This window comes from Aliirhizobium sp. YIM B11859 (genome assembly GCF_057163345.1).
Window position 1 is genome coordinate 56,716 of the sequence record NZ_JBXHAY010000001.1, and the last position, 909,932, is coordinate 966,647.

Sequence of the window (909,932 nt, forward strand, 5' to 3'; positions counted from 1 at the left end):
GGCCGAGACGTAGTCGGTGCGGCCTGGAATATCGAAGCCCATGTCGCGGCCATGATTGGCGAAGATGGTCGGCGAGTGGTTGCGCCGGGAGCCCGGATGGATCTGCAGCACGAGGCCGTCGTCGAGGCTCATCTTGGCCATCTCTGTCAGCATCTGGCCGCGAAACAGCCTGTGATCATCCGCATCGGATTTACCGGCCCGGACCCGGTTGAACAGTGCCGTGGCCTCCGCATCCGAGAGGTTCGCCGTATCGGCGGTCGGGTGACCGTGGTCCGACGAGGTGGCGCCGAAGGACTTGAAATAGGCCCGGCGCTTTCGGTGGGCGTCGAGATAACCCGTCCACGAACCGGTGTCTTCGCCGGTCATGTCGCCGAGCTGGTCGAGATTGGCGGCAAAACCCTCGAAATCGGGATCGACCACCGCATCCGGCCGATAGGCCGTCACGACGCGTCCGTCCCAGCCGCTTTCGCGGATCGCCCTGTGCCAGCGAAGGTCGTCCAATGCGCCTTCGGTTGTGGCTATGACCTCGATGTTGAAGCGCTTGAACAGTGCCCGCGGACGGAGTTCCGGCAGGGTCAGTTTTTCGGCGATATGGTCGTAGCTGCGATCGGCGTTTGCTGCATTGAGCAGTTCGTCGAAACCGAAGACGTTGGTGAGGACATAGTCCATCCACAGCCGCGTCGGCGTACCTCTGAACAGATGATAATTCTCGGCAAAAAGCCGCCAGATACGGCGACCGTCCGTCTCTATCGGTGCGCCATCGAGACGGCGCACGCCAAGATCCTCAAGGCGAATGCCCTGGCTGCACAGCATGCGGAAAATGTAGTGATCGGGAACGATAAGCAGTTGCGCCGGGTCCGGGAACGCTTCGTCCAGCGCATACCATTTCGGATCGGTATGGCCATGGGGACTTACGATCGGAAGATCCGACACGGTTTTGTAAAGTGCTTGAGCAATGGAACGAATATTGGTTTCGGTCGGAAAAAGCACATCAGGATGTATGAGAGTATTCATGGATAAGCCGACCTCCTTTCGACAGCCTCAACGCTAGATTGCTGCGAATTCGAATGTCAATGATCAGAAAGCCGCAGCTTCTCTGCCGGATTTTTGAGGAGCCCGTGTTTATCTGATGGCCGAATTTTCCAATAAATGCATTTAAATCATCGAGATAATTTCACGCCAAACGATGTCGTAAAGCATCTACCGATTGACCTGTTTGGGTGAATGATCGTTCCTGGCGGTCGAAAGTGTCGCAGCTTGCCTGCTACTCTTGGTCGAAATGTCGCAGTTTTTAGTTCGTGCTTATGGAGCTGGCGGGTTTCGGAGTGCGACGACGCGGCTGCGACAGGTGTCTTCGACGGATCATTCCATCGCCTTCCTACTGGTACAGAGCCCTGCACACCGCGGTTGTGGGCGCGCATCGCAGAGCGGATGTACCGGCGGGGATTTCACGCCTGAGACTGAGGGCGATGCTCCACGGCCTATGTGTAAACCTCTGTAAATAAATAGAAAATCTGAATTCTCCGCGATCCGAAATGATTTTTATCAATCTTCGATTGCTGGATAAAATGTCACACGCATTTGTTGATTTTGGCGGTTCTGCGTCACCCATATGGTAGTATATGAACGTAGTTATGCGGCCTACGGGGAAAAGAGGTGGCCGCTAACTTGATCGCGACAGTGCCCCGTGGCGCCGGGATCAGCATCGTCTGAGGAGACGGAGCATGACAAATCAACTAATGGGAGACCATGCATCAATGCCTGCGAAGGCTTTGAAAGTGGTCGGACGATATCGCTGGACCATTGTGGGCCTGCTATTTTTCTCGACAACCATCAACTACATGGACCGTCAGGTCCTGGGTCTTCTCAAGCCCACCCTGATGGGTGATATGGGCTGGACCGAAACAGACTTTGGCGACATCGTCGCCGCTTTTTCTCTATTTTATGCATTTGGCTATATCGGCGTCGGCCGGCTGATGGACAAGATCGGCGTGAAGACCGGCCTGCCCATAGCCGTTGCGGCATGGAGCTTTTTCGGCATCATTCATGCGTTCATGAGCAGCGTCTGGGGCTTCAAGGTCGCCCGCGCAGGCCTCGGATTGAGCGAGGGCGGCAACTTCCCCGCATCGATCAAGACCGTGACCGAGTGGTTCCCGGCCAAGGAACGGGCCCTGGCGACCGGTATCTTCAACGCCGGCAGCAATGTCGGCGCCGTCGTCGCGCCTATCCTGGTGCCGCTGATCCTTTTGGCCTGGGGGTGGCGTGCCTGCTTCCTGATTACCGGCGCGATCGGGTTTATCTGGGTCGTCGCCTGGTATTTCATGTATGAAAGGCCGGAGAAGAACCGCCACCTGTCGGCCGAAGAAAAGGCCTATATCCAGAGTGACCCGGTACCGCCGCAGGTTCATGTTCCGTGGATCCAGCTGCTCAAGTATCGCGGAACCTGGGCCAATATCGCCGGCACCTGCTTCAGCGCACCGGTCTGGTGGTTCTATCTGAACTGGGTTCCCGGCTTCCTGCACCAGCAATACGGCCTCAACCTGATGGCAGCGATGCTGCCGTTGATCATCATCTACTGCATGGCAGATGTCGGCAGCATCGGTGGCGGCTGGTTGTCTTCGTTCCTGATCAAGAAGGGCGTCAAGACGCTTCGGGCCCGCAAGATCGCCTTCCTCGTCTGTGGCCTTTGCGTCGTGCCGGTGTTCATGGCAGCGTCGGTGTCGAACATGTGGATTGCCATTCTCCTGATCGGCGTCGCCGCTGCCGCCCACCAGGGTTATTCGGCCAATGTCTACACGATCGTCACCGATACGATGCCGCGCAGCGCCGTCGGCTCGGTCGTCGGTATCGGCGGGTTCTGCGCCTATATCATCGGCATGTTCGTTTCGATGGGCGTCGGGCGCCTGCTCGATGCGACCGGCGGAAACTACCACATCCTCTTCCTCGTCGTGTCCTCACTCTACCTCATCGGTCTGGTGGTGATGCATTTCATTCTGCCGAAGACCGGATCGGGCATGACGCCTGCCGGGATCGAGGTCTGAGCATGTCCAAGGCATTCGGCCCGCATCGATCGTCAAGCCGGGCGGGCCGGAGCCAAGCTGAATATTTTCACGCATTCCCATGACCGCTGGAGCGGCGGTCCGGCCAGCCGGACGTCTGCTCCAGCGCCAATCACCAAGGACTTGTCATGAATATCAATTTAAAGGGCGGCGCCGTTTCCGATCGCCTTGGCAACGCTTCTCTGGTTGCGCTTCCGGCATCGGTCAAGCGCCCGACCTATGATCGCGACGATGTCACGCCCGGTATCGTCCATATCGGTCTTGGAGCATTCTGCCGCGCGCATGCCATGGTCTATACCGACGACGTGCTGCAGCAGGGAGCGAAAGGCTGGGGGATCGTCGGTGTCGATCTGATGTCGCCGGCCATCCGCGACGCGCTGAAGCCGCAGGATTGCCTTTATACGCTGCTCAGCCGGGACAATCACCAGGACAGCCTGCGGGTGATCGGATCGATCCTCGACGTGATGGTGACGTCCGACCAGAAGAAGGATGTCTTCGAGCTGCTGACACGGCCGGAAATCCGCATCGTCACATTGACGGTAACCGAGAAAGGTTATTGCCAGGATGCGGCGACAGGCAGTCTCGACGAGCAGAACCCGGTCATTGTCGCCGATCTTGCCAACCCGACTGACCCTCGCAGCGTTCCGGGTTTTCTGACGGAGGCCCTGCGTCTGCGCCGCGCCGCGGGACAGCCGCCATTCACGGTTCTGGTGTGCGATAACCTCGCACAGAACGGCATCAAGGTGCGCAGGATCGTCACCCGCTTTGCCACCCTGCGCGACGAAGAGCTGGGCCGCTTCATCGGCGAGAATGTTTCCTTTCCCTGCACGATGGTCGACCGGATCACGCCGGCGACGCAGGATGCCGACCGGCAAGCGGTTGCGGCCGGTCTTGGTCTTTCCGATCAATGGCCGGTCGTTACCGAGCCTTTCCGCCAATGGGTCATCGAAGATGATTTTCCGTTGGGGCGGCCCGACTGGGAAAAGGCCGGCGCGATTATGGTGGAGGATGTGCTTCCCTATGAGCTGATGAAGCTGCGATGCCTCAACGGCTCGCATTCGACACTTGCCTATCTTTCGGTCGTCGCCGGCATCGAAACGATTGCCGATGCGATGGTCGACGAGAACCTGCCGAAGGTAATCCGCCGGCTGTGGGATGAGGACCTGATCCGCACCCTGCCGCCGGTTCCCGGCACCGATGTGGTGGCCTATACCCATGATTTGGAGACACGCTTCCGCAATACCGGCGTGCGGCATCTGACGCTGCAGATTTCCTCCGACGGATCGCAGAAGCTGCCGCCGCGTCTTCTGGAGGCAGCCGGTGAGCTTTACGCGTCCGGTCGAAGCCCCAAGATTATCCCGCTCACTGTCGCCGCCTGGATGCGTTTCCTGTCCTGCCGCAATGAACTTGGCCAGGGTTATTCCGTCACCGACCCGCATGCCGAGCGGTTGACCGGCATTGCCAGCGCATGCGGCGACGATGCCGAAAAGCTCGCCGATGCGCTTTTCGGCATTCGCGAAATCTTCGGCGACGTGCTGCCGGCAAATGCCCATTTCCGCGCTCAGGTCGTCAGGCATTTGTCGAGCCTCATGGAGCACGGGGTCCGGGAGACACTGAAGGCATTTTTGAACGAGGCCTGAGGCTTCAGGCACTGGACCGCAGCATTACTTTATTGATTACAGGAGTTCACAGATGGAACAGACTTGGCGTTGGTTCGGACCGGATGATCCGGTCAGTTTGGAAAAGGTTCGCCAGGCAGGCGCAACCGGTGTCGTCACTGCCCTCCACCACATGAACCAGGGCGGCGTGTGGCCGTCCGACGAGATCCTCAAGCGCAAGGCCGAGGTCGAGGCCGCCGGCCTGACATGGTCGGTGGTCGAAAGCATCGGCGTCGGCGAGGAAATCAAGACGCGGACCGGCAATTTCCAGGAAAAGATCGACAATTACAAACAGTCGATCCGCAATGTGGCACGGGCCGGCGTGAAGGTGATCTGCTACAATTTCATGGTGATCACCGACTGGAGCCGGACCAACCTTATGTACCGGTTGCCGAATGGCGGTTATGCGCTGCGTTACGACAGCGTCGATTTCGCCGCCTATGATCTCTTCGTGCTGCAGAGAAAGGGCGCGGAAGGTTCCTATTCAGCCGATCATCTGGCAAAGGCAAAGGCCCGGTTCGAGGCCATGGACTACACGAAGATCGCCGAGCTGGAGCGCAACCTGATCGACTGGCTGCCGGCCCGCGACTTCGCCTATACCCGCTCGACCTTCAAGGACATGCTGGAACTCTACCAGGAGATCGGCGTCGAGGACCTTCGCGCCAACCTGATCGCATTCCTGCGCGAGATCACGCCGGTGGCGGAAGAGGAGGGGGCGCGGCTCTGCATCCATCCCGACGATCCGTCCTTCCCGATCTTCGGCCTGCCGCGCGTGCTGTCGACGGCCGATGACGTGAGGGCGCTTTTCAACGGCGTGCCGCAGGAAGCGTGCGGGTTGACCTTCTGCACCGGATCTTTCGGCTCCAATCCGAAAAATGATCTGGTGGCGATGGCCAAGGAATTTGCGCCGCGCACCCATTTCGTCCATCTGCGCAATACGACGCGCGAAGCGGATGGGTCATTCTACGAGGCCGATCATCTGGGCGGCGATACGGATCTCGTGGCGGTCACCGCGGCCTTCATGGCCGAGGAAGAGCGCCGGGCTTCGATCGGCCATCTCGTGCCGCAGATCCCGATGCGCCCCGATCACGGCCATCTTCTGGGCGACGATATCGGCCAAAAATCCAATCCCGGTTATTCGTTCGTCGGTCGTCTCAAGGGGCTCGCGGAGCTTCGCGGGGTGATGCAGACGGTTCAGGCTTTCAGGGAGGGACGCGTGGCATAACAACCATCAAATCGTTCTGCAGCCTGTGGCCGTATCGCCCGTTTACTCAAGGAGATACGGCCGATATACCGGAAGTCGTTTCGGAGGATAACTCGCCTAACCCGCGTCAGATATGATGAGAGACTGAATGGTGGATCGCAGCCGGTCCCGTTTGACGAACCAGGTGTTCGACAAGATCCGGGAAGATATCGTGTACGGCCGTCTTGCTCCGGACGAACCCTTGTCCGAAGCGGATCTCTGCCAACAGCTGGAAGTCAGCCGGACGCCGGTGCGCGAGGCGCTGATCAAGCTGGCGGAAGAAGAACTGGTTGTCATCTATCCGCATTTCGGCACGTTCGTCGCTCCTATCTCTCTGGAGGCGGTCAAGGTCGGCCAGTATATCCGCGAGAAGCTGGAATGTGCGCTTGTCGTCGATGCCGTCAAACGGCTCGACGATGACGGACGCGAGCGAATTCGTGCCAATATGCGCGATCAGGCTGCGGCCGTCGGCAACGGGGACGAGTTCTACAGGCTCGATAATGTCTTCCATGCCCTGATCGCCGAACTTAGCGGTTATGCAGGGACATGGAGCGCCATTCTTCGGGCCAAGACCCAGCTCGACCGGGTGCGGTATCTGACCATCCAGGACAATGACCGCATGGCCTTGACCCTGGAGGAACACCGGCAGATCGCCGATGCGATTATCGCCGGGGATGCAGGTGCTGCCGAGATGCACATCCGGAGCCATCTTCGCACCGTATTCGGGCATCTCGACGGGTTGGGACTGGACGAGCCAAGGCCTCGTTTGCCGTCGCGCAAACGTCCGTCGGCGAAAGTCTTAGGCGTCGAGCCGTCCTGACGGTTTCCGGTATCTTGCGGCTGCAGAACCGCATGCTTTTTGGGACTGCCTAGACCGGCTCGAAACAGGCCGGCCTCATCCCACCAGATATAAAGTGATGATTTTCAATCGCCATCGGTCGAGGGCGGTGGAGCCGCGCGTCGTTGTGCGGCTTTCCCAGCGACCGGCAAGGTGACTGGCATAGAGCCGGCTCAGGAGAAAGCTATTAAAATGATGAAGAACAGCATCTGCCTTCACCCTTCCGACAATATCGAGATCGCCCTCAAAGACCTCGTAGCCGGGGATATCCTGACAACAAGCAGGATTGCCGTCGGCCAGGCCATCCCGCGTGGCCACAAGATTGCGACGGCGGCAATTCCGGCTGGCGGCAATGTTTTGCGTTATGGCCAGATCATCGGTCAGGCCAAAGCGGACATCGCGGCCGGAGACCACATCCACGTCCATAACCTTGGAATGGGCGAACATGCGCAGGATTATGCCTTCGCCAGCGCCAATACGCCTTTGCCCGAGATCGCCGATCAACGCACATTCATGGGTTACAAGCGCGCCGACGGAAAGGTCGGGACCCGCAACTATATCGGCATCCTGACGACGGTGAACTGTTCAGGCTCGGTTGCCCGCTTCATCACAGAGGCTGCGGAAAAATCCGGGTTGCTCGATGAATTCCCCAATGTCGACGGGATCGTTCCGATCTCGCATGGAACCGGATGCGGCATGTCCACCGATGGCGAGGGGTATGCGACGCTGTTCAGGACGCTTTCGGGTTATGCCCGCAACCCCAATTTCGGCGGCATCCTGCTGGTCGGGCTCGGTTGCGAGGTGATGCAGATCCCGGATCTCGTCGGTGGCCGACGCATCCGCCAGGATGGCATGCTGCGCTACATGACGATCCAGCAGGAGGGCGGCACGCGCAAGACGATCGAGCGGGGGCTCGCAGAACTTCGCGGCGTGGCAGAGTTTGCCAACCGCACGGTGCGTTGCCCCGCGCCGGTCTCTGAAATCACCATCGGCATGCAATGCGGCGGCTCGGACGGTTATTCCGGCATAACCGCCAACCCGGCGCTCGGTTATGCGTCCGATCTTCTCGTCCGTCACGGTGGTACCACCATTCTTTCCGAGACCTCGGAAGTCTACGGGGCCGAGCATCTTCTGACGCGCAGGGCGGAAACTGCCGAGATCGGCAACAAGCTGATCGACCGGCTGAAATGGTGGGAGGAATATTGTGCCCGCAATGGCGGCGAGATGGACAACAATCCGTCTCCCGGCAACAAACGCGGCGGGTTGACGACCATTCTGGAAAAGTCGCTCGGCGCCGTTGCCAAGGGCGGTACCGCGCCGCTGCTCGGGGTCTACAAATTCGGCGAGACGATCGACCGCAAGGGCTTCGTGTTCATGGACAGCCCCGGTTTCGACCCGTGTTCGGTAACCGGTCAGGTGGCGTCGGGCGCCAACCTGATCGTGTTCACCACCGGGCGCGGTTCGGTTTCCGGCTACAAGCCGACGCCTTGCATCAAGCTGTCGACCAATTCTGAAATGTACGAGCGGATGAAGGACGACATGGACCTCAACTGCGGCGACATCATCACGGAAGGCGTCAGCATCGAGGAAAAGGGGCGGGAGCTTTTCGAGCTGATCATCCGGGTCGCGTCGGGCGAACAGACGAAAAGCGAGGAACTCGGTTACGGCGGCGCGGAATTCGTGCCCTGGCAGATCGGCGCGGTGATGTGAGGGCGAAAGCGACTTACAATATATATAGAGATGGGTTCTGTCTGGACGTGAAGTCGGGGCCGCTATTGCGGCTCCGACTCGGGTCAGGTGTTATTGGCCGGCCCGCAACTGCGTCTCGGCGCGCGAGGCGATTGCCGCCCGGCACCATTCCAAAACGGCATCTTCGTTTGGCGGAAGGGCGATGGACAGAGCGCCGGTATAGTCTGACCAGTCGCTGCGATAATCCTGCTTGACGCAGGTGAGAACCGGCACGCCGAGTGATGCAGCTTTTTCGAAGACGGAGCGCAGGCCCCGGCCTTCCGCCTCGGCCTTGCCGAAGCGGTTGAGGAGCAAGAGGTCCGGTGTCTTGTCCAAGCGCGCCAGCGTGTGGCCGGCAACATCCGCCAGCGCCTGGCTGTCGAGCCGGCAGCCGGTGGCGCCGGGGCCGAGCGATTGCGAGATGCAATATTGCTCTCCGGTCTCGATATCTTCCAGCAGCATGTCCGGACGACAGTCATCGTTACCGGATGGATCACATTGGATATGCCCGGCGATCTGCCGGCTCTCGGCGCGAAGGTGCGCCACAACGGCCTTGAGCAGCAGCACTGCGCCTTCAGCTTCTTCTACCGGGAGTGCGGCGAGGATCGGAAACTCAGAATTCATGTCACGGCTTCATGGTGTGAATGGGCTTAAAGGATCACGCGGCAGGCGTATCACAGCCCGTTGGCGGTTTTTCGTTGGTTTTCCGCGCAAGGCTAGCTCAGGTGAAGGGGGTGCTCCTTGATATTCCGCAAGCTCGAAAAGCTTGCGCAAGTCAGCCTGTTGTCGGGGGCCTGTCAATGCGTTTTTTCGGTCGTCTGGCGTGACTTTCGGGCCGGTTGCCAGGTTGGGGCGATAGACCTATACAGCGCCATGCGAAGATAAAGCCGGCGCACGAGGACATGCGACAGCGTTTCTTCATCCTGTTGATAGGGGTGTCACAGTGACAGTGCAAGCAGCGCAGCAGATGGTGAAGATTAGCCGCGCCGAACGCCTGAGGCTCGTTCTTTCCGCCATCCGCGCCAATTCCAGCGTCCGGCTGAGTTCGCTCGCCGAAGAATTCGCGGTGAGCCAGGAGACCATCCGGCGTGATCTCGAAAAGCTGCATTCTCAGGGGCTGATCAGCCGCACCTATGGCGGCGCGATGGCTTATTCGCCCGGCCGCGACCCGTCGTTCAACGAACGGATGGAAACCAATGTGCAGGTGCGCGATGCGCTGGCGCAGGAAGCTGTGAAGCTGGTGCAGCCGGGTGACGTGCTGTTCATCAGTTCCGGCGTCACGTCGCTGCAGTTCGCCCAACATCTCGCCCCGATCGCCGAAGACCTGACGGTGCTGACGACCAGCGTGCGGGTGGCGAGCGCGTTTTTCGGGCGCGAGGGCGTGCGCGTACTTTTGGCGCCGGGGGAATTTGATGCCGTGGAACAGTCGGTATCGGGCGCCGAGACGCAGGCATTTTTCAGCAAGTTTCATGGGACCAAGCTGTTTTTCGGTGCAAGCGGGCTGACCGCTGACGGCCCGAACGAATCCCGTTCGCCAATCGCCTGGAATTTGCGAGCGATGATCGGTCGGGTGGAGCAGGTGATCCTGATCGCGGATCAGACGAAATTCGGCGTCCGGCATCTGGAGGCCGTGGCGGAGCTCGCGGATATCGACATTCTGGTGACGGACCAGATGCCGGACGAGCAGTTGATGGAAGCGATCGGCGAGGCGGCGATCGAACTCAAGCTGATTGCTTCGTGATCCATTCTGTGGAAATTCCACATAATTATGATGTTCTGCATAATTTATGAGCGGTTGACTGCGTTTTTGGCAGCAATAATGTGGATTTGCCACATATTTAACGTGGACTTTCCACATGTTCGGTTTATTCTTGGCTCTACTGAGTGGGTATGCCGAAGATAGATGGCCGCAATGCAGACCGGAACTTCCAGCGATGAAATGAGTGCGCCGCTTCTGACGGTGCGTTCGTTGCGGACGGAATTCGATACATCCGAAGGCAAGGTGATTGCGCTCGACGACGTGTCGTTCGAGGTTTTCGATGGTGAAACGGTCTGTCTGGTCGGTGAGTCCGGTTGCGGCAAAAGCCTGACGTCGCTGTCCATTCTCGGTCTGTTGCCGAAAAACGGCCGGGTGGTCGGCGGCGAGATCATGTTCGATGGCGTCGATCTGGCGCATCTTGCGGAAGACCAGATCCGCCATCTGCGTGGCAGCAAGATCTCGATGATTTTTCAGGAGCCGATGACGTCGCTCAATCCGGTGCTGACGGTGGGCTCGCAGATCGCCGAGGCGGTGCAGTTGCACCAGCGGGTCGGCAAGCGGAAAGCTTGGGAAGTGGCCGTCGATATGCTGCGGCTTGTCGGTCTTGCGGCGCCCGAGCGACGCGCCAAGGAATATCCACACCAGTTTTCCGGCGGCATGCGCCAGCGGGTGATGATCGCCATGGCGCTTGCCTGCCGCCCAAAGCTTTTGATCGCCGACGAGCCGACAACGGCGCTCGACGTGACGATCCAGGCGCAGGTTCTCGACCTGATTACCCGGCTGAAGCAGGAACTCGGCATGGCGGTGATCCTGATCACCCATGATCTCGGCGTCGTGGCCGAAACCGCCCAGCGGGTCTGCGTCATGTATGCCGGCAAGGTGGTCGAGATGGCGTCCGTCTCCGAGCTTTTTGCCAATCCGCAGCATCCCTATACGCGCCGGCTGCTGAAGGCCATTCCGGGGTTGGCGGGCGACGGCGAAAGGCTGCAGGAAATTCCCGGCACCGTGCCGCCGCTCTGGGCACCGGCCGGCGGCTGCGGCTTCTGTCCGCGCTTTGATGGGGGCGACAAGCTCTGTCGTCAGGAAAAACCCCAGATGCGCGAAGTATCTCCCGGCCATTTCGTCCGCTGCTGGGCGGCGGGCCACCATGATGAGGAGATTGCCGCATGAGCAATATTCTCGAGGTCGACAATCTCACCAAGCATTTTCCTGTCGAAGGCAAGCTCGGCAGCCGTCAGTTCGTGCAGGCAGTCGATGGCGTCAGCTTCAGCCTGAAAAAGGGTGAGACGCTGGGGCTGGTCGGGGAGTCCGGCTGTGGGAAATCCACGACCGGGCGTCTGCTGCTGCGGCTTATGGAGCCGACGGCGGGACAAGTGCGCTTCGACGGACAGGATGTCTCGACGCTGAAGGGCACGGAACTCAAGAAATTCCGCCGCCGCATGCAGATCATCTTCCAGGATCCCTATGCGTCGCTCGATCCGCGCATGACGGTGGAGCAGATCCTCACCGAAATGCTGACCATTCACCGCATCGGCACGCGTGCCGAGCGGCGCGACCGGGTGGCCTATCTGATGGAGCGGGTGGGATTGCGTCCCGACCAGCTGAAGCGTTATCCGCATGAATTTTCCGGCGGCCAGCGGCAGCGGATCGGGATTGCGCGGGCGTTGACGCTCGGGCCGGACCTGATCATCGGCGACGAGCCGGTCTCGGCGCTCGACGTGTCGATCCAGGCGCAGATCATCAACCTTCTTGGCGACCTGCAGAGCGAACTAGGACTCTCCTACATCATCATCTCGCATGACCTGTCGGTGGTGAAACATGTCAGCGACCGGGTGGCGGTCATGTATCTCGGCCAGCTTGTCGAGCTTGCCTCGGCAAAGTCGCTCTATTCGCGTCCGCTGCATCCCTATTCGGAAGCGCTGCTATCGGCGGTGCCGGTTGCCGACCCGACGGTGCGCAAGCAGCGCATCCTGTTGAAGGGCGATGTCCCGTCGCCGATCAATCCACCCACCGGCTGCCGCTTTCACCCTCGCTGCAGCCGCGCGCAGGATATCTGCAAGCAGCAGAAGCCGGCGCTCACCTCCAAAGGCGCGGATCATGCCGTGGCCTGCCATTTCCCGCTCGCCGATCAACCGGCGGCATCCGCAGCCTGAATGCAAATAACTTCCTCAACGATAACAAGGGAACGAGGACAGCAGACATGGACATGAAAAGACGTACGCTTTTGTCATATCTTGCGGCATTGCCGGCCGCAGCCGAGATCCTGTCCTTCGGTTCGACGGCGCTTGCCGCGCAGGACGGCGGCAATCTGGTGGTCGGCCTGCGCACCAGCGAGCCGCGCCATCTCAACCCGGCCGTCACGACCGTCGGCGGCGTTCAGCTGATCGGCGCCAACATCTACAGCGCGCTGACGCGCTTCGATGCCAATGGCACGCCGGTTCCCGATCTTGCCCAGACCTGGGATATTTCGACCGACGGCCTGACCTACACCTTCCATCTTGCGCCGGGCATCAAATGGCATGACGGCAAGCCGTTCACCTCGGCCGACGTGAAATTCTCTTTCGAAAAGGTGCTTCTGCCGCTGCATCCGGTCGGCAAGGTCAATTTCAGCGCCATCGACACGATCGAGACGCCGGACGACAATACTGTCGTGTTCAAGCTGAAATATGCCTATGCGCCGTTCATCTCGCTGCTCGAAGTGCGCCATGCGACGATCCTGCCGAAACATATCTATGACGGCACGGACATCATGCAGAACCCGGCTAATGCCGCACCGATCGGTACCGGTCCGTTCAAGCTGGCCGAGTGGAGCAAGGGCAACTTCCTGCGGCTGGAAAAGAATGCCGACTATTTCAAGAAGGACAGGCCGCATCTCGACGAACTGGTCTTCGTCATCATTCCCGACACCAACACGATGGTCGCGGCGATGGAGGCAGAACAGATCGATTTCGCCCCGCTCGGCGTCTCCTTCGATCTGGTCGAGACGCTGAAGACGCGGCTTGGACCGAAGGGCTGGGTGATCGGCACCGCCTCCTACCTGTTCCGCGGCACCGGCAGCGTGCTGTTCAACCTCGACAACCCGACGCTTGCCAAGCTTGAAGTGCGCCAGGCGATCGTGCATCTCATCCGCAAGGACGAGATCCTGTCGACCGTGCGCAAGAATGTCGGCAAGATCGCCGACAATCCGATCTCCTGGTATATCGCCAACGACAAGACCGGGATTTCTTACAAGCCGGATGCGGCCAAGGCCAATGCGCTGCTCGATGCCGCCGGCCTGCCGAAGAAGGCGGACGGCATGCGCTTCTCGCTGTCGATCGTCGTTTCCACCGGCTGGGCCGAATATGAGCCGATCGCCAACCTGATGCGCGACTGGTTCCGCGAGGCGGGCATCGACTTGCAGATCCAGAAGATGGACGAGGCGGCCGCCATCGACAAGATGTTCACCGCACGCGATTTCCAGCTGGGGCTTTGCAACCCGTCCTTCGGTCCCGATCCGGCGATCATGGCCAAGGGCTTCACCTCGGCGCAGATCGGCCAGGGCGCCTATACCAACGGCATGGGCTACAAGAACGCCGATGTGGATGCGCTGTTTGCCCAGGGCGTCAAGCAGGTCGATCCGGCCGAGCGCCATCAGACCTACCAGAAGATCGTCCAGGCTGTGATGACCGACCTGCCGGTCATTCCGCTCTACGAAGACGATTTCGCCTATGCCTATCGCAAGGCATTTACCGGCCTGCCGCCGGGCGGCACCCATCGCGACAGTTACGAAAACGTCGCCAAGGCCTGACCTCAACAGGCTGCAATTTCCGGCCCGCCCATCGTGGGCGGGCCGGTATCCCACATTCTCGAAATAGAGCCGGGCTAAATTTTCCGTGTTGATACGCCTGATCATAGCCCTGCTGCGGCGCGCGCTTTCCGTCATCGGCCTTTTGTGGGCGATCGTGACGCTGAGCTTTCTGCTGATCCATCTGGCGCCCGGAGACCCGATCCAGTCGCTGGTCGGCGAAAACGGCGGTGCGTCCCCCGAATTCATCGCCCGGATGCGGGCTGAATACGGGCTCGACCAGCCGATCTTCGTGCAATACTGGCATTACCTCGCCAAGCTGTGTGTCGGCGATCTCGGGTATTCGATCCGTTTCCAGACGCCGGTCTGGGACCTGTTTGCCGAGCGCCTGCCGGCAACGCTTTTGCTGCTCGCCTCCTCGATCATCGTGTTTTCGCTGCTTGGCACGATTGCCGGTGTCTATTCGGCGGTCAACGAAGGCAGTTTCGGCGATGTGGCGCTGCGCATCTTCGTGGTGCTCGCCTTTTCCCTGCCAGTCTTCTGGCTGGCACAGTTGCTGATCTATGCGTTTGCGGTGAAAACCAGCGTGTTCCCGGTGATGGGCATGCGGTCTCTGTTCCTTCGCGGCGGCGAGTGGACAAAGGCGGTCGACGTCGCCTGGCATCTGGTTCTGCCGGCAACCGCGCTCGGGGCGTGGCATATGGCGGTGACCCAGCGTTTCGTGCGCACCAGCCTGTTGCAGGTGCTGCGCGAGGATTATATCCGCACCGCCCGCGCCAAGGGCCTGGCGTCACGGCAGATCCTTTACCGTCATGCGCTGCGCAACGCGCTTCTGCCCGTCGTGACGATTACCGGCATTTCCTTCGGCACGATGCTGACCGGTGCGACGCTGACCGAGATGGTGTTCAACTGGCCGGGCCTCGGCCGCCTGATCCTCGATGCCGTGCTCGGCCGTGACCGGCCGCTTTTGATCGGCCTGCTGCTGATCTCCTCGGTGCTGACCATCGTCGTCGATGCCTTGACCGGGATTGTCCAGAACATGCTCGATCCGAGAACCCGCGTGGGAGGTAGAGGCTGATGCGTTCCTTCCTTCACGCTCTCGAATTTCCAGGTCAGGCGGGTCTTGCCCTGTTCATCCTGCTGCTTTTTTCCGGCACGGCCGGACCGCTTCTGCTCAATGTCGATCCGATGACCACCAATTCGGCAGCGACCATGCTGGCGCCCTCGATGGATCACTGGTTCGGCACCGACAATCTCGGCCGGGACATGTTTTCCGGTATTGTCGTCGGTGCGCGCACCGCGCTGATCGTCGGGCTGATGTCGGTCGTTTTCGCCACGATCGTCGGCCTGTTCGTCGGTGCCGTCGGCGGTTATTTCGGCGGCATCATCGACGAGGTGTTTGACCGGTTTACCCAGCTGTTCATCGTCATGCCGCGGCTGTTTCTTGCCATGGCGCTGCTGTCGCTGTTCGGCACCAGCCTGTGGGTGGTCATCCTCACCATCGGTCTGGTCAGCTGGCCGCAGGTGGCGCGGCTGACGCGGGTCGAATTCCTGACGCTCAGGAAATCCGATTTCGTCGAGGCGCTGGTCGCGGCCGGTGCCACCCACCGGCGCATCATCCTGCGTCACCTCATCCCCAATATCCTGCCGGTGGTGATCGCCAACGGCTCGCTGATGATGTCGTCGGCCATTCTTCTCGAAGCGGGTCTTGCCTTCTTCGGGTTGAGCGATGCCTCGACCGTCAGCTGGGGTTCGATGCTGAGCAATGCCCAGCAGTTTCTTCTCGTCTCATTCTGGTTGCCCTTCTTTCCGGGGCTTGCGATCAGCCTGACCGGCCTCAGCCTCAATCTTCTGGGCGATGGTCTGACCAAGGCATTGAGCCCCAAGCTGCGCCGCAGTGCGCCGGCGCCTCGCGCCGCCAAAAAGAAGGCAGCCGCCGCATGAAAGGCATGCCCGTGGACCAATCCCTTTCCCTGCCGCTGGAGGCCGTGCGCGGCATAACCGAGGCAGCCTCGATGAACGAGCGCTACCGGCTGACGCAATCCGTCAATCTGGTCGCTTCGCAGAACCGCATCTCGCCGCAGGCGATCGCCTGCCTCAGCTCCAGCTTCGCCGCCAAGTTTGCTTCCGGCGAACTCGGATCACGGGCGCATGGCGGGGCGAAATGGCTGGATGCGATGGAAGAGATTGTCGCCTCGCTGGCGGCCAAGCTGTTCCACCCCTATTTTCCGGAATACCGGCCGATGTCCGGTTCGCTTGCCAACGAGACGCTGCTGATGGCGTTTGCGAGGCCCGGCGATACGATCATCGCACCGTCGCCGGTTGCCGGCGGGCATGCGAGCCTGAGGCCCGAAGGGTTTGCCGGGTTCATGGGCCTCAGGGTGCTCGACCTGCCGTTCAGCGACGGTGGCATGACCATCGATCTCGATGCGTTGCGGGCGCTTGCCGAGCAGGAAAAGCCGAAGCTGATCATCATCGGCACGGCAAAGATCCTGTTTCCCTACCCGGTCGCCAAGGTGGTCGAGATTGCCCGTTCCGTCGGTGCGGAAGTGATCTATGACGGCGCCCATGTGGCCGGTCTGATTGCCGGGAAATCCTTCCAGAACCCGCTGGATGCCGGCGCGCTTGCCTTTACCGGCTCGACGCAGAAAACCTTTCCGGGCCCGATCGGGGGGCTGATCGTATCGCGGGATTTGGAAACCGCCGAGCGGGTGCGGGCGGTGACGCGGGTTCGGCTCGACAATTACCAGAACAACCGCGTCGCGGCGATGGGCGTGGTGTTTGCCGAGATGCTGACCTTCGGGCATGAACTGACCGGTGCCGTGGTTTCGACGGCGCAAAAACTTGCAGCGGCGTTGAGCGACGAGGGGATCGATATCGTCGGGCGGGCGCTTGGCTACACGCAATCGCATATGCTGCTGGCCAATACGACGCCGGTCGGCCCGGCGGCAGGCTTCCGCTCTCAGCTCGAGGCGATCGGCATCTTCACCACCGCGACCGATATCTGGTCCGAGGACGGCAAGCCGCGCACGGCCTTGCGCATCGGGGCAAACGATATTGCCCGGTTGGGTTATAGCGATGAAGATATCAAGGTTCTGGCGGGGTTGATCGCCGACGTGGTGTTCGGTCGTCGGGATCAGGATGCGGTGAGGGCCAGTGTCATCGCGCTTGCGGATCAATATCCCGGTATCGATCCGCGTTTTGCGCTCTGAGCCCCTGTCTCGGACGGGGGTGACGCCAGACCATCAAGCATAAAAAAGGGCCGGATAACCGGCCCTTTTCGGTATTCTGGTATTCTGCCTTACTTGATCATCGGCAGGAGTTCGGAGACCGACTTCTTGGCGTCGCCATAGAACATCCGCGTGTTTTCCTTGTAGAAGAGCGGGTTCTCGATGCCGGAGTAACCGGTGCCCTGGCCACGCTTCGACACGAAGACCTGCTTGGCCTTCCACACCTGCAGGACAGGCATGCCGGCGATCGGCGAGTTCGGATCTTCTTCAGCTGCCGGATTGACGATGTCGTTCGAGCCGATGACGATGACGACGTCGGTATTGGGGAAATCGTCGTTGATCTCGTCCATTTCCATGACGATGTCGTAAGGCACCTTGGCTTCGGCCAAGAGCACGTTCATGTGGCCCGGCAGACGGCCGGCGACCGGGTGGATGGCGAAACGCACGTCCTTGCCGGCGGCCCGCAGCTTGCGGGTGAGTTCGGAGACCGCCTGCTGCGCCTGCGCCACTGCCATGCCGTAACCCGGCACGATGATGACACTGTCGGCATCGTTCAGCGCATTCGCCACACCTTCGGCATCGATGGCGATCTGTTCGCCCTCGATTTCCATCGCCGGACCCGTCGTGCCGCCGAAACCGCCGAGGATGACGGAGACGAAGGAGCGGTTCATCGCCTTGCACATGATGTAGGAGAGGATGGCGCCCGATGAGCCGACCAGCGCACCGGTGACGATCAGGAGATCGTTGCCGAGCGTGAAACCGATCGCTGCTGCCGCCCAGCCGGAATAGCTGTTCAGCATCGACACAACGACCGGCATGTCGGCACCGCCGATGCCCATGATCAGGTGATAACCGATGAAGAAGGCGAGAAGCGTCATTGCGATCAGCGTCCATGCGCCACCGCCACCGAAATAGCAGAGCAGAAGCATGAAGGAGAGGATCGCTGCACCGGCATTGAGCATATGGCCGCCGGGCAGTTTCTTCGCCTTGCCGTCGACCTTGCCGGCCAGCTTGCCGAAGGCGACGACCGAGCCAGTGAAGGTGACGGCGCCGATGAAGACACCGAGGAAGACCTCGACCTTCATGATCGCAAGTTCGACCGGGTCCTTGTGGGCGATGATGGCGGAAAAGCCTTCGAGCGTGGCGCGGGCGGCCTCATCCAGCCCGCCGACCCGCCAGGCTTCGATATGGGCGTTGTAGCCGATGAAGACGGCGGCAAGGCCGACGAAGGAGTGGAGCGCCGCCACGAGCTGCGGCATCTCGGTCATCTGTACGCGGCTGGCGACGTAATAGCCGGCAATAGAACCTGCGGCCACCATGATCAGGATGATCAGGCCGATGCCGAAGCTGGTGGCCACGCCCGGACCAAAGAAGGTGGCGATGACGGCGAGCGCCATGCCGACAATGCCGTAAAGCACGGCGCGCTTGGCGCTTTCCTGGCCGGAAAGGCCGCCGAGCGACAGAATGAAGAGAACCGCTGCAGAAATGTAGGCGGCCGAAACGATACCGATCGTCATTATAATAACCCCCTACGCACTCAAGACTTCTGGAACATGGCGAGCATGCGCCGTGTCACAAGGAAGCCGCCGACAATGTTGATCGTCACGACCAGGACCGACAAGGCTCCGAGGATCACCACCAGCCAGTTGCCCGAGCCGATCTGCAAAAGCGCACCGAGGATGACGATTCCGGAAATGGCGTTGGTGACGGCCATCAGCGGCGTATGCAGCGAATGCGAGACGTTCCAGATGACCTGGAAACCGATGAAGCAGGAGAGCACGAAGACGACGAAATGGCTCATGAAGCTTGCCGGCGCATAGGCACCGACGATCAGCAGCAGAACGGTCGCAACGGTGAGCAGTATGGCTTGCGTCTTGGTCTGCGCCTTGAAGGCGGCGACTTCTTTGGCCCGCTTCTCTTCGGCCGTCAGCTCCTTGGCTTTCTCCTTCGGCTTCTGGGCGGCGATCGCCTTGATCTTCGGCGGTGGCGGCGGGAAGGTGATCTCGCCGTCCTTGGTCACGGTCGCACCGCGGATGACGTCGTCTTCCATGTTGTGGACGACGATACCGTCTTTCGCCGGCGTCAGGTCCGTCATCATGTGGCGGATGTTGGTGGAATAGAGCGTCGACGACTGGGCGGCCATGCGGCTCGGGAAATCGGTGTAACCGATGACGATGACGCCGTTTTCCGAGACGATGCGCTCGTCGGCGACGGTCAGATCACAGTTGCCGCCGCGTTCGGCGGCCAAATCGATGATGACAGAGCCGGGCTTCATCAGGGCCACCATGTCGGCGGTCCAAAGCTTCGGTGCATCACGGCCGGGGATCAGCGCGGTGGTGATGACGATATCGATCTGAGGTGCGAGTTCGCGGAATTTCTCCAGCTGCTTTTCGCGGAATTCCGGCGAAGAGGGGGCGGCATAACCACCGGTCGCGGCACCGTCCTGCTGCTGGGCATCCTTGAAATCGAGGAAGACGAATTCGGCGCCCATGGATTCAATCTGTTCGGCCACTTCCGGGCGAACGTCGAAGGCATAGGTGATGGCGCCGAGCGAGGTCGCGGTGCCGATGGCGGCAAGACCTGCAACGCCTGCACCGATGACCAGCACCTTGGCCGGCGGCACCTTGCCAGCGGCTGTCACCTGGCCGGTGAAGAAGCGGCCGAAATTGTTGCCGGCCTCTATTACGGCGCGGTAACCGGCGATGTTTGCCATCGACGACAGGGCATCCATCTTCTGGGCACGCGAAATGCGCGGCACCATGTCCATGGCGATGACGTTTGCGCCCTTCGCCTTGGCTTCTTCGAGAAGGCCAGAATTCTGTGCCGGGTAGAAGAAGGAGATCAGCGTCTTGGCCGGCCCGAGCTTCTCGATTTCGGCGCTTTCCGGCGGCCGCACCTTGGCGATCACGTCTGAGGCGGCAATTAGCGCATCTGCACTCTCGACAACCGTCACGCCAGCTGAGCGATAGGTCTCGTCAGAAAAGCCGGCGGCCTTGCCCGCACCCGTTTCGATCACACAGTCGTAGCCGAGCTTCTGCAAGGCCTGCGCACTGTCCGGTGTCATCGCGACGCGGGACTCTCGGTCCGCACGTTCTTTCAGAACTCCGATCTTCAATAGTCTCGTCCCCATTTCAAATTCTTAAGTGCTCGCGATTGGCGGCGTGACCGCAACCATAAGCCGTCTTTTCAGAAAAAGGCTCCGGATATTCACGGATTGAAACCTCCCGATCTCCAGAGCATCACCGAAGACATGTATCGTATCGACCCGCATCACGACAAGAATTTACCGTTGGCGGACAATGGCATGCCCAAGGTCTCCGGTTTCCGTGGCTGGCTGTTGTGAAGCCAGTTGCACAAAAAATAGCGTCATTCTTCGCGCTATGGGGCAGGTGTATACGGCGCCTGCCACCTTGTCGTGCAACGTCAGCGACGATAAGTCGCGATCTCGACGGTGTTAAAAACGGCTGGGCTGTCGAAACAGCCGAGCCTTACTTTGTCGCGGGACTTTTCGGAGGAATGATCGAGCGGGCCGAATCCTCCAGAAGCTCTCGGCTCATCGCCGTCAGCAGGTGGTTTCGGTAGGCCACATAACCTGACAGGTAATGTTCGACATCGTCGATCCTCACCCGGAACGCATGATGGCGAATGAAGAACGATCCCAGGATCCGCGCCGGATTGCGCATGAACATCGCCATTTCGGGCCAGAAGTGACCGTTGAGCAGATGGTGGGCTCGCTTTTCCAGCGCTTCGTCGAAACGGTGCCGGTCAATGCGGGCGAGCAGATGGCGGTGCCTGTCGTCCATATCGAGGCGCGACAGAACTTCCTGGCTGGCAAGCATGAGTTCCAGCAGCGTCGGGAAGGTGGTGATGCGACCAGCAACGAAATCGAGATGATCGGCGACATTTTCGATTGCGAAGCGATAATAGTCCGGCCGTCGACGATAACGGGTGAGTTCGTTGGCGCAATAGGCGAGCCAGTGGTCGTGATGGCGGGCGTGGTCATTGCGTATGAAATGGCCGAAGGCGAGTTCGACCGCTTCCAGCCAGCGTTCGTCGAGCGTCAGGTCGTAAAGCCGCATCAGCGCGAAGGCGGCTTCGCCTTCGTAATAGATGGTGCGGAACATCTCGCGTGTTTCGAGGCTTGGAAAACTCAGCACATGGCGGAAGGCGCCGGTCTTCTTGTCCTGCATGAAGCAGATGCCGATCGCCAGCCTCTCCATCAACTCGTCATGGATATCGTTGCCGAAGACGCTGGCGAATTTGGAAAGCGCCAGGATCGCCAGTGCGTTGCCGCCGAGCTTGATCTCGCCATTGGCTTCCTTCAGGAAAGCGGCCAGCTGTCCATCAGGCAGCAATGCGTGGACGATCAGGTCGCGTGTCAGGCAGGAAAGCGACTGGGTAATGGCTTCCTGCAAGGTGGCACTGCGGGTGACCTCATAGGCCTCGATCATCGCATAGGTGCTGCTCGCGTGGCGGAGCGTGTTGTAGGCGCCGATCGTCCGGTCGAAACACGGATGGTAGCCATAGGTGAAGCGGCCATCGGGGCCGACCTGGCGGGCAAGGAATTCGGCGCCGTCCGATATGAGCGAGGTCACGAGCTGGACGTCGAGCTGGTCGATCACGCGGCGACCGGCATCCGGACCGGTGACGTCGAGAAGATGAATGCTCCTGCCGTCGCAAAAGGCACCTGCGCCGGCAAAAAGGTGGATCGTGCGGCAGGAGGCAAAGTCCGGTGGCTCCCGTCCGGGAAAGCGGTTCCTGAAATAGAGGAGAAAGTTCTTCTCGTTCAATTCGGCCGCCGTCCGCTGATTGCCGCCGTAGAACATGGCATTGGCATTCAGTTCCTGTTCGAGGAAAGCGCCGTTGAAATTCTCGTCCAGGGCGAGGCCAAGCCGGAAATAATTGCGTTTCGTATTGTCGAGCACATGCCGCAGTTCGGCCCAGGTCGAGGCCTGGATTGCGGATGGCCAGTCGACCCTGAGCCAGCGACGCGGGCCGGACTGCCGCTGCTGCAATCTGCGGACGGCATCAATGCCCTGTTGCCATGCTTCCTCGAAGGATGTGCCTCTGGCGATCGAAACCTCGGCCCGTTCCTCGCCGTCGCTGACCGAAAAGAACAGCACGAAGGCAGGGTAGGGGGCGGGCAGAGCCATGCAGCCGGCGCGCACGGTTGCGCGCAGCTGATCCAGAAGCGATGCCGGGATTGCGGCCGTTGTCGACATGCTCAGCGCTCCCGCATCGCCTCGCGGGCCTTGTTGAACGGCTTGATCAGATAATCCAGCACACTCTTCTGGCCCGTATGGATATCGACCGTGGCGACCATGCCGGGCGAGATCGGGAACTGCTTGCCGGCATCGTTTTCCAACGCGTCTTTTTCGGTCTTCACGAAGACGCGGTAATAATAGATCTGCGGGTCGACCTCGTCCTGTATCGTATCCGGCGAAATGGTGACGACCTTGCCGGGCAGCCCGCCATAGATGGCATAATCATAGGCGGTGATCTTTACCGTCGCATCCTGGTCGGGATGGATGAAGGCGATGTCGCGCGGCAGGATGCGCGCCTCGATCAGCAGCTGGTCGCCAAGCGGGATGATATCCATCAGCTTGCCGTTCGGCGGCACGACGCCGCCGATCGTGGAAACCTCGATATTCTTGACGATGCCGCGCACCGGAGACCGCAGCGTCAGGCGCGTCAGACTGTCGGACCGTCCCTTGATGACGGAGGAGAGCGAGGTTACTTCCGCATTCGCCTTGGACAGTTCTTCGCGGGCATCAACGACATATTTGCTGCTGGTCTCGACCTTCTTCAGTTCGAGTTCCGCCTGTTCGCGTTTCAGGCGGATGATCTCGACACTGCTTGCCGCACCGATCTTGGACAGGCTCTGGTTGACGTCGAGTTCCTGGCGGGTAAGCGCCAGTGATTCCCCGATCCACTGTAGCGTTTCGTCGAGATTGCGCCGCCTCGCCTCGTAAAGCTTCGTCTCCGAGGTAATGAGATCCGGATAGGCATCGAGTTCGGCCGGAAAGGTCAGCGGCGTCTGGTTGACCTCGGCCGTCAGCCTTGCGGCGCTTGCAAGGGCCGCCCGGTATTTGGCGCCGGATTCTCCAACGCCGGATTCGGTGATCGTCGGATCGAGCTGGGCAATCAGCTGGCCGCGCTCGACGAGCTGGTTTTCCTGCACCATCAGCCTGGTGACGATGCCGCCTTCGAGCGACTGGATGACCTGTTCCTTGCTGATCGGCACAACCTTGCCGTCGCCGGTCGAGACCTCGTCGAGTACGGCGAAGTAGGACCATATCAGGCCGACAAGGATGAGAGTCACGAAAAGCTTCACTACCGTCCTGGCCTTGGAGAGGCGGACCTCGTCTTCCCCGCCGAATTGCCAGCTTTCGTCGTTCAACCGTGCGATGGACATGGCCTATTCCCCGTTTCCGACGCTGTGCAGGTTTTTCCTTGCCGCCTGCACCGGTTTAGGTCCTTCGCCTCTCAGCGAGCGCAAGGCTTCTTCCTTCGGCGCGTCGAGCACAACGCGGCCGCCATCGAGCGCCACGACACGTTCGACGAGATCGAGAACGCGCATCCGGTGGGTGGCGATGACGATCGTCTTGTTTTTCGCCCAGGCGGAAAAGCGCCGGATGAACTGCCGCTCGGTCGCCTCGTCCATCGAGGCGGTCGGTTCATCGAGCAGCACGATGGACGGATTGCGGATCAATATCCGCGACAGGAGAAGCGCCTGCTGCTGGCCTCCCGAGAGACCACGCCCGCCTTCATCGATGAGGTGGTCGACGCCCTTGGGCAGCGCTCGGATAAACTCGTCGGCGCCGGTCATCTGCAGGGCTTCGAGCAGGGTGTTCTGCGAGGCGTTCTGGGCGCCAAGCAGGATGTTTTCCCGGATCGTGCCGTGGAAAAGACGCGAACTCTGGGTCAGCAATCCGACTTCGCGGCGCAAGTCCGAAGGATCGACATGGTCGATCGCCAGATTGTCGATCAGGACTTCGCCGGAATGGGCCTCGAGCTGGCCCGACAGCGCCTGCAGCAGCGTCGACTTGCCGGCGCCGTTCTTGCCGAGAAGGGCGATCGTCTCGCCTGCCTCTATCCTGAAATCCGGCAGCGTCAGCGACGGGCGGCCGAGCGGTTCGCCATAATGGAAGCTCGCCTTGCGGAACCGATATTCGCCGAGCAGGGAGCCGACCGAAAGCCGGGCTTCGGCGGGCGGGTGGTCGACCGGCATCTTCATGATCGTATTGAGGCTCTGCAACCCGATCCGGGCATGCTGCAGTCGGCTCAGGACATGGGTCAGCTGCGCCATCGGCGCGATCATTCGCGAGCCGAGGATGGAGCAGGCGACCAGCGCGCCCGTGCTCATGTCGCCGGCCATGACCATAGGTGCGCCAAAAAAGACGATGACGGCGAATGTGCTGGTCTGGACGCCGTGGCCCCAGCCGGTCAGCGTGCTGGTGATGTCGCGAAGCTTGACCTGCGCATCAGCGCTTGCGGCATTAAAGGCGTTCCATTTTTTCTGGAACACGTCTTCCGCCTGCAGCGCCTTGATATCCTCGATACCCTGGATGGATTCGACCAGCATGGCATTGCGCAGCGAGGATTCCCGCATCGCCAGACTGGCATTGCGCTTCAGCTTGCGCTGGGCGAGCACGCCCGGCGCGATCAGAAGCAGGAGTGCGGATGCCGGAATGACGGCAAGCCAGCCGCCGATATAGGCGAACAGCCCGAGAAACAGGAAAAAGAACGGCAGGTCGGCAATGGCCGATACCGTCGTCGAGGTCAGAAGCTCGCGGACCTGTTCGAGATCGCGCAGCTGGGCGATGAAGGTGCCGGTCGCCTTGGGGCGCTGGCGGTTCTTCACCCTCAGCGCATGGCCGTAGACGACATCCGAAATGCGGATGTCGGCGCGCTTGCCGACAACATCGATGATCGCGGTTCTGACTTTGCGCATCATGAAATCGAAGACGACCGCGACACTCACGCCGATGAACAGCACGACCAGCGTGTTCATCGAATTGGCGGGGATGACGCGGTCATAGACCTGCATGGAGAAGATCACGCCCGCGACCGACAGCGAATTGGCGACCAGAGACGCCAGCAGGACATAGCCGTAGGGCCTGAGATCGCCAAGCGCGATCCGGCGGAACCAGTGATGAGTGTCGGGGGCGATATAGGCATCGATGCGTTCGTCGGGCCGGGTGCGGGCATCCCGGGCGATCAGCAGATGGGTGACGTGCCCGTCGAGTTCGGAAAGCGGGATCCAGGTCCAGTGGCCGTTGTCGCCGGCAAAGATGATCTTTGCCTCGTCGCCGCTGATTTCGGTGACGAGCCCGACATCGCCGTATGCCAGCTCGATCAGCAGCGGCAGGCGACGGCTGGTCATGCCGCTGGCGAGTGGTTCGACCGGCTTTGCCTCAAGGCCGAAACGGCGGGCGAGTTTTTCGATCCGCTGGAGTGGCGGAAGCGCTTCCTGCATGATCGATACGTAGCTCGCCGCGAATTTCGAATGGGCGATGCCGTAGTGCTGGGCCAGAAGCCCCATGATCTCGATCCAGTCCCCGGACCGGTTGTCGGGCGGGCTGCCTTCCGGACTGTCGGACGCGTTCTCCGCCGGATTGGGCGGCGGGAGGGCCGTCACCCTCTCCGCGTCCATTTCCGAAGGCCTTTCCGCTGCTACCCGCGCAACATCCATCAGGTCATCTCCTCCACGCTATACGACCGGCAATTTATGCGTTTCGATCTCGTCATTCTGGTTGATGCTGTCGAACGGATCGAGCGGCGGTGTGTCGACGGAAATGTCGACCGTCGCCGCGGTGTCGTCGGTTACGTCGGCACCAACCGAAACATCGACGTCTGCGCCGGTGTCGGGGTTTACATTCGCATCCGCATTGACGGCGACCGACAGGTCGTCGACGAGGTTTTCGAGCCCGCTCAGATCGACTTCCGCGCCGCCCTGATCGAGAGTGAGGCCAATGCCGCCATCATGCACGCCACCGTCATCGGGCGTGGTGTCCGTCATGTCGCCGGAGGTCTCGGCACTGGCGATTTCCGGCTGGTCTGCGGCGGTGGTGTCCGTGTTATCCGCCTGATCCGCTACCGTTGCATCATCGGCGGTCACGATATGATCTGTCGATGTAGCGTCGTCGCTGGTCGCATGGCTGTCGGTCGAGGCCAAGCGGGAGCTGGTGGAAGAACCATCGTCAGTGACGCCGCCGCTGCCGCCGTCGTCGGCAAAGGCCATGCTGACCGTATCGTCCGAGGAAGCCATCATCATCATCGAACCATCGTCGACCTGAACGTCGATCGACAGGTCGGCGGTCAGTTCGTGGCCGGTATCGGGATCGTAGACGGTGATGGTGAAGACGTCGGTGCCGCCGGTCGGGGCCGTCGTATCCGGCGTGTAGGTATAGGTGCCATCGGCATTGATGACCAGTGTGCCGAAATCACCATCGATCGACAGCGGGCTGCCGGTCAGGGCATGGCTTATGCCGTTGAAGTCGACTTCGCCGATCCGCAGGTCGTTTGTGACGCCGGTTGCGGCATCATCGATGAAATTGCCGGTGGCAGTTTCACCGACAGTGACATGGGTGACTTCGGTCTGGTCGGTCGCCGTGACGGAGATTTCGCGCACGGTGCCAATGCCAAGCGTTACTCCCGGATTGGGCACGAGCGTCGCACGATACTGGCCCGCATCAATGTCGTTCAGCGTGATCGTCGCTGCCGGCGAGTTGAGCAGGTTCAGCCGCAGGATGCCGTCGTCGACATTGTTGCTGAGATCGTCCGAGCGTACCCAGGCCGTGCCGTTCCAGCGCTCGACAATCACCGAGTAACTGCTGAGAAGGCCGACATTGACGAGACCGCCAATTTCGAGGCCAAAGGACACCGTGTTGGTATTTCCCGACACGTTGAAGTTGACGACCGGATTGGTAGACGAGCCGAGATTGACGTTGGCGAGGTTCAGCAGTGACAAGGAGAGCAGCGCGGTTACTTCGCTTGATGCTATCGAGGGAGTCGTCTCGTTCTGCCTTGTTACGCTGACGTCGATAATCGCGGTATCGCTTGTATCCGTCAGGGCGAAATCCAGCCCTGGTGCCACTGTGCCGGTCGGGTCGGACACGTTGCCGGCTGCATCAGTCAGAGTAACGCCCAGATTCTGGCCATCCACCTGCACCGGGGAAAGGCCGACACTGAACGTGCCGTCGGGATTGACGGTGCCGGTGCCGATCACTGTACCGCCGGCATTGGTCACGGTCACGGTCGTTCCGGGTTCGCCCTGGCCGGTCAGCTCGCTGCCGGATGCGTTGACGGCAAGATCCGTCGGTGCGTCAGGGGCAAGCAGGTCCGGCGTATCCGTGATGCCGGGAGGGGAATCGTTGCCGGCTGCGTCTTCCAGCACGACAGTCAGATCGCCGCCATCCGTCTGCGCCGGGTTGAGCGTGACGGTGAATGTCCCGGCTCCGGTGACAATCGCATTGCCGACCTCGACGCCGGCTGCATTGAACACCCGTGCGGTGGTGCCGGCCTCACCATTGCCGGTGAGGGTGGTGCCTGTGCCATCGACATCAAGGTTCGTCGGTGCGAGCGGCGCAGTCAGGTCAGGCGAATCCACCGTGGCGACCGCGGATGGGTTGCCCGACGCGTCGGTCAGCACGACCTGCAGCTCGCTGCCATCCACCTGAGACGGGGAAAGCCCGACGCTGAACGTGCCGTCCGCTGCGACGGTGCCGGTGCCGATGATGTTGCCGTCCGCATCGCGGACGGTCACCGTCGCTCCGGGCTCACCACCGCCGCCGACCAATGTGCCGGTCGCGTCGACTTCAAGGTCTGTCGGCAGCTCGGGGCCGGTGAGATCCGGTGTCGCAATCGTGCCGGGATCGGAGAGATTGCCATCCGCATCGGTCAGCACGACCTCAAGGTCGCCACCGTCCGTCTGGGCCGGGTTGATGTCGATGCTGAATGTGCCATCGGGATCGACCGTGCCGATGCCGACGATTGTTCCTGCGGCATTTCTCACTGTGACGTCCGCGCCCGGTTCGCCGAGGCCCGTCAAAAGAAGGCCGTCTGCATCGATCGCGAGGTCTGTCGGTGCGTCGGGGCCGATCCCGTCCGGCGTCAGGACCGTTGCCGGGGCCGATACGTTGCCGGCTGCATCGGTCAGCACGATGTCGAGTGCGCCGCCATCCTGTTGGGCCGGGTTGAGTTCGACCGTGAACGTGCCGTCGACAGCGACTGTGCCGGTGCCGACAACGATGCCGCCCGCATTGGTCACGGTGATCGTCGCGCCAGCTTCACCGTTGCCGGTCAATTCCGAGCCGTCGGCGGCGACGTCAAGGCCCGTCGGTGCGGCTGGTGCCGTCAGATCCGGAGTGACGGTTGTGCCGGGATCGGAGGTGTTGTTGGCGGCATCCGTGAGAACGACGCTGACGACACCGCCATCCGTCTGAGCTGTGTCGAGGAGGATCGAGAACGTACCGTTTGCAGCAACCGTACCGGTACCCACTTCGACGCCACTGGCATTGGTGACACTGATCGTTGTTCCCGCTTCACCCCGGCCGGTGATGACGGTTCCATCCGCGTTGAGGCTGAGATTGGTCGGGGCGTCAGGGGCGTCGAGATCCGGCGAGGCGATGATGCCGGGTTGCGACGTGCCGCCAACACCAGTCAATACGACCTGCAGGTTGCCACCGTCGGTCTGGTTCGGAGCGAGGTCGATTGAGAACGTCCCGTCTGGATCGACGGTGCCCGTGCCGACCGTCTGGCCGGCGGCATTGCGCACCGTGACGGTCACACCGGCTTCGCCTTCACCAGTCAGGATATCGCCCTGGCCGTCGATGGCGAGATTGATCGGTGCTGTCGGTGCATCGGGATCGGGCGCCAGAACGGTGCCGGCCGTCGATGGATTGCCGGCGGCGTCGGTCAGCACGACTTGAAGCTGCTCGCCATCCGTCTGAGCCGTGTTGAGTATGATGGTGAAGGTGCCGTCGGTGCCAACGGCTCCGGTCCCGAGAGTGCCGCCTGGACCAGTCACGGTCACGTTTGCGCCGGGTTCTCCTTCCCCGGTCAACGTCGTGCCATCCGCCGTCACAAGCAGATCGGTCGGAGCGTCCGGTGGCTGGATGTCGGCTAGAGGCAGTGTTGCTGGGGCGGATATATTGCCTGCCGCGTCCGTCTGCACGACGGAGATGGTGCCGCCTTGCGTCTGCGCCGGGTCGAGTTCGACGGTGAATGTTCCGTCTGGATCGACGGTCGTGGTGCCGACAACAATACCGTTGGCATCCCTGACGGTGACGGTTGCTCCTGCCTCGCCGGTTCCGGTGATTTCGGTCTGGGCGAGGTTCGACAGCAGGTCGTCGGGAGCATCCGGTGCCGTGAGGTCCGGCGTCGCAACGTTGACCGGCAGCGTGGCGTTTCCGTCGCCATCGGTCAGAACGACGGTCAGCGTGCCGCCTTCATCCTGTGCCGGGACGAGGGGGATCGCAAACATGCCGTTCGTGCCGACTGTACCGGTAAAGGTCTGGGTGCCGTTCGATACCGTGACCGTCGCCCCAGCCTCGCCCATGCCGGTGATCTGGCTGCCATCCGCATTGACGCTGACATTGGTGGGCAGTGCCGGCGCGGTTTCGTCGACAGAGGCGATGATGCCGGGATCGGACGGATTGCCGTCCGGGTCGGTCAAGACGACTTCAAGATTGCCGCCATCGACTTGCGCCGGATTGAGCGTAACGGAGAAGTTTCCGTCCGTGCCGACGGTCGTCGATCCGACCGGGTCGCCTGCCGCGTTGGTGACGGTTACCGTTGCGCCGGGTTCTCCCTGGCCTGTCAGGATCGTACCGCCGTCTTCGACGGTGAGACCTGTCGGCGCGTTCGGGCCGGTGAGATCCGGGGTTTCCGCGCTGCCGGGAAGCGAAACGTTGCCGGCGCCATCCTGAAGGACGACCGTCAGGTCGCCACCATCAACCTGGGCCGGGCTGAGGCCGATGGTGAAGGTTCCGTTTGCCGCCACGGTGCCGGTGCCGACCGGGGTGCCGGCCGCATTGGTGACGGTGACCGTCGTGCCCGGCTCGCCGGTTCCGGTGAGGACCGTTCCTCCGGAATTGACGAGGAGATTGTCCGGCTGGCCGGGATCGGTCGCATCCGGCGAAGGGGTGACGACCGGTGTCGATGTATTGCCGCTCGCATCGGTCAGCACGACTTCGAGATCTCCGCCGTCTATCTGGGCCGGGCTGAGCTGGATGCTGATCGCTCCGGTCGGGCCGACCGTGCCGGTACCGACGATGTCGCCGGCCTCATTGGTGACGGTGATCGTCGCACCCGGTTCGCCGGTTCCGGTAAGGATGGTGCCGGCATCGTTGACGTCGAGGCCGGTCGGCGCATCCGGTCCGATCAGGTCTGGAGATGGGACGAGGACGGAGGGCGAGAGGTTTCCTTGCGCATCCTCAAGGACGACCTGCAGGTCACCGCCGTCCGTCTGGGGCGGATTGAGGCCGACGGTGATCAGGCCATTGGCACCGATGGTGCCTGTGCCGACGACGTTGCCGGCTTCGTTGGTGACGGTGACCGTTGCGCCCGGCTCGCCGCGCCCGGTAAGCACCGTTCCGGCGGCGTTGACGTCGAGGTCGGCCGCACCGTCCGGCCCGGTGATGTCGGGGGCGATGGCGCTGGCTGCCGGCGAGGCATTGCCTGCCGCATCCACCTGGACGACCTGCAATTGGCCGCCATCCGCCTGAGCCGGATCCAGATCTATGGTGAAGCTGCCGTTGGCGGCGGCCGTGCCGGTGCCGATCACCATGCCATCCGCATCCCGCACCGTCACGGTTGCACCCGCTTCACCCGTACCGGTCAGCTCGGTGCCGTCTGCATTGACGCTGAGGCCGGTCGGTGCGGCGGGTGCCGTCAGGTCGGGAGAGGGGACGTTTGCGGGGGGCGAAAGGTTGTTTCCGCCATCCTGCAGCACGACCGTCAGGTCGCCGCCATCCGTCTGGGCCGGATTGAGGGTGATGGTGAAGCTGCCGTTTCCTGCGACGGTGCCTGTTCCGACCGTGTCGCCATTGTCGTTGGTGACGGTCACGGTTGTGCCCGGCTCGCCGCGTCCGGTCAGAACTGTTCCCTGGTCGTTGACATCGAGATTGGTGGGCGCTGTCGGATCGATCAGATCGGGCGACAGGGTGAGGCCAGGCTGCGACGTGCCATTGGCGTCGGTCTGCACCACCCGCAATTCGCCACCATCGATCTGGGCCGGCGAGAGCGTGATGCTGAACGTCCCGTCGCCGGCGACTATCCCGGTTCCGACCGTCTGGCCGGCAGCGTTGGTGACGCGTACCTGCGCGCCGATTTCACCGTCGCCGGTGAGCAGCGTGCCAGCGGCGTTAACATCGAGATCGGTTGGAGCCGGCGGTGCGTCAGGATCGGGTGCCAGCACCATGCCGGGCGTGGAGACATTGCCGGCGGCATCGGTCAGCACGACGTCCAGTTCGCCGCCATCCAGCTGGGCCGGATCGAGGTCGACGGTGAAGGTGCCGTCGGGATCGACGGTGTCCTGACCGATAACATCGCCGTCTGCATTGGTGACGGTGACTGTCGTGCCGGGCTCGCCGCGGCCGGTAAGGACGGTGCCATCGTCGTTGACACCCAGATTGGTCGGTGGGGTCGGCGGCTGAATGTCGCTCGCCGTGACCGATGCCGGATCGGAAATGTTGCCGGCGGCATCCTCAAGCACGACCTGCAATTGGCCGCCGTTTTCCTGCGCCGGATCGAGGTTGACGGTAAATGTGCCATCGACGCCGACCGTGCCGGTGCCGATGGTGGTGCCGTTCGCGTCCGTCACCGTCACCGTGGCGCCCGGTTCGCCCTGACCGGCGAGCACGGTTCCGTCGGCATTGATTTCAAGGTCTGTTGCAGCATCGGGAGCCAGAAGGTCCGGCGAGGCGATGGTCGCCGGCGCCGAGATGTTGCCGTCCCCGTCCTGCAACACGACCTGCAGGTCACCGCCGTCCGTCTGTGCGGGATTGAGGGTGACGGAGAACATTCCGCCGGCGCCGACCGTTGCCGTGCCGATCAGCATACCGTCCGCATCTCTCACCGTCACCGTCGCGCCGGCTTCTCCGCGTCCGGTCAGTGTTGTCCCGGCATCGTTGACGTCGAGATTGGTTGCTGCATCCGGACCCATCAGGTCCGGTGCGGCGGTGGTGCCGGCAGGCGATGTGTTACCGGCCGCGTCTTCGAGCACGACCGTCAGATCTCCGCCGTCCGTCTGGGCCGGATTGAGGGTGATCGAGAAGGAACCATTCGGCTGCACCGTGCCGGTGCCGACCACGGTGCCATCGGCGTTGGTCACGGTGACGCTGGTGCCGGCCTCGCCGCGTCCGGTCAGCACCGTTCCGGCATCATTGGTGTCGAGATTGGTCGGGGCTGCCGGATCGATGAGGTCCGGGGAGAGCGTGATGCCGGGCTGCGATGTGCCGTTGGCATCGGTCTGCACGACGCGCAACTCGCCGCCGTCGATCTGTGCCGGGGAGAGCGTGATGCTGAACGTGCCGTCGCTTTGCACCGTCCCGGTGCCGACCGTCTGGCCTGCCGCATTGGTGACGCGCACCTGGGCACCGATCTGGCCGTCGCCGGTAAGGATCGTGCCGGCCAGGTTGACGTCGAGATCGGTCGGCGCCGGCGGCGCGTCGGGATCGGGAGCCAGGACCGTGCCGGGGTTGGAGCCATTGCCGGCGGCGTCGGTCAGAACGACGTCGAGCTCGCCGCCATCGAACTGGGCGGGGGCGAGATTGATCGAGAAAGAGCCATTTGCGGCAACCGTGCCGGTGCCGACCTCGACGCCGGCTGCATTGGTGACGCTGACCGTCGTGCCGGGTTCTCCGCGGCCGGTCAGGACGGTGCCGTCATCGCTGACACCGAGATTGGTCGGGGCCGCAGGCGGTTGGATATCGATGATCTCGATCGTGCCGGGGGCGGAGGCATTGCCGGCTGCGTCTTCCAGCACGACTTCCAGTTCGCCACCGTTTTGCTGCGCCGGATCGAGATCGATCGAGAAGGTACCGTCCGAGCCTACCGTTCCTGTCCCGATGGTGACGCCGTCCGCATCGGTGACTTTTACCGTCGTTCCCGGTTCGCCGCGACCCGACAGGAGCGTGCCGGCGGCGGTGACGTCGAGATTGGTCGGGGCGTTGGGAGCGATGAGATCCGGAGAGGCCAGCGTAGCCGGATCGGAGATATTGCCGGCGGCATCCTCAAGCGTGATTTGCAGCTCGCCGCCGTCGATCTGTGCCGGATCGAGCGTAATCGAGAAGGTGCCGTCTGCGCCGACGGTCCCTGTACCTATGATGTCTCCGGCAGCGTTTGTGACTGTAACCGCTGCACCTGCTTCACCGCGGCCAGTCAGCACCGTTCCGGCCGCGTCGATCGAAAGATTGGTCGGTGAGCCCGGAGCATCGGTATCAGCGTCGGAATCCGCATCGGCATCCGCATCCGCATCGGCATCCGCATCCGCATCCGCATCGGCATCCGCATCCGCATCTGCATCCGCATCCGCATCAGCATCCGCATCCGCATCTGCATCCGCGTCCGCGTCCGCGTCCGCATCCGCATCAGCATCCGCATCGCCGTCGTCAGGCCCGTCGTTGCTGGAGCCACCGCCACCGCCTATGCCGATCGCGGCTGCTCCCAAGCCGAGCGCTGCCGCAAGGCCGAGGACGGACGCGCCGACGCCACCGCCGGCACCTGCTGCTGCGCCTGCGCCGGCGAGCTGGTCGACGACCCCGGCTTCGGAGAACTCAAAATTGGCGAGGCCGTCGGTGTAGTCGCCCTGCCATACGTTGCCGGCGCCATCGTCGAGAACGAGATCGCTCCTTTGATTGCCTTCACCGTTGTAGAAATTCTCGATCCGCAGATCCGGACCGTTGCGCACGTCGATGATGAGGTCGTTGCCCGAGCGCGAGGTTGCGGCAATCTGGTCGGGAGATAAGGTCAGCCTGACGGTGCTCGGTTCCGAAAGAACAACTGTATTGCCCGACACGGTCGTCGTTTCGCCGCTTACCTTGTCCAAAATTACAGCAACCATCGTCCTCTCCTTTGCGTGTCGGGCATCATGCCCCTTTGTTGGTGTGCTGCTGCCCTTGTCGGGAATTTCATCCCGGCCGCGCCTCCACTCAGGACGAATGGCGGCGCTTGAGGATGTCGTCAGCAACACACGGGAGTGAAGGTGCAGTAGTTGAGCTTGTCTTCAATTAGCTGTCGCTTATGTTTGTCGCCGAGTGCTTAATTAAGCGTGAATTGCCCGCCGGACGCGGGACAGGGTTGTGCCAACCCAAACGAAAAAACCATGCCGGGCGCATCATCCCGGCATGGTTTTCACGGCAATTGCGGAAAAACGGAATTTCCTGTCAGATTTTAGGGGCCAGCCTCAGGTCTGTTCCGGCAAGGGCCGCGGCATCCGCGGCAGGCCGGTCAGAGACATGTCTTGAAGGCCGGGCCGGGGCTGGTCTTGAAGGCTGCGCCGCGACCTGACCCGGAGGCTGGTCGGACAGGCCGAATGTCTCGCGCAACCGGCCCGTGGCATAGGCGCATTCGACGTTCAGCTTGTAGAGATCGAAGCGCGTGTTGATCTCGTCGAAACGGGCGGCGTGCAGTTCCTGGTCGGCATTCAGTACATCCAGAAGGGTCCGGGTTCCAAGGTCGAGGAACTGCTTTTGATAAAGATCACGCGTCTCGCGCATCATTACCTGTCTGGAGCTCAAGGATTTCAGCAGTGTGCCAAGGCTGTTGACCTGTGACGCGGACTCGATCCAGGTCTTTTGCGCATCGAATTTTCCGGCAGCAATGGCTGCTTCGGACGCTTGCGCCGCGAAACGTGCAGCGTTCTGGCGAGCCTTGAACGAGCCGCCGTTATAGAGATCGCCTTTGACCGTCAGGCCGACCAGATAGTCGGTGTCGTCGCTGCCCCAGGTCTTCACCCGGCTCGTCGCCTCCATGGAAATGGTCGGCAGCATATCCGCCCGCGCCAGCTTGACGCGCGCATCGGCCTCCCGCTTGCGTGATTTGGCGGCAAGAACCGTCGGCACGGTCTCCCATTCCGGCTGAGGTCCGGAGCAGGCCTTGCTCAGGCCGTCGGGAAAGGACGGGCGCAGGCGCGCGCCATCCACCTGGCCGAGCAGCGTATTCAAGGCGCTTTCCCAGCGCTGCCTTTCGGCGGTAATCTCCAGCGCCGTTGATTGGGCGGCCTGAATGCGGGCCTCGGCCTGCAGCTTGTCGGAACGCGTGCTGGCGCCGCTATCGGTTCTGGCGCTGACGAGCTGGCCGATCGCCTTCACATCATTGATCTGTTCCCTGGCGACGACTGCAAGCCGCGAATTGCGCAGAACCTCCACCGATGCAAGGACGGTTTCCCTGATCGTATCATCCACCGTGGCAAGGAACTCCGCCCGTCTCGTGTCGTAGATGGCGGATTCCGCGTCGACCCTGCCGGAGACCTTGCCGAAATCGTAGACTATCTGCGTGGCCGAGACATTGAGCTTGGGTGCCCATTGTCCACGTTCGTCATTCTGGGCGCCGAGATCCAGGCCGCCGCCGACTGCGGGGAGATAACCGGAGCGGGCATCGGCAATCAGTTCGTTCTGCTGCCTTATCCGTCCGGCAGCTTCCTGGATGGCGGGGTGCCAGCTGACGACGCGACGGACGGCCCCCTCGATATCGGTGATGGGTGGCACTGCAGCCACGGAATTCGTGACCAGCGGCGAGGCCGGCGGCGTGGCAGCTGATGTCGTAGCGATGTGCTGATTTGGCGCCGGATTTTCGGCACTTTTCTGCGATGTCTGGCTGCAGGACGTCTGGGCAATGGTGGCCACGATCAACAGGCCGAATTTGATGGTGCGACTTGAACGCATCTAGTCTCCATAGACCGACGATCGAAAGCTGCAGCCGGCCTACGCGATACTTTTGGCTGGAGAAACGCTCCCAAGCACTTAGATTCGCTAGATATATAAGTGATTCGTGACTTATCGCAAACGTATAGATGAAAGGCTGTTTCACACGCCTGAGTTTTTGCGATCTGAGGGAAAGGTCCTGGGAGGTGTCGGGCAGCTTCGAACGCCTATCCGTTTGCTGCCGATCACAGCCAGGGTGCGTGTCTGCCTGATTGTTATCCGTCCCTGCAGCTGATGAAAATCAGATAAATCCCCTGCAGATGAGCTGTAATTGCTACATTTTCGCGGGTTTCGAGCAATAAGGTAAAATTCTAGTAAAACATGAATAAGTATTTAATAAGTATTTCTAAATTTATCGTAACCATCTTCGTGTTTTCTATTTGAATTCGCATATAAGCCGTGCTTGATAAGCGGCGAGACAGGACGTCTCCTTATAGCTGGATTCTTTGCATTGCTCCCTATGGCACTCGAAGCAGACGACATCAATGTCACGAGGATGGCCGACTGGCCCCAGGTTGTTCTGGGTGGTCTGCCTATCGTGCGTGCGACAATGGACGAGGCTGCTGCCGGCCTGATAGAGCAGGCGCTGAGTGCGCGCGGTCAGAACGAGCGTCCTTTCTATTCCACATCGGCGAACGGTCAGGTGCTTGCGCTTTGCGTGCGCAACCGCCAATTCATGAAGCTCATGCTGGAAGCCGATCAGATCCATGCCGATGGCATGCCTATGGTTCATTATTCCAAGCTCCTGTGCGAAGTGCCGCTGCCCGAACGGGTTGCAACGACGGATCTGGTTCATGCCGTTGCCAGCCGGGCGCAGGATGTCGGTGCGACGTTCTATTTTCTCGGCGCAAGCGAAGAGGTCAATTCCAAGGCCGTCGCCGAAATGCGCAGGCTTTATCCGCGGCTGCGGTTCGTCGGCCAGCGTAACGGTTATTTCGGTGCCGACCAGGAGGACGAGATCGTCGCGGATATCCAGGCGAAGCGTCCTGATATTCTCTGGGTCGGCCTCGGCTTTCCGATCGAGCAGCAATTCGTCAGCCGCAATCTCGACAAGCTGCGCGGCGTCGGCGTGGTGAAAACCTCCGGCGGCCTGTTCGACTTCCTGTCGGGCAAGAACCCGCGGGCACCGATGTGGATGCAGCGTCGGGGTCTGGAATGGGCATATCGGATGTATAACGAACCGAGCCGCCTGATGCTTCGCTACATGCTGACCAATCCGGTCGCAGTCTACGCGCTGCTGCGTTATTCCCGATAAGAAAATCCTTGAGTGACTGACGCTGGTCGGGCGTCTAGCACCGGAAGCCGGCCAATGCGGCTTCTCAGGCCGCTCGCTCGTCTTCCGGGCGCCGCATTGCCAGCCTCAGGAAGCCCGATGCGACGGCCAGCATCGTGCCGATCGCAAAACCGCCGATCAGGCCGCCAGCCAGGAGGTAGAGCGTGCGGGGCGGATAGCTGCGGGCCTTCGGAATGGTCGGTGGCGAGATGACGCGGACATTGGTGGTGTTGATCTTTTGGCGTTCGGCGATCTCTTTGGCGCGCGCCATGAAGGCCTGGTAGACATTGGACTTGGATTCGGATTCGCGTTCAAGCTGGCGAAGCTGCACAAGAGATTCATTGTCGGCGAAGACAACCGACTTCATCGTGTTCGCCTGGGTCTGTTGTGCCATCAGGGCGGCTTCGGCCTGGGCGAGTTCCGATCTGGCGGCGCTGAGAAGGCGGGTCTGTTCTGCGGCGATTTGGGCCTGAATTGCCTCTATCTGCGGGCGCATGGCCGCGATCCGCGGATGTTTTGCGCCGAAAATCGCCGATTGCGCATCCAGTTCCCGCTTGGCGACCGCATATTGGGTGCGAAGCGCGGTCATCGTCTGGCTATCGATCGTCGCACTGTCGAGCCGGCTGTCCGAGTTCCCGGTCGAAAGTTCCTGATAGCGGCTGCGGGCGCGGATCACGCGGGCCTGAGCATCGACCAGCTGGGTGTTGGTCTGATTGGCGACGATACTGCTGACCAGTTCGCCCGAACTCGACATGATATTGTGCTCGCGCTTGAAACGCTGCACGGCTTCGTCGGCCTTGGCGACTTCGTCCTTCAGGGTATCGAGGCGGGCGAACAGTTCCGCTGCTGCCCGTTCGGCGCCATCGGCCTGAGCCCTTACCAGCTCGTCCTGGAAGTTCGTCGTGATCGAATTGGCGATCTCGAGCGCCTTCTGGGCAGATTGGCTCCAGACGTCGAGATTGACGACGAAGGAGTTTTCCTCGCGTTTCGCATTGACGTGTTTTTCGAGTGCCCGCAATGCGTCGAGGCGACCGACCTGGGGATCGTCCGACTTGCTGTCGCCGAATTCGGGGTCACGATCGAGATGCAAGGTATCGATGACGCTGTTGAGAACGTTTGCCGAGGTGAGAATCCGCAGCTTGCTCTCGACGTCATAGATCTGCATGTCGAGCTGATTGTTGTTGGTGAATATGTCATCGGCGACGACCCTCAGGTTCGTCGGATCGATGAAGATCTGCGAGCCCACCGTGAATTTCGGCTTGGAATACATGCCGAAACCAACGCCTGCAAAGGCGCCGAGCACGAGGCACAGGAGAATGATCCATTTTCCGGCCCAGAGCCAGGCAAGCACCAGCCCGGCACTGATATCCGGCAAGGACATCGACAGCGGCGTGGGGCGACGGGAGGGCGGGCGGAATTCGGTTTCCTCCTCCGAGCCGAGATAGGACAGCAGCGACGGTTGCTCAGGCATCGGCGCATTTCGACCGTCAGCCTCCGACATGCCGTCTGAAGTCCGTTTCTTTCGAGCATCCCTGCGCGGTCTTAGCATGGCATACATACGGCCGGGCCTACCTTTCAGCGCCGATACAATCCTATCTACGCTAATAAGCGGTAAACCATTCCCTGCGCCAGCAGGCTTATCTGCATCTTTTGACACATAATTCTTTCCTCAGGCGCAAAAGTTTAAGATTTATGGGCTTTGTTGGGGCAATTGCCCGCTCTCAATGGATCGCGACATCGATGCGTTACCTCGTGCTCAGATCCGACGCCACTGCCGTCTGTGGCGTAGAAGCCTTCACACGCAATCTTGCCGACCGTCTCGGCGACCGTGCCGACAGCGATGTTCTCGACCTGCATGTCCGACATCTGGCTGACCGGCTTGCCGATAGCGATGCGATCGTTTTCAATTTTCCGATCGTCGCGTGGAAAAAGCGCCTCGTCGAACCGTTCATTGCCGCTGCACTGGCGAAACTGAAGCGCAAGCATGTGACGGTCGTCCTGCATGAATGGGCGAGCCTCGACTGGAAGCGGCGGTTGGTGTTGTGGCCGGTGATCCTGCTTGCCGATGCCCTTCTATTTTCAGCCCCGGAAGTCGAGCGGGAATGGCGCGAAAGCCGGTTTCCTGAGTTCGGCGGCAAATCCACAGCAATCGTACCCATTCCGCCAAACCTGTTGCCGACCGGCACGGAGGTGGCCGGACCTGCAGCGCTCGCCATTCGTGCCTTGCGCGCCGGTGGCCGGACGATCATCGGTCAGTTCGGTTCGATCTATCCTAAGAAAAACTGTGCGGAACTGCTCGAAATCGCGCGGGTGCTGAAGGATGAAGGCTCAGACGTCGCGGTCGCCTTCGTCGGTTCCTTCATCAAGGGGCTCGACAATGTCGAAGAGGATTTCCGCCGCCAGGTGGACGTTCTCGGCCTTGGCGACCGGGTGATGGTGACCGGATATCTTGCGAGCGACGAAGAGGTCTTTGCCGCCTGCCGCGAGGTGGACATTTTCTGCTACCGGTTTTCCGAAGGGCTGACCGCACGCCGCGGCAGCGTGCTGGCGGCAGCGCTTGCCGGGCGGATCGTTGTTGCAAATGCGCCGGCGGATCCGGCATCGCTTGCCCATCACGGGCTTTTCAAGGCCCTGATCGACAACGGCAATATCGTACTGTGCCCGCATGATGCGGATGCCCGGACGATGGCCGAGGCGGTTCGCAAAGCCACAGGCCGCACACCGCCGGTGCTCGACATCGATGCAGAGGTCGCGGCGTTGTGGGCATCCATCATCGCCCGGCTCGACGATGTCCAGGGCGGCTGGAGACTGGATGCCTAACGCCAGAGATTGCGGGTAAGCGTGACGCGCCGGATGAGCGCCGGATCGGTCGCGGTATGCGACTGGATGGCGATCGCATACTGGTCATTGCTCATGCCGTCTATCAGCGCTGCAATGCCCGCAGCGTCGAGCGCCGGGCCGCTCCAATAGGTGGCGCAAAGGCTGCGCTCAACCACCTGATGGCGGCCCAACAGCGACGGATTGCCGGAAACGCCGACGCCATAGAGAATATATTCGGAAAAGTCCCGTGCCTTGCAGAGAGCCTTCCACCAGGGAATACCCGCGAGGGTTTCTATCCTGTCGATGATGGTCTGCAGGCTTTGGCGGTCCCAGATGATCATCTGGCCGATATAATCGTCCCCGGGCAATGGGGGCTCGGATGCACCGATCAGGCGATAGGCTTTCTTCTGCCATAAAACATGGCTCGGGCGCGTCTCGTTCACGCCTGCAAGATCAGCATAAAGCGGCGACAGAAAGCCGCCCGCAACCTTGCCGACATCGAGTGGGCGGACGAAACAATTGTCGGAATCGATGCACATGACCCGGTCGCAGGATTGCAGCTGCGCCATGGCGAGCTTTCGCAATTGCTGGACATGCCAGCCATAGACCGGCAGGCCGGCGCCGCGTGCCCAGTAATATTGGCGCCCCTTCCACTTGAGGAAGGCCGGCAGCGGGCGCAATCCGTCCGGCAGGAGCACCGAATCGGGCAGGACAAGCCGCCTTTCGTTGCCAAGCTGTGAAAAAAGCTCAAGGTCGCTGTCCGCGACAAGAAGGTAATGCCGATCATAACCGGTGACGAAGGCATCGATACTGTCGCATAATAGTCGGCAGGATTCGAAATCCCTGACATAGGTGGGCGTCACAAGGCTGACTGTGGCGGACATTCGGTGTTCATCGCTCCGGAGTATTTGCCCACAGACTGCCCGGCATCGACCTAAGGCTACGTTAATCCCGTTGAGGCAAAGTGATGGCAGTTGAGGATCGCTGCATGTACACAGCGGCCTCGCCGCCGCAGAACCGCCGACCTTGCCGTTGAGGGAAGCTGCGGCAGCATGCCATGAAGGGCATGCGGAGAGAGGCCAAAATGTCGGTTGGAGATGTGGAGTGCGCTTGAAATCCGGCCAAGAGTTTCGGCAGTTCGCCCAGCATCTCGGCTCCTATATCGGGTCGAGCGGCGCGCTTCTGGCGTCGAGCGTCGCCCTGCTTCTGACATTCGGGCTTCTGGCCCGGCATCTCGGCCATGAACAATTCGCGCTCAATGCCACGATCACGGCGCTGACCAATATCGGTATCCAGGTCTGCGGGCTTGGATCGCAGGAATCGCTCGTCCGGCGCGTGGCGCAGGAGCCGGGCTTTTATCCAGACATGCTGGGCCATGTGCATATTCTGAACCTGGTGTCGGGGGGCGTGCTGGTGGTGGTCGGCATGGTCGCCATTCCGCTGTTCTATCCGGTCTCCGAAGAGCTGTTCACCACGCTTTTCGCCACCGCGCTGATCCTCGTCACCAATATCATCCTGTTGAAGATCATCTGGCTTGCGACCAACAGCTATGTGGCGCATTCGCGCTTTTCCGTCGCCAACAGGATCGAATTCCTGTTTGCCGTGCTGCGCATGGCGGCGGCGGTGATCAGTTGCCTGGTATTCAACATCACCACGGTTGCCGAATGGGCGGTGTGGAATTTCGCCGCCCATGCAATCGTCGCGGTCGTTTCACTTGTCGCCATCCGTCGGCTGGGCCGACCGACATTCAGGATCGTGCGCGAAGAAGTCCCGATCGGCATCATGTTCGCCAGCCAGTTCTTCTTCAAGGCGGGGCGCAGCAATGCCGATATTCTGGTTCTCAGCGCGGTTGCCGGCTCCGAGATCGTCGGCAGCTATTCGATTGCGCGCCGGCTGACGGAAGCGTCCTATATGGCTGTCGAGGCGCTCAACCGGATCGTTTATCCGAGCTATGCTGCAGCGGCGCTCAGCGGCATCGGCGCAGTGCTCGGACGGGCAAAGCAGATGCTGCTTCTGACGACCGGCATCGGCATCGGAAGCGGCCTTGTCGTCTGGATCGTCACCCCGTGGCTGCCGCTGTTGTTCGGCCAGGAATATGTTTCGTTGTCGTGGATCACGCGTGCGCTCTGCTGGGCGGTGATCCCGATCGCCGTCAGCGCCACCGCCTTCGAGGCACTGGGCGCTTCCAGCCTGCAGAACATCCGGGCAAGGATCCTCAATATCTCGAATATCTTCGGAGCGGCCTTGGTGGCGCTCGCAGCCTATTATTCGGGCGTCGCCGGCGTGGTGATCGCGACCTATGGGCTGGAAATCCTGATCGCGGTTCTCGGCTGGCGGGCGCTGTTCATGGCCCAGGCGGCGGCCGAACGGATGCAGCCTGCAAGGCATGCGGAAGCCCGCGCAGAACCTGAGGATCCGCGCGCGGCGTGAGACGACACGGATCGTGTCGCTCTTGCTTCAGCTTTCGGTGATATGGCCGCTTGCCGGCAGCGTCGTCTTTTTCTCTGTCGCCGAGATCTGGCTTGCCTTGTAGGGGGCAGGGATAAAACCGAGACTTGCCGTCACCCTTCCGACAGACATCAACGGCGGGTGGGTTGCGGGCAGGAAATGCCGCGTGCGGGCGAGAATGCCGATTGCGCGGAAGAGGCTCAGTCCCAGCGATATGACGTTTTTGGCCTGAAGCCCCGCAATGGCGAAGGCCGAGGTCGCGCGCTTGCGGTCGATCGCATAGTTGATGCTGCCGGTACGCACCGACCGCCGCATCAGCCATCTGGCGCTGGTGCGTTCCTCAGCGACGGTTTCATAGATTACCGCCTCTTCACACCACCAGAACCTGCAGCCGGCAGTGCGGCAGCGGGCGAAGAAATCCATATCGCCACCGCCGAGAAAATTGAAGGCAACGTCGAAAAGCGGGTCTTCCAATCGTGCAAAAACTTCGCGGCGGAGCAGGCAGTTGCCGGTGCCGTGGATCACCGGCACCTCGCGCGTCGGCCCGCTGATGAAACCGTAAAGGCTGTGAAGGGTTACCGACGCGGAGACCGGCACGTCGAACTGGCGGATTACCGGACCACCGACGATATCGGCACCGGTCCGGCGCGCTGTTGCGATCATCTGCGACAGCCAGTCCGGTGTGGCAGCCTCGTCGTCGTCGATCATCAGAAGGTAGTCGGCGGAGGGAAAACGCTCTCTTGCCTCGGTGAATGCGCGGTTGATGGCGTGGCAATTTCCCTGGCGCTGTTCGACAAGAATGGCGAAGGGCAAGCCGGCATTTTCGAGTATCGCCTGTGAGGCGCGGGAGCCAACGGGGTTTTCGGCATCGTTTTCGACAACGATGATGGCGAAGCGCATCTCACCCTTTTGCGCCAGCAATGACTGGAGCGTGCGCGCCACACCCTCCGGCCGGCGAAAGGTCGGAATGCAGATGACGGCGTCTACCGAAGCTTTGCTATCGTCCTGCAGCTTGGTTCTCCGTGCTGTCTCGCGTTGGTGCGTGCATCGCCTCATGCGACGTGTTTTCAATACGAAAGGAATTGCGCGAATACAAATCCATGTTGGGCTTTGAGTTAACGTGAGCCGGTTCAGGCGCGCCGCGGTTTCATGTCTGGCGAAGACTGGCGCGAGCCTGCAGCCGAAGGCCGAAGACGGCGACAAGCATGGTGAACCATAGCGGGCCGGTGTTGACGAAAAACAGGTTTTCCAACCCTGCCAGAAGAAGTGAGAATATCCAGATACGCAGGAACAGGCGGGTGAGGGCGGTATCATTTTGGGTGGCGAGCGCCTCGCTTGCGTCTCTCAGCGGCAGGATGAGAAGCCAGACGGCCATGAGGATGAGGGCCGGGATGCCGCCATTCATCAATGTCTCAAGAAACGAGTTATGCGAGTGGGCGGCGAGAAAGGCCCAGGATTCGGTGGTGATACTGCGCATGAAATCCGTCCCCCAGAACGACTGGAAGCCATAACCCGTCAGCGGCTGATCGGCGATCCTTTGGGCGGTGAAGGCCCAGATCGTGCTTCGGCCGGTGAATGTCGCATCGATGCCGAGGCTGGTCAGCAGGGATTGGGTCGCAGGGGAACTCGATACCCCGACCAGGGTGACGTTCATGACGATGACGATGCCGATGGTGATGAGCCAGCGCAGCGGTCTGCAATGCTCGAACAGCCAGGCAAGGATCAGCACGGTCGGCAGCATGGCGGTTGCTGTCTTGCCACCGGCGAAGAGGAGGAAAACCGCAGCAAGGCCGACAACCAGCGAACCGATCTTCGGATAGGACGCCTTGCGCAGGTAAAGGCCCACCATGACGATATAGACCATGGCGGCGGCGGCGGCATTCTTGTGACCGAAAATGCCGCGCCAGTCGCCGGCAAGCGCCGCCTCGACCTCGTCGCTTCCATGGATGCCGACGCTTGGTACCGCGAGCACTGCGAAATAACACAGCAACAGCACGGTCATCATTGTCGTCGCCAGGACCTTGGCGAATTCCTGACTGGTTCGGGGGATCAGCAAAGCGGCATTGGCACATGCACAAACCAGCAGCGCGTAGATGATCCGTCGATAGGCGATGCCCGGATCGTAGGCAAAGACCGACACGAAACAAAACCACAGGAAGACCAGCAATAGCAGGGTGTGCGGGCTGAAAAGCACATTGCGGGCCGGATTTCGCCAGATCATGGCAATCGCTGTGGCAAACAGCAGAACGACGACGATCTGGTTCAGGAGGTTGCCGGAACTCGCTACCACTTCCTCCTTGCCGTAATGGGCAAAGGGAGCAAGGCCGATCCAGAAATAGGCGAAAACGAGCAGGAGAACGAACGAGCGGCTGCTCCAGGCTACGCGACCGGTGTCGGCAGTGCCCGTGCCCTCGTAAGGGGCGCGCAGGGAAATCTGTCCTTGTTCTGCCAAAGCCTAGGTCTCGTTTCGCGCGTCGAATGATCAGGCGCTCTCGCATCCACAGGAGACCGAGATCGGTTAACCGGCGGTGAAGATGTCGCTTCAGCGTCAGGTAATATTATCATAACGCCTGAAGACTAGCTTTCCCGCATGACATCCGGCGGCAAAGATCGGCGGTTTCCTTATCCAGCAAACGCGAGATGGATCCATGCGCAGACGCGATTTCGTTCACGGCAGTCTTGCGATTGCGGCCCAGGCCGCCTTACCCATCCCTAAGGCGCATGCGGCGGTGAAAACCAGGATACCCTATGGAGCCGCTGTCCGCGGCGATGCGTTGGTGGATGACCTTGCCTATCGCACGGCGCTGATCGAGCATTGCAATCTGGTGGTTTCCGAAGGCGGGTTGAAATGGGAGACAGTGCGGCCGGCGGAAGATCGATTCGATTTCTACGAGGGCGACAAGCTCATCGATTTCGCCGATCAGAACGGCATGAAGATGCGTGGCCACACATTGATCTGGTATGCGGCGATGCCGAAATGGACGTCGTCCATTCGCGGCAAGTCCGCCGCCAACAACGCGCTCGGCACACATATCGACACGGTGGTCGGGCGGTATAAGGGACGGATCCCGAGCTGGGACGTGATCAACGAAGCGATCGCCGAAGAGCCGAGCAAGTCCGACTACCTGCGCCCCAATCTCTGGCTGGAGAATATCGGCAAGACCTATATCGAGACCGCATTCCGCCGCGCGGCCAGGAGCGATCCGTCGGTCCAGCTGGTGATCAACGAGTTCGATATCGAATGCGTCGGCGCACGCTTCAAGAACAGGCGCGAGGCGCTGCTGAGAGTGGTGCGCGATCTTCGCGATCGGGATGCGCCGATCCATGCCGTCGGTTTCCAGGGGCACCTGAAGGGCGAGCTGGAAATCGACAAGGAGGGTGTCTCCTCTTTCGTTGCCGAACTGAAAAAGATGAATGTCGATGTTCTGGTGACGGAGCTCGATGTCATCGACAATCGTCTGCCGGCCGACGAGACGGAGCGCGACGCGGCGATTGCCGGCCGTGCGAGGGATCTTATCGGTGCGATCACCGACGCGGCGCAACCAACGGCGATCCTTACCTGGGGGATTTCCGATCGTTATACTTGGGTGCCGATGTATTTCACCCGCGACGACGGCAGCCCCAACCGGCCGCTGCCGCTTGATCGCGATTATCGGCCGAAGCCATTGATGCAGGTCATAGATCAGTTTGCCGGACGCATGTGAAAGCTGATCGTCACTCTGTTTCACTCCAGTCCAGTTCCGTTCTCGAACTGGATTAATGTAGTAATGCGGCGCATATTCTCGCTCTGGTGTAAACACAACCGGCGATTTGTGAGCATTTTTCACAATCGAGATAACACTTCATTAGTGACGCCTTCGAATGAATTCTAAACCCTAACTGGAATTGCCTCCAAAATCGCGGCGGAATCGGCCTGTCGCCAGTGGTCATTAACGGCTGATTCTTGGTTGGAGCATATTTTCTGGCCAGCTGATGTGGGGAAGCGGCCGGTTGCTGCCGGGAAAGAGATGCAGACGGAAACGTGCACCTGACCAATATGGCACAGGATGTCGGGTTTGAGCGTCTCACTTCTGAGGGGAGATGACGTCGTGTCATCAACAAACGGAACAAGTTCGACAATGAATGTGCGTCTACAGAACATCGTTGATATACCTTTGGCGGTCGATCTTGACGGTACGCTGATATCCACCGATCTGTTGTGGGAAAGCGTGTTCCAGCTTCTGCGCGCAAATCCGCTCTATCTGTTTCTCCTGCCGATCTGGCTGTTTTCGGGCAAGGCCCGGCTGAAGACCGAAATCGCGCGGCGCGTCACGCTCGACGCCAGCCATCTGCCCTATCGTGAAGACTTCATCTCCTTTCTGCGCGCCGAGCGGGTGCGGGGGCGTGATCTGGTTCTGGTGACCGCCGCGGCGGAACCTTTCGCAAAGGCGGTTGCGGCACATCTTGGCCTGTTCAGTGCGGTCTATCACACGGATGAAAAGACCAATCTTGCCGCGGGCAAGAAGGCGGCATTGCTGTCCAAGCTCTATGGACCGAACGGTTTCGATTATGCCGGCAATGACCGGGCCGATATCGCCGTGTTCGAACAGGCGCGAAACGCCATCGTGGTGGCGCCGGATGCCGCCGCGGACCGTTACCAGAAGGCTCATTCCTCGCTGCGCTTCGATGCCAAGCGCCCGGGCATCAAGTCCTATATCAAGATGCTGCGCGTGCATCAGTGGCTGAAGAACTTCCTCGTCTTTGCCTCTCCGGTGCTGGCACACACGGTTTTCCAGCCCGCGACGCTGATCGCAACCATCCTGGCACTGGTGGCATTTTCACTTTCGGCTTCGGCCATCTACATCATCAACGACATTCTGGATCTGCCGCTCGACCGGCAGCATCCGACCAAGCGCAACCGTCCTTTCGCCAGCGGCGCGATCTCGATCCCTTACGGTCTGCTGGTTTCCGCGCTGCTTCTCGTGGCGACTGCCGCCATCTGCTCGCTGCTGCCCCTGCGGTTTGCCGGGGTCATCGTGCTTTATCTGGTGGTGACGACGGCCTATTCGCTCGCGTTGAAGCGGATGCTGCTGATCGACGTGCTCTGCCTTGCCGGCCTTTACAGCGTGCGTATCCTTGGCGGCAAGGAGGCGACCGATCTGCCCCTGTCCTTCTGGCTGATCGCGTTCGGCCTTTTCTTCTTCCTGTCGCTGGCGTTGGTGAAGCGTTATGTCGAACTGCGCTACACGACGGTCGATGTCGGAGACCGGATTGCCGGCCGCGGTTATCGTCCCGAGGACATCCATATCGTCGCGCAGAGTGGCGTGACCTCAGCCTTTGTGGCGGCGCTGGTTCTTTCACTCTACATCCAATCACCCGACATTCGCGCGCTCTATAACGAGCCGTGGGTGATCTGGCCGCTGGTGCCGATGGTGCTCTATATCAACGTCCGGATCTGGATCCTTGCGCATCGCAAGGAGATGGATGACGATCCGGTCGTCTTCATCGCAACCGACTGGCGCAGCCAGTTGTTCATTGCCGCCGGCGCCGTGCTGTTCATCATCGCGAGTATCCTGTGATGCAGGCGACGTTCGACAGTTTCGGCCGTGTCAGCCGGCATTTCAGGCAGTCGATCACCGCCGAGCAGGCGGTGTGCGCCTTGCGCGACGGCGTTGCCGGCAAGGCCAGACTGCTCGCCTTCGGCAATGGCAAGTCCTATGGCGACAGCTGCCATAACGATGCCGGGTCGCTGGTGACGATGCGGCAGCAGACGTCGGTACTCGCCCTCGAGGCCGGGGCCGCTATCGTCGAGGCACAGGCAGGCATATCGCTCGAGGAACTGATCGCGCGGATCGCCCCGGCCGGCTTCTTTCTGCCGGTGACGCCGGGAACCCGGTTCGTCACGCTGGGTGGCGCAATCGCCAACGATGTACACGGCAAGAACCATCATCGCCGCGGGACCTTCGGCTGCCATGTCGAAAGCCTCGAGTTGATGCGCTCCGATGGCGAGGTCCATCATTGCAGCGCGACCGAGAACCCGGACCTCTTTGCCGCGACGATCGGTGGCCTCGGCCTGACCGGCCTGATCCTGTCGGCCAGGCTGCGGCTGATGAAGGTCGGCTCGCTCGATATCGATGAAAAGATCACCGCCTTTTCGAATATCGACGGTTATTTCGATCTTGCCGCCGAGGCCGACGCGGAAAACGAATATTCCGTCGCCTGGCTGGATCAGCTTGCCTCCGGGCGGTCTGCCGGCCGTGGCGTGCTGATCACCGGCAACCATGCCGATAACGGAAATTTTCGCACCGAAGGGGTGAAGGCAAAGCTGCGGGTTCCCTTCGAACTGCCGTTTTCGGCGCTCAATCGGGTAAGTCTCAGCCTGTTCAACACGGCGTATTTCAACGTCAACAAACGCAAGGCCAAGCCGCATCTCGCCGATTACGGCAAGTTCTTCTATCCGCTCGACGGGGTGAATGACTGGAACAGGCTGTATGGCCCGGCCGGTCTTTACCAGCATCAGAGCGTGATCCCGTTCGAACACGCCCGTGCCGTCATTCCGGCGATGCTGGAGGCAAGCCGCAAGGCGGGGCTATCGTCGTTCCTGACTGTCCTGAAGCGGTTCGGTGACGTGCTGTCTCCCGGCCTGCTGTCGTTTCCGCGTCCCGGTTATACGCTGACGATGGATTTTCCCAATCGCGGTGGCGCGACGCTTGATCTGCTCGAGCGGCTTGACCGGATGACGCTCGATGCCGGCGGACGGATCAATCCCTACAAGGATCAACGGATGAGCGCCCCGGTCTTCAAGGCGGCGTTCCCGGAATGGCCGCAGCTGGAAGCGTTGCGGGATCAAAGCTTTTGCTCGGATTTCTGGCGCCGCACGGCGCTTGCCGGGCCGGATGTCCCACGAGGAAAGCCATGAAATATATCCCGTTCATTCTTTTCACGGTCATGACCAATGCCGCCGCCCAGTTGCTGCTGAAACAGGGCATGCTGTCGCTTGGCTCGATCAGCTTTTCCGCCGACACGCTCATCCAGCGGGTGTTCCAGATCGCCTTCAACCCCTGGGTCTTTGCCGGACTGGTGACCTTTGCCATCTCGATGGCGTCGCATCTCTACGTGCTGAGCAAGGTCGACTTGTCCTTCGCCTATCCGTTTCTCAGCCTTGCTTATGTCGCTGTGGCGATCCTCGCCTGGCTTTTGTTCAAGGAGGATCTCGGGGCGATGAAGATTGCCGGCATCGCCTTCATCTGCGTCGGCACGGTGCTGATCGCGCAGAGCGGACACAAGGATAAGACAGACCAGACGGCCGCTCTCGAGCGCAGCAATTCCTGACCAACAGACATCAGAACCGACAGAACGACGGGGATTAAAACCATGAGACATATCATTTTCGGTGGAGACGGTTTCGTCGGGCGGCATCTTGCGCCACGGCTGCATGCTGCCGGCCATGAGGTCATCGTCGCGGATATCGCCAAGAGCGATCTCCCACATTACAGCGATATCCGTTTCGACACCGTCGATGTCACCGACCCGGCATCGATCGCAAGGATCGGCCTGAAGGCCGACGACATGGTCTACAATCTGTCTGCCAAGATGCTGTCGCCGTTGCAGGTTCGCGCCAAGCGGCACGATTTCTTCTTCCCAGTCAACTATTACGGTACCGAGAACATCATAAAGGCGATGGATCAGGCCGGTGCGTCGTCGCTCGTCCATTTCACCACCGACATGGTCTACGGACATACCTATGTCTGGCCGCAGACAGAGGAACACCCGCTGGCGCCGCTTGGCGAATACGGGATGTCGAAGCTGAAAACCGAGGAGCTTGCTGCCGACTGGCGCACCCGCGGCATGAACATCACTTTGTTTCGCCCGCGCCTGATCATCGGCCCCGGCCGTCTCGGCATCCTGTCGAAGCTGTTCAAGCTGATCGACAACAACCTGCCGGTACCGATGATCGGTGCGGGCAAGAACCCCTACCAGTTCATCTCGGTGTTCGATTGCGCGTCTGCCGCACATGCGGCGTTCAGTGCCGGTGTGCCGAACTCCGTCTACAATCTCGGCTCGCTCAATCCACCGCCGGTCCGCAAGCTGCTCGGCGATCTCGTCAAGCATGCGGGTTCTAAGTCGCTCCTGTTGCCGACGCCTGCCTGGGCGGTGAAGCGGACGCTCGACCTGTTCGACCTGATCAACATGCCGATCATGGATCCGGAACAATATCTGATCGCCGACGAAATGTGCGTTCTCGACGTGTCGAAGGGCGAGCGTGAGCTCGGCTGGGTACCGCAATATCGCGACGAGGACATGCTGATCGCCGCTTATTCCGAATATCGCAGGGGACTTGCCGGCGGTTCGCAGGACAATGTCGCCCACGCCAAGGCAGCTTAAGGGGAAAAACCATGGCCACTGTAGTCAGCCTGAACAGCCACGATGACGATGTTGTGGCGGATGCTTCCGCCAGCCCGGTCCGCGCACCGATCTCAAAGCCGACGCTTCTCTCCGTCGACGAGGCGAAGGCGCTCGACGTGGCGAAGATGACGGATCTCTTCGTCCGCCATCTCAATCCCGGCCAGCTTCACTTCATGAAGCTGCTGGGCTTCCACAAGGTGAAGATCGAGCGCGCCGAGGGGATGTATTATTACGACCAGAACGGCCGCGCGATCCTCGATTTCTTCGGTGGGTTCGGATCGCTGGCGCTCGGCCACAATCACAAACGCATTCTCGATGCGCGGCGGAAATTCCAGGATGAGAACCGCCAGGAGATCGCCATCGCCTTCATGTCGCAATATGCAACGGCGCTGGCGCATAACCTTGCCGCCTGCTCGCCGGGCGAACTCGACATGGTGTTCCTCGGCTCTTCCGGTTCGGAAGCGATGGAAGCGGCGATCAAGGTTGCCGAACGCGCTGCCGGCCCGAAGCGGCCGAAGATCGTCTATGCGGAAAATTCCTTCCATGGCAAGACCAAGGGTGTCTTGTCGATCACCGACGGTTCGCTCTATCGCGGCGAGTTCAAGCTGGTCGACAATACGGTCAGGGTGCCGTTCGGCGATATCGATGCGATCGAAAATGCCTTCCGCAACGATCCCGAGATCGGCGTGATCGTGCTTGAAACCGTCCAGGGCGGCGGCGGCATCATCCAGGCCGAGACCGCTTTCTGGCAGCGGCTACGCGCGCTTTGCGACAAGTATGGCGTGCTGTGGGTCGCCGATGAAGTGCAGTGCGGTTTCGGCCGTACGGGCAAGTTCTACGCCTTCGAACATCACGGCGTGGTGCCGGATGTGACGGCGCTCGCCAAGTCGCTCGGCGGCGGCAAGTCGGCCATGGGCGCGATGATCGCCAAGCGCGACGTCTATATGAAGGCCTATGGCACGCCGAAGACGGCGATGATCCACGCCATGGCAACCTTCGGCGGTATTGGCGAAGCCTGCGTGACGTCGATCGAGGCGATGAACGTGCTCTATGACGAGCACCTGATCGACAACTCGGCCGAGATGGGCGACTACCTGTTGCAGCGCCTCAAGGAGTTGCAGGTCCGTTATCCGTCGCTGCTGAAGGATGTGCGTGGGCAGGGCCTGATGGTCGGCATCGAATTCCACGACCTGTCGAAGACCATGCCGCTGGTTCTGCGCCCGGTGGTCGCCATGCTGGACGACAAGCTGAAAGGCTCGCTGCCGGGCTTTATCGGCAGCCATCTGTTGCGTGACCACGGCGTGCTGGTGGCATTTACCGAATATAACCGTAACGTCATCCGGCTGGAGCCGCCGCTGATCTGCGAGCGCAGCCATGTGGACGATTTCATCAAGGCGTTGGACGAGGTCATGTCCCGCGGCATCGTCCGCATCGTCAAGGATTTCGTAGCGGCACAGGTGAAGTAACGTGGTTGAGATCCGGGACGGCGAAAAGCTGATGGGCGGGCAGATCGGTTCCAGGGCCGATCTGCGGGATGGTGCGCGCAAGGTCATCCAGATCGTGCTGAGCGTGCTGAATACGATCTACTGGCGATATGCCGGCGTCTTTTCCGTGCTGGTGCTTGCCGGCTTTGCGGCGATGATGGTGGCGCTCTGGCATTTCCGTCCGATCTACAATTGGGATACGCTTGCCTACCTGGCCTCCACGGTTCTGGAGCGGATGGGCGGTGATGCCGCGCAGATCCATTCCTATGCCTATTCGACCGTCCGCGATGCCGTGCCTGCCGCGGATTTCGCCGAGCTGACGCAGACCGACGCTTTTCGCCTGCGCCAGTTTGCCGATCCGAATGCCTTCCTGTCGATGATCGGCATGTATGAGGTGAAGTGGCTTTACGTGCTGCTTTTGAAGTGGCTCGTTCCCGTCTTCGGCCCGCTGCCGGCATTTGACGTGATCAACGGTGCGGCACTTGCCATCCTGACCGTGTCGATCGGCCTGTGGCTGAAGGCGACAAAGCTCTCGGGTTATGCGCCTCTCGTCGTGGCCTTGCTTTTCGTCCTGCAGTTCCAGGGATTTGCCGTCACGCAGCAGCCGGATTTTCTCGCCAATGCGCTGCTGGTTGCCGCTCTGTTGAGCTATGACAGGAGCCGGGACGTTCTCGGTTCGATCATCCTCGTCATTTCGGTCCTCGTGCGTCCCGATCAGGTCGCCGTCGCCGGCGTGCTGATGGCCTGCATATGGTTCCTGCGCGACAAGGGGACGCTCGTTTTCGCGCTCAGCTTTGCCGCCTGCCTTGCGGTCTATCTGGTGTTGAGCCAAGCCTTTCATCCGACCGGCTGGTGGCCGCATTTCTGGTTCTCGACCTACAAGATCCAGGAGGACATGACAGGGTTCGAGCCTGCCTTCTCTGCTGTCGTCTACCTGAAGGCGATCGGCGCGAATATCTACCGCTCGCTGTTCCTCAATACCTGGCTTGCCGCCTATATCGTGGCGATCGTCTGGGGCGGGATCATCTATTTCAGCAATGCCCTGCCGTCACGGCGCAGGCAGGCGCTGCTGCTGGCGTTGCTGCTGGCGACAGCGGCCAAGTTCGTGATCTTCCCGCTGCATGACGGACGTATCTATTTCTCGCCGCTGTTCGTCTTCTTTCTTCTCGCCTTCGCCGGCGCCAACGAGAAGACCGGTACACTGCCATCATCCGCCAAGGGCTGAAGCCCGCAGCTATCGGCGATCTCTCGATCATCGTGCGAAAAGCCGCCCGCCTTTCGGCGGACGGCCAAATCGACTGGAGGAGATCGACGAAAGTTCAGTGGGCGGCAATCGCCTTTGTCCTGTGCGGCAGGCTCGGCCACAGGCTGACCGAGCATAGAAGCGAGACGACCAGCAGTGCCAGCGACAGGTAGAAGGTCGGCAGGAAACCACCCAGCGCGAAGGATACGATCGAGCCGGTGACGCTACCGATGCCGAAGCCCAGATAGATCAGGCCATAGTTGCGGGCGAGATTGGTCAGGCCGAAGAAGTCGCTGACAAGGCCCGGATAGACGGTGATGGTGCCACCGAAGGCGAAGGCGACGCAGGCGACGGCAACGAAGAACGAATATTCATTGAGGGGCACGAAGAGAAGAAGAAGCATGCCGGCCAGTGCGCAGCTGAGCGCGATGCTGAGGATGTGGATGCGGGGGATCTTGTCCGACAGGATGCCGAGCACCAGCCGGCCGAGGAGGTTGGCAGCGGCAACGATGGCGACTGTATCGGCGGCGATCGAGGTCGAGAGGCCGACATAACGTTCACCGACATCCTTGGCGACACCGATCAGGTAGAGGCCGCTCATGCAGACGGTGAGGAACATCAGGGCGAGCATCCAGTATTTCGGCTGGCGAACGGCCTCAGTGAGCGTGTAGTCGTTGGCTGCTGCCTTGGTGCGGGCATTGCCGAGGGTCGGCTGCGGAGCCTCGCTGATCAGCAGCGCACCGCCGACGACGAGAACAAGTGCGCAGATCGCCCAGATGCCGAAAGCGCTTTCCATGCCGAAGTGGTTGATCAGCGCAAGGTTCAGGTATTTGAAGCCGAGGCTGCCGAGGCCGTAAGCGCCGATTGCGAAGGCGGACGCCAGGCCCTTGCGTTCGGGGAACCACTTGACGCAATTCGACAGGGTCAGCAGATAACCGGCGCCATCAGCGCCGCCGACCAGAAGGCCGCCATAGATGTAAAGGAGGGGCAGGCTGCTGGCGGTCGAGGTGAGGTAAAGGCCAAGGCCCAGCGCCAGGCCGGCGGTCATGGCGACGGCACGCAGGCCGAACCTGTCCTGGAGGCGGCCCGACAGCGACGAACCGACTGCGAGTGCGAGGCTGAGCAGACCGAAGGTGAAGGCTACCTGGGTGATCGGCTGCGACAGCTTGGTCGACAGCCCCTCGTTGAACAGGCTCCATGTGTAGACCGAGCCAAGGCCGAATTGGCACAAAATGGTGCCGATCAATGTGTAATAACGCTTTGAATTTGAAAGGCCGCTCATGAGCGTTTCCTCCTTGTTTAATATGGAGGAAATCTAACCCTGTCTTTATTCTCCCGGATCGAAAAAGGCGTGAAATGCCTGATCCCTGGAATGAGCTGCAGTCACAGCTGCATGAGCTGCTTGAACTCTTTCAGATGCGACCGGCTGACGGGGATTTCGACGTCGTCGAAATTGTGCAGCTTGATGACGTAAGTGCCGTTGAACCAGGGCGAAATCTCGCGGATCTTGGACGTGTTGATGCACCATGACCGGTGGCAGCGAAAGAAGGTATCGGCGGGCAGTTTTTCGGCGAAATCGCCGATGCTGGTCGGGATGACGAAATGGCCCTTGACGGTGTGGACATAGGTGAGCTTCTCGTCGGCCCTGGCGTAATAGATGAGGTCTGCCGGCAGAACGAGAATGCTGTCCTTGCGGGGGATGTTGACGGTGCGCTTGGCGGCCGGTGAAGCCTGTGGCACGGGCGCCTGCATGCCGGCTGCCGGCTGCTGATTTTCGAGCTTTTTGAGTGTGTTGGCGACACGCTGCTCGTTGAACGGCTTGAGGATATAATCGAAGATTTCAAGCTCGAAGGCTTCGGCTGCATATTCCTTGTAGGCGGTGACGATTACCACTTTCGGCGGGTTGGCCTGTTTGTGCAGCGTCCGCGCCAGCGTCATGCCGTCGATCGAGGGAATGTTGATGTCGAGGAAGACGACATCGAGATCGTTTTCCTGCAGATAGCGCAGTGCCGCCAGACCGTCTTCCTCGGTGCCGACGACTTCGATGGTGCTGTGGCTTTCGATCAGCCATTTCAGCTCGTCACGTGCCAGATACTCGTCTTCAACGATCAGAGCCTTCATGCGGCATCCTTGTTTTCGAGCGGCAAGTCGAAGCTGACGGATGTGCCGGGTTCGAGGCGTTCTATGGTCAGGCCGTCGCCGTAAAGCAGCTTGAGCCGCTCGTTGACATTCATCAGCCCGATCCGGTCGCGGACAGCTTCACCATTGGCGACGGCCTTGATGACGTCGGGGTCGATGCCGCGGCCGGTATCACGGATGCAGACGCTCACCCGGTCCTGATGGCGCTTGACGGCGATATGGACCTCGCCCGGCCGCGGCTGGGACTGGATGCCGTGCAGGATGGCGTTCTCGACCAGCGGCTGCAGCGACAGGCTCGGGATATCGATATGGACGTCGTCGATATCGAAGATGACGGTCAGCTTGGGGCCGAAACGGGCCTGCTCGATGGCGACGTAATCCTGTACCTGTCTGAGCTCGTCCTGAATATCGATCATGCCATCGCTGAGCGACAGGTTCTGGCGCAGGTAATCGGCCAGCTTGGCGATCACCTGCCGGGCCTCGTCGGGACGCAGGCGGATCAGAGATGAAATGGCATTCAAGGCATTGAACAGGAAATGCGGGTTGATCTTGCTCTGCAGCGCACGGAACTCGGCCCTTGCAGCCATTTCCCGCAATGATTTCACCCGCGACAGTTCCATCTGGGTGGAAATCAGCTGTGACAGGCCGACGCCGAGTTCGCGCAGGGAATCGTTGATCATGTCGGGTTTGGTGAAGAAGATTTTCAGCGTGCCGGTGACCAGACCGTTTTCACGCAAGGGGACGATGGCGACGGAACGGAAATCGGCGGCCGGATAACGCTGCAGATTGTTGTCGACGGTGATCCTGTCGTAGCGGATCGCGTCGGCGGTCAGATCGCTCAGCGCCTTGTGCTTTTCCTCGTCGTAATATTCGTGGCCGCGGCCGATATAGGCAAGCACGGTGTCGCGATCGGTAATGGCGACGGCATCCGCTTCCAGGCATTCGTGGATGACCTCGCAGACCTTGGCGAGCGTGTCGTCCTGGACGTTCTGGAAGAAGGGCAGGGTGCGGTTGGCGATGATGAGGGCAAGCCTTGCCTCATGGGCCGCGGTCAGGTCCTTCTCGTCTTCGATGTCCTGGATCCGCTTGATGATCATGCCGGTGCACATCGAGCCGATAATCATCGGCCAGGCGATTTCGGCAACGATTGCGCTGCCGACACCTTCCGGCGCGAGAAGAAGGATCAGCAGCATGGTCAGTGCTTCGCACGCCATGCCGGCGAGGCTGCCGGTCAGCCAAAGCCATCTGCGGCGGCCTCGGTAATGGATGACCGTCGACAAAAGGCCGGCGCAGATGCTGCTGATCAGGCAGGCGATCGCCGAGGGGCCATGGATATCGATGAGGAAACGGTGCAGGCCGGAAATGATGCCCGCCGGAATGCCGACCCATGGGCCGAACAGGATGCCACCGGACATGATGGCGATGGTGCGCACATTGACCAGCGCGCCTTCGACGGGGATGCCCATATAGGTGCCGCCGACCGCAAATCCGGAAAACAGCGCAGACAGGAAGGCAAGCTCGATACCGCTGAGCTTGCCTTTCCACAGGACGTTCTTGAACAGTCTGGTGCGCCCGAGAAAGAACAGCACCATCAGCATCAAGGCTGCACGTTCGAAGAGGGCGAGTAGGATCATGGGAGGTGGTTTATCGCCTGGATGATTTCAGGGAAAGCTGTGCTTTCCCTGAAATTCAATGATGGCCGGGTTTGCCCGGGCGGCGGTAGATGAACCAGTAGACGCCGCCGACGAGAAGAGCGCCGCCAACCCAGTTGCCGGCCGTGACGACGGCAAGATTGGTGAACACGCCGCTCAAGGGGATTTCCGCCGGTGCATGCCCGATCGCGGTCCAGAAGCTTTCCGGAGCGCCGTGGCGGATCATCAGGCCGAGGCTCAGATAATACATGTTGGCGACGCAGTGCTCGAAGCCCGCGGCGACGAAGGCGGTGACCGGAAAAACGATGGCGAGAATGCGGTCGGCGACCGTGCGCCCCGCCAGCGCCAGCCAGACGGCAAGGCAGACGAGGATATTGCAGAGGATGCCAAGCGCAAAGGCGTTGACGATCGGGAGTGCAGCTTTCGCCTCGGCGTAGTGGAGGGCGGAAATGCCGATCGCATTGTTGCCGAACGTGTACTGACCGGAAAAGAAGACCAGTCCTGCCACGACGACCGCACCGACCAGATTGCCGAGCCAGACCAGGACCCAGACGCGGACCATGCGTCTTGTCGAGATCCGCCGGCTTGCCCAGGCCATCACCATCAGCATGTCGCCGGTGAAAAGCTGCGCGCCGCCGATCAGCACCAGGATCAGTCCGAGCGAGAAGCTGAGCCCGGCGAGAAGCCGGGTGAGGCCGTAAGACATGATGCCGTCAGCGCCGGCGCCAGTCGTCGTCGCAAACATCGCGCCCAGCCCGATGAAGGCACCGGCAAGAACCGCAAGGCCAAGCAGGGTCAGCGTGTCGTAGCTGGCCTTCTTGATGCCCATCTCTTCGGCTGCGACCGCGATTGCGTCGGGCACCAGAGAGCCTCCGATATCCACCCCTCGCAAGAGGGGCGGATCGATCTTGTCCCGGCTGTCCGGGTCCTGTTGCGCGATGTTCATGCGTTGACTGCGTCTTTCCGCGCCTGTTCGGATCGTGGCGCAGCCTGGCCGGCGGTCGGAGACTGCTGGTCCGCCTGGATTGCAGTCAGGGCGATGGTGAAGACGATGTCATCGACCAATGCACCGCGGGACAGGTCGTTGACCGGCTTGCGCAGACCCTGAAGCATCGGGCCGACGCTGACGACGTCTGCCGATCTCTGCACGGCCTTGTAGGTGGTGTTGCCGGTGTTGAGGTCGGGGAAAACGAAGACATTGGCGCGGCCGGCGACGGGGCTGTCGGGTGCCTTGGAACGGCCGACGCTTTCGACGCTTGCCGCATCATACTGCATCGGTCCGTCGATCAGCAGGCCAGGCTTGCGTTCCCTGGCAAGTGCGGTTGCCTCGCGCACCTTGTCGACGTCGCCGCCGGTGCCGGATGTGCCGGTCGAATAGGAGATCATCGCAACGCGCGGATCGATGCCGAAGGCTTTTGCCGTTTCGGAAGACTGGACGGCGATTTCGGCCAGCTGGTCAGCGGTCGGGTTGGGGTTGATGGCGCAATCGCCATAGACCAGCACCTGGTCGGGCATCAGCATGAAGAAGACCGACGAGACAATGCTCTGGCCGGGCTCGGTCTTGATCAGCTGCAGGGCCGGGCGAACGGTGCTGGCTGTCGTATGAACCGCGCCGGAAACGAGGCCGTCGACTTCGCCGACTGCCAGCATCATCGTGCCGAGCACGACGGTGTCGTCAAGCTGGGCGATCGCCTGGGGAGGCGTCATGCCCTTCGACTTGCGCAGCTCGACCATGGCGTCGACATAGTCCGCCCGGATGCTCTGCGGATCGAGGATTTCGAGATCCTCGGGGATTTCGATCTCCTGTGCCTTGGCGAGCATCCGGATGACATCCGGCCGGCCGAGGAGAACGCAGCGTGCGATGCCCTTTCTGTGGCAAATGACGGCAGCCTGCAGCGTACGGGGCTCTTCGCCCTCCGGCAGGACGATGCGCTTGTTGGCCTTGCGGGCGCCTTCGATCAGATGGTTGCGGAAACGCGGCGGCGACAGGCGTGCTTCGGTCGAAGTGCCGATCCGTTCGCTGAGCGAGCCGGTATCGATATGCTCGGCGACGTAATCGATCACCTTTTCCATGTGCTGGCTGTCATCTTCGCTGACATGGTAACTCAGATGCGACAGGCGCGATGCGGTGGCATAGGTATCGTCCGGGGTCGACAGGATCGGCAGGATCCGCGTTCCGGCCGAGGTCATCAGGTCGGCGACCGGCGGTGCGAGCGGTGCGCCGCAGGTCAGAAGCAGGCCTGCAAGAGGTACGCCGCGGCTATGGGCAAGCGCTGAGGCAAGCGCGATGTCGCTGCGGTCGCCCGGCATGACGACCAGGGTTTCCGGACGAAGACGGTCGATCATCTTTTCAACCGAGCGGGCGCCGACGACGATTTCCTGCACGCGCACCGCATCGAGGTTTTTGCCCTGCGAAACGGTCAGGTCGAGCGAGGCGACGATATCCGACAGGCGGGGGGCGTTGAGCCGCGGTTCGTAGGGAATGGCACCGAGAATGGTAGAAGAGGCCATGCCGAAGGAGGCGAGTGCTGCCTTCAGCTTTTCGCGGTCGGCATCCACCTTGACCTTGTTGATCATAAGGCCGAGCAGCGGTGAATTTCCGTCGCGCGTGTATTGACGATGGATCAACGCGACCGCTTCGGCGATCGATTTCGGATCGTAGTCGACGCCGCTCAAGACCGGGACGACATCGGCGCCGAGGCTGCGCACCATCTCGACGTTCAGCCGCAGGGCGATCTGTGCGCTGGCAAGCGGGATCAGCCCTTCGACGACGACGACATCATGATCGGCGCGCAAGGCCTCGGTCATGGTTGCGATGTCTTCGAGCAGGGCGGCGAGATCGCCCTTGCGGATCTGTTCCTCGGCGCGCTCGAAGGGGATCGGATCGGGAGATTGCGTCATGCACAGCGTGCGGGCGAAATGGCTCGACGTGTCGATGCCCTTCTGCAGCCGGCGGCCTTCCGACCGCGGCTGGGCGATCGGCTTGACGAAGGCGACCTTCATGCCGTCGCGCTGCAGGGCGCGGACGAGGCCGAGCGCCAGAGAGGTCAGGCCGACATCCTGCGCTGCAGGGGCGAGGAAGATTATACGTGCGCCCATCTAGGATTATCCTTCTGTATGTTCGCGATAGTTTCGACGTAATGAAATGGCGTGAATTGCTGCTCTGGTTATGCGGTTTCGGTATTTCCAACGACGGCCAGGGTATCGCTGGCGATCATCCATTCCTCATTGGTGGCGATGACGGCTGCGACCGGCTTGGTGGACGCGGCGCTGATCACGCCGGAGCGGCCGCCGAACATCTGGCCGTTGGCGTCTTCGTCGAGTTCGATGCCGAGGACCTGCAGGCGATCGATCGTTGCCTTGCGCATGGTTGCGGAATTTTCGCCGATGCCGCCGGTGAAGATGACGGCATCCAGCCGATGCAGTGAGGTGGCAAGGCCGCCGATGTAACGTGCCAGCCTGTGGGTGAAGACATCGAGCGCCAGTTTTGCGCCTTCATGGCCTTCCTTGGCGGCGCTTTCCAGCGTGCGGCAATCGTTGGACAGGCCGGAAATGCCGAGCAGGCCGCTCTTGCGGTTGAGCAACGTGTCGAGATCGTCGATCGTGAGGCCGTCTTCGCGGGCAATATGGAAGAGAGCGGCCGGGTCGATATCACCGGAGCGCGTGCCCATGACGAGGCCTTCCAGCGGGGTGAAGCCCATCGATGTGTCGACGCTGTGACCGTTGAGCACTGCCGTTGCCGATGCGCCATTGCCGAGATGGGCGATGACGAGACCGTGGTCTGCCGGATCGAGGCCGAGAAGATCGATGGCTTCCATGGCGACATACCGATGGCTGGTGCCGTGGAAGCCGTAGCGTCTGATGGCAAGGTTGCGGTAATAGTCCTGCGGAATGGCGTAGGTATAGGCTGCCGCCGGCATGGTGGCATGGAAGGCCGTGTCGAAGACCGCGACATGCGGAACGGAGGGCAGGGCTGCCATGGCGGTGCGGATGCCAAGCGCGTTTGCCGGGTTGTGCAGCGGAGCAATCCGCGACAAGTCGTCGATGTCGCGCAATGCGCCATCATCGACGAGGGTGGATTCGAAGAAGCGCTCGCCGCCATGGACGACGCGGTGGCCGACGGCGACGACCGAGCTCAGCCAGCCCTTGCTGTCGAGAATGCCGAGCAGCTTCTTGAGCGCCACGTCATGGCTGCCGCCATCAAGCGACATCTCGGTCTTTTCGCCCTTTTCCTTGACGACGAGACGGCTTTCGGGCTGTCCCAGATTTTCGGCCAACGCGGAGAGCAGCGGATCACGGCCCGAGCCGGCAAAAACGCCGAACTTCACGGACGAGCTTCCGCAATTGACCACGAGGACGAGCGAACGGACATCGATCATGTTGTAAATCCTTATAGCTTTTATTGAATGGGAACGATTGGTCGGGCGTGGCCGTCTCAAAAAACGGTCAATCCGCGTTCCGCGAAAATTTTTCTGGCTTCGGCCGTCTGCTCAAGCGTCGGTGTCGGTGCGCCGGCAAGCGGGTAGGCCATGCCCAGCTGCTCCCATTTATGGGTGCCCATCTGGTGGAAGGGCAGGACTTCGACGCGTTCAACGATCGGGCCGAGGTCCGAGACGAAATCGGCAAGCCGTGAAATGTCGTCGTATCCATCTGTCCAGCCGGGCACGAGCACGTATCTGAGCCAGATCGGCTTGTTCAGCCTGACGAGGCGATGGGCAAAATCGAGTGTTGGCTGCAGCGGTTGGGCGGTCAGGCGAAGATAGGCTTCGGGATCGATATGCTTGATGTCGAGCAGCACGAGATCGACATTGTCGAACCACTCGTCCTCGACATTGGCATGCAGATAGCCTTGCGTATCAAGCGCGGTATGCAGACCGAGTTCGCTCTTGATCTGGCGAAAAATCTCGCCAACGAAATGCGCCTGCATCAGCGGCTCGCCGCCGGAGATCGTCACACCGCCCGCCATCTTCAGAAATCCGCCATAGGGCCTTATTTCGGCCATGGCGTCGTCGACGGTGATCCTGCGGCCGTTATGCAGCTTCCAGGTATCCGGGTTGTGGCAATAGACGCAGCGGAACAGGCAGCCCGCCATGAAAAAGACGAAGCGCATGCCAGGTCCGTCAACGGCCGCGCCGCTTTCAACGGAATGCAGATATCCGTGATCGATGGCTAGATGCGCCCCGCCAGGGGCATGCGCCTTCGGCGCGCGGGTGGTCGCTCGATGAATGTCCATGGGGCATCTCGTGTCTGCAAAGAACTGGGTTCAATGGCCTGGGCGCATATGGGTTCCACATGCGCCCAGCTTAACCACTATACGTTACATCTTTGAGTGGAATGTGCGGGAGATGACGTCGAGCTGCTGTTCACGGGTCAGCTTGACGAAATTGACCGCATATCCGGAGACACGCACAGTCAGCTGCGGGTAGAGCTCCGGGTGATCCATGGCATCGACCAGCGTCTCGCGATTGAAGACGTTGACGTTGACGTGGAAACCACCGGCTGCCGTATAGGCATCGAGGCAATTTGCGAGGTTCTTCGCACGTTCCTGCGAGGTCCTGCCCAGGGCATCGGGGGTTGCCGAAGCCGTCCAGGAAATGCCGTCGAGAGCAGCTTCATAGGGGATCTTGGCAACCGATGCGCCGGCAGCCACGAAGCCCTTGGTATCGCGACCGTTCATCGGGTTCGCACCCGGTGCGAAGGGTTCGCCTGCGCGGCGGCCGTCCGGCGTATTGCCGGTCTTCTTGCCGTAGACCACGTTGGAGGTGATCGTCAGCACCGACTGGGTCGGCATCGAGTTACGATAGAAGTAGGGCTGTGCTGCGACCTTCTTCATGAAGGTTTCGGTCAACCAGACGGCGATGCTGTCTACGCTGTCGTCATTGTTGCCGTAAGCGGGGTAGGTGCCTTCGATCTTGTAATCGACGGCGAGGCCTGCCTCGTTGCGGATGACCTTGACCTTGGCATGCTTGATGGCCGACAGCGAGTCCGCTGCGACCGACAGGCCGGCAATGCCGCAAGCCATGGTGCGCAGAATGTCGCGGTCGTGCAGTGCCATCTCGATACGCTCGTAAGCGTATTTGTCATGCATGTAGTGAACGGTGTTCAGAGCCTTGACATAGGTCTTGGCCAGCCAGTCCATCATCTTGTCGAACTTGGCCATGACTTCGTCATAGTCGAGCACGTCGCCGGTGATCGGTTCGAAGCCCTTGGCGACAACTGCACCGCTCTTTTCGTCGACGCCGCCGTTGATGGCATAAAGCAGAGCCTTTGCGAGGTTGGAGCGGGCACCGAAGAACTGCATCTGCTTGCCGATCCGCATGGCGGAGACGCAGCAGGCAATGCCGTAGTCGTCACCCCATTTCGGGCGCATCAGGTCGTCGTTTTCGTACTGGATGGCGCTGGTATCGGCAGACACCTTGGCGCAGAAGTTCTTGAAGCCTTCCGGCAGCCTGGTGCTCCACAGCACGGTCAGGTTCGGTTCCGGAGCCGGGCCGAGGTTGTAGAGCGTGTGCAGGAAGCGGAAGCTCGACTTGGTGACCAGCGGACGGCCGTCTTCGCCGACGCCACCGATCGATTCCGTCACCCAGGTCGGATCGCCCGAGAACAGCTGATCATACTCTGGTGTGCGCAGGAAGCGAACGATACGCAGCTTGATGATCAGGTCGTCGATCAGTTCCTGGGCCTGTTCTTCATTCAGCAGGCCTGCGTCGATATCGCGCTGGATGTAGATGTCGAGGAAAGTCGAGACACGGCCGAGCGACATGGCCGCACCGTTCTGTTCCTTGACGGCAGCCAGGTAGGCGAAATAGGTCCACTGGACGGCTTCGCGGGCATTGGTGGCCGGCTTGGAAATGTCGTAGCCATACTTGGCGGCCATTTCCTTGAGTTCGTCGAGCGCGCGATACTGTTCCGACATTTCTTCGCGCAGGCGCATCACGTCGTCGTTGAAGACTTCGTTTTCAATGGCGCGGAAGTCCTTGAGGCGGAAGGCGCGCAGGGCTTCGGTGCCGTAAAGGGCGACGCGGCGATAGTCGCCGATGATGCGGCCGCGACCATAGGCATCCGGCAGGCCGGTGATGACGCCGGACTTGCGGGCTGCGAGGATTTCCGGGCTGTAGACGTCGAAGATGCCCTGGTTGTGGCTCTTGCGGTATTTCGTCCAAACCTCGTGAACCGACGGATCAAGCGTGAAACCGAAGGCTTCGAGGCCGTTCTCAACCATGCGCAGGCCGCCGTTCGGCATGATGGCGCGCTTCAGCGGCGCGTCGGTCTGCAGGCCGACGATCAATTCGATGTCCTTGGCGATATAACCGGCATCATGTGCGGTGATCGTCGAGGCGCGGTCGGCGGAGACGTCGAGAACGCCCTTCTTGCGCTCTTCAGCCAGCAAAACGCCCAGGGTTCCCCAGACCTTCAGGGTCCGCGGTGTGGCGGCGGCGAGAAACGCGCCGTCGGCCTCATAAGGCTTGTAGTTGTTCTGGATGAAATCGCGCACGTCGACTGCCGTGCGCCATGTTTCTCCCTTGAAGCCGGCCCAAGGATCGGCGGGGACGATTGTCTGGGAAAGGATGCCCATTTGTCTTCTTCCTTATGTTTTGCCTTGCGGCAGTGGTGAAGCGTCCTCCCGACCACGAAGCTCTGCAGCTGCAAAATTCCGTGGCTTCCAAGTGCAATCTATCAATGTAAGGCCCTTCGAAGATTGATCCCGATCAACGTAGGGTTTGATGATTTGAATATGGTCCGGCTCAGCGCTGGACGAAACTCTTGGCAAGCCCCCACGCCGGCCAGCGCAACGCCTAGGGGGGCGGAAGGGAGGCAAAATGACACTGGAAATACGCGTGGCCTCGATTGGCGAGTGCATGGTCGAGTTGCAGCGCAAGCCGGACGGCTCGATCACTCAGGCATTCGGCGGTGACACGTTCAACACCGCCGCTTATCTGGCTCGTTTGGGTAAAGGTCTGGGACCATTCGTCTCATATGTGACCGCTATCGGGGATGATCCTTTCAGCGAGGACATGTCGGCATTCTGGACCGCACAGGGGGTCGATGACCACCTGGTTCTGCGCCGGAAGGGCCGCCGGCCCGGTCTTTATTTCATCAAGACCGATACGACCGGCGAGCGCCGCTTCTTTTACTGGCGGGGCGAAGCTGCTGCCCGTGAAACGTTCGAAGGCGAAGGCTCGGACGAGCTGCTTGCCGCATTGGGCGGGTTCACGAGCATCTATGTCTCCGGCATCAGTCTCGCCGTGCTCAAGCCCACGAGCCGTGAACGGCTTCTGGACCGGCTGGAAGAACTTGCCGCTGCCGGCGTCAATGTCGACTTCGACTGCAACTATCGGCCGCTCCTCTGGGAAAATGCCGAAACGACGCGGGCGGTCTACGAGCGGATTACCGCTTTCACCCACCGCCTGATGCTGACGGTCGAAGAACTTGCCGCGTTCGGCATCGAGCCGACGATGGAGGCCGGTATTGCCCGCTTCTCCACGTCACCGAAGCTGGAAGTTGTCATCAAGGACGGTGCGGGTCCCTGCACGATCCTGCATGACGGCAAGGTCGAGGTGGTGCCTGCGCTGAAGCTCGACAAGGTGGTCGATACAACTGCCGCCGGCGACAGCTTTTCGGCAGCCTATATTCTCGGCCGCTGCCTGGGGATTGCGCCGGCGGAAGCCGCACGCAGAGCCCACGTGGTCGCCGGCGCCGTCGTTCAGCACCACGGCGCAATTATTCCGGAGAGTGCCACACCAGGCGTCTTCGCGTCCGAGATCGCCGACCGCGGCGCAATACCAAGTGCAGCGGAATAGCGACGTCTTGTTTTACTAAGGAGGATTACGAAATGAATATTAAGAAAGCTATTGATAAGGTCCCCGGCGGATTGATGCTGGTACCGCTCATTCTGGGCGCGCTTTGCAAAACCTTCTTCCCCTGGGCCGGAAGTTATTTTGGTTCGTTCACCAACGGTCTCATCTCCGGCACCGTTCCGATCCTGGCCGTGTGGTTTTTCTGCATGGGCACCTCGATCGACCTGAGAGCCACGGGGACAGTCCTTCGCAAGTCCGGCAACCTTGTCGTCGTCAAGACGCTGGTTGCCTGGGGCGCGACCTATGCCGCAGCCCAGTTCCTGCCGCTTGAAGGTGTCTCTTCGGGCCTGTTTGCCGGCTTCTCGGCGCTTGCCATCTGCGCCGCAATGGACATGACCAATGGCGGTCTTTATGCCGCGATCATGAACCAGTACGGCACCAAGGAAGAATCCGGTGCCTTCGTGCTGATGTCGATCGAATCGGGCCCGCTCGTCTCGATGCTCATCCTCGGTGCTGCCGGTGTGGCCACTTTCGAACCGCATCTCTTCGTCGGCGCCGTGCTGCCCTTCCTGATCGGCTTCCTGCTCGGTAACCTCGACAAGGACCTGAAGGAATTCTTCGCCAAGGGCGTCCAGACGCTGATCCCGTTCTTCGGCTTTGCGCTCGGTAACGGTATCGACCTGCATGTCATCGCCCAGACCGGCATCGGCGGCATCCTGCTCGGCGTCATCGTCATCTTCGTCACCGGCATTCCGCTGATCTTCGCCGACCGGATCATCGGTGGCGGCAACGGTACCGCAGGCCTCGCCGCTTCGTCGGCCGCAGGCGCTGCCGTCGCCAACCCGATGATCATTGCCGAAATGGCTCCGCAGTTCAAACCGGCTGCCGCCGCTGCCACCTCGCTGGTTGCTGCCGCATGCCTCACCACTGCGATCCTGGTCCCGATCCTGACCGGCATCTATGCCAAGAAGATGAAGGCAAAGAACCCGGTTGCGGAAAGCCCCGCAGAAGGCACACTGGAAGGCGCGGTCAAGTCTTGAGGATTTGATCGATACGTGGGGGCCGGCGATCACGCCGGTCCCATCCAGACAAAAGGAATGATTTCATGTTTCTCAGCAATCTCGCCACAGTCGACCGCGATGCCGCAACGCTGCCCCTCAACGTTCAGAAGGGTCTGAAGTTCATCGCCGAGACGGATATCGCCGCCTTGCCGGTTGGCCGCGTCGATATCGAGGGCGATACCATTTTTGCGCTGATCCAGGATTACGACACGGCCCCCAAAGCGGAAAAGCGTCCCGAATCGCATGCTCGCTACACCGACATCCAGTTCGTCTTCAGCGGCCGCGAAATCATCGGTTACGCACCGCTTGCTCTCGATTACACGGTCGAGGAAGACCTGATCGCGGAAAAGGACGTCAAGTTCTACTCCAAGGTGACCGACGAGACCGATCTTGTTCTCGGCGAAGGCGCCTATGCGGTCCTTTACCCCACCGATATCCATCGTCCCGGCTGTGCCGCTGGAACGCCCGGCAAGGTGCGCAAGGTCGTGATCAAGCTGATCGCCTGATCGGCGCACATTTCATAATCAATTCAGTTCTATAGGAGCATTATCATGGATATCCGCTACTCGGCCAACCAGAAGGACTTCAAGCGGTATACGACCGAGGAGACACGCGCCGAATTCGTCATCGAAAAGCTGTTCGCCGCCGACGAGATCCTTGCCACCTACAGCCATGTCGACCGTATGGTGATGTTCGGTTGCCAGCCGGTCAACGAAGCGGTTCCGCTCGACAAGGGCATCGACTGCATGAAGAATTTCGGCACGAATTATGTGCTGGAACGCCGTGAAATCGGCATCTTCAACCTCGGCGGCGAAGGCATGGTCAATGTCGACGGCGAGATCTACAGGCTTGCCCTGCGCGATTGCCTCTATATCGGCAAGGGCGCAAAGTCGGTCGTCTTCACCAGCTCCGACAAAGCCAATCCAGCCAAGTTCTACATGGTCTCTGCGCCGGCTCACAAGACCTGCAAGACGACCTTCCTGTCGATCGCAGACGCCAAGAAGAAGCCGGTCGGCGATCTGGCCACCGCCAACAAGCGCGTCATCAACCAGTTCATCCATCCGGACGTCCTGGAAACCTGCCAGCTTTCGATGGGCCTGACCGAACTCAATTCGGGCAATGTCTGGAACACGATGCCGGCCCATACCCACGAGCGCCGTTCGGAAGTGTATTTCTACTTCGACATCGCGCCCGACCAGGCCGTTTTCCACATGATGGGCGAAGGCCAGGAAACCCGCCATATCCTGATGCATAACGATCAGGCCGTGATCTCGCCATCGTGGTCGATCCATGCCGGTTGCGGCACGGCTGCCTACACGTTCATCTGGGCCATGTGCGGTGAAAACCTGACCTTCGACGACATGGACCATATTGCCGTCAGCGATCTGCGCTAACCGCCGCTTTTATCGGAGCGGCCGGATTTTCAAGGCCGCTCCCGCCGTTTTCACGACAAAAGGGATTTCAGACATTGACTTATGCAGACAGTTTTTCGCTCAAGGGCAAGGTAGCACTCGTCACCGGCGCGTCCTACGGTATCGGTTTTGCACTGGCGAGTGCGCTTGCCGAGGCCGGCGCCACGATCGCCTTTAACGATATCAACGAGGACTTTCTTGCCAAGGGCATCGAGGCCTACAAGGCTGCCGGCATCGATGCCAAGGGTTATATCTGCGACGTCACCGACGAGCCGGGCGTGCAGAAGATGATCGCCGATATCGAAAAGGATCTCGGCCTGGTCGATATCCTGGTCAACAATGCCGGCATCATCAAGCGCGTGCCGATGCATGAAATGGACGTCAAGGATTTCCGCCAGGTCATCGACATCGATCTCACCGCACCCTTCATTCTTGCCAAGGCCGTCATTCCCGGCATGATCAAGAAGGGCGGCGGCAAGATCATCAACATCTGCTCGATGATGAGCGAACTCGGCCGCGAAACGGTGTCTGCCTATGCGGCTGCCAAGGGCGGCCTGAAGATGCTGACCCGCAACATTGCATCGGAATATGGTTCGCTCAACATCCAGTGCAACGGCATCGGCCCGGGTTACATCGAAACGCCGCAGACGGCGCCTTTGCGCGAACCCGGCCATCCGTTCAACTCGTTCATCCTGGCCAAGACCCCTGCCAACCGCTGGGGCACGACCGAAGATCTCAAGGGCCCGGCCGTATTCCTTGCGTCTGCCGCATCCGACTTCGTCAACGGCCACGTTCTTTACGTCGACGGCGGCATCCTCGCCTATATCGGCAAGCAGCCCTGATCTGCAGGCCTACTACCTGAATTCACATGATCGACGCGCCGTTCCTGCCTTGCAGGGGCGGCGTTTTCACATCCGAATAGGCTGTGGCGGGCGTCCGGTCAGCGGCCCTTTTTGCCGCGTGTCATCAGCACGTTGCGGATCGAGAAGCTGGAATGGATGCGCAAAACACCCGGAAGCGCCGACAGGATCTCCTTATGGATGCGTTCGAACTCGCCGGCATTGGCGACCTCGACGCGCAGGAAATAATCCGATCCGCCGGTCATCAGGAAACATTCGCGGATTTCGGGATATTTCCTGACCGCCGCCTCGAAGCGGTTGAGATAGTCCTCCGTCTGCCGTTCGAGCGTGATGTTGATGAGGACGGCAATGCCGTTCTGGTCGTTGTCGACCAATGCCGTATAACCGCGAATGACGCCGGTTTCCTCCAGCAGCTTGATTCGCCGAAGACAAGCGGAGGGCGATAGGCCGACCTCTGCTGCAAGCGCCGCATTGCTCATACGGGCATTCAGCCGAAGCAGGCGGATCAGATTGCGGTCGATGACGTCGAGAGTGGCCATGCAGATTATTCCAAAACTTCGCAGAGCCTTTCAATCAGGGCTCGCTCACGCAATTTTCTCTCACTGATTGGCAGGAAATTCCACGATTATTTCACTATCCTCTGTCAAAAAAGAGGGGCTTGAATGAACCAGAGAATGGCCGAGTTTTCCGGACAGTCGATTGATCCCGTCGCATCCGGCTATCTGACGATCGATCTCGGCGCGATCCGCCGCAATTATCTCAAGCTTTGCGAAGCGCTTGCGCCGGCAAGGGCTGCCGGTGTGGTGAAAGCCGATGCCTATGGGCTCGGCGCCCGGCCGGTGGCGGAGGCGCTATACGAGGCCGGCTGCCGCGACTTCTTCACCGCGCACTTTGCCGAAGCGGCCATGCTGCGTCCGGTGCTTGGCACCGATGCCACGCTTTATGTCCTGAACGGCCTGCAGCCCGGCAACGAGCCAGCCTGCGCCGAAGCCGGCATCATTCCGGTTCTGAACTCGCTTGAGCAGCTACACCGCTGGTCAGCCATGGCCAGGGCGATGAACACACAGTTGCCGGCGGTGCTGCAGTTCGATACCGGCATGTCGCGGCTAGGCCTTTCGCCGGCGGAGCAGGTGGAGCTGAAAACCGAACTTGCCGATGCACCGGTCGATATCCGCTTCATCATGAGCCACCTCGCTTCGGCGGATGAGCTGGGCAGCGGCCAGAACGGTGAGCAGTTTGCCGAGATGGCGCGGATCGCCAGCGTGTTTCCCGATATGCCGGTCTGTTTTGCCAATTCGAGCGGCGTGTTTCTCGGCAAGACCTATCACCACCTGATGGCACGTCCCGGCATTGCCGTTTATGGCGGAAATCCGACGCCGGGTGCGGCCAATCCGATGGAGCCCGTGGTTGGTCTGAAGATCGCCGTAGTCCAGACGCGGACCGTGCCTGCGGGTGCCAAGGTTGGCTATGGGGCGACCTATGTTGCCACTCGCGAGATGCGGCTTGCAACGCTTGCAGCCGGTTATGCCGATGGTTTGCCGCGCAGTCTCAGCGATCGCGGCGCCGTCTATTTCGGCGATATCCGCCTGCCGATCGTCGGCCGCGTTTCGATGGACAGCATGACCGTCGATATCAGCGCCCTGCCGGATGGGGCGGTGACGCTCGGTACTCTGGTGGAGATGATCGGGCCGCACCAGACGCTGGACGATCTTGCGCAGGCGGCCGGAACCATCTCCTATGAAGTGCTCACCAGCCTCGGCCAGCGCTACCAGCGCTCATATTCAAAATCTTGAAAAGATAAAAACGGGGAAGTCCATGAAAGTCATCGTTCTCGGAGCCGGCGTCGTCGGCGTAACCTCCGCCTATCAGCTGGCCAAGGCCGGCCATGAGGTGACGGTCGTCGACCGGCAGGAAGGCCCGGCGCTGGAAACCAGTTTTGCCAATGCCGGCGAGGTCTCCTTCGGTTATTGCTCGCCCTGGGCTGCCCCCGGCATCCCGATGAAGGCGCTGAAATGGCTGTTCATGGAACATGCACCGCTGATCCTGCGTCCGAAGATGGATGCCGCCATGCTGTCCTGGATGGCGCAGATGCTGCGCAATTGCACCTCGGAACGTTATGCGATCAACAAGAGCCGCATGCTGCGGATCGCCGATTATGCCCGTATCTCGCTTGCGGAAGTGCGCGCCGAAACCGGCATTGCCTATGACGAGCGGATGCAGGGCACGTTGCAGCTGTTTCGCACCCAGCAGCAGCTGGATGCGTCGGCGAAGGACGTCAAGGCGCTGGCCGCCGATGGCGTTCCTTATGAAGTGCTTGATCCGGAAGGCTGCATCCGCGTCGAGCCGGCGCTGAGACATGTCCGCGAAAAGATCGTCGGTGGATTGCTGACGCCGAAGGACGAAACGGGCGACTGCTTCAAGTTCACCAATGCGCTGGCGCTGAAGGCAGCAGGCATGGGCGTCAAGTTCGTCTACGGCACCAATATCAAGGCGCTGGATGTCGAGGGCGGTGCCATCAAGGGCGTCGTGACCGACCGCGAGACGTTGCGCGGCGATGCGGTCGTCGTGGCGCTCGGCAGCTATTCTCCGATGCTGGTCAAGCAATTCGGCATCAAGCTGCCGGTCTATCCGGTCAAGGGGTATTCGCTGACGATCCCGATCACCGATGCCTCGCGGGCGCCTGAATCGACCGTGATGGACGAGACGTACAAGATCGCCATCACCCGGCTTGGCGACCGCATCCGCGTCGGCGGCATGGCGGAGATTTCCGGTTATACCAACGATCTCGGCCAGAAGCGCCGGGCGACGCTCGAATATTCCGTTACCGACCTTTTCCCGGGCGGCGATGTCAGCAAAGCGGAGTTCTGGTCGGGCCTTCGGCCGATGACGCCGGATGGCACGCCGGTTATCGGCGCCACCAAGGTCAAGGGCCTGTTCCTCAATACCGGCCATGGTACGCTCGGCTGGACGATGAGCTGCGGTTCGGCGAAGGTCATCAGCGCCATCGTCAGCGGGGCAAAGCCGGAGATCGACGCGACCGATCTCGCCGTTTCGCGTTACGCCTGAGGCTCCTTATCTGCCCGCCGCGCCGGTTCGATCCGGTCGCGGCGGGACTATGACTTCCCTATATCTTGACCCTCCTGCCCCAATCGAATGCCTATGGGGCAGTCGCTACCTTGTTGTTGGGCATCGCATCCGGTGCCCGTTCCGCAGCGATCGCCGCGGAACTTCGATCGACAAGGAGTGACCCATGTATGGTCGTCTGGGCAGTATCCATCTTCTCCATCTTGCGGAGGCAGACGCACAGCGCCGCCGGCTGGCAACGGCTTCTCCGCAGACAGGCCGCGCTGGTAGCGCTGCCGCCGGAATGAACCTCGCGATGGCCCTGCGCCTTACCGGCGTGCTGGGTGTCGGCTTCGGTGCCATCGCCGCGCTTGCCGTGATGGTCGGTTGAGGAGCGGGATGATGGGTAAATCTGCAATGACCGCCCGTGCCTTGGCTGACTGGGAGCCTCCCGCAACCGGCATCCGTTTCACCGTCGGCCGCGATGTGCGCGGTCGGTGGATCGTCAATGACGCGCAAGGCAAGGTCGGCGGCGTTTTTACCGACCGCGCCTCGGCCGTGCATTTCGCCATGCTCGAAAGCGATCACCTCCCGGGCGCCGTCTGGTGCCTGCCGGACCATGTGACGCTGACTTTGGGTGGGGCGTTCGATCCGCGCCGCCTGCATGCGGGCAGCGTTGCGCGCCGGGCGTGAGGAGGATGCCATGTTCGGCGCGTTTCACTATTTGCGGGGACATGTCTATCCCCGCGGCCGTCTGCCGCAACTGGCGGGTTCCGGGCGGCTGCGGGCCTCGGATGCGATCGTTGGAATGGTGGTCGTGATGCTGGCTGTGGTCGGTGTAAGTTATGCGATCGAAATAGTTTTGTTCTGATCGGGCTTTCTTGCCGGGGCTGCCCCTCATCCGCCTGCCGGCACCTTCTCCCCGCAAGCGGGGAGAAGGACGATGTGGCGCCGGCTCCGCTTCTCTCCAACGCTTCAATGGGGCACGTCCCCTCTCCCCGTTCACGGGGAGAGGGTTAGGGTGAGGGGCTTGCTGCTCTCTGGGTGAGGGGCCGTCTCGAACCGCGAAGGCTGGATTGCGAGGCAGACTAAGGCCACCGCAGCCACCCCAAAAACTCCTATAAAATTCCTATATCTTTCCTCACCACCCCGTCTCGAACCCCTATGCACTTCGGTCGCATATTTACGGTCGAGAGATCGAAAGACCTTCTCCCGCCAGAACAAGCATCAGCGGTGCCGTCCAGCCGGATGGCGCGCATCTGCTTGTCCGGCTTCGATCAGATCAAAGGGACCCATATCGATGATGGACATCATTCTCCTTGGCACGGCAGTCGTCTTTTTCGGCCTCTGCTTTGCTTACACCCGCGCCTGCGACAGGCTTTGAGGGGAGGGCACGATGATACTCGACTATGTGCTCGGCGGTGGCGTCACCGTCCTTCTCACCCTCTATCTCACCTATGCTCTCATCCGCCCCGAACGCTTCTGATCAAGCCTTCGGGAACTGAAAGTTTCCTCACATGACCCTCAACGGATGGTTACAGATCCTCGTTTTCTGCGGGATACTGATCGTGCTCGTCAAACCGCTCGGCGCCTATATGGCCCGAGTGTTTTCCGGCGGGCGCACACCTCTCTCGCCGGTCCTTGTTCCGATCGAACGGGGACTTTATGCGCTTGCCGGCACGAATGAACGGGAAGAGCAGCACTGGACGACCTATGCCTTTGCGCTTCTGATGTTCAATCTTCTCGGCACGCTGGTTCTTTATGCGCTGCTGCGCTTCCAAGACGTGCTGCCGATGAACCCGGCCGGCATGCCGGCTGTCGGGCCGGAATTGTCCTTCAACACCGCCGTCAGCTTCGTCGCCAATACCAACTGGCAGAGTTATGGCGGCGAAAGCACCATGTCCTATTTCAGCCAGATGGTGGGTCTCGCCGTGCAGAACTTCGTGTCTGCGGCAACCGGCATGGCGATTGCGATTGCCCTGATCCGCGCCTTTTCGCGCGCCTCGGGCAAGGCGATCGGCAATTTCTGGGTCGATATGACCCGCTCCACCCTTTATATCCTGCTGCCGGCCTGCATCGTGCTGACGCTTATCTACGTCTGGCTCGGCGTGCCGCAGACCTCCGGTCCTTATGTGGATGCAACGACGCTTGAGGGCGCCAAACAGACGATCGCGCTCGGCCCGGTCGCTTCGCAGCTTGCCATCAAGATGCTCGGCACCAATGGCGGCGGGTTCTTCAACGCCAATTCGGCGCATCCTTTCGAAAACCCCGACAACATCTCGAACATGATCCAGATGCTGTCGATCTTTGCGATTGGGGCGGCCTTTACCAACGTCTTCGGCCGGATGGTCGGCAACCAGCGTCAGGGCTGGGCGATCCTCGGTGCCATGGGCATCCTGTTCATTGCCGGCGTCGGTATCGTCTACTGGGCGGAAGCCGCGGGCAATCCGATCATGCATGCCTTCGGCCTTCAGGGTGCCAATATGGAGGGCAAGGAAGTCCGCTTCGGCACCGTCATGTCCTCGCTGTTTGCGGTCATCACCACGGCCGCATCCTGCGGCGCGGTCAATGCCATGCACGGTTCGTTCACGGCGCTGGGCGGTCTCATCCCGCTCATCAACATGCAGCTCGGCGAAGTCATCGTCGGCGGCGTCGGTGCAGGTTTCTACGGCATCATCCTGTTCATCATCATCGCCATTTTCGTCGCCGGCCTGATGGTCGGGCGCACCCCGGAATATCTCGGCAAGAAGATCGAGGCGAAGGAGATGAAGATGGCGGTTCTGGCGATCCTCTGCCTGCCGCTTGCCATGCTGGTCTTCACGGCGATCGCCAGCGTCCTGCCGTCGGCTGTGGCGTCTGTCGGCACCGGCGGCCCGCACGGGTTTTCGGAAATCCTCTACGCCTATACGTCTGCCGCCGCCAACAATGGCTCGGCTTTCGGCGGGCTCACCGCCAACACGCCCTGGTACAATGTGACGCTCGGTCTCGGCATGCTGATGGGCCGCTTCCTGGTGATCATTCCGGCACTGGCGATCGCCGGGTCGCTGGTTGCCAAGAAGACCGTTCCCGCCTCTGCCGGCACTTTCCCCACCGATGGCGGCCTGTTCGTCGGGCTTCTCGTCGGCACGATCCTGATCGTCGGCGGCCTGACCTTCATGCCGGCTTTAGCGCTCGGCCCGTTCGTCGAGCACCTGATGATGATCGCCGGGCAAACCTTCTAGGAGACAAAACCATGAGCCTTCGTCAGGCACTTCGCCGCCAGTCTACCCTTGCCTCGCAGATGCGGGGTGAGGAGAGTTCCCCGAAAGGATCTCATAGATGGTGCGGCTCCAACGCAATTCTCGCGATGATGGCGGGTGTTCTCGCCATCGTCTGCGCCGTCGAAATCCTGCACGGCTGACCGGCGCTCCTGATGTTTCAGGAGCAGCACGGTCGCCTCATCCAAGCTGGAGCCTCTTCATGAGCCAGTCCAAATCCGCGAGTATCCTCGATAGTCGCATTCTCGTTCCTGCCGTGGGCGGCGCCTTCATCAAGCTCAACCCGCGCACACTTGCCAAAAACCCGGTCATGTTCGTCGTGGCCACGGTCTCGGTGCTGACCACCGTCTTGTTCCTGCGCGACCTCGCCGTTGGTGGCGACAATCTCGGCTTTTCCTTCCAGATCAATCTCTGGCTCTGGTTCACCGTGCTGTTTGCCAACTTTGCCGAAGCGGTAGCCGAAGGCCGCGGCAAGGCGCAGGCGGACAGTCTGCGCAAGGCGCGCACCGAAACCCAGGCCAAGCTTCTGACCAGCGCCAATGGCCGCGACTACAGGATGGTTGCCGGCACCAGCCTCAAGGTCGGTGATATCGTGCTGGTCGAGGCCGGCGACATCATTCCGTCGGATGGCGAGGTGATCGAAGGTGTCGCCTCCGTCAACGAGGCGGCGATTACCGGCGAAAGCGCGCCGGTAATCCGCGAATCCGGCGGAGATCGTTCGGCGGTCACCGGCGGCACGCAGGTTCTGTCCGATGTCATCCGGGTGCGGATCACTGCCGCTGCCGGTTCGACCTTCATCGACCGGATGATTTCGCTGGTCGAAGGTGCCGAGCGGCAGAAGACGCCGAACGAGATCGCCCTCAACATCCTGCTTGCCGGGATGACGCTGATCTTCGTGCTGGCGACGGCGACGATCCCGGCCTTTGCCACCTATGCCGGTGGATCGATCTCGATCTTCGTGCTTGTCGCTTTGTTCGTCACCCTCATCCCGACGACGATCGGCGCGCTACTTTCGGCCATCGGCATTGCCGGCATGGACCGGCTGGTGCGCTTCAACGTGCTGGCCATGTCCGGCCGCGCGGTGGAGGCTGCCGGCGACGTCGATACGCTGCTCCTCGACAAGACGGGCACGATCACGCTCGGCAATCGTCAGGCGACCGAGTTGCGCCCGGTCCGCGGCATCTCCGAACAGGATCTGGCGGATGCGGCGCAGCTTGCCTCGCTGGCCGACGAGACGCCGGAAGGCCGGTCGATTGTCGTGCTGGCCAAGGAAAAATATGCGATCCGTGGTCGCGACATGGCAGGCCTCAAGGCCACATTCGTGCCGTTCACCGCCCAGACAAGGATGAGCGGCGTCGATCTCGACGGAAGCCAGATCCGCAAGGGTGCGGTCGAGGCGGTGCTTGCCCATGTCGGCGGCGGGTCGCTGCCCATGGCCGACAGGGGCTCGGGCAATGCGGCGATTGCCGCCAGCCCGCAATCGGAGACGGTGCGCGAGCTGCAGGCGATTGCGGCAGAAATCGCCAAGGCCGGTGGTACGCCGCTGGCGGTCGCCCGCGATGGAAAGCTGCTCGGTGTCATTCACCTCAAGGATATCGTCAAGGGTGGCATTCGCGAACGTTTTGCGGAGTTGCGCAAGATGGGCATCCGCACGGTGATGATCACCGGCGACAACCCGATGACGGCGGCGGCGATCGCGGCCGAAGCGGGCGTCGATGACTTCCTCGCCCAGGCGACGCCGGAGAACAAGCTGTCGCTGATCCGCGAAGAACAGGCCAAGGGCAAGCTGGTCGCCATGTGCGGCGACGGCACGAACGATGCCCCGGCGCTGGCGCAGGCTGATGTCGGCGTGGCGATGAACACCGGCACGGTCGCCGCCCGCGAGGCCGGCAATATGGTCGATCTCGATTCTGACCCGACGAAGCTCATCGAGATCGTCGAGATCGGCAAGCAGCTGCTGATGACCCGCGGCGCGCTGACGACGTTTTCGATCGCCAACGACATCGCCAAATATTTCGCCATCATCCCGGCGATGTTTCTGGCCTTCTATCCGCAGCTCGGCGTCTTGAACGTGATGGGGCTTGCGACGCCGCAAAGCGCCATCCTGTCGGCGATCATCTTCAATGCGCTGATCATCATCGCGCTGATCCCGCTGTCGCTCAAGGGCGTCACCTACCGCGCCATCGGCGCCGGTGCGCTTCTGTCCCGCAACCTGCTGATCTACGGGCTCGGCGGCATTGTCGTCCCGTTCATCGGCATCAAGGCGATCGACGTGGTGATCACCGCGCTCGGCCTCGCTTAAGGAGTATTCTCGATGTTGAAACAGCTTCGTCCGGCAATCGTCATGATCGTTGCCACAACCGCCATTACCGGCCTGATCTATCCCTTTACCATGACCGGCATCGCGCAGGCGGTGTTTCCCGCGCAGGCGAATGGCAGCCTGATCGAGAAGCAAGGTCAGGTGATCGGCTCGACGCTGATCGGCCAGGGATTTGCCGGCGAGCAATATTTCCACGGCCGCCCGTCGGCTGCAGGCGCCAATGGTTATGATGCCGCATCGTCCTCCGGCTCCAATCTCGGCCCGACCAGCCAGAAACTGATCGACCGGGTGAAGGCGGATTATGAGGCGGCCAAGGTGACGAACCCGAATGCGGAGGTGCCGATCGATCTGGTGACCGCATCCGGCAGCGGGCTCGATCCGCATATTTCGCCGGAAGCCGCTTTCTTCCAGGTGGCGCGTGTGGCCAAGGCGCGGGGGATGGACGAGGCCAGGGTAAAGGCCTTGGTCGACGCGCATGTCGAGGGCCGCGAACTCGGGTTCCTCGGTGAGCCGGTGGTCAACGTGCTGGCGTTGAACATGGCGCTGGATGGTTCAAGAGGCTGATGATCTGGTGCTGGCGTTGCCCCTTGTCCCTCATTCCTGTCCTTGTGACAGGAATCCAGCCGACGCGCGTCCGCGCGGCGAGGAGCGTTCTTCCAGCCCAAGGACTTGGGCTGGCTGGATTCCTGTGACAAGCACAGGAGTGAGGGTGTAGATATGGCGCCGCATTGGTCACCCCCTAAATACCCGCAGGGAAACTCATTTTCATGCCCGACGCCAGTCGCGAGAACGGCCGAGACACGGATAACAGGCCATCGCCGGACGCGCTGCTGCGGCAGGCGGAGCGGGAAAGTCGTGGTCGGCTGAAGATCTTTCTGGGGGCCGCCCCCGGCGTCGGCAAGACCTATGAGATGCTGATGTCCGGCCGTGCCGGCCAAGCGGATGGCGTCGATGTGGTGATCGGCGTGGTCGAGACCCATGGGCGCCTAGAAACCGAGGCGCTGGTCGAGGGGTTCGAGATCATCCCGCGCAGACAGATCGACTATCGCGGCCAGAGCCTCGAGGAAATGGATCTCGACGCGATCATCGCCCGCCGGCCGGCGCTGGTTCTGGTCGACGAGCTTGCCCATACGAATGCCAGCGGCAGCCGGCATCCGAAGCGTTACATGGATGTGCAGGAGCTGCTCGCGCAAGGTATCGACGTCTATTCGACGCTCAACATCCAGCATGTCGAAAGCCTGAACGATGTCGTGGCGCAGATCACCCGTATCCGGGTGCGCGAGACGGTGCCGGACCTGATCATCGACCGGGCCGACGATGTGGAGATCATCGACATCACGCCAGACGATCTGATCAAGCGGCTCAATGACGGCAAGGTCTATATGCCGAAGACGGCGCGGCGAGCGATCGAGAACTATTTTTCGCCCGGCAACCTGACGGCATTGCGCGAGCTGGCGCTGCGGCGCACCGCGCAACGGGTCGACGAGCAGTTGCTCAACCACATGCAGGCGAATGCGATTTCCGGCCCCTGGGCTGCCGGCGAACGGCTGCTTGTCTGCCTCGATCATGGCCGCAATGGCGCAAGCCTGGTGCGATATGCGCGACGGCAGGCGGACCGGTTGCGGGCGCCCTGGGCGGTGTTGCATCTCGATACGCCGCGGGATGCGACGCTTTCGGAAGAGGACAAGGACAGGCTTGCCGCCAATATGCGGCTGGCGCAGCAACTGGGCGCGGAGGCGGTGACGCTACCGGGGCTGTCTCCGTCGCGCGAGATCATCGCCTATGCCAATGCCAACAATTTCACCCATATCGTCGTCGGCCGGCCAGGCAAATCGCGCTGGCGCCAGCTCTGGCAGGGGTCCGTCACGCATGACCTGATCCGGTATGCGGGCGGCATCAGCCTGCATGTGATTTCCGGCAATGCGAATGAGGGCGCGCCGGAGCGCGGCGTAAAGGTTGCCCAGGCGCCAAAACCCTTCCGGGTGAAGCATTATCTGCAGAGCGCCGGTTTCGTGGCGCTGGCGATCGGCGCCGGCATCGCGCTCGACCGGACGCTCGACGTGCGCAATCTGGCGCTGGTCTTCCTGATGTCGGTGCTGGCGTCGGCGGTGCGGGGCGGGCTGGGACCGGGTCTTTTCGCCTCGCTGCTCGGCGCGATCTCGTTCAATTTCTTCTTTCTCGAACCGCGCTACACCTTCACCGTGCGCGATCCGGAAAGCGTGATCGCCCTGTTTTTCTATCTCGGCGTTGCGATCGTCGCCTCCAATCTCACGGCTGCGGTGCAACGGCAGGCGGTCGCTGCACGGCAGCGGGCAAGGACGACCGAAGACCTTTATCTCTTCTCCAAGAAGCTCGCCGGCACCGGCACGCTGGATGACGTGCTCTGGGCAACGGCCTTCCAGATTGCCTCGATGCTGAAGGTGCGGGTGGTGATCCTTTTGCCGGAAGATGGTTCGATCGCGGTCAAGGCCGGGTATCCGCCGGACGATACGCTGGTCGATGCCGATATCGCTGCCGCCAAATGGGCCTGGGAGCATAATCGCCCTGCCGGCCGCGCCGCCGATACGCTGCCGGGGGCCAAGCGATTGTATCTGCCTTTGCGCACCGGCCGTGAGGCGGTCGGCGTCATCGGCCTCGACAACGACCGGCAGGGGCCGCTTCTGACGCCAGACCAGCAGAGGCTCTTCGAGGCGCTGGCGGATCAGGCGGCGCTGGCGATCGAGCGGGTACAGCTGGTATCCGACGTCGACAAGGCGAAGCTGGTGGCCGAGACCGACCGGCTGCGCACAGCACTGCTAACCTCGATCAGCCATGATCTCAAAACGCCGCTTGCGGCGATCATGGGTTCGGCCGACATGCTGAAGGATCTGGGGCCGCAATTGCCGGAAGAGACGCGGGCAGAGCTGCTGACCACCGTGATCGACGAATCCGAACGGCTGAATCGCTTCATCGTCAACCTGCTCGACATGACCCGCCTCGGGTCGGGGTCGATGCAGCCGAATTATGCATTCCATTTTGCCGGCGACATGGCCGGGACCGCGCTCAGCCGGGCGGCGAAGATCACCGCCGGGCACAGGGTCGAGGTCGGCATTCCGGCCGATCTGCCGATGCTGAAGGTCGATCCGGTGCTGTTCGAGCAGGTCCTGTTCAACCTCATCGACAATGCCGCGAAATACGCGCCGGAGGGGACTACGATCGACATACGCGGAAAGCGGGACGGCAATTTCGTGCTCCTCTCGGTGATGGACGAGGGGCCGGGCGTGCCGGTGCAGGATCTGGAGCGGATCTTCGACAGTTTCTACCGGGTGCGCAAAAGCGACCGGGTCAGGGCCGGCACGGGTCTCGGGCTTGCCATCTGCCGCGGTTTCGTCGAAGCCATGGGCGGCACGATCCGGGCGGACAACCGGTCCGACAGACCGGGCGCTACCTTTACCATCCGCATGCCGGTGCCGGTCGAAATGCCTATCGTGGGAGACGAGCAATGACCAATGGCGCCGTGCGCATCCTGATCGTCGATGACGAACCACCGATCCGCAAGCTGTTGCGCGTTGGATTGGCGACGCAGGACTATGCCGTCAGCGAGGCGATGAATGCCAAGGTGGCGATGGAGCTGGTTGCCACCGACAAGCCGGACCTGATCATTCTCGATCTCGGCCTTCCCGACATGAGTGGTCACGACCTTCTGGCGAAATGGCGCGGCGAGGGCGTGACGCTGCCGATCGTCATCCTGTCGAGCCGTACCGACGAGGTCGGCATCGTCAAGGCGCTGGAACTCGGCGCCGACGATTATGTGACCAAGCCCTTCGGCATGAACGAGCTTGGCGCGCGTATCCGCGTGGCGCTGCGCCACCGGCTGCAGGTGCAGGGCGAAAAGCCGGTCTTCCAGACCGGCGAGCTTTCCGTCGATCTGGTCAAGCGGATCGTCAAGGTGGCGGGGCATGAGGTGAAACTGTCGCCGAAGGAATACGATATCCTGCGCATCCTCGTGCAACATGCCGGCAAGGTGCTGACCCATCGTTTCCTGCTGGAACATGTCTGGGACGGGCTGACCGACGTGCAATATCTACGCGTTTATGTGCGCCAGCTGCGCCAGAAGATCGAGGCGACGCCCGACCAGCCGCGATACATCCTGACGGAGACCGGGGTCGGTTATCGTCTGGTCGCACCGGACTGATCTTGAATCAGAGCCAGCCGACCTTCTTGAAGCGGTAATAGAGCAGTCCGCAGAGCGCGACGATCGCGCCGAGGACGACATAGTAGCCGTATTCGGTCTTCAGCTCCGGCATATTTTCGAAATTCATGCCGTAGATGCCGGCAACCGCCGTGGGCACGGCAAGGATTGCCGCCCAGGAGGCGAGCTGTCTTGTGATGACGCCCTGGCGCTGCTGTTCCAGAAGGTTGGAGGCCTCGAAGACCGAGGTGATGACTTCGCGCAGGCCGCCGACCATGCTTTCGACCCGCCGGACGTGATCGAGCACATCGCGGAAGAAAGGCTTTGCCTTCTTGTCGAGGCAGGGGAGTTCGAGATTGACGAGCTTTCCGGCCACTTCCGACATAGGGCCCAGAATGCGGCCGAACAGGATCAACTGGCGGCGCAGGCGGAACAGGCGGCGGATCTGTTCGCGTTCGAGGAAATTGGCGAGCATTTTCTGCTCCATTTCCAGAACCCGGTCTTCGATCGTCTGTACGGTCGGCAGATAACCATCGACGATGAAATCGATAATGCCGTGCAGGACATAATCCGGCCCCTGGATCAGCAGCTGCGGCGAGGCTTCGAGCTGGGCTCTGACTTCCGCATGGCCGCGGGCGGAGCCGTGACGCACGCTGATGATATGGTGCTGGCCGACAAAGATCGCGGTCTCGCCGTATTTGATCTTGTCGCCGTCGAGATAGGCGGTCTTGGCGACGACAAAAAGCTGGTCGCCATAGGCTTCCACCTTGGGAATCTGGTGGGCGTTGATCGCGTCTTCAACGGCAAGCTCATGCAATCCATAGGTTTTTGCGAGCTTTTCCAGCTCCTCGATCGGCGGCTCATGCAGGCCGATCCAGACAAAATCATTGCCGGTGAGCGGCGGGCGCGGTTCGTCGATCGAGACGGCGCGGCCGCGCTTGCCATTGCTGTATATATGGGAGGCGACGACGGTCATATGCGTATCCGGCGGGTCAGATCGCGACCTGTTCGCCGAGTTCGACGACGCGGTTCGGCGGCAGCTTGAAATAGGCGGACGGGTCGATGCCGAAATCGGCAAGCACGATATAGAGCTTTTCCTGCCAGCGCGGCAGGCCGGTATTCGGCGTCTCGATCAGGTTGCGGCGGCCGAGATAGAAGGAGGTCTGCATGATCTCGAACTTGAAGCCCTTCTTCTTGCAGACGGTCAGCGCCTTGGCGACATTCGGCTCATCCATGTAACCGAAGGTGATGTCGAGACGGATGAAGCGTTTCGACAGCCGCGTCATCTCGACGCGATCCTCCGGCGGGACATAGGGCTTGTCCTGGGTCCAGATGGTCAGAATGACGTTCTGTTCGTGCAGGACGTGGTTGTGCTTGAGGTTGTGCAGGAGGACCGACGGGGTACGGTCGGGCACGCTGGTGAGGAAGATTGCCGTGCCCGGCACGGTCGCCGGCGCGCTTGGTGTTTCCCGCTCAATCGAGCTTTCGATCGAGGTGATGAAGGTTTCGAGCGGAATGTCGTTCTTGGCGGTCTTTTCCTTGAGATATTTCGATCCCTTGGTCCAGGTCCACATGGTCAGCATGATGACCAGCGCCAGCATGACCGGCACCCAGCCGCCATCGTGGATCTTCAAGAGGTTTGCGGCGAGGAAGATGACCTCGATGGCAAAGAGCGGTGCCAGGATGATGCCGGCGGTGATTGCCCTATACCCCCAGACGGCACGCAGGAACTGGAAGGACATCAGCGTGGTGACGACCATCGCGCCGGTGACCGAGATGCCATAGGCGGTGGCCAAAGATTCTGAATCGCCGAAGGCGAAGATCAGCACGATGACACCGAGGAACAGCAGCATGTTGACGGCCGGAACATAGATCTGCCCGGTATTGGTCTCGGAGGTGAACTTGATCGCGAGGCGCGGCAGAAAACCGAGATGCACGGCCTGGCGGGCCAGCGAAAAGGCGCCGGTGATGACAGCCTGGCTGGCGATGATCGTCGCCATTGTCGCGAGGATCACCATCGGCAGCAGCGCCCATTCCGGGTAAAGCAGATAGAAGGGGTTTTCGATCGTCGACGGGTCGCTCAGAACCAGCGCGCCCTGGCCGAGATAGTTGAGTGCCAGCGCCGGGAAAACGAGGATGAACCAGGCCCAGCTGATCGGCTTGCGGCCGAAATGGCCAAGGTCGGCATAAAGCGCTTCGGCACCCGTGACCGTTAGGAAAACGGCGCCGAGCACGATCAGGCCGGCCCAGCCGGCATGGGTGATGAACCACAGCGCGTTGATCGGATTGAGCGCCTCGAGGATGCGCCATTCGTCACCGATATGGATCAGGCCACCCCAGGCCATGGCCAGAAACCAGACGACGGTGATCGGTCCGAAAAACTTTGAGACGGCGGCCGTACCCTTCGACTGGACCATGAACAGACAGATCATGATGACGGCCGACAGCGGCAGGACATAACCGGAAAAGGCGGGGGTGACGAGCTTCATGCCTTCGAGCGCCGACATGACCGACAGCGCCGGCGTGATCATTGCGTCGCCGATAAACAGCGCCGAGCCGATCAGGCCGGCGAAGAACAGGACGGGCATGTAGCTGCCGGTCTTTTTCATCAACAGTGCCAGAAGCGACAGCGTGCCGCCTTCGCCGTCATTGTCGGCGCGCAGCAGGAACAGCACGTATTTGAAGGTGACGATGATCGTCAGCGTCCAGACCATCAGCGAGATCAGGCCGATCACATGTTCCGGCCGGACCCCCCCGTGTTCGGAAAAGGGCCGCAGCGATTCACGGAAGGCATAGAGCGGGCTCGTCCCGATGTCGCCGTAAACGACCCCGATACATCCAACCAGCAGCACAAGAAACTTGCGGGTTTCCGAAGTGGTATCGGAAGCGGCGGCATGCGATGCGGTCATAAGGTCTCCAGGCGCGCGGCCAAGGTGTCTGCCAGGGTCGATATTCGTCGCGAATATGGTGTAGCGCAACGTCCAAGGCAAATGGATGCTTATAAGACTTTTATGTCATAGTCTCGCGCCTCGCATCGAAATCCTATGGACGAAGGGTGAGACTGATTGCTCTTGAACACAGGAGCACTCACGATGATGGTCGTCCACGACGCAAGGCGCCAGATCTTCACACCCCTCATCACGCCGTTCTCGCAAGGCCAGATCGATCTTGAGGCATTCGAAGCCTCGATCGACCGGCAGATCGTCGCAGATGTCGACGGTATCGTCATCGGGGACGTGATCGGCGAGGGGGCGAGCCTGAGTGACGACGAGCGGGAAAGACTGTTGAAAACCGGTATTTCCAGAGGCAGTCAGCATCTGAGCGTCATCGCTGCAACGGGCACGAATTGCACTGCCGGCACGATTGCGCGGTGCCACCGTGCCGAAACGCTCGGTGCGGATGCCTTGCTGGTCACCATTCCCTATTATTCGAAGCCGATGCTGGCCGGTGTGGTGGAGCATTTTCGCCAGATTGCCGCGGCCGTCAGCATTCCGATTGTCGTCGATGACGATCCGGGCCGCACGGCGCGGGATTATGGTGCCGCTTTGCTGGAGGCTCTGGCGGGCTTTGGCATGATCACGGGAATTTGTCATGGTCCGGACCGCCTGTCGCATCTTGCCGGGCTTTCACAGGCGTTGATCGAGCGGTACCGGCACCTGTCGCGTGATGATGCAGCGCTGCTGCCGTTCCTTGCTGCGGGTGGTGGGGGCGCGATCTCGCCCGTTGCCAACATCATTGCCTCCGATCTGCAGGCGATGCTGGCGAAGGGAGGGCAGAAACGGGAATCGCTTTCGGCAACCGTCACCACCGCAATTGCAGCCGTCGCGGGCCAGGACGTCGCGGCGCTGAAGGAGGCGGCGTGTTTCGTCCACCAGGTGCCGGAAAGCGTTCGCCTGCCGCTGGTGGCCTGCGAGCCGGAGACGATTATTCGGGTGCGGCATGCCTTTGCTTCGTTCGCGCGTGGCGAAGCTTCCGCTTCCATCGCCGCCTGAACCCGCCGGTTGCTCCATCGCGGATCGATAAATATCTCGTGCGCTCATCCGGTTGCGGATTGCCAAGTTTCTCTTTTTTAGCGAAACTTGATGCACAATTCGCTGGGAGGAACCAGTGCATCAGAATTCCATACATGCGGACGAGGTCTATGCCTCGGCCCACTCCGCCGCTGCCAGTTCTCCGGTCGCTGCCTCGTGGCGGCGCTGCATGGTCATGCACCATCTGGCACCGGAACAGGAACGTGAGCCCGAACGGCTGACAGATGGCGCGTTTCGCGCGGCGCGGGACATGTCCGGGCGGCTGATCGCCGAGGCGCGGGAGGAAATGGACAAGCTGTTTTCCACCGTCGGCCGATCGGGTTGCTGCCTGTTGCTCACCGATCGCAACGGCGTGGCATTGGAGCGGCGAGGTGCCGCCGGCGATGACCGGTCCTTCCATGATCTCGGCCTCTGGACGGCGGCGGTGTGGACGGAGGCAAGCATCGGGACCAATGGTATCGGCACGGCGCTGGCCGATGAGCGGGCAGTTTCGATCTTCCGCGACCAGCATTTCTTCTCGTCCAATATCGGGCTGAGCTGCACGACTGCACCGATCCGCGACCACCGTGGCGAGGTGGCGGCGGCGCTCGATATTTCCACCTGCCGGGATGATGTCAACGAGACGGTGCTCTCCATCATTGCCCAGACTGTGCGGGATACGGCGCTGAGGATCGAACTCAACCTCTTTCGATCGGTGTTTTCCGGCGCACGTTTTCTGTTGGTGCCGCAGGCCACCCATGCGGCGGCAGCACTTCTGGCGGTCGACCGCAATGACATCGTCATCGGTGCCACCCGTGCCGCCCGGCTGGCGCTGTCGCTGGATGATGCCCGGATCGCGACCGGTATTCCAGCCGCAGACGCGCTGAACGAAATGGCCGCCGACGACCGCGAGGATCTTGCCGAATCGGAACGTGCAGCCCTGATGCGGGCGCTTTCGCGCGCCAACGGCAATGTTTCGCAGGCAGCGATCGCGCTTGGCATGAGCCGGGCGACGTTGCATCGGAAGATGAACCGTCTCGGGCTTCATTGATCTAGTCCCTCGCCTCCACACCGATCTGCTGCACTGCCGCATCGTTTGCCGGCATCGACTGTCTCATGGTTGCGACAGTGTGCGCCGCCATATCGTCGCGGCCTGCTTTTCGTCAGGAACGGGGCGACGCACATTCCCTCCCGAACCGGTCGCGTACCGGAGCAAGCACATCATGGGAGGATGACATGCTGCATCAGAAAATCGTCGAGTCGCCGTTCAAGCTGAGATACGGCAACTATATCGGTGGCGAATGGAAAGAGCCGATCTCGGGCAAATATTTCGACAACATCACGCCTGTCACCGGCGGCAAGATTTGCGAAATCCCGCGATCGGATGAAAAGGATGTCAACGCCGCGCTGGACGCTGCGCATGCGGCCAAGGACAAGTGGGGCCGCACAGCACCTGCCGAGCGTTCCAACATCCTGATGAAGATCGCCCAGCGGATGGAGGACAAGCTGGAAGTGCTCGCCCAGGCCGAAACCTGGGATAACGGCAAGCCGATCCGCGAAACCATGGCGGCCGACATTCCTCTGGCCATCGACCATTTCCGCTATTTCGCCTCGTGTATCCGCGCCCAGGAAGGTTCGATCGGCGAGATCGACAACGACACCGTCGCCTATCATTTCCACGAACCGCTCGGCGTCGTCGGCCAGATCATTCCGTGGAACTTTCCGATCCTGATGGCTGCCTGGAAACTGGCTCCGGCACTTGCCGCCGGTAATTGCGTCGTCATCAAGCCGGCCGAACAGACGCCTGCGTCACTGCTGGTCTGGGCGGAAATCATCGGTGACCTGCTGCCGCCGGGCGTGCTCAATATCGTCAACGGTTTTGGCCTTGAGGCCGGCAAGCCGCTGGCCTCTTCGAACCGGATCGCCAAGATCGCCTTTACCGGCGAAACGACGACCGGCCGGCTGATCATGCAATATGCCAGCCAGAACCTCATTCCGGTGACGCTGGAACTCGGCGGCAAGTCGCCCAACATCTTCTTTGCCGATGTGCTCAACGAAGACGACGATTTCTTCGATAAGGCGCTGGAAGGTTTTGCGATGTTCGCACTCAACCAGGGCGAGGTCTGCACATGCCCGAGCCGTGCGCTGGTGCATGAGAGCATCTACGACCGGTTCATGGAACGCGCCGTGAAGCGTGTGGAAGCGATCGTGCAGGGCAATCCGCTCGATAGCTCGACGATGATCGGCGCACAGGCGTCCAACGAGCAGATGGAGAAGATCCTCTCCTATCTGGACATCGGCAAACAGGAAGGCGCGGAAGTGCTGACCGGCGGTACGCGCAACGATCTCGGCGGCGACCTTGCCAACGGCTATTACATCAAGCCGACGATCTTTGCCGGCCACAACAAGATGCGGGTTTTCCAGGAGGAAATCTTCGGACCGGTGGTTTCCGTCGCGACCTTCAAGACCGATGCGGAAGCGCTGGAAATCGCCAATGACACGCTTTACGGCCTGGGTGCCGGCGTGTGGACGCGTGACGGCAACCGTGCCTATCGCTTCGGCCGGGAAATCCAGGCCGGGCGCGTGTGGACCAATTGCTACCATGCCTATCCGGCCCATGCGGCCTTCGGCGGCTACAAGCAGTCCGGCATCGGTCGCGAGACCCACAAGATGATGCTCGATCACTATCAGCAGACCAAGAACATGCTGGTGAGCTACAGCCCGAAGAAGCTCGGTTTCTTCTGACAATCGGCTGAATCCACCCTGCCGAGGTTCAGATTGAACTCCGGCGGGGTGGATTTCCGGTGCGATCATCCAATGCAATCGCACCTGCCTGTCCCGCTTTTGTTCAGCAAAAACGTGTTCGACAGGCAAGGGCGTGCCCCCTCCCTCTCGCCGGGGAGGGGTTCTTTTATCTGGAGAAACACCATGGACATTACCGTCAACGGTGAGCCGCGCGTGACCGCCACGGATGCGGCGCTTACCCTTATCCGGGAAATCCGGCAGGACTATCCCGAAATTCTATTCCACCAGTCCGGAGGCTGCTGCGACGGGTCCTCGCCGATGTGTTATCCGGCGGATGATTTCATCATCGGCGATCATGACGTGAAGCTCGGCGAAATCGGTGGCGTGCCGGTCTATATCAGCGGCAGCCAGTTCGAGGTGTGGAAACATACCCAGTTGATCATCGATGTCGTGCCGGGCAGGGGGGGCATGTTCTCGCTCGACAACGGACGGGAAAAACGCTTCCTCACCCGCTCTCGACTTTTCGGTGGTGGAGAGGCCTGCGCCATTCCGTCGCTGCCTTGATCATACTGCTCGATAGGTTTCTTCTATCAAACCATCCCAACACTCGGCTTGATTGGCGTTGATTATCGTCAATAAGGCTTGGGTCATGAGCGTATCATTCATTGGCAAGAAGTCTTCGGCCGCTGGCGGTTGGGGCGCGTTGAAAAGCTGCGGCAAGCGGCTCCTCGAAAGTGGCTCGCCGCTCGCCGGCGCCCGCACCATGCTGAAGGCAAACCAGCCGGACGGTTTCGATTGTCCCGGCTGCGCCTGGGGGGATCCTGCACATGGGTCTTCCTTCGAATTCTGCGAAAACGGCGTGAAGGCCGTGTCGTGGGAAGCGACGGAAAAGCGTGCCACACCCGCCTTCTTTGCCGAGCATACGGTTTCGGAACTGCGCAAGCTTTCCGACTACCAGTTGGAGCTCAATGGCCGGCTGACCCATCCGATGCGCTATGATGCGGCAAGCGACCGTTATCTGCCGGTTGCCTGGGAAGACGCGTTTGCCGAAATCGGCTCGATCCTGAAGAACCTCGACAATCCGAACCGCGCCGAATTCTACACGTCGGGCCGGGCGAGCAACGAGGCGGCCTATCTCTACCAGCTGTTCGTGCGCGTCTACGGCACCAACAATTTCCCCGACTGCTCGAACATGTGCCATGAGGCAAGCGGCGTGGCCTTGCGCCAGTCGATCGGCGTCGGCAAGGGCACCGTGCTGCTCGAGGATTTCGAGAAGGCGGATGCGATCTTCGTCATCGGCCAGAACCCCGGCACCAACCATCCGCGCATGCTGGGCGACCTGCGTCGCGCCGCGATCCGCGGTGCGGATGTGGTGGTGTTCAACCCGGTCCGCGAAAAGGGCCTGGAGCGATTTTCCGACCCGCAGGACAAGATCGAGATGCTGCGCGGCAGCTCGACCGAGATCGCCAGCCAATATTACCAGCCGCGTCTCGGCGGCGACATGGCCGCCGTGCGCGGCATGGCCAAGGTCGTGTTTGCGGCCGAGGATGCGGCGGTTGCCGCCGGCCTGCCTTCTGTTCTCGACCATGCTTTCATCGCCGAACACTGCGTCGGCTTTGGTGATTATCGCGCCGCCGTCGATGCGACCGGCTGGGCCGAAATCGAAGACCAGTCGGGCCTGACGCGCGAAGAGATCGAGCGGGCCGCTGCCGTCTACATGAAGGCCGAGACGGTGATCTGCACCTGGGCGATGGGTGTTACCCAGCACATCCATTCGGTGGCGACGATCCGCGAAATCTCGAACTTCATGTTCCTGCGCGGCAATGTCGGCAAGCCAGGTGCGGGCCTTTGCCCGGTGCGCGGACATTCCAACGTGCAGGGCGACCGCACGGTCGGCATCAACGAGAAGCCCCCGGTTGCCTTCCTCGATTCGCTGGAAAAGCATTTCGGCTTCAAGGTGCCGCGGGCGGACGGTCACAACGTATTGGCCGCGATCGGCGCGATGCTCGATGGTTCGGCCGAGGTGTTTATCGGTCTCGGCGGTAATTTTGCCCGCGCGACGCCGGACAGCGCGCTGGTCGAAACGGCGATGCGACGGATGAAGCTGACGGTCAATCTCGCGACCAAGCCCAATCATTCGCATCTGATGCCGGGTGAGGTCTCCTATATCCTGCCCTGCCTCGGTCGCACCGAGATGGATCTGAACTCGCTCGGCAATTCGCAGCTCGTTACCGTCGAGGATTCGATGAGCATGGTGCATGGGTCGGCGGGCATCAACCGCCCGGCCTCGCCGCATCTTCTTTCCGAAGTGGCGATCATCGCCGGCATTGCCGAAGCGACCGTCGGCACTGATGTCGTACGCTGGGCAGCACTTGCCGACGATTACGATCTCATCCGCGATCATATCGAAGCGACCATTCCGGGTTTCGGCGATTTCAACAAGCGCGTGCGCAAGCCGCGCGGCTTCCACCTGCGCAATGCCGCAGCCGAGCGCGAATGGAACACGCCCACGGCCAAGGCGTCATTCTCGTCCGTGGCACTGCCGGAAGCAACCGTGCATCAGCAGGCCCGTCGGGGCGAGGGGCGTTACGCGCTACAGACCTTCCGCTCGCATGACCAGTACAACACCACCGTTTATGGTCTCGACGACCGTTATCGCGGCGTCTATGGCGAACGTCAGGTGATCTTCATCCATCCCGAAGACCTGAAGGCCATGGGGGCCGAAGCTGGTGAACGGGTCGATGTGGTCGGCGATTTCGATGACGGGATCTCGCGAATCGCGCCGGATTTCCGCTTTGTGCCCTATGATATCCCGCGCGGCAGCATTGCCGGATATTATCCCGAGCTCAACGTGCTCGTGCCGCTCGGCAGCGCCGGCGATGAAAGCGATACGCCGACGTCGAAGTCGATCATGGTGTCGTTTCGCAAACGCGAGGCCGCGTGAGCGAAGAAGCGGATGAAACCGAACGGTTTCTCTCCATGGTCGCGGAATTCCAGGCAATGGATCCGCGACTGACATCGCTGCAGGCGGCGCTGATCATCGCCGCCGAGCAGGATATTGCCCATGACAGCCGTACATTCGCGCGCATCTTCGGTACGGCGCACGCGCTCGTCCTTCGTGAACTCAACGCGCTTGTGGAGCACGATGCCCGGCTGCATATCGTCAAGCGCGAGCCGCGGACTTTGCGGACTCACTATGTCATTCAGCCAGCGAAATCGTGACATCGGCAAGGCGTAATATTCTGTCGCTGTCTGTTCTTGCCGATATATGACTCTGAAAAATCAATTAAATCATAATGTTATAAAGTGTTCAGAATCTGCGAACAGTTTATGTACGGAATAGTACATACATTTCCTTGCTATTTTGTCGCAGGCGGCGTTATACCGCATTTGCAGGGATGATTTACCTGCCGCCGGCTGCGCGGGGAGGGCGTGGCAGACGATCATCGAAGTCCTCGAAAGGGACGCCTCCGACAAGCCGTCAATTGCGACTGGCCCGCCGCCTGCGTTCCTTCGACAGAAGCACGGTAAGCGAACTTGATCCTCTTTTTTGCTCCTGACGGTGCCGCTGTGGCCTTCGACTGTCGATTCTGTCGAAACTACAATTGGAGCTAGAGACACCCATGGAAACCTCTCGGGGCACCCTGTCAGCGATAGCCAAGACCTGGCTTTTCGTCGTCGGTGCCGTTCTTGTAATCGCTGGACTGTTCTTTGCCGTCGGCGGCGGCAAACTCGTCATGCTCGGCGGCAGCTGGTACTTCCTGCTTGCCGGCCTCGGCATCATCATTTCCGGTCTTCTCTTCATCCTGCGCAAGCCTTCCGGCGCGCTTCTGTTCGGTCTGGTGACCGTACTGACGGCTCTTTGGGCCGTGTGGGATGCCGGGCTTGATTTCTGGCCGCTGATCTCGCGCCTGCTCGCCTTCGGTTTCGGTTCTGCCGTGATCGCCGCAAGCTTTCCGCTGCTGCGCAAGGCTGCCGGCAAGACCCCGGCCTATGTTCCGTCCTTCGTCATTGCCGCCGTCATGGTCGTCGCTTCGGCTGCCGGTTTAGCCGGCATGTTCGTGCCGCACCCGACCGTCGCCTTTTCCGGCACTCCGGCAGCGCTGACGCCGGTCGATCCGGCCAAGGAACAGAAGAACTGGGAGGCCTACGGCAACACGTCCGGCGGTTCGCGCTTCGTCGCACTCGACCAGATCACCCGCGACAACATCAAGAACCTGACGGTCGCCTGGACCTATCATACCGGCGATACCCCGATCAGCCCCGGCGCCAACGGTGCGGAAGACCAGCAGACACCGCTGCAGGTCGGCGACAAGGTGTTCCTGTGCACGCCGCATAACAATGTCATCGCCATCGATGCCGATACCGGCAAGGAACTTTGGAAGAACGAGATCAACGCCAAGTCGTCCGTCTGGATGCGGTGCCGCGGTCTTGCCTATTTCGATGCGACCCAGGCTCTCGTACAGCCGAGCGCACCGGGCTCGACACCGGTCCTGCCGGCCGTGGTTGCCGAAGGTTCGCCCTGCCAGCGCCGTATCCTGATGAACTCGATCACCGCGCAGCTCTACGCGATCGATGCCGATACCGGCAAATTCTGCGCCGATTTCGGCGATAACGGCCGCGTCGACCTCAAGGCCGGCATGGGCGTTGCTCCCGATCCGCAATATGTGCTGACCTCTGCCCCGACGCTTGCCGGCACGACCGTCGTCGTCGGCGGCCGCGTTGCCGACAACGTCCAGACAGACATGCCGGGCGGCGTCATGCGCGGCTTCGACGTGATCACCGGCAAGTTCCGCTGGGCCTTCGATCCGGGCAACCCGACCGACCACAACGAGCCTGCCGACGGCAAGAGCTATGCTCGTTCGACGCCGAATGTCTGGGCAGCGATGTCCTATGACGCGGCTTCCAACACCGTGTTCCTGCCGATGGGCAGCCCGTCGGTCGATATCTACGGCGTGCCGCGCACCGATCTCGAGCACAAGTATGGTGCATCCATGCTGGCGCTCGATGCCACGACGGGCAACGAGAAGTGGGTCTACCAGACCGTTCACAACGACCTGTGGGACTTCGACGTGCCGATGCAGCCGTCGTTCATCGATTTCCCCAAGGCTGACGGCACCACCGTTCCGGCGCTCGTGTTCGGCACCAAGGCCGGCCAGATCTGGGTGCTCGACCGGGCAACCGGCCAGCCGCTGACCAAGGTCGAGAATGTTCCGGTCAAGCCCGGCAACATCCCGAACGAACCTTACTCTCCGACCCAGCCGAAGTCCGTCGGCATGCCGCAGATCGGTGCCGAAACGCTGACCGAAAGCGACATGTGGGGTGCAACCCCGTTCGACCAGCTGTTGTGCCGCATCGCCTTCAAGGGCATGCGTTATGACGGCCTCTACACGGTTCCGGACACGACGCTTTCGCTTGCCTTCCCGGGTTCGCTCGGCGGCATGAACTGGGGTGGTCTTTCCACCGACCCGGTGACCAACACGATCTTCGTCAACGACATGCGTCTCGGCCTGTGGAGCAAGATGATTGCCGCAGCCCCGAGCGACAAGGTCGCCAGCGGCGGTGAATCGGTCAATACCGGCATGGGCATCGTTCCGATGAAGGGTACGCCCTATGCGGTCGACAAGAACCGCTTCCTGTCGGCACTCGGTATTCCCTGCCAGAAGCCGCCTTTCGGCACGATGACCGCGATCGACATGACGACGCAGAAGATCAAGTGGCAGGTTCCGGTCGGCACGGTGCAGGATACCGGTCCGCTCGGCATCAAGATGGGCATGCAGATGCCGATCGGCATGCCGACGCTCGGTGGCACGCTTGCCACTCAGGGCGGTCTGGTGTTCATCGCCGGCACCCAGGACTATTACCTGCGCGCCTTCGACTCGGCTACCGGCAAGGAAGTCTGGAAGGCCCGCATGCCGGTTGGCAGCCAGGGCGGCCCGATGTCCTACAAGTCGCCGAAGACCGGCAAGCAGTATGTCGTCATTTCCGCCGGCGGCGGCCGCAACTCGCCCGATCGCGGCGACTATGTGATCGCTTACGCGCTGCCGAACTGACAACAAATCTGACTGTCTGAAATGAAGGCCGCGGCACTGTTGTGCCGCGGCCTTTTTCGTCGTTGCGGTCTGTGCCTTGCCACAGCCCGGTCAAACTTGGGGCTTTACAGCGGCTCAATCGCGACTAGGTTGGTAGTGTTATCGGGTGCCGGCAGACGGCAATCGACATTCCGAAATAGAGCAGGAGCGAGCCCTTGATCTATGACGTCGCCGTGGTCGGTTCCGGTTTTTCCGCGATTGCCCTGACAATCAATCTTCTCAGAAGCCTGAAACCGGGCCAGTCGATCGCGGTTGTCGGCGACGATCCGGGTTTTGGCCGCGGAGCCGCCTATCGAAGCGAGTTCTATCTCCACCGTCTCAATGTGCCGGCCGCGCGGATGAGCCTTTTTCCCGACGAGCCGGATGATTTCGTCGGCTGGCTGAAGGAGAAGGGGCGCAATCCGGAAGGCGCCTATTTCGCTTCGCGGGGAGATTACGGCCTCTATCTGCGTGACCGTCTGGCGGTGCTTCTGCGCCGGCGGGACGACCGGCCGGTGGTCGATTTTATCAAGGCCAAGGCGACCGCCTGCATGATGCCGGGCGAAACAGGCGTCGAGTTTCATCTCGACAATGGTTCGGTGCTGCAGGCAAGGAACGTTGCTCTCTGCCTCGGTGTCGGCAATGCCGACATGCCGATTTCCGCCGATCTTATTCCACCCGCCATGCAGCACAAGGTGGTGCAGAACCCGTGGCGGCTGGGCTGGCTGTCGTCCATCCGGGCCGATGACGAGATCTGTATTCTCGGATCCGGCCTGACGATGGTCGATCAGGTCCTGTCATTGCGATCCCACGGTCATCGCGGCAGGATCCATGTGCTTTCCCGGCGCGGACTGGTGCCGCATGCGCATAGCACCGCTCATCCGGCACCCGTCGAACCTCGGCTGCCGGAGAAAAGCCGCGAGATCAGCGAGATCCTTGCCGGTTTCCGGGCGCAGGTGCGGCAAGGGGCAGACTGGCGTGGCCTGATGGATGGGTTGCGGCATCGTACCCAGCATCTCTGGCAGGAACTCAACGACCAGCAGCGGTCGCGCTTCCTGCGGCATGCACTGGCGTGGTGGAGCATTCACCGCCATCGCCTGGCGCCACCGGTCTGGGCGCGCTTCAAACCCCTTATCGATGACGGGACGGTCGTCGTTCACGCCGGTTTCATCGGTGAGATCGGGCCGGCGGACAACCGGCTCAACATCCGTTTTCGCAAGCGCGGGACACCCGACAGCGAGACCATCGCCGTCGACTGGATCGTCAATTGCACGGGCATGGAGCGTGCCGGCATTGCCCATTCACCGCTTTTGCAGCAGATGCGCGAGAATGCCGTGATCGGCATGGATCGGCTCGGCCTCGGCATCAGCGTCGACCGCCAGTCCCGCCTGTGTTGCCCCGATGGCAATGTCCGGCCGGGCCTTTATGCAGTCGGGGCGCTGACGGCAGGGCAGTTCTGGGAAATCACCGCCGTGCCGGATATCCGCAACCAGGCCAAGCAGGTGGCGGAAGAGATAGCCGGGCAGTTGGCGGGCCATATGCATACGGCCCGTCGGCAGAGTGCCTGATTTTCGCGCTCAGCTGCGCGGCTTGAGGTTTTCCGGGTCGTAGAGCGGTCTGTAGCCGACGGCGGCCACTTCGACCGGGAAGTCCTCGTTGAAGTAGTTGACCGTCAGCTTGCGGCCGATCTGGCAATATTCGTAAGGCAGGTAGGCCAGCGCGATATTCTTGCCGATGGTCGGGCCATAGGCGACCGAAGTCGTGTAGGAGATACGGCCGAGTTCGTCGACAAGGCTTTTGCCGGTCTCCGGGTCCATCACCGGCATCGAGCCGACCGGGTAACGCTTGACGCCGCTGGCATCAGTATTATCGGTCATCACAAGCGTGCAGAGCATGGCCGGCTGATGGTCCCGCGCCTTGTATTCCAGATGCTTGGCCTTGCCGCGGAAATCGGCTTCCTTGACCTTCGGACGCGCCAGATCGGCTTCGATCAGGTTATACTGGGTCAGGAGATCGCCGTTCTGCAGGCGGAGCGACTTTTCCATGCGCCGCGAGTTGGCATAGGTCTCGACGCCGAAGGCCATGACGCCGGTGGCCCGCAACGCATCCCAGACGGCGAGGCCGTCCTCGTATTTCATATGCAGTTCCCAGCCCTGCTCGCCGACATAGGAAATGCGGAAAGCGGTAACCGGCTTGCCGGCGATCTCGATCGGCTTGATCGCCGCGAAGGCGAAGTTTTCGATGTCGAGGCCGGCCGGATCCGCCACGACCTTCTTCAAAGTCTCGCGGGCGTTCGGACCCCAGATGCCGATGGTGATGAATTTTTCCGAGACGTCGGTAATGGTCACGTCGAGGCCTTTGTCCTCGGCGATGCGCTTCATGTAATGGAAGTCGCGCGGGCCGGCATCGGCGCCGTTGACGAGACGGCCGCGGTCCTCCATGCGGAAAATCGTGAAATCGGCCCGCACCATGCCCTCGTCGTCGAGGAAGTGGGTGTAGATGCCCTTGCCGATATTGGCGTCACCGCCGATCTTGGCCGCACACAGCCATTCGAGCAGCTCGACATGGTCGGGGCCTTCGATATCGACCATGTGGAAATGCGACAGATTGACGATGCCGCAATCCTCGCTCATCGCCAGATGCTCGGCATTGGAGACACGCCAGAAATGGCGGTTGTCCCATTCGTTCTCGCGCACCGGCACCTGGGCTGCGTATTTTTCGAGGAGATGCTCGTTGGCGGCGTAGCCATGGGCACGTTCCCAGCCGCCGAGTTCCATGAAATAACCGCCGAGTTCCTTCTCGCGCTCGTGGAAGGGCGACTTCTTGGCACTTCTGCCGGTCGCATAGGGCTCGCGCGGGTGGACGGCCGGGAAATAGATTTTTTGGGCGGCCTCATAGGTGCGGCCGTGGATGAATTCCTCGGTCAGCTGGTGCGGGTAGAAGCGGGAATAATCGATCGAGTTGTGATCGACATCGGTGCGGCCATCGGTCATCCAGTCGGCGATCAGCTTGCCATAGGCCGGTCCGTCCTTGACCCAGATGGCGACGCAATACCAGAGGCCGCGGACCTTCTGGCTTTCGCCGCAGGACGGGCCGCCGGCGGCCGATACCTGCAGCAGGCCGTTGAAGGAATGGCCTTCGTTGTAACCGAGCTCGCCGAGGATCGGCGTCAGTTCCATCGCCTTTTCCAAGGGCGTCAGGATCTGCTCCATGTCGAGGTCGCGCTGCGAGGGCGACAGGCGCGCCTCATGCTTTTCGAGAATGTCGCGCGGGTGGCAGAGGCGGGGATTGTCGGTCTCGTAATATCCCCATTCGATCTGGCCGCCCTCGGTCGTGTTCGGATCGCCGGTGTCGCGCATATAGGCGGAATTGCCCTGGTCGCGCAGCAGCGGATAACCGATTTCCTTGCCGGTGCCTTCGAACTCGTTATACGGCCCGAAGAAGGTGAGCGGGTGATCGACCGGCATGACCGGCAGGTCCTCGCCGACCATTTCGGCGATCAGGCGGCCCCAGATGCCGGCGCAGACGATGACGTGATCGGCCATGATCGTGCCGCGATGGGTGACGACGCCCTTGATGCGGCCGTTTTCGACGATCAGCGACTGAGCGGGCGTGTTGCCGAAGACCGCAAGCTTGCCGGCCTTTTCGGCGGCGTCGACCAGCTTGCCGGCAACCGTTTGGCTGCGGGGAATGACGAGGCCGGCATCGGGATCGTAAAGACCGCCCTGAACCTGATCCTCCTCGATCAGCGGGAATTTCTGCTTGATCTCGGCGGGAGAGACGTAATGGGCGCGGGTGCCGAAAGCCTTGGCGGATGTCAGCTTGCGCTTGATCTCTTCCATCCACAGGTCGTCGCCGGTGCGGGCCACTTCCAGCCCGCCGATGCGGGCGTAATGGCCCATCTTCTCGTAGAAATCGATCGAATACTGGGTGGTCCAGACCGACAGATAGTCATGGCTGGTCGTATAGCAGAAATCCGAGGCATGGGCGGTCGAGCCGATATCGGTGGGGATGCCGGACTTGTCGATGCCGACGATGTCGTCCCAGCCACGCTCCACCAGATGATGGGCGATGGAGGCACCGACGATGCCGCCCAGACCGATGATGACCACTTTTGCCTTGGTTGGAAATTCTGCCATTGCCGTCTCCTGAATGTGGGGGGAGATTAGCGACAGTTCGCGGCGCAGCCCAGTCGATATACGACACGGAAAGCCCTCTCCTCCGTCATCATGTAATTCGTTCCAATGGGTGTCCCACAGGGCGCTTCCACCACGCGTTGCAGAGCCGTGAAGCTTTTGTGACCAAAATGAAAAGCTGGTGGAAAGGCTTGTTACGGGCCTGACACATGCAGGCACTAAGGAGGCGCTCAACAGCGCGCTCCGACATATCGGCGCGCCCGACATACCGGAGAGCCGACCATGAAAGTCATCCAGATCACCGACACCCATTTCAGCCCGGAAAAGGCGCATTTCAACGGCAATTGGGAACCGCTTCTGACCTGGATCGAAGACCAGAAGGCCGACCTCATCATCCATACGGGCGACCTGGCCGTGGATGGCGCCGACAAGGATGACGACATCACCTTTTCGATGGATCTGATGCGCCAGGCGACGGCGCCGATGCTGGTCATTCCGGGCAATCACGATGTCGGCCATCTGCCGGGCTCGCACCAGCCGGTCAATGCCGAGCGCCTGAAGCGCTGGCGCGATCTGGCCGGTGCCGACCGGTTTGTCGAAGATGCGAACGGCTGGCGTTTCGTTGGGCTCAACGCGCTTCTTCTCGGTCACGAGGACGAAGAGGAAGAAGCGCAGTTCGAATGGTTGCGGACCGCATTCGAGGAGCGCAACGGGCGCCGGCTGGCGCTGTTTTCGCACAAGCCGCTGTTCATCGACGAACCGCATGAGGGCGATACCGGTTACTGGGGTTTCCGCCCGGCGCAGCGCAAGCGTTTCTACGACCTGATGGCGCAGCATGACGTGCCGCTGTTTGCAAGCGGTCATCTGCATTGGGCCTGGAAGGGCCAGTTCGAAAATACCTCGATCGTCTGGGCACCGTCCGCCGCCTTCATCATCGACACGCTGGAGCGCGAAATGCCGGGCGAGCGGCTGATCGGCGCCGTCGTCCACCAATTCGGCGACGAAGTGACGAGCGAGATCGTCGCGGTACCGGGCATGACCGCCCATTACATCGACGATGTCATCCACGAAGTTTACCCCTATGCGGTGCCCAAGGGCGGCCCGGCGGCAAAGTCGCTGCGTCGCACGAACGAGGAGGCTGCGGAATGAGCTCGCTCACCCTCACCGACATCCGCAAATCCTTCGGCGGCAACCAGATCCTCAAGGGCGTCAGCCTCGATGCGCAGCCGGGCGAGTTCATCGCGCTGGTCGGCCCGTCGGGCTGCGGCAAAAGCACGCTTTTGCGCATCCTGGCCGGCCTCGAAACCTCCGACAGCGGCGAGATCGTCATCGACGGTCGTGAAGTGAGCCAGGTTCAGGCCGCCGACCGCAATGTCGCGATGGTGTTCCAGTCCTATGCGCTCTATCCGCATCTGACGGCAGCCCAGAACATCGCCGTGCCGCTCGTCATGCGCCGGCTGACGCGGACCCAGCGTATTCCGTTCGTCGCCCCGCTGATGCCCGGCCAGCGCAAGGCGGTTGCCGATATCCACCGCGACGTGCGCGAGATGGCGGCATCGCTGAAGATCGATCATCTTCTCGACCGCAAGCCCGGCCAGATGTCCGGCGGCCAGCGTCAGCGCGTGGCGCTTGCCCGCGCCATGGTGCGGCGCCCGGCGGTGTTTCTGATGGACGAACCCTTGTCCAACCTCGATGCCAATCTGCGCGTGCATGCGCGCGGCGAGATCGTCGAACTGCATCGCCGCGCCGGCGTGCCGACCGTCTACGTCACCCATGACCAGGCGGAAGCCCTGTCGATGGCGGACCGCGTTGCCGTGATGATCGGCGGTGCACTTCTGCAGCTTGCCGCGCCGCAAGTGATCTATGACGATCCGCAGCATATCGAAGTGGCGAAATTCGTCGGCCAGCCGCGCATCAACCTGATCGCCTCGCATGTCGAGGATAACGGTATCGTGGCACTCGGCACCGAACGCTGCGTTCTCGCCGATCGCAGCCTTGCCGCCAACAGCCAGGTGACACTCGGCATCCGGCCGGAATTCGTCCAGGTGTCGCGTTCGGGCGAGGCGGGTCTTCCAGCCCATGTCGATCGCGTCGAATTCCTCGGCTCGGAAATCATCGTCTATTGCCGCCTCGATGGGATCGGCGAAACGATGATCGCCAAGGTGGCGCCGGCCGAAGGTGCGGGGCTTACGTCCGGCACGCCGGTTCGGCTTTCGGCGTCTGCCAAACATATCTTCGTTTTCGGTGCCGATGGCGCCCGACTTGCTGCGGCTGCGCTGGCCGAAAACGCGGTCAGTGCCTCAGCAATCGGGGAGGCGGCCCATGGCTGACATGGCCGCAAGCCCGATCGGTGTCGCACCGGTCGCTCAAAAAGCCCGGCGTTCCAATGCCGAGCGGCATGAGGCACGCGCAGGGATCATGCTGTCCCTGCCCGCCATCGTGCTGGTTTTCCTGTTCATCATCCTGCCGGTCGGGGCCGTCATCTTTCTCGGTTTCACCAATTTCGAACTCGGTTATCCGGGTTTCGAATTTGTCGGGCTGGAAAATTACGGCGAGCTGTTCTCCGACCGGACGTTCCAGAAATCGCTGTGGAACACGATCGTCTATGCGGCGATCGTGACGCCGGTGTCGATCTTCATGGCGCTGGGTCTGGCCATGCTGATCGAGGCGGAAGGCATCGGGAAGTCGTTCTTCCGCACCGCCTATTTCCTGCCGGTCGCCTCGCTGCTCGTCGCCATGGCGACGGTCTGGCAATATCTCTTCCACCCGACGATCGGGCCGATCAATGCGATGCTGTCGATGATCGGGGTGTCCGGTCCGAACTGGCTCGGATCGGCCGGCATGGTGCTCTACAGCCTGTCGATCATCGGCGTGTGGCAGTCGGTCGGGTTCAATCTGGTGCTTTTTCTCGCCGGCCTGACCGCCATCCCGCGGGAACTCTATTCGGCGGCCGAGATCGACGGTGCAAAATCCGCCTGGGACCGGTTCCGGCTGGTCACCTGGCCGATGCTCGGGCCGACGACGCTGTTCGTCACCACGATCAGCATCATCAATTCGGTGAAGGTGTTCGAAACGGTCAAGACGCTCACCGAAGGCGGCCCCAACAAGGCGTCGGAAGTGCTGCTCTACACGATCTACCAGGAAGGTTTCGTCTACCTGCGGGTCGGTTACGCCTCGGCGATGACCGTGGTCTTCCTCGCCATCCTCGTGGTGCTGATGTTCTTCCAATACCGCGTCCAGGACAAGCAGGTGCATTACTCATGAGCGCGAACGCCTTCACCTTTGGCCGCCTCGTCCGGCTGTCGATCCTCAGCCTCGGTGCTCTGGTCTTCCTGGCGCCCTATATCTTCATGATCTCGACCGCCGGCAAGGCGCAGAGCGACATCTTCAACTCGTCGCTCTCGCTCATTCCGCAGCACTGGTTCTATGTCGAGAATTTCGCCAAGGCCTGGTCGCGCGTGCATATGCCGACGCTGCTGTTTAACGGCGTGATCGTCTGCCTGATGATCCTCGTCATTCAGGTGGTGATCGCCATCCCTTGCGCCTATGCCATGGCGAAACTGAAGTTTCGCGCGGCAAAAGCGATGATGGTGCTGGTCATGCTCGGCCTGCTGGTGCCGATCCATGCCACCGCGCTGCCGCTCTATGTCGGTTTCGACAATATCGGTGTGCTCAACAGCTATACCGCACTCGTTGCACCGTTCTCGATCTCGGTCTTCGGCATCTTCCTGTTCCTGCAGTTCTTCCGCGCCATGCCGGACGACCTGATCCATGCCGCCCGTCTCGACGGGATGAGCGAGATCGGCGTGATTGCCCGGGTCATCGTGCCGAATGCCTGGCCGGCGATCACCGCCTTTTCGATCTTCTCGGTCGTCGCCCACTGGAACGACCTCTACTGGCCGCTGATCGTCGTCTCGAACCAGGCCTATGCCACGCCGCCGCTCGGTCTTCTCTATTTCCGCGCAGCGGAAGCCGGTGACGACTATGGCGCGCTGATGGCGGCCACCCTGATCATCACTTCCCCCCTCGTCGCAGCCTTTCTGTTTGCCCAGAAGCGCTTCGTCGAAGGGATCACCATGACCGGTCTCAAGGGCTGATCCCTTACCCCGGTCGCCATACAGCAAGCCTCAACCCCACTTGTTCAACGCAGGAGCCATGCGATGAAGCACTTCACCAAGATCCTTGCCGCAGCGGGCGTCGCCATGACGATCGCGCTGCCGGCCCATGCCGAAACCACGCTCAACGTGCATTACCCGATGCCGGGCTTCTTCAAGGACGTGATGGACACGATCTCGAAGAAGTTCATGGAAGAGAACCCGGATATCAAGATCCAGTTCGCCAATCCTTCCGCGACCTATGAAGAAGGCATCCAGACGATCATGCGTCAGGCCGGTACGGCCGAAATGCCTGACCTGACCTTCATCGCGCTCAACCGTCTGCGCATGGCCAACGAGCGTAGCATTCCGGTCGACATGGGCCCGATGATCGCCAAGGACAAGGCGACAATGGCCGAGCAGGGCTTTTCGGAGAACATCCTGAAGCTGGCGCAGGTCAACGGCAAGCAGGTCGGCCTCGCTTTTGCGACCTCGAACCCGATCATGTACTACAATGCTGATCTGGTGAAGGCTGCCGGCGGCAACCCGGATGTTCCGCCGAAGACCTGGGATGAGGTCATCGCACTCGGCGCCAAGATCAAGGCGCTCGGCAACGGCAATGATTCCATCGACTTCCGCTGGCAGGGTGACGACTGGATGTTCTCGGCACTCTTGTTCGGCGCCGGCGGTTCGATGCTGTCGGAAGACGAAAGCAAGGTCACGTTCAACGGCGAGCAGGGCCAGAAGGCGATGAAGATCGTCGACCGTCTGGTCAAGGAAGCCGGCATGCCGGTCTTCACCAAGCAGGCCGGTGAGCAGGCCTTCGTTGCCGGCAAGGTCGGCTTTGCCTTCCAGACCACCGGCGCGCTGCGCAACACGATCAAGAATGTCGGCGACAAGTTCGACCTGCGTACGGCCGAAATTCCGCTTCTCGACCCGGTCAACGGCAAGCTGCCGACCGGCGGCAACGCCGTCGTCATCCTGACCAAGGACACCGCCAAGCAGGAAGCCGCCTGGAAGTTCGCCAAGTTCGCTGCCGGCCCTTACGGCGCCTCGGTCGTCGTGCCTGGCACGGGTTACGTTCCGAACAACGAACTGGCCGCCAAGTCGCCCGACTATCTCGGCGATTTCTACAAAAAGAACCCGCTGTTCCAGGCCGGCCTGAAGCAGATGCCGCGGATGATCCCGTGGTACGCCTTCCCCGGTTCGAACGGCGTGCGCGTCACCCAGACGATCGTCGACAACACCGCCCGCGTCGTCGACCAGTCGGCAACGCCCGACGAGGCTCTGGAAGACGCAGCGAAAGAAGTGAAGCGTCTGCTGCCGCGTAGCTAATCCACGCACGTTCAGCAGATCACTTGCCGCCGGATCGAAAGGTCCGGCGGTTTTTTTGTGTTGAGAAGAAAGGCCCTCTCTGGCCTCCCAACCATGCCTGGGTTGAGACGTTTGGCTCAACCCAGGCATGGTTGGGAGGGGGCTTTTTTAGGGCGTATGAATTGCGCGCCTCAAATCGCCCGAACACTTCCCCCGCGCCTCAGCGTATAGGCCATTTCCAGATGCCTTGGCTTTGCGGCGTTTTCGGCGATGTCGAGAAGCAGGGAGGCGGCGGCGGCGCCCATGCTGGCGTCGGGCATTTCGATCGTCGTCAGCGGCGGGTCCATCATCCGGCCGAGCGAGATACCATCGAAGCCGGCGACCGAGATATCGCGCGGCACAGACAGGCCCTCGCGACGTAACGCACCGATGACACCGAAGGCGAGCAGGTCGTTGGAGGCGATGATCGCAGTCGGTTTCCAGTCGGTGATGGCGGTCGAAAGATCGAGCATGTCGTAGTCGCTGACGAAGGAGATCTGCATCGGCGGCAAGGGCTGAATGCCGGTTTCCGTCATGGCTTTCGCATAACCGTCATAGCGGAGCTTGGCCCGGTCGGAGGCGGAGAAACTTCCCGACAGGAAGAGGATCCGTCCATGCCCCAGTCCACGAAGATGCAGGGTTAGTTCGTGGGCCGCGCGGACATTGTCGACGGTAACGGCCGAGTGAAAATGCGCGGTCGGACGATTGTGCAGCAAAACCGTCGGCGGCAGCGGAAGATCGAGGATGGCACTCTTTTCCGCCTCGCAGAGGGTGAGGATCAGGCCGGTCGGCCGCTCGTTGAGCAGGGCCATGACCGCATCGAGTTCACGGGCGGGATCATAGTTCGACTGGGCGATCAGCACACCGTGACCGGCCATCAGCATGCGGCTCTCGATGCTGGACAGAGAAGAGGAAAAGACCGGGTTGGTGATGCTGGGAATGAGGATGCCGACAACCGCGCGGCGGCCGGATTTACCGCCGGAGACGGTATGGCGATAACCGAGTTCGGCGGCCGCGCGACGCACCTTCTTTAGCATCGCGTCGCTCACCGATCCCTTCAGCGTCAATGCCCGGCTTGCGGTGGCAAGCGAGCACCCGGCTCGTTCCGCCACGTCCTGCAGCGTCGTCAAATGTTTGCTCTCCCTTGCGTCATTGGCCTGCTATAGCACAGGTTTGATGCTGTGGTGATGGCGCAAGCGATGCTTTGCCGGAGAGGGTCAGTGGCCTTCGTCGGGAATGTTCAACAGATGTCCGCAGGCCTTGCAGTGAACCGCATCCGTATCGTGCCGCTGCAGCCCGCATTCGGGGCAGGCGAAACGCACCTTCGGCGGCCGGATGATGGTCTGGGCCAGCCGGACGAACAGCGAGATGCCGATGATCATGGTGACGACGGAGGTGAGCTTGCCGAGGGTGCCGGGAAGGGTGATGTCGCCAAAGCCGGTCGTGGTGATGGTGGCAACCGTGAAATAGAGCGCATCGACAAAACCCTCGCCGTTGTCGCGATCGTAAAAGAAGGTCGTGTAAACGAATCCGGTCACGAGGAAGAGGAAAACGAAGAAATTGAGACAGGCGCGGGTGACGTCTTCGAAATGCAGGCAGCCGAACCGCCGCATCAGTTCCTTCAGAAGCGGGCTCCTGCCGATAGCCCAGATGCGCATCACCCTGAGGAAGGCGAAGTTGAACAGGATATCGGGAAACAACAGGGTTCCGAGGACAATGAGGTCGATCCATGTCATCGGCGTCTTGAGGAACTTGCCGAACGAAGGTGCGGCGAGCGCTCGAGCCGCAAGTTCGGCGGCGACCCATACCGCGATCGTATAGTCGATGATCAGGTAGGATGGACCGTCGCGCAGATAGGGGCCAGCCAGGAAAAAAGCGAGGATGCAGATATCGACGATCGCCAGCAGCGCCTGCCAGCGCAGCGCCCAGGTGTCGCGACCGACCGCGATCCGGCGGGCGGTGTCCTTCAGCGTGTGAAGTTCCAGGCGGGAACGGCGGGATGTGCCTTGTGTGTCCATGCGGGGTAAATATTGGAGGAGTGTCGCAGGTCAAGCGCGCTCTTGCGGCGTTCGGCCAAGATTGGCCTTGAAAACCATGCGGATTGTCGTGCTTAATCGCCGGCGGCAGCAATGGTCTGGAGGAGACCGGAGCTTCCGGGGAGGCCATTTATTACTGACCGCTCTCACGGATTGATTTTCGATGCCCTACACGACGACGATCGAGCAGACTGTCTTTCGCTTCGGCGACCTGAAAGATCTTCTGGCGAAGGCGACACCGGAGCGGTCGGGGGACCAGCTGGCGGGGATTGCGGCGGACGGGCCGGTCGAACGGCTGGCGGCGCAGATGGCGCTGGCCGATCTGCCGCTGAAGGCGTTTCTCGGCGAGGAACTGATTTCATCGGATGACGACGAGGTCTCACGGCTGATTGCCGAACGGCATGATCCGGTGGCGTTCGCGCCTGTCTCGTCGCTCACCGTCGGGGAATTTCGCGAATGGCTGCTGCGCCCCGAGACGACCCATGACCGGCTGGAAGCCGTCACCTGGGGCCTTACCCCGGAAATGGTCGCCGCCGTGTCAAAGATCATGCGGCTGCAGGACATGATCGCGGTCTCGGCCAAACGCCGTGTCGTCACCCGCTTCCGCAATACAATTGGTCTCGCAGGCCGGCTTTCCACCCGCAACCAGCCCAATCACCCGACCGATGACAGCCGTGGCATCATCGCCTCGGCGATCGATGGGCTGTTGATGGGATCGGGCGATGCGGTGATCGGCGTCAACCCGGCAACCGACGCGACGGACGATTATATCCGCATCGTCTCGCTGCTCGACGAGTTGCGGGAAAAACTTGCCATTCCGACCCAGACCTGCTGCCTCGGCCATGTGACGACGGCGATCCAGGCAATCGAGCGCGGCGCGCCGGTCGATCTGGTCTTCCAGTCGGTGGCCGGATCGGAAAAGGCCAATCGCGGCTTTGGCGTCGATCTTTCGCTGCTGAAAGAGGCGCATGATGCGGGGCGGTCGCTCAAGCGCGGCATGCCGGGCGCGAATGTGATGTATTTCGAGACGGGGCAGGGGGCGGCACTTTCGGCCGATGCGCATTTCGGAGTGGATCAGCAGACGATGGAAGTGCGCGCTTATGCGGTGGCGCGTGAATTCGATCCGTTGCTCGTCAATACCGTGGTCGGCTTCATCGGACCGGAATATCTGTTCAACGGCAAGCAGATCATCCGTGCCGGCATCGAGGACCATTTCTGCGGCAAGCTTCTGGGCCTGCCGATGGGGGTGGACGTCTGTTACACCAATCATGCCGATGCCGACCAGGAGGACATGGATACGCTTTTGACCCTGCTCTGTGCGGCAAACGTCAATTTCGTCATCACCGTACCCGGTGCCGACGACATCATGCTGAACTACCAGTCGCTGTCGCATCACGATGCCGTCTATTGCCGCGAGACACTCAAGCGGCCACCGGCGCCGGAATTCGAGGCATGGCTTGCGGAGATCGGGCTGACCGATCGAAACGGCGCGCTGGTCGGAGAACCTGCAGCGCTTTCCAGTTATATCCGCAGCAGCAATTTGATCGGGGCGTGACATGGCGAAGGTGATCGAGCCATCAGGTGTTGAGCCGGCAGATGCTGCATCATCAAACATCGGAGAGACCGGGATTGAGCGTTCGCTGGATCTGCGGGACATGACCGATGCACGCGTTGCGCTCGGCCGCCATGGCGCCGGCCTGCCGACACGGGCGCAACTCTCCTTCCTGCTCGACCATGCACGGGCGCGCGAGGCGGTCTGGACCAGCGTCGATACGAGTTCGCTGACGCAACGGCTGCAGCAGGCAGGTTTTGCCGCCGTCCCCGTCGACAGCATGGCGGGTGATCGCAGCATCTATGTGCGAAGACCCGATCTCGGGCGCATGCTGTCGGACGATTCCACCAGACGTCTGAAACAGGTGGCGGCGGGCCAGACCTACGACGTCGCCATCGTCGTTGCCGACGGGTTGTCGTCGAGTGCGGTCGACCTCAATGCCGTGCCGCTGATCGAGGCGCTGGTGCCGAAGCTTGCCGCCCTTGATCTCTCCAGCGCACCGATCGTGCTGGCGAGCCAGGCACGGGTGGCGCTCGGCGATCCGGTCGGCGAGGCATTGGGGGCGAGGCTGACGGTGCTGCTGGTCGGCGAGCGGCCGGGCCTTTCGGCGGCCGACAGTCTCGGCGCCTATGTCACCTATGGCCCGAAGCCGGGAAATCCGGATAGCGGCCGCAACTGCATTTCCAACATCCGCGACGGCGGATTGCCGATCGGCGAAGCCGCCATGATCATCGCCAATCTCGTCCGGGGCATGGTGAGGACTAAGCTCAGCGGCGTCGCCCTCAAGGCTGCCGTGGCAAGGCTTGGAACAGAGTGAGCGTGATCCTGGAGCAATTCGGGACGCATAGCCGCTGCACACTTCTGCCGGCAATGCTTTCAGGCCGTCAGGCTCTCTGCGCGGCTTGCGGCTGCAATTCTTCCGAAGAGTTCGGCAGCTTGATTTCGACGACCGCGCCCGGAGCATCGCCACGCTCGCGCAGCGAAATGCTGCCGCTATGAGCCATGGTGATCGAGCGGCACATGGCAAGCCCGAGGCCCATTCCGTTCACCTTGGTCGTATTGAACGGCTTGAACAGGTTTTCCGGCGACATTGCGAGCCCGGTACCGCTGTCGACAAAGCGGATTGTGATGCCGTCAGCGTCCTGGCAACTTTCGATCAGCAGGCTGCGCCTGGTTTCCTCGACCGCATCCATGGCATGGATGGCATTGGTGATGATGTTGAGGAATGCCTGCTGTAACAGAACCCTGTCGCCGCGAATGATTGCGGTTGATGCGGCAAGCGACAGGTCGAGTTTCACGCCGGCGATCGCCAGTTCCTTCTGCTTGATCTGTGCTGCCTCGGCAATCGCTGCGTCGACCGCCACTTCGGCGCTTTCGGATTTTGCCTTGCCGAGCAAAATACGGACGCGACGCACCACCTGGGCGGCATGTTCAGTCGCTGCTGCGGCATCTTCCATCGCAGCCTTTGCCTCGCCGATATCGGGTGGCGTCCGGTCGAGCCAGCGAACACCGGCCTGCACGAAGGTCATGATGGCCGAAAGCGGCTGGTTGACCTCATGGGCGATCGAGGCAGAAATTTCTCCGATCATGGCGGCTCGGGATGCCTGTTCCAGTTCCTGCCTCGAGCTTTCCAGCTGTTCCTGGAACTGATGCCGTTCAGTCATGTCGACGATGCTTGCCTGAATGCGATCAAGACCGGTTCCGTCTTTCGGAAAGCTCAGGGCGACAAGGATGGGGATAAGGCGGCCATCGCGGCTGCGCACCGTTGTTTCCGACTGGAAATCCTTTTGCCCGTCGAAGAGGCCGAGGAGGAAACGCTCGAAACCGCCATCCGCGTCCGGCAGGAAATCATCGAGCGATTTGAAGAACTGATCCTTGGCGGGAATGCTCATCAGCTTCAGGGCGGTCTGGTTGACGTCCGTGATGCGCACCGATTTTCGCAGGCGTGGGGCGAGGTCGGGATGATCAACCATATATTGACGCAGGTCGGTGACCCCACGACCTCTGATCGTCTGCAGCTCCGCGATGACCTCGCGGAAATCGTTTTCCCAGATGGCGATCGCCAGCGTTTCGAAGATCGTACGGTAGCGATGCTCGCTTTCCTTCAACGCGGCCTCGTCACCGATCCGCCGCAACAGAAGCAGCGTCGTGACCAGATTGGCGGCGAGGCTGAACAGAAGCCGCAGTGTCGCCTGGGATTCGAGATCCTGGCCGTGCGATGTGGCGAAACTGATTACGGTCAGCACCATGCAGACCGCAGAGGTGGCGCGAATTATGGTCTTGCTGCCGAGATCGCCGGCCAGCACCACCACCAGCACATAAAGAACCGCGACTGCGCTGGCGAGCGTGGTGAATGTGTCGATGGCGAAGATGACAAGTGCCAGCGCGGCTGCGAGCGCGATGCGATAACGCCTGTCGCGCGCGTGGCCGGAACGGCTCGCCAAACGCCGCATCAGCAATTCGCTCTGCAAATTGTCGTCCCCATCTCGATTGTCCCGCCTGTGCGACAGACTATCGGAAAAGGCTGTGCTATTCTTCTCTGAAATGACCATGGATTGTCGAAAAATGCACAAGCGGCCCGTTCAGGTTGCCGCTGAAAAATGAAACGCTCGATCAACACAGATGGAATTGTCCAAGCGGGCGGTGTTGCGGAGCGATATTGTCACACCATTGGAACGCAAATGCCGCAACGTCATTTTTCCAAGTGCCGGTGCGGAGTTTTGCAGCAAGATCTGGAGACATGGCATGACGAACAAGCGTCCAGATGCAGATGAAAACCTGCGCGACGGTCTCGAAAGCCTTCCCGAACCCGTCGATCTCGTGATTGCGAGGACATCCGTCCCGCATGTCGAAACCGACGACGATCTCGACGAGGCGCTGCAAGAAAGCTTTCCGGCAAGCGACCCACTGGGGTCGTTCAGAACCGCATAATTGAAAAACAATCGATCTCAAGGAAGGATCCGTATCATGGAACAATCCGTCAAATCGCGCCGTTCGGCTGACCTCAAGACCCCGACCGGTCTTGGCGCCGAAGCAACCAAGGACATTTCCGGCGGCGCCAACGCGCTGCTTGCCGATGTTTTCGCGCTTTATCTCAAGACCAAGAATTTCCACTGGCACATGTCCGGCGTGCATTTTCGCGATTTCCACCTGATGCTCGACGATCATGGCGACGAGCTCTTGGCCATGACCGATCCACTGGCCGAACGCGTCCGCAAGATCGGCGGCAACACGCTGCGCTCGATCGGCGACATTTCGCGCAAGCAGCGCATCACCGACAATGATGCCGATTTTGTCCATCCGCATGAAATGCTGGCGGAACTGCGCGAAGACACTGCGACGCTGATCACCAGCATGCGCGAGCTGCATGACGTCTGCGACGAGCATAGCGACGTCGCCACTGCAAGCCTTCTGGAGAACTGGATCGACGAGAGCGAAAAGCGCGCCTGGTTCCTGTTCGAAATCCTGCGCGACACCAATAACTGAGATCATACCCGCCGGCATCCGTATTGCGGATGCCGGCTTTTTATTGATAGTTTTTATTCCTGTTTGATGTTGCGACGGGGAGTTTGTGATGCCCGATCTTCCTCTCGATCCCACCGATCCGTGGATCCGCCCGGCGCAGACCTTTCCCGAATTGACCGAAGAGATGATCGGCAGGGTCCGGCCCTACGGGACGGAGGAATTGATCGAGGAAGACACCTACGTCTTTCGCCGTGGCGACCACTCGATCGATTTCCTGCTGGTGCTGGATGGCGAGTTGCAGATGTTCGCCGACGATCCGATCAAGGGACGAGAACACCTCTACAGCTACAGGATGGGCCAGTTCAGCGGCGAACAGAACATGTTCACCCATCGCAGCATCCTGTTGTCCGGTCTCTGCCTTGCTGGCTCCCGCGTCATCCGGGTCAAACACGATCAGTTTCGCGCATTGATCACCGGAGAACCCGATATCGGCGAGACGATCATCCGCTCCTACATTCTCAGGCGCGCAGGGTTCGTGCGGCACGCGACGGGTGGGGGCATTCTGATCGGCCACAAGGAAAGCGGCGAACTGCTGGGCATTCAGCGGTTCCTCATCCGCAACCTTTATCCCGTGACGCTGATGGGGCTGCATGATGCCGGATCTCAGGATGTCATGGACCGGTTTTCGCTGGCTGCCGCCGACCTGCCGGCGCTGATCACGCCCAACCACGGGGTATTGAAGCGGCCAAGCAATGAGCATCTGGCGGAAGAACTCGGCCTGTTCGAGGCACCCGAAGAGGGGGCTGTCTACGATGTCGTCGTGCTTGGAGCCGGGCCGGCGGGTTTGGCTTCCGCTGTCTACGCGGCATCGGAAGGGTTGAAGACGCTGGTTGTCGAAGCCATGGCGCCGGGCGGGCAGGCGGGGACGTCGTCCAAGATCGAGAACTATCTCGGTTTTCCGACCGGCATTTCGGGTTTGGCGCTCGCCGGCCGGGCGCATATCCAGGCGCAGAAATTCGGTGCGCGTGTCTGCGTTTCGAGGAGTGCTGCCGCGCTCGACTGCTCGCAATCACCCTATGTCATCGGGCTCAGCGACGGCCGAACGGTCAGCACAAAGACAGTCGTGGTTGCCACCGGTGCGCGTTACCGCAAGCTCGACGTTGCCAATTATGCGAAGTTCGAGGGGCGAGGCATCCAATATGCCGCGACGGCGATGGAAGGGCAGATTTGCGCCGGACAGGAGGTCGTCATCGTCGGTGGTGGCAATTCCGCCGGCCAGGCTGCCGTGTTCCTGTCGAGAACTGCCCGTCACGTGCATATGCTGGTCAGAAGCCGGATCTCCGCGACCATGTCGGACTATCTTGTGCAACGGATCAAGATCTCGCCGCATATCACGCTTTGCGAAGGCTGCGAGGTGACCGAACTTGCGGGCGACAATGGCTTGCAGCAGGTGGAATGGGTTGATCGCAGCAGCGGCCAGGCTTCCCGTTGCAATGCATCCAGCATCTTCGTGATGATCGGCGCCGAGCCGAATACCGACTGGCTCGGAGGATGCCTTGAACTCGACGGCAACGGTTTCGTCTGCACCGGCCTGTCCTCGGACGACATGACCCGCCACCCTTACGCGGCCAGCAAGCCCGGTGTGTTTGCCGTGGGCGATGTCCGTTCGGGTTCGGTCAAGCGGGTGGCATCGGCGGTGGGCGAAGGGTCGGTCGTGGTAGCGGCGATCCACCAGTATCTGGCTTCCCGACATTGAGCGAAAGCAGACCCGGTTATTCGAACGCCCGTTCGTCCCGCTGCCCGATATGGCTGCGGGAATTGTGCCGTTTCGCGAGGCCGGTCAACCTACTCAGACATAGCGGGGGATCGGCCCGACCTGCGGTGTCTGATCGGGCAGGTCGACGATCTCCTCGTCGATATAACACCAGCCCCAGCCTTCCGGCGGATCATAGCCCTCCATGATCGGATGGCGGCTATGCCTGAAATGCGCGGTCGCGTGCTTGCCTTCGGACTGGTCGCAGCAGCCGACATGGCCGCATTCACGGCAGAGGCGCAGATGCACCCATGTCATCCCCTGTTCCAGGCATTCCTGACATCCGCGCGTTTTCGGCGTTACGGTCCTGATGAGGTTGTGATGCGTACACATGTGCGTCCTCCCGGTGGTTTCAGCTTGCCGGCCGTGTGGCCTTTTCTATGCAGTCTATCAGGCTGTCGGCTTTGAAGGGTTTTGGCAGGACGCAGATATCCTCGCCGAGTTTCAACTGCGCCACGGTGTCGGCGACAGCGGTGACGAAGATGAAAGGCACCCGGCTGCCGCGGGCCTGGAGTGTCTGGAACAGGTCGATGCCGCTCATGCCGTCCATATGGACGTCGGAGACGATGCAGGAACAGTCCGAGGCTTCGGGCGAGGCAAGAAAGCTTTCCGCTGAGACGTAAGCGCTCACCTCGTAACCGTGTGATCTGAGCAGGCTGCTAATCCCGCGACGGACATTTTCCTCGTCGTCGATGATGGAAATGATGACAGGCGCTTTCAACGGGAATGAAACCAATCTCCGGGAGACCCGGTCTTTCGAACTGGCATCAATATGCGCGTTCGGCCGGCAAGTTTAAATTATACACCGGTTTATTCGTGCTTTTCCGTGCGGTGACGGAAGCGATCAGGCGCGCGACAGGCCGAGCAGTTCGGCCATCTTGACGAGGTCTGCGAAGGTTTTCGCATTCATCTTGCGGCTGACCTTGCCGCGGTGGATCTTCACCGTGATCTCGCTCAGTCCCAGTTCGCCGGCGATCTGCTTGTTCATCAGCCCCGCCGTCGCCATCACCATGATCTGCTGTTCGCGGGGAGACATCTGGTTGAAGCGGGATCGCACATCGGTCTCGGCGCGGTTCGATCCCAAGAAGGCCTGATGCCTCGCAACCGCCGCTGCGACGGAATCGAGAATATCCTGATCACGGAAGGGCTTGGACAGAAAATCGGCGGCGCCGGCCTTCATCGCCCGAACCGTCATCGGGATATCGCCATGGGCGGTGACGAAGATGATCGGGATGGTGACGCCGCGGTCTGAAAGCTTCTGCTGGAAGTCGAGGCCGCTGGTGAAAGGCAGCCTGATATCGAGAATGAGGCAGCTCGCCTCCGGCAGGCTGTCATCCTCGTAGAGATCGAGCGCGCTGGCAAAGGTACGCACGATGTAACCCACCGAGCGGAGCAAGGAATCGAGCGATTGGCGTATCAGCGGTTCGTCATCGACAACCAGGATTATTGGGTTTTCCGTCATATCCTCAATTCGGCGATTTTCGCGATGTTGCCTGTCCACCGCGACCCTATTCGCGCTTCCCGTCCGCGGGCAATCATACCGGAGTATATGGCGCTAAAACCCATGGGTGTAAAAACGGACTGACTGTACGATATCCGGATCGCAAGGCGGGCTTCAATATGGACCAGTGAAAATTCAACAGGTTCATAGGAGAGCGCTGATGTCCGCCACCGCAGCTGTTGTCACCCATCAGATCAACCCGTTCGAGATGAACGGTGCCCGTTCCGGCGATCAAGCCGGTATTCATCCTGAACGCCATGCCACATTCTCTGGGAACGCCGCCTTTGCAGCAACGTTCACTCCGGAGCGCTGGCCTTCTCCGTTGCGCGTCGTGGAACCCGGCGTGCCGGATAAAGTCACGCCGCGAGCCGGCACGACCGGCGGACTGGCTTCATGGCAGGTCAAGAAGATCAAGCAGCATATCGAGATGCATATCGCCAATGGCATCCCGCTTGACGAGCTCGCCCGACAGGTGCGGCTCAGCACCAGCTATTTTTCGGCGGCGTTCAAGACGACGTTCGGTGTTTCACCGCATAACTATATCGTCGCTTGCCGGGTCGATCACGCCAAATACAGAATGTTGACCAGCAATGCGCCGCTCTGCGAGATCGCGCTCGATTGCGGGCTGGCCGACCAATCCCATCTGTCGCGGGTGTTCCGGCGTGTCACCGGCACCACGCCAAGCGCCTGGCGCAGATATTCCTCCCGGCCTCAGGCGGCCGTCGCGTTTCAATAGGCAGGGGTTGCGTCGTGCCGGATCGAAACGGTACCCGTCTTGAGATGCGGGTCTGCTGTGTCCCGATCTGGCACATAAAGTGTTGCTGTCGCATCACTGTTGGTAAGCATCCGCAAGGATTGTACCAGAATGGGGAACTACATCTTACTGATTGCGTTATTGGTCCGGACGGGACTGGCTCGAGCCTTCAGGTCGAGCCAGCATGGCAGGATGCGGTGGCGATAACGATCGACGCATCCGTTAGGACGGACAATGGCGGACGCGTTATCAGTGCAATTGCTTCTGGTCGAGGATGACCATCTTCTGCGGCTCGATGCGGAAGAACTTCTGACGGAAAACGGCTTTCTCGTTACGTCCGTGTCGAGCGGCGAAGAGGCTTTCGCCGTACTGGACCAGAATGCCGCGCAGTTTTCGGGCGTGATTACCGATATCCGCCTCGGCAAGGGTGCCAATGGCTGGCAGGTCGGCCAGCACGCACGCGAATGTATCTCCAGCATTCCGATCGTGTACGTGACCGCCGATAGCGCCGCCGAGTGGACATCGCAGGGCGTGCCGAACAGCGTGTTGATCCAGAAACCTTTCGTGCCGGCACAACTGATTGCCGCGATCAGCGGCCTGCTCAACCAGACGAGCATGACCGGCGCGGTCTGATCAGCCTTCGGGCCGGCAATCGTTCGGACCGGTCACTTCGACGCCTGAAGGCGCCGTTCTTCCCTGAGCCTTGCAATTTCGACGATGATGATTGCGACGATGGTGAAAGCGATCATCAGCACGGCGAGCGCGTTGATCGTCGGCGTGATGCCGCTTCTGACCTTGGAAAAGACGTAGACGGTCAGCGTGTCATACGGCCCGCGGGTGAACAGCGTGACGTTGAAATTCTCGATCGACTGGAAGAAGGCGATCGCCGCACCCGCGCCGAGCGCCGGATAGAGATGAGGCATCAGCACGCGTCTCACCACCTGCGCATGGCTTGCCCCGAGATCGAGCGCCGCTTCTTCCAGCGTCCGGTCGAAGCTCTGCAATCGTGCCAGAACAAGCAGCATGACGAAGGCGGAAATGTAGGAGACCTGGCCGAGTACCGAGAGATGCAGGCCGGGCGCCACCGACACGGTGTTCCAGAACAGAAGCGTCGAAATGCCGATAACGGCGCCGGGGATGAGGATCGGTGCGACCATCAGGCCGTAAAGTGCGGTGCGGGCGATGCCGGCGACGCTGTTGACAAGGATCGCCGCAGCAGTCCCGATCGGCACGGAGACGATCACGACGGCGAGTGCCACGAACAGCGTGTTGCGGAAGGCGTTCAGCAGACGTGCGTCGTTCCACAATTCGACGAACCATGTCCAGGTGAAACCCTGCCAGGGATAGACCGAGGGGAAACGGCTGTCATTGAAGGCAGCGCCGCCCATGATGATCAGCGGCAGCAGCATGTAGGCGAGGAAGAGGATGAGGTAGAGGCGAAACAGCCTGTCCGACTTGCGGGTCATGATCGTCTCTCCCTCTACTTGGCGATGTCGGACAGCTTGACCCTGAACAGCTTCATCACCAGCGTGACGAAGACGGTGCAGAGGATCAAGAGCAGGAAGGCGTAGGCCGAGCCGGTGTTCCAGTCGAGCGATTCAAACATCCATTGCTGGATGATCTCGGTGAACCAGCGCGAATTGGTCGAGGCGAGCAAGGTCGGCACGAGGATCGAACCGGCCGACAGCATGAAGACCATCACCGCGCCAGAGGCGATGCCCGGCTTGGCATGGGGAAGGACGATCCGCCAATGGATACGCCACCAGGGGGCGCCGAGGTCTTCGGCGGCTTCCAGCTGGTTGGTGTCGAGCGACTGGATGGCGTTATAGACCGGGAAGAGCATGAACAGGACATAGGTATAGACAAGCCCGATGATGACCGAGCGAAACCCGGTCATCCAGCGGATCGGCTTGTCGATCAGGTCGAGATTGACCAGGAAGAAGTTCAACGGACCGCGCAGCGACAGGATGATGAACCAGGCGAAGGACCGCATGATCTCGCTCACCCAGAGCGGAATGGTGAGGATCAGGAACAGCGTCGGCAAGCTGCGGACGGAGACCTTTTTCGCCAGATAATAGGCAAGCGGGTAGGCGATCGCGAAACAGATGACCGTGACGAGACAGGAATAGAGCACGGTCGAAAAGAAGACGGTGATGTGGATCGGGCTACCGAGGAAGGTCATGTAGTTCTTCAGCGTATAAACGTCTTTCGGCCCGCCCATTTCCTGAACCGGCAGATAGAGCCGGAACGAATTTTCGAACAGATAGAGATTGGGCAGGATGACCAGAACCAGCAGCCAGAAGGCGACGAGCAGGCAGATGATTGTGGTCAGCGGCAGGCCGTAGCGGTTGAGAAGATCGCTCATGCGGCTTTTTCCGCTTCGCCGAATGCCGGCGCCTCGTCGGTGAGGATCATCGCCCGGTCGCGGTCGAAGCTGGCAAACAGCTTTTCGCCGCGTTCGGGAAGCGGCGTGGTGCCGTCATTGCGCGCCTCCGAGACGACCATGCGGCCGAGATGATCCTGCGTCTGGATCGAGATGAAATTGCCTTCGAAAGCAATGTCGGTGACCTGAACCGGCATGCAGTTCTCACCGCCCTCTGCCTTGGCAAGGCGTACATGTTCCGGTCGGACATAAAGTTTCGGGTCCTGCAGTGTGCCGGGGCCAAGCCTGCCGTGGAAGGCGCCGTCGTCGCTGACGAAGGTGCCATGGGTGCCGTTGCGCTCAGTAAGGCGGCCGGAAAAGATGTTGTTCTCACCGACGAAGGAGGCGACGAAACCATTCGACGGATTGTCGTAGATTTCCCGCGGCGGGGCTGCCTGCTGCAGCCGCCCGTGGGACATGACACCGACACGATCGGACATGGCAAGCGCCTCGCCCTGATCGTGGGTGATATAGATGAAGGTCACCTGGGTGCGCTTCTGGATAGCGCGAAGCTCGGTGCGCATATGCTGGCGCAGTTTGAGATCGAGCGCCGAAAGCGGCTCGTCGAGCAGCATGACGGAGGGTTCGACGGCAAGCGCGCGGGCGATCGCCACACGCTGCTTCTGGCCGCCGGACAACTGGCTCACCGATTTGTCGGCGGCATTGGGCAGGTCAACAAGGGCTAGAAGCTCCTCCGCCTTCTTGCGGCGGGTCTTCTTGTCGACGCCACGGACTTCCAGCCCGAAGGCGATGTTTTCCCAGATCGACATCAGCGGGAAGAGCGCCAGGTTCTGGAAGATCAGCGCCGTCGGCCGCTGGTTGGGGCGCTGGTCGCGCATGTCCTTGCCGCCAATGCGCACCGTGCCGCTGGTCGGCGAGATGAAGCCCGATACCATTCTGAGGATCGTCGTCTTGCCGCACCCGGACGGGCCGAGGAAGGAGAAAAACTCTCCGGCCTGAATATCTACCGATACGTGGTCCACCGCGCGAAATCCCCCGAAATCCGCGCAAACGTTCTGTAGTTCAACACTGGCACTCATATCGACCGCTTTTCCTCTACACCGATCCGGGTACGTCAAGGGGACGCCGATCCACCCGGATGTATCCGGGTGGATCGGGTCAGCATCAGACTGCGGTTACGCGGCCTTGTACTTGTCGGCATATTCGCCGCGCTTGGCGAGGAACCAGGCGGCCTGTGCCGGCCACCAGTACATTTTGGAAACGGCATCGCCGGGGAAGCTCGACTTGTAATATTCGGAGACCGAGGGATCCATCTTGTCGATGCCGCCCTTGCCGACCGGATTGGCCGAGAAGGCGGTTGCCCACAGCGCAGAGCCTTCGGCGGTCGAGACCCATTTGGCGAATTCGTGCGCCTGCTCGATATTCTTGGCGTTCTTCATCAGCACCAGGCCCTGGTTCCAGGCGAAAGCGCCTTCCTTCGGTGCGATATAACCGTAACCTTCCTTGGCCATGTTGAAGCCGGTCGAATCCCAGCAGAGGCCAAGGGCTGCGCCATTGGTGCGGAAGGCGGCCTGGGCGTCGTTTTCACCGCTCCAGAACTGGACGACATTGGTCTTGGCCTTGATCGCTTCGGCAAGGGCGATATCCCACAGTTCGACCATGGTCTTTTCGTCCTTGTAGCCTTCGATCCACGGCTTCGGCAGCTTGCCCTCGGCATCCAGCCAGCGGCCCATGGCGGCAAGTGCTGAATGGCCGCGCACCGTCACGTTGACGTCCGGATTGAACAGGTCGGCGAGGCTGGCCTTGCCGTATTCGGTCGGGAATTCCTTCTTGGAATAGACCAGCGCCTCCGTGCCCCAGACGGAGGGGACGATCATGCGCTTGCCGTCGATCGTCGCTGCCTCGCCGGCGGAGGCGTTGGCCAGGCCATCGGCATAGTTGTCGAGGGTAAGCTTGTTCGTATCCCAGCCCTGGATCAGGCCATTGGCATTCCAGGCGGTGACGCGATCAAGTGTCGGCTCGATGATGTCGGAAGTGCCGGTTGCAAGCGAGATCTTCGCCTGGGCGAACATCGTGTCCTGGTCGGGCTGTTCGGTGAAGTTGACCTTGATGCCGGTCGCCTTGGTGAAGGCCGGGAAGACCTTTTCGGCCATGCCCGGATAACCGGCCCAGCCGGTGAAGTTCACTTCGCCGGAAGAGGCGAGCGCTGAGGAGGAGATGACGGCCGGGGCGGCAAGAATGCCGGCGCCGATCGCAGACGATTTGAGGATGGTACGACGTGTAAGCGGTGATTTCAGAATGCTCATCGGAGTGCTCCCGGTTTTGATGACCATTATTGGTAAACCCGCCGGTTTCCCGGACTTTATGTCGTAATCGGCGGCAACCAAGGTTGCGGCCGGCAGTCTGCAGTTCAGTGTCAGAAGCATGCAATTACGATCAGTCCCGCGTCTGGATCCTCCTCTTACTTGGCCATTGCAGGCGATGTTTCCGGCGTGCGTGCGCCGACATGTCCGCCGCGCAGGCTGACGATCTCGGCCAGAACGCAAAGCAGTTCGAACATGATGGTGACGCCGAGGAAAGCGGTGGCGCCGCTTGTGTCGAAGGGCGGCGAGACTTCCACAAGGTCGGCGCCGACGAGGTTGAGGCCGCGCAGTTCGCGCACCACCTGAAGCGCCTGAAAACTGTTCGGCCCACCGATTTCCGGCGTGCCGGTGCCGGGTGCAAAAGCCGGGTCGATGAAATCGATATCGTAGCTGACATAGGTATCACCGGTGCCGGCAATGGCGCGCGCCTCGGCCATCACATCCTCGACGCCGCGGGCGTGAAACTCCTCGATCGGGATGACGCGGATGCCGACGCTATCTGCAAAATCGCGGTCTTCGAAATCATAGGCCGGGCCGCGTATGCCGATCATGCAAACCCGTTTCGGGTCAAGCAAACCTTCCTCGACGGCGCGGCGAAAGGGTGTGCCATGGGTGTATTTGAAGCCGCCGAAATAGGAATGGAAAAGATCGGTATGGCTGTCGAAATGGATCATGCCGACAGGCTTGTCGCGACCAAGCGAACGCAGGATCGGCAGAGATGACAGGTGATCTCCGCCGGCCGTCAGAGGCAGGATGCCCGCCGCCTTCACGCCGTCGTAGAAGGCGGTGATGCGATGCATGGAATCCTCGATATCGGCCGGGTTCGGGCCGATATCGCCGAGATCGGCGCAATTGGCGAGATCGTAGGGGCGGATTTTCGTGGCGCCGTTCTGGTGGCGCACCATGGTGGAGAGATCGCGCAATTGCCGCGGTGCGTGGCGCGGACCGGGGCGGTTGGTGGTGCCGCCATCCCACGGCACGCCGATCAGGCCGATATCGACCTCGGACAGGCGCGCGCTATCCAGCGCGATATGCGGCAGCCGCATGAAGGTTGCGATGCCGGCAAAGCGCGGAAGATCAACCCCCGAGATCGGGCGGAAGTCGGATGTCGTCATGCAGTTCCCCTGGCGGCTTTCTGCCGCTCATGTTGACCGGAAGCTAACCATGTCCGTTGGCAACTGACAACTGGCCTGATCGTAATAGTAGCACAGGATCCCACGGGAGGCGCAGAGGAACCTGCCTATCTTGGCAGTATTGCGGAAAATTGAGGCGCAGTCTGCGCGTCTATTGGTCATTTTTTGCTGTCCTGCGGGATCGCCCGATGCATGCGAACGGCCGTGCGATTGCCCGGATGTTTGATGTTGCTGCCTTTTCTTCGGCCTTCGGGGGATTTTAGTCGGTGGGGGCAGGGTGGACGCGCTGGCGCCATCGTGCGTAAATTCTGGATCTGCCGAAGCCTGGCTTTATCCATCACTGTGCCGCGAGACATGCTTGATCTGCATGGCTTTTGTTGATGGATCGGGCTTGTCATCGTGGCACCGGGCGTTATGGCTTGGGCTGCAGCAGGCAGTCTTTCGCATGTGATTTCATACAAGGAGATAGTGATGAGTTCAGGAACGGCGCTTATTACCGGCGCAACGGCAGGCTTCGGCCAGGCGATCGCCCGTCGATTTGCCAGGGAGGGCTGGAAGGTCGTCGTCACCGGCCGGCGCAAGGACCGGCTCGATGCGCTGGTTGAAGAACTCGGCGGATCCGAGAAGGCTCATGCGCTGGTCTTCGATATCCGCGATGAAGCGGCCACCCGTGAGGCGCTGGCTTCCATTCCTCCCGAGTTTTCCGATATCGGCATCCTTGTCAACAATGCCGGTCTGGCGCTCGGCACGGGAGCGGCACAGGATAGCGATCTCGACCAATGGAAGACGATGATCGATACCAACATTACCGGTCTGGTGACGATCACCCGGCTGATGCTCGACCAGCTGATCGCCAGCCGCGGGCTGATCGTCAATCTCGCCTCGGTCGCCGCCAACTGGCCCTATCCGGGCGGCAATGTGTATGGCGCGACGAAATCCTTCGTGCAGCAGTTTTCGCGGGGCCTGAGAAGCGATCTTTCGGCCAAGGGGGTACGCGTCACCTCGATCGAGCCGGGCATGGCGGAAAGTGAATTCACACTGGTGCGCACCGGCGGCGACAAGGCCGCCTATGACAAGCTCTACGGCGGCGCCAACCCGCTGCAGCCGGAAGACATTGCCGAGACGATCTACTGGGTCGCCTCGCTGCCGGCGCATGTCAACATCAACACGCTGGAAATCATGCCCGTCAGCCAGTCCTGGGCACCGTTCCAGGTGTTTCGGGACGTGAAGTAGGGGCATCCCCTCACTCATTGCGGGGTGGGCGGCCCCTCACCCAGAGCGCAACGCGCTGCGCTCCACCTCTCCCCGTAAACGGGGCGAGGGAACGTGCCCCGCTCAAGGTGGGAGAGGGGGCGGAAACGGTGCGGCTTGCATCCTTCGCCCCGCTTGCGGGGAGAAGGTGGCGGCAGCCGGATGAGGGGCTGCACCAGAGACTTTTCAAAAAAGGGCTCTCTCAGAAGCCCCTTTTCTATTTTACCCAAACACCTTGGTCAGCGCCTTGTCGATGGCGCCGGTGATCTGGTCGATCTCGTCGGCATTGATGATCAGCGGCGGGCTCATGCAGAGCGTGTTGTTGAAGCCGGGGACCGAGCGGTTGGTGGCGCCGATGATGACGCCCTGGGCGAGGCAATCGCCGGTGACGGCCTGAACCATCTTTTCCGGTGCCGGTTCCTTGGTCTCGCGATCCATGACGAGTTCTGCGCCGCAGAACAGGCCGAGGCCACGCACGTCACCGATCACCTGATGGCGGCTCTGCAGCTCGCGCAGATTGCCGAGCAGGCGGTCGCTCATCTTGAGGGTGTTTTCGAGCAGGCCCTCTTCCTCGATGATGCGCATGTTTTCCAGCGCCGCGGCCGGGCCGGAAACGCAGCCGCCGAAGGTGGAGATGTCACGGAAATAGGACATCGGATCGGACGGATCGTCCTTGAACATGTCGAAGACCTTTTCGGTCGTCACGGTGCAGGAGATCGCCGCGTAACCGGAGGCGACGCCCTTGGCCATGGTGACGAAATCCGGCTCGATGCCGAAATGCTGGTAACCGAACCATTTGCCGGTACGGCCCATGCCGCAGACGACTTCGTCGATATGCAGCAGCACGTCGTATTTCTTGCAGATTTCCTGCACGCGCTGCCAATAGCCTTTCGGCGGAACGATGACGCCGCCACCGGCGGTGATCGGCTCGAGGCACAGAAGGCCGACGGTTTCGGGGCCTTCGCGCAGGATGACTTCCTCGATCGCATCGGCAGCCTTGATGCCGTAATCCTCGATCTCGCCCCACTGGCTACGATATTCCAGGCAATGCGGTACTTCGACGAAGCCCGGAGGCATCGGGCCGTACTGTTCGCGGCGTTCCTTCTGGCCGGCTGCGGCCAGCGTGCCGAGCGTGGTGCCGTGGTAGTCGCGGTCGCGGTAGAGGATCTTGTATTTGCCGCCATTGTGTTTGCGGTGCGCGATCTGGCGCACCATCTTGAACACCTTCTCGTTGGCTTCCGAGCCGGAGTTCGAATAATAGACGCGGCTCATGCCCGGCATCTTCTCGATCAGCTTTTCGGCAAACAGGGCGCCTGGAATATTGCCGGCGGCACCGGCGAAATAGTTGAGCTTGACCAGCTGGTCGCGCACCGCGTCCGCTATGCTGGTGCGGCCGTAACCGACATTGACGGTCCAGACGGCACCGGCCACAGCATCAAGATATTCCTTGCCGGTGGCATCCCAGACGCGGGTTCCCTTGCCCTCGACATAGATCTTCGGATCGACGCTCTCATATTGCTTGTGCTGTGACAGGTGATGCCACACATGGGTGCGATCGGCCTCGATGACGGCCTGGATGTCGTTTTGGCGAGACGCAACGTTCATGATATTCCCTCGTTCTTGTTGTCGAGACGCTAACATCAATCGGCGCGAATGCAGCGCTTGCGGCTTGCTGGCTCCATGAAAATGCCAATCTGGTTCCGTGTCAAAGCGTTTTGTGCGGCGAGCGGGCGTCAGCCGCATTCGCGGATGGCTTCGGCAAGACGGATGAGGCCGGCCTCGATCCGGTGCGCCGGGATCGAGCTGAAACCGAGGCGGAAGAAATTTCGCCCGGCCGATGGGTCGGAAAAGAAGATCTCGCCGGCCTCGACCAGGACGCCCTTGCGGCGCGCCAGTTCAACAAGCCGGCGGGCATCCATCGACGGCGGTCCTTCGACCCACAGGCTGGTGGCGCCGCGCCCGCGCATCGTCCGGCAGTCGGGCAGATATTTTGGCAGCAATTGCTCGATTAAAGCCGAGCGTTCCAGCATGGCCGCACCTGCCTTGTTGAGATGCTGGCGATAATGGCCGAGTGCGATGAAGGTGGCGAGTGTGCGCTGGTTGTTGGTGGCCGGGTGGCGCAGCATGATCCGGCGCAAAACGCGCAATTCGCTGACGACCGGTCTTGGCGCGACGATGTAGCCGATCCTGAGGCCCGGCGCGACAACCTTCGAAAAGCTGCCGACATAGAGCACCCGGCCGGTGCGGTCGAGGCTTTTCAGCGATGGCAGATTGCCGTCTTCCTGGATCGACAGGTCGGCATCGTAATCGTCCTCAACGATCAGCACATCCTCTTTTTCGGCGGCCTCCAGAATGGCCCGGCGGCGTTCGATCGGGGTGACGATCGTGGTCGGGCAATGGTGGCCGGGCGTCATGAAGGCGACCTTGGACCCTGCAAAGATCTCGTCCGGCACGACGCCGTGTTCGTCGGAGGTGAGATAGCTGAGATTGCGGGTGGCAAGCGCCACCATGTTGCGCATGTCGGGATAACCGGGATCCTCGACGGCGGCCGGGGTTTCGGGGCCGACCAGAAGGCTGACCAGCATGGACAGCGCCTGCTGCGAGCCGACGGTGATGATCACCTCGCCCTGTGCCGCAAAGATCCCACGTCGCGGCAGGACCTGCACCCTCAGCTGCTCGATCAGGTCGGGATCGTCGTCATCGATCATGTCGCCGGCCCAGCCCTGGATTTCCTGCACGCTGGACGTGGCGCGCACTGCCTCGCGCCAGTTGTTGGTCGGGAAAAGCTCGGGATCATACTGGCCAAAAAGGAAAGGGTAGGGGTAGGACTGCCAGTCGCGTGGCTTGGAATGCTGACGCAGCTTCGACGGCTCAAGGACGAAACGCTCGGCCCAGGTCCTGCCTTCCGCCGGATATCTCGCCTCGGTTTCCGGCCTCGGGGCAATGTCGGCGACGAAGATGCCGGTCCGTTCGCGGGAGACGAGAATGCCCTCGTCGATCAGCTGCTGGTAGGCCGATGTGACGGTGTTGCGGCCGATCCGCAGCGTCGCCGCCAGATTGCGGCTCGGCGGCAGGCGCATGTTGGCGGGCAGGGTGCCGGTTTCGACCGCATGAACGATCATCCGGCGGATCTGGATATTCAGCGGCTGCCCGTCGCGCGAAAAGTCGCCGAAGACGGAATTCCAGGAGACGTCGAGCTGTTGTCTGAGGGCCGGTTTGCGCATGTTCGCAGCTAAGCAAAAAACGGCGAAGCGGGAAAGGTGTGTCGCGTCGGTTCCACCTCTCCGGAATATGATCGAAACTGCAGGTTCGCGTACCGGAAAGGGGTGAAACAGCTTTCTGCTCCAATCACATTCCCCTAAAAATACACGGACTTGGCAATCCGTGGGAGGAAACATGAAGATCACCAAGCTGGAGACGGTGCGTGTCGCCGAGCGGAGCAACCTGCTCTGGGTTCTGGTTCACACCGATGAGGGCATTACGGGTCTCGGAGAGACGTTTTTCGGTGCCGAGACGGTGGAGAGCTATATCCACGAATATGTCGCGCCGCGGGTGATCGGCCGCGATCCGTTGGCGATCGATCTTCTGGCCCAGGATCTCGTCGGATATGTCGGTTTCCGATCGTCCGGCGCTGAGGTGCGCGGCAATTCGGCCTTCGACATCGCGCTCTGGGACATCTTTGGCAAGTTCACCGGCCAGCCGATCGCGCAATTGCTTGGCGGTTTCTCCCGCCGCGAAATCCGCACCTACAATACCTGCGCCGGAACCGAATATATCAAGAAGGCGACCGGGCAGACGACGGCCAATTACGGCCTGGCGACCGGCAAGGATTATGACGATCTCAACGGCTTCCTGCACCGGGCCGACGAACTGGCGGAATCGCTGCTTGCCGATGGCATTACGGCGATGAAGATCTGGCCGTTCGATCAGGCGGCGGAAAAGACCAAGGGCCAGTATATCTCGTCTACCGATATGAAGGCAGCGCTCGAACCGTTCGAGAAGATCCGCAAGGCAGTCGGCGACAAGATCGATATCATGGTCGAATTCCATTCGATGTGGCAGCTACTGCCGGCAATGCAGATCGCCAAGGCTTTGACGCCTTACGGAACGTTCTGGCACGAAGACCCGATCAAGATGGACAGCCTGTCCAGCCTCAAGCGGTATGCGGAAGTGTCGCCAGCGCCGATTTCGGCATCCGAGACGCTCGCCAGCCGCTGGGGTTTTCGCGACTATCTGGAAACCGGGGTGGCCGGCATCGTCATGCTCGACATTTCCTGGTGCGGCGGCTTGTCGGAAGCGCGCAAGATCGCCTCGATGGCCGAGGCCTGGCACCTGCCGGTCGCGCCGCATGACTGCACCGGTCCCGTCGTGCTCTGCGCCTCGACGCATTTGTCGCTCAATGCGCCGAATGCGCTGGTGCAGGAAAGCGTGCGCGCCTTCTACAATACCTGGTACCGCGATCTGGTGACGGCCTTGCCGGAGGTGAAGAACGGCATGATCACCGTGCCGCCCGGCCCCGGCCTCGGCATGGAGCTGAACCCCGATTTGGACAAGGTGTTCACCGTTAGCCGGCGGTTCTCCGACGCGTCGAGCCTGTGAGATCGTGATGCAGGCCTCGTCCATTCCCGGCTTGAAGAGCATGTCGGCCGCCGGCCCGGCGCTGATGCTGCTCGGCATGCTGATGTTCGCGCTCAACGACACGATGGGCAAATGGCTGGTGGCCAGCTACGGGCTCGGGCAGGTGGTGCTGTTGCGCAGTGTCGCGGCGCTGATCATCCTCGTGCCGATGGTGTGGATGGCCGGGCTGCCGGCAATCCGCAACGCCGAGCGGCCCTGGATGCAGCTCGCCCGCGTGGTCTGCTCGACGGCCGAAGTGTTCGCTTTCTATTATGCGGTCATGTATCTGCCGCTTGCCGATGTGATGACCTATTGGCTGGCGGCACCGATCTATGTCGCGGCTTTATCGCCGCTTCTGCTCGGCGATCATGTCGGCTGGCGGCGATGGACGGCAATTGCCGTCGGATTTGTCGGCGTCATCATCACGCTGGAACCGTCTACGGCGATGTTCACCGCGCCGGCGGTGATCTCGATTCTCGGCAGCGGCGCTTTCGCCTTCATGATGATTTCCGGGCGGTTCCTGCGCAATACGCCGGATTCGACGCTGGTGTTTTTCCAGGTCAGCGGTGCCGGGCTTGCGGGTCTGGTGTTTGCGCCATTCGATTGGGGCCCGATCCAGTCGGGCTTCGATCTCGGCCTGCTCGGTCTTCTCGGCATTGTGGCGATGGCGGCGCATATGCTGGTCAACCGGGCCTTGAAGATCTCGGATGCGGCAACCGTCGCACCGCTGCAATATACGCTGCTTCTGTGGGCGGTGCTGTTCGGCTGGATGTTCTTCGGTGATGTGCCGCGGGCAAGCATGCTCATTGGGGCGGCGCTGATCGTGGCGTCGGGCCTATTCATTTTCATCCGCGAGCAGATGCTGAAGAAACGGGACAAGGTGCTTCCGGCCATTCCGGAATAGAGCCAACAAAAAAGTCCGCGCCGTTGGGGCGCGGACTTCGTCTACGACAACTGGATCCGGGGAGTGTAAGCCGGATCAGTTGCCGCGGATGGTCTTCAGATCGGCGAGAATACCGTCGACGACGTCAGGACCGATCTCGGCCTTGTGCTTTTCGTAGACGATCATCGACTTCTCGCGGATGCGGGCCTGTTCTTCCGGCGAAAGCGTGTTCACCTGAATGCCGGCTTCCTTGATCTTTTCCAGCGACTTCTTGTTGAGGTCTGCAATCACCTGACGCTCGACGTCACGGCCGACCACGGCGCAGTCACGCAAAGCCTGCTGCTCGTCGGCGGCATAGGTGTTGAAGATTGCCTTGGAGAAGAGGAAGAGGAACGGCGTGTAGGCGTGGTTGGTTTCCGTCACGTATTTCTGCACTTCGAAAAATTTCGATGTGTCGATCGTCACGTAGGGGTTTTCCTGGGCGTCGATCGCCTTGGTTTCCAGCGCCGAGTAGATTTCGCCGAAAGCCATCGGGGTCGCGTTGGCGCCGAGGTTCTGGAAGGTGTCGAGGAAGATGTTGTTCTGCATGACGCGAACCTTCATCCCCGAGAAGTCTTCCCATTTGGTGACGGGATGCTGGGAGTTGGACAGGTTGCGGAAACCGTTTTCCCAGTAGGCGAGGTTGACGAGGCCGGCGGCATCGAGCTTGGCATTCATGCTGTCGCCGAACTTGCCGTCGAGAACCTTGTAGGCTTCCGAGGCATTCTGGAACAGGAAGGGCAGGTCGAAGACGCCGAGTGCAGGGATAATGCCGACGAGCGGCGAGGACGAGGTGACCACGGCTTCCTGAACGCCCGAACGCAGCGCCTGGGTTGCCTGAAGGTCGCCGCCGAGCGCTCCACCCCAGAAGGCGGTGAGCTTCATCTTGCCGCCGGACTTTTCGTCCAGGCAGGCCTGCATGGCCTTGATGCCGTTGCCGACCGGGTGGTCGGCATTGATGCCGTTGGAGACGCGGATGTTGCGGCTCTTGAAGTCGGCAAAGGCCGGTGCCGAGCCGGAGATCGCGATGGCAATCGCAGTGGTTGCAAAAAGTAGCTTCTTCATAAGATCCTCCCAATGGACGTTGAAGTGAAACAGGTTGATGGTCAGCCGGTCAATGCAACCATCGTGCAGGTACGATCACGAGATCGGGAAACAGAACGAGCAGGAACAGCACGATCGTTTCGGCGATCAGGAACGGCAAGACGCCGCCCGTGACCTTGCCCAGCGGTATCCTCCCGACACCGCTGACAACGTTGAGAACAATGCCGACCGGCGGCGTGATGAGGCCGATCGAATTGTTGATGATGAAGAGTACGCCGAAATAGACCGGATCGATGCCCGCCTGCTTGATGATCGGCATCAGGACAGGTGTCAGGATCAGGATGGTCGGCGTCAGGTCGAGTGCGGTGCCGACAATCAGCACGAGGACCATGATGGCGAACATCAAGAGGATCGGTCGGTCGATCAGCGGCTCGATGTAACCTGCGATTTCCGCCGGGATATTGGCGGCGGTGATCAGCCAGGCCGAGACGAGCGCGGCGCAGACCAGGAACATGATGACCGAGGTGGTCTTGGCCGCCTGCAGGATGACGCGCGGCAGGTCGCGTGGCTTGAGCTCACGGTAGATGACCATGCCGACGAACATCGCATAGGCTGCCGCGATGACGGCGGCCTCCGTCGGGGTGACGACGCCGGCCTTGATGCCGCCGAGGATGATGACCGGCATGCCAAGCGCCCAGAGCGCCCGACCCGTTGCTCTCAGTCGTTCCTTGTAGCTGGTCTTCGGCAGCGCCTGGACATTGTCCTTGCGGGCGACGATCAGCCAGGTGATGACCAGCGACAGGCCCATCAGGATGCCGGGGAAAATGCCGGCCATGAACAGCTGGGTGATCGACACGTTGGCGGCGACGCCGAACACGATGAAGGCCATGGATGGCGGGATGACCGGGGCGATGATGCCGCCGGCGGCAATCAGGCCGCCGGAGCGGGGCACGTTATAACCGGCCTTGGCCATCATCGGGATGAGGATCGCGGCCAATGCTGCGGTATCGGCCGCTGCCGAACCGGAGATCGAGGCCATGATCAGGGCGGCGACGATCGCCACGATGCCGAGGCCGCCGCGGATATGTCCTACACAGGCAATGGCAAACTCGATGATGCGCTTCGACAACCCGCCGGAATTCATCAATTCGCCTGCGAGGATGAAGAAGGGGATGGCGAGCAGGGTGAAGGTATCGGCACCCGCAATCATGTTCTGGGCGATGATCTGCGAATTGAACATGTCCATGTACCACATGAGCATGACGCCGCAGAACATTAGGGAAAAGGCGACGGGAACGCCGATCGCCATGGCTCCGAGCAGGGAGCCGACAAAGACAAAAAGTGTCATATCAGGTGCGCTCCGCCATCTGTTCGATCGTCAGGTTTTCACCCGTGAACGCCGCAATTTCCTCTTCGGTGACGCGGCCCGTCAGCAGACGGATAAGGCGTTCCAGCGCGATCAGCACGCAGCCTGCGCCGGTGAAAAAACCGACGCCGTAGACCCAGCCCATCGACAGGCCGGTAACCGGTGCCACCATGCTGGTATTGATGGGAAGCTGAACCCAGGTTCCCCAGAAGAAGATGGCGGAACAGCCGATGATCGTGATGTTGCTCAGGATCATGCAGACGATACGGCCCTTGCGGCCCAGCAGGGCCACCAGGGATTCGACGCCGAGATGGGCGTGTTCGCGGAAGGCCACGACCGCCCCGATGAAGGTTATCCAGACGAAGAAGTAACGAGACATCTCGTCGGAAATGTTGATGCCCTGGTTAAAACCGTAACGAAGCACGACATTGCCGAACACCATCAGGGCCATGCCTGCCAGAAGCAGAATGAGCAGGAGCTCCAGGAACCTGAAAAATAGATCTGTAATCTTTTGCATTTGCTCCTCCCTGATGCCCTTACAAAAGACCGCGCCGGGCCAGATTTTTCATCAGCGCGGTGATCCCGAATGTCCATTCGGGGCAGGTGTCGCTGTGTTCCACCCTGTTGATCAGCCTGCCGAGCGTCGGGGTGGAAATCTCGACGACATCGCCGATCTCATGGGTGAAGCCGAGGCCCTTGCCGCGACGGTCTTTCACCGGGGCAAACATGGTGCCGAGGAAAAGCAGTGCGCCATCCGGATACTGGTGGTTGCGGTTCAAGAGCTGCGATGTGAGGTTTTCCGGCGAACGGCTGATCGCCTGCATGGCGCTGACGCCGGCCATCTCGAAACCGTCCTCGCCTTTGACCGACAGGCTGACCTCGGCCGACTTGATGTCGTCGATGGTGAATTTGCCGTCGAACAGGCGGATGAATGGGCCAACGGAACAAGAGGCGTTGTTATCCTTCGCCTTGCTCAAGAGCAGCGCCGAACGGCCTTCGAAATCGCGCAGGTTGACGTCGTTGCCGAGCGTCGCGCCGATGATTTCGCCCTTCGAGGTAATGGCAAGCACGACCTCCGGCTCGGGATTGTTCCAGTCGGATTTCGGGTGGATGCCGACATCCGCCCCGCAGCCGACCGACGACATCGGCTGGGCCTTGGTGAAGATTTCCGCATCCGGGCCGATGCCGACTTCGAGATATTGCGACCACAGGCCCATGTCCTGCAGCAGGTGTTTTACTTCGGCCGCCTTTGTCGAACCGGCGACGAGGCCCTTGAGATTGTCGCCGAGCACCGGCGCCAGACGGCCGCGGATTTCCTGGGCGCGCAGCGGGTCACCCTTGGCCTGTTCCTCGATCACCCGTTCCAGCATGCTGGAGGCAAAGGTGACGCCGGCGGCCTTGATCGCCTGAAGGTCGGCAGGGGCCAGAAGCTGTCCGGCGCTGCCGCTCAAGAAATCATCAAGGCTGCCCAGATTGGTGAACGCGGACGTATTTGAAAGCTTTGCGACCAGATCTTCGATCTCCAGAAGCGCGGACAAAGTCGGCGCCAGCGAAGAGAGATCCAGAAGATGTCCATCGGAAAACAGCACCGGGCAGGGGCCGGCTGCGGCATTGGACCAGACGCGTCCGACCAGAAGCGCGCTCGACGCATCCGCGGGCAAGATAATACGAGACGACAGGGCATGCTGATGTGCCAAGAAATACTCCCCCCATGTTCGGGAAAGGGCCTCCACCCTTTCCGGCCTTGTCAGATGTCTGACAACGTTAGATCCGTTTTAATATGACTTTTGCGCTTTGTCTATAACGGCCGATGAAACCTATCGGGGAAAAACGTCCCGACTGTGGTTCCCCGGAAATGCGGCGTCAGACCATATCCAACTTCAGGCTGAGACGGCCTGCCGCACCGTTCAGATGATAGCGCATCGCAGCCTTCGCCTTCATCGGGTCGCCGGTTGCGATGGCATCCCGGATGGCCACGTGTTCGGCGATCGTCACCTCGACGATCTCCTCCAGAACTGCTGCGGCGCGGGCGGCGTTGATGGCGATATGGGTTCGTTCGGTGATGAAGCCGACGAATTGCTGGAAATATTCGTTCTGGGTGGCGGCAGCGACGGCGCGGTGGAAGGCGAGATCGGCGACGACGCCCTGTTCGCCCCATTTTTCCGCACCGGTCATCTGCGCAAGGATTTCGTCCAGCCTTGCGAGATCGTCTGCCGAATGATGCAGGGCGGCAAGCCCCGCGGCTTCGGTCTCCAATGCGAAACGAACCTGAAACAGATCGCGGAAGGCGACCCGGTCTCCGGGGGCGCCGGGCTCGATGCGGATCGACTGGCGCTGCTGCATCTCGGTGGCGAAGGCGCCGACCCCTTGGCGGGTTTCGACCAGCCCCTCGTTGCGCAGATGGGCGATCGCCTCGCGCACGACCGAACGGCTGACACCAAAGGTTTGGGCCAGCAGATGTTCGGTCGGCAGTTTCTGCCCCGGCTGGATGCGGCCATCGGCGATTTCACGGCCGATCTCGGCGGCAATGCGTATCGGCAGATGTTCGCTTCTCTTGATTTCCCGGAAATCGGCCATGCGCATCGTTCCTTGTGATGGCTAGCGCATATCCGCGCTGAGGTCGATTTGGCAATGGGGGTTGAGGATGAGGTCCGGGTCGATCGCCTTCTTGATCGCGACGAGCAGGTTGCGCTTCGTTTCCGACAGGCGCTCTTCGAAATCCTCCCGCTTCAGGCGGCCGATGCCGTGTTCGGCGCTGATGCTGCCCTTGTATTTGTCGACCACGACGTTGACGACCTTCTTGGCCTTGTAGATCTTGTCGTGGCGTTCCTCGATGGTCGAACCGTTCGGCGGCAGGACGTTCAGGTGGACATTGCCGTCGCCGACATGGCCGTAAGAGACGCTGGTGCAGTCGGGCAGGGCTTCCGCTACGGCTGCTTCCGCATCGATGACGAAGGCGGCGAGTTGCGACAGCGATACCGAGATGTCGGTGCGCATATGGGCGCCGCGCTTGGCCTGACCCTCGTTCATGCCTTCGCGGATCAGCCAGAGATTGCGCGCCTGCCCTTGTGAGGTGGCGATCGTGCCATCGACCACCAGACCATCCTCCATCACGGCTTCGAGGAAACGGTGCATCAGGTCGTCGATATCGACGAGACCGGAGCCGGAGATTTCCATCAGCACATAGGCGGGATACTCGCCCGAGAGCGGGATCGGCAGATCCGGCATGGCTTCCTGCGCCAGCGTGAAGGCGAGCGGCGGCATGAATTCGAAGGCCGACATCAGGTCGCAACAGTCGCGTCTGGCGCGGCGATAAAGGGTGATCGCATCGTCCAGCGAATTCAACGCCAGAAGGGCGGTCGCGACATTGTCGGGATAGGGGGTGAGCTTGACCGATACGGCGGTGATGATGCCGAGCGTGCCTTCCGCGCCGATGAACAGCTGCTTGAGGTCCAGCCCGCGATTGTCCTTGCGCAGGGTCGAGAGGCCGTCGAAGACGCTGCCATCAGGCAGCACCACCTCGAGGCCGAGAACCAGTTCGCGGGTCATGCCGTAACGCAGGACATTGATGCCGCCGGCATTGGTGGAGACATTGCCACCGATACGGCAACTGCCTTGAGCGCCGAGTGCCAGCGGGAAGAACATGCCTTTTTCGGCAATCACGTCCTTCAGTTCGGCCAGGATGCAGCCGGCCTCGACGACGGCGGAGAAATCATCGCTGTCTATATCACGGATCCTGTTCATCCGCTCGAGGGAGAGAACGACCTGACGGTCCGCATCGTCCGGTATGCCGCCGAGCACCAGGCCGGTATTGCCGCCCTGCGGCACGATCCTGAGGCCAAGGTCGCGGCAGGCTTTGATCGCGGCCTGAACATCGGCGGTCGAGCGTGGGCGGATCACGGCCACCGCGCCACTCGTCACGTCACCGTGCCAGTCGCGGCAATAGCTCAGCATGTCGTCGGGATTGGTCAGAACAAGGTCATCGCCCAGAACAGCGCGTAGCGAAAGACGCTGCTCGGCGATCGAGCACGTGGTCTCAGTCATGTGGTCTCTCCTCCCACGGATTGCCCGGATCTCTCCCTCCGGCAGTCCGAAGACATTGCATTGTGTCCTAGCATTCTTCGCCAGCAGTTTTTTCGGCGCAGGCAAGTTCTGCTATTCCCAAACCGAGCATACAGAGTTATCAGACAACCTTACAAGAGGAATTTCGTGGTGTATCCACGGTTGTATGGGAGGAATCATGCATATTCTTGTTATCGGTGCTGCCGGCATGGTCGGTCGCAAGCTCACCCAGCGTCTCGTTTCGGAGGGGGCGCTGAACGGCAAGCCCATCGATGCGCTGACGCTGGTCGATGTCATAGAGCCCGAGGTGCCGGCCGGATTTTCCGGCAAGGTGGTGACGCTCGCTTCGGATTTCAGTCTGCCGGGAGAGGCGGAAAAGCTGATTGCGGCGCGTCCCGACGTGATCTTCCATCTGGCGGCCATCGTGTCGGGCGAGGCGGAACTCGATTTCGACAAGGGCTATCGCATCAATCTCGATGGCAGCCGCTTCCTGTTCGATGCCATCCGGTTGCAAAACCAGAAGGATGGCTATTTCCCGCGGGTGGTGTTCACCTCGTCGATCGCCGTTTTTGGCGCGCCTCTGCCTTATCCGATCCCGGACGATTATTTCCTGACGCCGCTCACCAGCTATGGCACGCAGAAGGCGATGAGCGAGCTGCTGCTGGCCGATTACAGCCGTCGGGGTTTCTTCGACGGGATCGGCATCCGGCTTCCCACCGTCTGCATCCGTCCCGGCAAGCCGAACAAGGCTGCGTCGGGCTTCTTCTCCGGCATATTGCGTGAGCCGCTTGTCGGACAGGAAGCGATCCTGCCGGTATCCGACGATGTGCGGCATTGGCATACGTCGCCGCGCTCCGCCGTCGGCTTTCTCATCCATGGGGCCGGTCTCGATCTTTCGAAGCTCGGCTGGCGCCGCAGCCTTGCGATGCCGGGCGTCAGCGCCACGGTCGGCGAACAGATCGAGGCGCTACGCCGGGTGGCCGGTGAGGATGCCGTGAAGCTGATCCGCCGCCAGCCGGACGAGATGATCATCAAGATGGTTGCCGGCTGGGCTCCGGGCTTCGAGGCCAAGCGTGCCAGCGAACTGGGCTTTACCTCGGAGAAAAACTTCGACGAGATCATCCAGGTGCATATCGAGGATGAGCTGGGAGGCAAGGCATGACCTCCGGCGACACGAAAAAGCGGATCGCCTTTCTCGGGCTTGGCCTGATGGGCGGGCCGATGGCGCGGCGGCTTGCCCGCGCCGGTTATCCGATCACGGTGTGGAACCGCGATGTGGCCAAAGCCACGCCGCTTGAGGCCGACGGCGCGGTGGTCGCCGCGTCGGCGGTCGAGGCGGTGCGCGATGCCGATATCGTCTTCACCATGCTGACGGACGGGAATGTCGTCGGCGCCGTGCTGTTCGATGGCGGCGTGGCCGAGGCGATGAAACAGGGTTCGGTGCTGGTCGATACAAGTTCGATTGCGCCTCCGATTGCCCGCGAACACTCGGCGAAGCTTGCTGCGATGGGTATCAAGCATCTCGACTCACCGGTCTCCGGCGGTGTCGTCGGGGCCGATGCCGGAACGCTGGCGATCATGGCCGGCGGTGACGGCGATGTGGTGGCAGGTCTTGCGGATGTCTATGGCGTTCTCGGCCGGGTCACCCATGTGGGGCCGAGCGGAGCGGGGCAGGTGTGCAAGCTCGCCAACCAGCAGATCGTCGCGGTGACGATCGGTGCGGTGGCCGAAGCGATGATCCTGGTTCAGGCTGGCGGTGCGTCGCGCGAAGCGTTTCGCAATGCCATTCGCGGCGGGTTTGCTGAAAGCCGTATCCTTGAACTGCACGGTGCGCGGATGGTGGAGCGGAATTTCGAGCCCGGTGGGTCTTCGAAAAACCAGCTGAAGGACCTCAGGGCGGTGGTGGCACTTGCCGAAGATCTCGGGCTCACCTTGCCGCTCACCGGCACGGTGCATGGCGAATATTCGGATTTTGTTGCCGCCGGCGGTGGAGAGCGCGACCATAGTGGTCTACTCCTTCATCTGGAAGGTCTCAATCCGAAGACCTGAAGGCCTGGGTTTGCAATTTGCCGAAGGCCCCGAAACTGACCCTTTGGGCCTTCGTTTCCCTTCCGCCGAAGGCCTCAAGAGCCTTCGTTGCTCCTCTATTCTGAAGCAGGAAAAAACATGAGCCAGCAATTGTTCAACCTCGGGGGCCGCACGGCGCTCGTTACCGGTTCGTCGCGCGGCCTCGGCAAGGCGATCGCCAAGGGTCTCGGTGAGGCAGGCGCCAGCCTCGTCATCAACGGCATCGATGCCGGACGCTGCGAGGATACGGCGGCGGAACTGCGTGCCGAAGGGTTCAACGCGATGGCGGCCGCCTTCGACGTTGCCGATGAGGCCGCTGTTGTGGCCGCCATCGAAGCGCTCGATGCGGAAGGCATCGAGATCGACATTCTCGTCAACAATGCCGGCATCCAGCTGCGCAAGCCGATGATCGAGCTGACCAGCGCCGAATGGCACAAGGTTCTCGACACGAACCTGACCAGCGCCTTCCTCGTTGCCCGCGAAGTCGCCAAACGAATGCTGCCGCGCGGGCGGGGCAAGATCGTCAATATCGGTTCGCTGATGAGCGGTCTGGCGCGTCCGACGGTTGCCCCCTACACGGCGGCCAAGGGTGGTGTGAAGCTGCTCACCCAGTCGATGACGGCGGAATGGGCGCCGCACGGTATCCAGTCCAATGCGATCGGCCCCGGTTATATGCTGACCGACATGAACCAGGCGCTGATCGACAACAAGGAATTCAACGACTGGGTGATCGGCCGTACGCCGTCGCGGCGCTGGGGCGATCCCAAGGATCTGGTCGGGGCGGCGGTGTTTCTCTCGTCTTCGGCGTCCGACTATATCAGCGGCCAGATCATCTATGTCGATGGCGGGATGACGGCGGTTCTCTGAGACGGCACTCGTTTCGATGCGCCAATTTGTCGTATTGACCGCCAATTAATGCTGGCGTGGGCCGTCTTTCGGGGGTAGCACGGAGGAATACCCCAAATTCTTGGGGGACACCCCAACCCCTGGCGCGGCCCGCGGACGCGATGTCCCATCCCCTCCGGCCGCCGCGCTTTTCAGAAATGGATCTGCGCTGTGGATGACACCTTGGCAAAAGACGTGACCTCGTCGCCCATCGACGAAAAGGTCAGGCTGAAATCGATTATCGGCGGCTCTGCCGGTAATCTGGTCGAGTGGTATGACTGGTATGTCTATTCCGCCTTCACCCTTTATTTCGCCCCGATCTTTTTTCCTTCCGGCGACCAGACGGCGGAGCTTCTGAGTGCCGCCGCCGTGTTTGCCGTCGGCTTCCTGATGCGGCCGATCGGCGCCTGGTTCATGGGCATCTATGCCGACCGAAAAGGCCGCAAGGCGGGTCTGACACTTTCCGTTACGCTGATGTGTCTCGGTTCTTTCCTCATTGCCGTGACGCCGGGTTACCAGACGATCGGGCTTCTGGCGCCGGCCATCCTCGTCTTCGCGCGTTTGTTGCAGGGCATCAGCGTCGGCGGCGAATATGGTGCCAGCGCCACTTACCTCAGCGAAATGGCTGGCCGCAGCCGTCGCGGTTTCTTCTCCAGCTTTCAATATGTGACGCTGATCTCCGGCCAGCTGGTCGCGCTTGCGGTGCTTCTCGTGCTGCAGGCGCTTTTGACGGCGGAACAGCTGCAGTCCTGGGGCTGGCGTGTGCCGTTCTTCATCGGCGGCCTGCTGGCGATCGTAGTCTTCTATATCCGCCGCGGCCTTGCCGAAACACAGTCGTTCAAGAATGCCGACAAGGATGCGAAAAAGTCTTCCGGCGGCTGGGAACTGTTCCGCCGTTATCCGAAAGAGGCTTTCCTGGTCATGGCGCTGACCTCCGGCGGTACGCTCGCCTTTTATGCCTATACGACCTATCTGCAGAAGTTCCTGGTCAACACCTCGGGTTTCAGCAAGGAGACGGCGACCGAGATCACCACGGCGGCGCTGTTTGTCTTCATGCTCTGCCAGCCGGTTGCCGGCGCCTTGTCCGACCGTGTCGGGCGAAAGCCGCTGATGGTCGGGTTCGGTATTCTCGGCACGCTGTTCACCTATCTGATCTTCACCTCGCTTGCCGCGACCACCAATGCGTTCACCGCCTTCCTGCTGTCGCTTGTCGGCCTCCTGATCGTCACCGGCTATACCTCGATCAATGCGGTGGTGAAGGCGGAGCTTTTCCCGGCGCATATCCGCGCGCTCGGCGTGGCGCTGCCTTATGCGCTTGCCAATACGATCTTCGGCGGCACGGCGGAATTCGTGGCGCTGAAGTTCAAGCAGATCGGCCATGAAAGCTGGTTCTTCTGGTATGTGACGATCATGATCGCAATCTCGCTGGTCGTCTATGTGAAGATGCGCGACACCAAGCACCACAGCCATATTCAGGAAGACTGATTCTTCCCGGTTTTCCGATCGACATTCAGGATTGATGTTCCAGAAGGCGGGCCCGATGAGGTCCGCCTTCACTTTTTTACCGTGCCGAAACAAGGGCGGCCTCCGCGGATCACTCGAAAAGACAGGCGGCATCAGCCTCGATCAAGGCTCGGCGTTCAGGCTTTGCGCTATCGCCTGCACGACCCTCTCCCAGTCGCATTTGTTTACCGCATCTTAAGACCTGGGCGGTCGTGTTAACTGTTTGTTAACCATGTCAGCGGTAGACATCGGGCAACGATTTTTTAACGTAGATGACCAAAGTGCTAACAGACGCTCGCTCCATTCGCATCAAGGGCCGTTCGTTCCTGGCGGTCGTTCTTTCGCCGGATCTTCCGCTGGATCAATGGCTTGACCGCCTCGATGATCTGGCGGCCCGCTCGGCCGGCTTCTTTCTCGACCGTCCGGTCGTGCTGGACGTTTCGGACCTGCCGCTCAAGAAGGCGGAACTGAAACAGCTGATCGACGACCTTGCCGAACGCAAGGTCCGCATCATGGGTGTCGAGGGGGCTCGCCCCTCGCAGCTTACCCCTGACATGCCGCCGGCGATGAAGGGTGGCAAGCCTGCAGCCGATGTCGAGGTGACGGAACGCGAGGTAGAGCCGGAAACGGAGGCCGCGGAAGTCAAGGCACCCGTCAGGGCGGAAGCACCGCAGGTGCGGGCGATCCCGCGGTCGCTCACCATCGACGAGCCGGTGCGTTCCGGCCAATCGATCATCTTTCCGGAAGGCGATGTGATCATCGTCGGTTCGGTCGCATCCGGTGCCGAAGTCATCGCCGGCGGTTCGATCCACATCTACGGTTCGCTGCGCGGCCGGGCGATGGCGGGGTCGATCGGCAATACCAATGCACGGATTTTCTGCCGCCGTCTCGAGGCGGAGCTGATTGCCATCGACGGTATCTACAAGATGGCCGAGGACATGGACGAAAGCCTTCGCGGGCGGGCCGTGCAACTGTCGCTCGAGGGCGACGTGATCATGGCAGACATACTTTTCTGAACCGCAATATGGTCAGACATCAGGAGAACAAGATGGGGAAAGTCATCGTAGTGACGTCCGGCAAGGGCGGTGTTGGCAAGACGACATCGACAGCCGCACTGGGTGCAGCGCTTGCACAGCGCAATGAAAAGGTCGCCGTCGTCGATTTCGATGTCGGGCTTCGCAATCTCGACCTGATCATGGGTGCCGAACGTCGGGTCGTCTATGACCTCGTCAACGTCATCAATGGCGATGCCAAGCTGCCGCAGGCGCTGATCCGCGACAAGCGGCTCGACACGCTGTTCCTGCTGCCGGCCTCGCAGACGCGGGACAAGGATGCGCTGACGGAAGAGGGCGTCGAACGCGTCATCGGCGAATTGAAGAAATATTTCGACTGGGTCATCTGCGACAGCCCGGCCGGCATCGAAAAGGGCGCCACCCTTGCCATGCGCCATGCCGATGTGGCCGTCGTCGTCACCAATCCGGAAGTCTCTTCGGTGCGTGACAGCGACCGGATCATCGGTCTGCTCGATTCCAAGACGCTGAAGGCCGAAAACGGCGAGCGGATGGAAAAGCACCTGCTCCTGACCCGCTACGATTCCGTCCGGGCCGAGCGTGGCGACATGCTGAAGGTCGACGACGTTTTGGAAATCCTGTCCATCCCGCTTCTCGGCATCATTCCGGAAAGCATGGATGTGCTGAAGGCCTCCAACCTCGGCTCTCCAGTGACGCTTGCCGATCAGCGCAGCGCGCCGGCACAGGCCTATTTTGAAGCTGCCCGCCGTCTGGCCGGCGAAGTTGTCCCCGTGACGGTACCGGGCGAAAAGCGGGGTATCTTCGGCAAAATCTTCGGAAGGAAGGCCGCATGAGCATACTGCGTCTTTTCACCCGGTCGCGGCGCTCGGCGCCTGCAGCGCGCGAGCGCCTGCAGGTCCTGCTCGCCCATGAGCGCGCCTCTTCGGGCTCCGACCTCACCGCGATCCTGCGCGAGGAAATCCTCGCCGTCATCGCCAAGCATGTGCAGCTCGACGGCGACCGGGTCACGGTCAAGGTCGATCGCGATGAGAATGTCTCGATCCTCGAGATCGATGTCGAGATCCCGCTCGATGCCGCCAGGGCTGCCTGACCGACACGAGTGAGCCGAGGTGCCTACCTCGCAGAACCAATCAGAAAAAGGCGGCGCGGATTGATCCGCGCCGCCTTTTACTGTTGTCAATTTTCAGAGCAAGTCACGACCTGTTACGCGGGGTACCCGACATGACGGGAAGCCTTAAGAGGTGAAGCTCTTCAGGCGGGCATCGGGTGCATCCGGCTTGCCGGCGCTTTTTTCGGCTGGGTCGCCTTGCGCAAAGTCAGTTTTCCAGCTGCGTAAAACAGCAGGAATGATCCTATCTGGTAAGGGAAGATCACGTCGATCTCGACAAAGGAACGGACGAGAAGAAGGCTCATGATGCCGAACAGGAGCAGTGATTCCGGTGTCCTGGCGATAGTCAACAACCGCTTTAAGTGGCCAAACAGGCTTGTCAGCATGATCAATGCCAGCAGCGCCATGCCGACGACCCCCGTCTCGACCATGGTTTCGATATAGGTGTTGTGAAAATGGAAGCCGCTGCGTCCGGCAATGCCGAAATAGTCCCACAGACGCTCCGCCTCCGGAAAGCCGACGACCCAGTAACCCTGGTAGCCGATACCGAAAATCGGGTGATCGGCGATTGCAAGGAAGCCCTGCTGCCAGAGATAGGTACGACCGGTCAGCGTGGTATCCTTGCCGAAGACACCAAGGATAGCGTCGGCAGCGCCGAATTGCATAGCACCAACAACAGTTGCGACAGCAAGCACGACGGCGCCGCTGAAGAAGAGGCGCCGGTGCCGGGGCGAGAATATCATGAACCCCTGCAATCCGATGCAGCCAGCGACAATGGCGAGGGTGGTGATGACCGAAGTGGCGGACTGGGAGGCAAAGAGACAATAGGCGGACAGAAGGCTGACGACCATGGCGATTGGCAGCCAGAGCCTGCGCTCACCAAAGACCATCACGGCCGCATAGCAGAAATACACCCCGAGAGATGCATAGAAACCGAGCTGGTTCTTTGAAGAGAAGGCTCCGACAAAACTATAGGTGCCGTCGATCGCATCCGGCAGATAGGTGCCGAACAGCAGCGAATAGACCAATACGATGGCAACGCCGACGATGGCGCCGCGGGTCAGCGTATGGGCACTGACCACACGCATGGCGATCAGCGCGCAGATGGCATGGGTCAGGTACTGGATGGCAGTACGCAGCGATATCCCGAATGCCTGAGACCAGAAGGCGGATACGAAACAGAACAGGACAAAGCTGAATATCCAGACATATTTCAGATAATTGCCAAGCGCCTTGCGGTAATCGACCATCACCAGCAGGAACCAGACGCCATAAAAGGCGAGGATCGAAAGCTGGCCGAACCGCGCGGAATAGGCGAACACGAAAAAAGAGAGCGCTATGGCGAAAATGCCATAGAGCTCATTCTTTGCCGGGTCGATGAGGGTGGACTTGGCAATTTTCATGCGAGGGCTGACACCTCTACTGCATCAGCAGTTCTGACGATACCTTGATCACGTCGCCGGGGCGAAGCGTGGCATTCTCGTCGACGCTGATCTGCTTGGGCCCGTCGCTTGTCTCCCTGACGATCGTGTACTTGATCAGGGCATCCTTGGCGGACGGATCGAACTTCATCGCCTCGGCCGACTGGGCAAGGGCCTCGGACATCAGCTGGCGGCCGGTGGACAATTCCAGCCCCAGCTTTTCGAGCTGTGCCTCGGTGTCCTGAAGTTCCTGGGCGCGTTGGGCGTCCCAGTCGTTGCGCAGATTGATCTCGTCCTGATTTGCCTTGGTGATATCCTGCTTGGCACGCAGTGCGGCGGTATCGGTATCCAGCATGTTGGATTCGAGGTCGGATGCCCGCTCTTCGGCTGAAAGACGGCGGCTCGAGGTCGCAAGGCCCTGTTCGGACAGCTTGGTCATCCGGTCGCGGTCGTCATTGAACAGCTGCATCTGACGCTGTTGGGTGTTCGATTTCTGCGCCAGCGACTGCACTTCGCTGTTGAGCAGCGTCTTGAGATCGGCAAGCGCCGTCAACTGGGCTTCGTAGCGTTGCCGCCTCGATTTCATCAAGGCCGCCTCACTTGCCATCAATTCCTTGGCGTTGGGGAGATCCTTTATCTCCGCCGGGATCGACAGTTCGGTTGTGTTCGAAATTTCCGCGACCAACCGCGCATGGCGGGCGATCAGGCGCCCCCGTTCGGAATCGCTGACCTGGAAATCGCCGCGGGCCCGGATGAAGTCACGGGCAAAACGCTGGCCGGCGTCGGATTTTCGCAAGCCACCCGAAAGGCTGACGGCCTTGAGGACAGTCAGGTTCGGCGAATAGGGATATTCTCCCGGCTTGTCGACATCGCCTGCGAGGAAGACCGGACGGAATTGTGAGATCTCGACAGACGCGGAGGGAAGATTGCGCAGGGCGAATTTGCTTTGAAGCTCCTTGCCGATCATTTCGGCAACATCGCCGGTCGTCTTTCCGGCCGCGTCGAGATCGCCGATAAAGGGAAGCGAAAGGGCGCCCGACGGTCCGACCGTGTAATCGCCGCTGACGGCGTCCCAGTCACGGATGCTGCCATCGGCCGGCTGCCATTCGGCAACACGGATCTTAAGCTTGTCCATGACGCCGAGGCGATAGGCGCCTTCCTTGCCCTTGGCAGTATCCGCAGCGGCAGCAGTGGACGCTGCCGTCTGTGCCGGCGCTGCTGCAGCCGGTGCCGGGGATGTCGCAGGTGCCGGTGACTGCGCCGATGCTGCGGCCTGGGCCTGCTGTACCGGCTTGCTGGTCTTCGCCTGCGATTGGGCCTTGGCGGCGTCCTGCGCGATCGCTGATGTGGCAAGCGACAAAACAAGAGTTCCCGCCGCTATTGCCAGCGTCGGGAAGCCGCGAGAAAGGACCGGTCGGATATCCATTCGATCTCCTAGGTTCTGGTATTGCGTGGTGGATATGGCGCGCCGGAAGGACCAGTCAACGGCGCGCTTCAGGACGGTCCTCAGTAGCTTCCGCGAGCAAGGCAGACAGCCGGGATCGTCCGTAGAATGATCGACACGTCGCTGAACAACGACCAGTTCTGGACGTATTGCGTGTCGAAAGCGATGCGGGTTTCGTAGGAGACGTCGTTACGACCGCTGATCTGCCACAGGCCGGTCAGGCCAGGACGGGTCTGCAGATAGTAGACGGCGAAGCTGTCATAGACTTTCAGCTCGTCATCGACCACCGGCCGTGGACCAACGACGCTCATTTCACCGCGAACGATATTGAGCAATTGCGGCAGTTCGTCGAGGCTGAGCTTGCGCAGCACACGGCCGACCGCAGTGACGCGGGGGTCGTCGCGAAGCTTTCTCGTCTGGCGCCATTCCTCAGCCGCCTCGGGATTGTCCCTGAGGTGATTGCGGAGGATTTCCTCGCCGTTGACCGCCATGGTGCGGAACTTGAGGCATTTGAAGGTCCGGCCCTTGTGGCCGATCCTGCCGTGGCCATAAAAGGCCGGGCCTTTGTCGGTGAATTTCACCAGTGCCATGATCATCAAGAAGATCGGGCTGAAAACGATCAGGGCCAAGCCCGCGGAAGTAACGTCGAACGTACGTTTCACAAGTCCGCCAATGGGCAGCGCCATGGCAGAATGATCCAGTTCGGATAGCGGCGTATCTGCCGAACGTGTCGCTGACTTCATAGAGAGGACTCCATTTAGGTTTTGCGATAGTCGGTGCCTTATCGGCGCATCACTGAGCAGTTATGTGATAATAAGTCTGTGTTCTGAATTTGATGCCAGACAAAAATTTTCGCGGCCATGATGGGAGTGCCCGGATCGGGTCCGGCGGAAGCGATGCGGTCACAGCTGCAGGTGGTGATCGTAAATATAAAGCCTTACACAAATACTACCGCGTGCCTGTAAAATTGAATCGATCTCGAATATTCTTCGTAATCGAAACTTGACGCGAATGTAATACCTGTCTCTGCGAGCGGCCAATTCATGCGTCGCTTCTTGGGGTTCAAGCCGAAAGTAGCTTGCTCTTGGGACCAAAGGCCTAGGCCTGCTGCACTGCAATACAATGGTGCGGCGCAAAACGCGCATGATCGCGCGGTGTGACCTTTGTAACAATAAGTGAACGGATAACGCGGCCCTGCGTGGGTCGACGGCGTCTCATTGTTCCAAGTGGCGGCAAATCCGGCGTAAATGTGGCAAAAATGTGGTGTATCGATGTGGTAACAGGGTATTGAACCGTTTTAAACGCAGCTATTGGGTCCGGAAACGAATCTTACAAAAGATTAACTGGCCAAAATTTGTGACCGCGTGAAAATCTTGAAACCTCTCCGTTTGAGCCGTAATGTAGAGGCGGCGGGAGTGGATCGATCAAGTCGATAAAACCATAAGAAAATCTCCCCGGGAGGAATGAGCATGTACGCACCACGCGTGTTCGTCAGCATTATAGGCACTCTTGCCGTGTTTGCGGTGGCTACGTATGTGATGACGGGTTCCTTTCTGACCGCGCTGACAGAAACTATTCTTTGCGCGGTAATACTTCAGGTCGGTTATTTCGTCGGCATCCTCTATCTGGTTCGGCGCGAGGCGCAGCAGAAGGCCGCCACCCGCCCGGTGGATGTCGCCGCGAACAAGCCGAGGGCCGAACAGCCCAGCCGCGAGAACATCACCGCAGATGCCGCGGCAAGGATGCACATTCACGACCGGTAACGTTTCCGTCAGGCCCTGGCTGTCTCGACCGCTGCCGGATCATCCGGAGATCGGTCGGGTTGGACAATTTTGCCGGGATGTCGCCCCCCCGAAATTTAGCCCTTTCACATCGCTGCCATTTTCCTAAGCTTGATAGTCTGCTCTATGGGGCACGATACAGGCGATGGAGAAGGTTATGGCTTTATCCGAGATTCAAACGATCTGCGTCATCATCGCGGCGAAAAACGCTGCCGATACGATAGGGCTTGCCGTGGCATCGGCGCTGCGCGAGGACATGGTCTCGGAAGTCGTCGTTGTCGATGACGGTTCGAGCGACGGGACCGACAGGGCGGCACTTGCAGCCGATGACGGAAGCGGGCGCATCAAGATCATCTCGTTCGAGAAAAATCGTGGCCCGTCGGCTGCCCGCAACGCGGCGATCGCGCAATCCACCGCGCCGCTGATCGCCATTCTTGACGCGGATGATTTCTTTTTTCCAGGGCGTTTTGCGCCGATGCTTGCCGAGAGCGACTGGGATTTCATCGCTGACAACATCGCCTTCGTCGCCGATCCGGCTGCGCTGGCGTCGCCTGCACGTTTCCAGTCGAGGGCGCGCAGCATGTCTCTCGTCCAGTTCGTCGAAGGCAATATTTCCCTGCGCGGAAAGCCGCGGGGCGAGACCGGCTTCCTAAAGCCCGTGATGCGTCGGTCGTTCATCGTCGGCAATGGCCTTGTCTATGACGAGCAGCTTCGGCTGGGTGAGGATTATGATTTTTACGTGCGGGCGCTGGTGCTCGGAGCGCGTTACAAGGTGATCGAACATTGCGGCTATGGCGCCGTCGTGCGCGGCGATTCGCTCAGCAGCCGGCATCGGACGGAAGACCTGATGCGGCTTTACGAGGCCGACAATGCCATTCTTGCGTCACCGGCGCTGCCACGGGATGCCCGCGACGTGCTCATCCAGCACCGTGATCATATCCGCGGCCGCTACGAGTTGCGGGCGTTTCTGGACGTGAAGCGGGAGATGGGCAAGGGCGGTGCCATCCGGCATATGCTGGCCCGGCCAAGTGCCATTCCGGCAGTCGCCATCGGCATCTTCCACGATAAATACGATGCGCTTCGGCGAAACAATGCCTCGTCGGCGGCATCCCTGCCAACCTCGCCGCGTTATCTTCTCGCTGGCGTTCCAGTGACCAGCCCGTAAGGACCGTCACGCAAAAGCCTGAGCGGAGCCGAGACACCGCGGGGGAGGGGCGGCTTGCCCCGCCTTGCGGCTCATCCCATGCGCAGCTTGCCAGTGCCAAGGCGCATGGCGGCGCCGAGTATGGCCGGGTCACGCATAACCCAACGCGCCAGCAGGCCGAAATCCGGCGACTGGCGTCGTTTTAGCCGGCCAGCCTGGCTCCAAAGCGCCTGGCGGCGGGTGGTGTCCTTGTAGACGGCGATCGAGGCAACGTCTTCGGGCCGGCTTTCGAAACGTTTCTGCAGCGTATCCAGCGCGACCAGCGTGTTGAATTGCTGCTTGAGGAATAGCGGCGACTGATTGTCGATGCCGTGGAAGATGTTGACCCCCATTCCACGGGCCGCGCCGGCTGTATCGCACAACACGGTGCGGCGCGATTTGAGGATACAATCGGCAAAGAAAAGCACGTCTTCTGCCGCCAGACGCAGCACCGGATCGAACCTTACGGTCTCGAACAGCGGCCGCGCGATCACCATGCAGCTTAAGTGCAGGAAAGCCCAGTCCTTGAGCATGACGCTGGCGAGATTGGGGATTTCCAGCACAAGCGGATCCAGCGACAGCGTGTCGCCGCCTTCCTTCTCCGCCAGTTTGGCCATGCCGTAATGGTAATAAAACTCTGCGCTGTCCTGCATCGAGGCCCAATAACAATCGGCGCCGAAGCGGGTCATGAACTCATGGGCATTTCTCAGGTGGTCCGCCAGCCACATGTCGTCCGAATCGAGCAGGGCAACAAATTGCGTGTCGGCCGGGACATTGTCGAGACCGGTGTTCCGGGCCGCGCCCGGTCCGCCGTTCTTCTGCTCGACGACGCGGATCTTCGCCATCCATTCGGCCGGTGCGTCCTTGAGTTCGACAGCGGCGGGCAAGGGTGATTCGTCGTCAACGATAACGATGTCGAAATCCTCGAAACTCTGCGCGAAGATCGAGGTCAGAGCGCGGGACAGAATGCCTGCTTCTCTTTGGTAGAAGGGAATAACGATGGTGAATTTTGCCATGTTGTCTCAGCCCCCGTTGATCGGAAAGGTGGCGATCGGGCTTATCTGCCCAGTCGCTGCTTGCTGCGACCATCGCGACCATCCACCATTTTTGCAACGCGAAAAAGAAGACGAGAACTACGGCAAAAGCAAGAGCGGCTGAAACTGCAAGCCATTGAACCAAAAGGATACGCCGGGTCCGCGCGATTAACCCGGCGCTTGGCATAGGGCTTTTGGCCGTGTTGTAAAAACATGAAAATAACACATTTTCAGCTTCTCTCTGCGGGACAAATGTGTTGCAGTGCAATAACGAGCCGTGCCGAAGGGCGGTGCCCAAAGGCGCCATTCGTCGGAAATTGATCTGATCGTTGAAGGGAACGCGATGCTCCCCCAGGCTGTTGATTTCAGTGTCGTCATCTCGTCCAGAAACAGGGCGCACGCGCTGTCTGGATGTTTCGATGCGCTGACCAGAGCTGCGCTGAATGCGACAGACATGTCGCTGGAACTGGTTTTCGTCGACAATAATTCCACCGATGGAACGTCGGATATCGTACGCCAATGGAGCGCATCGGCGCCCATGCCGGTGACGATCGTGCATGAAACCAAGCCCGGCCTGTCAAATGCCCGCAATGCCGGCATCACCGCCGCCAGGGGCCGTATCCTTGCCTTTACCGATGACGACTGCGAAGTCGCACCGGACTATTTCAACGTGCTGGCCGGTCTGTTTGCCGATGACGATGTGATCGTCATGCGCGGTGGCCGGGTCGATCTCGGCGATGACCGCGATCTGCCGATCACCATCAAGACCGATTCCGAGCGCGCGGTGCTGACCCATGATCTGCATGCGGGCGGCTTCATCCACGGCTGCAACATGGCGTTCCCGAAGGCCCTGGTCGAAAAGATCGGGTTGTTCGATCCGCGTTTCGGGGCCGGCGCCGAGTTCCGTTCCGGCGAGGATACCGATTACATCCACCGGGCTTTTGCCGCGGGGATTGCGGTCGAATACCGGCCCGAACTCAAGGTCAAGCATTTCCATGGCCGGCGCGAGCTGAAGGATATCGAGAAGCTGCATAACGGCTATTCCTATGGAAACGGTGCGCTTTACGCCAAATACATGTTCGACCGCCGCTCCAACATGCGGGGCATGCTTCGGTGGGATATCCGCCAGGCGGTGAAGGAGATCTTCGGCGGACGCAAGCTGGATGCCGCGATGGGGCTGACCTATCGCGCGACCGTGCAGCAGAACCTTGCCGGGGTTATCGCTTATTGGCGCCGGCCGACGGCGTCTTGAGGCAAGCGCCTCGATATTGCCGGACCATTGCGCGGCTTTCACATTCGCATCTTAAGCATGTCGCGCCTCGTTCTATTGTAGTCGTCGATTCAATCGATTGGATTGTTCATGGAAGTTAGTGCCGCCGAAGTGAGCGCTGTCGAAAGTGGCGAGCTGAAGAAAAAAACCGCAACGTCGATCCTCTGGTCGATCGTGCGCGTCGGCTGGAGCACGGTCGCGACCTTCATCATCTTCCTCGTGCTGGCCCGGATCCTGGGGCCGGCCGATTTCGGCACGTTTGCGCTCGCAAGCCTGTTCGTGGAAATCGGCAGGGTGCTTGCCTATGCCGGCCTCGGTGATGCCGTGACCCGGCAGCTCGAACTCGACGAGGAACTGGCGGATACGGCCTTCTGGGCGTCGCTTGCATTCAGCGTCACGGTCGCGGCGATCATCTTTTTCGCCGCTCCGGCCTATGGCGAGCTGGTCAGGGATCCGGCCGTCGTGCCGATCCTCGAATGGCTGGCACCACTTTTGCCGTTGTCATCGCTTGCCGTCATCCACAATGCCCGACTGGCGCGCGATTTCGGCCACAAGAACCTTGCCGCGCAGAGCATTGCCGCAAGCCTGCTCTCCGGTGCGACCGCGGTCGCTGCGGCTCTCCTCGGCTGGGGTGTCTGGTCGCTGGTGGCGCAGACGGCCGTCAATGCGGTCGTCATCGTGGTTCTCGGCTGGCTGTCCTATCGCTGGATCCCGAAACTGCGGTTCAACTTCACCATCTTCAAGTCGATCTTCCTGTTCAGCATCAGCCTCGTCGTCAGCCAGCTTCTGTGGATGCTTTTGGCGCGTGTGCAGGACATCTTCATCTCGCGCTGGTACGGCTCGGTCGAGGTCGGGCGTTACCGGATTGCCTGGCGGCTGATCGAGCTGATCTCGCAGGCGGTGCTGTCGCCGATCGGTAGCGTGGCGCTGGTGACGCTGTCCAAGCTGCAGAACGATCGGGTCGCCTTCCGCAATGCCTATAACCGGATCGTCAGCCTGGCCGCGCTCGGCACATTCCCGCTTCTGCTCGGTTTCGGGGCGCTGTCCGACCAGCTGATCGTTTTCCTGTTCGGCGATAAATGGGGAAATGCCGGCGATGTCGCGACCGTGCTGGTGATGATGGCCGTACCGTTCGTGATGAACGTGTTTGCCTCCTCGGCGCTTGCGGCTGTCAACCGGGCCGAAAGCATCTTGTCCGTCGCGGCCCTGCAGCTTGCGCTGACAGTGGTGCTGACCTGGCTTCTTGTGCCTTACGGGATTATCGCGGTTGCCGCCGGTTACGCTCTGAGGGCGTGGCTGACCATGCCCTATCAGCAATATGTGCTGAAACGCTTCGCCGATATCGATCCGCTCGGGACGATGAAGGCGATCGCGATGCCATTTGCCGGATCTCTGGTGATGGCCGTCTGTGTGTGGTTCGCAAAGCCGGAAATCATGGCGCTCGTTACCCCGGCATGGCTTGGCACCGGTATCTGCATCGCGCTCGGCGCCGTCATCTATGCCGGGTTCATGCTTGTCTTCGCCTTCGGCATGATCCGGCCCTATCTGGCCATCGTCATGTCGATGGTGCCGTCGCGCTTCAGGCCTGTGGCCCAGAGATAAAATCCGTTCCGGAATTCAAGAGATTTACGTCAAGGAGAGATCATGCAGGAAACGAGCACGGCGACCATCAAGAGGCTTCAGGGGATTATCAGCGATCGCCTTGGAGATCTCATCGATCTGTCGGGACGTTACGCCCTTCTGGACTTCCCCAATCACTACAATATCGGGGACAGTGCGATCTGGCTCGGCGAACTTGCCTATTTCGACAAGGCGCAGTCGAAACCGGCCTTTGTCAGCGAGATCCGCACCTATCGCGAGGACCGGATGATGGCGGCGATCGGCGATGGCCAGATTCTGCTGCATGGCGGCGGCAATTTCGGCGATATCTGGCCGGGCTATCGCGAGTTTCGCGAGGACATGCTGACCCGCCACAAGGGCCGCCCGATCATCCAGATGCCGCAGACGATCCACTTCAAGAACCAGGAAAACGTCGAAAGCACCGCGCGGGCGATCGAAAAGCACGGCAATTTCACCCTGCTTGTGCGCGACAAGAAAAGCTTCGAATTCGCCACCAAATGGTTCCAGTGCGAGATCCGGCTTTGCCCGGACATGGCGTTTTGCATCGGCCCGGTCGCGCGCCCGGCGCCCAGCCATGACCTGCTGCTCAACCTGCGCGAGGATCAGGAAGTCGGTGCGCCGCACGATATCGCCCACGCCATGGCGCGCCCGAACGTGATCAAGGCCGACTGGCCGCTGGAAGACGAGGCTGAATACCAGAAGCGCACCAAGCGGGCTGCCATCATCAAGGCTTTGCTGCGCGGCAATGTCGGCGGGCGTGCCAAGATGACGGAGCTGACCTATCGGGAGCGTGCCGAACAGCGGTTCGAGCGCGGCGTGAAACTGCTCAGCTCTGCCAAGCAGGTGATCACCGATCGAATGCATGGTCACATCATGTGCCTGCTGCTCGATGCCGATCATTGCGTGCTCGACAACAGCTACGGCAAGACCAGCACCTTCATCGAGGCCTGGGGTACCTGCAACGGCGAGCGTGCGGCGATCGTACCGAGCGTCGACGAGGCCCTTTCGGTGCTTGATCGGCGCACGGCGATGAACCGCGCGACCGCCATCTGAGCCATACCTCAAGTTGATGGGCGCCGGACGGACGCACGGCCGGTGTTTCCGTCAGCTGGTTAAGAAAAATCTGAATTTTCCATATTTCCGCAGCCGGGCCCGTGAGGTCCGGCTGTTTTTCGTGACGTTTCCCGATCAGGGCGAAGTGCCGCGGCGGTGCTGGAATACCGGGTTGTGGAGCATGGGGCGAGATTGCGTCCCGTACTGATTCTGCCGCACGATCGCCAATATTTCGCCACAATTTGCCCTGTTTGGGTGAGGCTCTTCACACATGCTGCACAATCCCGCGAGAAAAAGTGATCGATTTTCCGATTTTGATTTATATTGCGATGCAGCAAATCTGGGTGAGCTATCCACCGTTAGCCCATGTTCCACAAGGGTTTCGAGCGAGTGGTGATCTATGATCAGCTATCGGAAACGGGGGTATGCAAGATTTCGCACCTCGCCTTTTTGCTGCAATGCCACATTTTGTTCCAAACTCCACGTGATGCTTGATCACTCATGCGGGCTCAAGTCTGCTCTGATTGAACTGGCGGTGGCGGGGGGCACTGCTCAAAAGGGGTGACTGGTTTGACTGTTGATCAAAACATTTCTTCCCGTATCAATTTGATGCGTATTCTGCTGATTTGCGGCATCGTCTTCGTGCACGTGCCGAGCGATCCCGAGACAAGTCCGTTTCTCGGTGGCAATGGATGGTTCGACTGGTTGCGCGTGTTTCTCGGCGACAGCCTGTTCCGGATCGGCGTGCCGTGCCTGAGCATGATCTCCGGCTATCTCCTGTTGCGCAAGGGGCAGGCCTCTTTCGACTATGGCAAGATCGTGCGCTCCAAGGCATTGACCGTGCTTCTGCCGTTCCTCTTGTGGAACCTCGGTCTTTTCTTCGTGGCGCTGGCGCTTCAACGCGTCGACATCACCGTCGGTTATCTTCCCGACCTGTGGAATTCTTCGTTCCGCGATCTGATGACCTATGGGTTGGCGACCGAAGGGCTGCCGATCAATGTGCCGCTTTATTTCCTGCGTGACCTCTTCGTCTGCATCCTTCTGTCGCCGATCCTGCTTTTCCTGATGCGGCGCGGGGCTGTGCCGACACTCGTCATACTCTTCCTTTTGGCGGTTATTCCCGATCTGAACCTCGGCATCGTCATCAAGAGGTCGATCCTGTTCAGTTTTGCGCTCGGCATGCATCTTGCCCTGCGCAAGGCCGATCTGAAGGCGCTGGACCGCTTCGCATTGCCGGGTACCGTCGCGACACTTGCCGGCGCCGTGGCGCTGTCGGTGGCGATCTACATGAACGGGCCGGAGTTCCCGTGGAGTGTCGATCTGGCCCGCAACGTCCTGTCGATCGTCGGCGCATTCGGTGTCTGGATGCTGTCGTCGATCGCGATCAGAAGCAGCCTCGGCCAGCGGCTTGCCGCAACCGGCAGTCTGAGCTTCTGGGTATTCTGCGCCCATTATCCACTGCTGGTGCTGATGTGGATGGTGTGGAACCGGGTCGGCACGGCCGGTACCTATCCGTTCTTCTATGTCGGCTCGGTTGTTACAGCGCTTGTCATCCTGGTGATCAGCAATGCCGTCATCATGCGGGTCGCGTCTCCCGTCTATCAGCTGCTGACCGGCAGCCGCGGACGAAGGGACAAGATCGCCAAATCCGTTTCGAGCCGTCCCGTCGGGTCTTCCGCCCCGATGGAGCCCAAACTGTCGCAACAGCGTAGGTGAACCATGACGACCATCTCGACAAAAATCCCGGCCGCCATCGTCTCTCTCGGCGTTTCCATGCTTGCAGCCATCGCGCCTGCGTCGGCGCAGGGTACGCTCAACAACAAGTCGTTCGTCGAAAATTTCGACAGTTTCGACCGCTCGTTCTGGTATGTCGCCGATGGCTGGAACAATGGCGCCCACCAGAACTGCACGTGGTCCAAGTCGCAGATCAATACTGCCGGCGGTACGCTGACGCTCAACCTGACCGAGGGGCAGTCGAAGGACCGGAAATATCTCTGCGGCGAAGTGCAGACCAAGTCGCGCTACAGCTACGGCACCTATGAGGTGCGGATGAAGGCGGCGACCGGCTCCGGACTCAACTCCGCCTTCTTCAGCTATATCGGTCCGACCGACAAGCAGCCCTGGGACGAGATCGACTTCGAGGTTTTGGGCAAGAACACCGGCCAGGTGCAGCTCAACCAGTATATCGGCGGCAAGGGCGGCAACGAGAAGCTGGTTCCGGTCGCCGGCGGCGCCGACCAGGGGTTTAACGACTATGCCTTCGTCTGGGAAAAGGACCGGTTGCGCTACTTCGTCAACGGCAAGCTCGTTCATGAGGTGACGGACGCGTCGAAGATCCCGACCCATGACCAGAAGATCTTCCTCAGCCTCTGGGGCACCGACACCCTGAAGGACTGGATGGGCCGCTTCTCCTATCAGGGGCAGGCGTCGATGGTCATTGACCGCATTTCCTTTACCGCTCCGGGCGATAAATGCCAGTTCCCGGAATCGGTGGCCTGCAATCTCGACTGAACCGTCCCGGCGGTTCGACGATTTCCTCGTTTGTCATAATGCGTTGAATTTTTCAGCACAGGAGCAGGCCCGTTTGAGCATCCACGTTCTCTACCTCGCCCACGATCTGGCCGATGCGGCCATCAGGCGGCGCGTGCTGACCCTCAAGGCCGGGGGCGCAGAGGTGACGGTTGCAGGCTTCACCAGGGGGCGTAACCTTTTGGAGGGCGAGACCGGTGTTCAGACGATCGTGCTCGGCACGACGTCCGACGGAAAATTCGTCCAGCGGATCGGTGCCATCGTCAAGGCGAGCCTCGGTCTCAAGGGCCGGCTTGCCGGGATCCGCAGGCCGGATGTCATCGTTGCCCGCAATATCGAGACACTCGCACTTGCAGGCCGCACGGCCGGGCTTTTCGATCATCACATGCCGGTCGTCTACGAGTGCCTCGATGTGCATCGCCTGATGCTCGACGAAGGCTGGAAGGGTCGGCTTGTCAGGGCGTTGCAGCGATATTTCGGCCGAAGGGCGCAACTGCTGATCACCAGTTCTCCGGCTTTCGTGGAACATTTCTTCAAGCCGCGCTCGGGGCTTTCGCTGCCGGTGCTGCTGATGGAGAACAAGGTTCTGGCGCTCGGGCCGGATGCCGCGCCGGCGCAGCAATTGCCGCGCCCGCCGGCGGATGGGCAGCCATGGCGGATCGGCTGGTTCGGTGCGATCCGCTGCCGCAAGTCGCTCGGCATCCTCACCGAGTTTGCCGCCCGTATGGATGGCAAGGTGGAAATCGTACTGCGCGGTCGTCCTGCCTATAGCGAGTTCGACGATTTCGCCCGCCTCGTCGCAGAGGCGCCGCATGTCACGTTTCACGGGTCCTACAAGAACCCGGAGGATCTCGCCCGCATTTATGACGAGGTGCAGTTCAACTGGGCGATCGACTTCTTCGAGGAAGGCCTGAATTCCGAATGGCTGCTGCCGAACCGGCTTTACGAAGGCGGGCTTTACGGCGCGGTGCCGATTGCATTGTCTTCGACCGAAACCGGACGTTTCCTGGCCCGTCGCGGCATCGGGATCACGATCGACAAGGCGACGCCGGATGTTTTGGAAATGCTTTTCAAAGAGATGACGGCCGAAGCCTATAAAGTTCAGTTTTCCCGGATCGCGGCCGTCGAGCGCGGTCAGTGGGTTACCGGACCGGCGGACTGCCGGGCACTCGTCGCTAAATTAGCAGCGTTAAAACCTGATTTACGCTCACCTGCTGAAATGCAGGCAGCATCAACCCTGCAGTCGTGAGGTGGAATATGGTAGAGAGTAGCATTCCCGGTTCCGGCATGACGAACCTTCAAGCCCAAGCCCAAGCCCAAGCCCAAGCCCAAGCCCAAGCCCAAGCCGAAGTTCAGGCGCGGGTAAGCCCGCGCGTCCTGCTCGTGATCCCCTGCCTCAACGAGGCGAAAACGATCGAGCCGCTTTTGCGCAAATTCGAAAAGCAGCGTGGGCAGACCGACATGCTGATCGTCGTTGCCGATGGTGGCAGTCGCGACGGAACGCCGGATATCGTTCGCAGGCTGATCGGCGAGATTGCCGATCTGGTGCTGCTCGACAATCCCAAGCGCATCCAGAGCGCTGCGATGAACCTGGCGATCAAGCAGTTCGGTGATGGACGCGACTATCTCATCCGCATCGACGCGCATGGCGACTATCCGGACAATTATTGCCAGGCGCTGATCGAGGAGGCCGTCGTCAACCAGGCGGATTCAGTCGTGGTCGGCATGGAAACGGTCGGCTTCGGCGCCTTCCAGCAGGCGGCCGCGATCGCCCAGAATTCGAAGCTCGGCAATGGCGGCTCCAAGCACCGCGCCGGCGGTGGTGGCGAATGGGTCGACCATGGCCATCACGCGCTGATGCGGATCGCGGCCTATCGCAAGGTCGGCGGTTATGACGAGAGCTTCAGCCACAACGAAGACGCAGAACTCGATTTCCGCATGCGGGATGCAGGTTATCGCATCTGGATGACCGGCAAGACTTTCATGACCTATTATCCGCGTTCCAGCGCCTCGGCGCTGTTTCGCCAATATCTCGGTTACGGCCGGGGCCGGGCGAAGAACCTGTTGAAGCACAGGGCTATCCCGAAGATCCGCCAGGCGATCCCGCTTGCGGTCGCGCCCGTCGTTGCCGGTGCGGTGCTGGCCTTGCTGCATTGGTGGGCGGCTGTGCCGGTCGCCGTGTGGATGGTCGCCTGCCTCGCTTATGGCGCCTATATGGCAATCGGCCAGCGGAACTCTATCGCGCTGTTTGCGTCTATCCCGGCAATGATCATGCATCTGGCATGGTCGGCAGGCTTCTGGATGGAACTGCTGCGTATCAAACGAAAGAAGGCCGCATGACGATCGATCCCGCTCCGGTCCGCATCGATATCGGTATCTGCACCTTCCGGCGTCCCGCGCTGCGGGACACGATGGAATCGCTGTTCAAGCTGGCGGTGCCGGAGGGGGCGACAGTGCGTCTTGTCGTTGCCGACAATGATGCGGTGCCGAGCGCCCGGGAACTGGTGGAAGCCTTGCGCGAACGCTCGCCGTTCCCGATCCTTTACGTCCATTGCCCGAAATCGAATATCTCGATCGCCCGCAATGCCTGCCTGACCTCGGCGGATGCGGATTTTCTCGCCTTTATCGACGATGACGAGACGGCGACGCCGGAATGGCTGGCCGCGCTTTACGACAAGGCGCGTGCGACGGGTGCCGATACCGTGCTCGGTCCGGTCAGGGCGATCTATGGCGACGACAGTGCCGCCTGGATGCGCGATGGCGATTTCCATTCGACCATGCCGGTCTGGGTGAACGAGCGGATCATCACCGGTTATACCTGCAACACGCTGCTCGACCTCAACTCGCCGCATGTCGCGGGGCGGCTGTTCGCACTGGCACTTGGCCAAAGCGGTGGCGAAGACACGCATTTCTTCTCACAGCTGACGGAAAGCGGCGGGCGGATCGAGTTCGCTGAAAAGGCGCTGGTCGTCGAGCCGGTGCCGGCAGGCCGGGCGAGCTTTTCCTGGCTCGCCAAGCGGCGCTTCCGCTCGGGCCAGACACATGGCCGGATCGTTGCCGCCAACAACCCGGGTGCCCGGCGCCTGCCGAAGGCACTGATCGCGGCGGTCAAGGCTTCCTATTGCGGGGCGATCGCGGCGGCCTTTACCCTGATGCCGGTCAGGCGCAATCGGTACGCGCTGCGCGGCGCGCTGCATGTCGGTGCCGTCATGGGCATGCTCGGGGTTCGCGAAATCCGCCAATACGGCACGACGGAGGCTGCATGATCGTCGATGCCTCGCGCCCGGATGTCAGCTTCATCATCGCGGCCTATAACGCCGAGGATACGCTGAAGCGTGCGATCGACAGTGCGCTGGCGCAGGTCGGCGTCACCGTCGAGGTGATGGTCATCGACGACTGTTCGACTGACGACACCGTCGAGATTGCCGAAAGCTACAGCGATCCTCGCGTGCGGTTGATCTGCCAGGCCGAGAATGGCGGACCGGGCAAGGCGCGCAACGCAGGCATCGCGGCGGCCACCGGACGATGGATCGCGACGCTCGATTCCGACGATGCGGTCAAGCCGGAGCGCATGCTGTCGATGATCCTGCATGCGAAATCGCTCGAAGCACAGATCGTGGTCGACAATGTCGATGTCGTGCCGCTGGAAGGCGGAGCGGCAAAGACGATGTTCGACAGAGAGCAGCTGGCAAAACAGCACCAGATCACGCTTGCCGAATTCATTGATTCCAACCTGGTCTTCAAGACCACGTTCAATTTCGGCTACATGAAGCCGATCTTTAACCGGGCTTTTCTGATCGAGAATGATCTCAAGTTCGATGACATGCTGAAGATCGGCGAGGACTATATCCTGTTCGCCTCGGCACTGGCCGCCGGCGGGCGGTGCGCAGTCGATCCGAATGTCGGTTATGTCTATTATCTGCGGCAGGGTTCGATATCGCGGGTGCTGAAACACCAGCACCTGGACGACATGCTGGAGGGAGATAACCGGTTCCTGTCACGTTACACGCTGGGTCCGGTTGAGATGGCGGCGCAGAAGCGCCGTACCCGCAGCATTATCGAGGCCCGCTCGTTTCTCACACTCGTCGACGAAGTCAAACGCAGATCCGTCGGCGGGTTCCTCAAAACGGCGATGCAAGCACCCGGGGCACTGAAACACTTCAGGATGCCCATTGCCGTTCGCATGCGCCGGTTCGCAAAGGCGGCCGGTGTCAACTAATCCTGCCGATTGAGGGCGGGGGCGCCCCCTAGAAAGGACGAAGGAATGGACTTGAAGAGACCAGTTCGCAAAGCCGTGATCCCCGTTGCAGGCAACGGGACCCGGTTCCTGCCCGCGACGAAGGCTATGCCGAAGGAAATGCTGACGATCGTCGATCGTCCGGTCGTGCAATATGCCGTCGACGAAGCCATGCAGGCGGGCATCGAGAACATCATTTTCGTCACCAGCCGCAACAAGACCGCCATCGAAGACTATTTCGACAGCAATCCGGAGCTGATTGCCAGCCTGACGCGTGCCGGCAAGACCGTGCAGGTGACGCAGCTCGAAAAGATGCTGCCGCTTGCGGGCACCGTCAGCTATACCCGCCAGCAAGTGCCGCTCGGCCTCGGCCACGCGGTCTGGTGCGCCCGTGAACTGGTCGGCGACGAGCCGTTCGCATTGCTTCTGCCCGACATGGTTTCCTACGGCACGCGCGGCTGCATGTCCGGCCTGGTGGACCTCTACGAGGAAGTCGGCGGCAATGTTTTCGCCGTCGAGCAGTGCGCACCGGAAGAAACGTCGAGCTATGGCGTCGTTGCCATCGGCCAGGACGTACGCCACGGCTTCCAGGTCACCGGCATGGTGGAAAAGCCGAAGCCTGCTGACGCGCCGTCGAACTATTACCTCAATGGCCGCTATATTCTGCAGCCACAGATCTTCGAGCTTCTCGAAAGCCAGGAGCGTGGCGCCGGCAACGAGATCCAGCTGACCGACAGCATGCAGAAACTGTTGAAGATGCAGCCGTTCCATGCTCATCCTTATCAGGGCCGGACATTCGACTGCGGTTCGAAGCGCGGCTTCATCGAGGCAAACGTCGCCTTCGCCATGATGCGTTCGGATATGAGCGGCGAGCTTGCCGTGACGATCAAGGAACTGCTGGATTCGCATGAGACGAAGGTGCGCGCGGCCTAAGCCCAGGCTGCGCAGACCATAAGGGGCCGGCCTCTCCCGCGTGCGCGTCTTTCGTGCACGACGTCGCCAAGGCCCGAATGAGATGGAGAACGGCGGAACATCTGCCTTTCTCCGACATTTTTCCCTAAGCGGACGAAAACATGGATCAGGCAAACTTCCGACCGATGACGATCTTTCAGAACGAACAGAAAGACCACGACACGTTCATCGATCTCGATAAGCTGTGGTCCGCAGCCATGCGCCGAATGGGAGTGATCGGTGTTTGCGTCGCGGTTATGGTGGTACTTGCAGGCATCTATCTGGTGTTTGCGCAGCCGATGTATACGGCGATGACGAACATCCTGATGGATGACAACCTGTCGCGTTATGCGGAGGATCAGGCCGATCCCCAGAGCGCCCAGATGCTCGACAACCAGATGTCGAGCGCGGTGGAGATCCTGAAGTCGAAGGAACTGGCGCTCAGTGTCGTCGACAAGGCAAAACTTGCCGATAACGATCTGATCGTCGATCCGCCGAAGTCGCCGGTCGATTACCTCAAGATCGCATTGAAGGGGGTCACCTCCCTGGTATCGTCCGGCAAGCCGGAACCGACGGAAGAACAGATCGCCGCCGGTCGCCGGGAAAAGGCCGCAGCGGTGATCCAGCAGGCGCTGACGGTCGACCGTATCGGCCGCAGTTCGGTTGTGTCACTGTCGATCAAGTCGCCCGACCCGCTTTTGTCGACGAAGATCACCAAGACCTACGCCGAATCCTATCTGACGGAACAGCTCAACGCCAATTTCGACGCGACCGAACGGGCAAGCGTGTGGCTGCAGGAACGCCTCAACGACCTCAATACCCGTGCCCAGCAGGCCTCTCTTGCCGTTGAACAGTACAAGCGCGAAAAAGGCCTCGTTTCGCCGCGCGGCGAGCTGCTTTCCACCCAGCAGCTTTCCGACCTCAACACTCAGCTGATCGTGGCGCAGGCCGATGCGGCAACCGCTGCGGCGCGCTACAACCAGTACAGGGCGATCATCGAAAAGGGTGCGGATGCGGCAGTGCAGAATGCCGTCGTCTCCAACCGAGATACCGACAACACGCTGATGCAGGATCTGCGCAAGCGCTATATCGGCATCAACGATCGCGAACAGGCCGTCATCCAGCAATTCGGTGCCGACCATCCGCAGGCGATTGCACTCAAGGCGGAAAAGCAGGATCTCGCCCAGCAGATCTTCCGCGAGCTGCAGCAGCTTACCGGCGGCTTCAAGAACGACGTCGACGTCGCTCAGTCGCGGGAACAATCGCTGAAGGACAATATTCACAAGGTTGCCGGCAACAATGCCGATGCCAATGTCAACATGGTGCAACTGCAGGAACTGGAGCAGAAGGCTGCGGCACTTCGCACGCTCTACGAATCCTACCTGCAGCGTTTCGAGCAGGCGTCGCAGCTGCAGTCGCTGCCGATTGCCAAGGCGCGGGTGATTTCCGAGGCTGGCGTTCCGATCTCTCCGTCCAGCCCTCGCAAGACGCTGACGATGGCGTTGTCGGTCGTGCTCGGCCTGCTGGTAGGCTGCGCCGTTGCAGCCGTCTTGGAACTGCGCGAGCGTTTCTTCCGCACTGGCGACGATGTTCAGCAGAAGCTCGGCATGCGCTTCCTCGGTTATCTGCCGCGGATCGCCGGTCCCGCCCGTGACGAGCCGCCGAAAAATGCGGCACCGGAACCGATCGACACGACAAATCTTCCGCCCGGTGATCCGATCTCGTTCCGTCGGATGATGCGGGTTGCCGTCGAGGCGCCGCGGTCGCAATTTGCCGAGACGCTGCGCAATACCAAGCTTGCCTGCGATATCGTCCTGCAGGGCAAGAAATGCTCGGTCATCGGGGTTGTTTCCTGCCTGCCGGGCGAGGGCAAGTCGACGGTTGCAGCCAATCTTGCCGGCCTGATCGCCTCAAGCGGTGCGCGGACGCTGGTCATCGACGCCGACCTTCGCAATCCCGGCCTGTCGAAAATGCTGGCGAGCGAGCCGGAAGTCGGTCTTGTCGACGTCATCCTCAACAAGACGTCGTGGACGAGCGTTGCGCGCGTCGATCGCCGCTCGCGACTGACAATCCTGCCGATGACGACACGCGGCCGCCAGGTGACCCATACGAGCGAGCTTCTTGCCTCGACGGGCATGAGCCAGTTCCTCGAAAGCATCAAGGAAACCTTCGACGTCATCGTCGTCGACCTTGCGCCGCTGATCCCGGTGATCGACGCGAAGGCTTTCGAACCCTATGCGGACGGTTTCGTGTTCGTTACCGAATGGGGCGCGACGCCGGCCAAGGCGGTGCAGAGCGTGCTGCAGTCTGAACCGCAGATCGCCGCGAAGACGATCGGCGTCATCCTCAACAAGACCAATCTTGCCGAGCTGCACAAATATGCCGATCCGGGTGCGCCCGAGAGATTGCGTGGCAACTACCTGTCCTACTATCGGGACTACAAGGAAGTTGCCGCCGAATGACAACGAAAAACGGCCCGGTCTTCCGGGCCGTTCTTGCATTGTGAGTTTCGATGCTCAGCGTATGACGCGCAGGCCGTCCATCAACAGGCCGATCAGGCGGTTCGCCCGTTCGCGCCATTCCGGCGTATCGGGGATCGAGTAGATGCTCGACAGGGCGTGCATCAGATCCATCTGACAGATATCGGTGCGGATCAGATGCTGGTCGCTCGCGGCCGTCAGGAGCTTGCCGAACGAGTCGCGGATGCGGCCGAAGCCTTCGGCGAACATATCGGACTTGGAACTGGCGATGATCTTGAGGCTGCTTGCCATGCCGCGCTTGGTCGCCATGTAGTTGACGAAGCGGAACATCCACTGTTCGAGAGCCTCATCCGCCGTCGCCGATGTGAGGGCGAGTTCGTCTGCGGCATCCGCAAGGTTCTGCAATTCGCGCCGGTAAACGATCTCGACCAGATGTTCGCGGGTCGGAAAATGCCGGTAAAGCGTGCCGATGCCGACGCCGGCCTTGCGGGCGATATCCTCAAGCGACGTCTCGACACCATTATCGGCGAAAGCCTGGGCTGCAACCTCGATCAGCTTGTCACGATTGCGGCGTGCGTCGGCCCTCAGCTTCGGCGATGTCAGATCGGCATTTTCCGGCGCGGCCGAGGTCAAATCCTGCTCCACTGAAATTACGGACTTGACGAAAGCCATCAAGTCACTAGTTTAAACGGAGGCGCCTCCGTTCGTGAGGTCTCTCTACTTTTTAAACCAGAAGTAGGGTGAATGTCATGCCGAAAACGTGGGCATGGGCTGAAAGAGCTTAACAAATAGAGCTCTCGACGAATTGATCAACTCGTAAAACGTAAATTTTCTCGCAATGGTAGCAGGAGGTTATCATGACACGAACGATTAACGTCAGTCTCGACATCAACGGGCAAAGGCATGAGCTCGATATCGAGCCGCGGATCACGCTTCTCGATGCCCTGCGGGACCATCTGGAACTCACCGGAACCAAAAAGGGCTGCGATCAGGGCCAGTGCGGTGCCTGCACCTGTCATGTCGACGGCGAGCGGGTGCTTTCCTGTCTTACCCTGGCGGCCCAGGTCGAAGGCCGTCAGGTCACCACGATCGAAGGGCTGGCGTCCGATGACGGGACCCTGCATGCGGTGCAGGCGGCCTTTCTTGAACATGATGCCTTCCAGTGCGGTTATTGCACGCCGGGCCAGATCATGTCGGCGGTCGCCTGTATCCGCGAAGGCCATGCCGGATCCGATACCGAAATCCGCGAATACATGTCCGGCAATCTCTGTCGCTGCGGGGCCTATAACAGCATCGTTGCGGCGGTGCGTGAGGCGGCGCGTTTCGCCGCCGGACACAAGGCGGAGGCAGCCTGATGCGAGATTTTTCCTACATCCGAGCCACATCCGCCGAAAATGCCCGTCGGGCATTGCTTGACGCAGGCGCGATGATCCTTGCGGGCGGCACGACGCTTCTCGATCTGGCCAAATGCGGCGTCGCCGAACCGGATCATCTGATCGACATCAGCCATCTGTCCGGTCTCGACGGGATCGAGGTCGATCAGGCGGCAGCGAGGGTCGGGGCGCTTGCCAGGATGAGCGCGGTTGCCGATCATCCGTCGATCCTTGCCGTGTTTCCGGCCGTGTCGCAGTCCCTGTCGCTCGCTGCCTCCGCCCAGCTTCGCAACATGGCGACGATCGGCGGCAACCTGATGCAGCGGACGCGATGTCCTTATTTCCGGGATCCTGCGACGTTCCCGGACTGCAACAAGCGCGAAGCCGGATCCGGATGTTCGGCGATCGGCGGCGTCACCCGCAATCATGCAGTGCTAGGCACAAGCGATGCCTGTATTGCCACCTATCCCGGTGACCTCGCCATCGCCCTTGTCGCCTTCGACGCCACGGTCGAGCTTTCCTCCGAGACCGGGTCGCGCAGCATGCCGGTCGAGGCGTTTTTCCTGGCACCCGGCGACACACCGGACAGGGAGACGGTCCTTGCGCCCGGCGAGATGATTACCGGAATATTCATCCCGGTTTCGCCGGCGGCAAAGAACTCGACCTATCTCAAGGTTCGTGACCGCCAGTCCTATGAGTTTGCAGCGGCAAGTGCCGCGGTCGGGCTTGAATTCGAAGCCGATGGCCGGACGGTGAAGGATCTTCGCGTCGCGCTTGGCGGTGTGGCGACCAAGCCCTGGCGTGCGCGTGCGGTAGAACAGGCACTGATCGGCAAGGCGCTGACCGATGATGCCATCGCCTCTGCCGCGCGGCTTGCGATCGAGGGTGCGGTTGCACAGCCGGCGCCATCCGGCGGTGGCAACCACTACAAGATCGAACTGGCGCCGCGCGTTGTCGCCCGTGCCATCCAGACAATTGCCCTCAAGATGGCGGGAGATCCGGCATGACCATTATGGAACCGAGAAAACACGGTAGTGCCGCTGATGGTATCGTCGGCGGACGCCTGTCGCGTTTCGAAGGCGAATTGAAGATCACCGGCGCGGCGACCTATGCGCTGGAATATCCGATCGAGAACGTCGCCCATGCGGTGCTGATCCAGAGCACGATCGCCAGCGGCCGTGTCCTGTCGGTCGACACGGCCCAGGCGCTTGCCGCACCCGGTATCTTGCTGGTGCTGACGCCGGAAGACGATCTGGGCCTGATGACGGCGTCTGACTGGTATGGAAACCGACCGGAGAACCAGCCCTTCCACCCGCTGCCGAAAATGGTTCGCTTTAACGGCGAGACGATCGTCGCTGTCGTTGCGGAAAGCCGCGAACAGGCGAATGAGGCGGCCAAGCTCATCCGGATCACCTATGAGGAGACGCCGGCGGTTGCCGATCTTGACGATCCGAAAGCCGGTGAAGGCAAACGTCTCGACGCAATGACCGTCGAGTGGGGCGATGCGGAAAAGGCGCTTGCAGCATCACCGGTGAGGATCGACGCCGAATATCGCAGCCCACGCGAATATCATGTGGCGATGGAGCCGCATGGTCTGGCAGCCCGTTGGGACGGTGACAAGCTGACCGTCTGGGAGCCGAGCCAGTGGACGCATGGCATGGCGCGAAATTATGCCGAATGGTTCGGCATTCCGCTCGAAGACGTGCGGATCGTTTCGCCGTTCATCGGCGGCGGTTTCGGATCGAAGGGCGTGGCGCTGCCCTATGGTGCGGTGGCGGTTGCCGCCGCCAGAAAGCTCGGGCGCGCGGTCAAGCTTGCCGTCACCCGGCCGCAGAATTTCACCAGCTATGGCGGCCGGGCGGCGACACGCCAGACCATCTCGCTCGGTGCGACGCAAGACGGCGTGCTGCAGGCGATCGTTCATCGTGGAGCGAGCGAGACCTCGACCTATATGGATTATCCCGAACAGACCGGGGCGGCGACGCCGATCCTTTACAAGGTCGAGAATTTTTCCTCCCAGACCCGCGTCGTGCCGGTCAATTCGGTCACGCCCGGCGCACTGCGCGGTCCAGGCAAAAACCCGAGCGCCTATGGGCTCGAAAGCGCCATCGAGGAGCTGGCCTACAAGCTCAACATGGATCCGCTGGAATTGCGGCTGAAAAACTATGCCGATCACGACTACCAGTCGGGCAAGCCATGGTCGACGCGGCGGTTGCGCGAGGCGCTGACCGAGGGAGCGCAGGCCTTCGGCTGGTCAAAACGCAGCCACACGCCGCGCTCGATGCGCGACGGCCGCACGCTGATCGGCTGGGGCATCGGCTGCGGCACTTTCCCGGTTCTGCGCGCGCCGAGTTCGGCGATGATCCGGGTGCTGAAGAACGGCCGGGTCGAGGTTGTCTCGGGGGCGATCGACATGGGGCAGGGAACCTATACGATCCTTGCCCAGACGGCGGCAGAGGCGCTTGGCATGCCGATCGATCAGGTGGATGTGGTGCTCGGCGACAGCCGCCTGCCGGGATCGGCGATTGCCGGCGGCTCGATGCTCGCCGGTTCGATCACCGGGGCCGTGCACAAGACGGCCAATGCCGCGCGTGAGGAACTGATCGGGCTTGCGCTCAACGACCCGAACTCGCCGCTGCGGCAGACCGGCGCCAATACGCTGGTTATCCGCGATGGCCGGATTTCGGTGGAAAGCGGCGATGGCCCGTCCATGTCGCTGCCGGACCTGCTGGCGGCGATCGGGCGTGACGAACTGGAAGTCACCCGCAATACGCTGCCGGATGACGCGCAGAGCCCCACCGACCATGCCAATGCCTGGACCAGCATGGGGCGTGTCCAGGGGCCGACCATGGGCGATTATTCGATGCATTCCTGGTGCGCCCATTTCGCCGAGGTGAGGGTGGACGAGGATTTCGGCACGGTGCGTGTTTCGCGCATGGTGTCGGCCTTCGATTGCGGCCGGCTCTATAATCCGAAGATGGTGGAAAGCCAGTGGCGCGGCGGCATCATCATGGGCATCGGCCAGGCGCTGCTCGAGGAAGGTCTCGTCGATCCGCGCAATGCCCGCACGATCAACAACAATGTCGGGGACTATCTCGTGCCGACCAATTCCGACATTCCCGATCTGCAGGTGATTTCGGTCGGCGTGCCGGATTACGAGGCGTCGGCGCTTGGCGGCAAGGGTGTCGGCGAAGTCGGCATCGTCGGGGTCGCCCCGGCAATCGCCAATGCGGTGTTCCACGCCACCGGCAAGCGTGTGCGAGACCTGCCGATCACGCTGGAAAAGCTGATTTAAAAGGTGCGGGAGGCTTGCCCCTCATCCGCCTGCCGGCACCTTCTCCCCGCAAGCGGGGAGAAGGACGGGTGTATCAGCGTTTCCGTTACCCCTCTCCCCGTCTACGGGGAGAGGGGGCGCCGAGCGTAGCGGAGGCGGGGTGAGGGGGCCGCGTGATCTACGGCCGCGTCCCTTCAATCGTCCGAATACCGCTCCTCGTTCCACGGGTCGCCACGCATGTGGTAGCCGTTTTTCTCCCAGAAACCGGCATGGTCCATGGCGACGAAGTCGATGCGTTTCAGCCATTTGGCGCTTTTCCAGAAATAGAGATGCGGCACGACGAGGCGCACCGGCCCGCCATGTTCCTCCGAAAGTGGCCGGCCTTCCCAATCCGTCACGATGATGGCGTCGGGTGCGGCGAAATCGGAAAGAAGAAGGTTGGTGGTGTAGCCGTCGTAACTGGTCAGCATCACCGCGACTGCCTCGTCTCTCGGATTGACGGCATCGAGGAAGTCGCGGGTCGCCACGCCCTTCCAGTTGTTGTCGTAACGCGACCATGTCGTCACGCAATGGATGTCGGACAGCGTTTCGGTCTGCGGCAGGGCCTGGAAGGCCGCCCAGTCGAAACTTTTCGGGCTATCGATCAGCCCGTAGATATCGAGCCGCCAATCCGCGGTCGCGACACTCGGTTGCTCGCCGAGATCGAGAACCGGCCAGTTCTTCACCAGATGCTGGCCGGGTGGCAGCCTGTCCGTTTCGGGCCGCGCATGGCGGCCGGTGAGGAATTTCCCCTCGTCGGCCCATTTGCGTTTGGTGACGGTGAGTTTGGAATCCGGCTGCCGGGCTTGGGTGTCTTCGGTCATAAGCGGGTCTCCGGTCGGTTATTCTTGCGTCTTGCGATAATCTGATCAACAAGAGTGGCAAATCAATCGCCCGTCTTTCAAAATCCGCCCGGAACATCATGCCCGCCTCCAAATCCCGCTTCAATCCACTCGTCGGCAATCTTTCGCTTCCTCCCGTTCCCTCCGTTGCCGCCTGGGGGCGTGCCTATGACGGCAGCCAGGGTCCGCTGATCGACCTGTCGCAGGCGGTGCCCGGTTATCCGGCGCATCCCGACATGCTGCGCCTGCTCGGCGAGACGGCGTCGTCGACCGCTTATACCGGTTACGGTCCGATCGAGGGTGATGCGGTGTTGCGCGAGGCTTATGGCGCGCATATCGCCGAGGTCTATGATGCACCGCTTTCGGCGGCCAATACCCATATCACATCCGGCTGCAACCAGGCCTTCGTCTGCGCCGCCATGACGGTCGCCGGCCCCGGCAATACGGTGCTGATGACCGAGCCCTTCTATTTCAACCATGAAACCACGCTGGCGATGATGGGCATCAAGACCGCCTTCGTGCCCTGCAAGGCCGAAGACGGTTTCCTGCCGGAACTGTCGGCGATCGAGGCGGCCATCACCGCCGAGGTGAAGGCGCTGGCACTGGTTTCGCCCAACAATCCGACCGGCGCGATCTATCCGCCGGCATTGCTGGAAGCGATCTTCAGGCTCTGTCAGGACAAGGGTATCTGGCTGATCCTCGACGAGACCTATCGCGACTTCCTTCCGGAAGCCGGGCAGACACCGCATCGCCTGTTTACCCTTGCGGGCTGGGAAGAGACGCTGATCAGCCTCTACAGCTTTTCGAAATCCTTCTGCATTCCAGGCCACCGTCTCGGCGCGATCGCCGCCAGCGAAGAGGCGATCGGCCAGATCGCCAAGATCATGGACAATCTGCAGATCTGCGCGCCGCGCGCCGCACAGGGTGCGGTCGCTGCCGCCCTGCCTTTGCTCACCGCATGGCGCGAGGAAAACCGTCAGGAGATCGGCCGTCGCGCCGAGGCGCTTAAAGCCGTCATGCAGCAGTTGCCGGACTGGAAGCTCGATGCGATCGGCGCCTATTTCGCCTTCGTTCGCCATCCTTTCGAAGGTGTCGGTTCGGCGGAGATCGCCGAAAAACTTGCCAGACAAGCCGGCATTACTTGCATTCCGGGCGTCTATTTCGGCGAGGGCCAGCAGAGCTACCTGCGTTTTGCCTTCGCCAATGCCGATGTCGCGACGATCGGGCGGATTACGGAACGTTTGGCGAACTTTTCCCTGTCCTGACGGGCGTCACGGTCTTATAAGACAAGGCCATGGCTCAACGTTCAGGCAGCGCCGATCTTCCGCTTCATGGCGGCCGGGTTCCCCGGTGGCTCGGCGAGCGCATGACACGGCTCGGCGCGGTGATCACCGAGGCAATCGTCATCCATTACGGCCGCGACGAACTGCTTGCCCGGCTGGCGCACCCGTTCTGGTTCCAGTCTTTTGGTGCGGTGATGGGCATGGACTGGCATTCGTCGGGCATCACCACCAGCGTCATCGGTGCGTTGAAGCGCGGGCTCACCCCGATGTCGGGCGAGCTCGGCATTCATGTCTGCGGCGGTCGCGGGAAAAACTCGCGGCAGACGCCAGAGGAGCTGATCGCCATCGGCAACCGCGTCGGCATCGACGGATCGGCACTCGCACAGACCAGCAAGCTGGTCGCCAAGGTCGACAGCGCGGCCGTGCAGGACGGGTTTGATCTCTATCTGCACGGGTTCATCGTCACCGACGACGGCAAATGGGTGGTGGTGCAACAGGGCATGAACGACGTTCGCCGGCAGGCGCGGCGTTATCACTGGCATTCGGAGGGGCTGAAAAGCTTTCTCGATTCACCGCATGCTGCGATCGAGGGGCGTGGGCAGGGCGAGATCGTCAATCTTGCCGACCACCGTGCGGGCGCCTCGCGCAGCGGCCAGCTCGATCTTCTGGCGTCTCTGGGGCCGGACAGGATCGTGCGCGAGGTGATCGCCATCGATCCGTCGCGGGTGAGGAAGGTTTCAGCCCAGCCGATGCTGCCGCATCTGATCATGCCGGATCATCACGATGTCCGCGAGGCGGATGTCAACATGCGCCGCCTGCACGGCACGCTGGCGGCCGCCGCCGACCGTGGGCCGAAGGATTTCGAGGACCTTTTGATGACGCCGGGTGTCGGCGCCCGCACCGTCTCGGCGCTTGCGATGGTGGCCGAGGTCGTGCATGGCGCGCCGTGCCGGTTTTCCGATCCGGCCCGCTTCTCGCTTGCCCATGGCGGCAAGGACCGGCATCCGTTTCCGGTGCCGCTCAAGGTCTATGACGAGACGATCCGGGTGATGAAATCGGCCGTGAGCAAGGCAAGGCTCGGGCGCGAGGAAGAGCTGCAGGCGCTGCACAGGCTCGACGACCAGGCCCGCCAGCTCGAACGCTATGTCACCGGCCCGGATTTCAAGGAGATCATCGCGGGGGAATTCCGCCATTCGCATGAATGGGGCGGAAGGAGCGTGTTCGGCTGGGAGCCGGCGGCGGAGGATGAGAACGAAAGGCTGAAGGGCTGACGATGGCAAGGTCAAGTGGTGGGCTAACCTGCGAGGTTCGGTACCGGATCGATCCGGACGCAATCGAGGATTTCAGGCGCTATGCCGAGACCTGGACCATGCTGATCGCGCGGCATGGCGGAACCCATCACGGTTATTATCTGTCGCGGGAAACCCCCGCCGGCGCTGCCGTCAGTTTCAAAGGTGTTGGAACTGATGGAGAGGGCGATATTGCCGTTGCCCTGTTCAGCTTTGTCGACGATGCCGCCTATCTCAGATATCGCGAAGAAGTTGCCAGGGACCCCGATGGCATTGCCGCGAATGCCCTTTATCGCGACAATCCGCCATTTCTCAGCTACGAGCGCACGTTTCTCCGATGCCTTCTTTGAGAATGTTTCACCAAGCCTGCCGTTATTGACTGTTCTCTTCGTTTAGGCTGTTCTCATTGAAAACGAGGAAAGCAAAAATGGCCAAGGCTTACTGGGTTGCCACCTATCGTTCCGTCACCAATCCCGAGGCGCTTGCCGCCTATGCCAGGCTGAGCGGGCCGGCAATCCTGGCCGGTGGCGGCCGGATCCTGGCGCGCGGCCTGCCGGCGCTGGTTTACGAAGCAGGGCTTCATGAGCGTACGGTGCTGATCGAATTCGACAGTGTCGAACAGGCGCAGGCGGCGCATGACAGTCCGGCCTATCAGGAGGCCATGGCCTTGCTGGCCGGTGGGGTGGAGCGGGATATCCGGATCGTGGAAGGATTGTGACCGCGAGTTTTCGCCGTTTGCCCGGAGCCTGCGTTTAGGCAGCGGCCGACGAGGCCGACGGCATGGCCCTGTCGTCGACGGAACCCCTTGCCGGTGTCCCAAGTTGTAACCTGGAACCATGGGAGGACAGAATGACCCGCGAGACCACATCGACGGAGGCCGCACGCTTCGCAATCAGCCAGTCGAATGTCGCCAGCAGTTGCGGCACAGGCGAGGGCGCCTTTAAGAAACAGCCAAGCCTTGCCAGTATCGAGATCAACAGGGCACGCAAGGCGCAGGGTGTTGCCAACATTGTCGAGCGTGACGAACATGTCGCCGATGCGGGCGATATCGCCTGATATCAGGCCGGATTTTGGCCTGAAGCATCGAGCCGACTGTTCGGGACGTCGTTCACTTGGGCGGGATGGCGCCATCGAGGCCGACGCGGATGTTGTCCGCAGACACCATGGTGCTGCCGCTGGCCTCGCCCTGCACGGTAACGCCCGCGCCGGTTTTCAGGTCGTCCTTGGTGGCGGAAGCTATTGCCAGGATGGTGGTGCCGGCCGGAATATTGACCTTCCGCTGACCGCCATTATAGGCGAGCGTCAGCAGCGGGCCGTTTACGTCCTGGACTGCCTCTGCAACCGTCGCATTCGTCATCGAACCGTTCGGCCTGACACTCCATGAGCGGTCGCCTTCGCCGGTTCCCTTCATCGAGGCCGGAAAGATCACCACCTGGACCGCGCCGTTGATACCGCTTGCCGTCGGTTGCGATCCGACGCCGATGAAATCACCGGGCTTGATGTCGGACACGGTCGCATTCCTGATGCCGGCGACTTTCACGTCCGGCTTCATCATCACCATGATCTTCTTGCCATCGGCAGTCTTGATGTTGAAATCATCGCCCATGATGTTGTCGATCGTGCCGCTGATGCGGAGCTTGTCGGCGGCCGTGGCGCCCTGGACGCCTGCCAGCATCACGGCCGCGCCGATTGCGAGGGAAAGGCTGGTCTTTCGGAAAATGTCGCGCTTCATGCTTCTTTCTCCCTGGGCGTCGAACGCGCCTCCAATTCCTGATTATCAGTGGCGCAGCGGTCTTGCCAATCAAACGGCGGTGAGAGCGATGCGGTCGATAGGGCGTCGTGTCAGGCGGTAGCTCCGGCCGTTTTCGTCTGATGGATTTCGATCAGCGACGGGCCTTCCAGCCTGCGGAACTCCATCAGGGCCGCCGGCAGTTCGGTGATATCGGAAAGGCGCATTGCGGGCAGGCCGAAGGCCTCGGCGATCTTCAGGAAATCCGGCGGTGTCGGTTTCACGCCTTCCGGGGTGATGCCGCTTTCCAGCATGTAGTTCTCGATTTCCTGATACCCGTCATTGTTCCAGACGAGGAAGATCACCTGCGTGCCGGCATCCCTTGCCGCGCCGATTTCCGCCAGGGTGAACTGGAAACCGCCGTCACCGGTGAGGCAGATGACAGGCGCCTGGGGATCGGCGATCGCGGCGCCGATCGCCGCCGGCGGGCCATAGCCCAGCGCGCCGTAACCGGTTGCGGCATTAAACCAGCCATGCGGCCGGCCAGCCTCATAATAGAGATTGCCGGCATAAACCGCCTGGGTACTGTCGCCGACGATGATCGCTCCCGGCAGCGTGTCGCGGATGATGTCGAGCACGGCGATCTCGGCGCGGATTTTTGGCGTCAGTTCGGCAAGCGACGCCTTGCGCGCGTGATCGGCCCGTTGGGCACCGTCCGCCTGTTGTCTGTTGCCTGTGCCGATCGCGGCCAGAAGATCGGCTGCGGCGTAATCGGCAGATGACAGGACCGACAACGCTGCCAGCGGTCCACGCGCCAGCTGTGCGGCATCGATATCGACGCGGATCAGATGGGCGATATCGGGAAAGCGGTTATCGACATACATGTCGTAATCCGTCTGGGCCATCTGGGTGCCGAAGGCCAGCACAAGATCGGCATCGGCCACCAGATCGCGCACAGATTGAAGGCTGGGGCTTGCCGGCACTGAGAGCGGATGATTGGCAAAGGCGCCGCGGGCATTGGTCGTCGTCACCAGCGGCGCATCCAGCCGTTCGGCCAGAGCCTGAATGTCAGCGGCGGCATCCACAGCGCCGCCGCCGACGAGGATGACCGATTTTTGGGCCGACAAGCAACGGGCGGCGGCTTGCGAGATCGTTGCCGCATCGGCGCGCGGTCTGGTCGGCCGGATCGTGTGCAGTCGCGGTGTTCTGACCGGCAGTGCCATCACATCGGTCGGGATCTCGATATGCACCGGCCCCGGCCGACCGGAGCGGAGGATCGCGAAGGCGCGTTCCATGACGTCGGCGAGATCGTCCGGGTCATGCAGGGTGTGGCTCATCAGAGCGAGCGTTGCCATCATGCCGCGCTGGTCGGGCAGTTCGTGCAGTCTCCCCCGGCCATGGCCGAGCGTGGCGCGGGCGTTGACGCCGGAAATCACCAGCATCGGCACACTATCCTGATAGGCCTGCGCCATCGGGGTGATGATGTTGGTGAGGCCCGGCCCGGTGATGACGAGGCAGACGCCCGGCTTGCCGCTGACGCGGGCATAACCATCGGCCATGAAGCCCGCGCCCTGTTCATGGCGCGGAGTGATGTGGCGGATCTTCGAACGGCTAAGCCCTCGATAGAGTTCGACCGTATGGACGCCGGGAATGCCGAAGACCACATCAACACCATTCACCTCAAGCAGATCGATCAGCGTCTCGCCAACGGTCTTCATGCCATCTCCCTTCGGGGCCTATCGAATATGCAGCGGTGCTTCCTTCGCCTGCGAGACGATGCGGCCGGCGAGGTCGCCGACCCGGTGCATCGCGGTTTCCAGCACGTCTTCCGGCACGGTCAGTGAAATACGCAGGAAATTGGCGGCCTGATCACCGAAGGAGGTGCCGGGCATGACCGCCACCTTTTCCTGCTTCAGCAGTTCCCAGGCAAACTCCTCACCGTTAAGACCGGTCGCGGCGACGTCGAGCAGGATGAACATGCCACCTTCCGGCGGCATCGGCTTTACCAGATTGCTGCCGGCAAAGGCGTTTTCGACGATCGCGGCGCGGCGGGCATAGTTTTCGCGCATCACGTCGGCGGTGTCGAAATGTTCAGAGAGCGCCTTGGCCGTCATGTCGGCGATGAAGGGCTGGACGCCGAACAGCATGGTCTCGGACACCGGCAGAAGCCGTTCACAAAACTCTTCCGGCCCGGCGGCCCAGCCGGAACGGAAACCAGGTGCTGCGTGGGATTTCGAGATCGAGGAAACGGCAATGGTGCGCTCGGCCAGTTCCGGCACGTCGAAGGGGGAGGCGAAATCGGTGCCCTTGAAGATCAGCTGTTCGTAAACCTCGTCACAGATGATCCAGAGATCGTGCCTGCGGCAGATCTCGCCGATGGCGGCGATCTCGGCTTTCGTCAGCACGGCGCCGGTCGGGTTATGTGGGGTGTTCAAAAGCAGGACACGGGCTTCCGGGGTGATGGCACGCGCCAGATCCTCGGCCTGCAGGTGAAACTTCTTTTCCGGCCTGAGCGGCACCGGGATCATGTGGGCGCCGGTCGAGGCGATAACACCTTCATAGGTCGCATAAAGCGGATCGCCGACCAGCACGCCGTCGCCTGCTTCGACGAGACCGGTCATGACGCCGTAAAGTGCTGTCTGGGTGCCGGGGAAGCAGAGAAAGTTCTTCTCCGAGATGCCGGAACGGCGCTTCGAGTATTTCTCCACCAGCGCCTTCAGCACCGGGGCTTCGCCGCGGCCGTTGGAATAACGGGTGCGGCCGGCATACATGGCACGCGATGCCTCATCCAGCAGCGCCTTGTCGGGGGCGACGTCGGGTTCGCCGATCGTCAGTTCGATGATCGCTTCGCCCTCTGCCTTCATCCGCCGGGCGGTCGTGTGCAGCGCCCAGCGGCCGGAGCCGAGATGGGCGAGACGATCGGTGATCGAGGCATAACGCATGTAGGCAGTCCTTTTGTTATCGTTGCGAAGCCAGTTCGCCCGGCTTCAGTCTGAGCAGTGCCTCGACGGAGGCAAGGGCGCTTTCGGCCAGTTCGTTGTCGACAAACAGGTCGGCGGCCAGCGTGCCTTCCAGCCACAACCCGTCGATCAGCGCATTCAGCGAAATCGCAAAACTGCGGCAGTCCTTCGGCGCGAGCGTTACTCCCCGTTCCCCGAAGAAATCGGTCAGCAGCCGTTCCAGCGCACCGAGGAAGGCGAGGTAGTTTTCCCGATGAATGGCGGCGAAAGTCTGATCGGTCTGGATATGGCTGATAAACGCCGCCCAGAGCGACAGTGTACGGCTGTCGGTGACAGGCGGCGTGACATTGGCGACGATGAAACGGCTCAGCCGGTCGCGGGCGGTTCCGCCCTCTGCAGAGGCGGCAATGGCGATTTCGGTCATGCCGTTCATCACGGCCCGGTAGGCCGCTTCCAGCATCTGGTCCTTGCCGGTGAAATAGTGGCGGATAAGTCCTGCCGTGACACCGGCGCGGTTGGCGATCTGGCGCACGGTGGCGCCCTGGATGCCGCTTTCGGCGATACAGTCCAGCGTCGCCACGATCAGGTCCTCGCGGCGCTCGGCCTCGCTGGCACGGGTATAGGTGCGGCGTGCTGGCGTCATTGGGGGTATCCGCTCCTATCCGGCCGAGTCCGTTCGCATGTTATTATACGATTGAATAATTGCCGTACAGGCCGAGATCTACCGGCGGCCGTTCGCCAGGCGCAAGGCTTCCGGCCGGCGCCGCAGGATCAGCATCGCGCCAGCACCGATCACCGGACCGATTGCGAGAACCGAAAACGTCCATTGCCAGCCACCGAAAAGGTCTGCCAGTTTCGGCATCAGCCAGATCATGGCGATGGTGAGCGCAAAACCGATGCCCATCTGCAGCGACAGGGCGGTACCGACATAACGGTGGTCGGCCAGTTCGGTGACGGCTGCGGAAAACTGGGCGGAATCGCCGATGATGGAGATGCCCCAGACGATTACCACCAGCACCAGCAGCCAGAACGGCCCGTCGAAGACAAAGCCGATCGAAAGCGCGCAGATGGCCGACACGATCATCATGCCCGCCGTCGTTGCGGTGCGGCCGTATCTGTCGGAGAGATAACCACCGAGGAAACAACCGAACGTGCCGGAGGCAACGGCTGCGAAGGTCAGCAGCGAGGCGCTGCCCGAAAGGCCGGCGGCGCCCGCCTGATAAGCCGCTGTCAGGTAGGCGAGCAGCCATGCCCACATGGCATAGAGTTCCCACATGTGGCCGAAATAACCGACATTGACCAGCAGCAGATTTCGGTCACGCAGCACGAGCGGGATCTGGTGCGGATCGAACACGGCCTTGCCGAAGGCGTCCGGTCCCTCGCGCGTGCCGACAAGAAAGACGATGGCAGCGGCGAGGCTTGCAACACTCGAGGTGATGATGACGATCCGCCAGTCGACGCCGACTGTCAGGCTGCGCACGAGATGCGGCAGCGACGAGCCGGCGGTGATCGCGCCGATGACCGCGGCAAGCGCCATGCCGCGACCCTTGACGAACCATGTGGCCACCAGTTTCAGCGCCGGCGGGTAGACGCCGGCAAGTGCAAGGCCGGTCAGCATGCGCAGCACAAGAGCGCCGGTCGGGCCGGGGTCGAGCAGCAATGCGGCATTGGCAAAAGCTGCCAGCGCCGCGCAACAGCCCATCAGGCGGTTCATGCGGATCAGATCGGGCAGGTTGAACAGGCTGGCCGCGAGCGCGCCGATGACGAAACCTGCCTGCACGCCATTGGTCAGCCAGGCGGCCTGCTCTTCAGACAGCGACCATGCCAGCCGCAGTTCAGGCGCGATCGCGGTCGCTGAAAACCAGGTGGAGAAGGACAGCACGACGGCAAGGCTGATGGTCGCCAGCATCGCCCAACGGCTGCCACGGTGCGGTGCCGTCATGCGTGCCTCCTCAGGCCGTTTGCCTTGCCCGCGCTCCCACATGCCGTCCCGGCAGGCGGGGCTCGCCGAACAGCTTCTCCCTCAACGTGCCCTCCTGATAACATGTCTTGTAGAGGCCTCGCTCCTGCAGAATGGGGATGACCAGTTCGATAATGTCATCGAAACATTCCGGCACGACGGTGCGCGACAGGTTGAAACCGTCGATGCCAACCTCGTTCACCCAGTTGGCCAGCGCATCGGCGATCCGTTCGGCGGAACCGACCATTGGTGGCTGGCGGCTGCCGAGCACCATCTGTTCGAGCAGTTTGCGCTTGGTCCATTTCGGTCCGGCCGAGCGGGTCATCGCCTCGACATTGGAGACGATCGCGGCGCTTTTTCCCGTCTGGATCGGTTCGTCGAGATCGTAACTGGCAAAATCGATGCCGAGCGAGGCAGCGGCGTGCACAAGCGCGCCTTCGGAACTCGCATGACGGCGATAGTCCTCGAACTTTTCCTGCGCTTCCCTGTCACTGCGGCCGGTGATGATCGTTGCGCCCATGAAGATCTTGATGTCGTCGGGAAAACGGCCGGCCTCTACTGCGCGGGCGCCGATATCGTCGACGATCGCCCGCACGCCCTCCATCGTCTGGCCGTTGACGAAGACGCATTCGGCGTGGGCGGCGGCAAATTCCCGGCCACGGGTGGAGGAGCCGGCCTGATACAGCACCGGCGTGCGTTGCGACGAGGGTTCGCATAGATGCATTGCGTCGATATTGTATTGTTTGCCGCTGTGCTGGAGTTTCCGTACCTTTTTCGCATCGGCATAGATGCCGTTTGCCCGGTCGAGAATGACGGCATCGTCCTGCCAGCTGCCTTCCCACAGGCCATACATGATCTGCATATATTCGTCGGCCAGATCATAGCGGTCGTCATGGGCTGCCTGCTGGGCGAGCCCAATCGCCTTGGCCGCGCTGTCAAGATAACCGGTGACGATGTTCCAGCCGATCCGCCCGCCGGTCAGGTGATCGAGCGTCGACATGCGGCGGGCAAACAGAAACGGCGGCTCGTAGGTGAGATTGGCGGTCACGCCGAAAGAGAGATGTTTCGTCACAGCCGCCATGGCCGGCACCAGCAGCATCGGATCGTTGACCGGAACCTGGACCGCATGTTTCAGCGCTGCATCGGCATTGCCGCCATAAACATCGTTGACGCCGACGACATCGGCGAGAAAAATGCCATCGAACAGGCCGGCCTCCAGCCTGCGCGCATACTCCATCCAATAGGAGAGTTGCGCATAACGATGCGACTGGTCACGCGGATGTGTCCACAGGCCCTGCTGGATATGGCCGACGCAATTCATGTCGAAGGCGTTGAAGCGGATTTCGCGTCCCGTCGCGTGGCGCATGCCGTCATCCTCTCGTTGCGGAGCCGTTCCGTCTCCTATATGGTCTCTTTGTCTACTATAAGAGACTTGACGATTGCAAGGAGAGAAGCCGATGGAGCGTGATCCCGCCGATGCGATAGCCATGACGCTCCGGGTTGAGCGGGAGGCCAGAAAGTGGTCGCTTGCCGAGCTTGCCGAGCGATCGGGTGTCTCCAAGGCGATGATCAGCAAGATCGAGCGCAAGGAGGCAAGCCCGACCGCAACGGTTCTCGGCCGCCTTTCCGGCGCCTTCGGCCTGCCGCTTTCGGCACTGATCGCAGCAGCCGAAGGTGCCAGCGAAAGACTGAGCGTCGCGGAAACCCAGGCGGTATGGACGGATCCGGAAACCGGCTATGTAAGGCGTGCCGTCTCGCCTGCGGGGGCGGCGGCGGAACTGATCGAGGTCAGCCTTCCCGCCGGTGTGCGGATCCCTTATCCGGCGGCGGCCTTCGCCTTCCAGCAGCAGCAGATATGGGTCATCGAGGGCCGGCTCGATTTTTCCGAAGGTGGCACGGAACATCATCTGAAACCGGGCGACTGTCTTCTGCTCGGCAATCCGGCCGATTGCGCCTTTTCCAATCCGGGCTCCTCGCTTGCGCGTTATCTGGTGGTGCTTTCGAGACGTTAGCGCGCGGCACGGAACCAATCCGCTCTCCGCCGCTTTCCGTCCTGGCTGGCATGTTTCAGCCAAGGAGGAGGATTTGTCATGCAGAGCGAAATGCATTCATCCGCCCATCCCGACAGCGGAAAAAATCTCGCCGACCATCTGTCAGGGCTGGCCTTGGGAGACACGGTCGTGGTGGCCTTGTCGCCGCAGAGCGTCGGCCTTGCTTTCGAGGCGGTTCGAAGGCTCGGCTGTCAGCTTGATCTCCTGCTTGTCGGCCGCATCGTTGCGCCGGGTCGTTCCGGACAGCTGATCGGTTCGGTGCTCGATCTCGATACGCCGCATTTTACCGTGGACGAAACCCTGGCGCGCAAATTCCATGTGCCGCCCGGTTATCTCAACAACGAGCGCCAGCGACAGATCGCCGAACTTGCCCGGCAACATTTCATGTATCTCGGCGATGACGAGGGCCACGATCATATTCATGCGGGCAAGGACGTGGTCATTCTCGACGACGGTCTGGAGGCGGTCATCCTGCAGCAGGTGTTCCGGCATATGGCGGAAGCCGATACCCATTCCGTCCGTGTCATCCGTATCGAGCCCGATACGCAGGAACCGATCGACGACCGGACGGTTGCCCATCTGCTGAAGGAAGCCCGACGTCTCCAGCGATTGCTGCATTGATGTTAAAACTCGCCTCGCGCCGGCCGTTGTGTTAACCTGTTTACAGTTCAGCACGGGAGGTCGGCATTGCCGGGCAGCACGACCATGACAATCCGGGTTAGACCCGAAGTGAAGGAAAAGCTCGACAAGATCGCGGCCGATACGCAGCGCAGCAAATCGTTTCTTGCGGGCGAAGCAGTCGCCGCCTATGTCGACCGAGAGCTCGAGATCATCGACGGTATCAAACGCGGCAGAGCAGATGCGGAGGCCGGTCGTATAATTCCGCACGATCAGGCGATGGCAAATATGCGCGCGATCGTGAATGAGGCACGGCGCAATAAAACCACAGAGGAATGAGGCCGGTCGTCTGGTCAGCGGAGGCATATCGCGATGCTCTCGCGGTTCTGCGATACATCGCAAGCGACAGCCTTGATGCTGCCGAAAACGTGGTTGATGCGATCGAAAAGGCGGGACAACGGCTTGGCGACGTCCTGACAGGCCGGCCGGGGCGCGTTGCCGGTACGTATAAAGTCTCTCGACCGACTGCCCTATGTCATTGCCTATGAGATCAGGTCCATTGCAGGCCGTGAAAGCGTCGTCATCCTTCGCGTCATCCATACCGCACGCGATTGGCCGTATGAGGAATGGCCCTCATAGCTTTTTGGCGGCGATTTCGAATTCAGATCTCGATTGTCGCCAGCAGCGGCAGATGGTCGGATGCCAGTCTCGTCAGGGGCGTGGAGATGACCTCCGCGCCGATCGTGGCGATATCCTGCGAAACGAAGATGTGGTCCAGCCGCAGCAGCGGGAAACGTGACGGGTAGGTTGCGGGCAGATCCGCGCTCACCTGCCGCCTGATATCCGTCAGCGCTCCGGCCAGCCGCTTGTAGGGGCGGCTTGCCAGGATGGAATTGAAATCCCCGAGCAGAACGACGGGGCCTTCAGTGCAACGCTGATTGCCCAGCCATTCAGGGCCGAGAAGCATTTCGGCCTGTTTCATGCGGTCGATGCGCCTGAGGCCCAGATGGGTGTTGAACACCTGCAGGCGCCTGTCCTCCACCTCCACTTCGATCCACAGCGCGCCGCGCTGTTCGCCGACCGAGGGAAGCGGTCCGGCCCTGACCAGTTCGGCCGGCAGCGAGGTCAGGATCGCGTCGCCATACCGTTCTTCCTCGACATCGAGTGCCGCGTGAAAATGATGCCGCATCTTGAGGATTTCGGCGATCATATGCGCCTGGTCGATGCCGCCAGTGCGGCGCCTGCCGACATCCAGCTCCTGCAGGCCGATGATATCGGGCTGCAGCATGGCGATCACGTCGGCGACACGCGCCGGGTCAAGCCGCCGGTCGGTGCCGATACAGCTATGGACATTGTAGGTCAGGAGCTTGAGGCGGCGCGGAGCCGTGTTTCTGGCGGGCTTTGACTGCATAGGGCAGGGAACACGTTGGGCGGCTTTTCGTTCCCCTTTCAGCAGATGACAGGAGGCATAATGACCGGCAGGAAACTACTCGCGCAACTGGCCGTGCTTGCCGTCGTCTCGATCGCCGCCTTTCTCGTCTATCGCAGCCTTGGCCGCTACAGTTTCGACGAGATCACGCAGGCCGTCGAAGCGATACCGGCGGCGCGGCTCGGTTCGGCGCTGGTTTTCGTTGCTGCCTCCTATCTCTGCCTCACCGGCTTCGATACGCTCGCCGTGCGCTATGCGGGAAAGCCGCTCGCGTGGCGGCAGACGGCGCTTGCCTCGTTCTGCGCGCTGTCGATCGGCCATAATGTCGGCATGGCGGCGCTGAGCAGCGGCGCGGTGCGTTATCGTTTTTATTCGCGCTGGGGGCTGACCGGCGGTGAGATCGCAAAAGTCATCGGTTTCTGCGGCATGACCGTCGCGCTCGGGCTGGCGAGCCTTGCCGCGATCGTGCTGCTTCTCGATCTCGGGCCGGATACCGATCTTTTCGGCATCAGCCAGGACATGCGGATCGCCGCCGGTTTTGCCTGCCTTTCGATCCCGGTTGGCTATCTGCTAGTCTGCCTGTTGCGGATTCCGGTCCGGCTGCGCAGATGGCGGGTCGAGCCGCCTGCGATGGATCTCGCCATGCTGCAGATCGGCATCGGCACGCTGAACTTCGCCTGTGTCGCCGCTGCAATCCACCAGCTGGTCGTCGTCTTCGGTCCGATCACCTATTTCGAGGTTGCCGGCGCCTACGTCACCGCCAATATCGCTGCCCTGATCAGTCACGTACCGGGCGGGCTCGGTGTGCTGGAGGCGACCATGCTTGGCATACTGCCGGGTGCCACGATTATTGGCGCGCTGGTCGCCTTCCGGGTGCTGTATTTCTTCGTGCCGCTGATGATCGGCCTGCCGACTTTTCTCGCCAGCGAGGCCTATTACCGCCGCCGGCAGAGCTACCTTCTGTCAGAACACACGATGCGCTGAGACCCGTCCGATCAGGCGTCGGAAGCCGGCCTGGATCTGCGGCACGGGCCAGAAGGGCTGTTTGGGGTCAACGATGCTGGTCCCGGGCAGGCTTTCGGTCTCGCCAACCTCGACATCGACGTCGAAGGGTTTCAGGTGCCGGCCATTGACATTCAGCATCTCGATCGTGCGGATCAGCGATCCGGTGTCGGCGAAATGCTGGCGCACCAAGGCCGGATCGGCTGCCATATGCTCGGCGAGCAGATCGATCCGCAATTCGGCGATGGCGGCACGGCCTGCCTCATCCTCCGGTTCCATCGCCAGATCGCTTTCGGTGTCGAGACCTTCGGAGCGGTTGTTGAGGTTGGAGGAGCCGACGCGGACAAAACGGTCGTCGGCGATGATCAGCTTGGAATGGACGATGATTTCCCGCTCGCCGCCCTGTCCGTCGGGGGTGACGGAATAAAAGACGCGCAGGCGGTCGTAACGGTCGGCGCGCTTCAATCTGCGGATAAGCCGGGTGCGGTTATGACCCATCATCAGCTTTTCGAGAAAACCGTGGGATTCGCGGGTGACGATGACTACGATTTCCGGGCCATTCTGCCGGCGCAGACGTTTGGCGAGGGTGCGCGCCACACCGAAGGAAGCGAGATACTGGGTCTCGACATACAGATGGTTTTCAGCCGCCTTCAGCGCATCATGGGTCAGCCGGATCGCCTCGCGATGGCCGCGGCGGCCCTTCCATTTCCACGGTTCGGTCAGCGCGATGCCGGTCGGGCAGTTTTCCAGCGCCGGAGCGATATCTGACGGCCAGGGGGCAGGTCCTGAAACCGCCACAGGGGCCAAGTCCTCGCCATGGGTCTTGCGCCAGCGGCGCCGGGCGATGTCGCCGATCAGCCTTGCGGTTTCGCCGGTGACGATCGTCTGCATGTCGTGAACCGGGCCATAGGTCGTGCCGTCCGGCGACACCCTCTCCGGGTTGACGCAAGTGTGCTGGCGGTCGTCCCAGCGGCGGGCGGTCAGGTCGATGCCGCCCAGAAATGCGGTTCTGTCGTCTATCGCCACCAGCTTCTGGTGATGGCTTGCGCGCAGCGGATGGCGGAAATCGAAACGCAGGAAGATGCGCGGATGGTCTGACCAGTCCATCTTGCCGAACATCCGGAAACTCTTGCCGGAATAGATCGGACCCATGCCCCAGACGAGAATGCGGACTTCGAGTTCCGGCTTCTCCTCGACCAGCCGACGCAAAAGCATGCCGATCGTTTCGGAGCCTTGTTCACGTGGTCGAAGACGGATGTCGGGATTGAAGTCCCAGCCAACGATGAAAATGGATTTCTTTGCCTGCGGCAAGACCTCCGACAGGCGGCTGAAATAGTCTTCGCCGTCGATCAGGAATGCGATGCGATCCGCTTTTGCAGGACGCCAGACATTCCTGCCCGGGCGGATAATCCGCACGCTATTGAGACCCGGCTCGATCGAGCTCGAATTGGAAAACCTGCTCACGTCCACTCGCCCACCTCTGCATTGCAGCATGGTGAACGCGAAGGTACCGGATTTTGTTCCGGACCCGCGATCGCTTGCAGGCTCTCCGGCCTGCGATCAACCCGCTTTGTGGACCTGCGGCGCAGAAATCGTCGTCTGGAAGGAACCTGTAGAGCTGTCGTCCACGACTTCCATGGCAACAAAGACCGCCGCCAGAATGCCGGCCGTGACGACCAGCAGCTTCCACAAACACGGTTTGAACTCGGCTACCTGCTGGGGCCGGGTGACATTGTGACCCGGCGCACTCTTACTCGTGACTGTCATATCGTACTCTTTGGGCCACCTTCTACGCCGCGTTTGCCGGCGGCATGTAGATCGGCGGACTGTTTGTCTCATCCGGATTTGGGAGCGGCACCTCATCGGGCAGCCAGTCGGGTTCCGGTTCATCGATCGGCGGATCCGGGCTCCAACCCGGTGCCGGCATAGGCGGCTGCTCGGTCGGTTCTCTAGGATCTGTCGTCATCGGCGCCTCCATTATTCCATCGTCAACCTTCAACGCAAGTGATTGTTCCGGTTTTTACACGAAGGTCTGATATGCCGCAGATGCATCCCTTGAGAGTATGTGGCGATGATTTCACCTCACAACAAGTGGAACTTTCGGCCGATCTAAGGGGTTGCATCTGGCTATCACGGACCCGTGTTCTATGTTTGCTGACGAGGAGGGACCAGCCGGATGACCCATGCAAAGGACAATTTCATTGCCTGGCTGAAGGGCGCCCACGCGATGGAGGAACAGGCGGCAACGATGCTTGCGGCGCAGACGCGGCGGTTGGAAAACTACCCTGATCTCAAGGCCCGCATGCTCCAGCATCTCGACGAGACACGGACCCAGGCTTCAGACCTGCAGCAGCTGCTCAATCGCCTGTCGGGCGCGCCATCGGCGCTGAAAGACATTGCCGGCAGGATCGCTGCAACGGTGCAGGGTATTCCGGGCCTCCTGGTCAGCGACGAAGTCGTCAAGTTCGCCGCCGCCGCCTACGCATTTGAACATCTGGAGATCGCCACCTACCGGATGCTGATCACCGCGGCCGACGAACTGGGCGAGACGGAGGCCCAGACCTTGCTGGAGCGCATTCTTTCGGAAGAGATGGCCATGGCGGCGTGGCTCGAGGAAAACCTCGATCCGATTACCCGTGTCTTCCTGATGCGCGACGAGCGCGATCTGCAGGCGAAACGGTAAGATCGGAAGGTCTCAGCCGAAGAAGTCGTGCCCGTCGAAATGACGGTGAAGGCTACGTTCGTCCTTCACGCCGCGCTGGTAGAGCTGGATCATCTCTGCGGCAACGTCGTTCGCGACGTTGCTTTCGCCGGCCAGTCCGCGTTCCAGACACAAGTCATCAAACACACGCTTCAGGAAAGCGAGTTCGCTTGGTTCGAATGTATATGCTGTTGCTGCAGGATACATGCCTTGCCTCCTTCATGGGGGCGAAACAGCTTCGGGACGTTACCCCTTGGCCTTTCAGCCACCGATGCCCCACCCAAGGGCGACGGTGAATGCAGCCTACTACCATCCGCCGCCGTTGCAAGCGGCGACGGGTTAATTCGACGTAATGATTCGGTGATGTTCGGCAAGGCTGGCGCGGTCGGCCGAAAAGGGCCGGTCAGCGGGCGGTGTTTGCTGCGTCCGGCCTGTAGGCCTGCATTTCCTGGTCCGCCTCGCGGCTGACTTCCGCATCCGGTTCGCCGAGAACGCGGCTCTCGATCCACGAACGCGGATTGCGCCGTGGCGTGAGATAACCGACCGGAAGGGCTGCCGCCTGCAGAAAACGCAGCAGCATGGCATAGATACCGGTCTTGACATTGCCGGTGTGGTGGATGCTGGCCACGGCCATCAGGCAGAGGCCGGCGGCGATGACCGCACCGGAAAACAACAGGCTGGGAAGAAATGCCACAAGTGCCGCGGAGATGAGGATGAAGGCCCAGGCAAGGCCAAGCATTTTCAGTTCCGGCAGGTCGCCGAGAAGCCGGGTGAAATAAGGGCGTCCGGTTGCCGCGCGCAGAAGCTCGCCCATGCCGAACGGTTCCTTCGTTTGTACCTGCTGCAGGAGAAGGTCGCGGGAGCGGGCACCCTGTCCCTGGTGGCGGGCAAAACGGCGGTCTAGCCGGTGCAGTTTCCAGCCGCTGGTGCGCAGGCGGATGCCGAGGTTCAGCTCCTCGTAGCCATGCAGGTTGCGGTCGGCCATGTAGTCGATCTCGTCGATCGCCCTGCGGCGATAAAGGCCGCCGCCGGCCAGCCGCTCGACGGAGCCGATGCGGGTGTCGGGGGTGAAGCCGATGCCGGATGTGGTTGCCGTCTCGATGCGGCCGGTGACACCGCCGGTGCGCGGGTGGCGGTCGAGAAAGGCCATCGCCTCGACCAGAAAACCAGGGTCGAGATCCATGTCGCCTTCGATGACGCAGATGAATTCGTGGCGGGCATATTGATAACCGAGCTGCGAGCCGGCACCGTTGCGGAAGCGCGCCGGCCTTGTGATCTGGACGATGCGGACCGGATGGGCGGAGGCAATCCGGATAGTGTCGTCGCGAGAGCCGAGATCGGTGACGATCACCTCGCCCTGACCATCCGGCAGCGCCGCAAGCGCGCATTCGATGGCGCGGCCGATGCGCTGCTCGTCATTCAAGGTCTTGATGATGATCGATACGGTCATGGCATGCTACTCCCTGACTTGGTCGCGATTGCTACCCCGGCGATCCGTCCTTCGGACCCGATCCTTGTGCGACTGACAGGAAGCCTTAAGGGCAGCACCTTCCGATCATCATAAAGACAAAACTAAAATTTTAGCGATGTTAAGGCATTGGCTGAAAATCGGGCGAAATATCCGAGTTTGCCTATCGGCGGGCGGCAAAACGGTCGACCCAGAGCTGGGTGGAAAGTATGCCGACAAAGGCGGCATTGTCGCGAAAACCGGCGACCTCCTGCCGGCTGCATTTTGCGTGAAGCCTGGCAACCGCCGGGGGATCGAAAAGGCCGCTTGCCGACAGATTCCGTTCCGACAGCATCTCGGCGACATAGGGTTGTTCGCCAATGCCCGGGTCCGTGAACGACCGGCTGTCGGGTGCGCGATAGGGTTGTTTCTGTCTCTGCGAGACACTTTGCGGCAAGAGGTCCGTCGCTGCCTCGCGCAGGATATGCTTTTCGCGCAGGCCTTTGAGTTTTGCATCGGGAGGCAGTTTTGCGGCGAATTCGACCAAGCGGTGATCGAGGAAGGGAAAACGGCCCTCGATGCCGTGCGCCATCGCCATCCGGTCGCCCTGGCTGGAGAGGATGTAACCGGGCAGAAGAAGGCGGGTTTCGAGATATTGGGCCTGATGCAGCGGATGCCAGCGACGAAAACGTTGCGGCAGCCGGGCCGCCAGCTCTTCCGCGGCATCGTAAGTGCCGAGCGTTTGCCGCAGATCATCGGAATAAAAGATCTTTGCCGCCGCCGTGTTTTTCATTCTCGGACGATGGGAAAACAGCGGCTCGGACGGATCGCCGCCTCCGGCGCCAAAAAAGGCTGCGAGATAGTCGGCCGACTGCTTTTGCAGCCCCGGCAGGTAGGGATAAAGTTTGCGGAAGAGATGCGGCCTGATTTTCGAATCCGGCTGACGGGCGCAGAAGCGGCGGACCTTTGCCTCGCGAAAGAGGTCGTAACCGGCGAATATCTCGTCGGCGCCTTCGCCGGTCAGTACCACTTTCATGCCCTTGTCGCGAACAAGCCCGGCCAGCGTATAAAGCGGTGCCGGTGCGGTTCTGAGGATCGGGCATTCGGTGGAACGGATGATTTCCGGAAAAGCCGCGGCGATGGCATTGGGCGATGACGCGACCGCGTGGTGACGGGTGCCGAGTGCGGCCGCCACCTCTTGCTGGAAACTGCTTTCATCGTGTTCGGCGCTGTCGAAGGTGACGGAGAACGTATTGAGGCCATTCGGCGCCATCGGCGCGGCAAGTGCTGCGATCAGCGAGGAATCGAGGCCGCCGGAGAGATAGGAGCCAACGGCTACGTCGGCGCGCATCCTCAGCCGCACAGCATCGGTCAAAAGGGCCTGCAGTTCTTCCGTGTGATCGGTTTCATCCTCCGTGCCCCGCTCGCCCGCGTCAGGAAAATCGAGTGCCCAGTAGAATTCAAGGTGGTTTGCGCCGTCTTGACGGATCAGCGCCTGGCCGGGTTCGAGCTCAAAGATATTGCGAAAGGCGGTGCGCGGCGCGATCGGTGCCCAGAGAGTAAAGATCTGGTCGAGAGCGAAATGATCGAGTTCGGCTTTTATGCCTGGCACCGTCAGAAGCGCCTTCACCTCGGAGGCGAAATACAGTGTGCCCCTGTGTTCGGTGTAGAAAAGCGGCCTGACGCCCATGCGGTCGCGGGCAAGCATCAGCCGCCGTTCGACGGCATCCCAGATGGCGAAGGCGAAGTCGCCGTTCAGCCTTTCGAGGCAGGCTTCACCGTAAAACGCATAAAGCTGCAGCAGCACTTCGGTATCCGAACCGGTGCGAAAGACGGCACCACGGGCCTTCAACTCGTTGCGCAGTTCGACATAGTTGAAGATCTCGCCGTTGAAGGCGATGGTGTAACGGCCGTCGGAAGTCGTCATCGGCTGCTGGCCGTCAGCCAGGCCGACGATCGACAGGCGTACATGCGAGAGGCCGATGCCGGCTGCGGTCCAGATGCCGCTGCCATCCGGGCCACGATGGACGATCGCCTGTCCCATGGCGGACAAAAGAGGAGCGGCGCGTTCAGGGCCGCAGCCTTCCCCCACATATCCAGCAAAACCACACATCCGCATCCGCCATGAACAGCACCAACCGGCCTTGTTCATAAGCGCAAAAGCTTGCCGATCCCCTTATGCCGGTTTCATCGACAGGATGACGGTCGGCCAGAGTTCGGAGACGGTCGGGTGGATGGGTACGGCCCAGCGCAGGTCGTCGTAACTTGCGCCGACATTCATCAGGTCGAGCACGCCATGGACGGCCTCGTCGCCGCCGGTTCCGAGCAGGGCAGCACCGAGGATCTTTTTCGTCTTCGCATCGGCGACGATCTTCATGAACCCCTTTGTCTCGCCCTTTTCGACGGCGCGGCCGACATTGGTCATCGGGCGCTTGCCGACCAGGACGTCATGGCCGGCCTTGCGGGCTTCCGCTTCGCCCAGGCCGACGCGGCCAAGCGGCGGGTCGATAAAGAGCGCATAGCCCAGCAGGCGTTGCGACAGCTTGCGGTCCTCGCCGTCGAAAAGATTGGCGGCGACGATCTCGAAGTCGTTATAGGCGGTGTGGGTGAAAGCGCCGCGACCATTGCAGTCTCCCACCGCCCAGATCCCGTCGACATTGGTGGCGAGCCTGTCATCCACCTTGATGAAACCGCGCGCATCCAGTTCAATGCCGGCCTTGTCGAGACCGAGATCATCGGTATTCGGGCGACGGCCAACCGCGAGCAGCACATCGGTGCCGATGACTTCCGGATCGCCTTCGTGGCAATTCACCCCGACCGCGATATCGTCTTCATGCCGGCGGAAGCGGATACATTCGGCATTGGTGCGGATATGGATGCCCTCGGCCTCCAGGATGTCGCGCACCGCGTCGGAAATGTCCTCGTCCTCGCGGCCGATGATGCGGGGGCCTTTTTCCACCACCGTCACTTCCGATCCGAAACGGCGATAGATCTGCGCATATTCGAGGCCGATATAACTGCCGCCGATGATGACCAGATGTTTCGGCAGCCGGTCCAGCAAAACGATGTCGCTGTTGGTCATGTAAGGGATGTCACCGACGCCGGCGAAATCCGGGATTGTCGCGCGTGCCCCGACATTCAAAAAGATCTGCGGTGCGGTCAGCAGCTCGTCGCCGACGCGGATGGTGTTTCTGCTTTCGAAGCGCGCATGGCCGCGGATCAGCTCGCAATTCGGCATGCCTTCAAGCCAGTTTTCGTTGCTGTGGCGGCTGTCGAGCGTCACCTTGTGGGAGCGTCGCATCACGGCCTGCATGTCGATGGTGACGTCACCGCCGATGCCGATGCCGTAATCTGCGGCGCGGCGGGCGAGATGGGCGGCATAGGCGCTGGCAACCAAGGTCTTGGTCGGCTTGCAGCCGGTGTTGACGCAGGTTCCGCCGACATGTTTGCGTTCGATGATCGCGACCGTCTTGCCGGCGTCGTTGAAACGGCCGGCAAGCGACGGTCCCGCCTGTCCGGCGCCGATGATGATCGCGTCGAATTTTTTCATACCGTCGGCGCTCCCGGCAGAAGCAGGATGATGATGAATGCGACAACGAAGGCGACGCCATCCTCGATGAAGGCTGCCGGCGGGTCGCGGCCGAAGCTGGCGGCAAGCTTTGCCCGCGCCCAGGCGCCGCAATAGGTGCCGGCTACTGCTCCCAGCACACCGGAAACAAGGCCTGCAAGCCACAGGCCATGCGGCATGCCGATCGCAGCACCTGCAAGCCCGCCGGTCAGAAGACGGGTGATGAACTGCTGCGGCACCTTGCGGCTCGGTGTGTTGGGCAGCTGGTCGGTCACCAGTTCGAGAACGGCAAGAATGGTGAGGATCAAAACCGCCCAGTTTGACCCCATGAAGGAGAGCCAGGTGCCGGAGAGGTTCAGCCAGCCAAGGGCTGCCGCCCAGCTGACGAGGGCCGGCGCCATCATGGCCCTCAGGCCGGCGACGATGCCCATGAAAAGCGCAAGCAAGGAAACCATTGTCATACCCCTCTGCCGCGTGACGCGGACCGCCCTCATTGATTGTGCATCGAAGCGATATTCCACCCCAAGTCAAGCGACTTGGAGAATGCTGTTCTTACGACGCAGTCGGGATACTAGTTTATCTTGGTTCGTCCTTATCATCCCACAACGCAGCCCATATTTCCCGAGGCAGAGGTTGCCGGGCTTTGTCAGTGAGCTCGATCCCATATTCTTTGCGCAGACGGGCCGCAGTCTCGATCGGGGTTTCGGCAGGCTTATGCCCTGGCGTTTGCACCCGAGGAGCAGGGAAATCTTCCGGCATCATTCTTCCCTCCGTGATGCTTCATACGGTAGCCCCAACCCACCGATCTTTTCCCATACTGCCGTCACTGCAGCCATGCCGCGAAAAGTCGATGGAAAATTCTTCCGCACTCCGTAATATGCACCAGCTTTAGTTGAGGGAGGAGGAGCCCTTTTTTCGTGAAGCATCGTATCGCGGCAGTGTTCGTGCTGTGCGTGGCCATCGGTCTCGTGGTCACCGTCAAGGCCTATGATCTGGTGGCGCGCAGCCATATGAGGGAGGCGGAGCTGCAGGCGGCGACGACGCTTCGGCTCGCCGTCTCTGCACTGGACGGACATCTGAAGCGCTACGAGGCCCTGCCGGCGCTGACGGCCGATGACGAAATCATCGAGGTGCTGATCCGCGATCCGGGCAATGAGGTGCTGAGGCTTGAGGCCAACCGTTATCTCAAGTCGGTCAATGCGCTGCTGAAATCCTCCGACATCTATATCATGACGCCGGACGGTTCGACGATCGCCGCCAGCAATTACGACAGGCCGATCAGCTTTGTCGGCGAAAATTTCAGCTATCGACCGTATTTCCAGGAGGCGGTGCGGGGCGAACATTCGCGATTTTTCGCGGTCGGCACGACATCGGCGAAGCGCGGGTATTATTTCAGCTCGCCGATCGTCATGGGCGGACGGATCCTCGGCGTGATCGTGTTCAAGGTCGATCTCGACACGATCGAGGCGTCGTGGAGCGGCGGCGACGACCGCATTTTCGTGTCTGATCCGGAAGGCATCATCTTCATGACCGGCAGCGACGAATGGCGTTATGCGGCCGTCCTGCCTCTGACAGCCGATCGGATCGCCCGCACGCAGGCCTCGCGGCGTTATGCTGACGCCAGGCTGCAAGAACTGCCTTTCACTTATGGCAGCTTTGCCGGGCATGAGACGATGCTGATCCGCGGGCTTGCGGGCAGCCGCTCGACGGAACGGGAATATCTCTATGTCAGCCAAGCCATGCCCGGCGCCGGCTGGACGGTCAATGTGTTGATGGACACGGCCTCGGTGCGCTGGCAGGCGCAGACGATGATGGCGGCGGTGTTTCTGGCACTCTGCCTTGCCGGCCTCGCCCTTGCGATCGTCATCCAGCGGCGGGCGCGGCTTGCCGAGCGGATGCATCTGCAGGCGGAAGCGCAAAACGAGCTGGAGCGCCGGGTGGCGGAACGCACCGCCGATCTTGCCCGGGTCAACAGCCGGATCGCCGACGAGATCGCCGAGCGGCGGCTGACCGAACAGCGCCTGCGCCAGACACAGGCGGATCTGGTACAGGCAGGCAAGCTTGCGGGCCTTGGCCAGATGTCGGCGGCGCTTTCGCACGAACTCAACCAGCCGCTTGCCGCGGCAAAAACCTACGCCGAGACGACAGGCCTTCTGATCGAGCGCGGGCGGATTGTTGACGCGGCGGACAATCTGCGGCGCATCTCGGCGCTGATCGACCGGATGGCCTCGATCAGCAAACATCTTCGCAATTTCGCCCGCAAGCCGAATGAGAAGCTCGGTGCCGTCAATGTCGAGGATGTCATCCGCGATACGATGGAGATCGTTTCGGCGCGGCTGAAGACCGCCGATGCTAAACTTCGCATCACGATCGAGCCGCACCTGCCGCGGGTGATGGCAGGTGCTGTGCGGCTGCAGCAGGTGCTCGTCAATATCGTCACCAATGCCGCCGACATGGCCGAGGAGGTAACCGACCGTCGTATCGATCTCGAGGCCGCAGCGACGGGCGACAAGGTCTCGATCACGGTGCGCGACCATGGACCGGGCGTGCCGGCGGCCATTCGCGAGCGTATCTTCGATCCGTTCTTCACCACCAAGGGGGTGGGCAAGGGACTGGGGCTCGGGCTGTCGATCTCCTACAATATCGTCAAGGATTTTCGCGGCAGCCTGTCGGTTGCCGATCATCCGGACGGCGGGGCGGTGTTTCGCATCGAACTCGAGATTGCCGATGCAGGCGTGATGGAGGCTGCCGAATGACGCTGCAGCAGCGCGTGCTTCTGGTCGATGACGAGGAGGAACTGCGGCGCTCCACCGCCCAGGCGCTGGAGCTGTTCGATCTGTCGGTCGATACATTCCAGAATGCCGAAAGCGTTCTGGAACTGTCCGGCTTCGGTTTCGACGGGGTGATCGTCAGCGATATCCGCATGCCGGGGCTCGACGGCATGACGCTTCTGCACCGGATCCGCGAGCTCGATGCGGAGATTCCGGTCATCCTCGTCACCGGTCATGGCGACGTGCAGCTGGCGGTGAAGGCGATGCGCGAGGGGGCTTATGATTTCCTCGAAAAGCCATTCACGCCTCAGCATCTGGCAGGGGTCATCCGGCGGGCGCTGGAACGGCGTTCGCTGATCCTCGAAAACCGGCGTCTGCGGGCCGTTGCCGGCAAACGCGACGACGTTGAAGCGCGGCTGCCGGGCCGCACCCAGGTGATGGTCGACCTGCGTTACCGCATCCGGGCGATCGGCGCGACGGATGCCGATACGCTGGTGATCGGCGATACCGGCGTCGGCAAGGAGGTGGTTGCCCGCGCGCTGCACGATATCAGCCCGCGCGCCAACCGACCGCTGATCGCCATCAACTGTGCAGCACTTCCCGAAACACTGATCGAAAGCGAACTTTTCGGCCATGAGGCCGGTGCCTTTCCCGGTGCGATTCGTCCGCGTTACGGAAAATTCGAACATGCGCGCGGCGGCACGATCCTGCTCGACGAGATCGGCTCCATGCCCTTCGACCTGCAGGCAAAATTCCTGCGTGTGCTGCAGGAGCGGGTGATCACCCGGCTGGGGTCCAACGAGATCGTGCCGCTCGATGTGCGCTTCATCGCCACCAGCAAGGTCGATCTGCAGGCCGAGGTTGCTGCCGGGCGGTTCCGCGCCGATCTGCTCTACCGGCTGAATGTCGCGACGCTGCATGTGCCGTCGCTGTCGCAGCGGCGGGCGGATATTCCGCTGCTCTTCCTGCAGCTCGTGCGCGAGGCGGCTGCGCGTTACGGCCGCGAGGACATGGATGTGCCGCCGGATGTCGTGTCACTGGTCGCCCAGCGGGACTGGCCCGGCAATGTTCGCGAGTTGCGCAATGCCGCCGACCGGCTGGTGCTCGGGCTCGATCCGGGAACCGGCGAGGGGATCAGCGAAGCTGCTTCAGGGACGAAGGACGCGGGCGGCCGGCTGGCGGAAAAGGTCGCCGCCTTCGAGCGCAACCTGATCGCCGGCGAGATTGCCGCCCATGGCGGGGCGCTGAAGCCGGTCTACGAGGCGCTCGGAATTTCGCGCAAGACGCTTTACGAGAAGATGCAGAGATACGGGCTCGACAAGAAGATGCTGGGGGCAGAAGGGATGGCGCAGGACGATCGGAACGGGTGAGGGGGCTGTTCCCTTCCGGTCGAAGTCTCCGCCATGTTGGGTGGATTTCCACCCGTACCCGCCGCCCTTTGTTTCCAAATCCACCCATGCTGCAGCGCGAGCGGTGAATTATCCTGTTCCGCCTTGTCTTTCGCCAATTGCCAGCGCTTCGGCGCGGCCCGCAAATGGGCGTCATGCAGGCGTCGGGAGGAGACCACGCCGGCGGCATTGGCCCGGACGTCTCGTCCTTGAGGAGGAAAACATGAAAATCCTGAACGCCGTTCTCGGTGTAACGGCGCTTGCCGCCATTTCGTTCCTGTCCGTCGAGGCGGTCGCCGCCGGGTATCCCGAGCGGCAGATCACCATGGTCGTGCCGTTTGCCGCCGGCGGGCCGACCGATACGGTTGCCCGTCTCGTTGCAGAATCGATGTCTAAGGATCTCGGCCAGCAGATCGTCGTCGAAAATGTCGGCGGTGCGGGCGGCACGCTTGGTGCCGGACGCGTGGCGGCTGCGGAGGCCGACGGTTACACCGTGCTGCTGCATCATATCGGCATGGCGACCAGCGCCACGCTTTACCGCAAGCTCGCCTATGATACGCTCAACGCCTTCGATTATGTCGGCCTCGTTACCGACGTGCCGATGACGATCGTTGCCCGCAAGGACATGGCGGCGAGCGATCTCAAGGGGCTGGTGGAATACGCAAAGGCCAATGCCGACAAGGTGACGGTTGCCAATGCCGGCATCGGCGCCGCGTCGCATCTGTGCGGCATGCTGTTCATGAGCGCCATCCAGACGCCGCTCGTCACGGTACCCTACAAGGGAACCGGTCCGGCGATGACCGACCTTCTCGGCGGGCAGGTCGATATCATGTGCGACCAGACCACCAATACGACCAAGCAGATCCAGGGCGGCACGATCAAGGCCTATGCTGTCACCTCTCCGGAACGTCTGGCGATCTTCAAGGATCTGCCGACGGTTAAGGAAGAAGGGCTTGAAAGCATGACGGTCGGCATCTGGCACGGCATCTACACGCCGAAGGGCACGTCGGCTGAGATCAACGACCGGCTGTCGAAATCGCTGCAGGTGGCGCTGAAGGACAAGAATGTCGCCGCCCGCTTCGCCGAACTCGGCACCGTCCCGTCGCCGGAAGCGGATGCGACACCGGCAGCGCTGAAAGCCAAGCTCGAAAGCGAGATTGTCCGTTGGCAGCCGATCATCAAGGCCGCGGGGCAATACGCAGATTGATTTAGATCGCGGGCTTGTCTGCCCCTCACCCTAACCCTCTCCCCGCAGGCGGGGCGAGGGACGAGTTTACCACAGGCCTTGCCAGTACCCTCAACTCTCAGAACGGACGGGCGGTTGCGGCAGAGATCCTTCGCCCCGTCTGCGGGGAGACGGTGCCGGCAGGCGGATGAGGGGTGGAATAACAACCAAGGCGCAAATCCGTCTGCCTCTCCCACATTCACGGAGACACCATGAATTCCCAGTCATTCGACAAGGCCAACCTGATCTGCGGCATTCTGCTGATCCTGGCCGGCGTCTTCTTCGCCTACCAGTCGATCGAGCTCGAACTCGGTACCGCGTTTCGCATGGGGCCGGGATATTTCCCGTTCATCCTGGCGCTGGCTTTGATCCTGTTCGGGGCGATCATTCTCTTTCAGGCCTTCCGGACCGCAGGCGAGCCGATCGGGCCGATTGCCTGGCGCGGCATGATCTTCATTCTCGCGGCGCCGATCTTCTTTGGTCTGACCGTGCGGGGACTGGGTTTCGTGCCTTCACTGTTTCTTTCTGCGCTGATTGCGGCCTTTGCTTCCCACAAGATGAAGCCGCTGACGGCGCTTGTTCTGGCGGTGCTGCTGACGGTCTTTTCGATCGCCGTGTTCTCCTACGGGCTCGGGCTGCCGTTCCAGCGTTTCGGCCCGTGGACGCGGTTTTGAGATGGAAACCATCTCCAGTTCCGCTTTGACGATGGCCCCGTTTGCAGGATTAGCGTAATGGATCTTTTCAATAATCTTCTCCTCGGCTTCCAGACGGCAGGGTCGATCGAGAACCTGTTCTTCTGCCTGATCGGGGTGCTGCTCGGCACATTGATCGGTGTGCTGCCCGGCATCGGCGCCACGGCAACGATTGCCATGCTGTTGCCGATCACCTTCCAGCTCGAGCCGGTGTCGTCGCTGATCATGCTGTCCGGCATCTATTACGGTGCTCAGTATGGTGGCTCGACCACGGCGATCCTGATCAACATGCCGGGCGAATCCTCGTCGGCAGTGACGGCCATCGACGGTTACCAGATGGCCCGCAAGGGCAAGGCGGGTGCGGCGCTGGCGATTGCCGCGATCGGCTCCTTCTTCGCCGGCACCGTCTCCACCTTCCTGGTCGCCATCTTTGCGCCGCCGCTTACCCAGATCGCGCTGCAATTCGGTGCCGCCGAATATTTCTCGCTGATGGTGGTCGGCCTCGTGTCGTCGATCACGCTGGCGCATGGTTCGATCATCAAGGCGCTGGCGATGGTGGCGCTCGGCCTGCTGCTCGGCCTTGTCGGGACTGACATCTATACCGGTGCACCGCGCTTCACGCTCGGCATTCGCGAATATGCGGATGGGCTGAATTTCGTTGCCGTCGCTGTCGGTGTCTTCGGTATCGCGGAAATCCTGCGCAATCTGGAAAACGAGAAAACCCGCACGGTGCTGATGGCGAAGGTCCAGGGGCTGATGCCGAGCCGCGAGGATTTTCGGGCGATGATCGCGCCGGTCCTGCGCGGCACGGCGATCGGTTCCATCCTCGGCATTTTGCCGGGGGGAGGAGCGATCCTTGCCTCGTTCGCGTCCTACACGGTGGAAAAGAAGGTCTCCAAAACGCCCGAGGAATTCGGCCATGGCGCGATTGCCGGCGTCGCCGGTCCCGAATCGGCCAACAATGCCGGTGCGCAGACCTCGTTCATCCCGCTGCTGACGCTCGGCATTCCGGCCAACCCGGTGATGGCGCTGATGGTGGGTGCGATGATCATCCAGGGCATCGTGCCCGGACCCAATGTGGCGGCCGAACAGCCGGCGCTTTTTTGGGGCATCATCGCCTCGATGTGGATCGGCAACCTGATGCTGGTCATCCTCAACCTGCCGCTGATCGGGCTGTGGGTGAAGCTTTTGACCATTCCCTATTACCTGCTTTTCCCGATCATCATGGCCTTCTGCGCGATCGGGGTCTACAGCGTCAATTCCAATATCTACGATCTCTATGCGGTCGCCTTTTTCGGCCTTATCGGCTACCTGCTCCTGAAACTGCGCTGCGAGCCGGCACCGCTGCTGCTCGGCTTCGTTCTCGGGCCGCTGCTGGAAGAAAACCTCCGGCGGGCGATGATCCTGTCGCGCGGCGATCCCTCGACCTTCGTCACGCGGCCGATCAGCGCCGGGCTGCTTGCCATTGCCGTCATTGTGCTGATCGTCGTCTTCCTGCCAAGTGTCAGGAAAAAGCGCGAAGAGGTATTTGTCGACGAGGATTAAAGGCCGCCCCACGCTGCCAGATGCTGTCCGGCCTGTCCCGTAATGGCACAGGCCGGAGACGTTTTCGCAAGCCTGCCGACCGGCGGTGGTCCGAATTGTATCAAACAAATCTTGGCGTTATCCGCAAAAGCCGCTAGAACCGTGCTGCTAAGATGCATTTAGCGAGGGCGGGACGGACTGATGACCAGTTTTGGCGGGCAGCTTCTGCCTGCAGCACTATTGTTGGCTTAAGACGACCGGATGCTCAGGTTTTCGCGTCTTTTCCCGACTGCTTCGATCAGTGCCTATCTGATGGCGCTGGTGATCGTCGTCGCGTTTCCGCTTCTGGCCTTTGTCGGCTTCCTTGTCCTGCAGCTGGAAAGCCAGGAGCGCGAGGGGCTGGCCAACGAGACCGCCGAGGATGCGCAGCTGATTGCCCGCTCTGTCGATCGTGAATTGCAGGACATGGCGACGACGCTTCGCCTGCTGATCACCTCGCCGGAGCTTGAGGCCGCCGACCTGAAGGCCTTCCACGACCGTACCCAGCGCAGCCTGCGCTCCAATTCGCTTTATGTGATCGTCGTCGACAAGGACGGCCAGCAGAAGCTCAACACCCGTTCGCCGTTCGGTGATGCGCTGACCAGGATGTCTAACATGCCGGCGCTGCAATCGGTGCTGAAATCCGGCATTACCGAGGTCTCCAGCGTGTTTTTCGGCAAGACCAGCGACAAGTGGGTGTTCAACGTCGCCATGCCGCTGCCGGACGAGCTTTCCCATGCCGGCTCGGCGATCATCATGACGCAGAATGCTGACGACATGGAAAAGCTGATCTCCGTCGAGGGGCTGCCCACCGGCTGGTCAGCCGCTGTCATCGATGGCCAGGGGCAGGTCGTGGCCTCTGCCGGAGCGGAAAAAATCCCTGCGGGCAAGGCCTTCGATCCCGAGACATTACGGCTGATGACCGGGTTCAAGGGCACGATCGAGGATGTCGACGGCGAAGGCAAGCAGATGTACGGCTATTCCCAGATCACCGGATGGACCTGGAAGGCTGTCGTGTGGGGACCGATCGCTGCGGCGCAGGAAGGCATTATCACCACGTTCAAACAGCTGGTCGCAGGCGGGGTGATCTTCCTGACACTGGCGGTTCTTCTCGCCTACACGATCGCCCGCCAGCTTCGTACGCCGATCCGGCAGATCGCCAACATGGCCGAGCGGATGGGGCAGGGCGAGATCGTCTCGCCAGTCGAAACGCGGATTACCGAAGCCAACCAGGTGGCGGTGGCGCTGTCCAACGCCTCGTTCGACCGCAGCCAGGCGGAAGACCGCATCCATCTCATCCTGCACGAACTGGTGCACCGGACGAAAAATATCCTCACCCTTGTCCAGGCGATGATGCGCCAGCTCGGCCGCCAGGACACGACGATGGCGGAATTCCAGAAGGCGGTCAGCACCCGCCTCCAGGGCCTGAGCCGGTCGATCGAGGCGCTTGCCAAGGAACAATGGGCCGGCGTGCGGCTGAAGCGTGTCATCGAAATCCATCTGTCGACCTTCGAGGCGGGAGACCGGCTGCTGATGCAGGGGGACGATTTCATGCTGAAGGCGGAGGCGGTGCAAAACCTCGGCCTCGTGCTGCATGAACTCGCCACCAATTCGGTGAAATATGGCGCTCTTTCGGTGCCGCAGGGCCATGTGCGGATCAGTTGGCGGGATGTGGCGGCCGAGGATGACGGTCCCACGAAGATAAGCCTCGTCTGGGAAGAGAGCGGTGGCCCGCTGGTCCGGGAGCCATCACGCAAGGGGTTCGGCAGCACCATTATCCAGCGCCATGCGATTGCGGCATTCGGCGGTCAGGTCGATGTCGAGTTCCATCCGGAAGGGCTTGTCTGGCGGCTTGTTGCGCCGCGCGCCAACCTGGAACGGGACGAGGCGAGCGACGAACGCCGCGGATTGGTGATCTGACGAGCAGGCCGTTGCCGGCGATTTGATCGATCGACAAGGAACCGCCGGGCGCCGTCATCGTTTTAGCGGCCATGGATCTGTCTCTCAAAACCATCGAAATCGATGCCGTTTCGCTTGAGGCGATCGGCCTGACCTATGTCAGCGATACCGAGCCCGGTATCCGGCGGCTAAGGCGCGGCAAGGGATTTTCCTACAGGCTTCCGGATGGTGTATCGCTTTCGAGCGAGGATGACCGGGTGCGGATCGCCGCACTCGGCCTGCCGCCAGCCTATGACAATGTCTGGATCTGCCTTGATCCGCGCGGCCATCTGCAGGCGACCGGTTACGATGCGCGCGGGCGGAAGCAGTATCGTTATCACAGCGAATGGCAGACATATCGCAGCGAGCAGAAATTCGATCAGCTCGCCCGTTTCGGCGAGGCGCTGCCGCGGATCCGGCGCAAGGTGAAACGGGATCTCTCGCTTGGCCTCGACCAGTCGGATTGCGTGCTGGCGGCCCTCGTTGCCCTGATGGATGCGACCCATTTGCGGGTCGGCAATCGCGCTTATGCCAAGGAAAACCGCACCTATGGCGCAACGACATTGTTGAAGCGGCATATGCTTTTGTCGGGCGATGGGGTGCTTTTGAAATTCACCGCCAAGGGCGGGAAACGGGTGCAGCACACGCTGAAACATCCACGCCTGCAACGTATCTTTGAGGAAATCGCCGACCTTCCCGGTCGCCAGCTGTTTTCGTTCCCCGATGAACATGGCACGCCGCGACCGGTCGATTCGGGCCGGCTCAACGCCTATCTGGCCAAGGCTGCCGGTTTTCCGGTTTCTGCCAAGACGTTCCGCACCTGGGGCGGCAGTCTGGCCGCCTTCATGGAAGCCTGGAAGACGGTCGAGGAAGACGACAGGCGGCCAAAGATCAAGGCTCTGACGACGGCTGCGTCCGAAGTGCTGCAGAACACACCGGCCGTCTGCCGCTCGAGTTATGTTCATCCGAGCATTCTCGATCTTGCCGAAGACGACGCGTCGCTCAGGGCAATCATGGGGAAAGGGGCGGCGTTGAAACCGTCGCGCGGGCTTCGGATGCATGAGGCGAGACTGGTGGAATTTTTGAAGGAATAAATCCAAGGGAATAGAATGGCGCCGCGTGCGGGCAGCCCCTCATCCGGCTGTCGCCACCTTCTCCCCGCCAGCGGGGAGAAGGGTATGCCGCACCGCTAGCGTCTCACCTCAAGATTTGCCGGGTCGCGTTCCCTCTCCCCGTTTAAGAGGAGAGGGTCAGGGTGAGCGGTGTCCAACAAATTCCTGAGGCTGCTCAAGCGGCGTAACGCTGATGCTGGCCTTCCTCCACCTCTTCGACGATCTTGTCGACGAATTGCTCAAGGTCCTTGGGCGAACGCGAGGTGATGATGCCGTTGTCGACGACGACCGCCTCGTCCTTCCAGCTGGCGCCTGCATTACGAAGGTCGGTGCGGATCGACGGGTAGGAGGTTGCCTGGCGACCGCGCAGGGCATCGGCCTCGACCAGCAGCCAGGGGCCGTGACAGATGGCGGCAACCGGCCTGCCGCTGGCGACGAACTGGCGAACCAGATCGACGGCGTCCGCATGATTGCGCAGCACATCCGGGTTGATCTGGCCGCCGGGAAGAACCAGAGCGTCGAAGTTCTCGGGCTTCACCTGACCGACCTCCAGGTCTACTGGCACGCTGTCGCCCCAGTCCTTTTCGTCCCAGCTGCGGATCTCGCCGGATTTGATCGAGGCGATCTTGACGTCGGCACCGCGTCGCTTCAGTTCTTGAAGGGGTATACGCAGTTCCGAACGTTCGTAACCGTCGGTGGCGAGAATGAGAATTTTGGCAGAATCGATCTTTGCCATGATTGGCTCCTTTATGGATTGTTTTTCGTGGCTTGATAGATGGTCGCTGCTCTCGGTTAGAGGCGGCCTGTCGACAGGTCCCGGCCGTTGATCGACGCCGGCACGCTGATTTCGTCGCGCGGCGACTTCGGTAACGGCAGCACGACGGCATCGGGCACGATCACCTGCAATGCCGCGGGATGAGCCACCTGGAAAACCGGGTGCTGTTTCCGGGATGAAAACCGGTTCCTGAGCATTCCGAGAATGTTTCGCATGGCAATCTCCCACAGAATTCCCGGACAAGGATATCTTGAGCGGGCCGTCGTGCCGGTCGGTTGCGACCTGTCACAAGGGGCTAACCGAGAAGCCTAAGGAAACGTTCCCGATAATTTACGGTGGGTCATGGATCGTGATGATGGGCGGCCATCGAGCTCTAACCGATCGGTCGCATCAAACAATTTGCTCTCGCGGCCACGCGGGACCACGAGAGCATGGGGCCTCATTTGCTGAGGCCTCTCCCCTCCTCGGGAATAAAATTCAGACCGGAATAACGAACATGTAGCAGGCGGCAATTACCAGCGCGAAACCTGCCACTTCAAACCATTCCCTGACCATAGCCGCCTCCAATGTCGTCTGGTTGAAGAACGTGTGTAGCCCATTCTGGTTCCACGAAATTGCCATAAACATGGCAGGGAGGTCACAATTGAGAACAGCCGTTAATATGACAATTTTCTAACCGGCTTCGGCTCTTGCACGGGCGGCTTCGAGGATGGCGCGGATTTCCCGCGCCGCTGCATTTTCTATGGCGAAGGCAGCTTCCGGCATGACGCCGGGATCCTCCTCGTGATCCTTGAAGGTCGCGTCATCGCGCAGTTTTCTCAAAAAAGTGGTGATCGTCACTTCGCCGCCGATCATCGCCGCCAACATCTCGATCATCAGCTCGCGGTGGGCGTTGATCCGTCCTTCGAGTTCCTGTGGTGTCAGGGATGTCATCGGCTTTCCTCCTGTTGCGGCAAAGGAAGATAGAGGGCGGGGCCACCGAGGGAACGATCAAGCGTGATTTTTCGACACGGACGGTGCGTTGAGGCTCGCGAAGGCGATCTCGTTTGCGTCTCGGATCGGCACGGAACCAAATGCCGCGCCGCACCATTGTAGGGCAGATTTCCTCACATCGATTTTCCGGGATTTTCTGGCAAGGGGCGCTGCATGGACATGAAAGCCAATTCGTTCACGATCGAGCCGGGTGACTGGACGCGTCTCGGAGCCAATTTCGACGGCGAAGGGGTCAATTTCGCGATCTTCTCCGCTCATGCCGAAAGGGTGGAGCTCTGCCTTTACGATCCGAGCGGAAAGATCGAGATCGCCAAGCTCGACCTGCCGGAATATACGCATGAGATCTGGCATGGTTATGTGCCGGGCCTGCCGCCGGGCGCGCTTTATGGCTTTCGCGTTCATGGTCCCTACGATCCCGAAAACGGCCACCGGTTCAATCCGAGCAAGCTGCTGATCGATCCTTACGCGCGCGAAATTGCCGGCGATATTGAATGGAATGAGGCGCATTTCGCCTATGACCTGCTCGCCAAGGACAAGGATCTCACCTTCGATACGCGCGACAGCGCGCCGTTCACGCCGAAGGCCAAGGTGATCGATCCGAACGAATTCGACTGGCAGGACAAAAACCGCCCGAACATTGCCTGGCCGAAGGCCGTCGTCTACGAGACCCATGTAAAGGGGTTTACCCAGCTCAATTCCGCCATTCCGAAAGAGCTGCGCGGTACGTTCGAAGGCATGGGCCACAAGGCTTCCGTCGAGTATATCAAGAGCCTCGGCATCACCTCGGTCGAGCTGTTGCCGGTTCACTGGTTTCCCGACGACCAGCATTTGCTCGACAAGGGCATGAAAAATTTCTGGGGTTATAATTCGCTCGGCTTTTTCGCACCCGCCTCGCGATATTACGGCCCGCGAGGTATCCAGGGTTTCCGCGACATGGTGCGGTCGTTCCATGATGCCGGGGTCGAGGTCATTCTCGACGTGGTCTACAATCACACGGCGGAAGGCAACGAACTTGGCCCGACGCTCTCCTTCAAGGGCATCGACAACTTTTCCTATTACCGCACGATGCCGGACCAGCACCGTTATTACATCAACGACACCGGCACCGGGAATACCGTCAACACCTCGCATCCGCGGGTGCTGCAGATGGTGATGGACAGCCTTCGCTACTGGGCGGAATCGATGCATATCGATGGTTTCCGCTTTGATCTCGGCACCATTCTCGGCCGCGAGCCGGAAGGGTTCGACGAGCGCGGCGGTTTCTTCGATGCGATCACGCAGGACCCGGTCCTGTCCAGGCTGAAGCTGATCGGCGAGCCTTGGGATATCGGTCCGGGCGGTTATCAGGTCGGTGGGTTTCCTCCGGGCTGGGCCGAATGGAACGACAAATATCGCGACACCGTGCGCGAATACTGGAAGGGCGACAATGTCTCGACCGATTTCGCCGCCCGTCTGCTCGGTTCGGGCGATCTCTACGACCAGCGCGGCCGCCGGCCCTGGGCAAGCGTCAACTTCATCACCGCCCATGACGGGTTCACGCTGAACGATCTCGTTTCCTATAACGAGAAACACAATGAGGCGAATGGCGAGGACAATAACGACGGCCACAACGACAACCGCTCCTACAATTACGGCGCGGAAGGTCCGACCGAGGACGAGGGCATCAATGCCGAGCGCGACCGGCAGAAGCGCAACTTCCTTGCAACGCTGCTCTTTTCCCACGGCACGCCGATGCTGCTTGCCGGCGACGAGTTCGGCCGCAGCCAGCTCGGCAACAATAACGGCTATTGCCAAGATAGCGAGATTTCCTGGGTGCATTGGGACGACCTGCCGGAAAGCTGCGAGAGCCTGCGGGAGTTCACCCGCGAGGTGATCCGGCTGCGGGCCGAGCAGCCGCTTTTGCGGCGCGAAAGCTGGCGCGACGGGACCGATATCAAGTGGTTCAATGCCGGCGGCGGTTTCCAGCAGCCGGAGCAATGGGACGAAGGTACCACGCTCGGCGTCTATCTCGGCCGCGGCGACCTGCAGGAGGAAGACGGCATCTGGCACGACGTGCTTTTGCTGTTCAATCCGTTCGAAGGCAATGTGCCCTTCCGTATCCCGCAATTCGGCGAGGGCGGCTGGGTTCTGGAGCTGACCACCTGCGACACCAAGAAACGTGGTCTGACCATCACCAAGGAAAAGGATTTCGAGCTGGAAGGGCGCAGTTTGGCGTTGTTCCGGCGGCCTTGATATGTGCCTATTCGCCCAACCCGGAGCGCATCTTGCGGAGGAGGGCGAAGGCCGTGTTTTGTTCCTGATGATCGAGTGGTGCCAGCATCTTCGCCGCGAGGGCACGGCGTTTGTCGAGTATCGCACGGACTATGGCTTCGCCGTCTTCGGTCAGTCGCAGCGATGTCGAGCGACGGTCGATAAGAGATGGCTGGCGTGCGACCAGACTTTTGGCTTCCAGCTCCGCGACGACACGGGTGACCTGTGCCTTGTCGCGTCCCGTCAGGTCCGCGAGCGCCATAACGCTTGCGCCCGGCAGCCGGCCGATCGACACGAGAAGCTCGTTCTGGAACGGTGTCGACCGGTGCCTGCCGACTTCCGGTGCATAGCGCATCTCGGCCCGGAAACGCTGCGAGATCTCTCTCAGGAGTTCGGTGATGTCGTCGTCCATCGGCTGGCTCACGGGCGATATAGTTGACAATGTCATCTTTGTTCCATAGCAGGCAAGGCCATGATTTCGATAGCCTGAACGGGGACAAACAGCATCATGTCGCAGGTGACACGCATCATCCATCGGCGCGCCAATCCCGGTTTCGAGAAACAGTATGAGGATCTGGCGAGAGGCATGCTGGAAGCCTGTTCAAAGGCAAAGGGTTATCTCTTCTCGACCCTCATTCCGCCGCGTGTCGAGGGCGAGGAATTTCATTTCGTCCAGGTGTTCGCCTCACAGGCCGATCTCGATGCCTGGCGGCAATCGGATGCATCGCATGACTGGCATGACAGGCTGAGCGTGGTTTCCGACCACGAACCGGAATATCGCATTTTCAACACGACCGACCTGTGGTTTTCGACGAGCGGGCTGACGATGCCGAGGCAGCCGGCCCGCTGGCGGATGGCGCTGGTGATCTGGATGGGGATTTTCCCGACCGCGTCCTTTTATGTCTATTTCCTGTTTCCGATGCTGGCGACCGTTCCGTTCCTCCTCAAGATGCTGATCGCCACGGCGCTGATCGTGCCGACCATGTATTTCGGCATCCTGCCGATCATCCTCAAACGGATGGGCTGGTTCCTGAAGCGTTAGGCGCTAAGCCCGGCTGTCTGGCGAAACGTCTGCGAGATCGCCAAGGGCGCCAGATGTGCTAGATGTCGGCCATGGACCATGCCGTTGCCACCGTCAAAAGCCGCATCTGCGGCACCTGCACGCTCTGTTGCCGCCTGCCGGATATCGATCATTTCGACAAACCGGCCGACGAATGGTGCAGGCATTGTGTGGCGGGCGAAGGCTGTTCGATCTATGCGGACCGTCCGTCGGTCTGTCGCGAGTTCCTCTGTCTGTGGATGACCGACGACGTGCTGGGTGACGAGTGGGAACCGTCGCGATCGCATATGATGGTCTATCGTCAGGGGCCGCAGATCACAGTGCTTGCCGATCCCGATTTTCCCGACCTGTGGCGGCACGAGCCGTATATGCCGCAGCTTCAGGCATGGGCAAAAGAGGCCGCCGCATCGGGCGGTTACGTCATCGTCTTCTGGCGCGACGAAGTGTTCAAGGTCTGAGGCGCGTGCCGCAGGGTAAGGCCGGGCATGGCGGCCTCACCAGAACTTCAGGCGCCGCAGGCCCGATTGCGGGCGGGACGCCTTCTGCACCAGGCTCCTGTAGACCGAAGCATATTGCTGGCCGCTGCGTTCCCAGGAAAATTTGGTCTTCATGCCCTGGTTCTGCAGCCTCGCCCACATTTTCGGCTGCTCATAGGCATGCAATGCGCGGCGCAGCGCGAGACGCAGGCCGTTGGTCGTCACCGGATGAAACTGGAAGCCGGTCGCGACGCGTGCCGACATCGCCGCATCATTGGCGTCGATAATGGTTTCCGACAGGCCGCCGGTGCGTGAGACGACCGGCACGCAGCCGTAACGAAGCGCGTAAAGCTGGGTCAGGCCGCAAGGTTCGAAACGCGACGGCTGGACGATCGCGTCGGCTCCACCCTGGACCAGATGGGCGGTCGGTTCGTCATAACCGATATGCACCGCCATGCGCCCGGGGTAACGCGATGCGGTTTCCAAGAGCGACTGTTGGATGGCGTGGTCGCCCTGACCGACGATTATGATCCTGCCGCCATTGTTGATCACCTCGTCCGCCGTCTCGGCCAGCATGTCGATGCCCTTCTGCCAGGTCATGCGGCTGATGGCAGCAAAGATCGGCCCCCGGTCGTCGGCATCGAGGCCGAAACGCTCCAGCAGCGGCCCGCGGTTGTCTCGCTTGCGGCGCAGGTTGGCGATGTCGAAGGTCTGGGGCAGAAATTCGTCGGTGGCCGGATCCCAGACATCGAGGTCGATGCCGTTGACGATGCCGCGCAGCACCTCGACCCGTTCGTTGAGCACGCCGTTCAACCCCATGCCGAAACGCGGCGTCAGGATTTCCCGGGCATAGGTGGGGCTGACGGTGGTGATCACGTCGGCAGTCTGCAATCCGCCTTTGAGGAAGCTGATGTCGCCGAAATATTCCAGCTGGTCGAGTGAATAGGCTTCCGGCGGCAGGCCCAGTTCGGAGATCAGACCGGCCGGATATTGTCCCTGGAAGGCGATATTGTGGATGGTGATGACGACCGGTGTCATGCAGCCGTTGCGGCGCATGTAGACCGAGGTCATCGCCGATTGCCAGTCATGGGTATGGACGAGGTCCGGCACCCAGCCGGGAAGCGCCCCGGCGGCGATTTCGGCTGCCGCGAGCGACAGGACGGCAAAGCGCTTCCAGTTGTCGGAATGGTCTTTTCCGTGGCTGTCGAGATAGGGACCGCCCGGGCGGTCGTAAAGCGTCGGCGCATCGAGAACGAGAAGATCGAGCCCTTCGAAATGCGCGTGGCGCAGCGTCGCGCGCTCTCCGAGCAGATCTTCGAATTCCAGAAGCGGGGTGGCCTGGTCCAGCTGCTGCATCACCTTGGGATAACCGGGGATGAGCGAGGTGGTTTCGATGCCAAGCGGTGCGAGCGCCTTGGGAAGCGACCCGGTGACGTCTGCCAATCCGCCGGTCTTGATCAGCGGATAGATCTCCGACGTAACCGACAGAATTCTCATCGTGGCGCTTTCCCCCTCTGCAGCGACAGGTCTCAAACCTACGCGATTCCGCCGCCGGTCAAAGCGATTATTATGCGTATCGATGGAAAGATAAGCGCTCATCTGTCGCCCCTCCGCAAGATCGCGTGATTGCAAGGCTGCCGTGACGAGAACGAAGGGATGCGACGGCTAGGACCAGTTTTTGTGCGAGGATTGGGCGGGACATGCAGGCGCTGCATTTCAGGATGCCGCAATCGCGGAAATTGCAGTTCCGGGCTCAGTGCGTTCATGCCGGTCGATACGTTCATTATCCTGCCCACATATCTATTCGTCACGCAAATTTCAGTCGCACAAAAGCATAGGCCCGGCGAAACGCTCGCCGGCCATATGCGTGATCAACGCTTACAAAAAAATCGGCCCGGAAGAGTTGGGGCCTACTCGGCAGCCTGTTTCTTCGGCTGCTTCCTGGTCTGTTCCGGCTTTACCGCTGCCGCCGCTGCTGGAACCTTGGCAGGTTTCGGCTCGCTCTTGGCTGCTGTTTTTACCGGTTTTTTCGCGGCAGGTTTCGCTGCCGCCTTGGCTGCGGCCTTTGGCGCCGCCACTTTGGCAGGCTTGCCCGCCGCAGGTGTCGAGGCAGTGGGTTTTTGCGTCGCATATTCCAGCTTCGCCCGTTCCCAGTGCTCGGTGTCCTTGCCGGAGGGGTAACCCTCCTGCTCCCAAAGTTCGTAGGCTCTATGCTTGATCCAATCTTCCTGAGAGGCTGCCATCATCGTCTCCATTCGCCCAAACCGCTAAACGTGTGCTTTGCAAAAACGTTCCGAAGAAATGTTAAAAGCTGCAATGTCAGGTGATGACGCTGCAGGTCATCGGCAGGAAACTTCCCACGTGACAGGAACTTTTGCGCATCGGCTTGGTTCCATCACTCGGGAAGGAGATACTCATCATGCACAACTATTGCGATATAATGCCTCATGCGACCGGATGGGTCTACGTCATCGACGGAATTCAATCCGCGTCATCCTATCACAGTTACGAGTTGGCTCTTGATGCGGCCCGCACGCGTCTTGCGACCCGTGGCGGATACGAGACCCGCATCTTTCGCGCCCAGGGGCTGAATGGCAGCATGCTGCCGATCCAGCCGCCCGTCGCGGTGCTGCCGCCGAGCGTCGGCCCTGTTTCACTGACCTGATCGACACCAGCGATCGAAACGAACAAAGCCCGGAGCGATCCGGGCTTTGTTTTGGCCTGATATCAGGCCGCTTTCTTCGCGGCGGTATTGACCGCCGTCTTGGCGATATTGCTCAGCAGATCGTCGGCACTGGCCTCCTGCTGCAAGGTCTCGTCGAGCAGCGGCACGGCCTTGTCGAGGCCCAGTTGCTCGGCCCAGGCGCGCAGCGTGCCATAGCGGCTGATCTCGTAATGCTCGACGGCCTGAGCGGCGGCGAGAAGCCCGGCATCGAGGGCGGGGGTGCCCTTGAATTCTTCCATCACCTCTTCGCCTTCGGCAAGAATACCTTCGATCGCATCGCAGGTCTTGCCCTGGGCGCGCTTGCCAATGATCTCGAAGACCTGTTTGAGCCGTTCGATCTGGCCCTCGGTTTCTTCCTTGTGATGTTCGAAGGCGGCTTTCAGTTTCGGGTCTTGAGCGCCACGGGCCATTTTCGGCAGCGCTTTCACGATCTGCCGCTCGGCGTAATAGATATCTTTCAGCGTCTCATAGAAAAGATCATTGAGCGTCTTGGTCGTCGCCATTGAATTTCTCCCTGTCGGTTGTCTGATTGACGAGTGCGATCGTCTAACCGGGGGAGGTGGCTAAGGTTCCGGAAGGGTACGGTACTGGACAGTGAGGTATGAAGACGCAGAATTTCGCGACTTCCAGTTCGGCCTCAGCCGTCTAGTTTCTCGTTGAGGGCGTTCTGCAATCGGCGGGCAAGTTCGAGCAGGCGATCAGGAACGGCTTCCTTCTCGATCTCCGTCAGCAGACCCGAGACCTTGCCATTAACGCGGCGTCCCATCCTTGCCTCCCGCTCATCGACCTGAGCATTTTCCTTCGTCATTCCGACCCCTGACGTGAAGGTGCCGAACGAAAACCCGACAACCTTAGCCCAGACCTGTGGCTTGTATAAGATTTTTCTTACAACAAGACCGGTCTCTTCGGAAATCCCGAAAATGTCACAGATGAATATCTATGAAAACGAACGGGCAGCCGGTCGGCAGCTGCCCGTTCGTTTGCCTTACTGCGGCTGTCAATGTTTCGGAGGTTTGGGCGTGCCGGCCGGAATGGCGGTGGTGGTGACGGCAACAGGGTCGCTGGCGGGGAACGTATCCTCCAGGCCTTCCTCCAGCTGCTCTTCCAGATCCGCCCGGTTTGCGGACGTGCGGGCGGAATCCTTTGTCTTCTTATGCCCGGTGGTCTCGTCTCCGGTCCGGTCGCCGCTCTTCTGGCTGTCGTTGAGGCCCATGGCGTTGTCTCCTCGCTTTTGACTGTCTCTACAACGGCGGCCTCGACGGCTTTGTTCCAGGCGCGAAAACGACCGCGTGGTTGCGGAACCAAATCGAGAAGGCATGCGTTTGCCACCGTCATTCCAACCATCAAGTGAGGAGAGGTAGGCAACGGTGTCCGAGTCACAGTTGAACGGTGATCATGCTCGTCAAGATATAGTCAAGCTGATCCCGGCCCTCCGCGCATTTGCACGCACATTCTGCCGCAGTCCTTCGGATGCAGACGATCTGGTGCAGGAAACGCTGATGAAGGCGCTCGCCAATCTCGACAAGTTCGAGCGTGGGACGAAACTTAAATCATGGTTGTTCACGATCATGCGCAACACGTTCTACACGCGGTCGCGGATCCTTGGGCGCGAGGCGCCGGGGCTGGAGGAGAATGTCTCCGGCGACATGCCGGTCGAGGGGGCGCAGGAGTCCGCCGCTCGAGCGCGGGAAGTCCAGCGCGCGCTGCAGAAACTGCCGCCGCATTACCGCGAGGTTCTGACGCTGGTGGCAATCCTCGGCGAAAGCTACGAGGCGACGGCTGCAATTTGCGACTGCGCGGTCGGGACGGTGAAAAGCAGGCTCAACCGGGCGCGGCACCAGATCCTGCAGGAACTGGGCGAGGAGGCCGGTTGAGAGCCTCCCGTCACCGCATGTCAAGTTCGGGATAGTGCCTGAAAATGCCGGATTCGTTGAAGGCGATCCGGCGTTCGGATTTCAGATAGGCCTTGATATTCGGCCGTGAGGCTACCGTGTCGTGCAGCGCCAGAAGCTTCGGGCAGGTTTTTGAGATCGCCTTCATCGCCTTTGGAAAGGCGTAGCGCAGGCCCTCGATCACCTGAAACAGCGACAGATCGACATAGGTCAGTCGATCACCGATGACGAAACCGCTTGCCGACGGATTGCTGTCGATGATCCTTTCGAAATAGCCGAGAAATTTCGGCATGCGGTCGCGGATGAAGGCGGCGGAGCGTGCCTTCGCCGCCTCTTTCTGATCCTCGTAATAATCGCCGGTATTGATCGGGTGATGGGTGTCATGCACCTCGGCGACGAAATCGGTGATCGTCAGCTGCAGTCCGTTTGCCTGAAACCGGCCGGCATCGTCGTCGGCAACGAGGCCAAGTTTCGGACCGAGATAAAGCAGGATGTTGGCGACATGCGAAACGACGAGGTTGCCGTCCTTCAAAAAGGGCGGAGCGAAGGGCATCTGGCCGTGTCCGTGGCTGCCCTTGAGGAAATCCAGCATCGCCTGGGACCCGGACGAACTGCGTGCCGTGTCGATATATTTCGCACCGGCATCCTCCAAAGCGAGGCGAACGAACTCACCGCGTCCCTGGATGCCGTCCCAATAATAGAGTTCATATCCCATGCCGTTTCGAACGCTCCTGGCTGCTCCTTGCGGAAACATAGAGGCAGGCGCGGGTTTTCAAGGTGTTGCACGCATGGCGGTCAGGTTCGTGGCGGCATTGCGACATAAACCGATTGTTTTCAACCGACGATCCCTATCCTTTCCGGCCTTCCGTCCTAGTTTAGCCACACATCAAGACCTGCGGTGATTTGCCACGGTCGAGATGCGAGAGTGTGGCGGCGTTCTGCCTGCCATGTCCTATTTCGTATGAGGTTGCCTAATGGCTATTCGGATTACCGCAATTGTCATGGCGTTGATGGGCCTTGCTTTGGCCATCGGGGGTGCGAAACTTTTCGCGCTCGGGGGAAGCGTCTATTATCTGATAACCGGCGTGGGCTTTTTGCTCACCGCCATCCTGTTGCTGCTGCGCAAGGCTCTTGCGCTTCATCTTTATGCCGTCGTCGTCGTCGGTTCGCTCGCCTGGGCTATCTGGGAGGTTGGACTCGACTGGTGGCAGCTCGGCCCGCGTGGCGGCGTCGTCATCCTTCTCGGCATGTGGCTGCTGACACCGTGGATCCGTCGTCCGCTCGGCTTCATCAGCCCGACGGGCAAGAGCTATGGCGCATCCGCCAAGCCTCTGGCTGTTGCGGTGGCATTGTCCGTCGTCATCGCCGTGGTGTCGATGTTCTTCGATCCGCTCGACCAGAGCGGTGACCTGCCGGAGGAAAAGGTCGCCGCTGCGCCGTCGCTCGGCGGCAATGTGCCGGATGGCGAATGGCATCAGTATGGCCGTACGCCTTATGGCCAGCGTTATTCGCCGCTGGACCAGGTCAATGTCGACAATGTCGGCAAGCTTGCAGAGGTCTGGCGTTACCAGACAGGTGACGTGAAGCGGCCCGACGATGTCGGCGAGACTACCTATCAGGTGACCCCGCTCAAGATCGGCAACAATCTTTATCTCTGCACGCCGCACAATCTGGCCATCGCGCTCGATGCGACCACCGGCAAGCAGGTCTGGAGATATGATGCCAATTCCGGCATGAACCCGGATCGCCAGCACCAGACCTGCCGCGGCGTCAGCTACTACAAGGATCAGGCGGCTTCTGCCGGCAGCCCTTGCGCCGAGCGCGTCTACGTGCCGACCTCGGATGCCAGACTGATCGCACTTGATGCGAAGAACGGCCAGGTTTGCCCGTCGTTTGCCGAGAACGGTACGCTGCATCTCGAAAAGGGGATGAAGTATAATCCAGCCGGTTATTATTACTCGACCTCGCCGCCGGCGATCGTCGGGGACAAGATCATCCTCGGCGGGGCGGTGAACGACAATTACTCGACGCAGGAACAGTCCGGCGTCATCCGCGCCTTCGACGTCCATTCCGGTCAATTGTTGTGGAACTGGGATTCGGGCAATCCGAGCCAGACCCAGCCGCTGCCGGAAGGCCAGACCTACACGACCAATTCGCCGAACAGCTGGTCGGTGTTCTCGGTCGATGAGGCGCTCGGTCTCGTCTATGTCCCGCTCGGCAACCAGGTTCCCGACCAGCTCGGCATGGGCCGGTCGGAAAATGTCGAGAAATATTCCTCGTCGATCGTTGCACTGGACGTCAATACCGGTGCAGACCGGTGGGTACGCCAGACCGTGCATCACGATCTGTGGGACATGGACGTGCCGGCCCAGCCGGTGCTGATCGACCTCACCAAGTCCGACGGTCAGGTCGTGCCGGCGCTGGTTGGTCCGACCAAGCAGGGTGACATCTACGTGCTCGATCGCCGCACCGGCGACCCGATCATTCCGGTGACCGAACAGCCTGCACCGGGCGGCACGATCCCCGAGGATCATGCTTCGCCGACACAGCCGATCTCTGCCTTGAACTTCCGCCCGCGGACGCTCGAAGGCCGTGACATGTGGGGCGTCACCATGTTCGACCAGATGGTGTGCCGCATATGGCTGAAGGAAATGGACTATCAGGGCCAGTACACGCCGCCGTCGCTCAAGGGGACAATCGTCTATCCGGGCAATTTCGGCACGTTCAACTGGGGTTCGGTCGCGGTCGATCCGGAGCGGATGGTGATGTTCGGCATGCCGACCTATCTCGCCTTCACCTCCAAGCTCGTGCCGCGCGCCGACGTGCCGGCCAAGGGCCAGGACGAGAAGGGTTCCGAACAGGGCCTCAACCGCAATGACGGTGCACCTTATGGCGTGTTCATGGGACCGTTCCTCGGGCCGCTGAACATTCCTTGCCAGGCGCCGCCATGGGGCTATGTCTCGGGCGTCGATCTCAGGACCGGCAAGATCGCCTACAAGCATCGCAACGGCACCGTCCACGACATGACCCCGCTGCCGCTGCCGTTCAAGGTTGGCGTACCGGGTATCGGCGGACCGATGATCACCAAGGGCGGCGTTGCCTTCCTCGGTGCAGCGGTCGACGATTACCTGCGGGCCTATGATCTGACCGATGGCAAGCAGCTGTGGGAAGCCCGGCTTCCGGCCGGCGGACAGGCGACACCGATGACCTATGCGGTCGATGACGGTCGCCAGTTCGTCGTCATCGTTGCCGGCGGCCACGGTTCGGTCGGCACCAAGCCGGGCGATTACGTGATCGCCTACGCCTTGCCGCGGTAAGGGTCCCAAACGACAGGATGCGCCCGGGCCGTTTCGGTCCGGGCGCGTCGCTCATCCTGCTTCAGGAATGGTCAGGCGGCCTGTGTGTCGTCAGGAGATTGGGCCGCGACGACGACGATGTTGCGCCCCCGGTTCTTGGCCTGATAAAGCGCGTCATCGGCCTTGCGCAGCAGTTTTTCCAGGGTGATCTCGGTGGGCTTTGCCGAGGCGACGCCGAAACTTGCCGTCACATAGCCGTTGACGATGCCGCGATGCGGCAGGCGGCGTGCCTCTATCGCCACGCGGATTTTTTCGGCGGTCTCGCACACGCGCTCGAGATCGGCCTCGCAGCTCAGAACGAGGATTTCCTCGCCGCCGAAGCGGAAGATCGAATGGCCGTCATCCAACGTCGCGACGATGGATTGCGATACGGCGCGGATGCAGGCATCGCCCTCGATATGGCCGTGGACGTCGTTGAACAGCTTGAAATGATCGATATCGAGCAGGATCGCCGAGACGATCGCATCCGGGCCAGCATTGGCCCACATCGCCTCGCCCTTGCGTGATAGTGAACGGCGGTTCAACAGGCCCGTCAGTTCGTCTTGCTCCGCCTTCTCCTCAAGCTGATCGTGAAGAAGGCGTGCCCGCAACTGGGCAAGGAAATTGCGCCTGTCCATCTTTTCGAGAAAATAGGCGCTCGCCGCGAGAAACACCGAGAGGGTGAGATAGAAGGTGACGATGCCGGTATAGGTGACCGCATCGAAGGCGCCGGTGAGGTCGGTGGTGATGAAATGCGATAGGCACATCAGCGCCAGACCGCCCAGAAGAGCGAGAAAACGCGGGCGCAGGCAGATGACGAAGAAGAGGAAGGCCGCGGCGTTATAGGTCTGGTAAACGTAGAGATAGGGGCTGTTGCTGGTGGTTGCCGGCAGCATCGGCAGGGTGACGGCAAGGACACCGACCATGACCGAAAGAAAATCGTAGAAACGTGCACCCGGCCAACGCCGCAGCGCCCAGACGCAGAAGATCACGAACGGGGTGAACAGGAAAAAGCGGGCGACGATCAGTCCCATAATCGCATCCGGCACCATTACCCGGTCGGCGAAATAGATCAGGTCGTAAATGACGATGCCGACGATGCTCCAGGTGATCACCAGGCGGAGGCGTTCGGCTGCATAGTCCTCGCAAAACAGAGCTTCGATCGGCGGCGAGAAGTGCAGGTGCGCAAAGCCGCGTCCTGACTGACCTTCCACATCCTTCAACGAAACGACGCTCATGTCAGGCCCCCGGTCACATTGTTGCGGTGCACGCTAGGGGCAAAATCTGAAGATAGGTCTAAGGCGGCACTGACCTTTCTTGCCCCCGGCAATTGATGGTTTGCCGGAACCATGCCTAACGCGGGGAGCGGGAATGAGGAGGTAATCTGCGGTGAAGACGGTCAGGCCGCGTCGGTCTTCTGCCGGGCCAAATCGCGAATTCGGGCGGCGACCATCTCGTGGACCGGATTGTAGACGACCAGATTGAGATCCGGTCGGCCGTCTACGGCAAAGCCGGAATATTCCAGTTCGATATCGCCGAGGACCGAGTGTTTCAGCCGCTTGGTGCCTTCGCCCATAGAGGCCAGGTCGTTCTCCTGCCAGATCCTCTCGAATTCGGCGCTCGTGCGGCACAGGTCATCGACCAGATCGGCGATTTCCGATGTTGCTCCGGCGCGTGCGACATCGGCACGGAAGGCACCAACGACGAAACGGGCCATTGCTTCCCAGTCGTGCTGATGGCGCTTGACGTCCGGATTGCCGAACAGCAGGCGCAGGACATTGCGCTCGCTTGGCGCCAGCCTGCCATAATCGGTCAAGACCACGGTCGCCGCCCTGTTCCAGGCGAGGATGTCCCAGGCCGCAGTCCTCACCAGGGCGGGGCTTGATTCCAGCGTATCGATCATTCGCTGCAGTCTTGGGCTGACGCCCTGGACGGCTTGGTAGCGGACTTCGGGCGGCCGGCCGAGGCCGAGCATGAAGAGATGTTCGCGCTCGGGTTCCGTCAGCATCAGTCCGCCGGCGATGCGGTTCAGCACATCGGCGGAAGGTGCGCCGCCACGGCCCTGTTCCAACCAGGTATACCAGGTCGGGCTGATATTGGCGCGCTGGGCGACTTCCTCGCGGCGCAGGCCCGGGGTGCGGCGGCGGCCGGAAAAGCCGAATGTCGCCGGATCGAGGCGCGAACGGCGGTCACGCAGGAAAAGCCCGAGCGCGTTGTTCTCACCGGACATGACAGGGTTTCTCCGACACTGGCGACCATCCTGTTGATGTTTATAATAGGATAAAGTCACTACTTTAACAGCATGAGAGCTAACGCAATAAGGGGTCTCGATCAACCAGGAGAACTGCCATGCGTATCTTTCTTACCGGAGCGACCGGCTTTATCGGTTCGAAAATAGTGCCGGAACTCATCGGTGCGGGGCATCAGGTGATCGGCATGACGCGGTCGGATAGCGGCGCGAGGGCGCTGCAGGAAGCGGGTGTCGACGTGCATCGCGGCTCGCTTGAGGAGCCGGACAGCCTGCGCCGCGGCGCCGAAAAGGCCGATGCCGTCATCCATACCGCTTTCGATCACGACTTTTCCCGTTTCGCCGAGAACTGCGCCAAGGATGGGCGGGTGATCGCGGCGATGGGGGAAGCGCTGAAAGGATCCGACAGGCCGCTGATCATCACCTCGGGTACCGGCCTCGGTTCGACCGGGCATGGCCAGCCGGCGGTCGAAGACGTCTGCAATCTCGACCATCCCAACCCGCGCGTCGCCTCGGAGATCGCCGGCAATGCGCTTCTCGATCAGGGCATCAACCTGTCGGTCATGCGCCTGCCGCAGGTTCACGACGAGTTCAAGCAGGGGCTTATCTCGCCGCTTGTCGAGATCGCCCGCGCCAAGGGTGTTTCGGCTTATGTCGGCGAGGGGCGCAACCGTTATCCGGCAGCCCATGTCGTTGATGTCGCCCGGCTTTACCGTCTGGCGATCGAGCGGGCGGAGGCCGGCGCGCGTTACCATGCGGTCGCCGAAGAAGGCATCGCGGTGCGCGAGATCGCCGAGTCGCTTGGTCGCGGCCTCAACCTACCGGTTGTTTCGGTCGCGGCTGACAAGGCGGCGGAACATTTCGGCTGGATGGCGATGTTTGCCGGGCTCGACATGCTGGCTTCCAGCGCCAAGACCCGGCAGGTTCTCGGATGGCAGCCGACCGGACCGGGCCTGATCGCCGACCTTGCGGCGATGGACTATCGGGCGCTCGCAGCATGAATCAGCGTGGCGGGAGCCGTTCTGTCGGCTCCCGTCTTGTCCCTGGATATCGGTCATCCTGCCGTCAGATAGCCCGGTGCGACTGGTCCGTGCCGGTGACCCTGATGTCATTCTTGACTTCGCCGACGCCGGCAATGGCGCGCGCCACCTCATCGGCGCGTGCAACTTCCTCCTGCCGCTGGACGGAACCGGCAAGGGTGATCACCGCGCCGGTGGCGGTGACAGTCACGTCACTGGCATCGACGCCGCCGGCGGATGCGAGCGCATCCGACACGAGGCCCTCCAGCACGGCATGAGGCGGAAATTCAACCTCGATTTCCGGCCGTGTCTCGTAAAACTGCTGATGCTTGAAGACCATGTCCGGTTCTCCTCTTCTTCCGGAGAACAACGCAGCCCGAGGCAAATGGTTCAGGGCCGGATAAACTGGCTCAGCCGGCGGTGCCGGTGACGGTCCCGATGATCTCGCTCAACTGTGCCTGGGAAAAGGGTTTCGGCAGGCGGGGCAGGTGGTTGCCGCTGCCTTCCGGAAGTTCCGCATAACCGGTTGCCAGGACAACGGGCAGGCCCGGCCATTCGTTGGCGATTTCGGCGGCAAGCTCGGAACCGGTCATGCGCGGCATCGAATGATCGGTGATGACGAGGTCGATCCGCACGTCGTCGCGCCGCATGGCGGCCAGTGCTTCAGGACCGTTATAGGCCTCGATCACCTGATGGCCGAGATCTTCCAGCATCAATGTGGTGTTCATCAGCACCAAAGCGTCGTCATCCACCGCAAGTACGGTCAGGGGACGGTCGCCGATCTTTGCTCCATTGCCGGTCGTCACAGCCTTCTCCTTCGGGCAGTCCTCATCGTCAATCGTGGGAAGGAAAAGCGACACTATCGTGCCCTCTCCCCTGACGCTGTCGATGGCGATCATGCCGCCCGATTGTTCCGTCAGTCCCTGGACCATCGACAATCCCAATCCGGTTCCCTTGCCGACCCCCTTGGTGGTGAAGAAAGGGGTCGTCGCGCGCAGTACCGTGTCGGGGTCCATGCCTTCCCCGGTATCACGCACGAAAATACGCAGATAGTCACCGCTGCGCAGTTTTCCACCTTCTTCTCCGACATGATGCGTGTCGGCGCCGATCGTCACTGTTCCCTGCTCGTTCATCGCATCGCGGGCATTGACGACAAGGTTGAGGATGGCTGTCTCGAGCTGCACGCTGTCGGTCAGCACGCTTTTCAGCTTCGGCGAGAACTCGGTGTCTATACGCATCGAGGAACGCAGCGAGCGTTCGAGGAAATCCTTCATCCCGGCAACCAAAGTCGGCACGTCAACCGGCCGCATGTTCAATTCCTGGCGCCTGGAAAAGGCCAGCATGCGCTGGGTGAGTGCTGCACCGCGCTCGGCGCCCTGAAGCGCATTGTCGATCAAGGGCAGCAGGGCCGGATCTTCCGGCATGCGCTTGCGCAGGATTTCGAGACTGCCCATGATCGCCATCAGAAGATTGTTGAAATCGTGGGCGATGCCGCCGGTCAGCTGGCCGATCGCCTCCATCTTCTGCGCCTGGAACAGTTCCTCGCGGGTCTTGGTCAGCGCCTTCTGCGCCTCGACCTTTTCGGTGATGTCGCGGGTGATCTTGGCAAAGCCCAAAACCTGGCCGGTCTCGTCACGCACGGTGTCGATCACAACATGGGCCCAGAAGGTGGTGCCGTCCTTGCGCAGGCGCAGGCCCTCGCGCTCGACCCTGCCGGTGCGCCGCGCAATGTCGAGATTGCGTTCCGGCTCGCCCTTCTTCTGGTCTTCTTCGGTGTAGAAATGCGAAAAATGCCGGCCAACAGCTTCTTCGGCGGTAAAGCCCTTGATGCGGGCCGCACCCGCATTCCAGTTGCTGACATGGCCTTCAGGGTCGAGCATGTAGAGCGCGTAGTCGCTGACGCCGTTGACGAGGAGCTGGAATTTCTCCTCGCTCAGGCGAAGTTCGGCTTCGGCCTTCTTCCGTTCGGTCAGGTCGCGGGTCACCTTGGCAAAGCCGAGGATATGGCCGTTGCGGTCCCAGATGGGGTCGATGATCGCATGCGCCCAGAAGCGGGTTCCGTCCTTGCGCACCCGCCAGCCTTCGCTCTCGTAACGGCCGACGCTGGTCGCCGTTTCCAGGGCGCGTTCGGGCATACGGGCGAGCCGGTCCTCGTTGGTGTAGAAGCGGGAAAAGTGATGGCCGAGGATTTCCGCCGCCGAATAGCCCTTGAAGCGCTGGGCGCCGGCATTCCAACTGGCCACGTGGCCCTTGGGGTCAAGCATGTAGATGGCATAGTCCGATATCGCATCGACCAGAAGGCGATAACGCTCCTGGTCGAGCAGTGAACCGTCCGGACTTTCCATCATTGCATGCATGTCCCCCTCCGAGCCGCAGAAGATTCCCGGCCGGCGCGTCGAAACGCGCGATCCGTGACTTGGTTCCTGCGGATTTTTTCTGTTTGTGCAGTGCCGAGACAGATAGCACGATCCAGCAGGGTGGGCCACAAAAAGGGGCGGTTAACTTCAACAAGTCCTTACTAAACGTGTCTTTGTGCCGGCGGGCTGAGTTCGCGTATCAGTTGCTGAAGGCTGCGCTGGTCGGTGGCGCCGGTCTTGTCGTAGATGGCGCCGAGCTGCGACTTGACCGTGCCGTCGGCGACGCCCTGGGCCTGGGCAATCTCGGTGCGGGTAAGGCCTTCGGCGACATAGGAGACGACCCGCCTTTCGGCGGGTGTGAGGGCAAACAGGGCGGCGACCGCCTCGATGGCTGACTGCACGACGGTGCCGGCTGCGGCGACGAAGATCGCAGCACTGGCTCCTGTTTCGTACCCCCCGCCCTGCCGGCGCCGCTCCAGCGGAAGGACATGGGCGACCGCGGGGCGATCGCTTGAGCCAAGCGGCACGTCGATGCCGGCGGCACCCAGGGTGATCTCGTCGCGCGTGCCGAGCGAGACGGCATGGGTGAGTGCTGCCGTAGCATGGTCATGCGTGCATCTGAGCCGGCCGCCGAGGGCGCGGACCACGGTCTGCTCGCGCAGCCGGGTTTCGGCCGCTTCGTTGGCAAACAGGATCGACATGTCGTCGGCGACGATGAAAACGGCATGTTCCAGCGCATTGATCACCTGGCGCAGCACGACACTCTGGCCGCGCTCGGCATCGAGCATGTCATGGATGGTCACGGCCCGGCGGATATGGGGGCCGAGCAGGCCGACGAGATCGAAGATCGCCCGTTCCTTCGGCTGGTATTTCACTGAAATGTTGATGGTGCCGACGCGCTGCGGTCGTTTGAGGACGGCCATGTCGATCGAGTTGAGCACGCCGTAGCGGGCATGGAAATTGCGATAGAGATCGCCCTGTCTCCAGACGTCTTCGCCATCGGGACCGTAGAGGGCGAACATCCGCTCCAGCGTATCCGGCTCGTCGAGTTCCATGCGGTGGAGCAGGTGGAAGAAAGGGACATTGCCGGCATGCCGGATCAGGGTGTGGATCGCTTCCTCATCGTCGCAGGCGATCTGGGCAAGGCTGGTGGAACGGGTCTGCGTGTCGAAGACGGCGATCGTCGTCAGAAAACCGTCGATCCTCCGGTTGATCAGTCGCAGCGCCGTTGGCCACGACGCCTCATCGGCGACGCAGTCGTAAATTGCGCCGATCATCTCCGACAGTCCCTGATCCATTGAATAATCCTGTACCTGCTGCCTGCTGCGGTCAATCTTGACAATCTATAATTGTGATACCGGCTCGGAAAATTCCGTTCATCCCCCGCACGGGAGATGTGAAAGCCCGCGTCTTTCCTAGAAATGCGCTTGCCGGACGACCTGCGGGGGCAGGGTTCGGTCTCAACATATTCCAAGGAGATGACACGCATGACGCGCATGAGAACAATGTTGGCATTGCTGCTCGTATCGGCGGCATTGCCATCGATGGCGAGTGCCGGCGACGGCCTGCCCGACCATGTCCGGGAGGCGAATGCCCGGTTCAAGGATGTGAAACAGGCATTGAAGGAAGGCTATTCGCCGATCCCTTGCACCAGCGGGGTCGATGGCGGGGCGATGGGCATCCATTACGTCAATGCCGAACTGATCAAGGACGAGGCGATCGATGTGTCGAAACCCGAAGCCATCATGTACGAGCCGGACGTGACCGGCCGGATGAAATTGGTGGCGGTCGAATACATCACCACCAAGGGGCCGGCCAATCTGGAAGGGCAGTTGTTCAGCCTGACCGGAGCGCCGAACCGCTACGGGCTGCCGGCCTTCTATGAGCTGCATGTCTGGGCCTGGCGGAAAAACCCGAAGGGCGTGTTTGCCGACATGAACCCGGATGTCAGCTGCGAGCATGCGCATGCCGCGGCAGAACCCGCCGCTCGCCGGGAAAGGCTGGCAGCGGCCACTGTCAGTCACGCCCAGTAATCCACGAGATCAATCATGGCCATGCGAAAACGCTGGCCGTCAGCACAATCGGGAAGGAGAATTGCAATGCCGCAATTTGTTGTCGAACGAAACATTCCGGGTCTAGGAGACATGGACAGCGACACGCTGAAGGAAATCTCGGCCAAGTCGAACGCCGTGGTCGACGGGCTGGGCGAGCCCTATACGTGGATCACCAGCTATGTCACCGGCGACAAGATGTATTGCGTCCACGAGGCGGAGAATGCCGAGGCGATCTATCGTCATGCCAGGGAGGGAGGCTTCCCGGCGGACCGCGTGACGGAGATCACCACGCTCATCGGCCCGCATACGGGCCGGTAAGCCCGGCTGGGCGGTCCGGTGAGGACCGGGCCGCCTGCGTCTGTCAATTTTCAAGCTTGCCCATCCTTCATCCTCTCCATCTTCAACCCTTCCCCGCAGCGTCGACGCGTGCCGGTCCCATGCCCAAGTGTGACGGGGTGGCGTTGACAGGCGTCAGGTTCTGATTTACGACTGACGAAAATTAAAATTCGTCAGTCGTAAATCGTGAGGCAAGATGGATATCGGCGAACTGCAGGCGGATACGGTGCGCAACGAGAATGTCGAGCGCATCCTCGAAGCGGCCGAGCGGCTGTTCAAGCATTACGGCTATGCCAAGACGAATGTCGCCGACATCGCCAAGGATCTGGGCATGTCGCCGGCCAATATCTATCGGTTCTTCTCGTCCAAGGCCGAGATCCACAAGGCGCTGGCACACCGGATGCTTGAGGTGACGCGCAGCGTGGCGCTTGCCAATGCGGCGCGTCCGGTAAGCGCCCATGAGCGGCTGCGCGATCATTTCCTCGGCCAGCACAAGCTGACCGTCGAGATGCTGCTGCATGAAAACAAGGTGCATGAAATGGTGGTGGTCGCCATCGAGGAACAATGGTCGGTGATCGAGAACCACATCATGCTGATGCGGACGATCGTCGCCGAGCTTGTTCGCGACGGTATTGCCGCCGGCGAATTTCGCGCACAAGATGCGGAAATTGCCGCCGAATGCCTCTGCGACTGTACCGTGACGCTCTGTCACCCGCAGATCATCGCCGAATGCCTGATCGAGAACCGCCGCACGACGCCGGCCGATCTGGTCGACTTCGCGCTCAGGGCGCTGAACTAGAAATCTCGCAAAAAGCCGGTGCCGGAAGGCGCCTTTGTCAATTGCCACCGGGAGTGGGGGCCATGTCTTTTACCGCCAATCGACGTTCTTGGGTTTTCGCAAAAGGGCTGCTCATCGCTGCCGCAATGACCGCACTTGCCGCCTGCTCGGAAGAGAAAAAGGCCGAGGCACCGGACGTGGTGCGCCCCGTCAAGGTGGCCGAGATCGGTCCGCCGGATGCCGGCCGCAAGCTTGTCTATTCCGGCTCGATCAAGGCGCGCACCGAGATGAATCTCGGATTTCGCGTTTCCGGCAAGATCACCGAGCGGCTCGTCGATGTCGGCGACCGGGTGACGGCGGGCGAAGTTCTGGCCCGGATCGACGATGTCGACTACAAACTGTCGCTCGACAGTGCCAAGGCCAATCTGGCCTCGGCGCAAAAACAGGCCGAGATCAGCGAGATCGCGCTGAAACGTGCCCAGACGCTGCGCGACAAGAATGTTTCCTCGCAGGCCGATCTCGATCAGGCGACACTATCGCGCGATCAGGCGGTGGCCTCGCGCCAGTCGGCGGAAGCCTCGCTCGACCAGGCGAAGAACCAGGTTGTCTATACGGAACTCAAGGCCGATCGGCCGGGTATCGTCACGGCCGTCAGCGCCGATGTCGGCCAGGTGATGGCGAGTGGTTCGGCGGTCCTGACGGTCGCCGTCGACGGTTCCAAGGAAGTGCTGATCGCCGTGCCGGAGATTGACGTTGCCCAGTTCAAGCCGGGCAAGGCGGTGAAGGCGAATTTCTGGTCCTCCGACAATCTGGCGCTCGACGGCAAGGTCCGCGAAGTGGCCGGCAGTGCCGACCAGCAGTCACGGACATTTGCGGTCAGGGTGGCGCTGCCGGAGGATGACCGGGTGCTGCTCGGCATGACGGCAACGATCACCGCGGCGCTCGACAATTCGCAGCCCGCCTATTCGGTGCCCCTGGCAGCGCTTGCCAAGCGGGGCGACCTGTCGATCGTCTGGGTCGTCGACAAGCAAAAGGGCACGGTCAGCGCCCGGCCGGTGACGGTCGCCGATTTTTCCGATGACGGGGTGAGGATTTCCAAGGGGCTTTCCACCGGTGATCTCGTCGTCTCGGCCGGCACGCAATTCATGAAGGACGAGATGAAGGTGAGGCTGCCTGAAACGGTGAGTTCGCGCTTCGGCAACGTCAACAGCATGACAACCGCTTCCGTCGGCACGTCCAGCGGCAACTGATCCAGTGTGGCTTCGGCCGTTTTCTTCTGATCGAAGGACCAAGACAATGTCGTCGTCTCACACAACACCACCGTCTTCGGGCCATCATCCCGATCTGCCTTACGGGCCCGGCGCGCCGGATCCTGAAAAATTCAACCTGTCGCGTTGGGCGATCCAGCATCCGAGCATCGGTCGCTTCCTGTTCGGCCTGATCATCGTCATGGGCGTGCTCGGGGTGATGAATATGGGCCAGAAGGAAGATCCCGACTTTACCTTCCGGGTGATGGTGGTGCAGGCCGCATGGCCGGGCGCCTCGATCGAGGACATGCAGAACCAGGTGGTCAACAAGATCGAGCGCAAGCTGCAGGAAACCCCGCATCTCGACTGGGTGAAGTCCTATACCCGCGCCGGCATGTCGATCACGACGATCCAGATCAAGGGCGATACCAGCGGCCAGCAGGTCGCCGACGCTTTCTATCAGGTGCGCAAGAAGATCGGCGACATCAAGCAGGACTTGCCATCGGCGCTGCAGGGTCCCTATTTCAACGACGAATTCGGCGATACCTATATCACGCTCAACGCCATTGTCGGCGACGGTTACAGCTATCCGGAGCTGAAGCAGTTCGCCATCCAGGCGCGCGACATGCTTTTGACCACGCCGGGCGTCGAAAAGGCGACGATCCTCGGCGACCAGCCGCAGAAGATCTTCATCGACGTCTCGTCCAAGGCGCTTGCCGAGCGGGGTCTCACCGTCACCGACATCCAGAATGCGCTTGCCGGCCAGAATGCCGTCGATGCCGCGGGTACCGTCGTGACACATGACCGCTCGGTGCGGATCTCGGTCGAGGGCGGCATCACGTCGTCCGCCGATGTGCGGGAATTGCGGATCCGCTCGGGTGAACAGGTGTTTCGCCTCGGCGATATCGCTACCGTCAAGGACGGGCTGGAAGACCCGTTCCAGCGCAAGTTCCGGTTCAACGGCCAGGATGCCGTCGAAATCGGCGTGGTGATGGGCTCGGGTCATAAGGTGACCGATGTCGGCCGCCAGGTCGAGGAGACCTATGCGCAGTTTGAAAAGACGCTGCCGGTCGGTGTCGAGGTGCACCAGGTCTCCAACCAGCCGGAAGTGGTGACGGAAGCCGTCGGCGAATTCACCCAGGCGCTGATGGAGGCGCTGGTGATCGTGCTGATCGTGTCGCTGATCTCGATCGGCTGGCGGTCTGGTATCGTCATTGCGATCGCCATTCCGCTGGTTCTCGCCGCCACGCTTGCCATCATGTATTACATGGGCATCGAGCTGCAGCGCATTTCGCTCGGGGCGCTGATCATCGCGCTCGGGCTTCTCGTCGACGATGCGATGATCGTCGTCGAGATGATGGAGAGGAAGCTCGAAGAGGGACTGCCGCGGCTGGAAGCGGCAAGTTTTGCCTATTCGTCGACCGCATTCCCGATGCTGACCGGTACGCTGATCACCACGGCGGGGTTCATCCCGGTCGGGTTTGCGGCCTCCACCGCCGGCGAATATGTGCGCTCGCTGTTCTTCGTCGTCGGCATCGCGCTCGTCACATCCTGGTTCGTCGCGGTCTATTTCACCCCCTGGCTCGGCCATATGATCCTGAAGCAGCGGCCGCATGTCGGCACCCATAAGGATGCCTATGACACGCGTTTCTACCGGCGCCTGCGCGGTACGGTGACCTGGGCGGTGCGCCACCGGCTGATCGTCATCGCGCTGACATTCGTCGCCTTCGGTGCCAGCATCTATGCGTTCAAGTTCATTCCGCAGAGCTTCTTCCCGCAATCGTCGCGGCCGGAAATCCTCGTCGACATGTGGCTGCCGGAAGGCACCAGCGTCTACGAGGTCGAACGCCAGGCCAAGGCGCTGGAAAAGGAAGTCATGGCCGATCCGGACCAGTCATTCGTCGCCACCTTCATCGGCGAGGGCGCGCCACGTTTCTTCCTGCCGCTCGACCAGCAATTGCGCAATCCGAACTATGCCCAGCTGCTCGTCATGTCCAAGGGGCTTGAGGAACGCGAGCGGCTGATCGTCAAACTGCGCACTATTCTCGCCAACGACTTCCCGACGGTGCGCGGCAAGGTGGACCGGCTGTTCCTCGGCCCTCCTGTCGGCTGGGCGGTGCAGATGCGCGTCATGGGCCCGGACAAGGCGGAAGTGCGCCGTATCGCCGACCAGGTGAAGCAGCGTTTCGACGAGCAGCCGGGTTTCGGGGCGATCCATGACGACTGGATGGAGCCGGTGAATGCGGTGAAGCTGGTCATCGACCAGGACCGGGCGCGGGCGCTGGGCATCACCTCGCAGCGGGTGCGGCAGATGCTGCAGGCGGCCGTTTCGGGTGCGCCGCTCGGCGATTTCCGCGACGGCGAGGAAACCGTCTCGGTGGTGCTGCGCGAGCCGGATGCGACCCGTAACCTGCTCTCGGCAATCAATTCGGTCTATATCCCGTCCGATCTCGGCGGCACGGTGCCAGCCTCGCAGGTGGCGCGTATCGAACCTGTCATGGAACAGGGGATCGAATGGCGGCGCGACCGGCTGCCGACGATCACCGTCAAGGCGACCTTGCCCGACAGCATGGAGCCGACGCAGGTGTCGATGAACCTCTACCAGAACCTTGCCGATATCAGGGCGCAGCTGCCGTCCGGCTACCATATCGATATCCAGGGCGGTGCGGAGGATGCGGCCGAGAGCCAGCTGTCGATCGCTGCCAAGATGCCGATCATGCTGCTCGTCATCCTCGTGCTCCTGATGATCCAGCTGCGGCATTTCGGCAAGGCGATGCTGGTGCTTGCCACCGGCCCGCTCGGCATTATCGGGGCGTCCGCGGCGCTTCTGATCACCGGTGCACCGTTCGGTTTCGTGGCGATCCTCGGCGTCATCGCGCTGCTCGGCATCATCATGCGCAACTCGATCATTCTCGTCGACCAGATCGACCAGGATATCGCGGCGGGCATGCATCGGTCCGAAGCGATCGTCGGGGCGGCGGTGCGCCGTTTCCGGCCGATCATGCTGACCGCGCTCACCGCAGTGCTTGCGCTGATCCCGATCTCGCGCGGCCTGTTCTGGGGGCCGATGGCCTATGCGATGATGGGCGGCATTCTGGTTGCAACCGTGTTGACCCTTTTGGTGCTGCCGGCTGCCTATGCACTGTTCTTCGGCCGTGAGCCGAAGGCGAAAAACACCGAAAACCCGCCCGTCAACCAGGGCGATCTCTTCGACGGCCACCGCGACCTTCCGATGGCTGCCGAATAAGGGCCAGGGTGTCGTCCGACCTAACCAGTTCCCAGGACGACGCCCTGTCCCGCATAACTTCCACCGGCCCGCATGCGTCAATCAAACTCGTTTCAACATCTGGCAAGAACAATTGCCGGATGGTTATGATCGGCGATCGCATCTGGCAACGGGAATGGCATGACTGATAGCGCAGTTCTCACCGACGACGTCTTTTTCAGCCGCAGCGGATCGGCTGCCGTCATCCATCTCAACCGACCGAAGGCGCTGAACAGCCTCACACTTGGAATGGTGGAGGTGTTGAAGCCGGCGTTGCAGCGGTTTGCCGAGGCAGATGAACTTTCCTGCGTGGTTCTGAAGGGCGAGGGAGAACGTGGGCTTTGCGCCGGCGGCGATATCCGCGCCATCCATGACGAGGGCCGGGCCGGCGGGCCGGACGTCACCCATTTCTGGCGGGGAGAGTTCCCGGTCAATTACGCGATTTCGCGCTATCCGAAACCCTATGTGGCGCTGATGGACGGGATCGTCATGGGTGGTGGCGTCGGGCTTGCCTCGCATGGCCGCCACCGGATCGTCACCGAGCGCACAAGGCTCGCCATGCCGGAAACCGGGATCGGTTACGTGCCGGATGTCGGGGTGACATGGCTGCTTGCCCATGCGCCGGGCGAGGTGGGGACCTGGATGGGGCTGACCGGCGAGATCGTCGGTGCGGCGGACGCGATTTTTGCCGGGCTTGCGGATTATTGCATGCCGTCGGAGGGTCTCGGCGAGGTGATCGAAGCCCTCGGCCAATTGCCCGTGGGGGCTTCCAATGCCGAGGTCGCGGCGGTGATCGGCAGGTTTTCGGTCGCGGCCGGCGAAAGCCGGCTTGCGGCCAACCGCGCGATGATCGACCGGGTATTCCGCTTCGATCGCGTGGAGGAAATCATCGCCGCGCTGGAGAGGGAAGAGGGGGCGTTTGCCGAAGAGACACGGGCAGTGCTTGCCAAGCGCTCGCCGACCAGCCTGAAACTGGCGCTGCGGCTGTTGCGGGCGGCGCGCCACAGTTCCGGGCTGATCGAATGCCTGGAGCGGGAATTCACCGTCGCCTCCGAAATCCTGCGCCATCACGATTTCTACGAGGGCGTCAGGGCGGCCGTCATCGACAAGGACCGCAATCCGAAATGGCAGCCGGCGACGCTGGACGCGGTGAAGGACGTCGATCTCGACCGGTATTTTCAAGGGGATCATCCGGCGTTGTTTGCCGGGCATCGATTATAGCGGAGAGGCCGGGGCTGCCGGACCGGAAATCTGAACAAACACCTTTTTCCACGCCGGCAATACCGTATGGGTTCGGGAATGGGGCAGGCAGTGTGGGGGTATGAGGTAGAGTGTGGTCTGCCTGCCCCGGCCGTTTCGTTCGGTCTCTTTCGGGACTTGTCAATTCCCGCCTTCGACCGTCTTTGGCGACCATCACCGGAAACCGGGCCTCCGAAGCCGGAGGCGGACCAGAAGAGGAGGCCGGTTCGCGAACCCGGTTCCCATCCGATGACCGTGTGATTGTCGCGCGGGCCGAGCAGGCGGGGATGAAGGACGGCGCACGCGAGGGCCAAGTGCATGTCTGGAAAAGGGTTTATTTGTGAGGCGGCAATGGAACGTCCCCGCTTCGGCCGATAAAACCAGGTGCGGGGACATTGAACCGATATCGTCACGCCGCCTGCGGAATGCGGGCAATGACCTTGATCTCGAAATCGAAGCCGGCAAGCCAGGTGACGCCGACCGCCGTCCAGTTCGGGTAGGGCGGTGCGGCGAAGATCCGGTCCTTCACCGCCATGAACGGCCCGAACTGGTTTTCGGGATCGGTGTGGAAGGTGGTGATATCGACAATGTCGTCGAGGCCGCAGCCGGCGGCCTGCAGCACCGCCTTGAGATTTTCGAAAGCGCGCTCGACCTGAGCGGTGTAATCGGGCTCCGGCGAGCCGTCTTCACGGCTGCCGACCTGGCCGGAGACGAAGAGGAGATCGCCGGAACGGATGGCGGCGGAATAACCGTGCTTTTCATAAAGGGCGTGCCGGTTCGGCGGGAAGATGGGCTGACGTTCCGTCATGGTGTGACCTTTCATTTCGGTGTTTCCTGGTGCGCGCCGGATGTTGGGCGCTTCACAAACCGTGATCGATTTTGATATACGGTCCGTATGTAATTTAATTCGCATACGTTGCGTATGTCAATATCACATACGTCGCGTATTTGAAAAGGAGTGCGCCATGGCCGGAAAGCGTCTGGAAAAAATGGAAGAAAACCGCGCGAAACTGATCGCTGCGGCACGCAAGGCCTTTGCCGAAAAGGGATATGCCAATGCGTCCATGGATGATCTGACGGCCGATGCCGGCCTGACGCGGGGCGCGCTCTATCATAATTTCGGCGATAAACGCGGGCTCCTGGCCGCCGTCGTCAACCAGATGGATGGCGAAATGGCGATGCGCGCCAAGGAGATCGGCGCCAAGGCTGCAGCCAAGAGGGGCGGCGATGGTGATGCCGGGCTGTGGCAGGCGCTGCTTGCCGAAGGTGCTGCCTATATCGAGATGGCGCTCGATCCGGAAGTCCAGCGGATCGTGCTTTTGGACGGGCCGGCCGTGCTCGGCGATCCGTCCCTCTGGCCAAGCCAGGACAGCTGTCTCGCCGAAACCAGAAAGGCGGTCGGCCTTCTGGTTGCAGAGGGCGTGATGAAGCCGGTCGATGTCGAGGCTGCCGCGCGACTTCTCAATGGTGCGGCACTCAACGCGGCGCTGTGGGTGGCGGCGAGCGATACGCCGGCGGCTGTACTGCCCAAGGCGGTCGAGGCGTTCAAGCTGATGGCGTCAGGGCTGCAAGCCACATAGTGACAGTCGTTCATTAGCAACCGATTTCCTTCTTTCGGCGTTATGCTATCTACGCCCTATCGCCGTTGAGAGGATCGGTTCTTGAGTTCTGACGAGTTGCTTCATTTTCCCGACGACGACACGCCGATGCGCCGCGATGCCCGCTACCGGGCGCTGTTCGAGGCCATCGACGACGGTTTCTGCATCATCGAATTCATCGACGGTCCGCATGGGCCGCTCAGTGACTATGTGCATATCGAAGCCAATTCCGGCTACGAGCGGCAGACCGGCATTGCCGATATCGTCGGCAAGCGGCTGCGCGAAATCGAGCCGGATGCGGCCGACAAGTGGATCGCGCTTTATGGCGGGGTATTGCGGACCGGCCAGCCGATCCGTTTCGAACTGGAATTCGAGGCGATCGGCCGGCAAATCGAGGTATCCAGTTCGCGTGTCGAGCCGGCCAGCCTCAAACAGGTGTCTGTGCTGTTTCGCGATATTACCGAGCGAAAGCAGGCGGAGGCGGCGCTGAAGGCGAGCGAAACGGTGGCGCGCGAAAACATCGAGCGGGTCAAGCTGGCGCTGGCCGCCGGTGCGATCATCGGTACCTGGGTCTGGGATATTCCGGCGGACAAGTTTACCGTGGACGAGGCATTTGCGCGGGCTTTCGGGCTCGATCCGGCGCTTGGGCGCAACGGTCTCAGCCTCGACCAGATCGTCGAGACGGTTCACCCGGACGACACGGAGGCGCTGTCTGCAGCTATTGGCAACGCATTGAAGCGCGGCGGCCCCTATGCGCATCAATATCGGACGCGGCGCGCCGACGGCAATTTCTATTGGTTGGAAGCCAATGGCCGGGTGGAACTTGCGGCCGACGGTTCGGCGTTGAAATTTCCCGGCGTGCTGATCGATATCGACGCCCGCCGGGCGGTGGAGGAGGAGCGTGACCGTGCCGCGGCCGAGCTTCGCATCCTCAACGACACGCTGGAGCAGAAGGTTGCCGAGCGAACGACCGAACTGATGCGGTCTGAAGAACAATTGCGCCATGCGCAGAAGATGGAAGCCGTCGGCCAGCTGACCGGCGGCCTGGCGCATGATTTCAACAATCTGCTCGCCGGCATTTCCGGTTCGCTCGAACTGATGCAGACCCGGCTGGCGCAGGGGCGGATCAGTGATCTCGATCGTTATCTGACCGGGGCCCAGGGGGCTGCCAAACGGGCCGCGGGGCTGACGCAGCGGTTGCTCGCCTTTTCGCGTCGCCAGACACTCGATCCGAAACCCGCCGTTCTCAATCGGCTGGTATCGGGCATGCAGGACCTGATCACCCGCAGCGTCGGCCCGACGATCCATGTGGAAACCGCCTTTGCCGGCGGCTTGTGGACGACATTCGTCGATATCGGGCAGCTGGAAAATGCTTTGCTCAACCTGTGCATCAACGCGCGCGACGCGATGCCCGATGGCGGCAAGCTGACGATCGAGACTTCCAATCGCTGGTTCGACGACAGGACCGCGCGCGAACGCGGACTGACGCCGGGGCAATATGTTTCGCTTTGCGTCAGCGACAATGGCAGCGGCATGTCGCCGGACATCGTCGAGCGGGCCTTCGATCCGTTCTACACGACCAAGCCGATCGGTCAGGGAACGGGGCTCGGCCTTTCGATGGTGCACGGTTTTGCCGGACAATCGGGTGGAACGGCGCGTATCTATTCCGAACTCGGCAAGGGAACGATGATCTGCATCTACCTGCCGCGCCATCTCGGCGAAGCCGGTGAGGCCGAGGATATTGCGGAGATCACCAATGCGCCGCGGTCCGCCGATCACGAGACGATCCTCGTCGTCGACGACGAACCGCTGGTGCGGATGGTGGCGGTCGAGATCCTCGAGGAACTCGGTTACCGGGTGCTGGAGGCAGGCGACGGCCCAATGGCGCTGAAGATCATGAATTCAGGCCAGGTGATCGACCTTCTGGTCACCGATGTCGGCTTGCCGGGTGGCATGAACGGACGGCAGCTTGCCGATGCCGTGCGCGCCGACCGGCCTGACCTCAAGGTCCTGTTCGTCACCGGTTATGCCGAAAATGCCGTGCTTAACCACGGCCATCTCGACCATGGCATGCATGTGATGACCAAGCCGTTCCTCGGCGATGCCTTTGCGCGGCGAGTAAAGGATCTGCTGTCGGATTAAGGCCGGGGGTATTCCCGGCGAACCTTATTTGATCCCCAGCCGGTGCTCCCGCCAGACGGTGAACAGGCCGGCGCCGACGACGACCAGACCGCCGATGATCATGTTGAGGGTGATCGTCTCGCCGAAAAACAGGGTGGCGACGGCAACGCTCAGGATGATCTGCAGATAGGTGAGCGGCTGGACCTCGACGGCGGTCAGCGTCGCATAGGCCTTGATCAGGAAAAAATGGCTGGTGGCGCCGCAGATGCAGAGTGCGATCAGCGCCGGCCAGTGTTCGATCGCAATCGGCGTCCAGTAGAAGGGGCCGATCGCGGTTGCGGCGATGGCGCCGAAGACGCCGGTATAAAGAACGCTGGTGACGGCCGAATCCTCGCGGCCGACGGCGCGGGTGGCGATGCCATAAAGCCCATAGGCCAGAGCGCCGGCAAGCGGCCAGAGGAGGTTGATGTCGAATTCCAGGCCGATCGGGTTGAGGATGACAAGCACACCGACCAGCCCGACGAGGATAGCCAGGCCGCGCCGCCAGCCGACTTTTTCACCCAACAGCGGCACCGACAGCACGGTGATGATCAGCGGCGTGGCCTGCAGGATCGCCTGGGTCATGGCCAGGCCCGCCTTGGTAAAGGCGACGACCACGAGAATGATCTCGAGCATCAGAAGCGGACCGCGCAGCATCTGCAGGATCGGCCGGCGGGTGACGAATGCCTTGCGCAGCCCGCCCGGCGAAAAGGCCGCGAGCGCGATGACGAAGGCGGCAAAGGCCCAGAAGCGGATCATGGTGAAGGCGATGACGGGATATTTGTCGCCAAGATATTTGGAAAACCCGTCCTGCCCGGCAAAGATGGTGATCGCCAGAAGGACGTAAAGGTAACCAAGGCTCTTGTTTTTCATCGACTGGACTTTTGGCAGGCAGTGGAGTGCAGTTGGGCGACGGCATGTCGCGGGAAACAGCGGCGCAGCGCAATATATTGCCGGTCCTACACATTCGCGTGAGATTGCGCCATGTCCATATCCGCGCAGGTGCTATGCAAGCCGGCAAGACCACCCGCAGAATGGCGGAGGCAAAACCGTTGCCGAATATGGCGGAAAATGGACGAAAATTCTAACCCGGATGCGGGGTGGGGAGGGCGGTTCCTCGCGAAGCGGTGATGGTCCGGGTAGTTTCCGGTCACGATCCAACGTCCGGCCAAGTGCTGGCCAATGCCCGGAGATCTTTGATGAACCGCCTCCTCATTCTCGGCACCGCAGTTGCGGCGCTTTTCGTCCAGCCGGCTTTCGCGCAGGAGCCGAACAAGCTTCTCAACGCCTCCTATGACGTCGCCCGCGAGCTGTTCGTCGCCGAGAACGAGGCCTTCATCAAGCAGCATCCGGGCGTCACCATAGACCAGTCGCATGCCGGTACGTCGAAACAGGCACGTTCGATCGTCGAGGGGCTGGAAGCCGACGTGGTGACGTTCAACCAGTCGACCGACATCGATTTCCTCGCCAAGCAGGGCTTTGTCGCCAAGGACTGGACCAAGGCGTTCCCGAACAACGCCTCGCCTTTCTATTCCTTCCCGTCCTTCCTGGTGCGCGCCGGCAATCCGAAGAATATCAAGGGCTGGGCCGATCTCGGTCGTGACGACGTTCATGCCGTCTTCCCCAACCCGAAGACGTCCGGCAATGCGCGCTATACCTATCTTGCGGCCTATGCCTGGGCGAAGGAAGAATACAAGGACGACCAGGAGAAGATCGACGCCTATATCACCAAGATCTTCGACAATGTTCCTGTCTTCGACACGGGTGGCCGCGCTGCCACCACGACCTTCGTCGAACGGGGCCAGGGCGACGTGCTGATCACCTTCGAAGCGGAGACCCGCGGCATCGAAAAGCAGTATGGCAAGGACAAGGTCGAGGGTGTGATCCCGTCGGTCAGCCTGCTTGCGGAATTCCCGGTCGCGGTGGTCGACAAGGTTGCCAAGAAGCACGGCACCGAAGCGCTTGCGAAAACCTATCTCGACTTCCTCTATACGGAAGAGGGCCAGAAGATCGCCGCCGAATTCGGTCATCGCGTCCAGAACGAAAAGGTCGCGGCCGAGTTCAAGGACCAGTTCCCGGCCATTCGCCTGGTCAAGGTCGACGACGTATTTGGTGGTTGGGCCAAGGTCCAGTCGGAGCATTTCGCTTCCGGCGGTACGCTCGACAAGCTTTACGGCAGCCGCTAACTTCCTTCCTCACCACGAGGTTTGCGACACATTCATCCGTCATGCTCGGGCCTGTCCCGAGCATCTGCCGCGGCTAGACCGTGAGCACAGCAGATCCTCGGGACAGGCCCGAGGATGACGACGAATGAGAGGCGGGCCTTGTTATCCTTCCAACCGGCGGATTTTCATCCGCCGGCTTTGCCTTGATAAGGAACCGACTGCGTGAGACGACGCAATGTCCTGCCTGGATTGCCGCTATCGCTTGGCGTGACCCTGTTTTATGTCGGGTTGATTGTGGTGCTGCCGCTGGCGGCCCTTGTCTTCAAGGCTGCAAGCCTTGGACCGGAAGATTACTGGCGGATCGTGTCGTCGTCGCGGGCACTGGCGAGCTACCGCGTCACCGTCCTGTCGGCGCTTTGCGCCACGCTTTTCAACCTGTTCTTCGGGCTGGCACTCGCCTGGGTGCTGACCCGTTACCGGTTTCCCGGAAGACGCATCGTCGATGCGATGGTCGACCTGCCGTTCGCGCTGCCGACGGCGGTTGCCGGCATCGCGCTGACGGCGCTGTTTGCCAATAACGGCTGGTTCGGCTCGGTGCTGGAAGGGTATGGCATCAAGGTCGCCTATACGCCGCTCGGCATCATGATCGCCATGTGCTTCACGTCGCTGCCGTTCATCGTGCGCACGGTGCAGCCGGTGCTTGAAGATCTCGATCCGGCGCTGGAAGAGGCGGCACAATCGCTTGGCGGGTCCGACTGGACGATTTTCGCCAAGGTCATCCTGCCGCTTCTGACACCGGCACTGCTTGCCGGCGTGTCGCTGTCGTTTGCCCGCTCGCTCGGCGAGTTCGGGGCGATCATCTTCATTGCCGGCAACCAGCCGATGTCGACGGAGATCACCGCGCTCCTGATCTTCATCCGGTTGGAAGAATACGATTATCAGGCTGCCGCCGCGATTGCCTCGGTGCTGCTGCTCACCGCGTTTTTCATGCTCGCCGTCACCAACTGGCTGCAGGCCAGGGCACTGCGTTATACGGTGAAGGGATAGGCCCATGAGCACGCTTTCCACCCGCCGCAAGCCGCCGCGTGTCGGCGATGCCCCGATCTTCCGTCGCATGCTGATCGGCATCGTGCTTTTGCTCGTCGTCTTCGTCATCGTAGCACCGCTGCTCGTCATCGGCGTCGAGGCATTTGCCAAGGGCTGGGCCGTCTATCGCGACACGATCCTCCATCCCGACACACAGCATGCCATCATGCTGACGGTGCTCACCGCGCTGATCGCGGTACCGGTCAATACCGTCTTCGGCGTAGCTGCTGCCTGGGCGATCACCAAGTTCGACTTCCGCTTCAAGCGATTGCTGCTGGTTGTCATCGAGATCCCGTTTTCGGTTTCGCCGATCGTCGCGGGTGTCGCCTATCTGTTCGTCTACGGGCTGCAGGGCCTGTTCGGGCCGTTGCTCGAGACCTATGATATCAAGATCCTGTTCGCGATCCCCGGCATCATCATCGCCTCGATGTTCGTCACCGCCCCATTCGTCGCCCGCGAGCTGATCCCGCTGATGCAGGCGCAGGGACGCGACCTCGAGGAAGCGGCGACATCGCTTGGCGCATCCGGCTGGCGCACCTTCTTTTCGGTGACGCTGCCCAATGTCAAATGGGCGATGCTTTACGGCGTCATCCTGTGCAATGCGCGGGTGATGGGCGAATTCGGCGCGGTATCGATCGTGTCAGGCAATATCCGCGGCCAGACGAACACGCTGCCGCTGCATATCGAACTGCTCTATCACGACTATCAGGCGACCGGCGCGTTTGCGGCGGCTTCGATCCTTGCCACCATCGCCGTCATCACCATCATCGCCAAGGTGGCGCTCGAGCGCCAGGGTGCGGGCCGCGTCCGCAAGCAGGCCAACAGGTCAGAGAAAACAGCATGAAGATCCGCCTCGAAAACGTCGTCAAAACCTTCGAGACCTTCCGCGCCGTCAAGGGCGTGTCGCTCGATATCGAAAGCGGTCAGCTGGTGGCGCTGCTCGGCCCTTCCGGCTCGGGCAAGACGACCATCCTGCGCATGGTGGCCGGGCTCGAATATGCCGATGGCGGCGCAATCCATTTCGGCGATCAGGATGCGACCGATATTCCGGTGCGCGACCGTGGTGTCGGTTTCGTCTTCCAGCATTACGCATTGTTTCCGCATATGACCGTCGCCGACAACATCGCCTTCGGCATGAAGGTGTCGAAGGTGAAGCGCGACAGGTCAGCGATCGAGACCCGGGTGGCCGACCTTCTACGGCTGGTGCGGCTGGAAGGGCTGGGTGACCGGTTCCCGGCGCAGATTTCCGGTGGCCAGCGGCAGCGCGTGGCGCTGGCGCGGGCGCTGTCGGTCGATCCGAAAGTGCTGTTGCTCGACGAGCCGTTCGGTGCGCTCGATGCCAATGTGCGCCACGACCTGCGCCGCTGGCTGCGCGAGATCCATTCAGAACTCGGCATCACGACGATTTTCGTCACCCACGACCAGGAAGAGGCGCTGGATCTGGCCGACCGGGTGGTGATCCTGAAGGACGGGCAGATCATCCAGGAAGGCACGCCGGAACAGGTGTGCCGCGATCCGCAATCGGCCTTCGTGATGAAATTTTTGGGCGATGCCAATGTGCTGTCCGCTGAGGTACGGGATGGCCGCGCCTATGCCGGCAGCATATCGGTGGACGCATCCGGTGTCGCCGACGGCAAGGCGGAGCTTTATGCACGCCCCGCCGATCTCGACTGGTCTGAGGCAGGGCCGGGCATTGCCGCGACCATCACCCGCGTTCTCGACCGCCCAGACAGCCGTCGGGTGCTGGCGGAAACGCAAGCCGGCGAACCGCTGGAATTCGACGTGGAGCCGGAACAGGCGGTGAAAGCGGGGGAGAGTGGGTTCGTGACATTGAGACGGGCGAAGGTGTTCGCGACAGGTTGACGATTTTGCGTGCGGCCATGAAAGTGCCCGGCACGCGAGATGTTGCACTATCGATCCGGCCAAACGCCCATATTTCGTCTTTGTCTTTCCCAACTAGTTGGGTTATTCTCGTCCATGGTTACCGTTCTTCGCCATCACGGAATGCGATTTGTCGTGTATACGGCTGACCATGAGCCGCCACATGTCCATGTCTTTGGTGATGGTGAAGCGCGGATCGATATCGTCAGGCTCTCGGTTATCACCCAGGGTGGAATGTCTGACCGGGATGTCCGCAAGGCTGTGGACCTTGTCGAGGCCAACCAGCAACTGTTTCTCGATACATGGAGACAATATCATGGCTGAGATCTCTGACGAAGAGTTGGCGCAGGCAAAACAACGTTGGGAAAGCGAGCGAGCAGCGCGGCCTACACCCTCGGCTGTCCGCTTCGACGGGCCTTCGGAGCGTATCGTTGTCGATTTTACCAATGGTGCTTCCTTCATCTTTCCAGCCAGAGCGGTCGAGGGGCTGGAAAACGCGACGGCGGAGGAACTGGCCGAGGTCTCGCTTCTCGGGGAGACCGGGCTTCACTGGGAAACGCTGGATGTCGACTACGGTATTGCCGGGCTGATGAACGGGATATTCGGCAGCAAGGCGTTCCTGGATGCACGGCGCCTCGGCGGACAATCACGGTCAGAAGCGAAGGTTTCCGCAAGCCGCGCGAATGGCGCAAAAGGCGGAAGACCGAAAAAATCAGGCACAAGTATCTGACGATAGGCTCCCGATTGCGGCGGGTTTGCCATTGCATTGTTCGGCCCCCCTCCTCAGCCATCCTTTGACTTTTGTCGCCTTACCCTATAGGGACGGCGCAAACGTTCGGCTGCGATCGTTGCAGCCTCGGCCTTTAGAGCCAGACATATCCGAAAGACAGATTTGATGACCGATATCAACGGCGCCGTTCCGGCGATCGCGAAGGCTTTGCAGAAGCGTGGTTACGAGACGCTCACCCCCGTCCAGCTGGCCATGCTGGACCCGGCGCTCGCAACCTCCGACGCGCTTGTTTCCGCCCAGACGGGCTCCGGCAAGACGGTCGCCTTCGGCATTGCCATGGCGCCGACGCTGCTGGGTGACAGCGATCGTTTCGGCCGCGCCGGCGCGCCTCTGGCGCTCGTCATCGCGCCGACCCGCGAGCTTGCCATGCAGGTGAAGCGCGAGCTGGACTGGCTTTATGCCGAAGCCGGGGCGGAGATCACCTCCTGCGTTGGCGGCATGGATATCCGCTCGGAACGCCGGGCGCTGGAACGCGGCGCACATATCGTCGTCGGCACGCCTGGCCGTATCTGCGACCACATTCGTCGCAACGCGCTCGACATGTCGGCAATCCGCGCCGCCGTGCTCGACGAAGCCGACGAAATGCTCGATCTCGGTTTCCGCGAAGATCTCGAATTCATTCTCGAAGCTGCACCGTCCGACCGCCGCACGCTGATGTTCTCGGCCACCGTGCCGGCCGCCATCGCCAAGCTTGCCAAGAGCTACCAGCGCGATGCCGTGCGGATTGCCACTGCCGCCGAGCAGAAGCAGCATGTCGATATCGACTATCGGGCGCTGCTGTGCACGCCATCTGACCGCGAGAACGCCATCGTCAACGCGCTGCGGTATTACGAGTCGCCGAATGCCATCGTGTTCTGCTCGACGCGCGCTGCGGTCAATCATCTGCATGCCCGTCTGTCCAATCGCAATTTCTCGGTCGTGGCGCTTTCCGGCGAGCTGACCCAGAACGAGCGTACCCACGCGCTGCAGGCGATGCGCGACGGCCGCGCCCGCGTCTGCATCGCGACCGACGTTGCTGCCCGCGGTATCGACCTGCCGGGCCTGGAACTCGTCATTCATGCCGACCTGCCGACCAATTCCGAAACCCTGCTGCACCGTTCGGGCCGTACCGGCCGTGCGGGCCGCAAGGGTGTCAGCGCGCTGATCGTGCCGGTCAGCCAGCGCCGCAAGGCCGAACGCCTGCTGTTCGGCGCCAAGGTCGAGCCAACCTGGGCACGCCCACCGTCTGCCGACGAAGTGTCGGCCCGCGACGAGGAACGTCTGTTCGCAGATCCGATCTTCCAGGACATGACGACGGATGAGGATGAACTGGCGCTGATCGGCAAGCTGACCGAGCGTTTTGACGCGACCAAGTTGGCTGCCGCCTTTGTCAGCATGTATCGCGGCAAGAATTCCGCGCCGGAAGATATTGTCGAAGTCTCGCTCGAAGCCCGCAAGCCGCGCGAAGGCGGCGAGCCGGCATCCCGGCCGCTGACGCCGCGGGGCGATTTCGGCCCGGCCGTGTGGTTTTCGCTGTCGGTCGGCCGCAAGCAGCGCGCCGAGCCGCGCTGGCTGATCCCGACCATCTGCAAGAGCGGCGATCTCAGCAAGAACGAGATCGGTGCGATCAAGATGCAGGCCGACGAGACCTTCGTCGAGATCGCCGAGGCTCATGCCGACCGCTTCATGGCAAAGCTCGGCAAGGACAAGACGATGGACCGCGGCATTCGCGTGACGCGTCTCGATGCAGCACCCGATTTCAGCAAGTTCTCGCGCGGCAGCGACGACGAAGGTTTCACCAAGCGCGAAGGCCCGCGGCTGGACAAGCCGTGGAAGGATGGTCCGAAGAAGGACGGCTTCCGCAAGGACAAGCCGTTCGCCAAGGACGGTCCGCGCGGCGACAAGGCCTTCGGTGACAAGCCGTTCCGCGAAAAGAAGCCTTTCAAGGACGGCGAAAAGTCGTTCAGTGATGCGCCGCGCAAGGACTGGAAGCCAAAGGGCGAAAAGCCCAGCGCCGAACGCCGCATGGACGACGATGTCTGGGGCGAGAAGCCCAAGGCCAATGCCGACAAGCCCTACAAGAAGAGCGGCGACAAGCCATTCAACAAGGCGCCCGGCGACAAGCCGTTCAAGAAGAAGCCCGCAGGCGGTTTCGACAAGAAGAAGTGAAGATCAGAGCATCGCCTTGGCGGTGCTCTTTCTTTTTGGTCAGATGGTGAGGTCGAAGGCTTCTGTTGCCAGGATCTCACCATTAACGACCAGTTCGACAATGTGTCGACCCGGGTAATGGACACGGGTGGTGAAGTCGCGAATGGCGCGGCTGATGGAAAGTTCGGCGTCGGCGTTCGGCGCCAGCGTCAGTTCCTTCCATTTGAACACTTTCTTCGACGTGCCGCCGGCCTTCTTGATGTAATGGACGGCATAATCGATCACCAGTTTCTGCGATGCGGGTGAGGTCGACGCCAATTTCACAGTAATCCTCACGGCGCCGCCGAGCTTCAGGGTGGCGGGCGTCACCGAGAAGCTCTCTATCCTCACTTCGGGCCTGTGGCCTGCGCCGAACACATGCAGCGCGCGGTTGTCACCCTTCTTGATCAGGGTGCGTAGCGCCTGCCTGGTGATCCAGGCTGTGCGGGTATCCGTCTGGTCCCAGGCCTTCAGCTTTTCCAGCACCCATTCCGGGTGGTCCTTGGTGATGTCGTTCAGATGGTTGGCGACGGATTTGCGCACGTAAAGGCTCGGATCCGCCTTCAGGTTTTCAAGGATGGAGGCGACCGGCGCCGGGTCGGTGATCAGGGCTTTCAACTGGAACGACCAGGGCAGGCGCGGGCGGCAGCCTTCGCTGGCGAGGCGACGCACATGTTCGTTGTCGTCCTTCGACCAGTCCTGCATGACATCCAGCGTGCGCTGCAGATCTTTCAGGAGGAAATGCCTGACGGCAAATTCGGATGAACCGAAGCGGGTGAAGAAGGCAAGTGCTTGCATCGACAGGTCGAAATGGTCGTGGCCGTAGAGCGCCACATATTCGGCGAGCGTGATCGAGGCGAAACCGTGATTGATGCGCGGGGCGAGCGCAAAGAGGATCTCGATGTTTTTCTCGAAAGGACCGGGAAGCGTTGCCTGATAGGCAACGGCGATCTGGCGCAGGCGTTGCATGATGCTCAGCGTGTCGAGGCCATCCGATGCGCGCGCCAGGAACCTTTTGCCATCGAAGGCCGGATGGATGGCGGTCGTCTCGCGGGCGAAATGGTTCAGCCGGTCGCGGTTGAAAATCTCCTTCAGGAGAGGTGCGGCTTCCGCTTCTGTCTCGGCCATAGCTCGATCCGTATGTTCACTTTTTGTTTCGTAGCCGACTTGTGGATTATGGGCAAGGTGCAAAAGAAAACCGGCCGGAGCGTTGGCTCCGGCCGGTTCTTGAATGCCATCAGGGATGGGTAGATCAGTTCATCTGGCTGACATATTTGGTTTCGAGATAGGCGGCGACGGCTTCCGAGCCGCCTTCCGTGCCGTAACCCGAATCCTTCATGCCGCCGAACGGGACTTCCGGCAGGGCGAGACCATTGTGGTTGATCGTCAGCATGCCGGCCTCGACTTCGCGGCCGAGCGCATGGGCGGTCTTGACCGAGCCGGTGAAGGCGTAGGAGGCAAGGCCGAAGGGAAGGCGGTTCGCCTCGGTGATCGCGTCCTCATAGGTCGAGAAGCGGTTGACGATGGCGATCGGGCCGAAGGGCTCGTCGTTCATGATCTTGGCCGAGGTCGGCACGTTGGCAAGAACGGTGGGCTCGAAGAAATTGCCCTTGTTGCCGATGCGCTTGCCGCCGGTCTTCAGTTCCGCGCCGTTGGAGACGGCGTCCTGGATGAGTGCTTCCATGGCCGGAATGCGGCGCTCGTTGGCAAGCGGGCCCATGCCGGTGTCGGCTTCGAGGCCGTTGCCAACCTTGATGGCGGCAGCCGCCTTGACGAAACCTTCCATGAACTTGTCGGCGACGCCGTCCTGGATCAGGAAGCGGGTCGGGGCGACGCAGACCTGGCCGGCATTGCGGAATTTCGACATGGCGGTGACTTCGATCGCCTTGTCGAGATCGGCGTCGTTGAAGATCATCACCGGCGCGTGGCCGCCGAGTTCCATCGTGGCGCGTTTCATGTGCTTGCCGGCGAGGGCTGCGAGATGCTTGCCGATCGGGGTCGAGCCGGTGAACGAGATCTTGCGGATGACCGGATGCGGGATCAGGTATTCCGACACTTCGGCCGGGATGCCGTAGACGAGGCCGATAACGCCGGCCGGAATGCCGGCATCGGCGAAGGCGCGGATCAGTTCGGCAGGCGAAGCCGGGGTTTCTTCCGGTGCCTTGACGATGATCGAGCAGCCGGTGGCGACGGCTGCGGAAAGCTTGCGGACGATCTGGTTGATCGGGAAGTTCCACGGCGTGAACGCCGCGACCGGGCCTACCGGCTGCTTGATGGTCATCTGGTTGACGCCGGAGAACCGGGCCGGGATGATCTGGCCGTAGGTGCGGCGGGCTTCTTCGGCAAACCAGTCGATCGTGTCGGCGGCGCCCATGATTTCCATCTTGGACTGGGCCAGCGGCTTGCCCTGCTCGCGGGTCATCAGATACGCGATCTTGTCGGCGCGCTCGCGCAGGAGGTCGGCTGCCTTGCGCATCAGCTTGGAGCGATCGAACGGGGCGGTATCGCGCCAGATCTTGAAGCCCTTGTCGGCAGCTTCGAGCGCCAGATCGAGGTCGGCATGCCGGGCATGGGCGATCTTGCCGATCACTTCGTCGGTCGCCGGGTCAGTCACCTCGATGGTTTCGCCCGCGATGGCATCGCGCCATTCGCCATTGATGAAGAGCTTCACGTCGGGATAGGTCTGCATGGGGGTCCACTTTCGTTTAGAAAAGTCTGGTCGCGCGGCAGAAAACCGCTGGCGGCGGGGCGGAAGTTTCCGGTAGCTGAGTTAAGACAAAGAGGCCTGACAATCAACGCCGGTCCCGTCAAAAAAAGTCATACTTATCGGATTAAAACGTATAGGGCTCTCAATCAGAGATAGGGCGGCGTGACGGCGCTGACGACCTCGCAGCGCTCGGTGCCGACATTGCGGTAGCGATGCGGCAGGCGACTGTTGAAGAGGTAGGCATCGCCGCGTTTGAGGATGCGGGTCTGGCTGCCGACCGTCACTTCCAGCTCGCCGGCAACGACCACGCCGCCTTCCTCCGCTTCATGGGCGAGCATGGTTTCGCCGGTATCGGCGCCCGGCTCGTAGAATTCGTGAAAGATCTGCACGCTGTGGGATTTCGCGTCGCCGACCTGAAGCAAGGTCAGGGCGCCTTTCGACAACGGTGTCAGTTCGTCGGCGCGGTAGAAGATCTGATCGACAGGCGGCAGCGTCAGGGCGAAGAAATCGGTCAGCGGATAGTTGATGGCCTCGAGGATCTTTTTCAGCGAGGCGACCGACGGGCTGACCTTGTTCTTCTCGATCAGCGACACCAGCGAATGGGTGACGCCGGCCTTTACCGCCAAAGCGCGCTGCGACAAACCGTGGCTCTTGCGGACAAGGCAAAGCCGGTCGCCGACATTGAACTCGCCCTCCAGATTGTTTGGGGCGATATTGCTTGGAGCGGCGTGATCTGCCGCACTGTCCGTGGCATGCATGCTTGCCGAGATCTTTCCTATATCAGTTGCCCGTGATGAATTGCATCGCACTGATACACCCAAGGCCTGATCTTGGCCAATGACGAATAGCGGCGCCGGGTGTGAGTGCGCCGAATAACCTTCTTGCGTGCAGTCGATGGCTGTGGCCGAACGACCTTCCACAACACGGGAATTGCCAAAAAAGGCCCGGCGGCAGGCGTCGGGCCCCTTGGGAAACGGTTCTCGGGTGGCGTCAGAAAAACGCCTGGATGCCCGTCTGGGCGCGTCCCAGGATCAGGGCATGGACGTCGTGGGTGCCCTCGTAGGTATTGACCGTTTCGAGGTTCTGGGCATGTCGCATGACGTGGTAACCGACCTGGATGCCGTTGCCGCCATGCATGTCACGGGCGTTACGGGCGATATCGAGTGCCTTGCCGCAATTGTTGCGCTTGACGATGGAGATCATTTCCGGCGCCATCCGGTGCTGGTCCATCAGCTGGCCGACGCGCAGCGAAGCCTGGAGGCCGAGCGCGATCTCGGTCTGCATGTCGGCAAGCTTCTTCTGGTAGAGCTGCATGCCGGCGAGCGGTTTGCCGAACTGCTTGCGGTCCAGGCCATAATCGCGGGCGCGGAACCAGCAGTCTTCGGCCGCCCCCATGACGCCCCAGGAAATGCCGTAGCGGGCACGGTTGAGACAGCCGAACGGGCCCTTGAGACCCGAAACATTCGGCAGAAGCGCGGCTTCGGTCACCTCTACGCCATCCATGACGATCTCGCCGGTGATCGAGGCGCGCAGCGACAGCTTGCCGCCGATCTTGGGGGCCGAGAGGCCCTTCATGCCCTTTTCCAGGACGAAGCCGCGGATCTCGTTGTTATGGGCTTCCGATTTCGCCCAGACGACAAAAACGTCGGCGATCGGGGCATTGGAAATCCACATCTTCGCGCCGCGCAGGCGATAACCGCCCTCGATCTTTTCGGCGCGGGTCTTCATGCCGCCCGGATCCGAGCCGGCATCCGGCTCGGTCAGGCCGAAACAGCCGATCAGTTCGCCGGAGACGAGGCCGGGCAGGTATTTTTGTCTCTGCTCGTCGGAGCCGTAGGCGAAGATCGGGTAGATGACCAGCGAGGACTGGACGCTCATCATCGAGCGATAACCGCTGTCGATTCGCTCGATCTCGCGGGCGACGAGGCCGTAGGCGACGTAGGATGCGCTGGCCGCCCCGTATTCTTCCGGAAGCGTGACGCCGAGAAGGCCGGTCCGGCCCATCAGCCGGAACAGGCCGGCATCCGTCTTTTCCTCCAGATAGGCTTCCTCAACGCGTGGCAGCAGTTCTGCCTTGGCAAAGGCTGCGGCCGTATCGCGGATCATCCGTTCGTCGTCGGTCAGCTGGTCGTCAAGCAGGAAGGGGTCGTTCCAGGTAAAGGCCAAGGGAGATCCTCCTAAGGGCGGCGGCGGGGGAGCCGATTGTGGAATATTGGCATTCGTCAGTCGGATTACGCCCCTGTTCGGGCGGGAGCAAGGCCGGTTTACTCAATCCTGCATGATGGATAGTAATAGGGGATGAGCAATCTCTCCCGCAAACTGCTGCCCTCTACATCCGCGCTTGCCGCTTTCGATTCGGTCGCAAGGCTTGGCAGTTTCTCGCTGGCAGCGGATGAGCTGTCATTGACGCAAGGCGCGATAAGCCGGCAGGTTTCTGGGCTTGAGGAGCAGCTCGGGGTGATGCTGTTCGACCGCACGAGCCGCGGTGTGCTGCTGACATCGGCAGGGGCAAGTTTCGCCACGGCGATTGCCTCCGCGCTTTCACAGATCCGCTCGGCTTCGCTGCAAGCCATGACCAAACGGCATAGCGATCAGCTGAACCTGGCAATCCTGCCGACTTTCGGCACGCGCTGGCTGATGCCGCGCATTCCGGGCTTTGTCGCCCGCCATCCGGAGATCACGCTCAATTTTGCCACCCGCATCGGAGTGTTCGATTTCGAGCGCGACGGGATCGATCTGGCAATCCATGTGGGCCTAAGGGGGCAAGACGGGCCGGAATGGCCGGGTGCCGATTGTACCTTTCTGATGGAGGAAATGGTGGCGCCGGTCTGCTCGCCTGCCTTTCTTGTCGCCAATCCGGTCGAGCAGCCCGAAGACCTGTTGCGGCTGCCGCTTTTGCACATGGCGTCGCGCCCGGGTGGGTGGCGACACTGGTTCGACAGTCTGCAGGTGGCGGGCAGCGTCAGTGAAGGCATGCGTTTCGAGCAGTTCGGCAGCGTGACGCAGGCCTGTATTGCCGGCCTCGGTGTCGGGCTGATGCCGCTTTTCCTCATCGATACCGAGCTTGCCAGCCGCCAGCTGGTGCAGGCCTATCCGCATCAGATCATCAGCCCCAGTGCCTATTATGTGGTAGCACCACAGGCAAAGAACGATTTCCCGCCGGTCGTTGCCTTCCGGGCCTGGCTGATGGAGGAGGTGGCACGCTACGGCCAGGAGATCGTGGCCTGGTAGCCACACCTTCTTCTATTTCTCTATATGAATACTGTATGGGGCTATGGATGGTTGCATTTGGCTCGACATGCAAGCAATCTTGTGCTTATGGTTGAGTAAATGATTAGTCAACTACAGCGGCTGCGCATTGCCCTATGGTCATGGTGGCGCTGCATCCTTTGATAGATCGCGCAACGAATTTTGAAAACCGATCGAGATTTTCGGTTCGTTACGCCTGAAAGCGCTGCAAGACAATGAATGTCCGCCAATCGACCATGATGTCAGTGATCCGGTTTTTTCAATCCTGCGTATATGTCTTTGTTGTGACTGTTCCGGTGGTTGCGTTGCCGAGGCTTGCGTAAGATGGGCGTCTGGATCGATACGGACATGGGCTTTGATGACCTTGCGGCCATCATCGTGGCGGCGCATGAGGGCATGGCGGTGGATGGGATTTCACTGGTCTTCGGCAATGCGCCGCTCAGCCAGGTACGGCGCAATGCTGCCGGTGCGGCCGGCGCCTTCGTCTGGCCGTTCCCGATCCATGTCGGCCGGGCGATGCCGGTGACCGGCCGTCTCGAAACAGCGGTTGCGGTTCTGAGCGATGCGGGGATGCCGACCATTGGCAAGGCGCTGCCGGCTGGGACGGACACATTTGCCGAGGACGGATTCGAGGCACTGTGCAACTGGCTTCAGCGCGCCGACGCCAGGGACGGGGGCGAGTGCCGGATACTGGCGCTCGGACCGCTGACGAATATCGCCGCGGTCGCGCTGGCGCGGCCCGATCTTGCGGCAAAAATCACCGATCTCACCTGGATGGGCGGCGGGCTGACCGTCGGCAACCATACCGCATCGGCAGAGTTCAACGCGTTTGCCGACCCGGAAGCGGTGGCGATCGTGCTGTCTCATGGCATCCCGTTGCGGATGGTCGATCTCGACCTTTGCCGCACGGTGCTTTGCGCGCCGGAAGATGTCGAACCGGTGCGTGCCGCCGGTGGCCGTAATGCCGATCTGCTGGCCGATCTGCTTGCCGGTTTCGTCGAGATCGCCACCAGCCGCGGGCGAAAGGCGATGTCGCTTTACGACGCGGTGGCGGCTGTCGCCTTCGCCCGGCCGGAATTGCTGACCTGGCAGCCGGCGCGGATCGATATCGAGCTTGCCGGCACCGTCACGCGCGGCCGTACCGTCGTCGAGAGCCGAACGGGACGGGGCGAATTCAATGCGGCTTATGCTGCGGCGATCGATGTGAAAAAGGCAAAGACGATCATCCTCGCGGCGTTGAGGGCGGAGGCAAGCTGGTGAAGAACATTATCGCGACTGTTGCCGAATTTACGGAACCGGGCCTGCGCGACCGCGCCGTGATGGCCGCGCGCGGCGACGCGCCATTCGACATCCTGATCACCGGCGGAACCTTGGTCGATGTCGCGACCGGGGAATTGCGACCGGCCGATATCGGCATTGTCGGGCCGCTGATCGCCAGCGTCCATGAGCGCGGCGCGCGTTCTGATGCCACGGAGGTGCTCGATGCCACCGGCGCATTCGTCTCGCCGGGACTGATCGACACGCATATGCATATCGAAAGCTCGATGGTGACGCCGGGCGCCTACGCCGAAGTGGTGGTACCGCGGGGTGTCACGACGGTGGTCTGGGACCCGCATGAATTTGCCAATGTCTGCGGCATCGATGGCGTGGCCTGGGCGGTCGAGGCGGTGCGCTGCCTGCCGCTGAGAGCCGTCGTCACGGCGCCGTCCTCGGTCCCTTCCGCCCCCGGCTTCGAGGTGTCCGGCGCGGATTTCGATGCGGACGCGATCGACGAGATGTTGATGTGGCCGAAGATCGCCGGCCTTTCCGAAGTGATGAACATGCGCGGCGTGATCGATCGCGAACCCCGCATGAGCGCGATCGTGCATACGGCGCTCGTTTCCGAAAAACTCGTCAACGGCCATGCACGCGGCCTTTCCGGCGGCGATCTCTGCGCCTTCATGGCAGCGGGCATCACCTCCGACCACGAGTTGACCTCGGGCGACGACCTGTTGCAGAAGCTGCGGGCCGGGCTGACGATCGAGATGCGCGGCTCGCATGATCACCTTCTGCCGGAATTCGTCGAGGTTTTGAACCGGCTCGGCCAGATGCCGCAGACGGTAACGCTCTGCACCGACGACGTGTTTCCCGACGATCTGGTCGATGGCGGCGGGCTCGACGATGTCGTGCGGCGGCTGGTGCGTTACGGGATGAAGCCGGAATGGGCGCTGCAGGCGGCAACCCTCAATGGTGCCGTCAGGATCGGCCGGGCCGATCTCGGCCTGATCGCCGCCGGCCGGCGCGCCGATATCGTGCTGTTTGCGAACCTTCAGGATTTCAGCACGAAGGCTGTGGTGGCGAGTGGCCAGATCGTATCGCGCGACGGCGCGATGGCGATCAGCGTCGGGCGGATGAACACTGCTCCACTGCAGGGAACCGTCAAGCTCGAGCCGCTTGGCGAAGACAATTTCAAACTCCGCTCGCAAGGCTCCCGAGTGCGGATCGCGACCATCGATCGGCCGCGCTTCACGCGCTGGGGACAGGCGGACGCGGCTGTCGAGGACGGTTACGTGGTGCCCCCGGAGGGTACGGTGTTGATCTCCGTGACCCACCGCCACGGCCGGGCCGACAGCCGCACCCGCCTTGGCTTCCTCACCGGATGGGGTGAGTGGAGGGGAGCGTTTGCCACCACGCTCGCCCATGACAGCCACAATCTGACGGTCTTCGGTTGCGATCCGCGTGACATGGCAGCGGCGGCCAATGCGGTCATCGCTGCCGGCGGCGGCATGGCGGCGGCAAGAGACGGCAAGGTGACCAGTCTGCTGGCGTTGCCGCTGGCAGGTCTCGTGTCCGAAGCTTCCGTCTGCGAGATGGCCGACGGGTTCCGGGCCATGCGGGCTGCGATGGACGAGATCGTCGAATGGCAGCCGCCCTATCTGATCTTCAAGGCCTGTTTCGGCGCGACGCTTGCCTGCAATGCCGGCCCGCATCTGACCGACCGGGGCATTGCCGACGTTGCCGCCGGCACGCTATTGGAAAGCCCGATCATCGAGGTGCTCCAATAGGGTGAGTGGTATATGGAACGGACGATCGAACCACATGAGTTCTGGCAGCGGATTGACGTGCCGGGACATCTTGACGAGGGTGGTCCGTTTTCGATCCGCTTTCCAGCAAGGCTGGACGGTGGCCAGCAGCTCGTCCTGCCGATCCGCCCGCTTGCCGACGGCAACCGGGCGCTTGCCTCGCTGATCATCAACCAGGCCAGTTTCGAGGTGCAGGATACGCTTGCCGCTGATCTCGCGCCAAAGATCGCGGCCCTGAGGCCCGAAGTGATCGTCGGCCTGCCGACTCTCGGGCTGACGCTTGCCGCAGCGGTGGCCCGCATGCTTGGTTTCCCCCGTTATGTGCCGCTCGGCACGTCGAAGAAATTCTGGTACGCGGACGAACTTTCCGTACCGCTCTCGTCGATCACCACGCCGGAACAGCAAAAGCGGCTTTACGTCGATCCCCGGATGCTGCCGCTGATTGCCGGCAAGCGCGTGGCATTGATCGACGACGTGATCTCCTCGGGCAGCTCGATCGTCTCGGGTCTGACGCTGATGACTTCGCTCGGCATCGAGCCGGTGGCGATCGGTGCTGCCATGCTGCAATCGGACCGCTGGGAGCGTGCGCTCGATGCATTTGGCTCGCAATGGCGTGGCCGGGTGGTCTCCTGTTTCCGCACACCGATGCTGAATAGCGTCGGCGAGGGGCTGTGGTCGCGCTGACGTTTTTCAGCTTGCGCATGCCGATCGGCTGACTAGGATCGCCGTCGACCCACCCCAAGACAATCATATTTCAGGAATAGTTTGATGGAACTGGTGTTCGACGGCCATAACGATGTTTTGTTGCGGCTCTGGCGGAACATGAAGGCGGGTGCGGATCCCGTTACGGAATTCAAGAACGGGACTCCGGAAGGCCATATCGATGCGCCGCGCGCGCGGGCAGGCGGGCTCGCCGGCGGGCTTTGCGCCATCTACATTCCCTCCGGCGATCTGGTACTCAGCGATCCGGACGCAAGCGGGCATTACGCGACACCGCTCGCCGCGCCGCTCGATTACGCGCCGTCGCTCGATATCGGGCTTGAAAAGGCGGCGATCGCCATCCGCCTCGATCGCGAAGGCGCATGGAAGCTTTGCCGTTCGACCGCTGATATCCGTCAGGCGATGAAGGACAATGTGTTTGCCGCCGTCCTGCATATGGAGGGCTGCGAGCCGATCGACGGCGATCTCGACAATCTCGATGTTTTCCACGCGGCCGGTCTGAGGTCGCTCGGGCCGGTGTGGAGCCGCAACAATATTTTCGGCCATGGCGTGCCCTTCGCCTTTCCGATGACGACAGATACCGGCCCCGGGCTGACCGATCTCGGCTTCCAGCTGGTCAAGGCCTGCAACCGGCTCGGCCTGTTGATCGACCTGTCGCATATTACCGAAAAGGGCTTCTGGGACGTGGCGAAAACCTCCGACCAGCCGCTGATCGCCAGCCATTCCAATGCGCATGCGCTGACGCCGGTCGCCCGCAATCTCACCGACAAACAGATGGATGCGATCAAGGAGAGCGGCGGGCTTGCCGGGCTCAACTATGCGGTCACCATGCTGCGCAACGACGGGCTCGATAATTCCGCGACGCCGCTGTCCGAGATGATCCGCCATGTCGACTACATGGTGGAGCGGATGGGGATCGACCATGTGGCGATCGGTTCCGACTTCGACGGCTGCACCGTGCCCGCCGAAATCCGCGATGCCAGCGGCAATCAAAATCTGGTTGCAGCCCTAAAATCAGCGGGGTACGCTGGCGATGATCTGGCCAAGCTGTGCCGCGAGAACTGGTTGAGGGTTCTGGCAAAAGCCTGGCACGAATAACCATCGATAACGGGCAGAAAACGCCCGAACAACAGGGGACTATCATGCTTCATTCGCTTCGCGGCTCGATGCGCGCGCTTTCGGCAGGCGCTGCATTTTCGCTGCTTCTGTCCGCTGCGCCGACGATGGTTTTCGCAGCCACGCCGGCCGACACGCTGGTCGAGGGTTTTGCGATCGACGACATCATCACCATCGATCCGGGCGAGGCGTTCGAGCTTTCGACCGCCGAAGTGACCGCCAACAGCTACAGCAAGCTCGTCATGCTCGACCCGGCCGATACGTCGAAGGTCATCGGCGATCTGGCCGCCAGCTGGACGATCTCCGACGACGGCATGACCTATACGTTCAAGCTGAAGCCGGATCTGAAGTTCGCGTCCGGTGGTCCGCTGACGGCCGAAGACGTGGCGTTTTCCTTCGAGCGGGCCGTCAAGCTCGACAAGTCGCCGGCCTTCCTGATCACCCAGTTCGGCGTGACCGGCGACAACGTGACGGAAAAGGCCAAGGCGACGGCGCCCGACACCTTCACCTTCACGGTCGACAAGCCTTATGCACCGAGCTTCGTACTCAACGTCTTGACCGCAACGGTTGCCTCCGTCGTCGAGAAGAAGGTGGTGATGGAACATGCCAAGCCGATGACGGCGTCGGCCGACTACAAATACGACACCGATTTCGGCAATGAGTGGATGAAGACCGGTTTTGCCGGTTCCGGCCCGTACAAGGTGCTGGCATGGCGCGCCAACGAGGCGGTCGTGATGGAAGCCAATCCGAACTATTATGGTGAAAAGCCGAAGCTGAAGCGCGTGATCTACCGCCATATGAAGGAAAGCTCCGGCCAGCGCCTGGCGCTGGAAAACGGCGATATCGACGTTGCCCGCAATCTTGAGCCGAACGATGTCGACGCGGTATCGAAGAAGGACGGCATCAAGCTCACTTCGGCGCCGAAGGGCACGGTCTATTATTTCAGCCTCAACCAGAAGAATGCCAATCTGGCAAAGCCGGAGGTGATCGAGGCGTTCAAATATCTCGTCGATTATGACGCGATCGGCGCGACCCTGATCAAGGGCATCGGCGAAATCCACCAGACCTTCCTGCCCAAGGGCCAGCTCGGTGCGCTCGACGAGAACCCCTACAAGCTCGACGTCGCCAAGGCCAAGGAACTGCTGGCCAAGGCCGGGCTGAAGGACGGCTTCACCGTGACCATGGACGTGCGCAATACGCAGCCGGTGACCGGCATTGCCGAAAGCGTTCAGCAGACTTTGGCACAGGCCGGCATCAAGCTCGAAATCATTCCGGGCGACGGCAAGCAGACGCTGACCAAATACCGCGCCCGCACCCACGACATCTATATCGGCCAGTGGGGTTCGGACTATTTCGACCCGAACTCGAATGCCGAGACCTTCGCGATCAATTACGACAATTCCGACGAGGGCAAGAACAAGACGCTCGCATGGCGTAATGCCTGGGATGTGCCGAAGGATCTCGAGGCCGAGGCACAGGGCGCGCTTCTCGAAAAGGATGCCGCCAAGCGTGCTGCAACTTACGAGGACCTGCAGAAGAAGGTCCTCGCACAGAGCCCCTATGTGATCGTCTTCCAGCAGACGGAAGTCGCGGGTTATTCGGCGAAGCTCAAGGACTTCAAGCTCGGTCCGAGCTTCGATACGAACTTCGTTTATCCGGTCTCGAAGTAAGCCTGAAAGGGCCAGTTTATTGACCCTTACCGATCCGGTGGCAGTGACACGGCGCAACCGGCGCCGTGCTTCATCCTTTGCAATGGCCGTGGCCCGTTTTGTGGTCACGGTCGTCACAACCTTTCTCGGCCTTCTGGCCGTCACCTTCTTCATCGGCCGCGTGGTGCCGATCGATCCGGCGCTGGCCATCGTCGGCGATCGGGCGCCGGCGCATGTGGTGGAACGGGTGCGCGAGCAGCTGGGCCTCAACCTGCCGCTCTACAAGCAGTTCTGGATCTATATCAAACAGGCGCTTTCCGGTGATTTCGGCACGTCGGTGCTGACCACCAATCCAGTCATGACCGATATTGCCCGGGTGTTCCCGGCAACGATCGAGCTTGCCACGATCGGCACGATCATCGGGGCGTTGATCGGCGTGCCGCTCGGTGTGCTGGCGGCGGTCAAGCGCGGGTCGATCGCCGACCAGATCGTCCGGGTGATCGGGCTGATCGGGTATTCGGTGCCGATCTTCTGGCTGGGCCTGCTGGCGCTGGTGCTGTTTTACGCCAAGCTCAACTGGGTCGCCTATCCGGGGCGGATCGATATCGTCTACGAATACACGTTCACGCCGATTACCGGGTTCTTCCTCGTCGATGCGATCTGGCAGGGGCAATGGGACGTGGCCTGGGATCTGTTCCGCCACATCATATTGCCCGGCGCGCTGCTCGGTTATTTCTCGCTTGCCTATATCAGCCGCATGACGCGCTCATTCATGCTGAACGAACTCAGCCAGGAATACGTTGTGGCGGCGCGGGCCAAAGGCCTGTCCGAAACACGGATCATCTGGTTCCACGCGTTGCGCAATGCGGCAGTGCCGCTGGTGACGGTGATCGCGCTCTCCTATGCCGGTCTTCTGGAAGGCTCGGTGCTGACCGAAACGATCTTTTCGTGGCCGGGGCTCGGGCTCTACATCACCAACTCGCTGCAGAATGCCGATATGAACGCCGTGCTCGGCGGCACGATCGTCATCGGCGCGGTGTTCATCGCCATCAACATCCTGTCCGATCTGCTTTACCGGACTCTCGATCCGAGGACGAAAAGCCGATGACCGCGGTGGTATCTCAGGAAAAACCCTATAGCCGGGAATGGCTGTTGTCCGAACAGCCAACCTCCCGGCATCAGGCCCGGCTTGGTCGCGCCTATGTGATCTGGCGGCGGTTTTCAGCCAACAGGCTGGCGCTTGCCGGTCTCGGCATCATCATCCTGCTCATTTTGCTGGCGATCTTCGCCGACCTGCTCGCTCCGCATAATCCGGTGCAGGGAAATCTGATGAATGCGCGGCTTTTGCCGCCCGGCAGTCCCGGTTATCTCCTCGGTACCGACGATCAGGGCCGGGATATCCTCTCGCGGCTGATCCACGGATCGCGGCTGACCTTGTTCGTTGTCGTGCTGGTGGCGATTATTGCGGCACCGGTCGGGCTCATCATCGGCACGGTCTCCGGTTATGCCGGCGGATGGGTGGATGCGATCCTGATGCGGATCACCGATATCTTTCTGGCTTTTCCGAAGCTGGTTCTGGCGCTGGCGCTGGTGGCAGCGCTCGGGCCTGGTATCGAGAATGCGGTGCTGGCCATCGCGGTGACCTCCTGGCCGCCCTATGCGCGTATCGCGCGCGCCGAGACGATGACGTTTCGCAATTCGGAATTCATTTCGGCGGTGAAGCTGATGGGGGCGTCACCCTTCCGCATCATCCTTCGGCATGTCATGCCGCTCTGCCTGTCGTCGCTGATCGTGCGGGTGACGCTCGACATGGCCGGGATTATCCTGACGGCCGCCGGCCTCGGGTTCCTCGGTCTCGGCGCACAGCCGCCCTTGCCGGAATGGGGGGCGATGATCGCGTCCGGTCGCCGCTTCATTCTCGACCAGTGGTGGGTGGCCGCCATGCCGGGCATCGCCATCCTGATCGTCAGCCTCGGCTTCAACCTGCTCGGCGACGGGTTGCGGGATGCGCTGGATCCGAAGGAGGCCGGCCAATGAGCGACGTTGCTGGAAGCGAGACCCTGCTTAAGGTCGACGACCTGCGCGTCACCTTTCCGACCCGGACAGGGGAAATTGAAGCGGTGCGTGGGGTGTCGTTCACGCTCGGGCGGGAGCGGCTCGGCATCGTCGGCGAAAGTGGTTCCGGGAAATCGCAGACCGGGCGGGCGATCATGGGTCTGACGCCGCGACATGCCAGGATCACCGCAAAAACCTTGAACTTCGCCGGTCGCGACCTGCTTTCGATCTCCGACAAGGAGCGGCGGCAGATCCGGGGAAAACGGATCGGCATGGTGCTGCAGGATCCGAAATATTCGCTGAACCCTGTCATGACGATCGGACGGCAGATCATCGAAACGCTGAAGACGCATGAGCGGATCTCCGCTTCTGACGCGAAGGCGCGTACACTTGCCATGCTGGAGGCGGTGCAGATCCGCGATCCGGAACGGGTCTTCAATCTCTATCCGCATGAGGTCTCCGGCGGCATGGGCCAGCGGGTGATGATCGCCATGATGCTGATCTGCGGCCCGGAACTGTTGATCGCCGACGAACCGACCTCGGCGCTCGACGTGACGGTGCAGCTCGAAGTGCTCGGCATTCTCGACAAGCTGGTGGCCGAACGCGGCATGGGGCTGATCTTCGTGTCGCATGACCTGCGCCTCGTCTCGTCCTTCTGCGACCGGGTTCTGGTCATGTATGCGGGGCGGGTGGTGGAGGAGCTGCCATCGGCCGATCTTTCCAAGGCCAAACATCCCTATACGCAAGGGCTGTTGAACTGCCTGCCGACAATCGGCTCAGACCGGCATCCGTTGCCGGTCCTCGACCGCAAGAAGGAGTGGGCGCTATGACGGCGGTATTGTCCGTGCGCGACATGGTCGTCACGTTCGACGAGTTCGTGGCGCTCGACCATGTGTCGGTGGATGTCGCAGCCGGTGAGAGTTTCGGCATCGTCGGCGAGAGCGGTTCTGGCAAGTCGACGCTTTTGCGTGCCGTGGCGGGGCTCAATGCCTTCAGCAGCGGGACACTGTCGATCAATGGTCAGTCGTATTCGGGCAGAAGCCGATCGAAGGAATTTTATCGCACCGTGCAGATGGTGTTCCAGGATCCTTACGGATCGCTGCATCCGCGCCAGACGGTGGACCGGCTGCTTCTGGAGCCGCTGGCGATCCACGGGTTCGACAATGTCGACCAGAGGATCATGCGGGCATTGGACGAGGTGGGCCTGGGGTCCGGTTTTCGCTTCCGCTATTCGCACCAGTTGTCCGGCGGCCAGCGGCAGCGCGTGGCGATCGCGCGGGCGCTGATCCTCGAACCGAAGGTGCTGCTGCTCGACGAACCGACGTCTGCGCTCGACGCGTCGATCCAGGCGGAAATTCTCAACCTGCTCGAACAGGCCCGCCGCGACCGTAACCTGACTTTCGTGATGGTGAGCCACGATCTCGGCGTCATCCACCACATGTGTGAACGGCTGGCGGTGATGAAGAGCGGCAAGGTGGTCGAGACGGTGAAAGCGGAGGCGTTGCAGAGCCATGATTTCGCCGCCGATTATACGCGGCAGCTGCTCGTTGCCAGTGAAGGTTTTCGCCGCGGCTGATATCCGGGGCCAATGCATGGCCCTGAGACAGGCCGGGGTTGGTCCAAATGGGCATTGTGTGCCACAGCCAACATACCTTAGATGAGCCCGACAATAGGCTGGACCGCAGCCGCCTATCGGAGGGGAGCACGACAATGATGCCGAATTCTCTAGTTTCGAAAACTGCCGGGGCGGCCATCATGCGCCGCACGGNACAGGCTGGACCGCAGCCGCCTATCGGAGGGGAGCACGACAATGATGCCGAATTCTCTAGTTTCGAAAACTGCCGGGGCGGCCATCATGCGCCGCACGGTACTGGCACTGGCACTTGCAACCGGCGCCGGGTTTATCGCGCCCCATGCGGAAGCGGCACCGAAAACTTCGGTGACACTGGGCATGGGTATCGAGCCGACCGGGCTCGACCCGACGGTTGCCGCACCCGTCGCGATCGGCCAGGTGACGTGGCAGAACGTGTTCGAAGGCCTGACCACCGTCGACCGCGACGGCAAGGTCGCGCCGCAACTGGCCGAAAGCTGGCTGATATCTCCGGATGGCAAGACCTATACGTTCAAGCTGCGCCATGGCGTGACATTCCATAACGGCGTCGCCTTCGACAGCGCGGTGGCGAAGTTTGCGATCGACCGTGCGCGCGGCGCAGACAGCGTCAATCCGCAGAAGCGTTATTATTCTTCGATCGATGCGGTGGAAACGCCGGATGCCTCGACACTGATACTGAAACTGAAGCAGCCGACCGGCAGCCTGCTCTACTGGCTTGGCTGGCCGTCTTCGGTAATGGTCGAGCCGACGTCCGCTGCCGACAACAAGACGACACCAGTCGGAACGGGACCGTTCAAGTTCGTCAACTGGGCCAAGGGCGCCAAGGTGGATCTGGCGAAGAACCCCGACTACTGGAACAAGAGCGTTTCGGTGGCGCTGCAGACGGCGAGCTTCCGCTTCATCAACGACCCGCAGGCGCAGGCGGCTGCTCTGACGGCGGGCGATGTCGACGCCTTTCCGGAATTCGGCGCGCCGGAACTGGTTTCTTCCTTCGAAAGCAATGACAAGCTGGCGACCGTGATCGGCAATACCGAATTGAAGGTCGTCGCGGGCATGAACAACACCCGCAAGCCGTTCTCTGACAAGCGTGTACGGCAGGCGCTGATGATGGCGGTTGATCGCGCAATGGTCGTCGATGGTGCGTGGTCGGGTCTCGGCACGCCGATCGGCAGCCATTACACGCCGAATGACCGCGGCTACAAGGATCTCACCGGCGTCTACCCTTACGATGTCGAAAAGGCGAAGGCGCTGCTGGCCGAAGCGGGTTATCCGAACGGCTTCTCCTTCACCATCAAGGCGCCGCAGATGACCTATGCGCAGCGGGTGTCGCAGATCCTGCAGGCGATGTTTGCCGATATCGGCGTGACGATGACGATCGAAACGACCGAGTTTCCGGCCAAATGGGTTTCGGACGTGTTGAAGGCCGCCAATTACGACATGACCATCGTTGCCCATGCGGAGGCAATGGATATCGATATCTATGCCCGCGACCCGTATTACTTCAACTACAAGAACCCGCAATTCAATGACGTGCTTTCCCGGGTCGAGGCAAGCACCGATCCGGCCGAGCAGGACAGGCTTTATGGCGAGGCGCAGACCATTCTGGCCGATGACGTGCCGGCGCTCTTCCTGTTCGTGATGCCGAAGCTCGGGATCTGGGACAAGAAGCTCAAGGGGCTTTGGGAAAACGAGCCTATCCCGTCCAACGTGCTGACCGAGGTGCATTGGGAAGAGTAAAGGGTGACTGTCGATTATCTTTCGCCGGCCTGCATTCCGAGGTCCCGCTTTTCCGGGAATCTCATTGCAGTCGTGTGGAGAAAGTCCCCCTCAGGCCTGCCGGCCATTTCCCCCACAAAGAGGGAGAGGAGCCGCCGTATCTGCCTGCTCCGATTGAGCGCAGGCGGTACGGCTGAGTTATGCCCTACTCCTTGTGGGAAGGGTTGGGAGGGGCCTTTCTCCGTTCGTAATTCGGCTAGATCGCAGAGGGAATGCGCCGGAGCCCACAGCCGATGATCGCCATCCTCACCCGCCGCATCGCAAGCCTCATCGTCACGCTTCTCGTCGTGTCGCTGCTGATCTTTGCGGTCATGGATCTGTTGCCGGGCGATCCGGCGGCGGTGATGCTGGGGACGTCGGCGACGCCGGAGACGCTCGCGGCGCTGAGAAGCCAGATGGGGCTCGATCAGCCGCTGGCGCTGCGTTATCTCGGCTGGCTTGCGGGCATGGTTCATGGCGATCTCGGCCAGTCCTATACCTATGGAGTACCGGTGGCGGGGCTGATTGCGGAACGGCTTGCGGTGACGCTGCCGCTGGCGCTGATGGCGGTTGCCCTGTCGATTGCAATCGCCGTACCGCTCGGGGTGGCTGCCGCACGCCATCACAATGGCCTTGTCGACCATATTGCCGGCGCGTTTTCCTATGTGTCGATCGCGGTACCGGCCTTCTGGGTCGGGCTGCTTTTGATCATCGCCTTCTCCACCCATCTCGGCTGGATGCCGGCGGGCGGGTTTCCGGGCTGGGAGGCTGGGTTCTGGGCCGGGCTCAAGGCGCTTGCCATGCCGGCCATCGCGCTTGGCCTGCCGCAGGCGGGTGTCTTGACGCGGGTGGCGCGGACCTCTGTCATCGAGGTGATGAACGAGGATTTCGTTCGCACCGCACGGGCCAAGGGACTTGGCGAGCGGGCGGCCGTATGGCGCCATGCGTTGCCCAATGCGCTGATCCCGGTCGTCACGATGATCGGGCTGCAATTCACCTTCCTGATTGCCGGTGCGGTACTGGTGGAAAACGTCTTCAACCTGCCGGGGCTTGGCCGGCTTGCCTATCAGGCACTGGCGCAACGCGACGTGATCGTCATGCAGGACGTGGTGCTGTTTTTTTCAGGCCTTGTGATCATCATGAACTTCCTGGTGGATCTTGCCTATCTGGCAATCGATCCACGGCTGAGGAGGACGTGATGGCAGGAATTTTTCGCCGGCCCGTCTTCACCATCGGCCTCGTCATCACGCTCATGCTGGTTGCCGTGGCGCTGGTTTCGCTCATCTGGACGCCGTCGCTGCCATCGAAGATGAATATCCTGCAGCGACTGAAGCCGCCGCTCGGGCCAGGTGGTGTCCTCGGTACCGACCAGTTCGGCCGCGACGTCGCCTCGATGCTGATGGTCGGGGCGTGGAATTCGCTGTCGACCGCGTTTCTCGCGGTGGCGCTCGGCGCATCGCTCGGCTCGGCCGTCGGCGTCATCGTCGCGATGCGGCGCGGCTGGCTGGAGCTCATCGTCATGCGTGGTTGCGACATCATCTTTGCCGTGCCGCCGATCCTGTCGGCGATGATGCTCGGGGCTTTCATCGGCTCGGGGCGGTTTACCGCGATTATCGCGATTGCCGTGTTCATGGTGCCGGTTTTCGCCCGGCTGACGCTGGCAGCCGCCCGGCAGGTCTGGACGCGCGACTATGTAACGGCGGCGATCGGTATCGGCCGGTCAAAGACCAGGATCACGCTGGTTCACATAGTACCGAATATTTCCAACCAGATCATCGTTCAGGTGACGACCCAGCTCGGGCTTGCGATCCTAACCGAGGCGGGGCTGTCGTTTCTCGGGCTCGGCATGCCGCCGCCGGCGGCGACCTGGGGGCGTATGCTGGCCGACAGCCAGACTTTTTTTGCCCAGGCGCCGTGGCTTGCGGTCATGCCCGGGCTGGCGATCGGGTTTGCCGTGCTGGGCTTGAACATGCTCGGAGACGGATTGCGCGACCTTCTCGATCCGCGGATGAAATAACGTTCCGCTCTGGAACATTCACTCTCTTGCCGCGTTCACCGAGCGGAACCGATTTGACGGCTTTTTAGTAATGATGCCGGCTGGGCATCGCCAAGGGAGATCAGACATGAGAGGCATTTGTTGTGGGCTCTGGGAATTCCTATCCCGGCGATTATTCTCCTCTATGTCTTTCATGTGATCTGATCATGCGCAAACCCAAAGCTTCGACCGCAGCAGCAAGCACCGGACCGGCAACCAGCCGATCAGCCGCGACACGCAAACCAAAGTCCACCAAAAAGGAGACTGCCATGCCCGCCTCGACCTCCAGCACGACCGAATTTTCGCGCACCGGAAGTGCTTCCTCGGCCTCGACCAAGGATATCGAAGTGCAGTTGCAGCAGCTGCGCGAGGATATCGCCTCGCTGGCCAAGACTGTCGCTGCAGTCGGCAATGAAAAGGCCTCGGAAGTGAAGGGCAAGGCACGTCGTGCCGCCAATGACGCAGCCGACGCATCCTACCAGATGGTTGAAGCTGCCAAGGACCAGGCATTGAGCCTGGAACAGGATCTGGAGCGGCAGATCCGCGCCAATCCGATCCAGTCGGTCGCTATTGCCGCCGGCGTCGGTTTTGTTCTCGCACTCCTGTCGCGCCGCTGATCATCGATGTTCAGCGCACTGGGACCGCTGCTTGCATCCTTCATCGCGACGGATGTGGCGGCGCTGAGACGTAAGATCAAACGCAACGCGATCCTCTACGGGATCGCGGCTGCTTTTTTGTGGACTGCCTACGGGCTGCTGGTGGCGGCACTGGCGATCACTCTCGGCGAGAGATGGGGCCTGCCGGTCGCGATGCTGGTGATTGCCGGCGGCATGATCGTCATGGCACTGGTTATCATTGCCTGTGTGATGATCATCAACGCAGCCGAGGAGAGGCGCAAGAAGCGGGAGGCCGCGGCCAACAGCCAACGGGCGCTCGCGATGACGGCCGCCGTCTCCGCCTTGCCGTTGCTGATCAAATCCAAGCCTTTGATGCTGCTTGCAGCGGCCGGAGGGCTCGGTTTTCTGGCGATGAAGGGTGGCAAGGGACCCGGGCCGCGACCCGAATAGCTGTTGCAAATACAGAAAAGATGAAGCCGTCCGGATTGCTCCGGGCGGCTTTTTTGTTCGGTTGCTTTGGTCGGTGATGATGATACAGCAAATGAAAAAGGCCGCCCCTCCTGCGAGAGGCGGCCTTGTCGAATGTCATCAGCTGCCGAAAGCGCGGGCGGTGATTGCGGCATCGCCGGCGTCAGGGCCGTAATCGCTTTCTCCCGAGACGCCCAGCAATTCTTGCAGGCGGGTACGGGCGCGCGAGACGCGGCTTTTGATCGTGCCGACGGCGCAGCCGCAGATTTCGGCGGCTTCCTCATAGGCAAAGCCGGCGGCGCCGACCAGAACGATGGCTTCGCGCTGGTCTTCCGGAAGCTTGTCGAGCGCTTCGCGAAAGTCCTGCAGGTCGAGACGACCATATTGTTCCGGATGCACGGAAAAACGTTCGGAAAACAGGCCGTCGCTATCCTGCACTTCGCGGCCGCGCTTGCGCATCTGGCTGTAGAATTCGTTTCGCAGGATGGTGAACAGCCAGGCACGCATGTTGGTTCCGGCAGTGAAGCTCTTCTGGTTGGCCCAGGCCTTCATGATCGTATCCTGAACAAGATCGTCCGCCTTGTCGTGGCGGCCGGTCAGGGATACGGCAAAAGCGCGCAGATTGGGCAACGACGCGAGCAGGTCGCGCTTGAAGACGCGGTCATCGGACTCGGTCTGGGTGCTCATTTTGCATCCACCGCCTTGGTCCGCGCCTTCTGGGCGTTTTCGGCTTCTTCCAGACGTTCCAACAGATCAAGGAAACGGTCGGGAATGCCTTCTTCCTGAACGGCGTCGTAAAATTCCTTCAGCTTCCGCGAGATGGAAGCGTTTGGAGCCATAGAGCCAGGTTTGGTCTGTTGGGTTTGAAGTGTGGTCATATCCTGCTTTTTTCTGGTCTCATCACTCATCACGCGGGCGCCTGCTTGCAATTTGTCGGTTGGAAAATGCTTGAGATTAAAAAAAGTTCCGTCTTGCGGAACTTATTTTGCACGTCCACGTTAATCCAGCGTCAATTGCCCATTCGGGCCCAGGGGAGAATTTGTATGTCACTTACCACGCGCGTCGCGTCTCACCTTCCGTATCTGCGTCGGTATGCCCGTGCGGTCACCGGATCGCAGACGTCAGGAGACGCTTATGTGGCGGCCGTTCTTGAAGCGCTGATTGCCGATGTTTCCATTTTTCCGGAAAGTTCGAAGGATCGCGTTTCGCTTTATAAACTCTTCGTCGCAATCTTTGGTTCCACCGCGATAGAGATCCGCCCGATCGAATCCCCCTTCGCTTGGGAGCAGAGAGCCTCGCTGAACCTGTCGTCGATCCCGTCTCAGGCACGTCATGCATTTCTGCTGATTTCTGTCGAAGGCTTTACGCCGGAAGAAGCAGCCGAGGTGCTCGATATCTCCGTTGCCGACGTCAACAAGCTGCTTGACGAAGCATCGCGTGAAATTTCACGGCAGGTCGCGACCGATATCATGATCATCGAGGACGAGCCGCTGATCGCGCTCGATATCGAGCAGATGGTTCAGGATCTCGGCCACCGGGTTACGGGCATCGCCCGCACCCACAAGGAAGCGGTATCGCTGTTCCAGTCGTCGCAGCCGAAGATGGTTCTCGCAGACATCCAGCTTGCCGACGGCAGCTCGGGCATCGATGCGGTCAACGAGATCCTCAAAACCTCGACCGTGCCGGTGATCTTCATCACCGCCTTCCCGGAGCGGCTGTTGACGGGCGAACGTCCTGAACCTGCCTTCCTCGTCACCAAGCCGTTCAACCCGGATATGGTCAAGGCGCTGATCAGCCAGGCGCTGTTCTTCAACGAAGCCGTAAAGGTTGCCGCGTGAGCCGGTGGTTGCGTCAGCAGCCGCCATCTCGCCGTGATGCGGCAGGAACAGAATATTCGAAAAAGGTTACGGCGTGACAGTGTGTGCGTCACGCCGCCCCTTGTTTTATTCGTCCCGGGCCTATCTTCAACGATGATCCGAAACGGCGGGTTGCTGTACCAGCGGTACGGCGCCCCCGTGGGTGAGGGAAGTCGTTGGATCGGCTTCTTTTCGCCGCGTAATTCGGGTCAGCCCGGTTGCGACGCAACCGGTGGGTCCTGTAAGAGAAACGCAAGCATCCGGCGCTGCCATCGGGGCGCCTTCGGGTGAGATCCTCATCCTGGGATGAGCGGGTAATGGAGTGGCTAATTTGGCGCATCCGCTGACATGGCAGCAAGCGGGCCAGAGTGATGACAAGCTGCGTGAATTCTTCATGCCTGCACTCATCGATCTCGGCGCCAGCATCATTATCCAGAGCCGGGATTTCGATTACCTCTATGTCGCCAACCTGCCGGATGTGTGGGCGCCGGACGTCCTTGAAAACCCCAGCGATGCCGGCCTGTTCGGCGATGAGGTTGCCGACAAGCTCAATTCCCTGAAGCGGAGCGTTAGCGAAAGCGGCAAAAAGGGCCATATCGAAGTGACGGTCGGCTCCGATCAGATCTTCGAGTTCCGCGTCCAGGCGGTCGAGTTGCCATCCGGCGAACTGCATCTCGTCACAACAATCATCGACCGGTCGGAAGAGCGGCATCGCGAACGGTTGTTGCGTGCGCTGCTGAGGGAAGTCAGCCATCGCTCCAAGAACCTGCTCGCCATCATCCAGAGCATCGCAATGCAGACCGCGCGTTATTCCGGTTCGCTCGATCTGTTCCTGCACAAGTTCCGGGGGCGGCTCTATTCTTTGTCGCAATCCCAGGATCTGATCACCGATTCCAGCTGGCGCGGTGCCTATTTCAACGATCTGGTGCGTCAGCAGACGGAAAAATACCTTCCCGACAACCGGCATCTGGTGAAGGTGTCAGGCGATAACGTGCTCTTGACGCCGAATGCATCGCTGCATCTCGGTCTTGCGCTGCACGAGTTGATCGTCAATGCGGTCAGCCATGGATCGCTGCTGCGCGGCGCTCGCCCGGTGGAGATCACCTGCACGCGCCTGCATGTCGAAGGACGCGATTATCTGGAAATGACCTGGGACGAACGGCTGGTCGGCGCGTCCAAGACCGATGCGACGGAAGACGGGTTGAAGGCGCATTTCGGCAGCACGGTTCTGGAACGTGTCGTGCCCGCCTCGGTCAACGGCAAGGCTCAGTATTCGATTTCCGGCGACGGTATCCGTTACCAGGTGCGTTTTCCGCTGGACATCGGCGGCGAATAGTCTCGCCTCGCCTGGAGCAAATCCGCTTTTCTTCGAAATGCAGAATTGTTCCGCATTTCTGCTGAACTGCTCTCGATCTCATAAGATTGCGGTTGTCGGATACGGGGCGATCTGCGCTGCGGCCAAAACAAATCCGGCTCGGTTCCTGGTGGAACCGAGCCGGCTTGTCTCTTCGAGGGGGATTGAAGAGTGTGTCCGGAGGCTTTTAGGGCGGGGGACGGGGGGTCGCCTTCGGACACTGTGATAACGGGTGGCCCGATAGAAGGTTCCAAGTTTTTTTCGAAAAAAGTTCCAGTCGGGATTGCCCGTTGTTTTCAGGCGTCTTCTCGACAGAAAACGGCGGCCGAGGCCGCCGTTTCCGCAAAGGTCTGCCCGGTATCCGTCAGCGCTTGACGGAGCGGGGATCAAGCGCATCGCGGATGGCGTCGCCGATATAATTGACGCTCAGCACCGTAAGCGAGATCGCAAGTCCCGGCCACAGAACGCGCGACGGCGTCAGCTGCAGGAAGTTCGCGCCGTCGAAAAGCAATCGGCCCCAGGTCGGGAAATCCGACGGAAAACCGAGGCCGAGGAAGCTCAGCGACGATTCCGTGATGATCGCCGAAGCAATGCCCAATGTCGCCGAGACCATGATCGAGGAAAGCACGTTCGGCAGGATATGCTTGATGACGATGCGGTATTCACGCATGCCACTCGATTTTGCCGCCAGCACGAATTCCTGGCTTTTGACTGCCAGAACGTCGCCGCGGACGATACGCGCCGTATGCATCCAGCTGGTAATGCCGATGACCACGACGATTAGGATGAAGATGCCGGTTTCCGGCCCGAAGGCGGAGCGCAGCGTATCGCGGAAGAGAAGCAGGATGACAAGCAGCAGAGGCAGCAGCGGCAGCGCCAGGAACAGGTCGGTGAGGCGCATCAAAGGACCGTCGAGCCTGCGGAAATAACCCGAGAGAACACCGACCAGCGTGCCGAGAAAGAGCGCCAGCAGCATGGCGGTAATGCCGACGGCAAGCGAGATGCGGCCGCCGGCGAGAACCTGTGCCAGCATGTCCTTGCCGAGATTGTCGGTGCCGAAGGGATGTGCCATCGACGGCCACTGGTTCTTGTCACGAATGTTGATCGCGTTCGGCGCAACCCTGTGGATATAGGGGCCGACATAGACGGCGAGCACGATGAAAGTGAACACGACAAGGCCGGCGACGCCACCCTTGTGGACGCGGAACTGGCGCCACATGTCACTGAGAGCCGACCGGGTGGGCGTGGAGGCGACGGCCGGTGCGGAGGTTACGGTCGCATCAGTCATAACGGATCCTCGGGTCAAGAATGCCGTAAAGTACGTCGGCGATCAGGTTGAAGAGGACGATCAGCACCGCGAAGATGAAGGTGAGCGTCTGCACGAGCGGGATGTCGGCGCCCTGGACGGCAACGATCAACAATTGCCCCAATCCGTTCACGCGAAAGATCTGTTCGGTGATGATGGCGCCGGAAAAGATCGTCGGCACGCCGAGCGCGATGACGGTGACGACCGGGATCAGGCTGTTTCGCAATACATGGACGAGCAGCACGGCCTTTTCCTTGACGCCCTTGGCACGGGCGGTGCGGACATAATCCTGATGCAGGTTGTCGAGCATCGAGGCTCGCACGAAACGGGCGATCTGGGATGCGTTGTAGAGCGACAGGACCGCGACCGGCAGAACCATCTGCTTTATCTGGGCAAGAAAGCTGGAGAAGTCAGTGACCTGCAGATTGGTGTCGTAAACCGAGGGGAACCACTGCAGATAGGACGAGAATATGACGACCAGCAGTACGCCGGTGAAAAAGGTCGGAACCGAATAACCGACCATCGATACGAATGTGCCGACCTGATCGAAGATCGAATATTGCTTGTAGGCGGAGATGACACCGATCGGGATGGCGATCAGGATGCCGAAGAGATAGGCGAGGCCGACGACCCAGAGTGTCTGCGGCAGGCGCTGGACGATCAGATCGACGACCGGGCTGCGGGTTGCCCAGGAGAGAACGCGCATGCGATCGCCATCGCCGAACTTCCAGCCAGTCAGGCTTTCGATGATGTTGAGCGGCTCGTTGATGAAAAACTGGTGCAGCCAGGCGAGGTAGCGGAAGAAGAAGGGCTGGTCCATGCCGAGCGAGGCGCGGATCTGCTCTCTCACTTCCGGCGGGATCGTCAGCGGCAGTTCGCCGGTCGGATCATTGGGCGCCAGATCGAGCAGCGCGAAGATGACGAAGCTGATGATCAGCAGCGTCGGGATTGCGAAGAACAATCGTCGCAGCGTGTATGTGAACATAGGGGACTTTCTCCGGGCTGCGCGTCGTCGCCGCGTAGCTGCAACGTGGCGGGTGGCGCAGACATTTCAATGCCGTCGGTGCAGACGGGCCCCAACCAAAGGCGGGGGCCGATCATGATGTCCAGGCGAAGAATGCCGGGTCGAAATGCTCGACCCGGCAACCGGCATTACTTCTTGCGATACCAGTCGGCGACGTTCCAGAGCTGGCTGTCCCAGGAGTTCATCTTGACACCCTGCAGCGACACGGCAAAGGCGGAGAGGTCGCCGCGGTGAACGAGCGGGATATGGGCGCCTTCTTCCGTCAGCATGTCGTTGAGCTGCTTGGCAAGCTCGGCACGCTTGGCGGGGTCGGCGGTCTTGGAGAGGGTGCCGACCAGCTTGTCATAGTCCGGGTTGCAGTAACGCGGGATGTTCTGGCCCTGCCAGCCGTTGGACGGGCCAGGCATCTTGTCGCACAGCCATTCCGCCAGGTATTTTTCCGGGTCGGTGCCGTCGAAGTTGTTGGTGTACATTTCGACGTCGGCATAAAATTTCTGGAACGTGTCCGGGCTTGCCGGGTCACCGCCGAAGAAGACGGAGGCAGACGCATTGCGCAGTTCGGCGCCGACGCCGATCTCGGCCCACATGGCCTTGACCAGTTCCTGGGTCGCCTGACGGACCGAGTTGGTCGAGGTCGAATAGAGGAAGGAAAGCTTGACGCCGTCCTTGGCACGGATGCCATCGGCGCCCTTTACCCAGCCTGCATCGTCGAGCAGCTTGTTTGCGCCGGCGAGATCCTGCTTCAGGCACCAGCTGTCGTTCTTCGTCGAGGCGACGGCTTCCGGAGCGGGGACGATGTTGCAGGTTGCCTTGCCGGCTGCGCCGTAACCGGCCTCGACGATGATGTCGCGGTCGATGGCGAGCGAAAGCGCGCGGCGGACCGCCGGGTCCTTCAATGCCGGATGCGGACCGGCTTCCTTGGTGGAGCGTTTGTCGCCCAGCTTGGAATCGGGATTGGTCCAGTTGAGGTTGATACGTTCGACATTGGTGCCGAAGGCGGATTCGAGCCTGCCCTTGCCGGCGGCCATCATCGTCTGCAGCACTTCCGGCTCGACCATGGTGTTCCAGGCGTAATCGTATTCGCCGGTTTCCAGAACGGCGCGGGCAGCCGATGCCGCATCGCCGCCGCCCTTGAGCGTGATCGAGGCGAAGGCCGGCTTGGCCGGATCGCGATAGTTCGGATTGGCCTTGAAGGTGATCACGTCATTCGGCTTGAAGTCGGAAACGACGAAGGGGCCGGTGCCGATCGGGCCGAAATTGGCGGCCGTGCAGCCGGGGGCCTTGGCGCCGACGCAATCCTTGAACTGGGCCGCCTGGATGATCGGCGACTGGCCACCGACGAAGGCTGAGTAAGGATAAGGCTTCGGTTCGGTGAAGCTGATCTTGACGGTATGGGCGTCGACGGCCTCGACGTTCTTGACACCTTCATACTGGGCAGCCTGGGCGCAGCCGCCATCCGGTGCCGTGCAATATTTCCAGGTGAAGATGACATCGTCAGCCGTGAAGGGGGAGCCGTCCGACCATTTGACGTCCGGCTTCAGCTTCCAGGTCAGGCTGAGAAGATCCTTTGCCAGGCCGCCGTTTTCCAGCGTCGGGATCTCGGCTGCCAGATAGGGCACGAGTTCGCCCTTCTCATCGGTACGCGCCAGGGGCTCGATGACGATCGAGGACGAAAAGACCTCCTTGGTACCGCCGGACAGATAGGGGTTGAGAGTGGAAACCGCCTGCCAGAACAGGATCTTCAAGTCTCCATCCGTGCCGCGCTCCGCGTGAGCCGCTGCGCCCGAAAGCGCCAGCGCGGCTGCGGTGCCGGCCAACAGAAGTTTCAATTTATGCATGCTGACTTTCCCCTTTGTGGTTCTCTTGACGAGTTGTTGTGATTGGTTCCGGACCTGTGTCGGGCGGTCTCCCGAGGCTGCGGTTTTTCCGCTTTTGCCTCTCCGCCGGACATGTTTTTCGTGGTCCGAGATCTCGTGTTCAGTCGATTTAAGACACGTCCATCCCTTCACGTCAGGCGTGTGTGACCAAATTTTGAGCCATCTAAGCATAGGCCTATTTTTCGTTCAAGAGCCAAAATTGAAGCTTGCAAAAGGTTGCAATCACGGCGCAATATCCTCCGCAGTCAGAGTGGGAAACCGAGAAAAATCAAAGAGGTGCCGTAATGCCCGTGATCAACCGAGTAGCCGAGATGCAGGATGATGTCGCCGAATGGCGGCGCCATCTGCATCAGAATCCGGAGCTACTTTACGATGTCCACGAGACGTCGCGGTTCGTTGCCGAGAAGCTCAAATCCTTCGGTTGCGACGTTGTCGAGACAGGTATCGGTCAAACCGGTGTCGTCGGCATCATCAAGGGCAATAATGGTGACGGGCCGGTGATCGGCTTTCGCGCCGACATGGATGCCCTGCCGATCTTCGAGACCTCCGGCAAGCCCTGGGCGTCGAAGACACCGGGCAAGGCACATTCCTGCGGTCATGATGGCCATACCGCGATGCTGCTCGGCGCCGCGCAATATCTTGCCGAGACACGCAACTTCAAGGGATCGGTGGCAGTGATCTTCCAGCCGGCGGAAGAGGGTGGTGCCGGCGCGCTCGCGATGATCAACGACGGTTTCATGGACAAGTTTTCGATCGGGCAGGTCTACGGCATGCATAACGAGCCGCGGCTGCCGGTCGGCAATTTCGCCATCCGCAAGGGCGGCATCATGGCCGCCGCCGATGTGTTCGAGATCACCGTCAACGGTCGTGGCAGCCATGCCGCCCAGCCGCAGAACTCGATCGACCCGGTGCTCGCCGCCTCGCATATCGTCATCGCGCTGCAATCGATCGTCTCGCGCGAGATGGATCCGTTGAAATCGCTGGTCGTCACGGTTGCCGCGATCCATGGGGGCGAAGCCAACAACGTCATTCCCGACAGCGTCAAGCTTCTGGGCACGGTGCGCACGCTTTTGCCCGAGACGCGCGATTTCGCCGAGACGCGGCTCAAGGCGGTCGCCGAAGCGACGGCACTTGCGCATGGCGCCACGGTCGATATCACTTACCGACGCGGTTATCCGGTCACCATGAACCACGAGGCCGAGACTGAGTTCGCGATCGAGATCGCCGGCAAGGTGGCGGGGCCGAAAGCGGTCAATGGCGCGGTTTCCCCGCATATGGGTGCGGAAGACTTTTCCTACATGCTGGAAAAGCGGCCGGGCGCCTTCATCTTCATCGGCAACGGAGACACGGCGAGCCTGCATAATGCCGCCTATGACTTCAACGACGAGGCTATTCCCTTTGGTGTCAGCTACTGGGTGACGCTTGCCGAAACCGCACTCGCGGCCTGATCCGAACAACCCCGACGAAGAGAACTAAGGAGAGGCCGATGCTGCTGTCCGGAGACGCAATGGAACATGGTGGCGGATCGGTCACTCCGGTTCTCTCAGTCAAGAACCTGTCGACCGCGTTCCGGGTGAATGACGAGTGGAAAACCGTGGTGCGCAACATCTCGTTTGATGTCGCACCCCGCGAGACGGTGGCGATCGTCGGCGAGAGCGGATCGGGCAAGTCGGTCACCTCGCTGTCGATCATGCGGCTGTTGCCGAAGAAGACGAGCCGTCTCGAGGGGCAGGTGTTCCTCGAGGGCAGGGAACTGGTGTCGCTGCCGGAAGAGCAGATGCGCCGTGTCCGCGGCAACGATATTTCGATGATCTTCCAGGAGCCGATGACCTCGCTCAATCCGATCTTCCCGATCGGCAAGCAGATCGCCGAGGCGTTGACTGTTCACAAGGATATTTCCAAAGCGGAGGCCAAGGCCGAAGTTCTGCGCCTGTTGGAAAAGGTGCGCATTCCGAATGCAAAGGGTCGATTCGACGAATACCCGCACCAGTTTTCCGGCGGCATGCGGCAGCGCGTGATGATCGCCATGGCATTGGCGTCACGGCCGAAACTGCTGATTGCCGACGAACCGACGACGGCGCTCGACGTGACGATCCAGGGCCAGATCCTCGACCTGATCAAGCAATTGCAGGAAGAAGAGGGGATGTCGGTTCTGTTCATCACCCATGACATGGGCGTGGTGGCGGAAGTCGCAGACCGGACGATCGTGATGTTCCGCGGCGATGCCGTGGAGACCGGCGAGACCGACGACATTTTCCACCGCGGTAAACATCCCTATACACGGGCGCTTCTATCGGCCGTGCCACGGCTCGGTTCGATGGGCGAGCGCAAGCTGCCGCTACGGTTCCCGATGATCGACATCAAGACCGGCGAGCAACAGCCGCTCGCCGATGTGATCGACACGGTGGCGAAGAGCAAAACGCCGATCCTCGAGGTTAAGGACCTGACGACGCGTTTCGACATCCATTCCGGCCTGTTCGGCCGCAAGACCGGCGCCGTTCATGCGGTGGAGAAGGTATCGTTCGATCTCCACGAAGGCGAGACGCTGTCGCTTGTCGGCGAAAGCGGCTGCGGCAAGTCGACGACCGGGCGGTCGGTAACACGGCTGATCACTCCGACCAGCGGCAATGTCGTGCTTGATGGCTACGAGGTGATGAAGCTCGACCAGTCGTCGCTGAGACGGATGCGGCGGTCGGTGCAGATGATTTTTCAGGACCCGTTCGCCTCGCTCAATCCGCGGATGAGCATCGGTTCGGCCGTCATGGAACCGTTCGTCGAACACGGGCTCGGGACCAAGGGGCAGGCCCGTGACAAGGCGGCTTCCTTCCTTGAAAAGGTCGGCCTGTCGGCGGACATGATGAAGCGTTTTCCGCACGAGTTTTCCGGCGGCCAGAGGCAGCGCATCGCGATTGCCCGTGCGCTAATGCTCGACCCGAAGGTGATCGTCGCGGATGAGGCCGTTTCGGCGCTCGACGTGTCGATCAAGGCGCAGGTCTGCAACCTGCTTCTGGATCTGCAGCAAAGCCTCAATCTTGCCTACCTGTTCATTTCCCACGACATGGCGGTGGTGGAGCGCGTCAGCCACCGGGTGGCGGTGATGTATCTCGGAGAGATCGTCGAGATCGGCCCGAGGGCTGCGGTTTTCGAAAACCCGCAGCATCCCTACACGAAAAAGCTGATGTCGGCGGTGCCGGTGCCTGATCCGTCACGCCGGTCGATCAAGCGCAATATGGCGACCGACGAGATCAAGAGCCCGGTCCGTGGTGTCGATTACATACCGCCGGTCCGCGAATACCGCGAGGTTTCGGCCGGACATATCGTGCAGTTGGGATGAGAACGGGATCGGGGGCCAGTGAAGGCCCCTTGCTGCTCAATGTCAGGATAGCGGCGCGGATACACTCGCAGTGGCGAGCCGCTTGCGCGACAGGCCATAATGGCGTTCCAGCATTTCCCATGTCTGGTCCATCGCATAGGCCGCCGAGACCACCGGCAGGCCGACATGGCCGAAATAGATGGATAATTGCTGTTCGGCCTTATGCGTCGGAACGCCGGCGATCTGCTGGCTGTAGATGACGGAGACGAGGCCGGTGCGGTCAGCGCCGCTGCGGCAATGGATAAGGATGGGTTTGGGTGCATCCTTGAGCATCGCCACAAGTTCGTCCGCCTGGGCGGCGGTCAACTGGCGGGAGGCGAGCATGGCGAAATCGATATGCTTGATGCCGAGCCTATTGGCGGTCGCGACTTCGTCGTCATACCACCGCGATTCTTCGGCCGCGCCGCGAAGGTTGACGATGGTGCGGATGCCATATTGCTTGGCATAGTCGGCGATCTGCTGCGGGCTTGGCTGGGCCGAACGGTAAAGTTCGCCGGCGATGACGGTGTGGAAATTACCCGACAGCTGTAGAAAACCGAGATAACCACCGAGCCCGAGTGCTGCGAGGCCAATTGCGGCTGCTCCATTGCGAAACAGCCTTTTCCTGCGGGTATTTGCCATCTTGCCTATCCACCTGATCGCACAGGACAGGCCTTGGCCCGTCGCGGCAGACAGATGGACTTGCATTCTGACACGCACCTGAACGGGATGATGTCCGACCCCGGCTCAAGGTGCCGTCCCGTTAGCCTCCGGTTTCCCAGCCGAGCATGGCGCGCTTGCGGGTGAGGCCCCAGTGGTAGCCTGTCAGCGCGCCGTTTCTGGCAACCGCGCGGTGGCAGGGGACGACGAAGGAGATCGGGTTGGCACCGACGGCGGCACCCACCGCCCGGTTTGCGGTCGGCTGGCCGATATCGTTGGCGACGTCGGAATAGGTGACGGCCTTGCCGTAGGGGATCTTCAAAAGGCTCTGCCAGACGCGCATCTGGAAATCCGTGCCGATCAGCACGACGCGGAGCGGCCGGTCGCAGAGCCATTGCGAGCGGTCGAAGACGCGGCCGACATAAGGCAGGGTTGCCTGCACATCTTCCAGATAGGTTGCATTCGGCCAGCGGCGGGTCATGTCATCGAGCGCCTCCTGCTCGCCGCCCTCATCGGCAAAGGCGAGGCCGGCCAGCCCTCGGTCGGTTGCCATCACCAGCGCGATGCCGAAAGGAGAGCGGTGGAAACCGTAGCGGATCGTCAGCCCGCCGCCCTTGGCCTTCCATTCGCCGGGCGACATCGCCTCGTGGGTGACGAAGAGATCGTGCAGCCGACCGGGGCCGGAAAGTCCGACCTCATAGGAGGCTTCAAGGAGCGGCAGGCCTTCCTGGCCGAGCAGGCGCTTGGCGTGGTCGATGGTGACGGCCTGCAGGAATGCTTTCGGCGACAGGCCTGCCCAGCGGGTGAAAAGCTTCTGCAGCTGCGTCGGCGACTGGCCGATTTCTGCAGCAATCAGCTCCAATGACGGCTGCTCGCGATAATCGAGCGTGATCATCTCGATCACCCGGCGCACGATCTCGTAATCGGAGCCTTCCGGCGTCACGTCTTTTGCCGGCGTTGCGAATTGAGCGAGAGCATTCATGGTGTTTCTCCTTTCGCTCATATCTGTCCTCTTCCTTGCAAGGATACCACCCGTTTCTTGCCGCTTCGGCACATCGTCACAATCTGCGGGTCACTGCGGCAAGCGCGCCCCGAAAAGCCCTTGCGAAACTTTCGCGGTCGTCGGGGTTGAGGAACGATCCGACATCGGTGCGGTGGCCTTCGCCGATGAGATGCATGGCGGTGATGCCGAGTTCGGCATGCCGAGCGACACTGAAACGCGCCCAGAAGGGATTAAAACGGTGCTCGACCATTTTTCCCCTGGGCGAGAATTTGCGGATCGAAACATTGCGGCGGGAGACGGTGACTTCCTCGCGCTGACGACCCGAGCGATAGCTCAGTTTCAGCGCAATATAGAGGCCGAGGAAATCAAGTCCGAGGAACAGGCCGATCGGCCATGCGCCGGTCGCCATGAAGAAAACCCCATAGAGAATGCAGACCGCTCCAGAACAAGCAAGCACCAGCCGGAACCCGGTCCGCCCGAGCGACCGGTAAGGCGTGAGCTCGGCGGCAAAGACCGGCGGGTCGTCCGTCATCTGTGCGTTGCTTTCCATCATGGTGCGTGACTATACAATCTCATGGCCATTCCGAAACTCAAATCCAGCACTTCAACCTTGCAGAAGTCAAATCGCGCCGCACCCAAAACTGCAGCCGCGAAGAGACCGAAGCGGTTCAAGCCCGCCTATTCGCGTGAAGAGATGGTGGAGATCTTTCGCCGCTTCTCGATCCAGAGGCCGGAGCCGAAAGGTGAACTCGAGCATGTGAACCCGTTCACGCTGGTGGTGGCGGTCGCGCTGTCGGCTCAGGCAACCGATGTCGGCGTCAACAAGGCGACGCGAGCGCTGTTCAAAATCGCCGATACGCCGGAAAAGATGCTGGCGCTGGGCGAGGACGGGGTGATCGCCCATATCAAGACGATCGGGCTTTACCGCAACAAGGCGAAGAATGTCATCGCGCTCTGTCGCATGCTGATCGACGAGTTCGGGTCGCAAGTGCCGAAGACGCGCGAGGAGCTGGTGCGGCTTCCGGGTGTCGGGCGAAAAACGGCCAATGTGGTAATGTCGATGGCCTTCGGCATCCCGACGCTTGCCGTCGACACCCATGTATTTCGTATCGGCAACCGGTGCCTGATGGCGCCGGGCAAGACGCCTGACGAGGTGGAAGAGCAGTTCCTGAGGGTCATTCCCGAGGAATATCTCTACCACGCGCATCACTGGCTGATCCTGCATGGGCGTTACACCTGCAAGGCGCGCAAGCCGGAATGCGAGACCTGCGTGATCGCCGATCTCTGTCGCTCGCCGGAAAAGACCTTCGATATTCCGGCGCCGCTCGTCGAACTGCCGCCTCAGGTGATCGGCGCTGCCGAAGGATAGGGTTTGAAGCCGGGATCACGCTTCGACACCGCCTTGTGCAGATGTACCATCAGGCCAGCTGCAAACAGCGGGGTCAGCAGGTTGAGGATCGGGATCGCCAGGAAACAGGCGATGACGATGCCGGCCATGAACACGGTAGAGGAATATTTCGAGCGCAGAGCGCGGGCTTCTTCCGGCGAGCGGAAACGCATGGCGGCGAATTCGAAAAATTCACGGCCGAGCAGATAGCCGTTCACCAGGAAAAAGGCGATCAGATTGATGCCGGGGATAAGCAGCAGGATGAGAGCGATGATATTGCCGACGATGACGACGCCGAGGAATTTTATCGAGCCGATCATCGCCTGACCGAGCGGCAATTCCTGTCCTGGCGGGTCGTTGGGGTAGTCGCGTGTCTCAACCACCTTGGCGACATCGTCGAGGAACAGGCCGGCGATCAGGGCAGTGATCGGGGCGATCAGCAGCGCAAGGGCGAGCGCGAGGCCGATGCTTGCGGCGATCGCGCCGATCAGTGTCAGCCATCCCGTCCATTCCGGCATGGCGGGGAAAAAATCCGCAAACCAGGGCCAGATGTAATAGGCGAATGTCTCGCGTAGCGCGACCCACAGTCCGGCAAGGATGAGCAATGTCAGCCCAAGCGTCTTCCAGAAGGCTGCCCGCGTTTCCGGGGCAAACAGGTTGGCAAGGGCGAGGCGGGTGGCGTCGAGGATCATGACAGGTCTCCGGCGAATGGCTGGGGGAATGTAGGGTGGCGCCGGTGCCGGAACAAGCGTTCGGGACAAGCGTTCGGGACAAGCTGATGGAAAGGGGAGGTCCTCCGGGCTGGTGTCGACCCGGCTTGCCGCACCCTTGACCTTATGGAGGCGGTTACCGTTTGCCTTGTCCCAGAACAGGCAGGGCCTTAAAATGGGCTGGTTTTTGCGGTTCGACGCGCCATATATCGGCGATCGGCGGGTCCAAAACCGGGCCTGGTATCCGGGGTGTGGCTCGTTGTCCTGGATGGAGGCAGAGTTTTTCGGTGAATGTGAAAAAACGGGCTTGGGACAATAGCCGCATGGGCCGCGTCGTTGCGGATTTCGACTGGTCGAAGACCTCGCTCGGGCCGATCGAAGATTGGCCGATCTCGCTGAAGACAATCGTCGAAACGACACTCAATTCGAAGTTCCCGCAGGCGGTGATCTGGGGAGCGGACTTCGTCACCATCCATAACGACGCTTTCCTGCCGATATTGGGCAACAAGCCTTCGGCTATCGGTCGCTCGTTTGCCGATATATGGGCGGAATCCTGGAACGCGATCCGGCCGATCGCCGAGAAAGCCTATCAGGGCGAATCCACCTATATCGAAAATTACGAGCTGCTGATCAATCGCCACGGCTATGACGAGCTCGCGCATTTTACCTTCTGCTACAGCCCGCTTCGCAACGACGAGGGCGACATAGCCGGCATGGTGGATACGGTCGTCGAGACGACGGAAACCGTGCGTGCCAAGCGGACGCAGGAGGTTCTGCGCCGTGAGCTCGTGCATCGGGTGAAAAACACGATGGCGGTCACGAACGCCGTGGTCAGCGCATCGATGCGGCACGCCACCAGCCTTGTCGAGGCGCGGGAGACGATCAGCCGGCGTATCTCGGCCCTGGCACAGGCGCAGAGCCTTATCTCAGCCTCCGACGAGGGCGCAGAGTTGCGCGATGTGGTGGAGGCGGCACTCGCTCCGCATGTCGAGAAGAAGGACCATGCGGTGATTTCCGGACCGGCTGCGCTGCTCACCTCCGAACAGGCGATCGGCATGTCGCTTGCGATCTACGAGCTGGCCACCAACGCCCTGAAATACGGCGCTCTTTCGGTCGAGACAGGGCGTGTGCAGATAGACTGGAGCGTTCAGGACGGCGAGAGCTTCAGCTTCTCCTGGCGCGAAATCGATGGTCCGCTTGTGTCGACGCCGTCACGGCTGGGTTTCGGCTCGCGCCTCAACAACCAGATTGTCGCGTCCTATTTTCATGGCAAGGCCGAAACGACCTATCATCCGGAGGGGGTGCAGTTCCGGCTTGTTGGCTCTCTCAAGGCCGGTGCCGAATAACTCCCCTTGCGTCATCCAGCGCATCCTTCGGGAAATGAGCTGCCAGATGGTCGATGAATTTTCTGACGGCCGGCGGCAGGCCTTTGCGTGTGGTGAAGACGAGATGCACGATGCCGGCAACTCCACGCCAGGCGGGCAGGACGCGAACGAGTGTTCCATCTTCCAGCGCCTTCCTGCACGTATGATCCGGCAGCAAGGCGACGCCGAGCCCGGCAATCGCTGCCGCCCGGACGGCCGAAAAATCCGCACAACCCATGCGTGGCGCGTGACGGAAGGCGTGCTTGCGGCCATCGTCCGTTTCCAGATGCCATTCCAGTTCGCTGGCATAGTCGCTGGTTGCCAGAATCGGCAGTGATGCCAGCTGTTCGATGTCGCCGATGCGGCTTGCCATTTGCGGGCTTGCGACGAGGATTCGGATCGAATGGCCGAGCGAGCGCATGGTGAGTGATGCGTCGCTGTCGATCACGGTGCGCACGCGCAACGCGATATCGATGCGTTCCTCGATCAGGTCCACCGCCCGGTCAAGCGCGACAAGCTGCAACTGCACTTTCGGATAACGATCGAGGAAGCTGTTGACGAGAGCCGTGATCGGCTCGACCAGGCCTGTGGGGCAACTGAGGCGGACAAGGCCATGCGGCTCCGACCGCGCCTCTGCAACAATGGCCTCGGCCTGCTCAGCCTCGTTCATCATCGCCCTGCAGCGCTGGTAGAAAATCTGCCCGACATCGGTGACGCGGAAACGGCGGCTCGATCGTTCGATCAGCCGCATGCCGAGCCGCGCTTCCAGTTCCGCTACCCGACGGCTCAGCTTGGATTTTGGCTCATGCAGAGCACGGCCTGCCGCGGCGAAACCGCCATGGGCGACGACTTCGGCGAAATAGGCGAGGTCATTGAGATCCGTGCGCATGATCGTTCTCCATATGGAACGATGAGTGCCGATATTGCCGACTTTCGAAATCATCGTTCCGGATGCATCTTTTATCCAGCGGCAAACGAACCGCAAGATCAAAGGAGAAAGACAATGGCTCGGAAATTCGAAAACAAGGTCGTCATCGTCACCGGCGGCACCAGCGGTATCGGGCTTGCCACCGCAAAGGCCTTTGCCGAGGAAGGCGCGTCGGTGTTCGTCACCGGCCGTCGTCAGGCAGCGCTCGACGCGGCGGTAAAGACGATCGGCGGGCAAGTGACTGGCGTGCAGGGCGACATGGGCAAGCTTGCCGATATCGACCGCCTGTATGATGCCGTACAGCAGAAACACGGGCATATCGATGTGGTTTTCGCCAATGCCGGCGGCGGTGAATTTGCGGCACTCGGCTCGATCACCGAGGACCATTACCAGTCGACCTTCGACAGCAATGTGAAGGGCGTGCTGTTCACGGTGCAGAAGGCACTGCCGCTGATGCGCGATGGCGGGTCGATCGTGCTGACATCGTCGACCACCAGCATTTCCGGCACGCCGGCGTTCAGCGTCTATTCGGCCACCAAGGCGGCGATCCGCAGCTTTGCCCGCAACTGGATCCTCGACCTGAAGGACCGGCATATCCGCGTCAACGCCATCAGCCCCGGCGTGACGGACACGGCCGGCCTCAACGAGCTTTTCGGCGGTGGCGACCAGGCACAGGGCACGAAGGATTATCTTGCCGGCCTCATCCCCGCCGGCCGCGTCGGCCAGCCGGAAGAGATTGCCAAGGCGGTCTTGTTCCTTGCCTCCGACGATGCCAGCTTCGTCAACGGCGTCGAACTGTTCGTCGACGGCGGCCAGGTGCAGATCTGATCCACCTGTGATCTGAAGGTTGAAGCTCGTCCGCGCGTCCCCGATCCTCCCAGGTGGACGCGTGGCTTTCCCCAAGGAGACTGATGATGACCAACGATATTGCGACATTGCTGAGACGGAACCTGCAGGAGGTCTTCGGCGAGGCAGACGATGCGCGCCGGCTGGCGGTTGCCGTCGAAATCTTCACGCCGGACGCCGAATTTCATGAGCCGCACGGCATCTATCGCGGACCGGAAGAGATCGCCCGGATCGCAGGCGTGATCCGCGCCTCGCATCCGGATTTCCGCTATCGCGAACTCGGCCCGGCTGAAGTGCTGCAGGAGACCGCAGGCCGGGTGCGGTGGGTTTCCGGTGCGCCCGGCCAGCCGCCGTCCTATGCCGGAACGGACTTCATCATCGCCCGCGACGGACGGATCAGCGCGATCTACCTGTTCTTCGATCCGCTTCCGGGCGAGGGCGAGGTATCGCAGGATCAGTCCCGCACATGATCATGAAAGACGCTGGCGATATGGTCGTCAGCGCATGCCAGCTGCTTCACGCCATTTCCCGCAATTCCTCGCGATGGCGGACCATGGTGAGGAAACGGCGGTAATCCCGGTCATAGATCGTCTTACGGGCTGGATCGGGCAAATATTCGCGGCCGCCGGCCTGCATCGCCTTGCCGGCGGCAAACAGCGACGGATGCAGCCCGCCGGCGACGGAAGCGGTCATGGCGGTGCCGAGCAGGACTGCGTCACTGGTCTGAGGCACCACGACCCGGCAGCCGGTGACATCGGCATAAAGTTCGACCAGAAGCGGGTTGTTCACATGGCCGCCGGTGACATGCAGGGTCTCGAACCGATAGCCGAAACTTGCCATGGCATCGAGGATATGGCGGATGCCGAGTGCGATCGCCACGCAGGTGCGCCAATAGCGGCGGCAGAGACCGTCGAAAGACGTGTCGAGCGTCAGGCCGGTGATAACGCCGCGCACATGCGGATCGGCCAGTGGCGAACGGTTGCCGTGAAAATCCGGCAGGATATGCAGGTTGGGGGCGATATCGCCATCTGCTTCGGCCCGCATTTCTGCGATGCGGGCGATGATGCGGCCATGCAGGTCGCTGGAGGGCTCACCGCCGGCTGCGTGCATTTCAACGATATGATCGAGCAGCGCACCTGCTGCCGACTGACCGCCTTCGACCAGCCAGTGTTGCGGCAGGACCGCCTCGTAATACGGGCCCCAGAGGCTGCGGCCGGGTTTCGGCTGGCGCGAAAAGGCGACGATGCAGCTGGATGTGCCGCCGATCAGCGCGACGCTGGTTTCGAGCTTTTCGTCGCTTGCCGCAGCAGCCAGTGCGCCAAAGGCACCGGCATAGGCATCGATAAGGCCCGGCGAAACTTCGACATCCGTATCAAGGCCGAGTTCCGCGGCCGCCTGGTTCGACAGCTTTCCGAGGCTTGTGCCGACTTCGGCGGTGCCTTCCGGCAGGCCGGCTTTCTCTCTCAGGTCGGAAAGGCCGGCGAGCTTCAGATAGTCGCTTTTCCAGCCGGGTTTTTCATGCGCCAGATAGTTCCATTTGGCGGTCACGGTGCAGCGGGAACGGGCCGCCGAACCAGTGGCCTTCCAGGTGAGGAAATCGGCAAGATCAAAGATGAAGCCGGCTTTCGCCCAGCTTTCCGGGCGGTTTTCCTTCAGCCATTTCAGCTTCGGCATTTCCATTTCCGGCGACAGCGAGCCGCCGGAAAAATCCAGCACATGATGGCCGGATGCGGAGAGCTTTTCGGCCTCGCCGATGGCGCGGTGATCGTGCCAGACGATCGTGTCCCGATCTGCCGCACCGGTGGTGGAGACCGACAGCGGCGCGCCGTCACCATCGCGCATGACAAGCGAACAGGTGGCGTCAAAGCCGATGGCGGCGATGCAGACTGCGGGTATGTCAGCCTCGGCCATTGCGGTTTTCACCGCATGGCAGGTGGCGGCCCAGATATCTTCGGAGGAATGTTCGGCATGGCTTTCCCTGGGACGGAACATGGCGATCGGGTGTTTGGCCTTGGCGAGCAAACGGCCCTTGCTGTCGAAAACGCCGGCGCGCGCGCTGGTCGTGCCGATATCGACCGCAACGAGGTGGTCACGCATCCGGATCTGTTTCCTGTCCCTGTCCCGTCAGCGGCGAATGTTTCCTCAAAGGCGATCAGACCGCCCGCTGGGAAGACGCTCCTCCGCGACCCTCCATATGGTTTTCGACAAGGTGGAGCAAATCGGGCATGGCGTCAAATATGAGATCGGGCGAAAGTGCATCGATCCGTTCACGATATCCGGGAACAATGGCATGCGATCCGCCGGTGAAGGCGAAGACGGTCATGCCGGCGCGCTGGGCGGCCTCGATGCCGGCCGGGCTGTCCTCGATGACGATGCAGTTTGCCGGGCTCATACCCATCCGTTCCGCTGCATGGAGGAAAAGATCGGGGGCGGGTTTGCCGTTCTTCACCATCGAAGCGCTGAAGATATGCGGCTCCAGCCTGTCGATCAGGCCGGTGATGGTGAGCGACAGGCGGATGCGTTCCGGCTGGCTCGACGAGGCGACGCAGCGCGGCAGGTTCATGCGTGCCAGGCCATCGAGCGTCTCGCCGATACCGGCAATCGGCTTCAGATCGGTCTTGAACAGATGGTAGAGATCGAGCCGCAGCGTCTCCAGAAATTCCGGGCCGGTGTGGAAACCATATTCCTCGTCCATCACCTGCCGCATCGTGGCGAGGCTGCGGCCGAGAAAGCGCTGATAGGCCTCCTCCTCGACCATATCGATACCGTGGCGGTTGAGGGCTTCGACCAGAACCCGGACCGAAAGCGGTTCGCTGTCGACGAGAACCCCGTCGCAGTCGAAAATCACCAATGGGCCGCTTACCAGTCCTGCCTTATCCGCCACGGTTCACCTCAATCCTTGACCAGCTGGTCGTCGAGATAAAGCTGCAGGGTTTTCGCCGTGCCTTCGGTCCACAGGGTCTTGAGGGCATGGGCGAAACGCTTGCGGAACAGCTCGTTTTTCGAGACTTCTCCGAAAATTTCGTCGAAGACGAGGAAGGCATCCGGATCGTCCTTGGCCTTCAATGCTGCGGCCTGCAGCTTTTCGGCGCTTGCATCGTTGAAGACGATCTTGCGGCCACTATCCGACGTGCCGGCGAAGTAGCGGCACCACAGCGCCGAAACCAGCGACAGGCCGACGATATCCTTGCCCTGGGCGAGGCGATCGCGGGTCGAGGGCAGGATAAATTTCGGCTGGCGGTTGGAACCGTCCTGCGCCAGACGCGGAATGGTGTCGCCGATTTTCGGGTTCAGGAAGCGGCGCTCGATCAGGTCGAAATAGTCGTCGAGATTGGTATCCGGCACCGGCGGCACGATCGGGATGATCTCTTCCTTCTCAAGCTTGGCGAGGAAGGCGCGGATTAGCGGATGTTCCATCGATTCATGGACGAAATGGATGTCGAGCAGTTCGCCCGGATAGGCGATCGTCGCATGGCCGCCGTTGAGGATGCGGATTTTCATCAGCTCGTAAGGGGCAACGTCGGGGACGAACTGGACGCCGACCTCTTCCAGCGCCGGGCGGCCGGCGGGAAAATTGTCTTCCATCACCCACTGCTTGAATTCTTCGCAGAAGACCGGCCAGTTGTCGTCGATGTTGAAGTCGTTCTTCAGGATATCGACTTCGCGCTGACCGGTTGCCGGCGTGATGCGATCGACCATCGAGTTCGGGAAGGCAACATTGCCGTGGATCCACTCGGCAAAGGCCGGGTCGGACATTTTGGCAAGGCCGATCACGGTGTTTTCCGTCACGTGGCCGTTACCGGGAATGTTGTCGCAGGACATGATGGTGAAGGGCTGCACACCGCGCTCACGGCGAAGCTTGAGGCCGGCGAGGATAAGACCGAAAACGGTCTTGGGGGCTGCCGGGTTCTTGCCATCCTCGATCATGGCCGGATGGGCCGGGTTGAAATGGCCGGCGGCGTCGATGAAATAACCGCCTTCGGTGATCGTCATCGAGACGATGCGGATGGCAGGATCGGCGAGCTTTTCGATCAAGGCGTCTTTATGGTCGGGCGCGATGATGTCGATCATCGGGGCGGTGACGCGGGCGCCGGTCTTGTTGTTGTCCTGCTCGACGACGGTCGTCAGGTAATCCTGGCTTTTCAGCTTTTCGCGCATGGCGGCGTCGGAGGGCAGAACGCCGGCGCCGATCAGCGCCCAGTCATGGCCCTTGCCGGTGTTGAACAGGTCGTCGAGATAGACGGCCTGATGGGCGCGGTGGAAATTTCCGACGCCGAAATGGATGATGCCGGGCGTCAGCGTCTTCGGATCGTAATTGGGCACACCAGCGGTCGCAGCGGCATCCTTGAGGCTTGCCAACGAAAGCTTCACAGTCATTTTCTCATACTCCGGTTGGCCTTGTTCAAGAGGCCGGTAGGATCAAATCAGGCCTTGATGGCAAGGCCCTTGTCATCGAAACGGTGCAGTTTGGTTTCATCCGGCGTCAGGTAGACGGTGTCGCCGTGGCGGGCGCCGAACTCGCCGCCGGCGCGGGCCGTCATCTTGCCGATGCCCTCGACATCGAGATGCAGGAAAGTGTCGGCGCCGAGATGTTCGGCAACGGTGACCATGCCCTTCCAGGTGCCGCTTTCTTTCGACAGCGTCATGTGTTCCGGACGGATGCCGGCGGTGGTGGCGCCCTTCGCCTTGGCATAGTCGCCGGTGATCATGTTCATCCGCGGCGAGCCGATGAAGCCCGCCACGAACAGGTTGCGCGGGGTCAGATACAGTTCCATCGGGGAACCGACCTGTTCGATATTGCCGCGGTTCAAAACGACGATCTTGTCGGCCATGGTCATGGCCTCGATCTGGTCGTGGGTGACGTAGATCATCGTCGTCTTCAGCTGGTTGTGAAGATCGCTGATTTCGAGACGCATCGTGCCGCGCAGAGCCGCGTCGAGGTTCGACAGCGGTTCGTCGAAGAGGAAGGCGGACGGTTCGCGGACGATGGCGCGGCCGATCGCGACACGCTGGCGCTGGCCGCCGGAAAGCTGCGAGGGGCGTCGCTCCAGATAGTCGGTGAGGTTCAGGACCTTGGCGGCATCCTCGACCTTCTTGTCGATCTTTGCCTGTTCCATCTTCGCCATCTTGAGCGGGAAGGCGATGTTCTTCCTGACGGTCATATGCGGGTAGAGCGCATAGGACTGGAAGACCATGGCGAGGCCGCGGGCAGCAGGTGCCGCTTCGGTCACATCCTTGCCGTCGATGGTGATCGTGCCGCCGGTGACGTCTTCGAGACCGGCGATCAGGCGCAGAAGCGTTGACTTGCCGCTGCCCGAGGGGCCGACGAAAACGACGAATTCGCCATCCTTGATTTCCAGATCGACCGACGGAATGACCTTGGCCTCGCCGAAGTGCTTCTGGACGTTCTTGAGGGTAATGCTGCCCATGATCGGAATTCCTTACTTAACCGCGCCAAACGTGAGGCCGCGAACGAGTTGCTTCTGGCTGAACCAGCCAAGGATGAGGATCGGCGCAATCGCCATGGTCGAGGCTGCCGAGAGCTTTGCCCAGAACAGGCCTTGGGGTGAGGAGAAAGAGGCGATGAAGGCCGTCAGCGGCGCCGCATTGGTGGTCGTCAGCTGGATGGTCCAGAAGGCTTCGTTCCAGGCAAGGATGATGTTCAGGAGCAGCGTCGAGGCAATGCCCGGTACCGCCATCGGCGTGAGGACGTAGACGATCTCTTTCCAGAGGCTCGCACCATCCATGCGGGCGGCTTCGAGAATTTCGCCCGGAATTTCGCGGAAGTAGGTGTAGAGCATCCAGACGACGATCGGCAGATTGATCAGCGTCAGCATGACGGTGAGGCCGACGCGGCTGTCGAGCAGGCCGAAGGTGCGGAAGATGATGAAGATCGGCAGAAGAACCGCAACCGACGGCATCATCTTGGTCGACAACATCCACATGAGGATGTCCTTGGTCCGCTTGCCCGGCGCAAAAGCCATTGCCCAGGCCGACGGGATTGCGATGATCAGCGCCAGGATTGTCGAGCCGATCGAGAGGATCACCGAGTTCATGAACGGCTTGAAGTAATCGCGCTGCGTCTGGACGGTGATGTAGTTTTCGAACGTGCCGGACGGGATGAGCGAGAAACCGGCAATCGCTTCCTGCTCAGTCTTCAGGCTGGTGATGATCGCATAGAGGATCGGGAAGAAGATGAGCAATGCCACGACCCAGGCGGCGATGCTCCAGCCGATCCTTGCTCCGGTTGTTATTTTACGAGCCATGATCGTCTCTCCTACTTGTCGAGGTTCTTGCCGACGGCGCGCATCAGGAAGAAGGCGACGATATTGGCGAGAACGACTGCGATGATACCGCCTGCAGCGCCGCCGCCGACGTCGTAACCGAGACGTGCGGTGCGGTAGATCAGGAAGGTGAGGTTGGTGGATGCGTAACCCGGACCGCCATTGGTGGTGACGAGGATTTCCGCATAGATGCCGAGCAGGAAGATCGTCTGGATCAGGATGACGACCGTGACGGCCCGTGAAAGATGCGGGATCGTCAGGTAGATGAAGCGGTTGAAGAAGTTGGCGCCGTCCATTTCGGCGGCCTCGCGCTGCTCGCTGTCAAGCGACTGCAGCGCGGTGAGGATGATCAGCGTCGCGAACGGCAGCCACTGCCAGGCGACGATGACGATGACCGAAAAGAGCGGATATTGCGCAAACCAGTCGACCGGCTGCATGCCGAAGAATTTTGCCAGATCCGCCAGCACGCCGTAGCCGGGATGCATGATCATGTTCTTCCAGATCAGCGCTGCGACCGGCGGCATGACGAAGAAGGGCGAGATGACGAGAATGCGCACGATACCCTGGCCGAAGATCGGCTGGTCGATCAGGAGCGCGATCGCGGTGCCGCCGATGACGGTGATGGCAAGCACGCCGAGCACCAGGACCAGCGTGTTCCAGATCGACTGGAAGAAGGCCGGGTCGGTGTAGAAATACTGGTAATTGAAGAAGCCCGCGAACGAGACGTTCTGCGGCGTCAGCAGATTGTAGTTCTGGAACGAGTAGTACAGCGTCATTGCGAGCGGTACGGCCATCCAGATCAGAAGCACGACGACGGAGGGCGCCATCATCAGGCGTGCCAACGTCTTGGTGTTTTGCGTTGCCATCTCTAAAACCCTCCCCGGAGCATTGAGCTCTCATTGCCGGCATGGCGTTCCTGGTGAACGTCAGCGCGGAAGCACTATTCTGTTTTTATAGGGCAGCTTGAGAAGACGACGAGATGCACGGCATCACGTCGTCGTCTTGGAAGGGCCGCCCGGCAGGGTGCCGGACAGCCCAGGTCCTGGGAGGAATTCCCTTACTTGATGTAGCCGGCGCGGGTCATGTCGCGGGTAGCCGTCGCCTGGGCGGCAGCAAGCGCGTCGTCGACCGTGGACTGGCCGGCGATAACAGCCGAGAAGAGCTGGCCGACAGTCGTGCCCATCGCCTGGAATTCAGGAATGGCGACGAACTGACCACCGGTATAGGGAACCGGCTTGATGGTCGGCTTGGTGATGTCGGCAGCGTCCATGGCGGCAAGCGTCGGGGCTGCGAAGGCGGCTGCCTTCTGGTAGTCGGCGTTCTTGTAGAGCGAGGTGCGCGTGCCCGGAGGAACGTTTGCCCAGCCTTCCTTGGAGGCGACGAGAGCGGTGTATTCCTTGCTCGTTGCCCAGGAGATGAACTTCTGCGCCGCTTCAGCCTTCTGCGAGGATGCCGGAACGGCAAGGTTCCACGACCACAGCCAGTTGCCGTGGTTCTTCACGCCTTCCTTGGACGGGAAGATCGCGTAACCCACCTTGTCGGCAACCTTCGAGTCCTTCGGGTTCGATACGAAGGATGCGGCGACGGTCGCGTCGATCCACATGCCGCACTTGCCCTGCTGGAACAGCGTCAGGTTTTCGTTGAAGCCGTTCGACGAAGCACCGGCCGGGCCGGCTTCCTTCATCAGGTCGGCATAGAACTGCAGCGATGCCTTCCATTCAGGCTGATCGAACTGCGGCTTCCACTTTTCGTCGAACCAGCGGCCGCCGAAAGAGTTGGTCAGGGCCGAAACGAAGGCCATGTTCTCGCCCCAGCCGGCCTTGCCGCGAAGGCACATGCCCGAGACGTCGTTGCCGCGGTCGGTGATCTTCTTCGCCGCGTCGGCGATGAATTCCCAGGTTGGGCTTTCCGGCATTTTCAGGCCGGCTTTTTCGAACAGGTCCTTGCGGTACATGATCATGGCGGATTCGCCGTAGAACGGTGCCGCATAAAGCTTGCTGTCGACCGACAGACCGCCGCGGATCGCCGGCAGAAGGTCGTCCATGTCGTACTTGTCGCCGAGGCCGTCGAGCGGCAGAAGCCACTTCTGCTTGGCCCAGATCGGAACTTCATAATTGCCGATGGTAACGATGTCGTACTGGCCGCCGTTTGCGGCGATATCGGTCGTCACACGTTCACGCAGAACGTTTTCTTCGAGCGTCACCCAGTTGACCTGGATGTCCGGGTTCGCCTTGGTGAACTCCGAGGTCAGGCCCTGCATGCGGACCATGTCGCCGTTGTTGACGGTTGCAATGGTGAGGGTTTCAGCCGATGCCGCGGTCGCAACAAAAGCCATGGCCGAGCAAGCGCCCAGCAAAAACGTCTTCAATGTCATATCTTCCTCCCGAGAAGATGTTGGCGAGCATTCGCTTTGCTCGTGGGCAATTACTTACTGAGGAATGACAGATGTCAACACAGATTCGTCGCTGCACTGCGATTTAAACGTTTTAAATGATTGAAATATAATCAAAAAATATTTGCTCACAGGGAGAGCAACTGCTCGGCTGCAGCCTCGTCGGTGATGATTCCGTTGATCAAACCGCCGCTGAGTGCTGCAGCCATGGCGGGAATCTTGCGCTTTCCTTGCGCGATCCCAATCACTGCGCTGGTCTGTCGCGAGGGGATAGGGACGCTTGCAACCCGATCATTGACGGCGTTGTCGAGGAGACGGCCCTGGCGGTCATAAATCCAACCGCAGATCTCGCCCGCCGCGCCACCTTCGACGAGGCGTAACATCTCGTCGCGGGCGAGAAAACCGTCGACGCAGAGGGGGCCTTCGACGCCGAGCTCGCCGATGCCGACAAAGGTTGCCGCTGCCTGGGCTCCGAGCGCCAGTGTTGACCTGACGAGCGCTTGGTCGTGCAATGTCTCGCGTTCCTCGGACGATGAACAGAGGACGGGAAGCGGCATGGGAAAGTGGCGCGCCTTGATGGCGTCTGCCATCGAGAAGATAACGTTGTAGAAGGCGGCAGAACCGTCCGGCCCGATATTGCCGGTGAGCGAGACGATGCGGTGCTGCGGGCATTCCATTGGCGGCAACTGGTCGACCGCTGCCTTCAGCGTTCGTCCGGTGCCGATGGCGATGACGATCGGGTCGGGTCGCTTCAGCCAGCGCTCGATCTCGCCGGCGGCTGCCTCGGCGATGCCGACGGTCGACGAAGCGCCCGACGGGTCGCTTGGAACAACCTCTGCCTGGCGCAGGCCATATTTTTCGCGTAGCCGTTCGGCAAGTTCGAGACAGGCGGCGATCGGATGGTCGAGCCGGACCTTGATCAGCCGCTCGGCAACTGCCAGCGACACGAGGCGCTGCGCCGACTGCCGGGAAATGCCCATTGCGGAGGCGATTTCGTCCTGCGTGCGCCCCGCCACGTAATAGAGCCAGCCAGCCCTCGCCGCATCATCCAGCCGCCCCTGGGTGTCAGACCGTTTTGCCATGTCAGAAATCTCCTCCGACGATTTGCTGCCATGTTTTCCGAGTGTCTGTCAAACGGCTGGCATAGTCAGTCCTTCCGTATCGGCGCTGGCTCCTCCGCCATCGCCGATGCGTTATTGGTCAAGTCGCGGCGGTTGCCGCTGCCGTTTGCGTCGAGGTGTTCTCCGAGGCGAGCCGCAAAAGTTCCTTTGCCGCGGTTTCGTCGGTGATCAGCGTGTTACAGCCGACCCGACGGATGGTGGCGCGGATTGCAACCGCACGGTGAGAACCACCCGACGACAGGACGACGTGTTTGGCCTTGCGCAATGTATCGAGATCGATCGACATGACGCGCTCATTCAGTGCGTGGTCGACGGAATGGCCCTGCTCGTCGAGGAAATTGAACATCGTATCGCAGACGCAGCCGGCAGCGATCAGGCGGCCCAGTTCAGCCTTCGAGATGAAGCCTTCCGACAGCGATGTCGAATGCGGGCCGATATCGCCACAGCTGATGACGGCAAGATCCAGGTTCTCGGCAAGGTTGTATATCGTGTCAAGGCCACATTTGTCGATCAGCGCCCTTTTGGTGGCAACGGTATCGACGAGAAGGGGGGCGAGGAACATGAAACATTCGGCACCGAGCTGGCCGGCGAAACGCCATGTGAAATCGATCGGGTTGGTCTGCTGGACGGCGACGATGCCGCCAAGCAGCGAGACGACCTTGACGTTATCCCGGCGCGGCGGGCGAAAGCTTGCAAGCGATGCCGTCATTGTCCGGCCCCAGCCGACACCGATGGTCATGTCGTTGTGGATGACATCCGAAAGAAACTGCCCGAGCGCGAGGCCGACCGCCCCGGCAAGCGCCTCGGCACTGGTGTCGCGTGGGGTTGGAACGACGACGGCCTCGTCTATGCCATAGGCTTTTTCGAGCTGGATCGCCAGTTCGACGCAGCTGTCGACCCCTTCGGAAATCCAGATCTGCACCTCGGAGCGTTTCATCGCCTCGTCGAGCATGCGGATGACCGTCGAACGGCTGACACCCAGCCGCTCGGCCACGTCCTTCTGGGTCAGTCCCTGATTGTAATAAAGCCAGGCGGCGCGCAGCCTGAGGGAACTTGCCTCGGAATAGGTGATGTGAGTGTCGCGTCTCAACCTGGCCACTGGCGTTCCAATCCTCCCAAAACGGCGAGGGATACAATCCCTGCGGGCGCCGTCATGATATCGTCTTCGTTGCGACATATGTCAATCGCCAGCGACAAATGTCTTGACATCTTTACCATCTGAGGATGTTATCTAGATAACATGCCTGAGGAGCAAAATCGGCGCCGCGGCGTTGACCAGCAATTAGCGAGGACCTTTCCGATGACGTCTAAACTAGAGCAACTTCGTTCCATGACCACCGTTGTCGCCGATACCGGCGATATCGAAGCGGTTGCCCGTCTGAAGCCGGTGGATTGCACGACCAACCCGTCGATCGTGTTGAAGGCGATCGGCTCTGATGCCTTTGCCGACAAGTTCAAGGAAGCCGTCGCCTGGGGCCGCAGCCAAGGCGGTAACGAGGACGCGATCGCTGCTGCCGTCGCCGACCGTTTGGCGATCGATGTCGGTTCGGCGCTTGCCGGCCTGGTTCCGGGCCGCGTATCGACCGAGGTCGATGCCGACCTTTCCTTCGATACGGAAGCCTCGATCAAGAAGGCGCATGAGATCATCGCTGCCTACAAGGCACGTGGTATCGAGCGCGAGCGTATCCTGATCAAGCTTGCCTCCACCTGGGAAGGCATCAAGGCTGCCGAAGTGCTGCAGGCCGAAGGTATCGACTGCAACCTGACGCTGCTGTTTTCCATGGCCCAGGCGATCGCCTGCGCCGATGCGAAGGCCTTCCTGATTTCGCCCTTCGTCGGCCGTATTCTCGACTGGTACAAGAAGTCGACCGGCCAGGACTACACGGCCGAGACCGATCCGGGCGTCGTTTCCGTTCGTTCGATCTACAACTACTACAAGGCGAACGGCATTTCGACGATCGTCATGGGCGCATCGTTCCGCAATATCGGCGAGATCGAAGCACTTGCCGGTTGCGACCGCCTGACGATCGCGCCGAACCTGCTCGACGAACTGGACAAGGCAGACGGCACGCTGGAGCGCAAGCTTTCGCCCGAGAAGTTCGAGGCTATCGCCCCGATCAAGATGGACGAAAAGACCTTCCGCTGGATGCAGAATGAAGATCAGATGGCAACCGAGAAGCTGTCGGACGGCATCCGTCTGTTCGCCAAGGACCTCGGCATTCTGCGCCAGATGGTCAAAAAGGAACTGACGCTCGCCGCCGCCTGAGCGGATACGCGACATTATTGAAAAAGCTCGCCTGCAAAGGCGGGCTTTTTTTGTTTCCTTTCCTGCGATCAGAAGCGGTGGGATTTACCTTCGAATCGCGGTAAAGTTGAATTCAATCATGTACTTATTTAACTCAAACTTTAACATGCTGGGGTAAATCTACGACGAAACCACATGACGTTGGAGATTATCAATGGTTGGCATTCCCTTCGGTCGAAGCCATTCAAACGCCGCGCTTGTCGAAGCACTCAGCCGATCGCAGGCGATCATCGAGTTCGACCTGAACGGCATTATCCTGACCGCCAACGAGAATTTCTGCGCAACCATCGGTTACCCGCTGAAGGAAATCGTCGGCAAGCATCACCGCATTTTCGTCGATCCGGCCGAGGCGGCGTCCGCCGATTATGCGGAGTTCTGGGGCCGGCTTGCACGCGGTACGTTTGATCAGGGCAAATACAAGCGCCTGGGCAAGGGCGGGCGCGAGGTATGGATCGAAGCGTCGTACAATCCGTTGTTTCGCGGGAACAAGCCTTTCAAGGTGGTGAAGATCGCCACCGACATCACCGAATCGCGCAAGGCGGCGCTGGAGAACCACGGCAAGCTCGAGGCTTTGTCGCGCGCCCAAGCGGTGATCGAATTCACGCCCGAGGGTCAGATCATCACCGCCAACGAGAATTTCCTCAAGGCGGTGGGGTACCGGATCGAGGAGATCGTCGGCAAACATCACTCGATGTTCTGCGAGCCGGCCTATGCCCACACGGCGGAATACAAGCAGTTCTGGAAGGACCTCGGGGCCGGCAGGTTTTCCGCCGACCAGTTCACGCGGGTGAAGAAGGATGGCGAGCGGATCTACATCCAGGCTTCCTACAATCCGATCCTCGACGACAGCGGCCGAGTGTTCAAGGTGGTGAAGTTTGCCACCGACGTTTCGGAGCGCGTTACGGTCGTCAACGAACTCGGTGCAGGCCTGGGGCGTCTTGCCGACTGCAATATCCGCCAGACGATCGACGTGCCGTTCGGTGTCGAGTTCGAGCCTTTGCGCCGCGACTTCAATGCCTCGATCGGTGCCTTCCAGGAAACGCTGATGGGCGTCCTGAAGCAGACCGGCATGCTGAACGGCTCCAGCCAGGAAATGCATGAGGCGGCCGACCAGATGTCGGTGCGCACCAAGGAACAGGCCGCCTCTCTGGAGGAAACCTCGGCGGCGCTCGAGCAGGTGACGGCGACGGTGAGGGCATCGTCTGCGAATACCGAAGAGACGCGCAAGCTGGTGAAGAATGCGCATGAGGCCGCAGCGGCCTCGTCGGTCGTGGTGCAGGAAACGATCACGGCAATGAAACGTATCGAAGGGGCGTCGGGCGAAATCACCAAGATTATCGACGTGATCGACGAGATTGCCTTTCAGACCAATCTTCTGGCATTGAATGCCGGTATCGAGGCGGCGCGTGCCGGCGAGGCGGGCAAGGGGTTTGCGGTCGTCGCACAGGAAGTGCGCGAGCTTGCCCAGCGTTCGGCAACCGCGGCCAAGGAGATCAAGACGCTGATCGACAAGTCGGGCCGGGAAGTGACCGAGGGCGTGCGGCTGGTCGACGAGACGGGTTCGGCGCTGCACGAGATCGAGACTTTCGTCGCCTCCATCGACAGCAATGTCCAATCGCTGGCAACCGCTGCGCAGGAGCAGGCCGTCGGTCTTTCGGAGATCAACAACACGGTCGCGCAGCTTGACCGGATGACCCAGCAGAATGCGGTGATGGTGGAGCGCACGACCGGGATCAGCCAGGCGCTGGCAACAGGTGCGGCGCAACTGGTCGAACTGGTCAATCACTTCAAGCTGAACCGGCGTAACCGCATTCGCGACACGGGATCTGCCGCCGACCGGGCGGGGTCCAAGCGCGCCGCATGACCTCGCGCCCGGTTCAGGCCGGGCGCAGACATGTTTTGCAACGAAGCTGAAATCGGCAAGACGGGACCAGGCTTTACCTTCAATGCTGGACAACAGATTGGAGATGAAGATGATGGATGTTTCGAACGCCTATGCAGATTTGCTCAACGCTTCGGCGATGGTGCTTCTACTGCTCATTATCGTGGCCTTTTACATCCGGCTGACGATGGAGGCCTTGAGGCATGTCGGCGAGGATCGTGCCGACGCCGAGGTGTTCAAATCGGGGGTGTTCAAATCAAGCGGCAACCGATGGCGGGCCGACAGCAATCGTCGGCCCGTGACTGTTGCTGTCATGCCGGTTGAGCGACCCTTGCAGTATCGCCGGGCTTCCTCAAAAGCATGACGCCGACGGCTGCGAGCATGCACATGACGCCCGCGATCTGCAAAGCCGGCATGTAGGTGTCGAAGTCGCTGCGGATATAACCGGCACCGAAGGCTGCGGTCGCTGCCCCAAGCTGATGGCCGGTAAACACCCAGCCGAAGACCAGCCCCGCCTTTTCACGACCGAATTTTTCGGCGGCGAGCTTGACCGTCGGCGGTACGGTGGCGATCCAGTCGAGACCGTAGAAGACCGCGAAAGCCGACAGTTCGTAGAACGAGAAGCCGGAAAAGGACAGATAGATCAGCGAGAGGCCGCGCAGGCCGTAATACCAGAACAGCAATACGCGGTTGTCGTAACGGTCGGAGAGCCAACCGGAGGCGACCGTGCCGAAGAAATCGAAGATGCCAAGAACCGCGAGCGTGCCGGCGGCACCGACCGGCGTCATGCCGAAATCACCGCAAATCGAGATCCAGTGGGTCTGGATCAGGCCGTTGGTCGACAGGCCGCAGACGAAGAAGGAACCGAACAGGATCCAAAAAGTCGGACTGGTCGAGACGGATTTCAGCGTGACGAGCGGCGAGATGAGAGTGGCGAGAAACTTGTGGTCCTGTTTCGGCGGCTTGATGACGCTGGTTTCGCCATAGGCGGGCAGGCCAAGATCGGCGGGGTGGTCGCGCATCAGCAGCAGGACCAGCAGCATGGCGACGGTGATGGCGCCGGCAGTGAGGACGAGGGCGACGCGCCATCCATAAGCTTCGCTGAGCGCGGCCAGAAGTGGCAGGAAAAGAAGCTGGCCGGTGGCATTGCTGGCGCTCAACATGCCTACGACGAGGCCGCGACGCTTGGAAAACCAGCGGGAGGCGACGGTTGCGCCGAGCACCATGGCCGTCATGCCGGTGCCGACACCGATGACTACGCCCCAGAGGGCTACGAGCTGCCAGACCTCGGTCATCGCCATCGAGACGATGATGCCGAAGAGGATCAGGCCGAGCGCGAAGGAGACCACCTGGCGGATGCCGAAATGGTTCATGAAGGCGGCCGCAAAGGGACCGAGCAGGCCGAACAGCACGAGGCGAATGGCCATGGCAAACGAGATATCGGCGACATCCCAGCCGAATTCATCATGCAGCGGCTGGATCATCACGCCGGCCGAACCCATGGCGGCGGCGGTTGCCAGCATGGTGAGGAAGGTGGTCGCGGCGATCACCCATCCGTAGTGAAGCTGTCTTTTCGCCATCCAGCCGGCGACGCCCGTCGATATCATCTGTCGTTCCCTTCACGCATCGCCGATTGGCGGAATATTTTGAGGGTATCTACCCGCATTCATGGGCAAATATCCGCCTTCAATCCAAAAAACTAGAGAGCTGCCAGGAGTTCCTGCAGTTGGCCGGCCTTTTCCTGCCCGAGCCTTGCATCGATCTCGTCCTGCACGCCGTCCCAGAGCGGAGCGCCTTTTTCGAGTATCTCGCGGCCCTTCGGGGCAATGGTCAGCACCGCCTCGCGCTGGTCCTCGCCGTGGCCGATCGCAACCAGTTCCATCCGCTCCAGCACCTTGGCATTACGCCCGACAGTCGACCGGTCCAGCTCCACCTTGTGGGCAAGATCGGTCAACGATACCGGCTCCAGCCGCTTGATGTTTCTGAGCAGGCTGAACTGGCCGATATTGACGCCAACCGGTGCCAGCGCCTCGTCATAATAGGACGAGACCTTGCGGGTCGCCTTGCGCAGCAGGGTGCAGTGACAGGTATCGTTTGACATTTGTCGTGGGTATATACCCGCAAATGCAATTCTGCAAGAGGGTATATACCCGTGATTTTTCAGGCAGCGACCCGGCGGGTCTTCAGCATGGTTCGGATAAAGGCCAGGACGAAGGTTGCGGTCATCAGAAGAACGATCGTCGGGGCGGGGGCGCTGTCGAGGAAGAAGCTCAGATAGATGCCGGCAAGCGAGCAGCCAAGCGCGACGGCGATTGCGGTCACCAGCATGGTGGTGAAGCGGCGGGTCAGCAGGAAGGCAATGGCGCCGGGAGCGATCAGCAGGGCCACCGACAGGATGATGCCGATCGCCTTGAGTGCGCCGACCACGGTCAGGGAAAGGACCGCCAGCAGGCCGTAATGCAGGAGGCGGGTCGGCAGGCCGATCGCCCTGGCATGCTGTTCGTCGAAGGCATGGACCAGCAGGTCCTTGCGGAAAATGACGAGGAAGATCGTTGCGGCGATGGCGATCAGCGTTGTTTCGATCAGGTCCTGCGGCAGGATGCCGAGCATGTCGCCGAACAGGATATGGTCGAGATGAATGTCGGCCTGGACGTTGACATAGAGCACCAGCCCAAGGCCGAACATGCCGGAAAAGACGATGCCGAGAACGGTGTCCTCCTTGATGCGGCTGTTTTCCTTGAGGAAGCCGGTCATCAAGGCGCAGGTCATGCCGGCGACAAAGGCGCCGATCGAAAGCGGAATCGCCAGCATATAGGCGATGACGATGCCCGGCAGCACGGCATGCGAGACGGCGTCGCCCATCAGCGACCAGCCTTTCAGAACAAGGAAGCAGGAGAGGATCGCCATGGGCAGGGCGATCATCAGCGTCACCAAGAAGGCGGTCTGCATGAAATCGATCTGGAAGGGGAAAAGGATGAGGTCGAGTGTCTCGCCCATCATGCGGCTCCTTCCGTCTGCCCAGGGGCGGGTTCCTCCAGCGCCGCCCTGACGCGGCGACGCGAGGCGAGCATGCCGTGTTTGGGGGCAAACACGAAGGCGATCAGGAAGATGGCGGTCTGCAGCACGACGATGATGCCGCCGGTCGCGCCATCGAGGAAATAGCTCAGGTAGGCGCCGAGAAAGCTGGTTGTCGCGCCGATACCGAGCGCCATCAGGATGACACGCTGGAAACGGTCGGTGAGCAGGTATGCGGTGGCGCCGGGTGTGACCACCATGGCGATGACGAGGAAGGCGCCGACCGTCTGCATGGCGGCGACGGTGGAAGCGGCGAGCAGAGCGAAGAACATCACCTTCAAGGCATCGGGCCTGAGGCCGATGGTGCGGGCGTGGTTTTCGTCGAAAAACGCGACCATCAGGTCTTTCCATTTGAGCGTCAGGACAACGAGGCTGACGGTGCCGATGATCACGAGTTGCAGCGTATCGCCAGGCGAGATCGCCAGAACATTGCCCATGACGATGGTCTGGATATCGACCGACATCGGCGACAGCGACACCATGAACAGGCCAAGCCCGAAGAAGGAGGTGAAGATCAGGCCGATAATGGCGTCTTCCTTCAACCGGGTACGCTGGTTCAAAAAGAGCATGGCAAGGGCTGCAAGCCCACCGGACAGAAAGGCGCCGATGGCGAAGGGAAAACCCAGCATATAGGCGCCGGCGACGCCCGGAACGATCGAGTGCGAAAGCGCATCACCGATCAGCGACCAGCCTTTCAGCATCAGATAGGCCGAGAGAAAACCACAGACGCCGCCAACCAGGGCGGAGATCCAGATGGCATTGAGCATGTAGCCATAGGTGAAGGGTTCAAGAAGCGTCTGGAGCATCGACGCTTTCCTTCCGTTTGGCATTCTGTTCGGCTGCCCGCTTCTCCTGGCCGTTGCCATAGGTGACGAAGGGACGCTCGTCGTCGGTGATCACCTTGACGCGGCGGGGATCGGCATCGTCATGCAGGTCGGTGCCGCCAAGGATGAAGTGGCGCAGCACGCCGCCAAAGGCCTTTTCGAGATTTGCCTCGTTGAACGTGTCCTCGGTTTTGCCGTAGGCGAGAACCGTGCCCTTGACGAAAACGGTACGGTCGCAGAAATCCGGTACGCTGCCGAGATTGTGGGTGGAGACCAGCATGACGCGGCCTTCGTCACGCAGCGCCTTCAAAAGCGCGACGATCTGTTCCTCAGTCGTGACGTCGACACCGGTAAACGGTTCGTCGAGCAGGATGACGCGGCCTTCCTGGGCCAGCGCGCGGGCGAGAAAGACGCGTTTGCGCTGGCCGCCGGAAAGCTCGCCGATCTGACGCTTTCGGTATTCCAGCATGTTGACCCGTTCCAGGGCCTGATCAACCATTTCATGGTCCCTGCGCGAAGGGATGCGCAGGAAATTCATGTGGCCGTAGCGGCCCATCATCACCACGTCCTCAACGAGAACCGGAAAGTTCCAATCAACCTCTTCGGATTGCGGCACATAGGCGACGAGGTTCTTCTTGAGCGCTTCCCGGGCGGGAAGGCCGAGGATCTCGACCGAGCCTTCGGTAAGGGTGACGAAACCCATGATCGCCTTGAACAGCGTCGACTTGCCGGCGCCGTTGACGCCGACGAGCGCGGTGATCGTGCCTTTGGGTACCTCGAAACTCGCGTGTTTCAGCGCTGTATGGCCATTGCGATAAGCGACGCTGACATTATCCAGTCTGAGGCCCGATGTCGCTGCCCTGGTCTTGCCCATCATCATTGTGCGAGACCTTTCGCAATGGTTTCGGTGGTAACGCGCAAAAGGTCGAGATAGGTCGGCACCGAGCCGTCCGGTTCGCTCAGCGAATCGACATAAAGGACACCGCCGTAAGCGGCACCGGTTTCCGATGCGACCTGCCGGGCCGGTTTGTCGGAGACGGTGCTTTCCGAAAAGATGACCTTCACGTCATGCTCGCGCATCGCGTCGATCACAGTCCGGACCTGTTGCGGCGTGCCCTGGCTGTCGGCATTGACCGGCCAGAGATAAAGCTCCTGCAGGCCGAAATCGCGGGCGAGGTAGGAGAATGCGCCTTCGCTCGTCACCAGCCAGCGGTGGTTTTCCGGCAGTCGGGCGAGCTCGTCACGGATCGGCTGCACCTCGGCGCGGATCCTGTCCGTATAGGCTTTGGCGTTGGCGGCGTAGATGTCGGCATGGGCCGGATCGACCTCTGCGAGCCCCTTGCGGATGTTTTCGACATAGATGACGGCGTTTTCAGGCGACATCCAGGAATGCGGATTGGGCCGGCCCTGATAGGCGCCGCCGGCAATCGACATCGGCGTGACGCCGTCGGAGACCGTCACGCTCTTCACGTCGCCAAGGTTCTTCAAAAAGCGTTCGAACCAAAGTTCGAGATTGAGGCCGTTGCGCAAGACCAGATCGGCATCGCGGGCGCGTAAAAGGTCGCGTGGTGTCGGCTGATAATTGTGGATCTCGGCGCCCGGCTTGGTGATGCTTTCGACAATCGCCGCATCACCGGCAACGTTTTTCGCCATGTCGGCGATGATGGTGAAGGTGGTCACCACCTTCGGCTTTTCCGCCGATGCCCCCTGGGCCTGGGCCGAGAGCGGGAGAGCGATCAGGGCTGCTGCGAAGGCGGTGCGGAGGCATGCAATTCTGATAAGGGCCATGGATGGTCCGTGTTGCTGTTGCAAGTCATTTGCAATTAAATCTAGCGAGAAAAGCCGAGATGTCAATGCTATTGCAAATCATTCGCAGAACGGATTGGCTGATTGAGTAACCATGTCCTGCTTTGGGACAAAGGCCTGACGAAATCGCTTAAAGCTTCTTCAATCAGATTGACCGAATATGCGGTCATTATTCCATGACTTGTATTGTGTGACTGGAGTTGAGCATGCCGGGTGTTGGCGAATGAAAATCCGGCTGTCGAAAAAGCTCGTTTTTATACTGGGCGGCGCACTTGTGCTTTGTGGTGCCAGCGGTTCGGCCGCGGTGCTTATCGGCACCGACAAAATCCTCGGACCATCCTATAAGGACGTCAACGGGCTATCCTGCACGACGCTTGAGACCTTCAAGATGCGGCGCGGCCAGAGTGTATGGGTGCGCAGATATGTGACCAGCGATCAATCCGCCGACGGCATGACGCGGGTGAAGACGGCGTTGCGCGTGGCGCGTGCCGTGCAGCAGCGTGAAAAAGCCGGTCTCGTCCAGGTGGCGATGATCGACACAAGCGGGCCGAAAGATCGCGCGGACATGCGCGGGCGGGCGATTGCGGCGCAGGTCGTCTACATTCCCGATCCAAGCAAGATGCCGGACGGCGCGCCGGCCGAGAGTTATTCCGCCTATTATCTGGACGGGGCGCCGAACAGCCAGGGTCAATTCTACGGCATGCGCGTCGATCTTCCGCTGGAAGACATCGAGCATCTGGAAGCGAGCCTGACGGACAAGGCCGACTGTTTCGATCCGACAGCCGTCGTGCCGGCCGAGGGCGGCGAGGCGGCCAAGGGTGAAGGCAAGGGTGAAAAGAAGCCTGCAGCCGGTCATGGTGCAGCTTCCGCCGAGGCTGAAAAGCCGGCTGGCCACGGTGCTGCCTCCGGAGCGGAAGGTGCCAAGGCAGACGAGGCCGAAGCCAAGACGGAAGAGGTTGCCGCCAAGGAAAGCGGCGGCTTCATGTCGTCGATCACCGGTATGGTTTTCGGGTCAAAGACAGAAGCTGCTGCCGGCGGCGACGCCGCGGCGGCAAAGTCCGAGGGTGAAAAGGCCCGGGGTGCAAAGACGGCCGCTGGCGATGCACCCGGCGAGCCGGCCGACGAGGACCACGGTGCGCAGCCGGAAACCGCAGCCAAGGCAGCTGACAAACAAAAGCCGGCCGCCGAAAAGAGCTTTTTCGAACAGGCGAAAAGCATGATCCTCGGTGATCAATCCGAGCAGCCGGCGGCTCCAGTGCAAACCGAAGCCAAGGCCGAGGCCCGGCAGGAGGCGAAACAGGCCGTGGAGCCTGCGCCGGAGCCGGCACGGGAACCGCGGACAACGGCCGAGGGCGGCAAGGGCTGGTCCAAGTCTGACGCTGCGGATGAAATTCATATGCAACCGGGTGCCACCGGCGAAGCCAAATCGCAGGCAGCGGCAGATGCCTCACATGGTGCTGGTCAGTCCGAGGCGCAGCCGGCGGCTGGTGGCGCGAGCGCTGCCGATGCGGCCGGCTCGGCATGGCTGGAAAAATTCCGGGCCCAGCAGGGCGCCCCTGCAGCGGATGGTGCCAAAGCGACGCATTGACGGGTTATTTCTGCGTAAAGCCGTAAACTGTTCCAGAGGTAATCGAGCCTCGAGTTTCCCCTCACTTGCAATTTCTGAAACTTAGCTGCGCTAAGATTTCGACATTGCTTTCTCTCCCACAAGGGGAGAGATGCCGGTGAGGCTTGCTCGACGTCCTGCCTCTCCCCCTTGTGGGAGAGGTTACAAAATCAGGATCTTACCAAGGGCTAAGTCTTGGATGTTGTTGGTGAGGGGTGGAGGCCCCTCCCGCCTCAATCAGCCTTGGCCTTGCGGGCGGGGAAGAGGATGACGTCGCGGATCGACGGGGCGTTGGTGAGAAGCATCACCAACCGGTCGACGCCGATGCCGAGGCCACCGGCCGGCGGCATGCCCTGGTCGATCGCGTCCAGAAACTCGTCGTCGAGCTGCTTGTCCTTTTCGCCGCGGGCATGCGCCTGCTCGAGCTGCTCGACCATGCGCTTGCGCTGTTCTTCCGGGTCGTTCAACTCGGAGAATGCATTGCCGACTTCCCAGGCATTGCAATAGGTCTCGAAACGTTCGACGAGGCGCGGTTCACCCGGCACTTCCTTGGCGAAGGGCGAGATGTCCTTGGGGAAATGGGTGACGTGGCTCGGCTGGATCAGCGTGCCCTCGACCTTCTCCTCGAAGATGAAGGCGAGGCATTCGCCCCAGGTCCAGTCCTTCTCGACCTCGAAACCGGCAGCCTTGGCGGCAGCGCGGGCTTCCTCGTCGGTCTTGATCGCGAGGAAGTCGATGCCGGTGACTTCCTTGACGGCGTCGGGCATGGGCACGCGCTTGAACGGGCCCTTGAAGGAGATCTGCTTGTCGCCAAAAGTGACCTCCGGCGTGCCATGGATCGAGACGGCGAGCGTCTCGAACAGCCGTTCGACGAGGGACATGATGTCCTCGTAATCGGCATAGGCCCAGTAGCATTCCATCATGGTGAATTCAGGATTGTGCCGGGTCGAGACGCCTTCGTTGCGGAAGTTGCGGTTGATCTCGAATACCTTGTCGGAGAGGCCCGACACCAGTGTGCGCTTCAAAAACAGTTCCGGCGCGATGCGCAGGTACATGTCCATCTTCAGCGTGTTGTGGAAGGTCTTGAACGGATCGGCGGTGGCGCCGCCATAAACCGTCTGCAGCATCGGGGTCTCGACTTCGAGGAAGTTCTCACCCTCCATGAAGTGGCGGATGCCGGAGACGATCTTCGAGCGCTGCTGGAAACGCAGCTTGGATTCCTCGTTGCTCATGATGTCGAGATGGCGCTTGCGATAGCGGATCTCGATGTCGGCAATGCCGTTCCACTTTTCCGGCATCGGCAGGAGTGCCTTTGTCAGCATGGTGATTTCCTGCGCGTTGATCGACAGCTCGCCGCGCTTGGTGCGGCGGACGGTGCCGGTGACGCCGATAATGTCGCCCAGATCGATCAGCGGCAGCAGGTTGCGCGCTTCTTCGGGGGTGACGTCCTTGTGGGAGAAGATCTGGATCTTTCCGGATGCGTCATGAATGTCCATGAACATGCCGGAATTGCGCGAGGAATAAACCCGGCCGGCGACGGTGACGATATCCTGGGTTTCCGTGTCCGGCTCCAGCGCCTCGTATTTGGCAGCGAGTTCCGCGTTCGTCATGGTGCGGTGGAAATGCGCCGGATAGACGTCGCCGATGGTTTCGCGCAGCTTGGCAAGTTTTTGCGCGCGCACTTCGGTAACGTCGGAGGAGAGGGCGGTTTCGGTCTTCGTCGTGTCGGTCATCGTGTTCGCCTTTTTCGGGCTGTATTCGTTGCGGTTACCTCCCTCTATCCGGCAGGGCAGAGGGAGGTATTTCAGAATGCCGCCGCTCAAGGCAGCACTCGGTTGTTATTTCCCGTCGCCCACCATGGATGCCACAACGGTTGCGGCGATCTTGAGGCGTTGGCGCACCACCGAGCGGCCGAGGATGGCCATCGAATCGAACAACGGCAGCGAGCGCGACGAACCGGACATGGCGATGAACAGCGGCGGGGTGACGACGCGGAGCTTCTTTTCCAGCTTGTCGGCAACGGCGCGCAGTTCAGCGTCGATCGCCTCGACATTCCATTCGATCATCTTTTCGATGTCGGCCTGTACGGTGTTGAGGATTTCAAGCGTTTCGGCAGGCGAGGTCTTCAGACCTGCAAACGAGGCAGGCGTCAGGCCGACATCGGCGGCCAGCAGGAAGCCGGCAAGGTTCGGCAGGTCGCCAAGCTTGGTGATGCGGCTCTGGGAATGTTTCAGGCCTTCGGTGAGGCGATCATTTTCCATCGCCCATTCCAGGGTGCGGGAAATGAATTCCTCCGGCGTGAGCTTTTCGCGCAGCCAGCGACCGTTCAGCCAGTCGAGCTTCTGCAGGTCGAAAATGGCGCCGGCCTTGGAGAGCGCGTCCGGCTCGAACTTTGCCGTCAGGTCCTCCATGCTCAGCAGTTCCTCGCCTTCGGCGATCTGGACGAAGAACAGGCCGAGGAAGTTCATCAGCGCTTCCGGCAGGTAACCGAGCGCCGAGTAATAGGAGATCGAGGTCGGGTTCTTGCGCTTCGACAGCTTCGACTTGTCGGCATTGCGCATCAGCGACAGATGCATGAACACCGGCTCGTCCCACTCGAAATAACGATAGAGCAGGATGTGCTTGGGAACCGACGACAGCCATTCCTCGCCGCGGGCGACGTGGGTGATCTTCATCAGATGGTCGTCGATGACGTTTGCCATGTGGTAGGTCGGCATGCCGTCGCCCTTGATGAGCACCTGCATGTCGACTGAATCCCACGGGATCGAGACATCGCCGTAAACACCGTCGGTGAAATCGCACGACCCTTCGGTCGGGATTTTCATGCGTACGACGGAGCTTTCGCCGGCCGACATCTTGGAGGTGACTTCTTCCGCCGACAGATGCAGGCAGAGACCATCATATTTCGGCGGCTTGCCGGCGGCGCGCTGGCCTTCGCGCATCTGCTCAAGCCGCTCGGGCGTGCAGAAACAGCGGAAGGCGTGGCCCTTGTCAAGCAGGTCCTGTGCGTAGGGCTGATACATATCCTTGCGGTCGGACTGACGGTAGGGGCCGTAGGGGCCGCCAACATCCGGGCCTTCGGCCCAGGTGAGGCCTGTCCATTTCAGCGCATCCAGCACCTTCTGCTCGAATTCCAGCGTCGAGCGGGTGGCATCGGTATCTTCGATGCGCAGGATGAATTCGCCGCCGTGCTTTTTGGCAAAGAGGTAGTTGAAAAGGGCGATATAGGCGGTGCCGACATGCGGCTCGCCGGTAGGCGAGGGGGCGATGCGGACGCGAGGTGTCGGGTTGATCATGATGCTGCTCTGTCTTGAGGCACGTGATGCCGCGCCAAGCCTGTTCCGAGAATAGGGATTGGCGCAGGCTTAGGCCATATTCAACCCGAAGCGTCAAGGTTTTTGGGCGCTTTGCGGTTGTTGGACCTAGCTTACCGGCCAGACATAGAGCAGGGCCGGGATGCTGACGATGATTATAAGGAAGGATAGCGGCAGGCCGAGGCGCGGATAATCGGAAAACTTATAACCGCCCGGGCCGAAAACCAGCGTGTTGCACTGGTGACCGACAGGGGTGAGGAAGTCGCAGCCGGCACCGATCGCCACCGCCATCAGAAAGGCTTCCGGCCTGAAGCCGAGATTGGTCGCGAAACTTGCGGCGATGGGGCCCATGACGAGCACGGTGGCGGCATTGTTCAGGAAGGGCGTGACCGCCATGGCGGTGATGAGGATCAGGCTGAGCGCCCCCCATGCGGGCAGGCTGGCGGCCACTTCTCCGAGCCAGCTGGCGATCAGTTCGCTGCCGCCGGTGGTCCTCAGGCTATCGGAAACCGGGATCAGGGCCGCCAGCATGATCAGGATCGGGCCGTCGACGGATTTATAGATGTCGGCGAGGGGGATACAGCGGAAGACCACCATGCCGAGGGCTGCGGCAAAGAAGGCAACAGGGACTGGTGCGATCCCGACCGCGGTCGCGGCCATGGCGAGCGCCAGAATGATTAGTGGAATGAAGGCGCGACGGCGTGTGCCGAGCAGCACTTCCCGTTGCGCAAGCGGTAGCAGGGCAAAGTCCTGCATGACATTCGGCATGTTCTTGCGGCTGCCCTGGAGCACGATGACGTCGCCGGCCATCAGCGTCAGGCTGGCGAGCCGCTCCTTCAGGCGCTGTCCATGCCGGCTGATGGCCAGGAGGTTGACGCCGCGGGTATAGGATAGCGACAGATCCCTGGCGGACAGGCCACGCAGGGAGGATTCCTGAGTGACGATCGCCTCGATCGATATGACGTCTGCCTGGGCCTGGCCATTTTCCATCAGGGGCTTGCCGGAAAGCTGCAATTTCGCACCCGACACGATGCGGTCCAGCGCCTTTGACGGGCCTTCCAGCATGACGATGTCGTTTTCGCGCAGCGTCAGATCCGGGAAAGGCGCCATGCGGGCCGTGCCACGCAGCACGGCATTGGCGATGACTTCGCCATCGCCCAGTTTCAACAGTTCGCCGAGCCGTTTTTCCAGCACGGTCGATTGGGCGGTGATCATCACTTCGGATGTGTAGTTGGTGATCTCGACCGCTTCCTCCAGCGAGTTGTTCTGCTTGGTGCGGCTCGGCACCAGCCAGTGGAAGAACAGCAGGAAGGTGATGCCGACGACGGCGAGGATCGCACCCATCGGCGTGAAGTCGAACATGGTGAAGGACTGACCCGTCAGCTCTTCGCGGATACGCGAGACGACGATGTTTGGCGAGGTGCCGATCTGTGTCATCAACCCGCCCAGCAACGCGGAAAAGGCCATCGGCATCAGGTATTTCGACGGCGAAGCGCCGGATTTCTTGGCGAACTGGAAGGCGACCGGCATCATGATCGCCAGCGCGCCGATATTTTTGATGAAAGCGGACAACACCGCCACGACGATCATCAGGAGCGCCAGCTGTGTATGCAGCGTGTTCAGGTTTGGGAAAAATTTCTTGATCGCCATGTCGACGACGCCGGAGCGAGCGACCCCGGCCGAGACCACCAGCGCGCTGCCGACAATGATGACGATATCATCGGAAAAACCCGAAAATGCCTGACTGGTCGGGACGACGCCGAGCGCGACCGACAGAACCAGGGCGCAACAGGCGACAACGTCGTACCGAAACCGATCCCAGATGAAAACGGCCATCATCAGAGCGATGACGGAGAAGGCGAGAATCTGCTGGGTTGTCATGCGGCTCCGGTGGGAATGCGTGCGGGCAGGCGGGATGGCGAAGGATGTTCGAGTGACGCGATAATGCCCCAGAGCGCGTCAGGTTTCAAACAACCGGCATCAGCCCTGCATTTTCCCCAGGCGGGCGGGGCGGGCGGGATTTGGATGTTTCGACTGAGAACGCCTTTGCGTCGGCACTGGGTACCGGTTTCCCGTCAAAGATGATTGCCTCACTCATGAAATAGGCGTAGGGCCGGTCCTTGGGAGGAGAGTTGAAGCAATGGACACCCAGGGGATACCATGAAGCCGATTGTCTTATCCGCCATCGCCCTCCTGCTTGGCGCAACTGCCAGCTTTGCCACCGATTATCCGGCGACGATTACCGATGTGGTCGGCCGCAGCGTGACGATCGAGAAGAAGCCCGAGCGCATCATCCTGCAGGATGGACGCGACATGCTGACCATGGCGCTGCTGGATCGCGACAATCCTTATGCCCGCGTCGTCGGCTGGAGCTCCAATTTCGTCAAGTCGGATCCGGGTTCGGCCAAGCTGATGGATCAGGCTTTCGGCAAGGCGCCGCCGGTGATGACCCTGTCCGAGGACGGCGAGGTCGATCTGGAAGCGGTGATCGCCGCCAAGCCGGATCTCGTCGTGGCGCAGCAGCGGGCGGAAAAGAGTTTTCAGGAAAGCGGCGTCGAAGACAAGCTGAAGGCGCTTGGCATTCAGGTGATCTATCTCGACCTGATGGAAAAGCCGGTCGAGGACGCGATGAAGAGTGTCGAGGTTCTCGGCAAGGCGATCGATCGTGAAAAGGAGGCCGGTGACTATGTCTCCTTCTACAAGACGCATCTCGATCATCTGAACGAAATTATCGCCAAACAGTCGACCCACCCGAACGTGTTCATCGAGGCGAAGGCCGGCAACAAGGGTGACGGTTGCTGCTACACGCATGGCGACATGGGCTTCGGCAAACTGATCGCAGCACTCAAGGGCAACAATATCGGCAGCAAGCTTCTGCCCGGCCAGACCGGGAATGTCTCGCTCGAAACACTGCTCAGCAGCAATCCGCCGGATGTTTACATCATGTCCGGTTCGCAGTGGACGAACCCGGAGAATTCCGCAGCGCCGCTCGGTTACAACGTGACGCCGCAGCAGGTATCTGCAGCGCTCGGCAAGCTTGCCCAGCGCGACGGTTTCCCGGCGATGAAGGCTGCACAGGAAGGCCGCGTCTACGGCATCTATCACCAGTTCTACAACCACCCCTACAATATTGTCGGGCTGGAATATTTCGCCACCTTCATGTATCCGGACGCCTTCAAGGATCTCGATCCCGCCGCGACTTATGCGACGCTTATCAAGACCTTCACCAAAATTCCTGATGCGCCCGTTGTGCTCGGCGCCAGTGCGCCGGTAACCCAGTAAGACTGGTGCAACGATAGAGTTTCGGATTGCGGGAGAGCATTGTGACTGTGCTTGAACATCGTCCGCCGGTATCGCCGGCGGATGCGGAAACTGCCTACCACAGCAAGATCCGCCTGAAAGTGATGATGCTGATCGGTCTCGCCGTGGCGCTTTGCGCCGCGGCGGTGATCGATATCTGTCTCGGTTCGGCCAATCTTTCGCCGGGCGATGTTCTGGCGGCTATCTTCCAGCCGGATAGCGTCAGCCGGGCCACGAAGGCGATCGTTGTCGACGTACGTCTACCCTATTCGCTGATGGCGCTTCTGGTCGGCGCTTCGCTGTCGCTTGCCGGTGCCGAGATGCAGACCATTCTCGATAACCCGCTGGCAAGTCCGTTTACATTGGGCGTGTCCTCGGCCGCTTCCTTCGGTGCAGCCCTTGCCATCGTGCTGCAGCTCGGCATTCCGGGCGTGCCGCCGGAATGGATCATCCCCGCCAATGCCTTCGTCTTCGCCTTCGGCTCGGTGCTGCTTCTGCAGGCGTTGTCGGGTCTGCGCGGGGCGGGCACCGAGACGCTGGTGTTGTTCGGCATCGCGCTGGTCTTCATCTTCAACGCGCTGGTTGCGATCATGCAGTTCATCGCGTCTGCCGAGGCGCTGCAGCAGCTGGTGTTCTGGAGCATGGGCAGCCTGACACGCTCGACCTGGGGGAAGCTGCAGATCATGCTCGTCGTCATGTGTCTGGTCGTGCCGTTCTCGATGGCAGCCTGCTGGAAACTGACGGCGCTGAGGCTCGGTGAAGACCGGGCACGCTCGTTCGGCATCGACGTCACGCGGTTGCGCTTCTTCTCGCTCCTGCGGGTCAGCATTCTCGCCGCGACCTCCGTTTCTTTTGTCGGGACGATCGGTTTCATCGGCCTTGTCGGTCCGCATATCGCCCGGTTGCTGGTCGGCGAGGACCATCGCTTTTTCCTGCCGGCAAGCATGCTGTGCGGCGCGCTGGTGATGGCGCTCGCGTCGGCTGCCAGCAAGATGATCGTGCCGGGCGTGCTGATGCCGGTCGGCATTGTCACCTCGCTGATCGGCGTACCATTCTTCCTGGCGCTGATCTTTTCGAAGGCGGGGAAAGCCTGATGCTCTCGGTCGAAAAACTCTCCGCCGGCTACGGCCGCAAATCCGTGCTGACCGATGTCGATATCGCCGCCATGCCGGCAGGTACGATGACTGCCTTCCTGGGCCAGAACGGTGCCGGCAAATCGACCTTGCTGCGGTCGCTCGCCGGCCTCCACAAGGCCGCAGGTACGCTTCATCTCGATGGTGCCGAGATTACCGGTCAATCGCCGGCGCAGCGGGCGCGGGCGATCACCTACATGCCGCAATCGCTGCCGCAACGGGTGGCGCTGACCGTGCTCGAGGCAACGATCGGGGCGTTGAGGGCATCCACACGCGATCCGGATTCGGTCAAGCGGTCGCTTGCCGTGCTGGAGCGGCTCGGCATCAGCCATCTGGCGATGGCGCAGCTCGATTCGTTGTCCGGCGGCCAGCGCCAGCTGGCGAGCCTCGCCCAGGCACTGGTGCGCAAGCCGCGGGTGCTGTTGCTTGATGAACCGACATCGGCGCTCGACGTCGCCCACCAGATCCGCGTCATGCGCACGATCCGCGAGATTACCGAGGAACAGGGCATCATCGCGATTGCCGTGCTGCACGATCTTGGGCTTGCCTGCCGCTGGTGCGACAGGCTGGTGCTGCTGTCGGGCGGCCGGGTCGTCTCCGACGGTGAGCCGGAAGCGGCGCTGACGCCTGCCGTGCTCAACACGGTCTATGGCGTCACGGGCCGGATCGAACGCTGCTCGCGCGGCCAGATCCAGGTGCTGATCGACGAGGTTGCCTGAGTCGTCAGACGATCTGGCATGGCTCTGGACATAAGACGGCGCCCGAATAAAGTGGCGCCATCACATGTATCAGGAGATTTTCATGGCCGACATCCTCTCCATCCCCGTCACGCTCGCGGACGGGCGCCAGACCTCGCTGTCCGAATACAAGGGCAAGGTGATGCTGGTCGTGAACGTCGCCTCCAAATGCGGCCTGACCAAGCAATATGAGGGGCTGGAAAAGCTCTATGAGGACAAGCAGGACAAGGGTTTTGTCATCGCCGCTTTTCCTGCCAATAATTTCAAGGGACAGGAGCCGGGCTCGGACGCCGAGATTGTCGAATTCTGCCAGCTTACCTATGACGTCAAGTTCCCGATCTTTTCGAAGATTTCCGTCAAGGGCGAGGACAAGCATCCGCTTTACACAGCGCTGACGGGCTCCGGCGTGCCGGCAACCGGCGCAGGTCCGATGAAGGAAAGGCTGAGAGGGTTCGGCATGGATATCGCCGATGACGACGAGATCGTCTGGAACTTCGAGAAATTCCTGATCGGTCGCGATGGAAAGATCAAGGCACGGTTTGCCCCGGACGTGACGGCCGAGGACAGCCGGGTCGTCGAGGCGGTGGATCGGGAACTCGCGAAGAACTGAGATCTGGAAATCTGAAAACTAAAAAGAGCGCCCGGAGGCGCTCTTTTTATGTCGGTCAGTGCCGCGTCTCGCTGCCGGCCTTTTTCTTCTTGCGTGCATTTCGCGAGAACATATTGAGCGCTTCGACCAGTGCCGAGAAGGCCATGGCGGCATAGATGTAGCCCTTGGGCACATGCACGCCGAAACCTTCGGCGATCAGTGTGGCGCCGATCATCAGCAGGAAGCCGAGCGCCAGCATGACGATGGTCGGGTTGCGCTCGATGAAGTTGGCAAGCGGCGTTGCGGCGAGCAGCATGACGGTGACGGCGGCGACCACCGCAACGATCATGATCGGCAGATGCGGGGTCATGCCGACGGCGGTGATGATGCTGTCGATCGAAAAGACGAGGTCGAGAACAAGGATCTGGCCGATCGCTGCGGCAAAGCTCATCTGCACGACCTTGCCGCCGGCGCCGACCATGTCTTCCTTGTGATCGTCGACATCGACCGAATGGTGGATTTCCTTGGTCGCCTTGTAGACGAGGAAGAGACCACCGGCGATGAGAATGAGATCCTTCCAGGAGAAGGGATGACCGAAAGCCTCGAAGATCGGGTTGGTCAACTGGACGATCCAGGCGATCGTGCCGAGCAGGCCGAGACGCATGATCAACGCGAGACCGATGCCGATCTTGCGCGCCCTCTCGCGATGCTCAGGCGGAAGCTTGTTGGTCAGGATGGAGATGAAGATCAGGTTGTCGATGCCAAGCACGACTTCCATGACCACAAGTGTAACAAGCGCTACCCAGGCCGTCGGGTCTGCTACCAGCGCTGCAATGTCCATCCATATCTCCTGTTTTCAATCGAAAGGCGTAAATTCTCGCCGCATTTGGGAATTTTTGCCCCGAAAACAAGAGTAGGTTGAAGTGAGGGTGTGACAATTCGGTCCGCTCAGACCGCTTTGACGATCACGGATTTGTTATCGGAGGCGTAGGCGGCCATGAAGACGCGTATGGCGCCACGGATGACACGATCGATCTCCTGCCGCGAGGGAGCATCCTGCATCGTTCCGAACAGACGGAATTTGAAGAAGCTGCCGCTGGCAAGATCAAGGAATTGTCCGGAGGCGAGGTCGAGATCATCGATCTCAAGAGCACCTGCGGCAACGCCCAGTTCCAGGTAGTCATGCAGCACCGTTCGCAAATTCTGCGGGCCGCGGAAGAAGCGCGAACACAGGTCCGGCATACGCTCACGAACGCCCAGTACCGTGCGCATTGCGGTTATCACGTTCTCGTCGGTCAGGTGTTCGAGAAAGGTGACGCCGAAACGATACAGTCCTGTTTCGATATTCTCGTTGTTCGCCAGAACCATCCGCAGCGAGCTGAGAAACGCGGCGCGCTCGGTTTCCACCATGGCGACGAAGAGGTCTTCCTTGTTGGAGAAATAGACGTAGATCGTTCCCTTGGAGACGCCAGCCTCGCGAGTGATGTCGTTCATGCTTGCGGCATCGAAGCCGAGCCGCATGAAGACGCGCTTGGCGCCTTCAAGGATCTGTTCGCGCTTGGCCGGGTCCTCGCCGGCCGCAAACCGTCCATGCCCCTTGGAAGTTTCCCCTCCGGCATCTTTCAGCGAGACCTTCTTTAACCCTGTCGACGTCATTCTTTCCATTTCCAAGCTTTTTCGAACCGACCGGTTCGATCAGCACTTGATATGTGGTAAGGAAGGCTTTATGTCAACGCTCCGAACTGATCGGTTCGATCGGTTCTCGTTTCCTTAGAAGATGGTTCTGCCCATGACGGCCTCCAAGAATACCGGTGCGCTGCGCACAGTTACCAATGACGATGCGACCGTGAACGGCGCGGCTGCCCAGGAACAGGCTGCGCCGGTGACGGCCGAAGCCAGCCCTGCAGCGCCGGCCCAGACGCAGGCGCCCGCTCCGGCTGCCGAAGCCCCGAAGAAAAAGAAGCGCGGCCTCGTGCTGCCGATCATCGGTCTGGCGCTTCTCGCCGGTGGCGCATGGTATGGTTATGAATGGTGGACGACCGGCCGGTTCATGGTTTCCACTGACGACGCCTATATCGAGGGCGACATCGCTACCATTTCTCCCAAGGTCACGGCCTTCGTATCGAAGGTGAACGTGGTCGCCAACCAGCAGGTCAAGGCCGGCGACGTGCTCGTGACGCTCGATAACGGCGATTACCAGAACGCACTCGACCAGGCCAATGCGGCGATCGAGACGGAAAAGCTGTCGCTATCGCGCATCGATGCGCAGGTTGAGGGTTCGCAGGCAAGCCTTGCCCAGTCCCAGGCGTCCAAGGTGGCGCTGCAGGCTGCCGTCCGCGGTGCCGAGATCACCCAGAAGCGCCAGACGGAGCTTTCCGCGAAGTCCGCCGGCACGGCCGCCGATCTCGACAGCGCCAATGTGGCGCTCGACCAGGCCAAGGCGAACCTGATCGGCGGCGATGCCGCGATCAAGTCGGCGGAGGCCAATATCACCATTCTTGAAGCGCAGCGCAGAGAGGCCGAGGGCCAGGTGCGCACGCTCGAACTGCAGCGTGACAAGGCCGCCCGCGACCTGTCGTTTACAGTGCTGAAGGCTCCTTACGACGGTGTCGTCGGCAATCGCTCGGTGCAGGAAGGCGATCTCGTTTCGCCCGGCCAACGGCTGATGGCGCTGGTGCCGACCCGCCAGCTCTATATCGACGCCAATTTCAAGGAGACCCAGATCCAGCATCTGGAGCCGGGCTCCAAGGTGAAGGTGCATGTCGACGCTTATAGCGATGACCCGATCATCGGCACGGTGGAATCGCTGGCGCCGGCCTCCGGCTCTGTCTTCTCGCTGCTGCCGCCGGAAAACGCGACGGGCAATTTCACCAAGATCATCCAGCGCGTGCCGGTGCGTATCGCCCTGCCGCAGGATGCGCTCGATACAGGGCGGCTTCGTGCCGGCTTGAGCGTCGTGGTCGACGTCGATACGCGCACGGCACCGCAGAAGTAACGGCCGCTGAACCGGCTCCTCGTCAAAATGACCCTGATATAGGGCGGAGGTGGTCCCATGGCTGGGAGCGCAACGACAACTGCAGGATCTATCCCGGCCGCGCCTCCGAAGGTGGAGGAGCATATGCCGGTCGGCCGGCTCATCGCGTTTTTCGCGATGGTGCTCGGCATGTTCATGTCGATCCTCGACATTCAGATCGTTTCGGCATCGCTGTCGGAAATCCAGGCCGGCCTGTCTGCCGGCTCGGACGAGATCGGCTGGGTGCAGACCTCCTATCTGATCGCCGAAGTGATCATGATCCCGCTGTCGGGTACGCTTGCCCGCGTGGTTTCGACCCGCTATCTGTTCGCGTTTTCCGCCGCGGGCTTTACGGCCGCCAGCGCGCTTGCCGCGACCGCCTCGAATATCGACCAGATGATCGTCTACCGGGCGATCCAGGGGTTTATCGGCGGCGGCATGATCCCGTCGGTGTTTGCCGCTGCCTTCACCATCTTCCCGCCGTCGAAGCGGGCAATCGTTTCGCCGATCATCGGCCTCATCGCGACGCTTGCGCCGACCATCGGGCCAACGGTCGGCGGTTATCTGTCGAATGCGTTTTCCTGGCACTGGCTGTTCCTGGTCAACATCATTCCGGGTATCTTCGTCACCATCCTGACCTGGAATTTCATCGACTTCGACAAGCCGGAATGGTCGCTGTTCAAGAAGTTCGACTGGTGGGGTCTGATCTCGATGGGTGTCTTTCTCGGCGCGTTGGAATACGTGCTGGAAGAGGGTAATTCCAACGACTGGTTCAACGACAACCTGATCGTTCTCGGCGCAATCGCATCGGTTGTCGGCGCGGTGATTTTCTTCTACCGCGCCTTTACCGTCGATTTTCCGGTGGTGGACCTGACGGCCTTTGCCAACCGCAACTTCGCGCTCGGTTCGATCTTCTCCTTCGTGATGGGGATCGGGCTTTACGGGCTGACCTATATCTATCCGGTCTATCTCAGCCGCGTGCGCGACTATGACAGCCTGATGATCGGCGAGACGATGTTCGTTTCGGGTCTGGCGATGTTCTTCACCGCGCCGATCGCCGGCAAGTTGTCGACGCTGATGGACTTGAGGGCGATGATGGTGCTCGGTTTCGTCAGCTTCGGTGCCGGCACCTATATCATGACCGGCATCACGGCGGACTGGGATTTCTACGAACTGTTCCTGCCGCAGGTGCTGCGCGGTTTCGGCCTGATGATGTGCATGGTGCCTATCAACAATATCGCGCTCGGCACCCTGCCTCCGGCCCGTATCCGCGGCGCGTCCGGCCTGTTCAATCTGACGCGAAATCTCGGCGGTGCCGTGGGCCTTGCGATCATCAGCACATTGCTTTCCAACCGTCAGGACGTGCATTACGAACGGCTACGCGAACATCTCGATTGGGGCAATCCGACGGCCGTCGACCAGATGAACAGCATGGCCTCCAATCTCAATGCTGCAGGGCTCGACGGTGCGACGGGCGCCATCCGGCAGATGGTCAATCTCGTCACGCAGCAGGCGGTGGTGATGTCGTTCAGCGACATCTTCCTGATCCTGACCGTGATATTCGGCTTCATGGTGCTTGGCGTCTCGATGATCGAAAAACCATCGGCGCAGATTACCGGCCGCAGCGGCGGCGGCCACTGACGGCCAGAGATGTCATCCACAACACGACATAAAAGGGCCGTTGCCATGAGGCTGCGGCCCTTTTCCACATTCGTGCGGCCGTTCTCCGGGAATTTCTGATTTACGTACCTCAAAATGTGGTCTAGGACGTCTTGCGGAGGAACGCATGAAGCCCACAGTCCACGATATCGCGCGCAGCGCAGGCGTCAGTCTTGCGACCGTCGACCGCGTTCTCAACGGGCGACCGGGTGTGCGGCACATCACACGGGAGCGCGTCGAGGAAGCAATCTCGAACCTCGGTTATGTGCGCGACGTTGCCGCGGCCAATCTTGCCAAGGGGCGCACCTATTCCTTCGCCTTCGTGCTGCCCAGCAACGACAATTCCTTCATGATCAGCGTGCGCGACGAGGTGGATGAGGCGATCGCCCGTTCAGGCCCGGAGCGAACCCGGATCCGTGTCGTCGACGTGCCGCCCTTCGATGCGCAGGCTCTGGCGAAGGCGCTCGACTGTCTTGCCGCCGACACGCCGGACGGGGTTGCCTTCGTGGCCGTCGAGGGCGCGGAGGTCCATGCGGCCGTAACAAGATTGAAGCGCGCCGGCATTGCCGTCGTCACACTGGTTTCCGATCTTCCCGGATCCGAGCGGGATCATTTCGCCGGGATCGACAACAATGCTGCAGGCCGCACGGCGGCCAACCTGCTCGGGCGGTTTCTGGGTGGTCGCGATGGCAGGGTGGCGGTCGTCGCCGGATCGATGCTGGTGCGGGACCATCGCGAGCGGCTGGAAGGGTTCCTCGCCGTGATGGCTGAGCATTTTCCCGGCTTCGACATTCTTCCGGTGGTCGAGGCGCGCGATGACCCGGCGCTTGCCGATGAGCTTGTTTCCGCCGTCCTCAACCGCCATTCCGATGTCATCGGTCTCTACAGCCTCGGTGCCGGCAATCGCGGCATTGTTCACGCGCTGGCGGGCATAGCGGCGGAAAACCGTCCGCAGGTCGTTGCCCATGAATTGACGGGCACGACGAGAGCGGCGCTCTCGCGAGGTCTCATCGACGCCGTTCTCAACCAGGATGCCGGTCATGAGGTCCGTAGCGCGATCCGAGTTTTGAAGGGCAGGGCGGACGGCCTGCAGGTGATTGCGGCGCAGGAGCGCATTCGTATCGACATATTTCTCAAGGACAATATGCCCTGAGCGTAGCTTTCGAGGGGCAAACGCATTGCAAACCAACCAGCCGCACAAAGACGGCGCGATCTAGGAGAAGACAAAATGTATCTCGGTCTCGATCTCGGCACTTCCGGCGTCAAGGCGATGCTGATCGATGGCGATCAGGCGATCATCGGTTCCGCCAGCGGTGCGCTCGACGTGTCGCGGCCACATTCCGGCTGGTCGGAACAGGACCCGGCGCATTGGATCCGTGCCACGGAAGAAGCAATTGCCGGGCTGAAGGCCGCTCATCCGAAAGAGCTTTCGGCGGTCAAGGGCATCGGCCTGTCCGGCCAGATGCATGGCGCGACACTGCTGGATGCGGACGACAAGGTTCTGCGCCCCTGCATCCTGTGGAACGACACGCGTTCCTTCCATGAGGCGGCGACACTCGATGCCGATCCGCGGTTTCGCCAGCTCACCGGCAATATCGTGTTTCCGGGCTTTACCGCGCCGAAGCTTGCCTGGGTGAAGAACACCGAGCCGGAGATTTTTGCCAAGGTCGCCAAGGTTCTGCTGCCGAAGGATTATCTGCGTCTGTGGCTGACGGGCGAGCATATTTCGGAAATGTCGGATTCGGCCGGGACGTCCTGGCTCGATACCGGTGCGCGCAAATGGTCGGCCGAGCTTCTCTCCGCGACGGATCTTTCCGAAGACCAGATGCCGTCGCTGGTGGAAGGCACCGACGAGGCCGGCAGGCTGCGTGGCGAACTGGCGGCCATATGGGGCATTTCCGGCGACGTCGTGGTGGCCGGTGGGGCAGGCGACAATGCGGCCTCGGCCTGCGGCATGGGGACAGTCAAGGAAGGCCAGGCCTTCGTCTCACTCGGCACGTCCGGCGTGCTGTTTGCCGCCAACGGTTCCTATCTGCCGAAGCCGGAAAGTGCCGTCCATGCCTTCTGCCACGCGCTGCCCAACACATGGCACCAGATGGGGGTTATCCTGTCTGCGGCGGACGCGATCAACTGGCATGCCAAGGTGATGGGCAAGTCTGCCGCCGACCTTTCCGGCGAACTCGGCGAGGCCCTCAAGGCGCCGACCGGCGTTACCTTCCTTCCCTATCTTTCCGGTGAGCGCACGCCGCATAACGACGCGGTGATCCGCGGCGCGTTCATCGGGCTGGAGCATGAATCGAGCCGCGTGGTGCTGACCCAGGCGGTGCTCGAAGGCGTCACCTTTGCGATCCGGGATTCGTTTGAAGCACTGAAGTCCGCCGGTACGTCGATTTCGCGCGTGACGGCCATTGGCGGTGGTTCGCGCTCGCACTACTGGCTGTCGTCGATCGCAACCTCGCTCGGCGTGCCGGTCGATATTCCGGCTGATGGCGATTTCGGTGCGGCCTTTGGTGCCGCCCGTCTCGGGTTGATTGCAGCGACTGGCGCCGACCCGGTTGCCGTCTGCTCGGCACCGAAGACGGAACAGACGATCGATCCCTTCACTGGTCTCACCGAAGCTTACGAGGTTGCTTACCGGCGCTACCGGGCCGCTTATCCGGCAATCCGGGCCATTGCAGGCTGATTATGTGATGAAGGGGAGCGCGCTCCCCTTCCATTTCCCGCTTCCGGTCAATTGGCATCGGGCAGCGGCAATTTTTCACTTGATATGAGGTACGTACCTCATATTTGATCCGTTATCCGATAACGCGCTTTCCATGGAGGAGACTTAAAATGAGCACTGGTTTTTTCGGTGATATTTCCAAGATCAAGTACGAGGGACCGGACAGCACCAATCCGCTGGCCTACCGGTTCTACAACCCGGAAGAGATCGTTGCGGGCAAGCGGATGGAAGACCATCTGCGCTTTGCCGTCGCCTATTGGCATTCGTTTGCCTGGGAGGGTGGCGATCCCTTCGGCGGACGCACGTTCGATCGGCCCTGGTATGGCGACGAGATGGCCAAGGCCAAGCTGAAGGCGGATGTCGCCTTCGAAATGTTCTCGCTGCTCGGCGCGCCTTTCTATTGCTTCCACGATGCCGACGTGCGGCCGGAAGGCAAGACGTTTGCCGAGAATACCAAGAACCTCAACGAAATCGTCGACTACTTTGCGGGCAAGCAGGAGGAGACCGGCGTCAAGCTGCTCTGGGGCACGGCGAACCTGTTTTCCAACCGCCGCTTCATGTCGGGCGCCTCGACCAATCCGGATCCGGACGTGTTTGCCTATTCGGCAGCGACGATCAAGACCTGCATGGACGCCACGATGAAGCTCGGCGGCGATAATTACGTGTTGTGGGGCGGTCGCGAAGGGTATGAGACGCTGCTCAACACAGATCTTTCGCGCGAATTCGACCAGATGGCGCGGATGCTGCATCTCGTCGTCGAATACAAATACAAGATCGGCTTCAAGGGCCAGATCCTGGTCGAGCCGAAGCCGCAGGAACCGACCAAGCACCAGTATGACTACGACGTCGCTACCGTCTACGGCTTCCTGAAAAAGTATGGCCTCGAAAACGAGGTGAAGATGAATATCGAGCAGGGCCATGCGATCCTTGCCGGCCATACGTTCGAGCATGAGCTGGCACTTGCCAATGCCCACGGCATTTTCGGCTCGATCGACATGAACCGTAACGATTACCAGTCGGGCTGGGATACCGACCAGTTCCCCAACAACGTGCCGGAAATGGCGCTCGCCTATTATCAGGTTCTGCTGGCAGGCGGGTTTACCACCGGCGGCACCAATTTCGACAGCAAGCTGCGCCGCCAGTCGATCGATCCGGCCGACCTGTTGATCGGCCATATCGGCGGCATGGATTGCTGCGCCCGCGGCCTCAAGGCTGCGGCGAAGATGGTGGAGGATGGGGCTCTGTCGAAGCCGCTTTCCGACCGTTATGCCAAGTGGGACAGCCCGGAGGCGCAGAAGATGCTGCGCGGCGAATACAAACTCGACGAGATCGCCGCCAAGGTTGAACGCGACAACATCAATCCGGACCCGAAGTCCGGCCGCCAGGAATATCTGGAAAATGTCGTGAACCGTTACGTGTGATCAGTTAGGCAACGCCGCCCCGGGCAGGTGATTGTCCGGGGCGGCCAATACACGTTCCCTCATTCCCGTGACATGCACGGGAATGAGGGAGCTTCCGATGATGTTCGTCCCTTTACGCGGCCTTCTTGCCGGCAATGCCATCCAGTTCGGCAAGTGCGTCTTGCGGCAATGTCAGTTCGCCGGCGGCAAGGTTTTCCTCAAGGTGTCCAACGGAAGACGTGCCGGGGATCAGGAGAATGTTCGGCGAGCGCTGCAGCAGCCATGCGAGCGCGACTTGCATCGGTGTGGCGTCGAGGCGTGCGGCGACATCCGAAAGTGTCGAAGACTGCAGCGGTGAGAAACCACCGAGCGGGAAGAAGGGCACATAGGCGGTGCCTTCCTTTGCCAGCTGATCGATCAGGGCGTCGTCTTCGCGGTGAGCCAGATTGTACTGGTTCTGGACGCAGACGATCTCGGCGAGATTGCGCGCCTCGGCGATCTGGGTGGCGGTCACGTTCGAAATGCCGATATGGCGGATCAGACCCTGGCGCTGCAGATCGGCCAAAACCGTCACCTGTTCCTCGATCGATCCTTCGGCCGGGCCGTGGATGCCGTGCATCGAGCGGAAGTTAACGATGTCGATGACGTCAAGGCCAAGATTGCGCAGGTTGTCGTGGACGGCGGAAATCAGTTCCTCCTTCGACATGGCCGGTATCCATTCGGCATTGGGGCCGCGTCTTGCCGAGACCTTGGTGACGATGGTGAGATCTTTCGGATAGGGATGCAAAGCCTCGCGGATGATCTGGTTCGTCACATGCGGGCCGTAGAAATCGCTGGTGTCGATGTGATCGACGCCGGCCTCGATTGCGGCGCGCAGAACGGCAATGGCCGCCGCGCGATCCTTGGGCGGGCCGAAGACGCCGGGGCCGGCAAGCTGCATGGCACCGTAGCCGATACGTTTCACCGTATGGCTGCCCATTACGAACGTGCCGGATTTCGAGAGGTCTGTTGTCTTTAGATCGGACATGAGGATGCTCCTTTTCATGATCGACAGTGAAATGGAGATAGCGGCCTGCTGTTCCCTTTGGTAGTCCATACAATGCGTATAGTCTGTACGTTCAGGCGGACAATCCGGAGATGAGACCATGGCGGTGGAAATCGGCGATCTTCAGGCGTTCCTCGTCGTGGCGCGTGCCGGCGGCTTTCGCGAAGGCGCCAGGGCGAGTGGCGGCAGTGCGTCCGGCCTCAGCGATGCAGTGCGACGGCTGGAAGCGCAGCTCGGTGTCCGGCTGTTCAACCGCACGACCCGCAGCGTGGCGACGACCGAAGCCGGGCAGGGTCTGTTTGAAAGGCTTGCCCCCGCACTTTCCGAGATGGAGGCGGCGCTCGATGTGGTCAACGGGTTTCGCGAACGGCCGGCCGGTGTGCTGAAGCTCAACGTGCCGGTCAGTGCGGCACGGCTGGTTCTGCCATCGATCTTGCCGCGGTTTCTGGCAGCCTATCCGGATATCAGGCTGGAGCTGATGATCGAGGACAGTTTCGTCGATGTGATCGCCGCGGGCTGTGACGCCGGCATCCGGTACGACGAGCGGCTGGCGCAGGACATGATTGCAGTGCCAATCGGTCCGCGGTCGCAGCGTTTTGCCGCCGTCGCGTCCAGGGACTATCTCGACCGGCGCGGGCGGCCGAGCCATCCGCGCGAGCTGGTCGATCATGCCTGTATTCGCAACCGGTTTGCCAGCGGCTCGATGCCCGGCTGGGAATTCGAACGCGGAGAGGAGACCGTGTTGATCGACCCGCCGGCGGCGCTAATCGTGCAGACCGGCGGCGGGGTGGATCTTGCGGTCGATTGCGCAATCGCCGGAAGTGGTATCGTCATGCTGTTCGAGGACTGGCTGAGGCCGCATCTTGACGCCGGGCGGCTGGAGCCGGTTCTGGAAGACTGGTGGCCGTCGTTTCCCGGACCTTTTCTCTATTATCCCGGCCGCCGGCTGGTGCCGGCACCGCTGCGTGCCTTCATCGATTTCATCAAGGCGACATAAGCGGGGTTTTCGGGTCGAAGGATTATCGGCTAAAGTGGCTGGGAAACCGGAGATCGCCATGTCCGTGCGTCCACCGCAATCCTTCTATCAGTCCCGGTCGCCGGAGAGCGGGCTCAATATTCTCGAATACGAGATCGCGGCCGAACGTGCCGCGTCACTGGGGCTGCAGGGCAAGAAGCTCGAGACCTGTCTGGCGAAGCTTCGTCAATGGGACGCCGATCCTGAACGGAGCGACGAAACCGAGCGGATGAACCTCGTCTACGAGGCGGCGGATGCAGTTTGGTCGCTGTTCATCCAGCGCGAACTTATCGGCTTGAGAGACAATCGCGACCTTATCCGGCGTTACGAAATCCCCAAGGATGTGATTGCCAAGGTCGGCATCGTTCGGCGTTGATGATCGACCTTCGTCGATGACGCAAGTTTGAGGTGTGAAGCTGCTTTACGTACCTCAGAATCTTCGATAGCCTGAATTTCAGGAGGAGTTCAGGTGCACCACATCGCTTGCGAGGAGGCAGGCGTTGGGGGCGTGTCGCGTAGCGACCGTTTCACGACGCTCGTGAATTTGAGGTCGGGCGGATGATGCAATCCCCCGCCGGCCTTGGCGTATCCGTTGACCCGCCGCTGCTAGAGGCAAGCGGCCTTTGCAAGACATTCGGTATCGTCGAAGTCCTCAAGGACATCAGCCTGACGGTGAAAGCCGGTGAGGTTCATGCCATCATCGGTGAAAACGGCGCCGGCAAATCGACGCTGATGAAGATCCTTGCCGGCAATCATCAGCCGACCCGCGGAGCGATCGCAATCGATGGCAAGCCGGTCAGTTTCTCCGGCCCCGTGGACGCCGAGAGCCACGGCATCGTACTGGTGCATCAGGAAATCCTGCTCGCGCCCGATCTGACGGTGGCGCAGAACATCTATCTTGGACGCGAGCTCGGCAAACGGGCGGGTTGGGGCTTCGTCGTCGACGACCGGGCGATGCGGGACGGGGCGGCCAAGGCGATCGGCGATCTCGGCGGTGATATCAACCCGGACACGATCGTATCCCGACTGTCGATTGCACAGCGCCAGCTGGTGCAGATCGCCCGCGTGCTGCTTGTGCCGCATCGTATCGTCATCTTCGACGAACCGACGGCGTCACTGACGCCGCACGAAACGGAGGCACTGCTCAAGGTGATCACGCAGATCCGCGCCAAGGGTGTCGGGGTGCTTTACATTTCGCACCGGCTGCCGGAGGTGAAGGAAATTGCCGATCGGGTGACCGTGCTGCGCGACGGGCGCCTCGTCGCTTCCCATGATACGGTGGAGCTGCAGCCGGCGGATATGGCGCGATTGATGGTTGGGCGTGACGTTGCCAAGCTTTATCCCGACCGGCATACGGCTGGGCGGCAGGATCTGGTGCTGCAGGTCGAGGGGTTCGACGTGCCGGGTTATGCGCGCGACGCGGCCTTCACCTTGCGCAAGGGCGAGATCCTCGGTTTTGCCGGGTTGATCGGTGCCGGGCGGACCGAGCTGATGGAAGGACTGGTGGGCCTGCGCCCTGCCAAGGGGCAGGTGGCGTTCAACGGTCGGCCAGTCGCCTTTACCGATGTGCATTCCAGCCTCAAGGCCGGCGTCGCCTATCTTTCCGAGGATCGCAAGGGCAAGGGGCTGTTGCTGACGAAGGACCTGGCGGTCAACCTGACGCTCGCCTCGCTCGGCAAATTCACCCGCGGCCTGCAGATCGATCGCGAACGGGAGGGCAAGGCTCTCGACAAGGCAATCCGTGATTTCGATATCCGCACCGGTACGAAAACCATTCTCGCCGGCCAGCTTTCCGGCGGCAACCAGCAGAAGCTCCTGCTTGCCAAGATGATGATGCTCGATCCGCAGGTGGTGATCATCGACGAGCCGACGCGCGGCATCGACATCGGCAACAAGGAGCAGATCTACAAATTCATCGCGGCACTGGCCGAAGAGGGACGCTCGATCATCGTCGTTTCGTCGGAAATGCCGGAGCTGATCGGCATCTGCGATCGCATCCTGGTGATGCGGGCAGGCAGGATCGTCGGCGAAGTTCAGGGAGAGCATATGACCGAAAACGAGATCGTCCAGCTTGCGACGGGGGTGAATGCGGGTCTCGGTGCAGGGGAAGCGGCATGAGAAGAGACCCCTCCCAACCCTCCCCACAAGGGGGAGGGCTTAACCCAGCCGGTCCGCCGAGGTTCAATCGAGGTAAGCCAGTGAGGCTTGTCCTCTCCCCCCTTGTGGGGGAGATGGCCGGCAGGCCAGAGGGGGACTTGTCGCCCGCGTGGAGGGAGCCCGCATGAGTGCCGTGACAACCGACACGTCCAAGGCGCCGAAGACTTCTCGCGACTGGGATATGGCAGCGATTGCTCCGTTTGTGGCACTGGCGCTGCTGCTGGTGCTTGGTTATTTCGCCAATCCGAATTTCGTCTCGGTCGCCAATCTCACCAATGTCATCACCCGCAGCGCCTTCATTGCCATCATCGCGCTTGGCGCGACCTATGTGATCTCGGCCGGCGGGCTCGATCTGTCGGTCGGGTCGATGGTCGCCTTCGTCGCCAGCCTTATGATCCTGTTCATGAATTCGGGTGCGATTGCCGATCCGCTGATGATGCTGGTCGCCGCCATGGCGCTGGCGCTGGGGCTTGGCGCCGCATGTGGATTGGCGAATGGCCTGATCACCACAGTGGGCAAGATAGAGCCGTTCATCGCTACGCTCGGTACGATGGGTATCTATCGCGGATTGACCACCTGGCTTTCCCAGGGCGGTGCGATCACGGTCAAGGACCGCAACCTCCAGCAGCTCTACCGGCCGGTCTATTTCGGCGATCTGTTCGGCGTGCCGATCCCGGTCGTGATCATCTTCGCGACTGCTGCGATCGCGGCCTTCGTGCTTTATCGGACACGCTATGGGCGGCATGTGATCGCGGTCGGGTCAAATGAGGAAGTGGCACGTTATTCCGGCATCTCGGTCAACAGGGTGCGCACCATCGCCTATGTCATTCAGGGGCTCTGTGTTGCTGTTGCGGTGCTGCTCTACGTGCCGAGGCTCGGCTCGACGACGGCGACCACCGGCATCCTCTGGGAGCTGCAGGCGATCACCTCTGTCGTGGTCGGCGGCACGCTTTTGCGCGGCGGGGTCGGGCGGATATGGGGCACCGTCTGTGGTGCCTTCATTCTCGAGATCGTCGGCAACATCATGCTTTTGTCGAACTTCGTCAGCGAATACCTGATCGGGGCCATTCAGGGCGCGATCATCATCATCGCCATGTTGGTGCAGAGGTCGCTGATGCGGAAATAGCAAGACAGGTTTCGCCGGACCTAAGGGGCGGGTCCGGTTTGGGAGGAGATGACCCCGTGAACTGTGGGAGAGAGAACATGCGCAAGAGAACACTATTGACCTATGCCGCGGCGGCGTTGGCGGCATTTGCCGCCGCGGTGCCGGTGACGACATTCGCGCAGGATGCGAAGAAGGTGACGATCGGCGTTTCCATTCCGGCCGCCGACCATGGCTGGACGGCGGGCGTGGTCTACCATGCCGAACGCGTCGCCAAGCTGCTGATGGCCGAACACAAGGGTCTCAACGTGATCGTCAAGACCTCCGCCGATCCGGCGAGCCAGGCGAATGCCGTGCAGGATCTGGCGGTCCAGGGCATCGACGCACTGGTCATCCTGCCGACCGATCCTGACCAGCTGGTATCCGCCATCCAGCAGGTGAAGGATGACGGCAAGTTCGTGGCATTGGTCGACCGCGCGCCCTCGGTCAATGACAGCACGATCCGCGATCTCTATGTCGCCGGCAACAATCCGGCGCTCGGCGAGGTGGCCGGCAAATATATCGCCAAAACAACGCCTGAAGCGCAGGTCGTCATCATCCGCGGGCTGCCGATCCCGATCGATCAGCAGCGTCAGGACGGTTTCGACAAGGGCATCAACGGGTCCAAGGTCAAGGTGCTGGACCGGCAGTTCGGCAACTGGAATCGCGACGACGCTTTTCGGGTGATGCAGGACTATCTCACCAAATATCCGAAGATCGACGTGGTGTGGTGCCAGGATGACGACATGGCCGTCGGCGTGATGGAAGCGATCAGTCAGGCCAAGCGCAGCGACATCCAGTATGTCGTGGCCGGTGCCGGCTCCAAGGACATGATCAAGAAGGTGATGGACGGCGACAAGATGATCCCTGTCGACGTGCTTTATCCGCCGGCAATGGTGGCGACTGCGATGCAGCTGACAGCCGGCAATTTCTACGATCAGGTTCCGGTGAGCGGCGAATACATCCTTGATGCGACGCTGGTGACGAAGGACAACGCCAAGAACTTCTACTTCCCAGACTCGCCATTCTGATCGGCCTTTTTCGGGCGCGCACGGTTGTCTCCGTACGCGCCCATTCCATGTTCCAATTTATAAGAATGGAGGTATTTTGATGAAGACGATCAAAGGTCCGGGCATCTTTCTCGGGCAGTTCGCGGGTGATGCAGCGCCGTTCGACAGCTGGGACGGGATTACCAAATGGGCGGCGGACAAGGGTTATCTCGGCGTGCAGGTGCCGACCTGGGCCGGCCAGCTGATCGACCTGAAAAAGGCCGCGACCTCCAAGGATTATTGTGACGAGCTTGCCGGTGTGGCGCGACAGAACGGCGTCGAGATCACCGAACTTTCGACCCATCTGCAGGGGCAGCTGGTTGCGGTTCATCCCGCCTATGACGAGGTGTTCGACGGTTTTGCCGCACCGGAAGTGCGCGGTAACCCCAAGGCGCGGCAGGAATGGGCGGTCGAGCAGGTGAAGATGGGCATCACCGCCTCGCGGCATCTGGGCATCAAGGCGCATGCAACCTTTTCCGGCGCGCTGGTCTGGCCGTATCTCTATCCGTTTCCGCAGCGTCCGGCCGGTCTGGTCGAGGCTGCCTTCGACGAGCTGGCGAAGCGCTGGACGCCGATCCTCGACCATGCCGAGGAAAATGGCGTCGACGTGTGTTACGAAATCCATCCGAGCGAGGATCTGCATGACGGCGTAACCTTCGAGATGTTCCTCGAGCGGGTGAAGAGCCACCCGCGCGCCAACATGCTCTACGACCCGTCGCATTACGTGCTGCAATGCCTCGACTATCTCGACAATATCGACATCTACAAGGATCGCATCCGGATGTTTCACGTCAAGGATGCGGAGTTCAATCCGACCGGTCGTCAGGGCGTTTACGGTGGTTTCCAGAGCTGGGTGAACCGCGCCGGGCGGTTCCGCTCGCCGGGTGACGGGCAGGTGGATTTCGGTTCGATCTTCTCCAAGATGGCGGCCAATGATTTCGGTGGCTGGGCTGTGGTCGAGTGGGAATGCGCGTTGAAACATCCGGAAGACGGTGCGCGCGAAGGCGCGGAATTCGTCAAGGCGCATATCATTCGGGTTACCGAACACGCGTTTGACGATTTTGCCGGCGCGGGAACGGATGAAGCGGCCAATCGGCGGATGTTGGGGCTGGGCTAGCGGATTGTTGTTTGCCCCTCACGCAGTCGGTGCAGGTTGTCCCTCACCCTGACACTCTCCCCGCAAGCGGGGCGAGGGGACGTACCCCGATTTTGGCGGGGAGAGTGCAGTTTCGTCCTTCGCCCCGTTTGCGGGGAGAAGGTGCCGGCAGGCGGATGAGGGGTGGTTCTGCCGAAAATATTCAAGGAGATCATGATGACAATCGAAGGCAAGCAGGGCGACGCACGCGAAGCTCGCATACGGCTCGGCATGGTTGGTGGCGGTTCGGGCGCTTTTATCGGTGCCGTGCATCGCATGGCAGCAAGGCTGGATGATCGGTTCGAGCTGGTGGCCGGCGCCTTGTCGTCGACACCGGAAAAAGCACAGGCTTCGGGGAGAGAGCTTGGACTTGATCCCGCGCGGACCTACGGTTCTTACAAGGACATGGCGATCCGCGAGGCGCGGCTGAAGGACGGTATCGAGGCCGTGTCGATCGTCACGCCCAACCACGTGCATTTCGAGGCGGCGCGCGAATTTCTGAAACGCGGTGTCCATGTGATCTGCGACAAGCCGCTGACTTCCAACCTCGCCGACGCGAAAAAGCTGAAGAAGCTGGCTGACGATAGCGATGCGCTTTTCATCCTGACGCATAACTATACCGGCTACCCGATGGTGCGGCACGCGCGTGAAATGATCGCCAATGGCGATCTCGGCAAGCTGCGTGTCGTGCAGGTCGAATACGCGCAGGACTGGCTGACCGAAGCGGCGGAACAGACCGGCGCCAAGCAGGCAGTGTGGCGAACGGACCCGGCGCAATCTGGCGCCGGCGGTTCGACCGGCGATATCGGCACGCATGCCTATAACCTTGCCTCGTTCGTTACCGGCCTGACGCTGGAAAGTCTGGCTGCCGATCTCGACAGCTTTGTTGCGGGGCGTCGGCTGGACGACAACGCGCATGTGATGTTGCGCTTCGATGGCGGCGCCAAGGGCATGTTGTGGTGCAGCCAGGTGGCGCCGGGCAATGAGAACGGCCTGAAGCTGCGCGTCTACGGCGAAAAGGGCGGGCTCGAATGGGCGCAGGAGAACCCGAATGTCCTGTGGTACACGCCCTTCGGCGAACCGAAACGGCTGATTACCCGCAATGGTGCAGGTGCCGGGGCCGCTGCGGCGCGGGTTTCCCGGATTCCGGCAGGCCATCCGGAAGGATATCTGGAAGCCTTCGCAACGATCTATTCGGAGGCGGCACTTGCCATCCATGCCGCGAAACGGGGCTCGAAGGCGGACAGGGCGATCGTTTATCCGACCGTCGACGACGGGGTGAAGGGCGTTGCCTTCGTCGAGGCCTGCGTGGCCTCGTCGAAGAGGAACGGCGCCTGGGTGAAGCTCTGAAAAGCGAAAACCCGGAAAGTTCGTTTTCCGGGTTTTCCACCTGCGATCAGGGTCGTTGAAAGATCAGGCCGTTGCCGGCTGTTTGCCATTCATTTTAGCATCGACGCTGACCGGGCCAGGACCGGCGGCGACGATATAGAGGAAGATGAAGCAGAACAGGATCGCCGCCACGCCACCGTTCTGGGCGGGATAAAAGCCGCGGGGGAAATGCCCGATGAAATAGGCAAACGCCATCAATCCGGCGAGGATGAAGGCGGCAGGCCTGGTCTTGAAGCCGATCAATACACAAAAGCCGAGGACGAGTTCCAGAAGGCCGGCGATCCAGGACATCGAGCCGATCGCCGGGACCTTTTCGGCCAGTGGGAAATGAAGGATTTTCTGCGTCCCGTAGCTGAACAGGACAAGCGCCGATACGGCGCGCAGGAGGCTGAGGAGATAGGGCTGGATGTGGTGGAGGTTCTGGATCATGTCAACTCCCGATGGTTGCGTGTATCCGTTCTCATCGGTTGGCACATCAGACAGGGCAAGACAATTTCCCTGAACTCAGCGTGATCGGGCGGTGCCCAGTCCGGGTGTTGACGCTTCGAGAGCAATTTCAACGAAATGATCTTTGGTGTTTCCTGCATCCGGACTTGTGGCCCGAAAAGATAGGGAGTTGAAGGCACATCGTTTTCGCCGGCGATGTGCTAGCGGAACATCGACCCGAGCCGCAGGATCAGCTTGCGGTCGAAGAGGTGCGGCTGGTCGTACATCCAGGTCAGTGCCTGTGCCGTCGACCAGGCTTTCTTATAGGGGCGCACGCTGGTCAGCGCATCGAAGACGTCGCATACGGTGCAGATGCGAACGATCGTGCTGATCTGTTCATCCTTGAGACCCAGCGGATAACCGCTACCGTCGAGTGCCTCGTGATGCAGGCGGCAGACGTCGAGGATGATAGCGGAAACGCCACCAAGTTTTTGCATGTGGCGGTAACCGATCTCCGGATGACCGCGGATCAGCCTCAGTTCGGCGGCATTCAGCTTGCCCGGCTTGTTGAGGATCGCGTTTGGGATCAGCAGCTTGCCGAGATCGTGCAGGATGCCGGCCCGGCCAATCTCGTCCACCATCTCGTCGTCGAATTCGAGCAGGACGGCCATCTGGGCCATCAGGCCGGCAACCACGACGGAATGAAGATAGGTGGCCTTGTCCTTGGCTTTCAAGCGGGTCACCTGCATGAACAGGTCCGGTGCCGTTTCCACGCCACGGCGGGCCGCGATCGCCGCATCGGTGATATGCGCCATGTCGAGACTTCCGGCTGCCATGCTTTGCAGGCCCTGGCGCATGGCGTCCATTGCGCCTTCCAGCGCCTCGCCGGTCTCAATCCGCATCGGTTCGCTCAACGGAGCGGGACGGAAATAACCCGGTGGTGCGCGCTGCAAAAGGGCTGCGACATCGACACGGCTTTTTCTCTGGCTGACAAGGAGATCGACGGCGGATGACAGGAGGATCGCCTTCAGATCCTCATCGGATTCAAGCATGAACCTTCTGCGTGAGAATTCATTGGCGGGGCATTCGACGGCCTCGACGTAGAGACCTGTTTGAATAAGACTTTTCGGAAATCGAAGTATCACGCCAGACAAGCTCCGGATTGAGGGGCTATTCTATTCCGGCGACTCTGAATAAATTGCTTATATTATCTATAGTGTTTTTGGATGATGAGATTTATGCGGAATACGATACTTGTTCACGATAAAATCTACATCCATAGTCAGGTTTAATCTACGTTTTGGTGTGATTTGATTTTGACTAAACCTGAGGTTTCTGGGGCTGGCGCGATCGGAAAAAGCCCCGCCCCCAAAGGGGGCGAGGCCTTATTTTCTTAGTGCTGCTTCTCGTCGCGCACGGCTTTCACATCGGCCGCAGACACGGCAGATGCCTTGTTATGCCAGCCGTCGCGGAGGAAGGTTGCAAGTGCCGCGACTTCCTCGTCGGAGAGACGGTTTTCATAACCCTGCATCCTCAGCTTCATCGGACGGTCCGCGGTAGAAGGCAGTTCGGCACCGTTGAGGATGACGCTGATCAGGCCCTTTGGCGACTTGGCATCGACCAGCGAATTGCCGTCGAGAGCCGGGAAGGTCTCGCCGGCGCCCTTACCATTGACGATGTGGCAGGCAGCGCAGTTGTCGAGATAGAGACGGGGGCCGAGCGGCATGTCCGGCTTGGCATCCGTCAGCAGGGTCTGCGTCGGGGTGACCTCGACCTTTTCGGCAACCGGTGCCGCGCCCTTGCCGGCGCCGATCTTGCGCAGGTAGGTGGCGATGGCTGTCGCATCTTCATGCGTCAGGTATTGCAGCGAGTCGCGGATTGCGAGCGCCATCTCGCCGGTTGCGGTCGAGTGGGCGTTACGGGCGGTCAGCAGGTAGGCGGCGACCTCGTCGGTCGTCCACTTCTGCGGGCCGCTGTTCGGACCGCGCAGATCGGGGGCGGTGAAGCCGTCGATCTCGCCGCCGGAGAGGAAGGCGGCGTCTTTTTCGCTCGAACCCGAAGACATCATCATCGGGTTGCGCGGGCTGTGGCAGGCAGCACAGTGGCCTGCACCCTCGACCAGATAGGCACCGCGGTTGAAGACGGCATCCTCGCTCTGCACGGGCTTAAAGCCTGCCTCGCCGAGAGCGAGCCAGTTCCAGGCTCTGAGGCCGAAACGCAGGTTGAACGGGAAGGCGAGCTTGGTTTCCGGTACGGTGTTGGCGACCGGCTGGACCTCTTTCATGAAGTAGTCGTAGAGGGCCACGACGTCTTCTTCGGAGAGCTTGCGGTAGCTGTCGTAAGGCATGGCCGGATAGAGGTGGTGGCCTTCCTTGTCGACGCCGTCATAGAGGGCGGCGCGGAAGTCATCCAGCGTCCAGTTGCCGATACCGCTTTCCTTGTCCGGGGTGATGTTGGTCGTATAGATCACGCCCATCGGGCTTGCGATCGCACGGCCGCCGGCAAAGGGCTTGCCGCCCTCTGCGGTATGACAGGCCATGCAGTCGGATGCCCGCATGACATATTCGCCGGCGCCCTTCGGCGGCTGGTAATCCGCGGCCAGCTTGGTGACCGGCGCGGTGCGCTGGACCGGAACGAAGATGAAGGCGAGGAGGGCCACGACGCCCAGGACGACGAGCGTGCCGATGATACGGAAAAAGGTTTTCATCGTTTCTCTCCTCACACCAGCGGACGCGGATTGGGCAGGTAGTCCTTGCGGATGTGGTGGGCCGCCCAGTAGGCGAGCGCACCGACCATGCCGGTCGGGTTGTACTGCGTGTTTTGCGGGAAGGTGTTGGCGCCCATGACGAAGACGTTATGCGCATCCCAGGACTGCAGGTAACGGTTGAGAACCGAGGTCTTGCGGTCTTCGCCGGTCACCGTGCCGCCCGTGTTGTGGGTGGTCTGGTAGGGGCGGACGTCAAACATGGCGCCCTGCTTCTTGAAGCCGGCCTGGGCGATGGTCGGGTTCATGGATTCGACGATCGGCTTCATCTTGGTCTGCATGAAGTTGATCATCTTGAGGTCGTTTTCCTTCCAGTTGAAGGTCATGCGCATCATTGGGCGGCCGTGGCGATCCTTGTAGGTCGGATCGAGGTCGAGATAGTTGTCGCGATAGGACATCAGCGAGCCATGCGCGCCGATCGACATGGCGTGGCCGTACCATTCGCCGATGCCCTTCTTCCAGCCGGCACCCCAGCTGGGGACGTCTGCAGGAAGCGGCATGGTGTGGCCCGGCTGGCCGTTGGTCTGGCCGGCACGCCAGTAGGCGCCGCCGATGAAGCCTTCCTTACCGAAGTCGATATTGTCGATGCCGTAGTCATCGATGCAATACCCGTTGGCGCCGGTACCGATGAACGGGTTGAACTCCTCGTCCTTGAAGAACATCGTGTAGCCGCCGAGCATCTGGTAGGCGTAGTTGCGGCCGACGACACCTTCACCGGTCGCCGGATCGTAAGGCTGGCCAATGCCCGAAAGCAGCATCAGGTGGACGTTGTTCAGGGCAAAGGCGGTGAGGATGACCAAGTCTGCCGGCTGGAAGACTTCCTCGCCGGTGGTGAGGTCGATATAGGTGACGCCAGTCGCGGTCTTGCCATCGGGCGCCATCTCGACGCGCATGACTTCCGCCTGGGTGCGGTATTCGAAATTCTTCTTGCGCTTCAGGGCATCGATGATGGCCGTCTGCGGCGAGGACTTCGAATAGTTGTAGCAGCCGTAGCGCTCGCAGAAACCACAGTGGTTACACGGGCCCATCTGCATGTTGTATTCGTTGACATAGTCCTTGGAGGCAATGCCGCCAGGCGACGGGAACGGATGACAGCCATTGGCCTTGGCGGCATCGCGGAACTTCACGCCATCCCAGGTGGAGGGCATCGGCGGCATCGGATAATCTTCCGAACGCGGTGCCTCGAACGGATTGCCGCCTTCGACGATCTTGCCGTTGACGTTGCCGGCCTGGCCGGAAATGCCGGCGACCTTCTCGAAGCGGGTGAAATGCGGCTCCAGTTCCTCATAGGTCATCGGATAGTCCTGGATCTGCATTCCTTCCGGAATGACGCCGGCGCCGAATTTTTCGGTCGCATAGGACTTCAGACGATATTCCGATGACATCGGACGCCAGTTGAGGCCGTTCCAGTGGGTGCCGGCACCACCGACGCCGGTGCCGAGCAGGAAGGTGCCGAGGCTGCGATAGGGGAGTGCGGTTTCATCGAGGGAGCGACGGATGGACACCGTCGTGTTGCGCGGCTTTTCCATCATGCCGTAACGAATGCCGTATTTCAGCTCGTCGATCATGTTGGGATACTGGAAGTCGGGGACGGTGGCCTGATCGTGGCCGCGTTCGAGCGCCAGGATTTCCAGACCTTCCTGAGCGAGTTCCATGCCGAGGATCGCGCCGGTCCAGCCGAAGCCGACGAGGACGACGTCCTTCTTCTTTTCTGTACGTGTCATGATGCTTAACCCCTTTCGCCGGAGATCGAGACGGGGCCGAGCGGATACTTGACGTTATGCTTGCCAACCCATTCCTTGTAGGAACCGCGTGCGCCGGGGAAGCCGATATATTTCCAGGCTTCCATGCCGTGATTGCCGCCATACATCGGGTCGGCGAAATAGCCTTCCTTGGTATTACCGAGCAGGATGCCGAAGAACGGTGTCAGTTCCGGCCTGATCTTCATCTCGTTCTTCTGGAGCGAGGTGAGCGCCTTGTCCTGGGTCGCAGCGTCGAGTTCGGAGAAGATCTTGCCGTGGGTGGTCTTGCACCAGTCGTCAAACAGCGGGATCGCCTGCTGGTAGATTTCCAGCGGCGTCAGCGGCGTCTGCCAGCCGCGCAGCGGGTCGGCCGAAGCATCCCAGGGGCCGGCCATGTACCAGTCTGCCGCCTTGCCGTAATCGCCGGCGAGCTGGCGGTCGATGAAAACCGGAACGCGTGCCTCGATCGCGCCGGGGCCATCGCCTTCCGACGGGATCAAACGTGCAACCGCTGCCATGACGAAGGCCCACTCCGTGGGCTTAAGACAGTCCGGCTTGTATTCGGTCAGCGCGACCGGCTCTGGCTTTTCCTCAGCCTTTGCCGGCACGACGATGCTGGCAATCGCCGCCGTCGCCGCCGAGGCTTTCAGGAAGCCTCGACGAGACGGCAGTCCCGGAAGATCTCTCATTGTCCACTCCTTGGTGGCTGCATAGGGAGCAGCCTTTGATATCGACGTGAATCGCCCCCCAAAATATGGGGGTGTCACTTTGACACCTGCGATCTATCGCCGCAGGCGCGGGGGTTCAAGGATCGAACAGCTAAACTTTGCCCGATTTCGGACGAAATTGGGAAGATTTTTCTATATATGAATATCTGTCGCTAATATTACGTCGCCATATGGTTGATTATTAGGATAATGACCTCATTTTATTTGCGTTTTATCAATTTTCGGTTGTGCGATTTTGGCTCCTGCAGAGCCCTTATGCGACCAAAGTCGCGATCAATACGGCTGCTTTCAGCGCTGCCCGGATGTTCGCGGCTTGCCGCTCCAAAATCGTCGGATATCTGCTATGGAGAGCGACAACGCCCGGCCGATCGACATGCGGCCCGGCAGCTTTTTTTAGTGCGGAGGACATCTGGTTATGACCGATCCCAAGACATTCGCGACACGCTTTCCCGGTGACTTCCTGTTCGGCGTCGCCACCGCTGCCTTTCAGATCGAAGGCGCGACGAAGGTCGACGGGCGCAAGCCGTCGATATGGGATGCTTTCTCCAACATGCCGGGCCGGGTTTTCAATCGCGACAATGGTGACGTCGCCTGCGATCATTACAATCGCTGGGAAGCCGATCTCGACCTGATCAAGGACATGGGTGTCGAGGCCTATCGATTCTCGATCGCCTGGCCGCGGATCATTCCCGACGGAACGGGGCGGGTCAACGAGAAGGGGCTCGATTTCTACGATCGGCTGATGGACGGTTGCAAGGCGCGCGGGATCAAGACCTATGCCACGCTCTATCACTGGGATCTGCCGCTTGCGCTGATGGGCGACGGCGGATGGACGGCGCGGTCGACCGCCTATGCCTTCCAGCGTTATGCAAAAGTGGTGATGGCGCGTCTTGGCGACCGGCTGGATGCGGTGGCGACCTTCAATGAACCCTGGTGCTCGGTCTGGCTGTCGCATCTCTATGGCGTGCACGCCCCAGGCGAGCGCAATGTCGAGGCTGCGCTTGCCGCCATGCATACGACCAATCTGGCGCATGGACTGGCTGTCGAAGCGATCAGGCACGTGACGCCGAACGTGCCCGTCGGCCTCGTGCTCAATGCCCATTCGGTTATTCCCGGCTCTGAAAGCGCTGAAGACAAGGCTGCCGCTGAGCGCGCCTTCGATTTCCACAACGGGGCTTTCTTCGGGCCGGTCTTCAAGGGGGAATATCCGGCTTCTCTCACCGCTGCGCTCGGCGACCATATGCCGAAGATCGAGGACGGCGATCTTGCGATCATCAACCAGAAGCTCGACTGGTGGGGGCTGAACTACTACTCGCCGATGCGGGTTGCCAACGATCCGGCTGAAGGTGCTGCCTATCCGGCGGTGCAGAGCGCGCCATTCGTCAGCGAGGCGGTGACCGACATTGGCTGGGAGATCTATGCGCCGGCGATGAAGTCGCTCGTCGAGGACCTTTATCGCCGCTATGACCTGCCGGACTGCTATGTCACCGAGAATGGTGCCGCCTACAATATGGGGCCGGACAATGGCAAGGCGGGCGGCGAGGTCGATGACCAGCCGCGGCTCGACTATTATGTCGAGCATCTGTCGGTGGTGGCCGATCTCGTATCGGACGGTTATCCGGTCAAGGGATATTTCGCCTGGAGCCTGATGGACAATTTCGAATGGGCCGAGGGCTACCGTATGCGCTTCGGCCTCGTTTATGTCGATTACGAAACGCAGCAGCGGACGATCAAGAAAAGCGGAAAATGGTACCACGAATTGGCGTCGCAATTCCCGGCAGGCAACCACAAGCCCGGCTGATCCGGGGCGTTCCGGCCACTCAGCGAAAGAATTTTTCTTCGATCGCGAATAATTGAAATTCCATCCCTAGGAATTATGGCAAGTCCGGGGCATTGATCGGTCAAGAAAACAAGGTCGCCCGGCCTTGAGTGGAAAGCCGATCAAATGCTCCGGAAAGTCACCTGTCATCAAATGTGCCGCCTGGGTGCATGATTTATAGACGGCGCCCTGTCGCCGGCATGACCTGACTAACTGTGAGTTCAATATGACGATCCAATATGCCGCGGCCAGCGCCGTGTCGTCCCAAGGGACGCAGGCAGCTCCCCAAAGCAATCCGATGGTGTGTTTCGAAGGTGTGACGAAACGTTTCGGCGGGGCCGGCGGGCAACCCGCGTTTACGGCGCTCGACGGCATCGATTTCAGCGTCGCACACGGCGCGATCACCGGCATTATCGGTCGCTCCGGTGCCGGCAAGTCGACGCTGATCCGGCTCGTCAACGGCCTTGAAAAACCGACATCCGGCAAGGTCGTGGTCGACGGCGTCGAAGTCGGCGGATTGTCGGGATCAGGCCTTCGCGATCTTCGTCGCCAGATCGGCATGATCTTCCAGCACTTCAACCTGCTGACCTCGCGCACCGCCTTCGACAATGTGGCGCTGCCGCTTGAGATCGCAGGTGTCGACAGAGCGACGATCAAGGCCAAGGTCGGGCCGCTGCTCGATCTCGTCGGGCTTGGCGACAAGGCCGGTCGTTATCCTTCCGAACTTTCCGGCGGCCAGAAACAGCGTGTCGGCATTGCGCGGGCGCTTGCGACCGATCCGAAATTGTTGCTTTCCGACGAGGCGACTTCGGCACTCGACCCGGAAACCACGCAATCGATCCTGGAACTTCTGAAGCGCATCAATGCCGAGCTTGGACTGACGGTTCTTCTCATCACCCACGAGATGGAAGTGGTGAAAGCGATCACGACCGACGTCGCGGTCATCGACCGGGGCATCATCGTTGAATCCGGCCGTACGTTCGACGTCTATGCCAACCCGAAACACGACACGACACGTACGCTGCTTGCCTCGTCGCTTGCGTTGCCGGAATGGCTGCGAACCGGCGTCAAGCCGGTGGCCAGCGCCGGCGACCGTGCACTCGTGCGGCTGATCTTTTTCGGGGACACCGCATTCCAGCCGTTGACCGGCCGGCTCGTCGCTGAACTCGGTTCGGGTGTCAACATTCTTGCCGGCGGCATAGAGGAAATCGGCGGGCGTCCCTTTGGCTCGCTGGTCGTATCCTATTCCGCCGATCCGGCGGTCATCGATCGGGCAAATCGCTTCTACGCCGAAACCGGCCTTTCCACGGAGGTGCTTGGTTATGTCGCCTGATATGCTCTTCAATCTTCTCCTGAAAGCGCTCGGCCAGACCATGCAGATGGTCGCTGCCGCGGGCGTCATCGGTTCGATCATCGGATTGCCGATCGGCATCTTCCTTGCTACCAGCGGCAAGGGCGAGCTGTTTCCGGCACCGGCCGTCAATCGCATCATCGGGCTGATCGTCAATGCGGCACGCTCGACGCCGTTCATCATTCTGGTCGTTGCCATCATTCCGTTCACCCGGCTGATCACCGGCACATCGATCGGTACCTATGCGGCGATCGTGCCTTTGACGATTGCGACCATTCCGTTTTTTGCCCGTCTGGTCGAAGCGGCGATCCGCGAGATCGACAAGGGGCTGATCGAGGCGGCACGGGCGATGGGGGCGACACCGACGCAAATCGTTTTCAAGGTGCTGCTGGCTGAAGCCCGCCCGGCACTGATCGCGGCACTGACGATGACCATGGTCAGCCTGATCGGTTATTCCGCCATGGTCGGCGCGGTCGGCGGCGGCGGCTTGGGCGACCTTGGCATTCGTTACGGCTACCAGCGCTTCATGCCGGAAATGATGCTGGCCGTCGTCGTGGTGCTGATCGTGCTGGTGCAGCTCGTTCAGAGTGCCGGCGATGCGCTCGCCCGACGTTTCGATAAACGTAATCGCAAGAACTGATTATTCGAGAGGGACAGGATAATGAAGACACTGATCGTAGCCGTGACGCTTGCAACGCTCTTTACAGCAGGTGGCGCTTTCGCCGAAACCAAGAAGATCGGCGTGACGCCCGGGCCGCACGCGCAGATCGTCGAAAAGGTCAAGGAAGTCGCCGCCAAGAAGGGCCTCGCGCTCGATGTCATCGAATTTTCCGATTACGTCGTGCCCAACCAGGCGCTGTCGGACGGTGATATCGACATCAATTCGTTCCAGCACCAGCCTTATCTCGACAACCAGGTAAAGGAACGCGGGCTCGATCTCGTCAGCGTGGCGAAATCTGTCAATTTCCCGATGGCCGGTTATTCGAAGAAGATCAAGGTGCTTGCCGATCTCAAGGACGGCGCATCGATTGCCATCCCGAACGATCCGAGCAATGGCGCACGTGCGCTGATACTGCTTGCCGACCAGAAGCTGATCACGCTGAAGGACGGCGTCGGGGTCAAGGCTTCTGTCGCCGATATCACCGGCAATCCGAAAAACCTCAACATCGTCGAGCTCGACGCAGCGCAGCTGCCGCGTTCGCTCGACGACGTCGATCTTGCCGCGATCACCACCAATTATGCGCTGGCTGCCGGCCTCAACCCGAAGACGGACGGCATCTTCCAGGAAAGCACCAAGGCACCTTATGTCGGCGTCATCGCCGTGCGCGCCAAGGACAAGGATGCCGCGTGGGTGAAGACCTTCGTCGAGAGCTATCACAGCGACGAGGTGAAGGCCTTCATCGAAGAAAAGTTCAAGGGCGCCATCACCCCGACATGGTGAGACCCCTCGATTTCGGCTGCCGGAAAAGGTCATCAAGAGCCGCCGGCAGCCGGTTGAAAATTCATAAGAACATCAAGAGGAAATACTCATGAAGACGTTGATCATTGCTGCGGCACTGGCAGCCTTTGCCGCCGGTTCCGCCCTCGCCGAAGACATCAAGGTCGGTGTGACACCGGGCGAACATGCCCAGATCATGGAAAAGGTCGCCGAGATCGCCAAAACCAAAGGCCTGAATATCGAGATCCTCGAGTTCTCCGATTACGTCGTGCCGAACCAGGCGCTCGCCGATGGCGATATCCAGGCGAATTCCTTCCAGCACCAGCCCTATCTCGACAACCAGATTGCCGACCGCAAGTTCGATCTCGTCAGCGTCGGCACGACGATCACCACGCCGATGGGCGTCTATTCGAAGAAGGTGAAAAGCCTCGACGAGTTGAAGGAAGGCGCGACCATCGCCGTTCCGAACGATCCGACAAATGGTGGCCGTGCCCTGCTGGTGCTCGCCTCCAAGGGCCTGATCAAGTTCAAGGACAATGCCGGCCTGAAGGTCACGCCTGCCGATATCGTCGAGAACCCGAAGAAGATCGAATTCGCCGAGATCGATGCCGCCCAGCTGCCGCGCTCGCTTGATGATGTCGATGCCGCCGTCATCAACACCAACTACGCGATCGAAGCCGGTCTGCATCCGAAAACCGATGCGATCGCCATCGAAGGCGAGAAGTCGCCCTATGCCAACGTGATCGTCGTGCGTGCTGCAGACAAGGACAAGCCCTGGGTCAAGACGCTGGTCAGTTCCTATCACGACGACAGCATCCGCAAGTTCATCAACGAACAGTTCAAGGGCGCCCTGATCCCCTCCTGGGAATAGAGCAGGCCAACCGAAAAGGGGCGTCGCAAGATGCGATGCCCCTCGAATTTACGCCATTCTTAACCGTATTTGAAGGAATGACCGCGATAAACTTCTAGTTTAGAGAGGGGTTCCATGGGGTTGTTGCCATTCAGTCTTCGACGCCCCGTCCATGTCGGGCGAAAGTCCGCCGTCACGCTGATGCTTGGCGTGTTCGCCCTTGTCGTCTTTCTCGTCACCATCTTCATTCTGACGGCCGTCAACCGGATCGCCGATCACGCCAATAATCTCGACGAGGAGCGCTCGCGCGCGACGACCGCCGGTGCAATCCGCACCTTCCAGGACCAGCTGCATGCGACGCTGAACGACTATGCCGCCTGGGACGATGCGGCGACTTTCGTGTATGCCCCGGATGGCCAGGACTGGATCACCAGCAATTTCGGCGACATGACCGTCAACAGCGACCTGTTCGATGTCGCCGTCCTGATGGATGCCGAGCGTCATGTGCTGATGGCCTACCAGGACGGGCAACCCGTCTCGTGGGATCCGAACGACTATTTCGACAGTTCGCTCTGGACGCTGTTCGACAACGCCCGCTCGGTCGGGCCGGAGGGTGTGCCGGAGGCCATCGGCTTTACCGCGACGTCGAAAGGGATCGCCGCGACCGGCGTCGCGCTGGTGCGGGAAAAATCCGGAGCGATCGATCAGCCGCCGGAGAAGCGACGGTATCTGATCTTCGCCCGTCATCTCGACGCTCCGAAGATCAGTCATCTGGCCAGCACCTATGTGGTCGGCGGCCTGCATTTCGTCCGATCCGACGAAAAATTGCCGAATGCGGTTCCCATCCGCAATATTCACGGCCGGCCGCTCGCCGCACTCGGCTGGGAGCCGCGCATGCCGGGCGATATCAGCTACCTTCAGGTGCGTCCGCTGGTCTACAGTGCGCTTGCCATGGTTGGCCTGTTCTTCCTGCTGCTGCTTGTCGCCGGCACCAATGCGCTCAACAGACTGAAAAGCGATGAGGCTTCCGCCCGTCATCTGGCGATGACCGACCGGTTAAGCGGGCTGATGAACCGCACCGGCTTCTTCGTTGCCCTCGACGATATCGTCGAGGAAGGAAAGCGCAGCGAGGAGAGCGGCGTCATCATCTACCTCGATCTCGACGGCTTCAAGGAAGTCAACGACGCCTATGGCCATGGAACGGGCGATATGCTGATCAGAAGCGTGGCGGCGGGGCTGAAAATGCTGGTGAACGACGATGCCGTGCTCGCGCGGGTCGGCGGCGACGAGTTCGCCATCGCCGTTCTGACCGCTGCGCCCTTCGAGCTTGCCGAAATCTTCTGCGCGCGCATCCTCGGTTTCTTTGCCGAACCCTTCGTCATCGGCGAGCGAGTGGCGGTGATCGGCGCAAGCATCGGGATCGCGGTCTCGCCACATGGTGCCGTGAGCGGGGCAGAACTCGTCCGCCGGGCCGACATGGCGATGTACCGCGCCAAGGAGAGCGGCCGCTCTCGGTTCGAATATTATACGCCCGACATGGATGCCGAACGGGAGGAGCGCCACCGGCTGGAACTCGATCTGAGGATTGCGATCGAACAGCAGGAACTGAAGGTCGTCTACCAGCCCGTCGTGTCCGCCAGGGATGGCAGGATCGTAGGGGTAGAGGCCCTGGCACGCTGGAACCGCAAGGGGTATGGACCGGTTTCGCCGGACGTCTTCATCCCGATCGCGGAAACCTCCGGCCTGATCGACCAGCTTGGCCTTTTCGTCCTTCAATGCGCCTGCGAAACGATCAGACGCTGGCCGGGCCTGAAACTTTCCGTCAACATTTCTCCGGGGCAGTTTCGCGACCCGGCATTCCCGCAGCATGTCAAATCGGTGCTGCTCGGGACCGATGCCACACCCTCAAACATCACGCTGGAAATGACCGAGGGGTATTTCATCCAGAACGCCGACCGGGCCAAGACATCGATGGCCGGGCTCAGGCGGCTGGGGGTGCACATCGCTCTCGATGACTTCGGCGCCGGCTTTTCGAGCATCGGTTACCTTCGCCAGTTCGGCTTCGACCGGATGAAGATCGACAAGTCGCTGGTCCATGCGCTGGTGGATCAGGGCCAGAGTGCTGCCGACCTCCTGCAGGCGACGGTGGCGATGGCGCGCGCGCTCGATATTCCGGTGACGGCCGAGGGGGTGGAAACCGATGCCCAAGCGCTGCAATTACGGCTTGCCGGTTGCGACCAGTTGCAGGGCTATCTGTTCGGTCAGCCGATGGAGGCAGACGACATCGACCGCCTTCACCAGCGTGACGAACGCCGGGCGATCTTTGCGCTGACGTAAGGGGGAATGCTCAGCCGCCGATATGCCTGACGCCGCGCTTCCTGGCGAGCGCGATCTGAAGCTGCCGCTGGCGATAACGCAGGCGATCTTCCTCGCTGCGGCTGTCGTAGCAGTTTGAGCAGGAGACGCCTTCCTCGTATTTTTCCGAGGTGATCTCTTCGGCTGTGATCGGGTTGCGGCAGGCATGGCAGAGCCTGTGATTGCCCTCTTTCAGGCCATGCTCGACGGAAACACGCTCGTCGAAGACGAAGCAGGCGCCTTCCCACAGGCTTTCCTCTTCCGGCACGTCCTCGAGATATTTGAGGATGCCGCCCTTCAGGTGGTAGACCTCATCGAAACCCTGCTCCTTCATGAAGGCGGTGGCCTTCTCGCAGCGGATGCCGCCGGTGCAATACATGGCGATCTTCGGCTTGTTGTGCAGGCCGGTATTGTTCTTCACCCAGTCGGGGAATTCGCGGAATGTTTTGGTATTCGGATCGACCGCACCCTTGAAGATACCGATCGCCGTCTCGTAGTCGTTGCGCGTGTCGATCAGGATCGTCTCCGGATCCGAGATCAGCGCATTCCAGTCCTTGGGCTCGACATAGGTGCCGACGATGCGGTTGGGGTCGATATTCTCGACGCCCATGGTGACGATCTCTTTCTTGAGTTTCACCTTCATGCGCACGAAGGGCATTTTCGACGCGCGGCTTTCCTTGTGCTCGAGCCTTGCAAATTCCGGCTGGGCGCGCAGATGGGAGAGCAGACGGGCAATCGCGTCATCGGTGCCGGCGACGGTGCCGTTGATGCCTTCGCGGGCGATCAGCAGCGTTCCCCTGATGCCGTTTTCCTCACAGAAAGCCTGCAGCGGGGCGCGGAAGTCTTCGAACCGTTCGAAGCGGGCGAAATGATAGAGCGCAGCCACCAGGAAGCCACTGGTTGCCCCATCGGCCGCTGCCGATCGCGATGTGATCTGATTGTCTGTCATGCGGGCTCAAATACAGCGCTATTTCACGCCGCGCAACGCGGATTCTTGCGAAGCGTTGCCGGTGCCCTTGTTCACCCTGCGCGGGGAGGTGGATGTCTTTGCCGCCTCTTCCCACAGAAGGGCGATCAGGCGGCTTTCGGCCTCGGGGCTTTCGGCGAAGGTTTCATGCGCAAGACGCGTCGCCTCGCGCCGGAGGATCTGCTGGCGGTTGATGATGGCAGCCAGCAGGCGAGCCAGTGTCTCGCTGTCGCCGAAGAGATCCGGCTGCTCGTCAACGACTGCCGTCAGGACCGAGAGATCGTGCTCATGGCCGAGCAAGTCGACCAGCGTCTTGCATCCGGCCTGTTTGGCAAGCATGGCGGAAGGCCAGATCTCGCGCAGCAGTGAGAGGTGCATCCAGTAGGTCTGACCGCATTTGCGCAGATCATGATAGGTTTCGGCGCCGCCATGATCTTTACAGGCGGCCAGCGCCGCATGGGCCTTCCGGCGCTGCTTCCGCCAGGCCTTGGCGAGCTTGGCTGCAGCCTTGCGTGGCGCATCCGAAAGCTCGAGCGCGTCGAGCGCTGCCATCGCCTGGCGGCAATCGGCGGCGGCTGTGGCCATCTTGGCCGGCAAATCATGTTCCTCGGCCGCTATCCGGTCCCGTCGCGCGGCAAGCATGGCGCGTGCTGCCGCGAGCGCTTGTTGTTCTTCTGGAGAGCCCGCGAAATCGCCGAGATAGTCCACCGTCTCGACCAGCGCTGTGGCATCCCGGACCGCCGCAAGTGACTGGGCGATATCGCGGATGCGGGAATTTTCGCGGCGGCGGAACTCGGGTGCCGCAGGCTCGATGAGCCGATAGAGGGCACGGATGCGCTTGAAGCGCTTGCGGGCATCGTGAATGGCCTCGTGTGGGCCATCGGGCTGATCATCGATATAGCCGATCGCTTTGACCAGCTGGTCGTTTGCCACCAGGCGAACCTCGGCGGTGAACGGCTTATCCGGTCTTAAACGATAGGCCATTCAGCAATTCCTCGCTCAGATCCTCTGTCGCCATCGTCACATTGGAATAACGCCGGTCTCCGGTCACTTCCTGGCCGATCCAGTCTGGAATGGCGGGCTGCACCTTTTCATGGGCGATCTCGACCTCGGCAACGACGAGGCCGCTATAGGTTCCCGAATAGACGTCGACTTCCCAGACATGATTTTCGAAGGGGACCATGTAGCGGGTCTTTTCCAGCACCACGCCCAGTGCCTGTTGCGACATCTCGCGTGCATCGGCAAGGGGGATGTCATATTCGAACTCGTCACGTGCGAAGAGATCCCGGCCGATCTTTATGGTCAGGCGGGCGCGTTCGTCATCCATGATGCGAACACGAACCGAGCGATCCTTGCCGGAGGCGATATAGGCCTGCAGAAAACTCGAAGAGGAGGCGGTCTTTGCGCGCCATCCATCATTCTTGACCAGATACTTGCGCTCGATTTCCTTTGCCATACCACCTACGCCTGTCTTGGAACATCGGATGCACCGTAGTGCAAACATGACGTTTGGAAAATGCGTTCTGTCGCACCGGCCGGTTTTTTCTCGACAATGACGGTGCCGGCGTTTATTTCCGGGCTCCATATTTTCAATTGTTTTATGGGAGACGCCATCATGGTGAGCAAGACCGAAAAGCTACTGTCGATCCTTAAGCTGCAGCCGGTTGTACCGGTCCTGATCGTCGAGGATGCCAAGTCGGCAGTTGGCCTCGCCAGGGCGCTGGTCGCCGGTGGACTGAGGGCGATCGAGATCACCATGCGCACGCCGGCCGCCCTCGACGCGGTCAAGGCCGTCGCACAGGAAGTGGAAGGCGCCCATGTGGGTGCCGGCACGATCCTCAATGCCAAGGACTGGGACGCCGCCGTCAAGGCCGGCTCGACCTTCATCGTTTCGCCGGGCGTGACCGAAGGCGTGCTTGCCGCCGCCAAGGATTCTCCTGTTCCGCTGCTGCCGGGCTCTGCAACGGCAAGCGAAGTGATGAAGCTTCGCGAGGCCGGTTACGACGTGATGAAATTCTTCCCGGCCGAGCAGGCCGGTGGTGCTCCGATGCTGAAGGCTTTGTCGTCGCCGCTTGCCGGTACGCTGTTCTGCCCGACCGGCGGCATCTCGCTGAAGAACGCCAAGGATTACCTGTCGCTGCCGAACGTCATCTGCGTCGGCGGCTCCTGGGTTGCGCCGAAGGAACTGGTGGCTGCAGGCGACTGGGCCGGGATCACCAAGCTTGCTTCGGAAGCCTTCGCGCTGAAGGCCTGAAGCTGAGCATCCGGGCAGGCTGTCGTCATGCCCTTCTGACAATTTCGTTATCGGACACGCGGGAAAATTGTTTTCCCGCGTTTTCGTTCTTATCTCCCGTCTGGAATTCAACCGACAGGAGATATCGATGTTCGACGCGAAGAAACTTCTCGACCAGTTCCTCGGGTCACAGGTCCCGGGGCGTTCGGGAGGCGAGAAGTCCGGATCCGCGTCGGGTTGGGCGGGGCAGATTACGGACATCGCCCGGAACAACCCGCTGAAGACCGCCGGTATTGCTGCTGCCATTCTTGGCACCAAGACGGGTCGCAAATTTGCCGGCAACGCCGCGACGATCGGTGGTATCGCCGCTGTCGCGGGCCTCGGTTATCTCGCCTACAAGAATTACAAGTCGGGGCAATCTCCCCAATCGGCGCCGCAACCGCAGCCGAATGCCAATCAGCCGATCGCTCTGCCGCCGCCGGACTCGGCCTTCAGCCTGGAATCGCCGCAGCTCTCCAACGACTTTGCCCTGACGCTGGTGCGGGCAATGATTGCTGCGGCCAAGGCCGACGGTCATATCGACCAGAGCGAGCGGGCCAATATCATGGAGAAGGTCCATGCGGTCGATCTGGGCTCCGAGGCGGAAGCCTTCATCGCCGAGGAACTCGCCAATCCGGTCGATCTCGACGACCTCGTTGCCGCCGCGCGGACGGAGGAGCAGAAGGTGGAACTCTACACCGCGACGCGGCTGACCATCGATCCGGATACGCGGGCTGAACGGGGGTATCTCGACATGCTGGCCGGGCGCCTCAATCTTCCGGACGCGCTTGTCGACCATATCGATGCGACCGTTTCCTCTGCCAAGGTTGCTTCCATGCCCGTCTGACGGGCGCATAGTTTCGTCCCTCAAGGTTTTTTTTCGGGGTATCGCTTTTCCCGATACTTTGATCGCCATGGACAGAGGCCGTCCGATTACAGGGCGGCCTTCATCGTCTCAGGCCCCGGTCCCGCCGCTGCGCTGCCGGAACATGAATTCGATCTTCTTCCAAAGACTTGGCCGTTCGGTCTGGCCGATGACGAGGCGCCCGTGACGAGTGATCGAGACGATCGTGCCCGCCGACCATTCGCCACCCTGATCAATTCTCACGAGATTGCGCCGCATCGCATCACGGAAGAAGTCTTCTTCTTCCAAAATGTCGTAGTCTTCCTCGCACAGGAGTAGGTGCCCTCTATTTCCTGCTACCTGGCCAAGAAAAGAAAGCAGTCTCGGGTCTATTGGTGGTGTCTGCGGAAGGTTTACGGGCATCGATCGAATCTCGGTAAAGCTGAAATATCTAAATCAATATTGGGGAAGAGAACAATATCCCCGATCGACCAAATATTGATGATGATAAATGAGAGGGAAACGCATTGGGTTTCAATTGGAGCAATTCGGATATGCAGGTTAAACCTGCTGGCTCCTCTTTTCTCGCCTTCTGGCTCCCCGTTGGAGCGGCCGATGGCGTTGCCTAACCTGCATCCTTCACGTAAGCCTCTGTTATCTCAACGAGGCTCCCATGCGCGATCTGAAGACCTATAAAGTTGCGGCTCCGGCCCCCGTCACTCTGAGCGGCAGGTTGATCACTCTCGAAACCTATGATCGGGAAACACATCTGCAGCAACTTTGGGACGCTCTTGGTGGCGCCGCAGAGATCAACGACCTGATCCGCTATTTTCCCAACGACGAATATTCGACGCCCGACGAGTTCGGGGCATGGCTCGAGAATGCGCGTGCCAATCTCAGCTTCGTAACTCTGGTGGCGCGGGAGAATGCGACGGGCCGGATCGTCGGCATGGCGAGCTATATGCGTCCCGATCCGAAGAATGGTGTCGTCGAGGTTGGTTCCGTTGCCCATGGTGTGGCGATGAAACGCTCGCCGATGTCGACGGAATTGCACTATCTGATGGCAAAACACGTCTTCGACGATCTCGACTATCGGCGCTACGAATGGAAGTGCCATAACGAGAACGAGCCCAGCAAGGTGACGGCGCTGCGTTATGGCTTCACCTTCGAAGGGGTATTCCGCCAGCATGTGATTTCCCGCGGTGGAAACCGCGATACAGCGTGGTTCTCGATGATCGACAGCGAGTGGCCGGTGGTGAAGGCGGCGTTCGAGGCCTGGCTTTCGCCGGGTAATTTTGACGCGGACGGCAAGCAGAAACGCCGGCTGGAGGATATCCGCGCCGAAATCGCGGCCTCCTGAGACAAGGGAATAAGATGACGCCCGAGACAAGATCGCAGGTCATTGCAGCCGCCGTCATCCTGCTCGGGGCGGGGGTGGTCATTTATTTTCTGCCGACGCTGGTTCTGTGGATCGGGCAATATTCGCCGGTGCTCGCCTTCGTCGTCGGCGCCGTGCTGCTTTTGGGTTTCTTCTGGATTTTCTGGCTTAGGGCCCGCTATCAGCAGCGGCGCTAAGCGGCTTACGCCTGTAGCGAGGCGCCCAGCAACGACAATCCGACGATGATGACGAACAGCGCGCCGCCGATCTCGATCGCATGGCCGACGCGCCGACCGGTTGGCGATCCGGGCCCGGCTATCCTCATGGCAATATCCTTGGCACCAACTGCCAGCGAGGCAAGGATGGTGACGGTAATGGCCGTGCCCAGCGACATTGCCAGCACGGACAGGATGCCTCCGAGATAAAGGCCGTTCAACAGGGAAAAGCTCATCACGAGGATCGCTCCCGAGCAGGGGCGCAGGCCGACGGCAACGATCGCCGACCAGGCTTCCTTCAGATTGAACTCCTTGCCGGCAAGGGTTTTGGGATCAGGCATGTGGCTGATGCCGCAGGTTTCGCAATAGTCGCTGTCGCCCTGGTAGTCGTGATCATCGATCTCGATCGCCTTGAAATTCAGGCCGGTCGCACTGCGTCCAGCGGCCGGGCCGCTGAACAACGTCGCCGTTGCAGGTGCTGCAGAATCCCGCCGCACGACACGGATCCTGAGTGCCCTGATCTTTTTCACCAGCAACCAGACGCCGAACAGTGCAACGAGCGCGAAGCTTGCCACTTCCATTGCCCAGGTGGCCTGCGTCATGGTGATGCCGGAGCCGCGCAGAACAATGAAGGCTGCGCCGACAACAAGCACGGCGACGAGGCCCTGCAGCAGCGAGGAGATCAGCGAAATCACCACGCCGCGGCGCAGTTCCACCTCGTTGGCGACCATGTAGGAGGAGATGACGGCCTTGCCGTGGCCGGGGCCGGCGGCATGGAAAATGCCGTATGCGAAGGACAGGCCGATCAGCCCGGCCAATGCAGAAGGATCCTTGCGCATGGCGATCAACGCCTTGGTAAGGGCGCGGTAGAAGGACTGCTGGTAGTGATTGATCCAGCTGAGATAGGGGGCAAAAGGGCCGCCAACAGCGAAAGAGGGTTCGGCCGAACCGACACCGAGCGGCGACTGGGCATGGGCGATGCCCGCCATCCACACAGTCGTGCAAACGGCCAGGATGCAGGCCGCGGTGATGCCGGGTCTGCCAGGTCTCAGCATGTCAGCTCCAGACGGGTCGCGAACATTTTCGACATGTCGGTGCCGGTCGGGTCGTTGAAGAAGGCATCGGTAAGCGTCGAGCTGTTCTGCGAAAGAACCTCGTCGGGGTCGGGCCGTACGACCTTATGCTTGCATTTGGCAAAGGCTGGGCCGTTGGCGACAAGATCATTGTCGGTCGGGAAGTCGACGGCGGTATACATGGACGGGTCGTAAACCCCGAAAGTCAGCCTGCCCTTGAGCGGCATGGGCTTCTCCGGCTTGACGGCGAAAAAGGCGAGGATCTGGTTGTCCTTGAAGGTGACGTGGATGACATCCGGCTTCTGGACGCCAATCGTTGCGCCATTCATCGTCAGCGTGGTGAAGTAATGATAGTCGGCCAGCGAATGGCGCATCGTTTCGCCAAGCTCGGCAAGTTCGTGTTCGTCCAGCTTCAGATCGCTGTTCTTGTCGAAGTCGAGCAGCACGCTCGATGAAAATACCTCATCGAAACGCCAGACATTGCGCAATTCCTGGACATTGCCATCAGGTCCGGCAATGACCTCCATCCTCGATTCGACGAAGATGTGCGGGTGGGCAAACGCCGGAAAGGGCAGGGCGCAGCATATCGCCAGCGTGGTGATTGCAATCCTGTTTCGCATACAGTCCGGGGCCTCATTTTTGTCCCGCAGTCTGTGCCGCTGAATTGGGACGGAATTTCGACTCAGCTGTTACACAGTTACCTGTTCAGCGTGACTGGCGGAACCAGTTGGCGAGAAAATCGACGAAGCTCCTGACCTTGGCGGGCAGGTAGCGGCGATGGGGATAGACGGCGTAGATACCGCGATCCTTGATGATGTAGTCGTCGAAGAGGGTCACGAGTTCGCCCGAATGGATATGCGGGTTGGCGATGAAATCCGGGATGATTGCGACGCCCAGGCCGGCGCGTGCGGCCCGCAGCGTTGCCTGCGGGCTGTTGACCTCTATCGGACCGGAGACGCCGACGGAAATCGTGGAGCCGTCCTTTTCGACGAAGCGGATGTTGTTGTGCCAGCGTGTGTTGGTATCGATGATGAAGGGGACGCCGTTCAGCTGCTGGGGATGATCGAGCGGCCCGTATTGTGCGACGATGTCGGCTGTCGCCACGGCATGGACGCGAAAGTCGTTGAGCTTCTTGGCGATCATGCCGGAATCTTCCAGCCGGGTGATTCGGATCGCGAGATCGAAATTTTCCTCGATCAGATCGACGAAACGGTCGTCGGCGACGATTTCCAGCTGCACGTCGGGATGCGCCTTGGCAAAGTCGATCATGCATTGACCGATCTCGGCGTCGATGAAGGTGCGCGGTGCGGAAATGCGCAGCCGACCCTTGAGATCCGAATTGCCCTCGCGCACCAGGTCGGCGAGATTGTCGATCTCCTTCAGGATGTCGGAGGCGCTGCGATAATAGGTGTGGCCGGCCTCGGTCAGCGAAAACTGTCTTGTGGTGCGGTTGAGGAGCAAGGCGCCGAGATCGTCTTCCAGTTCGCGGACATATTTGGACAGAAGCGCCTTGGAACGCCCGGTGCGACGCGCCGCGGCCGAAAAGCCCTCGGCCTCGACAACATCGATAAAGGCGCGCATGCGGGTCAAGGTGTCCAAGAGATTGCTCCTAAAAACTGAACGAATGTGGTCAAGTCGTTCGATGTTTATGGACCAATGCAAAAAAACGGTCGAGCCCAACAAATCTCTTGATTATGACTGCGAATATTCTTATCTCCCGTGCTGCCCAAAGTCGCACGTGCCCATGGGTGTCCGCCGACCCTCGAATTGAGATTTATCTCTAAGGTGAGGTCATCGGTAAGGTACCTGGAACTAACCCCTCCAGTCGCTATTCCGGCCAACCGGGAAATGCGAGGACATCTGAAGCAACGACGGTGCGGGCCTTTCTAGTCTCTGCAAGCTTTCCATCAGCCTGCAATTCTGAAGAGGCACACCATCATTGCCGGAAGTGCGGTAGGGACAACCCTCCAATCCAAGGCAGACAAAGCCGGATCAAAGCTCGTGGCAGGGCGTTGATCTACATATCGCGCGGTAAAGCGTGTTCACGGTACCAGTGTCTCCAACTACTGGCCCGAGTGCATCCTTATCCGTCCTTTGTCCTCCGGTTCATAGCCGGAGCTTTGAGATTTTGAAGGGACTGAACGATGACCACTGCTCGCATCCTCGACTTCATCAAGACCCGACGTCCGGAAGGTCCGTGCCTCGTTGTTGATCTCGATGTCGTTCGCGACAATTTCCACGCCTTCCGTCACGCCCTGCCGGACAGCGCGATCTATTATGCCGTCAAGGCAAATCCGGAACCGGCAATCCTCAAGATGCTCGCCTCGCTCGGCTCGAGCTTCGATTGCGCTTCCGTCGCCGAAATCCAGATGGCGCTCGATGCCGGTGCAACCGCCGACCGCATCTCCTTCGGCAACACGATCAAGAAGGAACGCGACATCGCGCGTGCACATGCACTCGGCGTCGGTCTTTTTGCCGTAGACAGCCATGAGGAAGTCGAGAAGCTGGCTCGTGCAGCTCCCGGCGCCCGCGTGTTCTGCCGCGTGCTGACCGATGGCGAAGGTGCTGAATGGCCGCTGTCGCGCAAGTTCGGCTGCGTGCCGCAGATGGCCGTCGACGTTCTCGTCTACGCACATCAGCTCGGCCTTGAGTCCTACGGCGTGTCGTTCCATGTCGGTTCGCAGATGACCAAGGTCGATGCTTGGGATTCGGCGCTTGCCGATGCCAAGCGCGTCTTCGGTCAGCTTGCGAAGCAGGGTATCGTGCTGCAGATGGTCAATATGGGCGGTGGTTTCCCGACCAAGTACCTGCGCGATGTGCCGAAGGCCGAAGAATACGGCAAGGCGATCTTCGCTTCGCTGCGCAAGCATTTCGGCAACAACCTGCCGAAGACGATCATCGAGCCGGGTCGCGGCATGGTCGGCAATGCCGGCGTCATCAAGTCGGAAGTCGTGCTGATTTCGAAGAAGTCGGACAATGACAACCACCGCTGGGTCTTCCTCGACATCGGCAAGTTCGGCGGTCTCGCCGAAACCATGGACGAGGCCATTCGTTACCCGATCCGCACCGAGCGTGACGGCGACGAGATGGAGCCTTGCGTGCTTGCCGGCCCGACCTGCGATTCGGCCGACGTGATGTACGAGAAGAACATGTACCCGCTGCCGATCTCGCTTTCGATCGGTGACGAAGTTCTGATCGAGGGCACCGGCGCCTACACGACCACGTATTCCGCGGTCGCCTTCAACGGCTTCGAGCCGCTCAAGGCCTACGTCATCTAACTGGCGGCTCCAGTTTTGGGCGATTTTCGCCTCTGCCGGCCCCGTAATCAATCGGGGCGGCAAATCCACAATGATCATCCGATACCGTCTGAAACGGTTTTAAGTGCGGGAGGCCCAGAGATGGCCACTGTTCTTGATTCTGTCCGCGCATTCTTTGCGCCCGTTGAAACCTACACGATCGCGGCCGAAACGCCGGCCGATGTCGTTGCCCGTGAAAACCTTCTCGATCGCGCCATGGGTGCGGATCGCCGCACGAAGTCTTCGGAGAAGATCCGTCGCAATCGCGTGCCGGCTGAAGGCCTGGCGCTTGTTGCCCGCGACGGCGACGGCCACGTGATCGGCACTGTCCGTCTGTGGAATATCGAGGCCGGCATCTCGCCTGAAGGCAACCCGATCGAAGCGCTGTTGCTCGGGCCGCTTGCGGTTTGCGCAGATCATGAGGGCAGGGGTATCGGCGGCGCGCTGATGCGCGCTGCGATCTCCGAGGCGCATCACCGTGGCCATGGCGCCGTGCTGCTCGTCGGCGATGCCGCCTATTACGAGCGCTTCGGCTTCTTTGCCAACAAGACCGAGCATCTCGTCATGCCCGGCCCGTTCCAGCGTGACCGTTTCCTGGCGCTGGAACTCAAGGCCGGATGGCTCGATGGTGCCGTCGGCATGATCGTCGCAAGCGGGCGCAAGCTCGCCTGAAACAAGGCGGTCTCGGGGCATGCCTGAGTCGGATGATTCGCACCGTTGCAGGTGGCGATATCTGCCGCCCGCCTTTGCCAGAGCCGCGTGACGGATCGCTTGGCAAACATGTTTAGAACTGCCCGGGCCCCGTCTCCTCAAAGGAGGCGGGGTTCTTGTCGTCTGATCGGTTGCGGTTTTGTATTTTTACACGCAAGTCATTGATCTTATACGAGGCGGATCATTTTAGCGGGGCCTCAAAACTGCGTCATAAAGGCAACAGCGACGCCGACTTCAATCGGCTGGAGGTTCGACTTGATCTCGATCAAGTCCACCGCGAATTGCGCGACCTAGACCTTTTCCAGAAATTAAAAAGTAGGCTGGAAGGACAAATCTAATGGTTAGCAAGTTTGGCAAATGTTCTCGTTGGGTGGCGGGAATGGGTGCCGTTTTCTTTGCAGTCGGCGCTTCAGCCGCCGACATGACGCCCGCCCCTGTTGCTCCGGTGTCAACGGATGTCGATGCGCAGAGCCCGTGGATGATCCGCGTGCGGGCACTTGGCGTCATCACCAATGATTCGGGTACGGTGAATACCGCCGCTGGTCGCGTCGATGGCGCCGGTCTTTCCTATTCCGATACGGTCATACCGGAATTCGACATCAGCTATTTCTTCACCGACAATATCGCCGCCGAACTGATCCTCGGCACGACCTATGCAAAGATCGACGGCACGGGAGCCATCGGTGGCATTCCGGTTGGAAAGTCCTGGCTGCTGCCGCCGACGCTGACGATCCAGTATCACTTCACCGATCTTGGCAACTTCAAGCCCTATCTCGGTGCCGGCGTGAACTATTCGCTGTTCTACAACCAGTCCGAGAAGGCCGGTTTCCACAATCTCGACGTGGACAATCACTTTGGCTGGGCGCTGCAGGCCGGCTTCGACTACATGATCGACCAGCATTGGGGCGTCAACTTCGACGTCAAGAAGATCTTCCTCAAGACCAACTGGACAGCCGATCACGACACGCTTGGCCCGCTCTCCGGCAAGGCCAAGATCGATCCCTGGCTGATCGGTGCCGGTGTGACCTACCGCTTCTGAACGGTCGGTTCGAATTCGATTTTTACGGCGCGGTTTTTACCGCGCCGTATTTGTTTCCGCTCAAGAGGGTTTACGAAGGTCAGTTTTCCTTCGGCGCGCGGTAGGCTTCAGGAATGATGAAGACCTCGTCGGCGCGGCCGTAGCCGCCATCCTTGATTTCCTCGATCAGCACCATCGTATGCGGGCGCGCCGCCTCGCTCATGTATTCGACCAGCATGTCGGTCGTGCGATGTATTATCTCCTGCTTCTGTGTCCTGGTAAGTGCGCCTTCCGGCGTCTTGATGTTGACGAACGGCATGGCGTTCTCCTTCGTTCCTGTTGTTCAGATCATGCCGCCATTGGCGCGCAGGACCTGGCCGTTGACCCAGCCGCTTTCCGGACTTGCCAGGAAAGACACGACCGAGGCGATGTCGTCCGGCTGGCCGAGGCGACCGAGCGGGATGTTGCGGATAATGGTCTGGAGCAGTTCTTCCGATTTGCCGGTCATGAAGAGTTCGGTCTCGACCGGACCCGGAGCGACCGCATTGACGGTAATCCTACGGCGCCCGAGTTCCTTGGCGGCGACATGGGTCATGGCTTCGACGCCGGCCTTGCTGGCGGCATAGGGACCATAACCCGGTCCGTACATGCCGACGACGCTGGACGAGAAGTTGATGATGCGGCCGCCTTCGCGCAGACGCTTGCCGCCTTCGCGGATGCCGTAAAAGGTGCCGGTCAGGTTGACGGTGATATGCTTGTCGAAGTCGACATCGTCCATCTCGGTTATCGGCGAGAGCTTCATCACGCCGGCATTGTTGACGAGGATGTCGACGCCGCCGAAGTTTTTCTCCGCTGCGTCGAACAGTGTGGTCACGCCGGCCGATGTGCCGACATCCGCCTTGACGGCGACTGCCTTGCCGCCCGCCGTTTCAATATCGCGAACGACTTCGTCGGCTGCGCCCTGGCTCGAGGCGTAGTTCACCACGACCGCGACGCCATCGCCGGCAAGACGTAAGGCGAGTGCCTTGCCTATGCCCTTGGAAGCGCCGGTAACGATGGCAACGCGTTGGGTATTCTCGCTCATGATGTTTTCTCCTGTGCTGCCAGCCAAAGTATGAGGTTACGACAAAAGAACAATGATCGGTATTTGACATGACAATTTGCCTGTGGTGAACAAACGTCATGGACAGACTCTTGCGCATGCAGCTCTTCATCCGGGTCGTGGAGCGTGGCAGCTTTCTTGCCGCTGCCGCCGATCTCGGGCTTGCCCGTTCGACAGCCACCCAGGCGATCAAGGCGCTGGAGGCCGATATCGGTGCCCGGCTGCTGGAACGAACAACGCGGCACGTGGCGGTGACCCTGGATGGCCAGGCTTTCTATCAGCGCTGTCTTGCCATCCTTGCCGACGTGGATGAGGCGGAAACGATTTTCCGCGATGCGAGCCCGCAGGGGATATTGCGGGTGGACGCCCATCCGGTCATCACCCAGACCTTCCTTCTGCCGCATCTCCGTTCGTTTCTCGACCGTTACCCGCTGCTTGAAATTCAGTTCGGGCAGGGGGATCGTTTCGTCGACCTGGTGAAAGAGGGGGTAGATTGCGTGATCCGCGCCGGCGAGGTGAGTGACACTTCGCTGATCATGCGTCGGCTCGGCTTGATCCGCGAGATGACCTGCGCCAGCCCGGACTATGTCGAGATGCATGGCATGCCGAAAACGCTGGACGAGCTGGATGGGCATCAGGCGATAGGCTTCATCTCCTCGCGCACCAGTCAGATCATGCCGCTGGAATTCATGGTCGGCCAGGAGGTGCGCTACATATCTCTTCCGGCGCGCGTGACGGTGAACAATTCCGCCACGACGCTGAACCTTGCACTTCGTGGCTTCGGCCTTATCCAGGCTCCGCGTTACAATCTGCAAAGACTTGTCGAAGACGGTAGCCTTGTCGAGATATTGAAGGATTATCCGCCGCCACCGACACCGCTTTCGCTCCTCTATCCGCAGAACCGGCATCTGTCGCGGCGGGTGCGGGTGTTCATCGATTGGGCGGCGAAGATCTTTGCCGAGGCAGAGATATGATGGCTTCACGAGAGGTCATTTCGGCGTGAGGGGGAAAATCCCCACCTTCTTGTCGCGGTGGTCCGGCACTACCTTGTGGTGATGATCACACGCCGAACCGCTCTTCTCTTTACGCCTTTCCTGCTGACCCCGGTACGTGCCTTGGCACAACAGGCGGTGCCGCAGCCGCCGCAAACGCTGAAAACGGTGCTCGACCAGGCGGCCGATCTGGAGCCGCTGAAGGTCGTGCTGGTTTATCGGGACGGCGCCCCCTTGGCCGAGCGCGCCTTCAACGGACGTTCGCTGAACGCCTCGAGCAACATAAAGTCGGCGTCGAAATCAATCATTGCCTGCCTCGTCGGCATCGCCATCGACCGCAAGCTTCTGGAGGGGACGGATCAGAAGATCGCGCCGATCCTGAAGGCCGATCTGCCGCGCAATCCGGATCCGCGTATTGGCGAGATCACCATCGGCAATCTCCTGTCAATGCAATCCGGCCTGTCGCGGATGTCCGGGCCGAATTACGGGCGATGGGTGGCAAGCTCGAACTGGGTGCGGTTTGCCCTGGCGGAGCCGTTTGATGGCGAGCCGGGTGGAGAGATGCTGTATTCGACGGCTTCGACACACCTTCTCTCCGCCATCCTCACGCGGGTCGGAGACAAATCGACGCTCGCATTGGCAAGGGAGTGGATGGAACCGGTCGACGGTTTCAGGATCGGCGCCTGGGAGCGCGATCCGCAGGGCATCTATCTCGGTGGAAACCAGATGGCGATGTCGGCGCGATCGCTGATGGCCTTCGGCGAGCTCTATCGCAATGGCGGCAAGACGGCGGGCGGACCGCAGGTCGTTTCGCAATCGTGGATCGACCAGTCGTGGACGCCACGTACACAATCCCGTTTCACCGGCGATGACTACGGCTATGGGTGGTTCATGCGGGATATCGGCGGCGAGGCGGTGAAGTTCGGTTGGGGGTATGGCGGGCAGATGGTTTATATCGTGCCATCGCTCGGCATGACGGTCGTCATGACCTCCAACGAGAGCGGTCCCTCGGCACGCAACGGTTACAGGGATCAGCTGCACGCGCTTCTGGCCGATATCATCAGCGTTTCAAAGGCTGCCTGATGGTCTCGGCGTGCGAGTGGAGAAAAATCGCATAAAATTCGCAGCATTAGGGTTACCCGTTCATCATGGCGCGGGCATTTTGTTGCGTTATTGTTTTCTAATATTAAGTTGAATCCACAACCAAGGCGGGCAATCCCCGCTCGATTTAATCAGGAATTCCTCTCCGGGAATAACAATGGCATCACGTTCGCAAGAGCGTCTGTCGCTGGTATCCCGTGGGGTGGGTGGAGGAAGTATGGAGCCTCCACCCATTCCCCTCAGGCTATCAGCCGCTGATGTCGATCACGCCGCAATCGCCGGCTTCGGAGGCGAAGGACAACAGCTTCCCGCTGGCGCTCCAGCTCATGCCGGTGATCGCGCCCTTGCCGGGACGGCGCAGAAGCGCCTCCTTTTCGTCGGCAATCCTGACGCCGAGGATCATGCCATCGATAAAACCAATCGCCAGAACCTCTTCGGCCGGATGGAAGGCGACCTGGGTGACCATGATATTGGCGCGGGTACCGAGTTCCATCGGTGCCCTGCCCATCGGGCCATCCTTGGATGAAAATGGCCAGACGATTGCTGCCGGCGCACCGGAGGAGGCAAGCCATTTGCCCTTGACCGACCATGACAGCGACTTCACCTTGGCGGGATAACCGGTCATGCGCATGTGGCGGTTTTCGCCAGCCTTGCCGTCGAGTTTCCAGCCGTGCAATGCGTTTTCCTGCATCATGGTGACGAGGAAACGGCCGTCGGGCGAGAAGGTCACACCCGTATGGGCGCCCTTCCAATCAAGATCGACGGCGGGCGCGTTGGTGCCGACCCAGTGCAGCGAGACGCCGTTATAACGGGCGGCGGCGATGCGCAGGCCCTTGCCGGCAAAAGCGATACCCTCGACGCTGCGTTCCTCGGCAAATTCCTTTACCGAACCGTCGCTCTGGCGCACGAAGCTGGATTTGCCGACTGCGTAGGCAACCGCATTCTGCGGGCCACCGGCAACGACGGAAATCCATTTACGCGGTACTTCGGCCAGAAGCGTCGTTTCGCCGTCATGGCCGATGCGCAGAACCTTGCCGTCCTCGCCGCCGGACAGCAGCGTGGCGCTGAACGGATCGCGGATGCAGGTGAGGATCCCCTCGTTTGCCTGGGTGACCTTCTCGCCACCATCAAGGCGGTGGATGGAACCGGCAGCGGTGGCGAAAAAGGGGATGTCGCCGAGGAAATGGGTGGCGACGACGTGGCCTTCGAGATCAAGTGGTGCAACTGTCGGCATCAGGCGACCATCATTCCGGACATTGTTTCGGTATCCATATGTTTTTCGGGCGTCGTTTCCGACGCCCGCTCTTCAAGTTCAATGCTTGCAGCACGCCTCAGGCGTCGGCCTTGGCGGTTGCCTGGCAGGCGAGGAAGCTCTTTTCGATCTTGTCGAAATCGAGATTGCGGCCAATGAAGACGAGTCGGCTTTCGCGCTTCTCGCCGTCCTTCCACGGGCGCTGGTGATCACCTTCAACGATCATGTGGACGCCCTGGATGACATAACGCTCTTCATCGCCGGCAAAGGCAATGATGCCTTTCAGGCGCAGTATGTTGGGGCCTTCCGTCTGGGTGATCTTCTGCACCCAGGGGAAAAAGCGGTCCGGGTTCATCTCGCCGCCGCGCAGCGAGATCGACTTCACCGTAATATCGTGGATCGGCGACATCGCATCATGATGACCGTGGTGATGGTCGTGATCATGATGGTGGTGGCCATGATCATGGTGGTCATGATCATGCCCGTGATGATGATGGTCATGGCCGCAATCGGGGCCGCAGACATGGTCGTCATGCTCGTGGTCGAGGAAATGCGGATCGTTTTCCAACGCACGTTCAAGGTTGAAAGCGCCCTGATCCAGCACGCGGGCAAGATCGATGCCCGAGCGGCTGGTCTTGTAGATGCGGGCGGTCGGGTTGATGGCGCGAACGACATCCTCGACGACAGCCAGTTCTTCCGGCGTGACGAGATCGGTCTTGTTGACGAGGACGACATCGGCAAAGGCGATCTGGTCTTCTGCCTCGCGGCTGTCCTTCAGGCGTAGCGGCAGGTGCTTGGCATCGACCAAGGCGATAACGGCATCGAGTTCCGTCTTGGCACGGACGTCGTCGTCCATGAAGAATGTCTGGGCGACGGGAACCGGGTCGGCAAGGCCGGTGGTCTCGACGATGATGCCGTCGAAGCGGCCGGGGCGGCGCATCAGGCCTTCGACGACGCGGATTAGGTCGCCGCGCACCGTGCAGCAGACGCAGCCGTTGTTCATCTCGTAGATCTCTTCGTCCGACTCGACGATCAGGTCGTTGTCGATGCCGATCTCGCCGAACTCGTTGACGATGACGGCGTATTTCTTGCCGTGGCTTTCGGAGAGGATGCGGTTCAGCAGCGTCGTCTTGCCGGCGCCGAGATAACCGGTCAGCACGGTGACGGGAATGGGCTTTGCTGCTTGAGCTTCGGTGGTTTGGTCAGTCATAGGAAAACCTCGAAGGGTAGGGGCTTGCGCCGCGGATGTTCCGGGGGCGCGAAAAATCGTCCGCTCCATATAAGGGCAAGCCGGGACGAGTTCAAAGGGTTTCGATGTTATAAAATCACATCAGCCGGCGTTGGCCGAAATCGCAGATGCCACATCGGTTCGGGCAAAGTCGTCGCCGACGTAAAGACGAGGGCAGCCGAATTCCTTGGCTGTGGCATAGGCGAAGCAATCGCCGAAATTCAGGGCGGCCTTGTGGAAACCCTTGCCCCAACGAGCATAGGCTGTGGCAGCGAGGTGAGATCGAGCGGGAGTGAGGTCTATTGTTTGGGTGACCGAGCTTTTCAGGATGGCGCCCACTTCGACAACAAGCTGACGCCGGGCAGCCACGATCAGAACCTCGGCCAGCGTGCCAGCCGAGATCAACGTTGCGGATTCTGCTTCAAGGATTTTCTCGCATTCGCGTGCAGTAGGTTCACCGGCTGCAATTGAGATAATTGCCGACGAGTCGATGACAATCATTTTGGCAGGCCCAATTCGTCGTACAGAAAATCCTGGCTACGTGCCGCGTCTGTGTCAGAAAACTGATCCTTACCTAGCGCTAGCCTGCTGATCTCGTCGAAGACTTTTCGTTTTTCCTCGGCGCTTAACGGCTGGTGTCGCGAGGTGAGCGGGGCAAGCTTTGCCAATTCGGCAGTAGCGTCGTAAATCCCATGCTTGCCTTCGATTGTGGATCGTATGACTTCCAATCGCACTGATGGCATGTCCGGCTGGACCAGCACAATCTCTTCGCCTTGTTCGGCGCGTTTTACCAGATCGGCAAGTTGGCCTTCGGCGTCAGCAATCGTTATCCGCATGTCGCGCCTCCTCTTGGTGGCAAACCTCCATCAGTATGTCTCCAGGAACCGGGCGGTACAAGCAGTGATTATTACAGGGCTCCCGCATCAAACCTTGCCACATCCTCCAGCAACTCGATAATCCCACTCACCGCATGTACCACCAGTTGTTCGCCACGTTCCGCGGTTGCTGCCGAAGCATTGCCTGCCACACCATTGGGGTTGAGGTCCGACATTTTCCAGCCGAAGGCATGCGGGCCATAGGCGCGGAGGTGGGTGAAGTTGCGGGTGAATTCGGACTGGCGAGAGGTGAAGGCCTCCGCTTTTGCCATATCCACCTTGTCGGGCCACAGAGCCAGCATGACGGAGGTCTCGATGTCGCCGCCGTGGATGTCGATTGCCTTGTGTTCCGGCGCGATCCAGCCTTGTGGCTGGCCGAAGCGGGTCCAACTGGTGGCGACCGCCAGCATGCCGAAGCGCACACGTGCTTCGGTGGCGACGATGGTCATCAATGGCGCGTTGCCGCCATGGGCATTCAGCATGACGAACTTTTTGATGCCCTTGCGGTTAAGGTCTTCGGCGATGCCGAGCCAGCGGTTGACGGCCTCGTCGAAGGAAAACGTGCGCGTGCCTTCGACATCCATGTGCTCGATCGAATAACCCACCGGTTCGACGGGCAGGAAGGTGGCGGGCAGCGATGGCGGGAGTGCCGTAATGAGTCGTTCGACAAGGCCTTCGGCAATCAGCGTGTCGGTGTCGAAAGGCAGATGCGGCCCGTGCTGCTCATGGGCGCCGAGCGGCAGCACGGCAATCCACTCTCGTCTTTCTGTGGACGCAAGTGTCGGATTGTTGTCACAAAAGCGAGGGCGGGGATGCGACATCTGGCGACTGGTTCCGGGTTTCGTTATGGATAGCGCGCAGCAATAGCGCATCGACCCGAAAGTCGGAATCGATTTCCGTCAGATAGGGTTGTGAAGGCGCTGCGATGTCGACCTTCGACAGGCAAAGCGGGCAACAGGCAAAACAGGCAGGACCGATGAGCAAGAAAAAGGGCGAGAAGAAATCGAAATCCGGCAAGAAGAAGGAACTCGCGACGCTTTCCGCGGCCGATCTCGCTCCGGCGATCACTCAGGCTGCCCGCTCGGTTCGTACAGCGCTCAGCCGCAGCCTGTCCGAAAGTGGCCTCTATGCCGGTCAGGATGGCGTCATTCTGGCGCTTGCCGAAGATGACGGCCAGACGCCGGGTCAGCTCGCATTGCGGCTGGGGGTCAAGGCGCCGACGATGACACGTACGATCGGCCGGATGGAAGCTCAGGGGTTCGTTGCCCGCCGCGCCGATGGCCATGACGGACGGTTGACCAAGGTGCATCTCACCGAAAACGGTCTTCAAAGCGTCGAGTCTATCGGCCAGTCGGTTGCCGATTGTGGTGCGATGGCGGTGCAGGGCCTGTCCGACAAGGAAGTGCGTACGCTTTTGAAGCTGTTGAGAGCCGTGGAGCACAATCTACAGCCGGAAAGCGAAGACTGACCTGCCTTTAACAAGCCGTCGCTTCGCCTATTGTCCGCGCCAATTAAATTGTTTATTTAAAATTTAATTCGGTGAGGTCGGGCGCAGAATTCCGACCCTTCAAGACAAAGACGGAGGGGATATGGCGCAGAAGGTCAAGCTCTCGACGATTGCGGACAGCCTGGGTCTTTCGACAGCGACGATCTCGCTGGCGCTTCGCGACAGCCCGCTCGTGGCGGCAGATACCCGCGACAAGATCAAGGAACAGGCGAGGGCGCTCGGCTACATCTACAATCGCCGCGCCGCCTCTCTCAGAACCTCCCGTTCCGGCATTATCGGGGTGGTCGTGCATGACGTGATGAACCCTTTCTATGGGGAAATCCTGAAGGCGATCGAGAGCGAGCTCGATCGCAGCAACCATACGTTCATTCTGTCCAATCATTACGACTCGGTCGAAAAGCAGCGAACCTTCATCGAAACGCTGTTGCAGCTCGGCGGAGACGGCGTGATCATGTCGCCGGCGATCGGCACGCCGGTCGAAGATATCAAGCTTGCCGAGCAGAACGGCATGCCCGCCATTCTTGTTGCCCGTACCATGGAAGGCGTCGATCTGCCGACCTATCGCGGCGACGACAGCTATGGCATTTCGCTTGCGACCAACCATCTGATCGGGCTTGGCCATCGTGTGATTGCGATGATCGGCGGCACCGACCAGACCTCGACCGGCCGTGACCGATACCAGGGCTATGTCGATGCGCTGCGCAAGGCCAATATCGAGGTCGATCCGAGCCTGCGCATCCCCGGTCCGCGTACCATGCAGGGTGGGTTCGAGGCGGCGGTCAATTTCCTGTCCCTGCCGCAGAAACCGACGGCCGCCGTCTGCTGGAACGATCTCGTTGCGATCGGCCTGATGAACGGCATTGCCCGCGCCGGACTGATCCCCGGCCAGGATATTTCCGTCACCGGCTATGACGATCTCGAGCAGGCCTCGATCTCGACACCATCGCTGACGACGGTGTCGAACCAGCAGGCCGATGTGGGGCGACTTGCCGCCCGCGCGCTTCTCGACCGTCTCGCCGGCAGCCATGAGCCGGACGGTCTGCATCTGATCAAGCCGGAAATGCGTATCCGCCAGTCCACCTCGCCCTACAAGCCCCTCAGGGATCTTGCCAAAGCCTAGTTCGTATCCATCCTATCCAGTTTTCAAGTCACAGGATTTCCCACATGACCCAGAATAAAGTCACCGTGCTCGTTCCCGGACGCATCCACCCGCGCGTCATGTCGCGATTGCAGGAGACATTCGATGTCGTGACCGTGGCAGAGCAGAAGGGTGAGCTGGCACTGGACGAGGTGACGCGCCAGAAGGTTCGTGGTGTGGCGCTGGCCGGCAAGCTTTCGACCGAGTGGGTTGAACAGTTGCCGCAGCTGGAAATCGTTGCGAATTTCGGCGTCGGCTACGACGGTGTGGACACCACCCAGGCAGCAAGCCGGGGCATTATCGTGACGCATACGCCGGACGTTCTGAACGACGAAGTGGCGGATACGGCGATCGGTCTGCTGCTCAACACCATTCGCCGCCTGCCGGTCGCTGAGGAATGGATGCGCAGCGGTCGCTGGGCTGCAGAAGGTCCGTTTGCGCTGTCGCCACTTTCGCTGAAGGGACGTAGCGTCGGCATTCTCGGTCTCGGCCGTATCGGCATCGAAATCGCCCAGCGGCTTGAGCCGTTCAAGGTCAAGATCGGCTACCATACCCGCAACCAGCGCAGCGACGTGTCCTATACCTATTTCACCTCGCTGAAGGCGATGGCCGAAGACGTCGATACGCTGATCTCGATCGTTCCGGGGACTGCCGCCACCCACAAGATCATCGATGCGGATATTCTGTCCGCTCTTGGGCCGAATGGCGTGTTCATCAATGTTGGGCGCGGAACCAGCGTCGACGAGGCGGCACTTGAAGCGGCGTTGCGCAACGGCACGATTGCCGCCGCCGGCCTCGACGTCTTCTATCAGGAACCGACCAAGGCGGAAGGGTTCCTCGATCTCGACAACCTCTCGATGCTGCCGCATGTCGCTTCGGCGTCGGTACCGACGCGCAACGCGATGGCCGATCTTGTGGTCGACAACCTGATTGGCTGGTTCGATGGAAAGAAAGTGCTGACCCCGGTGCCGGAAACGCCCGTCAAGGCCTGAGCCAAGGCGTAATCAGCGCCTCGGCGTCGCCATGCGGGCAAAGGCTGCCGCCGGTGCGGTGCCGCTTTTGTCCGCTGCATAGGCCCGAACCGCCTCGCCAAAGGCTTCGAACAGGGCGCGCGAGGGCGCGTCCGTCGTCGCCCAATATTCGGGATGCCATTGCACGCCGACGGCGAAACTTTTGGCGTCGATGACGGAGACGGCTTCGACGGTTCCGTCTTCGGCCTTTGCCTCCACCTGAAGGCGCGGAGCCGTCTGCGAGATCGCCTGGCGGTGCAGGGAGTTCACCTGTATTTCGCCCGAGGTGCCGAGGTAACGGGCAATGCAGGAGCCCTCTTCGACGATGACCGGCTGGCGGATGGCAAACTTGTCGTCGCGGTTCGATGCGTCTGGCGAACGGTGGTCCCACACGCCCGGCTGGTCCTGGATCTCGCTTGCAAGTGTGCCGCCGAGGGCGACGTTCAGTTCCTGGATACCGCGGCAGATCGCGAGCAACGGAATGCCGCGATCGATGGCGCGGCGGATCAGTGGCAGGGAGGTGGCATCGCGGGCGGGATCAAACGGACCGTCCGCATCGGTCGTTTCCTTGCCGTAGAGCGAGGGATGGACGTTGCTGATGGATCCGGAAATCAGCACGCCGTCGACACGATCGAGGAGGCTGTCGATATCGTTGCCGGTCTCGAAGGCCGGCACGACGACGCTCATCACGTCAGCAACCTTGAGTGCCGCCGAAATGTACTGGTCCGGTGCGGCATGCCAGATGGCACCCTCGATTTCGCGGATATCGGCGGGAACGGCGACGATGGATTTGGGCATGATTGCTTCCGGATCGGTGCGATAGGTATTGCTTATTCATTGGCGTGAGCGACGCCTGCAAGTCAAGCGGGGCTTGCTATCATAGGCCTGAGAATGCCGGCTGAAGACCAATCATCTCAGGTCGGAACCCCCGCCAATTCAAATCGCCTTCCGTGCAGACGAAAGTCTAATCCCTCGTGGTCGGTTCAAGCCCTGGTTTATATGCGGCTTCGCTTGCAAGCAAAAGGACGACATGGTTACCTCGCAATCGATATCCGGCGAATAGAGGATGAGCTGGAAGTCGATCATGCCGAAAGCCGATCATGATTGGGAGGATATTCATGGATCGTCGTCAGTTTTTCAAGAAGGCAGCCGCAACGGGAGCGGGAGCGCTTGCCGCTGGCACGCTTGCCGCCCCGGCAATCGCTCAGTCGAACCCGAAAATCGCCTGGCGTCTCACCTCGTCGTTCCCCAAATCGCTCGATACAATCTATGGCGGTGCAGATGACATCGCCAAACATGTCGCCGCGGCCACGGATGGCAATTTCTCCATCCAGCCATTTGCAGCCGGCGAGATCGTGCCGGGCCTGCAGGCGGCAGATGCCGTCAGCAACGGCACGGTCGAGATGTGCCACACCTGCTCCTATTATTTCGTCGGCAAGGATCCGACCTTCGCGATCGGGACGGCCATTCCGTTCGGGATGAATGCGCGGTTGACGAATTCCTGGTTCTACCAGGGCAACGGCAATACGCTGATGAACGAATTTTATGCCAAGCAGAACATCTATGGCCTGCCGGCCGGCAATACGGGTGCCCAGATGGGCGGCTGGTTCCGCAAGGAGATCAACACCGTCGACGACTTCAAAGGTGTGAAGATGCGTATCGCCGGCATTGCCGGAAAAGTGCTCGAAAAGCTCGGTGCCGTGCCGCAGCAGATTGCCGGCGGTGATATCTACCCCGCACTGGAAAAAGGCACGATCGACGCGGCAGAATGGGTCGGCCCTTATGACGATCACAAGCTGGGCTTCTTCAAGGTCGCCAAGTATTATTACTACCCCGCCTTCTGGGAGGGCGGCCCGACGATCCACGCCTTCGTCAATCTCGACAAGTGGAACAGCCTGCCGAAGAGCTATCAGGCGGCGCTGACCGATGCCTGCGCCTTCGCCAACACCAATATGATGGCCAAGTACGACCAGAAGAACCCGTTGGCGATCAAGCAGATCGTTGCCGAGGGGGCAACGCTCAGGCCATTCAGCCAGGATATCCTCGAGGCCTGCTACAATGCGGCGCTCGATGTCTACAAGGATATCTCGGCGACCAATCCCGGCTTCAAGAAGGTTTATGAGGACCAGGTGGCCTTCAAGAAGGAAGGTTATCTGTGGATGCAACTGTCGGAATACACGTTCGACACGTTCATGATGATCCAGCAGCGGAACGGCAAGATCTGACCTCCTGCCGTCAGTTTCCCTGGAGCGGCCCCGGACAGCAGTGTCCGGGGCCTTTGTGTTTCCCGATCAGACGGTCGGGGCAGGCTGCGCCAGCTTTTTGCTCATGTAGAGTGTGGTGCCGCCCATGAAGGGTTCGGAGGTCGTCACCACGTAGCCCGCCATCCTGTATATGACGACATTGGTCGCGAAGGCCTCGTTGGTCAGCAGCCGGATTTCGCTGCGACCAGCTTCTGCGGCGATGATTTCGGCAAGGGTGAGCATGGCCTTGCCATACCCCTTGCCCTGATCCTGCGGGCTGACCGCGATATTCTCGATCCATAGATGGTCGTCATGCAACATCGTCTCGATCAGACCGACCATACGACCGGAGACTTCTGCCAGGTCGAAGCGGTGTTGCTCCACGGCCCTGGCATAATCCGCCACCATCGGCAGGGGTTCGCGACCGACGACCGGCACCCATCGCTGGTAGGCCGCACGCACGAGATCGCGGATCATCGCGACGTCATCGGGGCCAGCAGGTCTGAATTGAACGATAGTCAGGTCGCTCATGGGTGTTCCTTTGCTTGAAAAACAAAAATCCCGCCAACCGGATGGTGGCGGGTGCTAAACAACGGTGCAGGTGGATGAGGCGCTATGCCTCGATTGATCCTCGCTTGCCTGCAGCCACGTCCATGCCCCGCACGGTGGTGCGGCGTCGACGTGGGAATATGAAGCAGGCAAGGTTCATAGGCTGACGCTATCATCCGGCCACGACATGTCAATCGATCGAGGCTGCAGAGAGTTCGGACGTCAGCCAAGTCCAGAAAAAATGCTTTGTCCTAGTTGCAAGACCGAAACCTGGGGTAGAAGAGTGTCCTACGGAAACAGGGGCTAAGCCGTATGACGAGAATTGTCAGGTCTGTCGTCGCAGTTGTTTGTCTTGTCGCTCTTGCCGTCGTTTTATGGTTTGCCACACGTCCCCCGCCACTCGTCATCCAGGGGGAGGTGTCCGCCGATCGGGTCGATATCAGTTCCCGCGTTGCCGGCCGTATCGCCAGGCTCGGCGCCGATGTCGGCGATATGGTCACAGCCGGTGCGGTGATTGCCGAACTGGAGAGCCCGCAACTTGTTGCCGGCCTGCATATGTCGGAAGCGGCACTTGCCGTGGCCGAAGCCGATCTGGCTCGGGTCAACAGCACCCGGCCGGAAACGATCGCAGCCCGCCGGGCGGAAGTCGCGGCAGCCGAGGCGGATGTGCAGCTGTCCCAGGAAAATTCAGGCCGGCTGGCACGGCTTCTGGCCTCGGGCTCTTCCACCCAGGCGCAGGTCGACGAAGCGAGCCGCAATCTGGAGGCGGCGCTACGTCAGCGGGAAGCCGCGCAGGCCAATCTCGATCTTGCGGTCGCCGGTGCCAGCAAGGAAGAAAAGGCGCTTGCCGCCGCTCAGGTGGAAAAGGCTCGAGCAGCACTCGGCCAGCAGCAGACGGATGTCAACGAACTCGTCATCCGCGCGCCGATCGCGGGGCAGGTGACGACGCGCGTGGCGGAACCCGGCGAAAATTTCAGCGCCGGTGCGCCGCTGTTTTCACTGATCGACATCAATCGTCCGTGGTTCACCTTCAATCTGCGCGAAGACCTTCTCAAGGGGCTTGCGATCGGCGGTACGTTCAAGGTGGATGTGCCGGCGATCGGTAAAAAGGCCATCGAGGTGAAGGTCACGATGATCAACGCCCAGGGGCAATATGCGACATGGCGGGCGACGCGCGCGACGGGCGATTTCGACCTGCGCACGTTCGAAGTACGGGCGCAGCCGGTGGCGCCGGTCGAGGGGATGAGGCCCGGCATGAGCGTGATCGCCGCATGGCCAGCCGCGGAGCGGTGAGATGCTGGGCAAGGGGAAGATAAAACCCGGCTTCCTGCTGGTTTTCCGCCGTGAAGTGGATCGCTATCTTCGCAGCCCCTTCCTGATCTTGCTGACGGTGGTCATGCCGCTCGTCATCACCGCGGTGCTTGCGTCGGTGTTCAGCGCCGGGCTTGCGACACGACTGCCGATAGCGGTTCTCGATCTCGATGGCAGCGATCTTTCCCGCACGGTCATCCGTACGGTCGATGCGACGCCCGATACGGCGGTCGCCTTCACCGTGTCCGACCTTGCCGAAGGGCGGCAGCTGATCATCGCCGGCAAGGTGCACGGGTTGCTGATGCTGCCGAAAAACCTTCAGCGGGATGCATTTGCCGGGCGCCGACCCGAAGTCGTATTCTTCTACAACACCCAGACGCTGACCTCCGGCAATCTGACACTGCGCGGGGTGTCCGCTGCGGTGCCGAGCGTGGCGGCCGGTATCCGTCTGTCACTGCGGACATCACGCGGCGAGCCGGTCGATATCGCTCGATCGGAATTGCAGCCGATCCCCGTCCAGGTCAATCCGCTGTTCAATCCAACGCTGAATTACGCGCATTTCCTGCTTGCGGCGCTGGTACCGGCGATCCTGCAGATCGTGATTGCCACGACGATGGCCTATTCGGTGGGATGCGATGCGGAAACGCCGTATCGGTTGCGTATCCTGAGACGGCTCGGCGGTGGGTTATGGCCAGCCGTCGCCGGCAAGATGTTGCCCTACACGTTGATCTTTCTTTGCGTGCTTGGCCTTGCGGATGTGGTTCTGTTCGGGTGGTTCGGTCTGCCACTGCGCGGGGAAAGGCTCATTCTTCTCGTCGGAGCGCTTCTCTTCATTCTGGCGGCACAGCTGATCGGCGTCGTGCTTGCGGTCATTCTGCCAACGATCACGGCCGTCAGCATCAGTACGCTCCTCACTGCGCCGGCCTTCGGTTTCATGGGGGTCGGTTTTCCCAGGCTCGGCATGAACGCCTTTTCCTATTACTGGGGCGGAGCGATGCCCGGCACCTGGTATCTGGTGCTGCGTGTCGACCAGACCGTGCGCGGCACGCCGCCGGACCTGTCGATGAAGCCGCTGCTCAGCCTATTTGCCATCGTGCTGGTACTGCTGCTGTTGTTGTTTTTCAGGCTGGAGATCCTTCGCCATAGGGGTGACGCGGCGTCTACCCTGAAGGAGGCCGTGGTATGAACGGGATGCTGGCAGTTTGCAGAATAGAACTTCGGCGGATATTCGCGTTGAAACCGGTCTTTGCCGTACTTGTCCTCGCCGTCTGCCTTTATGCCATCTACTACCCTCAACCATACCGGGCCGAGGCGCTACGCAATGTCCCGATCGCTCTTGTCGATCTCGATGGTACCGACAGCAGTCGCGAATTGGCGCGACGGCTGGATGCCTCCGCCGACGTGGCGATAGCCGCGTCGATGCCTGATATCACCAGTGCCGAGCGGGAAATCTACAGCCGCAGCCTCTATGGCATTTTGGTCATTCCGCGTGACTTCGAGCGTGACCTTTTGCATGGCCGCAGTTCGCCCGTCGCGCTTTATGCGGATGCGAGCTATTTCCTCATCTATCAACGCATTTCAGGTGCGGTGACGGCCGTGGCGCGAACCATGGGGGCCGAGATCGAGAGCGCGCGGCTGATTGCCATGGGCGTCGATCCTGTGCTGGCCGAGGCTGCACCCGATCCGCTGCCGCTCACCGCCGTCACGCTCTTCAATCCGCAGGGCGGTTATGCGACGTATATCGTGCCGGCGGCCTTGATGCTGATCCTGCAGCAGACGCTGCTGATGGGGGTGGCGCTGCTTGGCACATTTCCCAATCCGGCGGTTGAAAGCCAAGGCCAAGCTGACACGGGAGCCATCGCCCGGGTGTTCGGCAGGCTGTTGGCCTATGCAGTAGTCGAGGTCGTCCTCGTCGCCTTCTATCTGCTGGCCCTGCCTTATCTCTATGGCATACCGCGTCTCGGGACTGTTGCGAACATTTACCTCTTCGCCACGCCTTTCGTGATTGCGGTTGCTTCACTCGGCATGATCGTCGCGCGCCTTCTTCGCGATCCGCTCGCAGTTCAGCTCGTGCTGGCGACGGTCGGCCTGCCTTTTCTGTTCATTTCCGGCTTCGCCTGGCCGGCGGACGCAATTTCCGGCTGGCTGCGGTGGCCGGTCTGGTTTTACCAAGCACGTCCGCCATTCCCGGAATGGTCAATATCGCCCAGCTGGGAGCCTCTATCGCCGACGTGTCGGGACCGTTTGTCGTGCTCTGGGTCTTGGCTGCGGTCTATACTGGTCTTGCCATCCTGCTCGAACCTGTCGGTCGACGCGAGGCGGCTGCTGACAATCCGGTGGCCTGACTTGTCAATCGCTGGGTAAAGGGGAATTATCGGCGTTGCTGTCGTCTTACTGTCGTGAAATCGTACGCATCAGGAAAAAGCGGCGGAATATCCCGCGCAGATCCGACCCGGAGTGCGGTTGTCGATCGTACCGATTGCTTACATTTTCCTTTACGCTTCGTTGAACACGTTCGAACAAGCCCCCCCATGTTCGAAGGGGTTGATGCGAGAGACAATCAATTCTTAAAGGGTTTTGTCCACTGTCTCCCGAAAGCCAAGGGAATGAGACCCGATGAAGGATTTGGAAGCGAAGACGCTGCCGACAGAGTTGTATCTGCCGTTCGTCGAATCGCTGTTCAAAAATCGTGGAACATTGTGGACGGGTATGGTTGTCCATATCCTGTCCTGCACGATTATCTATGCCACAACGGGTTCCGAATTCTATATCCTGTCGATCGGGCTGTTCCTCACGATCTTCGCCTACCGCATCTACTGGTTCCGCCGGTTCGACTTTATCGATCGTTCCGGGCTGACCAAAAGTGCCATCGAGGCGTGGGAAAACCGTTATGTTCATGGCGCGGCCGCGACCGCGTTTCTCCTTGGCATAAACAGCGCCTATGCGGTTCTGGTCCTGCGCGACATGCTCGCCGCGTTCATGTGCATCGCCGTGACGATGGCTTCGATGGTGTCGATCGTTGGCAGAAACTATGGGTCCGCACGGGCTGTGGGCCTACAGACACTCGGATGCTGCCTGCCACTGGTGGTGGCATGCCTGCTGACCGGTGAACTTTATCTCGCGCTGATCTCGCTGTTTCTCATCCCGTTCGGGCTGACGACGCAGTCGATGGCGCGGGGCGTGCGGGTGTTTCTCTACGAAAACGTTCTCGCTTCACGCGAGATGGCGCGGATTGCTGCGCAGTTCGATATCGCGCTCAGCACGATGACGCATGCGTTGATCATGCTGGATGCCGATGGCCGGGTGCAGGTGATCAACCGGCGGGCCTGCGAATTGCTCGAGCTTCCCGCTCCGGTGGAGCTGAAGGGCGCAGCCTTCATAACTGTGTTGAGGCGCAGCGGCAAATCGCTGTCGGACGATCTCTTGAGAAAAATCGGGCGGTTGTCGGCGGGCAAGCCGGGCAAAACGCTTCTCTGCCTGAAAGAGACCGTCTATCTCGAGTTCTCGCTCAGCCACCGCACGGACGGTGGCGTCGTGATGCTTTTCGAAGACGTCAGCGCGCGCGTCGCGGCCGAGGAGAAGATCCTGCATCTGGTGCGCTACGATACGCTGACCGGACTGCCGACGCGTGGCTATTTCGCCGAGCTCGTGACACGTCACATCCGGGAGGCGGAAGACGACGACCTGCTTGCCGGTATGGTGATTTTCGACGTCGATGGGTTCAAGCACGTCAATGACATGCAAGGACATATCGCCGGCGACAAGCTTCTAACCGCGATTGCCGAGAAGCTGCGTCGCGCAGCCACCGAAAATGTCATTGTCGCGCGTCTCGTCGGGGACGAATTCGTCATTCTGGCTACCGGTCACGAGCGTCACGCGCTGGAGGAGCGCATTGCTGCCATCCAGGCCGAAGTTCAGGGCCTATACGAAGTTGACAGGATCGACCTTCCGGTCTTCCTCAACGGCGGCGGTGTTATCCTTGATGGACGCGAATTCGATATGGAGGCATGGCAGATCAAGGCTGACCTCGCGCTGAACGATGCGAAATCGGTCGGCAACGGCATGCTCACCATGTTCCGGCCGGAGATGGATGCGCGTTATGTTGCCGAGCAGAGGCTGAAGGCCGACCTGCGCAATGCCATCGAGCAGGGCGACCTCAACGTAGTCTACCAGCCGATGTATCGCCCGGACGGATCGGAGATGGAATGCTGCGAGGCGCTGGTGCGCTGGTCGCATCCCGAACGCGGCCCGATCGGTCCGAACATCTTCATTCCGATGGCCGAAAGCATGGGGATGATCTCGCAGATCACGCGTTTCGTGCTCGATCGCGCCTGCGAGGACTGCGCCTCCTGGCAGAACGAAATGTCGGTATCCGTCAATCTGTCGATCCATGACCTGAGGGGGGGGCAGATCGTTGCCCGGGTGGCCGAGACGCTTGCACGCCACAATCTGAGCCCGGCACGGCTGCATCTGGAAGTGACCGAAAGCTGCTTCATGGACGAGCCTGTGGTCGTCAGCGCGACGCTTTCGCAATTGCGGGCAAGCGGTGTGACGATTGCGATCGACGACTTCGGTACCGGTTTCTCAAGCCTGAGCTATCTCGATTCGCTGCCGATCGACGTGGTCAAGATCGACCGTGCGTTTGTCCGCGAGATCGGTACCGAACCGCGGCGCCTCAAGCTTTTGAGCGGCATCGTGCATCTGTCCCGCGAGCTGGATCTGAAGATCGTCATCGAGGGCGTCGAAACATTCGAGCAGCTCGAGCTGGTGAAGAAACACCGGTTCGCGGATCTGGTGCAGGGCTACATCTTCTCGCCGCCTATCCCTGCCAACGCCATTGTCGAACTGAGCCAGAAGACGGCCTCGGGGCGGCGCATGGCCAGCCGGCAAGGCCGTCGCGACAAGAGCACCGAACCGCGCGCCTTCGGCACTGCCGGCTGATCTATTTCCAATCGAATTTCTACCTAATGTAGAATGTTATGAAATTGCACAGTTAACGTGTTGTTAACCATAACTTTTAAAAGACTGTTAATCACAATCTGGATCATTGCGGTCACCCCTCATTTCAGGGTTAATCCTTCGTTAATAACGATGGATGACCAAATGTCAGTGGTTCAAAGTTTTTCAGACAAGGGTTTTTCGGAGAAGCTGCTCGCTGCACTCGATCATATCGAGTACCGCCGCATCGAGGGGCATGAGGACTTCGAGGATGTAGCAAGGTTGCGCTACAAGGCTTACAAGGCGCAGAACGTGCTTCCGGTCGGAGCGAGCAGCATGCTCGATACGATCGATTTCGATTCGCACGCCTATGTGTTCGGCATCTATTATTACGAAGAACTGATCTCGACGATCCGCGTGCACCACGTGGTTCCCGATCATCGTGTCAGCCAGTCGGTCGGCGTGTTTCCGGATGCGGTCAATGCGTTGCTGGACTCGGGCAAGTCGTTCATCGACCCAGCGCGGTTTGCCGTCGATCCGGACATTGTCGGCGAGTTGCCGACGATCCCCTATATCACGCTGAGGCCGACGATCATGGCGGCCATTCACTTCGATACCGATCTGGTGTTGCAGCATATCAGGCCGCCGCATGCCGCTTTCTACAGGCGGATTTTCCTCGCCGATACGATCGTGCCGCCAACCATCGCCAAAATGTACGGGTTCGAGCTGACGCTGCTTGCATCGCGCGTTCGCGAAGTGCGTCCGCAACTGATGCGCCGGTTTCCGTTGTTTCAGTCCGAGGCCTACGAGCGCCGGCTGATGTTTGCGGAACAAGCGGACATGCTGTCGCCGGCGCTGACCGTATTGCCGACGGCACGTATTGCCAGCCGGCCGGGGTCGCCGGAAATGGCATTTCTGCGCTGAGACGACGCGGCCTAGGCCGTATCGCGAAAGATCGGCCGTATCCGGCCGTTGCGCTCTTTGGTTGTTTGTGTAATTCCTGATATGCAATCGGCGGCCAGGCCGGTTGCGGGGAGGTTCGGGACCGGCTTTTTCGGGCGCCCGAAGGACGGAAATCAGGGAGAGGCTTGATGGACGATCATCACAATGGACCGGCTGAACTTGGTGCGCCGATGGATTATGCGGCACATGAAAGCACTTACGAATTTTTCCTGATTGCGGCCAAATGGGGTACGATGTCCATCATCGTGCTGCTTATCGCCATGGCTGCCGGCTTTTACGGTGGTCTCGGCCTGCTCGGCGGCCTCGTTCTCTTCATCATCCTCAATATCGCGGGTGTTTTCCTGCTGCGTTAGGAAACAGCCAAGCGATTTTTGTGATCCCGCGATCAGGCGCGTATCGCCACTGATCCTGCGATTGCTATACAAGATGAAATCGGCGTTCATTAAAATTGAACAATCCGTTTCGGCAAATCCGATGGCTCCGGACTAACGGAAGCTGCTCCGGCATGCCATGTAAGCGTCAACCCTATCGAGAACGCTTACACCGGAGTGATCCCCATGAAGAAGATCGGATTTCTTTCGTTCGGCCACTGGACGCCGTCGCCGCAATCGCAGACCCGTTCGGCGGGCGATACGCTGCTGCAGTCCATCGACCTTGCTGTTGCTGCCGAAGAACTGGGTGCCGACGGCGCGTATTTCCGCGTCCACCATTTCGCCCGCCAGCTCGGCTCGCCGTTCCCGCTTCTCGCTGCCGTTGGTGCGAAGACCTCGAAGATCGAGATCGGTACCGGCGTGATCGACATGCGGTATGAAAATCCGCTCTATATGGCGGAGGATGCGGGTTCCGCCGACCTGATCTCGGAAGGACGATTGCAGCTCGGCATCAGCCGAGGTTCGCCGGAACAGGTGATCGATGGATGGCGATATTTCGGTTATGAACCGGAAGAAGGCCAGACCGATGCCGATATGGGCCGCCGTCATGCGGAGGTTTTTCTCGATGTGCTGAAGGGTGAGGGGTTTGCAAAGCCCAATCCGCGGCCGATGTTCCCCAATCCTCCGGGCATGCTCCGTCTCGAGCCGCATTCCGAAGGTCTGCGGGAGCGTATCTGGTGGGGTGCAGGCTCGAATGCGACAGCCGTGTGGGCGGCGCAGAAGGGCATGAACCTGCAAAGCTCCACCTTGAAGGATGACGAGACCGGCGAAGCGTTCCACATCCAGCAGGCCAAGCAGATCCGCGCCTATCGCGATGCCTGGAAGGAGGCCGGTCACGCGCGCGAGCCGCGCGTCTCGGTCAGCCGTTCGATCTTCGCGCTGGTGGATGACCGCGACCGGGCCTATTTCGGCCGTGGCGGCAAGGAGGACGATTCCGTCGGCTTCATCGACGAGAAGACACGGGCGATCTTCGGCCGTTCCTATGCCGCGGAACCCGAGGCGCTGATTAAGCAGCTGCGTGAAGACGAGGCGATTGCCGAGGCCGATACACTGCTGCTGACGGTTCCGAACCAGCTGGGTGTGGAATACAACGCCCATGTGATCGAAGCGATCCTGAAGCATGTCGCGCCAGCGCTCGGCTGGCGCTGAAGCCTCCTCATCCGGTTCAGGAAATTGGCCTCGCCGCAGGGCGGGGCCAACCGAAATCAGCTGCCGCTACGGGTGCGGCTGGCGCCGTCGACTGCCGGCTTGTAATCCGGTTCGAGCCGAACGGCGTGGGAATAGGATTTGTAGGCGCGGGTGCGATCGCCGCGGCGCTCATAAACCAGCGCCTGGTTGGCCCAGGATTCGGCCAGCTTGTCGTTCAACTCGATGGCACGGTTGAAGTCGGCAAACGCGTTGTCGTCGTCGTTCAAGGCGACATAGGAGATGCCGCGTCCGTTATAGGGCTCCGGGGAGCTCGGGGAGAGCGAGATCGCCTTGGAGAAATCGTCGATGGCTTTGTCGTGCTGGCCGCGGACCTGATAGATCAGGCCGCGATTGTGATAGGCGCGGCCGTCCGTAGTGTCGAGCTGAATGGCCTTGTTGAAGTCGTTGAAGGCTTCGTCGTTGCGGCCTGCCTGGCGGTAGATATTGCCGCGACCGATATAGGCGACGTCATAATTCGGGTTGATCTGCAGTGCACGATTGTAGTCGTTGGCTGCATCGACCGGCTTGCCCATGTTGCGATAGACAAGCGCGCGGTTGGCATAGGCCTGGTAGAATTGCGGGTTGAGCTGGAGGGCGCGGCTGAAATCGTCCACAGCACGCTTGAATTCTCCGGCTCGACCATAGGCGGAACCGCGACTGTTGTAGCCTTCCGGATCAGACGGGTTGGCGGCGATAACGGACGACAGCGAGGCAATGTTTTCCTGCGAGCCCTGAGCGCGATCAACGGTAATGAGATCGGTCGTCGACGGACCCGTTGCGCAGCTCGCCAGACTGACCGCCCCGATCAGCGCGGCGGCGAGTAGCCCTCGCGAGCGGATATTGATCATCAACGAAGGGCGGGAAGCGATGATTCCATCGGTAGCAACGGAAGTCTTGGCGGCCATCAGGCGCAGATCCTCGTATCGGCAGTGTTGAGTCGCAATCGACTCGGAGTAATGAAAAAAGCGGTGGCGCCATAGTCGCCCCCGCTCTTTATTCACATAAAAGCGTCTAAAAGACGGCCGATTAACGGGCGGCGCGTGCAGGAGCAGCCGGCAGCAGGCCTTCGCGCTGCATACGCTTGCGAGCCAGCTTGCGAACGCGACGAACAGCTTCTGCCTTTTCGCGAACGCGCTTTTCGGAAGGCTTTTCATAGCTTTCGCGCATCTTCATTTCGCGGAAAACACCTTCGCGCTGAAGCTTCTTCTTGAGAGCGCGGAGAGCCTGATCAACGTTGTTGTCGCGGACAAGTACCTGCACGTGAAATCCCGTTCCTTTGGTTTGTTGCTCGCCTCAGAATCCCTTGTATTCGAGGCGAAAGTAAAGCGAAGCCCGGCGTCAAGCCGTGCGATTGGGGATGGCCAATATCAGATGAAACCGCGGAAGTCCAGATGGTGGCGGACGTGGTTAAACGAAAAATGGTTGTAACGACAAGAGGGGTTTCGCGGCGATGCTTCCCAGTACTGCCGAAGGCCCGCTGTCACCCTGGTTTTCCTGCCATTAGCCGAAGGCGGTGAAGTGGTGTTGGGTGAAAAAATATTAACCAGAGGTTGCATTTCGGCTTTGACCGAGGCAGATTGCCAATGCGCGGGGGCGCATTCAGACCAGCATGCCATCCGATTTCACCATGAGGGAAGCTGGCTCGGCCAGCCGAGGGGCGAAGCATGTTCAAATTTCTAATCGCAACTATTGTTCTACTCTTACTTGCCGGCTGCGACAGTACCAACACAAGGGTATCGAACGTTTCATTCGGCTCTTCGAAAGGCATCGTCACGAGCGGCAATCTTCGTCTCGTGACGGAGCGCAGCCGCACCGGTTACCCACCAACGGTCTGCACCGAACCGAGCCCTGACTACATGGTCGCTTTCGATCGCAACAGAAAGCTTGTCGCGACCCGGCCAACGGCCGCAGGCGAACAGAAGCTTGACGTCGATGCCTCCACCCTCGAAGAGATAGTCAAAGGCGAGGGACGTTCCTCGGCCGTGATGGCGCTTCGGGATGGTCTCTACACCGCCTGCCAGAGCTATGCGAACGGTGTCATCGGCGAGGATGCCTATGCGATCATTCTCAGCCAATATGGCAATCTCCTCGTGGCACTGGTCGGCAATGACAACGCGGCGAAAAACATCCAGGTGTCGGGGCCGCAAGCCGCGATCTCGGCGATGACCGTGGCCTGTATCAGCGGTCACGACCCGACACGCCATGGCGAGAAGAAAAACCCGCTCCTGACGACCACTTTCTGCAAAGGGCTTCTCGATAAGGTTATTGCCAGGGGCACTGCGAGTGGCGGCAATTCAGGCAGCGGCCATGCAGCCGCTGTTAATCCGACGCCACCGAAGCCCGCATCAGGCGGCGCTGCTGCAAATCCCAATGTGACGACAACCACAACGACCAATACCGTGGTGAAATAACGATCAGGGGCCGGTTATCTTCTGAGGCGGTTTCGCGGCGAACTCACCGCGGCATTTTCAAGCGTGTCGAAACAATCTTCCGATGCGTCGCAATGTGGCTATTGCGGCGCATGTTGATTTGCGATGGGTATGGCAATACCCAAAGGTCATGACGCCGGCCGGACCTATGGATCGGGTGGTCGAAAGCGACCGAGCAAGGAAGAGAGGCGCGATGCGCAAATATTCGGTTTTCGCCATAGCCCGCGAGGCAATGCGCGCTCACAAGGGTTGGGAGGCGCAGTGGACGTCTCCGGAGCCGCGTTCGAGCTATGACGTGATCATCGTCGGCGCCGGCGGGCATGGTCTGGGAGCCGCTTATTATCTGGCCAAGGAACATGGCATCACCAATATCGCGGTGATCGAAAAAGGCTGGCTCGGCGGCGGCAATACCGGCCGCAACACGACGATCATCCGCTCCAACTATCTCTATGAAGAGAGCATGGATATCTACGAGCATTCCCTCAAGCTGTGGGAAGGCCTGAGCCAGGATCTCAATTACAACGTCATGTATTCGCCGCGCGGCGTGATGATGCTGTCGCATAACATCCATGACCAGCAGTCGTTCAAACGGCATATCAATGCCAACCGTCTCTATGGCATCGACAATGAATGGATGACGCCGGAACAGGCCAAGGCTTTTGTGCCGGTTCTCGATATTTCCAAGACGGCACGTTACCCGATCAATGGCGCCGCCCTGCAGCGCCGTGGCGGAACCGCCCGCCACGACGCCGTCGCCTGGGGTTATGCCCGTGCGGCCGCCGATCGCGGCGTGCATATCATCCAGAATTGCGAAGTCACCGGCATTCGGCGTGGGCCGGGCGGCGAAGTGCAGGGTGTCGAGACGTCCAAGGGCTTTATCGGCGCCGGGAAGGTTGGTGTGTCTGCTGCCGGCCATTCGTCGGTGGTGATGGAAATGGCAGGCGTGCGCGTGCCGCTGCATTCCAACCCGCTGCAGGCACTGGTGTCGGAACCGCTGAAGCCGATCTTTCCATGCGTCGTGATGTCGAACACGGTGCATGCCTATATCTCCCAGTCCGACAAGGGAGAGCTCGTCATCGGCGCAGGCACGGACCAGTATAATTCCTATTCGCAGACCGGCGGTCTGCAGATCATCACCCATACGCTCGACGCCATCTGCGAACTTTTCCCGATCTTCCGGCGGGTGAAGATGATGCGCCAGTGGGGCGGCATTACCGACAACACGCCGGACCGCTCGCCGATCCAGGGTGTCACGCCGGTGCCGGGCCTGTTCCTCAACTGTGGTTGGGGTACCGGCGGCTTCAAGGCAACGCCGGGCTCGGCCAATCTGTTCGCCCATCTGATTGCCAAGGGCGAGCCGCACAAGCTGGCGAGCGGGCTGACGCTCGACCGGTTCCGCACCGGACGGCTGATCGACGAGGCGGCCGCTGCCGCCGTCGCGCACTGATAGCCAAGGGGAATAGACCAGATGCTTTTGATCCACTGCCCCTATTGCGAGGAAGATCGCTCGGAGCTTGAATTCCGCTGGGCCGGCGAGGCGCATATTGCCCGGCCGGAAAACATCGCGGCAATTTCCGACGAGGAATTCGCGGAATATTTTTTCCTGCGCAACAACGAAAAGGGCCTCACCTATGAACGGTGGCGGCATATCCATGGCTGCGGACGGTTCTTCAACGCCGCACGCGATACGATCAGCGACAGGTTCCTGATGACATACAAGGCAGGCCTGCCGAAACAGCCCATCCCGACGATGGAAAAGGCTGCGGCGATCGCCGAGGAAAAGACTGTGGAGACCTGGGAAGCCCTTGAGGAAAAGACCGAAGGAGATGCACGATGAGCGCACCTTCCAACAATTCCGGTGCGTTCCGCATCAAGGGCGCCGGCCGCCTTACGCCCGCCCGCACGGCACGTTTCACTTTCGACGGCAAGACCTACACAGCGCTTGAGGGTGATACGGTTGCTTCCGCGCTGCTTGCACATGGCGTGCATCTGCTTGGCCGTTCGTTCAAATACCATCGGCCGCGCGGCATCCTTTCCGCAGGGCCGGAAGAGCCGAACGCGCTGCTCGACGTGTCGCGCGATGCTGCCCGCCGCCAGCCGAACGTACGTGCGACGGTGCAGGAAGTGTTTGACGGAGCAAAGATCGCTTCACAAAATCGCTGGCCGTCGCTGAAATACGATATCGGGGCCGTCAACGATGTGCTGTCGCCGTTCTTTGCCGCCGGCTTCTACTACAAGACCTTCATGTGGCCGAAGGAGGCCTGGCACAAGATCTATGAACCGATCATTCGACGCTCGGCCGGTCTCGGCGTCGCGCCGACGGAAGATGACCCGGATCATTATGCCAGCCGCTACGTACATTGTGACGTGCTGATCGCCGGTGCCGGCATTGCCGGCCTGACGGCTGCGCTGTCCGCTGCCGCGACGGGCAAGACGATCATCCTCGTCGATGAACAGCCGGAAGTCGGTGGTGCGCTGCATTACGATTCCTCGACCATGATCGATGGCCAGAACGGCTACGACTGGGCCCAGGCGACGGCCGCCAGGCTGAAGGCTATGCCGAATGTCACGGTGCTGACCCGCACGACGGTGTTCGGTTATTACAACCATGGTTTCCTCGGCCTTGTCGAACGGGTTACCGACCATGTCGCCCGTCCGGACAAGGACTCGCCTCGCGAGCGCCTGTGGCAGGTGCGTGCAAAGCGTGTGATCATGGCGACCGGCTCGATCGAGCGGCACATGGTGTTTGCCAATAACGACCGGCCGGGCATCATGCTGGCCTCCGCCGCGCGCAGCTTCCTCAACCATCACGGCGTTGCCGTCGGCCATACTGTCGGTGTCTATGCCGCGCATGATTCAGCCTATGAGGCGGCCTTCGACCTGAAGCGCGCCGGTGTTTCGATCGCTGCGATCGTCGATAACCGCGACAAGCCGGGCGAGGCGGTTCTTTCCGAAGCGCGGTCGCTTGGTATTCAGGTGCTGACCGGTCACTCGGTGGTCGATACGTCGGGCCGGCTGAGGATTTCGTCGATGACGGTTGCCCGCAACGGCAATTTCGACCGGCGCAAGATCAAGGTCGATGCGCTGATCGTCTCGGCCGGCTGGACGCCATCGGTGCATCTGTTTTCGCAATCGCGCGGCAAGCTGAAGTTCGACAGCGCGAACCAGCGTTTCGTGCCGGATGTCTATGCGCAGAATTCGATCTCCGTCGGTACCTGCAATGGCACGGACGATCTGGCCGAATTGATCGACGAGGCGATCACTGCCGGCGGCGGCGCGGTTGCAGTGTCGGGCGAGAACCGGTTCGAATGGACCGGCGGCATGATCGGGGCGGCGGAAGGCGCCGGGCCGGACAAGGTGGTCAAGGCCTTCGTCGATTTCCAGCATGACGTGACGGCAAAGGACATTCGCCTTGCGGTGCGCGAAGGCATGCATTCGATCGAGCATATCAAACGGTTCACCACCAATGGTATGGCGTCGGACCAGGGCAAGCTTTCCAACATGCATGGCCTGGCGATTGCCGCGGAAGTGCTCGATCGGCCGATCCCGCAGGTTGGCCTGACGACCTTCCGCGCGCCCTATACGCCGGTGAGTTACGGGACTTTGATCAACCACTCGCGCGGCGATCTGTTCGACCCGGCCCGCAAGACGCCGATGCATGCTTTGGAAGAGGCCGCGGGTGCCGAGTTCGAGGATGTCGGCAACTGGAAGCGCGCCTGGTATTTCCCAAAACGCGGCGAGGATATGCATGCTGCGGTCAATCGGGAGTGCAGGACGGTACGTGACGTCGCTGGCGTGTTCGACGCCTCGACGCTCGGCAAGATCGAGGTGGTCGGGCCGGACGCTGCTCAATTCCTCAACCTCCTCTATACCAATGCCTGGGACACGCTGAAGCCGGGCAAGTGCCGCTATGGCATCATGACCCGCGAAGACGGTTTCATCTATGACGACGGCGTCGTCGGTCGTCTGGCCGAAGACCGTTTCCATGTGACCACCACGACCGGCGGTGCACCGCGCGTGCTCAACCACATGGAAGACTATCTGCAGACGGAATTCCCGCATCTGAAGGTGTGGCTGACCTCGACCTCCGAACAATGGGCGGTGATCGCGGTGCAGGGGCCGAAGGCACGCGAGATCGTCGAGCCTTTCGTCGAAGGCCTGGATATTTCCAACGAGGCCTTCCCGCATATGAGCGTGGCCGAGTGCATGGTGATGGGCGTCCCGGCACGTCTGTTCCGTGTGTCGTTCACCGGTGAGATCGGCTTCGAGATCAACGTACCGGCCGATTACGGTGCATCCGTCTGGAAGGCGATCTGGGAACGCGCGGAGGGTCTCGGTGCCTGCCTTTACGGCACCGAGGCCATGCACATCCTGCGCGCCGAAAAGGGCTATCTCATCGTCGGCCAGGATACGGACGGCACCGTGACACCGGACGATGCCGGTTACGGCTGGGCCGTCTCGAAGAAGAAGACCGATTTCGTCGGTATCCGCGGGTTGAAGCGCCCGGACCTGGTTCGGGATGGCCGCAAGCAACTGGTGGGGCTTCTGACCAAGGACCCAAAGGAGGTGCTGGAAGAGGGGGGGCAGATCGTCGCCGACCCGAACCAGCCAAAGCCAATGACCATGCTCGGCCATGTCACTTCGTCCTACTGGTCGGAAAATCTCGGCCGGTCGATCGCCATGGCGCTGGTTGCCGGTGGACGCGCGAAGATGGGTGAGACGCTTTACGTACCGATGGCGGACAAGACGATCGCCGTCGAAGTGACCGACATGGTGTTCGTCGACAAGGAAGGAGGCCGGATCAATGGCTGAAGTCGCAACCCGCAGCCTGCCGCTTTCCGGCGTTCACGGCGGTTCCGCCACCGTCAGGCTCGAGCCTGCCCCGTCGGCTACCCGTATCTCGCTTCGCGTAAGGTCGGAGGATGTCGCGGCTTTATCCGGAGCGCTTGGTCTCGACCTGCCGGTAAAGCCGAAAACCTCGGCCTTTGCCAATGGCCGCACGGCCCTGTGGCTCGGGCCGGATGAATGGCTGGTGATCGATGAAGGTGAAAGCGGGCTGATGACCGCTGCCGCCAATTCCGGCGCACTGCATTCGGCAAGTGATGTCTCCCACCGCAACACGGCGATCCTCGTGTCGGGGCCAGGCGCTGCGGCTGCAATCAATGCCGGTTGCTCGCAGGATCTTTCGCTCGACGTCTTTCCGGTTGGCGCCTGCTCGCGCACGCTGTTCGGCAAGGTGGAAATCGTGCTTTTGAGAACGACTGAGGATGCCTTCCGCGTCGAGGTCTGGCGGTCGTTTTCCGATTATGCATTCGGCCTTCTGACAGAGGGTGCAAGGGACGCGGCGCTGTAGGTCTTCGACCATCGCCTAACTTGCCGTGGCTTAAATCATATCGCACCCTCCCGGTTCAAAACGGGAGGGTTTTTTATGCCTGAGATACAGTGGATCGTGCTTGGCCTGGCGGCTGCGATAGCGGGTGGAGCGATTGCAGCAAAACTCTCCGGCATCGAGATCTGGAAAGGTGTGCTTGTTGGGGGCGTGGCCGCGGTCGCTGCGCTTCTTGCATCCCTGGCGCCGGGCATCGATCGCAACCTGACGATGCCGATGGCAGGGCTGATCGCCGCCGGGATTGCCGGTTCGGCAGTCGGGCTGACGGCTGCGCGCACTGCGCCTCTCGTCATCGGTGCGGCAGTACCGCCGCTTCTCGGTCTGTTGATGATGGAGATCAGGTAAGGCTAGACACGCCTCGTATGAGGCCCTGACGGTCGGCCTATTCGGCAGGCGTGGTTGCTGCGGCGCTTTCCTCGGCGATCGGGTTGTGGGCGGGCGAGGCGGGTTGTTTTGGCTTGCGTCCCATTATTTCCCTGAACCCCTTTGCCGAGAAGGGCTGCGCGAGTTGTCCGAAGAAGTTTTTCGAGACACGGCCGCTGATGCCGATATGGATCGAGGATGGGCGTGGCGGATTGTAATAGGTGCCGAAAATCTGATCCCAGAGCACGAGGTTTTCGCCGTAATTGGTATTGCCCTCGGAAAGCAGCTTCGAATGGTGCCAACGGTGCAGGCGCGGCGTGCTCATCAGCCAGTCGAGCGGTCCTGTCCTGACCGCGATATTGCAATGGGTCAGCAGGCCGATGAAAGCGGTCACGGCTCCGATCCAGAGGAAGATCGGCAGAGGTGCGCCCAGGAGGTAGAGCGGGATCTGGCTGAGTATGATCTTGATGATCGAGTCGACGATGTGGAAGCGCCCGGTATTGATGACCCAAAGTCGCTCGACACTATGGTGCAGCGCATGGAAACGCCAAAGGGCGTTTTTCTCATGGGCGAGCCGGTGAGCCCAATAGAGCCCGAACTCGGCTATCACCAGCCCGAGGATGACCTGCAGGGCGAATGGCCAGCTATCTGGCCACAGGCGGAGCGGCAGGACAAAGACAGGCTGGGCAAGGATTGCCACCGCCATCGGGGCAGAGGTGCCGATGGCGGCAGCCAGTTGCACGCCACCCTTGCTGAGAAGCGTATGAGCGACGTTGTTGAAGGTTTCGCCGTCGCCGTCCAGCCATGTCTCCTCATAGGGCATCAGGCGTTCGAAAAGCGCGATGGTGGCGACGACGGACAGATAGACGACGTTGAACCACAACAGATGCGCCGTCGACTGGAGGGCGAAATAGGTGCCGATCAATCCGGCGCAGAAGATGCCCGGCCAGATCACGTAGGACAAGATCCTCTGGCGATCAGAAATGCTGGGGTTCGTCATGGGCAAAACCTTCGATAGACATCTGAAAGTATTGGATGCGGGCGGCAATGCCGGAGCTTATCAGCCGATTCCCCGTTGCTCAAACCCCTTCGGGGCGATCCTTGGGATCAAACTGGACGATGGTGGTCCAGGTGGCGGTCAATGCCGGCTTTTTCTCGTTTTCGATCTCCACCGACACATCATAAGTGGTCATCAACATGCTCGCGCCGCGGAACCGGCAATCTGCAAGGGTGAAATGGCCGCGGACCCGCGTGCCTGACTTGACGGGAGACATGAAACGAACCCGGTCGAAGCCGTAGTTGATGCCCATCGTCTGTTCGCGGATTTTGGGCATGGTGCCGAAGTTCATCGACGAGAGAAGCGACAGCGTCAGAAAACCATGGGCGATGGTGCCGCCAAACGGGCTTTCCGTCGCGGCGCGCTGCGGATCGACGTGGATGAACTGATGATCGAGGGTGGCATCGGCAAACAGGTCGATCATCGTCTGATCGACGGTAATCCAGTCGGATATGCCGAGTTCCTGTCCCACCAGCCCCGGCACGTCGACCAATGAAATTTCACGCATTCAAGACACCGCCATCGTCACCAAACCATCCGCCCAGCCTTGGCGTATCACGCTTCCAGACAGAAGGCGACGCTGCGTGCGGGGAGGTTTCCATTCCAAGGTTTACCGCTTGATAATTCCTGCCAACCGCCGCCGATCAAAACAAAATCAGTATCTTCGTGGCCGCGATTGAAAAGGATTGCGAGGCGTGTTTGCCGATTGGTCGAAAAGTCGCAGGTCGCAAGGATCATGCCCACCAGACGGCCCTCGGGGCTTTCCCAGTCAGAAACCTGCATCGGCAGGCCGGTCGGCGCGAGCCACTCAACATCCCTGTCGCCAGTAAAGAACGCGGTTTCGGAAAACACCGAAAAGCGCCGGCGCATCGCAGACAGGAAACCGACATGCCGAACGAGCTCCGTATCCGGCTCTTCCCAATTCATCCAGGTGATTTCGTTGTCCTGGCAATAGGCGTTGTTGTTGCCGCGTTGCGAGCGGCCGGCTTCGTCGCCCATGGTCAGCATGATCGTGCCGCGGCTGGCAAAGAGCGTCGAGAGAAGGGCACGGATGTCGCGACGACGGTGTTCCTCGATCGCGGGGCTGGCCGCCTGGCCTTCGGCGCCATTGTTCCAGGAATAGTTCTCGTTATGGCCGTCGCGATTGTCCTCGCCATTGGCATCGTTGTGCTTGTGTTCGTGCGAGACGAGATCGAACAGGGTGAAGCCGTCATGAGCGGCAAGGAAATTGACGCTGCGGGTCTGGCCGGATTTCTCGAAGACGTCGGACGATCCGGCAAGGCGGGTGGCAAGCGCGCCGGTCATCCACTGATCTCCGCGCCAGTAACGGCGCATGTCATCACGGGCGCGGTCGTTCCACTCGAGAAAGGGGGCCGGGAAATTGCCGAGCTGATAGCCGCCGGGGCCGACATCCCAGGGTTCGGCGATGAAGACACGATCTTTCAGCACCTCATCGGAGAGCATGGCTGTCAGCGTGGCGCTGCTCGGATCGAAACCGTCTGCCGTGCGGCCGACAATCGGTGCGAGGTCGAAGCGGAAGCCATCGACGCCGGCCGACAAAACGAAATGGCGCAGCGTATCTATGATCAGTTGCCGGACCATCGGATGATCGGCGGCGATCGTGTTGCCGGTGCCGGTATCGTTGATCAGTTGGCCCGGATCATTCGGCAGATGGCGGTAATAGGAAAGATTGTCGAGGCCGCGCATGGAGAGGGTGGCGCCGTAACGGTCGCTCTCGCCGGAATGGTTGAAGACGAGGTCGAGGATGGTGCCGATGCCGGCCTCGTGCAGTTTCGCGACCGTGTCGCGCAATTCCTGCATGCCGCCGGGGCAGAGGCGGGGATCGAGCGCCATGAGGGCGACCGGATTGTAACCCCAGCCATTGGTGAGATCGAGCGGCGGCAGGTGGCGTTCGTCGATCCAGGCTGTGATCGGCATCAGCTCGATCGCATCGACACCGATCTGTTGCAGATGGGCGATGATGGCGGGATGGGCAAGCGCTGCAACCGTGCCGCGGATCTCTTCCGGAATGTCGGGATGGAGGATGGTGAAGGGCTTGACCGCAACTTCGTAGACGAGGCCGCCGGCGGGCAGAAGGGGAGGTGCAATTTTCGCTGCGACATCTGCCGTCACAATCGCCTTGGGCACGATCTCGGCGGTATCGACGGCGTAGATGGAGAGGTCGCGGTCATGCTGGAAGGGACGATCGAGCTCCTTGGCGTAAGGATCGACCAGCAGCTTGGACGGATCGAACCATAGGCCCTGGTCGGGATCGTAATGACCGGTGGCCCGATATCCGTAACGCTGGCCGGCGATGATGCCTTTGACCGAGACACGATGGATATGGTCGTCACCGCGCTGCATTTCGTGGCGGGCGGTCTGCGTCGAACCCTCGGCGTCGAACAGGCAGAGTTCGATCTTTTCGGCAGACGAGGACCAGACGGCGAAATCGACGCCGGTCGGGGTGAGGGTTGCGCCGAGCGGGGAGGCTTTTGTCATTAGGCGAGGTGCTCCGCTGTGTCTGGTCGGCGATTTTTTACTCTGGAATGATATAGTGCTGGCTTGAATAAAGTCCCCCTCTGGCCTGCCGGCCATCTCCCCCACAAGGAGGGAGAAAAGGTGCGGCGCTCGCTTGCATCAATTGAGGTTCGACGGATCGTCCGGGTTAAGCCCTCCCCCTTGTGGGGAGGGGACTTTTTCCACCCGCAATCACCTTAGGTAATCACCGTCGGCGCATCGCGGCCCGAACGCTTTTTCAGATCGGAAATCTCGTCTGCGACAGCAATCAGGTCGGCCAATGCTTCCTGGGTGTCGATGCCGTGCTTGGCCGCATCCGGCTCGTAACGCTCGACATAAACGCGGATCGTGGCGCCCGAGGTGCCGGTGCCCGACAGGCGGAAGACGACGCGGGAACCGCCCTCGAAGAGAACGCGGATGCCCTGGTTCTTCGACACCGAACCATCGACCGGATCGTGATAGGCGAAGTCATCGGCGGCTGCGACCTTGAGGGCACCAAATGTCTGGCCGGGCAGGGACCCAAGTTTTTCGCGCAGCGCGGTCATCATGCCGTTGGCGGCATCCGAATCCACTTCTTCGTAGTCGTGGCGCGAATAGTAGTTGCGGCCATATTCGGCCCAGTGGCTTTTGACGATCTCGGCGACGCTTTCGTTGCGGCCGGCCATGATGTTCAGCCAGAAGAGCACCGCCCAAAGGCCGTCCTTTTCACGCACATGGTCGGAGCCGGTGCCAAAACTTTCTTCGCCGCAGATCGTCGCCTTGCCGGCGTCGAGCAGGTTGCCGAAGAACTTCCATCCGGTCGGTGTTTCATACATCCCGACTTTCAGCTTTTCAGCCACGCGGTCGGCGGCAGCGCTGGTCGGCATGGAGCGGGCAATGCCGGCAATGCCCTGGGTGTAACCGGGCGCAAGCTTGGCATTGGCGGCAATGATCGCCAGGCTGTCGGACGGGGTGACGAACATGCCTTTGCCGACGATCATGTTGCGATCGCCGTCGCCATCGGAGGCGGCGCCGAAATGCGGGCCGTCCTTGCTCATTACATCGTCATACAGTTCCTTGGCATGGACAAGGTTCGGGTCCGGGTGATGACCGCCGAAATCCGGCAGTGGCGTGGCGTTGCGGACCGAGCCTTCCGGCGCGCCGAGGCGTTCCTCCAGGATTTCCCTGGCATAGGGGCCGGTGACGGCGCCCATCGAGTCGATCACAACGCGGACGCCGCTGGCGATCAGGGCGCGGATGGCGCCGAAATCGAAAAGCTGTTCCATCAGGTCGGCATAATCTGTGACCGGATCGATCACTTCGACGGTCATGCCGGCGAGCTTGAGGGTGCAGACCTTGTCGAGGTCGATATCGGCGACATCGGCTATCTTGTAAGTGTCAATGCTCTTCGAACGGGCGTAGATGGCGTCGGTGATCTTTTCCGGTGCCGGGCCGCCATTGCCGATATTGTACTTGATGCCGAAGTCTTCGGTCGGGCCGCCGGGATTGTGGCTGGCCGAAAGAATGATGCCGCCGAAAGCATGGTATTTGCGGATGACGTTGGAGGCGGCGGGCGTCGACAGAATGCCGCCCTGGCCGACCATGACCTTGCCGAAGCCGGCAGCGGCGGCCATCTTGATCGCCTTCTGGATGACTTCGCGGTTGTAATAACGACCGTCGCCGCCAATCACCAGCGTCTTGCCTTCAAAGCCTTCGAGGCTGTCGAAAATGGATTGAATGAAATTTTCCGCATAATTCGGCTGGGCGAAGACCGGAACCTTCTTGCGCAGGCCGGACGTGCCAGGCTTCTGATCCTGGTAGGGGGTCGTTGCGACGGTCTTGATCATACTCAAATACCTTTTCTTGCAAGGATCTCGGAAAAGAGCGCGGCGTAAAGGGCTGCGCTGCGGTTCCACGAAACATCCGATTTCATGCCCTGCTTCTGGATCACAGTCCAGACCTTCTCATCCTGATAAAGCCGGATGGCGCGGCGAAGCGCACGGGCAAGATTGTCGGTGGTCAGCGGCCCGAAGGAAATGCCGGTTGCAGCCCCAGCCGCAAGCCCCGCATGGCTTGCATCAATCACCGTGTCGTTCAGGCCACCGGTGCGCGCGACGATCGGCACGCAGCCGTAGCGCAGGCCATAAAGCTGGGTGAGGCCGCAGGGTTCGAAGCGCGACGGGATGATGATCGCATCACAACCGGCCTGCATGAGATGGGAGAGCGGTTCGTCATAGGCGGCGATAATGCCGATGCGGCCGGGATGGCGCAGCGCTGCGGCATGGAATGCCTCTTCGAGCACCTTGTCGCCGGAGCCGAGGACCGCGAGCCTTGCGCCATGGGTGACGAGATCGTCCAGCGTTTCGGCAAGAAGATCCATACCCTTCTGTTCGGTCAGCCGGGAGACGACGCAGAAAAGCGGATCATCGCCGGCATCAAGTGCAAACCGTTCCGCAACCAGCTGCTTGTTTTGCGCCCGCGCCTTCAGGCTGGATGTCGAGTAAGTGCCGACAAGGAGAGGGTCCGTCTCGGGATTCCAGACGTCGGTATCAATGCCGTTGACGATCCCCGTGAGGTCTTCGGATCGGCTGTGGAGCAGGCCTTCCAGGCCCATGCCGAATTCCGGGCTGAGGATTTCCTCCGCATAGGAGGGGCTGACCGTCGAGATCTCCCAGCTTGCCTGCAGCCCGGCCTTCAGAAAGGAGACCCTGCCGTAATATTCGATGCCGTCGATCGAGAAGGCGTGCGGCGGCAGCTCCAGTGCAGGAAAGATGTCGGCGTCGAACACGCCCTGGAAGGCGATATTGTGGATGGTGATGACGCTCGGCACTTCGGGTTCTGCCGCATAGCGCATGTAGGCGGGCAACATCGCCGCCTGCCAGTCATGGACGTGAACAAGGTCGGGTCGCCAGGCGTCGGTTTCGTCCGTCAGGCCTTGCTGCGCAATGATGGCGCCGGCCTTGGACAAGGCTGCGAAGCGGCGCCAGTTGTCTTCATAGTCCTTGCCGGTCACATCGAGATAGGGACCGCCCTGCCGATCGAAAAGTTCGGGGCAATCGAGGATCAAAAGGTCGAGGCCCTTGTGTTCGATTTCGAGGATGCGGGCCTCGGTGCCGAGCAGATCGGGAAAGGTGCGGCGCAGGGTGGCGCCTTCGGCGATCCGCATCACGGCCGGATAACCCGGCATCAGGGTCTTCACCGCGATGCCCTGTTTGGCAAGGGCGATCGGCAGCGCGCCGGCCACGTCGGCCAACCCGCCCGTCTTCACCAGAGGATAGACTTCTGAAGCGACCGAAAGGACCTGCATCACAAATCCAACTTGTCGATCATCTTCTGGGTGATCAGGCAGATGCCGCTTTCCGTCCGGCGGAAGCGCTTGGCATCCAGTTCGGGCTCCTCGCCGACGACCAGTCCTTCGGGAATGGTGACGCCATGATCGATCACCACATCCTTCAACTGGGCGCGCCGACCGATCCGTACATTGGGCAGCACGACGGCGCCTTCGAGACGGGAGTAGGAATTGGCGCGCACGCCGGTGAACAGAAGGCTGCGGTTCAAGGATGATCCGGAGATGATGCAGTCGCCGGATATGACGGATGAGGTTGCCGAGCCGCGGCGGTTCTCGTCGTCATGGACGAATTTCGCCGGCGCGGTAAGCTCCGCATAGCTCCATATCGGCCAGGACTTGTCGTAAAGGTCGAGGCCCGGAACGATTTCGGTCAGATCGATATTGGCCTGCCAGTAGGCGTCGATCGTGCCGGCGTCACGCCAGTAGGGCTCATGCTCGTAGTCTGAACGGACGCAGCTATCGGCGAAACGGTGGGCGACGGCCTTACCATGCTCGACGATATAGGGAATGATATCCTTACCGAAGTCGCGGCTTGATCCGAGTGTTGCCGCATCACGGCGGAGCGCGTCGATCAGGAATTTGGTGTGGAAGACATAGATCCCCATCGAGGCCAAAGCGAAATCCGGATTGCCGGGAATGCCGGGCGGATCGGCCGGCTTTTCGACGAAATCGATGATCTCGTCCTTCTCGTTGACATGCATGACACCGAAACCGGTTGCTTCCATGCGCGGCACTTCCAGGCAGCCGACCGTGACGTCGGCACCGGAATTGACATGCTGCTGCAGCATGAACTCGTAGTCCATCTTGTAGACGTGGTCGCCGGCGAGGATGACCATGTATTCGGTGGCATAACCCTCGATGATATCGATATTCTGATAAACCGCGTCGGCGGTGCCTTCATACCATTGGGTTTCCGACACACGCTGGGATGCCGGCAGGATATCGAAGCTTTCGTTGCGCTCCGGCCGGAAGAAATTCCAGCCGCGCTGCATGTGGCGGATCAGCGAATGCGCCTTGTACTGGGTGGCGACACCGATACGGCGAATGCCCGAGTTGAGGGCATTTGAAAGGGCGAAATCGATGATACGAGCCTTGCCGCCGAAATAGACAGCCGGCTTGGCACGTCGGTCGGTCAGTTCCTTCAGGCGGCTGCCGCGCCCACCGGCCAGAACATAGGCCATGGCGTCGCGCGACAGGGGCTGGATGCGTTTGTCGTTCATTGTTCCCTCCCTTATGCAATGTTTTCCAGTTCGAGCATGATCGTTGCCAGCGGCGGCAATGTGACGTCGGCGTAGATGCTTCCTCCCGCATCCACGGCCTGCACCTTGCCGCCATTGCCCTTGCCGCTGCCGCCGTAGATTTCTGCGTCGGTATTGAGTATCTCCCGCCACCTTCCGGCCGTCGGCAGGGGCACGCGATAGTTTTCGCGGTAGACGGGGGTGAAATTGGTGATCACGGCAACCGGCTTTTCGCCCGGCGCCATGCGTAGCCAGGCAAAGACGGAATTGTCGGCATCGTCCACCACCAGCCAGCGGAACCCTTCGCCCTCGCAATCGCGCGCATGCAGCGCGGGTTTGGAACGATAGCAGAAATTGAGGTCGCGGACGAGGCGGCGCATGCCTTCATGCGGGTGATAGGTCAGGAGATCCCAGTCGAGCGAGCGGCTTTCGCTCCACTCGCTCCATTGGGCGAATTCCTGGCCCATGAACAGCAGTTTCTTGCCCGGATACCCCCACATGAAGCCGTAATAGGCGCGAAGATTGGCAAATTTCTGCCAGTCGTCGCCGGCCATCTTGGCGATCAGCGATCCCTTGCCGTGGACGACCTCGTCATGGCTGAGCGGCAGGACGAAGTTTTCGGCAAAGGCATAAACCAGGCCGAAGGTGATGGCATTGTGGTGATGCTTGCGGTGCACGGGCTCGCGGGCGAGGTAGCTCAGCGTGTCGTGCATGAAGCCCATGTTCCACTTGAAGCCGAAACCGAGCCCGCCCTCATGCACCGGTGCCGAGACTTTCGGCCAGGACGTGCTTTCTTCGGCGATCGTCATCATGCCGGGATGGGCGCCGTAGGAGAGCGAATTCAACTTCTGCAGGAAGCGGACGGATTCGAGATTTTCGCGGCCGCCATATTCGTTGGGGATCCATTCGCCCTCGCGGCGCGAATAGTCGAGATAAAGCATCGAGGCGACTGCATCGACGCGCAGTCCGTCGAGATGGAATTTTTCCGCCCAATAGAGGGCATTGTTGATCAGGTAAGACAGGACTTCGACGCGACCGAAATTGTAGATCGCGGTGTTCCAGTCCGGATGATAACCCTGACGTGGATCGGCATGTTCGTAGAGCGCGGTCCCGTCGAAATTGCGCAGCCCGTGGGCGTCGGTCGGGAAATGCGCCGGCACCCAGTCGAGGATGACGCCGATACCGACCTTGTGGCAGCCGTTGACGAAACGAGCAAAACCCTCCGGTTCGCCGAAACGGGCCGACGGGGCGTAGAGGCCGGTCGTCTGGTAACCCCAGGACGGATCGTAGGGATGTTCGGTGATCGGCAGGAATTCGATATGGGTGAAGCCCATGTCGACGCAATAGGGGATGAGGCGCGAGGCGAGCTCGTCCCATGAGAGGAATGTGCCGTCGTCATTTTTTTGCCAGGAGCCGGCATGGACCTCGTAAATGGTGATCGGCTGGCGTCGGTGGTCGGCCTTTTGCCAATGGGCACGGTGGGCGTCGTCGTCCCAGACCTGTGCAAGTTCCAGCGCCGTTACCGAGGCGGTCTTTGGCCGCAGTTCGGCGCGACGGGCAAAAGGGTCGGCTTTCAGAGGCTCGAGTTTTCCGTCCTTGCCAATGATTTCGAATTTGTAGGGCGAGCCGGCCGGAATGTCGGGTGCAAAGATTTCCCATATACCGGTGTCCTGGCGCAGCCGCATGACATGCCGGCGGCCGTCCCAGTTGTTGAACTCGCCAACGACCGAGACACGCTTGGCATTCGGTGCCCAGACGGCGAAGTGGAACCCGTCAACACCTTCATGCTTGATCGGATGGGCCCCCAGCCTGTCAAACAGCCTTAAATGCGAACCCTCCTTGACGAAATAGTCGTCCATCGGACCAAGCACCGGGCCGAAGGAATAAGGATCGGTCACCGCCCATTCGACATCGCCGCGGCGGGCGCGATAACGCACCGGCTGCAGCTGTGTGATGTTCACCAGGCCTTCGAAATAACCCGCTTCGTGGCGACGGGTCAGGTCGCCGAGTTCGCTGCCGTTCAAGGTCAGCGCCGTCACCTCTTCCGCACCGGGTATGAAACAGCGGATGCGGAATGTATCGCCGAGCTTGTGGAGCCCAAGCACGGCGAAAGGGTTGCTGTGGCGGCCTGCCAGTATCGCCTCGATCTCGGATAACGGGATTTCTCCAGGAGCTCTCCCGTCATCGAGCGCAGTCGGCGATTTTGTCATCAAGCTCTCCAGATTTCCGACGCGTACTGGCGGATCGTGCGGTCCGAAGAGAACCAGCCCATCCGGGCGGTATTGCGAATTGTCTTTGAATACCAGGATTTAGGGTCTGTCCAGATTTGGTCAACCGTGCGCTGTGCCGCAGCATAGGCATCGAAGTCGGCGGCGACCATGAACCAGTCGTGATTGTAGATGCCGTCGATCAGTTCCTGGAACCGCGACCGGTCGTCCGGCGAGAAGACGCCCGAGGCAATTGCGTTCAGAGCCTGGGAAAGTTCAGGCGACTGCTCGATGACGGCGCGTGGATTGTGGCCTTCCGCACGCACCTTCGCCACTTCGTCGGCCGTCAGCCCGAAGATGACGATATTTTCCTCACCGACATGCTCGAGCATCTCGACATTGGCGCCATCGAGCGTGCCGATGGTGAGTGCGCCGTTCAGGCCGAATTTCATGTTGCCGGTGCCGGATGCTTCCATGCCGGCGGTCGAGATCTGTTCCGACAGGTCGGCGGCCGGAACGATGGTTTCCGCCAACGAGACGTTGTAGTTCGGCACGAAGACGACCTTCAGCAGGCCGCGGACCGATGGGTCGTTGTTGATGACACGGGCGACATCGTTGGCCAGCTTGATGATCAGCTTGGCATTGTGATAGCTCGGCGCCGCCTTGCCGGCGAAAAGCTTGACCCGCGGTACCCAGTCCAGCTCGGGATGCGAGCGGATCTGGTCGTAGAGCGCGACGGCTTCGATGATGTTCAAAAGCTGGCGCTTGTATTCGTGGATGCGCTTGATCTGGATGTCGAACAGCGCCGAGGGATCGAGCCTGATGCCCATGCGGCTGCCGACGAGGTTTGCAAGCGTCACCTTGTTTGCCCGCTTCACCGCGGCGAATTTTTCCTGGAAGCTGGCATCGTCGGCAAACTTGTCGAGTTCGACCAGCGCTTCGGTATCGTCGAGGAACTTGTCGCCGATCGCGTCGCGGATGAGGGAGGTGAGGCCCGGGTTACACTGCATCAGCCAGCGACGCGGAGTGATGCCGTTGGTCTTGTTGTTGATGCGGGTCGGATAGAGCGTGTGCAGGTCGGCAAATACCGTCACCTTCATCAGGTCGGTATGCAGTGCCGAGACGCCGTTTACCGAATGGGAGCCGACGAAAGCAAGGTTGCCCATGCGCAAGCGGCGCTCGCCGCCCTCGTCGATCAGCGATATGGCGCGGACCTGGGTATCGGAGAAGCGTTTCTCCTTGCGGGCCTCCATCAGGATCTTTGTGTTGATCGCATAGACGATCTGCATGTGGCGCGGCAGAAGACGCTCGAAGAGCGGCACCGGCCAGGTTTCCAGCGCTTCGGGAAGAAGCGTGTGATTGGTATAGGAGAAGGTCTGGCGGACGATTTCCCAGGACAGATCGAAATCCATGCCGTGGATATCGACGAGCAGGCGCATCAATTCACCGATCGACACGGCCGGGTGGGTGTCGTTCAGCTGGATCGCGACCTTTTCGTGTAGGTTGGTGAAATCCGGATATTGCTGCAGGTGACGGCGCAGGATGTCCTGCAGGGAGGCCGACGAGAAGAAGAATTCCTGACGCAGGCGCAGTTCCTGGCCGGCCGGATTGGCGTCTGCCGGGTAGAGAACGCGGGTCAGGCTTTCCGCCTTGTTGCTTTCGCGAAGCGCACCGATATGGTCGCCGGCGTTGAATGCGTCGAGCAGGATCGGATCGATCGGCTGGGCCGACCAGAGACGCAGCGTGTTGACCCGGTGGCCACGCCAGCCGACGATCGGCGTGTCATAGGCCATGGCGATGACACGTTCGGCCGGTTTCCAGACGTAACGCGGCATATCCTCGTAACCGCCAACGGTCTCGACCGAACCGCCGAAACCGATCTCGTACGAGCTTTCGCGGCGTTCGAATTCCCAGGGGTTGCCGTGGGCAAGCCAGGTTTCCGGCAATTCCACCTGCCAGCCGTCGGCCATCTGCTGGCGGAACAGGCCGTGGACATAACGGATGCCATAACCATAGGCCGGGATGTCGACGGTTGCCATGCTCTCCATGAAGCAGGCTGCGAGACGGCCGAGGCCGCCATTGCCGAGTGCGGCATCTGGCTCCAGGCCTGCGATGACCGAGACATCGACGCCCAAGGATGTCAGTGCATCGCGGATCTCTGCCATCAGGCCGAGGTTGCTGACGGCGTCGCGCATCAGGCGGCCGATCAGGAATTCCAACGATAGATAATAAACGCGCTTCTGCCCGGTCCGGTAGGCCTTGCGGGTACTTTCCATCCACCGGTCGATGATGCGGTCGCGGACGACGAGGATCGTCGCCGTCAGCCAGTCATGAGGCTTGGCCACCTTGGCATCCTTGCCGATGCGGTAGGTCAGGCGCTCGATGATCTCTTCCGCCATGATTTCTGGGCGGGAGCTGCGCGGAGCCGGATAGGGAATTTCGACGGGAGGAGTTGTGTTGTTCATATGGTCGCCAATTGTTCTCGGTTGAGCGGGTGGAGGACGTCCGATTCAGTCGATATGGCACAAGCTTACCGGGACACTTATGCACCGTTGTGAACGCCTTGCAACGGAGGATTTAAAGATGGTTGCCGACAAGTAACCGTCTGCTTTTAACGCGTAACGCAAAAAGCCCCGCGAGGGCGGGGCTTTGCTTGAAAAGACCGGGCTCAGTTGGTCAGGCGGACGGTCTTCTTGGCTGCCTTGTCGGCGATATCGCCGAAGGCTGCGACCAGTGAGCTCATGTCGTCGGGGCTGTAGTAATAATCGCTCGAGGTGGCGCAATAACTCAGCAGCGACTTGCCCTTGTCAGGCGCCATGAAGGCGACTGTGAAAATCTTGACCCCATCGTTCTTGGCAGTGTCGCATTTGGTGCGAACCGACTTGTCGAGGGACGAATTCCAGGAGGAGCTGTTGCCGGTCATTTCGCCATCGGTCATCAGCACGATGAAGCGATTGAAGGTGGTGTTGTTCTTCGACTTGTGTGCGGTCGCCTCGGTCGTGTTGGCCTGCTTCAGTGCGTTGAAGGCGTTCTGCATGGCGCCATTGGCGTCGGTGCCGCCGGTTGGGACGCTCGGCAGGTTCTTGATGTAGGTGGCGGCGGACGAATAGCCCCAGGCTATCGCGGATTCGGTCTGTGTATCGTCGGTATAGGAATCCGCCCCGGTTCGGACCAGCGTCGAGGTGGAGCTGGAAGTCGTGAGCGAGGTGTCGGCCTTTTTGAGCGCTGTGAAAAGCGCGGTTGCCGCGGTCTTCAACGCATCGATCTTGCGGACATAGCATGGGCTCGTCGGTTTCAGATAATAGGGGCTGTTCGGCCCGTAGTCCTTCTGCCACCAGTTGTCGGCGTTATAGTTTACGCAGCTCGTCTGGCTGGTGTCCTTGGTTGTGGTGGCAAAGGACATCGAGCCGGAGCGGTCGAGTGCCAGATACATGGACATGCCTGTGCGCGTGGCTGCACCGTCGGTGCCTGTCACGGCCGTCGCGTTTAGAGCGATATTCATCGTCTTGCCGGCGATCAGGCCGGTAATCGGATTGAGGTTCAGTACGTAGACGCTGTCGAGCTTGACCGAGTAGGTCTTGTTCGTGCCGGTGGTGGTTTCAGTTGCCGTCGCGGTCGTTGACGCGCGAACCTGCTTTTCGATGGCTGTCTTGTCATCTGTCGTGGTGGCATCGCCGATGCCATCGGCGATGATCTGGGCGACGAGATAGTCCTTCGCCATGTCTTCTGCCTGGGATGTCGTGTAGTCCTGCTGAGCCATGGCTGATGCAGCTGCCAGTGCGGCCGAGTCGGCGACGCCTTGGAGGTTGGACTTGACCTGTATGGCGTTAGAAACGTCCACGGCGATGCCGGCTGCGCCCAAGATTACAGGCAGCAGGATCGCCGTTATCATGCCGAAATTGCCGCTGCGGTCGTCCGCAAAACGCTTCAAGATGGTCATCGTGCTTGCCGTCCCTGGTCGCGTTCGATCTGTTCGAGCGCCCTGATGGACTTTTGCGCCAACAGCCCTGCATAACGGCTTAAGGAAAATATTCGCATTTTAGCGAGTTGATGAAATCAGCGCCAAAACGGGTCTATTTGACCGGAATCACGTCGACTGCCTGGTCGGCCTTCTGATTTCCGTAACCTTTGAGCACGCCGATCACCGGTGCCACGTCGGAATAGTCGCGGCCGAAACCGACGACGATGTGATCACTGCCGGCGAGGATGTCGTTGGTCGGGTCGAATTCCAGATAACCGAGCGCATCGCCGCACCAGACGCGCACCCAGGCATGCATGGCATCGGCGCCCTCCAGCCGTTCCTTACCCGGCGGCGGCAGGGTGCGCAGGAAACCGGAGACATAACCCGCAGGAATGCCGAGGCTTCTCAGCGCCACGATCATCACGTGAGAGAAATCCTGGCAGACGCCGCGCTTCAGCTTGAAAGCCTCTTTCGGGGTGGTGTCGACCGTGGTCGCTTCCGGATCGTATTTGAATTCCTTGTGGATACGGCTGCAGAGTGCCGTCGCAATCTCGCGCACGGTCTGTCCCGGCTTGACCGCCTCGCGGGCATAGGCGGCGATCGACAGTTCCTCCGGCAGGCGAGGGCTGGCGCCGGTCAGGTGATGAGGAGAGGCGGGGGCGACGGACCAGATCTCGATCAGCTCGCGGCGCAGCGCATCGAGTGTCGGCGAGAGGTCGGCGGTCAGCGTCGGGGCCTCGACCATGACGCGGGCCTGCATGCGGATATCCAGCCGCTCATGGGGGGCTCGAACAAAAACGGAGGTCGCCTGCTGACCAAAAAAATCGATGAAGCTGGTCTTTTCGTCGACGGTCGGAGACACGGTGACCGATCCGGCAATCAACCGTTGGCGGTCGGGCAGCGACAATGGCAGGACGCGGATGACATGGCGTGCGCCTGAGGCGGGCACGTCATAGGCATACCCCATGCGGAGAGAGAGGTCGTAGAGCATTCCCGTCGTTCCTCCCTTTGTCGCTCAGCTGAAATAGGTGCGGCCGAGAAGATCGGAGAGGTTCTCCAGATCCGTTTCCAGCCGGCGATAGACTTCCTCGCTCATCGTCTCGGGCGTCATCACGGCAAGACCGGAATGCAGACGCATCGCCTCGCGATAGAAGGGTGACATCTGGCCGTTGACGAAGGCGTTGGGCAATCTTTCCACCTCGGTCCTGATTTCGTTCAACTGGAACAGGATCGAGCGCGGGTTGAGCGGATCCAGTGCCAGCAGGTCGTTGACCGTCAGGCGGGCGGTATTGACGTTGTAGCGGCGGCGATGGGTCATGACGCTGTCGCCGATTTCCAAAAGCATGTCGAGCGCACCGTCCGGCGCGTCCGGGCCAGACATGTGGGCGAGCAGTCGGGTCAGGTGAAGTCCGCGTTCCAGATGGCGTCCGATCGACAGGAAACGCCAGCCGGTGAAGCGGTACATGTTTTCATGGACAAGACCGGCGAAGCCCGCAAGCTTGCGCAGAAGGATGGTCATCGCATGGGCTGCGTCGTCGCCCGGCTGGGCCGCCTCATGAAACCGCTTGGCGGTCTTGGCAAGGTCGGTCAGCGCCAGCCACCCATCCGGAGAAAAACGGTCGCGAATGTTGCTGGCGGAATAGATGGCGCTGTTGATATTGTCGAGCAGCGGCTCGGGCACGGCCTTGGCCATGTCCATGTCTATCGATTTCAGGTAGCGCGAAACATCGGCCAGAAGCGGCGCATCCGGATTGGCCGATTCCGCGTAACGCAGATGCCAGGCGCGGAGAATGCGCAACGCGCCTTCGGCCCGCTCGATATAGCGGCCAAGCCAGTAGAGATTGTCGGCGGCGCGGCTCGGCAGCGAACCCGGCATGTTGCGGGTGAAGCTTTCTTCCGGCGGCAGCAGCGTCGATTTCGATACCGGTTTGTTGGAAACGATCCAGACGTCGGCCGCTGCACCACCCGACTGCATGGCAATCGCCGCCACGTCGTCTCCGGAGCCGATACGGGCAAACCCACCGGGCATGATCTCCCAACCGTTTTCGGTGCGGGCAGCAAAGACGCGCAGCGACATCGGCCGCGGGGTCAGCTTACCGTTCACCCAGGCCGGCGTTGTTGAAAGCGTCACGACCTCCTGGCCGACGAGCTTGGAGCCCTCGGTCTCCAGCCAGTCACCGATCGTCTCGCGGGCGGTCTTGCGCAGCGACGAGCCGAGCACCGACTGGCCGTTGTCGTCAAAGAAGGGCAGGCGGGAATAGGCCGGGCCGATGACCATGCGCTCGATATTTTCTGCCACATGCTCCCGCTCGGATTGCTGGCCGCACCACCAGGTGGCGATCGATGGCATGATCGGATCTTCGCCGAGCAGATGACGACAGACAGTGGGTGCAAAAGCCAAGAGCGCACGGGTTTCGAGTATGCCGGAACCGAGTGCGTTGACCAGCGTCAGTGATCCCGATCGCAGCGCCTGAACCATGCCCGGCGTACCGATATGCGAGTCCTGATCGAGCTCCAGGGGATCGGAATAGGATGCATCGAGACGGCGCCAGAGCACGCCGATCGGCTTCAGGCCCGCGACGGTGCGGACCATGACGCGGTTGTTGACTACCGTCAGGTCTTCGCCTTCGAGCAGCATGAAGCCTAGATAACGGGCGATATAGGCGTGTTCGAAATAGGTTTCGTTGGCAGGCCCCGGCGACAGAACGGCGATCCGGTCGTCCGGATACTGCTTGCAGGACTGCAGCGCATCGCGGAAGGCACCGAAGAAGGAGGCGAGGCGATGAACGTGGGTCTCGCCGTAGATGTCGGAAAAGGAGCGTGTGGTGGCGACGCGGTTTTCCAGTGCGAAACCGGCACCTGACGGTGCCTGGGTGCGATCGGAAAGCACCCACCAGTCACCGTCGGGTCCACGGCCGATCTCGAAGGAACAGAAATGCAGATAGTGGCCGCCGACCGGTTTGACGCCGACCAGCGGCCGGAGGAATTCCGGGTTGGCGGCGATCAGCTGGGGCGGGATGAACCCTTCCTCGACAAGACGATTTTCGCCGTAGATGTCGGCGAGCATCGCTTCCAGGAGATCGGCACGCTGCTTCAATCCGCGGGAGATGCCTTCCCACTCGTTTTCGTCGATCAGAACCGGGATATGGGAGAGCGGCCAGTTGCGCTCGCCGGTGCCACCGGCGCCCGGTCCGCCATAGGTGCGATAGAAGACACCGGCGTCGCGGAGGTAACGGTCGGCGCGGGCAAACCGCTCGTGAAGGTCACCTTCCGACAGTCGGCTGAGATGCGAGATGAGGTTCTGCCAGACCGGCTTGATCTCGCCGCGGGCGTCCAGCATCTCGTCGGCCACGCCGGGCAACGCGGCATAACCGAGGATAGGATCGTTGGCGATCTCCTCTTCGATGCGACGTTCGCTGGCGGGTACCTTGCTCAATCTGACTTACACTCCGTGCGGGCGTCGAAGATCGAGCGTCAGGGGGAATTCGGACGATGGGGTCTCCGGCATCAGGGGATAATATCCTGCCGTATGCCCCCAAGGCTCGAATCGCGCCAGACGCCGCGCTTCCGCCTCGTTGCCGTTCACCGGGAAGGTCTCATAATTGCGGCCGCCGGGATGCGCAACATGATATCTGCAGCCGCCAATCGAACGGCCCGACCATGTATCATAGATGTCGAATGTAAGTGGTGTGTTAACCGGCAGGACCGGGTGCAGGCCAGACGCCGGCTGCCATGCTTTAAAACGGACGCCGGCGACCGAGACGTCTGACCGGCTGGTCTGCTTCAAGGGCAAGGCGCGACCGTTGCAGGCAACCTTGTAGCGTTCCGGATTGGCGGTTTCCAGCCGCACCTCCATCCGCTCCACCGACGAGTCGACGTAACGCACGGTGCCGCCGGGCGCACCTTCCTCACCCATCACGTGCCAGGGTTCCAGCGCCTGGCGCAGTTCCAGCTTGCAGCCCTCGTATTCGACCTCGCCGCAGAAGGGGAAGCGGAATTCGAGCTGCGCCTCGAACCATTCCGGCCGGAAATCGAAGCCGTTTTCGCGCAGGTCCTGCAGCACGTCGAGGAAATCGGCCCAGATGTAATGGGACAGCATGAAACGATCGGCAAGCGCCGTGCCCCAGCGGACGAACCTGCCCTGTGCCGGGACTTTCCAGAACCTTGCGATCAGCGCCCGCACCAGAAGCTGCTGGGCAAGCGACATGCGCGCATTCGGCGGCATTTCGAAACCGCGGAACTCGACCAGCCCGAGGCGCCCGGTCGGCCCATCCGGTGAAAACAGCTTGTCGATGCAGATTTCGGATCGGTGGGTGTTGCCGGAAACGTCGGTCAACAGATTGCGGAAAAGGCGATCGACCAGCCAGGGCAGGGGCGGCTGCACCATGCCCGGCGGTGGCACCTGCGCCATGGCGATTTCCAGCTCGTAGAGCGTGTCGTGACGGGCTTCGTCTACACGCGGAGCCTGGCTGGTCGGGCCGATGAACATGCCGGAGAACAGATATGAAAGCGACGGATGCCGCTGCCAATGAAGGATCAGGCTTTTCAAAAGATCGGGGCGGCGCAGGAACGGGCTGTTGTTCGGATTGGTGCTGCCGACCACCACATGGTTGCCGCCGCCAGTTCCCGTATGACGGCCGTCGATCATGAATTTGTCGGCGCCGAGGCGGGTCTGTCGCGCTTCCTCGTAGACGGTGGTGGTGATCGAAACGCATTCGGCCCAGTTGGAGGCCGGCTGGACGTTGACCTCGATCACGCCGGGATCGGGTGCGACACGCATGACATTGATACGTTCGTCCTGCGGCGGCGAATAACCCTCAATGTGGATGGGAAGGCCGAGTTTCTCGGCGGCATCTTCAGCCGCGGAAATGAGGTCGAGATAATCCTCGATGCGCTCGACGGGAGGCATGAAGACGCACAGCCGGCCATCACGGGGCTCGACGCTCATGGCGGTGCGCACGGCACCGCGGATATCGCCCGGAATGTCTCCGATATTCTGCTCGTTGCGATCCTGATGGAGATCGTCCAGCTTGCGCGAGGCCGCCGCCATCGGCCGGCCGGGAACGCCGTAATCCGGCAGCGGTTCGCGCGGGATCGATGGGTCGGCCTCGTGGATGTAGGGATATCGCGATGGCGGAACATAGGGCAGTGTTCCGAGCGGCATTCTAAAGCCGATCGGACTGTCGCCAGGGATCAGGAAGATCTTGCCGCGCCGGGTGCGCCAGCGCTCGCTGACCCAGCGCGGTCGGGCGGCCTTGGCGTTCCATGCCTGGACCGGCAGAATGTAACCCGTGGGCGTTGTCAGTCCGCGTTCGAACACCTTCGCGATCCGGGCGCGTTCCTCGGGGCTTTCCAGCTTGGAATTGGACGGATCGACATTTTCGGGAAGGTTGCCTTCCTTGATGATCCAGGCGGCCGGATCCTCATAGGCCGGGATGACCATCTCGCTTTTGATATCGAGTTGTGCGGCGATGCCGACGATCAGCGCTTCGGCGTCTTTCGCCGTCACTTCGGTATCCTTGCCTTCGGCGGCAATCAGATCGGGGTTCTTCCAGATCGGCTTGCCGTCTTTTCTCCAGTAGAGCGAAAAGGTCCAGCGCGGCAGACTTTCGCCCGGATACCATTTGCCCTGGCCATAATGGAGGAAGCCACCGGGTGCGAATTTCTCACGCAGGCGCCGGATCAGGATGTCGGCCTTGTCGCGCTTGGTCGGGCCGACGGCCGCGGTGTTCCATTCCTCCGATTCAAAGTCATCGATCGACACGAAGGTCGGCTCGCCGCCCATCGTCAGGCGCACGTCCTGCGCATCGAGCACACGGTCGACATCCTTGCCGAGATCGTTGAGCGCGTCCCAGCTTTCATCGGAAAACGGTTTGGTGATGCGCGGATGCTCGGCGACACGAGTGACCGTCATGTCGAAATCGAACGAGGTCTCGGCCTCACCGAAATAACCGCCGGAGATCGGCGCGGCATTGCGGAAATGCGGCGTTGCAGCAAGCGGGATGTGGCTTTCGCCGGTCAGAAGGCCCGAGGTCGGATCGAGACCGACCCAGCCGGCGCCGGGAAGATAGACTTCGCACCAGGCGTGGAGGTCGGTAAAGTCCACCTCCGTCCCGGACGGACCGTCAAGCGCCTTCAGGTCGGGGGTCAGCTGGATCAGATAACCGGAGACGAAACGGGTGGCGAAACCGAGATTCCTGAGGATCTGGACAAGCAACCAACTGGTATCGCGACACGAGCCAAGTGCTGCCGTCAGCGTTTCCTCCGGTGTCTGGACGCCGGGCTCCATGCGGATGACATAGCTGATGGCCTGCTGCAGCCTCGCATTGATGCCGACGATCATGTCGACGGTCGGCTGATCCGGCGACATATCGAAATGCTTGAGATAGTCGACGAGTGCCGGGCCTGGCGGTTCGGGGATCATGTAGATCGACAGGTCGTCGATCAGGTCTTCAGGATATTTGAATGGCCATTTGGTTGCCTCTTCCTCGACGAAGAAGTCGAAGGGGTTGTAGACCGTCATATCGGCGACCAGATCGACCTCGATCTTGAACTCGGTCACCGGGTCGGGAAAGACGAAACGGGCGAGATAGTTGCCGTAGGGGTCCTGCTGCAGGTTCACGAAGTGATTTTCGGGCGTCACCTTCAGCGAGTGACTGAGTACCTTGGTGCGGGAGTGGGCTGCCGGCTTGAGGCGGATGATCTGGGGGCCTAAGCGGATGGGCTTGTCGTATTTGTAATGGGTGAGATGGTAGATGCTCGCCTTGATCGACATGCTGTCCCTTCAAATGCCCTTGCCGGGCGTTCCCGTTTGATGCCTGCTGTGCGGCCTCGTTCTCGTGGGCCGTTGCATCCTCATTGCAGGCGAGTTTGTGCAATGCATGCAAAGAAAGCAAGGCGGATTCAACGCCGGTCGGGTTGCTGCTTCACAAGCCTCACCCGCGTGATAAGGATGCTTTCAAGAGCGGGTGGAAAGCAGAGGAGCGACCATGACGCAAACAGTGGACGCGGCACCACAGGCTTATGAGCTTCCGCTTGGCGGACAGATACGGATGATGGCGGGGGCATTCTGGGCGTCTTCCGTGCGTCGGCAACTGGTCATGCTGGCGATTGCGCTTCTCCTCATCATCATCGCTACGACCTACGCCACCTATCGGCTGAACGAATGGAACGGCCCGTTCTACGATGCGCTGGAGCGGCGCGACATGGGCGGGTTCATGCGACAGCTGGGAGTATTCGGCGTCATCGCCTTTTGCCTGACGCTGCTCAATGTCATCCAGACCTGGCTGAACCAGATCACCGCGATGAAGATGCGCGAAGGCCTGGCGCGGGATCTCGCCAATGTCTGGCTGACGCCCGGCCGCGCACTCAAGCTTGCAGGTGCCGGGTCGATTGCCAACAATCCCGACCAGCGGCTGCACGAGGATACCCGAATTCTTGCCGAAAACACGACGGCTCTCGCCATCGGCCTCGTCAATTCAACGATCCTGCTCGGCAGCTTCATCGGCGTGCTTTGGGCGATCTCGACGGATTTCGGCTTCCAGATCGCCGGCCACCATGTGGTCATTCCCGGATACATGTTGTGGGCGACCATTCTCTACGCGCTCATCGGTTCGGTTCTGAGCAACGTCGTCGGCAGCATGCTGGCGCGGCTCAATGCCGACCGCTATGCCCGTGAGGCGGATCTTCGGTCTGCACTGGTGCGCGCCAACGAAAACCTGAAGCCGATCACGCTTGCCCGTGGCGAGTCGAACGAGCTTGCCCGCGTGCAGGATGCGATCGGCGGCGTGCTCGGCATGCTGCGCAAGCTCGCCTGGGCGCTGACCAATCTCACCTGGGTGTCGTCGGGTTTCGGCTGGCTGGCGCTGGTGGCGCCGATCATCATTGCCTCGCCGATGTATTTTTCCGGTGAGCTGACCTTTGGCGGCCTGATGATGGCGGTTGGTGCGTTCAACCAGGTCAATACCGCGCTGCGCTGGTATGTCGCCAATTTCAGCGTCATCGCCGACTGGCGGGCGACGCTGGCACGCGTATCCTTCTTTCGCAACGCCCTGCTGATGACCGATACGCCGTCAAAGGAGGGATCGGTGATCGGCTATGAGCGCGCGGGTTCCGAGCGCGATAGCGGCGGTGGCGGACTTTCGCTGACAGGTCTCGAAGTCTATGGCGAGCCCGACAAGGGGGCGGAAGGCCACGGTATCCGGCTGAAGGAGGATGGCTTTACCGTCGAGCCCGGCGATCGGGTGATGGTCAATGGCGATCCCGGCACCGACCGGCACCTGTTTTTCCAGGCGCTTGCCGGTATCTGGCCCTGGGGCAAGGGCAGTATCCACCTGCCACAGGCGGACAGGATGATCATGATGCCTCAGGAGGGTTACATGCCAAGCGCGCCGCTGCGCGAAGTGATGACCTATCCTTCGGGCATACCCGGCGTGACGGATGATGCGCTGAAGACGGCATTGCTGGCGGTCGGGCTCGATCGTTATGTCGACAAGCTCGATCAGGTGGAGCGTTGGGACCGTGTTCTGGACAAGGAAGAAGAGGCGTCGCTACAGGTGGCCAATGCCGTTCTGCGCAAGCCGGACTGGCTGGTGATGGACGACGTGCTGGAGGGGCTGGAGCCGGAAGTGCGCGAGCAGCTGATCGGCGTACTGGCGGGGCTCGACGGCACGACGCTCGTCTATGTCGGTCGGTCGGAGGAATTCGCGGAGAGGTTCAAGCCAAAGATCTTTCATGTCGCTCCGCTCCATCCGGCCGGGGGCGCCGAAACGAAGCCGGATGTGGCGGAAGCAAAAGAGCAAGTGCCGACAAACGGTGATGATGGTAAGAAGACATGAACAATCACCCTTCCCTGCCTAAAAACGGCCTGTCCAAGACCGGTCAATGCATCGTCTGCGGACGCACCTTTCCGTTGTCAAAGCTTCATAAGGCAGGCAGTCTCAGGCCGCATCTCTACGAGATGATCGCCGACGAAGTGAAGGATTGCGCGCCGACCAGCCTGATCTGCGACGAGGATCTCGCCCGCTTTCGCCGACGCTACGTCGAAAACCTGCTGGAGGAGGAGCGCGGCGAGCTTTCCGATCTCGATCGACATGTTCTCGACAGTTTCGAAAAGGGAACGCTGACGGTGCAGACAAGTTCTGCCGATGCGACCGAACGTAAATCGAGCTTTGGCGAAAGGGTCGCCGACAAGGTGGCCTCCTTCGGCGGTTCCTGGACCTTCATCCTCTCCTTCCTTGCGATCCTGATCATCTGGATGGCGGTCAATGCCGTGGGGTTGATGGCCCAGCCTTTCGATCCCTATCCGTTCATCCTGCTCAATCTCGTTCTTTCCTGCCTTGCTGCTTTGCAGGCACCGGTGATCATGATGAGTCAGAAACGGCAGGAGGAAAAGGATCGGCTGAGGGCTGAAAACGACTACATGATCAACCTTCGCGCCGAGCTCGAAATCCGGCAATTGCACGAAAAGATCGACCACCAGATGGCCAAGCAGTGGGAACGGCTGGCAGAACTGCAGCAGATCCAGATCGAACTGCTGGAAAAACGGGACGATCCGCGGAAGGGGTAGGGCCTATGTCGGCGTCTGCTGTATCCGCCCGGCATTCGGGCGGCGCAGGTTGAAGAGGTTGCCCGCGAGGATGAGGGCGGCGCCCACCGCCATCAACCCGTCGACGCCTTCGGCGTAGAGAAGATAACCAATAATCGCCGACAGCGGCACGCGCAGATAGTCCATCGGCATGGCGACGGTGGCGTCGGCGTGCTGCAGGGCCTTTGCCATGCAGAAATGGGCAAACGTGCCGCTGAAGGCGATGACGAAGATCCATGGCCACACCGAAGCCGATGGCCAGATCCAGACCCTCAATGCGGGTAGAAGCCCGATGATCGACTGGATGACCAGCATCCAGAAGATGATTGTCGTCGGACTGTCGGTGCGGGTCAGAAGCTTGGTCATGATGAAGGATATGGCGAAAACGAAGGCTGCGCCGAGGACGATCACATGGCCGGGATTGAGTGGCTGCACGCCTGGTTTGAGGATCAACAGCACGCCGACGAGGCCGAAACCGATCGCCACGCATTTGCGCCATGTCAGCCGCTCGCCGAGAAAGGCTGCAGCCATGAGTGCTGCCCAGATCGGGGCGGTGAACTCGATGGCGATGACCTGCGCCAGCGGGATCATGGTCAGCGCCATCAGCCAGGCGAACTGGCCTGTATAATGCGCGACGTTGCGGCCGATATGGCTGACAAGATGTTTCGTCCGCATGGCGCGAAAACCGCCTTCGCGCAGCACCAGTGGCAGAAGCATGAAAAAGGCGATGACGGAGCGCATTTCCATCACCTGGAAAACATCGATCTCGCGGGTGATGATGCGGCCAGAGACCGCCATGAGCAGGAGAAGAGCGATCGACGCCATCATCCAGGCGGCCGCCTTCGCGGTCGATTGACTGTTCTCCACCAATGTCTCCTCCTGCCATCCCGGCACAAGCCCTATCGTGTTTCGGGCCGGATTGGAAAGGTTCTATCGCCACATGCCTAAGGCTTGTGGTGATCGCCTGACGACTTCGGGCGTGGATTACAAGGAGAGCCTTGCCATTTGAGGGCCGAGGATGGCGGTGAAGATATCGGGGTTGGCGAACGCGCGGGCAGAGAGCATCGCGCCATGGACCGAAGCCATCAGGATTTGCGCTTCCGCTTCCGGCATGCCGTTCAGTCTGAACAGCCCCTGCTCAGCGCCTGCCGTCAGCACCGATGTCAGCCACCGGGCGAGATTTTCGAAGTGTCTGCGGACGCGTGACGCGACCTCTTCGGGCAAGAGCTGTATTTCGCTTGCCAGCATGGCGCAGACACAGAACGGTTCGGATGCATCGGCAATGCATTTCTGCCAGTGGCCGAGATAGGCCTGCAGCTGGCCTGCAGGGCTTGGAATATTGGAAGATACGGCTTCCAGGCCCTTTTCAACCTGGCTGGCATACCGTTCCAGCAGCCCGACAACCAGCGCCGACTTTGCCGGGAAATGGTGGTGGATGCTTGCTTTCCGGATGCCGACGGCATCCGCAATATCGGCATAACTGAAGCCGTTATAGCCGCCCGCAACAATGAGCGTCTGCGCCACGTCCAGTATTTTTCCCGAGGTCGTCTGTTCCATATCGCTGCCTATCTCCCGCCAGGAAGGTCGTCAAGTTTGCGGCATCGGCGGAGATCGCAGACCTGCGACAATCTTCGGCGATTGACTTGTATCGATAATCTATCTACTAGTAGGTAGACAGTGTAAATAAGGATCTTATCATGCCCGTTCAATCTTCCGCCCAGTCAAGCTGGCTGCGATCATATTATTTCGCTCGCGCACTCTTTTCGATCGCCTGGATCGCCGCGGCGGTTCTGTCCCGCGGTCAGCCGGCAGTGACCGCCTTTCTGCTGGTGATCTACCCGGCCTGGGATGCACTCGCCAATCTTGTCGATGCGCGCGCAAATGGCGGGCTCGCCGCAAACCGATCGCAGCTGCTGAATGTCGTCGCCAGCACGATCATGACGGCGATCGTGCTGATTGCCGTGATGCAAAGCGCTTATGCGGTGCTTGCCGTCTTCGGTGTGTGGGCCATCCTGTCCGGCCTGTTGCAGCTTTATACGGGTGTGCGGCGCTGGCGTTCCTATGGCGCCCAATGGGTGATGATCCTGAGCGGCGCGCAATCGACGCTGGCTGGTGGATTCATGATCAGCCAATCGCTGGGCAGCACGCCGCCGGGCATTCTGGATATCGTGCCCTATGTCGGTTTCGGTGCCTTCTACTTCCTGCTTTCGGCTCTCTGGCTGACGATCGCGTCCTATCGCAGAGCGAATGTGAAGGCGTGACGGCACGGCGAGTGCCTACCGAAGCCCGGCCGCGACATCATTGACGAGCGGGTTTCCGCTCATCTCTCCATGTCTGGCCAAGTACCCGAAGCCAGTTGTCGCAGGCAAATTTGGTCAGTGTCTGCTGATCGAAACCGGCGCGGCGCATGGCCTCAAAAAGATGCGGCAGGCCACTGGCGTCGCCGATCTGACGAGGCACGACCGTGCCGTCGAAATCCGATCCGAGCGCGACCCGGTCGACGCCCATACGGTCGATGAGATATTCGATATGACGGACGACGATTTCCAGCGGCGTGTCCTCGTCGAGATGCGCGTCGGCGCGGATGTCGTAGACGGCGAGGTTGAAACCGATGACGCCGTCCGTATCGCGAATGGCATCGAGCTGGCGGTCGGTGAGGTTTCGGGTCGAAGGGCACAGCGCATGGGCGCAGGCATGTGTGGCCACCAGTGGCGCGGTGCTCAACGCTGCGACGTCCCAGAAACCGCGCTCGTTCAGATGCGAGACATCGATCATGATCTTAAGATCATTGCAGGTCCGGATCAGGTTCCTGCCTAGATCGGTCAGTCCCGGGCCCGTATCAGGCGATCGTGGAAAGGCGAAGGGGACGCCGTAACCGAAAACGTTCGGCCGGCTCCAGACCGGGCCGAGCGAGCGTAGGCCCTGATCGTGCAGGACATGGAGATAATCGAGATCCGGATCGATCGCCTCGGCACCTTCCATATGCAGGACGACGGCCAAGGCGGTTTCTGATCGCGCCTTCTGTATCTCCTCCACGCTTGTCGCCAGACGCATGCGGCCGCCGGAACGGCCGATCAATTTGCCGATGGCCGCCAGTTGTCCGTCTATCTGCCTGCGAGCGTTATCGAGATGAATGGCTTCGGCATAACGGACTTCGTATCCGTCGCCGATCCGGGTGAGATCATTTTCCGGCTTATGCTCCGGCCGGGCATACAAAGCGAACAGGCCGCCGACCATGCCGCCTTCGAGCGCTCTTGGCAGATCGAGATGTCCCGCCTGCGACCGGACAAGAAAATCACGTCCGGTCGGCGTGTAGTCGACCATGAGCTGAACGGAATCGTTATGTCCGTCGAAGACGTCAATACTGTCCATGCGCATACGCTCCTCGGGTCGGTCCCGGATTGCCTGAATAACGACCTATATGCCGATCGGGCTTGTCATCGCCACATGCCACGCATGCGGGCGGTGACATCGATCCTGACCTGCTGGCGGTGCTGGCGTTCGGCATCCGACATGGCGGCCACGACCGGCCATGCGGCCGTCTCGAAGAACTGCAGCAGCGTTGCCGGAATGAAGCGGGTGCGGGCGGCATAGACATGCCGGTCACCCTGCGAATGCTGGCCGTGGACGAAAAACCGCTGCGGGGTGATGACATGCAGGTGATCCTTGGCACGGGTCATGGCCACATAAAGCAGCCGGCGTTCTTCTTCGAGCTCGGCTGTGGAGCCGACACCGAGGTCTGAAGGGATGCAGCCGTCGACGCAGTTCAGGAGAAAGACCGAGCGCCATTCCTGGCCCTTGGCCGAATGGATGGTCGAGAGGATCATGTAATCCTCGTCGAGCAACGGCACGCCGGCCTGGTCGCTGGTCGCATCCGGCGGGTCGAGCGTCAGTTCGGTGAGGAAACGTTCGCGCGACACATAACCGGAGGCAATCTGTTCGAGCTGCAGCAGGTCCGCCTTGCGTGTTTCGGCATCTTCATGGATGCGGGAAAGATGCGGTTCGTACCATTCGCGCGCCAGCCCGAGTTCCGACGGCCAGCCCTCGTTTTTCCTGACAGCGGCAAGCATCTCGACGAAGGCGGGCCAATCGGCGCCGGAACGTGGCGGGGCGGGGATTTCCTGAAGGGCCGCCAATGGTTCGGGATCGGTCGCAATGGCATCGAGGATCTTGCCGGCCGTTTGCGGGCCGACGCCGGGGATCAGTTGCATCAACCGGAAACCGGCGACGCGGTCGCGCGGGTTCTGAGCAAAACGCAGGGCGGCCAGCATGTCCTTCACATGGGCGCTGTCGAGAAACTTCAGGCCGCCGAACTTGACGAAAGGGATGTTGCGGCGGGTGAGTTCCACTTCGAGCGGGCCGGAATGGTGTGAGGCGCGAAACAGTACGGCCTGCTGTTTCAAGGTCATGCCGGTCTCGCGGTTCTCCAGCACTTTCTCGACGATGTAATTGGCCTGCTCGGTCTCGTCCTTGACGGTGACGAGACGTGGGCGCTCTTCCGAAGCACGGTCGGTCCAGAGGTTTTTCGTGAAGCGCTCGCGGGCAAGCTCGATCACGCCATTGGCGGCCGCGAGGATGGTGCCGGTCGAGCGGTAGTTGCGGTCGAGGGTGACGATGTTGGCGGGCGGATCAAAGGTGTTGGGGAAATCGAGAATGTTGCGGATCGTTGCGGCGCGGAAGGAATAGATCGACTGCGCATCGTCGCCGACGACGGTCAGTCCGCGGCCGCCGGGCTTCATCCCCATCAGGATCGAGGATTGCAGGCGGTTGGTGTCCTGGTATTCGTCGACCATGACGTGATCGAAGCGGGCGCCGACATCCTCGGCGATCGACGGCTCGCTCATCATCTGCGCCCAATAGAGCAGCAGGTCGTCGTAATCGAGGACGTTCTGGGTCTGCTTGGCTTCGACATAGGATGCGAAGAGTTCACGCAGCTGTTTTTCCCAGGCCTGGCACCAGGGGAAAGATGACTTCAGCACCTCGCCGAGCGGAGTTTCGGAATTGACGGCGCGGGAATAGATGGCAAGACAGGTGCCCTTGGTCGGAAACCGGCTTTCCATTTTGGAGAAGCCCAGTTCGTGGCGCACGAGGTTCATCAGGTCGGCGGAATCCTCGCGGTCGTGGATGGTGAAATCAGGATCGAGGCCGATCTGGTAGGCGTAGATCCGCAACAGGCGCGAGCCGATGCCGTGGAAGGTGCCGGCCCAGGCCAGCGCATCGGTCATGATTGCGGCATTGGCACCCAGCACCTGTTTGCAGATCCGCTCGACGCGGCGGCCCATTTCGGAGGCGGCGCGGCGGGAAAACGTCATCAGCAGGATGCGGCGCGGGTCAGCACCCGAGACGATCAGATGGGCAACGCGGTGGGCGAGCGTGTTGGTTTTTCCAGAACCTGCGCCGGCAATGACGAGTAGGGGGCCGGCAGGACCACCATTCGGCACGTCCGATCCGTGTTCCACCGCACGGCGCTGGGCCTCGTTCAGTTTTTCAAGATAGGACGATTTTTCCAGATGGGCAGCCGACATGCTTCTCCGCAACGTTTAGAAAGCCCGCCTCCGCAAGCTTGTTCCCGATGTGTTCATCTGAGCAATAGCTGATTCGTTCGGGAACAGGCATATGATGCTGCGAAGACAGCAGGATGCCGGCGCAAGGCTGCGCCCGTCGTTCAGGTGTGTGTCAGGCTCGCAGCGCAATAGTGGTTTGGCAAGAACCAAACCGAGGATATGCAGAGACCCGACACGTTTATTTCTCGAATGCTCGATATCTATCCGACTGGAGATTTTTTAAGCTGATCGAAATATTTCGTTCGGCGCATAACTTTTTGTTTTTACTTGATTATCATTTATTTTGTTGAGTTGTTTTCTCCGATTTAAACTTGACCAGTCTTGTCCTGTTTGGCTAAGAGATCGCCATGAATTTCCCATGGAGGCGATCTTGAAAACTTCTTCTCTTCTGGCCGGCGTTGCGTCCGCATTGTCCGTTTTGACTTTTTCCACACCCGCTGCGGCCCAGGTCGCCGACAGCCTCACCATCTACAATGCTCAGCACGAAGGCCTGACCAAGGAATGGGTGGATGGCTTTACCGAGCAGACCGGGATCGTCGTGACGATCCGCAACGGCTCGGACATGGAGATCGCCAACCAGATCGTTCAGGAAGGTGCCAATTCTCCGGCCGATCTTTTCCTCACCGAAAACTCTCCGGCGATGGCGCTGGTCGACGGCAAGGGCCTGTTTGAACCGGTCGACAAGGCAACGCTCGATCAGGTGCCGGAACAGTTCCGCCCTGCCAATGGCCACTGGATAGGCATTGCTGCGCGTTCCACCGTGTTTGCCTATGACAAAACGAAGCTTACCGAAGACAAGCTGCCGAAGTCGATGATGGATCTCGCCAAGCCGGAATGGAAGGGCCGCTGGGCCGCTTCTCCGTCGGGTGCCGATTTCCAGGCGATCGTCGGTGCGCTGCTGCAGTTGAAGGGCGAGGAACAGACCGCCGCGTGGCTAAAGGGCATGAAGGAAAACTTCACCGCCATCCGTGGCAATTCGACGGCGATGAAGGCCGTAAATGCCGGCCAGATCGAAGGCGCGGTGATCTATCATTACTATTATTTCGGCGATCAGGCGAAGACCGGCGAAAACAGCAAGAACGTCTCGCTGCATTACTTCAAGAACCAGGATCCGGGCGCCTTCGTGTCGATCTCGGGCGGCGGCATCCTTGCCTCCTCCAAGCACAAGGAACAGGCTCAGGCCTTCCTGAAATGGGTTGCCGGCAAGGGCGGCCAGAAGATCCTGCGCGACGGCACCTCGTTTGAGTATGCAGTCGGCAACGGCGAAACCTCCAACAAGGCCCTCGTACCGCTTGCAGACCTGCAGGCACCGAAGGTCGAGCCGACCGAACTCAACAATGCCAAGGTCACCGACATGCTGACGGCAGCCGGTATCCTCTAAGATTGCCGCGCCCAGGCGCGTATAATTCCAGTTGCGTGGAGACATCGCAGGGCTTACCTGCGATGTCTCGTGGTTTTCGGGTATTCCATGACCTCAATTGCCGACAGCAAACCTTTGTCCGTGCCGCTTCCCCGCTTCAGGTCGGGAATGCGCGTCTCGTTTATCATTGCCATCGTGATTGCGTTTCTGGCACTCCTGCCTCTGGGTTTCGTTTTCTGGGCGGCGGCTGTGACGGGGTGGGAGACGGCATCGCAACTGATTTTCCGCTCGCGGGTCGGCGAGCTGATGGCCAATACACTCCTGCTTGTCATCATCACGGTTCCGATAACGACAGTGCTTGCCACCGCACTCGCCTGGCTGACAGAGCGCAGCAACCTGCCACTCGCCAGATTATGGTCGGCACTCTGCGTCGCGCCGCTCGCCATTCCGGCCTTCGTGCATTCCTATGCTTGGATCGGCGTTTGGCCGGGATTTCACGGTCTTGCGGCAGGGGTCGCGATTTCAGTCACGGCCTATTTCCCGTTTCTCTACCTGCCGATTGCTGCAACGCTGAGACTTCTCGATCCGGCGCTGGAGGATCAGGCGGCCTCGCTGGGCCTGTCCGATAGGGCGGTGTTCCGCCGGGTGATCCTGCCGCAATTACGCCTGTCGATCCTTGGCGGCGGGCTGCTGGTGGGACTGCATCTTCTGGCGGAATACGGGCTTTATGCGATGATCCGCTTCGATACGTTCACAACCGCGATCGTCGACCAGTTCCAGTCGACCTATAACGGCGTGGCGGCAAACATGCTGGCCTTGGTTCTTGTGCTTTGCTGCCTTGTGCTGCTGACGGCTGATGCGGGATTGAGAGGCACGCGCCGGTATGCCCGCATCGGCTCGGGTGTCGCAAGGCGGGCGCGGAGCACGTCGCTCGGGCGCTGGCGTTACGCCTGCCTCATTCTGCCCATGCTCGCCGTCTTCTTTGCGCTCGGCATTCCGGCGGTCACTCTGTCGCGCTGGCTGATCGCCGGAGGCACCGGCATCTGGAAGTTCAACGAGGTGGGACGGGCGCTCGGCCAGACGCTTGTCATCTGCCTTATCGGCGGGCTTGCGACGACGGCTGCTGCACTTCCCATTGCCTGGCTTTCCGTACGCTGGCCCAGCCGGTCGAACCGGGTGATCGAGGGCTGTTATTATCTGGCAAGTTCGATGCCGGGCGTGGTCGTGGCACTGGCACTGGTGACGATTACCGTCCGCGTGGCCCTGCCGCTCTACCAGACGGTGGCGACGATCGTGCTCGCCTATGTCATCATGTTCCTGCCGCGTGCACTGATCAGCCTTCGTGCCAGCATTGCGCAGGTTCCGGTCGAGCTCGAACAGGCGGCGGCGAGCCTTGGCCGGTCTCCCGTCAATGCGCTCTGGTCAACGACGGTGCGGCTTGCCGCGCCGGGTGCGGCGGCGGCCGTCGCTCTGTCGTCCCTCGGGATCATGAACGAACTGACCGCCACGCAGATGCTGGCGCCGAACGGCACACGAACGCTCGCCATGGCTTTCTGGGCGCTGACGAGCGAAATAGACTATGCGGGGGCAGCGCCCTATGCACTGCTGATGATCGTGTTTTCGCTGCCGATGACAGCCTTGCTCCACCACCAATCGAAGAAGATCGCCGGCCGATGAGTTTTGTAGACATTCGCGGACTTCGCAAAAGCTTCGGGCCGGTGAAGGCTCTCGACGGGATCGACCTTGCCGTCGAGCAGGGCAGTCGCATGGTGGTGGTCGGTCCGTCGGGATGCGGCAAGACCACGCTGCTGCGCCTGATCGCGGGTTTCGAGGCGGCGGATGCAGGCTCGATCGTTCTTGGTGACCATACGATGGCGGAGGGCGTGGCGGCGGTGCCCGCACACAAACGCAATATCGGCATCGTGGCGCAGGACGGCTGCCTCTTTCCGCATCTGACGGTGGCCGGCAATATCGTATTCGGCATGACGGAAGCCCCGGCGGCCAGGGAAACGAGGGCTGCCGAACTGATGGAGATGGTCGGGCTTGAGCACACCATGCTTCACCGCCGTCCCGACGAGTTATCGGGCGGCCAGCAGCAGCGCGTGGCGCTGGCACGGGCGCTTGCCCGCCGGCCGCAGCTGATGCTGCTCGACGAACCGTTTTCCGCGCTCGATACCGGCCTGAGAGCCGTGACACGCAAAGCTGTCGGTGACGTGCTGAAGGCCGAGGGGATCGCAACCCTGCTGGTAACGCATGACCAGGCCGAGGCGCTTGCCTTTGCCGACCAGGTGGCGGTGATGCGGGCGGGGCAGTTGACGCAGGTCGGTTCGCCGCGCGAGGTCTATTCACGCCCCGCCGATGCGGCGACGGCAGCATTTCTTGGCGAGGCGATCATTCTGCCGGCGCGGGTGGAAAACGGCCATGCGGACTGCGCGCTCGGGCGATTGCCGGTCGATGCTGCAGATGGTCATGATGGCGCCCGGACGATCATGTTGCGGCCCGAGCAGGTTGGCTTGGCTAAGCCCGCCGACCAGCAGGCCGAGGGGCTGATTTTGGCGCGCGTGCGGGAGGCAAGTTTTCGTGGATCGACCTGCGAGTTGCAGGTGGTCCTCCGTACCGACGAAAACATCGCCTTCACGGTCGAAGTGCCCAGCTTCAGCGAGCCATCCGAAGGGCATGACATCGCCCTGACGGTTTCGGGCAAGGCGCATGTCTTTCGCTGATATCACTTCGGCGCGTGATTTTTAAGCGCCGGATCGGTAAACGACGCTTTCGGCATGGAACCCGGGAACATTGATGGACGTTATCTCGCCATCACACACGAAGGACCAACCTCCATGCTGAAATGGGCTCTCATTTTTCTCGTCATTTCCCTGATTTCCGGCTTCCTCGGCTTTTCCGGCGTGTCTGCCGCAACGGCCGGCATCGCGAAAATCCTGTTCTTCCTGGCGCTGGCGATCTTCCTGATCTTCCTGGTGCTGGCCTTGATGGCGGGCAGCGCGATCATGTGATCGAAGCGCGGTCACTGGAACGGAAAAAGCCGCCTGAACGGGCGGCTTTTTCATGTTCGTTATTCCGCAGGGTCTGGCCGATCGTCAGGTCAGCACCCGTCAGCTGATCCGTTCTGGCGATCAGCGCCCCGGATGTTTCTGAGCAAAGACAAGAAGCTGCCAGACGACGGGGCCGAGGAGGGAATGTTCGTGATGGCTTCTCGGCAGGACGGTGCCCTTATCGGCGACGATCTCGTCACCGCAGGCGCGACAGCGGTAAATACCGGCATTGGTGACGGGCTGTCCCGGCTTCCAGTCCTGGTCGAAAGCCCAGGATTTGGCCTCAACGAGGCGATCAGAATACTTATACTGTGCCATCTAGTCCCTCGGCCTGATCCTTGGTTGGCCAAAATCTATCCCCAACAGATGACCAAACGGTAATCTGAAAAGGCGCAAGCCTCTGTATTTTTGCGATTCTTCAAGATTTGAGCATATTTTATCGCGACAGGGTTGCATAAGCGGTCGCGGCTTTAACCCATGGTAAAAGATGTGCGGCTAAGCTTACAACCGTTCCGGGGAGTGGGGGGAACGTCATCGCAGCACATGCGATCATCGGCAGTCGATGCGTCAAAGCCACTTTGCATTCACGCTTTCTGTTCGGGTCCGCGATGAAAAACATATCCATAACTGGCAAGTTCTTCGTACTTCTCGCATCCTTCGGCCTTTTTACTCTGGTGCTCGCCTATTACGCCGGCAGCCAGATCCTCAGGGTCGATGCGGATTATTCGCATCTGGTCAATACGGAGGGCGACGCCTCGACATCGCTGTCGCGCGCCAGCCAGACATTCCAGACGATCCGCGGCGCGATCGGCGACATTCTCCTGACAACCGCCAAGGAACAGGAAAAGAAGGCGGTCGACGAGCTGGCAGGCTCGCGGCAGCAGTTCCTCTCCTATATCGACAGGGTGGCCGCGGCACTGCCGGGCGATACCGGGATTGTGGATCTGAAAGCCAAGGCGATCAACGTTCTCGACCAGTCCTGCGCCAATTCCATCACGCTCGGCACAAAGGCGCTCACCTATCTCGACATCAAGAACGCGATGGACGTGTTCTTCCGCGAGTGCCAGCCGCAGTTTCAGATCATGTCCAAGGCGATCAACGACAAGGTCGACGAGCTGACAAGAGCGACCACGGCCAGCACCGTCACGCTGTCGTCGGATTCCCGCAGGATCTACTGGACGACGATCGGCGGCGTTCTTGCGGCGCTCATCATCATATCGCTGGTCAGCTTCGTTGCGATCAAGGCGTGGCTCGTGCAGCCGCTGCAAGCCCTGGGCCGGACGATGGGCCTGCTTTCCAGCGGCGACCTGTCGGCGGATGTCGATGGCGAGGACCGCAAGGACGAGATCGGGGGTATGGCCCGGGCGGTCAAGGTGTTCAAGGAAAACGGATTGCGCGCCCGCACGCTTGAAATGGATGCGGCGAGCGAGCGCGAGGAGAGCGAGACACAACGCCGCCGCATTGCCGATCAGGAGCACCAGCGCGCCAAGGCGATGACGGATGCCACGCAGGGGCTTGCCGAAGGGCTGAAACATCTGTCCTCCGGCGATCTCGGCTTCCGGCTCGAGGCATCGTTTGCTGCGGATTTCGAGGGATTGCGCGCCGATTTCAATCAGACCGTCATGCAGTTGCGCGATACGCTTGCGGCCGTTGCCACGGCCACCGGGGCGATCGACAGCGGGGCGCGAGAGGTCAGCCACAGCGCCGACGATCTCTCCAGGCGAACGGAGCAGCAGGCCGCATCGCTGGAAGAGACGGCGGCGGCGCTGGACGAGATCACCGCCAATGTGACCAATTCGTCAAAGCGCGCCGAGGAAGCCCGCAACGTCGCCATCCGGGCCAACGACAGCGCCCGCAGCTCGGAGGCCGTGGTTGCCGATGCCGTCGAGGCGATGAGCCGGATCGAACAGTCCTCCGGCCAGATATCGAGCATTATCGGAGTGATCGACGATATCGCCTTCCAGACCAACCTCCTGGCACTTAACGCAGGCGTCGAGGCGGCGCGGGCAGGCGAGGCCGGCAAGGGGTTTGCGGTCGTTGCACAGGAGGTGCGCGAACTTGCGCAACGGTCTGCGACCGCCGCCAAGGAAATCAAGGACCTGATCCGCAAGTCTTCCACCGAAGTGGAGAGCGGCGTGAAGCTGGTGAGCGCTACGGGCGAGGCGTTGAAGACGATCGAAACCTATGTCGTCACCATCAACCAGCATATGGATGCGATCGCCACGTCGGCGCGCGAACAGTCGGTCGGGCTGGCGGAGGTCAACAATGCCGTCAACCAGATGGATCACGTCACGCAGCAGAATGCCGCCATGGTGGAGGAAGCCAATGCCGCGGGTGCTACGCTTGCCAACGAGGCCGGGCGCCTTCGCGAACTCGTGTCGCAGTTCCAGCTCGGTGACGTCAGAGGTGACGGGTCCGAGCTTTTCAGACATGCCGCGGGGGATGCGCCGCCACGGCCGTCAGCTCACGCGAATTCGGTCGCAGCCAGTCTTCGCCGCGCCACGTCCGTGAGGCCGGCAGATGAGAATGCTTCGCCCAAGGCCTCGCCTGCCCGGAGTATGGTGGGAAAGCTAGCTCAAGCCTTCGGCGGCCGCTCGGCTGCCTCAGGCGGTGCGGATGACTGGGAAGAGTTCTGACCCTCCCTTCATGATCGGACGTCAAACGGCCCGGCTGCGATGCAGACCGGGCCTTTGTTTGCGCTGGCTACTTTCGGGAAAGGCGAAACGGAAGATACCTATAATGCCGATGGATCAGTTTTTCGTCAGCGGCGGTCGTTTGAGACTTTCCTCAATTGAATTTATCTGCATTATCTCAATCTGAGATTGTATCCGATTTGTGGACTTGAGGCTGAATCCGGGACTACGCCTGTTCTCTCGGATTGTTGTTTCGTGATGATTTTGGCGGAAGATAAGCAGCACCTGTTGTGAGGATGCAGCGATGACGATTTCCGGTCTGGTGTTTGTAGCGTCTGTTCTCGTCGTCATCGTCCTGCCGGTTGCGCTGATCATGATCAGGGAAACCGTCAAGCGCCGACGCCAGGAGGTCATACGTGATCTCACCGCGGTGTTCGAGACACCTGTCTTTCCAGCAGGCCACCCGAAGCTGATACCGTCGTTCGAATTCGTGAAATTCCGCTATCTCATGGACAATCAGGTGTCCGGAAGGCAGCCGCAGGATTTCAAGACAAGGGATTGGGTTCTGTCCATCATCCCGTTTTTCGCGATTGTCGGATCCATCTGCTGGTTCTGCTTCTGGGTCATGTTGTCCGGCCGGCTTCCGCCGCTGCTTGCCCCCCTTTACAACGTAGCATGTGCGCCGGGAGCGACATCGCCTTGTATCGGTTTGCCGCTTTGGGCCTACGGGATAAGCAGCGCGTTGCTCGGTTCGTATTTCACCGAGATCCGCCAGCTGTACCGCGCAATAAACAACTTCGACCTCAGTCCGGCGGCCGTCATCGAAAGCACGATCAATATCGCCGCTGCAGCCGGCGTTGCGGTCCTGATCACCTCGGCGGTAACGCTTGTGGAAGTCTTTGAAGCCGTCCAGGAGGCATACCTGCCGCCCGTGACCGTCATCCTGTGTTTTGCTGCCGGGACCCTTCCCCAGGCGGCAATCCGCTGGCTCGTCACCAAAAGCCGACTGAAGAACTTCAAGCGGGAGAATCCCGAAGTGTTCAAGCTTTTCGAGGCGACCCCGATCGAGCTCATCGATGGGATCGATACGGATACGCGAGACCGGCTGGCCAATTACCATTTGGCTTCGACCCAAAATCTTGCGGCCGCAAACCCGCTGATGCTTTTCGTCGAAACGCCCTACGGCGTTTACCAGATCATGGATTGGGTGGCACAGGCGCAGCTTTGCGCCTCAGTCGGCCCGAAAGTCGTTGCGGCATTGTGGAGGCTCGGCGTGCGCACGTTGTTCGATCTGGAACGTGCCGCATTCGACAACCTCTGCTACAACAAACAGATGCTCGAGGCGATCGGTGCTGCCATGATGATGGACATTCCGGTCGCGTGCGCAGAGCGGCCGGCGGAGAGGAGGGTCCGTTATGATGCCGCCTTCGTGACGGCCAATATCGGCATGAGGCTGAATGACCCACATGTGCACCGCCTGCGGCAGATCTACATGCTGGTGGGCGAGAAGATCGGCCACGAGCATTTTCGCTTCCTTGTGCGTGACGGCGCGGGTTCGCGTTTCCTTGCCAGCGCACATATCAGTTTTACGGCTCCCGACACTCTGCAGATCCCGGATGGAAGTTTCGGCATTTTCCGGGAGGGCAACATGATCAAGATAATCGGTGGAAAAAACGACGGTCAGGTGGGCGTCGTCTCTTCTGCCAGCCCCAATATGATCAAACTGGGCGGCGTCGCGCTGGTTACGGCGGCCTGCGAGCCGGACGTCATCCTGCTCCGGGTGAGCCCGTAAATACGGCTTGGAAGTGCCCAAGGTGGAATGTGTTCCACCATCGCCAGGTGCTCATCCCAAAATTCAGATAAAGCCACAAGGCAACCAGCTCGGCAGCCTTGCCGGGTGTCTTTATGTTTCAGGTAAGCCCTTGCCTGGAAACGAAAAAAGCCCCGCTAGGGGCTTTTTCATCTCCGTGAGGAGAAGGATGGTGGGCGTGACAGGGATTGAACCTGTGACCCCTACGATGTCAACGTAGTGCTCTCCCGCTGAGCTACACGCCCATCCGATGTCGGCGCATAGACCATAGAGTGGTCGGGCCGTCAACTGGTTTTTTGGAGGAAATGCGAAGCTTTTTTGACGGCCCCGCATTTCAGGGATTATTGCGGCTGTGGACAACCGCAATCAGCTTTCAGCCAAACGATTTCCGGTTGCCGCAGTCGGATCTGCGCTTCGCCGACGCGGCTGGAATCAGGTGCCTGAGCAGCCTGCTTCGATCAGGCGGCGGCGAGCATCTTGTTCACTTCGTCGACGAGGTCGCGAAGGTGGAAGGGCTTCGACAGGACCTTTGCATCCTTCGGCGCCTTTGAATCCGAGTTCAATGCAACGGCGGCAAAGCCGGTGATGAACATCACCTTGAGGTCCGGATCGAGCTCGGTCGCCCGGCGGGCGAGTTCGATGCCGTCCATTTCCGGCATGACGATGTCGGTGAGGAGAAGCGAGAAGGGCTCTTCGCGGAGCCGGTCATAGGCGCTTGCGCCATTGTCGAAAGAGGCGACCTTGTATCCGGCCTTTTCCAGTGCCTTCACCAGAAAACGGCGCATATCATTGTCGTCTTCGGCGAGAAGGATTTTTTGTATCATCTTCGGGACCGCTATCCGTGCATGCCAGAGGTTGTAAGAGCCTTTCACAATGCCAGTCTACGGTAAATTTCCGTTTAACCGCATGGAAGGGTGTTGGTGGGTTATAGATAGTATGGACTTGGCGCCGGGCAACTGGCAACATGACGCGACAGACTAGTTCGTGAAATGGTAAAGGCAGGATGGATCAGGCCGCGGGAGATCGTCAGCATTTCGAGGTGAGAGAGCCCGCGCAGCAGACCATTCCCTTCGTTTTCAACTCTCCCCATAGCGGCAGCCATTATCCTGTGGATTTCCTGGCGGAGAGCAGTCTTGACGCGCTTTCCATCCGCCGTTCCGCCGACCATTATGTCGACGAGCTGTTCTGCGATGCGCCAGAACTCGGCGCGCCGCTGCTGGTTGCGCATTTCCCGCGCGCCTATCTCGACGTCAACCGCGAGCCTTATGAGCTCGACCCGCGGATGTTCGACGGTCCGTTGCCGCCTTATGTCAATATCGGGTCCATGCGGGTTGCCGGAGGGCTGGGGACGATCCCGCGGATTGTCGCCGAGAACATGGATATCTATCGCAAGAAGCTTTCGGTCGAAGAGGGGCTGTCGCGGGTCGAAACGATCTACAAGCCTTATCATGCCTGCCTGCGCAAGCTGATCGCGCGCACGCATGCGCGCTTCGGGATGAGCGTGCTGATCGATTGCCACTCTATGCCGGGCAATATCCGGCTTTCGGGAACGGATGTGCGGCCGGATTTCATCATCGGGGACCGCTACGGCACCAGTGCCTCGGCCGAGCTTTCGCGGGCCGCGCTGCAATTCTTCGACGATATGGGTTTTTCAGCCGTGCGCAACAAACCTTATGCCGGTGGCTTCATCACCGAGCATTACGGCCGGCCTGTGCGTGGGCTGCATGCTCTGCAGATCGAGATTAATCGCGGGCTTTATGTCGACGAAACGACACTCGAGCGGAAGCGAGAGTTTCCGCTGATCGCTGCTGCTCTCTCGACCTTCATGCGGCAGATGGCTGAATATGTTGCCGATTTTTCCGGTGGCATGAGCGCGCTGGCGGCGGAATAAGCCTGATCCATTCCGACAATACTGTTTGATGCTGGAGACGCCCGCCGCGTTTGCTGCCCTATGGACAAAAAAAACCGCGCTATTCGCGCGGCTAAGTCTAGGGAGGAAACACCCAAGGAGGGTATTTACAGTCAAAGACTGTGCTTAGAAAAATACGGCAAGGTATGCACATTTGTCAAGCATATTTTTATGGTGATTAAATTTGCGTCATTTTTAGGCTTTGTGATGAATGTGGCAGCATGGAATAATTCCTGAAGCGGTTTTCTACGGCGGCAGGACGTCCTATGAGAGACGCGTCCGCCCGTGACCGATTTTCCGCCAATCAGGAGCCGCCGATGTTGCCCGACCGCGAATTCTTCAATGCGCTAGCCGATGCGGCCAAAGCTGAGACGTTGCCGCGGTTTCGGACCGGCATTTCGGTGGTCAACAAGGTGGCCGGCGGTTTTGATCCGGTGACCGAAGGCGACCGGGCAGCTGAAACGGCAATCCGGGCATTGATCGGGGCGCGGTTTCCCGATCACGGAATTCTCGGCGAAGAACACGGCAATGTCGGGCTCGATCGGGAGCATGTGTGGGTGATCGATCCGATCGACGGGACGCGGGCCTTCATTTCCGGCCTGCCGGTCTGGGGGACCCTGATCGGATTTCGGTCAAACGGCCGGGCAAGGATGGGGATGATGGACCAGCCGTTTACTGGCGAGCGTTATTTCGCCGATGGCAGCACGTCCTGGTATTCCGGTCCGGACGGCGAGAGACAGATTTCGGTGCGCGATTGCGGCTCGCTTGCCGATGCGATCCTGTTTACCACCTCGCCGCATATCTTCGAGGGCGAAGACCTTGTTCGCTACCGTTCCGTCGAGGAGAAGGTGCGGCTGTTCCGCTATGGCTGCGATTGTTACGCCTATGCGCTTTTGGCCTCCGGCCATATAGACCTCGTGGTGGAGAACAACCTGCAGCCCTATGATGTCGGGGCGCTGATCCCGTTGGTCGAGCAGGCCGGCGGCATCATCACCACCTGGGACGGCAAACGGCCGGAAAATGGCGGCACCATCGTTGCTGCCGGCTCGAAGGCTGTGCACGAGAAGGCGATGACGCTTCTTTCCGGGCGCTAGGCCGACACCGAGACCTGAAGCGTCAGGCGGCGGTCTCCGACATGTCGAGACCGCCATCGAGGCCCGGCATGAAGGTTTCGATCGCGGCCATTGCCTGGGCGCGGTAGATATCCTTGTCCTGAAACAGTTCGTGGCGGCCGCCGGTGATGGTGATCAACTGTCCGGCGCGGAAGTTGCGCGACAGGTTCTCCTGCAGACGGTAGGGCACGATGCCGTCGAGCACTGGGGCCAGAATGAGCGTCGGTATGGTGATTTTCGTCAGGTGGGTCTGAAGTGATATGCGGCTTGCGGCGCGAAGTGTCTCGTGGATCCAGCGTGCGGTCGGTGCGCCGACGGTCAGATCAGGAAAGGCCTTGTAAAGGCCGAGATTGCGTTCGAAGCGAGGCCTGTCGCCGGTCAGGCCATTTCCTTCGAAAGGGATGATGCGCCGGTCACCGCCCATCTGCGCGCCGCCAAACCCCGTCCAGGCCATCATCCTTGCAAGCGGGCGGACCAATTTTTCCGAGGCGGGCTGGTTATGGAAGCCGATATAGGGAGCAGCAAGCGCCATACGACTGATGCGGTTGGAAAGGCGCGGCGCAGCCGACAGGGCGATCAGGGCCCCTGTCGAATGCGCAACGAGGAAAAAGGGCAGGCGGGCATCCGGCAAAACGATCTGTTCGAGAAAGATTTCGAGGTCTTTTTCGTAGTCGGTAAAACGCCGGACGTGTCCCTTCTTTGGGTCTTTCTTCAACCGCTCGGAACCGCCCTGGCCGCGCAGGTCATAGGTCGCGACCCATAATCCCATCGCATTCAAATGCCGGATGGTCTCGAAATATTTCTCGATGAATTCGTTGCGGCCATGGAGAAGCACGATCGTGCCGCGGGCGGGAACAATCTGCGACCGGAACAGGGCGTAACGGAGCCTTGTGCCCCGGTGACCGGTGAAATAGCCGGCCGTGAAGTCCTCCGGAGCCGGATTGTCCGGTGTCGGGCGAAGGATGTCATCGGTGATTTGCGGCTGATCGTTCATCGGGTCAGGGTTAGGCGAGGGGGACGGCAGGTCAAGCGAAATATCGTTGGGTCGTGTGCGCCTGTTGGCAGGCCAGGGGTTCTGCCATCGCTGGGAACCACGTTCGCGATGCCGGCGGAAGCGGGGGCTTGAAGGCCGGTTTTGCAATTCCCATCTTCACTCTGCGGGCGCCGAAAGGGTCCGCTGAACGGGGTCTTCATCGCCAGAACGGGGTGTCGATGCCCAAACCAAAACCGCAACGTCGCTTCCATGGAGGACATTATGCGTCACGTCGATTTTTCCCCTCTCTATCGTTCCACCGTCGGCTTCGACCGTCTTTTCAATCTGCTCGACAATCGCAATTTTGCCGATCAGAGCCAGAGCTATCCGCCCTATAACATCGAGCGGACCGGCGAAAACACCTATCGCATCACCATGGCTGTCGCCGGCTTTGACGAGACCGAACTCTCGATCGAATTCCAGGCGCATGCTTTGACCGTGAAGGGTGAAAAGACCGAGGAAGACGGGGCCGACCAGAGCGAGTTTCTCTATCGCGGCATCGCCAAACGCGCGTTCGAGCGCCGATTCCAGCTCGCCGACCATGTGGAAGTCGAGACCGCTTCGCTGAAGAACGGACTGCTGCATATCGATCTCGTCCGCAACATTCCCGAAGCGATGAAACCGCGTCGTATCGCGATCGCTGCAGAAGCCGGCGATACCGCCAAGACGATCGAAGCCCAGGTTGCACCACAGCAGGTCAACTGACACTCAGCGTTCTTTGATCTCCAGTCGAAGATGAAATGCAAACGCCTCCTCAGGAAGCCTGAGGAGGCGTTTTTCGTCGCGTTCAGCCGGGAAGAAGGGTGCTATGAGGTCAGGGTCAAAGCCCTGGCTCTGACCGCAAACCCTGAAATGGCTAGGCGGTCGCGGCTTCGGCCTTTATTTCCTTGGCCTTGAGACGCTCGGCATATTTCTGCGCCAGTACCGCGCAGGTCATCAGCTGGATCTGGTGGAAAAGCATGATCGGCAGAACGATGGCGCCGATCGAGGCGGAGCCGCCGGTGAAGATTGCGTTTGCCATCGGCACGCCGCTCGCCAGCGATTTCTTCGAGCCGCAGAAGGTGATGGTGATCTCGTCCTCCTTGCCGAAGCCGAGAAGCCTGCTGCCGAACATGGTGATGCAGAGCACGGCTGCAAGCAGGATGATGTCGAGGCCGATGACGACCGCGATGTCGGTGAGCGAGAATGTCTGCCAGATGCCTTCCATGACTGCGGTGGAAAAGGCGAGATAAACGACCATCAGGATCGATCCGCGGTCGAAAGGCATCAGCAGCTTTTTCTTCGAGCGGATCCAGTTGCCGATCCAAGGCTGCAGGACCTGGCCCAGAATGAAGGGTGCGAGCAATTGAAGCGCGATCTTCTCCAAGGCATCGGCCGAGACGCCACCGCCGCCGGTGGTCGAAAGGAGAAGCGCGATCAGCGCCGGGGTAAGGAACATGCCGATAATGTTGGAGCCGGAGGCCGCAACGATTGCGGCCGGTACGTTGCCGCCAGCCATCGAGGTAAACGCGATGGAGGACTGCACCGTCGATGGCAGGACGCAGAGGAAAAGCATGCCGAGATAAAGCGGTGCCGGCAGGATGCTTTCTGGAATGAAGCCCATGGCGAGCCCCAGAAGCGGAAAGATCACGAACGTGGTCAGCACGATCGTCAGGTGCAGGCGCCAGTGCAGCACACCTGCGACGACCGTGTCACGCGCAAGGCGTGCGCCATGGAGGAAGAAAAGCAGGCCAATGGCTATATCCGTAGCGATGCCGAACCAATCTGCCCAGATGCCGTGAATAGGAAGAATGGACGCCAGGATCACGGTGCTAACCAGCATCATCGTGTATTGATCAGGCAGGAAACGCTTCATCGAATGCTCCTCAAGGTGGAATTGTTGAGCTTTCGCTTATCGTGAATTAGAATGCAACCATTAACAGTTATTGCGAAATGCGATGGACATGCTGAACCTCCACCATCTCGACAGTTTTCTAATGCTGCAGCAGACGGGCAGTTTTACCGAAGCCGCCCTGAGACTTGGTCTGGCGCAGTCGACAGTCACCCAGCATATTCAGCGGCTCGAAAAGGCGCTGGGTCGCCGGCTGGTCATCCGCGATACGCATCAGGTCCGGCTGACGACGGATGGAGAGGCATTGATCGGTTATGCGCGTGGAATGCTGGAGTTGAACGGTCGTGCTCTGTCGCTTTTTGGGGAAAGCCGACTGCGTGGACGGATCAGGTTCGGTGTCTCGGAGGATGTCGTTGCCAACCGGTTGACCGGAATATTGGAGGATTTCATCCGGCTTCATCCACTTGTCGATCTGGAGCTGACGGTCGCTCTCTCGGCTTCACTCAATCAGATGCTGGATGCGGGCGATCTCGATCTGGTGCTTGCGAAGCGGCATGTGGGCGAGACCCATGGCAGATTGCTTTATCGCGAACCTCTGGTGTGGCTTGCCCGCGACCAGGACTTCAAGCCGCCGCATGAGGGGCCGCTGCCGCTGATTGCATTTCCTCCACCCTCGATCACGCGGCGCGTCGTTCAGGAGGCGCTCGATCGGGACAGTGTCGCCTGGCGGGTCGTGTGTACTTGCGGCAGCCTGAGCGGCCTTACTGCTGCCGCACGCGCCGGCATGGGGGTGATGGTTCAGCCCCGCAGCATGGTGCCGGAAGGCCTGCGGGAAATAACGGGCGACCGGCTACCGCGACTGGACGATGTCGAGTTTGTCGTCATCCCGCGGCGCGGCGCCGATGCGGCGATGGTGGAGGCGCTGTCCAATCTGATTGCAGCGCGGATCGCGCCTCCCGCCACCGCGTGAGTGGGGTTCAGGCTGAGGCGCAGATCGACAGGAACTGGTCGACATCTTCTTGCGTCGTTGCGAAGGACGTCACCAAACGGATCAATGCCTCGTCCTTGCCGACCTTTTCAGGCATGTCGCGTGGCTCCAGCCAGTCGTAGAATTTCGCGCCCTGCTCGGCTGCCGCCTTGGCGGAGGCCTTGGGGAGAACGGCAAATACTTCGTTGGATTGGGTCGGCCAGGCGAGGCGGGCGCTGTTGAGCGAACCGAAGCCGACGCGAAGCCGTTCGGCCATGGTGTTTGCATGGCCCGCAAGGCCAAGCCAGAGATCGTCCTTCAGATAGGCTTCGAACTGCGCGGCAATAAAACGCGACTTTGAGAAAAGCTGGGCGGTGCGCTTGCGCAGGAAGGCGAAATCCCTGGCGAGCTGCGGATCGAAAAAGACGATCGCTTCGGCGCACCAGCAACCATTTTTCGTGCCGCCAAAGGACAGCACATCGACACCGCGCTTCCAGGTCATTTCGGCAGGCGTGCAGCCGAGCGCCAGAAGGGCGTTGGCAAAACGCGCGCCGTCCATATGCAGCGGCAATCCGTTATCCTTGGCGATCTTCGCAATCGTGTCGATCTCGTCGAGCGTATAGATGGTGCCGACTTCAGTGGCCTGGGTCATGGTGACGGCGGCTGCGCGTCCGTGGTGGACTGCATCCTGGGGGTAGCGGCCAATTCGCTCGACAAGGTTTTCCGGCAGCATCTTGCCGGCGGGACCCTCGACCGCGACCATGCGCATGCCGGAGAAGAAGTCCGGTGCGCCGCATTCGTCTTCAATGACATGGGCTTCGGAATGACAGAATGTTAGGCCGCCCGCGCGTGCCATGCTGGCCAGCGACAGTGAATTTGCCGCAGTCCCGGTTGCAACGAAAAAGACGGCCACTTCCCGCTCGAAAATCTCGTTGAAACGTTGCTCAATCGAGCGGTCGAGATCACTCGTTCCATAGGCGGAGGCAAATCGGGTCGATTCCTTCGACAGGCGTTCGTTGATCGCGGGATGGGCTCCTGCCCAGTTGTCGGAGGCGAAGAACATGAAAATGCACCTTGGGATTGGTTGGGAGATGCCGGGGAGATTAAGACTTTTTCGCCCGTGCGCAACGATAAAGCCCGCAAAAGGAGGGCGGACCTTTTCATGCGGCAATGAAACAGTGGCTACGGCCGAATTGGCGTAATTAAATTTCGCCGGAGCGGTGCCGATCGTAACAGACTGTCGTTTGCCCTGCAGATTTTTGCAGACATGCTCTTGTGGTAAGGGTAAATTAATGCGATATCAGATTGGAAATTAGGACAGTCTTTCTGTCCTAATTCTTGCGGCAAGGCGTCAAGTTTGCATCGCCTTTCCGTTGACCTTTGCGCCGATCCGGGTTGGACTAGAGTTTTGTAGAGTTCTTGATCCTGCGCCAGAGCGGCGCCGTTGCATGGCTGGCGGATGGCTTTTGTCATCTGCAGGAATTGATGAAGTGCCACCTTGCTCGCTTTGTATAGCGGCCAACAGGAGGAATGACGATGACGAAGATGAGCTCCGAGATGTCGGTTACGGTTCCTGGCGCCGGCGCCGAGGTTTCCGTTGAAACGAACAAGGCTGTCCCATTTGTCGCCTCCGGCGTGCCGGCGCGTCAAGGTCTCTACGATCCGCGCAACGAACACGATGCCTGCGGCGTCGGCTTCATTGCCAATATGAAGGGTGTCAAGTCCCACCAGATCGTCAAGGATGGGCTGTTCATCCTCGAAAACCTCACCCATCGCGGCGCCGTTGGTGCGGATCCGTTGATGGGCGACGGTGCCGGTATTCTGGTGCAGATCCCGGATCGCTTCTTCCGCGAGGAGATGGCGACGCAGGGCGTAACCCTGCCGAAGGCCGGCGAATACGCGGTCGGGCATTTCTTCATGCCGCGCGACGCCGAACAGATCGAACATTTCAAGCAGGCGATCGTTGATGTGATCGCCGAAGAGGGGCAGCAGTTCCTCGGTTTCCGCGATGTGCCGGTCGACAATTCCTCGCTATCCAAGGCACCGGCGATTGCCGCGACCGAACCCTATCACTGTCAGGTCTTCATCGGGGCTGGTCGCGACGCTGCGACCAACCACGATTTCGAACGCAAGCTTTTCCTGGTCCGCAAGGTCATCTCAAACCGTATCTACGATCAGTTCGGCGGCCAGGAGACCGGCTTCTATCCGGTATCGCTCTCTTCTTCGACCATCGTCTACAAGGGGATGTTCCTCGCCTATCAGGTCGGCGCCTATTACAAGGACTTGGCCGACCCGCGGTTCGAGACGGCGATCGCGCTGGTTCACCAGCGTTTCTCGACCAACACATTCCCGTCGTGGAAGCTGGCGCATCCCTACCGCATGGTTGCTCATAACGGCGAAATCAACACGTTGCGCTCCAACGTCAACTGGATGGCGGCGCGTCAGGCTTCCGTGTCTTCGCCGCTGTTCGGCGACGACATTTCCAAGCTCTGGCCGATTTCCTACGAAGGCCAGTCGGATACCGCCTGTTTCGACAACGCGCTGGAATTCCTGCAGCGCGGCGGTTACTCGCTGGCGCATGCCGTGATGATGCTGATCCCGGAGGCATGGGCTGGCAACCAGTCGATGTCGAAGGAGCGCAAGGCGTTCTACGAATATCACGCGGCCCTGATGGAGCCGTGGGACGGCCCGGCCGCCGTCTGTTTCACAGATGGCAAGCAGATCGGTGCGACGCTCGACCGTAACGGCCTGCGTCCGGCCCGTTATCTCGTCACCGACGACGACCGCGTCATCCTCGCATCGGAAGCCGGCACGCTGCCGGTTCCGGAAGAAAGCATCGTCAAGAAGTGGCGTTTGCAGCCGGGCAAGATGCTGCTGATCGACATTGAGAAGGGCCAGATCGTCTCCGACGAAGAGCTGAAGACCGAACTGGCGACCAAGCATCCATACGGCAAGTGGCTGGATCGTACCCAGTTGATCCTCGAGGATCTGAAGCCGGTGGAGCCGCGCGCGCTGCGTCGCGACGTGTCGCTGCTCGATCGCCAGCAGGCCTTCGGTTACACGAGCGAGGACACCCGCATCCTGATGTCGCCGATGGCGACGACGGGCCAGGAAGCGATCGGCTCGATGGGCACCGACACGCCGATTTCGGCGATGTCAGAGAAGTCGAAGCTGCTCTACACCTATTTCAAGCAGAACTTCGCGCAGGTCACCAACCCGCCGATCGACCCGATCCGCGAGGAACTCGTTATGAGCCTCGTGTCGTTCATCGGTCCGCGGCCAAACATCCTCGACCATACGGGCATGGCGAATGCCAAGCGGCTGGAAGTCCGCCAGCCGATCCTGACCAATGGTGACCTCGAGAAGATCCGCTCGATCGGCCACACCGAAGAGCTGTTCGATACCAAGACGCTCGACTTCACCTATGATATCGAGCGCGGTGCCGAAGGCATGCCGGACATGCTCGATCGCCTGTGCGAACGCGCCGAGGCTGCGGTCAAGGGTGGCTACAACATCATCGTGCTCTCCGACCGCCAGATCGGTCCGGATCGCATCGCCATTCCAGCGCTTCTGGCAACCGCTGCGGTACACCATCATCTGATCCGCAAGGGGCTTCGCACCTCGGTTGGTCTCGTGGTGGAGAGCGGCGAGCCGCGCGAAATCCACCACTTCTGCTGCCTTGCCGGCTTCGGTGCGGAGGCGATCAACCCCTATCTCGCCTTCGACACGCTGACCGACATGCATATGCGCGGCGAATTCCCCAAGGAAGTCGATGCGCAGGAAATCGTCTATCGTTATATCAAGGCGGTCGGTAAGGGCATTCTCAAGGTGATGTCCAAGATGGGCATCTCGACCTATCAGTCTTATTGCGGCGGTCAGATTTTTGATGCGGTCGGCCTCAATTCGGAACTGGTGGCGAAGTATTTCTTCGGTACCGCGACCTCGATCGAAGGCATCGGCCTTGCCGAAATCGCCGAGGAAACCGTCACACGCCACCATGCCGCTTTCGGCAAGGACCCGGTCCTGGCCTCGACGCTCGATATCGGTGGCGAATACGCCTACCGCATGCGCGGCGAAAGCCATGCCTGGACGCCGGATGTCGTGGCAACCCTGCAGCATGCCGTGCGCGGCAACAGCCAGGACCGCTATCGCGAATTCGCCGGCATGGTGAACGAGACGGCTGTGCGGATGAACACCATCCGCGGCCTGTTCAAGATCAAGGGTGCCGAACAGCTTGGCCGTAAGCCCGTGTCGATCGACGAGGTCGAACCGGCGGTCGATATCGTCAAGCGCTTCTCGACCGGTGCGATGTCTTTCGGCTCGATCAGCCGTGAGGCGCATACGACGCTTGCGATCGCGATGAACAAGATCGGCGGCAAGTCGAACACCGGCGAAGGTGGCGAAGAGAGCGATCGCTATCTGCCGCTGCCGGATGGTTCGATGAACCCCGAGCGTTCGGCGATCAAGCAGATCGCGTCCGGCCGCTTCGGCGTGACGACGGAATATCTGGTCAATGCCGACATGCTGCAGATCAAGGTGGCGCAGGGTGCAAAGCCCGGCGAAGGCGGTCAGTTGCCCGGCCACAAGGTGGATGCGACGGTTGCCAAGACCCGTCACTCGACGCCGGGTGTCGGCCTGATCTCGCCGCCGCCGCATCATGACATCTATTCGATCGAAGATCTGGCCCAGCTGATCTACGACCTGAAGAACGTCAACCCGACGTCCGATATTTCCGTCAAGCTGGTCTCCGAAGTCGGTGTCGGCACGGTTGCTGCAGGTGTTGCCAAGGCACGCGCCGACCATATCACGGTTGCCGGCTTCGATGGCGGCACGGGTGCGTCGCCGCTCACCTCGCTGAAGCATGCCGGTTCCCCATGGGAAATCGGCCTTGCCGAAACCCAGCAGACGCTGGTGCTGAACGGCCTTCGCTCGCGTATCGCCCTGCAGGTCGATGGTGGCCTGAAGACCGGCCGCGACGTGATCATCGGTGCGCTTCTGGGGGCCGATGAGTTCGGCTTTGCGACGGCTCCGGTCATCGCCGCCGGCTGCATCATGATGCGCAAGTGCCACCTGAACACCTGCCCGGTCGGCGTCGCCACCCAGGATCCGGTGCTGCGCAAGCGCTTCAAGGGCACGCCGGAACATGTGATCAACTACTTCTTCTTCGTGGCTGAAGAAGTGCGCGAGATCCTGGCATCGCTTGGCTTCACCAAGTTCGACGAGATCATCGGCCTTTCCGAACTGCTCGAAAAGGACGACATGCTGGCGCATTGGAAGTCCAAGGGACTCGACTTCACCAAGATCTTCCACAAGGTGGAGGCTCCGAAGGAAGAGACCTACTGGACGACCCGCCAGAAGCATCCGATCGACGACATTCTCGACCGCAAGCTGATCGAGAAGTCGGCCGCAGCACTTGAGAGCAAGGAGCCGGTCGTCTTCGAAGTGCCGATCAAGAACGTCGATCGTTCGGCCGGCGCAATGCTGTCGGGTGCGCTTGCCAAACGCTGGGGTCAGAAGGGACTGAAAGACGACACGATCCATGTGACGCTGACGGGTACGGCCGGCCAGTCGTTCGGTGCCTTCCTCGCCCGCGGTATCACCTTCGATCTGGTCGGTGACGGCAACGACTATGTCGGCAAGGGCTTGTCCGGTGGCCGCATCATCGTGCGCCCGCCGGAAAACTCGAAGATCGTCGCTGAAAACTCGATCATCGTCGGCAATACCGTGCTTTACGGCGCAACGACCGGGGAATGCTATTTCCGCGGCGTGGCCGGCGAGCGGTTCTCGGTGCGCAATTCGGGCGCGATCGCCGTCGTCGAGGGCGTGGGTGACCATGGCTGCGAATACATGACCGGCGGCATCGTCGTCGTGCTGGGCGAAACCGGCCGCAACTTCGCGGCCGGCATGTCGGGCGGCGTGGCTTACGTGCTGGACGAGAAGGGCGATTTCGCCAAGCGCTGCAACATGGCGATGGTGGAACTCGAGCCGGTTCCGGAAGAGGACGACATGCTGGAAAAGCTGCACCATCACGGCGGCGACATCATGCACAAGGGACGTGTCGACGTGTCCGAGGACATGACGCGCCACGACGAGGAGCGTCTTTACCAGCTGATCTCCAACCACATGCACTACACCGGATCGACCCGCGCCAAGGACATCCTTGATCGCTGGACCGAGTTCCGTCCGAAGTTCCGCAAGGTCATGCCGGTCGAATATCGCCGTGCACTGGTCGAGATGGAGCGCATGCGGATGGGCGTGGCGGCAGAATGATTGGGCTTAGCCCCTCACCCCGCCTCCGCTTCGCTCGGCGCACCCTCTCCCCGCAAGCGGGGCGAGGGGGACCGGCTACGGCGCGGCAGATGTCCTTCGCCCCGCTTGCGGGGAGAAGGTGCCGGCAGGCGGATGAGGGGCCTTTGGAAGAATTGAGAGCGAGTAGAGGTTAGACATGGGCAAGGTTACGGGTTTCATGGAAATCGACCGGCAGGTGGGCAAGTATCAGCCTGCGTCCGATCGTATCCGCCATTTCCGCGAATTCACCATTCCGATGTCGGATGCGGAAGTGACCAAACAGGCCGCCCGCTGCATGGACTGTGGCATTCCCTATTGCCACGGCCCGACCGGCTGTCCGGTTCATAACCAGATCCCGGACTGGAACGATCTGGTCTACAACAACAAGTGGGAAGAGGCGATCCGCAACCTCCATTCCACCAACAATTTCCCGGAATTCACCGGCCGCGTCTGCCCGGCGCCGTGCGAGGAAGCCTGCACGCTGAACCTCGAGGATGCGCCGGTTGCGATCAAGACGGTCGAACAGGCGATTGCCGACAAGGCCTATGAGCTGGGTTATATCGTGCCGCAGCCTGCAACGGTGAAGACCGGCAAGAAGGTCGCCGTGATCGGCTCCGGTCCTGCCGGCATGGCAGCGGCGCAGCAGCTTGCGCGCGCTGGCCACGAAGTGCATGTCTACGAGCGCGAGAGCAAGGCCGGTGGCCTGCTGCGCTACGGCATTCCCGACTTCAAGATGGAGAAGAACTTCATCGATCGCCGCGTCGAGCAGATGACCGGCGAAGGCGTGACCTTCCATTACGGCGTCAATATCGGCGTTGACGTTAAGGTCGAGGAACTGACCGCGGAGCATGATGCCGTCGTCTATTGCGGCGGTTCGGAAACCCCGCGTCCGGCCGGCATTCCCGGCACCGACCTGCATGGCGTCTATGACGCGATGCCCTATCTGGTGCAACAGAACCGCCGCATCGGTCGCGAGAACATCGACAGCGTCGCTTGGGCCGCCGAACCGATCCTTGCCGGTGCCAAGCATGTCGTCGTCGTTGGTGGTGGTGATACGGCATCCGACTGCGTCGGCACGGCCTTCCGCCAGGGTGCCGTCAAAGTGACCCAGCTCGATATCCGCCCACAGCCGCCGGAAAAGGAAGACAAGCTCGCCGTCTGGCCGTTCTGGGCGACCAAGATGCGTACCTCGTCCAGCCAGGCCGAAGGTGCAATCCGTGAATTTCAGGTCGCGACACTCGAATTCGTCGGGGAAGACGGTCAGCTGACCGGCGTGCGCTGCTGCGAGGTCGATGAACGCCGCAAGCCGATCGCCGGCACGGATTTCATCATCAAGGCGGATCTCGCCTTCATCGCGATCGGTTTCTCCGGGCCGATGACGACGGGCGTGCTGGCCGAGATGGAAGGCAAGCTCGATATCAATGTCGACCGCCGAGGCTCGACCAATGTCGTTGCCAATGACCGTGACTACAAGACCTCGGTCGACAAGCTGTGGACGGCGGGCGATGTGCGCCGCGGCCAGTCGCTGGTCGTCTGGGCGATCCGCGAAGGCCGCCAGGCCGCCCGTGCGATCGACGAGGCGCTGATGGGAAGTTCGGTCCTGCCGCGCTGATTTGAAACACGCAGATTGGGCTGCTCGGCCCTGTATGCAGAATATGAAAACCGCCGCCGTTCCTCCCTTGGGAGACGGCGGCGTTTTTCGTTTGATCCTGTCGATCGTTCACGCGGTACGGTTTTGCGACGAATTTGACCGGCATCAAGGGGATGGTTTCCGGAACGTGGCACGGATCGCACGAAAGGACCTGACAAAAATCAAGGTCTTCGACGTGCAAGGACACCAAACGAAATGAACATCCCCGCCATATTCAAATATTTCAAGGAGATGGTTCCATTCCGGATCATCCCCGCGATCATTACCACGATCTTTTTGCTGGCACTTCTGGCAATACCGGCTCCGACCGGGCTGGATGAGAACGGCTGGAAGATGCTGGCAATCTTCCTCACCACCATCCTCGCGATCATCCTGAAGGTCATGCCGATCGGCGTCATGGCGTTGATGGCGATCGTCATCGTCTCGTTGGCGCAGGTCACCTCGCCCAGTTCCAAGGGGGCGGTTGCGGATGCGCTGAGCAGCTTCGCCAATCCGCTGATCTGGCTGATCGTCATTTCGGTGATGATCTCGCTCGGCTTGAAGAAGACGGGCCTTGGACGTCGTATCGGCCTCGGTTTCATCGCGCTTCTCGGCAAGCGCACGATCGGCATCGGTTACGGCCTGGTCTTCTGCGAACTGATCCTTGCGCCGTTCACGCCGAGCAATACGGCTCGCGGCGGCGGGATCATCCATCCGATCATGCGGTCGATCGCCAATGCCTTCGATTCGGATCCGGCAAAGGGAACGCAGGGGCGTGTCGGCACCTATCTGGCGCTGGTCAACTACCATGCCAATCCGATTTCGTCGGCAATGTTCCTGACGGCGACGGCCGCCAATCCGCTGGCTCTCGAATATGTCGCCAAGGCCACCAACGGTGCGATCCATCTGACCTGGATGAGCTGGGCGCTGTGCATGTTGCTGCCGGGCCTCGTCGCCCTGTTCGTCATGCCGCTCGTTCTCTACGTGATTTCGCCACCCGAGCTGAAGGTGACGCCCGACGCGGTCACCTATGCCCGCAAGGAACTGGTGGGAATGGGGCCGATCTCGGGCAAGGAGATCGTGATGATCTGCACCTTCGTCATGCTGCTGGTTCTGTGGGCCAATGTCCCGGCCATGCTGTTCGGTGCGGCCTATACGCTCGATCCGACGATGGTCGCCTTTCTCGGACTGTTTGCCCTGCTGATCACCGGCACGATCGACTGGAACGACGTGCTGTCGGAAAAGAGCGCCTGGGACACGCTGATCTGGTTCGGCGCGCTGGTGATGATGGCGGATCAGCTGAACAAGCTCGGTGTCATCGGCTGGTTCTCGAACGGCATGAAGGAGATGATCTCGCATGCGGACCTGACCTGGCAGGTGACGGCGGCCATTCTGGTGGTGATCTTCACCTTCGCCCACTACCTGTTTGCCAGCGCCACCGCCCATGTCAGCGCGATGATGCTGGCCTTTGTCAGCGTCGGTGCGATGCTGATCCCGCCGCAATACCAGGCGCCCTTCATGCTGATGATGGTGGCCGGCTCGGCGATCATGATGACGCTCACCCATTATGCCACCGGCACGTCGCCGATCATCTTCGGCAGCGGCTACATCACCATGGGAAAATGGTGGGGCGTCGGCTTCATCATGTGCCTCGTCAATCTGGTGATCTTCACGGTGGTCGGTGCCGTCTGGTGGCGCGTGCTCGGCTATTGGTAAATGAATACCGGTGACGAATATCTTGGATCGCATGAAGCAGGCGCCGTTTTACGGCGTCTGTTTCATGGCGTCTTTGAGAGCCTGTAATCGTCGATGCGGCCGGTCGGTGCCGGATCGAGTTCGCCGCGCTTGACCAGCTTGTCGCGCGGAGACTGGGTGAGGCCGCCGGCTGCGGGAACGGCGGCGATCAGTTCCTTGCCGCCGTCGAGTTCCGGATCGGACAGGCTGATGGGCTGCGCCAGACGCGCTTTGGCGGGATCGGCAGGCAGGCCGAGAGCAGGCAGGCTCGCTGCGTCGAGATTGACCAGCTCGGGGCTTGCCATGTCGCCCAGATGCCTTCGGGCGAGCTTTTCGACATAAAAGGCGAGCTTCTGCTTGCCGGCCTGGGTGAAGGTGATGCCGTCGGCGCCGCGCAGGCGCACCTGCTGGCCGCTGACATCGGAGCCGGTTAGGATGAACTTGCCGTCCTCGTCGACGAAGCCATCCCATATGTCGACGAACTCGCCGCCGGATTCCTCGGTGCGGGCGCGGTAGATGGCGTTCAGCTTGACGGCGTCTGTCATCATCGACGGAGACTGAAAGGACGGCAGGCCGACCCATAGAAGCGGCAGCTTGCGCGATCTCACCATGCGGATGACCTCGGACACGCGGCGCTGGTACTCGTCGAACCAGGCGTCAGTGCGGAACTTTTCCTTCGCGCCCGATGTCATCTGCTGTCGGTCATTGGCACCGAGCATGACGACGACGATCGCCGGCTTGGTCTCGTCCAGAATTCCAGGCAGCTCGCCCACCCAGTCATAATGGTCGTCACGCACCAGGCCCGACGAGCCATCGCTGCGGGTGATGACGGCGACGCCGGGAGAAGCCTCGAAGGTGGTTTCCAGTTCACCGCCGATATTGCCAGCAAAAAAATCGCCGACGACCAGAATCTTGCGGGCGTTTTCAAGCTTTGCCACCGGTTCGGGTTTCGGTGGGGTGAGCGGCACTGGTGGCCGGGGGGCTGCCGCTCTGACCGCGCCGCGGGGCCGCTCCCGCCGCGGCGCCATCTCGATGATGGAACCGTCACGCCGATCATATTGGGCCGGTGGCTCCTCGCGCTCGTAGCGCGGGCCGCCGAAAAGGAGATCGAACAGGTTGCGGCGCCTGACCATTTCCTGCGCGCTGGCCGTCATCGGGCAACTGCCGGCAAGCATGACCGCCGCAAGCAGACTGCAGCCGACGCGTCGCAGAAGGTCAGGATCAAAAGGTTTGCCAGCCATTGCCATCATTCCCGACGGGCTGTGATCACGACGGATCTTGCGCCCGTGCCGCCAGTTGTCAACGCAGCGCGTGCAGGAGGCTCTGCGAAGGTTCTCCATCCGCCTGCATGCCGAGCCGCTGCTGGATGGCGGAAATCGCAGCCTTCGAGCCGGAGCCGAAATTGCCGTCTATCTCACCGTCGTAATAACCGAGCTGCTTCATGCGCGACTGCAGCTCGAATTTTTCCTTGATGTCGAGCGTGCCGTTCGGGCGCGGCCAGGATTGCTGCATGCCGCCATAACCGGCAATCTCGTCGGCCAGAAGCCCGACCGCGAGCGCGTAGCTGTCAGCGGCATTGTATTTCTTGATGGTGTAGAAGTTCTTCATCATCAGGAAGGCAGGACCGCTTGAGCCGGCCATCAGCTTGAGCGTGGCGCGATCGGACCCGCGCGGAAAACCCTTGCCATTGGGGCGGGCAAAACCGAGTGCCGCCCATTGGGCAAGCGTCTTGGTCTGGCCTTCGTATTTTGTTGCGCCGGACGGCAGCACGGCTTCGTAACCCCATGTCTTGCCATTGGTCCAGCCGTTCTGGGCAAGCAGATTGGCGGATGTTGCCAGCGCATCGGGGATCGAATGCCAGATGTCGCGTTTGCCGTTGCCATCGGCATCCATCGCATAAAGCAGGTAGCTGGTCGGGATGAACTGCGTATGGCCCATGGCGCCGGCCCAGGAGCCAGTGAGCTGTTTCGGCGTCACGTCGCCGGCCTGCAGGATTTTTAACGCCGCAATCAGCTGGGTACGGGCAAATTTCGCCCGCTTCGGATCGGCCCATGCCAGTGTCGCGAGCGCCTGCGGAACATAGTGCAGCCGCTCCGGCTTTTCCAATACTGCACCATAATTGGACTCCATCGACCAGATGGCCAGAAGGATGTTCTTGTCGACGCCGAAATGGCGCTCGATGGCGTTCAGCGTTGCGCCGTGGCGGGCAGCCATCTGGCGGCCGATCTGGACGGTATAGGGATTGACGCGGCTATCGAGATATTCCCAGATTTGGGATTTGAACTCGGGCTGGTACTGCGCCTTCTGCAGCGCTTCCGGATCCGGCTCGGTAATGCCGGCAAAGGCCTTGTTATAGGTCGAGCGGGTAATGCCGCTCTCCGAAGCTGTAGTGTAGAAATTTGCAACCCATGTCTTGAAACCCTGATCGGCACGGGCATTTAAAGGCATCATGCCGATTGCAAGGCCGGCTGTTATCATGAGAGCCAGGCTGCGCGAGCGGTTGCGGAATTTGTCCATCGCAGTCGTATCCGTTCCTTCATTCGCCGTTCATGGCGTGACTGGTATGCGGTTCAACGATGTCTTAACAAAATAGAGTCAACAAATTCTTTACCATAGGTAGCATGTCTGGGGCAGTCCTTTGCGAAACAGTAGCAAATGGGCGTTAGACGCCTAAAAGTTCAATTCCGCACAATGAAGTGCATTCCAGGAGGCATGAGTGTCTGAACAGCGTAAGATCCGCAAAGCAGTCTTCCCGGTTGCCGGGCTCGGGACGCGTTTCCTGCCGGCCACCAAGGCCGTACCGAAGGAAATGCTGACCGTCGTCGACAAGCCGGTCATCCAGTATGTGGTGGACGAGGCCGCCGAAGCCGGCATCGAGCATTTCGTTTTCGTCACCGGGCGCGGCAAAGGCGTCATCGAAGACTATTTCGACATCCAGTTCGAACTCGAGCAGATGCTGCGCGAGCGCAACAAGAATGCCGAACTGACGCTTCTGTCGCATATCCTGCCGAAGGCGGGTACGGCGAGCTTTACCCGCCAGCAGGTGCCGCTCGGTCTCGGCCATGCCGTCTGGTGCGCCCGCGACATCGTCGGCGACGAGCCTTTCGCAGTGCTTCTGCCGGACATGATCATGTCGTCGGAAAAGAGCTGCCTCAAGGGCATGGTCGAACTTTACGAAAAGACCGGCGGCAATGTTCTAGCGGTCGAGGAATGCGATCCGGAACAGGCCCACAAATACGGTATCGTCGGCAAGGGTGCTGCCGTTGGCAATGAAGGCGGCTTCAAGATTACCGAAATGGTCGAAAAGCCTGCCAAGGGGACCGCACCGTCGAACTTCTTCATCAACGGCCGCTACATCCTGCAGCCGGAAATCTTCAAGATCCTGGAAACCCAGGAGCGCGGCGCCGGCAACGAGATCCAGCTGACCGACGGTATGCTGGCGTTGGCCAAGGCCCAGGAATTCGCAGCCTATCCGTTCACCGGCGAGACCTATGACTGCGGCGCCAAGGATGGCTTCATCCTGGCCAACCTCGCATTCGCCCTGCAGCGTCCGGATATTCGCCCGGCGATCGAGGGCCCACTGAAGGCCATGGCCGCCAAGCTCAAGTAATCCAGCCGGCATATGAACCAAAAAAGCCCCCGCGGATACCGCGGGGGCTTTTCTTTTTGGCCAGTGCGAGGGGAAGCCCCCCGCCTTGCCGATCGGATCAGACGGCCTTGTGGCCCTTGATGCCGTAATAGAAGATGTAGATGTAGCACAGAACCGGCATCAGGAAGGCAAGATGGATGCCGACCGTGTCGGCCAGCGCGCCCTGGACGACCGGCAGGATGGCGCCGCCGACGATGGCGAGGCACAGGATGCCGGAGCCCTGGCTCGTATGGCGACCGAGGCCCTTCAGCGCGAGGCTGAAGATCGTCGGGAACATGATCGAGTTGAACAGGCCGATCGCCAGCACCGCCCACATGGCGAGCGAACCGCCGGCAAATACCGTGATCAGCAGCAGGATGGAGGCGTTGAAGGCGAGAGCCTTGCCGTCATCGACATAACGCATGACATAGGCGCCGATGAAACGTCCGACCATGGCGCCGCCCCAGAAATAGGAGACGTAATGGGCGGCCTGGGCTTCCGGCAGGCCAGCGATGGACGGCTCGGCCAGGTAGTTGACCAGGAAGCTGCCGATCGAGACTTCACCGCCGACATAAACGAAGATGCCGATGGCGCCGAGGATGAGGTGCGGATAGGACCATGCGGAGGCGCGCTCGCCACCTTCGGAAGCGACTTCTTCCTCTTCGATATGCGGCAGCTTGAGGGCTGCGAAGATCGCAGCCAGAACCAGGAAGGCGATGGCGAGGATCATGTAGGGGAAGCGGACGGAGTCTGCTTCTTCCAGGCGCAGTGATTCCAGCTGCTGGCCGGTTGCGGTCGTGATGTCGCCGGTCGCAGCCGACAGGATCAGGAAGGCGCCGAACAGCGGCGCGATCGTGGTGCCGAGCGAATTGAAGGCCTGGGTCAGCGTCAGACGGCTGGCCGCTGTTTCAGGCGCGCCGAGTTCGGTGACGTAAGGGTTGGCGGCGACCTGCAGAACCGTCACGCCGGCTGCAAGCACGAACAACGCACCGAGGAACAGGCCGTAGACGCGGTAGCTGGCTGCCGGGATGAAGAGTGCGCAACCGACGGCGGCGATCAACAGGCCGACAACGATGCCCCACTTGTAGCTGATCCGCTTGACCAGCGCGCCCGCCGGCAGCGAAACGATGAAGTACGCGCCGAAGAAGCAAAGCTGGATCAGCATCGACTGCGTGTAGTTCAGCGAGAAGACATTCTTCAGATGCGGGATCAGAATGTCGTTCAGGCAGGTGATGAAGCCCCACATGAAGAAGAGCGACGTCAGGGCGACAAGAGCGAACTGATAATTGTTGGCACCGGTGCGGGAGGACTGAGTGCCTCCGGCCTTCGGGCTGTTATTGCTGAGACTAGCCACTTTAAAACCTCAAACTTACGCCGTGCGGCAATGCTGCATTGCGGCAAAAATGTGCCGAATAGACTCGCTATATGTTGCAGTTGCTAACGGTTGGAAGAGGGTTTTCGTCTAGAGGGTGATTCCTCCACTGCTTAACGAAGGTGGCGAGTTTGAAAAATGGGCTGCTACCTTTGCGTTCTTCGCATGGCAAAAGTGTCGCTTGCGGTGGGTTGACGAAACAATCGGTCGTGCCGCTGTCAAGTGCCGACACGATGCGGCAAATTGGCCGTGCCATTTAAGGTCCAGCTTACCAAATCGCACAAATTAGAGGCATTAGAGGTGCCGCCAAGTCGGGCATGTATGCTTGCATTGCATCACGGATAATCACGAAAATGTGATTATCGTTTCACGGCGAGGCCGATGCCCGCACGCAGAATGTCCTGATCCGAACCTCCGCCGGTCGTTCGCTCGTATTCCACATCACTGGTGAGATCGAGGTAACGGTTGATGCTCCAGGTGAGACCTGCGCCGGTGATCCAGGTCACGTTGTTTTGGCCACCGGTTTGAAAATCGCGATAGGTCGTGCTGCCTGTCAGGCGTGCCACCAGATGGTCGCGCAACTGATGTGCAAGCGCGGAACTCAGCTGATATTCGGTCCACCCGCTCTGGCCGGCCGTCGTGGAATCCTGCACCGTGGTGCGCAGGCCGAGATTGACGTCGGTGCCGCGTTGCGGCGACCAGGCCACGTTGCCGTCCATGGTGAAGGCGTCGATGGATTTCAGCCGGGCGTCCTCATAAGCGACGTGCTCATAGCCGCCGGCAAGTTCGCCGCTCAGCTTTTCTCCGAAATCGACAGCTACACCGGCGCGTCCGGCGTAGCTGTCGGAGGATCGCTGGTAACCGGCGTTGTCACGGCGGCGATCGTAGACCGTGTGGCCGAGTGTGACCTCGGCAAACGGAATGATCGCCGGGGACAATTCGTAACCGAGGCGCAGGCGACCGTCGATCCCAGTGCGGTTCCTGTCCTTCATGCTGAAGACCGAGCCGTCGGAGAGTTTTGCGTCGGTATAGATCTCGCGGGTGACGCCGATCGCGGCAAGACCGCGGATCCGACCGAGATTACGCTCGATCGAAGCCTCGCCGCCGAACTGATGAACGCCGGCCTGTTCGGAGGCATCGCCGATCGCATTCGGGTCGGCGACATCCTCGCGCTGGAAATCGTAACTGCCGATAACATGGCCGGTCGTATCGTCGGCGAGATCAAGGCGCAGGTCCGCATCGAGACGCGCATGCGGATCGGTATCGCTTTGATTGCCGTTGGTATTGCGCTCGAAGACGCCTTCGCCGGTCACCGTCAATGCGTGGCGCGACCAGTCCGAGCTCAGCGTGCCGCGGATACCTGTGGCAAGGTAGTTTCGGGTGTCCTTGGAACCGCGATCGCGGGTGATCTCGGTGTTCATGCTCTGGCTGACCGAGGGGCGAAGCACGAAGGTTCCGAGACGCACACCGGGCGCCGTGTCGGTTGCGGCCCGTTGTTCCTCCCATTCCGGCCGGTCGAGTGGAGCGGTGCCGGGATCAAGCGCTTGCTCGGGAGATTGGTTGAGGTCTTCCTCATAAGGCTGGTTCAGGTCATCGGCCGCCGTTGCAGTGCCCGATTGCGCCGGCCTCAGCCCCGTGTTGCCCTGGCCCGCGCCGTTGAGGGCGGCGTTGGCGGGATCCATGCCAGTGATGCCGGTCGTCGCCTGAGTGGGATCCGTCTGTCCGGAGGTTGCCGGCCAGCCTGTGGTGCCGGCGCCTGTGCCCTGCGTCACCGTCGTTGTGCCGGCAGTGCCGAACTGGCTGTCCGGCAGGCCGATCAGAGGGCTCGCATTATCCGAAAAAATGCTTTGTGCCGCGGAAGACGAAGCGCTCGACAGGGACGCGACTGCGACGAGAAGGCCGATAGCCGTCCGTCGCCCTTGTCGGGCCGCTCTTGTCAGAGATGTTTTTTCCATCGAATGCCCGGCAAGCTCAAATACTTACTCAAAGGTAAAGTGATGTGGTTAAGGATTGGTTGAAGAATTGCCGCGGCAGTGGACGAAGCGCCGCGCCTCCCAGAAAGCCGATAGACTTGGAATTCGAAAAGGACTAAGGCTTCGACCATGATCAAGCGCGCTTTACAACTCGTCGAACATGACGTCGTGGAGTCCGCATTGCGGACGGTTTCTTATGGACAACAAGGGCTTGGCGCGCTGGATGCGGCGTTGCAGAATGGCCTTGGTGTAGCCTTTCGTCAGGCGGCGGAACTGATCGGCACAATCGACGGTCGAGTTGTGATCACCGGCATCGGCAAGAGCGGCCATATCGGGCGGAAGATCTCCGCCAGCCTGGCTTCCACCGGCACGCCGTCCTTCTTCGTTCACCCGGTCGAAGCCAATCACGGCGATCTCGGCATGATCACGGCAAGCGACGTGGTGCTGGCGCTATCGTGGAGCGGCGAGACGGCCGAACTTCAGGGACTGGTTTCGTTTACGCGGCGTTTCTCCATACCCTTGATCGCGATGACCTCCGGCGAAGCCTCAACTCTGGCGCGCGAAGCCGACATCGTGCTGCTTCTGCCCAAGGCGCAGGAAGCCTGCCCGCACGGGCTGGCGCCGACCACCTCGACGCTGATGCAGCTTGCCCTCGGCGATGCGCTGGCCGTGGCGCTTCTGGAAGCACGCGGGTTTTCGGCCGCCGATTTCCGCGTCTACCATCCGGGCGGCAAGCTCGGCGCGATGCTGTCGCATGTCAGCGACCTGATGCATACGGGCGATCGCCTGCCTCTGGTTGCCATGGGCTGTTCGATGCCGGATGCCATTCATGAGCTTTCTGCCAAGCGGTTCGGCTGCGTCGGCGTGATCGACACGGACGGTCGTCTTTGCGGCGTGGTGACGGACGGCGATATCGCCCGCCACCTCGACAACAATCTCGGCGCGATGAGCGTCGATGAGGTGATGACGCAGAACCCCAAGACGGTCGGCAAGGACACGCTGGCCACGGCGGCGATGGCGATCCTCAACAAGCACAGCATCGGCGCACTGTTGGTCGTGGACCAGGACAAACGCCCGATCGGCATCGTGCATTTCCACGATCTGTTGCGGGTCGGGGTGGCCTGAGGCCTCCCCGCCGAGAAACCCCGCTATTTCTCCCGATAGAAAATCATGCCGCCGTGATGCAGCGTGTCTGCATCCACGAACGTGCCGTCAGCGGTGAAACCGGTGTCGTCCCAGTAGTCGATGTGGGTGCCGCGAACCTCGTAACGGCCCTGATAGGCACTCTTGCGGCTGCCGCGCGCCTCGTCATATCGGCCGGTCGCCAGAAGTTCCTGGCGGATGCGGCCGTCGCCGGTGACCCACATGCCGAGATAGGGATGGGTGGCGATTTGAGCCTGATTTTGCATGGGTTGTTCTGCCTTTGAGAGATGGACCACCGCGCCGAGGGAGGTGGCGGTGGCGAGGATGGTGCCGACGATGACGAGGAGAGGCCTGCTCATGGTCGTGTCCTTGATGATTTGGCCGCTCAGTGTGCGGCTCTGGTCGGGCGGATGACGATCTCGTTGACGTCGACATCTTCGGGCTGCTCGACGGCAAAGCGCACGGCGCGGCCGATCGCGTCTGGTGTCAGCGCGATGGCACGGTAGGTTTTCATGCCTTCGGCGGCGGCCGGATCGGTGATGGTGCTTGCCAGTTCGCTTTCGACCACACCCGGATGGATGCAGGTGACGCGCAACCGGTCGTTTTCCTGTCGAAGGCCGTCCGAAATCGCGCGTACCGCGTATTTGGTGGCGCAATAGACGGCGGCTGTCGGCGAAACTGCCAAGGCGCCGATCGAGGCGATGTTGACGATATGGCCCGAACCGCGCGCCGTCATTTCGGGCAATACGGCGGCGATGCCATAGAGAACGCCCTTGATGTTGACGTCGATCATCGTGTCCCACTCATCGACCTTCATCGAGGCCATCAGCGATAGCGGCATGACGCCGGCATTGTTGACGATCACGTCGACACGACCGAATTCCTGCCTTGCGGCTTCCGCGAAGGCTGCGACATCGGTGCGGTCTGTGACGTCGAGCCTGCGGGTCATCACCTTGCCGCCGGCGGCGCGGATTTCGTCCGCGACAGCCTCCAGCCTGTCGGTGCGGCGGGCGCCGAGGACGACGGTCGCGCCGGCCTTTGCCAGTTCGTGGGCTATACCGACGCCGATGCCGCTCGATGCGCCGGTGATGAGAACAACCTTGTCCATGACTTTCTCCCTGATAATTCGCCGCCCGATTGCGGTTGTCAGGAAGATAGACCTCGGGCATTGTTGCGATAAGTCGCCTGTCGATTCACTTGAAGGTAAGAAAATCTAACCAATGAGCTTCGACTTCAATGCGCTCGCCGTGTTTTCGATGGTTGCCGAAGAACGTAGTTTTCGCGCTGCGGCCGACCGTCTGGGGGTGACGCGATCGGCGGTCAGCCAGACGATCCGCAAGCTGGAAGAGACGCTCGGCATTGCGCTTGTCAGCCGGACGACGCGCAGTGTGTCGCTGACCGAAGCGGGAGAGCGACTGTTTGCCGAGATTGCCCCGGCGCTTGCCGAGATGCAGGGCGCGGTCGACGCTGCCGGACATCTCGCAGGGCAACCGCGTGGGCAGTTGCGGCTTGCCGTGTCGTCGATTGCCGAAAGTTTTCTGTCCGGGCCGCTGCTGGCGTCGTTTCTCGACGGCAATCCCGAAGTGAAGCTGCATGTGACGGTGACCGACGAGGAATTCGATATCGTCGCGGAAGGTTATGACGCGGGTGTGAGGCTCGGAGAAGTCATCGCACAGGATATGATCGCCGTGCCGGTTTCGGGCGGCCAGCGGCAGATCGCGGTTGCCTCGCCGGCCTATCTCGAGCGGTTCGGAGCGCCGGTGCATCCCGGCGAACTGGCCGGCCGGCGCTGCATCGGTTGGCGCAAGGCGGTTGGCGTGGCACCTTATCGCTGGGAGTTTGCCGAGAACGGCCGCGAATTTTCGGTGGCTGTGGCAGACACGATCACCACGACCGATATGGCGCTGATGATCAAGCTTGCGATCGCCGGTGCCGGTATCAGTTTCGGCATGGAGGAGAGTTTTCTACCGGCGATCGATCGCGGCGAACTTGTGCCGATGCTTCAAGATTTCTGCCCAAGTTTTCCCGGCTTCTATCTCTATTATCCGAGCCGGCGAAACATGGCGCCGAAGCTGAGGGCACTGGTGGATCACCTGCGCAGCTTCCGGCTCGATTCGGCAAATGCCGCAAACTGATTGGCATCATCGATTGGCGTCTGGGGATTTCGCAATCGGCGCTTCAAACGCGCATGTGGTGGTGTTAATTGCGCGATAGTTTCACGCGCATCCGCGTGACGAGATTGATCAGGCTCAGGAGAAAACAGGCAAGCGGCATGGATAAGGGGAGATTTGCCACTATCCTGTTTCGCGATGACCTGGCCGGGACAAGCCTGGCCTTTTCCTCGCCCGTCGAACTTATCGTGGCGCGGAGCGTAGACGAGGTCATTCCCGCCCTGCAGCGGCTGGAAGAGCATCGCCGGTCCGGCAAGTGGCTTGCCGGTACTCTCGCCTATGAGGCCGGTTTTGCCTTCGAGGACAAGCTGATCCCGCTTGCGCCCGAGGGCCGCGAGACGCCGCTTATCTGCATGGGCGTGTTCGATGCGCCGTGCGAGGATGGTGACGTCTCACTTGTGATTTCGGAAGAGAGCCTGTCCGCGGCGGGTTTGAGCGAGCCGCGGGCGGAATGGGACGAACGGACCTATGCCGAACGATTTGCGGTGCTGCATGACCACCTGCGCAAGGGCGACTGTTTCCAGGGCAATCTGACTATGCCGATCACGGCGCGCTGGACGGGTGATGCGGCCGCGCTGTTCCGGTCTCTGATCGAACGCCAGCCGGTGCGTTACGGCGCGCTTGTCGAGCTTGGCGGGCCGGCGATCGTGTCGCGCTCGCCGGAACTGTTCTTTTCGGTCGACCGGGACGGCTTTATCGAGACCCATCCGATGAAGGGAACCGCGGCAAGGGGCAGTTCGCCGCAGGAAGACGAAGCGATCAAGGCGGCGATGCTTGGCGATGAAAAGACGCTGGCGGAAAACCGGATGATCGTCGATCTGTTGCGCAACGATATCTCGCGTATCAGCGAGGCCGGGACGCTGTCGGTGCCGAAACTTTTCGACATCGAAACCTATCCGACCGTGCATCAGATGGTCAGCCATGTTCGCGCCAAATTGTTGCCGGATGCCGGCCTGCCGGAGATCATGCGGGCGCTGTTTCCCTGCGGCTCGATCACCGGGGCGCCGAAGCTCAGTGCCATGACGATATTGCACAAGCTGGAAGCCGGGCCGCGCGATGCCTATTGCGGGGCGATCGGCTGGTGCGATCCGGCCGGGCCGATGCGATTTTCGGTGGCCATCCGCACGCTCTCCCTTTTCTCGGACGGGCGGGCGGTTTTCAATGTCGGCGGCGGCATCGTCTTCGATTCGGTGCCGGAGGCGGAATATGACGAGTGCCTGTTGAAGGCGCGGTTTGCGGTGGGAGACCAATGGATTTCTCGTTGATCGAGACGATGCGCTGGACGCCGGATGCGGGCTTTCTGCGGCTGGAACAGCATCGCAGGCGGCTTGTCCGCTCGGCCGATGCGCTCGGCTTTCGCCAGCCGGCGGATATCGAGGGCGAGCTGAAGGCGGCCGTCAGTGGCGACGGTCCGCTCAGGGTCCGGCTGGTCATGTCGTTTCGCGGCAAGATCGAGGTGACGGTTTCGCCGTTTACGCCGCAGCCCGACGATGCCGCCTGGAAGATCAGGATCGGGACGACGAAGCTCAAATCCGACGATCCGCTCTATCGTCACAAGACCTCAAGGCGGGAACCCTATGAGGCGGCACGGGCGGAGTTCTCCGGCGATCAGGCCGATGAAGTGCTGCTGACCAACGAACGGGGTGAGCTCTGCGAGGGGACGATCAGCAATCTGTTTGTCGAGGATCAGGACGGCATGCTTTTGACGCCGCCGATCACAAGCGGCATCCTGCCCGGTGTGCTGAGGGCCGACCTCATCCGCGAGAGGCGCGCTAAAGGTGCGGTGCTGATGCCGGCCGATCTGGAGGAGGCGATACAGGCAGGGCGCAGGATTTTTGTCGGCAATTCGCTGCGCGGGCTTATCCGCGCCGAACTTGTCGGCTGATTGTCACAAAAGCGGTCTGCCGCCGCTGGTGCGGGGTTGAAAAGGTGTCGAGTTGAAATCACACTGCGGCAAACAGGAGATGCCGCAGCCGATGTCCGTTTCCGCACCTTCGCATGATACGCCCGAGGCCGAGATTGCCGAAAGCAGCGCATCCCCAAGCCATCCGCATCTGACCTATACGCCGTATGACGGGTCGTCGAAGCCGTTCACCATCGGTCTGGCGCAGCTCGAGCCGGATGGCTGGATCGAGCCCGATGATGCGCTTGCCGAACAGGTGCTGCTGAAGCGGCAGATCGTGGCGGAACACGGCGAGCGCGTGTTGCGGGCCGAGGCGGGAACGGAGGAGGCACAGCAGGAGGTTCTCGATCTGCTTGCCGACTATCTGCCGGCCCATCATCAGAACCGCTACTGTCTTTCCGGCACCCGTTTGTCGGTTGCGGGTGTCGAGACGGATCTTGGCGACGAGAGCATGATGCCGCTCGAGCGGGCCGGTTATCTGTTGCAGGACGATCTGGTGATCATGCGCAAGGGTGAGGGCGGTTTTCGGATCGCGGCGGCGTTTCTCGCCTTTCCGTCCTCATGGCGGTTGTCGGAAAAATTCGGCCTGCCGATGGACGAGATCCATGCCCATGTGCCCGGTTTTGAGGGCGGCAGCCGCAATGCCGGGCTGATCAACCGGATGTTCGACAATCTTTCGCCCGGCCGGCTTGTGGTGCGATGGAACTGGTCGCTCAACTGGTCCTATGCGCTTTATCATCCGAATGCCAAATCGCCGGAGGAAAAGCGCGGCGTGCCGGCAGAAAAGGCCTTCATCCGGGTGGAGCGGCAGACGTTGCGGAAGCTGCCTGTATCCGGCGACATCCTGTTCACCATCCGCATCTATCTCGACCCTGTGGCCGCCATTCTGGCCCAGCCGAATACGGCCGAGCTTGCCGCATCGATGGCCGATCAGCTCGACGCGATGTCGGGTGACGAACTCGCCTATAAGGGGCTCACCGAAAAGCGTGCCGAGATCGTTGCCCTGCTGCGGGAAGCAGAGGCCGTTAAGACTTTGGCGTAATAGTGCCACGGGCTTGCCGTGTTCATGGAACAAACCCTTTATTGTGACGAAGTTTTGTGATCTAGGCCGCGCCATCAAACGGGCGTTACACTGGACCGTTAGGCCGGGAAAAACCGGCTGCGGTCGTGCAATAGCAGTCCATTCATAGGGAGTAAGACATGTCGGATACCAACTACCCGGTCTATGCCGAAATCACCGGTCCGATCGTGATGATCGGCTTCGGTTCGATCGGCCGCGGCACGCTGCCGCTGATCGAGCGCCATTTCAAGTTCGACAAGAGCCGGATGGTGGTCATCGACCCGCGGGAAGAGCCGTCCGACATGGATATTCTTACGAAGCACGGCATCCGCCACATCAAGGCACATGTCACCAAGGACAATTACAAGGAGCTGTTGAAGCCGCTTCTCGACGACGGCAAGGGTGGTCAGGGCTTCTGCGTCAACCTGTCGGTCGATACCGGCTCGCTCGACCTGATGAAGCTCTGCCGCAAGCTCGACGTCCTTTACATCGACACGGTCGTCGAGCCCTGGCTCGGCTTCTATTTCGACAAGAGCATGAAGAATTCCGAGCGCACCAATTATGCGCTGCGCGAAACCGTGCGCCATGAAAAGAAGAAGAACCCGGGCGGCACGACCGCCGTTTCCACCTGCGGTGCCAATCCGGGCATGGTCTCGTGGTTCGTCAAGCAGGCGCTGGTCAACCTCGCCAACGATACGGGCCTGAAGTTCGACGAGCCGGATCAGAACGATCGCGAAGGCTGGGCCAAGCTGATGAAGAAGCTCGGCGTCAAGGGCGTGCATATCGCCGAACGCGATACCCAGCGCACCAAGCACCCAAAGCCGCTCAACGTGTTCTGGAACACATGGTCGGTCGAAGGCTTCATTTCGGAAGGCCTGCAGCCGGCCGAACTCGGTTGGGGCACCCATGAAAACTGGATGCCGAAAAACGCCAAGAAGCACAAGAAGGGCTGCAAGGCCGCCATCTATCTGGAACAGCCGGGTGCCAATACCCGCGTTCGTACATGGTGCCCGACGCCTGGCCCGCAATACGGTTTCCTCGTCACCCATAACGAGTCGATCTCGATTGCCGATTACTTCACGGTCGAGAAGGATGGCGAAGTCGTTTATCGCCCGACCTGCCACTACGCCTATCACCCGGCCAACGACGCGGTTCTGTCGCTGCACGAAATGTTCGGCAATGGCGGCAACCAGCAGCCGGTCCTGCATGTTCTCGACGAACATGAGTTGGAAGACGGTGTCGACGAACTCGGCGTGCTGCTCTACGGCCACGAAAAGAATGCCTACTGGTACGGTTCGCGCCTGTCTCTCGAAGAGACCCGCCGCATCGCGCCTTATCAGAATGCCACCGGCCTGCAGGTAACATCCGCCGTTCTCGCCGGCATGGTCTGGGCGCTGGAAAACCCGAAGGCCGGCATCGTCGAAGCCGACGAGGTCGATTACAAGCGTTGCCTCGAAGTGCAGACGCCTTATCTCGGCCCGGTCGAAGGCCATTACACCGACTGGACCCCGCTCGAAGGTCGCCCGGGCCTGTTCCCGGAAGATATCGACGAGAAGGACGCCTGGCAGTTCAAGAATATTCTGGTGCGCTAAAGCATCACGCCCAAGAAAATTGTGCAACAATGGAACGCCCGCGGCATACGCGGGCGTTTTGCGTGTAAACTCCATCGTGGCATATCTACACAAGTCCACAGCTTGCCATACATTGAGCGGGGCGCCATGGTCAGGATCATGCATGACCGAGCTTACCGCGGGAGATAGATGATGAATTTCAAAATGGGTTTTGCGCTCGTCGCCGCTGCCAGTCTGAGCGCCTGCGTGTCGTCACCGCCGCCGCGCCAGGTGGCAATGGCCCCCCAGCCGCAGGGCGTCGAAGGCTCCTGGGTCGATCCGAACGGCATCGTCTCGAGCTTCCAGGGCGGCACGTTCAACACCCGCGCCAGCGACAGCAATGCGCTGCTCGCATCCGGCACCTATACGACCCTGTCGCCGACGCTGGTCGAGATCAACATGACGTCGCTGGTGCGCAAGACCCAGTCGCGCGTCAATTGCGCGCTGGTGACGCCCGGCCAGCTAAACTGCACGCAGGACAGCGGCGCGCAATTCTCGCTGACACGCAAGATGTAACGCGACGAAAAGCAGCATCTTCAGCAATTTAGGAAACCCCGCCCATGCGGGGTTTTCGCGTTTTTGGCGCAAAACGATGCGGCGCACCCTTGTCATATTTGGCTTGAAACCGATTTTGCTTGGTGAAACCATGCGCTGCACAATCACTGTCACGCTGGAACAGTAGAACAATCGGGAACAGCCGTGCAGCAACACGGCTAGATGACAAGGAGAGAGACGATGATGAAGACGATAGGATTGGGGCTTTTGACCGCATCGGTCATGGCCCTGTCGAGCGGCGCGGCATTTGCCGATTACGAACTCAACATCCTGCACATCAACGATTTCCACTCCCGCATCGAATCCGTCAACAAATACGACAGCACCTGCTCGGCCGAAGAAGAAGGCAAGGGTGAATGCTTCGGTGGTGCCGCGCGCCTGCTTACCGCGATCAACCAGACGCGCGATGCGCTGAAGGCCGACAACAAGAACGTGCTGCTGCTCAATGCCGGCGACAATTTCCAGGGTTCGCTGTTCTACTCGACCTATAAGGGTGCGGTCGAAGCCGAAGTGCTCAACGCGATGAAGTTCGACGCGATGACGGTCGGCAACCACGAATTCGACGATTCGGACGACGTGCTCGCGACCTTCCTCGACAAGATCCAGTTTCCGGTCGTCACCGCCAATGTGGTGCCGTCGGCCGCCGCCAAGATCGGCAATCGCATCAAGCCTTATCTCGTTCTCGAAGTCGGCGGCCAGAAGATCGGCATTGTCGGTGCCGTGACCAACGACACGCCGGAAATCGCCAATCCCGGCCCAAATATCACCATTGCCGACGATGTCGCCAAGATCACCGAAGCGGTCAAGGCCGTGAAGGCGGAGGGCGTGGACAAGATCATCGCGCTCACCCATGTCGGTTATCCGCGCGATCTCGCCTATATCGCCAAGATCCCGGATGTCGATGTCGTGGTCGGCGGTCATACGCACACGCTTCTGTCGAATACGGTGAAGGGTGCGGCCGGTCCCTATCCGACCTGGGTCGACAATCCGGGCGGCTACAAGGTGCCTGTCGTGCAGGCGTTCCAGTACAGCCGTTACCTCGGCGACCTTAAGGTCGTGTTCGACGATGCAGGCGTGGTCAAGTCGGCAGAGGGCGAACCGATCCCGGTCGACGTCAAGTTCCAGCCGAATCCCGAGATGGCTGCCCGTGTCAACGAGCTGAAGGCGCCGATCGAAGAGCTGAAAAAGAAGGTCGTCGGCCGTGCGGAAAGCCCCATCGAGGGTGACCGCAAGATTTGCCGCGCCGCCGAATGCTCGATGGGTAACCTGCTTGCCGATGCGCAGCTCGACCGCGTCAAGGATCAGGGCATCACCATCTCGATCCAGAACGGTGGGGGCCTGCGTGCTTCCATCGATGCCGGCGAGATTTCGATGGGCGAAGTGCTGACCGTGCTTCCTTTCCAGAACACGATCGCGACGTTCCAGATCAAGGGTTCTGATCTCGTCGCAGCCCTTGAAAACGGCGTCAGCCAGATCGATGACGGTGCCGGCCGTTTCCCGCAGGTGGCGGGCATGAAATTCTCCTTCGACAAGTCGAAGCCGGTCGGTTCGCGCACCAGCGCCGTCGAGGTGAAGGAAGGCGAGGCCTTCGTGCCGATCGACCCGAACAAGGTCTATGGCGTCGTCACCAACAACTATGTTCGTGGTGGCGGTGACGGTTTCAAGATTTTTGCGACCGCTGCCCAGAATGCCTATGATTTCGGCCCGAACCTCGAACAGGCGGTGGCCGAGTATCTCGGGGCGCACAATCCCTACAAGCCCTATACCGATGGCCGCATCACCGACCTGACTCCGGCCGGTTACACGCCACCCCCGCCGCCGGCACCGGCCGCAGCGCCTTCTGCCGCTGCTCCTGCTGCAACACCCGCACCCGCCGCTCCGGCACCTGCACCGGCAACGACCGCCCAGGCTCCGGCTGCAACGGCTCCGGCCGCCGTCGAGGCGCAGGGACAGACCACGCCGCCGGCCGCCGGCCCGAGCAAGTATACGGTGGTGAAGGGCGACAGCTTGTGGAAGATCGCCGAAAGCACCTATGGCGACGGCGAGAAGTGGACCGAGATCTCCAAGGCCAACAAGCTGCGCCATCCGGACGTTATCCAGGTCGGCAAGGAACTGGAATTGCCGGCCAAGTGAGCGCCTCGATCTCGGTCGAGGCGGGGATAACAAAACTAAATGACGGATAGGGACAAATTGTCCCAGTGACGATTGCGGCTCGGGGTTTCCCGAGCCGTTTTTTATTCCTAAGTAATCCGCAGCTTCACCACGACCGTAGTGTTTTCGGTACGCTCATCTGGAAGACATTTCATGACCTCTTCGTCGCCTTTCACACCCGCCGGCCATCCGCCCGTATCCTTCGGCAAGGTCGGCGTGCTGCTCGTTAATCTCGGCACGCCGGACGGCACGGACTACTGGTCCATGCGCCGTTATCTCGCCGAATTCCTGTCCGACAGCCGGGTCATCGAGTGGTCGAAACTCTACTGGTACCCGATCCTCTACGGCATCGTCTTGAACAAGCGGCCGCAGAAGGTGGGCAAGGCCTATGAGGCGATCTGGAACAAGGATCTCAACGAAAGCTACCTGCGCACCTATACCCGCAACCAAGGGGAACTGATGGCCGAGCGCCTGAAGGACCTGCCGAATGTCGTGGTCGACTGGGGCATGCGTTACGGCAGCCCGTCGATCGCCTCGAAGATCGATGCGTTGAAAGAGCAGGGCTGCGACCGTATCGTGCTTTTCCCGCTCTATCCGCAATATGCGGCGGCAACGACCGCGACCGTCAACGACAAGGCTTTCGAACATCTGATGAAGCTGCGCTGGCAGCCGGCCGTGCGCACGGTGCCGACCTATCATGACGACCCGGCCTATATCGAGGCTTTGGCCAATTCGGTGCGCAGCACGCTCGCGTCGCTCGACTGGGAGCCACAGCTGCTGATCACCTCGTTCCACGGCATTCCGCAATCCTATTTCAAGGCCGGCGATCCCTATCAGTGTTTCTGCCAAAAGACGGCGCGGCTGTTGCGCGAGGCGCTGGGTTATACGGACAAGCAGCTGCGCATCACCTTCCAGTCGCGGTTTGGGCCGGAAGAATGGCTGCAGCCCTATACCGACAAGACGATGGAGGGTCTGGCCGCAGAGGGCATCAAGCGGGTGGCCATCATGAACCCCGGATTCGTTTCCGATTGTCTTGAAACGCTTGAGGAAATCGCCGGCGAGGCGGGCGAAATCTTCATGCATCACGGCGGCGAAAAATTCGTACACATCCCCTGTCTCAACGATAGCGAGGGAGGGATGAACGTGCTGGAAACGGTCGTTCGCCGCGAATTGCAGGGGTGGGTTTGATCCGGCTGATTCCGGCAGGAACGAGCCCCTCACCCACAGCGTAGCCTGCTGAGCTGTACCTCTCCCCGTAAACGGGGCGAGGGGACGTGCCACACTTGGGGTTGGAGATGACCGAAACCTCGCGGCTTGCGTCCTTCGCCCCGCCTGCGGGGAGAAGGTTCCGGCAGGCGGATGAGGGGCTATCGGAGAGCCCAAATAACCGAAGGAGCAATCCATGAAAAAAGCAATCGTCACCGGCGGCGCCGGGTTGATCGGAACCGGTATCTGCGAGGCACTGATCGCGCGCGGGTTCGAGGTCGCCTCCTTCGACATGGCCGGCAAGCTGCATTCCATCGAGGCCGTGCGCGCCATCGAATGCGACGTTGCCGACGAAGCCTCGGTGGAGATCGCGGTGGCCGAACTGGGCTGGGATCGTCTGGACCTTCTGGTCAACAATGCGGGTGCCACCGGCGGGGCGCTCGGTACGTCGATCCTCGACATGTCTTATGCAGACTGGCGGCGGGTGATCGACAGCCATCTGACCGGGGCCTTCCTGATGACGCGGGCCATCGTGCCGCTGATGAAGACGGGTGGTTCGATCGTCAACATGGCCTCTACCCGCGCCTTCATGTCGGAGCCGAATTCGGAAGCCTATGCGGCGTCGAAGGGCGGGTTGGTGGCGCTCACCCATGCGCTCGCCGTCAGCCTCGGCCCGAAAATCCGCGTCAACGCGATCGCGCCGGGCTGGATTACCAATGAAACGATGCTGTCCGAAGAGGACGAGGCGCAGCATCCGGTCGGCCGGGTCGGGCGGCCGAAGGATATTGCCGATGCGGTGCTTTATCTCGATGGTGCCGGTTTCGTCACAGGCCAGGTGCTGACCGTCGATGGCGGCATGACCAAGAAGATGATCTACGCCGAATAGGATTTCGGAGCGCCGGTCAGACGCCCCGCTTGTTGCCCCAGAGCAGGACGTGAAGCTGCGGCAGCACCGTTGCCGAAAACCAGCGGTCTTCCGTCACCTTGTCAACCAGCCACAACATCCGGTCCATGATGCCGTCCATGTCGATGCGGGCATCGTCGTCTTCCGGCGGAGGCGGCGTGTGGTTGCCGGGCTGGAGGTAGACGGGGAGTTCCGGGTAACGTTCCGACGCCAGTCTGGCGAAGGTATAATCGGCGTCGTCGAAGATGACGAATTTCAGCGCGATGCGCGGCGCTTTTCCAGCCGCGGCGAGACAGTCGGCCAGCGCGTCCCAATCCGTCTCCATGCCGCTCGACGGGGGTTTCGGTGACAGGACGAGCACGTCGAGATCGGAAAACCAGTCGCGGGCAATGCTGCCCTGGGTCTCGATGGCAAAACGATAGCCATCATTCTTGCCGCGGCGGATCAGCGATTTCAGCGGCTGGATCGCCGGGTTGCCGCCCGACAGCGATACCGTCAGCGGCATGCCGCCGGAGAGATTGCGCACCTCATCCCAGATCGCTTCGGCATCCATCGGTTTCCAGTCGTGACGATAGGCGCTGTCGACCGCGTGCAGCGTATCGCACCAGGAACAGCGGTAGTCACAACCGCCGGTGCGAACGAATACGGTCGGCTGGCCGATCAGCATGCCTTCGCCCTGGATGGTCGGTCCGAAGATCTCGCTGATGCGGATGGTTTCAGCAGACGAGGCGCTCATGGGCGTGCCTCGGGCCGGTACTCCGCCCAGGTCTTCGGCGTTTCGCTGACCCTGACGCCTGAAGTTTCCGGCAGGCGCTGTTTGCACCAGTCATAGAAATGTTTCGCCAGATATTCCGACGTCACCTTGTCGTGGCCCAAAACCTCGTTCAGGTGGCGATGGTCGAATTCGTCGTCGATATAGCGCTTCAGCGGCGCCAGTTCGTGATAGTCGCGCACGAACCCGTCCTCGTTGAGATCGGCGGAGGCCAGTTCGACGACGACGATATAGTTATGGCCATGCAGGCGGGCACATTGATGATCGGCCGGCAGGTGTGACAGCTGGTGCGAGGCGGAGAAGTGGAATTCCTTGGTGATACGGTACATCAGCGGACGTCCTCGGCTTTAAAGCCTTCGGTCGCGGCCTTCCAGAATTCCGGGTCCTCATAGTCTGTCGGGTCTTCGATGCCGGCGAGATGAAAGGCCTCGCGGCGTTCGACGCATGTGCCGCAGCGGCCGCAATGGCGCTCGCCGCCCTTGTAACAGGACCAGGTTTCGGCAAACGGCGTGCCGTGGCCGGCGCCATCGGTGACGATGTCGGCCTTGGAGCCGGTAACGTAAGGGGCGAGCAGTTTCACCGAGGCGTAACCGTCCAGCGCGTGGCGCTGCATGGCGTCGAAACTGTCGATGAAGCCCGGCCGGCAGTCGGGATAGATGAAATGGTCACCGCCATGGACGGCAATCGCGACAGCATCCGCCTGACGCGCTGCCGCGACGCCGAAGGCGATCGCCAGCATGATGGCATTGCGGTTCGGCACGACGGTGATGCGCATGGTCTCTTCGGCATAATGGCCGTCGGGGACGTCCAGATCGTCGGTCAGCGCCGAGCCGGTCAGTTGGCTGCCGATCGAACGCATGTCGATGATCTGATGGAAGACGCCGAGCCGGGTTGCCGCGGCGGCGGCAAATTCGAGTTCTTTTTTGTGGCGTTGGCCGTAATCGAAGGAGATGAGGCCCATGAGGTCGCCACTGGCGGCGATATTGTGGGCAAGCGAAACGGAATCAAGTCCGCCGGAGCAGACGACAATGATCTTCATATCTATGGTCCTTGTTTTATCCGGGTAGGCTGCGACCGGTCTTGCGGTGCCTATTACGGCAATCGGGCGCGCTTGTGAATGCCGGCCCGGTTGAATAGGATCACTTGCATATTTGCGACATTGGAGGAGGATGGAATGTTCCTGGGCGGCTTCGATATTTTCGTGATCGTGGTGGTCGTGCTTGCGATCCTGATGCTCTTCGCGCTGGTGAAGACGGTACCGCAGGGTTACGCCTATACGGTCGAGCGTTTCGGGCGTTATACGCGCACGCTGCAACCGGGGCTCAATATCCTGACGCCGTTCATCGAGCGCATCGGTTCGAAGATGAACGTGATGGAGCAGGTGCTCGACATCCCGACGCAGGAAGTGATCACCAAGGATAATGCGAGCGTCGCCGCCGACGCGGTGGCCTTTTATCAGGTGCTTAACCCGGCGCAGGCCGCCTACCAGATTACCGATCTCCAGAATGCCATCCAAAACCTGACGATGACCAATATCCGTTCGGTGATGGGGTCGATGGATCTCGACGAGCTTCTCTCCAACCGCGACATCATCAATGAACGCCTTCTGCGGGTGGTTGACGAAGCCGTGCATCCCTGGGGTATCAAGGTCACCCGCATCGAGATCAAGGATATCCAGCCGCCGAAGGATCTCGTCGAATCGATGGCCCGGCAGATGAAGGCGGAGCGCGAGAAGCGCGCCCAGATCCTGGAGGCGGAAGGTTCGCGCAACGCGCAGATCCTGCGTGCGGAAGGCGCCAAGCAGGCAGCCGTTCTGCAGGCGGAAGGCGAGCGTGAGGCAGCATTCCGCGAAGCGGAGGCCCGCGAACGGCTGGCGGAAGCGGAGGCGAGAGCCACGCAGGTGGTGTCTGAGGCGATCGCTGCCGGCGACGTGCAGGCGATCAACTATTTCGTCGCGCAGAAATACACCGAAGCGCTGATCGAGATCGGCAAGGCTGGAAATTCGAAGGTCGTGCTGATGCCGCTCGAAGCCTCGTCGCTGATCGGCTCGCTCGGCGGCATCGGCGCGATTGCCAAGGAAGTGTTCGGCGACGGCAATGGTCCGGCACCTTCGGCGCCGCGTGCCCAGCCGCCGCGTCCGACGCGCAGCACGCCAACGGTGACGGCCGTCGTGCCGCCATTCACGCCACCGACGTCAGAGAGATAAGGCGATGATCGTCGAACTCTGGAACAGTTTCGGACCCTGGAGCTGGTGGATCGTCGGCATGATACTGCTGGCGCTGGAACTCATGGTTCCCGGTGTTTTCCTCGTCTGGATCGGTGCCGCAGCGGTGGTTCTCGGGGCCTTGTCTCTGGTGTTATGGGATAAGGCCTTCTGGGGCTGGCATGTGCAGCTTCTGCTGTTTGCCGTGCTGTCGATCGTGTTTGCAGTGCTGGGGCGCCGTTTTTACAACGGCAAACGCACGACGAGCGACGAGCCATGGCTCAACCGTCGCGGCGAAAGCCTGGTCGGCCGCACGGCCACACTTTCCGAGCCGATCCAGGAAGGCCGGGGCAGAATCAAGCTCGACGATACGATGTGGTCGGTGATGGGGCCGGACCTGCCGGTCGGTTCGCGTGTCAGGGTCGTGGCTGCGATCGGCCGGGACCTGACTGTGGAGCCGGTGGTGCGGTAAGAGGGATATCTGCAATCCAATACGGCCGGGCTTTCCCGGCCGTATTGCTTTCAAGCTGTCAGGCGAGTTCCTTGTCCAGCGCATCCAGTTCGTCGATCAGGCCCTCGATCATCGACAGTCCCTTCGACCAGAAGGTCGGATCGGTGGCATCGAGGCCGAAGGGTTTGAGGAGTTCCGAATGGTGCTTGGTGCCGCCGGCCTTGAGGAGTTCGAAATACTTGTCCTGAAAACCTCCTATGCCGGAATTGGGAACCGCATTCTGGTAGACGGCGTAAAGCGAGTTCACCAGGCAGTCGCCGAAGGCATAGGCGTAGACATAAAAGGGTGAGTGGATGAAGTGGGGGATATAGGTCCACCAGCTCTCATACCCTGCCGATATCCTGATTGCCGGGCCAAGGCTTTCGGCCTGGACCGACAGCCACAATTCGCCGATCTGCTCGGATGTCAGCTCGCCGTCCTTGCGGGCCGTGTGGACCTTGCGTTCAAACTGGTAGAAGGCGATCTGGCGCACGACCGTGTTGATCATGTCCTCGACCTTCTGGGCGAGCATCGCCTTGCGCTCTCTCTTGTCTTTCGTCTTTTCCAGAAGCGCGCGGAAGGTCAGCATTTCGCCGAAGACGGAGGCGGTTTCGGCCAATGTCAATGGCGTCTGGCACATCAGGGCGCCCTGACCGCCGGCGAGAACCTGATGCACGCCATGGCCAAGTTCGTGAGCGAGCGTCATCACGTCGCGCGGTTTGCCGAGGTAGTTAACAAGAACATAAGGGTGAGCGGACGGGACTGTCGGATGGGCAAAGGCGCCCGGTGCCTTGCCCGGCCGTGCCGGTGCGTCGATCCACTCCTCGGTGAAAAAACGGCCGGCGATATCGGCCATTTCCGGGGCGAAGGCGCCATAGGCAGAGAGCACGGTATCCTTCGCCGTCTCCCATGGAATGACGGCTTTCGGCGATTCCGGAAGTGGCGCGTTGCGGTCCCAGTAGTTCAGTTGGTCGACACCGAGCCATTTCGCCTTCATCGCGTAATAGCGGTGGGAGAGGCGCGGATAGGCCGCCTGGACGGCTGCGGCAAGCGCGTCGACAACCTCACGCTCGACGCGGTTGGCCAAGTGGCGGCTGTCGGCGATGTCGTCGAAACCACGCCAGCGGTCCGAAATGTCCCGATCCTTGGCGAGCGTGTTGGTGATCAGGGTGAAGACGCGCAGGTTTTCGCCGAAGGTCTTCGACAGCGCCGCAGCGGCCTTGGCGCGGATAGCGGGATCGGCTTCCTGCAACATGTTGAGCGTCACTTCGAGGGGCTGTTTCTCGCCGTCGATATCGAAGCGCAGTTCCGCCATGGTCTCGTCGAACAACCGGTTGAATGCGGCAGAAGAGGTCATCGACTTTTCGAGGAACAGTTGTTCCAGCTTGTCGTCGAGCTGATAGGGCTTGTCCTTTCGAAGGTCGACGATCCACGGGCGGTAATGGCCGGCTGCCGGGTCACGATCCATGCAGGCGTCCATCACCGCATCTTCAACGCGGTTCAGTTCCAGTGCGAAGAACAGCAGATGCGAGGAAATGTCGGTAAGCTTTGCCTGGGCGTCACCGAAAAACTTGCCGTTTGCCGGGTCGGACGTGTCGGAGAAATAGGTGAGGCCGGCAAAGGAACCGATCTTGCCAAGCAGGTCGTCCAGCGCTTCGTATTCGTTCAGCGCTTCGCCGATCCCGCCCGTACCCGTCTTCGTTGCAGCTTCCGCGAGCTTGCCCTTCCATTTGCTTTCGAAGGCGAGGGCTTCCGTTTCCGATTTCTTCATATCTTCGGCAAAGGCGGGTGCGTCCCTGGATGTGTAGAGATCGGATAGTTTCCAGACCGGCAAAAGGCCGAGCGCAGGGTCGTTGGCCGCCTTGGCCGCGCCGCTGCCGGTCGCCGCTGCGGCAAAGGCGGTTCGGGGCTGCGCGATGCGTTTGGTCATGGTCTTTCCTTCCACTCAAATGGGCATTCACTTGGTGCCAGAGGGGTAGCATTTCGCCCCCGCGGTCGCCACCCGTCCGTTTTCCGTTCGGACGGTTAAAATGTGAGCTTTTCTCAAAAGGGGATGTTCAAGCCTTTCTGGCACAACCTTGAGCATAAGAGCCCGCAAAGGGTGCACGATGAACGTTGCCGGGAGTTAAAGCATGTCTGCTCATATCCTTGTGGTCGATGACGATCCCATTCAGCGCCGCCTTTTGAAGAATGCCGTGGAGCGACAGGGCTATGTCGCGCATCTTGCCGAAAACGGCAAAGTGGCGCTCGACTTCCTCAGCCGCACCAGCGGCGACGTCAATGTCATCGTGCTCGATCTGATGATGCCGGAAATGGATGGTCTGACCTTCCTTGCAGCGCTGCGGGAGATGGGCATTCATACGCCGGTCATCGTCCAGACCGGTCAAGGCAGCATCGATTTCGTCGTCCAGGCGATGCGGGCAGGGGCTTTCGACTTCGTGGTCAAGCCGGTTTCGCCGGAACGGATTGCGACGTCGATCGCCAATGCGCTCAAGCTCGATCATCGCGAAGGCAAGTCGAAGGTCGGACGCCGCCGTGCCGGCGTTGTCGGCTTCAACGATATCGTGTCGGCCAGCCCGGACATGCTGAGGGTCATCGATCTGGCGCAGCGCGCTGCCCATTCCAATATCCCCGTGGTGCTGGAAGGCGAATCCGGTGTCGGCAAGGAAATGATCGCACGGGCCATCCAGTCGTCCAGCGACCGCGCCGGCAAACCTTTCATCACCGTCAACTGTGGGGCAATTCCCGCCAATCTGGTCGAGAGCATTCTGTTCGGCCATGAGAAGGGTGCCTTTACCGGTGCTACCGAACGTCACACCGGAAAGTTCGTCGAAGCGGATGGCGGCACGCTGTTCCTTGACGAAATCGGCGACCTGCCGCTCGAAGTGCAGGTCAAGCTGCTGCGCGCCGTGCAGCAGGGCGAGATCGAGACCGTCGGTGCCGGCCGGGTTCACAAGGTCAATGTGCGGCTGATTTCGGCGACCAACAAGGACCTGATCGAAGAGGTTCGGGCCGGCCGTTTCCGCGAGGATCTCTATTATCGCCTCAATGTGTTCCCGATCACCATTCCCGCCCTGCGCCGCCGCAAGGAGGATGTTCCGCATCTGGTGCGGGTGTTTGCCGAGCGTTTCTCGGTCGAGCAGAAGCTGCCGCACAATCTCAGTGTCAGCGCCGGTGCCATGGCCCTGCTGACCGCCTATGACTGGCCGGGCAATATCAGGCAGCTGGAAAACGCCATATTCCGGGCCATCGTTCTGGCGGAAGGTGACGAGCTTACCGAACTCGATTTCCCGCAGATTGCCGCGCAGGTGCCGGAATTCCGCACCGCGGAGCTTGCGGCGACCGGGACAGGTGCTGCAATTTCGTTCGACACGCAGGTGGTTCGCCCGCTGTCGGTCGATCCGGGGTTTCCCCAGCCGATGATGCCGCAGCGTTCGATGCGGCCTGATCCCCGGGCGCTTCTGGCAGCCGCCTATCCGGCGTCGGACAATGTCATCATCAGCACCGATGATGCGGGTGAAGTGCGCAAGCTTGCCGATGTCGAAGAAGAGCTGATCCGCTTCGCGCTGAAGTTCTATCGCGGCCAGATGAGCCAGGTGGCGCGGAAACTCGGCATCGGCCGTTCGACGCTTTACCGCAAGCTCAAGGATTATGGAATCGATCCCGACGATCCGCTCAAGGAAGCCGCCTGAGACACCGGTCAACGGAGGCTTTACGGTCCCTCGATTAGAGAGAGTTAATTTTCAGGCAAGCAAAGCATGGCAATTTCTGTCAATCTCTCTTTAGCACATCATTGACTATAGGAGAGATGCTTGTACATGTGTGGCAAATTTGCCATCGTGTGACCGCAATTGTCAGTCATTGAGACGACGAGGGACGTTGTCTGCCAGACGGGGATCGCTTTGCCTGAACTGAATGCAAAAGAAGTGCCCTTGGACACGAGCGTTCGCGCATTCGTCGCCAAGGCCTTTCAATCGCTGGCCAAGCGCGTCTCCACGGGCGTGGCGGTTGCAGTCGTTGCGGCATTCGCATGGTCTGCTTGCGTGGCCGAAGCTGCCGCCGAGGACCGTAGCCTCAAGCTTTATTTCATCCATACCGGCGAAAAGGCCGTCATCACCTTCAAGCGCAATGGCCGATTCGACCCGAAGGGGCTGGCGCAGATCAACCAGTTCCTGCGCGACTGGCGCAAGAACGAGCCGACGAAGATGGACCCGCGGCTTTTCGATCTGGTCTGGGAAGTCTACCGGCGCAGCGGCGCGACGGACTATATCCACGTGGTTTCGGCCTACCGTTCTCCCGGCACCAATAACATGCTGCGCACCCGTACGCGCTATACCGGTGTCGCCAAGAACAGCCAGCATATGCTCGGCAAGGCGATGGACTTCTATATCCCCGGGGTGAAGCTTGCGACGCTCAGAGCGCTTGCTATGCAGATGCAGGTCGGCGGCGTCGGCTTTTATCCGACATCCGGTTCGCCCTTTGTGCATCTCGATGTCGGCGGCGTGCGTGCCTGGCCGCGGATGAGCCGTGACGAACTGGTGAAGATCTTCCCGAAGGGCAATACGCTGCATCTGCCGGCTGACGGACAGCCGTTGCCGGGCTACGAGCAGGCTTTGGCTGATTACAAGAAACGCGTTGGTTCCGACTCGATCCAGATTGCCTCGACGGCAGGTGGTGTGCCAGCCGAGCGCAAGCGTCGCGGTTTCCTTGCGACGCTGTTTGGCGGCGGTGGCGCTGACGAGGCGGAAGACAATAGCGAAAGCGATGCACCGGTCATTGCTTCGCGGTCGTCCGGCTCCGCCGCAAGGCCGGCCGATGCCGAGGATGAGGCTCCCGCCGCAGCACCGGCCGCACCGGTCATGGTTGCAGCCGTCGAGCCGCAGCAGCCACAGAACATCACGGCGCCAGTTCCGGCATCGCGCCCCGCCTTCCGCCAGGATGGTCCGGGGGCACTCGCCACGGCGCTCTACTCGCAGCAGCGTAACCCGGCTCAAGAGGCGCTCGCCCTTCAGGCGGCCGCAGCCGAGGCCGCGCAGCAGAAGGGCACCGAATTCGCCGATCTGTCGAAATATACCGTTCCGGTTCCGACTTTGCTTGGCGCTCGTGGCCTCAAGGCGGATGCGGATACGTCGACGATGATGGCGTCGCTTGGCGCCGTTCCGAGCTCTCTGGAGCAGATGGCTTCGGTGCCGCTTCCTGCTCATCGCCCTGCTGCCCCGCAGATGGCGGCATTGGTTGCCGCGCCGATCGAACGGCCGCAGGAACAGGCGCTGACGCCGGAACTCGTGGCTGCTCTCTCAAGCAGCGTAGACACCGAGCAGCGCAAGCCGGCTGTCGCTGCGGCAAGCGTGCGCCCGGTCGCCAATACGGCGCAGGTCGCTCAGCCCGTTCCCGTTGCCGCTCCGGCGCGCAAGCCGATGGAAGTGGCGTCCCTGCCGCAGAAGGTCATTCAGGGATCGGCGGGTTCCAAACAGTTCGGTGATGTCTTCGATACACCGAAATGGGTTGCCGCGGCGGCGGCTGCCGTTCCGACCAAGGGTGGCCGCTCGACTAAACCGGCAATGGCTCCGGCCTCGGGCAACCTGACGAAGGATTCGCTGGAACGATGGGCGCTGGATAACAAGAGGTCCGGCGATGTGGTTTCGATGAAGGCACCGCGGGTCGTGACCCGGACGCTGAACGGCGAATATTCCGCTGCCTATGCCAGTGACGGTTTCCGTCCGGTATCCGACACGGTGAAGATCGATCCAAGCCGTTTCAGCGGGTCGAACTAAGCGTCATCTCCAGTAAATCCGTGGTTTATGACTGCCGGCGCAGTGCTGCCAGCACCGATGCGGCTGCCTGCCGGCCGGCGACAATGGCGCCTTCGACATAACCGGGAAATGACGGCGACAGTTCCGAACAGGCAAAGCGCAGGCGCGGCAGGCCTTCGAGAAGAACGGCCTCGGCATCGGTGGCATCGAGATCGGTGATGACGTCGCTATAGGCCCCATCGCTCCAGGCATCGTTGACCCAGTCGCGTATGCAGATCGATGTCGGGCGTTTTGCTTCCTCGCCCAGTGCCGCAGATAATTCGCCGGTGACGAAGGCCGCAAGGTCGGCCTGCGGCCTGTGATGCCAGTCGGATGCGAGCGGGCCTCCGAGGAAAACGACGATGCCCGAATAGGCGTCATGGCTGGTGTCGAAGGCATACATTCCCTGCGGATCGCTCCACATCACGGAGCCGCTCAGCCCTTTCTGTCGCCAAAATGGGCTTGCGTAGCCGATCAACAGCTTTATGGCGCAGCCGGGTTCCCAGGCCGCCAGTGCTTTCGAGAGCCGGTCTGGAATGGCCGGTGATATCTCGATCCGCCGGGCCATCACCGGCGGCACGGCAAGCACAACCTGCCTTGCGGTGCGAGCCCTGCCATCGATGTCGACCTCGACGGCATCCTGCATGATGGTGATGGATGTGGCGGGTTGAGATAACCGCAGGCGGTCGCCGAGGCCTATAGCCAGCGTCTCGGCCAAAGCGTGCATCGTGTCGCCCAGGAACATTTCGAGTTCCGGGTAGACGTTGGTGATGCGACGGTCGTTCGATACCAGATAGGCAAGCGACACATCTTCCGGCGCGCGACACCAGAGACCCTTGACCAGGCGGCGGAAGGAACCGGTTATTTCGGGGGCAACGTCCGTCTGCCGGTCTATCCACTGACCAACGGTCAGGCGGGCAAGGGAAGGCTCGGCCATGTCGAGTGACAGCATCTTTTGGCGCAACCGGTCCACGCCGTCCCAGATTGCGTCTCCCGTTGCCGTCGGGACAACCGGACGGTAGGCCTGATTGCCCTCTATGTGGGAAAAGACCGTGCGTGCTCCATGCTGCCGTGCGGTCTGCATCAGGTTGGTCATGTCCCGGCAGAGAAACTGGCCGCCGGTATCCACCCGTGTGCCATCGGGCAAATATTCAGATTCGACCCGTCCGCCGACCCGGTTGCGGGCCTCGATGGTGATCACGTCGCATCCGGCCTCCAGCAGCGCGAGTGATGCCGTAAGACCAGTAAAACCTGCACCAATGACGATAACATCGTGGTCTGCCATGAAAAACTCGCGGAACGCGGCATGTGGAGCGATTGTCGGCAGGCTTGCTGCGCAAGTCTCACAGCGGGCGAAACAAAAAAGCCCGCCTCAAGGGGCGGGCTTTGATAAGCAGATCAGGCTGCGGCTTCTTCGTCGTCCGTCGAATCACTCGGGATCATGCCGAGCGCGCTGAGATAGGTGTCGAGGATCAGATCCTCTTCCATGCGCTCCTGGTCGTCCTTTTTGCGAAGGGCGATGACCTTCTTCATGATCTTGGTGTCGTAACCCATCGACTTGGCTTCGCCATAGACATCCTTGATGTCGTCGGCGATCGTCTTTTTCTCTTCTTCAAGTCGTTCAATGCGCTCGATAAAAGCGCGGAGTTGGTCGCGGGCGACGCCATGAGCATCAGACATCGGTGTCTCCTGATGATGAAAATTGTCTCTTAGAGCATTTCCGCCTTTCTTCGAAACGCGAAACAGCTCCATTTCCTGTCTATCGCAAATCCGGACGCAAAACCGGTTTCCACTTTTGCTGGACTTGCTCTGAGTGCTGGTCAAGTGCCGAAAAGCGGGCCTGAGGTCAAGCCCAATCAATCACCGTTGCCATTTCAGGCCTGCATCATTGATGGGCAGGCTTGTTCGTCTCGAATGCGGTTTTTTGAGTGTCGGTCGCCTCCTTCTGGTGAAGCTCCTTCCAGTCCTCATAAGACATGCCGTAGACGATTTCGCGCGAGGCATCCTTGGACAGGTCGATTCCGGCGTCGACCGCTGCGTCCCGGTACCAGTTCGACAGGCAGTTGCGGCAGAAGCCTGCGAGATTCATCATGTCGATATTCTGCACGTCGCTGCGTTCGCGCAGATGCCCGACAAGGCGGCGGAAAGCGGCGGCCTCGAATTCCATCTGCTGCTGTTTGGTGAGCTCGGTCATGGGTGCCTTTCCCGTTCATTGCGAACCTGCCGGATAAGGGCCGGTTCGCGATGGAAATATCCTATAGTCGTGCAATGTGGGGTCGGCACTCAGCGAGGTGAAGATCGGTGCCAGTCTTTGTGCCCATTCATCCATGCCCGCGTCGTCGCCGATCAGGTCCTGGCGGACCTCGAGAAGGGCATGGGGAATGCCCGGCAGCATGCAATGGCGATACATCGTGTCGCCCTTCAAGGCGCCGTCATAGGGCTCGTTGTCGCCGACAACGATATCGCCAGGCTCCCGTAGCATTGAGAGGAAGGGTATCACTGCCCGGTCGTCGCTGTCCCACAGGACGGCTGCATGCCAGGGGCGGGCAAAATCTTTCCAGAAGGGCGTGAATGAATGCAGCGAGAGGACAAGCGGCGCTTTGCCGGAGGCTGCCGCCGTCTCTGCTATCGTCCGTTCCACGGCCTTGTGATAGGGGCGGTGGTAAGTGTCCAGCCGGAACTGCCATTCCTCATCGGTGATCGGGTGATTGCCGGGAATGATCGCACCGTCTGAGATCTTCATGACCAGCGTCGGGTCGTCCTCACCGCGGTTCGGATCGATCAGCAGGCGCGAGAAGCAGCCGAGCACGGCTGGAACGCCAAGCATGGCCGCCAATCTTCGTGTGAGGCCTTCGACGCCGATGTCGAAGGCGATGTGGCGGAGGAAGGCACTGTCGGCGAGCCCAAGGCTGCCATATCGGGGCGGAAGGCGGTTCATCGCGTGGTCTGCGACGAGCACCATGCCTTTGTCATAGTCGCCTTCTATGATCTCGAAAGGTTGGAATTCCTGCATGCTTAAGTTCATTTCAAACGATTATTTTGTGACTTTGGTGATCGTAAGGTGGATGGTCCGGTGCAAGATAAGACGCTGGGAACTGGCAATAAGCAAGGCCGGACAAGGATATAGAACTATTTCGAGCAGGCGTAGCGGCAGGGCGCCGCAATCAACTACAGCTTCGTTGACTTTCTGCCCGTTGCGCGCGAGAAAGTGCCTCCACGATAACCATGGAGTCCTGACGGAAACCGTGCCGATAAAATCCATTAAAATTTATCTCCGTTCGCTGCTTTCCGTTCCGGCGGGTGCTTTTGCTTTATGTGCTGGCGGCCCGCTTCTCATGGCTTCTCCGGCCCATGCCGATTTCCGCGTCTGTAATGGCACGCAGAATCTCGTCGGCGTGGCCATCGGTTATCGTGCCCAGGATGGTTGGAATACCGAAGGATGGTGGCAGGTTCCTGCCTCCACCTGCGCGACGCTGATCGAAGGGGAACTGAAGTCACGTTATTATTATCTTTATGCCGAGGACTCTGCCCGTGGAGGGCGGTGGACCGGCAATATCAATATGTGCGTCGCCGAGAACGAATTTAAAATCGTCGGCGTCAATGATTGTTTCGCCCGTAGCTACCAGCGCATGGGTTTCAAAGAGTATGATACGGGTCGTCAGGGAAGCTGGATGGTCCAGCTTTCGGACACGCCCGGTACGCAAGAAGGCCAAAATTGATGAGGCGTAACCGCAAAGTAAAGATCCTTGCCACGCTCGGTCCGGCTTCCTCCGAAGAGGAGATGATCCAGAAGCTGCACGAGGCCGGGGCAGACCTGTTCCGCATCAACATGAGCCATGCAAGCCATGATATGATGCGCACGTTGATCGAGCGCATCCGCTCTGTTGAGAAAAAGTCCGGCAGACCGATCGGTATTCTCTGTGACCTGCAGGGGCCGAAGCTTCGGGTTGGCAAGTTCGCCAACACGAAAGTGACCCTGACGCCGGGCCAGACATTCACGCTCGACAATAACGAAGCGCCGGGTGACGAAAACCGCGTCTATCTTCCGCATCCGGAAATCCTCGAAGCCGTCAAGGCCGGCGACCGTCTGTTGATCGACGACGGCAAGCTGGCGCTGAAGGCTGTGGAATCCGATGGCAAGAGGATCGTCTGCACCGTTGTTGCCGGTACCAGCATTTCCGACCGCAAGGGCGTCAGCCTGCCCGATACCCTGCTCACTGCCGGCGTCCTGACCGACAAGGACCGCGCCGATCTCGACGCGGTTCTCGCAACGGAAGATGCCGACTGGGTCGCGCTGTCCTTCGTGCAGCGCCCGGAAGATCTGGCGGAAGTGCGCAAGATCGCGCGCGGTCGCGTCGGCATCATGTCGAAGATCGAAAAGCCGCAGGCGCTTGAGCGTATCGACGAAATCATCGAGCTTTCCGATGCCGTGATGGTGGCCCGTGGCGACCTTGGCGTGGAAATGCCGATCGAGATGGTGCCCGGCATCCAGAAGCAGCTGACCCGCGCCTGCCGCCGTGCAGGCAAGCCGGTCGTGGTTGCCACCCAGATGCTGGAATCGATGATCACCGCTCCGGTTCCGACCCGCGCCGAAGTCTCCGACGTGTCTATCGCCGTCTTCGAAGGCGCCGATGCGATCATGCTGTCCGCTGAGTCCGCATCCGGCCAGTATCCGGTCGAATCGGTATCGATGATGGCGTCGATCGCACATCAGGTGGAGCAGGACCCGCTTTACCCCAGCATCATCTACGCGCAGCGCGCCACGCCGGAAGCAACCGGTGCGGACGCGATTTCGCTCGCAGCCCGCCAGATTGCCGAAACGCTGAAGCTTGCCGCGATCGTGACCTATACCTCGTCGGGCACGACCGGCCTGCGCGCCTCGCGTGAGCGTCCAAATGTGCCGATCCTGGCGCTGTCCCCCAATGTCAAGACGGCTCGCCGGCTTGCTGTCTGCTGGGGCCTGCACTGCGTCGTCACCCATGACGCAACCGATCTCGACGACATGGTGAACCGCGCCTGCCGCATCACCGCACGCGAGGAGTTGGGCAAGCCGGGCGACCGGATCATCATCTCGGCCGGTGTGCCGCTCGGTACGCCGGGCTCCACCAACATGCTGCGCATCGCCTATATCGGCGCTGACGGCGTATCCGGTACCTGATCTCTGATCACTAAAATATCGCGAACGGCCGGAGCAATCCGGCCGTTTTGCTTTGGAGAAGCAAGATGTCGGCAAACGATTTTTCCCCTGCAATCATGCCGGTGATCGAAACGGCACGCCTTCGCCTGCGCTCTCCACACATCGGCGACTGGCCGACTTATGCCGCATTCATGGCCTCGGATCGGGCCGTGCATATGGGGGGTCCCTATGGCGAGGCTGCTGCCTGGGGGCTGTTCTGTCATGATGTAGCGCAATGGCCGCTGATGGGGCACGGTTCGCTGATGGTGGATGAGCTGACAAGCGGAACCTGCGTCGGGCAGGTCTGTATCAATGCCGGTCCGCTTTTTCCAGAGCACGAATTGGGTTGGCTGCTCTATGCCGGTTTCGAGGGCAAGGGATATGCCCTGGAGGCGGCAGCGGCGCTGAAGACCTGGGCATTTGAGGTTGCGGGTTTGAAGATGCTGGTGAGTTATATCCACCGGGACAATTGCAGTTCCCGCCGCCTGGCTGAACGGCTGGGTGCCGTGCCGGATGGAACCGCGCAACGGCATGACCCGAATGATCTGGTCTACAGGCATGCCGGGCCGGAGTCGCCGAAGTTATAACCAGCCGCCCTCTACGTCCCAGGATGAGGTGGCCGTTGGTGACGGCCTGCCGTCGGGGTGTTCACGACGAACGCCCTGATGCCGAGCCCGACGCCGACTATCTGCAGGGCGCAGCCGCACCATTCCGCTACGGCTGGCCATCGGCTGTCATAGAGGAAGCCATAGAACAGGCCGAAGACCGTCTCGGCGACAATCAATTGCGCCGCAAGCGCCAAAGGCAGGCGGCGTGAGGCGATGGCCCATAACCATGTGGCCAGCCATGACCCGGCAAGCCCCATGACGAGTGCCCAGGCCAGAAACCTTCCGGTCCCCTGCGATGTCTCGCCGAAGCTTGCAAGCGGCAGGAGGCAGAAGCCGCCAAACGCTGCGCCAATGCCCTGCAGGCCTGTCCAGCGGAGACTGTCCGGGGCATCGGCCCCCCGCATCACACGGGCATTCGCCAGCCCGTAGGCGACCCAGATTACCAGTGCCAGAATGGCGGCGACAACGCCTGCCGGAATATCCCATCGCCCGCCGGTGGAGCACGAGGCGAGGGCCTCGGCATTGACCAACAGCAGCCCGCCCAGGATCAATGTCATCGGCAGTGCCAGCATCCGCCATTGCGCGGCATTCTCGCCACGGTTGGCGATCAGCGCGGTAACCAGCGGCATCGTGCCGATGATCATCGGCGGCAGGGCCGGCCCCGCCAGCTTCACCGCATAGGCCGCGCAGACAAAATAACCGACATAACCAAGGCCGCCAAGCATCAGGCCGAGCGCGATGCGACGCTTGGGGAAACCGGTCGGCCGAAAGCGTTGATCCAGCATCAGGATGAGGCTCGCGGCGCCGAATATTCCGTAGCGGGCAATCGTGAGGTCGATGGTGCTGAATGGTTCGACCGCCTTGGGTGCCACGAAGGTGAGGCCCCAAAGCGCACAGGTGACAAGCCCCGCCAGAATGCCGATCAGCATGGAAACAGACCTCCAATAAACGAGGAGGTAATGTGAAAGGTGATGCCGGTAATTTCTATGGATGAACACAGGCAGCTATGCCATTCTTCCCCACATGAAGAAGGTAGATAAAGGTAATTCCCTTCGATCTGAAAAAGCGGTGTTGGATCCAGTCGATGCACGACTGCTGACGCTGCTCGATGACGATGCGCGTCTGCCCATGTCGGAACTGGCGCGGGCCGTTGGTCTGTCGGCACCAAGCGTGGCCGAGCGCGTCAAACGGCTCATCGCAGATGGTATTATCCGCAACTTCACGCTTGAGGTTGGTAGCCGCGCGCTCGGTTATCAGATCCGGGCTATGGTTCGCATCCGGCCGCTGCCGGGAAAGCTGCATCTCGTCGAACGGATTATCCAGGACACTCCGCAGTTTATCGAATGCGACAAGATAACCGGCGACGATCCGTTTCTCGCCCGTCTCGTCGTTCACTCCATCGAGGAAATGGACGATGTGCTTGAAAAGCTTTCGGAGCATGCGGTGACAAGTACCGCGGTCATCAAGGGTACATCGGTAAAACGCCGGCTGCCGCCGATTTGAGGTGATCTCTGTTCAGTTGTTATCGATGGCCATGCCGATCGTCTGCGGGTTCTGGACGCCGGCGCGGGTGAGTCGGGTTTCCGCCTTTCTGGCCAGGGACTGCAGGTCGCGATCCTGCCCGGACAGCTTTTCGATGGCGGCTATGACGACGTCGGTGACGACGTAGTCCGGCTTGTGTCCGAGATGGTGGACCATCACCAGTTCCGAGCCTGTTATCTCGCTGGCCAGCCCCTGCGAGTGGATTTCCTGCAGAACGATCGGGTCGCTATCGCCGGTGATGATGACCGTCGGTGCGGTGATTTCCCGATAGCGCGGGGCGATCCGGGTAACATAGGAGTTGAGGCTGGCGACGTCGACCGCATTGTTGCGGAAGTTGTCCGGGCGCAGCACCAGTGCCGGTGCGCCCTGCTGGACATACCGGTCACGGCGCTGGTTGGGGCTGAACACGGCATTCGTTGCGCCGTTCATAAGAACCAGTCCAACAGGCAGGCTCAAGCTGCGCGTGAACCACCAGCCGAGATAGGGCGTGGACGCGACATTATAGTACCAGTCGACGCCGCCTGGCCATGGATGGGTTGCGGGTGCCAGAAACAGCAGGCCGGCGGTCTTTTCCGGATGAAAGACCGCAAAACTTGCAGCAATCGCGCCGCCGAGGGAATGGCCGACAATGATGGCGCGGTCGATACCCCTGATTTCCATCAGCCTTGCGATCGCCGCCGCCTGTCCATCCGGAAAGTCGTTTTCCGGGCCGCCACGCTCGGAATAACCGTGGCCGGGACGGTCGATGAAGAGAAGTTCGGCGCGGCCTTCCAGTGCGCTACGGAACGCTGTTTCCTGGTCGCGGAGGTTACCGCTGGCGCCATGGATGAAGACGATCGGAGGGAGTGTCGGTGAAGGCGGTCCGGGCAGGTGCAGCGCATTGATCCGGTATCCGCCGATATCAGTCAGTTCGCCGTGGTTGGGAAAGCGCCGCTCGATCCGTGCCGACTGCCACGCGGTGAAACCGAAAACGGCTGCAAGGATTGCAAGAAAGGCCAGTGCGGGGATCATGCAGGGAGGGCCGCGGAATAGCTCAAGTGCGGCTGCCGGCGATCTTCTCGGACAGCTTGTTCACCGCCTCCTGTGCATCCCGATCGGCGGGATAGACCTCCAGATATCGCTCCCAGGCCTTCAGCGCCAGCTGATCGTCTCCGGCTTCCGTCAGGATGCCCGCCATCCCGGCAAGCGCCCCGAAGTGACGGGGCTCGCGCTTCAGAACCTCGGCAATGTCGGCCATCGATTTGCGGGTATCACCCATCGTGTAATGCAGCGTAGCGCGTCTGTTCCAGCCCTCGGTATAGGCGGGATCGATCAGTGTCACGCGATCGAGGAAATCGAGCGCCGCCGCGGTGTTCTTCTTCTTGATCGCATCGGCAGACCATTGCATCAGCAAATTGACCGTCGCGCTGTCCGAATCGTTGATGTCGGCAATGATCTGGTTGGCGATGCCGCGGGCCTTTTCCGGGTTGCGCTCGCGCTTCAGGGCGTCGAAGAGCGCATCGATCGGCTTTGTGGTCGGATTGGTTGTGGCAGTCGGCACTGTCGCCGATGCTTGCGGGGCCGCGGCCGGCGCGTCCTGCGGTGCCTGTGCGTAGGCTGCCGAAACCAAGGCGGCCAGGATCAGAATCGGAGTGCTTAAAAGCAAATAGCGCATCCGGATAAGCTAATCCGGATGCGCCAAAGGTCAAAGCAGAATTGTCGCGCTATCGACAATTTGATCGCCGACGAATGCCGGCGCTCCAAATCAGCCCTGGCGGGCCTTGAAGCGGGGGTTCTGCTTGTTGATGATGTAAATGCGGCCCTTGCGGCGAACCAGACGGTTATCGCGGTGACGAGCCTTCAGCGCCTTAAGCGAGTTCTTGATCTTCATTGTACTGGTCCAGCAGTCTGTGGGCTCATAGAGCCGCTTGTCTCTAACAATCGAAAGCGCGCCGCCTAGTCAGGAGATAAGGGGCGCGCCTCAGGTTGGGGTGCAGATAACCCGAGGCGTCTTGCGTGTCAACCTTATGACGATGTTTTACGGCCCTTCAATTCGGTGACATGCCCCATTTTGCGGCCCGGACGGGCTTCGGCCTTGCCGTAGAGGTGGACGAGCACGTCCTTTCTGGCGAGCCAATCCGGTAGCGCCAGAATGTCGTCACCGATCAGGTTGGTCATCACGCAGTCGGAATGGCGGTTCGGATCACCGAGTGTGAAACCGGCGACCGCACGCATATGCTGCTCGAATTGCGAGACAACGCAGGCAGCCTCCGTCCAGTGGCCGGAATTATGGACGCGCGGGGCGATCTCGTTGGCGATCAGCGTGCCGTCGGCCATGGCGAAGAATTCCATGCCGATGACGCCGACATAATCCAGCGCCGCAAGCAACTTCTCGGCGGCCTCAAGGGCTGTTGCCGCAGCCTGGTCCGAAATGCTGGCGGGCAGGGTGGATGTGTGCAGGATGCCGTTGCGGTGGATGTTTTCCGCCGGATCGTAGCAGCGGATCGTGCCGTCTTTGGCGCGTGCGGCGATGATCGACATCTCGCGCTCGAAGGGGACGAAGCTTTCGAGAATCAGCGGAACCGAGCCAAGTGCCTCATAGATGCCTGCGGGCGAATCGCCGGTCGAACGGAAGACATGCTGTCCTTTGCCGTCGTAACCGAGGCGGCGGGTTTTCAGCACGCCCTTGCCGCCGAAATCGGCAAGTGCTGTTTCCAGATCCTGCTGGCTGTCGACGGCGTGGAAACGGGCCGTCTCGATGCCGCAATCGTTGAGGAAGCGCTTTTCGACCAGACGGTCCTGGGCGACTTCCAGCGCCTTCGACGGCGGGTAGACGGGCACGGAACGCTCGAGCGTTTCGGCAGCGGAGACCGGCACGTTCTCGAATTCATAGGTGACGACGTCGCAGAGCTTTGCCAGTTCGGCGAGTGCTGCGGGATCGTCATAGGCCGCAGTAATCTGCTGATTGGCGACCTGGGCTGCCGGGCAATCGACCTGCGGCTCGAGAATGATGGTGCGCAGGTTCAGCCTGGCTGCCGCCATGGCCAGCATGCGGCCAAGCTGGCCGCCGCCGATAATGCCGATCGTCTGCATGCTCATGCTTCATCCATGGGGTATTCGGCGACCGCTTCGCTCTGGCGAGCGCGCCATTCGTCCAGCCGGTAGGCGATGTCTTCGTCCGAGAGCGCCAGGACGGCGGCGGCCAGCAATGCGGCGTTGACCGCGCCAGCCCGGCCGATCGCAAGCGTGCCGACCGGGATGCCGGCCGGCATCTGGACGATCGACAGGAGGCTGTCCTGGCCGGACAGGGCCTTGGACTGGACGGGAACACCAAAGACCGGCAGCGGCGTCATAGAGGCGGCCATGCCGGGCAGGTGGGCGGCCCCGCCGGCACCGGCGATGATGACCTGAAAACCTGCATCGCGTGCGCTCTTGGCGAAATTGAACAGTCGTTCGGGCGTCCGATGTGCTGAAATGATGCGCGCCTCGTAGTCGATTTCGAGGGCATCGAGGGTTTCGGCAGCGTTCTTCATGGTCTCCCAGTCGGACTGGCTACCCATGATGATGGCGACGGGCGGTGTCTCGGCCATGGTGACGTTCCTAAGCGATGATGTCGGGAAGGATCTGGTCTTCGAGCTGGGTCATCTTGTCCTTGATGGCCAGCTTCTTCTTTTTCATGCGCTGTACGCGCAACGCATCGCAGCCGACCTTTATCATGGCGTTGATCGCGGCGTCGTAATCCTCGTGCTCCTGCCGGAACTTTGCCAGCGCCAGCCGGACATCCGCCTGTTCCTGATCAGCCATGTCTTCAAGTCCCCATATCGATCCGGGCTTGTGACCCGGCCCGGCTTAATCCGCAAGCTCCTATCACCAAACCGCGTTAACTGGAAGTTAGCTCAAGTCATGAATTTGCCACTTTGAAACCACGAAATCTCCTTCGACAAACGGTTCGGATCGTGTCACACTTCCTTCGTAAACCTGAAGCTTTGGCCGATGGGACGGCCGGAGCAGGCAATAAGGAAGGACATGCCACATGACCATCCAGGCTCATATAGCATCGCTTGAAAAGAAGCACGGCGCTCTTGAGGAAGAGCTCCAGACGATTCTTTCGTCTCCCTCTTCCGACGACCAGGAAATAGCGGACCTGAAGCGCCGCAAGCTGCGTATCAAAGACCAGATGCAGCGGCTTAAGGTGACGACGCGCCACTAGCACAGCTAATAGAGCCTGCCGCCGATCTCAGTGTTTTGGAAGAGATCCAAGGGCGGCCCAAAAATCCAACCTTTTCTGGTCGTGGTTCATGTGGGCCACGGCCAGAATCGTTTCAGGGCCTATTTCACGGACCGAGATTTCCACCCTTGGGCCTGCTGATGGTCAAAACGGGAGCCCATCCCAGAGCAGCTTGAGGCCGGCGAGAAAAGCCAATCCGTAGGTCATGGGATAGAAGGTTTCCGCCTTGAGGTGCTTGACGATGGCGGCACCCAGCATGGTGGAGACGAGCGCAACAGGCAGCAGCGTTGCCGACAATGTCATGTTCTTTGCATCGAGCGCGCCGAGAAAAAAGTAGGGGATCACCTTCACCGCGTTGACGATGGCGAAGAAACGGATGCTGGCACCCGTATATTTTCTCGGATCGAGCTGCATCGGCAGGACATAGATCTGGAATGGCGGGCCTCCCGCATGGGCAACAAAGCTCGCATAACCCGACAATGCACCCCAGAACGTTGCGGCCACCGGCCGGTGGGGAAGCGGCGCAGTGATCGCGCCCCGCCGGCCGTAGACCTGCCAGAAATAGCGGACCGTGAAGAGAATGGTGGCGGAGGCGATCACCAGCCGCAACGCGTTGTCTGAGACATAGGCCGAAGTCGCCCAGCCGAGTGCTATGCCGATGACGCCGCCCGGCAGTATCATCAGCAATGTCTTCGGTTCGTTATATTTGCGCCAGGACCAGAGCGCGACGATATCCATGAGAATGAGGATCGGCAGAAAGATCGCGGCCGCCTGTACCGGATCGACGGCGATCGACATCAATGGTACGCCGAGCAATCCGATCGCTCCGCCAATGCCGCCTTTCGACAGGCCGACCAGCATGACGGCTGGAACGGCGGCCGCAAAGAATGAAAGGCTGGGGAGGTCTATCATCGGTGAGCGTCGCGGGAGGTGGTTGATCCTTCAATCCGTCCGGTTTATCGAATTGGCGCAAGAAAACCAGAGCGGATAAGTGCCATGCGGTACTGCACCGCCAGACGGTGGAAATGATCGGAAAGAACATGACAGAACCGGAAAACCGCTGCCGCCTCGTATTGATCGTCCCGGATGAGGCCGATGCCGACCACCAGGCGAAGCTTCTTGGCGAGGCGCTTTCGGGCGGCGACGTCGCCTCCGTGATCCTGCCGCAATATGCGCTCGACGATCAGGCGTTCCAGAAGCGGGCCGAAGCTCTGGTGTCGATCATCCAGGAGGCCGGTGCCGCCGCAATCATTGCCGGCGACAGCCGGGTTGCCGGCCGCGTCAAGGCGGATGGACTTCATCTGTCTGGCTCGACCGAGGAATTGAGCGAGGCTATCGAGAAATTCTCGCCGAAGCTGATCGTCGGTGCCGGCGGTGCGGCGGAACGGCATGCGGCCCTCGAAATCGGCGAGGTTCGCCCAGATTATATTTTCTTCGGCCGATTCGACGGTGACATCAAGCCGGAAGCACATCCCAAGAATGTGGCGCTGGCCGAATGGTGGGCATCGATGATTGAAATCCCCTGTATCGTGATGGGCGGCAATGATGCCGAATCGGTGGTTGTTGCTGCCGAGAGCGGTGCCGAATTCGTTGCGCTCCGCGCTGCGGTCTTCGACGCCGCCGAAGGCGCCGCTGCGGTGGTCGCGAGCGTCAACCTTCTGCTGGACGAAAAAGCGCCACGGTTTGGGGATTGATGGTTCGCATGCCATCGACCCCGATTCCTTCGTCACGACCGCTGACGATCGCCGCAATCTTCTCAATTCTTGCCGCCGGCGTCGTTGCCGCGGGGGCGCCGGCTTATGCCCAGTCCAGCCGCGTCGTGACGCGTCCCCTCGAACCGGGGGCGGGCAAGATGGAACAGAAGGAACAGCCGGACGGGATCGTGCCTTCCGGTGGCGTCGAGCTCTACCAGCGCATGGACGCGACATTGCCGCCGCTGCCGCCGGAGAAGGCATATAACGGTCCGGTCGATGATGCCTATGGCGCCTACCAGCGCGGACTTTATGTGACGGCGCTGGCAATGGCGCTCGAACGGGCCCAGAAGGGGGATGCTTCCGCCCAGACGCTTGTCGCAGAAATGATGACTAAGGGGCTCGGCATCGGACGCGATGCCAGATCGGCGGCCTTCTGGTACGGGCAGGCAGCCGAGCGGGGCGATCCCGCGGCGATGTTCGAATACGCGCTTCTGCTGATGCGGGGCCGCGACGTGCCGGTGGACAAGAAAAAGGCCGATGATTACATGCGCCGCGCTGCCGAGGCGGGAAATTCGGCAGCCCAGTTCAATTGGGGCCAGATCCTGATCTCCGAAAATCCCGGTGACAGGGGCCTGGAACTGGCTTTGCCATTCTACGAGAAGTCTGCCTTGCAGGGCGTCGCCGATGCGCAATATGCCGTTGCCCAGCTTTATAATACCCTCAAGACGGTCTCACCGCAAAAGCGGGCGCGGGCGCGGGAATGGCTCCAGCGCGCTGCCAAAGCCGGTTACGACACGGCTCAGCTCGATATGGGGATCTGGTATGTCAACGGGGTCGGCGGCGATCGCGATTACGACAAGGGTTTCGAGTGGTTGAGGATTGCCGCCCTGCGCGGCAATGTCGTGGCACAGAACAAACTCGCCTATCTCTATATCAATGCGCTCGGCACGCGACCCGACCCGGTCGAGGCAGCCAAGTGGTATGTGCTTTCACGGCGGGCAGGCCTGCAGGATGCCGGACTTGAGGACTTCTATCTCGGCATCAACGACGACCAGCAGAAACAGGCGATCGCCGCCGCCAACAGGTTCCGGCGGAACTGAGGCCTGCGTCAGGCGGGCTGGAGGGCGAAAAGCGCCTGGCGGATGATCAGGCCGTGGCCAAGCGCCATGGCCAGTACGACGAACAGCCAGATGGCGGCGTAGAGGCCAGGCCTGTCGAGTGCCTTCGGCTTGATCATCGGCGAGATGACGAAAACGCAGATGGCGAACAGCATCGCTGCCGGCAGGAGGAAGAGTGCCATCGCCGGATGGGCGAAACTGTTGGCGTTGCCGGCCAGGTCAAAATGGGTCGGCAGCATGGTTTCGGGCGGCAGCGCCGCCCACAGGCCGACAGACAGAAAGGTCATGGTGATAAGCATGCCGACACTGATGAAAAACGGAATGGGCATGCGCAACATGATGGTCTCCTGGATAAGTTTTCTCTCCTTTCGCAGGCCGTGCGGCGAATGACAACACCAGCTGTTGGCCTGACGACTTGAATTTACCGACAATCTGTGGTCTTGAAGCCGCCCAATCAATAAAATCAGTCTAGCCCGCTCTCCCGGTCAGCCGGTTTCGGGGCTCAAGGATTCCGAAAATGGCCCGTTCAGCACTTCTCAATGTCATGGTGCAGGCTGCCTTGAAGGCAGGAAAATCGCTTACCAGAGATTTCGGTGAGGTGCAGAACCTGCAGGTTTCCGTCAAGGGGCCGAGCGACTTCGTATCCCAGGCGGACCTGAAGGCTGAAAAGATCGTTCGCGACGAGCTGCTGAAGGCGCGCCCCACCTATGGCTTCCTTGGTGAAGAAGGCGGCGAGGAAAAGGGCACCGACGGCGCGCATCGCTGGATCGTCGATCCGCTCGACGGCACGACCAACTTCCTGCACGGCATTCCGCAGTTCGCCGTCTCGATTGCGCTGGAGCGCAATGACGAGATCGTTGCCGGCGTGATCTTCAATCCGGCAACCGATGAACTCTACACCGCCGAAAAGGGCGGTGGCGCGTTCCTCAACGACCGTCGTATCCGCGTGGCTGCCCGCCGCGTGCTGTCGGACTGTGTCGTCGGTTGCGGCGTGCCGCATCTCGGTCGCGGCAATCACGGCAAGTTCCTCGTCGAGCTGCGCCATGTGATGGGCGAAGTGGCCGGCGTTCGCCGGATGGGGGCTGCGGCACTCGATCTTGCCTATGTGGCTGCAGGCCGTCTCGACGGTTTTTGGGAAACCGATCTTTCTCCCTGGGACGTGGCGGCCGGTTTCGTGCTGATCCGCGAAGCAGGCGGGTTCGTGTCGGACATGAAGGGCACGACCAACATGTTCGAAAGCCGCAACGTGATTGCCGGTAACGAACTGATCCAGAAGGCGCTTGTTGAAGTCGTCAACCGCCCGGTCCCGGCCCGCTAAAATTCGATGGGAATTCAGCATTCGCTAATCGATAGCGCACTGTTTTCCGACGTTTGCGCACTTCAATTCGTCGCATTTTTCCACTAGCCTCCGCCTCAACTTAGCGGAGTCGAGGCGTATTATGTCGAATGCGACGGTGGATGATCTGGATGAGTCGGAACAGGGCCGCGGTGGTTATAAGCACAAGCTCTCCAATCCAGCGTCCTTCCTCTGGACGATGCTTGTCTTTCTTATCCTTGTCGGGTTCGTCGCCTCGGTTCTCTACCGGCAGGCGGCGCATGCGTTCCAGACCAATCCCGGCCTGAACGGACTTATTCTCGGCGTTCTGGCGATTGGTATCCTGCTGGTCTTCATCCAGGTGTTGAGCCTTGCGCGGGAGGTAAGCTGGTTCAATTCCTTCCGGGCCGCCGGCGGCAATGCCGATAAAGTAGGGCGCGAACCGCGGCTGCTTGCGCCGATGCGCACGCTGATCGGGCGCCGGCGCAAGGTGGCGCTGTCGACGGTTGCCTATCGGTCAATCCTCGATTCGATCGGCACACGGCTCGATGAAACGCGCGATACCTCGCGTTATCTCATCGGTCTTCTTGTCTTTCTCGGTCTGCTCGGCACGTTCTGGGGCCTGATCGAAACGATCGGCTCGATCAGCGACGTCATCGGTGCCCTTGATCCATCCTCCAACGGGTCGAACGACATCCTCGGTGCGATCAAGAGCGGTCTGGCGCAACCGCTTGCCGGCATGGGGACGGCGTTCTCGTCCTCGCTGCTCGGTCTTTCCGGCTCGCTTATCCTCGGCTTCCTCGATCTGCAGGCTGGGCGTGCGCAGAACCGTTTCTATACCGAACTGGAAAACTGGCTCTCCTCCGTCACCGATGTCGGTTACGACGGGCCGATCTCTGACGGAGCGGCAAACGGCTCGTCCGACGAGATCAAGGCGCTGACCGCGGAGTTGCGCAAGCTTACCGCCGCCCAGTCGAAGGCTGCCCATGACGGCGCCGATAACGAGCGCTCCATGGCGGCGATGGCAAATCTTGCCGAGGGCATCCAGGGTCTGGTCAAGAACATGCGCAACGAGCAACAGATGCTGCGCGACTGGATTGAGGCCCAACAGGAAGAATCAAAGGCCATGCGCCGGACGCTTGACCGGCTTTCCGACAAGATCGGGGGGAAATAAGCGATGGCGCTCGCCAAGAACCGCCGCCGCGAACGCAGCGTCGATTTCTGGCCGGGGTTCGTGGACGCTCTCTCCACGCTTCTCATGGCCATCATGTTCCTGCTTACGGTTTTCGTGCTGGCGCAGTTTCTGCTCAGTCGTGAGATCACCGGCCGCGACGAGGTGCTGAGCCGGCTGAACAGCCAGATCGCCGAACTGACAAATCTGCTGGCTCTGGAAAAAAGCGGCAATCAGGATCTCGAGGACCAGCTCGCCAATCTGCAGTCCTCGCTGGCTGCGGTGGAGGGTGATCGCTCGCGCCTGCAGCAGCTTCTCAACCAGGGCGCCGGGGCCAGTGACGCTGCCAATGCGCGTGTCGGCGAACTGAGCAGCGAACTCAACCAGCAACAGCAGATCAGCCAGCGCGCAGCGAGCCAGATAGAACTGCTCAACCAGCAGATCGCCGCACTCAGGGCCCAGATCGCCGCCGTCGAACAGGCGCTGCAGGCTTCCGAAGCTAAGGATGCCAATTCGCAGGCGCAGATTTCCGATCTCGGTCGTCGTCTCAACGTGGCGCTTGCCGCCCGGGTGCAGGAACTCAACCGTTACCGTTCGGACTTTTTCGGCCGCTTGCGGGAAATTCTCTCCGATCGCCAGAATATCCGTATCGTCGGGGACAGGTTCGTCTTCCAGTCGGAAGTGCTGTTTCCTGTGGGTGGCAGCGAGCTGGACGATGCCGGCCACGTCGAAATGGACAAGCTTGCGGCAGCGCTGCTCGACCTTGCCAAGGAAATTCCGGCCGAGATCAACTGGGTCCTGCGCGTTGACGGGCATACCGACAATTCGCCGCTTTCCGGTTCGGGCCGTTACCGGGACAACTGGGAGCTTTCATCAGCCCGTGCGACCTCGGTGGTCAAATATCTGATCTCCAAGGGTGTGCCGGCCAACCGGCTGGTTGCTGCAGGCTTCGGCGAATTCCAGCCTATCGCACCGGGCGATACGCCGGAAGCGAAGTCGCAGAACCGCCGCATCGAACTGAAGCTGACGGAACGCTGATCGATGTTCTCCGATAAGCGCGATATCAACGCCCTGATCAAGGCCGTCGCAGATACGCCTCGCCGTGATAACAGCACCTATCATCAGGCCATGGCCGAGGCGCGGGAAATGTTTGACCAGGCGGAAGCCGCTCTCGGCGGCCCGGTGACGGTGAGGACCAAGACCAAGCTGAAGCCGAACGGCAAATATGTGGTGAAATGGGTATTCGAACGGGCCGAGTGAACGCCCGTTTGAAGCTCTCAGGCGGTGTAATGGCCTGAAGTGAACCCCAGCCGGTCCAGCCCGCGGCGAACTTCCGGAGCCTTCATGAACAGGCTCCATAACAGGCCCGATCGGTGGTTCTCGATCATTGCGACGATCGGACCCTGGTCGATCGAGAGGTAGGTGGGTGCCAACCAGTCCGTCGAGGGCGCAAAGGCATCGACGAAGCCGAACGAGCCGAACAACTTTCCGTCCTCGTAACGCAGCATGGCGCGCAGTGCCTCTTCGGTTTCCTTCGGCAGGAAGGGGAAGCTCGAGAGAGCTGCCGTCGGGGCAATGGCGCCGGTATCAGAGGTCGGCGAGTTCGCATTATAACCGTTCGGTGCTTCCGAGGCGGTGAGGCCCCAGACGCCGTATTGCTCATAGGTCGGCACGGTCAGGCAATAGTCGCGGTTGATCTTCGTATGCGCCACCGCCTGCTGCCAGTAATCGGCGTAACGGTCGGAGAGGCCGCGCGGATCAAGCGCACAGAAAGAATATTGCGACAGGAAAAGCGGCCCGCCCAACGGTTCGCCAAGCGGCAGGACCGTGCCGAGATAGGCCGCGCCATTCTTCATCGCGCCCGAGCCCGCCCATCCCTTATGGTAGCTCTCGGGTTTGATCGGATGGGTATCAGAGCCGGCGCCCAGGATATAGGCGGAAAGCGCTTCATTCCAGCCGCGGATCGGCAGGTTCATGGTCCAGTTATGGATCGGGCTCCAGTGCCAATAAAGCGGGCCGTCGTTCTTGCCGCGGGTGAACCAGTCCCATTCGACCTCGTCGAACAGGCGGGTGATGGTCGCGCGGAGAGCCTCTTCGGGGCCCGTCGCGCCGGTGAAATATTCGCGGGCGCAGATCAGGCCCTGCAGGAGAAAGGTGGTTTCAACGAGGTCGCCGGCGTCGTCATATTGGGAGAACTGGACCGTTTGACTGGTGGCACCATCGACCATGTGGGGAAAGGCGCCATGATAACGGGTGGCAAGTGCCAGCCTTTCGACGATCAGGGTCAACCGCTCCAGCGCTTCGGATCGCTCGATCCAGCGGCGCTCGGCCGCCACGAGGATCGCCATGATGCCAAAGCCGGTACCGCTGATCGAGATCATGTTGGTGGCGATCGCGCCGTTCACCCAGCGTTTGTCATAGACCAGCTTGCTGTCGGCGTGAGCGCCTTCCCAGAAATAGAGAAAGGTCTGGCGCTGGACCTGATCCAATAACGTATCGAGGGGGGCATCCGGATCCAGCGGTTCGACAATCATCCGGTCTTTCCCTTGATGGCGATCAGATAGCGGCAGCGCTCAGCGGTTCCAGCTCATGGAACTGCAGGCGAGCCAGCTTGGCATAAAGTCCACCCTTGCCGACGAGGTTCTGGTGGGTTCCTTCCTCGACGATGCGTCCGTTATCCAGCACGAGAATACGGTCGGCCTTGAGGACCGTCGCCAGCCTGTGGGCAATCACGAGCGTGGTGCGGTTTTCCATCAGCCCGTCGAGCGCGCGCTGAACCAGAGTTTCGCTTTCCGCATCGAGCGCCGACGTCGCTTCGTCGAGAAGGAGGACGGGAGCGTCCTTGAGGATGGCGCGGGCGATCGCGATGCGCTGCCGCTGGCCACCGGACAGCGTGATGCCGCGTTCGCCGGCCATCGTGTCGTAACCCTGGTCGAGCCTGGTGATGAACTCGTCCGCCTGGGCCGCTATGGCTGCCTCGCGAACGGCTTCGCGGCTCGCCCCGGGTGTGCCGAAGGCGATGTTGTCGTGGATCGAGGCGGCAAAGATGGTGACGTCCTGCGGCACGATCGCCATGCGCGCGCGGATGTCTTCGAGGCGAGCCTGGCGCAGATCGGTACCATCGAGGTTGATGGCACCGCTCTGGGGATCGTAAAAGCGCATCAGCAGCGAAAATATGGTGCTCTTGCCCGCACCAGACGGCCCGACGATCGCGACTGTCTCGCCCGCTTTCACCTTGAAGGAGAGGGCATTCAGCGTGATGGCGCTAACACGGGCAGGATAGGCGAAGGAGACTGTGTCGAACTCGACCTCGCCGCGTGCCGGGGAGGGGAGGGCGACAGGTGTTTCCGGATCCTGCACGGTCGGGATCTCGTGGAGCAGTTCGGTCAGGCGCTCGGCTGCACCACCGGCGGCGGAAAGTTCGCCCCAGACTTCCGAGAGCTGGCCGAGCGAGCTTGCAGCGATGACCGAATAGAGAACGAACTGGCCGAGCGTGCCGGCGGTCATGGTGCCGGCGAGAACACTCTGGGCGCCGTACCACAGAACGCCGACGATCGAACCGAAGACGAGGAGGATTGCAAACCCGGTCAGAAGAGCGCGGGAGCGGATCGCGTTACGGGCAGCGTCATAGGCATTTTCGACCGCATACGCATAACGGTCGCTGGCGGTCTGTTCGGCGCCGAAAGCCTGGACGGTGCGGGCGGCGGCAACGGTTTCCGATGCAAAAGCGGAGCTTTCTGCCAGCATGTCCTGCGCTGCGCGCGAACGGCGGCGGACATTGCGGCCGAAGCCAACGATCGGGAAGACGATGACCGGAATGGCGCCAAGCACCATGACGGAGAGCCATGGGCTGGTATAGATCATCATGCCCATGGCGCCGAGACAGAGGATGGTGTTGCGCAGGGCCTGGGAGGCCGCCGATCCGAAGGCCGACTTGATCTGGGTCGTGTCCGCCGTCAGGCGCGAGACGATCTCGCCAGACTGGTTGACATCGAAAAAGGCCGAGGAGAGACGCGTGACATGGGCGAAGACTTCGCTGCGCAGGTCTGCCACAACGCGTTCGCCGATGGTGATGACATAGTAGTAGCGCATGGCGCTGGCGAGCGCGAGAAGGACGGCCAGGACCAGAAGCATGCCGAAATAGTTGTTGATGAAGTGGCCGTCGGAGGAGGCAAAACCATGATCGACCATGCGGCGAACGGCAAGCGGCAGCGCCAGTGTCGTGGCTGCGGCGAGAACCAAGAAGAACACGGCCGACGCGACGAGCCTTCGATAGCGTGAAAGATAAGGCACCAGTCTGGCGAGAGGCTTAAGGCTGCGATTCTTCTTTTCGTTCTCAGACATGTCTGCCACGCAATCTCCTGCTGGCGTATCGTCGTGTCGCACGATACGTAGACTTCACTATTGCAGCGTTTTTCCATTCGCCATTGACGTCGGACAAAAACGCGGTTTGGGCCTGTTGATCTTGGCCCGTGCGGGTACTTGTGCTGGCCGCGACCTTCCTGTATAGGCTCCGCATCGAATTGGGAAGCCGTGACCGAGCTGGTCTGCGGCTTCATTCATTAAAGAGGGTCGGTGATCGCGGCAGCGGCATGGAGACCCCGCAGAGCAGGAATATCGACATGAAGGCTGAAATTCATCCCGCTTACCACATGATCAAGGTCGTCATGACCGACGGTACCGAATACGAAACCCGTTCGACCTGGGGTTCGGAAGGCGCAGTCATGAACCTCGAAATCGACCCGAAGTCGCATCCGGCATGGACCGGCGGCAACCAGCAGCTGATGGACCGTGGTGGTCGCGTTTCCAAGTTCAACAAGCGTTTCGGCGGCCTCGGCCTCTAATACTGATCGCTGTCGAATTCCAAAAAAGCCTGGCGCAAGCCGGGCTTTTTTCGTTTTGTATCATGGTGCGGTAGCGGAGAGCCACCATGGCCGACAACAGGGAAAGCCTTCGCCGCGTGGCGATCATGGGAAATGGCGGTTCGGGCAAGACCTGGTTGGCGAAGCGTCTTGCGTTATGCCTCGATCGCGCTCCCGTGCATCTCGACGATGTCTATTGGCAACCTGGACCGTTCGGTGTGGCGCGTGACAAAGCCATCGTTGCGGAAGAGATGCGGCAGCTCTCCCATGGCCGGAGGTGGATCGTCGAAGGCGTCTATGGCTGGCTGATCGACGTCGTGCTGCCGCGGGCGACGATGCTTGTGTTTCTCGATCTGCCGGAAGCGGAATGTATCGCCAACATCAAAACGCGCGGCAAGCAGCGGGACGAGAGCGACGAAAATTTTGCCGAGCTGATCGACTGGGTTTCCAAATATCGGCAGCGAACTAACAACTGGAACTCTTTCGAGACCCATATGCGGCTTTTCGAGCAATTCCAGAACGAAAAAGTGCGGCTCAAGAGCCGCACCGAAATAATCGATTATGCAGAAAGTCTGCCTGAATGCTGATCAGTTGCCGAATGCGGTCTGCAGCAGGTTGAACTGGGCGCGGACACTGTTCTCGTTGTCCGGCACGGCAGCGGCTGCAGCATCCGACGGGCGGTAGATCTCGCGGTCAAGAATGGCGACGCGATTCTGCAGGCGCAGGGAACGTTCGACCAGATCACGAAAACCTTCCGGAAGTTCGGCCCAGCCTGGAGCATTGCGATCGACGTTGAAACCGTCGAGGCGAACCTTGTTCTTTTCAGCCAGAACCTGATCACGCGACATCTCGCCATTGTTGACGGCGCGCTGCAGGAGCAGCCAGGACGCCATCTGCATCAGGCGGGTGGTGAGACGCATGGATTCTGCGGCATAGAGGACCGATGCGATGCGCGGAAGAACCTTCGAGGCGGCGCGGCCCGTACCATCGAGATAGGTCGCAGTTTCTTCCACCAGCGACATGCCTTCGGAATAAAGCGTCTTGAACTGCGAAGAATTCGCGGCGCGACCTGCGAAATTGACGGTATTCAAACCCTGTTCCAACATGAAAGTCATCCTGCTAACGCATCACGATGAGGCAATGGCGACGTGGGGCGAAAAGTTCCATCGCCGCCCTCATTGACTTGAACATGATCTTTATAATTGAAATCCGCAAGGCGTTTATTAAGGAAAGGTTAATACCCACAAGAACCGGTAAACCCGCGCGGATGTTCTTGTTTTGGAACAGATTTCCGCTGTCCGCAAGAGAGCTTGCGAGAAGCTCCGCGGCCGCCAAGTAAGGCAGTTTTGATGTGCGGTGAAAAAAGAAGAGCCGCGGAAAGGCGGCTCTCAAGGTAAAACAGGGAGAAATCAGACCATTCGCCGGGTGGTGAAACTGTCTGAGTCCAGGAAACCTGAACGGTTCTACAATGTCTGTTAATGATTAATATCTTCTTAAAATCCACAGGGAATACTTGGGCATTCCAGTAGCAGCATCATTTCTTAAAGAGATTGTCGGCCGCCATGCGGCCGGCGCGCTTCTTCTCCTTGTCGGCTTCGAGCCTGTCGATCTCCTGTTTGAGAAGTTCGATTCGCAGGTCCAGGTCACCAACAGAAAGAAGCGAGAGATCGGCTCCGATCTCATGGATGGTCTTCCTGGCCGGTCGTTCTTCGTCGAAAAGGCTCATCGTCAAATCCTCCGCTCTTCGGTTGCGCTCTCGGCCGACGCGGCACGTGGGTCAAGGGCAATACTTTCCGGTGTTGTCAGCGGCGAGGTCGTGGTCGGCGCGGCGGCATAGGCATCGCGTTGCTCGGCCGGGATCGCCGCACGCTGACGGCTGCGCACCAGCGCATAGGCCGTGATCAGAATATGCGACACCGCGGTCACAAGGAAGAGGGCATAGGGGCCTGCCCAGGTCATGACGGGGCCGCCGAGCGTCGGCCCGATGATCGTGCCGATGCCATAGAGCAGAAGCAATCCGCCGGAGACCTTGACGAAATCTTCCGGCGCCGCAAAGTCGTTGGCATGGGCGACGGCGATCGGATACAGCGAATTCGCCGCTGCGCCATAGATCGCCACCAGGACGATGATGCCATAGACATCCGCCGGCTGGATCAGCGCGACAACCAGCCCTGCCAAGGCGGCGGCGGCCGAGAGGCCGGCCAGAACATAACGACGGTCCATACGGTCCGACAGCCGGCCGGCGGGAAACTGCATGATCGCACCGGCAAAGATGGTGATCGTCACCATCGCTGCAACCGATCCCTGCGAGAGGCCGGCACGGCTGGCGAAAACCGCCGACAGCGTGCCGTAGGCACCGTTGGCGATGCCGATCAGCAGAATGCCAATCGAGGAAATCGGCGAGTTTCGGAAAAGCCCCTTGAGATCGAGCCGGGCCCGTTTCAACGGCTGTGGCGAGGCGGCTTTCGACAGCGTCGTCGGCAATGCCGCGACGCAGTAGAGAATGCCGCAGATCATGAACAGCGTCGTGGTGGTGACGTCGGCGAAGGGCACCAGCATCTGCCCGCCGACAACGCCGAACAAGGTAATCGAAATGTAGAAGGAGAAGATCGTGCCACGGCTTTCCGGTGTCGCCCGTTCGTTCAGCCAGCTTTCGATGATCATCGATGTGCCGGCAGTACAAAAGCCGGTAATCGCCCTCAGCGTCAGCCAGGCGGTCTGGTCAACAAGCAGGCCGGTCAGCAGCACGTTCAGGCAGATCAGCGACAGGAAACCTGAAAAGGCCCTGACGTGACCGATGCGGCGGACGACATTGGGCGCCACGAAGCAGCCGATGACAAAGCCGGCTGCCCAACTCGTGCCGAGCAGGCCGAGCGTTTCGTTGGAATAACCTTCGAGCGAACCCCTCAATGGCATAAGCAGGCCCTGCAGGCCATTGCCGAGGAAGAGGAAGAGAGTACCGGTCAAAAGGGCGAGGACGGGAAGAAGGTTTCGTCTCATCGTCTCACAATAGATCTGTTTCAAACAATCGGTTGCGCCGCTTCCATTGGCCGGGCGTGTTGCGCCTTGCCGAGGAGAACGGTAACGAAGGGGAGAGCAGTCAATCCTTCATGCCCCTCCCCAAGCCTATCTGTGGTGGAGTTCGCAAATGTCTACCCCGTGGCGACAGGAACCGGCCGTCGCCGGATGAGAAATGACCAAAGTAATCGCCATCCTGCTTATCCTCACCATGGGCGTGCAGATCATCAAGCCGCTCGGCTTTCCCGGCTTGAGACGGCGCACGGATTTCTGGAAGATCGCGCTTTTCGCCTTCGCGATCTGGACCGTTGCGCTGCTGGGACGTGAATTTTCCTGATCAGCACTCGACACTGCCGCGCATGACGAAAACGCAGCGACCGCTGATGCGCACATCGGTGACCTCGCCATTGTTCTTCACGACATCGAGTTCGATGATGCTTCTGCGGCCCATTTCGACGCCCTGTTCGATGGTCAGGTGAACCATGGCATCGGTGTCCGGCTGGCTGGCGACAAGATAGGCGGCAAGGGCTGCAGACGCGCTGCCGGTCGCCGGGTCTTCGGGCACGTCGTCAAGCGGGGCGAACATGCGGGCGCGGATTTTTTCGGGATGCGACTGATCGCGGACATAGAGAAACACCGAGAAGCCGAGGCCGTCACCGGGGTGTTTTCGGGCTGCCTCGCGGAAGGCGGCAAGGTCGGGCACGGCGCGGCCAAGTGTTTCCAGCGTGTCGAGTTCCGCCAGCACGAAGGCGAGGCCGACGGAGGCGAAAACAGGCTGATGCCGGTCGGTGCGGATCGTCTCGGCAGCGACCGAGATGCTGCGGGCGACGAGATCGGCGGCGACCGTTTCTCCGATCGTCAGCGGCTGTGGCGCGCGGATCGAAGCGGCCGTGACAAGCCCGGCTTCCCGTTTCAATTCGACTTCGACGATGCCTGCCTTTTCCTCGAAACGAAGCCCATTTCCGACCGGCTGGCCGAACAGCTCTTGCTGCTGGCCGAGAACATAGGCGGTGCCGACATTCGGATGCCCGGCGAAAGGGACTTCGACGGTCGGGGTGAAGATGCGCACGTTGGCGCTGTTGGCCGGATCTTGCGGTGGCATGACGAAGGTGGTTTCCGAATAGCCGAATTCGGTGGCGATCTGCTGCATCTCATCGGATGTCAGGCCGCGCGCATCAGTGATCACGGCCAGCGGATTGCCGGTGAAGCGCTCAGCGGTAAAAACATCGACGGTAATGAATTCGACGGTCGGCATGATATCTCCCCTTGTAAGGTGGGAGGAGGCTAGGGGAGGAGATCGTGGCCCACCAGTCAAACTTTGTGATGGTATCAATCTTTATTGCCTTGCCCATAAACGGGAAAAACCGCGCCGTTGCCGACGCGGTTTTCTCCCTCCCTGCAGCATCCGCGCCTCAAAAGGCTGGCGGACCCGCTGCAACGATCCTGTTGAAGGCCGATCAGGCCTTGTTGACGCTGGCCGCGTAGATCTCGTCGATGGTTTCGGCAAGGCTCGTGTCGAAGTCCGTATCGCTCATCGAGACGCGCAGGTTTTCCGTCAGAGCGCGCGAAAAGCTGGCGATCATGCCATGATTGTGGCTGAGCTTTTCGCAGGCGTCAGCGCGGGTATAGCCACCGGAAAGGGCGACGACCCGGACAACCGACTTGTGGGCGACCAGAGGTGCGTAGAAATCGGCGACCGTCGGGATCGTCAGTTTCAGCATGACATTGTCACCTGCCGGAAGCTTGTCGAGCTGCTTGGCGATCTCGTCGCGGAGAATGGCCTCGGCTTCAGCCTTGGTCGGGCTCTTGATCGAGACTTCAGGCTCGATGATCGGCACGAGGCCGTGGCCGATGATCTGACGCGCGACTTCGAACTGCTGTTCGACGACGGCGGCAATACCGACCTTGTCGGCGTTGGCGACAACAGACCGCATCTTGGTGCCGAAAATTCCCTTTTCACGGCCACGGGACAGGAGTGCGTCCAGATCGGGCATCGGCTTCATCAACTGTACGCCGTTTTCCTCGGCAAGCAGACCCTTGTCGACCTTGAGAAAGGGTACGACACCGCGCTTCTCCCAAAGGTATGAAGGAACGGCCTGGCCTTCTGCCTCACCGTCCATGGTCTGTTCGAACAGAATGGCGCCGATCACCTTGTCGCCGGTAAAAGCGGGCGCGCTCATGATGCGGACGCGCATGGCGTGCATCAGGCGGAACATTTCCTCGTCCCCCTGATAGTCTGTTTCGGAAACGCCGTAGAGACGCAAAGCTCCGGGTGTCGAACCACCGCTCTGATCCAGCGCCGCAATGAATCCTGGCGCCGAGCTGATCTTGTTCAACATCTTCGCGTCCACCATATCTCACTCCTGTCGCTAAAATGCGCGTTACGCGCCCACGTATGGTCTTTGATTTTCAAGAACAACCGGCGTGCCGGCCCGATCATTCCCCGGATCTATATGTTCCAGCTGTTGTGTTATTTCAATTTTCTCACGAGGCCACAATCGGGCGATACCAGAAGTTTTTTTAAAGGGGAATGTGCCTTTAAATAGTTGAAACGATTGAAATGATTTCAATCGTTTAAAATTTTGAATCTTTTTAAAAGCGTCATGTTGGGCGGATGCGCGGAGCATTCCGCGCATCCCGAACGCATGGAAGAATCAGGCCGTCTTGGACAACACCGCGACGCCCGGCAGTTCCTTGCCTTCCATCCATTCAAGGAAGGCGCCGCCTGCGGTGGAAATATAGGAGAAGTCGTCAGCGACGCCAGCATGGTTCAAGGCTGCGACGGTATCGCCGCCGCCGGCGACGGAAACGAGCTTGCCAGCCTTCGTCTGCTCAGCTGCGAACCTGGCGGCTGCAACGGTTGCCGTATCGAAGGGCGTGATCTCGAAAGCGCCAAGCGGGCCATTCCACACCAGTGTCGAGGCACGAGCGATCCAGCCGTTGATGACTTCTACCGATTTCGGACCGACATCGAGCATCATGGCGTCTGACGGGATGGTGTCGATCGCGACGGTCTCGTTTTCGGCATTGGCCTTGAATTCGCGGGCAACAACGCCGTCGACCGGGAGCACGATGGCGCATTGGGCGCTGGCGGCTTCCATCATGATCTGGCGGGCGGTGTCTGCGAGGTCATGCTCGCAGAGCGACTTGCCGACATTGATGCCCTGGGCGGCGATGAAGGTGTTGGCCATGCCGCCGCCGATGACCAGTGCATCGACCTTCTTCACCAAGTTCTGCAGAAGGTCGATCTTGCTCGAAACCTTGGCGCCGCCGACGATGGCGACGACCGGACGGACAGGGGCGCCGAGGCCCTTTTCCAACGCTTCGAGTTCGGCCTGCATGGTGCGGCCGGCATAGGCGGGCAAATGATGGGCAAGGCCTTCGGTCGAGGCGTGGGCACGATGGGCGGCCGAGAAGGCGTCGTTGATGTAGATGTCGCCGTTCTTCGCAAGCTCCTGCGTGAATTCGGCGTCGTTCTTTTCCTCACCCTTGTGGAACCGGGTGTTTTCGAGAAGCAGGATGTCGCCATCCTTCATCGAAGCGACTGCCTTTTCCGCATCCGGGCCGATGCAATCGGCAGCGAAGAGCACTTTCGTGCCCAGCACTTCATTAACGGCGGTGACGATCAGCGAAAGCGACATGTCGGCGACAGGTTCACCCTTCGGGCGGCCGAAATGAGCAAGCAGGATGACCTTGGCACCCTTCTTCGACAGTTCCAGAATGGTCGGGGCAACACGCTCGATGCGGGTCTTGTCGGTCACCTTGCCGTCGGCCATTGGGACGTTGAGGTCGACGCGCACGAGGATGCGCTTGCCCGCTGGGTTGCTGATGTCGTCGATGGTCTTGAATGCCGGCATTGGCTGGTCCACTCCTTGAGTGCTGAGGCTGGGGCGGGCGACGCGGTGGCCCGGCCACGGGAACTGGCGGGACCATACTATGGTTGCGGGATGACGCAAGGGCACCAACAGCCGCAGCACCGGTTCCGGCAGAGCTATTGACGCTGTGGCGGGATCGGCTTGCCGCGATATTTGCGGATGGCATCACGGACACGATGGGCGATCTCGCGCATGTTGATGAAGATCGGCAGTTTGGTCGTCGGTTCCACCGGCTCCAGCGATACGCCGATCGAGCGGATGTGGTTCATTTCATCGACTTCGCGGACGATGAGAATGATCGAACCGAAGCGGATGCGATCGGCATATTCGGCGCGGCCGTTGAGGCGAGCGATCAGCAGGTCGCCGACCGTCATCGTCTGTTCGGCAGCGGACAGGAGGCCCGGACCGTAGGCGGCATCGAGTTCCGTCGCGGGGCGTGCGGCGGAAATGGCGAAGGCGCCGAAAAATTCCTCGTCGGTCTCCTCCACCGGGGCGCGGGCGGCAAACAGCCGGTCGAGCAGCTTGCTATAGGTCGGTGCGACGAAGAGATAGACCTGATCGCCTTCGCGCAGGCGTCCGGCATATTGGTAGCGCATGCTCTTGCCGTCGCGGATGACGAGCGACGGCATGGCCCAGCGCGGAATGCGCTCACCGCTCAAAAGCGGGCTGTCCTTGATGACGCGGTAGGAAACCAGTTCGTGCTGGGCGGCGCCCGGCAGGTCCAACTCGATCTTTTCGACTGCTCCCATGCGGGGCGGGATGATGAGGCCGAGGTAATTCGCCACCGGCTTGATCGTCCAGCCCTGCACGAGAAGCGAAACCAGTACGATGATGAAGGTGACGTTGAAATAAAGCTCGCCGTTTTCCACGCCGCTCAGCATCGGCATGATGGCCAGCAGGATGGAGACTGCACCACGCAGGCCGACCCAGGCGACGAAGCCGATCTCCTGCTGGGTGAAGTCATAGGGCAGCAGGCTCAACCAGACAGCAATCGGCCGGGCGCAGAAGATCAGAAACAGTGCCAGACCCACGGCCGGCAGAAAAATGCTCGGGAATTGCGATGGGGTGGCCAGCAATCCGAGCACGAGGAACATGATGATCTGGGCAAGCCAGGTCAGCCCCTCGTTGAAACGGGCGATTTGCTGCTTGGCGAACATCTTGCGATTGCCGGCATACATGCCGGCAACATAGACCGCGAGGAAGCCACTGCCGCCCACGGTGCCGGTGAATGAGAATACGAGGAGAGCGAGTGTCAGGCCGAAAATCGGCGCCAGGCCGCGGTCGGAGGTGAAGCGGTTGAGGATCCAGACGATCATCATGCCACCGAGCAGGCCGCAAATGAGGCCGAGCCCCATCTCCTCGAAGAAGGTGAAAAAGAAGTGGAGGTCGATGCCGGAAAGGCGCTGTCCGGTGCCGATCAGTTCGGCGATCGCAATGGTCAGGAAGATCGCCATCGGATCGTTGGTGCCGGATTCGACTTCCAGCGTCGAGCGCACCTTGTCGCGGATATTGATGCCGCCGATGCGCAACAGGAAGAACACGGCGGCGGCATCCGTCGAGGCGACGATCGAGCCGAGCAGCAGGCCTTCGAGCCAGCCAAAACCGAGAAACAATGCTGCCGCGAAGGCGAAGATGCTGGCGGTCAGCAGAACGCCCACAGTCGCCAGCGTGATCGCCGGCACCGCGGCAATCCTGAAGGAATGGATCGGGGTGATGAAGCCGGAATCGAACAGGATGATGGCAAGCGCCAGCGATCCCAACATGAAGGTGAAGGGATAGTTGGAAAATTGTATGCCGAGGCCGTCAACGCCTGCAAGAAGTCCGATCGCAAGAAAGACAAGAAGCAGCGGCGCGCCGAAGCGGAAGGCAAGAAGGCTGGAGAAGGCTGAAACCAGCACCAGAAGCGTGCCGATCAACAATACAATATAAAACGCCTCCAACGGCTCCGACCTCTTTGTTTGCCGCCATGCTCCCGGCCAACCGGCAACACAGATCGTCGCGGAACCGTGTCATGGCCGCGGATTGCGTGTCGGAGCGGGGGCAGATCCGGCACAGCCGGAGCGAATCGTTACGGTGAGCGATTAGGCGGCAATAAATCCGGCAAGAGAAGGGCGGGAGAGGAAAAAAGGACGGCCGTGTCGTTTTCGGCGCATCGTCTTTCAGGAAGCAGCACGCCACAGGCATGCGCTGCCCCAATGAGATTTGGATGGCCGGTTCCGCAGCCAGCAACCGGCCGCTTCTTGCGCCAGGGAAGACGGGGGATGTTATCCCCGGACGCAAGCGAAATGGACGCGGCGCCGCAAGCTAGTTTGCAAGCTTGGCATCCAATTCCTCCTTTTTCTTCAGGGCGTCGGGAATGCTGCCATTGGCAAGAGATGCATTGCAGTCGTCGAGCGCCTTTCGAAACTCGCCGAGTTCCATATAGGCGTAACACCGGTTGTTATAGGCAACGGCAACATCGGGTTTGCCGGTCAATCTGGTGTCGTAGAGATAGGCATATCTGTTGAGAACATCGAGCGCGGCCTGATTGTCCTTGTTGCCGAAATAGATCATCGAAAGTTCGATTGCCGCGGCCGATCTGAAATCGTTCTGAGAGGACGCGACCTGCACCAGATCGGTGATCGCCTTCTCGCTCTCGTTGATTTCGTGGTAGGACACGCCTCTCCAGTAAAAGGCATTCAAACCGTTTTCCGGATCGTCGACGATCGTTGAACACTCGCTGATCGCCTGGGCAAACTGTTTCATCTGGTAGTCGCCATAACAAAGATGGAGCCGGGCCGATGTCTTGCCGCTGAGGTCCCAGGCAGCCCGTGCCGCCGTCGCCATATCTGCCGGCCTGTGGCCTCTGGAATAGATCTGCATCAACCCTTCGTGGATCCTCGCCTGCGCCAAGTCCCTCTGTTCCGTCGTCGGGAACGTTGCCGAATGAAGGTCACGCAAAGCCTCGTTGAATTTGCTGATGGCGTTGTCGGTAAAACCCTTCTGCAGCCAGGAACGGGCCACGAGTTGATCGATGATGAAGTGGTTTCGTGCGCCGTCCGCTTCCGTCAAGCGGGGGTCACTGTGATAGCTGGTTGCGGCAAACTGGAGTATCCGGCCGGAAAACGCGTCCGATCCGTATTGCTCGATCATCGATCCTATGAGGGACAGGATTGCTTCGTTGATCTCGTAGGAGTCGAGCATTGCCAGCTCATCAAGCGAGTTTTTGATCAGCGATTCGAGGTCTGGCCTGACCGACTGCTTCATGGCCGACTGGAAACACGCAAGATAGACGTCGCCCTGTTTGTCAATGCAGGACGTTCCCGCCGTTTGCAGCAACAAGGCGTAAAGCTGAAGCGGCAAAAGTTTCAGCGCCGATCCAGCCGGTGCGTCTGCGCTGTACTGATCGACAAAATCATACATCGCGCCAAGGTCGCCGCCCCATTTGGGTTGCAGGACCGTGAGCATGACGGAATAGGAGGGGATGAAGTGCGGATAGATTTCGACCGCGTCTTCGAAGGCCCGACGCAGGTCTTCGATACTGCCATAACCGCGGAGAAGCTTGAGACGAAGATGCAGGCCATAAGCCGACTGCGGATCGAGCGTCAGAACGAATTGGACGTCATCGAGCCCCTTGCGCAAGATGCTGGCAAATGCCGCCTGCGCATCCTTGTCCGTTTGATTGGTAAAACGGTTGCCTCGCTTGCTCCAGGCGAGGTCCAGGTAATATTGCGCCCTGATCAATCGGGGTAACGGAGTAAGCGGAGTTCGATCAACCCAGGCGGAAAGAGAGCGTTCAAAGGAAGGATCGGTCAGGTCGTTGACCGCGCCAACGAAATCCGCGAACGGGTAAAACGTCCATATCCCGGCACGGCTTGCTCCAAGAATGCGTCCGGCTATCTTCGTCGCTGCCGCAAAATCATAACGTTTGATCGCCTGCTGAACGAGCCTGGCACTTACGAGGGGCAAATTTTCGCTCGGCCCTCGCGAATTTGGCGCCTGCGCAACTTCCGGAACGCCGCGACCGTGATCTCCTGCTATCCTCAGATGCCAGCCAAAGGGCTCCAGCTCACCGGACGGCGAAATGGACAGGTATCGGGATCCGACTAAAGCGCCGCCCAGTGCCAAAGCTATTGCGGACGCGACCAGAAACACCAAGCCGGTTGGAGTCACCCTCATTTGGTAGGTCATTCTCTACAGTCACCTCCAGCACGATATCTCCGTCGTGCAGGAGCTGGCTCCCGCAAGCGTGCTGGGTCCACGATCATGCAATCATGAATTGCATGCAAGCCGTGTGGTCAATGAAGCCTGGTATTCCTCCCGTTACGGGAAAGAATTCCTTACGGGGGGCTGCGTCAGGCGACGTCCGCAATCGCGTCGGATATAGGCAATAGACGGAAGTTGTTCTTGCCGGTCGCTTTCACCGCATAGAGGGCCTTATCCGCTTCGGCGAAGATATCCTTGGCGGCAGCTCCCTGAAGGATCATCGCAGCGCCGATGGAGGCGCTCACCTTGAATTTGTCCGCAGATGATCCGACCCACCATTCGAGCTTGTCGACGACGTGCCGGCAGATGTCTTCAAGGTTGTTCACAGATCCGTAGTCATGGATGACGGCAAACTCATCGCCGCCGAGGCGGGCGATGAGAGTTGCGTCCGGCACCGCCTGCGAGATCCGTCGGGCAGCCTCGCGCAGGCAGTCATCGCCCGCCTGGTGTCCGAGCCTGTCATTGACCGCCTTGAAACTATCGAGATCGATCAGCAGCAGCGCTTTCTGTTCCTCGGCGCCGGAAGCGACAATATCGTCGAGCATTCTTTCGAACTTCGACCGGGAGGCAAGACCGGTCACGGTGTCGGTTTCGGCCAGGTGGCGAAGCTGCTCGAACAGGGTTTTTTCTGCGGTTACATCCTGCTTCATTCCAAACAGGCGAACAGGCACCCCATCCTGCCTTTCGACGATCGCCGTAATCCGGATCCACCGCAATTCGCCCTTGGCGGTATTGATCCTGGCGTCGAGGGTGAACCCCTCGCCACTGTCGATCGCCGCGCTGCGGATTTTCGTCAATTCCGCGCGGGATTCCGGGGTGTAGAGAGCAACCGTCGCAGCCCTTGTCAGGGGCGATCTTGGTTCCAGACCGAACAATTCATAGACAGTGTCCGTCCAGGTGATTTTTTCGTCTGGCAGGGTGCATTCCCAGATGCCGACACGGGCAGCCTTGAACGACTTGTCGAACAGTTCCTGAAGCTGGTTGAACTGCTGGGAATTTTCGGATGAGGGAGGGCGGGGTCCGTCGGCATTCAATGTCACTGCGTCGTGAGGGGTTTCGCAATGAGATTGCAAACGGTTCGGCATAGATCATCTTCCCACATGCCGACGTCATCTCGGCGCTTTAGATGATCGCAATATGCAGCGAAAACGTTTCACTTCTGTTTCCGAAAACGACGGCAACATCGACGAATTCGAGCGTGCTGGACATTTCCGCGCAAAAAGAAAGCCCCTCCTTCATCGAAGGAGGGGCTTTTTCTCGAAAATACAGGCGTTTGGACCTTGGATTTAGAGCAGCTTGCCCATAGCCACCGAGGTGTCGGCCATGCGGTTGGAGAAGCCCCATTCGTTGTCGTACCAGGACAGAACGCGAACGAAGTTGCCTTCCAGCACCTTGGTCTGATCGATCGCGAAGATCGAGGAATGGCTGTCATGGTTGAAGTCGCGGCTGACCAGCGGCTCTTCGGTGTAACCGAGGATGCCCTTCAGCTTGCCATCGGCGGCAGCCTTGATGGCGTCGTTGATTTCGGCAACCGTGGTGTTCTTCTTGGCGACGAACTTGAAGTCGACGACCGAGACGTTGGGGGTCGGCACGCGGATCGAGGTGCCGTCGAGACGGCCCTTGAGGTGCGGCAGAACCAGACCGACGGCCTTTGCGGCACCAGTCGAGGTCGGGATCATGGACAGGGCTGCGGCGCGGGCGCGATACAGGTCCTTGTGCATGGTGTCGAGCGTCGGCTGGTCACCCGTGTAGGAGTGGATCGTGGTCATGAAGCCGTGGTCGATGCCGACAGCGTCATCCAGCGCCTTGACGACCGGAACCAGGCAGTTAGTCGTGCAGGAGGCGTTGGAGATGACCAGGTGGTCCTTGGTCAACTGGTCGTCATTGACGCCGAAGACGACGGTGAGGTCTGCGCCTTCGCCCGGTGCCGAGATGATGACGCGCTTGGCACCGGCCGTCAGATGGGCCGCAGCCTTTTCACGCGAGGTGAAGATGCCGGTGCATTCGAGCGCGATATCGACGCCGAGTTCCTTGTGCGGCAGCTGGGCCGGATCGCGAACGGCAGTCACCTTGATCGGCTTGCCGCCGCCAACGGTGATCGTGTCGCCATCGACCTTCACGTCGGCCGGGAACTTGCCGTGGATGCTGTCGTAGCGGAGAAGGTGGGCGTTGGTTTCGACCGGGCCGAGGTCGTTGATGGCAACGACCTCGATGTCGGTGCGACCGGATTCGACGATGGCGCGCAGGACGTTGCGGCCGATGCGGCCGAAGCCGTTGATGGCTACCTTTACAGTCATATGAGCTTTACTCCCTGATAGTGGGGCTGTGTTCTACCGCAATTCCGCATTTCTTTTAAAAAGCGAAATTGCTCTACTTCCCTGATTGAAGCAGTTCCGGATGCAAAACCGCTACGCACTTTTGCTGGAACTCACTCCCTAGCGCGAGTGAAGGCTGCCCCACTTTGATCTAGGGCAGCCTTTTCGAATTAAATTTTCGCTTCGGCGGCGGCGACGATTGCCTCGACCGTGATGCCGAAATGCTTGAAGACATCCTTGGCCGGACCGGAAGCGCCAAAGCCCTTCATGCCGATGAACGTGCCTTCCGGTCCGATAAAGGCATCCCAGCCTTCACGAACAGCAGCTTCGGCAGCGATCTTCACCGGCGAGGAGCCGATGACTTCGGCACGGTAGGCGTCCGGCTGTTCGAAGAACAGTTCGGTCGACGGAACCGAGACGACGCGGACGGTCGTGCCCTTTTCCTCGAGCGTCTTGCGGGCGGCGACGGCCATTTCGACCTCGGAGCCCGAAGCGAAGATCGTCACCTTGGCATCGGCATTGCCGGCCAGGGTGTAGGCGCCAAGAGCCGAGAGGTTCTTTTCCGAATATTCGGTGCGAACGGTCGTGAGGTTCTGGCGGGTGAGCGCAAGACCCGAAGGACGATCCTTGGTCGAGACGGCAATCTGCCAGCACTCGGCCGTTTCGACGGCATCGGCCGGGCGGAACATCATCAGGTTCGGGATCGCGCGCAGCGAAGCCATCTGCTCGACCGGCTGGTGGGTCGGGCCGTCTTCGCCGACGCCGATCGAATCATGCGTCAGGACATGGATGACGCGAATGCCCATCAGCGAGGCAAGGCGGATCGGCGGGCGGCAATAATCCGAGAAGATCATGAAGCCGCCGCCATAGGGGATCAGTCCACCATGCAGGGCGACGCCGTTCATTGCCGACGCCATGCCGTGTTCGCGGATGCCCCAGTGCATGTAGCGACCGGAGAAGTCGGTCGGCGTGACCGAGATCATCTGGCTGGTCTTGGTGTTGTTCGACGGCGTCAGATCGGCAGAGCCGCCAAGCGTTTCCGGCAGGAAGCCGTTGATGACTTCCAGCGCATCTTCTGATGCCTTGCGGGTTGCGATCGTCGGCTTGGTTTCGGCAAGCTTCTTCTTGTAGTCGAGGATTGCTGTATCGAAGCCGGCCGGCAGATCACCGGCAAAACGACGCGAGAACTCGGCCTTGTTGGCGGATTTTTCGAGGCGGCCTTCCCAGGCCTTGACGGCATCGGCAGAGCGGGTGCCGGCAGCGCGCCAATCGGACAGGACGTCGTTTGGAACGACGAAGGGTTCGTAATCCCAGTTCAGTGCCTTGCGGGTGGCGGCAATTTCTTCGGCGCCGAGCGGCGAACCGTGAACCTTGTGGCTACCGGCCTTGTTCGGCGAGCCGAAACCGATCGTCGTCTTGCAGGCGATGAAAGTCGGCTTGTCAGACTTGTGGGCTTCTTCGATCGCGGCGGCAATCGCTTCCTGGTCATGGCCGTCGATTTCGATCGTGTGCCAGTGAACCGCCTTGAAGCGCATGATCTGGTCGGTCGAATCCGACAGGGAGACCGCGCCGTCGATGGTGATCGAGTTGTTGTCCCAGAAGAGGATGAGCTTGTTGAGCTTCAGGTGGCCGGCAAGCGCGATCGCCTCATGGCTGATGCCTTCCATCAGGCAGCCGTCGCCGTTGATCACATAGGTGTAGTGATCCTGCAGGTCGGCGCCGAATTCCTCGCGCAGCTTGCGTTCGGCAATCGCCATGCCGACGGCATTGCCGATGCCCTGGCCGAGCGGACCGGTGGTCGTCTCGATGCCCGTGGCGTGGCCGTATTCGGGGTGGCCGGCAGTCTTGGAGCCGAGCTGGCGGAAACCTTTCAGGTCTTCCACCGTCATGTCCGGATAACCGGTGAGATAGAGAACCGAATAAAGCAGCATCGAGCCGTGGCCGGCCGACAGGACGAAGCGGTCGCGGTCTGGCCAATGCGGCTTCAGCGGATCAAACTTCAGGTATTTGGAAAAGAGGACGGTTGCGACGTCTGCCATGCCCATCGGCATGCCAGGGTGGCCAGAGTTTGCCTTTTCGACGGCATCCATGGCGAGAAAACGGATTGCATTTGCCATCCGGTCGTTTTGTTCGCGAGAAGTCATGGCTAATCCACTGTGTCCGGGTGTCGGTCGGAGCCCTTTAAAGGGCCTTTTGAGGGAGCGCCTGATCCATATCAGGTGCAACGGGCAAGTCAACAAAAGCGGGAGGCGGACGCCAGATAATGAGCAGGTCTGCCGAAAGCCGCCTCATGTTTGAGCAGGTCTGTACAAATGCAATATAAGGCGCTTGATCCACAAGTCGATGATGTCGGGACGGTTGTCGTTTGTTGACCGGCATTCATGGGGTGAATAATCTTCTCATTCAATTGGCGAGAACCAATCGGCCGATTCGGCTGAACTCGCATTCTCAGCGGGATATCATGAATGCCGGCAGACAAGACGGTTGAGGTGGCGCTTTCAGAACTGCGTGCGGCGGTTGGCAGCCTGGAAAATGCCGTGGACGCCCGGATCGAGCGCCAGCGGGAAAACCGCGACGTCGACAGCGAAGTTCGCCGCGTCCACGCGGACCGCTCCCGTCTGGCACAGGAACTCGACCAGTCGCAATTTCGCGCCAATCGTCTGGAAGAGGTCAATCGTGAAGTGTCCCGCCGGCTGGTCACTGCGATGGAGACCATACGCGCCGTGCTGGATCGCTAAGGACAGGTAACGATGGCCCAGATAACAGTCACGATCGACGGCAAGGCCTATCGCATGGCCTGCGAAGAGGGGCAGGAAGATCACCTGACCCAGCTGGCGGACCGGCTTGACCGTTATGTCGGCCATCTCAAGGGGCAGTTCGGCGAAATCGGCGATCTGAGGATCACCGTGATGGCCGGTATCATGATCATGGACGAGTTGTCGGAGATGACCCGCAAGGTCTCGGCGCTCGAGGCGGAAGTCGATGCACTGAAATCCAATCGCGACGGCTCGCTCGAGAGCCAGGAGCGTAACGAGCAGGCGCTTGTGTCGACGATCGGTGATCTTGCCTCGCGTATCGAAGGGCTTGCCGCAAAGCTGAACGGGCGCACGCCGGCACAGGCAAACTAATCCCGGTAACCAACAAGCCGCAAAAAAAACGCAGTGACTGCCTCTGGCGCGCGCTGCGCTTCGCACTTATATTGCCGATGCGATCTGCGCTTCACGACAGGAACCACAATCCCTGGGGCCATACTCGATCCAAAGGGAGCTGTCCCTGACCAGGCCCGTGGGCCTGGACATATGGCGCCCACCTACGTTTGTAGGCACCCAGGATCGTAAAAATCCATCGGTCGCCGCGGATCGCACTGTTTTCTTTGATGCTCCTCAGCATGTACCGCGCATTGCAGCGCCGTGTTTGATCCCGGCGCGGCAAACTTGTGTGTGAGCGGCTTTTTACCATTTGTCATCATGCTCATGCCAAAGGCTGCGCAAAACAGCTATGGTCTTGAGGGGCAGCATGAATCTTATTGAAGAACGGGTTGCAGCGGCGCGTGCCGGAACAAACCCATTCGTTATCTCCCGTCTATCCTCCGGTTGGCTGGTCATCGGGGATGTGCAGCCTCTTCCGGGCTACTGTCTTCTGCTTGCTGATCCGGTCGTCCCGAGCCTCAATGCCCTTGCTTCGAACAAGCGGGTGGAATTCCTCAGCGATATGGCCCTGATCGGCGATGCACTGCTCGCCGTGACCGATTGCGCTCGGGTCAATTATGAGATCTGGGGCAACACCGAGCCTGCTTTGCATGCCCACATCATGCCGCGATACGAGATGGAAGCCGAGGATAAGCGTCGTCTGCCCGCATGCATGAGCTATGCGTGGCGAGACGCGCCCAAGTCGTTGGATGATGTCTGCGTGGCATTGATGGCAAAGCTGCGTATGTTTCTGGGGTGACGCTCGCTGCGGCCGATATGGCTTGACAATCAGGGCGTCGCCGCCAAGTTCTTGCCGTCAATGTCCAACGGTGGTTTGCTTTATGCCCATATCGAACAGAACCTTCACCCGATCGTCGCTTCTCATGCTTTTGATCGGTGCAGGGCTGCTTCTCGCCATCGTGCTCTCGTCGTTTTTTCTTGCCAGCATGACCCGCTCCTATTTCGACGATGTCACAAAGCTAAGGGCTGTGCGGTCGGTGGCGGGTGACCTGCTGCTGATGCTGAACAGCGCGGAATCGGGACAACGCGGATATCTTGTCGTTCAGAACGAGGCGTTTCTGGAACCTTACCAGAAGGCTCTCGAAGCCCTGCCGGCGCAGGTCGACCGGCTCGAGCGGGTGGCGAAAAATCAGAACACCGTCAACGTTCCGATGGACGAGATCCGTCGGCTGATCGCTGACAAGGTGACGGAGATGCAGTCGACGCTCAACCTGGCGAGCCAAGGGCACCTCCCGGACGCGGTCGCGATCGTGGCCAACGAATCCGGTTTCGTCGTCATGCAGAGAATTCGCGAATTGCTCGGCACGGCGATCGGAGAACTGGACGGGCATCTCATCGCCGGCATTGACGATCTGCGCAATACGGCCAGTTCACTGCAATATTTTACCATTGGAGGCGGGTTTCTCATCATCCTGGTGATCGGCGGAGCGATTGCCGTCGTCATGAGCCATGTGCGGGAACTCGATGGTGCGCGCGCCGAAGTCGAGGCGCTTAATGTCGGTCTGGAGGAGCGGGTCAACGAGCGTACCGAAGACCTGATGCAGGCCAACCGCGAAATCCAGCGTTATGCCTATATCGTCTCGCATGATCTCAGGGCGCCGCTCGTCAATATCATGGGGTTCACCAGCGAGCTCGATACGTCGCTGAAGTCGATCGGGGCCTATGTGCTTGCAGACGATGCGAAGCCGAGCGAGAGCGAGATACGCGAGGCGCGGCTTGCCGTCGAGGAAGACCTGCCGGAGGCGATCGGCTTCATCCGCTCCTCGACGAGGAAGATGGATACGCTGATCAACGCCATCTTGAAGATATCGCGGGACGGCCGGCGCGAGCTGAAGCCGGAGCGGGTCGATCTTGGCGAATTGCTGGAAACCACGGCTGCAAGCGTCTATCATCAGGTCAGCGATGCAGGCGGTGAAGTGTCGATTTCGGTCGATGCGGCTCGCGGCATGATAACAGACCGCTTTTCGATGGAGCAGATTTTCGGCAATCTGTTCGACAATGCGGTAAAGTACAATCATCCGGACCGGCCGCTCAACCTGGCGGTCAAGGCTTACCCGATGGGGCGCAGCGCCGTCAGGATCGAGGTTGCCGACAATGGTCGCGGCATTGCGCAGGAAGATCACGAACGCGTCTTCGAACTGTTCCGTCGTGCGGGCAGGCAGGACAAGCCGGGTGAGGGGATCGGGCTTGCGCATGTACGATCGTTAGTCAGAAATTTAGGCGGCGAAATTACTGTGACATCCACGCTGGGCGGCGGTTCGACATTCGTCATCCGCCTGCCTGTCGATTTGTCCCAGTATGTCAGGAGTAACGGGTCATGAAAGCAGCCGGCAAGGAAGTCACGATCGTGATGATCGAGGACGACGAGGGTCATGCCCGCCTGATCGAGAAGAATGTGCGCCGCGCCGGCGTCAACAATGAGATCGTGCCGTTCACCAACGGCAACCAGGCGCTCGACTATATTCTCGGGCCCGACCGGTCCGGTGAAGCGACCCAGGATCGCCACCTGTTGATCCTCCTCGACCTCAATCTCCCCGATATGTCGGGTATTGACATACTCGAGAAGGTGAAGTCCAACCCTCATGCCAAGCGACTGCCCGTAGTGATCCTCACGACGACGGACGATGAGCGGGAAATTCAGCGCTGCTACGATCTTGGCGCGAACGTCTATATTACCAAACCAGTGGACTATGATAACTTTGCGCATGCCATCCGACAGCTGGGGCTGTTCTTTGCCGTGATGCAGATACCCGGATAATAACGAGAAGAGATGCCGCGAACGATCCTTTATGTTGACGACGATGTCGCCCTGGCACGTCTCGCGGAACGCCATCTCGGTCGCGCCGGCTATGATGTGATCGCCGCCGTCGATGGCGAAAGCGCCATGGCGGTGATTGAAAAGGGCGGGATCGATGCCGTCGTTCTCGACCATTATCTGCGGGCAGAGACCGGGCTCGACATCTTTCATCGACTGCAGGAGCGGGATGCCAGCATTCCGGTCATCTATGTCACCGGCTCCAGCGATGCGACGATTGCCATCGAGGCGATGAAGAACGGCGCGTCCGATTACGTCATCAAGACGGTCGGTGAGGAATTCTGGCCATTGATGCAGAATGCGATCGGCCAGGCGATCAGCAATGCCGATCTGCGCCGCGAAAAGGAAAAGGCCGAACAGGAAATCCGGCTGGGCAAGGAAAGGGCGGAGGTCCTGCTGGCCGAGGTCAATCACCGGGTTGCTAACAGCCTTGCGCTCGTTGCGGCACTGATCCGCCTGCAGGTGGGCAGCAGCAAGAGCGACGAAGCGAAGGCGGCGCTTGCCGAGACGCAGGCGCGCATCACCGCGATCGCCGGCATGCATCGCAGTCTCTACACATCCGATGACGTGCGCCAGGTCGATATGGACAAATATCTCGGAACCCTGGTCAACGAGGCCCAGGGGACGATGAGCGATCGCCAGGGGCATGCCATCCGCCTTGATGCAGACTGCATCGCGCTGACATCGGACAGGGCCGTCTCTGTCGGGATGATCGTCACGGAACTGCTGACCAATGCGGTGAAATATGCCTATCCTGCGGGTCAGGACGGTGAGGTGAGGGTATTGTTCAAGCGCCAGCCGGACGGCAAGGCGCTGCTTGCCGTCGAAGACGATGGCATCGGCTGGAAAGAGGGCGATACGGTGAGGGGCACCGGTCTTGGAAGCCGGATCGTCAAATCCATGGCATCGACGCTTGGCTCGTCGATCCAGTATGTGGAGCGTCCCATCGGAACGCGGGCGGAACTGGTTATCGACGTCGCGGTCTGACGAAGTGTCCCGGCAATTGTTCCAGCCATTGCATTAGTGGCGATGCCCCCTTATGATTTTAGTTGTATATGAAGGTGCATAGTTCCGAGAACCGTCTCCCGGTTTTCCGAACTGTGCGCGAGATCACATACGGAACGGAACGACTGTCGCCATATGCGGCCATCGTTATGGCGCGCAGGATATTGTCCCAGCTCAAGAGCAACTTTTGTTAACCGAAATCATCATCGTCATTGCACTCACTGTGATCAACGGTGTCCTGGCAATGTCGGAGCTTGCCGTCGTTTCCTCCCGTCCCGTGCGCCTCAAGGTCATGGCAGAGCAAGGTAATCGCGGTGCAGCCATCGCGATCAAGCTTGCCGAGGATCCGGGTCGTTTTCTGTCAAGCGTACAGATCGGCATCACGCTTGTGGGTGTCCTCTCCGGCGCCTTTTCCGGAGCGACACTCGGTACGCGACTGACCTCGTGGCTCGAGGCCCAGGGGCTTCCTGAAAATCTTGCCGATTGGCTTGGCGTCGGCGGTGTGGTGGTGGTGATCACCTACATGTCGCTCATTCTTGGTGAGCTGGTGCCCAAGCAGGTTGCGTTGCGCGCGCCCGAGGCCGTTGCTGCGCGCGTTGCCCCGGCGATGAAGCTCATCGCCACCTTCGGTGCGCCGATCGTGTGGTTCCTCGATATTTCCGGCCGTTTCGTGCTGATGATCCTTGGTCAGAGGGGTGAGACCGACGACAAGGTGACCGACGAGGAAATCCGCACGGTTCTTGCCGAAGCTCAGATTGCCGGCGTCATCGAAAGTGGCGAATCCGAAATGATTTCCGGCGTCATGCGGCTCGCCGACCGGACGGCGCGTGGCCTGATGACGCCGCGCCGCGACGTCGAAGTGATCGATACCGAAGATGATCCGGAAGAAATCCGAGCCCAGCTTCGCGCAACGACCCGCTCGCGGCTGCCGGTTCGCAAGGGCAGTTCCGACGAAATCCTCGGGGTGCTGTTCGTCAAGGATGCCTATGATTTCATGGCGGGCGGCAAACAGTTCGACATCCAGGTTGCGATGCGCGACGCGCCGGTCGTTTCCGATCTCACCGGCGCGCTCGACGTCATCCAGGCGCTGCGCAAGGCGCCGGCGCATATGGTGCTGGTTTATGACGAATACGGTCATTTCGAGGGTATCATCAGTTCCGGCGACGTGCTGGAGGCGATTACCGGCGTGTTCCAGGAGGATTCGACGGACGAGCCTGCGATCGTGCCGCGCGCCGATGGCTCCTACCTGGTCGCCGGCTGGATGCCGGTGGACGAATTCGGCGCGCAGATGGGGATCGCGATCGAGGACGATCCCGGCTACGAGACGGTTGCCGGTTTCGTGCTGGACGAGTTGAAGCATCTGCCGGATCTCGGCGAAAGCTTCACGACGCATGGCTGGACCTTCGAGGTCGTCGATCTCGACGGGCGCCGGATCGACAAGCTGCTCGTCTCCCGGGCACAGGAAAAGGCCTGATCTGATGTCGGGGCAACCGATCAAGGCAATGCTGCGGGCCGAAAGGCTCGCCGCGCGTGATGCCGTATCCGCAGCCGATCGGGCGGCGAAAAGCCTGTCGATCGCCTCACATGGCCTCGCTGTGATCGATGCTGAGCCCGGGACCATCGTTTCCGGGTTTCTGCCCATCCGTTCTGAAGCAGATACGCGGCCGTTGATGGACATGCTCCGGTCAAAAGGCGTGCGGCTTTGCGTGCCGGTCATTCTCGACAGGCAGACGATTGTCTTTCGCGAGATGATCGAGGGTAAGGACCTCGTGCCGGTCGGCTTTGGAACGGTCGGGCCCGGCAACGATGCCGAGGTTGTCGATCCCGATATCATGCTTGTTCCACTTGCCGCCTTCGATGTGCGGGGGCATCGGATCGGTTACGGTGCGGGCCATTACGATCGCGCGATTCACCGTCTGCATCAAAAAGGCCGCAATCCACGGCTGATCGGCATTGCATTCGACTGCCAGGAAGTGGCATCAGTGCCGGAAGAACCTCATGATATCAGGCTTCATGGCATTCTGACGGAAAGCGGCTATCGCGACCTGTCCGGTGAAGCCATTGCGAAGATTGGATAGGAATGCGCCTTCTCTTTCTGGGTGACATGGTCGGCAAGACCGGCCGAACGGCCGTATGGGAAAAGCTGCCGGGCTTGATCTCCGACCTGAAACTCGACTTCGTCATCGTCAACGGCGAGAACGCGGCCGGCGGTTTCGGCATTACCGAAGACATTTACCTCGAGACCATCAATGCTGGTGCCGACGTGGTGACGACCGGCAACCATGTGTGGGATCAGAAGGAGGCCGTCAGCTTTGCCGGCCGTCACGACCAGTTCCTGCGCCCGGCAAACTATCCCGCCGGCACGCCCGGCAAGGGATCCGGAATTTTTTATGCCCGCAATGGTGCCCGCGTGCTGGTGGCCAACATCATGGGCCGGGTGTTCATGCATCCCGAACTCGACGATCCCTTCAAGTCGGCAGAGACGATTCTGGAGGCTGCGCCGCTGAAGGATCAGGCGGATGCCGTGATCTTCGACTTCCATGCGGAAGCAACAAGCGAGAAGCAGTGTTTCGGGCATTTCGTCGATGGCCGTGCCTCGCTCGTGGTCGGCACGCATACGCATGTGCCGACCGCCGACTGCCAGATCCTCAACGGCGGCACGGGTTACATGTCGGATGCCGGCATGTGCGGCGACTATGACAGCTCGCTCGGCATGGACAAGGAAGAGCCGCTCAACCGCTTCATCTCGAAAATGCCGAAAAGCCGTTTCGAAGTGGCAAGCGGGCCGGCGACGGTCTGCGGCCTCGGCATCGAGATCTCGGATTCGACCGGGCTTGCCGAAAAGATCGAGCCGATCAGGATCGGACCGCGGCTTGCGGAAACGATTCCGAGCTTCTGGCGTTGATGGAGACGCGCTGATTTCCATGCTATCGTACCAGTGCGTGAGATCCCGCGCTGGTATTCCAGCCGGGCGGGGCATTCTTGCCCCCGGGAAAACCGGCTGGAGAGAATTTTATGGTCGATCCGATTGCCCCTGTCGGCGCTCCGTCTGCGTCAGCGCCGATCAAGACGGAAAGCAGCCTTTCGATTGCGGAGCCCGACAATGCCTGGACTGATGCCCGGCAGTCGCAAATCAATGCGGATCTGGCAGCTTTGAAAGATGCCCGGCCCGAACAGGCGGATGGGCTGGACGAGCAAGAGGTTCCGGAGAATTCGCTCGACGACCGGCATCCACACCGGCGCCAGGAGGCCGCAGCATCCGAAACGGCCGAAACAAACGACGAGGTATCCGAGGCTGCCAGGTTATCCGGTGAAAGCGAGCGTATCGGCACCCGCAATTTCGATGATAAAACACCGTTCGGTCATCGTGTGCTGATCATCTGATCTCGACTGTGCCGATGATGGGTTCGAGGGCGAGGCCGTCGTGTCGAGGCGCTTTCAAGTTTCTGGAGATAGTGAATGCATCGAATGTTCTGCGGCATGCTGCTGGCTTTATCCCTTGTGATAGCCGGCGGTGCAGCGGTCGATGCGCGGCAGGCGGTGCCCGAGGCCGTGCAAAGCTGGCCGCAGAAGAAATGCGCGTTTTATGCCAAGGCCTGGCGAGAACTTCTCCAGCTTTCCGGCCCAGCCGGTGTGACCGACGGGTTCATTCGCGGGAATTTGGATTTCATCGCGGCCGGCTGCTCGAATGGCGCAGATGTCTGCCCGGTTTCGAGGGCCGATATTGACCTTGCCAACCAATTGACGATGGCTGCGATGAATTTCGGGACGGCCAGTTCGTTTCTTCCGTTCATATGCCGGCAGCCCAAATGACGGAATTGTGAGGCGCCCGGCAACGATGCGCGCTGGACGGTTTGGTGGCGGTCCAGCATCCTTTCAGCTCTGAATGAGAATGAACGCATTTCCCGGAGTGTGGCATGACGCTGCGAACTCTTGCATTCGGTCTTTCGGCATTTCTTCTTTCTTCTTTGTTTTCTTCGGCCTTTGCCCAGGACGGCGGTCTTCCGGTCAGCCAATGCCAGGCGATCGCACAAAAACTGCCCAATGTGCGTTTCGCCAATTTCTCCCGCTCGGACGTCCAGCTCATACAGGCGGACAAAAAACGCAAGTTGGCGGAGCGGGAAGAGGTGAAGATCACATTTGTCGGCCACTCGACCTATTTCATCGAGACGCCCGGCGGTGTCGGCATCGCGACCGATTATAGCGGCGTCTACAAACCTTATCGAATGCCCGATGTGGTGACGATGAACCGGGCGCATTCGACCCATTACACACTCACCCCGGAGCCTGAGATCCAGCATGTGCTGCACGGGTGGAGCGACGTCCCTGGCGAAAAAGCCGAGGTCCGCGAGATGGTCGGCGATGTCTATATCCGTAACGTCGTCTCCGATATCCGCAACTGGGGTGGCGGCATCGAGCAAAACGGCAATTCGATCTTCATCTTCGAAGTGGCGGGACTGTGCATCGGCCATCTCGGGCATCTGCATTTCGAATTAAACGAAGCGCAATATACCGAAATCGGCCGTCTCGACATATTGATGGTGCCGGTCGATGGCGGGCTTACCATGGGAGCTGACAGCATGAGCCGCGTCGTGCAGCGGCTGCGTTCTTCGCTTATCCTGCCGATGCATCGTTACGGTCCGCCGCTCGACACGTTTCTGGGCATGTTCGACGGCAAGTTCGATATTGCCTATGCGAAGGAACGAACGATCACCGTGTCGATGCGCTCCTTGCCGAAGAAGCCGACAATCCTTGTGCCGCAGGGCCTTTAAGGCCCCACGGCATATTCGACATCAATGAACGGCCGAGAAGGTCAGGTGCTGTTTGACGCCGACTTCGGGCATCTTCTCATCCTTGATGTTGGCCTTGGCGATCTCCCAGCCGAATTTCAGCGTGTTATTGGTCGATACCCAGATCTCGGCATCGTCGACCTTGAAGGCGAGCATGGTGAGAAGCGGATCTTCCTTGCCATTCTCATACCAGGCTGCGGTTACGGCGCTCCAGTATTCGTCGCGCTTGACGGGATCCAGACGCACGTCGATCAGCCCGGACAGGAAGGCATGGTAATCGTGGTTCTTGCCGGTGACGCAGAAATGCGCCTTGCCGCCAGCGCCGACGGCGCGCACGAGATCGGTATCCGTCTTGCTGAAAAACCAGATCGTGCCGGTCTTGATGTCGACATTCGGTGCCATCGGCTGGAAATGCATGTGCGTGCCTTCAAGGCCGAGCATGCCGGCATGGACGGCGTTGATTTCGTCCCACAGCTGATGCTCAGGGGCCTTGCGTGCTTCGGTCAGGCTTGCCATTTTTCTTCTCCTTCGCTGTTTCACTCAAGGGACAAACGGCAATATGGCGCGGTTTGTTCCTGAGACGGGGAGGCGAGATAAACGGCAAATGGCTGAATTACCTTGAACGGTGGTCACTTCGAAATTATAAGGCGCCATTCCCAAACAGGCTAAACTATCAGGGGTGCCATGGCTGGCCATTCACAGTTTAAAAACATCATGCACCGCAAGGGCAAGCAGGACGGTATCCGTTCGAAGATGTTCTCCAAGCTCGCACGCGAGATCACGGTCGCTGCAAAGACCGGCTTGCCTGACGTGACGATGAACGCCGCGCTGCGCCTTGCCGTGCAGAACGCCAAGGCGCAGTCGATGCCGAAGGACAATATCGACCGCGCCATCAAGAAGGCATCGGGTGCGGACGCCGAGAACTACGATTCGGTGCGTTATGAAGGTTACGGTCCCGGCGGCACGGCGGTCATCGTCGAGGCGCTGACCGACAACCGCAACCGCACGGCCTCCAATGTCCGCTCGATCTTCACCAAGGCCGGCGGGGCGCTTGGCGAAACCGGCTCGGTTTCGTTCTCCTTCGACCATGTCGGCGAAATTACCTACAAGCTTTCTGTCGGCGATGCCGATGCGGTGATGGAAGCGGCGATCGAAGCCGGTGCCGATGACGTGACCACCGACGAGGAAGGCCACACGATCATCTGCGGCTTCGAAAGCATGGGCGAAGTCTCTAAGGCGCTCGAAGCGACGCTCGGCGAAGCCGAAACGGTCAAGGCCATCTGGAAGCCTCAGAACACGATCGAAGTGGACGAGGAAAGAGCTCTGTCGCTGATGAAGCTGATCGACAACCTCGAAGACGACGACGACGTGCAGAACGTCTATTCGAACTTCGAGGTGTCGGAAGAAGTCATGGCCAAGCTTTCGGCCTGATTTCAACAGACGCAGTAAAAATTGAAAACGGCACCGGTTTCCGGTGCCGTTTTCATTTGAGGAACGTTGTGCCGCGCCTGATCAGAAGACCTGGCGCAGTGCCACGAACAGCACGAAGGCGAGCATGATCGAGGCCGGCAGGGTAAGCACCCAGGCCATCAGCATGTTGCGCACGGTCGACCATTGCAGGCCAGAGCCATTGGCGGCCATCGTGCCGGCCACACCGGACGACAGAACATGGGTGGTCGAAACCGGTAGACCAAAATGGTCGGCAGCACCGATGGTCAGCATGGCGACGACTTCGGCGGATGCGCCCTGACCATAGGTGAGGTGGGTCTTGCCGATCTTTTCGCCGACGGTGACGACGATGCGCCGCCAGCCCACCATCGTACCGAGGCCGAGCGCCATGGCGACCGCGACCTTGACCCATAGAGGAATGAACTTCGTCGCGTTGTCGACGGCGCCGTGATAGGCCTTGACCGCATCCAGATCGATGCCCTGGACGGCCAGAAGCTTGTTCTTGTCGATCAGCTTCAGGGCCTCGCCGATCAGGTAGATGTCGTTGCGGATGTTGCCGATCAATCCGGTCGGCACGGCTTCCAGTGTCGGGAATTTCGCGATCTCATCACTCGATGAGTGAATGAACTGTTGAAGCGCGACCGTCGTCTGATCGGTCCAGGTCTTGCTCTTTACAGCCTTGGAGACCTCGGCCTTGGCGTCGGTAACGGTCACGCCAGGCTTTGCGTATTTCTGCAACACGGCCTCGACATTGGTCGATGCCTGCTCATAGGCCTGCAGGTATTTCGGATCCGGGGTCCGGTTCAGGGCGAAAGCCGTCGGCACAAGGCCGATCAGGATGAGCATGATCAGACCCATGCCCTTCTGGCCGTCGTTGGAGCCGTGAGCAAAGCTGACGCCGGTGCAGGTGAAGATTAACAGGCCGCGGATCCAGCGCGGCGGCGGCTGGTTGCCCTTCGGCGCCTCATAGAGTTCCTTGTTGCGGACAAGAACTTTCATGACCAATAGCAATATGGCCGAAAGGCCAAAACCGACGATCGGCGAAACAAGCAGCGACATGCCGATATTGCCCGCCTGCGACCAATCCACACCACTGGTGGCCGAGCCCTGCGGCGCGAGGAACTGGTTGGCGAGGCCGACGCCGATGATCGAGCCGATCAACGTGTGCGAACTGGAGGAGGGCAATCCAAGATACCAGGTGCCGAGGTTCCAGACGATGGCAGCGATCAGCAGCGCAAAGACCATGGCGAGACCAGCGCCGGAGCCGACCTGCAGGATGAGTTCCACCGGCAGCAGTGCGACGATACCGAAGGCCACTGCGCCGGAGGAAAAAAGCACGCCGAGGAAGTTGAAGAAGCCGGACCAGACGACGGCGAGTTCCGCCGGCATTGAGCGGGTGTAGATGACGGTCGCCACCGCATTTGCCGTGTCGTGAAAGCCGTTGACGAATTCGAAGCCCAGCGCAATCAGCAACGCGACGCCAAGCAGAACCCAGGGCACGGAATTTGCCACTTCCAGATCGCCCGCAAGCGACGCGCCGACATAGACAAGACCGGCAAGCAGGACCAAGCCGAAGATCGGCAGGAACCATTTTCCAATCGAACTGCGGCCCTCAAGGGGATGGATAGACGCGGAGGTTTTTTGGGAGGCGATGGCATCTGTCACGTTCAAGAACTCCACACGTTGCCAGAGTTAACAAATGTTAATTACGGCAGGTGAACTTGTTGTGACAGCAATGTGAGGGGCGGTTGCAAACGGAACCGCACGGCCTCCCAATCCTCCTGTCCGTGCCTTTCCCCGGCGTGAGGGAAGGGCATGATCGATTGGAATGGGAGGCCGGCTTTATCGGAGATTGGGGCTATAAGGCTCCGGGCTGCTGCTTTTCCATCAGCGACAGTGATCCGAACAGCTCGACCGAATGAAGGCGCTTGTCGATATCGTGGATCGGCATGGAGACGATCAACTCGTCCGCCTCGGTATCCGCGAGGAAGCTGCCGAGCTTTTCTTCCAGCGCCTTCGGCGAACCGACGGCCGCATAACGCAGCGTGTGCTCGACGCTCATCTTTTCCATCGGCGTCCAGAAGCCATCCATGCTGTCCAGCGGCTTGGGGAAGCGTTGGCGGACATTTTTGCGCAGGTTGACGAATTGCTGCTGCGAGGAGGTGAACAGCTTTTCGGCTTCCGCGTCGGTATCGGCGGCGACGCCCATGACACCGACCATGACATAGGGCTTGTCGAGTTCGGCCGAGGGCTGGAAACGGTCGCGATAGATGGCGATCGCATCCATAAGCATGTCCGGCGCGAAATGCGAGGCAAAGGCGTAGGGCAAGCCGAGGGCTGCGGCCAGATGGGCGCTGTAAAGGCTCGACCCCAGCAGCCAGAGGGGCACATTGGCCTGGGTGCCGGGAACGGCGATGACCGCCTGGTTCTCGATCGGCGTACCGAGCAGGTGTTTCAACTCGACGATATCCTGCGGGAAATTCTCCGCGCCGGCATCGATGTTTCGCCGAAGCGCGTTTGCGGTGCGCATGTCGGTGCCTGGCGCGCGGCCGAGGCCGAGATCGACGCGACCCGGCAAAAGCGCTTCAAGCGTGCCGAACTGTTCGGCGATGACGAGCGGCGAATGATTGGGCAGCATGACGCCGCCGGAGCCGACACGGATGGTCTTTGTGGCTGCACCCACATGGGCGATGACAATCGCGGTCGCGGCGCTGGCAATGCCCGGCATGCCGTGATGCTCGGCAAGCCAGACGCGCTTGTAACCCTGTTCTTCTGCTTTGATTGCCATCAGTCGGGATTGATCGAGCGCTTCGCGCACCGAATAACCTTCGCCGATCGGCGAAAGGTCGAGGATCGAAAACGGAATCATGGGGCCTGCCTTGAGCGCAATATGAAGGTTCTGCCTCTATCTAGGCACCCGATCTCGCGCATGCGACCCTTGGTCAACGAAAAAGGTGCCGAAGCACCTTTCTCATCACGTCTTGACCAGTCGCAGGTGACTGCGGCGCCGCGGTGGTCCGCTGTCGGAAGGCGGAGCGTTTTCCCGCAGGAGCGTGACGGGTATGAACCGGCCGCAATGCCTGTTGATGCCTGCCAGTTCCTGGGCCATTCGCGCCAGGATCGTGTCGAGCACATGGTCGAGGTCCTTGCGTCGGCCGGCGAGCCGGATGCTGCCGTCGACGATCGAGCCGGTGCGGGACACGAGATCGGAGAAGGTGCCGGTGGCATCACCGACCTTAGAGAGCTTGTTTTCGATTTCCAGCAGGTTCCGGTCGATATGATTTTCCCCGCGGGCGATATGCTCGAAGGAGGAGCGCGCGTCGGCAGATGACCGGGCGATCTGACGTTCCAGCAGAGACATGTTTCTGGCCGCCTCCGCACCGTCTTCCGCGATGGTGCGCAGTTCCGCGGCGAAGGAGCGGAGCATATCCTGCGTTGTCTCGTTGTTGGCCGCGGCGATATTGATGTTGACCGAAAGCATATTGGTGCGGAATGCCACGTCCCGCATGACCGCTGCCGCAACCGTTGCGCCGGCACTGGTCTCCGCAAGATCCGCGGCTGAGGTCGCTGCAGCCGCTGCTGCTTCTTTTTCGTCGGCGTGATGCTGTCTTGCAGCCGAAGCCATCGATGCCAGTTCGGAAAGCGCGACCTGATGTTGTTCCAGAATGTCGCCTATGTCCTTCAACCCGTTGCCGGCGGCCGAGAGTTGTGGAAGCTCGCCCGCTGCGACTGCACGCTCCTGCATCAGCCGCAGCCGTGCCTCGGCGCATTCGCCATGCAGTGCGCTGGCGGAAAGGGTGATTTCCGAAATGCTCTCATCCAGGGCATCGAGCGCGCGGTTGAAATCGCAACGCAGACCTTCGAACTCCTGAGAAAACTCCGGTTCGCAGCGGGCGGCAAGATCGCCGGCCGCAATACGGCGAAGGCCCGTATCCAGCACGCTCAGGGCCTCTTCCGCCGCCTTCAGGCGCTGGAGATCGCGGTCTGCGACGGATGATCGTTCCAGCTTGAGCGATATAGGGGCGGAAAACGCGGTCCTGTCATGAAGAGAGGTCGGCGACATGTCGATACGGTTGCCCCGGTCGATGTTTTCGACATCCTGCTGTCTGCTCTGGTTTGCTGCCGGCATCGTCACGGATATCCGGCTGCGCGCATGCATGCCGGCAATGCGGGTGGCCATCATGGCCGTCGCCATCGAAAGAACGATGACGCCCGCTGCCAGCGCGGTCGTCATGACCGCAGTCCAGTTCGGCATGAGATGCGATGCCAGGATCGCCATAATCCCGTTCTGAAGCAAAAGCAGAACGAAGATATTGATGAACAAAGTACGACGTTCAGACATCGCCTCGACCTCCCTCTCGAATCATTCGAGCAATCCAAGAACGCAGAACAGAGGCACGCGTTGCGTAGTGACCGGAAATGGTTCGCCACATGGTTAGCAATCGGTAAAGGGTAACCGACTGCTCATGTTTCTGTTTTGTTCATATTTTGGTGGCACTCAGAGATGCATGAGGTTAGGGTGAAACATGGCAGATATCCTTCGAATCATCGGCATCGATCCCGGCTTGCGCCGCAGCGGGTGGGGCGTGATCGACACGATCGGCAATTCGCTGCGTTTCGTCGCGTCCGGAACCGTGACCTCTGATGGAGATATGGATCTCGCCTCGCGCCTCTGCCAGCTGCATGATGGATTGGCCGAGGTCGTGCATGCCTACAAGCCCGATGAGGCGGCCGTCGAGCAGACCTTCGTCAACAAGGATGCCGTTGCCACGCTGAAGCTCGGCCAGGCTCGCGGGGTGGTGATGCTGGTTCCGGCGCGTGCCGGACTGCCGGTCGCCGAATATGCACCGAATGCCGTCAAAAAGGCGGTGATCGGTGTCGGTCATGGCGACAAGAAGCAGATCCACATGATGCTGAAGATCCTGATGCCGAAGGTGGAGTTCAAGGGCAACGACGCGGCCGACGCTCTCGCCATCGCCATCTGCCACGCCCATAACCGCGGCGGCAACCGGATGCGTCAGGCATTGGCAGGCTGATTTTCGGATAGGTTTGTTCTTGACTTGTTCTCTTGGTAAGATATTTTCTTACCTGACAAGGAGCAAGCGTCATGCGTGTTACATCCAAAGGGCAGGTGACCATTCCTCGCGATCTGCGGGAACTGGCCGGCATCACACCGAATAGCGAAGTCATCTTCGGCATCGAAGGTGGTGTCATCACCGTGACGCCGAAACATGGTTCGACTGCGCAAGCGGATCGTGCGCGGCTGGATCAGTTCATCTCGACGCTCGATCGGATGGGCGGCACAGGTGATCAGGCAGTCGATGCCGACGATCTGATGCGCATCACGCGAGATCGCTAAAAGCAGATGGCGACGTTTGTCGATACCAATATTCTCGTCGATCTGGCGGTACGAGACGCCGCTTGGCTCGACTGGTCGCGGGCTCAGCTGTTGGCTGCGATGAAACGCGGTAGCCTGATCATCAACCAGATCGTGTTTTCCGAATTCTCCTATCGTTACGACGACATGGATACCGTTGAATCGCTCCTGCCGCGTGATCAGTTCGTTCGCGAAAATATGCCATGGCCGGCTGCATTCATGGCCTCCTATGCCTTCCGGCGTTATCGTGCCGCCGGTGGCCTGCGTGACCGTGTCTTGCCGGACTTCCTGATCGGCGCGCATGCGACGGTCCGTGGCTACACACTGCTGACGCGTGACCCTTCCGGTTATCGCAGCTATTTTCCGGGCATAGAGCTGATCGCGCCCGACACACATCCAATATCGGGAACCCAGACATGATCGGCAAACTCAAGGGAACTATAGACGAGATCGGCGACGACTATGCGCTCGTCGATGTCCATGGTGTCTGCTACGAGGCATTCTGCTCGTCGCGCACCCTGTCACGGCTGAGTGTCGGCGAGGCAGTCGTGTTGTTCATCGAGACCTATGTACGTGAGGATCAGCTGAAGCTGTTCGGCTTCATCTCGGCACTCGAACGCGAGTGGTTCGGCCTGCTGCAGAGCGTACAGGGCGTAGGCTCGAAGGTGGCGCTGGCGGTTCTGTCGACCCTGACGCCATCGGAGCTGGCCAACGCGATCGCGTTGCAGGACAAGACTGTCGTCTCGCGTGCGCCGGGGGTCGGGCCAAAGGTTGCGGTGCGCATCGTCACCGAATTGAAGAACAAGGCACCGGCCTTTGCAGGCGAGGCTTCCGTCAATATCGGGCTGAAGCAGGAACTCGGCGAGGGCGTTGCCTCTGCACCGGTTGCCGATGCCGTCTCGGCGCTTACCAATCTGGGTTATTCGCGCGATCAGGCCGCCAATGCCGTGGCCGCGGCGATGAAAACGGCAGGCGACGATGCCGACAGCGCCAAGCTTATCCGGTTCGGGCTGAAGGAACTGGCGCGGTGAAATCCGTGCAGGATGGAGGAAGGTCGTGGCTGATGCTTGATCAATCGGTGGCGTTCGCCGATAGCTTGATCACGCTGCGCAGTCGCGCGGCCGATGACCGCGCGACCCCGATCCTCGACAAAAAGGCCGCGATCTGCGTGCCCGGAATGGAACTTCTCGCATGACCGATGACAACCGCCTCATCTCGCCGGAAAAGCGTGGCGAAGATATCGATACGGCGCTCCGGCCCCAATCGCTGGACGAATTCACCGGCCAGGCGGAAGCGCGCGCCAACCTGAAGATCTTCATCGAGGCGGCCAAGAACCGCGGCGAGGCTCTCGATCATGTGCTGTTCGTCGGGCCGCCGGGGCTCGGAAAAACGACGCTGGCGCAGATCATGGCCAAGGAACTGGGCGTCAATTTCCGTTCGACCTCCGGTCCGGTCATCGCCAAGGCCGGCGATCTGGCAGCGCTTTTGACCAATCTCGAAGAGCGCGATGTGCTGTTCATCGACGAAATCCATCGGCTCAGCCCGGCGGTCGAGGAAATCCTCTATCCGGCGATGGAGGATTTCCAGCTCGACCTGATCATCGGTGAGGGGCCGGCGGCGCGTTCGGTAAAGATCGACCTGTCGAAATTCACGCTGGTTGCCGCCACTACCCGTATCGGGCTGCTGACGACCCCGTTGCGCGACCGTTTCGGCATTCCCGTCCGGCTGTCATTCTACACGGTGGACGAACTGGAAGGCATCGTGCGCCGCGGGGCGCGGCTGATGGGGCTGAACATGACGGACGAGGGTGCCCGCGAGATCGCCCGCCGGGCGCGGGGAACGCCGCGTATCGCCGGCCGCCTTCTGCGTCGAGTACGCGATTTTGCCGAAGTGGCGCGCGCCGAAGCCGTGACCAAGGAAATTGCCGATGAGGCGCTTATCCGTCTCAATGTCGACCATGCCGGTTTCGACCAGCTCGACAAACGTTACCTCAACATGATCGCGGTGAATTTTGCCGGCGGTCCTGTGGGCATCGAGACGATCGCTGCCGGCCTGTCCGAACCGCGCGATGCGATCGAGGATATTATCGAGCCCTATATGATCCAGCAGGGGTTCATCCAGCGGACGCCGCGCGGGCGTGTTCTGACTGCGACGGCGTGGAAACATCTCGGCCTGCAGCCACCGAAGGACATGGAAGCGGCGCAGTTTCGGATGGGTTTTGATGATGAGTAAGACGGTGAAGCCGCAGGACATGCGCCTGCGCATGAAGTTCAAGCCGAAGCGGATTTTCCAGATGCGGATCGCGGGACTGGCTTTTCGCAACGGTCATGTACTCGTTCACCGTGCCATCCATGAGACATTCTGGACCTTCCCCGGCGGACGTGCGGAAATGGGCGAGACGTCGCAGGAGACGCTTGCGCGGGAAATGGTCGAGGAACTCGGGGTAACCGCTGAAGTTGGCCCGCTTCTGTGGGTGGTGGAGAACTTCTTCCGCTATGAGGAAAAGGACTGGCACGAACTTGGTTTCTATTACCGGATGGAACTGCCGATGAGCTTTCCGTTCCATTCGACGGATATCGTCCACCGCGTGGTCGATACCCACGAACTCGAGTTCAAATGGGTGCCGGCAACAACTGCGGCTTTGCGGGCGCTCGATATTCCGCCTTACTTCATTGCGGACGAGATCGAAGCATTGCCGACCTCGCCCCGCCATGTCGTATGGCGGGACGGCGATCTTGATCTGAAGAACTGATTTCGGAACTTCATGAGGCTCATCGAGTTTGCCTAGAGCGAAAGGAGCCGCTTATGCAGAAGATCCAAGTCGGAACCGAAGTGGAATGGAAATGGTCGCGCTTCAAGGCGCATGGCAAAGTCACCCGGAAATTCACCGAGACCGTGGAGCGTCAGATCAAGGGCAAGACGATCACGCGAAAGGCAAACGAGCAGAAGCCGGCCTTCCTGATCGAACAACAGGATGGCGATCATGTGCTGAAGAGCCTGTCGGAACTCCGGAGGGCGCATGACTGAGGTCCAGATCGATAACCGTCCGCCCGCCGATGTTGCATCTGCCGCTGAAAAAGGCCTGAAACTTCGCGCGAAATTTCGCCGCGGCGGAACCACTGTCGGGATTGCGCGCGCCCGCGACCTGCATCACCGGAAATCGCTTTCCGACCAGACAGTGAAGCGAATGGTAAGCTATTTTGCACGCCACAAGGTCGATAAGCGGGCCGAGAATTTCGGCAGCGAAGAAGAGCCTTCGACCGGTTACATCGCCTGGCTGCTATGGGGCGGCGATGCAGGGCAGAAATGGGCTGAACAGCAGGCGAAAGTCATTGAGTCCCGCAAGGAGAACAGGCGCAAGAGCGAACGACACGGCAAGGACGGCAATGTCCTGCGTCATGCATCACATCAGTGAGCCGCCCCCAACGGACGCGCCAGAGCAATCATCGTCTTTTCGAACCGCCGCATTCCCCCCGGCTTCCAGCCGATGCGGCGGATCTTCTGTGTGTCCATAACGTTGGCGGATAACGCCGTGAGCGCGACGAGTTGTGCCGAAATGCCCAGCCGTTCGAGGATCCCGCGCGTATCGACGGTGATGTCCGAGAGATTGAAACATTCACCGTTGATGACGGCGTCATCCATTTCGATCATCAAGCGAACGGCATCAGCAACATCGTCGCCATGGACTTCCGTTCCGGCGCGTGGGGCAATCGTTTTTCCAGCAAGCGCGTCGGTAATCAGGCCCTCCCATTTGTTGGGAAGAAGCTCTCCGTAAACACCCGTCGCCCGCAACGCTGCCGTGACGAAATCCGGGGCGGAAAGCCCGGCAAGGGCTTGCTCGCAGGCGAGCTTGATCTCGCCATAAAGGGAGGTCGGAGCCAGTTTCAGATCCTCCCTCAGCATTGTGCCGACCGGCATGCCGTCATAGACCGCGCGGCTGGAAAGCAGGACGGCATGGCCGACACCCGCAGCCTTGGCCGTCTCGAACAATCTGATCGAGCCATCGAGATTGAGAGTGCGGAAGCGCTGCGGATCATTTCCTTCACCTCCCCGGTACCTGCCGGGCAGGTGATCGAAGGCGGCATGGACGAAGGCCTGGACGTCTGCAAAGGCATGCGTCTGGTCGAGTGCCGGATCGAGATCGAGGCGGATGAACCGGACGGGGGCCGTAAAGAGGTTTTCAGCCGGTGGATTTCGTCCTCCGACCACGACCGAATGGCCGGCAGAAAGAAGCCCCTCGACGATATAACGCCCGACAAGGCCAGTTCCGCCTGAGACGAGAACCCTCACGCGTGCTCTCCGGACGTTGTAAGTGCGGGTCCCGGAAGAGCCGCTATGTCCGGAATATTCCGACCTTCGTAGAAGGCGTGCCACAGGTCGATCAGCGGTTTCAGTTTTTCGGCCTTGGGATGATCTGTCTCCCAGGGTTTTTCATACTGGTAGTGCAGGATCGCGATGTTCTGCCAGTCCCACAGGGCCGGCATGGTGAACCAGACATATTGCAGCATGTTCATTGTTACCGGCAGGCCGTGCCAGTCGGGAAAAAAGCTCTCCAGAAATGTCTGGTCGGTGCGCCGCCAGAACATGCCGGGCCGGTCGAGGGCGGCAAGCATGCGTTCGAACGTCTCTGCCGACGGTTTGGCGACGAAAACGCCGGAGTTCATCCGGTGGAAGTCCGCAAGTGTCTCATAGACATTCGGCGCGGCACAGAATTGCGGGTAATCGAACAGCTTGTCGATATTTTTCAACACAACAATGTCAGCGTCGAGGAAGACCACGGTTCTGTAGTCGGTGAGCTGCCAGAGCCTCAGCTTGCAGAAATTATCGAGCGGCGTGTGGAAGTCCGGTTTGCGGCCCTTGGTGAAGGGCGCCTTACCATGCAGGTTTTTTCGTGCATGGCGTTGGTTGAAGTCGTCGGACAGCGGCAGGTGCTCGACGGTTACGATGCGGCAGCCGAGCGACTGGAGATTGGCCAATGCTTCCGCCGTGACTGCTCCGGTGTGGAGAATGACGATATCGGCCTTCGTCCCCGTGCAGCGCAGAGAATGGGCGAGGGCAGTGGCGCCCATGACATAGTCGGCATTGGTGACAAGGGTGACGAAAGCGTTTTTCATGGCGGGTGCCGCTTGCGAGTTTGGTTGCCGTCGTCATCCTCGGGCTTGTCCCGAGGATCTACTACCGTCAGCTTATCTTCGACCAAGGCAGATCCTCGGGACAAGCCCGAGGATGACGTGATGGAGGTTTTACGAAACCGACTTCAGGCGTTTGCCTTCCGGGTCGCGCTCGAGAGTTGCGGCGATGTCCTTTGTCCAGGCCGAAACCGCGGGAACACGAGTCCGGTCAACGCGATAGGCGTATTTCTTCGCAACGTCGACGATCTCCGACAACAATCCCTCCCCAAGCGTGGTCGGCTCAAGTCCCAGTGAAAGAAACTTCTCGTTTCTGACAACGAGATCGTTTTCCGGGGCTTCCTTGCGCGGATTGGGAAGCCAGGCGATCTGGGCGCCGGTCATTTTGGAGATCATCTCGGCCAGGTCGCGAACCCGGTGCGTCTCGGTCATCTGGTTGAAAATCTCGACGCGCCCGCCCCGGGCAGGGGGATTGTTGAGGGCGATCTCGATGCAACGCACCGAATCCTGAACATGGATGAAGGCGCGGGTCTGGCCGCCGGTGCCGTGGACGGTGAGCGGATAGCCGATTGCCGCCTGGATGAGGAAGCGGTTGAGGACCGTGCCATAGTCCCCATCATAATCGAAACGATTGATCAGCTGCTCATGGATGCGCGTCTGCTCGGTATGGGTGCCCCAGACGATGCCCTGATGCAGGTCGGTAATGCGCATCCGGTCGTTCTTGGCGTAGAACTGGAAAAGCAACTGATCGAGGCACTTGGTCATGTGATAGATCGAGCCGGGATTGGACGGATAGAGGATTTCCTGGCTGACCGTGTCGCCGGCCATCGTTTCGATGCCGACCGGCAGATAACCTTCCGGAATCGCTGCGCCGACGGTCGAATAGCCGTAGACACCCATCGTGCCGAGATGGACAAGATGGGTGTCGAGATCGAGCTCCACCAGCGCATTCAGAAGATTATGCGTGGCGTTGACGTTGTTGTTGACCGTGTAGTTCTTGTGGCGGTCGCTTTTCATCGAATAGGGGGCGGCACGCTGTTCGGCAAAATGGACGATGGCGTCCGGCCGATGCTCCGCCAGCCAGTTCTTCAGCAGTTCGTAATCCTTGGCGAGGTCGATCAGGTTGAAATGGATACGGCGGCCGGTTTCGGCGTGCCAGATACGGGTGCGTTCCTGTATCGAGTCCATCGGTGTCAGTGACTGGACACCCAGTTCCGTATCGATCCAGCGACGGGAAAGATTGTCGAGAATATGGACCTCGTGGCCCGCATGGGACAGGTGAAGTGATGTCGGCCAGCCGATGAAACCGTCGCCGCCCATTACCGCTATCTTCATGAAAATTCTCCAGTGGCTTTCTAAAACATTCCTGTTAGGGAGGTAATATGACGCCCGTTGGATAGTGGGGCAGCATGCCTCGAATATCCAGTGGACGATAAGGTTTTTCCAAGGCAAGCCACATGCAGAGTGAAAATTTTCTCCTTTCGGGCGAATTGACCGAGCACGGCCATAGTCTCGTTCAGCGCGTCTATTACGAGGATACCGACTTTTCCGGCCTCATCTATCACGCCCGTTACCTCCATTTCCTCGAGCGCGGACGCAGCGACTATCTGCGATGCCTCGGCTGCGAGCAAAGCGCGCTGATCGATGCGGATGAAGAGGGGCTGGTCTTCGTCGTCCACCGGATGGAGATCGATTTCAAACAGCCGGCGCGGATGGACGACATTATCACGATCACGACGTCGACCGAAAAGGCCGGTGGCGCCAAGATGGTGCTCAACCAGCAGATCCGGCGCGGTGAAACGCTTTTGATCGTTGCCAAGGTGGTGATCGCGGTCATCAACAAACACGGCCGTCCGCGGCGGCTGCCGGAGACGATCGCCGAGAAGTTTCTCGGCCATCCAGTCTGACGGATTGCGATGCCCGCGAACCGCAGCACGAATCGATCGGCCTGATCGGATCCAGGCAGCCGACCGGCAATCATCGCCGACGGTCGGTTTTTGAGTCTTCCCAGCCACATAGGCCGACGTGTTGTAACTCATTATTAACGATAATGGTGTCTTACTCGGCGGTGAGGAATTTGTGCAACGCACGCCTTCCTTTGACCAAATTTGAAGGCGAGAAGCCAAGCAGAAACTCAGGACATCTTGGGGTTAGGGCTGCGCTCTCGGTGGTCAATCAGATTTTTGCGAGCACGCGCTTTGGAACCCGCCCGGTCGTCACGCCGGGCGTTTGGATTCGGGGATAGTTGATGGAACAGGTAGCTTTGGAAGCCGCGGCACATGACGTCAGTCTGTGGTCGCTGTTCATGCAGGCGGGGATTATCGTCAAGCTGGTCATGGTCGGGCTTATCGGCGCCTCGATCTGGACCTGGGCGATCGTGATCGACAAATACATCAGCTTCTCCAAGGCGCGGAAGCAGTTTGATCAGTTCGAACAGGTGTTCTGGTCCGGCCAGTCGCTGGAAGAACTCTATCGCACGCTCGGCGAGCGCCAGAATACCGGCCTTGCCGCCATCTTCGTGGCCGCCATGCGCGAATGGAAGAAGAGCTTCGAGCGTGGTGCCCGTTCTCCGATCGGCCTGCAGATGCGCATCGACCGCTCGATGGACGTGACGATGGCACGCGAAGGTGAGGCCTACGAAGCGCGGCTCGGTTCGCTTGCGACGATCGGTTCGGCTGGTCCGTTCATCGGCCTGTTCGGTACCGTTGTCGGTATCATGACCTCGTTCCAGGCCATTGCCGGTTCCAAGTCGACCAACCTTGCGGTTGTCGCACCGGGTATCGCGGAAGCGCTGCTCGCAACCGCAATCGGCCTTGTCGCAGCTATTCCTGCGGTCATCGCCTATAACAAATTCATGGCGGAGTCCGGCAAACTGCATTCCCGTATGGAAGGCTTTGCCGATGAATTTTCCGCCATCCTCTCACGCCAGATCGACGAAAAACTGCAGCCGCGTCAGGCGGCGCAGTAACCGTCGACAGACGAAGGAGACCTGAACCATGGGCATGTCTGCCGGAGGATCCAGAGCATCGGGCGGTGGTCGTCGTGGACGTCGCGGCCGCGGTCGGGGTGGCGTGATCAGCGAGATCAACGTTACGCCGCTCGTTGACGTCATGCTCGTGCTTTTGATCATCTTCATGGTTGCAGCCCCGATGCTGACGGTCGGCGTGCCGATCGACCTGCCGGAAACGCAGGCCAAGGCAATGAATTCCGATACCCAGCCGATCACCATCTCGGTCAATACCGAAGGCCAGATCTATCTGCAGGAAACTCCGATCGCCATCGACGAGATCGTGCCGAAGCTGCAGGCCATCGCGACGACAGGCTATAACGAACGCATCTATGTGCGTGGCGACACTGCTGCGGCCTATGGTGGCGTGATGAAGGTGATGGCCCAGATTTCTGCTGCCGGCTACAAGAATATCGGTCTTGTCACGCTCCAAGATACGAATAAGTGATCGGGTGCCATGAAGGGAAGTTTCGGCACATCGCTGGTTCTTCATACGCTGGTTCTCACCTGGGCGATGGTGACGCTCAGCGCGCCGGCGCCATTGACCGTGGCCGACGTTGAGGCTCTCCCCGTCGATATCGTGCCGGTCGAGTCCCTGACCCAGATGCAGCAGGGCGACAAAAAGGCTCCGCTGTCCGACAAGCCGTCGCCGAAACAGACCAACAATCAGAAGGTCGTCGAGAACGCCGAAAATGCCGGCGAGAACGATGTTGACCTGAAGACGCCGCCGACGCCGGCCAAGAAGCCGGTGCAGGCAGAAACTGCGGCCGCGCCGAAGCCGTCCGAGCGCCCGACGCCAACCCCGACGCCCGAGCAGAACGATGTCAAGGATATCGTGAAGGAAGAGACCGCGCCGAAGCCGACCGAAATGGCGGCGCTGCCTCAGCCCAAGCCCGAGCCGACACCGCCGAAGCCTGAACCGATCCCGACGCCGACACCCGAGCCGACGCCGGCACCGACCGAGACCAAGGCTGAAGAAATGCCGCTGCCGTCGGCTATTCCGCTGCCGGCCGCAAAGCCGAAGCCGGAGCCGCCGAAGGAAGAGGCAAAGCCCGTCGAGAAGCCGCCTGAAAAGCCGGTCGAGAAAAAGCCGGACCCGAAGCCGACCGAGACGGCGAAGACCGACAAGACGGATACCAAGGTCAAGGAGACTGCCAAGCCGACCGACAAGAAGGAAGGCAAGAAGCAGGAAACCGCCAAGTCTTCCTCGTCGCAGAAGAGCGACTTCAACGCCGACGAGATCGCCTCCCTGCTCAACAAGCAGGATGCGGCAGGTGGTGGTGCGAAACGTTCGGCCTCTCCTGCATCTACCGGCAGCACCAAGCCGTCCAACGGGGCCAAGCTCAGCCTGAGCGAAATGGATGCGCTGCGAGGCCAGATCCAGAACAACTGGTCCACCGTTGCCGGCCTCGAGGGATTGCAGGGCATGGTGATCCGGGTAACGTTCAAGCTCGACAAATCGGGGATGATCATCGGCGAGCCGGAAGTGACCTCGACTGGGGGCTCTTCGATGGCACGCCGGACAATGGAAGGTGGCGCGCTGCGCGCAGTGCTGAAGTCGCAGCCCTTCAAGAGCCTGCCGATCGACAAATACGACGCCTGGAGCGAAGTCGCCGTCAATTTCGACCCCAGTGAATTGGGGCTCTAGGAAATCAAGTAGCTGAAAGGCTTTAGTGATATGATCAGACATTCCCTCATCGGTCTCATGATGGCGATTGCCGGAATGGCGATGACGTTTTCCACTCCCGCCCGAGCGGCGGTGGAAATCAACATCAACAAGGGCAATGTCCAGCCTTTGCCGATCGCCATCACGGACTTCCAGTCCAACAATGAGCTGGGTGCCCAGATTGCCCAGGTCGTTGCCGCCGATCTGCAGCGGTCGGGCCTGTTTGCGCCGGTCAACAAGGCCGCATTTATCGAGAAGATCTCCGATCCGAACAAGGCACCCCGCTTTCAGGACTGGACGGCGATCAATGCCCAGGCACTTGTCGTGGGTCGCGTCAGCCGCGAGGCAGATGGTCGCCTGCGTGCGGAGTTCCGTTTGTGGGACACCTATGCAGGCAGCCAGATGACCGGGCAGCAGTTCTTCACCCAGCCCGATAACTGGCGGCGCCTGGCCCATATCATCGCCGATGCGATCTATGAGCGCATTACCGGTGAAAAGGGTTATTTCGACACCCGCGTCGTGTTCGTTTCCGAAAGCGGGCCGAAGACTGCCCGTCAGCGCCAGCTCGCGATCATGGATCAGGACGGCTTCAATGTCCGGATGCTGACCAATTCCAAGGATCTCGTGCTGACCCCGCGCTTCTCGCCGAACCGGCAGGAAGTCACCTACATGTCGTTCGAAGGCAACCAGCCGCGCGTCTATCTGCTGCAGCTGGAAACCGGACAGCGTGAAGTGGTCGGCAACTTTCCCGGCATGACGTTTTCACCACGTTTCTCGCCGGACGGCCAGAAGGTGATCATGAGCCTTCAGCAGGAGGGCAATGCCAATATCTATACGATGGACCTGCGTTCACGCACCACGACCCGGCTGACCTCCACCGCTGCGATCGACACGGCGCCATCCTATGCGCCGGATGGCCAGCGGATCGCATTCGAAAGTGACCGCGGCGGACGTCAGCAGATCTACGTGATGAATGCCGACGGCTCCGGGCAGAACCGCATTTCCTTCGGCGATGGTTCCTATTCGACGCCGGTCTGGTCGCCGCGCGGGGATCTGATCGCCTTCACCAAGCAGTCGGGCGGAAAATTCTCGATCGGCGTGATGAAGCCCGACGGTTCGGGCGAACGCATCCTGACGACCGGTTTCCACAACGAAGGACCGACCTGGGCGCCGAACGGCCGCGTGCTGATGTTCTTCCGTCAGGCCGCCGGTTCCGGTGGTCCGCAGCTCTATTCGATCGATCTGACCGGTTACAACGAACAGATGGTCAAGACGCCCGCCTACGGTTCCGACCCGGCATGGTCGCCACTGCTCGAGTAGAGTTGTGAACGTCTGCAATCAAGCTTGAGGCGATCTCGCCTCTTTGCTGCCTCAATCTCGCGGGAATGGGGCAGATAAGGGATACCGGAAGGTTTGGTTAACCATAGCCATTTGAATATGGTTAACCCAATCCGGTTAGAGTCTGGCAACTCTGAATTTCACCATCCAAGGAGAGACCGGCCATGAGCCGCATTGATACCCCGGCGATGAGCCGCATGCAGACACTCGCTCGCAACCCCGCCGTCATCGCGCTCACGCTGGCCCTGGCGCTTGCTGGTTGCGCCAACAAGAAGAACCTGCCGAACAGCGCCGGCGAGCTTGGCCTCGGTGGCGGGGCCGCGACGCCCGGCTCGAGCCAGGACTTCACCGTCAATGTCGGCGACCGCATCTTCTTCGACACCGATTCGACCTCGGTTCGCGCAGACGCCCAGCAGACGCTCGATCGTCAGGCTCAGTGGCTGGCCCGCTACCCGAACTACGCGATCACCGTCGAAGGTCATGCCGACGAGCGCGGCACTCGCGAATACAACCTTGCACTCGGCGCACGTCGTGCCGCTGCTACCAAGGAATATCTTGCTTCGCGCGGCGTTCCGGCAAACCGCATGAAGACGATCTCCTACGGCAAGGAACGTCCGGTCGCAGTTTGCGACGACATTTCCTGCTGGTCGCAGAATCGCCGTGCCGTTACCGTTCTCGGTGGCGCCGGCATGTAATCTGGCGGCGGCCTGAAAGTGCCGCTGAAAGATGACAATTCGTTAAGAAAAGGTGGTCTTGCGGCCACCTTTTTTGTTTTTCCTTAGTTTGGCCCCGATTCCCCTGATTTTGAACGTCGGCTTGGTTGCTTTTTGGCGGCAGTTATAAAAAATCCGTTTCGCGCCAATCCGGCGCAAATCAGAGAGCAGGACGAACGACATGAAGAAAATTGTCTTGGCAGCGATGCTAGGGCTGGCGGCAATGACGGGCCCTGCCGGGGCCTTCCAGTTTTCATTGCCGAAACTCTTCCAGGGCGAGCAAAGCGCTCCGCAACAGGCACAGACCCAACAGGGGGCCGAAGACCGGCCGGTGATCCTGGCGCAGAGCAATGATGCCGTTCGTATCCAGCAGCTTCAGGAAGAGCTCCGGCAGTTGAACGGCCGGATCGAGGAAATGAGTTATCAGCTGCTGCAGATGCAGGAGCAACTGCGCAAAACGCAGGAAGATAACGAATTCCGCTTCCAGGAACTGGAAAAGAAGAAGAGAAGCGATTTGGGCGACACGACCGGGCAACCGGCCGTGGCGTCCAGCCGCCCTTCGTCGTCTGCGTCGCCGGCCGCACCATCTTCCGGTGCGTCCTCAAGCGGCGGCGACGATGTTGCCCGGATCATCGACGGGCCTTCCGGTGGCGCGGCGCAGAGCAATTCTGCGCCGGCCCCGACGACGCTCGGCTCGATGGAATTCGATCAGAACGGCAACCCGATCGGGACAAACCGCAATGATTCCGCCCGCAATTCCTCGGCTTTGCCGGGGGTGGACACCGGCGCGCCGCGAGCCGGTCAGTCGGGGCTAAGAGATCCTCAGCAGACAGCCTCGCTCGGCAGTGAGGGCGACGATTACAAGGTTGCCTACGATCACGTACTGACCGGCGATTACGGCCTCGCCGAAAACGAGTTCTCAAGCTATATCGGCGCCTATCCGAAGAGCAGCCGGTTGGCCGATGCCAATTTCTGGCTGGGCGAAGCGCAGTATTCGCAGGGCAAATATAACGAGGCAGCCAAAACCTTCCTCAATGCTCACCAGACCTACGGAAAATCACCCAAGGCGCCGGAAATGCTTTTGAAGCTCGGCATGTCTCTTGCCGCACTCGATAATTCCGACACTGCGTGTGCGACCTTGAAGGAAGTGCCGCGTCGTTATCCGAACGCCGCCAAGGCCGTATTGTCCAAGGTCAGCAGCGAGCAGAAGCGTCTCGGTTGCTGAGCGGCGGCGCTGCCGTGCCGGATAATCAGGATTTCGTGTCTGCTGTCGGCGATGCCGCCGAAACTTTTCTGCACCATTTGACCGGCCCAAGCACGATCCTTGCTGCCGTTTCCGGCGGAAGCGATTCGCTCGGCCTGCTTGTCGCTCTTCATCAGGCGCTTGTGGCAAACGGCAAATTCGACCATGCGCTGGTCGCCGCGACCGTTGACCACGCATTGCGGCCCGAGGCCGCGGCAGAGGCCGAGGACGTGGCCCGGCTCTGTGGCGAGCTTTCAATTCCACACAAGATCCTGCGCTGGAGCGGCGAAAAGCCGAAGGCCGGCATTTCCGCCGCCGCGCGCGATGCCCGATACCGGCTGCTGATGCAGGCCGCCGATGCGTTTGACGCCGATGTCATCGTCACCGGCCATACAGGCGACGACCAGCGGGAAACGATCGCCATGCGTGCCGCCCGCAGCAAGGCGGAGATCAATCTCGGTCTGGCGGGGATGGCGGAGGCCGTGCTTGTCGATCGCCGCCGTTGGCTGCTGCGCCCGTTTTTGTCGACCAGCCGCGAGGCAATCCGTGTTTTTCTGCGTCAACAGGGCAGGGGATGGGTAGACGATCCCAGCAATACCGATCGGCATTACGAACGGGTGCGCGTTCGGGGCGCGATGACCACCGCGCCGCCGGAACGAATCGATGACCTCGAAGTGGCGGGCCGGCGACGGACACGCCTTTCGGAAGAGGCGGCGGGGATCTGCCGCCGCCATCTGGTGATCCGGCACAATGTCTTGGCCGAGCTTGCGTCTGAAGCGCTGAACGAGCCTGTCGATGCCCTGCGCCATCTTCTGGCCGTGCTGACCGCCATTCTCGGCGGGCGGTCCCACCTACCGGCGGCCTCGACGATGGATCGCGTGATGGCAATGCTCGAGGGGCGGCAAATGGGCCGCATGACGGCCGGGCGGGTGATCTTCGACCTGCGCCGGCAGGGTCTGTTCATGCATCGGGAAAGCCGCGATCTGCCGACGATCCATGTCGCGGCCGATCAGGACGTGGTGTGGGACATGCGCTACCGGCTCAGCAACAAGACTGGCCGACAGGTGATTATCGGACCGTCAGTGCCGGACAGGACGCGTGCAACCGCAATGTTTGCGGACGTGCCGCCGGCGATTGCGATGCGCGCCATGACTGTGATGCCGCATGTCGGCTCCGTGCCGCCGCAGATTGCCGATAGCAATAACCCGACTGTGATCAGCGCTCCCTTGCTTGCCCCATTCGACCGTTTTTTGCCGCAGTTCGATCTTATTCTTGCGGCGGAATTCGCGGAATTGTTCGGATGCGAGGCACTTCCGGCCGCTCCAATTAAGGTTTTCGAGCGGAAAAGCTAAACGGCGACGCCACCTTGCCTTGGCAAGGGCGTGACGCAACCTTATGTTATGGGCAAGAAAGGCGGCCGCGCCAGCGTCGGCCGTTGCAGTCCGGGGAGTTCGATGAACCCAAACTTTCGTAATTTTGCCCTCTGGGCTATCATAGCCCTCTTGCTGATCGCGTTGTTCAGCATGTTCCAGACGGCGCCCACGCAGACCAGTTCCCGCGAAGTTCCTTATTCGCAGTTCCTGAAGGACGTGGATTCTGGGCGTGTTCGTGACGTCGTGGTAACGGGCAACCGTGTCATGGGTACCTATGCCGAGAATGGCCAGGGCTTCCAGACCTATTCGCCCGTGATCGACGATTCGCTGATCACACGCCTGCAGGAAAAGAACGTCACCATCGTTGCACGTCCGGAAACGGATGGCTCCTCGGGCTTCCTCAGCTATCTCGGCACGCTTTTGCCGATGCTGCTTATCCTCGGCGTCTGGCTGTTCTTCATGCGCCAGATGCAGGGTGGATCGCGTGGCGCGATGGGATTTGGCAAGTCCAAGGCCAAGCTTCTGACCGAAGCACATGGCCGCGTGACCTTCGAAGACGTCGCCGGCGTCGACGAAGCCAAGCAGGATCTCGAAGAAATCGTCGAATTCCTGCGCGACCCGCAGAAGTTCCAGCGGCTCGGTGGTCGTATTCCGCGCGGCGTGCTGCTTGTCGGCCCTCCGGGTACCGGTAAGACATTGCTCGCCCGCTCGGTTGCCGGCGAGGCCAATGTGCCGTTCTTCACGATTTCCGGTTCGGACTTCGTCGAAATGTTCGTCGGCGTCGGTGCAAGCCGCGTCCGCGACATGTTCGAGCAGGCGAAGAAGAATGCGCCTTGCATCATCTTCATCGACGAAATCGACGCCGTCGGTCGTCATCGTGGCGCAGGCCTCGGCGGAGGCAATGACGAGCGCGAGCAGACGCTCAACCAGCTGCTGGTCGAGATGGACGGCTTCGAGGCCAATGAAGGCGTGATCCTGATCGCTGCGACCAACCGTCCGGACGTTCTCGACCCGGCGCTGCTGCGTCCGGGCCGTTTCGACCGCCAGGTCGTCGTGCCGAACCCGGATATCGTCGGTCGCGAGCGTATTCTCAAGGTTCATGCCCGCAACGTTCCGCTGGCACCGAATGTCGATCTCAAGGTTCTTGCGCGTGGGACGCCCGGTTTCTCCGGTGCCGACCTGATGAACCTCGTCAACGAATCGGCCCTGATGGCTGCGCGTCGCAACAAGCGCCTCGTCACCATGCAGGAATTCGAAGACGCCAAGGACAAGATCATGATGGGGGCGGAACGCCGCTCGTCCGCCATGACCGAAGCCGAAAAGAAGCTCACCGCTTATCATGAAGCCGGTCATGCGATCACGGCCGTCAAGGTGCCCGTCGCCGATCCGCTGCATAAGGCTACGATCATTCCGCGCGGACGTGCGCTCGGCATGGTGATGCAGTTGCCGGAAGGCGATCGCTATTCGATGAGCTACAAGTGGATGGTCTCACGCCTCGTCATCATGATGGGCGGCCGCGTTGCCGAGGAAATCACCTTCGGCAAGGAGAACATCACGTCCGGCGCGTCCTCCGACATCGAACAGGCTACCAAGCTTGCTCGTGCCATGGTCACGCAATGGGGCTTCTCCGACGTGCTTGGTCAGGTTTCCTATGGTGAGAACCAGCAGGAAGTCTTCCTCGGCCATTCCGTCTCGCAGTCGAAGAATGTTTCGGAATCGACGGCACAGAAGATCGACACGGAAGTCCGCCGGCTGATCGACGAGGCCTATACCGAGGCTCGCCGTATCCTCACCGAAAATCACGACGAATTCGTCGCGATTGCCGAAGGTCTTCTCGAATACGAGACGCTGACGGGCGAGGAAATCAAGGCGCTGATGCGAGGCGACAAGCCGTCGCGCGATCTCGGTGACGATTCGGCACCGGCGCGCGGTTCAGCGGTACCGAGCACCGGCACCAAGAAGGATGAGCCCAAGGGTGGCGAACCCGAAGGCGGGCTCGAGCCCCAGCCGCACTAAGCGGATGATGAGACTGACAAAGGCCGCCGCGGAGTGATCCGGGGCGGCTTTTTTATGTTAACGATGACTTATCCGGTCACGGGATATGATCGGCTTTGATGCTAATTTAAGTGCTTGTGCCCCGAACCTGTGGCATGAGCCGGATAACGCCGATCCTCAATGACGCGGCAGCGGACGCACAGGCCTTGCCTGATCCGCAGCGCGCAGATCGAGCGATGATGAAGGAGATTACATGGCACGCCGCTATTTCGGTACCGATGGCATTCGCGGACATTCCAACGTCTTCCCGATGACGCCCGATCTCGCCATGCGGGTGGGCATCGCGGTTGGGACAATCTTCCGCAACGGCAACCATCGCCACCGCGTCGTAATCGGCAAGGATACACGCCTGTCGGGTTACATGCTGGAAAATGCGATGGTCGCAGGCTTCACGGCGGCCGGGCTCGACGTCTTCCTGCTTGGCCCGATCCCGACGCCGGCCGTGGCGATGCTGACGCGCTCGCTGCGTGCCGATGTCGGCGTGATGATCTCGGCCTCGCATAACCCGTTCGAGGACAATGGCATCAAGCTGTTCGGCCCGGACGGTTACAAATTGTCCGACGAACTGGAAGCCCGGATCGAAGACCTGCTCGACAGCGACCTGCATGCCCAGCTCGCCAAGTCCGCAGATATCGGCCGGGCGAAACGCGTCGAGGGCGACATTTACCGTTATATCGAGCAGGCCAAGCGGACGCTGCCGCGCGATGTGACGTTGCACGGACTGCGCGTTGCGATCGACTGCGCCAATGGCGCTGCCTACAAGGTCGCGCCGCTGGCGCTGTGGGAACTCGGTGCGGAAGTGGTGACGATCGGCAATGAACCGAACGGCACCAATATCAATCTCGATTGCGGCTCCACCAGCCCGGAACAGTTGCAGAAGAAGGTCCATGAAGTACGCGCCGATATCGGCATCGCACTCGATGGCGATGCAGACCGGGTGATCATCGTCGACGAGAATGGCGAGATCATCGACGGTGACCAGTTGATGGCGGTGATTGCGGAAAGCTGGGCGCAGGACCAGCGCCTGACGGGTGGCGGCATTGTCGCGACCGTGATGTCCAATCTCGGGCTCGAGCGTTTCCTCGGGTCCAAGGACCTGACGCTGGCGCGTACCAAGGTCGGCGACCGTTACGTGGTCGAGCATATGCGCCACAATGATTTCAACGTCGGCGGCGAGCAGTCCGGCCACATCGTGCTGTCGGATTTCGGCACGACCGGCGATGGACTTGTGGCGGCTCTGCAGATCCTTGCCTGCGTCAAGAAGTCCGGTCGTCCGGTAAGCGAAGTGTGCCGCCGGTTCGAACCGGTGCCGCAGCTTTTGAAGAATGTTCGTTTCGCCGGCGGCAAGCCGCTCGAAGATGCCATGGTTCGCCAGGCGATCGCCGATGCGGAAGCCGAACTCGGCGCCAAGGGCCGTCTGGTCATCCGCCCGTCTGGCACCGAGCCGCTGATCCGCGTGATGGCGGAAGGCGACGATCGTGCCCAGGTCGAAAAGATCGTCAACGGCCTGATCGACGTGATCGGCAATGTCCGGTCGGAAGCTGCTTAATTATCGGATTGCTCGCCGTGTTTCGGCAAGTCCCCCTCTGGCCTGGCGGCCATCTCCCCCACAAGGGGGAGAGACTTTGCCGCGTCCGCTGCCTTTATATGACGCCATGAGGCTGCGGCTTGGTTAAGCCCTCCCCCTTGCGGGGACGGGTGGGAGGGGCCTTTCTTTCGCGGACGCTTGCTGCCCCAATTTACGGCCGCCATTCCCTGAACTTCCCGTCCAGCGCGCCGTCGAGATAAAAGGCGGCGCTGATCAGGGCGAGGTGGGTAAGGGCCTGCGGGAAGTTTCCGAGAAACTCGCCCCGCGGATCGAATTCCTCGGCATAAAGCTGCAGGTGGTTGCCGAAAAGCAGCAGTTTTTCCATGTTGATCTCGGCCTCCTGCAGGCGACCGGCGCGGGCAAGGCACTCGACGAACCAGAACGAGCAGGCACCGAAGAAGCCTTCCTTACCGCCCAGCCCATCCTGCCATTTGTAACGCATCACGAGGCTGTCGTCGGCAAGTTCCCGCGATATCGCATCGAGCGTCGCAAGCCATTTCGGATCGGTGGCGCTGATGAAGCGAACGAGCGGCATCATCAGCATCGAGGCGTCCAGCTGCGTGCCGCCTCGGGCATGGACGAAATGGCCATGCTTTTCGTTCCAGAAATTCTGCCAGATATCTTCGGTAATGGCATTGCGGGTCTCCACCCATTGGCCGAAAGGTGCTGCCAGCGAACGCTTCTGGGCCAGCCTCAGCGCACGGTCGACAGCGACCCAGCACATCAGTCGCGAGTGGAGATGTTCCTGCGGCTCGCTGCGCGCCTCCCATATGCCGGCATCCGGCTCACGCCAGACTGCGCAGACATGATCGACGGCATTTCTGACCGCCAGCCAGTTCTCGTGGGAAATGGAGCCGCCGTATTTGTTGGTGATGTAGATGGAATCGAGCAGTTCGCCATAGATGTCGAGCTGCACCTGACCGGCAGCGTCATTGCCGACCCTCACCGGGCGGGCGCCTCCATAGCCGGAAAGATGGTCGAGCGAGCCCTCACGCGCCACGCGGCTGCCATCCATGTTGTACATGATCTGGACCTTCCCGTCGGAACGGTCGGTCCTTTCGCTGATCCAGCGACCGAAGGCGCTTGCTTCCTCCAAGTAACCGAGGCGCATCAGCGCGTAGATGGAAAAGGATGCGTCGCGGATCCAGGTGGCGCGATAATCCCAGTTGCGCTCTCCGCCCGGCGCCTCCGGCAAGCCGAATGTGCCGGCGGCGGCGATCGAGCCATATTCCGCCGAGGTCAGCATCTTCAGCGCCAATGCCGAACGGGTGACCGAAGAGCGCCAGCGGCCGCGATAGGTGGATTTTTTCGCCCATCGCTGCCAGTAGTCGGTCGTCTCGCGGATCGTCGCCTCGATTGCCGCCTTGTCCGGGGCGTGGCGCGTTTCGTCTCCGTCAAGAATGAAGTCGATGCTTTCGCCACCCTTCAGGGTGAATTCGGCCGTCACCGCGCCATGTTTGCCGTGGAAGGCAACGGGACCGGACAGGCGCAGGGTGAAGTCGCCGCAATGGAAGAGTGCATGGCCTTTTCGCGTCACCACTTTCGGCGTCTGGCGGGCATAATCGAACCGCGGCCAGCATTTCAGCACGAAGCTGACTTCGCCGCGGGTGACGGCCACCCGGCGAATGAGGGCCGAGGGTTCCTTTTCGCTCTTCGGCAACGGCATCAGGTCGGTTATCTCGGCGCTTTTATCATTGCCGAGCCAGCGCGTCATGAGAACATTGCTTTCGGGAACATACATCTGAAGGCGGCGGGCACCGTCGATTTTCGGCTGCAGTTCGAATGCACCACCCTTTTCCGGATCGAGCAGCGCCGCAAAGATGCTCGGGCTGTCGAAATTCGGCCAGCATAGATAATCGATCGCGCAGTCCTTGGCGACGAGAGCGATGGTTCGCATGTTGCCGATGGCGCCGTGCTCGGCGATGGGGCGAGGGACGTCGACCTTGTTGACGATCGATTTGCCGGCATCGTCTTTCACTTGCTTCACGGCCAAGTCCTTTCTCGTTATGCGCATGTCAACGCAGCAGAAAGGGATCGGCTCCATCCGGGAAGAACTGACATTTCCGTGAAATCGGCAAATAACGCGGACGTCCCGGAAAGGAACAGATCGGTAAATGCGTATAGTTAAGCGGGGCTTAACTTTTATCCTTCATTCTCCATACCAAATATGTTGGCCGACGCGTGATGCTTACCATCCGCGTTGAAGCTTGGAGAACCGAATATGAAGAAGCGTCTTGCAGCCGCAATTGCCGCAGCAATGCTGTCGGCTGGCGTCGCCCATTCCGCGGACCTCTATCAACCGCAGCCGGCGCCGATGCTGGAAGCACCGGAAGTGACGGTGCAGGAAGCCAGTGGCTGGTACCTTCGCGGTGATGCGGGTTATTCCTTCAACCGCATCCGCGGGGCGGAATTCTTCCAGGGCTCCAACAGCAACATGGTCGACTTCAGCCATACCGATCTCAAGGACAGTTTCGTCCTCGGCGGCGGTGTCGGTTACCAGATCAACAATTACCTGCGAACCGACCTGACCTTCGACTATCTCGGCAAGTCGAAGTTTAACGGCGGCACCAGCGGCTTCTGCAGCGGCGTGGCGTGCACATCGGACGACCGCTCCAGCATGAAGGCCTATTCGCTGATGGCGAACGCCTATGTCGACCTCGGCACCTACAGCTATTTCACGCCCTATCTCGGCGCCGGTATCGGCGGCTCCTACGTGAAGTGGGACAAGCTGCGCAACACGATCTGCGACGATCCTTCGGCACCCGGTTGCTACACGACCGAACATGGCGACAAGGGCAAATGGCGCCTCAGTTACGCCATCATGGCCGGCACCACGGTCGATATTACCTGCAACCTCAAGGCCGATATCGGTTACCGCTACCGCTACATCGTCGGTGGCGACATGTTCGGATATGCGGACAATGGCGGTCCGGGCCGCGACAAGGGTATCTCCTCGCACGAGGCCCGAATCGGTGCGCGCTACAATTTCAGTGGTTGTGACACGCCGGCAGCCTACGAACCGGAACCGGCACCGCTGGTCTACAAGTAAGCTTCCTATCTTTTTCGCAGAGCCGCCTTCGGGCGGCTCTTTGCGTTTTCGGCATGTGACTTAGATCCGACGGCGGTCGGGACGTTTGCGGGACAGAAAATTTTCGGCCGCATGGCAACCCGCTTGACTGTGAAAGCCGACAGGCATATTCACGACGGCGGGACACTCCTCCCCAACGAGGAGCCAATTACCTGGAAGGGTATACATATGGCCAATGCCGCCGCAAAGCCGGACATCCGTCCGAATAACGCCCATTTTTCTTCTGGCCCTTGCGCCAAGCGTCCCGGTTGGTCGCTTGAAGCGCTTTCCGATGCCCCGCTCGGTCGTTCGCACCGCGCCAAAGTTGGCAAGGACAAGCTGGCACAGGCCATCAATTTCACCCGCGAAATTCTGAACGTTCCGGCCGACTACCGCATCGGCATCGTTCCGGCTTCCGATACCGGCGCTGTCGAAATGGCGATGTGGTCGCTGCTCGGCGAGCGCGGCGTCGACATGGTTGCCTGGGAAAGTTTTGGTGCCGGCTGGGTCACCGACGTCGTCAAGCAGCTGAAGCTCAAGGACGTCCGGAAGATCGAGGCCGATTACGGCCTGCTGCCCGACCTTTCCACGATCGATTTCGATCGTGACGTGGTCTTCACCTGGAACGGCACCACTTCGGGCGTCCGCGTTCCGAACGCCGATTTCATTCCGGCCGACCGCAAGGGCCTGACGATCTGCGACGCCACGTCTGCGGCGTTTGCGCAGGACATGGACTTTGCCAAACTCGACGTCGTGACCTTCTCCTGGCAGAAGGTTCTGGGCGGCGAGGGCGGTCACGGCATGATCATCCTCAGCCCACGCGCCGTCGAACGGCTCACCACCTATGTTCCGGCCTGGCCGCTGCCGAAGATCTTCCGCATGACTTCGGGTGGCAAGCTTTCCGAAGGCATCTTCAAGGGCGAAACAATCAACACGCCGTCGATGCTCTGCGTCGAGGACTATATCGATGCGCTCAACTGGGCAAAGTCGATCGGCGGTCTTGAAGGCCTGATCGCCCGCGCCGACGCCAATGCCAAGGTGATCTTCGATTTCGTCGCGGCAAACGACTGGATCGCCAATCTGGCGCAGGTCGACGAGACCCGTTCCAACACCTCCGTCTGCCTGAAAATTGCCGACGCCGATGTCGCCGCTCTCGATGCCGATGCGCAGGCGGCCTTTGCCAAGGGCATGACGTCGATCCTCGAAAAGGAAGGCGTTGCGCTCGATGTCGGTGCCTACCGTGACGCGCCGTCCGGTCTTCGCATCTGGGCCGGTGCCACGATCGAAGAGGCCGACATGAAGGCGCTGATGCCGTGGCTCGCTTACGCGTTCGAAACGCAGAAGGCGACGCTGTCCAAGGCTGCTGCCTGATCCGATTTCCGGTGCCGCCTTCTCTCTTGTTCAAGAGAGTGCGGCACCGTCTCATCCCGCATTCTCAAGACTGAACCCTTTTTCAGGAGCCCAAACCATGGCACCTCGCGTACTCGTATCCGACGAACTGTCTGAAACCGCCGTCCAGATCTTCCGCGATCGCGGCGTCGAAGTCGATTTCCAGCCGAAACTCGGCAAGGACAAGGACAAGCTTGCCGAGATCATCGGCAATTATGACGGTCTCGCCATCCGTTCGGCCACCAAGGCGACGGAAAAGCTGATCGCTGCCGCAACCAATCTCAAGGTCATCGGTCGCGCCGGTATCGGCGTCGACAATGTCGACATCCCGGCCGCTTCCAAGCGCGGTATCATCGTCATGAACACCCCGTTCGGCAATTCGATCACGACCGCGGAACATGCCATCGCGCTGATGTTCGCCGTTGCCCGCCAGTTGCCGCAGGCTGATGCCTCGACCCAGGCCGGCAAGTGGGAAAAGTCGAAATTCATGGGTGTCGAAATCACCGGCAAGACGCTTGGCGTCATCGGTGCCGGCAATATCGGCGGCATCGTCTGCAAGAAGGCGATCGGCCTTGGCATGAACGTCATCGCCTACGATCCCTTCCTGTCGACCGAGCGTGCGCAGGAAATGGGCGTCGAGAAGGTCGAGCTTGAAGACCTGCTCGCCCGCGCCGACTTCATCACCCTGCATGTGCCGATGACCGACAAGACCCGCGGCATTCTCGGCAAGGAGAACCTTGCCAAGACCAAGCCCGGTGTTCGTATCATCAACTGTGCCCGTGGCGGTCTGGTCGATGAGGCAGCCCTTGCCGAAGCCATCAAGTCCGGTCATGTCGCCGGTGCCGGTTTCGACGTGTTTGAGGTCGAGCCTGCTACGGAGAGCCCGCTTTTCGGTCTTCCGAATGTCGTCTGCACCCCGCATCTGGGCGCATCGACCACGGAAGCGCAGGAAAATGTTGCCCTGCAGGTTGCCGAACAGATGTCGGATTATCTCGTCAAGGGTGCCGTTTCCAACGCCATCAACATGCCGTCGATCACCGCTGAAGAAGCGCCGATCCTGAAGCCGTTCATTCGCCTTGCCGACGTTCTCGGCGCCTTTGTCGGCCAGGTTTCGGATGACCCGATCAAGGAAATCGAGATCCTGTTCGATGGCCAGACGGCCAATATGAACACACGTGCGCTGACCTCGGCACTGCTCGCCGGTCTGATCCGCAACCAGGTGGCCGACGTCAACATGGTTTCGGCCCCGATCATGATCAAGGAAAAGGGCATCGTGCTTTCCGAGGTCAAGCGCGACAAGACCGGCGTTTACGACGGTTACATAAAGCTGACGGTGAAGACCGAAAAGCAGACCCGTTCGGTTGCCGGTACGGTGTTCTCCGATGGCAAACCACGTTTCATCCAGATCAAGGGCATCAACCTCGATGCCGATGTGGGTGCCAACATGGTTTATATCTCCAATACCGACGTTCCCGGCATGATCGGTTTCATGGGCACGACGCTCGGCAATGCCGGCGTCAACATCGCCAACTTCCAGCTCGGTCGCGAGAAGGGTGGCGGCGATGCCATCGCTCTTCTTTATGTCGACGGTCCGGTGGCGCAGGATGTGCTCGACAAGCTGACGGCCAACGAGGCGATCCGCCAGGCACGTCAACTGGTGTTCAACGTCGACTGAGACTTTCGGTCTTCGAAGTTCATTTCCTCCCAAGGAAAACGGAAAAGGGCCTGGTGCTTGCCGCATCGGGCCCTTTTTCCGTGCTGCTCTCGATTATGTGATCGGATCACATCTGAAAACGTCCTTTGGTTGTATTTCGGTCAATTGGCTCTCGTCGTGAAGTCGGATAGCTACTAAAGCGGGAAAAATTGGCGGGGCCTCTAAAAATCCGGCCATCATTCCCCATATCAGGGCAAGGACCGCATTGGGCGGCCAGAGGAGAATTTGATGTTATCCAAGCTTCGGCGTTTCCAGAAACTCTTCGCGATCCTCGCGGTCGGAATGGCAGTTTCTCTAACAGCCGTCGATATGGCGGAAGCACGTCGCGCCAGCGGCGGTTCGAGCTTCGGCAGCCGCGGCACGCGCACCTTTGCGGCCCCGCCGACCACCAATACGGCGCCGGGTGCAGCCAACGGCATCAACCGTTCGATGACACCGAATACGCAGCAGAACGCCGCAAGCCCAGCCAACGGCATGGGCCAGGCCGCGCAGCAGCGTCGTCCGGGCATGTTCGGCGGGATGTTTGGCGGCCTCCTCGGCGGTCTGGCTCTCGGTGGCCTGTTCGGCATGCTGATGGGTAACGGTTTCGGCGGCATGGCCGGTTTCATGGGTATGTTGCTGCAGATCGCGCTGATCGGCGGCCTTGCCATGCTGGCTTTCCGTTTCTTCGGTCGCCGCCAGCAGCAGGCGGCCGGTCCTGCGGGCAATGCCCGCAGCTACGGTTCGGATGACCGCGAGCAGCCGCAGAACAATGCCTACCAGTCCCAGCAGCCGGGACAGGGCGGCGGTTTCCAGATCCCGAAGATCGGTTCGCTTGGCGGCGGTTCGGCATCGGGCTTTGGTGGCGGTCAAACTGCTGCGCCGCGTCAGGCCGGCCCGGAAACCGACGAAGTCGGCATCACCAACCGCGACCTCAGCCAGTTCGAGAAGCTGCTGACGGACGTGCAGGGTGCCTATGGTGACGAAGACTATGCCAAGCTGCGCGCTCTCACAACGCCGGAAGCCATGTCCTACCTTGCCGAAGAACTCGGTGAGAACGCCACCAATGGCGTCAAGAACGAGGTGAAGGACGTGAAGCTGCTTCAGGGCGATCTGTCCGAAGCATGGCGCGAAAACGGCCAAGAATATGCGACGGTGGCACTGCGTTATTCGTCGATCGACTTCCTGCGCGATCGCAACAGCGGCAACGTCGTTGACGGCGATCCGAACCACGAAACCGAAGCTGTCGAAGTCTGGACCTTCGTGCGCAAGCCGGCCAATGACTGGAAGCTTTCGGCGATCCAGTCTGCCGCCTGAGGTTTTGACTAGATGTTGAGGAGCGCGGCTGTCTGACCGTCGTGCTCCCCTTCGTAGAACATGTGAAGGGCTCGCTCGAAAGGCGAGCCCTTTTCGCTGACCAGATGGAACAGCGTCATCGAGCTCCTGAACTTGGGGTCGTCGGTCGAACCGAGAATGGCATGGGCGGTGCGTCCCTCATGGGCAAGCATGGCCGTGGTGCATTCGCCAAGTCGCCAGCCGAGAAGGGGATGTTCGAGATAGGCAACCGCTTCCGCCCGCGAGCTGATGGCAAAACGCTGCGACATCGCCGATGTGCCCAATCCGGTCAGCTGCGGAAAAATATACCACATCCAGTGGCTTTTCTTTTCGCCATCACGCAGTTCGGCAATCACCTGATTGTAGATTTCGGCCTGCGCTTCGACAAAACGAGTGAGATCGAAAATCTCAGATCGTTCATTCATGATTTTCTCCTCACCCCGATTGCGGCATCAAGGAGGAAAAAGATGATATTTTTGCGGCCGATCTTTTCTATGTTGCATCGCACCCTAACTGGGATGCGATGAACCGCTTCATTGTCGAATTTCGCCAATATACCGACTGGCTGCCAAACTGGGTGGTGAGCCTCGTTGTGCTTGCCGCAGCCATCCTGATCGGGCTTGCCATTCACCGGCTGACTTTCCGCATCCTGACACGGCTGGTCGAAAACAGGGATCTGTTCTGGCGCTCGATCGTGTCGCGCGGCAAGCGGCCGCTCAGGCTTGCAATCCTGACATTCACGCTATCGGTTGCCGCCACGATCGCACCGCTTGCGCCCCGGCCGGCGGACATCATCCGCCACATCCTGCTGATCGGCTTCATCCTCGTTCTCGGGTGGTCGGCCAAGGCTGCCCTGCATATCTGGACGACTGTCTATCTGAGGCGCTTCAAGCTGGATGCGGAAGACAACCTTTTGGCGCGTGCCCATGTCACCCAGTCGCGCATTGCCGAGCGCATAGCCGGGGCGATGATCGTGGTGATCACGATCGCCGCGATGCTGATGACATTCCCGGCCGTGCAGCAATATGGCGTCAGCGTGCTGGCATCGGCCGGCGTCGCCGGTATCGTGCTGGGTCTTGCGCTGCAGCCGATGCTGAAAAACATATTCGCCGGCATCCAACTCGCCATCACCCAACCCATCCGGATCGACGACGCCCTGATCGTCGAAGGCGAGTGGGGTAATGTCGAGGAAATCACCTCCACCTATGTCGTGGTGAAACTGTGGGACTGGAGACGGATGATCCTGCCTCTTTCCTATTTCATCGAGAACCCGTTTCAGAACTGGACCCGCGAAGGCTCGGCTCTTATCGGCACGGTGATGATCTATCTCGATTACACGATCCCGGTTTCGGTCATCCGTCAGAAAGTGGAGGAAATAGCCGCAGCTTCGAAGATCTGGGACAAACGCGTGGTCAATGTCCAGGTCACCGATTTTCGCGAAAGCGTCATGGAGATCCGTGTCCTCGTCTCCGCCAACAACGCGCCCAAGACCTTCGACATGCGCTGCGAGATGCGCGAAAAGCTCGTCGAATTCATCCAGCGCGAATATCCGAATGCGCTGCCGAAAGTCAGGACAGATCGCCCGATCGACGGCACTGCCGCTGCCGTGGCCAGCGCCGTACATCAGGCTTCGTTTCAGTCCTGATGCCGTGATGCTTGCACGCGGGATGAATAGTTTCTATATCCGGCTGATATTGCCCGGCTGGCGGCCGATCCCGCGCCGGGTTCGAAGTGCCGCCGAAGGATCGGCAGGGCATCAGGAATTGCAGCGAGAGTTGTCCCGTGAATACGCTGGATTTTGACAAGAAGCCGGAAGATACCCGCGTGGTCGTCGCCATGTCGGGCGGTGTGGATTCGTCCGTCGTCGCCGGGCTTTTGAAGCAACAGGGTTATGACGTGCTGGGCATCACGCTGCAGCTCTATGACCATGGCGCGGCTGTGCACCGGGCGGGCTCCTGCTGCGCCGGCCAGGATATCGACGACGCGCGGCGCGTCTGCGAAACGCTGGGAATTCCGCACTATGTACTCGATTACGAAAAGCGGTTCCGCGAAACGGTGATCAATCCGTTTGCCGAAGCTTATGCGATGGGCGAAACGCCGGTTCCCTGCGTCGCCTGCAACCAGACGGTCAAGTTCGCCGATCTCCTGGCGACTGCCCGTGAACTCGGTGCCGATGCGCTGGCGACCGGCCACTACATTCGTTCGGCTGCCAATCCGCGTGCCGAAAATCCGCACAGCCGGGCGCTCTACCGCCCGATCGACAGCGACCGCGACCAGAGCTGGTTCCTGTTCGCGACAACGCAGGAGCAGATCGATTACCTGCGTTTCCCGCTCGGTGGAATGTCGAAGGCGCAGGTGAGGGAGCTTGCCGAAGAGATGGGCCTCGTTGTCGCCAAGAAGGCCGACAGCCAGGACATCTGTTTCGTGCCTGCCGGAAAATATGCCGACATCATCAACAAGGTGAAGCCGAATGCGGCGCTTGCCGGTGATATCGTCCATATGGACGGTCGTGTGCTCGGCCAGCATGATGGCATCGTGCATTACACGATCGGCCAGCGTAAGGGGCTTGGCGTGGCGACAGGCGAACCCCTTTATGTGGTTTATCTCGATGCGCGCACACGCCGGGTCATCGTCGGGCCGAAGGAAGCGCTGGACACTCACCGTGTCTATCTGCGCGATATGAACTGGCTTGGCGATGCGTCGCTGGAAGATGACGCGGGCAAGGGATTTGCCTGCTTTGCCAAGGTTCGCTCGACGCGTCCGCCGACCCCGGCGGTGCTGAATGTCAACGAGCGCGGCATTTATGTTGACCTGTCCATCGGTGAAGCGGGTGTGGCGCCTGGCCAGGCCTGCGTGCTCTATTCCGCGATCGGTCCTGATGCACGGGTTTATGGCGGCGGTTTCATCGAGCGTTCGGAGCGTGCGGAAGAGGCCGAAGCCTCGATCCGGCAGTTGCTTGCCCGACCTGTGGCAGCCTGACGGCCAAACGGACGAGGGGCCTCGCGCAAACGGTATCCGGTGATTTGGTGTTGATCCTCTGCCCCGTGAAGGCGTGAATGGCAGGTGCTGAAATAGAGGGTTGAAACTCCTCTTTTTTCTCCGCCGATGTGCTTGACACTTTGGTGACACGGGCTTTATAAGCCGCACATCCAAACGGGCCGAGCCAAGTGCGAAGCCCTTGTGGCGGGGTAGCTCAGGTGGTTAGAGCAGCGGAATCATAATCCGCGTGTCGGGGGTTCAAGTCCCTCTCCCGCTACCAAAATTCCCGAAAATCATCTCTGTTATGCCTGAAGCCGTTCCCGTGAGAACAGGCTTGTTTCATGCTATACGTTGCACCCTATACGTTGCACCTTGGAACCTTGGTTTCGCATGGTTCGTGCGACTGTTTTGAAACGCTAGCCAACCCGTTGCCAAGGGTGTAGAGCTTCGGCATGGCTCTCGATCCCGTCAAAGCTTTTTCCGACTACGGCGAAACGAAATGTAGCGTGCAGTTCTGGACTGCCGGCGCTGCCTCTGTCGAATTCGATTCTCTCAAGGCTGCCGTCCGATATGCAAAAGATAACGGCGGCCGGTGGGCGGAGCTTGAGATCACGGTGCACCTGCCGCGCGAGGACATCGTTTACGCGACGGAAAAAGTCCACAGGCTGATCGAGTCATTAAAGGACCGGCCGCGGAAGTAACCTTTATCGCTTTAACGCGGGGCGATGAAGCTGAAGCGTGACAATGCGGCGCCGCGTGCGAGAATTTCATCCTCACTTATATCCGGCAGCATCGGTGCGTATCGCGAAATCAGTGCTTTTCGAAGATCCGCCGTCGACCGTACCGACGGTAGGGAATGCCGGAACTGTTCAGTCGTCACCAGATCGACCGGAAGGCGCTGGAGGACTTCGACGCAGAACGCGACCCTGTATGCGGTCATGTCGACGACCGGAAGCTGCTCTCTTCCGTCGGGAAGGCGCTTGCCGGGCCGCAGGATCGGAATGACGGCATAACATTTGCCGACAGCGTTATCGGTGGCCTCGAGATTGAAATGGACGAATTCGGTGTCTAGCATCGCGACATCCGAATAGTCGCGAGGGTGAAGTCGAACCCATCCCTCGACGCCGAGACGGGAACAAAACTCGTCGAATGATATGGTTTTTTCGGCGCCTTGATCATCCAGAATACCGATCCTGGTGCCGTCGGAGGAATATTGCTTCTGGCTCGTCAATGCCCGTAAAACTCCTGCGATGGATAAGCTGCGGGTGAAGATGCCAAGGATATGGCGCCGCCGCAAGGAGAAGCCGTCGCCCTATCGGCAAAGGGGCGCGAGCGGAGGATTGCAGACGCCTCCGATCGACAGCGAGACAATTCTCGCCGTCATGTCTTGTGCCGTGATCGGTCACCACTTCTCAGCGTGCCGATCGTCTTATCCCCCACCCGGACCTAGATGTATTTTTCTCTCAGAGCCTGGGTCGCTCCCTTGAAGACGCCGAGGTCGGAGCCAACGGCGACGAAGGTGGCGCCCATGTCAAGATAACGGCGTGCATCGGCCTCTGCCGGTGCCAGGATGCCGGACGGCTTGCCTTTAGATCTGGCGGCGTCAAAGACGGATTTGATCGCCGCCTGGACCTCCGGATGGCCAGCATTGCCGAGATGGCCGCAGGCGGCGGCAAGATCAGAAGGACCGACAAAAAGCCCGTCGACGCCCCTGGTGGCGGCAATCGCTTCGGAGGCGGCCACGCCCGCGGCGTTTTCGATCTGCACGACGACGGTCACATTCTCGTTGATCACCTTCATATAGTCGGTGACGGTGCCGTAATGGTTGGAGCGCTGGGCGACGGAGACACCGCGCACACCTTCGGGCGGATAACGGGTCGCCGCAACGGCAGCCTTGGCTTCCTCGACATTCTGCACGAAAGGGACAAGGAAGTTATAGACGCCGGCATCGAGCAGGCGCTTGATCAGCACCGTGTCGTTCCATTGCGGGCGCACGACGGGCGCGGAGGATGAATCCTTCAGCGCCATCAATTGCGGGATCAGCGACAGGATGTCGTTGGGCGCATGTTCCAGATCCATCAGCAGCCAGTCGAAACCGGCAAGGCCGAGCACTTCGGTGGTGATCGGACTACCGAGCGCACTCCAGCACCCGATCAGACGCTTGCCGGCCAGAAGATCCTGGCGGAACCTGTTGGGGAAGGCCGTATACGGCACGTGAATGGACATTTTCTCTCCCTTTCCTCTCTCGTTTCTCAGCCGGACCGTGTCGGCCGGGTTTGTCAGGTGTTGCCGGCCGGAATCTCTCCGGCCGTTTCAATCAGAATTGCCCTGAAGTCGTTGACGTTGGTAAGCGTCGGGCCGGTCACGACGCTTTCTCCGAGGGCTTCGAAAAAGCCGTGGCCATCGTTGGCTGCGAGGCGGTCGGCGGGGTTCATGCCCAGGCTCCAGGCTCTGGCAAGCGTGTCCGGCCCGAATGTGGCGCCGGCGATCTCCTCGATCCCGTCGACGCCGTCCGTGTCTCCGGCAAGCGCCGAGATGCCCGGCATGCCGTCGAGTGCGATTGCCAGCGACAGCAGGAATTCGACATTGCGTCCACCCCGCCCGTCGCCGCGGACGGTGACGGTGGTCTCGCCGCCGGACAAAAGCACGCATGGCGGGCTGAACGGCTGATGCTTGATGGCGACCTGACGGGCAATGCCGGCCATGACCTTGCCGGCATCCAACGCTTCACCCTCGATGGCATCTCCGAGAATGAAGGGCGTATATCCCGCCCGTCTGGCGATATCGGCTGCCGCTTCAAGCGCCGTTTGCGGCGTGGCGATCATGCGGATCTCGCAATTTGCGATCCGTTGGTCGTGAGGCTTGATGCTTTCTCCCCGGCCGCTTTCGAGGATCTCGATGACCTTGTCCGGGACGTCGATGGCGTAACGCCTGAGGATCGCCAGAGCCTCCTCGCAGGTCGTCGGATCGGCCACGGTCGGACCGGAGGCGATATCCATAGGATCGTCGCCCGGCACGTCGGAGATCAACAACGAGATCACTCTCGCCGGATGGCAGGCCGCAGCGAGCCGCCCGCCCTTGATCGCTGACAAATGCCGGCGCACGGTGTTCATCTCCGAAATCGTTGCGCCGGATTTCAAGAGTGCCCGGTTGACGGTCTGCTTGTCCTCCAGTGTCAGGCCGTCGATCGGCAACGGCAGCAACGCCGATCCGCCGCCCGAGATCAGGCACAGGACCAGATCGTCGGCGGTCAGGCCGGCGACAAGATCCAGTATTCTCGCTGCGGCATTGAGGCCGGCAGTATCCGGCACCGGATGGGCCGCCTCGACAATCTCGATCCTGTCGCAGGCGACGGCATACCCGTAACGGGTGACCACCAGGCCCGACAGGTCGCCGGGCCAGGCATCCTCAACGGCTCTTGCCATCGCAGCCGATGCCTTGCCGACGCCGATCACCACAAGCCGCCCCTTTGGCGGTTCGGGCAGATTGGCCGGCACGCAGCGGGCCGGTTGTGCGGCGCCGATTGCGGCAGCGAACATCTGTCGAAGCAGATCTTTCGGTGCGATAGCCATGAGGCCGTATTCCTTCCTGCATCAGGCCTTCGGGGTCTGGCCGATTTCGAAATTGGCCATCAGTTCGAGCGCCTTGACCATGCCGGAATGATCCCAGGCAGAACCGCCGTTTGCGGCGCAGGCGTTGAACAGTTCCTGGGCCGTTGCGGTGTTCGGCAGGGACAGTCCCAGCGAACGGGCGGTCGAGAGTGCCAGGTTCAGGTCCTTCTGGTGGAGGGCGATGCGGAAGCCCGGTTCGAACGTGCGCTTGACCATGCGGTCGCCATGCACTTCGAGAATGCGGGAATTGGCAAACCCGCCCATCAGCGCCTCGCGAACCCGTGCCGGGTCAGCACCTGCGCGGGCGGCCAGAAGCAGGGCTTCGCCGACGGCCTCGATCGTCAGCGCGACGATGATCTGGTTGGCGACCTTGGTGGTCTGCCCGTCCCCATTGCCACCGACAAGCGTGATGTTCTTGCCCAGGAGATCGAAGAGCGGCTTCACCGTTGCGAAGGCCGCATCCGGACCGCCAACCATGATGGTGAGCGATGCCGCCTTGGCGCCGACCTCTCCGCCGGATACCGGGGCATCGAGATAGTCGCAGCCCAGCGCTGCGATCTTTTTGGCGAATTCCTTGGTTGCGACCGGCGAGATCGAACTCATGTCGACAACGATCTTGCCGGGAAGAAGGCCCTCGGCGACGCCACCTTCGGCAAACAGCACCTTTTCGACATCCGGCGTATCGGGGACCATGACGAAGATGATCTCGGATTTTTCGGCGACTTCCTTGCCGGAGCCGCAGGCAACCGCACCGCCAGCTGTCAGGCTTTCGGCGACAGGGCCGATGGTGTTGACGAACAGAGCGTGTCCCGCCGCCTGCAGATGACCTGCCATCGGCGTTCCCATGATGCCCAAACCAATGAAGCCCAATTTCATGTCAGTCTTCCTCTTCTGATCAACCTATTCCCGGATAGCGTGCCGACGAGATCAACTCGTCATACAATCTCCTCCGGCTCCTCTGATAACGCTATCATTCCGTCTTTTGAGATGGTTTGCCTAGCCTTGGTTCGTGCGGCAATTCGTCGTTCGGGATGAGGGCGCGGCGCGGTGCCGGGTTTGTCACATAGGCGATCGGCTGCTATCGTGCGGTGCCATAACCGAATGAGATATTTCCCTTTTGTCGACGCCTGTTCCCCCCGCGAAAAAAGCCCGCAAGGCGCGCTCTTCAGGCGCAATCACCCTGCAGGAAGTGGCAAAGCTTGCCGGCGTCTCGCCCATCACCGTTTCGCGGGCGTTGAACCGGCCGGAGCTGGTGGCACCGCAGAAGCTGGAGGCGGTGAGGGCGGCAATCGACCGCACCGGCTACGTGCCCAATCTTCTTGCGGGCGGTCTCGCGTCGAAAAAGAGCCGGCTTGTCGCCGCGATCGTGCCGACGATCGGCAATTCGGTGTTTGCCGATACGATCGAACGGTTCACCGACCGGATGAGCCAGTCCGGCTACAAGGTCATTCTCGGCATGTCGGATTATCGGATGGACAAGGAGGAGGAGCTCCTCGGGGCCGTGCTGTCGCGTCGGCCGGATGCCGTCTTCCTGACCGGGATCAACCATTCGAGGACAACGCGGACCAGGCTTCTCTCCGCCAAGGTGCCGGTGATCGAGGTGTGGGACTATACGCCGACGCCGATCGACATGGTGATCGGATTTTCGCACGAACGTGTGGGACGCAGTGTCGCGCTGAACTTGTTCGACAAGGGTTACCGCAAGTTCGGACTGGTTTTTGCGGGAGATGACCGGGCCCGCATACGGCAAACGGCTTTCCTGGCGGCGCTCGCCGAGCGCGGCGTGACCGATGTGCAGATTTCCACGATCGCAACGCCCGGCAGCTTCAAGAAGGGACGAGACGGGACCGCGGAGCTTCTCGACAGCGGCAAGCCGGTGGACGTGATCTGCTGCAGTTCCGACGTACTGGCCTATGGGGTTTTGACCGAGGCGCAGGTGCGGGGTCTGTCGGTTCCGTCCGATCTTGGCGTGTTCGGGTTCGGCGATCTCGAATATGCGCCCTATACGTCGCCGGCCTTGTCGAGCGTGCATATCGATCGCAACCTTTTGGGCTTGCGCGCTGCCGAAATGCTCCTGGCGCGTATCGAAGGCGGCGAGAGCGAGAAGATCGTCGATATCGGTTTCAGCATCGTCGATCGCGACAGCACCTGATGTTTCTGTCGGCATTGCGTCGTTGATTTCGCTGGCATCCCGGGCACGTTCAAACCCGGGATGCCAGTTGCGGACGGACGGCTACGCTTCCGGAGGATTAGGAGCGTGTCGTCTTGGCCCGCGAAGAGGGTAAGGGTTGCTCACGTCACCGGCGCCGGGTTGAAGAGTGCCATGGAATTGCGCAACTGCCAGCGGTCGGCGCAGGCCTTTTTCCTGCCGCTTGCCACATCGAGGATGAGTTCGACGATTTCCATTCCGGCCTCCTCCAGGCTCATGTCGCCGGTGGCGATGCGGCCCGCATCGAAGTCGATCAGATCATGCCAGCGCCTTGCCAGATCGGTGCGGGTAGAAACCTTGATGACCGGCACGATGGCCAAGCCGTAGGGCGTGCCGCGGCCCGTGGTGAAGATTTCGATATTGCAGCCGGAGGCCGCCTGCAACGTGCCGCAGATGAAGTCGCTGGCCGGGGTGGCGGCATATATCAGGCCTTTCTGCGTTGCTTTTTCGCCCGGTGAGAGGACACCGGAAATGGCGCTCGATCCTGATTTTGCGATCGAGCCCAGAGCCTTTTCGACGATATTGGCAAGCCCGCCCTTCTTGTTGCCAGGGGTCGGGTTGGCGCTGCGGTCCGAGGCGCCGGCGGCAAGATATCTGTCATACCAGTCCATTTCCCGGATCAGTGCCCGCCCGACATCCTCGTTGATGGCCCTCGGCGTCAGGAGGTGGATTGCATCGCGGACCTCCGTGACTTCCGAAAACATCACTGTTGCACCGGCGCGCACCAGAAGATCGGCGGCGACGCCGAGTGCGGGATTGGCGGTGACGCCTGAAAAGGCATCCGATCCACCGCATTGCATGCCGAGGACGAGATCGGACGCTGGACAGGTTTCGCGTTCGCGCCGGTCCAGTTCTGCCAGGCGTTTATCTGCCATCTCCATGATCGAAGTGATCATCGCGCCAAAACCGATGTGCTTTTCGTCCTGAAGCGTGACAATCGAGCCCGTCTGGCCATTCGGCAGCAGCCGTTCGGGCTGCAGCTTTTCGCAACCGAGGCTGACCACCATCACCGCTCCGCCGAGATTGGGATTGGTTGCGAGGTTCTGCAGGGTGCGGATGGGAATGACGGCTTCCGGCGCGTTGATGGCGACGCCGCAGCCATAGACATGTTCGAGCGCGATAACGTCGTCAACATTCGGATATTTCGGCAGAAGCTCATTCTTTATCTTCTGTACCGCGATGTCGAGAACGCCGGCGACGCACTGCACGCTCATCGATATGCCAAGGATGTTCTTGGTGCCGACGGAACCGTCGGGATTGCGAAAGCCCTCGAACGTATATCCTTCGAGCGGCGGCTGTGGGGCAGGGACGGCAGTTGCCAGCGGCAGCGTGGCAAGAACCGGTGCCGTCGGCAGCCTGACGAGCGATTCCTCGATCCATCTGCCCTTTTTGATGTCGCTGCCGGCATAACCGATCACCTCGCCGTAACGGAGGATCTCGTCGCCTTCTGCAAGGTCGTTGAGCGCAACCTTGTGGCCTTGCGGGACAAACTCACCAAGAACGAGACCACAGGGAAATTCGGTCCCGGCCGGCAGGCCGAAGGTGTTGACGACGATGGCGACGTTGTCGCTTTCGTGGACCTTGATGTAGAGTGGAGCTTCAGTCATGGCGATGCCTTTATCTGTCATTGCGGGGTGTCCGGGGACTGCCTGTTTCAAGAATGCTGATGATGGCCGAGGCCACGCGGACTGGGCCGCGCGGCCTCGCACCTTGCTGCTACTGTTTGAGGACCATGCGCTTGATATCGCCGACGATGACGAGGTAGCTCACGGCTGCCACGAGGGCGTTGGCGCCGACGAAGACCAGTGCGCCGTTAAAGGAGCCCGAGGTCTGGACGATGTAGCCGATGATGATCGGTGTCGTGATCGAGGCGATATTGCCGCACATGTTGAAGACGGCGCCGGCCAGGCCGGTGATTTCCTTCGGTGCGCAGTCCGACATCACTGCCCAGCCGAGCGCCCCGATGCCCTTGCCGAAGAAAGCGAGGGCCATCAGGAAGATGATGGCTGACTGGATGTCGGTGTAGTTGCAGGCGATCATTGTCATCGACAGCAGCATGCCGAGCACGATCGGGGTTTTTCTGGCGACCGTCAGGGTGAAGCCGCGCTTGAGCATCGCATCGGAAATGACGCCGCCGAGAATGCCGCCGGCAAATCCGCAAATGGCCGGAATGGACGCAACGATGCCGGCGTTGAGGATCGACATGCCGCGCTGCTGCACGAGATAGACCGGGAACCAGGGCAGGAAAAAGTAGGTGATGGCGTTGATGCAATACTGGCCAAGGAAGATGCCGACCATCATGCGGTTGGCAAACAGCTGGCGCACATAGCCGAGTTTCGCACCGCCGGCGCTATCCTTTTTGCCGGGGCTGTCCATGTTGACGAGGCCGCCGCCGGACGAGATGTAGTCGATCTCGGCCTGGTTGATGCGGGGATGTTCGGATGGATTGTAGATGACCCTGAGCCAGATGCCGGCCAGGATGATGCCGAGGCCGCCCATGAAGCCGAAAGCCCAGTGCCAACCGAAATAATGGGTGATGTAGCCCATGACGGGGGCAAAGATGACGGTGGCGAAATATTGCGCCGCGTTGAAGATTGCCGATGCCGTTGCACGCTCATGGCTCGGAAACCATGCGGCGACGATCCGGCTGTTGCCGGGGAATGAAGGCGCCTCGGCGAGGCCGACCAGAAAGCGCAGCACGAACAGGACGAAAACAACCGCTCCACCGGTGATGAAGCCCGTCAGGCCCTGGAAGATCGTGAACAGGGACCAGAAGAAGATGGATAGGGCATAAACAAGCTTGGAGCCGAAACGGTCCAAAAGCCAGCCGCCCGGCAATTGCCCGATCACATAGGCCCAGCCGAATGCAGAGAAGATAAATCCCATCTCGGCAGGCGTCAGCCCGACTTCCTTGCTGAGAGCAGGGCCAGCGATCGCCAGAACGGCGCGGTCTGCATAGTTGATCGAGGTGATGACGAACAGCATGAGGAGGATCGTCCACCGCACGTTCGTTTTTTTCAGAAGCTTGCCCATAGGCAAGCCGGGCGCCGTCTGGGGCGCGTTTTCGATATTCATGATGTCTTCCTCCAGCGAGCCCGCGTTCTGCAAGGTTGGCAGTACGGCTCCTCGCGCTCTCTCCAAACGCTATAATGCTAGCGCTAACATCAAAGGTAAACCCCATTGTCGCGATGGCAATGCGACATGCATCCCTGCGGCAATATTACTCGCATGGATTGTATTTATTGCGGTTTCGGCGAATTCTGCAGTTTGTCGTACGACCGGACTGCGTTTTGCGCGGGGAGCCGGGCTTCGCCGCGCGGACATGATGGGATCGCGTGGGGGCTGATGTGGTCATCGATGCATGCGGCCTCGGGCATCGCGAGGCAGCGGATCACGGCTGGAGAAACGGACAAAGATCATCACAGTGCCGGGAGAAACGATCTGCGCCGGCAGAGCCTGGCCATGGACCAAGCAGAAGAACGGGCCGTGAAGGTGCGGCCCGTCTTGAGGTTGAGAAAAAAAGACCAACCAGGGCAATACTGCCCGGATAGATCTGGCTTTGCCGGCTGGCTTTATCCGCGGATGATTTCTTCGAAGCGCAGGGCTGCACCGAGGAGTTGTTCGTCCGCTCCGGCAATGCCGGAGAGCAGGAAGCCGACCGGCATGCCCGCATCACCGCTGCCGCAGGGAATGGAGACGCCGCACCAGTCGAGGAAGTTGCCGAACCCGGTATTGCGCAGCGTCTTGCCGTTGGTGGCGAAAAACAGGTCGTCATCCTCCAGAAGCGGCTGGATCGGCGGTGCGACATGGGCGACGGACGGGCAGGCGACGAGGCGTCCGGCCAGGAGGTCCTCGGTTTCCCTGGTCAGGCGACGGCGGATATCGAGGATGTCGATATAGTCGGCCATCGATATGTTACCGCCGAGACGGACGCGGGCGACAACACGCGGATCGATCTCGTCGGCGGCGGGGCCGGACAGGCGGTCACGATGAAGCGCGAAAGCTTCGGCGGTCACCAGCGCGCCGCGACTTTTCATCAGATCAGCGATTGCCTCGAAGGCCGGGATGCGCATGCGGCTGACCCGGGCGCCGGCCTTTTCCAGCCGTGCGATTGCGGCTTCGAAAGCGTCGATGACACCGCTTTCGGCGCCGTCGAAAACGCCGTTTTCAGGAACGACGATCTCGATTCGATCATCCGTCCCGCGCATCACGTCCGGCCGGCTGGCGCCGCGCATGGCGGCATCGATCCAGGTGGCGTCCTGTACGCGGCGGCAGAGGGGACCGAGGCAATCGAGGCTCTGGGCAAGCGGAAAGACGCCTTCCATCGAATAACGGCCGCGGCTTGCCTTGTAACCGACAATACCGTTCAGGCCGGCCGGGATGCGGATCGAGCCACCGGTATCGGTGCCGATCGCAACGGGGACGAGGCCTGCCGCTACGGCAACTGCCGAGCCGGACGAGGAGCCGCCCGGAATGCGCGGTACGTCAGTGCTTTTCGGATTATGGGGCGTGCCGTAATGCGGATTTATGCCGATGCCGGAAAAGGCGAATTCGCTCATGTTGGTGCGGCCGATCGCGGCCATACCGGCCTGGCGCACGAGATCGACGACGGCCGCATCCTTGCCGGCCGCCGGCATGGTCGACAGGACTGTGGAGCCGGCGGTCGTCGCCACGCCCTTGATATCAAACAGGTCCTTCCAGGCAATCGGGATGCCGTCCAGCCAGCCCAGCGAACGTCCCTCGGCGACGCGCTTGGTTGCGGCCGCAGCCTCACCCATGGCCCGGTCCTTTAACAGTGAAACGAAGATTGCCTTGTCGGCATGGCGCTCGATGCCGTCAAAGACCGCCTCGGCGATCTCGACGGGGCTCATGATGCCCGAGTGGATCAACATCGACAATTCGGCGATCGACATGCCGGCAACGGGTCTTTTCACGGGGATTTCCTTGGAATGGTTTTCGGGGGCGAGATGTGTGGGAAAGATTTATCCGATATCCGCGCCAAGGGTAGCAGAATTATCGATCCGGCCCTATCTCATCCCCGAGATGACGACCCGAAACGGGGTCGGCCTCTATGTCCTGTTTTGAGGATCAGATCATGAAAATGGTAGCCATCCTGCTTGCCGCCGCAGTTTCGCTGACAGGCTGCAGCACCTCGTTGAACAGCGCCGGGCTGGAGCCCATTCCCGGCAGCATAACCTATGGCGGGCAGCCGAGGACGAAGCTGACCAAGTCGCCGATCGGCAGTACGGTGCCGCATGAATTCTTCAACGAATTTGGCGACAAGGTGCACGAAACCTACGTCATCGAGCCGGACCGCAGTCTAAAAATCATCGAGCGGCACGTCATCCCTGAGCCGATCTGGGACTGACCCGCGGGTTGGTTGTACCTGATTGATGGTTTGCATCTTTTCGGAGAGGCAGATTGACGCGCTACAACTTGGTGCCTTGATGAATGCTAATGTTCAAGGGTAGGCCAATCTCCACATGATATCGAGAGGAAGCCGGACCCATGGGACATGATGCACAATGGCCGCCACTTTCGCCTTACAATACGGGTCTTCGGGGCCGCTGCCCGCGCTGCGGGCAGGGGCACCTGTTTGACGGCTTCCTGACGGTCAAACCGACTTGCGAGGTCTGCGGGCTGGATTACGGTTTCGCCGATCCCGCCGACGGGCCCGCCTTTTTCGTTCTTTGTTTCGCCTGCGTTCCGAGTGTGGCGCTGGCAGTGTGGATCGAAGCCGTCTATCAGCCACCGTTCTGGGTGCATCTGCTGATCTCGCTGCCCTTCCTGCTTTTGACCTGCATATTGCCGTTGCGGCCGCTCAAGGGGTGGCTGGTGGCGAGCCAGTTCTTCTATAAGGCGGAGCAGGGCAAGCTCGATCGAAGTTCGGGGTTACGGCGCGACGGGCTGTAAATCTCAATCGGCCGCTTCCTTGTGTGAGGTGATTTCCGGCCGACACTGTTCCGACATGTGTCATGGGAACCTTTTTGGGGCGTGATCGTTCACTTTTGCGACATCAAAAGGAGAACGTCATGAACAGCATCATTTGGTTGGTTGGAGCAGTCGTGATCGTCATTGCTGTTCTCAACCTTGTCGGTTTCGCCTGAGCGAAGACCGCACGCTAAACCCCAAAAACATTTTCAGGAGATCATCATGAACAGCATCGTGTGGCTCGTCGGAGCCGTTGTTATCGTCCTCGCCATTCTGTCCTTCCTCGGGATCCGCTGATCCCGAACGGAAGAATTGGCCAAAAGAAAACCGCCGTACCTCTGGGCCGGCGGTTTCTTCATTTTATGAGCGGGTTTTGCGCCTTGCCGTGTGCTCACTCGGCCAGAAGGAGCGCAAAAGGATGTTCCGCGAAGGCCCAGTTTATCGCCGCCTGATCCTTGAAATCGAAGATGCGGCCGCTGAAGATATCCCTGTAGCGCCTGTCTGACAAATGCGTCGGCAACAGAGCAATGGTCTCCGCCCAAGCAGCGCTACGTCCTCCTGGAAGCTCGTTCAGAGCCTCCAGTGCAAGCCGGGGTGCGATAAGAAGTGCCGCCTGGTCGTCGTGATGGCGGGCAAAGGCTATGATGTGATCCGCCCGCTTGCCGCTCACCTTTAATGGCAGATACGCGCCCTTGAGGAAAAGCGCGCGTCGGTCCCAGCGCATTTGCAGCGTGCGGGCGATGACATGCTGCTTGAGGTGGCCGCTCAGCCATTCATCCTCATCGGCCGAATTCAGCGGCGAGATTTCGTCGAATTGTCGCGCCAGCCTGTCGAAATCGGGTTCGCGGCGGTTGTCCGGATCAACCAGTGACAGATCGCTGGCCTCGCTTCCCTGATAGATATCCGGCACGCCCGGGCCTACGAGCTTCACCAATGTCTGCGTCAGGCCGTTGACACAGCCGGCGCGGATGAACGGGCGGATCGTCGCGGCAAAATCACTGACAAACGCATGGTTCTGCGGCGCCAGCATGTGGTGCACGTAGTCATGGACGGATTTTTCATAGTCCGCGTTCGCGTCGCTCCAGTTGGTGCGCAGCTTGGCTTCACGCAGCGCCTTTTCGACATAGGCCTGGAAACGCTCTTCCAGCGCCTTCAGGCCCTCGGCATCGTCGGCGGTCAGCTCTATGGGCCATGCGCCGGCAAGAGCCTGATAGAGCATCCATTCGACTGCCGGCTCGGGCGCTGGCCCGTCCTCCAGTTTTGTCACGGCGCCGCCATTTGCCTGGCGCCACCGCTGGACGGCGTCGAGCCAGATCTGCGGCGCTTCGCTTAGGGCATAAAGTCGGGCACGGGCATCTTCGCCGCGTTTGGTGTCGTGGGTAGACGTGCTGGACAGCGCTTCGGGCTGCAGCCTTTGGCGATCCAGCATCTCGTCGTGAAAACGGGCGAGCGAAAACTGTCGCGCCAGCGGCTCGCCCCCGACTTCGTTGAGAGCGATCAGGGCATGGTGTCTGAAGAACAATGTGTCCTCGACCGACTTCGCCATCAGCGGGCCGGTGAGCTGCTGGAAACGGGTGCGAAAGAGCGCTGCTTTCCCCGCCACCGAAACGGGCAGATCGCCGTTGATAATGGTCGTCAGGAAGGGCAGGGCGGTGAGATCTGTAGTCTGCTGGCTGCGCCGCAGATGGGCGACGACCCTTTCCAGCATCTGACGGCCCTCGGGCGGCATGCCGTTCCGTGTTCCATAGGTTCGATAGACGGGAAAGGCGACGAGCAATTCCCGGATACCGTCCTTGATCGTATCTGAGGATAGAGAGGGTTGGTGCTGCAGCTCTTCATCTATCGATTCAGCAAGCTTAACGAGAGTGGCAAGCTCGCCCGCAAAGTTGTTGTTCGCCATCAGCAATTTTGCTGCGCGCAGCTCCTTTTCCATGTCGGACGCCGCGCCTGCGACGGCCGTGTAGGCCGATTTCAGCGCATCCAGCTTGTCGCCATCGACTAGCGCGTCGCTGAGGCTGGCGATGAACTCGTAGCCGGTCGTTCCCGAAACAGGCCAGTCAGCTGAGATGTCCTCACCTTCGCCGAGGATCTTTTCGACGGTGATATAGCAGTCCGGTCCGGCCTCCTTGCGCAATCTATCCAGATAGGCTTTGGGATCAGCAAGGCCATCGACATGATCGATACGCAAACCATCCACTTCCCCGGAGCGGACGAGATCGAGAATGAGGCGATGGGTGTCGTCGAACACGTCATCTTCCTCGACGCGGACCCCTGCAAGCCCGGTGATCTCGAAGAAACGGCGATAGGAAAGATCCCGTGGCGCATCCCGCCAGGATATCAGCCTATAGGGTTGTTGTTCATGCAACTCCGCGATCGCATCCTTGTCGGTGATCTGCAACACCTCCGCCTCACTGCCGACATAGGTGTCGGGATCGAGCGGATAATAGGTGTCGTAATAGGCGAGTGCCGGCTTGCCGGTGTCCGGATCGGATTTCACCGAGATCTCGCCGGCTTCGAGTACCGTCTCGAATGTGTCGCCCAGGAAGGGCAGGGTAAGGCGGCGTGACCAGTCGATGTCGAAATGACCGGCGTAGCGGCTTTTTCCGCCATGTTCGACGACATCGCGCCACCACGGATTTTCCAGCGAGGCGGCCATGTGGTTCGGCACGATGTCGAGGATCAGGCCCAGGCCTTCTCCTTTCAACGCCGCCACCATGCGGTCGAAACCGTCGCGGCCACCGATCGCCGGATCGATCTGGTTGGCGTCGGTTACGTCATAACCGTGGGTCGAGCCGGTCGTCGCGGTGAAGATCGGGGAGGCGTAGAGATGACTGATGCCGAGGCGCTTCAGGTAAGGCACAAGACCGGCGGCGCGGTCGAAGGTCATGCCGTTGCGGAACTGGATACGGTAGGTTGCGGTCGGGATCATGCGGCGGCTCATGCCTTCTCGTAACTGACGATGATGGAATTGGGCGAAAGTTCACGCAGCCGTTCGGGCTGGTCTTTTTTCGGAAAGGCATAGATTGCCTTGCCAGGCATGGCCGGCAGCGGCTTTGCCGCCTCGCCGATATTGATCGCGATGGCGAGCCTGCCCTTCTGAAAATCCCATGAGACGGCGAGGAAACCGGTACCGGTGCCAAGGACCTTGCCGGTGCCGCCGGCGGCAGAACCAATCAGGGGAACGATAAATTCCTGCCGCAGCCGCAGCAATTCGCGGGTGAAGTCGAACCAATCCTTGCCTTCCGGCGACCTGAGCCTGTCCCAGTCGAGCTTTGAGGCATCGAAGGTGCTTTCGGCATTCGGGTCCGGCACCGCATCGCCAGTATGGCCGGCATGGCCCTCGAATTCCTTTGCCCGCCCCTCGCGCACGGCCTTGGCAAGATCGCCATGAAAATCGGTGAAGAACAGGAACGGATTTGTCTCGCCGTATTCCTCGCCCATGAACAGAAGCGGGATATGCGGGGAGAAAAGCAGGGTCGCCAGCAAGACCTTGGTGCGGGCAGCGCCGGCAAGCGATATGAGCCGCTCGCCTTCGGCGCGGTTTCCGGTCTGGTCGTGGTTCTGGATGAAGTCGACAAAAGCTGCCGGCGGCTGGCTTTGGCTGTCAACGCCGCGCTTTTCTCCGGATTGCGGCGATATCTCCCCCTGATAGGCAAAACCTTCCGCCAGGCAGCGGGCGACCAGCTTTTCGGGGCTTTCGGCAAAGTCCTGGTAATAGGCGTGTGTCTCGCCGGTGGCAAAGACATGGACGGCATTGTGAAAATCATCGTTCCACTCGCCGGTGAAAAGAGGCGTGGAGCCATCCTGGTCGCGCGGATGAAGGGCCGTGATGTTACGGCAGTCCTCGGTCGTCAGATGGATCGGCCGGTCGGTGATCTCGGCGCGGATGCGCTCGGCTATATCGATCAGCATGTGTCTGTCGGATATGTCCTCGATCTGGTCGATTGCGTCGAAACGCAGGCCGTCGAGATGGAATTCCTCAAGCCAGTAGAGGGGGGCCTCCGACATGTAGCGGCGAGCGGCATCGACATCATAGGCGATGCCGGCACCCCAGGGTGTCATTCGCTCCTTGTGGAAGAAGCCCGGGGCCAGAAGCGGCAGATAATTGCCCTCCGGGCCGAAGTGATTGAGAATGATGTCAAGCACGACGGAGAGGCCATGGCCGTGGGCGGCGTCGACAAAGGCCTTGAAGTCTTCCGGCGCGCCATAGGCCGAATGCGGCGCGTAAAGCAGCACACCATCGTAACCCCAGCCGCGTTTTCCGCCGAACTGGCAGATCGGCATCACCTCGATCATGGTGATGCCGAGATCGGCGAGATAGGGCAGCCTGTTGATCGCCGCGCGGAAGGTTCCTTCCGGTGTGAAGGTGCCGATATGGAGTTCGTAAACGACGGTCTCTTCCCAGGGCCGGCCTTTCCAGCCGGTGTCCTGCCAGTCGTAATTGGTCGGGTCGATGACCAGTGACGGACCGTTGACGTCGTCTTTCTGCGCGCGTGATGCCGGGTCCGGCACGACCATGCCGTCGGCAAGAACGTAGTTATATTCGGCTCCGGCGGATACGCCTGTCGCCAGCAGTTCGAACCAGCCGTCACGGCTTTCGCTCATCTCGGTGTCTTCGCCATCGAGGCGCAACGTGACGGTCTTCTGGCCCGGAGCCCAGAGCCTGAATCGCACTTCGCCGACTGCGACATATTCCGCTCCCCAAGTCTTTGGAAAAACGCGAAATTCCTCGGCGGCTGTGCTGTCCGTCATGCGATCCGGTTCCTCGTTGGTGAACGAGATCGGCAAACGGAAAACGAGCCCGGTAGTTCCATGCCGGGCTCGCGTTATTTGTTCTCACATCTCCAGCAGCGCGTAAGCCTTGCCGGTCGGTTTCTCGATGTGGGAGGCGACGTTGTAGACGGGGGCGCCGCCGGGCGTTCTCCCTTCGTAGGTGCCGCGATGGGCGTGGCCGTGGACGACGGCCTTGACCGGGAAACGGTCGATGGTTTCGGCCAGTCGCGATGAGCCGAGGAAAGGAAAGATCTCCGGCGGTTCGCCTTCGACGGTCTGCTGGATCGGTGCGTAATGCAGCACCACCATGGCGCGTTCGGAACGCACCTGGCGCAGCGCATTTTCAAGCCGCATGGTTTCCTCGACGCTTTCAGCCACCATCGCCTTGATCGCCGGTTCGCCGAAGGAGCCGAGCATGTAGCGGCCGAAGCCACCGGCAAAACCCTTTACCCCGGCAAAACCGATGCCGTTGATCTCGATCGCGGAGCCCTCCAGCAGATGAACGCCGGCATCCTTGATGATCGCCTTCACCTCGTCGACATGGCCGCATTCATAATCATGGTTGCCAAGCACGCCGACCATCGGGATCGAACAGGAGCGCAGGTCGGCGGCCAGAAGTTCGGCTTCCACCGGCTTGCCCAGGTCGGTCAGGTCACCCGTCAGGACGAGAATATCGGCCTCCTGCGAGATCTCGCTGAAAAGCTCCTTGTAGGAGATCGAACCATGTTCCTTGACATGCAGGTCACCGACCGCAGCAATGCGTTGCTTGCCGTTCGACTTGGTCGCCGTGGCGGCAGTTTCCGGTTTTTCCGACGTCTTGCTCACGCGGGGCCTCCTTCTCTGGTTTCCTCGTCCACACCGTCGCGCAGATCACCTTCGCCGCCGACATCGGCAAAACCCCATTCCTTCACGTCGATCTCGAAATCGACACGGCTGAACATGCGACCACGGCATATCTTCATCTGAGGCAGTGGTAGCTCGCGCTGCGCCTTCAGGCGGTCGAGCAGTTCGTCGAGCAGCCAGTCGGGCACCTTGTCGCGCTCGGTCGGGTAGATCCAGCGGAAATTCAGGAGGTGAATGAGCAGCACTTCCCAATGCACTTCCATATGATTGAGTAGGCGGTCCCAATCGATCTGATCATGGGCGCGCAGGATCATATGGACGATGTCGCCGCCATCGTAGCGATGACGGAGCTGGACGAAACATTTCGACCAGATCAGCTCGGTCGGCGCGATGATGCGCACCTTGTGGCCATTCATCTCGATCTGCCGGGCGTTTTCGAACCAGCTGTCGCTGATCGGCATCGTGCCGTTCGACGCGGCGAATATAACGTCGCAGAAATGCCGGCCTTTCTTGATCTTGCCGAGCCAGCGGTCGTCCTCAACCTCGATCTCGTAACCCTTTTCCTTAAAATGGGCGAGAATGCGGGCGTAGTCGCCGGCCTTGCAGAAGATGTCGAGATCCTTTGTCGGCCGGCTGATGCCGGTATAGGCGCTGATCGCGAAAGTGCCCGCCAGCAGAAACGGGATGTGGCAGGCAACGAGATCTTCCAGCGCTTCCGATACGAAGGCTTCCGCATCCGGATCGGCAAGCGTCGGTGCAGCCTTTACCTCCATCCCCGGCATCAGATGCAGCGGATGGCTGTTGCGTTCGTTTTCACTGCGGGCGTTTTCGCCGCCGGCTTTTTTGTTGGCGGTCGTCGGCTCCGACTTGTGCGTCGGTATCGTGTCGGCGTCCATTGGATATCTCCATTCTTCCCAGGTGAGTGCAACACGCGAGAGGCAGGAGAAGTTCCGTAGCGACGGTCAGTCGCGTTCCTGGTTGTCGGTATTGGCCATCGGGCTTGCGTGACCATCGGGCTGGTCGGTGTCTTCACGCTCACCGGCATCTTCAAGGTCGGTCTGGACGAGGAACCGGTCCTCGTTGCCGAGCCTTGCCGATTCCTTCAGTGCTTCCGGATTGGTGGTATCGAGCTGTTCGCGTTCGATGCCGTCGGTGCTCGTGGTTTTGGGAGAGGTCGTGCTCATGGCGGGTTCCTTTCGGAGATCTGTTCCGTCTGCGGGCAATCCGCAGACATGAGAAACAACCCTTCGCAGGATGAGAGGTTCCGTGCTTGTCGATTGGAACGAAAATCAGCGCGCCGGTGTTGGGAGGACAGACAATGGAACTGGAGGCGGAACATGCCGGCCAAATCGAAAGCGCAGCAGAAGGCCGCTGGCGCAGCACTCGCTGCCAAGCGTGGCGACATCAAGAAAAGCACGCTGAAAGGTGCGTCGAAGGATATGGAAAAGTCGATGAGCGAGACGCAGCTGGAAGACTTCGCCTCGACCAGCCACAAAGGCAAGCACGAACACGTTGCGCGTCATTGAAAAGACAGGTCTCCGGTCCGAGCCCGGGCTTCCCGGAAAGGCGGGTGCAGCAGCAGCGCCCGCCTTTTCCGTTTTCGTCAGGCGTGGTTTTTCAGGCGTAACGGGCGCGGAGCGCCTCGAACTTTGCCAACTGTCCGGCCAGCAGTTCACGAGCCTCGTCACGCTTGACGAAGACCTTGAACATCGGCGCGCCCTTGCCGTTCATGAACCAGATGGAGCAGGAGCGGCGGCCATGGAAAGCCCGATCGACGAAGGTGACCGAGGCGCAATTGTCCTTCTTGATATGACCGCCGATCGGGCTGTCGCCATGGATGTTGAACCATCCGTGGCTTTCAGAACCGGCCGGCAGTTCGCCGTCGATCTCGGCGACGACATCCTCCGTGTGGACGAGGAACAGTACCACGCCCCAGCTTGTCAGTTCGGTCCAGATCTCGTCGAATTTTTCCTTGGAGGCGATGACGGCCGATCCTTCGGGAAGGATTTCGAGGATCTCGGCAGTCGTCACATCCGCCGCGGCGGCGATCGACTCGACGATACCGTCCGGCTTCTCGGCCAAGGCTGCAAGAGCCCGTTCACGACGGTCCGGCACAATTTCGGAAACAGCGTTCATCGATGAACCTCAGGCTGCGTCGGCGGGACGGACGCCGTTCTTGTCTTCATGGATGATGACTTCAAAACCTTCGAAATGCGGGCCGGAGAGATACTCGACCTTGCTGCGGTTCTGGCCGGCATTGGCGTGTGCCGCGCGGAATTGTTCCGACTTCGTCCAGTCCTGGAAATGTTCGAAACTTTCCCAGACGGTATGGGACGCATAGAGGCTATGGTCCTCGGCCTTCGGACCTTTCAGCATGTGAAACTCGATATAGCCCGGCAGTTCGGCCAGACGGCCCTGGCGGTCGCGCCAGACGGCTTCGAAGGCCTCTTCGAAGCCCGGAACAACGCGAAAACGGTTCATCGCGATATACATGGAAATACCCCTCACTAAAGTTTCACTTTCCGGTCAAGATATCTGCCGGTCCTCCCCTTGAAAAGCCAAAAAAACTTGCGTAGTCAACTCAAGTTATCGAGTTTTACAGCGTAGCTTCGGTTTATCTTGCAAACCTGCGGCAGCGCGAATGGGTGGATCATCATGGCTTCCGTTTCCAGATTTGGGCGTCTGTTTGCATTGATTTTGACCGGTTCGGCCATGGCGGCGGGTACCGCATCGGCGGCCGACAAGGGTAATCCCGAAGCCAAACGCATCGTCTCCATCGGCGGTACGATCACCGAAATCCTCTATGATCTCGGGGCGCAGGACCGCATCGTTGCACGCGACTCGACCAGCTTCTTTCCTGCTGAAGCCAATTCCAAACCGGATGTCGGGTATATGCGGGCGCTTTCGGCGGAAGGTATTCTCGGGCAGAAACCGGACCTGATCCTGATGGAGGAAGGCTCCGGTCCGCCACCGGTTCTGGATATTCTCAAGGCCAGCGAAGTGCCGATGGTGGTCATCCCGACACCTCCGGAAGCCGGCAAGATCGGCCAGAAGATCCGCGATGTCGGTGCAGCGGTCGGCCTTGCCGAAAAGGCGGATTCCCTGGCGACGAAGACGGAAGCCGATCTGAAGAGCGTTGCAGATGACGTGGCGAAGATTTCCGGCGATAAGAAGAAGGTTCTGTTCGTGCTTTCGGTCTCCAACGGGCGGCTGATCGCCGGCGGTGCCGATACAGAGGCCGGCGCGATCATCGAAATGGCGGGCGGCATCAATGCGGCACCGACCGTCAACGGCTACAAGCCGATGTCGGATGAAGCGATCATTGCGGCAGCACCCGATGCCGTGCTGACCATGTCCCGCGGCGACCATGCCGTGACGCCTGAGCAGATGTTCGCGCTGCCGTCGATGCAGACGACACCGGCCGCAGCAGCCAGGTCGCTGGTCTCGATGGATGGACTGCTGCTGCTCGGCTTTGGCCCGCGCACGCCTGAAGCGGTGCGGGCGCTCGCGGCCAGGATCTATCCGGGCGCGATCAACTGATGGGCGCGCTCGCGATGCCGCTCGGCCAAGCGCGCGAGGGAGACCGGACCGCGCAGGGTGTGCTCGTTCTTATTCTGCTGGCCCTCCTTCTTTTCGTTGCCTGTCTGATCTCGCTGCATGTCGGTCCGACCGGTGTCGGTCTTTCCGATCTCTGGGCCTATGCGACGGGCAAGAGTGACAGTCTGACCACCCAGGAGCGGGTAATCCTTGAAGCTGTTCGCCTGCCGCGCACGGCACTCGGTCTGCTGGTCGGGGCTGGCCTGGCCGTCTCGGGCGCAATGATGCAGGGCCTGTTCCGCAATCCGCTCGCCGATCCCGGCATCGTCGGGGTGACCTCCGGAGCAGGGCTCGCCGCGGTTGCGGCGATCGTGCTCGGCAATGGCATTCTGGCGCCGCTTGCGATGCTGCTCGGCAACCAGTTCCTGCCGCTGATGGCGTTTTTCGGCGGGCTCATCAATACCTGGGCGCTCTACATCATCGCAACGCGCGATGGACGCACGTCGACGACCGCGCTGATCCTTTGCGGCATTGCCATCGGCGCATTGGCGGGTGCGCTGATGGGGCTTCTCATCGTTACGGCCGATGACCGGCAACTGCGCGATATCACCTTCTGGAGCCTCGGTTCACTGGGCGGCGCGACGTATGGCAGGGTGCTCTCCATCCTGCCGTTCATTGGGGCCGTGCTGGTTATCATTCCCTTCGTCGCTCGTGGCCTCGATGCACTGGTGCTCGGCGATGCAGCCGCCTTTCACATGGGCATTCCGGTGCAGCGGCTGAAGCGGATCGTCATTGTTGCGGTCGCCGCAGCCTGCGGTTCGACCGTCGCCGTTGCAGGCTCTATCGGTTTCGTCGGCATCGTCGTGCCGCATCTGTTGCGGCTTGCGATGGGGCCGTCACACCGGTTTCTGCTGCCGGGTTCGGCGCTCGGAGGCGGGGCGCTGCTGCTGATCGCCGACAGCGTGGCGCGCACGGTGTCTGCACCGGCCGAATTGCCGATCGGCGTCATTACCGCGCTGTTCGGCGCGCCGGTCTTCCTGTTCCTGCTGATCGGCAGGAACGGCATCGGGATGCGGGACCTGCCATGAGTGATGGAGTTATCATCGCCGACGAGGTGACCGTCAGCCGCTCTGGCCGGAAGCTGATCGACGGCATCAGCATCGCGTTAAAGCCAGGCCAGTTCACCGTGGTGATCGGCCCGAACGGCGCCGGAAAATCGACGCTGATGAAGGTGCTTTCCGGCGAGATGAAGCCGGATAGCGGTAGGGTTTCCTATTACGGCACAAGCGTCGATCTCTGCCAGCCGGTCGAGCTTGCCAAGCGGCGCGCGGTGCTGCCGCAGGCGACCCAGCTCGCCTTTCCGTTCACGGCCCTCGAAATCGCCCGCATGGGGGCGGTCGCACAGGGGGCTCTCAATCCGTCCGAAGAGGCGCGCAAGGCGCTGTCGCGCGTCGGCCTGCGCGGTTTCGAAAGCCGGCCTTATCCATCGATGTCCGGCGGGGAGCAGCAGCGCGTACAGTTCGCGCGGGCGCTGGCGCAGGTACCCCAACCACTCGTGGACGGAGTTCCGCGGGCGCTGTTTCTCGACGAGCCGACCGCAAGCCTTGACCTTGGCCACCAGATTTCGGTGCTGGAGACGGCTCGCGACTTCGCCTCGGCCGGCGGTACGGTGCTTGCCATCCTGCACGACCTGAACCTCGCGGCAGAGTTCGCCGATCATCTGGTCGTGCTCGACAATGGCAGGGTGGTGGCAGAGGGGGCCGGGCATGCGACGGTGAGCGACGAGATCATCGCAGCCGTCTATGGGATAGCAGGCGCGGTCGGTCGCGTACCTGCCGCGCACATTCCTTATGTGTTGCCGCAGTCGCGGCACCGGTGAGGTTTAAGCGCTCGGCCGTGTCAGCATGAAGATCGCCGGGCCGATCATGAAGGCTGCGACGAGGATGGCAAGCCATGCGGACGGGTGCGAACTGAACCAGAAGCCGAGATAACTCAGTGCCATCAGCGAGATCGCCATGATCTTCGCCCGTTTCGAGATTGCTCCGCGTTCGCGCCAGTTGCGCAGTGACGGGCCGAATGTCTTATGGTCCATCAGCCAGGCTTCAAGCTTCGGTGAGGAGCGTGCGAAACACGCGACGGCCAGCAGAAGGAACGGCGTCGTCGGCATGATTGGCAGGAAGGCGCCGATCACGCCGAGCGCGACGAACAGCCAGCCGAGACAGAGAAAGACGTATCGCATGAAGGGCCTATGGCGAAATCCTGAAGGTGACGGACAAGTTTGATTGCCGTGTCTTGATGGCAAAAGTCAATGGCTTCCTACAGGCGTTTCCCACAATGGGGCATGCCATTTTAAGCTGCTGTGCATGTGCAGCATACGCCCTTCCCATTTGATCGGCGGCGGTTATAGTGCCGCCGACTTCAACAACTCTTGAGGACATGATGTCGAAGAAGAAAGTGCTCGTCGTGGGCGGGGCCGGCTATATCGGGTCTCATACGTGTCTGGTGCTGGCGGAACGGGGCTATGAGCCCATCGTCTTCGATAATCTCTCTAACGGTCACGCGGAATTCGTCCGCTGGGGCGAGCTTGAGCAGGGCGATATTCGCGATCACGATCGTCTCGACGAGGTGTTTGCCAAGCACAAGCCGGAAGCGGTGCTGCATTTCGCGGCCCTGATCGAGGTGGGTGAATCGGTCAAGAACCCGGTGGGTTTCTACGATAACAACGTGGTCGGTGCGCTGACGCTGATGTCGGCTGCGATGAAGGCCGGCGTGAAGGCCTTTGTCTTTTCCTCGACCTGCGCAACCTACGGCCTGCCGGTGCAGGTGCCGATGGACGAGACGCATGGACAGGCGCCGATCAACCCCTATGGTCGCACCAAATACATCATCGAACAGGCGCTGAAGGATTATGGCCAGTATATGGGCCTGAAATCGGTCATGCTGCGCTATTTCAACGCCGCCGGCGCCGATTTCGAAGGCCGGATCGGTGAGTGGCATACGCCGGAAACCCATGCGATCCCGCTCGCCATCGAAGCGGCACTCGGCCGTCGCCAGGGGTTCAAGGTGTTCGGCGACGATTACGACACGCGCGACGGTACCTGTGTGCGCGACTATATCCATGTTCTCGATCTTGCCGATGCGCATGTGCGGGCCGTCGACTACCTGCTTGCCGGTGGTGAAATGGTGGAGCTCAATCTGGGCACGGGTACCGGAACGACCGTCAAGGAGCTGCTTTCGGCAATCTCCGATGTATCCGGCAAGCCGTTCCCGGTGGAATATGTCGGCCGTCGCGAGGGGGATTCGACCTCGCTGGTTGCCAATAACGACAAGGCGCGCGACGTGCTTGGTTGGGAGCCGCAATATACGCTGGCCGATATCATCAAGTCGGCCTGGGCGTGGCATTCGCGCTCCAACCACGTGATGCAATAAGGAAAGCAGACCCATGGCCAAGATGGTCCATTCGATGATCCGCGTTCTCGAAGAGGCACGGTCGGTAGACTTCTACGACAAGGCCTTCGGTCTCAAGGTCGCCAGCCGTGTTCCTTTTGACGGCTTCACGCTGATCTATCTGTCGAACCCGGAAATCGGGTTCGAACTGGAACTGACCGTCAATGCCGGCCGCAGCGAAGCCTATGATCTCGGCAACGGTTATGGCCATCTGGCGGTGACGGTCGAGGATATCGAGGCGGAATACAAGCGGTTTTCCGATCTCGGTCTGACCGTCGGCAAGCTGGTCGAGATGAAGCGTGAAGGCGGACGCTTCGCGCAGTTCTTTTTCGTCACGGATCCGGATGGCTACAAGACCGAAGTCATCCAGCGCGGCGGCAGGTTTCAGTAAGGGGTGAGGGTCATGGCGGACGGTGAGGTCAAGCTGGAAGAGAGCTGGAAATTCGCACTCGAAAACGAATTTGCAGATCCCTACATGACCGATCTCAAACGCTTTCTGGTGGCCGAGAAGCAGGCCGGAAAGAGAATCTTCCCAAAGGGTTCAGAGTATTTCCGCGCACTTGACCTTACCCCGCTCGACGAGGTGAAGGTGGTGATCCTGGGGCAGGATCCTTATCACGGGTTCGGTCAGGCGCATGGACTTTGTTTTTCGGTCCAGCCCGGTGTGAAGACGCCGCCATCGCTCGTCAATATCTACAAGGAAATGCAGTCCGATCTCGGTATCGCGCCGGCCAAACACGGCTTTCTCGAAAGCTGGGCGGAACAGGGCGTGTTGCTGCTCAACAGCGTGCTCACGGTGGAAGAGGGCAAGGCAGCGGCGCATCAGGGCCAGGGATGGGAACGGTTCACCGATGCGGTGATCCGCGCGGTCAATGACGAATGCGATGGCATCGTCTTCATCCTCTGGGGCTCCTATGCGCAAAAGAAGGCGGCCTTCGTCGATCAGGAGCGGCATCTGGTGCTGAAGTCTGCACATCCGTCGCCGCTCTCGGCGCATAACGGCTTTCTTGGCTCGCGGCCTTTTTCCAAGACGAACGACTATCTGCAGTCGATCGGCAAGGATGCGATCGACTGGCGCCTGCCGGAAAATGTTCAATAGGTGAACGCGTTTGGCTTAGCGTCAACGAAAAACGAACAATGCGTTCGGATGTGATCGTCTATCCAATCCCGGCCTGATCGACCAAATATCACCCCATGAACAGCGGGCCGCATGGGCGGCTCCGAAGGAACAAGGGGGTTGACATGCTTACCCAGATCAAGGGACTGCACCACGTCACGTCGATGGCTGCGAGCGCCTCCACCAACAACACGTTCTTTACCGATACGCTCGGCCTGCGCCGGGTGAAGAAGACCGTCAATTTCGACGCGCCGGATGTCTACCATCTTTACTACGGCGACGAGGTGGGCACGCCCGGCTCGGTGATGACCTATTTTCCTTTCCCGCATATCGCCCAGGGCCGTCCCGGCACCGGCGAAGTGGGCACGACCGTGTTCTCCGTGCCGGAAGGTTCGCTCGGTTACTGGACAGAGCGGCTCTCCAAAGCCGGCGCCGACGGCCTGAAGGCGGATGAAGCCTTCGGTGAAAAGCGCCTGCATTTTGCCGGTCCCGATGGCGACGGTTTCGCGCTGGTCGAAGTGAAGGACGACAATCGTGCACCCTGGATCGGCAACGGTGTCGGTGCGGAAGCGGCGATCCGTGGTTTCCATTCTGCCTCGATGCGGCTTCGCGACGAAGGCTCGACCTCCGAACTTCTGAAATTCATGGGGTACGAGCAGATCGACGCCAAGGATGGCGTCACGCGCTTCGGCATTCCGGGCGGCAATGGAGCGGATTTCATCGATGTCGAGACGATGCCTAATATTTCCAGCGCCCGTCTTGGCGCAGGTTCGGTGCACCACATCGCCTTTGCCGTCGAAAACCGGGCCAAGCAGCTCGAGGTCAGGAAGGCGCTGATGGATACCGGTTATCAGGTGACGCCGGTGATCGACCGCGACTATTTCTGGGCGATCTACTTCCGCACGCCGGGCGGCGTATTGTTTGAAATCGCCACCAACGAGCCGGGTTTCGACCGTGACGAAGATACAGCCCATCTCGGCGAGGCATTGAAGCTGCCGACGCAGCACGAGCATCTGCGCAAGGCGCTTGAGGAACATCTGGAGCCGATTGCCTGAGTGCATTCCGGTGTGATCGGAGCGGGGGGGCATCCCCCGCTCGAAAAAAATCAGGAGAAAACGATGAGTTACGACAGTTATCTGCACCGGGTGCGCCCCGGTGCGCCCGGATCGCCGATCCTGTTCGTCTTTCATGGCACGGGCGGCGACGAGAGCCAGTTCTTCGATTTCGGCAGCCGGCTTCTTCCGGGTGCTACGGTGGTTTCGCCGCGCGGCGATGTTTCCGAACATGGAGCAGCACGCTTCTTCCGGCGCAAGGCGGAAGGCGTCTATGATTGCGACGACCTTGCCCGTGCGACCGAGCGGATGGCCGACTTCATTGCCGCCAATCGCGAGCGCTACGAATCCTCGACCGTGCTGGGGCTCGGCTTTTCCAACGGGGCCAACATTCTCGCCAATATCATGATCGAGAAACCCGGCCTCGTGGAAGCAGGTGTGCTGATGCATCCGCTGATCCCGTTCCAACCGATGGACCGGAAGGCTGCGGAAACCGCGCATGTGCTGATTACCGCTGGAGAGCGCGACCCGATTTGCCCGGTGCCGATGACGAACGAGCTTGCCGACTATTACAGGCGGCAGGGTGATGTGGTGACGCTCGAATGGCATGCGGGCGGCCACGAGATCCGGCCGAACGAGATAGAGGCGATCAAGACGTTCATGGCGCCATATGGCGGACAGTCGCTCGACGTGTGATTGTCACGAAAGTCCTATCCGCGGGCTTGCGGAAACGCAGAAAGATGGCCGATAGTGCCATGATCAAGCGAAAGCAAGCCCCGGGGGACTTCATGAGCAATCACCTGAAATTCTTCATCAATGGCGAATGGGTGGCGCCTGTCACTCCCGCCGTGCTGGATGTCATCGATCCGTCGACGGAAGAAGCTTTCACGCAGATTGCGGTCGGCTCCAAGGCCGATGTCGACAAGGCCGTTGCCGCTGCCAAGGCAGCTTTTGCCAGTTTCTCGCAATGGTCCCAGGCTGAGCGGCTGGCGCTGCTCAAGCGCATTCTTGCCGAATACGAAAAACGTTCCGAGGATATTGCCCAGGCGGTCAGCCGTGAAATGGGCGCTCCCATTGCCTTTGCCCGCGATTCCCAGGTGGGAGCCGGTCACGGACACCTGAGTGCGACGATCACCGCGCTGGAAAATTATAAATTCACCGAGGATCGCGGCACGACGCAGGTCGTCAAGGAGCCGATCGGTGTCGTGGCGCTGATCACGCCGTGGAACTGGCCGCTCAACCAGATCACCTGCAAGGTCGGGCCGGCAATCGCCACCGGCTGCACGATGGTGCTGAAGCCGTCGGAAATCGCGCCGATCTCAGGTGTCATCTTCGCGGAAGTGATGGAGGCGGCGGGCGTGCCGAAAGGCGTGTTCAACATGATCAACGGCACCGGTCCGGATGTCGGGCAGGTGATGGCGGGCCATCCGGATGTCGACATGGTGTCGTTCACCGGTTCGACGCGGGCCGGCATCATCGTCGCCAAGACCGCGGCCGATACGGTCAAGCGCGTTGCACAGGAACTTGGTGGCAAGTCTGCGAACATCATCCTTGCTGATGCCGACATCGCACAGGCGGTGGCCGACGGCGTAACCGGTTGCTTCGGCAATTCCGGCCAATCCTGCGATGCGCCGACCCGCATGTTGGTGCCGCGCGACCGTCATGAGGAAGCGCTTGCCGCCGCCAAGGAGGCCGCAGAGAAACTCGTCACTGGTGATCCGACGGCTGACGGTATCGATCTCGGGCCGGTGGTCAGCAAGGTGCAGTTCGATAAGATCCAGCGGCTCATCGAAGCCGGTATTTCCGAGGGGGCAACGCTGGTCGCCGGCGGCCCGGGCCGGCCGGAAAACCTTAATCGCGGCTATTACATCCGGCCAACGGTCTTCGGCAACGTCACCAATGACATGACAATCGCGCGGGAAGAGATTTTCGGCCCCGTGCTGTCGATCCTGCCTTATGACAGCGAGGAGCAGGCGATCGAGATCGCCAACGACACGCCCTACGGGCTTGCCGCCTATGTGCAGGGCGAACCGGAACATGCGCGAAAGATCGCACCGAAACTGAGGGCCGGTTCGGTCTATCTCAACTATCCGGACTGGGACCTGTTCTCCTCCTTCGGTGGCTACAAGCAGTCCGGCAACGGGCGAGAATATGCCGACTGGGGCATGCACGATTTCCTCGAGATCAAGAGTGTCGTCGGTCATGGCAACTAAGGTTTTTAATCCGCCGTCGGTGCGCAAGCCTTTTGGCGCCTACAATCACGGCCTGCTCGTTCCTCCGGGAGCAAGCCTGCTCGTCACCTCGGGCCAGCTCGGGATTTCTGCGGACGAAAAAATCCCGGCCGATGTCGCAAGCCAGGCCGAGCTTTGCTTCCAGGCGATCGGCGCAATCCTTGAGGAGGCGGGAATGAGTTATGCGGATGTCATCCGGATTTCCGGCTTCGTCACCAGTCGCGAGGATTTTCCCGCCTATATGGCGGTTCGCGACCGCTTCACGCTTGAGCCGAAACCGGTTTCGACGCTCATCGTGGTCGGCGGCTTCACGCGTGCGGAATTTCTGGTCGAGGTCGAAGTCACCGCTGCGAAGGTTTTGTGATTTTTCCGAGCAAGATTCTGTTAACTCTGCTTAAAGCTTTTCGCGTGGGCGGCGATCTCCGCTAATCCATTATATCGCGTCCATCCGTAGATTGGGGTGGAGTCGGCACATATGGCTTCGTGCGAGGATTGAATTGTTGAATAGTCTTTGGGTGGGATTGCTCGCGAACATGGCGGTGGTGGCACTGGTCATTTCGCTGTGGTCGAATATCCGCCTGCCGATACTGGACCGCCAGGAGCCTTTGCGTGACTGGGCGTTTGGCGGACTGTTCGGCCTCGGTGCCGTTGGCGTGATGCTGATACCATTCCAGCTCAACGAAGGTTTCTTCATCGATCTCAGAATGCCGATGATCGGCACTGCTGCCTTTATCGGAGGCCCGATTGCCGGCTTGGTGACAGCCGTGATTGCGGCTGCATTTCGGCTTTATCTCGGTGGTGCCGGCGCGCTTGTCGGTCTTGCGGGCATTGCTATCGCCTGCGGTGCGGGGATTTTCGGCCACTCCCTCAAAGGACGCGATGCGCCAGGATTGAAGCAGAGCCTGTTGTTTGCGCTGGTCATGGCCATCTGCAGCATGGCGCCCGCCTTCATGGTCGCCTGGTCTCTGGACGTCTATACCGGCCCCCAGATCCGTCTTCCATTCATGACGCTGGTCTTCCTGGCGACATTGATGGCCTGTGCCGCACTGTCCAACGAACTCAAGCGGCGGCAGGCCGAAGAGCGCAACCACATGTATCGCCGGGTGATCGACAGTCTGCCGGAAGCGCTGAACGTGAAGGATCGCGAAGGGCGCTTCATCATGGCCAATCCGGCAACGGCGGCTCTGATGCAGGCGGAAAGCGCGGATGCCCTGATCGGCAAGACCGATTTCGATTTCTATTGCCCGGAAGTGGCCGCCGCGTTCCGGGCCGACGAGGTGAAGGCGATGCAGGCCGGCACTGCGATCGTCGAGGAGCAGACGCTCGCACGGCTCGATGGCAGCAAGTCCTATCTTTCGACGCTCAAGGCACCGTTCAACGACATAGACGGACGCAATGTCGGGCTGGTCACCCATAGCCGCGACATTACCGACAAGAAGCTGCTCGAGGCCGCATTGACACAAAGCGACCGACGTGCGGCCGAGGCGCTGTCGAGCATATCGGACGGGCTGGTGATGTTCGACAAGGACCTGACGCTCGTCTTCTGCAACGAGCGTTATCGCTCGATGTTTTCAGTGACGGCTGACCTTCGCGTGCCGGGTACGCCCGCGGCGGCGATCCTTTATGCCTCGATTGCACGCGGCGAGCTTGTCGGCATCCCGCAGGACAAGGTTGGACAGTGGGTGGACGGCGCGCTTGGCCGCTTGAGGCAGGGAGGAACGGTGCAGTTTCCGCTGGCCGATGGCCGGTGGATAGAGTCCCGTACGCGGCCGACGGCGGAGGGGGCGTGTTTCGTCATCTGCTCCGATATCACCGCATCAAAGCGGCACGAACTCGAGCTGCAGGATCTCAATGACAGGCTCGCCATTCTCGCCGAGACCGACAGCCTGACAGGGCTGCTGAACCGACGGGCTTTCGACGCTGTCATGGCCGAGGAATTCGGCCGGGTGGAACGGGGCGACGGTTCGCTGGCATTGCTGATGATTGACGTCGATTACTTCAAGCGTTTCAACGACACCTATGGACATGCAGCCGGCGATGGTTGTCTGCAGATGGTCGCGGACTGCCTGCGCGCGACGGCGCGCAGAACTGGTGATCGGGCGGCGCGTTACGGTGGCGAAGAAATGGCGCTGATCCTGCCCGATACCGATGAAAGGACTGCCGTCACGATCGCGGAGGAATTCTGCGAAAGGCTGCGGGGTCTCAATATTCCCCATACCGGAAGCGACAAGGGGATGGTCACGACGAGTATCGGCGTTGCGGCGCTCGGGCGCGGCGCTGTCGCGACGGATGCGGCCCGGCTGATCGCGCGGGCCGACGAAGCCCTCTATGCCGCCAAGCGGGATGGCCGTGACATCGTGCGGATATGGGAGCCGAGCCGCCCGCGGATCGTCCATTCGGATGCCGGCCGATTGTAACCGGATCGCGCGAGGACGTGTTCCATGCCGTGTTGCGATCGTGCTGCAGGCAGGCGACAAAGCCGGCTCAAGCCGGTAATAGTCAAACAGCCGATTCAGCCAGGAAATACAAGTCCATGAAATACCTCCAACTTCTTTCTCTGGTAGCGCTTCTGGCGACGTCAGCGGCAGCCGACGAGAAGCCGGCGGCAGCTCCTTCGGGTACCTATGTTTCCGATCCGGCGCATTCGAGCGTTACCTGGAAGATCAATCATCTGGGGCTTTCAAACTTTACGGCACGCTTTACCAGAATGTCGGCCGAGCTGGATTGGGACGCTGTCAGTCCGATTGGCTCAAAAGTCACGGCAGTGATCGATCCGACCTCCGTGCGCACCGACTATCCGTTTCCCGAGAAAGAGGATTTCGACAAGGAGATCGGCACGACCGACAAATTCCTCGCCGGTCAGGAGATTCGCTTCGTTTCCCATACTGTCGAGATGACCGGGGAAAAGCGCGGCGAGGTGACGGGCGACCTGACCTTTCGTGGACAGACGCATCCTGTGACGCTGAAGGTGACGTTCAACGGTTCGATGGCCGAGCAGCCTCGGGAAAAGACGCCGAAGATCGGTTTTTCGGCAGAGGCGGTGCTGAAGCGCAGCGACTGGGGCGTCGCGCCGCAGATAAAGTCCATCGGCGACGATATCACGATCATCATCGAGACCGAATTCCAGCCGGCCAAGACGTAGGCGGCCGGATCCGGCCCTTCGACCGCGTCGGAAGGCTTAGTAACCGCAACCTTTGAGCTGGCCGGCGTAGCGAGCGGCCATGCCGGCGGATTTTTTGGCTGTCTGCCTCAGGCTGCCGCTGAACTGGCCGCGATCATAACCGGCGTGGCCGGCGTAATAGGCAAGGTAGAGATTGTAGGCATCGTTGCGGGCAACGCCGTTGCGGGCGCTCGTCTGGTAATGATACCAGCCGACGAACCGGATGGCGTCGCCGAAATCGTTGCGGCGGGCGCCCCAGCGGCCGGTGGCACGCCTGTAGGTATCCCAAGTTCCGTCGAGCGCCTGGGCGTAACCGAAGGCCGAGGAGGCGCGCTTGCCGGGGATGAAGCCCAAGAACCATTTGCGTGGCGGACGGGCATTGGCCTGGAAACCGGACTCGACATAGATTGTCGCCATCAGGATCGGGACCGGCACGCCGTATTCGCTGGCGGCTGCGCGGGCCTGTCGCTCCCAGTTGTTGAAGAAGCCATCCCGCTGGTCGAAAATCGCGCAGGCGTTGGTGATCCTGCTCGGTGCGGTGGCGCAGCCGGCGAGAGAAAGGAGCGCGATGAAAAACGCAATACGCATCGCAGAAACTCGGGTCATATCCGATAGATGACTCCTAAGATTTAATGAAAAGTTTAAGCGATCGCTGCGGGCCGGCCGAATTCACAGCCGTATGCCCTTCCGGGCCCCGCGTGATAAAGGTTTCTGCGGCAAAGCGCCGCGTCGTGTGCTCACGTTCATTTGATAATAGTCAAGCGTGAAGATCTGGCCATTGTGGTGCAGACGTGGGGAATACCGAATGTCCAAGCGCAGCTTCTCGTTTCCGATCGCTGATGTCAGGGCGCGTGCGCTTGGCGAGATCCATGCGCGGCCCTACACGCTTTTGCCGCTGCCGCGGGTGGTTTTCCAGGTGGCGTTCCTGACCGACGAGAGCCTTGCCGCAGACCATGCCATTCTTGCCGAACTTTCGCTGGGGCAGGGGGTGCCGGCACCATCACCGGAGACCAGCCATCACACCATGACCTGGGGCAGCGGTACGTTGCGCTGGGAAAGGCATACGGAATTCTCGACCTATTTCTGGGATACGCCGGCGCCGGCAACCTTCGGCGCGGAGATTGCGGTCAATCCATTCGGCGCGAGCTTCAAGGCGCCCGGTCCATTCATCTCGGGCGTGCGGATCGAAATCCGTCCGGCGAGCGAGGACATTTCGGATGTCACGGCGCGGTTCGACCCGACCAGCCTCTGTCAGAGCATGGTGGCCGACGGTCATGCGACGCTGATCACCGATTTTCGCCAGGACGGCGATGGTCTGACGAAATTCCTGGTTCTCGACCACGGCATGACCGATGCGGCGCGCGGCATGCTCGCCCAGCGTATCCTCGATATCGAAACCTATCGGACGCTGGCGATGATGGGTCTGCCGCTGGCGCAGGGCCTGTCGCCGGAGATCCGTGAGATCGAGGCGCGGTTTACCGCGATCACCCAGCGGATGAAGCAGCATGCCCGAGACGAGGCGGATGCGATGCTGGCGGAAATCACCACGCTTGCAGCCGAACTCGAGGCCAATGCCGCGCTCAGCCTCTATCGTTTCGGTGCGAGCCGCGCTTACAACAATATCGTGCTGGACCGTGTCGGCATGCTGGCGGAAAAGGCCCTGCCGGGCAACGAGACGCTCGGCGCCTTCCTCAATCGCCGGCTGGCACCGGCGATGCGCACCTGCCAGTCGGTCGAGGAGCGGCAGATGAACCTGTCGCAGAAATTGACCCGTGCAACGGCGCTGCTGCGCAGCTGGATCGATGTCGACCTACAGAAATTCAACACCGAAATCCTCGCCTCGATGGACCAGCGCGCCCATTTGCAATTGCGCCTGCAGCAGACGGTCGAAGGCCTGTCGGTCGCGGCCATCTCCTATTACGTCATCGGGCTTGTCGGTTATCTCGCCAAGCTTACCCATTATGCGGGGCTCGATATTGCGCCGGAGACGCTGACGGGAGCGGCGGTCCCTGTCGTGGTCATCGCCATCTGGCTGCTCGTCCGGCGCATCCGCAACAGCCATAACGACGATAGCGGCCGCAAGCTCAGCTGGCGTCAACGCCGGCTTGAGGCGCGCGAGACCGGCAAACGCGCGGCGGTTTAGCGCTTTGATCCAACAGCCGAAGACGGTTTTTGGATAGGACGTTGTGGATCAGAATGTCTGCATCGCTTTCCGGACCTTTGCTAGGAACGCTGCGCGGGTTTCGGCTGTGCAATTGTTCATGTCGTAATGGGCAAGGTAGGTGACGCCGCGGGCCGGATTGGTGACGGCGCGCAGCACGCGGGTGGCGAGCTTGCGTGGCGGATCGCCGGCGAGAAAGGCGCGCCAGCGATTGCCGCCATAGGTGGTGACGACGGCAAGCTTCCTGATATTGGTGAGCTTGCGGGTTAGCTTGCCATGGTCCCCACCCTCCATGTCGAAGGTGACGCCGGGCAACCAGACGCGGTCGAAATAGCCCTTCAGCATCGCCGGCCAGCCGAAATTCCAAACCGGGGTGACGATGACCAGCGCATCGGCTGCCCTTAATCTTTCGACATAGGCACGGACAGGTTCGATATTCTCCGGCACCGTGTGATAACCAAGCCGTTCTTCCCGCGACAGGACAGGGTTGAAGTTTTCAGCGTAGAGGTCGCAGTCATCCACCTCGTGCCCGGCCTTCTTCAGCGTTTCGCGAACCTCGGCATGCAGGGCCGAACCGAAGCTCGATTCGACCGGGTGGGAGTGGATGACCAGGATCTTCATCAGCCACCTGCCGATGCGAGACCGGGAAAGAGATAGTTCTCGCCGGCGGAAAAATCGAAATCCGGGTTTTCCCAGGCGATCATCTTGCCGGGGTTGAGCAGGCCCTTCGGATCGGTCTCCTTCTTGAAGGCCAGCTGCACCACGTCGGTCTGCTTCATGCCGCCTTCCTCCAGCGTGTAACGGTGCGGATTGAAGATCGGGCAACCATTGTCCTGATGGATCCTGATGATCTCCTCCAGCCGTTCCTCACTGGTGAAGCGGACGAGCGGCAGGCCGGAGCACTGGATGCGGCCGTCGAATTTCAAAAATTCGAGATGTCCCGGCACTTCATCGCCGAAGATTTCGGTCATCTTCGCTACCTTTTCGACATGGTCGGGGCCGGGATACTGGACCTGCAGATAGGTGAAGCTCGGATCGACTTTCAGCGCCCGCAGCGTCGTGTGGTTCCAGGCCAATTCATAGGCATGCGGGATGCCCTTCATGCTCTCCACCTTGTCGGAGCGGAACAGCATCTCGGCCTTCTGGCGTTCGGCAAAGGCTGCGAAGGCATCGATCGACTGCGGCGCCACCATGAAGACGCAGATCGACTGGTCGCGGTGGCGGATGAACGGCTTGTGGCGGGGGAAATAGTCATAAGGGATCGGGGCGGCGATCGGGGCGATTTCCTTGACGAGGATACCGTTCTTGTGAGCGACGGCATCGCCGAAGCGCACGGCATCCATGAAGTCATCGAAGCCGACCAGAACATCGACCCAGTCATAGGCCGGGGCAAGCGGCATTTCGACCTCGGTGATGATGCCGTTGGTGCCATAGGCGTGGGTGACCTTCTGCAGGTCCCAGGCGGTGAGTTCCAGCACCTTGGGCTCGGCTTCCATCGTCACCACGCGCAGGCGCAGAATGTTGCCGAGGTCGCGCAACCCGCCCCAGTGGATCGAGCCGACACCGCCGGAGCCGCCGGCGATGAAACCGCCGATCGTTGCCGTCTGGGCGGTGGACGGGTGGAAACGCAGTTCCTGGCCCGAATGGGCGCGGGTCTGGCGGTCGAGTTCGGCAATCACGATGCCGGGCTCGGCGATGACGCGGCCGGGGTGGATTGCCCTCACCTGGTTCATGTTGATGAGGTTGAGCACGATGCCGCCAGAAAGCGGCATGGCCTGGCCGTAATTGCCGGTGCCGGCGCCGCGCGGGGTAACGGGCACGCCATGGGCATAAGCGACCTTGAGGGTGCGGATCACCTCTTCCTCGCTCTTCGGCGAGACGACGAGATCGGCGGTGACCGTGTCGAGCTGGCGTTTGAGGACCGGGGAATACCAGTAGAAATCGCGGCTCTTCTGGCGCACCAGCGCCGGATTGTCCTCCAGCGCGATACCTTCGAGATCCTTCTTTATCTGTTCGTAGTCGGCCATGTCAGTTCTTCTTTCCGGCCATCACGCCATCCGAATGCGGGCTTGCCGCCAGCGGCGCATGGTCACTTATCCAAAATCGGGTCCAGGTCACGGTAATCCGGCAGGCGACGGTCGATGCCCTTGCCATTCCGCATCACGATGCGGTCGGCCTGCGGACGAGAGAGGAATTCGCTCCAGCGGCGGGCGCTGAACAGAACGAGATCGGCAGGAAGCCCGGCTGCGATGCGGCCGATATCCGGCCGGCCGAGAATGTCGGCCGGCGAGGTGGTGACGATGCGCGCCGCCTCATCGAGCGGGTGGTCGAGATGCAGGATGCGGATTGCCTCGCGCAGAACTTCGACAGCATCGAGATCGCCGTAGGCATAGAACGGATCGCGGGTATTGTCGGAGGAGACGGCAGTCGGCACACCGGCAGCCGCCAGTTCCTTGAACAGCGTGGTGCCGCGCCAGCGCGGCGTGCGTCCTTCGTGGCGGTCCTGCAGATACATGTTGCACATCGGCAGCGAGACGACAGAAATGCCGGCCTTCGCCACCTTGTCGATGACGCGTCTGGCCGTGTCTTCGTCCTGTCTCGCCAGCGAGCAGCAATGGCCGACGGTGACCGAACCCTCGAAGCCGAGGCGCAGCTTGGTATCGGCGATGGCTTCGAGCGTCAGGACTTCGCGATCCTCGGTCTCGTCGACATGGAAGTCGATATCGAGGCCATTGTCGGCAGCGGCGCGGAAATGGGTTTCGAGGATGCGATCGAAATCCGGCAGGAGGCGAGTGGCGCCGCCGAGCAGTCCGCCATGCCGTTTCGCCGTGGCGACGATCGGGCCGAAGATCGCTTCATCCAGCACGCTTTCGAGCGGCAGGAGGGCGACGGCCTGAAGCTCGATGCGGCCTTTCCACTCCTCGCGGATTTCGGAGAATAGCGGGAAGGAAATATCCGGCTGCGGCGGGATGCTGTCGAGATGGGTGCGGATCAGCTTGGTGCCGTGGGCGTAGGCGCTCTTCAGGGCAAATTCCATGCGGGCGCGCATGTCTTCCGCGGACCAGTTTGCCATGCGGTCGGCACGAACGTTTTCGAGCGCGCCCATGAAGGTGCCGTCCGGGTTCGGCCGGCGGTCCCAGAAATGGCCCTTGTCGAGATGGGTATGCATGTCGACGAAACAGGGAAAGACCATGCCGTCGCGCAGGTCCGCATAGGGAAGATCGGTGGGCGCGGTGCTGGCCGGGAGGATCGCCTCGACCTTGCCATGGGCGATGACGAGATCGGCTGAGACCAGCCCTTGTCTTGCCGGGGCGTCGAAACCTTCGACGCAGATCGCCGGCAGGGTGACGTTGGACAGCGCGAAGCGGTCCGCCTCGGGGAGGGACATGAATTCATTGGCCATCAGTTTTCCCTCTTCAGGCTGCTCTCATGCCAGCGGTGCAGGAAGAACCAGGAAATGAGGGAGGTGATGCAGAAGATGACGACGCCGAGCAGCGACAGGAGGATGAGGGCTGCAAACAGGCGGGGGATGTTGAGGCGGTATTGCGCTTCGAGAAGCCGGAAAGCGAGGCCGGAGCCGGCACCGGCGGAACCGGCGGCAAATTCGGCGACGACGGCAGCAATCAGCGCCAGTCCGCCGCCGATCCTCAGGCCGGTCATGAAATAGGGGAGCGAGGAGGGCAGTTTCAGGTAGATCAGCGTCTGCCAGCGGGAAGCGCCGTAGAGGTCGAACAGGTTCAAGAGGTTATGATCGACGCTTTTCAGGCCCTGCACCATGTTGGAAAGGATCGGGAAAAAAGCGACGAGGAAGGCGCAGATCAGCAGCGCGACCTGCGTCGTCGGGGCATAGATCAGGATCAGCGGCGCGATCGCCACCACCGGGGTCACCTGCAGGATGACAGTGATCGGGTAGAAGGCGAGCTCGATCCATTTCGACTGGACGAGGAAGATGGCGATGCCGACGCCGCCGATCAACGCCAGTGCCAGCGCCTGGAGGGTAATCTTGGCCGTGACCAGCAAAGCCGGCGACAGCGTGCCCCAGTCCTTGATCAGCGAAGCCCAGACGGCGGCGGGGCCGGGCAGGATATATTGCGGCACCGCGTAAGCCGTGACGATCGCCTGCCAGATCAGGATGAGGCAGACAACGACCGCGATCGGGATCAGCGTGCGGATGAGGATATCGGTTTTACCGGCCATCAGTGTTCGCCTCCGCCGATTGCCTCGATCAGCATGTTGGAGACCTTTTCGCAGGCCTGCCGATAGTCTTCCGAGGTGCGGTAATGGGCATCGCGTTCCATGCTGGTGACGAGCGGGAAATCGGCATGGACACGGCCGGGGCGGGCTTTCATCACCACGATGCGGTTCGACAGATAGGCGCTTTCGAACACCGAATGGGTGACGAAAACGACGGTAATGCCGGTCTCCTTCCACAGCCTAAGCACATCGTCGTTGAGCTTCTGGCGGGTGATTTCATCAAGGGCTGCAAAGGGCTCGTCCATCAGCAGAAGTTTTGGCCGTGTGACCAGCGCGCGGGCGATCGAGACGCGCATCTTCATGCCGCCCGAAAGTTCGCGCGGATAGGCTTCGGTAAAATCCTTGAGCCCGACCGTTTCCAGCGCCTTGATGATTTCTTCGCGGGCGGCGGCCCTGGAGACGCCGCGCAGTTTCAAGGGCAGGTGGACATTGCCGAACACGGTCTGCCAGGGCATCAGCGTCGGCTCCTGGAAAACGAATGAAATATCGCCGTCCGGAAGTCCCTTGGAATTGATGCGCGAGCTTGGCCAGTCGATCGTGCCGGAAGAAGCCTCGCCGAGGCCGGCGATGATGCGCAAGGCGGTCGACTTGCCGCAGCCGGACGGGCCGAGCAGGCTGACGAATTCGCCGCCCTCGACGGTGAGCGACATGTCGGACAGTGCGACCGTGCCGCTGGAGAACTGCTTGGAGACGCTGCGCATGGCAACGAGCGGCCGTTTGCGGGCTTCTGCAGAGGTAGGCGTCGGAACTGGCGACAGGGTCATTGCGAGCCTTGAGGAGATGTCTGCGTGATTTGCCTTACCCTAATGCGTCCACCTCGCACGAAGCCAGAGCATAGGACGCAGGCCACGCATATGGGCGCCGGAAGGAGCTGGCTAATCCCTTCTCCCCGCCAAAACAGGGAGAAGGGTCCGAAGGGCGCGGCAGGTGAGGGGCGGGGTTATCCCCCCTCCAGCCAGTCACATGGTTACTTCTTCAGAGCCATGCCCACGCCCTTGCAGACGAACTTGCTGGTATAAGCCTGCTTGTAATCGAGATCCTTGGGCTCGACGCCGATCGCCACCATTTCCTCGAAGAACTTCTTGTAGCGGTCGTCGGTGATGCAGCCGATGCCCTTGGTCAAAGCCTCGCCGGATTCCAGAATGCCGTATTCCTTCATCTTGGCGATGGAAAAGGCGATCTGACCATCCGTCATTTCCGGATTGTCCTTCTTGATCAGGTCGTTGCCGGCCTTGTTGTCACCGTAGAGATAAGTGTACCAGCCTTCGAGCGAGGCATCGACGAAGCGCTGGACCATGTCCGGCTTCTCGTCGACGGTTTTCTGCATGGCGGTGATCATCGTCGAATAAGGGGCAAAGCCGGCATCGGCCAGGAGGAAGACCTTCGGTTTCCAGCCGGCCTGCTTTTCGATCTCATAGGGTTCGGAGGTGAGGTAACCCTGCTGTGCCGACTGCTTGTCGGCGATGAAGGGGGCCGGGTTGAACGTGTATGGCTTGTACTGTTCTTCCTTGAAGCCCGGATAATGCTTCTTCATCCATTCGAAATAGGTCGAAAAACCTTCCTGAGCCATGAATATGGTCGTCAGCTTGGTCATGTCCTCGAACTTGTCGATGCCGGCATCGGGATGCGCCATCAGCACCTGTGGGTCCTTCTGGAAGATCGAGGCGACGCTGACCAGAGGGATACCTTCCTTGCGGGCATCCATGTCGCCCAGCTGGCCGCCCATGTAGAAATCGACCTTGCCGGCAATCAGCAGCGCGCGGTTGGCGGCATTCGGGCCGCCCTGGACGATCTTCACTTTCAGGCCGTGCTTTTCATAGGTGCCGTCGGCAACGGCCTGGTAGAAACCGCCATGTTCCGCCTGGGCCAGCCAGTTGGTGCCGTAGGATACTTCGTCGAGCGCCAGTGCCGGCGCTGCCGCCACGGCTGCGGCGGTGAGACCGAGCGCTGCGATAAAACTCTTCATCATCAAAGTATTGGACATTATCGCTTCGTTCCCCTGTTAAACCCTGCGGCATCGTGGGAGTGCCTGTTATCGCACATTTGAGCGGTTGCCTCGATCTTTGAAAAGCATCAAAATTCGTTCGCATCGATGCCTTTCAGGCATCGCTCATGAAAACGCTCCCAAGAGGCTTTCGAAGGGGCGAAAAATGCCGAAATGGGGGATTTATCCGGCATGCTGCATTCTCGAAAACTGCAATATATCGACGAGATCGCCCGCTGCGGTTCGATCCGCAAGGCCGCCGCCCGGCTGAATGTCGCCTCGTCGGCGATCAACCGGCAAATCCTGGCGTTGGAAGAAGAGCTGGGCGTGCCGATCTTCGAGCGCATGCCGCGCGGACTGAAGCTGACGGCGGCGGGCGAGCTCTGCATCGACCATATCCGTGAAGTGCTGAAAACCTATGAGCGGATGGAATCGCGCATTCGCGGCCTGAAGATGCCACAGGTCGGCAGGGTCTCGCTGGTGGCGACCGTCGGGCTGGCGGCCGGGCCCTTGCCGGAAATCATCGCCCGCTTCGTTGCCCAGCATCCGCGGGTCCATGTGCACCTGCGCAATGACGGGCCGGCGACGACATTGTCGCCGGTTCTGGCCGGCGAGGTGGATATCGGCCTCGGCTTCAACATTCCGGCAACGCCGGGTATTCGAACGCTGGCCAATTTCGACATTCCGATCGGCGCCGTCATGCCGCCCGGCCACAGGCTGGCCGGCGAGGGGCCGATCGATCTCGCCGATGTGGCGCAGGAGCCGCTGGTGCTTGCCCAGACCGGCACCAGCCTGCGCAACGTCATCAATCTCGCTTTTGCGCCGCTCTCGGTCGCTGTTCAGCCGGTTGTCGAAACCAATGCGTCGGACATGCTGAAACAGCTCGTCAAGCTCGGCACGGGGCTGACATTGCTCAACCCGCTCGACGTGCTGCCGGAATGCCGGCGTGGCGAACTGGTATTCAGGCCGCTCGCCGGCCCGCATCCGCGCCACCAGCCGATGAAGCTTTTTGCCCGGTCGCGCTCGACGCTCGACACCGCGACCAGCCTGTTTATCGAATTCCTGCTTGGCGAATTGGCGGAGATGGTGGCCGAGCTGGAGGCGAAGGGCCATGTGCCGCCACAGCGCCAGCCCGAGCGTCAGGAAGCGTAAGCGGTCATTTCACATAGAGCCGTTATTTCACATAGAGATTGTCGAGCGGGTAATCCCTCAGCGCGCGCAGCAATTCGATGAAACCTGCCACCTGATGGCGGCAGATGGCGGCGCCCTTTTCGGCGGTGCCGGCTGCCGCATTGCCGACGACGCCGTTGGGGTTGAGGTCATGGGCGAGCCAGGAGAGGACATGCGGCGGGGCAGGTTGCAGATAGGGCGACCGGCTTTCGGCAGCGGAGACAAAGTTTTCCGCGTTCTCCATCCGCACAAGCTCGGGGCGGAAATGCAGCATCAGCGAGGTTTCCACCTCACCGCCGTGGATGCCGTATTTCTGCTCGTGGTCGGAGATCATGCCGGGCGGATTGCCGAAACGGCCCCATTGGGTGCTGGCGACGACCATCTGGTAACGGACGCGCAATTCGCGGCCGACAATGCTCATGATATCGACATTGCCGCCATGGGAATTGACGATGGCGAGCTTGCGAATGCCGGCTTCGGCCACCTTGGCGCCGATCGCCGTCCAGGCGGGGATGAGGATTTCTGGGCCGAAGGAAAGCGAGCCCGGGCCATAGACATGTTCGTTGGCCTTGCCGATTTCCTGGGTGGGCAGAACGAGGAAATCGAGATCGTCCGGCCGCTGGTCTTTCAGTTCGCCCAGCATGCCGTTGGCGATGGCGACGTCGGTCGCGACCGGCAGATGGGGGCCATGCTGTTCGGTCGAGGCGATCGGCAGAATGGCGATGGTCTTTTCCGGCACAAGTCCGGCAAAATCGAGCGTGTTGAGTTCATTCCAGTAAAACGGCTTGGCCATTCTGTCTTCGCCTTCGTCTCTGTTCGGAACAGGGGTAGGAGATCGGGCCGATCGCGAAAAGCATCAATTTCCGCCTGCGGTGCTGCTTTTTTGCGTTCGCGACGGGGATCGTCTGTGCCAAGCCGGGAAAAAATCGGATTTCGCTAAAATTGCATCTTTCCATTTAATGCCGCCGAAAAGCTGTGGGGCCTATTGTCGTGCCATAACGAAACGAGATGGCCAGAGAGCCGTCCGCAAACAGGGTTCGGGCAATGATCAGGAAGCTTATCATTTCGGCGGCCGTTCTGGCCGCGCTTATTCATGGCAAGGAAGCCAATGCCGCCGGTCCCGGCGGTTTTGCGCGTGATCTTGCCTCCACTGTCGTCGCACATGCCGATGCGGCCGCTGCGGCGCCCGTCAGGCGTCAGGCCGACGATTTCACCACAGCGCAGCGCAGCGAGATCATCGGCATCAGCGCTGCGGTGGATGAGGCGATCGGCGCGGTTGATGCCTATCTGGATCTGTTCGCGAATGACGAGGTCAAGGCTGCGGCACCTCAGGGCTGTTTCGACTGCGCCGATATCAAGCGCGATCAACTGACCGGCCTCGGCTGGTCGGCTTCGGTGATGCGGATCGCCTATGCGATCTCTGCCGAGGGTCGTATCGAGCGTGTGCTGGTGGTCGAGACGGCGCTTGGCGACCTGATCGTCGGCGATGGCAGGCCCGTATTTGCCGACGGAGGCGATGCACATCTTCATGCGATCTCGGACAAGTCGCCAGCCTATTACGACATCTGAGCGGCGTGCCGCTCTAGACGAGACAAGCCGGGCTCACGCGGAGCCCGGTTTTCCGCGTTCGGCGATGGCGATGCCGCCGAGCGCCAGAACCAGTGCCGCGACATGGAAAAGCTGCAGCTGTTCGCCAAGCACGATGACGGACAGGATCGTACCGAAAACGGGTACGAGATTGATGAAAAGCCCGGCCCGGTTGGGACCGATCGCCTCCACGCCGCGGATATAGAGGACCTGGGCGACCAGCGAGGCGAAAACCGCCGTATAAAGCGCAATCACCCAGCCGGTGCTATCGGGCCAGATCATCTTGCCGGCGGAATATTCCCAGCCGAGGAAGGGAATGCTGAAGACGAGCGCAAAGAGCGCCGGCACGGCCATCAGGCTTTTCCAGCTGATGGCCGGGCGCCAGCGGAGCGCGATCGTGTAGAGCGCATAAGCCGCGATGGCGATGATCATGATCGCATCGCCGAAATTGACGGTGAGGGTCAAGAGGGTATTGAGGCTTCCGTGGGAGGCGGTGATCAGCCCGCCGATGACGGTCAGACCGAATCCCAATATCTGCAACCAGGTGACCCTGGTTTTGAACAGTACGAAATTCAAAACGAAAATCAGCACCGGAATCAACGTCTGCTCGACGGTGGCGTTGATCGCGCTGGTATAGGTGACGGCGGTATAAAGGACGGCGTTGAACAGGACGTAACCGACGACGCCGAGAAAGCCGAGGACCGGCAGGCTGCGGCGGATCACCGGCCAGTCGCGGCGCAGTTCCTTCGTCGATATGGCGAAGATGATGACGACGGCGAAGAACCAGCGCCAGAAGGTCAGCATCATCGGGCTGATATGGCCGAGTGCCAGCTTTCCCGCAACCGCATTGCCGCCCCAACACAAGGTTGCGACGACAAGAAACAAATAGGCCTGACGATGCACCGGGTCTCCTCCGCGCATCGGCGCCGCGACGCGATCTTATTGGTTATGCAACCGCATTAGCGTGTGGTTTCGGCGTTTGTCACGCAAAAACCTTGGGCGCGTCACAAACAGGTCGCTTTCCTTTGGCCAAGGCTTTATAGATGCGCGCGTTTGTGGTGCTGCCGGTTTTTGAACGGTTGGCATCGAAGAAGAAGATTGTTGTCGAGCCTGGCGTCGGACCGGTCAAAAGACTGCTCCAGGCGCCAAGGTTTTGTCCAAAGGGCAGGAAGCAGATATGACGAACTGTGTGGTCGTGGGTTCGCAATGGGGCGATGAGGGCAAGGGCAAGATTGTCGACTGGCTCTCAGAACGGGCGGACATCGTCGTTCGCTACCAGGGCGGCCATAATGCCGGCCATACGCTCGTCATCGATGGTGTCAGCTACAAGCTTTCCCTGCTGCCGTCCGGCGTCGTGCGCCCGGGCAAAATGGCTGTCATCGGCAATGGCGTGGTTGTCGACCCGCATGCGCTGATCGCCGAAATGGGTCGCCTTGCAGCCCAGGGCGTCACTGTGACCCCGGAAAATCTCAGAATTGCTGAAAACGCCACGCTGATCCTGTCGCTGCATCGCGAGCTTGACGGGATGCGCGAGGACGCCGCTTCCAACAGCGGTACCAAGATCGGCACGACCCGCCGCGGCATCGGCCCGGCCTATGAAGACAAGGTCGGCCGCCGGGCCATCCGCGTCATGGATCTCGCCGATCCGGATGCGCTGGAAGCCAAGGTCGAACGCATCCTCACCCATCACAACGCGCTGCGCCGCGGTTTTGGCGCAGCCGAAGTCGAACACAAGACGATCATGGAGGAACTGACCTCGATCGCCGACACCGTCCTGCCGTTCATGGACAGCGTCTGGCAGCTGCTCGACAAGGAACGCCGCAAGGGCTCGCGCATCCTGTTCGAAGGCGCTCAGGGGTCGCTTCTCGACATCGACCACGGCACCTATCCGTTCGTCACCTCGTCGAACACGGTTGCCGGCCAGGCCGCTGCCGGTTCCGGCATGGGGCCGGGTTCGCTCGGCTACATTCTCGGCATCACCAAGGCCTACACGACGCGCGTCGGCGAAGGTCCGTTCCCGACGGAACTCACCGATGAAATCGGTCAGTTCCTCGGCGAAAAGGGGCATGAGTTCGGCACGGTTACGGGCCGCAAGCGTCGTTGCGGCTGGTTCGATGCCGCCCTGGTTCGCCAGTCGGTTGCTACCAATGGTATTACCGGCATCGCACTGACCAAGCTCGACGTTCTCGATGGCCTTGAAGAGCTGAAGATCTGCGTCGGTTACAAGCTCGATGGCCAGACGATCGATTACCTTCCCGCATCGCAGGCCGCCCAGGCCCGTGTCGAGCCGATCTATGTCACGCTCGAAGGCTGGAAAGAATCGACGGTCGGTGCGCGCAAGTGGGCTGACCTGCCTGCCCAGGCGATCAAGTATGTGCGACAGGTGGAAGAACTGATCGGCGCGCCGGTTGCACTGTTGTCCACAAGCCCCGAGCGCGACGACACCATACTTGTGACCGATCCGTTTGAGGACTAATGTCAAGAATTGATTATCCATTCGGCTGGCAGATGCCGGCGACCATGAGAAAGTTCTGATGGCTGATTTTGTAGCGGTAATCCGCCGCGCTGTTGACGGTTTGGCGACCAACACGCCTGAGGCCCGCGAGAGGGTCTACGAGAAGGCGCGCGGCGCTGTTCAGCGGCAGCTCGAAAACATGAAGCCGCGCCCGCCGGAGGAAATGCTCCGCCGGCAGCTGGACAAGCTGGAAACAGCCATTGTCGAGGTGGAAACCGAGCATTCCGAGGCACTTCCGGCCGAGCCGGAGGTTGCTGCCCCGGTCGTCGCGCCAGTGGAATACCACGAACCCGCAGCGGTTGCAGACCATGTCGAGCCGGAGCCGGACGTTCCGGCGCAGGTCGCTGCACCGGAGCCGATCGAACACGAACCGGAGCCTGATGCGACGGCGCATCACGATGAGGCGCCGGTTGAGCCGGAACCGGTCGCGCATGCGAATCAGCCGGAGCTGGATGACGTCCGACATGCCTCTTCCGCCGAAGAATTGCCGTCGGATGACCGTTATGACGAACCGGAACCGGTAATCCACAGCGAAGTTCGACATGGGCGGCAGGACGCCACCAGCGAAGACGACCAGCAGGTCGAGCGCTACGGCGACTGGCGTGACGACGTTCCCGATGACGGGCGCAGTGATCTGCACGCGGCTCCCGAGCCTGAAGCTGCTGCTTCCGCGCTTCGCGCGCCGACGCTCGACTGGCCGCCGCAGGATCATGTGCCGGCCGCTGAACCGGCCGTATCTGCCACTGCGGAACCCCAGCAATGGTGGCCGGAACAGGCCGAGGAACCGGTGGCCGACAGCCGCAAGGCGGCTTCCTGGGATGAGGTCGACGACCTCACCCGTCATCTTGATACGGCACATCGAGCCTCGCCGGTTGAGGCGCATTTTGGGCAGGAGATGCATGTCTCTGCCGAGCCCGTACGCATGCCGCCTGCCAGCAGCATCCCTGCCGCGGCCGAGCCGGCACGGCCGGTCACTGCGCAGGAAACCGCCGACGATCCGTTTGAGGCCTATGTCAACGCACAGCCTTCCGCTCCCGCGAGCGACAAGCAGGACGAGCGCGACCCGTGGAGCGATCTGGAAGACCTGATCGGCTATACCAAGGACGCGCCGGCCGGCGAACAGAAGCCGCAGGCAGCCGTTGCCGACGACGATTTCAGCGATCTCCTGTCGCCCCCGGCCAAGCCTTACCGCGTTACTCCGGTCCGCAAGCGCAATTATACCGGCATCATTCTGGGACTTGTCGCGCTGCTGATCGTTGCCGGTGGCGCCTATGGCGTCTGGATGTATCGTGATCAGCTGAATGATATGGTGGGTGGGCTGATCTCCAAGAGCACCGACGGCAGCGAGACGGCGCAGCAGACATCTGCTGCAACGACGCCGGCCACGCCTGCGTCGCCTGCACCACAAACGCCGGCTGCCCAGCCGCAGCAGAGCGCCGCCGCACCTGCGGCACAACATACGCCGCCTGCGGCGGATGGTTCTGCCGCGGGAGCCAAGTTCACCCAGCGGCTGTTGGAAAACGGTTCCGAGGCCGATGCAGGTCCCGGCGATACAAGCAGCCTGGCGCAGAATGCCGAAGGGCAGTCGGTGGCCCAGTTGAATACGCCGCCGGCCACGCCTGCTCCGGCAGCGTCAGCCCAGACACCTGCTCAGGCCGCGCCGCCCGCTGATGCGGCGGCAACGCCGCCGGCCGGTACGTCCCCTGCTGCTCCGAGCGCATCTCCTTCCGAAACGCCTGCCGTATCTGGAGAAAAGATGTTCCTCTACGAGGAGCGTATCGGACAGTCGGCACCGACGGCCATCGATGGAACCGTCTCCTGGTCGTTGCAGCACGAGGCTGCGCAGAATGGCGGGCCGCCTGAACCGGTCGTCCAGGGACGCATCACCGTGCCGGGTCGCGGGCTGACCGCTCTTTTGACGCTGAAGCGCAACAATGATTCGTCCTTGCCGGCGAGCCATCTCATCGAGATCGTCTTTGCGGTACCGCCTGATTTTGAAGGTGGCGCCATCGAAAGCGTTCTCAGAATTGCGATGAAGCAGACAGAGCAGGATCGCGGCAATGCGCTGGTCGCCGTTCCGGCCAAGATTACCGACGACTTCCACATGGTCGCGCTCAACGATTTTCCGGATGCGGAAAAGACCAATCTCGATCTGTTGAAGACCCGTAACTGGATGGATATCCCGCTTGCCTATCGTAACGGCCGCCGCGCATTGCTGACGCTGCAGAAGGGGCCGGAAGGCGTCAAAGCCTTCGACGAGGCGATCCGCGAGTGGAGCCAGACGAGCGGAACCCGCACCGGCGAGTAACGAAGGTTCTTCAGACAATCCTCAAAGCCCGCGAACATTCGTTTCGCGGGCTTTTTTCGTCAAGCGGCCGCCTGCCACCTGCAATATTGTCGCATTGACAATCATCAGTTTCACCATGATGACGTGCTACCATGCGTATGTTCAGGCAGCTCATCGACGACGGGTTCTGCGGCGGTCCCCTGGCCGCTCTGACCGGCGTTCTGATGGCCATGCAGGCGCTGATCGGAGGCTTCGGCTCCGGTGTCATGGTACTGGCATCGACTGCCGACGCGGTCATCTGTTCCGCCGATGGCGCCGCTCACCATGGAGATCATGCTGCGGAGGGGGATGCGAGCCACGGTGACCAGCATGGTCCCGGCAACCCCTCGCATTCGGGCCACAATAGAGACTGTTGCCTCACCGCCTGCCAGATCAATGCCTCGGTTCATATCGGTATTCCCGCCAAGGCGCCGTGGCCCGCCGGACCTGCGACCACGCGACCTGTCGCGGTTATTGCGATACGCGACATATCCGTCCCTCCGACCCATCTGGGGCTCAGCCGCCACGCGCGTGGGCCTCCCGTTCTTCCAGTCTGACGCAATCCTTTTTTGCCGGTGCCTGCGCCGGCCGTCGTCTATTGGAGAACATCATGACCCTTTACCGGACCGCATTTGCGGGCCTCAAGCCGCCTGCGCTATCGTGCGGAGGTGCCCATGTCGGCTGACACTGCAAGCCGCGATCAGGCATCCGCCACCATTCGCCAGTTCATTACCAGGCTGCATTTTTATGTCGGCCTGTTCATCGCGCCCTTTATCTTCATCGCGGCGCTCACCGGTACGCTCTATGTCCTGACGCCGCAGATCGAAAGCTGGCTCTACCGGGACCAGCTGATGGCGCAGTCCAGTGGGCCGGCCAGGCCGCTTGCTGAACAAATCGCCGTCGCCCGATCAGCGATCGGCGAGGGACCTCGCCTCTTTGCCATCCGGCCTTCGACTGCGGAGGGGCGCACGACACGGGTAATGTTCACCCAGTCGGGTCTCGGTGAGTCGGAGACCCGAACTGTCTTCGTCGATCCTGCCTCGCTTGCGGTGCAGGGCGAGTTCGTGGCCTATGGCACGAGCGGTGTGCTGCCGTTCCGCACCACGCTCGACTATCTGCATCGCAATCTTCTGCTCGGCGATATCGGCCGCAATTACAGCGAACTTGCTGCCTCGTGGATGTGGATCGCGGTTCTCGGGGGAGTCTACCTGTGGTTCCAGCAGCGCCGCCTGCCGAAGAATGTCGGCAGGGCTGCGCGGCAACGGCGGCTGCACAGCCTGATAGGGCTGTGGCTTTCGATCGGGCTGCTCTTCCTGTCGGCGACGGGGCTCACATGGTCGCGCTGGGCGGGCAACAATATCGACCAGTTCCGTAGCGGGGTCGGTTGGGTCACGCCATCGATCACGGTCGATCTCGACAGAGGCGATCGTGCCAATGGCGAAGCTCCGAAGCCGATGGGCGAACACGCCGATCACATGGCCATGGCGCCACAGCCGACGGCACCGGCCAAGCCGGAAGCCGAGACTTTGGCGGAGATCGACAGGGTGGTCGAAACGGCACGTGCCGCGGGTATCGACTCGCCGATGATCGAGGTCCGGCCGCCACGGACGATCGACCAGGCCTTCCGGGTCAGCGAATATGATCGCAGCTGGCCGACGCAGGTGGATACGGTCGCTGTCGATCCGGCAAGGATGAGCGTCACCAGCCGCGCCGATTTCGTCACCTTCCCGATCATCGCCAAGCTGATCCGCTGGGGGATCGATGCCCATATGGGCGTGTTGTTCGGTGTGGTGAACCAGATCGTCATGGCAGCATTCGGGATCGGGCTGATGGTATCGGTCGCTTACGGCTATCGGATGTGGTGGCTGCGTCGCCCGGTCGCGGGAGGTTCGCCCCGTACCTTGCTCAAGGCCTTCACCTATCTCCCGGCACCGGCCAAGAGTGTCACGGCGGTGGTCGCCATCGCACTCGGCGTTGCGCTGCCGGCGATGGGGGCGAGCCTGACTCTTTTTCTGTTCGTCGATCTGATCCGCTCCGCATTTGCGGAGATTGCGTCGGCGGACAGACAGCAGAGGCTGCCGCCCGGTGTTCGGTAAAGGATAAAAAGAGCCCGCGGCGATGAACTGCCGCGGGCTCCTCGCTCGATTTGCTCGGGAGGATCAATCGGGCGAGCGGACCAGGATCTTGATCTGGCTTTTTTCGGCGACCAGCGTGTCGAATCCCTGGGTGACGATGTCATCCAGTTCGATGCGCTTGGTCACCAACTGATCGGCGGAGAAATAGCCCTGTACCATCAGGTTCATGACGGCGGGGAAAACGTCGCGATAGGCGATCGTGCCCTTCAGGCTCTTTTCCTTCAGCACCACCGTGTTGGGCTGGAAGGGCGCTTCCTTTTCCCAGATCGAGACGATCACGGTTTCGCCTTCGTAGCGGGTGGCGTCGATGCATTGCTGCAGGACAGCGGGTACGCCGGTGACTTCGAACGTGACGTCGACGCCGCCGGGCGTCAGCTCGCGGATACGCTGGGCTGCATTTTCCTTCGACGGATCGATGATGCTGGTGGCGCCGAGTTCGATCGCCTTGGCACCGCGCTGCGGCGACAATTCGACGACGTGAATGGCGGAGGCGCCTGCGACCTTCAGGGCTTCGACGACGAGGAGGCCGATTGGCCCGGCACCGAAGACGGCCGCAGTGCCGCCGGCCTTGAGGCTCGAAATGCGCACGGCATGCAGCGCGACCGCCGCCGGCTCGACAAGGGCGCCCTGTTCGAAGGAGAGGCCTTCCGGCATCTTGTGGACCCAGCGCTCGCCGACCGTCGTGTAGGTGGCGAAACCGCCGCCGCCGCCCGACAGGCCGTGAAAGCCGAGATTGTCGCAGAGATTGTATTTGCCGTGCAGGCAGGCGTCACACTTGCCGCAGGCAAGGATCGGTTCGACGACGACCCGGTCGCCGGGCTTGACCCGCTCGACGCCTTCGCCGACGTCGGACACTTCACCGGAAAATTCGTGGCCCATGATGATCGGCGCGATATCGTGGCTGACCGGATGCGGCGCCTTGACCGGCACGAAGATCGGGCCGGCAACATATTCATGCAGGTCGCTGCCGCAGATGCCGGCCCACTTGACCTTGATCTTGACCTGTCCGGCTGCCGGCTTCGGCTCGGTGACTTCCTCGACACGGATATCCTTGGCGCTGTACCAGCGTGCTGCTTTCATCAGTCATTCTCCTCTAGGCCCCGACTATTCGGTCTGATCGTACTAGCGGGCAAGGATGGTGAACTTGATGCAAGTCAGTTTCGGTTCAATTCAAATGTTCCCGGAGGTGTCGCATCGGTGAGACAGAAACGAACAAAAAAAGACCGCGGCCAAAGGGTCGCGGTCTCTCTAAATTAGCAAGGCATTTTAAGCCGTTAGGCGTCTACAACCCGAAGTGCCTGGGCCTGGGCGAGCGCCTCCTTCTGGACGGCGTCCTGAACCTTTTCGAAGGCGCGGACCTCGATCTGGCGCACACGTTCGCGGCTGATGTCGAATTCCGACGACAGCTCTTCGAGCGTGATCGGGTCGTCGGTCAGGCGACGGGCTTCGAAAATCCGCCGTTCGCGGTCGTTCAGCACGGCGAGTGCCTTGGCGAGCATCCGCCGACGTGTATCGAGTTCGTCCTGTTCGATCAGAACCGCTTCCTGGCTCTCGCTGTCGTCGACCAGCCAATCCTGCCACTGGCCGGCTTCACCTTCAGCGGCGCGGATCGGTGCGTTCAACGAAGCGTCGCCGGAAAGGCGGCGGTTCATGGATACGACCTCTTCCTCGGAGACGTTCAGCTTTGTGGCGATCTCCTTGACCTGGTCGGGCTTCAGGTCGCCATCCTCGATCGCCTGGATCTTGCCCTTGAGGCGACGCAGATTGAAGAACAGGCGCTTCTGGTTGGCTGTCGTACCCATCTTCACCAGCGACCACGAACGCAGGATATACTCCTGGATCGAGGCCTTGATCCACCACATGGCATAGGTGGCCAGGCGGAAGCCGCGTTCCGGGTCGAACTTCTTGACGGCCTGCATCAGGCCGACATTGCCCTCGGACACGACTTCGCCGATCGGCAGGCCATAACCGCGGTAGCCCATGGCTATCTTGGCCACGAGACGAAGGTGACTGGTCACCATTTTATGGGCGGCATCCCGGTCGCCGTGTTCGGCGTAACGCTTCGCAAGCATGTATTCCTGCTGCGGTTCCAGCATGGGAAACTTGCGGATTTCATCGAGATAACGATTAAGGCCGGCTTCACCGGCAGTAATGGAAGGCAAATTATTGCGGGCCATATAAGCACCCCTTTCCGATCGTTGTCGGCTCCCTCTGGTATTTGCTGTCCCTGCAGAAAGGCGAACCGAAAATGGCGCGGATCGTTGCCGATCCCGCACCAATGCATGTATCAAGTAAGTGCGGCGGAACATTGATTCAAGGTATCACGAAGGTGTTATATCATTACGCTTTGGTAATGATGAAAGACCTGCACCGTCAGCGGTAAATCCGTTCCGAAAGGGACCGCATACCCAATCTGACCATCACCTCGTAGACCATACGCCGGGCCATTGGATTGTCCAATCTTGCTGCATTGGCGCCGAGAAACTCGGTTTCGACATGGTCGAAGGCACGCAGATCCGGCGCCTCGGCGATCATGCGAGAATAGATGGCATGGAATTCCTTGCGGCAGACATAGGTCTTGTATTTCGTCACGCAGAAGGTGGTCAGTTCGCCCTCGTGCTGGCGCAGAAAGTCCGTCACCCCGACCGTGACCTCAGGCCATGCCGGGTTGAACGTGTCGTCGAAAGCGATGATGCCGTGAGGCGCAAGCGTGTCGAGGGCCAGCATGCTGTCGGCAGCGACATGGTGGAGCATATGACCGCCGTCGATGCTGAAGAAACGCGTGCGACCGATCTTTTCGATAATCTCGCCCGGCTGCAAAAGAGTGCTGTCGCCCTTGATGACGAGCTGCCGATCGACCGGCAATTCGAGCCGCCGACCATTTTCGATGAAACGATCATATTGGGTTTCTGTGCCGTTTTCCGGCTGATCCAGATTGAAGAGATCGATGGCGAGGATCTTTTCGCTGTCGCCGCAGACTTTTTTGAAAAGGAAATAGGAGCGCCCGTAATAGACGCCGATTTCCGCCACGCCACCGGCCAGATCCAGCTTTTCCTGCCCCTGGAGCAGGGTGAGAAAGACAAGTGCGTCGGGAGGGTCGATATATCCTTCAATGCCCTGCAGGTCATTGAAGATGAATTTGCGCAGCGTATTTCGATGCGCCTTGGCCGTCGGATCTTCCGGGGAGTCCGGAGAGTAATGTGAGTAGATGTATCGTTTCAGTCTGCACGTGATTTCGCATAAGACCGATTTGCATGGCATGATTATGTTGCGTTGCAGAATACGTAACGGCTCATTCAAGATCTTTTTGCCCTGATGACTGAATCATGTTTTTTCATGTCGGGACAAATATACTTGCACGCCTTTATATTGGAAAGAATTTATTCGTTTCTCTGCCTTCAGATCTTTCGGGTTGTTCGCCTCTCTATCCTGATGGATTTCCTTTCACGTGACTGAACGCTGCGGCCGCAATCAGGAGTTTTGCTGGCTGGCAAAGAAATCGGGCAGGAGGCGCCATTGCTGGCGCAATTTGGCCGCCACATTGGAGAAGCAGTCGCCGGTCAGTTGGCAGCTCACAATCCGGTCGTGGCGGAAGTGCCTGAAATCCTGACGCAGTTCGCAAAAGCCGGCGAGGATCACCCCATCGATATAATAGAGCAAAGCAAGTGGCATCAGCGTACGCTCGGTAGCGTTTCCGTTTCCGTCACGATAGGCGATGCGGAGTTTCTGTTCCTGGCGTATCGCCATACGCAAGGTCCGCATATCGATCTTCGGCTCAGGGATGGCGTGCGCGGGCGATGCGAATAGCCAGGGGTCGTGATGGTCCGGCGTTGCTTCGGGGGAGATAACCTCGGCGATCTTGGCTGAGGCATTGGCGCCGGCTGCCATCAGGCTGCGGTCTCCCGTCCTGCCGATCAGTGCCAGCCCGACGGTGATCGCGTCGAGTTCTTCCGGCGTGAACATCAGCGGTGGAAGGTCGTAACCGCGACGCATGACGTAACCGATGCCCGCCGCTCCGTCGATCGGAACCCCGGCTGCCTGCAGGGCGGCTATATCGCGGTAGATGGTGCGTTTGGTCACCTCCAACCGAGCCGCCATTAAGTCGGCCGTCAACGGCGAACGGCTGGCCCGCAGAAGTTGAACGACCTCGAACATGCGTCCGGAATTTGGCAAGTGTCTTGCTCCCGTGCATCAGGCATTGAACACTGCTGACGCCACGCTGTCAGCAGTGTTTTGATAGATCTGGCCGGGTTGAAAGAGGGGAGGCGACCTGCATGGCTTTTTCATCCCACGTCCATGGTGTGCTTTTGGTTGCGGTCGCGACGGTTGCACTCAGCACCACGGGGCTGATGAGCCGTCTCGTCGGCGTCGATGCGGCGACGCTGACGTTTCTGCGCGGTCTTTTCGGTGGGCTCTTCCTGTTTGCCTGCCTTCTGGTGGTTTTTCGCCGGCGAGCGCTTGGCGAATTTCTCCGGCTCGGCCGGAGCGGGATGGTGATCTCGATGATCTCCGCGGCCTCGATGATCCTGTTCATCAACTCACTCTACATGACCTCCGTCGCCCATGTGTCGATCATCTTCGCGCTTTGCCCGTTCATGGCGGCGGGGCTTGGCTTTCTCATCCTTCGAGAAAAACCGGCTGTCTCTGCCCTTGTTGCCAGCGGCATCGCCCTGATCGGGATAACGGTGATGATCAATGGCGGGGATGGAGGAGGCCTTGCCGGCGATCTGCTGGCCCTTGCCATGACAGGCGGGATCGCGTTGTGGACCGTGCTGGTGCGCCGTCATCCGGATACGCCGGCTCTGGCCGGAACGGTGGTCTCCACCATTCTCGCCGCGGTGATGATTGCGCCTTTTGCAACCCCTGCGACGGCGTCATCTCATGACCTCATGGTCATTTTCCTGTTCGGCGTCTTCGGTTTTTCGCTGGGTTTCATGCTGCTTTTGATCGGATCGCGGCTTCTGCCGCCGGTCGAAAGCGTGCTGATCGGTTCGCTGGAAGCGCCGCTTGCGCCGCTATGGGTTCTGCTGTTTGCCGGTGAAACACCCGATCTGCATGCGCTGGCCGGCGGCGCTATCGTGCTTGGCGCCGTATGCCTGCATATCCTTGCCGGCAGGCGGGAGGTGCGGCCACCTTGCGTCGATGCCACGCCGTGACGGAAGCGGAGCTGACTACTCCCGCAGCGCCTCGATCAGTTGCGCCATGTCGTTCGGGATCGGGGCCTGGAATTCCATGATCTCGCCGGTGCGCGGATGTTCGAAGGCGAGCAGGAAAGCGTGCAGCGCCTGGCGCGGGAATGCGCCGACGATGCTTTTGGCGGGTTCCGGCAGGCGGTTGGCCTTTGTCTTGAAGCCGCCCGAATATTCCGGATCGCCAACCAGCGGATTTCCGACATGGGCCATATGGACGCGGATCTGGTGGGTGCGGCCGGTTTCCAGCCGGCACTCGATCAGCGATGCCAGCGCAGTCGCATCGGGTGTCTCCTGAAACCGTTCGACAACCTCGTAATGGGTGACTGCATGGCGGGCGTCGGACGATTCCTCGCGCTTGACCGCCCGTTTGGTGCGGTCGGCGGATGAACGGCCAAGCGGCGCATCGATCGTGCCGCGCAACTGGCTGGGCCTGCCCCAGACGACCGCCTGATAGGCACGCTGCAGGTCTCCCGAACGGCCGTGATCGGCAAACTGGTCGGCGAGATGACGGTGGGCAATATCGTTCTTGGCGGCCACCATGACGCCGCTCGTCTCCTTGTCGAGGCGATGGACGATGCCGGGGCGCTTGACGCCGCCGATGCCGGAGAGGCTGGCGCCGCAATGGTAGATCAGGGCATTGACCAGGGTGCCGGTCCAGTTGCCGGCGCCTGGATGGACGACGAGGCCGGCGGGCTTAGCGATGACGATCAGGTCGCTGTCTTCATAGAGGACTTCAAGCGGAATGTTCTCGCCCTTGGGCTCAGGGTCTTCCGGCTCGGGTACCACGAGTTCGATCGTGTCGCCGGGCTGGATCTTCTTCTTGGCCTCTGTGACGATCTTGCCGTTGATGCTGACCGTGCCTTCTTCTATCAATGCCTTGATGCGATTGCGCGACAGTTCGCCATCCAGTTGTGCCGTCAACCAGGCGTCCAGTCGGCCGCTATCGTCTTCACCAGCATTCAGGACTTTCCTTGGCAGCCCGGCTTCGCTAAAGGTCTCGCTCATTCAATCATTCCGTTCAATACAAGGACAGTCCATGCCCAAGGCCGATTTCGAGGAACAGGAACAGCCACTTGATCCGGCGATGGAGAGAATCCGCCGGAAGATGGTTCGCCTGCAGCTGATTTCGGGCGGTATCTTTCTGGTCTGCTTTATGGCGGTCATCGCCGCGATTGTCTACAAGATCTCCCTGCGTCCGGCAGCGCCGGTGGCCGCTGCTACCACCGGTGGTTTTGCCGTTCCCGCCGAACAGCCGCTCACAGCTACGGCCGCACTTCCGCCGGGCTTCGACATCCAGCAGGTTTCGCTGTCGGGCAGCCAGATCCTGTTTTACGGCGCGCTGAACGGCATGCCCAAGGTATTCATCTTTGATCTTGCCGTCGGGCGCATCGTCGCCGACGTGACCGTCGGTCAGCCATGATGGAGCCGATCCGCATCGACCATGCGGATGATCCCCGTATCGACGAGTTCCGTTCGATACGGGAAAGAGATCTTGTCGGGCGCCATGGGCTGTTCATCGCAGAAGGGACTGTCGTCTTGCGCATGCTGGCGGCAGCCCACCGGCGTGGCGGAGAGTTCTCTGCCGAAAAGATCCTGATTCTCGAAAACCGGCTTGCCGGTGTTGCCGACATACTTGCCGAGTTTCCCGACAGCGTGCCCGTCTATATTGCCGACAGCACCGTGCTGGATGGCATTGTCGGGTTCCACCTTCACCGGGGAATCCTGGCGATCGGCAAAAGGGTTCGCGAGCCTGCCCCATCGGCGCTGTTGTCCATGCTTCCGGAAAAGGCTCTGGTTGCCGCCGCGATCGGCATATCAAACCACGACAATATCGGTTCGATTTTCCGCAATGCCGCAGCCTTCGGCGTGGATGCCATCCTGTTGGACGCAACCTGCTGCGATCCGCTCTACCGGAAATCCCTGAGGGTGTCGGTCGGTGCGGTGCTGCAGGTGCCTTATGCACGGGGCGGGACAACACTGGAAATGGTGTCGGCGCTGGTTCAGGGCGGGTTCTCCATCTGGGGATTGTCGCCAGCCGGGCGCACGGAAATCCGCCAGGTGCAACCGGCACCACGAATGGCGCTTCTGACCGGAAGCGAAGGGACCGGACTGCCTGCGACGCTGATGGAGAAGATCGATACCGCCTCGATCGCGCAGGTGCCGGGGCTGGACAGTCTCAACGCTGCCACCGCCACCGGTATAGCGCTCTACGAGATTGCCGGCGCCCAGGGACGTATCTGAGCAGCAACAGGCTCGGTGTCACAATCAGAGACCTGTCGATCAACGAGCTATCGGTCGTCTATATTGCCGGATGTGGCGAGCAGGGTGCGGACGCGGGCTGCAAGGCTCTGGCGTTTTCCCGGGGCCGGCTTGCCGGCGACCATGGCATGAACCGGCGATGCGCGGCCTTCGGCCAATGCGGTCATCGCCACCATGCCGGAGGCGATGGTTGCCATTTCTTCTCGTAAGGCTGCGTCGTTCGACATGCCTTTTCCGTTGGAGATCCGTTCTGAAAGCGCCGTGGCGCGGTTCTTCGCGTCGGCTGCCAGAAGCGAGACGCGCGCTTCGATATCTGCTTCGGAAAGTGCTTTTGCCGGCGGTTGCTTGGCCTGTGACCGGGGCGCCTCTTCGGCCGCGGATTGTGCCGTTGCTATAGACGCAACCTCACCTGCACCCTTTGCCGTCATCTTGTCGCGCAAGCGGGAAATCTCCTCATCGCGGCGTTCGAGCGCCGTTTCCTTGTCGGTGCGAACTGCCACTTCGCGCGTGAGCTTGTCTTCGAGCCTTGTGGAGCGGTACCCCTCCTGCGCAAGGCGGATCTCGGCTTCCTTTGCTCGCGTGGTCTGGACGCGAATGTCCTTGCGGAGATTATCGCGTTCCTCCCGCAAGGCGGCGACGCGAAATTTCAGGTTTTCGACCTCCGTCTCGCGGGTCGACAGGTCGATGCGGGCATTGTCTTTCTTGGCCGAGAGAAGCTCGATCTGCTGCGTCAGTTGCCCGATCGTCAGATCCTTGCCGATGATCTGTTCCTCGGTGGCTTCAAGTGCGGCCTTGAGTTCGGCGATGTAGGCGTCTTCCTGGCGCAGCTGCGATCTCAGGTCTGTAGCCGTCACATCCAGCCCATCGGCAACCGCCTTGAGCTCGATATTGTCGGCCGTCAGCGTCCTGATCTCTTCCTTGAAGTTTTCGCTCTGCAGCACCAGCGAAACCGTCCTGTCCCGCTCCTGATGCAGTTCCTGCTTGGTGCGGGCGTTTTCGGCGGCATAGACGGCACGAGCCATGTCGCGCTGGGCGCGAACCTCCTGCGCACTGATCGGCACCGTGGCCCTGATGCGGTTTTCAGTAAAAGAAACGATGCGCCTGTGGATCGCCGGCGCAACCAGCATCGCGAGCAGAAGAGCGCTTAAAAAACCAAGGCCAAAAAGCAGGGCAAATTCGATCACGATCGGGCCGTCTTGGTGTGGGATATTCCGGGATGCACGTTTAAGCATGCGAATGGGGAAGCAGCAAGCGCGCCGTTTGCGGGTCCGGTCAGAACCCGCAATCAAAGTCAGGTGCGATCAGAAGGGATTCCAGGTCGGCGAACGGGTGAGCTTCAGATAGCCGATATTAACGCCGAGCCTTGCGCCGACGCCGGTACGGATCGGAACCAGGACGACATTCTCATTGCGCAGCACGGTCATGCCTACGCCGGCAACGACGAAGGCGGAACCCGACACGCCGCCGAAACGCGCATAAAGCGCATCGACCGAGGGAAGGTCGTAGACCAGCATCATCACCCGCGTGCCCTGTCCACCATAATCGATGCCGAGCGAAGGGCCTTGCCAGTAGCTGGGATGCTGGCCGGCATTCTTGGTGTAGAGCTGGCCTTCACCATAGGTCAGGCCGGCGATAAAGGCGCCAGAGCCTTCCTGTCCGAGGATATAGCCGTTCGGAAGGCCGAATTTCTGGAACGCGTTCTCCACCACCTTGGCGAGACCGCCGCTGGTGGAGCCGAAGAATCCGTGACCCGCGTCCACGATTTCCTGAAGCGAATAGTTACTGTCGTTCTGCTGTGCGGCAGCCGGCATGGTGGAAAGCCAGAAGGCCGCCATGAATGCGATCAGTGCTTTCAGGCTCAGGATAGGAGCGGAGATTTTATTGCGGCGCATGTTCAGGTCCGTTTTTAATCGTCCATAGGCGTAGCATCATGCTTCAGCGCTGTATTCTGGCGCTATGATATTAACAAGCGGTTAAGTATTTTATATCGCAAGTAATTGATTTAATTGGAGTTGGGATTTTGGTTCACGCTCGATGCAGATGAAATGGCGCGCTACGGGCGCATTTCCACCGCATGTTTATTCACCTGCGAACTTGTTTTTGTTGAGGCGTTCCGACCGCTGCAACATCACGCTGCCGGTCGTGCCTCGACGGCTCGTGAGGGGCGAGCACCTGTGCGCGATCGACTTCCTTGCCAGGGCTCTGGTCGAAATCGATCGTTTCCGACAGCAGTTTATCCGCGGGAATGGTCATTTTCATCGTTACAGTCCGTCGAAACGAGACAAATCCGGAAGGATTGCGAGGAAGCGGGTTGCGGATTAATCGTCAGTTTACCAAACGTGGTGTCATTATGCCGGCCTTACTGCTCCATCTCCGCGCAATGTTGTCGTGGCACAGAGCGGGGCGACGATCAGATGCATCAGGAGTATGGCATGCCGAAAAATCCCAATCTCACCCTTAGCGGTCCGGATCTGGCGGCACTCCTGTGCAGCCGTGTCTGCCATGACGTCATTTCGCCGGTCGGCGCCATCAATAACGGGCTGGAACTGCTCGACGAAGGTGCTGCCGATGCGGATGCCCTCGATCTTATCCGCACCTCGGCGACCAATGCTTCGGTCCGTCTGAAATTCGCCCGTCTTGCCTTCGGGGCATCGGGCTCGGTCGGGGCGTCGATCGACACGGGCGAAGCCGAAAAGGCAGCCAAGGATTTCGCCATTGCGGAAAAGAAGACCGAAGTGACATGGAACGGCCCGCGCGCCATTATTCCGAAGAACCGGGTCAAGCTTCTGCTCAATCTCTTCCTTGTCGCCTATGCGGGCATTCCGCGCGGCGGCTCGCTCGACGTAACGCTCGAAGATCCCGAGGGCGCTGCCCGTTTCGTCATCGTCATCAAGGGCCGGATGATGCGGGTGCCTGCCAAGTTCGTCGAGATCTGCACCGGCGTGCTGGAAGAAGCGATCGATGCGCACACGATCCTTCCCTATTACACCGTGCTTCTCGCCGAGGAATGCGACATGGACCTCAAGCATGTCGTCGACGAGGAAAAGATCACCTTCATCGCCGAAATGGCTGCGGCCTAAACACGCCGGGGAGATGCGTCGGGTCGGTGTGCCAATCCTGGGCGTAACGATTCGTTAGCTGCGGCAGGCTATATCTTCGGGGTCGACCGGTTGAGCGGTCGCTGAAGGGGGACGGCCTATGCAGCGTCTGATGATCGCCGATAGTTCTGATATTGTGCGAAAGGTCGGCAAGCGCATTCTTTCCGAGATCGGCTTCCTGATCGCCGAGGCGGGTGATTCGCACGATGCGCTGAGAGGTTGCCAGGCCGAACTGCCGAATTTCCTGATCGTCGATGCGAGCCTCGAGGGCGCGCTGGAGCTGATCGCGGCTATTCGCGCATTGCCGGAGGGCAAAGGCGTCAAGATATTCTATTGCGTCATCGAGGCCGATCTGAAGAAAATGATGGCCGGCAAGCGGGCAGGGGCCGACGATTTCCTGCTCAAGCCGTTCGACCGCAAGATCCTGACCTCGGTATTTTCTCCCTACGCTGCGGCGGCCTGAGCCCGACAACAGGCAAATATCCTGATCAACAACGTGACGGCGGCTTCGGTCGCCGTTTTTGTTTTCCAGATTTTTGAAAACGTCCGGGTGCACAACGCAATAAAACCCGCCTGGCGAACCAGGCGGGTTTTAAGGCAAAGGGAATGATGTGTAGCCTTTAAGCCGTTTCGGCGAGTTCCGCACCATCCGGTTCGCGCAGCACGTAGCCACGGCCCCACACAGTTTCGATGTAATTCGCGCCGCCGGCGGCATTTGCAAGCTTCTTGCGCAGCTTGCAGATGAAGACGTCGATGATCTTCAGTTCCGGTTCGTCCATCCCGCCATAAAGATGGTTGAGGAACATTTCCTTGGTGAGCGTCGTACCCTTGCGGAGCGAAAGAAGCTCCAGCATCTGGTATTCCTTGCCCGTCAGGTGAACGCGCTGGCCACCAACTTCGACGGTCTTGGCGTCGAGATTGACGATCAGTTCGCCGGTGATGATGATCGACTGGGCATGACCCTTGGAGCGCCGGACGATCGCATGAATGCGAGCAACCAGTTCGTCCTTGTGGAAGGGTTTGGTCATGTAGTCGTCGGCGCCGAAGCCGAGACCACGGACCTTGTCCTCAATGCCGGCCATGCCGGACAGGATGAGGATCGGTGTCTTGACCTTGGAGAGCCGAAGCGTCCTCAGAACCTCGTAGCCCGACATGTCGGGAAGGTTCAGGTCAAGGAGAATGATATCGTAGTCGTAAAGTTTTCCGAGATCGACGCCTTCCTCACCAAGATCGGTGGTGTAGACGTTGAAGCTTTCCGATTTCAGCATCAGCTCGATGCTCTGCGCTGTCGCGCTGTCATCTTCGATGAGTAGAACCCGCATAATTTTCCCCTTTACCGCCGCGCAAGGTTACCTTTTGCCCCCTCACTCGTTACGGATCCAGACTGAGCCTGATTTGGAAGCTGCCACCAAATGGTTAACAAACTGTGACCTGATTTGGCAAGGTGCATCAATTCGTTAAGCAAAATAAGTAGCAGCCTGTTTTCCTTCGAGGATTGGACATCACCAGGTTGAATCAGCGAAGGAGGAAGTTTCGCTAAGTGATTCTTGCGACTGACACATTGTCGCTGTCCGATTTGGACTTGGTATTTACCGACCCTTAAACGATCGTCTTTATCATTAATGATGCCCGTAAACGAAAGGTTAACGTGACGTCAAGTTTATTAACGTCGCGGAAATTTTTTGATCTGCACTGTAACAGGGTGGATGGCGGGCCGGGGTGTTGGTATCCACGGAGTATTGCGTATGAAATCGCGTGACAGCCTTGTTCGCCTGAAAGGATTTCAGGTTAACGAAAAGCGCCGGCAGCTGCAGCAACTGCAGATGATGATGGCGGAATTTGAGCGAATGGCGAAGGAACTGGAACACCAGATCACGCTCGAGGAGAAAAAGTCAGGGATCACCGATCCCGGTCATTTCGCCTATCCGACCTTTGCCAAGGCAGCGCGCCAGCGTGCCGACAATCTGCAAGGCTCAATTCGAGAATTGAAGATCCAGCAGGACAGTGCCGAACTGGCACTCGAGGAGGCTGATGCGGAGCTCGCAAAGGCGGCAGCGCTCGAAGAGCGTGACGGCGGGATGCGCGCACGGGCCTAAAGCCCGTCCGTAAACGAGGGAACGAAGAGGGCGACCCGCAAGGGGCGGCGCCCTTTTTCCCTTTTCTGAACGGCTGCGTCGGATCGAACCAGATTGCAGTCGGTGGTTGTCTGGATTATCTGCCGACCACGTCCTGCCAGTCGGGATGACGCTCGATCTGCGCTTTGAAAAACGGGCAGAGCGGAATAATCTTCCAGCCACCTTGGCGAGCATCTTCGACCGCGAATTTTGCCAGGGCCTGTCCGACACCTTTTCCGCGCAAGGCATCCGGCACTCCGGTGTGGTCGATGATGATCAGATGCGGGGAGGCGCGGGAATAGGTCATCTCGGCGAGATGACCTTCGAGCTTGGCGACATATCTTCCACCCGAAGGCGTCGTTTGCCGATCAATGTCCATCAAGGCTCCAATCCCGTTTCAACCCATCGTCCGACCATGCTATGGATCAAAATCATTCATGGCAATCTCGGCAAGGGCGCCGGAAGAGCCTCCATGTGCTTTCGGTCGAGGAGGCGGATTGACCCGGATTTTCGCGTTCGCTCTGCTGGCGGCGGCGGCCGTGCTTCTGGCGCTCGGCATCACGCTTCCGATCATGCGCTTCGAAAGACTGTATTTCTTCAGCGAAGAGCCGTCTCTCTGGCTGTTGATCGTCGGATTGTGGGCCGATGGCAGCGCGGCACTGGCAATTTCCGTGGCGCTGTTTTCGACGGTTTTTCCCGTCTTGAAACTTGTCGCGCTCGGGGTCGAGGTGAGGGCGGGTGGATCCCGATCACGATTTTTGCGCCGGGCGATGCCGCATCTTGCCAGATGGTCGATGATGGACGTCATGCTGGTTGCAATCGTCATCTTCGCCGCGAAGACAAGCGGGCTTGCGACGGCCGCGACCCTTCCCGGTTTCTGGTGCTATGCGGCATCCGCCGTGATTGCGGCCGTCTTTCCCTCTGTGGTCAAACTGGGAAAAACGAGCAATGAGAAAGACGGGCAGGCAGCCTGAAAAAGGATAAAACAAAGGATGCCGCGACCTTGGCCACGGCACCCGAAAAGGGCGGCTTTTCGCCAGAGGCGCCTAGTGGCGGTACTGCTGGATGCGCGTTGTCCGCAGGCCGGCAAGGCCATGATCGTTGATCGATGCCTGCCAGGACAGGAATTCTTCGACGGTAAGCGTATAACGGTCGCAGGCTTCCTCCAAGCTCAACAGGCCACCGCGAACAGCCGCGACAACCTCAGCCTTACGACGGATAACCCAGCGGCGCGTATTGGCCGGGGGAAGGTCCGCAATCGTAAGCGGGCTGCCATCGGGGCCGATGACATATTTAACTCGTGGACGGATCATTTCGGTCATTGGAACTCTCTACACAACACAAGACCACGCCGGAGAGCCTAGTCCGGCAGTTTTAACATTTGACTAAATCGGTTCCGCAAATGTGACCTAACCCGCAAAGGTCGTATTTTCTTGCCTCTTGGAGCGTAAAGCCCCTGAGAAATAAGGCCGGCAGGGGAGGGGAGAAACGGCAAAAATGCACATATTTGCCGCTTCGGTGTTCGATAATGAGACGGCCGCTGCATCATTTTCCGAAGTTTTTTCGCTAAATCATTGTCAGTGAAAGGATAGTTCCGTTTGTCCCGGCCGAAAACGTCGCAGAACCGGAATGGCCAAATGTCAGCGTATCGCCTTGTTGCAGTTGAGCTATGCCTGAAACTGACACGGTGGCAGTGGAACCCGCTGCACCATTCAGCGAAAGTACAGCCTGACTACCATTGCGCGAAACTGTCACAGCATAGGCTGCGGCTGCCGTTGTCACCGATACGACCAGCGCGAGAAGGTAAAAGCCGGCGGCCGGAACAACGAGGGCATTGCCACCGGCGGCTGCAGCGGCGCCGAGCGTGAAGCCTCCCTGGTTTATGGCAAAGTCGGTAAAGCCGCTCTGCTGGCCGGCGGTCGGAGTGAAGGTCGTGCCGCTGCGATAGATGCGCGCGGCCGGCTGGTTGGGGCGCGTCACCCTGCCGGCGGTGTCGATTGCAAGGCCCGTCTTCCAGTTCGCGCCATCGCTCATCTTGATCGAGAAATCAGTGTTTCCGGCAAGCCCCATTTCGGCATGGCCCGTCCAGCCGGACTGGAAAAGCAGGCTCGCCGTATCCGAGGCTGCGGCCTTGTTGACCTTGATCTGATGGCCCGCACCGGCGTGATTGAACAGGCTGGCGGGCGAGGAGACCGAAAGCCTGTTCGTCGCATCAGCCGTTGCGTCAATCCCAAGTGTCGCGACACGCGCATTCTCCGGCATGGCAATATCGTGCCATACGGTCCCGTCGAATGCCTTCAACCGGTCGCTTGTCTCGAACCAAGCCCGCCAACCGGTCTTCGGGGTGGCAAAGGCCCAATAACCGTCCTGCCAGATTGCTATCTGGCCGGCATGACCAGACCATGTGCCGGTCGGGTCGGTTGCGACCAGATAGCGGTTTCCAGCTTCGGGCGTTTCCGGAGGACTGTTGCGCTCTTCTACGATCGACAGGTGGATAATGGCATCCAGCAGTAGCAAGGCCTCGTTATGGGTCACATGCTTCTGTGCCTGCGAGGGCATGATGAAGGGCATTTTCAGGTTTTCGGTGCGGTCACTCATGGTCATCTCCGGCAATCACGATTGCCAGGATTTTACGACCGTGTCCGGCATGCGGGGATGAAGTGCGAGGCAAACTGTTGAAAGCATTTGTAACGCCGGTGAGTTCGTCCCCGGTATTTGCGTCGTATCGGCGCAACGCGCGGATATGTTCGGCAGAGGTGTCGCGAACGGGACTGTCAATGTCCTGATTGCGCTTGTCCTTTCTCTCGCATATGCGAATGTGGGCCGGTAATGAACGGGACGGGTGGATGCGTTATTCTGCATATTCGATCATCAAGCAGGCGCTTTCGGGCAACCGGCTGTGGACACCGGCATGGCGCGAGCCCGAGCCGAAGCCGCATTATGACGTGATCATCGTCGGCGGCGGTGGACATGGCCTCTCGACCGCCTATTACCTTGCCAAGGAATTCGGCATCACCAATGTTGCGGTGATCGAGAAGGGCTATATCGGCTCCGGCAATGTCGGCCGCAACACGACGATCATCCGCTCCAACTACATGCTGGAAGGCAATAATCGTTTCTACGAGCTGTCCCTGAAATTGTGGGAAGGGCTGGAGCAGGACTTCAATTATAATGCGATGGTGTCGCAGCGCGGCGTCCTCAATCTCTTCCATTCCGACGGCCAGCGCGACGATTATGCGCGGCGCGGCAATGGTATGCGCATGCATGGGGTGGATGCCGAACTGCTCGATCGCGAACAGGTGCGCCGGCTGGCACCCTATCTCAATTTCGACCATGCGCGTTTTCCGATCATGGGCGGTCTGCTGCAGAAGCGCGGCGGCACGGTGCGCCATGATGCGGTCGCCTGGGGCTACGCCCGCGGCGCCGACAGCCGCGGCGTCGATATCATCCAGCATTGCGAAGTGACCGGCATTCGCCGCGAAAACGGCGTCGTCACCGGCGTCGAGACGACGAAGGGTTTCATCGGCTGCAACAAGCTGGCGCTGGCGGCGGCGGGCAATACGACGACGGTCGGGCGGATGGCGGATCTGTCGTTGCCGATCGAGACGCATGTGCTGCAGGCCTTCGTCTCGGAAGGGCTCAAGCCCGTGATCGACCAGGTGATTACCTATGGCGCCGGCCATTTCTACATCTCGCAGTCTGACAAGGGCGGCTTGGTGTTCGGTGCCGATATCGATTATTATTCGTCCTATGCCCAGCGCGGCAATCTTGCGACCGTCGAGCATACGATGGAGGAGGGGGTGTCGATGATCCCCGGCCTGTCGCGGGCCAAGGTGTTGCGCGCCTGGGGCGGGGTGATGGATATGTCGATGGACGGTTCGCCGATCATCGACCGGACCTCGATCGACAATCTCTACCTCAATTGCGGCTGGTGTTACGGCGGCTTCAAGGCGACGCCGGCTTCCGGTTTCTGCTTTGCCCACCTGATTGCCAAAAACGAAAGCCACCACGTGTCGCGCTTTATGCGGCTCGACCGGTTCGAGCGTGGCCACATGATCGACGAGGGCGGAAAAGGTCCTCAACCGAACCTTCACTGAAGCCAAACCGTCACCGAGATATTTGCATGGCAAGCCTGATCACCTGTCCGCATTGCGGGACGAGACCCAAGGAAGAATTTTCCGTCCGTGGCGCCGCAGTCAGGCGACCGGAGGCGACAGCCGGCGAAGATGTCTGGCAGGCCTATGTCTATGTGCGTGACAATCCGAAGGGGCGTTACCAGGAATATTGGCATCATGTCGCCGGCTGCCGTCGCTGGCTGGTGGTCGATCGGGACAACCTGACCCATGAGGTGTTTGGCGTCAGAGATGCTTCGGTAGCGCGGACGGAGGCGGGCGAATGACTTCCTATCGTCTCGGACATGCGGGAAGCGTCAACCGCGGCCAGCCGCTGAGCTTCACCTTCGACGGCCGCAGCTACAAGGGTTTCGAGGGCGATACGCTCGCCTCGGCGCTGCTGGCGAACGATCAGATACTGATGGGCCGCAGCTTCAAGTATCACCGCCCGCGCGGTCCGGTGACGGCCGGTTCCTCCGAACCGAATGCGCTGATGACGATCGGCACCGGTGCTCGCGCAGAGCCGAATGTGCGGGCAACGGTCGCCGAGCTTTATAATGGCCTGACCGCCGTCAGCCAGAACCGCTGGCCGTCGCTTTCCTTCGATCTCGGTGCCGTCAACAGCCTGCTCTCGCCGATGCTTGGCGCCGGTTTCTATTACAAGACCTTCATGTGGCCGGCCGCGCTCTGGGAAAAGCTCTACGAGCCGGTGATCCGCCGCGCCGCGGGTCTCGGCAAGATGTCGCTCGAAGCCGATCCCGACCGTTACGAAAAAGCCTGGGCGCATTGCGATCTGCTGGTCATCGGCTCGGGTCCTGCCGGCCTGATGGCAGCACTTGCCGCGGGACGTGCGGGGGCGCGGGTTATCCTGGCCGACGAAGGTTTCCGCCTCGGTGGTTCGCTGCTTTCCGAAACCGTGTCGATCGGTGGGGTATCCGCTGCCGATTTTCTCAAGGGTGCGATCGAGGAGCTGGCTTCGCTTTCGAATGTGACGCTGATGCCGCGCACCACCCTGTTCGGTTGGTATGACGACATGGTGTTCGGAGCCGTCGAACGGGTGCAAAAACATGTCGCGACGCCATCTCCCGACGTGCCGATGGAACGGCTGTGGCGCATCGTCGCCAAGCGCGCCATCCTTGCATCGGGGGCGGAAGAGCGACCGCTGGTTTTCGGCGGCAATGACAAGCCGGGCGTGATGACCGCGAGCGCCATGCGCACCTATGCCAACCGTTACGGCGTGGCAGTCGGATCCAAGGTTGCAGTGTTCACCAATGGCGGATCGGGATATCGCACGGCGGCGGATCTGGTGGCTGCCGGTGTGGATGTCACGGCGATCATCGATGCACGGAACGATCAAGGGTCGATATCGGGGGATGTTGTGCCGGACGGTGTCAGGGTGATCCGCAATGGCGGCGTGGTCGGCACGAAGGGCAGCAAGCGGATCGAGACCCTGATTGCCGAGCGATCCGGTTTCCAGGAACAGATCAGTTGCGATGCGCTTGCCATGGCGGGAGGCTGGTCGCCGATCGTGCATCTGATGTGCCAGCGCGGCGCAAAACCGATCTGGTCTGACGCGGCTCAGGCCTTTACGGCTCCCGATGTCGGCAACGCCTTTGTCGCGGCCGGTTCGGTCGCCGGATGCGAGACGGTTTCCGCCTGCCTGAAGGACGGTGCTGCCAGGGCGACGGCGCTCGCCCGCGATCTCGGCCTTGCTGCCTACGAGATGAACATTCCCGAGGTCGATGGCGAATATGATCCGGCCTTTGCGCCGCTCTGGTATGTGCCGGGTGCGAAGGACAAGGCCTTTGTCGATTTCCAGAATGACGTGGCGGTGAGCGATCTCGGAATCGCCCAGCGTGAAGGTTTCCGCCATATCGAGCACACCAAACGCTATACGACCGCGGGCATGGCGACGGATCAGGGCAAGCTCGGCAATGTCAACACGATCGGCATCGTCGCCGGCATGCGCGGTGTTTCGCCGGCAGAGATCGGCACGACGACATTCCGGCCCTTCTATACGCCGGTTTCCTTCGGAGCGCTGGCCGGCACCAGCCGCGGCGAACACGCGGCGCCGATCCGGACCTCGCCCTTGCACGACTGGGCGAAAAAGAATGGCGCAACCTTTGTCGAGGCCGGGCTCTGGTACCGTTCTGCCTGGTTTGCCCGCGAGGGTGAAAAGGGCTGGCGCGACAGTGTCGACCGGGAAGTCCTCAACGTGCGCCAGAATGCAGGGCTCTGCGATGTCTCGACGCTCGGCAAGATCGAGATTTTCGGGTCGGGTGCGGCGGAATTTCTCAACCGCATCTATTCCAACAGTTTTCTCAAGCTGCCGGTCGGAAAGGCGCGTTACGGCCTTATGCTGCGCGAGGACGGGATGATCTTCGACGACGGCACGACCAGCCGGCTTTCGCAAAATCATTATGTGATGACGACGACGACGGCCTATGCCGGCGAAGTCATGTCGCATCTGGAGTTTGCATCACAAACCTTCTGGCCGGAGCTCGATGTCCGGTTCGTTTCCGTCTCCGACCAGTGGGCGCAGATGTCGCTCGCCGGACCGAAGGCGCGGGCGATCATGAGCCGGATCGTCGAAGATGATATTTCCGACGCCGCCTTCCCCTATCTGGCGGCAAGGACCGTGACGTTGCGCGGCGGCCTGAAGGCGCGCCTCTTCCGCATCTCGTTTTCAGGGGAACTGGCCTATGAGCTTGCCGTGCCTGCGGGTTACGGCGAGGCGGTGGCGGATGCGATCATGGAAACGGGCAAGGGCGAAGGGATCTGCGCCTACGGCGTCGAGGCACTCAACGTGTTGCGCATCGAAAAAGGTTTTGTCACCCATAGCGAGATCGATGGCCGCACGACACCGGATGATCTCGGTTATGGCAAGATGATGGGCCTGCAGAAGCCGGATTTCATCGGCAAGCGTCTGTCGGGCCGGTTCGGCCTCACTGCAGCCGACCGGGCGCAGCTTGTCGGTCTGAAGCCGATCGAGGCCGACAAGGAATTCAGTGCCGGTGCGCATCTGCTGAAGGAGGGCGCAAGCCCGTCCATGGCAAACGACCAGGGATGGGTGTCATCGGTCTGCTATTCGCCGGTGCTGAAACATTGCATCGGCCTTGCGATGCTAAAATCCGGCCGCGAACGTTACGGCGAAAAGATCGTCGTGTGGGACGGATTGCGCGGAAAAGAGGTGCTGGCGGAAGTTTGCCCGCCGGTCTTCATCGATCCCGATAATCGCAAGCTCCAAGGGTAAGCCGCCATGTCGCTCACACTTTTTCATCGGCATGTTCTGGAAGATCATCTTTCGGGTCTTGGTGGCAAGGCCAATCCCAATCACCTGTCCGTCTCTCGTCGCCCGGCGATTTTTTCGGTCATGGCCCACAAGGGGGACGAGGGTTCCGTCCGAAATGCTCTCGGTTCCATCGAAGATAGTCAGGTTCGAGATTGCGCGCCGGGTGAATGGCTTGTCGTATCGACAAGATCGGGAGCGATTGCGGTTGAAAATATGCTCACCGAGATCGCCGGAGCCTCCGTTGTCGACCAGAGCGATGGTCGCGCGCTGCTTGACATATCCGGCCCGAGCGTCCGGAAAATCCTCGCCAAATGCCTGGCAGTGGACCTGCATCCGAACGTGTTTGCGACCGGTGCTTCCGCCAGCATGCTGTGCTGCCATGTGGCCGTCAATCTGGCGCGAACCGGCACTGACAGGTTCGAAATCATCGTGCCGCGATCCTTTTGCGGGTCGCTGTTCGAAGAGATGATGGAAATGGGCCGCGAGTTTGCCCTGACGGCTTCGTTTTCCGAGGGCTGAGGATCAATAACCTTCCCGCACGAAATACCACAGAGACTTTTCCGGCGTCGCCGGCATGACAAGGTCCGGCCGACGCTCGAGCGCCGGTACAAGCGCCTGCAGGCCTTCCACGCGGCTCAGCAGGTCGATATAGCCGGGGGCCTTGTCCTCGGCAAAATCACGGCAAAAGCCGTGTATGACGCCGAATTCGATCGTATTTCTCGGCGTGAAGCTGCGCGCCTCGGTTAAGACATTGCCAACCAGTTCGTCGAAACTCAATATGTTCGTCATGGTGCTGCCCCTCGTTCGTTGGCGCTCATGAAGGTCTATACGTAAGCGCCGCAAAATAAGTTTCACGCCTCCGGCAGAAATGGCGCGAACCGAACACTGACTATGTCGGAAACGACAAATCCCGCTTCGCAGAACAGCCTATTGGCTGCGGTTAAGACGCTCTAGGCTCGCTGCATCTTTCGCTTTTCCCATCGGAGAATTTGCATGAAGAGCCATGCTCGGGTTGTCGTGATCGGCGGCGGTGTCGTCGGATGTTCCATCCTCTACCACCTGACGAAGTTCGGCTGGACCGATGTGGTTCTGGTCGAGCGCTCCGAGCTTACCTCCGGCTCCACCTGGCATGCGGCGGGCGGCATGCACACGATCAACGGCGATCCGAATGTCGCCAAGCTGCAGAAATATACGGTCGAGCTCTACAAGGAGATCGAGGAATATTCCGGCCAGGATATCGGCCTGCACATGACGTCCGGGCTGATGCTGGCGGCAACCAACGAGCGGTTCGACTGGTTCAAGTCGCTGCTTGCCAAGGGTAAATATGCGAATGGCGAGGCGCGGCTGGTTTCCGTCGAGGAAGCGCATGCGATGATGCCGCTGCTCGACCCGAAGGAATTCGTCGGTGCCGTATTCGACCCGCATGAGGGCCATCTCGATCCCTATGGCACGACGCATGCCTATGCGAAATCGGCCAAGAAGAACGGTGCCGATATCTATCTGCATACCAAGGTCGAGGAACTGATCCAGCTGCCGGACGGCATGTGGCGGGTCATCACCGACAAGGGCGAGATCCGCGCCGAGCATGTGGTCAATGCGGCGGGGCTCTGGGCGCGCGAGGTCGGCCGCATGGTCGGGCTGGAACTGCCGGTGCTTGCCATGGAGCACATGTATCTGATCACCGAGGACATGCCGGAGGTGATCGACTTCAACAAGACGAGCGGTCGCGAACTTATGCATTGCGTCGATTTCGACGGCGAGATCTATATCCGCCAGGAACGCAACGGCATGCTGATGGGCACCTATGAAAAGGACTGCCGCCCGTGGTCGCCGATCGAGACCCCGTGGACCTTCGGCCACGAGCTGCTGGCCGAGGATATCGAGCGGATTTCCGGCGAGCTGGAAGTGGGCTTCCGGCATTTCCCGGCCTTCAACAATGCCGGGATCAAGACGATCGTCAACGGCCCCTTCACCTTCTCGCCGGACGGCAATCCGCTGGTGGGGCCGGTTCGCGGCATGACGAATTTCTGGTCTGCCTGCGCGGTCATGGCGGGCTTTTCGCAAGGGGGTGGCGTCGGCCTGGCGCTGGCGCAGTGGATCATCAACGGTGATCCGGGCTTTGACGTGTTTGCCATGGATGTCTGCCGCTACGGCGACTATGCGACGCTCGGTTATACCAATGCCAAGGTGCGAGAAAATTACTCCCGCCGTTTCTCGATCCGTTATCCGAACGAGGAACTGCCGGGCGCACGTCCGCTTTTGACGACGCCGATCTACGACAAGCTCAAATCCGCCGGGGCCGTGTTCGGCGCGTCCTACGGACTGGAGACGCCGCTGTGGTTTGCGCCGGAAGGTGTGGAAGATGCGTTTTCATGGCGCCGTTCGACCGATTTCGAGCATGTGGGCAGCGAGACCAAGGCAGTGCGCAACAGCGTCGGCATGATGGAGACCTCGGGTTTCGCAAAGTACCTGATCGCCGGCGAGGGGGCCCGCAACTGGCTGGATGGCATTCTGGCCGGCAAGGTGCCGGATGTCGGCCGGATGGCGCTGACGCCGATGCTGAACGCCGCTGGCAAGCTGATCGGCGATTTCACGCTGGCGGCGATGGAAGATGAGGAGTTCCTGCTGATCGGATCCGGCATTGCCGAGGACTATCACATGCGTTGGTTCGAGAGCCATCTGCCGGAAGACGGTTCGGTGGAGATCGATGCCCTCAATCTCGGGCTGCTCGGCCTGTCGGTGGCCGGGCCGAATGCGCGCGCGGTGCTGCAGAAACTCACTCATCTCGACCTGTCGGACGCGGCCTTTCCGTTCATGTCGGTGCGCGAGATCGATCTCGGCATGGCGCCGGTCATCCTCGGGCGGGTCAGCTATACCGGTGATCTTGGCTTTGAGCTCTGGATGAAGCCGGAATACCAGCGCTATCTATTCGACTCGATCATGGAAGCAGGCAAGGAATTCGGCATTTCGCTGTTTGGCCTGAGGGCGCTGAATGCGCTGCGCGTGGAAAAATCCTTCGGTAGCTGGTCGCGGGAATACCGACCGCTCTACGGGCCGAAGGAGGCCGGGCTTGGGCGGTTTGTCGCCTATGATAAATCCGCGGATTTCATCGGCAAGCAGGCGGCGCTGGATGAAAAGGCTTCCGGCGGTGAGCTGAGGCTGGTCACGCTTCTGGTCGATGCGACGGATGCCGACGTCATCGGCGACGAGCCGATCTCGCTTGACGGCGAGGTGAGGGGATGGGTGACGTCCGGCGGTTATGCGCATGCATCCGGCGTGTCGGTGGCGATGGGGTATGTGCCGAAAGAGATCGCCGACAGGGCCGATGGATGGGCGATCGAAATCCTCGGCGAGATGCTGCCGGCGCGCCTTCAGCCGCAGCCGCTATTCGATTCCAACGGCTCGCGGATGCGCTCTTGATAGTTGTAAACTCTATAGAAAAGTATGCGTTGAAAGTGTCGTATTTACACACTTCCGACGCTCAATTTTTGGCAGGAGAATGCCGCATTTCTGGCATTCATGAGCGTATTTGCGCCATCCGGCGCAAAAGCCCGTGAAAATTGTTCTGCCTCTTTATTTTGCACTTCACATTTCGAGGGAAACGGATAGGAATCAAAAAAATTGAAGATCTCATAAGGTCTTTGAAAGAATGGTGCGGCCGCCAAGGATCGCATTCAGGGGAAACTATATGGAATATTTTATCCAGCAGCTCATCAACGGGCTGACTCTCGGTTCCATCTATGGCCTGGTCGCAATTGGCTATACGATGGTCTACGGCATCATCGGCATGATCAACTTCGCCCATGGCGATATCTTCATGCTCGGAGGCTTTGCCGCCCTCATCGTCTTTCTGATCGTCACGTCCTTCTTTGCAAGCATACCGGTGGCACTGCTGCTGCTGGTTATGCTGCTCGTCGGGATGCTGATGACCAGCCTTTGGAACTGGACGATCGAGCGCGTGGCCTATCGCCCGCTGCGCGGGTCCTTCCGGCTGGCGCCGCTGATCACCGCCATCGGCATGTCGATCGCGCTGTCCAACTTCATCCAGGTGACGCAGGGGCCGCGTAACAAGCCGATCCCGCAGCTGGTCAGCGATACCTATCATCTTGGTGACATCACCGTTTCGCTGAAGCAGATCCTGATCGTCGTGATCACCGCCGTGCTGCTGGCAGCCTTCTGGTATATCGTCAACAAGACGCCGCTCGGGCGGGCGCAACGCGCCACCGAACAGGACCGCAAGATGGCGGCTCTGCTCGGCGTCGATGTCGACCGGACGATCTCGATCACCTTCATCATGGGCGCTGCACTCGCGGCTGTCGCCGGTGGCATGTATCTGATGTATTACGGTGTCGCCTCGTTTACCGACGGCTTCATTCCGGGCGTCAAGGCATTCACCGCGGCCGTTCTCGGCGGTATCGGCTCGCTTCCTGGTGCGGTTCTCGGCGGGCTTCTGATCGGCCTGATCGAAAGCCTCTGGTCGGCCTATTTCTCGATCGCCTACAAGGATGTCGCGACATTCGGCATTCTGGCCTTCGTTCTGATCTTCAAGCCGACCGGCATCCTCGGCCGTCCCGAAGTAGAGAAGGTCTGACATGTCGACCACAGTTGAAAACACATCCGGCGGGCTGATGGCCAAGGCCGTCAAGGAAGGCATTTTCGCAGGCGTCGTCGCCTTCGGCATGTTCATCCTGTTCGTCGGCATCGAGACCTACCAGAATATCGACAACCAGCTGACCTGGCGTACACGCTGGGGCCTGCTTGCGGTGTTCGTGGCAGTCGCTGCCATCGGTCGTTTCGTCACCGTCGGCTTCATCAAGCCGCATCTCGACAACCGAAAGCTCGCCAAGTCGAAGACCGGCATCCTGGAAATTTCCAGCGAGAAGAGCTTCTTCCACAAGCACTTCCTGAAGATCGCGCTGATCTTCCTGCTGTGCTATCCGTTCCTGGCGATGATGATCGTCGGCCGTCAGGGTTCGCTGAAATATGTCGACAATTTCGGCATCCAGATCCTCATCTACGTGATGCTCGCCTGGGGGCTGAATATCGTCGTCGGTCTCGCCGGACTGCTCGATCTCGGTTATGTCGCCTTCTATGCGGTCGGCGCCTATTCCTATGCGCTGCTGTCGGCGAATTTCGGTCTTTCCTTCTGGGCTCTGCTACCGCTTGCCGGCATTCTTGCGGCGTTCTGGGGCATCATTCTCGGTTTCCCCGTTCTCAGGCTCCGAGGAGACTATCTGGCGATCGTCACGCTGGCATTTGGTGAAATCATCCGGCTTGTGCTGATCAACTGGACGGATGTCACCCGCGGCACGTTCGGTATCTCGGGCATCGCCAAGGCGTCGTTTTTCGGCATCTGGTCGTTCGATGTCGGCGCCGCCAACAATTTCAACAAGGCCTGGGGCCTGCCGTCGTCGTCGGTCTATTACAAGATCTTCCTGTTCTACGTCATCCTGGCACTGTGCATGTTGACGGCCTATGTGACGATCCGGCTGCGCCGGATGCCGATCGGGCGTGCCTGGGAAGCTCTGCGCGAAGACGAGATCGCCTGCCGGTCGCTGGGTATCAATACGGTGATGACCAAGCTCACCGCCTTTGCAACAGGCGCGATGTTCGGCGGTTTCGCCGGCTCGTTCTTCGCTGCCCGCCAGGGTTTCGTGTCGCCGGAAAGCTTCGTCTTCCTGGAATCGGCAGTCATCCTTGCGATCGTCGTTCTCGGCGGCATGGGGTCGCTGACCGGCATCGCGATTGCCGCCGTGCTGATGGTCGGCGGCACCGAGTTGCTGCGCGAGATGGAATTCCTCAAGCTGATCTTCGGTCCGGACTTCACGCCTGAACTTTATCGCATGCTGCTGTTCGGCCTGGCGATGATCATCGTCATGCTGTTCAAGCCGCGCGGTTTCGTCGGCAGCCGAGAGCCGACCGCCTTCCTCAAGGAACGCAAGGCTGTCTCCGGCAGCTTTACGAAGGAAGGCCACGGCTGATGGCGACTGGAACGAATTCAATGAGCAAAGACACGATCCTCAAGGTCGAGCACCTGTCAATGAAGTTCGGCGGCCTGATGGCCATCAACGACTTCTCGTTCGAAGCCAGGCGCGGCGAAATCACCGCGCTGATCGGCCCGAATGGTGCCGGCAAGACGACCGTCTTCAACTGCATCACCGGCTTCTACAAGCCGACGATGGGGATGATCACGATGCACCGGAAGAACGGCGAGGAACATCTCCTCGAGCGGCTTCGGGACTTCGACATCACCAAGAAAGCCAAGGTGGCGCGCACCTTCCAGAACATCCGGCTGTTTTCCGGCCTGACGGTTCTGGAAAACCTGCTCGTCGCCCAGCACAACGTGCTGATGAAGGCTTCCGGTTACACCATACTCGGCCTTCTTGGCCTGCCGGCCTACCGGGCGGCGGCCAAGGATGCGATGGAGAAGGCGCGCTACTGGCTGGAAAAGGCCGATCTGATCGATCGCGCCGACGACCCGGCCGGCGATCTTTCCTATGGCGCACAACGGCGGCTGGAAATCGCACGTGCGATGTGCACCGGGCCGGAACTGCTCTGCCTCGATGAACCGGCCGCCGGCCTCAACCCGAAGGAATCGCTGACGCTGAACGCATTGTTGCGCGGCATTCGCGACGAAGGCACATCGCTGCTCCTGATCGAGCACGACATGTCTGTCGTGATGGAGATTTCCGACCATGTCGTCGTTCTGGAATACGGCCAGAAGATTTCAGACGGCACACCCGATCACGTGAAGAACGACCCGAAGGTGATTGCAGCCTATCTCGGCGTCGAGGATGATGAAGTTGAAGAAATCGAGGAACAGCTCGATGGGGGGACCGTCTGATGGCCGGTGAACCCCTTCTGAAAGTCCAGGCTGTCGAAACCTATTACGGCAATATCCGGGCGCTGTCGGGCGTCGATGTCGAGGTAAATCGCGGCGAGATCGTCAGCCTGATCGGCGCCAATGGTGCCGGCAAGTCGACGTTGATGATGACGATCTGCGGCAGCCCGCAGGCGCGCAGCGGCCAGATCATCTTCGACGGTGAGGATATCACCAAGGTGCCGACGCATCTGATCGCCCGCAAGCGGATTGCCCAGTCCCCCGAAGGTCGCCGGATCTTTCCGCGCATGACGGTGCTGGAAAACCTGCAGATGGGCGCCAATCTCGACAATCTCAAATATTTCAAGGAGGACGTCGAGAAGGTGTTTGCGATGTTCCCGCGTCTGAAGGAGCGTCAGAGCCAGCGCGGCGGCACGTTGTCGGGCGGTGAACAGCAGATGCTGTCGATTGGCCGTGCGCTGATGTCGCGGCCGAAGCTGCTGTTGCTGGACGAGCCTTCGCTCGGCCTGGCTCCGCTGATCGTCAAGGGCATTTTCGAGGCGATCAAGAAACTCAACAAGGAAGAGGGCCTGACCGTGTTCCTCGTCGAGCAGAACGCATTCGCGGCTCTCAAGCTCTCTGACCGTGCCTATGTGATGGTCAATGGCAAGGTGACGATGAGCGGTTCCGGCAAGGAGCTGCTCGCCAATCCGGAAGTGCGGGCGGCCTATCTCGAAGGAGGCCGGCATTGAGCGCGAATACCATCACCAAGGCGAGCGGGGGACACTGACATGCAGGGTCTGTTTTTCGAAAGCGATACCGGCGTTCGCTATTTTCTGCGCGGCCTCGTCGTGCTGCTTGGCTTCTGGACTGCGTGGCGGTCCGGCAAGGCGGTGGCCGAAGGGTGGAACGGCTATCGCGATGTCGTGATCTACACGGTGCTTCTGGCTGTCGGCATGCAATTCTTGCACTATGCGCTGTTTCAGGGGCCGTTCATCAACGCCTTCTACTATGTGCTTGATCTCGTTTTGCTGTCGATATTTTCGGTGGCCGGATTCAAGCTTCGCCGCACACGCCAGATGGTCCAGAGTTACTACTGGCTATACGAACCGACGTCGAAATTTTCCTGGAAGAAGAAAGATTGACAGTCGGAGTTTTCTGACCTCAGATTGGGGTTGGGTCATCCAAGAATACACCAGAAGGTGGAACCTTTTTCCGGCGCAGTGATGGTGGGTATTGCGCTGGATCCCTCAAAATGCACTCACCTAAGAACTGGGAGTTAATCCATGAAGAAGTCTCTTCTTTCTGCTGTTGCGCTGTCGGCCATGGTCGCCTTCGGCGGCACTGCCTGGGCTGATATCGTTATCGGCGTTGGCGGTCCGCTGACGGGCCCGAACGCTGCTTTCGGCGCACAGCTGCAGAAGGGTGCAGAACAGGCTATCGCCGACATCAATGCCGCAGGCGGCATCAATGGCGAAAAGCTCTCGATCGCACTCGGCGATGACGTATCCGACGCCAAGCAGGGCGTCTCGGTCGCCAACAAGTTCGTCGCGGACGGCGTCAAGTACGTGGTCGGCCACTTCAACTCGGGCGTGTCCATTCCGGCTTCGGAAGTTTATGCCGAAAACGGCATTCTGGAAGTCACGCCTGCCGCAACCAACCCGGTCTTCACCGAGCGCGGCCTGTGGAACACGTTCCGCACCTGCGGCCGTGACGACCAGCAGGGCGGCGTAGCCGGCAAGTATCTCGCCGAGAAGTTCGCCGACGCCAAGATCGCCATCATCGACGACAAGACGCCTTATGGTCAGGGTCTCGCTGAAGAAACGATGAAGGCCTACAACGCAGCCGGCAAGAAGCAGGTTATCCGCGAAGGCGTAAACGTCGGCGACAAGGATTTCTCCGCCCTCATCTCCAAGATGAAGGAAGCCGGCGTCTCGGTCATCTACTGGGGTGGTCTCCACACAGAAGCCGGCCTGATCATCCGTCAGGCAAAGGACGCAGGCCTCAAGGCAAAGCTCGTTTCGGGTGACGGTATCGTCTCCAACGAACTTGCCTCGATCGCCGGCGATGCCGTCGAAGGCACGCTCAACACCTTCGGTCCCGACCCGACGCTGATCCCGGCCAACAAGGACCTTGTTGCCAAGTTCAAGGCTGCCGGTTTCAACCCGGAAGCCTACACGCTCTATTCCTACGCTGCCGTTCAGGTCATTGCTGAAGCCATCAAGACTGCCGGCAAGTCCGACGACGCCGAAGCTGTTGCCAAGGCAATGCATTCCGGCTCGTTCAAGACCGTTCTCGGCGATCTCGCATTCGACGAAAAGGGCGACCCGAAGCTTCCGGGCTACGTCATGTACGAATGGAAGAAGGGTCCGGACGGCAAGTACAGCTACTTCCAGCAGGGCAGCTAAGCCCTTCTGTCTCGACAATCTGACGAGGAAGCCCGGCATTGCCGGGCTTCTTTCGTTTCCGGGGCAGGCTGGCTCGTGGTGACACCGTTCGCACTGGTGTTCAGTGATCGATTTTTCGGGGATCGGTCATTCGGCTTTGCCAATCAGCTCTGTCGTCTTGCCTCGCATCGCGTGGCTGATGCCCCAAAAGATAACAGGTTAGAAACACTAATTTACTCATTTATAATGTTCTAAAATAAAGAGCTGAGAATTTTTATGAGAAGGATTCGCATGTTCCCGCTGAATATTGAACTCGGTGCCGCATTTCTGTCATGTGGTATGGCATTTTTCAGCTGGGACCTTGCGACCGACAGGTTCTATGGCGATGCCGCGCTGGCCGATCTCTTCGATGTCGAGGCGGCCGACATGGCCGCCGGTATTCCCATCCTGTCGCTGATCGAAAGAATTTCCGTCGACGACCGGGCGCGCGTCGCGGCCTCTATCCATCGGACGATCATCAGCGGCCTATTATACCAGGAACAATACAGTATCGATCACCGTCGGCGAGGGTCGGTCGACGTGGTGTCCGTCGGACGCTGTCTGAAGGATGCGGGAGGCATACCCTTCATCTATAATGGAACGATCATGGAGGTTTCCGAGGCTGCTCGATCCGTCGAAACGGATCCGCTTTCCGGCTATTGCCGGTCGGCGCTGGAACTGGCCGAGCGCCAAGGCAACGATCTGGCTGCCCGTTATCTTTCTTCGGCACTCAGGGTCATCGGCGCCGCCTGAGCGGCAATCGATGGCGTCGGGTAGTTGGTCAGCCGGTTGAGCAGGGCGGAGACGCGGGCAGCCTTTTCGGCCGGAGAAAAGCCGGGCTTTTCATCGTCGCGCTTCAACGTCTTGACCAGGCTGAGGAGTGATACGAGGGACGGGCTGTTCATGTCGGATTTCATCAATGCAAACCTTCGGATGCACTGACCCCTACCTGCTTCGCCGCATGCTCGCAACATATGTTAGATTGCACCGCAGCATCAGTATATTCTAAATGGCGAATGTAATTCTTGCGCGCATTTTTCCGCTGCTCAACTTGCGTCTCTCGGGAGATGGTCGAGGGTGTGACGTCAGCGACAAGTGTACTCTGACGTCAGTTGTCGCCGTGCAGGACATGTGCGGCGCGAACAGCTGCGGAGGCGCGGTTTTCGACGCCAAGCTTCACATAGATCTGTTCGAGATGCTTGTTCACGGTGCGGGCCGAGAGGCCCAGAATTTCGCCGATGTCCCGGTTCGCCTTTCCCTTGGCGATCCATAACAGAACTTCCGATTCCCTCACCGTCAGCGGGAAATGCTGGCGAAGAACCTCGGCATCGGGGCGACGGTTGCTGGCAGTCAGGCGGAACAGGAATTCGTCTGCACCGATACCACCGAGATAGGAAAGCTGCAGGCCTCTTTCGTCATCTCCTGCGAGTGAAAAGGCAACGTCGCGCGAGAACCCCGGGCGGTCGCGTTCGGTCATCCAGGCTGCGACACGCGCAGTGACCAATTCCAGCCCATCGTCCCTGTTGGTCGCCGCGTTGATCAAACGTGTCGCCTGCGGTGTCGACCACTGAATGCCTCCATCTGCACGGACGGCCAGCAGATGACGGCCGGCGGCATCGAGCGCCACACGCGCGCTCTGGGCAGAGCGTGCATTGGCAAGGTGGACCCGGATGCGGGCGCGCAATTCGTCGATATTGATCGGTTTCGTCAGATAGTCGACGCCGCCGGATCCGAGCGCGTGGACGACATGTTCGGTCTCGGTCAGGCCAGTCATGAAGATGACCGGCACCTGTGCGACACCGGCATTGGTCTTCAGCCGGCGGCAGGTTTCGAACCCGTCGATACCGGGCATGACGGCATCAAGCAGAATGAGGTCGGGGGTGATCTTGTCGACGATATTGAGCGCTGCCTGGCCGGAAGTGGCGATCAGTACCGAAAAGCCGGATTGCTCGAGGGCCTCGGTGAGGAAACCCAGGGCTTCGGGGCTGTCATCGACGAGAAGGACGATATCGCGGGGCGTTGCAGTTTCAGCCATCGCTCGTCTCCTCCTTGTCCAGCCGTTCGAGGAACTTCATGTAGCCGGCCATGTCGAAGGCCTTGAGATAATGACCAAGCTCGTCGGCGAAGGGGCGGTGAACCTCGTCGGCGGCAAGATCGGCAAGCTTGGCTTCTATGCCTCGCACGTAACCGATCTCGCCCAGCCGCAGCAAGTCCTGCAGATGGCCCGTCCCCGGACTTTTGAGCGGTTGTTTCGTCGCCGGCAGCAGCGGTGGCGGAGCCTCGTCCTCATAGATCCAGGCAAGGCCGAGATGTGAGGCAAGCTTGTCGCCCAGGCGGCGCAGATTGACGGGCTTCGACAGGGAATCGTCATGGCCTTCGCCGGCCATCTCGGTCGTTGCGCCATCGCCGATATTGGCGGAGAGCATGATGATCGGAGCGGTCTGTGCTTCTTCGCGCAAACGGCTGACGAGCTGCCAGCCGCTCATGCCGGGCATCAGGATGTCGATCAGGAAGATGTCCGGCTTGACGCCCTCGATCAGGGTCAGGCATTGCGGACCGCCATCGGCGGTGAGGACGACGAAATCCATCGGCGCCAGCACCTCGCGCATCAGTTCCCTATGGTCCTGATTGTCGTCGACGACAACCACCGTGCGGCGCGGGCCGGTATAGGAGACGATCTTGCGCTCGGCGGCGGGTGTCGTGTTCGGCCGCTCGATGGCCGACAGCATCAGCCGTACCCGGAAGGTGGAGCCTTCGTCCTTTGTACTTTTGACCGCGATCTCGCCGCCCAACGTGTTGGTGAGAAGCTGGGTGATGGTGAGGCCGAGTCCGAGACCCGGCATCGGCTTGACGCTGTCGGCCTCGCCGCGCTGGAACGGTTCGTAAATGCGGCCGAGATCCTTTTCGGCGATCCCCCGGCCGGTGTCTGAAATCGTGAAGGTGGCGACCTGGCTGCGATAGGCGATCTCGAAGCGCACCTTGCCTTCATCGGTGAACTTGATGGCATTCGACAGCAGATTGACGAGGATCTGGCGCAGCCGTTTTTCGTCGGTGCGGACATATCGGGGCAAAAGCGACGAGCGGACATGCTCGAATTCCAGACCCTTTGCCTGCGCCTGCAGGGAAAACATCTCGACGATCTGGTCGAGGAAATCCTGCACATTGATTTCGTTGGAATAGACCTGCAGTCGGCCGGCCTCGATTTTGGAGATGTCGAGCAGTCCGTCGATGAGGCCGGAGAGGTGGTCGGCGGAGCGCTTGATGACCTTGATCGCCGACTGGCGCGGGGCGGGTATGGTGTCGTCGCGTTCGAGGATCTGGGCGTAACCGAGCACGGCGTTGAGCGGCGTGCGCAATTCGTGGGACAGGCCGACGACGTAACGGCTCTTGGCACGGTTGGCGGCCTCTGCTGTCTCCTTGGCCTGTTGCAGGGCGGCATCTGTCTTCTGGTGCGCAGAGATTTCCTTGAGGAGCAGGGTGTTCTGGCGGGAGGATTCCTCCTCAGCGACGACGCGGCTGTCATGGGCAAGGACGTAGAACCAGGAGAAGATCCCGGTGATGATGGCAAAGACGAAAAACACTATCAGGATCGTACCGTAGATCACCTCCGCATTGGCGGGGGCAGCCTCTCCCGCCTGGTAGGCGATCAGCGACAGTATGGCGCCGATCGTCGAAATCGACAGGACGGCGGTCATCGCATATCGGCCGAGCCGGCTCGTCAACCGGGTAATGATGTGTTCCGGCAGGAAAGATCGCGCCACGGTGCCAACCTGCGTATTGAGGCGGGCATTGGGTTTGCACATGTCGTGGCAGCGGCTGTCCAGCGAACAGCAGAGCGAGCAGATCGGTGCCGCATAGGCCGGACACCAGGCCATGTCCTCATGTTCGAACGGATGTTCGCAGATCGAGCAGGTAATCGAACCGAGGTTCTTCCAGCTCTTGCGGGGTTTGCGGGCGAGATAATAACGGCCGCGGGTCGCAAGCGCGATGACCGGAGAAATCACGAAAGCGGTTAGTGTGACATAGGTTGCAAGCGAGGCCATCAAATGGCCGAACAGGCCGAAATGGGCGGCGAGAGCGATTACCGTCGCTCCGACCATGGCGCCCAGGCCCACCGGATTGACGTCGTAGAGATGGGCTCGCTTGAATTCGATGCCGGGGGGAGAGAGGCCAAGCGGCTTGTTGATCAGGAGATCGGCCGAGATGGTGCAGAGCCAACTCATCGCGACGATCGAGAAGATGCCGAGCGTCTCCTCCAGCAGGCGGTAGATGCCGAGTTCCATCAAGAGGAGCGCGATCACCACGTTGAAGACCAGCCAGACGACGCGGCCGGGATGGCTGTGGGTGAGGCGCGAGAAGAAGTTCGACCATGCGAGCGAGCCCGCATAGGCGTTCATCACGTTGATCTTCAGCTGCGAGACAACGACGAAGGCGGCCATCAGCAGAAGGGCCGCCCGGTCGTTGGGGATCATGTAGCCGAAGGCGGCGAGATACATATGGGCCGGATCGGCCGCCTCCTTGACCGGTACGCCGGTCGACAGCGTCAGCACGGCGAGGAATGAGCCGGCCAGCAGTTTCGGCACGCCGACCACGACCCAGCCGGGACCGGCGAGGAAGACCGCAAGCCTGTGACGCCATTTGCGCAGGCCTTCCGGCGGCAGGAAGCGCAGAAAATCGACCTGCTCGCCGATCTGCGGCATCAGCGCCAGGATGACGGCGGAGGCGGCGCCGAATTCGACCAGATTGAAGGGGGCGGCACCGCCCACTTGAGCGTTCGAATGGCCGACGCCGGCAAAGGCCCGCCAGAGGTCGAATTTGTGCCAGTCGAGGAAGGCGATGAAGATGAAGGGCAGGACGTTGAGGACGATCCAGAACGGCTGGGTCAGAAGCTGGAAGCGCGAGATCAGCTGCACGCCATAGATGACCAGCGGGATCACCACGACCGCGCTGATCATGTAGCCGATCCACAGCGGTATGCCGAAGGCGAGCTGCAACGCCCCGGTCATGATCGATGCCTCGATGGCAAAGAGCATGAAGGTGAAGCTCGCATAAATCAGCGAGGTGATGGTCGAACCGATATAACCGAAGGAGGCGCCGCGGGTCAGCAGGTCGATGTCGACGCCGTGGCGAATGGCGTAACGGCTGATCGGCAGGCCGACGAGCAGCATGGCAATGGCGGCGGCGATGATGGCGAAGAAGGCGTTGGTCGTGCCGTAGGACAGCGTGATCGCGCCGCCGATCGCCTCCAGTGCGAGAAAGGAGATGGCGCCGATCGCCGTCTGCGAAATGCGGCTCGATGAAAAACGCCGTGCGCTCTTGGCGGTGAAGCGCAGCGCGTAGTCTTCCAGTGTCTGGTTCGCCACCCAGCGGTTATAATCCCGCCGGATCGGGATGATCCGCTGTCGCGCTGCCATGCCTTATTTTTGATCCCCGAGGAAAAATGATCGTCAATAAGGCACTGTCGATGCTGCTGCGGGCTTTTGCAACTAGATTGAGGTGATCTCAGTGCGAAACGCTGCCGGAGAACAGGTTGACGATCGCAACGCCTGCGATGATCAGGCCAAGGCCGGCAATGGCGGCGATATCGAGCGTCTGGCGGAAAACGATCACGCCAACTGCGGAAATCAGCACGACACCCAGTCCGCTCCAGATCGCATAAGCAATGCCGACCGGCATGGTGCGCAGGACGATCGAGAGGAAATAGAAGGCCGCCCCATAACACAAAGCCATGCCGAGGGTCGGCAGAAGCCTGCTGAACTGCTGGCTCTGCTGCAGAAGCGTGGTGCCGCAGACTTCGAGTGCGATGGCGATGAACAGCGATCCATAGGTTACGAAGGCGGGATTCACTTGGTGTCCTTTCGGGTCAGTGCGATCAAATTATCCAGCAGCGTCTCGCCATCGGTCACTTCGCCGCCGCAATAGTCGAGAAGGCCGGCAAGCCAGATGCCGTCGGCGGCATAGCGGGCAATGGCGAGATTGGCGCCGGTGTCGGTATCGGCATGACGAGCGAGGCGCCCTGCATACCAGCTTGACCAGATGGCCTTCATCTTCGGGTCGGTGAACGAGGAGAGGGGTAGGGCATTCCAGGGGTCTTCGCCGCCACCTGTTCCGCTGCCTGCAAAAGCGCGGATATAGGCGCGGGTGAAACGTCCATGCGGCTCTTCATCCCGGTCGATCAGATCATCGATCTCGGCGTCGAGACGGGCCAGAAGATCCTCAAAAACGCCCTCTATCAGTGCCCGCTTGCTGGGAAAGTGGTGCAGCAAACCGCCCTTGGTGACATGGGCGGCATCCGCCACCGCCTGCAGCGTCACGGCCGGCAGGCCCTGGTCTAGCGAAATCTTCGCGGCGCAATCGAGCAGGGCGCGGCGGACGATCTCGGGCTGTTTCTTGCGTTCATGGGCCTGGGTCATAAGCAAACATACCGTATGGTCGGTATGTTTGTAAAGCGTGCGTTTCCTATGGCGACCGGTTGGGTGCGGATAGGCTGGCCCTGCTGGCCGTGTTGGCGCTGTTGGCATGGTCTGCCTTAACGGCGGTTTGTGTCGACCGCTGCGAGGCTCGCGACATATCTTGGCGAGAGTTCGCGCTGGAGCTTGCTGCGGATCGCCACGGCAAAATCGGCCTCATTCGCCACTTCCATGGTGAAGCCGCCGGTTCCGCGCACCACGTCATGGGCATAATAGGCGGCAAGTGACCCATCGTCGCTGGTGATGGCGAGTGCATTGATCGTCACCCCCATCCCGATCGCCCTTTGCCTTGCCTGGAGCAATGTCGCCCGCTGACGCCGTTTGGGCGCCGTGGTCTCGCGTCCGTCGCCCGAGAGGTTGATGATCGCCCGGCGCGTGCAGATCTGCGGGTCAGAGAGCATGTCGAGCGCCACCCATAGGCCGCTGCCGATATCGGTGTCGCCAAAGACGCGCCGCTCGGCAGCGTCCACGACATCGGCGAAGCCGTCAGCACCATATCCGTCGCGCAGCACGAACCAGTCGAGATTTTGCGTCGGGAACTCACCGTCGCCCCAGAAGACGGCAGACAGCATCACCGTGCCGGCCTCCTTGAGCGCCAGGCGAATGCTATCGTCGCGAAAGGCCGCGGCAATCGCCGATTTCTGAAACTGGTATTCCTCGTTTGTCACGCTGCCGGAGCCGTCGATCGCCAACACCAGTGCGATATCGGCGCAGACCAGCGGTTCTGCTCCGGCATTTCCGCATGCAAAAAGCAGCGGCGCCAGAAGCGCTCCCATCGCCAATCGAGACATTGTGCCCTCCACCCCCTCGACAGCCATATCTTAGCATATGCTCAGCAACCGGCATATGACGAAATATGGCGGTTGCCGGCATGTGCCCGAGGGGAGGAATGTGCGATGGCCGCGCCCGCATGTGCATCTTTACACCCATCGCCTACGTCATTTTGCGTATGTGGTTTTGGGTGATGGCGCCGGATAGTCCCCTTAAGCAACGGTTAAGGTCTCCGTTGCGCAAACAGACCAATAAGAGGGGGTTTGATACCATGAAGTTCAAGTCGAAACTCGGTGGCGCGCTGCTTGCTGCCGCCATGTCCGCGACCGCCTTCCACGGCGCATTCGCAGCAGACGACACGATCAAGGTCGGCGTCCTGCATTCGCTCTCCGGCACGATGGCGATCTCGGAAACGACGTTGAAAGACGTCATGCTGATGCTCATCGACGAGCAGAACAAGAAGGGCGGCCTTCTGGGCAAGAAGCTCGAAGCGGTCGTCGTCGATCCGGCGTCCGACTGGCCGCTGTTTGCCGAAAAGGCGCGCGAGCTGATTTCCAAGGACAAGGTTGCCGCCGTCTTCGGTTGCTGGACCTCGTCGTCGCGCAAGTCGGTCCTGCCGGTCTTCGAAGAGCTGAACTCGATCCTGTTCTACCCGGTCCAGTATGAAGGCGAAGAGTCTTCCCGCAACATCTTCTATACCGGTGCCGCTCCGAACCAGCAGGCGATCCCGGCGGTCGACTACCTGATGAACACCGAAGGCGTGAAGCGCTTCGTGCTCGAAGGCACCGACTACGTCTATCCGCAGACGACCAACAAGATCCTCAAGGCCTATCTGATGTCGAAGGGCGTCGCCGAAAGCGACATCGTCGTCAACTACACGCCGTTCGGTTTCTCCGACTGGCAGACGGAAGTCTCCAAGATCAAGGCCTTCGGCTCCGCCGGCAAGAAGACCGCCGTCGTCTCCACCATCAACGGCGACGCCAACGTGCCGTTTTACAAGGAACTCGGCAACCAGGGCATCAAGGCCGAAGACATTCCGGTCGTTGCCTTCTCCGTCGGTGAAGAAGAACTCGCCGGCCTCGATACCAAGCCGCTGGTCGGCCATCTCGCCGCCTGGAACTATTTCCAGTCCGTCGATGCAGAGGTCAATGCCGACTTCATCAAGGAATGGAAGGCCTATACCAAGAACGACAAGCGCGTGACCAACGACCCGATGGAAGCCGCCTATATCGGCTTCAACGCCTGGGTAAAGGCCGTCGAGGCCGCCGGTACGACCGATACGGATGCCGTTCTCGACACGATCATCGGCGTTTCGGTTCCGAATCTGTCGGGCGGTACCGCAACCGTCATGCCGAACCACCACATCACCAAGCCGGTGCTGATCGGTGAAATCCAGGCCGACGGCCAGTTCGACATCGTGCAGGAAACCGCTCCGGTCGTCGGCGACGAATGGTCGGACTACCTGCCGGATTCGAAGAACCTGATCTCCGATTGGCGCAAGCCGATGTCCTGCGGCAACTTCAACGTCGCAACCGGCAAGTGCGGCGGCAAGGGTAGCTGACAAGTGCCGCTTTGTTGGTGAGGACTTAATCCCCTCACCAAGGTGGTGAGGTTTGACCTTCACCCTAACCCTCTCCCCGCAGGCGGGGCGAGGGGACTTGCCCCGCTCGACATTGGGAAGGGACCGAGGCGTAGCGGCTCGTGTCCTTCTCCCCGTCATGACGGGGAGAAAGTGCCGGCAGGCGGATGAGGGGCAGATGCATCCTCGACGCTCAGTCATCCGGGGGACAAAAGCATGCTTATCCGTTTTTTCATCCTGATTTTCCTGATCCTTTCCGGCGCGACGTCATCCTTCGCGCAGGGAGGCGATCCTCGTCCGAAGTTCGACGCGCTGGCCAAGGCGGATTTTTCCGAGGCCGAGACGCTGATCGGGCAGATCGGTTCGACCGGTGATACGCGGGTCGTACCCGGGTTGCAGGCGTTTTCCGACGGTGATCTCTATTTCCGCAAGGCGGACAATATCGTCTTTATCGGCAAGTCCGCCGGATCCGGTTATGAACTCGTCGATCCGGTGACCGGCGCTTCGGCCGGACAGGTGGCGAAAAGTGCCGTCACCAAGATCAAGATCAACAACAATCTGCGCCGCGTCATCCGCTCGGCGATGGGCGGCCTGACGCTGATGAGCCCAGACAAGGGCGTGCGGCTGCAGGCGGCAAGTTCCATCGTCGCCTCGCCGAGTGCGGAAAATCTGGAACTGGTCGAGGCGGCACTTGCCAAGGAGACCGATGGCGAGGTCAAGGGACGGATGGAAGAGGCGCGCGCCGTCTCGATCCTCTCCTCCGATCGCCCGGTCGATGAAAAACGGGCTGCCATCGTGACGATCAAGAAGATCGGCGGGCGTGATGCGCTCGGTATTCTCGGTGCCGTATCCGGGTCTATCGATCCGAGCCTGAAGGGCGATCTCGATGCGGCGATTGCCGGTATCCAGAGCGAACAGCAGCTGTGGGACATGGTGCAGAATGTCTGGTACGGCCTGTCGCTCGGCTCGGTACTGCTGCTTGCCGCGATTGGTCTTGCGATCACCTTCGGGGTGATGGGCATCATCAACATGGCGCATGGCGAAATGGTCATGCTCGGCGCCTATTCGACCTTCATGGTGCAGGAAGTCATCCGCAACAATGCGCCACAACTGTTCGACTGGTCGCTGGCGATCGCTCTGCCGGTTGCATTTCTGGTGACCGGTGCCGTCGGTTTCGTCATCGAACGGGCTGTGATCCGCTTCCTCTACGGCCGGCCGCTGGAAACCCTGCTGGCCACCTGGGGCGTGTCGCTGATCCTGCAGCAGACGATCCGCTCGATCTTCGGCCCGACCAACCGCGAAGTCGGAAATCCCTCCTGGATGTCCGGTTCGTTTCCGCTCGGCGGCATGACGATCACCTATAACCGCATGTGGATCATCGTGTTCTCGCTCGCCATCTTCTTCGCGCTGCTGTTCGTGATGAAAAAGACGGCTTACGGCCTCAACATGCGGGCCGTCACCCAGAACCGACGCATGGCATCTTCGATGGGCATCCGTACCCCCTGGGTCGATGCGCTCACCTTTGCGCTCGGGTCGGGCATTGCCGGGATCGCCGGCGTGGCGCTGTCCCAGATCGACAATGTCTCGCCGAACCTCGGTCAGAGCTACATCATCGACTCATTCATGGTCGTGGTGTTCGGCGGTGTCGGCAATCTGTGGGGCACGCTGATCGCGGCGCTGTCGCTCGGGGTGCTCAACAAGTTCCTCGAACCGGTGGTCGGCGCGGTGCTGGGCAAGATCCTGGTTCTGGTTCTCATCATCCTCTTCATCCAGAAACGTCCGCGCGGCCTCTTCGCGCTCAAGGGAAGGGCGGTGGAAGCATGATTTCCGGCTTTATCTTCCGTGCCCTCGAAGGCAAGATCGTCGCTGCCGTTGCCATTCTGCTCGGCGTTGCGATCCTGGTGCCGGCACTCAACCTGCTGACCTCGCCGGATAGCGCCTTTCATATTCCTACCTACATCATGGCGCTGATGGGCAAGTATCTGTGCTACGCACTGCTGGCCTTGGCACTTGATCTCGTCTGGGGGTATTGCGGCATCCTTTCGCTCGGCCACGGCGCCTTCTTCGCGCTCGGCGGTTATGCGATGGGCATGTATCTGATGCGCCAGATCGGTCCGCGCGGCGTTTATGGCAATCCGGTCCTGCCGGACTTCATGGTGTTTTTGAACTACAAGGAACTGCCCTGGTTCTGGTACGGGTTCGACTGGTTCGTCTTTGCCATGGCGATGGTGCTGATCGTGCCGGGCCTGCTCGCCTTCATCTTCGGCTGGTTCGCGTTTCGCTCGAGGGTGAACGGCGTCTACCTGTCGATCATCACCCAGGCGATGACCTATGCGCTGCTGCTCGCCTTCTTCCGCAACGACATGGGGTTTGGGGGCAATAACGGGCTCACTGACTTCAAGGACATTCTCGGCTTCCAGGTCCAGGCCGATGGAACCCGCGCCGTGCTGTTTGCGCTGTCGGCGATCATGCTGTCGCTTTGCCTGATCCTTGCATCGGCGATCGTCCGCTCCAAGTTCGGCAAGGTCCTGGTCGGGGTGCGCGATGCGGAAAGCCGGGTGCGCTTCCTCGGTTTTCGGGTGGAGAACATCAAGCTCTTCACCTTCGTTGTATCGGCCATGTTTGCCGGTATTGCCGGCGCCTTGTTCGTGCCGCAGGTGGGCATCATCAATCCGGGCGAATTCGCGCCGGCCAACTCGATCGAAGTTGTTGTCTGGACGGCAGTCGGCGGCCGCGGCACGCTGATCGGGCCGATCATCGGGGCACTGCTGGTCAATGCCGGCAAGAGCTTCTTCACCGGCGCCTTCCCTGAATTCTGGCTGTTTGCGCTGGGTGGCCTGTTCGTGGCCGTGACGCTGTTCCTGCCGAAGGGCATTGTCGGCACGATCCAGCACGGCTTCAATCTCCGCCGGGCACGCCAGGCGGCGGCCGATGCGGAAAAGGGCAGGGATGCCGGGTCGCCGACACCGGCGCAACAGGTTCAGGCAGCGGAGTGAGACGATGAACACGATTGCCGAAACACGTACGAAAACCCTGCTCTATCTGGAGGACGTCTCGGTCTCCTTCGACGGGTTCAAGGCGATCAACTCGTTGTCGCTGGTGGTCGAACCGGGTGAGCTTCGGGCGATCATCGGCCCGAACGGGGCGGGCAAGACGACGATGATGGACATCATCACCGGCAAGACGCGTCCCAATAGCGGAAGGGTGATCTTCGAGGATACGATCGATCTCACCAAAAAGGACGAGGCGGATATCGCCCAGCTCGGCATAGGCCGGAAATTCCAGAAACCGACCGTGTTCGAAAGCCATACGGTCTGGGACAATCTGGAACTGGCGCTCAACCGCTCGCGCGGCGTATTCGCCACCTTGTTCTACACGCTGACGCAGGAGGACAAGGCGCGGATCGAGGAAATCCTCGAGACGATCCGGCTCACCCACCGGGCGCGGGAATATGCCGCCAATCTTTCGCACGGGCAGAAACAGTGGCTGGAGATCGGCATGCTGCTCGCCCAGGAGCCGAAGCTGCTTCTGGTCGACGAGCCGGTGGCCGGGATGACCGATGCGGAAACGGCGGAGACGGCTGTGCTGCTTAAGGAAATCGCCAAGACCCGCTCGGTGGTCGTCGTCGAACACGACATGGGTTTCATCCGCGATCTCGGGGTCAAGGTGACGTGCCTGGCGGAAGGTTCGGTGCTTGCCGAAGGATCGATCGATTTCGTGTCGAGCGATCCGAAGGTGATCGAGAATTATCTGGGGCGGTGAATGGTGAGTGCTGCCGAGTTTGTGGCTTTGCCCCTCACCCTAACCCTCTCCCCGTAAACGGGCGAGGGGAAGTGCCATACCTGATGCCGGCGAGGGTGCGGCAGAGGTCCTTCGCCCCGCTTGGGGGGAGAAGGTGCCGGCAGGCGGATGAGGGGCAGATACGACTGCCGAGGCAAGGGTACTAAAAATTGAAAAGAGAACTGCCATGCTGACAGTCAACAACGTCAATCTTCACTACGGTGCCGCACAGGCCTTGCGCGGGGTGTCGATCACCGCCGACATGGGCAAGATAACCTGTGTGCTCGGCCGCAATGGTGTCGGCAAGTCGTCGCTCTTGAGAGCCGTCACCGGCCAGCATCCGGTGTCTGCCGGCACGATCAGCTTTCAGGGCGAGGTGTTGAACGGGCTTGCTCCTTATTCCCGCGCCAAGCACGGGATCGGGTATGTGCCGCAGGGCCGCGAGATCTTTCCGCTGCTCACCGTTCAGGAAAACCTCGAGAGCGGTTATGCGCCGCTTGCGCGCAAGGACAAGTTCATTCCGGATGAAATTTTCTCGCTGTTCCCGGTGCTGAAATCGATGCTTGGCCGGCGTGGCGGCGACCTGTCTGGCGGCCAGCAGCAGCAGCTTGCGATCGGCCGGGCGATGGTGACGCGGCCGCGGATTCTCGTGCTTGACGAGCCGACCGAAGGGATCCAGCCGTCGATCATCAAGGATATCGGCCGGGCGATCCGTTATCTGCGCGACAGTACCGGCATGGCGATCCTGCTGGTCGAACAGTATCTCGATTTCTGCCGCGAGCTTGCCGATCAGGTCTATATCATGGACCGTGGCGAGATCGTTCACGAGGGGCCGGCGGAGACTTTGGATACGGCAGAAGCGCGGCGGCATCTAACTGTTTAATGGTGAATGTTTGCATGGCTTCTATTCGCCGGAGGCGTTTCCATGGCCGGGCAGTTGTGTTAGATGAACCGCAGATGAACGACATCTCCGAACATCCTATGACAACCCGCACCCCATGATGAGGCGCTGATGGTCTTTGCATGCATCCCTGGTAACCGTTCCCGCTCCGCTCTTGTTCGCCTGACCGCGACTGGGGCGTTTTTCCTGGCCGCCGGCGCTGCTTTTGCCGGATGTGGCCAGTCGATCGAGCCTGGCCGTCACGCGATGACGATCGACGCGGATGGCGTTCAACGCCAAGCGGTCTATTATGTGCCGTCCTCCTATACGGGTCGCGACAAGGTGCCGGTCGTATTCGATTTCCACGGCAGCAACAGCAATCCGGACGGGCAGTTCAACCGCTCGTCCTGGGACAAGGTTGCCGAAAAGAACGGTTTCATCGCGGTGGCGCTGCAGGGCAGCCTGCCGGGCAAGACACCGGGTACCTTCGCCTGGAACGTGCCATATGTCGCCGTCGCCAAGACGATCATCCCGACCGGTGCGCAGGGCGGTCTCGACGAGATTTCCTTCATCCGCGAAGCGGTCGATGAGGTGAAGGACGATTTCTGCGTCGATCCGAACCGCATCTTCGGCTCCGGTTATTCCGGCGGCGGGCGGATGCTGTCGGCCTATCTCTGCTCCGGCGGGGAAGGCTTTGCCGGTGCCGGCTTCGTCAACTCGCTGCGTGCCGGCCGTCCGGTCGAGGCGGATGGCAAATGGGGGCCGGACAAGGCCAATTGCAGCCCGGTCAAGCCGATCTCGATCATGGCATTTGCCGGCATCAAGGACGCCCAGAACCCCTATGCGGGCGGCGGCAGTGCCTATTGGCAATATGGTTTCAAGGTCGCGATCCAGCGCTGGAGCGATCTCGACGGCTGCAAGGGCAATGACGATCCCAAGACCGTCGACGACGTGACGTTCAGTATCTACGGAACCTGCAAGAACGGTGCCCGCATCGCATCCTATGTGTTTGCCAACGGTACGCATGACTGGCCGAAGCCGATTGCCGCAAAACAAGCGGTGATGGCCGCCGCCAAGGATGGTGCCGCCGGCGTTACCAAGGTTGCAGCCATTGCACCTGCCAAGCCGACTTTCGACAGCAATGTTGATCCGGCCTTCCGGATGTGGGACTTCTTCGCCAAGGCTGACTCGACGGATGTCGTCGCGATCGCGGCGCCGGCCAAGTCATCGGCCTCCGTTGCGAAGTCTGGCACGTCCGTTGCTTCTGACTGCGCATCGCAAGCAGCAATCGAAGGTATGCCGTGCAGCAGCTCCCAGCCGAACATTATGCGCCGCAGCGGGCAAGGGGTTCAGGACGCCTTGTAACCAAGCTTCTGGCCGGGCAGACCAAGCTCGACCAATTCTACCAGGAAGGCTGCGCAAAAATACGGCTTCCGGAAACCTTCTCGCCTGAAATGGAGGCGATCCTCATCAACACGTCAGGGGGACTGACGGGCGGCGACGTGATCGATTGGTCCGTCGCCGCTGCGCCTTCCACCAGACTGTCGATCACCACCCAGGCAAACGAGAAGATCTACAAGGCCGCCGATGATACGGCCTCGGTCTCCACCGACATCACTGTCGGCGACAATGCCTCGGTTCACTGGCTCCCCCAGGAAACCATCGTTTTCGACCAGGCGTCACTCAGTCGCCGGCTGGATGTCGATCTTGCCGAAACCTCCGAATTCCTTGCCGTCGAAGCGGTGCTTCTCGGCCGCAAGGCGATGGGCGAGGCCGTCAATCGCGGTTTCTTCCGAGATCGCTGGCGGGTGCGCCGCAACGGCCGGCTGATCCATGCGGAGGAGCTGCGTTTCGAAGGCGAGATCGAGCGGATGACCCAGGCGGCGGCCGTTCTGTCCGGCCAGGTCGCCTTCGCGACGCTTTTCCATACAGGCCCTTTGAGCGAAGCGATGCTGCCCCGGCTTCGGGAATGCCTCGGCAACACTGGTGGCGCCAGCTACTGGAACGGCAAACTGATTGCCCGCATCGCCGCGCCGACGGGGTTTGACCTGAGAAAAATCCTGGTACCGGCAATTTCCGTATTGCGTAACGGCGCGCCAGTGCCGAAAGTCTGGCATATCTGATTTGCCGGCTTTCAAGAATTTATCTGCGGGAAACCCATGAACCTCACACCACGCGAAAAAGACAAGCTGCTGATTTCCATGGCTGCGATGGTCGCCCGCCGTCGACTGGAGCGCGGCGTGAAGCTGAACTATCCCGAAGCGATCGCGCTGATCACCGATTATGTGGTCGAGGGTGCGCGCGACGGCCGTTCGGTCGCTGACCTGATGGAGAGCGGTGCACATGTCGTTTCCCGCGACCAGGTGATGGAAGGTATTCCGGAGATGATCCACGACGTGCAGGTGGAGGCAACCTTTCCTGACGGGACCAAGCTCGTCACCGTCCACGAACCGATCCGCTGAGGAGAAGACCATGGCGCTGGAACTCCGCCCGAACTGCGAATGCTGCGACAAGGATCTCGCCCCCGACAGCCGCGAGGCGATGATATGCACGTTCGAATGCACCTATTGCGTCGATTGCGCGACCGATGTGCTTTCCGGCATCTGCCCGAATTGCAGCGGTGAGCTGGTGCGCCGTCCGGTTCGTCCGGCGGCTGCGCTGGTCAACAATCCGGCTTCGACGATCCGCGTCCTGAAAGCCGAGGGCTGCAAGCCACAAATCGCTTTAAGCGCCTGAGGAGATGGACCATGATACCCGGTGAAGTCATTGCCGCAAAAGGTGAAATCGAACTCAATGCCGGAGCCCCGACAATTTCGATCGAGGTTTCCAATACCGGTGACCGGCCGGTGCAGGTGGGCAGTCATTACCATTTCTTCGAGACCAATAATGGCCTTGCCTTCGATCGCGACAAGGCGCGCGGCATGCGGCTCGATATTCCGGCCGGCACCGCCGTGCGGTTCGAGCCCGGCCAGAAGCGCTCGGTGACGCTGATCCCGCTTTCGGGCGACCGCCGCGTCTACGGTTTCCAGCAGAAGATCATGGGAGCGCTCTGAGATGGCGGTCGCCCATTATCTCGGAAGCTGCCAGTGCGGGGCGGTGTCCTACGAGGTCGATGCCGATCTTGAGCGGACCATCACCTGCAATTGCTCGCGCTGCCAGCGGCTCGGCATTGTGCTGGCCTTTGCACCGCGCGATGCGTTTACGTTGAAATCCGGCGAGGACAATCTGACCGAATACCGGTTCAACACAAAAAAGCTGCAGCATCTGTTCTGCAGGACCTGTGGCATTGAGAGCTTTGCCTATGGATCGTCTCCGGATGGCGCCGTTATGGCCGCCATCAATGTCAATTGCCTTGAAGGTGTCGATCCGAGAGCGCTGACGTCGCATCACCACGACGGCGCGGCGGCCTGAGGCGTCGAGGGAGAAGGCCATGCTGAAATTCGCTCTTTTGCCGATGTTGTGTGGATGCGTGCTGCTTGTCGACGGGCCTGCCTCGGGTGACGAACCGAAGGCGGACTGCAAGGCACCGAATACCCAGACCGAGATGACCATCTGTGCGGGCCAGGATCTGACCGAAGCCGACAAGGCGCTGAACCTGCAATATCAGGCGACGCGCAAGGTGTTGAAGGCGCGGGATGCCGATGCCGCGACGGTGGATTTGAACGGCGGCGAAGACGCGCTGGTCAAGGCGCAGCGGGCCTGGCTTTCCTATCGCGACGCGCAATGTGTTTCCGTCGGTTATCAGGCTCGCGGCGGATCGATGGAGCCGATGCTGATTTCGACCTGTCAGGCAGACCTGACGCGCAAGCGCACCGCCGAATTGAAGGCACTTGTCGATACTATGATGTGATTGCGGCTCGCCTGCCGGCGTTCCGTTGAAATTGTTCGAACCCGAATGCCCGAACCGTTGAGGTAGACCATGTCCTACAAGATGTCCCGTGCCGCCTATGCCTCGATGTTCGGTCCGACCACCGGCGACAAGGTGCGGCTGGCCGATACCGAACTGTTCATCGAGGTGGAGCGCGATTTCACCACCTATGGCGAAGAGGTGAAATTCGGCGGCGGCAAGGTGATCCGCGACGGCATGGGCCAGAGCCAGGCGACACGCGCCGAGGGTGCCGTCGATACCGTCATCACCAATGCGCTGATCGTCGATCACTCCGGCATCTACAAAGCCGATGTCGGCCTGAAGGATGGCCGTATCCACGCGATCGGCAAGGCCGGCAATCCGGATACGCAGCCGGGTGTGACCATCATCGTCGGCCCGTCGACGGAAGCAATCGCGGGCGAGGGCAAGATCCTCACGGCCGGCGGCATGGATGCCCATATCCACTTCATCTGCCCGCAGCAGATCGAGGAAGCGCTGATGAGCGGCGTCACCACCATGCTCGGCGGCGGCTCCGGCCCGGCGCATGGCACGCTTGCCACCACCTGCACCGGTGCGTGGCATATCGAGCGGATGATCGAAAGCTTTGACGCCTTTCCGATGAACCTGGCGCTTGCCGGCAAGGGCAATGCCTCGCTGCCCGCGCCGCTCGAAGAGATGATCCTCGCGGGTGCATCGTCCTTGAAGCTGCACGAGGACTGGGGCACGACGCCGGCTGCCATCGACAACTGCCTGACCGTTGCCGACGAATACGACGTGCAGGTGATGATCCATACCGATACGCTGAACGAAAGCGGTTTTGTCGAAGACACGGTTGCCGCCATCAGGGGCCGCACCATCCATGCCTTCCATACGGAAGGGGCGGGCGGTGGCCATGCGCCGGACATCATCAAGGTCTGTGGCAATCCCAATGTCATCCCGTCGTCGACCAACCCGACGCGGCCCTATACAATCAATACGCTCGCCGAACATCTCGACATGCTGATGGTCTGCCACCACCTGTCGTCCTCCATTCCCGAAGACATCGCATTCGCCGAAAGCCGGATCCGCAAGGAGACGATTGCGGCGGAAGACATTCTTCATGATATCGGTGCCTTCTCGATCATCTCGTCGGACAGCCAGGCGATGGGCCGCGTCGGCGAAGTTGCGATCCGCACATGGCAGACGGCCGACAAGATGAAGCGTCAGCGCGGCCAGCTCGCCCAGGAAACAGGCGACAACGACAATTTCCGCGTCAAACGTTATATCGCCAAATACACGATCAACCCGGCGATCGCGCACGGGGTCAGCCATGAGATCGGCTCTGTCGAGGTCGGAAAACGCGCCGATCTGGTGTTGTGGAGCCCGGCCTTCTTCGGCGTGAAGCCGGAAATGGTGCTGCTCGGCGGCTCGATCGCTGCGGCTCCGATGGGGGATCCGAATGCCTCGATCCCGACGCCGCAGCCGATGCATTACCGGCCGATGTTTGCCGCCTATGGCAAGCTTCGGACCAATTCCTCGGTCACCTTCGTCAGCCAAGCCTCGCTCGATGCGGGCATCGTGCACAAGCTCGGCGTCGCCAAGAAGCTGGTGGCGGTGAGGAATGTCCGCGGCGGGATTTCCAAGGCCTCGATGATCCACAATTCGGCAACACCGCATGTGGAAGTCGACCCGGAAACCTACGAAGTGCGCGCCGATGGCGAACTTCTGACCTGCCAGCCGGCGACCGTGCTGCCGATGGCGCAGCGGTATTTCCTGTTTTGATGAGCGGGGCTCTGGAAACAGGAGAATGAAGGCCGCCGCGCGCTGGCTTCTGATCCTCGTCTTTCTCCTTTTCGTGGCCGTTGCCGCGGGAACGCTGATCCCGCGGCCCTTATATGCGCCAGAAGCTGTGGCTGATGGCACAGATATGCGCCGCATCCTTGTCCTGTCCAACCCGATCCATACGGATATCGCCATCCCGCTGACGCCGGAGACACGGAAGGCCTACGCCTTCCTTGTCCGGTTCGGCATTCCAATCGATGATCCGGCGGCAAAATGGGCGGTGATCGGCTGGGGAGGGCGGGCCTTCTATCTCGAAACGCCGACCTGGGCGGATCTGAAACCGATGCCGGTGGTTCGGGCGCTGACAATCGACCGGTCCGTCATGCATGTCGATGTTGCGGGTGATATAGACGAGGCTCATCCGGCGGTGAAAGTCGTCGATCTGAGACCGGACGAATTCCAGCACATGTCGGAGTTCATCCAGGCGAGCTTCGTCAGGGAGGGGGACGATGTGGTGGTGATCCCGGATGCCGGTTACGGCGCCTATGACCAGTTCTTTGAGGCGCATGGCGCGTTCAATGCCATGGTCGGCTGCAATACCTGGACGGCGAAGGTATTACGTGCCGCAGGTCTGCGCACCGGCCTGTGGAACCCATTGCCGCAAACGCTTGCGATATCGCTCGATCTCTTCAATTGAGATGACCGCGCTACATTGCTGCGGTTCTTGATTGCCGATCCTGCCTCGCCGATAACGCCACCTCGTGCCGCGGACGCCGAGCGTAATGACTTAGTTACGCGCAGATATGGCTGCGATGAAAAAGAGAAATGATTGAAACCGCTCGGTCGAGGTTGCTGGGCCTATCTCCATCTCGAGAGGGAGAGTGATTGCTTATTTTAAAAAAGAGAGAATATCAGCATCCTCATTTCGAATGAGTGGAGAATCCTTTTCAAAGCATCAGTTGAATGCGGAATAGCTTAGCGGTGCTTTATTCTTGATGCCACGGCGGTAAAGCTGAAAATCTCATAGGGCTGGCTGAGCAAAGCTCTGGGTTTTCTTGCCTCTGACGTATTCGATAAATGGTCTTTCAATCATCGAATACGTTACAATCGATACGGCAACAGTTATCGCGCCAACCACCGGCAGGAGCAGCCATATTAAAGTCGGTGACTGAATGTACCCGCTAGAGATGCTAGCTTGAGTAGCAACAAACAAAACTATGCCATGATACAGGTAAATCGAATAGCTGGCGTCGCCTAGCGTGACGGCCTCAGGTCTTCGCAGGCAACCCCAGTAGCTGTTGCCCAAAGCGACCGTGATGAAAAATCCAAAGACGCAGATAACCTGGCTCAGCGAATAATTTTCAAACCAAAGACTGGCGAATAGGCAGGCGAAGCCAGCTATGCCGCCACGGCTGCCTGATAGGCCAGAAAACCATTTCTGTTCGATGATCTCGGCAGTAAGCATGCCAAAGAGGAAAATCGCAGTGGTATGCGATGAGAGGTAGCCGAAAGATACATTTGGCGCTCCATAAGCCACGAAGATCGCTAGGACGATTAGGCTAATTCTGACTGTTGGTCTCTTGCAGCGTCCAAGCGTAGCCCAAACGATAGGCAAACACGCGTAGAAGAGCCACTCGTAACAGAGCGTCCAAGTCACACCTGCAACTATGTGACTCGTGCCTATGTATTCGTTGATTTTTCTCGGGCCAGGCAGGGTAAAGAACAGCCATGCAATTAATGCCTTGAGTGTCACAAGATCCGCGTCTGGGAGCCTTCGGGTCACAACACTCGCTATGATCACGACGCAACATACCGCCAACAGGTATGCTGGCAGGAGCCTGTATAAGCGTCCGCGGTACAATCCGATCCAATCGACTTTACGAGTGTCGAGAACAACGCGGCGATAGAAAAGCATGCCCGTAATCATGAAGAAGCAGGTGACGGCAATCGCGCCAAGACTTTGGATTGCGAATATTTTCGACGTGTCCCACGTACCGTAGGCGGCAAATGATACTGCGTGTGGAAAGTGCGAGCAAACAACGGCCAGAGCGAGGTAGCCGCGTAACCCATCAATAAATCCAATTCTTGATGGGGATAATTGAGCTGTGAGATTGCTTTTTCGCGATACAAGCAACGCTAACAAGAAGAGCATCAATACTGACGTATACTGCACCATAGGCTGCATATTTTATTTTCTCAACCGTAATAATAACGCGAAAAATTCAACAATAAAATTCATAAACAGATCGCCGTAATATGCATAGGTGTTAATTTAACTATTGGTAAAAATTCAGTCCCAATAACCCCACCTCTAATGACTAGTACATTCTGATCTGAGATTACGCAGGTTTTGCCGATATGGGAGACAGCTGGTCGAGCAGGGAGCGTGGCTGAAAGCCATCGACCAATAGCCATGCCCCATGCGGGTAGATGGACAAAGCAACAGAATGCGTTGACCCTAAGCGATCTGCCCCTGCCATACCGGCCGCCATCCCCAAGCAATGCTTCCTGTGAATATCAGCTTTGCGCTGCGGCATTTTTTCAAGAAGATTGCTGCACTGCGGTGAAAATCACTTTAGAGAAGTTCTCATCTGCTCCGGGACGGGGCAAATGTTCATTTCTCAAGGAGATCGTCATGCTGGGCAAAAAGGTTCCCCAAGTCACATTCCGCACCCGCGTACGCGACGAGGCCGTCGGTGGCCCGAACCCTTTCCGTTGGCAGGACGTCACCTCGGCCGATTATTTCGGCGGCAAGCGCGTCGTCTTGTTCTCGCTGCCGGGCGCGTTTACGCCGACCTGCTCGACATTCCAGCTGCCGGACTTCGAAAAGCTGTTTGCTGAATTCCAGGCAGAAGGCATCGATGCCATCTATTGCATGTCGGTCAATGACGCCTTCGTCATGAATGCCTGGGCCAAGAGCCAGAACCTCGAAAACGTCACGGTGATCCCGGATGGTTCGGGCGAGTTTACCCGCAAGATGGGCATGCTCGTTGCCAAGGACAATCTCGGCTTCGGCATGCGCTCCTGGCGTTATGCGGCGATCGTCAACAATGGCGTCGTCGAGCAGTGGTTCGAGGAAGAAGGTTATTCCGACAATTGCGAGAGCGATCCTTACGGTGCGTCCTCGCCGCAGAACATTCTCGAAAACCTCAAGGGCATGAAGATCGCTGCCGAATAAGCCGCGATATTCTGACCTGTCATCTGAAAAAGCCCGGTCATCTGCCGGGCTTTTTGCTGCCCGGGTACAACTAAAGCATTTCCGCCTTTCCTCGAAACGCGAAACCGCTCCATCTCTTTGTTTCTGCGCAATTCCGGATGCAAAACCGGTTCCCACTTTTGCTGGAGTTGCTTTAGGGCTTGTGTGCCGCGCCACCATTGGCAATGATGGCATAAGATTTTGCCGTTCAACGGGTTACCATCATGCAGCATATCCATTCATACCGTCCTGCCGGCGAGATCAGCGACCCGCCGATCGATATCGTCAGCCTGCCGCACGACCTGCGCCACCTGCGCCGCAAGCTGCTGCATCTGTCGAATGGCGAGATGGTGATGCTCGATCTCAAGGAAGCCGTGCTCTTCCATAATGGCGACCGGCTGGTGCTCGACAATGGTGACACGGTCGAGGTGCAGGCGGCGGCGGAAAAACTGTTCGAAGTGACGGCCCGCGATACACTTCACTTGATCGAGCTTGCATGGCATCTCGGCAACCGCCATCTGCCGGCGCAGATCGAAGAGGGCCGCATCCTGATCCTGCGCGATCACGTCATCCGGTCGATGCTGCAGGGATTGGGGGCAACGGTTGCGGATATCGAGGAACCGTTCCAGCCGGCGCGCGGCGCCTATCACGCGCATGGTTCGCACGATAGTCATGCCGGGCATTCGCACGGGCATGATCACGGCCACGACGATCACGCACATGGGCACAACCATGGCCGTCATGACCACGACTGAGTGCGCATGACCGAAGAGGGGATGCCGGCCGGCGCGGCGGTGAATGACGCTACGGAAAAACCACTGGACACAAAGGCATTGCTGCGGCTGATGGCCTGGCTTTCGCCGGCCTTTCCGATCGGCGGTTTTGCCTGGTCGGGGGGGATAGAGCGGGCCGTTGCAGACGGGCTTGTCAAAGGAGCCCCGGACCTTCAGGCCTGGCTTTCGACGCTTGTCCGCAACGGATCGCTCTGGAATGATGCGGTGCTGTTTGCCGAGGCCTGGCGGCGAGCCGACGATGACCTTGCGCTTGGCGATGTTGCCGAGCTTGGTCTTTCGCTCGCCGGGTCTGCGGAGCGATTTGCCGAGACGCTATCGCTTGGAAAGGCCTTTGTCGTGGCGGCTTGCGCCTGGCCGCATCCGGTGCTGGAGCGCCTGCCGAAAGACCTGCCTTTTCCGGTGGCGGTCGGGGCGTTGGCTGCGGCACATGGCGTACCGCTGGCCCAGGCGCTTGCAGCCTATCTCCATGCCGCATTTTCGCAGGCCATTTCGGCAGGCATCCGCCTGAGCGTCGCGGGTCAGGCAGAAGGCGTGGCGGTCCTCGCGGCGCTGGAAGCGTTGGCGGAAGACATCGCTGCCCGGGCGGCCACCACATCGCTTGACGATCTGGGCGGCGCAGCGGTCCAGGCCGAGATCGCCTCGCTTCGACACGAGACGCAACATTCCCGGCTGTTCCGGTCCTGAACTGCCCTATCAGGGTCAACCTGGAAAAAGCGCGTGAAGGACCCGTCGGATCCGCTCCTCACGCTCTAAGCCGGCATGTTGTCGTGTGTTTTTCCCGCAGAAACGCTGCACGCAATTGAGCGAGTTCGCGCTTGCCTCAGAGGCAGGGCGCCGATTGCCGTCGTCACGGTTCCTGCGCGATGAAGAGGATCTGGTCGTCGATCGCGTCCGCCAGCGACAGAACCATTTCGCGCCGATCAAAGCCGTAGGTTTCCAGCATTTTCAGCATGCTGGAAAGGGCCGCTTTGGCCGCCTTCTGGCAATCGTGTTCCTGTTCGAATACGTCATACGTAAATGCAGTCGCCTGATAATCCATTCTGATTTCCCCGTTTACCAGTTCAGGTAAGTCTCAGCATGCGATAATGAAACACAACTACAATACGTATTATGACGGTCTTATCCGGCTACCACAATCTGGGCCGAATGTTTTCTACAGATATGTTTAATTATACTTCGTCGGGGAAGTTTAGATAATAAATGCCGCGTTCGCGGGGAGGGGAAGGGGGGGCCGTCGAATGGCGGGCGCGATCGCGATCGCCCAGTTTCCGATTGCGTCGATATCCCGCCGCATTATTGTCGCTCCAGCATATCGAAAGGACATTTCCATGAAATCGGCAAACGGACCTTTGCGTGTGGGCATTGGCGGTCCTGTCGGGTCCGGCAAGACCCATCTGACCGAAAAGCTCTGCAAGGCGATGCGGGACGAATTTTCCGTCGCGGTCGTCACCAACGACATCTACACGAAGGAAGATGCCGAGGCGCTGGTGCGCATGCAGGCGCTGTCGTCGGACCGTATCGTCGGCGTGGAGACCGGCGGCTGCCCGCATACAGCGATCCGCGAGGACGCAACGATCAATCTTCAGGCGATCGCCGGACTGAACGAGCGGATTCCGGATCTCGACGTCGTCTTCATCGAATCGGGCGGCGACAATCTGGCGGCAACCTTCTCGCCGGATCTTGCCGATATCACCATCTATGTGATCTCCACCTGTCAGGGCGAGGAAATCCCACGAAAAGGCGGGCCGGGCATTACCCGCTCGGACCTGCTGGTGATCAACAAGAAGGATCTGGCGCCCTATGTCGGCGTCGACATGGATGTGATGGACCGGGATGCGTCGCGCATGCGCGAGATGAAGCCGCATGTGTTCACCGACCTGAAGCGCGGCGATGGCGTCGGGCATATTGTCGAGTTTTTGAAGCGGCAAGGCGGGCTATAACTCTTTCACCGACCATCCATTAATGCTGAAAAAAGAAAGGCCGGCGGTTTTTTGACCGCCGGCCTCGCCTGTCGCCGGACACCCCTGTGGCAACAGGCATGCTCTGAAGGCTGCGTCGTCTCGCGCGCCTTCGAGCCTAGATATTCCTCAATGCCTGAACATCACCGACCTGGATGATACGTCCGCGAACCGTGACGCCCACCCGGCGCAGACTGGAAAATGCCCGCGACAACGCTTCGGGTGCGAGACCCAGCATGCCGGCCAGCAGGCTCTTCTGGAAAGGCAGGCGGATCGATGCCGAGCTACCATCCGTCGGGCAACGGCTGAGGATGTAGTTTGCCACCCTCTGCGGTGCGGTGAACAGGCGGTCGTTGGCGATGCAATCCATCGTGCCGAGCAGATGCCGGGATACGGCGGAAATCAGCGCCTTGGCGATTTCCGGATCCTGCTGGGCAAGATCGCGCACCGCCTGCATGTCGAAGCGGGCAATCGTCGCGGGCTCGGCCGTCTGTGCATTGCAGCGATAGATGCCATCGCTGAACAGAAGGCATTCGGCAAACGTATCGCCCGGTGCGCAGACCATGATATCGGCTTCGCGTCCTTCGCGGCTCAAGCGGAAGAGCCGGACATAACCGCTCAGGACGCAATAAAATGCGTCGGCATTTTCGCCTTCCCGCATGACGAACTTGCGGGCCGGGACCGTGCTGATCGTCATTGTCTGCATCAGGCGGATCAGGGCAGCGTTGCCCAGCCCCGCCAGAAACGGTGCTTTCATGAGCACTGCCCGGTCTCGATTGCTGAGTTTCAGGCTGCTGTTCATCTCGCCATCTCTTTCTTGCTGCGGCCGTTGATTGACATCCACGGGAACAAGATAGCGTCTGGAGGGCGGATGGATTTGATACCGATCAACCCGGGTTTCATATTTTGCCGGGTTTTTCAGGTGTGGACGAGACGCCGCGGGCGGCGCCTCTTGGCGTCATTCGGCGGCCATTGGCGGCAGACGCATGACGCGGTGACCGGCCTGGGCATCTGACTGCAATCCTGATTGGCTACCGGAAGTTGCTGAATTTTCGTCCTTTTCCAGCCGATCCAGACGCTGTTCCAGTTCCGATAGGGCGCGGCCATGACGGCGTGTCTGGCGCGCGACCTCATCCGACGAGATCAGGTCCTCATCTTCCCTGGCGCCGACGAAGCGGCCGAAGATGCGCCCGAGAAGCCGCGACAGATCGTCCATGATCAGGAAGAAGGATGGAACGACGAGCAGCGACAGCACGGTCGAGACGATAATGCCGCCGATCACGGCGATCGCCATCGGTGCGCGGAAGGAACCGCCTTCGCCGACGCCCATCGCCGATGGCAGCATGCCGGCCGACATGGCGATCGAGGTCATGATGATCGGCCGGGCGCGCTTGCGGCCTGCCTCGACCATGGCATGTACCCGCTCCAGTCCGTGCCGTTTCATCTCGATGGCGAAGTCGACCAGCAGGATGGCGTTTTTGGTGACGATGCCCATCAGCATTAGGATGCCGATCAGGACCGGCATGGAGAGCGCATTCTGGGTAACGATCAGAGCGACGGCCACGCCGCCGATCGCAAGCGGCAGCGAGAAGAGGATGGTGAAGGGCTGGATGACATCCTTGAACAGCAGGATCAGAACCACGAGCACCAGCAGCAGACCCATCAGCATGGCATTGCCGAAACTCTGGGTCATCTCTGCTTGGACCTTGGCATCGCCGCTCTCGGCGAGCCTTACCGTCGGGGGCAGTTTGGTTTCATCGACGATGCGCTTGAATTCGGCGCTCGACGTATCGAGCGCGGTGCCGAAGGGCACATCGGAGCCGATCGAAACGACGCGGTTGCGGTCGTTGCGCTTGATCGAGCTTGGACCTTCCGAATAGTCGATATCGGCGACGCTGTAGAGCGGCACCATCGTGCCGGAAGAGGTCTTTACCTTGAGATTGCGGATCGCCTGCAGGTCGCGGCGCACGTCGAGCGAGGTCTGGACGCGGATCGGGATCTGCCGGCTGTCGAGCGAGATCTTTGCCAGATTGGCGTCGATATCGCCGATCGTCGCAACGCGGACGGTTTCGGAAATCTGCTGCGGGGTGATGCCGAGCCTGGAGGCTTCCGCCATGCGCGGCCTGATCTGCAGTTCCGGCCGGGGCAGGGCGCCTTCCGATGAGACATTGGCAAGGATCGAGGAGGCGCGCAGCCTGGATTCCAAAAGGCCGATGGCGTCGTTCAGGTCGTCCTCGCTGGAGGAGAGGAAGTTGAATGACAGTTCGCGTTCGGCGCGGTCGTTGACCTTGGAAATACGCACGTCGGGAATGGCATGGACGGCGGCGAAGATATCCTTTTCCACGTCCCATTGCGGTCGCGTGCGGCCGTGTTCGGGCAGTTTCGGCAAGAGGTCGCCGATCAGCGGGATCGAGCCAAGGCCCTTGTTGACCAATGTCTTCAACAGCGAATGGTCGATATTCTGCAGGATGACGCGCACGGTGGCGCGGCGCAGTTCGAGATCACCCTTGGGCGATGCGCCGCCGAGTGTGAAGACGCTTTCGACGCCATCGATATTTTTTACCGCCTCATAGACTTTCGTGCTGGTGGCGTCGGTTTCCTCCAGCGTGGCATTCGGCGGCAGTTCGAGCGACAGCACGACACGGGAGGAATCATCCGGCGGCAGGAAGGAGCCCGGAACCTTGCTCAGCAGGAAAAGCGAACCGGCAAGGAAGGCGATGGCGGCCAGCATCGTTGTATAACGCCAGTACCATTTGCGCGTCGTGGCGGTGACGAGACGGGTATAGGCCTTCATCAACGGGCCGTCATTGTCGTGGTGATCGTCCATCGCGTCTTCGGCGCGCATCAGATAGGCGGCCATCAACGGCGTTATCAGGCGTGCGACCGCCAGCGAGAAAAACACAGAAAAGGCAACGGTCAGACCGAACTGGATGAAATACTGGCCCGGAATGCCCGGCATGAAGGAAACAGGCACGAAGACGGCGATGATGGTGAAGCTGGTGGCGATCACCGCAAGACCGATCTCGTCTGCCGCTTCGAGGGCTGCGCGGTAAGGCGTCTTGCCCATCTTGATATGGCGGGCGATGTTTTCGATCTCGACGATCGCGTCATCGACGAGAATGCCGGTCGCAAGCGTCAGCGCCAGGAAGGAGACGAGGTTCAGCGAGAACCCCATCATGTTCATGATCCAGAATGTCGGGATCGCCGACAGCGGTAGGGCGACGGCTGCAATCAGCGTGGCGCGCCAGTTTCGCAAAAACAGGAACACGACGATGACGGCAAGCAGCGAACCTTCCATCAGCGTATGGAGGGCGGCTTCGTAATTGCCGTAGGTGAAATAGACGCTGTCGTCGACCATCTGGATCGAGACGTCCTGATGGGCGTTGCGGATGCCGTCGAGGCTCTGTGCCACTGTCTCTGCGACCGAGACCTCGCTTGCCCCCTTGGCGCGGAAAACGGCAAAGGTCACGGTCGGCATGCCGTTGAAGCGCGAGAAGGATTTCTGCTCTTCATAGGTATCGGTCACCCGGCCGAGTTCGGACAGCTTGACGAAACGGCCGTTCGACAGAGCGATGCTGGTATCGGCCAGTTGCTGGACATTGCGGGCGTCGCCCAGCGTGCGGATGGTCTGCTCGTTGCCGGCCACCTGGCCGCGGCCGGAGCCGAGATCGACATTGGTGCCCTTGATTTGTGTATTCACGTCGGCGGCCGTGATGCCATAGGCATCGAGCTTTGCGGCATTGAGCGAGACGCGTACTTCCCGGTCGGCGCCGCCGTAACGGTCGATACGGCCGATGCCCGGCTTGCCCTGAAGATCGCGCTTGATCGTGTCGTCGACGAACCAGGACAGTTCTTCCAGCGTCATGTCCGGAGAGGAGACGGCAAATGTCTGGATCGCCTGACCTTCGACATCCACCTTGGTGACGATCGGTTCCTCGATGCCGGCGGGAAGATCGCTGCGGATCTTGTCGATCTGATCCTTGGTATCCTGCACGGCCTCTTCGGTCGGCTTTTCGATGCGGAACACGACCGTGGTCAGCGACTGGCCATCGGTGACGGTCGACTGGATTTCATCGATGCCGCTGATCGAGGCGACGGCATCCTCGATCTCCTTGGTCACCTGCATTTCGAGTTCGGCCGGCGAGGCGCCGCTCTGGGTCACCGTAACCGAAACGACGGGGACGTCGATATTGGGGAAACGGGTGATGGGCAGCGCATAAAAGGCCTGGATGCCGACGAAAAGCAGCAGCGCGAAGGCAAGCAGCGGGGCGATCGGGTTGCGGATCGACCAGGCGGAGAAATTCATTGGGAAACCTCCGGAGCCTTGGCCGAGGCCTGTTTATCCGGTACGGGCGCAATGTGGTCGCCGTCGCGGACGAAGGCGCCGGCCTTGGCGACAACGACGTCGCCGGCCTGAAGCCCACTGACGATCTGGATAAAACCACCATCCTGGAAACCGGTCTCGACCTTGACCTGCCTGACGATACCCTCTTCGATCTTGCGGGCGGTGGATCCTTCGCGTCCGGTCGTTACCGCCGACAAGGGCAGCGCCAGCCCATCCGTCTGTTCGACGACGATTGCCGCACGGCCATACATGCCTGCACGCGCACCACTGTCTGCACTGATTTCGATATGGACGAGGCCGAGGCGTGTGGTCTGGTCGACGGTCGGCGAGACAAGCCTTACGCGGCCCTCGATCTCGCGGCGTGCGCCAGCCACGGTGACGACGGCCTTCTGGCCGATCCTGGCTTTCTGGATGTCGGATTCCGAGATGTCGGCAACCAGTTCAATGGCGCCATTCTTGATGATGGTGAACAATGGGTCGCCGTTGCCCGAAGCGATGGCGCCGACCTTGGCGTTCTTGGCAGAGATGATGCCGGCGACCGGTGCCTTGACGCCGGTGCGGGCAAGCTGCAGGTCGACATCCGCCATCTGCGCCTCGATGACATGAACGTCGGATTGTCCGACGGCGACGGCCTGCCGGGCGGCATTCAGGCGAGCCCGGGCGACATCGACCTGGGCATTGGCCTGTTCCAGCTGGGACGCGGTGCTGGTGCCGCTCTGGTTCAGCTTCTGGGTGCGGTCGCGCTGCTTGACGGCATCGTCGAGATTGGCCTCGGCTTCGACGACCTGGGCCTGATACTGGGCAACCGAGGCTTCGGCCTTGGCCTTGTTGGCCTGATACTGGCTTTTCTGCAGGACGAGGGCATCGTCGTTCAGGGTGGCGAGAACCTCATCGGCCGTAACCTCGTCGGCAACATCGACGTTCAGCGCCTTGACGGAAAGGCCTTCGACCAGCGGCTGGACATAAACCTCGTCGATCGGCCGGATCGTGCCTGTTGCAATCACCCGGTCGGTCAGCGGTCTTGTGGTCGCTTCCGTCACGACGATGGCCGGCAGTTTCGGTTCCGTGGCGGCGGGAGCCGTCGCGTCCTGCGCGCTGGCGGATGTCGCGACGGTCAGAAACGTGAACGCAACCAGGGCGGGGATCGACTTCGACAGGTTATGCGGCATGCAACACATCCAATATTGCGAGGGAAGAAGCACGCCGACCATCGGCGCCCGTCATCATACGTCCTCCCCGTATGACGCGGGACGAAGGCGGCATCCGACATCGCGGTTACGCGAAAGTCGAAAATCGATGGCGCCGTCGCGGCTACTTTTACGTGTTCGCCATCGCGTGATCAATCCGCCTTTCCGTCGATGGAATGGCACGCTCTGATGGCAAAAAAATGCCCGACGAAAACGCCGGGCATGGGAAGTATCGGTGATGTTTGTTGCTCGATTATTTCAGCGCGGCGCTGGTGATATCGGCCGTATAGGCGCCTTCCGGTGCCTTGCTGATGATCTTCTGGTCGGTCAGCGCCTTCACCGTGCGGTCATAGGTCGCCATGTCGAGCTTGCCGTCGCCGATCAGCTTGGCGACCTCGCCCATCATCCGCTTCTGGTGGTTTTCGTCCTGACCGCCATTGTCCATGACGATTTCGGCGGCTTCATCCGGGTTTTCGATGGCGTATTTCCAGCCCTTCATCGAGGCACGGACGAACTTGACCATGTTCTCCTTGAACTTCGCATCCTTGAGCTTGGTGTCGAGCGCGTAGAGGCCGTCTTCCAGAAGATCGTTGCCGAGCTTGGTATAGTTGAAGACAACGAGGTCTTCCGCCTTGAAACCGGCATCGATTGCCTGCCAGTATTCGTTATAGGTCATGACGGAAATGCAGTTTGCCTGTTTCTGCACCAGCGGCTGCACGTCAAAGCTCTGCTTCAGGACGGTGACGCCGTCGGCGCCGCCTTCGGTCTTGAGGCCGAGCTTGTTCATCCAGGCGAAGAACGGATATTCGTTGCCGAAGAACCAGACGCCGAGCGTTTTGCCCTTGAAATCGGCTTCGGTCTTGATCGGCCCGTCCTTGGGGCAAATCATTTCGAGTCCGGATTTCTGGAACGGCTGGGCGATGTTGACCAGCGGCACACCCTTTTCGCGGGCGACCAAAGCACCGCCCATCCAGTCGACGATGACGTCTGCACCGCCGCCGGCGATGACCTGTTCGGGAGCGATATCCGGGCCGCCCGGCTTGATCGTCACGTCGAGACCTTCCGCCTCGTAGAAACCCTTGTCCTTGGCGACGAAATAGCCGCCGAACTGGCCCTGGGCCACCCATTTCAGCTGCAGCGTCAGCTTGTCGGCAGCCATTGCCTGCGCGCCGGCAAGCGAGGCGGTGCCCAGGATCGCCCCTGCCATCAATGCCTTCGTGATCTTGGCCTTCATGATCTTTTTCATTGCCGTTACCCTCTCTCCTCCGCCCTGTCGATGTTACGCGGGCGGTTCGTTGCGTCTAACCCCCACGGTTAGACGGATGCCAGAATGTTGTCGCTCTCTCGCCAAGCGCCACCACACCATAAAAGACAGAACCGACCAGCGCCGCAACCGCGATTTCGGCCCAGACCATATCGACATTCATGCGGCCGATCTCGGTGGAGATGCGAAAGCCCATGCCGACGATCGGGGTGCCGAAAAATTCCGCGACGATGGCGCCGATCAGGGCAAGCGTCGAATTGATCTTCAAGGCGTTGAAGATGAAGGGCATGGCGGCGGGAAGGCGCAGCTTCATCAGCGTCTGCCAGTAGTCCGACGCATAGGACCGCATCAGGTCACGTTCCATCGATCCTGCCGCATTCAGCCCGGCAATCGTGTTCACCAGCATCGGGAAAAAGGTCATGACGATGACGACTGCCGCCTTGGACTGCCAGTCGAAACCGAACCACATGACCATGATCGGCGCGACGCCGATGATCGGCAGAGCCGACATCAGGTTGGCGATGGGCAAAAGCCCGCGGCGGAAAAAGGCGACCCGATCGGCAAGGATGGCGACGGCGAAACCCGCGGCACAACCAACGACATAACCGAAGATGACGGCCTTGAAGACGGTCTGCTGGACGTCTGCCCAGAGGGTCGGGATCGAGGCGACGAGGCGGATGCCGATGGCCGATGGTGGTGGCAGGATGATGAAGGGGATGCCGAGCCCGCGTGTCACTGCCTCCCAGAGGATGAGGATCCATGCGCCGAAGATTGCCGGAATGATGAGGCGCAGCAGGCCGTCCGCGACCCTTGAGCGCAACCGGTAAGCCGACAGGATGGTGACGCAACGGCAGGCGAGCAGCCAGTCTGCAGCGAGTACGAGGAAGAAGGCCGGTGATCCACTGCCCTCGTTGCCCGCCAGCCGGGAGAGAAGAAGCCCGGTGGAAAGATGGCTGCAGATAAACAGCATGACAGCCAGGAAGAGGTTCGGAAGCGGTAACAGGGAGGCGATGGCACCACCGATTGCCAGCACGAAGACCGAAAACATCCGCACAGGAACATAAGGGACCGGGATTTGCGAGATGCCGAGCGGAAAGGTCGCCAGCGCGGTCAGTGCAAAAACCAGCGCCAGCCAGGATTGCCAAGGGCGCGTCAGGATGCTCATGCCTGCCTCCGCGGTTTTGTACCCATGGCGGCTTCGACGAGTCTGCCGGCAAGTGCTACGATCGCGACCAGCAGGGCAGCCAGCACGGAACCGGCAATCAGCGCGGCCCAGATGTCGATCGTCTGGCTGTAATAGGCACCGGCGAGCAATTTGGAGCCGATGCCGGCGACAGCCCCGGTCGGCAATTCGCCGACGATCGCGCCGACCAGGCTGGCGGCGATCGCCACCTTCATCGAGGTGAACAGGAAGGGGACGGAGGCCGGTACCCGCAGCTTCCAGAAGGTCTGGGCGTCGCTGGCATGATAGGTGCGCATCAGGTCGAGCTGGATCAGTTCCGGCGAGCGCAGCCCCTTCACCATGCCGACGGCGACTGGAAAGAAGGAGAGATAGGTGGAGATCAGCGCCTTCGGCAAAAGCCCGGTGATGTTGACGGCGCCCAGCACGACGATGACCATCGGCGCGATGGCGAGAACCGGCACCATCTGCGAGGCGATGATCCACGGCATCAGGCTGCGTTCGAGTGATCTGACATGGACGATGCCGACCGCGATGAGAATGCCGAGAAGCGTGCCGAGGGTGAAACCGACGGCCGTCGACGTAAGCGTCACCCAGGCATGGTAGACGAGGCTGCGGTTGGACGTGATGCTGCGCAGGAAGGTGTTTTCGAAGACGTTTTTTGCCACCTGATGGGGGGCAGGAAGCGTCGGCTTCGGCTGCGACATGGTCTTTTCGAAAAACTCGACTTCCGTCGAGGTGACGTTGGCGCGCCGGTCCAGATCGCGCTGGAACGGGGCGTTCATGAAATAAGCGCCGACATACCAGACCATGACGATGAAAAGCACGATGACGGCAACGGGGATGATCCGATGCTGGAAGAGTTTTTCCTGCCGCATCAGCTTTTGGCTCCGACCGGAAACAACATCAGGATCATGGCGGCAACGCCGAGACCGACGCCGGCGAGCTGTGTCGAACTCAGCCGCTCGCCGAAGACGGCAAACGCAATGACATTGATCAGCAGCAGTTGTGCTATGGCCGATGCGGAGATTGCAAGGCCGAGCCCGCCCTCACGCATCAGCTTCACCATCATCAGGTTGCCGATGCAATAAAGCGCGAGCGACAGGATGAGCAGAAACATGTTGCTGGAGGCGATATAGGCACGCGATGCCGTTGCGGCCGCAAGGAAGGTCGCCATGGCGGCTGCGAGCCAAAGGAGGAAGACGGGGCTCATGGGCTTAGCCTCTGGCGGATGCCCCTCATCCGGCTGCCGCCACCTTCTCCCCGTCCTGACGGGGAGAAGGGATATGCCGCGCCGTCTCCATCCATCTCAAACGGCGCGTGCGGCACGTTCCCTCTCCCCGCTCGCGGGGAGAGGGTTAGGGTGAGGGGCCATTGCATGCCGCTATTCCTCATAACTATGCCCCGCCCTCAGGCCTTCCCGAACCCGATGCGCGATCGCCAGGAATTCCGGCGTCTCGCGGATTTCGAGCGGGCGGTCCTTGGGAAGGGTCGATTCGATCACGTCGGTCACCCGGCCTGGGCGGGGCGACATGACGACGATCTTGGTCGACAGGTAGACGGCCTCGGGAATGGAATGGGTGACGAAGCAGATGGTCTTCTGCGTCCGTGCCCAGAGCTTCAGAAGCTGTTCGTTCAGGTGGTCGCGGACGATTTCGTCGAGTGCGCCGAAGGGTTCGTCCATCAAAAGCAGATCGGCATCGAAGGCGAGCGCGCGGGCAATCGAGGCGCGCTGCTGCATGCCGCCGGACAGCTGCCAGGGATATTTCTTGCCGAAGCTTGCAAGGTTGACGAGATCGAGCGTGCGTTCGATGCGTTCCTTCCGTTCGGCTGCGGTGTAATTCATGATCTCCAGCGGTAGTGCGATGTTCTTTTCGATCGTGCGCCAGGGATAAAGCGCCGGCGCCTGGAACACATAACCGTAGGAGCGGGATTTCCGGGCATTTTCCGGCGTCATGCCGTTGACGGTAATCTCGCCGGACGTGGCGTTTTCCAGATCGGCGATGACGCGCAGGAATGTCGTCTTGCCGCAGCCGGACGGGCCGATAAAGGAGACGAAATCCCCCTTTTTCACGTCCAGATCGACATCGGACAGCGCGTGGACCGGGCCGTCATTGGTCTCGAAGGTAAGGCCGAGTTTCCTGGCGGAAACAACGGAAAAACGTTGTGGTTCTTCTGTCTGCGATGATCCGGGTGCTGCTTGGGCTGCTATTTGCATTTCGGATAAGGACCCCATTTCGTTCCGTCGGGAAAACTGACGGTGTAGCCTTTGGCGGATCTGGTGAGGGTCGCGTCGTCTTCCGATCCCGCTTCGCCATCGGCCTCACATTCGGCACGGACGGTAAATCCGGTGGCGGTACTGGTGGCGCTGCCGTGGAAATCGCAGGTCGCAACAGCGGTGGTGATGCCTTCATCATTCAGCAGGAAAAAATCGTCATCGCCGGAGGAAACTCCGGTCTTTGCGTAGATGCAGCCGCTCTTGGTGCCATAGGCGCCGTCAAGAAAGCCTTCGGCGTGGGCCGATGCGGCGGCAAGCCCGATGGAGATCGCGAGGAGGATGTTTTTCATCACACGCCACTCGCCGGGATGCCGGACCTTTCGACCTTGCGCGGTGCCGTCAGTTCCTTCCAGGTGGAGAGTGCCTTGGATACGGCAGGATAGGGCTCGCGGGCGACGAACTGGCCGTGGCCCTCGCGGCTCTTCAGCGTGCCGTCCTCGACAACGACTGCGCCGCGCGACAAGGTGTAACGCGGCAGGCCGGTCACCTGCTTGCCTTCGAAGACGTTGTAATCGATCGCCGACTGCTGGGTTTTCGCCGAGATGGTCTTCGACTTCTTCGGGTCGAGCACTACGAGATCGGCATCGGCGCCGACGAGGATGGCGCCTTTCCTCGGATAGAGGTTCAGGATCTTGGCGATGTTGGTGGAGGTGACGGCGACGAATTCGTTCATGGTGATGCGGCCGGTCGCGACGCCATAGGTCCAAAGCATCGGCAGGCGGTCTTCCAGTCCGCCGGTGCCGTTCGGGATCTTGCGGAAATCGCCGAGGCCGTAACGCTTCTGGTCGGTGGTAAAGGCACAGTGGTCGGTCGCGACACATTGCAGCGAACCGGCTGCAAGGCCGGCCCAGAGTGAATCCTGATGCTGCTTGTTGCGGAACGGAGGGGACATGACGCGGCGGGCGGAATGATCCCAGTTCTTGTCGAAATATTCGCTTTCATCGAGCGTCAGGTGCTGGATCAGCGGTTCGCCATAGACCCGCATGCCGTTCTGGCGCGCCCTTCGGATCGCCTCATGCGCCTGTTCGCAGGATGTGTGGACGACATAAAGCGGCACGCCCGCCATGTCGGCGATGATGATGGCACGGTTGGTCGCTTCGCCCTCGACCGACGCGGGCCTCGAATAGGCGTGCGCTTCCGGGCCGTCATTGCCTTCATCCATCAGCTTCTGCTGCATGGAAGCGACGATATCGCCATTTTCGGCATGGACGAGGGGAAGCGCGCCAAGCTCGGCGCAGCGGGAAAACGAGGCGAACATCTCGTCGTCATTGACCATCAGCGAGCCCTTGTAGGCCATGAAATGCTTGAAGCTGTTGATGCCCTTTTCCTGAACGACGGTCTGCATCTCGTTGAAGACCTGCTCGCCCCACCAGGTGACGGCCATGTGGAAGGAATAATCGCAATGGGCGCGGGTCGCCTTGTTGTCCCAGCGCTTCAGGGCGTCGAGCATCGACTGGCCGGGATCAGGCAGACAGAAATCAACCACCATGGTCGTGCCGCCGGCGAGTGCTGCCCGCGTGCCACTGTCGAAATCATCGGCGGAATAGGTGCCCATGAAGGGCATTTCGAGATGGACATGCGGATCGATGCCGCCCGGCATGACATAACAGCCGGTGGCGTCCAGAACCTCGTCGGCGACAAGGTCCGGGCCGATCTCGACGATCCTGCCGCCATCGATCTTCACATCCGCCTTGTAGGTCAGGTCGGCGGTGACGATGGTTCCGTTCTTGATCACTGTGGCCATGGTTGTTCCCCTTGTCTGTTGCCGCAGTCAATCACCCGAGATCGAGGACCTCAGGGACTGGACATCTCGGCTGGTGATCGTCTCGTTCTGGTTCGTGATGCCAAGGGGGCGCTCATTGGGCAGCCTCCCGTTGTCTCAGGGTCTTGGTCATGAACAGGCTATGCGGGTTTTCCGCGTAATCGGCAAACGGGCCGCAGGTGCTGTAACCAAGCGCCTCATAAAGCCGCACCGCCTCTACATTCAGCGGTCCGGTTTCGAGATAAAGCCGGTCGACGGCCCGTGCTTCTGCCAGCCCCTCAAGTCCAGCCATGATCTTTCGTCCGATGCCGTGGCCACGGGCTTCGTCATGGACGAAGATGCGCTTCAGTTCGGCGCTGCCGTCTTCGAACCATTTGATCGCGCCGCAGCCAACGGCTTTGCCGTCCAGTCTTGCGACCAGAAAGAAAATGTCCGGCTGCGACAAGGCATCCAGATCGACCGCAAAATTTCCCTCGGGTGGGTAGAGTGATGCCATATAGGCGTCGGAAAGCTCGATCAGGGCGATCACTTCGGGCTGGTTCGGCCGCTCTATGGCGATGTCGACACTCACTCGACAATCTCCGCCGTTTCCACCACCGCATGGAACAGAACATCGCAGCCGGCGGCGGCCCAGTCCTTGGAGATCTCCTCGGCTTCGTTATGCGAAAGCCCGCCGACGCAGGGGCACATGATCATCGTGGCCGGCGCCACTTGCGCTGCCCAGCAGGCATCGTGGCCGGCGCCGGAAATGATGTTCATATGGCTGTAGCCGAGTTTTTCGGCGGCATCCCGGACACGGCCGACCAGCGTGGGATCGAAGGTGATCGGGTCGAAATGGCCGACGGCTTCCACCGAGCAGCCGACGCCGAGGGCTTCACAGATTTCCGCAGCCGCAGTTTCGATTTTCGCCCGCATCCGATCGAGCTTTTCCTGGCTGGGTGTGCGCAGATCGACGGTGAAGACAACTTTGCCAGGGAGAACATTGCGGGAGTTGGGTGTGAAAAAGGCCTGACCGACGCCGGCGACGGCGCCCGGCTGTTCGGCCATGGCAATCTCCTGAACCTTTTCCATGATCCGGCCAAAGGCGAGACCGGCATTGACGCGCATGTCCATCGGGGTGGAGCCGGTATGGGCTTCCTTGCCGGTCAAGGTGAATTCCAGCCACCACAGGCCCTGGCAATGGGTGACGACGCCGATCTGCTTCTCCTCGGCTTCGAGGATCGGGCCCTGTTCGATATGATATTCGAAATAGGCATGCATCTTGCGGGCGCCGACCTCTTCGTCGCCGAGCCAGCCGATGCGCTTCAGCTCGTCGCCATAGGTCTTGCCGTCCGGGTCCTTGCGGGAATAGGCGTAATCGAGTGTGTGAATGCCGGCAAAAACGCCGGATGCGAGCATGGCGGGTGCAAAACGCGCGCCTTCCTCATTGGCCCAGTTGGTGACGACGACCGGGTGTTTCGTCCTGATACCGAGGTCGTTCATCGAGCGGACGACTTCCAGTGAGGCGAGCACGCCCAGAACACCGTCATATTTGCCGCCGGTCGGCTGGGTGTCGAGGTGGCTGCCGATATAGACGGGCAGGGCATCCGGATCGGTGCCGGGACGGGTGGCAAACATCGTGCCCATCCTATCGACGCCGACCGTCATGCCGGCTGCCTCGCACCAACGCTTGAACAGATGGCGGCCCTCGCCGTCCTCATCGGTCAGGGTCTGGCGATTGTTGCCGCCGGCAATGCCGGGGCCGATCTTCGCCATGTCCATCAACATGTCCCAGAGACGGTCGCCGTTGACGCGCAGGTTCTCGCCCGGTGCTGCCACCATGATTTTATGTCCTCGCCTGTTCATGCACTGCCGGAAGGCAGCATGCCTGTTGTTCCCGTTGGTCCTGTCCGATACCTCAAGGCTTGTCACCAATGGTTCGGAAGATCGGCATTGCGTTTGTTATGCTTGTCGCCGATAATTTGACCGCCTGGTAAAAGCTTACAAATTCCACCGCATCACTCAAGCTGAAAATCGTCACAGCTTCAGATGTTTTCAGAAATTTGCCGATGGCATGGGATAAGGAGACGTGGCAGGGCATGGCTATACCGAGAGCTGCGCAGACGCAGCGGCGAACGCGGATCCAGGAGGAGAAAGAGGAGCGCATTCTGGAAGCTGCCCTCGACGTGTTTTCCGTCAACGGGTTTCGCGGCTCGACGATCGATCAGATCGCTGAAGCGGCCGGCATGTCGAAACCCAATCTGCTCTATTATTTCCGCACCAAGGAAGCGATGCACAGGCAGCTGATCGACCGGGTGCTGTCGACATGGCTCGAGCCGCTGAGGGTGTTCAACGCGGACGGCAATCCGGAGGCGGAAATCCGCTCCTATATTCGCCGCAAGCTCGAGATGGCGCGGGATTTTCCGCGCGAGAGCCGGTTGTTCGCCAACGAGATCCTGCAGGGCGCGCCGCGCATCGAAGACGAATTGAAGGGGCCACTCAAGCAGTTGGTGGACGAAAAGGCCGAGGTTATCCGCGCCTGGGCGCGCGCCGGCAAGATCGCCAAATGCGATCCCTATCACCTGATCTTCTCGATCTGGTCGACTACCCAGCATTATGCCGATTTCGATGTTCAGGTAAGGGCGGTGCTCGGACAGAGCCATGCCGGCGACGGACGTTTCGAAGACGCGGCACGGTTTTTGGAGCAGCTGTTCATGGATGGGCTGCGGGTGCGGTAGGGTGGCGCTTCTGTCGTGGCTGGAGGCGATCCCCTCACCAACAAAATCTGAGACTTAGCCTTTGGCTAAGATCTTGATTTTGTAACCTCTCCCACAGGGGGAGAGGGAGGGAGCCGAGCTTGCCTCCCCGGCATCTCTCCCCTCGTGGGAGAGAAAGCAATTTCGAAATCTTAGCGCAGCTAAGTTTCAGAAATTGCAAGTGAGGGGATTAAGCGGCAACTACCTATTCCCCACCAACGAAAAACGCCGGCGCTGAGGCCGGCGTTTCCGTTTATCCTTGGGAGGATCTTGATCAGGCAGCAGCCGACTTTGCAGTCGGGACTTCTGCGATCGTCTTCAGAACCTGGGAAGCGATCGCGTAGGGGTCGCCCTGGGAGTTCGGGCGGCGATCTTCGAGGTAGCCCTTGTAGCCGTTGTTGGCGAAGGAATGCGGAACGCGGATCGAGGCGCCACGGTCGGCGATGCCGTAGGAGAACTTGTTCCACGGAGCCGTTTCGTGCTTGCCGGTCAGGCGCTTGTCGTTGTCCGGGCCGTAAACGTCGATGTGCTCTTTCCAGTTCTTGGCAAAAGCAGCCATCAGGGCTTCGAAATAGTCCTTGCCGCCAACTTCACGCATGAACTTGGTGGAGAAGTTGCAATGCATGCCCGAACCGTTCCAGTCGGTGTCGCCGAGCGGCTTGCAGTGGTATTCGACGTCGATGCCGTACTGCTCGGTCAGACGCTGCAGCAGGTAACGGGCCATCCAGATCTGGTCGGCGGCGCGCTTGGAGCCCTTGCCGAAAATCTGGAATTCCCACTGACCCTTGGCCACTTCGGCATTGATGCCTTCGTGGTTGATGCCGGCAGCGAGGCACTGGTCGAGATGCTCTTCGACGATTTCGCGAGCAACCGGGCCGACATTGCTGGCGCCGACGCCGCAATAATAAGGACCCTGCGGAGCCGGGTAGCCCAGTTCCGGGAAGCCGAGCGGACGACCGTTTTCGTAGAAGAAATATTCCTGCTCGAAGCCGAACCATGCATCTTCGTCGTCGAGGATGGTGGCGCGGGTGTTCGACGGATGCGGGGTGACAGCGTCAGGCATCATGACTTCGCACATGACGAGTACGCCGTTGGTGCGGGCCGGATCCGGGTAAACGGCAACGGGCTTGAGCACGCAATCGGACGAATGGCCTTCGGCCTGCTCGGTCGACGAACCGTCGAAGCCCCACAGCGGAAGCTGTTCGAGGGTCGGGAATGCGTCGAATTCCTTGATCTGCGTCTTGCCGCGCAGGTTCGCTACCGGCTTGTAGCCGTCGAGCCAGATGTACTCGAGCTTATACTTGGTCATGTTTTATCTCTCAGGCCGTGGTTCATGGTTGAGCCATCCTGGATGTGCGGCGCTTGCCGCCCCACATTCCGGGCATGGACACATAAAGGCAATGACCGTGCCAGTTTGATCGAAGAACGGGCTGGATGGCTTAAAAAATGTCGTTCCTGATGTCGCAGGCGGTTCCGGCCCTGTCTTTCGCGGCTGATTCTGCTTACGAAATGGGCTTGTGCCGCGATTGCATCTTGGCGCTGCGGAACCTGCCGGATCATCGTGCGTTCAGATCAATCACGCCTATTGGGACGTTGTTAACGCCAATTGATCCGATTTCCCTCTGGCGGACCGCATGCAAATGATGTAAATTAGTGCAATTGGATTAAAAAATGGGCAGAAATCGTTTCTGACCGCTTAATGCAATTGGGTGAGGAGGCGATCGGATGAGGAGCGTCCATCGTGAAAGTGCAAAAATCTACCAGTTTCCGTTAATCCCGCAGCGGCGGCGGCTCGACAACGGGCTGACCGCGCCTTTGGTATCCGCAGACGTGGTTCTGTCGGTCGTCGACATGTGCTGGTATCACGACGAAGCCATTCGCGGGGAAGATTTACCTGAAGGTCGACCGAAACCTTGCTGATCGTCGCAGAGTGCCGGTCGGGTGCTGTTGATCTGGGGCGTTTCGCGATCGCTTAGATACGCGGTGCGCCCCAAGCCTTTTCTTCGTCTCAACACGACAATTCTAGAACAGGCCAGGTGCTGTTCTAGAAGCCTAGCAGTTTCAGCATGGCGTAACCGACGACCGCGATGAAGATCCAGCCGAAGGCGCCGAGCGCCAAGGGGCGCCACCCTTCGGCGCGCAATTTGGCGATGTTCGCGTTCAGGCCCATCGCGGCCAAAGCCATGGAAAGCAGGAAGTTGGTGAGCATGACGAGCGTGCCGCCAACTTCGGCCGGTATCGCGACAAAGCTGTTCACCAGCATCATGGCGACAAATCCGAGCACGAACCAGGGCATGGGTGCCGTTACGCGTTTGCCATTTTCGGTCGTCGAGCGTGCGGCAAAAGCGAGCGTCATGATCAGCGGTGCCAGCAGCACGACGCGCGCCAGTTTGGAAATCGTACCGAACTGGCCGGCGAGATCGCCCGCCTGGAAGGATGCGGCAACCACCTGGGCGACCTCGTGGATGGTGGCGCCGGACCACAGGCCGTAGGCGCGCTGATCCAGTCCAAGCGGCGATGCCAGCAGCGGATAGGCAAGCATGGATATCGAACCGAAAAGGGTGACACAGGCGACCGCGTACGCGACGTGTTCCTGCCTGCCTTTGACGACGGTATTGGCGGCAATCACCGCCGATGCGCCGCAGACGGAAGTGCCGGCGGCGATCAGATCCGTCAACTGCGGATCGACACCCATGACCCTGCCGAGGATGCGGATGGCAACAAAGGTGGCAACCAGCGTCAGAGCGACGGTGACAAGCGCCGCGCCGCCGAGCGACAAAATCTGCATCAGCGTGACCTGAAGTCCAAGCAGCACGATGCCGGCGCGGAGGATCCGCTTGAGGGAAAAACCGATGCCGGGCTCAAGTGTTGCCGGCAAATTCAATGTGTTGCGGATTGTCATTCCCAGTATGATGGAAAGGATCAGGGGACTGAGAGCCGCCCAGCCGGTCGCGGCGCGTATCGCCAGCGCTGTTGCGGCGATTGCTGCGGTCAGCAGAAGGCCAGGCAGGAAAGAGCGTATCGCGAAAAGCGGCGTATGGAGGCGTTCTGCCGAAATCGGAAGAGACATCGGTAAATTTCCAAAAAATGATGCAGATTTCGAAAAACATACTCCGTTATGGAGAACGTCAAATCCAATTGATAAATCTTGTTGATTTGTTCGATTTTATCGAATGAATATCAATCACAGCGTCGCGGATCTGCGCCCAGGTGGTCGTTGTGGCTTTCGAAAAAGCGTCGCATGGCTGCGTCACCATGACCGTTCCATTGTCGGCGTTCATGAGCCGTATCAATGGATCGCTCCGGATTCAGCGCTAGATGCCCTTCGTCAAGGAAAACAACAGGAGATACATCATGGTTGAGACTTTTAAGGCGATGGTCATCGATACCGTCGATGGCAAGACGGCCGGATCTTTGCGCGATGTCGCCATCAGCGATCTGCCGGATCACGAGGTGCTGGTCGAGATCGCCTATTCGTCGCTCAACTACAAGGATGGGCTGGCCATCAGCGGCAAGGGGCGGATTGCCCGCCGCACGCCGATGATCGGCGGCATCGATCTGGCCGGCACGGTCGTCGAGTCCCGCTCGCCCGACTGGAAGGCCGGTGACAGGGTGGTGCTGAACGGCTGGGGGCTCTCGGAAACCGAATGGGGGGCTTACGCCCGCTTCGCGCGGGTCAAGCCGGAATGGCTCATCCCGCTGCCGGATGTATTTTCCATGGCGCAGGCAATGGCGATCGGTACGGCCGGCTATACCTCGGCGCTCTGCGTCGACGCATTGGAAAAATGGGGTTCGATCGAGCCCGGCAAGGGTGAGGTTCTCGTCACGGGAGCAGCCGGCGGCGTCGGGTCGGTTGCCGTGGCGCTGCTTGCGGCGCGCGGCTACACGGTTACGGCCTCTACCGGGCGACCCGAGACCCATGCCTATCTCGCCTCGCTTGGTGCGACGGGTTTTGTCGATCGGGCGGAGCTGCAGCAGAAGGGCGGTCCGCTGCAGAAAGAACGTTTTACCGGCGGTATCGACAGCGTCGGTTCGACAACGCTGGTGAACGCGCTTGCGCAAACCGTCCGCGGCGGCGCGATTGCCGCCTGCGGACTGGCCGGCGGGGCGGATCTGCCCGGCACGGTGCTGCCGCATATCCTGCGCAGCGTGGCGTTGATCGGGGTCGATTCCGTCATGGCGCCAAAAGCACTGCGGCTCGATGCGTGGAAGCGGCTTGCCCGCGATCTCGACACCGCCAAGCTCGACAGCATGACCACCGTCGAGCCGATGTCGAAGTTGCCGCAGCTGGCCGAGGATATTCTTGAGGGCAAGGTTCGCGGCCGGGTCGTCATCGACGTGGCCGGTTAAGGTATAGGCCTGCAACGTATCACCATGCCGGATGACCGCCGGTCAAGACCTGGGAAGAACGGCCATGACGCTCGAGCAATTGCGGATATTCCTGGAAGTGGCGACGCAGGAACATCTGACGCGTGCGGCGGAAAGGCTCAATCTCACCCAATCGGCGGTCAGCGCGGCGATCAAGGCGCTGGAGGCGCGGCACGGCGTCATCCTGTTCGACAGGGTCGGGCGCGGTATCGCGCTGACGGAGGCGGGACGGCTTTTCGTCGACGAGGCGCGCGGAGTGATGGAGCGGGCACGGGCTGCGGAACTGGCGCTTGCCGATCTCGGCGGTTCGGCTTCCGGCCTGTTGCGGGTACATGCCAGCCAGACGGTGGCGAGCTACTGGCTGCCGGCAAGGCTTGTCGCCTATCACGAGCGTTTTCCACGCGTCGATCTCAGGCTGACCGTCGGCAATACGCAGAGTGCGGCGGACGCGGTTCTGGCCGGCGCGGCGGAACTGGCCGTCGTCGAGGGCGAGGTGTCGACAGACGGGCTGCAACAGCAGGCGGTGGCCGAGGACCGCCTCGTGCTGGTGGTCGGCAGCCGGCATCCCTGGGCGAGGGGCGGCGGGCTTCGTCCGGCCGATCTTTTGGAAACCAACTGGATCATGCGCGAGAAGGGCTCAGGCACGCGCTCCGCCTTCGAGGCGCATCTGGCAGGCCTTGGCATCGATCCGCACATGCTGTCGGTCGTCCTGGAAATGCCATCGAACGAGGCTGCGATGGCGGCGGTGGAGGCGGGGCTGGCGGCAACGGTTCTCTCCAGCCGTGCGGCGTCGTCGCATTCCTTTTCGGGCCGGCTGCATGTGGTCGATTTCGCCATGCCGCTCAGGCGGTTTTCGGCGCTTCATCATTCGGAGCGTCACGTCACACGGGCGCTGCGCTCCATGCTTGATCTGTTGGGCGAGCCGTCCAGCGGCGAATAAGGCGACGTTGCAGGCATCATTGCAGACATGGAAAAGCCCGGCCGGCCCTGTTTCAGGCAGCGGCCGGGCCTTAAGGTTCAATGGCGGTGATCAGCCGATCATCGGCTTTCCGACCGGCAGGACGTCGCGGCCGAAGGCATCCTTGTATATCGTGTGGGCCATGACGTAGAGGGCGATCGCACCGCAGACCATCAGTTCATAACCGGCCACGACATTGAAGACATGCGGCCCGAAATGGCCGATGACGAGCAGCACGAAACCGATGAAGAGCGTGATGAAGACGAGGCCTAGGCCGGTACTTGCGCGCATGGCGCCGGGCGTCATCACGGCGGTGTAGACCGCCCAGATCACCAGGAACCAGCCGAGATCGGTCTCGCTGATCGGGAAAAGGCCCGTCGCATTGCCGATCTGGATCAGGCACAGCGAAATCCAGAAGCAGCCATAGGCGGTGAAGGCGCTATAGCCGAAATTGTTGCCGATCTTGCCTTCATGCAGACCGGCGATCAGCTGGGCGAGGCCGCCGAAGATCAGGCCGGTCCAAATCACCGGGCCGAGCGAGGCCCAGCCGACATTGTGGAATTGCAGCACGATCGTGGTCATGCCGAAACCGGCAAGGCCAACGACGGCAGGGTTGCCGTGGGAGCCGTGGGACCCATGGGCGGCGACCGGGGTCGCTTCGATGGTCTGCGAGAGGGGGGTATTGGCGTTCATTCGATATCCATGGGGGCTGGAGCAGCGATCGGAGGCTGCCACCCGGATGGATGTGTGCAGCGCAACATAAGGCTTCGCTGACTAGCGTGACGCTTGCCGACCTGCGGTTGACCTCGATCAAATGCGGCCATCAGCCTCAGGTGGCAGTTGCCGACGGTGCGTGTCTCGTAAAAAGACAGAGCCCCAATAGGAAAGGCCCGGACGATGCCGGGCCTTTTCTGTTTTCGTCGGTTGCTGCGTCGTCAGGCCGCGTAACGAATGCCGCGCGACTGTCCCTGTTCGCCGTTGCCGAGCTTGAAGCTCTGCAGGATCGATTGCAACTGGCGGCTTTCCTCGGCCAGCGTTTCGCTGGCGGCGGTGGTTTCTTCGACCATGGCGGCGTTCTTCTGGGTCATCTGGTCCATGTGGTTGACGGACGAGTTGATCTCGGCAAGTGCCGTTGCCTGTTCGCGGGCCGCCGTGGTGATCGATTCGACGTGTTCGTTGACCTTGTTGACGAGGCCTTCGATTTCCAGAAGCGCATCGCCGGTGGAGCGCACCAGTGCCACGCCGCCTTCAACTTCCGAAGCCGAGGTGCTGATCAGCCCCTTGATTTCCTTGGCGGCATTGGCCGAACGCTGGGCAAGTTCGCGGACTTCCTGAGCGACGACGGCAAAACCGCGGCCGGCTTCACCGGCACGGGCTGCCTCGACGCCGGCATTCAGCGCCAGGAGGTTGGTCTGGAAGGCGATCTCGTCGATGACGCCGATGATCTGGCCGATCTTGCTGGAACTGTCCTCGATGCGGCCCATGGCAGTGACGGCCGAGCGGACGATGTCGCCCGACTTGGTGGCGCTCTGCTTTGTGGCATGCACCATGTCGCGGGCTTCGGTGGCACGCGAGGAGGCGGCACGCACGGTCGCGGTGATCTCGTCGAGGGCCGCTGCCGTCTCTTCCAATGCGGCGGCCTGCTGTTCCGTACGCTTGGAGAGGTCGTTTGCGGCGGACGACAGTTCGGCCGAGTTGTTGTTGATCGTGCCGGCCGCAGCGCGGACGTTGTTCATCGTGCCGCGCAGGCGGACCATGGTGTTGTTGACGTTGACCTGCAGTTCGGCAAAGGCGCCCTGGAACTGGCCGTTCATGCTTTGCGTCAGGTCGGCATCGGCAAGCGCTGCGATGACACGGCGGACTTCGGTTGTCGCCGCTTCGACGCTTGCGACCAGTTCGTTGACGCCGGATGCAAAGCGGTTGAGGTCGTCGTTCTGGTAGTCCTTCGAGATGCGGCCGGAGAAATCGCCGGCGACGGCGGAGGCGACGACGGCCGAGATGCTGGACTGCAGATCGCTGCTGTTGCGATGGAGAGCCGCTTCCTGAGCCTTCAACTGGTCCATGGCGAGCGCGTTGGTGCGGAATACTTCCACTGCACGGGCCATTTCACCGATCTCGTCGCGGCGGTTGGTGTCTATGCCGAGATCGTTGAGTTCGCCATTGGCAAGGCGGTTCATGCCCAGGGTCAGGGTCCGGATCGGGCTGACGATGCCGCGGCGGGAGACGATCATGCTGATCGTGGCACCGATGATGATGAAGGCGACGGCAGACGCCGCCGAAATCAGGATGGCGGTTGTCGAGGAGGCGACGGCATTGCCGCGGGCGGTGCCGAGCGAGGTTCCGGAATAGGTGCTGTAGACCTTGACCGTGTCGGTGACGACCTTCTGGCCGTCCAGCGCGGTCTTCAAGGCGGCAGCGATTGCCGCCGTGTCTGTCGTATTCTTCTCGGCGGTATCGACCATGCCGCGGATTGCGCCGAAATAGCTCTCCAGCGCCGCCCGGATCGCCTTAAGCTGATCCTTTTCGGTCGCATCGGCGGTGGATTCGATCTTCGGCAGGCGGGCGAGCATTTCGCCGGCGCGCTTGTCGGTTTCGGCGCGGAAGTCCTTCGCCTTTTCCGGCGCCGATGCCAGCTGGTAGGTCATGCGGCTGATGGCGATGATGTCGACGCGCAGGTCCATCGCTTCGCGGGCGACTTCTTCGCGGGCGCCAACGGAAATCATCGCTTTCTGCAGGCCGTAGAGGCCGGATGCTGCGATGCCCGCAATAATCAGGGAGGAAAGGCCCATCACGACGGTGACAAGACCGAGTTTCTTCGAAATGGCCATATCTCGAAATGCCATAATACACACCACTTAGTTTGCCCAACACATCAGCCCGCTGCGCGTCTTTAGGGGACGTGTCAGGATGCCGCACTAAACTATTGTCATGGCTAAACTAATTGCTGGTTAAAATGCTTCCGAGATGGCAATATTTGCTTTGTCGGGAGGTCTTTCATATGGTTGGATTCGAGCAATATTTCGCATTTTGAGCAATTGCTCTTAGTAGTTCAAGCTAAAATTCTTGTCCAATCCGACACTTCGCGATTAACGTGTATCGTGTTCACGTATTTATGTTGCCCTGCAGCATGAGCGCCTATCTCCTATTACGGACGGTTGTGTTTTAGTCTCGCCGGCCGGGTTTCTGTTTTCGGGCCGGCTTTGCGCGGCGTGCGGGCACGATCAGGCGGCGTTCATCTCGCTGTCAATGGTTTCCTTGCACCGGTAGCGCAAGAGGAACGTGAGCAAATCAGCAAGCGGACAAAGGCAGCGCTCGCGATAGCTAAACAGCATGGGAATTTGCTTGGCGGCGCAAATGCGCAGAAGCAGGAAAGAGCGGATCGTTTTGCAGATAGCCTTAATCAGACCATTAGAGCGCTCAAGGGCAGCGGCGTTGATCCGCCGGCAGCAATTGCTAACTCTCTCAATTAACGTGCTGCTCGAACACCGCGCGGCGGGGAGTGGGGCCGGGGCAGGTTGTCCGATTGCTTCGCCGGATAGGGTAGTGAAAAGTGGCGTACACCTCAGTAGTGCTCCGCAAAAAGATGTATCTGCTGGTCTGCCTGCTGATACGATATCGGCAAGTTTAGAACGGAATATAGCTCGGCGAGAATTTCCTAAGCATGTCAAGGAAGTGGTTATGATCGCGCGTGCTCAACGATTGCCAGAATTCTGTCTTTTCCAGACTGGCATGGTCTTCAAAGACTCTAGTGTCTTTGTTTGCTAAATCCTCCAAAATCACGGCATCTTCGCCGAAGCCAACGGCCCATCTTTCTGAGTAACGGTACCTTTCTCTCATTTGAATTCTTCCCCGCTTTGCCGGGTCGGAAATTCTTACTGTCGGATTTCCGATTGATGATCTTGTGAGTGTCCCCAGGACGCTATCGAGTTTTTTCTCAAGAAGCGCAAATCGGGCGTCATCTTTGGACACCTCTCCAGATGGCAGCGCTGCTTTGGTTAATTTCATCAGTTTGACGAGTGAAAAAATTTGCTCGTCGTCACCCACGCCATTCACGGTGTCTGATATTGCCGTTGCTATTGCCAACCTAGTTGCGAGCGTATTTGCAATCCGGAGAGTGTGGTCGTATTCGATGTCACGAAAACCTGACAGGTCGAAGATTCGTCGGGTCTTATCATCTTTGACAAGCACCGTTGGCTTATCGAATGCTTGGCGAATGCCATACTCGAACAAAACATTGGGGTTGTTCGTGGATAGGTCGCAAATGCAAAGATCAGCCGTGGCGACTTTCGTAACAACATCAAGTTGGATCATGTGAGAGGCGCTGGTGGTAGTGGCCAAACTGCACTCATATCCGGCAGCAACAACCGCTGGCTCGATTAACTGCTTGTAGACCTCGCCGAAGTGTCCAGTCGGATAACCGTCGACATCAGAAATTGGCATTATAACGAAACACGTTTTACGTTGAGATGCCTCTTTGTCATTTTGCACGGGAGCGCCCTTAACCATTTTAATAATCCGCCTTCTAACCGCAATTAGGTCTGAAATTTTAGCAACAGAGAGGCTTTGTGTCAGTTCTCTTTTGATGCATCGCCGCTGTTAAGTACGGTCAGTGTTGCAGAAGGTATACGTGCATTTTCCAACTGAACCTGAAGTAGTTCGTCTTGATATCGCTGATGTTTGAAATACCACAATGAGATTCCGGACGCCGCCATCGCTGCACCCCCAAGGAACAGCCATTTGACAAAACTCAAATCGCGGTCAAAACGATCTTGGAGGAGCTTTAATTCCATATTCTGCGTATTGGCTTCGGCGTTGGCCTTCCGCACGCCTGCGCGCTTTTTTCGAGTTTCCTCGTAGACGACTTTCATTTCATCGTATGCTTCGATTGCGATCTTAGCCTTTTCAGCGTTATTGGCGTTCTCCGGTTTTTTTGCTTCATTAGCTAGCCGTTCTACGCGATCCATTTGGACATCGAGTCTGGCCTGATCACTCTCAATATCCGTCAGAACCCAATCGAACTGGTTATAGGCCTGGATGTATCTAAAGGTGCTGTTGTCCAACTGCAGTGCAGTATCCCTGGATAACCACAAGCAGAAGATCATTATTATGATCCCGCCAAGAGTGGTAAACTTGTACAGATTATCGGTCGGTAACTGGGGGATCATAGCCTGCTCCGCGAATCAACTCTTCGGTTGCCCTGAATTTCAGCAGGCTATTGATCGGATAGCATGGCAGCAACGGTGATGCTGATGCAAAGGGCCATAGCAATGGCAAAGGCGGTGGAACCCCTCAAGTCCGCAGCAACGACCGATGTAGTTGGTGGCAGAAGCCCGCTGGGGATCTTCTACAGCAAGCGTGAGCAGCAGAAGACTTATGCGATGGAAGTGAAGACGGCTAGGCCCATAGCACGCGGTCGTTGTGGTTCCGCATGGACGGTACTGGCTACGTCGTTCGTGTCGGTCGCAATGCTTTTGAGATCGCAGGCAGCAAGCTTTTCCATGATCTGTATTCCGCCGCGCAACACATCCTCTGGGTCCACAGGAGGCCTAAGAACTGGCTCGGCTGCACTGCGTGCAACGCAAGCGGCTGGGGACAAGTCCGGCCGCCTACAGGAAGGTGTTCGGGCATCGGGCCATCAGCCGTCTTTGAGGCGGCTGATGCATCGTTTCGGGATTCACTCCGCCGCCGGGCGTGCCATCGGGTTGTTCGGATGGGTGGTCCAGTTGGCGTAGGTCGGATCGACCGTGCGGCCGGTGCGTTTGTCGAGGGCACCAACCGGGAGCGCCTCCATGGTGATGCAGTTTTCGACCGGACAGACATTGACGCAGAGATTGCAGCCGACGCAATCTTCTTCCTTGACCTCGAAATGCCGTTTGCCGTCGACGATCGCGGTGATCGCCTGGTGGGACGTGTCCTCGCAGGCGATGTGGCAGCGGCCGCATTTGATGCAGGCATCCTGGTCGATATGCGCCTTGGCGATGTAGTTTAGGTTGAGATACTGCCAGTCGGTAACATTCTGCACGGCGCGGCCGGTGATGTCGTCAAGCGTGCGGTGACCTTTCGTATCCATCCAGGCGGAGAGGCCCGAAATCATCTCCTCGACGATCTTGAAGCCGTAGGTCATCACCGCCGTGCAGACCTGCACATTGCCGGCGCCGAGGACGAGGAATTCGGCGGCGTCGCGCCAGGTGGTCACTCCGCCGATGCCGGAAATCGGCAGGCCATATGTTTCCGGATCGCGGGCGATCTCGGCCACCATGTTGAGGGCGATCGGTTTCACCGCCGGGCCGCAATAACCGCCGTGGCTGCCCTTGCCGCCGACCGAAGGATTGGGCGAAAAGGTATCGAGATCGACGGAGACGATCGAGGAGATGGTGTTGATCAGCGATACCGCGTCAGTGCCGCCGCGTTTGGTGGCGCGGGCGGGCTGGCGGATATCGGTGATGTTGGGTGTCAGCTTGGTGATGACGGGCATGCGCGAATATTGCTTGCACCAGCGCACCACCATCTCGATATATTCCGGCACCTGACCGACCGCGGCACCCATGCCGCGTTCAGACATGCCGTGCGGACAGCCGAAATTCAGTTCGATACCGTCGACTTCCGTCTCTTCCACGAGCGGCAGGATGGCTTTCCAGGCAGCTTCCTCACAAGGGACCATGATCGAGGCGATGATGGCGCGATCCGGCCAGTTCTTCTTCACCTGCTTCATCTCGATGAGATTGGTGTAGAGGTCACGGTCGGTGATCAGCTCGATATTGTTCAAGCCCAGAAGGCGGCGGTCGGCGCCCCAGATCGCCCCGTAACGGGGGCCGTTGACGTTGACGACCGGCGGTCCCTGTTCACCGAGCGTCTTCCAGACGACGCCGCCCCAGCCGGCCTTGAAGGCCCTCTCGACATTATAGGCCTTGTCGGTCGGTGGCGCGGAGGCCAGCCAGAACGGGTTGGGGGATTTGATGCCGACGAAATTGTTGCGGATATCAGCCATGGTCGTGCCCTTTCAAGCGACTGCAGTGGCTTGCCGCGATGCTGCGCCAAGAGCCCGGTTGATGCTTTCGGCAGCGTCTCTGCCCTGCGCGACGGCCGATACGGTCAGGTCCTCGCCGCGACCGATACAGTCGCCGCCGGCCCAGACGCCGTCGATCGACGTGCGTCCCTCCGCGTCGACGGCGATCTTGCCGCGGTCGAACTGCAACGCTCCGAGGCCGGTGGCGGAAAAAGTCTGGCCGATGGCCTTGAAGATCTGGTCGGCGGCGATGACGCCGGTCTCTCCGGTGCCGGTCAGGCGGCCTTCAATGAGCGTGGTATATTCCACCTCGATGCCGGCGACGTGAGCGCCGCGGGGGCCGTCCTTGCCGATTAGCGATTTCGGTGCCAGCCAGTGGCGAATGATGACGCCCTTCGACGCGGCAAGATCCTGCTCGTAAGGGGAGGCGTTCATGTCGGCCTTGCCGCGGCGATAACAGATCGTCACTTCCTCGGCGCCGAGCAATTTTGCCTGGATGGCGGCGTCGATCGCCGTCATGCCGCCGCCGATGACAACGACGCGGCGGCCGATCGGGATCAATGCCTTGTCATCCGTCTGCCTCAGGCCGGCAATGAAATCGACCGCGTCCTCGACGCCGACAAGGTTTTCGCCTTCGATGCCGAGCCCGTTGACGCCCGAAAGCCCCATGCCAAGAAAGACGGCGTCATATTGGGTGGAAAGATCGGCGAGGGAAAAGTCGCGGCCGAGTGCCTTGCCGTGTTCGATGGTTATGCCGCCGATGGCCAGGACGTAATCGACCTCCCTTCGGGCGAAGTCGTCGGCTGCCTTGTAGCTGGCGATACCGTATTCGTTGAGGCCGCCGGATCTCTCGCGGGCTTCGAAAATGACGACCTCGTGGCCATTGATGGCCAGCCGATGGGCGGCGGCAAGGCCTGCCGGCCCGGCGCCGACGATCGCAACCGTCTTTCCGCTCGGCTGCTGCCGTTCATAGAAATGCCGCCCGGCATCGATCGCCGTGTCGGTCGCGTAACGCTGCAACCTGCCGATCTCGACCGGCTTGTCTTCAGCGGTATTGCGGACGCAGGCCTCTTCGCAGAGCGTTTCGGTGGGACAGACGCGGGCGCACATGCCGCCCAGAATATTCTGGTCGAATATGGTTTTTGCCGATCCGAGCGGGTTGCCAGTCGATATCTGCCGGATGAACATCGGGATATCGATGGCGGTGGGACAGGCCGTCATACACGGCGCGTCATAACAGAAATAACAGCGGTCGCTTTCCACCAGCGCCTCATGAGCCCCAAGGCGCGGGTGAAGGTCGGAAAAATTCGATGCGTATTCGTCGGACGCGAGGCGCCCGGCCTCTATCCCGCTTCCCAGTCGCTCCATCCGAGTTCCCTCTTTTATGGTCATGGACAACTATTGGGCGAAAGATAACACGGGTTAAATTTTTATCAAACGGTAAAACTTTGCTGTGACGCCCAGTCGCGATGCCGGTCATGGGGGCGTGGCACTCAAGGTACTGCTAGATCTGACAATTGAACATGTTTTCCCGCTGCGGTACGGTGTTAAGATTGTTTTAACCATTCCGGATCGCAGCCATGTTGGACAACGGCAGACATCGCCACTACCTGGCGCAATTTTACGGAGCGAACGACAATCCGAAGATCCGTTATCGCAAGACCAGGATTGCGGCCCGTGCCGTCTATCCGAATGGCGGGGTGAAGTCGTTTTCGAGCCTTCAGGTTCAGGTGATCGGCATCTGCGAAACCGGTGCGCTGATCCAGGCGGCCACGATCGAGTTCCTGCCGGACCATTTCTATCTTAGCCTTGGCGACAACGAGATCGTCTTCACCTGCGCGTCGCGCAACGTGATGAAGGACCGCATGGTCGTCACCTTTGCCAAGCCGGAGGATACGTTTTTCGTCGACGCACTCGCCAAGGTCGGATTGCCGCTCTCGACGCTCAAACGGATGCGTGCGACGACAGTCGTCAGGACCCGCACGACGCATAGCGGCTAGGGCGTTTCCCTCGATTTTCGTGACTGCGTGTCACGTCTGGTTCTTTATGATCCGTCAACTGTGGAAGTTAAGGGATCATTAAGGTTTACAGCCGGTGCAGGGCGAACCGGCTGCCGCCGCCGTATATTTTCACCTGACTCGCACAATACTCAATGTCTTTCAAAAAGGTGATAATCATGAGCGATGACGTTGCTGAAAGGCCGCCATTGAACATTCCGGAATTTCCTCCGGAGGCACTTTCCGTCATGCCGAAACCGGCGCCACGGGCGCGGGTCGGCGACATACCGGTCGAAGTCCATGTGCTGATCGGCAGGGCCAGGGTTTCCGTCGCCCAACTGATGGAGGCGAAGGAAGGGGTACTGTTCAAGCTCGACCGGCGTTTTGGCGAACCGGTCGAATTGCAGGTAAACGGCCGGACCATCGGATATGGCGAAATCGTTTCCGACGAGCGGGACAATCTCGTCGGTATCAAGATGATCTCGGTCGAAGGAATATAGGCAATACCGGCGCGGCCGCCGATCTTCCGGAGCTTTCAATCGGGTCGTCGCCAGGGCTTGCTGCGGTGCGAATAAATATGAGTATTCGCCTCACGTTTAATCTTTACTCTGATACTCAACTTATCTAAGGTGCCGCTTACCGAAGGTTCCCGAGATGAGAATCGATCAGGCGAGGCGTGATGGCGAAGAAGCAGAAACGGAAAAACGGCGGCGCGAACGAGGCTGCAGCTGCAACGCAGCCGGCAAAAATCGATCGCGACGCAATCGATGTCCGCAGCTTCCTTTATGTCGGTGGCCGGGATTGCCAGGTTGCGCATCTGCGGGCGATTGCCACGCGTCACGGCGCGGAACTGATCCATCATGACGGTGGTCTGCGCGAAGCGGTCTCGCGCATCGATACCGTGCTTCCCTCGGTCGACTGCGTTTTCTGCCCCATCGACTGTATCAGCCATGATGCGTGTCTGAGGGTGAAGACCGGCTGCAAGAAGTTCGGTGTCGCCTTCGTCCCGCTGCGCAACGGCTCGAAATCGAGCCTTGAACGCGCGCTGCAGACGATGAAGGAAAGAAGTGATGAGAGACGAGCGTCCTGACGCCACGCTGTTTATCGGCCTGCACAAGCTGGCGGAACAGAACGGCGAGGGATTGGTGCCCGAACTCTACGAGATCCTGGCATCGCGTGATCGCGACGACCCGCGCCAAAGCAATATCGTTGCCTTTCCTGCCCAGGCCGGCTTAAGCCCGACAACCGTTCCGCGGTTGCAGGCGGGACGTGTCCTGCCGTTCCGACGGTAAATCAGGGACACACGCGGCAGCCCCTTCGCCCCGGATCCCGTTCGGGGCAGGGGCCCGTGATCATTCAGATTTTCCGCTGTCCGAGAAAAGCTCCCGCGGCGACCGTCAACCAGCCGAGCATCATCAGCATGCCGCCCGTCGGTGCCGCGAAGGGAAACAGCCTGTCGCCGAAAAAATGTCGCGAGACGAGGTCGCCGGCAAAGATGATCGTGCCGAGACCAAGCACAAGGGCTGCAGGCGTCGCGCTGCGGAACGCGTTATGGCCGATATAAAGAGCGAGCAGCACCGGCGCATGTGCCAGGCACATCGTCGAGGCCGAGCCGAGCAGATGCGCATCGCCGCCATGGCTTGCGGCAGCGGCAAGAGAAACGCCGGCAATGCCCATCAAGCCGCTGACAAGCAGGATTAGCGGTCGCAATTTTTTGAGTCTTTCCAAGACACTATTCCCTGTTCTGCATGTGATGGCCCAATCGCTCTATCGGCGGCCAGATGATCTCGCGCAGTTTGTGGTTTTCGACCGTCTCGTCGAGTGCGCGACGAAAACAGAGCAGCCATTCATCGCGCTCGGCCGGGCCGATCCCGGCACCGAGATGGCGCGAGCGAAGGCGAGGGTGGCCGTATTTCTCCACATAGACGGGTGGGCCACCGAGATAACCGGTGAGATAATCGTAAAGCTTGGCTTCGCTGCCTTCGAGGCTTTCGGGATGGATAGCCCGGCAGTTTGCCGCTTCGGGCAAGGTGTCCATCAGCTGATAGAAACGCCTGACCAGTGCCCGCACCGTCCGGTCACCGCCGATCGCATCGTAGAGGGATATGGTTTCCGATGTCATGGATGCATGCCCGTTTTTGCCTTGCGAACGGTGTTATCCCCGAGGCTATGGCGGAGCAAGTGCAAAGCCGCCCGCTGGGCTGAACCATTGTCAGTGCGGGCGGCAATGTTTGGCAGGTTCGATTTGGGCGGCGAGGTTTTGCCGGCCCGCTATCGATATCAGTCGGGGCCGGCATCCGCGTCGGGACTGTTTCTCGCAGGAAGCGAGCCGGTACCGGGCGTCTTGTCGTAATCCGTCAGGTGCGCCTTGGCGTGAGGCCCGGCGACGGGATGGCGGCCGGAGAGCTTTTTATCGGATTGCCTGCCGCTGCCGCCTTCTATCGCATCGCGCGCCTTGTTGTCGTTGACCATGATCGCCTCCTGTTGATTGTCTTGCTGCAGGAACAATGCCTGTGGCGAAGCCGGGTTCCGACACGGTGAGGCCGTTTGCGGTGTCGGATCAGGTGTTGTGCCATACATGAACGGTCATGCCGGCGGAGCCGCGCTTCGCCCATGATCGCATCATGATTGACCGGCCCGTGATTTTTCCGATGGTCAAGCACGTATTGGCATTGAAGCGTCACACGAGCTAGGGTAAGAACCTCAAATCGGACTTGGGCGAGTCATCGCCCACACGGTTTGCACCCGTAGCTCAGCTGGATAGAGTGTTGGATTCCGATTCCAAAGGTCACAGGTTCGAATCCTGTCGGGTGCGCCATTTTCTTTGCTGAGCGACTGATTTTGGTTATGAATCATTGCCGCAGCCGGTTTTGAGTTCCGCGCAGCCGTTCGAAGCCGAACAATGTTGGTCCAGACCAGCGGCTTTTCGCGGGATGGCTCGCGATAAATGGTATTATCGCGATCATTCTCGAAAGAGATATCGCACTGGCGCTTACAGCTCCTATCTAAGTCTCTCACGCAAGTCCTCAAGGAGATTTAGATGAGTGCCACGTTCGGCCCCTACGTGCAGATGGGCAGGCTCGCTCAGCACATGGCAGCCCAATATCAGAAGGATGCCAACCTGAAGCTGGTTCCTCTCGTGGCGCATTTCATGGATGAGGTCGAAGTCAACGTCGCCTCGGACACGTTCGATCACCTGGGGTTTATGCGCAATATCCGCGGTCCGCTCAAGATATCCGCCGAGGCGACAACAGATCCGCGTCGCAAGGACTTCCTGTCGGCAGTGGTGGACGCGCTTGATCAGCGCATTCAGCGGGAATTGCTTTACGCTCCAGATCGCACCTGATTCTCTTTGATTGCTATTCGACAATTGGCCTTGCGGTATTCATCTTCGCGCGGCCTGCGTCTTGCAATTTTTGTCTCCACCCCGGATATGGTGGCGCAAGGCCATCATGCCCGGCAGGAGGACAGAATGATCGACCCGAACCATCCCTTTTACGATGCCGCCTGGCGCAGGGTTGTCATCCCGCTGGTCTGCTTCATCTGGGCCGGTATCGAACTGTATGCGGGGGCGACATTCTGGGCTGCAATCGTCGGGGCGCTTGGGCTTTATGCCGCCTACAAGCTGTGGGTCGACAGGGCAAAACCGGCCGACAAGGAATAAAGCCAGGCCGATCAGAGGTGCAGGAGCCGCGGGGCAAGGCTGAACCGGCGTGATGAGCCGGAAACTCTTGTCGTCGCCTGATTTATCGCCGCCAGAAAAGTTCCTTGATGGCCCTGTCGATCATCAGGTTGGCGATCTTCATGCGGGTCGTCGCATTGTCGCGAAATTGTGGTGCCACGCCGTCGGGATGATTTTCCTTGGCGAATTGCCGCCGCTTGTCGTTCAGGCTCGCTTCCGTATCGCGGCTGGTGATCGCCAGGTCTTCTGCGATTTCAGCCTCGGTCAATCGCTCCAGATGCGCCGGCATGACCGGCTCTTTTTCCTCTGGTTGTTCTTCCGGTGGTTCTGCGACCGTCGCGACTTCTGCTGCTGCCGCCGTTGCCGCCTTGCCGTTCTGCGTGTCTGCAGGCCAGTCGTTCAGATAGTCGAAATAGGCGCCGGTATCGGCATCCGCCCCTGCCGGGCGGCCGTCCGGCGTGACGAAACCCGCACCCAGCCCGCGAATTCGAAAATCCGGCTCGGGTGGTTGCGCCTCGTCGTTTTCCTCCTGGTCTTCCTTCAGCCTGGTCAACACCGACTGGAAAACCGATTGCCCTAGCAGCATGCGCACTCCAAGTGAGAGTCGCCATTCAATCAGCCGGAGATGGCGCCGGGCTTGCGGTGGGGGCCGGCTGGTCCGGCGCGGCGACGGTATGTTGCGCCGGTCTTATGGAAATGGCCGCAGGCGGGCGAGGCCGAGTAGCGCGCAAAAGGCAAGGATCGAAATCACAAAGGCAAGCCAGAGGGCGGCGTGAGGGCCGGCAAGGGTCATGATCGCTGCAAAGGCGGGGGGTGCTGCGGCGAAGGAGAGATTGAGCGGCACCGCAAGCCTTGCCGATGCGCGGGCGTAGGCGCCTGCCGGAAAAATCTGCAAGGGCAGCGTAGCGCGGGTGACGGCGGTGATGCCGCTGGCAAGCCCGTAAAGCGTTGCAAACAGCATGGCGCCGACAAAATCGCTGGTGAGCAGCATGACGATGAAGCTCAGCGGAAACAGCGCCGCTCCGACAAGGCCTGTGGCGATGCCCGACAGACGCCGTCCGACAAGAAAATCAAAAAGCCGTCCCGCCCATTGGGCAATGCCGATGAAAGCTGCTGCGGCAAGCGCATGTTTGTGGTCGAGGCCGGCCGTCTCGAACAGGATGATGATCGTCAGGGCGAAACCCCAGGTGACGAAGCCGTTTGCGGCAAAACTTGCGGCCAGCAGGAAAAAGCGCGGGCGATCGATCGGCACCGGTTCCGCTGCCGCGCTGATTGCCGATTTTTCCACCGGCCGTCTGGCAAGCGTCGCGACATGCAGCGGCAGGCAGACGATCAGCATGAGAACGGCATAAGCGATCGTCGTCCTTCGCCAGCCCCATTCCACCTGCAGAAACCCGGTCAGTGGCCAGATTATGGTCGATGTCAGCCCGCCGGCAAGGATCAGCAGACCGAGCGCCCGGCGGGCTTTGTCGCCGGCGATTTCGGTCACCGCGATTTGCGCCGGCGTCGTCAGCATGCAGGAACCGGCAAGGCCGAGAATGATCCATGACAGGACATAACCTGTCGGTCCGCTGGCAAGCCCCATGGTCAAAAGGCCGGCTGATCCCAACAGCGATCCGAGAGCCATGATCGGCCGTGTGCCATAACGCTCGAACCGGGCGCTGAGCGGCCAGGATGCCATGGCCATGACGACAAGCATGACTGTCGGCCCGGCCATGACCATCGGCAGGGCGATGCCAAGGTCGCCGGCCATGGCCGGCCCGGTCACGGCGGGCAGATAGAATGTCGCTCCCCAGCCAATCAGCTGGGTCACAGAAAGGGCTGCAACGGCACGGGTCGTGGGCGAGCGAAGCGACATGGAAGTATCGGTTTCGGAGGAAGGTTACCGGCATGATGATGCCTGCCGGCGCAAAGATCCAGAATTGTTCGAGGCAGCCGGGGCTTATCGACAGCAAGTTTCAATCGCAGCCCAGGGCGGCCCGGCGCAAGCGCCGGCCGGCATGATCGGCGTGCCGATTACAAGAGCTCTTGTCGCACCGGTTGCTGCAGCAATTCACCGTTGCGACCGATCGTGGAGCAGCTCTAGTCCTGCGTCTGGCTTTGCTGCCCTTCGCCCTGGCTCTGCATCTGGCTGGAGGCCACGGTCAGTTTTACCGTGAGATTTTCGCCGAGATTTTCCTGGCCTGCGCCGATGCGCATGCCGGAGACGGGGGCGCAATCGCGGTAGCAGAGGCCGGATGCGATGCGGACATAACGGTCGTCCGGGCACATGTTGTTGGCCGCATCGAAGCCGACCCAGCCGAGGCCGGGAATATGTGCTTCCGCCCAGGCGTGGGTGGCGACCTGTTCCGTTTCACCCTCCATCAGCAGATAGCCGGAGACGTAGCGAGCGGGAATACCGGACAGTCTTGCCGCCGAAATGAAGATATGGGCGTGGTCCTGGCAGACGCCGGTCTTTGCCGCCAGCGCCTCTTCCGCCGTCGTCTCAGTGGTCGTCGTGCCGGGCGTATAAGCGACCATCTCGTGGATCGCGTCCATCAGCGCATGCATCTGGGCAAGCTCGCTGTCGCCCTTGACGCTTTTGGCGAGGTCCTTGATCAGCCTGCCGGCCTTGGTGAGGCCGGTGTCGCGCAGGAAAAGCCAGAGCGGGGTGCAGCCAAGATGCTGGCCGAAGACGCCGGCCTTGTCATTGGTTTCAACTTCACCGGTGGCGATGATCCGGATCTTGTGTTCGGCGCCTTCGACGGAGACCAGTTCGACGCGATTGCCGTACTGGTCGAAATAGGCCGTCTCTATCTTGGCGCCGTCGACGCTGACCGTCCAGTTCAGCACTTTCTGCGTCGGGCCGCTCACCGGTGTCAGCCGCAGCCGTTGCAGCGAATAGGGGACAGGTTCGTCGTAGCGATATTCAGTCGTGTGCGAAATCTTCAGCCGCATGGGGTATCCTTCAAGTGCCGTCGATTACTGGTTAAAGCGGTAGCCGTCGGAAATCTCGGCGCTGAGCTGGTTGTTGCGGGCGACGAAATCCTCGAGGAATTCGTGCAGGCCCTGATCCATCACGTCGGCGATCGAACCCCGCCTGAGGATTGCCCTGATCGCATCCGCCGTGTCATGCGCCTTGTGTCGCTCGTCATAATCGGCGGCAAGATAACCGAGATTGCTGACGATCTTCTCGTAACAGTAGGCGAGCGAGCGCGGCATCTGAACCTTGAGGATCAGGAAGTCAGCGATGTTGGCTGACTGATAGTCACCGTCATAAACCCAGCCGTAGGAACGATGGGCGGAAACAGACCGCAGGATCGATTCCCACTGCATGTTGTCGAGTGCCGAGCCGACCTGGCTGACCGAGGGCAGCAACACGTAATATTTCACGTCGAGGATGCGGCTGGTATTATCCGCCCTTTCGATGAAGGTGCCGATGCGGGCGAAATTGTAGATCTCGTTTCTCAGCATCGAACCGTGGAAGGCGCCGCGGATCAGGCCGCAACGATGCTTGATGACATCGATCAGTTCCGGCATGTCGGCGGCGCGGATCTTGCGCGAAAGCCGCGCCTTCAGGTCGATCCAGGCTTCGTTGGTGGCCTCCCAGGTCTCGCGCGTCAGTGCGGTGCGGACCATGCGGGCATTGTTGCGGCCGGCCTCGATGCAGGACATGACGCTCGACAGGTTCGAACGGTCACGCAGAAGGTAATCGACGGCGTCCGCCGCCGTCAGCGTGTCGTGAACCTCCGAATAGGCCTCGCGCACACCGGCACTTTCCAGGACACCATGCCAGTCCTCGTCGGAGGAACCGGCGCGGGTCAGCGAGACGCGCAGTCCGGCATCAACGAGACGGGCGATGTTTTCGGCACGCTCGATGTAGCGGAACATCCAGTAGAGGCCGTTTGCAGTTCTTCCCAGCATATGCTTACGCCCTCAATCTTCCAGAACCCAGGTGTCCTTGGTGCCGCCGCCCTGGCTGGAATTGACCACCAGCGAGCCTTGCTTGATCGCCACGCGGGTGAGGCCACCCGGGATGATCTTTACCTTGTCGGAAACCAGTACATAGGGCCGCAGATCGACGTGGCGCGGGGCGATCCCCTTGTTGACGAAGATCGGCACGGTGGACAGCGCCAGCGTCGGCTGGGCGATGTAGTTGGAGGGGCGTGCCGAAAGCTTTTCGGCGAAGTCGGCGCGTTCCTTCTTTGTCGCCGTCGGGCCGACCAGCATGCCGTAACCGCCGGAACCATGGACTTCCTTGATGACCAGGTCGGCGATGTTTTCCAGCACGTATTTGAGGCTGTCCGGCTCGGAACAGCGCCAGGTCGGCACGTTTTCCAGCAATGCCTTGCGGCCGGTATAAAACTCGACGATTTCCGGCATGTAGGAATAGATCGCCTTGTCGTCGCAGATGCCGGTGCCCGGCGCATTGGCGATGGTGATATTGCCGGCACGATAGACATCCATGATGCCGGGAATGCCGAGTGCCGAATCGGCGCGGAAGGTGAGGGGATCGAGGAAATCGTCGTCGACACGGCGGTAAAGCACGTCGATCGCCTCGTAACCGCGGGTGGTGCGCATCTGCACCTTGCCGTCGATGACGCGCAGGTCCGAGCCTTCCACCAGCTCGACACCCATCTGGTCGGCAAGGAAGGAATGTTCGTAATAGGCGGAATTGTAGATGCCCGGCGTCAGCACGGCGACGCGCGGTTTGCCCTTGGCTCCGGGAGGCGCGACGGCTGCCAGCGACTGGCGCAGCAGGCGCGGATAATCCTCGACGCGCTGCACCTTGTTCAAGGTGAACAGCTCGGGGAACATCTGCATCATGGTTTCCCGGTTCTCCAGCATGTAGGAGACGCCGGAGGGCGTGCGGGCATTGTCTTCCAGCACGTAGAACTGGTCTTCGCCGGTACGCACGATGTCGGTCCCGACAATATGGGTGTAGACGCCACCCGGCGGCTTGAAGCCGATCATTTCGGGCAGGAAGGCGACATTCTTCTCGATCAGCTGGCGGGGGATACGGCCGGCCTTGATGATTTCCTGCTTGTGATAGATGTCGTCGAGAAAGGCGTTGAGTGCCAATACGCGCTGCTCGATGCCCTGCGCGAGCTTGCGCCATTCGCGGGCGGCAATGATGCGCGGGATGATGTCGAAGGGGATGAGCTTTTCGGAACTGTCGGCGTGGCCGTAGACCGCGAAGGTGATGCCGGTTCGGCGGAAGATGTTTTCCGCATCCTGGGTCTTGCGGATCAGATGCGCGGTATCCTGCGCCGTATACCACTCGTGGTAGTTTTCGTATGGCGGTCGCGGAAGGTTTTCCGCAGTCAACATTTCATCAAATGCCAAAGAAACGATCCCCTTTTTTTAGCCATAAGAATACAACGCAGAGGGCAATGCAAGAACCATGCGCAATTGCCGAAGACAAAATCATCAATCCACTTGCGCCTTGAAAAGAAGGCGCCTCCGGCCTGAAGTCGACCGCCGGCCCAGGTCGATTAGATTGCGCTTATGTTCTGTAAATCAATGCCTTGCCTGCAAAAACGCCAGCTGCTCAAGCGATGATCAGTCCGGCTGACGGCTGGGTTGAGTTTTTCTGTTTTGACGTCCCGGCGATGGCCCCGTATTGGCGACAGCAATTGCAACCGGATGCTCCCATGCTCGACAGATTTGCGCCGGCGATCTTTGCTTTCCTCTGGTCCACCGGCTGGATCGTTGCAAAATATGCGGCAATGCATGCCGATCCGCTGACGTTTCTCGCTGCGCGCCATGCGCTTGCCGCCTGTGCCTTTGCCGGGATCTGTCTGGTCATCGGTGCCAAATGGCCGAGCGGCCTTGCCGGCTTCGGGCGCATCATCCTCTCCGGCGTCTTCCTTCACGGGCTTTATCTGGCGGGTGTCTGGTATGCGATCGGGCAGGGGGTGCCTTCGGGACTGTCGGGCATCATTGCCGGGCTGCAGCCGCTCTTGACGGCGTTTGCCGCCCCGTTCTTCGTCGGCGAGCGGCTGACGCGGCGCCAGGGGATCGGCCTTGTCCTCGGTTTTGCCGGCATCCTGATCGCCATCTCGCCGCAACTGTTCGCCAGCTTTTCGGCCGGCCTGACGGGGCTCGGCATTCCGCTTTTGATCAATCTCGTCGCGATGACCTCGGTGACCTATGGCACGCTTTACCAGAAGCGGCATCTGCAGAACCAGGATCTTTGGACGACGGCGACGCTGCAATTCGTCGGTGCCTTTCTGGTCACCCTGCCGATCGCGATGCTGAGCGAGGACATGCGCTTCGACTGGACCTATCAGGCGGTCGCGGCGATGGCGTGGTCGGTAATCGGGATTTCGATGGGGGCGGTGTTCCTGCTTTTACAGCTGATCCGCCGCGGGCAGGTGTCGCGGGCCGCATCCTTGATCTACCTGATGCCGCCGATGGTGGCGATCGAGGCGGCGATCTTGTTCGGCGAGCCGCTGACATGGCCGATGATCATCGGCACGGTCATCGTCGTGGCAGGAGTGTATCTGGTAAACCGGAAGGCGGCGGTTCAATCTCAAAAAGGAAATAGCCTTCCGCGATGAACGCCCGCCTGCGTCAGTGCGCCAAGGAAATCCGAATACTGGTCGGAAGTTAGCGCGCGAAGAGGAATGGGATCAAAAATCTGACCTTTGCGTAAGATCAACAGCATCGTTTCATTTATCGTCCAGCATTTGAAATCGCTTAGAGGAACGCGCCACGAAGACGTGCCTTGCGTGAACGTAGCGGCGTCGCCATCCCAGCTTAATTGGATTGGCTTCTTCGAGTTGAACTGCTTCTTGAAATTGTACAATGTTGAGCGTGAGGCGATGTAATCTGCTACCGAGATCGCCACCAAGATGACCAACGGGGTGCGGACGATATCCATCGCCGTCCGAATGCTGAGCTCATGATACATCAACTCCGCGTAAGCGCTTATAAGAAGAATAGTAAGCAAGCAGGCTAACCGATATATTCGAATGCTCCATTTCGAACGTCGCCAAAGGCGGTGAGCGATAAGGATTTCGCTATCGGAGAGACTATATTCTATCACTTTCTATCCCCGGCGATCGTGGCTCTTCTCCACCTAGATGAAGCGCCGAATAAAAGTAAAGCCGCCTCGGATATTTCCGAGGCGGCTTTACTTTGGCTGATCGTGGGATCGTTCAAGGTGGTTATGCCGGGCGACGCTTGCGGCCCTGCTGGCCACCTTCGTTGCGCGAGGCGCCGCCGAATTTGACCGGACCACGGCTTTCGCCCTGCTTCTGGCCGGCGCCCTGTGCGCCAGCCGGACGGCCCTGGCCGCCGCGGTGCTTGTTGCGCTGGTTGCCGGCTTCGTGGGCGCCGTGTGCGGCATGCTGTTCGCTGCGGGCCGGACGGGCTTCGCCGGTGCGCGGAGCATCCTGCTTCTTCGGACGGAAATCGGTGGTCGAAGAAAGGTCGTTGTCGCGCTCGGAACGCGGTGCTTCCTCGTTGCGGCGCTGGCCGCGGAACTCTTCGTTGCGACCGTTGGCGCGCTGCGGGCGGTTGTTGGCGCCGCCACGGCGTTCGCCGCGGGGCTCACCACGTTCGGCCGAGGCGCCTTCGGCACCTTCGGTGGCGAAGAACGGCTTGCGGGCCGGACGTTCGCGACGCGGGCCACGAGCTTCGCCGGCACCGTTGCCGCCATTGCCACGGCCGCCGGCATTGCCGCCACGGGCCTTGTTGCCGCCGCGGTTGTTGTTGTTGCCATTGCCACGAACCGGACGGTTCATGGTTTCGGGACGTTCACCCGAAGCCGTCTTGATCTCGATTGCCATCAGCTTTTCGATATCACGCAGCAGCATGGTCTCGTCCGGCGCGCAGAAGGCGATGGCAATGCCATCACGTCCGGCGCGTGCGGTGCGGCCGATACGGTGAACATAGGCGTCCGGCACTTCCGGCAGATCGTAGTTGTAGACATGGCTGACGGCCGGGATGTCGATGCCGCGGGCGGCGACGTCGGTGGCGATCAGCGTCTTGATCTCGCCGTCACGGAAACCCTTGAGCGCACGCTCGCGCTGGCCCTGGCTCTTGTTGCCATGGATCGAGGCGACCGAGAAGCCGATATTGTCGAGATGCTTCATCAGCTTCTCGGCGGTGTGCTTGGTGCGCATGAAGACGATCGAGCGGCCGTCCGGATTTTCGAGCAGCGACTTGCGCAGAAGCTCGGTCTTGTCGCCCTTGCCGCCAACGAAGTGGACATACTGCTCGACCTTGTCGGCAGCCTTGCCGGGAGGGGTGACTTCGACCTTGGTCGGGTCGGTGAGGAAGTCGGCTGCCAGATCAGCGATCGCCTTCGGCATGGTGGCCGAAAACAACATGGTCTGGCGCTTCTTCGGCACCATCTTGGAGATCTTGCGCAGGTCGTGGACGAAGCCGAGATCGAGCATCTGGTCGGCTTCGTCGAGGATGAGGAAGCGGACCGTCGTCAGCCCGATCGCGCGGCGGGAAACGAGGTCGAGCAGGCGGCCGGGGGTGGCGACCAGGATGTCGGTGCCCTTTTCAAGCTGCAGCTGCTGCTTGTTGATCGAAACGCCGCCAACGACGAGGTTGATCTTGAGCGGCTTGCCCTTGATGAAGGTCTTGAGGCTTGCGGCGATCTGGTTGACCAGTTCGCGCGTCGGGGCAAGGATCAGCGAACGGGTGGTGCGGTTGTCGGGACGGATGTCTTCCGCCAGCAGGCGTTCGATCAGCGGCAGGCCGAATGCGGCCGTCTTGCCGGTGCCGGTCTGGGCGAGACCGATCAGGTCGCGACCCTGGAGAAGAAGGGGGATTGCCTGTGCCTGGATCGGCGTCGGCGTTTCAATGCCAAGCGCGCTCAGCGTGGCGACGATCTGCTTGGACACACCAAGAGATTCAAAATTCGTCAAAGCGAATACCTTTCGGGGCGCCAAAAACAAACATGCCTGCATGGCACCATGCCATGTCGGCTGTCTTTGGCGTCAAGAACCCCGCGTGATTTGGGAACTTGTGAGTTGGAAATTGCTTCCCAGCGCTAAAACCCTGAGTGCCAGGGCGATCTATCAATGCGCCTTGTTCCTTCTTCGCGATCAGTTTTGTCGCAGGGCCAGCTCACGCGGCGGCCGGAAGGTGAAAGCATGAACGGCATGTGGTGGATTTGACGGCAAAAGTCAAGTGCCAAGCACCGCGCATCTCAAGAGGCTGTATCGGACACCGCCCGATACGTCGTTTCACGGCGGCAATGCCGCGGTATCAGTAACAAAAAAAGCGGCCGTGTTTCCACCGCCGCTTTCCTGATGATGTTTCGGCGCGATGCTAGTAGCAGACGCGGGCGCGGTAGGCTTCACCGTATTCGTTTTCCACCCACTCCATATGGCAGCGCGGCGGGGGTGGCGGCGGTGCGTAATAGGCGCGGCGGTAATAGACCGGCGGCGGCGGGGGAGGCGGTGCGTATTCGTATTGCGGCTCGGCATAAACCGGGCGCTGCGAACCGGCAATAATGGCGCCACCGATGATACCGCCTGCGAGACCGGCTGCGACGCCGGGCCAGACGTTGTTGTGGTGACGATAATAGCCGTCGCGCGCTTGCGCCGCCGGGGCGGTGGCGGCGAGCGCGCCTGCAACGGACAGGGCGACGAGGCCAACAGACACTGTTTTCTTGATGAGCGTCATGATCGTGTTCCTTTCCCTGTGGTTCTTCCCAAGGGCACGGTCATAAGATCATCATCAATATCGGCGGTTTGATGGAAGAAACACGGGAGTAGTTTGAACGGGCATTCAGACTGGATCGCCTAAGGGTTGCATTTTCAAGTGATAGTGCAACTCCTGTCTCGCTTTGTGTCCGGATTGCGGCGGATGGGTGTCAAATTCGCGAAGGCTCAAAAATCGGTGGCAACGCCGCCCTCGGCCTTTCGCTTCGCCACGAAGGCGTCGAGTTCCTCTCCGATCGCCGGATCCAGCGCCGGCTGCTGATAGGCGGCAAGTGCTTCCTTGTAGATCCGGTTGGCATGGTCGTAGGTGGTCGGCCGGCCGGCCTCGGTCCATGTCTCGAAGTTTCTCCAGTCGGAGAGGATCGGCGAATAAAAGGCGGTCTCGTAGCGCGCCAGCGTGTGGGCCGTGCCGAAATAGTGGCCGCCGGGTCCGACATCGCGCACGGCATCGAGTGCCAGCGCGTCGGTCGAAACATCGAGCGGGGTGAGGAATTCGGCCACCATCTGCAGCATGTCGACATCGAGAATGAATTTTTCGAACGAGGCCGTCAGCCCGCCCTCGGTCCATCCGGCGGAGTGGAGGATAAAATTGCCGCCGCCCTGGGTCAGCGCCCAGAGCGACATGGCGCTTTCATAAGCTGCCTGTGCGTCGAGCGTATTGGCGGCATTGGTGTTGGAGGTCCGGTAGGGGATGCCGTAACGGCGGGCGAGCTGGCCGCCGGCGATGACGGCCTTCATGTATTCCGGCGTGCCGAAGGCGGGGGCACCCGTCTTCATGTCGACATTGGATGTAAAGCCGCCATACATGACCGGCGCGCCTTTCCTCACCATCTGGGTAAACGCGATGCCGGCCAGCGCCTCGGCATTCTGCTGCACCAGGGCTCCGGCAATCGTCACCGGGGCCATGGCACCGGCGAGCGTGAACGGTGTCATGATGACGACCTGGTTGCGCGAGGACATTTCGATGATCCCCTGCATCATCGGTCCGTCAAGGCGCAGCGGCGAGGAGGAGTTGATGACGGTAAACAGCGATGGCTCATTTTCCATCTGCTCGGCAGTGATGCCGCGGCCGATGCGGGCAATCTCCAGCGCGTCGAGATTGCGCTCGCGTCCCAGCGAATAGGCGTGAAACGGCTTGTCGGTCAGCTTTACCAGATCCGACAGGCAGTCGAGATGGCGCACTGACGCATGAATGTCCACCGGTTCGACCGGATAACCGCCGGTCGTGTGGATGATGTCGTAATGCTGGGCAAGCTTGATCAGCTTGCGGAAGTCTTCCTGATTGCCGGCGCGGCGGCCGCCTTCGCGGTCGGCGACGAAGGGTGCGCTTGCAACCTGGGCGAATACCAGGTTGTTGCCGCCGATCGCAACGTTACGGGCTGGATTGCGGGCATGCAGGGTGAAGGACGACGGAACCGAGGCGATCATTTCCTCGATCAGGCCGCGGTCGAAACGGACCCGCTCGGAACCGGGCGTCACGTCGGCGCCTGCCGCCTTCATCCGCTCGCGTGCCTCGGGCAGGATCACGTCCATGCCGATTTCTTCCAGCACGATCAGCGAGGCGTCGTGGATATTCTGGAGCGCTTCGGCAGAAAGCATCTCGGTTTTGGCGATGGTGTTGGTGAGGTTGCGATATTTTGTCCCGGACAGCCCGGAGCGAACGCGTTCCGCGCCTCTGCCGCCGCCACGCCGCCGCCTTTCGCCGCCTGTCGGCAGGGTTTCTGTTTCGGCAGGAGAAGGTGTCGTAATCTCGCTCATGACTGTCCCATCTGCGTCGGCTTTTGGCAGAATGTGTCAAATCGCCGGGCCTGCCGCCCTCGTCATTTGCGACCTTTCATCGCCTTTTCCAGAACATCGCTGCCGTTCGAATGAACGTGGCATCGGTGACTACATGAAAAACCGGGTAACGACCGGCGGTAAAAAGGCGTTGTTAACACTCGTCATGGTGTTATCGTCGCTCACACGGTTGCCGAGAATCGGCCAAAAAAAATCGCCTGGGAACATTACATAAAAGGACGGCAGCGCTTGGATATGCACAGCGACTTGCTCGACAAAGCCTGTGCGCGGATCCAGGATCTGGCGCAACCGGCTTACATCAAGGATAGCGCGCTTCGGTATGTGGCGGTCAATGCCGCCTATGCGGAGCTTTTCCACGCGGCCGCGTCAGAGTTCATGCATCAGGCAAGCCATGATCTGACCGGTACGGTGGATGCGGGCGAGCGCAAGGAGAAGGAAAGCCGGGCGATCGTGTTCGGCAGCGACGAGGTTGCCAGGCTTTTCGACGCCGGCGGCCAGCTTCGCTACGAAATCCATATCGAGCGCTTCCTCACCGAAAACGACCATACCTATCTGTTCGGCTCGATCGATGCGGTGGCAGTCCCCAAATCGATCTCGCCTGCCACCACCCAGTTCATTCCCATGCCGCCCGCCAAGACCTCGGTGTTCAGCAGTGGCCTGTTCGACGATGCGCTCGACATGCTGGAGATGGGCATCGGCATCTTTGACCGTGAAGATACGCTGCTCTACTGCAATTCCCAGCTGGTCGACTATTTCGATTCCCTCGACCTCGATATCAGGTCGGGAATGACGCTGGCCGAGATTATCGACAAGGCGTTCGACCGCTGCCGGCCATCTGCAGGGCGCGACTCGACGACAGGTGAACCGGACCGGGCGTCCTGGGTTGCCGAACGGCTGAAACCCTTTCGACAGCCCTATTACGAGAGCATCACCCAGCTTGCCGACGGGCGCTGGTTGCGCACCGTCAACAAGCGGATGGAAAACGGTCTGCTGATCGCCATCCGTCAGGACGTCACCGACTTCAAGGAGCAGGAGATGCTGCTCCGCTCCCAGGTGGCCGAGACGGAGCTGTTTCGGGCCATTCTCGAGGATCTTCCGGCGCCGGTTTTCGTGCGCAATGCCGGTCACGAACTGACCTATGCCAACCACGCCTACGAGCAGATGCTCGGTGGCAGCCGGGACCGCTATCTCGGCCAGACGGAAGCGCAGATGTTTCCCTGGGCCGCGGAGCGGTTCTGGGACGAAAATGCCCGCGTCCTTGACGGCGAGGATATCGACAAATCGGAGGACATGACCTTTCCGGACGGTTCGGTCATTCCGGTTCTGACGCGGCTGAGGTCGATCCGGACCGATGACGGCAGCAATTATCTCGTCTGTTCGCGCACCGATGTGTCGTTGATCAAGGAGGCTCAGGCGAAGGCCGAAAAGATAAGCCGTGACCTGCAGGTAATCCTCGACGCGCTGCCGGTCGGGATCGGCATCCTGACGCAGGATCTCGATTTCGAATATGTCAATCCGGCGTTTTACGGGTTCTGGGATACCGACCGGCGGTTCGATCTGCCAGGCCGTTCCTATCGCGATTATTTCCGCATCAATTACGATAATGGCGTCTATCCGGATGCTGCTCTCGGTTTCGAGGCGCTCTACGAAAAACGCATCGAGGCGCTGACCACGGATGGCCGTCCGCCGATCGAGGTGCGTACCCTGATCGGCCGGCATATCCTGATTTCCGGCACACGGCTTTCCGACGGCAAGGTGCTGCTCAGCTATACCGACATCACCGCGATGCGCAAACGCGATGCGGAGATCCAGGAGGCAAGGGCTGCACTGGAGCGACACGGCGCGTTGATGCGGGATGCGACCAGCGCCATGTCGCAAGGGCTGCTCATCCTCAAGGACGGGCAGGTGGAACTGTCGAACGATGCACTGGCGATCATGCTGGAAATTCCGCCGGCAATGGTCTCTCCCGGCGGTCAGTGGCGCGACCTGTTCCGGTTCTGCGCCCGTCGCGGCGATCTGGGAGCGAGCGGCGAAGCGCTCGGGACTTTCCGGTCGCTTGAAGACAACATGGCGTCCGGCGAGCCGTTCTTTGCGTCGTTCAAGATCGATAACCGCAAGTGGGTGCAGGTCGAGGCGCGCCAGACCGGCAGTGACCACTGGCTTGCCGTGTTTACCGACGTCACCGATGTCAAGCTGCGTGAGGAGGACCTGACGCGCCTGCTGCAGCGTGCGGAGGCGGCCGACCGGGCAAAGTCCGAATTTCTCGCCAACATGAGCCACGAAATCCGCACGCCGATGAACGGCGTGCTGGGCATGGCGGAACTGCTGGCGAAGTCCAGTCTGGACACGCGGCAGAAGACCTTCATCGACATCATCGTCAAGTCGGGCAATGCGCTTCTGACGATCATCAACGACATCCTCGATTTCTCCAAGATCGATGCCGGGCAGATGAAGCTCAGGAAGGCACCGTTCGATCCGGTCGAAGCGATCGAGGACGTGGCGACGCTGCTCTCTTCGGCGGCATCGGAAAAGGATATCGAACTCATCGTGCGCGGCGATGCGGCGGTGCGCGAGACGGTGCTTGGCGACGCGGGACGGTTCCGCCAGATCGTCACCAATCTCGTCGGCAATGCGGTGAAGTTCACCGAAAAGGGCCATGTCTTCATCGACCTCAAGTCCAGGCCGCATGGCGACGGCAATCTGATGCTGTCGATCCGCATCGAGGATACCGGTCTTGGGATTCCGCCGGAAAAGCTTGCCTCGGTGTTTGAAAAGTTCTCGCAGGTCGACACGTCCTCGACCCGGCGTCACGAAGGGACCGGGCTCGGGCTGGCCATCACATCGGGTCTCGTCGAATTGTTCGGCGGTTCGGTCAATGTCGAAAGCGAATTCGGCCGCGGCTCTGTGTTCACCGTCAACCTGCCATTCCCGATCGTTGCCGAACGCAAGACCGAAATGACCCTGCCGATCAATACCAGCGGTGCGCGGGTGCTGATCGTCGACGACAATATCGTCAACCGGCGGATCCTGACCGAGCAGCTTTCGATGTGGGGTTTCGATACGGTGGCGGCGGAAAGCGGAGCCGAGGGGCTTGCAGTCCTTTCCGAAGCGGCACGGCTCGGGATCACGGTCGATGCGATCGTGCTCGATTACCATATGCCGGCCATGAACGGCCTTGACTTCGCCAGGTCACTGCGCGGCGACAATCGTTTCGACAAGACCGGCGTGATCTTCCTGACCTCAATGGATATGGCAAGCGACGAGAACATGTTCGCCGAGCTGAAGATCCACGCGCATCTGATGAAACCGGCGCGGGCCAATCTGCTTCGCAGCACGGTGATCGAGGTGGTACGGTCGGTCAGAAGCAGGCTGCAGATGGAGGCGGCCGTTGCGCGCGACGCCATCTCACAGGTCGAAAGTCACCTGCCGGCGACACTGACGGCCTCCACAAGTCCGGTCGAGGCCATGCCGTCGCTTGACGTGCTGGTGGCGGAAGACAACGAGGTCAACCAGATCGTCTTCACCCAGATATTGCAGACGACCGGATGGCTGTTCCAGATCGTCAGGAACGGTGCGGAGGCGGTCGAGGCATGGCAGGCAAACGATCCGGCCGTGATCCTGATGGACGTGTCGATGCCGGTCATGAACGGCCATCAGGCGACCCGACGCATCCGCGAGCTGGAGGAGCGCAGCGGCACCCATACGCCGATCATCGGCGTTACCGCGCATGCACTCGAAAGCGACCGCGAGCTCTGCTTCCAGGCCGGCATGGACGATTACCTGTCGAAGCCGATCAGCCCGGAAGCGCTCGAAGACAAGATCCGCACCTGGATCGGCGGAGCGCGGCTGACGACGCGCTCGCGCTGATCACTGCTCTCAGGCGGCGGCGATACGGGGCCGGGTCAGGCTCCTGCCGATCTTCTGGCCCTGCATCTCGATGAGGTTATAACCGAGTGCGGCAATGGCGTAGGTGACGGGAATGGTGATGGCCAGCGACGTGAGCCAGCGCTCGATATTGCTCATTTCGGCATTGTGGATCAGCCAGGCGATCACCGGCTGCATCACCAGCAGATGGGCGAGATAGGCGCCGAAGGACAGTTCGCCGAGCGTATGGAAAAACCGGTTGCCGAGGAAGTCCGATACCGCCTGTGCCACCCCGGATATCAGCGACGGCAAGCGCCCGGCATGGACCAGGACGAAAAACAGGACGACGAGCGCGAGCCTGACGAGTTCATGCATCGGGCGCATGTCGCCGCCGACCGGGATCAGCACGAAGAGGCAGGCCAGCGCGGCATAAAGATAGGTGCGGCGGGTGCCGGCTTCGAGTGCCGCGGCAAGCAGCATGCCGGCGGCAAAGACATGCATTTTCAGCGGCAGGAAGGTCGGCATCGGGAAATGATAACCAAGCTTGCCGACGAGATGTGATGTGACGAAACCGGCGGCGACGACGCCGAGAATGGTTTTCAGCCAGCCGAGCCTGCCGACGATGAGCATGATGAATGGCAGCGCCGCGTAGAACTGCATTTCCAGCCCGATGCTCCAGTCCGGCAGTGCCGTCCGGTAGCCATAGGTGGGGCTCAGGCCGAACAGGAAGCTCAGATGGGACAGATAGTTGATCAGGCTGTCGTCGAGATAACGTGAGGCGGGCTGCGGCGTGACGCTATTGAACATGTCGATCGTCACGCGCGCGTCGTAGACGATCGGGCCGAGTGCCAATGCTGCAAACAGCATGACGTAATAGAGCGGGGCTATACGGAAAAAGCGCCGGATCCAGAAGGCGCTCCAGGTGTTCGGCGTTTCCCAAGGTTCCTTCGTCCGGCGCAGCTGATAGTGGAACACCATCAGGAAACCCGAGAGCAAAACGAAGAGATCCACACCGAGATCGGGATCGCCGATGATGGGCACCCGGAAACCGGTCAGGATATGCGCATGTCCTACAAGAACCCAAAGTGCTGCCAGTCCGCGCAAGCCATCCAGGCAAGCGATGCGGTATGTCTGAGTGGCGGTCGCCATATGGTCGTCTCCCCGTTCGCATCGGCCCCCCAGCCCGCACCCGGTCAACCGGCAGGAAGATGTTGCAGTGCGTCAAAAAGGAAAGGGGAGGAGGTATCGGATATGGTGGCGATGCCTGATATCGGGCAGGAATACGCAGAAAAAAGGGGAGGCCGGCGGTGCGGCTTCCCCTTCAAGACTTTCGATATAGGCAAGATTTTATATCAGTTTGATGGCTGACCTTAGCGGCCGGCCTTCAGCGCTGCGGCCCAGATGGCGAGCTGGTCGAGTGCTGCGGTCAGGCCTTCATTCATCGGGGCGGTCGGATTGAAGACCTTGTTCTCATCGATGAAGTTGGTGAAGAACGGGATCGGCACCGTCTGCGGGATCGGCATCATGTTGAGGTTGCTCATCAGCAGCCGCAGTTCCTGGGCAGCACGCAGGCCGCCGGATACGTAGGCGTAGCTCAGAACGCCGGCAGCCTTGAAGGACCATTCCAGCGACAGGGCCTGCAGCGCATTGATCAGCGCCGCATTGGGGAAATAATCGTATTCCGGCGTGAGGAAGAGATAGGCGTCGGCCGAGGCGACGCTGGCCGACCAGCGCTTGGTGTGCTCATGCTCGTATTTCTGCATGCGCGGATGGTTCGGCTCGTCGAGAAGCGGCAGGTTGAAATCGGCGAGGTCGACGAGTTCGACTTCGAACTTGCCGTGTTTGGTTGCGTGTTCGGCGGCCCATTTGCCGATCGGCGCGCCGGCGCGGCCCGGACGGGTGCTGCCGATGATCACGTTGAGCTTCAATGACATGCTACTATTCCTGTGTTGTTCGGACATGCCTGTTTCACCCCTGCGGCCGAAGGATGCAGGTGCAAATATCGAATGGCAGCCATGTGCGTGCGGCGGGGCTTTGGAGCCTGTCCGGGCTATGTTGCATCATTCTGTTGGCTCAAACGATCAGCCGGCAGCGTGGGAAAGGTTCGGGCGATTGCCGCACAACATCTCGCGCTTGCCGGCAAAGCCCGGGCGACGCTCGACGATGAAACCGGCCGCGCCAAGGTTGCGGCGAACAAAGCCGGCCGCGGCATAGGTGGCGAAGGTTCCGCCCGGCTTGGTGCGGTCAAAAGCGCCCGCATCAGTTCGGGCGACCACATGGCGGGATTGCGCGACGGCGCGAAACCATCGAGGAACCAGGCGTCGAAATCCGGCTCGGCCGCCGTCACACCGTCGAATGCCGGTCCGCAGACGACCGTCAGGCGCGTCTGTTCGTCGAGGCCGATCGTCACATGGCCTAAAGGATCGTCCGGCCATGCGGATACCAGCGCCAGCCTCTCGGCGTCGATCTCCGGCCAACGGACAAGCGCCCGGCCGATCTCGTCGCGCTTCATCGGAAAAAGCTCGAAGGAGGTGAAATGCAGATGGGTGCCGGGCTTGCGGGCAAGCTTCCACTGCCGGAAGGTCTCGCAGAGGTTCAGGCCGGTGCCGAAGCCGAGTTCGCCGATGTGGAACCTGTCATCCGCCGACATCGTCTCCCAGCGCTCGCTCAGGGCGTTTCCGCTGTGGAACACGTGTCCGCATTCCAGTCGCCCATCGGTGCGGCAATAAAAGTGATCGCCAAATTCCTGGGAGTACGGCATATCGCCGTCATGCCAGTCGAGTGTCTGGACGGCCGGGTCCTTCAGGGCTGACGGCTCAGTGTTTGGCGTATTCAAATCGGGATCGTGCTCGCTCATGGGGAATGCGGATAATCCGACCGGTGCCGGCGGTCAATCTTCGGAGCCATATCAGGCGGGTGTCCCTTTACCGGATACGGCGGATCTCGTCATTGTCGGCGGCGGCATCATGGGCCTGTGGGCGGCGGTGAAGGCGGAGAGGCTCGGCATCCGCACCGTGCTCGTCGATGCCGGATTGCTGGGGCAGGGCACGAGCGGCGGGCTGCTCGGGGCGCTGATGCCGCATATGCCGGACAAGTGGAACGACAAGAAACAGTTTCAGTTCGATGCGTTGCTGTCGCTGGAAAACGAAGTCGCGGCGATCAAGGCTGCCACCGGCCTTTCGTGCGGTTATCGTCGCTCGGGCCGGCTGATCCCGTTGCCGAAGCCGCATCTGCGTACGATCGCTGCCCGCCATAGCGAAGAGGCTTTGGTGAACTGGCCGTCAGGACTGGTCGGAGACCAGCAGGTTCGACGTTTCCGCTGGGATGTTCTCGATCACTCCCCGCATCCAGGCTGGCCGGATGCCTCCTTCATGCCGGCGGGGCTTGTCCATGACACGTTCGCCGCCAGGGTTTCGCCGCGCAAGCTGACTGCCGCGCTGGCCGCCACATTGCGAGCCGGCCGTCACGTGATGATCGCGGAGGGGCTCGAGGTGTTGCGCATCGATGCCGGGGCCGGCACGATCGACTTTTTTGACGGCAGAAGCATTGCCTTCGGCAGATGTATCATTGCTGCCGGGCATCGCGCCTTTCCGCTGATCGAGGCCGTGTCTGCGCCGCTTGCGCAGCCGCTTGGCCAGCCGGTTAAGGGACAGGCCGCGTTGCTGAGGGCTGGTATCGACCCAGATCTGCCGCTCCTCTACCTGAATGGGCTTTACCTTGTGCCGCATGACGATGGCGACGTGGCGCTGGGCAGCACCAGCGAGGATGCGTTCGACGACCCGTTCTCGACAGACATGCAGCTCGAGGATCTGGTGGAAAGAGCCCGGGCGCTGGTTCCGGCACTTGCCGACGCTCCGGTGGTGGAACGCTGGGCCGGACTGCGGCCCAAGGCGATCGATCGCGATCCGATGGTCGGGCCGCATCCGGACCACGCAAACGTGATCGCGCTCGGCGGTGGCTTCAAGGTCAGTTTCGGGGTGGCACATCTCCTGGCAGATGCCGCGCTGGACGCTGCGAGCGGCAAGGATATGGCGGTTCCGCAGTCGTTTTCACTCGTAAACCATATCGGTGTTGCTTCGCGCTAAACGCGCATTTCCGGGCTTTTTCGTCGTCAATCTGTCACGCAAATCACTTAGGTCCCTGATTGGGAACTGAACAAGCAAATGCGTAATTAAACAGGGCCTTTGACAGGGATGCACGAGAAGGTGACGCATGCGCTATGCCATATATTTCACGCCGCCGGCCCATGACGCGCTGACGCTTGCCGCGTCGCAATGGCTCGGCCGGAATGCATTTTCAGGTGACGTGACCGAGCCTCCGGCAATCCGTGGGATCGGCCTGCATGAAATCTCCTTTCATACCGCCATTCCCCGCCGCAGCGGCTTTCACGCGGCGCTCAAGGCGCCGTTCCGGCTGGCGCCCGAGATCAGCGAGGCGATGCTGCTTCGCCACCTGATGCGGTTTGCCGGTTCCCACGAACCATTCCGCCTGCCTCTCCTGGAAGTGGCGCGGCTCGGCAATTTCTTCGGGCTGGTGCCAGCCAGCCATTGCGACCAGATGCGGCATTTTGCCTGCGCCGTGGTGCAGGAATTCGATGTCTTCCGCGCGCCGTTGTCCGAGGCGGAATTCGAGCGCAGCGATCCGGGCGATCTTTCCGCGCCGCAATTTGCCAATCTCTACCGCTGGGGCCATCCTTACGTGATGGACGAATTCCGCTTCCATATGGCGCTGACCGGGCCGCTTCTCGCCAAGGACAGCATGACCATCGGGCCGGTGCTGAGGGATTATTTCGCGCCCTATCTGACAAAGCCGGTGGATATCGCCAACCTGGCGCTGTTTGTCGAAGAAGAGCCCGGCGCGCCGCTGCTGGTTCACTCGCTGCATCCGATGGGCCGTGTTGCCGCCCGCAAGAGCGCCTGATCGAGGTCGGCCAAACTTCCATCTCGACATCTGAGGAAGCGGTGCGCTACCGTTGCACTCAGATATCCGAGGTGGAACATGCCGATAACGATAAAAGACTATCCGCGCGATCTCGTCGGCTACGGCCGCAACATTCCTGATCCGAAATGGCCGGGCGGTGCCAATGTCGCTGTGCAGTTCGTCATCAATTACGAAGAGGGCGGTGAAAGCTCGATCATGGACGGCGATCCGGCCTCGGAAAACCTGCTGTCGGAAATCGTCGGTGCGGCACCCTGGCCGGGGCAACGCAACCTCAATATGGAATCGATCTACGAATACGGTTCACGCGCCGGTTTCTGGCGGCTGTGGCGGCTGTTTACCGATGTCAACGTCCAGGTGACGGTTTATGGTGTGACACTTGCCATGGCGCGCAATCCGGAAGCGGTGGCGGCGATGAAGGAGGCCGGCTGGGAGATTGCCAGCCACGGTTATCGGTGGCTGGAATACAAGGATTTTCCGGTCGCGAAGGAACGCGAACATATTCTCGAGGCGGTGCGACTGCACACGGAGCTCGTCGGCGAGCGGCCCTACGGGATGTATCAGGGCAAACCTTCGGACAATACGTTGAAGCTGGTGATGGAGGAGGGCGGGTTCCTCTATTCCTCCGACAGCTATGCCGACGATCTGCCCTACTGGGTGCCGGGCGTTGGCGACAAGCCTTTCCTGATCATCCCCTATACGCTCGAAACCAACGACATGCGGTTTGCCACGCCGCAAGGCTTCAATGCCGGCGACCAGTTTTTCACCTATCTCAAGGATGCGTTCGATACGCTCTACCGGGAGGGCCAGGAGGGCAGCCCGAAGATGATGTCGGTCGGGCTGCATTGCCGGCTTGTCGGGCGCCCCGGCCGCATCGCAGCACTTCGCCGCTTCATGGAATATGTGCTCGGTCATGAAAAGGTCTGGCTGCCGCAGCGGATCGAGATCGCGCGCCACTGGCATGAACATCACCAGCCTGCAGAAGCATTCGGGGATAGCGAATGACCGCAAGGCAGGATTTTGTCGCAACCTTCGGCGGCGTGTTCGAGCATTCGCCGTTCGTTGCCGAGCGGGCCTATGATGCCGGGCTGCTGTTCGTGCCGTTGACGGCGAGAGGCGTGCATGCGGCGATGGTGTCGGAATTCCGCAAGGCGAGTGCCACTGAGCGGCTCGGTGTGCTCAACGCCCATCCCGATCTGGCGGGCAAGTTGGCGGTCGCCGGTGATCTGACCGAAGACAGCAGGCAGGAGCAGGCCGGTGCCGGGCTCGACCGGCTGACGCCCGACGAACATGCCCGTTTCACGACGCTCAACGCCGCCTATACAACAAAATTCGGTTTCCCTTTCATTATCGCGGTGAAGGGGCTGAACAAGGACGACATCCTTACGGCGTTCGAAACGCGGATCGCCAACGGCGCCGATGGGGAGTTTTCCACCGCCTGTGCCCAGGTGGAGCGGATCGCGCTGCTCCGATTGCTGGTCCTGCTGCCGGAAGGGTAGGGAGCGCGAAGGATCGCTTTGCTGCCGATCCGCTGTCACCTATATTGGCACTATCAGGAGTGATGCCGATGCGACCGTCGGAAGTCTTGGAAAAGAACCGCGAAGCGATCCGGGAAGCGACGAAGCGCTTCAATGCGGCGAACCCGCGTGTCTTCGGCTCGGTCGCCCGCGGCGAAGACGGACCGGACAGCGATATCGACATTCTGGTCGATGCTCTACCGGGGACGACCTTGTTTGATCTGGGCGGGTTGCAATACGAGCTGGAGCGGATGTTCGAAGGGGTCAGGGTGGATGTTGTTACATCCGGTGGACTGCCTGAACTGATCCGGAACCGCGTTCTTGCAGAAGCTTTTGCTATATGACCCCCGGTCGGCTGGCCAGCTATCTTGAACAAATGCATGACGCCGCCTCGCAGGCCTGTGCGTTCGTGGACGGCATGGCGGCCGATGCCTTTCTCTCAGACACGAAAACGCAGATGGCGGTCGGCATGGCATTGGTCCTGATCGGGGAGAGCGCTGCGCGGATCATGGCCCGATACCCCGATTTTCCGATCGAACATCCCGAAATACCCTGGGCAAAAATGAAGGGAATGCGTAATTTTGTCGTTCATGACTATTACGAACTGGAATTGCCTGTCGTGCTGACGACAATACGGACATCATTGCCCGATCTTCTCTCTCATCTCGACAATCTCAGCAACTGGCATGCCCAAGGCGAATGACTTGACCGACATCCTGCAAATCCTGCCCCTCACCAAGACGGAATTTTCGCCCTATGGCGATGTGATCGAAGCTGATCCGTCGACCATGCGGCTGATCAATAACGGCACCACCGAGCGGTATCACGGGCTGGCAGAACCGGTCGTGGTCGGCGAGCCGGAACGACTGATCTTCAACATTTTTCGCGGACAGCCACGAAAATTTCCCTATCAGGTCGGGATGATGGAACGACACCCGTTCGGCAGCCAGAGCTTCGTGCCGCTTTCCGGCAGGCCGTTTCTTGTCGGCGTGTCGGCAGATGACCACGGAAAGCCGGGTCGGCCGAAGATATTCCTTGCGCGAGCCGGTCAGGGCGTCAACTATTTCGCCAATGTCTGGCATCACCCGCTGATGGCGCTCGGCGAGGTCAGCGATTTTCTCGTTGTCGATCGCGATAATACCGCCGCCAATCTGGAAGAATTCTTCTTCGAAACGCCCTATCAAATCGCGGAGCCCAAACCATGACCGGCCTCACCACGCATGTGCTCGATACCGCCAGCGGCAGACCGGCCGAAGGGCTTGCCATCGATCTCTACCGGATCGACGGCGAGGTCAGGACAAAGGTGAAGACTGTGACGACCAATGCCGACGGCCGGGTCGATGGCGGACCGATGCTTGTCGGCGAAAGCTTTGTTGCGGGAACTTATGAACTGGTCTTTCACGCCGGCGATTACCTGCGTGGCCACGGTATCGCGCTGAGCGAACCAGCCTTCCTCGACATCATCCCGATCCGCTTCGGAATTTCGGATGTGACGGCGCATTACCATGTGCCGCTATTGCTTTCGCCTTATGGCTATTCGACCTACAGGGGCAGCTGATGCGTTTTGCCGCGATCGCCGACATTCATGGAAATTGTGCAGCACTGCAGGCGGTACTCGACGATATCGCCGCGCTTGGTATTCGCGACATCGTCAATCTCGGCGATTGTTTCAGCGGGCCGCTGGAGGCCGATCGCACCGGTGACCTGCTGCTTCTCCTCGACATGGAAGGCAGGCAGACAGTGCGCGGCAACCATGATCGTTATCTGCTGGAAGGCTCCGCCGACCAGCTGGAGGCGTCGGATGCACATGCGCATCGCCAGCTCTCGCCAAGGCACTTCGACTGGCTGCGCAAACTGCCTTTCAGCATGATCTGGCGCGACGAAGTCTATCTCTGCCACGCGACACCGAAAGACGACAACCGTTACTGGCTGGAAACTGTCGCGCCGGCGGGACAGGTCAGTCTGAGGCCGCAGGACGAGATCGAGGCGCTGGCGGACGGCATAGGGCAATCGCTTATCCTTTGCGGCCATAGCCATGTTCAGCGGATGGTCGCGCTTTCGGATGGGCGACTGATCGTCAATCCCGGCAGTGTCGGGCAGCCCGCCTATGACGACGATGCTCCGTATTTCCACAAGGTCGAGACGGGTCACGCGATGGCGTCTTATGCGGTGATCGAAAAGACCGAGAGGGGATGGGTGCCGATCTTCCGGAATGTCGCCTACGATCACATGGCCATGTCGAGACTTGCTGCAGATAACGGCCGCCCCGAATGGGCATCCGCGCTGGCGACGGGGCGGGTGTGATAATCCCTGGACCATCCGGCGATGGAGCGGTCTGGAAACCATTCGGCAAGGCTTAGCCCCGATACTCCTCTACGATTCGACAGGGGATGATTCCATGGCTCAGGCACGTAAAAAAACAGCTACCAGGCGGAATGGCGGCAAACGTGCTCCGGCAAAATCCGGATCCTCGCTCATGCCGTGGGTGGTGGCTCTCGTCGCCATTGGCGGCGGGGTTGCGGCCTACGACAATTTTGCCCCAGCCCGCCGATTCGTTGCCAGCCTGACGTCCGAAAAACCGGCACATACGGCCGCCCGGGAGCCGCAGCGCGAGCGGTCTGCACCGACAAAACCGCAGGAAGGGCAGTTGGTTCGCCTGCCGACACCCGTTCCGCCGCGTCCCGTCGGCCCTCCCGACCAGACCCAGACCGCGGCGATCATCCCGCCGGCACCGGTCGGCAAGCCGGGCCTTGATGTCGTGGCGCAATCGGCGCCTGCGCGGCCCGGCGAAGCTAATAACGGCCCGGCAGCAGCCGGCGCCTATCAGGCGAAGTTTTTCCTCTGCGGTACAGCCAAGCAGGACGATTGTGTCGTGGCGGCCGACCGTTTCGTTGTCCATGGCCAGAAGATCCGCCTTGTCGGCATCGAGGTGCCGAATATCAGCAAGCCGCATTGCGAGGCCGAACGGATCAAGGCGAGCGACGCCAAGCTGCGCGTCCGTGCCTTCCTCGATTCCGGTCCGTTCGACCTGGTGAGCTGGAAAGGCAATGACGCCGAGGTCGAAGGCCATCAGTTGCGCGATGTCACCCGCAACGGCCGCTCACTGGCCGACGTGCTGGTCAATGAAGGGTTGGCGAAACGACCGGGCGCAGGCAAGGGCGGCTGGTGCGGTTAATTCGATTCCGCATTTCTTCGAAAAGCGGAATTGAATTCTCCATATGATCCGGCGTCGTTCCGGACGCAAAACCGCCGCGCAGTTTTGCTGCAACTGCTCTACGCTGACCCCGGACCTGAGGCCGGTATGGCGGGCGCTCGTGATCATCACGAAGGATGCCCCTATCTGTTGCGAAAGACGGTGCAAGGCACCCCGGACGCCTTGATCGCAGCGCAAAGTTTTATGGCCTCCGGGCGGGTTTCTCGTCCGATCCGTGCGGCATATCGTGGCCGGTTGCCGAAATTGCCGCCGCGTTGCCTGACGATCAGGGCGCGCTCCTCGTTCAACGGCGCCGGCAGGCTGCCGATGGCGCGGGTGAATAACCGGTCGACGATGATCGGGCGATAATGGGCGGCCAGTTGAACGCCCCAGGGCGCCCAGTCGGCGGAACCGGCAAGTACCGGCTCGTTCATCCGGCGGGTGTCCGCCAGTGTCGTACATGCATCATGGAATGAGGTCGTGTCATCCAGAGCGGGAGCGGCGACTGCGGGCGGGCTGTCGCGCCAGGTCTCGACAAGCGTGCCGGTGATGGCAAAGACATAATCCCTCGTTTCTATCGGTAGCCGTCCGGCAGAAAGGAAGCGGGCAAGGCCATTCTCGCCGGCATTATAGGCCGCAGCGGCAAAACCGAAATTGCCGAAACGGCGCGTCAGCTCGTTCAGATAGGCGGCCGACGCATCCAGCGCCTCGATGACGTCGAAGCTGTTGCCGAGGCCGCGCCTTCTTGCCGTCTCGGGCATGAACTGGGCGATGCCTTCTGCTCCCTTGTGACTGATCGCCTCCGGGCGAAACAGGCTTTCCCGCCAGATCAGGCGGGCGAAAAAATCGGCTGGAAGGGCGTGAGCATCGGCAAATATTTCGATCGTGCGGCAGAGATCGGCGTTGAAGAACTGCTTGCGAATGCAGATCGGCTGACTGCCGGATGATCGCTCATAAAGGCATTCCGACCGGCCTTTCTGCTCGGTAGCGCTGGTGACGCCGGGCGAAAGCGCGGCACCGAGCGCGACCAGCGCGGCCCATAACGGCGTTTTGAATGGTGCCGGCCAGGAAGATTTCCGCATGCCGTCCATAGCGTGCTGCGCCTTTCCGGTTGGCAATGGCGGCCGGCGAACAAGGCCGGCCGCCATGATTTCTTTAAATCAGAACGGCGTGGCGGCGATGATGTTCTTGCCGCAGTCGGCGATGTCACGCTTGCCGCAAAGGGCCATGGTGATGTCCATCTCCTTGCGGATGATCTCCAGCGCCGTGGTGACGCCCGGCTTGCCCATGGCGCCGAGGCCATAAAGGAAGGGGCGGCCGATATAGGTGCCCTTGGCGCCGAGTGCGACCGCCTTCAGCACGTCCTGGCCGGAGCGGATGCCGCCATCGAAATGCACTTCCAGCCGGTCACCGACCGCATCGACGATTTTCGGCAGCATCGAGATCGAGGAGGGAGCGCCATCGAGCTGGCGGCCGCCATGGTTGGAGACGATCAGCGCATCGGCACCGGTATCGGCGGCGGCGCGGGCATCGTCCTCGTCCAGTATGCCCTTGATGATGAGCTTGCCGCCCCACATGTCCTTGATCCAGCGGATATCGTCCCAGGACAGCTGCGGGTCGAACTGTTCGGCCGTCCAGGCCGACAGCGACGACAGATCGGAGACGTTGCTGGCATGGCCGACAATATTGCCGAAACCGCGACGCTTGGTCTGCAGCATGTCCATGCACCAGAAGGGTTTGGTTGCCAGCTGCAGGGCGCTGTTCAGCGTCCATTTCGGCGGTGCGGAGAGGCCGTTGCGCAGATCCTTGTGGCGCTGGCCCAAAATCTGCAGGTCGGCGGTGACGACGAGCGCCGAGCAGCCGGCCGCCTTGGCGCGGCCGATCAGTCGTTCGATGAAACCGCGATCCTTCATCACATACAGCTGGAACCAGAAGGGCTTTGACGTCACCGACCTGACATCCTCGATCGAGCATATGCTCATCGTCGACAGCGTGAAAGGCACGCCGAATTCCTCGGCGGCCTTTGCCGCCAGCATCTCGCCATCGGCATGCTGCATGCCGGTCAGGCCGGTCGGCGCCAGCGCTACCGGCATGGAGACATCCTGTCCGACCATGGTCGTGGCGAGGGACCGGTTGGTCATGTCGACCAGTACCCGCTGGCGCAGCTTGATCTTCGAAAAATCATCCTCGTTGGCGCGGTAGGTGCCCTCCGTCCATGCGCCGCTATCGGCATAATCGAAGAACATTTTCGGCACACGGCGGCGGGCCATTGTCTTCAGATCGGCGATGGTGAGCGGCTTGGACATGATGCAAGGTTCCTCCTGAAATTGCGTTTCGAGAGGTAGCATATCCAAGCCGCCATGCCAGCGGAAAGCGTGGGCGGGAGGCATGTTTGCGGGTCTCCGCAATTGCCGGCGTCTGATGTCAGGGGATCAGCAGCAGACTGCCTGTGGCCCGGCCGCTTTCCAGCAGGGCATGAGCTTCGGCCGCCTGCTGCAGCGGAAACTCTTCGGCGATGGTTGCGACAATGCCATGTCGCATGGCCTCCAGTGCCGCCTCCGCGGCTTCGCGGTAATTCGCGGTATCGGTCGCGTAAGCCATGATACTGGGCAGCGACAGCGATTTTCCCGGCCGCAATGTCTCGATGGCGATCGGCGGGATCGAGCCGCCAGCCTGTCCGATGGAGGCTATGGTGCCGAATGGTCGGACGCAGTCGATGCTGTGGGCAAGCATGCTGCTACCGATACCATCATAGGCGACGTCGACGCCACGACCGCCGGTCAGAGCCCGGACTTCAGAGACGATATCGGCATCACGTCCCAGGACGAGATGGTCGGTGCCAGCGGCGTGTGCGACTTCCGCTTTCGCCGGCGAACTGACGGTCCCGATCACCGTTGCGCCGAGATGTTTTGCCCAGCGGACCAGCATCGTGCCGAGCCCTCCGGCCGCGGCATGCACCAGAATGACCGTTCCTGCGGTGACGGGGTAGGTCTTGTGCAGAAGCATGTAGGCCGTCATGCCCTTGAGCAGCGATGAAGCGGCGGTGTCGAAGCCGATTGCGTCTGGCAGCACCACGACCTTTTCGGAAACGATCGTCCGTGCGGACGCATAGGCGCCGATGCTCGTCGCATAGGCCACCCGATCGCCGACCTTCAGTCCGTTCACCGCCTGTCCGATGGCCTCAACGACCCCGGCCGCCTCGACACCTATGGCGGCGGGATAGGCCGGCAGAGGATAGATGCCCTTGCGATGGTAGATATCGAGAAAATTCATGCCGATCGCCTTCTGCCTGATGACGATCTCGTTTTCCTGCGGGTGCAGTTGCGGCAGATCGGAATGCTGCAGGTTTTCGGTGCCGCCACAGGCAGCCAGACGGACAATAATGTCCTTCATCTTCATTCTCCGTGATTGAAACATGCAACAATCATCACGGCTTCTGTGTTGTTTGAAAATTCCCTATAATTTCGCAGCAAATGGGAAAAAATGAACAATGCTGGATTGGGAAAATCTCCGTTATTTCCTCGCTCTTTCAAGCCGGGGCACGCTGCTGGGGGCGGCCCGCGCCCTCGGCGTCGAGCATGCGACGGTCAGCCGACGGGTGGCATTGCTGGAAGAGCAGCTGCAGACGAGGCTGATCGATCGGCGTGGCCGCCGGATCGAACTGACGCGCGAGGGTGAGCGCATCGCCGCCATGGCACGGCAGATGGAAGAGCAGGCGCTGGCGATCAGCCAGGCGGCACTGTCGCAGGACCGACTGGCCGGCACCGTGAGGATCAGCGCACCGCCGGCGCTCTCGAATGTCCTTCTGCCCGGGCCGATTGCCGAATTGCGCCAGCGTCATCCGGAGATCGAGATCTCCGTCGTCGGGGAGAAGCGTTATGCCTCACTCAGCCGGCGTGAGGCGGATGTCGCCATCAGGCTTAACCGCCCGGAGCAGGGCGACCTGACCGTGATGCGCATCGGCGGTGTCGCCTTCAACGTCTACGCATCGCCTTCCTATCTTGCCGGCACACCGGAACGGGAATGGAGCTTCATAACTTACGGCGCCGATATGGAAGCTTCGCCGCAGCATCGCAGGCTGGTCGAGATCGCCGGTGAGCGGAGGATCGGCATCAGGGCCTCGACATTGGAATTCCAGCGTGCCGCCGCCAGCGCCGGTGGCGGTATCGCCATCCTGCCGGATTTTTTCATTGGTCCGAACGATGGGCTGGTGGTGGCGATTGCCGAGGAACAACCGGTCCTGCGCGATATCTGGCTTGTTGTTCATTCCGACATTCGCGATGCCCCGATAATCCGCGCGGTGACGGACGCGATCAGGGACGGCGTGAGACGCTTCTGCAGGGGGGAGGGCCGATAGATTGGGCCTGGCTCGGGTTGGTCTTTTCTGCGATGTGGACCGCCAGCTTCAGCACGCGATCCTGTCGCCATCGGTTCAAAAGAAACGGACGGCAAATGCCGCCCGTTTCCTGTTTGAGATATGGCTGAAAGCCTACTTAGAAGTCTTCCCAAGCTGCCGGTTGTGCAACGGCTGCACCTCCGCCGAATGCGGCAGCAAGCTTGTTGCCAAGCGATCTCGCCGGCGAGGCCACCGGTCTTAACGCTGGCGAGGCAGGCTGGACGGCCGAGGGATTGCGCCCGATATTGAAGCGCGCCAGAAGCCCGTTCAGGGCCTTCGCCTCGCCGGCCAGGCGGTGGCTGGCAGCAGTGGATTCCTCCACCATTGCTGCATTCTGCTGGGTGCTCTGGTCCATCGTGTTGACGGCGAGATTGATCTCCTGGAGACCGACCGACTGTTCGCGCGACGATTCGACGATGGCATCCACATGGCGGTTGATGTCCTGCACTTCAGCGACGATGACCTTCAGCGCAGCACCGGTTTCGCCGACCAGTTCGACGCCTGAACGAACATGCTCGCCGGATGTACTGATCAGCGTCTTGATCTCCTTGGCGGCGCTGGCCGAGCGCTGGGCCAGTTCGCGGACTTCCTGGGCAACGACTGCGAAACCCTTGCCGGCATCACCGGCGCGGGCGGCCTCAACGCCTGCGTTGAGTGCCAGCAGGTTGGTCTGGAAGGCGATGTCGTCGATGACGCCGATAATGCTGGTAATCTCGGCCGACGAGCGCTCGATCTCCTGCATGGCGGTGATGGCGTTCTCGACGATGCTGCCGGAACGCTCGGCACCCTGACGGGTCTTGCCCACCAGCTTGCCGACTTCCTCCGCACGAATGCTGGCATCCTTCACCGTCGTGGTGATCTCTTCCAGCGCGGCTGCGGTTTCCTCGACCGATGCGGCCTGCTGTTCTGTGCGCTTGGCGAGCTGATCGGCCGACTGGCGGATCTCGTTTGCGCCGGCATCGATGCCACGGGCATTGTCGCCGACGGCACGCAGTGCGTCTTCGAGATTGGCGGCCGAACCGTTGAAGTTCGAGCGCAGGGTATCAAGCTGGGGAGCGAAGCTGCTGGCGATGCGGTAAGCGACGTCTCCGCCGGCCAGACGGTCGAGGGCGGTGGCGAGCTGTTCGACGGCAAAGCCGGTATCGGCGGCTTCCTTCGCCTTCTGGGCTTCCCGCTCGTGGCGTTCGCGCTCGGAAAGCGAGCGGCTGTTGTCGGCCTCGCGTTCCAGGCGGGAACGTTCGATGGCGTTGTCACGGAAGACGGCGACTGCGGCTGCCATCTGGCCGACTTCGTCCTTGCGGTCGAGGCCGTCCACGGCGGTCTCGGTCTCGCCGCCGGCGAGCGATACCATGCGCCCGCGCAGCTTTGCGATCGGTGTGGTGATGCCACGCGAGGAAACGAAAAGTGCCGCCGCGATCATCACCACGAAGAGCAGGCCGAGACCGGTCAGCGACAACAGAATGGTGGAATTGGTCCGTCCCGCGAGTTCATCGGAGCGCAGATGGATATTGTCCTTCATCTTGGTCGTCAGGTTTCGCATGTCGGCCAGCAGCGGCTGGATCAGTGCGTCTGCCTTGGCCAATGCCTCTCTGGACTCTGCCGCATCCAGTCCCGGCTTGAGGGCGGCGTCGGTCTGGGCAACGACCTGTTTCGCGCGCACTGCGAAAGCGTCGAGCAAGTCGCCGTATTCGGGGCTGCCCTTCTTGGCCTGTTCAATCCGGCCGACCAGGCTGGTCGTGCTTTCCTTATAGAAGCTTTTTGCGATGTCTTCGGGCGGAACCGTCTGGCTGCGCGTCACCAGCTGATAAGCGGAATAACCGGTTGCGACGAGGCTTCTCGTCGAGGCAACCAGATCGACTTCGGCCTGGTTGTCGTTGGCAATGAAACTGCCGTAAAGCGAATCCGCGTGTTTGAATTCGCCGGACAGATAAAGGGAGGATCCGATCGCGATAAGGCAGATCGGGATGATGAGCGACAGAATTTTCGCTCGGATGCTCGCATTCTTTAAAAATGTCATCTGGGTTCTCGGACGGTTTCCAAATCGAAGCCGAGAGTGAGCTGCAGGCCGTGCTTTGCGGACATGCCGCTATCGTGCCGAACAGGGCAGCAAACCCCATGCAGCATAAATGTCGGTCTTAACCCTGGATCTCTGCTCCGGACTGAGCAAATTGTGGGATCTGAATGAATGGCAGGTGGGCAGCCGCTGTCATAGCGAAGAGAAGATTTCTCTGCTTCAATCCAGACTGCGCCCGAGACGGTTAATGATTGCACAACGCGGAAACGTCGCGCGGCAATTTATCATACTTTTTTATTCGAGGCGTTGGGAGAGGCTGTCGCTAGCGCGACAGCCCGGTCTTCATCGGCTTTCCGGCCACGTAGGTTTCGACCACGGCGCGGTCGTCGCCCATGGTTTGCAGCAGGAAAAGCTCTTCCGGCAATGTGTTGATCGTCTCCATGCGCAGCTTCATCGCGGGCGTCGGCGCGGCATCGAGGATGACGAGATCGGCGGTCGAGCCGATATCCAGCGTGCCGATATCGTCCTGCATCGACAGCGCCTCTGCATTGCCTCTGGTCATCAGGTAGAAGCTTTCGAGCGGGTTCAGCCGTTCGCCCAGCAATTGCTGGATCTTGTAGGCCTCGTCCATGGTCTTCAGCATCGAATAGCTGGAGCCGCCGCCGATGTCGGTGGCGACCGAGACGCGCAGCGGCTTTTCACGCCGCATCAGCTGTTTCATCGGGAAGAGGCCGGAGCCGAGGAAAAGATTGGAGGTCGGGCAGTGGACCGCGACCGCACCTGCCTCCGACAGCGCATCGATCTCGCGCTCCGAAAGATGGATGGCGTGGCCGAGCAGGGTCTTGTTTCCGAGCAGGCCATAACGGGCATAGATATCGGTATAGTCGGTTGCTTCCGGATAGAGCTCGCAGGTGTAGCGGATCTCGTCGTGGTTTTCCGACAGGTGGGTCTGGATAAACAGGTCTGGAAACTCTTCCGCCAGCGCCTGGACTGCCTTCATTTGCCCCGGCGTCGAGGTGATGGCGAAGCGCGGCGTGATGGCGACGTGGTTGCGGCCTTTGCCGTGCCAGTCGGCGATCACCTGACGGGTCTCGTCATAACCCATTTCGGGCGTGTCGAGCAGGCCCTGCGGGGCGTTGCGATCCATCATCACCTTGCCGCCGACCATGCACATGTTGCGCTTGATGGCTTCGGCGAAAAAGGCGTCGGCTGAGGTCTTGTGGACGGAGCAATAGGCGACGGCCGTCGTCGTGCCCTGACGCAGGAATTCGTCGTAGAAATGCGTGGCGATGCGGGTCGCATGGTCACTTTCGACGAAACGGCATTCCTCCGGGAAGGTATAGGTGTTCAGCCATTCGAGAAGGTTCGCGGCATAGGACGCGATCACCTGCATCTGCGGGAAATGCACATGGCAATCGATGAAGCCGGGCAGGATCAGATGCGGGCGGTGGTCGATCTCGGTCACATCGTCAGCCGCATCGGCACTCACTGCCGCATAATCACCGGCCGCCTTGATCTTTCCGTCGCCACCGATCAGCAGCGCGCCGTCATGCTCGTAGAGATAGCTGTCGCTGTCGGTGAGCGATTGCGGCATGCGCTTGAAGGACAGAAGACGTCCGCGGATCAGGGTGGCTGTCATGAGAACCTTGTCGAGGTTGGTATTATTTCGAGGCAACGGCGCTTTCATACCACGCAACGAGCAGTTTCCTCTCGTCCAGCGTCAGATCGGTGACGTTGCCCGGCGGCATGGCATGGCTTCTGCCTGCCTGGATATAGATTTCCCGCGCATGGCTGGCAATCTCGGCATCGGTCTCAAGCTTTACCGATTTCGGCGGGAAGGGCACGCCGTCCCAGACCGGTTCCGCCGCATGGCACATCGAACAACGGGCCATGACGAGATCGCGGGCTGCGCCGAAATGTTCGTTTGCAGCGAATTTTCGGCTCATCGGCGACATCGACACCTCGGTTTCACCGGTCAGCACCTTCGGCACGGTCGACAGCCAGATGATCAGGATGAACAGGATCACGGTCACCAGCCAGGTCCAGGTCGGTTTGCCCTTGCGGGCATGGGTGGTGTTGAACCAGTGCCTGATCGTGACCCCCATCAGGAAGACCAATGCCGCGATCACCCAGTTGAACTGGGTGGCAAAGGCCAGCGGATAGTGGTTCGACAGCATGAAGAAGATGACCGGCAGCGTCAGGTAGTTGTTGTGCAGCGAGCGCTGCTTGGCGATGCGGCCGTATTTGGCATCCGGCGTCCGGCCGGCGATCAGGTCGGCGACGACGATCTTCTGGTTGGGAATGATGATCATGAAGACATTGGCCGACATGATCGTGGCGGTGAAGGCGCCGAGATGCAGGAAGGCGGCGCGGCCGGTAAACACCTGCGTGTAACCCCAGGCCATAGCGACAAGCGCCACATAAAGCAGGATCATCAGCCCCCAGGTGTTGTTGCCGAGCCTCGACTTGCACAGCTGGTCGTAGAACAGCCATCCGATGGCCAGCGAGGCGAGCGACAGACAGATCGCCTGCCAGGGTTCGAGATCCATCACCGAACGGTCGATGAGGAAAAGATCGGCGCCGCCGTAATAGACGACGCAGAGCATCAGGAAACCGGAAAGCCAGGTGAAATAGCTCTCGTATTTGAACCAGGTCAGGTGTTCGGGCATCTGGGCGGGTGCGACCAGATATTTCTGGATATGGTAGAAGCCGCCGCCATGAACCTGCCATTCCTCGCCATAGGCGCCCGGCGGCAGATGCGGGCGCTTCACCAGCCCGAGATCGAGTGCGATGAAATAGAAGGACGAGCCGATCCAGGCGACCGCTGTGATCAAATGGAACCAACGCACCGCAAAGCTCAGCCATTCCCAGGCGACGGCATATTCATACATTCGGCTATTCCCGTTTTTATTCCCCGATTCATCACTCTGGGGAAAAAAACGGGGCGAGGGAAGAGGCAGGTGGACGCAGGACGGCACAAGTGCGCATCACGCGGCCGGCTGCGGCCTCAGCCGCGCGGTCGCTCTGCCCGAACCGGTGCCGCCGCTCCGTAAAACGACCGCATGTCTTCGCTTGCCTGTCGTCGCGAACCGGGGTCGCTGTAGAACATGTGGCCGCCGCGATAGAGCCTCAATTCGGTGCGGTCGCGGGCCAGCGGTTCCGGCAGATGGTTGAGGATAAATTTCGACACCCCGTAGGGTGTCAGTATGTCACTGTAGCCATGTAGGACCGCTAGGCGGAAGGAGGGAATGACGGAGAGGAGATCGCGCAGGTCATCGGAGGCGTTGGCATCCGCTCTTCGTCCGTCCCAGTCCCATTGGCGGTTCACCTCGCCATTCAGCAGGGTGTAGGTCATGTCGGTGTCGAAATGCAGGTCGTTCCTGGCATAGGCGGCAAACAGCGGGCCATAGGCGCGGGTATATCCGTCCAGAATGGAATCGTCGTTGATGACGTTGGTGCGCTCGGGATAGGCATCGACCGACATGTCGGCACCGTCATAAAGGCTGACGACCTGACCGTCTCCGGCAGACTGCTTTCGATAGACGGAGCTGACAAAACCGCGGGTGCGGGACACGACATCCCTGGGCAATCCCGTCAGCGAGGCGACGCGGGCATAGAGTGCCTCTGCCTGCGGCCCGGATGGCGGTGCGCCGGCAAGAGCCACCAGATAGGTGCTCATCGCATAGGCTTCGGCTTCGCTTACCTTGTCTGCCGAAAATGCCCCCGTCCGCTCCAGTTCGGCTGCGGCCAGCGACGGCAGCTGGAGTGCGGCGGTGACGGGATCCGTATCGGCGGTCGTCAGAAAGCCGCCGTCGATCATCGGTGAAACCATGATGATGCCGGATACCAGGATGCCCTGACTATCCTTCAGGGCCTTGGCGAGTTTTGCCGAGCGGAAACCGCCGTAACTTTCACCGACGAGATATTTGGGGGAGGAGAGACGATCGTTCTTGCGGGTATAAAGAGCGATGAACTTGGCGAGGCTTTCGGCATCCTGCCGCACGCCGTAAAATGCGTTCTGGGCATCGGGTGCGGCGCGGCTCCAGCCGGTGCCGACTGGATCGACGAAAACAAGGTCGGTAAAACCGATCCAGCTCTCTGGATTGTCTTCAAGCGTGGGGGTGGTGCCGTCGCCTTTTCCACTGCCGATATCCGCGACTTTCGGCCCGATCAGGCCGAGGTGAAGATAGGCAGAGGCTGCTCCCGGACCTCCGTTAAACACGAAGGTCAGCGGGCGGTGAACCTCACCGCCGGCCACCGTGTAGGCGGTGTAGAAGATCTTTGCATTGCGCGCGCCGGTCTGGCCGAACAGATCCATCGTCCCGGCTGTCGCGGTGTAGTGGATATCACCTGCCGGCGTCGCCAGCAGGTGCTGGCTCGACGCGTCTTTCGGAAGAAGATCGAATATCGACGATCCCTCCGCCTTGCGCTCCTGATCCTGTGCGTGATCCTGCGCCTGGGCGAAGCTGCCGGCCATGAGCAGGACGAGCGTCACGATCGTGTACCAGCGGACGAGCATTGGCGTTCCTTCCCTTCGTATCTGCGAAGAATAGGAGATGTGGTCGATCACCGGAATTCAACTCTTGCTCAGCGTCGATTGCGGCAGTCGGGAACGGCTTCTTGCCATGCGCGGTGGATTTTGTTCCCGGGATGGAACCCGGCAAAGCGTCCCGGCGTTCACGCGCCACGCATCCGATATAAGCATGATCTAACAAAGATAATTGTGCATCGCATCAATCCGGGCTTAGCCGGCTAAGGCGACTCGGCTATTGTAGCGAGTGCAAATTCAACCGGCGGTGTTCGGAGTATTGCGTCAGGCACGCTGCCGGTGATGGCATCCATCAACGGAGAACAGGCTGATGCCCATAGACAGGCGATGCATTCTTGCAGGTGCGATGATTGCGTTTGTAACCGGCGGCGGGATCACGTCCGTCGCCGCGCATGAGGCCCACAGCGCCAATGGCGTGACGTGGAAATATGACGGCTACTGCTGCAATGGCGACAGCAAAAGCGGCGACTGCCAGATGATCTCGACCCGCAACGTCAAGGTCACCAATCAGGGCTACGAGATCTCGCTGGCGCCCGGCGACCACCGGCTGATCACCAAGCCGCATCACTTCACCATGCCGCAGAGCGAGGCGCGGCGCTCGAAGGACGAGGAATATCATCTCTGCCTCTATCCGACGGAAGACACGCTGCGCTGCTTTTACGCTCCTGACATGAGCTACTGAGCCGCTTCACCGACGACATCAGTCCCGGAACGTCGGCATCGTCTTGCGCATGAAATCGCGAAAGGCGCGGATTTTGTTCGACTGCCGGCGTGCCTGCGGGTAGGCGAGCCAATAGTCGCTGCCATCCGTCGCCCGCAGTTCGAAGGGCTGGATGAGACGGCCGAGCGCCACGTCATCGGCATAAAATTCCGGCTTGAGGATTGCCACTCCCTGGCCGGCGATCGCGGCCGCCGCCTCGAAAGCCTGCGCGCCGTAACGGCTGATCGGACGGCCACCGAGATCGATGTCGGGAAGGCCGGCGGCGTCAAACCAGAGCGGCCACCAGATGTCGCCGGGATCGATGATCCGGAGCTTGAGAATGTCGGCCGGCTGGTGCACGCCGCCGATGGTCTGCGCCAGCGCCGGGCTCAGCATCGGGGTGAAATCGCTCTTCATCAGAAAATGCGACTTCAGCCCCGGCCATAAGCCGCTGCCGCTGCGGATCGCCACATCGGCTTCCGTGCGGCTGAAATCCACCATTTCCTGCGAGGTTTCCAGCCGCACCGCGATGCCCGGATTGTCCAGCTGGAACGTGCCGAGGTGATGTGCCAGCCAGCGTGCGGCAAAGGTCGCCGTCGTGTGGATGATCAGCGTGCTGTCCGACTGGTCCTTCGTGCCGGCGAGCGCCTCATCCATCAGGCCGAAGGCTTCGGATATTTTCGGCGCCAGTCTCGCACCGGCATCCGTCAGTGTCACCTGCCGCGGCCGGCGCAGAAAGAGCTGTTCCCCGAGCGTGTCTTCGAGAAGCTTGATCTGATAGCTGACGGCCGTCTGGGTCAGGCCCAGCTCTTCGCCGGCCTTGGTGAAACTCAGCTGCCGGGATGCAGCCTCGAACACCCGCAGGCTGTTCAGCGGGAATTGCCTCGACATCTTCATGGATCAATTCTCTTTATGCATGCAGACGGACGTTTTGTTGGAAACGCAGCATAAACGGCTGCATCCTGCAAGCATAGACATCAATTCAGTGATGGTGAGATCAGGGAGATGCGGCCATGATGCATGGTTTGCGCAGCGGGCTTTTGCGCCTGACGAACAAAATTGCACATCCGTCTGAATCAGGAGCCGGTGGTGACGGCGTTATCGACATGGATGCAGAAGCGTTGAGTGAACATGAACGCTGCGATCTTGGTATCGCCGACGGGCGTATTTCGCCGAGCACGGTGAGGCGCGACATGCGATCCGACGCATGGGGCATGATCGACCAGCCGCCGCGCTGGTTGTGACGCCGGTCAGTCCGCCAGCGTCGCCGTCGGCTTCAGCTGTCGTTCGAGGTCGCGCGCCAGAGCTTGCTGTATCCAGGTGGTGAAAGCCTTCACCTTGGCGGCGTTCTTGCGCGCCGGCGAATAGCAAAGCCAGTAGGTCTTGCTGTCACCGAGGCAGATGTCGAAAGGCTGGATGAGCCGGCCCGATGCGATATCGGCGTCGAACAGGAAAGGGCTGAGCATCGCAACGCCATGGCCGGCAATCGCGGCATTGGCTTCCAGATCGAGTGCCCCGGCTGTGTCGAGGTTCATTTGCCTGACGGCACCTTTCGGCTCGATGCCGGCGGCGCGGAACCAGTCCTGCCAGAAGCCCTTGCCGTTCGAGATCCAGGGCAATTTCGTCAGGTCGCCGGGTTCATGAATGCCGCCGACGCTTTCGGCAAGGCGGGGATGGAGCATCGGCGTATAGGTCAGGCGCAGGATCGGATGGCAGATCAATCCATTCCAGGGGTTTGCCCCGATGCGGATGCCGACATCGGCGGGCGGCGGATAATCCAGGTCAGGAGTGCCGCCACGCACCAGCCGCACGGCGATATTGGAATGTTCCAGCTGGAATTCGCCGAGACGTCTTGCCAGCCAGTGCGAAGCGAAGGTCGGTGGTGACTGGATGTCGAGGGTTTCTTCGGTCGTGCCGCGCGCTGCTGTCACCGCTTCCGACAGAAGCGAAAATGCCTCGGTGACGTTCGGCAACAGGCTGAGGCCCGTCTCGGTTAATTGCAGATCGCGTGGTCTGCGGATGAACACCGCGTCGCCCAGATAGTCTTCCAGAAGCTTGATCTGGTAGGTGACGGCGGTCTGCGTCATGCCGAGTTCCTCGCCGGCGCGCGTGAAGTTCCGCAGCCTCGCGACGGCTTCGAAAACCCTCAGCGCATTGAGCGGAAACTGGCGTGACAACTTCATCGGGATGCTTTCGGCGATAAGTTCTCTTTATCGCAGCCGACAATATTCGAATTGGAGTTTTCCCGCAATCGACGGCATTGGTGAACTTACTCAACCATTATCAACATCCAATGTGGAGCAGACCATGCTGTCCGCAAATAGCTCTTCCATGCCTGCCGTTCAGTCTTTCCCGCCGCTTTCAAGGCGGAGCCTTGCACGGCGTATTGCCAGCTTTTTCCGGCGGCTGTTCGATAGAGGCCGTGTGGATGTGGCGGGCCTGCCGGAGGCGTTGCGCGCGGATGTCGGGCTTGATGCATCGCGGCCGGACCGCGCCGAGAGATTTTGGCAGGAGAAACGCCGATCAGCCGCCCGCGACCTGCCGCTCTGATTGTCTTTGCGGCAGGCTGAGCGGCACTTTTTGCAGAAGTTCCGCAGCGACCAGTGCGGCGATCACTTCCGGACGCTTGTCCTTCACAGCCGTTCCGCCGATCGGCAAGACGAGACGCGCCATCATCGCAGCACTGCCGCCTTCTGCCGGATCCTCGCCTTTCTGCCGTGCCAGCCAGTGCGAAAATGTCGCCCGCTTGGTGGCCGATCCGATCATGCCGATATAGGCGAGATCGGAGCGGGCCAGCGCCCGTTCGGCGATCAGGAAATCCAGCGCGTGGTCATGGGTGAGGATTACGGCTGCGCCGCCTGCCGGAATATCCGCGATGCAGGCTTCCGGCATGGCAACGAGGCGCCGCGCCATGGTGTCCGGCAGGTTGCCAAGCTCTGCCTGTCTGGTTTCCACCACGGTGACGGCAAAGGGCAGGGGGGCAAGCGCTTTTGCCAGTGCGAGGCCCACATGGCCGGCGCCGAACAGAAAAACCGCAGGGCGCGCGTCCCGCTCATAGCCAAGCCGCCTTTCGAGTGTGGCTGCTGTCTGCGGCGTCACGGGCGTGAAGGAAAGCCGCGTGCGTCCGCCGCAACACTGGCCGATTTCAGGGCCGAGCGGAATGTCCATGAAAGTTTCGCCGCGGCCTTCAAGCAGAGTGCGGGCATTGTCTATCGCCATGTATTCGAACTGGCCGCCGCCGATCGTTCCCCAGATCAGCTCGTCCGTCACCAGCATGAAGGTACCGGCCTCACGCGGTGCCGAGCCCCGGACTTCCACAAGTTCGACGAGGATGCATCTATGGCGGGCAAGGAATTCTGACAGGCCAAGTTCGGACATGTCGGCGATGATAACATCCCGCCGCCGGCCCCGCATCATCCCGATTCAAGCATTTCCGGCGCGCGAGCAACCGCATGTATTTCTCGCGCAAGATGTGTTTTTTATTAAAATAATATCAGCTATTTCCGCATAGATATTCAAATCCTGAGAATTGACGATTGTTAGTTGTTGAGCGACCTTCGAATGTGTGACGGGATACTATGACCAAGAGAGCAGCGATTGCTTCGCTCATTCCGGCCTCCCAGGATATCTATCGGAAGATCGTCTTCGAAATCGCCGATGGCATTATCGGCATCGATGATCATGGGATTATCCGGCTGTGCAATCCGGCGGCAGAAAGTATCTTTGGCTGGAATACCGGAGAATTACTGGACAAGCCGCTGGAAGTGCTGTTGCCGGAACGGGTTCACGGTTTTCATCAGAAGCTCGTGTCCGGGTTCCAGTCGGGACACTCCGAAGCCCGCTATATGGGTCAGCGGAGCGCGACCATTGTCGGGCGCCATTCGAACGGCAGCGAAATCAATCTCGGGATCACCATTCTCCGAACCTCGGCCGCCGGTGCGCCGATGATGGTGGCGGTGGTGCGAGATATATCCGACCATGTGCGCTACCAGAACGACCTCAAGCGGCTGGCGGAAACCGACAGCCTGAGCGGCCTGTTCAACCGGCGTGCCTTCCGCGCCAATGTGCTGCATGACATGGCGCGGGACATCGAAGGTTTTTCGTCGATGACGATCTTCGACCTCGACAATTTCAAGGGTGTCAACGACCGGTTCGGCCATGATGCAGGCGACGAGGTGATCTCTCAGTTTTCCGAGGTGTTGCGCAGTTCCATCCGGGCAAACGATATTGCCGGGCGATGGGGCGGCGAGGAATTCGTGCTGTTTTTGCCAGGTGCCGCCGAAGAACAGGCGGCTCTCGTGGTCGAACGGGTCCGATCGAATTTTGCCGCTGCGGTGTTCGAATGGGACGGGCATCCGCAGACCAGTTTCACGGTCAGTGCCGGCGTTGCAACGGCTGCGGGGCAGGCCGACTTTGCCGACATGATCGCCGTTGCCGATGGAGCGCTCTACGAGGCCAAACGCAATGGCCGCAACCGGCTGGTCGCAACCGAGATGCGGCAGGAAGCCATGGCATCCTGACCGCCGGGCAGCGCCGATTTCATTGCCTAGCGTAAAAGCCCGGCGAAAATGTCAGCGTGCCGTGCGGCGCATCGCCTGAAAAGACGATGCGAAGGACATAGCTGTCCGGCACGCCCTGATAGGTGAGCAGGGGATCATTCTCAAAGCCGGAACTGCGATAGACGGCCGTTTCGCCAATCAGTGCGCATCCCCTGGCACCCATGGATTTCAGCCGATCGAGCCCCTCGCGTATCAATGCCCGGCCTATCCCCTGTTTCTGCCGATCCGCCCTGACGGAGATCGGTCCCAGCCCGAACCAGTCACAATAATGCCCGTTGATGGCGATGGGGGAAAAGGCGACATGGCCGATGATCGTGCCAGCCTCCTCTGCGACCAGCGACAGCGTCAGGTTGCCCTCTTGCCTCAATGTCCGGATGATCGCGCCTTCGTTTCCGGCGCTGTAGGACATGGGCGCAAAAGCGACCTGGGTCAGGTCGTGAATGATGTTTTCTTCGCCGAGGTTTTCGGGGCGGATGGTGATGGTCACTGCCTTCTCCTTTATCCTCGCCACTTTGCTTGTCACAGGATTGAGGTGGAGAGCCGGACCATTGCATCAAGTCACGGCTGGGTTTCCTGTTCGGACGGACCTTCCGCTGCCATCGCCTTCAGCCGCTCGACCGCCATCAGCACCCGTTCGGGTGTTGCCGGCGCATCCAGCCTTGGGCAGACGGCATAATCGGCGACGCTTGCCACCGCCATGGAGATCGCTTCGAGAACCGAGATCGCCAGCATGAAGGGCGGTTCGCCGACCGCCTTGGAGCGGCCGATGGTCGGTTCGGCATTTTCCGACCATTCCGCCAGCTTGACGTTGAAGATTTTCGGCCGGTCGGAAGCGAGTGGGATCTTGTAGGTGGAAGGCGCGTGGGTGCGAAGCCTGCCCTTGGCATCCCACCACAATTCCTCGGTCGTCAGCCAGCCCATGCCCTGGACAAAAGCGCCTTCGATCTGGCCGATGTCGAGCACCGGGTTCAGCGAGCGGCCGACATCGTGCAGGATGTCGGTGCGGTCGACCATATATTCGCCGGTCAGCGTATCGATCGAGACTTCCGAGACGGAGGCGCCATAGGCGAAATAATAGAAGGGATGGCCGCGGCCGGCGGCGCGGTCCCAATGGATTTTCGGGGTCTTGTAGAAACCGGCCGCCGACAGTTGCACGCGGTCGTAATAGGCGGCCTTGATGAAGGTGTCGAAAGGGACGATCTCGCCGCCGATGCGGATGCGGTTGGGCAAAAATTCGATCTTGTCGCGATTGACCTGCCACTGGCGGGCGGCAAAATCGATCAGCCGCTCCTTGATCTGGCGGCAGGCGTCATAGGCGGCCATGCCGTTCAGGTCCGACCCGGATGAGGCGGCCGTCGCAGAGGTGTTCGGCACCTTGCCGGTGGTGGTGGCGGTGATCTTCACCCGGTCGATATCGACCTGGAAACAATCCGCCACGACCTGCGCCACCTTGGTGTAGAGCCCTTGCCCCATTTCGGTGCCACCATGGTTCAGGTGGATCGAGCCGTCATTGTAGATATGGACCAGCGCGCCGGCCTGATTGTAGGCGGTCATGGTGAAGGAGATGCCGAATTTCACCGGCGTCAGCGCAATGCCCTTGCGGATGACGGGGCTCGTCTCGTTGAACTCGATGATCGCCTGTCGGCGCGCCTGATAGTCGGACGAGGTTTCCAGTTCATCGACGATACGGGCAATCACGTTGTCGTGGATGTCCTGATGATAGGGCGTGACGGTGCGGCCGGAGCCGCGCTGGCCGTAGAAATTCAGTTTGCGAACCTCCAGCGGATCCTTGCCAACGGCATAGGCGATGTCCTCGATCATCCGTTCCGCGCCGAGCATGCCCTGCGGGCCGCCGAAACCTCTGAATGCGGTGTTGGAGACCGTGTGGGTCTTCAGGGGCTGCGAGGTGAGATGCACATGCGGGTAATAATAGCTGGAATCCGCATGGAACAGCGCACGGTCGGTGACCGGGCCGGAGAGATCGGCGGAATAACCGCAACGCGCCGCATAGGTGGCATCGACGGCGTGGATCAGGCCTTCCTCGTCGAAGGCGACGTCGTAATCGACACGGAAATCATGGCGTTTGCCGGTGATCGACATGTCCTCGTCGCGGTCAGGTCTAAACTTGACCGCGCGCTTCAATCGCTTGGCCGCCACCGCTGCGAGGGCTGCAAACTGGTTGCCCTGGGTTTCCTTGCCGCCGAAACCGCCGCCCATGCGGCGTGTCTTCACCTCGATCGCGTTGTTGGAGCAGCCCAGAACATGCGCCACCATATGCTGCACCTCGCTCGGGTGCTGGGTGGAAGACCAGATGATCACGTCCTCGTCTTCGCCGGGCACGGCGAGCGCGATATGGCTTTCGAGATAAAAATGCTCCTGGCCGCCAATTACCATCGAGGCCTGAATGCGAAGCGGCGGTTTTTCGATCTCGGTTTCCGGCTCGCCGCGTCTCAATGTCATCGGTTCGGTGACGACGGGAGCGCCGTTGTCGCGGGCGGTGTCGATATCGGTCCAATGGGGCAGGTCGCGATATTCGATTTTCGCCAGCCTTGCTGCCCGGCGGGCCTGATCGCGGGTCTCGGCGAAAACGGCAAAGATCGGCTGGCCGTGAAACTGGACGAGATCGGTCGCCAGCAGCGGCTCGTCATGCTTGCCTGTCGAGGCGACGTCGTTTGCGCCGGGAATATCGTCGGCCGTCATCACCCAGACGACGCCCTTGGCATTTCTCACCGCATCGAGATCGACCGAGACGATTTGTGCATGCGCCCGATCCGAGAGACCGAGGCCGCCATGCAGCGTGCCGACCGGTTCGGCAATATCGTCGATATATTCAGCACTTCCGGTGACATGCTTGTGCGCTGAATCATGTTTCAGCGAGACATGCATCGGGCCGTCGATGACCGGTTTTGCGTCGAAGGAGGTCTTGTCCATCAGAGGTGACCCCCAGTGTTGCGAATGCCCCTCATCCGGCTGCCGCCACCTTCTTCCCGTTCTGACGGGGAGAAGGGATATGCCGCGCCGTCTCGTGTCTCCCTCGCCCCGTTTACGGGGAGAGGGTGCGCCGAGCGGAGTGGAGGCGAGGTGAGGGGCGGCTCTGGACGATACATCGCGCTCATCATCATCACGCCTCCTCCAGTTCGGACCAATCGGGCTCGAACCGTTCCAGCTGCACCGGTGCACCGGCGGTTTCCAGGAAAAATCGCGTGAGCAGGTTCTTCGCCGCCAGAATGCGGTACTCGGCGGTCGCCCGCCAGTCTGTCAGCGGCTGGTAATCCTCGTCGAAGGCATCACGGACGGCGGAGATCGTGTTCCAGTTCCAGGGTTTTCCGGTCAGCATTCCCTCGACATGGGTGGCGCGTTTCGGGGTCGCCGCCATGCCACCGAAGGCGATGCGGATCTCCTCCACATGGCCGTCGCTGTCGAGGGTCAGGTTGAAGGCACCGCAAAGGGCGGAAATATCCTCGTCACGGCGCTTGCTGATCTTGTAGACGGAAAAATGGCTGTCCTCGTGCGGACGCGGCACGAAGATCTTCTCGACGAATTCGCCCGGCAGGCGGTCCTGTTTGCCATAGGCGAGAAAGTAGTTTTCAAGCGGCATGGTGCGACGGCCTGAATGCGACCGCAGGGTCAGCGTAGCGCCGAGCGCGATCAGCGGAGGCGGGGTATCGCCGATCGGCGAGCCATTGGCGATATTGCCGCCGATCGTGCCCATGTTGCGGACTTGGCCGCCGCCGATCCGGTCGATCAGCGGGCCGAAGGCCGGAATGACCGCTTCGAGGAAACCATGTGCTTCGGCATAGGTGACGCCGGCGCCGATGGTGAGGCCGGTCTCGTCGACGGAAATCGCCTGCAATTCGCTCAGGTGATTGATGAAGATGACCGGGTTCAATGCGCGCATCTGCTTGGTCACCCACAGGCCGACATCGGTGGCGCCGGCGACGATGATGGCGGTCGGCTCCTGCGACAGTGCCTCGGCAAAAGCCTCGACGGAGGCCGGAACGATGCTGCGCTCGATCACGCCAGTATCGCCGGGCTTTTCGACCACGATCGTTTCGGTGACCGATCTCAGCGACCACAGCTTGGCCATGACCTCGGTGCGGTCGCGTTCCAGCGGATCGAAAAGCGAGCTCGGCCTGTCGCGGGCCACCTGTTCGGCAGCCTTGACGATCGGCTCGTAGCCGGTGCAGCGACAGAGATTGCCCTGTAACGCGCTTTCGATGTCCTGTCGTGAGGGCGCCTCGTTGGAAAGCCACAGGCCGTAAAGCGACATGACGAAGCCCGGTGTGCAGAAGCCGCATTGCGAGCCGTGACAGTCGACCATCGCCTGCTGAACCGGATGCAGCGTACCGTCCTTTGCCGCCAGGTGTTCGACGGTGACGATATGGGTGCCGTGCAGCGAGCCGATCAGTCGGATGCAGGCATTGACGCCTTCATAACGCAGGCCCTGTTCGGTCAGGCGGCCGACAAGCACGGTACAGGCGCCGCAATCGCCTTCCGCGCATCCTTCCTTCGTCCCCGTCATCCGCCGCACGAGACGGAGATAGTCGAGAAGCGTATCCGTTGGAGAAAAATCGCCAAGGATCACGTCTTCCCCGTTGAGGATGAAGTGGATTGCTGAACTCATCTGTCTCCTTCGTCCGCCGTTTCCGGCTTGGTATTCGAGGTCCGGCGCGGCTTGCCTATACGTCTTCGGCCCTGTGACATGCCTTGGGCAAAGTCCTAAGGGCACGGGGATGAAGGTGGAGAGCCGGCAGTCGTCGAGCCTCTCACTTGCATTTCCAAACCCTATCGCCAAACGCGTAGCAGAGTCGACTTTACATCCTACTGCGCCGTCCAGCCGCCGTCGATGGAGATATGCGTGCCGGTGATGTTCTTTGCAGCGTCGCTGGCCAGGTAGAGGGCGGCAGACGCCACCTCGTCTATGCCGACGAAATCCTTCGTCGCTTGCAGCCTCAGCAGGACCTCGTCCTTCACCTGATCTTCGCTGATACCCTTTTCGCGGGCCTGGTCAGGGATCTGTTTTTCCACCAATGGCGTCAGAACGAAACCGGGGCAGATGGCATTGACGGTAATATGGTCTCTCGCGAGTTCCAGCGCTGCCGTCTTGGTCAGGCCCATGATGCCGTGCTTGGCGGCGACATAGGCCGATTTGAACGGCGAGGCGACAAGGCCATGGGCGGATGCGATGTTGATGATGCGGCCTTTTCCCGAGGCCTTCATCAGCGGGATCGCATGACGCATGGTGTGGAATGCGGAAGACAGAAGAATGGCGATCAGCTGGTCCCATTTTTCCGGCGCAAACTCCTCAATCCTTGCGACGTGCTGGATGCCGGCATTGTTGACCAGCACGTCGACGGTGCCGAATTTTTCCTGAGCGGTGCCGATCAGGTCGGCGATCTCGGCCGGCCTGGTCATGTCGGCCGGATGATGGAGGATCGTTCCCTGGCCGGAGGCGTCGAGCGATGCCCGGATCTGCTCGATCTCATCCCTGTCGCCGAAGCCGTTGATGATGACATTGTCGCCTTCGCCGGCAAACGCCCTGGCAATGCCGAGCCCGATGCCGCTGGTGGAGCCGGTGATCACGACGGATCTGTTCATGCAAGTCCTCCCAATTGCTTTCCTCCCTGGAACGTCCGGATCGAACGTTCGTGACGCGGCCTTCTCCTAGGCCGCGCCGAGCGGAGGTTAGCGGCAAGGCCGCACCGGTGGCAATCGGGGTTTTGCTGCCGGGGTTTTGCTGCACCTCCGTTCAGGCAGAGGCTACCGACAAAAGCTGGCGGATGCGGATCAGTTCGGGGAGGGGCCGGCCTGGGAGGCGGAATGCCGGGCAACGGACATATCGATCATGTCGGTGTCGTTCGAGCCCGTCGCATCACCATCGGTGGCGCGACGGATGCAGTTGCGGCCGGCACGTTTGGCTTCGTAGAGGGCAAAGTCGGCACGCAGCAGAAGGTCGGGAAGGCGATCGCCGGGGCCGGCGACACAGAGGCCGAAGCTTGCGGTCATGCGGCCCTGGCGCAGCGGCGGGACCATGGTTGCGGCCAGCGCCTTGCGCAGTCTCTCACCGATCGCCTCGGCCTCGTCGATCGAGGTGCGCGGCAGAAGGATGCAGAATTCCTCGCCGCCGATGCGGGCCGCAAGATCATAGGGGCGCAGGCAGGTGCGCACCACTTCCGAGGTCGCCACCAGCACGCGGTCGCCGGTTTCGTGGCCGTGGCTGTCGTTGATGCCCTTGAAACGGTCAAGGTCGAGGACCAGCACGGATACCGGTTCGCGGTGGCGTTCGGCGCGTGCCAGTTCTTCCGCCGCGCGTTCGCCAAGCCAGCGGCGGTTGCCGAGCCCAGTCAGCGGATCGGTCATCGCCTGGTGGCGCAGCTTGGTCATCAGGCTTTCCGTTTCCGCCACCATGGCGGTGACGGTGGAAGCGAGGAGGCCGATCTCGTCGCGGCTATCCAGGGACATGCGGACGGGTGTGCCATTGGCGCGATAGGCCTTGATCGCCTGGGCAAGCTGGCGAAGCGGCCGGATGATCCACCACAGGCTGACGAGGCAGACACTGGTGCCGGCAAGCGTCGCAGCGAGCAGCAGCAGCAGGACGGGTTCGGGTTCGGCCGCGTAACCGCTTGCCAGATAAACGATGAAAACCAGCAGCGGCACATGCACCGAGAGGAAGCAGATCGCAAATACCTTGATGGTTAGAGAGGTTTGAACCACCTCGGCCAGCTTTGCAGACATCGGAATCATTCCGAGTTTCCTCCTTTGGACGTTGGATGCGGCTGCAAGCTAGAAAGTGGGGCCTAAAGGTCAGATTAACTAAATCATTAAAATGCAACCATTCACAACCCCTGTCATATTCCGATACAGAGTCGGAAAAACATATGGAAACCAATGCCGCATGCAGGTCGTTGACAGGCCAATCGGCGCCTATTCAAAGCGGCCGCAACAATCGACTGCCTGAGGGAGGGCTGCATGACGGGTTACGTTTTGGCGATGGACCGGAAGACCACTTCGACGCGCGCCATCATCTTTGAGAAGAATATGCGGATCGCGGGCATCGGCCAGCGTGAATTTCGCCAGATTTTTCCGCAATCCGGCTGGGTCGAACATGATGCGGAAGAAATCTGGCAAAGCGTGTTGTGGACCGTCAAACGGGCGCTTGCGGAGGCCGGGGTCGAGGCCAAATCGATCGCGGCGATCGGCATGCCGACCAGCGGGAAACGGTGGTCGTGTGGGATCGAAAAACCGGCGAAGCGATCCACAATGCGATCGTCTGGCAGGATCGCCGCACTGCCCGACAATGTGACAGCCTGAAGAAAAAAGGACTGGAAAAACTCTTCACAACCCGGACCGGGCTGCTCTTCGACCCGTATTTTTCCGGCACGAAACTGTCCTGGCTGCTGACAGACGTGAAATGTGCCAGGGCGCAGGCGGCGAAAGGCTAGCTCTGCTTCGGGACGATCGCGACCCATCCGATGCGGCGACTGGCGCGATGCCGTGCGCCGCACACTTTCCTGAACCCTTTCCTCCGCTTTTTCACTTCGCCGATTTGACCGGACGGCCCGCGCTGGTTTATGCCGGTTGCGACTATCCAGTGCCTTGGTACCGGCCGGCGGTTTCGAAAGGGAAGTGCATGCCTTTTATCCAGCGGATCGTCGCACTCGTGTTTCTCGTTGGTGCGATGTCGATGGCAAGCCGTACGGCAGAAGCCGGTTACGCGCATTTCATCTACGACGCGCAAAGCGGCAAGGTCCTGGCATCGGAAAATGCCGAAGTGCTCAATCATCCGGCGTCGCTGACCAAGATGATGACGCTCTACCTGACATTCGAAGCGCTGCGCACCGGAAAGATCCATTGGGACGACGAGATCGTCATGACGCCGAACGCGGCGTCGAAAATTCCCTTCAAGCTCGGAATTGCCGCCGGCAAGACGATCACGGTGCGCGAGGCCGTTTATGGCATGGCGATCCGCTCGGCCAATGATGCGGCGGCGGCCATGGGCGATCATCTCGGCGGAACCGAAGACAAGTTCGGCCTGCTGATGACGCAGAAGGCGCGTCAGCTCGGCATGCGCGACACGGTGTTTACCAATGCGTCCGGTCTTCCCGACGACGCACAGGTGACGACGGCGCGGGATCTGGCGGTGCTGGCCTTGTCGCTGATCCGCGACTACCCGAACGAGTACAAGATCTTTTCGCAACGCTCTTTCCCTTTCCGGGGGCGGACGGTGCGCGGTCATAACAACCTGATGTACCGTTATCCCGGCATGGACGGGATCAAGACCGGTTTCGTCAACGCATCGGGCTACAATATTGCCAGTGCCGTCAATATCGACGGACGACGGATCGTCGCGGTGATGATGGGCGGCAAGAGCGCCCGCAAGCGCGACGACCAGATGGCCGCACTGCTCGATCAGGTGACCGGCAGAGCGCCGGCGCCGGCTGCCGAAATCGCCGAGCGCAGCCGCAAACGGCCAGCCGACGGTACGACGGCGGCGCTTGCGACCGAACTGCCGGTGCCGAGGGTGCGCAAGGAAATCGCGGTTGCACCGGCGACGCGTGCGGCAAGTGTTACGCCTTATGCCACTCCGTCCAAAGCCGTGGCGAGCGCGCCGGTGCAGAGCATGACGAAGCAGGGCGGCGCCGCATGGGATATCCAGATCGCCGCAGCGGGAAGCCAGACGGCAGCGACGGGCGCACTCGACGGCGCCATGCCCTTGCTTTCGGATTTCGGCCAGATATCGCCGAGCATCCAGGGTTCGCGTTCGGGCGGCAAGGATGTCTATCGGGCGCGGCTGACCGGTTTTGCCAATCGCGATGCGGCGACAAGAGCCTGCTCGGTGCTGCAGGCACGGTCGATCGATTGTTTCGTTGTGCGCTGAAACCCGACCGCTCGATATTACGAATTTTTCGGAAATGATAAAATGCAACCTGTGCTTTTCAGGAACATTTGACGGCTGACGGCTATCTGATGCTCACCGAACGTTTTTTCGTTGCGGGTTTGGTGGAGCACTTACATGAAACCGGTCGCAATACTTGGAGCGGGCCTTGCAGGCCTGACGGCAGCGCGTGAACTGAGAGCGCGCGGTATCGATGTCATCGTGTTCGAGGCCGCCAAGGCGATTGGCGGGATGGCCGGATCCTACAAGGACGCCGAAGGCTTCTCCTACGACATGGGCGCCCATTTCGTCAGCAACAGGCTCGCCCAGGCGCTGGGTGCCGCCGACATCTGCAGGACGGTTCATCACTATGGCGAAGCGGTACTCGTCAACGGACGGACCTATGGTTATCCGTTCGGATTGATGAAATCCCCGCGTTTCGTCAAAAGTGCGGTTGCGGCGCACCTGCGGCCGACGACCATTGCTTCGGCCGCCGACTGGTTCCGTCACAGCTATGGCCACGAACTGGCCGGCCAGGTGGCCATTCCTCTTGCCGAGGCCTGGTCCGGCGTCGACGCCAGTGACCTTGCTCCATCGGTCGGCGAAAAGATGCGCGGCGGAATGCTGAAGTCTATGTATCTCAAGGCCGCGGCACGCGTGACGCAGAAGGCCGTCTGCATCGGCTATTCCCATGAGATGCCCGAACACGCCAGGCTCTATCATGTCTATCCCGAAGGCGGCATTTCGGCGCTGCTGCAGCCGACCGCACGGATGGTCGGCGATTGCATCAGGCTCGATTCTCCAGTCGAAAAGGTCATCGTCGACGGCGAGCGCGTCGTCGGCGTGCGTGTGAAGGGCGAAACGATTGCCGTTTCCGCGGCCATCAGCACGGCGCCGGTGAACGTGTTGCCGAAGCTGATTGCCGGTTCATCGCGGCTCGATCACATGGCCGAGTTCCGCTACCGGCCGATGATCTTCGTCAATCTGAAATTCGAAGGGCGTGGCCTGCTTCCCGATACGATGTTGTGGGTGCCTGACCGGACCAAGCCATTCTTCAGAATGGCGGAAGCACCGATCTCGATGCCCTGGCTGGCACCAGCGGGCAAGACGTTGATCACCTTCGACATCGGCTGCCAGAAAGGCGACCGGCATTGGGACATGTCCGACGAGGAACTGGCGGCGGAATGCCTTGAGGGCATTGCCCAGATCTATCCCCAGGCGCGGCGCCAGTATCTCGGACTTGGCGGGGTCGTCCGAACCCCGATCGCCTATCCCGTCTATCTCAAACACTATGAGAAGGCCCGTACCGATTTTGCCCGCACGACAGGGATAGACGGCCTCTACAGTGTCGGCCGCAACGGCGAATTCGCGCATATCCTGATGGAGGACATCTATTGGAGGACGCTCAAGCAGATGGAGCATGTCGCCGATTATGTCGCCGTGCCGCAGCAGCAGATGGCTGCCTGAGGCTTCGGATAAAAGGTTATTTGACCTCTTCGTGCGGGTAGACACCCCAGAGCTCGGCCTGGGCGACATAACCGCCGAGGTTTTTCGTCTGAAGCGACACGTCGCACCACGATCCATCGCAATGTTTGAGATCGAGCCGCACTTTCGGTGCAAGCCGGGCGATGATGTCGGATGTCTTCGAGGGAGAGGACCGAAGAGCAACCGGTTGGTCATGCCAGGGGCCGACGACGGCGGTACGACGGCCGGATAAAAGCGGCGCGAACATCCATCCGCTGATGCCGTCCTGATCGCGCACCTGTCGCCAGTTGCCATATTCCTCGATGATCTCGAGCGGCAGGCCGCGGGCCGAATAGACCCAGTTGGTGGCATAGTCGGTGGATGGACCGACGCGCATATGGGCATTGTTGGACTTGATCGAGGTGAAGCGCGGAACGGGAAATCCGGTCATCCGGCCCTTGCGGAAGCCTGACGAAGCGCTTGTGACGGTGGGCGTGGCGGCCGTTGCGGACGTGACGTCGGCGGCCTCCAGCCGGGCAGGCAATGGAAGGCCCAGCACAAGTGCCAGGCCTGAGGCGGCAAGGGCCTGCCGCAAGGTCTTTCGTGTCATTTCGGCTGGCCGCTCCGCTCGACTATCGTCCTGGCGATCGTCGGGGCCATTGACCCGATCATTGCCGGTGACCTGCCCATTGTCAGGGCAGGGCCTGTCAGCGGCACTTGCGCACTTCCTGCAATGCGGCGGTGACACCGCTCAGCGAATAGGAGTAACTGGTGCCGGTGCCGCGTCGGGAGGTTGCCTCAACGGTCATCTGGCTGCCGCCGCGCATCGCATCGATGACCGCCGGCTCGCGACCCTGGTCCTTGACCCAGGCGGTGTTGTCACGCGGCACGAAGTCGAACTGGTCGTTGCCGACCGCCACTTCGACATCGGAGCCTGGCTTCAGGTCATACCCCATGATCGCCTGAGGCATCAGTGCCGAGCCCTGCGGCGAGATCAGGAAAAAGTTGTCGCCATGGTCGACATTGGCCGGCCGGGAGGTGACGGGAACGGACAGGGCGTAACAACTGGTCTGACCGTTATTGTCGTAGGAATAGACACCCCAGGCGTCGAACTGCTTGATCCGGGTCGGTTGAGCAGCCGCGGCAGCTGTGGCCGAGGCGAGGGTGAGGGCGATTGCAAGAACTGCAGATTTGCTGTGCATGTTGTCTCCACGAAAACACAAACAGGCCCGGGAGATGGGCCTTCGAAACTGACGTGCCCATTGAAGGGCGCGACGGTTAGCGAGAGGTTAATTTATGTGTCAATTCAATGATGCCGTGGTCACAATGGGGTGAGTGCGATTTGTGTGGGTTTCGCTAAGATACTGTAGGGACGCAACAATTTGCCTGTCGTGAAATAGGGCGGCGATTGTAGCTTTTGTCCCGTTGCGACACGTGGCGGTGTTCAGCGCTTTATCTGCGCGGTGAAACGCGGCCGGGTGAAGGCGTTTTCCAGATAGGTGATCGTGCCGAAGCCGAAGAGATTGGCGAAGGCGGTATACTGGGTGACACCTTCAACCAGAATGACGGAATCACCGCTTGGGATTGCCGGCAGCGTGGTGGCGTCCAGCACCTGCGCGGGCAACAGGCCGGCTGTGCCTGCCTGATAGGTCCATGTCGCGGAATATTTGCTGTCCTTCCAGATGACGCTGGTGATGCGCAGGCCGTTCGGCATGGTTGCGTCGGCCTGCAGGTTGGCAAAGGCGCCATAGGTCTTGGCGAAGAAGGCGTCGTCGACAGTCATCTGGCGGGCGACGATATCGGCAATTATGCCGTTCGATTCGACGATCTTGTTATAGGCGCGCAGCACGTCGTAAAGCGTCACGCCGCCGAGAAAGAGCAGGATGATGATCGGAAAGGTCAGCGCGAACTCGATGCCGGACGTGCCGGATCTGTTGGCGAACAGGCGCTTCAGGGTGCGGGCAGGGGAGCGTGGTTCAGACATCATGACGGCTCGTTGACGAAGGCGAAGCTTGCGGTGAGACGGATGGCGCCGGTGGCATCCTTGGGAACCGACAGGCCGTAACCGATGCCCGGCACCAGCGGATCGACGACGAAGCAGGCGCGGGCGAAGATGAGCTGCGAGCGCTGTCCCGAGTGATAGGTGGTCACCGGGTCGATCGTCACGCTGCGGTCGACGCAGGGCGTTTCGGTGGTCGGGAAGTCTGCGGCCGTGTCTATCGGCGTCAGTTCCAGTCGGAGCGAGGCCGCGCAATTGGCAAGCAGAATGGCTTCATCGCAGACCTTCTGCTTGTAGGCGGCATAGTCCATCGACGTCGAGCCGATCTGCACGGCGCGTGATGCCCGGCTGAGGCCTCGGTCAAGCATGACCGACTGGGTCATGATCCAGCCAGCCTCGAAGACCGAAAAGAGCAGCGACAGGACGAGCGGGATGAGCAGGGCGAATTCGACCGCAGCCGAGCCGCTGCGATCCGAACCCCCTTGGCGAAGGCGGTGGATCACTGGGTCAGCCTCAGCTTCTTGATCGAGATCGAGATCGACTTGAAGGCATCGGTGATGTTCGATCCCGAGGTCGGGTAATAATGGGCCGAGCTCGATGCGCAATTGGTCATCTGGGTCGTGGCGCTGCCCGAGACTTCGAAACCGACCGTGTAGATGATGATGCCATTGGCCTTGGCGGCAGTGCAGACATTGGCAAGGCGGGTGGCGTCCGTCGCTGCCGAGGACACCTGCTTGTTGTCCGGTTTGAGCGTCACCGAACGGCTGTAGTCCTTCGGCCGGTATTGTTCGGTGATGGCGCCGTCGGTCATCAGCACGATGACCTTCATCGTATCGGAATCGTTGAAGGCGGCAGGCCTGTCGGCAAATTTCTTGTCCATCGCGCCGACGGCCATGGCGGCTGTGGTGACGGTCTTGCCGGCCGGATTGAGCAGCGTATAGCCCCATTGCATGGCGTTCTGGGTGCCGGTGCCGTCATGCATCTCGATCGAATCGATCTTCGCCTTGAGCACGGTCGCATCATTGGACAGATAGGTGATCGCGGTGCTTTCCAGCGGACACCACCAGGGGCGCATGTCGGTGCGGCCGAAATTCCAGTTGGTGAAATGCGGAACCTGGGCGGCGCCCTTGAAGGTCATCGGGGCACTGCCATAGGCTTCGTTCGTCTCGCCGAGTTCGAAGCAGGACGAATTCGAATGGGAACGTGTGCCGCCGAGCTTGTCGAACACCGCCGCACCGACATTCACATGGCCTGCATAGGGCACGATGCTGATCGTCGTGTAGTCCTTGGTATCGTCGGTCAGCATCTGGTCGATGAAGGATTTTGCCGCCTTCTTGAGGTTGCCGATCCGGTTGTTGGTGATCATCGAGCCGGACATGTCGAGCATCAGCGACATCTCGATGTTCTGCTTGGCTTCCTGCGCCGTCGAGACGGCGCTGATGGTAAGCTTGTTGACGCCGACGAGCTTGATGAAGGACGTATCGATCTGGTAGCTGGCGCTTGCCTTGACGATGCGCTGGTTGAGCGTGTTGGTACGCTCGAAACCGAGAGTCACCTCATTGGCATAGCTCAAGTTCTTGAGGTAATCCTTGAGCACCGCATCGGCATCACGGGTCTGGGTCAGCGAGGCGGCGGCCAGTACGCCGCGGTCGAGCCCGTCCTGCAATTCGACACGGATGGTCTCGTAGCGGGCAATATCGACACCGGCGCCGCCGAGCGCCACAAGCGGCACGAGAAGCAGGCCGAAGACCATTCCCACATTGCCGCGCGCATCCGCCCGAAATGCCGTCAGAGATCGCAAGAACATCGATATACCCCGTTAAATCGAAGGGGATATTCCGTTCCGATAATTTACAATCCGGTGAAGAACAACGGCGGGCCGGATGTAAATATTAGCGCGTGGTTTCTGACGTATTACTTAATTTTAGATTGAACTTATATCTAGAAACATTGTCATGTTTCGGAATATTCAGAGATCAGGCCTTCGTAGGCCTCCATCGGAGGAAATTGTTCGAAGCTCTTCAATGCGCCTGTCGTGGCCCAGGGAAACTTTTCCGAAGTATAGGTTTCGACAAAAGGCAAAAACCACGATGCATCATCCAGCATCGTCGGTCGGATATTGACGAACCAGTCCATGCCGACAGGTTTGGTAAAAAGCCAGCTTTTGCATTTCGGGCAATGATAGTGATGGGTATCATGCCCATGGACACCGCCGATGACGGGTTCTCCGGCCGTGACTTCGAAACCTGTCGAGGGAATGGCCGCCGAGCAGGAAAATGCACTGGCGCTCATCTTCTGGCAGCCCTTGCAATGGCAGGCCATGGTGATCATCGGTGCTGCGGTGATCCTGATGCGCACATCACCGCAGCGGCAGGAGCCGTCGATGGGCAGGCTTATCCTCGGCATGTCTATCTCCCTGACCTTGCATCAGGAAGATAGGGCGCGAGAGCCAAAAGCCAGCCCTGCAACGGGCTGGAAGTCAGGCCGGACGTTTCGGGATGTCGAGGCCGCGCTGCACGGCCGGGCGGGCGAGGCCGCGTTCCAGCCATTTCGGCACGTTGCTCAGCTCGTCATAGGCCACCAGTTCTGCCGCCCCATAAAAACCGATCAGGTTGCGCACCCAGCCGAGCATGGAAATGTCGGCGATCGTATAGTCGTTGCCCATCAGCCAGTCACGGCCTTCGAGACGGGTCTCCAACACGCGGATCAGCCGGGCGCTTTCCTTGGCGTAACGATCGCGCGGGCGCTTGTCCTCGAAATCCTTGCCGGCGAATTTGTGGAAGAAGCCGAGCTGGCCGAACATCGGGCCGATGCCGCCCATCTGGAACATGACCCACTGGATTGCCTCGTAACGGCCGGCCGGGTCGGCGGGCAGGAACTTGCCGGTCTTTTCCGCCAGATAGATCAGGATGGCGCCCGACTCGAACAGCGCCAGGGGTTTTCCTTCGGGGCCATCGGGATCGAGGATCGCCGGGATCTTGCCGTTCGGGTTGAGCGACAGATATTCCGGCCCCCAGGTCTCGTCGGCGCCGATATTGATGAAATGCGGCTCGTAGGCGAGGCCGGTCTCTTCCAGCATGATCGACACCTTGACGCCGTTCGGGGTCGGTGTCGAATAAAGCTGCAGGACGCCGTCGTCCTTCGGCGGCCATTTGGCGGTGATCGGGAAGGCGGAAAGATCGGTCATTGGCAATGTCCTCGGATTGGCTATGGGCGTCGGCAGGTTCAGTCCGTGCCTTTTGAATTTATGCTCAGCAGATCATCGGCGAGCCGCATGGGCAAATCCATACGTTCATGCAGGATGCTGATCACGCCGATACGACTATGGGAAAGTTCACGGAAAATGATGAAATGATGCTGATAACGGCCGAGCCAGATTTGGCGGTCGAGATCTGCCGGCACCAACAAGGAGGCAGGAAGCCTGCGCCAAAGCGCAGGATGTTGCGAAAGCTTATCGAGATGTCGATGGAGGCCGATAATGTAGGTTTCTGCCTGTTGCTCACCCCATGTTGCAGCCGTATCTCGCCAGATACGATCCTGCGCCAGATCAGCAGATGGATAAAAGCGATAACCGGCCATCTAGCGCCGCTTGTTACGGCGAATGACGTCTTCGGCCGAAATGTCGCGGAATTCGCTCTCGTCGGCGCGAAGACCGGGTTCGAGATGCTGCCTCAGCCAACTCCAACCCTCTTCATTATTCTGGATGTCCTGGCGGATCAGGGCGCGAATGTATTCGCTGGCATTTTCGTAAAGCCCGTTTTCACCTGTCTGCTGTCGAATGTGATCCTGCAATTTGCCGGTCACTCGAACATGGATACTTTCAGACGCCATTTTCGATCCTCTAAAGATATCCGCATCGTCGCATATATTGCCAATAAATGCGACAGCAGGATTTTATGCTGCGCTTCGTCGGATCAGCCGTTACCTTTCCGTCTTCAAAGGGAGAAGGAGAAGGAGAAGGACATGCTCTACGCCATCCTGTGTTATGCCCATGAGGAAACCGTTTTCGCCTGGTCCAAGGAGGAGGAGGCGGCGGTGATGGAGAAGCTCTATGCGGTGCAGGAGCCGCTGATGAAGGCCGGCAGGCTCGGTCCGGTCGGACGGCTGATGCCGACCACCACGGCGACGACCGTGCGAAAGGGCAGGGCCGTCGAGGGCAAGAGCGTGCCATTGGTGCTCGATGGCCCTTTCGCCGAGACCAAGGAAGTTCTGCTCGGTTTCTATACCGCCGAATTCGACAGTCTCGACGAGGCGGTCGCCTTTTCAAAGCAGCTTTCCGCCGTCAATCCGGGGTCGAGTTCCTACGAGATCCGGCCTTTCCTCGTTTTCCATCCGGGTGAGATAAAGGCCGGGGAAGGCGGGTCGTCATGACCGATCTCGCCTATATCGAACTCTGCCTGACGTCGGCGAGGCCTCAGGCGGTCGGAGCGCTTCTGCGTTATTTCCGCGATCTCGATATGGCCGAGGAAGCGTTTCAGGAGGCCTGTCTGCGCGCCATCAGGACATGGCCGGACAAGGGGCCGCCGCGCGATCCTACAGCCTGGCTGATCTTTGTCGGGCGCAATAGCGGCGTCGACCAGATCCGCAAGCGCGCGAGGAATGAACCTCTGCCGGAAGAAGCGGCATTTTCCGACCTGTCCGATGCCGAGGAGGATATCGCCGAGCGGCTCGACAATGCCCATTACCGCGACGATATCCTGCGGCTCCTGTTCATCTGCTGCCATCCGGACCTGCCGAACACGCAGCAGATCGCGCTGGCATTGCGAATTGTCTCGGGGCTTTCCGTGCAGCAGATCGCCCGTGCGTTTCTCGTCTCGGATGCCGCGATGGAGCAGCGGATCACGCGGGGCAAGGCGCGTGTTGCAAAAGCCGATGCGACATTCGAGGCGCCCGACAGCCACGAGCGGGCCGAACGGCTGAAGACGGTCGCGGCGATGATCTATCTGGTGTTCAACGAAGGTTATTCTGCAGGCATTGCCAATCCGGACAGTGCCGCCTTCTGCGACGAGGCGATCCGGCTTTCGCGGCTTCTGCTGCGGATCTTTCCCGCAGAGCCGGAAATCATGGGGCTTGCGGCGCTGATGCTGTTGCAGCATTCGCGGGCCGCTGCCCGGTTCGACGAGGCCGGCCAGATCGTGCTTCTCGACGACCAGGATCGCAGCCGCTGGGATCCGCGACTGATTTCCGAAGCGCTTGCCATGCTCGACAAGGCGATCCGGCACCGGCAGCCGGGGCCCTATCAGGTGCAGGCGGCAATCTCGGCCCTGCATGCGAGAGCGGCGAAACCGGAGGATACCGACTGGGGCGAGATCACGCTGCTTTACGAATTGCTGGAAAAGCTTTCGCCGTCGCCGGTGGTGACGCTCAACAGGGCGGTGGCCGTGTCGAAGCTGAAGGGAGCGGATGCGGCTCTGGAACTGCTCGGGCCGCTGGCCGACACGCTCGACGGTTATTTCTATTTCCACGGCGTGCGCGGCGGGCTGCTGATGCAGGCCGGGAGAAGCGGGGAGGCCAGGATCGCCTTCGACCGGGCGATCGCGCTTGCCAATTCGACCGCCGAATGTGCCCATATCCGCCAGCAGCTGGATCGGCTGGGAACCGCATAACACGTCAGGTGGGGCCGAGGCCTACCGGATCAGACGGCAGCCATCAGGTTCAGCTGGGCTGTGACCTTTTCGGTATCGTAGGGTTTTGGAAAAAACACGCTTCTGGCCGGAAGCACGACGTCGCTCATCCGGGCGTGGCCGGAGGTGACGATCAGCTCGATCGGCGGCCAGCGGTCGCGAATGGCGGCGGCGAGCTTCAGTCCGTCCATCGAGCCGGGCATGTCGACATCGGTAAAGACGATGCGGATATCGGTGCGGTTTTCGAGAATGGTCACCGCTTCATCGGCACTCCAGGCCTCGACGACGTCGAAACCGGCATCGATGACCAGATCAACCGCCATCATGCGCTGCAGCGGCTCGTCTTCCACTACGAGGACTACGACCCGATTGCTGATCGGCGTTGATTGTGCCATGTCGTCAATTTGCCTGTTGTAGTTGTTGAAGTGATGCCGACATTTCAACCGAAAAGCCGGGTGCTTCATAACTCGTGACAACGCCGCCTGTTCCGATCAATCCCATCTGAATAAGCTTTGAACCGAAACCTTTGCGCTCCGGTTCTCTGGGCAGCGGGCCGCCGCTTTCCTTCCAAGAGAAGGTCAGCCAGGGCTCCTGTTCTCTTTCCTCGATCACCCAGCGGATGGTGATAATGCCGCCCGGCTGGGACAGCGCGCCATATTTCAGGGCATTGGTGCCGAGCTCGTGCATCACCAGTCCCATCGACAGCGCGCCGCGCGGGCCAAGCACAACATTTGGCCCGTCCAGATCGATGCGGCCTGGCATGGCAAGCGTTTCGTCCAGACTTTCGACGATGGCGCGCACCGACGCGCCGCCCTGGTCGTGGATCAGGATGTCGTGCGCCTTGCTCAGCGCGAACAGGCGCTTTTCGAAATTCTGCACATGGCCGCGCTCGGTCACCGGGCGCAGGGTCTGGGTGGCGATCGCCTGGATCATCGCGAATGTGTTCTTCAGCCGATGGCCGATTTCGCGGTTCAGCGTTGCCTGTTCGGTCTCCGCCTGCAGCTTTGCCATGGCCATCTGAACACGATCGCCGAAGCTGCGGATGAAGGCGACTTCCTCCTCCGACCATTCATAGACATGATTATGATGGACGTAGACCAGAAGATTGAACCGGCCATGGTCGAGGATCGGCAGGTTGACGAAGGAGCGGATACCAAGCGCCATCAAGGCATCCGCATTGCCGGCGGTTCGCGGATCTGTCTTGACGTCGGAAAGCACGACCGGTTCACCGCGTTTCAGATCCTCGATATAGGAACCGTAGCTGCGGAAATGATGTTTGGGCACCAGGGGATCGGCTTCCGGCGAGTTCCATTCCGACTGGATCGTCAGGGTTTCTGCTGCCCTGTCTACAAGCCCGAAACCGGCGCGGGTGGCATCGAAGGCCTTGCCCATCAGGTCGGAGGCGACGAGTGCCATGTCGGCGATGTTGTCGAGATCCCGCAGTCTGTCGCCGAGGTCGAGCTGTGCCTGGGTTCTCAACACCGTCCGCTTCTGCTCGGTAATGTCCTGGGCGGTGCCGATCATCTTGACGGGGCGGCCATTTTCGTCCCGCTCAAGAACCGCATGGCGGCTGATCCAGCGAACGCCGTGACTTGCTGTCCTGATGCGGTATTCGACATTCATCGGCGCAGAACCATCGCTGCGGCTTTGGTCGGTGGAGTGAATGTCACGGTCGGATGGCACGACCATGGCCTGAAAGGTCTCGGCGGAATAGGTCGGCACGGCCGGCACGTCGAAGATACGGCAGAATTCCGCCGATACGGCGATCACGTCGTTCGAAATGTCGATTTCGAATGTGCCGATCCGCCCTGCTTCCTGGGCGGTAATGCTCTTGTTGACGCTCGCCCGGAAATTCGCCGAAAGGCCCTTCTGGCGGCGAAACAATTCGTCCTTGCGGTGCGACGTGCGGCGATGCTCGAGAAGTGCGATCACCTGCCGCGAGAGGGCGGCCAGAACCCTTTGCTGTGAAGCATTGAGCCCTTCAGGGCGCGGCTCCGTATCGATGACGCAAAGCGTGCCGATGGCAACGCCATCAGGCCCCATCAGGGGGGCGCCGGCATAAAAGCGGATATGCGGCGGCTCGGTCACCAGCGTGTTGTGGGCAGTTCGCGGATCAAGCGTCAGATCCGGGATGATGAGCAGGTCCGGGCTTGCCAGCGAATGGGCGCAGACGGACTGTTCGATCGGTGTTTCGCAAGCCTCGAAACCGACACGCGCCTTGAACCATTGCCGATCCGTCTCGACGAGGCTGACAAGCGATACCGGCGTTCCGCACGCCTCGGAGGCGATAAGGACGATGTCGTCGAATTCCGGTTCGGGTGGTGTGTTGAGAATGTCGTAGGCTTCAAGCAGCTCGAGGCGGCGGATCTGGTCGGTATCAGTCTGGCCTGATTCTGTTTGCTGGGTCGGCGCTGGCACGTAGGATCTCTGGAATTTCTCGCTGGAAATTGGTTTGATGTTCAGGCTCGCAACCTGCGTGCCTCTTACTTAGCGGAACTTCCAGACGCTTCAATGTACGCTACCGTACAAAGCCCTTGCGGCTTTCTTATCGAAGACTGTTTTCTGCCGGACGGCAATCGGGGCCTCCCGTGCTCGTCATCTCGCCGGGAAGAGGCGAACAAATATGACTGGAATAGTCTTGTTTCTGTTTGGAGGCGTGGATATAGGGCCGATGCGCAGTGTCGCGCCAATAAACAGGAAACACCTTCGTGACTGGATTGAAGTCTCTTCTGGCCGCATCAGGCCTTTGCGCCGCCCTTGGCCTTTTCGTTGCAAACGCTGTTCAGGCCGCAACCCAGTACCCGCTGGTGATCGACAATTGCGGCGCTTCGGTTACCTTCCGCCAGGCGCCGGAACGGGCCGTCGGCCTTGGCCAGAACAGCGCGGAAATCCTGCTGATGCTTGGCCTTGAGGACAAGATGGTCGGCACCGCCTTCTGGCCGAGCAAGGTTCTGCCGCAGCTTGCCGAAGCCAATGCCAAGGTGAAGCTGCTCACCGTCGAATTCCCGACCTTCGAGAGCATTCTGGCGCAGAACCCGGATTTCGTCGCAGCCTCGCTGCCGAGCCTGATCGGACCGACCAGCAAGGTCGCCAAGCGCGAGGATTTCGACAAGGTCGGCGTGCCTTCCTATCTCTCGCCGAGCACCTGCCTTTCAACCGAGAAGGTGAAGAACGAATATGGCAGCCGCGAGCAGCTGTGGAACATGGACCTGCTCTACAAGGAGATCGACGAGCTGTCGCAGATCTTCGACGTTGCCGATCGCGGTAAGGCGCTGATCGCCGACTTCAAGACGCGTGAGGCGGCACTCCGTGCCGGCGTTTCAAAGGACGGCAAAAAGCTCTCCTACGTGTTCTGGTTCTCCAGCCCGTCGCCGACCGCCGACGCCTATCTTGGCGGCAAGAACGGCGCATCAGGCTTCATCGCCGACGTGCTTGGCGGCGAAAGCGCGATCAAGACCGAAGCCGAATGGCCGACACTCGGCTGGGAAAGCATCATCGCCACCAATCCCGACGTCATCGTCGTCGCCAATCTCGACCGTAACCGCTGGGAACTCGACAAGCCGGAAGCCAAGATCAAGTTCCTGACCACAGATCCGGCCGTCAGCCAGATCGCGGCGGTGAAGAACAAGGCGATCGTCGTCATGGACGGCCAGGCGATGAACCCGACCATCCGCACCATCTACGGTGCCGAACAGGTCTCCGAGCAGCTCAAGGCCCTCGGTCTGCTGAAGTGAGCGAAACCTCCGGTGCAATGCCGGCCGAAAGGCCGTCGCGGTTCCAGTCGGGAGGGCGGCAGCTTGCCGTCCTCCTGTTTCTGCTTCTCGTGTCGCTGGCCGCCATCGGACTGGTGGTGGGCGTCAGTGTCGGGATCGGCGACCTGCCGATCCCGCTGTCGACCACCTATGCGGCGATCACCAATCGGCTGGGCTGGACGGCGATCGAACTCAACCGCATCCATGAGACGGTGATCTGGGATTATCGTCTGAGCAGGGCGCTGGTTGCAGCCTTTTGTGGGGCGGGCCTGGCGTTGTCGGGTGCGATCATGCAGTCGCTTTTGCGCAATCCGCTGGCCGAGCCTTATGTGCTCGGCATTTCCGCCGGTGCCTCCACGGGGGCGGTGGCGATCGTCATTCTCGGGCTCGGGGCCGGCACGGTGTCGCTTTCGGTCGGCGCCTTTGCCGGGGCATTCGCGGCGTTCTTCTTCGTCGCGCTTTTATCCAACGGTACGCGGGGCGGGGCAGATCGCACCATTCTTGCCGGCGTTGCCGCCTCGCAGCTGTTCAATGCCGCGACCTCCTATATCGTCACCACGTCGGGCAATGCGCAGCAGGCGCGGGACGTGATGTTCTGGCTGCTCGGCAGCTTTGGCGGCGTGCGCTGGCCGGAATTCATGCTGGTCTCGGTGGTCGTCGGTGTCTGCCTGATCGTCTGCCTGGGTTATGCCCGCGTGCTCGATGCCTTCGCCTTCGGAGACGAGGCGGCCGCTTCGCTTGGCGTCAATGTCGGCTGGGCGCGGATCATCCTTTTCGCGCTGACGGCGATGATGACGGCGACGATCGTCTCGATGGTCGGCACGATCGGTTTTGTCGGCCTCGTCGTGCCGCATGCCGCGCGTTTCGTCTTCGGCCCCTTGCATATCCGGCTGCTGCCGGCCTGTGCCATTGTCGGCGCGATCTTCATGGTGCTCGCCGATATCGCCTCAAGGGCGCTGATCCCGCAGCAGGTCCTGCCGATCGGCGTCGTCACGGCACTGGTCGGCGTGCCGTTCTTCGCCGTCATCCTCTACCGGTTCCAGAGGGTATCATGAGCATCAGGACCGACAATCTCAGCTGGAAGATCGGCGCCAAGACCATTCTCGACGGCATCTCGTTTGAGGCACAACGTGGCCAGATGCTCGGGCTGCTGGGGCCGAACGGCTCCGGCAAGACCTCGCTGCTGCGGCTTCTCGCCGGGCTGAAGACGCCACATTCGGGCAGCGTGACGCTCGAGGGGCAGGACATCAGACGCATCGGCCGGCGGGCGATGGCGCAGCGTGTCGCGTTTGTCGAACAACATGCGACGACCAATTCCAACCTCAAGGTCATCGACGTGGTCAAGCTCGGGCGGTTTCCGCATCGCTCGATGTTTTCCGGATGGTCGAAGGTCGATGACGATGCGGTGGCGCAGGCGCTGGAGCGCGCCGGGATGACGGAAAAGCGGAACGACCGCTGGCAGAGCCTGTCCGGCGGCGAGAAACAGCGGGCACATATCGCCCGGGCGCTGGCGCAATCGCCAAAAGAGCTGATCCTCGACGAACCGACCAACCATCTCGACATCCAGCACCAGATCAGCCTGATGCGGCTTATTGCCGGCCTGCCGATCACCAGCATCATTGCGCTGCACGACCTCAATCATGCGGCGATGTTCTGCGACCGGCTGATCGTCATGCAACGGGGAAAGATCGTCGCGTCGGGGGCGCCGGAAGACGTCCTGACGCAGGATCTGCTGCGCGACGTGTTTTCCGTCGATGCGCGGGTCGAGACATCGCCGCATCACGCCCGTCCGCATATCCATTATCTGCGATAGCGATCGAGGGCCGGAGAAAGAATCTCCGGCGCTGTCTGTTTCCTGCCCTGTCTTTCGTCCTAGGTTCAACATCCGATGCGATGATGGGACATCGAAAGGGAGACAGGATCATGGCCGCCACTTACACACTTCAGTTCGTTCGTGAATTCGATGTGCCGGCAGAAAAGCTCTACCAGGTCTGGACGACGCCGGAACGGTTCGGCGAGTGGTTCTGCCCGCTGCCTTGGAAGGTGACCGAAGCGCGTTCGGACCTCCGCCCGGGCGGCGAGAGTTTTGTGCTTATGGAAGGCCCGAACGGGGAAAAGGTCCCCAATCACGGCGTTTATCTGGAAGTGGTGCCGGGTCGCAAACTCGTCTTCACCGACGCCTATAGCGCCGGCTGGGTGCCGTCGGCCAAACCCTTCATGACCGGCATTCTCGACTTCGAGGATCTCGGCAACGGACGCTCGCGCTACACGGCGACCGCGGTGCATTGGACCGAAGAAGACATGAAGGTGCATCACGACATGGGCTTCGAACAGGGCTGGGGCATCGTTGCCGACCAGATGGCGGAGCTGGCAAGGACAATCTAGTTTCCGCGAGTCCCGCCAGTGGTTTGTCGGGGCGGGTTGAGGTTTTGATTCATTCCTGCGGGATCAGATTTCCTCGATCCGCCGGTCGGCTTCCGGCAGGACCGAAAGCTCCCGCCAGTCGATCTCCTCGAGAAACAGATTGTATTCGTCGACGGTCAGCTTGTTGTCCTCACGCAGTTCCTCCAGTGCCGAGCGCTGGGCATTGATCGCCTCGAGCGCCAGCCGGCGATAGGAGGAAAGAGCTTCGGCACCTTCATCGTGAAGGCTGCCATGTTTCTCGAGCTTGAAATTGCTGCGCAGCAGTTCCGCCTCCGGACCTGCTACATGTTCGAGCTTCATGAAGCCTGCCCTTGCGATATGGGCCCTGATTGCCGTCTGCTCGCGCAGGCCGTCGTCGCTGCGGTCGAGACCGAGCCAGCGGATGAGCGGCACCAGCGTCAATCCCTGCGCCACCAGCGTTGCCAGCACGACGGCGAAGGCCGCCAGCACGACCATGTCGCGCTGGGGGAAATCGGTCGGCAGGGCAAAGGCGGTGGCAAGCGTTACCAGGCCGCGCATGCCGCACCAGCCGGCCAGTATCGCCTGCCTGATCGTCGCCGGTTCCGGCCGGCCGGCGCGTCGGGCGTAATAGGCGTGGATTCGATTGAAGCCGATACAGACCGCCAGCCGGACAAGGATGACGGTGACGACGATCAGGCCGGCAAAGGTGATCGCGTGGCCCAGATTGCCGGGCTCCATGTCGAACAGGATGGCGCGGGCCTGCATGCCCATCAGCAGGAAGGCCATGACGTTCAAAACGAAGACGACGACGCTCCAGACGGCATAGGACTGCACGCGCATGCGGGCAGACGAACGTGCCTCGGACATCTGCGCCAGCGTCATGCCGCAGCAGACGACGGCGAGCACCGCCGACAGATGCAGGCGGGTGGCGATGATCCAGAGCAGGAATGTCTGGACGAACTGCATGACATTGCCGCCAAGCGTGCCGCTGACGGAGAGCGTCAGTCCGCGGATCATGCGGGCCGCGATGATGCCGAAAATGATGCCGCCCGGAACGGCCAGCGCCAGATGCAGGCCGACCTCCATGTCGACACGCCCGGCGGACTGGACGGCGAGGGCGGCGTCGAAGATCAGCAGGGCGGCCGCATCGTTGAACAGGCTTTCACCGCGCAGGATCGTATCGGTTTCGCGCGGGATCGATATGGTCGACAACATGGCCGTGGCAGCCGCCGCATCGGGAGGTGCAACGATCGCGCCGAGCACGATGGCGGCTGCGATCGGCAGGCCGGCATAGGTCCAGCCGACCCAGGCGACGATTGCGGCAGTGACGACCACGCCGCCGATGGCAAAGGCGACCAGCGGAAGCCAGAAGCGCTTGGCGATGCCGAGCGGGAAATCGAAGGCGGCATCGAGAAGTGCCGGCGCGATGAACAGCGCCAGCGCGGTTGCCGGATCGAGGTTGATGACCGGCGTACCGGGGATGAGCACGACTGCCGCGCCCGCAAGCGCCAGCATGGACGGGTAGGGCACGCGCAGGCGCCGCGAGATCTGCAGCAGCACGATGGCCACCAGAAGCAGGACGAGAAGGCTTTCGAAGAAACTCATGATTGCCCCCTGACGCTTGGCCTGCCGACGAACCGGTTGATTTTCGTCAATCTAGCGCGCCGTCGCGATATGGCCAACGCCGTCCCGGCGCGGACGAGGCTTATCCAATCCGGAATGACGGGGCGGTTACTCGGCTGCGGCCGGCTGTTCGCCGCTCAGGATGACAACCTGGTTTCGTCCGGCATTCTTGGCAGCGTAGAGCGCGGTGTCTGCTTCCGCGAGCAGGTCGGAATTGCTTTTCTGCAACTCCGTATCGCGGCAGGCGAGGCCGACACTTGCGGTCACCAGCCGCCGGATCTTCGACGCATGTGCGGTTGCCAGGTCCTGGACGTTGGCGCGGATCTGTTCGGCCACATCCAGTGCCGTGCGCTCATCGAGTTCGGCCAGCACGACGGCGAATTCCTCACCACCGTGACGCGCCACGAGGTCGTGTGACGCGACGCTTCTCATCAAGGCATCGGCGACGAGAACCAGGCAGACGTCACCCTCGCCATGGCCATAGGTATCGTTGTAGGACTTGAAATGATCGATATCGACGATCAGCACGGCGCAGCGATCCGGCGCGCGGCGCAGGAATTCCATCAGCCGGCGGCGGTTGGAAAGCCCGGTCAGCGGATCCGTCAGCGTCTGGGCGGTCAGTTCGCGGTTTTCCTCTTCGAGCAGCGAGCCGCGTGCCGCGAGTTCTTCCGTCAGCCGGCGGTTCTGGTCCAGCAACTGGAATGTCAGGCTCAACTGCTTTCCCATGCCGCGGGCGGTGATCGCCAGCGCCATGCACAGGGTGGCGGAGGCGATCGACAGGAGATTGCTGTATTCGATGTCGCTGATCGCGAATGCCGTGGCAAAGGCCGCAAAGATCGGCACCTGGAAGAGGTTGAAGGCGGGACGGTAGACCACCGTCGGGTAGGTGACGGTCACGGCGCCCATGGCGATGCAGCACATGACAAGGGTCTGATGATCATCGCCCTGCAGCAACAGGAAGGATCCGCCAATCCCCCAGCAGGTGCCGGAGGACAGATAGACGACGCGGATGAGGCGCGACCATGCGAGCGGCGACCAATCCGGTTTCCAGCGGCGGAATATCGAGAATTCGGCGCGAATGGCTGCACCCGTGAGATGGGTGACGGCGATCAAGCAGACGCAGCCGAACCACAGGGAGAGGAAATGCTCAAGCGGCGACGACCAATAGGTGAGGAGCGTGAGGGTTGCGCCGAAAATGCTCATCGTCGAGGCCGGCGCGCTGCGATAGAGCGCCTCCATCTGCATCGCGAGCACTGTCGATTGCTGGCCGGTGTCGCGCACCAGTCGGTCCATATGGATTTCCTTCGAAATTCGGGAGGAACCTAGGGGCATAAAGCTAAGAATTGATTTTCAGAAATGGCGAAGTTCAGTGAACATTCTGTCGTGAATTTGAGGTTTGCGCCGCCGTGCAGAGCGCACTATCTCAAGCCTGCAACACGCTCTTTCCTCGCCTGCGAACGGAAACCTCATGGAACTCGGACTGCATACATTCGGCGATATGGACCCTGGCGCCGCCGACAAGGGCATTGAGGCGCACAGGCGGCTCAAGAACCTCTTGGAGGAGATCGAGCTGGCCGATCAGGTCGGGCTCGACGTTTTCGGGCTTGGTGAGCATCATCGCCCCGACTATGCGATCTCGTCTCCCTCGACGGTGCTTGCCGCCGCGGCGGCGATCACCAAACGGATCCGGCTCACCAGTTCCGTCAAGGTTCTGAGTTCCGACGACCCGGTTCGGATTTTTCAGCAGTTTTCAACCGTCGACCTGATTTCCGGCGGCCGGGCGGAGATCATGGCGGGGCGCGGCTCGTTCATCGAATCCTTCCCGCTTTTCGGGTACGATCTCGGCGACTACGACGATCTGTTTACCGAAAAACTTGACCTGTTGCTCAAGCTGCGGGACGAGGAAGTCGTGACCTGGCAGGGACAGATGCGTCCCTCGATCAACGGCCGTGGCGTCTATCCGAGGCCGCTGCAGACGCAGATGCCCGTCTGGATCGCCGTCGGCGGCACGCCGCAATCGGTGGCGCGCGCCGGCGCGCTTGGCCTGCCGCTCGCCATTGCCATCATCGGCGGCGAATATCCGCGGTTCAGGCCCTATGTCGATCTCTATCGCGAGGCCGGCGAAAAAGCCGGGCATGATCCGGCGACGCTGAAAAGCAGCATCAACGTCCATGGTTTTATCGCCGATACGACGCAGGCTGCGGCCGACCAGTTTTACGGGCCGCAATCGGAGGTGATGAACCGGCTTGGCCGCGAGCGCGGCTGGGGACCGACGAGCCGGGCGCATTTCGACCAGGCCCGTGGGCCGCTCGGCAATCTCTTCGTCGGCGAGCCGGAACTGGTCGCCGAGAAGATCATTGCCGCGCACGAGGTGTTCAAGATGGACCGGTTCCTGCTGCAGATGGCGATCGGCCTGATGCCGCATGATGAGATCATGCGCGGTATCGAACTCTACGGAACGAAGGTGGCACCGATCGTCAGAAAGGAATTGACCGGATCGGCTGGGCGCGCCACATCCCAGGTCGAATAAAAAGACAGGATAAGGACCAAGACCCGGAATGGTAATCTCCAGCGAAGACGAGCTCGAAAAGTTGAAGGTCATCGGCAGGCTGTGTGCCCAGGCGATGGAAACGATGGCGAAGGCGCTGGAGCCGGGGATCACCACCAAGGAACTCGACGATATCGGCCGCAAGCTGCTGGAGGATAACGGTGCGCAATCGGCGCCGGAGACCTGTTACCAGTTTCCCGGCGCGACCTGCATCAGTGTCAACGAGGAAGTGGCGCACGGCATTCCGGGCGGGCGGGTGATCAAGGCGGGAGATCTCGTCAATATCGATGTTTCCGCCGTGAAGGACGGGTTTTTCGGCGATTGCGGCTCCTCCTATGCCGTGCCGCCGGTTCGGCGCGAGATCGAGAAGCTATGCCGCGACGGCAAAAGGGCGCTGTGGACCGGGTTGCAGCAGGTTAAGGCGGGCAACAAGATTGCCGGCATCGGCAATGCGATCGGGGCGTTTGCCAAAAAGAACCGCTACACGCTGATCACCAATCTTTCGAGCCACGGCATCGGATTGACGTTGCATGACGAGCCGAAGGAAATCCCGACTTGGCCGGAAAAGGGCGAGCGGCGGATCATGGAAGAGGGGCTGGTCTTCACCATCGAACCGTTCCTGTCTCTGGGTGGAACCTGGGCGGAAGACGGCGACAATGACGATCCCTGGACACTCTACAGCGATCCGAACGCGCCGACGGTGCAATACGAACACACGATCGTTGCGACCCGTAGCGGGCCGCTGATCCTGACGCTGGCGAATTGAACTGGTCTGGTTTGATCGGTGAAACGCCCGAGCATGCCGGCCGCAGCGGTGCTGCGACCAGGAGCGCGTCTCAGCGGGCGCAGTTTTCGGCGCGGTTGGCGGCCTCGATGGCGCAATAAAAGGCGCTTGCACGCTCTTCGCCAAGATGGCTGATCGCACGGCGCGCATGGACGCGGGCTGCACTTTCCATCAGCTGCGCGAACGCGGCATTGCCGATCAGATCGGCCTTGCGCAATTGCGCGATCAACGGGTCCATCAGGACTTCCGATACACTTAAATCTCGTTCCATCTTTGCGCCTCCCGTCTTGTTGGGCACGACGCAGATCATGGCGGCCTTTCGTGTCAACAACAAGACAAATGACGCCTTGCATTGCGTCAATTCCGTGTCGCAGTGCGTTCTCGACCGGAGCATTCAAAATATTCGATAGGATATGACAAATGCTGATTTGTGCGATGCAGCGATAATTGACATAAGCCATTCATGGACATGACCCCACGATACGATCTTCGGCTTGTCGGCCTTTCCGGTGCCATCACTCTGGCGGCGGCCATGGGCTTCGGCCGCTTCTTCTACACGCCGGTTCTGCCGGGCATGATTGCCGGCATTCCGCTCTCCTCGGGGGAAGCCGGATATATCGCTGCTGGAAATTTCGCCGGATATCTGGCGGGTGCGCTGCTTGCCGGGCAGGGGTGGGCGGCGGGCCGCGAGAGGACGATCGCGCTCTGCGCCTTGCTGGCGACCAGCGTACTGCTTGCGGCGATGGCGATGACGACCTCCGTGCCGGCTTTCATCGCCATCCGGTTCCTGTCAGGGGTCGCGAGTGCGCTGGCGCTGATCCTCGCCTCCTCAATCGTGCTGCCCTTTGCGCGCGAGGGCGGCCGGCAGGGGCATATCGTCAATTTCCTGCATTTCGGCGGCGTCGGCATGGGGATCGCCCTGTCTTCGGCGCTGGCCCTCGTCGTCAACATGTCTGCAGGGGACGCGGCACACGGGTGGCGGATCAACTGGCTCGCGGGTGCCGCGATCACCCTGATTGCCGTGATCATCGTACATCGGCTGCTGCCGCGTCCGCATGCGGCGGCCGAGCGCAAGAGCGAACCCGCGCTTGTCTGGCGTTTGCCGCTCGTTCTCCTGACGACATCCTACGGGCTGTTCGGCTTCGGTTACGTCATCACCGCGACCTTTCTGGTGACGATCGCGCGGGCCGGCGATGCAGGTCCGATCGTCGAATTCCTCGCATGGTTCGTGACCGGCACGGCGGCAGCCGTATCGCTTCTTGCCTGGCATCCGGCGGCGATCCGGCTCGGGCTGGCAAAATCCTATGCCGCTGCGATGGTTGCGCTGGCGATCGGCGTGGTCGGTTCGGTGCTTCTGCCGCCAACGCCGGGGGCGCTGTTCGGCGGCCTGCTGCTCGGCGCGACCTTCATGGTGATCACCGCCTACGGGCTGCAGCTCGGCGGCAAGCTTGCACCGGAAAGCCCGCGGCGGGCGCTTTCGTCGATGACGGCAGCGTTTGGCGTCGGCCAGATCGCCGGGCCTCTGGTGGCCGGCTGGGCGGCGGAGAAAAGCGGCAGTTTTGTGCTGCCGACGCTGATGGCGACCGGCGTGCTGGTCGTCAGCGTGGTCCTGGCGGCAATCGTTGCGCGGCGGAGCGCCTGACCCTTCGGGCGGGCCGGAACGCCTGAACAAACGCTCGAGTGCATGCCCGGAGAGCCTGTCCTGCAGGCGTGCCGGGAAATGATTGCGGTTACAAATGCGTAACAAAGTGGTGCAGCCATTGCCGCATCCATGCGATTGCCATAATTTCCCCGCCTAACGCCGCACCCCAAAAGCAACGAACTCAGGAAAGCTCAAGCTCCGTGTTCCATTCCTTCTTTCCCCGCCCGAAACTGTTTTTCATTTCCGCGATAGTCTGGTCTGTCGTCACCATTCTCGCTTGGTATTTCATTTTCGCCGGGATAGGAGACCGTGCCGGTTTCGGCCTGCCGGAAGGGGCGTCCGAGCCTTATGATCTGACCTATTTCCTGGTGCCGGCTAACCTCTATTTCTACGCCTATTTCGTCATATCCCTGCTGCTGTTCGGTGCAGCATGGTCTTTCCTTGCGAAAGACAACCCTTGGATGGCGTGGTCGGTCTGGGGGTCGCTGCTGATCATCGCCGTGACCTATTTCAGCGTTCAGATTTCGGTGATTTTCAATAACTGGCGCCGGCCGTTTTTCGATCTCATGCAGAATGCCCTGGCAAGTAAGCCCGGGATCACGCAATGGGACTTCTACAGCCTCATGCTGATATTCGCCCAGGTCGCTTTCCTGAGCATGTTCGTCTCGATCCTGACGGATTTCTTCACCAGTCATTACATCTTCCGCTGGCGTACAGCGATGAACAATTTCTACATGTCCAAGTGGGAGAAGCTGCGCCATATCGAAGGCGCCTCGCAGCGTGTACAGGAAGACACGATGCGGTTTTCCTCGACCTTGGAAGGTCTGGGCATTTCGCTGATCAACTCGGTCATGACATTGGTCGTGTTTCTGCCGATCCTGCTGGGGCTTTCCAGCTACGTGACAGAAATCCCGATCATCGGAGAATTGCCGTATGCGCTGTTCTGGATGGCGATCTTCTGGGCCACTTTCGGAACGGTCCTGCTGGCCGTGGTCGGTATCAAGCTGCCGGGCCTGAACTTCCGCAATCAGCGTGTCGAAGCGGCGTATCGCAAGGAACTCGTCTATGGCGAAGACAATGCAGAACGTGCTCAGCCGCTGACGGTCCAAGAGCTGTTCGCAAACGTTCGGAAGAACTATTTCCGGATGTACTGGCACTATCTTTATTTCAACGTTGCCCGTTATTTCTATCTTCAGGCCGATGCGCTGTTCCTGATTTTCCTGCTGGTGCCGACGATCGTTGCCGCCAAGATCACGCTCGGCATCTGGCAGCAGATCTCCACAGCTTTCGGCCAGGTATCGAATTCGTTGCAGTATCTGATTAGCTCCTGGACGACGATCATCGAACTGCTCTCCATCCACAAGCGCCTGAAGGCCTTCGAGGCGGCGATTGATGGCGGGCCGCTGCCGGAGATCGACCGGCACTACCTGCAGCGCGAGGCCGAAGGCGGCGAGATGGCGGCGAACAAGCCGACCTGAGCCGAAAGCTTCAAAAAAACACAAGCATGTCTGGCCGCGCCGGTTTTTCAAACCGGCGCGGTTTTGCGTTTCGGGCTGCCACGCTTGCCGATGGTCAAGATACGGTTTGCGTGACGGTGCCTTGGGAAAAGGGCAGGCGGATGTAAATTGCATTGGGTGGTTCAGGTCTTGCCTGCCCCGACCACTTGGCGGCGCGTGAAGGAGGGGATGTCAAACCCTCCCGCCGCGCCGGTCGCGGCCATCATCGGAACCGGTGTTGAAACCTGTTGAGGTTGCCGGTTCCAGAACCCGGTTTCCCATCCGATGACGCGACAATCATGCGCCGACGCCAAAGGGCGGGGATGGAGGCGCATCCGGAAATCGCACAAGTCGCTGTAAAGACTGAGGTGGCTGTTGCCGGCGAAGGGTATATCTTCCCCGGGCGAGGCCTATCTCGAACTGCCGTTCAAGCCCGATTTCAGGCGGCGGCGGGGCTACGCAGGCGCGACAGGATGCGGTTGATGGTCCAGCCGGCAAGGCAGCCGACCGCGGCGCCGGCCGCTTTCACCGTCGCGTCGTCAAGATGGGCATGCCGGCTCGGAGAGAGGAATTGGAGCATTTCAATGCCGCCGGCGCCGAGGATCAGCAAAATAGCGCAGAGCACCCATTGGCGCGGATAGGCAAGCACGAACAGCAGGGCCATGACGGCAAAGGCGCCGGCCCGGTCGATATCGACGGGAGCAAAATCATGCGGCCGCAGGCCGATCGGCGAGACGGTAACGAAGATGATGGCGGCGAGGGCCAGCCAGGGCAAAATCCTGAAGAAACGGCTTGTCATGGAGTTGTCATATCGTGACGGGGAGGTGGCTGGAAGCATGATCGACAAACGGCCTTAACGGGAGCGATAAACACCGCGTGAGCGGCTCGAAATGGTTTGAGTGGTTCAGCCGGCTGATTTCTGGGCCGCGGCGCTGTCGTGGCCGGCACCATTGCCTGATATGGCACGGCGTTCGTCGAGCAGGCGGATCGCCTCGGAATAACTGACGCAGGCGACATCTGTCCGATTGCAGACGTCGGAGGCAAGGCGTTCCATCGCCCGCCAATAGGCACCGCCATTCATCTCGACGAAGTGCAGGCCGATCTGAAGCGGAATGCGGTCGCCGTTATATTGCCTGTCGAAGGCGGCCTTGAAGGCGGAATAGGCGCGTTCCTCGAATTCGCCGGAGCGGGCGGGCGTCTCGACTGCGCCGGAATGGCGGACGAACAGGTTGTAGTCCATGGCGATGATCGGTTTCTGCTGCGGGCCTTCGGGGATCAGCGGCAGGCCGAAGCGGATGAGCCCGTCCTTGCGCTCCGGCATTGCGGGCCTCTTGGTGACGAGGCTCGCGTCATAGGTGAAGCCTGCCTTCTTCTCCGCGTCGGTCATGCCGTCGCTGGTGGAGAAATAGGGTGCGCGGAAACCATGAATGCCGTTGGCGACGAAATCGCGCCATCCTTCAGGCTCCGCGTCGGCGATCCCGGTCGCCTTCCAGGCATTGGTCATGACATTGCGGAAATTGCCGAGTTCCTGGCTCCATTCGGTGGAGGACCAGTCCTTGCCATCGAAATGGCCGCAGGTGTGGCTCGATATGTCGTTGCCTTCGAGATGGGCCTGCCAGATATGGCCGAGCCTTTCCCTTGCCTCGGGGACATCCTGGGCAAAGCCGATATTCGACTGGCCTCTTTTCTTGCCCGGCCCCTGATAGCTGTTCCTGTCGGCACGGGGGATGACCAGCGTACAGGACAGGAAGAAGGTGAAATGGGCGTTGTTACGCTTTGCAAAATCGCGGCTGCGCTGCCACAATGCGTTCGACCCCGCGCCATCGAAGGAAATCATCACAAGCTGCTTCGGCCTTGTCGCGGCGTCGTCCGCAAGGGCCGATGTCGAGAGGCAAAGGGCGGCGGTGAGAGAGGCCAAAGAGGACGCAAAACGCATTACGGTTTCCTGATTCTTCACATGCGTCAGGGCTATTGGGCGCCGAATAAGGCAAAGCTTGGGACAGGTGCTGAAAAGCCGGGAAGCCGCTTTGCTGCATCTGGCGCGTAACAAGCTTGTCATGAAATCATCGGGGGGCCTTACATCCTTAGGAAAATAGGCTAGAAGGCGCTTTCCTGAGCATTGGCCGAAGATCGGCCTCGATTGGTTCCAACGGGGACCGGAGACTTCGATGGCGCATAACGACGACAGTTTTTTCCGTGAAGTGAACGAAGAGCTTCGCTCCGACCAGATGAAATATGTCTGGGCACGCTATGGCCGGATCGCAATCGGCATTGCTGCGCTCATCGTGCTCGGCACGGCCGCCTGGCGCGGTTATGAATATTGGGACAACAACAATTCATCGCAGTCCGGCGACAAGTTCATCGCGGCACTGGCGCTGGCGTCGGAAGGCAAGAACGACGAGGCGCTTTCGGCTCTCGACGCCATCGAGAAGGACGGCACCGGTTCCTATCCGGTTCTCGCCCAGCTTCGCGTCGCATCGGTGCTGCAGGCCAAGGGCGACAGTGCCGGCGCGGTTTCAGCCTATGACAAGGTCGCCAGCCAGACATCCGTGCCCGAGGCGCTTCGTGATCTCGCCAAGCTGCGAGCGGCATGGATCCTGATCGATAGCGGCACTTACGAACAGGTCGCCGCGCATGCGGAAATCCTGTCGGCACAGGGCCATGTTCTTTCCAATTCGGCACGCGAGGCGCTGGCGCTTTCTGCTTACAAGGCCGGAAACATGTCGCAGGCCAAACAATGGTTCCAGCAGATCGCCAATGACGGGCAGGCCCCGCGCAATGTCGCCAACCGTGCGCAGATCATGCTCGACAACATCACCGCATCCGGCAAGGCGCCTGATCCCGTCAAGGGATAAGGCTCGGGATCAAAGCCCTTTCGGGCTCGAGGGACACTAAATGAGCTTCACCGTCGCCATCGTCGGACGCCCGAATGTCGGCAAGTCCACGCTTTTCAACCGTCTGGTCGGAAAAAAGCTGGCGCTTGTCGACGACACGCCAGGCGTTACCCGTGACCGTCGTCCGGGTGATGCCAAGCTGGTCGACCTGCGCTTCACGATCATCGATACGGCCGGTCTCGAAGAGGCGGCCGCCGATACGCTGGAAGGCCGCATGCGCGCCCAGACAGAGGCCGCGATCGACGATGCGGATATCACGCTGTTCGTTGTCGATGCCAAGTTCGGCCTGACGCCGCTCGACAAGACATTCGGCGAGCTTTTGCGCCGCAGCGGAAAGCCGGTCGTACTGGTGGCCAACAAGTCGGAAGCCAAGGGCTCCGATGGCGGTTTCTACGACGCCTACACGCTTGGCCTGGGTGAACCGGTGCCGATTTCGGCCGAGCACGGTCAGGGCATGATCGACCTGCGCGATGCGATCGTCGAGGCGATCGGCAAGGAGCGGGCGTTTCCCGAGGGCGACGATGACGAGGCGGAGACCGATGTCGACGTCCGGGATTCGGTTCTCGGCGACGCGGCCGATGACGAGCCCGAATATGACGAGACCAAGCCGCTTCGCGTGGCGATCATCGGCCGCCCGAATGCCGGCAAGTCGACCCTGATCAATCGCTTCCTCGGCGAGGAGCGGCTTTTGACCGGACCGGAAGCCGGCATTACCCGCGACAGCATTTCCGTCGATTGGGAATGGCGTGGCCGCACGATCAAGATGTTCGACACTGCCGGCATGCGGCGCAAGGCACGCGTGCAGGAAAAGCTGGAAAAGCTATCTGTTGCAGACTCGCTGCGGTCGATCCGCTTTGCCGAGACGGTGGTCATCGTCTTCGACGCGACGATCCCGTTCGAAAAGCAGGATCTGCAGCTTGCCGATCTGGTACTGCGCGAAGGCCGCGCCGCGGTGCTTGCCTTCAACAAATGGGATCTGATCGAGGATCCCCAGACGGTTCTGGCCGAACTGCGCGAAAAGACCGAGCGGCTTCTGCCGCAGGCGCGCGGCCTGCGCGCCGTGCCGATTTCGGGGCAGACCGGATACAGTCTCGACAAGCTGATGCAGAACATCGTCGAAACCGACAAGGTGTGGAACAAGCGCATCTCGACGGCGAAGCTGAACAAGTGGCTGGAAGGCACGCAGGTTCAGCATCCGCCACCGGCGGTCTCCGGCCGTCGCTTGAAGCTCAAGTACATGACGCAGGTGAAGGCACGCCCGCCGGCCTTCATGGTGTCCTGCACCCGGCCCGATGCGCTGCCGGAAAGCTATATCCGCTATATGATCAATAGCTTGCGCAACGATTTCGATATGCCGGGCGTGCCGATCCGCATCCATTTCAAGGCGGGCGAAAACCCGTTCGAGAACCGCAAGAAGCGGCGCTGAGCCGATCCGGCAGCGGATTGCTATTTTTAGCAATCCGTGATGCATTGCAGCCATGACTTGTGTGGTTGGAGGACCTGCAAGTCATGTTCGGTGGGCCGAGCATGGCGCGCCGATTGTGGATCGGGAGGATCATCCATGATTGCAGTGGGTCTCATTGTCGCCATCTGTCTTGGCGTGGGCAGTGTTGTCTATTTTCGCCAGCGTGACGGGCGGGGCGGCTGACCGCCCTCAACCCGTTTTTCCGTTACCATATGCGTTGAAGACCGCGATGTGCCGATTGCAATCAGGCGGCGCTGGCCTTGTCGTCCAGCGCGTTTCTAAGGTCGCTGATCTCCTGGCGCAGACGTTGAACCTCGTCTGACGTGCAGCCCGTGGCCGCGACGATATTGCCGGGAATGGATTCTGCCTTGGTCTTCAATGCCCGTCCCTGGTCCGTCAGGCGGATGATGACCTGGCGCTCGTCCTTCCGGCTGCGCGCACGGCTTATATAACCTGCTGCTTCCAGTCGCTTGAGCAGCGGCGTCAGCGTGCTCGATTCGAGAAACAGTTTTTCGCCGATGCTGCCGACCGTCTGCTCGTCCGCCTCCCATAGGGTAACGAGAACAAGGAATTGCGGATAGGTGATGTCCATCTCCTCCAGCAGCGGTTTGTAGACACGGTTCATCGCGTGATTTGCCGTGTAAAGGGCAAAACAGAGGAAGGTATCGAGCTTCAGTTCGTCCTTTTTCGTCGCAGCTGTCATCACAAAACTCCCGGCATTCGCGATCTTGCCCGCATCGATATCCGCGGGCAGCCGATGTTTCACCAAACCATCGAAAATAAGTCGTGCGATAAATAATCGCTATGCGGATCTTTGCATGGCTGGCATGTCGCAAAATTAATTGTGAGCGATTATATCGTGCGCGATATTAAATGCGTGGCCAGCAAGGCCGACACAATCCGCAAAGGAGACAAGACAATGTCCAAGATCATCACCACAGTATCTGCCGCGGCCATCGCTGCCGCTTCCGCCGCCATCACGCCTGGTCTTGCCATCGCCGGCGACGTGGTGCTGGAGCCCAAGACGCAGGCTTTCATCGATTCGCTTGCCGGCTCGCCGCCGATCTATACCTTGTCGCCGACGGATGCCCGCAACGTTCTGGCCGGCGCCCAAAAGGGTGACGTCAAGAAGCTGACGGCCGTCGAGGAAGACAAGGTTCTCAATATCGGCCCGACGGGCAAGACCAGGATCCGCATCACCAAACCAGCCGGTGCCAAGGGATCTCTGCCGGTGATCATCTATGTGCATGGCGGTGGCTGGGTGCTTGGCGATGCCGATACACATGACCGCCTTGTCCGGGAAATCGCCAATGGTGCACAGGCAGCGGTCGTCTTCGTCGACTACGAACGCTCGCCGGAAGCCCGTTATCCGGTTGCCATCGAGCAGGTCTACGCGACGGCCAAATACGTGACCGAGCATCCGAAGGAATTCGGTGTCGATGCGACCCGCCTTGCCGTCGTCGGCGATAGTGTCGGCGGCAATATGGCGGCGGCCTTTACCCTGCTTGCCAAACAGCGCGGCGGCCCGCAGATCGACCAGCAGGTGTTGTTCTACCCCGTCACCGACGCCAATTTCGAAACCGGTTCCTATAACCAGTTTGCCAATGGCCCTTGGCTGACCAGGGAGGCTATGAAGTGGTTCTGGAATGCCTATCTGCCGGATGAGGAAAAGCGCCGCGAACCGACCGCTTCGCCGTTGCAGGCGTCGATCGAACAGCTGAACGGCCTGCCGCCGGCGCTGATCATCGTCGATGAAAACGATGTCTTGCGTGACGAAGGCGAAGCTTATGCCCGCAAGCTTTCCCAGGCCGGCGTGCGCGTCACCTCGTTGCGTTACAACGGCACGATTCACGATTTCGTACTGCTGAATGCCATTTCCGGGACACCGGCGGTGCGCAGCGCGATCTCGGTCGCCAATGCGACATTGCGTGATGTGCTGAAGAAGTAGGTCGCCGATCGAGATGGCGTTCAAAAAGTCCGGCGGTTTTCGCCGGGCTTTTTTGCAGTTCACTCAGCAGCAGGCAGTGCGCAGCTTGAGGGCAGGCTGCGGCTACTCTGCGCCTTGAGCACATTGCCGAGAAACTGCTTCGAGGCCGCCTCCCAGGTATAGGCTTTGGCCAGCCGGCTTGCGTCTTCACGGCGACAGCCGAGCGCCTTCAGGCAGGCAAGCTGCAGGTCCTCGTCGAGCGCGCCGGCGCCGGATCCTTCCTCGATGATATCGATCGGTCCGGTGACCGGATAGGCAGCCACCGGCACGCCGCTTGCCAGGGCCTCGAGAATGGTGTTGCCGAAAGTGTCGGTCTTCGACGGGAAAACGAAGACATCCGCCTGCGCATAGGCGCAAGCGAGATCTTCACCGGTCTTCATGCCGGTAAACAGCACGTCCGGATATCGTTTTTGAAGATCGGCGCGGGCCGGTCCATCGCCGACCACGACCTTGGAACCGGGCAGGTCTAGATCGAGAAAGGCTGGAAGGTTCTTTTCCACGGCAACGCGGCCGACGGTCATGAAGATCGGGCGTGGAAGATCGAAGGGCCGCTCTTCCATGTTCATCGGATGGAAAGCCGTCTGGTCGATGCCGCGGCTCCAGCGCAGCAGATTGCGGATGCCTATCTTCGACAGCTCGCGCTCGAGGCTGGCGGTCGCCACCATGCAGCCATTGCCGGCATTGTGAAACCAGCGGACAAAACCCTGCATCCAGCGGATCGGAACAGGAAAACGGGCCGCCACATATTCGGGGAAACGGGTGTGATAGCTGGTCGAGAACGGCATGCCGTTCTTCAGGCACCAGCGGCGGGCGATCAGGCCGAGCGGACCTTCGGTGGCGATATGCACGGCCGTTGGCATGGTCTTTTCGATTGCCGCGGCGACCTGCGCGAAGGTTGTCACCGAGAGTCTGATTTCCGGATAGGTCGGGCAGGGTATGTTGGTGAAGTCCTTGGGTGTGACCATGAACACTTCGACGCCCATGCGGGCAAGCTCGCGATTGGTGTTCTCGATCGATCGGACGACGCCGTTGACCTGCGGGTACCAGGCATCCGTGACGATGGTTATTCTGGTCATGCGACGGCCCGAGCCCCGTTGCCGATCCGTGGCCACGATCGCGAAGCGACTCGGAGCCGTGGGAACGTTTCAGCTCTCTATCGGCAAAGTTCATGACAGGAGGATGAAGCGGGTTGCCGTGCTATGGCGGAGGATCTTGCAAACCGCCGCGACGCCATGGTTCGATCACAAACGGAGACGGCCGGGCGTTGTTGCTTGCGCGGGGGAAAGACATTGCCTATCTGCTGATGAAGCCAATGTTCCCGAGTGACCGTGTTGATCCTGCGTCTCATCAAAATCACCTGCCTCAGCGCCCTGACAGCCGTCGCTGCCATCGGCCTTTATATGGGCATCAACCAGATGAGCGGCAATTTCCACGAGGTCATTGCCGGCGAGCTCTATCGGTCGGCACAGCCGGGTGACGCGGTGATCGATGACGCCGCGAAGCGTTACGGGATCAAGACGATCATCAATCTTCGCAACGAGAAACACGGTGCCTGGTATGCCGAGGAGGCCGCTTCGGCGAAGGAGAACGGCGTCACGCTGATCGACTTTCCCTTAAGTTCCTCAAAGGTCGTGCCGATCGTAGAAAGCGAAGAGCTGGCCGAGATCATGCGCAAGGCCGAAAAACCGATCCTGATCCACTGCGAACACGGCGCCAACCGCACCGGCCTTGCCTCGGCAATTTATGTCGGCGCGGTCGCCAAACGCAGCGAGCTGTTTTCCGAACTGCAGTTATCGCCCATCTACGGCCATATCCCGATCCCCGGCATCGGCCGTTATGCGATGTACAAGTCGTGGGACGAGTACGAGGAAACGATCGGGTTCTGACTGTCTCCTCGAACTCAAGGGCCTGGACGGCCACTTATTTCGGCAGCAGATCCGGGCTGATCAGGGCGCCGTGGTGGCAGATGACGGTGGAGGCGACGGCTGCGCCGTAGGCGGCGGATTCGGCCGGTGTTGCGCCCTGAACGAGGCGCGAGAGGAAACCGCCGTTGAAGCTGTCGCCGGCGCTGGTCGTGTCGATCACCTTGTTCACCTTCAAGGACGGCACATGGACCGGTGCAGACGTGCCGAAGGCGAGTGTGACGCCGGCAGGGCCATTCTTGACCACGACGTTTTCGACCCCGAGCGCCTTGTAGCGGGCAATCGTTGCCGTCTCATCCGTGTCGCCGAAGTGGGCCGCCTCGTCGTCGAAACTCGGCAGAACGAGAGAGGCTGCGCGGGCGCCATCCTCGATCGTCTTCAGCATATAGGTCCTGTTGGGCCATAGCCGCGGGCGGATGTTCTGGTCGAAAACGACCATCTTTCCCATCGCCTTGGCGCGGCGGGCTTCCGACAGCAGCGTATCGACGGCTTCCGGTGCCAGAATGCCAAGCGTGATGCCGGAGAAATACACGATATCGGCGCTTTCGATTGCGGCCCGCAGATGGTCGGCATCGTCGGCCAGCTTCTTCGCGGCGGCGGTATCGCGCCAGTAGCTGAATGTGCGTTCGCCGTCTTTCAGCGTGATCAGGTAGAGGCCGGGCGTCTTGCCGGGAATGCGGCGCACAAGGCTCGTGCCGATGCCGGCAGCATTCATCATCGCCAGCATGTCGGTCGACATCGGATCATCGCCGACGGCGGTGAAATAATCGATCGACCAGTCGGAAGGAAAACAGGCGCGGGCGTACCAGGCCGTGTTTAACGTGTCGCCGGCAAAACCCTTGCGCAGCAGGCCTTCGCCCGCCTGCGACAGTTCCACCATGCATTCGCCGATCGAAAGAAGCCTGCCCGCCAAAATTCCGTCCCTCCGGTAAAGTCCTGTCGTCGCATAAGCTTTAAGGCGGTGTCTGACAAGTCCATGAAGGGGGCTCAATACGCGTTGTCTTTTGTCGCAGGGGCTCTAGGTTGGGACCCAGACTAGTGTTGGAACATTTGCATAAAGGAGCATGATCGGATGGCGACGGAAGTGCAGAAAAAGCCAAATTCGGACTGGTGGCGCGGTGCGGTGATCTACCAGATCTATCCGCGCTCCTTCCAGGATACGACCGGCGACGGGCTGGGCGACATCAGGGGGATTACCCAGCGGCTGCCGCATGTCGCCTCGCTCGGTGTCGACGCAATCTGGCTGTCGCCCTTCTTCACCTCGCCAATGGCCGACATGGGATATGACGTCTCGGATTATTGCAATGTTGATCCGATGTTCGGCACGCTTGCCGATTTCGATGCGATGATGACGGAGGCGCATCGGCTTGGCCTGAAGGTCATCATCGACCAGGTGATCTCGCACACGTCCGACCGGCATCCGTGGTTCATCGAAAGCCGCACGAGCCGCACCAACCCCAAGGCCGACTGGTTCGTCTGGGCCGATCCCAAGCCCGATGGCACCGCACCGACCAACTGGCTGTCGATCTTCGGCGGACCGGGCTGGGAATGGGATGGGGTGCGCAAGCAATATTACATGCACAACTTCCTCATCTCGCAGCCGGATCTCAACTTCCACAATCCGGATGTGCAGGATGCGATGCTGGATACGGTGAAGTTCTGGCTGGAGCGCGGCGTCGACGGGTTCCGGCTCGATACGGTGAACTATTATTTCCACGACCGGGAGCTCAGGAACAATCCGCCGATGGTGTATGACACCGATGGCGCCGGCATGGAGACGGATACCAATCCCTATTCGATGCAGAACCATCTCTATGACAAGACGCAGCCGGAAAATATCGGTTTCCTGAAGCGGTTCCGGGCGCTGCTCGACAGTTACGACGATCGCGCTTCGGTCGGTGAAGTGGGAGATGGGCCGCGTTCGCTCAACACGCTGGCGCTTTACACGACCGGCAATGACAAGCTGCATATGTGCTACACGTTCGACCTTCTGGGGCCGGCGTTTTCAGCGGGTTATATCCGCAAGGTGATGCAGACCGTGCTCGACACGGTGGTCAACGGCTGGGTGTGCTGGGCGTTTTCAAACCATGACGTGGTGCGGCATGTCACGCGCTTCATCGAGGATCCGCTGGAGCAGGATCGCGTGGCAAAACTGTCTGCCTCGCTGATTTCGACCCTACGCGGCTCGATCTGCCTTTATCAGGGCGAAGAGCTGGGGTTGACGGAGGCGGAGCTTTCCTTCGAGGACCTGCGCGACCCCTATGGCATCCGCTTCTGGCCGGCCTTCAAGGGGCGCGACGGATGCCGCACACCGATGGTGTGGGACGCCAAGGCGCCGCATGCCGGGTTCACCGACGGCGCGACCACATGGCTGCCGGTGCCGGCCGACCATGCCAGCCGCGCCGTCGATGCACAGGAGAAACTGGCGGATTCGGTTCTTGCCCACTATCGGGCAACACTTTCGTTCCGAAAGTCGCATCCGGCGCTGATCGATGGCGACATGACCTTCATCGAGACCAATCAGGACCTGCTTGCCTTCGTGCGCGAGAAGGGCGGCGAGAAACTGCTGTTCGTCTTCAACATGACGCGGGAGCCGCAGAAATTCACCCTGCCGGCGCGGTTCGGCTCCGTCATGCCGGTGGATATGCCGGGGTTCACGTCGAGACTTCAGAACGGAGTTGCGGTTCTGGAGCCGGTCGACGTGTTTTGCGCGAGGGTGTGAGACGGTTGCCGGGCGGATATTGACGACGCGCCTGCGTCGAAGAAAAACGCCAATATAAATCGGCAGATGGAAGAGGAATTGGCGGCGCAGACCCATGCGATCGTGATTCATGTTGAGAACGTGTCGGATAGTGTTAATATTCCCCTCAAGGTTGAGGGGAATTCGCGATGCGGTTGTTTTGTATGCTTCTGGCTATGCCAGCGGTATTTCTCAGTGCGTGCGATGGTAACTACACGCTGGCCCGCCAAGGGGTGCCGGCGGACCTGAAATTAAGCGATGTAAGCCTCTCTGCCGACAAGCAGGCGAATATCGTCAGAGCGTTGCAGCGCGATTCCGGCAGCGGGGATCTCTATTCCGCGACGCTTTACGGGTTCAACTATGTCGACGATCAGTGCCGGATCTATTTCAGCGAGCTGTTTTCGGCGGAACGAAAGCTGCTGGCCGCCAAATCAGGCGTTTCGGCCGCCGGGCAGACCACCAATGCCATTCTGAGCGTTACCGGTGCAAGCCGGCTGAGCATGGCGGTGGTTGCACAGGCGTTCGGGCTGACATCGAGCCTTATCGACGTGTCCGGCAGCTCGTTCCTCTACAAGCTGCCGGCCGCTGCGACAAAGGAGTTCGTCAGCAGCCAGCAATTGGCCTATCGCGATGCGGTGAGCACGAGGAAGGCCAGGCTGAGCGAGCCGGAAGTCTATTACCATGTGCAACGTTATCTCGACCTATGTCTGCCAGCGACGATCGAAGGGCGGATCACGAAATATCTCGGCACGGCGATGGCGGTTCCGGAAGCGCCGAGAGGTTCAAGTTCCGGCGCATTCGACATCTCGATCAAGAGTGTACAGCCAACTACGTCACGCGTGCAGATAATCACCGAGGCGACAAGGCCGATCGCGCCGATAAAGCCGTCTTCTCCAGATGCGAAAAACGCGGTTACGGCTGCCGAGAAGCGGCTGTCGGCAGGTGATTTGCGAGATATCCAGAAAGCGCTGTGTGTGGCGGCTGACGGCGACTGGGGCATGGCGGGGTCGAATACCCGCACAAGGATCCGCCAGTATCTGGAGAAAAACGACCCGGATTCCGTCGACAGAACCAATCCCGAACATATCAACGACCGTGGTTCATCCACGCTGCGTGACCTCGTCGACGACAAGGGCAGGAAATGTGGTGAGCCGATAGGGCCGGGGGCAGGCAATGGCAATTGAGAGAGAAAGCTTCTGCAAGGAATGTGTTTTCCAAGGCCTGACCTTCGGTATCAGTCCGCATTACATCGCGGCGATCGCCGAGCTTCGCAGCGGCATTTCTGATGGCCCGGTTCCGGCAGGTCAGGGGCCGTTCGGGCTGAATGCCGCCGAATGGACTGCCAACCGAAATGGCGGCGATTTCGACTTCGGTTTTACGGAGGGTGACATATCGAAGTGGCGCCGGCAGACGCAGGTGTTCACCTATATGGTTCTCAAGGCGCAAGCCGAAGCCGCGGAACAATTCGGGCATCCGACGAATGCTCTGGAACTCTACCTTACCCAGCTTGTCACGGCCAAGGTGGCCGTGGCGATGCTGCAGGGCGCGGATGCGCCAGTAAACCAGTTCCTGTCTGCAGAAGACCTGCACTCGTCACAGCAACGGTTTCCCGGTGTGGTCGCCGGCAGCTGTTCGCAGATGGTCGCGGCTCTGACGGCATCGCTCAACACTGCTCTTGCGACAGTTGCGCCCCTTGTGCAGCAGGCGGCATTCACCCGGGGAGCGAACCTTGGCAATTTTCCGGGGGAGGATTTCGATCAGAAGGCGCCCAAGATCATGCGGCAGCTGATGTCCGATTTTTCTCTGACCAAGGTGCAGGCGGCCGGTATCATGGGAAATCTCGGGCATGAATCTGGCGGGTTGAGGATCATGCAGGAGGTCAATCCGGTCGGTAGCGGTCTTGGCGGATACGGATGGGCGCAGTGGACGGGCAGCCGGCGCACGGATTTTCAGAACTGGTGCAAGGCAAACGGCGTGACGATGGATTCCGACGAGGGCAATTACGGTTTCCTCTGCCATGAACTGAATGGCAGCGAGAAAAGGACCATTCCCGCGCTGAAGAATACCGCCACGCTGACGGTTGCCACCGAAGTTTTTTGCCAGGTCTTCGAAAGACCTGGGATCATCCACCTTTCCAGCAGGGTCAAATGGGCGAACCGGGCATTGACCTTGTTCGACGCCGCCTGACGAATATTGCAGGACACAAAGAAAAGGCCCACGAACAATCGTGGGCCTTTGGTGTTTTCAGGCGCTGCGCGCCATGTCTCAGTCGAAATGCAGCTCGCGTTCGCCGCTTTCGTCGCGGATGCAGGTCTGCAGGCCGATCTTGTTGAGGATGTTCAGGAACGGGCGCGGGGCCAGTTCTTCGACATTGGCCATCTTCTTGACATCCCATTCGCCGGTTGCCACCAGCATGGCGGCGGCGACCGGCGGAACGCCTGCCGTGTAGGAAATGCCCTGACTGCCCACTTCGTTATAGGCTTCCTTGTGGTCGGCGACATTGTAGATGAACACCGTGCGTTCCTTGCCGTCCTTCACACCCTTGACGAAGTCGCCGATGCAGGTCTTGCCTTCGTATTCCGGCGCCAGCGACGACGGGTCGGGCAGGCAGGCCTTGACGACCTTGAGCGGCACGACTTCGGAGCCGTCAGCCAGTTTTACGGGCTGTTCGGACAGGAGGCCGATCGACTTCAGGACGGTGAAGACGTTGATGTAGTGATCGCCGAAACCCATCCAGAAGCGCACGTCGGCGCCGTCCATGTTCTTGGCCAGCGAATGGACTTCGTCATGGCCGCAGAGATAGGCGCGGCGGGTGCCGACGACCGGCAGGTCGTAGTCCTTGCCGATTTCGAACATCTTGTTGACGTTCCATTCGCCGCCCTGCCACGAATACACGACGCCGGTGAATTCGCGGAAATTGATTTCCGGGTCGAAATTGGTGGCGAAATATTTGCCGTGGCTGCCGGCATTGATGTCGACGATATCGACGTCAGTGACGGTGTCGAGGTACTCGTCCTTGGCCAGACGCGCATAGGCGTTGACGACGCCCGGATCGAAGCCGGCGCCGAGGATGGCGGTGATGCCCTTTTCCTCGCACTCAGCGGCGCGCTTCCATTCGTAGTTGCCGTACCATGGCGGGGTTTCGCAGATCTTGTTCGGCTCTTCGTGGATGGCGGTGTCGATGTAAGCGACGCCGGTATCCATGCAGGCGCGCAGCACCGACATGTTCAAAAAGGCGGTGCCGACATTGATGACGATCTGGCAACCGGTCTTTTCGATGAGCGCCTTTGTGGCTTCGATGTCCAGCGCGTCGAGCGCGTGGGCTTCGAGCACGCCTTGGCTCTTCATCGCCTTCTTCTCGTGGACCGAGGCGATGATGGCGTCGCATTTCGCCTTGGTGCGCGAGGCGATATGGATATCGCCGAGCACGTCGTTGTTCTGCGCACATTTGTGGGCAACAACCTGAGCGACGCCGCCGGCGCCGATGATGAGCACGTTCTTCTTCATATTGGGGACCACTCCTTGCGTCCAATCGTCAGACGAGTCTTGCCTGAGGGCCGTCCGGCCCTGGGTGTCAGGAAAGGCTCTGTTCGTAGTCCGTGTAGTCAAACTCACGGACCGTCCTGAGGCTGCCATCCAGTTCCCGGATGGCGATTGCCGGCATTTTCACGCCGTTAAACCAGTTCTTCTTGACCATCGTGTAACCGGCGGCATCCTGGAACGAGATGCGGTCGCCGATCTTTACTTCCTCGGGAAAGTCGAATTCCCCGAAAATATCTCCGGCAAGGCATGACTTGCCGCAGACCATCGCACGATGGGGTCCCTGGTTGGGATGAACCTTGGCATTCTCACGATAGATCAGGAGATCCAGCATGTGCGCTTCGATGGAACTATCCACCACGACAAGGTTCTTGCCGTTGTAAAGTGTGTCGAGGACGGTGGTTTCCAGCGTCGTCGAGCGGGTGATCGAGGCTTCACCCGGTTCCAGATAGACCTGGACACCGTATTCGCCGGAAAAACGCTTGAGGCGCTCGGCAAACCGGTCGACCGGGTAATCGTCACCGGTGAAATGGATGCCGCCGCCGAGCGAGACCCATTCGGCCTTTTTCAGCAGCGGCGCGAATTTTTCCTCGATATCGCCGAGCATGCGATCGAACAGGGCGAAATCCTTGTTCTCGCAGTTGTTGTGGATCATGAAGCCGCTGATCATCTCCATGACCGGTTCGACCTGTTTCAGATCCCATTCGCCCAGCCGCGAGAAGGGGCGGGCGGGGTCTGCGAGATCGAAGCTCGACGAGGAGACGCCTGGGTTGAGGCGCAGGCCACGGGTGATGCCGGAGGACTGGCCCTCGAAGCGCTGCAGCTGGCCGATCGAGTTGAAGATGATCTTGTCAGCGTGGCTGACGACCTCGTCGATCTCGTAATCGGCATAGGCGACGGAATAGGCGTGGGTTTCCTTGCCGAAACGCTCATGGCCGAGGCGGACTTCATTCAGCGACGACGAGGTGGTGCCGTCCATATAGTCGCGCATGAAATCGAAAACCGACCAGGTGGCGAAACATTTCAGCGCCAGCAGAGCCTTGGCGCCCGACTTCTCACGCACGGTCGCGATCTTCTCCATGTTCTGGAGCAGTTTCGACTTGTCGATGAGATAGTAGGGGGTCTGCAGCATTTCGTCCGGCCGGCCTTCTTACGATTGTTCTAAAACTCGTGGGGGCCTATTGCCTGACGCAGATGACATCTTCAAGACCTGACAACAAGAATGTCCAAAGAACCGGTTAATTGGTCGCTCTTTGGACAGTCCCGCAAGGCCGATGCCGGATGACGTGTATCAGCCGGCCGGCGGCATCTTCGCGAATGCCGTCAGGGCCGGGTCGAGACGATCCCAAGGCTGGGCGCCATCGGTCCAGGTGGCCATCTGCGGACGGTAACGTTCCGGTTCGTCGAGGCTTGCCGCGCGGATGATGAAATAGTCGGGCATGTCGGGAAAGGTCATGTAGACCGGTGCGCCGCAGGTGGGGCAGAAGGCGCGCTTTTTCAATCCGCCACCGTCACCGGTCGCGTGCCAGTAACTCGGCTGGCCTTCCAGCTCGACATTCGCGCCGATGAAAAGCAGATTTGAGGTATGGCCCGTGCCAGTTTCACGCTGGCACTGCCGGCACTGACAATCGATCATCGCGGCCGGTTCGCCCTGCGCCCGATATCGGATGGCACCGCAGGCGCAGCCGCCAAGAAAAGGTCTGCTCGTCATGTCGTCTCCATGGGTAAAGCGGGTGGATCGCGATCAGGGAGGGAGCCTCCACGCTGCGTAAGGTGGAGGCTCGGGGTTTCATTCGGGGATAAGCCTTTCGTATTCCTGCCTCAGCCGCAACCAGCCCTGCCAGAAGGGTTCTGGCGTCTTGTCGGCAGCCTTTGCGGCGAGAATATCAAGGTGCATGTGCCAGCCGGCGCCGACCATGGTCATGTTTTTGCGATCGGAGATGCGTTTGTGGACAAGCGTCAGGAGGACATCCGTACCGATTGTCTTCAGTTCGATCGAGACTTCGCCACGCGGTGGCCAGGTGAAGGCGAGATGATGCGGTGCTTCGAAGACGACGATCTCGCTTGTCATCCGCTGCTCCTCGGGAAAACCCTCGGGACGAGTTTCGGCTGCGTCCGTCAGTTCGTCGTTGCGCCAGACGAGTTCGAATGGCGCTCCGGACTGTGATGGCATGATGCCGGAGGCAAGCCATTGGCGACGCAGGTCGCTATCGGTCAGGTAATCCCAGATCCGTTCGATCGGGCCGGGCAGCTTTCGCTTTATGGTGAGCTCGGACGGGGCGGTTACCGAACCGTATTTGTCCAACAGGTTCATGCTGTTCATCGGTCTTCTCCCAGTTTTGATTCAAGTGTCAGTTCCAGGTTTCGATGTGGTCGTCGGGGCAGGTTTACCCAAAGGATCAACGGAGCTCTGCTCCCCCGCCGCGGCTATGCGCGCATCGTCCTGCCTGAGCAGGTGTTCGAGCGCATCGAGGCTTCCGGTCCAGAACCGTTCATAGAAGGACAGCCATTGATGCGCGGTGGCGAGCGGGCCGGGATCAAGCCGGCATAGATGGGTGCGTCCATGGATCTCCCGGCGCACGAGGCCGGCGCCCTCCAGAACCTTGATGTGTTTGGACGCGGCGGCGAGCGACATGGTGTGTGGTTCGGCCAGCTGGCCAACGGTGCGCTGGCCAGCCGTGAGATCCTGCAGCATCCGGCGGCGGGTTGCGTCGCTGAGCGCATGGAAGAGAGTGTCGATATGATGTGCGGGTAATTCAACCATGTGGTTGAATATGCGCTTGCTGCGTTTTATTGTCAACCGAATGGTTGAGTATCCGCTGAATCCGGGAGCGCTCCCGCTGTTCGGTTAGACGCGGGTGGCATCTCATCATCTTTCAGCCTTTCGGCCCAATTTCCAAAGCCGATAACTCGTCATATCGTGGCGTTGCGCCGCACGGCTCCAGAGAGCCCGGCTGATACCCCGCATAGCTCGCACGCATTTTGCCAGATCAACTTGAGGGAAAATCATGAGCAGCAGTTTCATCACCACCAAGGACGGCACGCAGATCTTCTACAAGGACTGGGGATCAAAGGATGCCCAGCCGATCGTCTTCCATCATGGCTGGCCGCTTTCGGCTGACGACTGGGATGCGCAGATGCTGTTCTTCCTGGCCGAAGGGTTCCGTGTGATCGCCCATGACCGGCGTGGACATGGGCGCTCCAGCCAGACCGATATCGGCAATGAGATGGATACCTATGCCGCGGACATGGCGGAGCTTGCCGGGCATCTCGACCTAAAAAACGCGATCCATGTCGGCCATTCCACCGGGGGCGGGGAGGTGACGCGTTATGTCGCCAAATTTGGCCAGCCGCAGGGGCGGGTCGCCAAGGCGGTGCTGATCGGGGCCGTGCCGCCGATCATGGTCAAAAGCGAGACAAATCCCGGCGGTTTGCCGCTCGAAGTGTTCGACGGGTTTCGCAAGGCGCAGGCGGCCAACCGGGCGCAGTTCTTCCTCGATATCCCGACGGGGCCGTTCTATGGTTACAACCGGCCGGGCGCCGAAGTCTCCGAAGGGGTGATCCGCAACTGGTGGCGGCAGGGAATGATGGGCGGCACCAAGGCCCATTACGATTGCATCAAGGCGTTTTCCGAAACGGACTTTACCGAGGACCTGAAGGTGATCGACGTGCCGGTGCTGGTGATGCACGGGACGGACGACCAGATTGTGCCGTTTGCCGATTCCGCGCCGCTGTCCTCGAAGCTTCTGAAGAATGGCGTGCTGAAGGTCTATGACGGGCTGCCGCATGGCATGGCGACGACGCATGCGGATATCATCAACGCCGATCTGCTGGCGTTTTTCAGGGGGTGACGCTGCCTTGGAGGTAGAGCTGCCCCTCACCCAGAGAGCAACACGTTGCTCTCCACCTCTCCCCGTAAACGGGGAGAGGGGACGTGGCCCGCGCATCGCGGAGGGGGGGCGGAGAGGGTGCGGCATACCGCCTTCGCCCCGTTTACGGGGAGAAGGTGCCGGCAGGCGGATGAGGGGCATTGCGCAGAGCTTGGCTGTCATTCACCTCAGATCAGTTGGAACCGATCCACATCGACCATGCCCATATCCGAAATTTTCAGATGCGGGATCACCGGCAGAGGTAGGAATGCCACCTGGAGGAACGGTTCTTCGAGCGTCGTTCCAAGGGCATAGGCGTGTTTTCTCAGGTCGTGCAGCGTGTCACGGACCCATTCGTAAGGCTCAAGGCTCATCAGGCCGGCGATGGGAAGTGCGATCTCGCCGGTGACCTTGCCATCTTCCACCACGACGAACCCGCCCTTGATCTCGCCCAGCCGATTGGCGGCGAGTGCCATGTCATCCTCACTGACGCCGACGACGCAGATGTTGTGGCTGTCATGGCCGACGGTCGAGGCGATGGCGCCCTTTTTCAGCCCGAACCCCTGGACGAAACCATTGGCGTGGTTGCCGTTCTTGCCGTGGCGCTCGATGACCGCGACCTTGATGATGTCGCGGGCAAGGTCGACACCGGCCTGGTTGCCGGCGGCAGGCAGGCGATAGCGCCGGTGTTCGGTGATGATCTTTCCGGGGATAACGCCGATGACCGGGGTTTCTGCTTCGGAATACGGCACGCCGAAATGCATGGCCTGGACGGGCCTTGCCTTGACGCTGTCGAGGCCGACCGGGGCGACGGGTTTGCGAGTGGCGAAAAGTTCGTCGGTCACGTGTCGGCCGGCGGAAAAGACCATGTCGGCCCGGCAGTTTTCCAGTGAGTCGATAACGACGAGATCGGCGCGCCAGCCGGGGGCGACCAGACCGCGGTCGCGCAGGCCAAACGCCTTGGCCGCCGAGATCGAGGCGGCGCGATAGATGGCGAGCGGTTCGACACCTGCCTTGATCGCGGTGCGGATCATGTAATCGAGATGGCCCTGTTCGGCGATATCAAGCGGATTGCGGTCGTCGGTGCAAAGCGCCAGATAGGGCGACAGGCGCTCGGTGATGATCGGCATCAGGGCAGCCAGGTCCTTGGAAACGGAACCTTCACGCACGAGGATGTGCATGCCCTTGCGGATCTTTTCCAGCGCTTCTTCCGCCGTTGTGCTTTCGTGTTCGGTACGGATGCCGGCGGACAGGTAACCATTGAGATCATTGCCGCGCAGCAAAGGCGCATGGCCGTCTATGTGGTCGCCATAAAAGGCGTCGAGTTTGGCGAGGCAGACCGGGTCCTTGTAGATGACGCCGGGAAAATTCATGAACTCGGCAAGACCGATGACCTGCGGATGATCGCGGAAGGGCAGGAGCTTCTCGATCGGCAGGTCGGCGCCGGCGGTTTCCAGATGGGTGGCGGGCACGCAGGAGGACAACTGGACGCGGATGTCCATGATCGTCTGTTCGGCACTGTCGAGGAAATAGCGGATGCCATCCTCGCCGATGACATTGGCGATCTCGTGTGGATCGCAGATGACGGTGGTGACGCCATAAGGTAGGACACAACGGTCGAATTCATGCGGCGTGACGAGCGAGCTTTCGATATGCAGATGGGTGTCGATGAAGCCTGGGACGACGATCCTGCCGGTAATGTCGATCTCCGTCTTGCCGGCATATTCGCCGCAGGTTCCGACGATGCGGTCGCCGCAGATGGCGATGTCTGAGTTGACCAATTCGCCGGTGACGAGATCGAAGAATTTCCCACCCTTCAACACGATATCGGCGGGCTCCCGGCCGGTGCCCTGGTCGATCAGGCGTTCAAGTCTTTGCGTCATGGTCACTCTCTGCATTGTCACGATTCCGAACCTTATAGCGCATTCGTGCCACCAAACGAAAACGGGCGCCGAAGAGCGCCCGTTCCGCGTTGATGTTAAGCCGGATTATTCGGCGGAGACGGTCTTGCCGCCTTCCCACTTGTAGACGGAGAAGCTCTGCGAGGTGAGGTCGCCGGTTTCGCCATAGGTGACTTCGCCGATGGCGGTCTTGATCGGGGCGCCGTCCTTCAAGGCGGCGGCCACGGCTTCCGCGTCATCGGTGCTGCCGGCCTTGGTGATGCCGGCGGCGATGACTTCGACAGCGGCATAGGTGTTCAGCGTGAAGGCTTCGGCCGGAATGCTCCTGGCGATCAGCGCGTCTGCTGCAGCCTTGCTGTCTGCATTCTTCAGCGCATCGGCAGCGTTGGTGTAGATCGTTCCATTGGCGGCGTCGCCGCCGGTGGCGATGAACTCGCTGTTCGACAGGCCGTCGCCGGCGATCAGCTGCACGGTCATGCCGGCATCCTTCATCTGGCGAACCAAAAGGCCGGCTTCCGGATGATAGCCGCCGAAATAGAGGACTTCGACACCTACGGACTTCATGCGGGTGACGAGCGCGCTGAAGTCCTTGTCGCCGGCGGTCAGCGCGTCATTGAAGACTTCCTGGACGCCTGCGGCATTCAGCGACGCCTTGAAGGCATCTGCGAGCCCCTTGCCGTACTGGGCCTTGTCGTTGAGGATGGCGATCTTCTTGTCCTTGAACTTTTCGAGGACAAATTTGGCGGCGACTTCGGCCTGCTGGTCGTCACGGCCGCAGGTGCGGAACACGGTGGACAGGCCGCGCGTGGTCAGTTCCGGTGACGTGGCGGTCGGGGTGACCATCAGTGCGCCGTTTTCGGCAAACACGATGGAGGCCGGAACCGAAACGCCGGAGGTGACCGGACCGACGACAAAACGGATATCGTCCGCGATCAACTGGTTGGCGGCAGAGACGCCCTGCTTCGGATCACCCGCATCGTCGGCAATCTTGAGCACGAGTTTTTCGCCGTTGACACCGCCCTTCTTGTTGATTTCCTCGACGGCGGTTTCGGCGCCGTTCTTGATCTGGGCGCCGATTGCGGCAACCGGGCCGGTCAGCGGCGCCATCAGGCCGATGGTGATGTCGGCGTGCGCAACAGTTGCGACGAGTGGCGCAAATGCCAGCGTGGCGGCAAGCGTTGCCGTGATTGTCTTCAATGTCATGTCCGTCTCCTTGGGGAATCCGTATAGTTCTGAAAGCGGGCCTCCCAGCCCGCACTTGGCGCATTTCCGCTCTTCTGCGAAACTGCTTTCTCTTTTTGTTTCTGCGCAGTTCCGGACGCAAAACCGCTACGCACTTTTGCTGGAACTGCTCTAAACGCCGGCCGCCTGTCCATGCGCCGACCGGCGGCCGCAGCATGGGGGCAGCAAAACGTCCAGTCCGCCCCGGTCATGTTTGAGCCTTGAGGCGGACGGCAATTTTTGTAGAAATGTTGAGGGTGTCGCGCAAGAACAGAACCGATGTCTGCGACATTTCTGTTGTTAAATTGCAGCGAGGGGCTGGCGAAGCAGGTGCGATACGCCGAAGTTCAGTATCGAGCCGATTACGATAAGGTTCGTGCCGGAGGCCGATCTGAACGCCGATCCGCAACCTGGCTGCAAAAAGAGCCCGCAGAACCGCTGTTCGCGTCAATATCGGCGAACATTTTGGCGCGCGCGAAGCGCAAGAAAAAGAGCCCGAGTGTTGCCCGGGCTTCTTTTAGACCGATCTAACGATCAGGCGGCGGCAGACGTCTTCCGCTCGGCGCTGACATAGATATCCTCAAGGCTGCTGAGGATTTTCAGGACCGATTCAGACGAGCTCGAGTAATAGATCGTCTGTGCATCGCGTCTGGTCTTCACGAGCTTTTGCGCGCGAAGCTTGGAAAGATGCTGAGACAGGGCTGACTGGCTAAGGCCAACGCGCGTCGCGAGTGCTCCCACAGCGACTTCGCCCTTTACCAGGCAGCAGAGTATCATCAGCCGCTTGGGATTGGCCATTGCCGACAACAGCCCCGCCGCTGCAGTCGAATGTTCAGAAAGTGTTACCTTGTCCATCAGTTCTCTTCACTCCGTCTCCAAAGTGGCCACACATTTACCGGATATTCTTTTCCGGTAATGTTAGGCGTCACAGGCAGAATTTGTATATCCCCTAAATTTCGGGTAGTTCCCAGGCATTTTAGTTTATTTGCAGATATAATGTATTACGTCTTCCGGCAAGTCCATTAGATGATCAAACTCGTGCCGGACGAGCAGGTCACCGGAAACCAGATCGATCCCCGCCGGGTCGATCAGTCCAAAACGCCATTTCTTGTCACCGAGCCCCAGTCGACCGGCAAAAGCCTCGGCTTCCACTGTCTTGGCGATCAGTTCCTGCAGCAGCTCGCCCCAGGATGATTCGTCCTCGGTAAGCGGAAAAATCAGGTCTCCGGCGGAGAGCGCATAGGCGCGGCCGAAACCACCATTCAGAGATGCCTGGACGGGAGTGAGCCGGAAAAACCTGAAGTCTGGAAAATCGACGTAAAGCTGCGCCTTCGCATGCCGTCTCAGGAAGCGCGTGCGGATCCTGTCATGGACAGCGGTGCCGCGATCGACGGCCTCTGCCTGGCAGAACAGGGTGATGCGCGGATGCGCCAGCGGATCGCCCTTGCCGGGCTCTCCGGCAAGCAGGGAACAACGGGCGTCGGATGTCAGCCCCCTTGTGTGGCCAGCCAGAGCCGAAACCAGCACAACAGGCACGCCGTCCAGATCGATAGCGGTTAACGCACGGCTGACGGATGGGTAGCCGGTCGAGGGATCGAGGACCCCGAGCGACATGTAGCGCGCACCACGGACGAGCGAGCGAGCAAGCTCGCGAGCCTCGTCATCGGTGGGGCGCAATAGCTGGGCCTGTTCGGCCATCCGTCACTCGCTGGTTGAAATCTGAATTTGCTTTATTTTTATATCATTTAATTCCGCAGTGCAAAAGATACCTTGCCGCGTCAAGTTTGCGCACCGTTACCCAGGTGTTGCGATTTATATCAGAAGTTGTCCTTGCGCCGATGGCGGGTGAGGCCGGCCACCACGTCGTCGGCCGTGATCGACCCGACGACCGCGCCGTTATCGACGATGGCAATGGTGCCTCGCTGGCGTGCAAGGCCGTCGAGAATATCGACCAGCGGCGTGTCCGGGGATGCCGAGCCCGAGACGGGAATGCCGCCTGAAGAAGGCGAAAGGCCTCTGGTCATGATGTCGTTTGCGGTCAACATACTGATCGGGTTCATGTGCTGGACGAAATCGGCGACATAGGCGTCGGCGGGATCGCGAACGATTTCCTGGGGCGTGCCGCATTGGATGATCCGGCCTCCCTCCATGATGGCAATCCGGTTGCCGATGCGGAAGGCTTCGTCGAGATCGTGGCTGACAAAAAGGATGGTCTTTTTCAGTCGCCGCTGGAATTCGAGCAACTCGTCCTGCAGCCTGTTGCGAATCAGCGGATCGAGCGCCGAGAACGGTTCGTCCATCAACAGGATGGGCGCGCCTGTGGCGAAGGCTCGTGCGAGACCCACGCGTTGCTGCATGCCGCCCGACAGCTCGCCGACGCGACGATCCGCCCACTGGCTGAGATTGACGAGTTCCAACTGTTCGCCGATCCGGCGCTTGCGTTCCGCTTCGGCAATGCCGGCCAACTCCAGCCCGAAGCCGACATTTTCGGACACCGTGCGCCAGGGCAGGAGGCCGAACTGCTGGAAGACCATCGAGACGCTGTGCATGCGCAGGTCGCGCAGCGTCTTTGCGCTTGCCTTGTAGGGATCGACCGGTCCGTCCGGCGTCGAAACGCTGACGGCGCCGCGCACGACCGGTGCCAGACCGTTGACGGCGCGCAGCAGGGTCGATTTGCCGGAACCCGAAAGCCCCATCAAGACGAGGATCTCGCCTTCGCGGATCGACAGCGAAGCGTTGGAGACGCCGACGACGATACCCGTTTCGCTACTGATCTCGTCGCGGCTGCGGCCTTCGTCCAGCATCGGCAGCGCGCGCGCGGCATTGTTGCCGAAAACGATATCGACATTGCTGAACGTCACGCAGTCTCTGGCGGCCGGGTCCGTCATGCCTGATCCGTTCATAGGCCGTCTCCATTTCCGCTCTTGAACAGGCGATCGAGGATGATGGCCAGGATGACGATACAGAGCCCGGCCTCGAAGCCGCGGGCGATGTTGACGGTGTTGAGGGCGCGCACGACCGGAACGCCAAGCCCGTTTGCGCCGACAAGCGCGGAGATGACGACCATCGAAAGCGACAGCATGATGGTCTGGGTCAATCCCGCCATGATCTGCGGCTTGGCGTAGGGGAGTTCCACCTTGCGCAAGACCTGTGACGGTGTGGCGCCAAAGGCGATCGCCGCTTCCGTCAGCGCCGGCGGTGTCGAGATAATGCCAAGCCTGGTGAGGCGGATCGGGGCGGGAATGGCGAAGATGACGGTGGCAATCAAGCCGGGCACCATGCCGAGACCGAAGAGGATCAGGGCCGGGATGAGGTAAACGAAGGTCGGAATGGTCTGCATCAGGTCGAGAACGGGGCGCATGCCCTCGTAGATCCACTGGCGACGGGCTGCCGCTATGCCGAGCGGTATGCCGGCCGCCATCGAGACGACGGTTGCGGCCAGCACCAGGGCGAGCGTCTCCGTCGTTTCCTTCCAGTAGCCCTGATTATAGATCAGGAGCAGCCCGAGACAGGTGAACAGCGCCACGCCGATAGACCGGCGAAGCACATAGGCGAGTACGGTGAAGATGGCGATCAGCAGCAGCGGAGGGGGAAACTGCAGCACGACCAGCATCGCATCGATAATGGTGGAAAGCACATGCGACAGCCAGTCGAAGAACCAGCTGGCATTGCCCGTCAGCCAGTCGACGGCATCCTTTGCCCAGGGGCCAAGGCGAAGTTTTCCGCTTGAGTCGGCGAGCCAGTTCGGGGCCCAGTTTGAAAGCCAGTTCACGTCCGATATCACCTCAAAAGATGCAGGCAGAACGAAGGAGCCGGATCACATTTGTCGTGGCCGGCCCCGGGCGTGGTCTCAGAGGCCGAGTTCGGACTTGACCGCTGCGAGGCCAGGCTTGCCATCCTTTGTGGTGACGCCTGCAAGCCAGGGCTCGATCGCCGCACCATTGGCCTTCAGCCAGGTGGTGGCGGCGACTTCCGGCTCCTCGCTGTCATTGAGAATGCCGCCCATGATCTGGTTTTCCATCGGCAGCGAGAACTTCAGGTTCTTGATGAAGGTGCCGACATTGGTGCATTCCTCGGTGTAGCCGGCGCGGATGTTGGTATAGACCTCGGCGCCGCCGAAATTCGGGCCGAAGACATCATCACCGCCAGTCAGATAGGTCAGCTTGAAGTTGGCGTTCATCGGATGCGGTTCCCAGCCGAGGAAAACCACCGGCTCGCCGGCCTTGTCGGCGCGGGCGACCTGGGCGAGCATACCCTGTTCGGACGATTCCACCACTTCCAGCTTCTTCAGGCCGAACGTATCCTTGTCGATCATATCGAGGATCAGGCGGTTGCCGTCATTGCCGGGCTCGATTCCGTAGATCTTGCCGCCGAGTGCATCGGCGTGCGCGGCGATATCCTTGAAGTCCTTGATGCCGAGCTCGGCGCCCTTGGCATTGGTGGCCAGCGTGTATTTGGCACCAACGAGGTTGGGGCCGAAGGATTCGACCGACTTCTCGGTGAGGTAGGGACGAACGTCACCTTCCTGGGTCGGCATCCAGTTGCCGAGGAAGATGTCGATATCCTTGTTCTTGAGCGATGAATAGGTGACCGGTACGGAAAGAACCTTGATATCTGTCTGGTAGCCCAGCGCCTTCAACAGGACGGAGGCCGTGGCCGTCGTCGCGGTGATGTCGGTCCAGCCGACGTCGGAGAAGCGGACGGTGCCGCAGGCCGCCGGTTCGGCGGCGGTGGCATTGGCCGCGAGGCCTGCAATTGCAGCGGAAAATGTAAGACTGAATGCCAGCGATTTATGGATGCGCATGATTTGCTCCCGTTTTTTTATGTTCCCGGCCATTATCAATATCTGTCAACGGCAAGCAAGCATGTGCGTTTACGCCGCAGACACGGGGGCATTTGCGACATCGGCGCGTCCGTGATGAAAAAACATCACTTCGACGTATAGAGAATAGATGCCTCTGTTGTGACTTGATCTGTGTCAGGGCCAAGCGGATAGAGGCTCATTGTCATCTCTATCTGGATCCGTTCATGTCTTCTGCATATCTTCTGTCGCGGCGCAGCTTCGTGCTCGGCTCCGTCTCCATGACGGCAGCGCTTACCGGCTGCAGCACCACAAGCCAGCCGAGCGTCGTTCCCGTCGCGGCGCAGCGTCCGATCGGACCGCCGGATGAGGCCGAACTGCAGGCGCGATATGCCGCGGTGGCGGATGGCGGGCATTTGCTGCCGGCGATCCCCTACCAGAAGATCGATCCGAAATATTACCGCCAGCGGGTGATCGATCCGACCGGGGAAAAGCCGGGTACCGTGGTCGTCGCGACCCCGGACAGGTTCCTCTACGTCGTCGAGCCCGGCGGCACGGCAATGCGCTACGGGGTCAGCATCGGTCGTGACGGTTTTGCCTGGGAAGGCGAGGGCGTGATCCAATGGCGCCAGCCCTGGCCGCACTGGAAGGTGCCGCCGGAAATGGTCGCCCGCCAGCCGAAGCTGGCGAAATATTCGGTGGAAGCCGGCGGCATGGATCCGGGTATCAAGAACCCGCTCGGCGCCCGCGCGCTCTATATCTTCAAGGACGGCCAGGACACGCTCTATCGCCTGCATGGTTCGCCCGAATGGGAATCGATCGGCACGGCTGCGTCCTCCGGCTGCGTGCGCTTCGTCAATCAGGATATTCTCGACCTCTATACCCGCGTTCCCTACCATGCCCGCATCGTCGTGCATCAGGGCGGACTGAAGACGGCCTGACCGACTTCAAGCTTTCCGGCGTATCGTGCCGGCGGCGCCGATCTGTCGGCACTATCTCTGGAGCAGCGTGTCGGATTTCGGTCCGGCCGCTCGTCCTGCGGGCGAATGGAGGGCAAGATTGCCATACCGTCACACCCGGAGGAAAACGCCATGTCCCGTTATCTCATCGCCGTTCATCACCCTGACGATTACGATGCTTTGGCCGTTGAGGACGCGGCGATGCATCGCGACATCGACCTGCTGAACGAAGAAATGATGACGGCCGGCATCCGGCTCTTCGTTGGCGGGCTGAACCCGGCGCGTGAGGCAAAGTCACTCACGGCAAGACCCGACGGCCGGGTCGATGTGACCGACGGGCCTTGCCTGAAAACGAGTGAGCATATGGGCGGCTTCTGGGTGCTGGAGGCCGCCGACATGGCTGAGGCGCTGGAATGGGGCCGCAAGGCCGCGATTGCCTGCCGGGCGCCAATCGAGGTGAGGGCATTTCACTGACCGGCATGCGCGGGTTGCCGACGGGCGGGTTTCAGCCGTCCGTCGAGACGGTGACGGCCTTCCATGCGTCGATCTCCTGCTGCAGGTGGTCGATGCGTTCGGAGACGAATTTCAGCGCGTCGCTGCCGAGCAGCAGCTGCGGCGGCGGTGTTTCCGACTGGATCAGGTTGAGAACGGCCTGCGCCAGCTTTGCCGGATCACCGAGCTGCCTGCCGCTCTTTTCCTGCCGGGCGTTGCGGATCGGGTCGAACAGCGGGTCGTAGTCGGCAATGGATCTTTCGGTGCGAACCATCGAGCGGCCGGCCCAGTCGGTGCGGAAGGAGCCCGGGCAGAGCGCCGTGACATGGACGCCGAAGGGCGCCATTTCGGCGCGCATGACCTCCGAAATGCCCTGCAGGGCAAATTTGCTGCCGCAGTAATAGGCGATGCCCGGCATGGTGATCATGCCGCCCATGGAGGTGACGTTGATGATGAAGCCGCGCCGCCGCTCTCTGAATTTCGGCAGGAAGGCCTTGGCGACCGCCACGGCACCGAAGACGTTGACGTCGAACTGGCGGCGCATTTCCTCGATCGGCGATTCCTCCAGCACGCCTTCATGGCCGTAACCGGCATTGTTGATGAGGACGTCGACCGGCCCGTGATCCTTTTCGACCGCATCGATGACCATGTTTATCCGGTCGAATTCGGTGACGTCGCAAAGCACTGTCCTGACGTCGGGCAGGCGCCCGGCGAGGTTTGCCCGCGATGCTTCGGAACGGACGGTGCCGATGACGGTATGGCCCTCTTCACTGGCTGCTGTGGCGATGGCAAGACCAAAACCCGAATTGGCGCCGGTGATGAAAAATGTCTTTCTGGTCATGGAGTGTCTCTTTCCTGATTGCTGACGGACTTGGCAGATAGTATGAATGGGTACCTCATTCGATGGCGTTTTCTATGAATGACTTGCCTGATCCTATAAAGGCGACTGTGGGTGGCTCCGTCAGGCCGATGCTGGTCGAGCGCGCCGGCGCGCTGGCGCCCGGTCTCGGCTACACGATCACTGCGCTTGACGGTGTGCGGCTGCTCAGAAGCCAGTCGGTGCTGCAGGACGTGCCGGTTCTCTACCGGCCGGGCGCCGCATTCGTCCTGCAGGGCACCAAGCGTGGCCTGCTCGACGACCGGGTCTATCTGTATGACGAAGACCATTATCTGGCTGTGTCGCTGCCTGTGCCGTTTCGGATGGAGTCGACTGCCAGTGCGGAGCGACCGCTGCTTGCGATCTATGTCGAATTCGACATGGTACTTGCGGCCGAGATTGCCGCACAGGTGATGACGAAGGCTGATATCGGCGGCGCAAAACCTCAAAGCCTCGTGTCGAGCAGGATGGATGCCGGTATCGAGGATGTGCTGCTGCGGCTGCTCAAGGCGCTGGCCGATCCCGTCGAATGCGCGGTTCTCGGCCGCAGCATCCTGCGGGAACTGCATTATCGGGTTCTGGTCGGCCCGCAGGGCGGGGCGATGATCGCGGCATTGCAGCAGAACGGCGGTGCAGGGCGGATCATCCAGAGCCTCGCCTTTCTACGGGAAAACTACACGACCGGCATTTCGGTCACCGATCTCGCGCGGGATGCCGGCATGAGCGTGCCATCCTATCACGCTCATTTTCGGGAGCTGACCGGAAACAGCCCGGTGCAATATATCAAGGCGATGCGGCTGCATGAGGCGCGGCTGCGGATCGCGCGCAAGGCCACGATCGCTGAGGTCGCCATGTCCGTCGGTTATGCCAGCCCGGCCCATTTCGCCAGGGATTTCAAACGCCATTTCGGCCGCACCGCCTCGGACGAAATCGCATGGGTCCGCGAGCATCTCGGCGAGGCCGGGTGAAACGGACGGCCTTGCCGACCCGGCTTCGGCGTCCTTTCTCCAGCAGGATGACGCAGGGCGTCTATTTGAGCATCGGCCAGGTGTCGGAAAGCCTGTAACCGCCGGGGAAGGGATCCGACGGATCGAGCATCAGCTGTGACGTGCCGCTGATCCATGCCCGGCCGGTGATCGAGGGGATGATGGCCTTTTCTCCCGCGATCGTGGTCTCCTCGACGATCCGGCCGACGAAGCGCGTGTCGATGATGGAAATACCGGTCAGGCTGTCGCCCTTTTTCAGTTCACCACGGGCGTTGAGGAGCGCCATGCGGGCCGAAACGGCGGTGCCGGTCGGTGAGCGGTCGATCTTGCCGGGCTGGATGGCGACGACGGATCTGGCCAGAAGTTCGCCGTTTTCGCGATAGGGCTTTCCTGCAAAGAGACAGAAGGAAATATGGTTCCATCCCTCCTGTTCCGGGTGGGAAAAACCGAGTTGGCGGTTGGCTTCATTGGTGATCCTGATGCCGGTTTCGGCAATCAGGCGAGCGTTTTCGGGAATGAGATCAATGCCGATCTCGACCGGATCGACGACAACAAAACTGTCACCGCCATAGGCCGTGTCGACGGTGATGGTGCCGAGGCCTGGAACGTCGAGGGATGCGCCGAGCTTCTGGGCGAAACTCTTGACGTTGGTGACGGTGATCCACTCGGCCTTGCCGTTGCGGCACTCGGCCTCGACTTCAACCAGACCCGCCGGGGCTTCGAGGACCATTTTCGTCACCGGCTCGGTCATCGGAATGATGCCGCTGTCGAGCAGGACGGTTGCAACGCAGATCGAGTTCGAGCCCGACATGGGAGGCGTGTCCTCCGGCTCCATGATGATCCAGCCCATCTGGGCTTTCGGATTTTTCGGCGGCACGAGCAAGTTGACGTGGCGGAAGACCCCGCCGCGTGGTTCGTTGAGGACGAAATTCCTCAAGCTTTGGTCCTTGGCGATGAAACGTGACTGTTCCCAGATTGTTTCGCCCGGTGGTGGAGCGACCCCGCCGACGATGACATCCCCGACTTCGCCTTCCGCATGGCAGGTGACGATGTGAATGATCTTGGATGAACGCATCAGTGTTTCTCCGGAATATCGGGGTCGAATGTCGATCAGCGCATCGCGGCTGGGCGGGCGGCGCCCCGCGCAGGCGGAGAGGCGCCATTTTCCGGCAAGATCAGAGCGAGCGGGTGAGGCCGCCGTCGACCTTGAGGTTCTGGCCGGTGATATAACCGGCTCCCTCTGAGACGAGGAAGGCGATCGTTGCGGCGATTTCAGCGCTCGTTCCGTACCGTTGCATCGGCACCGCGTCGCGGCGTTCCTCGGTTGCCGGCAGGCTGTCGATCCAGCCGGGCAGGACGTTGTTGATGCGGATATTGTCGGCCGCGTATGTGTCTGCGTAGATCTTGGTGTAGGCGGCGAGCCCGGCGCGGAACACTGCAGAGGTCGGGAACATGGCAGCCGGCTCGAAGGCCCAGGCGGTCGAGATGTTGACGATCGCGCCTGACTTTTGCGCCTGCATGATCGGGGTGACAAGGCGCACGGCGCGGATGACGTTCATCAGATAGACGTCGAGGCCGGTATGCCATTGCTCGTCGGAGATCTCGGTGATTTGCGCACGCGGACCGTGGCCGGCGCTGTTGACCAGCGCGTCGATGCGACCCCATTTTTCCATCGTCGTTCCGACCAGCCGCGTCAGGTCGTCGTTCGACTGGTTGGAGCCGGTCACGCCGATACCACCGAGTTCTGCTGCCAGTGCCTCGCCCTTGCCCGAGGACGACAGGATCGCGACCTTGAAACCATCGGCCGCCAGCCGGCGTGCCGCCTCAGCACCCATGCCGCTGCCGCCCGCCGTGATGATCGCCACTTTTTCCGTTGTCATGTTGGGCTTCCTCCGTGCTGTGTTTGTCCGATCGATTTCGTGCATCCTGCATAACACCGGCTCGCGAGGGGCTGCAAAGCCGTTTTGTGGAAATCGTTCCGGCGCAAACCCGAGTGAGGGAGCGAACCGCGGACAGGATAAGGCAGGGCTATTTCTTCTTCGGCTTGAAATCGATGATCATCGATTTGAGCTCGACCTCGCGTACACGGTGCGCCGCTTCGCCCGGCGTCACCCAGGCCAGTTGGCGCTGGCCGCGTTCCTTGAATTTCTGATCGATCTCCGTCACCTCGACGGGGAATACCTCGACCGTGCAGGGCGCAACGTCGCCATTGTCCAGCCATTTGAGATAGGTGTAGCGGCCGACCGGCTTCTTTTTCGCCTTGCCGCGCACGCCGGCTTCCTGCCAGGCTTCTATCTCGGCTGCCTGATGCGGCTTTTTCTTCTTCATCGGCCAACCCTTTGGGATCACCCAGCGGCCGCTGTCGCGCGAAGTGATGACCAGCACTTCGATGCCGTTGCCATCGGCGGCGGGCCGATAACACAGGGCTGCATATTGCAGGCGGAATTCGCCGGAAAACAGCTTTTCCGGCATCTGCGCAAGTTGCTGCAGCAGGGTTTTCGGCTTGTCCCTCGATTGCCGGATGTCTTTCTTGACAGGTTTCATGCCGGTTTAAATGTCGATTTTCACAGTTGATTCCAGCGGGGCGATAGCATTTATGACAGTTTTGTGACAGTCCCGGCCCGGTTCCGGTTGCGGGACGACAACAAGGATCAGGGCCATGATGAGCGTTTTCCGGAAATTGATGCCGCGTGAAGACAAGTTTTTCGACATGTTTTCCGAGCACGCCCGGACAGTCGTGGAGGCGGCCGAGGCGCTCGGCCATCTTTTGAACGGCGAAGACGTCGACAAGAATTGTGAGCGGATCGTAACGCTCGAGGATCGAGCCGACAATATCACCCGCGAGGTTCTTCTTGCCGTTCGCCGGTCTTTCATCACGCCGTTCGATCGCGGTGACATCAAGGATCTGATCCAGTCGATGGATGATGCGATCGACATGATGCACAAGACCGTCAAGACCATCCGTCTGTTCGAACAGACGGAGTTCGATCCGTTGATGCGACAGATGGGCGAGGAGGTCGTCAAGGCGGCACATCTTGTCGCCGAGGCCGTGCCGTTGCTCGACAAGCTCGGTGCCAATGCGCAGCGCCTGAGCGCGATTGCCGAGGAAGTCACCCGCGTCGAGGGCCGTTCGGACGACCTGCACGACCAGGGACTGAAGGACCTTTTCCTGCGCCACGGCGCTTCGGGCAATGCGATGGCCTATATGATCGGCAGCCAGATCTACGGCGAGCTGGAGAAGGTCGTCGACCGCTTCGAGGACGTTGCCAACGAGATCAGCGGCATCGTGATCGAGAACGTCTGATGGATGCGTCGCTCGCCTTTCCTCTGCTTGCCGGGTTGATCGGCATTGCCTTGTTCTTCGATTTCCTCAACGGATTGCATGACGCGGCCAATTCGATCGCGACGATCGTCTCAACCCGCGTGCTGAAGCCGCAATATGCGGTGGCATGGGCGGCATTCTTCAACTTCATCGCCTTCATGTTCTTCGGCCTGCATGTGGCCGAGACGCTCGGCACCGGCATTATCGATCCGAGCATCGTTTCGCCGCAGCTCATCTTCGCCGCGCTGATCGGCGCGATCGTCTGGAACATCGTCACCTGGATTTTCGGCATTCCCTCCAGTTCCTCGCATGCGCTGGTCGGTGGTCTGGTCGGGGCGGGATTGGCAAAAGTCGGATTCGATTCAATCGTCTGGGCCGGTCTGTTAAAGACGGTTGGGGCAATCTTCATGTCGCCGGCGATCGGCTTCTTTCTGGCTCTGGTGCTGGTGCTGATCGTGTCCTGGGCTTTCGTGCGGCAGACGCCGTTTGCTGTCGACCGGACCTTCCGCGTTCTTCAATTCGTCTCTGCCTCGCTCTATTCGCTGGGCCATGGCGGTAATGACGCGCAAAAGACGATGGGCATCATTGCCATATTGCTGTTCAGCCAGGGCCATCTCGGTTCGGATTTCTATGTGCCCTTCTGGGTGGTGATTTCCTGCCAGTCCGCAATGGCGCTCGGAACCTTGTTCGGCGGCTGGCGGATCGTCCACACGATGGGATCGAAGATCACCCGGCTCAACCCGATGCAGGGGTTCTGTGCCGAGACCGGTGGAGCGTTGACGCTGTTCGGCGCCACATGGCTCGGCATTCCGGTTTCGACGACGCACACGATCACCGGAGCCATTGTCGGCGTTGGTGCTGCGCGTCGTGTCTCGGCCGTCCGCTGGGGGCTTGCCGGCAATATCGTCATCGCCTGGATCGTCACCATGCCGGCGGCGGCGCTGATTTCCTGGCTCACCTACAGCATCGCTTCGCTGTTCGGCTGACCGGGAGGTTGCCAGGCGGGCGGGCGCGGGCATCCGCAAAATTCTGTGGTTATCTGCGCCTGCATCTTCCGCTCGTCGCCGCGGAGTAAGACAACGCCTGCCATGGCCAAGCTCTATTTCCACTACGCGACGATGAATGCCGGCAAGTCGACCATGTTGCTTCAGGCGTCCTATAACTACCGCGAGCGCGGCATGCGCACGGCGATCTTCATCGCTGCGCTCGACGATCGCGCCGGCATGGGGCGCGTCTCGTCTCGGATAGGTCTTTCATCGGATGCCATTCCGTTCAATCCGGGTGACGATCTGCTTGCGACGATCACCCAGATGCATGCAGAAGAGCCGCTCGCCTGCGTTTTCGTCGACGAGGCCCAGTTCCTGTCGGCTGAACAGGTCTGGCAGCTTGCGAATGTCTGCGACCACATCGGCATTCCCGTCATGGCCTACGGCCTGAGAACTGATTTTCAGGGCAAGCTGTTTCCCGGATCGCATGAATTGCTGGCGATCGCCGATGAGTTGCGCGAAGTAAGGACGATCTGCCATTGCGGCCGCAAGGCGACGATGGTCGTGCGGGTCGATGAGGCAGGCGAGGTGATCCGCGAGGGCGCGCAGGTCGAAGTCGGCGGCAACGAACGTTATGTGTCGCTCTGCCGGCGCCACTGGGAAGGTCAGATGCGTTGCGACTGACGCAGCTGTGATGGCTATCCCCTAAAAAATCGGGGTAAGTTCGTTCTATTGACCAATGTCAAAGCTTTATAGTCCTGCAGCGCTAAAACGCAGTCATCGCGACTGAAACGCGAACCTTTGCAGGAGAATTCGATGAGCAGAACGATACTCAAGACCGTCATTGTGGCAGCCGGAGCGGCTTTGTTTGCACTGCCGGCGCTTTCCGCCGAGATCGAGATCAAGATGCTCAACAAGGGCGCCGACGGTCAGGCCATGGTGTTTGAGCCGGCCGCGGTCAAGGCTGCGCCGGGTGATACGATCAAGTTCATCGCCGCCGACAAGGGGCATGATGCCGCCTCCATCGCCGGCCTTGTTCCCGACGGCGTTGCCGACATCAAGGGCAAGATGAGCCAGGACCTTGTGGTCACGGTAGACAAGCCGGGCGCCTATGTCTTCAAGTGCACGCCGCATTTCGGCATGGGCATGGTGGCCCTGGTCATTGTCGGTGACACGCCGGCCAATGTCGATGCGGTCAAGGCCGCCAAGATGCCGAAAAAGGCCAAGGATCGCCTGGACGCGGAAATTGCCCAGCTTGGCCTCTGATTTTCATAAAATCCAATACGACACCCTTTTCATTACCTAAGCATTTCCTTTTTTATCACCTAGTTATTCTTATCGGGCCGCTGTCGCTAAATCGCGCAGCGGCCCTATTTCCTTGCGAAGTGCCCGCCGTTGGGCACGGAGGCAGGGCATGGGCGTTTCCGGATCTTTCGAAGAACTGGCCAGCAGGTTCGATGCCGAACTGAAAGCCCTGGCAGCTGCGGGCGAGGACATCGTCACGGTGCTTGCAGGGATGACTGCGGCGCAGCCGACGGGTGCCCCCGTCGATCTCGCTCTGCTGGGACAGGCGCGCAAAGCGCTGCTGGCTCGACAGCGTGCGGTTCATGACGGGCTGGCACAAGCGGTGGCTGCGATTTCAACGGCTGTCGATGAGGAGAGGGCGCTTTTCGAACGCCGCGAAGTGCCGCTGAAAAGCGACATGATCCTCGGGTTTCTGTCGAAACGGACGATGCGCCAAAGGATGGAGCGGCGGGCAGCCAGATCGGGTGGCGTCGAGCGGCTGCGGACATCGCTCGGCCGTGCCGACCGGCTTGCCGGACGGATCGATGCCCAGCGGCGGAGCGTCATGGGCCAACGCGGGACAGCCGAAAAATTGCTCGACGGTGTTCCGGGCAGGCCGGACGCGGCTGAGCGGACCGTTGCTGGCGGGCGTGATGTGCCGCCGGCGGTCATAACCCTCGTCGCCTCGGTGGTCGACGCGCTGAACCTTGGGGGGCGCGATCTGACATTGCTGCTGCAAAAGCTGATTTTCGATGTCGAGCGGCTTCTCGACCTTTATTCCGTGCTGCTTTCCTTCCGGCGCGACCGGGAGGCACATGTGCTCACAGCCGAAACCTATCCGTATTTTTGCAAGGCTGTCGGCCGGCTGGCGAAGGATATCCTGCCCGGCGGGCGGCTGGCGGGCAGCCGCGGAAAGATAGACTTTGCCTTTGCCGAGCGTTTTGCCCCGACGTGAACACCCGCGGCGGTGGCATTGCGACATTTTTCCGGCCATGATCCTTCGGCTTTGCGTCCGCCGGCTGTTGTACTCGTGCAGTCGACGCCATATCTCAACGCGGACGAATACGCATTCAGGAGGACTTGATGCTTCACCAGATCACCGGATTTCTTCGAGGCATGGCAGCGGCCATTGGGCGCGGGCTGCGGGTCTTGATCGCCTGGCTGGTCTGGCCGCTGATGGCCGCGAATGGCTGGTATCGCGGGCGGCGTTTGTGGGTGAAGGGGCCGATTGCCGTCTTCTTCATCCTGCTTGCCGCATTCTACGGTTATTTCATCTGGCAGACGCAGGTCTGGCGGGGTTTCGATCCCAATTTCGTCGACAGCTATCGCTGGAACGAGCGCAATATTCCGGCCGGACAGGAACTGCCGGCACCCGGCCTGCAGGCGCAGGCCGCAGCGGAAAGCCGCCCGGCTGCTGCTGCGCCGAAACAGTGCCAGACATCGGCGATCGCCGATGCTGCGGCAGATCTCACCGACATGAACGTCAACCAGAATGCCTGGATTTCCTCCATGCTTCTCTACAGGCTCGGGTTCTTCGGGGTTGACTGGGATCATACGCCGTTCCTTGACAACAAGGCATCGTTCCAGCGCGGCGTGAACCAGGCGGTTCGCCGGACGGCGGTCGAACTGGTCGATACACTGGCGCGGGTGAGGGGCACGTCAGGCGTCAACACCAATCTGCAGGATGCCCGCAGCAATTTGCAGTTCGACGAATATTCCTGGTATTTCGGCCTGAGCCCGTTCGGGCCGAAGACGCCGACGCCGAGCTATTATCGAACTGCGATCAAGAATTTGAGGAATTTCAACGTCGAACTCAGCACCTGTGCCGCCTTGTTCGACAGCCGTTCCGACAATCTCGTGCAGTTCCTCGACCGGGTGGCGAACGATCTCGGCAGCACTTCGGCGATCCTGCGTGAGCGGTCGGAGAACTATAATGGCGGCTGGTTCGACACCCGTGCGGACGACCGCTTCTGGTTCGCATACGGGCAGCTTTACGGCTATTACGCGATCCTTTCCGGCGCCGGTGCCGACTTCTCGCAGGTCATTCGCGAGCGCAATCTGGCGACATTGTGGGCCGATACGTTGAAGCAGATGCAGGCGGCCTTGCGCATCCAGCCGGCGATCATTTCCAACGGTGCCGAAGACGGATGGATCATGCCGACGCATCTGGCAGTGATGGGCTTTTATACGCTGCGGGTGCGCTCCAACATCGTCGAGATACGCTCGGTTCTCGACCGGTAGGGCAATCTCCGGACACGACACCGCTTGGCGCCCTTGCCGGTTTTCTCCCGGCGAGGGCGGTCAGCCCTTGAGCATTTCCGCGTCGGGGATGAAGCCGATGGTCGAGCTGAGCTGCGGAAAAAGCTCGTAGGTCATGCCGATGACATCGCCCTGTCCGGTGTCGTCGGCCCTGAACTTGCCGACGCTGCGGACGAACTTGAAGCTCGACGGGCCGGTGATGACCCGGTAGAGATTATGGTAGGTCAGGCGTGCGGCGCTGGCACGCTCAAACGTTTCCATGATGACAGCGAGATCGTCCGGGTGGATGGCTGCACTCAACCGAACGAGGTCAAGGGGACCATCGACCGTTTCCATGCCGAAGATCTGACAGAATTCCGGAGTTCCAAACAGATGGCCGGTATCGACATTAAAGCGCCAGAAGCCACAAAGGCGGAAGGATCCCACCAGTTCGAGTACCTCGCGGTCACTTAAGCCGACAAGTAGGTGCTGCGCCTCGTAGGGCTTATGCGAATGCTCAATCCAGGATGCCAATTGCAGATCGTCTCCCGTCGCTGGGCTTGATGTTTCAGGCGATCAGCCTGAGCCTCAGGGCTTTCGCCACCAACTGGGTCCGGTTTACGCAGTCGAGCTTCTTTATGGCGTTGGTCATGTAGGCGTTGACGGTATGGTCGGACAGAGTGAGGATCTGACCGATCTCTGCGGACGTCTTGCCCTGCGCCGTCCAGCGCACAACCTCAAGCTCGCGGGTCGTCAGAGGTGACGGCGCAGCCTTGCGTTCGTTGCGCCTGATCTTTTCGAACATGTCGAAGGCGTGCAAGGTGATCATGCCGATTTCGTTAAGCTCGACCTGCGTCAGGCGCGGCCGGGCGCCGTCGAAGCGCATCATGAAGCGCTCGCCTTCCAGCGAATGGAGCGTCATGGCCACGCTGGTAATCAGCCCGAAACGGCGCTGAAGTTCCTCGATGGCAGGGTCGAGGTCAAACGGTCGAAACTGGACGGGATCACCAATCGACCAGCAGTATGGAAGCTTCGAATTGACGATGATGTCTGCGAGCGGGCATTTGGACAGAAGGCGCTTGCGGTCGAATTCAGCGAAATAGCCATCATTGATGCTGCTTTCTATCACCATCCGCGCCAGAAACCGCTCGTCCGGATTGTTCAGCGAAAGCAGTGTCACATGCTGCAGGCTGAATTCGTATGTAACCCGTCGCAAGGCCAAGAATAGGCCTTCCTGCGAATGGGCCGCAGATATCTCGCTGCTCAGCACTGATTGCCGTTCGTGAGTTATCATCAGAATTTCGGTTTCGAGGAAGCTATGTTATTGTTAATAAATATACTACCTGCGTTGAATAGCCAGCAGAAATTAACCTGTAGGCGCCGTTGCGACAATGTTTCTGACATAATGTCATCTTATCTATTTGATTTCAGTAACTTATGGGCAAATGCCAACGCCGGGAAAATATGCCCGCAACGGGCATTTGATCGCCGAGCGTCCCGCATGCGAGGCTCCGGGCGGAAATGAAGGCGGAATCACCCTGCCGCAGGCCATGGCGGTGCGCCGGCGGGCTGCGTTGCTGAACGTGATTGCGAATGCGGTTTTTCCGGTGGCTTCAGCCGCCGATTGCTGCGGCGCCGGCGGTCATCGCCTCGGGGATGGTCAGCGTCGAATAGACCCGGTTACGGCCATTCGCCTTGGCCAGGTATAGCAACTGGTCGGCAGCATTCAGGTGATTGTCGAATGTGTCATCGGTTTCGAATTCGACCAGGCCGATGGATATCGTCACCGACATGATCCGGTCGCTGGCCGACATTTGCGTCTCCTCGATCGCCTTGCGCAATTGCTCGCAGAAGGAATGCGCCTGGAAGGCGTCGAGCCGGTGCAGATAGATGGCGAACTCCTCGCCGCCGAGGCGGGCCGGCATGTGCCCGGCGGGTGCGCACATCGTCGACATGACATCGGAAATCAGGCGCAGAACGGTATCGCCTGCATCATGGCCATAGGTGTCGTTGACGGCTTTGAAGTGATCGATATCGAGCAGTGCTACCGCGCCGTTGAGACCAGCCCTTTCGCGCTGACGCATGCTGGAGAAGAAGTGACGTCTGTTGGCGAGGCCGGTCAGGTAGTCGAGTTCGGCGAGACGTCGCAGGTCTTTCAGCTGTTTCAGTGTCTCGATGCTGTTGTCGATGCGGCACTTGAGTTCTTCGGCGACGAAAGGCCGGTAGATGAAGTCCGATGCGCCGGCTTTCAGAAAGCTCGCCGAAAGCAGGCGGTCGGAAGAGGAGGAGATGCCGATGATGCGCATCTGCTCCGAGTTGCGGGTCTGGCGGATGCGGCGGGTCAGTTCGTAACCGTCCATGTCGGCCATGTGGTGGTCGGTGATGACGAGCTCGATGGTTTCGTCGGCGGCGAGGATTTCCAGCGCCTCGCGGCCCGAGCGGGCTTCCAGCACACGAAAATTCTGGCGCTTGAGGATGCCGACAAGTTCTGCCCGGGCGGTGCGGGCGTCGTCTACGACGAGGATCTTGTGTGCACCGTTGGTCAGGATGCGGCTGACGGTCTGGACCACCATGTCGACGGTCTGGGCGCCGTGCTTGACGATATAGTCGACGATCTTCTTTGCCGTACAGCGCGCCCGGGTTTCGGCGTCGAAGGTTGCGGTGAAGACGATGGTGGGGATGCCGGCTTCCGACAGGAGGTCGAGGATCTCGCCATCAGGGGCATCGGGAAGGTTCAGGCCGGTGAGCGCGAGCATGAAGCTACCCTCGGCGATCAGTATACGCGCCTGCGACAGCGAGCCGCATCGGACGATGGTGGCGCCGGTCTCTTCCTCCAGACGGTTGGTGAGCAGCACCGAAAGCGCGACGGAATCCTCGATGATGAGCATCCTGTCGCCGCTTTTCAGTCTCATCCCGTCGGTGGAAAGCAGATTTTCCCGGCCTACCGTCATGTCATTCTCCAGTGCATGTCTGTCACTGGATAAGCCAGATCGATTACGAATCGATTATCTGCCGGCTTGCAACGAAACGTTCTGGGGACGTGGTGCAGTCTTGCGCCGAGGCGCCGGCCGGCAGGTGAATACTGTCAGCTGCCGGCATCTACCTGAGTTACAGGTGTGCCTCATGTTTGGCTTCGTGTTTGTCCGCCTTGGTGGCGGCCATGATGCGCTCCAGCCAGCCGAGCATGACGGCCGAGATGACGAAGGCGAGGTGGATGATCGTGAACCACATCAATTTCGAATCTGTGTACTGGGCCGCATTGAGAAAGATCTGCAGCAGGTGGATCGACGAAATGGCGACGATCGAGGAGGCGACCTTGATTTTCAGGCTGCCGGCATCGAGCTTGCCGAGAAACGAGACGTCGGCTTCCGTCTCGTCGAAGCGGCTGACGAAGTTTTCGTAGCCGGAGATCATCACCATGACGATGAGGCTGGCGACCAGTGCTGCATCGATCAGTCCGAGCATGGCAAGGATCATCTCGTCTTCGCCAAGCGTGAATACATTCTGCGCGACCTTCCAGAACTTTGCAGCAAAGGAGAGCGCGTAGACGGCAAGTGCGGCGACGAGGCCCAGATAAAAGGCAACAAGAATCCAGCGGCTCGAGAGGATGATCTTCTCGATCAGCAGTTCCAGCGATTTCATTTTAGATGTTCTCCAGCTTTAACAGGGCGGGATCACATAGCGGGCCGAGCACAAGTCCGGCAAGACCGAAAGCGGCAGAGCTTGTTGCATTTTAATCACTTGCGGGCGCTCACAGAAACATGATTGATCGAGTCATGTTTTAATAATTGACAATTTGAGTCATGTTTTTTAATGGCATGAGTAAGGCAATAAAACGCCTCCCGCCACATTGTCGTCACATTTGAGAACGGGCCGCCGCTGACCGTCGTGATTGCTCACGCCGATCGTCGACGCGTGCCGAAAGGACAGCCATGGTTACCCGCCATTCACGATCGATCCTCCTGACATGCACTGCGCTGGCTCTTCTGGGGCTCGCCACCGAAGCCTCGGCGCAGCAGGCCGCAACCCAGCCGGCGGAGGATAGTTCAGCGCTTCAGCCGATCGTTTTGAAGGGGAAGTCGTCGCGGGCGCCAGCAGGCAGCGTTGCCGATACGCCGCTTGCGACCGAAACGACGCAGGAGACAATCCTCAAGCGCGATATCCGCGACCTCGATGATCTCGGCAATACGGTCGAGCCGGGTGTGAGCTGGGTCGACCACTCCAACAGCGTCAATATCCGTGGCTTGGAAGAAGACCGCGTTCTGACGACCATCGACGGTATCCCGGTACCCTATCTGTCTGAAGGCATCTGGGGTGCCACGGGCGGGACGAACACCTATGACTTCAACTCGCTTTCGACGATCGACATCCTGCGGGGCGGCGATTCCAGCCGTGCAGGTTCCGGAGCGCTTGGTGGCGCGGTGATCCTGCGCACCCTGGAGCCGGAGGACCTGATCGGCGAGGGCAAGGATTGGGGTGCTATCGTCAAGGGCACTTACGACGGCAAAGATCGATCTTTCGGCGGATCGGCCTCTTTTGCCAAGAAAATCCAGAATACCTCGGTGTTGTTCCAGGGCAGCTACACGCGCGGCAACGAGACCAAGACCGGCGGCGATGTGGGTGGCTTCGGATCGACCCGCACAGAAGCCGACCCTGAGGACTACAACACCCGCAACCTCCTTTTCAAATTGCGGCAGGAACTCGAAGGCGGCCATACTATCGGCGTAACCGCCGAACACTACGAGACGAACTCCGACACGAATACCATGTCGACGGCCAGCGCCGCGTATGAGCGCGGCAGCTTTAAAACAACGGAAGACAGACAGCGTGATCGCGTATCGCTAGATTACAAATACGATGCGATTGCTGCCGACTCGTTGATCGACAATATCGCAGCGACCGTTTACTGGCAGCGCGTTGAGCGTCTCTACGCAACCATGGCCAACCGCCTCACCACCCCGGTCGGCGCGTATGGCCGTTCGACAGACAACAAAGAAAACGATTACGGTTTCTCGGGCTACGCCAATTCCTCATTCGATACGGGAACCTTGCATCACAGGCTGACCTTCGGCGGCGACTTCCAGTTTGCCAAGACTGAACAGTATACGACAGGCGTCGATAGCTGCGCTGCAAATGCCGGTAATCCAGTCTACGATGCCATTTGCTCGAACTATCACGTCAATCAGTCCAACTCTCCCGACGTCAACGGCTACAGGGGCGGTCTGTTCATTGAAGACAGGATCGGTTTTGCTGACACCGGATTCTCGCTGACGCCAGGCCTGCGTTTCGATTGGTACAAGTTCGATCCGAAGGGGTCTGCCGGCTACGAAGCCGCCGATGGTTTTAGCGGGGTTCCCGACGGGCAGAGCGACTGGGCTATTTCGCCTAAGCTGCGCGCTGCATGGCAAATCAATCCCGAGGTCGAGCTGTTTGCGCAGTTCTCCAGCGCCTTCAAGGCTCCAAACGTCAACCAGCTGTACCTGACCTATGTCAGCACTTACTACGAATCGATCGGCAATCCCGACCTTGATCCGGAAAAGAGCTACGGGTTCGAAATCGGTGCCAACCTCGGAGACGAAGATCTTGGTGGACGCATCACCGCCTTTACAACGAAATACAAGGACTTCATCGACACCACGAGCACGCCTACCGCCGAGTTTCCCTATGGCGTAACGCAGTTCTATAATCGTGCGAATGTCCGGATTTCGGGTATCGAAGCGCGGGGCCAGAAGCGCTTTGCCAACGGCATCAACATGCACGCGTCGATCGCCTACGCCTATGGTGAAGACACGGATACCGGCGACATCATCACCTCCGTTGCACCGGTAAAGGGTATCGTCGGCATCGGTTACGATCAAAACACATGGGGTACCAACCTGGACTGGATCGCGTCGGCTGCCGTCGACTCCGATTCCGATGCGTCGACCAAGCCGGCGGGATATGGCATCGTCAACCTGACGGGGTATTGGGAGCCTGAGCAGGTAAAGGGGCTTCGTGTCCAGGCTGGTGTCTACAACGTCTTCGACAAGACGTATTACGATGCGCTCGAGGTCAAGAATATCAGTAACGCAAGTGACCTGCAGTCGGAAGCCGGACGTTACTTCAAGGTTTCTCTGACGCAGCGTTTCTAAGTCGAACCAAAGGGGGCGGGGGCTCCGGTGGGGCGGTGCGAGGGATCGTGCCGCCCTTTTCTTTTGGCCTTTTTCTTTGGATCGCCGGTCGAGGCTTAAGGCTTGGGTATTCACAGGTGCGCGCGCCTTCGCTAAGCATGGCCCACAAGACGCTGATATAGACCGCCAACTGGAAAACATATGACCATAGTCAAGTCGGATATCGAGATCGCCCGAGCGGCAAGGAAACAGCCGATCGCAAAGATCGGCGAGAAGCTCGGAATTTCGTCCGACGATCTCATTCCCTATGGCCATGACAAGGCGAAGGTCGGGGCGGATTTCATTGCCTCGCTTGCGGATAAAAAGGACGGCAAGCTGATCCTCGTCACCGCCATCAACCCGACGCCGGCCGGCGAAGGTAAAACCACGACGACGGTGGGTCTCGGCGACGGGCTGAACCGGATCGGCAAAAAGGCCGTCATCTGCGTGCGTGAGCCGTCGCTCGGCCCCTGTTTCGGCGTCAAGGGCGGGGCGGCCGGCGGCGGTTATGCGCAGGTCGTGCCGATGGAGGATATCAATCTCCATTTCACCGGCGATTTCCATGCGATCACCTCGGCGCATAATCTCCTGTCGGCGATGATCGACAACCATGTCTATTGGGGCAACGCGCTCGATATCGATATCCGCCGGGTCTCCTGGCGGCGGGTGATGGACATGAACGACCGGGCGCTGCGCGAGATCGTGCTGTCGCTTGGTGGTGCGAAAAACGGGTTTCCGCGCGAAGGTGGCTTCGACATAACCGTTGCATCGGAAGTCATGGCGATCCTGTGCCTGGCCGAAAACCTGGCCGACCTGGAGCAGCGCCTCGGGCAGATCGTCATCGGTTACCGCTTCGACCGTTCGCCGGTCTATGCGCGTGACCTCAAGGCCGACAAGGCGATGGCAGTTCTGTTGAAGGATGCGATGCAGCCGAACCTGGTGCAGACGCTGGAAAACAACCCTGCCTTCGTGCATGGCGGGCCGTTCGCCAATATCGCCCATGGCTGCAATTCGGTGATCGCCACCAAGGCGGCGCTGAAGCTTGGCGATTATGTCGTGACCGAAGCCGGTTTCGGTGCCGATCTGGGGGCGGAAAAATTCTTCGACATCAAGTGCCGGCAGGCGGGCTTGAAGCCGGATGCGGCAGTCATCGTTGCGACCATCCGGGCGCTGAAGATGAATGGCGGGGTGAAGAAAGAAGATCTGTCGACTGAGAATGTCGAGGCTTTGACGCGCGGCTGCGCCAATCTTGGCCGCCATGTCGCCAATGTGCGCAAGTTCGGTGTGCCGGTCGTCGTTGCGATCAACCATTTCATCTCCGATACGGATGCCGAGATCGCCGCGATCAAGGACTATGTCGACCGGCTCGGTGCAGAAGCGATCGTCTGCCGCCACTGGGGGCAGGGATCGGCCGGTATCGAGGAGCTGGCCTATAAGGTGGTCGAGCTCGCAGACAGCGGTCAGGCGAATTTCCAGCCGCTTTATCCGGACGAGACGCCGCTGATGGAAAAAATCCAGACGGTTGCGTCGAAGATCTACCATGCCGGCGAAGTGACGGCGGACAAGGCCGTGCGCGATCAGCTGAAAGCATGGGAAGAGCAGGGCTACGGCAATCTTCCCGTCTGCATCGCCAAGACGCAATATTCGTTCTCGACCGATCCGGCTCTGCGCGGTGCGCCGGAAGGCCATGTGGTGCATGTGCGCGAAGTGCGTCTTTCCGCCGGTGCCGGTTTCATCGTGGCGATTACCGGCGAGATCATGACCATGCCGGGCCTGCCGCGCTCACCTTCGGCCGAGCGCATTTTCCTCAATGACGAGGGGCAGATCGAGGGGCTTTTCTGACAATAGTGAATGGCCGACCCGCGGCTTTGACAGTTTATGGCAAGCTGCGGGAAAGCATTATTGTCGCCGGAGCTTGAATTCCGGCGCAATGCCGCGCAGGATCATTCCACAAACTCGATATGCGTCGAGACATTTCGGAGACTTTCATGGCGAATTCATTGCGAATGCTTTCACTTCCGGCTGCGGCGGCACTCGCCTCGCTGTTTATCGGCCCTGTTGCAGCCGGTGCCGCGGATATGGCCGGTGGCTATTATCCGTCGACCGAGAAGTCTTCACGCCAGCATGTTGCAAGCGCCGGTTATGCCAATGAGGAATGCGAGCTTCTGGCCGTGACACAGACCGGACAGTCGCGCACCGTGCGCATCTGCCATCCGGTTCTCGACGTCAAGCCCACGCCGACCAAGGGCTCGTCCAGTGGCGACGCGGGCAATGGCTCGTCCTTCACGGTGACGCAGTAATCTCCGGCCATTCCTACCGGCAGTAACGATAACCGCCCTTGCGTTCGAGAACGTCGAGATGCAGATGCGTCTCGTGGGCGGCATCGCTGCCCGGCGACAGGACGGTGGTGAAATGCAGGCAGGCGCCGGCCGTGGCGGTGCGCTGGAAGGCTCCTTCCATGGTGGAATCCTCGGTCCGCGGCTTCATTTCTATTTTCTCGCCATTATCCAGCTTGAAGGCCGCCACGTCATAGGCATTGCCGCGGGCATGTTCGGAAATCTTTCCGGTCGCTGCACTGTTTCTCAGCCGGCATTGATAGGTTGAACCGGGCACAAGGCCGACGATCCTGCGTCCCGGCATGGCGATCGTCATGGCCGGCTGTACGGTATCTTTCAGCCAGTGCGCCATGGTCAGCGCCGTCTTGCATCGCATCGTCGCGCCACCGAGGGCGATGCCCGGCAGGACTTCCGCAACGTCGATCGGATGTTCGATGCCGCAGCCGTTCCCGTCATCGATCGGGTCGGTCGCCTCGAATTTTGCACCGATGGAGGCAAGATCTGCCAGGCAGGCTTTCAGCTCTTCCGGGTCTTCCTTGACCAAGGGCGGTGGGGGCGGGGAGGTATCCGCCTTGTCCTCGTCGGGCTTCTGGTCCTCCGCTTTTCCGCCGGTCGCCTGGTCGGCATCCGGTTTGCCGTTATCCGGTGCCGGTTTCTGTTCGGCCGTCGCGCCCTCCTTGGCAGAATTGGCATCCGGCGAGGCGGCTTCAGTCTTGTCCGGCATGGAACCCGTTGCGGATTTTGCCGGCTTGTCGCCATTGCTGCCGGGGTCTGCCGGTGCCTCCGGTTTCGGTTCGGCTTTCGGCACTTCCGCCTGCCGTGCCGGCTCGGTGGCCGTGGCGGGCTGCTCAATCACCGGTGGCGGCTTTGCGGCTTCGACCGGGGGCTCTGGCTGCGGCGTCGGCACCTTGTCGGCTGCGGCGATCCCGGTGGCGGTCGATGGTTGCGCTGCCTTCACCTCTTCCCCTTGCGCGGCAGGCGTCGCGACTGCGGCCTGCTGAGCCGGCTTCGGCAGCGGCACGGGTATGCTCGACAGTGCCGGCGGTTGAGGCGCTGCCTGACGTGTCTTCGACATACGGGTCCGGCCCTGATTGGATGAACCGCGTTGCCGCACACCCGCATCGCGCAGAAACCGGTCGATGACATTGACCTTGACTACGGGGGCGCGGGCAGGGGTTTGTACAGTCTCGATGACTGCCGGCCGTTGCAAAGGCAGGGGGGCTGTGGAGGCAAGCGACGTGCCCGTAAACAGCGCGATCAGGGCCAGGGGCAACGATCTCGACAGTGATTTCGACATGGCTTCCACTCCTTGGCCGTCCGTCTTCAGGCTGTAATGCGGTATGGCAACGCGCATGGGCGGGATTTGGTCGCATCGGCGGTCACTTTTTTGCTCCAAGAAATTCGCTTGCACGCGGGCGGGAGCCACGCTAACAATTCGCGCCATGAACAACTCGATGAACATCGGTAACTGGTGGTGGGCACGCTAACGCGGCCTTGACCAGTCATGTCCATCGACAAGACGAGACAAAGCCGCCCGGGAACCGAGGCGGCTTTTTTGTTGGCTGCCGACGACCAGGGCAAAAACCAAAGGGTGCAGTTTTCCAGACACTGCACCGGGCCGAAACGGCCAGATCGAAGAGGCAGGGCATTCATATGGCGACGATCATTCACGACGACGGTTCGGAGACCTACGAGACGAGAGGGGGGATCACCGTCAGCCGCAAGCGTCGGCCTGCCGATTATGCGACGGCGATCTCCTCCTATGTCGACATGCTGGACGAACGGCGGGGCGCGGTGTTTTCCTCCAACTACGAATATCCGGGCCGTTATACACGCTGGGATACGGCGATCGTCGATCCGCCGCTCGGGATCACCTGCAACGGCCGCAATGTCTGGATCGAAGCCTATAACGGGCGGGGCGAAGTGCTGCTCGATTTCGTCGCCGATCGGCTTTCGACGGTGGATGACCTGACGCTCGGCGCGCGCACCGCCCGCCGTCTCGATCTCTCGGTCAACCAGCCGAGCCGTGTCTTCACCGAGGAAGAGCGGTCGAAGATGCCGACCGTGTTCACGGTCCTGCGTGCCATTGTCGACCTCTTCTATTCGGACGCGGATTCGGCCATCGGCCTGTTCGGCGCGTTCGGTTATGATCTGGCCTTCCAGTTCGACGCGATCAAGCTGTCGATGCAGCGGCCGGAAGATCAGCGCGACATGGTGCTGTTCCTGCCCGACGAGATCCTGGTCGTCGATCACCATGCCGCCAAGGCCTGGATCGACCGATACGATTTCGAAAAAGCCGGCCTGACGACGGAAGGCAAGTCCGACGACATCGCTGCCGATCCGTTCGAGCGTACGACCGTGACGCCGCCGAAGGGTGACCACAAACATGGCGAATATGCGCAGCTGGTGACCAAGGCGAAGGAAAGCTTTCGTCGCGGCGACCTGTTCGAGGTCGTGCCCGGCCAGAAATTCATGGAACGCTGCGATTCGAAACCTTCCGAGATCTCCAATCGCCTCAAGGCGATCAACCCGTCGCCCTATTCCTTCTTCATCAATCTCGGAAACCAGGAGTATTTGATCGGCGCTTCGCCGGAAATGTTCGTGCGCGTCTCGGGCCGCCGTATCGAGACCTGCCCGATTTCCGGCACGATCAAGCGCGGCGAGGATGCGATCTCCGATAGCGAGCAGATCCTCAAGCTGTTGAACTCGAAAAAGGACGAGTCCGAGCTGACGATGTGCTCGGATGTCGACAGAAACGACAAGTCGCGCGTCTGCGAGCCGGGTTCGGTGAAGGTCATCGGCCGCCGGCAGATCGAGATGTATTCGCGCCTCATCCACACGGTCGACCATATCGAGGGCCGCCTGCGCCCCGACATGGATGCGTTCGACGCCTTCCTGTCGCACGCCTGGGCGGTCACAGTCACCGGTGCGCCGAAGCTGTGGGCAATGCGCTTCGTCGAAGCGAATGAAAAAAGCCCGCGCGCCTGGTATGGCGGCGCGATCGGCATGGTCGGTTTCAACGGCGACATGAATACCGGCCTGACGCTCAGGACGATCCGCGTCAAGGACGGCATTGCCGAGGTGCGGGCCGGCGCGACACTGCTCAATGACAGCAATCCGGAGGAGGAAGAGGCAGAGACCGAACTGAAGGCGTCGGCGATGATCTCGGCGATCCGCGATGCGCGGGCCGGCAATGCGGGCAAGGTGTCGCGTGACGTTGCCAAGGTCGGCATGGGGGTGAAGATCCTGCTCGTCGATCACGAGGACAGTTTCGTCCACACGCTGGCCAACTATTTCCGCCAGACGGGAGCGACGGTCTCGACCGTGCGTTCGCCTGTGCCGGAAGAGGTGTTCGACCGGATCGATCCCGATCTCGTCGTGCTGTCGCCCGGGCCGGGCAATCCCAAGGATTTCGACTGCAAGGCAACGATCAAGGCGGCGCGGGCGAAAAACCTGCCGATCTTCGGCGTCTGCCTCGGCCTGCAGGCGCTTGCCGAGGCTTATGGCGGGGAACTGCGGCATCTCGCCGTTCCGATGCATGGCAAGCCATCGCGCATCCGGGTGCTGGAGCCGGGCATCGTGTTTTCAGGGCTTGCCAAGGAGGTGACGGTCGGCCGTTACCACTCGATCTTTGCCGATCCGGCGACGCTCGACCCGAATTTCATCATCACGGCGGAGAGCGAGGACGGCACGATCATGGGCATCGAACATGCCAAGGAGCCGATTGCGGCGGTGCAGTTCCACCCTGAATCGATCATGACGCTTGGCGGTGATGCCGGTATGCGGATGATCGAAAATGTCGTGGCGCATCTTGCACGCAAACGCGAGACGAAGGCGGCCTGAGCCCTACTTATCAAAACGAACGTCGGGCCGGCATGAACGCCATAGGCCGGCCCGACGTTTTCCGATTGCGTGGCCGTGCTGTTGCGGGTGGTCGGGCGCGGCTCAGGATTCGGTGACTGTGACAGGCGCCACTTTCTTGTTGGTCCAGAAAACGCAGGCGAGCGTCAGCACGCAAAAGAAAAGCATCGTGCCGGTCATCGAGACGACGCCGAAATCAACCAGCGATTTGACGATGACGCTGCCAAGCGCGCCCATGCCCATGATCAGCGCGTTCATCAGGGCCGAGGCCGCGCCGGCGACATGCGCCACCGACTGCAGCGCCGCCTGTTGCACATTGGGCTGCAAGAGCCCGAAGGAAAAGGCATTGACGACGAGAAGCACGCTCAGGACTTCGATCGTCAAAAGATGGGTGACACTGAGCGCTACGCCGATCAGCATCGAGATGACCGAGGCAGTGGCGGCCGTCACCACCAGTTTGAACGGATCGACGGCACGCCTGTTGAGTGCTGCCGACACGGCCGAGGCTGCCATGATGCCGGCACCACAAATGCCGAAGATCAGCGCATAGACCTGTGGCGAGACGTCGAAGACGCTGATCACCACCAGCGAAGAGCCGGCGACGTAGGAAAAATGGCTGCCGAAATTGAGCGCGAGAACCATGGAATTGCCGAGCGCCGTGCGGTTGCGCAGGATCTCGCCGAAACTGCGGATCATACCGCTGCGCTGCACGTCATGCCTTTGTTTCGGTGCCGTTTCCGGCAGGAAGAGGGTGACGGTCAGGAACAAAGCGAAACTGCCGACAGCCATGAAGCCGTAGATCCAACGCCAGTCGCCGACGGTAATCAGGAAGGCACCGACGGAAGGTGCCAGCATCGGCCCAAGCGTGCGGAAGACGGCTGCCGAAGACAGGAGCGTGCGCGCCCGCAGGCCTTCGTGACAGTCACGGATCAGGCTCAGCGCCAGAACCGGGCCGGCACCGGCGCTCATGCCCTGCAACAGGCGCCAGGCGAGAAGGTGTTCGATCGAGCTGGTCAGCATGCAGAAGATGCTGGTAATCGCGTAGATGCCGCAGCCGACGATCAGGACCGGGCGTCGCCCGACACGATCCGACAGCGGCCCGTATAGAAGCGGCGCAACCGAAAACCCGAGAAGGAATGTGGTCAATGTCAGGGCCACTGTCGCAGGGTCGGTCTCAAGCGCTGCGGCCATCAGATCAAACGCCGGCAGGCCGACATCGATCGACATGGACGGAAATGCCATCAAGGCGCCGCATAGCGCCGTGAAGGCAATGGAATTGGGAGAAATGCGCATGAGCGGGGGGATGGGGTGTCGATATATCGGAAATGGCGAACCCCGGAATACTGCCTGCATCCGGCATCGTCCACCAATCTGGACGATCAAGGCGACGCTGCGTCAGTATGGCGCATGGGTTCGGCTGGCGCCACTTTGGCGGGGCTCAGCCCCATAATGTCGTCAGGCCGAGCGCCAGCGTCATGTCGTTGAACACGCCGAGGCGGGCTTCAATCGCGGCGATCTTTTCGGGCGTATCTGCGCCGGAGGTCTCGATGTCGATAAACAGCTGCTCGAAACCGCCCGGCGTGACGGTGGCAAACATCTGGCCCGTTTCTTCGCCGATATTCCTCCAGTTGTGCGCCACATCCGGTGGCAGGACGATGACGGTTCCCGGTGGCGCATCAAACTCGTCGTTGCCGCAGCGAAAGCGATACAAGCCGCGGATGACGCGAAAGACTTCGGTTTCGCGCGTATGGGTGTGGGGTGCGGGCCCCTGGCCGGGCGGGGTGAAGGTTTCCCACATGCCGAAGGCGCCGCCGGTTTCCGCGGCGGTCGCGTGGATGATGACCTTCGCGCCGAAGGATGCCGTTGCTATCCGCTCCCGGCCGGGATGGGACACGATCGCATTGCGAAAGGCCGACATGGTTGCCCCCTCTGATTGCGATCATTCTAACATATCGCGCGAGGTGCGTTAACCGGCGCGTTTCACCACTTTCAAGGTCATGTCTGCGCGAATGGCAAAACCGAGAGACTGGTAAAGGGCGATCGCTCCGGTATTGGTCTTGTAGGCATGCAGGTAGACGGCCTCGTTGCGGGTGGAAATCTCGCCGGCGACGAAACGCAACATCAGCTTGCCGAGACCCTTGCCCTGGAAATGGGGGTGGACACAGAGCCCGCTCAGCTCCGAAAAGCCGGGCTGGCGCATGCGCTGGCCGCACATGGCGACCAGGCGCCCGTCGATGCGGATGCCCCAGAAGGTGCCGAGCGCCTGAGCGTTCAGCGTGAACGGGCCGGGCTTGGTCAGGAGTGCGAGGTCGAGCATTTCCTGCGCGTCCGCACTGGTCAGCACCTCAATACGAGGATCGGCAACCCGCTCGAACGGTTTTTCGGCAAGCATCTGCACGAGGATGGCGTCGACGGTGACCTGCAACTGCGGGGGGACGGAAACCGGGCCTGCCTCGACCAGCAGCATCACGTCCGAGGAAGGGGCAAGCGAAGCGAGTGCCATCAGGCTTTCCGGGCTGTCATCCGCGGCCGCTCCGAACAGAATGATCGAAGGGTCGTAACGTTTTGCCAGGGGTGAGCCTTCCGCAAAGGCAGAATGAACGGTCGCAAGTGCGTTCCAGGCGGGGCGATCGAGGATATGGGTCATTTGTCTTCCTTGGTCTGTGTCATGCGTTCGATCAGCGGCTGGATTTTCAGGCCATCCTCGATGGCGGCCAATTGCTCCAGAAACGGGCCGTCGAGATCGGCGCAGAGGTTCTTGACCGCCGCCTCCACTCCCGGCCAGACCGCATCGGTGGAATAGGCAACCAGATCCTGCCCCGCCTTTGTCAGCGATACCTGCTTGCGGCGCTGGTCGCCGTCGCTGACCGACAGATCCAGTAGGCCTGCCTCGACAAGCTGACCGATCGTGCGGGTGGCGCCCGGTTGTGAAATGCCGATGACATCGGCGAGGTCGCCGACGGTCAGTGGCCCGTTGCGATCGATGGCCGCAAGGAACGGGTAATGGGCGGCCGGAATGTCTATTCCGTATTCCTGCATGATGATCTGGGTGTTGGCCTGCACCATCTCGCCGAGGCGCCGCAGCCGGGTGCCGAGTGTCAGATAGCCGAAATCGCGGACGATATCCTGCGGAATGTGATGGTCTCTTTCGCTTTTCATAACGAATTATATAACCTGTTATTTAATTGATGCAAGAGCGTTCGACATGCAAACGGCTTTGACAAGCGGCGCCGGTTGATCCATATAGCGGCGCATCCGAAACCGTCGTTGCGATACCCTCGCCGCGGCGGTTTTGCCGTTTCGGGGGATGACTCCTGCAAGTCATTCTCACCCGCAATTGAGCCTGCGCGGAAGCGGGCGCGCTGATTAGGAAGGATAGACCGGTGAACACCGCGCGTAGCGAAAATCGGGCCATCGTCGAGAGGCTCGCATTCTGGGGCATTCCCATCTCGATCGGGGTGATGGGCCTGAAAATGCTGGCCTGGTGGGTCACCGGTTCGGTCGCGCTGCTGTCCGACGGAATGGAATCCTTCGTCAATGTGACTGCGGCATTCATCGCCTATTTCGTCATTCGTTATGCGCAGCGACCGGCCGACCACGACCATCAGTTCGGCCATCACAAGGCGGAATATATTTCCGCCGTGGTCGAGGGCGTGCTGATCGTCGTTGCGGCGATCCTGATCATCCAGGAAGCCTGGGGCGCGCTGTTTTCGCCCGGCCTCATGGAGGCACCGTTCGTCGGTCTGGCGATCAATGCGTTGGCGGGCGTCGTCAACGCCGTCTGGGCGACATTGCTGATCCGGGTCGGAACGCAGCAACGGTCGCCGGCGCTCAAGGCCGACGGCCACCACATCATGTCGGACGTCGTAACCTCGGCAGGCGTGTTCGTCGGCCTCATCCTCGCCGTCGTCACGGGGTATGCGATCCTCGATCCACTGCTGGCAATTCTCGTTGCGATCAACATTCTCTGGCAGGGGTACAAGGTGATTTCCCACTCGCTTGGCGGGCTGATGGACAGGGCGCTGGAGCCGGACGAGGAGGCCGTCGTGCGCGAGGCGATCGCCACCCACGCGGCCGGGGCGCTCGGTGCTCACGACCTGCGTTCAAGGCGGGCAGGGGCGGTGGCCTTCATCGATTTCCATCTCGTCGTGCCGGCCTCGATGACGGTCGGCGAAGCACATGATATCTGCGACCGCTTGGAAGATGCGATCAAAGAGGCTATTCCCGGCGCCACATTGGCGATCCATGTAGAGCCTGAAGGCGAGCGTGCCCATGGCCAGAAGGTGGAAGTCGAAGGACATACAGGCTCGGAAGGAATGAGCAAATGACAATGACGGATGTCAGCGGGCTGTCGCAGCTCGGAAAGCAGGTCGAGGCACCCACCAGCCCGGAAGCGGCGATCATGGAGCGGGTGCCGAACGGCAATCAGGGCATGGATTACGTGACGCGTTTTACGGCGCCGGAATTCACCTCGCTCTGCCCGATGACCGGTCAGCCGGATTTTGCCCATATCGTGATCGACTATATTGCCGATGCGTGGCTGGTGGAATCGAAGTCGCTGAAGCTTTTCCTCACCTCGTTCCGCAATCACGGCGCCTTTCACGAAGACTGCTCGATCTATATTGCCAAGCGGCTGGTCGAGTTGCTGCAGCCGAAATGGCTACGGATCGGCGCTTACTGGTATCCGCGCGGCGGTATCCCCATCGACGTTTTCTGGCAGACGGGCGAAGTTCCGGCGGGCGTGTGGCTGCCTGAGCAGGGCGTCCCGACCTATCGTGGACGGGGCTGAAAGCAGTTTGCAGCAATTCCGGCAAAATTACATGGCTGCGTTTGCATCCGGAAGTGCGTGAAAACAAAGAAATAAAGGCGCCGAGCGAAACTCAAAGATCGTTCGGTGCTTTAGCCTAAAATACAGACTGCACAAAGAATTCATCATTTATTAACCATCCCCTATACGGGGGATGTAGTTTGCCGTATCTTCAGTTTTATTGGGAATGACCAATCGAAGCTGGGGGAATGACATGAAGAGACTTGCGCTTCCCGTCGTGAAACGGACGTCACCCGGAGAGCGGTACCCGAAGAAGTGATCATGCGGAGTGCGCGCCGCCGGACCTGGCGTTCCGGCGGCATGCTTTTGCGAATCAGATATCGAGGTTGTCGTCGTTGCCGCCGAAATCGGATGCGTCCGGACCGTTATCATCGTTTCCGAAATCGGCCTGCTGCCACCCGTCGTTATCGTTTCCGCCCGAGCTGTCATTGCTATTCGAGGCTTCGCGGATCGCGTCGTCACCGTAATAATTATTCACGGTCGTTTCTTCGACCGCGGGCTGTTCCGAGGCGCCGAATGCGCTGGCTCCGGCTAACGGGTTACCGAGGCCGGCGGAAGCCATATGGTTACTGAACAGGCCCGACAGGGAGTTGGCGAGCAGCATGCCGCCGGCAACACCTGCCGCCGTGCCAAGAGCTCCGGTAAGGAAACTGCTGCCGGCCGAAGGGCCGCGATAACCGCTGTTGCCGGTCCATGGACCCGATGCCTGCGCATTTGACGGCTGGTAGGCGGAAGGCGAGGGTGGCGGTGCGCGATAACCATCGTCATAACCGCGGCTGCCTTCGTAACCCTGCCGGGCGCCCCAGGGACCTTGTGGCGGTGCCGAAGACTGCTGGACCTGTTCCGGCTGTCGCGCTTGCTGCGATCCGAAAATCGAGCTCAGGAAGCCGCCGCGCTGTTCGCCCTGATGGGGATCGTTTCCGCGGGATTCCAGGTCGCGGATGTGATCCTCCAATTCACGGATGCGGCTTGCCGCTGCTTCCAGCCCCTTTTCCTGTACCACCACCGCCTGGGCGAGATAATAGGTGGCATAAGGCTGCTTGCGGGTCTGCTCGTCGATCAGGGCCTCGGCGTCACGATCCCGCGGGGTGGCGGACGCGGTGCGAACCCGCTCGAAAAGTCCGTTCAGAAGCTGGCTTTCTTCCGGTGACATATTTGCCTCCTTGGGCATGATTGATGCCCAAGGAATTAAGCAGGGATTGCGGCTTTTCAAATCGCCGGAGCATTAAATTCCGGTAATCCAGCCGTGCGTCCGTTGGCGTCAGCCGAAGGCGAGCGACAGACCGAGCAGCGCCGTGATGCCGCCGAGGATGCGGGCGATCGACGGGCTGAAGCGGGCAATGCCGAGACCTGCGCCAATGCCTGCAAGATGCAGCGTCGCGGTTGCGATCACGAAACCTGCGCCGAACTGCAGCGCGCCGGCCGAGCCGAGTTCGCCGCCATGGGCGTGGCCGTGGAAAAGGGCAAAAACAGCGACGATCGCAGCGCCGATGGCGGTCGGCAGGCGAACGGCCATGGCGACCAGCAGGCCGAGAGCGATCACCGAGGCGAGAATGCCCGGTTCGACGAAGGGAAGCGCCACGCCGGAGAGCGCCAGCACGAAGCCGGCGGCCATGGTGGTGACGAAGGCGGCCGGCACGATCCACAAGGCGTTCCGCTTGCCATCCTGCGAGATCTGCACTGCCCAAAGGCCGACGGCAATCATGACGAGGATATGATCCATGCCGAACAGGGGATGCGAAAAACCGGCCATGAAAGAACCGTGCTCATCCGGATTGAGATGGGCGAAGGCAGGTGCCGCAGCGGCGGCGACAATGGCGGCGGAGAGCGAGAGGCGTTTGAACACGAGGTCCCCCTGATTTTCTGGATCGATCAAATATGCTGAAAGATAAGATGACCGGCGTCGCGCTGTCCATTGCAAATAGCGGGCATGATGGGGCAGTTTCTACGTCGTTCACCTTAGCGCTGTGTAAGGCGACGGCTTTGAGCCGCTTTCCATTGTTTTGTCGCTGCGAACACATTATGTCCCGTATATGAATTCCATGCAGGAGACGCTGACTGTGCTGAACGACGAAGACGACAACGACGACAAGAGCAAGGAATTGCCGCTCGGCAAGGAGACGGAGGCGAATCTTTTCAAGTCGCGTTCGATCTTTATCTATGGCCCGATCACGCAGGAACTGGCCCAGAAGGTCAACACGCAGCTTGTCGCCCTGTCGGCAGCAAGCGACGATGACATTCGCATTTACGTGAATTCTCCCGGCGGCCACGTCGAATCGGGTGATTCCATTCACGACATGATCAAGTTCATCAAGCCGAAGGTGTGGATGATCGGCACCGGTTGGGTCGCTTCCGCCGGCGCGCTGATCTATGCAGCTGCTCCGAAGGAACGCCGTATCGCGCTTCCGAACACACGCTTCCTCATCCATCAGCCGTCCGGCGGCACGCGCGGCATGGCCTCGGATATCGAGATCCAGGCGCGCGAAATCGTCAAGATGAACGAGCGGCTGATCAAGATCTTCGCCAAGGCCACCGGCCAGACGGAAGAGAAGATCGCCAAGGATATCGATCGCGATTACTGGCTCTCTTCCGAAGAAGCCATGGCCTACGGCCTGGTATCTCGGATCGTGACCTCGCAGAGCGAGATCTGATCGGTTCGCTACGGCAGATCTGTTCGATAAATAGCCCCGCCACCGCAAGGTGCGCGGGGCTTTTTCGTGGGCCCAAGTGGCGTCCACGGCTGCTGTTACACAGCCCTGGCGACGGGCCGTGTGCCGTTTTTACCGCGGGCTCGCCAGTTCTCGACGAAAGTGATGAAGTCCGCAGACGACAGGGGCTTGGCGAAGGCGTACCCCTGCAGCGCATTGCAACCGAGCTGCCGCAGGATGTCGATATGCGCCTCGGTCTCCACGCCTTCGGCAATGATCTGGATATCCTGCGAGCGCCCGATCTCGATGATCGAGGCGACAAGCCGTCGTTGGGAAGCGGAGGATGCAAGTGGCGCAATCAGCTTGCGATCGATCTTGAGCCGCTTGGGCCCGAGCTCGATAAGGCTGACGATGGAGGCGTGGCCGGTGCCGAAATCGTCGATCTCGATATCGATTCCGAGGTCCTTCAGCTTGCCGATCGCGGCGCCCAGACCTTCGTCATTGCCGTCGAAGGAGATCGATTCCAGCAGTTCGAAAGAGAGGCTTCCGGGCGTGAAGTTCAAATCGGAGAGGCTGTCGAAAAGGCGCCCATCCTTCAGTCGCTGAGCTGATATGTTGACCGAGAGATGCGGCACGGAAAGGCCGAGTGCCTTCCAGCGCATCGACTGGAAAAGGGCCTTGTCGAGGATGAGCGCGTCGAGGTCGCCGGCGCGGTTCAGGCTTTCGGCGATGTCGAGAAAACCGTCCGGCGCAATTGTTCCACGCTCGGGATGCTGCCAGCGCGCCAAAGCCTCGACGCCGACAATATCGAGCGTCTGCGCATCGAATTGCGGCTGGAAGAACGGCACGATCTGGTCATGTTCAAGTGCCGTCAGGAATTCGTCGGACATGGTCTTGCGCAACACCGCGGCCATGCGCAGCTCGCCGGAGAAGACCTCCATGCGGTTCCGGCCGCGCTTCTTGGCCTCGTAAAGCGCGATATCCGCATTGGCCAGAAGCAGGCGAGGCTCTTCCATGGCGGCCGTCTGGCAAGCGATGCCGGCGCTGCAGCCGACGCGGCATTTCTGGCCGGCAATGTCGATCGGCCTTGCCAGCGCGGTGACGATCGACTGGGCGAGATGGCGGGCGCGGCGCTCGACCGACGGGCCGCTGGTGATCACGACAAACTCATCTCCGCCGACACGCGCTGCAAATTCGTCATGGCCGATAAGTTCGAGCAGGCGATTGGTCGTGTGTCTCAGCACCTCGTCACCGGCTGCATGGCCGAGTGTGTCATTGACGGCCTTGAAGCGGTCGAGATCGACGTGGATGAAGGCGAGGCGGTGATGGTGATCCGGCTTGGTACCGGCGGCCATGAACTGATCGAGAAACCGTCGGTTCGGCAAGCCCGTCAGCGCATCGTGCAGCGACTGGTGTTCCAGCGTGCGGCGGGTGGCGCGCAACTGGTCGTTCTGCTCTTCTGCGCGAAAGCGGGCGTCACGCAGTTCCGCCTGCAGAAGCATGTCCTTGGTGACATCCCAGTTGGCGCCGATGACACGCATGTTACGGCCGGGGGCGTGATAGATCCGACCGTTAGCACGGATGTGGCGGATCTGGCCCGTCGGCGAAACGACCCGGAACTGGGTGACGTAGGGTGTGCCGGTGGCGAGCGTCTGTCGCAGGCTCTCCTGAGCCGCCTCTGCATCCTCCGGATGCATGGCGTTTTTCCAGTCGGCATGAGTGAATGTTTCGCGGTCCATCGGCGCGTCGTACATCTTGCGCATACGCCGATCCCACAGCAGTCCTCCGGTGTCGGGATCGTATTCCCATACGCCGATACCGGATGCTTCCAGAGCAAGGCCCAGTCGGTGGGAAACCGCCGCAAGTTCCTCTTCCCGCTGCTGCAGTATCATCAGATTGCGGTGGCGTTGCCGCACCAGCATGCTGGCCCAGATGAGCGGAGCGACAATGCCGATTGCGATCAGCGCGGCGTAGAGCCGGAAGGTGAAGATGGAAGGCGGCGTCGCGATCCAGCCGCCTTTGGGGACGGCTGCCAGATACCAGGTCTCGGAGCCGATCTCGATCTCGGTACGCACCGAATTCTGCGAGAATACCGAGGAATCTCCGATAAACACGTCCTTTGCCGCCGGCGACGGGCGGTGGGCAATGGCGATGTTCAACTGCTGCCGGTCGGTATTCAGATCGCTATCGCGGTAAAGGCGCTCCGCATCGATCAGCGCCGAGACGACACCCCAGAAATGGCCGTTGGAAATCTGGAAGACCGGATAACGCGCAAGCAGGCCGGTTCCTCCCTGAAACAGCTTTACCGGCCCCGCGACGACGGTGGTGCGGCGCTTGATGGCCTCCATGACGGAGCCCGACCGCTTCGGATTGGCAGCGTAGTCCTCTCCGATGAGCTTTTCGTTTTCGGCATAAGGATAGACGTAGCGGATGACGAGATCGGGCGCCGCCGCAACGTTGCGGAGCTGCGAGGGAACGGAAAAGATGCGCTCGGAAAGCGCGGCAAACTGGGCCTGGGTTATATCCGGATTGGCCGCGATCGCAGCCACCAGCCCCTGGATGAGGTTCACATTGCTATGGATCTGGGTGTTGATCTTCGACGAGACCTCGGCCAGCTGTTCGGAGGCGATGAGCCTTTGCTCCGACATGTATCGCTGGTGCTCTTCCCTGTCGGCCTGAAAAACGCCGATCGCGACTGCTGCAAGAACGGCTAGTGCCGGAAGGAAATAGCTGATGCTCAAAGCCTTGGCTTTGGGGCGTCCCGCATTGTTCGAGGAAGAGTATATGGCCATGGAGTATTCCGGTCACCTGATGGCTCAAGGTTACAGACAAACTTTAATATTATGCTTTCATGACAGACTTCCGGCCACCGAACCGGTGTCGTTGCTTGACGAAAAATATTGGTATTTCAGATCTTTATCACGTCTTCCGTGTATCGTTTCTGAGTTTGCTCGCTACAGTTTGTGGACTGGACCAGTCCTGGTGCGTGGCGCATAGTCGTGGCTCGGGAGGCTTTCCTATGCGCGACGAGGGTTACAATCAGTTCTGCCCGATCGCCAAGGCTTGCGAGCTGATCGAGCCTCGGTGGACCCTGCTTATGCTTTCGGAAATGTGGTCCGGATCGACACATTTCAATGAGATCAGGCGCGGCGTGCCCGGCATGTCGCCAACGCTGATGTCGACGCGGCTGAAGCAGATGGAGGCCAACGGTTTGATAACGCGTTGTCTCAACCCGCGCACAGGGGAAATTACCTATCTGACGACCCAGATTGCGGACGAATTGATGCCGATCGTGCGCGATCTCGGTCGCTGGGCACATCGCAATGTCGATACGGAAGTGACGCTCGAGAAACTCGATGCCCGGCTGCTGATGTGGAACATGCGGCGCAAGATCGATGCGGATTCGCTGCCGAAACGTCGACGCTGCGTGATCGAATTCAGCTATCCCGAACTGCCGCGCGAGGAAAGCCGCTACTGGCTGGTCAACAAGCCCGGCGAACCGGTCGATCTCTGCCTGATCGACCCCGGCCATGATGTCGATCTGTTCATCACCGCCGAGTTGAAGGCGATGACATCGGCCTGGATGGGACTGTCCCGCCTCAAGGCCGAAATCGAGCGCGGAGCGATATCGCTTGTCGGTGACAGCGACATCGCGAACCGGATCGATGCCTGGATGGTGCGCAGCTCCTTCGCCACCTGCTGAGAGCGATGCATTTTCTGTACCGGCAGCGGTCCATTTCCTGCACTGGAGCAGGCGGTCGGCAACCGGCAATGCTTGCTCCGTCATTGAGGATCGTCAGTCGAGATGATCTTCGGGCAGTTCATCAAGCGGAGGAAAGACCATGCAGAGTGCAAATCTCAATTTAGCCGGAAACGGAATGCCGACCGGAAACGGAAAACCGCAGGACGATGCTTCGGCCGGTCCTGACCTTGCCGCCGTCAAGGCGCGCCAACAGGGCGCCTGGGCATCGGGCAATTACGCGGTTGTCGGGACGACACTGCAAATCGTCGGCGAGCGGCTTTGCGAGGCGCTTGACCTGAGGGCCGGCGAGACCGTGCTGGACGTCGCTGCCGGCAACGGCAATGCCACGCTTGCCGCCGCGCGGCGGTGGTGCCGGGTGACCTCGACCGACTATGTCCCGGCCTTGCTGGAGCAGGGGCGGCGGCGCGCCGATGCCGAAGGCCTCAGCGTTCATTTCAAGGCGGCCGATGCGGAGGCCCTGCCTTTTGCCGATGACAGTTTCGATGTGGTGCTCTCGACCTTCGGGGTGATGTTCACCCCGGATCAGGACAGGGCTGCCAGCGAACTGCTGCGCGTCTGCCAGCCCGGCGGGCGGATCGGGCTTGCCAACTGGACGCCGGATGGCTTCATCGGGCAGCTGTTCAAGACGATCGGCCGGCATGTTCCGCCGCCTGCCGGCCTTCGTCCGCCGGCGCTGTGGGGCACCCCCGATCGGCTTGACGACATGTTCTGCAGCCATGGCAAGGTGGAGGCGACGACGCGGACCTTCGTCTTCCGCTACCTGTCGGCCAATCATTGGATCGAGGTTTTCCGCACCTGGTACGGCCCGGTGCACAAGGCATTCGCGGCCCTGCCGGCGGATAAGCAGGTGTTGCTCGAAAGTGATCTCGTGGCGCTGATCGGCCGCTTCAACCGGGCGGAGGACGGCACGATGGTGGTGCCGAGCGACTATCTCGAAGTGGTCGTCACAAAACGCTGAGAATTTGGGCGGCAGCCGGGCGACGGAGGCTCGGGGCCTGGCCGCCTTGGAAGATCCGGCCGTGATGGCGGGATCTTCCGCGTTCTTCGGCAGGAGCGGGCGGGCATGCCGATATGAGACAGGGGCTGTGCCTTTTTAGGTCTGGCTTAACTGTCGATCCCAGTTTTCGGACGAATGTGACGCATTGTTGGAATTTCGCCCAAGTCGACCTGTTAGGCTTCGGGCGGGAGGAGTTTTTAAGGAAGGCCACTCAAACAGGAGCAGTTTCCATGACGAATTCCATTTTGAATGCGCTCGGCATAGCACTTTATTACAGCGGCAATTCGACAGCCTGGTTTTCCGCGACAGGCTCGGGACCGATACAATACGGGACTGCAGGCAATGATTCCATGTGGGGTGACAGTTCGGTCAACGTGACGATGACCGGCGGAACCGGCGACGACATCTATTACCTCTATTCGGCGATCAACCGCGCGGTGGAGGAGCCGGGGGGAGGCGTCGACACGATCAATACGTGGATGAGCTACACACTGCCGGAGAATTTCGAAAACCTGACAGTGACGGGGAACGGTCGATACGCGTTCGGCAACTCTTCGGACAATATCATCACCGGTGGCAGCGGCAGCCAGACCATTGACGGCGGTGCAGGCAATGACGTCCTGATCGGCGGTGGCGGCGCCGATACGTTCATCTTCACCAAGGGCAACGGCACCGATCTGATCACCGATTTCAGCTCCGACGATACGATCCGGCTGAACGGTTATGGCGTGACGTCTTTCGACCAACTCGTCGGCCAGTCCTCGCAACAGGGTGAGGACCTGTGGCTTCATCTCGGCAATGGCGAAAGCATTGTGCTCGCCGGCACGACCGCCGACGATCTTACAGCCGACCAGTTCGAGCTCAATCTAGACCGCTCGAACCTGACCCAGACCTTCAGCGACGACTTCAATTCGCTGTCGCTTTATGACGGCGAAGACGGTACATGGGAGGCCAAATACTGGTGGGCGCCGGACAAGGGGGCTTCGCTGCATACCAATGGCGAGCAACAGTGGTACGTCAATCCCGAATACGGGCCGACCGCCTCCGCCAACCCGTTTTCGATCAGCAACGGCGTGCTGACGATCACCGCCGAGCAGACGTCAGACGCGATCTCCAGCGAGGTGGAGGGCTATAATTACACGTCGGGGATGTTGACCACCCACGCCTCCTTCGCCCAGACCTACGGCTATTTCGAAATCCGCGCCGACATGCCGGACGATCAGGGCGCGTGGCCGGCCTTCTGGCTGCTGCCGGAGGATGGTTCCTGGCCGCCGGAACTGGACGTGATCGAGATGAAGGGGCAGGATCCGAATACGCTGATCATGTCGGCCCATTCCAACGAGACCGGCGAGCAGACCTCGGTCATCAACAACGTCGCGGTGACGGATACGGAAGGTTTCCACAAATATGGTCTTCTGTGGGACGAAGATCACATCACCTGGTATTTCGACGATGTGGCCGTTGCCCAAACCGACACACCTTCCGACATGCATGATCCGATGTACATGATCGTCAATCTGGCCGTTGGCGGGTTGGCCGGGACACCGTCCGACGGTCTTGCCGATGGTGGCGACGGTTCGGAAATGAACATCGACTATATCCGGGCCTATTCGCTCAACGACCTGGAAACGGCGAGCAGTGCCTCGACCACCCAGACCAGCGACTGGCTTCTCTGACGAGCCCTATGCGTAAAATCACGCCGTTCGATTGTGGCGGCGTGATTTAGCCGAGGATGATGGCTGCAGGACCGGGGCCGGCGAACGCTTTCGGCGCTGTCAGGCTTGCAAGGGGGAAGGGATTTTGATCTTGAAGGATCAGACCCTCACTTTGCCAGACATTCCGGTTGCCCATGCTCAAGGATTTTTCGCCCTCGGCCCTGACGATGGGCCTGCTGACGGCCTTTGTCGGTTTTGTCAGCTCGTTTGCCGTCATCATGCAGGGGCTGCAGGCGATGGGCGCCACGCCCGACGAAATCGCCTCGGCACTCCTGGCCGTCTCGGTGGCGCAGAGCGTGCTTGCGGTTGTCTTTTCGCTTTACCACCGAATGCCGGTGATGATGGCATGGTCGACGCCGGGCGGCGCGCTGCTTGCCGCGACCGGCGCCATCGAAGGCGGCTTTCCGGCCGCCGTCGGTGCCTTCGTGCTCTGCGGGGTGATGATCACGCTTTCCGGCCTGTTGCGGCCGCTTGGCCAGATGATACGCCGTATTCCGGCGCCGCTGGCGAATGCGATGTTGGCCGGTATCCTGCTCAGCCTCTGCCTTGCTCCGGTAAAGGCGGTCGCGTTCAACGCAGCGCTTGGTCTGCCGATCGTGCTGACATGGATGGTGGTGGTTTCGAGATGGCGGCTCTGGGCAGTTCCCGCGGCACTCGCCGCCTTCATCCTCGTTCTCATCTTCGGCGTCGACCTGCCGGATGACGTGTTCGGCCAGATCGGTGCCGCGATCCATCCACAGCTGATCTGGGTGACGCCGACGTTCAGCTGGAACGGTTTCGTCTCGGTGGCTTTGCCGCTTTTCATCGTCACCATGGCATCGCAGAACATTCCCGGCATCGCCATCCTCAAGGCGCATCATTACGAACCGGCGCCGGGGCCGTTGTTTGCGTCGACCGGCATATTCTCGACCATCTGCGCGTTTTTCGGCAGCGTGCCGGTCAATCTTGCGGCGATCACGGCAGCGATGTGCGCCAGCGAGGATGCCCATCCCGATCCGGCCCGACGTTATTGGGCAGCCGTCGTCGGCGGTGCCGCCTATACCGTGCTCGGTCTGATTGCCGGTGGGATCATCGCCTTCGTGTCGATGGCGCCGCCTATCCTGCTTCAGGCGGTCGCCGGCCTCGGCCTGATCGGCGCATTCTCGAATGCCGCTTTTGCCGCCTGGCGTGACGCCGAAACGCGCGAAGCCGCCGCGATCACCTTCCTTGTCACTGCGTCAGGCGTGACCTTTGCCGGCATTTCCGGGGCATTCTGGGGGCTGGTTGCCGGCGGGGTGATGATGGGATTGTCGCGGGTAATGAAGCGCCGAAGCTGACAGGTGCGTACCGGAAGTCGCAAAGCCGTTCTTGCCTGATGTCCTGCTTGCGGCTATACAGCTGCCCATGACCATGACAGGCGCGATCATGTTTGACCGTTTTGCCGCCCGCAGCACCGCTGCCGGGGCGACGGTTTTCGCGCCTCTCTCGCTTCTTAGCCTCGACCTTACACTCGGTTGCCGGGTCCGTTGAGGAGCGCCCGGCGGCCGAAAGCCTGCCGGCGTAAGAGCTCCTCGCACTAATCCCAAAATGAACCCGGACCGAAGCAAGGTCCAACATCTGCAGTCGAATGCACGTTTGTGAACGGCATGGAGCCCGATCGGTTCCTGTGGATGGGAAGCGAAGGACAGAGACATGGATACCAAGAGCTTTTCCGCAATCAAGGGCATGGCTGACGCGGCGGTGAAGTACCGCGCCTATCCGACCATCAACATCCCCGATCGCACCTGGCCGTCCAAGGTGATCGACAAGGCGCCGATCTGGTGTTCGGTCGACCTGCGCGACGGAAACCAGTCGCTGGTCAATCCCATGGGACACGACCGCAAGGCGCGGATGTTCAAGCTGCTGCTCGACATGGGCTTCAAGGAGATCGAAATCGGTTTCCCGTCCGCCTCGCAGACCGATTTCGATTTCGCCCGCTGGTGCGTGGAAGAAGGCGGCGTGCCGCAGGATGTCTCGTTGCAGGTGCTGGTGCAGTGCCGGCCTGAGCTGATCACCCGCACCTTCGAATCGCTGGAAGGCGCCTACAAGCCGATCATCCATTTCTACAACTCGACATCGGAACTGCAGCGCCGCGTGGTGTTCGGCAAGGATGTCCACGGCATCAAGCAAATCGCCGTCGATGCGGCCAAGATGATCACCGACATGGCGGCGAAGGCCGCCAATGGGGCGAATGGCGGCTACCGGTTCGAATATTCGCCGGAAAGCTTTACCGGTACCGAGCTGGACGTGGCGCTGGACATCTGCAACGCGGTGATCGCGGAGATCAAGCCGACGCCCGACAACAAGCTGATCCTCAACCTGCCGTCGACCGTCGAGATGGCAACACCGAATATCTATGCCGACCAGATCGAATGGATGTGCCGCAATATCGACAATCGCGAGAACGTCATCATCTCCGTCCATCCGCATAACGACCGCGGCACGGGTATTGCCGCGACGGAACTGGCCTTGATGGCGGGTGCCGACCGTGTCGAGGGTACCCTGTTCGGCAATGGCGAGCGTACCGGCAATGTCGACGTGGTGACGCTGGCGCTCAACATGTACACGCAAGGGGTCGATCCCGAACTGGACTGCTCCGACATCGAGCGGATCAAGGAAGTCTACGAATATTCCAACGAGATGGTTATTCCCGAACGCCATCCTTATGTCGGTGAACTGGTCTATACGGCGTTTTCCGGCTCGCATCAGGACGCGATCAACAAGGGCATGAAGGCGATCAAGGTTGCCAACCATCCGGTCTGGGAAGTGCCTTACCTGCCGATCGACCCGCAGGATGTCGGCCGCTCCTACGAGGCGATCATCCGCATCAACTCACAGTCGGGCAAGGGCGGCATCGCCTATATCCTGCAGCAGGATTACGGCCTGAACCTGCCGCGCAATCTGCAGGTGGAATTCCGCGAGGCGATCCAGAAAATCACCGATGAGGAAGGCAAGGAACTGTCGTCGAAGCGTATCCACGACACGTTCATCGAGCGTTATGTGGAGCAGGCGGCTGCGCGGCTGAAATTCGTCGATCACCACATGTATCCGGCCGGCCAGGAGCATCGCGGCATTCGCGTCGTCGCAGCCGAGATCACCGACAATGGCGAGACGAAGCGGATCGAGGGCAGGGGTACCGGCCCGATCGATGGCTTCATCAATGCGCTGTCGATCTATCTGGGCATCGACCTGTCGGTGAACGACTATTCGGAACATTCGCTGCAGCACGGCTCGAACGCGTCTGCCATCGCCTATGTCGAGATGCAGCATCCGGGCGGCAAGCTGTTCGGCGCCGGCATCAACACCAATATCGTCACGGCGTCGCTCGATGCGATCGTTTCGGCTGCCAATCGGGTGCTGGACGAAAAGGGGCGCTGATACGGCGTTCTGACGACATCCCAAACTGCTGCGGCCCCGTGCGAGACGAATGCGCACGGGGCCGCATTCGTCTCTCGCCTAAATCGGGTGATCGAGGATTGCCGGCGGCGTTCAGTTCGCTTGCGGGCTCAACTCTTCCAGCAGGGAAGCGACAAGACCGGTCTGACCGTGAGGCAGGCCGCGGTTGCGGGCCGTGTCGATCAGTGCATGGGTCGCCTCGACATGCAGGCGGTAGTGAGCGGGGTTCTGGTCAACGCCGCCTTCGGCGGCCGGATCTCTGTCGAAGATGAAGGTGCGGCAGACCGCCTCGCTGCGCGAGGTGAAGGCCCGACAGGTCAGCGGGCGCACATCGTAGATCGTGCACCGGTCGGCATCATCGAGCAGGGGACAGCGGACCCTGGCCCAGAGCGGGTTTTCGACGGCGGCGATCGCTGATGCCGCTGCCGACAGTCGTGTGATCAGCGCGTCCTGCCGTTCGCTGTCGAAGGCGACACGGATATGTTCGGCAATCGCGGTCGCGACGCCGGGCGGGATGGCGACGAACAGGTGGCAGCAGGAGGCGCAGCCATCGCGACAGCCGAGACGCGGCTGGTTGGGGAAACTTCCGCGCACGGCCGTTGCCGCCGCCTCGACCATGGCCATGGCAGCCAGAGCGGCTTCGCTCATCGTTCCGGTTTCGTTGAGAACGGCGTCGAGTTCGGCGCGAAAGCCGGAAAATACCCGCTCGTAACGGCGGGCCGTCTCACGCGTCATGGCGCCGACTTCACCGATGTCGGCAACGACGCGATCGCGTGCGTCCTGAATGGTCATCAAGCAGACATCTCAGATCAATCCTGCCGCCTTGGCGGCGATATCGTCGAGATCGGCCGCAGACGAGGGGCCGACAAGGACGTAGGTCGCAATCGGCGTACTCCAGGTCACCAGACCGGTATCGAGACGAATATCCTCGATCGGCTTGGCGGTTTCGGGCCGGACTCTCGAAAAGCTCAGCACGACGACATCGCCGTCATTGTCGCCGGAGGTGCGCCGGTAGATGAGCAGGCCGGTCGGCGTATTGTCGGCAGCGATCATGCGGGCGCCGACAAAGCTCAAGCCGCTCTGGCTGAGGTCGGGAATGCGGAAGCTCACGCCGGTGCCGGTCGTCAGCCATTCCAGGATATCGGCCGGGCGGTCGCCGGCGATTTCGGTCAGGTGGTTCTGCTGGCGGCTGTAGAGCCGATAATGGGAGACGATGTCATCCAGCCAGTCCCGTTGCTGCGATGCCTGACTGACCAGGATATCCGGTGCCTGCATGTCTGGCCGGGCGCCGATCATGTAACCCGCGGCGGCGCCGATCAACAGCATCGCGGCACAGGCCGTCAGCGCCTGCAGTGCCGATGGGCGGAACGTCACGCCGGCCGATTGTGTGCCGGGAAGCCGGACCGCCTTGCGGGGCAGGGCAGCATTGCGGATGCCGCGCACGAGATTGAGCGGAACCGGTTCCTTCAGGATATCGTCGAGAAGACGTCGCCCGGTCTGGCTGCCGCGCTTCAGATCGTCGTGCAGGCTGCGTGCCTGCGGATCATTGACGAGAAGTGCTTCGACATCCTGCCGTTCGGCATCCGTCACCTGGCTGTCGACAAAGGCTGACAGGCGTTTTTCAAGCTGGGAAGGATCGCTGCTCGACATTGATCAGGCTCTCCGTTCGGCAAGATCGGGCGGCATGGAGGCAAGCGACAGGCGCGCAGCGCACAGGCGCGACGACAGCAGTTCCGGCGCGATCCCGAGAATGGAGGCAGCTTCCGAATAATCGAAGCCCTCAACGTCAACGAGAAGAAGCGCGATCGCAAAACCGTTTGGAAGACAGAGCAGCATTTTCGAAGAGGCCAAGCTGTTGCCATCGGTTGCTGCAGACTGGTCCCCTGCCTGCGTTTCCGGTCGTGGGCGGCGGCGCGGCTCTTCGTTCCAGCCGCTGCGGATCAGGCTGAAGACCCAGCTTTCAAGGCGTCCTTCGCCCTTCCAGTGATGGCTTTTCTGGATGACGCGGGCGCAGACATCCTGAACCAGCACATCTGCCGACTTCGCGTCGCCGGTCAGCGTCAGAGCAAATCTGCGCAGGCGCGGCAGCAGCGTCACGAGATCGCGACGAATGTCGTTCGAGGCTGCGGACGGGTTCATTAAGCGCAGGCTGCCTTATGCTTTCCACGGATTGGATCGTTCAAGGTATTAGCTATGAATCGATTGTGATCATTATGCAACAAGCTTGTGCTAAGCTTGAAGAATTCTGGCGGCTTCTTCCACCGGGATTTGCGTCTGCGCCTGCCCGTAGAACAATCTGGTCTCGTCGAGCTGGACGTGGTCGCCGCTCTCGCTCAGGCCGTGGCGCTCACAGGTGAGGTTCCAGGCCCCCTGTTCTCCCGAGAGATTGAAGAGATTGTAGGCGGCGCGCGGCTTGTGGCCGCCGGGGCCCTGAGAGGCCGAAGCGATGCCGACAACCGGTATCGGCGCTCCATGCGTCTTCAACCAGTAAACGGTGTTGAGATGGGTATGCCCATGCAGGACCAATTCGGCGCCGCCCATCGAAATTGCAGCGGCAAAACGGCGAATGCCGATCATCCGCTTGTGCGCGGCCGCGGCGCCCTGGATCGGCGGATGATGGATGAGCACGACGCGGAAGAGGCCTTCTTCGCCGGCTTTTTTCAACAGGTTGACCGTTTCACGCGCCTGTCGCGGACTGTAGAATCCGGATGCCGAGAAAGGCGGAGTGGCATTCGATGTCGAGCAGCCGATGATCGCCAGCGGGCCTCGGCGGCGGAAGGTCGGAAAGATATGATCGTCCTCGGGCCATTCGCCCGGATCGTCGTCGCTCTTGATGAAAGGGTACCAGGCGGCGACCGATTTGTCGTGGGCGCCGGGCACGTAGGCATCATGATTGCCGGGTATGACCGTCGTATCCTCGGGATTTGCGATCGTATCCAGCCATTCCCTTGCCAGCCGCGTTTCGATCTTCGTCGCCAAATTGACGAGATCGCCGGTGATGACGAGTTGATCCGGGTCGTGGCCCTTCAGATCGCTGAGCAGAAGGTCGAGTGTGTTGACGAAAAGGTGCTTGCGCCGGTTGCGATGCCAGTTCACGAATCCGGTGATACGCTTGGACATCAGCTCGCGAATGCTGAGCTTGGGAAGAGGGCCGAGATGGATATCGGAAATATGGGCGAATTTGTACATGGCCAAGACATAACGCACGAAACGGAAAATCGTTATGAAATTTGCGCGAGCGGATCGGAGAGCTGATGAGCGGCACAGGCATAGCTGAGATCGGCACATGGCGGACGAGGGTGGTGGTGTGGCTTTTACACCGGTTCTTCTTCCTTTCCCGCGGCATGACGATGGGGGTGAGAGCTGCCTGTTTCGACCGCGAAGGCCGGGTTTTCATGGTGCGCCACACCTATGTCCCGGGCTGGTACCTGCCGGGGGGTGGCATGGAACGCGGCGAGACGGCGCTCGAGGCGCTTGCCAAGGAATTGCGCGAGGAGGGCAATCTGGCGATCATCGGCACGCCCGAATTTTTCCACGTCTATTACAATCGCCGGGCCAGCAAGCGCGATCACGTGCTGCTTTACCGCGTCACCGTCGAGCAGACCGCGCCGCGTCCGCCTGATCGGGAAATCGCCGAGAACGGATTTTTCGCGCTGGATGCGCTGCCGGACCAGGTGACCGATGCGACATTGCTGAGGCTGCAGGAACTGAGCGGCGAGGTGAAACGGTCTGATTACTGGTGAGATCCGGATACAAGCGCCGTCGCGCTCATTTACCCGCAGCGGACGGAACGTGTTCTTCGCAATATTGTTTACGCAATCACGTCACGGGAGGTGATTGCGATGGCGAAAGCACAACAGAAGAAGAGCATATTCGAACGATTTTCGTCTGCCATCTCGCTATGGTCCGGCAAGCCGGCCACATTCGTCGCGGCGGTCATCTTCATCGCCTTATGGGCGGTCACCGGCCCGCTCTTCGGATTTTCCGAGACATGGCAACTTGTGGTCAATACAGGCACGACCATCATCACCTTCCTGATGGTGTTCGTGCTGCAGAACTCCCAGAACCGCAGCGGCGAGGCGATGCAGGCCAAGCTCGATGAACTGATCCTGTCGAGCCATGCCGCCAACACGTTCATCGGTATCGAAGAGATGGACGAAAAGCATCTCAAGGCACTCAGCATGAGCCTGCAGGATCACGCCGACCGGCTGAACCGAAAGGCCGATGATCTTGTTGCCGGCAGAAATGGCGACACGGGCACCAATTGAAGCGCGCCCTTTTGCGGGGCGCGCCTCCTGCCTGTCCTGCGCGGGTGGCGCTCGGGTGCCATGTCCGGCATGGCGGCTCACACTACCCGGGGATTTTGCTCGCGATCAGCTCTTGAGGGCGGTGTTGCAGAGGCTCCAGTAGCCGCCGCCCTTCTGGATCCATTTCAGGTCGCCGAGCGTGCCGCCGTCCTTGTTCTGATGGTAGCTGTCGACACAGGTCTTCAGACGGCCCTTGGCGGCAGTTTCGCTGGCATATTTCTTGTCGACGGCTTTCGGAAACACGACGCTCTTTGGAGCCTTCATCGTCGCCTTTTCCGGTTCCTTCTCCGTCGTGGCGGCTACTTCCTTGTCGTCAGCTGCATCTTCGGCGGCTGCGTCGGCGCCGCAGAACTTGGCGCGATAGTCGTTCCACTTCATGTCCTTGGCGGAACCGTCCGTCTTGGCGGTCTGATATTTGGCGCCGCATTCTTTCATCGTCAGCGCTGACGCCGGGGTGACGAAAGCGGCAGATGCAAGCAAAGCGAAAGATGCAAGAATTACAGAGCGATTGGTCATTGGGACCTCCCCATTTGCATGATTGCGCAGGGGACTATCGGACCGACCAATTGGCTTGTCAATGATGCTCTAAAGTAGTGGAAAACAACCCGCTTTCGCTCTGCTTGCGGCTTCGATACCTGCAAAATTCCGGGCTGCTATCCGTCGATAGGCGGAGTTCGCATGGAGAGCGGGAAATCGGATCGCGTGGCCGTTTCAGTTCACGCTCCAAGCCCCTCCCGTCCATGCGCCGCATCGAGATTGACAATCGGGCCCAAAGGCACGATGCCGGTCGGGTTGATGGTCTTGTGGCTGCGGTAATAGTGGCCCTTGATATGCGTGAGGTTGCAGGTCTCCGCCACGCCGGGATGCTGGTAGAGGTCGCGCAGATAACCGGACAGGTTCGGATAATCGGCGATGCGACGGATATTGCATTTGAAATGGCCGACATAGACCGGATCGAAGCGCAGGAGGGTGGTGAACAGCCGCCAGTCGGCCTCCGTCTGCCGGTCACCGAACAGGTAACGGCTTTTCTCCAGCCGCGTGTCCAGCATGTCGAGCGTTTCGAAGAGGGCAGTGACAGCTTCCTCGTAGGCTTCCTGCGTGGTCGCAAAACCGGCCTTGTAGACGCCGTTGTTCACCCGGTCGTAGACGATGGCGTTGAGGGCGTCGATTTCGGCTCGAAGATCCTGCGGATAAAGATCGAGATCGGAGCCGGTCAGGCCATCGAAGGCGCTGTTCATCATCCGGATGATCTCGGCGCTTTCATTGGAGACGATGGTGTTCTGCTGTTTGTCCCACAGGACCGGCACGGTCACGCGGCCGGAATAACCGGGGTCGGCCCTCAGATAGACCTGATAGAGATAATCGGAGCCGAACAGCGTGTCGCCGGTGGCGCCTTCCGGCGTTTTGAACTCCCAGCCGTTTTCCAGCATCAGATAGTCGACGACCGAGACGGAAATCAGCTCCTCAAGCTTCTTCAGCTTGCGGAAGATCAGCGTGCGATGCGCCCAGGGGCAGGCATAGGAAACATAGAGATGGTAGCGGCCGGGTTCCGCCTTGAAACCGGCTTTGCCGGACGGCCCTGCCGAACCGTCGGCCGTGACCCAGTTGCGGAACTGCGATTCGGATCGCTTGAAATGGCCTTTGGTCGATGCGGTGTCGTACCAGACGTCCTGCCATTTGCCCTCTACCAGCCTGCCCATGGTAATCTCCTTATAGGTGTCAGCCGATACATACGGTGCGGCGACGCGATTGCGAGGCCAATTTTGCGAACGCAGTGTTTTTGCATTGGACGGGTCAAAAAAATCCTGCTAGTTGGCTTTTCACATTTTTGTGGGACAAAACATCTACATGACCGAAGCACGGACACTGCGACGACGCTGAAGATCGACCAGGACGCCAGACATGGCGTCATCGACTTCGCATCTCCTGTCCGCTCTTTATCTACGGCTTCGGTTCCCCATGTCCTCATCCGCTTCCCTGCATCTTGTTGCCTCCAAATCCCTCTCCAGGCATGATCTCGTCTACCTGACCGAGGATGCGTCGTATGACGCTGCGATCGAACTGATCAACGAGGAAGCCTTCGGTCCGGGCCGTCACACACGTGCCGCAGCCCGGATCCGCGAGCAGGGGCCGCATGACCGGTCGCTGTCGTTCATTTGCGCCGATGACGGCGAGACGATCGCATCGGTGCGGATGACGCCGGTGATGGCCGGTACGGTCAAGGGGCACATGCTTGGCCCGCTTGCGGTACGCCCGACACACAAGAACATGGGGATCGGGCGGGAGCTCGTCAGGATCGCGATCGAGGCTGCAAGGCGCAAGGGCTCCGAAGCGGTGATCCTGATCGGCGACCCGCCTTATTACATGCCGCTCGGGTTCGAGAAGGTCGCTTATAATGCGCTGGATTTTCCCGGTCCCGTCGATCCAGCCCGCGTGCTGGTCGTGCCGCTGAAGGATGGCGTGCATGAGGGGCTGAAGGGCGTCATCGGCTGGCGGCCGTAAATTTCCGTCAGAAGCGCTTGGCGAGCCAGGTGACGACCTGCCCGCCGGAAAGCGCGTCGAGCCTGCCGATCTCGTTATAACCGAGCTTCCGGTAAAGGCCGAGCGCCTGCGGGTTCATGGTGTCGATATAGGAACCGATGCAGCCGCGTCTGCGGGCTTCCTTTTCGGCCATTCCCAGCATGCGTGTCGCCAACCCCTGGCCGCGGAGAGCCTCGGGAATATAGAGCATGGAAATATAAAGCCAGCCACGACCGGTATAACCGACGAGGCCGCCGTCGATTTCGCTGCCGGCATCAACTGCCGTATCGTATAGCGGGATCGCCAGTTCGCGGCGATCACTTGCGCCGAATGTGTCGATGTTGAATGTCCGCAACTTGTGCAGGATGAGATCTTCCTCCTGCGGTGCGATGCCTTCCGTGATCTTGAGTTCGATGCCCAAGTAACTTCCTCCTCCCATGAGAGGATGCATCGATAAACTAAAGAGATTTTTTAAGGAAGCTGCGTGTTCGCCCGCCGACAAAGTCGGGCAGTTCGCCGAAGATTTCGTAGCCCTGCCGCTGGTAGGCGCTGAGTGCTTGCGGGTTGAAGGTATCGATCCAGGCGCTACGGCAGCCGCGATGACGGGCCTCTGTTTCGGCCTCATCGAGAAGTCTTGCCGCCATTCCCTGGCCGCGCAACGCTTCCGGAATGAAGAGCAACTGGGTAAACAGCCAGCCCCAGGACGTGTAGCCCGAAAGGCCGCCGATGACGTGATCGTTGTCGTCGCGGATCAATATAGCAAGCGGCATCCGGTCGGCAGGGCCGACCTCCAGTTCGTTATAGGCCGTCAATCCCTTGAGGACCGCATCCAGATCGTCGCCCGACGGTGATGCGGTCAGTTCGAGCCGGTATGCCATTAGCGTCCCTCGCGCCACCACATGGCGGCAACCGCGAAGAGCAGGGCGGACAGTCCGGCAAAACCGGCAAACAGCGGCAGGCTGTTGACGCCGCGCAGGACGCTCTCGTCGGTCATGCGGATCGTCATGCGGTTGGAGTTGCTGACGCGAACCTCGCCACGCACCGGCAGAATGTCCGGCAGCGTGATACCGTCGCCTGAGGCGACGCGGGTGACAAGACCATGGGTCTTTTCGGCGTAAGGTTTCAGCGTCTCCTCGGTCGAGATCATCGCCTTGAATTCCGGTGCATCGACGGCGCCGACATGGACGAGGGTGGAGAAATCACCGTTCGACACCTGGAACAGGCCGACCTCGTCCATTCGCCGCTCAAAGCGATACTGGCCGGGGCCGGCGGCCGTCATCGGCACGGTTTCGGTGCGACCGGAGGGGAAGCGCACGGTTGCAGGACCCGGATCGTCGCCGATCGTCTGGCGGGTTGCTTCCAGCGTGCGGCCCGAGGAGCGGGCGGTCAGCGCTTCTTCTTCCAGTTCCGGTTCCTTCATCAGCCAGTGGGCGATGCGGCGATAGAGCGCCACATGCGGGCCACCGCCCTCGAAACCGCGAGCCCAGAGCCAGCCCTGATCGGACAGAAGCATGGCAACGCGACCCTGTCCCTGGCGGTTCAGGACCAGAAGGGGACGGGTGCCGTCGCCTTCCATTACCGTCTCGCCCCTGGGCGGATCGACATCGATGGTGCGGAACCAGCGGCCCCAGGCGGGCGGGGTCTGGTTGGAACCGTCGAGGCCGCGGGTGACGGGATGTTTCTGGCCGATTTCCGACAGATGCGGATAGAAACCGGCATCGTGAATTGTCCCGGTCGGTTCCGCGGGCAACACCTGTTCCAGCGGCGTCGAGGCGATCGAATCCTCGCCGGCATGTTCGGGGCCTGCGGCGATCAGCAGGGCGCCACCGTTTTCGACATACTGGGAAATGTAGTCGTAATAAAGGATCGGCAGCACGCCGCGATGTTTGTAGCGGTCGAAGATGATCAGGTCGAAATCCTTGATCTTCTCGACGAAGAGTTCACGGGTCGGGAAGGCGATCAGCGACAGTTCATTGATCGGCGTGCCATCCTGCTTTTCCGGCGGCCGCAGGATGGTGAAGTGGACGAGATCGACAGAGGCGTCGGATTTCAGCAGGTTGCGCCAGGCGCGCTCGCCGGCATGCGGTTCGCCGGACACGAGAAGCACACGCAGGTTCTGGCGGATACCGTCGATGACATGGACGGCGCGATTATTGGCCGTCGTCACTTCACCGGGCAGTTCGTCGACTGAAAATTCCATGACGTTGTTGCCGGCACGGGGCACATTGAAAGGGAAAGGCGTGTCCATGCCGGGCCGGGCGCGGAAGGTGGCGATCTGCTCGCCGTTCATCCTGACCGTCACCTGAGCCGGCGCAGTGTTCGAACGACCGTCATCGACCACCCGCAACGTCAGTTCCTGCTCCTCGTTGACGATGCCGAAGCGGGGCGCACGGACGATTTCGACGCGGCGGTCGAATTCGTCCGGCTGGCCGGTGATCAGGCCGTGGATGGGGGCATCGAAGCCGATATCCTGATTGGTGCCCGGCAGGTCGTGGATCTGGCCGTCGGTGACGAAAACGGCAGCACCGAGCCTTGCCGGCGGAACGTCGGATACGGCGGAACGCAGGGCGGTATATAGCCGCGTCGAGGGCGTGTCGCTGTCGGGATCGTCGGCGACTTCGACGATGCGGGTCTCGATATTCGGGTAACGGGAAAAACGATCCCTGAGTTCGGCAAGCGCCTCATCGGTTTGCTTCTTGCGTTCCCCGGTCTGCTGGCTCTGCGAGCGGTCGACGACGATCGGCACGATGGTCGACAGCGGCTGGCGATCTTCCTGCAGCAGGGTCGGGTTGGCGAGCGCCAGCAGCAGGAAGGCGAGCGCCAGAGTGCGCAGGCTCGCACCACGCACACGGCGCCAGAAGACGAGGATACAAAGCACAAGCGCGAGGATGCCAAGACCGATCAGAACAGGCCAGGCGAAGAAGGGCGCGAATTCAAGCGTCATCGATGCTCTTTCCTACTGGCCAAGCCGTTCGAGAAGGGCAGGGACATGAACCTGATCGGCTTTGTAATTGCCGGTCAGCATGTACATCATGATATTGACCCCGGCGCGGTAGGCATATTCGCGCTGCATGTCATCCGGCGGCACTGTCGGCAGGACCGGCGCACCCTGCGGATCGACCGCCCATGCACCGGCAAAATCATTGCCGGTGATCATGAGCGGCGACACGCCGTCGCCGCCAGATGATACCTGGTTGGCACTGTTGCGGGAATCCTGCCGTGCCTCGACCCACAGCGGACTGCCGTTATAGCGGCCGGGAAAGTTGGTCAGCAGATAGAAGGAGCGGGCGAGAACATGGTTTTCCGGCACCGGCTCAAGCGGCGGGATGTCGATATTGGCGAGGATCTCCTGCAGGCGCTGGCCGTTCGGCGAGGAACCGCCGCCACCGAGTGCGGAATACTGGTCGCGCGTATCGAAAAGCACGGTGCCGCCATTGCGCATATAGGCGTCGATACGCGAGATCGCGGCCTGCGACGGCATGGGCGCGGTGGCCGACACGGGCCAGTAGATGATCGGGTAGAAGGACAGTTCGTCCTTGCTGATATCGAGCCCGACCGGTGCGCCGGGTTCAAGCGTCGTGCGATAGGTGAGGAACTGCGTCAGTCCGTCGAGGCCCTGCTCGGAGATACGGTCGACATCCGCCTCGCCGGTGACGACATAGGCGATATGGGTGGTGTCGAGATGTTCCAGGATCTGTTCGTCACCAGCCTTGGCGCCACTGCCTTCGGGCATTTCCTGAGCGAAAACCGGGTTCGGATGGATGGCAAGAAGGCCGAGGCCGAGCGCAGCGATTGCAGCCGTCGTGGCGCCTGCGCGACGCCTTGCGCCTTTCGGCAGGCGCGAGAAGGCGCCATTGATGAAGAGCACGATCAGGCTGTCGAGGATCAGCATGGCGAAGGCTGCGGCAAACAGGGATGGCCGCAGTGATACCGCTTCGCCGCCGGCCAGCCCTTCGCGGGTGACAGCGCGGCCGATCGGGCTCGGGTCGAAGGCGGAAAGTACGGTGCCTGCGGGCAGGAGGTTGACGGCGCTGAAACCATCTTCGGTGCCGTATAGGCCGGGCGGATGGTCGAAATTGGCCGATGGCGTTTCACCATTGCGGATCATGATCGGCCGAACGCTGCCGGTTTCAGTCGAAAGCATGCCGTCAGCCGTCAACAGGCGGTAGGCGGGAAGTGTCGCGGCTGCCGATCCTGCTCCGGGCGAAGCGGTTGCCGCGCCACCGGCGCGGGCGAGTTGAACCACGCGGCGCAACATTTCGACGAAATTGCCCGACAGCGGCAGGTTGGACCATGTTGCCTCGGCGCTGGTGTGGAAGAGGACCAGGCGGCCGGCATCGACTTCACGGGTGGTCACCAGCGGCGTGCCATCGGCAAGACTTGCCCAGGTGCGTTCGGCGAGATCCGGAGTCGGTTCGGCAAGCACCTGGCGGGTCACGGTGATGTCTGTTGCGCGCGGCATGCCGGCGAAGGGGCCGATCTTGGGGAAATCGGCAAGCGATTGCGGTTCCGACCAGGACATGGCGCCGCCGAGCGCACGTTCGCCCTGACGCAACCTGACCGGCACGAGCGGATCGTCCGATGGTGCCGCCGCCAGACGCGGACCGGCAAAGCGGATCAGCGTGCCGCCGCGGGCGATCCATTGTTCGAGAGGCTGATAGGTTTCCGCCGGCAGCCGGCCGACATCGGCCATGATGATCGCCGACGGATTATTTTCGAGGATCTGCGGGATCGAGACCGCAAGGTCGGCCGTGTTCGGTTGGACGATGTCGGCATAGGGCGCAAGCGCCCGATTGATATAATAGAGCGGCTGCAGCAGCGGCTGGAAGTCGCTGCCGCTTTCACCGGAAATCAGGGCGATGCGGCGGCGTTTGAAGCCGTCGTCGAGCAGATGGGTAGCACCGGCTGTCGCAAGGCCATCGACGCTCAGCCGGGCGAAATCGTTGCGCAACTCGAAGGGCGCAGTGATCTCCGCCGTTGCAGTCCCCGAGCCGGCGGCAAAATCAGCCGTGCCGGACGCGAGCGAACGACCTTGCTGGTCGAGTGCGTTGACGGTCAATCGCTGCGGGATTGTCGTGTCGAGGCGGGTTGCAGTCACACTCATGGCGGTGGAATTGTTGGTGGCACCGGTGATCGCGACCGAACCGTGGCCGTCTCCCTGATAAAGGCGAACGTCTGCCGGCGACAGAGCCGCCAGCGCAGTCATGGCATCGGCGTCGCCGGGCGCGGTTATGCCGTCGGAAATCAGTGCCACCGTGCCGGGGCGATTGCCGTCCAGCGCTTCTGCAAGGGCACGGATGGCGCGTAGCCTGTCGGGTACGAGCGGCCTCGGTTCGGCGGCGGCGAGCTTGTCGCGGGCGGTGGCGGCCGTTCCCGATGCGGGCTCGTTGCCGGCTTCTGCCGTGAAGGTGAGCGACACCGGAACGTCGGCGCTTTCTGCCTCATCGATCAGCATGTTGGCCGTCTCGACGCGGCGTTCCCAGTCGACGGCGCTCGACCAGCCATTGTCGATCACAAGCGCCAGCGGGCCGCCCGACCCGAGCGAACTGGCGCGCGGATTGAGAACCGGATCGGCGATCGCGAGGATGACGGCCGCGGCAAGCAGCATGCGCAGCAGCGTCAGCCACCAGGGGCTCTGTGCCGGTGTTTCCTCGCGCTTCAGTACCGTCGCCAGAATTCTGAGCGGCGGAAAGATCTCGGCCTTGGGGCGCGGCGGGGTGAGACGCAGCAGCCACCAGATGGCCGGAAGTGACAGAAGGCCGAACAGGATGAACGGGTTGGCGAAGGCGAGCGCGCTCATCATATGCGGCCTCCCGGGACTGTCGCCGGCATGCCGGAAAGATGGCTATGCACGGCGACCAGCGCCTCGGATGCCAGATGATCGGTGCGGTGGAAGGTGAAACTCCAGCCGAGTCGGCGCAGGCCTTCGCCCAGCGCTTCGCGGCGGGCCAGGTAGGCGCGCTGATAGTCTTCGCGGATGGTTTCGGCACGACCGGAGGTCAGTTTTTCGCCGGTCTCCGGATCGGTGAATTCGGTGCGGCCGCTATAGGGGAAGGTCTCTTCGGCGGGATCGGCGACCTCAATGACATGGCCGCGCAGGCCGCGTTTTCCAAGCGGCGAAATACGCGACATGACGCTGTCTGCATCATCGAGGAAATCGCCAATCAGGACGATATCGCTCTGGCCACGGATCATCGCGGTTTCCGGCAGGCCGGTGGTCAGCGGCGCATGCATGATAGCGGCCGCCAGCCGTTCGGCGGCATTGCGGGCGGATACCGGCTCCATGATGCCCGGACATCCGATGCGCTCACCGGAGCGGGCGAGGATTTCCGCCAGCGCCAGCATCAGAACCAGCGCGCGGCTTTCCTTCGAAACCATGGCGAACGTAGACTTGAACATCATCGACGGCGACATGTCGGCCCATAGCCAGATCGTATGGGCGGCTTCCCATTCGCGGTCGCGGACATAGGTATGGTCGTCGCGAGCCGATCGGCGCCAGTCGATGCGCGACAGGCTTTCGCCCTCCGCATAGGGACGGAACTGCCAGAAGTTTTCGCCCATGCCACGCTTGCGCCTACCATGCCAGCCGGCAATCACGGTGTTGGCGATACGTTTGGCTTCCACCATGCAGTCGGGTACGAGGGCCGCACGCGCCTGGGCGCGGGAGAGGACTTCACTGCTGGGTGTCTGCTCGACGATCTGGCCGATTGATGCCACGCATTGTCCTTTCTAAAGGTGGGGATGCCGCTTTAGGCGGTTATCCGCGCGCCTGCTTTACCAGTCCGGCGATCACGTCGCGCACCGACATGCCTTCGGCGCGAGCGGCGAAATTCAGTGCCATGCGATGTTCGAGCACCGGCTCGGCGAGCGCATAGACGTCATCAAGAGAAGGCGCGAGCCGACCCTGGTAAAGCGCGCGGGCGCGGGCGGTCAGCATCAGCGACTGGCCTGCGCGGGGCCCCGGGCCCCAGGCGACATGCCGGTCGGTATCGGCATTACCGTGACCGGGGCGAGCCGAACGCACCAGCGACAGGATCGCATCGACCACCTTGTCGGAGACCGGCATCTGGCGGATCAGCATCTGGATTTCCTGCAGCCGTGCGCTGTCAATCACGCCGCGCGACTTGACCTCCGAGAGGCCGGTCGTTCCAAGCAGGATCTGGCGTTCGGCAGCAAGTTCCGGGTAGAGCACGTCGACCTGCAGCAGGAAACGGTCGAGCTGGGCTTCCGGCAGCGGGTAGGTACCTTCCTGCTCCAGCGGGTTCTGGGTTGCAAGCACGTGGAAGGGGGCCGGAAGGTCGTAACGCTGGCCGGCAACGGTGATATGATATTCCTGCATCGACTGCAGCAGCGCCGACTGGGTGCGCGGCGAGGCGCGGTTGATTTCGTCGGCCATCAGCAACTGGGCGAAGATCGGGCCCTTGACGAAGCGGAAGGAACGGCGGCCGTTGTCGTCGGTGTCCATCACTTCGGTACCGAGGATATCGGAGGGCATCAGGTCGGGCGTGAACTGGATGCGGTTGGAATCGAGCCCGAGCACGGTGCCGAGCGTCGTGACCAGCTTGGTCTTGGCGAGGCCCGGAACGCCGACCAGCAGCGCGTGACCGCCGGAGAGAACCGCAAGAAGGGTGTTTTCGACAACCCTTTCCTGACCGAAAATGACCTTGCCGACCTCTTCGCGGACGGCGGCGATATCCGACAGCGCTTTTTCGGCGGCGACGACGATCGCCTTTTCGTCAAGAACGGCCTCGGTTGGATTCATCACGCCCATGTCGTTCTCCATGATAAAGGTCGATTGTCACAAGACGTCGGGTGTCATGCCCTTGTCACGACTCGCTGCACTGCAACAGACACATTAGCCCCAGAAGTTATTACCCGAAATAAGGCTGACAAGCTTGCCCCGAATGACTATCTCGTGAGGAAAGATCGCTATCTCGAACGATTAGTGTCGAACCGGGACTGAAAGATGGCAGCAGAAACGATAAATTCGGCGCCTGATGCCGCCGGCCTTGCGGCCCTGATTTCGCGCGCTGCGGAGCAGTCCGGCGGCGAAAACCGCGGCCTGCCGCCTGTCGAGACGTGGAATCCGCCGTTCTGCGGCGATCTCGACATGGAAATCCGTGCCGATGGGACATGGTTCTACATGGGAACGCCGATCGGGCGGGCGCCGCTTGTGCGATTGTTTTCAACCGTGCTGCGCAAGGATGAAGACGGCCAAACTTATCTCGTCACGCCTGTGGAAAAAGTCGGGATCAGGATCGTCGATGCGCCGTTTCTGGCCGTCGAGATGCAGGTCGGTGAAAAGGATGGAGCGCCGCTCATCACGTTCCGCACCAATGTCGGGGATGTGGTGGAGGTCGATGCGCATCACCCGCTGCGGTTCGAGACCATCGGCGAGGAGCGGCAGTTGAAGCCCTATGTTCTGGTTCGCGGCAGGCTGGAGGCGCTGGTTTCGCGGCCGGTCATGTATGATCTCGTCGAACAGGGTGAGGTCATGGATATCGATGGTATAGAGATGTTCGCGGTCCGCTCCGGGATCGAGGTTTTTCCGATCATGCCTGCCGCCGAGCTTGAACGGTTGGCATCATGAGTGATGCCACAGGCAACAATCCTGCACCCTATTCGGCAGACGGTTTTCGCCGACGGGCGCTAAAGCAGAGTGGCGGTCCGCTGGAGACTGCATGGCGCGAGCACGGTGATCATCTGCTCAATCCGCAATTCATGGATATCGCCACCGGGTTGACGCTTCGCGATGCGGCGGTGCTGATCCCGGTCGTCGATGACGGCGACGAGGCGAAAATCATCCTGACGCAGCGCACGGCGACGCTTCGAAAACATTCCGGCCAGATCGCCTTTCCCGGCGGCGCGGTCGATCCCGAGGATGGATCGCCGGAACAGGCGGCGCTGCGCGAGGCACGCGAGGAGATCGGGCTTGATCCCCGCTTCGTCGAACCTCTCGCACGGCTGCCGCAATATTACGCGATGACGGGCTTCCGCATCACGCCGGTGCTTTCGGTGGTGAGGCGCGGCTTCGACCTGAGGATCAACCCTACGGAAGTAGACGAGGTCTTCGAAGTGCCGCTTTCCTTCCTGATGAACACGGCGAACCACCAGCGGGGAACCCGTGACTTCAACGGAACGGAACGGCATTTTTACCTGATGCCCTATGAAAACCGGAATATCTGGGGGATTACGGCAGGAATCCTCCGAACGCTTTATGAAAGGCTTTATGCATGAACTCTGTGGCTGGCGAGACCTGGTTCCAGGATGCGGCCCTGCAGCGCGTGATGGCGCTCATCAATGCGGATGGCGGAGAAGGGCGGGTTGCGGGCGGTGCGGTGCGCAATGCCCTGATGGGGATCGCGGTCGCCGACGTCGATATCGCAACGACCCTGCGGCCGGAGGTCGTGGTCGAGCGGGCGCAATCGGCCGGCATCAAGGCGGTGCCGACCGGCATCGACCATGGAACGGTGACGCTGGTCGTCGACGGTCGTGGTTTCGAGGTGACGACGCTCCGGCGCGATATCGAGACCAATGGACGGCATGCCGTCGTTGAATTCGGCACCGACTGGAAGGCGGATGCCGAGCGTCGGGACCTGACGATCAATGCGCTTTATGCGGATGCCAAGGGCGACGTCATCGACCTCGTCGAGGGGCAGAAGGATATCGAAAGCCGGACGGTGCGGTTCATCGGTGATGCCGCGCAGCGGATTGCCGAGGATCACCTGCGCATCCTGCGATTTTTCCGCTTTTTCGCCTATTACGGGTCCGGCCGACCGGATGCGGACGGGTTGCGGGCCTGCGCGCGGGCCAAGGACACGCTTTCGGGCCTGTCGGCGGAGCGTGTGTGGATGGAAACCAGGAAGCTGCTCGCGGCTCCTGACCTGTCGCGGGCGCTTTTATGGATGCGGCAGTCGGGCGTACTCAGCGAAATCCTGCCCGAGAGCGAGAAATGGGGCATCGATGCCATTCATGGCCTGGTGACCGCCGAGAAAACGCTCGGCTGGGAAGCGGAACCGCTGCTCCGGCTTGCGGCGATCGTGCCGCCGGATGTCGATAGGCTCGAGGCACTGGCCAAGCGGCTGAGGTTATCCAATGCCGACGCACTGAAACTCGAGCGATGGGCCTCGACGCCGATGCCGCCCGACGAGGTGACGGATGTCGGCTTCACCCGGCTCCTCTACCGCAATGGCAAGGATGGGATGATCAGCCGCCTCAAGCTGGCGCTGGCTTCGGCGCGGATGGCGGCAGCGGACGATCCGATGGCCATGCGCAGGAGTGCCCGGCTGTTGCAACTGCTTTCGACGGCCGAGAATTACAAGAAACCGGTCTTCCCGCTTTCCGGTCAGGATGTGATGGCGGCGGGCGTTCCCTCGGGCAAGCGGGTCGGTGAATTGCTGAAGGTGGTGGAGGACTTCTGGGTGACGCGCAACTTCGTGCCGGAGCGGGATGCGCTTCTGGAGCAGTTGAAGATTGCCGCCGAAACCAACGGCTGAAGCCAAACATGCAAACGGCCCGCTGGATGGCGGGCCGTTTTTCTTCTACGGCGTGTCAGAGACGTCATGCCGGGATCAGTGGCTGGTGACCAATTCTCCCTGGCGGCCCTTGGTCTTGCGGGGCTGCTTGTTCGGATCGGCGTCCGGGATCATCAGCGTCAGGACGGCGCTGGCGATATAGAGACCGGCGAAGATCCACATTACCCCTTCAAGCCCGACCGAGCCGAGAAAGATCGCGACGATCGCCGGGCCGACCCAGGTCGAGGCGCCTGCACCAAGGCTTAGAACCGAAAGCGCGCCGGCCTTATTGTGCGGGATGACCGTCGGCATCAGCGCCGAGAGCGGTACGAAACCGCCGAGCGTTACACCATAAGCAAAACCGACCAGCGACGAAACGAGGAAATTGCCCGGATAAAGCAGCGGCACGTAGTAGAGAAGCAGGATCGTTGCCGCGGTGCCGACCGCTCCCAGCCAGATGATCGTCGAGCGATAACCGATCCGGTTGCCGAGCGCACCCGAGGCGAGATTGCCCAAAAGGTTGCCGCAGAAGATGATGGTCAACAGCTGAAGCCAGGTGGAGAGGCTGAAGCCGATCCGATCCATGAAAAACCCCGGCAAAACGATGAAGAAGGCGAATTGCGACGAGGTGTTGATCGTGCGGACAAGCCCGCCGATCGACGACAGCGGCTCCTTCCACATGATCGAGATGCTGGAGGCAAGCGAGGCCATCGGCTTTTCGCCCTTCGGGGCGAGCCGCTCACCGCCCTTGACGCCGGCAAGGCCGATCAATCCGAGGAAGGCGCCGACCACGACGAGGACAAGCGAAAGCCACAGTGTCGGCAGGGTGCCGATCAACGGGATCGAGAAACTGGCAACAAGCGAACCGAGTGTGGGAAGGCCTGCCGCATAAGCGAACCAGAACCAGCCCACCGCCATGCCGAGTTTCCTCGATTGTGTCGCGGCGGCAATCCAGACGAGGAAACTGTAAGCGAAGAGAGGATAACCAAAGCCGCGCAGGCCATAGGTGATCAGCATGACGGTGTAGTTCATCGTGCTGAGGCCGAAAAGAAGGAAGGCGACCTGGAAAATGGCCCAGATGACGATGCCGGCCCACATGACCTTGCGGGCGCCATAGATATTGGAAAGCGCGCCCGACATCCAGGATGCGATTGCGACGGCGACGCCGTAAACGGTGAAAAGAAGCGCCACTTCGGCGCTGCCGATGCCCTTGCCCTCGAGATAGGGGGCGAGATAGCCGAGTTCTACGCCATCACCGATCATCAGGATCAGCAGGCCGATAAATCCCCAAAGAAGCGGCCGGGGAATGCCGATGCGATCAATGAATGTGTCGCGTGAATGAGTGGGTTCGGATGTTTTTTTCTGTAATGAAGCCAATATTCCCTTTCCCGCCGAGCGGGCCCTATGGTCACGTGTTGGTCCTCCCGGCAGCGGTACTCCCAGCCCCTGCGACGCCAATCCCGAAACCTTCCGGATGCGGTGTCGCAATTTGTGTTCCCTGTCCAATTGTAGCAAAAAAATCTAATTCCGCCACCTTTCGGCCGGGCACTCGACGCAGATTTGACGCAATTCGATTGGTCCGCAATGGGTTTTCAACGACGGGTTCCGGAGTGAGCCAATGTGTCGTTATTCGAATATCTCCAAAAGTGGAAAAGGGCGATTTCCATGAATTGAAGCACGTTTGTATTCTGGTAAAATATGATTTTAATCAGATATTTAAGTTGATATTTGAATCTGACTTCGCGGCGTCGTGCTCAGATCCGGAGACGCGTTTCGGGACGTCGGAAACGAAGCGGTCTGGACGCCTTGTTGCGGCATTTTCCGGCTGCGACAAATTGACCAAAATCAATTTTTGAGCGGTGCCGTATTTTCGCGCAATTAGATTATTTTTGCTCGATGATCGCCCTAATTCCGGATGCGGTCGAGTGCCGTTTGGAGAGCAAGCCGGAGGTCGATTCACAGCGAAGGGTTTGTGCCGGCTTACCAAAAAAAGCCGACACACCGGCCGGCTGGTGCCGTCCGGTGTGTCGGTCTCTCTATTGCAGATGATAAAGGCTAGCGACGGCGCGCCGCGCTCGCTTTTGCCAGGCCGCTGCAGATCTCCCGCTGGCCGCTGGCGTCAGTCGCCGTGCGCCCAGGCATGGAATACCGAGCCGTCGCCGGTTGCAGAGGCAACCTTTGCCGGCGACGCGGCCTTGTCGTTGGCTGCCGACATTTCCGACGACTTTCCTTCGAGCTGGCGTTTCACTTGAGCAAGGCAAAATGCATGCGGCAGTTCTCCACCGCTTGCCACACGCATTTCCGTCGCCAGACGGTCGATAAGTTCGGATTGCTGCAGGATCTTGGCATTGGCGTCCCCATCTGGGGGCGCAATGGGTGAGGGCATGCTCTTCGATGTAGGCATCGGATACTCCTCCCAGTTAACCGTTGCAGGTTAGCATCAGGCAAGCCGATTCGTGCATGACTTTTGTCAATCGAAGGTTGTTTTCCTCATCAAAGTTTCGTGCTGTCGCCGTGTGGTCAGGGCCAGCGGACGACCGGGGGCAGGGATGACAGGATCGATTCGACATTGCCGCCCGTCTTCAGGCCGAAAATCGTGCCGCGGTCGTGAAGAAGGTTAAACTCCACATAGCGGCCGCGGCGTATCAGCTGTTCGTCGCGTTGTTCTTCCGTCCAAGGCTTGTTGAAATTTCCCCTGACGATGCGCGGGTAGACGAGGTTGAAGGCACGGCCGACATCCTGGACGAAGGCGAGATCGGCGTTCCAGCCGCCTTTGTCCTCGCCCGATTGCAGCCAGTCGAAGAAAATGCCGCCGATGCCGCGCGGCTCGTTGCGGTGCTTCAAAAAGAAATACTCGTCGCACCAGGCCTTGTAGCGCGGGTAATCGGCAACGGCCTCGTGGCGGGTGCATGTTATCTCCATGACCCGATGGAAAAGCTGGCTGTCCTGATCTTCCTGGGTGCGGCGGTCGTTGAGCATCGGCGTCAGGTCGGCGCCGCCGCCGAACCAGTTGCTCGAGGTCACGACCATGCGGGTGTTCATGTGAACGGTCGGGACATTGGGATTGACCGGATGGGCGATCAGCGAAATGCCGGAGGCCCAGAAGCGCGGATCTTCTTCTGCGCCGGGGATCTGGCTGCGAAAATCGGCAGAAAACTCGCCATGGACGGTCGATGTGTGGACGCCGACCTTTTCGAAGACGCGGCCTTCCATCATCGACATGCGACCGCCGCCGCCTTCACCGCCGTCGCGCTGCCAGTCCTTGGCTGCGAAGGTACCGGGCGGCTGGTCGGAAAGAACGCCGGTCAGCTCCTGTTCGAGAGTTTCGAACGAGGCACAGATCGTGTCGCGCAGGCTTTCGAACCAGGCACGTGCCGCCTGCTTCTTGTCCTCGATATCCTCGGGCAAGCCCTTTGGCAGGTTCGGTCGCTCCATAGCGGGTCCTCTCGTCAGTCCGTCGATTCGTATCCTCCGGGCCCGGCATAACAGCAATGGCTTTCGCCGACCATTCCCAGAGCATGGACACATCCGACGCCGAGCATCGAGACGGGCGCAGGCTGCCCATTTCAGGCGACGTACCAGCTTTTCAGCAGTTGAAAATCAGACTCGTCAAACGTGTGAAGCGAGCCTATCTTCTTTTATTAGCAAGGTGCGGATGAGAGGCTTTCATGGCAAGATTCACACCACCGCCGCTGGATGGCTTGAAGCGGCGTATCGACCGCCACCGGCAGCAAATGGCCGGGCAACGCTCGGGCATGTTCGTACGAGAGACGTTCCAGATGTCCCGTGCGGATGCGCGCGAAAAGGCGCGAGAATGGTTCGAGGCATTTCCCAAGGCAGCATACTGGACCGAGGTGGAAACCTGGCGTCAACTGGATGGAGACCAGATCGAGTTCACAATGCGCCGCTTGCCGACGGCGGATTAAATTCTGCGTGATCGGATGCTGACAACACCTCAGGAGCGCTGTTCGGCCTGACGCAATCGGCTCTCGATCAACAGGCCGCTGTCGTCGAGTATGGGATGGGCTACAGAGACGATGTGGGCGTTGATGCGCTTCAGGTCGCGCAGCATGTCGAGATGCAGCGAACTCGTTTGCAGACTTTCCAGTCGGCCGTCGCGAAGCCGCTCCAGATGGCGTTCCGCCGAGCGTTTCTCCAGCCGCCTGACATCGACCTTGATCTCCATCAGCCGCCTTGCAAGATTAAAATCGCCGGTCACGAAGACCGTCTGTGCGGTGCGCAGGTTATCGATCGTCAGGTCGAATAGGTCAGCCAATTCCTGATAACCATCGTCGGAGAATTTCAGCCCCTTGCCGATCTTTTTGGCCAGCTGGTCGCACAGACCTTTCTCAATGATGTCGCCGATATGTTCGAGATTGATGGCGTAGTCGATGATGGCGATCGAGCGTCTGGAATTTTCGTCATCCAATCCCTGTCGGCCGAGCTTCGACAGGTAGATCTTGACGTCCTGCTGCAGCCTGTCAACCCGAGCTTCGAGCAGGCCGATCTCCTTGAGCGGCATGATGTCATTATGCTTGAAGGCGTTTTCGGCGCGGATCAGCATGCGCTCGATCTGGTCGCCGACGCCAAGCACCTCGCGTGTGGCATTGGCGAGCGCGCGTACCGGGTCGTCCAGTTCATCCGGATCGAGAAAAAGCGGGCCGGTCTCCTTTTCCGGTTCCTCCGGGATCAGGCGGGCCATCAGTTCGGAGACCTTGCCGCCGAACGGCCATGCCAGCAGTGCCAGGACGAGGTTGAAAGCCAGGTGTGCATCGACCGGCAGTTTCTCCGGCGAGATGGGCAGCATCTGCAGGAAGTCGGCCGCCATGCCGGCCATCGGCAGTGCCAAGGCGCAACCGATGGCACGGACGAGGAGGTTGCCGCGGGTTATCCGGCGGGCTTCCGGCGGACTGGCAAGCGTTGCGACGACCGGCGGAATGGCGCCGCCGAGATTGGCTCCGAGGATGAGGACGACGACAAGGCCGGGCGAGGCGATGCCGCCCGATGCCAGCGACAATATCAGGATGACGACGGCAAGGCTCGAGGAGGAGACAAACGCGAGTGCTGCGGAAAAGAGCAGCGCGACCAGCCAGCTCGAATCGAGCAGGCCGAGAAAGGCTGTCAGCGCGGGAGACTGGCGCATCGGTTGCGTCGCAAGAGCCAGAAATTGCAGCGACAGCAGCATCAGGCCGATGCCGATCAGCGCCGTGCCGAGCCCCTTGCGGGCGGGGGAGCCGTTGCGCAGCAGAACGAGGCCGGCGAGCAGAAGCAGCGGCGCGAAGATTTCCGTCCCGGCAGCCACCAGCCAGGCGGTCACGGCGGTGCCGACATTTGCGCCGAGCAGCACGACCTGCGCCATGCGCGGATTGACGAGGCCGCGTTCGGCAAAGGAAGCGGTCATCAGCGCGGTGGCGGTGGAACTCTGCAGCGCGATCGTCGCGACGAGACCGGAGAGGAGCGAGCGGATGCCGCTTTTCGTGCTGTTTGCCAGCCCGGTGCGCAACCGCGCGCCGAAGGCGCGGGTGACCCCTTCCTTGACCTGGGAAAGGCCGAAGAGAAGCAGCGCGACTGCGCCGAGAATATTGATGACGACGAGCGTCGACTGCAATGCGAACTCCCCGGATTCATCATGGAAAAAGAGGGCGATTCCGTTGCCGGCTAATGAATATTAGACCTTTTGCACTGCAGTGCAAGGTGCTGGCTGCGACAGAAGAGATGGTTGCGAGCGACGGCTTTAGAGAGACCAGAGTGTCTGACGCATGGCTTCGCCGGCGATCATGGCCGCCGACATGGCGACGTTGATCGATCGTTGTCCCTTGATCATCGGGATCAGGATGCGGCCCTCTACCGCATCGTGGACGTTATCCGGCACACCGGCGCTCTCGCGTCCGAAAAGCAGGATGTCATCCGGCTTGTAGGCAAATTGGGTATAGGGTTCGGGCGACCTGGTGGTGGCGAGAACCAGCCTGCGGCCGCTCGATTTTCGCCAGTCGTCGAAATGCTGCCAGTTGACGTGGCGGGTCAGCGAGACGGCGGAGAGATAGTCCATTCCGGCTCGCTTGAGATTGCGATCGGATATGTCGAAGCCGGCCGGTTCGATGATGTCGACGCCGAGGCCGAGGCAAGCGGCAAGTCTCAGGATCGTGCCGGTATTACCGGGTATGTCGGGCTGGTAGAGGGCGATGCGCAAATCGGTCATACGGCCTGATTAGCGCATCGAGGCGTAAACCGGAAAAGCTTTTCGAACATCGTGGTGCTGAAGATGCAAACCCTGCAGCGTCCGGTCAGGGCTTTCGGCTTCGGCCGTGGAAATGGCGGGCGGCGCACAGAGATTTTCTTCTTCGGTGTAATGCCGCAGCCTTTATCTGGCAGCTGATTTGGTCTTTTCAATTTTGCTGCGAGCGTGTATGAGAACGGCCTGTTCAACGCCCATTTTGGAGGCTTACATGGATATGACCGTGCTCTCGCGCCTCCGTCAGTCGGATCTTCGTCTGGCCTGAGGCGTTCGCGGTTCACGCAAAGTCTTCTTCACTGATCCGCTATCCATAGAACTGTTCGTGGTCGGCCAAGGCCGTGCCTGTTCCACCCCTCGACCCTTGCCGGGCATGGTGTTGTCACCCCCGGATCGATCGAGCGGCGTCCGAGTTTCGGAGCTTATTGATGTTTTCGTGGTTTGAAAGCCGTCTCAATCCCTATCCCGTCGATCCGCCGGGCCTGCCGCCGAAGGGGCTTTTCGCCTTCTGCTGGCATTATACGAAACCGGCATGGCCATGGCTTGCGCTTTTGGGCAGCTGCTCGCTGGCGATCGCGGTGGCTGAAGTGCTGCTCTACCAGTTCCTCGGCAATATCGTCGACTGGCTGGCCTCTGCCAACCGGCAGACCTTCCTGACCGACGAATGGGGCCGGTTGTTCTGGATGGGCGCCCTGGTGCTGGTCGGGCTGCCGCTGGTCGGCGCCATCCATACGCTGACGATGCATCAGGTGCTTGCCGGCAATTATCCGATGATCGCACGCTGGCAGATGCACCGCTTCCTGCTGCGGCATTCGATGGCCTTCTTCGCCAACGAATTTGCCGGCCGCGTCTCCACCAAGGTGATGCAGACGTCGCTTGCGGTGCGCGAAGCGGTGATGAAAATCATCGACGTGTTCGTCTATGCGATGGGCTTTTTCGTCTCGATGCTGGCGCTGGTCATCGCCGTCGAGTGGCGGCTCGTCCTGCCGCTGATCTCGTGGTTCGTGCTTTATGTGTTGATCCTGCGCTACTTCATCCCGAAGCTTCGCAAGCTTTCCAGCGAACAGGCCGATGCCCGTTCGTTGATGACCGGCCGGATCGTCGACAGTTATACGAATATCGGCACGGTGAAGCTGTTTTCCCATGCCGGTCGCGAGGAGCATTATGCCAAGGAGGGGATGAACGAGTTCCTCGGCACCGTCCACCGGCAGATGCGCCAGATCAGCCTTCTGAACATCTGTGTCGACCTCAACAATGCGCTGACTGTCTTTGCTGTTGCGGCACTTGGTATCTGGCTGTGGCTGAGTGCCGGCGTGACCGTCGGCTCGATCGCGGTGGCGATCGGTCTTGCGATGCGCATCAACGGCATGTCGCAATGGATCATGTGGGAGGTAACGGCGCTGTTTGAGGCGATCGGTACCGTCTATGACGGCATGAATATGATGACCAAGCCGCATGACGTGACCGATGCGAATGGCGCTCCGTCGATCACCACGCAGAAGGGACATATCCGTTACGACAATGTCCGCTTCCATTACGGCAAGACGAAGGGCGTGATCGACGGGCTGACGCTGGATATTCCGGCGGGCGAAAAGGTCGGTCTCGTCGGGCGTTCCGGCGCCGGTAAGACGACGTTGATGAACCTTCTCCTGCGCTTCTACGATCTGGAGGCCGGCCGCATTACCATCGACGGTCAGGACATTTCGGCGGTGACGCAGGATAGCCTGCGCGGCATGATCGGTGTGGTGACCCAGGATACGTCGCTGCTGCACCGTTCGATCCGTGACAACATCGCCTATGGTCGCCCGGACGCAAGCGATGCCGAGATCGTCCAGGCGGCAAAACGTGCCAATGCCTGGGAGTTTATCGAGGGGCTGTCCGACCTGCAGGGCCGAACCGGGCTTGATGCGCATGTCGGGGAACGCGGCGTCAAGCTTTCCGGCGGCCAGCGGCAGCGGATTGCGATTGCCCGCGTCTTCCTCAAGGATGCACCGATCCTGGTGCTCGACGAGGCAACCTCGGCGCTCGATTCGGAAGTCGAGGCGGCGATCCAGGAAAACCTCTTCGCGCTGATGCAGGGCAAGACGGTGATCGCCATCGCCCACCGCCTGTCGACGCTGACCGAGATGGACCGCCTGATCGTGCTCGACAAGGGACATGTCGTCGAGACGGGCACGCATGAGGAACTCGCTCAGGCCTCGGGTATCTATGCCGACCTCTGGCATCGGCAGTCCGGCGGTTTCCTTGGCGATCATTCGCTGGACGAAGCGGCGGCGGAGTGATCCGCCCGTTGCAATTCCATCAACCTGCGGGATCCGCATGCTGGGGGGCGAGTGCCCTTCCAGCGTGCGTCCCTGAATTTCGACCTGCATCGTTTGTCGCAGATTTTTCAATGCGATCAATTAGCATTGGCTGGTAAGCCTTTGTTTATTCCGAACTGTCAGGGATGCGTAGGGTGCATGGCACCATTGCGTATTGTTGACGGTTTGAAACGATGAACATGATAAAAATCAAAATTCTTCTCCCAGCCCTTTTTGGAATGATCGTTCTCATGCTGGTGGTGCAGGGGGCACTCGGCATGCGTTCCGTCTGGCAGCTCAACGCGCAGGCCGGCAATATCAGCAACCGGATGGACAAGACGCTTCTGATCGCGGACATGGACCGTGATCTGTCGAATGTGCGCCGGCTCTATCTGATGGTTTCGCTGGCGAGCAATTCGGACGAGAAGCGGACGGCGCTCGCGCTGCTGCAGGATGCCAATGCAGCGCGTGTCGAAGCGTTCAAGGTGTTTTCCGATGCCCAGGGACCTGCCGTGCGACCACGGTTCGAATCGCTGAAGCAGCTCGTCGCCGACTATGACAAGCTTGGCGAACAGTTCGTCGGCCTGATGAACAATTCGCGGGTCTACGAGGCCAAGGCGCTGATCGCCGAGATGACGCCGAAGGGCGCAGAAGCCGGTAAAATCCTGCAGGGCATGATCAACGACAACCAGCAGGCTGCCATCGCCGACAAGGATGCGGCGGCCGGAGCAACGCAGTTCATCACCTGGTCGACCATCGCCGGTGTCGCCGTCGCCGTGCTTTTGGCGATCGGCGCCGCCGCGCTCAGCCTCGTTCGTGTTACCCGGCCGATCGGCGCGATCACGCAGTCGATGAATGCACTGGCCGGCGGCGACAACCGCGCCGAGATCCCCTATGCGGGCCGAAAGGATGAAATCGGCGAAATGGCTGCCGCGGTTGCCATATTCCGCGACAACGCACTGGAACGTGCCCGCCTCGAGAACGAGACCGAAGCCAACCGGTCGATGAGCGAGCGCGAGCGGATTGCCCGCGAAGAACAGAAGGCGCGCGAGGCCGCGGATGTGTCTTTCGCCGTGGATGCACTTGCGCAGGGTCTCAAGGGCCTGTCGGATGGCAATATGACCATCCATCTCGATCAGCAGTTTGCAGGCCAGCTCGACCAGCTGCGCAGCAATTTCAACGAGTCCGTTGCCAAGCTGCGGACGGCGTTGCGCTCGGTCGGCGACAATGCGCGGATGATCGATGCCGGTGCCAACGAGATCCGTTCGGCGGCCGACGACCTGTCCAAGCGCACGGAACAGCAGGCGGCCGCTGTCGAGCAGACGGCTGCAGCGCTCGAAGAGGTCACGACCGCGGTCAAGGATTCGGCCGTGCGGGCCGGTGAGGCCGGTACTTTGGTCGACAGGACCCGTGTCGGCGCCGAGCGTTCCGGCGATGTGGTGCGTCAGGCCGTTGCGGCGATGGAGGCAATCGAGCAGTCGTCGGGCGAGATCGGCAACATCATCGGCGTCATCGACGATATCGCCTTCCAGACCAACCTCTTGGCCCTCAATGCCGGTGTCGAGGCTGCCCGCGCGGGTGAAGCCGGCAAGGGCTTTGCTGTCGTGGCGCAGGAAGTGCGCGAGCTCGCCCAGCGTTCGGCCAATGCTGCACGGGAGATCAAGGCGCTGATCACCAAGTCCGGCGAGAAGGTTCGCGACGGCGTGAACCTGGTCGACGAGACTGGCAAGGCACTGCAGACCATCGTCTCCGAGGTTCAGAAGATCAACGGCAATGTCGCTTCGATCGTCGTTTCCTCCCGCGAGCAGTCGACCGGACTGACCGAGATCAGCACCTCCGTTCACCAGATGGATCAGGGCACGCAGCAGAACGCTGCGATGGTGGAGCAGACGACAGCAGCAAGCCATAGCCTTGCGACCCAGGCTGCCGCTCTGATCGATCTCCTTGCCCAGTTCGATCTTGGCGAGGGTTCCAGAGCCGTGCGGGCGGCAACGCCTGCTTCGCGGCCGGCAGCTTCGCCTGCACGGGCGCTCGGCAACCGGGTCGCCTCCGCCTTCGGCGGCGGTTCGTCCGCGGCGGCATTGAAGCAGGAATGGTCGGAATTCTGAGTTTCAGTTCATAGACATCGATGATCGACGGCGGCTTCGGCCGCCGTCTTTTTTTGTCTCGTCATTTTGGTTGGTCGCCAAAAGTAACTAACTGTTACATCCATTCTTATAATTCTTATTAAAAGCAACTGGTTAACTGTATTTCAATTGTCTCTTGGTTAGGTGATGGTGTCGGACGGGGAGGCCGGCTCCCGATGCTCTAACCATTTGGTCCGCTATGAAAAATCTGAAGATTAAAGTTCTCATCCCGGCCTTGTTCGCGGGTGTCGTTACCCTTGGTCTCATCCAGGGCGGCATGGCGCTGAAGTCGCTTTCCGAACTTGAAACCAAGGCCAACGAGATGGGCCGCCACATGACCGGCAGCTCCAACATCTCGGCGCTGGACAACAGCTTCGGCGATTTGCGCCGGCATTACATCACCTTGCTTTCGGCCGAAGACGCTGCGGAAATCGAACACCTCAAGCCGCAGATTGCCGATGCCGAGAAGGTTCGCGATGACGCGCTGAGTGCATTTTCCGAGCGCATCACGCTGCCGGCCACGCGGGCAAAATACAATGATCTCGTCGATGGCTTCCGCCGTTATGACGCATTCGCCGAACAGATGGTCGCGCGGGCCCTGACCGGTGAACGCCTGTCGCTGAAGCCTTTCATGGTCGCCAACATGGATCCGATCAGCAGCAAGGCAAACGAGATCGTCATGGGCATCGTGCAGAACAATGCACGGCTTGCCGACACTGCCATTTCAACCACCGCGGATGTGGCGCGTTCAGCCCATATGGGGACGATCGTTTCGCTGATCCTGTCGGCACTTGTGGCGATCGGTGCCGCCTTCTTCTCCTATTTCCGCGTCGTGCGCCCGATCGGCGACATTACCAGCTCGATGAACACGCTTGCGGCCGGCAACAACGAGGCTGTCATTCCGCATGCCGATCGTCGCGACGAAATCGGCGAGATGGCCGCGGCCGTTTCCGTCTTCCGCGAGAATGCGCTGGAGCGGGTCCGTCTGGAGCGCGAGACCGAGGCCAACCGCTCGATGAGCGAGCAGGACCGGATCGCCCGCGAAGAACAGAAGGCGCGCGAGGCCGCCGAGGTCACTTTCGCGGTCGATGCGCTTGCCTTCGGCCTCAAGAGCCTGTCGAACGGCGACATGACCGTACGCCTGGAACAGCCGTTCTCCGATCAGCTCGACCAGCTGCGCGTCAACTTCAACGAATCCGTGACGAAGCTGCAGGACGTATTGCGTTCGGTCGGCGAGAACGCCCGCATGATCGATGCGGGCGCCAACGAGATCCGCTCGGCGGCTGAAGACCTGTCGAAACGCACCGAACAGCAGGCTGCATCGGTCGAGGAAACGGCGGCCGCGCTGGAACAGGTGACCACGGCAGTCAAGGATTCGGCCGTGCGTGCCGGCGAGGCGGGCAAGCTCGTCGAGCATACACGCGGCGGGGCGGAAAAGTCGGGCGAGGTCGTTCGCCAGGCCGTCAGTGCCATGGAGGCGATCGAGCAGTCGTCGAACGAGATCGGCAACATCATCGGCGTCATCGACGATATCGCCTTCCAGACCAACCTGCTGGCGCTTAACGCAGGTGTCGAGGCGGCACGTGCCGGCGAGGCGGGCAAGGGTTTTGCCGTCGTCGCCCAGGAAGTGCGCGAACTGGCGCAGCGTTCAGCCAATGCCGCCCGCGAGATCAAGGCACTGATCGGCACGTCCGGCGAAAAGGTTCGCGACGGCGTTGATCTGGTCGGTCAGACCGGCCAAGCGTTGCAGACGATCGTCAGCGATGTCCAGCGGATCAGCACCAATGTCGGTTCGATCGTGGTGTCGGCGCGCGAGCAGTCGACGGGCCTTTCCGAAATCAACACCTCGGTCAACCATATGGACCAGGGAACCCAGCAGAACGCTGCAATGGTCGAGCAGACGACGGCAGCCAGCCATAACCTGGCGGCACAGGCCGCGGCCCTTACCGAGCTTCTGTCGCAGTTCAAGCTTGGTGAAGGTTCAAGGGCCGTGCGATCGGCAACGCCAGCCTCGCGTCCGGCCGCATCGCCGGCCCGTGCGCTGGGCAATCGTGTAGCCTCGGCGTTCGGCGGTGGTTCGTCTGCCGCTGCCATGAAAAAGGAATGGTCGGAATTTTGAGCGTCGACCGATAGATTTCGATGATGGACGGCGGCTTCGGCCGCCGTTCGCATTTTGCCAGACTTGTCGACCAAACTTGCCGAAATGTAATTCTCCGGCCCTTTGCCTGCTCTGCTGCGGCCGCTATATCCCTTGCATGGCCATCACCCAGTTTTTCCACTTCTTCGAAACGCGCATCAGCCCATTCGCAGCGAAGGGAGACCTGCGGCCGCCTCAGGGCACGCTGGCCTTCATCTGGTTCTATGTGCGCCAGGCCAAGGCGCCATTCCTTGCCATGCTGGTTCTCGGCGGACTGACGGCGGCGATCGAGGCGGCGCTGTTCTGGTTCGTCGGCCGGCTGGTTGATATTCTGGCCAGCATCGACCGGGCTCAGGGCTGGGCCGGCCTGATCGCCGCGCATGGCTGGGAGCTCGGCGGCATGCTGGTGCTGATCGGCGTCGTGCGCTTCCTGGTGACGCTCACCACCGCGGTCGTCGACCAGCAGATGATCACGCCCGGCTTCTACAATCTGGTACGCTGGCAATCCTACCAGCACGTTGCACGGCAATCGCTGTCCTTCTTCCAGAACGATTTCGCCGGCCGTATCGTGACCAAGGTCTGGTCGGGCGGGCAGGCGGCGGGTGATCTTGTTACCTCGCTGATGGAAAGCGTGTGGTTCGTCTGCATCTATTCCGTCTCGATGCTGACGCTGGTCGGCGGGCTCGACTGGCGGCTGGCGGTGCTGGTGCTGGTCTGGGTCGCGGTTTTCGCCGCGCTCGCCCGTTATTTCGTACCGCGCATCCGCTTCCATTCGAAAGAGACGGCGGAGGCGGCATCGATGCTGTCGGGCCGGATGGTCGATGCCTATAGCAATATCCAGACGCTACGCCTGTTCGGCCGCGACGAGGCGAATGACCGCTACATGCGCGAAGGCTTCGATACCTTCCAGTCGTCGACGATCATATTCACCCGCTTCATCACCGGTGTCAGAGCGTCGATGGCATTGCTTTCCGGGGTGATGATCACCTCCATGGCTGCACTCTGCATCCATCTCTGGCTGCAGGGAAGGATAACGTCGGGTGCCGTTGCCTTCACGCTTGCGCTTGTGCTCAGGCTGAATTTCCTGCTCGGCCGGCTGATGACGCAGTTCAACGGCATCATGCGCAATTTCGGCACCGTGCAGAATGCCGCCGAACTGATTTCGCAGCCGATCCAGATGACCGATGCTGCCGATGCGCCGCCGCTCAAGGTGGAAAAGCCGGAACTCCGCTTCGACGATGTCAGCTTCCATTACGGCCGCCCCTCGGGCGTTATCGATCATCTCAACCTTTCGGTCCGTGCCGGAGAGAAGGTCGGCATTATCGGCCGCTCGGGGGCGGGCAAATCGACGCTGGTCAATCTTCTCCTGCGTTTCTACGACATCGAAGGTGGCCGGATCACGATCGACGGGCAGGACATTTCGAAGGTCGGCCAGGAAACACTGAGGGCGCAGATCGGCATGGTGACGCAGGATACGTCGCTGCTGCACCGGTCTATTCGCGACAACATCCTGTTCGGCCGGCCGGACGCATCAGACGTGCAGCTTCTCGATGCTGCGCGCAAGGCCCAGGCGGACGGTTTCATCGACACACTCGTCGACCAGCGCGGCCGCAAGGGGTTCGATGCCCATGTCGGCGAGCGGGGTGTGAAGCTATCAGGTGGTCAGCGGCAGCGGATCGCGATTGCCCGCGTCATGCTCAAGGACGCCCCGATCCTGATCCTCGACGAGGCGACATCGGCGCTCGATTCGGAGGTGGAGGCGGCGATCCAGTCGAGCCTCGACGAGTTGATGCAGGGAAAGACGGTGCTTGCCATCGCCCACCGGCTGTCGACGATCGCCATGCTCGACCGGCTGATCGTGATGGACAAGGGCCGGATCGTGGAAGAGGGGACGCATGCCCAGTTGCTCGCCAGGGGCGGTCTCTATTCCGAGCTCTGGACGCGGCAGACCGGCGGGTTCCTGGCGGCCGATGCCGCACAGTGAGGCCTGTCAATTGCCGGTAAGGGCCAGATCGGCAATCAGCCCGGCGTGGTTGGAGCCGTAGGCGCTCGGCAGATTGGCAATCGATCTGATCTTCAGCGGCTCGCGAACATAGACATGATCGATGGGCAGGCCGAAGACACCGAGGCTGACCGGCCATGTGGGCGGTTCCCAGGATGCTTTTCTAAGCCCGGCCCATTGCAGGAATGCATGGATGTTGGGCTGTAGCGACGAGGCGTTGAAATCACCCGACAGAACGAGTGGCCCCTTGGTGTCGGTGATGGCCAGCGTGGCGCGCACCAGTTCGACCGTCTGGAACAGATCGAAATAGGGTTTGGTCGTGTGAATGCCCGCCACATTTACCCTGTGTCCGCGGATCTCGGTGTCGGCCAGGATGAAGCGGTTGTCGAAGATCGGCCCGAGCGTTCTGACTGTGCCCCGCAAGGGGGTTTTCGACAGCATCAGCTGGTCGCAATCGATCACCTGCGCGCCGCAGCCGATCCGGTAGGGATAGGTGCGGCTCAGTTCGGCAAGATGCGCCTGCAGCGGTTCGGCCTCCATGATGTTGACGACATCGGCACCCGATGCGGCAATCATCCGGGCGATCGCTTCGCCGTTCGGATAGTTTTCGGAAAGAATATTGAAGGAGAGCAGCCGGAACCCCGGGGCGTTCACGTCGCTTTCGCTCGCCATCGCGGTCAATTGCCGGCTGATGACCAGCGCATGTCCGGCCAAGGCGAGCGACACGGCAAGCAGCAGAACGGAGACGATATTGCGATGAAGGGTAAGGGCGACAACCATTGCCGCGGCGCAGGCCACGGCCGCATGAAGCTGCAGACTGTGGAGAATGGCCAATGCCCAATGCGGATGGAAAAAACGGGTGCCTATAGCCAAAAGGATAAGTGACACGGTGACGCAGATTGCGACGGATAGGATCGTTCTTACGGTCATGATCTGGTCCGAAGCGCTTCGTCGAGGATGCCTTAGCACGGGCACATGTTGCTGGCAACGCAGCGCTTTCCTCGTCCATGCCGTCTTTCCGGCGCTTGATCCATATCAAGTTCCCCGTTGATTTCGCGGGCTAAATCATTGCCGCTGCATAGTGTCGCAAGACTGCGTTGCAGTATCCGGTCGTCTACATGCCAAAATAGCAATCTGCGCCTCCGCGAAGCGCCGAAGACCTTGCCAAGGCGGGAACTTATCTGCGATCAATTCTATGGTCGCACCGACTTGCTGGAGAATCGGTGTTCGATCTATGGTGGCGAAGGCTTAACCATAGCCAAGGAGGAGGCATGCGAATGACTGGGCATTGCATGAGAGGATGGTTGAACCGTGAGTGAGCAAAATCCAAACGAAGGAACGCTGAGCGAACCCACGCGCCGCGATTTCCTCTATCTGGCGACCGGCATGGCCGGTGTGGTGGGAGCAGCGGCCGTCGCCTGGCCATTCATCGACCAGATGCGTCCGGACGCATCGACGCTGGCGCTTGCCTCTATCGAGGTGAACGTCGCGGCCGTACAGCCGGGCATGTCGCTGACCGTCAAGTGGCGCGGCAAGCCGGTGTTCATCCGCAACCGCACACCCAAGGAGGTTGAAGAGGCAAACGCCGTCGCTCTTACCGACCTCAAGGATCCGGTCGCCCGCAATGCCAATCTGGCGGCAGACGCGGAAGCGACAGGCGTCGATCGCTCGGCGGGTAAAGACAAGGAGAACTGGATCGTGATGATCGGCTCCTGTACCCATCTCGGTTGCGTTCCGCTCGGTCAGTCCGGCGATTTCGGCGGGTGGTTCTGTCCCTGTCATGGCTCGCATTACGATACGGCGGGCCGTATCCGAAAAGGTCCTGCGCCGCAGAACCTGGCAATTCCGACATTCGCTTTCGCAAGCGATACCGTGCTCAGGATCGGGTGAGGGGCAGACACATGAGTGGACATTCGTCTTACCAACCGTCGACCGGGATCGAACGGTGGATCGATCAGCGGTTGCCATTGCCGCGTCTTGTGTATGACAGTTTCGTCGCCTTTCCGGTGCCGCGAAACCTGAACTACGCCTATACGTTCGGCGCCATGCTGTCGGTCATGCTGGTGGTGCAGATCCTCACCGGGATCGTGCTTGCCATGCATTATGCGGCATCGACCGGCGTCGCATTCGACAGCGTCGAAAAGATCATGCGTGACGTCAACCATGGCTGGTTGCTGCGTTACATGCATTCCAACGGCGCATCGTTCTTCTTCATCGCGGTCTATCTGCATATCGCCCGCGGTCTCTATTACGGTTCCTACAAAGCGCCGCGCGAGATCCTCTGGATCCTCGGCGTCGTCATCTACCTGTTGATGATGGCAACCGGCTTCATGGGTTATGTGCTTCCCTGGGGGCAGATGTCGTTCTGGGGTGCGACCGTCATCACCGGTTTCTTCACCGCCTTTCCGTTGGTCGGTGAATGGATCCAGCAGTTCCTGCTCGGCGGTTTTGCCGTCGACCAGCCGACGCTGAACCGGTTCTTCTCGCTGCATTACCTGTTGCCGTTCATGATCGTCGGTGTCGTCATCCTTCACATCTGGGCGCTGCATGTCACCGGTCAGACGAACCCGACGGGTGTCGAGGTGAAAAGCAAGACCGATACGGTGGCCTTCACGCCCTATGCGACGCTGAAAGATGCCTTCGGCGTCTCGATTTTCCTGGTCGCCTATGCCTGGTTCATCTTCTACATGCCGAACTTCCTCGGCCATCCGGACAACTACATCCCGGCCGATGCGCTGAAGACCCCGGCACATATCGTTCCCGAATGGTATTATCTGCCATTCTACGCGATGCTGCGGGCGATCACCTTCAATGTCGGCCCAATCGATTCAAAGCTTGGTGGCGTGCTGGTGATGTTCGGTTCGATCATCATCCTGTTCTTCCTGCCCTGGCTCGATACATCCAAGGTTCGGTCGGCAGTCTATCGTCCCTGGTACAAGCTGTTCTTCTGGATTTTCGTCGTCAACTCGATCCTGCTCGGCTGGCTCGGTTCGCAACCTGCGGAAGGGATCTACACGACCCTCTCGCAGCTTGGCACGCTCTACTACTTCGCCTTCTTCCTGGTGATCATGCCGCTTCTCGGACTGTTCGAGACCCCGCGGCGCATACCCAACTCGATCACCGAGGCGGTTCTGGAGAAGCAGAAAAAGCCGGTCGCGGATCTTGCCGAGCCGCAACAGGCTTCGGTGTGAACGTGGCGACGGAGAGGGACAGAAACATGAAAAAGCTTGTAACAAGCATCCTGTCGCTGGCGTTTCTTTCCGCTATCGGCGTTGCCGGTGTCGGTCTTTCAGGAGCGACTGCACAGGAAAATCACGATGCGGCCGCCGGCGCCGAAGCCCATGCGGAAGGCGGCACGCCGCATTTTCCGATCCACCATCCGAAGAACGAGGCGTGGAGCTTTGCCGGGCCTTTCGGCCATTACGACAAGCAGCAGCTGCAACGCGGGCTGAAGGTCTATACGGAAGTCTGTTCCGCCTGCCATTCGATGCGGTTGGTTTCCTTCCGCACGCTGGAGGACCTCGGCTATTCGGAAGCCCAGGTGAAGGCGTATGCGGCCAATTACAAGGTCCAGGACGGACCGAACGGTGATGGCGAGATGTTCGAACGTACGGCGACGCCGTCCGACCATTTCCCGTCGCCTTTCCCCAACGCGGAGGCGGCGGCTGCAGCAAACAATGGTGCTGCCCCGCCGGACATGTCGCTGCTCGGCAAGGCACGTGGCATTACCCGTGGCTTTCCGCAATTCGTCTTCGATATCTTTACGCAGTATCAGGAAGGCGGGCCGGACTATATCTACTCGCTGATCACCGGCTATCAGGAGCCACCGGCCGGCATCGAGGTGCCGGAAGGCGGGCATTATAACCCTTATTTCGCCAATGCCGCGTCGCTTGCCATGGCGCCGCCGATTGCCGACGACCAGGTGACCTATGACGACGGTTCACCGCAGACGGTGGATCAATATGCGAAGGACATTTCGGCCTTCCTGATGTGGACTGCCGAACCACATCTTGAGGAACGCAAGCGCACCGGTTTCATGGTGATGGTCTTCCTGGTGATCTTCAGCGGACTGATCTACCTGACGAAAAAATCGGTCTATGCCAACAAGGGGCACTGATCACTCGAAAGTGTGACATACAGAAAAGGCGGCCTCGGCCGCCTTTTTGCTGCGACCTGTTCCGGCTGTACAATGGCGTTTGTCAGGTGACGCGCGTGGGGAACTGGGTGATTTAGAAGTAAATTATGTTTATTCCGCACGCGGATCCGGCTTTGCATTCCATGCCCAGGCCCGTATTTCTTGGATATTCTTGAAGATGCCAAGATCTGTTTGAGACAGTTCGCTCGGAATTTGCGTTATTACGTCAGGAAAGTTTAAAGGTTTCGATGGAAGGATGGCCTGGAAATACGGGGTGGTGTTTCTAAGAGCAATATTGGGCCGGGGAAAACAAATGACTCATTCTGTAGAGAGTCGTTTCATTGCCATCATTTCGGGCGCGCTTCTTGTCGTCGTGGCACCGCTTTTCACTGTCTTTCTCGCTCTTTCCTCGCAGCAGGCTTCCCAGAGCATCGGCGAACATGTCGATGTGGTGATCAGCAGCAATACCCAGGCACTCGGCAAGCCCCTGTGGGAGCTGGATAGCGAAAGCATTCATCAGGTGGCGCAGATGCTGGTCGCCGACCCGATGATCCACGCGGTGCAGATCACGGATACGACCGGAAAGCTGAACATCTTCGAGATCGCCCCGAACCTGTTTGATCTGAGCGACCATCAGACACGCAGCCAGCCGATCACCTACAAATCCCTGCAGGGCATTCGGGAAGTCGGCACGCTGACCGTCTATGTGCCGATCGCCAGCTGGTTTTCCGGGCTGCACCAGACCGAGCTCGCATTCATCTCGATCTTCATCATTGCTATCCTGACTGTGTTCGGCGCCGCCGTCTTCGGCAACCGGATGATGGTTGTCAGGCCGTTGATGCGCCTGACGGCTGCGATCGAAGCGACCCGGCGCCTCGGCTCGCGCCATCATGTCGACTGGCGTTCCAACGACGAAATGGGACGGCTGGCAAAGAGCTTCAACGAAATGCAGGCCTTGCTCGAACGCGAGGAGCGGGAACTGAAGCGGGCCCATCAGCAGACGATCGAAATCTACAATATGACGCCTGCCATGCTGTTCTCCCTGACGACCGGCGACACGATTGCCGCCGTCAGCGATTACTGGCTTCTGGCCACCGGCTATCAGCGTGAGGACGTTATCGGACGGCATTTTTCCGATCTGGTTTTCCCGGCCGACAGGTCGCTGTTCGAAACCCGCAGGCAGGCAATGTCGGGCGAGGGTGCGCCGATCGAAATCACCGTCCGCTTCCAGTGCCGTGATGGCCGGCCGATGAGCGTGCTGATCGCCGAGGCCGATTTTGGAGCATCGAGCAGCCATCTCGTCGGTTCCTTGAGCGTGATGACCGATGTCACCGAACTCAAGCAATCCGAGCTGCGCAATCACCAGCAGGCGATCTCCGACCATCTGACGGGTCTTCTCAATCGGCAGGGGTTTGAAGCGGCGCTAGACCGCCACATTATCGACGCCGATCGCCTCGGCACGAAAATGGCCTGCCTGTTCGTTGACCTCGATCGTTTCAAGGCGATCAACGACAATCATGGCCACGCGGCCGGCGATCTGGTGCTGCAGGAATTCGTCGCCAGAGTTCTCCCCATGCTGCGCAAGGCGGATACCGTCTCGCGGCTCGGCGGCGACGAGTTTGCCATCGTGATCGTCGGCGATGATGCCGAGCAGCGCAGCAGCGATCTCTGCCAGCAGATCATGGACATGTTCGAAACGCCGTTCCGCATCGAGGGTACGAGCATGCGGCTGAGCGCCAGCGTCGGCGTTGCCTTCTATCCGGAACATGCCTCGGCGGCGGCTGAGCTGTTGCAGAAATCCGACCTTGCCATGTATGCACGCAAGCGCGACGGCAAGAACGGCGCCAAGGTCTATGATCCGGCCATCCTGACGAAGACACGCGAGAAGGCGGAGATCGAGAGCGATATCGAAGTCGGCATTGCGGCCAACTGGTTCGAGGCACATTTCCAGCCGATCGTCAGCATTGGCGACGGGCTTCCCGTCGGCTTCGAAGCGCTGATGCGTCTTCGCCATCCCCGCAAGGGGCTTTTGCCGCCGGGACCGCTGGTGAGCGTTGCCGAGGAGAATGGAACGATCGGCGAGATCGGCAATCTCATTCTCGAAGATGCGCTTGCCAATCTCAATCGGGTATCGCGGCTTCCGGGGCTTGCGAACGCCTATGTCGCCGTCAATTTCTCGCCGCTTCAATTCGAGCCGGGCCTTCCCACCCGGCTGGCGGCGTTGCTTGCCCATAACGGCATCAGCCCGGATCGCCTTGTTGTGGAGATCACCGAAGCCGTGCTTATGCATGACGATCCGGGGATCCGTCGGGTGCTGTCCGAACTCCATGATTTCGGCTGCCGTATCGCACTTGACGACTTCGGCACCGGCTATTCGTCGCTGAGCTATCTCAACCGCTTCCCGGTTGATATCGTCAAGATCGATCAATCCTTCGTGCAATCCATGCTTGGCGGGGAAACGGATGTCGAGCGCAAAAGCCGGATGCTGATAGAAGGCATCACCACCATCTCGCACAAGATGCAGTGCAAGGTGGTGGCGGAAGGGGTCGAGACGGCGCAACAGCAGCGGCAGCTGCTGCAAATCGGCGTGGACTTCGCCCAAGGCTACCATTTCTCGCGTCCGCGCGAGATCAATGATCTGCTGGCGGACCTGTCCGGACATCCGGGCGTCAATTCTCTCGCCAGTTAAATATGCCGTAACGCATGTCGACAAGACGCTTCCAACCGCCTTCGGGAGACACGCGATGAAGATTGTTACCATCCTGACCTGTTTCCTGATCGGCATTCAGCCGGCCTTGCCGGCATCTGCGCAACAGCCGATCAGCCTGACGACCGAACAGTATCCGCCGTTTGTCTATCGTGACCCGGACGGCAGCTATCGCGGTTCCAGCGTGGAGCAGGTCGAAGCTCTGATGCGCAAGGCGGATATTCCGTTCACCATGGAAATCATGCCCTGGGCGCGGGCCTATGTGCTTGCCGAGACCCAACCGATGCATTGCGTCTTTTCGGCTGCCCGTATTCCTGAAAGAGAGCCCAAGTTCAAATGGGTAACGCCGCTCAGCATCAGCCGCAACTTTCTCGTCCGGCTGCACCAGACGGTGATCGATGCGACGACGATGGACGAAGCAAAGCGTTATACGATCGGCACGCATCGGGCCGATTTCACCGAAACGCTGCTGCGCGAACGCGGCTTTCCTTCGATCGACCTGAGTGCAACCTTCGAGATAACCCTCAACAAACTTCTGGAACAGCGCATCGACATGATGCCGATGCCGGAAAATGTCTATTTGAAGCTCATGGCGGAGGGCAAACCGCTGGAAAGCGTGCTTCTCTTCTCCGAGAACAGGTTCGGCCTCGCCTGCAACAAGGATGTGCCCGACGAGATGATCGCCCGCATGCAGAGCGGTCTCGACACGCTGATCAGCGAGAAGAAACAGGATGAGATCCTGCAGCGATACGGTCTTGCGCCTGCTCGTTTGTGGGAGCGGCAGCAACAATAGATATTGACAGTGCCGTCATTTCGCGGTGGTGAACATGCGCCAAGAAGACGGAGAGTTTTTATGTTGATCATTGCCGGCCTCGGCAATCCCGGGGCGCAATATGCTGGAAACCGCCACAATGTCGGCTTCATGGCGGTCGATGCCATTCAGCGTCGGCCGGGCTTTTCGGCGTGGTCGAAGAAATTCAAGGCGGTCATCTCCGAAGGTGAGATTGCCGGCGAAAAGGTTCTGCTGATGAAGCCGCAGACCTTCATGAACCTTTCCGGCGAGGCGGTCGGCGAGGCGATGCGGTTCTACAAGCTGACGGCGACTGACCTGATTGCAATCTATGATGAACTCGATCTTGCGCCGGGACGCACCCGGCTGAAGACCGGCGGTGGCCATGGTGGCCATAACGGTATCAAGTCGCTCGACGCCCATTGCGGCAAGGAATACCGCCGGCTGCGTATCGGCATCGGCCATCCCGGCTCCAAGGAACAGGTTCACGGCCATGTGCTCGGCGATTTCGCCAAGAGCGACCGCGTGTGGCTGGAACCATTGATGGATGCGCTTGCCGACAATGCCGACATGCTGGTCAAGGGCGAGGATTCGCAGTTGATGAACAAGCTGACGCTTGCCGTCGGTGCCAAGCCCGAGGCGGAAAAACCGGCCACGCCAAAACCGCAGACGCAAAAAGCGGCGGGACAATCCCATATCCGTCAGGCACGCGGCGGCGGTGGAAAACCCAGCCTGCCGACGTCAGGGCCGATGGCCGATATGCTGAAGAAGATGTTCGGGCCGAAGGAGTAACAATCGGGACAGCGCCTAGACGCGACCGCTATTCCTCCGGTTCGGTGGTAAAGGTCAGCGGAAAGCCGGCATCCTTGCCCAGATCGGTTGCCTCTTTCGCCTTCGTCTCGGCAATATCCTTGGCGCAGACGACAACGACGCAAGAGCCCAGCCGGTGGGCGGTCATCATCACTTTCAGCCCGGTGTCCTCGCTCATGCGGAAGACCGAGCGCAGCACCATGATGACGAATTCCCGCGGGGTATAATCGTCATTCAGCAGGATGACCTTGTAGAGCTTCGGTCGCTCCAGCTTGGGTTTCGTTGTCGTCTTTGGGGTGAGAACCGTGTTTTCGGCCATCAGCCTGACTTTCGGATGAGGACGTTCTTTGAGGACGTAATGATTATCTTGCGCCGCAGCAACAGGATTTCAAGGTTTGAACAGAGGTTGACGGTCAATCGATGCCGAGGACCACGCTGTGACGGCCTTGCGACCGAATGGTGCGCGCCGCTACCTTGTCGAAGGTTATGAATGTTTCTCCGCCGAGACGTCGTCCCTCGAACTCGATCACACCATCACCAAAATCGCCGCCAGATTGAAAAAACAGAAGTCTGGCAGCGATCGCTGCGTCGTCGCATACCACCTTTTCGCTATTGATAAGCCGAACGACTGCAGCTGCGACGTTTACCCGTGAAAGCTTGTAGCTGCCTGACATCACCCAGATAAATTCGCAGAGCGCATATGTCGGGATCACCAGTTTGTCTGCTTCGGCAAGAAAATTTTGAGCGATACGAGATTGTTTCGGGTCGTCGTCCAGCGATGCCCTGAGCAGGATGTTGGTGTCGAGGATCTTCATCTCTCCCCAGCCCAAGCCTTCTCTATAGCCTCCTGGATTTCATCAAGGGTGAGGTGGATATCATGCTCGTTTTTGAGGCTACCGAAGAAATCTTCGATCTTCCCCGTCTTCTTCTTGGCTGCAACCAGTTCCAGCACGCCATTCGGCCGCTGATGGACATCAAGGTGATCTCCCGGCTGCACGCCCAGACGATCAAGGATATCCTTCTTCAACGTAACCTGGCCTTTGGATGTAACTTTAAGTTGCGTCATGGCGGTATCTCCTGCGACTGAAAGTAAGGCAAATCTGCCTTGGCTGCAATGAGATGCCTTGTTGCAAGCCTTGACCCGCAGGGCAGTTTCGCCCATAGCGACTGCAAACTCAGTTAAACGATAGGTACTACCCCCGATGGGCTTCAAATGCGGTATCGTCGGACTGCCCAATGTCGGCAAGTCCACCCTCTTCAACGCGCTGACCAAGACTGCCGCCGCGCAGGCTGCGAACTATCCGTTCTGCACGATCGAACCGAATACCGGTGAAGTGGCGGTTCCCGATCCGCGGATGCAGCAGCTTGCGGCGATCGCCGGCTCGAAGGAAATCATCCCGACCCGCATTTCCTTCGTCGACATTGCCGGCCTGGTGCGCGGCGCGTCGAAGGGTGAAGGTCTCGGCAACAAGTTCCTCGCCAATATCCGCGAAGTCGATGCTGTCGTGCATGTGCTGCGCTGCTTCGAGGACGACGACATCACCCATGTCGAGGGCCGCATCAATCCGGTCGGCGATGCCGACACGATCGAGACCGAACTGATGCTTGCCGATCTCGAAAGCCTGGAGCGCCGCGTCGAACAGACCCGCAAGCGCGCCACCAGCAAGGACAAGGAATCGGTTGCCCAGCTGCCGGTGATGGAAGCCGTCATCAAGCTTTTGAACGAAGGCAAGCCGGCTCGCATTCTGCTGAAGACGCTGGCGCCGGAAGACATCGAGATCCTCAAGGGCCTCAACCTTCTAACGTCGCACCCGGTGCTCTACGTCTGCAACGTCGCCGAAGGCGACGCCGTCGATGGCAACGAACACACCAGGGCCGTTGCCGAAATGGCGAGGGGGCAGGGCGCGGAATGCGTCATCATCTCGGCTGCGATCGAATCCGAAGTGGCACAGCTGCCGGAAGAGGAAGCCAAGGAATTCCTCGGCGCGCTCGGTCTCGAAGAGGCCGGTCTCGACCGTCTGATCCGCGCCGGTTACCAGCTGCTCCACCTGATCACCTATTTCACCGTCGGGCCGAAGGAAACGCGCGCCTGGACGATCGTGCGCGGCACCAAGGCCCCGCAGGCTGCCGGCGTCATCCACACCGATTTCGAACGCGGCTTCATCCGCGCCTTCACCATCGGTTTTGACGACTACGTCGCCTTCAAGGGCGAAGTGGGTGCCAAGGAAGCCGGCAAGGGCCGCGACGAAGGCAAGGAATATGTCGTCAATGATGGCGACGTGATCCACTTCCGCTTCAACACGTAAGCAAAAAATACCACGGGGCGATCCTTCGCCCCGTGCCTGCATTCCGATTGCACGAGGTGCCGAATGCTCCATCTTGAGGATTTTACGCCTGGCCGGGTTCTGCCGCTCGCGTCGCGGCTGATCACCGCTGAAGAAATCGTCGCGTTTGCCTCGGAATTCGACCCGCAACCGATGCATCTCGATGAGGTGGCGGGAAAAGCCAGTATCCTTGGCGGGCTTGCCGCTTCCGGATGGCACACGGCAAGCCTGTTCATGCGGATGATGTATGACGGCTGGCTCTCCGGCTCTTCGTCGGAAGGGTCTCCCGGCATCGATTTCATGGAATGGAAAAAGCCGGTTCTCGCCGGCGATACCCTGTCGGGTCGCTCAACGGTGATCGAGGCGAGGGCGTTGCGGTCGCGGCCGGGTATTGGCCTCGTCAAATTTCTCCATGAAGTGACGAACCAGCACGGCGAGGTGGTGATGCGCGGTGAGAACCCGATCATGTTTCGCACCCGCTCGGGCGAGGGGGACGCGGCATGAAGCTCAGCGAGATCTTTCCGCTCGGCAAGACGGTGGTTATCGGCTCTCTTCTTTTCACTGCCGAAGAGATCATTGCCTTTGCCGAAAAGTTCGACCCGCAATCTTTCCACACCGATGCGGAAGCCGCAAAAAGTTCCGTCTTCGGTTCGCTCTGCGCCTCCGGCTGGCATACCTGCGCCGGCTGGATGAAGACCTATATCGCCTATTGGGATCAGGAACGTGCGCGCCTTGTGGCTGAAGGGGTGACGCCACCGACGCTTGGCCCATCGCCCGGTTTCAAGAAGCTGCAATGGCTGAGGCCGGTCTATGCCGGGGACACGATCACCTATTCGGCGACGCTCGTCGAAAGCCGCCCGCTGATGTCGAGGCCCGGCACGTCGATCAGCCTGACCGCCAACGAAGGTGTCAACCAGAAGGGCGAGACGGTGTTTCGTTTCGAGGCGCGCGTGCTGGAATTCGACTAGAGCATTTCCGCCGTTCTTCGACGCGAAACTGCTCTATCTCTTTGTTTCCGCGCAATTCCGAACGCAAAAACGGTTTCCACTTTTGCTCGAATTGCTTTGGCGTGCGTTCCTAACGCGCGACGACGACTGCGCCTGCACCAATCATGACTGTTCCGGCTGCCCGGTTGACGCGACGGACGATGGCAGGGCTTCTGAGCGCCTGCCTGGCGCGTGTGGCGAGCATCACATGCCCGCCAATGACAAGGAACTCGACTGCAAGGATCACAGCAGCAAGTGTGCCGCCGTCTGCGACGGTCAGATCGGTGCCGACAAGATTTGGCAGAAGCGCAATGTAGAACAGCGGCATTTTCGGATTGCTGAGATTGAGCACGATGCCGGTCAGATAGGCGCCAAGCACATTTGCCTGCGGTTTCGCATCCAGTTCGGGAACGGCAGGCTTGGCCGTCCAGAGCCTGATCCCCGTCCAGATCAGGTAGATGGCGCCGCCATAACGCAGAACGCTCATCACCACACCCATCTCATCTGCCAGCACCGTCAGGCCGAAGACGGCGAGCGCGAGGAAGATCAAAATGCCGGTACAGGTGCCGGCACCATAAGCGATGCCGGATGCCGGCCCTTGCGCGACCGTGCGGGCGACGATCGTCATGTTGTCGGGGCCGGGACTGGCGGCAAAAAACAGGAAAGCGGCGGCAAAGGCGGCAAGTGCGGTGACGTCCATCTGATCCCCCATCGGCAAGGTCGGAGGATAACAGCGGACGTGCCTTCGGCAATCCCCCGGTTGATGGGGGTATTGCCGATCGGTTCGGCTCAGTGACCGGAAAATTCGACCAGGGTGCGGACTTCGACACCGAGCGCTTCGAGTTTCTTGCGGCCGCCGATATCCGGCAGGTCGATGACGAAGCAGGCCGAAACGATCTCGGCGCCCTGCTGCCGCAGCAGCTTGACGGCGCCTTCGGCGGTGCCGCCGGTCGCGATCAGGTCGTCGGTGAGGATGACGCGGTCACCGGGCTTTACGGCGTCCACATGCATCTCCATCTCGTCCATGCCGTATTCCAGGCTGTAGGCGATCCGCACCGTCTCATGCGGCAGCTTGCCTTTCTTGCGGATCGGGATGAAGCCCGCTGAAAGCTGGTGCGCCAATGCACCGCCGAGGATGAAACCGCGCGCCTCGATGCCGGCGATCATGTCGATGCCGAGCTCCTTATAGGGCTTGACCAGTTCATCCACAGCCTGCCGGAAGGCAACAGCATTGCCGAGCAGGGTGGTGATGTCGCGAAAAATGATACCAGGCTTCGGGTAATCCGGTATCGAGCGGATGGCTGCAGCGAGGTCTGGTGTCTGTGTCATGAAAGAACCGGGAATGTTTGTGGTTGACGGAGGCGGTCCCGCCTTCGGGATGGGCAGGGTGGACATTATCGGAGCCGCCTGCAGATCCCAATAGAAAAGCCCGGCATTGCCGGGCTTTCCAAACGTCGATCAAGGAAGATATTATTCTTCCGTCGATGCCGGCGTGTCTGCGATTTCTTCTTCGGCAACGCCTGCTGCCGGAGCAACGAGGGTCGCGATGGTGAAGTCGCGGTCGGTGATGACCGGGCGCACACCCTTCGGCAGCTTGACTGCGGAAATGTGAATGCTGTCGCCGATCTTGGCGCCGTCGAGATCAACGGTGATGAATTCCGGAATGGAAGCAGCCGGGCAAAGGAACTCGACCGTGTGACGGACGATGTTCAGGACGCCGCCCTGCTTGATCGCGGACTTGTCTTCGTTGATGAAGTGAACCGGAACGTCGACCGTTACTTCGGTGTTGCCGGAGACGCGCAGGAAGTCGACGTGCAACGTGAAGTCACGCACCGGATCCAGCTGATAGTCCTTCGGCAGCACAGTGATCTTCTGGCCGTCGACGTCGATCGTTCCAACAGTCGTCATGAAACCACCGGCGTGAATGCGCTTGGTGACCTCATTGGTGTTGAGGACGATTGAAATTGGGGGCTGCTTGTCACCATAGATGACTGCAGGGATAAAACCGTTGCGGCGAAGTTCACGGGAGGACCCCTTACCGACCCGTTCGCGCGCCTCGGCCTTGAGCTCGTAATTGTTCTGGCTCATGGCATTTCCTTTCGAGGTTATTTGGAGAGTTCTATCCGACCCATCGGGGTCGATTGGAACCGGAGGCTGTTAATGGCCCCATCCGCATTGCCTCCAAGGGTGTCTGCGCGGACGCGGTCCCTATAATACAAGCTCGCTCCGCAGGCAAGTGCGGCGGTTCCTCGCGCTCACCGCTTCTCATTCCGGCCTCCTGCATCCTGTCGGTGCGGCCGGTTGTGCAACGGCTTACTCTGGGTAGGTCGTTGTTCGGGTGCCGTTAATCACACTATGCGCTTTTCGACTAAAAAAGTGATGACTCAATAAGATGTGCGGGAATTATTAAATCGGCTGCGTCAGAAGTGCGACTGCTTTCAGGGAATAATTTGAATGTTTCGCGTCGTCACCTGCCTGGTTTATGAACATAATCTTCCGCTTGTCCTGGTGGCGGGATTGCTCTGCCTGCTGGCAAATCTTGCGACTGTCGCCTTTATCGGGCGCTCGAGGGAAGCCGGCCGCATTGCCCGGCCGGTATGGGCTGTCGTTGCCGGCGGCGCAGGTGGTTTCGGCATATGGGCAACCCACTTCGTCGCCATGCTTGCCTATGATCCGGGTTTTGCGTTCCGCTTCGATCCGTCCCTGACGCTGATCTCGCTCGCCCTTGCCTTCGTCACGACCTTTTCCGCCTCCAGCCTTCTCGTCGCCATGCCGACGCGCACGGGCGCGATTGCCGCAGGCCTGGTATTCGGTGCCGGCGTGTCGTGCATGCATTTCACCGGCATGTCGGCGATCGAGATCGGTGGCCGGATCGTATGGTCCCGCCCGATGGTGATCGTTGCGATCGTCAGCGCCATGGTGATGGCACCGCCGGCGTTCCTGATGGTTCTCCGCAAGGGCAATAAAGCGGTTCTGTTTGCAGGCGCAACGCTCGCTCTTGCCATCGTCTCCATGCATTTCATCGCCATGGGTGCCGCGACGCTGGTGCCGGACCTTTCGTCGGCGATCGGCGTCGGCTCACTGTCCAAACCGCTGATGCTGTCGACGATCATTGCCGTCTCCTTGTCGCTGCTCGGCTCGGGCACGGCTGCGGCTCTGATTTCCGGGCGTGCAGCCCGTTCGTCGCGCGCCAGCGAAAGGGACTTTCAGCTTCTGGTCCGCGGCGTCACCGATTATGCGATCTACATGCTCGATCCGACGGGCGTGGTGACCAACTGGAATGCCGGCGCGCAGCGCGCCAAGGGTTATGTGGCGGCCGAAATCGTCGGAAAGAATTTTGCCCGTTTCTACTCGCGCGAGGAACAGGAGCGAGGGGCGCCGGCGAATGCATTGAAAACCGCCTTCGAAACCGGCCGCTTCGAGGCCGAAGGCAAGCGTTACCGCAAGGACGGCAGTTGGTTCTGGGCACACGTGGTGATCCAGCCGGTGCGCGATGATGACGGCCTGCTGGTCGGTTATGCCAAGATCACCCGTGACATCACCCGCCAGAAGGAAGACAGCGACCGCATCGCTGCGATCACCCGCAATCTCGACCTTGCGCTTGAAAACATGAGCCAGGGCATATGCCTGTTTGATGGCGAGGAGCGGCTGATCCTTTCAAACGGCCGTTACCGTGACATGTTCAAGTTTCCGGAGGGCTTTATCCGGCCCGGCCGAAGCTACTGGGAAATGGTGCAGAAGGGATACGAGCAGGCCTACGGGCAGGAGCAGGATTGGATGCCCCATGCCCGCAAGCACTATGACCGCTACATAACTGCGGTCCGTTCAGGGCAGAAGAGCCTGATGCACCGGACGGGCAGCGGCCAAACCTTCCGGACTGCGCTCAACACGCTGGCGGGCGGCGGCTGGGTTGCCACATTCGACGACATTACCGAGCAGGTCCTCTCCGAGGAACGTATCGCGTTCATGGCGCGGCATGACAGCCTGACGCAGCTGCCCAATCGCCCGGCTTTCATGAGCCATCTGGAAAGCGAGGTGCTGCATGCCAAGCATAGTGACGACCACTTGGCAGTCGTCGGCATCGATCTCAACAAGTTCAAACAGATCAACGATCAACTCGGACATGCCGTCGGCGACGAGGTGCTCAAGGATATCGCACGGCGCATGATGCAGATCCTCGGGCCGAAGGAAGTCTTCGCCCGCTTCGGCGGAGACGAGTTCGTCGCCGCGATGCGATACAGCGAAGTCTCCGAGGTGCAGGCTTTCCTCGACCGGATGATGACGGAACTGAATCGGCCGATCGACATCGAGGGCAACCGGGTGACACCGGGCGCCAGCATGGGCGTTGCGCTCTATCCGCATGACGGGCAGACGCCCGAGGTGCTGATCGCCAATGCCGATCTTGCCATGTACCGTGCCAAGGGTTCGCTCTCGCGCGAAGTCTGCTTCTACGACATGGAGATGGACGAGGCGGCCCGCGACCGCACGAAAATGGCCAAGGAACTCTGGGCGGCTGTCGAGGCAAAACAGTTCTACCTGCATTACCAGGTGCAAAAATCGGTTTCGAGCGGAGAGGTTACCGGCTATGAGGTGCTGCTGCGCTGGCGGCATCCGGAACGGGGCGATGTTTCTCCCGCCGACTTCATTCCGATTGCCGAGGAATGCGGCGCGATCCTGCCGATCGGCGAATGGGTGCTGCGCGAGGCCTGCCGCGAGGCGGCCGCCTGGCCCGTAGAACACAAGGTGGCAGTCAATCTCTCACCGGTGCAGATCGCCCATGTGGATATGCCGGCACTTGTCCATACCGTTCTGCTCGAAACCGGGATGAAGTCGTCGCGGCTGGAACTGGAGATTACCGAAAGCTCGATCTTCAGCGACAAGCCGCGCGCACTGCATGCGCTGAGGGCGATCAAGGCACTTGGCGTATCGATCGCGATCGACGACTTCGGAACCGGCTATTCGTCGCTGGAGACGCTGCAATCCTTTCCGTTCGACAAGATAAAGCTCGACCGCAGTTTCCTTGCGGATGTCGAAGCAAGCGATGAGGCCAAGGCGATGGTGCGGGCAATCCTTGCCCTGGGGCAGGGGCTGCGCATTCCGGTTCTTGCCGAAGGCGTGGAGACGCTGGACCAGCTGTCCATCCTGCGGCAGGAAGGCTGCCACGAGGCACAGGGCTTTCTGCTGGGCCGCCCCATGCCGTTCGACAAGCAGCCGCTTGTCGAGGCAGCCTGAGCGGCTTGCCGGCAGCGTCCGTCAACGGCCGGTTCAGCGCCGGCTTTCGCCACCCGGCGCATAGACCGTCTTCTGTTCAAAGCGGAACTTGAAGCCGCAGTCGCTGCAGCGAAGCATGTATTTGCGCGGATCCGTCGAAGCGAATTCGGTACGGAAGCCGCGGGGTAGTTCATCAATGCGGAAGTCGCGGCTGGCGGCGCGCTTGTCGTCGTCCTCGGAAACCTCGGCAAAACCAGTATTACCGCATTGCGAACATTCCAGCTTTCGTGAGTAGCGGTCTCGGGCGGCCATCAGGGCAAGGTCTCCATCAATACCTGACCTACATAGTCAACGACTTTGCGGAATGCAAAACGCCGGGACGGTAATCCCGGCGTCTTTTGTCGTGGATGTGTTGCGGCAATGCGTTATCCGCGGCGGCACTCGCCCGAAGCGATGATGGAAAACCCCGAATTGCGAGCCTCGCAGGCGTTGGGAAAGGTCTGGATGCTGCGATTGTTCTGGCCGCAGACGGGACGGTATTCGCGGGTGCAGGCGCCGCCCATGTCATTGCCCATGCCGGGCCGGCCCGGCCGGTCTGGTCTGTCCGGCCTGCCGGGGCGGTCCCAGTCGGGGCGATCAGGGCGGCCGGGTGGCGGATAATTTCCGGAACCGCGGCACTCGCCGGGGCTGACGATACGGAAGCCGCGGGCGCTGGCCTGGCAGCCATTGCCGAAGGTTTCCAGGCGCCCACCACGCTCGCCGCAAACCGGCCGGTAATCCATCGTGCACATCTGCTGCTGTGGCTGCGGGCGCGGGGGCGGATAGTAGCCACCAGGCCCGGATGGCGGCCCTTCCTCGACGCAGGCCGAAAGAAGTGGAAGCAGAAGCAGCAGGGGCAGCTTGTCGCGTGTTCTGGACATCAACGGCATTGGCGATTCCTCCTCGAAATATTTGAGAGGAGCCTAAAGCATCGGGCCGAAAATCGAAATCGACTTTCGGCCCGAGCGAAACATTTTGAAAAAACTGCAAAGCGTTGATTGGCGGCGATCAGTCGAACAGGCTGGAGACGGAGGATTCCATCGCCGTGCGGTTGATCGCTTCACCCAGCAGGTTCGCAGTCGAGATGACGCGAATATTGGGGGCCGACTGAACCGCGGTCGTCGGCTGGATCGAGTCGGTGATCACCAGCTCCTTCAGCATCGACGAGGATATGCGGGCAACGGCACCACCGGACAGAACCCCATGGGTGATATAGGCGGTGACGCTGGTCGCGCCGTTCTTCAGGAGCGCCTCAGCGGCATTGCAGAGCGTGCCGCCCGAGTCGACGATGTCGTCGATCAGCAGACAGTCCTTGCCGGTCACGTCGCCGATGACGTTCATGACTTCCGACTCACCGGCGCGTTCACGGCGCTTGTCGACGATCGCCAGCTGGCAACCGAGGCGCTTGGCCAGCGAGCGGGCGCGAACCACGCCACCGACGTCCGGAGAGACGACCATGACGTTGTTCAGATCGTAATTTTCCTTCACGTCGCGGGCCAGGATCGGCACGGCGTAGAGGTTGTCGGTCGGGATGTCGAAGAAACCCTGGATCTGGTCGGCGTGCAGATCGAGTGTCATCACGCGGTTGGCGCCGGCCTCGGTGATCAGGTTGGCAACGAGCTTTGCCGAGATCGGCGTGCGGGGGCCTGCCTTGCGATCCTGTCGGGCATAGCCGAAATAGGGAAGCACTGCCGTGATGCGCTTCGCCGACGAGCGGCGGAAAGCGTCGATCATGATGAGCAGTTCCATCAGGTGATCGTTGGTCGGAAAAGACGTGGACTGGATGACAAAGACATCCTCGCCGCGCACGTTCTCCTGGATTTCTACGAAGATTTCCTGGTCCGCAAATCGCCTTACGGAGGCTTTTCCGACTGGAACATTAAGATAGCTGCAGATCGCGTCGGCCAGATGCCGGTTCGAATTGCCTGCGAAAACCTTCATTGCGGTCCGCCTGTTTTGAAGCTGGATGGCGGCCTTGTACCGCCGCTGCCTTCGATTGCAAGAGTGTTTTCGAAATCCGCACGGATTTTATGAACGAAGTGTGACTTTGGCACTCTCAGGACGTGTAGAATCACCTTCTTCACCTTGTCCTGCGCCAGCTCATATACTCCGCTATCGTCTTTTTGGCGATCGACTGCATAAGCTCCGGAGACACTGCATCCCAAGGGTCCGAGCCCTGCGTGGGCACGGTTTCCTGGCCCTGCATGCGGTTCAGCCGTGCACCTGAATTGTCGAGAACATCCCAGACATACACCATGGTCACTTTGTCGCCATTCGAAAGGGCGGAAAAATATCCCTTGAGGATCTGGTTGGTGCCGGTGTCGCCCGACGGACGGATCGTCAGTCCGGCGGCGCGTGCCGATGCGGCCAGCTGACGCGACAGCGGCGTCACCGCCTGGACCGGCGCGCCGATGATCGGCAGGAAGCGGATGGTGTTGTCGCCGCTCGCGGCCGCGGTCTGGCCGCCTGAAGGCGCCTGTGGTGGCGATGCGTCATCCTGCTGAGCCGATCCCTGGCTTAACGCCTCCTGTCCCTGCCATGCCGGAGGCGGTCCGGAGGAGGCCGGTGAGACACGATCCCCGGCATCGAGGGCGCGTGCCTGGGCCGATAGCGTGTCTCCCGCGTCAGACTGGCTGCCAGCGGTCGGTGCGCCCTGCCGGCTGCCGGGAGAGGCAAGCGGAGCGGACTGCACCGGTTCGAGCCTGTCGGTCCCGGCCATTCGGTCGGTCTCCTCCTGGGTGACCGGCGCGGAGGAGGGATAGGTGCCGCCGCCGACATCGACCTGCGGTGTCAGTGCGTCGGTTGTGTTGCAGGCGGAAAGTCCAAGGCAAAGCGAGAAAGCTGCGACGATGTGCCAGAGGTTTGGTCGCCGCACTTAATTCATCTCCTGAACTTTGCCCTGGTGGAGCTTAGAGGCGCCCTTTCGGATGTGTCAATTGCGGCGATGCGGCGATCAGCACACAATTCAGCACACGATCAGGTCAAGGCCGAGACGCGAGAGCGGCTGTGGCGCACCTTCGGTCGTCAGATAGGTGTGGCCGAGCGTCATCGCCGTGCCGCTGTCCGAATCCATGATGATCATGTGCACGAAGAGCGTCATGTCGGGCAAAATCTCCTGAGGATTGCCGACATGGAACATCTGGTGCTCCATCCACGATGGCGAGAAGCGGGCGCCGAGTGAATAACCGCAGGCATTCAGCCGATGGCGGGAGAGGCCGCGTTCGTCGAGGATGCGTGCATGGGTGTCGAAGACATCGCCGAAGACGTGACCGGGCCGCAGCACTTCCTCGATCGCCTGGATGGTCTCGAGGCAGGCCTTGTAGAGTTCGCGGTGGCGCAGCGACGGTTCGCCGACGATCACCGTGCGCATCATCGCCGCGTGGTAATGGGCGGCGGCTCCCGCCCATTCGAGCGTCAGCTGGTCGCTTGCATCGAGTTTGCGCCGGCCGGCCTTGTAGCGGCAAAGCAGCGCGTCCTCGCCCGAACCGATGATGAATTCGTTGGCTGGATAATCGCCGCCGCCGGCAAGGATCGTGCCCTGCATGGCGGCCAGGATGGCGGCCTCGTCGCCGCCGGCCCTGATCAGCGGCAGTGCGGAATCGAGCGCGTCATCGGCAAGTTCGGCGGCACGTCTGGCATAGGCGATCTCGGCCGGGCTTTTGATCAGGCGCAGGTTGCCGACGAGATAGGAGGCATCGCTCAGCTGGCCGAACGACGAAAGCTGGTTGTCGAACAGGCGCGCGACGCGGCCGGTCATGCCGTGGGTATCATATTCGACGCCGATTTTCGCGCCGAGCAGATCCATGTCGCTCAGCAGGTTCTTCAGGTCGAGCGTCGGATCGGCATTCACCCGGTCGACCCAGACGACGATATTGTCGAGGATCGAGGTCTGGCGCGCCTGACGCAAATCCGCCGAGCGGGTGAGCAGCGTCATCGAGCCATCGGCCCTGACGATCAGCGTCTGGAAAAAGCAGTAGCCGAAGGTATCGTAGCCGGTCAGCCAGTACATGCTTTCCTGGGCAAAAAGCAGCAGGGCATCAAGCTTCTGTTCCTGCATGGCGGCGAGCAGACGCTCCAACCGGGCAGCATATTCCTCACGTTCGAAGTGCAGAGCCATGTCAGTCCTCCCGGATCGCGATTGCAGAAATCTGGCGGCCGTAATCCGGCTCTTGGGCATGGGTGGTGCGCCGATAGGAAAAGAACCTCTCCGGATCGGGATAGGTGTCGAGATCCAGATTTTCGGCCTTCACGCCGGCATCCGTCAGCCGCTTGATCGTCAGTGACGGAAGATCGAACATGGCATGGCCGGGTTTTTCGGACGGCGAGAAGAAAATCTCGTAGGCGGGATCGACGGATTTGAAATTGGCGACGAATTCCGGTCCGACCTCATAGCTGCTGCGGCCGATCGACGGGCCGAGCACGGCGGTGATCTTCGAGCGGTCGGCACCGAGCGAGACCATCGTCTCGATGGTGTTTTCGAGCACGCCGTGAAGCGCACCCTTCCAGCCGGCATGGGCCGCGCCGATCACACCGTTTTCCGCGTCGGCAAAAAGAACCGGGCCGCAATCGGCGGAAAGAACGCCCAGCACGATACCGGGACGTTTCGTTACCATGGCATCCGCCTTCGGCCTGTCGCCGGGCTGCGAAATGTCGTCGACGATCACGACGTCGGGGGAATGAACCTGATGAACGGTTGCCAGACGCTCCACCGGCTGATCGAACCAGGCTGCGACGCGCGTGCGGTTTTCGATTACCTTCTGCCGGTCGTCATCGGAGCCGATGCCGACATTGAGGCCGGCATAGATGCCCTCGGAGACACCGCCTTCACGGGTGAAAAAGCCATGCCGGATGCGCGATCCGGCACTCCCGGAAAGCAGCGCACTCTTGATCGGCTGTGGAAGTCCGTATCCCGGCATTTGCGTCCATCCTGTTGATTTAACTGGGCAATGCCTGCGAATGCTTCGGTCTTGCGAGGCGAGATTGGCGCAAGCGATGGGTTGATGTCAATCCGGCTCCGAGGGATGGGCGGTGGGCTGATCGAGGGCCGCGATGATCTGCCCGCTTGTGATTTCTGACAGTTGGCCGAAGCTAAGATGTTGAAATCACTTTCTCTCCGGCAGAGGGAGAGGCGCCGCTGCCGCAATCAAGGCGATTGTACCTCCCTCCTCAAGGGAAAGGGCACAAAGGCGAGATCACGGTGAATTTAAGTCTCTGATTTCGTTGGCAAGAGAGTGAGCCGTAACCCGGCTCAGCCCACCGAGCGGAACGGCATCAGCGTGACATCCGGGCTCGAAACGGCAATGACCTTGAAGAGCTCGCCCATCTTTCCGGCACCTTCGCCGGCCAGCCGGTCGATTGCCGCGGCGATCAGGCGTTGTTCGGATGGCTCCTTGTCGCGGGCAAGCGCTGCCGCGCGTTCGGAAAGGCCGAGGCCGTAGAGAAATTCGCCCTGGCGAAGGCCGCCATTCAGCTGGACACCGGTCGCCACGGCGACTTTCGCCAGGTCCTCGAAGTCGACATGGCTGGTCAGATCGGCTTCGCCGGGATGGGCAAAGGGCGGATCGAAATCGTGGTTCAGGACGGCCTGCAGCGTATCGCCGAAACCGGTCACCATGGAGCCGTAGTCGATGATCAGTGCTGTGCCGCCATCCTGCAGCAGGCGTTCGCAAAGCGTCTGCATCACGGCCTGGCGGGCAGGGGCGATTTCGAAAATGGTGCCGTCAGGAATGGCGCCGGCGGGAGCCGGCAGGAGAGACGGATCGACGGTCGCCACGCCTGCGGCAAACGACAGCTCGTCATCGGCATCAAGCCCGATCAGGCGTTCGCGAAAGCCGATCGGCGTCTTGATGAACTGGCGGATCGGAATGGCGTCGAACAGTTCGTTGGCGGCGATCAGGCAGAAGCCTGCCGGCACATCGTCGAAACTGTCATGCCAGCTGATCTTGGTGGAATAGGTTTCCAGCGTCACCCGCTGCACCCCGCGCAGACGCTCGCTGGTTTCGACCAGATGTACCGCAAGGCTTTCGAAAAGCGCCGGTGCGATGCGCTTGATGACACGCAGCATGTCGGCCATCATCGTGCCGCGGCCGGGTCCGATCTCGACCAGGCGCACATCCTGCGGCGTGCCGTGCTGCTGCCAGGTGTGGACCATGAAGACGCCGACCATCTCGCCGAACAGCTGGCTGATCTCGGGGGCGGTGATGAAGTCGCCGAAGCTGCCGAAAGGCTCGCGGGTGCGATAATAACCGAATTCCGGGTCGGCGAGGCAGAGCGCAAAATAGTCGGTGACGCTGATCGGTCCGTTTGTACGGATGATGGTCTTTATCTTCTTGGCGAGAGGCGTGTTTGAGGGCGTGCTCATGGCGTGCTTGTTTCTCAGGCCTTCTGCGTGCGTGCGGCGGCAAGGGCTCGCAGGACGGCCCAAAGCCCGATCAGCACCATCGGCGACGACAGGACCATGCCCATTGTCAGCCAGTTTGTGCCGAGCAGATAACCCAGCTGCGCATCAGGTTCGCGGAAAAATTCGACGAAAATGCGCGAAAAGCCGTAACCGATGACAAATATGCCGGAGACCAGGCCGGGCTTGTGCAGCGCCTTGAAGCCGAAGATCATCACGGCGAGGGCCGAGAGAATGACGATGCCTTCGAGGCCTGCCTCATAAAGCTGGCTCGGATGGCGGGCGAAAGGTCCACCGGTGGGGAAGACGATCGCCCAGGGCATGGAGCTCAGTCGGCCCCAGAGTTCACCATTGATGAAATTGGCGATGCGGCCGAAGAACAGGCCGAGCGGCACGACGGCTGCAATGATGTCGAACATGCTCCAGACGGGAATTGCGTTCTTGCGGGCAAACAGGACCATGGCGATGATCGCGCCGATCAGACCACCGTGAAAGGACATGCCGCCATTCCAGATCTGAATGATGCGGATCGGGTTTTCGAGCATCACCGACAGGTCGTAGAACAACACGTAGCCGGTGCGGCCGCCAACGACGATGCCGACGGCGATCCAGACGAGAAAGTCGTCGAGATGCGTCTTCGTCATGGGGGCTTCGCCGCCCTTCCAGAGCATCGGCCGGTCGATCAGTTTGCGGGCATAAAACCAGCCGAGCATGATGCCCGCCACATAGGCGAGGCCGTACCAATGGACGGATAAAGGTCCGATGGAAAATGCCACCGGATTGATGTTGGGAAACGGCAGAATGGCAAGAAGATTAAGAGCTTCGTACAATGTGTGTTCTCGGCTTGACCGTGGTCGGCGGAACATGACCTCACCTATAGTGGCGGTCAAGACGGAATCGCACAACCGGATACCACAGCAGTGGATGGAGCTTGCAACAGATCGTTGCTGGCCCTACTTCCTTATTGATGACATAAGCCGGGTATATTCTGCCGGCTTCAAGGAGATGACGATATGTCGACCGGAACGAACCGCATTTTTGACGACTTCGCCAAGCTGATGACGGATGCGGCCGGGGCCGCCCAGGGCGTTCGCAAGGAAATGGAGACCGCATTTCATGCGCAGGCCGACCGTTTCCTCAACAGCATGGATATCGTGAAGCGTGAGGAGTTCGAGGCCGTCCGCGAAATGGCTGCACGCGCCCGCGACGAAAACGATGCGTTGAAGGCCCGTATCGAGGCGCTTGAAGCCAAGCTTGCTGCCCAAGAGGGCTGAAAACTACAAATTCTCGTTGAGAATCAAATCGGCCTCTTGCGCGCGGCGCGGGAGGCCGATTCTCGTTTCGGGACGAATTTTTACGACCGCCATCGGCGATCCGGGCGCCGCGAAATCGATCGCCGGGCCAAAAAAATCCCGCCTGTGGACACTTCCGAAAAAGTGAAGCGCCAGAGTCGGTTAATCCCTTCCGCTGATCTCCGACAAGAGCCACAGGACGGGATAACCCACTGAAATAAAGGGGGGAGGGGCTGGCGACTGAAACCTGTCTAGATACACTGATTTTAAATGATGATTCGAAACGGACTGGTAAGCTCCAGGCAGGGTTCCAGCGTTAATCTGGCGGCGCCGTAAGATCATCGGAAGTGTTGTTTCCGGTCAAGAGTTCGCGTGTTGGCGTATATCGCAAATCCGCATCCGTTCCGGTTGAGAAGGTGCCGCATGAGCCTCATGGAATTCGAAGTTGAACGTCAATCGAACCCGGTCGACATGATCGAGTTCGTGGCTGCCTCCAACGACTGGACGTTCGAGCGATCCGGCGAAGACGAGATCGCCATGACGGTCGAAGGCAGTTGGACCGACTATCATGTCTCGTTTTCGTGGATGGAGGATTTCGAGGCGCTGCATCTGGCCTGCGCTTTTGATCTGAAAATCCCCGATACCCGCGTCAACGAAGTGATCCGCCTCCTGTCGCATGTCAACGGCCAGACGCTGATGGGGCATTTCGATCTCTGGCGGATGGAAGACGTGATCATCTTCCGCCAGTCGCTTTTGCTCGCCGGCGGCGCCGAGCCGACAAACCAGCAGGTGGAAGTGCTGCTTTCGAGCGCGCTCGATGCCTGCGAGAGCTATTATCAGGCATTCCAGTTCGTCGTCTGGTCCGGCATGGAGGCGAAAGCTGCCATGGATGCCGTCTTGTTCGAAACGGTCGGTGAGTGCTGATCATGTCGTCTGGCGTTGGTTCTATTGTTCTTGTTGGTGCCGGCAATATGGGCGGCGCCATGTTGTCCGGATGGCTGGACAAGGGTGTGGCCGGAGACCGGATTACGGTCATCGATCCGTCTCCGTCGGAAAAGATGCAGGCGAAGATCTCGGCTGCGGGTGCGCGTCATTCGGTTTCCGTGCCTGATGGCTTCGTTGCCGATATTCTCTTCGTTGCCGTCAAGCCGCAGATGATGGATACGGTCCTGCCGCCGCTGAAGCCGATCGTCGGTTCCGGGTCGGTGATCGTGTCGATTGCTGCCGGCAAGACGCTCGGTTATCTGGCTGGGCATCTCGGTGATGCGGCCATGGTGCGGGCAATGCCGAACACGCCGGCGATGATCGGTCGCGGTGTTACCGGCGCGTTCGCCAATGCGCATGTAACCAGCACCCAGCGCGAGGCCGTCGATCAGTTGCTGCGCGTCAGCGGCCCGGTCGAATGGGTCTCCTCGGAAACCGATATCGATTCCGTCACGGCCGTTTCCGGCAGCGGGCCGGCCTATGTGTTTTATCTCGTCGAGTGCATGGCAGAGGCAGGTCGCAAACTTGGCCTGCCGGCGGACCTCGCCATGCGGCTCGCACGGGAAACTGTCGCTGGGGCTGGCGAATTGATGCACCAATCCCCGGACGAGGCTGCCCAGCTTCGCAAGAACGTCACCTCGCCGGGCGGTACGACCGCCGCCGCCCTTGCCGTGCTGATGGCCGAGGACGGTATTCAGCCGATCTTCGACACGGCGATTGCGGCCGCGCGCAGGCGGGCGGAAGAACTGGGAAGCTGAACAGGCAGGATAGCGCAGGCATGGCAGACGAGATTAGCTACGGTGACTTCGAAAAGGTCGATATCCGCGTCGGAACCATCATCGAGGCAGAACCTTTTCCGGAAGCCCGCAAACCGGCCTTCAAGCTGAAGATCGATTTCGGCCCGGAGATCGGCATCAAGAAATCCTCCGCCCAGATCACCGTTCACTACACGCCGGAGACGCTGGTCGGCCGGCAGGTGCTGGGTGTGGTGAATTTTCCGCCGCGCCAGATCGGCCCGGTTCGCTCGGAAGTGCTCACCCTCGGCTTCGAGGACGAAAACGGAGCGATCGTGCTCGCCTGCGTCGAACAGGGCGTGCCGAATGGCAGGAAGATGATGTGATCCGCCAGGGCCTGTCGATACTCTCCAGCCGATAGGGGAGCGCGAAGCCTCCCGGTCTGTCAGAGCAACAGACCGAGCCGCGACAACGTAAGTCGGCATTGCTGGCAGAGCGGTTCATTCCTGCCGTCACGATAGTAGCTCAGCGCAATGACTGCGCCGTAAAGCGCCCATGCCTTGCCTCGGCGCCAATCCCCTTCACTCAGTTCCAAAATGTCTTTGAATTTACCGCGGGCGGAAGGGGATACCCAAGACCATGCCGCCGCATAGTCTGCAGCGGGATCTCCAATCGCCGACAGGCCCCAGTCTATGACGCCGCTGAGACTTCCGCCGGTGGCGATCAGATTGTCTGCCTTGAGATCTCCGTGCAGCCATACGGGCGGAGCAAGATATGTTTCGCAAACGGCAGCCTGCCAGATATCGCGTGCCGCGTGTTCATCGACCTCGTCCGAAACCGTCTCGATCGCTTGCAGCGTGAGCCTGGACATCTCGGCGAGGGGAATGCCTCGACGATTGTTGATCGGTCCGGCCACCGGTGCGTTGTCTGTCGATTTTCCATGAAGAGCGTTTAGGAACGTCGCCAGCGAAACGGCTGCATCTTCCATGTTTTCGATGTTTTCCGGGGTGGCGATCTCGCCTTCCATCCAGTCGAATATCCCGAACTGGCATTCGATACCGAAGTCGGCGTGTCCACGATATCGCAGCTTTGGTGTCGAGAGCGGAAGGCCTTCGAGATGCGGCAACCAGTCCAGCTCCTTCGACAACAGAGCTGCAGCCGATGCCCGCCGGGGGACCCTCAGGACAAGGTCATCGCCAAGCCGGAACAGGGCGTTGTCCGTTCCAGAGGAGTTAATCCGGCGCATGGGTCGGTTTGCCCATTGCGGCACCTGCTGCAATAGCAGGTCATGGATTAAGCTCTCGCTCAGCGGAAGATCATCGTCGTGCACAATGTCAGCCTTGAAAATAGTCTGCACAAAATGGTGTTAGACTCGAACCTGTCCGAAGGATGATGTTCGCGGATCGGTTTCAGGCCCAACGGGTGCAAAATGCCTCTATGTCGCTGGATTGAAAGTCACCGAGCCGGTCCATGATGGTCTCGAAGGGCCAATCCCACCAGGCGATCGATGTCAGCCTTTGCGCGATGGACGGCGGGAAACGCTCGCGGATGAATTTGGCTGGCACGCCGCCGACGATCGTGTAGGGCTCGACATTCCTGGTGACGACTGCGCCTGCCGCCAGCACAGCGCCGTTTCCGACAGTGACGCCGGGCAGGACGATCACGCCATGGCCGATCCAGACATCGTTGCCGATAATCGCCCGGTCGCTGCCGCGTTGGTCGAAAAAAGTCTGGTCGCGCACAGCGTCCGGCGCATAATATTCCGGGCAATAGGTGAAACGGTGCATGGAGGGGCGGTCCATCGGATGATTGGGCGCGCCGATCCTGACATTTGCCGCAATGGCGCAGAATTTCCCGATCGTTGCGTCCGCGACCATGCAGCGTGGCCCGAGATAGGAATAATCCCCAAGCTCCGTCGCATGCAGAGATGTATCGGCCAGGATCTCGCAGCATTTTCCAATGCTCGACCCTTTCACTGTCGCACTCGGATCCATCACCGTCTCGGCTATTTTGGGGCGATGTGATTGTGGCGCAACGTTCATCGACAGTCTCCGGATTTCGGTCTGCCTAACCGGGGACGATGAAGAGTGTGTGACGCCGTTCTTCGAAAAGGATGGAAGGGTGATGTCGGTTTTGAAGCGATGCGGCAGAAGCAGACAAGCGCAGTGGTTCAACGCATCGAGACTTTTCCATGTTCCACACTTTCAAATTGCAAGAGCTGCCGCCATAGTGCTTCCGGTGGTTTCGGAAGGCTCAGATGCGCGTATTTTTGAAAATCGTTGTGTCGATATTCATTGTGGCGCTAGCCTGTCCCGCATTTGCCGTCGGTTTCCAATTGTTCTCAATACCCGACGACGCGGGCCGCCCGATTGAAATCGGCATCTGGTATCCGAGTGTTTCCCTTCCCACTGCGATCTCTGTCGGCTCCGTTCTACAAAACGCGGCTCTGGACGGTAAGGTGGCTGGCGCAAACTTGCCGTTGGTTATCTTTTCTCACGGTAGCGCTGGATGGCTTGGCGATCGTGCAGATACTGCCATGGCCCTTGCAAAGGCAGGTTTCGTCGCCGTGTCACTGACCTACCCAGGTGACAACTACAAAGACAGTAGTGATAGGGCTGGGCGTCAGATGACAAGTCGTCCGATAGTGACCAGTCATGTTCTCGACTATGTTCTCGATGAATGGGCCGGTCGCGATCATCTTGATAAGTCAAAGGTTGGCTTTTACGGTTTTTCGGCAGGTGGCTTTACCGGGCTGATTGCTATCGGCGGGGTTCCCAATTGGGCGATTTTCGCCCAGCACTGCAAAACCGATCCAGAGGAGGGGGTCTGCAAGCAGGGTGTAGCGTCCTTTTTATCAAGTCCGCAGGCTGCGGCGATGCCCGTCTCGACTTGGCACCACGACGAGCGGATAAAGGCAGCTGCTCTTGCCTCCCCGGGATTTGCCTTTGCCTTCGATCCAGCGTCCCTGAGTAAAGTAAAAATACCTGTCAAACTCTGGGGCGGTGAGAAGGACGTCGTTGTCCCCTTTGAGAGCAATGTCGCGTATCTCAGTCGCACGCTTTCCAATGTTGTGGAGGTGCAGGAGGTGACAGGTGCCCAACACTATTCGTTCCTGCGGCCGTGCAGCGAGGCGTTGAGGGCAAAAAAACTCGAGATATGTTCCGACCTTCCGGGCTTCGATCGGGTAGCGTTTCAAAAAACGCTCGATTCTGAGCTACTCCTGTTCTTTCAAACTCATTTGCTGAACCAACAGTACCGGTGAGGGGGGTGGAAACAGCCGAGTAAATGGCCGGGGATCGTTCCGCAAAGTCTTGGAGGGACCATCGGTTGACTGCGGGCTATTGCCGTTCGAAGTGGATAGGCTGGTTGATTTTTACGTATCCCCAATCCTGCGGAAGGTCGCCGTTCCGCACTGGTCCCTTCCATAAGGGAAACCAGCATGGGGACATCCCCCAAGGTTCGACCGCTGCCCGCCTGGCAGGTTGATGCGGCAGATCCGGTTGTTTAGTCCCTGCCGTCGGAAGAATGCACGGGACTGTCAGGCCGGAATGCGCACGACGGCTCTCAGCCCGCCCGTCGGGCTGTCGCCGAGCGTGACGTTGCCGCCATGGGCGCGGGCGATGTCGCGGGCGATCGCCAGGCCAAGACCAGTGCCGGAACTGTCCAGATTGCGCGCCTCGTCGAGCCGGTAAAAGGGCTTGAATACGTCTTCGCGGGAAGCTGCCGGAATGCCCGGACCATCGTCATCGAGCGTCAGCGTCAGCCATTTGGCGTTGTGCCGGGCATGGATATGGAGCGTTTTTGCGTAACGCTCGCTGTTCGAGACGAGATTGCCGACGAGCCGGGTAAAGGCATTCGGACGGACGGCGATTTCGTCGCCACCTTCGATCTCGTAGGACAGTTCGCGTCCGCGCAGCTGAAAATCGTTGCGGAAGCGCTCGAGCAGGTCGCTGAGCGTCAGCGTGCCGAAATCCTCCTCCGACTCGCCCTTGGCAAAGGCGAGGTATCCTTCCAGCATCGACTGCATGTCGTTGACGTCCTCGGTCATTCCCGAGAGTTCCGGCTTGTCGCCCGCCAAGGCGAGTTGCAGCTTGAAGCGCGTCAGAATGGTGCGCAGGTCATGGCTGATACCGGCCAGCATGGCGGTGCGCTGTTCCATCTGCCTTTCGATGCGTTCGCGCATCTGGATGAAGGCAAGGCCGGCGCGGCGGACTTCATCGGCGCCGCGGGGTGAATATCCCTCCGTCTTTTGGCCCTTGCCGAAATTTTCGGCGGCGATCGCCAGCGACTGTATGGGGCGGATCTGGCCGCGCAGGAACAGGATCGAGATGACCACCAGGACGAAGGCCGTGCCGATCATCCAGACGAGGAAGATATGGGTGTTGGAGGCATAGGTGGAGCCGCGCCGGACAAAAACCCTCAATACCCGCTGGTCGAACTTGATGCGGATCTCGACCAGCCGGCTGTCGCCGACCGTGTCGAGCCAGAACGGCATCTTGATCTGCTGGGTGATCTGGTCGGAGAGGATACCGTCCAGGATGGCGAAGAAGGGCCGGGGACGCGGCGGCGGCAACTGGCCGTTCTCCTCGACCGCGATGGTCAGCTCCAGCGCGTCGTCGGCGATCTTGGTGATGGCGTCGTAATTGCTGTCCTGCGGATAGGCGCGGATGACCTCGATAATGGCGGCGATATCGCGCACCGTACCTTCAGACAGGCGTTCGGTGACAAGCCGCCAGTGCCGTTCCATGAAAACGGCCGCCACCACGGTCTGCAGAAGCAGCATGGGCAAGATGACGATGATCAGCGAGCGGGTATAGAGGCCGGTCGGCAGGCGACGGCGCAGCCAGCGCGTGAAGGGGCGCCAGCCCGGAAGGCTGAATGCTGCCACGTTCTGCCTCAGCGTGTCGAAAAAGGCCATTGCTGCTCCAGTTGCCGAGGTCCTCGGCCTAAAGCCCGTTGCGATCCTTCAGGTTCGCCTGTCGTGCCTTAGTGCTTGTTCCTGCACATTTCCCTGTCCCGAAAACGGCGAGCGTTTCCGGGAGGCCTGCGCTAGTCGATGCTCAGCCGGTAGCCGATGCCGCGAACGGTCTGAAGATAGACCGGATTGGCCGGGTCGTCCTCAATCTTTCGCCGCAGGCGGTTGATCTGGACGTCGATGGTCCGTTCGCCGACATCGGAATCGTCGCCGATCAGTTCATGGCGCGGGATGGTGTCGCCGGCGCGCATGGCAAACAGAAGCATGATCTCCTGTTCGCGGTCTGTGAGGCGGATCGTTTCCGCTGCCCGGCGCAATTCCTTGCGGGCAATGGAAAAGGTGAATGGTCCGAAGATGACCTGTTCGATCTTCGGTGTCTCGGACGCGCTGCGGCGCAGGATGTTGTTGATGCGCAGCACCAGTTCGCGCGGATCGAAAGGTTTTGCCAGATAGTCGTCGGCGCCGGCTTCCAGTCCCTCGATGCGGGCATCGGCTTCCACCCGCGCGGTCAACAGGATGACCGGGATGGCCTTTTTCTCGTAGAGCGATCTGGTCAGCGACAGGCCGGATTCGCCGGGCATCATCACATCGAGGATGATGAGATCGAAATGCAGACCTTCGAGCTTGCGGCGGGCTTCTGCGGCCTCTCCCGCGACAGTGACGCGAAACCCCTGTTCGCTGAGATAGCGATTGAGGAGGTCGCGGATGCGCTTGTCGTCATCGACGATCAGGAGATGAGGCGCGTCGTCCGAAGGTGGTGTTTTCGTCATTGATCAGCATCCTACGCGTCGTCGTCGGCGGGCGGCAGGCTTTCGTCGCGGCCACGCATCTTTTTAAGGAATTCCTTCACCGCCTCGCGTTTGTCCGGCGTCAGTTCCTGCATGGCACGGGCGATGCGCAAAGATTGCGGCTCGGATAGGGCAAGAGCAAGTTCGCGGCCGGCCAATGTCGGATAAAGGCGTCGTTCCCGGCGGTCCTTTGCGCCGGCCATTTGGCGAATATAACCGGCTTCGATCAGGTGCTTGAGGACCCGCGAGAGGCTCTGCTTGGTGATCTGCAGCGTTTCCAGAAGATCGCCGACCATCAGGCCGGGTTGCCGGCTGACGAAATAGACGACCCGGTGATGCGCACGCCCCATGCCGATACGGGCAAGAATGGCGTCGGGATCGGAGATGAAGTCCCGATAGGCAAAGAAGAACTGCTCGATCGTTTCGAAATCGATCAGGCTCTCGTCGACCGTCGGCATAGGCGGTTGGGCATTTCTGGCGGGTTTGGCCGCCATTGATCGAGACACGTGCCGATCCTTTCTATGGCGCGGAGCAACCTCGTCGGCTCCACTGCCGCTCCAATTGTATTGCATCCGCATTGCGTCACGCCCGATAAAGCGCGATCCGCTTGAACAATCAACAGATTTCGTCGGATTTTCGATGGCTTGCGGGATGGCATGCCAGCCGACCCATCCGATCGCCGCGCGGCGGCCTCGCCACGCTCGCGGGAACCTTATGGCTCCGCGATCATTGATGGGGCAGAGAGATGGGAGACATCATCATGCAGACCTATTCCGCGCAGACTTACTCCGCCTTGCCGCCGATCACGATGACGCAGTCGAAGCCGCATCCGTTGCGTGCCGTGTTCGTCACCGTCATCACGCTCAAACTTGCCGTCTGCGCGCTGCTGATCGCCACCGCATCTCTTGCGCCTCCGGTCGAAGCCGGCTCGCGCTATATGGTCGTTGCATCCGAATGATCTTTTCGGGCTGCTTTATCTGTCAGTGACCGCTATACCCGGCATGACGACAGAATAGGGCCGCGGATCATGGGAAAACTTCAAGCCGGGATCATTCCCGTCACTCCGTTTCAGCAGAACTGCACGATCTTTTTCGATGACGAAACGCGCGAAGGTGTTGTCGTCGATCCCGGCGGCGACGTCTCGCTGATCGAAGAGGCGATCCGCCAGAACAATCTGACAATCCGTGAAATATGGATCACCCACGGGCATATCGACCATGCCGGAGGCGCGGATGCGTTGCGCGAAAGTCTCGGCGTGCCGGTGGTCGGCCCGCATCACGATGACCTGCCGCTGCTGGAGCGTCTGGAAACCCAGGCAAAATCCTTCGGCGTGACGATGGAGGCCCGCAATCTGGTGCCCGACCGCTGGCTCGTCGAGGGCGATACGGTTTCCTTCGGCGACCATCTGTTCGAGGTCTATCATTGCCCCGGCCATGCGCCAGGACATGTGATCTTCTTCAACCGCGCGCAGAGTTTCGCGCATCTGGGCGATGTGCTGTTCAGCGGATCGATCGGCCGTACCGACCTGCCGGGTGGCGATCACGCCACGCTGCTCGCCTCGATCCGCGACAAGGTACTGCCGCTTGGCGACGATGTCGGGTTTCTGTGTGGCCACGGACATGGTGGAAGGATCGGAGAAGAACGGCGGAATAACCCGTTCTTGCGAGAGATCTAGAACCACCGAAGCAACAGCCTCGCATATGTTTATCCGTCGCGGAGGCGGCGCGGGAAACTATGATCTACCGCAGAGACTGCACCTTATCGTTGGCCGAATACTGTATCCCGCAGTCCGATTTTCTTGTCTCTACTGATACTCGGCCATAAAAAAACCCGGCAATTCTGCCGGGCTTCAACTTGGGGCAAAACCTCGAAGGTTCAGCCAGAGATCTGCAGATTAACGGCCTTGGGGCCCTTTCCGCGACGATCCGGCTCCGTGTCGAAGCTCACTTTCTGGTTTTCGGAAAGACCGGACAGGCCAGACGCCTGTACGGCAGAGATGTGGACGAAGATATCGGCGCCGCCATTGTCTGGCTTGATGAAGCCGAAGCCCTTGTCAGTATTGAAGAATTTTACAGTGCCAGTCTCGGCCATGCATCAGGTCCTTTTCTCTCTGTCCGTGTTCAGCGGCGGACAGCACAACACTATTGCCCTAAAGGGCGGCGGCAGGCAGTTTTAAGAAAGGGTCCCTGTGTTACCGCGGCGAATGGCAGGAAAATATTGTTTCAAATTGCCCCCAGTTCCACCGCCCGAAGTTTTTTTAGCGCCTTCGGATCGCATTATTATAGGTCTTCCCATGCTCGTAAATTGCCCGAACATGAACAGAGTGCTGTGTTTATAGGGAATTGGCAAGAAAAAGTTTTGCGAAACTGCGCCGTTGAGTTGAAAATCAGAAGCACCCAAACCCGTTGGAACATAGGGGTTTTTGCGCTTTGGACAGCTTTGGCGCTACAATACATAGCCGACCATCATTGATTGTATTGAACAATGTATCGTTTCGCGACACGTGCGGCGAAATGTGCGTGCGATCTGTCCCTACGATCCGGTTTGATCGCGACTACAACCTAGACGCCACCCAGCCGGAGATATTCCGCCTCACTATCGCCGCTTTTGCGGAAGTCGCACAAGACTGTCCGGCCAGATGGAGCGTTAACCGTGCCGCGACCGAAGGTCACGAGCGATCACGGAGTTTGATGAGTGACATTCAAGCTTTCCGCTTGAAACCAGAAGCCTCATTCGACATACAGCTTGGGGCGAATTTTCACCTTCGCCACGTTCAAACAGATCTCAGGACCAAGACCCATGGCCTTTCTTGCCGATGCCCTTTCCCGCGTAAAGCCATCCGCCACCATCGCCGTTTCGCAGAAAGCGCGCGACCTGAAAGCGAAAGGCCGCGACGTGATCGGTCTCGGTGCCGGCGAGCCGGATTTCGATACGCCGGACAATGTCAAGAAGGCTGCGATCGACGCGATCAACCGCGGCGAGACGAAATACACGCCGGTCTCGGGCATTCCCGAGCTGCGCAAGGCGATCGCTGCAAAGTTCAAGCGCGAGAACGGCCTCGACTACGACTGGCAGCAGACGATCGTCGGCACCGGCGGAAAGCAGATTCTTTTCAACGCCTTCATGGCAACGCTTAACCCGGGCGACGAAGTCATCATTCCGGCACCCTACTGGGTTTCCTATCCGGAAATGGTGCTGATCTGCGGCGGTACGCCGGTGTTCGTCTCGACGACCCAGGAAAACAATTTCAAGCTGACCGCTGAAGAGCTCGAAAGCGCGATCACGCCGAAGACGAAGTGGTTCCTGTTCAACTCGCCGTCGAACCCGACGGGTGCTGCCTATAGCGCCGACGAATTGAAGGCGCTGACCGACGTTCTGCTCAAGCATCCGCATGTCTGGGTTCTCACCGATGACATGTATGAGCACCTGACCTTCGGCGATTTCAAGTTCGCGACGCCGGCAGAAGTTGAGCCGAAGCTCTACGACCGTACGCTGACGATGAATGGCGTGTCGAAGGCCTATGCAATGACCGGCTGGCGTATCGGTTATGCGGCCGGCCCGCTTCCGCTGATCAAGGCGATGGACATGATCCAGGGTCAGCAGACTTCGGGTGCTTCGTCGATCGCCCAGTGGGCTGCCGTCGAGGCGCTCAACGGCCCGCAGGACTTCGTTGCGCAGAACAAGGGGATCTTCGAAGGTCGCCGCGATCTCGTGGTCTCGATGCTCAACCAGGCGACCGGCATCGTGTGCCCGAAGCCGGAAGGCGCATTCTACGTCTATCCGTCCTGCGCCGGCCTGATCGGCAAGACCGCGCCGTCGGGCAAGGTTATCGAAACCGACGAGGACTTCGTTTCCGAGCTTCTGGAATCCGAAGGCGTCGCCGTCGTTCACGGCTCGGCCTTCGGTCTCGGTCCGAACTTCCGCATTTCCTATGCGACTTCGGAAGAGCTTCTCGAAGAAGCCTGCAATCGCATCCAGCGCTTCTGCGGTGCCTGCAAGTAAGCACAGCGACACATTCCGACAGAGAAAAAGCCCGCCGGACACGGCGGGCTTTTTTGTTGGCAGCCGATTCAGGCCTTGGTCAGCCTGACGATCGTCGACGAGCCGCCGCGCGTTTCGGTGACCGCATAGACGGCACCGTCCGGTCCGACCTTGATGTCGCGGATGCGTGCCTCCAGCGGGACACGTTCCTCGTGGGCCACCCGATCGCCGTCCATATGCAGGACAACCACGCCCTGGCTCACCAGTCCGCCGACGAGGAACGCGTTTTTCCATTCCGGAATTGCGTCACCGTCATAAAATGCCATGCCGGAGGGGCCGATCACGGGGTCCCAATAATAGACGGGCTGTTCAGTGCCGGCCTTTTCGGTGATGCCGTTGCCTATCGGCCGGCCGCTATAGTCGATGCCATAGGTGACGTCGGGCCAGCCATAGTTCTTGCCAGCCTCCGGCCTGTTCAATTCGTCACCACCCCGCGCGCCGTGTTCGACGGTCCAGAGGCGGCCCTGGCCGTCGAGGGCGGCTGCCTGCAGGTTGCGGTGGCCGAGGCTCCAGATTTCGGGCAGCGCGCCTTGTGTCCCGGCAAACGGATTGTCAGGCAGCGCCTTGCCGCTCGTATCGATGCGGAAAACCTTGCCGAGGCCGCTGCCGAGTTGCTGCGCCTGCACGCGCATCCGGCTGTCCGACCGTTCGCCGACCGTGACATAGAGTTCGCGGTTCGGGCCGAAGACGAGGCGCGAACCGAAATGCGACCGGCCGTCGAAGCTGGGTGTCTGGCGGAAGATGACGTTGACGTCTTCCAGCCTGCCGCTGCCATTGTTGTCGGCGACGAGTTTGGCCGATGCCACGGAGGTGCCGTTGCCATCGTCGCGCGGTTCGGAGAAGGAGAAGAAGATCATGCCCGACGTCGCGTAGTCCGGCGCCAGGGCCACATCGAGCAGGCCGCCCTGGCCGCCGAACGCGACGTTTGGAACGCCTGCTATGGCGGGCCCCGCATCACCTTCCTCGGAGATGATGTGCATCGCCCCCTGTTTTGCGGTGACCAGCATGCGGCCATCGGGCAGGAATTCCATCGACCATAATTGCGGCAGGCCCTCGGCGACCACTTCCGTGGCGATCTTGGGCATGGTTGCCGGTTGGGTGGCGCGCGTCTGGTTGGGGAAGGCCGGTTTCTGGTCGGGCGCGTTGGCGCGCCCGGTTTCCACAGGTTGGCTTGTCTGGGCAAAGACCGGGCCGGTCATGACGGCGGCAGACAGGACGGAGCTGGTCAGTAGGATGCTGAAGCGTTTCATTCTATCTCCCTTTCACATGGACAATATTGTCCAGATAGGGCGCCTCCGTCACAGGGCCGAACACGCTTCGATCAAGATTAGTTCATGGCAGCGGGGCTGGCTTTGCCGGCCTGTCTCGGCGTCTTCAGGTCCTGAATCCGAAAATGGGCTCAAGGTGCTGAATTGAGAGTCGTTTTTCTTAAAGGCCGAGGCAGGTCAGCATGACGAATGTGGCAAACAGAACGAAATGCGTCATGCCCTCGATGGCGTTGGTCTGCCCGTCGTTGAGATTGATTGCCGCGACGATGAGGGTGATGGCGACCATCACCGTCTGGACCGGCGTCATCGCCATGATGAAGGCCTGGCCGGTATAAAGAGCTATGCCCTCCATTACCGGCACCGTGAGGATGACCGTCGACAGCGATGCGCCAAGGGCGATGTTGACGACCGACTGCATGCGGTTCTTCAACGCGGCCCGCAGGGCGGTGAGGATTTCCGGTGCGGCCGAAATCGAAGCAACGACGACGGCCATCAGTGTCGGAGGAGCACCGGTGCCTTCCAGGCCTTCGTTGAGAAAGGCAGACATGAATTCGGCAAGGAAACCGATGATCAGCACACCGATCAGGATGATGGCGATCGATACGCCGGCGGGGACGGTGTCCGCCTCGGCCTCCGCCGGCTGCTTTTTCTCGGCCTTCCGTGCGGGGGCGGATGTGTTGGGAGAGCCGGCCCCCGATGTTGTTGCCGGGGCCGCCGTCGCATTGCCGCGATAGCTGTAACTGAAGAAATAGCTATGCGTGCCGACCTGCATCTTGAGGAACAGGGCGTAGAGCGCGATCATCGCGACGATGGTGAAGGCGGAATAATAATGCCACTTGGCATCCGGAATGAATTCCGGAACGATCATCGAGATACCCATGGCGGTCAGGATCATGACGCTGTAGGTGCGGCTTGAATCGTCATTATAGGCCTGTTCGCCGTGCCTGAGGCCGCCAAGCAGGGCGGCAAGACCGAGAATGCCGTTGATATCCAGCATGACGGCCGAATAGATCGTGTCGCGTACCAGGGTCGGCGAGGAGCTGCTGCCCATCATGATCGCCAGGATCAGAACCTCGACGGCAACGGCGGACAGCGTCAGGATCATCGTGCCATAGGGATCACCGACCTTGTGGGCCAGCATTTCGGCATGATGGGCAACACGCGTGGATGCCAGAACGATGACGACGATAAGTGCAGCGGCAGCAATCAGCGAGATGGCCTGACCCTGTCCGATGAGCGCATGTTCTGCGAAATAGGCGATGACGCCGACGGCGAATGCGATGAGAAGAAAGCTCTCCTGCTTGACCAGCGACATCAACTTCAAGGCATATTCTCCTGTTTCGACGGATGATTTAACGCGGTGACAGTTCGCATCAAGCAGATTTCGTCGCGCCATCGCTGATTTGCGCTATTTGGTCGATAATGCCATTATTTCATTCGTGGCCTGGAAGTTTGCTCTGGTGTGTCGCATCTCGATGATGGTGCCGCACCGGACATGAGTTCGATGAAGCCACGCGTAAGGAGGAACCATGACCAAGGTCGTTTACAAGATCGTGCCGCATGACGGCGGTTGGGCATACCGTCTCGGCGATGTTTTTTCCGAGACTTTTCCGAGCCGTTCGGATGCGATGCAGGCTGCGCGTATCGTCGCGGCGGAGCAGCAGATCGGCGGTGAGCCGGAAGAGATCAGCTGGCAGGACGACAAGGGCGCCTGGCACACAGAGCATAGCGACGGCGGAGACCGGCCGGAAGCCGAAGTGGACGACAAGGACGCAGATCAGGCTGCCGCCCGCTAAGCCGTGCCGAGATAATCCAGCAGTCCCTGCACCAGGGCATCGAAGACTGTCTTCTGCCGTGGCAGCAGTTTCAGGTCCTCGTGCATGACCACCCATGTGTCGAGTGGCAGGCGAAAGTCCCCGGCAAGGACATGCACGAGGTCGGGGCTGCGGCCTGCAATGCCGATCTGGCAGAAGCCAATCCCGGCGCCGGCCCGGATTGCCGCCAACTGGGCGATGTTGCTGTCCGTCCGGTAACTCCAGTTGATCGCCTCGAAATCGGGAAAATCGGGTATTTTCGTGCGGATCGCATCGGCTGCTGCGCGAATGAAGGCGGTCTTCTGGTCATAACCTATCAGCCTGTGGCGGGTGAGTTCGGACAGGCTCCGCGGAATGCCGGCGCGTTCGAGATAGCTGCGATGGGCGAAAAGGCCGATCGGGATTTCGCCGATATGACGCGCAAGCAATGCGTCCTGCCGGGGGCGCGTCATCCGCACGGCGATGTCGGCTTCCCGGTGCAGCACGTCCTCGACGTGATCCGACAATGACAGTTCCAGGGCAAGGCCCGGATGATCCTGCTGAAGCCGGGCGAGAACCGATGGCAGCACTTCCACGCCGATGACGTCGCTGGCCGCAATTCTCACCGTACCCTTTATCGCAGCGAGTTCTCCCGATGCATGCCGCTGCAGCGCGGAGACCGTGGAGGCGATCGTTTCGGCATAATGCCTCAGCGCCAGTGCCGCCTCGCTCGGGATCAAACCCTGCTGGCTGCGGGTGAAGAGCGGATAACCGAGTGCTGCTTCAAGAGCCTCGATATGACGGCCGACGGTCGGCTGGGTCAGGCCAAGGTCACGTGCTGCCGCAGACAGCGAGCCCGCCCGCAGCACCTGCAGAAACGAACGGTAGAGATCCCAATTCACGTCATTCATATTTGTATATCCAATATAAGAATATCGCCAATTTTGTATATTGCGTCTCTGCGTCAATCTCCAGCGTCCGATGAGATATGAAGGAGATCGAGATGACAGAGATTGCGAATGGCCACCGCGTGGCACTCGTTCTGGGCGCCACCGGCGGGATTGGCGGCCATGTCGCCCGCGGATTGGTTGCGCGGGGATGGACGGTGAAGGCGCTTGGCCGGTCGGTCGACAAGGCGCGCTCGAACGAACCCCGCTTCGACTGGATCGCCGGCGACGCGATGAATGCGGCCGATGTGCTTGCTGCGGCCAAGGGCGCCGAGCTGATCGTCCATGCCGTCAATCCGCCGGGCTACAGAAACTGGCAGCAGCTGGTGCTGCCGATGCTCGACAATACGATCGCCGCTGCCCGCCATGTCGGTGCGCGCATCCTTTTGCCCGGCACGGTCTATAATTACGGCCCTGATGCATTCCCGGTTCTTTCCGAAGACAGCCTGCAGAGGCCGACCAGCCGCAAAGGCAAGATAAGGGTGACGATGGAGCAGCGGCTTTTCGCCGCGTCGGAAGATGGCGTTGCCGTCTTGATCGTCAGGGCAGGGGATTATTTCGGGCCGGGCAGCGCCAATAACTGGTTCAGCCAAGGGCTCGTCACGCCGGGAAAGCGGGTGGATACCGTCAGCCGGCCGAATACCAGAGGTGTCGGCCATCAATGGGCCTATCTGCCGGATGTGACGGAGACCATGCTGCGGCTGATCGATCGTCAGGAGGCATTGCCGCCGTTTGCGCTGTTCCACATGCGTGGTTATTTCGACGACGATGGTGGAAAGATGATCGCCGCAATCGGCCGGGTGGTTGGCCACGCTCCGAAAGTGAAGGCCTTCCCGTGGTGGCTGGTACGGCTTGCCTCACCCGTCGTGCCGCTTTTTCGCGAGCTGTCGGAGATGCGTTATCTGTGGCAGCAGCCGATCCGCATGTCGAATGATCGTCTGGCGGCGTTTCTCGGGGAAGAGCCGTCGACGCCGATCGACACGGCCGTGCGGGCAACGCTTGAGGATCTCGGGTGCCTGCCGGCCGGTGAAAACGGGGCCGCATGATGCGGCCCCGGAGACAATATCAGGCGACGGTTTCGAGAACCGGGTAGTCGGTGTAACCCTTGGCGCCACCACCGTAGAACGTGTTCTTGTCCGGTTCGTTCAGCGGAGCATCGGTCTTGAAACGCTCGACCAGATCCGGATTGGCGATGAAGAACTTGCCGAAGGCGACGGCATCGGCATAACCGCTGGCGACCGCCTTGCCGGCCGTTTCCTTGGTATAGCCGTTATTGACCAGCCATGCGCCGGTGCCGCCTGCCTTGCGGTAGATATCCTTCAGTTCGTTGTAATCGAACGGCTTGTCGCCCTGGGTGAAGTCGCGGTCACCGCCGGTTGCACCCTCGACGACGTGGATGAACGACAGGCCGCGCGGTCCGAGCTGCTTGACGAGATAGTCATAGACTTCCTGCGGCCTGGTTTCGCTGATGCCGTTGGCCGGCGTTGTCGGCGACAGGCGGATACCGACGCGGCCGGCGCCGATTTCCTTGGTGACCGTATCGACCACTTCGAGCGCAAATCGGGCGCGGTTTTCGATCGAGCCGCCATATTGGTCGGTGCGCTCGTTGGCATTTTCCTTGAGGAACTGCTCGATCAGATAGCCGTTGGCCGCATGGATTTCGACGCCGTCGAAGCCGGCATCGATCGCCGCGCGGGCGCCTTTACGATAATCTTCGAGGATCGATGCGATCTCACTGGTTTCCAGCGCGCGGGGAGCCGATGTCTCGACAAATGCGCCGCTACCGTCGGGATTGATGATGTAGGTCTTGCCACCAGCCGGAATTGCGGAAGGGGCAACGGGTGCCGCGCCGTTTTCCTGCAGCGACACATGCGATATGCGGCCGACATGCCAGATCTGGGTGACGATCTTACCGCCCTTCTTGTGTACGGCATCGGTCACCTTCTTCCAGCCGTCGATGGCTGCGGGGAGGTAGAGACCGGGAACGTCCGCGTAACCCTGTCCCTGCTGGGAGATGGGTGTGCCTTCGGTGATCAGCAGGCCTGCGGAAGCACGCTGTTCGTAATAGGCGGCATTCAGGTCGTTGGGGATCGCCTTGGGCGAGCGGTTGCGGGTGAGCGGCGCCATGACGATCCGGTTCGCCAGTTCGATGTCGCCAAATTTCACGGGGTCGAAAATAGTTGCCATGAGGTGGATCCTTTTGCCTTTGGCCTTGAGAGGAAAGATGGGGAGGAAAGCTGGATCAGAGTGTCGATTTCAGCTCATTCAAAAAGGAGACGATCGTTTCTTCGTCGCGGCTGTAAAATGCCCACTGACCGACCCGGTTGGTTTTCAGCAGGCCGGCCTTTTCGAGGACAGCAAGATGCGCGGACACCGTCGATTGAGACAGGCCGCATCGTTTTTCGAACTGGTTGGCGCAGATCCCCATTTCAAGCGGGTGCGCCTGATCGCAGAAATTACGTTCGGGTTCACGCATCCATTCCAGGAATGAAACCCGTACCGGATGCGCCAGAGCTTTCAGAATTTCCGTCTTGTCCGTTTTCATCATACATCGCCTCCACCCGATATGTAGATCGGAATTTTGCGATTTAAAGGGCAAAAAAAAGGGCCGCCGGATTTCTCCGCGGCCCATCAGGTGTGAAGGTCAAAAACCTCCAGAGGGGAACAGCCGACGCGGATGGCGGGGAAGCCACAGGTTGCGTCGACTAAACTCTATATGTGTTGTCGAGATTAAAACGACAAGAGGGCCGGTGAAGATATTTGACGAAATCTGCGGTCGAACATGTCGCAATGGCATGCTCCGCGTCGCTTGACTGATTTGTGGGCAAAAAAAGAGGGCCGCCGGATTGCTCCAGGGCCCTTTGAAGTGTGAAGGTCAAAAATTAACCTCCAGAGGGGAACAGCTGATGCGGTGGAACTGGGAGGAAAGCCACCGTGTGCATCAACTGAGCGCTATATGATGGTTTTTTGTGCACCGCGCAATCATATTTTGTGCAAGACAGCCATGCGGACGGCGCAAGGCTGCAGTCTTAAAACCTGCATAAATGGAGATGCGAATCGTCGGGTTCTGGCGTTCGACCAAGTCAGCCGGCGCCTAGAAACTCCAGTTTCTGGCCTTGGAAACGATGAAGTCTCGAAACACCTTCAGCTTGGCAGCGTTCTTCATTTCGTCCGGGTAGCAAAAATAGGTGTCGAAGGACGGGATATCGGCATTGATCGCCAGCTGGATCAGGCCGGGGTCGCGACCAACGATATAATCGGGCAGGACGGCGATGCCGATGCCGAGAAGGCAGGCACGCTTGATCGAGGTCTGGCTGTTGATCTGCAGATGCGGCGTGCGGGTGTTATCCGAGTTGCGGCCGGCATATTCCAGCCAGTTGACGTCCAGCAGATAATTCGGGGCAGGCTCGCCGAAGGTGATGATGCGGTGCGTATCGAGGTCTTCGACGGTCTGCGGTTCGCCGAAGCGGTTGATGTAGGACGGGGCCGCATAAACATGCATGTGCACGGTGAACAGCTTGCGCTGGATGAGATCCGACTGCTGCGGCTGGCGAAGCCGGATGGCGCAATCGGCATGGCGCATGTTGACGTCGACTTCCTCGTTGTCGAGGATCAGCTGAACCGACATTTCCGGGTAAAGCTGCAGGAATTCCTGCACCTTGTCGGTCAGCCAGCCCTGTCCGAGGCCGACCGTGGTCGTCACGCGCAGTTTGCCTGACGGTTTGTCGGTCGTCTCGGTCAGCTGGACCTTGACGGTCTCGAGTTTCAGAAGCACGTCATGGGCCGTGCGGTAAAGCAGCTCGCCCTGTTCGGTGAGGATCAGGCCGCGGGCATGGCGGTGAAACAGCTTCACGCCCACATCCTGTTCGAGCGCGCTTACCTGGCGGCTGATCGCCGACTGGGACAGATGCAGCTTGTCGGCGGCATGCGTGAACGAACCGGCTTCTGCCGCCGCATGAAAAATCCGCAACTTATCCCAGTCTAAAGGAACGCCCATGCTTACTCCGCGGCTATGGCGACAGGCAGGATGCCGGCGATGTAACGCTCGGCCTCCAGCGCTGCCATGCAACCCATTCCGGCGGCGGTGATTGCCTGCCGGAAGGTATCGTCGGTCACGTCGCCTGCGGCAAAAATGCCGGGGACGTCGGTTGCGGTGGAATCGGGTGCGGTCCAGAGATAACCGCCGTCCTTCATCTTCAGCTTGCCCTTGAACAGCTCGGTTGCCGGTGCGTGGCCGATCGCGACGAACACGCCATGGATCGGTTGCTCGGTGATCTCACCGGTTATCGTGTTGCGCAGCTTGACGCCCTCGACCGATGGCGGCAGCGGCGGCTTGGCAGGCTTGCCGGTGATCTCATGGATCTCCGTGTTCCACAGAACATTGACATTCGGACGCTGGGCCAGACGCTCACGCAGGATCTTTTCCGAGCGGAAAGCGTCGCGGCGATGCACGACGGTTACCGACTTGGCGATATTGGACAGGTAAAGGGCTTCCTCGACGGCCGAGTTTCCACCACCGACGACGATGACATCCCGGTTGCGGTAGAAGAAACCATCGCAGGTGGCGCAGGCGGAAACACCAAAACCCTGAAAATGCTGTTCGCTCTCGATGCCGAGCCATTTGGCCTTGGCGCCGGTTGAGATGATGATCGTGTCGGCGGTCCAGACCGTGCCGCTGTCGGTGCGCACGGTAAACGGACGGCTGCCGGTGTCGACTTCGGTGACGAGGTCGTTGACGATTTCCGCGCCGACATGGGTCGCCTGCTTGAGCATCTGCTCCATCAGCCACGGCCCCTGGATCGGATCGCCGAAACCGGGATAATTTTCGACATCGGTGGTGATCATCAACTGGCCACCCTGTTCCATGCCGGCGATCAGGACCGGCTTCAGCATGGCGCGGGCTGCATAAATGGCTGCCGTATATCCGGCGGGGCCTGAACCGATGATCAACACTTCCGTGTGACGGGCGGACATTGGACTTCCTTTCGCGAACGGGTCAGAACGTTTTTCCGAATATAGGAAGGACTTTCCCGCTCTGCCGCTTTTTGGCTGTCATCTAATGTCGATCCATGCGGTCGTGCAAGGGCAGCTTTGCATTAACAACAGGACAGTTGGTCGCGAATTGCGCTTCTTCAAAGGCAGAGGAGAGGGATCGGGCGGCTTTTGGGCTATTTCGGCAAAAGCATCGCGAGAAAGGCCCCGGGCGCCAAAATGCCGCGGCTGGCGATTCTGCGGGCGTCATGACCGCGTCAGGTGAGGCTGGCGAAAACCTTCTGCCATTCTGCGGCAATCACCGGCAAGGAATATTGCCCGGAAATTATTGCCTTGGCCTGTTCGCCGCGATGCCGGCGCTGCTCGTTGTCGGCCATCAGGACGGCCAGTCCGTCGTCCCAATCGTCGAACACCGCGACGCCCTGAAACGGTTCGTAGCTCGGGATCAGCGAGGCGCAGACGGCGAGGTCATCGGCAAAGGCGGTGGTGATGCGGTTGGCGCTCTTGGACAGCGTATAGCGATTGCTGCGGATCGGCAGGACGGCGATATCGTGCAGCCTTAGCGCCGGATTGACAGTGAAGAAATTCCAGTCGAGGTAATGGGTGCTGAAGCCGGCCCCGGCGAACAGTTCGCGGTAACGCTCGGCGCTGTCGCTGATGATGCTGAGCGACAGAGGCTTTTGCGCATTGTGCTTTTCGAAAGCGGCGCTGCAGGCTTCGAGATCATACATGCCATTCCTGGCCTCGGGCCGGCCGGCAACGCCGAACCAGACCAGCCGTCGGCCGGCCTCGACACCATTGGCGGCGAGTTCGGTTTTGAAATCGGAAAGCGCCTGAAATGCCTTTGCCTCTTCCTGGCGAACCGAGCCGGTGAGGACCGGATCCTTTTCCACGGCATCGGGAATGACACGGAAGGCCATGTCCTTCCTCATGTGCTGGCGCAATTCGCTTTCCAGATAGGGGGAGGGGGTGACGATCATGTCGAATTGATTGACGTAGGACGGCAGCCTTGCGCGTTTTTCCCGATCCCCGGATTTGTCCGTCTCGCTCTCGAAATAGATATTGTCGCTCAGGTCGAGAATGAGTTTCGTGCCGTATCGTTTCTTCAGCCCGACGGCTCTTTTGAGCGAAGTCAGCCGGGTGCGCTTCGACAATACGAGGATATCCGGCGCGCTCATGAAGGGGAGGAACTGGAAATAGCGGCTGATCTTGTCGGAATATAACGTGACGGGCGTTCCTGCCTCGCGAAGCGCTTCGACCACCTGGGCGCAGCGGATGCGATAGCTCGCCACGTTGATATTCAGGGTCTGAGGCCAGAAGGAAATACGGGGCGTTTTGCCGGGAAGTTTTTGCATGGCCGGTTATATTCATGCGCTCAGGCGAAATCAATGTTCGCGAGAGGGTGCCCGGGCTTGCCTTTTGTGTCGGCTTGCTCAATGTGGCGCGGCGAAGCATAGGTCTTTACAGGGACGTGATTTGCGCTTCGAAATACGTGTTGTCGGACGGACGAAGCCGAGACAAAAGACAAAGGGATATGCGCGTGGCTGCAATCGAACTCGATCACATAGACCTGAAAATTCTACGTGAGTTGCAAACTGACGGGCGTATGACGAATGTCGAACTTGCCGAACGCGTCGGCATCTCCGCGCCGCCCTGTCTGCGCCGCGTTCGCAAGCTGGAAGAGGCCGGCATTATCGAAGGCTACCACGCGATGCTGAACAATTCCAAGCTGGGCTATGACCTCGTCGCCTTCTGCATGGTCGGGCTGAAGCACCAATCGGATGTCAACCTGAAGGCATTTGCCGCGGCGACGCAGAACTGGCCGATCGTGCGGCAGGCCTGGATGGTGTCTGGCGACAGCGATTTCCTGCTTCATTGTCTGGCTGCAAACCTGACCGCCTTCCAGGATTTCGTCATCGAGGTTCTGACGGCGCATGAACATGTCGACACGGTGCGCAGCATGCTGACCATCCGCCAGGTGAAGCGGCTCGGTGCGGTCGAAATCTGACATGTCCCGGTCCGATCGCCCATGGTTTCGTCACCTCGTGCGCATCGGCACCCGGCTGGTGCTGGGCAGAGGTCGGGCTCATGCGCAGGACCGGTTTCCGGGCTTGTCCATTCGCCTTTTCGACGGGCAGGGCGGTTCGGCCAAGGTTTTTTACAAGGGCGCCTTCGTTACCGAACTTCATCGAACGGAAGCATTGCGCCTCCACTCGACCGGTGAGATCCATATTGTCGGCTCGGGGCCTTCGATCCGGCAGATGGACATGGCGAAACTTCCACCGCGCAGCGCAATCCTTTTGAATGGCGCGATCGGCCTGATCGGTAAATCGGTGAGCCAACCGCTTGCCGTCGCCATCGAGGACGAGCGTTTCGTCTATCGCCATTTCAACGGTATCATGAAGGCGGTAAAACCGGGCACGATCTGCCTGTTGTCGGTCTCCGTGCTGCGGGCGATCTGCGAGTTCGATCCTGGCTGGCTTCAGGACAAGACCGTCATCCTGATCGATAACATTCTCAAGCCCTATGGCGCGGTGCGGCGATCCTACCGGGATGTGGCCGGGTTCGATGATGTCCTGCTCAACGATGCGCAAACGGCCGGGGTTTCGCTGGATCCTGAACGTGGCGTGTTCCAGGCCGGCTCGGTCGCCGTGTCGGCGCTGCAGTTTGCGATTGCCTGCGCGCCGTTGCGGATCGGCTTCGTCGGTATCGATATTTCCAACGCGGCCGAGCCGCGTTTCTACGAAAAATCGGGAACGGTCGCCTTTTCGGGCGTGGCGGGTGCCGAGGCCCGCATCCTTGATCACATCGACGTGGCGGTGAAGGCAGGGCGACAAAAGAACATCGAGTTCTTGAATTTCTCGCCGGTATCGGCTTTAGCGAAGCTCGATTTGACCTACGATCCCCGGCTGACGCTTTCCGGTGCCGACATGCAAGGCAATCCGCGCGTCGGCGATGGAGCATAAAATGCGCCTTTTCGGCAAAAAGCCGCCACCGTTTTCCAAGCACATGATGATCACGCCGCCGCAGGCGAAGCCCGACCGGCATGGTGTGGCGATCGCCGCCATGGTCAAGAACGAGGCGGATTACATCGCGGACTGGGCGCTTTTCCATCGCGGCGTCGGGGTCCGGCATTTCTATATCTACGACAACGGATCATCGGATGACAGCCTTGCGATCCTGCGCGGCATTCTGGCGCCGGGCGAGCTGACCGTGACGCCGTGGGTCATCGGCATGCTCGATGTGTCGATGGAAAAGCCGCTGAACGCGCAGGTGCTTGCCTATGCGCATGCGATCCTCAATCACGGCGCCGACTACCGTTGGATGGCCTTCATCGATGTCGACGAGTTCCTGCTGCCGAAAACCGGCGATACGATAGAAGAAGCGCTTTCCGGGGTTGGTGGTTTCCCCAATATCTCGCTGCCCTGGCACATGTTCGCCACGAGCGGCCACAAGGTGAGGCCGGAAGGTTCGATCCTGCGCAATTTCACCCTGCGCGGCCGCGAGCCGATCGGCCGCAAAAAGAACATCACCAATTTCAAATGCGTGGTCGATCCGTGCGCCGTCGACGAGGTGAGCGTTCACCTGTTCGGCACGGCGCAGTTTGGCGAGGTTTCCGTCAATGACGCCGGGTTGCGCGCAACGCGCAAGGGTCGCAAGGCGGCAGGCTTCTATTCGGCGACCAACCTGCAGCTCAATCATTATTACAGCAAGTCCGAGGAAGAGCTGAAGGCCAAGCTTGCCCGCGGACCGGTATCGCCGGCAACACGCCTGCAATACGAGGAGCGGGTGATGATCGCGGTTCAGAATATCGAGGCCGATCAGGTCGAGGATCTGGCGATGATCGCTTTCCTCGAGCGCACGGGTATCAGGCTTTCCGGCGAATAGGGTTCAAAATCTGTCGTATACGGCGCCGAGGCGGCGGACTTCGCCTTCAATGCTGAAATTCGTCACCGCATGGTGACGGGCGCGATCGGCAGCCGTCTGGCGACGGGTGTCGTCGTCCATGAACTGTGCCGTTGCGGTTATCATGGCGTCGAGATCGGCGGCGATAACGGTGCCGGTTTCGTCGCTGCCGGTGACGATCAGTTCGGGGAAAGCCCCGACATCGGTTGCCACAACGGGGACTGCGGTCGCCATTGCTTCAAGCGGGGTGAGGCCGAAACCTTCCCAGCGCTGCGGTGCGACGAACAGGTCGAGCGCGCGATACCAGTCATTGATATTGGTATGTTCGCCGACAAAGAGGATGCGGTCTGCAAGACCTGCCTTCGCCACCTTTTCGATCAGCTGTTTTTCGTAATCGACATGCGGTCCGGTGGCGCGGCCGGCGACGACCGCATTCCAGTCGGGGCGGGTGGGCAGAAGTGCGATCATCGTGTCGACGAAGAGATCGGTACCCTTCTGGTGGCGCACCCGGCCAAAGCAGCCGGTGAACTTCTTCACCGGATCAAGGCCGAGACCCGTGCGTGCCGCGGCCTTGTCCGCCGGCGGTGAAAAACGCTCGGTGTCGATGCCGTGCATGACGACGGTATTGTCGACTTCGAGATAGGAGGCCGTACGGCCGCTGGTGGCGATAACCGCGTCCATCTTCGAGACCAGCCATTTGGTCCAGCCGGAATGCTTGCGTTGCGAGGCCGAGGTGAAGACGAGTTTCAGCGGCATGCGCAGCACGTCACGCATCAGGATCGCGGGCAGCATCTCGACATTGCGGCGTGCATGCCAGACGCGCACGCGCCTGCCGCGCGGGCGAAGCCACAGCCTGACAAGGTCGCGAAAACGGATATGCGGGATGCCTGCAGGCAGGCCCGGCCCAAGCGCTGCCACCCTGTAACCGAGGGCACGCTGGACCGGAACAAGCTGAATGATGGTGCTGGTGACCCCCGACAGGCGTCGCTTGAAGTTCGGTGCGATAATATCGACTTCGCTTATATCGACGACTGCCTCACGGGAATGACCGTTCATCTGGCCATCGGCCACGACATCAGCCCCAGGAAATCGACAGGATCTCGTAGGCCTTGGAGCCGCCGGGCGCCACGACTTCGATTGATTCGCCGGCTTCCTTGCCAATCATCGCGCGGGCGATGGGCGATGAGATCGAGATGCGGCCGGACTTCACGTCGGCCTCCTGGTCACCAACGATCTGATAGGTCTTTTCTTCCTCGGTATCTTCATCGACGAGCTTCACCGTGGCGCCGAACTTGATCTTCGAGCCCGACATCTTAGAGAGATCGATGACTTCCGCGCGGGCGGTCAAATCCTCGAGTTCGGTGACGCGGCCCTCATTGTGGCTCTGGGCCTCCTTGGCCGCATGATACTCGGCGTTTTCCGAAAGGTCGCCATGGGCGCGCGCTTCCGCAATCGCTTCGATGATACGGGGACGCTCCGCCTGCTGCCGCCAGCGGAGTTCTTCCACCAGCTGGGCAAAGCCGTTCTGCGTCATCGGTACCTTTTCAACCATTTCCTTGTCCTTCAGGGGTGTGTCCGCGGTTGCCGCGAACACAAAAAGAAACAGGTTCCGGAGCGTAAACTTCGGAACCATCACAGCCACAAAATGTAGGTCACTATAACAGGATTTCGATGCTTCCCGAGAGGGAATTCGAAATTCTGTCATATCTCCC

At 60.6% G+C, this 909,932-nt stretch carries 844 protein-coding genes, 3 tRNA genes, 1 other RNA gene and 4 pseudogenes (1 of these 852 running past the window's edge); 452 read left to right on the forward strand and 400 right to left on the reverse strand.

The features are described 5' to 3' along the window. Window positions 1–1,014, reverse strand: the 5' portion of a protein-coding gene (gene uxaC / locus AC2GXZ_RS00255; protein ID WP_483757117.1) for a glucuronate isomerase. 396 nt of this gene lie to the left of the window's left edge; the window shows 1,014 of its 1,410 coding nt (coding positions 1–1,014); it begins with the start codon at window positions 1,012–1,014; the stop codon falls past the left edge of the window. A 710-nt stretch (window positions 1,015–1,724) separates the two neighbouring features. Here uxaC and AC2GXZ_RS00260 point away from each other — a divergent pair. The 5 genes from AC2GXZ_RS00260 to AC2GXZ_RS00280 all read left to right on the forward strand — a co-directional run bounded on the left by AC2GXZ_RS00260 (window position 1,725) and on the right by AC2GXZ_RS00280 (window position 8,508). Then, a complete protein-coding gene (locus tag AC2GXZ_RS00260; protein ID WP_483757118.1) occupies window positions 1,725–3,041 on the forward strand; it encodes an MFS transporter in 1,317 nt (438 codons plus the stop codon). A gap of 146 nt (window positions 3,042–3,187) precedes the next feature. Further along, window positions 3,188–4,699 carry a mannitol dehydrogenase family protein gene (locus AC2GXZ_RS00265; protein WP_483757119.1) on the forward strand — a complete coding sequence of 504 codons (1,512 nt, stop codon included), beginning with the start codon at window positions 3,188–3,190 and terminating at the stop codon, window positions 4,697–4,699. Window positions 4,700–4,751: 52 nt separating this feature from the next. After that, window positions 4,752–5,942 (forward strand): mannonate dehydratase, encoded by a 1,191-nt coding sequence (gene uxuA, locus AC2GXZ_RS00270; RefSeq protein WP_483757120.1) that lies wholly within the window; start codon window positions 4,752–4,754, stop codon window positions 5,940–5,942. A gap of 127 nt (window positions 5,943–6,069) precedes the next feature. Beyond that, on the forward strand, window positions 6,070–6,780 hold the full coding sequence (locus AC2GXZ_RS00275) for a GntR family transcriptional regulator (RefSeq protein ID WP_483757121.1): 711 nt from the start codon (window positions 6,070–6,072) through the stop codon (window positions 6,778–6,780). 210 nt (window positions 6,781–6,990) lie between these two features. Then, window positions 6,991–8,508: a UxaA family hydrolase gene (locus AC2GXZ_RS00280; RefSeq protein ID WP_483757122.1), complete on the forward strand. Its 1,518-nt coding sequence runs from the start codon at window positions 6,991–6,993 to the stop codon at window positions 8,506–8,508. A 90-nt stretch (window positions 8,509–8,598) separates the two neighbouring features. Here the strand turns inward: AC2GXZ_RS00280 and AC2GXZ_RS00285 are convergent, their stop codons facing one another. After that, window positions 8,599–9,150: a DUF2478 domain-containing protein gene (locus AC2GXZ_RS00285; protein ID WP_483757123.1), complete on the reverse strand. Its 552-nt coding sequence runs from the start codon at window positions 9,148–9,150 to the stop codon at window positions 8,599–8,601. A 319-nt stretch (window positions 9,151–9,469) separates the two neighbouring features. Between AC2GXZ_RS00285 and AC2GXZ_RS00290 the strand changes: the two genes are divergently transcribed. The 7 genes from AC2GXZ_RS00290 (at window position 9,470) to AC2GXZ_RS00320 (ending at window position 17,281) form a co-directional block, all read left to right on the forward strand. Continuing rightward, the gene (locus AC2GXZ_RS00290; RefSeq protein WP_483757124.1) at window positions 9,470–10,267 is read left to right on the forward strand and encodes a DeoR/GlpR family DNA-binding transcription regulator; all 798 of its coding nucleotides are present in this window, start codon (window positions 9,470–9,472) and stop codon (window positions 10,265–10,267) included. A 171-nt stretch (window positions 10,268–10,438) separates the two neighbouring features. Further along, window positions 10,439–11,455: an ABC transporter ATP-binding protein gene (locus tag AC2GXZ_RS00295; RefSeq protein WP_483757125.1), complete on the forward strand. Its 1,017-nt coding sequence runs from the start codon at window positions 10,439–10,441 to the stop codon at window positions 11,453–11,455. Continuing rightward, window positions 11,452–12,438 (forward strand): ABC transporter ATP-binding protein, encoded by a 987-nt coding sequence (locus AC2GXZ_RS00300; protein WP_483757126.1) that lies wholly within the window; start codon window positions 11,452–11,454, stop codon window positions 12,436–12,438. The genes AC2GXZ_RS00295 and AC2GXZ_RS00300 overlap by 4 nt, the downstream gene beginning before the upstream one ends. A gap of 47 nt (window positions 12,439–12,485) precedes the next feature. After that, window positions 12,486–14,072, forward strand: coding sequence for an ABC transporter substrate-binding protein (locus tag AC2GXZ_RS00305; RefSeq protein ID WP_483757127.1), 1,587 nt, complete (start codon window positions 12,486–12,488; stop codon window positions 14,070–14,072). Between the two features lie 85 nt (window positions 14,073–14,157). Beyond that, window positions 14,158–15,147, forward strand: a complete 990-nt coding sequence (locus tag AC2GXZ_RS00310; RefSeq protein WP_483757128.1) for an ABC transporter permease — start codon at window positions 14,158–14,160, stop codon at window positions 15,145–15,147. Continuing rightward, window positions 15,147–16,013 carry an ABC transporter permease gene (locus AC2GXZ_RS00315; protein WP_483757129.1) on the forward strand — a complete coding sequence of 289 codons (867 nt, stop codon included), beginning with the start codon at window positions 15,147–15,149 and terminating at the stop codon, window positions 16,011–16,013. Before AC2GXZ_RS00310 ends, AC2GXZ_RS00315 begins: the two co-directional genes overlap by 1 nt. Then, the gene (locus tag AC2GXZ_RS00320) at window positions 16,010–17,281 is read left to right on the forward strand and encodes a beta-eliminating lyase-related protein (protein WP_483757130.1); all 1,272 of its coding nucleotides are present in this window, start codon (window positions 16,010–16,012) and stop codon (window positions 17,279–17,281) included. The genes AC2GXZ_RS00315 and AC2GXZ_RS00320 overlap by 4 nt, the downstream gene beginning before the upstream one ends. 89 nt (window positions 17,282–17,370) lie before the next feature. Here the strand turns inward: AC2GXZ_RS00320 and AC2GXZ_RS00325 are convergent, their stop codons facing one another. Both AC2GXZ_RS00325 and AC2GXZ_RS00330 read right to left on the reverse strand, forming a co-directional pair. After that, window positions 17,371–18,816, reverse strand: a complete 1,446-nt coding sequence (locus AC2GXZ_RS00325; RefSeq protein WP_483757131.1) for an NAD(P)(+) transhydrogenase (Re/Si-specific) subunit beta — start codon at window positions 18,814–18,816, stop codon at window positions 17,371–17,373. Between the two features lie 20 nt (window positions 18,817–18,836). Continuing rightward, window positions 18,837–20,429 (reverse strand): Re/Si-specific NAD(P)(+) transhydrogenase subunit alpha, encoded by a 1,593-nt coding sequence (locus AC2GXZ_RS00330; RefSeq protein ID WP_483757132.1) that lies wholly within the window; start codon window positions 20,427–20,429, stop codon window positions 18,837–18,839. Between the two features lie 84 nt (window positions 20,430–20,513). Between AC2GXZ_RS00330 and AC2GXZ_RS00335 the strand changes: the two genes are divergently transcribed. Further along, window positions 20,514–20,642, forward strand: coding sequence for a hypothetical protein (locus AC2GXZ_RS00335; RefSeq protein WP_483757133.1), 129 nt, complete (start codon window positions 20,514–20,516; stop codon window positions 20,640–20,642). A gap of 145 nt (window positions 20,643–20,787) precedes the next feature. Here AC2GXZ_RS00335 and AC2GXZ_RS00340 read toward each other — a convergent pair whose 3' ends face one another. The 5 genes from AC2GXZ_RS00340 to AC2GXZ_RS00360 all read right to left on the reverse strand — a co-directional run bounded on the left by AC2GXZ_RS00340 (window position 20,788) and on the right by AC2GXZ_RS00360 (window position 36,189). Then, window positions 20,788–22,521, reverse strand: coding sequence for a hypothetical protein (locus AC2GXZ_RS00340; protein WP_483757134.1), 1,734 nt, complete (start codon window positions 22,519–22,521; stop codon window positions 20,788–20,790). A gap of 2 nt (window positions 22,522–22,523) precedes the next feature. Then, complete coding sequence (locus AC2GXZ_RS00345; RefSeq protein ID WP_483757135.1) at window positions 22,524–23,714, reverse strand: HlyD family type I secretion periplasmic adaptor subunit; 1,191 nt, start codon at window positions 23,712–23,714, stop codon at window positions 22,524–22,526. A gap of 3 nt (window positions 23,715–23,717) precedes the next feature. Continuing rightward, entirely contained in the window at window positions 23,718–25,994 is a 2,277-nt protein-coding gene (locus AC2GXZ_RS00350) for a type I secretion system permease/ATPase (RefSeq protein ID WP_483757136.1), read from the reverse strand. Between the two features lie 18 nt (window positions 25,995–26,012). After that, complete coding sequence (locus AC2GXZ_RS00355) at window positions 26,013–34,367, reverse strand: Ig-like domain-containing protein (RefSeq protein WP_483757137.1); 8,355 nt, start codon at window positions 34,365–34,367, stop codon at window positions 26,013–26,015. Between the two features lie 322 nt (window positions 34,368–34,689). Next, a complete protein-coding gene (locus AC2GXZ_RS00360) occupies window positions 34,690–36,189 on the reverse strand; it encodes a TolC family outer membrane protein (RefSeq protein ID WP_483757138.1) in 1,500 nt (499 codons plus the stop codon). 499 nt (window positions 36,190–36,688) lie between these two features. Between AC2GXZ_RS00360 and AC2GXZ_RS00365 the strand changes: the two genes are divergently transcribed. Next, window positions 36,689–37,483 carry a WecB/TagA/CpsF family glycosyltransferase gene (locus AC2GXZ_RS00365; RefSeq protein ID WP_483757139.1) on the forward strand — a complete coding sequence of 265 codons (795 nt, stop codon included), beginning with the start codon at window positions 36,689–36,691 and terminating at the stop codon, window positions 37,481–37,483. 64 nt (window positions 37,484–37,547) lie between these two features. Here AC2GXZ_RS00365 and AC2GXZ_RS00370 read toward each other — a convergent pair whose 3' ends face one another. Continuing rightward, the gene (locus AC2GXZ_RS00370) at window positions 37,548–38,972 is read right to left on the reverse strand and encodes a GumC family protein (protein ID WP_483757140.1); all 1,425 of its coding nucleotides are present in this window, start codon (window positions 38,970–38,972) and stop codon (window positions 37,548–37,550) included. A 269-nt stretch (window positions 38,973–39,241) separates the two neighbouring features. Between AC2GXZ_RS00370 and AC2GXZ_RS00375 the strand changes: the two genes are divergently transcribed. Next, window positions 39,242–40,321 (forward strand): glycosyltransferase, encoded by a 1,080-nt coding sequence (locus AC2GXZ_RS00375; protein ID WP_483757141.1) that lies wholly within the window; start codon window positions 39,242–39,244, stop codon window positions 40,319–40,321. On the opposite strand, the gene AC2GXZ_RS00380 is transcribed toward AC2GXZ_RS00375, so the two are convergent. Next, window positions 40,318–41,205 (reverse strand): DUF6492 family protein, encoded by an 888-nt coding sequence (locus AC2GXZ_RS00380; RefSeq protein ID WP_483757142.1) that lies wholly within the window; start codon window positions 41,203–41,205, stop codon window positions 40,318–40,320. The two genes, AC2GXZ_RS00375 and AC2GXZ_RS00380, sit on opposite strands and share 4 nt — an antisense overlap. 220 nt (window positions 41,206–41,425) lie before the next feature. Here AC2GXZ_RS00380 and AC2GXZ_RS00385 point away from each other — a divergent pair, with 220 nt between their 5' ends. Further along, window positions 41,426–42,751 carry a lipopolysaccharide biosynthesis protein gene (locus AC2GXZ_RS00385; protein WP_483757143.1) on the forward strand — a complete coding sequence of 442 codons (1,326 nt, stop codon included), beginning with the start codon at window positions 41,426–41,428 and terminating at the stop codon, window positions 42,749–42,751. Window positions 42,752–42,778: 27 nt separating this feature from the next. Here AC2GXZ_RS00385 and AC2GXZ_RS00390 read toward each other — a convergent pair whose 3' ends face one another. Both AC2GXZ_RS00390 and AC2GXZ_RS00395 read right to left on the reverse strand, forming a co-directional pair. Next, on the reverse strand, window positions 42,779–43,825 hold the full coding sequence (locus tag AC2GXZ_RS00390) for a glycosyltransferase family 2 protein (RefSeq protein WP_483757144.1): 1,047 nt from the start codon (window positions 43,823–43,825) through the stop codon (window positions 42,779–42,781). 91 nt (window positions 43,826–43,916) lie between these two features. Then, window positions 43,917–45,221: an O-antigen ligase family protein gene (locus AC2GXZ_RS00395; RefSeq protein WP_483757145.1), complete on the reverse strand. Its 1,305-nt coding sequence runs from the start codon at window positions 45,219–45,221 to the stop codon at window positions 43,917–43,919. 196 nt (window positions 45,222–45,417) lie between these two features. Here AC2GXZ_RS00395 and AC2GXZ_RS00400 point away from each other — a divergent pair, with 196 nt between their 5' ends. From AC2GXZ_RS00400 to AC2GXZ_RS00430, 7 genes are all read left to right on the forward strand, one after another. Then, window positions 45,418–46,473: an endo-1,4-beta-xylanase gene (locus AC2GXZ_RS00400; RefSeq protein ID WP_483757146.1), complete on the forward strand. Its 1,056-nt coding sequence runs from the start codon at window positions 45,418–45,420 to the stop codon at window positions 46,471–46,473. 414 nt (window positions 46,474–46,887) lie between these two features. Next, complete coding sequence (locus AC2GXZ_RS00405; RefSeq protein WP_483757147.1) at window positions 46,888–48,327, forward strand: UbiA family prenyltransferase; 1,440 nt, start codon at window positions 46,888–46,890, stop codon at window positions 48,325–48,327. Then, window positions 48,327–49,667, forward strand: a complete 1,341-nt coding sequence (locus tag AC2GXZ_RS00410; RefSeq protein ID WP_483757148.1) for an FAD-binding oxidoreductase — start codon at window positions 48,327–48,329, stop codon at window positions 49,665–49,667. Before AC2GXZ_RS00405 ends, AC2GXZ_RS00410 begins: the two co-directional genes overlap by 1 nt. After that, window positions 49,664–50,080, forward strand: a complete 417-nt coding sequence (locus AC2GXZ_RS00415; protein WP_483757149.1) for an EamA family transporter — start codon at window positions 49,664–49,666, stop codon at window positions 50,078–50,080. The genes AC2GXZ_RS00410 and AC2GXZ_RS00415 overlap by 4 nt, the downstream gene beginning before the upstream one ends. A gap of 42 nt (window positions 50,081–50,122) precedes the next feature. Continuing rightward, window positions 50,123–51,133, forward strand: a complete 1,011-nt coding sequence (locus tag AC2GXZ_RS00420) for an NAD-dependent epimerase/dehydratase family protein (RefSeq protein ID WP_483757150.1) — start codon at window positions 50,123–50,125, stop codon at window positions 51,131–51,133. Between the two features lie 11 nt (window positions 51,134–51,144). Then, the gene (locus AC2GXZ_RS00425) at window positions 51,145–52,620 is read left to right on the forward strand and encodes an aspartate aminotransferase family protein (protein ID WP_483757151.1); all 1,476 of its coding nucleotides are present in this window, start codon (window positions 51,145–51,147) and stop codon (window positions 52,618–52,620) included. Between the two features lies 1 nt (window position 52,621). After that, window positions 52,622–53,863: a hypothetical protein gene (locus AC2GXZ_RS00430; protein ID WP_483757152.1), complete on the forward strand. Its 1,242-nt coding sequence runs from the start codon at window positions 52,622–52,624 to the stop codon at window positions 53,861–53,863. Between the two features lie 94 nt (window positions 53,864–53,957). Here the strand turns inward: AC2GXZ_RS00430 and AC2GXZ_RS00435 are convergent, their stop codons facing one another. From AC2GXZ_RS00435 to pflB, 8 genes are all read right to left on the reverse strand, one after another. Then, window positions 53,958–55,163 carry an OFA family MFS transporter gene (locus AC2GXZ_RS00435; RefSeq protein WP_483757153.1) on the reverse strand — a complete coding sequence of 402 codons (1,206 nt, stop codon included), beginning with the start codon at window positions 55,161–55,163 and terminating at the stop codon, window positions 53,958–53,960. Between the two features lie 101 nt (window positions 55,164–55,264). Continuing rightward, a complete protein-coding gene (locus tag AC2GXZ_RS00440) occupies window positions 55,265–56,002 on the reverse strand; it encodes a LytR/AlgR family response regulator transcription factor (protein WP_483757154.1) in 738 nt (245 codons plus the stop codon). Beyond that, a complete protein-coding gene (locus tag AC2GXZ_RS00445; protein ID WP_483757155.1) occupies window positions 55,999–57,654 on the reverse strand; it encodes a LytS/YhcK type 5TM receptor domain-containing protein in 1,656 nt (551 codons plus the stop codon). Before AC2GXZ_RS00445 ends, AC2GXZ_RS00440 begins: the two co-directional genes overlap by 4 nt. A 55-nt stretch (window positions 57,655–57,709) precedes the next feature. Beyond that, a complete protein-coding gene (locus AC2GXZ_RS00450) occupies window positions 57,710–58,618 on the reverse strand; it encodes a formate/nitrite transporter family protein (protein WP_483757156.1) in 909 nt (302 codons plus the stop codon). Continuing rightward, complete coding sequence (gene pta / locus AC2GXZ_RS00455; protein WP_483757157.1) at window positions 58,615–60,771, reverse strand: phosphate acetyltransferase; 2,157 nt, start codon at window positions 60,769–60,771, stop codon at window positions 58,615–58,617. Before pta ends, AC2GXZ_RS00450 begins: the two co-directional genes overlap by 4 nt. Before the next feature lie 68 nt (window positions 60,772–60,839). After that, window positions 60,840–62,051, reverse strand: a complete 1,212-nt coding sequence (locus AC2GXZ_RS00460; protein WP_483757158.1) for an acetate/propionate family kinase — start codon at window positions 62,049–62,051, stop codon at window positions 60,840–60,842. 56 nt (window positions 62,052–62,107) lie between these two features. Next, complete coding sequence (pflA, locus tag AC2GXZ_RS00465) at window positions 62,108–62,905, reverse strand: pyruvate formate-lyase-activating protein (protein WP_483757159.1); 798 nt, start codon at window positions 62,903–62,905, stop codon at window positions 62,108–62,110. An 84-nt stretch (window positions 62,906–62,989) separates the two neighbouring features. Continuing rightward, entirely contained in the window at window positions 62,990–65,248 is a 2,259-nt protein-coding gene (gene pflB, locus AC2GXZ_RS00470) for a formate C-acetyltransferase (RefSeq protein WP_483757160.1), read from the reverse strand. 244 nt (window positions 65,249–65,492) lie between these two features. Between pflB and AC2GXZ_RS00475 the strand changes: the two genes are divergently transcribed. The 5 genes from AC2GXZ_RS00475 (at window position 65,493) to AC2GXZ_RS00495 (ending at window position 69,785) form a co-directional block, all read left to right on the forward strand. Next, the gene (locus AC2GXZ_RS00475) at window positions 65,493–66,473 is read left to right on the forward strand and encodes a sugar kinase (protein ID WP_483757161.1); all 981 of its coding nucleotides are present in this window, start codon (window positions 65,493–65,495) and stop codon (window positions 66,471–66,473) included. Window positions 66,474–66,505: 32 nt separating this feature from the next. Beyond that, complete coding sequence (gene kdgT, locus AC2GXZ_RS00480) at window positions 66,506–67,510, forward strand: 2-keto-3-deoxygluconate transporter (protein WP_483757162.1); 1,005 nt, start codon at window positions 66,506–66,508, stop codon at window positions 67,508–67,510. A 65-nt stretch (window positions 67,511–67,575) separates the two neighbouring features. Further along, window positions 67,576–68,037, forward strand: coding sequence for a NanQ anomerase/TabA/YiaL family protein (locus AC2GXZ_RS00485; protein WP_483757163.1), 462 nt, complete (start codon window positions 67,576–67,578; stop codon window positions 68,035–68,037). Between the two features lie 45 nt (window positions 68,038–68,082). Further along, entirely contained in the window at window positions 68,083–68,925 is an 843-nt protein-coding gene (gene kduI / locus AC2GXZ_RS00490) for a 5-dehydro-4-deoxy-D-glucuronate isomerase (protein ID WP_483757164.1), read from the forward strand. Between the two features lie 74 nt (window positions 68,926–68,999). Then, window positions 69,000–69,785 (forward strand): gluconate 5-dehydrogenase, encoded by a 786-nt coding sequence (locus AC2GXZ_RS00495; RefSeq protein ID WP_483757165.1) that lies wholly within the window; start codon window positions 69,000–69,002, stop codon window positions 69,783–69,785. Window positions 69,786–69,883: 98 nt separating this feature from the next. On the opposite strand, the gene AC2GXZ_RS00500 is transcribed toward AC2GXZ_RS00495, so the two are convergent. Then, complete coding sequence (locus tag AC2GXZ_RS00500; protein ID WP_483757166.1) at window positions 69,884–70,342, reverse strand: Lrp/AsnC family transcriptional regulator; 459 nt, start codon at window positions 70,340–70,342, stop codon at window positions 69,884–69,886. Window positions 70,343–70,465: 123 nt separating this feature from the next. Between AC2GXZ_RS00500 and alr the strand changes: the two genes are divergently transcribed. From alr to AC2GXZ_RS00560, 12 genes are all read left to right on the forward strand, one after another. Beyond that, window positions 70,466–71,596 carry an alanine racemase gene (alr, locus tag AC2GXZ_RS00505; protein WP_483757167.1) on the forward strand — a complete coding sequence of 377 codons (1,131 nt, stop codon included), beginning with the start codon at window positions 70,466–70,468 and terminating at the stop codon, window positions 71,594–71,596. Window positions 71,597–71,618: 22 nt separating this feature from the next. Then, a complete protein-coding gene (locus AC2GXZ_RS00510; RefSeq protein WP_483757168.1) occupies window positions 71,619–72,869 on the forward strand; it encodes a D-amino acid dehydrogenase in 1,251 nt (416 codons plus the stop codon). Between the two features lie 184 nt (window positions 72,870–73,053). Next, window positions 73,054–73,257, forward strand: a complete 204-nt coding sequence (locus AC2GXZ_RS00515) for a hypothetical protein (protein WP_483757169.1) — start codon at window positions 73,054–73,056, stop codon at window positions 73,255–73,257. A gap of 11 nt (window positions 73,258–73,268) precedes the next feature. Next, the gene (locus tag AC2GXZ_RS00520) at window positions 73,269–73,559 is read left to right on the forward strand and encodes a hypothetical protein (RefSeq protein ID WP_483757170.1); all 291 of its coding nucleotides are present in this window, start codon (window positions 73,269–73,271) and stop codon (window positions 73,557–73,559) included. Window positions 73,560–73,569: 10 nt separating this feature from the next. Further along, a complete protein-coding gene (locus AC2GXZ_RS00525) occupies window positions 73,570–73,737 on the forward strand; it encodes a hypothetical protein (protein WP_483757171.1) in 168 nt (55 codons plus the stop codon). A gap of 525 nt (window positions 73,738–74,262) precedes the next feature. Further along, entirely contained in the window at window positions 74,263–74,352 is a 90-nt protein-coding gene (gene kdpF / locus AC2GXZ_RS00530) for a K(+)-transporting ATPase subunit F (protein WP_112459002.1), read from the forward strand. 31 nt (window positions 74,353–74,383) lie between these two features. Further along, window positions 74,384–76,087 (forward strand): potassium-transporting ATPase subunit KdpA, encoded by a 1,704-nt coding sequence (gene kdpA, locus AC2GXZ_RS00535; RefSeq protein WP_483757172.1) that lies wholly within the window; start codon window positions 74,384–74,386, stop codon window positions 76,085–76,087. A gap of 11 nt (window positions 76,088–76,098) precedes the next feature. Then, window positions 76,099–76,266, forward strand: coding sequence for a hypothetical protein (locus tag AC2GXZ_RS00540; RefSeq protein ID WP_483757173.1), 168 nt, complete (start codon window positions 76,099–76,101; stop codon window positions 76,264–76,266). 59 nt (window positions 76,267–76,325) lie between these two features. Next, window positions 76,326–78,425, forward strand: a complete 2,100-nt coding sequence (gene kdpB / locus AC2GXZ_RS00545; RefSeq protein WP_483757174.1) for a potassium-transporting ATPase subunit KdpB — start codon at window positions 76,326–76,328, stop codon at window positions 78,423–78,425. 12 nt (window positions 78,426–78,437) lie between these two features. Next, entirely contained in the window at window positions 78,438–79,007 is a 570-nt protein-coding gene (kdpC, locus tag AC2GXZ_RS00550) for a potassium-transporting ATPase subunit KdpC (protein WP_483757175.1), read from the forward strand. 203 nt (window positions 79,008–79,210) lie between these two features. Beyond that, entirely contained in the window at window positions 79,211–81,928 is a 2,718-nt protein-coding gene (locus tag AC2GXZ_RS00555) for a DUF4118 domain-containing protein (RefSeq protein WP_483757176.1), read from the forward strand. Continuing rightward, window positions 81,925–82,617 carry a response regulator transcription factor gene (locus AC2GXZ_RS00560; RefSeq protein ID WP_483757177.1) on the forward strand — a complete coding sequence of 231 codons (693 nt, stop codon included), beginning with the start codon at window positions 81,925–81,927 and terminating at the stop codon, window positions 82,615–82,617. Before AC2GXZ_RS00555 ends, AC2GXZ_RS00560 begins: the two co-directional genes overlap by 4 nt. A 7-nt stretch (window positions 82,618–82,624) precedes the next feature. On the opposite strand, the gene AC2GXZ_RS00565 is transcribed toward AC2GXZ_RS00560, so the two are convergent. After that, on the reverse strand, window positions 82,625–83,590 hold the full coding sequence (locus AC2GXZ_RS00565; protein WP_483757178.1) for a magnesium and cobalt transport protein CorA: 966 nt from the start codon (window positions 83,588–83,590) through the stop codon (window positions 82,625–82,627). 16 nt (window positions 83,591–83,606) lie between these two features. Then, window positions 83,607–85,523 (reverse strand): potassium transporter Kup, encoded by a 1,917-nt coding sequence (locus AC2GXZ_RS00570; protein WP_483757179.1) that lies wholly within the window; start codon window positions 85,521–85,523, stop codon window positions 83,607–83,609. Window positions 85,524–85,706: 183 nt separating this feature from the next. Here AC2GXZ_RS00570 and AC2GXZ_RS00575 point away from each other — a divergent pair, with 183 nt between their 5' ends. The 8 genes from AC2GXZ_RS00575 (at window position 85,707) to AC2GXZ_RS00610 (ending at window position 97,008) form a co-directional block, all read left to right on the forward strand. Further along, a complete protein-coding gene (locus AC2GXZ_RS00575; RefSeq protein ID WP_483757180.1) occupies window positions 85,707–86,606 on the forward strand; it encodes a dihydrodipicolinate synthase family protein in 900 nt (299 codons plus the stop codon). Window positions 86,607–86,721: 115 nt separating this feature from the next. Further along, a complete protein-coding gene (locus tag AC2GXZ_RS00580) occupies window positions 86,722–87,675 on the forward strand; it encodes a helix-turn-helix domain-containing protein (protein ID WP_483757181.1) in 954 nt (317 codons plus the stop codon). 185 nt (window positions 87,676–87,860) lie between these two features. Next, the gene (gene adh, locus AC2GXZ_RS00585) at window positions 87,861–89,369 is read left to right on the forward strand and encodes an aldehyde dehydrogenase (RefSeq protein WP_483757182.1); all 1,509 of its coding nucleotides are present in this window, start codon (window positions 87,861–87,863) and stop codon (window positions 89,367–89,369) included. 183 nt (window positions 89,370–89,552) lie between these two features. After that, window positions 89,553–89,933 (forward strand): DUF779 domain-containing protein, encoded by a 381-nt coding sequence (locus tag AC2GXZ_RS00590; protein WP_483757183.1) that lies wholly within the window; start codon window positions 89,553–89,555, stop codon window positions 89,931–89,933. A gap of 85 nt (window positions 89,934–90,018) precedes the next feature. Next, window positions 90,019–92,313 carry an FdhF/YdeP family oxidoreductase gene (locus AC2GXZ_RS00595; RefSeq protein WP_483757184.1) on the forward strand — a complete coding sequence of 765 codons (2,295 nt, stop codon included), beginning with the start codon at window positions 90,019–90,021 and terminating at the stop codon, window positions 92,311–92,313. Beyond that, on the forward strand, window positions 92,310–92,591 hold the full coding sequence (locus AC2GXZ_RS00600) for a hypothetical protein (RefSeq protein WP_483757185.1): 282 nt from the start codon (window positions 92,310–92,312) through the stop codon (window positions 92,589–92,591). The genes AC2GXZ_RS00595 and AC2GXZ_RS00600 overlap by 4 nt, the downstream gene beginning before the upstream one ends. 401 nt (window positions 92,592–92,992) lie before the next feature. Next, a complete protein-coding gene (locus AC2GXZ_RS00605; protein ID WP_483757186.1) occupies window positions 92,993–95,422 on the forward strand; it encodes a glucose/quinate/shikimate family membrane-bound PQQ-dependent dehydrogenase in 2,430 nt (809 codons plus the stop codon). Between the two features lie 194 nt (window positions 95,423–95,616). Further along, entirely contained in the window at window positions 95,617–97,008 is a 1,392-nt protein-coding gene (locus tag AC2GXZ_RS00610) for an FAD/NAD(P)-binding protein (protein ID WP_483757187.1), read from the forward strand. A gap of 9 nt (window positions 97,009–97,017) precedes the next feature. On the opposite strand, the gene AC2GXZ_RS00615 is transcribed toward AC2GXZ_RS00610, so the two are convergent. After that, window positions 97,018–99,579, reverse strand: a complete 2,562-nt coding sequence (locus AC2GXZ_RS00615; RefSeq protein WP_483757188.1) for a GcvT family protein — start codon at window positions 99,577–99,579, stop codon at window positions 97,018–97,020. 279 nt (window positions 99,580–99,858) lie between these two features. Here AC2GXZ_RS00615 and AC2GXZ_RS00620 point away from each other — a divergent pair, with 279 nt between their 5' ends. From AC2GXZ_RS00620 to AC2GXZ_RS00640, 5 genes are all read left to right on the forward strand, one after another. Continuing rightward, window positions 99,859–100,725, forward strand: a complete 867-nt coding sequence (locus AC2GXZ_RS00620; protein WP_483757189.1) for a metallophosphoesterase family protein — start codon at window positions 99,859–99,861, stop codon at window positions 100,723–100,725. Further along, window positions 100,722–101,906, forward strand: a complete 1,185-nt coding sequence (locus AC2GXZ_RS00625; RefSeq protein ID WP_483757190.1) for an ABC transporter ATP-binding protein — start codon at window positions 100,722–100,724, stop codon at window positions 101,904–101,906. Before AC2GXZ_RS00620 ends, AC2GXZ_RS00625 begins: the two co-directional genes overlap by 4 nt. Further along, entirely contained in the window at window positions 101,899–102,840 is a 942-nt protein-coding gene (locus tag AC2GXZ_RS00630; RefSeq protein WP_483757191.1) for a carbohydrate ABC transporter permease, read from the forward strand. Before AC2GXZ_RS00625 ends, AC2GXZ_RS00630 begins: the two co-directional genes overlap by 8 nt. Next, window positions 102,837–103,673 carry a carbohydrate ABC transporter permease gene (locus tag AC2GXZ_RS00635; protein WP_483757192.1) on the forward strand — a complete coding sequence of 279 codons (837 nt, stop codon included), beginning with the start codon at window positions 102,837–102,839 and terminating at the stop codon, window positions 103,671–103,673. Before AC2GXZ_RS00630 ends, AC2GXZ_RS00635 begins: the two co-directional genes overlap by 4 nt. A gap of 63 nt (window positions 103,674–103,736) precedes the next feature. Beyond that, window positions 103,737–105,005 (forward strand): ABC transporter substrate-binding protein, encoded by a 1,269-nt coding sequence (locus AC2GXZ_RS00640; protein WP_483757193.1) that lies wholly within the window; start codon window positions 103,737–103,739, stop codon window positions 105,003–105,005. Between the two features lie 170 nt (window positions 105,006–105,175). On the opposite strand, the gene AC2GXZ_RS00645 is transcribed toward AC2GXZ_RS00640, so the two are convergent. Beyond that, window positions 105,176–106,153, reverse strand: a complete 978-nt coding sequence (locus tag AC2GXZ_RS00645) for a substrate-binding domain-containing protein (protein ID WP_483757194.1) — start codon at window positions 106,151–106,153, stop codon at window positions 105,176–105,178. An 87-nt stretch (window positions 106,154–106,240) separates the two neighbouring features. Further along, the gene (locus tag AC2GXZ_RS00650) at window positions 106,241–107,041 is read right to left on the reverse strand and encodes a potassium channel family protein (RefSeq protein ID WP_483757195.1); all 801 of its coding nucleotides are present in this window, start codon (window positions 107,039–107,041) and stop codon (window positions 106,241–106,243) included. Between the two features lie 181 nt (window positions 107,042–107,222). Between AC2GXZ_RS00650 and AC2GXZ_RS00655 the strand changes: the two genes are divergently transcribed. Both AC2GXZ_RS00655 and eutC read left to right on the forward strand, forming a co-directional pair. Continuing rightward, window positions 107,223–108,614 carry an ethanolamine ammonia-lyase subunit EutB gene (locus AC2GXZ_RS00655; protein WP_483757196.1) on the forward strand — a complete coding sequence of 464 codons (1,392 nt, stop codon included), beginning with the start codon at window positions 107,223–107,225 and terminating at the stop codon, window positions 108,612–108,614. A 1-nt stretch (window position 108,615) separates the two neighbouring features. Then, window positions 108,616–109,428: an ethanolamine ammonia-lyase subunit EutC gene (gene eutC, locus AC2GXZ_RS00660; protein WP_483757197.1), complete on the forward strand. Its 813-nt coding sequence runs from the start codon at window positions 108,616–108,618 to the stop codon at window positions 109,426–109,428. A gap of 67 nt (window positions 109,429–109,495) precedes the next feature. Here eutC and AC2GXZ_RS00665 read toward each other — a convergent pair whose 3' ends face one another. Beyond that, window positions 109,496–111,082 carry a PAS domain-containing sensor histidine kinase gene (locus AC2GXZ_RS00665; RefSeq protein WP_483757198.1) on the reverse strand — a complete coding sequence of 529 codons (1,587 nt, stop codon included), beginning with the start codon at window positions 111,080–111,082 and terminating at the stop codon, window positions 109,496–109,498. 274 nt (window positions 111,083–111,356) lie between these two features. Between AC2GXZ_RS00665 and AC2GXZ_RS00670 the strand changes: the two genes are divergently transcribed. The 3 genes from AC2GXZ_RS00670 to AC2GXZ_RS00680 all read left to right on the forward strand — a co-directional run bounded on the left by AC2GXZ_RS00670 (window position 111,357) and on the right by AC2GXZ_RS00680 (window position 113,832). Beyond that, window positions 111,357–111,542 carry a hypothetical protein gene (locus AC2GXZ_RS00670; RefSeq protein WP_483757199.1) on the forward strand — a complete coding sequence of 62 codons (186 nt, stop codon included), beginning with the start codon at window positions 111,357–111,359 and terminating at the stop codon, window positions 111,540–111,542. Between the two features lie 36 nt (window positions 111,543–111,578). Beyond that, window positions 111,579–112,097 (forward strand): Dps family protein, encoded by a 519-nt coding sequence (locus tag AC2GXZ_RS00675; RefSeq protein ID WP_483757200.1) that lies wholly within the window; start codon window positions 111,579–111,581, stop codon window positions 112,095–112,097. 88 nt (window positions 112,098–112,185) lie between these two features. Then, window positions 112,186–113,832 carry an FAD-dependent oxidoreductase gene (locus AC2GXZ_RS00680; protein ID WP_483757201.1) on the forward strand — a complete coding sequence of 549 codons (1,647 nt, stop codon included), beginning with the start codon at window positions 112,186–112,188 and terminating at the stop codon, window positions 113,830–113,832. A 93-nt stretch (window positions 113,833–113,925) separates the two neighbouring features. Here the strand turns inward: AC2GXZ_RS00680 and AC2GXZ_RS00685 are convergent, their stop codons facing one another. The 3 genes from AC2GXZ_RS00685 to AC2GXZ_RS00695 form a co-directional block, all read right to left on the reverse strand. Further along, window positions 113,926–114,222 carry a UBP-type zinc finger domain-containing protein gene (locus AC2GXZ_RS00685; RefSeq protein WP_483757202.1) on the reverse strand — a complete coding sequence of 99 codons (297 nt, stop codon included), beginning with the start codon at window positions 114,220–114,222 and terminating at the stop codon, window positions 113,926–113,928. Between the two features lie 19 nt (window positions 114,223–114,241). Further along, the gene (locus AC2GXZ_RS00690) at window positions 114,242–114,610 is read right to left on the reverse strand and encodes a response regulator transcription factor (RefSeq protein WP_483757203.1); all 369 of its coding nucleotides are present in this window, start codon (window positions 114,608–114,610) and stop codon (window positions 114,242–114,244) included. Between the two features lie 123 nt (window positions 114,611–114,733). Continuing rightward, complete coding sequence (locus tag AC2GXZ_RS00695) at window positions 114,734–115,351, reverse strand: response regulator transcription factor (RefSeq protein WP_483757204.1); 618 nt, start codon at window positions 115,349–115,351, stop codon at window positions 114,734–114,736. A gap of 199 nt (window positions 115,352–115,550) precedes the next feature. Here AC2GXZ_RS00695 and AC2GXZ_RS00700 point away from each other — a divergent pair, with 199 nt between their 5' ends. Continuing rightward, entirely contained in the window at window positions 115,551–116,126 is a 576-nt protein-coding gene (locus AC2GXZ_RS00700) for a helix-turn-helix domain-containing protein (protein ID WP_483757205.1), read from the forward strand. Window positions 116,127–116,378: 252 nt separating this feature from the next. Then, window positions 116,379–116,777, forward strand: coding sequence for a response regulator (locus AC2GXZ_RS00705; RefSeq protein ID WP_483757206.1), 399 nt, complete (start codon window positions 116,379–116,381; stop codon window positions 116,775–116,777). 32 nt (window positions 116,778–116,809) lie between these two features. On the opposite strand, the gene AC2GXZ_RS00710 is transcribed toward AC2GXZ_RS00705, so the two are convergent. The 5 genes from AC2GXZ_RS00710 to AC2GXZ_RS00730 form a co-directional block, all read right to left on the reverse strand. Then, the gene (locus tag AC2GXZ_RS00710) at window positions 116,810–117,610 is read right to left on the reverse strand and encodes an ABC transporter permease (RefSeq protein WP_483757207.1); all 801 of its coding nucleotides are present in this window, start codon (window positions 117,608–117,610) and stop codon (window positions 116,810–116,812) included. Window positions 117,611–117,624: 14 nt separating this feature from the next. Beyond that, the gene (locus AC2GXZ_RS00715) at window positions 117,625–118,509 is read right to left on the reverse strand and encodes an ABC transporter permease (RefSeq protein WP_483757208.1); all 885 of its coding nucleotides are present in this window, start codon (window positions 118,507–118,509) and stop codon (window positions 117,625–117,627) included. After that, entirely contained in the window at window positions 118,506–119,606 is a 1,101-nt protein-coding gene (locus tag AC2GXZ_RS00720) for an ABC transporter ATP-binding protein (protein WP_483757209.1), read from the reverse strand. The genes AC2GXZ_RS00715 and AC2GXZ_RS00720 overlap by 4 nt, the downstream gene beginning before the upstream one ends. A 96-nt stretch (window positions 119,607–119,702) precedes the next feature. Continuing rightward, window positions 119,703–120,833 carry an extracellular solute-binding protein gene (locus AC2GXZ_RS00725; RefSeq protein WP_483757210.1) on the reverse strand — a complete coding sequence of 377 codons (1,131 nt, stop codon included), beginning with the start codon at window positions 120,831–120,833 and terminating at the stop codon, window positions 119,703–119,705. Between the two features lie 155 nt (window positions 120,834–120,988). Beyond that, the gene (locus AC2GXZ_RS00730) at window positions 120,989–122,005 is read right to left on the reverse strand and encodes an agmatinase (protein ID WP_483757211.1); all 1,017 of its coding nucleotides are present in this window, start codon (window positions 122,003–122,005) and stop codon (window positions 120,989–120,991) included. A 489-nt stretch (window positions 122,006–122,494) separates the two neighbouring features. Here AC2GXZ_RS00730 and AC2GXZ_RS00735 point away from each other — a divergent pair, with 489 nt between their 5' ends. After that, entirely contained in the window at window positions 122,495–123,256 is a 762-nt protein-coding gene (locus AC2GXZ_RS00735) for an SDR family NAD(P)-dependent oxidoreductase (protein ID WP_483757212.1), read from the forward strand. 240 nt (window positions 123,257–123,496) lie between these two features. Here AC2GXZ_RS00735 and AC2GXZ_RS00740 read toward each other — a convergent pair whose 3' ends face one another. Both AC2GXZ_RS00740 and AC2GXZ_RS00745 read right to left on the reverse strand, forming a co-directional pair. Then, window positions 123,497–124,879: an aminotransferase family protein gene (locus AC2GXZ_RS00740; RefSeq protein WP_483757213.1), complete on the reverse strand. Its 1,383-nt coding sequence runs from the start codon at window positions 124,877–124,879 to the stop codon at window positions 123,497–123,499. Window positions 124,880–125,007: 128 nt separating this feature from the next. Continuing rightward, window positions 125,008–126,498 carry an aminotransferase-like domain-containing protein gene (locus AC2GXZ_RS00745; protein WP_483757214.1) on the reverse strand — a complete coding sequence of 497 codons (1,491 nt, stop codon included), beginning with the start codon at window positions 126,496–126,498 and terminating at the stop codon, window positions 125,008–125,010. 172 nt (window positions 126,499–126,670) lie between these two features. On the opposite strand from AC2GXZ_RS00745, the gene AC2GXZ_RS00750 reads away from it, so the two are divergent. Further along, on the forward strand, window positions 126,671–127,873 hold the full coding sequence (locus AC2GXZ_RS00750; protein ID WP_483757215.1) for a mandelate racemase/muconate lactonizing enzyme family protein: 1,203 nt from the start codon (window positions 126,671–126,673) through the stop codon (window positions 127,871–127,873). A gap of 7 nt (window positions 127,874–127,880) precedes the next feature. Then, window positions 127,881–128,795: a DMT family transporter gene (locus AC2GXZ_RS00755; protein ID WP_483757216.1), complete on the forward strand. Its 915-nt coding sequence runs from the start codon at window positions 127,881–127,883 to the stop codon at window positions 128,793–128,795. 75 nt (window positions 128,796–128,870) lie between these two features. Here the strand turns inward: AC2GXZ_RS00755 and AC2GXZ_RS00760 are convergent, their stop codons facing one another. From AC2GXZ_RS00760 to AC2GXZ_RS00785, 6 genes are all read right to left on the reverse strand, one after another. Next, window positions 128,871–129,878 (reverse strand): TRAP transporter substrate-binding protein, encoded by a 1,008-nt coding sequence (locus AC2GXZ_RS00760; RefSeq protein ID WP_483757217.1) that lies wholly within the window; start codon window positions 129,876–129,878, stop codon window positions 128,871–128,873. 49 nt (window positions 129,879–129,927) lie between these two features. Further along, on the reverse strand, window positions 129,928–131,205 hold the full coding sequence (locus AC2GXZ_RS00765; RefSeq protein ID WP_483757218.1) for a TRAP transporter large permease: 1,278 nt from the start codon (window positions 131,203–131,205) through the stop codon (window positions 129,928–129,930). Window position 131,206: 1 nt separating this feature from the next. Then, window positions 131,207–131,740, reverse strand: coding sequence for a TRAP transporter small permease (locus AC2GXZ_RS00770; RefSeq protein WP_483757219.1), 534 nt, complete (start codon window positions 131,738–131,740; stop codon window positions 131,207–131,209). A gap of 19 nt (window positions 131,741–131,759) precedes the next feature. After that, window positions 131,760–132,920 (reverse strand): fumarylacetoacetate hydrolase family protein, encoded by a 1,161-nt coding sequence (locus AC2GXZ_RS00775; RefSeq protein ID WP_483757220.1) that lies wholly within the window; start codon window positions 132,918–132,920, stop codon window positions 131,760–131,762. Between the two features lie 166 nt (window positions 132,921–133,086). Next, a complete protein-coding gene (locus AC2GXZ_RS00780) occupies window positions 133,087–133,806 on the reverse strand; it encodes a FadR/GntR family transcriptional regulator (RefSeq protein ID WP_483757221.1) in 720 nt (239 codons plus the stop codon). Between the two features lie 15 nt (window positions 133,807–133,821). Then, window positions 133,822–135,267, reverse strand: a complete 1,446-nt coding sequence (locus AC2GXZ_RS00785; RefSeq protein WP_483757222.1) for an FAD-binding oxidoreductase — start codon at window positions 135,265–135,267, stop codon at window positions 133,822–133,824. A gap of 196 nt (window positions 135,268–135,463) precedes the next feature. Here AC2GXZ_RS00785 and denD point away from each other — a divergent pair, with 196 nt between their 5' ends. From denD to minE, 7 genes are all read left to right on the forward strand, one after another. Further along, on the forward strand, window positions 135,464–136,447 hold the full coding sequence (denD, locus tag AC2GXZ_RS00790; RefSeq protein ID WP_483757223.1) for a D-erythronate dehydrogenase: 984 nt from the start codon (window positions 135,464–135,466) through the stop codon (window positions 136,445–136,447). After that, the gene (locus tag AC2GXZ_RS00795) at window positions 136,444–137,334 is read left to right on the forward strand and encodes an NAD(P)-dependent oxidoreductase (protein ID WP_483757224.1); all 891 of its coding nucleotides are present in this window, start codon (window positions 136,444–136,446) and stop codon (window positions 137,332–137,334) included. The genes denD and AC2GXZ_RS00795 overlap by 4 nt, the downstream gene beginning before the upstream one ends. 117 nt (window positions 137,335–137,451) lie before the next feature. Beyond that, window positions 137,452–138,219, forward strand: coding sequence for an SDR family oxidoreductase (locus AC2GXZ_RS00800; RefSeq protein ID WP_483757225.1), 768 nt, complete (start codon window positions 137,452–137,454; stop codon window positions 138,217–138,219). Window positions 138,220–138,420: 201 nt separating this feature from the next. Next, the gene (locus tag AC2GXZ_RS00805) at window positions 138,421–139,722 is read left to right on the forward strand and encodes an MFS transporter (protein ID WP_483757226.1); all 1,302 of its coding nucleotides are present in this window, start codon (window positions 138,421–138,423) and stop codon (window positions 139,720–139,722) included. Window positions 139,723–140,012: 290 nt separating this feature from the next. Next, window positions 140,013–140,756, forward strand: a complete 744-nt coding sequence (gene minC / locus AC2GXZ_RS00810) for a septum site-determining protein MinC (RefSeq protein WP_483757227.1) — start codon at window positions 140,013–140,015, stop codon at window positions 140,754–140,756. A gap of 32 nt (window positions 140,757–140,788) precedes the next feature. Next, entirely contained in the window at window positions 140,789–141,604 is an 816-nt protein-coding gene (minD, locus tag AC2GXZ_RS00815) for a septum site-determining protein MinD (protein WP_483757228.1), read from the forward strand. Further along, complete coding sequence (gene minE, locus AC2GXZ_RS00820) at window positions 141,601–141,861, forward strand: cell division topological specificity factor MinE (protein ID WP_483757229.1); 261 nt, start codon at window positions 141,601–141,603, stop codon at window positions 141,859–141,861. Before minD ends, minE begins: the two co-directional genes overlap by 4 nt. Before the next feature lie 161 nt (window positions 141,862–142,022). Here minE and AC2GXZ_RS00825 read toward each other — a convergent pair whose 3' ends face one another. From AC2GXZ_RS00825 to AC2GXZ_RS00835, 3 genes are all read right to left on the reverse strand, one after another. After that, window positions 142,023–143,282 carry an O-antigen ligase family protein gene (locus AC2GXZ_RS00825; protein WP_483757230.1) on the reverse strand — a complete coding sequence of 420 codons (1,260 nt, stop codon included), beginning with the start codon at window positions 143,280–143,282 and terminating at the stop codon, window positions 142,023–142,025. Between the two features lie 16 nt (window positions 143,283–143,298). Then, entirely contained in the window at window positions 143,299–144,726 is a 1,428-nt protein-coding gene (locus AC2GXZ_RS00830; protein ID WP_483757231.1) for a polysaccharide biosynthesis/export family protein, read from the reverse strand. An 80-nt stretch (window positions 144,727–144,806) separates the two neighbouring features. Beyond that, window positions 144,807–145,487: a sugar transferase gene (locus tag AC2GXZ_RS00835; RefSeq protein WP_483757232.1), complete on the reverse strand. Its 681-nt coding sequence runs from the start codon at window positions 145,485–145,487 to the stop codon at window positions 144,807–144,809. Between the two features lie 726 nt (window positions 145,488–146,213). Here AC2GXZ_RS00835 and AC2GXZ_RS00840 point away from each other — a divergent pair. Together AC2GXZ_RS00840 and AC2GXZ_RS00845 are read left to right on the forward strand one after the other, a co-directional pair. Next, window positions 146,214–146,507, forward strand: coding sequence for an exopolysaccharide production repressor protein (locus AC2GXZ_RS00840; RefSeq protein ID WP_483757233.1), 294 nt, complete (start codon window positions 146,214–146,216; stop codon window positions 146,505–146,507). Window positions 146,508–146,682: 175 nt separating this feature from the next. Next, window positions 146,683–147,690 (forward strand): glycosyltransferase family 2 protein, encoded by a 1,008-nt coding sequence (locus AC2GXZ_RS00845; RefSeq protein WP_483757234.1) that lies wholly within the window; start codon window positions 146,683–146,685, stop codon window positions 147,688–147,690. Between the two features lie 71 nt (window positions 147,691–147,761). Here the strand turns inward: AC2GXZ_RS00845 and AC2GXZ_RS00850 are convergent, their stop codons facing one another. Next, on the reverse strand, window positions 147,762–148,724 hold the full coding sequence (locus AC2GXZ_RS00850) for a glycosyltransferase family 2 protein (RefSeq protein WP_483757235.1): 963 nt from the start codon (window positions 148,722–148,724) through the stop codon (window positions 147,762–147,764). Between AC2GXZ_RS00850 and AC2GXZ_RS00855 the strand changes: the two genes are divergently transcribed. From AC2GXZ_RS00855 to AC2GXZ_RS00910, 12 genes are all read left to right on the forward strand, one after another. Continuing rightward, complete coding sequence (locus tag AC2GXZ_RS00855; RefSeq protein ID WP_483757236.1) at window positions 148,708–148,866, forward strand: hypothetical protein; 159 nt, start codon at window positions 148,708–148,710, stop codon at window positions 148,864–148,866. The genes AC2GXZ_RS00850 and AC2GXZ_RS00855 overlap by 17 nt on opposite strands. A 219-nt stretch (window positions 148,867–149,085) precedes the next feature. Further along, window positions 149,086–149,994: a glycosyltransferase family 2 protein gene (locus AC2GXZ_RS00860; RefSeq protein ID WP_483757237.1), complete on the forward strand. Its 909-nt coding sequence runs from the start codon at window positions 149,086–149,088 to the stop codon at window positions 149,992–149,994. A 108-nt stretch (window positions 149,995–150,102) separates the two neighbouring features. Next, complete coding sequence (locus AC2GXZ_RS00865) at window positions 150,103–151,614, forward strand: lipopolysaccharide biosynthesis protein (protein ID WP_483757238.1); 1,512 nt, start codon at window positions 150,103–150,105, stop codon at window positions 151,612–151,614. A 42-nt stretch (window positions 151,615–151,656) separates the two neighbouring features. Further along, window positions 151,657–152,685 carry a polysaccharide pyruvyl transferase family protein gene (locus tag AC2GXZ_RS00870; RefSeq protein ID WP_483757239.1) on the forward strand — a complete coding sequence of 343 codons (1,029 nt, stop codon included), beginning with the start codon at window positions 151,657–151,659 and terminating at the stop codon, window positions 152,683–152,685. A 609-nt stretch (window positions 152,686–153,294) separates the two neighbouring features. Next, complete coding sequence (locus tag AC2GXZ_RS00875; RefSeq protein WP_483757240.1) at window positions 153,295–154,401, forward strand: acyltransferase family protein; 1,107 nt, start codon at window positions 153,295–153,297, stop codon at window positions 154,399–154,401. 3 nt (window positions 154,402–154,404) lie between these two features. Next, entirely contained in the window at window positions 154,405–155,196 is a 792-nt protein-coding gene (gene exoK, locus AC2GXZ_RS00880; protein WP_483757241.1) for an endo-1,3-1,4-beta-glycanase ExoK, read from the forward strand. 73 nt (window positions 155,197–155,269) lie between these two features. Next, a complete protein-coding gene (locus tag AC2GXZ_RS00885; protein WP_483757242.1) occupies window positions 155,270–156,463 on the forward strand; it encodes a glycosyltransferase in 1,194 nt (397 codons plus the stop codon). A gap of 8 nt (window positions 156,464–156,471) precedes the next feature. Then, the gene (locus AC2GXZ_RS00890; protein ID WP_483757243.1) at window positions 156,472–157,554 is read left to right on the forward strand and encodes a glycosyltransferase family 2 protein; all 1,083 of its coding nucleotides are present in this window, start codon (window positions 156,472–156,474) and stop codon (window positions 157,552–157,554) included. Further along, a complete protein-coding gene (locus AC2GXZ_RS00895) occupies window positions 157,551–158,480 on the forward strand; it encodes a glycosyltransferase family 2 protein (RefSeq protein WP_483757244.1) in 930 nt (309 codons plus the stop codon). The genes AC2GXZ_RS00890 and AC2GXZ_RS00895 overlap by 4 nt, the downstream gene beginning before the upstream one ends. Next, on the forward strand, window positions 158,477–159,433 hold the full coding sequence (locus AC2GXZ_RS00900) for a glycosyltransferase family 2 protein (protein ID WP_483757245.1): 957 nt from the start codon (window positions 158,477–158,479) through the stop codon (window positions 159,431–159,433). Before AC2GXZ_RS00895 ends, AC2GXZ_RS00900 begins: the two co-directional genes overlap by 4 nt. A 45-nt stretch (window positions 159,434–159,478) precedes the next feature. Next, window positions 159,479–160,384, forward strand: a complete 906-nt coding sequence (locus tag AC2GXZ_RS00905) for a UTP--glucose-1-phosphate uridylyltransferase (protein ID WP_483757246.1) — start codon at window positions 159,479–159,481, stop codon at window positions 160,382–160,384. 140 nt (window positions 160,385–160,524) lie between these two features. Further along, complete coding sequence (locus AC2GXZ_RS00910; protein ID WP_483757247.1) at window positions 160,525–162,864, forward strand: polysaccharide biosynthesis tyrosine autokinase; 2,340 nt, start codon at window positions 160,525–160,527, stop codon at window positions 162,862–162,864. A 54-nt stretch (window positions 162,865–162,918) separates the two neighbouring features. Here AC2GXZ_RS00910 and AC2GXZ_RS00915 read toward each other — a convergent pair whose 3' ends face one another. Beyond that, the gene (locus tag AC2GXZ_RS00915; RefSeq protein WP_483757248.1) at window positions 162,919–163,515 is read right to left on the reverse strand and encodes a TetR/AcrR family transcriptional regulator; all 597 of its coding nucleotides are present in this window, start codon (window positions 163,513–163,515) and stop codon (window positions 162,919–162,921) included. 224 nt (window positions 163,516–163,739) lie between these two features. Between AC2GXZ_RS00915 and AC2GXZ_RS00920 the strand changes: the two genes are divergently transcribed. Genes AC2GXZ_RS00920 through AC2GXZ_RS00930 form a run of 3 tightly spaced genes read left to right on the forward strand, consistent with a single transcriptional unit; the run spans window position 163,740 to window position 167,550 of the window. Then, entirely contained in the window at window positions 163,740–164,237 is a 498-nt protein-coding gene (locus tag AC2GXZ_RS00920; protein WP_483757249.1) for a (2Fe-2S)-binding protein, read from the forward strand. Next, window positions 164,237–165,262, forward strand: coding sequence for an FAD binding domain-containing protein (locus AC2GXZ_RS00925; protein ID WP_483757250.1), 1,026 nt, complete (start codon window positions 164,237–164,239; stop codon window positions 165,260–165,262). Before AC2GXZ_RS00920 ends, AC2GXZ_RS00925 begins: the two co-directional genes overlap by 1 nt. Then, on the forward strand, window positions 165,259–167,550 hold the full coding sequence (locus AC2GXZ_RS00930) for a xanthine dehydrogenase family protein molybdopterin-binding subunit (RefSeq protein WP_483757251.1): 2,292 nt from the start codon (window positions 165,259–165,261) through the stop codon (window positions 167,548–167,550). Before AC2GXZ_RS00925 ends, AC2GXZ_RS00930 begins: the two co-directional genes overlap by 4 nt. Before the next feature lie 173 nt (window positions 167,551–167,723). Here the strand turns inward: AC2GXZ_RS00930 and AC2GXZ_RS00935 are convergent, their stop codons facing one another. Continuing rightward, on the reverse strand, window positions 167,724–168,392 hold the full coding sequence (locus tag AC2GXZ_RS00935) for a sulfite oxidase-like oxidoreductase (RefSeq protein ID WP_483757252.1): 669 nt from the start codon (window positions 168,390–168,392) through the stop codon (window positions 167,724–167,726). 98 nt (window positions 168,393–168,490) lie between these two features. On the opposite strand from AC2GXZ_RS00935, the gene AC2GXZ_RS00940 reads away from it, so the two are divergent. From AC2GXZ_RS00940 to AC2GXZ_RS00960, 5 genes are all read left to right on the forward strand, one after another. Further along, the gene (locus AC2GXZ_RS00940) at window positions 168,491–169,675 is read left to right on the forward strand and encodes an aminotransferase (protein WP_483757253.1); all 1,185 of its coding nucleotides are present in this window, start codon (window positions 168,491–168,493) and stop codon (window positions 169,673–169,675) included. 29 nt (window positions 169,676–169,704) lie between these two features. Further along, window positions 169,705–170,964: a DUF763 domain-containing protein gene (locus tag AC2GXZ_RS00945; RefSeq protein ID WP_483757254.1), complete on the forward strand. Its 1,260-nt coding sequence runs from the start codon at window positions 169,705–169,707 to the stop codon at window positions 170,962–170,964. A 2-nt stretch (window positions 170,965–170,966) separates the two neighbouring features. Beyond that, complete coding sequence (locus AC2GXZ_RS00950; protein ID WP_483757255.1) at window positions 170,967–171,332, forward strand: NIPSNAP family protein; 366 nt, start codon at window positions 170,967–170,969, stop codon at window positions 171,330–171,332. A 77-nt stretch (window positions 171,333–171,409) separates the two neighbouring features. After that, window positions 171,410–171,700 carry a DUF1330 domain-containing protein gene (locus tag AC2GXZ_RS00955; RefSeq protein ID WP_483757256.1) on the forward strand — a complete coding sequence of 97 codons (291 nt, stop codon included), beginning with the start codon at window positions 171,410–171,412 and terminating at the stop codon, window positions 171,698–171,700. A gap of 131 nt (window positions 171,701–171,831) precedes the next feature. Further along, entirely contained in the window at window positions 171,832–172,038 is a 207-nt protein-coding gene (locus tag AC2GXZ_RS00960) for a hypothetical protein (protein ID WP_483757257.1), read from the forward strand. A gap of 52 nt (window positions 172,039–172,090) precedes the next feature. Here AC2GXZ_RS00960 and AC2GXZ_RS00965 read toward each other — a convergent pair whose 3' ends face one another. From AC2GXZ_RS00965 to AC2GXZ_RS00990, 6 genes are all read right to left on the reverse strand, one after another. Further along, window positions 172,091–172,714 carry a hypothetical protein gene (locus tag AC2GXZ_RS00965; protein ID WP_483757258.1) on the reverse strand — a complete coding sequence of 208 codons (624 nt, stop codon included), beginning with the start codon at window positions 172,712–172,714 and terminating at the stop codon, window positions 172,091–172,093. Between the two features lie 110 nt (window positions 172,715–172,824). Then, a complete protein-coding gene (locus AC2GXZ_RS00970) occupies window positions 172,825–174,429 on the reverse strand; it encodes a 5-guanidino-2-oxopentanoate decarboxylase (protein WP_483757259.1) in 1,605 nt (534 codons plus the stop codon). 18 nt (window positions 174,430–174,447) lie between these two features. Beyond that, on the reverse strand, window positions 174,448–175,653 hold the full coding sequence (locus AC2GXZ_RS00975; protein WP_483757260.1) for a pyridoxal phosphate-dependent aminotransferase: 1,206 nt from the start codon (window positions 175,651–175,653) through the stop codon (window positions 174,448–174,450). Window positions 175,654–175,669: 16 nt separating this feature from the next. Beyond that, entirely contained in the window at window positions 175,670–176,314 is a 645-nt protein-coding gene (locus AC2GXZ_RS00980; RefSeq protein ID WP_483757261.1) for a TetR family transcriptional regulator C-terminal domain-containing protein, read from the reverse strand. Between the two features lie 78 nt (window positions 176,315–176,392). Beyond that, the gene (locus tag AC2GXZ_RS00985; protein ID WP_483757262.1) at window positions 176,393–177,613 is read right to left on the reverse strand and encodes an MFS transporter; all 1,221 of its coding nucleotides are present in this window, start codon (window positions 177,611–177,613) and stop codon (window positions 176,393–176,395) included. Between the two features lie 10 nt (window positions 177,614–177,623). Then, the gene (locus AC2GXZ_RS00990; protein WP_483757263.1) at window positions 177,624–178,997 is read right to left on the reverse strand and encodes an LLM class flavin-dependent oxidoreductase; all 1,374 of its coding nucleotides are present in this window, start codon (window positions 178,995–178,997) and stop codon (window positions 177,624–177,626) included. Between the two features lie 91 nt (window positions 178,998–179,088). On the opposite strand from AC2GXZ_RS00990, the gene AC2GXZ_RS00995 reads away from it, so the two are divergent. From AC2GXZ_RS00995 to AC2GXZ_RS01010, 4 genes and pseudogenes are all read left to right on the forward strand, one after another. After that, complete coding sequence (locus tag AC2GXZ_RS00995) at window positions 179,089–179,643, forward strand: helix-turn-helix domain-containing protein (protein WP_483757264.1); 555 nt, start codon at window positions 179,089–179,091, stop codon at window positions 179,641–179,643. A gap of 78 nt (window positions 179,644–179,721) precedes the next feature. Continuing rightward, entirely contained in the window at window positions 179,722–180,303 is a 582-nt protein-coding gene (locus tag AC2GXZ_RS01000) for a hypothetical protein (protein ID WP_483757265.1), read from the forward strand. A gap of 66 nt (window positions 180,304–180,369) precedes the next feature. After that, window positions 180,370–180,639, forward strand: a complete 270-nt coding sequence (locus AC2GXZ_RS01005) for a CopG family ribbon-helix-helix protein (protein WP_483757266.1) — start codon at window positions 180,370–180,372, stop codon at window positions 180,637–180,639. Then, window positions 180,636–180,939 (forward strand): annotated as a pseudogene (locus tag AC2GXZ_RS01010) (type II toxin-antitoxin system RelE/ParE family toxin). Before AC2GXZ_RS01005 ends, AC2GXZ_RS01010 begins: the two are co-directional and overlap by 4 nt. 22 nt (window positions 180,940–180,961) lie before the next feature. Here AC2GXZ_RS01010 and AC2GXZ_RS01015 read toward each other — a convergent pair. Beyond that, window positions 180,962–181,711 carry an endonuclease/exonuclease/phosphatase family protein gene (locus AC2GXZ_RS01015; protein WP_483757267.1) on the reverse strand — a complete coding sequence of 250 codons (750 nt, stop codon included), beginning with the start codon at window positions 181,709–181,711 and terminating at the stop codon, window positions 180,962–180,964. A gap of 60 nt (window positions 181,712–181,771) precedes the next feature. On the opposite strand from AC2GXZ_RS01015, the gene AC2GXZ_RS01020 reads away from it, so the two are divergent. Further along, window positions 181,772–182,713, forward strand: a complete 942-nt coding sequence (locus AC2GXZ_RS01020) for a putative bifunctional lysylphosphatidylglycerol flippase/synthetase (RefSeq protein WP_483757268.1) — start codon at window positions 181,772–181,774, stop codon at window positions 182,711–182,713. Here the strand turns inward: AC2GXZ_RS01020 and AC2GXZ_RS01025 are convergent. From AC2GXZ_RS01025 to AC2GXZ_RS01035, 3 genes are all read right to left on the reverse strand, one after another. Then, window positions 182,693–184,195: a phospholipase D-like domain-containing protein gene (locus AC2GXZ_RS01025; protein ID WP_483757269.1), complete on the reverse strand. Its 1,503-nt coding sequence runs from the start codon at window positions 184,193–184,195 to the stop codon at window positions 182,693–182,695. The two genes, AC2GXZ_RS01020 and AC2GXZ_RS01025, sit on opposite strands and share 21 nt — an antisense overlap. Window positions 184,196–184,291: 96 nt before the next feature. After that, entirely contained in the window at window positions 184,292–184,498 is a 207-nt protein-coding gene (locus tag AC2GXZ_RS01030; RefSeq protein WP_483757270.1) for a hypothetical protein, read from the reverse strand. A gap of 22 nt (window positions 184,499–184,520) precedes the next feature. Beyond that, complete coding sequence (locus AC2GXZ_RS01035; protein ID WP_483757271.1) at window positions 184,521–184,697, reverse strand: hypothetical protein; 177 nt, start codon at window positions 184,695–184,697, stop codon at window positions 184,521–184,523. A gap of 210 nt (window positions 184,698–184,907) precedes the next feature. Between AC2GXZ_RS01035 and AC2GXZ_RS01040 the strand changes: the two genes are divergently transcribed. After that, a complete protein-coding gene (locus AC2GXZ_RS01040; protein ID WP_483757272.1) occupies window positions 184,908–185,414 on the forward strand; it encodes a ferritin-like domain-containing protein in 507 nt (168 codons plus the stop codon). 12 nt (window positions 185,415–185,426) lie between these two features. Here AC2GXZ_RS01040 and AC2GXZ_RS01045 read toward each other — a convergent pair whose 3' ends face one another. The 5 genes from AC2GXZ_RS01045 to AC2GXZ_RS01065 form a co-directional block, all read right to left on the reverse strand. Beyond that, a complete protein-coding gene (locus tag AC2GXZ_RS01045) occupies window positions 185,427–185,639 on the reverse strand; it encodes a hypothetical protein (protein WP_483757273.1) in 213 nt (70 codons plus the stop codon). A gap of 196 nt (window positions 185,640–185,835) precedes the next feature. Next, window positions 185,836–186,882, reverse strand: a complete 1,047-nt coding sequence (locus tag AC2GXZ_RS01050; RefSeq protein ID WP_483757274.1) for a glycosyltransferase family 2 protein — start codon at window positions 186,880–186,882, stop codon at window positions 185,836–185,838. Window positions 186,883–187,063: 181 nt separating this feature from the next. Further along, window positions 187,064–188,992 carry an asparagine synthase (glutamine-hydrolyzing) gene (asnB, locus tag AC2GXZ_RS01055; protein WP_483757275.1) on the reverse strand — a complete coding sequence of 643 codons (1,929 nt, stop codon included), beginning with the start codon at window positions 188,990–188,992 and terminating at the stop codon, window positions 187,064–187,066. Between the two features lie 63 nt (window positions 188,993–189,055). Further along, on the reverse strand, window positions 189,056–190,429 hold the full coding sequence (locus tag AC2GXZ_RS01060; RefSeq protein WP_483757276.1) for an FAD-containing oxidoreductase: 1,374 nt from the start codon (window positions 190,427–190,429) through the stop codon (window positions 189,056–189,058). After that, window positions 190,426–190,902, reverse strand: coding sequence for a DUF4126 family protein (locus AC2GXZ_RS01065; protein WP_483757277.1), 477 nt, complete (start codon window positions 190,900–190,902; stop codon window positions 190,426–190,428). The genes AC2GXZ_RS01060 and AC2GXZ_RS01065 overlap by 4 nt, the downstream gene beginning before the upstream one ends. 462 nt (window positions 190,903–191,364) lie before the next feature. Here AC2GXZ_RS01065 and AC2GXZ_RS01070 point away from each other — a divergent pair, with 462 nt between their 5' ends. The 7 genes from AC2GXZ_RS01070 (at window position 191,365) to AC2GXZ_RS01100 (ending at window position 201,118) form a co-directional block, all read left to right on the forward strand. Next, the gene (locus AC2GXZ_RS01070) at window positions 191,365–193,203 is read left to right on the forward strand and encodes a sensor histidine kinase (protein WP_483757278.1); all 1,839 of its coding nucleotides are present in this window, start codon (window positions 191,365–191,367) and stop codon (window positions 193,201–193,203) included. Next, window positions 193,200–194,588: a sigma-54-dependent transcriptional regulator gene (locus tag AC2GXZ_RS01075; RefSeq protein ID WP_483757279.1), complete on the forward strand. Its 1,389-nt coding sequence runs from the start codon at window positions 193,200–193,202 to the stop codon at window positions 194,586–194,588. Before AC2GXZ_RS01070 ends, AC2GXZ_RS01075 begins: the two co-directional genes overlap by 4 nt. A gap of 241 nt (window positions 194,589–194,829) precedes the next feature. Beyond that, a complete protein-coding gene (locus AC2GXZ_RS01080) occupies window positions 194,830–195,813 on the forward strand; it encodes a tripartite tricarboxylate transporter substrate-binding protein (RefSeq protein ID WP_483757280.1) in 984 nt (327 codons plus the stop codon). A gap of 230 nt (window positions 195,814–196,043) precedes the next feature. Then, on the forward strand, window positions 196,044–196,505 hold the full coding sequence (locus AC2GXZ_RS01085; RefSeq protein ID WP_483757281.1) for a tripartite tricarboxylate transporter TctB family protein: 462 nt from the start codon (window positions 196,044–196,046) through the stop codon (window positions 196,503–196,505). Between the two features lie 57 nt (window positions 196,506–196,562). Beyond that, window positions 196,563–198,068 (forward strand): tripartite tricarboxylate transporter permease, encoded by a 1,506-nt coding sequence (locus AC2GXZ_RS01090; protein WP_483757282.1) that lies wholly within the window; start codon window positions 196,563–196,565, stop codon window positions 198,066–198,068. 240 nt (window positions 198,069–198,308) lie between these two features. Then, window positions 198,309–200,006, forward strand: coding sequence for an HWE histidine kinase domain-containing protein (locus AC2GXZ_RS01095; RefSeq protein WP_483757283.1), 1,698 nt, complete (start codon window positions 198,309–198,311; stop codon window positions 200,004–200,006). 98 nt (window positions 200,007–200,104) lie between these two features. Beyond that, the gene (locus AC2GXZ_RS01100) at window positions 200,105–201,118 is read left to right on the forward strand and encodes a DNA topoisomerase IB (protein WP_483758224.1); all 1,014 of its coding nucleotides are present in this window, start codon (window positions 200,105–200,107) and stop codon (window positions 201,116–201,118) included. A 193-nt stretch (window positions 201,119–201,311) separates the two neighbouring features. Here AC2GXZ_RS01100 and AC2GXZ_RS01105 read toward each other — a convergent pair whose 3' ends face one another. The 4 genes from AC2GXZ_RS01105 to AC2GXZ_RS01120 all read right to left on the reverse strand — a co-directional run bounded on the left by AC2GXZ_RS01105 (window position 201,312) and on the right by AC2GXZ_RS01120 (window position 202,844). Next, window positions 201,312–201,872 carry a DJ-1/PfpI/YhbO family deglycase/protease gene (locus tag AC2GXZ_RS01105; RefSeq protein ID WP_483757284.1) on the reverse strand — a complete coding sequence of 187 codons (561 nt, stop codon included), beginning with the start codon at window positions 201,870–201,872 and terminating at the stop codon, window positions 201,312–201,314. Between the two features lie 56 nt (window positions 201,873–201,928). Continuing rightward, on the reverse strand, window positions 201,929–202,126 hold the full coding sequence (locus tag AC2GXZ_RS01110) for a hypothetical protein (protein WP_483757285.1): 198 nt from the start codon (window positions 202,124–202,126) through the stop codon (window positions 201,929–201,931). A 262-nt stretch (window positions 202,127–202,388) separates the two neighbouring features. Next, window positions 202,389–202,538, reverse strand: a complete 150-nt coding sequence (locus AC2GXZ_RS01115; RefSeq protein ID WP_483757286.1) for a hypothetical protein — start codon at window positions 202,536–202,538, stop codon at window positions 202,389–202,391. Between the two features lie 45 nt (window positions 202,539–202,583). Continuing rightward, window positions 202,584–202,844 (reverse strand): hypothetical protein, encoded by a 261-nt coding sequence (locus AC2GXZ_RS01120; protein ID WP_483757287.1) that lies wholly within the window; start codon window positions 202,842–202,844, stop codon window positions 202,584–202,586. A 213-nt stretch (window positions 202,845–203,057) separates the two neighbouring features. Here AC2GXZ_RS01120 and glgX (AC2GXZ_RS01125) point away from each other — a divergent pair, with 213 nt between their 5' ends. Next, entirely contained in the window at window positions 203,058–205,136 is a 2,079-nt protein-coding gene (glgX, locus tag AC2GXZ_RS01125; protein ID WP_483757288.1) for a glycogen debranching protein GlgX, read from the forward strand. Between the two features lie 7 nt (window positions 205,137–205,143). Here the strand turns inward: glgX (AC2GXZ_RS01125) and AC2GXZ_RS01130 are convergent, their stop codons facing one another. Continuing rightward, window positions 205,144–205,602 carry a MarR family winged helix-turn-helix transcriptional regulator gene (locus AC2GXZ_RS01130; protein ID WP_483757289.1) on the reverse strand — a complete coding sequence of 153 codons (459 nt, stop codon included), beginning with the start codon at window positions 205,600–205,602 and terminating at the stop codon, window positions 205,144–205,146. Between the two features lie 60 nt (window positions 205,603–205,662). Here AC2GXZ_RS01130 and AC2GXZ_RS01135 point away from each other — a divergent pair, with 60 nt between their 5' ends. Both AC2GXZ_RS01135 and AC2GXZ_RS01140 read left to right on the forward strand, forming a co-directional pair. Then, a complete protein-coding gene (locus AC2GXZ_RS01135) occupies window positions 205,663–206,196 on the forward strand; it encodes an antibiotic biosynthesis monooxygenase (RefSeq protein WP_483757290.1) in 534 nt (177 codons plus the stop codon). Window positions 206,197–206,258: 62 nt separating this feature from the next. Then, a complete protein-coding gene (locus AC2GXZ_RS01140) occupies window positions 206,259–206,672 on the forward strand; it encodes a YkgJ family cysteine cluster protein (RefSeq protein ID WP_483757291.1) in 414 nt (137 codons plus the stop codon). Between the two features lie 36 nt (window positions 206,673–206,708). On the opposite strand, the gene glgA (AC2GXZ_RS01145) is transcribed toward AC2GXZ_RS01140, so the two are convergent. Beyond that, window positions 206,709–208,187, reverse strand: a complete 1,479-nt coding sequence (glgA, locus tag AC2GXZ_RS01145) for a glycogen synthase GlgA (protein ID WP_483757292.1) — start codon at window positions 208,185–208,187, stop codon at window positions 206,709–206,711. A 413-nt stretch (window positions 208,188–208,600) separates the two neighbouring features. Next, the gene (locus tag AC2GXZ_RS01150) at window positions 208,601–208,933 is read right to left on the reverse strand and encodes a DUF2934 domain-containing protein (protein ID WP_483757293.1); all 333 of its coding nucleotides are present in this window, start codon (window positions 208,931–208,933) and stop codon (window positions 208,601–208,603) included. Between the two features lie 176 nt (window positions 208,934–209,109). Between AC2GXZ_RS01150 and AC2GXZ_RS01155 the strand changes: the two genes are divergently transcribed. Beyond that, window positions 209,110–209,355 (forward strand): hypothetical protein, encoded by a 246-nt coding sequence (locus AC2GXZ_RS01155; protein WP_483757294.1) that lies wholly within the window; start codon window positions 209,110–209,112, stop codon window positions 209,353–209,355. A gap of 62 nt (window positions 209,356–209,417) precedes the next feature. Here the strand turns inward: AC2GXZ_RS01155 and AC2GXZ_RS01160 are convergent, their stop codons facing one another. The 3 genes from AC2GXZ_RS01160 to AC2GXZ_RS01170 all read right to left on the reverse strand — a co-directional run bounded on the left by AC2GXZ_RS01160 (window position 209,418) and on the right by AC2GXZ_RS01170 (window position 210,628). After that, window positions 209,418–209,918, reverse strand: coding sequence for a YciE/YciF ferroxidase family protein (locus AC2GXZ_RS01160; protein WP_483757295.1), 501 nt, complete (start codon window positions 209,916–209,918; stop codon window positions 209,418–209,420). A gap of 134 nt (window positions 209,919–210,052) precedes the next feature. Further along, window positions 210,053–210,223: a hypothetical protein gene (locus AC2GXZ_RS01165; protein WP_483757296.1), complete on the reverse strand. Its 171-nt coding sequence runs from the start codon at window positions 210,221–210,223 to the stop codon at window positions 210,053–210,055. A gap of 189 nt (window positions 210,224–210,412) precedes the next feature. Further along, window positions 210,413–210,628 carry a hypothetical protein gene (locus AC2GXZ_RS01170; RefSeq protein ID WP_483758285.1) on the reverse strand — a complete coding sequence of 72 codons (216 nt, stop codon included), beginning with the start codon at window positions 210,626–210,628 and terminating at the stop codon, window positions 210,413–210,415. A 154-nt stretch (window positions 210,629–210,782) separates the two neighbouring features. On the opposite strand from AC2GXZ_RS01170, the gene AC2GXZ_RS01175 reads away from it, so the two are divergent. Continuing rightward, window positions 210,783–211,289 carry a sigma-70 family RNA polymerase sigma factor gene (locus AC2GXZ_RS01175; RefSeq protein ID WP_483757297.1) on the forward strand — a complete coding sequence of 169 codons (507 nt, stop codon included), beginning with the start codon at window positions 210,783–210,785 and terminating at the stop codon, window positions 211,287–211,289. A gap of 10 nt (window positions 211,290–211,299) precedes the next feature. Here AC2GXZ_RS01175 and AC2GXZ_RS01180 read toward each other — a convergent pair whose 3' ends face one another. Beyond that, window positions 211,300–212,022, reverse strand: a complete 723-nt coding sequence (locus tag AC2GXZ_RS01180) for a glutathione S-transferase (RefSeq protein ID WP_483757298.1) — start codon at window positions 212,020–212,022, stop codon at window positions 211,300–211,302. 259 nt (window positions 212,023–212,281) lie between these two features. Here AC2GXZ_RS01180 and AC2GXZ_RS01185 point away from each other — a divergent pair, with 259 nt between their 5' ends. Further along, on the forward strand, window positions 212,282–214,624 hold the full coding sequence (locus AC2GXZ_RS01185; RefSeq protein WP_483757299.1) for a glucose/quinate/shikimate family membrane-bound PQQ-dependent dehydrogenase: 2,343 nt from the start codon (window positions 212,282–212,284) through the stop codon (window positions 214,622–214,624). Window positions 214,625–214,695: 71 nt separating this feature from the next. On the opposite strand, the gene AC2GXZ_RS01190 is transcribed toward AC2GXZ_RS01185, so the two are convergent. After that, complete coding sequence (locus AC2GXZ_RS01190) at window positions 214,696–215,880, reverse strand: GGDEF domain-containing protein (RefSeq protein WP_483757300.1); 1,185 nt, start codon at window positions 215,878–215,880, stop codon at window positions 214,696–214,698. 161 nt (window positions 215,881–216,041) lie between these two features. Beyond that, window positions 216,042–216,872 carry a helix-turn-helix transcriptional regulator gene (locus tag AC2GXZ_RS01195; RefSeq protein ID WP_483757301.1) on the reverse strand — a complete coding sequence of 277 codons (831 nt, stop codon included), beginning with the start codon at window positions 216,870–216,872 and terminating at the stop codon, window positions 216,042–216,044. Window positions 216,873–216,991: 119 nt separating this feature from the next. Between AC2GXZ_RS01195 and AC2GXZ_RS01200 the strand changes: the two genes are divergently transcribed. After that, entirely contained in the window at window positions 216,992–217,891 is a 900-nt protein-coding gene (locus AC2GXZ_RS01200; protein WP_483757302.1) for an SDR family oxidoreductase, read from the forward strand. 64 nt (window positions 217,892–217,955) lie between these two features. On the opposite strand, the gene AC2GXZ_RS01205 is transcribed toward AC2GXZ_RS01200, so the two are convergent. From AC2GXZ_RS01205 to AC2GXZ_RS01215, 3 genes are all read right to left on the reverse strand, one after another. Beyond that, complete coding sequence (locus tag AC2GXZ_RS01205) at window positions 217,956–218,249, reverse strand: BON domain-containing protein (protein WP_483757303.1); 294 nt, start codon at window positions 218,247–218,249, stop codon at window positions 217,956–217,958. A 70-nt stretch (window positions 218,250–218,319) separates the two neighbouring features. Then, complete coding sequence (locus AC2GXZ_RS01210) at window positions 218,320–220,257, reverse strand: hybrid sensor histidine kinase/response regulator (protein ID WP_483758225.1); 1,938 nt, start codon at window positions 220,255–220,257, stop codon at window positions 218,320–218,322. A gap of 170 nt (window positions 220,258–220,427) precedes the next feature. Then, window positions 220,428–221,564 (reverse strand): helix-turn-helix transcriptional regulator, encoded by a 1,137-nt coding sequence (locus tag AC2GXZ_RS01215; RefSeq protein ID WP_483757304.1) that lies wholly within the window; start codon window positions 221,562–221,564, stop codon window positions 220,428–220,430. A gap of 189 nt (window positions 221,565–221,753) precedes the next feature. Here AC2GXZ_RS01215 and AC2GXZ_RS01220 point away from each other — a divergent pair, with 189 nt between their 5' ends. The 6 genes from AC2GXZ_RS01220 (at window position 221,754) to AC2GXZ_RS01245 (ending at window position 229,167) form a co-directional block, all read left to right on the forward strand. Continuing rightward, window positions 221,754–222,299: a hypothetical protein gene (locus AC2GXZ_RS01220; RefSeq protein ID WP_483757305.1), complete on the forward strand. Its 546-nt coding sequence runs from the start codon at window positions 221,754–221,756 to the stop codon at window positions 222,297–222,299. 66 nt (window positions 222,300–222,365) lie between these two features. Further along, window positions 222,366–222,638, forward strand: a complete 273-nt coding sequence (locus AC2GXZ_RS01225) for a DUF4242 domain-containing protein (RefSeq protein ID WP_483757306.1) — start codon at window positions 222,366–222,368, stop codon at window positions 222,636–222,638. A 214-nt stretch (window positions 222,639–222,852) separates the two neighbouring features. Beyond that, window positions 222,853–223,455: a TetR/AcrR family transcriptional regulator gene (locus AC2GXZ_RS01230; RefSeq protein ID WP_483757307.1), complete on the forward strand. Its 603-nt coding sequence runs from the start codon at window positions 222,853–222,855 to the stop codon at window positions 223,453–223,455. A gap of 62 nt (window positions 223,456–223,517) precedes the next feature. Continuing rightward, complete coding sequence (locus tag AC2GXZ_RS01235) at window positions 223,518–224,684, forward strand: efflux RND transporter periplasmic adaptor subunit (RefSeq protein ID WP_483757308.1); 1,167 nt, start codon at window positions 223,518–223,520, stop codon at window positions 224,682–224,684. A gap of 46 nt (window positions 224,685–224,730) precedes the next feature. Beyond that, entirely contained in the window at window positions 224,731–227,928 is a 3,198-nt protein-coding gene (locus tag AC2GXZ_RS01240) for an efflux RND transporter permease subunit (protein ID WP_483757309.1), read from the forward strand. 159 nt (window positions 227,929–228,087) lie between these two features. After that, complete coding sequence (locus AC2GXZ_RS01245; protein WP_483757310.1) at window positions 228,088–229,167, forward strand: enoyl-CoA hydratase/isomerase family protein; 1,080 nt, start codon at window positions 228,088–228,090, stop codon at window positions 229,165–229,167. Window positions 229,168–229,594: 427 nt separating this feature from the next. Here the strand turns inward: AC2GXZ_RS01245 and AC2GXZ_RS01250 are convergent, their stop codons facing one another. After that, window positions 229,595–229,993 (reverse strand): RidA family protein, encoded by a 399-nt coding sequence (locus AC2GXZ_RS01250; RefSeq protein ID WP_483758226.1) that lies wholly within the window; start codon window positions 229,991–229,993, stop codon window positions 229,595–229,597. A gap of 157 nt (window positions 229,994–230,150) precedes the next feature. On the opposite strand from AC2GXZ_RS01250, the gene AC2GXZ_RS01255 reads away from it, so the two are divergent. Further along, window positions 230,151–230,765 (forward strand): TetR/AcrR family transcriptional regulator, encoded by a 615-nt coding sequence (locus tag AC2GXZ_RS01255; protein ID WP_483757311.1) that lies wholly within the window; start codon window positions 230,151–230,153, stop codon window positions 230,763–230,765. Window positions 230,766–230,891: 126 nt separating this feature from the next. Beyond that, window positions 230,892–232,925, forward strand: a complete 2,034-nt coding sequence (locus AC2GXZ_RS01260) for an ATP-binding protein (protein WP_483758227.1) — start codon at window positions 230,892–230,894, stop codon at window positions 232,923–232,925. Between the two features lie 24 nt (window positions 232,926–232,949). On the opposite strand, the gene AC2GXZ_RS01265 is transcribed toward AC2GXZ_RS01260, so the two are convergent. Beyond that, window positions 232,950–233,816 carry a DMT family transporter gene (locus AC2GXZ_RS01265; protein ID WP_483757312.1) on the reverse strand — a complete coding sequence of 289 codons (867 nt, stop codon included), beginning with the start codon at window positions 233,814–233,816 and terminating at the stop codon, window positions 232,950–232,952. A 326-nt stretch (window positions 233,817–234,142) separates the two neighbouring features. On the opposite strand from AC2GXZ_RS01265, the gene cysP reads away from it, so the two are divergent. The 7 genes from cysP to AC2GXZ_RS01300 all read left to right on the forward strand — a co-directional run bounded on the left by cysP (window position 234,143) and on the right by AC2GXZ_RS01300 (window position 241,013). Then, entirely contained in the window at window positions 234,143–235,129 is a 987-nt protein-coding gene (gene cysP / locus AC2GXZ_RS01270; protein ID WP_483757313.1) for a thiosulfate ABC transporter substrate-binding protein CysP, read from the forward strand. A gap of 201 nt (window positions 235,130–235,330) precedes the next feature. After that, window positions 235,331–236,155: a sulfate ABC transporter permease subunit CysT gene (gene cysT, locus AC2GXZ_RS01275; RefSeq protein ID WP_483757314.1), complete on the forward strand. Its 825-nt coding sequence runs from the start codon at window positions 235,331–235,333 to the stop codon at window positions 236,153–236,155. Window positions 236,156–236,159: 4 nt separating this feature from the next. Then, window positions 236,160–237,038 (forward strand): sulfate ABC transporter permease subunit CysW, encoded by an 879-nt coding sequence (cysW, locus tag AC2GXZ_RS01280; RefSeq protein ID WP_483757315.1) that lies wholly within the window; start codon window positions 236,160–236,162, stop codon window positions 237,036–237,038. Next, a complete protein-coding gene (locus AC2GXZ_RS01285) occupies window positions 237,035–238,057 on the forward strand; it encodes a sulfate/molybdate ABC transporter ATP-binding protein (RefSeq protein WP_483757316.1) in 1,023 nt (340 codons plus the stop codon). Before cysW ends, AC2GXZ_RS01285 begins: the two co-directional genes overlap by 4 nt. Window positions 238,058–238,198: 141 nt before the next feature. Beyond that, the gene (locus AC2GXZ_RS01290) at window positions 238,199–238,399 is read left to right on the forward strand and encodes a DUF4160 domain-containing protein (RefSeq protein ID WP_483758228.1); all 201 of its coding nucleotides are present in this window, start codon (window positions 238,199–238,201) and stop codon (window positions 238,397–238,399) included. Further along, complete coding sequence (locus AC2GXZ_RS01295; RefSeq protein ID WP_483757317.1) at window positions 238,392–238,805, forward strand: DUF2442 domain-containing protein; 414 nt, start codon at window positions 238,392–238,394, stop codon at window positions 238,803–238,805. The genes AC2GXZ_RS01290 and AC2GXZ_RS01295 overlap by 8 nt, the downstream gene beginning before the upstream one ends. A 165-nt stretch (window positions 238,806–238,970) precedes the next feature. Continuing rightward, window positions 238,971–241,013: a DEAD/DEAH box helicase gene (locus AC2GXZ_RS01300; RefSeq protein ID WP_483757318.1), complete on the forward strand. Its 2,043-nt coding sequence runs from the start codon at window positions 238,971–238,973 to the stop codon at window positions 241,011–241,013. 39 nt (window positions 241,014–241,052) lie between these two features. Here the strand turns inward: AC2GXZ_RS01300 and AC2GXZ_RS01305 are convergent, their stop codons facing one another. The 4 genes from AC2GXZ_RS01305 to AC2GXZ_RS01320 form a co-directional block, all read right to left on the reverse strand. After that, window positions 241,053–242,159, reverse strand: coding sequence for a DNA alkylation repair protein (locus tag AC2GXZ_RS01305; protein ID WP_483757319.1), 1,107 nt, complete (start codon window positions 242,157–242,159; stop codon window positions 241,053–241,055). A 124-nt stretch (window positions 242,160–242,283) separates the two neighbouring features. Then, the gene (locus AC2GXZ_RS01310; RefSeq protein ID WP_483757320.1) at window positions 242,284–243,720 is read right to left on the reverse strand and encodes an NAD-dependent succinate-semialdehyde dehydrogenase; all 1,437 of its coding nucleotides are present in this window, start codon (window positions 243,718–243,720) and stop codon (window positions 242,284–242,286) included. Window positions 243,721–243,884: 164 nt separating this feature from the next. Beyond that, a complete protein-coding gene (locus tag AC2GXZ_RS01315) occupies window positions 243,885–244,496 on the reverse strand; it encodes a cupin domain-containing protein (protein ID WP_483757321.1) in 612 nt (203 codons plus the stop codon). A gap of 232 nt (window positions 244,497–244,728) precedes the next feature. Further along, window positions 244,729–245,904 (reverse strand): acyl-CoA dehydrogenase, encoded by a 1,176-nt coding sequence (locus AC2GXZ_RS01320; protein WP_483757322.1) that lies wholly within the window; start codon window positions 245,902–245,904, stop codon window positions 244,729–244,731. Between the two features lie 132 nt (window positions 245,905–246,036). Between AC2GXZ_RS01320 and AC2GXZ_RS01325 the strand changes: the two genes are divergently transcribed. The 15 genes from AC2GXZ_RS01325 to AC2GXZ_RS01395 all read left to right on the forward strand — a co-directional run bounded on the left by AC2GXZ_RS01325 (window position 246,037) and on the right by AC2GXZ_RS01395 (window position 262,058). Next, window positions 246,037–246,969 carry a LysR family transcriptional regulator gene (locus AC2GXZ_RS01325; protein ID WP_483757323.1) on the forward strand — a complete coding sequence of 311 codons (933 nt, stop codon included), beginning with the start codon at window positions 246,037–246,039 and terminating at the stop codon, window positions 246,967–246,969. A gap of 342 nt (window positions 246,970–247,311) precedes the next feature. Next, window positions 247,312–248,247, forward strand: a complete 936-nt coding sequence (locus tag AC2GXZ_RS01330) for a nucleoside hydrolase (protein ID WP_483757324.1) — start codon at window positions 247,312–247,314, stop codon at window positions 248,245–248,247. A 59-nt stretch (window positions 248,248–248,306) separates the two neighbouring features. Next, complete coding sequence (locus AC2GXZ_RS01335) at window positions 248,307–250,031, forward strand: adenine deaminase (protein WP_483758229.1); 1,725 nt, start codon at window positions 248,307–248,309, stop codon at window positions 250,029–250,031. A 12-nt stretch (window positions 250,032–250,043) separates the two neighbouring features. After that, the gene (locus AC2GXZ_RS01340; protein WP_483757325.1) at window positions 250,044–250,733 is read left to right on the forward strand and encodes a phosphoribosyltransferase; all 690 of its coding nucleotides are present in this window, start codon (window positions 250,044–250,046) and stop codon (window positions 250,731–250,733) included. 84 nt (window positions 250,734–250,817) lie between these two features. Continuing rightward, complete coding sequence (locus tag AC2GXZ_RS01345) at window positions 250,818–251,867, forward strand: dipeptidase (RefSeq protein WP_483757326.1); 1,050 nt, start codon at window positions 250,818–250,820, stop codon at window positions 251,865–251,867. A 44-nt stretch (window positions 251,868–251,911) separates the two neighbouring features. Beyond that, complete coding sequence (locus AC2GXZ_RS01350) at window positions 251,912–253,555, forward strand: ABC transporter substrate-binding protein (protein WP_483757327.1); 1,644 nt, start codon at window positions 251,912–251,914, stop codon at window positions 253,553–253,555. Window positions 253,556–253,637: 82 nt separating this feature from the next. After that, on the forward strand, window positions 253,638–254,642 hold the full coding sequence (locus AC2GXZ_RS01355) for an ABC transporter permease (protein WP_483758230.1): 1,005 nt from the start codon (window positions 253,638–253,640) through the stop codon (window positions 254,640–254,642). Then, entirely contained in the window at window positions 254,639–255,571 is a 933-nt protein-coding gene (locus AC2GXZ_RS01360; RefSeq protein WP_483757328.1) for an ABC transporter permease, read from the forward strand. The genes AC2GXZ_RS01355 and AC2GXZ_RS01360 overlap by 4 nt, the downstream gene beginning before the upstream one ends. Then, window positions 255,568–256,419 (forward strand): ABC transporter ATP-binding protein, encoded by an 852-nt coding sequence (locus tag AC2GXZ_RS01365; RefSeq protein ID WP_483757329.1) that lies wholly within the window; start codon window positions 255,568–255,570, stop codon window positions 256,417–256,419. The genes AC2GXZ_RS01360 and AC2GXZ_RS01365 overlap by 4 nt, the downstream gene beginning before the upstream one ends. Continuing rightward, window positions 256,416–257,165, forward strand: a complete 750-nt coding sequence (locus AC2GXZ_RS01370) for an ABC transporter ATP-binding protein (RefSeq protein WP_483757330.1) — start codon at window positions 256,416–256,418, stop codon at window positions 257,163–257,165. The genes AC2GXZ_RS01365 and AC2GXZ_RS01370 overlap by 4 nt, the downstream gene beginning before the upstream one ends. A 237-nt stretch (window positions 257,166–257,402) precedes the next feature. Beyond that, entirely contained in the window at window positions 257,403–258,938 is a 1,536-nt protein-coding gene (locus tag AC2GXZ_RS01375) for an ABC transporter substrate-binding protein (RefSeq protein WP_483758231.1), read from the forward strand. Between the two features lie 272 nt (window positions 258,939–259,210). Then, window positions 259,211–260,155 carry an ABC transporter permease gene (locus AC2GXZ_RS01380; RefSeq protein WP_483757331.1) on the forward strand — a complete coding sequence of 315 codons (945 nt, stop codon included), beginning with the start codon at window positions 259,211–259,213 and terminating at the stop codon, window positions 260,153–260,155. Continuing rightward, on the forward strand, window positions 260,155–260,973 hold the full coding sequence (locus AC2GXZ_RS01385; RefSeq protein ID WP_483757332.1) for an ABC transporter permease: 819 nt from the start codon (window positions 260,155–260,157) through the stop codon (window positions 260,971–260,973). The genes AC2GXZ_RS01380 and AC2GXZ_RS01385 overlap by 1 nt, the downstream gene beginning before the upstream one ends. Window positions 260,974–261,260: 287 nt before the next feature. After that, window positions 261,261–261,608: an ElaB/YgaM/YqjD family protein gene (locus AC2GXZ_RS01390; protein ID WP_483757333.1), complete on the forward strand. Its 348-nt coding sequence runs from the start codon at window positions 261,261–261,263 to the stop codon at window positions 261,606–261,608. A gap of 6 nt (window positions 261,609–261,614) precedes the next feature. Further along, window positions 261,615–262,058, forward strand: a complete 444-nt coding sequence (locus tag AC2GXZ_RS01395) for a hypothetical protein (protein ID WP_483757334.1) — start codon at window positions 261,615–261,617, stop codon at window positions 262,056–262,058. A 138-nt stretch (window positions 262,059–262,196) separates the two neighbouring features. On the opposite strand, the gene AC2GXZ_RS01400 is transcribed toward AC2GXZ_RS01395, so the two are convergent. Together AC2GXZ_RS01400 and AC2GXZ_RS01405 are read right to left on the reverse strand one after the other, a co-directional pair. Next, the gene (locus AC2GXZ_RS01400) at window positions 262,197–262,763 is read right to left on the reverse strand and encodes an RNA polymerase sigma factor (protein ID WP_483757335.1); all 567 of its coding nucleotides are present in this window, start codon (window positions 262,761–262,763) and stop codon (window positions 262,197–262,199) included. After that, complete coding sequence (locus AC2GXZ_RS01405) at window positions 262,760–262,954, reverse strand: NepR family anti-sigma factor (protein ID WP_483758232.1); 195 nt, start codon at window positions 262,952–262,954, stop codon at window positions 262,760–262,762. Before AC2GXZ_RS01405 ends, AC2GXZ_RS01400 begins: the two co-directional genes overlap by 4 nt. 165 nt (window positions 262,955–263,119) lie before the next feature. On the opposite strand from AC2GXZ_RS01405, the gene AC2GXZ_RS01410 reads away from it, so the two are divergent. Together AC2GXZ_RS01410 and AC2GXZ_RS01415 are read left to right on the forward strand one after the other, a co-directional pair. Next, window positions 263,120–263,914: a response regulator gene (locus tag AC2GXZ_RS01410; RefSeq protein WP_483757336.1), complete on the forward strand. Its 795-nt coding sequence runs from the start codon at window positions 263,120–263,122 to the stop codon at window positions 263,912–263,914. Window positions 263,915–264,254: 340 nt separating this feature from the next. Continuing rightward, on the forward strand, window positions 264,255–265,268 hold the full coding sequence (locus AC2GXZ_RS01415; RefSeq protein ID WP_483757337.1) for a sensor histidine kinase: 1,014 nt from the start codon (window positions 264,255–264,257) through the stop codon (window positions 265,266–265,268). A 382-nt stretch (window positions 265,269–265,650) separates the two neighbouring features. Here the strand turns inward: AC2GXZ_RS01415 and AC2GXZ_RS01420 are convergent, their stop codons facing one another. From AC2GXZ_RS01420 to AC2GXZ_RS01430, 3 genes are all read right to left on the reverse strand, one after another. Further along, entirely contained in the window at window positions 265,651–266,574 is a 924-nt protein-coding gene (locus AC2GXZ_RS01420; RefSeq protein ID WP_483757338.1) for an ABC transporter permease, read from the reverse strand. Then, window positions 266,567–267,577 carry an ABC transporter permease gene (locus AC2GXZ_RS01425; RefSeq protein WP_483757339.1) on the reverse strand — a complete coding sequence of 337 codons (1,011 nt, stop codon included), beginning with the start codon at window positions 267,575–267,577 and terminating at the stop codon, window positions 266,567–266,569. Before AC2GXZ_RS01425 ends, AC2GXZ_RS01420 begins: the two co-directional genes overlap by 8 nt. 167 nt (window positions 267,578–267,744) lie before the next feature. Further along, entirely contained in the window at window positions 267,745–269,454 is a 1,710-nt protein-coding gene (locus AC2GXZ_RS01430) for a peptide ABC transporter substrate-binding protein (protein WP_483757340.1), read from the reverse strand. A 323-nt stretch (window positions 269,455–269,777) separates the two neighbouring features. Between AC2GXZ_RS01430 and AC2GXZ_RS01435 the strand changes: the two genes are divergently transcribed. Continuing rightward, entirely contained in the window at window positions 269,778–270,941 is a 1,164-nt protein-coding gene (locus AC2GXZ_RS01435; protein ID WP_483757341.1) for a M20 aminoacylase family protein, read from the forward strand. Window positions 270,942–270,979: 38 nt separating this feature from the next. Beyond that, a complete protein-coding gene (locus AC2GXZ_RS01440; RefSeq protein ID WP_483757342.1) occupies window positions 270,980–272,827 on the forward strand; it encodes an ABC transporter ATP-binding protein in 1,848 nt (615 codons plus the stop codon). Window positions 272,828–272,869: 42 nt separating this feature from the next. Here the strand turns inward: AC2GXZ_RS01440 and AC2GXZ_RS01445 are convergent, their stop codons facing one another. From AC2GXZ_RS01445 to AC2GXZ_RS01455, 3 genes are all read right to left on the reverse strand, one after another. Further along, a complete protein-coding gene (locus tag AC2GXZ_RS01445) occupies window positions 272,870–273,487 on the reverse strand; it encodes a dual specificity protein phosphatase family protein (RefSeq protein WP_483757343.1) in 618 nt (205 codons plus the stop codon). Window positions 273,488–273,608: 121 nt separating this feature from the next. Then, window positions 273,609–274,487: a methylated-DNA--[protein]-cysteine S-methyltransferase gene (locus AC2GXZ_RS01450; protein WP_483757344.1), complete on the reverse strand. Its 879-nt coding sequence runs from the start codon at window positions 274,485–274,487 to the stop codon at window positions 273,609–273,611. A gap of 76 nt (window positions 274,488–274,563) precedes the next feature. After that, on the reverse strand, window positions 274,564–275,061 hold the full coding sequence (locus AC2GXZ_RS01455) for a DUF2244 domain-containing protein (RefSeq protein ID WP_483757345.1): 498 nt from the start codon (window positions 275,059–275,061) through the stop codon (window positions 274,564–274,566). Between the two features lie 21 nt (window positions 275,062–275,082). On the opposite strand from AC2GXZ_RS01455, the gene nth reads away from it, so the two are divergent. Next, a complete protein-coding gene (nth, locus tag AC2GXZ_RS01460; protein WP_483757346.1) occupies window positions 275,083–275,877 on the forward strand; it encodes an endonuclease III in 795 nt (264 codons plus the stop codon). On the opposite strand, the gene AC2GXZ_RS01465 is transcribed toward nth, so the two are convergent. After that, window positions 275,850–276,587: a sulfate transporter family protein gene (locus AC2GXZ_RS01465; protein WP_483757347.1), complete on the reverse strand. Its 738-nt coding sequence runs from the start codon at window positions 276,585–276,587 to the stop codon at window positions 275,850–275,852. The genes nth and AC2GXZ_RS01465 overlap by 28 nt on opposite strands. Before the next feature lie 341 nt (window positions 276,588–276,928). Between AC2GXZ_RS01465 and AC2GXZ_RS01470 the strand changes: the two genes are divergently transcribed. Continuing rightward, window positions 276,929–277,951, forward strand: coding sequence for a sensor histidine kinase (locus tag AC2GXZ_RS01470; RefSeq protein ID WP_483757348.1), 1,023 nt, complete (start codon window positions 276,929–276,931; stop codon window positions 277,949–277,951). Here AC2GXZ_RS01470 and AC2GXZ_RS01475 read toward each other — a convergent pair. Beyond that, complete coding sequence (locus AC2GXZ_RS01475; RefSeq protein ID WP_483757349.1) at window positions 277,932–278,858, reverse strand: LysR family transcriptional regulator; 927 nt, start codon at window positions 278,856–278,858, stop codon at window positions 277,932–277,934. The genes AC2GXZ_RS01470 and AC2GXZ_RS01475 overlap by 20 nt on opposite strands. Before the next feature lie 114 nt (window positions 278,859–278,972). Here AC2GXZ_RS01475 and AC2GXZ_RS01480 point away from each other — a divergent pair, with 114 nt between their 5' ends. Both AC2GXZ_RS01480 and AC2GXZ_RS01485 read left to right on the forward strand, forming a co-directional pair. Further along, on the forward strand, window positions 278,973–279,725 hold the full coding sequence (locus tag AC2GXZ_RS01480; RefSeq protein WP_483757350.1) for an SDR family NAD(P)-dependent oxidoreductase: 753 nt from the start codon (window positions 278,973–278,975) through the stop codon (window positions 279,723–279,725). A gap of 86 nt (window positions 279,726–279,811) precedes the next feature. Next, window positions 279,812–280,213, forward strand: a complete 402-nt coding sequence (locus AC2GXZ_RS01485) for a nuclear transport factor 2 family protein (RefSeq protein WP_483757351.1) — start codon at window positions 279,812–279,814, stop codon at window positions 280,211–280,213. 46 nt (window positions 280,214–280,259) lie between these two features. On the opposite strand, the gene AC2GXZ_RS01490 is transcribed toward AC2GXZ_RS01485, so the two are convergent. The 9 genes from AC2GXZ_RS01490 to AC2GXZ_RS01530 all read right to left on the reverse strand — a co-directional run bounded on the left by AC2GXZ_RS01490 (window position 280,260) and on the right by AC2GXZ_RS01530 (window position 290,639). Further along, a complete protein-coding gene (locus AC2GXZ_RS01490; protein WP_483757352.1) occupies window positions 280,260–281,840 on the reverse strand; it encodes an FGGY-family carbohydrate kinase in 1,581 nt (526 codons plus the stop codon). Window positions 281,841–281,895: 55 nt separating this feature from the next. Then, window positions 281,896–282,627: an HAD family hydrolase gene (locus AC2GXZ_RS01495; RefSeq protein ID WP_483757353.1), complete on the reverse strand. Its 732-nt coding sequence runs from the start codon at window positions 282,625–282,627 to the stop codon at window positions 281,896–281,898. 8 nt (window positions 282,628–282,635) lie between these two features. Next, entirely contained in the window at window positions 282,636–284,120 is a 1,485-nt protein-coding gene (locus tag AC2GXZ_RS01500; protein ID WP_483757354.1) for a mannitol dehydrogenase family protein, read from the reverse strand. 47 nt (window positions 284,121–284,167) lie between these two features. Further along, window positions 284,168–285,172, reverse strand: a complete 1,005-nt coding sequence (locus tag AC2GXZ_RS01505) for an ABC transporter ATP-binding protein (RefSeq protein ID WP_483757355.1) — start codon at window positions 285,170–285,172, stop codon at window positions 284,168–284,170. A gap of 12 nt (window positions 285,173–285,184) precedes the next feature. Then, window positions 285,185–286,009, reverse strand: a complete 825-nt coding sequence (locus tag AC2GXZ_RS01510; RefSeq protein ID WP_483757356.1) for a carbohydrate ABC transporter permease — start codon at window positions 286,007–286,009, stop codon at window positions 285,185–285,187. An 11-nt stretch (window positions 286,010–286,020) separates the two neighbouring features. After that, complete coding sequence (locus AC2GXZ_RS01515) at window positions 286,021–286,893, reverse strand: carbohydrate ABC transporter permease (RefSeq protein ID WP_483757357.1); 873 nt, start codon at window positions 286,891–286,893, stop codon at window positions 286,021–286,023. 191 nt (window positions 286,894–287,084) lie between these two features. Further along, entirely contained in the window at window positions 287,085–288,401 is a 1,317-nt protein-coding gene (locus AC2GXZ_RS01520; RefSeq protein WP_483757358.1) for an ABC transporter substrate-binding protein, read from the reverse strand. A 146-nt stretch (window positions 288,402–288,547) separates the two neighbouring features. After that, complete coding sequence (locus tag AC2GXZ_RS01525) at window positions 288,548–289,501, reverse strand: sugar-binding transcriptional regulator (protein WP_483757359.1); 954 nt, start codon at window positions 289,499–289,501, stop codon at window positions 288,548–288,550. Between the two features lie 118 nt (window positions 289,502–289,619). Further along, window positions 289,620–290,639, reverse strand: coding sequence for a sugar-binding transcriptional regulator (locus AC2GXZ_RS01530; RefSeq protein ID WP_483757360.1), 1,020 nt, complete (start codon window positions 290,637–290,639; stop codon window positions 289,620–289,622). A gap of 201 nt (window positions 290,640–290,840) precedes the next feature. Between AC2GXZ_RS01530 and tal the strand changes: the two genes are divergently transcribed. The 3 genes from tal (at window position 290,841) to AC2GXZ_RS01545 (ending at window position 294,091) form a co-directional block, all read left to right on the forward strand. Then, entirely contained in the window at window positions 290,841–291,806 is a 966-nt protein-coding gene (tal, locus tag AC2GXZ_RS01535; RefSeq protein WP_483757361.1) for a transaldolase, read from the forward strand. Window positions 291,807–291,999: 193 nt separating this feature from the next. Continuing rightward, complete coding sequence (locus tag AC2GXZ_RS01540) at window positions 292,000–293,709, forward strand: methyl-accepting chemotaxis protein (RefSeq protein WP_483757362.1); 1,710 nt, start codon at window positions 292,000–292,002, stop codon at window positions 293,707–293,709. A gap of 109 nt (window positions 293,710–293,818) precedes the next feature. After that, complete coding sequence (locus AC2GXZ_RS01545) at window positions 293,819–294,091, forward strand: hypothetical protein (protein ID WP_483757363.1); 273 nt, start codon at window positions 293,819–293,821, stop codon at window positions 294,089–294,091. Here AC2GXZ_RS01545 and AC2GXZ_RS01550 read toward each other — a convergent pair. From AC2GXZ_RS01550 to AC2GXZ_RS01575, 6 genes are all read right to left on the reverse strand, one after another. After that, window positions 294,039–295,334 (reverse strand): MFS transporter, encoded by a 1,296-nt coding sequence (locus AC2GXZ_RS01550; RefSeq protein ID WP_483757364.1) that lies wholly within the window; start codon window positions 295,332–295,334, stop codon window positions 294,039–294,041. The two genes, AC2GXZ_RS01545 and AC2GXZ_RS01550, sit on opposite strands and share 53 nt — an antisense overlap. 92 nt (window positions 295,335–295,426) lie before the next feature. Then, the gene (locus AC2GXZ_RS01555; protein WP_483757365.1) at window positions 295,427–295,828 is read right to left on the reverse strand and encodes a MarR family winged helix-turn-helix transcriptional regulator; all 402 of its coding nucleotides are present in this window, start codon (window positions 295,826–295,828) and stop codon (window positions 295,427–295,429) included. 59 nt (window positions 295,829–295,887) lie between these two features. Beyond that, window positions 295,888–296,724 (reverse strand): metal ABC transporter permease, encoded by an 837-nt coding sequence (locus AC2GXZ_RS01560; protein WP_483757366.1) that lies wholly within the window; start codon window positions 296,722–296,724, stop codon window positions 295,888–295,890. Continuing rightward, a complete protein-coding gene (locus AC2GXZ_RS01565; protein WP_483757367.1) occupies window positions 296,724–297,608 on the reverse strand; it encodes a metal ABC transporter permease in 885 nt (294 codons plus the stop codon). The genes AC2GXZ_RS01560 and AC2GXZ_RS01565 overlap by 1 nt, the downstream gene beginning before the upstream one ends. After that, window positions 297,589–298,500 carry a manganese/iron ABC transporter ATP-binding protein gene (locus tag AC2GXZ_RS01570; protein WP_483758233.1) on the reverse strand — a complete coding sequence of 304 codons (912 nt, stop codon included), beginning with the start codon at window positions 298,498–298,500 and terminating at the stop codon, window positions 297,589–297,591. The genes AC2GXZ_RS01565 and AC2GXZ_RS01570 overlap by 20 nt, the downstream gene beginning before the upstream one ends. Before the next feature lie 2 nt (window positions 298,501–298,502). Continuing rightward, window positions 298,503–299,414: a metal ABC transporter substrate-binding protein gene (locus tag AC2GXZ_RS01575; RefSeq protein WP_483757368.1), complete on the reverse strand. Its 912-nt coding sequence runs from the start codon at window positions 299,412–299,414 to the stop codon at window positions 298,503–298,505. A 241-nt stretch (window positions 299,415–299,655) separates the two neighbouring features. Between AC2GXZ_RS01575 and AC2GXZ_RS01580 the strand changes: the two genes are divergently transcribed. After that, the gene (locus AC2GXZ_RS01580; protein WP_483757369.1) at window positions 299,656–301,020 is read left to right on the forward strand and encodes a hypothetical protein; all 1,365 of its coding nucleotides are present in this window, start codon (window positions 299,656–299,658) and stop codon (window positions 301,018–301,020) included. A 251-nt stretch (window positions 301,021–301,271) separates the two neighbouring features. On the opposite strand, the gene lysS is transcribed toward AC2GXZ_RS01580, so the two are convergent. The 3 genes from lysS to AC2GXZ_RS01595 form a co-directional block, all read right to left on the reverse strand. Then, complete coding sequence (gene lysS / locus AC2GXZ_RS01585; protein ID WP_483757370.1) at window positions 301,272–302,771, reverse strand: lysine--tRNA ligase; 1,500 nt, start codon at window positions 302,769–302,771, stop codon at window positions 301,272–301,274. A gap of 105 nt (window positions 302,772–302,876) precedes the next feature. Beyond that, window positions 302,877–304,334, reverse strand: coding sequence for a glutamate--tRNA ligase (gene gltX / locus AC2GXZ_RS01590; RefSeq protein ID WP_483757371.1), 1,458 nt, complete (start codon window positions 304,332–304,334; stop codon window positions 302,877–302,879). Window positions 304,335–304,460: 126 nt separating this feature from the next. Next, window positions 304,461–306,233 (reverse strand): SLC13 family permease, encoded by a 1,773-nt coding sequence (locus AC2GXZ_RS01595; RefSeq protein WP_483757372.1) that lies wholly within the window; start codon window positions 306,231–306,233, stop codon window positions 304,461–304,463. 279 nt (window positions 306,234–306,512) lie between these two features. On the opposite strand from AC2GXZ_RS01595, the gene AC2GXZ_RS01600 reads away from it, so the two are divergent. From AC2GXZ_RS01600 to AC2GXZ_RS01615, 4 genes are all read left to right on the forward strand, one after another. Next, window positions 306,513–307,634 (forward strand): ABC transporter substrate-binding protein, encoded by a 1,122-nt coding sequence (locus AC2GXZ_RS01600; protein WP_483757373.1) that lies wholly within the window; start codon window positions 306,513–306,515, stop codon window positions 307,632–307,634. 41 nt (window positions 307,635–307,675) lie between these two features. Next, window positions 307,676–308,746: a FecCD family ABC transporter permease gene (locus AC2GXZ_RS01605; protein ID WP_483757374.1), complete on the forward strand. Its 1,071-nt coding sequence runs from the start codon at window positions 307,676–307,678 to the stop codon at window positions 308,744–308,746. Then, window positions 308,746–309,504: an ABC transporter ATP-binding protein gene (locus tag AC2GXZ_RS01610; RefSeq protein ID WP_483757375.1), complete on the forward strand. Its 759-nt coding sequence runs from the start codon at window positions 308,746–308,748 to the stop codon at window positions 309,502–309,504. Before AC2GXZ_RS01605 ends, AC2GXZ_RS01610 begins: the two co-directional genes overlap by 1 nt. An 82-nt stretch (window positions 309,505–309,586) precedes the next feature. Then, a complete protein-coding gene (locus tag AC2GXZ_RS01615; protein WP_483757376.1) occupies window positions 309,587–310,132 on the forward strand; it encodes a glutathione peroxidase in 546 nt (181 codons plus the stop codon). Window positions 310,133–310,187: 55 nt separating this feature from the next. Here AC2GXZ_RS01615 and AC2GXZ_RS01620 read toward each other — a convergent pair whose 3' ends face one another. After that, window positions 310,188–310,952, reverse strand: a complete 765-nt coding sequence (locus tag AC2GXZ_RS01620) for a TerC family protein (RefSeq protein WP_483757377.1) — start codon at window positions 310,950–310,952, stop codon at window positions 310,188–310,190. A gap of 107 nt (window positions 310,953–311,059) precedes the next feature. Then, entirely contained in the window at window positions 311,060–311,767 is a 708-nt protein-coding gene (locus tag AC2GXZ_RS01625; RefSeq protein WP_483757378.1) for a TetR/AcrR family transcriptional regulator, read from the reverse strand. A gap of 127 nt (window positions 311,768–311,894) precedes the next feature. On the opposite strand from AC2GXZ_RS01625, the gene AC2GXZ_RS01630 reads away from it, so the two are divergent. The 5 genes from AC2GXZ_RS01630 to xylA all read left to right on the forward strand — a co-directional run bounded on the left by AC2GXZ_RS01630 (window position 311,895) and on the right by xylA (window position 318,926). Continuing rightward, window positions 311,895–313,106, forward strand: a complete 1,212-nt coding sequence (locus AC2GXZ_RS01630) for an HlyD family secretion protein (protein ID WP_483758234.1) — start codon at window positions 311,895–311,897, stop codon at window positions 313,104–313,106. Window positions 313,107–313,163: 57 nt separating this feature from the next. Next, window positions 313,164–314,765, forward strand: coding sequence for a DHA2 family efflux MFS transporter permease subunit (locus AC2GXZ_RS01635; RefSeq protein WP_483757379.1), 1,602 nt, complete (start codon window positions 313,164–313,166; stop codon window positions 314,763–314,765). Window positions 314,766–314,910: 145 nt separating this feature from the next. Further along, window positions 314,911–315,936, forward strand: coding sequence for a LacI family DNA-binding transcriptional regulator (locus tag AC2GXZ_RS01640; RefSeq protein ID WP_483757380.1), 1,026 nt, complete (start codon window positions 314,911–314,913; stop codon window positions 315,934–315,936). Window positions 315,937–316,011: 75 nt separating this feature from the next. Beyond that, complete coding sequence (gene xylB / locus AC2GXZ_RS01645) at window positions 316,012–317,466, forward strand: xylulokinase (protein ID WP_483757381.1); 1,455 nt, start codon at window positions 316,012–316,014, stop codon at window positions 317,464–317,466. 149 nt (window positions 317,467–317,615) lie between these two features. Next, entirely contained in the window at window positions 317,616–318,926 is a 1,311-nt protein-coding gene (xylA, locus tag AC2GXZ_RS01650) for a xylose isomerase (RefSeq protein WP_483757382.1), read from the forward strand. A 112-nt stretch (window positions 318,927–319,038) separates the two neighbouring features. Here the strand turns inward: xylA and AC2GXZ_RS01655 are convergent, their stop codons facing one another. Then, entirely contained in the window at window positions 319,039–319,932 is an 894-nt protein-coding gene (locus AC2GXZ_RS01655; RefSeq protein WP_483757383.1) for an aldo/keto reductase family oxidoreductase, read from the reverse strand. 118 nt (window positions 319,933–320,050) lie between these two features. On the opposite strand from AC2GXZ_RS01655, the gene AC2GXZ_RS01660 reads away from it, so the two are divergent. The 7 genes from AC2GXZ_RS01660 to AC2GXZ_RS01690 all read left to right on the forward strand — a co-directional run bounded on the left by AC2GXZ_RS01660 (window position 320,051) and on the right by AC2GXZ_RS01690 (window position 327,797). Beyond that, the gene (locus AC2GXZ_RS01660) at window positions 320,051–320,947 is read left to right on the forward strand and encodes a LysR family transcriptional regulator (protein ID WP_483757384.1); all 897 of its coding nucleotides are present in this window, start codon (window positions 320,051–320,053) and stop codon (window positions 320,945–320,947) included. Between the two features lie 58 nt (window positions 320,948–321,005). Further along, window positions 321,006–321,341 (forward strand): DUF6665 family protein, encoded by a 336-nt coding sequence (locus tag AC2GXZ_RS01665; protein ID WP_483757385.1) that lies wholly within the window; start codon window positions 321,006–321,008, stop codon window positions 321,339–321,341. 182 nt (window positions 321,342–321,523) lie between these two features. Next, window positions 321,524–323,083 carry a sugar ABC transporter ATP-binding protein gene (locus AC2GXZ_RS01670; RefSeq protein ID WP_483757386.1) on the forward strand — a complete coding sequence of 520 codons (1,560 nt, stop codon included), beginning with the start codon at window positions 321,524–321,526 and terminating at the stop codon, window positions 323,081–323,083. 163 nt (window positions 323,084–323,246) lie between these two features. Next, a complete protein-coding gene (locus AC2GXZ_RS01675) occupies window positions 323,247–324,248 on the forward strand; it encodes an ABC transporter permease (RefSeq protein ID WP_483757387.1) in 1,002 nt (333 codons plus the stop codon). 77 nt (window positions 324,249–324,325) lie between these two features. Beyond that, window positions 324,326–325,294, forward strand: a complete 969-nt coding sequence (locus AC2GXZ_RS01680; RefSeq protein ID WP_483757388.1) for a substrate-binding domain-containing protein — start codon at window positions 324,326–324,328, stop codon at window positions 325,292–325,294. 79 nt (window positions 325,295–325,373) lie between these two features. After that, on the forward strand, window positions 325,374–326,429 hold the full coding sequence (locus AC2GXZ_RS01685) for a sugar phosphate isomerase/epimerase family protein (RefSeq protein WP_483757389.1): 1,056 nt from the start codon (window positions 325,374–325,376) through the stop codon (window positions 326,427–326,429). Window positions 326,430–326,624: 195 nt separating this feature from the next. Then, window positions 326,625–327,797: a Gfo/Idh/MocA family protein gene (locus tag AC2GXZ_RS01690; protein ID WP_483757390.1), complete on the forward strand. Its 1,173-nt coding sequence runs from the start codon at window positions 326,625–326,627 to the stop codon at window positions 327,795–327,797. 63 nt (window positions 327,798–327,860) lie between these two features. On the opposite strand, the gene AC2GXZ_RS01695 is transcribed toward AC2GXZ_RS01690, so the two are convergent. From AC2GXZ_RS01695 to AC2GXZ_RS01715, 5 genes are all read right to left on the reverse strand, one after another. Beyond that, window positions 327,861–328,265: a DoxX family protein gene (locus AC2GXZ_RS01695; protein WP_483757391.1), complete on the reverse strand. Its 405-nt coding sequence runs from the start codon at window positions 328,263–328,265 to the stop codon at window positions 327,861–327,863. Between the two features lie 218 nt (window positions 328,266–328,483). After that, entirely contained in the window at window positions 328,484–329,314 is an 831-nt protein-coding gene (locus AC2GXZ_RS01700) for an HD-GYP domain-containing protein (RefSeq protein ID WP_483757392.1), read from the reverse strand. A 341-nt stretch (window positions 329,315–329,655) separates the two neighbouring features. After that, the gene (locus AC2GXZ_RS01705) at window positions 329,656–330,969 is read right to left on the reverse strand and encodes a c-type cytochrome (protein ID WP_483757393.1); all 1,314 of its coding nucleotides are present in this window, start codon (window positions 330,967–330,969) and stop codon (window positions 329,656–329,658) included. An 11-nt stretch (window positions 330,970–330,980) separates the two neighbouring features. Further along, complete coding sequence (locus tag AC2GXZ_RS01710) at window positions 330,981–332,750, reverse strand: GMC family oxidoreductase (RefSeq protein WP_483757394.1); 1,770 nt, start codon at window positions 332,748–332,750, stop codon at window positions 330,981–330,983. Between the two features lie 5 nt (window positions 332,751–332,755). Continuing rightward, window positions 332,756–333,457, reverse strand: coding sequence for a gluconate 2-dehydrogenase subunit 3 family protein (locus tag AC2GXZ_RS01715; RefSeq protein WP_483757395.1), 702 nt, complete (start codon window positions 333,455–333,457; stop codon window positions 332,756–332,758). 454 nt (window positions 333,458–333,911) lie between these two features. Here AC2GXZ_RS01715 and AC2GXZ_RS01720 point away from each other — a divergent pair, with 454 nt between their 5' ends. The 6 genes from AC2GXZ_RS01720 (at window position 333,912) to AC2GXZ_RS01745 (ending at window position 341,291) form a co-directional block, all read left to right on the forward strand. Continuing rightward, window positions 333,912–335,297 carry a GH1 family beta-glucosidase gene (locus AC2GXZ_RS01720; protein WP_483757396.1) on the forward strand — a complete coding sequence of 462 codons (1,386 nt, stop codon included), beginning with the start codon at window positions 333,912–333,914 and terminating at the stop codon, window positions 335,295–335,297. A gap of 316 nt (window positions 335,298–335,613) precedes the next feature. After that, the gene (locus AC2GXZ_RS01725) at window positions 335,614–336,648 is read left to right on the forward strand and encodes a methionine ABC transporter ATP-binding protein (RefSeq protein ID WP_483758235.1); all 1,035 of its coding nucleotides are present in this window, start codon (window positions 335,614–335,616) and stop codon (window positions 336,646–336,648) included. Next, entirely contained in the window at window positions 336,638–337,306 is a 669-nt protein-coding gene (locus tag AC2GXZ_RS01730) for a methionine ABC transporter permease (RefSeq protein ID WP_483757397.1), read from the forward strand. Before AC2GXZ_RS01725 ends, AC2GXZ_RS01730 begins: the two co-directional genes overlap by 11 nt. Window positions 337,307–337,327: 21 nt before the next feature. Further along, window positions 337,328–338,107 (forward strand): MetQ/NlpA family ABC transporter substrate-binding protein, encoded by a 780-nt coding sequence (locus AC2GXZ_RS01735; RefSeq protein WP_483757398.1) that lies wholly within the window; start codon window positions 337,328–337,330, stop codon window positions 338,105–338,107. An 88-nt stretch (window positions 338,108–338,195) separates the two neighbouring features. Continuing rightward, window positions 338,196–338,975, forward strand: a complete 780-nt coding sequence (locus tag AC2GXZ_RS01740) for a MetQ/NlpA family ABC transporter substrate-binding protein (protein WP_483757399.1) — start codon at window positions 338,196–338,198, stop codon at window positions 338,973–338,975. A gap of 114 nt (window positions 338,976–339,089) precedes the next feature. Further along, entirely contained in the window at window positions 339,090–341,291 is a 2,202-nt protein-coding gene (locus AC2GXZ_RS01745; protein ID WP_483757400.1) for a putative bifunctional diguanylate cyclase/phosphodiesterase, read from the forward strand. A gap of 10 nt (window positions 341,292–341,301) precedes the next feature. Here AC2GXZ_RS01745 and trhO read toward each other — a convergent pair whose 3' ends face one another. The 3 genes from trhO to AC2GXZ_RS01760 are packed head-to-tail and all read right to left on the reverse strand — an operon-like array spanning window position 341,302 to window position 343,732. Next, window positions 341,302–342,258, reverse strand: a complete 957-nt coding sequence (gene trhO, locus AC2GXZ_RS01750; RefSeq protein ID WP_483757401.1) for an oxygen-dependent tRNA uridine(34) hydroxylase TrhO — start codon at window positions 342,256–342,258, stop codon at window positions 341,302–341,304. A gap of 18 nt (window positions 342,259–342,276) precedes the next feature. After that, on the reverse strand, window positions 342,277–343,260 hold the full coding sequence (locus AC2GXZ_RS01755; RefSeq protein WP_483757402.1) for a CHAD domain-containing protein: 984 nt from the start codon (window positions 343,258–343,260) through the stop codon (window positions 342,277–342,279). Beyond that, complete coding sequence (locus tag AC2GXZ_RS01760) at window positions 343,235–343,732, reverse strand: CYTH domain-containing protein (protein WP_483757403.1); 498 nt, start codon at window positions 343,730–343,732, stop codon at window positions 343,235–343,237. Before AC2GXZ_RS01760 ends, AC2GXZ_RS01755 begins: the two co-directional genes overlap by 26 nt. Window positions 343,733–343,891: 159 nt before the next feature. On the opposite strand from AC2GXZ_RS01760, the gene AC2GXZ_RS01765 reads away from it, so the two are divergent. Then, window positions 343,892–344,530: a 2-dehydro-3-deoxy-phosphogluconate aldolase gene (locus AC2GXZ_RS01765; protein ID WP_483757404.1), complete on the forward strand. Its 639-nt coding sequence runs from the start codon at window positions 343,892–343,894 to the stop codon at window positions 344,528–344,530. Between the two features lie 127 nt (window positions 344,531–344,657). Then, window positions 344,658–345,395: a tellurite resistance TerB family protein gene (locus AC2GXZ_RS01770; RefSeq protein ID WP_483757405.1), complete on the forward strand. Its 738-nt coding sequence runs from the start codon at window positions 344,658–344,660 to the stop codon at window positions 345,393–345,395. Window positions 345,396–345,503: 108 nt separating this feature from the next. Here the strand turns inward: AC2GXZ_RS01770 and AC2GXZ_RS01775 are convergent, their stop codons facing one another. Next, a complete protein-coding gene (locus AC2GXZ_RS01775; RefSeq protein ID WP_483757406.1) occupies window positions 345,504–345,815 on the reverse strand; it encodes a hypothetical protein in 312 nt (103 codons plus the stop codon). Between the two features lie 250 nt (window positions 345,816–346,065). Between AC2GXZ_RS01775 and AC2GXZ_RS01780 the strand changes: the two genes are divergently transcribed. Further along, window positions 346,066–346,752, forward strand: a complete 687-nt coding sequence (locus AC2GXZ_RS01780) for a GNAT family N-acetyltransferase (RefSeq protein WP_483757407.1) — start codon at window positions 346,066–346,068, stop codon at window positions 346,750–346,752. 14 nt (window positions 346,753–346,766) lie between these two features. Continuing rightward, window positions 346,767–346,967, forward strand: coding sequence for a hypothetical protein (locus AC2GXZ_RS01785; protein ID WP_483757408.1), 201 nt, complete (start codon window positions 346,767–346,769; stop codon window positions 346,965–346,967). Between the two features lie 5 nt (window positions 346,968–346,972). On the opposite strand, the gene AC2GXZ_RS01790 is transcribed toward AC2GXZ_RS01785, so the two are convergent. The 3 genes from AC2GXZ_RS01790 to AC2GXZ_RS01800 all read right to left on the reverse strand — a co-directional run bounded on the left by AC2GXZ_RS01790 (window position 346,973) and on the right by AC2GXZ_RS01800 (window position 349,657). Further along, the gene (locus AC2GXZ_RS01790; protein ID WP_483757409.1) at window positions 346,973–348,040 is read right to left on the reverse strand and encodes a nickel/cobalt transporter; all 1,068 of its coding nucleotides are present in this window, start codon (window positions 348,038–348,040) and stop codon (window positions 346,973–346,975) included. Further along, complete coding sequence (locus tag AC2GXZ_RS01795; RefSeq protein WP_483757410.1) at window positions 348,034–348,678, reverse strand: DUF1007 family protein; 645 nt, start codon at window positions 348,676–348,678, stop codon at window positions 348,034–348,036. Before AC2GXZ_RS01795 ends, AC2GXZ_RS01790 begins: the two co-directional genes overlap by 7 nt. Before the next feature lie 85 nt (window positions 348,679–348,763). Continuing rightward, the gene (locus AC2GXZ_RS01800; protein WP_483757411.1) at window positions 348,764–349,657 is read right to left on the reverse strand and encodes a LysR family transcriptional regulator; all 894 of its coding nucleotides are present in this window, start codon (window positions 349,655–349,657) and stop codon (window positions 348,764–348,766) included. A gap of 545 nt (window positions 349,658–350,202) precedes the next feature. On the opposite strand from AC2GXZ_RS01800, the gene odc2 reads away from it, so the two are divergent. The 3 genes from odc2 (at window position 350,203) to AC2GXZ_RS01815 (ending at window position 353,104) form a co-directional block, all read left to right on the forward strand. After that, complete coding sequence (gene odc2 / locus AC2GXZ_RS01805; protein WP_483757412.1) at window positions 350,203–351,336, forward strand: ornithine/lysine decarboxylase; 1,134 nt, start codon at window positions 350,203–350,205, stop codon at window positions 351,334–351,336. Between the two features lie 120 nt (window positions 351,337–351,456). Next, window positions 351,457–352,026, forward strand: a complete 570-nt coding sequence (locus AC2GXZ_RS01810) for a GNAT family N-acetyltransferase (RefSeq protein WP_483757413.1) — start codon at window positions 351,457–351,459, stop codon at window positions 352,024–352,026. A gap of 418 nt (window positions 352,027–352,444) precedes the next feature. After that, complete coding sequence (locus AC2GXZ_RS01815) at window positions 352,445–353,104, forward strand: OmpW/AlkL family protein (protein ID WP_483757414.1); 660 nt, start codon at window positions 352,445–352,447, stop codon at window positions 353,102–353,104. A gap of 79 nt (window positions 353,105–353,183) precedes the next feature. Here AC2GXZ_RS01815 and AC2GXZ_RS01820 read toward each other — a convergent pair whose 3' ends face one another. Continuing rightward, the gene (locus AC2GXZ_RS01820) at window positions 353,184–353,402 is read right to left on the reverse strand and encodes a tautomerase family protein (RefSeq protein WP_483757415.1); all 219 of its coding nucleotides are present in this window, start codon (window positions 353,400–353,402) and stop codon (window positions 353,184–353,186) included. A gap of 24 nt (window positions 353,403–353,426) precedes the next feature. Continuing rightward, window positions 353,427–354,167, reverse strand: a complete 741-nt coding sequence (locus AC2GXZ_RS01825) for an SDR family oxidoreductase (protein ID WP_483757416.1) — start codon at window positions 354,165–354,167, stop codon at window positions 353,427–353,429. Between the two features lie 98 nt (window positions 354,168–354,265). Here AC2GXZ_RS01825 and AC2GXZ_RS01830 point away from each other — a divergent pair, with 98 nt between their 5' ends. Together AC2GXZ_RS01830 and AC2GXZ_RS01835 are read left to right on the forward strand one after the other, a co-directional pair. Continuing rightward, entirely contained in the window at window positions 354,266–355,159 is an 894-nt protein-coding gene (locus AC2GXZ_RS01830; protein WP_483757417.1) for a LysR substrate-binding domain-containing protein, read from the forward strand. Window positions 355,160–355,240: 81 nt separating this feature from the next. Next, a complete protein-coding gene (locus AC2GXZ_RS01835) occupies window positions 355,241–356,260 on the forward strand; it encodes a serine hydrolase domain-containing protein (protein WP_483758236.1) in 1,020 nt (339 codons plus the stop codon). Window positions 356,261–356,525: 265 nt separating this feature from the next. Here AC2GXZ_RS01835 and AC2GXZ_RS01840 read toward each other — a convergent pair whose 3' ends face one another. From AC2GXZ_RS01840 to AC2GXZ_RS01860, 5 genes are all read right to left on the reverse strand, one after another. Next, the gene (locus AC2GXZ_RS01840) at window positions 356,526–357,512 is read right to left on the reverse strand and encodes a WD40 repeat domain-containing protein (RefSeq protein ID WP_483757418.1); all 987 of its coding nucleotides are present in this window, start codon (window positions 357,510–357,512) and stop codon (window positions 356,526–356,528) included. A gap of 97 nt (window positions 357,513–357,609) precedes the next feature. Then, on the reverse strand, window positions 357,610–358,740 hold the full coding sequence (locus tag AC2GXZ_RS01845) for a CobW family GTP-binding protein (RefSeq protein WP_483757419.1): 1,131 nt from the start codon (window positions 358,738–358,740) through the stop codon (window positions 357,610–357,612). Window positions 358,741–358,860: 120 nt separating this feature from the next. Next, window positions 358,861–359,259 (reverse strand): type II toxin-antitoxin system VapC family toxin, encoded by a 399-nt coding sequence (locus tag AC2GXZ_RS01850; protein ID WP_483757420.1) that lies wholly within the window; start codon window positions 359,257–359,259, stop codon window positions 358,861–358,863. Beyond that, the gene (locus AC2GXZ_RS01855; RefSeq protein ID WP_483757421.1) at window positions 359,256–359,594 is read right to left on the reverse strand and encodes a hypothetical protein; all 339 of its coding nucleotides are present in this window, start codon (window positions 359,592–359,594) and stop codon (window positions 359,256–359,258) included. Before AC2GXZ_RS01855 ends, AC2GXZ_RS01850 begins: the two co-directional genes overlap by 4 nt. A gap of 71 nt (window positions 359,595–359,665) precedes the next feature. Further along, on the reverse strand, window positions 359,666–360,454 hold the full coding sequence (locus AC2GXZ_RS01860; protein WP_483757422.1) for a creatininase family protein: 789 nt from the start codon (window positions 360,452–360,454) through the stop codon (window positions 359,666–359,668). Window positions 360,455–360,609: 155 nt separating this feature from the next. Between AC2GXZ_RS01860 and AC2GXZ_RS01865 the strand changes: the two genes are divergently transcribed. From AC2GXZ_RS01865 to AC2GXZ_RS01875, 3 genes are all read left to right on the forward strand, one after another. Further along, a complete protein-coding gene (locus AC2GXZ_RS01865) occupies window positions 360,610–361,101 on the forward strand; it encodes a MarR family winged helix-turn-helix transcriptional regulator (RefSeq protein WP_483757423.1) in 492 nt (163 codons plus the stop codon). Between the two features lie 121 nt (window positions 361,102–361,222). Continuing rightward, window positions 361,223–362,260 (forward strand): LacI family DNA-binding transcriptional regulator, encoded by a 1,038-nt coding sequence (locus tag AC2GXZ_RS01870; RefSeq protein ID WP_483757424.1) that lies wholly within the window; start codon window positions 361,223–361,225, stop codon window positions 362,258–362,260. A 44-nt stretch (window positions 362,261–362,304) separates the two neighbouring features. Next, window positions 362,305–363,270 carry a 2-hydroxyacid dehydrogenase gene (locus AC2GXZ_RS01875; protein ID WP_483757425.1) on the forward strand — a complete coding sequence of 322 codons (966 nt, stop codon included), beginning with the start codon at window positions 362,305–362,307 and terminating at the stop codon, window positions 363,268–363,270. A 12-nt stretch (window positions 363,271–363,282) separates the two neighbouring features. Here AC2GXZ_RS01875 and AC2GXZ_RS01880 read toward each other — a convergent pair whose 3' ends face one another. After that, window positions 363,283–364,086 (reverse strand): gamma-glutamyl-gamma-aminobutyrate hydrolase family protein, encoded by an 804-nt coding sequence (locus AC2GXZ_RS01880; protein WP_483757426.1) that lies wholly within the window; start codon window positions 364,084–364,086, stop codon window positions 363,283–363,285. A gap of 320 nt (window positions 364,087–364,406) precedes the next feature. Here AC2GXZ_RS01880 and AC2GXZ_RS01885 point away from each other — a divergent pair, with 320 nt between their 5' ends. Further along, window positions 364,407–365,513: a TRAP transporter substrate-binding protein gene (locus tag AC2GXZ_RS01885; protein ID WP_483757427.1), complete on the forward strand. Its 1,107-nt coding sequence runs from the start codon at window positions 364,407–364,409 to the stop codon at window positions 365,511–365,513. Window positions 365,514–365,579: 66 nt separating this feature from the next. Here the strand turns inward: AC2GXZ_RS01885 and AC2GXZ_RS01890 are convergent, their stop codons facing one another. Beyond that, window positions 365,580–366,062 (reverse strand): GNAT family N-acetyltransferase, encoded by a 483-nt coding sequence (locus tag AC2GXZ_RS01890; protein ID WP_483757428.1) that lies wholly within the window; start codon window positions 366,060–366,062, stop codon window positions 365,580–365,582. Window positions 366,063–366,392: 330 nt separating this feature from the next. On the opposite strand from AC2GXZ_RS01890, the gene AC2GXZ_RS01895 reads away from it, so the two are divergent. The 7 genes from AC2GXZ_RS01895 to AC2GXZ_RS01925 all read left to right on the forward strand — a co-directional run bounded on the left by AC2GXZ_RS01895 (window position 366,393) and on the right by AC2GXZ_RS01925 (window position 374,872). Then, window positions 366,393–367,373 (forward strand): HlyD family secretion protein, encoded by a 981-nt coding sequence (locus AC2GXZ_RS01895; protein WP_483757429.1) that lies wholly within the window; start codon window positions 366,393–366,395, stop codon window positions 367,371–367,373. Between the two features lies 1 nt (window position 367,374). After that, window positions 367,375–368,577, forward strand: a complete 1,203-nt coding sequence (locus tag AC2GXZ_RS01900) for an ABC transporter permease (protein ID WP_483757430.1) — start codon at window positions 367,375–367,377, stop codon at window positions 368,575–368,577. Further along, window positions 368,574–369,755, forward strand: coding sequence for an ABC transporter permease (locus AC2GXZ_RS01905; protein WP_483757431.1), 1,182 nt, complete (start codon window positions 368,574–368,576; stop codon window positions 369,753–369,755). The genes AC2GXZ_RS01900 and AC2GXZ_RS01905 overlap by 4 nt, the downstream gene beginning before the upstream one ends. 252 nt (window positions 369,756–370,007) lie before the next feature. Then, the gene (locus AC2GXZ_RS01910) at window positions 370,008–372,332 is read left to right on the forward strand and encodes a putative bifunctional diguanylate cyclase/phosphodiesterase (protein ID WP_483757432.1); all 2,325 of its coding nucleotides are present in this window, start codon (window positions 370,008–370,010) and stop codon (window positions 372,330–372,332) included. A gap of 162 nt (window positions 372,333–372,494) precedes the next feature. Next, window positions 372,495–373,253, forward strand: a complete 759-nt coding sequence (locus tag AC2GXZ_RS01915) for an N-acyl amino acid synthase FeeM domain-containing protein (protein ID WP_483757433.1) — start codon at window positions 372,495–372,497, stop codon at window positions 373,251–373,253. A 167-nt stretch (window positions 373,254–373,420) separates the two neighbouring features. After that, complete coding sequence (locus tag AC2GXZ_RS01920; RefSeq protein ID WP_483757434.1) at window positions 373,421–373,645, forward strand: aa3-type cytochrome c oxidase subunit IV; 225 nt, start codon at window positions 373,421–373,423, stop codon at window positions 373,643–373,645. Window positions 373,646–373,849: 204 nt separating this feature from the next. Beyond that, entirely contained in the window at window positions 373,850–374,872 is a 1,023-nt protein-coding gene (locus AC2GXZ_RS01925; RefSeq protein WP_483757435.1) for an LLM class flavin-dependent oxidoreductase, read from the forward strand. A 56-nt stretch (window positions 374,873–374,928) separates the two neighbouring features. Here AC2GXZ_RS01925 and AC2GXZ_RS01930 read toward each other — a convergent pair whose 3' ends face one another. Both AC2GXZ_RS01930 and rpsU read right to left on the reverse strand, forming a co-directional pair. Beyond that, window positions 374,929–375,759: a tetratricopeptide repeat protein gene (locus AC2GXZ_RS01930; protein ID WP_483758237.1), complete on the reverse strand. Its 831-nt coding sequence runs from the start codon at window positions 375,757–375,759 to the stop codon at window positions 374,929–374,931. A gap of 178 nt (window positions 375,760–375,937) precedes the next feature. Next, window positions 375,938–376,171: a 30S ribosomal protein S21 gene (gene rpsU, locus AC2GXZ_RS01935; protein ID WP_483757436.1), complete on the reverse strand. Its 234-nt coding sequence runs from the start codon at window positions 376,169–376,171 to the stop codon at window positions 375,938–375,940. A 404-nt stretch (window positions 376,172–376,575) separates the two neighbouring features. On the opposite strand from rpsU, the gene AC2GXZ_RS01940 reads away from it, so the two are divergent. From AC2GXZ_RS01940 to AC2GXZ_RS01965, 6 genes are all read left to right on the forward strand, one after another. Further along, the gene (locus AC2GXZ_RS01940; RefSeq protein WP_483757437.1) at window positions 376,576–377,322 is read left to right on the forward strand and encodes a hypothetical protein; all 747 of its coding nucleotides are present in this window, start codon (window positions 376,576–376,578) and stop codon (window positions 377,320–377,322) included. Window positions 377,323–377,533: 211 nt separating this feature from the next. Then, window positions 377,534–378,787: a sarcosine oxidase subunit beta family protein gene (locus AC2GXZ_RS01945; protein WP_483757438.1), complete on the forward strand. Its 1,254-nt coding sequence runs from the start codon at window positions 377,534–377,536 to the stop codon at window positions 378,785–378,787. 21 nt (window positions 378,788–378,808) lie between these two features. After that, window positions 378,809–379,177, forward strand: a complete 369-nt coding sequence (locus AC2GXZ_RS01950) for a sarcosine oxidase subunit delta (RefSeq protein WP_483757439.1) — start codon at window positions 378,809–378,811, stop codon at window positions 379,175–379,177. Next, entirely contained in the window at window positions 379,174–382,152 is a 2,979-nt protein-coding gene (locus AC2GXZ_RS01955) for a sarcosine oxidase subunit alpha (RefSeq protein WP_483757440.1), read from the forward strand. The genes AC2GXZ_RS01950 and AC2GXZ_RS01955 overlap by 4 nt, the downstream gene beginning before the upstream one ends. Continuing rightward, entirely contained in the window at window positions 382,145–382,693 is a 549-nt protein-coding gene (locus AC2GXZ_RS01960; RefSeq protein ID WP_483757441.1) for a sarcosine oxidase subunit gamma, read from the forward strand. The genes AC2GXZ_RS01955 and AC2GXZ_RS01960 overlap by 8 nt, the downstream gene beginning before the upstream one ends. Before the next feature lie 75 nt (window positions 382,694–382,768). Beyond that, window positions 382,769–383,074 (forward strand): hypothetical protein, encoded by a 306-nt coding sequence (locus AC2GXZ_RS01965; protein WP_483757442.1) that lies wholly within the window; start codon window positions 382,769–382,771, stop codon window positions 383,072–383,074. A 37-nt stretch (window positions 383,075–383,111) separates the two neighbouring features. Here the strand turns inward: AC2GXZ_RS01965 and olsE are convergent, their stop codons facing one another. The 12 genes from olsE to AC2GXZ_RS02025 all read right to left on the reverse strand — a co-directional run bounded on the left by olsE (window position 383,112) and on the right by AC2GXZ_RS02025 (window position 404,175). After that, a complete protein-coding gene (gene olsE, locus AC2GXZ_RS01970) occupies window positions 383,112–384,092 on the reverse strand; it encodes an ornithine lipid hydroxylase OlsE (RefSeq protein ID WP_483757443.1) in 981 nt (326 codons plus the stop codon). A gap of 79 nt (window positions 384,093–384,171) precedes the next feature. Next, entirely contained in the window at window positions 384,172–384,657 is a 486-nt protein-coding gene (locus AC2GXZ_RS01975; protein ID WP_483757444.1) for a MaoC family dehydratase, read from the reverse strand. A 47-nt stretch (window positions 384,658–384,704) separates the two neighbouring features. Beyond that, window positions 384,705–386,648 carry a glycogen debranching protein GlgX gene (gene glgX / locus AC2GXZ_RS01980; RefSeq protein WP_483757445.1) on the reverse strand — a complete coding sequence of 648 codons (1,944 nt, stop codon included), beginning with the start codon at window positions 386,646–386,648 and terminating at the stop codon, window positions 384,705–384,707. Window positions 386,649–386,863: 215 nt separating this feature from the next. After that, window positions 386,864–388,492 (reverse strand): alpha-D-glucose phosphate-specific phosphoglucomutase, encoded by a 1,629-nt coding sequence (locus AC2GXZ_RS01985; protein WP_483757446.1) that lies wholly within the window; start codon window positions 388,490–388,492, stop codon window positions 386,864–386,866. Between the two features lie 2 nt (window positions 388,493–388,494). Beyond that, on the reverse strand, window positions 388,495–389,952 hold the full coding sequence (gene glgA, locus AC2GXZ_RS01990) for a glycogen synthase GlgA (RefSeq protein WP_483757447.1): 1,458 nt from the start codon (window positions 389,950–389,952) through the stop codon (window positions 388,495–388,497). After that, window positions 389,952–391,214, reverse strand: a complete 1,263-nt coding sequence (glgC, locus tag AC2GXZ_RS01995; protein WP_483757448.1) for a glucose-1-phosphate adenylyltransferase — start codon at window positions 391,212–391,214, stop codon at window positions 389,952–389,954. Before glgC ends, glgA (AC2GXZ_RS01990) begins: the two co-directional genes overlap by 1 nt. 11 nt (window positions 391,215–391,225) lie before the next feature. Continuing rightward, a complete protein-coding gene (glgB, locus tag AC2GXZ_RS02000; protein ID WP_483757449.1) occupies window positions 391,226–393,442 on the reverse strand; it encodes a 1,4-alpha-glucan branching protein GlgB in 2,217 nt (738 codons plus the stop codon). Next, entirely contained in the window at window positions 393,442–395,904 is a 2,463-nt protein-coding gene (locus AC2GXZ_RS02005; protein WP_483757450.1) for a glycogen/starch/alpha-glucan phosphorylase, read from the reverse strand. Before AC2GXZ_RS02005 ends, glgB begins: the two co-directional genes overlap by 1 nt. A 203-nt stretch (window positions 395,905–396,107) precedes the next feature. Continuing rightward, a complete protein-coding gene (locus AC2GXZ_RS02010) occupies window positions 396,108–397,379 on the reverse strand; it encodes a TadE/TadG family type IV pilus assembly protein (RefSeq protein ID WP_483757451.1) in 1,272 nt (423 codons plus the stop codon). Window positions 397,380–397,512: 133 nt separating this feature from the next. Next, the gene (locus AC2GXZ_RS02015; RefSeq protein ID WP_483757452.1) at window positions 397,513–398,391 is read right to left on the reverse strand and encodes a transglutaminase family protein; all 879 of its coding nucleotides are present in this window, start codon (window positions 398,389–398,391) and stop codon (window positions 397,513–397,515) included. Window positions 398,392–398,415: 24 nt separating this feature from the next. Continuing rightward, the gene (locus tag AC2GXZ_RS02020) at window positions 398,416–400,836 is read right to left on the reverse strand and encodes a circularly permuted type 2 ATP-grasp protein (RefSeq protein ID WP_483757453.1); all 2,421 of its coding nucleotides are present in this window, start codon (window positions 400,834–400,836) and stop codon (window positions 398,416–398,418) included. Window positions 400,837–400,842: 6 nt separating this feature from the next. Beyond that, window positions 400,843–404,175: a transglutaminase family protein gene (locus AC2GXZ_RS02025; RefSeq protein WP_483757454.1), complete on the reverse strand. Its 3,333-nt coding sequence runs from the start codon at window positions 404,173–404,175 to the stop codon at window positions 400,843–400,845. A 214-nt stretch (window positions 404,176–404,389) separates the two neighbouring features. Here AC2GXZ_RS02025 and AC2GXZ_RS02030 point away from each other — a divergent pair, with 214 nt between their 5' ends. Beyond that, window positions 404,390–406,237 carry an ABC transporter ATP-binding protein/permease gene (locus AC2GXZ_RS02030; protein ID WP_483757455.1) on the forward strand — a complete coding sequence of 616 codons (1,848 nt, stop codon included), beginning with the start codon at window positions 404,390–404,392 and terminating at the stop codon, window positions 406,235–406,237. After that, window positions 406,234–406,968, forward strand: coding sequence for a DUF1003 domain-containing protein (locus AC2GXZ_RS02035; protein ID WP_483757456.1), 735 nt, complete (start codon window positions 406,234–406,236; stop codon window positions 406,966–406,968). The genes AC2GXZ_RS02030 and AC2GXZ_RS02035 overlap by 4 nt, the downstream gene beginning before the upstream one ends. A 3-nt stretch (window positions 406,969–406,971) precedes the next feature. Here the strand turns inward: AC2GXZ_RS02035 and AC2GXZ_RS02040 are convergent, their stop codons facing one another. Continuing rightward, on the reverse strand, window positions 406,972–407,853 hold the full coding sequence (locus tag AC2GXZ_RS02040; RefSeq protein WP_483757457.1) for a DMT family transporter: 882 nt from the start codon (window positions 407,851–407,853) through the stop codon (window positions 406,972–406,974). 117 nt (window positions 407,854–407,970) lie between these two features. Continuing rightward, on the reverse strand, window positions 407,971–408,543 hold the full coding sequence (locus tag AC2GXZ_RS02045) for a TetR/AcrR family transcriptional regulator (protein ID WP_483757458.1): 573 nt from the start codon (window positions 408,541–408,543) through the stop codon (window positions 407,971–407,973). 140 nt (window positions 408,544–408,683) lie between these two features. Between AC2GXZ_RS02045 and AC2GXZ_RS02050 the strand changes: the two genes are divergently transcribed. After that, on the forward strand, window positions 408,684–409,247 hold the full coding sequence (locus AC2GXZ_RS02050; RefSeq protein ID WP_483757459.1) for a DUF308 domain-containing protein: 564 nt from the start codon (window positions 408,684–408,686) through the stop codon (window positions 409,245–409,247). A 37-nt stretch (window positions 409,248–409,284) separates the two neighbouring features. Here AC2GXZ_RS02050 and AC2GXZ_RS02055 read toward each other — a convergent pair whose 3' ends face one another. Further along, window positions 409,285–410,358, reverse strand: coding sequence for a dipeptidase (locus AC2GXZ_RS02055; protein ID WP_483757460.1), 1,074 nt, complete (start codon window positions 410,356–410,358; stop codon window positions 409,285–409,287). A 65-nt stretch (window positions 410,359–410,423) separates the two neighbouring features. Continuing rightward, window positions 410,424–412,511 (reverse strand): ATP-dependent helicase, encoded by a 2,088-nt coding sequence (locus AC2GXZ_RS02060; RefSeq protein ID WP_483757461.1) that lies wholly within the window; start codon window positions 412,509–412,511, stop codon window positions 410,424–410,426. A 397-nt stretch (window positions 412,512–412,908) separates the two neighbouring features. Here AC2GXZ_RS02060 and AC2GXZ_RS02065 point away from each other — a divergent pair, with 397 nt between their 5' ends. The 4 genes from AC2GXZ_RS02065 (at window position 412,909) to AC2GXZ_RS02080 (ending at window position 416,921) form a co-directional block, all read left to right on the forward strand. Continuing rightward, on the forward strand, window positions 412,909–413,931 hold the full coding sequence (locus AC2GXZ_RS02065; protein ID WP_483757462.1) for an iron ABC transporter substrate-binding protein: 1,023 nt from the start codon (window positions 412,909–412,911) through the stop codon (window positions 413,929–413,931). Window positions 413,932–414,018: 87 nt separating this feature from the next. After that, a complete protein-coding gene (locus AC2GXZ_RS02070; protein ID WP_483757463.1) occupies window positions 414,019–415,587 on the forward strand; it encodes an ABC transporter permease in 1,569 nt (522 codons plus the stop codon). Next, window positions 415,584–416,633, forward strand: coding sequence for an ABC transporter ATP-binding protein (locus AC2GXZ_RS02075; protein WP_483757464.1), 1,050 nt, complete (start codon window positions 415,584–415,586; stop codon window positions 416,631–416,633). Before AC2GXZ_RS02070 ends, AC2GXZ_RS02075 begins: the two co-directional genes overlap by 4 nt. 114 nt (window positions 416,634–416,747) lie before the next feature. Further along, window positions 416,748–416,921: a DUF1328 domain-containing protein gene (locus AC2GXZ_RS02080; RefSeq protein ID WP_112502939.1), complete on the forward strand. Its 174-nt coding sequence runs from the start codon at window positions 416,748–416,750 to the stop codon at window positions 416,919–416,921. A gap of 120 nt (window positions 416,922–417,041) precedes the next feature. Here AC2GXZ_RS02080 and AC2GXZ_RS02085 read toward each other — a convergent pair whose 3' ends face one another. Continuing rightward, a complete protein-coding gene (locus AC2GXZ_RS02085) occupies window positions 417,042–417,278 on the reverse strand; it encodes a hypothetical protein (RefSeq protein WP_483757465.1) in 237 nt (78 codons plus the stop codon). 290 nt (window positions 417,279–417,568) lie between these two features. Here AC2GXZ_RS02085 and AC2GXZ_RS02090 point away from each other — a divergent pair, with 290 nt between their 5' ends. Together AC2GXZ_RS02090 and AC2GXZ_RS02095 are read left to right on the forward strand one after the other, a co-directional pair. Continuing rightward, window positions 417,569–419,596: a methyl-accepting chemotaxis protein gene (locus tag AC2GXZ_RS02090; protein WP_483757466.1), complete on the forward strand. Its 2,028-nt coding sequence runs from the start codon at window positions 417,569–417,571 to the stop codon at window positions 419,594–419,596. A 301-nt stretch (window positions 419,597–419,897) separates the two neighbouring features. Next, window positions 419,898–421,385 carry a hypothetical protein gene (locus AC2GXZ_RS02095; RefSeq protein WP_483757467.1) on the forward strand — a complete coding sequence of 496 codons (1,488 nt, stop codon included), beginning with the start codon at window positions 419,898–419,900 and terminating at the stop codon, window positions 421,383–421,385. Window positions 421,386–421,573: 188 nt separating this feature from the next. Here AC2GXZ_RS02095 and AC2GXZ_RS02100 read toward each other — a convergent pair. After that, a tRNA-Val gene (locus AC2GXZ_RS02100) sits at window positions 421,574–421,648 on the reverse strand. Between the two features lie 213 nt (window positions 421,649–421,861). After that, window positions 421,862–422,227 (reverse strand): response regulator CpdR1, encoded by a 366-nt coding sequence (cpdR1, locus tag AC2GXZ_RS02105; RefSeq protein WP_112457710.1) that lies wholly within the window; start codon window positions 422,225–422,227, stop codon window positions 421,862–421,864. 179 nt (window positions 422,228–422,406) lie between these two features. Between cpdR1 and AC2GXZ_RS02110 the strand changes: the two genes are divergently transcribed. Continuing rightward, complete coding sequence (locus tag AC2GXZ_RS02110; RefSeq protein ID WP_483757468.1) at window positions 422,407–423,294, forward strand: N-formylglutamate amidohydrolase; 888 nt, start codon at window positions 422,407–422,409, stop codon at window positions 423,292–423,294. A gap of 335 nt (window positions 423,295–423,629) precedes the next feature. Continuing rightward, window positions 423,630–424,406, forward strand: coding sequence for a histidinol-phosphatase (hisN, locus tag AC2GXZ_RS02115; protein ID WP_483758238.1), 777 nt, complete (start codon window positions 423,630–423,632; stop codon window positions 424,404–424,406). A gap of 22 nt (window positions 424,407–424,428) precedes the next feature. Here hisN and AC2GXZ_RS02120 read toward each other — a convergent pair whose 3' ends face one another. Further along, window positions 424,429–425,418, reverse strand: coding sequence for an alpha/beta fold hydrolase (locus tag AC2GXZ_RS02120; protein WP_483757469.1), 990 nt, complete (start codon window positions 425,416–425,418; stop codon window positions 424,429–424,431). A 261-nt stretch (window positions 425,419–425,679) separates the two neighbouring features. Here AC2GXZ_RS02120 and AC2GXZ_RS02125 point away from each other — a divergent pair, with 261 nt between their 5' ends. Further along, on the forward strand, window positions 425,680–426,162 hold the full coding sequence (locus AC2GXZ_RS02125; protein WP_483757470.1) for an Hsp20 family protein: 483 nt from the start codon (window positions 425,680–425,682) through the stop codon (window positions 426,160–426,162). Window positions 426,163–426,313: 151 nt separating this feature from the next. Here AC2GXZ_RS02125 and AC2GXZ_RS02130 read toward each other — a convergent pair whose 3' ends face one another. Next, the gene (locus tag AC2GXZ_RS02130) at window positions 426,314–427,312 is read right to left on the reverse strand and encodes a bile acid:sodium symporter family protein (RefSeq protein WP_483757471.1); all 999 of its coding nucleotides are present in this window, start codon (window positions 427,310–427,312) and stop codon (window positions 426,314–426,316) included. 88 nt (window positions 427,313–427,400) lie between these two features. On the opposite strand from AC2GXZ_RS02130, the gene AC2GXZ_RS02135 reads away from it, so the two are divergent. Then, entirely contained in the window at window positions 427,401–428,258 is an 858-nt protein-coding gene (locus tag AC2GXZ_RS02135; RefSeq protein ID WP_483758239.1) for a LysR family transcriptional regulator, read from the forward strand. Window positions 428,259–428,265: 7 nt separating this feature from the next. Here the strand turns inward: AC2GXZ_RS02135 and AC2GXZ_RS02140 are convergent, their stop codons facing one another. Beyond that, window positions 428,266–429,318: a threonine aldolase family protein gene (locus AC2GXZ_RS02140; RefSeq protein WP_483757472.1), complete on the reverse strand. Its 1,053-nt coding sequence runs from the start codon at window positions 429,316–429,318 to the stop codon at window positions 428,266–428,268. A 467-nt stretch (window positions 429,319–429,785) separates the two neighbouring features. Between AC2GXZ_RS02140 and gltB the strand changes: the two genes are divergently transcribed. The 3 genes from gltB to AC2GXZ_RS02155 all read left to right on the forward strand — a co-directional run bounded on the left by gltB (window position 429,786) and on the right by AC2GXZ_RS02155 (window position 437,889). Next, the gene (gene gltB, locus AC2GXZ_RS02145) at window positions 429,786–434,525 is read left to right on the forward strand and encodes a glutamate synthase large subunit (RefSeq protein WP_483757473.1); all 4,740 of its coding nucleotides are present in this window, start codon (window positions 429,786–429,788) and stop codon (window positions 434,523–434,525) included. Window positions 434,526–434,700: 175 nt separating this feature from the next. Then, window positions 434,701–436,155: a glutamate synthase subunit beta gene (locus AC2GXZ_RS02150; protein ID WP_483757474.1), complete on the forward strand. Its 1,455-nt coding sequence runs from the start codon at window positions 434,701–434,703 to the stop codon at window positions 436,153–436,155. A 234-nt stretch (window positions 436,156–436,389) separates the two neighbouring features. After that, entirely contained in the window at window positions 436,390–437,889 is a 1,500-nt protein-coding gene (locus tag AC2GXZ_RS02155; protein ID WP_483757475.1) for a DASS family sodium-coupled anion symporter, read from the forward strand. Window positions 437,890–437,951: 62 nt separating this feature from the next. Here AC2GXZ_RS02155 and AC2GXZ_RS02160 read toward each other — a convergent pair whose 3' ends face one another. Further along, entirely contained in the window at window positions 437,952–439,148 is a 1,197-nt protein-coding gene (locus tag AC2GXZ_RS02160; RefSeq protein ID WP_483757476.1) for an SGNH/GDSL hydrolase family protein, read from the reverse strand. A 58-nt stretch (window positions 439,149–439,206) separates the two neighbouring features. Continuing rightward, the gene (locus AC2GXZ_RS02165; RefSeq protein ID WP_483757477.1) at window positions 439,207–440,424 is read right to left on the reverse strand and encodes a lytic murein transglycosylase; all 1,218 of its coding nucleotides are present in this window, start codon (window positions 440,422–440,424) and stop codon (window positions 439,207–439,209) included. A 199-nt stretch (window positions 440,425–440,623) separates the two neighbouring features. On the opposite strand from AC2GXZ_RS02165, the gene galU reads away from it, so the two are divergent. Beyond that, complete coding sequence (gene galU / locus AC2GXZ_RS02170; RefSeq protein WP_483757478.1) at window positions 440,624–441,517, forward strand: UTP--glucose-1-phosphate uridylyltransferase GalU; 894 nt, start codon at window positions 440,624–440,626, stop codon at window positions 441,515–441,517. A 97-nt stretch (window positions 441,518–441,614) separates the two neighbouring features. Here galU and AC2GXZ_RS02175 read toward each other — a convergent pair whose 3' ends face one another. Then, window positions 441,615–442,889: a sugar MFS transporter gene (locus AC2GXZ_RS02175; RefSeq protein ID WP_483757479.1), complete on the reverse strand. Its 1,275-nt coding sequence runs from the start codon at window positions 442,887–442,889 to the stop codon at window positions 441,615–441,617. Between the two features lie 377 nt (window positions 442,890–443,266). Further along, window positions 443,267–444,862, reverse strand: a complete 1,596-nt coding sequence (locus AC2GXZ_RS02180; RefSeq protein WP_483757480.1) for an outer membrane beta-barrel protein — start codon at window positions 444,860–444,862, stop codon at window positions 443,267–443,269. 147 nt (window positions 444,863–445,009) lie between these two features. Between AC2GXZ_RS02180 and AC2GXZ_RS02185 the strand changes: the two genes are divergently transcribed. Then, window positions 445,010–446,005, forward strand: a complete 996-nt coding sequence (locus AC2GXZ_RS02185) for a KpsF/GutQ family sugar-phosphate isomerase (RefSeq protein WP_483757481.1) — start codon at window positions 445,010–445,012, stop codon at window positions 446,003–446,005. Window positions 446,006–446,028: 23 nt separating this feature from the next. Here AC2GXZ_RS02185 and AC2GXZ_RS02190 read toward each other — a convergent pair whose 3' ends face one another. After that, window positions 446,029–446,382, reverse strand: a complete 354-nt coding sequence (locus tag AC2GXZ_RS02190) for an Atu4866 domain-containing protein (RefSeq protein ID WP_483757482.1) — start codon at window positions 446,380–446,382, stop codon at window positions 446,029–446,031. Between the two features lie 26 nt (window positions 446,383–446,408). Continuing rightward, window positions 446,409–447,131, reverse strand: a complete 723-nt coding sequence (locus AC2GXZ_RS02195) for an SDR family oxidoreductase (RefSeq protein WP_483757483.1) — start codon at window positions 447,129–447,131, stop codon at window positions 446,409–446,411. 112 nt (window positions 447,132–447,243) lie between these two features. Here AC2GXZ_RS02195 and AC2GXZ_RS02200 point away from each other — a divergent pair, with 112 nt between their 5' ends. From AC2GXZ_RS02200 to AC2GXZ_RS02240, 9 genes are all read left to right on the forward strand, one after another. Beyond that, window positions 447,244–448,158 (forward strand): LysR family transcriptional regulator, encoded by a 915-nt coding sequence (locus AC2GXZ_RS02200; protein ID WP_483757484.1) that lies wholly within the window; start codon window positions 447,244–447,246, stop codon window positions 448,156–448,158. Between the two features lie 137 nt (window positions 448,159–448,295). After that, complete coding sequence (locus AC2GXZ_RS02205) at window positions 448,296–449,459, forward strand: aminodeoxychorismate synthase component I (RefSeq protein ID WP_483757485.1); 1,164 nt, start codon at window positions 448,296–448,298, stop codon at window positions 449,457–449,459. Beyond that, the gene (locus AC2GXZ_RS02210) at window positions 449,444–450,079 is read left to right on the forward strand and encodes an aminotransferase class IV family protein (protein ID WP_483757486.1); all 636 of its coding nucleotides are present in this window, start codon (window positions 449,444–449,446) and stop codon (window positions 450,077–450,079) included. The genes AC2GXZ_RS02205 and AC2GXZ_RS02210 overlap by 16 nt, the downstream gene beginning before the upstream one ends. 91 nt (window positions 450,080–450,170) lie before the next feature. Further along, window positions 450,171–451,139, forward strand: coding sequence for a heme-dependent oxidative N-demethylase family protein (locus tag AC2GXZ_RS02215; RefSeq protein ID WP_483757487.1), 969 nt, complete (start codon window positions 450,171–450,173; stop codon window positions 451,137–451,139). A gap of 158 nt (window positions 451,140–451,297) precedes the next feature. Next, on the forward strand, window positions 451,298–452,749 hold the full coding sequence (locus AC2GXZ_RS02220; protein ID WP_483757488.1) for a homospermidine synthase: 1,452 nt from the start codon (window positions 451,298–451,300) through the stop codon (window positions 452,747–452,749). 171 nt (window positions 452,750–452,920) lie between these two features. After that, complete coding sequence (gene omp10 / locus AC2GXZ_RS02225; RefSeq protein ID WP_483757489.1) at window positions 452,921–453,283, forward strand: outer membrane lipoprotein Omp10; 363 nt, start codon at window positions 452,921–452,923, stop codon at window positions 453,281–453,283. A gap of 219 nt (window positions 453,284–453,502) precedes the next feature. Further along, complete coding sequence (locus AC2GXZ_RS02230; RefSeq protein ID WP_483757490.1) at window positions 453,503–455,455, forward strand: 5'-nucleotidase C-terminal domain-containing protein; 1,953 nt, start codon at window positions 453,503–453,505, stop codon at window positions 455,453–455,455. A gap of 171 nt (window positions 455,456–455,626) precedes the next feature. Continuing rightward, entirely contained in the window at window positions 455,627–456,661 is a 1,035-nt protein-coding gene (gene hemH, locus AC2GXZ_RS02235; RefSeq protein ID WP_483757491.1) for a ferrochelatase, read from the forward strand. A 214-nt stretch (window positions 456,662–456,875) separates the two neighbouring features. Then, entirely contained in the window at window positions 456,876–457,565 is a 690-nt protein-coding gene (locus AC2GXZ_RS02240; protein ID WP_483757492.1) for an SDR family oxidoreductase, read from the forward strand. 16 nt (window positions 457,566–457,581) lie between these two features. On the opposite strand, the gene queE is transcribed toward AC2GXZ_RS02240, so the two are convergent. From queE to queC, 3 genes are read right to left on the reverse strand one after another with little or no spacing between them, the layout of a single operon-like run. Beyond that, window positions 457,582–458,319, reverse strand: coding sequence for a 7-carboxy-7-deazaguanine synthase QueE (queE, locus tag AC2GXZ_RS02245; protein ID WP_483757493.1), 738 nt, complete (start codon window positions 458,317–458,319; stop codon window positions 457,582–457,584). Continuing rightward, window positions 458,316–458,684, reverse strand: coding sequence for a 6-carboxytetrahydropterin synthase QueD (queD, locus tag AC2GXZ_RS02250; protein ID WP_483757494.1), 369 nt, complete (start codon window positions 458,682–458,684; stop codon window positions 458,316–458,318). The genes queE and queD overlap by 4 nt, the downstream gene beginning before the upstream one ends. Beyond that, the gene (gene queC, locus AC2GXZ_RS02255) at window positions 458,684–459,394 is read right to left on the reverse strand and encodes a 7-cyano-7-deazaguanine synthase QueC (protein ID WP_483757495.1); all 711 of its coding nucleotides are present in this window, start codon (window positions 459,392–459,394) and stop codon (window positions 458,684–458,686) included. The genes queD and queC overlap by 1 nt, the downstream gene beginning before the upstream one ends. A gap of 135 nt (window positions 459,395–459,529) precedes the next feature. On the opposite strand from queC, the gene AC2GXZ_RS02260 reads away from it, so the two are divergent. Together AC2GXZ_RS02260 and AC2GXZ_RS02265 are read left to right on the forward strand one after the other, a co-directional pair. Then, on the forward strand, window positions 459,530–460,561 hold the full coding sequence (locus AC2GXZ_RS02260; RefSeq protein WP_483757496.1) for an SPFH domain-containing protein: 1,032 nt from the start codon (window positions 459,530–459,532) through the stop codon (window positions 460,559–460,561). Window positions 460,562–460,565: 4 nt separating this feature from the next. Then, window positions 460,566–461,030: an NfeD family protein gene (locus AC2GXZ_RS02265; RefSeq protein WP_483757497.1), complete on the forward strand. Its 465-nt coding sequence runs from the start codon at window positions 460,566–460,568 to the stop codon at window positions 461,028–461,030. Window positions 461,031–461,088: 58 nt separating this feature from the next. Here the strand turns inward: AC2GXZ_RS02265 and AC2GXZ_RS02270 are convergent, their stop codons facing one another. Further along, window positions 461,089–462,978, reverse strand: a complete 1,890-nt coding sequence (locus tag AC2GXZ_RS02270) for a M3 family oligoendopeptidase (protein WP_483757498.1) — start codon at window positions 462,976–462,978, stop codon at window positions 461,089–461,091. A 202-nt stretch (window positions 462,979–463,180) separates the two neighbouring features. Here AC2GXZ_RS02270 and AC2GXZ_RS02275 point away from each other — a divergent pair, with 202 nt between their 5' ends. Together AC2GXZ_RS02275 and AC2GXZ_RS02280 are read left to right on the forward strand one after the other, a co-directional pair. Beyond that, window positions 463,181–464,740: a sigma-54-dependent transcriptional regulator gene (locus AC2GXZ_RS02275; protein WP_483757499.1), complete on the forward strand. Its 1,560-nt coding sequence runs from the start codon at window positions 463,181–463,183 to the stop codon at window positions 464,738–464,740. Window positions 464,741–464,974: 234 nt separating this feature from the next. After that, window positions 464,975–466,822: a peptidoglycan L,D-endopeptidase MepK gene (locus AC2GXZ_RS02280; RefSeq protein WP_483758240.1), complete on the forward strand. Its 1,848-nt coding sequence runs from the start codon at window positions 464,975–464,977 to the stop codon at window positions 466,820–466,822. 25 nt (window positions 466,823–466,847) lie between these two features. Here the strand turns inward: AC2GXZ_RS02280 and AC2GXZ_RS02285 are convergent, their stop codons facing one another. The 4 genes from AC2GXZ_RS02285 to AC2GXZ_RS02300 form a co-directional block, all read right to left on the reverse strand. Further along, window positions 466,848–468,125 carry a flavin monoamine oxidase family protein gene (locus tag AC2GXZ_RS02285; protein ID WP_483757500.1) on the reverse strand — a complete coding sequence of 426 codons (1,278 nt, stop codon included), beginning with the start codon at window positions 468,123–468,125 and terminating at the stop codon, window positions 466,848–466,850. Window positions 468,126–468,238: 113 nt separating this feature from the next. After that, a complete protein-coding gene (locus AC2GXZ_RS02290) occupies window positions 468,239–468,520 on the reverse strand; it encodes a DUF2312 domain-containing protein (RefSeq protein WP_483757501.1) in 282 nt (93 codons plus the stop codon). Between the two features lie 205 nt (window positions 468,521–468,725). Beyond that, a complete protein-coding gene (locus tag AC2GXZ_RS02295; RefSeq protein WP_483757502.1) occupies window positions 468,726–469,034 on the reverse strand; it encodes a DUF1244 domain-containing protein in 309 nt (102 codons plus the stop codon). A 15-nt stretch (window positions 469,035–469,049) separates the two neighbouring features. Further along, window positions 469,050–469,853: an N-formylglutamate amidohydrolase gene (locus AC2GXZ_RS02300; protein WP_483757503.1), complete on the reverse strand. Its 804-nt coding sequence runs from the start codon at window positions 469,851–469,853 to the stop codon at window positions 469,050–469,052. A gap of 322 nt (window positions 469,854–470,175) precedes the next feature. On the opposite strand from AC2GXZ_RS02300, the gene AC2GXZ_RS02305 reads away from it, so the two are divergent. The 3 genes from AC2GXZ_RS02305 (at window position 470,176) to AC2GXZ_RS02315 (ending at window position 472,603) form a co-directional block, all read left to right on the forward strand. Continuing rightward, on the forward strand, window positions 470,176–470,559 hold the full coding sequence (locus tag AC2GXZ_RS02305; protein ID WP_483758241.1) for a DUF1036 domain-containing protein: 384 nt from the start codon (window positions 470,176–470,178) through the stop codon (window positions 470,557–470,559). Continuing rightward, window positions 470,559–471,998 (forward strand): pyruvate kinase, encoded by a 1,440-nt coding sequence (gene pyk, locus AC2GXZ_RS02310; RefSeq protein ID WP_483757504.1) that lies wholly within the window; start codon window positions 470,559–470,561, stop codon window positions 471,996–471,998. Before AC2GXZ_RS02305 ends, pyk begins: the two co-directional genes overlap by 1 nt. Before the next feature lie 65 nt (window positions 471,999–472,063). Beyond that, window positions 472,064–472,603: a GNAT family N-acetyltransferase gene (locus AC2GXZ_RS02315; protein ID WP_483757505.1), complete on the forward strand. Its 540-nt coding sequence runs from the start codon at window positions 472,064–472,066 to the stop codon at window positions 472,601–472,603. Window positions 472,604–472,614: 11 nt separating this feature from the next. Here the strand turns inward: AC2GXZ_RS02315 and AC2GXZ_RS02320 are convergent, their stop codons facing one another. Further along, on the reverse strand, window positions 472,615–473,553 hold the full coding sequence (locus AC2GXZ_RS02320) for a DMT family transporter (protein ID WP_483757506.1): 939 nt from the start codon (window positions 473,551–473,553) through the stop codon (window positions 472,615–472,617). A gap of 94 nt (window positions 473,554–473,647) precedes the next feature. On the opposite strand from AC2GXZ_RS02320, the gene AC2GXZ_RS02325 reads away from it, so the two are divergent. Next, window positions 473,648–474,127 (forward strand): Lrp/AsnC family transcriptional regulator, encoded by a 480-nt coding sequence (locus AC2GXZ_RS02325; RefSeq protein WP_483758242.1) that lies wholly within the window; start codon window positions 473,648–473,650, stop codon window positions 474,125–474,127. 12 nt (window positions 474,128–474,139) lie between these two features. Here the strand turns inward: AC2GXZ_RS02325 and AC2GXZ_RS02330 are convergent, their stop codons facing one another. The 6 genes from AC2GXZ_RS02330 to AC2GXZ_RS02355 form a co-directional block, all read right to left on the reverse strand. Continuing rightward, window positions 474,140–475,177 (reverse strand): alpha/beta fold hydrolase, encoded by a 1,038-nt coding sequence (locus AC2GXZ_RS02330; RefSeq protein WP_483757507.1) that lies wholly within the window; start codon window positions 475,175–475,177, stop codon window positions 474,140–474,142. A 22-nt stretch (window positions 475,178–475,199) separates the two neighbouring features. Then, a complete protein-coding gene (locus AC2GXZ_RS02335) occupies window positions 475,200–475,820 on the reverse strand; it encodes a tetratricopeptide repeat protein (RefSeq protein ID WP_483757508.1) in 621 nt (206 codons plus the stop codon). A gap of 90 nt (window positions 475,821–475,910) precedes the next feature. Next, entirely contained in the window at window positions 475,911–476,036 is a 126-nt protein-coding gene (gene ykgO, locus AC2GXZ_RS02340; RefSeq protein ID WP_006726873.1) for a type B 50S ribosomal protein L36, read from the reverse strand. Window positions 476,037–476,170: 134 nt separating this feature from the next. Next, on the reverse strand, window positions 476,171–477,244 hold the full coding sequence (locus AC2GXZ_RS02345; protein WP_483757509.1) for a 5-(carboxyamino)imidazole ribonucleotide synthase: 1,074 nt from the start codon (window positions 477,242–477,244) through the stop codon (window positions 476,171–476,173). Further along, the gene (gene purE, locus AC2GXZ_RS02350) at window positions 477,241–477,735 is read right to left on the reverse strand and encodes a 5-(carboxyamino)imidazole ribonucleotide mutase (protein WP_483757510.1); all 495 of its coding nucleotides are present in this window, start codon (window positions 477,733–477,735) and stop codon (window positions 477,241–477,243) included. Before purE ends, AC2GXZ_RS02345 begins: the two co-directional genes overlap by 4 nt. Window positions 477,736–477,745: 10 nt before the next feature. Then, complete coding sequence (locus AC2GXZ_RS02355) at window positions 477,746–477,949, reverse strand: YdcH family protein (RefSeq protein WP_483757511.1); 204 nt, start codon at window positions 477,947–477,949, stop codon at window positions 477,746–477,748. Window positions 477,950–478,178: 229 nt separating this feature from the next. On the opposite strand from AC2GXZ_RS02355, the gene AC2GXZ_RS02360 reads away from it, so the two are divergent. Next, entirely contained in the window at window positions 478,179–478,355 is a 177-nt protein-coding gene (locus tag AC2GXZ_RS02360; RefSeq protein WP_483757512.1) for a YdcH family protein, read from the forward strand. Window positions 478,356–478,517: 162 nt separating this feature from the next. On the opposite strand, the gene AC2GXZ_RS02365 is transcribed toward AC2GXZ_RS02360, so the two are convergent. Then, window positions 478,518–479,285 carry a sulfite exporter TauE/SafE family protein gene (locus AC2GXZ_RS02365; RefSeq protein ID WP_483757513.1) on the reverse strand — a complete coding sequence of 256 codons (768 nt, stop codon included), beginning with the start codon at window positions 479,283–479,285 and terminating at the stop codon, window positions 478,518–478,520. Between the two features lie 128 nt (window positions 479,286–479,413). Between AC2GXZ_RS02365 and AC2GXZ_RS02370 the strand changes: the two genes are divergently transcribed. After that, window positions 479,414–480,067 carry a thiamine phosphate synthase gene (locus AC2GXZ_RS02370; RefSeq protein ID WP_483757514.1) on the forward strand — a complete coding sequence of 218 codons (654 nt, stop codon included), beginning with the start codon at window positions 479,414–479,416 and terminating at the stop codon, window positions 480,065–480,067. Window positions 480,068–480,075: 8 nt separating this feature from the next. Further along, entirely contained in the window at window positions 480,076–481,167 is a 1,092-nt protein-coding gene (locus tag AC2GXZ_RS02375) for a tetratricopeptide repeat protein (RefSeq protein ID WP_483757515.1), read from the forward strand. 8 nt (window positions 481,168–481,175) lie between these two features. On the opposite strand, the gene AC2GXZ_RS02380 is transcribed toward AC2GXZ_RS02375, so the two are convergent. Further along, window positions 481,176–481,523 (reverse strand): DUF1648 domain-containing protein, encoded by a 348-nt coding sequence (locus AC2GXZ_RS02380; protein WP_483757516.1) that lies wholly within the window; start codon window positions 481,521–481,523, stop codon window positions 481,176–481,178. Window positions 481,524–481,702: 179 nt separating this feature from the next. Between AC2GXZ_RS02380 and AC2GXZ_RS02385 the strand changes: the two genes are divergently transcribed. The 4 genes from AC2GXZ_RS02385 (at window position 481,703) to AC2GXZ_RS02400 (ending at window position 484,931) form a co-directional block, all read left to right on the forward strand. After that, window positions 481,703–482,503: an inositol monophosphatase family protein gene (locus tag AC2GXZ_RS02385; protein WP_483757517.1), complete on the forward strand. Its 801-nt coding sequence runs from the start codon at window positions 481,703–481,705 to the stop codon at window positions 482,501–482,503. A gap of 121 nt (window positions 482,504–482,624) precedes the next feature. Further along, the gene (locus tag AC2GXZ_RS02390) at window positions 482,625–483,674 is read left to right on the forward strand and encodes a flagellar motor protein MotA (RefSeq protein ID WP_483757518.1); all 1,050 of its coding nucleotides are present in this window, start codon (window positions 482,625–482,627) and stop codon (window positions 483,672–483,674) included. Between the two features lie 3 nt (window positions 483,675–483,677). Continuing rightward, entirely contained in the window at window positions 483,678–484,709 is a 1,032-nt protein-coding gene (locus AC2GXZ_RS02395) for a peptidoglycan -binding protein (RefSeq protein ID WP_483757519.1), read from the forward strand. A gap of 3 nt (window positions 484,710–484,712) precedes the next feature. Then, complete coding sequence (locus AC2GXZ_RS02400) at window positions 484,713–484,931, forward strand: hypothetical protein (protein WP_483757520.1); 219 nt, start codon at window positions 484,713–484,715, stop codon at window positions 484,929–484,931. 17 nt (window positions 484,932–484,948) lie between these two features. Here the strand turns inward: AC2GXZ_RS02400 and AC2GXZ_RS02405 are convergent, their stop codons facing one another. Both AC2GXZ_RS02405 and AC2GXZ_RS02410 read right to left on the reverse strand, forming a co-directional pair. Next, window positions 484,949–486,205, reverse strand: coding sequence for a glucoamylase family protein (locus AC2GXZ_RS02405; protein WP_483757521.1), 1,257 nt, complete (start codon window positions 486,203–486,205; stop codon window positions 484,949–484,951). Between the two features lie 22 nt (window positions 486,206–486,227). Next, entirely contained in the window at window positions 486,228–488,015 is a 1,788-nt protein-coding gene (locus AC2GXZ_RS02410) for an ABC transporter transmembrane domain-containing protein (RefSeq protein ID WP_483757522.1), read from the reverse strand. A 278-nt stretch (window positions 488,016–488,293) separates the two neighbouring features. Here AC2GXZ_RS02410 and rpmE point away from each other — a divergent pair, with 278 nt between their 5' ends. Further along, window positions 488,294–488,515: a 50S ribosomal protein L31 gene (rpmE, locus tag AC2GXZ_RS02415; protein WP_483757523.1), complete on the forward strand. Its 222-nt coding sequence runs from the start codon at window positions 488,294–488,296 to the stop codon at window positions 488,513–488,515. A gap of 86 nt (window positions 488,516–488,601) precedes the next feature. Beyond that, window positions 488,602–489,120 (forward strand): P-loop NTPase family protein, encoded by a 519-nt coding sequence (locus AC2GXZ_RS02420; RefSeq protein WP_483757524.1) that lies wholly within the window; start codon window positions 488,602–488,604, stop codon window positions 489,118–489,120. On the opposite strand, the gene rcdA is transcribed toward AC2GXZ_RS02420, so the two are convergent. The 3 genes from rcdA to AC2GXZ_RS02435 form a co-directional block, all read right to left on the reverse strand. After that, on the reverse strand, window positions 489,121–489,639 hold the full coding sequence (gene rcdA, locus AC2GXZ_RS02425; protein WP_483757525.1) for a protease adaptor protein RcdA: 519 nt from the start codon (window positions 489,637–489,639) through the stop codon (window positions 489,121–489,123). A 428-nt stretch (window positions 489,640–490,067) separates the two neighbouring features. Then, the gene (locus AC2GXZ_RS02430; protein ID WP_483757526.1) at window positions 490,068–490,259 is read right to left on the reverse strand and encodes a DUF1192 domain-containing protein; all 192 of its coding nucleotides are present in this window, start codon (window positions 490,257–490,259) and stop codon (window positions 490,068–490,070) included. Window positions 490,260–490,261: 2 nt separating this feature from the next. Next, window positions 490,262–491,533: an MFS transporter gene (locus AC2GXZ_RS02435; protein ID WP_483757527.1), complete on the reverse strand. Its 1,272-nt coding sequence runs from the start codon at window positions 491,531–491,533 to the stop codon at window positions 490,262–490,264. 193 nt (window positions 491,534–491,726) lie between these two features. Between AC2GXZ_RS02435 and AC2GXZ_RS02440 the strand changes: the two genes are divergently transcribed. Continuing rightward, the gene (locus AC2GXZ_RS02440) at window positions 491,727–491,888 is read left to right on the forward strand and encodes a hypothetical protein (RefSeq protein WP_483757528.1); all 162 of its coding nucleotides are present in this window, start codon (window positions 491,727–491,729) and stop codon (window positions 491,886–491,888) included. Here AC2GXZ_RS02440 and AC2GXZ_RS02445 read toward each other — a convergent pair whose 3' ends face one another. The 9 genes from AC2GXZ_RS02445 to tkt form a co-directional block, all read right to left on the reverse strand. Then, window positions 491,889–492,806: a PhzF family phenazine biosynthesis protein gene (locus AC2GXZ_RS02445; protein ID WP_483757529.1), complete on the reverse strand. Its 918-nt coding sequence runs from the start codon at window positions 492,804–492,806 to the stop codon at window positions 491,889–491,891. Between the two features lie 202 nt (window positions 492,807–493,008). After that, window positions 493,009–493,905, reverse strand: a complete 897-nt coding sequence (locus AC2GXZ_RS02450; protein ID WP_483757530.1) for a fructose bisphosphate aldolase — start codon at window positions 493,903–493,905, stop codon at window positions 493,009–493,011. A gap of 27 nt (window positions 493,906–493,932) precedes the next feature. Next, on the reverse strand, window positions 493,933–494,178 hold the full coding sequence (locus AC2GXZ_RS02455) for a hypothetical protein (protein WP_483757531.1): 246 nt from the start codon (window positions 494,176–494,178) through the stop codon (window positions 493,933–493,935). A gap of 27 nt (window positions 494,179–494,205) precedes the next feature. Beyond that, window positions 494,206–495,408, reverse strand: coding sequence for a phosphoglycerate kinase (locus AC2GXZ_RS02460; protein ID WP_483757532.1), 1,203 nt, complete (start codon window positions 495,406–495,408; stop codon window positions 494,206–494,208). Window positions 495,409–495,542: 134 nt separating this feature from the next. After that, on the reverse strand, window positions 495,543–497,366 hold the full coding sequence (locus AC2GXZ_RS02465) for a potassium/proton antiporter (protein WP_483757533.1): 1,824 nt from the start codon (window positions 497,364–497,366) through the stop codon (window positions 495,543–495,545). 364 nt (window positions 497,367–497,730) lie between these two features. Further along, window positions 497,731–499,374, reverse strand: coding sequence for a tetratricopeptide repeat protein (locus AC2GXZ_RS02470; protein ID WP_483757534.1), 1,644 nt, complete (start codon window positions 499,372–499,374; stop codon window positions 497,731–497,733). Window positions 499,375–499,760: 386 nt separating this feature from the next. Continuing rightward, entirely contained in the window at window positions 499,761–500,756 is a 996-nt protein-coding gene (locus tag AC2GXZ_RS02475; protein WP_483757535.1) for a GGDEF domain-containing protein, read from the reverse strand. A gap of 201 nt (window positions 500,757–500,957) precedes the next feature. Beyond that, window positions 500,958–501,968 carry a type I glyceraldehyde-3-phosphate dehydrogenase gene (gene gap / locus AC2GXZ_RS02480; RefSeq protein ID WP_483757536.1) on the reverse strand — a complete coding sequence of 337 codons (1,011 nt, stop codon included), beginning with the start codon at window positions 501,966–501,968 and terminating at the stop codon, window positions 500,958–500,960. A 188-nt stretch (window positions 501,969–502,156) separates the two neighbouring features. Then, window positions 502,157–504,130, reverse strand: a complete 1,974-nt coding sequence (gene tkt / locus AC2GXZ_RS02485; protein ID WP_483757537.1) for a transketolase — start codon at window positions 504,128–504,130, stop codon at window positions 502,157–502,159. Between the two features lie 321 nt (window positions 504,131–504,451). Between tkt and AC2GXZ_RS02490 the strand changes: the two genes are divergently transcribed. The 13 genes from AC2GXZ_RS02490 to AC2GXZ_RS02550 all read left to right on the forward strand — a co-directional run bounded on the left by AC2GXZ_RS02490 (window position 504,452) and on the right by AC2GXZ_RS02550 (window position 513,787). Beyond that, window positions 504,452–504,724 (forward strand): DUF4164 domain-containing protein, encoded by a 273-nt coding sequence (locus AC2GXZ_RS02490; RefSeq protein ID WP_483757538.1) that lies wholly within the window; start codon window positions 504,452–504,454, stop codon window positions 504,722–504,724. Window positions 504,725–504,736: 12 nt separating this feature from the next. Continuing rightward, complete coding sequence (locus AC2GXZ_RS02495) at window positions 504,737–505,114, forward strand: cell division protein ZapA (RefSeq protein ID WP_483757539.1); 378 nt, start codon at window positions 504,737–504,739, stop codon at window positions 505,112–505,114. A 78-nt stretch (window positions 505,115–505,192) separates the two neighbouring features. Further along, window positions 505,193–505,351, forward strand: a non-coding RNA gene (gene ssrS, locus AC2GXZ_RS02500) — 6S RNA. A 151-nt stretch (window positions 505,352–505,502) separates the two neighbouring features. Continuing rightward, window positions 505,503–505,934 carry an HIT family protein gene (locus AC2GXZ_RS02505; protein ID WP_483757540.1) on the forward strand — a complete coding sequence of 144 codons (432 nt, stop codon included), beginning with the start codon at window positions 505,503–505,505 and terminating at the stop codon, window positions 505,932–505,934. Window positions 505,935–506,016: 82 nt separating this feature from the next. After that, window positions 506,017–507,516, forward strand: coding sequence for a sensor histidine kinase (locus AC2GXZ_RS02510; RefSeq protein WP_483757541.1), 1,500 nt, complete (start codon window positions 506,017–506,019; stop codon window positions 507,514–507,516). Continuing rightward, a complete protein-coding gene (locus tag AC2GXZ_RS02515) occupies window positions 507,513–507,953 on the forward strand; it encodes a response regulator (RefSeq protein ID WP_483757542.1) in 441 nt (146 codons plus the stop codon). The genes AC2GXZ_RS02510 and AC2GXZ_RS02515 overlap by 4 nt, the downstream gene beginning before the upstream one ends. Before the next feature lie 12 nt (window positions 507,954–507,965). Beyond that, window positions 507,966–508,997 (forward strand): sensor histidine kinase, encoded by a 1,032-nt coding sequence (locus AC2GXZ_RS02520; protein WP_483757543.1) that lies wholly within the window; start codon window positions 507,966–507,968, stop codon window positions 508,995–508,997. Between the two features lie 220 nt (window positions 508,998–509,217). After that, complete coding sequence (locus tag AC2GXZ_RS02525) at window positions 509,218–510,489, forward strand: hemolysin family protein (RefSeq protein WP_483758243.1); 1,272 nt, start codon at window positions 509,218–509,220, stop codon at window positions 510,487–510,489. Window positions 510,490–510,493: 4 nt separating this feature from the next. After that, on the forward strand, window positions 510,494–511,093 hold the full coding sequence (locus tag AC2GXZ_RS02530) for a 5-formyltetrahydrofolate cyclo-ligase (protein WP_483757544.1): 600 nt from the start codon (window positions 510,494–510,496) through the stop codon (window positions 511,091–511,093). A 2-nt stretch (window positions 511,094–511,095) separates the two neighbouring features. Next, window positions 511,096–511,920, forward strand: coding sequence for a TIGR00282 family metallophosphoesterase (locus AC2GXZ_RS02535; RefSeq protein ID WP_483757545.1), 825 nt, complete (start codon window positions 511,096–511,098; stop codon window positions 511,918–511,920). Window positions 511,921–512,030: 110 nt separating this feature from the next. Continuing rightward, window positions 512,031–512,399, forward strand: a complete 369-nt coding sequence (locus tag AC2GXZ_RS02540; protein WP_483757546.1) for a hypothetical protein — start codon at window positions 512,031–512,033, stop codon at window positions 512,397–512,399. A gap of 84 nt (window positions 512,400–512,483) precedes the next feature. Further along, window positions 512,484–512,828 carry a hypothetical protein gene (locus tag AC2GXZ_RS02545; protein ID WP_483757547.1) on the forward strand — a complete coding sequence of 115 codons (345 nt, stop codon included), beginning with the start codon at window positions 512,484–512,486 and terminating at the stop codon, window positions 512,826–512,828. Window positions 512,829–512,932: 104 nt separating this feature from the next. Beyond that, the gene (locus AC2GXZ_RS02550) at window positions 512,933–513,787 is read left to right on the forward strand and encodes an MBL fold metallo-hydrolase (RefSeq protein WP_483757548.1); all 855 of its coding nucleotides are present in this window, start codon (window positions 512,933–512,935) and stop codon (window positions 513,785–513,787) included. 21 nt (window positions 513,788–513,808) lie between these two features. Here the strand turns inward: AC2GXZ_RS02550 and AC2GXZ_RS02555 are convergent, their stop codons facing one another. After that, window positions 513,809–514,321, reverse strand: a complete 513-nt coding sequence (locus tag AC2GXZ_RS02555) for a pyridoxamine 5'-phosphate oxidase family protein (RefSeq protein WP_483757549.1) — start codon at window positions 514,319–514,321, stop codon at window positions 513,809–513,811. Window positions 514,322–514,489: 168 nt separating this feature from the next. Between AC2GXZ_RS02555 and AC2GXZ_RS02560 the strand changes: the two genes are divergently transcribed. Continuing rightward, on the forward strand, window positions 514,490–515,236 hold the full coding sequence (locus AC2GXZ_RS02560) for a YebC/PmpR family DNA-binding transcriptional regulator (RefSeq protein ID WP_483757550.1): 747 nt from the start codon (window positions 514,490–514,492) through the stop codon (window positions 515,234–515,236). An 81-nt stretch (window positions 515,237–515,317) separates the two neighbouring features. On the opposite strand, the gene AC2GXZ_RS02565 is transcribed toward AC2GXZ_RS02560, so the two are convergent. The 3 genes from AC2GXZ_RS02565 to AC2GXZ_RS02575 form a co-directional block, all read right to left on the reverse strand. After that, window positions 515,318–516,907: an inorganic phosphate transporter gene (locus AC2GXZ_RS02565; protein ID WP_483758244.1), complete on the reverse strand. Its 1,590-nt coding sequence runs from the start codon at window positions 516,905–516,907 to the stop codon at window positions 515,318–515,320. Window positions 516,908–517,112: 205 nt separating this feature from the next. After that, complete coding sequence (locus AC2GXZ_RS02570; RefSeq protein ID WP_483757551.1) at window positions 517,113–518,123, reverse strand: LLM class flavin-dependent oxidoreductase; 1,011 nt, start codon at window positions 518,121–518,123, stop codon at window positions 517,113–517,115. A gap of 105 nt (window positions 518,124–518,228) precedes the next feature. Beyond that, the gene (locus AC2GXZ_RS02575) at window positions 518,229–519,596 is read right to left on the reverse strand and encodes a hypothetical protein (RefSeq protein ID WP_483757552.1); all 1,368 of its coding nucleotides are present in this window, start codon (window positions 519,594–519,596) and stop codon (window positions 518,229–518,231) included. Between the two features lie 184 nt (window positions 519,597–519,780). Here AC2GXZ_RS02575 and ruvC point away from each other — a divergent pair, with 184 nt between their 5' ends. The 9 genes from ruvC (at window position 519,781) to AC2GXZ_RS02620 (ending at window position 524,046) form a co-directional block, all read left to right on the forward strand. Next, window positions 519,781–520,290, forward strand: a complete 510-nt coding sequence (gene ruvC, locus AC2GXZ_RS02580; RefSeq protein ID WP_483757553.1) for a crossover junction endodeoxyribonuclease RuvC — start codon at window positions 519,781–519,783, stop codon at window positions 520,288–520,290. Between the two features lie 71 nt (window positions 520,291–520,361). After that, window positions 520,362–520,613, forward strand: a complete 252-nt coding sequence (locus AC2GXZ_RS02585; protein ID WP_483757554.1) for an AbrB/MazE/SpoVT family DNA-binding domain-containing protein — start codon at window positions 520,362–520,364, stop codon at window positions 520,611–520,613. A 6-nt stretch (window positions 520,614–520,619) separates the two neighbouring features. Further along, window positions 520,620–521,051, forward strand: coding sequence for a type II toxin-antitoxin system VapC family toxin (locus AC2GXZ_RS02590; RefSeq protein WP_483757555.1), 432 nt, complete (start codon window positions 520,620–520,622; stop codon window positions 521,049–521,051). Next, window positions 521,048–521,662 (forward strand): Holliday junction branch migration protein RuvA, encoded by a 615-nt coding sequence (gene ruvA, locus AC2GXZ_RS02595; RefSeq protein ID WP_483757556.1) that lies wholly within the window; start codon window positions 521,048–521,050, stop codon window positions 521,660–521,662. Before AC2GXZ_RS02590 ends, ruvA begins: the two co-directional genes overlap by 4 nt. 32 nt (window positions 521,663–521,694) lie before the next feature. After that, window positions 521,695–521,826, forward strand: a complete 132-nt coding sequence (locus AC2GXZ_RS02600) for a hypothetical protein (protein ID WP_483757557.1) — start codon at window positions 521,695–521,697, stop codon at window positions 521,824–521,826. After that, window positions 521,823–522,863, forward strand: coding sequence for a Holliday junction branch migration DNA helicase RuvB (gene ruvB, locus AC2GXZ_RS02605; protein WP_483757558.1), 1,041 nt, complete (start codon window positions 521,823–521,825; stop codon window positions 522,861–522,863). Before AC2GXZ_RS02600 ends, ruvB begins: the two co-directional genes overlap by 4 nt. Continuing rightward, on the forward strand, window positions 522,856–523,383 hold the full coding sequence (locus AC2GXZ_RS02610; protein WP_483758245.1) for an NUDIX hydrolase: 528 nt from the start codon (window positions 522,856–522,858) through the stop codon (window positions 523,381–523,383). Before ruvB ends, AC2GXZ_RS02610 begins: the two co-directional genes overlap by 8 nt. 53 nt (window positions 523,384–523,436) lie before the next feature. Continuing rightward, window positions 523,437–523,658 carry a hypervirulence associated TUDOR domain-containing protein gene (locus AC2GXZ_RS02615; RefSeq protein WP_483757559.1) on the forward strand — a complete coding sequence of 74 codons (222 nt, stop codon included), beginning with the start codon at window positions 523,437–523,439 and terminating at the stop codon, window positions 523,656–523,658. After that, window positions 523,651–524,046: a hypothetical protein gene (locus AC2GXZ_RS02620; protein ID WP_483757560.1), complete on the forward strand. Its 396-nt coding sequence runs from the start codon at window positions 523,651–523,653 to the stop codon at window positions 524,044–524,046. Before AC2GXZ_RS02615 ends, AC2GXZ_RS02620 begins: the two co-directional genes overlap by 8 nt. Here the strand turns inward: AC2GXZ_RS02620 and AC2GXZ_RS02625 are convergent. The 3 genes from AC2GXZ_RS02625 to AC2GXZ_RS02635 all read right to left on the reverse strand — a co-directional run bounded on the left by AC2GXZ_RS02625 (window position 524,040) and on the right by AC2GXZ_RS02635 (window position 527,095). After that, window positions 524,040–524,921, reverse strand: a complete 882-nt coding sequence (locus AC2GXZ_RS02625; protein WP_483757561.1) for an NAD-dependent epimerase/dehydratase family protein — start codon at window positions 524,919–524,921, stop codon at window positions 524,040–524,042. The two genes, AC2GXZ_RS02620 and AC2GXZ_RS02625, sit on opposite strands and share 7 nt — an antisense overlap. After that, the gene (locus AC2GXZ_RS02630; RefSeq protein WP_483757562.1) at window positions 524,918–525,745 is read right to left on the reverse strand and encodes a glycosyltransferase; all 828 of its coding nucleotides are present in this window, start codon (window positions 525,743–525,745) and stop codon (window positions 524,918–524,920) included. Before AC2GXZ_RS02630 ends, AC2GXZ_RS02625 begins: the two co-directional genes overlap by 4 nt. A gap of 129 nt (window positions 525,746–525,874) precedes the next feature. Further along, complete coding sequence (locus AC2GXZ_RS02635) at window positions 525,875–527,095, reverse strand: NAD-dependent epimerase/dehydratase family protein (RefSeq protein ID WP_483757563.1); 1,221 nt, start codon at window positions 527,093–527,095, stop codon at window positions 525,875–525,877. 122 nt (window positions 527,096–527,217) lie between these two features. On the opposite strand from AC2GXZ_RS02635, the gene ybgC reads away from it, so the two are divergent. The 10 genes from ybgC (at window position 527,218) to glmM (ending at window position 538,704) form a co-directional block, all read left to right on the forward strand. Beyond that, a complete protein-coding gene (ybgC, locus tag AC2GXZ_RS02640) occupies window positions 527,218–527,667 on the forward strand; it encodes a tol-pal system-associated acyl-CoA thioesterase (RefSeq protein WP_483757564.1) in 450 nt (149 codons plus the stop codon). 341 nt (window positions 527,668–528,008) lie between these two features. Further along, window positions 528,009–528,728, forward strand: a complete 720-nt coding sequence (tolQ, locus tag AC2GXZ_RS02645) for a protein TolQ (protein WP_483757565.1) — start codon at window positions 528,009–528,011, stop codon at window positions 528,726–528,728. Between the two features lie 28 nt (window positions 528,729–528,756). Then, complete coding sequence (gene tolR, locus AC2GXZ_RS02650; RefSeq protein ID WP_483757566.1) at window positions 528,757–529,215, forward strand: protein TolR; 459 nt, start codon at window positions 528,757–528,759, stop codon at window positions 529,213–529,215. Between the two features lie 9 nt (window positions 529,216–529,224). Further along, on the forward strand, window positions 529,225–530,415 hold the full coding sequence (locus AC2GXZ_RS02655; protein ID WP_483757567.1) for a hypothetical protein: 1,191 nt from the start codon (window positions 529,225–529,227) through the stop codon (window positions 530,413–530,415). Between the two features lie 30 nt (window positions 530,416–530,445). Next, the gene (gene tolB / locus AC2GXZ_RS02660) at window positions 530,446–531,753 is read left to right on the forward strand and encodes a Tol-Pal system beta propeller repeat protein TolB (protein WP_483757568.1); all 1,308 of its coding nucleotides are present in this window, start codon (window positions 530,446–530,448) and stop codon (window positions 531,751–531,753) included. A gap of 182 nt (window positions 531,754–531,935) precedes the next feature. Continuing rightward, window positions 531,936–532,466: a peptidoglycan-associated lipoprotein Pal gene (pal, locus tag AC2GXZ_RS02665; RefSeq protein ID WP_483757569.1), complete on the forward strand. Its 531-nt coding sequence runs from the start codon at window positions 531,936–531,938 to the stop codon at window positions 532,464–532,466. 199 nt (window positions 532,467–532,665) lie between these two features. Beyond that, window positions 532,666–533,709 (forward strand): tol-pal system protein YbgF, encoded by a 1,044-nt coding sequence (ybgF, locus tag AC2GXZ_RS02670; protein WP_483757570.1) that lies wholly within the window; start codon window positions 532,666–532,668, stop codon window positions 533,707–533,709. Beyond that, the gene (tilS, locus tag AC2GXZ_RS02675) at window positions 533,703–535,079 is read left to right on the forward strand and encodes a tRNA lysidine(34) synthetase TilS (protein ID WP_483757571.1); all 1,377 of its coding nucleotides are present in this window, start codon (window positions 533,703–533,705) and stop codon (window positions 535,077–535,079) included. Before ybgF ends, tilS begins: the two co-directional genes overlap by 7 nt. A 102-nt stretch (window positions 535,080–535,181) precedes the next feature. Next, the gene (ftsH, locus tag AC2GXZ_RS02680; protein WP_483757572.1) at window positions 535,182–537,116 is read left to right on the forward strand and encodes an ATP-dependent zinc metalloprotease FtsH; all 1,935 of its coding nucleotides are present in this window, start codon (window positions 535,182–535,184) and stop codon (window positions 537,114–537,116) included. A gap of 232 nt (window positions 537,117–537,348) precedes the next feature. Beyond that, window positions 537,349–538,704 carry a phosphoglucosamine mutase gene (gene glmM, locus AC2GXZ_RS02685; RefSeq protein ID WP_483757573.1) on the forward strand — a complete coding sequence of 452 codons (1,356 nt, stop codon included), beginning with the start codon at window positions 537,349–537,351 and terminating at the stop codon, window positions 538,702–538,704. 190 nt (window positions 538,705–538,894) lie between these two features. Here glmM and AC2GXZ_RS02690 read toward each other — a convergent pair whose 3' ends face one another. Continuing rightward, a complete protein-coding gene (locus tag AC2GXZ_RS02690; RefSeq protein WP_483757574.1) occupies window positions 538,895–540,730 on the reverse strand; it encodes a glycoside hydrolase family 15 protein in 1,836 nt (611 codons plus the stop codon). A 234-nt stretch (window positions 540,731–540,964) separates the two neighbouring features. Between AC2GXZ_RS02690 and AC2GXZ_RS02695 the strand changes: the two genes are divergently transcribed. The 4 genes from AC2GXZ_RS02695 to AC2GXZ_RS02710 all read left to right on the forward strand — a co-directional run bounded on the left by AC2GXZ_RS02695 (window position 540,965) and on the right by AC2GXZ_RS02710 (window position 546,209). After that, complete coding sequence (locus AC2GXZ_RS02695) at window positions 540,965–541,792, forward strand: outer membrane beta-barrel protein (protein WP_483757575.1); 828 nt, start codon at window positions 540,965–540,967, stop codon at window positions 541,790–541,792. 207 nt (window positions 541,793–541,999) lie between these two features. Then, window positions 542,000–543,181, forward strand: a complete 1,182-nt coding sequence (locus AC2GXZ_RS02700; protein ID WP_483757576.1) for a phosphoserine transaminase — start codon at window positions 542,000–542,002, stop codon at window positions 543,179–543,181. 97 nt (window positions 543,182–543,278) lie between these two features. Next, on the forward strand, window positions 543,279–544,874 hold the full coding sequence (gene serA / locus AC2GXZ_RS02705) for a phosphoglycerate dehydrogenase (protein WP_483757577.1): 1,596 nt from the start codon (window positions 543,279–543,281) through the stop codon (window positions 544,872–544,874). 267 nt (window positions 544,875–545,141) lie between these two features. Then, the gene (locus AC2GXZ_RS02710; RefSeq protein WP_483757578.1) at window positions 545,142–546,209 is read left to right on the forward strand and encodes a Tim44 domain-containing protein; all 1,068 of its coding nucleotides are present in this window, start codon (window positions 545,142–545,144) and stop codon (window positions 546,207–546,209) included. A gap of 8 nt (window positions 546,210–546,217) precedes the next feature. Here AC2GXZ_RS02710 and AC2GXZ_RS02715 read toward each other — a convergent pair whose 3' ends face one another. Then, window positions 546,218–546,652, reverse strand: a complete 435-nt coding sequence (locus AC2GXZ_RS02715) for a DUF1810 domain-containing protein (RefSeq protein ID WP_483757579.1) — start codon at window positions 546,650–546,652, stop codon at window positions 546,218–546,220. A 98-nt stretch (window positions 546,653–546,750) separates the two neighbouring features. On the opposite strand from AC2GXZ_RS02715, the gene AC2GXZ_RS02720 reads away from it, so the two are divergent. The 4 genes from AC2GXZ_RS02720 to AC2GXZ_RS02735 all read left to right on the forward strand — a co-directional run bounded on the left by AC2GXZ_RS02720 (window position 546,751) and on the right by AC2GXZ_RS02735 (window position 549,907). After that, the gene (locus tag AC2GXZ_RS02720) at window positions 546,751–547,872 is read left to right on the forward strand and encodes a mechanosensitive ion channel family protein (protein WP_483757580.1); all 1,122 of its coding nucleotides are present in this window, start codon (window positions 546,751–546,753) and stop codon (window positions 547,870–547,872) included. 137 nt (window positions 547,873–548,009) lie between these two features. After that, window positions 548,010–549,206, forward strand: a complete 1,197-nt coding sequence (mnmA, locus tag AC2GXZ_RS02725; protein ID WP_483757581.1) for a tRNA 2-thiouridine(34) synthase MnmA — start codon at window positions 548,010–548,012, stop codon at window positions 549,204–549,206. Between the two features lie 203 nt (window positions 549,207–549,409). After that, window positions 549,410–549,486: transfer RNA gene (locus AC2GXZ_RS02730), tRNA-Met, on the forward strand. A 172-nt stretch (window positions 549,487–549,658) separates the two neighbouring features. After that, window positions 549,659–549,907, forward strand: a complete 249-nt coding sequence (locus AC2GXZ_RS02735; RefSeq protein ID WP_483757582.1) for a hypothetical protein — start codon at window positions 549,659–549,661, stop codon at window positions 549,905–549,907. 11 nt (window positions 549,908–549,918) lie between these two features. Here AC2GXZ_RS02735 and AC2GXZ_RS02740 read toward each other — a convergent pair whose 3' ends face one another. The 4 genes from AC2GXZ_RS02740 to glxR form a co-directional block, all read right to left on the reverse strand. Continuing rightward, window positions 549,919–550,437: a hypothetical protein gene (locus AC2GXZ_RS02740; protein ID WP_483757583.1), complete on the reverse strand. Its 519-nt coding sequence runs from the start codon at window positions 550,435–550,437 to the stop codon at window positions 549,919–549,921. Between the two features lie 215 nt (window positions 550,438–550,652). Next, a complete protein-coding gene (garL, locus tag AC2GXZ_RS02745) occupies window positions 550,653–551,432 on the reverse strand; it encodes a 2-dehydro-3-deoxyglucarate aldolase (protein ID WP_483757584.1) in 780 nt (259 codons plus the stop codon). A 53-nt stretch (window positions 551,433–551,485) separates the two neighbouring features. Then, window positions 551,486–552,778, reverse strand: coding sequence for a glycerate kinase type-2 family protein (locus AC2GXZ_RS02750; RefSeq protein ID WP_483757585.1), 1,293 nt, complete (start codon window positions 552,776–552,778; stop codon window positions 551,486–551,488). Window positions 552,779–552,799: 21 nt separating this feature from the next. Then, window positions 552,800–553,693 (reverse strand): 2-hydroxy-3-oxopropionate reductase, encoded by an 894-nt coding sequence (gene glxR, locus AC2GXZ_RS02755; RefSeq protein ID WP_483757586.1) that lies wholly within the window; start codon window positions 553,691–553,693, stop codon window positions 552,800–552,802. Between the two features lie 241 nt (window positions 553,694–553,934). Between glxR and AC2GXZ_RS02760 the strand changes: the two genes are divergently transcribed. Continuing rightward, window positions 553,935–554,969: a LacI family DNA-binding transcriptional regulator gene (locus AC2GXZ_RS02760; RefSeq protein ID WP_483757587.1), complete on the forward strand. Its 1,035-nt coding sequence runs from the start codon at window positions 553,935–553,937 to the stop codon at window positions 554,967–554,969. Between the two features lie 140 nt (window positions 554,970–555,109). On the opposite strand, the gene garD is transcribed toward AC2GXZ_RS02760, so the two are convergent. The 3 genes from garD to AC2GXZ_RS02775 form a co-directional block, all read right to left on the reverse strand. Further along, window positions 555,110–556,654, reverse strand: a complete 1,545-nt coding sequence (garD, locus tag AC2GXZ_RS02765) for a galactarate dehydratase (protein WP_483757588.1) — start codon at window positions 556,652–556,654, stop codon at window positions 555,110–555,112. Between the two features lie 88 nt (window positions 556,655–556,742). Next, on the reverse strand, window positions 556,743–558,101 hold the full coding sequence (locus tag AC2GXZ_RS02770) for an MFS transporter (protein ID WP_483757589.1): 1,359 nt from the start codon (window positions 558,099–558,101) through the stop codon (window positions 556,743–556,745). 497 nt (window positions 558,102–558,598) lie between these two features. Further along, window positions 558,599–559,960, reverse strand: a complete 1,362-nt coding sequence (locus tag AC2GXZ_RS02775) for an amidase (protein ID WP_483757590.1) — start codon at window positions 559,958–559,960, stop codon at window positions 558,599–558,601. A gap of 161 nt (window positions 559,961–560,121) precedes the next feature. Here AC2GXZ_RS02775 and AC2GXZ_RS02780 point away from each other — a divergent pair, with 161 nt between their 5' ends. Together AC2GXZ_RS02780 and AC2GXZ_RS02785 are read left to right on the forward strand one after the other, a co-directional pair. Next, window positions 560,122–560,394 carry a hypothetical protein gene (locus AC2GXZ_RS02780; RefSeq protein WP_483757591.1) on the forward strand — a complete coding sequence of 91 codons (273 nt, stop codon included), beginning with the start codon at window positions 560,122–560,124 and terminating at the stop codon, window positions 560,392–560,394. Between the two features lie 140 nt (window positions 560,395–560,534). Next, window positions 560,535–560,939: a DUF983 domain-containing protein gene (locus AC2GXZ_RS02785; RefSeq protein WP_483757592.1), complete on the forward strand. Its 405-nt coding sequence runs from the start codon at window positions 560,535–560,537 to the stop codon at window positions 560,937–560,939. 409 nt (window positions 560,940–561,348) lie between these two features. On the opposite strand, the gene treY is transcribed toward AC2GXZ_RS02785, so the two are convergent. From treY to AC2GXZ_RS02810, 5 genes are all read right to left on the reverse strand, one after another. Further along, entirely contained in the window at window positions 561,349–563,898 is a 2,550-nt protein-coding gene (gene treY / locus AC2GXZ_RS02790; RefSeq protein WP_483757593.1) for a malto-oligosyltrehalose synthase, read from the reverse strand. After that, complete coding sequence (treZ, locus tag AC2GXZ_RS02795) at window positions 563,895–565,709, reverse strand: malto-oligosyltrehalose trehalohydrolase (protein WP_483757594.1); 1,815 nt, start codon at window positions 565,707–565,709, stop codon at window positions 563,895–563,897. The genes treY and treZ overlap by 4 nt, the downstream gene beginning before the upstream one ends. Before the next feature lie 84 nt (window positions 565,710–565,793). Further along, entirely contained in the window at window positions 565,794–566,489 is a 696-nt protein-coding gene (locus AC2GXZ_RS02800) for a metallophosphoesterase family protein (protein WP_483758246.1), read from the reverse strand. Between the two features lie 62 nt (window positions 566,490–566,551). Further along, complete coding sequence (locus AC2GXZ_RS02805; protein WP_483758247.1) at window positions 566,552–567,346, reverse strand: nucleotidyltransferase family protein; 795 nt, start codon at window positions 567,344–567,346, stop codon at window positions 566,552–566,554. Between the two features lie 189 nt (window positions 567,347–567,535). Further along, window positions 567,536–567,757 (reverse strand): hypothetical protein, encoded by a 222-nt coding sequence (locus AC2GXZ_RS02810; RefSeq protein WP_483757595.1) that lies wholly within the window; start codon window positions 567,755–567,757, stop codon window positions 567,536–567,538. A gap of 153 nt (window positions 567,758–567,910) precedes the next feature. Here AC2GXZ_RS02810 and AC2GXZ_RS02815 point away from each other — a divergent pair, with 153 nt between their 5' ends. Further along, window positions 567,911–568,099, forward strand: coding sequence for a DUF3008 family protein (locus AC2GXZ_RS02815; RefSeq protein WP_483757596.1), 189 nt, complete (start codon window positions 567,911–567,913; stop codon window positions 568,097–568,099). 91 nt (window positions 568,100–568,190) lie between these two features. Here the strand turns inward: AC2GXZ_RS02815 and hutX are convergent, their stop codons facing one another. Next, window positions 568,191–568,709, reverse strand: a complete 519-nt coding sequence (gene hutX / locus AC2GXZ_RS02820; protein WP_483757597.1) for a heme utilization cystosolic carrier protein HutX — start codon at window positions 568,707–568,709, stop codon at window positions 568,191–568,193. A gap of 9 nt (window positions 568,710–568,718) precedes the next feature. Continuing rightward, window positions 568,719–569,066 (reverse strand): heme-degrading protein HmuQ, encoded by a 348-nt coding sequence (gene hmuQ, locus AC2GXZ_RS02825; protein WP_483757598.1) that lies wholly within the window; start codon window positions 569,064–569,066, stop codon window positions 568,719–568,721. Between the two features lie 162 nt (window positions 569,067–569,228). Here hmuQ and AC2GXZ_RS02830 point away from each other — a divergent pair, with 162 nt between their 5' ends. From AC2GXZ_RS02830 to AC2GXZ_RS02840, 3 genes are read left to right on the forward strand one after another with little or no spacing between them, the layout of a single operon-like run. Beyond that, window positions 569,229–570,113 carry a heme/hemin ABC transporter substrate-binding protein gene (locus tag AC2GXZ_RS02830; RefSeq protein ID WP_483757599.1) on the forward strand — a complete coding sequence of 295 codons (885 nt, stop codon included), beginning with the start codon at window positions 569,229–569,231 and terminating at the stop codon, window positions 570,111–570,113. Beyond that, window positions 570,113–571,198 (forward strand): FecCD family ABC transporter permease, encoded by a 1,086-nt coding sequence (locus AC2GXZ_RS02835; protein ID WP_483757600.1) that lies wholly within the window; start codon window positions 570,113–570,115, stop codon window positions 571,196–571,198. Before AC2GXZ_RS02830 ends, AC2GXZ_RS02835 begins: the two co-directional genes overlap by 1 nt. Further along, window positions 571,195–571,989 carry a heme ABC transporter ATP-binding protein gene (locus tag AC2GXZ_RS02840; protein WP_483757601.1) on the forward strand — a complete coding sequence of 265 codons (795 nt, stop codon included), beginning with the start codon at window positions 571,195–571,197 and terminating at the stop codon, window positions 571,987–571,989. Before AC2GXZ_RS02835 ends, AC2GXZ_RS02840 begins: the two co-directional genes overlap by 4 nt. Window positions 571,990–571,992: 3 nt before the next feature. Here AC2GXZ_RS02840 and AC2GXZ_RS02845 read toward each other — a convergent pair whose 3' ends face one another. Next, window positions 571,993–572,349, reverse strand: a complete 357-nt coding sequence (locus AC2GXZ_RS02845) for a YbaN family protein (protein ID WP_483757602.1) — start codon at window positions 572,347–572,349, stop codon at window positions 571,993–571,995. A 200-nt stretch (window positions 572,350–572,549) separates the two neighbouring features. On the opposite strand from AC2GXZ_RS02845, the gene galE reads away from it, so the two are divergent. From galE to AC2GXZ_RS02890, 9 genes are all read left to right on the forward strand, one after another. Then, window positions 572,550–573,539, forward strand: coding sequence for a UDP-glucose 4-epimerase GalE (galE, locus tag AC2GXZ_RS02850; RefSeq protein ID WP_483757603.1), 990 nt, complete (start codon window positions 572,550–572,552; stop codon window positions 573,537–573,539). A 13-nt stretch (window positions 573,540–573,552) separates the two neighbouring features. After that, complete coding sequence (locus AC2GXZ_RS02855; RefSeq protein ID WP_483757604.1) at window positions 573,553–573,948, forward strand: VOC family protein; 396 nt, start codon at window positions 573,553–573,555, stop codon at window positions 573,946–573,948. A 12-nt stretch (window positions 573,949–573,960) separates the two neighbouring features. Continuing rightward, complete coding sequence (ung, locus tag AC2GXZ_RS02860; protein ID WP_483757605.1) at window positions 573,961–574,656, forward strand: uracil-DNA glycosylase; 696 nt, start codon at window positions 573,961–573,963, stop codon at window positions 574,654–574,656. A gap of 143 nt (window positions 574,657–574,799) precedes the next feature. Continuing rightward, the gene (locus AC2GXZ_RS02865; RefSeq protein ID WP_483757606.1) at window positions 574,800–575,729 is read left to right on the forward strand and encodes a VOC family protein; all 930 of its coding nucleotides are present in this window, start codon (window positions 574,800–574,802) and stop codon (window positions 575,727–575,729) included. Window positions 575,730–575,792: 63 nt separating this feature from the next. Then, window positions 575,793–576,422: an alpha/beta hydrolase gene (locus tag AC2GXZ_RS02870; RefSeq protein WP_483757607.1), complete on the forward strand. Its 630-nt coding sequence runs from the start codon at window positions 575,793–575,795 to the stop codon at window positions 576,420–576,422. 92 nt (window positions 576,423–576,514) lie between these two features. Next, window positions 576,515–577,939, forward strand: a complete 1,425-nt coding sequence (locus tag AC2GXZ_RS02875) for an aldehyde dehydrogenase family protein (RefSeq protein ID WP_483757608.1) — start codon at window positions 576,515–576,517, stop codon at window positions 577,937–577,939. Continuing rightward, a complete protein-coding gene (locus tag AC2GXZ_RS02880; protein WP_483757609.1) occupies window positions 577,929–578,321 on the forward strand; it encodes a RidA family protein in 393 nt (130 codons plus the stop codon). The genes AC2GXZ_RS02875 and AC2GXZ_RS02880 overlap by 11 nt, the downstream gene beginning before the upstream one ends. 136 nt (window positions 578,322–578,457) lie before the next feature. Next, window positions 578,458–580,374, forward strand: a complete 1,917-nt coding sequence (locus AC2GXZ_RS02885) for a diguanylate cyclase (RefSeq protein ID WP_483757610.1) — start codon at window positions 578,458–578,460, stop codon at window positions 580,372–580,374. Window positions 580,375–580,490: 116 nt separating this feature from the next. Continuing rightward, complete coding sequence (locus AC2GXZ_RS02890) at window positions 580,491–581,099, forward strand: YceI family protein (protein ID WP_483757611.1); 609 nt, start codon at window positions 580,491–580,493, stop codon at window positions 581,097–581,099. A 36-nt stretch (window positions 581,100–581,135) separates the two neighbouring features. Here AC2GXZ_RS02890 and AC2GXZ_RS02895 read toward each other — a convergent pair whose 3' ends face one another. Beyond that, window positions 581,136–581,705 (reverse strand): transglycosylase SLT domain-containing protein, encoded by a 570-nt coding sequence (locus AC2GXZ_RS02895; protein ID WP_483757612.1) that lies wholly within the window; start codon window positions 581,703–581,705, stop codon window positions 581,136–581,138. Between the two features lie 217 nt (window positions 581,706–581,922). On the opposite strand from AC2GXZ_RS02895, the gene AC2GXZ_RS02900 reads away from it, so the two are divergent. Next, complete coding sequence (locus AC2GXZ_RS02900) at window positions 581,923–583,260, forward strand: DUF3422 family protein (protein WP_483757613.1); 1,338 nt, start codon at window positions 581,923–581,925, stop codon at window positions 583,258–583,260. 48 nt (window positions 583,261–583,308) lie between these two features. On the opposite strand, the gene AC2GXZ_RS02905 is transcribed toward AC2GXZ_RS02900, so the two are convergent. The 6 genes from AC2GXZ_RS02905 to AC2GXZ_RS02930 all read right to left on the reverse strand — a co-directional run bounded on the left by AC2GXZ_RS02905 (window position 583,309) and on the right by AC2GXZ_RS02930 (window position 589,516). Further along, window positions 583,309–583,899: an NAD(P)H-dependent oxidoreductase gene (locus AC2GXZ_RS02905; RefSeq protein ID WP_483757614.1), complete on the reverse strand. Its 591-nt coding sequence runs from the start codon at window positions 583,897–583,899 to the stop codon at window positions 583,309–583,311. Continuing rightward, the gene (locus AC2GXZ_RS02910) at window positions 583,899–585,305 is read right to left on the reverse strand and encodes an FAD-binding oxidoreductase (protein WP_483757615.1); all 1,407 of its coding nucleotides are present in this window, start codon (window positions 585,303–585,305) and stop codon (window positions 583,899–583,901) included. The genes AC2GXZ_RS02905 and AC2GXZ_RS02910 overlap by 1 nt, the downstream gene beginning before the upstream one ends. A 62-nt stretch (window positions 585,306–585,367) precedes the next feature. Further along, window positions 585,368–586,681, reverse strand: coding sequence for a cytosine deaminase (locus AC2GXZ_RS02915; protein WP_483757616.1), 1,314 nt, complete (start codon window positions 586,679–586,681; stop codon window positions 585,368–585,370). Then, complete coding sequence (locus AC2GXZ_RS02920) at window positions 586,681–587,475, reverse strand: ABC transporter permease (protein WP_483757617.1); 795 nt, start codon at window positions 587,473–587,475, stop codon at window positions 586,681–586,683. The genes AC2GXZ_RS02915 and AC2GXZ_RS02920 overlap by 1 nt, the downstream gene beginning before the upstream one ends. After that, entirely contained in the window at window positions 587,475–588,296 is an 822-nt protein-coding gene (locus AC2GXZ_RS02925; protein ID WP_483757618.1) for an ABC transporter ATP-binding protein, read from the reverse strand. Before AC2GXZ_RS02925 ends, AC2GXZ_RS02920 begins: the two co-directional genes overlap by 1 nt. Before the next feature lie 203 nt (window positions 588,297–588,499). Then, window positions 588,500–589,516: an ABC transporter substrate-binding protein gene (locus AC2GXZ_RS02930; protein WP_483757619.1), complete on the reverse strand. Its 1,017-nt coding sequence runs from the start codon at window positions 589,514–589,516 to the stop codon at window positions 588,500–588,502. Between the two features lie 192 nt (window positions 589,517–589,708). Between AC2GXZ_RS02930 and AC2GXZ_RS02935 the strand changes: the two genes are divergently transcribed. Continuing rightward, complete coding sequence (locus AC2GXZ_RS02935; RefSeq protein ID WP_483757620.1) at window positions 589,709–590,668, forward strand: LysR family transcriptional regulator; 960 nt, start codon at window positions 589,709–589,711, stop codon at window positions 590,666–590,668. Between the two features lie 22 nt (window positions 590,669–590,690). Here AC2GXZ_RS02935 and AC2GXZ_RS02940 read toward each other — a convergent pair whose 3' ends face one another. Beyond that, window positions 590,691–591,479, reverse strand: coding sequence for a creatininase family protein (locus AC2GXZ_RS02940; protein WP_483757621.1), 789 nt, complete (start codon window positions 591,477–591,479; stop codon window positions 590,691–590,693). 251 nt (window positions 591,480–591,730) lie between these two features. Here AC2GXZ_RS02940 and AC2GXZ_RS02945 point away from each other — a divergent pair, with 251 nt between their 5' ends. After that, window positions 591,731–592,255 carry a transglutaminase-like cysteine peptidase gene (locus tag AC2GXZ_RS02945; protein WP_483757622.1) on the forward strand — a complete coding sequence of 175 codons (525 nt, stop codon included), beginning with the start codon at window positions 591,731–591,733 and terminating at the stop codon, window positions 592,253–592,255. Window positions 592,256–592,288: 33 nt separating this feature from the next. Here the strand turns inward: AC2GXZ_RS02945 and AC2GXZ_RS02950 are convergent, their stop codons facing one another. Both AC2GXZ_RS02950 and AC2GXZ_RS02955 read right to left on the reverse strand, forming a co-directional pair. Then, a complete protein-coding gene (locus AC2GXZ_RS02950; RefSeq protein WP_483757623.1) occupies window positions 592,289–593,176 on the reverse strand; it encodes a DMT family transporter in 888 nt (295 codons plus the stop codon). Window positions 593,177–593,255: 79 nt separating this feature from the next. Then, window positions 593,256–593,402 carry a hypothetical protein gene (locus tag AC2GXZ_RS02955; protein ID WP_483757624.1) on the reverse strand — a complete coding sequence of 49 codons (147 nt, stop codon included), beginning with the start codon at window positions 593,400–593,402 and terminating at the stop codon, window positions 593,256–593,258. A gap of 48 nt (window positions 593,403–593,450) precedes the next feature. On the opposite strand from AC2GXZ_RS02955, the gene AC2GXZ_RS02960 reads away from it, so the two are divergent. The 4 genes from AC2GXZ_RS02960 to AC2GXZ_RS02975 all read left to right on the forward strand — a co-directional run bounded on the left by AC2GXZ_RS02960 (window position 593,451) and on the right by AC2GXZ_RS02975 (window position 599,210). Beyond that, a complete protein-coding gene (locus tag AC2GXZ_RS02960; protein WP_483757625.1) occupies window positions 593,451–594,749 on the forward strand; it encodes an adenylosuccinate synthase in 1,299 nt (432 codons plus the stop codon). 58 nt (window positions 594,750–594,807) lie between these two features. Continuing rightward, window positions 594,808–597,096, forward strand: a complete 2,289-nt coding sequence (locus AC2GXZ_RS02965) for a hypothetical protein (RefSeq protein WP_483757626.1) — start codon at window positions 594,808–594,810, stop codon at window positions 597,094–597,096. Between the two features lie 131 nt (window positions 597,097–597,227). Further along, complete coding sequence (locus AC2GXZ_RS02970) at window positions 597,228–597,671, forward strand: hypothetical protein (RefSeq protein WP_483757627.1); 444 nt, start codon at window positions 597,228–597,230, stop codon at window positions 597,669–597,671. Window positions 597,672–597,788: 117 nt separating this feature from the next. Further along, window positions 597,789–599,210: a PepSY-associated TM helix domain-containing protein gene (locus tag AC2GXZ_RS02975; RefSeq protein ID WP_483757628.1), complete on the forward strand. Its 1,422-nt coding sequence runs from the start codon at window positions 597,789–597,791 to the stop codon at window positions 599,208–599,210. Between the two features lie 63 nt (window positions 599,211–599,273). Here AC2GXZ_RS02975 and AC2GXZ_RS02980 read toward each other — a convergent pair whose 3' ends face one another. The 4 genes from AC2GXZ_RS02980 to AC2GXZ_RS02995 all read right to left on the reverse strand — a co-directional run bounded on the left by AC2GXZ_RS02980 (window position 599,274) and on the right by AC2GXZ_RS02995 (window position 603,422). Next, on the reverse strand, window positions 599,274–600,329 hold the full coding sequence (locus tag AC2GXZ_RS02980) for a 2,3-butanediol dehydrogenase (protein ID WP_483757629.1): 1,056 nt from the start codon (window positions 600,327–600,329) through the stop codon (window positions 599,274–599,276). Between the two features lie 194 nt (window positions 600,330–600,523). Further along, on the reverse strand, window positions 600,524–601,426 hold the full coding sequence (rpoH, locus tag AC2GXZ_RS02985) for an RNA polymerase sigma factor RpoH (protein ID WP_483757630.1): 903 nt from the start codon (window positions 601,424–601,426) through the stop codon (window positions 600,524–600,526). Between the two features lie 196 nt (window positions 601,427–601,622). Continuing rightward, window positions 601,623–602,396 (reverse strand): class I SAM-dependent methyltransferase, encoded by a 774-nt coding sequence (locus AC2GXZ_RS02990; protein ID WP_483758248.1) that lies wholly within the window; start codon window positions 602,394–602,396, stop codon window positions 601,623–601,625. A gap of 324 nt (window positions 602,397–602,720) precedes the next feature. Continuing rightward, window positions 602,721–603,422, reverse strand: coding sequence for a helix-turn-helix transcriptional regulator (locus tag AC2GXZ_RS02995; RefSeq protein WP_483757631.1), 702 nt, complete (start codon window positions 603,420–603,422; stop codon window positions 602,721–602,723). A gap of 101 nt (window positions 603,423–603,523) precedes the next feature. On the opposite strand from AC2GXZ_RS02995, the gene AC2GXZ_RS03000 reads away from it, so the two are divergent. Continuing rightward, the gene (locus tag AC2GXZ_RS03000) at window positions 603,524–604,405 is read left to right on the forward strand and encodes a DMT family transporter (RefSeq protein WP_483757632.1); all 882 of its coding nucleotides are present in this window, start codon (window positions 603,524–603,526) and stop codon (window positions 604,403–604,405) included. Window positions 604,406–604,420: 15 nt separating this feature from the next. On the opposite strand, the gene AC2GXZ_RS03005 is transcribed toward AC2GXZ_RS03000, so the two are convergent. Continuing rightward, a complete protein-coding gene (locus tag AC2GXZ_RS03005; RefSeq protein ID WP_483757633.1) occupies window positions 604,421–605,446 on the reverse strand; it encodes an RluA family pseudouridine synthase in 1,026 nt (341 codons plus the stop codon). A 31-nt stretch (window positions 605,447–605,477) separates the two neighbouring features. Here AC2GXZ_RS03005 and AC2GXZ_RS03010 point away from each other — a divergent pair, with 31 nt between their 5' ends. Then, window positions 605,478–605,861, forward strand: a complete 384-nt coding sequence (locus tag AC2GXZ_RS03010) for a hypothetical protein (protein WP_483757634.1) — start codon at window positions 605,478–605,480, stop codon at window positions 605,859–605,861. Further along, window positions 605,858–606,682 (forward strand): TrmH family RNA methyltransferase, encoded by an 825-nt coding sequence (locus tag AC2GXZ_RS03015; RefSeq protein WP_483757635.1) that lies wholly within the window; start codon window positions 605,858–605,860, stop codon window positions 606,680–606,682. Before AC2GXZ_RS03010 ends, AC2GXZ_RS03015 begins: the two co-directional genes overlap by 4 nt. 47 nt (window positions 606,683–606,729) lie before the next feature. On the opposite strand, the gene AC2GXZ_RS03020 is transcribed toward AC2GXZ_RS03015, so the two are convergent. The 3 genes from AC2GXZ_RS03020 to AC2GXZ_RS03030 form a co-directional block, all read right to left on the reverse strand. Further along, entirely contained in the window at window positions 606,730–607,884 is a 1,155-nt protein-coding gene (locus AC2GXZ_RS03020) for a hypothetical protein (RefSeq protein WP_483757636.1), read from the reverse strand. 117 nt (window positions 607,885–608,001) lie between these two features. After that, a complete protein-coding gene (locus tag AC2GXZ_RS03025; RefSeq protein ID WP_483758249.1) occupies window positions 608,002–608,535 on the reverse strand; it encodes a DUF1134 domain-containing protein in 534 nt (177 codons plus the stop codon). Between the two features lie 247 nt (window positions 608,536–608,782). Continuing rightward, the gene (locus AC2GXZ_RS03030; RefSeq protein WP_483757637.1) at window positions 608,783–608,959 is read right to left on the reverse strand and encodes a hypothetical protein; all 177 of its coding nucleotides are present in this window, start codon (window positions 608,957–608,959) and stop codon (window positions 608,783–608,785) included. A gap of 173 nt (window positions 608,960–609,132) precedes the next feature. On the opposite strand from AC2GXZ_RS03030, the gene chpT reads away from it, so the two are divergent. Continuing rightward, on the forward strand, window positions 609,133–609,780 hold the full coding sequence (gene chpT, locus AC2GXZ_RS03035) for a histidine phosphotransferase ChpT (RefSeq protein ID WP_483757638.1): 648 nt from the start codon (window positions 609,133–609,135) through the stop codon (window positions 609,778–609,780). Window positions 609,781–609,898: 118 nt separating this feature from the next. After that, complete coding sequence (locus tag AC2GXZ_RS03040) at window positions 609,899–610,261, forward strand: response regulator (RefSeq protein ID WP_483757639.1); 363 nt, start codon at window positions 609,899–609,901, stop codon at window positions 610,259–610,261. Between the two features lie 157 nt (window positions 610,262–610,418). Here the strand turns inward: AC2GXZ_RS03040 and ctrA are convergent, their stop codons facing one another. Beyond that, entirely contained in the window at window positions 610,419–611,120 is a 702-nt protein-coding gene (ctrA, locus tag AC2GXZ_RS03045) for a response regulator transcription factor CtrA (RefSeq protein WP_139677252.1), read from the reverse strand. A gap of 423 nt (window positions 611,121–611,543) precedes the next feature. Between ctrA and AC2GXZ_RS03050 the strand changes: the two genes are divergently transcribed. After that, on the forward strand, window positions 611,544–611,894 hold the full coding sequence (locus tag AC2GXZ_RS03050; RefSeq protein ID WP_483757640.1) for a flagellar export protein FliJ: 351 nt from the start codon (window positions 611,544–611,546) through the stop codon (window positions 611,892–611,894). A 115-nt stretch (window positions 611,895–612,009) separates the two neighbouring features. Here AC2GXZ_RS03050 and AC2GXZ_RS03055 read toward each other — a convergent pair whose 3' ends face one another. Next, window positions 612,010–612,291 (reverse strand): GNAT family N-acetyltransferase, encoded by a 282-nt coding sequence (locus tag AC2GXZ_RS03055; protein ID WP_483757641.1) that lies wholly within the window; start codon window positions 612,289–612,291, stop codon window positions 612,010–612,012. A 118-nt stretch (window positions 612,292–612,409) separates the two neighbouring features. Here AC2GXZ_RS03055 and AC2GXZ_RS03060 point away from each other — a divergent pair, with 118 nt between their 5' ends. Continuing rightward, window positions 612,410–612,886 carry a paraquat-inducible protein A gene (locus AC2GXZ_RS03060; protein ID WP_483757642.1) on the forward strand — a complete coding sequence of 159 codons (477 nt, stop codon included), beginning with the start codon at window positions 612,410–612,412 and terminating at the stop codon, window positions 612,884–612,886. A 72-nt stretch (window positions 612,887–612,958) separates the two neighbouring features. On the opposite strand, the gene sciP is transcribed toward AC2GXZ_RS03060, so the two are convergent. Both sciP and AC2GXZ_RS03070 read right to left on the reverse strand, forming a co-directional pair. Next, window positions 612,959–613,234, reverse strand: a complete 276-nt coding sequence (gene sciP / locus AC2GXZ_RS03065) for a CtrA inhibitor SciP (RefSeq protein ID WP_145637669.1) — start codon at window positions 613,232–613,234, stop codon at window positions 612,959–612,961. A 244-nt stretch (window positions 613,235–613,478) separates the two neighbouring features. Continuing rightward, complete coding sequence (locus AC2GXZ_RS03070; RefSeq protein ID WP_483757643.1) at window positions 613,479–614,510, reverse strand: DUF2793 domain-containing protein; 1,032 nt, start codon at window positions 614,508–614,510, stop codon at window positions 613,479–613,481. A 248-nt stretch (window positions 614,511–614,758) separates the two neighbouring features. On the opposite strand from AC2GXZ_RS03070, the gene AC2GXZ_RS03075 reads away from it, so the two are divergent. The 4 genes from AC2GXZ_RS03075 to AC2GXZ_RS03090 are packed head-to-tail and all read left to right on the forward strand — an operon-like array spanning window position 614,759 to window position 619,835. Continuing rightward, the gene (locus tag AC2GXZ_RS03075; RefSeq protein ID WP_483757644.1) at window positions 614,759–616,009 is read left to right on the forward strand and encodes a sarcosine oxidase subunit beta family protein; all 1,251 of its coding nucleotides are present in this window, start codon (window positions 614,759–614,761) and stop codon (window positions 616,007–616,009) included. Between the two features lie 26 nt (window positions 616,010–616,035). Beyond that, window positions 616,036–616,311 (forward strand): sarcosine oxidase subunit delta, encoded by a 276-nt coding sequence (locus AC2GXZ_RS03080; protein ID WP_483757645.1) that lies wholly within the window; start codon window positions 616,036–616,038, stop codon window positions 616,309–616,311. Continuing rightward, window positions 616,308–619,277, forward strand: coding sequence for a sarcosine oxidase subunit alpha family protein (locus AC2GXZ_RS03085; RefSeq protein WP_483757646.1), 2,970 nt, complete (start codon window positions 616,308–616,310; stop codon window positions 619,275–619,277). Before AC2GXZ_RS03080 ends, AC2GXZ_RS03085 begins: the two co-directional genes overlap by 4 nt. Before the next feature lie 6 nt (window positions 619,278–619,283). Next, the gene (locus tag AC2GXZ_RS03090) at window positions 619,284–619,835 is read left to right on the forward strand and encodes a sarcosine oxidase subunit gamma (protein ID WP_483757647.1); all 552 of its coding nucleotides are present in this window, start codon (window positions 619,284–619,286) and stop codon (window positions 619,833–619,835) included. Between the two features lie 3 nt (window positions 619,836–619,838). On the opposite strand, the gene AC2GXZ_RS03095 is transcribed toward AC2GXZ_RS03090, so the two are convergent. Further along, window positions 619,839–620,105 carry a hypothetical protein gene (locus AC2GXZ_RS03095; protein WP_483757648.1) on the reverse strand — a complete coding sequence of 89 codons (267 nt, stop codon included), beginning with the start codon at window positions 620,103–620,105 and terminating at the stop codon, window positions 619,839–619,841. A 204-nt stretch (window positions 620,106–620,309) separates the two neighbouring features. On the opposite strand from AC2GXZ_RS03095, the gene AC2GXZ_RS03100 reads away from it, so the two are divergent. From AC2GXZ_RS03100 to AC2GXZ_RS03135, 8 genes are all read left to right on the forward strand, one after another. After that, window positions 620,310–622,736, forward strand: coding sequence for a GcvT family protein (locus tag AC2GXZ_RS03100; protein ID WP_483757649.1), 2,427 nt, complete (start codon window positions 620,310–620,312; stop codon window positions 622,734–622,736). Between the two features lie 268 nt (window positions 622,737–623,004). Then, window positions 623,005–623,907 (forward strand): branched-chain amino acid ABC transporter permease, encoded by a 903-nt coding sequence (locus tag AC2GXZ_RS03105; protein WP_483757650.1) that lies wholly within the window; start codon window positions 623,005–623,007, stop codon window positions 623,905–623,907. A 1-nt stretch (window position 623,908) separates the two neighbouring features. Then, on the forward strand, window positions 623,909–625,297 hold the full coding sequence (livM, locus tag AC2GXZ_RS03110) for a high-affinity branched-chain amino acid ABC transporter permease LivM (protein ID WP_483757651.1): 1,389 nt from the start codon (window positions 623,909–623,911) through the stop codon (window positions 625,295–625,297). After that, on the forward strand, window positions 625,297–626,160 hold the full coding sequence (locus tag AC2GXZ_RS03115; protein ID WP_483757652.1) for an ABC transporter ATP-binding protein: 864 nt from the start codon (window positions 625,297–625,299) through the stop codon (window positions 626,158–626,160). Before livM ends, AC2GXZ_RS03115 begins: the two co-directional genes overlap by 1 nt. Beyond that, complete coding sequence (locus AC2GXZ_RS03120) at window positions 626,160–626,888, forward strand: ABC transporter ATP-binding protein (RefSeq protein ID WP_483757653.1); 729 nt, start codon at window positions 626,160–626,162, stop codon at window positions 626,886–626,888. The genes AC2GXZ_RS03115 and AC2GXZ_RS03120 overlap by 1 nt, the downstream gene beginning before the upstream one ends. A gap of 39 nt (window positions 626,889–626,927) precedes the next feature. Next, complete coding sequence (locus AC2GXZ_RS03125; protein ID WP_483757654.1) at window positions 626,928–627,281, forward strand: DUF6867 family protein; 354 nt, start codon at window positions 626,928–626,930, stop codon at window positions 627,279–627,281. Window positions 627,282–627,422: 141 nt separating this feature from the next. Next, a complete protein-coding gene (locus tag AC2GXZ_RS03130) occupies window positions 627,423–628,544 on the forward strand; it encodes a branched-chain amino acid ABC transporter substrate-binding protein (RefSeq protein WP_483757655.1) in 1,122 nt (373 codons plus the stop codon). Window positions 628,545–628,814: 270 nt separating this feature from the next. Further along, a complete protein-coding gene (locus tag AC2GXZ_RS03135) occupies window positions 628,815–629,315 on the forward strand; it encodes a hypothetical protein (protein WP_483757656.1) in 501 nt (166 codons plus the stop codon). Here AC2GXZ_RS03135 and AC2GXZ_RS03140 read toward each other — a convergent pair. The 6 genes from AC2GXZ_RS03140 to AC2GXZ_RS03165 all read right to left on the reverse strand — a co-directional run bounded on the left by AC2GXZ_RS03140 (window position 629,276) and on the right by AC2GXZ_RS03165 (window position 635,823). Beyond that, entirely contained in the window at window positions 629,276–629,467 is a 192-nt protein-coding gene (locus tag AC2GXZ_RS03140; protein WP_483757657.1) for a hypothetical protein, read from the reverse strand. The two genes, AC2GXZ_RS03135 and AC2GXZ_RS03140, sit on opposite strands and share 40 nt — an antisense overlap. A 203-nt stretch (window positions 629,468–629,670) precedes the next feature. Then, window positions 629,671–630,597, reverse strand: a complete 927-nt coding sequence (locus AC2GXZ_RS03145) for a response regulator (RefSeq protein ID WP_483757658.1) — start codon at window positions 630,595–630,597, stop codon at window positions 629,671–629,673. Next, entirely contained in the window at window positions 630,590–633,976 is a 3,387-nt protein-coding gene (locus AC2GXZ_RS03150; RefSeq protein WP_483757659.1) for a hybrid sensor histidine kinase/response regulator, read from the reverse strand. The genes AC2GXZ_RS03145 and AC2GXZ_RS03150 overlap by 8 nt, the downstream gene beginning before the upstream one ends. Window positions 633,977–634,064: 88 nt before the next feature. Further along, window positions 634,065–634,409, reverse strand: a complete 345-nt coding sequence (locus AC2GXZ_RS03155; protein ID WP_483757660.1) for a DMT family transporter — start codon at window positions 634,407–634,409, stop codon at window positions 634,065–634,067. Next, window positions 634,406–634,975: a TetR/AcrR family transcriptional regulator gene (locus tag AC2GXZ_RS03160; protein WP_483757661.1), complete on the reverse strand. Its 570-nt coding sequence runs from the start codon at window positions 634,973–634,975 to the stop codon at window positions 634,406–634,408. The genes AC2GXZ_RS03155 and AC2GXZ_RS03160 overlap by 4 nt, the downstream gene beginning before the upstream one ends. A gap of 116 nt (window positions 634,976–635,091) precedes the next feature. After that, window positions 635,092–635,823: a DUF1194 domain-containing protein gene (locus AC2GXZ_RS03165; protein ID WP_483757662.1), complete on the reverse strand. Its 732-nt coding sequence runs from the start codon at window positions 635,821–635,823 to the stop codon at window positions 635,092–635,094. Between the two features lie 251 nt (window positions 635,824–636,074). Here AC2GXZ_RS03165 and urtA point away from each other — a divergent pair, with 251 nt between their 5' ends. From urtA to AC2GXZ_RS03235, 14 genes are all read left to right on the forward strand, one after another. After that, window positions 636,075–637,364 (forward strand): urea ABC transporter substrate-binding protein, encoded by a 1,290-nt coding sequence (urtA, locus tag AC2GXZ_RS03170; protein ID WP_483757663.1) that lies wholly within the window; start codon window positions 636,075–636,077, stop codon window positions 637,362–637,364. A gap of 234 nt (window positions 637,365–637,598) precedes the next feature. Beyond that, on the forward strand, window positions 637,599–639,206 hold the full coding sequence (gene urtB / locus AC2GXZ_RS03175; protein WP_483757664.1) for an urea ABC transporter permease subunit UrtB: 1,608 nt from the start codon (window positions 637,599–637,601) through the stop codon (window positions 639,204–639,206). Beyond that, on the forward strand, window positions 639,203–640,378 hold the full coding sequence (gene urtC / locus AC2GXZ_RS03180) for an urea ABC transporter permease subunit UrtC (RefSeq protein ID WP_483757665.1): 1,176 nt from the start codon (window positions 639,203–639,205) through the stop codon (window positions 640,376–640,378). Before urtB ends, urtC begins: the two co-directional genes overlap by 4 nt. A 4-nt stretch (window positions 640,379–640,382) precedes the next feature. Next, complete coding sequence (urtD, locus tag AC2GXZ_RS03185) at window positions 640,383–641,144, forward strand: urea ABC transporter ATP-binding protein UrtD (RefSeq protein ID WP_483757666.1); 762 nt, start codon at window positions 640,383–640,385, stop codon at window positions 641,142–641,144. 205 nt (window positions 641,145–641,349) lie between these two features. After that, window positions 641,350–642,045 (forward strand): urea ABC transporter ATP-binding subunit UrtE, encoded by a 696-nt coding sequence (gene urtE, locus AC2GXZ_RS03190; protein ID WP_483757667.1) that lies wholly within the window; start codon window positions 641,350–641,352, stop codon window positions 642,043–642,045. A 129-nt stretch (window positions 642,046–642,174) separates the two neighbouring features. After that, entirely contained in the window at window positions 642,175–643,407 is a 1,233-nt protein-coding gene (locus AC2GXZ_RS03195) for a CE1 family esterase (protein WP_483757668.1), read from the forward strand. Further along, complete coding sequence (locus AC2GXZ_RS03200; protein ID WP_483757669.1) at window positions 643,344–644,165, forward strand: urease accessory protein UreD; 822 nt, start codon at window positions 643,344–643,346, stop codon at window positions 644,163–644,165. Before AC2GXZ_RS03195 ends, AC2GXZ_RS03200 begins: the two co-directional genes overlap by 64 nt. A 36-nt stretch (window positions 644,166–644,201) precedes the next feature. Further along, window positions 644,202–644,504 carry an urease subunit gamma gene (locus AC2GXZ_RS03205; protein WP_483757670.1) on the forward strand — a complete coding sequence of 101 codons (303 nt, stop codon included), beginning with the start codon at window positions 644,202–644,204 and terminating at the stop codon, window positions 644,502–644,504. 10 nt (window positions 644,505–644,514) lie between these two features. After that, window positions 644,515–644,778, forward strand: a complete 264-nt coding sequence (locus AC2GXZ_RS03210; RefSeq protein ID WP_483757671.1) for a DUF1272 domain-containing protein — start codon at window positions 644,515–644,517, stop codon at window positions 644,776–644,778. 11 nt (window positions 644,779–644,789) lie between these two features. Then, window positions 644,790–645,095, forward strand: a complete 306-nt coding sequence (locus AC2GXZ_RS03215; protein ID WP_483757672.1) for an urease subunit beta — start codon at window positions 644,790–644,792, stop codon at window positions 645,093–645,095. 1 nt (window position 645,096) lies between these two features. Further along, window positions 645,097–645,453 carry a GFA family protein gene (locus AC2GXZ_RS03220; protein WP_483757673.1) on the forward strand — a complete coding sequence of 119 codons (357 nt, stop codon included), beginning with the start codon at window positions 645,097–645,099 and terminating at the stop codon, window positions 645,451–645,453. 19 nt (window positions 645,454–645,472) lie between these two features. Next, window positions 645,473–645,892 (forward strand): lysozyme inhibitor LprI family protein, encoded by a 420-nt coding sequence (locus AC2GXZ_RS03225; protein ID WP_483757674.1) that lies wholly within the window; start codon window positions 645,473–645,475, stop codon window positions 645,890–645,892. Window positions 645,893–645,961: 69 nt separating this feature from the next. Then, on the forward strand, window positions 645,962–647,671 hold the full coding sequence (ureC, locus tag AC2GXZ_RS03230) for an urease subunit alpha (protein WP_483757675.1): 1,710 nt from the start codon (window positions 645,962–645,964) through the stop codon (window positions 647,669–647,671). A gap of 25 nt (window positions 647,672–647,696) precedes the next feature. Continuing rightward, window positions 647,697–648,368, forward strand: coding sequence for a TIGR02117 family protein (locus AC2GXZ_RS03235; protein WP_483757676.1), 672 nt, complete (start codon window positions 647,697–647,699; stop codon window positions 648,366–648,368). 324 nt (window positions 648,369–648,692) lie between these two features. On the opposite strand, the gene AC2GXZ_RS03240 is transcribed toward AC2GXZ_RS03235, so the two are convergent. Beyond that, window positions 648,693–649,856, reverse strand: a complete 1,164-nt coding sequence (locus AC2GXZ_RS03240) for an acyltransferase family protein (RefSeq protein WP_483757677.1) — start codon at window positions 649,854–649,856, stop codon at window positions 648,693–648,695. A gap of 450 nt (window positions 649,857–650,306) precedes the next feature. On the opposite strand from AC2GXZ_RS03240, the gene AC2GXZ_RS03245 reads away from it, so the two are divergent. The 3 genes from AC2GXZ_RS03245 (at window position 650,307) to AC2GXZ_RS03255 (ending at window position 652,345) form a co-directional block, all read left to right on the forward strand. Continuing rightward, window positions 650,307–650,849, forward strand: coding sequence for a redoxin family protein (locus AC2GXZ_RS03245; RefSeq protein ID WP_483757678.1), 543 nt, complete (start codon window positions 650,307–650,309; stop codon window positions 650,847–650,849). A gap of 242 nt (window positions 650,850–651,091) precedes the next feature. Beyond that, window positions 651,092–651,622, forward strand: coding sequence for an urease accessory protein UreE (gene ureE, locus AC2GXZ_RS03250; protein WP_483757679.1), 531 nt, complete (start codon window positions 651,092–651,094; stop codon window positions 651,620–651,622). A 21-nt stretch (window positions 651,623–651,643) separates the two neighbouring features. Continuing rightward, window positions 651,644–652,345, forward strand: a complete 702-nt coding sequence (locus AC2GXZ_RS03255) for an urease accessory protein UreF (RefSeq protein WP_483758250.1) — start codon at window positions 651,644–651,646, stop codon at window positions 652,343–652,345. Between the two features lie 163 nt (window positions 652,346–652,508). Here the strand turns inward: AC2GXZ_RS03255 and AC2GXZ_RS03260 are convergent, their stop codons facing one another. After that, complete coding sequence (locus AC2GXZ_RS03260; RefSeq protein WP_483757680.1) at window positions 652,509–652,700, reverse strand: hypothetical protein; 192 nt, start codon at window positions 652,698–652,700, stop codon at window positions 652,509–652,511. 289 nt (window positions 652,701–652,989) lie between these two features. On the opposite strand from AC2GXZ_RS03260, the gene ureG reads away from it, so the two are divergent. Continuing rightward, on the forward strand, window positions 652,990–653,601 hold the full coding sequence (gene ureG / locus AC2GXZ_RS03265; RefSeq protein ID WP_483757681.1) for an urease accessory protein UreG: 612 nt from the start codon (window positions 652,990–652,992) through the stop codon (window positions 653,599–653,601). Between the two features lie 136 nt (window positions 653,602–653,737). On the opposite strand, the gene AC2GXZ_RS03270 is transcribed toward ureG, so the two are convergent. From AC2GXZ_RS03270 to AC2GXZ_RS03325, 12 genes are all read right to left on the reverse strand, one after another. Further along, entirely contained in the window at window positions 653,738–654,421 is a 684-nt protein-coding gene (locus tag AC2GXZ_RS03270) for a Crp/Fnr family transcriptional regulator (RefSeq protein ID WP_483757682.1), read from the reverse strand. A gap of 156 nt (window positions 654,422–654,577) precedes the next feature. Beyond that, window positions 654,578–657,925 carry an efflux RND transporter permease subunit gene (locus AC2GXZ_RS03275; protein WP_483757683.1) on the reverse strand — a complete coding sequence of 1,116 codons (3,348 nt, stop codon included), beginning with the start codon at window positions 657,923–657,925 and terminating at the stop codon, window positions 654,578–654,580. Then, complete coding sequence (locus AC2GXZ_RS03280; RefSeq protein ID WP_483758251.1) at window positions 657,922–659,142, reverse strand: efflux RND transporter periplasmic adaptor subunit; 1,221 nt, start codon at window positions 659,140–659,142, stop codon at window positions 657,922–657,924. The genes AC2GXZ_RS03275 and AC2GXZ_RS03280 overlap by 4 nt, the downstream gene beginning before the upstream one ends. A gap of 262 nt (window positions 659,143–659,404) precedes the next feature. Then, window positions 659,405–660,358 carry an ABC transporter substrate-binding protein gene (locus AC2GXZ_RS03285; protein ID WP_483758252.1) on the reverse strand — a complete coding sequence of 318 codons (954 nt, stop codon included), beginning with the start codon at window positions 660,356–660,358 and terminating at the stop codon, window positions 659,405–659,407. A 94-nt stretch (window positions 660,359–660,452) separates the two neighbouring features. Next, window positions 660,453–661,580 carry an ABC transporter permease gene (locus AC2GXZ_RS03290; RefSeq protein ID WP_483757684.1) on the reverse strand — a complete coding sequence of 376 codons (1,128 nt, stop codon included), beginning with the start codon at window positions 661,578–661,580 and terminating at the stop codon, window positions 660,453–660,455. Then, window positions 661,577–662,473: an ABC transporter permease gene (locus AC2GXZ_RS03295; RefSeq protein WP_483757685.1), complete on the reverse strand. Its 897-nt coding sequence runs from the start codon at window positions 662,471–662,473 to the stop codon at window positions 661,577–661,579. Before AC2GXZ_RS03295 ends, AC2GXZ_RS03290 begins: the two co-directional genes overlap by 4 nt. Continuing rightward, on the reverse strand, window positions 662,473–662,808 hold the full coding sequence (locus tag AC2GXZ_RS03300; RefSeq protein ID WP_483757686.1) for a hypothetical protein: 336 nt from the start codon (window positions 662,806–662,808) through the stop codon (window positions 662,473–662,475). Before AC2GXZ_RS03300 ends, AC2GXZ_RS03295 begins: the two co-directional genes overlap by 1 nt. A gap of 171 nt (window positions 662,809–662,979) precedes the next feature. Then, on the reverse strand, window positions 662,980–663,813 hold the full coding sequence (locus AC2GXZ_RS03305) for an ABC transporter ATP-binding protein (protein WP_483757687.1): 834 nt from the start codon (window positions 663,811–663,813) through the stop codon (window positions 662,980–662,982). Continuing rightward, window positions 663,804–664,163, reverse strand: a complete 360-nt coding sequence (locus AC2GXZ_RS03310) for a hypothetical protein (protein ID WP_483757688.1) — start codon at window positions 664,161–664,163, stop codon at window positions 663,804–663,806. Before AC2GXZ_RS03310 ends, AC2GXZ_RS03305 begins: the two co-directional genes overlap by 10 nt. Continuing rightward, window positions 664,163–665,617: a dihydropyrimidinase gene (gene hydA / locus AC2GXZ_RS03315; RefSeq protein ID WP_483757689.1), complete on the reverse strand. Its 1,455-nt coding sequence runs from the start codon at window positions 665,615–665,617 to the stop codon at window positions 664,163–664,165. Before hydA ends, AC2GXZ_RS03310 begins: the two co-directional genes overlap by 1 nt. A 112-nt stretch (window positions 665,618–665,729) precedes the next feature. Next, window positions 665,730–666,206 carry a GNAT family N-acetyltransferase gene (locus tag AC2GXZ_RS03320; RefSeq protein ID WP_483757690.1) on the reverse strand — a complete coding sequence of 159 codons (477 nt, stop codon included), beginning with the start codon at window positions 666,204–666,206 and terminating at the stop codon, window positions 665,730–665,732. After that, window positions 666,203–667,456, reverse strand: a complete 1,254-nt coding sequence (locus tag AC2GXZ_RS03325; RefSeq protein WP_483757691.1) for a Zn-dependent hydrolase — start codon at window positions 667,454–667,456, stop codon at window positions 666,203–666,205. The genes AC2GXZ_RS03320 and AC2GXZ_RS03325 overlap by 4 nt, the downstream gene beginning before the upstream one ends. Window positions 667,457–667,713: 257 nt before the next feature. Here AC2GXZ_RS03325 and AC2GXZ_RS03330 point away from each other — a divergent pair, with 257 nt between their 5' ends. Further along, window positions 667,714–668,352 (forward strand): TetR family transcriptional regulator C-terminal domain-containing protein, encoded by a 639-nt coding sequence (locus AC2GXZ_RS03330; RefSeq protein WP_483757692.1) that lies wholly within the window; start codon window positions 667,714–667,716, stop codon window positions 668,350–668,352. 292 nt (window positions 668,353–668,644) lie between these two features. On the opposite strand, the gene AC2GXZ_RS03335 is transcribed toward AC2GXZ_RS03330, so the two are convergent. Continuing rightward, complete coding sequence (locus tag AC2GXZ_RS03335; RefSeq protein WP_483757693.1) at window positions 668,645–669,679, reverse strand: glutamine synthetase beta-grasp domain-containing protein; 1,035 nt, start codon at window positions 669,677–669,679, stop codon at window positions 668,645–668,647. A 416-nt stretch (window positions 669,680–670,095) separates the two neighbouring features. On the opposite strand from AC2GXZ_RS03335, the gene AC2GXZ_RS03340 reads away from it, so the two are divergent. Further along, window positions 670,096–670,290: a DUF2735 domain-containing protein gene (locus AC2GXZ_RS03340; protein WP_483757694.1), complete on the forward strand. Its 195-nt coding sequence runs from the start codon at window positions 670,096–670,098 to the stop codon at window positions 670,288–670,290. 124 nt (window positions 670,291–670,414) lie between these two features. Here the strand turns inward: AC2GXZ_RS03340 and AC2GXZ_RS03345 are convergent, their stop codons facing one another. Beyond that, entirely contained in the window at window positions 670,415–671,440 is a 1,026-nt protein-coding gene (locus tag AC2GXZ_RS03345) for a YeiH family protein (RefSeq protein ID WP_483757695.1), read from the reverse strand. 284 nt (window positions 671,441–671,724) lie between these two features. Between AC2GXZ_RS03345 and AC2GXZ_RS03350 the strand changes: the two genes are divergently transcribed. Both AC2GXZ_RS03350 and AC2GXZ_RS03355 read left to right on the forward strand, forming a co-directional pair. Beyond that, window positions 671,725–672,720, forward strand: a complete 996-nt coding sequence (locus AC2GXZ_RS03350; protein ID WP_483757696.1) for an MDR family oxidoreductase — start codon at window positions 671,725–671,727, stop codon at window positions 672,718–672,720. Window positions 672,721–672,784: 64 nt separating this feature from the next. Next, the gene (locus tag AC2GXZ_RS03355; RefSeq protein ID WP_483757697.1) at window positions 672,785–673,678 is read left to right on the forward strand and encodes a LysR family transcriptional regulator; all 894 of its coding nucleotides are present in this window, start codon (window positions 672,785–672,787) and stop codon (window positions 673,676–673,678) included. Window positions 673,679–673,768: 90 nt separating this feature from the next. Here AC2GXZ_RS03355 and AC2GXZ_RS03360 read toward each other — a convergent pair whose 3' ends face one another. From AC2GXZ_RS03360 to AC2GXZ_RS03385, 6 genes are all read right to left on the reverse strand, one after another. Beyond that, window positions 673,769–674,389, reverse strand: a complete 621-nt coding sequence (locus AC2GXZ_RS03360; protein WP_483757698.1) for an acetate uptake transporter — start codon at window positions 674,387–674,389, stop codon at window positions 673,769–673,771. Between the two features lie 242 nt (window positions 674,390–674,631). After that, window positions 674,632–676,539: a methyl-accepting chemotaxis protein gene (locus AC2GXZ_RS03365; protein WP_483757699.1), complete on the reverse strand. Its 1,908-nt coding sequence runs from the start codon at window positions 676,537–676,539 to the stop codon at window positions 674,632–674,634. A 781-nt stretch (window positions 676,540–677,320) separates the two neighbouring features. Beyond that, window positions 677,321–678,202, reverse strand: a complete 882-nt coding sequence (locus AC2GXZ_RS03370; protein ID WP_483757700.1) for a hypothetical protein — start codon at window positions 678,200–678,202, stop codon at window positions 677,321–677,323. A 62-nt stretch (window positions 678,203–678,264) separates the two neighbouring features. Further along, window positions 678,265–678,861 (reverse strand): hypothetical protein, encoded by a 597-nt coding sequence (locus AC2GXZ_RS03375; RefSeq protein ID WP_483757701.1) that lies wholly within the window; start codon window positions 678,859–678,861, stop codon window positions 678,265–678,267. 509 nt (window positions 678,862–679,370) lie between these two features. Beyond that, window positions 679,371–680,684 (reverse strand): NAD-dependent dihydropyrimidine dehydrogenase subunit PreA, encoded by a 1,314-nt coding sequence (preA, locus tag AC2GXZ_RS03380; protein WP_483757702.1) that lies wholly within the window; start codon window positions 680,682–680,684, stop codon window positions 679,371–679,373. Window positions 680,685–680,696: 12 nt separating this feature from the next. Further along, on the reverse strand, window positions 680,697–682,070 hold the full coding sequence (locus AC2GXZ_RS03385; RefSeq protein ID WP_483757703.1) for an NAD(P)-dependent oxidoreductase: 1,374 nt from the start codon (window positions 682,068–682,070) through the stop codon (window positions 680,697–680,699). A 212-nt stretch (window positions 682,071–682,282) separates the two neighbouring features. Between AC2GXZ_RS03385 and AC2GXZ_RS03390 the strand changes: the two genes are divergently transcribed. The 4 genes from AC2GXZ_RS03390 to AC2GXZ_RS03405 all read left to right on the forward strand — a co-directional run bounded on the left by AC2GXZ_RS03390 (window position 682,283) and on the right by AC2GXZ_RS03405 (window position 683,991). After that, window positions 682,283–682,702, forward strand: coding sequence for a hypothetical protein (locus AC2GXZ_RS03390; RefSeq protein ID WP_483757704.1), 420 nt, complete (start codon window positions 682,283–682,285; stop codon window positions 682,700–682,702). A 176-nt stretch (window positions 682,703–682,878) separates the two neighbouring features. After that, window positions 682,879–683,199 carry a FliM/FliN family flagellar motor switch protein gene (locus AC2GXZ_RS03395; protein ID WP_483757705.1) on the forward strand — a complete coding sequence of 107 codons (321 nt, stop codon included), beginning with the start codon at window positions 682,879–682,881 and terminating at the stop codon, window positions 683,197–683,199. 179 nt (window positions 683,200–683,378) lie between these two features. Then, the gene (locus tag AC2GXZ_RS03400; RefSeq protein ID WP_483757706.1) at window positions 683,379–683,789 is read left to right on the forward strand and encodes a DUF2325 domain-containing protein; all 411 of its coding nucleotides are present in this window, start codon (window positions 683,379–683,381) and stop codon (window positions 683,787–683,789) included. Further along, entirely contained in the window at window positions 683,770–683,991 is a 222-nt protein-coding gene (locus tag AC2GXZ_RS03405) for a hypothetical protein (RefSeq protein WP_483757707.1), read from the forward strand. The genes AC2GXZ_RS03400 and AC2GXZ_RS03405 overlap by 20 nt, the downstream gene beginning before the upstream one ends. A 64-nt stretch (window positions 683,992–684,055) precedes the next feature. Here the strand turns inward: AC2GXZ_RS03405 and AC2GXZ_RS03410 are convergent, their stop codons facing one another. From AC2GXZ_RS03410 to AC2GXZ_RS03420, 3 genes are all read right to left on the reverse strand, one after another. Further along, window positions 684,056–684,376 carry a DUF423 domain-containing protein gene (locus tag AC2GXZ_RS03410; protein WP_483758253.1) on the reverse strand — a complete coding sequence of 107 codons (321 nt, stop codon included), beginning with the start codon at window positions 684,374–684,376 and terminating at the stop codon, window positions 684,056–684,058. 55 nt (window positions 684,377–684,431) lie between these two features. After that, window positions 684,432–684,821, reverse strand: a complete 390-nt coding sequence (locus AC2GXZ_RS03415; RefSeq protein WP_483757708.1) for a group II truncated hemoglobin — start codon at window positions 684,819–684,821, stop codon at window positions 684,432–684,434. Window positions 684,822–684,979: 158 nt separating this feature from the next. Next, window positions 684,980–685,171: a hypothetical protein gene (locus AC2GXZ_RS03420; protein WP_483757709.1), complete on the reverse strand. Its 192-nt coding sequence runs from the start codon at window positions 685,169–685,171 to the stop codon at window positions 684,980–684,982. A gap of 269 nt (window positions 685,172–685,440) precedes the next feature. Here AC2GXZ_RS03420 and AC2GXZ_RS03425 point away from each other — a divergent pair. The 3 genes from AC2GXZ_RS03425 (at window position 685,441) to AC2GXZ_RS03435 (ending at window position 686,363) form a co-directional block, all read left to right on the forward strand. Further along, window positions 685,441–685,517, forward strand: a tRNA-Arg gene (locus AC2GXZ_RS03425). A 222-nt stretch (window positions 685,518–685,739) separates the two neighbouring features. Beyond that, complete coding sequence (locus AC2GXZ_RS03430) at window positions 685,740–686,045, forward strand: hypothetical protein (RefSeq protein ID WP_483757710.1); 306 nt, start codon at window positions 685,740–685,742, stop codon at window positions 686,043–686,045. Window positions 686,046–686,171: 126 nt separating this feature from the next. Then, entirely contained in the window at window positions 686,172–686,363 is a 192-nt protein-coding gene (locus AC2GXZ_RS03435) for a DUF3329 domain-containing protein (RefSeq protein WP_483757711.1), read from the forward strand. A gap of 82 nt (window positions 686,364–686,445) precedes the next feature. On the opposite strand, the gene AC2GXZ_RS03440 is transcribed toward AC2GXZ_RS03435, so the two are convergent. The 5 genes from AC2GXZ_RS03440 to AC2GXZ_RS03460 form a co-directional block, all read right to left on the reverse strand. Then, window positions 686,446–686,967: a hypothetical protein gene (locus AC2GXZ_RS03440; protein ID WP_483757712.1), complete on the reverse strand. Its 522-nt coding sequence runs from the start codon at window positions 686,965–686,967 to the stop codon at window positions 686,446–686,448. Between the two features lie 102 nt (window positions 686,968–687,069). Then, on the reverse strand, window positions 687,070–688,239 hold the full coding sequence (locus tag AC2GXZ_RS03445; RefSeq protein ID WP_483757713.1) for an MFS transporter: 1,170 nt from the start codon (window positions 688,237–688,239) through the stop codon (window positions 687,070–687,072). A gap of 224 nt (window positions 688,240–688,463) precedes the next feature. Next, entirely contained in the window at window positions 688,464–689,318 is an 855-nt protein-coding gene (locus tag AC2GXZ_RS03450; protein ID WP_483757714.1) for a transglutaminase family protein, read from the reverse strand. Window positions 689,319–689,342: 24 nt separating this feature from the next. Continuing rightward, the gene (locus AC2GXZ_RS03455) at window positions 689,343–690,284 is read right to left on the reverse strand and encodes an alpha-E domain-containing protein (RefSeq protein WP_483757715.1); all 942 of its coding nucleotides are present in this window, start codon (window positions 690,282–690,284) and stop codon (window positions 689,343–689,345) included. 12 nt (window positions 690,285–690,296) lie between these two features. Then, window positions 690,297–691,706: a circularly permuted type 2 ATP-grasp protein gene (locus tag AC2GXZ_RS03460; RefSeq protein WP_483757716.1), complete on the reverse strand. Its 1,410-nt coding sequence runs from the start codon at window positions 691,704–691,706 to the stop codon at window positions 690,297–690,299. 308 nt (window positions 691,707–692,014) lie between these two features. Between AC2GXZ_RS03460 and AC2GXZ_RS03465 the strand changes: the two genes are divergently transcribed. Next, window positions 692,015–692,923: a DMT family transporter gene (locus AC2GXZ_RS03465; RefSeq protein ID WP_483757717.1), complete on the forward strand. Its 909-nt coding sequence runs from the start codon at window positions 692,015–692,017 to the stop codon at window positions 692,921–692,923. Here AC2GXZ_RS03465 and AC2GXZ_RS03470 read toward each other — a convergent pair. From AC2GXZ_RS03470 to AC2GXZ_RS03485, 4 genes and pseudogenes are all read right to left on the reverse strand, one after another. Continuing rightward, window positions 692,896–693,276 (reverse strand): YcxB family protein, encoded by a 381-nt coding sequence (locus AC2GXZ_RS03470; RefSeq protein ID WP_483757718.1) that lies wholly within the window; start codon window positions 693,274–693,276, stop codon window positions 692,896–692,898. The genes AC2GXZ_RS03465 and AC2GXZ_RS03470 overlap by 28 nt on opposite strands. A 256-nt stretch (window positions 693,277–693,532) precedes the next feature. Continuing rightward, window positions 693,533–695,282, reverse strand: a pseudogene (locus AC2GXZ_RS03475) (DEAD/DEAH box helicase). Between the two features lie 372 nt (window positions 695,283–695,654). Next, window positions 695,655–696,011: a hypothetical protein gene (locus AC2GXZ_RS03480; protein WP_483757719.1), complete on the reverse strand. Its 357-nt coding sequence runs from the start codon at window positions 696,009–696,011 to the stop codon at window positions 695,655–695,657. Window positions 696,012–696,217: 206 nt separating this feature from the next. Then, window positions 696,218–697,807, reverse strand: a complete 1,590-nt coding sequence (locus AC2GXZ_RS03485) for a trimethylamine methyltransferase family protein (protein WP_483757720.1) — start codon at window positions 697,805–697,807, stop codon at window positions 696,218–696,220. A 273-nt stretch (window positions 697,808–698,080) separates the two neighbouring features. On the opposite strand from AC2GXZ_RS03485, the gene AC2GXZ_RS03490 reads away from it, so the two are divergent. Next, a complete protein-coding gene (locus AC2GXZ_RS03490; protein ID WP_483758254.1) occupies window positions 698,081–701,713 on the forward strand; it encodes a response regulator in 3,633 nt (1,210 codons plus the stop codon). Between the two features lie 9 nt (window positions 701,714–701,722). Here AC2GXZ_RS03490 and AC2GXZ_RS03495 read toward each other — a convergent pair whose 3' ends face one another. The 3 genes and pseudogenes from AC2GXZ_RS03495 to mnmC2 form a co-directional block, all read right to left on the reverse strand. Further along, the gene (locus tag AC2GXZ_RS03495) at window positions 701,723–702,859 is read right to left on the reverse strand and encodes an acyltransferase family protein (protein WP_483757721.1); all 1,137 of its coding nucleotides are present in this window, start codon (window positions 702,857–702,859) and stop codon (window positions 701,723–701,725) included. A gap of 221 nt (window positions 702,860–703,080) precedes the next feature. Beyond that, entirely contained in the window at window positions 703,081–703,644 is a 564-nt protein-coding gene (locus tag AC2GXZ_RS03500) for an NADPH-dependent FMN reductase (protein WP_483757722.1), read from the reverse strand. 147 nt (window positions 703,645–703,791) lie between these two features. Beyond that, window positions 703,792–704,567, reverse strand: a pseudogene (mnmC2, locus tag AC2GXZ_RS03505) (tRNA (5-methylaminomethyl-2-thiouridine)(34)-methyltransferase MnmC2). Between mnmC2 and AC2GXZ_RS03510 the strand changes: the two are divergent. From AC2GXZ_RS03510 to AC2GXZ_RS03555, 10 genes are all read left to right on the forward strand, one after another. Continuing rightward, window positions 704,566–705,795 (forward strand): NAD(P)/FAD-dependent oxidoreductase, encoded by a 1,230-nt coding sequence (locus AC2GXZ_RS03510; protein ID WP_483757723.1) that lies wholly within the window; start codon window positions 704,566–704,568, stop codon window positions 705,793–705,795. The pseudogene mnmC2 and the gene AC2GXZ_RS03510 overlap by 2 nt on opposite strands. 127 nt (window positions 705,796–705,922) lie before the next feature. Next, window positions 705,923–706,630 carry a DUF1045 domain-containing protein gene (locus AC2GXZ_RS03515; protein ID WP_483757724.1) on the forward strand — a complete coding sequence of 236 codons (708 nt, stop codon included), beginning with the start codon at window positions 705,923–705,925 and terminating at the stop codon, window positions 706,628–706,630. A gap of 78 nt (window positions 706,631–706,708) precedes the next feature. Then, the gene (gene puuE / locus AC2GXZ_RS03520; protein WP_483757725.1) at window positions 706,709–707,653 is read left to right on the forward strand and encodes an allantoinase PuuE; all 945 of its coding nucleotides are present in this window, start codon (window positions 706,709–706,711) and stop codon (window positions 707,651–707,653) included. After that, entirely contained in the window at window positions 707,650–708,147 is a 498-nt protein-coding gene (gene uraD, locus AC2GXZ_RS03525) for a 2-oxo-4-hydroxy-4-carboxy-5-ureidoimidazoline decarboxylase (protein WP_483757726.1), read from the forward strand. Before puuE ends, uraD begins: the two co-directional genes overlap by 4 nt. Window positions 708,148–708,215: 68 nt before the next feature. Beyond that, window positions 708,216–708,509 (forward strand): nucleotidyltransferase family protein, encoded by a 294-nt coding sequence (locus tag AC2GXZ_RS03530; protein ID WP_483757727.1) that lies wholly within the window; start codon window positions 708,216–708,218, stop codon window positions 708,507–708,509. Next, on the forward strand, window positions 708,506–708,868 hold the full coding sequence (locus tag AC2GXZ_RS03535; protein WP_483757728.1) for a HepT-like ribonuclease domain-containing protein: 363 nt from the start codon (window positions 708,506–708,508) through the stop codon (window positions 708,866–708,868). The genes AC2GXZ_RS03530 and AC2GXZ_RS03535 overlap by 4 nt, the downstream gene beginning before the upstream one ends. A 1-nt stretch (window position 708,869) precedes the next feature. Beyond that, a complete protein-coding gene (locus tag AC2GXZ_RS03540) occupies window positions 708,870–709,370 on the forward strand; it encodes an ureidoglycolate lyase (protein WP_483757729.1) in 501 nt (166 codons plus the stop codon). Further along, the gene (gene uraH, locus AC2GXZ_RS03545) at window positions 709,367–709,723 is read left to right on the forward strand and encodes a hydroxyisourate hydrolase (protein ID WP_483757730.1); all 357 of its coding nucleotides are present in this window, start codon (window positions 709,367–709,369) and stop codon (window positions 709,721–709,723) included. The genes AC2GXZ_RS03540 and uraH overlap by 4 nt, the downstream gene beginning before the upstream one ends. After that, window positions 709,723–710,469: a metallophosphoesterase family protein gene (locus AC2GXZ_RS03550; protein ID WP_483757731.1), complete on the forward strand. Its 747-nt coding sequence runs from the start codon at window positions 709,723–709,725 to the stop codon at window positions 710,467–710,469. The genes uraH and AC2GXZ_RS03550 overlap by 1 nt, the downstream gene beginning before the upstream one ends. Window positions 710,470–710,563: 94 nt before the next feature. Beyond that, entirely contained in the window at window positions 710,564–711,340 is a 777-nt protein-coding gene (locus AC2GXZ_RS03555; protein WP_483757732.1) for a hypothetical protein, read from the forward strand. 161 nt (window positions 711,341–711,501) lie between these two features. Here AC2GXZ_RS03555 and AC2GXZ_RS03560 read toward each other — a convergent pair whose 3' ends face one another. The 3 genes from AC2GXZ_RS03560 to AC2GXZ_RS03570 form a co-directional block, all read right to left on the reverse strand. Further along, window positions 711,502–712,440, reverse strand: a complete 939-nt coding sequence (locus tag AC2GXZ_RS03560; RefSeq protein WP_483757733.1) for a transglycosylase SLT domain-containing protein — start codon at window positions 712,438–712,440, stop codon at window positions 711,502–711,504. Window positions 712,441–712,518: 78 nt separating this feature from the next. Next, a complete protein-coding gene (locus tag AC2GXZ_RS03565) occupies window positions 712,519–713,664 on the reverse strand; it encodes an alpha-hydroxy acid oxidase (protein ID WP_483757734.1) in 1,146 nt (381 codons plus the stop codon). 118 nt (window positions 713,665–713,782) lie between these two features. After that, complete coding sequence (locus tag AC2GXZ_RS03570; RefSeq protein ID WP_483757735.1) at window positions 713,783–714,751, reverse strand: quinone oxidoreductase family protein; 969 nt, start codon at window positions 714,749–714,751, stop codon at window positions 713,783–713,785. 97 nt (window positions 714,752–714,848) lie between these two features. Here AC2GXZ_RS03570 and AC2GXZ_RS03575 point away from each other — a divergent pair, with 97 nt between their 5' ends. Next, window positions 714,849–715,715, forward strand: coding sequence for a LysR family transcriptional regulator (locus tag AC2GXZ_RS03575; protein WP_483757736.1), 867 nt, complete (start codon window positions 714,849–714,851; stop codon window positions 715,713–715,715). 136 nt (window positions 715,716–715,851) lie between these two features. Here the strand turns inward: AC2GXZ_RS03575 and AC2GXZ_RS03580 are convergent, their stop codons facing one another. The 4 genes from AC2GXZ_RS03580 to AC2GXZ_RS03595 all read right to left on the reverse strand — a co-directional run bounded on the left by AC2GXZ_RS03580 (window position 715,852) and on the right by AC2GXZ_RS03595 (window position 722,287). Continuing rightward, window positions 715,852–717,771, reverse strand: coding sequence for a methyl-accepting chemotaxis protein (locus tag AC2GXZ_RS03580; protein WP_483757737.1), 1,920 nt, complete (start codon window positions 717,769–717,771; stop codon window positions 715,852–715,854). 319 nt (window positions 717,772–718,090) lie between these two features. Continuing rightward, window positions 718,091–719,407, reverse strand: a complete 1,317-nt coding sequence (guaD, locus tag AC2GXZ_RS03585) for a guanine deaminase (RefSeq protein WP_483757738.1) — start codon at window positions 719,405–719,407, stop codon at window positions 718,091–718,093. Between the two features lie 22 nt (window positions 719,408–719,429). Beyond that, window positions 719,430–720,659, reverse strand: a complete 1,230-nt coding sequence (gene puuD, locus AC2GXZ_RS03590; RefSeq protein WP_483757739.1) for a urate hydroxylase PuuD — start codon at window positions 720,657–720,659, stop codon at window positions 719,430–719,432. Window positions 720,660–720,775: 116 nt separating this feature from the next. Further along, a complete protein-coding gene (locus AC2GXZ_RS03595) occupies window positions 720,776–722,287 on the reverse strand; it encodes a S10 family peptidase (RefSeq protein ID WP_483757740.1) in 1,512 nt (503 codons plus the stop codon). Window positions 722,288–722,663: 376 nt separating this feature from the next. Here AC2GXZ_RS03595 and AC2GXZ_RS03600 point away from each other — a divergent pair, with 376 nt between their 5' ends. After that, the gene (locus AC2GXZ_RS03600; protein WP_483758255.1) at window positions 722,664–722,999 is read left to right on the forward strand and encodes a hypothetical protein; all 336 of its coding nucleotides are present in this window, start codon (window positions 722,664–722,666) and stop codon (window positions 722,997–722,999) included. An 18-nt stretch (window positions 723,000–723,017) separates the two neighbouring features. On the opposite strand, the gene AC2GXZ_RS03605 is transcribed toward AC2GXZ_RS03600, so the two are convergent. Next, entirely contained in the window at window positions 723,018–723,914 is an 897-nt protein-coding gene (locus tag AC2GXZ_RS03605) for a LysR substrate-binding domain-containing protein (protein ID WP_483757741.1), read from the reverse strand. Window positions 723,915–724,030: 116 nt separating this feature from the next. Between AC2GXZ_RS03605 and AC2GXZ_RS03610 the strand changes: the two genes are divergently transcribed. Then, on the forward strand, window positions 724,031–724,261 hold the full coding sequence (locus AC2GXZ_RS03610) for a hypothetical protein (protein ID WP_483757742.1): 231 nt from the start codon (window positions 724,031–724,033) through the stop codon (window positions 724,259–724,261). A gap of 6 nt (window positions 724,262–724,267) precedes the next feature. On the opposite strand, the gene AC2GXZ_RS03615 is transcribed toward AC2GXZ_RS03610, so the two are convergent. Further along, complete coding sequence (locus tag AC2GXZ_RS03615) at window positions 724,268–725,200, reverse strand: LysR substrate-binding domain-containing protein (protein WP_483757743.1); 933 nt, start codon at window positions 725,198–725,200, stop codon at window positions 724,268–724,270. On the opposite strand from AC2GXZ_RS03615, the gene AC2GXZ_RS03620 reads away from it, so the two are divergent. After that, entirely contained in the window at window positions 725,103–725,567 is a 465-nt protein-coding gene (locus AC2GXZ_RS03620) for a hypothetical protein (protein WP_483758286.1), read from the forward strand. The two genes, AC2GXZ_RS03615 and AC2GXZ_RS03620, sit on opposite strands and share 98 nt — an antisense overlap. Here AC2GXZ_RS03620 and xdhC read toward each other — a convergent pair. Then, window positions 725,541–726,395 carry a xanthine dehydrogenase accessory protein XdhC gene (gene xdhC, locus AC2GXZ_RS03625; protein WP_483757744.1) on the reverse strand — a complete coding sequence of 285 codons (855 nt, stop codon included), beginning with the start codon at window positions 726,393–726,395 and terminating at the stop codon, window positions 725,541–725,543. The genes AC2GXZ_RS03620 and xdhC overlap by 27 nt on opposite strands. Window positions 726,396–726,595: 200 nt before the next feature. On the opposite strand from xdhC, the gene AC2GXZ_RS03630 reads away from it, so the two are divergent. Beyond that, window positions 726,596–727,537 (forward strand): GGDEF domain-containing protein, encoded by a 942-nt coding sequence (locus AC2GXZ_RS03630; protein WP_483757745.1) that lies wholly within the window; start codon window positions 726,596–726,598, stop codon window positions 727,535–727,537. Between the two features lie 19 nt (window positions 727,538–727,556). On the opposite strand, the gene AC2GXZ_RS03635 is transcribed toward AC2GXZ_RS03630, so the two are convergent. The 5 genes from AC2GXZ_RS03635 to AC2GXZ_RS03655 all read right to left on the reverse strand — a co-directional run bounded on the left by AC2GXZ_RS03635 (window position 727,557) and on the right by AC2GXZ_RS03655 (window position 734,320). After that, complete coding sequence (locus AC2GXZ_RS03635) at window positions 727,557–728,057, reverse strand: GNAT family N-acetyltransferase (RefSeq protein ID WP_483758256.1); 501 nt, start codon at window positions 728,055–728,057, stop codon at window positions 727,557–727,559. Window positions 728,058–728,134: 77 nt separating this feature from the next. Next, entirely contained in the window at window positions 728,135–730,507 is a 2,373-nt protein-coding gene (gene xdhB, locus AC2GXZ_RS03640; RefSeq protein ID WP_483757746.1) for a xanthine dehydrogenase molybdopterin binding subunit, read from the reverse strand. A gap of 190 nt (window positions 730,508–730,697) precedes the next feature. Further along, the gene (xdhA, locus tag AC2GXZ_RS03645) at window positions 730,698–732,200 is read right to left on the reverse strand and encodes a xanthine dehydrogenase small subunit (protein WP_483757747.1); all 1,503 of its coding nucleotides are present in this window, start codon (window positions 732,198–732,200) and stop codon (window positions 730,698–730,700) included. A gap of 197 nt (window positions 732,201–732,397) precedes the next feature. Further along, window positions 732,398–733,174: a 3-hydroxybutyrate dehydrogenase gene (locus AC2GXZ_RS03650; protein WP_483757748.1), complete on the reverse strand. Its 777-nt coding sequence runs from the start codon at window positions 733,172–733,174 to the stop codon at window positions 732,398–732,400. Between the two features lie 189 nt (window positions 733,175–733,363). Beyond that, window positions 733,364–734,320: a sensor domain-containing diguanylate cyclase gene (locus AC2GXZ_RS03655; protein WP_483757749.1), complete on the reverse strand. Its 957-nt coding sequence runs from the start codon at window positions 734,318–734,320 to the stop codon at window positions 733,364–733,366. A 225-nt stretch (window positions 734,321–734,545) separates the two neighbouring features. Between AC2GXZ_RS03655 and AC2GXZ_RS03660 the strand changes: the two are divergent. The 3 genes and pseudogenes from AC2GXZ_RS03660 to AC2GXZ_RS03670 form a co-directional block, all read left to right on the forward strand. Beyond that, a pseudogene (locus AC2GXZ_RS03660) lies at window positions 734,546–735,015 on the forward strand (FGGY family carbohydrate kinase); the annotation flags it as partial. A 191-nt stretch (window positions 735,016–735,206) separates the two neighbouring features. After that, window positions 735,207–736,454 (forward strand): serine hydrolase, encoded by a 1,248-nt coding sequence (locus AC2GXZ_RS03665; protein WP_483757750.1) that lies wholly within the window; start codon window positions 735,207–735,209, stop codon window positions 736,452–736,454. Window positions 736,455–736,589: 135 nt separating this feature from the next. After that, on the forward strand, window positions 736,590–737,918 hold the full coding sequence (locus AC2GXZ_RS03670) for a protoporphyrinogen/coproporphyrinogen oxidase (protein WP_483757751.1): 1,329 nt from the start codon (window positions 736,590–736,592) through the stop codon (window positions 737,916–737,918). Window positions 737,919–737,934: 16 nt separating this feature from the next. On the opposite strand, the gene AC2GXZ_RS03675 is transcribed toward AC2GXZ_RS03670, so the two are convergent. The 9 genes from AC2GXZ_RS03675 to AC2GXZ_RS03715 form a co-directional block, all read right to left on the reverse strand. Further along, a complete protein-coding gene (locus AC2GXZ_RS03675; protein WP_483757752.1) occupies window positions 737,935–738,525 on the reverse strand; it encodes an SH3 domain-containing protein in 591 nt (196 codons plus the stop codon). Between the two features lie 97 nt (window positions 738,526–738,622). After that, the gene (locus AC2GXZ_RS03680; protein ID WP_483757753.1) at window positions 738,623–739,117 is read right to left on the reverse strand and encodes an invasion associated locus B family protein; all 495 of its coding nucleotides are present in this window, start codon (window positions 739,115–739,117) and stop codon (window positions 738,623–738,625) included. A gap of 242 nt (window positions 739,118–739,359) precedes the next feature. Continuing rightward, entirely contained in the window at window positions 739,360–739,899 is a 540-nt protein-coding gene (locus AC2GXZ_RS03685) for a TadE/TadG family type IV pilus assembly protein (protein WP_483757754.1), read from the reverse strand. Continuing rightward, window positions 739,899–740,417, reverse strand: coding sequence for a TadE/TadG family type IV pilus assembly protein (locus tag AC2GXZ_RS03690; protein WP_483757755.1), 519 nt, complete (start codon window positions 740,415–740,417; stop codon window positions 739,899–739,901). The genes AC2GXZ_RS03685 and AC2GXZ_RS03690 overlap by 1 nt, the downstream gene beginning before the upstream one ends. Then, window positions 740,414–741,721 carry a TadE/TadG family type IV pilus assembly protein gene (locus AC2GXZ_RS03695; RefSeq protein WP_483757756.1) on the reverse strand — a complete coding sequence of 436 codons (1,308 nt, stop codon included), beginning with the start codon at window positions 741,719–741,721 and terminating at the stop codon, window positions 740,414–740,416. Before AC2GXZ_RS03695 ends, AC2GXZ_RS03690 begins: the two co-directional genes overlap by 4 nt. 146 nt (window positions 741,722–741,867) lie before the next feature. Beyond that, entirely contained in the window at window positions 741,868–742,320 is a 453-nt protein-coding gene (locus AC2GXZ_RS03700) for a GFA family protein (RefSeq protein WP_483757757.1), read from the reverse strand. Window positions 742,321–742,393: 73 nt separating this feature from the next. Beyond that, window positions 742,394–743,101 carry a glutathione S-transferase N-terminal domain-containing protein gene (locus tag AC2GXZ_RS03705; RefSeq protein ID WP_483757758.1) on the reverse strand — a complete coding sequence of 236 codons (708 nt, stop codon included), beginning with the start codon at window positions 743,099–743,101 and terminating at the stop codon, window positions 742,394–742,396. A 38-nt stretch (window positions 743,102–743,139) separates the two neighbouring features. Then, entirely contained in the window at window positions 743,140–743,493 is a 354-nt protein-coding gene (locus tag AC2GXZ_RS03710) for a type II toxin-antitoxin system RelE/ParE family toxin (RefSeq protein WP_483757759.1), read from the reverse strand. Next, window positions 743,494–743,745, reverse strand: a complete 252-nt coding sequence (locus AC2GXZ_RS03715; RefSeq protein WP_483757760.1) for a ribbon-helix-helix domain-containing protein — start codon at window positions 743,743–743,745, stop codon at window positions 743,494–743,496. Between the two features lie 132 nt (window positions 743,746–743,877). On the opposite strand from AC2GXZ_RS03715, the gene AC2GXZ_RS03720 reads away from it, so the two are divergent. Next, window positions 743,878–744,285, forward strand: coding sequence for a YciI family protein (locus tag AC2GXZ_RS03720; protein ID WP_483757761.1), 408 nt, complete (start codon window positions 743,878–743,880; stop codon window positions 744,283–744,285). Next, complete coding sequence (locus tag AC2GXZ_RS03725; protein WP_483757762.1) at window positions 744,282–745,520, forward strand: RNA polymerase sigma factor; 1,239 nt, start codon at window positions 744,282–744,284, stop codon at window positions 745,518–745,520. The genes AC2GXZ_RS03720 and AC2GXZ_RS03725 overlap by 4 nt, the downstream gene beginning before the upstream one ends. Window positions 745,521–745,549: 29 nt before the next feature. Here the strand turns inward: AC2GXZ_RS03725 and AC2GXZ_RS03730 are convergent, their stop codons facing one another. Together AC2GXZ_RS03730 and AC2GXZ_RS03735 are read right to left on the reverse strand one after the other, a co-directional pair. Beyond that, window positions 745,550–745,933, reverse strand: a complete 384-nt coding sequence (locus AC2GXZ_RS03730) for a response regulator (RefSeq protein WP_483757763.1) — start codon at window positions 745,931–745,933, stop codon at window positions 745,550–745,552. 4 nt (window positions 745,934–745,937) lie between these two features. Continuing rightward, a complete protein-coding gene (locus AC2GXZ_RS03735) occupies window positions 745,938–747,956 on the reverse strand; it encodes a GAF domain-containing protein (protein WP_483757764.1) in 2,019 nt (672 codons plus the stop codon). Between the two features lie 290 nt (window positions 747,957–748,246). On the opposite strand from AC2GXZ_RS03735, the gene AC2GXZ_RS03740 reads away from it, so the two are divergent. The 4 genes from AC2GXZ_RS03740 to AC2GXZ_RS03755 all read left to right on the forward strand — a co-directional run bounded on the left by AC2GXZ_RS03740 (window position 748,247) and on the right by AC2GXZ_RS03755 (window position 751,675). Next, window positions 748,247–749,272 carry an ABC transporter substrate-binding protein gene (locus tag AC2GXZ_RS03740; protein ID WP_483757765.1) on the forward strand — a complete coding sequence of 342 codons (1,026 nt, stop codon included), beginning with the start codon at window positions 748,247–748,249 and terminating at the stop codon, window positions 749,270–749,272. A gap of 17 nt (window positions 749,273–749,289) precedes the next feature. After that, on the forward strand, window positions 749,290–750,345 hold the full coding sequence (locus tag AC2GXZ_RS03745; RefSeq protein WP_483758257.1) for a FecCD family ABC transporter permease: 1,056 nt from the start codon (window positions 749,290–749,292) through the stop codon (window positions 750,343–750,345). Then, entirely contained in the window at window positions 750,342–751,103 is a 762-nt protein-coding gene (locus AC2GXZ_RS03750) for an ABC transporter ATP-binding protein (RefSeq protein ID WP_483757766.1), read from the forward strand. The genes AC2GXZ_RS03745 and AC2GXZ_RS03750 overlap by 4 nt, the downstream gene beginning before the upstream one ends. A 107-nt stretch (window positions 751,104–751,210) precedes the next feature. Beyond that, on the forward strand, window positions 751,211–751,675 hold the full coding sequence (locus tag AC2GXZ_RS03755) for an SRPBCC family protein (RefSeq protein ID WP_483758258.1): 465 nt from the start codon (window positions 751,211–751,213) through the stop codon (window positions 751,673–751,675). A 63-nt stretch (window positions 751,676–751,738) separates the two neighbouring features. Here the strand turns inward: AC2GXZ_RS03755 and AC2GXZ_RS03760 are convergent, their stop codons facing one another. Together AC2GXZ_RS03760 and AC2GXZ_RS03765 are read right to left on the reverse strand one after the other, a co-directional pair. Then, the gene (locus tag AC2GXZ_RS03760; protein WP_483757767.1) at window positions 751,739–753,280 is read right to left on the reverse strand and encodes a cation:proton antiporter; all 1,542 of its coding nucleotides are present in this window, start codon (window positions 753,278–753,280) and stop codon (window positions 751,739–751,741) included. Between the two features lie 126 nt (window positions 753,281–753,406). After that, window positions 753,407–754,591 carry a GGDEF domain-containing protein gene (locus tag AC2GXZ_RS03765; protein ID WP_483757768.1) on the reverse strand — a complete coding sequence of 395 codons (1,185 nt, stop codon included), beginning with the start codon at window positions 754,589–754,591 and terminating at the stop codon, window positions 753,407–753,409. 175 nt (window positions 754,592–754,766) lie between these two features. Between AC2GXZ_RS03765 and AC2GXZ_RS03770 the strand changes: the two genes are divergently transcribed. After that, window positions 754,767–755,828, forward strand: a complete 1,062-nt coding sequence (locus tag AC2GXZ_RS03770) for an LLM class flavin-dependent oxidoreductase (RefSeq protein ID WP_483757769.1) — start codon at window positions 754,767–754,769, stop codon at window positions 755,826–755,828. Between the two features lie 28 nt (window positions 755,829–755,856). Further along, the gene (gene map, locus AC2GXZ_RS03775) at window positions 755,857–756,612 is read left to right on the forward strand and encodes a type I methionyl aminopeptidase (protein WP_483757770.1); all 756 of its coding nucleotides are present in this window, start codon (window positions 755,857–755,859) and stop codon (window positions 756,610–756,612) included. Between the two features lie 70 nt (window positions 756,613–756,682). Here the strand turns inward: map and AC2GXZ_RS03780 are convergent, their stop codons facing one another. Beyond that, the gene (locus AC2GXZ_RS03780; RefSeq protein ID WP_483757771.1) at window positions 756,683–756,901 is read right to left on the reverse strand and encodes a hypothetical protein; all 219 of its coding nucleotides are present in this window, start codon (window positions 756,899–756,901) and stop codon (window positions 756,683–756,685) included. Window positions 756,902–757,093: 192 nt separating this feature from the next. Here AC2GXZ_RS03780 and AC2GXZ_RS03785 point away from each other — a divergent pair, with 192 nt between their 5' ends. Then, the gene (locus AC2GXZ_RS03785) at window positions 757,094–758,272 is read left to right on the forward strand and encodes a YbfB/YjiJ family MFS transporter (RefSeq protein ID WP_483757772.1); all 1,179 of its coding nucleotides are present in this window, start codon (window positions 757,094–757,096) and stop codon (window positions 758,270–758,272) included. A 200-nt stretch (window positions 758,273–758,472) separates the two neighbouring features. Next, window positions 758,473–759,750 (forward strand): peptide antibiotic transporter SbmA, encoded by a 1,278-nt coding sequence (gene sbmA / locus AC2GXZ_RS03790; protein ID WP_483757773.1) that lies wholly within the window; start codon window positions 758,473–758,475, stop codon window positions 759,748–759,750. Window positions 759,751–760,207: 457 nt separating this feature from the next. On the opposite strand, the gene AC2GXZ_RS03795 is transcribed toward sbmA, so the two are convergent. Beyond that, a complete protein-coding gene (locus AC2GXZ_RS03795) occupies window positions 760,208–760,567 on the reverse strand; it encodes a VanZ family protein (protein ID WP_483757774.1) in 360 nt (119 codons plus the stop codon). Window positions 760,568–760,672: 105 nt separating this feature from the next. Next, window positions 760,673–761,686 carry a polysaccharide deacetylase family protein gene (locus AC2GXZ_RS03800; RefSeq protein ID WP_483758259.1) on the reverse strand — a complete coding sequence of 338 codons (1,014 nt, stop codon included), beginning with the start codon at window positions 761,684–761,686 and terminating at the stop codon, window positions 760,673–760,675. A 250-nt stretch (window positions 761,687–761,936) separates the two neighbouring features. On the opposite strand from AC2GXZ_RS03800, the gene AC2GXZ_RS03805 reads away from it, so the two are divergent. Together AC2GXZ_RS03805 and der are read left to right on the forward strand one after the other, a co-directional pair. Continuing rightward, window positions 761,937–762,623 carry a tetratricopeptide repeat protein gene (locus AC2GXZ_RS03805; protein WP_483757775.1) on the forward strand — a complete coding sequence of 229 codons (687 nt, stop codon included), beginning with the start codon at window positions 761,937–761,939 and terminating at the stop codon, window positions 762,621–762,623. A gap of 40 nt (window positions 762,624–762,663) precedes the next feature. Further along, on the forward strand, window positions 762,664–764,088 hold the full coding sequence (gene der, locus AC2GXZ_RS03810; RefSeq protein WP_483757776.1) for a ribosome biogenesis GTPase Der: 1,425 nt from the start codon (window positions 762,664–762,666) through the stop codon (window positions 764,086–764,088). Between the two features lie 283 nt (window positions 764,089–764,371). On the opposite strand, the gene AC2GXZ_RS03815 is transcribed toward der, so the two are convergent. Then, window positions 764,372–764,830 (reverse strand): MarR family winged helix-turn-helix transcriptional regulator, encoded by a 459-nt coding sequence (locus tag AC2GXZ_RS03815; protein WP_483757777.1) that lies wholly within the window; start codon window positions 764,828–764,830, stop codon window positions 764,372–764,374. Between the two features lie 216 nt (window positions 764,831–765,046). On the opposite strand from AC2GXZ_RS03815, the gene AC2GXZ_RS03820 reads away from it, so the two are divergent. Next, window positions 765,047–766,075, forward strand: a complete 1,029-nt coding sequence (locus tag AC2GXZ_RS03820; RefSeq protein ID WP_483757778.1) for an alpha/beta hydrolase — start codon at window positions 765,047–765,049, stop codon at window positions 766,073–766,075. Between the two features lie 59 nt (window positions 766,076–766,134). Here the strand turns inward: AC2GXZ_RS03820 and AC2GXZ_RS03825 are convergent, their stop codons facing one another. Next, a complete protein-coding gene (locus tag AC2GXZ_RS03825) occupies window positions 766,135–767,190 on the reverse strand; it encodes a glycosyltransferase family 4 protein (RefSeq protein ID WP_483757779.1) in 1,056 nt (351 codons plus the stop codon). A 246-nt stretch (window positions 767,191–767,436) separates the two neighbouring features. Between AC2GXZ_RS03825 and AC2GXZ_RS03830 the strand changes: the two genes are divergently transcribed. Continuing rightward, window positions 767,437–768,000, forward strand: a complete 564-nt coding sequence (locus tag AC2GXZ_RS03830; RefSeq protein WP_483757780.1) for a fused DSP-PTPase phosphatase/NAD kinase-like protein — start codon at window positions 767,437–767,439, stop codon at window positions 767,998–768,000. Window positions 768,001–768,034: 34 nt separating this feature from the next. Here the strand turns inward: AC2GXZ_RS03830 and AC2GXZ_RS03835 are convergent, their stop codons facing one another. Then, on the reverse strand, window positions 768,035–768,949 hold the full coding sequence (locus AC2GXZ_RS03835) for a sugar kinase (protein WP_483757781.1): 915 nt from the start codon (window positions 768,947–768,949) through the stop codon (window positions 768,035–768,037). A 159-nt stretch (window positions 768,950–769,108) separates the two neighbouring features. Here AC2GXZ_RS03835 and bglA point away from each other — a divergent pair, with 159 nt between their 5' ends. The 3 genes from bglA to AC2GXZ_RS03850 all read left to right on the forward strand — a co-directional run bounded on the left by bglA (window position 769,109) and on the right by AC2GXZ_RS03850 (window position 772,963). Continuing rightward, a complete protein-coding gene (gene bglA, locus AC2GXZ_RS03840; RefSeq protein WP_483757782.1) occupies window positions 769,109–770,758 on the forward strand; it encodes a beta-galactosidase BglA in 1,650 nt (549 codons plus the stop codon). 167 nt (window positions 770,759–770,925) lie between these two features. Then, the gene (locus AC2GXZ_RS03845; RefSeq protein ID WP_483757783.1) at window positions 770,926–771,960 is read left to right on the forward strand and encodes a hypothetical protein; all 1,035 of its coding nucleotides are present in this window, start codon (window positions 770,926–770,928) and stop codon (window positions 771,958–771,960) included. After that, on the forward strand, window positions 771,950–772,963 hold the full coding sequence (locus AC2GXZ_RS03850) for a phage tail tip lysozyme (RefSeq protein WP_483757784.1): 1,014 nt from the start codon (window positions 771,950–771,952) through the stop codon (window positions 772,961–772,963). The genes AC2GXZ_RS03845 and AC2GXZ_RS03850 overlap by 11 nt, the downstream gene beginning before the upstream one ends. Before the next feature lie 78 nt (window positions 772,964–773,041). Here AC2GXZ_RS03850 and AC2GXZ_RS03855 read toward each other — a convergent pair whose 3' ends face one another. The 5 genes from AC2GXZ_RS03855 to AC2GXZ_RS03875 all read right to left on the reverse strand — a co-directional run bounded on the left by AC2GXZ_RS03855 (window position 773,042) and on the right by AC2GXZ_RS03875 (window position 777,080). Continuing rightward, a complete protein-coding gene (locus tag AC2GXZ_RS03855; RefSeq protein WP_483757785.1) occupies window positions 773,042–774,283 on the reverse strand; it encodes a saccharopine dehydrogenase family protein in 1,242 nt (413 codons plus the stop codon). Window positions 774,284–774,350: 67 nt separating this feature from the next. Further along, a complete protein-coding gene (locus AC2GXZ_RS03860) occupies window positions 774,351–775,448 on the reverse strand; it encodes a carboxynorspermidine decarboxylase (RefSeq protein WP_483757786.1) in 1,098 nt (365 codons plus the stop codon). Between the two features lie 159 nt (window positions 775,449–775,607). Beyond that, window positions 775,608–776,027, reverse strand: coding sequence for a GFA family protein (locus AC2GXZ_RS03865; protein ID WP_483757787.1), 420 nt, complete (start codon window positions 776,025–776,027; stop codon window positions 775,608–775,610). 78 nt (window positions 776,028–776,105) lie between these two features. Beyond that, entirely contained in the window at window positions 776,106–776,639 is a 534-nt protein-coding gene (locus tag AC2GXZ_RS03870) for an SRPBCC family protein (RefSeq protein ID WP_483757788.1), read from the reverse strand. 21 nt (window positions 776,640–776,660) lie between these two features. Further along, window positions 776,661–777,080, reverse strand: coding sequence for an ArsR/SmtB family transcription factor (locus AC2GXZ_RS03875; RefSeq protein WP_483757789.1), 420 nt, complete (start codon window positions 777,078–777,080; stop codon window positions 776,661–776,663). Window positions 777,081–777,324: 244 nt separating this feature from the next. On the opposite strand from AC2GXZ_RS03875, the gene AC2GXZ_RS03880 reads away from it, so the two are divergent. Beyond that, window positions 777,325–778,167 (forward strand): alpha/beta fold hydrolase, encoded by an 843-nt coding sequence (locus AC2GXZ_RS03880; protein WP_483757790.1) that lies wholly within the window; start codon window positions 777,325–777,327, stop codon window positions 778,165–778,167. Between the two features lie 206 nt (window positions 778,168–778,373). Here the strand turns inward: AC2GXZ_RS03880 and ade are convergent, their stop codons facing one another. The 7 genes from ade to AC2GXZ_RS03915 form a co-directional block, all read right to left on the reverse strand. Next, window positions 778,374–780,068, reverse strand: coding sequence for an adenine deaminase (gene ade, locus AC2GXZ_RS03885; protein WP_483757791.1), 1,695 nt, complete (start codon window positions 780,066–780,068; stop codon window positions 778,374–778,376). A gap of 105 nt (window positions 780,069–780,173) precedes the next feature. Beyond that, a complete protein-coding gene (locus AC2GXZ_RS03890; protein ID WP_483757792.1) occupies window positions 780,174–781,289 on the reverse strand; it encodes a branched-chain amino acid ABC transporter substrate-binding protein in 1,116 nt (371 codons plus the stop codon). A gap of 552 nt (window positions 781,290–781,841) precedes the next feature. After that, on the reverse strand, window positions 781,842–782,162 hold the full coding sequence (locus AC2GXZ_RS03895; RefSeq protein ID WP_483757793.1) for an ArsR/SmtB family transcription factor: 321 nt from the start codon (window positions 782,160–782,162) through the stop codon (window positions 781,842–781,844). 126 nt (window positions 782,163–782,288) lie between these two features. Further along, window positions 782,289–783,005 (reverse strand): HugZ family pyridoxamine 5'-phosphate oxidase, encoded by a 717-nt coding sequence (locus AC2GXZ_RS03900; protein ID WP_483757794.1) that lies wholly within the window; start codon window positions 783,003–783,005, stop codon window positions 782,289–782,291. Between the two features lie 119 nt (window positions 783,006–783,124). Next, window positions 783,125–784,210 (reverse strand): choline ABC transporter ATP-binding protein, encoded by a 1,086-nt coding sequence (gene choV / locus AC2GXZ_RS03905; protein ID WP_483757795.1) that lies wholly within the window; start codon window positions 784,208–784,210, stop codon window positions 783,125–783,127. Further along, on the reverse strand, window positions 784,207–785,079 hold the full coding sequence (choW, locus tag AC2GXZ_RS03910) for a choline ABC transporter permease subunit (RefSeq protein WP_483757796.1): 873 nt from the start codon (window positions 785,077–785,079) through the stop codon (window positions 784,207–784,209). The genes choV and choW overlap by 4 nt, the downstream gene beginning before the upstream one ends. A gap of 78 nt (window positions 785,080–785,157) precedes the next feature. Next, on the reverse strand, window positions 785,158–786,105 hold the full coding sequence (locus tag AC2GXZ_RS03915) for a choline ABC transporter substrate-binding protein (RefSeq protein WP_483758260.1): 948 nt from the start codon (window positions 786,103–786,105) through the stop codon (window positions 785,158–785,160). 230 nt (window positions 786,106–786,335) lie between these two features. Here AC2GXZ_RS03915 and AC2GXZ_RS03920 point away from each other — a divergent pair, with 230 nt between their 5' ends. Next, window positions 786,336–787,049 (forward strand): L,D-transpeptidase, encoded by a 714-nt coding sequence (locus AC2GXZ_RS03920; RefSeq protein ID WP_483757797.1) that lies wholly within the window; start codon window positions 786,336–786,338, stop codon window positions 787,047–787,049. Window positions 787,050–787,199: 150 nt separating this feature from the next. Beyond that, a complete protein-coding gene (locus AC2GXZ_RS03925; protein WP_483757798.1) occupies window positions 787,200–787,541 on the forward strand; it encodes a YciI family protein in 342 nt (113 codons plus the stop codon). A 31-nt stretch (window positions 787,542–787,572) separates the two neighbouring features. Here AC2GXZ_RS03925 and AC2GXZ_RS03930 read toward each other — a convergent pair whose 3' ends face one another. Then, entirely contained in the window at window positions 787,573–788,400 is an 828-nt protein-coding gene (locus tag AC2GXZ_RS03930) for an oxidoreductase (RefSeq protein ID WP_483757799.1), read from the reverse strand. A gap of 74 nt (window positions 788,401–788,474) precedes the next feature. Here AC2GXZ_RS03930 and AC2GXZ_RS03935 point away from each other — a divergent pair, with 74 nt between their 5' ends. Further along, complete coding sequence (locus tag AC2GXZ_RS03935; RefSeq protein ID WP_483757800.1) at window positions 788,475–789,404, forward strand: AraC family transcriptional regulator; 930 nt, start codon at window positions 788,475–788,477, stop codon at window positions 789,402–789,404. A gap of 61 nt (window positions 789,405–789,465) precedes the next feature. Here the strand turns inward: AC2GXZ_RS03935 and AC2GXZ_RS03940 are convergent, their stop codons facing one another. From AC2GXZ_RS03940 to AC2GXZ_RS03950, 3 genes are all read right to left on the reverse strand, one after another. After that, entirely contained in the window at window positions 789,466–790,497 is a 1,032-nt protein-coding gene (locus AC2GXZ_RS03940; protein WP_483757801.1) for a trans-3-hydroxy-L-proline dehydratase, read from the reverse strand. A 100-nt stretch (window positions 790,498–790,597) separates the two neighbouring features. Then, entirely contained in the window at window positions 790,598–791,302 is a 705-nt protein-coding gene (locus AC2GXZ_RS03945) for an SDR family oxidoreductase (RefSeq protein ID WP_483757802.1), read from the reverse strand. A gap of 148 nt (window positions 791,303–791,450) precedes the next feature. Then, window positions 791,451–791,966 (reverse strand): NUDIX hydrolase, encoded by a 516-nt coding sequence (locus tag AC2GXZ_RS03950; RefSeq protein WP_483757803.1) that lies wholly within the window; start codon window positions 791,964–791,966, stop codon window positions 791,451–791,453. A gap of 115 nt (window positions 791,967–792,081) precedes the next feature. Between AC2GXZ_RS03950 and AC2GXZ_RS03955 the strand changes: the two genes are divergently transcribed. The 6 genes from AC2GXZ_RS03955 to AC2GXZ_RS03980 all read left to right on the forward strand — a co-directional run bounded on the left by AC2GXZ_RS03955 (window position 792,082) and on the right by AC2GXZ_RS03980 (window position 797,255). Continuing rightward, entirely contained in the window at window positions 792,082–792,726 is a 645-nt protein-coding gene (locus AC2GXZ_RS03955) for a DUF47 domain-containing protein (protein ID WP_483757804.1), read from the forward strand. Next, window positions 792,726–793,730, forward strand: a complete 1,005-nt coding sequence (locus AC2GXZ_RS03960; RefSeq protein ID WP_483757805.1) for an anion permease — start codon at window positions 792,726–792,728, stop codon at window positions 793,728–793,730. The genes AC2GXZ_RS03955 and AC2GXZ_RS03960 overlap by 1 nt, the downstream gene beginning before the upstream one ends. A 102-nt stretch (window positions 793,731–793,832) precedes the next feature. Continuing rightward, window positions 793,833–794,414 carry a thymidine kinase gene (locus AC2GXZ_RS03965; RefSeq protein WP_483757806.1) on the forward strand — a complete coding sequence of 194 codons (582 nt, stop codon included), beginning with the start codon at window positions 793,833–793,835 and terminating at the stop codon, window positions 794,412–794,414. A 132-nt stretch (window positions 794,415–794,546) separates the two neighbouring features. Further along, the gene (locus AC2GXZ_RS03970) at window positions 794,547–794,996 is read left to right on the forward strand and encodes a pseudoazurin (RefSeq protein ID WP_483757807.1); all 450 of its coding nucleotides are present in this window, start codon (window positions 794,547–794,549) and stop codon (window positions 794,994–794,996) included. A 148-nt stretch (window positions 794,997–795,144) separates the two neighbouring features. Continuing rightward, window positions 795,145–795,969 carry a hypothetical protein gene (locus tag AC2GXZ_RS03975; RefSeq protein WP_483757808.1) on the forward strand — a complete coding sequence of 275 codons (825 nt, stop codon included), beginning with the start codon at window positions 795,145–795,147 and terminating at the stop codon, window positions 795,967–795,969. A 128-nt stretch (window positions 795,970–796,097) separates the two neighbouring features. Beyond that, window positions 796,098–797,255: a DUF2333 family protein gene (locus tag AC2GXZ_RS03980; protein ID WP_483757809.1), complete on the forward strand. Its 1,158-nt coding sequence runs from the start codon at window positions 796,098–796,100 to the stop codon at window positions 797,253–797,255. Window positions 797,256–797,315: 60 nt separating this feature from the next. Here AC2GXZ_RS03980 and AC2GXZ_RS03985 read toward each other — a convergent pair whose 3' ends face one another. The 4 genes from AC2GXZ_RS03985 to AC2GXZ_RS04000 form a co-directional block, all read right to left on the reverse strand. Next, window positions 797,316–797,786 (reverse strand): PAS domain-containing protein, encoded by a 471-nt coding sequence (locus tag AC2GXZ_RS03985; protein WP_483757810.1) that lies wholly within the window; start codon window positions 797,784–797,786, stop codon window positions 797,316–797,318. 34 nt (window positions 797,787–797,820) lie between these two features. Next, window positions 797,821–798,474, reverse strand: coding sequence for a helix-turn-helix transcriptional regulator (locus AC2GXZ_RS03990; RefSeq protein ID WP_483757811.1), 654 nt, complete (start codon window positions 798,472–798,474; stop codon window positions 797,821–797,823). Between the two features lie 391 nt (window positions 798,475–798,865). After that, window positions 798,866–800,203 (reverse strand): GGDEF domain-containing response regulator, encoded by a 1,338-nt coding sequence (locus AC2GXZ_RS03995; protein ID WP_483757812.1) that lies wholly within the window; start codon window positions 800,201–800,203, stop codon window positions 798,866–798,868. A gap of 157 nt (window positions 800,204–800,360) precedes the next feature. Continuing rightward, on the reverse strand, window positions 800,361–800,894 hold the full coding sequence (locus AC2GXZ_RS04000; protein WP_483757813.1) for a TIGR00645 family protein: 534 nt from the start codon (window positions 800,892–800,894) through the stop codon (window positions 800,361–800,363). 290 nt (window positions 800,895–801,184) lie between these two features. Here AC2GXZ_RS04000 and AC2GXZ_RS04005 point away from each other — a divergent pair, with 290 nt between their 5' ends. From AC2GXZ_RS04005 to AC2GXZ_RS04015, 3 genes are all read left to right on the forward strand, one after another. Further along, the gene (locus AC2GXZ_RS04005) at window positions 801,185–803,383 is read left to right on the forward strand and encodes a TonB-dependent hemoglobin/transferrin/lactoferrin family receptor (protein ID WP_483757814.1); all 2,199 of its coding nucleotides are present in this window, start codon (window positions 801,185–801,187) and stop codon (window positions 803,381–803,383) included. 180 nt (window positions 803,384–803,563) lie between these two features. Further along, window positions 803,564–805,243, forward strand: coding sequence for a formate--tetrahydrofolate ligase (locus tag AC2GXZ_RS04010; RefSeq protein WP_483757815.1), 1,680 nt, complete (start codon window positions 803,564–803,566; stop codon window positions 805,241–805,243). A 146-nt stretch (window positions 805,244–805,389) separates the two neighbouring features. Beyond that, window positions 805,390–805,701: a hypothetical protein gene (locus AC2GXZ_RS04015; protein WP_483757816.1), complete on the forward strand. Its 312-nt coding sequence runs from the start codon at window positions 805,390–805,392 to the stop codon at window positions 805,699–805,701. A gap of 13 nt (window positions 805,702–805,714) precedes the next feature. On the opposite strand, the gene AC2GXZ_RS04020 is transcribed toward AC2GXZ_RS04015, so the two are convergent. After that, window positions 805,715–807,034 carry an extensin-like domain-containing protein gene (locus tag AC2GXZ_RS04020; protein ID WP_483757817.1) on the reverse strand — a complete coding sequence of 440 codons (1,320 nt, stop codon included), beginning with the start codon at window positions 807,032–807,034 and terminating at the stop codon, window positions 805,715–805,717. 356 nt (window positions 807,035–807,390) lie between these two features. Between AC2GXZ_RS04020 and AC2GXZ_RS04025 the strand changes: the two genes are divergently transcribed. Further along, the gene (locus tag AC2GXZ_RS04025) at window positions 807,391–809,580 is read left to right on the forward strand and encodes an anthranilate synthase (protein WP_483757818.1); all 2,190 of its coding nucleotides are present in this window, start codon (window positions 807,391–807,393) and stop codon (window positions 809,578–809,580) included. Window positions 809,581–809,682: 102 nt separating this feature from the next. Here AC2GXZ_RS04025 and AC2GXZ_RS04030 read toward each other — a convergent pair whose 3' ends face one another. The 4 genes from AC2GXZ_RS04030 to AC2GXZ_RS04045 all read right to left on the reverse strand — a co-directional run bounded on the left by AC2GXZ_RS04030 (window position 809,683) and on the right by AC2GXZ_RS04045 (window position 812,733). Beyond that, complete coding sequence (locus AC2GXZ_RS04030) at window positions 809,683–810,951, reverse strand: multidrug effflux MFS transporter (protein ID WP_483757819.1); 1,269 nt, start codon at window positions 810,949–810,951, stop codon at window positions 809,683–809,685. 85 nt (window positions 810,952–811,036) lie between these two features. Then, on the reverse strand, window positions 811,037–811,516 hold the full coding sequence (locus AC2GXZ_RS04035; protein WP_483757820.1) for a cupin domain-containing protein: 480 nt from the start codon (window positions 811,514–811,516) through the stop codon (window positions 811,037–811,039). A gap of 48 nt (window positions 811,517–811,564) precedes the next feature. Beyond that, window positions 811,565–812,245 (reverse strand): GNAT family N-acetyltransferase, encoded by a 681-nt coding sequence (locus AC2GXZ_RS04040; RefSeq protein ID WP_483757821.1) that lies wholly within the window; start codon window positions 812,243–812,245, stop codon window positions 811,565–811,567. Beyond that, window positions 812,242–812,733: a MarR family winged helix-turn-helix transcriptional regulator gene (locus tag AC2GXZ_RS04045; protein ID WP_483758261.1), complete on the reverse strand. Its 492-nt coding sequence runs from the start codon at window positions 812,731–812,733 to the stop codon at window positions 812,242–812,244. Before AC2GXZ_RS04045 ends, AC2GXZ_RS04040 begins: the two co-directional genes overlap by 4 nt. 248 nt (window positions 812,734–812,981) lie before the next feature. Here AC2GXZ_RS04045 and AC2GXZ_RS04050 point away from each other — a divergent pair, with 248 nt between their 5' ends. After that, window positions 812,982–813,926, forward strand: a complete 945-nt coding sequence (locus AC2GXZ_RS04050) for a cation diffusion facilitator family transporter (RefSeq protein ID WP_483757822.1) — start codon at window positions 812,982–812,984, stop codon at window positions 813,924–813,926. Continuing rightward, window positions 813,923–814,387, forward strand: a complete 465-nt coding sequence (gene queF, locus AC2GXZ_RS04055) for a preQ(1) synthase (protein ID WP_483757823.1) — start codon at window positions 813,923–813,925, stop codon at window positions 814,385–814,387. Before AC2GXZ_RS04050 ends, queF begins: the two co-directional genes overlap by 4 nt. A 352-nt stretch (window positions 814,388–814,739) precedes the next feature. Here the strand turns inward: queF and AC2GXZ_RS04060 are convergent, their stop codons facing one another. Both AC2GXZ_RS04060 and AC2GXZ_RS04065 read right to left on the reverse strand, forming a co-directional pair. Then, on the reverse strand, window positions 814,740–815,579 hold the full coding sequence (locus AC2GXZ_RS04060) for a DUF2076 domain-containing protein (protein WP_483757824.1): 840 nt from the start codon (window positions 815,577–815,579) through the stop codon (window positions 814,740–814,742). 108 nt (window positions 815,580–815,687) lie between these two features. Beyond that, a complete protein-coding gene (locus AC2GXZ_RS04065; protein ID WP_483757825.1) occupies window positions 815,688–816,272 on the reverse strand; it encodes a HupE/UreJ family protein in 585 nt (194 codons plus the stop codon). 217 nt (window positions 816,273–816,489) lie between these two features. On the opposite strand from AC2GXZ_RS04065, the gene AC2GXZ_RS04070 reads away from it, so the two are divergent. Beyond that, entirely contained in the window at window positions 816,490–817,077 is a 588-nt protein-coding gene (locus AC2GXZ_RS04070) for an ATP-dependent Clp protease proteolytic subunit (protein WP_483758262.1), read from the forward strand. Between the two features lie 95 nt (window positions 817,078–817,172). On the opposite strand, the gene AC2GXZ_RS04075 is transcribed toward AC2GXZ_RS04070, so the two are convergent. Beyond that, complete coding sequence (locus AC2GXZ_RS04075; protein WP_483757826.1) at window positions 817,173–819,866, reverse strand: bifunctional diguanylate cyclase/phosphodiesterase; 2,694 nt, start codon at window positions 819,864–819,866, stop codon at window positions 817,173–817,175. Between the two features lie 227 nt (window positions 819,867–820,093). On the opposite strand from AC2GXZ_RS04075, the gene AC2GXZ_RS04080 reads away from it, so the two are divergent. The 5 genes from AC2GXZ_RS04080 (at window position 820,094) to leuA (ending at window position 826,945) form a co-directional block, all read left to right on the forward strand. Further along, on the forward strand, window positions 820,094–820,777 hold the full coding sequence (locus AC2GXZ_RS04080; RefSeq protein WP_483757827.1) for a winged helix-turn-helix transcriptional regulator: 684 nt from the start codon (window positions 820,094–820,096) through the stop codon (window positions 820,775–820,777). A 175-nt stretch (window positions 820,778–820,952) separates the two neighbouring features. Beyond that, window positions 820,953–821,795: a class I SAM-dependent methyltransferase gene (locus tag AC2GXZ_RS04085; RefSeq protein WP_483757828.1), complete on the forward strand. Its 843-nt coding sequence runs from the start codon at window positions 820,953–820,955 to the stop codon at window positions 821,793–821,795. Between the two features lie 269 nt (window positions 821,796–822,064). Beyond that, a complete protein-coding gene (gene eglC, locus AC2GXZ_RS04090; RefSeq protein WP_483757829.1) occupies window positions 822,065–823,510 on the forward strand; it encodes an endo-1,3-1,4-beta-glycanase EglC in 1,446 nt (481 codons plus the stop codon). A gap of 173 nt (window positions 823,511–823,683) precedes the next feature. Beyond that, window positions 823,684–824,865 (forward strand): benzoate/H(+) symporter BenE family transporter, encoded by a 1,182-nt coding sequence (locus AC2GXZ_RS04095; protein ID WP_483758263.1) that lies wholly within the window; start codon window positions 823,684–823,686, stop codon window positions 824,863–824,865. Window positions 824,866–825,220: 355 nt separating this feature from the next. After that, window positions 825,221–826,945 carry a 2-isopropylmalate synthase gene (gene leuA / locus AC2GXZ_RS04100; protein ID WP_483757830.1) on the forward strand — a complete coding sequence of 575 codons (1,725 nt, stop codon included), beginning with the start codon at window positions 825,221–825,223 and terminating at the stop codon, window positions 826,943–826,945. 111 nt (window positions 826,946–827,056) lie between these two features. On the opposite strand, the gene AC2GXZ_RS04105 is transcribed toward leuA, so the two are convergent. The 4 genes from AC2GXZ_RS04105 to AC2GXZ_RS04120 all read right to left on the reverse strand — a co-directional run bounded on the left by AC2GXZ_RS04105 (window position 827,057) and on the right by AC2GXZ_RS04120 (window position 830,152). After that, entirely contained in the window at window positions 827,057–827,755 is a 699-nt protein-coding gene (locus AC2GXZ_RS04105; RefSeq protein ID WP_483757831.1) for a YkgJ family cysteine cluster protein, read from the reverse strand. Window positions 827,756–827,767: 12 nt separating this feature from the next. Beyond that, entirely contained in the window at window positions 827,768–828,613 is an 846-nt protein-coding gene (locus tag AC2GXZ_RS04110; protein WP_483757832.1) for an anti-sigma factor family protein, read from the reverse strand. A 3-nt stretch (window positions 828,614–828,616) separates the two neighbouring features. After that, window positions 828,617–829,102, reverse strand: coding sequence for an RNA polymerase sigma factor (locus AC2GXZ_RS04115; protein ID WP_483757833.1), 486 nt, complete (start codon window positions 829,100–829,102; stop codon window positions 828,617–828,619). A gap of 90 nt (window positions 829,103–829,192) precedes the next feature. Then, window positions 829,193–830,152, reverse strand: coding sequence for a metallophosphoesterase family protein (locus tag AC2GXZ_RS04120; protein ID WP_483758264.1), 960 nt, complete (start codon window positions 830,150–830,152; stop codon window positions 829,193–829,195). A gap of 65 nt (window positions 830,153–830,217) precedes the next feature. On the opposite strand from AC2GXZ_RS04120, the gene AC2GXZ_RS04125 reads away from it, so the two are divergent. Then, entirely contained in the window at window positions 830,218–830,706 is a 489-nt protein-coding gene (locus tag AC2GXZ_RS04125) for an NUDIX domain-containing protein (RefSeq protein WP_483757834.1), read from the forward strand. Between the two features lie 99 nt (window positions 830,707–830,805). Then, window positions 830,806–831,231: a low affinity iron permease family protein gene (locus AC2GXZ_RS04130; protein WP_483757835.1), complete on the forward strand. Its 426-nt coding sequence runs from the start codon at window positions 830,806–830,808 to the stop codon at window positions 831,229–831,231. Between the two features lie 105 nt (window positions 831,232–831,336). On the opposite strand, the gene AC2GXZ_RS04135 is transcribed toward AC2GXZ_RS04130, so the two are convergent. Together AC2GXZ_RS04135 and AC2GXZ_RS04140 are read right to left on the reverse strand one after the other, a co-directional pair. Continuing rightward, window positions 831,337–831,786 carry a hypothetical protein gene (locus AC2GXZ_RS04135; protein ID WP_483757836.1) on the reverse strand — a complete coding sequence of 150 codons (450 nt, stop codon included), beginning with the start codon at window positions 831,784–831,786 and terminating at the stop codon, window positions 831,337–831,339. Between the two features lie 200 nt (window positions 831,787–831,986). Continuing rightward, window positions 831,987–832,970, reverse strand: a complete 984-nt coding sequence (locus AC2GXZ_RS04140; RefSeq protein ID WP_483757837.1) for a glutathione S-transferase family protein — start codon at window positions 832,968–832,970, stop codon at window positions 831,987–831,989. 259 nt (window positions 832,971–833,229) lie between these two features. Between AC2GXZ_RS04140 and AC2GXZ_RS04145 the strand changes: the two genes are divergently transcribed. Beyond that, window positions 833,230–833,772: a GNAT family N-acetyltransferase gene (locus AC2GXZ_RS04145; RefSeq protein ID WP_483758265.1), complete on the forward strand. Its 543-nt coding sequence runs from the start codon at window positions 833,230–833,232 to the stop codon at window positions 833,770–833,772. Between the two features lie 7 nt (window positions 833,773–833,779). Here AC2GXZ_RS04145 and AC2GXZ_RS04150 read toward each other — a convergent pair whose 3' ends face one another. The 6 genes from AC2GXZ_RS04150 to AC2GXZ_RS04175 are packed head-to-tail and all read right to left on the reverse strand — an operon-like array spanning window position 833,780 to window position 841,561. Beyond that, entirely contained in the window at window positions 833,780–834,211 is a 432-nt protein-coding gene (locus AC2GXZ_RS04150; RefSeq protein ID WP_483757838.1) for a GNAT family N-acetyltransferase, read from the reverse strand. Window positions 834,212–834,248: 37 nt separating this feature from the next. Continuing rightward, a complete protein-coding gene (locus AC2GXZ_RS04155; protein ID WP_483757839.1) occupies window positions 834,249–834,668 on the reverse strand; it encodes a GNAT family N-acetyltransferase in 420 nt (139 codons plus the stop codon). Next, the gene (locus AC2GXZ_RS04160) at window positions 834,668–836,734 is read right to left on the reverse strand and encodes a hypothetical protein (RefSeq protein ID WP_483757840.1); all 2,067 of its coding nucleotides are present in this window, start codon (window positions 836,732–836,734) and stop codon (window positions 834,668–834,670) included. Before AC2GXZ_RS04160 ends, AC2GXZ_RS04155 begins: the two co-directional genes overlap by 1 nt. Before the next feature lie 12 nt (window positions 836,735–836,746). Next, window positions 836,747–839,590: a DUF4159 domain-containing protein gene (locus tag AC2GXZ_RS04165; RefSeq protein WP_483758266.1), complete on the reverse strand. Its 2,844-nt coding sequence runs from the start codon at window positions 839,588–839,590 to the stop codon at window positions 836,747–836,749. Then, window positions 839,590–840,507, reverse strand: a complete 918-nt coding sequence (locus tag AC2GXZ_RS04170) for a DUF58 domain-containing protein (protein ID WP_483757841.1) — start codon at window positions 840,505–840,507, stop codon at window positions 839,590–839,592. The genes AC2GXZ_RS04165 and AC2GXZ_RS04170 overlap by 1 nt, the downstream gene beginning before the upstream one ends. A gap of 40 nt (window positions 840,508–840,547) precedes the next feature. Next, window positions 840,548–841,561 (reverse strand): AAA family ATPase, encoded by a 1,014-nt coding sequence (locus AC2GXZ_RS04175; protein ID WP_483757842.1) that lies wholly within the window; start codon window positions 841,559–841,561, stop codon window positions 840,548–840,550. Between the two features lie 195 nt (window positions 841,562–841,756). On the opposite strand from AC2GXZ_RS04175, the gene AC2GXZ_RS04180 reads away from it, so the two are divergent. From AC2GXZ_RS04180 to AC2GXZ_RS04190, 3 genes are read left to right on the forward strand one after another with little or no spacing between them, the layout of a single operon-like run. Beyond that, a complete protein-coding gene (locus AC2GXZ_RS04180; protein ID WP_483757843.1) occupies window positions 841,757–842,380 on the forward strand; it encodes a DUF1285 domain-containing protein in 624 nt (207 codons plus the stop codon). Further along, window positions 842,377–843,027, forward strand: coding sequence for a CoA pyrophosphatase (locus tag AC2GXZ_RS04185; RefSeq protein WP_483757844.1), 651 nt, complete (start codon window positions 842,377–842,379; stop codon window positions 843,025–843,027). Before AC2GXZ_RS04180 ends, AC2GXZ_RS04185 begins: the two co-directional genes overlap by 4 nt. Further along, window positions 843,024–844,286 carry a CCA tRNA nucleotidyltransferase gene (locus AC2GXZ_RS04190; RefSeq protein ID WP_483757845.1) on the forward strand — a complete coding sequence of 421 codons (1,263 nt, stop codon included), beginning with the start codon at window positions 843,024–843,026 and terminating at the stop codon, window positions 844,284–844,286. Before AC2GXZ_RS04185 ends, AC2GXZ_RS04190 begins: the two co-directional genes overlap by 4 nt. A 75-nt stretch (window positions 844,287–844,361) precedes the next feature. On the opposite strand, the gene AC2GXZ_RS04195 is transcribed toward AC2GXZ_RS04190, so the two are convergent. From AC2GXZ_RS04195 to hemF, 3 genes are all read right to left on the reverse strand, one after another. Then, complete coding sequence (locus AC2GXZ_RS04195; RefSeq protein WP_483757846.1) at window positions 844,362–845,681, reverse strand: MFS transporter; 1,320 nt, start codon at window positions 845,679–845,681, stop codon at window positions 844,362–844,364. Window positions 845,682–846,423: 742 nt separating this feature from the next. Continuing rightward, window positions 846,424–846,708: a hypothetical protein gene (locus tag AC2GXZ_RS04200; RefSeq protein WP_483757847.1), complete on the reverse strand. Its 285-nt coding sequence runs from the start codon at window positions 846,706–846,708 to the stop codon at window positions 846,424–846,426. Window positions 846,709–846,824: 116 nt separating this feature from the next. Beyond that, on the reverse strand, window positions 846,825–847,739 hold the full coding sequence (gene hemF / locus AC2GXZ_RS04205; protein ID WP_483757848.1) for an oxygen-dependent coproporphyrinogen oxidase: 915 nt from the start codon (window positions 847,737–847,739) through the stop codon (window positions 846,825–846,827). 233 nt (window positions 847,740–847,972) lie between these two features. Here hemF and AC2GXZ_RS04210 point away from each other — a divergent pair, with 233 nt between their 5' ends. Beyond that, a complete protein-coding gene (locus AC2GXZ_RS04210) occupies window positions 847,973–848,230 on the forward strand; it encodes a hypothetical protein (RefSeq protein ID WP_483757849.1) in 258 nt (85 codons plus the stop codon). Between the two features lie 29 nt (window positions 848,231–848,259). On the opposite strand, the gene AC2GXZ_RS04215 is transcribed toward AC2GXZ_RS04210, so the two are convergent. Beyond that, window positions 848,260–849,912, reverse strand: coding sequence for a Na/Pi cotransporter family protein (locus AC2GXZ_RS04215; protein WP_483757850.1), 1,653 nt, complete (start codon window positions 849,910–849,912; stop codon window positions 848,260–848,262). Between the two features lie 126 nt (window positions 849,913–850,038). Continuing rightward, window positions 850,039–850,503 (reverse strand): tRNA (cytidine(34)-2'-O)-methyltransferase, encoded by a 465-nt coding sequence (locus tag AC2GXZ_RS04220; protein ID WP_483757851.1) that lies wholly within the window; start codon window positions 850,501–850,503, stop codon window positions 850,039–850,041. A gap of 461 nt (window positions 850,504–850,964) precedes the next feature. On the opposite strand from AC2GXZ_RS04220, the gene AC2GXZ_RS04225 reads away from it, so the two are divergent. The 4 genes from AC2GXZ_RS04225 to AC2GXZ_RS04240 all read left to right on the forward strand — a co-directional run bounded on the left by AC2GXZ_RS04225 (window position 850,965) and on the right by AC2GXZ_RS04240 (window position 859,083). Next, window positions 850,965–852,818 (forward strand): ABC transporter ATP-binding protein, encoded by a 1,854-nt coding sequence (locus tag AC2GXZ_RS04225; protein ID WP_483757852.1) that lies wholly within the window; start codon window positions 850,965–850,967, stop codon window positions 852,816–852,818. 212 nt (window positions 852,819–853,030) lie between these two features. Beyond that, the gene (locus AC2GXZ_RS04230; RefSeq protein WP_483757853.1) at window positions 853,031–854,944 is read left to right on the forward strand and encodes a HAMP domain-containing methyl-accepting chemotaxis protein; all 1,914 of its coding nucleotides are present in this window, start codon (window positions 853,031–853,033) and stop codon (window positions 854,942–854,944) included. Window positions 854,945–855,161: 217 nt separating this feature from the next. Continuing rightward, window positions 855,162–857,081, forward strand: coding sequence for a HAMP domain-containing methyl-accepting chemotaxis protein (locus AC2GXZ_RS04235; protein WP_483757854.1), 1,920 nt, complete (start codon window positions 855,162–855,164; stop codon window positions 857,079–857,081). 136 nt (window positions 857,082–857,217) lie between these two features. Then, complete coding sequence (locus tag AC2GXZ_RS04240; protein WP_483757855.1) at window positions 857,218–859,083, forward strand: ABC transporter ATP-binding protein; 1,866 nt, start codon at window positions 857,218–857,220, stop codon at window positions 859,081–859,083. 6 nt (window positions 859,084–859,089) lie between these two features. Here AC2GXZ_RS04240 and AC2GXZ_RS04245 read toward each other — a convergent pair whose 3' ends face one another. Further along, complete coding sequence (locus AC2GXZ_RS04245) at window positions 859,090–860,031, reverse strand: endonuclease/exonuclease/phosphatase family protein (RefSeq protein ID WP_483757856.1); 942 nt, start codon at window positions 860,029–860,031, stop codon at window positions 859,090–859,092. Between the two features lie 381 nt (window positions 860,032–860,412). Here AC2GXZ_RS04245 and petA point away from each other — a divergent pair, with 381 nt between their 5' ends. The 6 genes from petA (at window position 860,413) to pth (ending at window position 867,525) form a co-directional block, all read left to right on the forward strand. Beyond that, window positions 860,413–860,991, forward strand: coding sequence for a ubiquinol-cytochrome c reductase iron-sulfur subunit (gene petA, locus AC2GXZ_RS04250; RefSeq protein WP_483757857.1), 579 nt, complete (start codon window positions 860,413–860,415; stop codon window positions 860,989–860,991). Window positions 860,992–861,002: 11 nt separating this feature from the next. Continuing rightward, entirely contained in the window at window positions 861,003–862,292 is a 1,290-nt protein-coding gene (locus tag AC2GXZ_RS04255; RefSeq protein ID WP_483757858.1) for a cytochrome b, read from the forward strand. A gap of 26 nt (window positions 862,293–862,318) precedes the next feature. Continuing rightward, window positions 862,319–863,218, forward strand: a complete 900-nt coding sequence (locus AC2GXZ_RS04260) for a cytochrome c1 (protein WP_483757859.1) — start codon at window positions 862,319–862,321, stop codon at window positions 863,216–863,218. Window positions 863,219–863,549: 331 nt separating this feature from the next. Further along, window positions 863,550–865,925, forward strand: a complete 2,376-nt coding sequence (locus tag AC2GXZ_RS04265) for a putative bifunctional diguanylate cyclase/phosphodiesterase (RefSeq protein ID WP_483757860.1) — start codon at window positions 863,550–863,552, stop codon at window positions 865,923–865,925. 55 nt (window positions 865,926–865,980) lie between these two features. Beyond that, window positions 865,981–866,736, forward strand: a complete 756-nt coding sequence (locus AC2GXZ_RS04270; RefSeq protein WP_483757861.1) for a substrate-binding periplasmic protein — start codon at window positions 865,981–865,983, stop codon at window positions 866,734–866,736. A 60-nt stretch (window positions 866,737–866,796) separates the two neighbouring features. Then, window positions 866,797–867,525, forward strand: a complete 729-nt coding sequence (gene pth / locus AC2GXZ_RS04275) for an aminoacyl-tRNA hydrolase (protein WP_483757862.1) — start codon at window positions 866,797–866,799, stop codon at window positions 867,523–867,525. 28 nt (window positions 867,526–867,553) lie between these two features. On the opposite strand, the gene clpS is transcribed toward pth, so the two are convergent. The 3 genes from clpS to AC2GXZ_RS04290 form a co-directional block, all read right to left on the reverse strand. Next, window positions 867,554–867,862 carry an ATP-dependent Clp protease adapter ClpS gene (gene clpS / locus AC2GXZ_RS04280; protein WP_483757863.1) on the reverse strand — a complete coding sequence of 103 codons (309 nt, stop codon included), beginning with the start codon at window positions 867,860–867,862 and terminating at the stop codon, window positions 867,554–867,556. 94 nt (window positions 867,863–867,956) lie between these two features. After that, the gene (locus tag AC2GXZ_RS04285; protein WP_483757864.1) at window positions 867,957–868,358 is read right to left on the reverse strand and encodes a type II toxin-antitoxin system VapC family toxin; all 402 of its coding nucleotides are present in this window, start codon (window positions 868,356–868,358) and stop codon (window positions 867,957–867,959) included. After that, complete coding sequence (locus AC2GXZ_RS04290) at window positions 868,355–868,609, reverse strand: AbrB/MazE/SpoVT family DNA-binding domain-containing protein (protein WP_483757865.1); 255 nt, start codon at window positions 868,607–868,609, stop codon at window positions 868,355–868,357. Before AC2GXZ_RS04290 ends, AC2GXZ_RS04285 begins: the two co-directional genes overlap by 4 nt. A gap of 136 nt (window positions 868,610–868,745) precedes the next feature. On the opposite strand from AC2GXZ_RS04290, the gene ychF reads away from it, so the two are divergent. The 3 genes from ychF (at window position 868,746) to AC2GXZ_RS04305 (ending at window position 870,835) form a co-directional block, all read left to right on the forward strand. After that, complete coding sequence (gene ychF, locus AC2GXZ_RS04295; protein ID WP_483757866.1) at window positions 868,746–869,849, forward strand: redox-regulated ATPase YchF; 1,104 nt, start codon at window positions 868,746–868,748, stop codon at window positions 869,847–869,849. 63 nt (window positions 869,850–869,912) lie between these two features. Then, entirely contained in the window at window positions 869,913–870,371 is a 459-nt protein-coding gene (locus tag AC2GXZ_RS04300) for a MaoC family dehydratase (RefSeq protein ID WP_483757867.1), read from the forward strand. Then, complete coding sequence (locus AC2GXZ_RS04305; protein WP_483757868.1) at window positions 870,368–870,835, forward strand: MaoC family dehydratase; 468 nt, start codon at window positions 870,368–870,370, stop codon at window positions 870,833–870,835. Before AC2GXZ_RS04300 ends, AC2GXZ_RS04305 begins: the two co-directional genes overlap by 4 nt. Window positions 870,836–870,944: 109 nt before the next feature. Here AC2GXZ_RS04305 and AC2GXZ_RS04310 read toward each other — a convergent pair whose 3' ends face one another. The 3 genes from AC2GXZ_RS04310 to AC2GXZ_RS04320 all read right to left on the reverse strand — a co-directional run bounded on the left by AC2GXZ_RS04310 (window position 870,945) and on the right by AC2GXZ_RS04320 (window position 872,941). Continuing rightward, on the reverse strand, window positions 870,945–871,553 hold the full coding sequence (locus tag AC2GXZ_RS04310) for a LysE family translocator (protein WP_483757869.1): 609 nt from the start codon (window positions 871,551–871,553) through the stop codon (window positions 870,945–870,947). A gap of 89 nt (window positions 871,554–871,642) precedes the next feature. Next, complete coding sequence (locus AC2GXZ_RS04315) at window positions 871,643–872,182, reverse strand: adenine phosphoribosyltransferase (RefSeq protein ID WP_483757870.1); 540 nt, start codon at window positions 872,180–872,182, stop codon at window positions 871,643–871,645. A 141-nt stretch (window positions 872,183–872,323) separates the two neighbouring features. Further along, a complete protein-coding gene (locus tag AC2GXZ_RS04320; RefSeq protein WP_483757871.1) occupies window positions 872,324–872,941 on the reverse strand; it encodes a 50S ribosomal protein L25/general stress protein Ctc in 618 nt (205 codons plus the stop codon). 366 nt (window positions 872,942–873,307) lie between these two features. Between AC2GXZ_RS04320 and AC2GXZ_RS04325 the strand changes: the two genes are divergently transcribed. Continuing rightward, a complete protein-coding gene (locus AC2GXZ_RS04325) occupies window positions 873,308–876,085 on the forward strand; it encodes a bifunctional diguanylate cyclase/phosphodiesterase (protein WP_483757872.1) in 2,778 nt (925 codons plus the stop codon). Window positions 876,086–876,118: 33 nt separating this feature from the next. Here the strand turns inward: AC2GXZ_RS04325 and AC2GXZ_RS04330 are convergent, their stop codons facing one another. The 8 genes from AC2GXZ_RS04330 to lgt form a co-directional block, all read right to left on the reverse strand. Then, a complete protein-coding gene (locus AC2GXZ_RS04330; protein ID WP_483757873.1) occupies window positions 876,119–876,376 on the reverse strand; it encodes a hypothetical protein in 258 nt (85 codons plus the stop codon). Between the two features lie 113 nt (window positions 876,377–876,489). Beyond that, window positions 876,490–876,993, reverse strand: a complete 504-nt coding sequence (locus AC2GXZ_RS04335; RefSeq protein ID WP_483757874.1) for a Kazal-type serine protease inhibitor family protein — start codon at window positions 876,991–876,993, stop codon at window positions 876,490–876,492. 118 nt (window positions 876,994–877,111) lie between these two features. After that, window positions 877,112–878,044, reverse strand: coding sequence for a ribose-phosphate pyrophosphokinase (locus AC2GXZ_RS04340; protein ID WP_483757875.1), 933 nt, complete (start codon window positions 878,042–878,044; stop codon window positions 877,112–877,114). Window positions 878,045–878,183: 139 nt separating this feature from the next. After that, the gene (locus tag AC2GXZ_RS04345; RefSeq protein WP_483757876.1) at window positions 878,184–878,978 is read right to left on the reverse strand and encodes a hypothetical protein; all 795 of its coding nucleotides are present in this window, start codon (window positions 878,976–878,978) and stop codon (window positions 878,184–878,186) included. Between the two features lie 90 nt (window positions 878,979–879,068). Further along, a complete protein-coding gene (locus AC2GXZ_RS04350) occupies window positions 879,069–880,220 on the reverse strand; it encodes a M24 family metallopeptidase (protein WP_483757877.1) in 1,152 nt (383 codons plus the stop codon). A gap of 1 nt (window position 880,221) precedes the next feature. Next, window positions 880,222–881,019 (reverse strand): peptidoglycan editing factor PgeF, encoded by a 798-nt coding sequence (gene pgeF / locus AC2GXZ_RS04355; protein ID WP_483757878.1) that lies wholly within the window; start codon window positions 881,017–881,019, stop codon window positions 880,222–880,224. A gap of 332 nt (window positions 881,020–881,351) precedes the next feature. After that, entirely contained in the window at window positions 881,352–882,464 is a 1,113-nt protein-coding gene (locus AC2GXZ_RS04360) for a class I SAM-dependent methyltransferase (RefSeq protein ID WP_483757879.1), read from the reverse strand. A gap of 14 nt (window positions 882,465–882,478) precedes the next feature. Beyond that, window positions 882,479–883,366: a prolipoprotein diacylglyceryl transferase gene (lgt, locus tag AC2GXZ_RS04365; protein ID WP_483757880.1), complete on the reverse strand. Its 888-nt coding sequence runs from the start codon at window positions 883,364–883,366 to the stop codon at window positions 882,479–882,481. A 147-nt stretch (window positions 883,367–883,513) separates the two neighbouring features. On the opposite strand from lgt, the gene AC2GXZ_RS04370 reads away from it, so the two are divergent. The 4 genes from AC2GXZ_RS04370 (at window position 883,514) to AC2GXZ_RS04385 (ending at window position 885,896) form a co-directional block, all read left to right on the forward strand. Then, the gene (locus tag AC2GXZ_RS04370) at window positions 883,514–883,774 is read left to right on the forward strand and encodes an accessory factor UbiK family protein (RefSeq protein WP_483757881.1); all 261 of its coding nucleotides are present in this window, start codon (window positions 883,514–883,516) and stop codon (window positions 883,772–883,774) included. Between the two features lie 441 nt (window positions 883,775–884,215). Beyond that, entirely contained in the window at window positions 884,216–884,716 is a 501-nt protein-coding gene (locus AC2GXZ_RS04375) for a type III secretion system chaperone family protein (protein ID WP_483757882.1), read from the forward strand. 2 nt (window positions 884,717–884,718) lie between these two features. After that, window positions 884,719–885,534, forward strand: a complete 816-nt coding sequence (proC, locus tag AC2GXZ_RS04380) for a pyrroline-5-carboxylate reductase (RefSeq protein ID WP_483757883.1) — start codon at window positions 884,719–884,721, stop codon at window positions 885,532–885,534. A gap of 20 nt (window positions 885,535–885,554) precedes the next feature. Then, complete coding sequence (locus AC2GXZ_RS04385) at window positions 885,555–885,896, forward strand: tRNA-binding protein (protein ID WP_483757884.1); 342 nt, start codon at window positions 885,555–885,557, stop codon at window positions 885,894–885,896. Between the two features lie 59 nt (window positions 885,897–885,955). Here AC2GXZ_RS04385 and AC2GXZ_RS04390 read toward each other — a convergent pair whose 3' ends face one another. Together AC2GXZ_RS04390 and AC2GXZ_RS04395 are read right to left on the reverse strand one after the other, a co-directional pair. After that, complete coding sequence (locus AC2GXZ_RS04390) at window positions 885,956–886,756, reverse strand: aminoglycoside phosphotransferase family protein (protein WP_483757885.1); 801 nt, start codon at window positions 886,754–886,756, stop codon at window positions 885,956–885,958. Window positions 886,757–886,919: 163 nt separating this feature from the next. Beyond that, window positions 886,920–887,552 (reverse strand): DapH/DapD/GlmU-related protein, encoded by a 633-nt coding sequence (locus tag AC2GXZ_RS04395; protein WP_483757886.1) that lies wholly within the window; start codon window positions 887,550–887,552, stop codon window positions 886,920–886,922. Between the two features lie 215 nt (window positions 887,553–887,767). Between AC2GXZ_RS04395 and AC2GXZ_RS04400 the strand changes: the two genes are divergently transcribed. Further along, complete coding sequence (locus AC2GXZ_RS04400) at window positions 887,768–888,772, forward strand: alpha/beta hydrolase family protein (protein ID WP_483757887.1); 1,005 nt, start codon at window positions 887,768–887,770, stop codon at window positions 888,770–888,772. A 276-nt stretch (window positions 888,773–889,048) separates the two neighbouring features. Here the strand turns inward: AC2GXZ_RS04400 and AC2GXZ_RS04405 are convergent, their stop codons facing one another. The 3 genes from AC2GXZ_RS04405 to AC2GXZ_RS04415 form a co-directional block, all read right to left on the reverse strand. Continuing rightward, window positions 889,049–890,428 carry an ATP-binding protein gene (locus AC2GXZ_RS04405; protein ID WP_483757888.1) on the reverse strand — a complete coding sequence of 460 codons (1,380 nt, stop codon included), beginning with the start codon at window positions 890,426–890,428 and terminating at the stop codon, window positions 889,049–889,051. 131 nt (window positions 890,429–890,559) lie between these two features. Further along, the gene (locus AC2GXZ_RS04410) at window positions 890,560–891,255 is read right to left on the reverse strand and encodes a response regulator (protein WP_483757889.1); all 696 of its coding nucleotides are present in this window, start codon (window positions 891,253–891,255) and stop codon (window positions 890,560–890,562) included. Between the two features lie 11 nt (window positions 891,256–891,266). Beyond that, a complete protein-coding gene (locus tag AC2GXZ_RS04415) occupies window positions 891,267–891,767 on the reverse strand; it encodes a MarR family winged helix-turn-helix transcriptional regulator (protein ID WP_483758267.1) in 501 nt (166 codons plus the stop codon). Between the two features lie 266 nt (window positions 891,768–892,033). On the opposite strand from AC2GXZ_RS04415, the gene AC2GXZ_RS04420 reads away from it, so the two are divergent. Then, on the forward strand, window positions 892,034–892,231 hold the full coding sequence (locus tag AC2GXZ_RS04420) for a hypothetical protein (protein ID WP_483757890.1): 198 nt from the start codon (window positions 892,034–892,036) through the stop codon (window positions 892,229–892,231). Window positions 892,232–892,300: 69 nt separating this feature from the next. Continuing rightward, window positions 892,301–892,948 carry an MBL fold metallo-hydrolase gene (locus AC2GXZ_RS04425; RefSeq protein ID WP_483757891.1) on the forward strand — a complete coding sequence of 216 codons (648 nt, stop codon included), beginning with the start codon at window positions 892,301–892,303 and terminating at the stop codon, window positions 892,946–892,948. A gap of 200 nt (window positions 892,949–893,148) precedes the next feature. Here the strand turns inward: AC2GXZ_RS04425 and AC2GXZ_RS04430 are convergent, their stop codons facing one another. Continuing rightward, a complete protein-coding gene (locus AC2GXZ_RS04430) occupies window positions 893,149–893,364 on the reverse strand; it encodes a cold-shock protein (protein ID WP_046633016.1) in 216 nt (71 codons plus the stop codon). 708 nt (window positions 893,365–894,072) lie between these two features. Here AC2GXZ_RS04430 and AC2GXZ_RS04435 point away from each other — a divergent pair. Continuing rightward, on the forward strand, window positions 894,073–895,275 hold the full coding sequence (locus AC2GXZ_RS04435; RefSeq protein WP_483757892.1) for a pyridoxal phosphate-dependent aminotransferase: 1,203 nt from the start codon (window positions 894,073–894,075) through the stop codon (window positions 895,273–895,275). Window positions 895,276–895,343: 68 nt separating this feature from the next. On the opposite strand, the gene AC2GXZ_RS04440 is transcribed toward AC2GXZ_RS04435, so the two are convergent. Next, window positions 895,344–896,564 carry a PQQ-dependent sugar dehydrogenase gene (locus tag AC2GXZ_RS04440; RefSeq protein WP_483757893.1) on the reverse strand — a complete coding sequence of 407 codons (1,221 nt, stop codon included), beginning with the start codon at window positions 896,562–896,564 and terminating at the stop codon, window positions 895,344–895,346. 178 nt (window positions 896,565–896,742) lie between these two features. Next, on the reverse strand, window positions 896,743–897,897 hold the full coding sequence (locus AC2GXZ_RS04445) for a calcium:cation antiporter (protein WP_483758268.1): 1,155 nt from the start codon (window positions 897,895–897,897) through the stop codon (window positions 896,743–896,745). Between the two features lie 214 nt (window positions 897,898–898,111). On the opposite strand from AC2GXZ_RS04445, the gene AC2GXZ_RS04450 reads away from it, so the two are divergent. Then, window positions 898,112–898,378: a DUF2188 domain-containing protein gene (locus AC2GXZ_RS04450; RefSeq protein ID WP_483757894.1), complete on the forward strand. Its 267-nt coding sequence runs from the start codon at window positions 898,112–898,114 to the stop codon at window positions 898,376–898,378. On the opposite strand, the gene AC2GXZ_RS04455 is transcribed toward AC2GXZ_RS04450, so the two are convergent. Next, window positions 898,375–899,286, reverse strand: a complete 912-nt coding sequence (locus AC2GXZ_RS04455) for a LysR family transcriptional regulator (RefSeq protein WP_483757895.1) — start codon at window positions 899,284–899,286, stop codon at window positions 898,375–898,377. The genes AC2GXZ_RS04450 and AC2GXZ_RS04455 overlap by 4 nt on opposite strands. A 92-nt stretch (window positions 899,287–899,378) precedes the next feature. Here AC2GXZ_RS04455 and AC2GXZ_RS04460 point away from each other — a divergent pair, with 92 nt between their 5' ends. Beyond that, complete coding sequence (locus AC2GXZ_RS04460) at window positions 899,379–900,368, forward strand: NAD(P)H-binding protein (RefSeq protein WP_483757896.1); 990 nt, start codon at window positions 899,379–899,381, stop codon at window positions 900,366–900,368. A gap of 19 nt (window positions 900,369–900,387) precedes the next feature. Here the strand turns inward: AC2GXZ_RS04460 and AC2GXZ_RS04465 are convergent, their stop codons facing one another. From AC2GXZ_RS04465 to AC2GXZ_RS04485, 5 genes are all read right to left on the reverse strand, one after another. Further along, a complete protein-coding gene (locus AC2GXZ_RS04465; RefSeq protein ID WP_483757897.1) occupies window positions 900,388–901,509 on the reverse strand; it encodes an alkene reductase in 1,122 nt (373 codons plus the stop codon). Window positions 901,510–901,564: 55 nt separating this feature from the next. Further along, window positions 901,565–901,867, reverse strand: coding sequence for an ArsR/SmtB family transcription factor (locus AC2GXZ_RS04470; RefSeq protein ID WP_483757898.1), 303 nt, complete (start codon window positions 901,865–901,867; stop codon window positions 901,565–901,567). 549 nt (window positions 901,868–902,416) lie between these two features. Beyond that, a complete protein-coding gene (locus AC2GXZ_RS04475) occupies window positions 902,417–903,319 on the reverse strand; it encodes a LysR family transcriptional regulator VtlR (RefSeq protein WP_483757899.1) in 903 nt (300 codons plus the stop codon). 2 nt (window positions 903,320–903,321) lie between these two features. After that, on the reverse strand, window positions 903,322–904,296 hold the full coding sequence (trxB, locus tag AC2GXZ_RS04480) for a thioredoxin-disulfide reductase (RefSeq protein WP_483757900.1): 975 nt from the start codon (window positions 904,294–904,296) through the stop codon (window positions 903,322–903,324). Window positions 904,297–904,571: 275 nt separating this feature from the next. Further along, complete coding sequence (locus AC2GXZ_RS04485; RefSeq protein ID WP_483757901.1) at window positions 904,572–905,669, reverse strand: glycosyltransferase family protein; 1,098 nt, start codon at window positions 905,667–905,669, stop codon at window positions 904,572–904,574. A gap of 185 nt (window positions 905,670–905,854) precedes the next feature. Between AC2GXZ_RS04485 and AC2GXZ_RS04490 the strand changes: the two genes are divergently transcribed. The 3 genes from AC2GXZ_RS04490 to AC2GXZ_RS04500 are packed head-to-tail and all read left to right on the forward strand — an operon-like array spanning window position 905,855 to window position 908,202. Next, complete coding sequence (locus AC2GXZ_RS04490) at window positions 905,855–906,322, forward strand: Lrp/AsnC family transcriptional regulator (protein ID WP_483757902.1); 468 nt, start codon at window positions 905,855–905,857, stop codon at window positions 906,320–906,322. A gap of 1 nt (window position 906,323) precedes the next feature. After that, entirely contained in the window at window positions 906,324–907,280 is a 957-nt protein-coding gene (locus AC2GXZ_RS04495; RefSeq protein ID WP_483757903.1) for a glycosyl transferase, read from the forward strand. A gap of 1 nt (window position 907,281) precedes the next feature. Next, window positions 907,282–908,202 carry a glycosyltransferase family 92 protein gene (locus AC2GXZ_RS04500; RefSeq protein WP_483757904.1) on the forward strand — a complete coding sequence of 307 codons (921 nt, stop codon included), beginning with the start codon at window positions 907,282–907,284 and terminating at the stop codon, window positions 908,200–908,202. A gap of 3 nt (window positions 908,203–908,205) precedes the next feature. On the opposite strand, the gene AC2GXZ_RS04505 is transcribed toward AC2GXZ_RS04500, so the two are convergent. Together AC2GXZ_RS04505 and greA are read right to left on the reverse strand one after the other, a co-directional pair. Then, entirely contained in the window at window positions 908,206–909,276 is a 1,071-nt protein-coding gene (locus tag AC2GXZ_RS04505; protein ID WP_483757905.1) for a glycosyltransferase family 4 protein, read from the reverse strand. Between the two features lie 19 nt (window positions 909,277–909,295). Next, a complete protein-coding gene (gene greA / locus AC2GXZ_RS04510) occupies window positions 909,296–909,772 on the reverse strand; it encodes a transcription elongation factor GreA (RefSeq protein ID WP_483757906.1) in 477 nt (158 codons plus the stop codon). Window positions 909,773–909,932: the final 160 nt, after the last annotated feature.

Coding starts and splice junctions, on each gene's coding strand:
- AC2GXZ_RS02330 (WP_483757507.1), bottom strand. CDS start 475,177: ATGATCCCCGCACTGGCCTTTCTTGCAATCCTTGCAGCCGTTTTCGGT.
- AC2GXZ_RS02440 (WP_483757528.1), top strand. CDS start 491,727: ATGACCAAAGTAATCGCCATCCTGCTTATCCTCACCATGGGCGTGCAG.
- AC2GXZ_RS01485 (WP_483757351.1), top strand. CDS start 279,812: ATGACCAACGATATTGCGACATTGCTGAGACGGAACCTGCAGGAGGTC.
- AC2GXZ_RS03445 (WP_483757713.1), bottom strand. CDS start 688,239: ATGTCGCTTCGCTCGCCCACGACCCGTGCCGTTGCAGCCCTTTCTGTG.
- AC2GXZ_RS03160 (WP_483757661.1), bottom strand. CDS start 634,975: ATGACCCAGGCCCATGAACGCAAGAAACAGCCCGAGATCGTCCGCCGC.
- AC2GXZ_RS00460 (WP_483757158.1), bottom strand. CDS start 62,051: ATGATCGATGTCCGTTCGCTCGTCCTCGTGGTCAATTGCGGAAGCTCG.
- AC2GXZ_RS02320 (WP_483757506.1), bottom strand. CDS start 473,553: ATGCTGATCGGCATTCTGGCGGGGCTTGTCACCTGTGCGCTTTGGGGC.
- purE (WP_483757510.1), bottom strand. CDS start 477,735: ATGGCCGAGACACCGCCCGTCGCCATCATCATGGGTAGCCAGTCCGAC.
- AC2GXZ_RS02925 (WP_483757618.1), bottom strand. CDS start 588,296: ATGACCCTGTCGCCAGTTCCGACGCCTACCTCTGCAGAAGCCCGCAAA.
- ruvB (WP_483757558.1), top strand. CDS start 521,823: ATGACCGATGACAACCGCCTCATCTCGCCGGAAAAGCGTGGCGAAGAT.
- kdpF (WP_112459002.1), top strand. CDS start 74,263: ATGATACTCGACTATGTGCTCGGCGGTGGCGTCACCGTCCTTCTCACC.
- AC2GXZ_RS01595 (WP_483757372.1), bottom strand. CDS start 306,233: ATGACAACCCAGCAGATTCTCGCCTTCTCCGTCATCGCTCTGATGATG.
- AC2GXZ_RS04495 (WP_483757903.1), top strand. CDS start 906,324: ATGTCCCGGTCCGATCGCCCATGGTTTCGTCACCTCGTGCGCATCGGC.
- AC2GXZ_RS04370 (WP_483757881.1), top strand. CDS start 883,514: ATGTCGACCGGAACGAACCGCATTTTTGACGACTTCGCCAAGCTGATG.
- AC2GXZ_RS03205 (WP_483757670.1), top strand. CDS start 644,202: ATGAACCTCACACCACGCGAAAAAGACAAGCTGCTGATTTCCATGGCT.
- AC2GXZ_RS03245 (WP_483757678.1), top strand. CDS start 650,307: ATGCTGGGCAAAAAGGTTCCCCAAGTCACATTCCGCACCCGCGTACGC.
- AC2GXZ_RS03095 (WP_483757648.1), bottom strand. CDS start 620,105: ATGACGAACATATTGAGTTTCGACGAACTGGTTGGCAATGTCTTAACC.
- AC2GXZ_RS00900 (WP_483757245.1), top strand. CDS start 158,477: ATGATCGTCGATGCCTCGCGCCCGGATGTCAGCTTCATCATCGCGGCC.
- AC2GXZ_RS02770 (WP_483757589.1), bottom strand. CDS start 558,101: ATGAATATCGAAAACGCGCCCCAGACGGCGCCCGGCTTGCCTATGGGC.
- AC2GXZ_RS04120 (WP_483758264.1), bottom strand. CDS start 830,152: ATGTACAAATTCGCCCATATTTCCGATATCCATCTCGGCCCTCTTCCC.
- AC2GXZ_RS03785 (WP_483757772.1), top strand. CDS start 757,094: ATGGACATGACCCCACGATACGATCTTCGGCTTGTCGGCCTTTCCGGT.
- AC2GXZ_RS02300 (WP_483757503.1), bottom strand. CDS start 469,853: ATGCAGGAATTCCAACCTTTCGAGATCATAGAAGGCGACTATGACAAA.
- AC2GXZ_RS04175 (WP_483757842.1), bottom strand. CDS start 841,561: ATGGGCGTGATGAATCCAACCGAGGCCGTTCTTGACGAAAAGGCGATC.
- AC2GXZ_RS03875 (WP_483757789.1), bottom strand. CDS start 777,080: ATGGTTGAATTACCCGCACATCATATCGACACTCTCTTCCATGCGCTC.
- AC2GXZ_RS03050 (WP_483757640.1), top strand. CDS start 611,544: ATGAAATCGCGTGACAGCCTTGTTCGCCTGAAAGGATTTCAGGTTAAC.
- AC2GXZ_RS03090 (WP_483757647.1), top strand. CDS start 619,284: ATGTCGCTCACACTTTTTCATCGGCATGTTCTGGAAGATCATCTTTCG.
- AC2GXZ_RS00855 (WP_483757236.1), top strand. CDS start 148,708: ATGGTGAATTTTGCCATGTTGTCTCAGCCCCCGTTGATCGGAAAGGTG.
- alr (WP_483757167.1), top strand. CDS start 70,466: ATGAACCAGAGAATGGCCGAGTTTTCCGGACAGTCGATTGATCCCGTC.
- AC2GXZ_RS03135 (WP_483757656.1), top strand. CDS start 628,815: ATGTTCCCGCTGAATATTGAACTCGGTGCCGCATTTCTGTCATGTGGT.
- AC2GXZ_RS01375 (WP_483758231.1), top strand. CDS start 257,403: ATGCCGAATTCTCTAGTTTCGAAAACTGCCGGGGCGGCCATCATGCGC.
- tolQ (WP_483757565.1), top strand. CDS start 528,009: ATGGAACAGGTAGCTTTGGAAGCCGCGGCACATGACGTCAGTCTGTGG.
- AC2GXZ_RS03850 (WP_483757784.1), top strand. CDS start 771,950: ATGGCAATTGAGAGAGAAAGCTTCTGCAAGGAATGTGTTTTCCAAGGC.
- AC2GXZ_RS02090 (WP_483757466.1), top strand. CDS start 417,569: ATGAAAAACATATCCATAACTGGCAAGTTCTTCGTACTTCTCGCATCC.
- AC2GXZ_RS04460 (WP_483757896.1), top strand. CDS start 899,379: ATGACAGAGATTGCGAATGGCCACCGCGTGGCACTCGTTCTGGGCGCC.
- AC2GXZ_RS01885 (WP_483757427.1), top strand. CDS start 364,407: ATGGATCGTCGTCAGTTTTTCAAGAAGGCAGCCGCAACGGGAGCGGGA.
- AC2GXZ_RS03115 (WP_483757652.1), top strand. CDS start 625,297: ATGGCGACTGGAACGAATTCAATGAGCAAAGACACGATCCTCAAGGTC.
- AC2GXZ_RS00445 (WP_483757155.1), bottom strand. CDS start 57,654: ATGATCCTACTCGCCCTCTTCGAACGTGCAGCCTTGATGCTGATGGTG.
- AC2GXZ_RS03165 (WP_483757662.1), bottom strand. CDS start 635,823: ATGTCTCGATTGGCGATGGGAGCGCTTCTGGCGCCGCTGCTTTTTGCA.
- AC2GXZ_RS00725 (WP_483757210.1), bottom strand. CDS start 120,833: ATGAGCATTCTGAAATCACCGCTTACACGTCGTACCATCCTCAAATCG.
- AC2GXZ_RS01690 (WP_483757390.1), top strand. CDS start 326,625: ATGACAATCGAAGGCAAGCAGGGCGACGCACGCGAAGCTCGCATACGG.
- AC2GXZ_RS02965 (WP_483757626.1), top strand. CDS start 594,808: ATGGCTGATTTTGTAGCGGTAATCCGCCGCGCTGTTGACGGTTTGGCG.
- AC2GXZ_RS00970 (WP_483757259.1), bottom strand. CDS start 174,429: ATGAAGACCGTTGGCGAGACGCTGATCGATCTGCTTGAGGTGAATGGT.
- AC2GXZ_RS00260 (WP_483757118.1), top strand. CDS start 1,725: ATGACAAATCAACTAATGGGAGACCATGCATCAATGCCTGCGAAGGCT.
- AC2GXZ_RS00280 (WP_483757122.1), top strand. CDS start 6,991: ATGATGAAGAACAGCATCTGCCTTCACCCTTCCGACAATATCGAGATC.
- AC2GXZ_RS04325 (WP_483757872.1), top strand. CDS start 873,308: ATGTTTCGCGTCGTCACCTGCCTGGTTTATGAACATAATCTTCCGCTT.
- AC2GXZ_RS01310 (WP_483757320.1), bottom strand. CDS start 243,720: ATGCAGACCTATCCCGACGTGAAGCTCTTCATCAATGGCGAATGGCGC.
- AC2GXZ_RS02345 (WP_483757509.1), bottom strand. CDS start 477,244: ATGAGCATGCAGACGATCGGCATTATCGGCGGCGGCCAGCTTGGCCGC.
- AC2GXZ_RS03010 (WP_483757634.1), top strand. CDS start 605,478: ATGCCCAAGGCCGATTTCGAGGAACAGGAACAGCCACTTGATCCGGCG.
- AC2GXZ_RS02370 (WP_483757514.1), top strand. CDS start 479,414: ATGACAGAACCGGAAAACCGCTGCCGCCTCGTATTGATCGTCCCGGAT.
- AC2GXZ_RS04030 (WP_483757819.1), bottom strand. CDS start 810,951: ATGCAGGCAGTATTCCGGGGTTCGCCATTTCCGATATATCGACACCCC.
- bglA (WP_483757782.1), top strand. CDS start 769,109: ATGGCGACGGAAGTGCAGAAAAAGCCAAATTCGGACTGGTGGCGCGGT.
- AC2GXZ_RS01965 (WP_483757442.1), top strand. CDS start 382,769: ATGCCTGAGATACAGTGGATCGTGCTTGGCCTGGCGGCTGCGATAGCG.
- AC2GXZ_RS01570 (WP_483758233.1), bottom strand. CDS start 298,500: ATGGGCAAGACCAGGGCAGCGACATCGGGCCTCAGACTGGATAATGTC.
- AC2GXZ_RS01505 (WP_483757355.1), bottom strand. CDS start 285,172: ATGGGCAGCATTACCCTCAAGAACGTCCAGAAGCACTTCGGCGAGGCC.
- AC2GXZ_RS01685 (WP_483757389.1), top strand. CDS start 325,374: ATGAAGACGATCAAAGGTCCGGGCATCTTTCTCGGGCAGTTCGCGGGT.
- garD (WP_483757588.1), bottom strand. CDS start 556,654: ATGACAGATAAAGGCATCGCCATGACTGAAGCTCCACTCTACATCAAG.
- AC2GXZ_RS02130 (WP_483757471.1), bottom strand. CDS start 427,312: ATGAAGCGTTTCCTGCCTGATCAATACACGATGATGCTGGTTAGCACC.
- AC2GXZ_RS02190 (WP_483757482.1), bottom strand. CDS start 446,382: ATGAGCAGGCCTCTCCTCGTCATCGTCGGCACCATCCTCGCCACCGCC.
- AC2GXZ_RS03400 (WP_483757706.1), top strand. CDS start 683,379: ATGGCGAAGAAGCAGAAACGGAAAAACGGCGGCGCGAACGAGGCTGCA.
- AC2GXZ_RS04475 (WP_483757899.1), bottom strand. CDS start 903,319: ATGGGCGTTCCTTTAGACTGGGATAAGTTGCGGATTTTTCATGCGGCG.
- hutX (WP_483757597.1), bottom strand. CDS start 568,709: ATGAACGCTGTTTCCGAAATTGTGCCGGACCGTCGTGAACGGGCTCTT.
- AC2GXZ_RS01215 (WP_483757304.1), bottom strand. CDS start 221,564: ATGGATCAGGGACTGTCGGAGATGATCGGCGCAATTTACGACTGCGTC.
- AC2GXZ_RS01190 (WP_483757300.1), bottom strand. CDS start 215,880: ATGAGCGTCGTTTCGTTGAAGGATGTGGAAGGTCAGTCAGGACGCGGC.
- AC2GXZ_RS00865 (WP_483757238.1), top strand. CDS start 150,103: ATGGAAGTTAGTGCCGCCGAAGTGAGCGCTGTCGAAAGTGGCGAGCTG.
- AC2GXZ_RS01960 (WP_483757441.1), top strand. CDS start 382,145: ATGGCTGAAGTCGCAACCCGCAGCCTGCCGCTTTCCGGCGTTCACGGC.
- AC2GXZ_RS02880 (WP_483757609.1), top strand. CDS start 577,929: ATGGCAACTAAGGTTTTTAATCCGCCGTCGGTGCGCAAGCCTTTTGGC.
- AC2GXZ_RS04465 (WP_483757897.1), bottom strand. CDS start 901,509: ATGGCAACTATTTTCGACCCCGTGAAATTTGGCGACATCGAACTGGCG.
- AC2GXZ_RS03795 (WP_483757774.1), bottom strand. CDS start 760,567: ATGACAAGCCGTTTCTTCAGGATTTTGCCCTGGCTGGCCCTCGCCGCC.
- AC2GXZ_RS03375 (WP_483757701.1), bottom strand. CDS start 678,861: ATGATCCCCCAGTTACCGACCGATAATCTGTACAAGTTTACCACTCTT.
- queC (WP_483757495.1), bottom strand. CDS start 459,394: ATGAAGATCATTGTCGTCTGCTCCGGCGGACTTGATTCCGTTTCGCTT.
- AC2GXZ_RS03040 (WP_483757639.1), top strand. CDS start 609,899: ATGCAGCGTCTGATGATCGCCGATAGTTCTGATATTGTGCGAAAGGTC.
- AC2GXZ_RS00850 (WP_483757235.1), bottom strand. CDS start 148,724: ATGGCAAAATTCACCATCGTTATTCCCTTCTACCAAAGAGAAGCAGGC.
- AC2GXZ_RS03430 (WP_483757710.1), top strand. CDS start 685,740: ATGAGTGCCACGTTCGGCCCCTACGTGCAGATGGGCAGGCTCGCTCAG.
- AC2GXZ_RS03950 (WP_483757803.1), bottom strand. CDS start 791,966: ATGAAACCTGTCAAGAAAGACATCCGGCAATCGAGGGACAAGCCGAAA.
- proC (WP_483757883.1), top strand. CDS start 884,719: ATGTCGTCTGGCGTTGGTTCTATTGTTCTTGTTGGTGCCGGCAATATG.
- AC2GXZ_RS01035 (WP_483757271.1), bottom strand. CDS start 184,697: ATGACGACAGATCCTAGAGAACCGACCGAGCAGCCGCCTATGCCGGCA.
- AC2GXZ_RS03075 (WP_483757644.1), top strand. CDS start 614,759: ATGCGTTATTCTGCATATTCGATCATCAAGCAGGCGCTTTCGGGCAAC.
- AC2GXZ_RS01440 (WP_483757342.1), top strand. CDS start 270,980: ATGCTGCTGTCCGGAGACGCAATGGAACATGGTGGCGGATCGGTCACT.
- AC2GXZ_RS01580 (WP_483757369.1), top strand. CDS start 299,656: ATGAAAATCCGGCTGTCGAAAAAGCTCGTTTTTATACTGGGCGGCGCA.
- AC2GXZ_RS03220 (WP_483757673.1), top strand. CDS start 645,097: ATGGCGGTCGCCCATTATCTCGGAAGCTGCCAGTGCGGGGCGGTGTCC.
- AC2GXZ_RS02570 (WP_483757551.1), bottom strand. CDS start 518,123: ATGATTCCGTTTTCGATCCTCGACCTTTCGCCGATCGGCGAAGGTTAT.
- AC2GXZ_RS02890 (WP_483757611.1), top strand. CDS start 580,491: ATGAAATACCTCCAACTTCTTTCTCTGGTAGCGCTTCTGGCGACGTCA.
- map (WP_483757770.1), top strand. CDS start 755,857: ATGGTAATCTCCAGCGAAGACGAGCTCGAAAAGTTGAAGGTCATCGGC.
- AC2GXZ_RS02510 (WP_483757541.1), top strand. CDS start 506,017: ATGCCCATATCGAACAGAACCTTCACCCGATCGTCGCTTCTCATGCTT.
- AC2GXZ_RS01465 (WP_483757347.1), bottom strand. CDS start 276,587: ATGATCCTCGACGCCACCCGCCTCGCCCTTGCCAACCTGTTTGCCCCG.
- AC2GXZ_RS01745 (WP_483757400.1), top strand. CDS start 339,090: ATGGGGTTGTTGCCATTCAGTCTTCGACGCCCCGTCCATGTCGGGCGA.
- AC2GXZ_RS01855 (WP_483757421.1), bottom strand. CDS start 359,594: ATGCGGATAACGATTGCTGACGCCGAAGGCCAACTTGCCGATCTGGTA.
- cysW (WP_483757315.1), top strand. CDS start 236,160: ATGAGCACGCTTTCCACCCGCCGCAAGCCGCCGCGTGTCGGCGATGCC.
- AC2GXZ_RS02365 (WP_483757513.1), bottom strand. CDS start 479,285: ATGATAGACCTCCCCAGCCTTTCATTCTTTGCGGCCGCCGTTCCAGCC.
- xylA (WP_483757382.1), top strand. CDS start 317,616: ATGAGCACTGGTTTTTTCGGTGATATTTCCAAGATCAAGTACGAGGGA.
- AC2GXZ_RS01715 (WP_483757395.1), bottom strand. CDS start 333,457: ATGAGAGATCTTCCGGGACTGCCGTCTCGTCGAGGCTTCCTGAAAGCC.
- choV (WP_483757795.1), bottom strand. CDS start 784,210: ATGAACGGATCAGGCATGACGGACCCGGCCGCCAGAGACTGCGTGACG.
- AC2GXZ_RS00565 (WP_483757178.1), bottom strand. CDS start 83,590: ATGACCGTCGTCGCCTCCCATATATACAGCAATGGCAAGCGCGGCCGC.
- AC2GXZ_RS01350 (WP_483757327.1), top strand. CDS start 251,912: ATGCTTCATTCGCTTCGCGGCTCGATGCGCGCGCTTTCGGCAGGCGCT.
- AC2GXZ_RS00635 (WP_483757192.1), top strand. CDS start 102,837: ATGAGCGCGAACGCCTTCACCTTTGGCCGCCTCGTCCGGCTGTCGATC.
- AC2GXZ_RS03935 (WP_483757800.1), top strand. CDS start 788,475: ATGAATGACTTGCCTGATCCTATAAAGGCGACTGTGGGTGGCTCCGTC.
- AC2GXZ_RS04085 (WP_483757828.1), top strand. CDS start 820,953: ATGCCGACCGGAAACGGAAAACCGCAGGACGATGCTTCGGCCGGTCCT.
- AC2GXZ_RS03450 (WP_483757714.1), bottom strand. CDS start 689,318: ATGCGGCTGAAGATTTCGCACACGACTGAATATCGCTACGACGAACCT.
- AC2GXZ_RS03760 (WP_483757767.1), bottom strand. CDS start 753,280: ATGAGTTTCTTCGAAAGCCTTCTCGTCCTGCTTCTGGTGGCCATCGTG.
- AC2GXZ_RS03890 (WP_483757792.1), bottom strand. CDS start 781,289: ATGACATTGAAGACAATCACGGCAACGCTTGCCGCCACGCTGGCATTT.
- AC2GXZ_RS01890 (WP_483757428.1), bottom strand. CDS start 366,062: ATGAGCGACCTGACTATCGTTCAATTCAGACCTGCTGGCCCCGATGAC.
- AC2GXZ_RS03580 (WP_483757737.1), bottom strand. CDS start 717,771: ATGACATTTTTAAAGAATGCGAGCATCCGAGCGAAAATTCTGTCGCTC.
- trhO (WP_483757401.1), bottom strand. CDS start 342,258: ATGACAGACAATCAGATCACATCGCGATCGGCAGCGGCCGATGGGGCA.
- AC2GXZ_RS02305 (WP_483758241.1), top strand. CDS start 470,176: ATGGCTTCTCCGGCCCATGCCGATTTCCGCGTCTGTAATGGCACGCAG.
- AC2GXZ_RS03860 (WP_483757786.1), bottom strand. CDS start 775,448: ATGCTGCAGACCCCCTACTATCTCATCGACAAGTCGAAACTGCTCCAG.
- AC2GXZ_RS01105 (WP_483757284.1), bottom strand. CDS start 201,872: ATGGCAAAGATCGATTCTGCCAAAATTCTCATTCTCGCCACCGACGGT.
- AC2GXZ_RS01830 (WP_483757417.1), top strand. CDS start 354,266: ATGGACAGACTCTTGCGCATGCAGCTCTTCATCCGGGTCGTGGAGCGT.
- AC2GXZ_RS01120 (WP_483757287.1), bottom strand. CDS start 202,844: ATGACATCCCTGACACCACAGGAACTCGAAGGACGGATCAACGCCCAC.
- AC2GXZ_RS02050 (WP_483757459.1), top strand. CDS start 408,684: ATGCCCGTTCAATCTTCCGCCCAGTCAAGCTGGCTGCGATCATATTAT.
- AC2GXZ_RS04300 (WP_483757867.1), top strand. CDS start 869,913: ATGCTCCATCTTGAGGATTTTACGCCTGGCCGGGTTCTGCCGCTCGCG.
- AC2GXZ_RS00860 (WP_483757237.1), top strand. CDS start 149,086: ATGCTCCCCCAGGCTGTTGATTTCAGTGTCGTCATCTCGTCCAGAAAC.
- pflB (WP_483757160.1), bottom strand. CDS start 65,248: ATGGGCATCCTTTCCCAGACAATCGTCCCCGCCGATCCTTGGGCCGGC.
- AC2GXZ_RS03085 (WP_483757646.1), top strand. CDS start 616,308: ATGACTTCCTATCGTCTCGGACATGCGGGAAGCGTCAACCGCGGCCAG.
- AC2GXZ_RS02325 (WP_483758242.1), top strand. CDS start 473,648: ATGAAGAAGGTAGATAAAGGTAATTCCCTTCGATCTGAAAAAGCGGTG.
- AC2GXZ_RS01245 (WP_483757310.1), top strand. CDS start 228,088: ATGACTGATAGCGCAGTTCTCACCGACGACGTCTTTTTCAGCCGCAGC.
- AC2GXZ_RS02210 (WP_483757486.1), top strand. CDS start 449,444: ATGGATTTCTCGTTGATCGAGACGATGCGCTGGACGCCGGATGCGGGC.
- AC2GXZ_RS00605 (WP_483757186.1), top strand. CDS start 92,993: ATGGAAACCTCTCGGGGCACCCTGTCAGCGATAGCCAAGACCTGGCTT.
- AC2GXZ_RS03665 (WP_483757750.1), top strand. CDS start 735,207: ATGCCTTTTATCCAGCGGATCGTCGCACTCGTGTTTCTCGTTGGTGCG.
- AC2GXZ_RS02750 (WP_483757585.1), bottom strand. CDS start 552,778: ATGGCTATCGCACCGAAAGATCTGCTTCGACAGATGTTCGCTGCCGCA.
- AC2GXZ_RS04385 (WP_483757884.1), top strand. CDS start 885,555: ATGGCAGACGAGATTAGCTACGGTGACTTCGAAAAGGTCGATATCCGC.
- AC2GXZ_RS02065 (WP_483757462.1), top strand. CDS start 412,909: ATGGAGGCGATCTTGAAAACTTCTTCTCTTCTGGCCGGCGTTGCGTCC.
- AC2GXZ_RS01250 (WP_483758226.1), bottom strand. CDS start 229,993: ATGACGGAACGTCAGCCCATCTTCCCGCCGAACCGGCACGCCCTTTAT.
- xdhA (WP_483757747.1), bottom strand. CDS start 732,200: ATGAGTTCAGCAATCCACTTCATCCTCAACGGGGAAGACGTGATCCTT.
- AC2GXZ_RS01265 (WP_483757312.1), bottom strand. CDS start 233,816: ATGAAAAACAAGAGCCTTGGTTACCTTTACGTCCTTCTGGCGATCACC.
- AC2GXZ_RS00315 (WP_483757129.1), top strand. CDS start 15,147: ATGCGTTCCTTCCTTCACGCTCTCGAATTTCCAGGTCAGGCGGGTCTT.
- AC2GXZ_RS01910 (WP_483757432.1), top strand. CDS start 370,008: ATGAAGGATTTGGAAGCGAAGACGCTGCCGACAGAGTTGTATCTGCCG.
- AC2GXZ_RS04390 (WP_483757885.1), bottom strand. CDS start 886,756: ATGCGCCGGATTAACTCCTCTGGAACGGACAACGCCCTGTTCCGGCTT.
- AC2GXZ_RS04185 (WP_483757844.1), top strand. CDS start 842,377: ATGAGTGATGCCACAGGCAACAATCCTGCACCCTATTCGGCAGACGGT.
- AC2GXZ_RS01435 (WP_483757341.1), top strand. CDS start 269,778: ATGCCCGTGATCAACCGAGTAGCCGAGATGCAGGATGATGTCGCCGAA.
- urtA (WP_483757663.1), top strand. CDS start 636,075: ATGAAGTTCAAGTCGAAACTCGGTGGCGCGCTGCTTGCTGCCGCCATG.
- AC2GXZ_RS03720 (WP_483757761.1), top strand. CDS start 743,878: ATGCTCTACGCCATCCTGTGTTATGCCCATGAGGAAACCGTTTTCGCC.
- AC2GXZ_RS02010 (WP_483757451.1), bottom strand. CDS start 397,379: ATGACCATCTTGAAGCGTTTTGCGGACGACCGCAGCGGCAATTTCGGC.
- AC2GXZ_RS01740 (WP_483757399.1), top strand. CDS start 338,196: ATGAAGACGTTGATCATTGCTGCGGCACTGGCAGCCTTTGCCGCCGGT.
- AC2GXZ_RS03140 (WP_483757657.1), bottom strand. CDS start 629,467: ATGAACAGCCCGTCCCTCGTATCACTCCTCAGCCTGGTCAAGACGTTG.
- AC2GXZ_RS04235 (WP_483757854.1), top strand. CDS start 855,162: ATGAAAAATCTGAAGATTAAAGTTCTCATCCCGGCCTTGTTCGCGGGT.
- AC2GXZ_RS03895 (WP_483757793.1), bottom strand. CDS start 782,162: ATGGACAAGGTAACACTTTCTGAACATTCGACTGCAGCGGCGGGGCTG.
- pflA (WP_483757159.1), bottom strand. CDS start 62,905: ATGGACATTCATCGAGCGACCACCCGCGCGCCGAAGGCGCATGCCCCT.
- AC2GXZ_RS01410 (WP_483757336.1), top strand. CDS start 263,120: ATGTCACTTACCACGCGCGTCGCGTCTCACCTTCCGTATCTGCGTCGG.
- AC2GXZ_RS03105 (WP_483757650.1), top strand. CDS start 623,005: ATGGAATATTTTATCCAGCAGCTCATCAACGGGCTGACTCTCGGTTCC.
- AC2GXZ_RS02405 (WP_483757521.1), bottom strand. CDS start 486,205: ATGATTGTCGAACCGCTGGATCCGGATGCCCCCCTCGATACGTTATTG.
- AC2GXZ_RS04220 (WP_483757851.1), bottom strand. CDS start 850,503: ATGACCGATTTGCGCATCGCCCTCTACCAGCCCGACATACCCGGTAAT.
- AC2GXZ_RS00305 (WP_483757127.1), top strand. CDS start 12,486: ATGGACATGAAAAGACGTACGCTTTTGTCATATCTTGCGGCATTGCCG.
- AC2GXZ_RS02700 (WP_483757576.1), top strand. CDS start 542,000: ATGGCCAATGCCGCCGCAAAGCCGGACATCCGTCCGAATAACGCCCAT.
- cpdR1 (WP_112457710.1), bottom strand. CDS start 422,227: ATGATACAAAAAATCCTTCTCGCCGAAGACGACAATGATATGCGCCGT.
- AC2GXZ_RS00950 (WP_483757255.1), top strand. CDS start 170,967: ATGGCAAGGTCAAGTGGTGGGCTAACCTGCGAGGTTCGGTACCGGATC.
- AC2GXZ_RS01420 (WP_483757338.1), bottom strand. CDS start 266,574: ATGACTGATGCGACCGTAACCTCCGCACCGGCCGTCGCCTCCACGCCC.
- AC2GXZ_RS02875 (WP_483757608.1), top strand. CDS start 576,515: ATGAGCAATCACCTGAAATTCTTCATCAATGGCGAATGGGTGGCGCCT.
- minC (WP_483757227.1), top strand. CDS start 140,013: ATGACCAAAGTGCTAACAGACGCTCGCTCCATTCGCATCAAGGGCCGT.
- AC2GXZ_RS02710 (WP_483757578.1), top strand. CDS start 545,142: ATGTTATCCAAGCTTCGGCGTTTCCAGAAACTCTTCGCGATCCTCGCG.
- AC2GXZ_RS01305 (WP_483757319.1), bottom strand. CDS start 242,159: ATGGCCGAGACAGAAGCGGAAGCCGCACCTCTCCTGAAGGAGATTTTC.
- rpoH (WP_483757630.1), bottom strand. CDS start 601,426: ATGGCCCGCAATAATTTGCCTTCCATTACTGCCGGTGAAGCCGGCCTT.
- treY (WP_483757593.1), bottom strand. CDS start 563,898: ATGAGCCGCCGCATGATCCCGACCGCAACCTACCGTATCCAGTTCCGC.
- AC2GXZ_RS00485 (WP_483757163.1), top strand. CDS start 67,576: ATGTTTCTCAGCAATCTCGCCACAGTCGACCGCGATGCCGCAACGCTG.
- AC2GXZ_RS02120 (WP_483757469.1), bottom strand. CDS start 425,418: ATGAACGATCAGCCGCAAATCACCGATGACATCCTTCGCCCGACACCG.
- AC2GXZ_RS03980 (WP_483757809.1), top strand. CDS start 796,098: ATGCTTCACCAGATCACCGGATTTCTTCGAGGCATGGCAGCGGCCATT.
- AC2GXZ_RS04425 (WP_483757891.1), top strand. CDS start 892,301: ATGGGAAAACTTCAAGCCGGGATCATTCCCGTCACTCCGTTTCAGCAG.
- AC2GXZ_RS03855 (WP_483757785.1), bottom strand. CDS start 774,283: ATGAAGAAGAACGTGCTCATCATCGGCGCCGGCGGCGTCGCTCAGGTT.
- AC2GXZ_RS02385 (WP_483757517.1), top strand. CDS start 481,703: ATGGCCCGTTCAGCACTTCTCAATGTCATGGTGCAGGCTGCCTTGAAG.
- AC2GXZ_RS04395 (WP_483757886.1), bottom strand. CDS start 887,552: ATGAACGTTGCGCCACAATCACATCGCCCCAAAATAGCCGAGACGGTG.
- AC2GXZ_RS04305 (WP_483757868.1), top strand. CDS start 870,368: ATGAAGCTCAGCGAGATCTTTCCGCTCGGCAAGACGGTGGTTATCGGC.
- AC2GXZ_RS04405 (WP_483757888.1), bottom strand. CDS start 890,428: ATGGCCTTTTTCGACACGCTGAGGCAGAACGTGGCAGCATTCAGCCTT.
- AC2GXZ_RS03805 (WP_483757775.1), top strand. CDS start 761,937: ATGGCGCATAACGACGACAGTTTTTTCCGTGAAGTGAACGAAGAGCTT.
- AC2GXZ_RS03465 (WP_483757717.1), top strand. CDS start 692,015: ATGCTCGACAGATTTGCGCCGGCGATCTTTGCTTTCCTCTGGTCCACC.
- AC2GXZ_RS00625 (WP_483757190.1), top strand. CDS start 100,722: ATGAGCTCGCTCACCCTCACCGACATCCGCAAATCCTTCGGCGGCAAC.
- garL (WP_483757584.1), bottom strand. CDS start 551,432: ATGTCCATTCACGTGCCGTATACGGCCTTCCCCAACAGGTTCCGCCAG.
- AC2GXZ_RS00910 (WP_483757247.1), top strand. CDS start 160,525: ATGGATCAGGCAAACTTCCGACCGATGACGATCTTTCAGAACGAACAG.
- AC2GXZ_RS02360 (WP_483757512.1), top strand. CDS start 478,179: ATGACCATCCAGGCTCATATAGCATCGCTTGAAAAGAAGCACGGCGCT.
- AC2GXZ_RS00360 (WP_483757138.1), bottom strand. CDS start 36,189: ATGCGTTCAAGTCGCACCATCAAATTCGGCCTGTTGATCGTGGCCACC.
- AC2GXZ_RS01340 (WP_483757325.1), top strand. CDS start 250,044: ATGGAACGGACGATCGAACCACATGAGTTCTGGCAGCGGATTGACGTG.
- AC2GXZ_RS03285 (WP_483758252.1), bottom strand. CDS start 660,358: ATGGCAGGGGCGATCCTGGGCACCGCCTCGCTTGCCGGCGCGCAGGCA.
- AC2GXZ_RS02165 (WP_483757477.1), bottom strand. CDS start 440,424: ATGGACAAATTCCGCAACCGCTCGCGCAGCCTGGCTCTCATGATAACA.
- AC2GXZ_RS03390 (WP_483757704.1), top strand. CDS start 682,283: ATGTTGGACAACGGCAGACATCGCCACTACCTGGCGCAATTTTACGGA.
- AC2GXZ_RS03240 (WP_483757677.1), bottom strand. CDS start 649,856: ATGCAGCCTATGGTGCAGTATACGTCAGTATTGATGCTCTTCTTGTTA.
- AC2GXZ_RS02575 (WP_483757552.1), bottom strand. CDS start 519,596: ATGTCTGAACGTCGTACTTTGTTCATCAATATCTTCGTTCTGCTTTTG.
- AC2GXZ_RS01895 (WP_483757429.1), top strand. CDS start 366,393: ATGACGAGAATTGTCAGGTCTGTCGTCGCAGTTGTTTGTCTTGTCGCT.
- AC2GXZ_RS03965 (WP_483757806.1), top strand. CDS start 793,833: ATGGCCAAGCTCTATTTCCACTACGCGACGATGAATGCCGGCAAGTCG.
- AC2GXZ_RS00420 (WP_483757150.1), top strand. CDS start 50,123: ATGAGACATATCATTTTCGGTGGAGACGGTTTCGTCGGGCGGCATCTT.
- AC2GXZ_RS01795 (WP_483757410.1), bottom strand. CDS start 348,678: ATGCGAAACAGGATTGCAATCACCACGCTGGCGATATGCTGCGCCCTG.
- AC2GXZ_RS04330 (WP_483757873.1), bottom strand. CDS start 876,376: ATGGCCGCCCGAGACCGCTACTCACGAAAGCTGGAATGTTCGCAATGC.
- AC2GXZ_RS04190 (WP_483757845.1), top strand. CDS start 843,024: ATGAACTCTGTGGCTGGCGAGACCTGGTTCCAGGATGCGGCCCTGCAG.
- AC2GXZ_RS01770 (WP_483757405.1), top strand. CDS start 344,658: ATGTTCGACGCGAAGAAACTTCTCGACCAGTTCCTCGGGTCACAGGTC.
- AC2GXZ_RS00410 (WP_483757148.1), top strand. CDS start 48,327: ATGCAGGCGACGTTCGACAGTTTCGGCCGTGTCAGCCGGCATTTCAGG.
- AC2GXZ_RS00985 (WP_483757262.1), bottom strand. CDS start 177,613: ATGACGGCACCGCACCGTGGCAGCCGTTGGGCGATGCTGGCGACCATC.
- AC2GXZ_RS01780 (WP_483757407.1), top strand. CDS start 346,066: ATGCGCGATCTGAAGACCTATAAAGTTGCGGCTCCGGCCCCCGTCACT.
- AC2GXZ_RS02495 (WP_483757539.1), top strand. CDS start 504,737: ATGGCCCAGATAACAGTCACGATCGACGGCAAGGCCTATCGCATGGCC.
- AC2GXZ_RS03955 (WP_483757804.1), top strand. CDS start 792,082: ATGATGAGCGTTTTCCGGAAATTGATGCCGCGTGAAGACAAGTTTTTC.
- AC2GXZ_RS04015 (WP_483757816.1), top strand. CDS start 805,390: ATGGCGAATTCATTGCGAATGCTTTCACTTCCGGCTGCGGCGGCACTC.
- AC2GXZ_RS02315 (WP_483757505.1), top strand. CDS start 472,064: ATGTCGGCAAACGATTTTTCCCCTGCAATCATGCCGGTGATCGAAACG.
- AC2GXZ_RS02935 (WP_483757620.1), top strand. CDS start 589,709: ATGCTGCATTCTCGAAAACTGCAATATATCGACGAGATCGCCCGCTGC.
- AC2GXZ_RS03235 (WP_483757676.1), top strand. CDS start 647,697: ATGAAGGCCGCCGCGCGCTGGCTTCTGATCCTCGTCTTTCTCCTTTTC.
- AC2GXZ_RS03470 (WP_483757718.1), bottom strand. CDS start 693,276: ATGTATCATGAGCTCAGCATTCGGACGGCGATGGATATCGTCCGCACC.
- AC2GXZ_RS01195 (WP_483757301.1), bottom strand. CDS start 216,872: ATGTCCGGTGAGAACAACGCGCTCGGGCTTTTCCTGCGTGACCGCCGT.
- AC2GXZ_RS04350 (WP_483757877.1), bottom strand. CDS start 880,220: ATGGCTCTGCACTTCGAACGTGAGGAATATGCTGCCCGGTTGGAGCGT.
- AC2GXZ_RS01940 (WP_483757437.1), top strand. CDS start 376,576: ATGTTCAAATTTCTAATCGCAACTATTGTTCTACTCTTACTTGCCGGC.
- ybgF (WP_483757570.1), top strand. CDS start 532,666: ATGAAGAAAATTGTCTTGGCAGCGATGCTAGGGCTGGCGGCAATGACG.
- AC2GXZ_RS03750 (WP_483757766.1), top strand. CDS start 750,342: ATGAGCATCAGGACCGACAATCTCAGCTGGAAGATCGGCGCCAAGACC.
- AC2GXZ_RS00735 (WP_483757212.1), top strand. CDS start 122,495: ATGAGTTCAGGAACGGCGCTTATTACCGGCGCAACGGCAGGCTTCGGC.
- AC2GXZ_RS03920 (WP_483757797.1), top strand. CDS start 786,336: ATGTCTTCTGCATATCTTCTGTCGCGGCGCAGCTTCGTGCTCGGCTCC.
- AC2GXZ_RS02055 (WP_483757460.1), bottom strand. CDS start 410,358: ATGGACAGTATTGACGTCTTCGACGGACATAACGATTCCGTTCAGCTC.
- AC2GXZ_RS02035 (WP_483757456.1), top strand. CDS start 406,234: ATGAACAATCACCCTTCCCTGCCTAAAAACGGCCTGTCCAAGACCGGT.
- AC2GXZ_RS00475 (WP_483757161.1), top strand. CDS start 65,493: ATGACACTGGAAATACGCGTGGCCTCGATTGGCGAGTGCATGGTCGAG.
- AC2GXZ_RS03500 (WP_483757722.1), bottom strand. CDS start 703,644: ATGTCATTGAAGCTCAACGTGATCATCGGCAGCACCCGTCCGGGCCGC.
- AC2GXZ_RS03145 (WP_483757658.1), bottom strand. CDS start 630,597: ATGGCTGAAACTGCAACGCCCCGCGATATCGTCCTTCTCGTCGATGAC.
- AC2GXZ_RS01945 (WP_483757438.1), top strand. CDS start 377,534: ATGCGCAAATATTCGGTTTTCGCCATAGCCCGCGAGGCAATGCGCGCT.
- AC2GXZ_RS04285 (WP_483757864.1), bottom strand. CDS start 868,358: ATGAAGATCCTCGACACCAACATCCTGCTCAGGGCATCGCTGGACGAC.
- glgA (WP_483757292.1), bottom strand. CDS start 208,187: ATGAGAATTCTGTCGGTTACGTCGGAGATCTATCCGCTGATCAAGACC.
- AC2GXZ_RS02830 (WP_483757599.1), top strand. CDS start 569,229: ATGGCTTCCGTTTCCAGATTTGGGCGTCTGTTTGCATTGATTTTGACC.
- AC2GXZ_RS03770 (WP_483757769.1), top strand. CDS start 754,767: ATGGAACTCGGACTGCATACATTCGGCGATATGGACCCTGGCGCCGCC.
- AC2GXZ_RS02900 (WP_483757613.1), top strand. CDS start 581,923: ATGTCCAAGCGCAGCTTCTCGTTTCCGATCGCTGATGTCAGGGCGCGT.
- AC2GXZ_RS00525 (WP_483757171.1), top strand. CDS start 73,570: ATGTTCGGCGCGTTTCACTATTTGCGGGGACATGTCTATCCCCGCGGC.
- AC2GXZ_RS00895 (WP_483757244.1), top strand. CDS start 157,551: ATGACGATCGATCCCGCTCCGGTCCGCATCGATATCGGTATCTGCACC.
- AC2GXZ_RS01220 (WP_483757305.1), top strand. CDS start 221,754: ATGACGCGCATGAGAACAATGTTGGCATTGCTGCTCGTATCGGCGGCA.
- AC2GXZ_RS01875 (WP_483757425.1), top strand. CDS start 362,305: ATGACCCAGAATAAAGTCACCGTGCTCGTTCCCGGACGCATCCACCCG.
- AC2GXZ_RS01395 (WP_483757334.1), top strand. CDS start 261,615: ATGTTCAGCGCACTGGGACCGCTGCTTGCATCCTTCATCGCGACGGAT.
- tolB (WP_483757568.1), top strand. CDS start 530,446: ATGATCAGACATTCCCTCATCGGTCTCATGATGGCGATTGCCGGAATG.
- AC2GXZ_RS04315 (WP_483757870.1), bottom strand. CDS start 872,182: ATGACACAGACACCAGACCTCGCTGCAGCCATCCGCTCGATACCGGAT.
- AC2GXZ_RS02515 (WP_483757542.1), top strand. CDS start 507,513: ATGAAAGCAGCCGGCAAGGAAGTCACGATCGTGATGATCGAGGACGAC.
- AC2GXZ_RS00875 (WP_483757240.1), top strand. CDS start 153,295: ATGCGTATTCTGCTGATTTGCGGCATCGTCTTCGTGCACGTGCCGAGC.
- AC2GXZ_RS02475 (WP_483757535.1), bottom strand. CDS start 500,756: ATGCCGAACCGTTTGCAATCTCATTGCGAAACCCCTCACGACGCAGTG.
- AC2GXZ_RS03715 (WP_483757760.1), bottom strand. CDS start 743,745: ATGGCGTCTGAAAGTATCCATGTTCGAGTGACCGGCAAATTGCAGGAT.
- AC2GXZ_RS04445 (WP_483758268.1), bottom strand. CDS start 897,897: ATGTCGCTGGTCAAGCAGGAGAGCTTTCTTCTCATCGCATTCGCCGTC.
- AC2GXZ_RS02155 (WP_483757475.1), top strand. CDS start 436,390: ATGAACATCCCCGCCATATTCAAATATTTCAAGGAGATGGTTCCATTC.
- AC2GXZ_RS04440 (WP_483757893.1), bottom strand. CDS start 896,564: ATGAAACGCTTCAGCATCCTACTGACCAGCTCCGTCCTGTCTGCCGCC.
- AC2GXZ_RS01555 (WP_483757365.1), bottom strand. CDS start 295,828: ATGTCAAACGATACCTGTCACTGCACCCTGCTGCGCAAGGCGACCCGC.
- AC2GXZ_RS00390 (WP_483757144.1), bottom strand. CDS start 43,825: ATGAGGCGATGCACGCACCAACGCGAGACAGCACGGAGAACCAAGCTG.
- AC2GXZ_RS02445 (WP_483757529.1), bottom strand. CDS start 492,806: ATGCCGACCGTCGAATTCATTACCGTCGATGTTTTTACCGCTGAGCGC.
- AC2GXZ_RS00785 (WP_483757222.1), bottom strand. CDS start 135,267: ATGACTGAGACCACGTGCTCGATCGCCGAGCAGCGTCTTTCGCTACGC.
- AC2GXZ_RS01290 (WP_483758228.1), top strand. CDS start 238,199: ATGCGATTTGTCGTGTATACGGCTGACCATGAGCCGCCACATGTCCAT.
- leuA (WP_483757830.1), top strand. CDS start 825,221: ATGGATACCAAGAGCTTTTCCGCAATCAAGGGCATGGCTGACGCGGCG.
- AC2GXZ_RS00720 (WP_483757209.1), bottom strand. CDS start 119,606: ATGAGTGCCAGTGTTGAACTACAGAACGTTTGCGCGGATTTCGGGGGA.
- AC2GXZ_RS00980 (WP_483757261.1), bottom strand. CDS start 176,314: ATGACGCCAGCACGCCGCACCTATACCCGTGCCAGCGAGGCCGAGCGC.
- AC2GXZ_RS03555 (WP_483757732.1), top strand. CDS start 710,564: ATGGCTCAGGCACGTAAAAAAACAGCTACCAGGCGGAATGGCGGCAAA.
- AC2GXZ_RS01510 (WP_483757356.1), bottom strand. CDS start 286,009: ATGGCTCGTAAAATAACAACCGGAGCAAGGATCGGCTGGAGCATCGCC.
- AC2GXZ_RS01230 (WP_483757307.1), top strand. CDS start 222,853: ATGGATATCGGCGAACTGCAGGCGGATACGGTGCGCAACGAGAATGTC.
- AC2GXZ_RS01955 (WP_483757440.1), top strand. CDS start 379,174: ATGAGCGCACCTTCCAACAATTCCGGTGCGTTCCGCATCAAGGGCGCC.
- AC2GXZ_RS01680 (WP_483757388.1), top strand. CDS start 324,326: ATGCGCAAGAGAACACTATTGACCTATGCCGCGGCGGCGTTGGCGGCA.
- AC2GXZ_RS01985 (WP_483757446.1), bottom strand. CDS start 388,492: ATGATCAAGACCGTCGCAACGACCCCCTACCAGGATCAGAAGCCTGGC.
- AC2GXZ_RS00870 (WP_483757239.1), top strand. CDS start 151,657: ATGCAGGAAACGAGCACGGCGACCATCAAGAGGCTTCAGGGGATTATC.
- AC2GXZ_RS01450 (WP_483757344.1), bottom strand. CDS start 274,487: ATGAATGCTCTCGCTCAATTCGCAACGCCGGCAAAAGACGTGACGCCG.
- AC2GXZ_RS04225 (WP_483757852.1), top strand. CDS start 850,965: ATGTTTTCGTGGTTTGAAAGCCGTCTCAATCCCTATCCCGTCGATCCG.
- AC2GXZ_RS01065 (WP_483757277.1), bottom strand. CDS start 190,902: ATGGTTTCCTTGCTTGCGCTTTTCATGGGCATCGTCGCCGGCCTGAGG.
- AC2GXZ_RS01905 (WP_483757431.1), top strand. CDS start 368,574: ATGAACGGGATGCTGGCAGTTTGCAGAATAGAACTTCGGCGGATATTC.
- AC2GXZ_RS04230 (WP_483757853.1), top strand. CDS start 853,031: ATGAACATGATAAAAATCAAAATTCTTCTCCCAGCCCTTTTTGGAATG.
- AC2GXZ_RS03995 (WP_483757812.1), bottom strand. CDS start 800,203: ATGACGGTAGGCCGGGAAAATCTGCTTTCCACCGACGGGATGAGACTG.
- AC2GXZ_RS00845 (WP_483757234.1), top strand. CDS start 146,683: ATGGCTTTATCCGAGATTCAAACGATCTGCGTCATCATCGCGGCGAAA.
- AC2GXZ_RS00655 (WP_483757196.1), top strand. CDS start 107,223: ATGCCCTACACGACGACGATCGAGCAGACTGTCTTTCGCTTCGGCGAC.
- AC2GXZ_RS03495 (WP_483757721.1), bottom strand. CDS start 702,859: ATGGCGACCGCCACTCAGACATACCGCATCGCTTGCCTGGATGGCTTG.
- AC2GXZ_RS02960 (WP_483757625.1), top strand. CDS start 593,451: ATGACGAACTGTGTGGTCGTGGGTTCGCAATGGGGCGATGAGGGCAAG.
- AC2GXZ_RS01610 (WP_483757375.1), top strand. CDS start 308,746: ATGCTCTCGGTCGAAAAACTCTCCGCCGGCTACGGCCGCAAATCCGTG.
- AC2GXZ_RS00930 (WP_483757251.1), top strand. CDS start 165,259: ATGACCATTATGGAACCGAGAAAACACGGTAGTGCCGCTGATGGTATC.
- AC2GXZ_RS02490 (WP_483757538.1), top strand. CDS start 504,452: ATGCCGGCAGACAAGACGGTTGAGGTGGCGCTTTCAGAACTGCGTGCG.
- queD (WP_483757494.1), bottom strand. CDS start 458,684: ATGTACCGTATCACCAAGGAATTCCACTTCTCCGCCTCGCACCAGCTG.
- AC2GXZ_RS04310 (WP_483757869.1), bottom strand. CDS start 871,553: ATGGACGTCACCGCACTTGCCGCCTTTGCCGCCGCTTTCCTGTTTTTT.
- AC2GXZ_RS02180 (WP_483757480.1), bottom strand. CDS start 444,862: ATGGAAAAAACATCTCTGACAAGAGCGGCCCGACAAGGGCGACGGACG.
- AC2GXZ_RS00830 (WP_483757231.1), bottom strand. CDS start 144,726: ATGGATATCCGACCGGTCCTTTCTCGCGGCTTCCCGACGCTGGCAATA.
- AC2GXZ_RS04420 (WP_483757890.1), top strand. CDS start 892,034: ATGCAGACCTATTCCGCGCAGACTTACTCCGCCTTGCCGCCGATCACG.
- urtD (WP_483757666.1), top strand. CDS start 640,383: ATGAACACGATTGCCGAAACACGTACGAAAACCCTGCTCTATCTGGAG.
- AC2GXZ_RS03535 (WP_483757728.1), top strand. CDS start 708,506: ATGACCCCCGGTCGGCTGGCCAGCTATCTTGAACAAATGCATGACGCC.
- AC2GXZ_RS04155 (WP_483757839.1), bottom strand. CDS start 834,668: ATGGCATACCGGCTCGAACTGACCGCATCACCGTCGGGCGACGATCTG.
- AC2GXZ_RS01135 (WP_483757290.1), top strand. CDS start 205,663: ATGTCGCAGGTGACACGCATCATCCATCGGCGCGCCAATCCCGGTTTC.
- AC2GXZ_RS01295 (WP_483757317.1), top strand. CDS start 238,392: ATGGCTGAGATCTCTGACGAAGAGTTGGCGCAGGCAAAACAACGTTGG.
- AC2GXZ_RS02805 (WP_483758247.1), bottom strand. CDS start 567,346: ATGGAGGTAAAGGCTGCACCGACGCTTGCCGATCCGGATGCGGAAGCC.
- AC2GXZ_RS00370 (WP_483757140.1), bottom strand. CDS start 38,972: ATGCCTGAGCAACCGTCGCTGCTGTCCTATCTCGGCTCGGAGGAGGAA.
- pth (WP_483757862.1), top strand. CDS start 866,797: ATGTTGATCATTGCCGGCCTCGGCAATCCCGGGGCGCAATATGCTGGA.
- AC2GXZ_RS03440 (WP_483757712.1), bottom strand. CDS start 686,967: ATGCTGCTAGGGCAATCGGTTTTCCAGTCGGTGTTGACCAGGCTGAAG.
- ykgO (WP_006726873.1), bottom strand. CDS start 476,036: ATGAAGATCAAGAACTCGCTTAAGGCGCTGAAGGCTCGTCACCGCGAT.
- glgC (WP_483757448.1), bottom strand. CDS start 391,214: ATGAACGACAAACGCATCCAGCCCCTGTCGCGCGACGCCATGGCCTAT.
- AC2GXZ_RS00440 (WP_483757154.1), bottom strand. CDS start 56,002: ATGAAGGCTCTGATCGTTGAAGACGAGTATCTGGCACGTGACGAGCTG.
- AC2GXZ_RS00650 (WP_483757195.1), bottom strand. CDS start 107,041: ATGGACACACAAGGCACATCCCGCCGTTCCCGCCTGGAACTTCACACG.
- AC2GXZ_RS04115 (WP_483757833.1), bottom strand. CDS start 829,102: ATGAACCCGTCCGCAGCCTCGAACGACATTCGTCGCGATCTCGTGACG.
- AC2GXZ_RS04415 (WP_483758267.1), bottom strand. CDS start 891,767: ATGGCGGCCAAACCCGCCAGAAATGCCCAACCGCCTATGCCGACGGTC.
- AC2GXZ_RS02560 (WP_483757550.1), top strand. CDS start 514,490: ATGGCTGGCCATTCACAGTTTAAAAACATCATGCACCGCAAGGGCAAG.
- AC2GXZ_RS01355 (WP_483758230.1), top strand. CDS start 253,638: ATGGCCGTGGCCCGTTTTGTGGTCACGGTCGTCACAACCTTTCTCGGC.
- AC2GXZ_RS00265 (WP_483757119.1), top strand. CDS start 3,188: ATGAATATCAATTTAAAGGGCGGCGCCGTTTCCGATCGCCTTGGCAAC.
- AC2GXZ_RS04470 (WP_483757898.1), bottom strand. CDS start 901,867: ATGAAAACGGACAAGACGGAAATTCTGAAAGCTCTGGCGCATCCGGTA.
- AC2GXZ_RS02270 (WP_483757498.1), bottom strand. CDS start 462,978: ATGACCAAACGCATCGCGCAGCCCCGAACCGCCTTTGCCGCAGCGGCG.
- AC2GXZ_RS03030 (WP_483757637.1), bottom strand. CDS start 608,959: ATGAAAATGACCATTCCCGCGGATAAACTGCTGTCGGAAACGATCGAT.
- AC2GXZ_RS01640 (WP_483757380.1), top strand. CDS start 314,911: ATGAAGCCCACAGTCCACGATATCGCGCGCAGCGCAGGCGTCAGTCTT.
- AC2GXZ_RS03570 (WP_483757735.1), bottom strand. CDS start 714,751: ATGAAGGACATTATTGTCCGTCTGGCTGCCTGTGGCGGCACCGAAAAC.
- AC2GXZ_RS02295 (WP_483757502.1), bottom strand. CDS start 469,034: ATGACCGAGCTCACCAAACAGCAGCAGATGGAATTCGAGGCCGCCGCT.
- AC2GXZ_RS03420 (WP_483757709.1), bottom strand. CDS start 685,171: ATGGTCAACGACAACAAGGCGCGCGATGCGATAGAAGGCGGCAGCGGC.
- AC2GXZ_RS01235 (WP_483757308.1), top strand. CDS start 223,518: ATGTCTTTTACCGCCAATCGACGTTCTTGGGTTTTCGCAAAAGGGCTG.
- AC2GXZ_RS00960 (WP_483757257.1), top strand. CDS start 171,832: ATGACCCGCGAGACCACATCGACGGAGGCCGCACGCTTCGCAATCAGC.
- AC2GXZ_RS01475 (WP_483757349.1), bottom strand. CDS start 278,858: ATGCGCACGGATCTCAATGACCTCGCCTATTTCGCCGAAGTCGTCGCC.
- ftsH (WP_483757572.1), top strand. CDS start 535,182: ATGAACCCAAACTTTCGTAATTTTGCCCTCTGGGCTATCATAGCCCTC.
- AC2GXZ_RS03600 (WP_483758255.1), top strand. CDS start 722,664: ATGATTGCGTTTGTAACCGGCGGCGGGATCACGTCCGTCGCCGCGCAT.
- AC2GXZ_RS04260 (WP_483757859.1), top strand. CDS start 862,319: ATGAAAAAGCTTGTAACAAGCATCCTGTCGCTGGCGTTTCTTTCCGCT.
- urtE (WP_483757667.1), top strand. CDS start 641,350: ATGCTGACAGTCAACAACGTCAATCTTCACTACGGTGCCGCACAGGCC.
- gltB (WP_483757473.1), top strand. CDS start 429,786: ATGACGATGACGAAGATGAGCTCCGAGATGTCGGTTACGGTTCCTGGC.
- AC2GXZ_RS00630 (WP_483757191.1), top strand. CDS start 101,899: ATGGCTGACATGGCCGCAAGCCCGATCGGTGTCGCACCGGTCGCTCAA.
- AC2GXZ_RS02430 (WP_483757526.1), bottom strand. CDS start 490,259: ATGAGCCTTTTCGACGAAGAACGACCGGCCAGGAAGACCATCCATGAG.
- AC2GXZ_RS02380 (WP_483757516.1), bottom strand. CDS start 481,523: ATGTTGCGCATGCCCATTCCGTTTTTCATCAGTGTCGGCATGCTTATC.
- AC2GXZ_RS02015 (WP_483757452.1), bottom strand. CDS start 398,391: ATGCTCTACGACCTCTCTCTCCGCATGGGGTATGCCTATGACGTGCCC.
- AC2GXZ_RS01515 (WP_483757357.1), bottom strand. CDS start 286,893: ATGGCAACGCAAAACACCAAGACGTTGGCACGCCTGATGATGGCGCCC.
- AC2GXZ_RS04020 (WP_483757817.1), bottom strand. CDS start 807,034: ATGTCGAAATCACTGTCGAGATCGTTGCCCCTGGCCCTGATCGCGCTG.
- AC2GXZ_RS01600 (WP_483757373.1), top strand. CDS start 306,513: ATGAAGCCGATTGTCTTATCCGCCATCGCCCTCCTGCTTGGCGCAACT.
- adh (WP_483757182.1), top strand. CDS start 87,861: ATGCTGCATCAGAAAATCGTCGAGTCGCCGTTCAAGCTGAGATACGGC.
- AC2GXZ_RS03015 (WP_483757635.1), top strand. CDS start 605,858: ATGATGGAGCCGATCCGCATCGACCATGCGGATGATCCCCGTATCGAC.
- ade (WP_483757791.1), bottom strand. CDS start 780,068: ATGACGCAAAGACTTGAACGCCTGATCGACCAGGGCACCGGCCGGGAG.
- AC2GXZ_RS00825 (WP_483757230.1), bottom strand. CDS start 143,282: ATGAAAATTGCCAAGTCCACCCTCATCGACCCGGCAAAGAATGAGCTC.
- AC2GXZ_RS01665 (WP_483757385.1), top strand. CDS start 321,006: ATGTCCGTGCGTCCACCGCAATCCTTCTATCAGTCCCGGTCGCCGGAG.
- AC2GXZ_RS04040 (WP_483757821.1), bottom strand. CDS start 812,245: ATGACCCATATCCTCGATCGCCCCGCCTGGAACGCACTTGCGACCGTT.
- ruvC (WP_483757553.1), top strand. CDS start 519,781: ATGGCAGATATCCTTCGAATCATCGGCATCGATCCCGGCTTGCGCCGC.
- AC2GXZ_RS01775 (WP_483757406.1), bottom strand. CDS start 345,815: ATGCCCGTAAACCTTCCGCAGACACCACCAATAGACCCGAGACTGCTT.
- AC2GXZ_RS01405 (WP_483758232.1), bottom strand. CDS start 262,954: ATGACCACACTTCAAACCCAACAGACCAAACCTGGCTCTATGGCTCCA.
- AC2GXZ_RS01635 (WP_483757379.1), top strand. CDS start 313,164: ATGGCTGGGAGCGCAACGACAACTGCAGGATCTATCCCGGCCGCGCCT.
- AC2GXZ_RS02720 (WP_483757580.1), top strand. CDS start 546,751: ATGAACCGCTTCATTGTCGAATTTCGCCAATATACCGACTGGCTGCCA.
- AC2GXZ_RS02785 (WP_483757592.1), top strand. CDS start 560,535: ATGGGACATGATGCACAATGGCCGCCACTTTCGCCTTACAATACGGGT.
- AC2GXZ_RS02265 (WP_483757497.1), top strand. CDS start 460,566: ATGATCGTCGAACTCTGGAACAGTTTCGGACCCTGGAGCTGGTGGATC.
- AC2GXZ_RS02940 (WP_483757621.1), bottom strand. CDS start 591,479: ATGGCCAAGCCGTTTTACTGGAATGAACTCAACACGCTCGATTTTGCC.
- AC2GXZ_RS00840 (WP_483757233.1), top strand. CDS start 146,214: ATGTACGCACCACGCGTGTTCGTCAGCATTATAGGCACTCTTGCCGTG.
- pgeF (WP_483757878.1), bottom strand. CDS start 881,019: ATGCCGGGATACGGACTTCCACAGCCGATCAAGAGTGCGCTGCTTTCC.
- AC2GXZ_RS02070 (WP_483757463.1), top strand. CDS start 414,019: ATGACCTCAATTGCCGACAGCAAACCTTTGTCCGTGCCGCTTCCCCGC.
- AC2GXZ_RS03745 (WP_483758257.1), top strand. CDS start 749,290: ATGCCGGCCGAAAGGCCGTCGCGGTTCCAGTCGGGAGGGCGGCAGCTT.
- AC2GXZ_RS03275 (WP_483757683.1), bottom strand. CDS start 657,925: ATGAATTTCTCCGCCTGGTCGATCCGCAACCCGATCGCCCCGCTGCTT.
- olsE (WP_483757443.1), bottom strand. CDS start 384,092: ATGACGAACCCCAGCATTTCTGATCGCCAGAGGATCTTGTCCTACGTG.
- treZ (WP_483757594.1), bottom strand. CDS start 565,709: ATGACGGACAGCACAGCCGCCGAGGAATTTCGCGTTTTTCCAAAGACT.
- AC2GXZ_RS00965 (WP_483757258.1), bottom strand. CDS start 172,714: ATGAAGCGCGACATTTTCCGAAAGACCAGCCTTTCCCTCGCAATCGGC.
- AC2GXZ_RS01225 (WP_483757306.1), top strand. CDS start 222,366: ATGCCGCAATTTGTTGTCGAACGAAACATTCCGGGTCTAGGAGACATG.
- puuD (WP_483757739.1), bottom strand. CDS start 720,659: ATGTATGAATATGCCGTCGCCTGGGAATGGCTGAGCTTTGCGGTGCGT.
- AC2GXZ_RS03025 (WP_483758249.1), bottom strand. CDS start 608,535: ATGGCGGCCTTCTGGCTTTCCACCATGCCGGCTGCCGCACAGCAGAAC.
- AC2GXZ_RS04105 (WP_483757831.1), bottom strand. CDS start 827,755: ATGACCATTCAGGACGCACGCGATCGCGTCGTTGCCGACATCGGTGAA.
- uraH (WP_483757730.1), top strand. CDS start 709,367: ATGACCGGCCTCACCACGCATGTGCTCGATACCGCCAGCGGCAGACCG.
- AC2GXZ_RS00355 (WP_483757137.1), bottom strand. CDS start 34,367: ATGGTTGCTGTAATTTTGGACAAGGTAAGCGGCGAAACGACGACCGTG.
- AC2GXZ_RS01285 (WP_483757316.1), top strand. CDS start 237,035: ATGAAGATCCGCCTCGAAAACGTCGTCAAAACCTTCGAGACCTTCCGC.
- xdhC (WP_483757744.1), bottom strand. CDS start 726,395: ATGTCCGAACTTGGCCTGTCAGAATTCCTTGCCCGCCATAGATGCATC.
- AC2GXZ_RS01480 (WP_483757350.1), top strand. CDS start 278,973: ATGGCTCGGAAATTCGAAAACAAGGTCGTCATCGTCACCGGCGGCACC.
- AC2GXZ_RS00770 (WP_483757219.1), bottom strand. CDS start 131,740: ATGCAAAAGATTACAGATCTATTTTTCAGGTTCCTGGAGCTCCTGCTC.
- AC2GXZ_RS00755 (WP_483757216.1), top strand. CDS start 127,881: ATGCAGGCCTCGTCCATTCCCGGCTTGAAGAGCATGTCGGCCGCCGGC.
- AC2GXZ_RS03100 (WP_483757649.1), top strand. CDS start 620,310: ATGAAGAGCCATGCTCGGGTTGTCGTGATCGGCGGCGGTGTCGTCGGA.
- glmM (WP_483757573.1), top strand. CDS start 537,349: ATGGCACGCCGCTATTTCGGTACCGATGGCATTCGCGGACATTCCAAC.
- kdpB (WP_483757174.1), top strand. CDS start 76,326: ATGAGCCAGTCCAAATCCGCGAGTATCCTCGATAGTCGCATTCTCGTT.
- AC2GXZ_RS04165 (WP_483758266.1), bottom strand. CDS start 839,590: ATGAGCGCGCTCGCCTTCGCCAACCCGTTCATCCTGTTCGGCCTTCTG.
- AC2GXZ_RS00380 (WP_483757142.1), bottom strand. CDS start 41,205: ATGTCCGCCACAGTCAGCCTTGTGACGCCCACCTATGTCAGGGATTTC.
- AC2GXZ_RS00275 (WP_483757121.1), top strand. CDS start 6,070: ATGGTGGATCGCAGCCGGTCCCGTTTGACGAACCAGGTGTTCGACAAG.
- AC2GXZ_RS03900 (WP_483757794.1), bottom strand. CDS start 783,005: ATGGCCGAACAGGCCCAGCTATTGCGCCCCACCGATGACGAGGCTCGC.
- AC2GXZ_RS01330 (WP_483757324.1), top strand. CDS start 247,312: ATGGGCGTCTGGATCGATACGGACATGGGCTTTGATGACCTTGCGGCC.
- xdhB (WP_483757746.1), bottom strand. CDS start 730,507: ATGGACAAGACCTCCTTCGACGCAAAACCGGTCATCGACGGCCCGATG.
- AC2GXZ_RS01430 (WP_483757340.1), bottom strand. CDS start 269,454: ATGCATAAATTGAAACTTCTGTTGGCCGGCACCGCAGCCGCGCTGGCG.
- AC2GXZ_RS01870 (WP_483757424.1), top strand. CDS start 361,223: ATGGCGCAGAAGGTCAAGCTCTCGACGATTGCGGACAGCCTGGGTCTT.
- AC2GXZ_RS04125 (WP_483757834.1), top strand. CDS start 830,218: ATGAGCGGCACAGGCATAGCTGAGATCGGCACATGGCGGACGAGGGTG.
- rcdA (WP_483757525.1), bottom strand. CDS start 489,639: ATGTTGGAACAGGGTTTGAATACCGTCAATTTCGCAGGTCGCGCCGCG.
- AC2GXZ_RS03780 (WP_483757771.1), bottom strand. CDS start 756,901: ATGGAACGAGATTTAAGTGTATCGGAAGTCCTGATGGACCCGTTGATC.
- AC2GXZ_RS01545 (WP_483757363.1), top strand. CDS start 293,819: ATGATGGATGTTTCGAACGCCTATGCAGATTTGCTCAACGCTTCGGCG.
- AC2GXZ_RS03485 (WP_483757720.1), bottom strand. CDS start 697,807: ATGAGCGAGATTACGACACCTTCTCCTGCCGAAACAGAAACCCTGCCG.
- AC2GXZ_RS02455 (WP_483757531.1), bottom strand. CDS start 494,178: ATGCTCCGCGCATCCGCCCAACATGACGCTTTTAAAAAGATTCAAAAT.
- AC2GXZ_RS02945 (WP_483757622.1), top strand. CDS start 591,731: ATGATCAGGAAGCTTATCATTTCGGCGGCCGTTCTGGCCGCGCTTATT.
- AC2GXZ_RS01900 (WP_483757430.1), top strand. CDS start 367,375: ATGCTGGGCAAGGGGAAGATAAAACCCGGCTTCCTGCTGGTTTTCCGC.
- AC2GXZ_RS02075 (WP_483757464.1), top strand. CDS start 415,584: ATGAGTTTTGTAGACATTCGCGGACTTCGCAAAAGCTTCGGGCCGGTG.
- AC2GXZ_RS03055 (WP_483757641.1), bottom strand. CDS start 612,291: ATGGACATTGATCGGCAAACGACGCCTTCGGGTGGAAGATATGTCGCC.
- AC2GXZ_RS01850 (WP_483757420.1), bottom strand. CDS start 359,259: ATGATTGTCATCGACTCGTCGGCAATTATCTCAATTGCAGCCGGTGAA.
- AC2GXZ_RS02980 (WP_483757629.1), bottom strand. CDS start 600,329: ATGAAAGCAGCACGCTGGTACAGCGCCAAGGATATCCGTGTCGAGGAA.
- AC2GXZ_RS02620 (WP_483757560.1), top strand. CDS start 523,651: ATGACTGAGGTCCAGATCGATAACCGTCCGCCCGCCGATGTTGCATCT.
- AC2GXZ_RS03395 (WP_483757705.1), top strand. CDS start 682,879: ATGAGCGATGACGTTGCTGAAAGGCCGCCATTGAACATTCCGGAATTT.
- AC2GXZ_RS02840 (WP_483757601.1), top strand. CDS start 571,195: ATGAGTGATGGAGTTATCATCGCCGACGAGGTGACCGTCAGCCGCTCT.
- AC2GXZ_RS03565 (WP_483757734.1), bottom strand. CDS start 713,664: ATGTCCAAGCCGCTCACCATCGCCGATCTGAAGACAATGGCCCGCCGC.
- AC2GXZ_RS04290 (WP_483757865.1), bottom strand. CDS start 868,609: ATGACGCAACTTAAAGTTACATCCAAAGGCCAGGTTACGTTGAAGAAG.
- AC2GXZ_RS02005 (WP_483757450.1), bottom strand. CDS start 395,904: ATGAACAACACAACTCCTCCCGTCGAAATTCCCTATCCGGCTCCGCGC.
- AC2GXZ_RS04130 (WP_483757835.1), top strand. CDS start 830,806: ATGGCGAAAGCACAACAGAAGAAGAGCATATTCGAACGATTTTCGTCT.
- AC2GXZ_RS00680 (WP_483757201.1), top strand. CDS start 112,186: ATGCCCGATCTTCCTCTCGATCCCACCGATCCGTGGATCCGCCCGGCG.
- AC2GXZ_RS03340 (WP_483757694.1), top strand. CDS start 670,096: ATGAGGAGCGTCCATCGTGAAAGTGCAAAAATCTACCAGTTTCCGTTA.
- AC2GXZ_RS03120 (WP_483757653.1), top strand. CDS start 626,160: ATGGCCGGTGAACCCCTTCTGAAAGTCCAGGCTGTCGAAACCTATTAC.
- AC2GXZ_RS04375 (WP_483757882.1), top strand. CDS start 884,216: ATGAGCCTCATGGAATTCGAAGTTGAACGTCAATCGAACCCGGTCGAC.
- pta (WP_483757157.1), bottom strand. CDS start 60,771: ATGGGCGCACGTATAATCTTCCTCGCCCCTGCAGCGCAGGATGTCGGC.
- AC2GXZ_RS01155 (WP_483757294.1), top strand. CDS start 209,110: ATGCACAACTATTGCGATATAATGCCTCATGCGACCGGATGGGTCTAC.
- AC2GXZ_RS02220 (WP_483757488.1), top strand. CDS start 451,298: ATGTCGGATACCAACTACCCGGTCTATGCCGAAATCACCGGTCCGATC.
- AC2GXZ_RS02240 (WP_483757492.1), top strand. CDS start 456,876: ATGAAAAAAGCAATCGTCACCGGCGGCGCCGGGTTGATCGGAACCGGT.
- AC2GXZ_RS03865 (WP_483757787.1), bottom strand. CDS start 776,027: ATGACGAGCAGACCTTTTCTTGGCGGCTGCGCCTGCGGTGCCATCCGA.
- pal (WP_483757569.1), top strand. CDS start 531,936: ATGAGCCGCATTGATACCCCGGCGATGAGCCGCATGCAGACACTCGCT.
- AC2GXZ_RS03675 (WP_483757752.1), bottom strand. CDS start 738,525: ATGACACGAAAGACCTTGCGGCAGGCCCTTGCCGCCTCAGGCCTGGCA.
- AC2GXZ_RS01470 (WP_483757348.1), top strand. CDS start 276,929: ATGGGCCGCGTCGTTGCGGATTTCGACTGGTCGAAGACCTCGCTCGGG.
- AC2GXZ_RS00555 (WP_483757176.1), top strand. CDS start 79,211: ATGCCCGACGCCAGTCGCGAGAACGGCCGAGACACGGATAACAGGCCA.
- AC2GXZ_RS03325 (WP_483757691.1), bottom strand. CDS start 667,456: ATGGTGGCAGCACCGGGCGAGAACCTGCGCGTCAACGGCGACCGTCTC.
- AC2GXZ_RS01670 (WP_483757386.1), top strand. CDS start 321,524: ATGATGCAATCCCCCGCCGGCCTTGGCGTATCCGTTGACCCGCCGCTG.
- hmuQ (WP_483757598.1), bottom strand. CDS start 569,066: ATGTATATCGCGATGAACCGTTTTCGCGTTGTTCCGGGCTTCGAAGAG.
- AC2GXZ_RS03280 (WP_483758251.1), bottom strand. CDS start 659,142: ATGTGTTGCATGCCGCATAACCTGTCGAAGTCGATCCCCGCCCTGGTT.
- ureE (WP_483757679.1), top strand. CDS start 651,092: ATGCAGCATATCCATTCATACCGTCCTGCCGGCGAGATCAGCGACCCG.
- AC2GXZ_RS01000 (WP_483757265.1), top strand. CDS start 179,722: ATGCAGAGCGAAATGCATTCATCCGCCCATCCCGACAGCGGAAAAAAT.
- AC2GXZ_RS00350 (WP_483757136.1), bottom strand. CDS start 25,994: ATGGATGTTGCGCGGGTAGCAGCGGAAAGGCCTTCGGAAATGGACGCG.
- AC2GXZ_RS02395 (WP_483757519.1), top strand. CDS start 483,678: ATGGCGCTCGCCAAGAACCGCCGCCGCGAACGCAGCGTCGATTTCTGG.
- AC2GXZ_RS01825 (WP_483757416.1), bottom strand. CDS start 354,167: ATGAGCGAGAATACCCAACGCGTTGCCATCGTTACCGGCGCTTCCAAG.
- AC2GXZ_RS02335 (WP_483757508.1), bottom strand. CDS start 475,820: ATGCGCTATTTGCTTTTAAGCACTCCGATTCTGATCCTGGCCGCCTTG.
- AC2GXZ_RS02205 (WP_483757485.1), top strand. CDS start 448,296: ATGGATAAGGGGAGATTTGCCACTATCCTGTTTCGCGATGACCTGGCC.
- AC2GXZ_RS03595 (WP_483757740.1), bottom strand. CDS start 722,287: ATGCTCGTCCGCTGGTACACGATCGTGACGCTCGTCCTGCTCATGGCC.
- AC2GXZ_RS00615 (WP_483757188.1), bottom strand. CDS start 99,579: ATGGCAGAATTTCCAACCAAGGCAAAAGTGGTCATCATCGGTCTGGGC.
- AC2GXZ_RS01565 (WP_483757367.1), bottom strand. CDS start 297,608: ATGCTCCAGACGCTTCTTGAACCCTTCACCTATGGCTACATGCTCAAT.
- AC2GXZ_RS01865 (WP_483757423.1), top strand. CDS start 360,610: ATGAGCAAGAAAAAGGGCGAGAAGAAATCGAAATCCGGCAAGAAGAAG.
- AC2GXZ_RS01255 (WP_483757311.1), top strand. CDS start 230,151: ATGGCCGGAAAGCGTCTGGAAAAAATGGAAGAAAACCGCGCGAAACTG.
- AC2GXZ_RS03385 (WP_483757703.1), bottom strand. CDS start 682,070: ATGGAGCGACTGGGAAGCGGGATAGAGGCCGGGCGCCTCGCGTCCGAC.
- AC2GXZ_RS01860 (WP_483757422.1), bottom strand. CDS start 360,454: ATGTCGCATCCCCGCCCTCGCTTTTGTGACAACAATCCGACACTTGCG.
- AC2GXZ_RS02110 (WP_483757468.1), top strand. CDS start 422,407: ATGGATCAGGCCGCGGGAGATCGTCAGCATTTCGAGGTGAGAGAGCCC.
- AC2GXZ_RS04410 (WP_483757889.1), bottom strand. CDS start 891,255: ATGACGAAAACACCACCTTCGGACGACGCGCCTCATCTCCTGATCGTC.
- kdgT (WP_483757162.1), top strand. CDS start 66,506: ATGAATATTAAGAAAGCTATTGATAAGGTCCCCGGCGGATTGATGCTG.
- AC2GXZ_RS01365 (WP_483757329.1), top strand. CDS start 255,568: ATGAGCGACGTTGCTGGAAGCGAGACCCTGCTTAAGGTCGACGACCTG.
- AC2GXZ_RS00920 (WP_483757249.1), top strand. CDS start 163,740: ATGACACGAACGATTAACGTCAGTCTCGACATCAACGGGCAAAGGCAT.
- AC2GXZ_RS03605 (WP_483757741.1), bottom strand. CDS start 723,914: ATGAAGATGTCGAGGCAATTCCCGCTGAACAGCCTGCGGGTGTTCGAG.
- AC2GXZ_RS03880 (WP_483757790.1), top strand. CDS start 777,325: ATGAGCAGCAGTTTCATCACCACCAAGGACGGCACGCAGATCTTCTAC.
- AC2GXZ_RS02505 (WP_483757540.1), top strand. CDS start 505,503: ATGAATCTTATTGAAGAACGGGTTGCAGCGGCGCGTGCCGGAACAAAC.
- AC2GXZ_RS03695 (WP_483757756.1), bottom strand. CDS start 741,721: ATGTTCTTGCGATCTCTGACGGCATTTCGGGCGGATGCGCGCGGCAAT.
- AC2GXZ_RS01090 (WP_483757282.1), top strand. CDS start 196,563: ATGGATCTTTTCAATAATCTTCTCCTCGGCTTCCAGACGGCAGGGTCG.
- AC2GXZ_RS00295 (WP_483757125.1), top strand. CDS start 10,439: ATGCAGACCGGAACTTCCAGCGATGAAATGAGTGCGCCGCTTCTGACG.
- AC2GXZ_RS03610 (WP_483757742.1), top strand. CDS start 724,031: ATGATGCATGGTTTGCGCAGCGGGCTTTTGCGCCTGACGAACAAAATT.
- AC2GXZ_RS04060 (WP_483757824.1), bottom strand. CDS start 815,579: ATGTCACCGGAAGAAAGCCAGCTTCTGAACGGACTTTTCGAGCGGGTT.
- AC2GXZ_RS02545 (WP_483757547.1), top strand. CDS start 512,484: ATGTTCTGCGGCATGCTGCTGGCTTTATCCCTTGTGATAGCCGGCGGT.
- ureG (WP_483757681.1), top strand. CDS start 652,990: ATGAAATCGGCAAACGGACCTTTGCGTGTGGGCATTGGCGGTCCTGTC.
- AC2GXZ_RS03410 (WP_483758253.1), bottom strand. CDS start 684,376: ATGGGCATTGCCGGCGTTTCTCTTGCCGCTGCCGCAAGCCATGGCGGC.
- AC2GXZ_RS04140 (WP_483757837.1), bottom strand. CDS start 832,970: ATGGGCAGGCTGGTAGAGGGCAAATGGCAGGACGTCTGGTACGACACC.
- uxuA (WP_483757120.1), top strand. CDS start 4,752: ATGGAACAGACTTGGCGTTGGTTCGGACCGGATGATCCGGTCAGTTTG.
- clpS (WP_483757863.1), bottom strand. CDS start 867,862: ATGGCCGAAAACACGGTTCTCACCCCAAAGACGACAACGAAACCCAAG.
- AC2GXZ_RS04455 (WP_483757895.1), bottom strand. CDS start 899,286: ATGAATGACGTGAATTGGGATCTCTACCGTTCGTTTCTGCAGGTGCTG.
- AC2GXZ_RS00695 (WP_483757204.1), bottom strand. CDS start 115,351: ATGACGGAAAACCCAATAATCCTGGTTGTCGATGACGAACCGCTGATA.
- AC2GXZ_RS02845 (WP_483757602.1), bottom strand. CDS start 572,349: ATGCGATACGTCTTTCTCTGTCTCGGCTGGCTGTTCGTCGCGCTCGGC.
- AC2GXZ_RS02410 (WP_483757522.1), bottom strand. CDS start 488,015: ATGTCTGAGAACGAAAAGAAGAATCGCAGCCTTAAGCCTCTCGCCAGA.
- AC2GXZ_RS01695 (WP_483757391.1), bottom strand. CDS start 328,265: ATGATCCAGAACCTCCACCACATCCAGCCCTATCTCCTCAGCCTCCTG.
- AC2GXZ_RS03215 (WP_483757672.1), top strand. CDS start 644,790: ATGATACCCGGTGAAGTCATTGCCGCAAAAGGTGAAATCGAACTCAAT.
- AC2GXZ_RS00595 (WP_483757184.1), top strand. CDS start 90,019: ATGAGCGTATCATTCATTGGCAAGAAGTCTTCGGCCGCTGGCGGTTGG.
- AC2GXZ_RS01575 (WP_483757368.1), bottom strand. CDS start 299,414: ATGGCCCTTATCAGAATTGCATGCCTCCGCACCGCCTTCGCAGCAGCC.
- eglC (WP_483757829.1), top strand. CDS start 822,065: ATGACGAATTCCATTTTGAATGCGCTCGGCATAGCACTTTATTACAGC.
- AC2GXZ_RS00780 (WP_483757221.1), bottom strand. CDS start 133,806: ATGCGCATGGCCGATTTCCGGGAAATCAAGAGAAGCGAACATCTGCCG.
- AC2GXZ_RS01705 (WP_483757393.1), bottom strand. CDS start 330,969: ATGAAAACCTTTTTCCGTATCATCGGCACGCTCGTCGTCCTGGGCGTC.
- AC2GXZ_RS02735 (WP_483757582.1), top strand. CDS start 549,659: ATGGCTCTCGATCCCGTCAAAGCTTTTTCCGACTACGGCGAAACGAAA.
- AC2GXZ_RS00375 (WP_483757141.1), top strand. CDS start 39,242: ATGCGTTACCTCGTGCTCAGATCCGACGCCACTGCCGTCTGTGGCGTA.
- AC2GXZ_RS03370 (WP_483757700.1), bottom strand. CDS start 678,202: ATGGTTAAGGGCGCTCCCGTGCAAAATGACAAAGAGGCATCTCAACGT.
- AC2GXZ_RS03415 (WP_483757708.1), bottom strand. CDS start 684,821: ATGACATCGGAAACCATATCCCTCTACGATGCGATCGGCGGTGACCGG.
- AC2GXZ_RS02810 (WP_483757595.1), bottom strand. CDS start 567,757: ATGAGCACGACCTCTCCCAAAACCACGAGCACCGACGGCATCGAACGC.
- AC2GXZ_RS03270 (WP_483757682.1), bottom strand. CDS start 654,421: ATGAACAGCAGCCTGAAACTCAGCAATCGAGACCGGGCAGTGCTCATG.
- AC2GXZ_RS04240 (WP_483757855.1), top strand. CDS start 857,218: ATGGCCATCACCCAGTTTTTCCACTTCTTCGAAACGCGCATCAGCCCA.
- AC2GXZ_RS02815 (WP_483757596.1), top strand. CDS start 567,911: ATGCCGGCCAAATCGAAAGCGCAGCAGAAGGCCGCTGGCGCAGCACTC.
- AC2GXZ_RS03765 (WP_483757768.1), bottom strand. CDS start 754,591: ATGGACCGACTGGTGCGCGACACCGGCCAGCAATCGACAGTGCTCGCG.
- AC2GXZ_RS03960 (WP_483757805.1), top strand. CDS start 792,726: ATGGATGCGTCGCTCGCCTTTCCTCTGCTTGCCGGGTTGATCGGCATT.
- der (WP_483757776.1), top strand. CDS start 762,664: ATGAGCTTCACCGTCGCCATCGTCGGACGCCCGAATGTCGGCAAGTCC.
- guaD (WP_483757738.1), bottom strand. CDS start 719,407: ATGACAGCCACCCTGATCCGCGGACGTCTTCTGTCCTTCAAGCGCATG.
- AC2GXZ_RS01115 (WP_483757286.1), bottom strand. CDS start 202,538: ATGTTTATGGCAATTTCGTGGAACCAGAATGGGCTACACACGTTCTTC.
- AC2GXZ_RS00705 (WP_483757206.1), top strand. CDS start 116,379: ATGGCGGACGCGTTATCAGTGCAATTGCTTCTGGTCGAGGATGACCAT.
- eutC (WP_483757197.1), top strand. CDS start 108,616: ATGGCGAAGGTGATCGAGCCATCAGGTGTTGAGCCGGCAGATGCTGCA.
- uraD (WP_483757726.1), top strand. CDS start 707,650: ATGACCGCAAGGCAGGATTTTGTCGCAACCTTCGGCGGCGTGTTCGAG.
- AC2GXZ_RS04245 (WP_483757856.1), bottom strand. CDS start 860,031: ATGACCGTAAGAACGATCCTATCCGTCGCAATCTGCGTCACCGTGTCA.
- AC2GXZ_RS01370 (WP_483757330.1), top strand. CDS start 256,416: ATGACGGCGGTATTGTCCGTGCGCGACATGGTCGTCACGTTCGACGAG.
- hydA (WP_483757689.1), bottom strand. CDS start 665,617: ATGGCCACAGTGATCAAGAACGGAACCATCGTCACCGCCGACCTGACC.
- AC2GXZ_RS01400 (WP_483757335.1), bottom strand. CDS start 262,763: ATGAGCACCCAGACCGAGTCCGATGACCGCGTCTTCAAGCGCGACCTG.
- AC2GXZ_RS00745 (WP_483757214.1), bottom strand. CDS start 126,498: ATGCGCAAACCGGCCCTCAGACAACAGCTCGACGTCTCCTGGAATTCC.
- AC2GXZ_RS00800 (WP_483757225.1), top strand. CDS start 137,452: ATGAGCCAGCAATTGTTCAACCTCGGGGGCCGCACGGCGCTCGTTACC.
- AC2GXZ_RS01520 (WP_483757358.1), bottom strand. CDS start 288,401: ATGACATTGAAGACGTTTTTGCTGGGCGCTTGCTCGGCCATGGCTTTT.
- AC2GXZ_RS04005 (WP_483757814.1), top strand. CDS start 801,185: ATGGTTACCCGCCATTCACGATCGATCCTCCTGACATGCACTGCGCTG.
- AC2GXZ_RS00400 (WP_483757146.1), top strand. CDS start 45,418: ATGCGCAGACGCGATTTCGTTCACGGCAGTCTTGCGATTGCGGCCCAG.
- AC2GXZ_RS01015 (WP_483757267.1), bottom strand. CDS start 181,711: ATGCAGTCAAAGCCCGCCAGAAACACGGCTCCGCGCCGCCTCAAGCTC.
- AC2GXZ_RS00905 (WP_483757246.1), top strand. CDS start 159,479: ATGGACTTGAAGAGACCAGTTCGCAAAGCCGTGATCCCCGTTGCAGGC.
- AC2GXZ_RS02550 (WP_483757548.1), top strand. CDS start 512,933: ATGACGCTGCGAACTCTTGCATTCGGTCTTTCGGCATTTCTTCTTTCT.
- AC2GXZ_RS02060 (WP_483757461.1), bottom strand. CDS start 412,511: ATGTCGGCTGCCCATCTGGAAAAATCGTCCTATCTTGAAAAACTGAAC.
- AC2GXZ_RS02160 (WP_483757476.1), bottom strand. CDS start 439,148: ATGGCTGGCAAACCTTTTGATCCTGACCTTCTGCGACGCGTCGGCTGC.
- AC2GXZ_RS02555 (WP_483757549.1), bottom strand. CDS start 514,321: ATGGCAAGCCTGACCGAAGCACGCAAGGCCCCTGAGCATCAGCTGTGG.
- AC2GXZ_RS00750 (WP_483757215.1), top strand. CDS start 126,671: ATGAAGATCACCAAGCTGGAGACGGTGCGTGTCGCCGAGCGGAGCAAC.
- AC2GXZ_RS01550 (WP_483757364.1), bottom strand. CDS start 295,334: ATGATATCGACGGGCGTCGCCGGCTGGATGGCGAAAAGACAGCTTCAC.
- AC2GXZ_RS02975 (WP_483757628.1), top strand. CDS start 597,789: ATGTCGGCTGACACTGCAAGCCGCGATCAGGCATCCGCCACCATTCGC.
- AC2GXZ_RS03670 (WP_483757751.1), top strand. CDS start 736,590: ATGAAACCGGTCGCAATACTTGGAGCGGGCCTTGCAGGCCTGACGGCA.
- AC2GXZ_RS01360 (WP_483757328.1), top strand. CDS start 254,639: ATGACCGCGGTGGTATCTCAGGAAAAACCCTATAGCCGGGAATGGCTG.
- nth (WP_483757346.1), top strand. CDS start 275,083: ATGGCCATTCCGAAACTCAAATCCAGCACTTCAACCTTGCAGAAGTCA.
- glgA (WP_483757447.1), bottom strand. CDS start 389,952: ATGCAGGTCCTTTCGGTCGCTTCAGAAGTCTATCCTCTGGTGAAGACG.
- trxB (WP_483757900.1), bottom strand. CDS start 904,296: ATGTCCGCCCGTCACACGGAAGTGTTGATCATCGGTTCAGGCCCCGCC.
- AC2GXZ_RS03345 (WP_483757695.1), bottom strand. CDS start 671,440: ATGTCTCTTCCGATTTCGGCAGAACGCCTCCATACGCCGCTTTTCGCG.
- AC2GXZ_RS01620 (WP_483757377.1), bottom strand. CDS start 310,952: ATGGACATTGCAGCGCTGGTAGCAGACCCGACGGCCTGGGTAGCGCTT.
- AC2GXZ_RS00450 (WP_483757156.1), bottom strand. CDS start 58,618: ATGAACATCGCGCAACAGGACCCGGACAGCCGGGACAAGATCGATCCG.
- AC2GXZ_RS02400 (WP_483757520.1), top strand. CDS start 484,713: ATGTTCTCCGATAAGCGCGATATCAACGCCCTGATCAAGGCCGTCGCA.
- AC2GXZ_RS03700 (WP_483757757.1), bottom strand. CDS start 742,320: ATGCCGAGGATAAGCCTGCCCATCGACGGCTCCTGCCGCTGCGGTGAT.
- rpmE (WP_483757523.1), top strand. CDS start 488,294: ATGAAGGCTGAAATTCATCCCGCTTACCACATGATCAAGGTCGTCATG.
- AC2GXZ_RS02655 (WP_483757567.1), top strand. CDS start 529,225: ATGAAGGGAAGTTTCGGCACATCGCTGGTTCTTCATACGCTGGTTCTC.
- AC2GXZ_RS02030 (WP_483757455.1), top strand. CDS start 404,390: ATGACGCAAACAGTGGACGCGGCACCACAGGCTTATGAGCTTCCGCTT.
- AC2GXZ_RS03130 (WP_483757655.1), top strand. CDS start 627,423: ATGAAGAAGTCTCTTCTTTCTGCTGTTGCGCTGTCGGCCATGGTCGCC.
- AC2GXZ_RS01060 (WP_483757276.1), bottom strand. CDS start 190,429: ATGAAAAAATTCGACGCGATCATCATCGGCGCCGGACAGGCGGGACCG.
- AC2GXZ_RS00575 (WP_483757180.1), top strand. CDS start 85,707: ATGATGGTCGTCCACGACGCAAGGCGCCAGATCTTCACACCCCTCATC.
- AC2GXZ_RS00990 (WP_483757263.1), bottom strand. CDS start 178,997: ATGCGCCACGCGACGGGACGCGAAATCCGCTTCAACGCCTTCGACATG.
- AC2GXZ_RS02695 (WP_483757575.1), top strand. CDS start 540,965: ATGAAGAAGCGTCTTGCAGCCGCAATTGCCGCAGCAATGCTGTCGGCT.
- AC2GXZ_RS01730 (WP_483757397.1), top strand. CDS start 336,638: ATGTCGCCTGATATGCTCTTCAATCTTCTCCTGAAAGCGCTCGGCCAG.
- AC2GXZ_RS01455 (WP_483757345.1), bottom strand. CDS start 275,061: ATGATGGAAAGCAACGCACAGATGACGGACGACCCGCCGGTCTTTGCC.
- AC2GXZ_RS01625 (WP_483757378.1), bottom strand. CDS start 311,767: ATGACGTCGACAGGGTTAAAGAAGGTCTCGCTGAAAGATGCCGGAGGG.
- AC2GXZ_RS00945 (WP_483757254.1), top strand. CDS start 169,705: ATGGCTCAACGTTCAGGCAGCGCCGATCTTCCGCTTCATGGCGGCCGG.
- AC2GXZ_RS02535 (WP_483757545.1), top strand. CDS start 511,096: ATGCGCCTTCTCTTTCTGGGTGACATGGTCGGCAAGACCGGCCGAACG.
- AC2GXZ_RS02230 (WP_483757490.1), top strand. CDS start 453,503: ATGATGAAGACGATAGGATTGGGGCTTTTGACCGCATCGGTCATGGCC.
- AC2GXZ_RS02135 (WP_483758239.1), top strand. CDS start 427,401: ATGCTGAACCTCCACCATCTCGACAGTTTTCTAATGCTGCAGCAGACG.
- ruvA (WP_483757556.1), top strand. CDS start 521,048: ATGATCGGCAAACTCAAGGGAACTATAGACGAGATCGGCGACGACTAT.
- tolR (WP_483757566.1), top strand. CDS start 528,757: ATGGGCATGTCTGCCGGAGGATCCAGAGCATCGGGCGGTGGTCGTCGT.
- AC2GXZ_RS00760 (WP_483757217.1), bottom strand. CDS start 129,878: ATGAAGAAGCTACTTTTTGCAACCACTGCGATTGCCATCGCGATCTCC.
- AC2GXZ_RS04145 (WP_483758265.1), top strand. CDS start 833,230: ATGTCCTCATCCGCTTCCCTGCATCTTGTTGCCTCCAAATCCCTCTCC.
- AC2GXZ_RS00405 (WP_483757147.1), top strand. CDS start 46,888: ATGAATGTGCGTCTACAGAACATCGTTGATATACCTTTGGCGGTCGAT.
- AC2GXZ_RS02195 (WP_483757483.1), bottom strand. CDS start 447,131: ATGGACAAGGTTGTTCTCATCACCGGCGCATCGAGCGGCATCGGCGTC.
- pyk (WP_483757504.1), top strand. CDS start 470,559: ATGAGGCGTAACCGCAAAGTAAAGATCCTTGCCACGCTCGGTCCGGCT.
- AC2GXZ_RS01735 (WP_483757398.1), top strand. CDS start 337,328: ATGAAGACACTGATCGTAGCCGTGACGCTTGCAACGCTCTTTACAGCA.
- gltX (WP_483757371.1), bottom strand. CDS start 304,334: ATGATCAACCCGACACCTCGCGTCCGCATCGCCCCCTCGCCTACCGGC.
- urtC (WP_483757665.1), top strand. CDS start 639,203: ATGATTTCCGGCTTTATCTTCCGTGCCCTCGAAGGCAAGATCGTCGCT.
- AC2GXZ_RS01080 (WP_483757280.1), top strand. CDS start 194,830: ATGAAAATCCTGAACGCCGTTCTCGGTGTAACGGCGCTTGCCGCCATT.
- asnB (WP_483757275.1), bottom strand. CDS start 188,992: ATGTGTGGTTTTGCTGGATATGTGGGGGAAGGCTGCGGCCCTGAACGC.
- AC2GXZ_RS02585 (WP_483757554.1), top strand. CDS start 520,362: ATGCGTGTTACATCCAAAGGGCAGGTGACCATTCCTCGCGATCTGCGG.
- AC2GXZ_RS03125 (WP_483757654.1), top strand. CDS start 626,928: ATGCAGGGTCTGTTTTTCGAAAGCGATACCGGCGTTCGCTATTTTCTG.
- AC2GXZ_RS01525 (WP_483757359.1), bottom strand. CDS start 289,501: ATGGCAAAACGGTCTGACACCCAGGGGCGGCTGGATGATGCGGCGAGG.
- AC2GXZ_RS04180 (WP_483757843.1), top strand. CDS start 841,757: ATGGCAGCAGAAACGATAAATTCGGCGCCTGATGCCGCCGGCCTTGCG.
- greA (WP_483757906.1), bottom strand. CDS start 909,772: ATGGTTGAAAAGGTACCGATGACGCAGAACGGCTTTGCCCAGCTGGTG.
- AC2GXZ_RS02200 (WP_483757484.1), top strand. CDS start 447,244: ATGAGCTTCGACTTCAATGCGCTCGCCGTGTTTTCGATGGTTGCCGAA.
- AC2GXZ_RS01975 (WP_483757444.1), bottom strand. CDS start 384,657: ATGCGTGAAATTTCATTGGTCGACGTGCCGGGGCTGGTGGGACAGGAA.
- AC2GXZ_RS02530 (WP_483757544.1), top strand. CDS start 510,494: ATGTCGGGGCAACCGATCAAGGCAATGCTGCGGGCCGAAAGGCTCGCC.
- AC2GXZ_RS03515 (WP_483757724.1), top strand. CDS start 705,923: ATGCGCTATGCCATATATTTCACGCCGCCGGCCCATGACGCGCTGACG.
- AC2GXZ_RS04095 (WP_483758263.1), top strand. CDS start 823,684: ATGCTCAAGGATTTTTCGCCCTCGGCCCTGACGATGGGCCTGCTGACG.
- AC2GXZ_RS02780 (WP_483757591.1), top strand. CDS start 560,122: ATGAAAATGGTAGCCATCCTGCTTGCCGCCGCAGTTTCGCTGACAGGC.
- ybgC (WP_483757564.1), top strand. CDS start 527,218: ATGCAGAGTGAAAATTTTCTCCTTTCGGGCGAATTGACCGAGCACGGC.
- AC2GXZ_RS02970 (WP_483757627.1), top strand. CDS start 597,228: ATGCGTATGTTCAGGCAGCTCATCGACGACGGGTTCTGCGGCGGTCCC.
- glgB (WP_483757449.1), bottom strand. CDS start 393,442: ATGACAAAATCGCCGACTGCGCTCGATGACGGGAGAGCTCCTGGAGAA.
- AC2GXZ_RS01020 (WP_483757268.1), top strand. CDS start 181,772: ATGACCGGCAGGAAACTACTCGCGCAACTGGCCGTGCTTGCCGTCGTC.
- AC2GXZ_RS01925 (WP_483757435.1), top strand. CDS start 373,850: ATGAAGAAGATCGGATTTCTTTCGTTCGGCCACTGGACGCCGTCGCCG.
- AC2GXZ_RS03650 (WP_483757748.1), bottom strand. CDS start 733,174: ATGAACAGATCCGTCGTGATCACCGGCTCCACCAGCGGCATCGGGCTC.
- AC2GXZ_RS01840 (WP_483757418.1), bottom strand. CDS start 357,512: ATGCCGACAGTTGCACCACTTGATCTCGAAGGCCACGTCGTCGCCACC.
- sciP (WP_145637669.1), bottom strand. CDS start 613,234: ATGACCGAAATGATCCGTCCACGAGTTAAATATGTCATCGGCCCCGAT.
- lgt (WP_483757880.1), bottom strand. CDS start 883,366: ATGTTCCGCCGACCACGGTCAAGCCGAGAACACACATTGTACGAAGCT.
- AC2GXZ_RS02215 (WP_483757487.1), top strand. CDS start 450,171: ATGTCCGTTTCCGCACCTTCGCATGATACGCCCGAGGCCGAGATTGCC.
- AC2GXZ_RS04010 (WP_483757815.1), top strand. CDS start 803,564: ATGACCATAGTCAAGTCGGATATCGAGATCGCCCGAGCGGCAAGGAAA.
- odc2 (WP_483757412.1), top strand. CDS start 350,203: ATGACCACTGCTCGCATCCTCGACTTCATCAAGACCCGACGTCCGGAA.
- AC2GXZ_RS00500 (WP_483757166.1), bottom strand. CDS start 70,342: ATGGCCACTCTCGACGTCATCGACCGCAATCTGATCCGCCTGCTTCGG.
- AC2GXZ_RS02600 (WP_483757557.1), top strand. CDS start 521,695: ATGCTTGATCAATCGGTGGCGTTCGCCGATAGCTTGATCACGCTGCGC.
- AC2GXZ_RS00425 (WP_483757151.1), top strand. CDS start 51,145: ATGGCCACTGTAGTCAGCCTGAACAGCCACGATGACGATGTTGTGGCG.
- AC2GXZ_RS01845 (WP_483757419.1), bottom strand. CDS start 358,740: ATGACTGACCAAACCACCGAAGCTCAAGCAGCAAAGCCCATTCCCGTC.
- AC2GXZ_RS04160 (WP_483757840.1), bottom strand. CDS start 836,734: ATGACGCTTGAATTCGCGCCCTTCTTCGCCTGGCCTGTTCTGATCGGT.
- AC2GXZ_RS01185 (WP_483757299.1), top strand. CDS start 212,282: ATGGCTATTCGGATTACCGCAATTGTCATGGCGTTGATGGGCCTTGCT.
- AC2GXZ_RS03005 (WP_483757633.1), bottom strand. CDS start 605,446: ATGAGCGAGACCTTTAGCGAAGCCGGGCTGCCAAGGAAAGTCCTGAAT.
- AC2GXZ_RS02895 (WP_483757612.1), bottom strand. CDS start 581,705: ATGCGTATTGCGTTTTTCATCGCGCTCCTTTCTCTCGCCGGCTGCGCC.
- AC2GXZ_RS00730 (WP_483757211.1), bottom strand. CDS start 122,005: ATGACGACATCCGACTTCCGCCCGATCTCGGGGGTTGATCTTCCGCGC.
- AC2GXZ_RS01335 (WP_483758229.1), top strand. CDS start 248,307: ATGGCCGCGCGCGGCGACGCGCCATTCGACATCCTGATCACCGGCGGA.
- hemF (WP_483757848.1), bottom strand. CDS start 847,739: ATGGAGCGACCGAACCTGCCAAAGGGCTTGCCCGAGGATATCGAGGAC.
- urtB (WP_483757664.1), top strand. CDS start 637,599: ATGCTTATCCGTTTTTTCATCCTGATTTTCCTGATCCTTTCCGGCGCG.
- AC2GXZ_RS01130 (WP_483757289.1), bottom strand. CDS start 205,602: ATGACATTGTCAACTATATCGCCCGTGAGCCAGCCGATGGACGACGAC.
- AC2GXZ_RS00435 (WP_483757153.1), bottom strand. CDS start 55,163: ATGAGCGGCCTTTCAAATTCAAAGCGTTATTACACATTGATCGGCACC.
- AC2GXZ_RS01180 (WP_483757298.1), bottom strand. CDS start 212,022: ATGGGATATGAACTCTATTATTGGGACGGCATCCAGGGACGCGGTGAG.
- AC2GXZ_RS01930 (WP_483758237.1), bottom strand. CDS start 375,759: ATGATCAATATCCGCTCGCGAGGGCTACTCGCCGCCGCGCTGATCGGG.
- AC2GXZ_RS01045 (WP_483757273.1), bottom strand. CDS start 185,639: ATGTATCCTGCAGCAACAGCATATACATTCGAACCAAGCGAACTCGCT.
- AC2GXZ_RS01760 (WP_483757403.1), bottom strand. CDS start 343,732: ATGGCAAAGGAAATCGAGCGCAAGTATCTGGTCAAGAATGATGGATGG.
- AC2GXZ_RS01700 (WP_483757392.1), bottom strand. CDS start 329,314: ATGCTTGAATCCGATGAGGATCTGAAGGCGATCCTCCTGTCATCCGCC.
- livM (WP_483757651.1), top strand. CDS start 623,909: ATGTCGACCACAGTTGAAAACACATCCGGCGGGCTGATGGCCAAGGCC.
- AC2GXZ_RS01390 (WP_483757333.1), top strand. CDS start 261,261: ATGCCCGCCTCGACCTCCAGCACGACCGAATTTTCGCGCACCGGAAGT.
- AC2GXZ_RS01240 (WP_483757309.1), top strand. CDS start 224,731: ATGTCGTCGTCTCACACAACACCACCGTCTTCGGGCCATCATCCCGAT.
- AC2GXZ_RS01500 (WP_483757354.1), bottom strand. CDS start 284,120: ATGACTGTGAAGCTTTCGTTGGCAAGCCTCAAGGATGCCGCTGCGACC.
- AC2GXZ_RS04000 (WP_483757813.1), bottom strand. CDS start 800,894: ATGAAATCGCTGGAACTGCTGATCGAGAAGATCATCCTCTCGAGCCGC.
- AC2GXZ_RS02355 (WP_483757511.1), bottom strand. CDS start 477,949: ATGGCTGATCAGGAACAGGCGGATGTCCGGCTGGCGCTGGCAAAGTTC.
- glxR (WP_483757586.1), bottom strand. CDS start 553,693: ATGAAATTGGGCTTCATTGGTTTGGGCATCATGGGAACGCCGATGGCA.
- AC2GXZ_RS04025 (WP_483757818.1), top strand. CDS start 807,391: ATGGCGACGATCATTCACGACGACGGTTCGGAGACCTACGAGACGAGA.
- AC2GXZ_RS02905 (WP_483757614.1), bottom strand. CDS start 583,899: ATGAAGATCCTGGTCATCCACTCCCACCCGGTCGAATCGAGCTTCGGT.
- AC2GXZ_RS04335 (WP_483757874.1), bottom strand. CDS start 876,993: ATGCCGTTGATGTCCAGAACACGCGACAAGCTGCCCCTGCTGCTTCTG.
- AC2GXZ_RS03070 (WP_483757643.1), bottom strand. CDS start 614,510: ATGAGTGACCGCACCGAAAACCTGAAAATGCCCTTCATCATGCCCTCG.
- AC2GXZ_RS00940 (WP_483757253.1), top strand. CDS start 168,491: ATGCCCGCCTCCAAATCCCGCTTCAATCCACTCGTCGGCAATCTTTCG.
- AC2GXZ_RS00715 (WP_483757208.1), bottom strand. CDS start 118,509: ATGAGCGATCTTCTCAACCGCTACGGCCTGCCGCTGACCACAATCATC.
- exoK (WP_483757241.1), top strand. CDS start 154,405: ATGACGACCATCTCGACAAAAATCCCGGCCGCCATCGTCTCTCTCGGC.
- AC2GXZ_RS03330 (WP_483757692.1), top strand. CDS start 667,714: ATGGCTATACCGAGAGCTGCGCAGACGCAGCGGCGAACGCGGATCCAG.
- AC2GXZ_RS03405 (WP_483757707.1), top strand. CDS start 683,770: ATGAGAGACGAGCGTCCTGACGCCACGCTGTTTATCGGCCTGCACAAG.
- AC2GXZ_RS01170 (WP_483758285.1), bottom strand. CDS start 210,628: ATGGGCCTCAACGACAGCCAGAAGAGCGGCGACCGGACCGGAGACGAG.
- AC2GXZ_RS03510 (WP_483757723.1), top strand. CDS start 704,566: ATGGGGAATGCGGATAATCCGACCGGTGCCGGCGGTCAATCTTCGGAG.
- ung (WP_483757605.1), top strand. CDS start 573,961: ATGGCGGACGGTGAGGTCAAGCTGGAAGAGAGCTGGAAATTCGCACTC.
- AC2GXZ_RS03655 (WP_483757749.1), bottom strand. CDS start 734,320: ATGATTCCGATGTCTGCAAAGCTGGCCGAGGTGGTTCAAACCTCTCTA.
- AC2GXZ_RS01660 (WP_483757384.1), top strand. CDS start 320,051: ATGGCGGTGGAAATCGGCGATCTTCAGGCGTTCCTCGTCGTGGCGCGT.
- AC2GXZ_RS03255 (WP_483758250.1), top strand. CDS start 651,644: ATGCCGGCCGGCGCGGCGGTGAATGACGCTACGGAAAAACCACTGGAC.
- AC2GXZ_RS04500 (WP_483757904.1), top strand. CDS start 907,282: ATGCGCCTTTTCGGCAAAAAGCCGCCACCGTTTTCCAAGCACATGATG.
- AC2GXZ_RS01765 (WP_483757404.1), top strand. CDS start 343,892: ATGGTGAGCAAGACCGAAAAGCTACTGTCGATCCTTAAGCTGCAGCCG.
- AC2GXZ_RS03260 (WP_483757680.1), bottom strand. CDS start 652,700: ATGGATTATCAGGCGACTGCATTTACGTATGACGTATTCGAACAGGAA.
- AC2GXZ_RS02915 (WP_483757616.1), bottom strand. CDS start 586,681: ATGGCCAATGAATTCATGTCCCTCCCCGAGGCGGACCGCTTCGCGCTG.
- preA (WP_483757702.1), bottom strand. CDS start 680,684: ATGGCTGATATCCGCAACAATTTCGTCGGCATCAAATCCCCCAACCCG.
- AC2GXZ_RS04320 (WP_483757871.1), bottom strand. CDS start 872,941: ATGAGCCAGAACAATTACGAGCTCAAGGCCGAGGCGCGCGAACGGGTC.
- AC2GXZ_RS00740 (WP_483757213.1), bottom strand. CDS start 124,879: ATGAACGTTGCGTCTCGCCAAAACGACATCCAGGCCGTCATCGAGGCC.
- AC2GXZ_RS00765 (WP_483757218.1), bottom strand. CDS start 131,205: ATGACACTTTTTGTCTTTGTCGGCTCCCTGCTCGGAGCCATGGCGATC.
- AC2GXZ_RS04340 (WP_483757875.1), bottom strand. CDS start 878,044: ATGAAGGTTTTCGCAGGCAATTCGAACCGGCATCTGGCCGACGCGATC.
- serA (WP_483757577.1), top strand. CDS start 543,279: ATGGCACCTCGCGTACTCGTATCCGACGAACTGTCTGAAACCGCCGTC.
- AC2GXZ_RS02095 (WP_483757467.1), top strand. CDS start 419,898: ATGACGATTTCCGGTCTGGTGTTTGTAGCGTCTGTTCTCGTCGTCATC.
- AC2GXZ_RS01445 (WP_483757343.1), bottom strand. CDS start 273,487: ATGGCAAATACCCGCAGGAAAAGGCTGTTTCGCAATGGAGCAGCCGCA.
- AC2GXZ_RS03150 (WP_483757659.1), bottom strand. CDS start 633,976: ATGGCAGCGCGACAGCGGATCATCCCGATCCGGCGGGATTATAACCGC.
- AC2GXZ_RS04210 (WP_483757849.1), top strand. CDS start 847,973: ATGGCAAGATTCACACCACCGCCGCTGGATGGCTTGAAGCGGCGTATC.
- glgX (WP_483757445.1), bottom strand. CDS start 386,648: ATGACAAAAGCCTCCCCGCTCGGCGCAACCCTCACCCCGACCGGCGTC.
- minD (WP_483757228.1), top strand. CDS start 140,789: ATGGGGAAAGTCATCGTAGTGACGTCCGGCAAGGGCGGTGTTGGCAAG.
- AC2GXZ_RS01165 (WP_483757296.1), bottom strand. CDS start 210,223: ATGACGAAGGAAAATGCTCAGGTCGATGAGCGGGAGGCAAGGATGGGA.
- AC2GXZ_RS03530 (WP_483757727.1), top strand. CDS start 708,216: ATGCGACCGTCGGAAGTCTTGGAAAAGAACCGCGAAGCGATCCGGGAA.
- AC2GXZ_RS01205 (WP_483757303.1), bottom strand. CDS start 218,249: ATGGTCTTCAAGCATCAGCAGTTTTACGAGACACGGCCGGAAATCGAG.
- AC2GXZ_RS03290 (WP_483757684.1), bottom strand. CDS start 661,580: ATGAGCATCCTGACGCGCCCTTGGCAATCCTGGCTGGCGCTGGTTTTT.
- AC2GXZ_RS00515 (WP_483757169.1), top strand. CDS start 73,054: ATGTATGGTCGTCTGGGCAGTATCCATCTTCTCCATCTTGCGGAGGCA.
- AC2GXZ_RS00345 (WP_483757135.1), bottom strand. CDS start 23,714: ATGTCCATCGCACGGTTGAACGACGAAAGCTGGCAATTCGGCGGGGAA.
- AC2GXZ_RS03975 (WP_483757808.1), top strand. CDS start 795,145: ATGGGCGTTTCCGGATCTTTCGAAGAACTGGCCAGCAGGTTCGATGCC.
- AC2GXZ_RS03815 (WP_483757777.1), bottom strand. CDS start 764,830: ATGACAGCTGCGACGAAAAAGGACGAACTGAAGCTCGATACCTTCCTC.
- AC2GXZ_RS03710 (WP_483757759.1), bottom strand. CDS start 743,493: ATGGCCGGTTATCGCTTTTATCCATCTGCTGATCTGGCGCAGGATCGT.
- AC2GXZ_RS02615 (WP_483757559.1), top strand. CDS start 523,437: ATGCAGAAGATCCAAGTCGGAACCGAAGTGGAATGGAAATGGTCGCGC.
- AC2GXZ_RS02435 (WP_483757527.1), bottom strand. CDS start 491,533: ATGAGACGAAACCTTCTTCCCGTCCTCGCCCTTTTGACCGGTACTCTC.
- kduI (WP_483757164.1), top strand. CDS start 68,083: ATGGATATCCGCTACTCGGCCAACCAGAAGGACTTCAAGCGGTATACG.
- AC2GXZ_RS02140 (WP_483757472.1), bottom strand. CDS start 429,318: ATGTTCTTCGCCTCCGACAACTGGGCAGGAGCCCATCCCGCGATCAAC.
- AC2GXZ_RS04505 (WP_483757905.1), bottom strand. CDS start 909,276: ATGAACGGTCATTCCCGTGAGGCAGTCGTCGATATAAGCGAAGTCGAT.
- AC2GXZ_RS02930 (WP_483757619.1), bottom strand. CDS start 589,516: ATGTCCAATACTTTGATGATGAAGAGTTTTATCGCAGCGCTCGGTCTC.
- AC2GXZ_RS02275 (WP_483757499.1), top strand. CDS start 463,181: ATGTCTGCTCATATCCTTGTGGTCGATGACGATCCCATTCAGCGCCGC.
- AC2GXZ_RS04200 (WP_483757847.1), bottom strand. CDS start 846,708: ATGCCTACATCGAAGAGCATGCCCTCACCCATTGCGCCCCCAGATGGG.
- AC2GXZ_RS03845 (WP_483757783.1), top strand. CDS start 770,926: ATGCGGTTGTTTTGTATGCTTCTGGCTATGCCAGCGGTATTTCTCAGT.
- AC2GXZ_RS01560 (WP_483757366.1), bottom strand. CDS start 296,724: ATGGGCGAGACACTCGACCTCATCCTTTTCCCCTTCCAGATCGATTTC.
- AC2GXZ_RS02610 (WP_483758245.1), top strand. CDS start 522,856: ATGAGTAAGACGGTGAAGCCGCAGGACATGCGCCTGCGCATGAAGTTC.
- AC2GXZ_RS03305 (WP_483757687.1), bottom strand. CDS start 663,813: ATGCAAATAGCAGCCCAAGCAGCACCCGGATCATCGCAGACAGAAGAA.
- AC2GXZ_RS00935 (WP_483757252.1), bottom strand. CDS start 168,392: ATGACCGAAGACACCCAAGCCCGGCAGCCGGATTCCAAACTCACCGTC.
- AC2GXZ_RS01810 (WP_483757413.1), top strand. CDS start 351,457: ATGGCCACTGTTCTTGATTCTGTCCGCGCATTCTTTGCGCCCGTTGAA.
- AC2GXZ_RS01095 (WP_483757283.1), top strand. CDS start 198,309: ATGCTCAGGTTTTCGCGTCTTTTCCCGACTGCTTCGATCAGTGCCTAT.
- AC2GXZ_RS03620 (WP_483758286.1), top strand. CDS start 725,103: ATGCCGAGTTCCTCGCCGGCGCGCGTGAAGTTCCGCAGCCTCGCGACG.
- AC2GXZ_RS01725 (WP_483758235.1), top strand. CDS start 335,614: ATGGTGTGTTTCGAAGGTGTGACGAAACGTTTCGGCGGGGCCGGCGGG.
- AC2GXZ_RS04430 (WP_046633016.1), bottom strand. CDS start 893,364: ATGGCCGAGACTGGCACTGTAAAATTCTTCAATACTGACAAGGGCTTC.
- AC2GXZ_RS01140 (WP_483757291.1), top strand. CDS start 206,259: ATGTCGGCCATGGACCATGCCGTTGCCACCGTCAAAAGCCGCATCTGC.
- AC2GXZ_RS04435 (WP_483757892.1), top strand. CDS start 894,073: ATGGCCTTTCTTGCCGATGCCCTTTCCCGCGTAAAGCCATCCGCCACC.
- AC2GXZ_RS02450 (WP_483757530.1), bottom strand. CDS start 493,905: ATGGTGGACGCGAAGATGTTGAACAAGATCAGCTCGGCGCCAGGATTC.
- AC2GXZ_RS01085 (WP_483757281.1), top strand. CDS start 196,044: ATGAATTCCCAGTCATTCGACAAGGCCAACCTGATCTGCGGCATTCTG.
- AC2GXZ_RS01075 (WP_483757279.1), top strand. CDS start 193,200: ATGACGCTGCAGCAGCGCGTGCTTCTGGTCGATGACGAGGAGGAACTG.
- AC2GXZ_RS01380 (WP_483757331.1), top strand. CDS start 259,211: ATGATCGCCATCCTCACCCGCCGCATCGCAAGCCTCATCGTCACGCTT.
- AC2GXZ_RS03310 (WP_483757688.1), bottom strand. CDS start 664,163: ATGAAAAACATCCTCCTCGCGATCTCCATCGGGCTTGCCGCCGCATCG.
- AC2GXZ_RS00540 (WP_483757173.1), top strand. CDS start 76,099: ATGAGCCTTCGTCAGGCACTTCGCCGCCAGTCTACCCTTGCCTCGCAG.
- AC2GXZ_RS02420 (WP_483757524.1), top strand. CDS start 488,602: ATGGCCGACAACAGGGAAAGCCTTCGCCGCGTGGCGATCATGGGAAAT.
- ychF (WP_483757866.1), top strand. CDS start 868,746: ATGGGCTTCAAATGCGGTATCGTCGGACTGCCCAATGTCGGCAAGTCC.
- AC2GXZ_RS00925 (WP_483757250.1), top strand. CDS start 164,237: ATGCGAGATTTTTCCTACATCCGAGCCACATCCGCCGAAAATGCCCGT.
- AC2GXZ_RS00955 (WP_483757256.1), top strand. CDS start 171,410: ATGGCCAAGGCTTACTGGGTTGCCACCTATCGTTCCGTCACCAATCCC.
- AC2GXZ_RS03940 (WP_483757801.1), bottom strand. CDS start 790,497: ATGCGTTCATCCAAGATCATTCACATCGTCACCTGCCATGCGGAAGGC.
- AC2GXZ_RS00995 (WP_483757264.1), top strand. CDS start 179,089: ATGGAGCGTGATCCCGCCGATGCGATAGCCATGACGCTCCGGGTTGAG.
- AC2GXZ_RS02125 (WP_483757470.1), top strand. CDS start 425,680: ATGCGTCACGTCGATTTTTCCCCTCTCTATCGTTCCACCGTCGGCTTC.
- AC2GXZ_RS02185 (WP_483757481.1), top strand. CDS start 445,010: ATGATCAAGCGCGCTTTACAACTCGTCGAACATGACGTCGTGGAGTCC.
- AC2GXZ_RS01755 (WP_483757402.1), bottom strand. CDS start 343,260: ATGGCCTATCGTTTAAGACCGGATAAGCCGTTCACCGCCGAGGTTCGC.
- AC2GXZ_RS03705 (WP_483757758.1), bottom strand. CDS start 743,101: ATGACCGATCTTTCCGCCTTCCCGATCACCGCCAAATGGCCGCCGAAG.
- AC2GXZ_RS00510 (WP_483757168.1), top strand. CDS start 71,619: ATGAAAGTCATCGTTCTCGGAGCCGGCGTCGTCGGCGTAACCTCCGCC.
- AC2GXZ_RS01260 (WP_483758227.1), top strand. CDS start 230,892: ATGCGCCGCGATGCCCGCTACCGGGCGCTGTTCGAGGCCATCGACGAC.
- AC2GXZ_RS00620 (WP_483757189.1), top strand. CDS start 99,859: ATGAAAGTCATCCAGATCACCGACACCCATTTCAGCCCGGAAAAGGCG.
- AC2GXZ_RS02910 (WP_483757615.1), bottom strand. CDS start 585,305: ATGGCCGACTACGAACAGATAAAGAAGGATCTCGAAGGTATCGCGCTG.
- cysP (WP_483757313.1), top strand. CDS start 234,143: ATGAACCGCCTCCTCATTCTCGGCACCGCAGTTGCGGCGCTTTTCGTC.
- AC2GXZ_RS03925 (WP_483757798.1), top strand. CDS start 787,200: ATGTCCCGTTATCTCATCGCCGTTCATCACCCTGACGATTACGATGCT.
- AC2GXZ_RS03825 (WP_483757779.1), bottom strand. CDS start 767,190: ATGACCAGAATAACCATCGTCACGGATGCCTGGTACCCGCAGGTCAAC.
- AC2GXZ_RS04080 (WP_483757827.1), top strand. CDS start 820,094: ATGCGCGACGAGGGTTACAATCAGTTCTGCCCGATCGCCAAGGCTTGC.
- AC2GXZ_RS00560 (WP_483757177.1), top strand. CDS start 81,925: ATGACCAATGGCGCCGTGCGCATCCTGATCGTCGATGACGAACCACCG.
- AC2GXZ_RS01820 (WP_483757415.1), bottom strand. CDS start 353,402: ATGCCGTTCGTCAACATCAAGACGCCGGAAGGCGCACTTACCAGGACA.
- AC2GXZ_RS03365 (WP_483757699.1), bottom strand. CDS start 676,539: ATGGCATTTCGAGATATGGCCATTTCGAAGAAACTCGGTCTTGTCACC.
- AC2GXZ_RS03970 (WP_483757807.1), top strand. CDS start 794,547: ATGAGCAGAACGATACTCAAGACCGTCATTGTGGCAGCCGGAGCGGCT.
- AC2GXZ_RS03360 (WP_483757698.1), bottom strand. CDS start 674,389: ATGAACGCCAATACCCCCCTCTCGCAGACCATCGAAGCGACCCCGGTC.
- AC2GXZ_RS01915 (WP_483757433.1), top strand. CDS start 372,495: ATGTCAGTGGTTCAAAGTTTTTCAGACAAGGGTTTTTCGGAGAAGCTG.
- AC2GXZ_RS01790 (WP_483757409.1), bottom strand. CDS start 348,040: ATGCTGAGACCTGGCAGACCCGGCATCACCGCGGCCTGCATCCTGGCC.
- AC2GXZ_RS00700 (WP_483757205.1), top strand. CDS start 115,551: ATGTCCGCCACCGCAGCTGTTGTCACCCATCAGATCAACCCGTTCGAG.
- kdpC (WP_483757175.1), top strand. CDS start 78,438: ATGTTGAAACAGCTTCGTCCGGCAATCGTCATGATCGTTGCCACAACC.
- AC2GXZ_RS03355 (WP_483757697.1), top strand. CDS start 672,785: ATGACGCTCGAGCAATTGCGGATATTCCTGGAAGTGGCGACGCAGGAA.
- AC2GXZ_RS02715 (WP_483757579.1), bottom strand. CDS start 546,652: ATGAATGAACGATCTGAGATTTTCGATCTCACTCGTTTTGTCGAAGCG.
- AC2GXZ_RS03295 (WP_483757685.1), bottom strand. CDS start 662,473: ATGCGGCAGGAAAAACTCTTCCAGCATCGGATCATCCCCGTTGCCGTC.
- AC2GXZ_RS01030 (WP_483757270.1), bottom strand. CDS start 184,498: ATGACAGTCACGAGTAAGAGTGCGCCGGGTCACAATGTCACCCGGCCC.
- AC2GXZ_RS02590 (WP_483757555.1), top strand. CDS start 520,620: ATGGCGACGTTTGTCGATACCAATATTCTCGTCGATCTGGCGGTACGA.
- kdpA (WP_483757172.1), top strand. CDS start 74,384: ATGACCCTCAACGGATGGTTACAGATCCTCGTTTTCTGCGGGATACTG.
- AC2GXZ_RS01710 (WP_483757394.1), bottom strand. CDS start 332,750: ATGACACGTACAGAAAAGAAGAAGGACGTCGTCCTCGTCGGCTTCGGC.
- AC2GXZ_RS03630 (WP_483757745.1), top strand. CDS start 726,596: ATGACCAAGAGAGCAGCGATTGCTTCGCTCATTCCGGCCTCCCAGGAT.
- AC2GXZ_RS03210 (WP_483757671.1), top strand. CDS start 644,515: ATGGCGCTGGAACTCCGCCCGAACTGCGAATGCTGCGACAAGGATCTC.
- AC2GXZ_RS04255 (WP_483757858.1), top strand. CDS start 861,003: ATGAGTGGACATTCGTCTTACCAACCGTCGACCGGGATCGAACGGTGG.
- AC2GXZ_RS02630 (WP_483757562.1), bottom strand. CDS start 525,745: ATGAAAAACGCTTTCGTCACCCTTGTCACCAATGCCGACTATGTCATG.
- AC2GXZ_RS02635 (WP_483757563.1), bottom strand. CDS start 527,095: ATGAAGATAGCGGTAATGGGCGGCGACGGTTTCATCGGCTGGCCGACA.
- AC2GXZ_RS01815 (WP_483757414.1), top strand. CDS start 352,445: ATGGGTGCCGTTTTCTTTGCAGTCGGCGCTTCAGCCGCCGACATGACG.
- AC2GXZ_RS03490 (WP_483758254.1), top strand. CDS start 698,081: ATGCACAGCGACTTGCTCGACAAAGCCTGTGCGCGGATCCAGGATCTG.
- AC2GXZ_RS04485 (WP_483757901.1), bottom strand. CDS start 905,669: ATGCAAAAACTTCCCGGCAAAACGCCCCGTATTTCCTTCTGGCCTCAG.
- AC2GXZ_RS00670 (WP_483757199.1), top strand. CDS start 111,357: ATGACGAACAAGCGTCCAGATGCAGATGAAAACCTGCGCGACGGTCTC.
- chpT (WP_483757638.1), top strand. CDS start 609,133: ATGCCGAAAAATCCCAATCTCACCCTTAGCGGTCCGGATCTGGCGGCA.
- AC2GXZ_RS02080 (WP_112502939.1), top strand. CDS start 416,748: ATGCTGAAATGGGCTCTCATTTTTCTCGTCATTTCCCTGATTTCCGGC.
- AC2GXZ_RS02290 (WP_483757501.1), bottom strand. CDS start 468,520: ATGTCTGATGCTCATGGCGTCGCCCGCGACCAACTCCGCGCTTTTATC.
- AC2GXZ_RS02025 (WP_483757454.1), bottom strand. CDS start 404,175: ATGTCGATCAAGGCGAGCATCTACCATCTCACCCATTACAAATACGAC.
- ctrA (WP_139677252.1), bottom strand. CDS start 611,120: ATGCGGGTTCTACTCATCGAAGATGACAGCGCGACAGCGCAGAGCATC.
- AC2GXZ_RS03335 (WP_483757693.1), bottom strand. CDS start 669,679: ATGACCAAGTATAAGCTCGAGTACATCTGGCTCGACGGCTACAAGCCG.
- AC2GXZ_RS02150 (WP_483757474.1), top strand. CDS start 434,701: ATGGGCAAGGTTACGGGTTTCATGGAAATCGACCGGCAGGTGGGCAAG.
- AC2GXZ_RS02865 (WP_483757606.1), top strand. CDS start 574,800: ATGCTTACCCAGATCAAGGGACTGCACCACGTCACGTCGATGGCTGCG.
- AC2GXZ_RS01325 (WP_483757323.1), top strand. CDS start 246,037: ATGAGCAATCTCTCCCGCAAACTGCTGCCCTCTACATCCGCGCTTGCC.
- AC2GXZ_RS00340 (WP_483757134.1), bottom strand. CDS start 22,521: ATGTCGACAACGGCCGCAATCCCGGCATCGCTTCTGGATCAGCTGCGC.
- AC2GXZ_RS02920 (WP_483757617.1), bottom strand. CDS start 587,475: ATGGCCGGTAAAACCGATATCCTCATCCGCACGCTGATCCCGATCGCG.
- AC2GXZ_RS01200 (WP_483757302.1), top strand. CDS start 216,992: ATGCGTATCTTTCTTACCGGAGCGACCGGCTTTATCGGTTCGAAAATA.
- AC2GXZ_RS04450 (WP_483757894.1), top strand. CDS start 898,112: ATGACCAAGGTCGTTTACAAGATCGTGCCGCATGACGGCGGTTGGGCA.
- AC2GXZ_RS00590 (WP_483757183.1), top strand. CDS start 89,553: ATGGACATTACCGTCAACGGTGAGCCGCGCGTGACCGCCACGGATGCG.
- AC2GXZ_RS00890 (WP_483757243.1), top strand. CDS start 156,472: ATGGTAGAGAGTAGCATTCCCGGTTCCGGCATGACGAACCTTCAAGCC.
- AC2GXZ_RS01050 (WP_483757274.1), bottom strand. CDS start 186,882: ATGACCGTATCGATCATCATCAAGACCTTGAATGACGAGCAGCGCATC.
- queF (WP_483757823.1), top strand. CDS start 813,923: ATGACAATGACGGATGTCAGCGGGCTGTCGCAGCTCGGAAAGCAGGTC.
- AC2GXZ_RS01150 (WP_483757293.1), bottom strand. CDS start 208,933: ATGGCAGCCTCTCAGGAAGATTGGATCAAGCATAGAGCCTACGAACTT.
- lysS (WP_483757370.1), bottom strand. CDS start 302,771: ATGACCGACACGACGAAGACCGAAACCGCCCTCTCCTCCGACGTTACC.
- AC2GXZ_RS01880 (WP_483757426.1), bottom strand. CDS start 364,086: ATGCCCAAATCCATCGTCGCCGTTCCCGCCGATATCCGCGAAATCGAG.
- AC2GXZ_RS03300 (WP_483757686.1), bottom strand. CDS start 662,808: ATGAGCCCCGTCTTCCTCCTTTGGCTCGCAGCCGCCATGGCGACCTTC.
- AC2GXZ_RS03000 (WP_483757632.1), top strand. CDS start 603,524: ATGGCTTTTTCATCCCACGTCCATGGTGTGCTTTTGGTTGCGGTCGCG.
- galE (WP_483757603.1), top strand. CDS start 572,550: ATGTCGAAGAAGAAAGTGCTCGTCGTGGGCGGGGCCGGCTATATCGGG.
- AC2GXZ_RS04400 (WP_483757887.1), top strand. CDS start 887,768: ATGCGCGTATTTTTGAAAATCGTTGTGTCGATATTCATTGTGGCGCTA.
- AC2GXZ_RS01385 (WP_483757332.1), top strand. CDS start 260,155: ATGGCAGGAATTTTTCGCCGGCCCGTCTTCACCATCGGCCTCGTCATC.
- AC2GXZ_RS03820 (WP_483757778.1), top strand. CDS start 765,047: ATGTCCAAGATCATCACCACAGTATCTGCCGCGGCCATCGCTGCCGCT.
- AC2GXZ_RS00570 (WP_483757179.1), bottom strand. CDS start 85,523: ATGACCGCATCGCATGCCGCCGCTTCCGATACCACTTCGGAAACCCGC.
- AC2GXZ_RS04265 (WP_483757860.1), top strand. CDS start 863,550: ATGACTCATTCTGTAGAGAGTCGTTTCATTGCCATCATTTCGGGCGCG.
- AC2GXZ_RS00365 (WP_483757139.1), top strand. CDS start 36,689: ATGGCACTCGAAGCAGACGACATCAATGTCACGAGGATGGCCGACTGG.
- AC2GXZ_RS02375 (WP_483757515.1), top strand. CDS start 480,076: ATGCCATCGACCCCGATTCCTTCGTCACGACCGCTGACGATCGCCGCA.
- AC2GXZ_RS00675 (WP_483757200.1), top strand. CDS start 111,579: ATGGAACAATCCGTCAAATCGCGCCGTTCGGCTGACCTCAAGACCCCG.
- AC2GXZ_RS03615 (WP_483757743.1), bottom strand. CDS start 725,200: ATGAAGTTGTCACGCCAGTTTCCGCTCAATGCGCTGAGGGTTTTCGAA.
- AC2GXZ_RS00520 (WP_483757170.1), top strand. CDS start 73,269: ATGGGTAAATCTGCAATGACCGCCCGTGCCTTGGCTGACTGGGAGCCT.
- AC2GXZ_RS03435 (WP_483757711.1), top strand. CDS start 686,172: ATGATCGACCCGAACCATCCCTTTTACGATGCCGCCTGGCGCAGGGTT.
- AC2GXZ_RS04360 (WP_483757879.1), bottom strand. CDS start 882,464: ATGAGCACGCCCTCAAACACGCCTCTCGCCAAGAAGATAAAGACCATC.
- AC2GXZ_RS01655 (WP_483757383.1), bottom strand. CDS start 319,932: ATGTCCGATCTAAAGACAACAGACCTCTCGAAATCCGGCACGTTCGTA.
- AC2GXZ_RS03870 (WP_483757788.1), bottom strand. CDS start 776,639: ATGAACAGCATGAACCTGTTGGACAAATACGGTTCGGTAACCGCCCCG.
- AC2GXZ_RS00710 (WP_483757207.1), bottom strand. CDS start 117,610: ATGACCCGCAAGTCGGACAGGCTGTTTCGCCTCTACCTCATCCTCTTC.
- AC2GXZ_RS02260 (WP_483757496.1), top strand. CDS start 459,530: ATGTTCCTGGGCGGCTTCGATATTTTCGTGATCGTGGTGGTCGTGCTT.
- AC2GXZ_RS03730 (WP_483757763.1), bottom strand. CDS start 745,933: ATGGCACAATCAACGCCGATCAGCAATCGGGTCGTAGTCCTCGTAGTG.
- AC2GXZ_RS00415 (WP_483757149.1), top strand. CDS start 49,664: ATGAAATATATCCCGTTCATTCTTTTCACGGTCATGACCAATGCCGCC.
- AC2GXZ_RS01300 (WP_483757318.1), top strand. CDS start 238,971: ATGACCGATATCAACGGCGCCGTTCCGGCGATCGCGAAGGCTTTGCAG.
- AC2GXZ_RS00975 (WP_483757260.1), bottom strand. CDS start 175,653: ATGCGTTATGCCTCGATCACCGATCGTCTCGCCCATCTCGGCTCCGGC.
- AC2GXZ_RS04270 (WP_483757861.1), top strand. CDS start 865,981: ATGAAGATTGTTACCATCCTGACCTGTTTCCTGATCGGCATTCAGCCG.
- AC2GXZ_RS01785 (WP_483757408.1), top strand. CDS start 346,767: ATGACGCCCGAGACAAGATCGCAGGTCATTGCAGCCGCCGTCATCCTG.
- AC2GXZ_RS03225 (WP_483757674.1), top strand. CDS start 645,473: ATGCTGAAATTCGCTCTTTTGCCGATGTTGTGTGGATGCGTGCTGCTT.
- AC2GXZ_RS02855 (WP_483757604.1), top strand. CDS start 573,553: ATGGCCAAGATGGTCCATTCGATGATCCGCGTTCTCGAAGAGGCACGG.
- AC2GXZ_RS02835 (WP_483757600.1), top strand. CDS start 570,113: ATGGGCGCGCTCGCGATGCCGCTCGGCCAAGCGCGCGAGGGAGACCGG.
- AC2GXZ_RS03550 (WP_483757731.1), top strand. CDS start 709,723: ATGCGTTTTGCCGCGATCGCCGACATTCATGGAAATTGTGCAGCACTG.
- AC2GXZ_RS00325 (WP_483757131.1), bottom strand. CDS start 18,816: ATGACGATCGGTATCGTTTCGGCCGCCTACATTTCTGCAGCGGTTCTC.
- AC2GXZ_RS02540 (WP_483757546.1), top strand. CDS start 512,031: ATGGTCGATCCGATTGCCCCTGTCGGCGCTCCGTCTGCGTCAGCGCCG.
- AC2GXZ_RS03685 (WP_483757754.1), bottom strand. CDS start 739,899: ATGTCTGAACCACGCTCCCCTGCCCGCACCCTGAAGCGCCTGTTCGCC.
- AC2GXZ_RS01720 (WP_483757396.1), top strand. CDS start 333,912: ATGACCGATCCCAAGACATTCGCGACACGCTTTCCCGGTGACTTCCTG.
- AC2GXZ_RS02085 (WP_483757465.1), bottom strand. CDS start 417,278: ATGGCACAGTATAAGTATTCTGATCGCCTCGTTGAGGCCAAATCCTGG.
- AC2GXZ_RS01425 (WP_483757339.1), bottom strand. CDS start 267,577: ATGTTCACATACACGCTGCGACGATTGTTCTTCGCAATCCCGACGCTG.
- AC2GXZ_RS00320 (WP_483757130.1), top strand. CDS start 16,010: ATGAAAGGCATGCCCGTGGACCAATCCCTTTCCCTGCCGCTGGAGGCC.
- AC2GXZ_RS03350 (WP_483757696.1), top strand. CDS start 671,725: ATGGTTGAGACTTTTAAGGCGATGGTCATCGATACCGTCGATGGCAAG.
- AC2GXZ_RS02390 (WP_483757518.1), top strand. CDS start 482,625: ATGTCGAATGCGACGGTGGATGATCTGGATGAGTCGGAACAGGGCCGC.
- AC2GXZ_RS01490 (WP_483757352.1), bottom strand. CDS start 281,840: ATGCGTGACCACCTCGTTGCGGTCGATATCGGCACGACCAGCGCGCGC.
- AC2GXZ_RS00285 (WP_483757123.1), bottom strand. CDS start 9,150: ATGAATTCTGAGTTTCCGATCCTCGCCGCACTCCCGGTAGAAGAAGCT.
- AC2GXZ_RS03560 (WP_483757733.1), bottom strand. CDS start 712,440: ATGCGGAAATCTTCCTGGCCGGCACCATTCAAAACGCCGTTATGGGCC.
- AC2GXZ_RS04075 (WP_483757826.1), bottom strand. CDS start 819,866: ATGGCCATATACTCTTCCTCGAACAATGCGGGACGCCCCAAAGCCAAG.
- AC2GXZ_RS00330 (WP_483757132.1), bottom strand. CDS start 20,429: ATGGGGACGAGACTATTGAAGATCGGAGTTCTGAAAGAACGTGCGGAC.
- AC2GXZ_RS03680 (WP_483757753.1), bottom strand. CDS start 739,117: ATGCACAGCAAATCTGCAGTTCTTGCAATCGCCCTCACCCTCGCCTCG.
- glgX (WP_483757288.1), top strand. CDS start 203,058: ATGGACATGAAAGCCAATTCGTTCACGATCGAGCCGGGTGACTGGACG.
- AC2GXZ_RS01615 (WP_483757376.1), top strand. CDS start 309,587: ATGGCCGACATCCTCTCCATCCCCGTCACGCTCGCGGACGGGCGCCAG.
- queE (WP_483757493.1), bottom strand. CDS start 458,319: ATGAGCGCCTCGTCTGCTGAAACCATCCGCATCAGCGAGATCTTCGGA.
- AC2GXZ_RS04035 (WP_483757820.1), bottom strand. CDS start 811,516: ATGTCGGCCTTTCGCAATGCGATCGTGTCCCATCCCGGCCGGGAGCGG.
- AC2GXZ_RS04110 (WP_483757832.1), bottom strand. CDS start 828,613: ATGTCGAGCAGCGATCCTTCCCAGCTTGAAAAACGCCTGTCAGCCTTT.
- AC2GXZ_RS01315 (WP_483757321.1), bottom strand. CDS start 244,496: ATGCATGCCACGGACAGTGCGGCAGATCACGCCGCTCCAAGCAATATC.
- AC2GXZ_RS03945 (WP_483757802.1), bottom strand. CDS start 791,302: ATGACAACGGAAAAAGTGGCGATCATCACGGCGGGCGGCAGCGGCATG.
- AC2GXZ_RS00835 (WP_483757232.1), bottom strand. CDS start 145,487: ATGAAGTCAGCGACACGTTCGGCAGATACGCCGCTATCCGAACTGGAT.
- AC2GXZ_RS01920 (WP_483757434.1), top strand. CDS start 373,421: ATGGACGATCATCACAATGGACCGGCTGAACTTGGTGCGCCGATGGAT.
- omp10 (WP_483757489.1), top strand. CDS start 452,921: ATGAATTTCAAAATGGGTTTTGCGCTCGTCGCCGCTGCCAGTCTGAGC.
- AC2GXZ_RS00795 (WP_483757224.1), top strand. CDS start 136,444: ATGACCTCCGGCGACACGAAAAAGCGGATCGCCTTTCTCGGGCTTGGC.
- AC2GXZ_RS01110 (WP_483757285.1), bottom strand. CDS start 202,126: ATGCGAAACATTCTCGGAATGCTCAGGAACCGGTTTTCATCCCGGAAA.
- AC2GXZ_RS01950 (WP_483757439.1), top strand. CDS start 378,809: ATGCTTTTGATCCACTGCCCCTATTGCGAGGAAGATCGCTCGGAGCTT.
- xylB (WP_483757381.1), top strand. CDS start 316,012: ATGTATCTCGGTCTCGATCTCGGCACTTCCGGCGTCAAGGCGATGCTG.
- AC2GXZ_RS02460 (WP_483757532.1), bottom strand. CDS start 495,408: ATGCCGGCATTCAAGACCATCGACGACATCAGCAACCCAGCGGGCAAG.
- gap (WP_483757536.1), bottom strand. CDS start 501,968: ATGACTGTAAAGGTAGCCATCAACGGCTTCGGCCGCATCGGCCGCAAC.
- AC2GXZ_RS02870 (WP_483757607.1), top strand. CDS start 575,793: ATGAGTTACGACAGTTATCTGCACCGGGTGCGCCCCGGTGCGCCCGGA.
- hisN (WP_483758238.1), top strand. CDS start 423,630: ATGTTGCCCGACCGCGAATTCTTCAATGCGCTAGCCGATGCGGCCAAA.
- AC2GXZ_RS00685 (WP_483757202.1), bottom strand. CDS start 114,222: ATGTGTACGCATCACAACCTCATCAGGACCGTAACGCCGAAAACGCGC.
- AC2GXZ_RS00640 (WP_483757193.1), top strand. CDS start 103,737: ATGAAGCACTTCACCAAGATCCTTGCCGCAGCGGGCGTCGCCATGACG.
- AC2GXZ_RS00300 (WP_483757126.1), top strand. CDS start 11,452: ATGAGCAATATTCTCGAGGTCGACAATCTCACCAAGCATTTTCCTGTC.
- AC2GXZ_RS02045 (WP_483757458.1), bottom strand. CDS start 408,543: ATGGAACAGACGACCTCGGGAAAAATACTGGACGTGGCGCAGACGCTC.
- AC2GXZ_RS01835 (WP_483758236.1), top strand. CDS start 355,241: ATGATCACACGCCGAACCGCTCTTCTCTTTACGCCTTTCCTGCTGACC.
- AC2GXZ_RS01040 (WP_483757272.1), top strand. CDS start 184,908: ATGACCCATGCAAAGGACAATTTCATTGCCTGGCTGAAGGGCGCCCAC.
- tal (WP_483757361.1), top strand. CDS start 290,841: ATGACGTCTAAACTAGAGCAACTTCGTTCCATGACCACCGTTGTCGCC.
- AC2GXZ_RS03455 (WP_483757715.1), bottom strand. CDS start 690,284: ATGCTGGGAAGAACTGCAAACGGCCTCTACTGGATGTTCCGCTACATC.
- AC2GXZ_RS03930 (WP_483757799.1), bottom strand. CDS start 788,400: ATGACCAGAAAGACATTTTTCATCACCGGCGCCAATTCGGGTTTTGGT.
- AC2GXZ_RS01160 (WP_483757295.1), bottom strand. CDS start 209,918: ATGGCGACGACCAAGACGCTCAATGATCTTTTCTATGAGACGCTGAAA.
- AC2GXZ_RS01345 (WP_483757326.1), top strand. CDS start 250,818: ATGGAACTGGTGTTCGACGGCCATAACGATGTTTTGTTGCGGCTCTGG.
- AC2GXZ_RS01675 (WP_483757387.1), top strand. CDS start 323,247: ATGAGTGCCGTGACAACCGACACGTCCAAGGCGCCGAAGACTTCTCGC.
- puuE (WP_483757725.1), top strand. CDS start 706,709: ATGCCGATAACGATAAAAGACTATCCGCGCGATCTCGTCGGCTACGGC.
- denD (WP_483757223.1), top strand. CDS start 135,464: ATGCATATTCTTGTTATCGGTGCTGCCGGCATGGTCGGTCGCAAGCTC.
- AC2GXZ_RS02285 (WP_483757500.1), bottom strand. CDS start 468,125: ATGGCAGACCACGATGTTATCGTCATTGGTGCAGGTTTTACTGGTCTT.
- AC2GXZ_RS04135 (WP_483757836.1), bottom strand. CDS start 831,786: ATGACCAATCGCTCTGTAATTCTTGCATCTTTCGCTTTGCTTGCATCT.
- AC2GXZ_RS01210 (WP_483758225.1), bottom strand. CDS start 220,257: ATGATGGAAAGTCCGGACGGTTCACTGCTCGACCAGGAGCGTTATCGC.
- AC2GXZ_RS02520 (WP_483757543.1), top strand. CDS start 507,966: ATGCCGCGAACGATCCTTTATGTTGACGACGATGTCGCCCTGGCACGT.
- AC2GXZ_RS03725 (WP_483757762.1), top strand. CDS start 744,282: ATGACCGATCTCGCCTATATCGAACTCTGCCTGACGTCGGCGAGGCCT.
- hemH (WP_483757491.1), top strand. CDS start 455,627: ATGACCTCTTCGTCGCCTTTCACACCCGCCGGCCATCCGCCCGTATCC.
- AC2GXZ_RS03575 (WP_483757736.1), top strand. CDS start 714,849: ATGCTGGATTGGGAAAATCTCCGTTATTTCCTCGCTCTTTCAAGCCGG.
- AC2GXZ_RS03480 (WP_483757719.1), bottom strand. CDS start 696,011: ATGACGCTCATCAAGAAAACAGTGTCTGTTGGCCTCGTCGCCCTGTCC.
- AC2GXZ_RS01540 (WP_483757362.1), top strand. CDS start 292,000: ATGGTTGGCATTCCCTTCGGTCGAAGCCATTCAAACGCCGCGCTTGTC.
- AC2GXZ_RS03080 (WP_483757645.1), top strand. CDS start 616,036: ATGGCAAGCCTGATCACCTGTCCGCATTGCGGGACGAGACCCAAGGAA.
- tkt (WP_483757537.1), bottom strand. CDS start 504,130: ATGACTTCTCGCGAACAAAACGACCGGATGGCAAATGCAATCCGTTTT.
- ureC (WP_483757675.1), top strand. CDS start 645,962: ATGTCCTACAAGATGTCCCGTGCCGCCTATGCCTCGATGTTCGGTCCG.
- minE (WP_483757229.1), top strand. CDS start 141,601: ATGAGCATACTGCGTCTTTTCACCCGGTCGCGGCGCTCGGCGCCTGCA.
- AC2GXZ_RS03195 (WP_483757668.1), top strand. CDS start 642,175: ATGGTCTTTGCATGCATCCCTGGTAACCGTTCCCGCTCCGCTCTTGTT.